At 64.8% G+C, this 903621-nt stretch carries 820 protein-coding genes, 7 tRNA genes, 4 rRNA genes, 7 pseudogenes and 1 riboswitch (2 of these 839 running past the window's edge); of the genes and pseudogenes, 378 read left to right on the top strand and 460 right to left on the bottom strand.

The window, feature by feature from the left end; all coding sequences use genetic code 11:
* A protein-coding gene (locus AC1ZV1_RS14110) for a gamma-glutamyltransferase family protein (RefSeq protein WP_484297288.1) crosses the window boundary here: on the top strand, positions 1-1135 show its 3' portion. It extends 482 nt beyond the left edge of the window; the window shows 1135 of its 1617 coding nt (coding positions 483-1617); the start codon falls outside the window, past its left edge; the stop codon is at positions 1133-1135.
* 60 nt (positions 1136-1195) lie between these two features.
* Here the strand turns inward: AC1ZV1_RS14110 and AC1ZV1_RS14105 are convergent, their stop codons facing one another.
* The 20 genes from AC1ZV1_RS14105 to tssB all read right to left on the bottom strand — a co-directional run bounded on the left by AC1ZV1_RS14105 (position 1196) and on the right by tssB (position 28999).
* Positions 1196-2401, bottom strand: coding sequence for an OmpA family protein (locus AC1ZV1_RS14105; protein ID WP_484297287.1), 1206 nt, complete (start codon positions 2399-2401; stop codon positions 1196-1198).
* 23 nt (positions 2402-2424) lie between these two features.
* A complete protein-coding gene (tssE, locus tag AC1ZV1_RS14100; protein WP_484297286.1) occupies positions 2425-2862 on the bottom strand; it encodes a type VI secretion system baseplate subunit TssE in 438 nt (145 codons plus the stop codon).
* Complete coding sequence (gene tssJ, locus AC1ZV1_RS14095; RefSeq protein ID WP_484297285.1) at positions 2859-3410, bottom strand: type VI secretion system lipoprotein TssJ; 552 nt, start codon at positions 3408-3410, stop codon at positions 2859-2861. Before tssJ ends, tssE begins: the two co-directional genes overlap by 4 nt.
* Entirely contained in the window at positions 3391-4488 is a 1098-nt protein-coding gene (tssG, locus tag AC1ZV1_RS14090) for a type VI secretion system baseplate subunit TssG (RefSeq protein ID WP_484297284.1), read from the bottom strand. Before tssG ends, tssJ begins: the two co-directional genes overlap by 20 nt.
* Positions 4452-6215: a type VI secretion system baseplate subunit TssF gene (gene tssF, locus AC1ZV1_RS14085; protein ID WP_484297283.1), complete on the bottom strand. Its 1764-nt coding sequence runs from the start codon at positions 6213-6215 to the stop codon at positions 4452-4454. The genes tssG and tssF overlap by 37 nt, the downstream gene beginning before the upstream one ends.
* A gap of 22 nt (positions 6216-6237) precedes the next feature.
* On the bottom strand, positions 6238-7818 hold the full coding sequence (gene tssA, locus AC1ZV1_RS14080; protein WP_484297282.1) for a type VI secretion system protein TssA: 1581 nt from the start codon (positions 7816-7818) through the stop codon (positions 6238-6240).
* A gap of 28 nt (positions 7819-7846) precedes the next feature.
* Complete coding sequence (locus tag AC1ZV1_RS14075; RefSeq protein WP_484297281.1) at positions 7847-11221, bottom strand: ImcF-related family protein; 3375 nt, start codon at positions 11219-11221, stop codon at positions 7847-7849.
* Complete coding sequence (locus AC1ZV1_RS14070) at positions 11218-12381, bottom strand: hypothetical protein (RefSeq protein WP_484297280.1); 1164 nt, start codon at positions 12379-12381, stop codon at positions 11218-11220. The genes AC1ZV1_RS14075 and AC1ZV1_RS14070 overlap by 4 nt, the downstream gene beginning before the upstream one ends.
* Positions 12382-12384: 3 nt before the next feature.
* Positions 12385-12645 carry a PAAR domain-containing protein gene (locus AC1ZV1_RS14065; protein ID WP_279832553.1) on the bottom strand — a complete coding sequence of 87 codons (261 nt, stop codon included), beginning with the start codon at positions 12643-12645 and terminating at the stop codon, positions 12385-12387.
* A 93-nt stretch (positions 12646-12738) separates the two neighbouring features.
* The gene (locus AC1ZV1_RS14060; RefSeq protein WP_484297279.1) at positions 12739-13605 is read right to left on the bottom strand and encodes a hypothetical protein; all 867 of its coding nucleotides are present in this window, start codon (positions 13603-13605) and stop codon (positions 12739-12741) included.
* Positions 13602-15764 (bottom strand): lipase family protein, encoded by a 2163-nt coding sequence (locus AC1ZV1_RS14055; protein ID WP_484297278.1) that lies wholly within the window; start codon positions 15762-15764, stop codon positions 13602-13604. The genes AC1ZV1_RS14060 and AC1ZV1_RS14055 overlap by 4 nt, the downstream gene beginning before the upstream one ends.
* 579 nt (positions 15765-16343) lie before the next feature.
* Positions 16344-17117 (bottom strand): hypothetical protein, encoded by a 774-nt coding sequence (locus AC1ZV1_RS14050; protein ID WP_484297277.1) that lies wholly within the window; start codon positions 17115-17117, stop codon positions 16344-16346.
* Between the two features lie 3 nt (positions 17118-17120).
* On the bottom strand, positions 17121-19850 hold the full coding sequence (locus AC1ZV1_RS14045; RefSeq protein ID WP_484297276.1) for a type VI secretion system Vgr family protein: 2730 nt from the start codon (positions 19848-19850) through the stop codon (positions 17121-17123).
* Positions 19851-19852: 2 nt separating this feature from the next.
* Complete coding sequence (tssH, locus tag AC1ZV1_RS14040; RefSeq protein ID WP_484297275.1) at positions 19853-22489, bottom strand: type VI secretion system ATPase TssH; 2637 nt, start codon at positions 22487-22489, stop codon at positions 19853-19855.
* A gap of 149 nt (positions 22490-22638) precedes the next feature.
* Entirely contained in the window at positions 22639-23130 is a 492-nt protein-coding gene (locus tag AC1ZV1_RS14035) for an Hcp family type VI secretion system effector (protein ID WP_017519252.1), read from the bottom strand.
* A 13-nt stretch (positions 23131-23143) separates the two neighbouring features.
* A complete protein-coding gene (locus AC1ZV1_RS14030; protein ID WP_484297274.1) occupies positions 23144-24895 on the bottom strand; it encodes an OmpA family protein in 1752 nt (583 codons plus the stop codon).
* 2 nt (positions 24896-24897) lie between these two features.
* A complete protein-coding gene (tssL, locus tag AC1ZV1_RS14025) occupies positions 24898-25545 on the bottom strand; it encodes a type VI secretion system protein TssL, short form (RefSeq protein ID WP_484297273.1) in 648 nt (215 codons plus the stop codon).
* Positions 25546-25565: 20 nt separating this feature from the next.
* Positions 25566-26918 (bottom strand): type VI secretion system baseplate subunit TssK, encoded by a 1353-nt coding sequence (tssK, locus tag AC1ZV1_RS14020; RefSeq protein WP_484297272.1) that lies wholly within the window; start codon positions 26916-26918, stop codon positions 25566-25568.
* A gap of 21 nt (positions 26919-26939) precedes the next feature.
* Positions 26940-28478 carry a type VI secretion system contractile sheath large subunit gene (gene tssC, locus AC1ZV1_RS14015; protein WP_484297271.1) on the bottom strand — a complete coding sequence of 513 codons (1539 nt, stop codon included), beginning with the start codon at positions 28476-28478 and terminating at the stop codon, positions 26940-26942.
* 11 nt (positions 28479-28489) lie between these two features.
* Positions 28490-28999: a type VI secretion system contractile sheath small subunit gene (tssB, locus tag AC1ZV1_RS14010; protein ID WP_484297270.1), complete on the bottom strand. Its 510-nt coding sequence runs from the start codon at positions 28997-28999 to the stop codon at positions 28490-28492.
* Positions 29000-29526: 527 nt separating this feature from the next.
* On the opposite strand from tssB, the gene AC1ZV1_RS14005 reads away from it, so the two are divergent.
* The 7 genes and pseudogenes from AC1ZV1_RS14005 (at position 29527) to AC1ZV1_RS13975 (ending at position 36049) form a co-directional block, all read left to right on the top strand.
* Entirely contained in the window at positions 29527-30033 is a 507-nt protein-coding gene (locus AC1ZV1_RS14005) for a sigma-70 family RNA polymerase sigma factor (RefSeq protein ID WP_484297269.1), read from the top strand.
* Positions 30030-30956 carry a FecR domain-containing protein gene (locus tag AC1ZV1_RS14000; protein ID WP_484297268.1) on the top strand — a complete coding sequence of 309 codons (927 nt, stop codon included), beginning with the start codon at positions 30030-30032 and terminating at the stop codon, positions 30954-30956. Before AC1ZV1_RS14005 ends, AC1ZV1_RS14000 begins: the two co-directional genes overlap by 4 nt.
* Before the next feature lie 123 nt (positions 30957-31079).
* The gene (locus AC1ZV1_RS13995) at positions 31080-32306 is read left to right on the top strand and encodes a TonB-dependent receptor plug domain-containing protein (RefSeq protein WP_484297267.1); all 1227 of its coding nucleotides are present in this window, start codon (positions 31080-31082) and stop codon (positions 32304-32306) included.
* 18 nt (positions 32307-32324) lie between these two features.
* Positions 32325-33485: a TonB-dependent receptor gene (locus AC1ZV1_RS13990; RefSeq protein ID WP_484297266.1), complete on the top strand. Its 1161-nt coding sequence runs from the start codon at positions 32325-32327 to the stop codon at positions 33483-33485.
* 18 nt (positions 33486-33503) lie between these two features.
* Positions 33504-34662 (top strand): annotated as a pseudogene (locus AC1ZV1_RS13985) (PepSY-associated TM helix domain-containing protein).
* Complete coding sequence (locus AC1ZV1_RS13980; protein WP_484297265.1) at positions 34659-34856, top strand: hypothetical protein; 198 nt, start codon at positions 34659-34661, stop codon at positions 34854-34856. Before AC1ZV1_RS13985 ends, AC1ZV1_RS13980 begins: the two are co-directional and overlap by 4 nt.
* Positions 34853-36049 (top strand): MFS transporter, encoded by a 1197-nt coding sequence (locus tag AC1ZV1_RS13975; protein ID WP_484297264.1) that lies wholly within the window; start codon positions 34853-34855, stop codon positions 36047-36049. Before AC1ZV1_RS13980 ends, AC1ZV1_RS13975 begins: the two co-directional genes overlap by 4 nt.
* A 39-nt stretch (positions 36050-36088) precedes the next feature.
* Here AC1ZV1_RS13975 and AC1ZV1_RS13970 read toward each other — a convergent pair whose 3' ends face one another.
* Positions 36089-37003: a LysR family transcriptional regulator gene (locus AC1ZV1_RS13970; protein WP_484297263.1), complete on the bottom strand. Its 915-nt coding sequence runs from the start codon at positions 37001-37003 to the stop codon at positions 36089-36091.
* 177 nt (positions 37004-37180) lie between these two features.
* Here AC1ZV1_RS13970 and AC1ZV1_RS13965 point away from each other — a divergent pair, with 177 nt between their 5' ends.
* Genes AC1ZV1_RS13965 through AC1ZV1_RS13955 form a run of 3 tightly spaced genes read left to right on the top strand, consistent with a single transcriptional unit; the run spans position 37181 to position 39431 of the window.
* Positions 37181-38518, top strand: coding sequence for a nucleobase:cation symporter-2 family protein (locus tag AC1ZV1_RS13965; RefSeq protein ID WP_484297262.1), 1338 nt, complete (start codon positions 37181-37183; stop codon positions 38516-38518).
* 56 nt (positions 38519-38574) lie between these two features.
* Positions 38575-39084, top strand: a complete 510-nt coding sequence (locus tag AC1ZV1_RS13960; protein ID WP_484297261.1) for a nucleoside deaminase — start codon at positions 38575-38577, stop codon at positions 39082-39084.
* On the top strand, positions 39081-39431 hold the full coding sequence (locus tag AC1ZV1_RS13955; RefSeq protein ID WP_484297260.1) for a hydroxyisourate hydrolase: 351 nt from the start codon (positions 39081-39083) through the stop codon (positions 39429-39431). Before AC1ZV1_RS13960 ends, AC1ZV1_RS13955 begins: the two co-directional genes overlap by 4 nt.
* A 53-nt stretch (positions 39432-39484) precedes the next feature.
* Here the strand turns inward: AC1ZV1_RS13955 and AC1ZV1_RS13950 are convergent, their stop codons facing one another.
* On the bottom strand, positions 39485-40258 hold the full coding sequence (locus AC1ZV1_RS13950) for an ABC transporter ATP-binding protein (RefSeq protein ID WP_484297259.1): 774 nt from the start codon (positions 40256-40258) through the stop codon (positions 39485-39487).
* Between the two features lie 493 nt (positions 40259-40751).
* Between AC1ZV1_RS13950 and AC1ZV1_RS13945 the strand changes: the two genes are divergently transcribed.
* The 3 genes from AC1ZV1_RS13945 (at position 40752) to AC1ZV1_RS13935 (ending at position 42152) form a co-directional block, all read left to right on the top strand.
* The gene (locus AC1ZV1_RS13945; RefSeq protein ID WP_484297258.1) at positions 40752-41198 is read left to right on the top strand and encodes a hypothetical protein; all 447 of its coding nucleotides are present in this window, start codon (positions 40752-40754) and stop codon (positions 41196-41198) included.
* 165 nt (positions 41199-41363) lie between these two features.
* Positions 41364-41543 (top strand): hypothetical protein, encoded by a 180-nt coding sequence (locus AC1ZV1_RS13940; protein WP_024762799.1) that lies wholly within the window; start codon positions 41364-41366, stop codon positions 41541-41543.
* Between the two features lie 93 nt (positions 41544-41636).
* Positions 41637-42152, top strand: a complete 516-nt coding sequence (locus tag AC1ZV1_RS13935) for an N-acetyltransferase family protein (protein WP_484297257.1) — start codon at positions 41637-41639, stop codon at positions 42150-42152.
* Here the strand turns inward: AC1ZV1_RS13935 and AC1ZV1_RS13930 are convergent.
* From AC1ZV1_RS13930 to AC1ZV1_RS13905, 6 genes are all read right to left on the bottom strand, one after another.
* Positions 42122-43231, bottom strand: a complete 1110-nt coding sequence (locus AC1ZV1_RS13930) for a M14 family metallopeptidase (RefSeq protein ID WP_484297256.1) — start codon at positions 43229-43231, stop codon at positions 42122-42124. The genes AC1ZV1_RS13935 and AC1ZV1_RS13930 overlap by 31 nt on opposite strands.
* A 57-nt stretch (positions 43232-43288) precedes the next feature.
* Positions 43289-44563: an MFS transporter gene (locus tag AC1ZV1_RS13925; protein WP_484297255.1), complete on the bottom strand. Its 1275-nt coding sequence runs from the start codon at positions 44561-44563 to the stop codon at positions 43289-43291.
* A 2-nt stretch (positions 44564-44565) separates the two neighbouring features.
* The gene (locus tag AC1ZV1_RS13920) at positions 44566-45768 is read right to left on the bottom strand and encodes a M20 aminoacylase family protein (RefSeq protein WP_484297254.1); all 1203 of its coding nucleotides are present in this window, start codon (positions 45766-45768) and stop codon (positions 44566-44568) included.
* 109 nt (positions 45769-45877) lie between these two features.
* Positions 45878-46795, bottom strand: coding sequence for a LysR family transcriptional regulator (locus AC1ZV1_RS13915; RefSeq protein WP_484297253.1), 918 nt, complete (start codon positions 46793-46795; stop codon positions 45878-45880).
* A gap of 394 nt (positions 46796-47189) precedes the next feature.
* Positions 47190-48548, bottom strand: a complete 1359-nt coding sequence (locus AC1ZV1_RS13910) for a DUF1329 domain-containing protein (RefSeq protein WP_484297252.1) — start codon at positions 48546-48548, stop codon at positions 47190-47192.
* A gap of 37 nt (positions 48549-48585) precedes the next feature.
* Complete coding sequence (locus AC1ZV1_RS13905; RefSeq protein ID WP_484297251.1) at positions 48586-50439, bottom strand: DUF1302 domain-containing protein; 1854 nt, start codon at positions 50437-50439, stop codon at positions 48586-48588.
* A 297-nt stretch (positions 50440-50736) separates the two neighbouring features.
* Between AC1ZV1_RS13905 and AC1ZV1_RS13900 the strand changes: the two genes are divergently transcribed.
* The 4 genes from AC1ZV1_RS13900 to AC1ZV1_RS13885 all read left to right on the top strand — a co-directional run bounded on the left by AC1ZV1_RS13900 (position 50737) and on the right by AC1ZV1_RS13885 (position 54397).
* Positions 50737-52059, top strand: coding sequence for a CapA family protein (locus AC1ZV1_RS13900; RefSeq protein ID WP_484297250.1), 1323 nt, complete (start codon positions 50737-50739; stop codon positions 52057-52059).
* A 54-nt stretch (positions 52060-52113) separates the two neighbouring features.
* The gene (locus AC1ZV1_RS13895) at positions 52114-52794 is read left to right on the top strand and encodes a response regulator (protein ID WP_484297249.1); all 681 of its coding nucleotides are present in this window, start codon (positions 52114-52116) and stop codon (positions 52792-52794) included.
* Positions 52795-52912: 118 nt separating this feature from the next.
* On the top strand, positions 52913-53587 hold the full coding sequence (locus tag AC1ZV1_RS13890) for a polysaccharide lyase family 7 protein (RefSeq protein WP_484297248.1): 675 nt from the start codon (positions 52913-52915) through the stop codon (positions 53585-53587).
* A 213-nt stretch (positions 53588-53800) separates the two neighbouring features.
* Positions 53801-54397, top strand: a complete 597-nt coding sequence (locus AC1ZV1_RS13885) for a GNAT family N-acetyltransferase (protein ID WP_484297247.1) — start codon at positions 53801-53803, stop codon at positions 54395-54397.
* Between the two features lie 17 nt (positions 54398-54414).
* On the opposite strand, the gene AC1ZV1_RS13880 is transcribed toward AC1ZV1_RS13885, so the two are convergent.
* The 9 genes from AC1ZV1_RS13880 to AC1ZV1_RS13840 all read right to left on the bottom strand — a co-directional run bounded on the left by AC1ZV1_RS13880 (position 54415) and on the right by AC1ZV1_RS13840 (position 63039).
* The gene (locus AC1ZV1_RS13880) at positions 54415-55917 is read right to left on the bottom strand and encodes an aldehyde dehydrogenase family protein (RefSeq protein WP_484297246.1); all 1503 of its coding nucleotides are present in this window, start codon (positions 55915-55917) and stop codon (positions 54415-54417) included.
* The gene (locus AC1ZV1_RS13875) at positions 55914-56966 is read right to left on the bottom strand and encodes an aminoglycoside phosphotransferase family protein (protein WP_484297245.1); all 1053 of its coding nucleotides are present in this window, start codon (positions 56964-56966) and stop codon (positions 55914-55916) included. The genes AC1ZV1_RS13880 and AC1ZV1_RS13875 overlap by 4 nt, the downstream gene beginning before the upstream one ends.
* 4 nt (positions 56967-56970) lie before the next feature.
* Positions 56971-57315 carry a cupin domain-containing protein gene (locus tag AC1ZV1_RS13870; RefSeq protein ID WP_081518261.1) on the bottom strand — a complete coding sequence of 115 codons (345 nt, stop codon included), beginning with the start codon at positions 57313-57315 and terminating at the stop codon, positions 56971-56973.
* A 32-nt stretch (positions 57316-57347) separates the two neighbouring features.
* Entirely contained in the window at positions 57348-57728 is a 381-nt protein-coding gene (locus tag AC1ZV1_RS13865; protein ID WP_484297244.1) for a cupin domain-containing protein, read from the bottom strand.
* A complete protein-coding gene (locus AC1ZV1_RS13860; RefSeq protein ID WP_484297243.1) occupies positions 57721-59022 on the bottom strand; it encodes a nucleotide disphospho-sugar-binding domain-containing protein in 1302 nt (433 codons plus the stop codon). Before AC1ZV1_RS13860 ends, AC1ZV1_RS13865 begins: the two co-directional genes overlap by 8 nt.
* A gap of 43 nt (positions 59023-59065) precedes the next feature.
* Entirely contained in the window at positions 59066-60145 is a 1080-nt protein-coding gene (locus AC1ZV1_RS13855) for an ABC transporter ATP-binding protein (RefSeq protein WP_484297242.1), read from the bottom strand.
* A complete protein-coding gene (locus AC1ZV1_RS13850; protein ID WP_484297241.1) occupies positions 60138-60944 on the bottom strand; it encodes an ABC transporter permease in 807 nt (268 codons plus the stop codon). The genes AC1ZV1_RS13855 and AC1ZV1_RS13850 overlap by 8 nt, the downstream gene beginning before the upstream one ends.
* Positions 60937-61809 (bottom strand): ABC transporter permease, encoded by an 873-nt coding sequence (locus AC1ZV1_RS13845; RefSeq protein ID WP_484297240.1) that lies wholly within the window; start codon positions 61807-61809, stop codon positions 60937-60939. The genes AC1ZV1_RS13850 and AC1ZV1_RS13845 overlap by 8 nt, the downstream gene beginning before the upstream one ends.
* Before the next feature lie 180 nt (positions 61810-61989).
* Positions 61990-63039, bottom strand: a complete 1050-nt coding sequence (locus AC1ZV1_RS13840; RefSeq protein ID WP_484297239.1) for a polyamine ABC transporter substrate-binding protein — start codon at positions 63037-63039, stop codon at positions 61990-61992.
* A 189-nt stretch (positions 63040-63228) separates the two neighbouring features.
* Here AC1ZV1_RS13840 and AC1ZV1_RS13835 point away from each other — a divergent pair, with 189 nt between their 5' ends.
* The 3 genes from AC1ZV1_RS13835 (at position 63229) to AC1ZV1_RS13825 (ending at position 66209) form a co-directional block, all read left to right on the top strand.
* Positions 63229-64161, top strand: coding sequence for a GntR family transcriptional regulator (locus tag AC1ZV1_RS13835; protein ID WP_484297238.1), 933 nt, complete (start codon positions 63229-63231; stop codon positions 64159-64161).
* 86 nt (positions 64162-64247) lie between these two features.
* Positions 64248-65534 (top strand): glycosyltransferase, encoded by a 1287-nt coding sequence (locus AC1ZV1_RS13830; RefSeq protein WP_484297237.1) that lies wholly within the window; start codon positions 64248-64250, stop codon positions 65532-65534.
* Between the two features lie 93 nt (positions 65535-65627).
* Complete coding sequence (locus tag AC1ZV1_RS13825) at positions 65628-66209, top strand: GNAT family N-acetyltransferase (protein ID WP_484297236.1); 582 nt, start codon at positions 65628-65630, stop codon at positions 66207-66209.
* Here AC1ZV1_RS13825 and AC1ZV1_RS13820 read toward each other — a convergent pair.
* The 7 genes from AC1ZV1_RS13820 to AC1ZV1_RS13790 all read right to left on the bottom strand — a co-directional run bounded on the left by AC1ZV1_RS13820 (position 66181) and on the right by AC1ZV1_RS13790 (position 75167).
* A complete protein-coding gene (locus tag AC1ZV1_RS13820) occupies positions 66181-67107 on the bottom strand; it encodes a cation diffusion facilitator family transporter (RefSeq protein ID WP_484297235.1) in 927 nt (308 codons plus the stop codon). The two genes, AC1ZV1_RS13825 and AC1ZV1_RS13820, sit on opposite strands and share 29 nt — an antisense overlap.
* 194 nt (positions 67108-67301) lie before the next feature.
* Positions 67302-68552 (bottom strand): OprD family porin, encoded by a 1251-nt coding sequence (locus AC1ZV1_RS13815; protein WP_484297234.1) that lies wholly within the window; start codon positions 68550-68552, stop codon positions 67302-67304.
* Positions 68553-68604: 52 nt separating this feature from the next.
* Complete coding sequence (locus tag AC1ZV1_RS13810; RefSeq protein ID WP_484297233.1) at positions 68605-69807, bottom strand: 3-oxoadipyl-CoA thiolase; 1203 nt, start codon at positions 69805-69807, stop codon at positions 68605-68607.
* Positions 69808-69829: 22 nt separating this feature from the next.
* Positions 69830-71365: a 3-hydroxyacyl-CoA dehydrogenase gene (locus tag AC1ZV1_RS13805; RefSeq protein ID WP_484297232.1), complete on the bottom strand. Its 1536-nt coding sequence runs from the start codon at positions 71363-71365 to the stop codon at positions 69830-69832.
* Positions 71362-72162 (bottom strand): enoyl-CoA hydratase, encoded by an 801-nt coding sequence (locus AC1ZV1_RS13800; RefSeq protein ID WP_484297231.1) that lies wholly within the window; start codon positions 72160-72162, stop codon positions 71362-71364. Before AC1ZV1_RS13800 ends, AC1ZV1_RS13805 begins: the two co-directional genes overlap by 4 nt.
* Positions 72163-72214: 52 nt before the next feature.
* A complete protein-coding gene (locus tag AC1ZV1_RS13795) occupies positions 72215-73402 on the bottom strand; it encodes a CaiB/BaiF CoA transferase family protein (RefSeq protein WP_484297230.1) in 1188 nt (395 codons plus the stop codon).
* A 37-nt stretch (positions 73403-73439) separates the two neighbouring features.
* Positions 73440-75167, bottom strand: a complete 1728-nt coding sequence (locus AC1ZV1_RS13790) for an acyl-CoA dehydrogenase family protein (protein ID WP_484297229.1) — start codon at positions 75165-75167, stop codon at positions 73440-73442.
* Positions 75168-75285: 118 nt separating this feature from the next.
* Here AC1ZV1_RS13790 and AC1ZV1_RS13785 point away from each other — a divergent pair, with 118 nt between their 5' ends.
* Positions 75286-76209 carry a LysR substrate-binding domain-containing protein gene (locus AC1ZV1_RS13785; RefSeq protein WP_484297228.1) on the top strand — a complete coding sequence of 308 codons (924 nt, stop codon included), beginning with the start codon at positions 75286-75288 and terminating at the stop codon, positions 76207-76209.
* Positions 76210-76364: 155 nt separating this feature from the next.
* Positions 76365-77792, top strand: coding sequence for an MFS transporter (locus AC1ZV1_RS13780; protein WP_484297227.1), 1428 nt, complete (start codon positions 76365-76367; stop codon positions 77790-77792).
* 165 nt (positions 77793-77957) lie between these two features.
* Here the strand turns inward: AC1ZV1_RS13780 and lspA are convergent, their stop codons facing one another.
* Both lspA and AC1ZV1_RS13770 read right to left on the bottom strand, forming a co-directional pair.
* Positions 77958-78458 carry a signal peptidase II gene (gene lspA, locus AC1ZV1_RS13775; protein WP_484297226.1) on the bottom strand — a complete coding sequence of 167 codons (501 nt, stop codon included), beginning with the start codon at positions 78456-78458 and terminating at the stop codon, positions 77958-77960.
* Positions 78459-78849: 391 nt separating this feature from the next.
* Positions 78850-80040, bottom strand: coding sequence for an N-acetylmuramoyl-L-alanine amidase (locus AC1ZV1_RS13770; protein ID WP_484297225.1), 1191 nt, complete (start codon positions 80038-80040; stop codon positions 78850-78852).
* A gap of 131 nt (positions 80041-80171) precedes the next feature.
* Between AC1ZV1_RS13770 and AC1ZV1_RS13765 the strand changes: the two genes are divergently transcribed.
* The 3 genes from AC1ZV1_RS13765 to AC1ZV1_RS13755 are packed head-to-tail and all read left to right on the top strand — an operon-like array spanning position 80172 to position 82619.
* Positions 80172-80837 carry an ATP-binding cassette domain-containing protein gene (locus AC1ZV1_RS13765; RefSeq protein ID WP_484297224.1) on the top strand — a complete coding sequence of 222 codons (666 nt, stop codon included), beginning with the start codon at positions 80172-80174 and terminating at the stop codon, positions 80835-80837.
* Positions 80834-81700: a metal ABC transporter permease gene (locus AC1ZV1_RS13760; protein ID WP_484297223.1), complete on the top strand. Its 867-nt coding sequence runs from the start codon at positions 80834-80836 to the stop codon at positions 81698-81700. Before AC1ZV1_RS13765 ends, AC1ZV1_RS13760 begins: the two co-directional genes overlap by 4 nt.
* 40 nt (positions 81701-81740) lie before the next feature.
* A complete protein-coding gene (locus AC1ZV1_RS13755; protein ID WP_484297222.1) occupies positions 81741-82619 on the top strand; it encodes a metal ABC transporter substrate-binding protein in 879 nt (292 codons plus the stop codon).
* A gap of 150 nt (positions 82620-82769) precedes the next feature.
* On the opposite strand, the gene AC1ZV1_RS13750 is transcribed toward AC1ZV1_RS13755, so the two are convergent.
* The 5 genes from AC1ZV1_RS13750 to AC1ZV1_RS13730 all read right to left on the bottom strand — a co-directional run bounded on the left by AC1ZV1_RS13750 (position 82770) and on the right by AC1ZV1_RS13730 (position 87912).
* On the bottom strand, positions 82770-83606 hold the full coding sequence (locus tag AC1ZV1_RS13750; RefSeq protein WP_484297221.1) for a PhzF family phenazine biosynthesis protein: 837 nt from the start codon (positions 83604-83606) through the stop codon (positions 82770-82772).
* Positions 83607-83720: 114 nt separating this feature from the next.
* The gene (locus tag AC1ZV1_RS13745) at positions 83721-85247 is read right to left on the bottom strand and encodes an MDR family MFS transporter (RefSeq protein WP_484297220.1); all 1527 of its coding nucleotides are present in this window, start codon (positions 85245-85247) and stop codon (positions 83721-83723) included.
* Positions 85248-85298: 51 nt separating this feature from the next.
* Complete coding sequence (locus AC1ZV1_RS13740) at positions 85299-85964, bottom strand: TetR/AcrR family transcriptional regulator (RefSeq protein ID WP_484297219.1); 666 nt, start codon at positions 85962-85964, stop codon at positions 85299-85301.
* Positions 85965-86272: 308 nt separating this feature from the next.
* On the bottom strand, positions 86273-86851 hold the full coding sequence (locus AC1ZV1_RS13735) for a cytochrome b (RefSeq protein ID WP_484297218.1): 579 nt from the start codon (positions 86849-86851) through the stop codon (positions 86273-86275).
* Positions 86848-87912: a catalase family peroxidase gene (locus tag AC1ZV1_RS13730; RefSeq protein ID WP_484297217.1), complete on the bottom strand. Its 1065-nt coding sequence runs from the start codon at positions 87910-87912 to the stop codon at positions 86848-86850. Before AC1ZV1_RS13730 ends, AC1ZV1_RS13735 begins: the two co-directional genes overlap by 4 nt.
* 269 nt (positions 87913-88181) lie before the next feature.
* On the opposite strand from AC1ZV1_RS13730, the gene AC1ZV1_RS13725 reads away from it, so the two are divergent.
* From AC1ZV1_RS13725 to AC1ZV1_RS13705, 5 genes are read left to right on the top strand one after another with little or no spacing between them, the layout of a single operon-like run.
* Positions 88182-88724 (top strand): chalcone isomerase family protein, encoded by a 543-nt coding sequence (locus AC1ZV1_RS13725; protein WP_484297216.1) that lies wholly within the window; start codon positions 88182-88184, stop codon positions 88722-88724.
* Positions 88721-89275, top strand: a complete 555-nt coding sequence (locus AC1ZV1_RS13720) for a DUF3833 domain-containing protein (protein ID WP_484297215.1) — start codon at positions 88721-88723, stop codon at positions 89273-89275. The genes AC1ZV1_RS13725 and AC1ZV1_RS13720 overlap by 4 nt, the downstream gene beginning before the upstream one ends.
* A gap of 49 nt (positions 89276-89324) precedes the next feature.
* Positions 89325-89630, top strand: coding sequence for a DUF6482 family protein (locus tag AC1ZV1_RS13715; protein ID WP_484297214.1), 306 nt, complete (start codon positions 89325-89327; stop codon positions 89628-89630).
* On the top strand, positions 89627-91168 hold the full coding sequence (locus tag AC1ZV1_RS13710; protein ID WP_484297213.1) for a cryptochrome/photolyase family protein: 1542 nt from the start codon (positions 89627-89629) through the stop codon (positions 91166-91168). The genes AC1ZV1_RS13715 and AC1ZV1_RS13710 overlap by 4 nt, the downstream gene beginning before the upstream one ends.
* Positions 91165-91320: a DUF2256 domain-containing protein gene (locus AC1ZV1_RS13705; protein ID WP_484297212.1), complete on the top strand. Its 156-nt coding sequence runs from the start codon at positions 91165-91167 to the stop codon at positions 91318-91320. Before AC1ZV1_RS13710 ends, AC1ZV1_RS13705 begins: the two co-directional genes overlap by 4 nt.
* Here the strand turns inward: AC1ZV1_RS13705 and AC1ZV1_RS13700 are convergent.
* From AC1ZV1_RS13700 to AC1ZV1_RS13670, 7 genes are all read right to left on the bottom strand, one after another.
* Entirely contained in the window at positions 91285-91776 is a 492-nt protein-coding gene (locus tag AC1ZV1_RS13700) for a DUF2878 domain-containing protein (RefSeq protein WP_484297211.1), read from the bottom strand. The two genes, AC1ZV1_RS13705 and AC1ZV1_RS13700, sit on opposite strands and share 36 nt — an antisense overlap.
* On the bottom strand, positions 91776-93044 hold the full coding sequence (locus AC1ZV1_RS13695) for a class I SAM-dependent methyltransferase (RefSeq protein WP_484297210.1): 1269 nt from the start codon (positions 93042-93044) through the stop codon (positions 91776-91778). Before AC1ZV1_RS13695 ends, AC1ZV1_RS13700 begins: the two co-directional genes overlap by 1 nt.
* Positions 93016-93831, bottom strand: coding sequence for a DUF1365 domain-containing protein (locus AC1ZV1_RS13690; RefSeq protein WP_484297209.1), 816 nt, complete (start codon positions 93829-93831; stop codon positions 93016-93018). Before AC1ZV1_RS13690 ends, AC1ZV1_RS13695 begins: the two co-directional genes overlap by 29 nt.
* The gene (locus AC1ZV1_RS13685; protein ID WP_484297208.1) at positions 93828-95075 is read right to left on the bottom strand and encodes an NAD(P)/FAD-dependent oxidoreductase; all 1248 of its coding nucleotides are present in this window, start codon (positions 95073-95075) and stop codon (positions 93828-93830) included. The genes AC1ZV1_RS13690 and AC1ZV1_RS13685 overlap by 4 nt, the downstream gene beginning before the upstream one ends.
* 3 nt (positions 95076-95078) lie before the next feature.
* On the bottom strand, positions 95079-95834 hold the full coding sequence (locus tag AC1ZV1_RS13680; protein ID WP_484297207.1) for an SDR family NAD(P)-dependent oxidoreductase: 756 nt from the start codon (positions 95832-95834) through the stop codon (positions 95079-95081).
* On the bottom strand, positions 95831-96253 hold the full coding sequence (locus AC1ZV1_RS13675; protein ID WP_484297206.1) for a nuclear transport factor 2 family protein: 423 nt from the start codon (positions 96251-96253) through the stop codon (positions 95831-95833). Before AC1ZV1_RS13675 ends, AC1ZV1_RS13680 begins: the two co-directional genes overlap by 4 nt.
* A gap of 107 nt (positions 96254-96360) precedes the next feature.
* Positions 96361-96816, bottom strand: a complete 456-nt coding sequence (locus AC1ZV1_RS13670; RefSeq protein WP_484297205.1) for a PAS domain-containing protein — start codon at positions 96814-96816, stop codon at positions 96361-96363.
* 122 nt (positions 96817-96938) lie between these two features.
* On the opposite strand from AC1ZV1_RS13670, the gene AC1ZV1_RS13665 reads away from it, so the two are divergent.
* From AC1ZV1_RS13665 to AC1ZV1_RS13655, 3 genes are all read left to right on the top strand, one after another.
* Positions 96939-97841 carry a MerR family transcriptional regulator gene (locus AC1ZV1_RS13665; protein WP_484297204.1) on the top strand — a complete coding sequence of 301 codons (903 nt, stop codon included), beginning with the start codon at positions 96939-96941 and terminating at the stop codon, positions 97839-97841.
* A gap of 188 nt (positions 97842-98029) precedes the next feature.
* Complete coding sequence (locus AC1ZV1_RS13660) at positions 98030-98593, top strand: hypothetical protein (RefSeq protein WP_484297203.1); 564 nt, start codon at positions 98030-98032, stop codon at positions 98591-98593.
* Positions 98593-99549, top strand: coding sequence for an acyl-CoA desaturase (locus tag AC1ZV1_RS13655; protein WP_484297202.1), 957 nt, complete (start codon positions 98593-98595; stop codon positions 99547-99549). The genes AC1ZV1_RS13660 and AC1ZV1_RS13655 overlap by 1 nt, the downstream gene beginning before the upstream one ends.
* A 92-nt stretch (positions 99550-99641) precedes the next feature.
* On the opposite strand, the gene AC1ZV1_RS13650 is transcribed toward AC1ZV1_RS13655, so the two are convergent.
* The 3 genes from AC1ZV1_RS13650 to AC1ZV1_RS13640 all read right to left on the bottom strand — a co-directional run bounded on the left by AC1ZV1_RS13650 (position 99642) and on the right by AC1ZV1_RS13640 (position 101999).
* On the bottom strand, positions 99642-100550 hold the full coding sequence (locus AC1ZV1_RS13650; RefSeq protein ID WP_484297201.1) for an alpha/beta fold hydrolase: 909 nt from the start codon (positions 100548-100550) through the stop codon (positions 99642-99644).
* 169 nt (positions 100551-100719) lie between these two features.
* Positions 100720-101571, bottom strand: coding sequence for a diheme cytochrome c (locus AC1ZV1_RS13645; RefSeq protein WP_484297200.1), 852 nt, complete (start codon positions 101569-101571; stop codon positions 100720-100722).
* A gap of 14 nt (positions 101572-101585) precedes the next feature.
* Positions 101586-101999 (bottom strand): DUF1924 domain-containing protein, encoded by a 414-nt coding sequence (locus tag AC1ZV1_RS13640; RefSeq protein WP_484297199.1) that lies wholly within the window; start codon positions 101997-101999, stop codon positions 101586-101588.
* Positions 102000-102140: 141 nt separating this feature from the next.
* On the opposite strand from AC1ZV1_RS13640, the gene AC1ZV1_RS13635 reads away from it, so the two are divergent.
* Entirely contained in the window at positions 102141-103652 is a 1512-nt protein-coding gene (locus AC1ZV1_RS13635) for a 2Fe-2S iron-sulfur cluster-binding protein (protein WP_484297198.1), read from the top strand.
* A 181-nt stretch (positions 103653-103833) separates the two neighbouring features.
* Entirely contained in the window at positions 103834-104718 is an 885-nt protein-coding gene (locus tag AC1ZV1_RS13630; RefSeq protein ID WP_484297197.1) for a DMT family transporter, read from the top strand.
* Here the strand turns inward: AC1ZV1_RS13630 and AC1ZV1_RS13625 are convergent.
* The 3 genes from AC1ZV1_RS13625 to AC1ZV1_RS13615 all read right to left on the bottom strand — a co-directional run bounded on the left by AC1ZV1_RS13625 (position 104711) and on the right by AC1ZV1_RS13615 (position 109049).
* Positions 104711-106048: an MFS transporter gene (locus tag AC1ZV1_RS13625; RefSeq protein WP_484297196.1), complete on the bottom strand. Its 1338-nt coding sequence runs from the start codon at positions 106046-106048 to the stop codon at positions 104711-104713. The two genes, AC1ZV1_RS13630 and AC1ZV1_RS13625, sit on opposite strands and share 8 nt — an antisense overlap.
* A 124-nt stretch (positions 106049-106172) precedes the next feature.
* On the bottom strand, positions 106173-107252 hold the full coding sequence (locus AC1ZV1_RS13620; RefSeq protein WP_484297195.1) for a C45 family autoproteolytic acyltransferase/hydrolase: 1080 nt from the start codon (positions 107250-107252) through the stop codon (positions 106173-106175).
* A 66-nt stretch (positions 107253-107318) separates the two neighbouring features.
* Positions 107319-109049, bottom strand: a complete 1731-nt coding sequence (locus AC1ZV1_RS13615; RefSeq protein ID WP_484297194.1) for an amidohydrolase — start codon at positions 109047-109049, stop codon at positions 107319-107321.
* A 119-nt stretch (positions 109050-109168) separates the two neighbouring features.
* On the opposite strand from AC1ZV1_RS13615, the gene AC1ZV1_RS13610 reads away from it, so the two are divergent.
* The gene (locus AC1ZV1_RS13610; RefSeq protein ID WP_484297193.1) at positions 109169-110083 is read left to right on the top strand and encodes a LysR family transcriptional regulator; all 915 of its coding nucleotides are present in this window, start codon (positions 109169-109171) and stop codon (positions 110081-110083) included.
* A 529-nt stretch (positions 110084-110612) separates the two neighbouring features.
* Here the strand turns inward: AC1ZV1_RS13610 and AC1ZV1_RS13605 are convergent.
* The gene (locus tag AC1ZV1_RS13605; protein WP_484297192.1) at positions 110613-112085 is read right to left on the bottom strand and encodes an aldehyde dehydrogenase family protein; all 1473 of its coding nucleotides are present in this window, start codon (positions 112083-112085) and stop codon (positions 110613-110615) included.
* Between the two features lie 210 nt (positions 112086-112295).
* Entirely contained in the window at positions 112296-113036 is a 741-nt protein-coding gene (locus tag AC1ZV1_RS13600; RefSeq protein WP_484297561.1) for a helix-turn-helix domain-containing protein, read from the bottom strand.
* 238 nt (positions 113037-113274) lie between these two features.
* Between AC1ZV1_RS13600 and AC1ZV1_RS13595 the strand changes: the two genes are divergently transcribed.
* The 3 genes from AC1ZV1_RS13595 to AC1ZV1_RS13585 all read left to right on the top strand — a co-directional run bounded on the left by AC1ZV1_RS13595 (position 113275) and on the right by AC1ZV1_RS13585 (position 116144).
* Entirely contained in the window at positions 113275-114660 is a 1386-nt protein-coding gene (locus AC1ZV1_RS13595; RefSeq protein ID WP_484297191.1) for an NAD(P)/FAD-dependent oxidoreductase, read from the top strand.
* 11 nt (positions 114661-114671) lie between these two features.
* Positions 114672-115031, top strand: a complete 360-nt coding sequence (locus AC1ZV1_RS13590) for a cupin domain-containing protein (RefSeq protein ID WP_484297190.1) — start codon at positions 114672-114674, stop codon at positions 115029-115031.
* Positions 115032-115319: 288 nt separating this feature from the next.
* The gene (locus tag AC1ZV1_RS13585) at positions 115320-116144 is read left to right on the top strand and encodes a lytic transglycosylase domain-containing protein (protein ID WP_484297189.1); all 825 of its coding nucleotides are present in this window, start codon (positions 115320-115322) and stop codon (positions 116142-116144) included.
* A gap of 184 nt (positions 116145-116328) precedes the next feature.
* Here AC1ZV1_RS13585 and AC1ZV1_RS13580 read toward each other — a convergent pair whose 3' ends face one another.
* The 6 genes from AC1ZV1_RS13580 to AC1ZV1_RS13555 form a co-directional block, all read right to left on the bottom strand.
* On the bottom strand, positions 116329-117423 hold the full coding sequence (locus AC1ZV1_RS13580; protein ID WP_484297188.1) for an arginase family protein: 1095 nt from the start codon (positions 117421-117423) through the stop codon (positions 116329-116331).
* Positions 117424-117598: 175 nt separating this feature from the next.
* Positions 117599-118750 carry a M24 family metallopeptidase gene (locus tag AC1ZV1_RS13575; RefSeq protein ID WP_484297187.1) on the bottom strand — a complete coding sequence of 384 codons (1152 nt, stop codon included), beginning with the start codon at positions 118748-118750 and terminating at the stop codon, positions 117599-117601.
* 75 nt (positions 118751-118825) lie between these two features.
* Positions 118826-119665: an ABC transporter permease gene (locus AC1ZV1_RS13570; RefSeq protein ID WP_484297186.1), complete on the bottom strand. Its 840-nt coding sequence runs from the start codon at positions 119663-119665 to the stop codon at positions 118826-118828.
* Positions 119662-120513 (bottom strand): ABC transporter permease, encoded by an 852-nt coding sequence (locus tag AC1ZV1_RS13565; protein ID WP_484297185.1) that lies wholly within the window; start codon positions 120511-120513, stop codon positions 119662-119664. Before AC1ZV1_RS13565 ends, AC1ZV1_RS13570 begins: the two co-directional genes overlap by 4 nt.
* Before the next feature lies 1 nt (position 120514).
* Positions 120515-121648, bottom strand: coding sequence for an ABC transporter substrate-binding protein (locus AC1ZV1_RS13560; RefSeq protein ID WP_484297184.1), 1134 nt, complete (start codon positions 121646-121648; stop codon positions 120515-120517).
* 39 nt (positions 121649-121687) lie between these two features.
* Positions 121688-122767 carry an ABC transporter ATP-binding protein gene (locus tag AC1ZV1_RS13555; protein WP_484297183.1) on the bottom strand — a complete coding sequence of 360 codons (1080 nt, stop codon included), beginning with the start codon at positions 122765-122767 and terminating at the stop codon, positions 121688-121690.
* Positions 122768-122922: 155 nt separating this feature from the next.
* Between AC1ZV1_RS13555 and AC1ZV1_RS13550 the strand changes: the two genes are divergently transcribed.
* Positions 122923-123792 (top strand): LysR substrate-binding domain-containing protein, encoded by an 870-nt coding sequence (locus tag AC1ZV1_RS13550; RefSeq protein WP_484297182.1) that lies wholly within the window; start codon positions 122923-122925, stop codon positions 123790-123792.
* A gap of 40 nt (positions 123793-123832) precedes the next feature.
* Here AC1ZV1_RS13550 and AC1ZV1_RS13545 read toward each other — a convergent pair whose 3' ends face one another.
* The 8 genes from AC1ZV1_RS13545 to AC1ZV1_RS13510 all read right to left on the bottom strand — a co-directional run bounded on the left by AC1ZV1_RS13545 (position 123833) and on the right by AC1ZV1_RS13510 (position 130817).
* Positions 123833-124783: a PDR/VanB family oxidoreductase gene (locus AC1ZV1_RS13545; RefSeq protein ID WP_484297181.1), complete on the bottom strand. Its 951-nt coding sequence runs from the start codon at positions 124781-124783 to the stop codon at positions 123833-123835.
* 290 nt (positions 124784-125073) lie between these two features.
* Positions 125074-125814 carry an SDR family NAD(P)-dependent oxidoreductase gene (locus AC1ZV1_RS13540; protein ID WP_484297180.1) on the bottom strand — a complete coding sequence of 247 codons (741 nt, stop codon included), beginning with the start codon at positions 125812-125814 and terminating at the stop codon, positions 125074-125076.
* A gap of 10 nt (positions 125815-125824) precedes the next feature.
* A complete protein-coding gene (locus AC1ZV1_RS13535) occupies positions 125825-126322 on the bottom strand; it encodes an aromatic-ring-hydroxylating dioxygenase subunit beta (RefSeq protein ID WP_484297179.1) in 498 nt (165 codons plus the stop codon).
* Positions 126319-127602 carry an aromatic ring-hydroxylating oxygenase subunit alpha gene (locus AC1ZV1_RS13530; protein WP_484297178.1) on the bottom strand — a complete coding sequence of 428 codons (1284 nt, stop codon included), beginning with the start codon at positions 127600-127602 and terminating at the stop codon, positions 126319-126321. Before AC1ZV1_RS13530 ends, AC1ZV1_RS13535 begins: the two co-directional genes overlap by 4 nt.
* Before the next feature lie 10 nt (positions 127603-127612).
* Positions 127613-128764, bottom strand: a complete 1152-nt coding sequence (locus tag AC1ZV1_RS13525) for an amidase (protein ID WP_484297177.1) — start codon at positions 128762-128764, stop codon at positions 127613-127615.
* Entirely contained in the window at positions 128761-129261 is a 501-nt protein-coding gene (locus AC1ZV1_RS13520; RefSeq protein ID WP_484297176.1) for a nuclear transport factor 2 family protein, read from the bottom strand. The genes AC1ZV1_RS13525 and AC1ZV1_RS13520 overlap by 4 nt, the downstream gene beginning before the upstream one ends.
* A gap of 3 nt (positions 129262-129264) precedes the next feature.
* The gene (locus tag AC1ZV1_RS13515; RefSeq protein WP_017516776.1) at positions 129265-129636 is read right to left on the bottom strand and encodes a hypothetical protein; all 372 of its coding nucleotides are present in this window, start codon (positions 129634-129636) and stop codon (positions 129265-129267) included.
* Between the two features lie 29 nt (positions 129637-129665).
* Entirely contained in the window at positions 129666-130817 is a 1152-nt protein-coding gene (locus AC1ZV1_RS13510; RefSeq protein ID WP_484297175.1) for an acyl-CoA dehydrogenase family protein, read from the bottom strand.
* 227 nt (positions 130818-131044) lie between these two features.
* On the opposite strand from AC1ZV1_RS13510, the gene AC1ZV1_RS13505 reads away from it, so the two are divergent.
* Positions 131045-132520 carry an ATP-binding protein gene (locus AC1ZV1_RS13505; protein WP_484297174.1) on the top strand — a complete coding sequence of 492 codons (1476 nt, stop codon included), beginning with the start codon at positions 131045-131047 and terminating at the stop codon, positions 132518-132520.
* An 878-nt stretch (positions 132521-133398) separates the two neighbouring features.
* Here AC1ZV1_RS13505 and fusA read toward each other — a convergent pair.
* Positions 133399-135507, bottom strand: a complete 2109-nt coding sequence (fusA, locus tag AC1ZV1_RS13500; RefSeq protein ID WP_484297173.1) for an elongation factor G — start codon at positions 135505-135507, stop codon at positions 133399-133401.
* Between the two features lie 258 nt (positions 135508-135765).
* Between fusA and AC1ZV1_RS13495 the strand changes: the two genes are divergently transcribed.
* The 4 genes from AC1ZV1_RS13495 (at position 135766) to AC1ZV1_RS13480 (ending at position 140606) form a co-directional block, all read left to right on the top strand.
* Positions 135766-136269, top strand: coding sequence for a sigma-70 family RNA polymerase sigma factor (locus tag AC1ZV1_RS13495; RefSeq protein ID WP_484297172.1), 504 nt, complete (start codon positions 135766-135768; stop codon positions 136267-136269).
* The gene (locus tag AC1ZV1_RS13490; RefSeq protein ID WP_484297171.1) at positions 136269-137204 is read left to right on the top strand and encodes a FecR domain-containing protein; all 936 of its coding nucleotides are present in this window, start codon (positions 136269-136271) and stop codon (positions 137202-137204) included. The genes AC1ZV1_RS13495 and AC1ZV1_RS13490 overlap by 1 nt, the downstream gene beginning before the upstream one ends.
* Positions 137205-137357: 153 nt before the next feature.
* Positions 137358-139769, top strand: coding sequence for a TonB-dependent siderophore receptor (locus tag AC1ZV1_RS13485; protein ID WP_484297170.1), 2412 nt, complete (start codon positions 137358-137360; stop codon positions 139767-139769).
* 177 nt (positions 139770-139946) lie between these two features.
* The gene (locus tag AC1ZV1_RS13480) at positions 139947-140606 is read left to right on the top strand and encodes a DsbA family oxidoreductase (RefSeq protein WP_484297169.1); all 660 of its coding nucleotides are present in this window, start codon (positions 139947-139949) and stop codon (positions 140604-140606) included.
* Between the two features lie 249 nt (positions 140607-140855).
* Here the strand turns inward: AC1ZV1_RS13480 and AC1ZV1_RS13475 are convergent, their stop codons facing one another.
* The 15 genes from AC1ZV1_RS13475 to AC1ZV1_RS13405 form a co-directional block, all read right to left on the bottom strand.
* Positions 140856-141221, bottom strand: a complete 366-nt coding sequence (locus tag AC1ZV1_RS13475; RefSeq protein WP_484297168.1) for a Mor transcription activator family protein — start codon at positions 141219-141221, stop codon at positions 140856-140858.
* A complete protein-coding gene (locus AC1ZV1_RS13470) occupies positions 141218-141592 on the bottom strand; it encodes a regulatory protein GemA (protein ID WP_484297167.1) in 375 nt (124 codons plus the stop codon). The genes AC1ZV1_RS13475 and AC1ZV1_RS13470 overlap by 4 nt, the downstream gene beginning before the upstream one ends.
* A 76-nt stretch (positions 141593-141668) precedes the next feature.
* Positions 141669-141899 (bottom strand): hypothetical protein, encoded by a 231-nt coding sequence (locus tag AC1ZV1_RS13465; RefSeq protein WP_484297166.1) that lies wholly within the window; start codon positions 141897-141899, stop codon positions 141669-141671.
* A gap of 2 nt (positions 141900-141901) precedes the next feature.
* Complete coding sequence (locus AC1ZV1_RS13460) at positions 141902-142291, bottom strand: DUF2528 family protein (RefSeq protein ID WP_484297165.1); 390 nt, start codon at positions 142289-142291, stop codon at positions 141902-141904.
* Position 142292: 1 nt separating this feature from the next.
* Positions 142293-142928, bottom strand: coding sequence for a DUF3164 family protein (locus AC1ZV1_RS13455; protein ID WP_484297164.1), 636 nt, complete (start codon positions 142926-142928; stop codon positions 142293-142295).
* On the bottom strand, positions 142921-143199 hold the full coding sequence (locus AC1ZV1_RS13450) for a hypothetical protein (protein ID WP_484297163.1): 279 nt from the start codon (positions 143197-143199) through the stop codon (positions 142921-142923). The genes AC1ZV1_RS13455 and AC1ZV1_RS13450 overlap by 8 nt, the downstream gene beginning before the upstream one ends.
* Positions 143196-143492 (bottom strand): hypothetical protein, encoded by a 297-nt coding sequence (locus AC1ZV1_RS13445; protein ID WP_484297162.1) that lies wholly within the window; start codon positions 143490-143492, stop codon positions 143196-143198. Before AC1ZV1_RS13445 ends, AC1ZV1_RS13450 begins: the two co-directional genes overlap by 4 nt.
* Positions 143489-143806, bottom strand: a complete 318-nt coding sequence (locus AC1ZV1_RS13440; RefSeq protein WP_484297161.1) for a hypothetical protein — start codon at positions 143804-143806, stop codon at positions 143489-143491. The genes AC1ZV1_RS13445 and AC1ZV1_RS13440 overlap by 4 nt, the downstream gene beginning before the upstream one ends.
* 1 nt (position 143807) lies before the next feature.
* The gene (locus tag AC1ZV1_RS13435) at positions 143808-145049 is read right to left on the bottom strand and encodes an ExeA family protein (RefSeq protein ID WP_484297160.1); all 1242 of its coding nucleotides are present in this window, start codon (positions 145047-145049) and stop codon (positions 143808-143810) included.
* Positions 145050-145058: 9 nt separating this feature from the next.
* The gene (locus tag AC1ZV1_RS13430) at positions 145059-146834 is read right to left on the bottom strand and encodes an integrase (protein WP_484297159.1); all 1776 of its coding nucleotides are present in this window, start codon (positions 146832-146834) and stop codon (positions 145059-145061) included.
* A 23-nt stretch (positions 146835-146857) separates the two neighbouring features.
* Positions 146858-147856 (bottom strand): hypothetical protein, encoded by a 999-nt coding sequence (locus AC1ZV1_RS13425; protein ID WP_484297158.1) that lies wholly within the window; start codon positions 147854-147856, stop codon positions 146858-146860.
* A gap of 15 nt (positions 147857-147871) precedes the next feature.
* Complete coding sequence (locus AC1ZV1_RS13420; protein WP_448680552.1) at positions 147872-148189, bottom strand: IclR family transcriptional regulator; 318 nt, start codon at positions 148187-148189, stop codon at positions 147872-147874.
* Positions 148186-148410 carry a hypothetical protein gene (locus tag AC1ZV1_RS13415; protein WP_484297157.1) on the bottom strand — a complete coding sequence of 75 codons (225 nt, stop codon included), beginning with the start codon at positions 148408-148410 and terminating at the stop codon, positions 148186-148188. The genes AC1ZV1_RS13420 and AC1ZV1_RS13415 overlap by 4 nt, the downstream gene beginning before the upstream one ends.
* The gene (locus AC1ZV1_RS13410; RefSeq protein WP_484297156.1) at positions 148407-148886 is read right to left on the bottom strand and encodes a hypothetical protein; all 480 of its coding nucleotides are present in this window, start codon (positions 148884-148886) and stop codon (positions 148407-148409) included. Before AC1ZV1_RS13410 ends, AC1ZV1_RS13415 begins: the two co-directional genes overlap by 4 nt.
* Positions 148887-149237: 351 nt before the next feature.
* Positions 149238-149462 carry a DNA-binding protein gene (locus AC1ZV1_RS13405; RefSeq protein ID WP_448680555.1) on the bottom strand — a complete coding sequence of 75 codons (225 nt, stop codon included), beginning with the start codon at positions 149460-149462 and terminating at the stop codon, positions 149238-149240.
* A 120-nt stretch (positions 149463-149582) separates the two neighbouring features.
* On the opposite strand from AC1ZV1_RS13405, the gene AC1ZV1_RS13400 reads away from it, so the two are divergent.
* The 23 genes from AC1ZV1_RS13400 (at position 149583) to AC1ZV1_RS13290 (ending at position 164681) form a co-directional block, all read left to right on the top strand.
* Positions 149583-150011 (top strand): helix-turn-helix domain-containing protein, encoded by a 429-nt coding sequence (locus tag AC1ZV1_RS13400; RefSeq protein ID WP_484297155.1) that lies wholly within the window; start codon positions 149583-149585, stop codon positions 150009-150011.
* A 2-nt stretch (positions 150012-150013) separates the two neighbouring features.
* Positions 150014-150634 (top strand): hypothetical protein, encoded by a 621-nt coding sequence (locus AC1ZV1_RS13395; RefSeq protein ID WP_484297154.1) that lies wholly within the window; start codon positions 150014-150016, stop codon positions 150632-150634.
* 17 nt (positions 150635-150651) lie between these two features.
* A complete protein-coding gene (locus AC1ZV1_RS13390) occupies positions 150652-151191 on the top strand; it encodes a hypothetical protein (RefSeq protein ID WP_484297153.1) in 540 nt (179 codons plus the stop codon).
* Positions 151192-151292: 101 nt separating this feature from the next.
* Positions 151293-151763 (top strand): structural protein, encoded by a 471-nt coding sequence (locus tag AC1ZV1_RS13385; protein WP_484297152.1) that lies wholly within the window; start codon positions 151293-151295, stop codon positions 151761-151763.
* Positions 151760-151981, top strand: coding sequence for a DUF7940 domain-containing protein (locus AC1ZV1_RS13380; protein WP_280054426.1), 222 nt, complete (start codon positions 151760-151762; stop codon positions 151979-151981). Before AC1ZV1_RS13385 ends, AC1ZV1_RS13380 begins: the two co-directional genes overlap by 4 nt.
* A 183-nt stretch (positions 151982-152164) precedes the next feature.
* A complete protein-coding gene (locus tag AC1ZV1_RS13375) occupies positions 152165-152752 on the top strand; it encodes a lysis protein (RefSeq protein ID WP_484297151.1) in 588 nt (195 codons plus the stop codon).
* Positions 152753-152755: 3 nt separating this feature from the next.
* Complete coding sequence (locus tag AC1ZV1_RS13370) at positions 152756-152977, top strand: TraR/DksA C4-type zinc finger protein (protein ID WP_484297150.1); 222 nt, start codon at positions 152756-152758, stop codon at positions 152975-152977.
* Complete coding sequence (locus tag AC1ZV1_RS13365) at positions 152974-153267, top strand: DUF2730 domain-containing protein (protein ID WP_280054432.1); 294 nt, start codon at positions 152974-152976, stop codon at positions 153265-153267. The genes AC1ZV1_RS13370 and AC1ZV1_RS13365 overlap by 4 nt, the downstream gene beginning before the upstream one ends.
* The gene (locus tag AC1ZV1_RS13360; protein WP_280054434.1) at positions 153264-153560 is read left to right on the top strand and encodes a VpaChn25_0724 family phage protein; all 297 of its coding nucleotides are present in this window, start codon (positions 153264-153266) and stop codon (positions 153558-153560) included. Before AC1ZV1_RS13365 ends, AC1ZV1_RS13360 begins: the two co-directional genes overlap by 4 nt.
* Before the next feature lie 3 nt (positions 153561-153563).
* Positions 153564-154112 carry a phage protein Gp27 family protein gene (locus AC1ZV1_RS13355; RefSeq protein ID WP_280054436.1) on the top strand — a complete coding sequence of 183 codons (549 nt, stop codon included), beginning with the start codon at positions 153564-153566 and terminating at the stop codon, positions 154110-154112.
* Entirely contained in the window at positions 154109-155728 is a 1620-nt protein-coding gene (locus AC1ZV1_RS13350; protein ID WP_484297149.1) for a terminase large subunit domain-containing protein, read from the top strand. The genes AC1ZV1_RS13355 and AC1ZV1_RS13350 overlap by 4 nt, the downstream gene beginning before the upstream one ends.
* Positions 155725-157218 carry a phage portal protein family protein gene (locus AC1ZV1_RS13345; protein ID WP_484297148.1) on the top strand — a complete coding sequence of 498 codons (1494 nt, stop codon included), beginning with the start codon at positions 155725-155727 and terminating at the stop codon, positions 157216-157218. The genes AC1ZV1_RS13350 and AC1ZV1_RS13345 overlap by 4 nt, the downstream gene beginning before the upstream one ends.
* On the top strand, positions 157218-158036 hold the full coding sequence (locus AC1ZV1_RS13340; RefSeq protein WP_484297147.1) for a phage head morphogenesis protein: 819 nt from the start codon (positions 157218-157220) through the stop codon (positions 158034-158036). The genes AC1ZV1_RS13345 and AC1ZV1_RS13340 overlap by 1 nt, the downstream gene beginning before the upstream one ends.
* Entirely contained in the window at positions 158033-158515 is a 483-nt protein-coding gene (locus AC1ZV1_RS13335; RefSeq protein WP_484297146.1) for a phage virion morphogenesis protein, read from the top strand. Before AC1ZV1_RS13340 ends, AC1ZV1_RS13335 begins: the two co-directional genes overlap by 4 nt.
* Positions 158516-158751: 236 nt before the next feature.
* Positions 158752-159855 carry a peptidase gene (locus AC1ZV1_RS13330; protein ID WP_484297145.1) on the top strand — a complete coding sequence of 368 codons (1104 nt, stop codon included), beginning with the start codon at positions 158752-158754 and terminating at the stop codon, positions 159853-159855.
* 12 nt (positions 159856-159867) lie between these two features.
* Positions 159868-160791: a major capsid protein gene (locus tag AC1ZV1_RS13325; protein ID WP_484297144.1), complete on the top strand. Its 924-nt coding sequence runs from the start codon at positions 159868-159870 to the stop codon at positions 160789-160791.
* Between the two features lie 8 nt (positions 160792-160799).
* Entirely contained in the window at positions 160800-161270 is a 471-nt protein-coding gene (locus tag AC1ZV1_RS13320) for a hypothetical protein (RefSeq protein ID WP_484297143.1), read from the top strand.
* Entirely contained in the window at positions 161267-161599 is a 333-nt protein-coding gene (locus AC1ZV1_RS13315) for a capsid cement protein (protein WP_484297142.1), read from the top strand. The genes AC1ZV1_RS13320 and AC1ZV1_RS13315 overlap by 4 nt, the downstream gene beginning before the upstream one ends.
* A gap of 2 nt (positions 161600-161601) precedes the next feature.
* On the top strand, positions 161602-162033 hold the full coding sequence (locus AC1ZV1_RS13310; protein WP_484297141.1) for a gp436 family protein: 432 nt from the start codon (positions 161602-161604) through the stop codon (positions 162031-162033).
* Entirely contained in the window at positions 162033-162515 is a 483-nt protein-coding gene (locus AC1ZV1_RS13305; RefSeq protein ID WP_484297140.1) for a Gp37 family protein, read from the top strand. Before AC1ZV1_RS13310 ends, AC1ZV1_RS13305 begins: the two co-directional genes overlap by 1 nt.
* Positions 162512-162718 (top strand): hypothetical protein, encoded by a 207-nt coding sequence (locus AC1ZV1_RS13300; protein WP_484297139.1) that lies wholly within the window; start codon positions 162512-162514, stop codon positions 162716-162718. The genes AC1ZV1_RS13305 and AC1ZV1_RS13300 overlap by 4 nt, the downstream gene beginning before the upstream one ends.
* Complete coding sequence (locus AC1ZV1_RS13295) at positions 162718-164154, top strand: phage tail sheath subtilisin-like domain-containing protein (protein ID WP_484297138.1); 1437 nt, start codon at positions 162718-162720, stop codon at positions 164152-164154. Before AC1ZV1_RS13300 ends, AC1ZV1_RS13295 begins: the two co-directional genes overlap by 1 nt.
* 2 nt (positions 164155-164156) lie before the next feature.
* Positions 164157-164681: a phage major tail tube protein gene (locus tag AC1ZV1_RS13290; RefSeq protein WP_280054461.1), complete on the top strand. Its 525-nt coding sequence runs from the start codon at positions 164157-164159 to the stop codon at positions 164679-164681.
* Positions 164682-164776: 95 nt separating this feature from the next.
* Here the strand turns inward: AC1ZV1_RS13290 and AC1ZV1_RS13285 are convergent, their stop codons facing one another.
* Entirely contained in the window at positions 164777-164968 is a 192-nt protein-coding gene (locus AC1ZV1_RS13285) for a hypothetical protein (RefSeq protein ID WP_484297137.1), read from the bottom strand.
* A 115-nt stretch (positions 164969-165083) separates the two neighbouring features.
* Here AC1ZV1_RS13285 and AC1ZV1_RS13280 point away from each other — a divergent pair, with 115 nt between their 5' ends.
* On the top strand, positions 165084-165398 hold the full coding sequence (locus tag AC1ZV1_RS13280) for a phage tail assembly protein (protein WP_484297136.1): 315 nt from the start codon (positions 165084-165086) through the stop codon (positions 165396-165398).
* A gap of 59 nt (positions 165399-165457) precedes the next feature.
* Here AC1ZV1_RS13280 and AC1ZV1_RS13275 read toward each other — a convergent pair whose 3' ends face one another.
* Positions 165458-165706: a hypothetical protein gene (locus tag AC1ZV1_RS13275; protein WP_484297135.1), complete on the bottom strand. Its 249-nt coding sequence runs from the start codon at positions 165704-165706 to the stop codon at positions 165458-165460.
* A gap of 17 nt (positions 165707-165723) precedes the next feature.
* On the opposite strand from AC1ZV1_RS13275, the gene AC1ZV1_RS13270 reads away from it, so the two are divergent.
* The 5 genes from AC1ZV1_RS13270 (at position 165724) to AC1ZV1_RS13250 (ending at position 171096) form a co-directional block, all read left to right on the top strand.
* Positions 165724-168267: a phage tail tape measure protein gene (locus tag AC1ZV1_RS13270; RefSeq protein WP_484297134.1), complete on the top strand. Its 2544-nt coding sequence runs from the start codon at positions 165724-165726 to the stop codon at positions 168265-168267.
* On the top strand, positions 168267-169133 hold the full coding sequence (locus tag AC1ZV1_RS13265; RefSeq protein WP_484297133.1) for a phage tail protein: 867 nt from the start codon (positions 168267-168269) through the stop codon (positions 169131-169133). The genes AC1ZV1_RS13270 and AC1ZV1_RS13265 overlap by 1 nt, the downstream gene beginning before the upstream one ends.
* A 1-nt stretch (position 169134) precedes the next feature.
* Positions 169135-169344, top strand: a complete 210-nt coding sequence (locus tag AC1ZV1_RS13260) for a tail protein X (RefSeq protein WP_280054473.1) — start codon at positions 169135-169137, stop codon at positions 169342-169344.
* Positions 169332-170453: a phage late control D family protein gene (locus tag AC1ZV1_RS13255; protein WP_484297132.1), complete on the top strand. Its 1122-nt coding sequence runs from the start codon at positions 169332-169334 to the stop codon at positions 170451-170453. Before AC1ZV1_RS13260 ends, AC1ZV1_RS13255 begins: the two co-directional genes overlap by 13 nt.
* A gap of 136 nt (positions 170454-170589) precedes the next feature.
* Complete coding sequence (locus AC1ZV1_RS13250) at positions 170590-171096, top strand: phage baseplate assembly protein V (protein ID WP_484297131.1); 507 nt, start codon at positions 170590-170592, stop codon at positions 171094-171096.
* Here the strand turns inward: AC1ZV1_RS13250 and AC1ZV1_RS13245 are convergent.
* A complete protein-coding gene (locus AC1ZV1_RS13245; protein ID WP_484297130.1) occupies positions 171093-171770 on the bottom strand; it encodes a DUF4145 domain-containing protein in 678 nt (225 codons plus the stop codon). The genes AC1ZV1_RS13250 and AC1ZV1_RS13245 overlap by 4 nt on opposite strands.
* Positions 171771-171868: 98 nt before the next feature.
* Here AC1ZV1_RS13245 and AC1ZV1_RS13240 point away from each other — a divergent pair, with 98 nt between their 5' ends.
* The 6 genes from AC1ZV1_RS13240 to AC1ZV1_RS13215 are packed head-to-tail and all read left to right on the top strand — an operon-like array spanning position 171869 to position 176236.
* The gene (locus AC1ZV1_RS13240) at positions 171869-172252 is read left to right on the top strand and encodes a GPW/gp25 family protein (protein ID WP_484297129.1); all 384 of its coding nucleotides are present in this window, start codon (positions 171869-171871) and stop codon (positions 172250-172252) included.
* Entirely contained in the window at positions 172230-173351 is a 1122-nt protein-coding gene (locus tag AC1ZV1_RS13235) for a baseplate assembly protein (protein ID WP_484297128.1), read from the top strand. The genes AC1ZV1_RS13240 and AC1ZV1_RS13235 overlap by 23 nt, the downstream gene beginning before the upstream one ends.
* The gene (locus tag AC1ZV1_RS13230; protein ID WP_484297127.1) at positions 173344-173925 is read left to right on the top strand and encodes a phage tail protein; all 582 of its coding nucleotides are present in this window, start codon (positions 173344-173346) and stop codon (positions 173923-173925) included. The genes AC1ZV1_RS13235 and AC1ZV1_RS13230 overlap by 8 nt, the downstream gene beginning before the upstream one ends.
* Positions 173925-175367, top strand: coding sequence for a gp53-like domain-containing protein (locus AC1ZV1_RS13225; protein WP_484297126.1), 1443 nt, complete (start codon positions 173925-173927; stop codon positions 175365-175367). The genes AC1ZV1_RS13230 and AC1ZV1_RS13225 overlap by 1 nt, the downstream gene beginning before the upstream one ends.
* Positions 175368-175376: 9 nt before the next feature.
* Complete coding sequence (locus AC1ZV1_RS13220) at positions 175377-175880, top strand: DUF4376 domain-containing protein (RefSeq protein WP_484297125.1); 504 nt, start codon at positions 175377-175379, stop codon at positions 175878-175880.
* On the top strand, positions 175877-176236 hold the full coding sequence (locus AC1ZV1_RS13215; RefSeq protein ID WP_484297124.1) for a DUF1353 domain-containing protein: 360 nt from the start codon (positions 175877-175879) through the stop codon (positions 176234-176236). Before AC1ZV1_RS13220 ends, AC1ZV1_RS13215 begins: the two co-directional genes overlap by 4 nt.
* A gap of 170 nt (positions 176237-176406) precedes the next feature.
* Here AC1ZV1_RS13215 and AC1ZV1_RS13210 read toward each other — a convergent pair whose 3' ends face one another.
* Positions 176407-176742, bottom strand: a complete 336-nt coding sequence (locus AC1ZV1_RS13210) for a ribonuclease E inhibitor RraB (protein ID WP_024762270.1) — start codon at positions 176740-176742, stop codon at positions 176407-176409.
* 207 nt (positions 176743-176949) lie between these two features.
* Between AC1ZV1_RS13210 and ptrC the strand changes: the two genes are divergently transcribed.
* Positions 176950-177156, top strand: a complete 207-nt coding sequence (gene ptrC / locus AC1ZV1_RS13205; protein WP_484297123.1) for a type III secretion system co-regulatory protein PtrC — start codon at positions 176950-176952, stop codon at positions 177154-177156.
* Between the two features lie 55 nt (positions 177157-177211).
* On the opposite strand, the gene AC1ZV1_RS13200 is transcribed toward ptrC, so the two are convergent.
* The 3 genes from AC1ZV1_RS13200 to AC1ZV1_RS13190 form a co-directional block, all read right to left on the bottom strand.
* Positions 177212-179455, bottom strand: a complete 2244-nt coding sequence (locus AC1ZV1_RS13200; protein WP_484297122.1) for a xanthine dehydrogenase family protein molybdopterin-binding subunit — start codon at positions 179453-179455, stop codon at positions 177212-177214.
* 11 nt (positions 179456-179466) lie between these two features.
* Positions 179467-179925 carry a (2Fe-2S)-binding protein gene (locus tag AC1ZV1_RS13195; RefSeq protein ID WP_253453838.1) on the bottom strand — a complete coding sequence of 153 codons (459 nt, stop codon included), beginning with the start codon at positions 179923-179925 and terminating at the stop codon, positions 179467-179469.
* A gap of 438 nt (positions 179926-180363) precedes the next feature.
* Positions 180364-181383, bottom strand: a complete 1020-nt coding sequence (locus AC1ZV1_RS13190; RefSeq protein WP_081516799.1) for a zinc-dependent alcohol dehydrogenase family protein — start codon at positions 181381-181383, stop codon at positions 180364-180366.
* Positions 181384-181696: 313 nt separating this feature from the next.
* On the opposite strand from AC1ZV1_RS13190, the gene AC1ZV1_RS13185 reads away from it, so the two are divergent.
* The 5 genes from AC1ZV1_RS13185 (at position 181697) to AC1ZV1_RS13165 (ending at position 189712) form a co-directional block, all read left to right on the top strand.
* On the top strand, positions 181697-182611 hold the full coding sequence (locus tag AC1ZV1_RS13185; RefSeq protein ID WP_233298698.1) for a LysR family transcriptional regulator: 915 nt from the start codon (positions 181697-181699) through the stop codon (positions 182609-182611).
* 579 nt (positions 182612-183190) lie between these two features.
* On the top strand, positions 183191-184426 hold the full coding sequence (mexE, locus tag AC1ZV1_RS13180; RefSeq protein WP_484297121.1) for a multidrug efflux RND transporter periplasmic adaptor subunit MexE: 1236 nt from the start codon (positions 183191-183193) through the stop codon (positions 184424-184426).
* Positions 184427-184551: 125 nt separating this feature from the next.
* Positions 184552-187755 (top strand): efflux RND transporter permease subunit, encoded by a 3204-nt coding sequence (locus AC1ZV1_RS13175; protein WP_484297120.1) that lies wholly within the window; start codon positions 184552-184554, stop codon positions 187753-187755.
* Positions 187756-187760: 5 nt separating this feature from the next.
* Positions 187761-189188, top strand: coding sequence for an efflux transporter outer membrane subunit (locus AC1ZV1_RS13170; RefSeq protein ID WP_484297119.1), 1428 nt, complete (start codon positions 187761-187763; stop codon positions 189186-189188).
* A gap of 323 nt (positions 189189-189511) precedes the next feature.
* Positions 189512-189712 carry a hypothetical protein gene (locus tag AC1ZV1_RS13165; protein WP_484297118.1) on the top strand — a complete coding sequence of 67 codons (201 nt, stop codon included), beginning with the start codon at positions 189512-189514 and terminating at the stop codon, positions 189710-189712.
* Between the two features lie 54 nt (positions 189713-189766).
* Here AC1ZV1_RS13165 and AC1ZV1_RS13160 read toward each other — a convergent pair whose 3' ends face one another.
* The 3 genes from AC1ZV1_RS13160 to AC1ZV1_RS13150 are packed head-to-tail and all read right to left on the bottom strand — an operon-like array spanning position 189767 to position 192112.
* Complete coding sequence (locus AC1ZV1_RS13160) at positions 189767-190975, bottom strand: CynX/NimT family MFS transporter (protein ID WP_484297560.1); 1209 nt, start codon at positions 190973-190975, stop codon at positions 189767-189769.
* 8 nt (positions 190976-190983) lie between these two features.
* The gene (locus AC1ZV1_RS13155; RefSeq protein ID WP_484297117.1) at positions 190984-191439 is read right to left on the bottom strand and encodes a nucleoside deaminase; all 456 of its coding nucleotides are present in this window, start codon (positions 191437-191439) and stop codon (positions 190984-190986) included.
* Between the two features lie 25 nt (positions 191440-191464).
* A complete protein-coding gene (locus AC1ZV1_RS13150) occupies positions 191465-192112 on the bottom strand; it encodes an ankyrin repeat domain-containing protein (RefSeq protein WP_484297559.1) in 648 nt (215 codons plus the stop codon).
* 124 nt (positions 192113-192236) lie between these two features.
* Between AC1ZV1_RS13150 and AC1ZV1_RS13145 the strand changes: the two genes are divergently transcribed.
* Positions 192237-193103 (top strand): LysR family transcriptional regulator, encoded by an 867-nt coding sequence (locus AC1ZV1_RS13145; protein ID WP_484297116.1) that lies wholly within the window; start codon positions 192237-192239, stop codon positions 193101-193103.
* Positions 193104-193106: 3 nt separating this feature from the next.
* Here AC1ZV1_RS13145 and AC1ZV1_RS13140 read toward each other — a convergent pair whose 3' ends face one another.
* Both AC1ZV1_RS13140 and AC1ZV1_RS13135 read right to left on the bottom strand, forming a co-directional pair.
* Positions 193107-195170 (bottom strand): putative bifunctional diguanylate cyclase/phosphodiesterase, encoded by a 2064-nt coding sequence (locus tag AC1ZV1_RS13140; RefSeq protein ID WP_484297115.1) that lies wholly within the window; start codon positions 195168-195170, stop codon positions 193107-193109.
* Between the two features lie 75 nt (positions 195171-195245).
* On the bottom strand, positions 195246-196319 hold the full coding sequence (locus tag AC1ZV1_RS13135; RefSeq protein WP_484297114.1) for a metallophosphoesterase: 1074 nt from the start codon (positions 196317-196319) through the stop codon (positions 195246-195248).
* Between the two features lie 118 nt (positions 196320-196437).
* Here AC1ZV1_RS13135 and AC1ZV1_RS13130 point away from each other — a divergent pair, with 118 nt between their 5' ends.
* Together AC1ZV1_RS13130 and AC1ZV1_RS13125 are read left to right on the top strand one after the other, a co-directional pair.
* Positions 196438-197865, top strand: coding sequence for an ArnT family glycosyltransferase (locus tag AC1ZV1_RS13130; protein WP_484297113.1), 1428 nt, complete (start codon positions 196438-196440; stop codon positions 197863-197865).
* A gap of 86 nt (positions 197866-197951) precedes the next feature.
* On the top strand, positions 197952-199040 hold the full coding sequence (locus AC1ZV1_RS13125) for an FUSC family protein (RefSeq protein ID WP_484297112.1): 1089 nt from the start codon (positions 197952-197954) through the stop codon (positions 199038-199040).
* Between the two features lie 19 nt (positions 199041-199059).
* On the opposite strand, the gene AC1ZV1_RS13120 is transcribed toward AC1ZV1_RS13125, so the two are convergent.
* Positions 199060-199809 carry a 3-oxoacyl-ACP reductase family protein gene (locus AC1ZV1_RS13120; protein ID WP_484297111.1) on the bottom strand — a complete coding sequence of 250 codons (750 nt, stop codon included), beginning with the start codon at positions 199807-199809 and terminating at the stop codon, positions 199060-199062.
* 122 nt (positions 199810-199931) lie between these two features.
* On the opposite strand from AC1ZV1_RS13120, the gene AC1ZV1_RS13115 reads away from it, so the two are divergent.
* Positions 199932-200855, top strand: coding sequence for a LysR family transcriptional regulator (locus AC1ZV1_RS13115; protein WP_484297110.1), 924 nt, complete (start codon positions 199932-199934; stop codon positions 200853-200855).
* Between the two features lie 151 nt (positions 200856-201006).
* Entirely contained in the window at positions 201007-201264 is a 258-nt protein-coding gene (locus AC1ZV1_RS13110; RefSeq protein ID WP_484297109.1) for a hypothetical protein, read from the top strand.
* Between the two features lie 70 nt (positions 201265-201334).
* Here the strand turns inward: AC1ZV1_RS13110 and AC1ZV1_RS13105 are convergent, their stop codons facing one another.
* Entirely contained in the window at positions 201335-201673 is a 339-nt protein-coding gene (locus AC1ZV1_RS13105) for an I78 family peptidase inhibitor (RefSeq protein WP_484297108.1), read from the bottom strand.
* A 250-nt stretch (positions 201674-201923) separates the two neighbouring features.
* Between AC1ZV1_RS13105 and AC1ZV1_RS13100 the strand changes: the two genes are divergently transcribed.
* On the top strand, positions 201924-202298 hold the full coding sequence (locus AC1ZV1_RS13100) for a hypothetical protein (RefSeq protein WP_484297107.1): 375 nt from the start codon (positions 201924-201926) through the stop codon (positions 202296-202298).
* Positions 202299-202331: 33 nt separating this feature from the next.
* Here AC1ZV1_RS13100 and AC1ZV1_RS13095 read toward each other — a convergent pair whose 3' ends face one another.
* The gene (locus tag AC1ZV1_RS13095; protein ID WP_484297106.1) at positions 202332-203204 is read right to left on the bottom strand and encodes a LysR family transcriptional regulator; all 873 of its coding nucleotides are present in this window, start codon (positions 203202-203204) and stop codon (positions 202332-202334) included.
* 108 nt (positions 203205-203312) lie between these two features.
* On the opposite strand from AC1ZV1_RS13095, the gene AC1ZV1_RS13090 reads away from it, so the two are divergent.
* The 5 genes from AC1ZV1_RS13090 to AC1ZV1_RS13070 all read left to right on the top strand — a co-directional run bounded on the left by AC1ZV1_RS13090 (position 203313) and on the right by AC1ZV1_RS13070 (position 206077).
* On the top strand, positions 203313-204068 hold the full coding sequence (locus AC1ZV1_RS13090) for a CTP synthase C-terminal region-related (seleno)protein (RefSeq protein ID WP_484297105.1): 756 nt from the start codon (positions 203313-203315) through the stop codon (positions 204066-204068).
* The gene (locus AC1ZV1_RS13085; RefSeq protein ID WP_484297104.1) at positions 204065-204388 is read left to right on the top strand and encodes an antibiotic biosynthesis monooxygenase family protein; all 324 of its coding nucleotides are present in this window, start codon (positions 204065-204067) and stop codon (positions 204386-204388) included. The genes AC1ZV1_RS13090 and AC1ZV1_RS13085 overlap by 4 nt, the downstream gene beginning before the upstream one ends.
* A gap of 92 nt (positions 204389-204480) precedes the next feature.
* Positions 204481-204942, top strand: a complete 462-nt coding sequence (locus AC1ZV1_RS13080) for a hypothetical protein (protein ID WP_484297103.1) — start codon at positions 204481-204483, stop codon at positions 204940-204942.
* A 19-nt stretch (positions 204943-204961) separates the two neighbouring features.
* On the top strand, positions 204962-205387 hold the full coding sequence (locus AC1ZV1_RS13075) for a VOC family protein (protein WP_484297102.1): 426 nt from the start codon (positions 204962-204964) through the stop codon (positions 205385-205387).
* A gap of 123 nt (positions 205388-205510) precedes the next feature.
* Entirely contained in the window at positions 205511-206077 is a 567-nt protein-coding gene (locus tag AC1ZV1_RS13070) for a C40 family peptidase (protein ID WP_484297101.1), read from the top strand.
* A gap of 119 nt (positions 206078-206196) precedes the next feature.
* Here AC1ZV1_RS13070 and AC1ZV1_RS13065 read toward each other — a convergent pair whose 3' ends face one another.
* From AC1ZV1_RS13065 to AC1ZV1_RS13020, 10 genes are all read right to left on the bottom strand, one after another.
* Entirely contained in the window at positions 206197-207654 is a 1458-nt protein-coding gene (locus AC1ZV1_RS13065) for an efflux transporter outer membrane subunit (RefSeq protein WP_484297558.1), read from the bottom strand.
* Between the two features lie 26 nt (positions 207655-207680).
* Positions 207681-210797, bottom strand: coding sequence for a multidrug efflux RND transporter permease subunit (locus tag AC1ZV1_RS13060; RefSeq protein ID WP_484297100.1), 3117 nt, complete (start codon positions 210795-210797; stop codon positions 207681-207683).
* On the bottom strand, positions 210797-213919 hold the full coding sequence (locus AC1ZV1_RS13055) for an MdtB/MuxB family multidrug efflux RND transporter permease subunit (RefSeq protein ID WP_484297099.1): 3123 nt from the start codon (positions 213917-213919) through the stop codon (positions 210797-210799). Before AC1ZV1_RS13055 ends, AC1ZV1_RS13060 begins: the two co-directional genes overlap by 1 nt.
* Entirely contained in the window at positions 213916-215214 is a 1299-nt protein-coding gene (locus AC1ZV1_RS13050; RefSeq protein WP_484297098.1) for an MdtA/MuxA family multidrug efflux RND transporter periplasmic adaptor subunit, read from the bottom strand. Before AC1ZV1_RS13050 ends, AC1ZV1_RS13055 begins: the two co-directional genes overlap by 4 nt.
* A gap of 218 nt (positions 215215-215432) precedes the next feature.
* Positions 215433-215933: a thiol peroxidase gene (gene tpx / locus AC1ZV1_RS13045; protein ID WP_484297097.1), complete on the bottom strand. Its 501-nt coding sequence runs from the start codon at positions 215931-215933 to the stop codon at positions 215433-215435.
* Positions 215934-216078: 145 nt separating this feature from the next.
* Positions 216079-216363: a hypothetical protein gene (locus AC1ZV1_RS13040; RefSeq protein ID WP_484297096.1), complete on the bottom strand. Its 285-nt coding sequence runs from the start codon at positions 216361-216363 to the stop codon at positions 216079-216081.
* 147 nt (positions 216364-216510) lie between these two features.
* Positions 216511-217146, bottom strand: coding sequence for a LysE family translocator (locus AC1ZV1_RS13035; protein WP_484297095.1), 636 nt, complete (start codon positions 217144-217146; stop codon positions 216511-216513).
* A 55-nt stretch (positions 217147-217201) separates the two neighbouring features.
* Positions 217202-217591 carry a VOC family protein gene (locus tag AC1ZV1_RS13030; RefSeq protein ID WP_484297094.1) on the bottom strand — a complete coding sequence of 130 codons (390 nt, stop codon included), beginning with the start codon at positions 217589-217591 and terminating at the stop codon, positions 217202-217204.
* Positions 217592-217632: 41 nt separating this feature from the next.
* Positions 217633-218133, bottom strand: a complete 501-nt coding sequence (locus AC1ZV1_RS13025) for a VOC family protein (RefSeq protein WP_484297093.1) — start codon at positions 218131-218133, stop codon at positions 217633-217635.
* Between the two features lie 205 nt (positions 218134-218338).
* On the bottom strand, positions 218339-220543 hold the full coding sequence (locus tag AC1ZV1_RS13020; RefSeq protein WP_484297092.1) for an OsmC domain/YcaO domain-containing protein: 2205 nt from the start codon (positions 220541-220543) through the stop codon (positions 218339-218341).
* 267 nt (positions 220544-220810) lie between these two features.
* Here AC1ZV1_RS13020 and AC1ZV1_RS13015 point away from each other — a divergent pair, with 267 nt between their 5' ends.
* The gene (locus AC1ZV1_RS13015) at positions 220811-221950 is read left to right on the top strand and encodes a BaiN/RdsA family NAD(P)/FAD-dependent oxidoreductase (RefSeq protein WP_484297557.1); all 1140 of its coding nucleotides are present in this window, start codon (positions 220811-220813) and stop codon (positions 221948-221950) included.
* 120 nt (positions 221951-222070) lie between these two features.
* A complete protein-coding gene (locus AC1ZV1_RS13010; RefSeq protein WP_484297091.1) occupies positions 222071-222826 on the top strand; it encodes a class II aldolase and adducin N-terminal domain-containing protein in 756 nt (251 codons plus the stop codon).
* Positions 222827-222932: 106 nt separating this feature from the next.
* Here AC1ZV1_RS13010 and AC1ZV1_RS13005 read toward each other — a convergent pair whose 3' ends face one another.
* The 3 genes from AC1ZV1_RS13005 to AC1ZV1_RS12995 are packed head-to-tail and all read right to left on the bottom strand — an operon-like array spanning position 222933 to position 226793.
* On the bottom strand, positions 222933-223955 hold the full coding sequence (locus AC1ZV1_RS13005; protein WP_484297090.1) for a GlxA family transcriptional regulator: 1023 nt from the start codon (positions 223953-223955) through the stop codon (positions 222933-222935).
* A gap of 9 nt (positions 223956-223964) precedes the next feature.
* Entirely contained in the window at positions 223965-225623 is a 1659-nt protein-coding gene (locus AC1ZV1_RS13000; protein ID WP_484297089.1) for a choline dehydrogenase, read from the bottom strand.
* A 3-nt stretch (positions 225624-225626) separates the two neighbouring features.
* Positions 225627-226793 carry an aromatic ring-hydroxylating oxygenase subunit alpha gene (locus tag AC1ZV1_RS12995; protein ID WP_484297088.1) on the bottom strand — a complete coding sequence of 389 codons (1167 nt, stop codon included), beginning with the start codon at positions 226791-226793 and terminating at the stop codon, positions 225627-225629.
* 289 nt (positions 226794-227082) lie between these two features.
* Between AC1ZV1_RS12995 and AC1ZV1_RS12990 the strand changes: the two genes are divergently transcribed.
* A complete protein-coding gene (locus AC1ZV1_RS12990; RefSeq protein ID WP_484297087.1) occupies positions 227083-227724 on the top strand; it encodes an HD domain-containing protein in 642 nt (213 codons plus the stop codon).
* Here the strand turns inward: AC1ZV1_RS12990 and AC1ZV1_RS12985 are convergent.
* Positions 227721-228644, bottom strand: coding sequence for a LysR family transcriptional regulator (locus tag AC1ZV1_RS12985; RefSeq protein WP_484297086.1), 924 nt, complete (start codon positions 228642-228644; stop codon positions 227721-227723). The two genes, AC1ZV1_RS12990 and AC1ZV1_RS12985, sit on opposite strands and share 4 nt — an antisense overlap.
* 143 nt (positions 228645-228787) lie before the next feature.
* On the opposite strand from AC1ZV1_RS12985, the gene AC1ZV1_RS12980 reads away from it, so the two are divergent.
* The 4 genes from AC1ZV1_RS12980 (at position 228788) to AC1ZV1_RS12965 (ending at position 233678) form a co-directional block, all read left to right on the top strand.
* A complete protein-coding gene (locus AC1ZV1_RS12980; RefSeq protein ID WP_484297085.1) occupies positions 228788-229546 on the top strand; it encodes an SDR family NAD(P)-dependent oxidoreductase in 759 nt (252 codons plus the stop codon).
* Between the two features lie 391 nt (positions 229547-229937).
* Positions 229938-230684 (top strand): gluconate 2-dehydrogenase subunit 3 family protein, encoded by a 747-nt coding sequence (locus tag AC1ZV1_RS12975; protein ID WP_484297084.1) that lies wholly within the window; start codon positions 229938-229940, stop codon positions 230682-230684.
* Between the two features lie 7 nt (positions 230685-230691).
* Positions 230692-232455, top strand: a complete 1764-nt coding sequence (locus tag AC1ZV1_RS12970) for a GMC family oxidoreductase (protein WP_484297083.1) — start codon at positions 230692-230694, stop codon at positions 232453-232455.
* Positions 232452-233678 (top strand): c-type cytochrome, encoded by a 1227-nt coding sequence (locus AC1ZV1_RS12965; RefSeq protein WP_484297082.1) that lies wholly within the window; start codon positions 232452-232454, stop codon positions 233676-233678. The genes AC1ZV1_RS12970 and AC1ZV1_RS12965 overlap by 4 nt, the downstream gene beginning before the upstream one ends.
* Positions 233679-233828: 150 nt before the next feature.
* Here the strand turns inward: AC1ZV1_RS12965 and AC1ZV1_RS12960 are convergent, their stop codons facing one another.
* Positions 233829-234149: a DUF2025 family protein gene (locus tag AC1ZV1_RS12960; protein ID WP_484297081.1), complete on the bottom strand. Its 321-nt coding sequence runs from the start codon at positions 234147-234149 to the stop codon at positions 233829-233831.
* A 298-nt stretch (positions 234150-234447) separates the two neighbouring features.
* On the opposite strand from AC1ZV1_RS12960, the gene sfnG reads away from it, so the two are divergent.
* Positions 234448-235542 (top strand): dimethylsulfone monooxygenase SfnG, encoded by a 1095-nt coding sequence (sfnG, locus tag AC1ZV1_RS12955; RefSeq protein WP_484297080.1) that lies wholly within the window; start codon positions 234448-234450, stop codon positions 235540-235542.
* A gap of 73 nt (positions 235543-235615) precedes the next feature.
* Here the strand turns inward: sfnG and ubiM are convergent, their stop codons facing one another.
* From ubiM to AC1ZV1_RS12915, 8 genes are all read right to left on the bottom strand, one after another.
* Positions 235616-236788, bottom strand: coding sequence for a 5-demethoxyubiquinol-8 5-hydroxylase UbiM (gene ubiM / locus AC1ZV1_RS12950; protein WP_484297079.1), 1173 nt, complete (start codon positions 236786-236788; stop codon positions 235616-235618).
* Positions 236789-236912: 124 nt separating this feature from the next.
* On the bottom strand, positions 236913-238031 hold the full coding sequence (locus tag AC1ZV1_RS12945) for a sigma-54 interaction domain-containing protein (RefSeq protein WP_484297078.1): 1119 nt from the start codon (positions 238029-238031) through the stop codon (positions 236913-236915).
* On the bottom strand, positions 238028-239233 hold the full coding sequence (locus tag AC1ZV1_RS12940) for an acyl-CoA dehydrogenase family protein (RefSeq protein WP_484297077.1): 1206 nt from the start codon (positions 239231-239233) through the stop codon (positions 238028-238030). Before AC1ZV1_RS12940 ends, AC1ZV1_RS12945 begins: the two co-directional genes overlap by 4 nt.
* 65 nt (positions 239234-239298) lie before the next feature.
* On the bottom strand, positions 239299-240444 hold the full coding sequence (gene ssuD / locus AC1ZV1_RS12935) for an FMNH2-dependent alkanesulfonate monooxygenase (RefSeq protein WP_484297076.1): 1146 nt from the start codon (positions 240442-240444) through the stop codon (positions 239299-239301).
* 10 nt (positions 240445-240454) lie between these two features.
* Complete coding sequence (gene msuE, locus AC1ZV1_RS12930) at positions 240455-241012, bottom strand: FMN reductase (RefSeq protein ID WP_484297075.1); 558 nt, start codon at positions 241010-241012, stop codon at positions 240455-240457.
* 186 nt (positions 241013-241198) lie between these two features.
* Complete coding sequence (locus AC1ZV1_RS12925) at positions 241199-242314, bottom strand: saccharopine dehydrogenase family protein (RefSeq protein WP_484297074.1); 1116 nt, start codon at positions 242312-242314, stop codon at positions 241199-241201.
* Between the two features lie 49 nt (positions 242315-242363).
* On the bottom strand, positions 242364-242765 hold the full coding sequence (locus AC1ZV1_RS12920; RefSeq protein WP_484297073.1) for a GFA family protein: 402 nt from the start codon (positions 242763-242765) through the stop codon (positions 242364-242366).
* A gap of 84 nt (positions 242766-242849) precedes the next feature.
* The gene (locus AC1ZV1_RS12915) at positions 242850-243977 is read right to left on the bottom strand and encodes an ATP-NAD kinase family protein (protein WP_484297072.1); all 1128 of its coding nucleotides are present in this window, start codon (positions 243975-243977) and stop codon (positions 242850-242852) included.
* A 247-nt stretch (positions 243978-244224) separates the two neighbouring features.
* On the opposite strand from AC1ZV1_RS12915, the gene AC1ZV1_RS12910 reads away from it, so the two are divergent.
* Positions 244225-244398, top strand: coding sequence for a PA1571 family protein (locus AC1ZV1_RS12910; RefSeq protein WP_484297071.1), 174 nt, complete (start codon positions 244225-244227; stop codon positions 244396-244398).
* 27 nt (positions 244399-244425) lie between these two features.
* Here AC1ZV1_RS12910 and pdxB read toward each other — a convergent pair whose 3' ends face one another.
* Entirely contained in the window at positions 244426-245574 is a 1149-nt protein-coding gene (pdxB, locus tag AC1ZV1_RS12905) for a 4-phosphoerythronate dehydrogenase PdxB (protein ID WP_484297070.1), read from the bottom strand.
* 143 nt (positions 245575-245717) lie between these two features.
* Between pdxB and AC1ZV1_RS12900 the strand changes: the two genes are divergently transcribed.
* Positions 245718-247121: an MATE family efflux transporter gene (locus tag AC1ZV1_RS12900; protein ID WP_484297069.1), complete on the top strand. Its 1404-nt coding sequence runs from the start codon at positions 245718-245720 to the stop codon at positions 247119-247121.
* A gap of 57 nt (positions 247122-247178) precedes the next feature.
* On the opposite strand, the gene rhtA is transcribed toward AC1ZV1_RS12900, so the two are convergent.
* Entirely contained in the window at positions 247179-248054 is an 876-nt protein-coding gene (gene rhtA, locus AC1ZV1_RS12895; RefSeq protein ID WP_484297068.1) for a threonine/homoserine exporter RhtA, read from the bottom strand.
* A 52-nt stretch (positions 248055-248106) separates the two neighbouring features.
* Here rhtA and AC1ZV1_RS12890 point away from each other — a divergent pair, with 52 nt between their 5' ends.
* The gene (locus AC1ZV1_RS12890; protein WP_484297067.1) at positions 248107-248709 is read left to right on the top strand and encodes a helix-turn-helix domain-containing protein; all 603 of its coding nucleotides are present in this window, start codon (positions 248107-248109) and stop codon (positions 248707-248709) included.
* Between the two features lie 29 nt (positions 248710-248738).
* Here the strand turns inward: AC1ZV1_RS12890 and AC1ZV1_RS12885 are convergent, their stop codons facing one another.
* The 5 genes from AC1ZV1_RS12885 to AC1ZV1_RS12865 form a co-directional block, all read right to left on the bottom strand.
* Positions 248739-251174 (bottom strand): efflux RND transporter permease subunit, encoded by a 2436-nt coding sequence (locus tag AC1ZV1_RS12885; RefSeq protein WP_484297066.1) that lies wholly within the window; start codon positions 251172-251174, stop codon positions 248739-248741.
* Positions 251175-251233: 59 nt separating this feature from the next.
* Positions 251234-252310: a WD40/YVTN/BNR-like repeat-containing protein gene (locus AC1ZV1_RS12880; protein WP_484297065.1), complete on the bottom strand. Its 1077-nt coding sequence runs from the start codon at positions 252308-252310 to the stop codon at positions 251234-251236.
* Positions 252311-252375: 65 nt separating this feature from the next.
* Entirely contained in the window at positions 252376-253734 is a 1359-nt protein-coding gene (locus AC1ZV1_RS12875; protein ID WP_484297064.1) for a DUF1329 domain-containing protein, read from the bottom strand.
* Between the two features lie 41 nt (positions 253735-253775).
* Complete coding sequence (locus AC1ZV1_RS12870) at positions 253776-255623, bottom strand: DUF1302 domain-containing protein (RefSeq protein ID WP_484297063.1); 1848 nt, start codon at positions 255621-255623, stop codon at positions 253776-253778.
* A 158-nt stretch (positions 255624-255781) separates the two neighbouring features.
* The gene (locus AC1ZV1_RS12865) at positions 255782-256348 is read right to left on the bottom strand and encodes an RBBP9/YdeN family alpha/beta hydrolase (protein ID WP_484297062.1); all 567 of its coding nucleotides are present in this window, start codon (positions 256346-256348) and stop codon (positions 255782-255784) included.
* Between the two features lie 342 nt (positions 256349-256690).
* Between AC1ZV1_RS12865 and AC1ZV1_RS12860 the strand changes: the two genes are divergently transcribed.
* Positions 256691-257695 carry an AraC family transcriptional regulator gene (locus AC1ZV1_RS12860; protein ID WP_484297556.1) on the top strand — a complete coding sequence of 335 codons (1005 nt, stop codon included), beginning with the start codon at positions 256691-256693 and terminating at the stop codon, positions 257693-257695.
* A gap of 1092 nt (positions 257696-258787) precedes the next feature.
* Here AC1ZV1_RS12860 and AC1ZV1_RS12855 read toward each other — a convergent pair.
* The 10 genes from AC1ZV1_RS12855 to AC1ZV1_RS12810 form a co-directional block, all read right to left on the bottom strand.
* Entirely contained in the window at positions 258788-259798 is a 1011-nt protein-coding gene (locus tag AC1ZV1_RS12855) for a YeiH family protein (RefSeq protein ID WP_484297061.1), read from the bottom strand.
* Positions 259795-260121: a Rieske (2Fe-2S) protein gene (locus AC1ZV1_RS12850; protein WP_484297060.1), complete on the bottom strand. Its 327-nt coding sequence runs from the start codon at positions 260119-260121 to the stop codon at positions 259795-259797. Before AC1ZV1_RS12850 ends, AC1ZV1_RS12855 begins: the two co-directional genes overlap by 4 nt.
* A complete protein-coding gene (locus AC1ZV1_RS12845) occupies positions 260118-260783 on the bottom strand; it encodes a DsbA family protein (RefSeq protein WP_484297059.1) in 666 nt (221 codons plus the stop codon). Before AC1ZV1_RS12845 ends, AC1ZV1_RS12850 begins: the two co-directional genes overlap by 4 nt.
* Positions 260783-262072: an MFS transporter gene (locus tag AC1ZV1_RS12840; protein ID WP_484297058.1), complete on the bottom strand. Its 1290-nt coding sequence runs from the start codon at positions 262070-262072 to the stop codon at positions 260783-260785. The genes AC1ZV1_RS12845 and AC1ZV1_RS12840 overlap by 1 nt, the downstream gene beginning before the upstream one ends.
* A 208-nt stretch (positions 262073-262280) precedes the next feature.
* Positions 262281-263333 carry a beta-keto acid cleavage family enzyme gene (locus AC1ZV1_RS12835; RefSeq protein WP_484297057.1) on the bottom strand — a complete coding sequence of 351 codons (1053 nt, stop codon included), beginning with the start codon at positions 263331-263333 and terminating at the stop codon, positions 262281-262283.
* Between the two features lie 45 nt (positions 263334-263378).
* On the bottom strand, positions 263379-264227 hold the full coding sequence (locus AC1ZV1_RS12830) for a TauD/TfdA dioxygenase family protein (RefSeq protein ID WP_484297056.1): 849 nt from the start codon (positions 264225-264227) through the stop codon (positions 263379-263381).
* Between the two features lie 10 nt (positions 264228-264237).
* Positions 264238-265218, bottom strand: coding sequence for a quinone oxidoreductase family protein (locus tag AC1ZV1_RS12825; RefSeq protein WP_484297055.1), 981 nt, complete (start codon positions 265216-265218; stop codon positions 264238-264240).
* Between the two features lie 604 nt (positions 265219-265822).
* Positions 265823-266494 carry a DUF3313 domain-containing protein gene (locus AC1ZV1_RS12820; protein ID WP_484297054.1) on the bottom strand — a complete coding sequence of 224 codons (672 nt, stop codon included), beginning with the start codon at positions 266492-266494 and terminating at the stop codon, positions 265823-265825.
* Between the two features lie 139 nt (positions 266495-266633).
* Positions 266634-267593, bottom strand: a complete 960-nt coding sequence (locus AC1ZV1_RS12815) for an HlyD family secretion protein (protein WP_484297053.1) — start codon at positions 267591-267593, stop codon at positions 266634-266636.
* A 3-nt stretch (positions 267594-267596) separates the two neighbouring features.
* Entirely contained in the window at positions 267597-267989 is a 393-nt protein-coding gene (locus tag AC1ZV1_RS12810; RefSeq protein ID WP_484297052.1) for a DUF3302 domain-containing protein, read from the bottom strand.
* Between the two features lie 223 nt (positions 267990-268212).
* Here AC1ZV1_RS12810 and AC1ZV1_RS12805 point away from each other — a divergent pair, with 223 nt between their 5' ends.
* The gene (locus AC1ZV1_RS12805; RefSeq protein WP_484297051.1) at positions 268213-268371 is read left to right on the top strand and encodes a hypothetical protein; all 159 of its coding nucleotides are present in this window, start codon (positions 268213-268215) and stop codon (positions 268369-268371) included.
* Between the two features lie 102 nt (positions 268372-268473).
* Here AC1ZV1_RS12805 and AC1ZV1_RS12800 read toward each other — a convergent pair whose 3' ends face one another.
* Positions 268474-268692, bottom strand: coding sequence for a hypothetical protein (locus AC1ZV1_RS12800; protein ID WP_484297050.1), 219 nt, complete (start codon positions 268690-268692; stop codon positions 268474-268476).
* Between the two features lie 178 nt (positions 268693-268870).
* Here AC1ZV1_RS12800 and AC1ZV1_RS12795 point away from each other — a divergent pair, with 178 nt between their 5' ends.
* The 5 genes from AC1ZV1_RS12795 (at position 268871) to AC1ZV1_RS12775 (ending at position 275535) form a co-directional block, all read left to right on the top strand.
* On the top strand, positions 268871-269872 hold the full coding sequence (locus AC1ZV1_RS12795; RefSeq protein WP_484297049.1) for an HlyD family secretion protein: 1002 nt from the start codon (positions 268871-268873) through the stop codon (positions 269870-269872).
* On the top strand, positions 269872-271659 hold the full coding sequence (locus tag AC1ZV1_RS12790) for an ATP-binding cassette domain-containing protein (protein WP_484297048.1): 1788 nt from the start codon (positions 269872-269874) through the stop codon (positions 271657-271659). Before AC1ZV1_RS12795 ends, AC1ZV1_RS12790 begins: the two co-directional genes overlap by 1 nt.
* On the top strand, positions 271656-272786 hold the full coding sequence (locus AC1ZV1_RS12785; protein ID WP_484297047.1) for an ABC transporter permease: 1131 nt from the start codon (positions 271656-271658) through the stop codon (positions 272784-272786). The genes AC1ZV1_RS12790 and AC1ZV1_RS12785 overlap by 4 nt, the downstream gene beginning before the upstream one ends.
* A gap of 147 nt (positions 272787-272933) precedes the next feature.
* Positions 272934-274037: an ABC transporter permease gene (locus tag AC1ZV1_RS12780; RefSeq protein WP_484297046.1), complete on the top strand. Its 1104-nt coding sequence runs from the start codon at positions 272934-272936 to the stop codon at positions 274035-274037.
* Between the two features lie 10 nt (positions 274038-274047).
* Entirely contained in the window at positions 274048-275535 is a 1488-nt protein-coding gene (locus AC1ZV1_RS12775; protein ID WP_484297045.1) for an efflux transporter outer membrane subunit, read from the top strand.
* A gap of 2 nt (positions 275536-275537) precedes the next feature.
* Here AC1ZV1_RS12775 and AC1ZV1_RS12770 read toward each other — a convergent pair whose 3' ends face one another.
* Positions 275538-276158, bottom strand: coding sequence for an eCIS core domain-containing protein (locus tag AC1ZV1_RS12770; protein WP_484297044.1), 621 nt, complete (start codon positions 276156-276158; stop codon positions 275538-275540).
* On the opposite strand from AC1ZV1_RS12770, the gene AC1ZV1_RS12765 reads away from it, so the two are divergent.
* The 10 genes from AC1ZV1_RS12765 to AC1ZV1_RS12720 all read left to right on the top strand — a co-directional run bounded on the left by AC1ZV1_RS12765 (position 276157) and on the right by AC1ZV1_RS12720 (position 289201).
* Positions 276157-276348 (top strand): hypothetical protein, encoded by a 192-nt coding sequence (locus AC1ZV1_RS12765; protein WP_484297043.1) that lies wholly within the window; start codon positions 276157-276159, stop codon positions 276346-276348. The genes AC1ZV1_RS12770 and AC1ZV1_RS12765 overlap by 2 nt on opposite strands.
* 82 nt (positions 276349-276430) lie before the next feature.
* A complete protein-coding gene (locus tag AC1ZV1_RS12760) occupies positions 276431-276847 on the top strand; it encodes a YybH family protein (RefSeq protein WP_484297042.1) in 417 nt (138 codons plus the stop codon).
* A complete protein-coding gene (locus tag AC1ZV1_RS12755; protein ID WP_484297041.1) occupies positions 276844-277329 on the top strand; it encodes a P-loop nucleotide/nucleoside kinase family protein in 486 nt (161 codons plus the stop codon). The genes AC1ZV1_RS12760 and AC1ZV1_RS12755 overlap by 4 nt, the downstream gene beginning before the upstream one ends.
* 57 nt (positions 277330-277386) lie before the next feature.
* Positions 277387-278325 (top strand): class I SAM-dependent methyltransferase, encoded by a 939-nt coding sequence (locus AC1ZV1_RS12750; protein WP_484297040.1) that lies wholly within the window; start codon positions 277387-277389, stop codon positions 278323-278325.
* A 317-nt stretch (positions 278326-278642) separates the two neighbouring features.
* Positions 278643-280292 carry a VRR-NUC domain-containing protein gene (locus AC1ZV1_RS12745; RefSeq protein WP_484297039.1) on the top strand — a complete coding sequence of 550 codons (1650 nt, stop codon included), beginning with the start codon at positions 278643-278645 and terminating at the stop codon, positions 280290-280292.
* Entirely contained in the window at positions 280289-282604 is a 2316-nt protein-coding gene (locus AC1ZV1_RS12740; RefSeq protein ID WP_484297038.1) for an ATP-dependent DNA helicase, read from the top strand. Before AC1ZV1_RS12745 ends, AC1ZV1_RS12740 begins: the two co-directional genes overlap by 4 nt.
* 654 nt (positions 282605-283258) lie before the next feature.
* Positions 283259-283873 carry a translesion DNA synthesis-associated protein ImuA gene (gene imuA, locus AC1ZV1_RS12735; protein ID WP_484297037.1) on the top strand — a complete coding sequence of 205 codons (615 nt, stop codon included), beginning with the start codon at positions 283259-283261 and terminating at the stop codon, positions 283871-283873.
* Positions 283874-283880: 7 nt separating this feature from the next.
* Entirely contained in the window at positions 283881-285290 is a 1410-nt protein-coding gene (locus AC1ZV1_RS12730) for a Y-family DNA polymerase (RefSeq protein WP_484297036.1), read from the top strand.
* Complete coding sequence (locus AC1ZV1_RS12725) at positions 285287-288373, top strand: error-prone DNA polymerase (RefSeq protein WP_484297035.1); 3087 nt, start codon at positions 285287-285289, stop codon at positions 288371-288373. The genes AC1ZV1_RS12730 and AC1ZV1_RS12725 overlap by 4 nt, the downstream gene beginning before the upstream one ends.
* Positions 288374-288427: 54 nt before the next feature.
* Complete coding sequence (locus AC1ZV1_RS12720; protein ID WP_484297034.1) at positions 288428-289201, top strand: hypothetical protein; 774 nt, start codon at positions 288428-288430, stop codon at positions 289199-289201.
* Positions 289202-289284: 83 nt separating this feature from the next.
* On the opposite strand, the gene AC1ZV1_RS12715 is transcribed toward AC1ZV1_RS12720, so the two are convergent.
* The gene (locus AC1ZV1_RS12715; RefSeq protein WP_484297033.1) at positions 289285-289614 is read right to left on the bottom strand and encodes a YdcA family protein; all 330 of its coding nucleotides are present in this window, start codon (positions 289612-289614) and stop codon (positions 289285-289287) included.
* A gap of 152 nt (positions 289615-289766) precedes the next feature.
* Here AC1ZV1_RS12715 and AC1ZV1_RS12710 point away from each other — a divergent pair, with 152 nt between their 5' ends.
* Entirely contained in the window at positions 289767-290702 is a 936-nt protein-coding gene (locus tag AC1ZV1_RS12710) for a LysR family transcriptional regulator (RefSeq protein ID WP_484297032.1), read from the top strand.
* Between the two features lie 79 nt (positions 290703-290781).
* Positions 290782-292026, top strand: a complete 1245-nt coding sequence (gene lysA, locus AC1ZV1_RS12705; RefSeq protein ID WP_484297031.1) for a diaminopimelate decarboxylase — start codon at positions 290782-290784, stop codon at positions 292024-292026.
* 139 nt (positions 292027-292165) lie between these two features.
* On the opposite strand, the gene AC1ZV1_RS12700 is transcribed toward lysA, so the two are convergent.
* Positions 292166-292603, bottom strand: a complete 438-nt coding sequence (locus AC1ZV1_RS12700; RefSeq protein WP_484297030.1) for an Lrp/AsnC family transcriptional regulator — start codon at positions 292601-292603, stop codon at positions 292166-292168.
* A gap of 228 nt (positions 292604-292831) precedes the next feature.
* Between AC1ZV1_RS12700 and AC1ZV1_RS12695 the strand changes: the two genes are divergently transcribed.
* Positions 292832-294514, top strand: coding sequence for a flavin monoamine oxidase family protein (locus AC1ZV1_RS12695; RefSeq protein WP_484297029.1), 1683 nt, complete (start codon positions 292832-292834; stop codon positions 294512-294514).
* 92 nt (positions 294515-294606) lie between these two features.
* Entirely contained in the window at positions 294607-295395 is a 789-nt protein-coding gene (locus AC1ZV1_RS12690; protein ID WP_484297028.1) for a carbon-nitrogen hydrolase family protein, read from the top strand.
* Positions 295396-295469: 74 nt separating this feature from the next.
* Here AC1ZV1_RS12690 and AC1ZV1_RS12685 read toward each other — a convergent pair whose 3' ends face one another.
* From AC1ZV1_RS12685 to AC1ZV1_RS12670, 4 genes are all read right to left on the bottom strand, one after another.
* Positions 295470-295841, bottom strand: a complete 372-nt coding sequence (locus AC1ZV1_RS12685; RefSeq protein WP_484297027.1) for a cytochrome c3 family protein — start codon at positions 295839-295841, stop codon at positions 295470-295472.
* Complete coding sequence (locus AC1ZV1_RS12680) at positions 295838-296542, bottom strand: ferric reductase-like transmembrane domain-containing protein (RefSeq protein WP_484297026.1); 705 nt, start codon at positions 296540-296542, stop codon at positions 295838-295840. The genes AC1ZV1_RS12685 and AC1ZV1_RS12680 overlap by 4 nt, the downstream gene beginning before the upstream one ends.
* Positions 296543-296843: 301 nt before the next feature.
* Complete coding sequence (phnX, locus tag AC1ZV1_RS12675) at positions 296844-297671, bottom strand: phosphonoacetaldehyde hydrolase (RefSeq protein WP_484297025.1); 828 nt, start codon at positions 297669-297671, stop codon at positions 296844-296846.
* Positions 297672-297703: 32 nt separating this feature from the next.
* Entirely contained in the window at positions 297704-298819 is a 1116-nt protein-coding gene (locus tag AC1ZV1_RS12670) for a 2-aminoethylphosphonate--pyruvate transaminase (RefSeq protein WP_484297024.1), read from the bottom strand.
* Between the two features lie 149 nt (positions 298820-298968).
* Between AC1ZV1_RS12670 and AC1ZV1_RS12665 the strand changes: the two genes are divergently transcribed.
* Positions 298969-299829 (top strand): LysR substrate-binding domain-containing protein, encoded by an 861-nt coding sequence (locus tag AC1ZV1_RS12665; protein WP_484297023.1) that lies wholly within the window; start codon positions 298969-298971, stop codon positions 299827-299829.
* A gap of 223 nt (positions 299830-300052) precedes the next feature.
* On the opposite strand, the gene AC1ZV1_RS12660 is transcribed toward AC1ZV1_RS12665, so the two are convergent.
* Positions 300053-300928 (bottom strand): LysR substrate-binding domain-containing protein, encoded by an 876-nt coding sequence (locus tag AC1ZV1_RS12660; RefSeq protein WP_484297022.1) that lies wholly within the window; start codon positions 300926-300928, stop codon positions 300053-300055.
* 333 nt (positions 300929-301261) lie between these two features.
* Between AC1ZV1_RS12660 and AC1ZV1_RS12655 the strand changes: the two genes are divergently transcribed.
* The 7 genes from AC1ZV1_RS12655 (at position 301262) to AC1ZV1_RS12625 (ending at position 308805) form a co-directional block, all read left to right on the top strand.
* Positions 301262-302620 (top strand): MFS transporter, encoded by a 1359-nt coding sequence (locus tag AC1ZV1_RS12655; RefSeq protein WP_484297021.1) that lies wholly within the window; start codon positions 301262-301264, stop codon positions 302618-302620.
* A gap of 170 nt (positions 302621-302790) precedes the next feature.
* Positions 302791-303312: an RNA polymerase sigma factor gene (locus AC1ZV1_RS12650; protein ID WP_484297020.1), complete on the top strand. Its 522-nt coding sequence runs from the start codon at positions 302791-302793 to the stop codon at positions 303310-303312.
* 107 nt (positions 303313-303419) lie between these two features.
* Entirely contained in the window at positions 303420-304343 is a 924-nt protein-coding gene (locus AC1ZV1_RS12645) for a FecR family protein (RefSeq protein ID WP_484297555.1), read from the top strand.
* A 123-nt stretch (positions 304344-304466) separates the two neighbouring features.
* Complete coding sequence (locus AC1ZV1_RS12640) at positions 304467-307064, top strand: TonB-dependent receptor (protein WP_484297019.1); 2598 nt, start codon at positions 304467-304469, stop codon at positions 307062-307064.
* Between the two features lie 284 nt (positions 307065-307348).
* Positions 307349-307948: a biliverdin-producing heme oxygenase gene (locus AC1ZV1_RS12635; RefSeq protein ID WP_484297018.1), complete on the top strand. Its 600-nt coding sequence runs from the start codon at positions 307349-307351 to the stop codon at positions 307946-307948.
* An 85-nt stretch (positions 307949-308033) separates the two neighbouring features.
* On the top strand, positions 308034-308378 hold the full coding sequence (locus tag AC1ZV1_RS12630; protein WP_484297017.1) for a YbaN family protein: 345 nt from the start codon (positions 308034-308036) through the stop codon (positions 308376-308378).
* 58 nt (positions 308379-308436) lie between these two features.
* Positions 308437-308805 carry a YajD family HNH nuclease gene (locus tag AC1ZV1_RS12625; RefSeq protein ID WP_484297016.1) on the top strand — a complete coding sequence of 123 codons (369 nt, stop codon included), beginning with the start codon at positions 308437-308439 and terminating at the stop codon, positions 308803-308805.
* Between the two features lie 193 nt (positions 308806-308998).
* On the opposite strand, the gene AC1ZV1_RS12620 is transcribed toward AC1ZV1_RS12625, so the two are convergent.
* The 3 genes from AC1ZV1_RS12620 to AC1ZV1_RS12610 all read right to left on the bottom strand — a co-directional run bounded on the left by AC1ZV1_RS12620 (position 308999) and on the right by AC1ZV1_RS12610 (position 311323).
* The gene (locus AC1ZV1_RS12620; protein WP_484297015.1) at positions 308999-309994 is read right to left on the bottom strand and encodes an LLM class flavin-dependent oxidoreductase; all 996 of its coding nucleotides are present in this window, start codon (positions 309992-309994) and stop codon (positions 308999-309001) included.
* Positions 309995-310335: 341 nt separating this feature from the next.
* The gene (locus AC1ZV1_RS12615) at positions 310336-310749 is read right to left on the bottom strand and encodes an arsenate reductase ArsC (protein ID WP_484297014.1); all 414 of its coding nucleotides are present in this window, start codon (positions 310747-310749) and stop codon (positions 310336-310338) included.
* An 82-nt stretch (positions 310750-310831) separates the two neighbouring features.
* Positions 310832-311323 (bottom strand): DUF1543 domain-containing protein, encoded by a 492-nt coding sequence (locus tag AC1ZV1_RS12610; protein WP_484297013.1) that lies wholly within the window; start codon positions 311321-311323, stop codon positions 310832-310834.
* A 164-nt stretch (positions 311324-311487) separates the two neighbouring features.
* On the opposite strand from AC1ZV1_RS12610, the gene AC1ZV1_RS12605 reads away from it, so the two are divergent.
* A complete protein-coding gene (locus AC1ZV1_RS12605) occupies positions 311488-312186 on the top strand; it encodes a TetR family transcriptional regulator C-terminal domain-containing protein (RefSeq protein WP_484297012.1) in 699 nt (232 codons plus the stop codon).
* A 76-nt stretch (positions 312187-312262) separates the two neighbouring features.
* Positions 312263-312574, top strand: coding sequence for a hypothetical protein (locus AC1ZV1_RS12600; protein ID WP_484297011.1), 312 nt, complete (start codon positions 312263-312265; stop codon positions 312572-312574).
* Positions 312575-312581: 7 nt separating this feature from the next.
* Here AC1ZV1_RS12600 and AC1ZV1_RS12595 read toward each other — a convergent pair whose 3' ends face one another.
* Together AC1ZV1_RS12595 and AC1ZV1_RS12590 are read right to left on the bottom strand one after the other, a co-directional pair.
* A complete protein-coding gene (locus AC1ZV1_RS12595) occupies positions 312582-313631 on the bottom strand; it encodes a DUF1615 domain-containing protein (protein WP_484297554.1) in 1050 nt (349 codons plus the stop codon).
* Positions 313632-313801: 170 nt separating this feature from the next.
* Positions 313802-314695, bottom strand: a complete 894-nt coding sequence (locus AC1ZV1_RS12590) for a DMT family transporter (RefSeq protein WP_484297010.1) — start codon at positions 314693-314695, stop codon at positions 313802-313804.
* A 130-nt stretch (positions 314696-314825) separates the two neighbouring features.
* Here AC1ZV1_RS12590 and AC1ZV1_RS12585 point away from each other — a divergent pair, with 130 nt between their 5' ends.
* The gene (locus tag AC1ZV1_RS12585; protein WP_484297009.1) at positions 314826-315263 is read left to right on the top strand and encodes an Lrp/AsnC family transcriptional regulator; all 438 of its coding nucleotides are present in this window, start codon (positions 314826-314828) and stop codon (positions 315261-315263) included.
* A gap of 806 nt (positions 315264-316069) precedes the next feature.
* Here AC1ZV1_RS12585 and AC1ZV1_RS12580 read toward each other — a convergent pair.
* The 3 genes from AC1ZV1_RS12580 to AC1ZV1_RS12570 all read right to left on the bottom strand — a co-directional run bounded on the left by AC1ZV1_RS12580 (position 316070) and on the right by AC1ZV1_RS12570 (position 320220).
* Positions 316070-317440 carry a DUF1329 domain-containing protein gene (locus AC1ZV1_RS12580; RefSeq protein ID WP_484297008.1) on the bottom strand — a complete coding sequence of 457 codons (1371 nt, stop codon included), beginning with the start codon at positions 317438-317440 and terminating at the stop codon, positions 316070-316072.
* 13 nt (positions 317441-317453) lie between these two features.
* The gene (locus AC1ZV1_RS12575) at positions 317454-319415 is read right to left on the bottom strand and encodes a DUF1302 domain-containing protein (protein WP_484297007.1); all 1962 of its coding nucleotides are present in this window, start codon (positions 319413-319415) and stop codon (positions 317454-317456) included.
* A gap of 331 nt (positions 319416-319746) precedes the next feature.
* Positions 319747-320220, bottom strand: a complete 474-nt coding sequence (locus AC1ZV1_RS12570; RefSeq protein WP_484297006.1) for a DUF3859 domain-containing protein — start codon at positions 320218-320220, stop codon at positions 319747-319749.
* Between the two features lie 130 nt (positions 320221-320350).
* Here AC1ZV1_RS12570 and AC1ZV1_RS12565 point away from each other — a divergent pair, with 130 nt between their 5' ends.
* Positions 320351-321217 carry a pirin family protein gene (locus tag AC1ZV1_RS12565; RefSeq protein WP_484297005.1) on the top strand — a complete coding sequence of 289 codons (867 nt, stop codon included), beginning with the start codon at positions 320351-320353 and terminating at the stop codon, positions 321215-321217.
* A gap of 146 nt (positions 321218-321363) precedes the next feature.
* Positions 321364-322620, top strand: coding sequence for a sugar MFS transporter (locus AC1ZV1_RS12560; protein WP_484297004.1), 1257 nt, complete (start codon positions 321364-321366; stop codon positions 322618-322620).
* Positions 322621-322678: 58 nt separating this feature from the next.
* Here AC1ZV1_RS12560 and AC1ZV1_RS12555 read toward each other — a convergent pair whose 3' ends face one another.
* From AC1ZV1_RS12555 to AC1ZV1_RS12525, 7 genes are all read right to left on the bottom strand, one after another.
* Positions 322679-323410 (bottom strand): dienelactone hydrolase family protein, encoded by a 732-nt coding sequence (locus AC1ZV1_RS12555; RefSeq protein ID WP_484297003.1) that lies wholly within the window; start codon positions 323408-323410, stop codon positions 322679-322681.
* A 332-nt stretch (positions 323411-323742) separates the two neighbouring features.
* Positions 323743-324933, bottom strand: coding sequence for a hypothetical protein (locus AC1ZV1_RS12550; RefSeq protein ID WP_484297002.1), 1191 nt, complete (start codon positions 324931-324933; stop codon positions 323743-323745).
* Between the two features lie 2 nt (positions 324934-324935).
* Positions 324936-326006 carry an SMI1/KNR4 family protein gene (locus AC1ZV1_RS12545; protein ID WP_484297001.1) on the bottom strand — a complete coding sequence of 357 codons (1071 nt, stop codon included), beginning with the start codon at positions 326004-326006 and terminating at the stop codon, positions 324936-324938.
* A gap of 171 nt (positions 326007-326177) precedes the next feature.
* The gene (htpG, locus tag AC1ZV1_RS12540) at positions 326178-328076 is read right to left on the bottom strand and encodes a molecular chaperone HtpG (protein ID WP_484297000.1); all 1899 of its coding nucleotides are present in this window, start codon (positions 328074-328076) and stop codon (positions 326178-326180) included.
* Between the two features lie 129 nt (positions 328077-328205).
* A complete protein-coding gene (locus AC1ZV1_RS12535) occupies positions 328206-329450 on the bottom strand; it encodes an MFS transporter (protein WP_484296999.1) in 1245 nt (414 codons plus the stop codon).
* Positions 329451-329897 carry a PaaI family thioesterase gene (locus AC1ZV1_RS12530; protein ID WP_259754413.1) on the bottom strand — a complete coding sequence of 149 codons (447 nt, stop codon included), beginning with the start codon at positions 329895-329897 and terminating at the stop codon, positions 329451-329453.
* Positions 329894-330367 (bottom strand): PaaI family thioesterase, encoded by a 474-nt coding sequence (locus tag AC1ZV1_RS12525; RefSeq protein ID WP_484296998.1) that lies wholly within the window; start codon positions 330365-330367, stop codon positions 329894-329896. Before AC1ZV1_RS12525 ends, AC1ZV1_RS12530 begins: the two co-directional genes overlap by 4 nt.
* Before the next feature lie 161 nt (positions 330368-330528).
* On the opposite strand from AC1ZV1_RS12525, the gene AC1ZV1_RS12520 reads away from it, so the two are divergent.
* The gene (locus AC1ZV1_RS12520) at positions 330529-330753 is read left to right on the top strand and encodes a hypothetical protein (RefSeq protein ID WP_138522795.1); all 225 of its coding nucleotides are present in this window, start codon (positions 330529-330531) and stop codon (positions 330751-330753) included.
* Positions 330754-330819: 66 nt separating this feature from the next.
* On the opposite strand, the gene AC1ZV1_RS12515 is transcribed toward AC1ZV1_RS12520, so the two are convergent.
* On the bottom strand, positions 330820-331581 hold the full coding sequence (locus AC1ZV1_RS12515) for a DUF599 domain-containing protein (RefSeq protein WP_045207986.1): 762 nt from the start codon (positions 331579-331581) through the stop codon (positions 330820-330822).
* A gap of 260 nt (positions 331582-331841) precedes the next feature.
* On the opposite strand from AC1ZV1_RS12515, the gene AC1ZV1_RS12510 reads away from it, so the two are divergent.
* Both AC1ZV1_RS12510 and AC1ZV1_RS12505 read left to right on the top strand, forming a co-directional pair.
* Positions 331842-333422, top strand: a complete 1581-nt coding sequence (locus tag AC1ZV1_RS12510; RefSeq protein ID WP_484296997.1) for a bifunctional 3-(3-hydroxy-phenyl)propionate/3-hydroxycinnamic acid hydroxylase — start codon at positions 331842-331844, stop codon at positions 333420-333422.
* Between the two features lie 64 nt (positions 333423-333486).
* The gene (locus tag AC1ZV1_RS12505) at positions 333487-334134 is read left to right on the top strand and encodes a TetR/AcrR family transcriptional regulator (protein ID WP_484296996.1); all 648 of its coding nucleotides are present in this window, start codon (positions 333487-333489) and stop codon (positions 334132-334134) included.
* A gap of 7 nt (positions 334135-334141) precedes the next feature.
* Here the strand turns inward: AC1ZV1_RS12505 and AC1ZV1_RS12500 are convergent, their stop codons facing one another.
* Genes AC1ZV1_RS12500 through AC1ZV1_RS12480 form a run of 5 tightly spaced genes read right to left on the bottom strand, consistent with a single transcriptional unit; the run spans position 334142 to position 340156 of the window.
* Entirely contained in the window at positions 334142-335371 is a 1230-nt protein-coding gene (locus AC1ZV1_RS12500; RefSeq protein ID WP_484296995.1) for an NADH:flavin oxidoreductase/NADH oxidase family protein, read from the bottom strand.
* Between the two features lie 29 nt (positions 335372-335400).
* Positions 335401-336474 carry an amidohydrolase family protein gene (locus AC1ZV1_RS12495; RefSeq protein WP_484296994.1) on the bottom strand — a complete coding sequence of 358 codons (1074 nt, stop codon included), beginning with the start codon at positions 336472-336474 and terminating at the stop codon, positions 335401-335403.
* A 30-nt stretch (positions 336475-336504) separates the two neighbouring features.
* A complete protein-coding gene (locus tag AC1ZV1_RS12490; RefSeq protein ID WP_484296993.1) occupies positions 336505-336885 on the bottom strand; it encodes a hypothetical protein in 381 nt (126 codons plus the stop codon).
* A gap of 2 nt (positions 336886-336887) precedes the next feature.
* Positions 336888-338534 (bottom strand): FAD-dependent monooxygenase, encoded by a 1647-nt coding sequence (locus AC1ZV1_RS12485; RefSeq protein ID WP_484296992.1) that lies wholly within the window; start codon positions 338532-338534, stop codon positions 336888-336890.
* A complete protein-coding gene (locus AC1ZV1_RS12480; protein WP_484296991.1) occupies positions 338531-340156 on the bottom strand; it encodes a bifunctional 3-(3-hydroxy-phenyl)propionate/3-hydroxycinnamic acid hydroxylase in 1626 nt (541 codons plus the stop codon). The genes AC1ZV1_RS12485 and AC1ZV1_RS12480 overlap by 4 nt, the downstream gene beginning before the upstream one ends.
* A 263-nt stretch (positions 340157-340419) precedes the next feature.
* On the opposite strand from AC1ZV1_RS12480, the gene AC1ZV1_RS12475 reads away from it, so the two are divergent.
* The 16 genes from AC1ZV1_RS12475 to AC1ZV1_RS12400 all read left to right on the top strand — a co-directional run bounded on the left by AC1ZV1_RS12475 (position 340420) and on the right by AC1ZV1_RS12400 (position 359272).
* Entirely contained in the window at positions 340420-341034 is a 615-nt protein-coding gene (locus tag AC1ZV1_RS12475; RefSeq protein ID WP_484296990.1) for a TetR/AcrR family transcriptional regulator, read from the top strand.
* A gap of 79 nt (positions 341035-341113) precedes the next feature.
* Positions 341114-342217, top strand: a complete 1104-nt coding sequence (locus tag AC1ZV1_RS12470; RefSeq protein WP_484296989.1) for a VOC family protein — start codon at positions 341114-341116, stop codon at positions 342215-342217.
* A gap of 75 nt (positions 342218-342292) precedes the next feature.
* Positions 342293-343246, top strand: coding sequence for a fumarylacetoacetate hydrolase family protein (locus AC1ZV1_RS12465; protein ID WP_484296988.1), 954 nt, complete (start codon positions 342293-342295; stop codon positions 343244-343246).
* Positions 343246-345147, top strand: coding sequence for an acyl-CoA synthetase (locus tag AC1ZV1_RS12460; RefSeq protein WP_484296987.1), 1902 nt, complete (start codon positions 343246-343248; stop codon positions 345145-345147). The genes AC1ZV1_RS12465 and AC1ZV1_RS12460 overlap by 1 nt, the downstream gene beginning before the upstream one ends.
* Before the next feature lie 59 nt (positions 345148-345206).
* Positions 345207-346223 carry an MBL fold metallo-hydrolase gene (locus tag AC1ZV1_RS12455; RefSeq protein WP_484296986.1) on the top strand — a complete coding sequence of 339 codons (1017 nt, stop codon included), beginning with the start codon at positions 345207-345209 and terminating at the stop codon, positions 346221-346223.
* 113 nt (positions 346224-346336) lie between these two features.
* Positions 346337-348187 carry a DUF1302 domain-containing protein gene (locus AC1ZV1_RS12450; protein WP_484296985.1) on the top strand — a complete coding sequence of 617 codons (1851 nt, stop codon included), beginning with the start codon at positions 346337-346339 and terminating at the stop codon, positions 348185-348187.
* 14 nt (positions 348188-348201) lie between these two features.
* Positions 348202-349557, top strand: a complete 1356-nt coding sequence (locus AC1ZV1_RS12445) for a DUF1329 domain-containing protein (RefSeq protein WP_484296984.1) — start codon at positions 348202-348204, stop codon at positions 349555-349557.
* Between the two features lie 252 nt (positions 349558-349809).
* On the top strand, positions 349810-351270 hold the full coding sequence (locus AC1ZV1_RS12440) for an NAD(P)/FAD-dependent oxidoreductase (protein ID WP_484296983.1): 1461 nt from the start codon (positions 349810-349812) through the stop codon (positions 351268-351270).
* Positions 351271-351327: 57 nt separating this feature from the next.
* Positions 351328-352374: an ABC transporter substrate-binding protein gene (locus AC1ZV1_RS12435; protein ID WP_484296982.1), complete on the top strand. Its 1047-nt coding sequence runs from the start codon at positions 351328-351330 to the stop codon at positions 352372-352374.
* Between the two features lie 34 nt (positions 352375-352408).
* The gene (locus tag AC1ZV1_RS12430; protein WP_484296981.1) at positions 352409-353896 is read left to right on the top strand and encodes a M81 family metallopeptidase; all 1488 of its coding nucleotides are present in this window, start codon (positions 352409-352411) and stop codon (positions 353894-353896) included.
* A 55-nt stretch (positions 353897-353951) separates the two neighbouring features.
* Positions 353952-354668 (top strand): FadR/GntR family transcriptional regulator, encoded by a 717-nt coding sequence (locus AC1ZV1_RS12425; RefSeq protein WP_484296980.1) that lies wholly within the window; start codon positions 353952-353954, stop codon positions 354666-354668.
* 44 nt (positions 354669-354712) lie between these two features.
* Complete coding sequence (locus tag AC1ZV1_RS12420) at positions 354713-356158, top strand: aldehyde dehydrogenase family protein (protein WP_484296979.1); 1446 nt, start codon at positions 354713-354715, stop codon at positions 356156-356158.
* 71 nt (positions 356159-356229) lie between these two features.
* Positions 356230-356592, top strand: coding sequence for a cupin domain-containing protein (locus AC1ZV1_RS12415; RefSeq protein ID WP_484296978.1), 363 nt, complete (start codon positions 356230-356232; stop codon positions 356590-356592).
* 264 nt (positions 356593-356856) lie between these two features.
* Positions 356857-357390, top strand: a complete 534-nt coding sequence (locus tag AC1ZV1_RS12410; RefSeq protein WP_484296977.1) for a MarR family winged helix-turn-helix transcriptional regulator — start codon at positions 356857-356859, stop codon at positions 357388-357390.
* A gap of 240 nt (positions 357391-357630) precedes the next feature.
* Complete coding sequence (locus AC1ZV1_RS12405; protein ID WP_484296976.1) at positions 357631-358218, top strand: flavin reductase family protein; 588 nt, start codon at positions 357631-357633, stop codon at positions 358216-358218.
* A gap of 49 nt (positions 358219-358267) precedes the next feature.
* On the top strand, positions 358268-359272 hold the full coding sequence (locus AC1ZV1_RS12400; RefSeq protein ID WP_484296975.1) for a DMT family transporter: 1005 nt from the start codon (positions 358268-358270) through the stop codon (positions 359270-359272).
* Between the two features lie 171 nt (positions 359273-359443).
* Here the strand turns inward: AC1ZV1_RS12400 and AC1ZV1_RS12395 are convergent, their stop codons facing one another.
* Positions 359444-360025, bottom strand: a complete 582-nt coding sequence (locus AC1ZV1_RS12395) for a TetR/AcrR family transcriptional regulator (RefSeq protein WP_484296974.1) — start codon at positions 360023-360025, stop codon at positions 359444-359446.
* A gap of 138 nt (positions 360026-360163) precedes the next feature.
* Between AC1ZV1_RS12395 and AC1ZV1_RS12390 the strand changes: the two genes are divergently transcribed.
* From AC1ZV1_RS12390 to AC1ZV1_RS12380, 3 genes are all read left to right on the top strand, one after another.
* Entirely contained in the window at positions 360164-361135 is a 972-nt protein-coding gene (locus AC1ZV1_RS12390) for an alpha/beta hydrolase (RefSeq protein ID WP_484296973.1), read from the top strand.
* Positions 361136-361292: 157 nt separating this feature from the next.
* Positions 361293-362450, top strand: coding sequence for an IS30 family transposase (locus tag AC1ZV1_RS12385; protein WP_484297553.1), 1158 nt, complete (start codon positions 361293-361295; stop codon positions 362448-362450).
* 73 nt (positions 362451-362523) lie between these two features.
* Positions 362524-363048: a hypothetical protein gene (locus AC1ZV1_RS12380; RefSeq protein ID WP_484296972.1), complete on the top strand. Its 525-nt coding sequence runs from the start codon at positions 362524-362526 to the stop codon at positions 363046-363048.
* 112 nt (positions 363049-363160) lie between these two features.
* On the opposite strand, the gene AC1ZV1_RS12375 is transcribed toward AC1ZV1_RS12380, so the two are convergent.
* The 19 genes from AC1ZV1_RS12375 to AC1ZV1_RS12285 form a co-directional block, all read right to left on the bottom strand.
* Positions 363161-364105 (bottom strand): electron transfer flavoprotein subunit alpha/FixB family protein, encoded by a 945-nt coding sequence (locus AC1ZV1_RS12375; RefSeq protein WP_484296971.1) that lies wholly within the window; start codon positions 364103-364105, stop codon positions 363161-363163.
* Positions 364105-364869 (bottom strand): electron transfer flavoprotein subunit beta/FixA family protein, encoded by a 765-nt coding sequence (locus AC1ZV1_RS12370; RefSeq protein ID WP_484296970.1) that lies wholly within the window; start codon positions 364867-364869, stop codon positions 364105-364107. Before AC1ZV1_RS12370 ends, AC1ZV1_RS12375 begins: the two co-directional genes overlap by 1 nt.
* A 67-nt stretch (positions 364870-364936) precedes the next feature.
* Entirely contained in the window at positions 364937-366076 is a 1140-nt protein-coding gene (locus AC1ZV1_RS12365; protein ID WP_484296969.1) for an acyl-CoA dehydrogenase family protein, read from the bottom strand.
* A 13-nt stretch (positions 366077-366089) separates the two neighbouring features.
* Positions 366090-367283 carry an acyl-CoA dehydrogenase family protein gene (locus tag AC1ZV1_RS12360; protein WP_484296968.1) on the bottom strand — a complete coding sequence of 398 codons (1194 nt, stop codon included), beginning with the start codon at positions 367281-367283 and terminating at the stop codon, positions 366090-366092.
* A 193-nt stretch (positions 367284-367476) separates the two neighbouring features.
* The gene (locus tag AC1ZV1_RS12355) at positions 367477-368628 is read right to left on the bottom strand and encodes a thiolase (protein WP_484296967.1); all 1152 of its coding nucleotides are present in this window, start codon (positions 368626-368628) and stop codon (positions 367477-367479) included.
* Complete coding sequence (locus tag AC1ZV1_RS12350) at positions 368625-369014, bottom strand: Zn-ribbon domain-containing OB-fold protein (RefSeq protein ID WP_484296966.1); 390 nt, start codon at positions 369012-369014, stop codon at positions 368625-368627. The genes AC1ZV1_RS12355 and AC1ZV1_RS12350 overlap by 4 nt, the downstream gene beginning before the upstream one ends.
* Positions 369015-369028: 14 nt before the next feature.
* Entirely contained in the window at positions 369029-369469 is a 441-nt protein-coding gene (locus AC1ZV1_RS12345) for a PaaI family thioesterase (protein ID WP_484296965.1), read from the bottom strand.
* A complete protein-coding gene (locus tag AC1ZV1_RS12340; protein WP_484296964.1) occupies positions 369466-370443 on the bottom strand; it encodes an NAD(P)H-dependent flavin oxidoreductase in 978 nt (325 codons plus the stop codon). Before AC1ZV1_RS12340 ends, AC1ZV1_RS12345 begins: the two co-directional genes overlap by 4 nt.
* A gap of 16 nt (positions 370444-370459) precedes the next feature.
* Positions 370460-371551, bottom strand: a complete 1092-nt coding sequence (locus AC1ZV1_RS12335; protein ID WP_484296963.1) for a Zn-dependent alcohol dehydrogenase — start codon at positions 371549-371551, stop codon at positions 370460-370462.
* Positions 371552-371560: 9 nt separating this feature from the next.
* The gene (locus tag AC1ZV1_RS12330; protein WP_484296962.1) at positions 371561-372967 is read right to left on the bottom strand and encodes a coniferyl aldehyde dehydrogenase; all 1407 of its coding nucleotides are present in this window, start codon (positions 372965-372967) and stop codon (positions 371561-371563) included.
* A 26-nt stretch (positions 372968-372993) separates the two neighbouring features.
* Entirely contained in the window at positions 372994-373788 is a 795-nt protein-coding gene (locus AC1ZV1_RS12325; RefSeq protein ID WP_484296961.1) for an enoyl-CoA hydratase/isomerase family protein, read from the bottom strand.
* 67 nt (positions 373789-373855) lie between these two features.
* The gene (locus AC1ZV1_RS12320) at positions 373856-375004 is read right to left on the bottom strand and encodes an acyl-CoA dehydrogenase family protein (protein ID WP_484296960.1); all 1149 of its coding nucleotides are present in this window, start codon (positions 375002-375004) and stop codon (positions 373856-373858) included.
* 65 nt (positions 375005-375069) lie between these two features.
* Positions 375070-375897 (bottom strand): SDR family NAD(P)-dependent oxidoreductase, encoded by an 828-nt coding sequence (locus AC1ZV1_RS12315; protein WP_484296959.1) that lies wholly within the window; start codon positions 375895-375897, stop codon positions 375070-375072.
* Positions 375898-375912: 15 nt separating this feature from the next.
* Complete coding sequence (locus AC1ZV1_RS12310; RefSeq protein ID WP_484296958.1) at positions 375913-376320, bottom strand: MaoC family dehydratase; 408 nt, start codon at positions 376318-376320, stop codon at positions 375913-375915.
* A 10-nt stretch (positions 376321-376330) separates the two neighbouring features.
* Complete coding sequence (locus AC1ZV1_RS12305; protein WP_484296957.1) at positions 376331-376774, bottom strand: MaoC family dehydratase N-terminal domain-containing protein; 444 nt, start codon at positions 376772-376774, stop codon at positions 376331-376333.
* A 16-nt stretch (positions 376775-376790) separates the two neighbouring features.
* The gene (locus AC1ZV1_RS12300) at positions 376791-377975 is read right to left on the bottom strand and encodes a lipid-transfer protein (protein WP_484296956.1); all 1185 of its coding nucleotides are present in this window, start codon (positions 377973-377975) and stop codon (positions 376791-376793) included.
* A 35-nt stretch (positions 377976-378010) separates the two neighbouring features.
* Positions 378011-379567, bottom strand: a complete 1557-nt coding sequence (locus AC1ZV1_RS12295) for an acyl-CoA synthetase (RefSeq protein WP_484296955.1) — start codon at positions 379565-379567, stop codon at positions 378011-378013.
* A gap of 310 nt (positions 379568-379877) precedes the next feature.
* Positions 379878-381566 carry a GMC family oxidoreductase gene (locus tag AC1ZV1_RS12290; RefSeq protein WP_484296954.1) on the bottom strand — a complete coding sequence of 563 codons (1689 nt, stop codon included), beginning with the start codon at positions 381564-381566 and terminating at the stop codon, positions 379878-379880.
* A 47-nt stretch (positions 381567-381613) separates the two neighbouring features.
* Entirely contained in the window at positions 381614-382744 is a 1131-nt protein-coding gene (locus AC1ZV1_RS12285) for a CaiB/BaiF CoA transferase family protein (protein ID WP_484296953.1), read from the bottom strand.
* Between the two features lie 262 nt (positions 382745-383006).
* On the opposite strand from AC1ZV1_RS12285, the gene AC1ZV1_RS12280 reads away from it, so the two are divergent.
* Entirely contained in the window at positions 383007-385727 is a 2721-nt protein-coding gene (locus AC1ZV1_RS12280) for a winged helix-turn-helix domain-containing protein (protein WP_484296952.1), read from the top strand.
* Between the two features lie 20 nt (positions 385728-385747).
* Here the strand turns inward: AC1ZV1_RS12280 and AC1ZV1_RS12275 are convergent, their stop codons facing one another.
* From AC1ZV1_RS12275 to AC1ZV1_RS12265, 3 genes are all read right to left on the bottom strand, one after another.
* Positions 385748-388165, bottom strand: a complete 2418-nt coding sequence (locus tag AC1ZV1_RS12275) for a helix-turn-helix transcriptional regulator (RefSeq protein WP_484296951.1) — start codon at positions 388163-388165, stop codon at positions 385748-385750.
* Positions 388166-388325: 160 nt separating this feature from the next.
* Complete coding sequence (locus tag AC1ZV1_RS12270; RefSeq protein ID WP_484296950.1) at positions 388326-389693, bottom strand: DUF1329 domain-containing protein; 1368 nt, start codon at positions 389691-389693, stop codon at positions 388326-388328.
* Between the two features lie 12 nt (positions 389694-389705).
* The gene (locus AC1ZV1_RS12265; protein ID WP_484296949.1) at positions 389706-391562 is read right to left on the bottom strand and encodes a DUF1302 domain-containing protein; all 1857 of its coding nucleotides are present in this window, start codon (positions 391560-391562) and stop codon (positions 389706-389708) included.
* A gap of 334 nt (positions 391563-391896) precedes the next feature.
* Here AC1ZV1_RS12265 and AC1ZV1_RS12260 point away from each other — a divergent pair, with 334 nt between their 5' ends.
* Positions 391897-393855 carry an alkyl/aryl-sulfatase gene (locus AC1ZV1_RS12260; protein ID WP_484297552.1) on the top strand — a complete coding sequence of 653 codons (1959 nt, stop codon included), beginning with the start codon at positions 391897-391899 and terminating at the stop codon, positions 393853-393855.
* 381 nt (positions 393856-394236) lie between these two features.
* Positions 394237-395145 carry a LysR family transcriptional regulator gene (locus tag AC1ZV1_RS12255; RefSeq protein WP_484296948.1) on the top strand — a complete coding sequence of 303 codons (909 nt, stop codon included), beginning with the start codon at positions 394237-394239 and terminating at the stop codon, positions 395143-395145.
* On the opposite strand, the gene AC1ZV1_RS12250 is transcribed toward AC1ZV1_RS12255, so the two are convergent.
* Positions 395131-395904 carry a substrate-binding domain-containing protein gene (locus tag AC1ZV1_RS12250; protein ID WP_484296947.1) on the bottom strand — a complete coding sequence of 258 codons (774 nt, stop codon included), beginning with the start codon at positions 395902-395904 and terminating at the stop codon, positions 395131-395133. The genes AC1ZV1_RS12255 and AC1ZV1_RS12250 overlap by 15 nt on opposite strands.
* A 16-nt stretch (positions 395905-395920) precedes the next feature.
* Positions 395921-397222, bottom strand: a complete 1302-nt coding sequence (gene tcuC / locus AC1ZV1_RS12245) for a tricarballylate/proton symporter TcuC (protein ID WP_484296946.1) — start codon at positions 397220-397222, stop codon at positions 395921-395923.
* 310 nt (positions 397223-397532) lie between these two features.
* On the opposite strand from tcuC, the gene AC1ZV1_RS12240 reads away from it, so the two are divergent.
* Positions 397533-397748, top strand: a complete 216-nt coding sequence (locus AC1ZV1_RS12240) for a hypothetical protein (protein WP_484296945.1) — start codon at positions 397533-397535, stop codon at positions 397746-397748.
* A 57-nt stretch (positions 397749-397805) separates the two neighbouring features.
* Here AC1ZV1_RS12240 and glsB read toward each other — a convergent pair whose 3' ends face one another.
* Positions 397806-398714, bottom strand: coding sequence for a glutaminase B (gene glsB, locus AC1ZV1_RS12235; RefSeq protein WP_484296944.1), 909 nt, complete (start codon positions 398712-398714; stop codon positions 397806-397808).
* A gap of 411 nt (positions 398715-399125) precedes the next feature.
* Between glsB and AC1ZV1_RS12230 the strand changes: the two genes are divergently transcribed.
* From AC1ZV1_RS12230 to AC1ZV1_RS12215, 4 genes and pseudogenes are all read left to right on the top strand, one after another.
* Positions 399126-400064 (top strand): chromate resistance protein ChrB domain-containing protein, encoded by a 939-nt coding sequence (locus AC1ZV1_RS12230; RefSeq protein ID WP_484296943.1) that lies wholly within the window; start codon positions 399126-399128, stop codon positions 400062-400064.
* Positions 400057-401427: a chromate efflux transporter gene (gene chrA, locus AC1ZV1_RS12225; protein ID WP_484296942.1), complete on the top strand. Its 1371-nt coding sequence runs from the start codon at positions 400057-400059 to the stop codon at positions 401425-401427. Before AC1ZV1_RS12230 ends, chrA begins: the two co-directional genes overlap by 8 nt.
* Before the next feature lie 115 nt (positions 401428-401542).
* A pseudogene (locus AC1ZV1_RS12220) lies at positions 401543-401909 on the top strand (GFA family protein).
* 558 nt (positions 401910-402467) lie between these two features.
* On the top strand, positions 402468-402986 hold the full coding sequence (locus AC1ZV1_RS12215) for a ProQ/FinO family protein (RefSeq protein WP_484296941.1): 519 nt from the start codon (positions 402468-402470) through the stop codon (positions 402984-402986).
* 182 nt (positions 402987-403168) lie between these two features.
* Here AC1ZV1_RS12215 and AC1ZV1_RS12210 read toward each other — a convergent pair whose 3' ends face one another.
* The 5 genes from AC1ZV1_RS12210 to AC1ZV1_RS12190 are packed head-to-tail and all read right to left on the bottom strand — an operon-like array spanning position 403169 to position 407587.
* On the bottom strand, positions 403169-403927 hold the full coding sequence (locus AC1ZV1_RS12210) for an ABC transporter permease (RefSeq protein ID WP_484296940.1): 759 nt from the start codon (positions 403925-403927) through the stop codon (positions 403169-403171).
* Entirely contained in the window at positions 403924-405123 is a 1200-nt protein-coding gene (locus tag AC1ZV1_RS12205) for an ABC transporter substrate-binding protein (protein ID WP_484296939.1), read from the bottom strand. The genes AC1ZV1_RS12210 and AC1ZV1_RS12205 overlap by 4 nt, the downstream gene beginning before the upstream one ends.
* Positions 405089-405925, bottom strand: coding sequence for an ABC transporter ATP-binding protein (locus tag AC1ZV1_RS12200; protein WP_484296938.1), 837 nt, complete (start codon positions 405923-405925; stop codon positions 405089-405091). Before AC1ZV1_RS12200 ends, AC1ZV1_RS12205 begins: the two co-directional genes overlap by 35 nt.
* A complete protein-coding gene (locus tag AC1ZV1_RS12195) occupies positions 405922-406980 on the bottom strand; it encodes an acyl-CoA dehydrogenase family protein (protein WP_484296937.1) in 1059 nt (352 codons plus the stop codon). Before AC1ZV1_RS12195 ends, AC1ZV1_RS12200 begins: the two co-directional genes overlap by 4 nt.
* Positions 406981-407026: 46 nt before the next feature.
* On the bottom strand, positions 407027-407587 hold the full coding sequence (locus AC1ZV1_RS12190) for a carboxymuconolactone decarboxylase family protein (RefSeq protein ID WP_484296936.1): 561 nt from the start codon (positions 407585-407587) through the stop codon (positions 407027-407029).
* Positions 407588-407691: 104 nt separating this feature from the next.
* Here AC1ZV1_RS12190 and AC1ZV1_RS12185 point away from each other — a divergent pair, with 104 nt between their 5' ends.
* From AC1ZV1_RS12185 to AC1ZV1_RS12150, 8 genes are all read left to right on the top strand, one after another.
* Complete coding sequence (locus AC1ZV1_RS12185) at positions 407692-408594, top strand: AraC family transcriptional regulator (protein WP_484296935.1); 903 nt, start codon at positions 407692-407694, stop codon at positions 408592-408594.
* A gap of 116 nt (positions 408595-408710) precedes the next feature.
* Positions 408711-409688 (top strand): fatty acid desaturase, encoded by a 978-nt coding sequence (locus AC1ZV1_RS12180; RefSeq protein ID WP_484296934.1) that lies wholly within the window; start codon positions 408711-408713, stop codon positions 409686-409688.
* Complete coding sequence (locus tag AC1ZV1_RS12175) at positions 409685-410479, top strand: phosphate/phosphite/phosphonate ABC transporter substrate-binding protein (protein WP_484296933.1); 795 nt, start codon at positions 409685-409687, stop codon at positions 410477-410479. Before AC1ZV1_RS12180 ends, AC1ZV1_RS12175 begins: the two co-directional genes overlap by 4 nt.
* Positions 410480-410613: 134 nt before the next feature.
* Positions 410614-411120: a sigma-70 family RNA polymerase sigma factor gene (locus AC1ZV1_RS12170; RefSeq protein ID WP_259755701.1), complete on the top strand. Its 507-nt coding sequence runs from the start codon at positions 410614-410616 to the stop codon at positions 411118-411120.
* Positions 411117-412073, top strand: a complete 957-nt coding sequence (locus tag AC1ZV1_RS12165; protein WP_484296932.1) for a DUF4880 domain-containing protein — start codon at positions 411117-411119, stop codon at positions 412071-412073. The genes AC1ZV1_RS12170 and AC1ZV1_RS12165 overlap by 4 nt, the downstream gene beginning before the upstream one ends.
* Positions 412074-412194: 121 nt before the next feature.
* On the top strand, positions 412195-414828 hold the full coding sequence (locus tag AC1ZV1_RS12160) for a TonB-dependent receptor domain-containing protein (protein ID WP_484296931.1): 2634 nt from the start codon (positions 412195-412197) through the stop codon (positions 414826-414828).
* 57 nt (positions 414829-414885) lie between these two features.
* Complete coding sequence (locus tag AC1ZV1_RS12155) at positions 414886-415899, top strand: ABC transporter substrate-binding protein (protein WP_484296930.1); 1014 nt, start codon at positions 414886-414888, stop codon at positions 415897-415899.
* On the top strand, positions 415896-416744 hold the full coding sequence (locus AC1ZV1_RS12150) for an ABC transporter permease (RefSeq protein WP_484296929.1): 849 nt from the start codon (positions 415896-415898) through the stop codon (positions 416742-416744). Before AC1ZV1_RS12155 ends, AC1ZV1_RS12150 begins: the two co-directional genes overlap by 4 nt.
* A gap of 84 nt (positions 416745-416828) precedes the next feature.
* Here AC1ZV1_RS12150 and AC1ZV1_RS12145 read toward each other — a convergent pair whose 3' ends face one another.
* The 4 genes from AC1ZV1_RS12145 to AC1ZV1_RS12130 all read right to left on the bottom strand — a co-directional run bounded on the left by AC1ZV1_RS12145 (position 416829) and on the right by AC1ZV1_RS12130 (position 421214).
* Entirely contained in the window at positions 416829-417800 is a 972-nt protein-coding gene (locus AC1ZV1_RS12145; RefSeq protein WP_484296928.1) for an aliphatic sulfonate ABC transporter substrate-binding protein, read from the bottom strand.
* A 245-nt stretch (positions 417801-418045) separates the two neighbouring features.
* Positions 418046-418990 (bottom strand): ABC transporter substrate-binding protein, encoded by a 945-nt coding sequence (locus tag AC1ZV1_RS12140; RefSeq protein WP_484296927.1) that lies wholly within the window; start codon positions 418988-418990, stop codon positions 418046-418048.
* An 11-nt stretch (positions 418991-419001) separates the two neighbouring features.
* Positions 419002-420069 carry an LLM class flavin-dependent oxidoreductase gene (locus AC1ZV1_RS12135; protein ID WP_484296926.1) on the bottom strand — a complete coding sequence of 356 codons (1068 nt, stop codon included), beginning with the start codon at positions 420067-420069 and terminating at the stop codon, positions 419002-419004.
* Between the two features lie 248 nt (positions 420070-420317).
* Entirely contained in the window at positions 420318-421214 is an 897-nt protein-coding gene (locus tag AC1ZV1_RS12130) for a LysR family transcriptional regulator (RefSeq protein WP_484296925.1), read from the bottom strand.
* Positions 421215-421327: 113 nt separating this feature from the next.
* Between AC1ZV1_RS12130 and AC1ZV1_RS12125 the strand changes: the two genes are divergently transcribed.
* From AC1ZV1_RS12125 to AC1ZV1_RS12115, 3 genes are all read left to right on the top strand, one after another.
* Positions 421328-421933 (top strand): 3-mercaptopropionate dioxygenase, encoded by a 606-nt coding sequence (locus AC1ZV1_RS12125; RefSeq protein ID WP_484296924.1) that lies wholly within the window; start codon positions 421328-421330, stop codon positions 421931-421933.
* On the top strand, positions 421930-423513 hold the full coding sequence (locus tag AC1ZV1_RS12120; protein WP_484296923.1) for a rhodanese-related sulfurtransferase: 1584 nt from the start codon (positions 421930-421932) through the stop codon (positions 423511-423513). Before AC1ZV1_RS12125 ends, AC1ZV1_RS12120 begins: the two co-directional genes overlap by 4 nt.
* 98 nt (positions 423514-423611) lie before the next feature.
* The gene (locus AC1ZV1_RS12115) at positions 423612-424325 is read left to right on the top strand and encodes an SDR family NAD(P)-dependent oxidoreductase (RefSeq protein WP_484296922.1); all 714 of its coding nucleotides are present in this window, start codon (positions 423612-423614) and stop codon (positions 424323-424325) included.
* A gap of 205 nt (positions 424326-424530) precedes the next feature.
* Here the strand turns inward: AC1ZV1_RS12115 and brnQ are convergent, their stop codons facing one another.
* From brnQ to sdhC, 10 genes are all read right to left on the bottom strand, one after another.
* Complete coding sequence (gene brnQ, locus AC1ZV1_RS12110; protein WP_484296921.1) at positions 424531-425844, bottom strand: branched-chain amino acid transport system II carrier protein; 1314 nt, start codon at positions 425842-425844, stop codon at positions 424531-424533.
* Positions 425845-426317: 473 nt separating this feature from the next.
* Positions 426318-427199, bottom strand: coding sequence for a succinate--CoA ligase subunit alpha (gene sucD, locus AC1ZV1_RS12105; protein ID WP_038803160.1), 882 nt, complete (start codon positions 427197-427199; stop codon positions 426318-426320).
* Positions 427199-428365 carry an ADP-forming succinate--CoA ligase subunit beta gene (gene sucC / locus AC1ZV1_RS12100; protein WP_017518067.1) on the bottom strand — a complete coding sequence of 389 codons (1167 nt, stop codon included), beginning with the start codon at positions 428363-428365 and terminating at the stop codon, positions 427199-427201. The genes sucD and sucC overlap by 1 nt, the downstream gene beginning before the upstream one ends.
* A gap of 160 nt (positions 428366-428525) precedes the next feature.
* Positions 428526-429962, bottom strand: a complete 1437-nt coding sequence (gene lpdA / locus AC1ZV1_RS12095; RefSeq protein ID WP_484296920.1) for a dihydrolipoyl dehydrogenase — start codon at positions 429960-429962, stop codon at positions 428526-428528.
* Between the two features lie 81 nt (positions 429963-430043).
* Positions 430044-431273 carry a 2-oxoglutarate dehydrogenase complex dihydrolipoyllysine-residue succinyltransferase gene (gene odhB, locus AC1ZV1_RS12090; protein ID WP_484296919.1) on the bottom strand — a complete coding sequence of 410 codons (1230 nt, stop codon included), beginning with the start codon at positions 431271-431273 and terminating at the stop codon, positions 430044-430046.
* 42 nt (positions 431274-431315) lie between these two features.
* A complete protein-coding gene (locus AC1ZV1_RS12085) occupies positions 431316-434147 on the bottom strand; it encodes a 2-oxoglutarate dehydrogenase E1 component (protein ID WP_484296918.1) in 2832 nt (943 codons plus the stop codon).
* Between the two features lie 250 nt (positions 434148-434397).
* On the bottom strand, positions 434398-435105 hold the full coding sequence (locus AC1ZV1_RS12080) for a succinate dehydrogenase iron-sulfur subunit (RefSeq protein ID WP_026078927.1): 708 nt from the start codon (positions 435103-435105) through the stop codon (positions 434398-434400).
* Positions 435106-435116: 11 nt separating this feature from the next.
* Positions 435117-436889, bottom strand: coding sequence for a succinate dehydrogenase flavoprotein subunit (gene sdhA / locus AC1ZV1_RS12075; RefSeq protein ID WP_484296917.1), 1773 nt, complete (start codon positions 436887-436889; stop codon positions 435117-435119).
* Positions 436890-436892: 3 nt separating this feature from the next.
* Complete coding sequence (sdhD, locus tag AC1ZV1_RS12070) at positions 436893-437261, bottom strand: succinate dehydrogenase, hydrophobic membrane anchor protein (protein ID WP_484296916.1); 369 nt, start codon at positions 437259-437261, stop codon at positions 436893-436895.
* Entirely contained in the window at positions 437255-437641 is a 387-nt protein-coding gene (gene sdhC, locus AC1ZV1_RS12065) for a succinate dehydrogenase, cytochrome b556 subunit (protein WP_167523168.1), read from the bottom strand. Before sdhC ends, sdhD begins: the two co-directional genes overlap by 7 nt.
* Before the next feature lie 354 nt (positions 437642-437995).
* Here sdhC and gltA point away from each other — a divergent pair, with 354 nt between their 5' ends.
* Positions 437996-439279, top strand: coding sequence for a citrate synthase (gltA, locus tag AC1ZV1_RS12060; protein WP_484296915.1), 1284 nt, complete (start codon positions 437996-437998; stop codon positions 439277-439279).
* Positions 439280-439452: 173 nt separating this feature from the next.
* Here the strand turns inward: gltA and AC1ZV1_RS12055 are convergent, their stop codons facing one another.
* From AC1ZV1_RS12055 to AC1ZV1_RS12045, 3 genes are all read right to left on the bottom strand, one after another.
* Positions 439453-440058, bottom strand: a complete 606-nt coding sequence (locus tag AC1ZV1_RS12055) for an START domain-containing protein (protein WP_089285750.1) — start codon at positions 440056-440058, stop codon at positions 439453-439455.
* 124 nt (positions 440059-440182) lie between these two features.
* Complete coding sequence (locus AC1ZV1_RS12050; RefSeq protein ID WP_484296914.1) at positions 440183-440437, bottom strand: YkgJ family cysteine cluster protein; 255 nt, start codon at positions 440435-440437, stop codon at positions 440183-440185.
* Between the two features lie 30 nt (positions 440438-440467).
* Positions 440468-442717 (bottom strand): alpha-glucosidase, encoded by a 2250-nt coding sequence (locus AC1ZV1_RS12045; protein ID WP_484296913.1) that lies wholly within the window; start codon positions 442715-442717, stop codon positions 440468-440470.
* A 71-nt stretch (positions 442718-442788) separates the two neighbouring features.
* Between AC1ZV1_RS12045 and AC1ZV1_RS12040 the strand changes: the two genes are divergently transcribed.
* A complete protein-coding gene (locus AC1ZV1_RS12040; protein WP_045208042.1) occupies positions 442789-443130 on the top strand; it encodes a DMT family protein in 342 nt (113 codons plus the stop codon).
* A 66-nt stretch (positions 443131-443196) separates the two neighbouring features.
* On the opposite strand, the gene AC1ZV1_RS12035 is transcribed toward AC1ZV1_RS12040, so the two are convergent.
* Positions 443197-444075, bottom strand: coding sequence for an NAD(P)-dependent oxidoreductase (locus AC1ZV1_RS12035; RefSeq protein WP_484296912.1), 879 nt, complete (start codon positions 444073-444075; stop codon positions 443197-443199).
* Positions 444076-444192: 117 nt separating this feature from the next.
* Between AC1ZV1_RS12035 and AC1ZV1_RS12030 the strand changes: the two genes are divergently transcribed.
* Together AC1ZV1_RS12030 and ppnP are read left to right on the top strand one after the other, a co-directional pair.
* A complete protein-coding gene (locus tag AC1ZV1_RS12030; RefSeq protein WP_484296911.1) occupies positions 444193-444744 on the top strand; it encodes a 3'-5' exonuclease in 552 nt (183 codons plus the stop codon).
* A gap of 111 nt (positions 444745-444855) precedes the next feature.
* Positions 444856-445137 carry a pyrimidine/purine nucleoside phosphorylase gene (gene ppnP, locus AC1ZV1_RS12025; protein WP_024765480.1) on the top strand — a complete coding sequence of 94 codons (282 nt, stop codon included), beginning with the start codon at positions 444856-444858 and terminating at the stop codon, positions 445135-445137.
* Positions 445138-445293: 156 nt separating this feature from the next.
* Here ppnP and AC1ZV1_RS12020 read toward each other — a convergent pair whose 3' ends face one another.
* Both AC1ZV1_RS12020 and AC1ZV1_RS12015 read right to left on the bottom strand, forming a co-directional pair.
* Complete coding sequence (locus AC1ZV1_RS12020; protein ID WP_484296910.1) at positions 445294-446211, bottom strand: CobW family GTP-binding protein; 918 nt, start codon at positions 446209-446211, stop codon at positions 445294-445296.
* Complete coding sequence (locus tag AC1ZV1_RS12015) at positions 446208-447956, bottom strand: amidohydrolase (RefSeq protein WP_484296909.1); 1749 nt, start codon at positions 447954-447956, stop codon at positions 446208-446210. The genes AC1ZV1_RS12020 and AC1ZV1_RS12015 overlap by 4 nt, the downstream gene beginning before the upstream one ends.
* A gap of 112 nt (positions 447957-448068) precedes the next feature.
* Here AC1ZV1_RS12015 and AC1ZV1_RS12010 point away from each other — a divergent pair, with 112 nt between their 5' ends.
* Complete coding sequence (locus AC1ZV1_RS12010) at positions 448069-449115, top strand: helix-turn-helix transcriptional regulator (protein WP_484296908.1); 1047 nt, start codon at positions 448069-448071, stop codon at positions 449113-449115.
* A 57-nt stretch (positions 449116-449172) separates the two neighbouring features.
* Here AC1ZV1_RS12010 and AC1ZV1_RS12005 read toward each other — a convergent pair whose 3' ends face one another.
* Both AC1ZV1_RS12005 and AC1ZV1_RS12000 read right to left on the bottom strand, forming a co-directional pair.
* A complete protein-coding gene (locus AC1ZV1_RS12005) occupies positions 449173-449589 on the bottom strand; it encodes a VOC family protein (RefSeq protein WP_484296907.1) in 417 nt (138 codons plus the stop codon).
* A gap of 17 nt (positions 449590-449606) precedes the next feature.
* The gene (locus tag AC1ZV1_RS12000; RefSeq protein WP_484296906.1) at positions 449607-450032 is read right to left on the bottom strand and encodes a YciI family protein; all 426 of its coding nucleotides are present in this window, start codon (positions 450030-450032) and stop codon (positions 449607-449609) included.
* A 283-nt stretch (positions 450033-450315) separates the two neighbouring features.
* On the opposite strand from AC1ZV1_RS12000, the gene AC1ZV1_RS11995 reads away from it, so the two are divergent.
* The 12 genes from AC1ZV1_RS11995 to AC1ZV1_RS11940 all read left to right on the top strand — a co-directional run bounded on the left by AC1ZV1_RS11995 (position 450316) and on the right by AC1ZV1_RS11940 (position 462580).
* Complete coding sequence (locus tag AC1ZV1_RS11995; RefSeq protein WP_484296905.1) at positions 450316-450783, top strand: YbaK/EbsC family protein; 468 nt, start codon at positions 450316-450318, stop codon at positions 450781-450783.
* A gap of 239 nt (positions 450784-451022) precedes the next feature.
* Positions 451023-452246 carry an SfnB family sulfur acquisition oxidoreductase gene (locus tag AC1ZV1_RS11990; RefSeq protein ID WP_484296904.1) on the top strand — a complete coding sequence of 408 codons (1224 nt, stop codon included), beginning with the start codon at positions 451023-451025 and terminating at the stop codon, positions 452244-452246.
* Positions 452247-452448: 202 nt separating this feature from the next.
* Positions 452449-453819, top strand: a complete 1371-nt coding sequence (locus AC1ZV1_RS11985; RefSeq protein WP_484296903.1) for an LLM class flavin-dependent oxidoreductase — start codon at positions 452449-452451, stop codon at positions 453817-453819.
* Positions 453819-454484, top strand: coding sequence for a methionine ABC transporter permease (locus AC1ZV1_RS11980; protein WP_151186665.1), 666 nt, complete (start codon positions 453819-453821; stop codon positions 454482-454484). The genes AC1ZV1_RS11985 and AC1ZV1_RS11980 overlap by 1 nt, the downstream gene beginning before the upstream one ends.
* A gap of 128 nt (positions 454485-454612) precedes the next feature.
* Complete coding sequence (locus AC1ZV1_RS11975) at positions 454613-455383, top strand: MetQ/NlpA family ABC transporter substrate-binding protein (RefSeq protein WP_017518042.1); 771 nt, start codon at positions 454613-454615, stop codon at positions 455381-455383.
* Between the two features lie 178 nt (positions 455384-455561).
* Positions 455562-456797, top strand: coding sequence for an SfnB family sulfur acquisition oxidoreductase (locus AC1ZV1_RS11970; protein ID WP_484296902.1), 1236 nt, complete (start codon positions 455562-455564; stop codon positions 456795-456797).
* A gap of 9 nt (positions 456798-456806) precedes the next feature.
* Positions 456807-458024: an SfnB family sulfur acquisition oxidoreductase gene (locus AC1ZV1_RS11965; protein WP_484296901.1), complete on the top strand. Its 1218-nt coding sequence runs from the start codon at positions 456807-456809 to the stop codon at positions 458022-458024.
* Complete coding sequence (locus AC1ZV1_RS11960) at positions 458021-459418, top strand: LLM class flavin-dependent oxidoreductase (protein ID WP_484296900.1); 1398 nt, start codon at positions 458021-458023, stop codon at positions 459416-459418. The genes AC1ZV1_RS11965 and AC1ZV1_RS11960 overlap by 4 nt, the downstream gene beginning before the upstream one ends.
* 41 nt (positions 459419-459459) lie before the next feature.
* Positions 459460-460239: a MetQ/NlpA family ABC transporter substrate-binding protein gene (locus AC1ZV1_RS11955; RefSeq protein WP_484297551.1), complete on the top strand. Its 780-nt coding sequence runs from the start codon at positions 459460-459462 to the stop codon at positions 460237-460239.
* 216 nt (positions 460240-460455) lie between these two features.
* Positions 460456-461517: a methionine ABC transporter ATP-binding protein gene (locus AC1ZV1_RS11950; protein WP_484296899.1), complete on the top strand. Its 1062-nt coding sequence runs from the start codon at positions 460456-460458 to the stop codon at positions 461515-461517.
* Complete coding sequence (locus tag AC1ZV1_RS11945) at positions 461480-462154, top strand: methionine ABC transporter permease (RefSeq protein ID WP_484296898.1); 675 nt, start codon at positions 461480-461482, stop codon at positions 462152-462154. Before AC1ZV1_RS11950 ends, AC1ZV1_RS11945 begins: the two co-directional genes overlap by 38 nt.
* A gap of 69 nt (positions 462155-462223) precedes the next feature.
* Positions 462224-462580 (top strand): VOC family protein, encoded by a 357-nt coding sequence (locus AC1ZV1_RS11940; RefSeq protein WP_484296897.1) that lies wholly within the window; start codon positions 462224-462226, stop codon positions 462578-462580.
* Positions 462581-462634: 54 nt separating this feature from the next.
* On the opposite strand, the gene AC1ZV1_RS11935 is transcribed toward AC1ZV1_RS11940, so the two are convergent.
* On the bottom strand, positions 462635-463456 hold the full coding sequence (locus AC1ZV1_RS11935) for an alpha/beta fold hydrolase (RefSeq protein ID WP_484296896.1): 822 nt from the start codon (positions 463454-463456) through the stop codon (positions 462635-462637).
* A 139-nt stretch (positions 463457-463595) separates the two neighbouring features.
* A complete protein-coding gene (locus AC1ZV1_RS11930) occupies positions 463596-464495 on the bottom strand; it encodes a LysR family transcriptional regulator (protein ID WP_484296895.1) in 900 nt (299 codons plus the stop codon).
* Between the two features lie 114 nt (positions 464496-464609).
* On the opposite strand from AC1ZV1_RS11930, the gene AC1ZV1_RS11925 reads away from it, so the two are divergent.
* Together AC1ZV1_RS11925 and AC1ZV1_RS11920 are read left to right on the top strand one after the other, a co-directional pair.
* The gene (locus AC1ZV1_RS11925) at positions 464610-465602 is read left to right on the top strand and encodes an aldo/keto reductase (protein ID WP_484296894.1); all 993 of its coding nucleotides are present in this window, start codon (positions 464610-464612) and stop codon (positions 465600-465602) included.
* Positions 465603-465669: 67 nt separating this feature from the next.
* Positions 465670-466137, top strand: a complete 468-nt coding sequence (locus AC1ZV1_RS11920; protein WP_484296893.1) for a thermonuclease family protein — start codon at positions 465670-465672, stop codon at positions 466135-466137.
* Between the two features lie 12 nt (positions 466138-466149).
* On the opposite strand, the gene AC1ZV1_RS11915 is transcribed toward AC1ZV1_RS11920, so the two are convergent.
* The 5 genes from AC1ZV1_RS11915 to AC1ZV1_RS11895 all read right to left on the bottom strand — a co-directional run bounded on the left by AC1ZV1_RS11915 (position 466150) and on the right by AC1ZV1_RS11895 (position 476015).
* Entirely contained in the window at positions 466150-466956 is an 807-nt protein-coding gene (locus AC1ZV1_RS11915) for a substrate-binding periplasmic protein (protein ID WP_484296892.1), read from the bottom strand.
* A gap of 95 nt (positions 466957-467051) precedes the next feature.
* On the bottom strand, positions 467052-469769 hold the full coding sequence (mgtA, locus tag AC1ZV1_RS11910) for a magnesium-translocating P-type ATPase (RefSeq protein ID WP_484296891.1): 2718 nt from the start codon (positions 469767-469769) through the stop codon (positions 467052-467054).
* 112 nt (positions 469770-469881) lie between these two features.
* Positions 469882-473547 carry a translocation/assembly module TamB domain-containing protein gene (locus AC1ZV1_RS11905; RefSeq protein WP_484297550.1) on the bottom strand — a complete coding sequence of 1222 codons (3666 nt, stop codon included), beginning with the start codon at positions 473545-473547 and terminating at the stop codon, positions 469882-469884.
* Positions 473548-473561: 14 nt separating this feature from the next.
* The gene (locus AC1ZV1_RS11900; protein WP_484296890.1) at positions 473562-475289 is read right to left on the bottom strand and encodes an autotransporter assembly complex protein TamA; all 1728 of its coding nucleotides are present in this window, start codon (positions 475287-475289) and stop codon (positions 473562-473564) included.
* A gap of 78 nt (positions 475290-475367) precedes the next feature.
* A complete protein-coding gene (locus AC1ZV1_RS11895) occupies positions 475368-476015 on the bottom strand; it encodes a GNAT family N-acetyltransferase (RefSeq protein ID WP_484296889.1) in 648 nt (215 codons plus the stop codon).
* A gap of 129 nt (positions 476016-476144) precedes the next feature.
* Here AC1ZV1_RS11895 and xthA point away from each other — a divergent pair, with 129 nt between their 5' ends.
* The 4 genes from xthA (at position 476145) to AC1ZV1_RS11875 (ending at position 479919) form a co-directional block, all read left to right on the top strand.
* Positions 476145-476957 carry an exodeoxyribonuclease III gene (xthA, locus tag AC1ZV1_RS11890; protein ID WP_484296888.1) on the top strand — a complete coding sequence of 271 codons (813 nt, stop codon included), beginning with the start codon at positions 476145-476147 and terminating at the stop codon, positions 476955-476957.
* A gap of 154 nt (positions 476958-477111) precedes the next feature.
* Positions 477112-478494 carry a substrate-binding domain-containing protein gene (locus tag AC1ZV1_RS11885; RefSeq protein ID WP_484296887.1) on the top strand — a complete coding sequence of 461 codons (1383 nt, stop codon included), beginning with the start codon at positions 477112-477114 and terminating at the stop codon, positions 478492-478494.
* Positions 478495-478709: 215 nt separating this feature from the next.
* On the top strand, positions 478710-479753 hold the full coding sequence (locus AC1ZV1_RS11880) for a TerC family protein (protein ID WP_484296886.1): 1044 nt from the start codon (positions 478710-478712) through the stop codon (positions 479751-479753).
* On the top strand, positions 479719-479919 hold the full coding sequence (locus tag AC1ZV1_RS11875; protein ID WP_484296885.1) for a hypothetical protein: 201 nt from the start codon (positions 479719-479721) through the stop codon (positions 479917-479919). Before AC1ZV1_RS11880 ends, AC1ZV1_RS11875 begins: the two co-directional genes overlap by 35 nt.
* A 234-nt stretch (positions 479920-480153) precedes the next feature.
* Here the strand turns inward: AC1ZV1_RS11875 and AC1ZV1_RS11870 are convergent, their stop codons facing one another.
* Positions 480154-481383 (bottom strand): acyl-CoA dehydrogenase, encoded by a 1230-nt coding sequence (locus AC1ZV1_RS11870; RefSeq protein WP_484296884.1) that lies wholly within the window; start codon positions 481381-481383, stop codon positions 480154-480156.
* Between the two features lie 167 nt (positions 481384-481550).
* Between AC1ZV1_RS11870 and AC1ZV1_RS11865 the strand changes: the two genes are divergently transcribed.
* A complete protein-coding gene (locus AC1ZV1_RS11865; RefSeq protein WP_484296883.1) occupies positions 481551-482483 on the top strand; it encodes a LysR family transcriptional regulator in 933 nt (310 codons plus the stop codon).
* 244 nt (positions 482484-482727) lie between these two features.
* Here AC1ZV1_RS11865 and AC1ZV1_RS11860 read toward each other — a convergent pair whose 3' ends face one another.
* From AC1ZV1_RS11860 to AC1ZV1_RS11825, 8 genes and pseudogenes are all read right to left on the bottom strand, one after another.
* On the bottom strand, positions 482728-483855 hold the full coding sequence (locus tag AC1ZV1_RS11860) for an acyl-CoA dehydrogenase family protein (RefSeq protein WP_484296882.1): 1128 nt from the start codon (positions 483853-483855) through the stop codon (positions 482728-482730).
* A gap of 10 nt (positions 483856-483865) precedes the next feature.
* Entirely contained in the window at positions 483866-485056 is a 1191-nt protein-coding gene (locus AC1ZV1_RS11855) for an acetyl-CoA C-acyltransferase (protein WP_484297549.1), read from the bottom strand.
* A gap of 8 nt (positions 485057-485064) precedes the next feature.
* Entirely contained in the window at positions 485065-485835 is a 771-nt protein-coding gene (locus AC1ZV1_RS11850) for a 3-hydroxyacyl-CoA dehydrogenase (RefSeq protein WP_484296881.1), read from the bottom strand.
* An 18-nt stretch (positions 485836-485853) separates the two neighbouring features.
* On the bottom strand, positions 485854-487518 hold the full coding sequence (locus AC1ZV1_RS11845) for an acyl-CoA synthetase (protein WP_484296880.1): 1665 nt from the start codon (positions 487516-487518) through the stop codon (positions 485854-485856).
* 397 nt (positions 487519-487915) lie between these two features.
* Positions 487916-488428 (bottom strand): annotated as a pseudogene (locus tag AC1ZV1_RS11840) (methyl-accepting chemotaxis protein); the annotation flags it as partial.
* Positions 488429-488821: 393 nt separating this feature from the next.
* A pseudogene (locus tag AC1ZV1_RS11835) lies at positions 488822-489892 on the bottom strand (PDC sensor domain-containing protein); the annotation flags it as partial.
* 253 nt (positions 489893-490145) lie between these two features.
* A complete protein-coding gene (locus tag AC1ZV1_RS11830; RefSeq protein ID WP_484296879.1) occupies positions 490146-491162 on the bottom strand; it encodes an AraC family transcriptional regulator in 1017 nt (338 codons plus the stop codon).
* A gap of 48 nt (positions 491163-491210) precedes the next feature.
* Entirely contained in the window at positions 491211-492890 is a 1680-nt protein-coding gene (locus AC1ZV1_RS11825; RefSeq protein ID WP_484296878.1) for an AMP-binding protein, read from the bottom strand.
* A gap of 513 nt (positions 492891-493403) precedes the next feature.
* Between AC1ZV1_RS11825 and pbpG the strand changes: the two genes are divergently transcribed.
* The 4 genes from pbpG (at position 493404) to AC1ZV1_RS11805 (ending at position 496917) form a co-directional block, all read left to right on the top strand.
* Positions 493404-494336, top strand: coding sequence for a D-alanyl-D-alanine endopeptidase (pbpG, locus tag AC1ZV1_RS11820; protein WP_484296877.1), 933 nt, complete (start codon positions 493404-493406; stop codon positions 494334-494336).
* 175 nt (positions 494337-494511) lie between these two features.
* A complete protein-coding gene (locus AC1ZV1_RS11815) occupies positions 494512-495051 on the top strand; it encodes a PaaI family thioesterase (RefSeq protein WP_484296876.1) in 540 nt (179 codons plus the stop codon).
* A 15-nt stretch (positions 495052-495066) separates the two neighbouring features.
* Positions 495067-496206 carry a thiolase family protein gene (locus AC1ZV1_RS11810; protein ID WP_484297548.1) on the top strand — a complete coding sequence of 380 codons (1140 nt, stop codon included), beginning with the start codon at positions 495067-495069 and terminating at the stop codon, positions 496204-496206.
* Between the two features lie 144 nt (positions 496207-496350).
* The gene (locus AC1ZV1_RS11805; protein ID WP_484296875.1) at positions 496351-496917 is read left to right on the top strand and encodes a TetR/AcrR family transcriptional regulator; all 567 of its coding nucleotides are present in this window, start codon (positions 496351-496353) and stop codon (positions 496915-496917) included.
* 275 nt (positions 496918-497192) lie between these two features.
* On the opposite strand, the gene AC1ZV1_RS11800 is transcribed toward AC1ZV1_RS11805, so the two are convergent.
* The gene (locus tag AC1ZV1_RS11800; protein WP_484296874.1) at positions 497193-497999 is read right to left on the bottom strand and encodes an SDR family NAD(P)-dependent oxidoreductase; all 807 of its coding nucleotides are present in this window, start codon (positions 497997-497999) and stop codon (positions 497193-497195) included.
* A gap of 339 nt (positions 498000-498338) precedes the next feature.
* Here AC1ZV1_RS11800 and AC1ZV1_RS11795 point away from each other — a divergent pair, with 339 nt between their 5' ends.
* Positions 498339-498476, top strand: coding sequence for a PSPA7_2676 family Cys-rich small protein (locus tag AC1ZV1_RS11795; protein WP_416746924.1), 138 nt, complete (start codon positions 498339-498341; stop codon positions 498474-498476).
* Between the two features lie 67 nt (positions 498477-498543).
* On the opposite strand, the gene peaD is transcribed toward AC1ZV1_RS11795, so the two are convergent.
* The 5 genes from peaD to ccsA form a co-directional block, all read right to left on the bottom strand.
* Positions 498544-499677 carry a quinohemoprotein amine dehydrogenase subunit beta gene (gene peaD, locus AC1ZV1_RS11790; RefSeq protein WP_484296873.1) on the bottom strand — a complete coding sequence of 378 codons (1134 nt, stop codon included), beginning with the start codon at positions 499675-499677 and terminating at the stop codon, positions 498544-498546.
* 44 nt (positions 499678-499721) lie between these two features.
* Positions 499722-500045, bottom strand: a complete 324-nt coding sequence (gene qhpC / locus AC1ZV1_RS11785) for a quinohemoprotein amine dehydrogenase subunit gamma (RefSeq protein WP_015477047.1) — start codon at positions 500043-500045, stop codon at positions 499722-499724.
* A gap of 1 nt (position 500046) precedes the next feature.
* The gene (gene peaB, locus AC1ZV1_RS11780; RefSeq protein ID WP_484296872.1) at positions 500047-501477 is read right to left on the bottom strand and encodes a quinohemoprotein amine dehydrogenase maturation protein; all 1431 of its coding nucleotides are present in this window, start codon (positions 501475-501477) and stop codon (positions 500047-500049) included.
* Between the two features lie 76 nt (positions 501478-501553).
* Positions 501554-503125 (bottom strand): quinohemoprotein amine dehydrogenase subunit alpha, encoded by a 1572-nt coding sequence (peaA, locus tag AC1ZV1_RS11775; RefSeq protein WP_484296871.1) that lies wholly within the window; start codon positions 503123-503125, stop codon positions 501554-501556.
* A gap of 197 nt (positions 503126-503322) precedes the next feature.
* On the bottom strand, positions 503323-505512 hold the full coding sequence (gene ccsA, locus AC1ZV1_RS11770; RefSeq protein WP_484296870.1) for a cytochrome c biogenesis protein CcsA: 2190 nt from the start codon (positions 505510-505512) through the stop codon (positions 503323-503325).
* Positions 505513-505993: 481 nt separating this feature from the next.
* On the opposite strand from ccsA, the gene AC1ZV1_RS11765 reads away from it, so the two are divergent.
* A complete protein-coding gene (locus tag AC1ZV1_RS11765) occupies positions 505994-507667 on the top strand; it encodes an MFS transporter (RefSeq protein WP_484296869.1) in 1674 nt (557 codons plus the stop codon).
* Between the two features lie 372 nt (positions 507668-508039).
* On the top strand, positions 508040-509533 hold the full coding sequence (locus AC1ZV1_RS11760) for an aldehyde dehydrogenase family protein (RefSeq protein WP_484296868.1): 1494 nt from the start codon (positions 508040-508042) through the stop codon (positions 509531-509533).
* A gap of 278 nt (positions 509534-509811) precedes the next feature.
* Here the strand turns inward: AC1ZV1_RS11760 and AC1ZV1_RS11755 are convergent, their stop codons facing one another.
* Both AC1ZV1_RS11755 and AC1ZV1_RS11750 read right to left on the bottom strand, forming a co-directional pair.
* On the bottom strand, positions 509812-510471 hold the full coding sequence (locus AC1ZV1_RS11755) for a glutathione S-transferase family protein (protein ID WP_484296867.1): 660 nt from the start codon (positions 510469-510471) through the stop codon (positions 509812-509814).
* Positions 510472-510536: 65 nt separating this feature from the next.
* The gene (locus AC1ZV1_RS11750) at positions 510537-511706 is read right to left on the bottom strand and encodes an MFS transporter (protein ID WP_484296866.1); all 1170 of its coding nucleotides are present in this window, start codon (positions 511704-511706) and stop codon (positions 510537-510539) included.
* A 115-nt stretch (positions 511707-511821) separates the two neighbouring features.
* Between AC1ZV1_RS11750 and AC1ZV1_RS11745 the strand changes: the two genes are divergently transcribed.
* The 3 genes from AC1ZV1_RS11745 to AC1ZV1_RS11735 all read left to right on the top strand — a co-directional run bounded on the left by AC1ZV1_RS11745 (position 511822) and on the right by AC1ZV1_RS11735 (position 515074).
* On the top strand, positions 511822-512319 hold the full coding sequence (locus AC1ZV1_RS11745) for a MarR family winged helix-turn-helix transcriptional regulator (protein WP_484296865.1): 498 nt from the start codon (positions 511822-511824) through the stop codon (positions 512317-512319).
* A 274-nt stretch (positions 512320-512593) separates the two neighbouring features.
* Entirely contained in the window at positions 512594-514006 is a 1413-nt protein-coding gene (gabP, locus tag AC1ZV1_RS11740) for a GABA permease (RefSeq protein WP_484296864.1), read from the top strand.
* Between the two features lie 63 nt (positions 514007-514069).
* Entirely contained in the window at positions 514070-515074 is a 1005-nt protein-coding gene (locus tag AC1ZV1_RS11735; protein WP_484297547.1) for a GlxA family transcriptional regulator, read from the top strand.
* A gap of 192 nt (positions 515075-515266) precedes the next feature.
* Here the strand turns inward: AC1ZV1_RS11735 and AC1ZV1_RS11730 are convergent, their stop codons facing one another.
* Together AC1ZV1_RS11730 and AC1ZV1_RS11725 are read right to left on the bottom strand one after the other, a co-directional pair.
* On the bottom strand, positions 515267-516961 hold the full coding sequence (locus AC1ZV1_RS11730) for an amidase (RefSeq protein WP_484296863.1): 1695 nt from the start codon (positions 516959-516961) through the stop codon (positions 515267-515269).
* Between the two features lie 449 nt (positions 516962-517410).
* The gene (locus AC1ZV1_RS11725; RefSeq protein ID WP_484296862.1) at positions 517411-517785 is read right to left on the bottom strand and encodes a hypothetical protein; all 375 of its coding nucleotides are present in this window, start codon (positions 517783-517785) and stop codon (positions 517411-517413) included.
* A gap of 217 nt (positions 517786-518002) precedes the next feature.
* Between AC1ZV1_RS11725 and AC1ZV1_RS11720 the strand changes: the two genes are divergently transcribed.
* Positions 518003-518422, top strand: a complete 420-nt coding sequence (locus AC1ZV1_RS11720; protein ID WP_484296861.1) for a transcriptional regulator — start codon at positions 518003-518005, stop codon at positions 518420-518422.
* A gap of 4 nt (positions 518423-518426) precedes the next feature.
* On the opposite strand, the gene AC1ZV1_RS11715 is transcribed toward AC1ZV1_RS11720, so the two are convergent.
* Both AC1ZV1_RS11715 and AC1ZV1_RS11710 read right to left on the bottom strand, forming a co-directional pair.
* The gene (locus AC1ZV1_RS11715; protein WP_484296860.1) at positions 518427-518927 is read right to left on the bottom strand and encodes a GNAT family N-acetyltransferase; all 501 of its coding nucleotides are present in this window, start codon (positions 518925-518927) and stop codon (positions 518427-518429) included.
* Between the two features lie 91 nt (positions 518928-519018).
* Positions 519019-519414 carry a RidA family protein gene (locus AC1ZV1_RS11710; protein WP_484296859.1) on the bottom strand — a complete coding sequence of 132 codons (396 nt, stop codon included), beginning with the start codon at positions 519412-519414 and terminating at the stop codon, positions 519019-519021.
* Positions 519415-519559: 145 nt separating this feature from the next.
* On the opposite strand from AC1ZV1_RS11710, the gene AC1ZV1_RS11705 reads away from it, so the two are divergent.
* A complete protein-coding gene (locus AC1ZV1_RS11705) occupies positions 519560-520483 on the top strand; it encodes a LysR family transcriptional regulator (protein ID WP_484296858.1) in 924 nt (307 codons plus the stop codon).
* A 42-nt stretch (positions 520484-520525) separates the two neighbouring features.
* On the opposite strand, the gene AC1ZV1_RS11700 is transcribed toward AC1ZV1_RS11705, so the two are convergent.
* Positions 520526-521218 carry a B3/B4 domain-containing protein gene (locus AC1ZV1_RS11700; RefSeq protein WP_484296857.1) on the bottom strand — a complete coding sequence of 231 codons (693 nt, stop codon included), beginning with the start codon at positions 521216-521218 and terminating at the stop codon, positions 520526-520528.
* Between the two features lie 438 nt (positions 521219-521656).
* Between AC1ZV1_RS11700 and AC1ZV1_RS11695 the strand changes: the two genes are divergently transcribed.
* Complete coding sequence (locus AC1ZV1_RS11695) at positions 521657-522595, top strand: MBL fold metallo-hydrolase (protein WP_484296856.1); 939 nt, start codon at positions 521657-521659, stop codon at positions 522593-522595.
* On the opposite strand, the gene AC1ZV1_RS11690 is transcribed toward AC1ZV1_RS11695, so the two are convergent.
* On the bottom strand, positions 522583-523482 hold the full coding sequence (locus AC1ZV1_RS11690) for a LysR substrate-binding domain-containing protein (RefSeq protein WP_484296855.1): 900 nt from the start codon (positions 523480-523482) through the stop codon (positions 522583-522585). The two genes, AC1ZV1_RS11695 and AC1ZV1_RS11690, sit on opposite strands and share 13 nt — an antisense overlap.
* A gap of 377 nt (positions 523483-523859) precedes the next feature.
* Here AC1ZV1_RS11690 and AC1ZV1_RS11685 point away from each other — a divergent pair, with 377 nt between their 5' ends.
* Positions 523860-525407 carry a nucleobase:cation symporter-2 family protein gene (locus AC1ZV1_RS11685; protein WP_484296854.1) on the top strand — a complete coding sequence of 516 codons (1548 nt, stop codon included), beginning with the start codon at positions 523860-523862 and terminating at the stop codon, positions 525405-525407.
* 57 nt (positions 525408-525464) lie between these two features.
* Here AC1ZV1_RS11685 and AC1ZV1_RS11680 read toward each other — a convergent pair whose 3' ends face one another.
* On the bottom strand, positions 525465-526376 hold the full coding sequence (locus AC1ZV1_RS11680; protein ID WP_484296853.1) for a hypothetical protein: 912 nt from the start codon (positions 526374-526376) through the stop codon (positions 525465-525467).
* A gap of 192 nt (positions 526377-526568) precedes the next feature.
* Positions 526569-527447 carry a putrescine utilization regulator PtrR gene (ptrR, locus tag AC1ZV1_RS11675; RefSeq protein ID WP_484296852.1) on the bottom strand — a complete coding sequence of 293 codons (879 nt, stop codon included), beginning with the start codon at positions 527445-527447 and terminating at the stop codon, positions 526569-526571.
* Between the two features lie 143 nt (positions 527448-527590).
* Between ptrR and AC1ZV1_RS11670 the strand changes: the two genes are divergently transcribed.
* Entirely contained in the window at positions 527591-528976 is a 1386-nt protein-coding gene (locus AC1ZV1_RS11670; RefSeq protein ID WP_484296851.1) for an NAD-dependent succinate-semialdehyde dehydrogenase, read from the top strand.
* Positions 528977-529109: 133 nt separating this feature from the next.
* Here AC1ZV1_RS11670 and AC1ZV1_RS11665 read toward each other — a convergent pair whose 3' ends face one another.
* The 5 genes from AC1ZV1_RS11665 to AC1ZV1_RS11645 form a co-directional block, all read right to left on the bottom strand.
* Positions 529110-529637: a DUF3828 domain-containing protein gene (locus AC1ZV1_RS11665; RefSeq protein WP_484296850.1), complete on the bottom strand. Its 528-nt coding sequence runs from the start codon at positions 529635-529637 to the stop codon at positions 529110-529112.
* 63 nt (positions 529638-529700) lie between these two features.
* Positions 529701-531017, bottom strand: coding sequence for a flavin-dependent monooxygenase QhpG (gene qhpG, locus AC1ZV1_RS11660; protein ID WP_484296849.1), 1317 nt, complete (start codon positions 531015-531017; stop codon positions 529701-529703).
* Entirely contained in the window at positions 531014-531685 is a 672-nt protein-coding gene (qhpE, locus tag AC1ZV1_RS11655) for a subtilisin-like serine protease QhpE (protein WP_484296848.1), read from the bottom strand. Before qhpE ends, qhpG begins: the two co-directional genes overlap by 4 nt.
* Entirely contained in the window at positions 531675-533402 is a 1728-nt protein-coding gene (locus tag AC1ZV1_RS11650; protein WP_484296847.1) for an ABC transporter ATP-binding protein, read from the bottom strand. The genes qhpE and AC1ZV1_RS11650 overlap by 11 nt, the downstream gene beginning before the upstream one ends.
* Positions 533402-535300, bottom strand: a complete 1899-nt coding sequence (locus AC1ZV1_RS11645; protein ID WP_484296846.1) for a sigma-54-dependent Fis family transcriptional regulator — start codon at positions 535298-535300, stop codon at positions 533402-533404. Before AC1ZV1_RS11645 ends, AC1ZV1_RS11650 begins: the two co-directional genes overlap by 1 nt.
* Positions 535301-535540: 240 nt before the next feature.
* Between AC1ZV1_RS11645 and AC1ZV1_RS11640 the strand changes: the two genes are divergently transcribed.
* The 11 genes from AC1ZV1_RS11640 to AC1ZV1_RS11590 all read left to right on the top strand — a co-directional run bounded on the left by AC1ZV1_RS11640 (position 535541) and on the right by AC1ZV1_RS11590 (position 550355).
* Positions 535541-535945: a MerR family transcriptional regulator gene (locus tag AC1ZV1_RS11640; protein ID WP_236199817.1), complete on the top strand. Its 405-nt coding sequence runs from the start codon at positions 535541-535543 to the stop codon at positions 535943-535945.
* 56 nt (positions 535946-536001) lie between these two features.
* The gene (locus tag AC1ZV1_RS11635) at positions 536002-537165 is read left to right on the top strand and encodes an isovaleryl-CoA dehydrogenase (RefSeq protein ID WP_484296845.1); all 1164 of its coding nucleotides are present in this window, start codon (positions 536002-536004) and stop codon (positions 537163-537165) included.
* Between the two features lie 172 nt (positions 537166-537337).
* Positions 537338-538945, top strand: a complete 1608-nt coding sequence (locus AC1ZV1_RS11630; RefSeq protein WP_484296844.1) for a carboxyl transferase domain-containing protein — start codon at positions 537338-537340, stop codon at positions 538943-538945.
* 10 nt (positions 538946-538955) lie between these two features.
* Positions 538956-539768, top strand: coding sequence for a gamma-carboxygeranoyl-CoA hydratase (locus tag AC1ZV1_RS11625; protein ID WP_484296843.1), 813 nt, complete (start codon positions 538956-538958; stop codon positions 539766-539768).
* Complete coding sequence (locus tag AC1ZV1_RS11620; RefSeq protein WP_484296842.1) at positions 539768-541729, top strand: acetyl/propionyl/methylcrotonyl-CoA carboxylase subunit alpha; 1962 nt, start codon at positions 539768-539770, stop codon at positions 541727-541729. The genes AC1ZV1_RS11625 and AC1ZV1_RS11620 overlap by 1 nt, the downstream gene beginning before the upstream one ends.
* Positions 541730-541928: 199 nt before the next feature.
* A complete protein-coding gene (locus AC1ZV1_RS11615; protein WP_484296841.1) occupies positions 541929-542831 on the top strand; it encodes a hydroxymethylglutaryl-CoA lyase in 903 nt (300 codons plus the stop codon).
* Between the two features lie 161 nt (positions 542832-542992).
* Positions 542993-544417: a sigma-54 interaction domain-containing protein gene (locus AC1ZV1_RS11610; protein WP_484296840.1), complete on the top strand. Its 1425-nt coding sequence runs from the start codon at positions 542993-542995 to the stop codon at positions 544415-544417.
* Positions 544418-544726: 309 nt separating this feature from the next.
* Positions 544727-545992: an OprD family porin gene (locus tag AC1ZV1_RS11605; RefSeq protein WP_484296839.1), complete on the top strand. Its 1266-nt coding sequence runs from the start codon at positions 544727-544729 to the stop codon at positions 545990-545992.
* Between the two features lie 92 nt (positions 545993-546084).
* Positions 546085-547476, top strand: a complete 1392-nt coding sequence (locus tag AC1ZV1_RS11600; protein WP_484296838.1) for a GntP family permease — start codon at positions 546085-546087, stop codon at positions 547474-547476.
* A gap of 58 nt (positions 547477-547534) precedes the next feature.
* Positions 547535-548305 carry a 3-hydroxybutyrate dehydrogenase gene (locus AC1ZV1_RS11595; RefSeq protein WP_484296837.1) on the top strand — a complete coding sequence of 257 codons (771 nt, stop codon included), beginning with the start codon at positions 547535-547537 and terminating at the stop codon, positions 548303-548305.
* Positions 548306-548399: 94 nt separating this feature from the next.
* Positions 548400-550355 (top strand): acetoacetate--CoA ligase, encoded by a 1956-nt coding sequence (locus tag AC1ZV1_RS11590; RefSeq protein ID WP_484296836.1) that lies wholly within the window; start codon positions 548400-548402, stop codon positions 550353-550355.
* Between the two features lie 100 nt (positions 550356-550455).
* Here the strand turns inward: AC1ZV1_RS11590 and pcaC are convergent, their stop codons facing one another.
* From pcaC to AC1ZV1_RS11545, 9 genes are all read right to left on the bottom strand, one after another.
* Positions 550456-550851, bottom strand: a complete 396-nt coding sequence (gene pcaC, locus AC1ZV1_RS11585) for a 4-carboxymuconolactone decarboxylase (RefSeq protein ID WP_484296835.1) — start codon at positions 550849-550851, stop codon at positions 550456-550458.
* Between the two features lie 34 nt (positions 550852-550885).
* Positions 550886-551674, bottom strand: coding sequence for a 3-oxoadipate enol-lactonase (gene pcaD, locus AC1ZV1_RS11580; RefSeq protein WP_484296834.1), 789 nt, complete (start codon positions 551672-551674; stop codon positions 550886-550888).
* Between the two features lie 9 nt (positions 551675-551683).
* Positions 551684-553009 carry a 3-carboxy-cis,cis-muconate cycloisomerase gene (locus tag AC1ZV1_RS11575; protein ID WP_484297546.1) on the bottom strand — a complete coding sequence of 442 codons (1326 nt, stop codon included), beginning with the start codon at positions 553007-553009 and terminating at the stop codon, positions 551684-551686.
* Positions 553010-553187: 178 nt separating this feature from the next.
* Positions 553188-554393 carry a 3-oxoadipyl-CoA thiolase gene (gene pcaF / locus AC1ZV1_RS11570; RefSeq protein WP_484296833.1) on the bottom strand — a complete coding sequence of 402 codons (1206 nt, stop codon included), beginning with the start codon at positions 554391-554393 and terminating at the stop codon, positions 553188-553190.
* Positions 554390-555172: a CoA-transferase subunit beta gene (locus AC1ZV1_RS11565; RefSeq protein ID WP_484296832.1), complete on the bottom strand. Its 783-nt coding sequence runs from the start codon at positions 555170-555172 to the stop codon at positions 554390-554392. Before AC1ZV1_RS11565 ends, pcaF begins: the two co-directional genes overlap by 4 nt.
* Positions 555172-556020: a CoA transferase subunit A gene (locus AC1ZV1_RS11560; RefSeq protein WP_484296831.1), complete on the bottom strand. Its 849-nt coding sequence runs from the start codon at positions 556018-556020 to the stop codon at positions 555172-555174. The genes AC1ZV1_RS11565 and AC1ZV1_RS11560 overlap by 1 nt, the downstream gene beginning before the upstream one ends.
* Positions 556021-556399: 379 nt before the next feature.
* Positions 556400-557332, bottom strand: coding sequence for a catechol 1,2-dioxygenase (gene catA / locus AC1ZV1_RS11555; protein ID WP_484296830.1), 933 nt, complete (start codon positions 557330-557332; stop codon positions 556400-556402).
* Positions 557333-557379: 47 nt separating this feature from the next.
* Positions 557380-557670: a muconolactone Delta-isomerase gene (catC, locus tag AC1ZV1_RS11550; protein WP_484296829.1), complete on the bottom strand. Its 291-nt coding sequence runs from the start codon at positions 557668-557670 to the stop codon at positions 557380-557382.
* A gap of 41 nt (positions 557671-557711) precedes the next feature.
* A complete protein-coding gene (locus AC1ZV1_RS11545; RefSeq protein WP_484296828.1) occupies positions 557712-558833 on the bottom strand; it encodes a muconate cycloisomerase family protein in 1122 nt (373 codons plus the stop codon).
* A 148-nt stretch (positions 558834-558981) separates the two neighbouring features.
* On the opposite strand from AC1ZV1_RS11545, the gene AC1ZV1_RS11540 reads away from it, so the two are divergent.
* Complete coding sequence (locus tag AC1ZV1_RS11540) at positions 558982-559854, top strand: LysR family transcriptional regulator (RefSeq protein WP_484296827.1); 873 nt, start codon at positions 558982-558984, stop codon at positions 559852-559854.
* Positions 559855-559872: 18 nt separating this feature from the next.
* Here the strand turns inward: AC1ZV1_RS11540 and AC1ZV1_RS11535 are convergent, their stop codons facing one another.
* From AC1ZV1_RS11535 to pcaK, 13 genes are all read right to left on the bottom strand, one after another.
* Positions 559873-560646, bottom strand: coding sequence for a 1,6-dihydroxycyclohexa-2,4-diene-1-carboxylate dehydrogenase (locus AC1ZV1_RS11535; protein WP_484296826.1), 774 nt, complete (start codon positions 560644-560646; stop codon positions 559873-559875).
* Positions 560647-560658: 12 nt separating this feature from the next.
* Positions 560659-561987: an MFS transporter gene (locus AC1ZV1_RS11530; RefSeq protein ID WP_484296825.1), complete on the bottom strand. Its 1329-nt coding sequence runs from the start codon at positions 561985-561987 to the stop codon at positions 560659-560661.
* Positions 561988-562140: 153 nt separating this feature from the next.
* On the bottom strand, positions 562141-563154 hold the full coding sequence (benC, locus tag AC1ZV1_RS11525; RefSeq protein ID WP_484296824.1) for a benzoate 1,2-dioxygenase electron transfer component BenC: 1014 nt from the start codon (positions 563152-563154) through the stop codon (positions 562141-562143).
* Between the two features lie 77 nt (positions 563155-563231).
* Positions 563232-563717, bottom strand: a complete 486-nt coding sequence (gene benB, locus AC1ZV1_RS11520) for a benzoate 1,2-dioxygenase small subunit (protein ID WP_484296823.1) — start codon at positions 563715-563717, stop codon at positions 563232-563234.
* Positions 563714-565084 (bottom strand): benzoate 1,2-dioxygenase large subunit, encoded by a 1371-nt coding sequence (gene benA / locus AC1ZV1_RS11515; RefSeq protein ID WP_484296822.1) that lies wholly within the window; start codon positions 565082-565084, stop codon positions 563714-563716. Before benA ends, benB begins: the two co-directional genes overlap by 4 nt.
* A gap of 553 nt (positions 565085-565637) precedes the next feature.
* Positions 565638-566591: an AraC family transcriptional regulator gene (locus tag AC1ZV1_RS11510; protein ID WP_484296821.1), complete on the bottom strand. Its 954-nt coding sequence runs from the start codon at positions 566589-566591 to the stop codon at positions 565638-565640.
* A gap of 222 nt (positions 566592-566813) precedes the next feature.
* Entirely contained in the window at positions 566814-567227 is a 414-nt protein-coding gene (locus tag AC1ZV1_RS11505) for a type IV pilin protein (RefSeq protein ID WP_484296820.1), read from the bottom strand.
* 12 nt (positions 567228-567239) lie between these two features.
* Entirely contained in the window at positions 567240-571562 is a 4323-nt protein-coding gene (locus tag AC1ZV1_RS11500) for a pilus assembly protein (RefSeq protein ID WP_484296819.1), read from the bottom strand.
* Positions 571563-571596: 34 nt separating this feature from the next.
* Positions 571597-572139 carry a pilus assembly PilX family protein gene (locus AC1ZV1_RS11495; protein ID WP_484296818.1) on the bottom strand — a complete coding sequence of 181 codons (543 nt, stop codon included), beginning with the start codon at positions 572137-572139 and terminating at the stop codon, positions 571597-571599.
* Positions 572136-572912, bottom strand: a complete 777-nt coding sequence (locus AC1ZV1_RS11490; RefSeq protein ID WP_484296817.1) for a PilW family protein — start codon at positions 572910-572912, stop codon at positions 572136-572138. Before AC1ZV1_RS11490 ends, AC1ZV1_RS11495 begins: the two co-directional genes overlap by 4 nt.
* A gap of 1 nt (position 572913) precedes the next feature.
* On the bottom strand, positions 572914-573456 hold the full coding sequence (gene pilV, locus AC1ZV1_RS11485) for a type IV pilus modification protein PilV (protein WP_484296816.1): 543 nt from the start codon (positions 573454-573456) through the stop codon (positions 572914-572916).
* A complete protein-coding gene (locus AC1ZV1_RS11480) occupies positions 573453-573869 on the bottom strand; it encodes a GspH/FimT family pseudopilin (RefSeq protein ID WP_484297545.1) in 417 nt (138 codons plus the stop codon). Before AC1ZV1_RS11480 ends, pilV begins: the two co-directional genes overlap by 4 nt.
* Before the next feature lie 367 nt (positions 573870-574236).
* Positions 574237-575586 carry a 4-hydroxybenzoate transporter PcaK gene (pcaK, locus tag AC1ZV1_RS11475; RefSeq protein WP_484296815.1) on the bottom strand — a complete coding sequence of 450 codons (1350 nt, stop codon included), beginning with the start codon at positions 575584-575586 and terminating at the stop codon, positions 574237-574239.
* Between the two features lie 309 nt (positions 575587-575895).
* Between pcaK and AC1ZV1_RS11470 the strand changes: the two genes are divergently transcribed.
* Positions 575896-576441, top strand: coding sequence for an RNA 2'-phosphotransferase (locus tag AC1ZV1_RS11470; protein WP_484296814.1), 546 nt, complete (start codon positions 575896-575898; stop codon positions 576439-576441).
* Positions 576442-576447: 6 nt separating this feature from the next.
* Here the strand turns inward: AC1ZV1_RS11470 and AC1ZV1_RS11465 are convergent, their stop codons facing one another.
* The 6 genes from AC1ZV1_RS11465 to AC1ZV1_RS11440 form a co-directional block, all read right to left on the bottom strand.
* Positions 576448-577290 carry an IclR family transcriptional regulator gene (locus AC1ZV1_RS11465; protein ID WP_484296813.1) on the bottom strand — a complete coding sequence of 281 codons (843 nt, stop codon included), beginning with the start codon at positions 577288-577290 and terminating at the stop codon, positions 576448-576450.
* A gap of 111 nt (positions 577291-577401) precedes the next feature.
* Positions 577402-578481 (bottom strand): cell division protein ZapE, encoded by a 1080-nt coding sequence (gene zapE / locus AC1ZV1_RS11460; RefSeq protein WP_484296812.1) that lies wholly within the window; start codon positions 578479-578481, stop codon positions 577402-577404.
* The gene (pcaG, locus tag AC1ZV1_RS11455) at positions 578471-579076 is read right to left on the bottom strand and encodes a protocatechuate 3,4-dioxygenase subunit alpha (protein WP_484296811.1); all 606 of its coding nucleotides are present in this window, start codon (positions 579074-579076) and stop codon (positions 578471-578473) included. Before pcaG ends, zapE begins: the two co-directional genes overlap by 11 nt.
* A 153-nt stretch (positions 579077-579229) precedes the next feature.
* Positions 579230-579949 (bottom strand): protocatechuate 3,4-dioxygenase subunit beta, encoded by a 720-nt coding sequence (gene pcaH / locus AC1ZV1_RS11450; RefSeq protein ID WP_484296810.1) that lies wholly within the window; start codon positions 579947-579949, stop codon positions 579230-579232.
* Between the two features lie 117 nt (positions 579950-580066).
* Positions 580067-580996, bottom strand: a complete 930-nt coding sequence (gene pcaQ, locus AC1ZV1_RS11445) for a pca operon transcription factor PcaQ (RefSeq protein ID WP_484296809.1) — start codon at positions 580994-580996, stop codon at positions 580067-580069.
* A 6-nt stretch (positions 580997-581002) separates the two neighbouring features.
* Positions 581003-581872, bottom strand: a complete 870-nt coding sequence (locus tag AC1ZV1_RS11440) for a helix-turn-helix domain-containing protein (protein ID WP_484297544.1) — start codon at positions 581870-581872, stop codon at positions 581003-581005.
* Positions 581873-581988: 116 nt separating this feature from the next.
* Between AC1ZV1_RS11440 and pobA the strand changes: the two genes are divergently transcribed.
* The 9 genes from pobA (at position 581989) to AC1ZV1_RS11395 (ending at position 590785) form a co-directional block, all read left to right on the top strand.
* Positions 581989-583173, top strand: a complete 1185-nt coding sequence (pobA, locus tag AC1ZV1_RS11435) for a 4-hydroxybenzoate 3-monooxygenase (protein ID WP_484296808.1) — start codon at positions 581989-581991, stop codon at positions 583171-583173.
* A 69-nt stretch (positions 583174-583242) separates the two neighbouring features.
* Positions 583243-583812 carry a sigma-70 family RNA polymerase sigma factor gene (locus AC1ZV1_RS11430; protein WP_484296807.1) on the top strand — a complete coding sequence of 190 codons (570 nt, stop codon included), beginning with the start codon at positions 583243-583245 and terminating at the stop codon, positions 583810-583812.
* 124 nt (positions 583813-583936) lie between these two features.
* A complete protein-coding gene (locus tag AC1ZV1_RS11425; RefSeq protein WP_484296806.1) occupies positions 583937-585844 on the top strand; it encodes a di-heme-cytochrome C peroxidase in 1908 nt (635 codons plus the stop codon).
* Between the two features lie 346 nt (positions 585845-586190).
* Positions 586191-587345 carry a catalase family protein gene (locus tag AC1ZV1_RS11420; protein WP_484296805.1) on the top strand — a complete coding sequence of 385 codons (1155 nt, stop codon included), beginning with the start codon at positions 586191-586193 and terminating at the stop codon, positions 587343-587345.
* A 51-nt stretch (positions 587346-587396) separates the two neighbouring features.
* Positions 587397-588182 (top strand): hypothetical protein, encoded by a 786-nt coding sequence (locus tag AC1ZV1_RS11415; protein WP_484296804.1) that lies wholly within the window; start codon positions 587397-587399, stop codon positions 588180-588182.
* A gap of 328 nt (positions 588183-588510) precedes the next feature.
* Complete coding sequence (locus tag AC1ZV1_RS11410) at positions 588511-588894, top strand: BRO-N domain-containing protein (protein ID WP_484296803.1); 384 nt, start codon at positions 588511-588513, stop codon at positions 588892-588894.
* Positions 588895-589215: 321 nt separating this feature from the next.
* Positions 589216-589794 (top strand): hypothetical protein, encoded by a 579-nt coding sequence (locus tag AC1ZV1_RS11405; protein ID WP_484296802.1) that lies wholly within the window; start codon positions 589216-589218, stop codon positions 589792-589794.
* Between the two features lie 8 nt (positions 589795-589802).
* Entirely contained in the window at positions 589803-590315 is a 513-nt protein-coding gene (locus tag AC1ZV1_RS11400) for a hypothetical protein (RefSeq protein ID WP_484296801.1), read from the top strand.
* 38 nt (positions 590316-590353) lie between these two features.
* Positions 590354-590785 carry a hypothetical protein gene (locus tag AC1ZV1_RS11395; RefSeq protein WP_484296800.1) on the top strand — a complete coding sequence of 144 codons (432 nt, stop codon included), beginning with the start codon at positions 590354-590356 and terminating at the stop codon, positions 590783-590785.
* Positions 590786-590846: 61 nt separating this feature from the next.
* Here AC1ZV1_RS11395 and AC1ZV1_RS11390 read toward each other — a convergent pair whose 3' ends face one another.
* The 5 genes from AC1ZV1_RS11390 to AC1ZV1_RS11370 form a co-directional block, all read right to left on the bottom strand.
* Entirely contained in the window at positions 590847-591404 is a 558-nt protein-coding gene (locus AC1ZV1_RS11390) for a hypothetical protein (RefSeq protein WP_484296799.1), read from the bottom strand.
* A 209-nt stretch (positions 591405-591613) separates the two neighbouring features.
* Positions 591614-592066: a PaaI family thioesterase gene (locus AC1ZV1_RS11385; protein WP_484296798.1), complete on the bottom strand. Its 453-nt coding sequence runs from the start codon at positions 592064-592066 to the stop codon at positions 591614-591616.
* Between the two features lie 145 nt (positions 592067-592211).
* Positions 592212-592604, bottom strand: a complete 393-nt coding sequence (locus AC1ZV1_RS11380; RefSeq protein ID WP_484296797.1) for a hypothetical protein — start codon at positions 592602-592604, stop codon at positions 592212-592214.
* 337 nt (positions 592605-592941) lie between these two features.
* On the bottom strand, positions 592942-593097 hold the full coding sequence (locus AC1ZV1_RS11375) for a hypothetical protein (protein WP_484296796.1): 156 nt from the start codon (positions 593095-593097) through the stop codon (positions 592942-592944).
* A gap of 90 nt (positions 593098-593187) precedes the next feature.
* A complete protein-coding gene (locus AC1ZV1_RS11370; protein WP_484296795.1) occupies positions 593188-594309 on the bottom strand; it encodes a M14 family metallopeptidase in 1122 nt (373 codons plus the stop codon).
* Positions 594310-594529: 220 nt separating this feature from the next.
* Here AC1ZV1_RS11370 and lpdA (AC1ZV1_RS11365) point away from each other — a divergent pair, with 220 nt between their 5' ends.
* The 10 genes from lpdA (AC1ZV1_RS11365) (at position 594530) to AC1ZV1_RS11320 (ending at position 608904) form a co-directional block, all read left to right on the top strand.
* Positions 594530-595930, top strand: coding sequence for a dihydrolipoyl dehydrogenase (gene lpdA / locus AC1ZV1_RS11365; protein WP_484296794.1), 1401 nt, complete (start codon positions 594530-594532; stop codon positions 595928-595930).
* A gap of 245 nt (positions 595931-596175) precedes the next feature.
* On the top strand, positions 596176-596445 hold the full coding sequence (locus AC1ZV1_RS11360) for a hypothetical protein (protein WP_024763325.1): 270 nt from the start codon (positions 596176-596178) through the stop codon (positions 596443-596445).
* 314 nt (positions 596446-596759) lie between these two features.
* Positions 596760-600443: a PAS domain S-box protein gene (locus AC1ZV1_RS11355; RefSeq protein WP_484296793.1), complete on the top strand. Its 3684-nt coding sequence runs from the start codon at positions 596760-596762 to the stop codon at positions 600441-600443.
* Complete coding sequence (locus AC1ZV1_RS11350) at positions 600440-601441, top strand: HD domain-containing phosphohydrolase (protein ID WP_484296792.1); 1002 nt, start codon at positions 600440-600442, stop codon at positions 601439-601441. The genes AC1ZV1_RS11355 and AC1ZV1_RS11350 overlap by 4 nt, the downstream gene beginning before the upstream one ends.
* 62 nt (positions 601442-601503) lie before the next feature.
* Positions 601504-602049 carry a DUF4256 domain-containing protein gene (locus tag AC1ZV1_RS11345; protein ID WP_484296791.1) on the top strand — a complete coding sequence of 182 codons (546 nt, stop codon included), beginning with the start codon at positions 601504-601506 and terminating at the stop codon, positions 602047-602049.
* 181 nt (positions 602050-602230) lie between these two features.
* Complete coding sequence (locus tag AC1ZV1_RS11340; protein WP_484296790.1) at positions 602231-603313, top strand: efflux RND transporter periplasmic adaptor subunit; 1083 nt, start codon at positions 602231-602233, stop codon at positions 603311-603313.
* Positions 603313-606366: an efflux RND transporter permease subunit gene (locus AC1ZV1_RS11335; RefSeq protein WP_484296789.1), complete on the top strand. Its 3054-nt coding sequence runs from the start codon at positions 603313-603315 to the stop codon at positions 606364-606366. Before AC1ZV1_RS11340 ends, AC1ZV1_RS11335 begins: the two co-directional genes overlap by 1 nt.
* A gap of 84 nt (positions 606367-606450) precedes the next feature.
* Positions 606451-607455: a GlxA family transcriptional regulator gene (locus AC1ZV1_RS11330; protein ID WP_484296788.1), complete on the top strand. Its 1005-nt coding sequence runs from the start codon at positions 606451-606453 to the stop codon at positions 607453-607455.
* A gap of 27 nt (positions 607456-607482) precedes the next feature.
* Complete coding sequence (locus AC1ZV1_RS11325; RefSeq protein ID WP_484296787.1) at positions 607483-607725, top strand: DUF1272 domain-containing protein; 243 nt, start codon at positions 607483-607485, stop codon at positions 607723-607725.
* A gap of 9 nt (positions 607726-607734) precedes the next feature.
* The gene (locus AC1ZV1_RS11320; protein WP_484296786.1) at positions 607735-608904 is read left to right on the top strand and encodes an MFS transporter; all 1170 of its coding nucleotides are present in this window, start codon (positions 607735-607737) and stop codon (positions 608902-608904) included.
* Between the two features lie 172 nt (positions 608905-609076).
* On the opposite strand, the gene nfuA is transcribed toward AC1ZV1_RS11320, so the two are convergent.
* The 5 genes from nfuA to AC1ZV1_RS11295 all read right to left on the bottom strand — a co-directional run bounded on the left by nfuA (position 609077) and on the right by AC1ZV1_RS11295 (position 616603).
* Positions 609077-609661: a Fe-S biogenesis protein NfuA gene (gene nfuA, locus AC1ZV1_RS11315; RefSeq protein WP_138525549.1), complete on the bottom strand. Its 585-nt coding sequence runs from the start codon at positions 609659-609661 to the stop codon at positions 609077-609079.
* A gap of 152 nt (positions 609662-609813) precedes the next feature.
* On the bottom strand, positions 609814-612096 hold the full coding sequence (locus tag AC1ZV1_RS11310) for a fatty acid cis/trans isomerase (RefSeq protein ID WP_484296785.1): 2283 nt from the start codon (positions 612094-612096) through the stop codon (positions 609814-609816).
* 71 nt (positions 612097-612167) lie between these two features.
* On the bottom strand, positions 612168-614327 hold the full coding sequence (locus AC1ZV1_RS11305) for an ATP-binding protein (RefSeq protein WP_484296784.1): 2160 nt from the start codon (positions 614325-614327) through the stop codon (positions 612168-612170).
* Entirely contained in the window at positions 614312-615529 is a 1218-nt protein-coding gene (locus AC1ZV1_RS11300) for a hypothetical protein (protein ID WP_484296783.1), read from the bottom strand. The genes AC1ZV1_RS11305 and AC1ZV1_RS11300 overlap by 16 nt, the downstream gene beginning before the upstream one ends.
* 267 nt (positions 615530-615796) lie before the next feature.
* On the bottom strand, positions 615797-616603 hold the full coding sequence (locus tag AC1ZV1_RS11295) for a hypothetical protein (RefSeq protein ID WP_484296782.1): 807 nt from the start codon (positions 616601-616603) through the stop codon (positions 615797-615799).
* Between the two features lie 271 nt (positions 616604-616874).
* Here AC1ZV1_RS11295 and metH point away from each other — a divergent pair, with 271 nt between their 5' ends.
* From metH to AC1ZV1_RS11275, 4 genes are all read left to right on the top strand, one after another.
* On the top strand, positions 616875-620567 hold the full coding sequence (gene metH / locus AC1ZV1_RS11290; protein WP_484296781.1) for a methionine synthase: 3693 nt from the start codon (positions 616875-616877) through the stop codon (positions 620565-620567).
* 177 nt (positions 620568-620744) lie between these two features.
* A complete protein-coding gene (locus AC1ZV1_RS11285; protein WP_484296780.1) occupies positions 620745-621095 on the top strand; it encodes a 50S ribosome-binding protein YggL in 351 nt (116 codons plus the stop codon).
* A gap of 107 nt (positions 621096-621202) precedes the next feature.
* Positions 621203-621475: a YceK/YidQ family lipoprotein gene (locus AC1ZV1_RS11280; RefSeq protein ID WP_484296779.1), complete on the top strand. Its 273-nt coding sequence runs from the start codon at positions 621203-621205 to the stop codon at positions 621473-621475.
* A 99-nt stretch (positions 621476-621574) separates the two neighbouring features.
* Positions 621575-622936, top strand: coding sequence for an FAD/NAD(P)-binding protein (locus AC1ZV1_RS11275; RefSeq protein ID WP_484296778.1), 1362 nt, complete (start codon positions 621575-621577; stop codon positions 622934-622936).
* Positions 622937-623018: 82 nt separating this feature from the next.
* Here the strand turns inward: AC1ZV1_RS11275 and AC1ZV1_RS11270 are convergent, their stop codons facing one another.
* The 4 genes from AC1ZV1_RS11270 to AC1ZV1_RS11255 all read right to left on the bottom strand — a co-directional run bounded on the left by AC1ZV1_RS11270 (position 623019) and on the right by AC1ZV1_RS11255 (position 625012).
* Positions 623019-623378: a hypothetical protein gene (locus AC1ZV1_RS11270; protein WP_017519512.1), complete on the bottom strand. Its 360-nt coding sequence runs from the start codon at positions 623376-623378 to the stop codon at positions 623019-623021.
* A 70-nt stretch (positions 623379-623448) separates the two neighbouring features.
* Positions 623449-623859, bottom strand: a complete 411-nt coding sequence (locus AC1ZV1_RS11265; protein WP_484296777.1) for a roadblock/LC7 domain-containing protein — start codon at positions 623857-623859, stop codon at positions 623449-623451.
* A 32-nt stretch (positions 623860-623891) separates the two neighbouring features.
* Positions 623892-624422, bottom strand: a complete 531-nt coding sequence (locus AC1ZV1_RS11260; protein ID WP_484296776.1) for a GTP-binding protein — start codon at positions 624420-624422, stop codon at positions 623892-623894.
* Positions 624419-625012: a hypothetical protein gene (locus AC1ZV1_RS11255; RefSeq protein ID WP_484296775.1), complete on the bottom strand. Its 594-nt coding sequence runs from the start codon at positions 625010-625012 to the stop codon at positions 624419-624421. Before AC1ZV1_RS11255 ends, AC1ZV1_RS11260 begins: the two co-directional genes overlap by 4 nt.
* A gap of 121 nt (positions 625013-625133) precedes the next feature.
* A riboswitch (cyclic di-GMP riboswitch) is annotated at positions 625134-625221 on the bottom strand.
* Between the two features lie 230 nt (positions 625222-625451).
* Between AC1ZV1_RS11255 and AC1ZV1_RS11250 the strand changes: the two genes are divergently transcribed.
* The 5 genes from AC1ZV1_RS11250 to AC1ZV1_RS11230 all read left to right on the top strand — a co-directional run bounded on the left by AC1ZV1_RS11250 (position 625452) and on the right by AC1ZV1_RS11230 (position 630281).
* Entirely contained in the window at positions 625452-626777 is a 1326-nt protein-coding gene (locus AC1ZV1_RS11250; protein ID WP_484296774.1) for an MATE family efflux transporter, read from the top strand.
* Positions 626778-626825: 48 nt separating this feature from the next.
* Positions 626826-627041 carry a DUF2970 domain-containing protein gene (locus AC1ZV1_RS11245; protein ID WP_138525536.1) on the top strand — a complete coding sequence of 72 codons (216 nt, stop codon included), beginning with the start codon at positions 626826-626828 and terminating at the stop codon, positions 627039-627041.
* A 338-nt stretch (positions 627042-627379) separates the two neighbouring features.
* Complete coding sequence (locus AC1ZV1_RS11240; RefSeq protein ID WP_484296773.1) at positions 627380-627874, top strand: PaaI family thioesterase; 495 nt, start codon at positions 627380-627382, stop codon at positions 627872-627874.
* Positions 627875-628135: 261 nt separating this feature from the next.
* A complete protein-coding gene (locus AC1ZV1_RS11235; protein ID WP_484296772.1) occupies positions 628136-629794 on the top strand; it encodes a nitrite/sulfite reductase in 1659 nt (552 codons plus the stop codon).
* Positions 629778-630281 carry a DUF934 domain-containing protein gene (locus AC1ZV1_RS11230; protein WP_484296771.1) on the top strand — a complete coding sequence of 168 codons (504 nt, stop codon included), beginning with the start codon at positions 629778-629780 and terminating at the stop codon, positions 630279-630281. Before AC1ZV1_RS11235 ends, AC1ZV1_RS11230 begins: the two co-directional genes overlap by 17 nt.
* 91 nt (positions 630282-630372) lie before the next feature.
* On the opposite strand, the gene AC1ZV1_RS11225 is transcribed toward AC1ZV1_RS11230, so the two are convergent.
* Positions 630373-630951, bottom strand: coding sequence for a TetR/AcrR family transcriptional regulator (locus tag AC1ZV1_RS11225; protein WP_484296770.1), 579 nt, complete (start codon positions 630949-630951; stop codon positions 630373-630375).
* 123 nt (positions 630952-631074) lie between these two features.
* On the opposite strand from AC1ZV1_RS11225, the gene AC1ZV1_RS11220 reads away from it, so the two are divergent.
* Both AC1ZV1_RS11220 and AC1ZV1_RS11215 read left to right on the top strand, forming a co-directional pair.
* On the top strand, positions 631075-631512 hold the full coding sequence (locus AC1ZV1_RS11220; protein WP_484296769.1) for a hotdog fold domain-containing protein: 438 nt from the start codon (positions 631075-631077) through the stop codon (positions 631510-631512).
* An 11-nt stretch (positions 631513-631523) separates the two neighbouring features.
* Entirely contained in the window at positions 631524-632378 is an 855-nt protein-coding gene (locus AC1ZV1_RS11215) for an alpha/beta hydrolase family protein (RefSeq protein WP_484296768.1), read from the top strand.
* Positions 632379-632411: 33 nt separating this feature from the next.
* On the opposite strand, the gene AC1ZV1_RS11210 is transcribed toward AC1ZV1_RS11215, so the two are convergent.
* Both AC1ZV1_RS11210 and sohB read right to left on the bottom strand, forming a co-directional pair.
* Positions 632412-633404 carry a YhdH/YhfP family quinone oxidoreductase gene (locus AC1ZV1_RS11210; protein WP_192404413.1) on the bottom strand — a complete coding sequence of 331 codons (993 nt, stop codon included), beginning with the start codon at positions 633402-633404 and terminating at the stop codon, positions 632412-632414.
* A gap of 55 nt (positions 633405-633459) precedes the next feature.
* Positions 633460-634488, bottom strand: a complete 1029-nt coding sequence (gene sohB, locus AC1ZV1_RS11205) for a protease SohB (protein WP_484296767.1) — start codon at positions 634486-634488, stop codon at positions 633460-633462.
* 211 nt (positions 634489-634699) lie between these two features.
* Between sohB and AC1ZV1_RS11200 the strand changes: the two genes are divergently transcribed.
* The 4 genes from AC1ZV1_RS11200 to AC1ZV1_RS11185 all read left to right on the top strand — a co-directional run bounded on the left by AC1ZV1_RS11200 (position 634700) and on the right by AC1ZV1_RS11185 (position 638118).
* Complete coding sequence (locus tag AC1ZV1_RS11200; protein WP_484296766.1) at positions 634700-635410, top strand: histidine phosphatase family protein; 711 nt, start codon at positions 634700-634702, stop codon at positions 635408-635410.
* Positions 635411-635468: 58 nt separating this feature from the next.
* Complete coding sequence (locus AC1ZV1_RS11195) at positions 635469-635780, top strand: SCP2 sterol-binding domain-containing protein (RefSeq protein WP_017519529.1); 312 nt, start codon at positions 635469-635471, stop codon at positions 635778-635780.
* A gap of 334 nt (positions 635781-636114) precedes the next feature.
* Positions 636115-637182 carry a phosphotransferase family protein gene (locus AC1ZV1_RS11190; RefSeq protein ID WP_484296765.1) on the top strand — a complete coding sequence of 356 codons (1068 nt, stop codon included), beginning with the start codon at positions 636115-636117 and terminating at the stop codon, positions 637180-637182.
* Positions 637183-637350: 168 nt separating this feature from the next.
* Complete coding sequence (locus AC1ZV1_RS11185) at positions 637351-638118, top strand: SDR family oxidoreductase (protein ID WP_484296764.1); 768 nt, start codon at positions 637351-637353, stop codon at positions 638116-638118.
* 78 nt (positions 638119-638196) lie between these two features.
* Here the strand turns inward: AC1ZV1_RS11185 and AC1ZV1_RS11180 are convergent, their stop codons facing one another.
* Complete coding sequence (locus AC1ZV1_RS11180; protein ID WP_484296763.1) at positions 638197-638841, bottom strand: hypothetical protein; 645 nt, start codon at positions 638839-638841, stop codon at positions 638197-638199.
* Between the two features lie 158 nt (positions 638842-638999).
* Between AC1ZV1_RS11180 and AC1ZV1_RS11175 the strand changes: the two genes are divergently transcribed.
* The gene (locus AC1ZV1_RS11175; RefSeq protein ID WP_484296762.1) at positions 639000-639782 is read left to right on the top strand and encodes a TSUP family transporter; all 783 of its coding nucleotides are present in this window, start codon (positions 639000-639002) and stop codon (positions 639780-639782) included.
* Positions 639783-639804: 22 nt separating this feature from the next.
* Here AC1ZV1_RS11175 and nudC read toward each other — a convergent pair whose 3' ends face one another.
* From nudC to AC1ZV1_RS11130, 9 genes are all read right to left on the bottom strand, one after another.
* Positions 639805-640644 (bottom strand): NAD(+) diphosphatase, encoded by an 840-nt coding sequence (nudC, locus tag AC1ZV1_RS11170; RefSeq protein ID WP_484296761.1) that lies wholly within the window; start codon positions 640642-640644, stop codon positions 639805-639807.
* Positions 640644-642317, bottom strand: coding sequence for a FimL-related protein (locus AC1ZV1_RS11165; protein ID WP_484296760.1), 1674 nt, complete (start codon positions 642315-642317; stop codon positions 640644-640646). Before AC1ZV1_RS11165 ends, nudC begins: the two co-directional genes overlap by 1 nt.
* A 42-nt stretch (positions 642318-642359) precedes the next feature.
* On the bottom strand, positions 642360-643172 hold the full coding sequence (locus tag AC1ZV1_RS11160) for a crotonase/enoyl-CoA hydratase family protein (RefSeq protein ID WP_484296759.1): 813 nt from the start codon (positions 643170-643172) through the stop codon (positions 642360-642362).
* A gap of 252 nt (positions 643173-643424) precedes the next feature.
* Positions 643425-644768 (bottom strand): amino acid permease, encoded by a 1344-nt coding sequence (locus AC1ZV1_RS11155; protein WP_484296758.1) that lies wholly within the window; start codon positions 644766-644768, stop codon positions 643425-643427.
* 191 nt (positions 644769-644959) lie between these two features.
* Positions 644960-647146: a putative bifunctional diguanylate cyclase/phosphodiesterase gene (locus tag AC1ZV1_RS11150; RefSeq protein ID WP_484296757.1), complete on the bottom strand. Its 2187-nt coding sequence runs from the start codon at positions 647144-647146 to the stop codon at positions 644960-644962.
* A gap of 106 nt (positions 647147-647252) precedes the next feature.
* The gene (locus AC1ZV1_RS11145) at positions 647253-649505 is read right to left on the bottom strand and encodes an Orn/Lys/Arg family decarboxylase (RefSeq protein ID WP_484296756.1); all 2253 of its coding nucleotides are present in this window, start codon (positions 649503-649505) and stop codon (positions 647253-647255) included.
* A 214-nt stretch (positions 649506-649719) separates the two neighbouring features.
* Positions 649720-650457 carry a DNA polymerase III subunit epsilon gene (gene dnaQ, locus AC1ZV1_RS11140; RefSeq protein ID WP_484296755.1) on the bottom strand — a complete coding sequence of 246 codons (738 nt, stop codon included), beginning with the start codon at positions 650455-650457 and terminating at the stop codon, positions 649720-649722.
* A gap of 72 nt (positions 650458-650529) precedes the next feature.
* Positions 650530-650973: a ribonuclease HI gene (gene rnhA / locus AC1ZV1_RS11135; protein WP_024763291.1), complete on the bottom strand. Its 444-nt coding sequence runs from the start codon at positions 650971-650973 to the stop codon at positions 650530-650532.
* Positions 650974-650984: 11 nt separating this feature from the next.
* Positions 650985-651740, bottom strand: a complete 756-nt coding sequence (locus AC1ZV1_RS11130; protein WP_484297543.1) for a class I SAM-dependent methyltransferase — start codon at positions 651738-651740, stop codon at positions 650985-650987.
* An 89-nt stretch (positions 651741-651829) separates the two neighbouring features.
* Here AC1ZV1_RS11130 and gloB point away from each other — a divergent pair, with 89 nt between their 5' ends.
* The 8 genes from gloB to fabI all read left to right on the top strand — a co-directional run bounded on the left by gloB (position 651830) and on the right by fabI (position 662663).
* Positions 651830-652624 carry a hydroxyacylglutathione hydrolase gene (gloB, locus tag AC1ZV1_RS11125; protein ID WP_484296754.1) on the top strand — a complete coding sequence of 265 codons (795 nt, stop codon included), beginning with the start codon at positions 651830-651832 and terminating at the stop codon, positions 652622-652624.
* Between the two features lie 79 nt (positions 652625-652703).
* Positions 652704-654305: a LysM peptidoglycan-binding domain-containing protein gene (locus tag AC1ZV1_RS11120; protein WP_484296753.1), complete on the top strand. Its 1602-nt coding sequence runs from the start codon at positions 652704-652706 to the stop codon at positions 654303-654305.
* Positions 654306-654421: 116 nt separating this feature from the next.
* On the top strand, positions 654422-656251 hold the full coding sequence (locus AC1ZV1_RS11115; RefSeq protein WP_484296752.1) for an extracellular solute-binding protein: 1830 nt from the start codon (positions 654422-654424) through the stop codon (positions 656249-656251).
* Positions 656248-658113 carry an extracellular solute-binding protein gene (locus AC1ZV1_RS11110; protein WP_484296751.1) on the top strand — a complete coding sequence of 622 codons (1866 nt, stop codon included), beginning with the start codon at positions 656248-656250 and terminating at the stop codon, positions 658111-658113. The genes AC1ZV1_RS11115 and AC1ZV1_RS11110 overlap by 4 nt, the downstream gene beginning before the upstream one ends.
* Entirely contained in the window at positions 658113-659195 is a 1083-nt protein-coding gene (locus AC1ZV1_RS11105; RefSeq protein WP_259754203.1) for a microcin C ABC transporter permease YejB, read from the top strand. Before AC1ZV1_RS11110 ends, AC1ZV1_RS11105 begins: the two co-directional genes overlap by 1 nt.
* 4 nt (positions 659196-659199) lie before the next feature.
* On the top strand, positions 659200-660219 hold the full coding sequence (locus AC1ZV1_RS11100) for an ABC transporter permease (RefSeq protein WP_484296750.1): 1020 nt from the start codon (positions 659200-659202) through the stop codon (positions 660217-660219).
* Between the two features lies 1 nt (position 660220).
* On the top strand, positions 660221-661831 hold the full coding sequence (locus tag AC1ZV1_RS11095) for an ABC transporter ATP-binding protein (protein ID WP_484296749.1): 1611 nt from the start codon (positions 660221-660223) through the stop codon (positions 661829-661831).
* Between the two features lie 34 nt (positions 661832-661865).
* On the top strand, positions 661866-662663 hold the full coding sequence (fabI, locus tag AC1ZV1_RS11090) for an enoyl-ACP reductase FabI (protein ID WP_484296748.1): 798 nt from the start codon (positions 661866-661868) through the stop codon (positions 662661-662663).
* An 87-nt stretch (positions 662664-662750) separates the two neighbouring features.
* On the opposite strand, the gene AC1ZV1_RS11085 is transcribed toward fabI, so the two are convergent.
* The 10 genes from AC1ZV1_RS11085 to AC1ZV1_RS11040 all read right to left on the bottom strand — a co-directional run bounded on the left by AC1ZV1_RS11085 (position 662751) and on the right by AC1ZV1_RS11040 (position 674303).
* Positions 662751-664640 (bottom strand): SurA N-terminal domain-containing protein, encoded by a 1890-nt coding sequence (locus AC1ZV1_RS11085; protein ID WP_484296747.1) that lies wholly within the window; start codon positions 664638-664640, stop codon positions 662751-662753.
* Between the two features lie 228 nt (positions 664641-664868).
* Complete coding sequence (gene hupB, locus AC1ZV1_RS11080; RefSeq protein WP_003087931.1) at positions 664869-665141, bottom strand: nucleoid-associated protein HU-beta; 273 nt, start codon at positions 665139-665141, stop codon at positions 664869-664871.
* Between the two features lie 136 nt (positions 665142-665277).
* Entirely contained in the window at positions 665278-667674 is a 2397-nt protein-coding gene (gene lon, locus AC1ZV1_RS11075) for an endopeptidase La (protein WP_484296746.1), read from the bottom strand.
* A 133-nt stretch (positions 667675-667807) separates the two neighbouring features.
* Positions 667808-669088, bottom strand: a complete 1281-nt coding sequence (clpX, locus tag AC1ZV1_RS11070; protein WP_017519553.1) for an ATP-dependent Clp protease ATP-binding subunit ClpX — start codon at positions 669086-669088, stop codon at positions 667808-667810.
* Positions 669089-669195: 107 nt separating this feature from the next.
* A complete protein-coding gene (gene clpP, locus AC1ZV1_RS11065; protein WP_081516473.1) occupies positions 669196-669834 on the bottom strand; it encodes an ATP-dependent Clp endopeptidase proteolytic subunit ClpP in 639 nt (212 codons plus the stop codon).
* A 93-nt stretch (positions 669835-669927) separates the two neighbouring features.
* Entirely contained in the window at positions 669928-671238 is a 1311-nt protein-coding gene (gene tig / locus AC1ZV1_RS11060; RefSeq protein WP_484296745.1) for a trigger factor, read from the bottom strand.
* Positions 671239-671560: 322 nt separating this feature from the next.
* Positions 671561-671644: transfer RNA gene (locus AC1ZV1_RS11055), tRNA-Leu, on the bottom strand.
* Between the two features lie 39 nt (positions 671645-671683).
* The gene (locus tag AC1ZV1_RS11050; protein ID WP_484296744.1) at positions 671684-673540 is read right to left on the bottom strand and encodes a reverse transcriptase domain-containing protein; all 1857 of its coding nucleotides are present in this window, start codon (positions 673538-673540) and stop codon (positions 671684-671686) included.
* Between the two features lie 579 nt (positions 673541-674119).
* Positions 674120-674195: transfer RNA gene (locus AC1ZV1_RS11045), tRNA-His, on the bottom strand.
* Positions 674196-674226: 31 nt separating this feature from the next.
* Positions 674227-674303: transfer RNA gene (locus AC1ZV1_RS11040), tRNA-Arg, on the bottom strand.
* A 262-nt stretch (positions 674304-674565) separates the two neighbouring features.
* On the opposite strand from AC1ZV1_RS11040, the gene folD reads away from it, so the two are divergent.
* Entirely contained in the window at positions 674566-675420 is an 855-nt protein-coding gene (gene folD, locus AC1ZV1_RS11035) for a bifunctional methylenetetrahydrofolate dehydrogenase/methenyltetrahydrofolate cyclohydrolase FolD (protein WP_484296743.1), read from the top strand.
* Between the two features lie 62 nt (positions 675421-675482).
* On the opposite strand, the gene cysS is transcribed toward folD, so the two are convergent.
* Both cysS and AC1ZV1_RS11025 read right to left on the bottom strand, forming a co-directional pair.
* Positions 675483-676871 (bottom strand): cysteine--tRNA ligase, encoded by a 1389-nt coding sequence (gene cysS, locus AC1ZV1_RS11030; protein WP_484296742.1) that lies wholly within the window; start codon positions 676869-676871, stop codon positions 675483-675485.
* Between the two features lie 3 nt (positions 676872-676874).
* Positions 676875-678557, bottom strand: a complete 1683-nt coding sequence (locus AC1ZV1_RS11025; RefSeq protein WP_484297542.1) for a glutamine--tRNA ligase/YqeY domain fusion protein — start codon at positions 678555-678557, stop codon at positions 676875-676877.
* Positions 678558-678678: 121 nt separating this feature from the next.
* Here AC1ZV1_RS11025 and AC1ZV1_RS11020 point away from each other — a divergent pair, with 121 nt between their 5' ends.
* From AC1ZV1_RS11020 to AC1ZV1_RS11010, 3 genes are all read left to right on the top strand, one after another.
* Entirely contained in the window at positions 678679-679185 is a 507-nt protein-coding gene (locus AC1ZV1_RS11020) for a peptidylprolyl isomerase (RefSeq protein WP_081516469.1), read from the top strand.
* Between the two features lie 4 nt (positions 679186-679189).
* On the top strand, positions 679190-679912 hold the full coding sequence (gene lpxH, locus AC1ZV1_RS11015) for a UDP-2,3-diacylglucosamine diphosphatase (protein ID WP_484296741.1): 723 nt from the start codon (positions 679190-679192) through the stop codon (positions 679910-679912).
* Positions 679913-680035: 123 nt separating this feature from the next.
* Positions 680036-681364 carry an SPFH domain-containing protein gene (locus tag AC1ZV1_RS11010; RefSeq protein WP_484296740.1) on the top strand — a complete coding sequence of 443 codons (1329 nt, stop codon included), beginning with the start codon at positions 680036-680038 and terminating at the stop codon, positions 681362-681364.
* A 64-nt stretch (positions 681365-681428) separates the two neighbouring features.
* Here the strand turns inward: AC1ZV1_RS11010 and AC1ZV1_RS11005 are convergent, their stop codons facing one another.
* On the bottom strand, positions 681429-682040 hold the full coding sequence (locus tag AC1ZV1_RS11005) for a MiaE family protein (protein ID WP_484296739.1): 612 nt from the start codon (positions 682038-682040) through the stop codon (positions 681429-681431).
* A gap of 206 nt (positions 682041-682246) precedes the next feature.
* Here AC1ZV1_RS11005 and AC1ZV1_RS11000 point away from each other — a divergent pair, with 206 nt between their 5' ends.
* A complete protein-coding gene (locus AC1ZV1_RS11000) occupies positions 682247-683110 on the top strand; it encodes a universal stress protein (protein WP_484296738.1) in 864 nt (287 codons plus the stop codon).
* A 59-nt stretch (positions 683111-683169) separates the two neighbouring features.
* On the opposite strand, the gene AC1ZV1_RS10995 is transcribed toward AC1ZV1_RS11000, so the two are convergent.
* Positions 683170-683646 (bottom strand): DUF1289 domain-containing protein, encoded by a 477-nt coding sequence (locus tag AC1ZV1_RS10995; protein ID WP_484296737.1) that lies wholly within the window; start codon positions 683644-683646, stop codon positions 683170-683172.
* A gap of 382 nt (positions 683647-684028) precedes the next feature.
* Here AC1ZV1_RS10995 and acnB point away from each other — a divergent pair, with 382 nt between their 5' ends.
* From acnB to AC1ZV1_RS10975, 4 genes are all read left to right on the top strand, one after another.
* Complete coding sequence (gene acnB, locus AC1ZV1_RS10990) at positions 684029-686638, top strand: bifunctional aconitate hydratase 2/2-methylisocitrate dehydratase (protein ID WP_484296736.1); 2610 nt, start codon at positions 684029-684031, stop codon at positions 686636-686638.
* 573 nt (positions 686639-687211) lie between these two features.
* A complete protein-coding gene (locus AC1ZV1_RS10985; RefSeq protein ID WP_484296735.1) occupies positions 687212-687904 on the top strand; it encodes a polysaccharide lyase family 7 protein in 693 nt (230 codons plus the stop codon).
* A gap of 123 nt (positions 687905-688027) precedes the next feature.
* A complete protein-coding gene (locus AC1ZV1_RS10980; protein ID WP_484296734.1) occupies positions 688028-688456 on the top strand; it encodes a thioesterase family protein in 429 nt (142 codons plus the stop codon).
* Between the two features lie 716 nt (positions 688457-689172).
* Positions 689173-689667 (top strand): hypothetical protein, encoded by a 495-nt coding sequence (locus AC1ZV1_RS10975; protein ID WP_484296733.1) that lies wholly within the window; start codon positions 689173-689175, stop codon positions 689665-689667.
* 246 nt (positions 689668-689913) lie between these two features.
* On the opposite strand, the gene AC1ZV1_RS10970 is transcribed toward AC1ZV1_RS10975, so the two are convergent.
* The 8 genes from AC1ZV1_RS10970 to ppsA form a co-directional block, all read right to left on the bottom strand.
* Positions 689914-690975: an OmpA family protein gene (locus AC1ZV1_RS10970; RefSeq protein WP_484296732.1), complete on the bottom strand. Its 1062-nt coding sequence runs from the start codon at positions 690973-690975 to the stop codon at positions 689914-689916.
* 108 nt (positions 690976-691083) lie between these two features.
* Positions 691084-691674, bottom strand: a complete 591-nt coding sequence (gene sigX / locus AC1ZV1_RS10965; protein ID WP_484296731.1) for an RNA polymerase sigma factor SigX — start codon at positions 691672-691674, stop codon at positions 691084-691086.
* 73 nt (positions 691675-691747) lie between these two features.
* Positions 691748-692572, bottom strand: coding sequence for a mechanosensitive ion channel family protein (locus AC1ZV1_RS10960; protein WP_017516811.1), 825 nt, complete (start codon positions 692570-692572; stop codon positions 691748-691750).
* 2 nt (positions 692573-692574) lie between these two features.
* On the bottom strand, positions 692575-692823 hold the full coding sequence (locus AC1ZV1_RS10955) for a CrfX protein (protein ID WP_484296730.1): 249 nt from the start codon (positions 692821-692823) through the stop codon (positions 692575-692577).
* Positions 692824-692877: 54 nt separating this feature from the next.
* Entirely contained in the window at positions 692878-693876 is a 999-nt protein-coding gene (locus AC1ZV1_RS10950) for a zinc transporter ZntB (RefSeq protein ID WP_484296729.1), read from the bottom strand.
* A gap of 101 nt (positions 693877-693977) precedes the next feature.
* Complete coding sequence (rraA, locus tag AC1ZV1_RS10945; protein ID WP_484296728.1) at positions 693978-694466, bottom strand: ribonuclease E activity regulator RraA; 489 nt, start codon at positions 694464-694466, stop codon at positions 693978-693980.
* 96 nt (positions 694467-694562) lie between these two features.
* Positions 694563-695537, bottom strand: coding sequence for an alpha/beta fold hydrolase (locus AC1ZV1_RS10940; RefSeq protein WP_484296727.1), 975 nt, complete (start codon positions 695535-695537; stop codon positions 694563-694565).
* A 65-nt stretch (positions 695538-695602) separates the two neighbouring features.
* Positions 695603-697972, bottom strand: coding sequence for a phosphoenolpyruvate synthase (ppsA, locus tag AC1ZV1_RS10935; RefSeq protein WP_484296726.1), 2370 nt, complete (start codon positions 697970-697972; stop codon positions 695603-695605).
* Here ppsA and AC1ZV1_RS10930 point away from each other — a divergent pair.
* The 7 genes from AC1ZV1_RS10930 (at position 697919) to AC1ZV1_RS10900 (ending at position 705020) form a co-directional block, all read left to right on the top strand.
* A complete protein-coding gene (locus tag AC1ZV1_RS10930) occupies positions 697919-698101 on the top strand; it encodes a hypothetical protein (protein ID WP_484296725.1) in 183 nt (60 codons plus the stop codon). The two genes, ppsA and AC1ZV1_RS10930, sit on opposite strands and share 54 nt — an antisense overlap.
* Before the next feature lie 38 nt (positions 698102-698139).
* Positions 698140-698958, top strand: a complete 819-nt coding sequence (gene ppsR, locus AC1ZV1_RS10925; RefSeq protein WP_017516884.1) for a posphoenolpyruvate synthetase regulatory kinase/phosphorylase PpsR — start codon at positions 698140-698142, stop codon at positions 698956-698958.
* Between the two features lie 156 nt (positions 698959-699114).
* Positions 699115-700764, top strand: coding sequence for a DUF3300 domain-containing protein (locus AC1ZV1_RS10920; RefSeq protein ID WP_484296724.1), 1650 nt, complete (start codon positions 699115-699117; stop codon positions 700762-700764).
* 10 nt (positions 700765-700774) lie between these two features.
* On the top strand, positions 700775-701668 hold the full coding sequence (locus AC1ZV1_RS10915) for a DUF2950 domain-containing protein (RefSeq protein ID WP_484296723.1): 894 nt from the start codon (positions 700775-700777) through the stop codon (positions 701666-701668).
* A gap of 282 nt (positions 701669-701950) precedes the next feature.
* Positions 701951-702493 (top strand): retropepsin-like aspartic peptidase RloA, encoded by a 543-nt coding sequence (gene rloA, locus AC1ZV1_RS10910; protein WP_484296722.1) that lies wholly within the window; start codon positions 701951-701953, stop codon positions 702491-702493.
* 4 nt (positions 702494-702497) lie between these two features.
* Positions 702498-704030: an osmotic stress tolerance membrane protein RloB gene (gene rloB / locus AC1ZV1_RS10905; RefSeq protein WP_484296721.1), complete on the top strand. Its 1533-nt coding sequence runs from the start codon at positions 702498-702500 to the stop codon at positions 704028-704030.
* A 3-nt stretch (positions 704031-704033) separates the two neighbouring features.
* The gene (locus tag AC1ZV1_RS10900; RefSeq protein WP_484296720.1) at positions 704034-705020 is read left to right on the top strand and encodes an alpha-L-glutamate ligase-like protein; all 987 of its coding nucleotides are present in this window, start codon (positions 704034-704036) and stop codon (positions 705018-705020) included.
* Between the two features lie 106 nt (positions 705021-705126).
* Here AC1ZV1_RS10900 and AC1ZV1_RS10895 read toward each other — a convergent pair whose 3' ends face one another.
* The 7 genes from AC1ZV1_RS10895 to AC1ZV1_RS10865 form a co-directional block, all read right to left on the bottom strand.
* Positions 705127-706308, bottom strand: a complete 1182-nt coding sequence (locus tag AC1ZV1_RS10895) for a MalM family protein (protein ID WP_484296719.1) — start codon at positions 706306-706308, stop codon at positions 705127-705129.
* Between the two features lie 10 nt (positions 706309-706318).
* Entirely contained in the window at positions 706319-707917 is a 1599-nt protein-coding gene (locus AC1ZV1_RS10890; RefSeq protein ID WP_484296718.1) for an outer membrane protein transport protein, read from the bottom strand.
* A gap of 18 nt (positions 707918-707935) precedes the next feature.
* Positions 707936-708940 carry a transporter gene (locus tag AC1ZV1_RS10885; RefSeq protein WP_484296717.1) on the bottom strand — a complete coding sequence of 335 codons (1005 nt, stop codon included), beginning with the start codon at positions 708938-708940 and terminating at the stop codon, positions 707936-707938.
* 48 nt (positions 708941-708988) lie between these two features.
* On the bottom strand, positions 708989-709750 hold the full coding sequence (locus AC1ZV1_RS10880) for a C39 family peptidase (protein WP_484296716.1): 762 nt from the start codon (positions 709748-709750) through the stop codon (positions 708989-708991).
* Between the two features lie 90 nt (positions 709751-709840).
* A complete protein-coding gene (locus tag AC1ZV1_RS10875; RefSeq protein WP_017516894.1) occupies positions 709841-710296 on the bottom strand; it encodes a DUF6160 family protein in 456 nt (151 codons plus the stop codon).
* A 231-nt stretch (positions 710297-710527) separates the two neighbouring features.
* Positions 710528-713251, bottom strand: coding sequence for a winged helix-turn-helix domain-containing protein (locus AC1ZV1_RS10870; protein WP_484296715.1), 2724 nt, complete (start codon positions 713249-713251; stop codon positions 710528-710530).
* A gap of 1 nt (position 713252) precedes the next feature.
* Positions 713253-715961, bottom strand: coding sequence for a winged helix-turn-helix domain-containing protein (locus AC1ZV1_RS10865; protein ID WP_484296714.1), 2709 nt, complete (start codon positions 715959-715961; stop codon positions 713253-713255).
* A gap of 162 nt (positions 715962-716123) precedes the next feature.
* Between AC1ZV1_RS10865 and pabB the strand changes: the two genes are divergently transcribed.
* The gene (pabB, locus tag AC1ZV1_RS10860; protein ID WP_484296713.1) at positions 716124-717467 is read left to right on the top strand and encodes an aminodeoxychorismate synthase component I; all 1344 of its coding nucleotides are present in this window, start codon (positions 716124-716126) and stop codon (positions 717465-717467) included.
* A 96-nt stretch (positions 717468-717563) separates the two neighbouring features.
* Here pabB and thrH read toward each other — a convergent pair whose 3' ends face one another.
* Positions 717564-718181 (bottom strand): bifunctional phosphoserine phosphatase/homoserine phosphotransferase ThrH, encoded by a 618-nt coding sequence (gene thrH / locus AC1ZV1_RS10855; RefSeq protein WP_484296712.1) that lies wholly within the window; start codon positions 718179-718181, stop codon positions 717564-717566.
* Between the two features lie 189 nt (positions 718182-718370).
* Here thrH and AC1ZV1_RS10850 point away from each other — a divergent pair, with 189 nt between their 5' ends.
* The 3 genes from AC1ZV1_RS10850 (at position 718371) to AC1ZV1_RS10840 (ending at position 720280) form a co-directional block, all read left to right on the top strand.
* Complete coding sequence (locus AC1ZV1_RS10850) at positions 718371-719105, top strand: phosphoadenylyl-sulfate reductase (RefSeq protein ID WP_484296711.1); 735 nt, start codon at positions 718371-718373, stop codon at positions 719103-719105.
* Positions 719106-719190: 85 nt separating this feature from the next.
* Entirely contained in the window at positions 719191-719535 is a 345-nt protein-coding gene (locus AC1ZV1_RS10845) for a hypothetical protein (protein ID WP_484296710.1), read from the top strand.
* Positions 719536-719650: 115 nt separating this feature from the next.
* Positions 719651-720280: a phosphatase PAP2 family protein gene (locus tag AC1ZV1_RS10840; RefSeq protein ID WP_484296709.1), complete on the top strand. Its 630-nt coding sequence runs from the start codon at positions 719651-719653 to the stop codon at positions 720278-720280.
* Between the two features lie 55 nt (positions 720281-720335).
* Here the strand turns inward: AC1ZV1_RS10840 and cysB are convergent, their stop codons facing one another.
* The 5 genes from cysB to AC1ZV1_RS10815 form a co-directional block, all read right to left on the bottom strand.
* A complete protein-coding gene (cysB, locus tag AC1ZV1_RS10835) occupies positions 720336-721310 on the bottom strand; it encodes an HTH-type transcriptional regulator CysB (RefSeq protein ID WP_024765699.1) in 975 nt (324 codons plus the stop codon).
* A 167-nt stretch (positions 721311-721477) separates the two neighbouring features.
* The gene (locus AC1ZV1_RS10830; protein ID WP_484296708.1) at positions 721478-721963 is read right to left on the bottom strand and encodes a universal stress protein; all 486 of its coding nucleotides are present in this window, start codon (positions 721961-721963) and stop codon (positions 721478-721480) included.
* A gap of 96 nt (positions 721964-722059) precedes the next feature.
* A complete protein-coding gene (locus AC1ZV1_RS10825) occupies positions 722060-722971 on the bottom strand; it encodes a 5'-nucleotidase (protein WP_484296707.1) in 912 nt (303 codons plus the stop codon).
* Positions 722972-722988: 17 nt separating this feature from the next.
* Positions 722989-723936, bottom strand: a complete 948-nt coding sequence (locus tag AC1ZV1_RS10820) for a putative 2-dehydropantoate 2-reductase (RefSeq protein WP_484296706.1) — start codon at positions 723934-723936, stop codon at positions 722989-722991.
* A complete protein-coding gene (locus AC1ZV1_RS10815; protein WP_484296705.1) occupies positions 723936-724322 on the bottom strand; it encodes a YbbN family protein in 387 nt (128 codons plus the stop codon). Before AC1ZV1_RS10815 ends, AC1ZV1_RS10820 begins: the two co-directional genes overlap by 1 nt.
* Between AC1ZV1_RS10815 and AC1ZV1_RS10810 the strand changes: the two genes are divergently transcribed.
* Positions 724321-724740, top strand: coding sequence for a PilZ domain-containing protein (locus AC1ZV1_RS10810; RefSeq protein ID WP_484296704.1), 420 nt, complete (start codon positions 724321-724323; stop codon positions 724738-724740). The two genes, AC1ZV1_RS10815 and AC1ZV1_RS10810, sit on opposite strands and share 2 nt — an antisense overlap.
* Before the next feature lie 180 nt (positions 724741-724920).
* Complete coding sequence (locus tag AC1ZV1_RS10805) at positions 724921-725997, top strand: 3-deoxy-7-phosphoheptulonate synthase (protein WP_045208585.1); 1077 nt, start codon at positions 724921-724923, stop codon at positions 725995-725997.
* Between the two features lie 135 nt (positions 725998-726132).
* Here the strand turns inward: AC1ZV1_RS10805 and AC1ZV1_RS10800 are convergent, their stop codons facing one another.
* Positions 726133-726417 carry a GNAT family N-acetyltransferase gene (locus tag AC1ZV1_RS10800; protein ID WP_484296703.1) on the bottom strand — a complete coding sequence of 95 codons (285 nt, stop codon included), beginning with the start codon at positions 726415-726417 and terminating at the stop codon, positions 726133-726135.
* Between the two features lie 22 nt (positions 726418-726439).
* A complete protein-coding gene (locus AC1ZV1_RS10795; protein WP_484296702.1) occupies positions 726440-727714 on the bottom strand; it encodes a hypothetical protein in 1275 nt (424 codons plus the stop codon).
* A gap of 238 nt (positions 727715-727952) precedes the next feature.
* On the opposite strand from AC1ZV1_RS10795, the gene AC1ZV1_RS10790 reads away from it, so the two are divergent.
* Together AC1ZV1_RS10790 and AC1ZV1_RS10785 are read left to right on the top strand one after the other, a co-directional pair.
* Positions 727953-728642 (top strand): crotonase/enoyl-CoA hydratase family protein, encoded by a 690-nt coding sequence (locus tag AC1ZV1_RS10790; protein ID WP_484296701.1) that lies wholly within the window; start codon positions 727953-727955, stop codon positions 728640-728642.
* A 159-nt stretch (positions 728643-728801) separates the two neighbouring features.
* Positions 728802-728993, top strand: coding sequence for a hypothetical protein (locus tag AC1ZV1_RS10785; RefSeq protein ID WP_484296700.1), 192 nt, complete (start codon positions 728802-728804; stop codon positions 728991-728993).
* A gap of 106 nt (positions 728994-729099) precedes the next feature.
* On the opposite strand, the gene AC1ZV1_RS10780 is transcribed toward AC1ZV1_RS10785, so the two are convergent.
* A complete protein-coding gene (locus tag AC1ZV1_RS10780) occupies positions 729100-729603 on the bottom strand; it encodes a macro domain-containing protein (protein WP_484296699.1) in 504 nt (167 codons plus the stop codon).
* Positions 729604-729887: 284 nt separating this feature from the next.
* Between AC1ZV1_RS10780 and AC1ZV1_RS10775 the strand changes: the two genes are divergently transcribed.
* Positions 729888-730109: a hypothetical protein gene (locus AC1ZV1_RS10775; RefSeq protein WP_484296698.1), complete on the top strand. Its 222-nt coding sequence runs from the start codon at positions 729888-729890 to the stop codon at positions 730107-730109.
* Between the two features lie 99 nt (positions 730110-730208).
* Positions 730209-731180: a magnesium and cobalt transport protein CorA gene (locus AC1ZV1_RS10770; protein WP_484296697.1), complete on the top strand. Its 972-nt coding sequence runs from the start codon at positions 730209-730211 to the stop codon at positions 731178-731180.
* A gap of 90 nt (positions 731181-731270) precedes the next feature.
* On the opposite strand, the gene AC1ZV1_RS10765 is transcribed toward AC1ZV1_RS10770, so the two are convergent.
* The 4 genes from AC1ZV1_RS10765 to AC1ZV1_RS10750 form a co-directional block, all read right to left on the bottom strand.
* Positions 731271-732023 carry an amidotransferase gene (locus tag AC1ZV1_RS10765; protein ID WP_484296696.1) on the bottom strand — a complete coding sequence of 251 codons (753 nt, stop codon included), beginning with the start codon at positions 732021-732023 and terminating at the stop codon, positions 731271-731273.
* Between the two features lie 204 nt (positions 732024-732227).
* Entirely contained in the window at positions 732228-732782 is a 555-nt protein-coding gene (locus AC1ZV1_RS10760; protein ID WP_484296695.1) for a cysteine hydrolase family protein, read from the bottom strand.
* 100 nt (positions 732783-732882) lie between these two features.
* Positions 732883-735027 carry a 3-hydroxyacyl-CoA dehydrogenase NAD-binding domain-containing protein gene (locus tag AC1ZV1_RS10755; RefSeq protein ID WP_484296694.1) on the bottom strand — a complete coding sequence of 715 codons (2145 nt, stop codon included), beginning with the start codon at positions 735025-735027 and terminating at the stop codon, positions 732883-732885.
* 161 nt (positions 735028-735188) lie between these two features.
* Positions 735189-736394, bottom strand: coding sequence for an acetyl-CoA C-acetyltransferase (locus AC1ZV1_RS10750; RefSeq protein ID WP_484296693.1), 1206 nt, complete (start codon positions 736392-736394; stop codon positions 735189-735191).
* Positions 736395-737065: 671 nt separating this feature from the next.
* Between AC1ZV1_RS10750 and AC1ZV1_RS10745 the strand changes: the two genes are divergently transcribed.
* Positions 737066-737869: a cytochrome c gene (locus tag AC1ZV1_RS10745; RefSeq protein ID WP_484296692.1), complete on the top strand. Its 804-nt coding sequence runs from the start codon at positions 737066-737068 to the stop codon at positions 737867-737869.
* A gap of 197 nt (positions 737870-738066) precedes the next feature.
* On the opposite strand, the gene AC1ZV1_RS10740 is transcribed toward AC1ZV1_RS10745, so the two are convergent.
* From AC1ZV1_RS10740 to AC1ZV1_RS10725, 4 genes are all read right to left on the bottom strand, one after another.
* A complete protein-coding gene (locus AC1ZV1_RS10740; protein WP_484296691.1) occupies positions 738067-738801 on the bottom strand; it encodes a proteasome-type protease in 735 nt (244 codons plus the stop codon).
* A gap of 79 nt (positions 738802-738880) precedes the next feature.
* A complete protein-coding gene (locus AC1ZV1_RS10735; protein ID WP_348590133.1) occupies positions 738881-739690 on the bottom strand; it encodes a transglutaminase family protein in 810 nt (269 codons plus the stop codon).
* Positions 739687-740637 (bottom strand): alpha-E domain-containing protein, encoded by a 951-nt coding sequence (locus tag AC1ZV1_RS10730; protein ID WP_484296690.1) that lies wholly within the window; start codon positions 740635-740637, stop codon positions 739687-739689. The genes AC1ZV1_RS10735 and AC1ZV1_RS10730 overlap by 4 nt, the downstream gene beginning before the upstream one ends.
* Before the next feature lie 4 nt (positions 740638-740641).
* Positions 740642-742054 carry a circularly permuted type 2 ATP-grasp protein gene (locus AC1ZV1_RS10725; protein ID WP_484296689.1) on the bottom strand — a complete coding sequence of 471 codons (1413 nt, stop codon included), beginning with the start codon at positions 742052-742054 and terminating at the stop codon, positions 740642-740644.
* 389 nt (positions 742055-742443) lie between these two features.
* On the opposite strand from AC1ZV1_RS10725, the gene ydcS reads away from it, so the two are divergent.
* The 5 genes from ydcS (at position 742444) to AC1ZV1_RS10700 (ending at position 748200) form a co-directional block, all read left to right on the top strand.
* Positions 742444-743607, top strand: coding sequence for a putative ABC transporter substrate-binding protein YdcS (ydcS, locus tag AC1ZV1_RS10720; RefSeq protein WP_484296688.1), 1164 nt, complete (start codon positions 742444-742446; stop codon positions 743605-743607).
* A 290-nt stretch (positions 743608-743897) separates the two neighbouring features.
* A complete protein-coding gene (locus AC1ZV1_RS10715; protein WP_484296687.1) occupies positions 743898-744917 on the top strand; it encodes an ABC transporter ATP-binding protein in 1020 nt (339 codons plus the stop codon).
* A gap of 47 nt (positions 744918-744964) precedes the next feature.
* Positions 744965-745816: an ABC transporter permease gene (locus AC1ZV1_RS10710; protein WP_484297541.1), complete on the top strand. Its 852-nt coding sequence runs from the start codon at positions 744965-744967 to the stop codon at positions 745814-745816.
* Positions 745806-746618 carry an ABC transporter permease gene (locus AC1ZV1_RS10705; protein WP_484296686.1) on the top strand — a complete coding sequence of 271 codons (813 nt, stop codon included), beginning with the start codon at positions 745806-745808 and terminating at the stop codon, positions 746616-746618. The genes AC1ZV1_RS10710 and AC1ZV1_RS10705 overlap by 11 nt, the downstream gene beginning before the upstream one ends.
* Positions 746619-746775: 157 nt before the next feature.
* Positions 746776-748200, top strand: coding sequence for a gamma-aminobutyraldehyde dehydrogenase (locus AC1ZV1_RS10700; RefSeq protein ID WP_484296685.1), 1425 nt, complete (start codon positions 746776-746778; stop codon positions 748198-748200).
* A gap of 501 nt (positions 748201-748701) precedes the next feature.
* Here the strand turns inward: AC1ZV1_RS10700 and AC1ZV1_RS10695 are convergent.
* The 6 genes from AC1ZV1_RS10695 to AC1ZV1_RS10670 form a co-directional block, all read right to left on the bottom strand.
* Complete coding sequence (locus AC1ZV1_RS10695; RefSeq protein ID WP_484296684.1) at positions 748702-749406, bottom strand: type 1 glutamine amidotransferase; 705 nt, start codon at positions 749404-749406, stop codon at positions 748702-748704.
* A gap of 201 nt (positions 749407-749607) precedes the next feature.
* Positions 749608-749946 (bottom strand): ribonuclease E inhibitor RraB, encoded by a 339-nt coding sequence (locus AC1ZV1_RS10690; RefSeq protein WP_024765445.1) that lies wholly within the window; start codon positions 749944-749946, stop codon positions 749608-749610.
* A gap of 277 nt (positions 749947-750223) precedes the next feature.
* Positions 750224-750907, bottom strand: coding sequence for a hypothetical protein (locus AC1ZV1_RS10685; protein ID WP_484296683.1), 684 nt, complete (start codon positions 750905-750907; stop codon positions 750224-750226).
* Between the two features lie 33 nt (positions 750908-750940).
* Positions 750941-751702 (bottom strand): SDR family oxidoreductase, encoded by a 762-nt coding sequence (locus tag AC1ZV1_RS10680; protein ID WP_484296682.1) that lies wholly within the window; start codon positions 751700-751702, stop codon positions 750941-750943.
* Entirely contained in the window at positions 751699-752691 is a 993-nt protein-coding gene (locus AC1ZV1_RS10675) for an alpha/beta hydrolase (RefSeq protein ID WP_484296681.1), read from the bottom strand. The genes AC1ZV1_RS10680 and AC1ZV1_RS10675 overlap by 4 nt, the downstream gene beginning before the upstream one ends.
* The gene (locus AC1ZV1_RS10670) at positions 752675-754150 is read right to left on the bottom strand and encodes a flavin-containing monooxygenase (protein ID WP_484296680.1); all 1476 of its coding nucleotides are present in this window, start codon (positions 754148-754150) and stop codon (positions 752675-752677) included. The genes AC1ZV1_RS10675 and AC1ZV1_RS10670 overlap by 17 nt, the downstream gene beginning before the upstream one ends.
* Positions 754151-754291: 141 nt before the next feature.
* Here AC1ZV1_RS10670 and AC1ZV1_RS10665 point away from each other — a divergent pair, with 141 nt between their 5' ends.
* On the top strand, positions 754292-755308 hold the full coding sequence (locus AC1ZV1_RS10665) for an AraC family transcriptional regulator (protein ID WP_484296679.1): 1017 nt from the start codon (positions 754292-754294) through the stop codon (positions 755306-755308).
* A 77-nt stretch (positions 755309-755385) separates the two neighbouring features.
* On the opposite strand, the gene AC1ZV1_RS10660 is transcribed toward AC1ZV1_RS10665, so the two are convergent.
* The 3 genes from AC1ZV1_RS10660 to speE form a co-directional block, all read right to left on the bottom strand.
* Positions 755386-756171, bottom strand: a complete 786-nt coding sequence (locus AC1ZV1_RS10660; protein WP_484296678.1) for a sulfite exporter TauE/SafE family protein — start codon at positions 756169-756171, stop codon at positions 755386-755388.
* A gap of 242 nt (positions 756172-756413) precedes the next feature.
* A complete protein-coding gene (locus tag AC1ZV1_RS10655; protein ID WP_484296677.1) occupies positions 756414-758489 on the bottom strand; it encodes an LTA synthase family protein in 2076 nt (691 codons plus the stop codon).
* 321 nt (positions 758490-758810) lie between these two features.
* Entirely contained in the window at positions 758811-759671 is an 861-nt protein-coding gene (gene speE / locus AC1ZV1_RS10650; RefSeq protein ID WP_484296676.1) for a polyamine aminopropyltransferase, read from the bottom strand.
* A 195-nt stretch (positions 759672-759866) separates the two neighbouring features.
* On the opposite strand from speE, the gene AC1ZV1_RS10645 reads away from it, so the two are divergent.
* Positions 759867-760778: a DNA-3-methyladenine glycosylase family protein gene (locus AC1ZV1_RS10645; RefSeq protein WP_484296675.1), complete on the top strand. Its 912-nt coding sequence runs from the start codon at positions 759867-759869 to the stop codon at positions 760776-760778.
* A gap of 2 nt (positions 760779-760780) precedes the next feature.
* Positions 760781-761299 (top strand): methylated-DNA--[protein]-cysteine S-methyltransferase, encoded by a 519-nt coding sequence (locus tag AC1ZV1_RS10640; RefSeq protein ID WP_484296674.1) that lies wholly within the window; start codon positions 760781-760783, stop codon positions 761297-761299.
* On the opposite strand, the gene AC1ZV1_RS10635 is transcribed toward AC1ZV1_RS10640, so the two are convergent.
* Positions 761296-761829 carry a methylated-DNA--[protein]-cysteine S-methyltransferase gene (locus AC1ZV1_RS10635; RefSeq protein ID WP_484296673.1) on the bottom strand — a complete coding sequence of 178 codons (534 nt, stop codon included), beginning with the start codon at positions 761827-761829 and terminating at the stop codon, positions 761296-761298. The genes AC1ZV1_RS10640 and AC1ZV1_RS10635 overlap by 4 nt on opposite strands.
* 24 nt (positions 761830-761853) lie before the next feature.
* Positions 761854-762432, bottom strand: coding sequence for a TetR/AcrR family transcriptional regulator (locus AC1ZV1_RS10630; protein WP_484296672.1), 579 nt, complete (start codon positions 762430-762432; stop codon positions 761854-761856).
* 67 nt (positions 762433-762499) lie between these two features.
* On the opposite strand from AC1ZV1_RS10630, the gene AC1ZV1_RS10625 reads away from it, so the two are divergent.
* Positions 762500-763027, top strand: a complete 528-nt coding sequence (locus tag AC1ZV1_RS10625; RefSeq protein ID WP_484296671.1) for a dihydrofolate reductase family protein — start codon at positions 762500-762502, stop codon at positions 763025-763027.
* 531 nt (positions 763028-763558) lie between these two features.
* Here the strand turns inward: AC1ZV1_RS10625 and AC1ZV1_RS10620 are convergent.
* From AC1ZV1_RS10620 to aroC, 6 genes are all read right to left on the bottom strand, one after another.
* A complete protein-coding gene (locus AC1ZV1_RS10620) occupies positions 763559-763750 on the bottom strand; it encodes a PLDc N-terminal domain-containing protein (protein ID WP_484296670.1) in 192 nt (63 codons plus the stop codon).
* Between the two features lie 86 nt (positions 763751-763836).
* Positions 763837-764520 (bottom strand): acireductone synthase, encoded by a 684-nt coding sequence (gene mtnC, locus AC1ZV1_RS10615; RefSeq protein ID WP_484296669.1) that lies wholly within the window; start codon positions 764518-764520, stop codon positions 763837-763839.
* A gap of 152 nt (positions 764521-764672) precedes the next feature.
* On the bottom strand, positions 764673-765218 hold the full coding sequence (locus tag AC1ZV1_RS10610; protein ID WP_296285942.1) for a 1,2-dihydroxy-3-keto-5-methylthiopentene dioxygenase: 546 nt from the start codon (positions 765216-765218) through the stop codon (positions 764673-764675).
* Between the two features lie 47 nt (positions 765219-765265).
* Complete coding sequence (locus AC1ZV1_RS10605; RefSeq protein ID WP_484296668.1) at positions 765266-765892, bottom strand: methylthioribulose 1-phosphate dehydratase; 627 nt, start codon at positions 765890-765892, stop codon at positions 765266-765268.
* Positions 765876-767036 carry an MFS transporter gene (locus tag AC1ZV1_RS10600; RefSeq protein ID WP_484296667.1) on the bottom strand — a complete coding sequence of 387 codons (1161 nt, stop codon included), beginning with the start codon at positions 767034-767036 and terminating at the stop codon, positions 765876-765878. The genes AC1ZV1_RS10605 and AC1ZV1_RS10600 overlap by 17 nt, the downstream gene beginning before the upstream one ends.
* A 55-nt stretch (positions 767037-767091) precedes the next feature.
* Entirely contained in the window at positions 767092-768183 is a 1092-nt protein-coding gene (gene aroC / locus AC1ZV1_RS10595) for a chorismate synthase (RefSeq protein ID WP_484296666.1), read from the bottom strand.
* Between the two features lie 122 nt (positions 768184-768305).
* Between aroC and AC1ZV1_RS10590 the strand changes: the two genes are divergently transcribed.
* Both AC1ZV1_RS10590 and AC1ZV1_RS10585 read left to right on the top strand, forming a co-directional pair.
* Positions 768306-769352 (top strand): alpha/beta hydrolase, encoded by a 1047-nt coding sequence (locus AC1ZV1_RS10590; RefSeq protein ID WP_484296665.1) that lies wholly within the window; start codon positions 768306-768308, stop codon positions 769350-769352.
* A gap of 49 nt (positions 769353-769401) precedes the next feature.
* Positions 769402-770181 (top strand): hypothetical protein, encoded by a 780-nt coding sequence (locus AC1ZV1_RS10585; RefSeq protein ID WP_484296664.1) that lies wholly within the window; start codon positions 769402-769404, stop codon positions 770179-770181.
* 70 nt (positions 770182-770251) lie between these two features.
* Here AC1ZV1_RS10585 and prmB read toward each other — a convergent pair whose 3' ends face one another.
* Entirely contained in the window at positions 770252-771166 is a 915-nt protein-coding gene (gene prmB, locus AC1ZV1_RS10580; protein ID WP_484296663.1) for a 50S ribosomal protein L3 N(5)-glutamine methyltransferase, read from the bottom strand.
* Between the two features lie 180 nt (positions 771167-771346).
* Here prmB and AC1ZV1_RS10575 point away from each other — a divergent pair, with 180 nt between their 5' ends.
* The 4 genes from AC1ZV1_RS10575 (at position 771347) to folE (ending at position 773761) form a co-directional block, all read left to right on the top strand.
* Positions 771347-771943 carry a cysteine hydrolase family protein gene (locus AC1ZV1_RS10575; RefSeq protein ID WP_484296662.1) on the top strand — a complete coding sequence of 199 codons (597 nt, stop codon included), beginning with the start codon at positions 771347-771349 and terminating at the stop codon, positions 771941-771943.
* A 173-nt stretch (positions 771944-772116) separates the two neighbouring features.
* Positions 772117-772437 carry a hypothetical protein gene (locus tag AC1ZV1_RS10570; protein ID WP_484296661.1) on the top strand — a complete coding sequence of 107 codons (321 nt, stop codon included), beginning with the start codon at positions 772117-772119 and terminating at the stop codon, positions 772435-772437.
* A gap of 77 nt (positions 772438-772514) precedes the next feature.
* Positions 772515-773072, top strand: a complete 558-nt coding sequence (locus AC1ZV1_RS10565) for a Smr/MutS family protein (RefSeq protein WP_484296660.1) — start codon at positions 772515-772517, stop codon at positions 773070-773072.
* 143 nt (positions 773073-773215) lie between these two features.
* Positions 773216-773761, top strand: a complete 546-nt coding sequence (folE, locus tag AC1ZV1_RS10560) for a GTP cyclohydrolase I FolE (RefSeq protein ID WP_024765420.1) — start codon at positions 773216-773218, stop codon at positions 773759-773761.
* Between the two features lie 65 nt (positions 773762-773826).
* On the opposite strand, the gene AC1ZV1_RS10555 is transcribed toward folE, so the two are convergent.
* The 4 genes from AC1ZV1_RS10555 to AC1ZV1_RS10540 form a co-directional block, all read right to left on the bottom strand.
* Complete coding sequence (locus AC1ZV1_RS10555; RefSeq protein ID WP_484296659.1) at positions 773827-774678, bottom strand: cache domain-containing protein; 852 nt, start codon at positions 774676-774678, stop codon at positions 773827-773829.
* A gap of 97 nt (positions 774679-774775) precedes the next feature.
* Positions 774776-775237: a bacteriohemerythrin gene (locus AC1ZV1_RS10550; RefSeq protein WP_484296658.1), complete on the bottom strand. Its 462-nt coding sequence runs from the start codon at positions 775235-775237 to the stop codon at positions 774776-774778.
* 358 nt (positions 775238-775595) lie between these two features.
* Positions 775596-776198, bottom strand: coding sequence for a glutathione S-transferase family protein (locus AC1ZV1_RS10545; RefSeq protein WP_484296657.1), 603 nt, complete (start codon positions 776196-776198; stop codon positions 775596-775598).
* Between the two features lie 10 nt (positions 776199-776208).
* Complete coding sequence (locus tag AC1ZV1_RS10540) at positions 776209-777366, bottom strand: aminotransferase-like domain-containing protein (RefSeq protein ID WP_484296656.1); 1158 nt, start codon at positions 777364-777366, stop codon at positions 776209-776211.
* Between the two features lie 82 nt (positions 777367-777448).
* Between AC1ZV1_RS10540 and AC1ZV1_RS10535 the strand changes: the two genes are divergently transcribed.
* The gene (locus AC1ZV1_RS10535) at positions 777449-777892 is read left to right on the top strand and encodes a MarR family transcriptional regulator (RefSeq protein ID WP_484296655.1); all 444 of its coding nucleotides are present in this window, start codon (positions 777449-777451) and stop codon (positions 777890-777892) included.
* Here the strand turns inward: AC1ZV1_RS10535 and AC1ZV1_RS10530 are convergent.
* On the bottom strand, positions 777889-778530 hold the full coding sequence (locus AC1ZV1_RS10530) for a hypothetical protein (RefSeq protein WP_484296654.1): 642 nt from the start codon (positions 778528-778530) through the stop codon (positions 777889-777891). The two genes, AC1ZV1_RS10535 and AC1ZV1_RS10530, sit on opposite strands and share 4 nt — an antisense overlap.
* 344 nt (positions 778531-778874) lie before the next feature.
* Between AC1ZV1_RS10530 and AC1ZV1_RS10525 the strand changes: the two genes are divergently transcribed.
* Genes AC1ZV1_RS10525 through AC1ZV1_RS10515 form a run of 3 tightly spaced genes read left to right on the top strand, consistent with a single transcriptional unit; the run spans position 778875 to position 781902 of the window.
* The gene (locus AC1ZV1_RS10525; RefSeq protein WP_484296653.1) at positions 778875-779477 is read left to right on the top strand and encodes a LysE family translocator; all 603 of its coding nucleotides are present in this window, start codon (positions 778875-778877) and stop codon (positions 779475-779477) included.
* 13 nt (positions 779478-779490) lie between these two features.
* Complete coding sequence (locus AC1ZV1_RS10520) at positions 779491-780690, top strand: benzoate/H(+) symporter BenE family transporter (protein ID WP_484296652.1); 1200 nt, start codon at positions 779491-779493, stop codon at positions 780688-780690.
* Positions 780691-780738: 48 nt separating this feature from the next.
* Positions 780739-781902, top strand: a complete 1164-nt coding sequence (locus AC1ZV1_RS10515; protein ID WP_484296651.1) for an AAA family ATPase — start codon at positions 780739-780741, stop codon at positions 781900-781902.
* Positions 781903-782027: 125 nt separating this feature from the next.
* Here AC1ZV1_RS10515 and AC1ZV1_RS10510 read toward each other — a convergent pair whose 3' ends face one another.
* Together AC1ZV1_RS10510 and AC1ZV1_RS10505 are read right to left on the bottom strand one after the other, a co-directional pair.
* The gene (locus tag AC1ZV1_RS10510; RefSeq protein WP_484296650.1) at positions 782028-782918 is read right to left on the bottom strand and encodes a bile acid:sodium symporter family protein; all 891 of its coding nucleotides are present in this window, start codon (positions 782916-782918) and stop codon (positions 782028-782030) included.
* A 447-nt stretch (positions 782919-783365) separates the two neighbouring features.
* Positions 783366-784127, bottom strand: coding sequence for an SDR family oxidoreductase (locus AC1ZV1_RS10505; protein ID WP_484296649.1), 762 nt, complete (start codon positions 784125-784127; stop codon positions 783366-783368).
* Positions 784128-784362: 235 nt separating this feature from the next.
* Here AC1ZV1_RS10505 and AC1ZV1_RS10500 point away from each other — a divergent pair, with 235 nt between their 5' ends.
* Together AC1ZV1_RS10500 and AC1ZV1_RS10495 are read left to right on the top strand one after the other, a co-directional pair.
* Positions 784363-785367: an NADP-dependent oxidoreductase gene (locus AC1ZV1_RS10500; protein ID WP_484296648.1), complete on the top strand. Its 1005-nt coding sequence runs from the start codon at positions 784363-784365 to the stop codon at positions 785365-785367.
* Positions 785368-785580: 213 nt separating this feature from the next.
* Positions 785581-787320, top strand: a complete 1740-nt coding sequence (locus AC1ZV1_RS10495) for a SulP family inorganic anion transporter (RefSeq protein WP_484296647.1) — start codon at positions 785581-785583, stop codon at positions 787318-787320.
* On the opposite strand, the gene AC1ZV1_RS10490 is transcribed toward AC1ZV1_RS10495, so the two are convergent.
* Complete coding sequence (locus tag AC1ZV1_RS10490; protein WP_484297540.1) at positions 787288-787992, bottom strand: methyl-accepting chemotaxis protein; 705 nt, start codon at positions 787990-787992, stop codon at positions 787288-787290. The genes AC1ZV1_RS10495 and AC1ZV1_RS10490 overlap by 33 nt on opposite strands.
* Positions 787993-788193: 201 nt before the next feature.
* Positions 788194-788244: pseudogene (locus AC1ZV1_RS10485) on the bottom strand (hypothetical protein); the annotation flags it as partial.
* 1273 nt (positions 788245-789517) lie between these two features.
* On the opposite strand from AC1ZV1_RS10485, the gene AC1ZV1_RS10480 reads away from it, so the two are divergent.
* A complete protein-coding gene (locus tag AC1ZV1_RS10480) occupies positions 789518-789886 on the top strand; it encodes a hypothetical protein (RefSeq protein ID WP_484296646.1) in 369 nt (122 codons plus the stop codon).
* 22 nt (positions 789887-789908) lie between these two features.
* Here AC1ZV1_RS10480 and AC1ZV1_RS10475 read toward each other — a convergent pair whose 3' ends face one another.
* Together AC1ZV1_RS10475 and AC1ZV1_RS10470 are read right to left on the bottom strand one after the other, a co-directional pair.
* Positions 789909-790517: a flavin reductase family protein gene (locus AC1ZV1_RS10475; protein ID WP_484296645.1), complete on the bottom strand. Its 609-nt coding sequence runs from the start codon at positions 790515-790517 to the stop codon at positions 789909-789911.
* Between the two features lie 75 nt (positions 790518-790592).
* Positions 790593-790871, bottom strand: coding sequence for a hypothetical protein (locus AC1ZV1_RS10470; protein WP_484296644.1), 279 nt, complete (start codon positions 790869-790871; stop codon positions 790593-790595).
* A 152-nt stretch (positions 790872-791023) separates the two neighbouring features.
* Between AC1ZV1_RS10470 and AC1ZV1_RS10465 the strand changes: the two genes are divergently transcribed.
* Positions 791024-791371, top strand: a complete 348-nt coding sequence (locus AC1ZV1_RS10465; RefSeq protein ID WP_088417552.1) for a GFA family protein — start codon at positions 791024-791026, stop codon at positions 791369-791371.
* 33 nt (positions 791372-791404) lie between these two features.
* Here AC1ZV1_RS10465 and mnmH read toward each other — a convergent pair whose 3' ends face one another.
* Both mnmH and selD read right to left on the bottom strand, forming a co-directional pair.
* A complete protein-coding gene (gene mnmH / locus AC1ZV1_RS10460) occupies positions 791405-792505 on the bottom strand; it encodes a tRNA 2-selenouridine(34) synthase MnmH (protein ID WP_484296643.1) in 1101 nt (366 codons plus the stop codon).
* Positions 792505-793539: a selenide, water dikinase SelD gene (gene selD, locus AC1ZV1_RS10455; protein ID WP_484296642.1), complete on the bottom strand. Its 1035-nt coding sequence runs from the start codon at positions 793537-793539 to the stop codon at positions 792505-792507. The genes mnmH and selD overlap by 1 nt, the downstream gene beginning before the upstream one ends.
* 107 nt (positions 793540-793646) lie before the next feature.
* Here selD and AC1ZV1_RS10450 point away from each other — a divergent pair, with 107 nt between their 5' ends.
* The 3 genes from AC1ZV1_RS10450 (at position 793647) to AC1ZV1_RS10440 (ending at position 795318) form a co-directional block, all read left to right on the top strand.
* Positions 793647-794684, top strand: coding sequence for a patatin-like phospholipase family protein (locus tag AC1ZV1_RS10450; protein ID WP_484296641.1), 1038 nt, complete (start codon positions 793647-793649; stop codon positions 794682-794684).
* Positions 794685-794764: 80 nt separating this feature from the next.
* Positions 794765-794995, top strand: a complete 231-nt coding sequence (locus tag AC1ZV1_RS10445) for a type II toxin-antitoxin system ParD family antitoxin (RefSeq protein ID WP_484296640.1) — start codon at positions 794765-794767, stop codon at positions 794993-794995.
* Positions 794992-795318 (top strand): type II toxin-antitoxin system RelE/ParE family toxin, encoded by a 327-nt coding sequence (locus AC1ZV1_RS10440; protein ID WP_484296639.1) that lies wholly within the window; start codon positions 794992-794994, stop codon positions 795316-795318. The genes AC1ZV1_RS10445 and AC1ZV1_RS10440 overlap by 4 nt, the downstream gene beginning before the upstream one ends.
* Before the next feature lie 72 nt (positions 795319-795390).
* On the opposite strand, the gene AC1ZV1_RS10435 is transcribed toward AC1ZV1_RS10440, so the two are convergent.
* The 6 genes from AC1ZV1_RS10435 to kdpF form a co-directional block, all read right to left on the bottom strand.
* Positions 795391-796083 (bottom strand): response regulator, encoded by a 693-nt coding sequence (locus AC1ZV1_RS10435; RefSeq protein ID WP_484297539.1) that lies wholly within the window; start codon positions 796081-796083, stop codon positions 795391-795393.
* A gap of 40 nt (positions 796084-796123) precedes the next feature.
* Entirely contained in the window at positions 796124-798781 is a 2658-nt protein-coding gene (locus AC1ZV1_RS10430; RefSeq protein WP_484296638.1) for a DUF4118 domain-containing protein, read from the bottom strand.
* A 165-nt stretch (positions 798782-798946) separates the two neighbouring features.
* Positions 798947-799495 carry a potassium-transporting ATPase subunit KdpC gene (gene kdpC, locus AC1ZV1_RS10425; protein ID WP_484296637.1) on the bottom strand — a complete coding sequence of 183 codons (549 nt, stop codon included), beginning with the start codon at positions 799493-799495 and terminating at the stop codon, positions 798947-798949.
* A 212-nt stretch (positions 799496-799707) separates the two neighbouring features.
* On the bottom strand, positions 799708-801768 hold the full coding sequence (kdpB, locus tag AC1ZV1_RS10420) for a potassium-transporting ATPase subunit KdpB (protein WP_484296636.1): 2061 nt from the start codon (positions 801766-801768) through the stop codon (positions 799708-799710).
* Positions 801769-801778: 10 nt separating this feature from the next.
* Entirely contained in the window at positions 801779-803473 is a 1695-nt protein-coding gene (gene kdpA / locus AC1ZV1_RS10415) for a potassium-transporting ATPase subunit KdpA (protein ID WP_484296635.1), read from the bottom strand.
* Positions 803474-803481: 8 nt separating this feature from the next.
* The gene (gene kdpF, locus AC1ZV1_RS10410; RefSeq protein WP_009618573.1) at positions 803482-803571 is read right to left on the bottom strand and encodes a K(+)-transporting ATPase subunit F; all 90 of its coding nucleotides are present in this window, start codon (positions 803569-803571) and stop codon (positions 803482-803484) included.
* A gap of 321 nt (positions 803572-803892) precedes the next feature.
* Between kdpF and AC1ZV1_RS10405 the strand changes: the two genes are divergently transcribed.
* The 5 genes from AC1ZV1_RS10405 (at position 803893) to AC1ZV1_RS10385 (ending at position 808766) form a co-directional block, all read left to right on the top strand.
* Complete coding sequence (locus AC1ZV1_RS10405) at positions 803893-804648, top strand: response regulator (protein ID WP_484296634.1); 756 nt, start codon at positions 803893-803895, stop codon at positions 804646-804648.
* Positions 804629-805759, top strand: coding sequence for a sensor histidine kinase (locus AC1ZV1_RS10400; RefSeq protein WP_484296633.1), 1131 nt, complete (start codon positions 804629-804631; stop codon positions 805757-805759). The genes AC1ZV1_RS10405 and AC1ZV1_RS10400 overlap by 20 nt, the downstream gene beginning before the upstream one ends.
* Before the next feature lie 108 nt (positions 805760-805867).
* Positions 805868-806653: a XopAW family type III secretion system calcium-binding effector gene (gene xopAW / locus AC1ZV1_RS10395; RefSeq protein WP_484296632.1), complete on the top strand. Its 786-nt coding sequence runs from the start codon at positions 805868-805870 to the stop codon at positions 806651-806653.
* A gap of 131 nt (positions 806654-806784) precedes the next feature.
* Positions 806785-807432, top strand: coding sequence for a FadR/GntR family transcriptional regulator (locus AC1ZV1_RS10390; RefSeq protein WP_484296631.1), 648 nt, complete (start codon positions 806785-806787; stop codon positions 807430-807432).
* A gap of 53 nt (positions 807433-807485) precedes the next feature.
* On the top strand, positions 807486-808766 hold the full coding sequence (locus AC1ZV1_RS10385) for a CynX/NimT family MFS transporter (RefSeq protein WP_484296630.1): 1281 nt from the start codon (positions 807486-807488) through the stop codon (positions 808764-808766).
* Positions 808767-808891: 125 nt separating this feature from the next.
* On the opposite strand, the gene AC1ZV1_RS10380 is transcribed toward AC1ZV1_RS10385, so the two are convergent.
* The 11 genes from AC1ZV1_RS10380 to AC1ZV1_RS10330 all read right to left on the bottom strand — a co-directional run bounded on the left by AC1ZV1_RS10380 (position 808892) and on the right by AC1ZV1_RS10330 (position 818863).
* Positions 808892-809947 (bottom strand): AI-2E family transporter, encoded by a 1056-nt coding sequence (locus AC1ZV1_RS10380; protein ID WP_484296629.1) that lies wholly within the window; start codon positions 809945-809947, stop codon positions 808892-808894.
* Between the two features lie 76 nt (positions 809948-810023).
* Positions 810024-810914 carry a DUF4892 domain-containing protein gene (locus AC1ZV1_RS10375; protein WP_484296628.1) on the bottom strand — a complete coding sequence of 297 codons (891 nt, stop codon included), beginning with the start codon at positions 810912-810914 and terminating at the stop codon, positions 810024-810026.
* Positions 810915-811112: 198 nt separating this feature from the next.
* Positions 811113-812000 (bottom strand): alpha/beta hydrolase, encoded by an 888-nt coding sequence (locus AC1ZV1_RS10370; protein ID WP_484296627.1) that lies wholly within the window; start codon positions 811998-812000, stop codon positions 811113-811115.
* Between the two features lie 9 nt (positions 812001-812009).
* On the bottom strand, positions 812010-812810 hold the full coding sequence (locus tag AC1ZV1_RS10365) for an alpha/beta fold hydrolase (protein ID WP_484296626.1): 801 nt from the start codon (positions 812808-812810) through the stop codon (positions 812010-812012).
* A gap of 146 nt (positions 812811-812956) precedes the next feature.
* Entirely contained in the window at positions 812957-813604 is a 648-nt protein-coding gene (locus AC1ZV1_RS10360) for a LysE family translocator (protein ID WP_484296625.1), read from the bottom strand.
* Between the two features lie 44 nt (positions 813605-813648).
* Complete coding sequence (locus AC1ZV1_RS10355; protein WP_484296624.1) at positions 813649-814452, bottom strand: helix-turn-helix domain-containing protein; 804 nt, start codon at positions 814450-814452, stop codon at positions 813649-813651.
* Positions 814453-814643: 191 nt separating this feature from the next.
* Entirely contained in the window at positions 814644-815069 is a 426-nt protein-coding gene (locus AC1ZV1_RS10350; RefSeq protein ID WP_484296623.1) for a hotdog fold thioesterase, read from the bottom strand.
* A 15-nt stretch (positions 815070-815084) separates the two neighbouring features.
* A complete protein-coding gene (locus AC1ZV1_RS10345; protein WP_484296622.1) occupies positions 815085-816752 on the bottom strand; it encodes an AMP-binding protein in 1668 nt (555 codons plus the stop codon).
* Positions 816753-817010: 258 nt separating this feature from the next.
* Complete coding sequence (gene sixA / locus AC1ZV1_RS10340) at positions 817011-817475, bottom strand: phosphohistidine phosphatase SixA (protein WP_484296621.1); 465 nt, start codon at positions 817473-817475, stop codon at positions 817011-817013.
* A complete protein-coding gene (locus tag AC1ZV1_RS10335) occupies positions 817472-817828 on the bottom strand; it encodes a DUF4389 domain-containing protein (RefSeq protein WP_484296620.1) in 357 nt (118 codons plus the stop codon). The genes sixA and AC1ZV1_RS10335 overlap by 4 nt, the downstream gene beginning before the upstream one ends.
* Positions 817829-817840: 12 nt before the next feature.
* Positions 817841-818863: an NAD(P)H-dependent glycerol-3-phosphate dehydrogenase gene (locus tag AC1ZV1_RS10330; protein WP_484296619.1), complete on the bottom strand. Its 1023-nt coding sequence runs from the start codon at positions 818861-818863 to the stop codon at positions 817841-817843.
* A 182-nt stretch (positions 818864-819045) separates the two neighbouring features.
* Between AC1ZV1_RS10330 and AC1ZV1_RS10325 the strand changes: the two genes are divergently transcribed.
* The 6 genes from AC1ZV1_RS10325 to AC1ZV1_RS10300 all read left to right on the top strand — a co-directional run bounded on the left by AC1ZV1_RS10325 (position 819046) and on the right by AC1ZV1_RS10300 (position 826408).
* Positions 819046-821154: a TonB-dependent receptor plug domain-containing protein gene (locus AC1ZV1_RS10325; protein ID WP_484296618.1), complete on the top strand. Its 2109-nt coding sequence runs from the start codon at positions 819046-819048 to the stop codon at positions 821152-821154.
* Between the two features lies 1 nt (position 821155).
* Positions 821156-822076 (top strand): ABC transporter substrate-binding protein, encoded by a 921-nt coding sequence (locus tag AC1ZV1_RS10320; protein WP_484296617.1) that lies wholly within the window; start codon positions 821156-821158, stop codon positions 822074-822076.
* Entirely contained in the window at positions 822073-823989 is a 1917-nt protein-coding gene (locus AC1ZV1_RS10315; RefSeq protein WP_484296616.1) for an ATP-binding protein, read from the top strand. The genes AC1ZV1_RS10320 and AC1ZV1_RS10315 overlap by 4 nt, the downstream gene beginning before the upstream one ends.
* 229 nt (positions 823990-824218) lie before the next feature.
* On the top strand, positions 824219-824734 hold the full coding sequence (gene fabA / locus AC1ZV1_RS10310; protein WP_017517389.1) for a 3-hydroxyacyl-[acyl-carrier-protein] dehydratase FabA: 516 nt from the start codon (positions 824219-824221) through the stop codon (positions 824732-824734).
* A gap of 10 nt (positions 824735-824744) precedes the next feature.
* Positions 824745-825962, top strand: a complete 1218-nt coding sequence (gene fabB / locus AC1ZV1_RS10305) for a beta-ketoacyl-ACP synthase I (protein WP_484296615.1) — start codon at positions 824745-824747, stop codon at positions 825960-825962.
* 119 nt (positions 825963-826081) lie between these two features.
* A complete protein-coding gene (locus AC1ZV1_RS10300; RefSeq protein WP_484296614.1) occupies positions 826082-826408 on the top strand; it encodes a GNAT family N-acetyltransferase in 327 nt (108 codons plus the stop codon).
* Positions 826409-826736: 328 nt separating this feature from the next.
* Here the strand turns inward: AC1ZV1_RS10300 and rrf (AC1ZV1_RS10295) are convergent.
* The 6 genes from rrf (AC1ZV1_RS10295) to AC1ZV1_RS10270 all read right to left on the bottom strand — a co-directional run bounded on the left by rrf (AC1ZV1_RS10295) (position 826737) and on the right by AC1ZV1_RS10270 (position 832106).
* Positions 826737-826852, bottom strand: a 5S ribosomal RNA gene (gene rrf / locus AC1ZV1_RS10295).
* Between the two features lie 103 nt (positions 826853-826955).
* Positions 826956-827071: ribosomal RNA gene (gene rrf, locus AC1ZV1_RS10290) — 5S ribosomal RNA — on the bottom strand.
* Positions 827072-827205: 134 nt separating this feature from the next.
* Positions 827206-830096, bottom strand: a 23S ribosomal RNA gene (locus AC1ZV1_RS10285).
* A 229-nt stretch (positions 830097-830325) separates the two neighbouring features.
* Positions 830326-830401 (bottom strand) — tRNA-Ala (locus AC1ZV1_RS10280).
* A gap of 27 nt (positions 830402-830428) precedes the next feature.
* A tRNA-Ile gene (locus tag AC1ZV1_RS10275) sits at positions 830429-830505 on the bottom strand.
* A gap of 64 nt (positions 830506-830569) precedes the next feature.
* Positions 830570-832106 (bottom strand): 16S ribosomal RNA (locus tag AC1ZV1_RS10270).
* Together the 16S, 23S and 5S rRNA genes with 2 tRNA genes alongside form the textbook arrangement of a ribosomal RNA operon.
* A gap of 1222 nt (positions 832107-833328) precedes the next feature.
* On the opposite strand from AC1ZV1_RS10270, the gene AC1ZV1_RS10265 reads away from it, so the two are divergent.
* The gene (locus AC1ZV1_RS10265; protein WP_484296613.1) at positions 833329-834741 is read left to right on the top strand and encodes a tyrosine-type recombinase/integrase; all 1413 of its coding nucleotides are present in this window, start codon (positions 833329-833331) and stop codon (positions 834739-834741) included.
* A gap of 59 nt (positions 834742-834800) precedes the next feature.
* Here the strand turns inward: AC1ZV1_RS10265 and AC1ZV1_RS10260 are convergent, their stop codons facing one another.
* The 5 genes from AC1ZV1_RS10260 to AC1ZV1_RS10240 are packed head-to-tail and all read right to left on the bottom strand — an operon-like array spanning position 834801 to position 844303.
* Complete coding sequence (locus tag AC1ZV1_RS10260) at positions 834801-836696, bottom strand: hypothetical protein (RefSeq protein ID WP_484296612.1); 1896 nt, start codon at positions 836694-836696, stop codon at positions 834801-834803.
* A 1-nt stretch (position 836697) separates the two neighbouring features.
* A complete protein-coding gene (locus tag AC1ZV1_RS10255) occupies positions 836698-839100 on the bottom strand; it encodes a sensor histidine kinase (RefSeq protein ID WP_484296611.1) in 2403 nt (800 codons plus the stop codon).
* A gap of 32 nt (positions 839101-839132) precedes the next feature.
* Positions 839133-839960 (bottom strand): phosphoadenosine phosphosulfate reductase family protein, encoded by an 828-nt coding sequence (locus tag AC1ZV1_RS10250; RefSeq protein ID WP_484296610.1) that lies wholly within the window; start codon positions 839958-839960, stop codon positions 839133-839135.
* Positions 839938-843402: a hypothetical protein gene (locus AC1ZV1_RS10245; RefSeq protein ID WP_484296609.1), complete on the bottom strand. Its 3465-nt coding sequence runs from the start codon at positions 843400-843402 to the stop codon at positions 839938-839940. Before AC1ZV1_RS10245 ends, AC1ZV1_RS10250 begins: the two co-directional genes overlap by 23 nt.
* Entirely contained in the window at positions 843395-844303 is a 909-nt protein-coding gene (locus tag AC1ZV1_RS10240) for a DUF4007 family protein (protein ID WP_484296608.1), read from the bottom strand. Before AC1ZV1_RS10240 ends, AC1ZV1_RS10245 begins: the two co-directional genes overlap by 8 nt.
* 466 nt (positions 844304-844769) lie before the next feature.
* Between AC1ZV1_RS10240 and AC1ZV1_RS10235 the strand changes: the two genes are divergently transcribed.
* From AC1ZV1_RS10235 to AC1ZV1_RS10200, 8 genes are all read left to right on the top strand, one after another.
* Positions 844770-845279, top strand: coding sequence for a hypothetical protein (locus tag AC1ZV1_RS10235; RefSeq protein WP_484296607.1), 510 nt, complete (start codon positions 844770-844772; stop codon positions 845277-845279).
* A complete protein-coding gene (locus AC1ZV1_RS10230) occupies positions 845276-845896 on the top strand; it encodes a class I SAM-dependent methyltransferase (protein ID WP_484296606.1) in 621 nt (206 codons plus the stop codon). Before AC1ZV1_RS10235 ends, AC1ZV1_RS10230 begins: the two co-directional genes overlap by 4 nt.
* Positions 845897-846067: 171 nt before the next feature.
* Positions 846068-846397 (top strand): hypothetical protein, encoded by a 330-nt coding sequence (locus AC1ZV1_RS10225; protein WP_484296605.1) that lies wholly within the window; start codon positions 846068-846070, stop codon positions 846395-846397.
* Positions 846398-846496: 99 nt separating this feature from the next.
* Positions 846497-847465 carry a DUF932 domain-containing protein gene (locus AC1ZV1_RS10220; protein ID WP_484296604.1) on the top strand — a complete coding sequence of 323 codons (969 nt, stop codon included), beginning with the start codon at positions 846497-846499 and terminating at the stop codon, positions 847463-847465.
* A gap of 94 nt (positions 847466-847559) precedes the next feature.
* A complete protein-coding gene (locus AC1ZV1_RS10215) occupies positions 847560-848564 on the top strand; it encodes a YqaJ viral recombinase family nuclease (RefSeq protein WP_484296603.1) in 1005 nt (334 codons plus the stop codon).
* 78 nt (positions 848565-848642) lie between these two features.
* Positions 848643-849563, top strand: a complete 921-nt coding sequence (locus AC1ZV1_RS10210) for a recombination directionality factor (protein ID WP_484296602.1) — start codon at positions 848643-848645, stop codon at positions 849561-849563.
* Positions 849564-849605: 42 nt separating this feature from the next.
* Positions 849606-849788 (top strand): hypothetical protein, encoded by a 183-nt coding sequence (locus AC1ZV1_RS10205; protein WP_484296601.1) that lies wholly within the window; start codon positions 849606-849608, stop codon positions 849786-849788.
* A gap of 93 nt (positions 849789-849881) precedes the next feature.
* On the top strand, positions 849882-850217 hold the full coding sequence (locus AC1ZV1_RS10200) for a hypothetical protein (RefSeq protein ID WP_484296600.1): 336 nt from the start codon (positions 849882-849884) through the stop codon (positions 850215-850217).
* A 31-nt stretch (positions 850218-850248) separates the two neighbouring features.
* Here the strand turns inward: AC1ZV1_RS10200 and AC1ZV1_RS10195 are convergent, their stop codons facing one another.
* Positions 850249-850596 (bottom strand): helix-turn-helix domain-containing protein, encoded by a 348-nt coding sequence (locus AC1ZV1_RS10195; protein ID WP_484296599.1) that lies wholly within the window; start codon positions 850594-850596, stop codon positions 850249-850251.
* Between the two features lie 144 nt (positions 850597-850740).
* On the opposite strand from AC1ZV1_RS10195, the gene AC1ZV1_RS10190 reads away from it, so the two are divergent.
* The 7 genes from AC1ZV1_RS10190 (at position 850741) to AC1ZV1_RS10160 (ending at position 856702) form a co-directional block, all read left to right on the top strand.
* Positions 850741-851331 carry a hypothetical protein gene (locus AC1ZV1_RS10190; RefSeq protein WP_484296598.1) on the top strand — a complete coding sequence of 197 codons (591 nt, stop codon included), beginning with the start codon at positions 850741-850743 and terminating at the stop codon, positions 851329-851331.
* Between the two features lie 101 nt (positions 851332-851432).
* Entirely contained in the window at positions 851433-851777 is a 345-nt protein-coding gene (locus AC1ZV1_RS10185; protein ID WP_484296597.1) for a hypothetical protein, read from the top strand.
* A 511-nt stretch (positions 851778-852288) separates the two neighbouring features.
* On the top strand, positions 852289-852411 hold the full coding sequence (locus tag AC1ZV1_RS10180; RefSeq protein ID WP_484296596.1) for a hypothetical protein: 123 nt from the start codon (positions 852289-852291) through the stop codon (positions 852409-852411).
* Between the two features lie 167 nt (positions 852412-852578).
* Positions 852579-853616 carry a helix-turn-helix transcriptional regulator gene (locus AC1ZV1_RS10175; protein WP_484296595.1) on the top strand — a complete coding sequence of 346 codons (1038 nt, stop codon included), beginning with the start codon at positions 852579-852581 and terminating at the stop codon, positions 853614-853616.
* 29 nt (positions 853617-853645) lie between these two features.
* Entirely contained in the window at positions 853646-854749 is a 1104-nt protein-coding gene (locus AC1ZV1_RS10170; protein WP_484296594.1) for a hypothetical protein, read from the top strand.
* 67 nt (positions 854750-854816) lie between these two features.
* Positions 854817-856439, top strand: a complete 1623-nt coding sequence (locus AC1ZV1_RS10165; protein WP_484296593.1) for a hypothetical protein — start codon at positions 854817-854819, stop codon at positions 856437-856439.
* Positions 856436-856702: a YkgJ family cysteine cluster protein gene (locus AC1ZV1_RS10160; protein ID WP_484296592.1), complete on the top strand. Its 267-nt coding sequence runs from the start codon at positions 856436-856438 to the stop codon at positions 856700-856702. Before AC1ZV1_RS10165 ends, AC1ZV1_RS10160 begins: the two co-directional genes overlap by 4 nt.
* Positions 856703-857405: 703 nt before the next feature.
* Here AC1ZV1_RS10160 and AC1ZV1_RS10155 read toward each other — a convergent pair.
* Together AC1ZV1_RS10155 and AC1ZV1_RS10150 are read right to left on the bottom strand one after the other, a co-directional pair.
* On the bottom strand, positions 857406-858350 hold the full coding sequence (locus tag AC1ZV1_RS10155; protein WP_484296591.1) for a YagK/YfjJ domain-containing protein: 945 nt from the start codon (positions 858348-858350) through the stop codon (positions 857406-857408).
* A 324-nt stretch (positions 858351-858674) separates the two neighbouring features.
* Positions 858675-858905: an AlpA family transcriptional regulator gene (locus tag AC1ZV1_RS10150; protein WP_484296590.1), complete on the bottom strand. Its 231-nt coding sequence runs from the start codon at positions 858903-858905 to the stop codon at positions 858675-858677.
* A 290-nt stretch (positions 858906-859195) separates the two neighbouring features.
* On the opposite strand from AC1ZV1_RS10150, the pseudogene AC1ZV1_RS10145 reads away from it, so the two are divergent.
* Positions 859196-860871: pseudogene (locus AC1ZV1_RS10145) on the top strand (YfjI family protein).
* 68 nt (positions 860872-860939) lie between these two features.
* Here the strand turns inward: AC1ZV1_RS10145 and AC1ZV1_RS10140 are convergent.
* The 13 genes from AC1ZV1_RS10140 to AC1ZV1_RS10080 all read right to left on the bottom strand — a co-directional run bounded on the left by AC1ZV1_RS10140 (position 860940) and on the right by AC1ZV1_RS10080 (position 873763).
* A complete protein-coding gene (locus AC1ZV1_RS10140) occupies positions 860940-861170 on the bottom strand; it encodes an IS3 family transposase (protein WP_484296589.1) in 231 nt (76 codons plus the stop codon).
* 581 nt (positions 861171-861751) lie between these two features.
* Positions 861752-864346, bottom strand: a complete 2595-nt coding sequence (locus AC1ZV1_RS10135) for a UvrD-helicase domain-containing protein (protein ID WP_484296588.1) — start codon at positions 864344-864346, stop codon at positions 861752-861754.
* A gap of 211 nt (positions 864347-864557) precedes the next feature.
* Complete coding sequence (locus AC1ZV1_RS10130; protein WP_484296587.1) at positions 864558-865022, bottom strand: hypothetical protein; 465 nt, start codon at positions 865020-865022, stop codon at positions 864558-864560.
* Between the two features lie 228 nt (positions 865023-865250).
* Positions 865251-865327, bottom strand: a tRNA-Pro gene (locus AC1ZV1_RS10125).
* An 84-nt stretch (positions 865328-865411) separates the two neighbouring features.
* Entirely contained in the window at positions 865412-865768 is a 357-nt protein-coding gene (locus AC1ZV1_RS10120) for a MerR family transcriptional regulator (protein WP_484296586.1), read from the bottom strand.
* Positions 865749-866051, bottom strand: coding sequence for an integration host factor subunit alpha (ihfA, locus tag AC1ZV1_RS10115; RefSeq protein WP_003090661.1), 303 nt, complete (start codon positions 866049-866051; stop codon positions 865749-865751). The genes AC1ZV1_RS10120 and ihfA overlap by 20 nt, the downstream gene beginning before the upstream one ends.
* A gap of 3 nt (positions 866052-866054) precedes the next feature.
* Positions 866055-868433, bottom strand: a complete 2379-nt coding sequence (gene pheT, locus AC1ZV1_RS10110; RefSeq protein WP_484296585.1) for a phenylalanine--tRNA ligase subunit beta — start codon at positions 868431-868433, stop codon at positions 866055-866057.
* 34 nt (positions 868434-868467) lie between these two features.
* Positions 868468-869484, bottom strand: coding sequence for a phenylalanine--tRNA ligase subunit alpha (pheS, locus tag AC1ZV1_RS10105; protein WP_484296584.1), 1017 nt, complete (start codon positions 869482-869484; stop codon positions 868468-868470).
* 97 nt (positions 869485-869581) lie between these two features.
* Positions 869582-869938, bottom strand: coding sequence for a 50S ribosomal protein L20 (gene rplT, locus AC1ZV1_RS10100; RefSeq protein ID WP_003099086.1), 357 nt, complete (start codon positions 869936-869938; stop codon positions 869582-869584).
* Between the two features lie 21 nt (positions 869939-869959).
* Positions 869960-870154: a 50S ribosomal protein L35 gene (gene rpmI / locus AC1ZV1_RS10095; RefSeq protein WP_017516491.1), complete on the bottom strand. Its 195-nt coding sequence runs from the start codon at positions 870152-870154 to the stop codon at positions 869960-869962.
* Between the two features lie 60 nt (positions 870155-870214).
* Positions 870215-870766: a translation initiation factor IF-3 gene (infC, locus tag AC1ZV1_RS10090; protein ID WP_178119621.1), complete on the bottom strand. Its 552-nt coding sequence runs from the start codon at positions 870764-870766 to the stop codon at positions 870215-870217.
* The gene (gene thrS / locus AC1ZV1_RS10085) at positions 870766-872688 is read right to left on the bottom strand and encodes a threonine--tRNA ligase (RefSeq protein WP_484296583.1); all 1923 of its coding nucleotides are present in this window, start codon (positions 872686-872688) and stop codon (positions 870766-870768) included. The genes infC and thrS overlap by 1 nt, the downstream gene beginning before the upstream one ends.
* A gap of 241 nt (positions 872689-872929) precedes the next feature.
* Entirely contained in the window at positions 872930-873763 is an 834-nt protein-coding gene (locus AC1ZV1_RS10080) for an alpha/beta fold hydrolase (RefSeq protein ID WP_484296582.1), read from the bottom strand.
* Positions 873764-874018: 255 nt separating this feature from the next.
* Here AC1ZV1_RS10080 and AC1ZV1_RS10075 point away from each other — a divergent pair, with 255 nt between their 5' ends.
* Both AC1ZV1_RS10075 and AC1ZV1_RS10070 read left to right on the top strand, forming a co-directional pair.
* Positions 874019-874372: a histone-like nucleoid-structuring protein, MvaT/MvaU family gene (locus AC1ZV1_RS10075; protein ID WP_484296581.1), complete on the top strand. Its 354-nt coding sequence runs from the start codon at positions 874019-874021 to the stop codon at positions 874370-874372.
* Between the two features lie 441 nt (positions 874373-874813).
* The gene (locus tag AC1ZV1_RS10070; RefSeq protein ID WP_045217792.1) at positions 874814-875038 is read left to right on the top strand and encodes a hypothetical protein; all 225 of its coding nucleotides are present in this window, start codon (positions 874814-874816) and stop codon (positions 875036-875038) included.
* Between the two features lie 74 nt (positions 875039-875112).
* On the opposite strand, the gene AC1ZV1_RS10065 is transcribed toward AC1ZV1_RS10070, so the two are convergent.
* On the bottom strand, positions 875113-875613 hold the full coding sequence (locus tag AC1ZV1_RS10065) for a DUF4946 domain-containing protein (RefSeq protein ID WP_484297538.1): 501 nt from the start codon (positions 875611-875613) through the stop codon (positions 875113-875115).
* A 181-nt stretch (positions 875614-875794) separates the two neighbouring features.
* Here AC1ZV1_RS10065 and AC1ZV1_RS10060 point away from each other — a divergent pair, with 181 nt between their 5' ends.
* Entirely contained in the window at positions 875795-876109 is a 315-nt protein-coding gene (locus AC1ZV1_RS10060; protein ID WP_484296580.1) for a hypothetical protein, read from the top strand.
* 187 nt (positions 876110-876296) lie between these two features.
* Here AC1ZV1_RS10060 and AC1ZV1_RS10055 read toward each other — a convergent pair whose 3' ends face one another.
* Both AC1ZV1_RS10055 and AC1ZV1_RS10050 read right to left on the bottom strand, forming a co-directional pair.
* On the bottom strand, positions 876297-876650 hold the full coding sequence (locus AC1ZV1_RS10055; RefSeq protein ID WP_484296579.1) for a YkgJ family cysteine cluster protein: 354 nt from the start codon (positions 876648-876650) through the stop codon (positions 876297-876299).
* Positions 876651-876876: 226 nt separating this feature from the next.
* A tRNA-Val gene (locus AC1ZV1_RS10050) sits at positions 876877-876953 on the bottom strand.
* Between the two features lie 185 nt (positions 876954-877138).
* Between AC1ZV1_RS10050 and AC1ZV1_RS10045 the strand changes: the two genes are divergently transcribed.
* Positions 877139-878422: an NAD(P)/FAD-dependent oxidoreductase gene (locus AC1ZV1_RS10045; RefSeq protein ID WP_484296578.1), complete on the top strand. Its 1284-nt coding sequence runs from the start codon at positions 877139-877141 to the stop codon at positions 878420-878422.
* A gap of 33 nt (positions 878423-878455) precedes the next feature.
* Here AC1ZV1_RS10045 and AC1ZV1_RS10040 read toward each other — a convergent pair whose 3' ends face one another.
* From AC1ZV1_RS10040 to moaA, 7 genes are all read right to left on the bottom strand, one after another.
* Positions 878456-879433, bottom strand: a complete 978-nt coding sequence (locus AC1ZV1_RS10040) for a formate/nitrite transporter family protein (protein ID WP_484296577.1) — start codon at positions 879431-879433, stop codon at positions 878456-878458.
* A 74-nt stretch (positions 879434-879507) separates the two neighbouring features.
* Positions 879508-880452 carry a PA2778 family cysteine peptidase gene (locus tag AC1ZV1_RS10035; protein ID WP_484296576.1) on the bottom strand — a complete coding sequence of 315 codons (945 nt, stop codon included), beginning with the start codon at positions 880450-880452 and terminating at the stop codon, positions 879508-879510.
* A gap of 11 nt (positions 880453-880463) precedes the next feature.
* Positions 880464-880859 (bottom strand): PA2779 family protein, encoded by a 396-nt coding sequence (locus tag AC1ZV1_RS10030; protein WP_484296575.1) that lies wholly within the window; start codon positions 880857-880859, stop codon positions 880464-880466.
* A gap of 133 nt (positions 880860-880992) precedes the next feature.
* A complete protein-coding gene (locus AC1ZV1_RS10025; RefSeq protein ID WP_484296574.1) occupies positions 880993-881478 on the bottom strand; it encodes a hypothetical protein in 486 nt (161 codons plus the stop codon).
* Positions 881475-881810: a low molecular weight protein tyrosine phosphatase family protein gene (locus AC1ZV1_RS10020; RefSeq protein ID WP_484296573.1), complete on the bottom strand. Its 336-nt coding sequence runs from the start codon at positions 881808-881810 to the stop codon at positions 881475-881477. Before AC1ZV1_RS10020 ends, AC1ZV1_RS10025 begins: the two co-directional genes overlap by 4 nt.
* A 59-nt stretch (positions 881811-881869) precedes the next feature.
* Complete coding sequence (locus tag AC1ZV1_RS10015) at positions 881870-882688, bottom strand: substrate-binding periplasmic protein (RefSeq protein WP_484296572.1); 819 nt, start codon at positions 882686-882688, stop codon at positions 881870-881872.
* A 65-nt stretch (positions 882689-882753) separates the two neighbouring features.
* On the bottom strand, positions 882754-883749 hold the full coding sequence (gene moaA / locus AC1ZV1_RS10010) for a GTP 3',8-cyclase MoaA (RefSeq protein WP_484296571.1): 996 nt from the start codon (positions 883747-883749) through the stop codon (positions 882754-882756).
* 212 nt (positions 883750-883961) lie between these two features.
* Here moaA and AC1ZV1_RS10005 point away from each other — a divergent pair, with 212 nt between their 5' ends.
* Entirely contained in the window at positions 883962-884615 is a 654-nt protein-coding gene (locus AC1ZV1_RS10005) for a TetR/AcrR family transcriptional regulator (RefSeq protein ID WP_259753982.1), read from the top strand.
* Between the two features lie 106 nt (positions 884616-884721).
* Here the strand turns inward: AC1ZV1_RS10005 and AC1ZV1_RS10000 are convergent, their stop codons facing one another.
* Positions 884722-885153 carry a GlcG/HbpS family heme-binding protein gene (locus AC1ZV1_RS10000; protein ID WP_484296570.1) on the bottom strand — a complete coding sequence of 144 codons (432 nt, stop codon included), beginning with the start codon at positions 885151-885153 and terminating at the stop codon, positions 884722-884724.
* Between the two features lie 356 nt (positions 885154-885509).
* Between AC1ZV1_RS10000 and gcl the strand changes: the two genes are divergently transcribed.
* The 12 genes and pseudogenes from gcl to AC1ZV1_RS09940 all read left to right on the top strand — a co-directional run bounded on the left by gcl (position 885510) and on the right by AC1ZV1_RS09940 (position 900608).
* Entirely contained in the window at positions 885510-887285 is a 1776-nt protein-coding gene (gene gcl, locus AC1ZV1_RS09995) for a glyoxylate carboligase (RefSeq protein WP_484296569.1), read from the top strand.
* 121 nt (positions 887286-887406) lie between these two features.
* Positions 887407-888189, top strand: coding sequence for a hydroxypyruvate isomerase (gene hyi, locus AC1ZV1_RS09990; protein ID WP_484296568.1), 783 nt, complete (start codon positions 887407-887409; stop codon positions 888187-888189).
* Positions 888190-888258: 69 nt separating this feature from the next.
* Complete coding sequence (locus tag AC1ZV1_RS09985) at positions 888259-889149, top strand: 2-hydroxy-3-oxopropionate reductase (protein WP_045217803.1); 891 nt, start codon at positions 888259-888261, stop codon at positions 889147-889149.
* A gap of 247 nt (positions 889150-889396) precedes the next feature.
* A pseudogene (locus AC1ZV1_RS09980) lies at positions 889397-890659 on the top strand (glycerate kinase type-2 family protein); the annotation flags it as partial.
* 271 nt (positions 890660-890930) lie between these two features.
* Positions 890931-892361 (top strand): pyruvate kinase, encoded by a 1431-nt coding sequence (gene pyk / locus AC1ZV1_RS09975; RefSeq protein WP_484296567.1) that lies wholly within the window; start codon positions 890931-890933, stop codon positions 892359-892361.
* A 512-nt stretch (positions 892362-892873) separates the two neighbouring features.
* Positions 892874-893776 (top strand): urea transporter, encoded by a 903-nt coding sequence (locus tag AC1ZV1_RS09970; RefSeq protein ID WP_484296566.1) that lies wholly within the window; start codon positions 892874-892876, stop codon positions 893774-893776.
* 33 nt (positions 893777-893809) lie between these two features.
* Positions 893810-894646 (top strand): diaminopimelate epimerase, encoded by an 837-nt coding sequence (gene dapF, locus AC1ZV1_RS09965; RefSeq protein ID WP_484296565.1) that lies wholly within the window; start codon positions 893810-893812, stop codon positions 894644-894646.
* 205 nt (positions 894647-894851) lie between these two features.
* The gene (gene sstT, locus AC1ZV1_RS09960; RefSeq protein WP_484296564.1) at positions 894852-896096 is read left to right on the top strand and encodes a serine/threonine transporter SstT; all 1245 of its coding nucleotides are present in this window, start codon (positions 894852-894854) and stop codon (positions 896094-896096) included.
* A gap of 87 nt (positions 896097-896183) precedes the next feature.
* Positions 896184-897035, top strand: a complete 852-nt coding sequence (locus AC1ZV1_RS09955; RefSeq protein ID WP_484296563.1) for an ion transporter — start codon at positions 896184-896186, stop codon at positions 897033-897035.
* A gap of 141 nt (positions 897036-897176) precedes the next feature.
* Positions 897177-898829 (top strand): mucoidy inhibitor MuiA family protein, encoded by a 1653-nt coding sequence (locus AC1ZV1_RS09950; RefSeq protein ID WP_484296562.1) that lies wholly within the window; start codon positions 897177-897179, stop codon positions 898827-898829.
* Between the two features lie 74 nt (positions 898830-898903).
* Positions 898904-899527 carry an HD domain-containing protein gene (locus AC1ZV1_RS09945; RefSeq protein WP_484296561.1) on the top strand — a complete coding sequence of 208 codons (624 nt, stop codon included), beginning with the start codon at positions 898904-898906 and terminating at the stop codon, positions 899525-899527.
* 82 nt (positions 899528-899609) lie between these two features.
* Positions 899610-900608: a sulfate ABC transporter substrate-binding protein gene (locus AC1ZV1_RS09940; RefSeq protein ID WP_484296560.1), complete on the top strand. Its 999-nt coding sequence runs from the start codon at positions 899610-899612 to the stop codon at positions 900606-900608.
* 85 nt (positions 900609-900693) lie between these two features.
* On the opposite strand, the gene AC1ZV1_RS09935 is transcribed toward AC1ZV1_RS09940, so the two are convergent.
* Both AC1ZV1_RS09935 and AC1ZV1_RS09930 read right to left on the bottom strand, forming a co-directional pair.
* Complete coding sequence (locus AC1ZV1_RS09935) at positions 900694-901791, bottom strand: DmpA family aminopeptidase (RefSeq protein ID WP_484296559.1); 1098 nt, start codon at positions 901789-901791, stop codon at positions 900694-900696.
* A gap of 27 nt (positions 901792-901818) precedes the next feature.
* Positions 901819-903183 (bottom strand): APC family permease, encoded by a 1365-nt coding sequence (locus tag AC1ZV1_RS09930; RefSeq protein WP_192289098.1) that lies wholly within the window; start codon positions 903181-903183, stop codon positions 901819-901821.
* Between the two features lie 210 nt (positions 903184-903393).
* On the opposite strand from AC1ZV1_RS09930, the gene AC1ZV1_RS09925 reads away from it, so the two are divergent.
* Positions 903394-903621 carry the start of a helix-turn-helix transcriptional regulator gene (locus AC1ZV1_RS09925; protein WP_484297537.1) on the top strand. Its footprint extends 576 nt past the window's final position, so only the first 228 of its 804 coding nucleotides appear in the window; it begins with the start codon at positions 903394-903396; its stop codon lies off the right edge, out of view.

Genomic DNA, 903621 nt, shown 5'->3' with positions numbered 1-903621 from the left:
GGAAATCGCCCGCCGCGAGTACCAGCAAAGCCGCGCCGCCGAGCCGGCGCTGGAGACATGGTTCGACACCTTCACCATCAATGGCGAAGCTCCAAGCGCCGGCCGGCTGTTCCGCAACCCGGCCCAGGCGAAAACCCTCGCCGAACTGGCCGAGACCAAATGCGAAAGCTTCTACCGTGGCGCCATCGCCGAGCGCCTGGCCGCCCACTCCGCGGCCACCGGTGGCGAGCTGAGCGCTGCTGACCTGGCCGGCTACAAGCCCAAGTGGGTCGAGCCAATCAAGGCCAACTACCGCGGCTACGACGTCTGGGAAATCCCTCCAGCTGGCCAGGGCCTGATCGCCCTGATGACCCTGAACATCCTCCAGGGCTACGACTTCGACCAGCGCGACAGCCAACTCACCTGGCACCGCCAGCTCGAAGCGATGAAAAAGGCCTACGCCGACGGCCTGCACTACATTACCGACGCCGAGCACATGCGCGTCAGCACCGCTGCGCTGCTGTCCGACGACTACGCCGCGCGCCGCCGCGCCGAGATTGGCGAGCAGGCTGCCGAACCCAAACATGGCGACCCGCACGCCAGCGGCACCGTGTACATCGCCACCGCCGACGGCGAAGGCAACATGGTCTCGTTCATCCAGAGTGCCTACCACGGCTTCGGCTCCGGCGTGGTGCTGCCTGACAGCGGCATCGGCCTGCAGAACCGTGGTTCGGAGTTCAGCCTCGACCCGGCGCACTCCAACGCACTGGCGCCGGGCAAGAAGACCTTCCACACCATCATCCCCGGCTTCCTCAGCAAGGATGGTGTAGCGGTCGGCCCGTTCGGCGTGATGGGCGGCTACATGCAGCCCCAGGGCCACGTGCAGATGGTGATGAACCTGGTTGACTTCGGCCTCAACCCCCAGGCCGCGCTGGATGCCCCGCGCTGGCAATGGCTGGGCGGCATGAAGGTCGGCATCGAGCAGCACGCCAACCGCGACCTGGCCTTCGGCCTGGCCCGGCGCGGTCACGAGGTGGAGATCGCCTGTGACCTCACCGACTACGGGCGCGGGCAGATCATCGTCCGCGATCCTGAAACCGGCGTGCTCTGCGGCGGTACCGAGCCGCGCGCAGATTCGCATATCGCGGTCTGCTGAGGGCCTCCCCGCACCTCACCGAAGGCCAGCTCCGGCTGGCTTCTCGGGGAGGTGCGAGGTTCAGCCTGGCGGGTTTTCTCCCGTTTTCCTGCACGCGCCGCCTTCGGGCTTCAGGATGATCTCCACCCGCCGGTTGGCGTTGCGACCCTCTTCGGTTTCGTCGCTGGCTACCGGCTGGCTATCACCCGCGCCGCGCACCTCGAAGCAATCGTCCGGGATATCGCCCATGCGCTGCATCCAATCCCGCACCGCTGTCGCACGATCGCGGGACAGCTCCAGGTTGCGCCGGGCATCTCCCGTTGAGTCGCTGTGGCCGGTAATGACGATCAGCCAGCCCGGCTGCGCCTTGATATCGATCAGGCTGTTGATCAGTACCTTGGCTGACTCCGGGCGAAGCTCCGCCTTGCCTGGCGGGAACAGCAACGCGCCGTCCAGGCGCACCGCCTGGGGTGTCGGCGTCGGTGCGGTCTCGACCCGCACCGCCTGCCAGCCTTGGCTGTATGCCCAGGCAAGCAACCCGGACAAGACGATCAGCACACCCAGCAGCAATAACCAGGGCCAGAACGCGCGGCCTTTTCCCCGTGTCGGCACCTCCGGCCTGTCCACCTTGAGCACTACCACCGCCGGTGTATCGCCGCGCTGCTGACGCACCGGCCGGCGCTTCCGGGTCGGCACGGCAACGCTCGGCGGATCAGCCTTGGCCTCCGCCGCCGCAATCGTGACCACCCAGTTGGTCGCGGCATCATCTTCTGGCGAGAGCCTTCTGAGCAGCCCCTGCACCTGGCTGCGCAAGGCCTCCAGTGGGGCCAGTGTGGCCTGCTCGCGACGTTGCAGCAGTTGCGCCAGCTCCTTGAGCGGCTCGTCCAGCTGCAGCAGATCGGACATATCCGACTCCGACAACGGCAGCCCACGCAACCACAGTCGGAGTTGGGCGAACAGCCATCCGAGCATCTCCAGACGCACCGCCGCAGATGGCGGCCACAGGCGCTCCCAGTCACCGGCAAGCAAGGTACAGATGAGGCTCAGCCCCTCGTTCAGTCCCTGCAAACCATACAGGTGCGCGCGAGCCAGGGCGAAGGCCGTCACCGACTGCAACTCCATGCCATGCTCGCGGAATAGCGCCAGGCACAGGCGCTCCACCTTCGGCCAATCCACATCCGGCCGCGCCGGGTGGCTCAGTTTCGCCAGTTCCGCGCCCAGCGCAGCGGCTTGCTCATGCCCACTCGGATCACCGCCCAGCAACAGTTTTTCCTCGACCACCGTCATCCCTTGACCCCAATCCATTGTCATCAGCGCTGCAGATAGTCGCGTTGTTTCAGGTGGCGCATGAGCACCTTGCCCTGGGGCGCCAGCGTCGTGCCGAAGGTGGCGCGGCTGCCATCGCGCAGCTCGACCTCCAGGCTGTATTCCAGATGCCCGGGCAGCGTCTGCGGCAGCAGCACGACCTGTACCGCCGCCAGCCGCGGCTCGTACGTGAGCAGCATGTCGCGCAGGGTCGCCATCAACCCGTGGGCACTGCCCGGCATGCCGTGGAGAATCTGGCTCATGTCCGGCAGGCCGTAGTCGGGCAGATGACTGAGGGTGCCGGCGCGGCAGTTGAGGATGCGCTGCAGGTTGTCCAGCACGGACAGCATCGGCTGGGCCTCCTCGCGCACCTGGTGCAGGTCGAGTTCACCGCTGAAGTTCTGCAGCAGCAGTTCGTATAGCGACGGGCTCTGCTCGCTCACCACCAGGAGTCCTTCTTCGGCAATGGCAGCAGGGCCAGGGTGTTGTCGCCCAGTTCGATCACCCGTGGGTTGTCCGAGTCCAGCTCGTCGCGGGCGAGCACCAGGCGCCAGTTGTCACCCTGCACATCGGGCGAGCGGAACAGCGCTACCACGGCGACGAACTGCGTATCGGCAGACAGCGGCTCGTTCAACTGCGCCCCTTCTTCGGGCTTCACCACCAGCCGGTGCTGGTCCAGCAGGTCGGCGGCCAGCAACTGATCGCCCTCGCTCAGCAGGTCCTGGTAACTGGCCTTGTCCAGCGCCTTGCGGTCGCGCAGCTGGTATACCCGCACCAGCGTCGAGACCGACAGCCCGCTCATGTCCCGCGAGTTGGTGTTCAGCGCCGCGCGCCCGCTGAAGTCCAGGTGCAGCACCTTGACCTGCTTGTAGAAGATCGCGTGGCCGACTGACTTGCCGGCATCCATGGTCCGCTGGGTCAGGCCGCAGCCAGCCAGCAAGCCGGCCACCAGCAGCACCGCCAGCAGTGATCTAGAAACGGTAAGCGACATCTTGTGTCTCCCTGCTCATCGAATTTTCACTCAGTCCCTGATAGCGCCCCAGATTCACCGTGACGCAGCTATGCCCTGCCCTTCGCCGCATGCGCTCGTCCAGGCCGGGCACGGCGGTCATGCCCAGCAGCACCGCGGGGTTGCCCAGGCAGGGCGGTGGCAGGCAGCCCAGCGGCAGCGAGAGCTGCAGACGCGCCGTGCAACGCCAGCCCAGATACACCCGCAGCAGCACCAGCAGGTCGCTGTGCAACTGTCCGCCCGGCAGCCAGCCGCGCGCCTCGTCGAGGTTCTCGGTCGACAGCACCAGCAGCAGCTGGCTGTTGGCATCCGCTCCGCTGGCACCCAGCGGCGTGCCCTGTCCCAGGCGCACCGGCTGGCGGCGCGACAGGCTGGCCGGGCTGGCCAGCGGCACCTTGCGCGGCCAGTGCGGTGTCACCCGCGCCTGGGTGCCGGGCGCGAGCAGCTTCACCAGCGCCACCACACCTTCGGCATTGCGCGTCGGCAGGCGCATCACCCCCAGCAGCGCGAGGAAGCGCGACACCGGCGTGGCAATGTGTTCGGCGGTGCCGGGAATGCCCAGGCCGATCAGCCCGAGCAGGCACTGCGACGTGTCGTCCACGCCCCCCGCCGCGAACGACGCGGGATAGGAGTACTTGCGCCAGATCCGGTAGAACTGCGTGAACACCCGGTGATTGAAGATATCGAGGAAGGCCTCCAGCGCCTCATGCCCCTCGCGGCGCTGGGCGATGTCGTCCAGGTACGCGGTGGGCATGGGCGAGTCGACGCCATACAGCCCGAGCAGGCGCGTGCGCACCGTGACCGGGCGCAGCGGATGCTCCTCGTCCGTTTCGAAGGCCTTCAGCTCACTGGCCGGGAAGCCCATACCCGGATGCGGGCGGAAGCGCACGGGGTCGTCCGCCGGGTTCGACGTACTGCCCAGCGGCGGATTTCCCGGCAGCGCCGCCTCCAGCAATTGACAGAAGCGATACAGACTGGCCTGGGGCAAGCGCTCGCCCAGCGCCTCCAGCAGCCCGCTGGCCTTCAGCCGGGAATACGCTGACTGTGGTTCTCTTTCCATCGCAGACATTTGCCCGAAGGTTGCAGGACCAGCGTGAGCTGGTTGAACAGATGAATATCGGCGTACAACCCAAAGAAGCGGTTGAGCATTTCGCCGAACAGGTGGATGTCGCCTTCGCCGGAGAAGCCGTTGGCATCGAGCGTCACCTCGATGTCGACGCCGCGCAGCAGAAAGCCCTTCTCGAAGCGCTGCACCAGGTGGTGGCGCACCTCGGCGATGGCCTCCAGGCGCCGACGGTTCAGCTCACTGTGGGTCCAGTCGTAGAGCGCCAGGGTGCCGCGCAACACTTCGGCGTTGTCCAGCATCGGCAGGAAATTCGAACCCAGGTGGCTGAGCACGCGCCAGTGGAAGCGGTCACGGTTGGGTGGATAGCAGGGCAAGGTTGGCGCGCACAGGTTGCGCACTTTGAGGCCAACCAGAGGTGACTTCACCGGTGAGTCCAGCAAGGTACTTTGCAGCGCCTTGCGCGGCAGTTGACCATTGGTGCCGGTGAGGAGCAGGGACAGGCTTTCGGTCTCGCCAAGACGATCAGCATCGAATCCTTCCCCCCCCAGTATCAGCCAGGTGTCGTGCATGCCATTGGCGCCGCGCCTCATCCGCGTATGGAAATAGCGCTCCGGCGCGTCATCGCGCAACATGCCGCCCTTATGGCGGAAGCTGGTGAAAGGAACGTAGTCACGCTTCGCGGAGTGCTTGGAGGATGAGACGTTGTCCACCGAATAGATCTCGGTATGGCCATCCTGCAAGCGCATCGGTCGCAGCAGGTAGTCGGTCTGCAACGGCGCCAGGCGCATGGGGTCGGCCTCCAGCGGGAACAGGTTGATCACCGGCACCGCATGTAGCCGCAAATTCTCGGCCGCCACCCTGAATTCATGCGGCCACTTTTCACTCAGCACCACGTCCAGCTCGAAGCCCGACAGCTCCCGCGTAATCGGCAGTTGCTCAAGCCCATGGAGGGTGACGAACATGAATTTCTCGCGGAAGGTGAAGTATTCCAGCAGCAACTGATAGCCGCTGAAGGCGCTGTCGGCCTTGGGCCACAGTCGGTCATCGTCACCAAACCCCTTGGGTGAGAAATGGCCATCCAGCTTCAGTCGGTCGGCATGGCCCGGCACTCGTAAATACAGCGCCTGGGCATTGAGCGTCAGTGCGCGGTGCAGCGCACTGGCCAAAGGCCCGTCTGCATTGAGATACAGCGGCACACACCGAAGATCGATCAGCGACCAATCCGCCAGGGGACTGCAGGCGAAGCGCAGGCGAAGGACTGAGCGGCCATCCGGCTCACTGGCCACGCTTGCCGCCTCGATGATCATGGGATTCAGCGTCACGTCCTGGGTAGTCGTATAGCAGCAACGTGTTTGCTTGGGCCCCACTGGCTGCGACAGGACCTCGAAGCCCCTGGGAACGGTTTCGCAGCGCTTCATCTCGCGAATGTCGGGTGCCAGCTCGATCACCGACAGCGACGGAATGGTGCGCAGGTAGTGCGGCCAGAGCAGGCTCACCAGCCCTTCGGTCAGCTCCGGCAGATCGTCGTCGAGCTTCTCGCGCAGGCGCCCCATGAGGAAAGCGAAGCCCTCGAACAGGCGCTCCACGTAAGGGTCACGGGCGCCTACCTTGTCCAGGTTGAGTTGAGCCGCGCGATCAGGAAACGCCTCGGCGAACTCCTTGCCCGCCTCGCGCAGGTAGCGCATTTCGGCGTCGAAATAGCGCAGGGTCAGATTGTCCATGTTCCAGTCCAGGAAAGAAGGTTCAGCCGCACAGCACGGCAGCACGAACGGGATCAATGGCGACCAGGGCGGCCAGCAGGCCTTCCATGCGCCGCGCCAGGGCGGGTTTGTCGGCATCGCTGCGCTGGGCCTTCTGCCGCAGCAGCTTGAGCAGGCGCGCCTTGACCTCGAAGCAAAGCTCGGGCTCCCAATCGCTCAGGGCCTGCACCTGGCCGTCCAGCTCGGCCAGCAGGTGCACAGCCAGCTCGGCCTTGCCGTGCTGCTCAGCCACGCGGGCCATCAGCAGGCGCAACAGCCAGCGCTGGCGACCACTGCGCAAGTCCGGTCGCGACGCCAGCCAGGCCAGCGCCGCCTCCACGCCGTCACTGTCAGCCTGGGCCAGGGCTTCGCTTTCCAGCGCGAGCACATCGTCACTGGCCGAGCCGGCGAGCACCGCCGAGCTCATCCATTGCGCAGCCTGCCCCGTGCTGATGTGCTGGGCGATCCAGTGGCGCGTGTCCTCGTCGGCGAACGGCGTGCCGTCGCTCCAGCGCAGTTGCTCTAGCCCCGGCAGGCGCTCCAGCAGCATGCGCAGATCACTTTTGACTAACTCGGCCCAGCCATCGTAGGGCTTACCTAGCCGTCCCAGGGCCTGGCACAGGTGCCATTGCAGGTCGAGCCAGAAGTGGTTCACCCCTTCGGCGAACATGCGCTCGGCGTGGTCGAGCAGTTCGGTCCAGCCCTGCTGCAGGTTGAGACGCTTGAGTTGCGCCCGGTACTCCGTGCGCGGCGGCGCCAGCCTGGTGTTGCCATTGGAGTCCTGGGGCGGCAGCTGGTGCACGGTGTCCCAGCGCAGGCTGGTCAGCAAACGATGTGCCGCCAGCCAGCCCTGGGGCTGGTCGCGCAGATAGCTGGCGAGCATCTTGCCGCTGTCGAGCAGGTCACGGCCGGATTGCACCTTCCCCGGCGCCGGAACCGCGGATGCCAGCGTCGGTTCGTTATGCGCGGCGCTATTCTGCGGCACCAGCGCATTCACCCCGCCGGATTGCGCCAGGCGGCTGCCCAGCGCACCGTACAGCCCACCCAGCCCCGGCCGCTCGGCCTCCGCCCAGACGGCGAAGATGTCCTCCAACCAGGCCAGCGCCGCGACGGTGCGCTGGGTCTCCGCCTTCACCACCTCGGGGTACAGCAACAGGCTGTCCAGTACCTTGGCACTGGCCAGCCATTCCAGCGCCATGCGCCGGCTGTTCGGGCGTGCCGGCAGCACCTGATTGCCAAAGCGATCGAGCATCGCCGCGAGCAGCTCCAGGCCATCGGCGAAACCTGCCTCGCCGTCGCCCTGCGTACGCGCCCAGAGGTAGTAGCTGACGATCCGCACATCCTTGCAGCGCTGCTTCAACAACTGCTCCGCCAGTCGCGCCACCAGCTCCACATCGGCGGAGGAAAGCTTGTTGACCTCCTCGCGCATGCGCTGGAAGTCGTCGTCGTAACCGGGGTCCTCGCCCACCGGTGCCGCGCCTGCGATTGGCTTCAGCCAAGTGTCCCACCGTGTCGCCTGCGCCTTGGCCAGTGCGACGGCGTCCTGCCCTTCCAGGCAGGTCGATATCAATCCCTGCAAACTCATCGATGCGTCCTGACATCCATTACCAAAATCACTCGCCGTAACCGAGGGGATCAGCCAGGGCAATAGGCGCAACATGCTCCGCACCCACCTCGAAGATGTTCGGCGGCAGCGTGAAACCGCGCAGTTTCAGCATGGCCAGCGGGCCACGGCCCAGCTCGGTCTGCAGGTGCCAGGTCAGCGGTAACTCGTCCGATGCCTTGAGCACCAACTGGAAGCTCGTATCGCTGTCGTCCAGCGAGGTCACCTGCGCCTGTTCCAGCAAACGGATCAGCCCCCACACGCCGGCGTAGTCGCCGAACAGCCGCGCCCCGCCCTTCACGTTGGTCCAGCTCAGCGAGGCACCCGGATGGTCGGTGCCGCCCGGCCAGGTGAACTGCTGCCAGCTCTCCATCTGGTTGAAGTACTCCAGCTTCACCCCATCGAGGATGAAGGTGGTCTCCACCACATTGCGTACCGGCTTGGCCTGCAACTGGAAGGTCATGCCCATGCCGCCGTCGGTGTAGAGCAAGTCGGCCAGTTCGCTGAGTTGGTTCACCGCCCGCAGGAACTGCGGATTGAAATGCAGCCCCTGGCTGTGGGCACTGTCCGGGACCCAGCGGTTGCCCTCCTTGCGCAGCACCCCCCCCAGCTGCGAGCTAATAAACTGGTCGATCCGCCCGGTGCCAGCGCGAATCATCTGCCCCAGCATCGGCAAGGAAGCATCGCTACCCGTAGTAGCGAAGGGATAGCGCCCCTCGAAGGATCGCTCCCAGTTGCCGACGATCGCCCGTTGCCACTGGCTGTTCAGACTGGCCGCCGAGGGTTGAAGTACACCCTCCCAGGCCTGGTTCAGCGGCTGCACGAAGAGGTTCTGGCCAAAGCCGCTCCATTCCGCGCCCAGGCTGGCAGCGATCAGACCGCCGTAGTCGAGGGTATCGGTCAGGTCCACGCTCTTGCCCTGGAACACAGTCTGCGCCAAGGCCTGGGTGGCGACCTGCGGATCACTGGCGTTGGTGATCTGCTGCAGCTTCAGGCGGACCCGCGTGACGCGGGTGAGAAAAGCCTGCAGGCTCAGGTTGTCGCCAACGGCAGAGGCCGAGGCTTTTTCCTTGCCGAGCAGAACGAGGATCGGACCGAACGTCGTGTCCAGTGGGCCACGCGGACCGGCGACTTTCTGGTCGATCGCCGGCTGCTTGTCCTTGTCCAACAACTGCTGCGCCGAGCGCATCAGCGAGTCGCTCAGGGCCTCGCCCTTGGCCTCGGTCTTGCCCTGGTAAGCCAGGGTGTTCATCAGCGCGATCAGCGGCGATTGGCGCACGTCGCTGAGCAAGGTGAGCTGGCTGATGGCATCGGACAGGCTGTCTGCCTTGCGCCAACGAATGCTGTTGAGGAAGCCCAGCCAGGCATCGCTGAACTCCTGGAAGTAGCGCTCGGTCAGTTGGGCCTTGAGTACTTCAGGCTTCAGGTCGCTATCGAGCGTGCTCTGCTGGTCGCTCAGCACCCAGTCGATTTCTTCGCGACGCGCCTCGGCCACTTCGTCGATGGCCTTGCTCACCTGGCCCTCCCAGGCCTGGCGGGTGTAGACACCCGGCACGCTGTTGGGCGTGTCGAACAGCGTCGATGCATCGGTTTCGCCGACCATGTCCAGCAAGGTCATTGCCGCGAAGTTATTGCTCGCCCGGTCGATCACCTGCTGGTAGAGATTGGCCATGCCATTGCGCTGGCCCAGCTGCCCCAGCAGCACTTGCCGGGCCTGGGCCACGAGTCTGGGCTGAATCTGGGTGCGCCACTCAGGATGCGCCGCCAGGTGTTGCGCGTAGAAGCTCCACAGGTTGGGCGACAGGTCTTGCCAGAGGCCCGGAGTGACGCCAGGGCGAGACGCTTCCTCGCGAGTCAGCACCTTGGTCAGGAACTCAGGGTCAGCCTTCTCCGGGCGCGCCATCATCAGGTAGGTCTTGAGCTGGGCATGGGCCTCCTCCGCACGTGACGCGCGCTCGGAGCTGTCCGCCGGCAAGGCGGCGAGGTCCGTCAGTTGTTGCTCCAGGTGCTTGGTGGCGACATCGCGCATCAGGCGATTGTTGGCCTGGGCGTAACGCGGCCACAGCACCGCCAGCAGGGAATCGTTCTGGCTCAAGCCGAAGCGCAGATACCAGGGCCCGCCATGCTCGCGACGGTAATCCAGCCGCGCCATCTCGCGGGTCAGTTCGTGTAGGGCCTTGAGCTGTGCATCAGAATCGCCTTGTGCGTTGAGGGTCGCCAACGCCGATTCCACCGTGGCGATCTGGCTGCGGTTGCTAGCGAAGGACAGCAGCAAGGCCAGGGCGCAAAGGCCGGCAAGCGCCAATCCCGCGATATAGGCCCCACGTACCCAGGACCAGGCCAACCGCCGGCCGCGAGTTTGCTTGTCCCCCAGTACCGCGCTCCAGCTCGCCTCCGGCCACCACGCATTCGGCGTGCCGGTAGCGATACCGGCAAGCTTCGGGCTGAACAACAACCCGCGTAGCGGCACCGAGCGGTTGAGCTGTACCAGGAAAGGACTCAGCGCCTGGCGCCACTGGCTGATGCCAGAGTGCTCCAGGTCACGGGACAGGCGTAGCAGGAAATCATGCTGGGATTGCTCTGCGATCTGGCCGATCCCACGCTCACGCAGCGGCACGACCAACTTGCGCAGCGACGCTTCGATCTGCTCCGCCGTGGCCTTTGCCGGCAGCAGACAACCCACTGCTTGCCCCTCGCGGTCGGCCTGGCTCCAGGGGCTTGCGCACACCTGCCACAGGTACAATGGCGACTGCCAGCGCAATGCCTGGCTCAGGTCGCGCAACTGCCGTACACCCGTGCTAACGGTGGCCACGTCATTGCCCTGCGCCTCGCTCAGCGCCCAGACAATGCCATCCACCGGGCGCGAGCGGCGCAGCGACTTCAACAGCGCCAACACATCAGTTTGCCACTGGCCCTTGAGCGATCCGCCATGCAGCAGCACGGTGTCCTGCCCTTCCAACCATTGCTGCTTGGATAGCCCCGGTGCCACCGCGTCGATCTGATCCGGCTCACCAACCACTAGCAACAGGCGGACCTTGCGCTTCCAGAAGTAGCCGTACTGGGCCTGCAACTGTCCGGGGATCTCGTCCTTGGGCGAAGCACGTTTGCTCGATGGCGGTAGCGTGCCATCCGATGCGGGGCGAAGACCTGTTGCTACGCCCTGCTGCTGGTGCTGCTGACGTTTGACATGGGCCAGCAGCTTGGGGGCGAAACGAAGGATCAGCACGATCACCGACAGCAACAGGAAGGCCAGCACCTTGTCGCGATCCTCGACCAGCCCTATCCGATCGCCATAGCGCCAGATCAGCCAGCCCACTGTCGCCAACGCCACCGCGATCAACGTCGAACCACCCACGCGGCGCCACGAGTTGCTATAGGTCTTCATGCCAACTCTCCCGTGGCGATAGTGCTGATCCAACGCTGCGAGGGCTCCTGACTGAGCAACACCAGCGGTTGCTGGAAGTGCCGGCTCATCTCAAGGCCTAACGCCGTCAACAGCCATGCGCTGAACGGCCCCGGCACGCCGCATAGCGACTCCTGAACCCACTGCTGTCCTACCTGGAACTTCGCCTGCTGGGCCAACCCCATTGAAAGAATGCTCCCCAGGCTTGGCTGCCAGTTCGCACTGTCGGCGAGAATGCCGGTGGCATTGCGTGCGGCCAGTTGGGTTTTTAGGAACAGCGGAATTTCACTGTCCAACTGCTCGACATCCAATGGCATCGGCCGCAGCAGACGGCCTTGCACCGGCAGGTCCCATTCCTGCGCGAGGGCATCCGGGCACAGCAACAAGGCAGCCAATCCATCGGAGTAGGCCTTGGCGCCGTTGACCTGCAGTACCAGGATCAGCTCGATCGCCGCGCCGGGGGCCTTCAGGTTGTCTTCCAGCCATTGCAGGGAGAGTTCACTGACAAAGGTCGGCTTTACCTGCGAACGTTCAGGCACGGCCTTGGGCCAGGCTTTTCCCCACGCGGTGCGGAACGCCTCAAGGCCATCTACGTCGAGATCACTCAGCACGGTCACCCGCAAGTCACGATCTGCAGGCAGTGCATTCAAGGCGGGGCCAACGCCGGCGATCAGCTTCTGCAACGCCGCTTGTACGCGCTCATCACCTGCTGCCGGCAGTTCGGCGATTCGGCAGACCTCTCCAGGACGACGAGGCTCGCCAGGGGCACCCTGGACGATCACGGCAGCAGACACCTGCTCCGGCAATACCACGCAACTCGCCTGCACCCCAAAGCTCCGCTGCGCCCACTGGTTCCATGCGGTTTTGGCGTCATCAGCCTGCTCCTCAAGGAACTGGAAATGACCGAGCGCACCGCCATACGTGTAGCTACGCACCGCGAACGCCAGCAGCCACGCCAGCAACGGCGAGGCGGCCAGCATCCAGGGATTGAAGCTACTCAGTTCGGGCAACCGCCCGGACACCACCAGCACGAACAAGCCGATGCCAATGATCACTGCCAACAGAGCAGCTCCCAGCCAGCGGATCATCGACAGTGGAGCGGGTGCCTCGATGACGTCTGGCGCACGACGATTCCAGGCCATGGCTTACAGCACCGAGCAGTCGGGGGCGCTGGAAATCACCTGGCAGCCACAGGCACTGCGGCAACCATTCACCACCAGTGCGCGGCCGTTCTCGGACCAGTCCGTGCAACCTTCGACAATCGCGTTGACGCCATGGGCAGGGCAACTGACCTGGTCACCCACCAGCGCCACCAGCTTGCCGTGCACCTCATAGGTGGAGGTCGCGGAGATAACTTGGCCACCGTGGGTGGTCTTGTCACCCAGTAATACAAAACCTCGAGACATTAAGAGTCCCTTCCTTCAAAAATCATCCAAGTACACCACCATACTGTCCTAAGTTTTAACTCCATCTACGCCACATATGGAGTTATCGCCCCCTTACCTAACGATCATGTTCTTAAGTCGCTCTATATTTGGGTTGGAGTTAGAGAACTCCCTAGTGCCATCGGGATAGATATTCTCTGCCTTTTCGCCTTTCCCCATAGCTTTAACACCAATGGTTTGAACAACCATTTTTGAATGAAAAATCGGTTCAAATAATACCTTTTTAGCAGTGAGCGCTCGATATGAAAGAAAATCCTGCCTCCCTAGAAGGGTAATGGTCTTCTCGTGCTCACCAATAAATGTTTCAACCACCCACGGATAATAATCTGGCCTAATGGATACGTCGCCATCGACATTTTTCAAGCCATACATGCTTGTTTGCTGAGGAAGGTTTTTATCAAAAGCAACAATAACCTCCCCACCCCAGCCATACTTTAATCCCGTTCCAAACCGTGCTGTATTTTCATAGTGAACCCCAAAGGTCACATTACTTAGCTTCCATTGACAAGTACCACCACCATCTCGAGCTAAACGAGCCTCGTAGAGATCGCTTTGTCCCTGGCGCTGAGGCTCGACCTCGATAGCATGGCCCCCCTGTATCTCGTAACGATTACCGTCTCCATCAGAACGAGAGATGGGGCACTTTGCCGAGCGATACATTACACGCATCGTACTTGCGGCGAGGTCTTTGGGGACTTTCACTGTCACACTGACGGACTCCCCGCCAGGCGGCGGTGAAAAGTCAGTGCTGATGGTCTGTGCGCAACCCCCTAGGCTAAACAAGAGCAGCATCGCGCTTACAGTTGTTGGCATGACAAAGCGGCGGCTCAGGGGGACGCTAGTTTGTCGAGAGCGAGTAATATTTGAATGAAAGTTCGCTCCGCAAAGACGGTAGCATGCTTGATCCAAGCTTTTGCTCATGGTATCAGCTCCACTTGTTTGTCAGTTTCAGCCGATTTCTGCACTTGGCCATAAGGCTTCGCTCGCATGATCTCGACTGGCAACCCCGCCTCCTGCTCACGGCAGAAGCGTTCAACCGCTTCGGGGCCACCGTCCATTTCTCGAGTCATCGGCAACGTCATGGTCATAAGCTTCTGCAAAGTCAGAAAGTGCTTGTTACGCAACTTTTCCGCTTCAGGAATATCCTTGTGGGTCATCTGCTGTTCGAAGCGATCGCGTTGCGCCTTTCTCTCCAAGGGCCGGGCAGGATCGGCCAACTCCAAAAGTTGATTGTGGAGGAAGGGCATATACGAAATGACCATCTTATGATCCTCCGCGCTGGGGGCGCCGCGATCAGGGTTGGTATGCGGAGGGAAATAGCGCTGCATGCTCTCCTTCGATAGCGTCTTCATCAGCGCCTTCTGCTCTTCACCGGCATAGCGGCTTTCGGCAGCATCCAGACTTGGCACCAGATAGAGAAACGCCCTCGCGGGCAAGCGTCTACGGATCTTGTTGTAATAGGGAGCGCCAAGGCCATCCTTGCTTCTATACGCTGGATAATCGGAGCCTGGTGCCTGCTCCAAAATGTGTTGGTCGGCCTGGTAGTGCATGACGATATTGCCGTGATGCCAATAGGGGTCGCCGAAGCCTATGAGCTTGCTGGCCAGCAATTGAGGCACTGACCAGACGTAGCCAAGTATCGGTCCTAAAGGACCGAATGACTTGTACAGGAAGTTATCCAGCTCAGCTTCAGGTGGCACGCTGGTGACCATGTCGCAGTCATTTACATGGCGATAATGTGTAATATCACTCAGACTTTCCACCGCCTTTTGTGTAAAAACACGAGGCATGCCGTATGTATACAGCACAGGATTTGCATTTCTTAATTCAGCCGAATGAATCAATGCCAATGCACCGCCTAGGCTATGGCCGCAAATGAATAAATTCTGATCAAAAGCGATCATCCTTTGCGTTAGTGCTTTGAATTGTCTAGAGAACAGCTTCTTTGCAATCTCAAATGCCTGCAAAAAACCATCATGAACACTACCTGCTGAAGTCAGGAAAGTGCACTGATTCGCCGCTCGCTTTACATCACAGTCGGTCCCATCAGGCAGCCTTGGTCGGTATTGGAAGTCCGTCAACCAGTCGATGGGCTCTTGGGTGCCACGCCAAGCCACCACCATTTGCGATTTATTACTGAAGTAAAAGAGTTGGGTGTTTTCAATGATGGTGAAGGGGGTAGCTGGGTCATCCAACGGTGGCTTGGCATCGAGTGTGTCCAGCATTACGGCTGTTGTGTAACGCTCATCGAAGGGGACATCCATTACCACAGCAGGTAACTGTTGCCCCTTGGAGTCAAGCATCATTGGAGTGCGGGATAGGTCCAGGCATTGGCGAAAGAAGAACTCCTCCACCGAACCGAACTCCACGTCAGGATCTACCTCCATCCCTTTCTCGAGCTTGTCGTGTACGACTGTCGAGTAGGTCAGGCTAGCCATCACCCCCAGGTTATAGCCATTGACCATGCTGTACTCGGGCTGGTGATGCAGCACCAGTTGCCAGGCGCGGAAGGGGCAGACTTCCAGTACATGGCGGCGATCCAGTTGCACGGCCGGGACGGTAAAACCTTGGAAGTCCGGGTCCGGGAAATGAAAGCCGGGTAATTTTTCCGGGTCAGCCAAAGGCGGATCAAGCGTTGGCAACCGGTCGCTCAGTTGCCCAATACGCACGTAGTGGTACAGGTTCCCCGCTGCCCGTGCTTCTTTCTCGCGCGGCGAGAACCCCGGTGGTGATGGCTCATAGGTATAGGCGTGGACCTTCTCCACCGGCGTTTCGGCCCGTTCTGCTCGTAGCCTGCGGGTTTTCAGCGCTTCTGCCAGAGGGTCGGCATCTAGCCATAGCGTGACCGGAATCGTCTTTAAACCATCCAGCCGAATTACACCCGTCGCGTCACTGGTTCCTGTGAACTCTGCAATCTCTCCGCAGCGCACGGCGTCATTGATTGCTCTGTAGGGAAGATTAGGCAGCGGGTCACCGCGCTCGTCTATCAGCTGCAGTTCAAGCCAGTGCTTGATTTGCTTACCCACTTGGACGTCTTTTATAGGGCACAGCGTGTCGGTACGGTGATTTCTATCGGACATGATCAATCATCCATGAAAGGACTAGATAAGAGTTGCGCCCTTGCCGACCGCTTTGGCCAGCTTGAGAAATTTCACTTTCGCCGGTTCTTTTCATTAAATCTCACGCCCCCATGTTTATCCTCCACCATCCGATGGCAATACAGATCACGCTCTATTTGAAATACTTACCCCAGACAAATAACGCAACAAGCCACGTGCAACTGAGACATATAAGTCCCGCTACCCATCGCATACGGAGCAAAATGCCTCTTGGGAGGTTGTGGAGTTCTTCCGGCAATAGATCGCCTCTGGAAACATGAACTTTTGGCCAGACAATTGCTCCGATAACAATCAGAAGCAGGGTGCAGCGACTTGGAATTGATCCGCCGCGCCATCCCTCCAAATAGGAGTGAACAACCCTGCTTTGCCTGAAGGCTTTATCGATCTCTTCCATGTCCACTTTCGCCATATATGCAACCAGAGCAAAAGGGAAAATTAAAATAATGAATGGAGCAAATAGGGCGGCAATCGTGAGGCTCAATTTAAATTACCTGCATCATTTTTATTTTCCATCAGCCATTAACGCCAATGGAATAATTTTTAACTCACGGACCACTTTGTAAATTCCTCTAGCTCTTCATCAAAGTAATCCGCCGTCCTTGAAGCCAACAAACCACCTGCCATTCCACCAGCAATTAGTAACGCAATAGCGCAAACCGGAGCCCCTGGCCCACACACGGTACTAACAGCCAATCCAGCTAATGCAGTTCCAGCGATCCCGCCACCAATGGCAGCGCCTTGTTTTATGGTTTCCTTGGCTTTGTTGTCTGCATTGGCAATTTCATAAGCGGCGTAGGCAATTGTTACGACAATCATTACCTTGCCGGCAATCCTCAAATTTTTATTAAGGGTGTTGAATTTCGTTTGAGGCCTTGCAGAAGCCTCTATTATTTCGTAATGAACCGCATTTCTTTGCTGCTCACTAAGCTCCAGGAACTTCTTGCCAAATTTTTCAACGGCATATTTATCAAGCAGCTGCTCAAGAGTTTTAGGGATTCTCTTTTCTTGCTCAGCAATGGCCAGGCCATGCACCGAAGTCTTTGCTCGAATTTCGGCCATAATCTTATTTCGCATTTCACTACAATATTCGGCCGCATCTTTTACAGTGGTTCTTTTAGACCTGACCTCTTCGAGCACTAATTCCTTCATCCTCTTAACGTTTCGGTTATAATTTTCCCGCTGCTTGGCATCACTGATAAAATCGGAAGAGAACTTTAATGCCGCTCCTTCGTATAGGCTGAGAGCCCGTTCAAGCGCGTCGTCGTCAGCAGGATGCATTTTTTCTGCCAGATAATAGCGATAGAATGAATCCATTCCTTAAGCTCCGTAACGCTTGAGAATTGCAACAGCCATGCTTGGCAGTTCTTCGGGCTGATCAAGGTTTTCCAACTCTAGGTTTACACAGGCATTCCCACTGATCGAGTTAAAGCGCACGGAGTTATCAGCTTCAAAAACCCCCTCCAGCTTTGCGCCATCATCCATTGTTGCGGTGCAACGAATACCCTCGTAGCTCATATCAGATGGACCAGTAAAGCCGATCCACCTTTCGGACTCAGGGAAGTCAATCTTCAAATTATCTGGTGTTAAAGTATGGAGAGGCATGGTCTTACCGTCCCTGTCCGTGACGCCGTTAAATACTTCTCCGGCCGCTGTCGTAACCCGATAACTCGTGAAAGTCATAGGCGCCGCTCCTTCCTTTAACGTGTAGCGTGCGCTATACCCTCCCGGCAGAGGCGTAGGTGGAATATTTAGTCTTGTACTGCCGAGCTTCTGCACATTGGCAGCTTTCAGATAAATATTGCCGGGCGCGCCGAGTTCGATATCTCCACCCTTGATGCGAATGTAGGCGCCGGCACAGTGCAGCACTATCTCTTGCGGAGCTGTTATCTCTACTCGACCGCCCGTGCTCTCGACCTTGACCTCATTGCTGGCCAGAGCATGCAGGTCACCATCTTGGGCATGCAACTCGACCTTGCCGTGGGCTGCTTTGAGTTGCATGCCCGCTGACTGCGCCAGGATGCTGACAGAATCCTCAGCCACCGCCGTGAAGTCCCGACCAGAGCTGAGGTCAAGGTTTCGACCAGCCATGACTCCCACACTCTCGCCACCGGAAGAGATGCAGATCGTTTCGGGGCTGAGGATGCCTACGCCCTCGGGGGCGTGCACCAGTACGCCGGGTTTGGCCAGGGTATTGAGGGCCTTGTTCAGCCGAATCTGGCTGTCGAGGTCGCCTGGTTTCACTTGGGCGCCTAATGCAGCCGCGCGCATGGAGCGCGCCAGAGAAAGAGCACTATCCAACTGCTCAATGGCAGCATCCATCTGCAGAACTTCGGCCTGGGCCTTTTGTTGTTCATCAGCGCTGATGAACACGCCCTTACCCGCGCGAACCGATCCCCAATCATCGGTTCTCAACTCAAATCCTTCGCCGCGCTGTTCTCTTTGCGCATCCACCAGGTGGCCAAGGTTGAGCTGGCTTTTGCCGCTGTACTCGGTGGAAAGCTTGATGTGCTCTTTGCCGCGCGTATCGTCCATGCGAAGCTTGTTGTTCGCCGGCGTTCTCAGCACATTCCGCTTGTGATTTCTTATGGTCACGTGGTCAGGCTGGAGATTCGTATGAAGGGCATGGGCAATGAACGGCCGATCCGGGTCGCCCTGCTCGAAGGCCACGGCGACTTCGGTACCGGCCAGCAGGGGCAGGTGCAGGCCATGGGTGTCTCCGGCGTAGGGCCGTGCCAGGCGCAGCCACATGCTTTCGCGGCCGGCGGGCCACGTGTCCCTATCGAACAGGAAGTTAACTCGGTACCTGCCTTCTCCATCGATGTTGCTGTACGGGTCGTTCTGCTGCGGGCTGGTGACCCGCGCTGGGACGGTGCCGGCGATACGCGGCTTGGCCGGTACCGGCGGGCGGAAGGCGATGTTGCCGTCGGGGATGGCTTCGAAGTGGACTTCGAAACTGCGATCGCGAGCGGCAGTGCAGTGGGTGCGGACGATCAGCGCGCCTTCGGTGAACGCGGCGGGTGCGCCGCCTTCGACCTTGAGCACGTGGCCGGGGGCCAGGGCCGCACTGCTGCTCGCACCGTCGAGGCGGAGCTGGTCGTTCAGGTAGCGCTCGTGAGCCAGCTGCGCGTAAAACACGCCGCTTTCGGCATGGCCTTCTTCATCGCCACGTGCCAGGGGATCGCCGAGGATCTGGTAGTGCTCGTCGGCGTAGTGGTAGGCCTCGCCGTAAGTGGTGGTGGCGCCGCGGGTAAGGTCAGCCTGACCGTCGAGGTTGGCGCCAGCGTCGCGCGAGTAGTAGGCGCGGGTGCTGACCAGTTGCTGGATGACCTGGTGGTCGGCCTGCAGGCCCCACACGGCATCCTGCCCGGTGGCTTCCAGCCCGCTCAGCGGGCGTAGCGGCAAGGTGATGTCGCGCTCGTAGTGCATGGGCGAGTCCTTGAACTCGACCACGTCGATTTTCAATCGCGCGTCCATGCTGAAGGAAAACCAGATTCCTCGTTCCGCGCAGAGCCTTTTTACGTACGCTAAATCGCTCTCTCCATATTGCAGTAGTTGCTCGTGCTGCTTGTAGGTTCGACCTAGGTCGATCAGGAAATCTTGCCCACGCATGCCATGCCGCCGCAGGATGATTTCCACCACCTCGGGCACACTTTGATTCTGGTAGATGCGGTACTGGCAGCCTTTATCGAGCAGGGCCAGGCGCGGCTCGAGCGTCAGCTCATAGCGCGCCTCGTCGCGGGATGAGGAGAGTCTTTTGAAGCGGGTGATGACGCCATGTAGGGTACGCAGCGGCGCCACCGGAGGCGGTGTGAAGCCGCGGATGGTCACCGAGGGCGGCGCGGCGCGCAGGCTGAAGGTGGCGTCCTTGCCGAGCATCGTATCGGCAGCGATGTCGAGGTTGGGGCTGGTCACCTCGATGGCGTAGCAGAAGGTTTCGCTGAGTGCTTCGGTGCCGGAAAATGCGAGCACATCCAGCAAGGCGCTCTGGCCATCCACCGTGACGGTGTGCCGGGAATGATCGAAGAAAGTACGTATCTCGTTGAGCATGGTCAGACCTCCGCGCTTTCAAGAGCCGACGGCTCTTCGCTGAATTCCAGGGCGATACCGTCATCAGCGCTGTAGCCGAGCGTGACGGCTTTGGCTTTGCGCTGGCTGGCTTGGCGCTGCAGCAGTTGCTGGCTGAGCACCGGCAGGATTTGCTGGTTGAGCAGGCTGTCGATGTTGCGGGCGCCGCTGTCGGGCAGCAGGCAGGCGTCTACCAGTGCCTGGTTGAGGCCGTCGTCTATGTGGCAGGCAATGCCGTAGTGGCGCTGCAGGCGCTTGGCGACCTGGCCGAGCTTGATGGCGACGATGCGACCCAGCGCAGCAGCATCCAGCGGCCTGTAGATCAGCGTCTGGAAGCGCGCGAGCAGCGCGGGCTGGAAGTGATCGCGCAGCATCGGGCGCAGCGGTTCCTGCAGGTCGCTGTCGGTGGCTTCAGGGCGTTCTTCCAGCAGGGCCTGCAAGCGGTCACTGCCCAGGTTCGAGGTCATCAGGATGACGGTGTTGCGGAAGTCGATCTCCCGCCCTTCCCCATCGCGCATGAAGCCGCGATCGAATACCTGGTAGAACAGGTCAAGTACATCACGGTGGGCCTTTTCCACCTCATCCAGCAGAACCACGCTGTAGGGGCGCTGGCGGACCGCTTCGGTCAGCACGCCACCCTGGCCATAGCCGACGTAGCCGGGCGGCGAGCCCTTGAGCTGACTGACAGTGTGGGCTTCCTGGTATTCGGAGAGATTGATGGTGACCAGGGACTTCTCACCACCGAACAGGCAATCAGCCAGGGCCAGAGCGGTTTCGGTCTTGCCCACGCCGCTGGTGCCTACCAGCAGGAAGACACCCAGCGGGGCGTTTTCGGAGGTGAGGCCGGTCTTGGCGGCGCGCAGGCGTTGCGCCATGTCGGCCAGGGCGCTGTCCTGGCCAATGACCCGCTGGCCGAGTTGCTGCTCCAGTTCGAGTAGGTTGGTCTGTTCGTCCTTGAGCAGGCTGCCCAGGGGGACGCCGGTCCAGTCGGCGATCACTTCAGCGACGCAGCGGGCGTCGACGTCCAGCGACAGCAGTGGGTGATCGCCCTGCAGGGTCTTCAGTTGTTGCTGCAGGTCGGCGCTCGCCTGGGGGGCGCTGCTGCGGGCCTCCAGTAACTCGCGAGTCAGGGCGAGTTCCTGCTGGTACTGGTTTTGTTGCTGGAGGAGTTGATCCTGTAACTCCAGCTCGCGAGTGCTGATGGCCGTCAGGCGCTCGGCGGCCAGAGTGCCGCTTAGTTGGGCGTCCTCTTCAAGGGCCTGGCGTTCGAGCAGCAGCGCTTGCTGTTCCGCCTTGAGTTGCACCAGCGGCTGCGGCTCGCAGTCCAGGCTCATACGGACACGGGCGCTGGCGGTGTCGAGCAGGTCGACGGCCTTGTCCGGCAGTTGGCGGCCGGTGAGGTAGCGGCGCGACAGGGTAACGGCGGCCTGCACGGCGGCGTCCTGGATGTGCACGCCGTGGTGGCTGGCATAACGGGCCTTCAGGCCACGCAGCATGAGGCAGGCATTGGTGTCGTCGGGCTCGTCGACCTTGACCATCTGGAAGCGACGCTCGAGGGCGGCATCACGCTCGAAGTACTGCTTATATTCGGACCAGGTGGTGGCGGCGATGGTGCGCAGTTCGCCACGAGCCAACGCGGGCTTGAGCAGGTTGGCGGCGTCGGCGCCGCCGGCTTGGTTGCCGGCACCGATCAGGGTATGGGCTTCGTCGATGAACAGCAGGATCGGCGTGGGTGATTGCTGGACGGCGTCTATGACGTTCTTCAGGCGCTGTTCAAACTCGCCCTTTACGCCGGCACCGGCCTGCAGCAGTCCCAGGTCGAGTGTGCGGACGCTGACCGGTTTCAGGCTTTCCGGCACGTTGCCTTCGGCGATGCGCAGGGCCAGGCCCTCGACCAGCGCGGTCTTGCCCACGCCGGGCTCGCCGACCAGTATCGGGTTGTTCTTGCGTCGACGACCGAGGATGTCGATCACCTGGCGGATTTCGTTGTCGCGACCGTAGACGGGGTCGATACGCCCTTCTCGTGCCTTGGCGGTGACGTCCTGGGTGAACTTGTCGAGGACGGCGAGCAGTGCGTCCTCCTTGTCCTTCGGCGCAGCGAGTTCGGTACGCGGCGACTCGGCCAGGGCCACCTCTTGCTGTTGTTGCGGGCGCTCTTCCGACTGCTCGTCCAGCCAGGGCAGCAGGCGCTCCAGCTGTACTTCGCTGAGGCTGAGCAACGGCCAGGCGGCTTCGCACTCCAGCAGCGCCGGGATCTCGATCAGCGCGCCTAGCAGGTGGATCGAGCGCAGGTGCTGGTTGTCGTCATTCAGCGAGGCGCGCAGCCAGGCGTTCTTGACCAGTTGCTGCAGGTTGGCCGCCAGCTGCGGCTTGCTCCGCACGTGGCGCGGCAGGTTGTCGAGGTGGTCCAGCAGGCCTTGCCAGATGGCGTCCAGGTCCCATTCATAGCGCCGCGCGATCAGGGTCAGGTCGCCCTCGCCCTGTTCCAGCAGCTTGAGCAGCCAGTGCTCGATGTCGATGGCCGGGTGGGCGCGGGTCTGACAGAGCGAGGCGGCAGCGCTCAGTGCCTGGGCGCAATAGGGGTTGAGGCGGCGAAGCAGGTGGGCGGACTGCTGTCCCATGATGCGTTCCTTGCAAGAACCGGCGGCCCTGCCGGGTGGCGGCAGAAGCAAGTCACCGGTGATGACTCAGAGAAGCGGCTGGCCACCGACTTCCCGGTGGCCAGCCTGATCACGGCAGTCGAGCTGGCTCGACTGCCGACCAGACGGCGTCAGGCGGTCTGACGTTCGTTCCAGGCGTCGGCATGGATGATGTTGCCGTCCTTGTAGGTCCAGGTGATCTTCTCGTAGCGCAGCTCCACTTCTTCGAGGTGGTTGTGCTTCTCCTTGGAGGGGTCCTTGATGTCGTGCATCTTCGGTGCGACTTTCACGACCTTGACGTTCTCCAGGAGGGTGTTGAAGTACTCGACCTCCTGGCCCGCGTCATCGATGCGGTACCACTTGAACTCGGCGCTCTTGAGGGTCTGGCCAGAGCTCACCGCCTTGTAGAAGTACGGGCTGGACGCGTCGATTTCCTTGGTGAACTTGAACGGCGTGTGGATGCGGGTGCCAGTCAGCTTGCCTGTGTTGTTGTCGGTCGGGATATACAGGCTGTGATCCTGGGCTACGACCTCGACGCTGCCTTCACGGCTCTGGACATTGACCGAACCCTTGATGTCCGCACCACCGTCATCTTTCAGCCACAGGTAAACGGGAATTGCCATGGGGAAGTTCCTTCTATTGGGATGAGAGCGTCGCCTGGTAACGAGGCGACTGGGGTTGTCCTTCCGGTGCCTGGGCCGGGACCGCGCAGGCTCCCGTTTCCGGCACCAGACGGATATCGACCCGGCGGTTGGCCGCTCGGCCCGCCGGTGTGTCATTGCTGGCGATGGGTTGCGCGGCGCCATGGCCCTGTACCGCGAAGCAGCTGTCGGGCAGGTCGCCCATCTGCTGCATCCAGTCGCGCACGGCGGCTGCGCGATCCCGCGATAGCACCAGGTTGCGTGCTTCGTCGCCGGTGGAATCGGTGTGCCCAGCGACGACGATCAGCCAACCCGGCTGGGCCTTGATGCCCACCAGTGCATTGACCAACACCTTTGTCGAGCCCGGCTTGAGCTGGGCGCTGCCGCTGCCGAACAGCGAGAGGCTGTCCAGTCGGACCGGATCGGGAATTTTCATCGTGGCCTGCACGACCGACATGGGCGGGCGGTAGGCGGCGATGGCAGCCAGCAGCGGACGACGAATCCGCTCGGCGGCATACAGGCCGAGGCCGAGCGGCAGGGGCTCGCCTTCGCGGTAGTAGCGATCCAGTCGGGCCGCGTCGTTGCGGAGCACCACGATGGCCTGCTCGCGCTGCCGGTGTTCCAGCTGATCCGGAGAGGTCGGCTCGGCGATTGCCTGGAAACGCAACAGGTCATCGCTCAACTGGCGCACCAGCAGGACGTTCTGCCACGCGGAGCTGCCCAAGCCGATAGCCGCAGCGAGAACGAACAGCCAGAGCGCACGCAGCGTTGTCCGCCGTGCCGGTGTGACTCCGGGTCTGCGGGGAAGGCGTGGCAGCAACGGATCGGGGAATGGCAACGGCTCATGACCGGCCTCTCGCCCAGACGCCTGCAGCGCAGTGCGCTCAAGCAACCAGTCCGACCAGAGACTATCGGTGCGCAGCGACGGGCCACCGGCGGTAAGCATCTGTGCGCAAGCGATTGGGGAGCACGGCGTCTCGCGCCCTTCGCGCGAAGTGAGATGGGGAAGCACCGCGCGGGTCACCCAACGCGCCAGACTCTGCGCCTCGATATGGGCGCCCAGGCGTGCTGACCGGGTAACCAGGTCGGCGGGAAGCGCCTGCCATCGTGCTGCATCCACGCTGCCCGAGCCATCGTCGACCGTCAGTGCCTCGGACTCGCAGCCCCTGATGAACCAGGAGCCGTCGCCTTGCGCCGACTGCAGATAGGATCCCAGCACGACCGGCAACGCTAGGCCGCCACGGCGCAAGCGCGCCATTTGCTGGCGGAAACCCTGGAGGTTTCCGGCGAGGATTGCCGGGTCCTGCTGGGCGGCAGGATTGACCACATGGAACACGCCGATCTGCCCGCTCCAGTGCGGACGGTTTGCCAGCACCTGGTCGATGACCGAGGCCAATTGATCGACACTCGTCACCCGCAGGTAGCAGCCTTGCGCAGTGACGCGCAGGACCAGCCGATCCTCGGCGGCATCGCCGAACAGCATGGCTAAGTCATCACCGCAGACCGCTACAACCGGCAATGCAAACTCTGCCGACGGCAAGCTGCAACCCTTGGCCAGGAGCAGCGAGCTCCGCGCCTTGTCACGCCGGCCGGCGACTATCCAGCCCAGGCCGACGACGACCAGGATCGCCAGCACCAGCCATAGTCGCCCAGCCAAGGGCAGCGGTATTACCGCGCACGCCAGGGCAAGGCCCAGTAGTCCGGCCCAAAGCCACAAGCCGCGCGTCCAGTTGAGCTGCAGCGACATGCTTACACCTGCCCGGGCAGCAGGGCGGCAACCGTGTCGCCCAGTACCCGGTGCAACACCAGCCACAGCCCCACCAGCAGAACCACCGCCACCGCTACATGCAACCATGGCGTGGACAGCCAGCGCCGCAGGCTTCCACCACCAGCGCGCACCAGCAGGGGAGCCCCGGAGCTCGCTCCGAACGGCTCGACCTGCTCGCTCAATGCCGTCAGCAGACGCTCGCGCTCAGGATCACTTTCTGTCTCGTACCGGCCAAGGAAACCCAGCATCAGCACGCGCTGGTAGCAGGTCAGCACACGGTGATCCGGGGCCGGCTCGGACAAGACTTCGCGCATGTCTTCGTACAGCTGCTCGCCCGCCTGGTGGCGATTGAAGAAATGCGCCTGCAGGGGCGTGGCCGTCCAGTAGTCGCGGGTCGCCGGCTGTGCATTGCGCATCACCGTTTCATCCAGCAATGCACATTGCGCATAACAGATCTGGTTGATCGTACGCTGGCTCATCCCTGCTTCGATCAGTCTGTTGCGAGTTTCTTCCACCTGTGCCGCGCAATGATTCCAGAGCTCGGCGCCACTCTTCGGCGCAGCGCTCTGGCGCAACTCCACGACCAGCAGGTAGCTGTCCTGCAGCAGCGCGTCGATGTCCACTTCCATGGTTTTTCCAGTCGCTTTCGTCATGAGCGCAGCACCGCGAACAGGTCCAGTTCGACGTCCCCGAGCGTGCCGGGAACATACAGGGCACAGCTGCCGGACTCCTGCATCGCACGGGCCTTGGGATGGGCCAGGTCGAGCGCGAAGTACTGGTTGCCCAGGCGCATCGGAATCGCCGCGGGTACGTGACTGAGTGGCAGCAATGGGACACCATCGAGCGCAACGCTAACCAGGTGGTCCACGTCATCCGGCGCACCAACCTTGCACAACTTCGGAAACTGGCTCTGGACCTGGGCGGCGGGTAGGCTGGAGCGCACCGACAGGTAGAAGTCCACCCCTCCAGCTTCGCGCAGACGACCGTCGTGCAACTTCGCCTGCCAGCGCTGAGCGGTGGGATGCTCCAGCTCCAGGGCAACGACACGGGACGGCAAACTGGCCTCCAGCAACGATGAGATCAGCCGGAATAGCGGCGGGAACACCTCTTCCAGCCGCTCGTGTCGGTAGCCGGGAATGGCTGCAATGTCGTGCTCCAGCGAGAAGGTCATCAGGCTGCCCGCCAGCTTGGCCAGCTCCCGGTAGACCTGCTGTGGATGCTGCCCCGGATGTGCCAGCAGGTCGGCCAGGACTGGCTGATAGGTGTTCAACGCATTGAGCAGCCAGAACAGCGACACATCCGCCACGGCGAAGTCGGCCATGCGCTCGTTGCTTTCGCGGCGCATGCCCATCAGGCGGGTGCGTTTGGCGGACAGCTGCGTCATCAGGTTGTCCAGCTGCTCCAGGAGAGGCGGATGGGCGTCGAAACTGAGCAGCGGCGGGACGAACTGCGAGTCCAGCACCCAAACGCCTTGCGCATCACGCAGCACTCGCGCCACCGGGCAGGTGAGGTACTCGGCGTTCTCGTCGCCGTCCAGGCGCAACGACAGCAGGTGCTCCAATGCAGCCATGGACTCGGCGTCATCGCCGTAGAGATCCTGCACCTGCCGCCAATCCTGACGATAGCGGACCGGCTGGGCGGGATTGCCCTCGCTCATCTGGCAGTTGCCACCATTGGCGTGCTCCAGGGGCAACGCCAGCAGTAAGGTAGCGACCATTTCCTGTTCAGGGAGACGCTCAAGATCCAGCGCCGGCGGCAGGCGGTCGGCCATGTCGCTGTCGATCAGCGTGCCATCCGCGAGCCGCACCCGCAGCCGGGCAGCCTTGAGCTTGCCCAGCCGCAGTGCGTCATGGTCGAACTGTGCAACCTGCACCCCCCAGGGGTGGACCACCGACATGCGTGCCACGCATTCGTTGGTCCAGGCCTCCCAGCGTGCCTGTTGCTGGAATTGCTGCGGGGACAGCAGAGCCCCGGCAGCCCATAAGGGGCGGTCGATCTTCATGAGTGTCTTCCGTGACGACGCTTAGGCTTTCGCCTTAGGCATCTGCGAGACCAGGGACAGGTTGACGTCCATGCCTTCCACCTGGAAATGCGGGACGGCGTAGAGCTTCACGCGGAAGAAGCCCGGGTTGTCGTCGATGTCCTCCACCGTCACCTTGGCGTCGCGCAGCGGGTGCGAAGCCTGCAGATCATCGCTGGGATCGGTCATCTCGGTGACCAGGCCGCGAATCCAGTTGTTCAGCTCCAGTTCGAGGACGCGGCGGTCCTTGGTGGTGCCTATGTTTTCGCGCTGGATCAGCTTGAGGTAGTGTGCAATGCGCGAGAGCAGGAAGATGTACGGCAAGCGCGCGTTGATACGGCTGTTCGCGGTGGCATCGGCGGTCTCGTACAGTGCCGGCTTCTGCGCGCTGTTGGCGGAGAAGAAGCAGGCATAGTCGCGGTTCTTGTAGTACGACAGCGGGATGAAACCGAGGTTGGCGAACTCGAACTCACGGGTTTCCGGGATCATCACTTCCGAGGGAATCTTCACCTGGTTGCCGGTGCCCAGGTCATACAGGTGGATCGGCAGGTCGGTGACCGCTCCACCCGCCTGCGGTCCGCGTATCTGCACGCACCAGCCGTTGTTGATGAAGCTCTTCACCATGTTGGCGGCGAAGGCGAAGGTGGCGTTGGTCCATAGGTATTTGTCGTGGTCCGGGCCCTTGACGCTCTCGACGTAGTTGAAGCTGCGCACCGGGATGGTATCCGGGCCGTAGGGCAAGCGGCCGAGCACCCGCGGCATGGTCAGGCCGATGTAGCGGGAGTCATCGGAGTCGCGGAAGGACTTCCACTTGAGGTATTCGGCGCGATCGAAATAGTTGCCGATGTCCTTGATCGCAGCCACCTCCTCCATCGTTTCCTTGCCGAAGAACGCCGGCCCCACCGAGCCAATGAACGGCATGTGGGCCGCGGCGGCGACCTTGGAAATGCTGCGAAGCAGGGCGATATCCTGCGGACCGCGATCGAACTCGTAGTTGGAAATCGCCGCGGCAATCGGCTCGCCACCGGGAGTGTCGTATTCTTGGGTGTAGGTGTGGACGTACAGGCCGCTCTGGGCGATTTCCGGTGCGTCCTCGAAGTCCTGCACCAGGTGGTCCTTGCTGATATCCAACAGTTCGATGCGCACGTTCTGGCGGAAGTCGGTCTGGTCGATCAGCGACTTGACCCCGCGCCAGGTGGACTCGACGCGCTGGAAGTCCGGGTGGTGCATGATCGCATCGAGCTGCCGGCTGATCTGCTCGTCCAGCTGGGCGATGTGCTCGTCGAGCAGGGTCTTGTCGAGCCGCTCGACCTTCTGCGAAGAGCGTTTGAGCAGGTCGAGGAAGACGCTGACGGCGGCGGTGACACGCTCGTCGGCAGAAACATCCGACAGTGCATCGGTGCTCTGGTAGATCTCGATATCGGTCAGCGACGACACCGGGCTCAGGTTGATCTTGTCGAACAGGGTGGTATAGACGCCCTGCCCCTCATGGGTCAGCACGGTGCTGCCCGACGCTACTGCCGTATTTCCTTCTGCGGACATGTCATCTCTCCTTAATGCTGGGCTTCATCGTGCGGGGCAAGCGCGGCGAGTTCGGCGCGCAGTTCGCTGCTCAGGGCGTCATCCTTGAGGATTCGCTCCAGCTCGCGACGGAAGGTGACGTTGTCCAGCAGGTTCGACTTGAGGTCGCGCAGCAGATTGCGCATGGCTAGCAAGGCACGAAGTTCGGGGAGTTGACGGGCCACCTGCTCGGGCTCGAAGTCCTTCATGTGGCGGAAGGACAATTCGACACTGGCATCGGAGCCATCGTCGGCGATCGTATTGGGTACAGCAATCTTCAGCCGGGGCTGAAAGTCCGCCAGCACATTATTGAAATTGTTCTTATTGATATCGACCTTGCTGCGCTCGGACAGCGGACGAAGTTCACGACCGTTGCTGTAATCACCCAACACCATGAGCTTCAGCGGTAGTTCTACTTTCTTCTGTGCCCCACCGGTGTGCAGGTCGAGCTTTATATTGACGCGAGCCTTTGGAACTTCATTCTGAAAACTATCAGATGCCATGATTACCTGCCTTACAATCCCTTTGTTAATGCAAGCACGCAACGCGACCGTAGCCTCTAGACGGCCGATGCGCGCGACGAATATGAAACTCAAACCGCTCCAAGCGACTGGACTATCCAACAGCCCGCCTAGCCATTCCATAAGAAATATCTGGAAAATCCAGTCCTTCTTGACCCAGCCGTATCTGCAAGAGAATTTCTCGAAAACCCTCGAAGACTGCCACGAGTGGAGACTATTTCAACCCCAATCATCAGATTAGAAAGCCTTTAGGAATCACCTTACAGGTATTACTCATGAATCCCTTCAGCGAAGTAGCCTTTCAAATACCCAAGAAGTAATTTGCTGCGTGAAAATTCTGAATTATTTATGTCCGTATTCCCCGAAAAAAGGCATGACGAGTATCAACGTCCTTCACGGTTACCGGTGGGTCAGGGTCCATTCGCGGTGATTTGTTCTTGGCCGGGCTTGTGAGCGCCCCACGACAGCCACTTTCATGAGAAGCATTCTCAAATGATAAAAGTTCTGCCATGCCCTCGGTCGACGCTCCCCTCCACACCGCCGTCAGCGAGCTCTATCAGCACCATCACGGTTGGCTGCAATGCTGGCTGCGTCGTCGCCTGGGCTGCCATGAACAGGCTGCCGACCTGGCCCAGGACACATTCACCCGCCTGCTCGGCGCACGCCGGGTGCTGGATGCCCGCGAGCCGCGCGCGTACCTCACCACGATGGCCAAGGGGCTGATGATCAACTGGTTCCAGCGCCAGTCGCTGGAACGCGCCTACCTCGAAGCGCTCGCCAATCTGCCCGAAGAGCTGGCGCCCTCGCCGGAGCAACGTTACCTCGTCCTGGAAACCCTGCACGAGGTGGATGCCCTCCTCGCCCGCCTGCCCGAGCCTGTGCGCCAGGCCTTCCTGCTGGCGCAGATCGAGGGGCTGAAGTACGAGGCCATCGCCGAGCGCCTGGGCGTATCCCTGGGGTCGGTGAAGCGTTATATGCAGCAGGCCGTCCGTCATTGCCTGGAACTGATGGAATGAGCGCCGCCGAGCCGATCGCAGCGCGCATCCTCGACGAGGCGGCAGACTGGCTGGTCCGCCTGCAGCACGATTCCAGCGATGAAAATCGACGCGCCTGCGTCGACTGGCAACGCCAGAGCCCGCAGCACGCGCGAGCCTGGGATCGTGCCGAACGTCTGCTGGGCTACCTTGGCAGCCTGCCTCCGGCGCTGGCGATGCCGACACTGGGCCGCGAACGCACGCTGGATCGCCGACGCGCCCTCAAGCAACTGGCCGTGCTGTTGGCCGTCGCTCCGGTCGGCCTGGCCGCTTGGCGGACCCAACCCTGGCAGGATTGGAGCGCCGACCAGCACACAGCAGTCGGCGAGCAGCGCAAGTTGCCGCTGCCCGATGGCAGCCTGCTGACGCTCAACACCGACAGCACGGTGGACATCGCCTTCACTCCGGCGCAGCGCCTGGTGCGTCTGCTGCGCGGGGAGATCCTCCTCGATGCGCGCGCGGACAGCCGGCCGTTCCTGATCACGACCCGCGAAGGCCGGATTAATACCCGCGAGGCGCGCTTCAACGTGCGCCAGAGCGATGCCACGACCAGTATTTCCGTGCTCCATGGGCGTGTCGAAGTGGCACCGCTGTACGGTGCAAACCAATGGCTGGGTGCCGGGGATTCGGTGCAACTGTCAGCGCAGCTCCCCCCCTCAGCGAGCCCGGATGCCTGGACCCACGGCATGCTGATGGCCGACCGCATGCCCCTGCAAACACTGCTGGGCGAACTGAGTCGTTATCGCCGCGGCGTGCTGCGCTGCGAAGCTGGAGTGGCGCAACTGGCGGTGTCCGGGGCCTTCCCGTTGCTGGACAGCAACCTCGCGCTCTCGATGCTGCTAGCTACCTACCCCCTGCGAATCCGCCGGGTAACGGACTTCTGGATCTCCCTGGCAGCAGTCTGACGACTGCCCCCATGCATTGATGAAAATAATTCCAAATGAAGTGAGACCTTTTCTCACTTGAGCTGGCAACAGGGGAACATCTCCCGACACGAAGCCCGCAGAGGCGCGAAGGTACCCCCGTCCATGTCCAGCAGACTCACACAACCCGCTTCGCTTTCCCTGGCAGTACGCACCGCCCTCCTATCCCTCGCGGTCGCCGTCGCAGCGCCGGTCATCGCTGCACCGGCCGCCAGCGAAGTACGCAGCTACAGCATTGCCCCCGGCCCGCTGGCGCATGCCCTGGCGTCGTTCGCCAGCGAAACCGGCGTGCACTTGTCCTTCGACCCGGAGCTCACTGACGGCACGCAAAGCCCAGGCCTGAACGGCAACTACTCGACTCGCAGCGCCCTGGAGCGCCTGCTGCAGGGCAGCGGCCTGGAGCTGGAGCAGCGCGGGGACGGCACCTTCACCCTGGTCCGCTCACCCAGCCCCGACGCATTGCAGATGCAGCCGTCGCTGATCACCGGCCAGGCCGCCGGCCCGGAAGACCGGCCCGCCGAATACGCTGGCGGCCAGGTGGCTCGTGGCGGGCGTCTCGGCCGGCTGGGCAACACCGACCTGATGGATGCGCCCTTCAGCATCACCAGTTACACCGAGAAGACCATCCAGGACCAGCAGGCACGCAGTGTCGCCGATGTGCTGCGCAACGAACCCTCGGCGCAGATCGGCAGCGCACGCACCAACCTCAACGAAGACTTCTCCCTGCGCGGCTTCCCGGTGGTCAGCGCCGACGTCGCGTTGAACGGCATGTACGGCCTGGCGCCGTTCTACCGGGTGCCGGTGGAAATGGCCGAGCGCGTGGAGGTGGTCAAGGGCCCGAGCACCATGCTCAACGGCATGCCGCCCAGCGGCAACGTAGGCGGCGCGGTGAACCTGGTGACCAAGCGCGCCGGCGACGAACCGCTGACCCGCGTGACCATGGACTACCTGTCCGACTCGGTGTTCGGCACCCATGTCGACGTCGGCCGGCGCTCTGGCGAGGGCAACGAATTCGGCGTGCGCTTCAATGGCGTGTATCGCAACGGCGACACCACCCTCGACAAGCAGGAACTGGAAGACGGCCTCGGCTCCCTCGGCCTGGACTATGCCGGCGAACGCCTGCGCCTGTCCGCCGATTACATCTGGCAACGCGAAGACCTCACCAACGTGGTCCGCCAGTTCTCCGTCGGCCCTGGCGTGACGAAGATTCCTCATGCTCCGGGTAACGACCTGAACTACCCCGGCTACGGCGATTCCGAGATGGTCGATCGGACCCTGGTGTTCCGCGGCGAATATGAGCTCACCGATTGGCTGACCGGATACGCCGGCTAAGGCGACCGACGCAGTGAGATGGACGCGCTGGCCGGCAACCCGGTACTGATGGGCGACGCTGGCGACTTCGTTTCCAGCCCGGCCTGGCAGGTCTACGACGTTGGCTCGCATTCCGCCGAAGCGGGCCTGCGCAGCACCTTCAGCACCGGCCCGGTGGAGCACAGACTGAACGTCGGCGCGACCCGCGTGGTGCAGAACTCGGACATCTTCTTCCTCTACACCGCCTTCCCGTCGCGCGCATCGAACCTCTACAACCCGGCCTACAGTGGCACGCCGAGCACCGACGACTACCCGAAGAACGTGCAGAAATACACCGCCCAAACCCTCACCAGCTATGCGCTGGCCGACACCCTGTCGGTCCTCGACGGCCGCGTCGAATTGAGCCTCGGCGCGCGCAAGCAGCGCGTGGAGTCGCAGAACTTCGAGATGAACGTCGGTACCCCGGCGAGCGCCGGCTATGGCGAGGAAAAGACCACGCCCATGGGCGGCATCGTGGCCAAGCCGTGGGAGAACATCTCGCTCTACGCCAACTACATCGAGGGCCTGAGCCCGGGCGAGACCGCCCCCATCGGCAGCAGCAACGCCGGTGAGATGCTCACGCCTTACGTCTCCAAGCAGAAGGAAGTCGGCATCAAGGGCGAGTGGGATGGTTTCGGCGCGACCCTGGCCGCGTTCGAGATCAAACGCCCGAGCAGCGTCAACGACAACGGCCGCTTCACCCGCGGCGGAGAACAGCGCAACCGTGGCCTGGAGCTGAGCCTGTTCGGCGACGTCACTGAGGGTGTGCACTTGCTCGGCGGCGCGTCCTACACCCAGGCGAAGCTGACCAGGACCCAGGACGGCCAGTACGACGGCAACAATGGCATCGGCGTGCCGCGCAAGCAGCTGAGCCTCGGCGGCGAGTACGACATCACCCAGGTGCCGGGGCTGTCCGTCACCGCCCGCACGATCTACACCGACGAGCAGTACGTGGACCAGGCCAACAGCCTGAGCATCCCGGACTGGTGGCGCCTGGATCTGGGCGCGCGCTACCGCTTCGAGACCCTCGGCAAGCCGGTGGTCCTGCGCGCCAACCTGGATAACGTGTTCGACAAGGACTACTGGGGCACTTCCACCGCCGGGTACCTGTACCTGGGCGAGGGTCGCACCCTGCAGCTGTCCGCAAGCGTGGACTTCTAACGAAGAAAGAGCCTGACGATGACCGCCAAAGCCCTCCGCACCTGGTACCTGGTACCTGGTGCACAAGTGGACCAGCCTGATCTCCACGGTATTCCTGCTGATGCTCTGCCTCACGGGCCTGCCGCTGATCTTCCACGAAGAGATCGAGCGCACCTTCGAGCCGCACCCGGAGCTGAAGCCGCTCACCGAACAGTCGCCGAAGATCGACTACGACGATGTGGTCGCCCGCGCGCTGGCGGCACGACCGAGCGAAGTGGTGCGCTTCGTCTACTGGGAGCAGGACGATCCGCTGGGCGGCGTCATCACCGCGCCAACCCTGGTGCCGCCACCGGAGGACGGCCATGTGCAGCCGTTCGACGCACGCACCGCGGAGTTCTTCGACGCGCTGCCGCCGCCGGGCGGCTTCATGCACATCATGCTCAAGCTGCACACCGACCTGTTCATGGGCCTGCCCGGCTACCTGTTCCTCGGTTTCATGGGGCTGCTGCTGGTGGCCTCGCTCGTGTCCGGCGTGGTGGTCTACACGCCCTTCATGCGCAAGCTGGACTTCGCCACCGTGCGCTCGCAGCACAGCTCGCGGCTGAAGTGGCTGGACCTGCACAACGTACTGGGCATCGTCACCCTCGCCTGGGTGCTGGTGGTGGGCGTCACCGGGGTGATCAACACCCTGGCACTGCCGATCCTCATGCTCTGGCAGGGCGGCCAGCTGGCGGAAATGACCGCGCCGTACAAGGACGCGCCGCCGCTGGAGCAGCTCGGCTCGTTGCACAAGGCTATCGAAACCGCGCGCAAGGCGGCGCCGGACATGGAGGTCAGCTTCGTCGGCTTCCCCGGCACGCAGTTCAGCAGCAAGCACCACTACGCCGTGTTCATGCGCGGTAATACGCCGCTGACCGAACGCCTGCTCAAACCCGCCCTGGTGGACGCCGAAACCGGCGAGCTAACCGACATGCGCGAGATGCCGCTGTACGTGAAGACCCTGCTGCTGTCGCAGCCGCTGCACTTCGGCGATTACGGCGGCATGTCGCTGAAGATCGTCTGGGCGCTGCTGGACATCGTCAGCATCGTCATCCTGGCCAGCGGCCTGTACCTGTGGTTTGGGCGCCGTCGCACCCCCATCGAGAAACGCCTGGCGGAACTGGACTCCGGCGGCCTGGCGACGGAGGGCAAGGCATGAGGCGCGGACTCTGGATGATCTTCCGCTGGCCTCTGGCGCTCGCCGTGCTGAGCACCTTCGGGCTGCTCTCGGCGCTGCTGGGCGATGGGGTTTTCGACGTACTGTCGTGGATTTCCCTTGGTGTTCCGCTGCTCCTGCTCGTCCTTGTATGGATACGAATGCCCCGCCGCCCCAAGGAGCCCACCACGAAATGACCGCCATGCCACCCCAGGCGCCCACCCTGAACCTGCGCCCACTGATGTTCGAAACCTTCGTCTGCACGGTGGCGGTGATGTCCTTCGTCGCGCTGATCGGCCCGGTGGCGCGTACCCTGGGCCTGGCGCCCTGGCAAGCGGGAATGACGGTGACCATGGGCGGCATCGCCTGGATGCTCATGGCGCGTGTCTGGGGCATCGCCAGCGACCGCCTCGGCCGCCGCCGCGTGCTGCTCCGCGGCCTGGCCGGCTTCGCGATGACCTATGCGCTGCTCTGCGGGTTCATGGCGCTGGCACTGAACACCTCGATGTCACCGCTGCCAGCCTTCATCGGTATCGTCGCGCTGCGTGGCCTGGCAGGCGGTTTCTATGCCGCGGTGCCAGCCTGCTCGGCGGCACTGGTGGCCGACCATGTGAGCGCAGACAAGCGCGCCTCGGCCATGGCCGGGCTGGGTGCCGCCAGCGCCGTCGGCATGGTCGTCGGCCCGAGCTTCGCCGGCCTGCTGGCCATGCTCGGCCTGGCCCTGCCGCTGCTGCTCACCAGCCTGCTGCCGCTGCTGGCGCTGGGCATGCTGTGGAAGTGGCTGCCGCACCATGAACGCGCCCAGCAGCGCAAAGGTCCGGCACTGGCGATCAGCGACAAGCGCCTGCGCCGCTCGCTGACCCTGGGCTTCATCGCCATGGTCTGCGTGACCGTGGCGCAGATGACCGTCGGCTTCTTCGCCCTCGACCGCCTGCAACTGCCACCCGCCGACGCCGCCCGCGTTGCGGGTATTGCCCTGACGTCCGTGGGCGTGGCGCTGATCTGCGCGCAGATGCTCGTGCGCAAGCTGAACTGGGCGCCGCTGCGCCTGATCGGCGTAGGCGGCAGCGTCTCCGCACTGGGCTTCGCCACGGTGTGCTTCGCCGTGGCCCCGTGGATGCTCTATGCCTCCTGCTTCGTCGCCGCCGCCGGCATGGGCTGGGTCTTCCCCGCCGTCTCGGCGCTCAACGCCAACGCTGTGGAAGCCGACGAGCAAGGCGCCGCCGCCGGCAGCCTGGTCGCCGTGCATGGGCTGGGCATGATCAGCGGACCGCTGCTGGGCACCCTGCTGCACCAGGTCGACAGCCGCGCGCCGTATGGGCTCGTCGCCGCGCTGCTGCTGCTCGGGGTCGCCTCGTCCGTCCTGCCGCGAAAACGCGCAGCGGTTTGACGAGCGCCAGCCAGCAGACCAAGCGGCGTGCCATCCCCCTCACAAGGTCGTGGGCACACCTCGCCGATCCAGCTCGAACACCTTGCTGCGTTGCAGGCACTCGCGCAGCCAGCGCTCGGCCTTGCCCGGCCGGCGTCGACGCTGCCAGAGCAGATCGACGCCCACCAGCCAGTCCGTGTGCGGATAGGCCTCCAGCTGCAACTCGACCAGTTCGCCCGCCGCCAGCTCCCGCTGGATCAGTTGCCGGGGAAGGGTTGCCCAGCCGAGACCGGCACGGACCATTTCCACCAGCGCCAGATAACTCTCCGCCTGCCAGACCTGCGCGGCTCGCAGGTATTCACTGCTGGGAAGCTTGTGCGCATGAGCGACGAACGCCAGGCGCCGGTGGGCGTGCAGGTCCGCGAAGCCAATCCGCTCGCGCTGGGCCAGGGCGAACCGCGCATGGCAGACATGGGCCATGATCAGCTTGCCCAACTGCTGGAAGGCCAGCTCCTGCGGATACTCCGGCTGGGAGAACGCCACTCCGAGGTCTGCGTCGCCCTTGAGTACCAGCTCGCTGACATCGCCATGCACGGGGTGGCGGATCAGCAGGTCGACGAAGGGAAAGGCCGCGTCGAACTCGCGCAGCACCGGGATCAGCGAGCCATAGGGCACCTCGATGGCCAGGGTGAGCGAGGGCTCGACCTGTTCCGCCAGGCTGTCGGCGCTGCCCTCCAGCGCGTAGCAGCGCTCCAGCACCGCCTCTGCCTGCAGCAGCAGCTTGCGGCCGGCCGCGGTGAGTGCCGGGATACGGCTGGAGCGGTCGAACAGCTCCACGCCCAGGTCCGTCTCCAGATTGGCGATCGCCGCGCTGATAGTGGATTGCGTCCGCCCCAGGCGCCGCGCGGCCGCGGAAAAGGACCCGGCCTGGACCGCCGTGACGAACACCTGCAACTGCTCCAGCGAAAAGCGCATGGCTGATCCCCCCTTTTTATCCATCGATGCTAGCGATGGTTATTCATTTGTTCCATCGCTTATTTCGCAGGACTATCTCCCCCGACATCGGCAGCAGCTGCCCCCGACCACTGTGCTGCGTGTCACTCCGGGCGCCCGTAATAACAACAAGAGCCGCACCTTCAGGAGATTCATGACATGAGCCTTACCCGCGTTCACCCGGTCGACGAGATCCTGCCCCTGCGGCAGCTCTTCACCTTCGGCCTGCAGCACGTTCTGGTGATGTACGCCGGCGCCGTCGCCGTGCCGCTCATCCTCGGCAGCGCCCTGGGCCTGACCCAGGCGCAGATCGTCACGCTGATCAACGCCAACCTGCTCACCTCCGGTATCGCCACGCTGATCCAGACCCTCGGCTTCTGGCGCTTCGGCGCCCGCCTGCCGTTGATCCAGGGCTGCTCCTTCATCGCCCTGGCGCCGATGATCATGATCGGCAAGCAGTTCGGCCTGCAGGAAGTGTTTGGCGCGGTGATCGCCGCCGGCGCCATCACCCTCGCCGTCGCGCCGCTGTTCAGCCGGATGTTGCGGTTCTTTCCACCGGTGGTGATCGGCAGCCTGATCACCATCATCGGCATCTCGCTGATGCCTGCCGCCGCCATCTGGCTGGGCGGCGGCAATCCGGGCTCGGAGGACTTCGGCAAACCGGCCAACCTGCTGCTGGGCATGGCCACGGTGGCGATCACCCTGGTGATCTACGCTCGTTTCTCAGGGTTCATCGGCAACCTCAGCGTGCTCATCGGGCTGGTCGCCGGCAGCCTGCTCGCCGCCGCCTTCGGCATGACCCATTTCGGCCAGGTGGGCGAAGCGGCCTGGTTCGAACTGAGCCCGCCCATGGCCTTCGGTGCACCGCAGTTCTCGCTCACGCCGATCCTGATCATGGTCCTGGCGATGCTGGTGATCATGGCCGAGACCACCGGCAACTGCCTGGCCATCGGCAAGCTGGTGGGCAAGCCGACCGACCAGCGCACCCTGGGCAACGCCTTCCGCGCCGACGGCCTGTCGACCCTGCTCGGCGGCCTCTTCAACAGTTTCCCTTACAACGCCTTCACCCAGAACACCGGGCTGATTGCCCTTTCCAACGTGAAGAGCCGCTTCGTGGTTGCCGCCGCCGGCGCCATCATGGTGTTGATGGGGCTGTTCCCCAAGCTCGGCGCGCTGATCGCAGCGGTCCCCACGCCAGTGCTCGGCGGCTGCGCCATCGTGATGTTTGGCATGACTACCGTGGCCGGCATCCAGGAGCTCTCCCGCGTGCGCTTCGAGGGCACCCGCAACGGCATCATCGTCGCGGTCTCGGTCAGCGTGGGCGTGCTGCCGATGTCCTTCCCCGCCCTCTTCGAACACGCCAGCGGCCCGCTCAAGCTGGTGCTGGAGAGCGGCATCTTCCTCGGCGCGATCACCGCCATCCTGCTCAACCTGCTGCTCAACAACGACAAGAGCCCTGCCGCCGAACCCGCCGGCCAGGCCAGCATCACCGAGTGACCCACCGTGCGGGCGCTCCTGGGCGCACGCACACCTTCACTGCCCAAGGAATCGCCATGACTCACTTCAGCACACTCACCCCAGCCGGCCTGTCCGACCTCGACCTCGACCTGCTGCGCCAGTCGATCCGCCTTTCCCAGGAGTCCCGTGAGCGCGGGCGCCATCCCTTCGCCGCCCTGGTCGCCGATGCCCAGGGCCGGGTGATCGCCAGCGCCGGGAACAACTCGATGCCGCCCGAAGGCGACCCGACCCAACATGCCGAACTGGTAGCCGCCGCCCTTGCCGCGCGTCTGTTGAGCCCGGAAGAACTGGCCGACTGCACGCTCTACACCAGCGCCGAACCCTGCTGCATGTGCTCCGGAGCGATCTACTGGACCGGCATAGGCCGAGTGGTCTACGCGCTGTCCGAGCACTCGCTGCTCGGCCTGACGGGCGCGCATCCGGAGAACCCGACATTCTCCCTGCCCTGTCGCGACGTCTTTGCCCGCGGCCAGCGCGTGATCGACGTGCACGGCCCGGTGCTGGAGGACGAAGCCGCGACGGCCCATGCAGGATTCTGGGAATGAACGGCGGCCTGTCCATCCATGTCGTCGACATCGCCAGCGGACGTGTCGCGCAGGGGCTGGAGCTGAGCGTCGAGCGGCGGGATGGCCGCGTGATCCTGCACGGCTACATCGATGAGCGAGGCCTGTTGCCGGGACTGGAGGCGCTCGCCGAGCAGTTTGGCAGCGGGGTCTACGAGGTGCGCCTGCACGTCGCCGACTTCTACCGGAAAGCCGGTGCAGCGCTGCCCGACACGCCCTTTCTCGATGCACTGATCTACCGCTTCGGCATCGGCGATGCGCACCAGCACTATCACCTGCCGTTCAAGCTCACCGCGTGGGGCCTCTCCTGCTTCCGTGGCGGCGCCTGAGCAAGGCAACGATGAAGCGGGGCTTCGCCGTCGGGCGAAGCCCCGGCGCTCGGTCAGGCATGCCAGCAGCGATACCAGCCATCCTGCTCAGTCACCTTCAACGGCGCCTGGTACAACGCGGACAGATGCTCGCTGGTCAGGATCTCGGCCTTCGGCCCGTCGGCCACCACCTTGCCGTTGGCGATCAGCACCACGCGCTCGATCTCCGGGATGATCTCGTCGAGGTGGTGGGTGGTGATGATCATCGCGTGCTCCGGGCCACAGAAGCGCCGCAGCAGCGTGAGCATCTGCAGGCTGGCGCCCATGTCCAGGCCGTTGGCCGGCTCATCGAGGATCAGCGCGCGGGGTTCGTGGATCAGCGCACGCGCCAGCAGCAGGCGGCGCTTCTGGCCGGTGGAGAGGCGCTGGAACATGCGCTCGGCGTAGCCGTCCATCTCCACGGCGGCGAGCATTTCGCGGGCCTTCTCGACCTGCTCCGGGCTCGGTTGCAGGTGGCCGTGGCTGCCGATGGCCCCGAAGAAGCCGGAGATCACCACGTCCAGCGCCTGGGTGAAGGGCGTGTAGTCTTCCTGCAGGTCCTGGGAGACGAAGCCGATGCGGCTGCGCAGGTCCCAGAGCGTGACGTTCTGCAGGCCGAACAGGTTCAGCGAGCTGTCCGGACGATCCACCGGATAGAGTTCGCGGCTGATCAGCTTGAGCAGCGTGCTCTTGCCGGCACCGTTGGGACCGAGGATGGCGACCTTCTCGCCCTCGCCGATGTGCAGGGAAAAACCATCCAGCACGCGGGTTTGCTGCTGGTAGGCGGTGACGTTGTTGAAATCGATCATGGGGCGCTTCACGTCCGGGCTTGGGGCAGCCGCTGACAGTAGGCGCCTTGCGCGTCTGGCTCAAGTCTTCCTTGCGGTGCTGCGGCGCTTTCCTCGCGCTTCGCCCCGACAGGGGTGTCAGTTGAACAGCGACACCAGGCTGGCGATTGAACCGGTGGCCTCTTTCCGAGCATGGCCGCCTGTCCGACGCGACGGCGTGATGGCTCGATCCGTAACGGGTTCTTTACAACCGCTGTCCGGCACGCCGCCCGAGGCCGCAGAGCGCCGTGCCTCCCCGGTATGCACGCTTGGCTATTGCGGAGGACCACCGTTATGCACGAATGCTCGTTGACAGTCTTCCGCCGCTTCAGTCAGATGGCCTTTCGTTCAGGCAAATGGCATTGCTGGCCGACTGTGTGCGTTGTGGTCCTGCAATGCCGCGATGACGAAACTTTGGCGATCCCGACTCGCTCACGAAAGTTTTCTCGTTTCATCGATACAGGAGATGCCGGCGATGTTGAACCAGGCAGCCCGGAACACCCAGGACGTCGAATTCGACGAGCAATTCCTCCTCGCCTTCGAGATCCAGGTCCTGCAGAAGGCCTTGCCGGCCTTCGAAGAGGCCTCGCGCTTCGCCCGCGACCGAGGCTTGCGCTGTAGCGTGGAACTGATCACCAACGCAGACGGCCACCCCGAACTCAGCCTTTGCGCCACCCAGCGCGATGATCTGCCGGACAGTTGCTACCGGCTGATCGCCGACCCGGCTTCCCAGGGCATCGTCCACGAGGAGTTCACCGCCGTGAACCGCCGCACGCGACGCCAGGGCGCGCGCCTGGCGACGCTGACCTCGCGATCGCTGGAGCTGCAGCTGGAGGCCTTCTTCATGCACGCCTTCGGCATGCGGCTGGACTACAACGTTCTGCGCCTGGACTACTCTTACGAGCATGCTTCCGGGCTCTAAGCCCTTGTCGACACCACCGGTCGTCGGCACGGCCGGTGGCGGACCGAGCGTTCCGTCGGACAGTTCCTGCAAAGGATGATTTATGGCAACGATGAACGCGCCGAAGTCGCTATTATTCGCGCCCTGTGCGCCACCTCGTGCGTGTTTCCTCGTTGTCGCTTCGCCATGAATGAATTCCTCGTGCATTTTCAGGACGGTCATTGCCTGGGCAAGACCGTGCTGCGCTCGTTTTCCCGTCAGATGACCCTCTCCGAGGCGCGCGTGCGCCTGCAGGCCTGCTACCCGCTGCGCGTTCCGCACCTGCTGAACATCCTGCACCTGACGCCGATGCTGCCCGGCCGCTGATCGGCCACCCATACAGTTTTCCTGCACCACTGTGCCTGCAACCGGGCATCGTCCGTGGCTAGAGTCGTTCGTCCCGATTTCAAGGAAAGCACCATGGCCGACCTGCTGATTCGCCCCGCCTGCGCCGACGACGTGCCCGCCATGCTGGACCTGATCTTCGAGCACGGCCCCAATGACTGGAACTTCCTGCCCGAAGGCCCGGTGCGCGAGCACTTTCAGGGAATCGTCGAAGGTTCGGTCTGGGCGCTGGTCGCCGAGGATGGCGAAGGGTTGCGCGGCCTGGTGACCTTCCAGCCGAGCGACGCGTTCGGGCGCTTCCAGCGGGACGGGCGCACGCAGCACGCCTACATCGCCGAGGCCACGGTGCACCGTGGCGAGGCCGGTCGCGGACTTGGCACGCGCCTGCTGCGCGCCGCCATCGCCGACCTGGTGGCCCGTGGCCTGCCCGACATCTATATCGAGCGCCATGAAGAAAACCCCGGTTCCGCCGGAATGATGCGCAAGGCCGGCTTCCGGGAACTGGAAACCTTCGCCGACCCGCAGCGCCGGCCCAACGGGTCGCGACGCACCACGATCTGCTACCTGGACGCGCGCACCGGCGCCACCTGAGCCTCGCCCAGTCCGGCAAGGGCCTGCCGCGCGGCCTCGCCGGCCTGCTCCAGCACCTGGCGCTTCCAGCCATCCTCGTCGACGTAGAAGGCGTTGCGCAGCTGGCGATGAATGCGCCGGGCCTTTTGCGCCGGGACGCCGGGGTTGTTGGCCAGCCACTGGTCGGCGCGCAGCGCCTTGAGCACCTTGAGTCCCGGCAGCGTGCCGTACTCCAGGGCGATGGCCGTCAGCTCCGCCTGCGGGCACTCGCTGACGGCAGAGAGAATCATCTGCCCCTGCAACTGCACCGACACCGACCCGCCCTCGTGTGCCGACGTCACCTCCGTCCCCCACCAGCGGCGCGTGCGTGCCAGGGTCTGCGGATCATCTGCGCCTACGTAGATGCGCTCGCCGTGCCCCTTGGGCCCCAGGCCGGTGTGCACGTCGATCCAGCCCAGGCGCGCGCAGTCGCGGGCGTGCTGGCGCAGCACCTGGCGCACGGCCTGGTTGCTCCAGGTGGGCTTGGCGCCGATGTAGAACAGGCCGTTGGGGTGGCTGTCCTGGCCGCTGGAAATGGCCGCCTGCAGCTGCTTGCGGCCGTGACGCATGGCGTAACGCAGCAGACGCAGGTGGCTGGCGAAGGACGGCCAGCGCCGTGGAATCAGGATCGGGTCCAGCACCGGGTAGGCCTTGTTGCGCTGGCGCGGCCGGGAGAAGTCGATGAAGTTGCGGTTGAGGTCGACGTTCTCGTGGGTCCAGCGCCGCCACCAGGAAAAACCATGGGGGTTGGCCGCGTGCAGGTAGAGCACCGCGCAATCGGCCTTGGCGCATTGCTCCAGCCAGTCGGGGTCGTTCAGCAATGCAACCTGCACCGCCGAGCCGCAGAAGCCTTCCACGCCGTGGCAGCCGCTGCTGATGATCAGCAGGTTGCGCGCATCCTGCGGACCACTGCGCGCCACATCCAGCGCCAGGGGCTCGCCGTCGCGGCCAGTCAGCGGGTGACGGTGGGATTCGACCACCAACCCGGCGGACAGGCAGGCGGCGAGAAACTTGCCACGCGCTTCGGCGTAGCTCTGGGAAAAGCAGGCAGACGGGGTCATCACCGCTCCGGATGATTGGAGGTTGCGGGGCCCGCCGTGCGGGCCCCCGGATGGGTATTAGGCGTGGCCGACAGCACCGGGCAGCGACGCTTTGCTGTGCTCACCCTGCAGCGACTGGCGGGTACGCTCGGGGGCGATGATCCGACAGCCGAGGATGGCGCAGACCACGGTGAGCACGCCGAACAGGCCGAGTGCCGTCTCGAAGCCATGGGCGATGTCGCCGCCGCGCAACTCGACCAGTTGGCCGACGATCCACGGCGCCAGCATGCCGGCGCTGGTCATGCCGCCGATATGAATGGCCAGCATCGAACCACGCTGCGCACTCGGCGCGATGTAGGCGACCAGGGTGTTGCAGAAGGTCGGCAGGACGTTCACCAGGATCGCGCCCAGGGCGTACAGCACCAGGATCGCCAGGCGATCGCCGTGCAGCAGGGTCAGCGCACAGAACGCCACACCGGCGACCGCCGCGAAGACCATCGGCGGCAGCACCATGGCGCGCTGTACCGAGGCGCCTCGCTTCATCGCCCGCTGCGACAGCGTCGAGAGCAGCAGGTTGGCGAGGATCACTCCAACCGTCACCACCATGACCGTGTAGCCCGACTGCATGGGCGTCATGCCCTGGCCCTTCTGCAGGTAGACCGGCACCCAGCTGTAGACCAGCGCAGTGGGCAGGTAGCTGAGGAAACCCATCAGGGTGATCCAGATGAAACTGCGGTTGAGCAGCAGGCGGCTGTAGGGCAGGCGCAGCGACGAGCCCGGCCCCTCCTCCTCGGTCTGCTGGCCTTCGCGGCCAAAGATGAGCCAGACAACCAGCCAGGCCAGCCCGAGCAGCGCCAGCAGGAAGTACGCGGTACGCCAGCCATAGTGCTGGATCGCCAGCGGCAGGCTGAGCGCGCCGAGCACCGCACCGAGCATGATCGATACCTGGATCAGCGCCGACGGCAGCACGCGCTCCTTGGGGCCGAACCACTTGAAGCAGGCGTGCTGGGTCACTGCGGTGCCCGGCCCGGTGCCGGCGCCCAGCAGCAGGCGCCCGGCGACCAGCGCAGCAAAGCCGCTGGACAGCGCCACCAGCAGTTGCGAGGCCATCCACACCACGGACATGCCGGCGAGAATCCAGCGCGTCGGGAAGCGGTTGGCGAGGAAGCCCACCAGCACCCCGGAGATCGAATAGAGGAAGAAGAACGCGCTACCGATGAAGCCGAACTCGGTCGGCGACAGCTTCAGTTCGTCGATGATCTGCGCGCCGGCAAAGGCGAAGATGGTCTTGTCCAGCACACTGATGACCATCACCAGCATCAGCAGGAGGAGTACCCCATTACGTCGGGTCATGCTCAGGCTCCCGTGCTCAGGAAGGTTTCCACCAGCCGCACCCAGAGGGCCGCGCCGAAGGGAATGGCCGCGTCGTTGAAGTCGTAGCCGGGGTTGTGGACCATGCAGCCGCTGGGCCCGCTGTTGCCGTTGCCCAGGGCAATGTAGCAGCCGGGGCGACGCTCGAGCATCCAGGCGAAGTCCTCACTGCCGAGGAAGCCCGACGGCACCTCGGAAAGCAGGCGCTGCGGGCCGACCAGCTCGGTCAGCACCTGGCGTGCGAGGCGGGTTTCCTCTGGCGTATTGACCAGCACCGGCACCAGTTCCTCGTATTCGTACTGCAACTCCATGCCGTGTACGGCAGCGACACCACGGGTGATCTCACCGATGCGCTGTTTGAGCAACGCACGCACTTCGGGCTTGGTGGCGCGCACGCTCAGGCGCAGGTCGGCGTGGTCGGGAATGACGTTAGCCGCCTCCCCTGCTTTCAGCATCCCCACGGTCACGACCCCCACGTCGGTGGACGGCACGTTGCGTGCGACGATGCTTTGCAGGGCCATCACCAGTTCGGCGGCGGCAACGATAGGATCCCTGGTCAGGTGCGGCATGGCACCGTGACCGCCGATACCGGTCAGTCGGATCGACACGCGGTCGGAGGAGGCGGTCAGCGCGCCCTCACGGGTCAGGAAGCAGCCCACCGGCAGGCCCGGCGCGTTGTGCAACGCGTACACCGCATCGCAGGGGAAACGCTCGAACAGGCCGTCGTCCATCATCGCCACGGCGCCGCCCAGGGTTTCCTCCGCGGGCTGGAAGATCAGGTTGAGCGTGCCGTCGAAACTGCGCTGCTCGGCCAGGTCGCGGGCGGCGCAGAGCAGGATGGCGGTGTGCCCATCGTGGCCACAGGCGTGCATGCGACCGGCGTGCTGGCTGGCGTAGGGCACGCCGCTGGCTTCGTCGATGGGCAATGCATCCATGTCGGCGCGAATGCCAATGCTGCGCGCACTGTTGCCCTGGCGCAGCACACCGACCACGCCGGTGCCGCCCACGCCTTCATGGACGTCGTAACCCCACCCGCGCAGGTAGCCGGCCACGATGGCGGCGGTGCGCGCTTCCTCGAAGCCAAGCTCGGGGTGCTGATGCAGATCCCGGCGAAGCCGGGCGAAAACGTCCTGGGATGCAAGTAACCGTTCGACGGTTTCGTGCTGGGAAAGGGGGTGCTGACTCATGCCGCATCCTGCTCATTGTTCTGATTAGGCCGGCAGGATGCCCCACGCGCGAGGCGCTGAATAATGACCTTCGCGCATGCTTATCAAGGCTGGTTATCGACGTGGGCGCTCACTCGGTCTTGCCATCGGCCTTGCGCAGGTGCGGCCCCTTGAAAGCGTAGACCAGCTCATCCACCAGCGTCTGCGCCTCGCGGGTCATCAGCTCCGGCGGACGGCAGACCAGGGAAATGTCAGTGCCCGGCACGGTCTCGGCGATGTCCAGTGCATCGAGGGTGCCGGAAACGATGGGCAGGTCGAACACCCGCCGCGACCAGAAACTCACCGCGTCGGTGTTGGCCGCCAGTTCGGCGTAGAGCACCACCGAGGCGCACTCGATGACGCGTTCGGGCTGGCGCACCTGGTATTGCTCGAACATCTGCCCGGCGAGGGAGACGTCCAGCGAATCGGGGACCAGCCACTCTTCGTCGAGCAACTCGTGCAGCGAACGCGCATGGCGCAGCGGATGGCCCTTGCGCACCGCCAGCGTGGTGGGCTGGGCATAGAGCTCCTGCCAATGGAAGCCGTCGACATTGCGCGAGGACGGCTGCGAGGTCAGCACCAGGTCCAGTTGCCCTTCGCGCAGGCCTTCGAGCAGCTTCGCCGGGCGCAGCTCGCTGATCTGCAGTTGCACCTTGGGGTAGCGTTTTCGGTAACGCAGCAGACAACTGGCGAACTGCTGGCTGGGCGTCACCGGCGATACGCCGATGGCCACGCGGCCATCCATGGCACCCTTGAGCGTCTCGATCTCGTCCCGCGCGCGGCGCACTTCTTCCACCACCAGGCGAGCACGGCGCACCAGCCGCTCGCCGTACTCGGTGGCGGTGATCCCGCGGTTGGAACGCACCAGCAGCGGGACGCCCAGCTCGGCTTCCAGCTCCTTGATGCTCTTGGACAGGGCGGGCTGGGAGATGTGCAGCAGGCGCGAAGCTTCCTGGATACTGCCGCTCTCGCAGATGGCGACGATGGCGCGGAGTTGATGCAACTTCATGGAGTGGTCGTCGGCTCGGGTTCGGTAACAGGGTGGACCATAAAGCAAAATCGGGGCCGGCGGGGGTAACGGTTGGTAAACGCGGGCGGACTGGTGGGTCGCGGGGGTGATTTGCCAGGAGATTCTGGCGGCGAGCATCTCCGGGAGTTTCGTGCATCGCCAGCATGGGTATCGCTGCGCTCCACGCCATCCTACGGCGAGGTTTCCTGTTGCCTTTGCGTGGAAGGATGGGTTCGCGGGCATGGCCCGCTCCTACAGGGGAGTGCCGTGCCATGGGGTTCGCGAGCAACCTCGCTCCTACGAAGCACCCCACACCAATCACCGGCAAAAAAAAGCGGCCCGAAGGCCGCTGATAAACACACGGAGCGCCGGTGAGCGCCAGTGAAGCCCGCCGTCAGCGGATGCCGGTGGCGCGCAAGGCATTGGGGGTGAAGTCGTTGCTGCTGGCCTTCACCGCAAAGTCGTAGCTGCTCTTTTCCTCGTTGCGCAGGCCGGACACCGTGTAGCGGCCGGACAGCACGTCGTAGTGGGTCTCTGCCGTCAGCCAGGTGAACTGCTGGTCGTAGAACGGCCGCGCATGGCCCTCGGACACCCGCCAGAGGCTGCCACGGCCGTCATAGGCATCGGCCTCGGCGATCTGCCAGCTGTCCTCGTCGATGTACAGGTCACGCTTGCTGTAGATGTGGCGCTGGCCCGGCTTCAGGGTCGCTACCACGTGCCACACGCGGTGCAGCTCGTAGCGGGTGTGGTCCGGGTTCAGGTGGCCAGGCTTGACGATGTCGTCGTACTTCAGCGCCGGCGAGTCGAGCGCAAAGCTGTTGTAGGGAATGTACAGCTCCTGCTTGCCCACCAGTTTCCAGTCGTACCGGTCCGGCGCACCGTTGAACATGTCGAAGTCATCGTAGGTGCGCATGCCTTCCGCGCCGGGGCTGTCGTAGCCCACCTGCGGAGCGCGGCGTACGCGGCGCTGGCCGGCGTTGTACATCCACGCCATGCGCGGTTCCTTGACCTGGTCGATGGTCTCCAGCACCAGCATCACGCTGCCCGCACGGCGCGGCGGCGAAAGGATTTCCTGGCGGAAGTAGTAGAGGATGTTGTTCATCTTCGCCGCGTCGTAGTCCTTGAGCCCGAACGGGAAGGCGAACTGCTCCTTCATGTAGCTGATGGTGTAGTCACCGTTGGTCTGCGGGTTCATCTGCGCGGTGGTGCGCAACATGGCATTGCTGCGGTAGCGGGTGACGTGGTTCCAGATGACCTCCAGGCCGTTCTGCGGAATCGGGAACGGGACGGTCATGCTGAAGTTGTTCAGCCCGTTGCCGCCTTCGGCCAGTGAGGTCGCCGTGGCGTTCGTCTTCGCCGCATTGATCACCGTCTGCGGGTAGCTCGCACTACGGTGGCTGGGGTAGACCGGAATGCGGTAGGTCTCGGGGAAGCGCTGGAACATCGCCAGTTGCCCCGGGGTCAGCTTGTCCTTGTACTGGCTCGCGTTCTGCGCGGTGATAGTGAACAGCGGTTTGTCCGCCGCATACGGGTCGGCGAGGAAACCGCCGGCGTCGGCCTTGCCGGCGTTCGGCGCAAGCCCGCCGGTCCAGGCCGGGATGCTGCCATCGGCGTTGCCCGCCTTCTCGGCGCCGATAGGGGTGAGTTCATTGCCCAGGCGTGCAGCCTGGTCGGCACCGACCGCGGCCATGACCTGCCCGGCGAGCAGACCCAGCGTCAGGCAGCCGGCCTGCAACCATTGCGTGTTGTTCATGCTTTTACCTCTGGTCCAAGACTGGAGCTGGCGGGCATCAGAAACTGACGCCCAGGCTGACGGCGAGGAAATCGCGGTCGGTGTTCACGTTGTAATCGCCGCCGAAGTAGTCGGTGTAACTGATGCTGGCGGTGTAGCGGCTCAGGTACTCGGCATCGACGCCGACGCTGATCGACTTGTCGCCCTCGTTGAACGTCGGGCCGTAGCCTTCCACATCGTGGGAGAACGCCAGGTTCGGTCGCAGCGAGACACCGCCGATCAGGTCGTTGTATTCCAGGCCCGCGCGCAGGCGATAACCCCAGGAGTTCTGGGTGTAGAAGCCCTTGTCGTTGCACTGATCGGGGTTGGCGGTGTTCACCACCTTCTCGCACAGCGCGTTGCCCGACAGGCCCAGCAGGGACGAAGTACCGGCGCTGGCCAGCTCACCGTTGCCGTACACGCTGCTGCGGCCGAAGCGCAGTTCCGAGCCATCGGTGGAGCCCAGGTCACCGATGTGGCCGAAGCCGATCTCGCCGACCAGGGTCAGACGTTCGGCACGGATGACCGGGATCTGGTCGAAGGTGTTGGTGAAGGTCATCTGCGCCTGGGTATAGGGCATGCGCTTGTAGCCCTGGATCAGCGAACCGTAGCTCGAATCCGCCCAACCGCTGGCGAAGATCGGCAGGCCGGCGTTGACCAGGGCGCTGGTGGACGCCGATCCAAGGGTGGCAGCGCCGGAGACGTCGCTGGAGTTGATGCCCATGGGCATGTTCGGCCGATAGCTGATCTCACCCTGCACCGCCGTACTGCCCCAGGTGGTGTTGAAGCCCAGGCCGTAGAGACGGATGTCTTCCGGATAATCCAGGTACCAGCTGGCGGTGCTGCGGCCGCCCTGCCCGATCAGGCCACCGACAGGGTCGGCCAGGGCGCCCTTGCCCACCACCCAGTTACTGGTCGGGGTCCGGCTGTGGTAGTTCATCGCGTAGGCGGAGAACTCGGTATCGTTGACCATCCAGCGCAGCGCCACGCCGAACTGGCCGCCGTCGCGGGCGTCATGGTCGCGGGTGCGCGGCACATAGCCATAGCCGCCCTTGATGCCGGTGCCGTCGATGTCGCGGTCAAAGTCGCTGCCGTTCACCGCCATGTTGATGTCGCAGCCCTTGGCCGCCACGTCACTGCCAAAGAAGGTGCCGCAGTTGTCCGGCACGGTCTTCTCCCACTCGAGTTGGTAGAAGGCTTCCATGGACAGGGTGTCGGTGAGCCCCTGGTTGAAATACAGCATGCTCACCGGGATCAGCGCTTCCTTCACCTCGGAGCCGGGGCGGCGCAGTGCGGCCACGTCGACCGGGTTGATCGAGTTGATGCCGTTCTGGATGAAGGTGCTCTCGCCCCAGCTCACCACCTGCCGGCCCAGGCGCACGGTGCCGGGCAGGTCGTGGAATTCGTAGTTGTGATAGACGAAGGCGTCGAGCAACTGCGCACCGGATGAACGCGCAGCCATGTCACGGCCACTGTCATCGATGTCGTAAAGCGGGCGGTGCTCGTCCTTGAGTTCGAAGTCGTACCAGTACTTGCCGCGCAGGAACAGGCCGCTGTCGCCGTACTTCAGTTCCAGGTCGTGCAGGCCCTTGAAGATCTTGGAGAAGGTCTCGCCCTTCTTGAAGTTCAGGCGGCCGTCATCGGAGGTCTGGCTGGACGCGGTGCCGCCGTTGCGCGTGCCGATGAATTTCTTGTCCGGGCTGTCCATCGCCCAGCTCGCGCCGATGGACAGGGTCGAGTCGAAGCGCCCCTCGATTTCCCCCACGTTGAAGCTCACTGCCTGAGCCGAAGATGCCCCGCCAAGGGCCATGCTGGTCGCCAGCGCCAGCGCGTGCGGCCTGAAGCCTGCGGCGCCGGTTATTGTTCTTTTCATGCTGCTCTCCGCCTGGATCGTGCTGGTCACGGCAAGCCGTGCCACCCCTGCTCCGCGGCTCGTGGGCCGGGAGGCGGTCGCATGGTAAGAGCGCTGTCACAACGCTGACTTCTGAAAAAAAGTGATGCCCATAGCCAGAATGAAAACGCCGGCATCTCGCCGCTTGCGAGGCTTCGCGGGTGCGGCTCTGCGGGTGATAACCGACAGCTATCGCGATACCCAGGATTCAGCCGACCCAGGCCGCGCATTGCCCTAAAGTCCGCCGCCATCAGCGATTCCCTGACCCTGAGGTGGACCATGAAGATTGCGTTGACCGGTGACAGCATCCTGCAGCGCCGCCTGAACAGCCGTGACGATGAAACCCTGCGCCCGCTGTTCGACCTGCTGCGCGGTGCCGACGTCAGCTTCACCAACCTGGAAGTACTACCCAACGACTTCCAGGGCGACGCCGTGCTGGAAAGCGGCGGCTCGCACTTCGGCGCGCCGTCGTGGATTCTCGACGAGCTGGTGGACGGCGGCTTCGACCTGTTCTCGACCGCCAACAACCACAGCCTGGACTACGGCATTGCCGGCCTGCACGCCGCCCATGCCCAGCTGGACAAGCGCGAGCTGCTGTTCGCCGGCACCGGCCGCAATCTCGAGGAAGCCCGCCGCCCGGTGTACTGCACCAAGCCTGCCGGCACCGTCTCGCTGCTGGCCTGCACCTCCACCTTCGGCAAAGGCCAGGAAGCCAGCGAGCAGACCCGCGACATGCCCGGCCGCCCCGGCCTCAACCCGCTGCGCTACGACACCGTGCACCAGCTCGACGGTGCGCAGATGGAGGCCATGCGCGGCATCATCGCCAGCCTAGGCCTGGACCGCCTCTACCAGGGCGCAGTGGACCTGGGCTTCGCCCACCCGATTCCCGATCCGTCGCTGGCGGTGTTCGGTCCCTTCACCCCGTTGCTGTTCCGCCAGGGCGAGAGTGCGCGCCTGCGCACCCTGCCGCGCAAGAAGGACATGGACGACATCCTGCGCTGGGTTGAGGAAGCGCGGCTGATGTCCGACGTGGTGGTGCTGAGCATCCACGCCCACGAACTCGGCCACGACGCGTCCGGGGAATGGAACCTGGAAGCCGCCGCCGAATTCATCCAGCCGGTAGCACGGCGCATGATCGATGCCGGCGTCGACATCGTGGTCGGCCACGGCCCGCACCTGCTGCGCGGCATGGAGATCTACAACGGCAAGCCGATCTTCTACAGCCTGGGCAACTTCATCGGCCAGAACGAGCTGGTGGAGCGCCTGCCGGCGGACAGCTACGAGCAGTTCCGCGTAGACCGCAACCAGACGCCATCGAAGGTCTTCCTGCAGCGCACCCAGAACGACACCCGCAGCTTCCCTTCCGATGCGCGCTTCTGGGAAAGCCTGGTGCCGGTCTGCCAGTTCGACGGCGGCCGCCTTACCGGCATCGAACTGCACCCGGTGAGCCTGGGCCTGGGCGAGGCGGTACACCGCCGCGGCCGCCCGCGTCTGGCCGAAGGCGAACACGCACACGCGATCCTGCAGCGCTTTGCCGCGCTGTCGGAGCCCTACGGTACTCGGCTGTCGGTCGACGGCACGATTGCGCGCGTCCAACTCTGACCGCGCAGCGCGTGGCGGCCACAAGCTGCCACGCGCCCTCTTCTTCTCGCACTCATGACCACAGCCCGCATTCTCATCGTCGAGGACGACCTGCGCCTCGCCGCCCTCACCCGCGATTTCCTCGAGCACCACGGACTCCGCGCCGGCATCGAGGCCGATGGCGCGCGCGCCGCCGACCGGGTACTGGACGAACGCCCGGACCTGTTGATCCTCGATCGCATGCTCCCCGGCGAGGACGGCCTGTCCATCTGCCGGCGCCTCCGCCCGCGGTATCAGGGCGCGATCCTCATGCTCAGCGCGCGCTCGGAAGACACCGAACAGATCGACGGCCTGGAAAACGGCGCCGACGACTACGTCTGCAAGCCGGTGCGCCCGAGCCTGCTGCTGGCCCGCGTGCGGACCCTGCTGCGCAGGCCACGACTCGCCGCCGAGTCGGCTGATCGGCTGGAGCGCTCCGGCCTGGCACTCGATGCCCGGCAGCGCGAAGTGCACCGCGATGGCGAGCGAATCGACCTCACCGGCGCCGAGTTCGACCTGCTCTGGCAACTGGTCAGCCACGCCGGCCAGACCCTCAGCCGCGACGACCTGCTCCTGGCGCTGCGCGGCATCGCCTGGGACGGCATGGACCGCTCGGTGGACGTACGCATCGCCCACCTGCGCGCCAAGCTGGAGACAAACCCGCTGCGACCGCTGATCGTCACGATCCGTGGCAAGGGCTATCGCTTCACGGGATAGCGACGGCTTCCCTCTGCGAAAAGCCAATTGGGCCAATGACCGCCCAGCCGAAATTTCGTCGGCCGGGGAACCCCACCCAGTCAAACCCAGCACCCCGACAGCAGCAGGAGTGCCCGATATGACCGTCAACATCGACAACCTCAACATCGCCCTGCCCGTGGGCAAGACCCCGACCGACACCGTCTCCATCGAGATACCCGGCCCGCAGGCGCTGGCGCAGTATGCGAACCTGGTCACGCGCTTGCCGGACGGCAGCCTGCAACTCACCGCGCCAACCAAGGGCGTGGCGAGCAAGAGCGTCCACCGCACCCGTTGTGAGTGGAAAGAACCTATCTACTGGGCCCTGAGCAGCGCCACCGAGCACGTGAACCATCAACTGATGAGAGTCACCCAGGTGAACTCGGCGCAGAAAGTGGTGATTGCGCAGATGCATGTGAAGGACGACGACAGCCCGCTGCTCAAGGTTTTCTGGCAAAAAGGCAAGCTGACCATGGGCTTCCGTCAGAATTTCAACCAGACCGATCCGGTCAACAGCACCGTGCTGGACAACGTGCCACTGAACACTGACTTCGACATCCTGATCCTGGCCACCTCGGCGCTGACGCTGACGGTGCAGGCCAGCTGCAATGGGCGCAACTCCACCATCACTCCCATGATGCTGGACGCCAGTTGGGCAGCCCGGGTGTTTGACTTCCACGGCGGGGTCTACAACCAGATCGACTTCACTGACACGACGCTGGCGAGCGATGCGTCGGTGTGCGTGATCAAGGACCTGCAGATCAGGCATGCGTGAGCGTGCGGCGAGTAGCCCCTTGCGGGCGTTGTTCGCGGACATGGCCCGCTCCTGCAGGGTGCCACGGGCGCTCTGGACGCGCGGGAGCGGACCATGCCCGCGACATCCAGAGCGATGCGACCCACTCTCGCCGGCACACGCTGACCTGCCGCGCCTACAGAAAAGCGTCGGTATCCGGTAGGCTGTGAGGGCGCCCATCCAGAGCCTGTCAGCATGCCCGCCCTCACCTGCCCCCACCTGATCGGTAACCACGTCGAACTCCTGCCCTTGCGCGCGGAACATGCGCAGGCGCTGCTCGAAGCAGCCGCCGATGGCGAACTATGGAACCTCAAGGTCACGGTGGTGCCCGGCCCGGATACCGTCGCGGGCTATATCGCCAAGGCCGAGAAGGGACTGGAGGAAGGTAGCGTCCTGCCCTTCGCCATCCTCGATCGCCGCACGGGCAGGATCGTCGGCAGCACGCGCTTCTGGAAGGTCGACCGCGCCAACCGCAAGCTGGAGATCGGCCACACCTGGCTCGCCCTGTCGGCCCAGCGCACGCCGATAAACACAGAGGCCAAGCTCCTCCTGCTCCGCTACGCCTTCGAGCAAATGGACTGCGTGCGCGTGCAGTTCACCACCGACGAACTCAACGAAAAATCCCGCGCCGCCATCCTGCGCCTCGGTGCAGTGCAGGAAGGCATCGTCCGCCACGAGCGCATCATGCCCGACGGGCGCAAGCGCAACTCGGTGCGCTTCAGCATCATCGACAGCGAGTGGCCGGAGGTGAAGGCGCGGCTGCTGGAAAGGCTCGGCCGCGCCCCGGCCTGATCTCATTGAGGATCAGATCAGCCCTGGTAGAACACCTCATCGCTGTAGGGGTACCACCAGGAGTGGATCTGCGGCTGGTGGTCGATGATCACCATCTTCGAGCGACGGAACGCATCCAGGCCCTGCCGGCCCAGCTCGCGACCCATGCCTGACATCTTCCAGCCGCCGAACGGCAGCGCATCGTTGTCGATCAGCGGGTTGTTCACCCAGACCATCCCTGCCTCCAGGCGATCCGCCGCCTCCATCGCTTCGGCCAGGTCGGTCGAGAACAGCGAGGCGCCGAGGCCAAAGGGCGAGTCATTGGCCAGCCGTACCGCCTCGTCGAAATCCTTCACCTTGCAGATCGCCGCCACCGGGCCGAAGCATTCCTCGTGGAAGATCGCCATGGCCGGGGTGACGTCGGTGAGAATCGTCGGCTCGTAGTACCAGCCCACCGGGAACTGCTCCGGGATGCGCCCACCGCAGACCAGCGTGGCGCCCTTGGCGATAGCGTCGTCCACCAGGCGGATGACCTTGGCGCGCGCGGCCTCGCTGACCATCGGGCCGATCTCGGAACGCTCCAGCCCATGGCCGATACGCAGCGCGCGGGTGCGTTCGGCGAAGCGCGCGACGAACGCGTCGTGGACTTCGTCGACCACGTAGAAGCGCTCGGCCGAGGTGCAGATCTGCCCGCTCAGGTGGAAGGCCGCGGTCACCGCGCCGGCCGCCGCGACGTCCAACGGCGCGTGGCGGGAGATGATCATCGGGTCGCTGCCGCCGGCCTCGATCACTGCCGGCTTCATCCGCTCGGCGCAGGCCACCGCCACGGCCTTGCCGGCAGCCACGCTGCCGGTAAAAGCCACGGCGTGGGTGCGCTCGGACTGCACCAGGCGTTGCGCGGTGCTGGCATCACCCGGCACGCAGCTGACCATCCCCGCCGGCAGCACCGTGAAGTGCTGCATGAATTTCAGCGTGCACAGCGTGGTGCTTTCCGCCGGCTTGACGATGCAGGCATTGCCCGCCGCCAGCGAAGCGGCCAGGGTCCAGCACATCAGCAGGATGGGGAAGTTGAAGGGCATGATGTGCACGCTGACGCCATAAGGCTCGTAGCGCACATGCTGGAACGAGCCGAGCTGCGTGGTGCCGGCGACCTTGCCGGCCTCGTCACGGGCCATCTCGGCGTAGTAGCGGAAGATCGGCGCGCAGTTGGCCAGCTCGCCCATGGCCTCGGGGAATGGCTTGCCCATTTCCAGGGTCATCAGCCGCGCGACTTCGCGCTGGGTGGCCTGGTCGGTTTCGATGGTGTTGGCCAGTTGATGCAGGATCGCTGCGCGGGATTTCGCATCCACCCGCTTCCACGCGCGCTGGGCCGCGTTGGCCGCGTCGATGGCAGCGTCCACGTCTGCTGCGTCGCACAGAGCGATGCGCCCGACCTGCGTGAGGTCGGCCGGGTTGATGATGTCGCGCAGGCGCTGCGTCGCTACGCCCTGGTAATGCGGGCCGATGAAACGCAGGGGCAGATCAACGTGAAAGTCGGTCATGGAATGCTCCGCAGGGATTCGGGTGCAGCCAGGCGCTGGGCGATCACGTCGCTCTCCAGCGGCTGGCGCCAGTTCGGCAAATGGGTGTCGAGCAGCGCCGCCAGGGGGTGCAGCTGTTCGCTGTCGAGCGCACGCTGGAACAGTCGCAACACGCGTGGCAGGTGTTTCAGGTAGCCGTGCTTGCCGTCGCGTTTGGCCAGGCGCACGAAGATGCCCAGCACCTTGGCGTGGCGCTGCGCGGCGAGCACCTGGAAATCGGCCATGAAGCGCCGGCCGTCCACTTCCGGGCGCTGGCTGAGGTAATGGGTGAGCAGGGTCACGCGCAGGGTTTCAGGAATGTCGCGGCGCGCATCTTCGAGCAGGGACATCAGGTCGTAGGCCGGCGCGCCGAACAACGCATCCTGGAAATCCAGCAGCCCGCACGCCGCCACGCCTTCCCTGCCCTCCAGCAGCATCAGGTTGTCGACGTGGTAGTCGCGCAGTACCAGCACTTCCCGGCGCAGCGACACATCGCGCCAGAGCGCAGCGAACTCCACCAGATAGCGCTCGCGAAGCTGCGCGGCGGCCTGCTCGCCCACCAGCAACGGCGCGTACCAGTCGATGAACAGCACCGCCTCGTCCGCCAGCTTCTGCCCGTCGTAGGCCGGCACGCCTTCGGCCGCTTGCGGGCCGGCGCGGTGCAGGCGCACCAGGGCATCCACCGCGAGACGGTACAGCCCCGTCTCGTTGTGGCCGGCAGCCAGCAACCGGGTGTAGGTGGCGTCGCCGAAATCCTCGATCAGCGCCAGGCCCAGTTCTCGGTCGGCAGCCAGTACATCGGGCGCCGACAAGCCGCCTTCGCGCAGCAGTTGTGCCACCCGCAGGTACGGCGCCAGCGGCTCGGCGCCCGGCGGCGAATCCATCAGCAGCAGTCCCTTGCCGTCGAGACGGAAGTAGCGGCGCATCGAGGCGTCCGCCGGCAGCGCGGTAATGGCAGCGCCGCTCAGGCCACTGCCGGCGAGGAAGGTTTCGCGGGCGGCCGCACGGGTGGTTTCGCAAGGCAGGTTCATGGCATCACCGGATCATGTAGACCTTTTTGATGGTCTCGTGCACGGTGCACACGCCCTTCCAGTCCTTGGGGAAGAAGGCCGCAGTGTCCGGCTCGATCTCGATCACCTCGCCGGACTCGTGCACATAGGTGCAGCGGCCTTCGAGGAAGTGGCAGAACTCGTCGCTGGTCACGTGGCAGAACCACTTGCCCGGCGTGCAGTGCCAGATGCCGCACTCGGACTGGCCTTCGGGCCCCTTGTGCAGGACCACGCCGCTGACATGGGACTCGCCCTCCAGCATGGTCGGGATCACGCCCCAATCCTTGAGTTCGGTGACCTGCAGCGGGCGGTAGATAACGGGGGTCTTCATCGTTCACTCCTGAAGAGAAAGCCGCTGGCGGATCACGCCAGCATGTAGAGATTGCGAAGGGTGGAATGCACGGTGCACTCGCCGCTCCAGCCGGCCGGGAACAGCACCAGGGTGTCGGGCTCGACCTCGATCACCTCGCCCTCGTCGGAGCGATAGGTGGCGCGGCCGGCGACGAAGTGGCAGAGCTCGTCGCGGGGAATCGACAGCCGCCAGCGGCCGGGTGTACAGACCCACAGGCCGGTCTCGGGGCTGTTGTTCGGCCCCTTGAACAGCAGGCGGCCGCTGGAATGCGATACCCCTTCCAGCGCATCGGACTGCACGCCCCAATCCACCAGGTCGTCATAGTCGCGGGCGCCGCGGATGTGCGGGGCGGTGCTTGTTCCATTAAAGGAAGCGGCCTTGAACTCAGGCATGGTTCACCGCCTTGCCCTGCATGAGCTGGTCGAGGATGCGCGCGGCATCTTCCGGGCCCTTGCGCGAGCGCATGTAGTCGCTGGTGCGGGCCAGGCGCTCCTGCATCAGGTCGTCGCCCAGCAGTTGGGCGATGTTGCGCGCCAGGTCTTCCTCGCTCCAGTCATAGCGGTCCATGCGCAGGCCGTGGCCGCTCTCCTGGGCGCGCATGGCGTTGTCGTGGCCATCCCAGACGTAGGGCATGACGATGGCCGGCTTGCCGAAGAACAGGCACTCGGTGAAGCTGTTGTTGCCGCCATGATGGATCACCCCGTCGACCTGGGCGATCACCGAGGGCTGCGGGTACCAGTTGGAGACAATCACGTTGTCCGGCAGGTCGTCGTACTTCTCGACGTGCTCGCCGACGTTGAACAGCGCGCGGTACGGCAGCTTGCCCATGGCGGTGACCAGGCGCTTGAGCAGATCGACATCGCCCGAACCCAGGCTGCCGAAGCTCACGTACAGCAACGGCTTGTCGTTGTGCGCCTTGAACTGCGGGATCTCGTAGGGCTTGTCGGTACGCACGCAGCCTTGCAGGTAGTGGAACTGCCGCGCCGGCAGCGGGTGGCGGCGTTTGAACTTCACCGGGTCCGGGTAGAGCAGCAGGTTCATGTAGGGCGACTCTTCGAAGAAGGTGCCCAGCGGGTACGGACGCTCGCCACACGCGGCGAGGAAGTCGTTGAAGTCGGCGTGGATCGGCGCGATCACTTCCTCGAAGCGCTTCTGGAAGCGCGCGTGGCCGTCCTTGTCGTCCACGCTCATGCCCGACAGGTACGGCGGGATGTCCGGGTCGTGCACTTCGTTTTCCGAACAGGAGATGATCCGCACCCAGGGTTTGCCATAGTGCTTGATGGCCGGGAAGAGGATCACGTTGTCCACGCAGATCAGGTCGGGCTTGATCCGGTCGAGGATCGCCGGCAGCTCCTTCTGCGCCCATTTGGAGGTGGAAACGATGGCCTCCCAGCACTCCTTCACGTAGTTGTCGAGCTGGTCGATCGGCGCCTTGCGGAAGTTGGGGATGTGTCCGTTGATGAAGTCGGTCCAGTAGCGCGCCATCTCCTCGGCCGGCATCGGCTCGGACATGTTCACGTAGTGCTCCTCGAAGCCATAGGCGGAGTACACCCCGGTCATCCCCGGGTCGGTGAGGAATACCGCCTTGTGCCCCAGCGCCTCGCAGGCCTGGGCGATGCCGACGGAATTGAGGGCCGGGCCGTAGGCGGCTTCGGGGAAGAATGCGATGACCTTGCGTTCACTCATGGGTTGCTCTCCCGTTTGTTCTTGTCAGTCGATTGGATGGCAGTCAGTGAGTCAGCACGCGGCCATGCCGCGCATCCCAGCCCAGGCGCACCGGCATGCCGGCGGCAAGGCGCAGGAAGTCGTAGTCCGAGGACGGCACGCGGACGATCAGCGGCTTGCTCGACAGCGCCGTGTTCACATGCAGGTTGGTGTCCAGGCCGTGGTAGGCCACTTCGGCCACCTCGCCGTGGATCTGGTTGTCGGTGGCCGGTGTGGCGTCGGTGAGCACGCGAAGGCGTTCTGGGCGCAGCGCAAGGGTCACGCTCTCCGGGCTGGACTCGGCAGTGGTCTCGATGTTCAGCACCTGGTCGCCGGCCTGCAGGCGGTTGGTGCCCACGCGGCGGCCTTCGATCAGGTTGCTGACACCAATGAAGTCGGCGACGAAGCGGCTACCTGGGTTCTCGTACAGCTCGCTGGGGCTGCCGCACTGGCAGACCTTGCCGTCGCGCAGCACGGCCATGCGGTCGGACATGACCAGGGCTTCCTCCTGGTCGTGGGTGACCATGATGAAGGTGATGCCGCTCTCGTGCTGCAGGCGCTTGAGTTCCAGCTGCATCTTCTCGCGCAGTTTCTTGTCCAGCGCGCCAAGCGGTTCGTCCAGCAGCAGCACGCGCGGGCGCTTGACCAGAGCACGGGCCAGGGCGACGCGCTGGCGCTGGCCGCCGGAAAGCTGATCCGGCCGACGGTTGGCGAGCGGGCCGAGCTGCGCGGTGTCCAGCACTGCATCGACGCGCTGGCGGATCTCGGTGGCCGGCCGCTTCTCCATTTCCAGGCCGTAGGCGATGTTGCCGCGCACGGTCATGTTGGGGAACAGCGCATAGGACTGGAACATCAGGTTCAGCGGGCGCTTGTTCGGCGGCAGCGGCGAGATGTCCTGGCCATTGAGATAGATGGCGCCGGAGGATGGCGTCTCGAAGCCGGCGATCATGCGCATCAGGGTGGTCTTGCCGCAGCCGGAGGGGCCCAGCAGCGCGAAGAACTCGTTTTCGCGGATCGCCAGGGACACCTGGTCCACCGCCGTCAGGCCCTCGCCGTAGGATTTGCTCACCTGCTCCAGCACGAGCAGGTCGGATGACTTAGTCATGGGCTTTGGGCACCTTGTTCAGACGTTGGGAAGCGAACAGCGCGGTGAAGCTGACCAGCATCACCAGGGTGGCGAGGGCGTTGATTTCCGGGGTCACGCCGAAGCGGATCATCGAGTAGATCTGCATCGGCAGCGTGGTGGAGGCGCTGCCGGAGCCGGAGTTGAAGAAGGCGATGATGAATTCGTCCACCGACAGGGTGAATGCCAGCAGGCCGCCGGCCATCACGCCGGGGAAGATCGCCGGCAGCAGCACGCGGCGCGCGGTGGTGAACCAGCCGGCGCCCAGGTCGATGGAGGCTTCGAGGATCGAGTAGTCGAAGTGCTTGAGCCGCGTGCGCACCACCGCGCAGACGAAGGCGATGTTGAATACCACGTGGCTGAGGATGATCGAGTGCAGGCCCAGGCTCATCTTCAGCAGGTTGAAGAAGCTCAGCAGCGCGATGGCCAGGACGATGTCGGGGATGATCATCGGCGCCATCAGCAGGGTGTCGGCGAGGTTCGCTCCTTTCTTGCCAGGGTTGTTGCGGGCGCGCATCTCCACACCGAGAGCGAGCAGCGTGCCGAGCACGCAGGCAATGAAGGTCGAGGTCAGCGCGACGATCAGGGTGTTCAGCGCCGCATGCTGGATCGAGGCATTGGCCAGCAGCTTGGCGTACCACTTCAGCGAGGCGCCACCCCAGGCGGTGGGCAGGCCGCTGGCGTTGAACGACAGCAGGATCAGCACCAGGATCGGCACATAGAGGAAGGCGTACACCAGCCACAGGTGCGTACCGAGGGCGATACCGGACGAGTTACGCATGGCGTTCGCCCTCCGCGCCCTGGGCCCGGCGCGAAACCAGGGCCTGGATGAACAGCAGGAGCAGCATGATGCCGATCAGGAAGAAGCTCAGCGCCGCACCAAACGGCCAGTCGCGTGCGGTGAGGAACTGCGCGTAGATCAGGTTGCCGACCATCTGCACCTGCTTGCCGCCCAAGAGGTCGGCGGTAATGAAGTTGCCGATGGAGAGTACGAAGACGAACACCGCGCCGGCGGCGACGCCCGGCACCGACAGCGGCAGGATCACCCGGCGGAAGGTGGTCCAGCCGGAGGCGCCGAGGTCCCGCGAAGCTTCCCAGAGTTCGTTGTCGATACGCGACAGCGAGCTGTAGATGGCGAGGATGACGAAGGGGATGTAGTTGTAGACCAGCCCCAGCACCACGGTGGCGTCGGTGTAGAGCAGGCTGATCGGCTCACCGCTGTAACCGAGCAGGCTGAACAGGCGGTTGAGCAGGCCCTCGCGGTTGAGCAGCACGATCCAGGCGTAGGTGCGGATCAGGTAGTTGCTCCAGAACGGCAGCATCACCAGGAACAGGTACACCGCCTGACGGCGCGGCGTGGTGCGGGTGATGGCGTAGGCCGCCGGGTAGCCGATGAGCACCGCGAACAGCGTGGCAAGGCCGGCGATCTTCGCCGAGCGCAGGAGGATGTCGAGGTACAGCGGGTCCACCGCGCGGCGGTAGTTTTCCCAGGTGAATACGTAGTCGATGCCGCCATAGGCACCGCGCTCGAGGAAGCTGTAGACCAGCACCAGCAGGCACGGCAGCAGCAGGAACAGAGCCAGCCAGCCCAGACCGGGCGCGAGCAGCCAGGCCGACAGTTTTCGGTCGGCGGACAAAGCGGTCATGCGTAGTTCCCCCAACCCCGCTCAGGCGGGGTGCTTCAGGGTGATTAAATGCAGTGAACTTGTGGGGCGAGCGAGCTAGAGCGAGGCAAGGCGAGAACAAGCGTGGGCGCGGAGTTCAGGCCGCTAAATGAGCAAGCCCGCGCTTGTTCTCAACGCAGCATCGCCGACGCGCAGCCGGCCCTACTGTGCCGCCATGATTTCGGTTACGGCGCGGGTGTAGGCCTTCTGCGTCGAGCCCCCCACATCACGCAACTGCTGCTGCTTGACCAGCTCGGCCGGCGTGGTGGTGAGGTTCGGGTACTTGGCCAGCAGGTCCGGCTTGAGGGTCGCCATCGCCGCCTGGTTGGGCACCTTGTAGAGGATGTTCTCCGCGACCCAGGCGTGGTTCGCCGGTTCCAGCATGAAGTTGATGAAGCGGTAGGCGGCGTCGGGGTTCTTCGAGTTCTTCAGCACGACCATGGTGTCCACCCAGAGGTCAGAGCCTTCTTTGGGCACGACGAACTTGATCGACTCGTTGGCCTGGGTGCCGTAGTTGCACCAGCCGTCCCAGGCGTGGGCCATCAGCGCCTCACCCGAAGCCAGCTTGGAGTAAAAGGTGGTGTCGTCGAAGGACAGCAGGCGCTTCTTGGTGGCAATCAGTTGGTCGCGTACCGCGTTGATCTGGTCCGGGTTGCCGTCGTTCACCGACCAGCCGTTGGCGAGGAAGCCGGCACCGAGCAGCCACCGGTCGGTGGCGAGCATGGTGGTCTTGCCCTTGAGGGCGTCGGAGGGCTTGAGCAGGTCGCTCCAGCTCGAGGGCGCCGGGCTGACCTTGTCCGAGCGGTAGCAGATGCCGGTGGTGCCCCAGGTGTAAGGCACGGAGAAATGGTTGCCGACGTCGTACTCGAGCTTCTGCGCCTCGGGGTAGAGATTCTTCAGGTTCGGCACCTTGGCCGGATCGATCTCGGCGAGCAGGCCCTGCTTGTGCAGGATCTCGGCGAAGGGCGAGGACACGAATACCACGTCATAGCCTTCGCCGCCGGAGGCCATGAGCTTGCCCATGATCTCTTCGTTGGTGGCGTGGAGGGATTTGTCGGCTTCGAGCCCGGTGGCTTTCTGGAACTTCTCCAGATTGTCCGGGGCCATGTAGCCGTCCCAGATGGAGATCACCAGATCCTTGGCGCTGGCCGTGGTGGCGGACAGCGTGAGCGCGAGGGTTGCCCCTGCGTAGAGCATGGTCTTCAGCTTCATCTTGCGCACCTGACGATTGGTTGTTGTTGTGTCGACGGCAGCGGAACGAAAAGCGTACTACATGTCTTTTTTTCAAAATAAAAACCGAACCACTGGCGAAGTCAACCATTTCTTGCATTCTTGTTGGACCACCCACGCTGTGGCATAAGGGGCTCGCCCCGTGCCACGGGCCCGCTGGAGAGCATCGGCTTGAGCAACGTCACTGAGAAAAAACCGCGCACCAATCATCTGGAACTCGCCCGGCGCGTCATCGAGCACGCCCAGGACAGCGGGCTGGGCGAAGGCGACGCACTCTCGGAACAACAGCTGGCGCGCACCTTCGGCGTGTCACGCACGCTGATCCGCGCAGGGCTGGACCTGCTGCTGGAGCAGCAACTGGTGGCCCACGAACCGGGCAAGGGCTATCGCCTCACCGCCGACCCGTCCGCCCAGGTGCTCGGCCCCGCCCTGCCGCAGGCCGAGGAAGAAGCGCTGGCCGCTTCGGTGCTACGCGACCGGATGGCCGGGCGGTTGGGCAACAGCCTCAGCGCCAGCGAGTTGATGCGCCGCTACGACATCGGCCGCGCCGCTGCGCAGAAGGTGCTGGCGCAGCTGAGCGAGGACCAGGTTCTGGAGCGCGGCGCCGGGCAAAGCTGGTCGTTCCGTCCACTGCTGAACAACCTCGCGGCACTGGAAGACAGCCTGCGCTACCGCTTGGTCCTGGAGCCCGAAGCCCTGCTCGCCCCCGGCTTCGACCCCGACCTCGCGCGCCTCGCCCTGCTGCGCGGCGCCATGGAGGACCTGCTCGGCGCACCCATCGAACGCTTCGACGTGGCGCAGTTCCGTGAGCTGGACATCGGCTTCCACGAGCTGATCGCCCAGGGCTGCGGCAACCGCTTCATCGGCGACGCCCTGCTGCAGCACCAACGCCTGCGCCGCCTGCCCAACCTGCTGCCGATGGTCAGTGTGCACCGCCTGCAGGAAGCCCTGCGCGAGCATCTGCGGATCATCGAGCAGATCGAGCGCGGCCAGCTGGAAGTCGCCGCCGACCTGATGCGCCTGCACCTGCGACTGTCCTTCGCGCAGCGCCCGCAGACCGCCAACCGCGGGATTCCGCAGTCGTTCGCCGTGGGTCGTCGCTGATTATTTTCCTCTCACGGTGTTTTTTTTAACGAAAAAATGCAGTATCAGTTTCACGCAGTGCCCGTGAGCAACACCCGGATGTGCCCATGACGCAAAGAACAAGAACCATCGCCTTCTTCCCCGAGGCCAGCTTCGGCGCCGCGCTGAACTGCATCGGCATCGCCCAGGCCCTGCGCGAACTCGGCGCGCGCCCGGTGTTCATCTGCCATGCACACTTCCAGGGCATCTTCGCCGAGTACGGTTTCGCCGAGTACCCGCTGCAGCTGGACTCGCCGCTCTCCGCCGCCGACCACCAGCACTACTGGGAGCGTTTCATCGAGCGCAACGTGCCCTACTTCGACGAACCTCCCCTGGCGCAGATCGACAGCTATGTGGCGCCGGCCTGGGAAGCCATCATCGACACCGCCATCGAATCGGAAAAGCCGCTGCAGCAGTTGCTCGCCCGGCTCAAGCCCGACGCCATCGTGCTGGACAACGTGGTCAGTTTCCCGGCCATCGCCGCCGCCGGCTGCCCCTGGGTGCGCATGGTCTCCTGCGCGGAGACCGAGCTGCCGGACGCCGCCGTGCCGCCCTACCTGTCCGGCGCCAGCAGCCGCGATGCGCAGGCCTGCGAGCGCTACCGCGAACACTACCTGCGAGCGACGAAGCCGGCACACGAACGCTTTGCCCGCTTCCTCGCAGAGTGTGGCCACCCCGCTCTGCCCGCCGGCCAGTTCCTCGAGGATTCGCCCTGGCTCAACCTGCTGCTGTCGCCGACGCCGGTGCGCTACGAACGCAAGAAGCCGCTACCCACCGAGCGCTACCTGTACCTTGATGGCTGCGTGCGCAGCGAGGCGCCCTACATCCCGCCGCAGTTCCCACGGCATGACGACGCGCCGCTGATCTACGTGAGCTTCGGCAGCCTCGGCGCCGCGGACGTGGCGATGATGCGCAAGCTGATTGACGCCGTGGCGCAACTGCCCTACCGCTTCCTGATCAACGTCGGCGCCTACCGCGAGCACTACGACACGGTGCCCGACAACGTCTACCTCGACAGCTGGTACCCACAGCCGGCGGTGCTGCGCGAGTGCCAGCTGTTCATCCACCATGGCGGCAACAACAGCTTCTGCGAGGCGCTGTATTTCGGCCTGCCGTCGGTGATCATCCCCTACTGCTGGGACGGCCATGACAATGCCCGGCGCGCCGAGGAAGTGGGCGTCGCGCGCTACCTGCCGCGCTTCGAGAATCCGCTGGCGGCGCTGCCCGCCGCCCTCGGCGAACTGCTCGCCGACCGGGCGATGGCAAAACGCCTGAGCGCCGTGCGTGAACAGATGCAGGCCTCGCGCGGCACCGACGCGGCGGCAAGGGCAATCCTCGGTATCTGCACCGACTGAGGACCGATTGGCACCGTCGAGGTGTCTGCGATTGGCACTCGGCGACAGACCACTCTCTCCGTAAGCTGGGCTCCAGCCACCCTGGAGCCCGGCATGACCACCTTCGATGACCAGCCGACCCTGCTCGGCGACACCCTGCAACTGCGCCCGCTGCGTGCCGATGATTTCGAGGCGCTCTACGCTGCTGCCAACTCACCGGAAACCTGGGCCGGCCACCCGGCCACCGAGCGCCATCGCCGTGACGTCTTCGAGCCGTACTTCCGCTTCCTGGCGCAGGCCGGTGGCTGTCTGCTGATCCTCGACCGACACAGCGGCGAGACCATCGGCTGCTCGCGCTACTACCCGGTGCCGGACCAGCCGACCGATATCGGCATCGGCTTCACCTTCATCAACCACCGCTACTGGGGCGGCGCGACCAACCGTGAGCTGAAGACGCTGATGCTCGACCACGCCTTCCGGTATTTCGAGCGCGTATGGTTCCACATCGCGCCGAGCAATATCCGCTCGCAGAAAGGCACGGCAAAACTGGGCGCGACGCTGGCGTACCAGGCAGAACTAAACCTCTCAGGTACACCAGCGTCAGGGCTCTGCTACGAGCTGTCACGCGAACGCTGGGCAAGTGTCGCGGGAGCTGCCCCTGAGGTGTCTACCGCGTCCAGAGCGGATCGGTGGTGAAGGCAATGGTCAGCCAGCGGTTCGGACCTTCGCCACCGATGGCCTCGCCGATCTCGTCGCGCAATCTGTCCCATTCGGCCAGGGTCTGCGCCGGCCAGTTCGGCGGGACGATGAAGTACAGCTCGATCTGCTGCGCGCGCCCGACCTTGGCGACATAGGCCTGGTAGGCCACGAAGCCGTGCTGGGAGACAGTGGCCGCGGCCACCTCGTCGACGTGCTCCTTGAGCTCCGGCGGAGTGACCAGAAGGATGTCCTTGAACGCCTGGCGAATGGTCAGGAACGGAATCGGCAGGATCACCAGGCAGATCAGCGCCAGCACCGCCGGGTCGACATAGGGGCCAATGTGCGCGTAGCCGCTCACGGTGGCCAGGTCACCGACCAGGAACGCGATCAACAAGGCCAGGGAAATGCTTCCGGACATCACCCAGGACTTGGCGTCGAGGGCGACGAAGTCCGACCCGATACGCCGGTTGGCGCGGAACTGCACCGCCGCCAGGGCGAAGCAGACCAGCGTGGCGACTGCCGCATAGAGGATGGCGAAGCCGAACTCCAGCGCATGGCCGCCGCTGAGCAGACGGCCGATGGCGTTGATCAGCGCGTACAGCGTGACGCCGGATAACAGCGTGCCGTTGAGCGCAAGCACCATCGGCTCCAGGTGCCAGAAGCCCATGTTGAAGCGCTCGGCCAGGCGCCGGCTGGCGTCGCCCTCGGTGGTATGGCGGCGGATCAGCGTCGCCACCATCAGTGCCAGGCCGCTCATGCTGGCGTCCGCCAGCGAGTAGACACCATCGAAGACGATGGAAAAGGATCCCGAAAGCAGGCCGACGATAATCCCGAAACCGGCCAGCAGCAAGGTTACGATGATCGAAAGCCGCAGGATGCCCTGTTCTGTTTTCATGACTGGCGTGCTCCTCGCGCCTTGGTTGTTGCGCTGCCAATCCCAGGCCTGGATGGCCTGGGGGCTTCGCTGGGGGCGCGACTATAAGCGAGCGCCCTGGCCAAGGCCATTGGCGCCTGAGCAAAGTCACCGTGCACAGTCGCAAGCGCGGCCTGCCGGTCCGGGAGGCAAGCCGACGCGCTTGCCTCCCGCGCTCAGAACAACGCCAGCTCGTAGCTCAGGTACACACGGTTCTCGTCTACATTGCGACTGAACTCGGAGCGATAGGTCGCATTACGCCAGGTCAGCCCCAGCCCCTCCAACGGCCCGCCCTGCAACACGTATTTGATATCGCAATTGCGCTCCCATTCCCGGCTTCCGCCGCCAGTAGTGGGCTCGGCATCGTGGCCGCTGAAATAGCGTGCCATGAAACTCAGGCCGGGCAGACCAAGAGGCGCGAAATCATAGTCATAGCGCAGTTGCCAGGACGATTCTCCCGCCTCGGCGAAATCCCCGTACTGACCGAAGTCGACCAGATACGGATCAGTGCCGTCCAGGTAAGGGAAACCGCTGTCACCGTCCATCCGCTGATAGCCCACTCCGAAGGCATTGCCATTGTGCATCCGGTAAGTCAGCAGGCCACTGAATGCGCGGTTATCGATACGTCCGCCGCGCCCGGCGCCGGCATCGCGGCTGACGGCGAGTCGCAGATCGGCATCCAGGCTGTCGGCCCTCATCGGAGTACGGCCTTTCAGGCCAACGAAATGCTGGTCGTAGACGTCTTCCAGCTGGCCGTAGTGGTAGCTGCCGACCCAGTCCGCGGCGAATCGGTAGTCGACGCCCCCCAGGTAGAAATGGTCGGATCGCGCCGCCGCGGCGAAGCGGCGATTGCGGTTGAACAACGCCAGGTCGCTGGTTCCGGCTTCATTACGCTGGCTCACTTCATCCAGGCGCCCCAGATTGACGGTCAGGCCGCTCAGCTCGCTCGACGTCAGCAAGCCCCCTTGAAACACCTGCGGGAACAGTCGTCCGTAGTTGGGCTGAACCGTCGGCAACTTGGGTATGAGGGCTCCTAGCTTCATTTCCGTGCGCGACAGACGCAGCTTGGCAGTGGGGTCGAGCCGCGCATAGGAATCTGCTGCACGCCCGTCGTCCTGCACGGGCAGCAAGCCGGTACCGCTGCGCTCGGGGCTGGAGTCGAGCTTGACACCCAACTTGCCCAGCACGTCGATCCCGACGCCCCAGGTTCCGGCGGTGTAGCCCGAGCGGTAATCCAGAAGCAGCCCCTGAGCCCACTCCTCGCTCTTCGAGCGCCCGGCGCCGTCGCGGAAGTCGCGGTTCATGTAGAAATTTCGCATGCCCAGGCTGGCTTTGCCGTCTTCCAGGAAGCCGTCGGCCAGTGCCGGGCCGCAGCCGGCCGTCAGGGTGGCGAGAAGGAAAACAGTACCGTTGTTGTTCTTGTTCATGTGTTCTCCAAGCAGTTGGCGGGGCGCTGCTGCGCCCTTTCCTTTCAGGGTTTCAACAGTGCTCCAGGACCATGGCCACGCCCTGTCCGACGCCCACGCAGAGGCTGACCACCGCGTAACGCTGGTTGCGTTGCTGAAGGGTTCTGGCGGCGGTCAACGCGAGCCGGGCACCTGAGGCGCCGAGGGGATGACCCACGGCGATCGCGCCGCCATGGGGGTTGACGCGTGGGTCGTCGAAGGCCAGGCCCAGCGCTTTCAGACAGGCCAGCACCTGGGCGGCGAAGGCCTCGTTGATTTCGATCAGGTCGATGTCTTCCAGGCCCAGCCCGGCGCGCTGCAAGGCGCGAAGAATGGCCTGGTGCGTGCCGATGCCCATGATGCGCGGCTCCACGCCGACGCTGGCCGAAGACAGGATGCGCGCCAGCGGGCGAATGCCATGACGCTCGCCGACGGCACGATTGCCCAGCAGCACAACCGCCGCACCATCGTTGATGCCCGAGGCGTTGCCGGCACTGACGACACCACCGGGGAACAAGGCCGTCAGCCGGGCCAGCGCCGGCAGGTCGGACTGCGGCCGCGGGTGCTCGTCGTGGGCCACCGTCAGGGTCTCGCCCTTGCGCCTACCCGGAACCTCCACGGGCAGGATTTCCCCGGCGAAGAACCCCGCCTCCAGCGCGGCCTGGTAGCGGGCCTGGGAAGCAGCGGCAAAACGGTCCGTCGCCTCGCGCCCGATCCCCATCTCGCGGGCGAGGTTGTCGGCGGTCTCCGGCATGCTGTCGTTACCATAGCGTTCGACGATGCGAGGGTTGGCGAAGCGCGCGCCGATGGTGCTGTCGAATACGTTCACGGCGCGACTGAACGGGCTATCCGCCTTGCCCATGACGAAAGGCGCGCGGGACATGCTTTCCACGCCGCCGGCCAGGTACAACTCGCCTTCGCCGCAGGTAATCGCCCGAGCGGCATCGATCACGGCCGAAAGGCCGCTGGCGCACAGGCGGTTCAGCGTCTGCCCGGGCACCCGCCAGGGCAAGCCGGCCGCCAACACCGCGTGGCGAGCCAGGTTGCGGCTGTCCTCGCCGGCCTGATTGGTACAGCCGAGAATGACATCCTCCAGGTCATCACTGGAGAAGCCGGAGGTTTGCATGACGCGGGCCAGCAGCGTAGCGGCCAGGTCATCCGGACGCAGCCGCGACAGGGCACCGGCGTGGCGACCGAAGGGGCTGCGCAGGCCAGCATAGAGATAGGCATCGAGCATGGTGTGTGTCTCGTCAGGAAGGTCAAACCGGCAGTTGGGGCTCTGCCTGGCACAGGGAAAGGCCCAGCTGCGCACGGCGACGCAGCCAGGGGCTGGGCCGGTAGCGTGGGTCACCACTGAGAGCGTGCAGGCGTTCGAGGATGTGCAGCAGGCGCGCGGCACCGAGTTCGTCGCCCCAGGCGAGCGGGCCACGGGGATACCCCAGGCCCAGACGTACCGCCAGGTCGATATCAGCGGGTTCGGCAATGCCTTGCTGGGCGATGTCGCAGGCGAGATTGACGATCGAGGCCAGGCAGCGCTGGACGACGAAACCGGCACTGTCGCGGATCAGCGCCACCCGCCCGCCATCGCGAGAGAACAGTGCGCACGCGGCATCACGCGTGGCGTCGTCAGTGGCCGGCGTGAGCATCAGGCAGCGCAGGCGCTCCAGGTCAGCCATGACGTCCACGGCCACGACTCGCGCCGGGTCCACGGCAAAACGCTGCGCCGCGCTGCTGGCATCGTCACCCAGCGGCGCCAGCAGACACAGCGCTTCGGCGGAAGGCTGCTGGCCCTGCTCGACGTCCGCACCGAGGCCCTCGAGCAGGGCCAGCAGGCGCGCCCGGTCCTGCGCGTCGTCGGCACCCAGCCATATCGGCGGTGGGTTCTCGCAGGCCGGTGTTGCCGTACCTGCCGAATCGCTCCGCGGTTGCTCTTCGCGGTAGCAATAGAAGCCCTCCCCGCTCTTGCGCCCCAGGTGCCCGGCAGCCAGCATCTGGCGCAGCAGCGGGTGCGGACGGAAGCGCGGCTCCTCGTACCACTGGCGGTACACCGACTCCATCACCGGCACGCTGACGTCCAGGCCGATCAGGTCAAGCAACTCGAAGGGCCCCATGCGGAAACCGGCGCCCTCGCGCAGCACCGTGTCGATCACCTGGACACTCGCCACCCCCTCACCAAGGACACGCAACGCCTCGGTACCGAAGGCACGCCCTGCATGGTTGACGATGAAGCCGGGCGTATCCTTTGCGCGCACGGGCTGATGGCCGATGGCAGTCACCAGCGCCAGCAGGCGCTCCCCCACCTCGAGGCGGGTGGCCAAGCCATCGATCACCTCCACCAGGCGCATGCGCGGTACCGGATTGAAGAAGTGCAGCCCGGCAACGCGCCCTGGCTCGCGGCAGGCCGCGGCGATGGCAGTGATCGATAGCGAGGAGGTATTGCTGACGAGGAGGGTGTCGTCGGTGGCCAGTGCCTCCATCTGGCGGAACAGCGCCTGCTTGGCCTCCAGGTTCTCGACGATGGCCTCGACCATCAGCTGGCAGCCACGCAGTGCTGCCAGACTGTCCACGACCTGCAGATTCTGCAGCGTGCGCTGTATGGCCTCGGCACTCAGCTTGCCCTTGCGCACCAAGTTGCCGAGGTCGCTTTCCACCTGTTCCCTGGCCTGCTGTGCGGCGCCGGGGCGCAGGTCGAACAGCCGTGTGGCAAGACCGGCCTGAGCCATGACCTGGGCGATTCCGCGCCCCATGGCGCCGGCACCGACGATGCCGATACAGGTAATGTCCGATGTGCTCATTGGCCCAGGTACTCCGGCTTGCGCTTCTCCAGGAAGGCGCGCATGCCTTCCTTCTGGTCGCGGGAATCGAACAGCAACTGGAACGCCTTGCGCTCCAGCACCAGGGCTTGCTCCAGCGGCATGTCCATGCCCGCGAGTACGACCTCCTTGATCTGCGCCAGCGCCAGCGGCGGCATGCCGGCGATCAGCCCGGCCAACTCAAGGGCGCGCGGCAGCACCTGTTCGTCATCCACCACTTCGCTGACCAGCCCCATGGCCAGGGCTTCCGCCGCGCTGATCCGGCAACCGGTCAGCAACATGCGCAATGCCTGGTACTTGCCCACCGCCCGCAACAGACGCTGAGTCCCGCCGGCACCGGGCATCACGCCGACGCGGACTTCCGGCTGGGCGAAGCTGGCGGAGGTACCGGCGACGATGAGGTCGCAATGCATGGCCAGCTCGCAGCCACCGCCCAGGGCATAGCCGTTGACGGCAGCGATGATCGGCTTGCGGCAGGCGGAGATCGCCTGCCAGTGCCGCTCGACGTGACGTTGATAGACCTGCATCACCGACGCCTCGACTAATTCGCCGAGGTCGGCGCCCGCAGCGAAGGCCTCGGCATTCCCGGTCATCACGATTACCCGTGTCTCGGTGCACTCCTCCAGCTGTCGGAAATGCCGCGCAATTGATTCGCGCAGGCTCATGTCCAGCGCATTCAATTGGGCCGGTCGGTTCAGCCGCAGCAGCGCCACGCCCTCGCGCGGGCGTTCCAGCAGCAGCGTTTCTTCGGGGCGAACAGCCCCCTGGCTAGCGCTCATGGCGTTCTCCAAGACGAAGATTCGAAAGACGGCCACTGGCCGCCCGAAAGACTCAGCCGCGGACGATGCCGCGCTGGTAAAGGGCGGCGATGGTCTCGGACGTCAGCCCCAGCTCCTCCAGCACTGCGCGGGTGCTTTCGCCCAGCGCCGGGGGAGCGCTGCGATAGCTGGCCGGGGTGCGCGAGAGCTTCACCGGCGAGGCGATGCCGCGGTACTCGCCCATCTGCACCACCAGGCCGCGGTGCTTGGTATGCGGATGCTCGACAACACGGTCCACGGTGGCGACAGCGCCGCAGGGAACGCCTAGACGAATCAGGCGCTCAGCCAGTTCGGGTCCGTCGTGCGCCGCCAGGTGACCTTCCAGTGCGTGCTTGAGGGCCACACGATTGACCGAGCGCTGGCCGTTGTCGGCAAAGCGAGGGTCTTCGACCAGGTCGCTGGCGCCCAGGTACTCGCAGAGCTTCGCGAACTGCCGATCGTTGCCCACCGCGAGAAAGATCGGCTCGCCACCCGTGCAGTAGCTGTCGTAGGGAGCGATATTCGGGTGAGCGTTGCCGGTACGCTGCGGCGTACGCGCGGAAGCAAAGTAATTCGGCAGGTGCGGGTGCAGCAGCGAGACGCCACAGTCGTACAGGGCGATGTCCACCGACTGCCCTCTTCCGCTGCGTTCTCGCTCATGCAGGGCCAGCAGAATGCCGGCGATGGCGTTGAGCCCGGTAACCATGTCGACGATCGGCAAGCCGATACGCAATGGCCCCTCCTCGGCCTCACCGTTCACGCTCATCAACCCGGCCATGGCCTGGATGGCGGCGTCATAACCGGGCAGCCCGCCGAGTGGACCATCAGCACCGAAGCCCGACACCGCACAATGGATCAACCGCGGGAAGCGGTGGCTCAGAACCTCCGCGTAGTCGATGCCCCAGCGTGCCAGGGTGCCGGGCTTGAAATTCTCGATCAGCACGTCGGCACCTTCCAGCAGCTGCAGCAGCAGCTCGATGCCTTCCGGCTTGGACAGATCGACGGCGATCCCTTTCTTGTTGCGATTGACGCCGCGGAAATAGGCCGCCGTGTCGCCCTCGAAGGGCGGCCCCCAGCCGCGCGTCTCGTCGCCGCCGAGGGGTTCCAGCTTGATGACGTCTGCGCCGTGATCGGCCAGGGCCTGGGAGCAATAGGGGCCGCCCAGCACACGGCTGAGGTCGATGACGTTCAGGCCACGCAGGGCACCGGTGTCGTGGTTCATGGCAACTCTCTTGTCGATTCTTGTCAGTTGCGAAAGATCAGGCCGGCAGCAGCTGCATGGCGTCGTCCAGGCCCAGCTCGCTCTCGTCGAGCAGGCGGGCCAGTACCGCCGCTTCGCCCGTCCAGTCCTGCAGACCCAGCGGATCGCGCGGCAGCAGTTTGTTCCGCAGCACCAGGTGGGCCAGCGCCAGACGACGCTGATCGCGGGCCTGGCGGCCCGCTTCCCAGGCCATGAAGATGGCGCTGGTGATGTGGTAGAGCCCGCTGCCTGCCTGACGCACCTGTTCGTCCTGGCGCGCCTCGGCCACTTCCGCCATGAGCGCCACGCTGCGCGCGAGCAACGCGTCGAAACGGGCACGGCTGTCATCCGGCAGGTTGCTCTCCGCCAGCAGACCACGCAGGTATTGATGCAACGGCTCCAGCGCCTGCTCGCGCGTCACGGCGCGGGCGATATCCAGCGCGACGATGTTGCTGGTGCCCTCCCAGATCGACCCCAGGTGTGCGTCGCGAACCAGGCGTGCGTCACTCCACTCCTCGATGTAGCCCACCCCGCCACGCACTTCCATGGCATCACCGGTGACACGTCGTGCATCACGGCAGGCGCGGAACTTGATGAGCGGGGTCAGGATCCGCACGCACTTCTGTGCCGCAGCGTCGCCGGCATCCGCGCGCGGCAGCAAGGTGGCGATCTGCATGAACATGGAGCGCGCCTGCTCGGCGGGCAGCATCATCTTCAGCAACTGCTTCTGCATCAGCGGCATGTCGACCAGGTGCTTGCCAAAGGCACGACGGTGGCGGGCGATAAACAGCGCCTCGCTCAGGGCCCGACGCATCAGACCCGCGGCGCGGACGCCATTGGAGAGACGCGACATGTTGACCATGTCCGCCATCTGCTGGAAGCCACGACCGACCTCCCCGATCAGGTAGGCCGTGGCACCTTCCAGGCAGATTTCGCCGCTGGCCATGGAGCGGGTGCCCAGCTTGTCCTTCAGGCGCATGATCCGGTAGGCGTTGCGCGAACCGTCAGGTCGATGCTTGGGCAGCAGGAACAGAGTCACGCCCTTCATGCCTTCAGGCGCGTCCTCGGGACGGGCCAGGACCATCGCCAGGTCGGCATCGGGGTTGGAGCAGAACCATTTGTCACCGTAGAGCTTCCACTCGCCCTGCTCCTGTCGCGCGACCGTGCGGGTGCGGGCCACGTCGGAACCGGCGGCCTGCTCGGTCATGAACATCGCGCCCTGGTACAGGCTGTCGAAGTCCTGCGAGGCCAGCGACGGCAGGTAGCGCGCCACCAGTTCGGGGGCTCCGAACTTGCGCAGGGTGCGGGTCAGCGAGTCGGTCATGCTGACCGGGCAGCAGAGGCCGAACTCGGCCTGCACGAACAGGTAGGTGAGCGCGTACTTCACCAACGGCAGCGCGCCGTCGGGACGATGGCTCATGGACGCCAGGCCCAGCTCCGAGTAGGCCACGCGCTCGAGGGCTACGTAGTCCGGATGCTTGAGAATGCTCTGCAGGTCCTCGCCACGACGGGTGCGAGGCGCCAGCACGGGCGGGTTCTTGTCCGCCGAGAGCGCCAGCACGTCCAGTTCATCGCCAGCCCGTGCACCGAGCCCTTCGAGCGTCGGTTGCCACTGCGCCAGTACCTCCGGCGGCAGGTAAACCTCCAGCAGGCGGCGCAGTGACGGGTCGCAGGCATACAGGTTCATGCCACGACTATCGGGAATGTTCAGGGCGTCTTCGGGGCGTATATCGGGCATCACGGTCATGGCGCGTCTCCGGGTCTTGTTGTGGGACCGAGACTAGGAGCACGCGACGATAAGTATCCAATACAATAAAAAACATCCACGATAAGAAAAACAAATCGTAGAACCCGGATGCCTTGTCATGGACCTCAAGCAACTGCGCTACTTCATCGCCGTCGCCGAAGAGCTGCATTTCGGCCGCGCCGCCGCGCGCCTGTTCATCTCCCAGCCGGCATTGAGCTTCGACATCAAGAAGCTCGAGGAACAACTGGGCATCCAGTTGCTGGTGCGCAACAACAAGTCGGTGAAGCTGACCAACGCCGGCCAGGTCTTGCTCGACGAGGCGCGCAGCCTGCTCCTGCAGGCCGAGAAGGTTAAACGCCTGACACAGCTTTCAGCCGAGGGCGCGGTCGGTCAGTTGCGCGTGGGCTTCGTCAATTCCATGCTCTACCGCGGCCTGCCGAGGGCCATGGCGCGTTTCGAGGCGCAGCACCCGAACATGGAGGTGCTGCTGATGGAGATGAACACCTCGGAGCAGGCACTCGCGCTGCAGCGTGGGCAGATCGACATCGGCTTCGTGCACTGGGCCAAACTGCCTGCGGAAATCGTCTCGGAGTGCCTGGTCGCAGATCCCTTTCTCTGCTGCCTGCCGGCCGGGCACCGCCTGGCCGGACAGACGAGCCTCTACCTCGCCGAGTTGCGCGAAGAGGCATTCATCCTGTTTCCGCGCAGCCTGTCGCCGCACTATCACGACCTGATCATCGCCCGCTGCGTGGATGCCGGTTTCAGCCCCTACATTCGGCACGAGGCACGCCTGTGGCAGACGATCGCCGCCATGGTCGGCCTGGGCATGGGCGTCGCCCTGCTCCCCGAAACGCTGTGCCTGGCGTGGAAGAACGAGGTGCGATACCTGGAAATCCAGCAATCCGGCGCGCGATCGGAAATCCACGCCATCCTCGCCGCACAGGACGCACCGCAAGCCGCACAGAGCTTCCTCGCCACGCTCAAGACCTGCCTGCAGGAGATGGAGTCCGGGGTCGATATGGAATCGCTTATCACACCATAAGATTAAAAAACTATTGATCCTCAGGGTCCCCGAATAGACTCCGAGCCAACCCGGGCCAATACCGAAACACGCCAGACTCTACCTCGTCTCATCTCCTGGATGGGCGCGAGCCGGGCCTGCGCGTCGACGACAAAAACAATAAGCAGGATTTGCCCATGCCACGCACGACTCCTCCCGCGGACGCCGATCTGCACCGGAAGGCCCGCAAGGCCGGTATCGCCTCCTTCATCGGTACCACCATCGAGTGGTACGACTTCTACATCTACGGCCTGGCCGCCGCCCTGGTGTTCGGCAAGGTGTTCTTCCCGGCCGACATGGACCCGGGACTCGCCACGCTGCTGTCCTTCGTCACCCTCTGGTCCGGGTTCATCGCCCGCCCGTTGGGCGGAATCATCTTCGGCCATCTGGGGGACCGCATCGGCCGCAAGACCACGCTGGTGATCACCCTGATCATGATGGGCATCGCGACGACATGCATCGGACTGCTGCCGGTCTACGCACAGATCGGCGTGTGGGCTCCCATCGGCCTCGTGCTGTTGAGGGTGATCCAGGGCATCGCCGTGGGCGGTGAATGGGGCGGCGCGATTCTCATCGCCAGCGAAAGCGCCCCGAAGGGCAAGGGCATCCTCTATGCCGCGTTTGCGCAGCAGGGCTCGCCCACCGGCAACCTGCTGGCGACGCTGGTGTTCTTCGCGCTGAGCAGCCTGCCCACGCCAGATTTCATCCTCTGGGGCTGGCGCATACCCTTCCTGATCTCCGCGGCGCTGGTCATCGTCGGCATGGTCATCCGCCTCAAGCTGGAGGAGTCGGAGGACATGAAGCGAGTGCTGCAGCAGAAGAAGACCGTCAAGCTGCCCCTGGTGGAAGTGCTGCGTGATCACTGGCTGATCGTACTGCTCGGCGCCGGGGTGCTGCCGATCATCCACGTCACCTACTTCAAGAGCACCTTTGCACTGTCCTGGGCGACCAAGACGCTCGGCTACGGCCAGGGCGCGTTCCTCAGCATCATCGTCATCGCCCTGATCGTGCAGTTCATCAGCCAGCCCATCGGCGCACTGCTGACGTCGCGCATCGACATGCGAAAAGCCGTCTGCCTGATGGTGTTGCCCGAGTTCATCCTGATGCCGGCGATGTTCTTCGCGATTGAAACCAAGATCTACTGGATCGCTGCCGCCGGAATGTGTCTGGCAACCATTCCGCATGCCATGTTCTACGGCGCGGTTGGGGGAATCCTCGCCAGGGCATTCCCCACACGGGTGCGATACACCGGACTGTCGCTGGCGTACCAGTTGTGCTCCCTGCTCGTTGGAGGCGGCACCCCCGTCCTGGCTCAGTGGATCCTCAACAGTAGCGGCAGCATCGTCGGCGTGGCCATCGCCTCCGCCCTGTACGCCCTGGTCTCACTGGCCTGCACCCTCGCCCTGCTCCGGATTACCGGACACAAGGCCAGCGAGCTCTCGACGGCGGAGTACCAGGACCAGCAACAGGCCGAGCACAGCACGACCGCAAACACGGTTTCACCACGCCCCGCGAGAAGCGCCGTGCAAAGCGGCACCGGCACCGGCGCCCTCAGCGTCAAATGAAGGCCTGATCTACTGGGCAGGCTCCCTATGGACACATCCTGAACCGGATGGGTTCGCAGGGACCGGCTCGCCAAGGCTGCCAGGTGCTCACCCAGCGAATACCCGGGCCAATGCTTCAGGGAAGCGTGCTCGTCCGGGCGAGCGATCGCTTCCGATAGGCAGGCGTCACTCACTCTGGACGTTGTTAACCGCAGGCTTATGGATGATATCGGCCAGCAGAACCAACGCACCCACGGTAATCGCGATGTCGGCGAGGTTGAAGATGGGGAACTTGTGCTCCTGCCAGTGAAGGAGCACAAAGTCGATGACGTAGCCGAAGCTGACGCGATCGATGAGGTTGCCCGCCGCGCCCGCCAGGATCAGCGTCAAGGCAGCCGTCGCCCGGTAATCGCGCACAGGGCGGCTGACGAGACGACAGAACACCACCGCGATGGTCGCGATGGCGAATCCCGCGAACAGGGCCACCTGCCATCCGCCGGCATCATTGAGCATGCCGAACGCCGCACCCAGGTTGTAGGACAGCTCGAGATCGAAGAACGGCAGCACCGAGACAGTGGCGCCATCGCGCAAGAACAGGTTCGCGGCATATTTGCTGCCTTGATCGACCAGAATCAACAGCACGGCCGACGCGAGAAACAGGGATCGGGAAAGGGCTTCACGGATCAACTTCAACATCCTGGTCAGGTGGGGATGGCCAGTCACGATTGAACCGGCACGCCCCTCGGACACTGCCTGCGGGAGGTCGTTCCCTGGCAGGCGCGTGTTGGTCCACACGCCATGCGTCCACACACAGCGGCCGTCATCCTCCCCTTACCACCTGGCCATCCCGCACCACCGCAGCGGCCTTGCGGTGGAAACCCGAGGGCAGCGACGTGGCCTGCCTGGCGGAGCTCCAGACACAGGCCCGCAAGCTCCATCCGGCCAGGAGCCGTCGAGTGCTCCTGGCAACCGGCCAATAACGCGGGGCGCGATCAGGTTGCGCAGCCCTGCACCGTGCGTCGGGAACCAGAGCCCCCAGAGACCCGCCCCCGCCATGGCGGAGGCGGGTCTGCACGCACTACGAATCGGACTGTCCCGCCAGCGCCAGGTTGGCCAGCAGGCTGTCCTGCGGCGGGCGCTGAAGAAAGTAACCATGCAGGCCACTGAAGATCGCCTCGGCCAACTGTTTCTGGTGCCGGGCGTCGTGCAGCCGGCGGCAATCGGCATCGTTGGAAATGAAACCGGTCTCGACCAGGATCGAGGGAATATCCGGCGACTTGAGCACCGCGAATCCAGCCTGGTCCACACGTTGCTGATGCAACTGCGTGATACTTCCGAGGCTGCGCAGAACGCTGTGTCCCAGGTCCAGGCTGGAGGCGATGGTGGCGTTGATCGACATGTCGAGGATCACGCCGGCCAGCGCGGGGTCCTTTCCCTTGAGTGGGAGATTGCTGGACGTGCCGATCAGATCGGCGCCGTTCTCGCGCTCGGCCATGAAGCGCGCCAGCGTCGAACTGGCACCGTGCTCGGACAGGGCATACACCGACGCCCCGGAAGCCGAACGACGCGGCGCCGCATCCGCGTGTACCGAGACGAACATGTCCGCATTGCAGCGCCGAGCCACATCGACCCGCTGCCGCAGCGGAATGAACACATCCACGTTGCGCACCAGCCGCGCCTTGAAGCCCGGCTGGCGATCGATGCGACGTGCCAGGTTCTGCGCGATCAGCAGCGCGACGTCCTTCTCTCGCTCTCCCTTCGAGCCAAGGGCGCCGGGGTCCTTTCCGCCGTGGCCGGCATCGACCACCACCACGATGTCGCGCCCGCCGTGCGGGGTTTTCTGCACAGCGCCGATCGCCGCGGCCCGGGCCGTCCTGGCTCGGAGATCGAGCACCAGTCGGTGTCCCTTCCCGCCCTCCGGTGCCAGGGCGAACGCGTTGACGCCCACCGGCTCGGCCACATCGAGCACCAGCCGAAGACCTGCGCCCTGAGTGCCACGGCGTATGCCCTTGAGCAAACCGGTTGGCAGCTTCAGTTGGTCCAGGTCCGAGCCGGCGTGTGCACCGTCCAGGTCGACGACCAGCCGTTCCGGCGCCGCTAGCGCGAAGGTACGAAAGTGGAACGGGCCATCCAGGTCGAGTACCAGCCGCAAGCCCTCGGACGACTGGAACACCCGCGCGTCGAGCACGCGTGCTCCGGCAAAGGCCGCAAGGGAAGGCAGCCAGGCGGCGCTGGCCAGCAGGCTCTGAAGCAATCGACGTCTGTTCATCTGGGAGTGGTTGCAACGAAAGGCAGGAGAAATTATGTTACTTTATAACATCTCAAGTACTCAATGAGATCCCACCGACCGCGCAACCCAACCCGACTGCGACTCCGCCCGCCCATACGCTGGAAACTCACATGATCCATTGCCAATCCCTGCAGTGGGGCCCTCCCCGGCTGCCACTGACGCCGCCGCTGGACCTGAAGCTGGACACCGGAAGCCTGACCGCGTTGATCGGCGCCAATGGCTGCGGGAAAAGCAGCCTGCTGAAGGTACTCGCCGGCCTGCAGAAGCCGCTGGCAGGGAAGCTGAAGCTCGACGTCCGCCCCCGGCAGATTGGCTACCTCGTGCAGCAGCAGGCCCTCGACCGGCAATTCCCGATCAACCTCGGCGAGCTGGTTGCCGCCGGCTTCTGGAACTGCTCGCTGGACGCCGCAGGACGCCGGGAAAAACTGCGCGAGACGCTCTCCCTCTGGCACCTGGAAGGACTGGAACATCACCCGCTGGCCGCGCTCTCCGGAGGACAGCTGCAACGCGCCTTGCTGGCGCGCCTGAGCCTGCTGGACGCTCCCCTGCTGCTGCTGGATGAGCCCGATGCCTGCCTCGACGAGAACAGCCAGGAACTGCTCTGGCAGCAGATTCACCACTGGCAGCGGGAAGGCCGCACGCTGGTACTGGTCTGCCATGACCTGGCGACGGTGCGTGCACGCGTGCCCGACAGCCTGCGCATTGCCGCCGACGGCTGCCGCTACGGTCCCAGCCGGGAACTGATCGTTCAGCGCAAACTGGCGCAGGAGGCATGATGGCCCTGCACGCCCTCTGGCAGCCCTTCGTCGAATTCGCCTTCATGCGCAGGGCTCTCCTGGGGGGAATCGCCCTGGCCCTGAGCGCGGCGCCGCTGGGGGTGTTCCTGATCCTCCGGCGGATGAGCCTGATCGGTGACGCCATCGCCCACGGAATTCTTCCGGGGGCTGCGATCGGGTTCTGGCTGGCGGGGCTTTCGCTGCCCGCGCTCACCGTTGGCGGTCTCGGTGCGGGGCTCGCGGTTGCCGGCCTGGCGGCCTGGGTGACGCGCCATACCGGGCTGCGGGAAGACGCCAGCCTCGCCGCGGTCTACCCCATCTCGCTGGCCAGCGGCGTCCTGCTGCTCGGGCTCGCCGGCAAACGCCTGAACCTCCTGGAGCTCTTGTTCGGCTCCGCACTGGCCGTGGACCGAACGACACTGCTGGGCATGCTCGGGGTTGCCGCACTGAGCCTCGGCGTCCTCGCGCTGATCTATCGCAGCCTCCTGCTGGACAGCCTCGACCCGCTGTTCCTGCGCAGCGTCAGCCGACTCGGCCCCTTCGCCCATGGAATCTTCCTGGGCGTGGTGGTGCTCAATCTGGTGATCGGTTTCCAGGCCATCGGCGCCCTGATGATGGTCGGCCTGATGATGCTTCCGGCGGCGGCCGCCCGCTTCTGGAGTCGCCGCCTGCCGATCCTGCTCGTGCTGGCTTCCGCCCTCGGAGCATCGGCGGTCTGGCTGGGCCTGGCGGCGTCCTACGCCTGGTCGCTACCCAGCGGCCCGGCCATCGTCGTGCTCGCCGGGCTGTTCTACCTGCTCTCCGTCCTGTTCGGCCCGGTGCATGGACTGCTGCGCCGTGGGCTGCTTCCCATCCCGCAATGAACCAACCATCCCCCTACCCCATCCCAAGGAACGAAGTGCCATGCGCATCCTGATCCTGCTGTGTGCGTTCTGCTTGCCCCTCTCGCTGTCGGCCGCTGAAAAGCTCAAGGTGGTCACCAGCTTCAGCATCCTCGCCGACATCACCCGTCATATCGGCGGCGAGCATATCCAGCTGACCAACATGGTCGGCCCGGACAGCGATGCCCACACCTACGAAACCACCCCGGACGATGCCCGTGCGGTGCGCGCCGCCCAGCTGGTAATCGAGAACGGCCTGGGCTTCGAACCCTGGCTCGATCGCCTGGTGAAGAGCACCGAAAGCCGCGCCCTGGTGATTCAGGCCAGCGCCGGCGTGATCCCCCGCAGCCTTGAGGAAGACGGCCAGACCATTCCCGACCCGCACGCCTGGAACAACCTGGCGAACGCCGACCTCTACGTCAGGAACATCACCAACGCCTTGAAGAAGCTCGACCCGGCCAACGCCGCCGAGTACCAGCAGAATGCGGCGGCCTACCTGGCGCAGGCGCACGACCTGCTCGACTACGCCAAGGAAAAACTCGGCAAGCTCCCCGCCGACCATCGCAGCCTGGTGACCTCGCACGACGCCTTCGGCTACCTCGGCCAGGCCTACGGCCTTGAATTGCTGGCGCCGCAGGGACTCTCCACCGAGCGTGAGGCCTCGGCGTCGGATGTCGCGGCGCTGATTCGGCAAATCCGCGAGCAGCACATCCGTGCGGTGTTCGTGGAGAACATCAAGGACCCGAGACTGATGCAGCAGATCGCCGAGGAAAGCGGCGCCAGAATCGGCGGCACCCTGCACTCCGACGCGCTTGCCAGTGATGGCCCGGCCAGCACTTACCTGGGGCTGTATCGCGACAACGTGGACACGCTCTACAACGCATTGATCGGAACGCCGTGATCGAACGGCCGGCACTCCCGCCCCGCCGCTGAAGCACAGCGACGGGGGCTTGATCACGGCGGCTGCCGATAGGGCAAAGTCCCGAGCGAATCCGGTTCAACGGGCCGATCAGGTCGGAGTCGGCCCCTCGCTCCCGGCCGCGTCAGGTCATCAGAACGCAACCTGGCCCGACATGCAGTGCTGAACGGCTCCGCCAACCCAGATGATTCCGTCGACGCTTTCGATGTGCAGCCGACCGCGGCGTCCTATGGCAGTGCCCTGGCTGGCGGTGTACCGGCAGCTCAAGGAGCCTGAGCCGATCAGCCACTGAGCAAGACCCGCGTTGAGGCTTCCCGTGACGGCGTCTTCGTTGCATTCCTCGCCCATGAAGGCTCTGACTTCCACGTCGGCTTCGGCCTCCGCGCCACCCCACGGCGCGATGACGCCGACATTCAGTCCTTGCAGCAAGGCGTAGTCGGGCGTGATCCCCAGCACCTCGTCGCGGCTGGCCAGCAACACGCCTGCCCAGCCGGGGCCGTTGTCCACCCATTGGCAGGCCTGGACCTGACCGGCAGCGAGGCCGAGTCCCTGCTCGATCACTTTCAGCGTCCTGGCATCCAGCGGGCCGCTGCGCAGGAGTGGCGGAGCGGAGAAAGCCAGCCGTTCGCCGTGCCTGCGTACACGGATCAAGCCCGCCGCGCACTCCTGAATGATCTCCGCGTGCTCGAGGTTGTCCTGCTGGGCCAGCCACACCTTGCAGCTTCCCAGGGTCGGATGACCAGCGAACGGCAGCTCCCGTAGCGGTGTGAAGATGCGCACGCGGTAGTGCGCGTCCGGCGATTGGGGCTTCAACAGGAAGGTGGTCTCGCTGAGTTGCGTCCAGCGGGCGAATGCCTGCATCTGCTCGGTTGTCAGCGCATCGGCATCCACCACCACCGCCAGCGCGTTACCGCCGTAGCGGTGTTCGGCGAAGACATCGACCTGTTCGAACTGCAGAGAGAGCGGCATGGAATGTCCTTGATAGAGATCGACGGAGCGCGGCCGACCGGGCGGCGAGACTAATCGCTACGCACGCGTATGGAAAGCATGTCCGGAAGCACGCAGCCCACACGGGCCGCCACGTCAGGCTCTGCGCAGCGGCACTTCCTGCAGCAGCCAGGACAGCGCGAAGGCCACGCCGCTGACCAGGCACGCCACCAGGAACACCCAGTGCATCGAGCCGGAGAAGGCCTCCAGGTAAACCTGCTGCAGCGCAGCGGGCAAGGCGTGTACGTCGGCCGGGGACAGGTTGGCCGGCGATCCCGCGCTGGCCGGGAAGCTGCTGGTGAGTCGGCTCACCAGCGCATGCGAGAACAACGCGCCGAACACCGAGACGCCGATGGAGCCGCCGATGGAGCGGAACAGGGTCGCACCGGAAGTAGCCACCCCCATGTGACGGAACTCGACGCTGTTCTGCACCGCCAGGATCAGCACCTGCATCACCATGCCCAGCCCTGCGCCCAGCAAGGCCATGTAGAGATTCATCTGGAGCATGGACGACTGCAGGTCGAGACGACTCAGCAGCGCCAGGGCGATGACCTGCAGCAGGGTGCCGAGGATCGGAAATACCCGGTAGCGTCCCCACCGGCTGATCAGCCGGCCGGTGATCGCCGACACCACCAGCATCGCCCCCATCAGCGGCAGCATCTGCAGGCCTGCGCTGGTCGGCGTGGCGTCCTTGACCACCTGCATGTAGAGCGGCAGGAAGGTCACCGAGCCGAACAGCGAGACCCCCACGGTGAACCCGATCAGCCCGGCGAGCACGAAGGTGCGGTGGCGGAACAGGTGCAGCGGCATGATCGGTTCGGCAGCGACACGCTGCTCGGCGACGAATCCGATCACGCCAACGATGGCGAAGAGCGACAGGCACAGGATATCGATCGACGTCCACTTCAGCGTGCTGCCGCCCAGGCTGGTGATCAGCACCAGCGAGGCGAGCGCCAGGGTCAGGAAGAAGGCACCGAAATAGTCGATGACATGCTTCACCCGGGCGACATGGGGCCGGAACGCACTGCCGATCACCAGCAACGCGAGAACGCCCAGCGGCAGGTTGATGTAGAAGATCCAGCGCCAGGACAGATGCTCGACCAGGAAGCCTCCCACCAGCGGACCGACAACCGTGGCAAGGCCGAATACACCGCCGAAGAGCCCCTGATAACGCCCGCGCTCGGCCGGCGGAATGACGTCGCCGATGGCCGCCATCGCCACCACCATCAGACCGCCGCCACCCAGCCCCTGAAGGGCGCGCAGGAGGATCAGCTGGGTCATGTTCTGGGCCAGGCCGCACAGCGCCGAGCCGATCAGGAACAGCACGATGGCCGTCTGCAGCACCAGCTTGCGGCCATGCAGGTCGCCGAACTTCCCGTACAGCGGCACCACGACGGTGGATGCCAGCAGGTAGGCGGTCACCACCCAGGAGAGCAGGTGCAGGCCGCCCAGTTCACCGACGATCGTCGGCAGTGCGGTGGACACGATGGTCTGGTCCAGCGCCGCGAGGAACATCACCAGCAGCAGCGCCGCCAGCAACAGCGGAATCGAGGGACGGTTCGTCCCGGCGTCGATGTCGGGAGTCGAGCGCGTGGACAGGGTTTGATCGGAAGCCGATTGCATGGGGCTGACCTGATGAGAGGGGGACATCGTTGGGCAGGAATCGAGCCGGACTCAGGAGTCCGCAGCGGCGGCGCGCTGCCGGTACTGCCGGCCCACTTCCTGCAGGCCCGCCAGCGTGAAGCTGTACAACTGGGTGGAGACCACATCACCGGGCATCTCGAGGATGTCCCGCAGCGCGCCGTGGCCGCCGCGCGGGCCGATCAGCAGCATGGCCCAGGGCGCGGTCACGCTGAGGATGCACGGGATCAGGGAGCGATCGTCGGGGGGTATCCCGGTGATCTCGCTGAACAGTTGCTTGAGCAGCGTCAGCTTCAGCGCCTTCTGCGGATGCAGCACCTCCTGGCCATGGCTGCTGGGCGCCAACGCCTCGGCCGCCAGCACCCGCAGATGCCAACTTTCTCGCCCGCGCGCAGCCTTGCGCACGACCAGTTCGGTCAGCGCGCGCAACTTCTCCGGCGCCGCCTGCTCGTCCTGAACGATTCGCTGCAGGTCGGCGATGTCGAGAAAGCGCCGCCGGGCCTCGCCCAGCACTGCCTGGTAGAGACCGTTCCGGCTACCGAAGTGGTAATTGATCGAAGCGAGGTCGACATCGGCCTTGGCAGCCACGGCCTTGTTGCTGGTTTCAGCGAAGCCGAGGGTGGCGAAAAGCTCGCCAGCGGCTTCGAGGATACGAATACGGGTCGCTTCGCCGTCTTTCCGGGGTTCGCGGGAGGACATGGCTTCTCCTGAGCGCAAGCACACTGCGCACAAGCCTGAGGCAAGCCAAGTCTAAATTCAATTTAACTTTAGACTTGCCGACGAGCTGCGCTGGTAGTGAGGGGCGGCACAGCGATACAGAAATCTCCGCCCGCGAGCGGCCCGACGCCGCGGAAGCCCGAATCAGCCGCCCTTGAGCCCAGGGGCGTCACCTTCATTGCGAGGACCGAATTGCCCCCAAGCAGGGGCGCGATCAGGCGCCGGGGTTCGATGGGCAGGACCTGAACCCAGTCGTGGAGCCCCCATCAGCGCCTGGCTGCTGGCAACCTTCACTGGCCCGAAGACTCGGCCGCCATACCACTGCGCGCCCTGGGGAGGCGAACGCGCCACATACCCGACCAGACCCCATCGCGGAGGAGCAGACCATGCACCAACCCGGCGGCAGCGTGCGCAAGGATCAACACGAAGAGACCGTAGGCGATCCACGTGTGAGCGCAACGAAGCAGGCCGTAGAGCTCCGGGTCGACATCGAGCGGCGACCACACGCGCCATCCCAGCACGCGCAGCGGAAAGTCCGCGGCGCCCTGCATGGCCCATCCCACCAGGGGCTGCGCCAGCAACAGGGTGTACAGCGCGACGTGCATCAGTCCCGCCAGGTGGCGTTGCAAGGGTCTGACAGAAATCGGCAAGGCAGGCCGCGCCGTGGCGATGCGCACGAGCAGGCGGACGGGAAGGAGCACCAGCAAGGCCAACCCAAGCTGCTTGTGCCACGCCACCAGATGAGGCTGGTTGCTGCCCACGCTGGCGACCATGGCGACGCCGATGAACAACAGGGCTATCACCAGCAACGCCATCAGGCCGTGCAGCAGGCGAAGGAGCGGATGGTAGGAGTCGGCAGGTGCTTTCACGGATGAGCTCCCGGGTTTTGGCTGGAAGGCTGTCCTTCAAAGGTCCGGCGCCGGTAGGACTGCGCATAGGCGGATGAGCGCGCGCGCAGAATGGCGTCGTCGCTGGGCTCCACGCCATCGGGCAGAACCAGCGGGTCGAAATTGAAGCCGTAGCAGTCGCCGTCGAGCTGGGCTTGCGCCCTCTCCAGCACGAGAGTGCCCGCCTCGACCTGCGGACGCTGGCCGGGCCAGGCCCGGGTGGGATCGTTCACTGCATCGCCGCTGCCCGCCAGGACGAACCGCCACGCCCAGCGCAGCGGGCCGGATTTCAGGCGTTGGAGCAGGTCCTGCTGCAAGGCGTCGTCGGGCACGCCCTGTGGGTTCAGTGGCGTAGCGGCCAGTTGCGGCACCATCGACCAGCGGACCGCCTGGCGCTGACCGTTCGCATCGATCAGAACAAAGGCATTGATGCTGTTGTAGGCCGTACTGGCGAAGCTGTCGCTTGGCCGGTAGGACGCCGCCCAGGCGCGGAACTCGGCGCTCTCGGGGTGCGCATCGAAGAACGCCTTGATCCGCGCGGGGTCACTTTTGCCCGTCGCCGGGTCAGGTCGCATCGCCCCCAACTGCTCGTAGAAGTCCTCCGGCGTGCGCACCGCGAGCACCGGGGGATTGTTCATCGCCATGCGCCACTGCTGGCCATCGGGCTGACGCAGCAGAAGCGCCATGCTCCGCACCGGCACGCTGGTATCCGCGGCATGGGGGTTGCCCGCCCCCACCGAGAGGCGCCCGAGCACTGGCACCCGCCCCGCTTTCAGCAGCGCAGCTCGCGACAGCGGCGCCAAGTCGCCGCTCACAGCGAGATAACCGCTGAAGCAGATCCCGCGCGGATGGGCGCGACGGTAGCCGGGATGGACGCCGGCATTGGCCTCCATGCGATCGATCAACTGGGCGCTGGTGAGCCGGTCGCCACCCAGCCACCCAGCGCTCCAGGCGAACAGGCCGATAGCGCAACCCAATGCGCCGGCAATGCACGCGCTGCGGAGCAGGCGTTGGTTTCGAGTCAGGGGAAGGTAATGGGGCATGGTGTGATGATTGGCAGGCCAGAGAGCCATTGCACGCGGCTGGCGGAATGAACGGGGCACACGATTATCTATACAAATACCAGATAATGCACACAATTTTGCAGGCAGATTGTCGGCACATACTCGCTGAAACCCTCTCACGCAACCAGCAGGGGTCATTCCCCGTAGTTTTCACTCCGGTTGAAGGGGCGTTGTGGCCGCTCATCCAACTCCTGTACATAATTTATTTTTTGTACAACTATTAGGGTAAGTATTCATGGACCGAGGTCATGCGCGCACCCAGCTGTCCCTTGTTCCTCTGTCTGGGGCTCGCCCTGCTCTGCGGGATGTGGCCCTCGCCGGGCAGCGCCGATTGGCGCAGCGACATTCCGGGCGCCACGCAGGTTGGCCAGGGTCAGTTCACCTGGCTCGGCTTCGTGGTGTATGAGGCGCATCTCTGGAGCGCCGGCGCTCCCTCAGGTTGGGCGCAGGCCTTCGCGCTCGAGCTGGTCTATCGGCGCGCTCTGTCGCAGGACACCCTGGTGCAGGCCAGCCTCGACGAGATGCGCCGCCTGGGCAGTGACGACGCCATCCAACTGGCGGCATGGACGCGCGAGATGCGCCAGGCCTTCGTGGATGTACAGCCCGGGCAGCGGATCACCGGCGTCTACCTGCCCGGCGAGGGCTGTCGCTTCTACGTCGACGGCAGGCTTCGCCATGCAGTGGCCGACGTCCGGTTCGCCCGGGCGTTCTTTTCCATCTGGCTGGACCCGCGCACGCGCAATCCCGACCTGCGCCGGGACCTGCTGGGCCTGAGCGGAGAACAACCATGAGCCTCACGATGCGCCTGTGCCTGATCATCGCCTGCCTGCTGCTGGGCAGCTGCGGCAATGTCGGCGTCGAGCACTACGCCAATGAGCGCCCCAGCCTGGACCTGCCGGCATTTTTCGACAGGCCGGTGAAAGCCTGGGGCATCTTCCAGAAGCCGTCGGGCGAAGTCGTCAAGCGCTTCACGGTGGACATCACGAGCCGCCGCGAAGGGGAACGACTGATCCTCGACGAGCGTTTCCTCTACAGCGATGGCACGCGCCAGCAGCGCGTCTGGACCCTGACTCCGGAGGGCGCCGGGCGCTGGCGTGGACGCGCCGCCGACGTGGTGGGCGAAGCCACCGGACAAGTCGCCGGAAATGCACTGCGCTGGCGCTACCGCCTGAACCTGCCAGTGGACGGCAGTACCTGGGAAGTGAGCTTCGACGACTGGATGTACCTCATGGACGACGACACGCTGATCAATCGTTCCAGCATGCACAAGTTCGGCGTCGAGCTTGGGCAGGTGACCTTGTTCTTCCGCCGCGACAGCACTGCGAGCTCCAGCAAAAGCTGAGGCCGGCGCTCACCTCTTTTACGCCGGCCATGCCGGTCAGGAGCCATCCATGACGTTGCAGGAATTCGCGCAGGCCGCCACGGCCGGGCGCATCCAGGGTATCGAAGTGATTTCGCTGGAGGGCGGCTTCTACGTCCTGCAGGCGCGTCTGGGCGAAGGGCTGCGGCCGCTTCGCGATGAAAGCGGCCAAGTGCTGCACCTGCGCTCCACCACCGAGGTGCGCGAGACACTGGCCGAATGGGCGTCACTGCCCTGCGAGCTGGTGCAGCATTGCGTCCACGATGAGATTTGCGCGTCGCATCCGACAGCCGTTGCGCCGCTTCGCGTTCCACTGTCGCTGGAGCGCCGCGAATGACGGAGAATCCCCGCCGGCTGGGTCTGCTGCTGGGCGACCAGCTGAGCTTCGAACTGTCGCTGTTCGATGCGCTTGACCCCACTCAGGACGCGATCCTGATGGCCGAGGTGAATCAGGAGGCACGCTATGTGCCCCATCATCCGCAGAAGATCGTGCTCATCTTCAGCGCCATGCGTCACTTCGCCCAGGCGCTGCGCGAACGCGGTTGGCGGGTGATCTACGTGACGCTGGACGATCCCGACAACAGCGGCAGCATTGCCGGCGAGGTCGAACGCTGGCATGCCGCCCTGGGTAATCCACCGGTGCACTTCACCGAGTGCGGCGAGTGGCGGCTGGAACAGGCGCTGCGAAAGGGTGCCGTGCCGCTGAGCTGGCACGAGGACCGCCGTTTCCTCTGCAGCCGCGAGGCATTCGCGCGCTGGGCCGGAGCGCGTCGGCAATTGCGCATGGAGCACTTCTACCGGGAGATGCGCCGGCGCACCGGGCTGCTGATGGAGCCCGACGGCCATCCCGTAGGCGGCTCCTGGAACCTCGACGCGGATAACCGCAAACCCCTCCCACGCGGCCTGCGCGGCCCGTTTGCGGCACGCTTCGGCCAGGACGCCATCACCCGAGAGGTGATGGCGCTGGTCGGTGAGCGCTTCAGCGACCACTACGGTCGCCTGGAAGGATTCGACTATCCGGTGACCCACGCCCAGGCGCAGGAGCTCTGGCAACACTTCATGGAGTTCTGCCTGCCGGTTTTCGGTGACTACCAGGACGCCATGGCCGAAGGAGAGCCCTACCTGTTCCACGCCCGCATCAGCGCTGCGCTGAACATCGGGCTGCTGGAGGTGCGCCGGCTAAGCGACGACGTGGAGCAGGCCTATCGCCAGGGACGGGTGCCGCTGAACGCGGCCGAAGGCTTTATCCGCCAACTGATCGGCTGGCGCGAATACGTGCGTGGCATTTACTGGCTGCGCATGCCCGGGTACGCCCAGCTCAACATGCTGGGCAACCGCCGCCCGCTGCCGGCGTTCTACTGGACCGGCAAAACCGACATGCGCTGCATGGCTCAGGCGATCAGCCAGACCCTGGAGCTGGGCTACGCGCATCATATCCAGCGGCTCATGGTCACGGGCAATTTCGCCTTGCTCGCGGGTATCGCGCCCCCGGCCATCTGTGACTGGTACCTGGCCGTGTACCTGGATGCCTTCGATTGGGTCGAACTGCCCAACACGCTGGGCATGGTGATGCACGCCGACGGCGGCTACCTCGGCTCCAAGCCCTATTGTGCGAGCGGGCGTTACATCCAGCGGATGTCCAATTACTGCGGCTCGTGCCGCTATCGAGTCGACCAGGCGACCGGGGAAGACGCCTGCCCCTTCAACGCCCTGTACTGGCATTTCCTCATGCGCCACCGCGAGCGGCTTGGTGCCAATCCGCGGCTGTCGCTGCCCTATCGCAACCTGCAACGCATGGACGATGAGCGCAGCCGGGCCCTGTGGCAGCGCGGCGAGGCGCTGTTGGCGCGCCTGGACGCAGGACAGGCGCTATGAAGAAATCGGCGCTGCCGGAAAAAACCTGCGCCGTCTGCGGCCGCCCCTTCACCTGGCGGCGTCGCTGGGCGCGTTGCTGGGAGGCGGTGCGTTACTGCTCCGAACGCTGCCGACGGTCACCGGCCAAGCGCGAAGCGCAGCATCATCGGTAGCGCGACCGCCCAAACCAGCGCCAAGAGTGCCGCGGAAAGCCCCACACCCAGCGGCAGTCCGACTCCCGCCAGCGGCGCGCCCGCGCAATATGCCAGCGGCCCGCCCAGCGCGCCCAGGCAGGCACCTCGCCAGAGCGGCCGCGCGCCCCAGGCCAGGCAGTGGCGTAACCCACTGGCGAACACCAGCCAGAGCAAGGCCAGCCAGCCCGGCAGGAGTGCCCCGTGAAAATCGAACAGCCCCAGCAGGCCCAGGGCGATATCCAGCACGCAGCCGGTCAGCGCCACGCCGACCATTGCGATGCCCTCCGCCACTCGTCGCCGGCACAGCGCCAGGTGCACAACCAGCCCGGCCGCGACCCAACCCAATAACGCTGGCCGCTGCGCCCCGAGCACGCACCCCCACCACCCCAACTGCAGCCAGATCGTATTGACCAGCAGGAGCAGGCGCCGGTGCATCAGGCGTCCAGGTGATCCGCCAGGCTCGCCCGGCGAGCCGTCGGCCCGGCCCACAGCAGGTGCGCGACGCCGATGGCCCGCTCCTCGAAGCCGCCCTGGCAATAGCACAGGTAGAACTCCCACAGCCGCTGGAAGCTCTCGTCATACCCCAGCTCAAGCAGTTCGGCGCGTGCTTGCCGCAGGTTGTCGCGCCAATGCCGCAGGGTGAGTGCGTAGTCCCCGGCAAAATCCTCCAGATGAACGAGGTTCAGCTCGGTGTGCAGTGTCGCGGTCTGCAACAGCGTGGTGATCGAGGGCAGCGCGCCGCCGGGGAAGATGTAGCGCTGGATGAAGTCCACCGAACGCCGCGCCTGCTCGTAGCGCTGGTCGCGGATGGTGATGGATTGCAGCAGCATCAGCCCGTCGTCCTTGAGCAAACTGGCGCAGCAGCGGAAGTAGTCGGGCAGGTAGCGATGGCCGACCGCTTCGATCATCTCGATGGACACCAGCTTGTCGTAACGCCCGCTCAACGCTCGGTAATCCTCCAGCAGCAGGGTGACGCGGTCCTGCAGGCCGAGCTCGCGGATGCGGTACTGGGCGCAGGCGTACTGTTGCTCCGACAGCGTAGTGGTCGTCACACGGCAGCCGTAACGGGTGGCGGCATACAGGGCGAGACTGCCCCAGCCGGTACCGATCTCCAGCAGATGGTCCTGAGGTTGCAGGTCGAGCTTGCTGCAGATGATCTCCAGCTTGTTCAACTGCGCGTGTTCCAGGCACTGCGACGGGCTGTCGAACATCGCGGAGGAATACATCAGCGTCGGGTCGAGCAGCCGCTCGAACAGGTCGTTACCCAGGTCGTAGTGCGCGCGAATATTGCGCTGCGAGCCGCTGCGGCTATTGCGGTTGAGCCAGTGCAGCAGGCGCAGCGCTGGCCTGGCAAGGCACGCAAGGCCGCCTTCCATCGCGTCGAGCACCTCCAGGTTGGCGACGAACAGACGGGTGACCAGTGCCAGGTCCGGGCTGCTCCAGTAGCCGCGTATGTACGCCTCCCCCGCGCCGATCGAACCGTTGCACGCGACCATCCCCCAGACCGCGTCATCATGCACGTCGATCACCGCGCGCAAGGGGCTGAGCCGGTCGCCGAAATCCAGCAGGCTATCGCCGCGACGCACCTGCAACCCGCCGTGTCGCAGCTGGCGCAGACGGGCGAGCACCGCCTGGCGGAACAGATTACCGGCCAGCGGCGCGGCGCCGCTGGTCTTATCGGCGCTCAGGGTGGGTTCTGTCATGGTCGGACTCCTCGACGGCACAGTGGCCGATACCCAGGCGATGGTCACTCGCCTGGTGGTCGTACAGCGGGATGCGCTTGAACAGCAGGCGCAACGCCTGCCAATAGATGGCTGTCACGGTGCGCAGGCTCATCCAGGGAAATGCCAGCAGGTGCCGCCGCAACGACGTGTCGTCCAGCGGCTGGCAGTGGAGATCGAGATGGGCCTGGAACACCCGGTGGCCGTCATGCCAGTTCTCCATGTGCACGTGCACGCGGGACTGATCGATGAAAAAACGCATCCGGTATTCCATCTCTCTGGGCAGGAAAGGCGAAACATGGAAGGCCTTGGCCACCGCGAACTCCTGGGGAGCGCCGGGCCTCACCGGCAGCACATAGTGGAAGCGCTCGCGCCAGGGCGTATTGCGTACTTCGCAGAGGATGGCGGCCAGCCGGCCTTCGTGGTCGTGACAGAAGTAGAAGCTCACCGGGTTGAACCACAGCCCCCAGCTGCGCAGTTGGGTGAGCAGCTGGATCGGCCCGGCAGGCGACTCGCCCAGCGCCTCACGCAGAAGGCAGCGTACCGCCTGCTCCAGCGGTATCCCCTGCCCCGTCCACGCGGGCAGGTAATCGGCCTCCCGCCAGCTCAGCGGAGCAAAACGCGAGGCGCGAAGCAGCGGCGAGAGCGCCAGCACGGACGATTGCTCGGCCAGGTCCAGCAGGATCATGCCCACCGGATAGCGGAACGCATGCACGCGAGGCAGCAGGCGGCGGTGCAGCACCCAGCCGTGGCACAGGCTGCTGTTCATAGCCGCTCCCCGAAATGACCGGCGACTTCCAGGGCGCTGACCACACCGTCCTCATGGAAGCCGTTGCCCCAGTAGGCACCACAGAAATAACTGTGCAACCGGCCCTGCAGCAGGCTGCGTCGCGCCTGGGCCGCGATGCCCTCCAGGCTGAATTGCGGATGGGCATAGTCGAAGCGCGCCAGCACCTTGGTCGGGTCGATGTACTCCGTCTGGTTGAGGCTGACGCAGAAGGTCACCGGGGCCTCAATGCCCTGGAGCAGGTTCATGTCATACGTCAGCGCGGCGGGCGCATGTTCCGGGCCGCCGAGGCGATAGTTCCAGCTCGCCCAGGCGCGACGCCGCCGAGGTAAAAGGCGGGTATCGGTATGCAGGACGACTTCGTTGCTGGCATAGCCGAGAGCCCCTAGCACCGCCTGTTCATCCATGTTGGGCACCTCCAGCAGGGCCAGGGCCTGGTCGCTGTGGCAGGCGAACACGACCTTGTCGAACCGCTCGCTACCCGCGGCGCTGTATATCTCCACGCCCTGGGCGTCGCGCCTGACACGATGCACCGGGCAGTTCAGGCGGATACGCTCGCGATACCCCGCCGTCAGCGGCGCCACGTAACTGCGCGAACCCCCTTCCACCACACGCCATTGCGGTCGGTTGTTCACCGACAGCAGCCCATGGTTGGCGAAGAAGCGGAGGAAGAACTGCAGTGGGAAATCCAGCATGCGGGTGCGCGACATCGACCAGATGGCCGATCCCATCGGCACGACGTAGTGCTCGATGAAGCGATCGCCATAGCCGCCGGCCCTCAGGTAGTCGCCCAGCGTCAGCGTCAGTGGAATGCGCTGCTCGGCGTGGTCTTCGAGCGCTTCGCGGTTGAAGCGCAGGATGTCCCGCAACATGCCCCAGAAGCCGGGTGAGAGCAGATTGCGCCGCTGGGCGAACAGGGTGTTGAGGTCGTGGCCGTTGTACTCCAGGCCGGTGGCCGGATCGTGCACGGAAAAGCTCATCTGGGTCGGCCGGGAGGCGACGCCGAGGCGATCCAGCAACTGGATGAAACGCGGATAGGTCCAGTCGTTGAAGACAATGAAGCCGGTATCCACGGCGTAACGCTGGCCCTGCCAGTCGACGTCCATGGTATGGGTATGACCGCCGATCCAGTCGGAGGCTTCGAAGACGCACACCTCATGGGCGCGCGCCAGCAGATACGCGCAGGTGAGACCGGAAATGCCGCTGCCGATGATTGCGATGCGCATGCCTTACACCTCCGCCTGGCGGCGCGCGAGCCGTCGCCCGAGCCCGAGGCGCCAGCTTGAGGGCAACGCCCCCAGCAGCCGCAACAGCAGGACGAAGCCGCAGGGGAAAGCGAGCTCCAGCGGACGGGACTCCAGGCGCCGGACGATATGCTCGGCGGCACGCTCCACCGGCCAGATCATGGGCATGGGGAAATCGTTACGCCGGGTCAGCGGCGTATCCACGAAGCCGGGACTCACCAGGGTCGCATCGATGCCCTCGCCCGCCAGGTCGATGCGCAACGATTCCAGCAGGTAGCGCAGTGCAGCCTTGGAGGCGCCATAGGCACCGGCGCGAGGCAAGGCCAGCCAGGTCACTGCGCTACCGACGACCACCAGGTGCGGTCGCACGCCCCGGCGCAGCAGCGGCAGGCACGCCTCGATGCAATGCGCGGCGCCCAGCACGTTGGTCTGCACCACGCGCTCCACCAGGGCCGCCTCGAAGCGCCCGGGCTCGAGGTATTCGCAGGTCCCGGCGTTGAGCACCGCTCGATCCAGCGCGCCCCAGGTCTGCTCGATGTGGCTGACGATCTCCGCCACCTGGGCGGCGTCCGCGATGTCGCCGGGCACCACCAGTACGCGCGCTCCATGACGCCGGGCCAGCGCGTGCAGGGGCCCGGCCTGGCGCGCCGTGATGGCCAGGCTGTGGCCCTCGGCAAGCAGTCGCTCGGCCAGCGCTGCGCCGATGCCGCTGCTGGCGCCGGTCAACCAGACGCGGCTCATGCCAGCCTCCGCTTGAGCCAGGCGATGACGCCGCCCATGACGGGAAGATGCTCATAGAGCAGCGCGCCGGCATCGAAATAGTCCCGATGAAATTCCACCCGCTCACCCCAGCGCAGCTGGCTGCAACCTTCCACGGCGATCAGCTTGCCGCCTGCCAGGCGCGGATGGCGGAAATGCAGGGTCCAACGCAAGTAGCCATGCCCCTGGCCGACCTCGTCGAAGCCGTGAAAGTCATAGCGAAGCTCCTGCACATTGGCGTAGAGCGACTCGAAGTAGCGGCGTAACTCGGCGAGGCCGTCGACCCGGTGCAGCGGGTCCTGAAAAGTCACTTCCTGGCTATAGAGCTCGTCCAGCCGATGCAGACTGGAGGCGTCCAGCGAGGCGAAGCACTTGGCGAATGATTCCAGGAATGAGGGCATGACGGGCTCCGAATTCCTGTACAAATATTAATTTCTGTACAGGTATAAGCGAAGCCTACGGCATTAGTTGTACAAATCAAGTCAACTTGTACAATTTTTAGCAACGGTCATTGGCGGCGGGGAGTGAGCGCGGCAAGCTGCTCCTTGAGCAGCTCGACCTCGGCCTCCAGCTGGCGCACGCGCTCCTGGGCCGCGACATCGCGGCTGACATCGCGCTGGATACCGATGAAGTACGTGAGCTGGTCCGCTTCGTTGCGCACCGGGGTGATCGACAGCTCATTCCAGAACGGCGTGCCATCCTTGCGGAAGTTGCGCAGCACCTGGCGACAGGGCTGCCCGGTGCGAATCGCTTCGCGCACGGCCGCCAGTCCCGCCTGGTGCCGCTCGCTGCCCTGCAGGAAGCGGCAGTCCTGATAGAGGATGTCGTCGACGGCGAACCCGGTCAGGCGTTCGAAGGCCGCGTTGGCATAGATCAGGATGCTGTCCTCTCCCTCCTGCTCGGCCACCACGATGCCATCGTTGGAGGCTTCGACCATCAGTTGCAGGAGCTTGGCGTTGATCATGGGTTTTCCATCCGGTTCGCTGCGATCCGCCTAGGGTAGTCGGGCCACCGGATACTGCCTAGCTCAGCCACAAACCTCACCGCTGGTTTACAATCCAGGCTCCTTTGTCGCCTGGCCGTGCCATGAACGACCTATCCGATGTTGACCCCAGCGATCTGCTGCCCATGCGCGAGGTGGTGCGCCTCACCGGCGTCAATCCGGTGACCCTGCGGGCGTGGGAGCGCCGTTACGGCCTGGTCAGCCCGCTGCGCACCGATGGCGGGCATCGTCTGTACACCCCGCAGGATCTGCAGACCATCCAGGACATCCTGCTGTGGACCGGCCGGGGCATGGCGGTCGGCAAGATCGGCGAGTTGCTCGCCCAGCGCCAGCGGCAGGAGCCGGCCCAGTCCGACGATGAACGCACCCAGTGGCGCGACGCCTTTTCCCGTGCCACGGCGGCGTTCGACCAGAACGAGCTCGACCGGCTCTACGGCCAGGCCTACAGCATCTTTCCCAGCGCGACACTGCTGGAGGAGATCCTCCTGCCGCTGTGGCACTCCCTGCTGACGCTCAACGGCTTCGGCGCCCGCAGCCAATGGGCGTTCCTCGATGCCTTCCTGCGCGCCCGCGTCCTCCTGCGCCTGCAGATGAGTCGCGCGGCCGGCGCCGGCGTTCTGCTGGCCGATGCGGCCGGGACCACGCAGGAGTTCGAGTTGCTGGCCACGGGCCTGTTGCTGGGGGGCGATGATCTGCGCGTCCACGCCCTGGCGCCGGGGGCGCCCCTGGATGAGCTGCCGCTGATCTGCGCAGCGATGCAGCCGGCCGCGCTGGTACTGCTCGCCCACGTGGCGTTACCGGCGGAGGCAATCAAACGCCTGGAGCGATTGCAGATGGCAATTGAATGTCCGCTGGCCTTGATCGGAGAAGCGGCACAGGACATCGCTTCTGCCGCTTCGGGCGTTCCCCTGGTAGCCCTGGGAAGCGATTCCGTCCTTGCCGCGCAGAGGCTGAGACTGCTGCTGCGTGGCGCGTTGCAGCAGTAACCGAACCAGGCAGGAAGGGTCCCGTAGAATCCGGCAACGGACGCTCGGCTTCCCCAGGCCTTGAGAGCGTCCATACTCTGGCTGCGTGCGTCACGGCGTTACTCGTGCGACACGCCGACAAGCTCGCTCATGCGGTCTCATTTGCATGGCATGCACGCGCACTGCACATCTGAGAGGAGTCAGGCGACATGGAAGTCGATCCGAATGCTTCACTGAAAGAGGCGATTACTCAGTTCTATCGCCGTCATGGATTCCCGAACGACGGGGGTGTCGGCGCCAAACGCTGGTCGCCCGTGGGATGCCGCGACTTGAAGGTCTACCTTCCGAATTTCGAATGGCGTCGCCGAGCCCTGCCTCTCCATGACATCCACCACGTGCTCACCGGCTATCCGTTTCATCCTACGGGAGAGTTCGAGATGGCCGCGTGGGAATTTGCCGCCGGCCGTTACCCCAACCCGCTCAGCACGCTGTTTTGTCTTCCGCTCGTCAGCCTGGGCGCCTTCACCATTCCCAAGCGCAGTTTTTCCGCCTTCGTGCGCGGAAAGCGCAGCCGGACGCTGTATCGCGGTTACTCCTACTCGCAACTGCTTGAGCGGACTGTGGCCGAGGTACGCGCCGAGATATTGCCGTCCAGCCCCATAGTTCCAACTCCCCGGCTTTACGCGGAGTACCTCGCCCTGGTCGCCTGTTCGGCGAGCGTCGTTGCGCTGCCGCTGGTCGCCATCGCCTTGGCCGTGTCGGAGATATGCTGATGTCCACCCACGCAGGTGCCGCTGCCGGCGCCTATAAAGTCAATTCGCTGGTACTGGACGATGGCGCCAGCCCGCTGACCGGGATCATTGTCTGGGATACGTCGCGTTCACTCTGGAACAGCTTCATTTTCGCAAGCGCACTGATCCTCGCCCCGGTCTATTTCAGTTGGGGGGCTATCCTGATCTTCCTCGCCCTCAGTGCCGCAACCCTGTGTGCAGGTCATTCAGTGGGCTTCCATCGGCGCCTGATTCACCGCAGCTTCAAGTGCGCGAAATCCACCGAGCGGGTTCTGGTGTGGATGGGGACCATTGTCGGCATCGGCGGTCCACTCTGGACCATCCGCACGCATGACACCCGCGACTGGTCGCAGCGACAGCCCATGTGCCATGACTATCTTGCCCACCGCCAGGGCCTGCTCAAGGACGCCTGGTACAACCTGCACTGCAAGCTCGTGCTCGATCACCCGCCGCGCTTCGACCCGGGTCCGGATATCGCCAGCGACCGCTTCTATCAGTTCCTTGAACGTACCTGGATGCTCCAGCAGCTCCCCATTGCGCTTATCCTTTACGTAATCGGGGGCATGCCCTGGCTGATATGGGGCGTGTCGGTCCGGGTTGCGGCCTGCACGAGCATGCATTGGTTCATCTCCTATTTCGCCCACACCCGAGGCCCTCAGACCTGGCAGGTGGATGGCGCCGGGGTACAGGCACACGATGTGCCCATTGCCGCCATTCCGACTTTTGGCGAGAGCTGGCACAACAATCACCACGCGTTCCCTGCCTCGGCCCGCCATGGACTGTATCCAGGACAGATCGACCTTGGCTGGCAGTTCATCCGGCTCCTCGAGCGCCTGGGCCTTGCCTGGGACATCAATGTGCCCAGCAACCTGCCACGCCGCGAGGGGATCACGGTCATGAAAGCAGGGGCCGAACACATCCTGTACCGGAATGACTGAAGCGTCGGCGCACCGCGAGTCTGGGACTCGCCACGACCTGACAGCGTCCGGCGCCTCGGCCTTGCTGATGCCGACATGCCCGGTAGCGCATCTCAGGGAGCGATGAACCGGCGAACCGCCTGAATCGTCTGGGTGGGCGCCTCCTCCATCAGCCAGTGTCCGGCGCCCGGCACCACCACTTCGGTGACGTTGTCGGCGGCGTTGCGCATGACGATGGCTTCGTTGGCGCCGAAGGACTTCTCACCGCCAACCGCCAGCACGGGCATCGTCAGGCGTGTCTGGTTCGACGCTTCGTTGTCCACGGCATCCTGGCGGATGCTGCGGAACTGTGAGAAGGCGGCATGCATCGCGCCGGGACGCGCGTAGAGCTTCGCGTAGTGCTCGCGGGTGGCTTCGTCCACTTTGTGCGGATCACCGGCGAAGTCGTTCCAGAAACGGTCCAGATAGATCCGCTCGCGCCCAGCTACCAGCCGCTCCATGTCGGCGCCGCCGAAGTCGAAGTGCCAGAGCAGCGGCGAACGAACGATGTCGCTCCATGGCGGGATACCGGGAACCGGCGCATCCATGACCACCAGGCGGTCGGTCTGCTGCGGATAGCGCGCGGCATAGGCATACGCGACCATGGTGCCGATGTCATGGCCGATGACCACCGAGTGCTCGATCCCCAGCGACGCCAGCACGGCCCGGACATCACCCGCCTGGGTCTTCTTGTCGTAGCCGCCGGGGGGGATCGATGACAAGCCCATCCCGCGCAGGTCCGGCACCACCACGGTGTGGTCCTTGGCCAGGTCCGCGGCCAGCGGCGCCCACATGTCGCCGGTATCGCCAAACCCATGCAGCAGCACGACCGCCGGGCCACGCCCGCCGGTGCGCACATGGATGGTTGCGCCGTCTACGGCGACGTCTTGCGTACGAAAGGAAGCCGGGAAGGCTGCTACCCCGGCATGTGCCGGAATGCTCAGGGCCACCAGCAGTGAAGCGCTCAGCAGTGCACGGATCATCGTGATCTCTCCAGGGTATCGACTGGAGGAGCGTAGTTCGGTTTGCAATTCCCACACGGAGAGCCTTGAAACGCCGAGGCCGGGTTGCGCATGAGCACAACCCGGCCGCAGCCGATGACGAGCCCTCAGGACGAATACTCGACTCGATCAGGCAAAGCCCGTCGACGCGCTACCAGGTCGATCGTTTGGCTCCCGGAAGTATCAGGCTCTCCTGGCGTAGCGCCTGTCGTGGCTCCTGGACGCTGCAGTTCTCCGGGGCGAGCCCGGTATCGCTGGCACCGCTGAACACGCACGTCCATGTTCCGTCGGCGGCCTGAGTCCAGACGATCACGGCGGCGGGCTCTTTGCTCGCATCCAGCGAAGTCCCACAGTCGATGCTGGAGGTGATGGTCGTGACCTTGCAGCTATTGCCGGCTCCCGAGCCCTTCGCGGCAGATGGGCGAGGCAGAGCGTATTCCACTGACGGCGCCTGCCCGGCGACGCTGGACGCCTGGGTGTTCTGGCGCGATGCCTTGGGAATGTTCACCCGATCCTCGTCGAAGTCGCCTTTCTCCGCATCACGGTGGCAGGCAACACAATTAGCGGCGCTGCCGATGCTGGGACGGCTGAAGGTCGAAGCGCTGATATCGTCGTGCTTCTTCAGGAACCAGCGCGTTTCCGTGATACGGGGCGGGTTGCCGGATTTCCCGCCCTCGCTCGGCAGGCGATTACCCGTTGAAGCCTGGATCAGGTAGTCAAGAATGACCCTCTCCGTTTCCGGATCAAGACTTGCGTCGCTGCCATAGTGGTTGCTCAGGTCCTGCATCTGCTTCCTCCAGGCATCCGCCGGCAACAGTCCCGGCGGGTAAGCCAGGTGGCAGGCCGAGCATTCTTCGCGCCAGGCCTGCGGGGCGTCGGTGGAAACGGCCAGCCGTTTGGGGCGCTTGTAGTCACCGTGCTTGCCGTCGCCATCGGCGTGACAGCCAGCAGCCGTCAGCAACGGAATCAGTACCAGCGGCAGCAACAGTCCTTTTCTGTTCATGTCCTGCGCTCCGGCTACTTCAGGTTGCTGATCCAGGAAATGAAATCGCCCTTTTCCCGAGCACTGCATTCACGTCCGAACACGTCGTTGCAGTTGCGCCGGAACCACTTTTCCACTTTCTTCACGTCCGTGAAGCGCGCGGGTGCAGCACTCGGCGCCAGGGGATCGATCTTGCGGAACGTCAGCGTCTTGCCGGCCTTCATCGGGTCCTCGCCGTGGCAGGTGGTGCAACTCATGTTCTTGCCATCGCGGAGCTCTTCACGCCCGTACAGGGCCTTGCCGCGTTCAGCGGAAAAACCGGCGAAATTCGGGTCCTGCTGACGTGCCTGGTTTGCATAGTTGTCGAGCATTGCCGTTGGATCAGCGGCCAGGGACAAACCGGAGAACAGCGAACTCAGGATGGTGGCAATCAAGATGGATTGGCGCATGGGTACTTCCCCCTCAGAAAAGTCACACAAACGCTATGGTCTTTTTCTTAATCCAAGCTGAAATACCGCGCCAGAGCGGTTCAGGAACAATTAAGGATGTGCGCCTAGAACCCTTTCCTGATTTGAAAGGGAGTGCTCGGCATGAATCCGTACCATCGGTTCCGTCTCTATCACTGGTCGCTCGCAGCGCTTTTCGCGGGGACTTATCTCAGTGGCGACAGCGCTGAAACCTTGCATGTATGGCTGGGCTATGGACTCATCGCCCTGTTGTGCAGCCGACTACTGGCCGCGTGCTGTGCGGCCGACGGATTTCCCCGGCTACTTGCCCCTCGACGCACGACGGGAGCGGCGAAAGCGCGGTTCGGCAAGGCGCTGACCGCTACCCTGCTGGCCACACTGGCAACGTGCTCGGCGCTGGGCTGGCTGATGATCGACAATGTGGATTTCATCAACTCGGCCATTCCGCTGGGGCTGCCGGATGCGTGGAAGCTGAGCGGACTGGATGGCGAAAGCCTCCCCGTCGATTCCGCCGACACCCATGAGTTCCTCGCCAACCTCGCGTTGGGGCTGGTCGGCGCCCATCTGGGTTTTCTCCTTCTGTTTGCCCGCAAGCCTGCCTGGATGCTGCTGGCGGGCCGGCGCAGAACGGCAGCGCGCGACGACCTGATCTCGCTGCGGGTTCAAGCCATCCAGGAAGAAACAGCGGAGAGTCGCTCTCTGGAACTGGTTTCCGCGATTGCCGGTCATCCGCTGCCGGCCTACCAGCCGGGTCAGTACCTCCACCTCCAGGTGCCCTGTGGTGATCTGCCGGTGTGGCGCTGCTATTCGCTCTCCAGCACACCGGGGCTCGACGATTACCTGCGGATCACGGTGAAGCGCGTCCCGGGTGGCCGGGCCTCTAACTGGCTCCTGAACGAAGCGGCAACGGGCACGACCTTGCACGCGAAGGCGCCTGCCGGTTCGTTCACCCATCCCAACCGGTCAGGCGATGTCCTGCTGCTGGCTGCCGGCAGTGGCATCACCCCGATCTATTCGATCCTGCGCGACGTGCTGGAGAACGGCAGCGGCCGCGTTCGACTGCTCTACCTGAACCAGTCGCCGGCCTCCGCGATCTTTGCCGCCTCGCTGCAGACCCTGCTGCGACACCACGCGCACCGCTTCAGCATGCACAACCGCTACAGCGACGAGCACGGCCGGCCTGATCGGGAGGAATTGCTGAGGCTCCTGCCGCAGTGGGCAGGTGAAGAAGTGTTCATCTGTGGAAGCGCCGAGTTCATGGACCTGGCCAGCGACTGCCTGCGCGAACTCGGAGCGCCTCCCCATCGCGTCCATCGCGAGCACTTTGCCGGGCCCAGCCGGCTCCCGGCGCCAGCGGGCGCAGTGACCCACCGCATCCAGGTCGAACTCAGCCGACAGACCGCTCAGGTCGACGGCTACGCGGGGGATGTACTCCTGGACAGCCTGGAACGTGCCGGCCTCCAGCCGCCGACCGGATGCCGTAGCGGCCAGTGCGGAGCGTGCCGCTGCAGAGTCGTGACGGGTGAGGTCCGCCTGCGCCACAACGAGGTGCTGAGCGACAAGGAGATCGCACAGGGCTGGACCCTGGCCTGCCAGGCGGAGGTCAGTGGAGACGCCGTACAGGTGCGTTTCTGAAGGGGCCATGGACGTGCTGCCGCTCCTCGCGTCGGACAGGAACCGGCCGCTGGCAGAGCGAAACGTCGGTACGCCGCCTTCCCAAGCATCCTCGGCGCCCGGCAAGATAGCCACATTCCAATTACCACATTGGCCGCCGCACGTTGGTGGCCCTTTCTCTGCCTTGCGCCACCGGAGTCGTATGCAACCGCGCGACCTTGCCGCCTACCTGTTCCTCGCGATCAGCTGGGGGCTGTCCTTTCTCGTGCTGCTCAAGGCCATTGCCGGTTTCGGCTGGGTCGGCGCCGTCAGCTTCCGCGCGCTGATCGCCAGCTTCACGCTGTTCGCGGTGGCGAAGCTGTCCGGGCGCCGGCTGAATTTCGAGGGTTTGTGGAAGCCATTGTGCGTGGTGGGCGCGACCACGGTGGCCGGCCAACTGATCGGCATGACCTACGCAACCCCGCGCATCGGCACCGCCATGGCGGCGATCTTCGTCGCGGGGATTCCGCTGTTCTCCATGCTCATCGGCCGCGTCTGGGGCCTGGAGCGCATCACCTGGAGTGGCCTGGGCGGCCTGGTGCTGGGCTTCTGCGGCATGGTGCTGCTGGTAGGTTTCCCAGCAGTGCCGATCACCCACGAATTCATCCTCGGCAGCGCGGCCTCGGTGTTCGGTGCAGTGTGCGCCGCCTTCGGCAGCAACTACGCCAGTCTCAAGCTGCGCACCGCCGGCCCCTGGGAAGTGACCTGCGGCGCGTTCGGGATCGGCGGCCTGCTGACCCTGCCGCTGCTGATCTGGGTGCCGGTGCCGGGCACGCCGCAACCGGTCGATTTCCTCTTCCTGCTGCTCTGCGGTTGCGTGCTCAGCGCGGTGAACTACGTCGTCTACTTCCAGCTCGTCTCGCGCATCGGCGCGACCAGAACCATCAGCGTGGAATTCGTCGTCACCGTGGTCGCCGTGCTGGTGGGCGCGCTGGTGCTGGGTGAAAGCCTGTCGCTGATGCAGGGCGTCGGCGCGCTGATCATCCTGATCGGCTGCGCCCTGGTGCTCGGCCTGATGCCTGGCATCAAGGCGCGCGCGGTCAGTTGAGCGCCTGCACGGCCGCCGCGCCTGGCGCCGCATCGTCGCGGTCGATCATCTCCATCGGCAGGCGCGAGGTTTCCCGCAGCAGCCAGGAACACACTGCTACCAGCAACAACGCCGCCGCGCCATAGAGCGCCACGCCGAACGGGTTGCGCCCGGTGGCGATAAGGATGGCGGTGGCGATGCTCGACGCCGTTCCGCCGCCCAGTGCCGCGCCGATCTGGTAGCTGAAGGAAATCCCCGAATAGCGCATTTCCCGCGGGAACTGCTCGGCAAGGAAGGCCGGGATCGGCCCCTGCGTCGCGCCCATGAAGAAGCCCACGGCGATGTAGGCCAGCAGCGCCAGCGGCAGGTTGTGCAGGCCGATCAGCGGGAAGAAGGCAAACAATCCCAGCGCCATGATCGCCGCCCCGAAGATCATCACCGCGCGGCGACCAAAACGGTCCGACAGATGCCCGAAGAACGGCGCGGACGCGACGATGGCCACCGACAGCGAGAAGTCGAACAGCAGCGCATGGCTGCTGCTGTAGCCGATATCGGTCGCATAGGCGAGGAAGAAGGTGCTGCCAATGTAGGCGATGGTGACGTAACCGAAGGCAATACCGATGCACAGCAGCAGCTCACGCGGGCGGCGGCGGAAGGCTTCCATCAGCGGCAGGCGCGCGTCGGCTTTCGGAGCGGCCTTGGGCTGCGCGGCGGTGTTCTGCAGGCGCGCATAGAGGCCGATCAGCACCAGCAGGCCGCCAAGCCAGAACGGGATGCGCCAGGCGATGCCGCTGAGGTCATCGTCGAAGGCGAAGCTGACGATGGCGAACACCGCCGAGCCGAAGATGCCGCCGATACCGATGCCCATGCTGGTGAAGCTGCCCCAGAGTCCACGACGCCCCTTGGGTGCGACCTCGATACCGAACAGCGCCGCCCCGCCCCACTCGCCGCCGGCGGCAAAACCCTGCACCAGGCGCAGGGCCACCAGCAGGATGGGCGCGGCCGCGCCGATGCTTGCGTGGGTCGGCAGGAAGCCGATCAGCAAGGTGCTCAGGCCCATCAGCACGAGGGTGGCGACCAGCGCTTTCTGTCGGCCATAGCGGTCACCCAGGTGACCGAATACCACGCCGCCCAGCGGGCGGGCGAAGAAACCGGCACCGAACGCCGCGAAGGCGACCAGCACGGCGGTCAGACGATCCATGCCGGGGAAGAACAGCTGCGGGAAGATCAGCGCGGCGGCATAGCCGTAGATGACGAAATCGTAGAATTCCAGCGCGGTGCCCATGCCGGAGACGCAGAAGGTGCGAAAGGCCGAGCGCGAGCCCGGCTCGGCAGGCGTGTGGTCGATCATGGCGGTTCACTCTTGTTTTTGTGGCAACACGAAACCCGCGCGGCGGCCGGCTGGCCGCCACGGAGGCGTTGGTTTGTAGGGGGTGATACGCAGGGAGAGGGGCTAAGCGGCCGGCATGACGGTCTCAGAACCGCAGGAACCCCTCATCCGCCAGTTTCTTCGGCGTGCCGGCGACGTACTCCAGGGTGCAGTTCGTGGTGTCCAGGCCGATGCTCAGCAGGGTTTCCCAGCGCTCGGTGTCCGGCTCGCTCATGTCCGGATGGAAGCACACCACCGCCTGGTCGCCGTCTGTGCCGCAGAAGGCGTCGGCACGTTCGCGCAGCGCCTTGCCGGTCATGCCGGCGGTGGCTGCCTTGAGGTGTTCCAGACGCGCGTAGGTGGTGGAAACGTCCGCCGTGCGCTCGCCCCAGCTCAGTTCGCCATCCAGGAAGTGGTTGGTGTGCAGCAGCCAGCCATCCTCGCGCGGCACCACCACGGCGGTGTGCGCCGGGCTCATCTCGATGCTGGCGGCGCGGGCACGCACGTCGTTGCGGGTAAACACGCTGAGCACGGTGGAGGCGCTGACCCGCGCCGAACGCGCCAGGTCGATGGCCTCGGTAACGCTGGTGGCCTCCTCCAGCACGCGGCGGGCGATGGCGTGTACCGGCACGCCAGCGCTGCCGTCATCACTGGCGTGGTGCAGGATGTTGAAGTGCACGCCCAACCCGGCACTGTTCACACCGATCTTGCCGAGCATGCCGAACTCGGTGAACAGCTTGGCGGTCAGGCCGGCGCTGCCGGTGAAGCCCAGCAGCAGGCCGTGGGGCACCAGGCTGTCGTGCCAGTCCCAGGTCTGCAGGCTGCGCGGCGCAACGGCACCGGCCGGGGCGTAGACGGAGGTGGAGCACTCGCCTTCCACCGGTTGCTCCGGCATCACAGCCAGCACTTCGGTGCGCGCGTTCAGCGCCGCCAACTGCCACAGCGGCAGGCCGACACCCAAGGCCAGGCCTTCGACTTCCTTGGCCAGGGCCGGGCACCAGTCAGCCAGCGCGGCCAGGCTGGCTTCGCCGATGGCGCGAGCCTTGTCCAGCTCCACGCCGACGCGCGGGAAGAAGTCCAGGTACAGCGCCACGGTCTGGCGGATCTGCTCGGCGAAGGTTTCGCCGATCTGCCGGCCACGCTGCAGCGGGTCGCGGAGGTCGGTGGTGAAGGTGTGAAGAATCACGGCAAGGCTCCTGCAATGGCTTTTTTAAACGACACCGGAGCGCGGAGCACTCCGGATGGATCAGCGTTACTCGCTCGATCGACTATAGACTTCGCGACCGGCAAACCAGGTCTTGAGCACCCGCGTGTCGCGCAGTGCTTCGGGCTTGACCGTGAACACGTCGCGGTCGAGCAGGACCAGGTCGGCCTGCTTGCCCGGCTTGAGCGAACCGATGCTCTTTTCCAGTCGAAGGGTGCGCGCGGCGTTGAGGGTGTAGGCCTGGAACATGGTCTGACGGTCGATGTCCTCGGCGGCGTTGAGCACACCTTTCGGACCGACGCGCTGGATCGCCTGGTAGATCGCCTTCCACGGATCGGGCGTGGTGATCGGCCAGTCACTGGCGCCGGAAAGGGTCGCGCCGTTCTTCAGCAGCGAGCGCGCCGGGTACATGTGCAGGAAGGCCATGGCACTGACGTAGGGCTTGACCAGGTCGACACTGTTCTCGTCGGCGGCAGCCCAGTACAGCTGCATGGCGGCGATCACATCGAGCGCCTTGAAGCGCGGGAAGTCCTTCGGGTTGACCATTTGCAGGTGCGTGATGGAATGCGGGATGCCGCTGTGGCGGTCCTTGCGCGCCTGCTCGATGCCATTGAGCGACTCGCGCACCGCGCGATCGCCGATCGCATGGATGTGTACCAGCCAGCCACGGGCGTCGGCGGCGCTGACCAGCTCGCCAAAGTGCTGGGGGTCGATCAGCAGCTCGCCGTACTTCTTCGAGTTGCTGTAGGGCTCGAGCATCGCCGCGCTCTGCGCCGGCACCTCGGCCACGCCGTCGGCGAAGACCTTGATGCCCGGCAGGGTCAGGTTCTCCACACCGAGGAACTGCTGGCGCACCTTGTCGAGTTCGTCGAGGTCGGCGGGAGTCGCCTTGGAATCGGCCATCAGCAAGGCGGCGACGTGCGCGGTCAAGCCGCCCTCCTCCGCCAGCATCTTGTAGGCCGGCAACACACCGACGGAATCGTTGTGAATGTCGCCACCGGGGTTCTCGTTCGCCAGCGGTTCCATCCAGGCGGTGATGCCCAATTCGTGGTAATAGCGCTGCGCGCCTTTCAGGGCCTTGAGCAGCTCATCGTTGCTCGCCAGCGGCAACAGCGCCTGCACCGGGTAGAGGCCCGCGTCCACCAGGAAGCCGTTGGGCTTGCCGTCCGCGTCATGGCCGATGGTGGCCTGCGCTTCGCCTTTCAGCGACTTGACCTTGGCGGCATCGATCCCGGCGAGGTCGAGCAGCGCCTGGTTGGCCCAGCCGGTGTGGTAGTCGCCGCCGGCCAGGAGAATCGGCTGCTTCGCCCATTCACCCTGGTTGAAGCGTTGCTGCAATTCGCCGATGTCGTCCCAGAACCCCGTCGGCACGCCCCCGACATAGAGGAACTGGCCACGCCGCGCTCGGCCGTCGTCACGCCATTGGCGCAGCTTGCTCTCGAACTCGGCCAGCGGCAGGTCCTGGTTGTCCAGGTTGGCCTGGAGCATCTGCAGGCCGCCCTTGACCAGATGGGTGTGGGCGTCGATGAAGCCGGGCATCAGCACCTGGCCTTGCAGATCGATGACCTGCGTCGCCGGTTGCTTGAGTGTGAGGATCTGCGCATCGGAACCGACCGCGAGGATGCGACCGTTCTCCACCGCCACCGCCTGCTGCAGCGCCTGGCCGGGTTCGGCGGTGTAGACCTTGCCACCATGGAAGATGAGGTCAGCGGCGGCCATAGTTTCCATCGAGGAAAAAGCGCAAGCCGCCGACACCAGCGCCGGAATCAGTAGTTTCATCGCAGAGCCTTCGTTATTGTTGATCTGCGACGAAGGTTAAGCAAAAGCCTCGGCCGCTTTAACACTGACTTCCCGCACAACTTCTGTTCCTGCCAGGAAGCAATACCAGGAAGCAATCCATGGACAAGATGACCGCCCTCACCATGTTCGTCGCCACCGCCGACCACGGCGGCTTCAGCCGCGCCGCCGAACAGCTGGGCAAGACGCCTTCGGCCATCACCAAGGGCGTTGCGCAGCTGGAAGCCGAGCTGGGCCAGCGCCTGTTCGAACGCACGACACGCCGCATGGCCCTTACCGAAGCGGGGCACATTTACCTGGAAGGCGCGCGCTCGGCGCTGATGCAGCTGCAACGTGCCGGCGAGGAAGTCGAGCAATTGCAGACCGAACTGCGCGGCAGCCTGCGCATCGTCTCGCCGCCCTCCTTCGCCCCGGCCTTCTTCAACGCGGTGTGCTGCCGCTTCCTGCGCGAGCACCCGCAGGTACGCCTGGAGGTGGACCTGCTGGACGAATTCGTCGACCTGGTCGAAGGCGGCTACGACATCGCCCTGCGCGACGGCCCCATCGACCTGCCGGATGTGATCGCCCAGCCGCTGCTCGAGAACCGCCTGATGCTCTGCACCAGCCCGAAATACCTCGCGGAAAAAGGTCTGGAGGTGACACTGGAAAACTACGAGCAGCACGACTGGCTGATCTTCCGCCACCCGCTGCTGAACCGGAATTTCTGGTGGGTACAGAAGGACGGCGAACGCCTGCGCATCCGCCAGCCGGTGCCGCGTATCGCCAGCGATAACTACGATTTCCTGCTCTCCTGCCTGCTGGACGGGCAGGGATTGCAATTTCTGCCGCAGTGGAGCGCACAGCCCTACCTGGAACGCGGCGAGTTGGTGGAGCAACTGCCCGACTGTTGGCGCGACCAGAGCGCATTCGGGCCCTGGGTGCATGTGCTCTACCTGCCGCACCGGCGCAGCACACGCAAGGTGCGGGTGTTCATCGACTACCTGCGCGAGCATTTGCAGGGGAAGGGCTTGGTCTGAGGCGGGGCTGCGGTGCTCCAGCGGTGGATGCCGTGCCGTGCGGTTCGCGAGCAAGCTCGCTCCTACGAAAAGCCCTACACCCACTCCATTCCTGCTCTGGCTTTGGCTCTTAAAGACTTCCAGAGAAATACCCGCGCACTCCGAACGCCCCGTTCAGGAGGGCTCGTTGGAGCGGAGTTTCAGGGGTTGAGCGACATGGATGTCGCAAGAGCCACGATGGGCCAGGGATGGCCCGTCGTGGCGTGCCCCTGAAACGTCGCTTGAACGAGGGTATTTTTCGCCCCAAGCGAAAAACCGGATGTCCGGGGCAAGCCTTCTTGGTTACTTCTTTGGGGGCGGCCTTCCGGCGTTTGGAAGACGTGACTCGCCCGAGGGGCGAAATACGATATCCGCGCGCGCACCGAAGCGGCGCAGAAGAACGAACGACAACGCAGCCAACGGCGGATAACGCTGGCGCGTTATGCGCCCTACAGGGGAATGTCGGCGTAGGGCGAATAACCTGGAACAGGTTATCCGCCGCCCCATCACATCACTTGATGTACCACCCCCACGGCTGGTCGCTGAGGTACTCGGTGACCTGCTTGGTCTCCAGGTAGTTGTCCAGGCCCCATACACCCAGCTCACGGCCGATGCCGCTCTGCTTGTAGCCGCCCCACGGCGCCTGAGTGAAGGTCGGCTGCGAGCAGTTGACCCAGACGATGCCCGCACGCAGGCCACGGCTCACCCGCTGGCAGCGCGCGGGGTCGACGGACATCACTGCAGCCGCCAGGCCGAACTGGCTGTCGTTGGCCAGGCGCAGTGCCTCGGCTTCGTCCTTGAAGCGGCGCACGGCGAGGACCGGTCCGAAGATCTCCTCGCGCCAGACGGCGCTGTCCAGCGGTGCGTCGATGAACACGGTCGGCTCGACGAACCAGCCCTTGTCCCGATGCACCGGACGCTTGCCACCGGTGGCCAGCTTGGCGCCATCGCGTACGCCGGCCTCGATGGCCTGCAGCACCTTGGCGTGCTGACCGGCACTGACCAGTGGGCCAAGCAGCACGCCCGACTCCAGGCCATTGCCGATGGTGATGCGGCGGGTTTCCTCCACCAGGCGCTCGATCAGCCGATCATGCAGGCCGTCCTGCACCAGCAGGCGCGAGGTGGCGCTGCACACCTGGCCCTGGTTCCAGAAGATACCGAAGAGGATCCACTCCACGGCGGCCTCGACATCGGCGTCATCGAAGACGATGAAGGCCGACTTGCCGCCCAGCTCCAGGCTGACGTTCTTGATGTCCTGGGCAGCCGCCTGCATGATCGCGCGCCCGGTCGGCACGCTGCCGGTGAAGGCCAGCTTGTCCACGCCCGGATGCGCCGAGAGCGGCGAGCCGGCGTCACGCCCGAGACCGGTGACCACGTTGAGCACGCCCTTGGGCAGGCCGACCGCATCGGCGGCAGCGGCCAGTTCCAGGGCGGTCAGCGGCGTCAGCTCGGACGGCTTGAGCACCGCGGTGCAACCCGCCGCCAGCGCCGGCGCGACCTTCCACGAAGCCATCAGCAGCGGGTAGTTCCACGGGATGATCTGTCCGGCTACGCCGACCGGTTCGCGCAGCACACGGCAGGCGAAACGCTCGTCGGGCAGTGCGACCACCTCACCCTCGTCGTTCAGCCCTTCGGCCAGCTCGGCGTAGTAATCGAAGCAGCCGATGGCGTCGTCGATATCCCACTGCGCCTCGGGCAGCGGCTTGCCGTTGTCCTGCACCTCGAGGCGAGCCAGGTCTTCGCGGCGGCCACGCAGGTTGTCGGCGATGGCGCGCAGGTAGCCGGCGCGCTCCTTCCCGCTGCTGCGGCCCCACTCGCCTTCGTCGAAAGCCCGGCGCGCAGACTGCACGGCACAGTCCACATCCTCGCCGGTGGCCGCGGCGACCTCGGTCAGCACCGCTTCGCTGGAGGGTTCGTACACCTCGAAGCGGCCGCCCTGCGCGGGCGCCTGCCACTGGCCGTCGATATAGAGCTGGTCGCGCATGCGAAGGTCTCCTGAGCTTGTTGGAATGCTTGTCGGCCGAGCATAGGGAAATGGGTGCGGGATTGATAACGCGGGCGCCGTGCATGCGGGCACGCGCGGAGCGGGCCAGGCACCGCGTAGGATGGGTGGAGCTTGCGATAGCCATCAGCAGAGTCACCCGTGATTGATGGGTATCGCTTCGCTCCACACCATCCTACAGAAGCGATCCGATCACGAAGCCGCCCTCTGTTCCAGATACGCCTTGGGCGACAACCCCGTCTCCTCGCGGAAGCAGCGGTAGAAGGTCGACAGCGAGCGGAACCCCGCCGCCCGCGCCAGCTCGTCGATACGCGTGACGCTGGTCGCGCCGTCGAGCTGGCCGAGCAGGTGACGCAGGCGCAACTGGTTCAGGTACTGGTAGAAGCTCAGGCCCAGTACCTGGTTGAGGAAGTAGGAAATCTGGTTGCGCGTGTAGCCGGTGGCCGCAGCAACCTGGGGCATGTCCAGGTCGGGATTGAGGAACGGCCGGGCCTGCTGGAAGTACTGCTGGATATCGCCGCCCAGCAGGCTCAGCTGCCGCGCGGAGAGCCCGAGGCGACTGTCCGCCATGCGCGGCTGCGGCTCGCTGGCGGTTTTCTGCGGCTGGCCGATCAGCGCCGCGTGCTCATTGACCCGAATGATCCGGCCGTCGCGCACGGTGTAGGCCTCGGTGGCGCGGAAGGACACCAGTCCCTGGGTGCCACGCAGCGTCACCTGGTACTGCAGGAAGGCGGTATCGCCGTCCACCCGTAGCCGGTCGGTGTAGACCTGCGACTCATCGCCCGCTGCCGGCATGCTGGTCTGCAGGTAGTCACGCAGTTCATTCGGCGCGATCCGACGCCCCTGGAAGAAATCGTTGTACTCCACCTGTGGGTCGAACAACGCCATCAGCGCTTCGATATCGTGACGACGCCAGGCCTGGTGATAGCGCATCACCACCGCATGGGTAGCGGCGCTGACCGGGTCGGGCTGGTAGGTCGTGCCTTCGAGCGTGGCACTCCAGCCCTGTTCTTCGCTCATTGTTTTCCCCTGCCGGTCTGGGCCGGCTCCTGTGTTCCGGGCGTGCCCGCAAGCAGCGAAGGACCGTATGCCTGGCTCCCGGAAGCGATTACAAAACTCGGACGCGGCCCGAAGACCGCTTTTTCTTCCGACATTCTGCCGGAGTTTTCCGATGACATCCGCCCTTCTTGCGCACGCCATTCCCCGACCTTTCTGGCTCGATACCCTCGACCCTGCTCCCGCCGCACCGGCGCTGGAAGCAGATCGCCGCTTCGACCTGGTGGTGGTCGGTGGTGGTTTCACCGGTCTCTGGACCGCCCTGCACGCCCGCCAGCGCTGGCCCGGCGCGAGCATCGCAGTGGTCGAGGCACGTCGTTGCGGCGGCGAGGCCAGCGGACGCAATGGCGGGTTCTGCGCACCCAGCATTTCCCACGGTGTAGGCAATGCCCTGCGCCGCTGGCCGGAAGAAGCCGAAACCCTGGTGCGCCTGGGCCGACAGAACCTCGAAGAATTCGAGGCCGACCTCAATCGCTTCGGCATGAGCGTGGAGTTCGAGCGCCGCGGCAAGCTCAGCGTCGCCATGCAGCCCTGGCAGGTCGAGGGCCTGCGCGGCATGCAGCGCAACTACCAGCGCTTCGGTATCGACTGCGAGTGGCTGGAGGGCGCGGAGCTGGCGCAGAAACTCGACTCGCCGATGTACAAGGCCGGCGTGTTCGAGCCCAACTACGCACTGCTCAACCCGGCGAAGATGGCCGCCGAGTTGCGCCGGGTTTGCCTGGAACAAGGCATCGAGCTGTTCGAGAACACGCCCGTCCACGAGCTGCACCTGCTTGGCGACCGCCTGATGCTGCGCTGCGACCGTGGCGAGCTGGAGGCCGGGCAGATCGCCCTGGCCACCAACATCGCGCCGCCGCTGCTTGGCCACCTGAACTCCAGCGTGCTCCCGGTGTACGACTACTCGCTGGTCACCCAGCCGCTCAGCGACGACCAACTGAGCGCCATCGGCTGGGTCGACCGCTATGGCATCGCCGATGCGGGCAACCAGTTCCATTACCTGCGCAAGACCGCCGACAACCGCATCCTCTGGGCCGGCTTCGATGCCATCTACCACTTCGGCAGCCGCCGCGACGAAGCCCTGACCCAGCGTCCGGAGAGCTTCCAGCGCCTGGTCGAACAGTTCCACGAGGCGTTCCCGCAGCTCGGCCCGGTACAGTTCAGCCACGCCTGGGGTGGGATCATCGACACCTCGGCGCGCACCACGCTGTTCACCGGCTGCGTGCTCGATGGACGCGTCGCCTATGCCCTGGGCTTCACCGGCCAGGGCGTGGCGGCGAGCCGCTTCGCCGCGCTGAACATGCTCGACCAGCTGGGCGGCGAGCGCACCGAACGCACCGAGCTGCGCATGACCTCGCAGAAGCCCTTCCCCTTCCCGCCCGAGCCGCTGCGCTACGTTGGCGTGCGCCTGGCCCAGCGTTCGCTGGCCAAGGAAGACCGCACCGGCCGCCGCGACCTGCTGCTCAAGACCTTCGATGCCTTCGGCATCGGTTTCGATTCCTGATGGAGAACCTCATGTCCACCCTGCCCCGCCATGTCATCGATTTCGCCGACCCCGACCTTGCCCCGCAGGAGCGCGAGATCAACGACCCGGCCATCGTCGATGCACCGTACCAGAGCCGCAGCTGGCGACACTTCGCAGAGCCTGCAAAGAACGCCATCGCCGGCATCTGGGAGGCCGGCGTGCACCTTGAACGCTGTGAGTGCGACTACGACGAGCTGTGCCACATCCTCGAGGGCACCGTGCGCCTGACCGATTCCGACGGCGTGGCGAAGACCTTCGGGCCAGGCGATTCCTTCGTGGTGGCGGCGGGCTTCAAGGGTACCTGGGAAAACCTCACGCCGGTGCGCAAGGTGTACTTCATCCTCGGCTGAGTCCGGCATCGCGATGGTTCGCGAGCAAGCTCGCTCCTACAAAGCCGCCATATGCCCTGCGCAGGAGCGGGCTTGCTCACGAATCGCCAGTCCTGCACCACGACCTGGAGCGCCGGCAGGCCGTACGTCCCCCCGCGTTCCCTAACCGTTTGAAAGGGCTATAACTAGCGAAACGAAACGGCAGGTCGACAGGCAGCAGCCTGTAGCGACGGCCCCAGACGGCGTTTCCCCCTTGCATGGATCAGGCACTCCCCGGCCTGATCGGCGCCCGCGGCGCGGAGCGGTTTGATGAGTTTCAGAGCATGGCGATGGGCTCGCAGGAGCTTTCCTGGCTGCATCGGGCTGGCACTGCTGGTCGCTCCGCTGTACGCCAATGCCCTGTTCAAGTGCCAGGCCCCCAACGGGGCCGTCAGCCACAGCAGCCACGCCGTTGCCGGATCTCGCTGCACTCTTCAAAGCGGCAAGACAGGCCAGACCGGCAAGACGGGCGCGATTGCCGGCGCCAGGTCGAAGGCTGCGCCAGCGCCCGAACGCGGGGACCAGCCAGGTGCCGGGCGGGTGCGGGTTTATACCTTCGTCCACAAGGGCGTTCGCCAGTATGTGAGCCGCCGCCCGGTCGGAATCTCCGCGCGGGTCGATGTGATTGATGTGTACTACATCAAGGGCTGCTACCTGTGCATGGCGCCGAAGGACTTCAATGTCGCCACCCTGCGCCTGGACACCAACTCCTATCGCCGGGAGATCGAGGCCGCGTCGAGTTTCTATGGCGTCGACAGGGCGCTGGTCCGCGCCGTGATCCATGCCGAATCGGCGTTCCAGCCCAACGCCGTCTCCGTCGCCGGCGCTCAGGGACTGATGCAGTTGATGCCCGACACCGCCGTGCGCTTCAACGTCAGCAACCCCTTCGATGCGCGGCAGAACATCCGTGGCGGCGTGCGTTACCTGGCCTGGCTGCTCAAGCGCTTCAACGGTAATCAGAGGCTGGCGCTGGCCAGCTACAACGCCGGTGAAATGACCGTCGACAAGTACAACGGGATTCCGCCCTACGCCGAGACGCAAACCTACGTCGCCCGCGTGCAGTCCCTGACCGAGCGTTATCGCAACCATCGCTGATGGGGTTGATGCGGTTGGTGCGGCGAGAGTTCGCGAGCAAGCTCGCTCCTACAAACGGCCAAACGCCTGCGCTCTCCTGTAGGAGCGAGCTTGCTCGCGAACCACGCTCGACGACACACAGGGCGCATAACGCTGGCGCGTTATGCGCCCTATCGGTCAGCCCGCCCCTGCCAGAGCCGATGGCTCAGGCGAACTTCCACCCCGCCGACGCCAGCCGCGTGTCCAGCGCAGCCAGGTCGGCCTCCACCCGTGCGGCCGGCTCCGGCATATACGCCAGCGGGTCAGGCAGCGTGGACGCCCCACCGAGGAAGCCTTCCGTCGCGGCATGCAGGCAGTAGGCGCTGTAGGCCGGGTTGTAGCCCCCCTCCTGCACCACCAGCAACCGTCCCTGGCAGAGCTCGTCGGCCAGCGCGCGGGCGCGGCGGGCCAGGCGGTTGAAGCCCTGCATGGTCACCAGCTGGCGGCCATTGGGGTCGAACTGCGAGGCGTCCAGGCCGTTGGCGATGATCAGCAGATCCGGCTTGAAGGCACGCAACGCCGGCTCGACGAAGCGGCTGAAGACCATCTCGTAGAGCTGGTCTCCCGAGCCCATGGGCAGCGGCAGGTTGAGGTTGCTGCCCAGCCCGGCGCCGTAGCCCCGCTCGTCCACCGCTCCCGACTGCGGGTGGCTGGGCCCCCAGGCGCCATGGTCCATGTGCAGGGACACGGTGAACACCGACGGATCGTCGTAGAAGCCTTCCTGGGTGCCGTTGCCGTGGTGCACGTCCCAGTCGACGATGGCCACGCGCTCCAGTCCCGCCGCCTGCGCAGCCCGCGCGGCAACCCCGACGTTGTTGAAGAAGCAGTAGCCGTCGGCCATCGCCGGCGCGGCATGGTGGCCTGGCGGACGCACCAGTGCCATGGCCGGGTTGCCGGTCGTCAGCACGCTCTCCAGCGCCCGCAGGCTGGTGCCCGCGGCCGCCAGCAGCCCGGCGAGACTGCCGGCGGACATCAGGGTCGTGCTGCTGAAACGCTTGCCCCGCACATCTGCCTCGAAGATACCGCGCAGGTAGTCGGCATCGTGGAAGCGCAGCAGTTCCTCCTCGCTGGCATGGCGGCCTTCGTGCCAGCGCAACGAGCCGGCAACCGGCCCGCGCTGGAGAATGGCGCGCATGTTGAGCAGCCGGGGATTGCTCTCCGGGTGCAGCAGTTGTTCCGCCAGCAGGTCGCTGGGCGGCGCTTCGAACACACCGGCGGCGGTGTCGTGGCGCAGCACGTCGTCGTGCCAGAAAACATCCATCGTGTGACTCATCGGAAACCCTCGGACTTCATCACTGCGCCCGCAGGCGCAGACACGCTTCAATCAGGTTCATACGGGTTTGCATTCGGCCGGAGAACCAGGCGGGCGGCCGAAGACAGTGCTTCAGCACGGCAAGGCCGCCCAACGACGTCATACGGCTGAAGGCGAGCCCGTATCAGTCGATGATGGTGAGTTCCGGCGGTATCTCCGACAGGCTCGCCGAGCCCTTCTCGCCGCACAGCACGGTGTCGCCGAGCTTGATGCCGAAGCCCTCGTTGTACAAGGACAGGTTGGGCTCGATGGAGAACGACATGTTCGGCTGGAACACGTGGTCGTCGGCCTCGTCCACCATCATCGCTTCCAGCCAGGTCGGCGGGTAGGCCAGGCCCAGGCTGTAGCCGATGCGGTGCACGCGGGTGCGCGAGAGGTCGATGCGGTCGAGAATCTGGTTGCACACGCGGTTGGCCTCGCCCACCGGGGTGCCCGGCTTGGCGATCTCGATGGCAGCATTGAAGGCCTCGGTGAGCAAGGTCGCAACTTCCTTCACGCGCGGGCTGGGTTTGCCGATCACCGCGGTGCGCATGAGGATGGCGTGGTAGCGGTTGCACACGCCGGCGTGTTCGAGGATCACCACGTCGCCGTGGCTGATGGTCTGGCGGTGCGGCATGGCGTGGGTCATGGTGCTGCGGCGGCCGGTGGCGCACATCGGGCTGATCGCCGAGTACTCGCTGCCGGCGCGACCCAGGGCGTTGGCGACGATGCCCGCCACTTCCACTTCGGAGATCCCCGGGCGCAGCGCCTCGAAGGCGGCCAGCATGCCCTGGTCGGCCATGCGCGCGGCGCTGCGCTGGTACTCGATTTCCTCGGCGGTCTTGATCAGGCGGTTCTCGGCGACCAGGGGGCCGGCGTCCTCGAAGCGTGCTTCGGGCAGGTAGCCGAGCAGCGCGTTGTACTGCGCCGGGGAGAAGGTCGAGGCGGTCATTTCCAGGCCGATGCGCGCCTGGGACAGGCCGGCCTGGGCGAGCACGTCGGCGACGATCTTCAGCGGGTCCTGCTTGGCGATGTCATAGAAGATCGCCTCGTTGATGCACGACAGCTCCCAGGTGCAGGGCTCTTCGCTGGTGCGGGTGAGGAACACCGGCTCGGCCAGCTTCGGCGAGATGATCAGCGCCTGGTACCAGAGAAAGCCCAGGCTGTCGAAGCCGGTCAGGTAGTTGATGTTGTCCGGGTAGTTGACCACCAGGGCATCCAGGCCCCGATCGGCCATGCGGCGTTTGACGGCGTCGACGCGTTGACGGTAGGTGCGTGCGGGGAAAGCGGTAAGCATGGGGATTCCCTCCTCAGGGACAAGGTGCAAGCGACAGGCAGTTCGGGCGGCTGCCATCTGGCAGCCGGAGGTGGATCAGGAAGGCGGTCGATGCCGTTCGAGGTACATGCGCAGCAGCATCACCGCCAGGGTGAGGACGATCATCAGGGTGGACACGGCGGCAATCGCCGGGTCGAGGTTGTAGCGCAGGCCGTCCCAGATGCGCTTGGGCAGCGTCACCACGTTCAGGCCGCTGGTGAACAGGGTCACCACCACCTCTTCCCAGCTCATCACGAAGCCCATGAAGAAGCCGCCGAGGATGCCGCCGCGCACGTTGGGCAGCAGCACATGCCAGAGCGTCGGCCAGAGCGCGGCGCCCAGCGAGCGCGAGGCCTTGTACAGGCTCAGGTCGAGCCGCGCGTAGGCCACCAGCAGGGCGATCACCGAGTACGGCAGTGCCATCAGCAGGTGGCCGAAGCCGACGCCCAGCAGGTTGTCGAGCATGCCCAGGCGGGCGTCGAGGTAGTAGATCGACATCGCCGAGACCACCTGCGGGACGATCATCGGCAGTAGCACGATCAGCGTCAGCACGGTACGGAAGCGCCGTTGCAGCCAGATGCCGGTGGCGAACAGGAAGGCCAGCGCCGTGGACAGCGCGCCAACCACCAGCGCCAGCCCGAGGCTCTGCAGGATCGACAGCAGCCAGGCACCGTCGAACAGCGTCGCATAGTGGCGCAACGACCAGCCACCATCCGGGAAGGCCAGGTAGCGCTGGTTGCCGAACGACAGCGGCACGATCACCAGGATCGGCAGCAGCAGGAACAGCGCGGACAGCACCAGCGCGGCCCAGGACAGCCAGCGCCCCAGCGGCGGGCGCGGCAGTTGCGGCTTGCCCGGCTTGGGCATGGCGGAGACGAAGGTTCCCTGCGGGGTCACAGTTCAGTCCTCCCGAGCAGGCGGCGGTAGCCGATGAGTTGTCCGAACAGCAGCGCGCAGCCCACCACCAGCAGCATCAGCACGATGCTCAGCGCCGCGCCCAGGCCCCAGTTGGACAGCTGGAACATCTGCACGTAGATGTACTCGGCGAGCATGGCAGCCTTGCCGCCGCCGAGCAGCGCCGGGGTGACGAAGCAGCCGAGGCTGAACACGAAGACGATGGCGGACGCGGCGACCACGCCTGGCAAGGTCAGCGGGATGAAGATGTCCTTGAGCGTCTGCCAGTGGCTGGCGCCCAGGCTGCTGGAGGCGCGCAGCAGGCTGTCGTCCACCTGTTTGAGCGAGGACAGCAGCGGCAGAACTGCGTACGGCACCATGAAGTGCACCATGCCGATCAGCGCGCCCAGCTCGTTGCGCACCAGCGGCGGCGGCGCATCGAACCAGCCGGTGGCCATCAGCCCCTGGCTGACCAGCCCACCATTGCGCAGCAGCACCAGCCAGGCGAAGGCGCGGATCAGCATCGACAGCCAGAATGGCAGCAGCACGAACAGCTCGATCAGTTGCCGGCCCCGTGGCGTCGCGAAACGCCAGCGGTAGGCGATCAGGTAGGCAATGGCAACGCTGATCGCGGTGGTCAGCAGGCAAATGCGCAGGGTGCGCCAGATCACCGCCTGCAGGTTGGCGTTGTCGGCGATGGCCGCGTAGTTCTGTGTGCCCCACTCCGGCAGGCTGAAGCTCCAGCCCAGCACGCCGAGGGTCGGCAGCAGGTAGCCGACCACGACGATTACTGGCAGGGGCAGGATCAGCAGGCCGTAGACCGGCAGCACGCCCGGTGCGAAACGTCGCATCTCAGCCACCGATCAGCGCGAGGTAGCGCTCCAGGGTTTCACCGTAGTGTTCGGCGTGCCACTTGTTGTTCAGCGACACCTGCTTCTTCAGGTTGTCCGGCGCGGTGGGGTTGATCGCCTGCAGCGGGGCGCTGAGCAGGTCGTTCGCTTTCAGGTTCACCGGCCCCATGTTGTAGACCTCCATGAGCTTGGCCTGCACCTCCGGACGCAACGCGTAGGCGATGAAGTCCATGGCCGCCTTGGCGCCGGCCGGGTTGCCCTTGGGCACCATCCACACCGAAGGCGAGACGATGCCGCCGTCGAAGCTCCAGTCGATCTTGCCGGCGGTGTCGTTCTTCACCAGTTCGGCGCGGGTGTGCCACATCTGCGCCAGGCTCACCTCGCCATCGCGGATCAGTTGCTGCGACTCGGCGCCGGTGGACCAGTGAGTGGCGATGTGCGGCAGCAGTTCCTCGATCTTGCGCAGCGCGCGGTCGACGTCCAGCGGGTAGAGCTGCTCCGGCGGCACGCCGTCGGCCAGCAGCGCGCACTCCAGGTTGGCGCTCATCCACTTGTAGAGGGTGCGCTTGCCCGGGTACTTCTTCACATCCCAGAAGTCGGCCCAGGACTTGGGCGGGTTCTTGCCGAACTGCTCGTGGTCGTAGCCGATCACGTAGCTGTAGGTGTAGTTGGCGAGGCCGAAGTCATGCACATCGCCGTAGCCGATCAGCGACTTGTCGACGATGCCGAAGTCGATGGGGGTGAGGAACTTGTCCTTGCCCAGCCGATAGGACGAGTACATCTCGCCGTCGCACACGTCCCAGCGCACCGCACCGCTGCTCACCTGGGTCTTCAGTGCGCCTTCGGTGGGGCCGCTGCCATCGACCCTCAGGGCCAGGCCGGACGCCTGGTCGAAACCGCCAAAGCTCTTCTCGAAGGCCGGCACCGCATCGCCGCCCCAGTTGGCCAGCACCAGGCTGCCGCCGGCGGCGAAGGCCCGCCCGCCAGTGCCGAACGGCAGCGCGCTGGCCGCGGCGAGCAGCAGCAGGCTGCGGTTGAAATCCCGGCGGCTGATACCGGTGCGCTCGCCCTTCTGGGCGGCGATCTCGATGGCGTCTTCGATGAAGCCTTGGCCTGCTTTTACATGGTCGCTCATGTGATTGCTCCCCGATCGCTTGTTTTCGTTATGGGTTAGTCAGGCGGACAACAGGTGGCAGTGCTGCGGCGACCAGCTGCACCAGTAGCGCTGGCCGCTGCGCAGCTCGCCGAGCAGCGGGTGCGATACCGGCAGGCGCAGGTCCAGGCGATCACCCTGCTCCAGGGTCAGTTCGAGATTGACGTGGGCACCCTGGTAGGTCGCCATACCGGCGGTGGCGCAAAGACCGTTGTCGCGACCGGCATCCTGCAGCGGACGCAGGTCGATGTGTTCCGGGCGTACCGCCAGCCAGTTCCTGCCACCCTGGCTGGCCTGGGCCGAATACGCCGCCCGCAGATGCTGGCCACGGAAATCACAGAGCGTGGCGTCTGCCTCGCGGCCCACCACGCCGACTTCCAGCAGGTTGGTGTCGCCGAGGAAATTGGCGACGAAGCGACTGGCCGGGCGTTCGTAGACCTCGCGCGGGGTCCCGACCTGCTCCAGGCGGCCCTTGTTGAACACGGCGATGCGGTCGGATAGCGCCAGGGCTTCCTCCTGGTCGTGGGTGACGAAGACAAAGGTGGTGCCGAAGTCCTTGTGCATGCGCGCCAGCTCGCCCTGCATCTCCTGGCGCAGGCGGCGGTCGAGGGCGGAAAGCGGCTCGTCGAGCAGCAGCAGTCTGGGCTTGAACACCAGCGCGCGGGCCAGCGCCACACGCTGCTGCTGGCCGCCGGAGAGCTGGCTGATACCGCGCTCGCCCATGCCAGCGAGGCCGACAAGTTCCAGCACCTCGGCGACGCGGCGCGCGATCTCGGCGCCCGGCACCTTGCGGATGCGCAGCGGGTAGGCGACGTTCTGCGCCACGCTCATGTGCGGGAACAGCGCGTAGCCCTGGAACACCACGCCGAATTCGCGCTGGTCCGGCGACAGGTGGGTGATATCGCGGCCGTCCTGCTCGATGCGCCCTTGGCTGGGTTCGACGAAGCCGGCGAGCATCATCAGCGTGGTGCTCTTGCCCGAGCCCGACGGCCCCAGCAGCGTGAGGAATTCGCCCTGGCGGATGCTCAGGCTGAGGTCGCTCAGGACCTGCAGGTTGCCGTAGCGCTTGCCCAGGCCGAGCAAGTCGACGAAATGCTGCATGGCGGATCTCCAGCCGTTTGTTCTTGTGTTTGGGTGTTGGCTTGGGGACATCTTCTGTGCAAATTTAACTAACGACAATTCAATAGATTTCCGCCTGAATCGTTAGTCAAATTCACAGAAAAAGGTCCTCCATGCGTCAGAACAGTGCGTTCCGAATGCCCTCTCTCATCGCCCTGCGCGCTTTCGAGGCACTGGTCCGGCAGGGCAGCATCAGCCGTGCGGCGCTGGAGCTGCACGTCACCCACGGGGCGGTCAGCCACCAGGTGAAGAAGCTCGAGGAAGAGCTGGGGGTGGCCCTGGTGGAGCGCCAGGGCAAGGGCGTCAAGCTGACCCCGGCCGGGCGCCAGCTGAGCCAGCAGATCAGCAGCGCCTTCGACCAACTGCGCGACATCCGCCGCGCCCTGCCCACCGAGGAGCCCGCCGGTGAACTGCGCATCGCCTGCGCCCCGGCGCTGCTGGCGCGAGTGTCATCGCTGCTGGAGAAATTCCTGCGCAACTACCAGGAAGTGGCCCTGCACCTGCTGCCGATGAGCAGCGACCTGGGCGACGTGGACATGGTGATTTCCTTCGGCGAGACGCACATCGAAGGCCAGCGCTTCGCCGCGCTGGGCGATATCCGCTACTTCCCGGTGTGCAGCCCGCGCCTGCTGAACACCCAGGAGCACCTGCGCAAACCGCGCGACCTGGCGCGCCAGGTGCTATTGCACGAAGACGACGGCTTCGACTGGAGCCGCTATTTCCTGGCCGCCGGCGTGCCCGGCCTGCAGGCGCGGCAGAACGTCTTCCTGCCCGACGCCTACCTGACCATCCGCGCCGCACTGGCGGGCGGCGGCGTAACCATCAGCGACCACATCCTGGCCGGCGAGGAACTGGCCGAGGGCCGGCTGGTGCGCCTGTTCGACATCGACTTCCCGGCGCCCCACCCCTATTTCCTGATCATCCCGCCCCACGGCAACCAGGCCCTGGCGCGGGAGTTCGCCGACTGGCTGCTGCATGAGCTGGAGGCGATTCCGGCGTTCGACTGAGGGAGCCGACGCTGGGTATCGACAGAGGCTTCAACCCACGTCAGAGATCCAGCACCAGCCGCGTCGACTTCGCTCGCGAGACGCAGGCGCATATCTGCTTGTTGGACGCCTTTTCCTTGCTCGACAGGCAGTTGTCGCGGTGCTCCGGCTCGCCTTCCAATACGTCGACGATGCAGGTGCCGCAGATGCCTTCGCGGCACTCGGTGTCGATGTCACAACCGTGGGCCTGGAGCACGTCCACCAGCGTCGAATCCGCCGGTACATGAAGCACCACGCCGGAGCTGGCCAGCTCCACGTCGAAGGAACCGGCCGGCGCCGCGTTGGCGGCCGGGTCGGCCTGGAAGTGCTCCAGGTGGATGGCATCTTCCGGGCGGCTGCGCGCAGCGATCTCCACCACCTTGTTCATGAACGGCGCCGGGCCGCAGGTATAGACGTGGGCCTGTTGCGGCGCGTGCTCCAGGCACTCGCCCAGCACGCGGCCGAGGTCGGCGGGTTCGACGCCGTAGTGCAGTTCCACCTTGCCGGCGAACGCCTCGCTGGCCAGCAGTTCGACGAAGGCGGCGTGCTCGGCGGAACGGGCGAAGTAATGCAGGCGATAGGGCTCGCCCCTGGCATTCAGGCGGTAGGCCATGCTCAGCAGCGGCGTGACGCCAATGCCGGCGGCGAACAGCACGTGCTCGCGGGCTTCCGGCGCCAGGCGGAACAGGTTGCGCGGCGCGCCGATGTCGAGCTCCATGCCCTCCTGCACTTCATGCAGGGCAACGGAGCCACCGCGCGAGGCGCCTTCCTTCTTGATCGCCACCAGGTAGGCCGCGCGGTCGTCCGGCGGGCTGCACAACGAGTACTGGCGCGTTACCCCGGTGGGCCCGGTGACGTCGACGTGGGCGCCCGGCTCGTAGGCGTCGAACGGCTGGCCATCACAACGTACGAGACGCAGCGAACGGATGTCCTGCGCTTCCTCGACGATTCTCTCGATTCTGACCTTCATCATGGCGTTACCTGCAAGGCGTTGAGTGCGGGCTCTGTGGCCCCTTTCCGGCCTCTTTTTCACGAGCGGACGGGTGTTTCGGTTGGTTAAAGGAGCGGGCCGGGGCTCACTCGGGAAATTTGGGAGCGGGCGGCGTTGCCCTCTCCCCAGCCCTCTCCCTGAAGGGAGAGGGAGCAGTTCAGCGTTGCCGGGTGGCACAGTGTTCCCAGCCCTGCCAATCAGTCCCCTCTCCCGCTTGCGGGAGAGGGTTAGGGAGAGGGGCTTTTGACCGGCCCATCTCCCGCGTCAAAGGCTCAACGCATGAACAACCCACCATTGATATCCCAGCAGGCGCCCGTCACCGATCCGGCGTTCTCCGCGCAGAGCAGCAGTACGCTGTCGGCAATGAAGGTCGGATCGCCCAGGCGGCCGGCGGGGATGGTCTTGAGGATCTGTTCCAGGCGCTCGGGCGCGACGCTCTCGTAGACCACCGGCAAGTCCAGCGGCCCTGGCGAGATCGCATTGACGGTCACGCCCTGCGTCGAGAGTTCGCGGGCGAACACCTTGGTCAGGGTCGCCACGCCGCCCTTGGCCGCCGCGTAGTGGCCGCCGGTGGCGGTACCGCCGTTCTGCCCGGCCAGCGAGGCGATGTTGACGATGCGGCCGAAGCCGCGTGCTGCGAAGTGCGTACCGAACACCTGGCAGGCGACGAAGGTGCCGCGCAGATTCACCGCCATGGAGGCGTCGAAGTCCTCCGGGCTGATGTCCATCAGCGCGGCGACCTTCGACATCCCGGCGTTGTTCACCAGGATATCGGTGCCGCCCCAACGCTCGGCAAGCAGATCGCGGGCACGTTCGAAATCGACCTTCTCCCGCGCATCCAGCTTCAACCCAACTGCCGTGCGGCCCTCGGGGTCGAGCTCGTCGGCCAGGCGCTGTACCGCGTCTTCGTTAAGGTCGGCCAGCGCCACGCGCAGGCCGGCGGCGTGCAGACGACGCGCGATGACTTCACCCAGCCCGCGCGCGGCGCCAGTTACCAGGGCTACTCGTTGCATGGCGCGGCCCTCAGAGCAGGAAGCCGAGCGCGTTGAGCGCGTCTTCGGCGTTGATCAGGCGGATCACCTTGCGCTCCAGTCGCGGCTGGCCGTCGACAAAGCGGATACGGTGGTTCAGGTCGGCAATGAACGGCGTCGCCACGCCGCGCTTGTAGGCGTAGAGCACCTGCGCCGAGTTCACCTCGACCCGATCGCCCGCCGCTTCCACCAGGGAAAAGCGCGAAACCGTGCGCACCGTCTTCGCCGCATCCACCGCCGACGGCGAATGGCCGCCGGTGAGGCGTTCGATGCGCAGCGCGCGCATGCGTGCGTCGTCGAAGACGTAGTTCAGGCGCGAGGCGAAGTCATCGTCCTCGCCATCGATCGGCACCACGTAGACGCCGTCCTCGCTCCACAGCTGCGACCACTGCGCGTAGTCCTTGCGGTCCAGCAGTTCGGCTTCGCGCCAGACGAATTCGATGGCCTTGGCCAGCGGGCCGGAGAAGCCGTTCAGGGTGTCGTTGCTCATTGGCTCATCATCCTTTTCCACATCTGGTACGCCTCGCGCATGCCGCCTTCATCGGTGGCGTGGGAGACCTTGTCGCCGTTCTCGGCGACCACTTCGCGGTTCAGGCCGCGGTTGACCAGGATCGGTGCGTCGACGCCGGCGTAGGAGCCACGCTGCACGCGGTCCCAGGCCTCCGCATCATCCGGGCTGCCGAAGCCGAACGGACCCTGGAAGTGCTCGTGGATGCGCATGCGTTCGCGGTTGGCGATATCCGGGCCGCCGTCCATGCCCAACGCGACGTGGCGAATCTCGGTCTCGGTGACGGAGATCGGCCGCAGCACGCGGAAGAACGACATGGACATCGCCACGTTGGGGAACAGGTTGAGGTTGAAGCCGGCGCCATGCAGCGAACGGACGATGCGGCGCACCTGTTCCGGCGGCATGGTCTTCGACAGTTCCTCGGTGACGTGGGCGAAGCGCTCCTGCAGCTGCTCGGTGCCGTCGTCGTGGTCGAGGTCGACGTGCTCGGGGACCATCACCATCACGCTGTGGCCGTTGCCCAGAGCGTGGGTAACCGCCTGCTCGTCGCTCATGAACGAGAGCATCTCTTCGGTCTCTTCATCCACCGACGACATGAACGACTTGTGCACGATGGGGAAGTGATAGCCGTCGGTGGTGTTCTCCAGCTGGATCTTCCAGTTGCCCTTGAAGGTGAACTTGTGTTCGCCCTGGGTCTTGATCGGGTAGCCGGCGCCCTGCTTCATGAACAGGTCCATCCAGTGCTTCGCCCCGCCGAGGAAATCTTCCAGCGGCTCGATGTCGTCGTTGTAGGTGGCGAACACCATGCCGGCGTAGCTCTCGACCCGCAGGCTGGTCAGTGGCAGCTCGGACTTGTCGAGGATGTCCTCGTAGCCGTCCGGGTACGGCAGCGCGCGCAGCTTGCCGTCCAGGGCGTAGGACCAGCTGTGGTACGGGCAGGTGAAGCCGGTGGCATTGCCCTTGTGCTTCTCGCACACGGTGGCGCCACGGTGGCGGCAGCGGTTTTCCAGGACGTTGATGTGGCCCTTCTTGTCGCGCACCACGATCACCGGACGGCGACCGACGCTGGTGGTCTTGAAGTCGCCGGCGTTGCGCACTTCGCTTTCGTGGGCGACCCACACCCAGGTGCGGTAGAAGATCTTGTCCATCTCCGCTTCGAACAGCTGCGGGTCGTTGTACAACGAAACATCGACGCGGTCGTCGCCGACCAGCTCTTCGACGCTGCGCGACCGGGCGATCAGCCGGTATTCGTGAGCGCTCATGCCCATCTCCTCATGCCGATTTCTTATGTTTTGGCGCAGGCCGCGTGGCAGCCAGGCTGTGTTCGAGTTGCGCACCAAAGGCGCACACACGTTCGTCGTCGCCCTTGCGGCCGACAATCTGCAGGCCGACTTTCAGCCCGCCGCAATCCAGGTCCACCGGCACGGTCAGCGCCGGGTGTCCGCTCAGGTTGAAAGGTCGTACCAGGGGCGTCATGCCGGCCACCGACTTGCCGTTGCGCGCGTCGCAGAGCAGCGGCGGCAGGTCGGGCATGGTCGGCAGCAGCAGGACTTCGAAGTCGTCCAGCGCGGCGTCGATGGCACGGGTGAAGTGCTCGCGCACCTTCTCCGCCTCGGCGCGCTCGGCGTCGGTGGTGCGGCTGGCCAGCAGCAGGCGCTGCTCGACGTCGGCACCGATCAGGCCCTTGCCGGTCAGCGCCGCATAGGCGGCCCAGTTCTCGTGGTTGATCACCACCAGCCCGGCCTGGAAGGCCGCCTCGAACTCGCCGAGGAACAGGTGGCTGCGGCGCCAGCCGGCGCGGTCGGCGGCAGCGCCCAGGCAGGCCTGGATGTGCGGCGCCGACGGCACGTCGAGGAAGGCCACGCGGGCGCCCTCACCCGGCGTCCGTACCTCGCCGAAGCCGGGGCAGATGACCTGCATGGCGGCGATCAGGTCAGCCATGCCGGCGGCGAAGGGGCCGACGCAATCCAGGCTGCTCTGCGCCGGATGCACGCCGTCGCGGCTGACCCGGCCGAAGGTCGGCTTCAGACCGGCAATGCCGCAGCAGGCCGCCGGCACGCGGACCGAACCGCCGGTGTCGGTGCCCAGGGCGATGTCCGCCAGCCCCGCCGCCACGGCCGATGCGGAACCGCTGGACGAGCCGCCAGGCACGCGGTCAGGCGCCATCGGGTTGATCGGCGTGCCAGTCCAGTCGTTGATGCCGGTGACGCCAAAGGCCAGTTCGTGAAGGTTGGTCTTGCCGACGATCTGCCAGCCGGCGTTGAGCACGGCGTCGACCACGAAGGCATTGCGCTCGGCCGGCGCGGCGTCGGCCAGCGCGCGAGTGCCGCAACGGGTCGGATGGCCGGCGATGTCGATGCTGTCCTTGACCGCGACGCGCTTCCCGCCGCTGCCCAGCAGGAATTCGCTGACAAAGGTGCTCATGGGCGGCTCTCCTCTGCGCGCCCCAGCAGGCGCTGGGACAGGCGCTGGGTACGGAAGTGGCTGATCTGCCAGCGCCCGTCGATCTCGCGGAAATCGATGTCCAGGCGCGTGCCGAACAGCTCGGTGTGGCCCGCGGCATAGGTCGAGAGCTGCTGCATGATCCATTGCCCGCGCGCGGTACGGCCGTCGACGCGGATCGACTCGCTGGTGAGGAAGTGCAGGTTCAGCGTGAAGTGCGGCGACGGCGGCAGGTAGCCGAAGACGAACGCGGCAATCGCCTCGCGGCCCTGGTGATGGCCGAAGGTCTGCGCCGTGGAAGCGCCGATGCCCTCCCACACGGCGTCTTCGCTGAACAGCTCGGCCAGCTCGCTCATCGCCACCGGCGCATGCGGCACGTCGCAGAGGTCCATGTAGCGGGCCATCAGCCGGCGCACCTGGCTCTCCCCTTCGAGGGTCTCCAGGCGGCGGTTCAGCTCGGCCATGCTCAGGCTGCTCATGGCTCAGGTCCGCGCGGCTTCGGGGATGGTCAGCGGACGGCCGATGCGCGCCTCGACCTTGGCGTACTTCCACAGGCTGTACTCGCCCACCGGAGTGGTACGGAACAGATTGCAGGCGTCGATCACGGTCTGGTGGCAGTCCACGTCGGCCATGATGTAGACGGTCCAGGGCGAGGTGGTGGACGGGCCGACCATCAGGCGGTCGTCGTCCAGCACGCCGAGCACGTTCATGCCCGGCAGCGCGCCGAGGTCGCTCATCATCTGCGAGAAGCCCTTCCACACGGTGATGCCTTCACCGGTGGGCAGGTCGAAGAACGGCTGGGCGATGCCGATGCAGAACAGTACGCGCAAGGGTTCGGTAGTCGGACGGGTCATGTCGTGGTCCTTGTTCTTATGGGTTCGAATCAGAGGTATCCGGGGAACGGCGGCACATCGAGCAGCACCGCGCCGGCGCCGTCGTACATGCCATCGCTCAAGAAGGCGTGCTGGGTGACCACCATGGCGTCGCGCAGGTAGCGCTGCAGCGGGTGGTGCATATAGATCGCCGTGGTGCCGGCCAGGGTGTAGGCGCGGCGCACCACGTCGGCGCCGGCGCGGGACACGTGCACGGCGGAGAGGCGCAGCTGGCTGACCTGCTCCGGGCTGACCGCGTCGCCGGCGAGGATGGATTCCCATACGGCCTCGGTGGCGTCATAGAAGAAGCCGCGCGCGGCCTGCAGTTCGGCTTCGGCCTTGCCGATCTCGATGCGCACGTAGGCCCGATCACCCAGCTTGGGCGCACCGGTCACGCCGCTGGACGAGGCCATGCGGGTGATCTCGTCCAGCGCCGCGCGGGCCAGGCCGAGGTTGACCACGGCGAGCACCTGGGCGGCGTAGGCGATGGTCGGGTAGCGGTACAGCGGTTCGTCGATGTTCGATTGGCCGCCGCGGATGAAGGTCCAGTCGTCGGCGACGAAGGCGTTATCCAGCTTCAGGTCGTGGCTGCCGGTGCCCTTGAGGCCGACCACGTTCCAGTTCTCGACGATCTCCACGTCCCTGGCGCGCAGCAGCGCGGTGCGCGGCTTGCCGCCCGGCCCGCCAATACCGATGCCGACACCGAGCACGTCGGCGCCCTTGCAGCCGCTGGCGAACTTCCAGGTGCCGCTGACGCGCCAGCCGCCTTCCACCTGCGTGGCCGGCTGGATCGGGAACAGGCCGCCGGCGAACACCAGGTCCGGGCCGTCGGCATAGAGCTCGGCGAGAGTATGGCGCGGCAGCGCGGTGAGGTAGGTGCTGGCGCTACCGAAGCTGGCAACCCAGCCGGCGGAGCCGTCGGCTTCGGCGATGCGTTCGACCAGGCGCAGGAACTGCGCCGGCGGCAGCGCATCGCCACCGAAGCAGCGCGGGGTCGCGGCGCGGTAGATGCCGACGTCGCGGAAGCGTTCGATCATGTCGCGCGGCACGTGGGAGCGGGTGTCGAACTCCTCGCGGCGCTGGCGGACTTCATCCAGTACGCGCTGGAATTCGAGGGCACGGCCGTCCGCATCGAGCGGTTCGGCGAGGGCGGCACGCAGCATGGCGTCATCTCCGGTTGTTCTTGTAGGGCCGGCCCGTTCGATGCGGGCCGGTCGTCATTGGGGCCAGTGTATGAACCGCCCTGCCTGCCCAACTATTGGGGCGTGCAGCCCCACGGCTAAAGAAATCCCCTAGTTGGCGCCGAGTTACTCCGCAGTCCCTTCGCGCTACGCTGCGCGGTATAAGGACGCCACTGCCTTCCCGTCCCTGCCATCGAGAGCGAGCTTCGATGTTCCAGCCCAAGCCCGACGACTTCCTCGCCCTGCTCCAGGCCATGCCGCTGTGCGTGATCCTTCACGACGTGCAGACCAAGGAAATCCTCTGGGCGAACAACGCGGCGCTCGCGGTGCTCGGCTTCACCCTGGAGGAGCTGGTGCCACTGAAAGCGCCGGACATGACCGCCAACGCCCCGCAGTACCGCCGCTCGGTCGGTCTGCGCTGGCTGGAAGGCGCCGCGCGTACCGGCCAGCGCACCATCGAGTGGTGCTACCGCTCCAAGCAGGGCGTGGAGATCCTGTCCGAAGCCGTCGCCACCCGCGTGCACCTGCAGGAGCGCGACGTGCTGATGGTGCAGTTCCGCGACATCTCGAAGGAGAAGCAGGTCGAACGCGACCTGCAGCGCTTCGAGAGCCGCCTGAAGGCCTTCATGCAGGACCTCGCCGAAGGCGTGGCAGTGCTCGATGCGGACGGCAACCTGCGCTTCCTCAGCGAATCCGCCCTGCCCCTGCTGGGCGGCAGCCAGGACGACTGGCTGGCGCACAACTTCCTCGGCCGCTGCGACAGCGCCACGCGCCCACGCCTGGAGCACCACCTCGCCATGCAGCCGCCGAGCCGCGAGCCGTACTCGGTCAGCTACCAGCTACAGCGGCTGGATGGCGAATGGCGCTGGCACCACGCGACCTGCCGCTACATCGAGATCGAGGACGACCTGGTCGGCCACCTGCTGCTGTTCCGCGACGTCACCGACCAGGTCCGCGCGGCCCAGGCGCAGCGCCAGAGCGACCAAAAGCTGGAATACCTGGCGCGCTACAACGCCATGGGCGAGATGGCCCTGGCGATTGCCCACGAGCTCAGCCAGCCGCTGGCGGCCACGCGCAACTTCATCGAGGGCGCGCTGATCCGCCTGGACCGCGAACAGAAGACCGAAGCCTCCGCCGCCTGGGGCCTGGACAGCGCCGTGCGGCAGATCGAACACGCCTCGCTGATCATCAAGAGCGTGCGCGAATACGTGGTGAAGCTGGAGCAGGCCGAGCAGCGCATCGACCTCAACGAACTGCTCGGTGAAACGCTCTATTTCATCAGCCTCAAGGCCCAGCCGAGCAACGTGCGCGTAGCGCTGGAGCGCTGTTCCGAACCACTGTGGGTGAACTGCGAGAAGGTGCTCGTCGGCCAGGTGATCCTCAACCTCGCCTTCAACGCCATCGAGGAGATGCTCAACCTCCCCGAGGACCGCCGCCTGCTGCGCATCCGCACGTCTCATGAAGGGAACAGTGCGCGGCTGTCAGTCCTCGACCAGGGCCGGGGCATCGATGCCGGAGCCAAGGAGAGGCTGTTCGATGGCTTCTTCACGTCGAAAGTGAGCGGCAACGGCATTGGCCTGGCGCTGTGCCAGAGCATCGTCTCGCGGCATCGCGGGGATATCTGGGCCCAGAACGTCGAGCCGTGCGGGGCGATGTTCTGTTTCGAGTTGCCGTTGGCGGAGTGATCGGCCCCGGCCTTGCCGGCGGATCGCGGGCGTGGCCCGCTCCTACAAGTACATGCCTTCGTTCTTTCCCTTGCCTGCAAAACTTCCAGAGAAACATCCGCACACTCCGAATGCCCCGTTCAGGAGGCCTCGTTGCAGCGAAGTTTCAGGGGTTGAGCGGCATGGATGCCGCAAGAGCCGCGATGGGCCAGGGATGGCCCTTCGCGGCGTGCCCCTGAAACTTCGCTTCAACGAGGGAATTTTTCGCCTGAGCGAAAAACCGGATGTCCGGGGCAAGCCTTTTGGTTACTTTTCGGCGTTTGGAAAGTGACTCGCCCGAGGGGGCGAAACCCAATACATCCGAACACACGGATGCGACGCTGAACACCAAAGCTCAAAGCGTCTCGGTTGGGCATTTCTCCGCCGCCTCGGAGTGCGCGCGACCTTCGTGTTTCGCCCCCTCGGGCGAGTCCCTTTTGTCAAACGCCACAAAAGGAACCAAAAAGTCTCGCCCCTACATCCGGCTTTTCGCTTCGCGAAAAGTACCCTCGGTTCCTCGGAGTTCCAGGGGCCCGCGTTGACGGGCCATCCCTGGCCCGACAACACTCTCGCGACATCCATGTCGCTCGGCCCCTGAAACTCCGATCACCTTCGGCCTCCTGAAAGGGACACTCCGGAGCGTGTGGAAGTTTCTCTGGAAATCCTGATGAGCCAGAGCAAAAACCGGAGCAAGATCGTAGGGCGCATAACCCGGAACGGGTTATCCGCCGATACGCCTGCGGCGCATAACGCTGGCGCTTATGCGCCCTACGAAACCGAGCGGTTCGCGAGCGAGCTCGCTCCTACGAAAAGCAAAAAGAAACGGCGCCCGCAGGCGCCGTCATCCGCTCAGGCAACCCTCACCCCTGGGACTTCTTGATGATCGCCTCGGCGATATTCGCCGGCGCCTCGGCGTACTTGGTGAACTCCATCGAGTAGCTCGCCCGCCCCTGGGACATCGAACGCACGTCCGTGGCATAGCCGAACATCTCGCCCAGCGGCACCTCGGCACGAATCACCTTGCCTGCCGGCGTATCCTCCATGCCCTGGATCAGCCCGCGGCGGCGGTTGAGGTCGCCCATCACGTCGCCCATGTAGTCCTCCGGCGTCACCACCTCGACCTTCATCACCGGCTCCAGCAGCACCGCGCCACCCTTCTGCGAGAGCTGCTTGGTAGCCATCGACGCGGCGATCTTGAACGCCATCTCGCTGGAGTCGACATCGTGGTACGAACCGTCGAACACCGATGCCTTCAGGCCGATCAGCGGGTAGCCGGCGAGCACGCCGTTCTGCATCTGTTCCTCGATGCCCTTCTGGATGGCCGGGATGAACTCGCGCGGGATCACGCCACCGACCACCTCGTTGACGAACTCCAACCCGTCCTTGCCCTCGTCGCCCGGCTCGAAGCGAATCCAGCAATGGCCGAACTGGCCACGGCCGCCGGACTGGCGGACGAACTTGCCTTCGATCTCGCACTTCTTGCGGATCGCCTCGCGGTAGGCCACCTGCGGCTTGCCGATGTTGGCCTCGACGTTGAACTCACGACGCATGCGGTCGACGATGATGTCCAGGTGCAGCTCGCCCATGCCGGAGATGATGGTCTGTCCGGTTTCCTCATCAGTCTTCACGCGGAACGAGGGGTCTTCCTGGGCCAGCTTGGACAGGGCGATGCCCATCTTCTCCTGGTCGGCCTTGGTCTTGGGCTCCACGGCCACGGAGATCACCGGATCGGGGAAGTCCATGCGCTCGAGGATGATCGGCTTGTCGATGGAGCACAGGGTGTCGCCGGTGGTGACGTCCTTCATGCCGATCAGCGCGGCGATATCGCCGGCGCGCACTTCCTTGATCTCCTCGCGCTGGTTGGCGTGCATCTGCACCATCCGCCCGACGCGTTCCTTCTTGGTCTTCACCGAATTGAGCACGGCGTCGCCGCTGCTCAGCACGCCGGAATACACGCGGGCGAAGGTCAGGGTGCCGACGAAGGGGTCGGTGGCGATCTTGAAGGCCAGCGCGGAGAACGGCTCGCTGTCGTCGGCGTGGCGCTCCAGGTGCTTCTCTTCATCGTCCGGGTCAGTGCCGTTGATCGCGGGGATTTCCGTGGGCGCCGGCAGGTAGTCGATCACCGCATCGAGCACCAGCGGCACGCCCTTGTTCTTGAACGAGGAGCCCAGCACCGCCGGGACGATCTCGTTGGCCAGGGTGCGCTGACGCAGGCCGGCCTTGATTTCCTCGACGGTCAGTTCCTGGCCTTCGAGGTACTTGTTCATCAGGTCATCGTTGGCTTCCGCCGCGGCCTCGACCATGTGCGCGCGCCACTCGTCCGCCAGCGCCTGCAGCTCGGCCGGGATGGGCTCCTCGGTGTAGCTGGTGCCCTGGTCGGCGTCGTTCCAGACGATGGCCTTCATCTTCACCAGGTCGATCTGCCCGGAGAAGGTTTCCTCCGAACCGATCGCCAGTTGGATCGGCACCGGGGTATGGCCCAGACGCTGCTTGATCTGCGCCACCACACGGAGGAAGTCGGCGCCCTGGCGGTCCATCTTGTTGACGTAGGCCAGGCGCGGCACATGGTACTTGTTGGCCTGGCGCCAGACCGTCTCGGACTGCGGCTCGACGCCATCGGCGCCGCTGAACACCACCACCGCGCCGTCGAGCACGCGCAGAGAGCGCTCCACCTCGATGGTGAAGTCCACGTGGCCGGGCGTGTCGATGATGTTGAAGCGGTACTTGTGGTCGTACTGCTTGGAGGAGCCCTGCCAGAACGCCGTGGTGGCCGCCGAGGTGATGGTGATGCCGCGCTCCTGTTCCTGCACCATCCAGTCCATGGTCGCCGCGCCGTCGTGCACCTCGCCCATCTTGTGGTTCACACCGGTGTAGAAAAGGATGCGCTCGGTCGTCGTGGTCTTGCCGGCGTCGACGTGGGCGACGATGCCGATGTTGCGGTAAAGCTCGATGGGCGTGGTGCGAGCCATGGTGTGCTCCGTATCTGCTGGGTGACTGCCGGGCCTGCTGCTGCGGGTCCGTTGCCTGCGCGGGACGGCGGAAGGAAGTGCAGCGTCAGAAATTTCTGAGCGCAACAGGCTCAAGGTAGCGCGTCTTCGTGGCAATTCCAGTGTCGGAGGGTTGCGGCAGTCGCCGTCCGACCGGCTGCGCCGCGGTGCCATTGCACTCTGCCGTGGGAAAACCCTAAAATGATAGGCATTCTCAAATGAAAATCTGACGCACGCACAGTGGCCCTCGTCGAAACCCCGTCCCCGCAGCATCTGCACACCCTCTACAACGAGCACAACGGCTGGCTCCAGCAGTGGCTGCGCGGCAGATTGGGCAACGCCTGGGATGCCGCCGACCTCGCCCATGACACCTTCCTGCGCCTGCTGCGGCGCCCGCTGGAAGACCTCGGCGAACGCCCGCGCGCCCTCCTCACCCACATCGCCAAGGGCCTGCTGGTGGACCGCTGGCGGCGCCAGGAGATCGAGCGTGCCTACCTGGAAAGTGTCGCCGCGCTGCCCGAAGAGCTGGCGCCCGGCCCGGAAACCCGCGAGCTGATCCTCGAAGCGCTGGAGCGCATCGACGCCGCCCTGAGCGAGCTGCCGGCGCTGACCCGCGAGGCCTTCCTGCTGTCGCAACTGGACGGCCTGACCTACCCGCTGATCGCCGAGCGCCTGGGCATTTCCCTGGCCAGCGTGAAGCGCTACATGCGCGCCGGTTTCGTCGCCTGCCTGGGCGTCGCCTGATGCGCGAGCAACCGCTGGACCCCGGCATCCTCGGCGAAGCCGCCGACTGGCTGGTGCGCCTCAACGAACACCCCGCCAGCAGCGCCGACCTGCAGGCCATCGAGCAATGGCGCGCACGCAGCGCCCAGCACGCCGAAGCCTGGCGCCGCGCCGAAGCATTGCTCGGCCTGCGCCAGCTGCCGCCGGGCCTCGGCCGGCAGAGCCTGCAACGCAGCGGCCTGAGCCGGCGGCAGATGCTCAACCGCCTGGGCGTACTGATGGCCGTGGCGCCAGCTGCCTGGCTGGCAGCGCGGCAGTTGCCCTGGGCAGAATGGAGCGCCGACCTGCGCACCGCCGTGGGCGAACGCAAGCACCTGCGCCTGCCCGACGGCAGCCAGATCACCCTGAATACCGACAGCGCGGTGAACGTGACCTTCAACGCCCGCGAACGGCGCCTGAAGCTGCTCGAAGGCGAAATCCTGGTCGACGCCCTGCCCGACCCGCGCCCCTTCCTCGTCGACAGCCGCCACGGCCTGCTGCGCACCCCGGCAGCATGCTTCAGCCTGCGCGATCTGGGCAATGCATACCGCGTCGCGGTGCTTGAGAAGGAGGTGAGCGTCGAACTGCCGGGACACGCGAGCCAGGTGGTCAGCGCCGGGCAGCAGTTGGTGTTCGGCGAGCAGGGCTTCCAGTCCCTGCAGACGGCGGACGCCAACGCCAGCGCCTGGGAGAACGGCATGCTGCTGGCCCAGGGCATGCGCCTGGACGAGTTGCTGGGCGAACTGGGGCGCTATCGCAGCGGCTTTCTGCGCTGCGACCCGCGCCTGGCGAATCTGCGCGTGACCGGTGCGATCCCAGTGGGCGACAGCGACGCCGGCCTCGCACTGCTGGCGGACATGCTGCCGGTGAAGCTGCGGCGGATGACGCGGTACTGGGTCACGGTGGAGCCAGCCTGAGCGACTGAGCCCCCGTCGCAGGGCGGAAAACGCTGGCGCGTTATTCGCCCTGCGAAAAACACCGACTGAAAAATGTTCGCCCGCCCCTGACACCTTTTTCGCTCTCGCCCGGTGAAGAGGAAGACAACCTCTATTTGCCGACAGGAACACTCCATGCTCCTCCGCACTCGCCTCCGCCCCCATTCCCTTGCCCTGGCCGTCGGCCTGACCCTGACCGGTGGCGTCGTGCTGCCGACCCTGGCCGCCGAAGCCGCCAGCCAGCAGCGCCAGTACGACATCGCCCCCGGCCCGCTGGGCGAGGTGCTGGCGCGCTTCGCCGCCCAGGCCGGCGTGCCGCTGGCGTTCGAGGCACAGGCGCTGAACCACCTGCAGAGCGCGGGCCTGACGGGCAGCTTCGCGCCCGAGCAGGGCCTGGAGCACCTGCTCGACGGCAGCGGCTACCGCCTGGTACGCAAGAACAGCGGATATGGCGTGGAGGCTGCCCCCGATGACCGCGGCGCGCTGGAGATGGACGCCACCACCGTCAGCGGCGCAGCACGGCAGCCCGGCGACCTGCCGCCCGCCTATGCCGGCGGCCAGGTCGCCCGCGGCGCGCAGCTGGGCATGCTGGGCAACCAGGACATCCAGGACGTGCCGTTCAGCTTCGCCAGCTACACCGCCAAGACCATCCAGGACACTCAGGCGCAGACCGTCGGCGACGTGTTGCTCAACGACGCCTCGGTTCGCCAGGGCAACGGCTATGGCAACTTCTCGCAGATCTTCGTCATTCGCGGCCTGCCGCTGAGCACCGACGATGTCTCGCTCAACGGCCTGTACGGCGTCACCCCGCGGCAGATCATCGGCACCGAGTCGCTGGAGCGCGTCGAGCTGTTCAAGGGTCCCAATGCCTTCATCAATGGTGTAACGCCGAGCGGCAGCGGTATCGGCGGCGCGGTCAACCTGCAGACCAAGCGCGCCGAGGACACGCCCACCCGCAGCGTGACCCTGGGCTACGGCAGCGACAACCAGATCGGCGAGCACCTCGATCTCGGCCAGCGCTTCGGCGAGGACAACCGCTTCGGCGCGCGGGTCAACCTGGCCCAGCGCGAAGGCGAGACCGGCGTCGACGACGAGAACCAGCGCTACAAGCTGGCCACCGTCAACCTCGACTACCGCGGCGAGCGCCTGCGCCTGATCACCGACTTCGGCTACCAGAAACAGCGCATCAACCAGGGCCGCCCGGTCGTCTACGTCGGCAGCGGCGTCAGCAGCATCCCCCACGCCCCGGATGCCGACCACAACTACGGCCAGTCCTGGAGCTACTCGCAACTCGAGGACAGCTTCGGCATGTTCCGCACCGAATACGACCTCAACGACAGCTGGACGGCCTACCTCTCCGGCGGCGCCAAGCACACCCGCGAGAACGGCGCCTACTCGGCGCTGACCCTCAACGACAACAGCGGCGACGCCGGCGGCGGCACCATGGATGCCACCCACGACGAGGACAACAAGAGCGCCATGGCCGGCCTCAACGGCCACTTCGCCACCGGCCCCGTCACCCACCAGATGAACCTCAGCGTCGCCGGCATCTGGGCCGAGCAGCGCAGCGCCTACACCATGGCCACCAAGCGCTACCCGACCGACCTCTACCACCCGGTGCAGACGCCCAAGCCCGCACCGAGCCTGGCCGGCGGCGACTACAGCGACCCGGGCATCGTCGGCAAGACGCGGAACAAGAGCGTCGCTGCCGCCGATACCCTGGGCTTGCTCGATGACCGCGTGCTACTGACCGTGGGCGTGCGCCGCCAGAGCATCGGTACCGACGGTTGGAACTACGTGGGCAAGCGCACCGCCAGCTACGACGAATCCATTACCACGCCGGTCTACGGCCTGGTGGTGAAACCCACCGAGTACCTGTCGCTCTATGCCAACCGAATCGAAGGCCTGGCCGCCGGCCCGACCGCCCCCAGCAGCGCTTCGAACGTCGGCGAAGTCTTCGCGCCGAACCGTTCCAGGCAGGTGGAAGTGGGCGCCAAGCTGGACTTCGGCAGCTACGGCGGCAACCTGGCTTTCTACCGCATCGAGCAACCGTTCAGCACGACTGACCCGGACTCGAAGATCTTCAGCGTCGACGGCGAGCAGGAAAACCGCGGCATTGAGTTGAACGTCTTCGGCGAGCCGGTCGATGGCCTGCGCCTGCTGGCCGGCGGCACCTGGATCGACACCGAGCTGAAGAACACTGCCGGCGGCAAGACCGATGGCAACCGCGCCGTGGGCGTGCCGACCTTCCAGTACAACCTCGGCGCCGACTGGGATATCCCGGGCCTCCAGGGCGCCGCCATCAACGGCCGCATGCTGCGCACCGGCGGCCAGTACCTGGACGCTGCCAACGACCTGAGCATCCCGGCCTGGACCCGCTTCGACCTCGGTGCCCGATACGCCTTCAAGGTGGACGCGCGCGACGTGACGCTGCGCGCCAACCTGGAGAACGTCGCCGACACCGCGTACTGGGCCTCCACCATTGGCGGCTACCTGACCCAGGGCGATCCGCGCACCCTGAAGCTGTCGATGACCGTCGACTTCTGATTTCCCCATCGCGACAGGGACGTCGCACCCCGTTCCCGCCCCGGCCGCCGGCCCTCCAGACCGGCGGCGCAGGCCTCCGGCAAGCAGGCGAAAAACACTCCCGGCCGTCTCGCCACTGGATTGCAACGCCCATCCGGGTCCATGCTAGAAGCTCGCCCATTTGCCGGAGTTCGCCCCATGAGCGACGCCATCACCATCGATTTCGTCTCCGACGTGGTCTGTCCCTGGTGTGCCATCGGCCTCAACGGCCTGCTGGCCGCCATCCGCCGGGTGGACGGCGAACTGACCGTGGAGCTGCGCATCAAGCCCTTTGAGCTGAATGCCGACATGCCCGCCGAAGGGGAAGACCTGGTGGAGCACCTGCAGCGCAAGTACGGCAGCAGTGCCGAAGACATCGCCCGCAACCACGAGCACCTGCGCTCCATGGGCGAGGAAGTCGGCGTGCACTTCGACCTGAAGAAGCGCAACCGTATCTACAACACCTTCGACGCCCATCGCCTGCTGCACTGGGCGGCGGAATCACACCGCGACGTCGCCCTGAAGCAGGCGCTGCTGCAGGCCTATTTCGGCGAAGGACGCGACCCGAGCGACCCGGAAGTGCTGCTGGAAGTGGCGGTCAGCGTTGGCCTGGACGCCGTGCGCGCACGGGAAATCCTCGACAGCGACGCCTACGCCGACGAGGTGGTCGCCGAGGAGGACTTCTACACCAGCCACGGCATCCGTGCGGTACCGGCGGTGATCATCAACGGACGCCAGTTGATCTCAGGGGCGCAGAGCACCGACTACTACGAGCAGGCACTGCGCCAGGTGGCGCGCCATGCGCCGTTGCCGGAGTGACTTGTCCGCCTTGCTGAAAAGGCATGCTTCGCGTGGGCCTCGATTTTTCCAGGGGAGATTGTCATTCAGGGTCAACCCTCTCCCCCCGCCTCTCCCTTCAGGGAGAGGGAAACTCCGGCGCGGTGAGAGGGAACGAGATAAACCCTAGGGAGACGGTGAGAAAAACCGGGATAGTCCGGGAACGGCCGGGCCGTAGTGGGATAGGGAATCAAACCGGATTGGGAATGGTGCAAAGAGAGGGAGGCCCGGTCAGCCGTTGCTGGCCGGGTGGAACATATCACGCTGGCGGCTATCCAGATCAGCCTTCCGCATCATCTTGACGATCCGATAGATGAACTGCAGGGAGAAGCCGTACTTCCTGGCTAGCTCTCGATGATTGTGCCCCCGCCAGTCCTCATAGATCTGTAGGTAGAGCCGGGACGCTTCGATGCGGATACCCTTGGGCATATAGAGCTGCTGGCCACCCCACTGCTCAATCATTCGCATTGCAACGTCGGTGCCCAGCGCCTCGGCAGCTTCCTCCGATACACCGAAGGCTTCCACGGCGGCGACAGTCACCTGCATGGCCAGGTCGGTCAGCAGGTCACCAGCGGGACTACGGGGGCTGCTCTTCATATTCCCTCCTGTTCGATACGAGCGATCCACTTCTTCAGGGCCTCGATCAACAGGCTGGCCTGCTCAGAGGTGAGCCACTGGAGCGCCTCTACATCGGTCATGCCATGAACAAACTTGAGCAGAGCCTCCTCGGATGGGTCGCGGAGAGCCCCTGCGTCTCGGAGGGTCAGCCAGAGCGAGCGGATTTTTCTGGACTGAGGGTCAGCCGCTGGTGGCCGCTTGGTGCTCTTGTTTGGACGAACCTTGAAACCCTTCTGCTTGAGCTGTTCCAAAACCCGATAGAGGTTTGGAACGCTCAGGTCAGCGGTGGAGGTGGCTCCGCCCAAGCCCTTCATACCGGCCAGCATCAGGCGATAGGTGTCGTCGTCCATCTGCAGTTCGCGGCGAGCGACATGGATCAGCTTGATCAGACGAGCTCGATTGGCGTTGGACGGAGCTGATCTCATGTCATTCCCCCTCAACCTGCTCGGCATCGGTTGCGAGCTTCTCCAGCAAGCGGACCCGGCTGTGCAGTTTCTTCTCGACGGTCTTCTGCAGGCCAGGCAGTGCGAGGGCTGCGCGACACTGCTCCAGGTCAAAGTCTTCCAAGGCGCGCAGGCGGCTATCGGTATCCACTGCGCCGTATTCCCGGCCGGACGGGATGAAGGGGTTATAAAGACTGGTGAGGATCGATGGCATAGTCAGTCCTCCTGAAATTCAAGATCGAGGTCGACCTGGACGTCAGCGGTCACCAGACGGATGCCGCACCAACCGAACGGATTGCCATCTTCGGTACCGCCCCATCCCTCCTCTTCATGAAGATTGGTCTTCGACCAGCGTGCAGCGCGAGGGCCATCCACGAAGATGTCGCCACCGTCCTCCAGGAGGGCGTAAACCAGCTTTTCCGCTGCCAGCTTGATCACAGCACGGATAGCGTCACCTTCCGCATCGGCCAAGCGGTCAGCGTGACTAGTCCAGAACTCGTTGATCAGGGTGGCTCGCTCGTTGGTGAGCTGGTCGAGATCAACTTCCAATACGATCTTCCAGTCTTTCCAATCGTCCTTCAGCGTGAAACGCTTCAAGTTCGCCATGTCACACCCCCGCCAGATCCAGATTGATCGCTTCGTATTGGTCGGAGTCGCCAACTCGCTCGTACAGGCGGATGTAACTGCGGCTGCCGTTGACCTGGATAGCGTCGCTGATTGCTTCCATCGCGCGCTTCCAGCGAGGATCGTCGATGTTGTGCCGGCGCAGGCCGAGGATGCGGGAAGTACGCAGTTGTCCAGAACGGTCCGCTCGGAAGGCGTCATTGATGACCACCTGGGCGCCTGGGTGGGCATGTTCCGTCCATTCCCGCAGACACTCATCGAGCAAGGCCTTTGCTGCCTGTAGGTGCTCGTTGAACTCGATCAGGTCTTGGTTCGAGCGCAACAGTTTGTAGCGGCCGTCGAAGCTGGTCAGGGTCAGGTTGCCCTTCTGGCCGCGGAACTTGACGCCGTACTGCTCGGCGCTGATCTGTTCCAGGGTCTCGATCTCACCAAAGGTCTCGCGCTTGAACTCGGCCAACTGCTCGCTTAGCAGCTTCGCCTTCTCGACAGCGACCAAGACCACCTTGTCGCGCAGCAGATCGCTGGGCTTGATGGCCGCTTCTGGTACCAGGCGGTTGAGCGCGTCTTTGCGGTAGCCGGCTGGAATTTCCACTGCTAGTGCTTGGTGCGTGTCAGCCATTCTTCTTCTCCTCATTATCGATCCAGCCGTGTTCGCGCTGGCGGCGCGACAGTTCCAGCACGCGCCATGCCTCAGCCTCGATAGCGTCAACGCTGCTGAAGGCACCATCCGCGAGGTCGGTGATGAACTCTTCGAGAGGCCCTGACTCAGCAAGTGCGTGGCCAACGGACCAGGCCACAACCTCGCCGCCAGCAGCCTCACGGGGGACCTCGTTGCTGGTTGCTCCACGGATAACCATCGTTTCGTAGCGTTTAATAGGTGCGTTGCTCATCTCCGCACCTTCCTTGCCGCAGCCACTTTGGCTGCGGCACGCTGCTCCTGCAGAAACACCGACATGCGATGCAGCTCGGCGTGCAGCTTCGAGAAGCTCTCTTCGATGAACATGTCGCAGAGGTGCTCCAACATGTCGTTCAGCCGAGAGTTCGTCTTCTTCAACTGGATGAGCTGGATATCCTTGATGAAGCTCTGCTCCTGCAGGTTTTTGAGTTCCGCACGGCACTGCTGCTCCGTCAGGGCATCAACATTCATCAGGGTGGTACAGGCGTGGGTGATGAGCTGGGTCATTGATCCTGCTCCTTCACCGGAGTGAGCCAGGCCACGTCCACGCCCCGAATGGTCACAACGTTGTGAGTTACCCGATCCGTGGTGCGATAGCGCATGCCTCGGATCTCCGAAAGGAAGTTCGACTTCACCAGGTCGGAATCTTCGGTACGGATGTAGATGCGGTTGTCGTGCTGCATCAGAGACAGGATCTCGATGCCGGCCTCGCGCAGAGCACGGGTCATGGCGTTGAAAGCAGCCAGTTGCTTGACGAAGTATTCGTCGAGGAACACCGGCGCCGATGGCGGCGACTGCTGGAGTTGGTGAGCTGTTCCCATGTCACACCCCCGCCCGCACGGCAGCAGCGATCAGTTCGCCGGTGACCTTCGGTTCGCAGACGCGGATCGCCTGATTCATCGCACCGCTGACCAGGTTGTTCACCGCCAGCGGGTGGCACAGCGATGTGCGCAGGACCGCACGGTTAGCGCCCTGGCCGGTGGTTTTGCTGCTCTGCAGGCGGAGACGGATCTCGCTGAAGGCCGAAGCGTCGAACACGTCCAGGTAGTTCACGCCGACGCGCTGGAACTTGTGCGCCAGGTAGGCTTCCAGGTTGCTGTCCAGGGGGCGCAGCCAGACCTTCTCGCAGCGCTGGACCACCTCGCGGACCTCCGGATCGTCCTCGTCGAGCTTGGTGTCCAGTTCGGTCTGGCCGATCAGGATGATCGACAGCAACTGCTTGAAGCCGGCCTTCAGTTCGTAGAAGCGCTTCAGGTGCTTCAGCATGGGCTTGGTCAGCCCGTGGGCCTCCTCAATGATCAGCACGTGCCGCTTGCCAGAGTTGGCCTGGTTCTTCAGCAAGGTGTGCATCTGGTTGGCGCGTTCTTCCAGGCTGCCGCGCGCCGGCTCACCCTTGCCAACACTGCGAATGATGGCTCCGATCAGGTCCATGGACTTGAGGGGCTTACCCTTGCGGTCGTTGTCTTCGCTTCCGAGCACATAGGGCTCGATCAGGGTGATGGGCTCACGGTTGGCCTCAATCCAGGCGTCCAGGTCTTCGCGGATCGTGGACTTGCCAGCACCGGACTCGCCGATCACCGCCAGCATGCCGCCGTGCTTGGCGGTCTGCCGTACGGCCTGGCGCACGTAGCGGATGTCATCCGAGAGGAACACGTCCTCATCGTCCCGCATCTCGTTGGTGAACGGGTCGCGCGGCAGGTTGAAGTGCTGCTTCGCTTCAGCGGTCAGGGTGATTTTTCGTAGTAGCATGCTGTCGCTCTCTTTGCTGATGGCATTGTTGAGCGCCGGTGCAGCGTCGCCCGCCAAGACTGGCGCTGCATCGGCTTCTTCCATCGCGAACAAGTCGCGAATGTGGTCATCGTTCGCCCCACGGGCGAACAGCGTTTCCTTGATCTTGAGTTCCAGGCCGGCCCGGTCGAGGCTCTTCGGCCACTGACCGTGATTGACGATCTGCGCGACGGCGGCCTGGCTCAGCGGTTGGCCGTCTGGCTTTTCCAGCGAGGCGGCCAGCTCGCTTTGCGGGATGCCGAGATCGGCCAAGACCCGCTTCAACTTCATCTGCATGACGTGCTCCTACACGGCCCGCAGGCCGGTGACGGTGGCGGCCGGAGGAACAACGGCCGGTTGGGTGAACTGGGTGATCAGGGCGTTGACCTGGTCCTCGGGCACGCCCTCCTTGAAGGTGTTACGCAGCCAGGTGTTCTCCTGGGGCGTGAGGTTTCGGCCGATGGCTTCGGCTATGCGCAACATGGCCTGCATGGCCGAAAGCTTCGGCACGGCAGCGCGCAGGTGCTCCGGGGTTTCGATGACGGTGCCCTGACGCGGCAGATACGCCGGGTGCTCGATCTTCTTGAGGTGCTCGTGGGTATCGAGCTTGCCGCCGAAGGGAGTGACGCTCTTGGCGCGGGCGACCTTGGCGTCCTGGTCCGGATAGGCCAGCTCGTCCATGGTCTTGGCAGCCTTCTCGATTGCGGTCTCCGGCAGCGACTTGTATTCCTGTCCAGGGATCGCCGCGTCCAAGCGCTGGCCGTACACGTCGAAGTCGCGCATGGGCTCCAGGCGGTAGGTCAGCATTTCGCCGTCGTAGCGCGGTGTTTCGATCTGGACGGCGCAGTCGCCATACACCAGGGCGCGCACGCTGACGCTGCTGCCCACGGTGATGCCATCCAGGCCGCGTAGGTCGTAGAACGCAGATGCTTCGGCGCTCGGGTGCTTGAACTGGATGGTGAGGTCGGGGCGCACCTGGCGATCCACTTCGCGGCTGGTCATCAGCGCGCGGCACACTTCGATGCTGGGCAGCAGACGCAGTTGCTCAGCACGGATCAGTTGCCAGAGGTCATAGCGAGCAATCGGCTCGGCCATTCCGGCGCGGCGCAGGCGGGTGTCCTGTCCCGGGATCAGATTGGCGTTGTAGGCCTCGGCCCAGGCCGAGGCGGCGGCGTTCAGCTCAGCGATGTCGTTCACCGGCTGGAAGCGCAGGCGGCTCTCAAACTGGGTCTCGACGATGTTGTTGCCGCCCTCGACGCCACCCTTGGCGCGGGCGTTGCCGGCCTCGTGCTCCAGCGGTACCACTTCCAGACGATCCAGCAGGTTCTTGATGGCGCTGCTGGTGTTCGCGGAACCCTTGTCCCACAGCAAGAACAACGGCACGCCATAGAAGAGGCGTCCATCCAGCTTGCTCCAGGCAAACATCAGGAATTCGAACAGCGAGTGCTGGTTCTCACCGGCCGACTCGCAGTACCAGACCACCAAGGCGCCACTGGCGCGGTCATACATCACGTAGCGCCAGACCTTGAACTTCACCTTGGCAAAGTTCTCCAGCTTGTTCTTGTAGAACTCGCGCTCGCGCATGATGTGCTGGCGGCCCTTGAGGTAGTACACCAGGCATAGCGACGGATCGACCTCATGCAGGTAGTTCGGATGCGGCGCCCGCAGGCCCTGCACCGGGTCCACCTGGCGCTGGCTGGCCACACTCAGGTTTCGCGCCAAGATCAGCCGGTTGAGCTGGGCGTTGCTGACGCCCAGGTGAATGCCGTTTTGCTCCAGGATGCTGCGCGCCGTGGTGGTGAACAGGGTTTGCTTGCCGTTGTCGCGTACGCTTTCGCGCTGGATGGCGCCGAGCATTTCCAGGGATTCCTGTGGAACCGAGGTCGATCCCTTGTCACTGCGAGCCTTACGCTCGGAACTCCAGCCGCAAGCGGCTTTGAGCTGGCGATAGATGGTGGCCGGCGACCAGCCGAGAAACTCTTCGGCGTCGGCCATGACAACCCCGCGAGCACCCCAGCCCGCCGCATCCAGCCGACGAGCCAGGTCCATCAGGTATTCGCGGATATCTGGCGTGATAGCCATGTCGACCACTCCCTTGGTGTCCATCAGGCAGACTGGTTATCCAGCTCCAGGAGGTGCTGCTGAGCCTCGGCCAGTTCGGCGCCGAAGCGGTTGTAGAGTTCGTTGCGAGCAGCGGCGACCAGGTGCGCGGCGCGGTTGATCGCGTCGTGCAGCTCAACCAGGACGGTGCGCACTTCCAGCGGCATCGGAGCTGGATCTTCGGGGTTGTAGTCGGGCTGGTTGGCCACCTCGCCCATCCACCAGGCATCCAGGGCCTCGACCGCCTGCAGGTGACGGCCGAGAGACTCGTCGACTACCGCCTGGCGTTTGGCGATCTCCACCTGGAACGGCGCGACCTTCTCGCTCCAGGGCGCGGTGCGCAGCTGCAGCTTTTCCATTTCGAGCTTGGTGTCGCGGAGCTTCCGGCTGGTGTCAGCCTCGACCTTCGACAGGGCGTCGTGGTCGCGCTGAACCTCGTCGAGCTTGGTCTGCAGCTCGCCCTTTTCCTTGACGTGCTTGCTGATCAGCTCCTCGGCCAGGTCTACGAAAGCAGCGGAGTCGCCGGCCTTGGCAGCTTCGATGAGGGCGGACTTGTCGTCTTCGGGGAGACGGCGGTACTGGCGCAGCTCACGGTAGCCGATGCCCATGCGGGACATGGATTCGAGGGCTTCTTCACCGAAGGCACGGAGGTTCGCGATATCTCGGTCCACTTGGTCAACCGAGCGTCCCAGCAGGCCGCAGAACTCATCCCACGTACCGCGTAGATTTTCCGCACCGTGCGGGTTTTTCATTCCTGCCAATGCCCGATAGAGCTTGTTTTCCTTGACGTGCGCCAGCTTGGAAGTCCGCACCGTGCGGGAAAAATCTTCAAATGCACCGGCCATCTGTGCCTGACCGAGCAGTTGGTTGACCAGATCACGCTCTTCCTGGAGACCCTGGGCGATAGTGCCAAGCATGCTCAGGGCTCCGGCTTCCTCGCGGAAGGCGTCCTGGTTGATCTCAGCCATGGGTTGAATCTCCGTGGTGCTAGCTTTGCGGGCCATGTACTGCTTCCTGTGTCAATTAGGGGTACGGGTGAAGCGTTGGCGACGGTCGTCCAGTTCGCGTTGGGCTTTCTGCAACGCGGTGTCGAAGGCGAAGGCGATCTGCACCAGCCGAGGGCCAAGCTGCCACCGCTTGTCGTCATGCACACTGCGCTCGGCCAAGCCTGCGGTACGCAGGTTCTCCAGGGCGCGCAAGGCGTTGTCGTTGCTGCACTCGGCGGCGGTGGCAACCTCCTTCAGCAGGAGGCCGCGGAACTCGTTGCTGGCCAGGGCCAGCAGAACGCGCAGCACGCGCTGCACCTGTTCTGAGGTGTACTTGTCTTCGGTGCTCATGCGTGACTCCCGGGATGGAAGTAGTCCTTCATTTCCGCAGATACCGCCGCAGCGATGTCCTGCAGTTCGCCGATGGTCACTTCACGGATCGGCTTCCCCAGAGCCTGCAGACGCTGGGAGAACTTGATCTGCATGGGGGCGTTCCACCATTCCGTGTAGCCGCCGAACGGTTCCAGGGCTTCGTGGACCTCCATACACAGGGCGAGGGTTCCCGGGCTCATGGCTGCTCTCCAAGATCAAGCTGCGGGGTGGCGTGCTGCTGAACGTTCTTCCGATGCCATGCCAGCTCCTCCAGGGCGTTATGGAGTGCGGCGATAGTGGCTTCTGCCTCGCTCCGCTTGGCGTAGAAAGACATCAACAGGCCTGTGGCTTGGGTGAGCAGCTCTTGCAGCACCTGGATGTCCTGGCTGGTTGCGCTACGCCCAGTCGGAAACGGGAGCAAGAGCTTGCTATCGCTGGATGCGACCCAGCGCGTGATGAGGTTGATGCCGCAGGCGCGCTCGAACGGGCGCAGCAATGACAGGGGCATGCGGCCGTTCTGCAGGTACTTGTAAAGCACCCAGTGATCTACCAGCCCCGCCTCGGTGGCGATGCGTTCCACACTCTTGTTCAACTCGGTGCGTGCGTGCTCTTTGCAGAGTTCCGCTGCCTGCCGCAGTGAGGTGGGCTGCACGTATTTCCAACGGCGCTTACTCATTGGAAGCCCTCCAAAGTAGGGGCTTCCAAACAAAAATCTGGCGTGCACATATGCAATGGCATTGCGCCATGCCCAAATGTTTGGGGTAAATTGACAGGCACAACAGGTACTATCTCGATGGATACGCAAGAGCGGCTGGATCGGCAGGCGGGCAGTCTCGCAGCACTTGAGGGGGCTTTTGCCCTGCTGGTAGAGCACTTGGCCAGAGGCGGAGCGCTAAGCAAGGAGGTGTACATCACTGACCTCCACCGGCTTTCGGAACTGCCGGGTAAGGACGCAGACATTCAGCGAGCTGAGCAGCGGATTGCTGGAATGCTGCGAGGGTTGGGGTGATTGGCATGGCGGGCGGACTTACGCGACTTCCAAGGCTTTGGCCGGATCGGTACAGATCACGCCTTCCTTGATGCCGAGCTTGATGGCGATTTCGTGAGCCTGGCCGCGCACGCACTTCTTGCGGCCGCCAAGTACCTCGAACACCAGGTTCGGGGAGAACTGATTGGCGATTGCCCATTGGGTGATCGAAACGCCCTTGGTTTTCAGCTCTGCGCGGGCTTCGGCCGGGGTACGTAGCTTCATGGGGAAGCTCCTTTCGAGGGGTTATGGCGCCTGCATCGGTGCCGTTTAAGTTGCCGTTCGTGGTGGGACGGTGTGGGTTCAATGATGGTATTCAAAAGAATACCTGTCAAGTGGTGTGTCATGCATTTGCATATCGGAGAGCGCCTAAAAGAGGAGCGCGAGCGCCTCGGCTTCACGCAGCCGGCCTTTGGGGCCGTCGGCGGCGTGCAAAAATTGGCGCAACACAAGTACGAGAAAGGGGATCGCTTTCCGGGCGCGGACTACCTTGCGGCGATTGCGAAAGTTGGGGCAGATATTCAGTACATCGTGACGGGGGAGCATTGCCCCGGAGCGCTCTCAGACGATGAGGGCGAGCTGGTGGAGCGCTTCCGGAGAGCCCCTCTGGCGGTCAAGGCCGCTGCTCTTGCTGCTCTTTCTGCAGGAGCGGAGACTCAGCCCAAAGGCGTTAAGCAGGTCTTCCACGGTTCAGTCGGACAGGCTGTGGAAGGTGGTGTTAGGAATGAAGCAGGCGTCACGTTCCACGTGGGGGTCAGCAAAGCGAAGGAGTAGCCATGAGTCAGGACTTCCATGGCAATGTCGGCCAGGTGGCGGGTGGGGACATCCAGAACTTCGATGTCCAAGTACATCTGCCAAGCCGAGTTGAAGAAAAGGGACTAGTGCCTGCTCAGCGTGCCGAGTTGCATGAACTTCGGGCGCTCTGTGAGGAACTGGGCGACGACCCCCGCGATGTTTGGCGGCGGGTGCATGCGCAACTCGGCGTGAAGTCTCTTAGCAACATCCGAGCTGATCAATTTCCGATGGCGCGAGATGTTATCCAGGCCCGCCTGGAACAGTTGCGGGAAGAGGCTGATAAGCGCCGGTTGATCGGTAAAGTTCTTCGGGCAGCCACTGAGAAAGATGCCAAAGCTGAGCTGAACAACTTCTGCGACGTCACTTTCGGGAGAACTCATCTTAGTAACCTCAAGCGCACAGAGCTGCAGCGTGTGCTGGAGTTCATCCAAGGGTTTGAGGTCCTGACTCCAAGACCTGTGGCCACTCCTGAACCGGAAACGCAACAGGTCGTTTCGAAACCCGAACGCTTGGCTCTGCGCGAATTCCTGATTACCTACAAGGCAAATGCCTTTTGGCTGTTCATGTTCGGCATCATCGTGGATCGATTCTGGTTTAGGTAACTCAGGGGAGAAACAGAATGGCCGAGGCCAAGAAAGGGAAGTCCTGGAGTGAAATGGGGCCGGGTGAGAGGAAGGCGGTGCTTGTTGGTTGGGCGGCTATTGTCGTCGTCGCTGCGTACTTTCTTTGGCCCAGCAAAGAATCGCATGAGGAGGTTGCTCAGCAGCCTGCGGCTTCCACGGCTACACAACCGCCAGTGCTCTATAAAACGCCGGACGGGAAAGCAGCCGAAGCCGCCGCTCAGCTCATGTCCAGCCTGGATAGGGCAATGCGAGATGGCGTGGAAGTGCTGAAAGCAGGAGATCTGCCCGCGATATCAGAACACAGCCGTCTATTCGCTGACCTTACGAAGTCCGGCACCTCTAAGTTCGGCTCTACTGTCTTCGATCCACTTGGCCGTTGTGGTGTGGCAGGTACCTATGCTCGTGCCTGGTGGCAGGCTCAGCTCGATGCTGCACGCCACGGTGGTCAAGATCCAACTGGAGCAATCAAGAGTGCTTTGGATGAGTATCAAATGAACCGTACTGAGTGTCTGAAGTCTGCCCAGACTACCGGCTGAATCTCTTTAAACCCGATTAAAAGCCCTCCCGCAGCACGCCGCCGATCATGGCGGCGTGTTCGTTTCGGCGCCCGCACGGCGCCCAACCTGCAGGAGGCGCCATGCGACCCGAAACCCCTCGCGGTATCCGCAATTTTAATCCCGGCAACATCGAGCGCACCGCCACGCGCTGGCAAGGCATGGCCCTGGACCAGTCCAGCGATGCGCGCTTCATCGTGTTTAGCCATCCGGTCTGGGGCATTCGTGCGATTGCCCGGACCCTGATCACATACCAGGACAAGCACCAGCTGCGCACTGTCCGCCGGATCATTCAGCGCTGGGCTCCGAATCACGAGAACGACACCAACGCTTATGTGGCGTCGGTATGCAAACGCCTGGGCGCGGGGCCGGATGAGGCCATCGACGTTTACGACTACCGCACTATGTTGGAGTTGGTGCGGGCCATTGTCCGCCACGAGAACGGCCCTGGCCCGTTGCCCGGTGGTGACTGGTACGGCGACTCATTGCTGACTGATGGCTTGAGCCTGGCCGGCATTCTGCGTGGCGTTCAGCACGGGGAGCCGTCGGCATGAAGCCCATCGACAACTGGCGCTGCTGCCACAAGCTTTGGAGCGTGCGGCTTTCTCTGCTGCTCGCGCTGCTCAGCTTTGCCCAGCTGACCCTGCTGCCCATGTGGGAGGCGCAGCTCTCTCCGCGCGCCTTCGCCACCTGCAGCAGCGTCCTGGCCACCTTGGTGTTCATGGCGCGGCTGATCCGGCAAGACCTCCCGGAACAAGGGGGCCAGCAATGATGATGTTCGCTCGGTGGGCCACCGCGCTCATCTCCGTGGCCTCTCAGGTATTTGGTCGTTTGCACATCCCTCTGATGCGCACCATGTACCTGAGCCCCATGCCTCGGGAACGTCTGGGCAGGACTGGCGCTGCCGCCATCCAGCGCCGTGCTCGCAAGCTGCGCAACCGCCGGAAGCATCGCCATGCGCGTGCTTGATCTCCGTACTGCCGTTGCAGCCTGCCTTATGGGCGCGGTCGCTGCGGCGTCCATCGGCTACGGCATTGGCTTTCGCTACGCCGCAGCCCATGGCGCCGCTGACCTGGAGAAGCTGCGCACAAGTTACGCCCAGAAGGCGCAGCAGGTCGCGGAGCAGAACAGCCTGGAGCTGGGGCGGCAGATCACACGAGCCAACCAGGCCGAGGCCCGGATGCTGGAGCAGCAAGGGCAAATCGCGGACTACCAACAGCAGCTCCAGGAGCGCATTCCCCATGTCACCACTCGCTACCTACCGGCGCCTGCTGCGGCTCCGGTCGCCATTCCTCATTGCGTGTTTACTGCTGGCTGGCTGCGCGACTACAACGCCGCCCTCGGTGTGCCCGGAGCTGAAGCCAGCATCGTTGCCGCCGGCTCTGCGCAAGCGTCCATCAGCTCCGCCGGCACTGACGCCGAACTTCTGGAAAGCGGGGTCACCCCCGCCGACATCCTGGCTCATGCCATCGCCTACGGGAAATGGTCCCGGAGCAACCTCGCCCAACTCAATGCTCTGCTCGACCTGCAGGAAGGGAACTAGTACATGGATGTTGTAGACCTCTGTTCCGAACTCAACGACTTCACCGAGGCAGCGCTGGAGGCCCATCTGTCGGGCAACCAGCAATGTTCCGGCCCCTCTGCCTATCGCTGCGAAGAATGCGGCGATGCCATCCCTGAAGCCCGCCGCCAGGCTCTGCCCGGCACCCAGCATTGCGCGCCCTGCAAGAGCGCGCTGGAGAACCTGAGCAAGCGAGGACTGCGATGAACCTCAACGAAATGAGCTTCAGCTTCCAGGCTGTGCAGTGGCTGGTCGTAACCGTGCTGGCCATCTACACCTGGCTCACGAATCGCCAGGCTGCTAGTGCCAAGGAGCTGCTGGAACTGCGGACCCGCATCGTCGCCCTGGAAGAGCATGTCCGGCACATGCCGGACCACACCGCCATCACCGAGTTGCTGGGTGACATGAAGGCGGTACGGGCCCAGCTGGACGGCATGCAGGCGATCTCCCGCGCCGTGGACCGCATCAACGACTACCTGCTGCGAGAGAAATCATGAGCACTCCCTATGCCGACTTCCTGCGCCAGGACATGCGCCTGGTCATCCTGCGCCTGCTGGTGGAAATGCCGGCCTATCGTGCCAACAGCTCGGTGCTGAACGCCGCCCTAGACAGCTTCGGCCACGCCGTCAGTCGCGACCAGGTGAAGACCGAGTTGGCCTGGCTGGCAGAGCAAGGGGCGATCTCCCTGGAAGACATTGGTCCTGTGGTGGTGGCAACCCTGACCGAGCGCGGCCACGACATCGCCGCTGGCCGAGCCCGTGTTCCGGGCATCAAGCGTCCGGGGGCCTGAGCCATGGCGGGGAAATCTTCGGTCAATCGCCTGCCACCGGTGGTAAAGGCGTACATCCAGAAGCTGCTGCGGGAGGATCGCCACACCCTGGACGAGATGATCGCGGACGTCCGTGCTCGCTTCCCCAACGAAAAGGCTCCCAGCCGCAGCGCTCTCGGGCGCTTCAAGGTCGGCTTCGAGCAGCTCAACGAGAAGGCCCGCCAGTACCGCGAGCAGGCGGAAGCCTTCGTCGGCGCCCTGGGCGAAGACTCCAGCGACAAGACTGGCGCGCTCCTGGTCGAAGCGGTCTCGACCCTGACCTACCAGGCGGCCATGGGCGCCCATGAAAACGATGAGGTGACGATCAAGGAAGTGGCCGCGCTGGCCCGGGCGGCGAAGGCCACCATGGAAGCCCGCACCCTGAGCCTGAAAGAGCGCCAGGCTATCGAGCGGGCCGCTCGCGAGAAGTTGCTCCAGGAGCAGGCAGCCGAACTGGACAAGTCTGTCCAGGCCGGGGGGATGGACGAGGAACAGGCCATGTTCTGGCGTAAGAAGTTCCTGGGGGTCCAATGACCGCCCCGGCCGTCAAGCCATCATCGAGCACGCTGCGGGTCGTCGAGTGGGACGATCTGCCGCCGCGTGCCAAGGCTATCCCTCTCGACTTCAACCCGCTCATGGCGGGCATCCTCATGGAGCACCAGGCCAACTGGCTGGCCATCGAGGCACAGATCAAGCTGTGCGAGAAGGGCCGCCGGACTGGCATCACTTTCGCCGAGGCTCTGGACTCGGTGATCACCGCTGCCTCTCGCAAGAGCGCGGGTGGCATGGACGTGTTCTACATCGGCGACACCAAGGAAAAGGGCCTGGAGTTCATTGGCTACTGCGCCAAGTTTTCCCGGGTGATCGCAGAGGCCCAGGCATCCGGCGTCAGCGAGATCGAGGAGTTCCTGTTCGAGGACCAGGACGAGTCCGGCAATACCCGCCAGATCAACGCCTACCGTATCCGCTACGCCTCCGGCTTCAAGATCGTTGCCCTGTCGAGCAATCCGGCCAACCTGCGCGGCCTACAGGGCAAGGTGATCATCGACGAAGCGGCCTTCCACCGTGACGTGGCGGCCGTGCTCGATGCTGCAACGGCATTGCTGATCTGGGGCGGCCGGATCGTCATCATCAGCTCGCACAACGGTAAGGCCAACGCCTTCAACCAGATGGCCACCGACATCCGGGAAGGTCGCTACGGCGATGACGCTGTAGTCTTCAAGGCCACGTTCGACGATGCCGTCACCAACGGGCTATACGAACGCGTGTGCTTCATGAAGGGCGAACAGCCGACGCCCGAGGGTAAAGAGGCCTGGTACAAGAAGATCCGCAACGCCTACGGCCCGCGTAAAGCGCAGATGCGCGAAGAGCTGGACGCGATCCCGCGCGACGGCAACGGCGTTTGTGTGCCCGGCGTGTGGATCGAGGAAGCAATGCGCGACGGCCGCGAAGTACTTCGCCTGGCTTTGCCTGACGACTTTACCCAGCAGGCCGTGCATCGTCGTGACGCCTATGTCGAAGAGTGGATCGAGCGCCATCTGGTGCCCGTGGTCGAGCAGCTCAACCCGGAGCTGCGCCACTACCTGGGCATGGACTATGCCCGGCATCGCGACTTCTCCATCATCTGCCCGATGGTCGTCGACCAGGCCAGGCATCGAGACGTGCCCTTCGTCGTAGAGATGCACCGCGTGCCAGCTCGCCAGCAGAAGCTGGTGCTGTTCTACACCTTGCGCCGGCTGCCTCGCTTCGGTGGTGCCGCCCTGGACGCCTCGGGTAACGGTGAGACCCTTGCCGAGGACACCGCCGACGAGTTCGGCTGGAACCGCATTCACCAGGTCAAGCTGTCGCGTGCATGGTACGGCGCCTGGATGCCCAAGTTCGTAAGCCTGTTCGAGGACGGCACCATCCTCATGCCGAAGGACGACTCGCTGCAGCAGGACGTCCGCGCCATCGAGACCGTCGACGGCATTCCCATGGTAGTCAAGGCCCGCCAACAGGACCTCAAAGACCCCGACCTGTACCGCCATGGTGACTTCGCCGGGGCTGCCGCGCTGGCCAACTTTGCCGTGCTTGAGGGCAACACCGGTCCGGTCACCGTCAAATCCCGCCGCCCGCGCGCGGCCTCCCGAATCACCCAGGGATACGCATGAGCAACAGTAAAGGCCTGTGGGTCTCCGCTACCGAGTTCGTCAGCTTCGCCGAGATGAAGCAAAAGAAGAGCCTCACCGACCACATCGCCAGTCGCGGCCGCAGCTTCGATGCGCAGGCGCTGGGTATGTACCTGCCCAACCCCGACCCGATCCTCAAGGCCCAGGGCAAGGACATCAAGGTCTATCGAGACCTGCGCAGCGCCGCTCTGGTCGGCGGCAACATCCGCCGCCGCAAGGCGTCAGTGCTGGCCCTGGAGCGTGGTCTGAAGCGCGGCCAGGCGCCCGTGCGGGTGGAGCGCTTCATTCGCGACTGGCTGGCGGATCTGGACATGGACCGCATCCTCCGCGAACTGCTCGATGCGCCGCTGTTCGGCTACCAGCCGGTTGAGCTGATGTGGCGCCCAGTGGGTCTGCACCTGGTGCCAGAGGATCTGCTGGGCAAGCCGGCCGAGTGGTTCCTCTACGATCAGGACAACCACCTGCGCTTCCGTGCTCGCGATGCCGGTATCCAGGGCGAACTGTGCGATCCGCAACGCTTCGTCGTGGCGCGCCAGGACGCCACCTACAACAACCCCTATGGCTTCGCCGACCTTTCCATGTGCTTCTGGCCGGTGGTGTTCATGAAGGGCGGGCTGAAATTCTGGGTGCAGTTTACCGAGAAGTACGGCAGCCCCTGGCTGATCGGCAAGCATCCGCGTGGTGCCGCCACCAAGGAGACTGATGACCTTCTCGACAGCCTGGAGGCAATGGTGCAGGACGCCGTGGCGGTAATCCCTGACGACTCCAGCGTCGAGATCAAGGAAGCGGCCGGCAAGAGCGGGAGCGCGGATGTCTATCGCGAGCTGCTGATGTACTGCCGCAGCGAGATCAACGTGGCGCTGCTCGGCCAGAACCAGACCACCGAAGCAACCTCGACCCGTGCCAGCGCCCAGGCTGGACTGGACGTCACCGACGACATTCGTGATGGCGACGCCAGCCTGGCCATGGCCACGATCAATGCCGCCGTACGGCTGGTGGTAGATCTCAATTTCGGCGAGGACGTTGCAGCTCCGGTGTACGAACTGTGGGAACAGGAGCAGATCGACAAGACCTTGGCTGAGCGCGACAAGTCCCTGACCGACTCTGGTGTGCAGTTCACCCCGGCGTACTGGAAGCGCACTTACAACCTGCAGGACGGTGACATCATCGAAGATGCGCCGCCTGCAGCGGAGTTCGCGGAGCCCACGATCCGCCCGCTGCTCGATCAGCACGCCCTGGATCAGGCCATCGATGGCCTGTCAGCCGAGCAGCTCCAGGAGCAAGCCCAGGAGGCCCTGCGCCCGGTCATCGCCGCCCTGCAGAACGGTGCCGATGAATCCGAGGTGCTCGGCCTACTGGCCGAGACCAGCCCGGACCTCGATGCGAAGGCGCTCCAGGAGCAGTTGGCGCGACTGATCTTCATTGCAGGTGTCTGGGGTCGCCTGTCAGCCGCGGCTGATCGGGAGGACTGATGGCAAAGCCGATGAACCCCGTCGACCTGCAGGCCGTCTTCGGCCTGGAGCCCGAGGCCGCCATTGAGTATTTGAAGAGCAAGGGCTATCAGATCACCTGGGACTGGCAGGAGATGCTCGACCAGGCACATGAAACCGCCTTCACCGTGGCGAAGGCGATGCGTCTGGATGTGCTTTCGGATATCCGCGCCGCCCTGGAGAAGTCCCTGCAGGAGGGTCAGACCCTCAAGCAGTTCGTCGCCGAGCTGCAGCCGGTACTGGAAACCCAGGGTTGGTGGGGCAAGCAGGTCATCGTCGACGCAGAAGGCGACGCCGAGATGGTCCAGCTCGGCAGCCCGCGCCGGCTGAAGACTATCTACCAGACCAATCTGCAGAGCGCCTATATGGCCGGTCGCCGTGCAGAGCAGGAAGCCACCATCGACACCCATCCATACTGGCAGTATGTGGCCATCCTCGACGGCAAGACCCGCCCAAGCCACCGCGCACTGGCCGGCAAGGTCTATCCGGCCAACGACCCGATCTGGCGCGCGATCTACCCACCCAATGGCTTCAACTGTCGTTGCCGCGTCGTCGCCCTGTCGGCCGCTGCAGTGAAGCGCCGCAAGCTGGTCCTGGTGCACAGTGCCGATACCGTGCGCACCGAGACTGTTGAGGTCGGGGTGAACAAGCGCACCGGCGAGATCCGCACCGCCGAAATCACGGTGGTGCGCACCACCGATGCCGCCGGTAAGCCGGTCCAGTTCCGCACCGATCCCGGTTTCAACCATGGTCCGGGTGAAGGCCTGGCTGAAGCGCTAAAGCGCAAGGGTGCAGCATGATCACCGTCGAGCTGGAGCACAGCCAGCTGCAGGAAACCCTGCGTCGCGTGGAATGGGCGGTGGGAGATCTGGCGCCATTGATGCGCAGCATCCGCACCGAGCTGGTGGCGATCACCGAAGAGAACCTGGAGAACCAGGGCCAGGGCGATACCAAGTGGGAGACGCTGTCCGAGGTCACGACCAGTCGCCGGGAAGCTGCAGGTACCTGGCCGGGGCAGATGCTCCAGGTCAGCGCGGGCGGTCTGGCTACCTCGATCACCGGCCATGCGACCGAGTACTCCGCCCTGGTCGGCAGCAACAAGGTCTATGCAGCGATGATGCACTTCGGTGGGGAGAAGCAAGAGTTCCCGCACCTGTGGGGTGATATTCCTGGTCGTCCGTATCTCCCCATGGACACCGAGGGCAAGCTGCAGCCCGAGGCCGAGGAGTCCATCCTGGAATTGGCCCTGGAACACATCAAACGGGCCGCCAGCGTATAACGCCCGTAGGCGTGCGCAGAGCGCTTACCGCCACGCTTATCGGTCCTTGCAGTCGAAAAGCTCTGTAAAGGCTTTATAAAGCGCTCACGCCTTGTCCGTGGTGCCCGGCTCGGAAGCAACTTCCGCACTCGTCCAGATTCTCCGCCGGCACCACTCTTTAAACCCGATTAAAAGCTACCGGCCTGCAGGTCGGTCAGGCTGCACGCATGTACTTCCACCCACATGCACGGCAGCCCATGAAGCCACTTCACATCTTCAAGCCGGGGAAGCACACCGCGATGAGCGGTGCTGACTTCAACTTCAGCGAATCCGACCTGGCCGCCACGGTGCGTGCCTACGACCCTGCGTTGCACGAAGCCCCGCTGGTCCTCGGTCACCCCAAGCACGATGCACCGGCCGGTGGTTGGGTGCAGTCGCTGCAGCACAACGCCGATGGCCTGCTCGCAGAACCTTCGCAGGTCGATCCTGCCTTCGCGGAGCTGATCGACAAGGGGCGCTTCAAGAAGATCAGCGCTTCCTTCTATCACCCTGACTCGCCGAGCAATCCCGTGCCCGGCGTGTACTACCTGCGTCACGTCGGCTTGCTCGGTGCCATGCCGCCAGCAGTGAAGGGCCTGCGCCCCATCGAACTGGCCGAGGACGAGGAAGGTGTCGTCGAGTTCGCCGACTTCGGGCTTGAGACCTCGGCCAGCCTCTGGCGCCGCTTGCGCGACTGGCTCATCTCCGACCGGGGCTTGGAAGTCGCGGACCAGGTCATTCCGGACTGGCAGATCAACACCCTTGCCGAAACGGCACGTCGCGATGACGAGCCGCGCCCTGCCTTCACTGAACCAACCCCACCCGCAACCGTCGAGGAATCCACTGTGACCCCCGAAGAAATTGCTGCCATGCAGGCGGAGAACGAGCGCCTGAAAGGTCAGGTGCAACAGCACCAGGAGCAGCAGCTCAAGACCCGCCAGGAATCCATCCATGCAACCAACGTGGCGTTCGCCGAGGAGTTGGTGGGCGCCGGGAAGTTGCTGCCCAAGCACACCACGGCGCTGATCGCTGCCCTCGACTTCGCCGAGGCCGGCGATACCCCGCTGGAGTTCGGCGAGGGTGATAACCGCCAGCCCGTCGTCGACGGCCTGAAGGCGATCTTCAAGGACCTGCCCGACCAGATCAGTTTCGCCGAGCAGGCCCGCAAGGACCGCCAGGGCGCAGCCGCGTCCATCGTCGATCCGGAGTTCGCGGAGAAGAACACCGATCCCGACCGCCTGGATCTGCATCAGCGCGCAACGGCGCTGGCTGCTGACAAGGGCATCCCTTACGAGTCGGCCGTGCGCCAGCTCATCAAGTAACCAGGAGCAATCATGGCTGATCGTCTGAAGCAACTACGGATCGTTGACCCGGTCCTCACCAACCTTGCACGCGGCTACCGCAATGCCGCGTTCGTGGGCGAGTCGCTGTTCCCCATCGCCTACATGGACAAGGAGGCAGGTGTAATCCCGCTGTTCGGCAAGGAAGCATTCGTGGTGGTCGACACCGAGCGCGCGATCCGTGCTCAGTCCAACGTCATTACCCCCGACGACGTTGACGACCTGGATGTGGTGCTGCGCGAGCATGACATCGCTTATCCAGTGGACTATCGCGAGCAGAACGAGTCCATGTTTGATGCGGAATCGCGGGCGAGTCGTCGAGTGGTCACCGCCATCGACCTGCGCCGCGAAGTGACCTGCGCCAAGCTCGCGCAGAACCCCGCCACCTATCCGGCCGGCTCCAAGGTCACCTTGGCCGGGGCCAGCCAGTGGAGCGGTGGCGGTGGCGATCCGGTCGCTGTAGTCGAAAACGGCAAGGAAGTGGTGCGCGCCCGAATTGGTGTTCGGCCGAACACCATCACCATGGGGGCTTCGGTTTACCAGTCGCTGAAGTTCCACCCGAAGCTGCAGGAGGCTCTCGGTAGCAATGAGCGCAAGCTCATCACCATCGAACATCTGAAAATGCTGTTCGGCGTCCAGGACATCTTCATCGGTGAAGCCCTGGGCGGAACCGGTGCGCCTGCCGACATCTGGGTCGACAGCATGACCCTGGCCTACGTAGCCAAGCCTCAAGCTGGCGAACAGGCCGACCATGAGGAGCCGAGCTTCGGCTACACCCTGCGTCGCAAGGGTATGCCCGAGATCGACACCTTTGACACCGCTGGCGGCAAGGTGCGCTACGTCCGTAACACCGATATCTACAAGCCGGTGGTCGTCGGCGCCGATGCCGGTTACCTCATCTCCGACACCAACGCGTGAGGTGACGCATGGCCCGTAAAACCTCAGTCAAGCCCGAAGACCAGGAGCAGCATCCCGCTGCTCCGCAGGCCGGGGCCGGCAGTGCAAATAGTGCGCCGCTGCCCCAGGGCGCATCTCCGTCTGCAGGTGATGGCATCGGTCAGGGCTCTGCCGACGACCCGGCCGAACCTGCACCGGTACCAATGGCTCCAGTTGACCTGGCTGGTGCGCCCAGCCTGGAATCCACCCAGCCAGCGGTATCGCTTGCTGCTTCTGCAGCCCCGGCTCCGTCCGAGGATGCCAGCAGTATCCAGGACAAGCTGGACAGCGAATCGGAAGACGATGAGCTGCTCCTTACCTTTCAGGTCACCGACCGCTCCGACGTGCTTCACGACGGCGAGTGGTACTACGAAGGCGACTCCATCGTATTGAACGACGCCGACGCCGAAGCCCTGTTCAACAACGGCTGCATCATGTGGCCGAAGGATGATGCCAAGTGAAAACCCAGCAACCCATTCTCACTACTTCGGTGGTCACCTTGGTGGACCTACCGCGCTTCCTGTTCGCCGGCCTCGCTGGCGGTCTTTGCGCGGCGGGTGCCAAAGCCCTCGGCTCCGTCGCTGCCGACACCGAAGCAGGCGGCGTAGCGCCGGTCAACGTGCTCGGCATCTGCCTGGTCACCGCCGGTGCAGCCATCGCGGCCGGTGCCGAAGTGCAGTCCGATGCCAACGGCAAGGCCATCACCAAGGCTGCGGGCGTCGGTAACGGCTTCGCCCTGGATGCAGCGGCAGCGGATGGTGACGTGATCCGCATCGTGCGCGGTATCTGACCATGCGCTACTGCACCCGCCAGGACATCGGCCAGGCCATCCCGGAGATGACGCTGCTGCAGCTCTCCAACGACGACCCCGCCGCCGAGCAGCCCAATGAGAGTGTGATCGAGGAGGCTGTCCGCCAGGCTGAAGAGCTGGTGGACGGCTACCTGCGAGGCCGCTACGTCCTGCCGCTCGATCCAGTGCCGACTGTCCTGCGGGATGCAGTGGTGTACCTGGCCCGTCACTGGCTGTACCAGCGCCGCCCGGAAGGGACTGTGCCAGACGCAGTGAAGGACAGCCGAAAGGACACCATCAAGCTGCTCGAAACCATCCGCGACGGCGTAGTGACCTTGGGGATGCCCAGCGGCCAGGCTGCGCCTGAGCCGGGTGAGGTGAAGGTCCGTAGCCGCCGCCAGCAGTTCGGCGATGACCTGTGGGGACGCTACTAATGGCCGTGCCCAAGACCCAAACCGAGCAGCTCCTGGATGCGTTCCTCGAACGGCTCAAAGATGCCTTCGGTCCCCAGCTCGCCATCGAGCTGTTCCCAGAAGAGCCCAGCAAGTATCGCTTGAATCATGCCCGTGGTGCCGTGCTGGTGGCCTACGGCCGTTCCCGGTTCGGTAGCTCCGAAGCGACCGATGCCGTGTTCCAGGCACGCGACCTGGTGTTCCGACTGACTCTGGTGTTTCGCCAACTCAACGGCGCCAACGGGGCTGTAGCTCACCTGGACCATGTTCGTGAATGTCTCACCGGGTGGTACCCACCGCACTGCGACATGCCGTGCCGTCCGGTGGCCGAGCAGTTCATCGGCCAGGTACAGGGCCTCTGGCAATACGGCGTGGACATGGCCACCCAAGCTACCCAACTGCAGCAAATGAGTCCGGAGTCCGGGCCGCTACTGAGCCAAGTCCTTTACGAGGAAGCACCGTGAAACTTACCAAGTACATCTATACGGGGTCCTGCAGCAGCTCGGCCTCCCTGCGCGTGGACAAGGAGATCCTGGACGTGCGTCTGATTCCCAACGCGCCGGTCAGCCTGCCCGCCGATCACGAGTACACCAAGGTGCTGTTGCAGTTGAAGCACCTGGAGCTAGCCCCGGTCGAGAAACCCACCACCGAGAAAGGAGCTAAGTGATGGCTGCCAATTACTTGCACGGCATTGAGACCCTGGAAGTCGAGCGCGGCCCTCGCGCCATCAAGGTGGTTAAGAGCGCGGTCATTGCCGTAGTGGGCGCCGCGCCCATCGGACCGGTGAACACCCTGACGCTGTGCCAGACCGAGACCGATGATGCCCAGTTCGGCCCTGAGTCGCTGACTGCCCAGGGCTTCGGCATCCCCGAGGCATTGGCCGGTATCCATGCTTTCGGCGCCGGCACGGTCCTGGTCGTCAACGTACTGGACCCGGCCGTGCACAAGTCCAGCATTGCCGACCAGGCCCGCACCTTCGGTGACAATGACCGTCTGCAGTTGGGCCACGGTGCGCTGCAGACACTGACTCTGAAACCGACTGCTGAGGGCGCACCCTACGTGGTCGGTACCGACTACTTGGTGGACAAGGTCACCGGCCTCGTCACCCGAGTGGTCGGTGGCGCCATCTCTGCAGGTGCGTCGATCAAGGCCGACTACACCCATGCGGACGCAAGCCTGGTCACCGCCGCTGACATCATTGGCGCGGTCAACATTGCAGGGCAACGCTCTGGCCTGAAGGCGTTCGCCGACAGTTACAACCTGTTCGGCTTCTTCCCGAAGATCTTCATTGCACCGGGCTTCTCCACCCTGAATGCGGTAAGCGTCGAGATGATCGCTGCTGCAGAACAGATGGGTGGTATCGCCTATATCGACGCCCCCATCGGTACAACACCGGCGCAGGCCATCGCTGGGCGTGGGCCGGCCGGTTCCATCAACTTCAACACCAGTAGCGACCGCGTTCGCCTGTGCTATCCACACGTGGTGGTGTACGACGCAGCGACTGATGGTAGTCGCCTTCAGCCGCTGTCCATCCGTGCTGCGGGCCTGCGCGCGAAGGTGGATCTGGACAAGGGCTACTGGTGGTCCAGCTCCAACCAGGAGCTGCTGGGAGTGATCGGCCTGGAACGTCCGCTGACCGCCCGAGTAGATGACGCCAACAGCGAGGTCAACCTGCTGAACGAGGCCGGCATCAGCACCGTCTTCAACAGCTTCGGCACCGGCCTGCGCCTGTGGGGTAACCGTACTTCGGCCTGGCCGACCGTGACGCACATGAAGAACTTCGAGAACGTGCGCCGCACCAAGGATGTCATCGACGAATCGATCCGCTACAGCTCGCTGCAGTTCGTCGACATGCCAATTACCGGAGCGCTGATTGAGAGCGTCGCAGAGAGCGTCAACCAGTTCGGCCGCAAGCTGATCGGCGATAGTGCGCTGCTGGGCTTCGAATGCTGGTACGACCCGGCGCGCAACCCTCAGACCGAGTTGGAACTGGGGCACCTGCTGTTCAACTACAAACTGACGGTGCCGCCGCCGATGGAGCGGGGCACCTTCGAGACTGAAATCACCGGGGAATACCTGGTCAACCTGACGGGGAGCAACTGACCATGGCGGGCTTCGCAGCACACCGCATCACCAATGCCGCCGTGTACCTGGACGGCAACAGCTTCTTCGGCCGCGTCGAGGAGATCGATCTCGGCAGCGTCAAAGCCGTCATGTCCGACTTCCAGGGTCTGGGCATGGTCGGCCTGATCGAGCTGCCCGATGGCATCGACAAGCTGGAGGGCAAGATCACCTGGAACAGTCAGTACGAGGATGCGGCCCGCAAGGTGGCCACCCCGTTCAAGACGGTCCAGCTGCAGCTGCGCTCCAACATTGAGGTCTACACCAGCCAGGGGCGCACCGACCAGCTGCCGCTGGTCACGTTGCTGACCGTGATGTTCAAGGAGTACCAGCTGGGCACCTACAAGCCGCGTGACCCGACGAAGTACGAGACGCCGTTCTCCGCCACCTATGTTCGCCAAGTGGTGAATGGCACCGAGACTCTGCTCCTGGACTATCTGGCCAACATTTACCGCGTCGGTGGCGAGGATCAGTTGGCCAAATACCGGAGCAACCTCGGTCTCTCGTGAGCAGGATGACGACCAGGAGCGATGAAATAGGACAGCCCCATGGACGGGGCGCCAGGAAGGCTTCGAAGCCCCGCCATAGTGCGGGGCTTCTTCTTTTATGCCTTGCGCTTCAGTGTGCTGATGAACGCGCGCAGGTGGGTGGTTGCGGCATGTTCCGGCTTGAGCCCTCGGAGCAAGGTACGGCGCTCACTGCCATCTGGCAGGTAGGTCAGTAGCTCATCGCCGACCTGTATATAACTCGCCGAGTAGGTCTCGCCCTCGTGCTCCAGGGTGACTTCTTCTTCCATCGTTTCCTCCGTGTGGACCTGGCTGTCGTTCTCTTTAAACCAGATTAAAAGGCAGCGCCACTGCTAGCTGAGATGCTCAGGGCTCTTTCAGAGTAATCCACCTGGAGCACCAAAAATGGCTGAAGTCCTGCACATCCCTCTCAAGTTCCCCTTCACCTCGCCGCTTGGCGTGCGTATCGAAAAGCTGCCCATCCACCGCCTGAAACGCAAGGACATCGCCGAGGCCCAGCGTCACGGGAAGAGCGATGCCGACGTGGAAGACTTCCTCGCCGCCAAGATGACCGGCCTCACTCTGGAAGACCTGGGCGAGCTGGATATCGCGGATTCGCAGACCGTGACGGCGGTGTTTCGGGACGTGGCTGGCGGCGGAGACGGTTCTGCAGTCGTGGGACGAGGCGCTATTGCTGGTGCTGCGGATGCAGCCCAGTGAGATAGCCGGACTGGACATGGATGAGTACTGGCGCTGGTGCGAGGTATGCGAGCGGGAGATCAGCCGCCGTGCCGAAGCTGCCGAGCAGCTACAGCGGCGATAGCCGCCACCAGGCCAGTCAGCAGGGCCGCCACCGCAGCCAGTGGAGCGGCGGCCCAGGCCAGCAGTGGTAGCGCCAGGCAGAACGCCAGCGCTGCCCCCCACCACGGCAGGTGGGTCAGGCACAGCGTGGCCAGGGCCACAACGCCCAGGGCGATGACCAGCCAATAAACCGTGTGCGCCGTGCGGCGTGCGATTTTCTCGAACATGAGCGCAGCGTAGCAGAATGGCCAACGAAGTACTTGTGGGGCTCAAGATCGGGGCAGCCGTATCCGGCACCCTGCATGCCGCGTTCGGTTCGGCGCGCTCCACCGTCCAATCCCTTGGTCGCACCACCGACCTCCTGCGCGGCAAACAGGCCGAGCTGGGCCGCTCCATGGCAGCGGCACTGGCCACTGGTGCTGGCGGGGTCGGCAACCTCCGTCGCCAATATGACCAGGTCGGCCGCACCCTCGACCAGTTGAAGCTGAAGCAGGACCGCCTCAACACCAGCATCGCCCGTGGTGAAACCCTCAAGAATCAGCGTGCCGAGCTGCGCGGCCAGGCCATGGAAACCGCCGGTACCGCCCTGGCCCTGGGCGCACCGGTGGTGCAGTCCGTACGGACCGCCATGGACTTCCAGGATCAGACCCGTGATATCGCCATCACGGGCGGTTTCGATGAGGCGGAAGAGAAGCGTCTGAGCGATGTTCTGCGCGGTTCCGCCCTGAAGTGGAACCAGACCCAGGCTGAAGTCGCCAAGGGTGCACAGGTACTGATCGCTGGTGGTATTGCCGACGCGAAGGAACTGGCCTCCTACGCTCCGGTGCTGGCCAAGACAGCGACTGCGACTAAGGCCAGTATGGATGATCTCGGTTCTGTGGCTATCGCAATGAATGACAGCCTAGGTATCGGCGCTGGCGGCCTTGAGCGCTCAATGAACATGCTCTCGTACGCTGGTAAACGAGGTCAGTTTGAGTTAGCCGATATGGCCAAATGGCTTCCCCAGCTTGCCCCTCAGTTTGCCGCTTTAGGTGTCACTGGGGAGCGAGCCGTGGCAGAGATCGGTGCTTCCCTTCAGATAGCTAAACGCGGTGCTGGCAGCAACGACGAGGCTGCGAACAACTTCAAGAACTTCCTGGCGAAGATCACCGCACCAGACACCATCAAGTCATTCAAGGACGCCGGCATCGACCTGCAGACCAGCATGCGCAATCTGGTCAGCGGCGGAATGACACCGATGCAGGCCATGCTGGAAGTCATCACCAAGTACATGGGCACGAAGAGCCCGGCGGCCGCAGGTGAGATGCAGAAAGCATTGGCCTTGAAAGATGACCAGGAGCGCGAAGCCGCCCTGCAGCGACTGAGTGAGGCCTACAAACTGGGCGATCTGTTCCGGGACATGCAGGTAATGAGCTTCCTGCGACCGGCTCTGGCGAACCGAACCGATCTAGCTGACATCCAGAAAGGCAGCATGGCAGCAGCTGATCAGGGCGTGCTCGATCAGGATTGGGCTAAGCGCATGGGTAGCCCCAAGGAGCAGCTGAAGTCGCTGATGGTCAATCTCACCGATATCGGTATTTCGATTGGCGGGGCGCTGCTGCCGGCGATTGTCGATGTCACCAAGGCCCTGGTACCTATGGCGCAGCAGTTCGGTGCATGGGCCGAAGCCAACCCCATGGTGATCAAGGGTGTGGTAGGCCTGGTGGGTGGCCTGTTGGCTGGGAAGCTTGCCTTCATCGGGCTGCGCTACGGCATCAACCTGGTGCTTTCGCCATTCAACGCGCTCACCACCACTATCACTACCGTTTCGTCCAAGTGGACTCTGCTGCGGGCACTGTGGCAGGCCGGAAAATTCGTCCCCGTGATATCGGGCCTTGGGCGGATCGGGTCGGGCTTGATGACCGTACTGAAGTACAGCGGCCTGTTCCTACGCGGCTTCAGCATGGCATTCGGAGCACCTCTCATGCTGGCAGCCCGGGGCGGGCTTATGCTCGGCCGCATCCTGGGTGGATCGCTGCTGACCGGCCTGCGTCTGGCTGGTCAGGCAGTGCTGTGGTTGGGCCGCGCCTTGATGCTCAACCCTATTGGCCTGGCAATCACTGCCATCGCGTTGGCTGCGTACCTGATCTACCGCTACTGGGAGCCGATCAAGGGCTTCTTCTCCGGCTTGTGGTCGGAGATCAAGGCTGGATTCGATGGCGGCCTGGTCGGCATCGCTGAGCTGATCATCAACTTCAGTCCGCTGGGCCTCTTCTACAGAGCCTTCGCCCCTGTGTTGGGGTATTTCGGGATCGAGCTGCCCGGGAAGTTCAGCGAATTCGGCGTGATGTTGGTGACGGGCCTGATCAATGGGATCCGGTCTATGGCCGGCTCGGCCAAGGATGCGGTGGTCGGAGTTGGCGAGTCCATTAAGGGTTGGTTTACAGAGACCCTGGGCATCAACTCGCCCAGCCGGGTATTTATCGGCTACGGCGCGAACCTCAGCGAAGGCGCGGCTATCGGCATCACCTCGCGCGCAGATCTGGTGCGCAAGGCGGCACTCGGCATGGCGGCCGGTACTGCAGTGGCGATGGCGCCGCCGAGCCTTGCAGCGCCTGGCGTCACCACCGGCGCTCCTACTGCAGGCGCCATGACCATCACCTTCGCTCCAGAGATCCACGTCCAGGGCGGCGGCAACGTCCAGGGCGACGTGCAGAAGGCTCTACAGATCAGCTACGCGGAGTTCGAGCGACTGATGCGCCAGTACCAGGCCCGCACCGCTCGCCGTAGCTATGGGGAGGGCAACTGATGTTCGCCATTCTCGGCGATATCGAGTTCGACATCGTCACCAGCCCGACTGGCCTGGAACGCCGAGGCTCGGCCGACTGGGCTCGACACAACCTTATCCAGGGCAAGCCCAAGCTGGAGTGGACTGGCGAGGGCTTGGAAGAGATCTCCCTGGACATCTCGCTGCACATCGCCCTGGGAGATCCGGAGGCACGGCTGAAGCAGCTCCGGGATGCCAAGGCAGCGCACGAGCCTCTCGCGTTCGTCCTGGGCAACGGCAACTACCTCGGTCCGTACGTGCTGTCCGACATCAGCACAACCGTGCGCCGTGCTGCAGCTGGTGGAGGACTGTGGGCTGCGACCGTCCAGGTCAGCCTGATCGAGTACACCGGCCAATTCACCCGCCCACCTGCTCGGTCGGGCTTGCTCGATGCTGCCGGGAATCTCATAGCACCTCTGAGCCAGAACGCTGCCAGCCCTACGCCCAGCCTGACCCAGCAACTGATCGGTAACGCCCGCACGGCCGGGAATGTGCTGCGGGCCGGCGTCGACCTGTATCGCGACGTACGCAATGGCGGTAGTCCTGCCTCGGTGCTGAGCCAGGTGCCGCAGCTGCTCAGGGTCACGAGCCAGGCGTTGGCTCCCCTGCAGGGGATGGCCAGCGCCGCCGGCCTGCTGCAGGACGGTGCGCCCATAGCAGCCGCTGGCAGCGCGGCCTTGGGCGATGTTCAGACAGCCATCAGCAGCCTTTCGCCAGTGTCGCTGGAAAGCGTGCTGACGCAGGTCGACTACGCCTCGGAGAAGGTCACCAGTGCTGCAGGCCACCTGGACGAGGTCAGCCGCCCGCTCCTAGACAAGGCCGTCGCGGTCATTACTCGGAGGGCCTGACATGGAGTACCTGGTACACACCACTACCGAAGGCGAGCGTTGGGACCAGCTCGCCTGGCGCTACTACGGCGATGCCCATCGCTACCTGCCCATCATGCAGGCCAACCCGCACGTTCCACTGACGGGCGCGATGCCGGCCGGGCTAACCCTGTCCATTCCGGTGCTCGAGGTCGAGACCGCAGCCGATGACCTTCCGCCATGGATGCGCTAATTCCCAACCAGGTGCCCCAGGCCTGGTACGTGCTGACCTACCAGCAACGGAACATCACTCGCGACATCAGCGGATACCTGCTCTCGCTGACTTACAACGACTCCCTGTCTGGTCGCTCTGATGAGCTGGAGGTCGAGCTGGAGGATAGCGAAGGGAAGTGGCGTGACGCCTGGTACCCAGGACAGGGCGATACGCTCACGTTGTCCATTGGCTGGGTGGGCGGCCAGTTGCGTGACCTGGCGTCCTTCGAGATCGACGAGGTCGAGCTGGGCGGCCCGCCGTTCAAAGTCAGCATCCGGGCACTTGCTACAGGCATCAACTCGGCAGTGCGCACCGTCGAGCATCGTGCGTACGAGAACATCAGCCTGGACGGGCTGGCCAAACAGATCGCGGACCGCCAGGGGCTGCAGCTGGTGGGGCGTATCGAGCCGATTAAGCTGGATCGGTTGACTCAGCAGGAGTCGGACCTCGCGTTCCTGAGTAAGGTCGCCCAAGAGTTCGACTACGCCTTCAAAGTCACGGGAAGGCGTCTGGTATTCCACGCCATCAGCGAGTTGGCGGATGCCGCGCCAGTGGCTGCTCTGAAGCTCAGTGAGCTATCCGGAATATCCCTGCGCGACCAGATCCGCACTGTGCCGAGAGAAGTAAAGGTTCGCCATCACAACCCCGCCAAGAAGCAACTGGTGTCGTACAGCCTGGTCAACGGCCAGGTCACTGCTGTCCCCAGCAGCTCCAGCAAGGTTGCCACCAGTGCCGACACCCGCAAGAGCCGCCGCAGAGTTACTTCGGAAGAGGAAGCAAAAGCCCGCACCAAGGCCGAGCAGGCCAAGGCCAACCGCGAGCGGACGATAGGTAACTGGTCGTTGATGGGGCGGCCCAACTTGGTCAGCGGCAACGTCGTGTCTCTGATCGATGCCGGCAAGCTGGGCGGTGACTTCCTCATCCTCGCTGCCCGCCACCGCTTCACCCGGGACGGCGGCTACGAGTCGGAGATCGAGGCCTGTCGGGTGAAGGCTCCGGCGATTTCCTTATCCCAGACATCCACCACCACCAAGCCTGACCTGGCCTTGTCCACCTATGGCATCCAGGACCAGGGAACGGTGGCCTAATAGATGGAGGCGACAATGAGCCGTTCGAGGGTGCTGCGTCCTGTCAGCTCAAAGCGTGCACGTACGCTGCGCAAGCGAGGGGAGTACGTCTACTGGTCTCGGGAATACTGGTCGTACGTCTGGGAGTGGCATGGCCATGGCCGAGCTTGAATTCGGAATCGTCACGGCCTTGGACTATCAAACCTGCCGGCTTCGGGTGCGTCTGGATTCACGGGATGGGGTGGAGAGCTACTGGCTGCATGTTCCACAGCGGAACACCCAGGGCACTCAGCGCCGACCGCTGATGCCCGAGCTGAATGAGCAAGGGGCCGTGCTCCTCGATGACAACGGCGTGGACGGCGTGTGGTTGGGAGGCGTGTATTCCAGCGCCGAACCTCCGCCGGCGGTCGATGCGGACACGGACCTGGTGCGCTTCAGTGACGGCACTCAGGTTGCCTATGATCGCGCGGCGAGCAAGCTCCAGGTGCTGTTTGTCGGCGCGGTCGATATAGAAGCGGCAGCAGCCGTGACATTAAAGGCACCTGCCGTCGCCCTGGATACGCCCCTGACGACCATCAAGGGCGACCTGCAGGTGGACGGCAACGTCAATGCAGCGGGTGCAGTGATGGATGTTGGTGGTAACTCTAACCACCATACGCACTAGGTCTTGGGCGTATCCCGTTTCTCGATAGCGGCTTTGATGCCATCTGGTAGCCCTTGGAACAGATTGTTGACTGTCGCATGCATCGTTATTTGGTTCTCAACGATGAAGTTCACAATGCCAAACAGGGGAGCAACCAATTCTGGGCGGTCTTCGACGTTCATAACGCCCGGATGGACCGCGTTATTACCGGTGACTCGAATGGTATCCAGAGCTTGTTGAACTCGCAGGGGAAGTCCGTTTCGCACGAGCTCAGCGATTTGTTGGTTGATGTCCCCTGGCTTGCCCAGCAGGTGCTCACAGAGCTTCTGCACGCAAAGTCGCAGTAAAGCTGCAGCTGCCCTCGGCGAGCTGGCGAACACTTTACGCGCTTCCTCAAAGTCGGCCGCAATAGCCCCCGGCATGTCGTGGCTCGCGGCAGGCACCATACAGACAGGAGGGTAAATCATCGACCCTTCAGTGTGCGTGTTAAGGAGAATGGCCTGTGCGGTTGGCGCAGCAGAGATCTCCCCCTTCCAGATACAGGTGCCTCCACATGAGGTGCAAATAGCCTCATAGAAGTCGGTATAGCCTTCCTGCCCACCGAGCCGCCCCCAGTTGACATGAGCGAACGCCAAGCAATGGGGGCAGTTGAATCGAGACAGCATGAACTTCGGGGCGGTGAAAGGGGCAGACATTCCTGTCTCCTTGGAATCGCGTGGATTGACGGAAGAATTAGAGCTGTCTTTAAACCCGATTAAAAGGCTGCTCCGCTAGTTTTCCTCACCATGGGCTCATGACCACGCCCATCACCTACACAAACATCACTTCCGCCCACTGGCAGCCGGCCCTCGGTACGCCTGGCGATGTCGTCACCGGCCTGCGCGACATCGACCAGGCCATCCGGATCATCCTGACTACCCCGCTGGGAGCCGACCCGCATCGGCCGGAGTTCGGCAGCCGCCTTTTCGACTATCTGGACTGGCCGGTGAACCGCGTCACCCCGCACCTGGTGCGCGAGTCCGTGGAAGCTATCCGTCGCTGGGAAGCCCGGGTAACGACTGAGCAGGTGCTTGTCGGCATCGAGGCTGAACACATCACTGTGCGGGTGAGATGGCGTGTAGCGGATGGGGTTCCCCAGCTGACGGAGGTGACCTATGGCCGCTCTACCGCCGCCTGAGTTCGTCCATATCGACCCTGCGGCCATTGAGGCTGACCTGGTCAGGCGCTATGAAGAGAAGTCTGGCAAAACACTGTACCCGGCGCAGGTGGAGCGCCTGTTCATTGACCAGGTCGCCTATGCCAAAACGCTAATCCTCACGGCCATCCAGCACGCTGGCGAGCAGCTCCTGGTGCGCTACAGCAACGGGCCTATCCTCGACTACCTGGGCGACCTGGTCAGCACACCACGCCTGCTCGCAGGCGCGGCCAACACGATCTTGCGCTTCACTGCGCCGGTGGCCACCGGCACTCGCATCATTCCCGCTGGCACTCGTGCCACCACCTCCGATGGCAAGGTGGCTTTTGCTACGGACCAGGACGTATCAATTCCGGCAGGCTCGACGCAGGTCAGCGCCTCGGCGACCTGTGACACCGTTGGTGTTGCAGGGAATGGATGGGCTGTCGGCCAGCTGAACACCTTGCCGACGGCCCCGCTGAGTGGGTTGACCGTTACGAACATCACAGAGAGCACTGATGGTGCGGATGAAGAAGGCGATGAACGCTACCGGGAGCGCATCATCCTGGCACCTGAGGCCTACACAACCGCTGGCAGCCGTGGGGCCTACCGGTATCACGCCTTGGCTGCACATCAGTCGATCCTGGATGTCACGGTGCTTGGCCCAGACGACCCCAGCGGCCCAACTGATGGCAACGTTGACGTCTATGTGCTGCTGGCGGATGGTCTCCCTGGCGCCAGTATGCTGGACACCGTCAAGTCAAAGCTCTCTGCGGAGAAGGTTCGTCCGCTCTGTGACACTGTGAATGCCCTCGCTGCCGTTGAGGTGACCTGGTCAATCAAGGCGCACCTGACCTTCTTCGCATCAGCCGAGCGCAGTACCAGCTTGGCAGCTGCCCAGCTCGCCGCTGAAGGATATGCCGCAAATCGGCGAGCAGGTCTCGGGCGGGATGTTGTCCCGGAGCAGCTGATCGCTGCACTGCAGGTGAACGGTGTCTACCGGGCGGCGCTGGAGCTGCCCGCGCTGGCTACCGTCCACGCACACGAATGGGCGAACTGCGTCGGCATCGAGTTGATCGATGCGGGTGTCGCTGATGGCTGACTTGCAGCTACCGCCTGCGCTAGCCAGCGACGAGCGCTTCTCGCAGCTATGTGAGCTGCTGCAGGAATGCTTCGCCGAGATCGATCTCAGCGTAATGCTCGTCTACCTGGTCGACCAGGTGAAGGCATCGCTACTCCCCGTCCTGGCGGATCAGTTCTCGCTCCTCGATGAGACGGCTTGGCGCCTCGCCGAGTCGGAGGATGCTCGGCGCGAACTGGTGAAAGGCTCCATCGCGCTCCACCGCTACAAGGGCACACCTTGGGCGGTACGTGAGGTTGTTCGGCGCCTTGGCTTCGGCGAAATCACCCTGATCGAAGGGCTGAGCGGCCGCCCCCGTGACGGCAGCATCCGACACAACGGCGTTTATCTCCATGGCGAGCGCACCGCATGGTCGCAATACCGCGTGTTCCTGGAGCAACCCATCACCAACGACCAAGCAACCATGCTGCGGCGCGCACTAATTGATCAGGCGCCAACGCGTTGCCACCTAATCAGTCTGGATTTCCAGGCAGCTGCAAACCGCCACAACGGCAAGATCTACCGAGACGGCCAATACAATAGAGGGAGTGCCTGATGGCCACTTTGAGTGAGTCCGCTACCTGGGTAGCGGGTATTTACCAGTTGGAAACCACAGACCCCGTCCTGGGCGGCCCGGATGGCATCGACAACCTGCAGGCCAAGCAGCTCGCAAACCGGACACTCTGGCTGAAGGGCCAGGTGGAAAGCCTGGGAAGTGGCAAGCAGCCGCTAGATGACACATTGACGGCGCTCGCTGGGGTCACAGTGGTGGCGGACCGGCTGATCTTTGCTAATGGGGTCGACAGCTTTGCCGTGACTCCGCTGACAGCTTTTATCCGAACGCTGCTCGATGATGTGGATGCGGCCACTGCACGTACGACACTTGGTGCCGCACCGGTAGCCAGCCCCACCTTCAGCGGCACCCCAACGGCGCCCACGGCAACAGCCGACACGAAGACCACTCAGATCGCTACCACAGCATTCGTCCGAACTCTCATTGAGTCGTTTGGCCTCGGCGCTCCGGCGTACCAGCCTATCTGGCCAAACACCTCGTTGAATGATTGCTCCAACATTGTTGCCGGTGATTACCGCACCATCGCAACAACCACGGATATGCCGCCTGGGTTCGGCACCAATAACACCGTCGGCTACCGCCTGCGCAATGGTGTCGATGGCACCTTCCAGGTTGTGCAGGTCGTAAGGTCGACGCAGAGCAATCAGATGGCGCAGCGCGTCTCTTCAGGAGGTACCAGCGCCACGCCGACCTGGTCTGACTGGACGGTATTCGCGGCCACCGCCAGCCCGGTATTCACGGGGAACCCGCAAGCACCGACTGCGCCGCAGTTCGACAACGACACCAGCCTCGCCACGACTGAGTTCGTAAAGCGGGCACTGGGTAACTTCGCCACTCAGGCCACCGTCACCTCGACCAGGGCGCTGACGCTGGACCTCGCAGGGCAGCTCATCAACTGCGCTGGCAACATCACCGTGACCTTGCCGTCTGGCACAGCCGAGGCGGTGGGCGCGAGGTTCCAGATAAACAACACCGGTAACGGTACTGTCACTGTGCAGGCCCCTGCAGGGCAAAGCCTGTACGGCGTCGGCAACAGCACAGCGCGCACCTTCACCCTGGGCGCAGGCGATACGGTGACAATCGCTTACGTCGGCGGGAACTCCTGGTATGGCTGGGGAGGTATCCAGCTCGGGGCGTCTGCGGGCTTCGCGTTTTCTACCGCCGCTAACGGGTATCAGAAGCTGCCAAGCGGGCTGATTCTCCAGTGGGGGGTCATTCCCGGCGTCACCACCACGCCGACCGAACAGGCCTACCCCCTGGCCTTCCCCAACGCCGTACTTGTGTATTCGGTACAGGTCAGCATCTCGTCTGGTTCGGTCGTTGCCTTTGCCAACACCGTGACTTCCCCCACCCCGAAAACCACCATCCGCGCCCAGGTCAACACCGGCAACGTGCCGGTCGGCTACATCGTCATCGGATATTGAGGACTCAGCATGTTCTATTCCGCTACCACGCATGGCTTCTACCGCCCGGATATCCACGGCGCAGACATTCCCGACGATGCGGTCGAGCTGACCCAGGAACAATACGAGGCGCTTCTCAAAGGACAGAGCCAGGGAAAGCAGATTGTGGCCGACGCTCACGGCTCGCCAACGCTTGTTGAGCGACCTTTGAACCACGCGGCGATCATCGCCGACCGCCGCTACCAGGCCGAGACAGCTGGAATCACCGTTAACGGCATGCACCTGCCAACTGACCGCGATAGCCAAGCTCTGGTGACCGGCGCGGCGCTGGCCGCCGTGATCGACTCGAACTACCACTGCCAGTGGAAGACCGGCGAGGGCTTCATCGACTTGGACGCGCAACAGATCATCAGTATTGCCAGCACCATACGCGCCCACGTGCAGGTCTGTTTCGACCGTGAGGCGGAGCTGCTCTCCATGCTGAAGGCGGGCACCTATACCGATGTTCTGCTCGACCAGGGCTGGCCAGCATGAGCCGCTTTGTGACAGCTCTGCAGGTCGAACTGCAGGGCGACCGCAAGACCTGGAAGCTACTGAGCGAGTTCGTCTATGAGGACGCCGAGCACGGGCGCATTGCCGTCGCCCGCGCCTTCGAAACGGACTTCGCCAGCGTGCCGCGAGTCCCGGTCGTGTTCGACCTGGTCGGCGCCTATGGTCACGCCGCCGCCACGCTGCACGACTGGCTGTACTCCAGCGGCCTGGTGCCGCGTAAGAGCGCAGACAGGATATTTCGCGAGGCATTGCGCGCGACCGGCATTGCTCGATGGAGGGCCTGGTTAATGTGGGTGGGTGTGCGAATTGGTGGAGCCTCGCGTTACATGCAGAGCTGATTGCCAGGGCTGCGATTAGATTGCAGAGTATTCAAAGGCTCGCTCTGTGGTTTATTGCATCATGATCACGAAGTTTTTCGCGCGCCGCGCCAGCGCGGACTTTCAGCCGTAGGGCGCATAACAAAGAAAAACGGCGCCCGAAGGCGCCGTTTCCATGCAGCATCAGCCGATCAGAGCGCCGACCAGCCGTCCATCTGACCGCCCAGGTCAGCGGAGTGCTCGGACAGCAGCGCCGCGTAGCCGCTGATGTGCTCGTGGCTGAGCTCCATCACCGGGTAGGCCAGGACCTGCCAGGGCAGCTTGTCGTTGCCGTCGTACTCGGAGTACGCCACCTTCTGCCCGTTCTGCAGCAGCATGATGGCGAAGTCCAGGGCGGACTGCTCGTCCGGGAAGATCACCGCGAACTCCACCTCATGCTCGAGGGAGAGGTCTTCGCCGTCTTCCTGCAGGGCCCACAGGGCATCGCCGATTTCGTCTTCCGGGAAAAGCTGCTTGTCGCGGCTCATGTCACTGCTCCAATTCGATTTACAAAGTGCCCGGTGTGGGCACGCCCGCGCAGGATACCCGTCCTGCATGACAACTGCCGGAAAATCTCGCCGACACCATCGCCTTTCGTGATGTTCACCATCACGGCGTTTCACTTCCGAGCTTGCCCGCCTGGCGCGAGGATGAAGTCATCGGGCCTGCGCCCTCCCCTCATCGAGCCTGCGACCATGTCCTTGCCCATGCACAGCCCTGACGCGGCCTACCGCATCACCTACATCACCCTGGATGAGGTGCAATTGCACTTCGAGACCGAAATCGCCGTCCCCGATGAAGACGGCGGCCTCGCCCTGCTCAGCGCCGCCACACCGCCGGCCGAACGCAGGGCGCTGCGCGAGCTGATCTGCGAGCAGGACCAGGCGGTTCTTTCAGCGTAGACCCTGCAACGCAATAGCCCCGCATTCGCGGGGCTATTGCTTCAGGCCGCGAGCCTCACGCCTGCAGCTGGTTGCCGATCGGCAAGGTTCGAATGCGCTTGCCGGTCGCCGCGAACAGCGCATTGGCCAGTGCCGGCGCCAGGGGCGGCACGCCCGGCTCGCCGACACCGGTCGGCGGCTCGGCCGACGGCACGATGTGCACCTCCACCACCGGCATCTCGTTGATCCGCAGCACCTGGAAGTCGTGGAAGTTGGACTGGTCGACCTTGCCGTCGGTCAGCGTGATGGCGCTGTGCAGCGCCGCCGACAGGGCAAAACCGATACCGCCTTCCATCTGCGCCTTGATCACGTCCGGGTTGATCGCCAGGCCGCAATCCACCGCACAGACCACGCGGTCCACCTTGAAGCTCTTGTCGGCCTTGCAGGTCACTTCCACTACCTGCGCGACGAAGCTGCCGAACGACTCGTGCACGGCGATACCGCGGCCGCGCTGCTCACCGTCCTTGCCCTTCTCCAGCGGCGCCAGCCAGTTCGCCCGCTGCGCTGCCAGTTCCAGCGCACCGCGATGGCGCGGGTGCTTCTCCAGCAGCTTGCGGCGAAACTCGTACGGGTCCTGCTTGGCGGCGATGGCGGCTTCGTCCACCAGCGTCTCGGTGGAGAACGCCGTGTGGGTGTGGCCCACCGAACGCCACCACTGGGTCGGCACCGTGACGTTTTCCGCCAGCGCCTGCTCCACGCGCAGGTTGGGCACGGCGTACGGCAGGTCGGCGGCGCCCTCGACGGCGATCTTGTCGACACCGTCCTTGACCATGAACGTCTCGAACGGCGTGCCGATGATGAAGGACTGCCCCACCAGCCGCTGTTCCCAGCCCACCAGATTGCCCTGGGCGTCCACCGCCAGCCGTGCGCGGTGCAGGAAGGCCGGGCGGTAATAGCCCGCGCGGGTGTCGTCCTCGCGGGTCCAGACCATCTTGATCGGCACCTTCACGCCCTGCTCGCGGGCTGCCTTGGCGATCGCGACCGCTTCCAGCACGTAGTCCGAATGCGGATTGGCGCGGCGGCCGAAGCTGCCGCCGGCGTACAGCTGAGTGATGCTCACCTGCTCGGGCGGCATCCCCAGCAACTGCGCCACCGACATCTGGTCGCCGGTCTGCCACTGCTCGCCGTTCCAGATCTGGCAACCGTCCTCCTTGAGGAACACCACGCAGTTCAGCGGCTCCATGGCGGCATGGGCGAGATAGGGAAACTGGTACTCGGCCTCGATCAGGTGCGCCGGCTTCTCCAGCGCCTTGGCAACGTCGCCGTCGTTGCGCGCCACCAGGCCCGGCTTGCTGGCCAGATCGCGGTACTGGGCGAAGATTTCCTTGCTGCCCATCGTGAAGGCCTTGGTCTCATCCCACTCGACCTGCAATGCATCGCGACCCTGGCGCGCGGCCCAGGTGTTCTTCGCCAGCACCGCGACGCCGGCGAAGCGCCGCTCGCTGCCGGGGAACTGCACCACGTCGACCACGCCGGGCACGGCCTTGGCCTTGCTTGCATCGACCTTGGCCGGTATGCCGCCGAAGCGCGGCGGGTGCGCGACCACCGCCACCAGCATGTCGGGCAGGTGAACGTCCTGGGTGAACTGAGCAGTGCCGTCGGTTTTCGAGGGGCTGTCCTTGCGCGGCAGTTGTACCTGGCCAATCAGCTTGAAGTCTTTCGGTTCCTTCAGTTTCACGTCTGCCGGCACCGGTTGCTTCGCCGCCGCCTCGGCCAGCTCGCCGAAGCCGGCCTTGCGCCCGGAAGCCGGGTGAGTGACGACGCCGTCGTGCACCTGGATCTCGGCTGCAGGCACCTTCCACTGTTCCGCCGCTGCGCCCACCAGCATGGCGCGGGCACTGGCGCCGGCCTTGCGCATCTGCTCGAAGGAGTTGGCCATGGCGTTGCTGCCGCCGGTGCCCTGCAGGTTGCCGAAGGCCAGGTTGGCGTAGCGCTTGGCGTCGGCCGGCGCGCCTTCGACCTGCACGTGGCTCCAGTCGGCATCCAGTTCCTCGGCCACCAGGGTGGCGAGGCCGGTGTAGCTGCCCTGGCCCATTTCCACGTGCTTGGCGATCACGGTAACGGTGCCGTCCGGAGCAATGCGCACGAAGGCGTTGGCTTCGAAATCGCTGGCGGCCTGGGCATCACCCAGCTTGCCCAGCAGCGGCGCGAAATAGATGCCCAGGGCCAGGCCGCCGGCGCCACGCAGGAAGCTGCGGCGGCTGACGTTGAGGATGCTGCCGGCCTCGGCCGGCTGCTGGTCGATACGGGGTTCGAGCATGGTGTCGGTCCTCAGGCCAGGGTCTGGGCGGCGTCGTGGATGGCCGCGCGGATCCGCGCATAGGTGGCGCAGCGGCAGATGTTGCCGCTCATGGCCGCGTCGATGTCGGCGTCGCTGGGCTGCTTGTTCGAGGCCAGCAGCGCGGTGGCCGACATGATCTGCCCGGACTGGCAGTAGCCGCACTGCACCACGTCGAGCTTGCGCCAGGCCTCCTGCACCGCCTTGCCGGCGGCCTGCTCGGCCACCGCCTCGATGGTGGTGATCTTCTTGCCGGCCACCGCCGCCAGCGGAGTGACGCAGGAGCGCGTCGGCTGGCCATCGATGTGCACGGTGCAGGCGCCGCACAACGCCATGCCGCAGCCGTACTTGGTGCCGGTCAGGCCGGCGACGTCGCGTATGGCCCAGAGCAAGGGCATCTCGCCGGGAGCGTCGAGCTCATGGTCCTTGCCATTCAGGTTCACGGTAATCATCAGGAAATTCACCTCTTCATGCGGGTGATGGAATGGAGGCGAAGCGCTGCGGCTCCGACACGCAATGGATTCAGCCTAGGCGCAGAGGCCGGCCGCTGCCGCGACAATACGCGAGGAAAGCGCCGAGCGGTTTGCCTGCTTCTCCCGAAACTTGCCTGATACTGCGGCGGTTGCTGCGATGTATAGAAGGCTCTATTCCGATACTTTGCTGCCAACGAGCAGATATTCTGCCCAGTTCGAAGAGGTCGCTCGTGCTCGACGCAGCACGGCGTGGAGCGCAGCGGTACCCATCAATCCTGCGCGGCGACAGCATGGGTATCGCTTAGGCTCCATCCATCCAACGTTTCAGCAAGTCTTTACCCGTCGCAGAGGCGGCAAAAATGGGTGCCCATAAAAAAGCCACTCCGAAGAGTGGCTTTTTCACCTACCGACGGCGGATCACTCCGGCATCTTCATCACCACACGGCCGCCGCCCGGGCAGGTTTCCATGTAGTAGTTGGCGTCACGGTACTGGGCGAAGTCGAACACCCGGTCGATGCTCGGCTTGAGCAGCTGGTCGGCGGTCATCTGGTTGATCGCGGTCAGCGCCCGTTGCACGGCTTCGTCGTTGCGGGTCAGGCCGATCTCCGGTTGCCCGGTGAAGTCCAGCACGCAGTGACGGTAGAACTGCAGGTGCTTCTTGAACGCCGCGCAGGCCGGGAAGGCTGCGTCGTTGCCGCCATTGATGCCGTAGAGGATCAGCTTGCCGCGCGGCGCGGCGACGTCACCCAGCAGTTTCATCTGCGGGCCGGCGCACTGGTCGAGGACGATCTCCACGCCTTCACCCTTGGTGAAGCGCTCGACTTCCAATACCAGGTCCTGCTCCTCGGTGTAGATGATCTTGTCCGCACCCAGGCCTTTCAGAAACTCGCGGGTTTCCTCATGGCTGGTGGTGGCGATCACCTGGGCGCCGAGCGCCTTGGCCAACTGCACCGCCTGCGGGGCGAGGCAATGACCGGCCTCGGTGATCAGCACGCGCTGGCCGGGCTTGATCTGCGCCAACTCCACCAGGGCGAAGTAGGAATACAGCAGGCCGGTGTAGTGCACGGCGGCTTCGACCGGGGTCAGCACCTCGGGATAACGGGTCAGCGAGGTGCGCGGCACGATGACGTGGTCGCCCCAGGCTGGGTACAGGTTCGGCGAGTTCGCCGGGAAACTGGCCACCGCCACGCCGGGCTCGAGGTCTTCAACGCCCTCGCCCACGGCTTCGACGATGCCGGAGAGTTCATAGCCGATGCCCGCCGGCAACTTGGCCTGATCCGGGGCGAGGTTCTGCCGCCAGAGCACATCGCGCCAACTGACGCCCAGTGCCTGGGTACGGACCAGCACTTCACCCGGCCCCGGTTGCGGGGTCGGCATTTCCTCGATCTTCAGGACCGAGGCGTCACCGAACTGGTGGAAACGGATCATGCGGGACATCACATACCTCGCCTTAGTAGTGCTCATAGCCACGGACTCTATCCGGGCTTTAGGGGTGACGCCACCGTTCACCATTGATAGTTGACATAAATGGCGATGATTCGGCCCACCCTGCGAGCCTTGTCCGACGCGGCCGCGGGGCTCTGCGACGGGGCTGGGGGACGGACCGGGGCGGCTCTCTTCATACAGAGTCTGACCACACTGCCGGGGCGAGATTCTCATTAAAAAAGTAGAAATTGATCAAGGACTTATCTGACAGACTTGACTCAGGACACGCTCGGCCCCACTTTTCCCCCATCGCCAGGGAGTCCCTATGAACCGCAACGACCTACGCAAGGTTGATCTCAACCTGTTGATCGTTTTCGAGACGCTGATGCATGAACGCAGCGTGACCCGCGCCGCCGAGAAGCTGTTCCTCGGCCAGCCGGCGATCAGTGCGGCCCTGGCGCGCCTGCGCGGTCTGTTCGACGATCCGCTGTTCGTCCGCACCGGACGCAGCATGGAACCCACCGCGCGCGCGCAGGAAATCTTCGGCCACCTCTCGCCGGCACTGGACTCCATCTCCACCGCCCTGAGCCGCGCCGCCGACTTCGATCCGGCCACCAGCAAGGCGGTGTTTCGCATCGGCCTGTCCGATGACGTGGAGTTCGGCCTGCTGCCGCCGCTGTTGCGCCGACTGCGCTCCGAGGCTCCGGGCATCACCCTGGTGGTGCGCCGCGCCAACTACCTGCTGATGCCGCAGCTGCTGTCGTCCGGAGAAATTTCCGTGGGCGTCAGCTACACCGATGAGCTGCCGGCCAACGCCAAGCGCAAGACCCTGCGCCGCAGCACCTGGAAGATTCTGCGCGCCGATTCGATTCCCGGCGCGCTGACCCTCGATGACTACTGCGCGCGTCCGCACGCACTGGTGTCCTACGCCGGCGACCTGGACGGCTTCGTCGACCAGACCCTCGCCGAGATGGACCGCAAGCGCCAGGTCGTGCTGGCCGTGCCACAGTTCGTCGGCCTCGCCCAACTGCTGGCCGGCACCGACATCATCGCCACCGTGCCCGAGTACGTGGCCCTGGCATTGACCGCCGCCGGCGGCCTGCGCGCCGAGGACCCACCCTTCCCCACGCGCCTGGCCGAGCTCTCCATGGTCTGGCGCGGCGCCCAGGACCAGGACCCCGCCGAGCGCTGGCTGCGCTCGCGCATCACCATGTTCGTGGGTGATCCGGACAGTCTCTGACGCCTGACAACGGACTCGACCTGTACGTGCGCGCCTTGCGCGCGGTCGCGGGCATGGCCCGCACCTACAGGGGGGCGCGCCATGCAGTTCGCGAGCAAGCTCGCTCCTGCGAAGAGTATGAAACTCCAGCCAGGCTCCGGCTCCCAGGAGACTTCCAGAGGAACGCCCGCGCACGCCGAACGGCCCCGTTCAACGAGGGAATTTTTCGCCTAAGCGAAAAACCGGATGTCCGGGGCGAGACTTTTTGGTTCCTTTTGGGAGGGCGGCTATCCGACGTTTGCCAAAAGGGACTCGCCCGAAGGGGCGAAATACAAGCCTGGCGCGCACGCCGAAGCGACGCAGAAATACACGACCACCAGCAATATCATCGCGGAAAAATCCGCATGACAATGGATTACCCGCGCTCACGGCAATCCCCGTGCCCACTTCTTCTATCTATTCGTGCGCATAGTGCAAAAGCATTTATCACTGCGCGTGATAATCAAAATCTGCTCGTTCGATTAGTTCCAGAGCCCCCGCGAACGCAGACTCCGCTCCATTAGAAATCCATAAACCAATTAGAACGCCGGAGTCTTTTCCATGGAGCGAAATCTGAACACCTTGCGTATTCCGTTGGCGTTAGCCGCCGTGCTGGTCCTCAGCGCCTGCGGCAAGGGCCAGGAGGCGGCACAGAACATGGCCGCCCCCAAGGTCAGCGTCGCGGATGTCATCGAACAGCCGATCAACGAATGGGACGAGTTCACCGGCCGCCTGGAGGCTCCGGAGTCCGTCGAACTGCGTCCGCGCGTCTCCGGCTACATCGACCGTGTTGCCTTCCGTGAAGGGGCGCTGGTGAAGAAAGGCGACCTGCTGTTCCAGATCGACCCGCGGCCGTTCCAGGCCGAGGTCCATCGCCTCGAAGCCCAGCTGCAACAGGCTCGCGCCAACCAGACCCGGACCGTCAACGAAGCCTCCCGTGGCGAGCGCCTGCGCGCCACCAACGCCATTTCCGCGGAACTCGCCGACGCCCGCACCGCTGCCGCCACCGAGGCGAAAGCCGTGGTCGCGGCGACCCAGGCGGAACTGGACAATGCCCGCCTGAACCTCTCGTTCACCCAGATCACCGCGCCCATCGACGGCCGCGTCTCGCGCGCCGAAGTCACCGCCGGCAACCTGGTGAACAGCGGCGAAAGCGTGCTGACCACCCTGGTCTCCACCGACAAGGTGTACGCCTACTTCGACGCCGATGAGCGCGTCTACCTGAAGTACGTGGACCTTGCCCGCAAGGGCGGCCCCGACGCCCGTGGCACCAGCCCGGTGTACCTGGGCCTGACCGGCGAGGACGGCTTCCCCCACCAGGGTCGCCTGGACTTCCTGGACAACCAGGTCAATCCCAAGACCGGCACCATCCGTGGTCGCGCCGTGTTCGACAATGACGCCAACCAGTTCACCCCCGGCCTGTACGCCCGCATCAAGCTGGTCGGTAGCGGCACCTATCCCGCCGCGCTGATCAAGGACGAAGCGGTCGGCACCGACCTTGGCAAGAAGTTCGTGCTGGTGCTCGACAAGGACAGCAAGGTGCAATACCGCGGTATCGAGCTGGGCCCGAAACTCGAAGGCCTGCGCATCGTTCGCAACGGTCTGGTGAAGGGTGATCGCATCGTGGTCAACGGCCTGCAACGGGTTCGCCCGGGCGCCCAGGTCGATGCCCAGGGTGTCGAGATGGCCAGCCAGTCAACCCTCGCCAAGCTCGAAGACCAGCGCCGCATGCTGGAAAGTTTCGAGGCCCCGAAGGTCGCCGAGAAATCCGCCAAGCCGGGCGCACCGCGCGGCTGAGCACTCGCTGACTGAACCACCCCCTGTCTTGAACGATTGATGTCCCAGGCCCTGTCCCACCAGGGCCCTGGGTGACCTTTGTCCCGGGTTTGGCGAGCGCCGTGCGCTCGCGACAGGAACCAGCCATGAACTTTTCGCAATTCTTCATCCAGCGGCCGATCTTCGCCGCCGTGCTCTCGCTGATCATCCTGATCGGCGGGGCCATCTCGCTGTTCCAGCTACCGATCAGCGAATACCCCGAGGTTGTGCCGCCCACCGTGGTGGTGCGTGCCAACTTCCCCGGCGCCAACCCCAAGGTGATCGGCGAAACCGTCGCCGCACCGCTGGAGCAGGCCATCACCGGCGTCGAGAACATGCTCTACATGTCCTCGCAGTCCACCGCCGACGGCAAGATGACCCTGACCATCACCTTCGCCCTGGGCACCGACCTGGACAACGCGCAGGTGCAGGTGCAGAACCGTGTGACCCGTACGCAGCCCAAGCTGCCCGAGGAAGTCACGCGGATCGGCATCACCGTCGACAAGGCCTCGCCCGACCTGACCATGGTCGTGCACCTCACCTCGCCGGATAACCGCTACGACATGCTCTACCTGTCCAACTACGCCATCCTCAACATCAAGGATGAGCTGGCGCGCCTGGACGGTGTGGGCGACGTTCAACTGTTCGGCATGGGCGACTACTCCCTGCGCGTCTGGCTGGACCCGAACAAGGTCGCCTCGCGCAATCTGACCGCCACCGATGTGGTCGCCGCGATCCGCGAGCAGAACCGCCAGGTCGCCGCCGGCGCCCTGGGCGCCCCGCCCTCGCCGAGCGACACCAGCTTCCAGCTGTCGATCAACACCCAGGGTCGCCTGGTCACCGAGGAAGAGTTCGAGAACATCATCATCCGCAGCGGCCCGGACGGCGAGATCACCCGCCTGAAGGACATCGCCCGCGTCGAGCTCGGCTCCAGCCAGTACGCCCTGCGCTCGCTGCTGGACAACCAGCCGGCGGTCGCCATCCCGATCTTCCAGCGTCCGGGCTCCAACGCCATCGCCATCTCCAACCTGGTGCGCGAGAAGATGGCCGAGCTGAAGAAGGACTTCCCGCAGGGCGTGGACTACTCCATCGTTTATGACCCAACCATCTTCGTTCGCGGCTCCATCGAGGCCGTGGTGCACACCCTGTTCGAAGCCCTGATCCTGGTGGTGCTGGTGGTCGTGCTGTTCCTGCAGACCTGGCGCGCCTCGATCATCCCGCTGGCCGCCGTGCCGGTATCGCTGATCGGTACCTTCGCGGTGATGCACGCCTTCGGCTTCTCGCTCAACGCGCTGTCACTGTTCGGCCTGGTACTGGCCATCGGCATCGTGGTGGACGACGCCATCGTGGTGGTGGAGAACGTCGAGCGGAACATCGGGCTGGGCCTCACGCCTGTGGAGGCGACCAAGCGCGCCATGAAGGAAGTGACCGGGCCGATCATCGCCACCGCGCTGGTGCTGTGCGCCGTGTTCATCCCGACCGCGTTCATCTCCGGCCTCACCGGGCAGTTCTACCGGCAGTTCGCGCTGACCATCGCGATTTCCACGGTGATCTCCGCGTTCAACTCGCTGACCCTGTCGCCGGCGCTGTCCGCCGTGCTGCTCAAGGGACACCACGAGCCGAAGGACCGCTTCTCGGTGCTGCTGGACAAGCTGCTCGGCGGCTGGCTGTTCCGGCCGTTCAACCGCTTCTTCGACCGCGCCAGCCATGGCTATGTCGGCACCGTCACCCGCGTCCTGCGTGGCAGCTCCATCGCGCTGCTGCTGTATGCGGGGCTGATCGGCCTGACCTACCTGGGCTTCTCCAGCACCCCGACCGGCTTCGTGCCGCAGCAGGACAAGCAGTACCTGGTGGCCTTCGCGCAACTGCCCGACGCCGCCACGCTGGACCGCACCGAAGCGGTGATCAAGCGCATGTCGGACATCGCCGGCAAGCACCCGGGCATCGAGCACACCGTGTCCTTCCCGGGCCTGTCGATCAACGGCTTCACCAACAGCCCCAACAGCGGCATCGTCTTCACCCCGCTGAAGGACTTCAGCGAGCGCAAGGGCCCGGGCATGTCGGCCAACGAGATCGCCGCCGAGCTGAACAAGCAGTTCGCGGATATCCAGGACGCCTACATCGCGATCTTCCCGCCGCCGCCGGTACAGGGGCTGGGGACCATCGGCGGCTTCCGCCTGCAGATCGAAGACCGCGGTAACGCCGGTTACGAGGAGCTCTACGCGCAGACCCAGAACATCCTCAACAAGGCCCGTGCGCTGCCGGAGCTGAACCCCATGTCGGTCTTCACCAGCTACCAGGTGAACGTGCCGCAGGTGGATGCCGCCATCGACCGCGAGAAGGCCAAGACCCACGGCGTGGCGATCAGCGATATCTTCGACACCCTGCAGGTCTACCTCGGCTCGCTGTACGCGAACGACTTCAACCGTTTCGGCCGCACCTACCAGGTGAACGTCCAGGGCGAGCAGCAGTTCCGTCTCGAACCCGAGCAGATCGGCCAGCTGAAGGTGCGCAACAACCTGGGTGAAATGGTTCCGCTGGCCACCTTCATCAAGATCAGCGACACCGCAGGTCCCGACCGCGTGATGCACTACAACGGCTTCATCACCGCCGAGATCAACGGTGCCGCCGCACCGGGCTACAGCTCCGGCCAGGCCGAGGCCGCCATCGAGCGCCTGCTCAAGCAGGAGCTGCCCAATGGCATGACCTACGAATGGACCGAGCTGACCTACCAGCAGATCCTTGCCGGCAACTCCGCGATCTATGTGTTCCCGCTCTGCGTACTGCTCGCCTTCCTGGTGCTGGCCGCGCTGTACGAAAGCTGGGGCCTGCCGCTGGCGGTGATCCTGATCGTGCCGATGACCCTGCTGTCGGCCATCGCGGGCGTGATCCTGTCCGGTGGCGACAACAACATCTTCACCCAGATCGGCCTGATCGTACTGGTGGGCCTGGCGTGCAAGAACGCGATCCTGATCGTCGAGTTCGCCAAGGATAAGCAGGACGAAGGCATGGACCGCCTGAGCGCGGTGCTGGAAGCCTGCCGCCTGCGTCTGCGGCCGATCCTGATGACCTCCATCGCCTTCATCATGGGTGTGGTGCCCCTGGTGCTGTCGTCCGGCGCCGGCGCCGAAATGCGCCATGCCATGGGTGTCGCGGTGTTCTCCGGGATGCTCGGCGTGACCTTCTTCGGCCTGCTGCTGACCCCGGTCTTCTACGTGCTGATCCGCCGCTTCATGGAAGCCCGAGAAGCGAAGAAACAGGAACGTGCCGCCCTGAGCCACACGAACCCTAACGAGGCCCACCAGGCATGAGCGTCATGACCATCAATGCTATGAGCAGGAATGCCGTGAAACTGTTCGTCCCTTCCCTGCTCGCGCTGGCCCTCAGCGCGTGCATGGTCGGCCCCGACTACCAGAAGCCGGACACCGCGCCGGCGCAACTGGACAGCAACGCCCAGGCGCAGAACTACGACCGTACCCGCTTCGAGGACGCCTGGTGGAAGCAGTTCGACGACCCCGTGCTGACCCAACTGGTCGACCAGGCCCTCAAGGAAAACCGTGAGCTGCGCGTGGCCTATGCCCGCGTGCTGGCTTCGCGGGCGATCCGCGACGACGTCGCCAATGACCGTTTCCCCACGGTCACCAGCCGCGCCGAAGGCCAGGTCGGCAAGGGCCAGGTGCCCGGCCAGACCGAGGACCGGGTCAACCAGGAACGCTACGACCTGGGCCTGGACATGATCTGGGAAGTCGACCTGTTCGGCCGTGTGCGCCGCCAGCTGGAATCCAGCGACGCGCAGAGCGAAGCCATCGTCGCCGATCTGCAGCAGTTGCAGGTCAGCCTGATCGCCGAGCTGGCCGATGCCTATGGGCAACTGCGCGGCGCGCAACTGCGCGAAAGCATCGCCAGGAGCAACCTGGACAACCAGCGCGAATCCCGCGACCTGACCATCCAGCTGCGCGACGCCGGCGTCGGTAGCGAGCTGGACGTGCAGCGCGCCGAAGCGCGCCTGGCCTCCACCGAAGCCAGCGTGCCGCAACTGCAGGCCGAGGAAGTTCGCCAGCGCAACCGCATCGCCACCCTCCTCGGCCAGCGCCCGGACGCACTGACCGTGGACCTGTCGCCGAAGAAACTTCCCGCCATCGCCAAGGCCCTGCCCATCGGCGACCCAGGCGAACTGCTGCGCCGCCGGCCGGACGTGGCCTCGGCCGAACGCCGGCTGGCCGCTGCCACCGCGGACGTCGGTGTAGCCACCGCCGACCTGTTCCCGAAAGTCAGCCTCGGCGGCTTCCTCGGCTACACCGCCGGCCGCGGTTCGCAGATCGGCTCGTCCGCCGCCAGCGCCTGGGGCGTCGCCCCGAGCATCACCTGGGCGGCCTTCGACCTGGGCAGCGTGCGGGCTCGCCTGCGCGCCTCCAAGGCCGATGCCGACGGCGCCCTGGCGACCTATGAGCAGCAGGTCCTGCTGGCCCTGGAAGAGTCGTCGAACGCCTTCAGCGACTACGGCAAGCGCCAGCAGCGCCTGGTCTCACTGGTGCGACAGTCCGAAGCCAGCCGCAACGCCGCGCAACAGGCCGGTCTGCAATACCGCGAGGGCACCGTGGACTTCCTCAACCTGCTGGACGCCGAGCGCGAACAGCTGGCCGCCGAGGACGCCCAGGCCCTGGCGGAAGTCGACGTGTACCGCGGCATCGTGGCGATCTACAAGGCCCTTGGCGGCGGCTGGCAGCCGACGCCGGCCGCCTGATCGGTCCTCCCCGGTCGGGAACCTCCCGACCTTCTAACCCTGCGGTCTGACGCTCCGGACCGCGGGGCTTTTTTATGCCCGTCGAACCAGCAGACACAGCGACATCGCTGCACCGCAACGCGGCGCTGAACAGGTCGTGACGTCGGCGGATTCTGCGGCGTGCACCCACACTCGATGGTTGCGGCAGGCTCCCGCTGGAGGCCTGCGCTTGGGCTGGGCGCTCGAGGTCGTTATGATCCGGCTCGAGTTGCCAGGGATCAAAGGAGTTCGGTCCTACTCTGGCCTAGACTTTCTATATCGGATCTTTCAGACAAGGACTCGCCGTGGACGCCACTGCCCATTTCATCCCGCTGGACCCCACGTCCCTCTTCATCACCCTCGGCATCATCGTCTTCGGCATGTTCATGCTGGGCATCGGTTTCACCATTCGTCATCGGCCGGTGGGCGTGTTCCTGATGTGGGTCGGCACGCTGAGCATGCTGACGATCATCGGCTACCGCATCTACATCGCGACCTCGGTGTAACGACGCAGGTAAAAAAATGGCGCCCTCGAGGCGCCATTTTCGTTTCCTCCAGCCTCAGTGCTGCATCGCTCGCGCATAGCCTTTGGGCGAGAAGCGCAGGGTCACGCCCAGCATCAGCACCACCGAGACCGCCAGCAGGATCCAGGACGACTGGAAGCTGCCGGTGCTGTCACGCAGCCAGCCGGTGACGTAGGGCACGATGCCGGTGACGATGAAACCGATGCCCTGCACGAAGGCGGCCAGGCGCCCGGCCGCGCCGGCATCGGCGAGGTGGTCCAGGGTCAGGGTCAGGCTCAGCGCGAAGCAGGCACCCAGGCCGTAGCCGATCATTGCCACCCAGATGCCCGGCAGGTGCAGCGGTGCCGAGATCAGCCCGACGAAGCCGGCGAGCTGGATCAGCAGGCACAGGCACAGCCAGCCGCGGCGATCCAGCGAACGGCGGATCAGCAGCGGGATGGTCAATGCGGCGATCACCTGAAAGATGGTCATCAGGCCGATCAGCTGGCCGCTGGCCTGGGCCGTCCAGCCGAGCTGGCGGTAATAGACCGGCAGCCAGGCGACCATGCTGGTATAGCCGCCGTTGATCAGGCCGAAGTAAAGGGCCAGCAACCAGGCACGGCGACTGCCGAAATAGTGCTGCACCTTCTGCCTGGGCGGCGCGGCCACCGGCGTCTCCCGCGGGCGGGCGACAGACCAGAGCAGCAGGCCGACGACGGCCAGCAGCAGCCAGGCGCCAAGACCGTCCTGCCAGCGGTGGAAGTGCTCCGACACCACTGGCGCGAGCACAGCCGCGCTACCACCGCCGGCCATCAGCGAGGCCGAGTACAGTCCCATGGCGGACGGCACCTTGTGCGGGAACCAGCGTTTGATCACGCCCGGTACGAATGCCTGGATCACCGCCACACCGCAGCCCGCCAGTACCGCGCTGGCGATCAGGGCGACGCCGCTGTCCAGCAGCAGCCGCCAGAAGCATGCCGCACCGATGGCCAGCAGGCCCAGGACCATGCCCCGCCTCTCGCCCAGGCGCGGACCGACCCACGGCAGGCCCAGGGCGAACAGGCCCATGCACAGCACCGGCAGTACCGTCAGCATCGACAGGCCCTGGAAGCCCAGCCCGGTGGCGTCGTGGATATCGGCGAGCAGCGGGCCGATGGAGGTGAGGATCGGTCGCAGGTTGATACCCAGCGCCACGATCACCAGCAGGCCGATCCAGCCGGCGTGGCTGCTCTGCCCTGCCGTTTCGCGCTCCGCTGGCAGGGTCATGCCGCGGCTCACGAGCGTTTCTCCTGCCAATAGCCGTACAGGCCTTCTTCACCGCTCGGGCGCAAGGGCCGCAGTGGAACCGCCTGCCACTGCGGCGGCTGGGTCATCTGCTGGTAGACGGCCGCCGTCGACAAGCCGAACGGCTCGCCATCGTCGTTGGAGTAGGCGAAATACGCGCCCTCCACGCCGCACAGGTGCATGGCCGCGAGGCACATCGGGCACGGATGGCCGCTGGCGTAGATCACGCAGCCATCCAGGCGCGACATGCCCAGCACCGCCGAGGCGCGCCGGATCGCCAGCAACTCCGCGTGGGCGGTGGGATCGAAATCCAGGTGGATGGCGTTGGCGGCACGGGCGATGACCCGGCCGTCCTTGACCAGCACGGCGCCGAACGGGCGGCCGCCGGCCTCGATGTTGTCGCGGGCCAGTTGCAGGGCCTCGCGCATGAAGACTTCGTGTGACATGGCAGTTTCCAGCAAATCGGTTCGATCAATGCGCGCCGGCGACTTCCAGCATCCTGGCGATGGTGGTCTGGTTGCGCTGGCGGGCGTGTTGCAGCGGCGTGACGCCGTCGTTGTCGGCCAGGTTCAGGTTCGCCCCGGCTTCTATGAGTTGCTTGACGATGGCCTGGTGACGCGGGCCGCCGTCGCTGAGCAGGATGGCTTCGAGCAGACCGGTCCAGCCCAGCTTGTTGACGTGATCGGGATCGACGCCGGCCTGGAGCAGGGTCGCCACGACGTCCACATGCCCGCGCTCGCAGGCTGGGATCAGCGCCGTGCCGCCGTAGCGGTTGGTACTGCGCAGATCGGCGCCGTGGGCCAAGGTCAGCCGGAGGATATCCAGGCTTCCCGAGGCGCCGGCCAGCAGGTAGGCGCTGTCGTGGATGCGATTCTGCCGATTGACATCGGCACCGGCAGCGATCAGCTGGCGCGCCACGCCCACATGGTTGCGGGCGGTGGCCAGCAGCAGCGGCGTGTTGCCCTGCGCGTCGGTCACATCCACCGGCACGCCACGCCCCAGCAGCATCACCACCTCCGTCTCGTGGCCCTCGTTGGCGGCGCTCAACAACGCATCTGCGGCGGCACGGCTGTGCACGTCCTCGGTCTGGATAGTCGGATCGGTCTGAACCGTTGGCATGTCCATGGGCGCTCCCCCGTGATGGCTGTCGTGCCTCGACTCTCTCAAACAATGAGCAGCAGTATGACGAAGGGATGTTCTATGCTGAAATTAAATAGAAACATGACTTTCAGTGGAAAACACAATGCTCGATCCCAACCTGCTGCGCAGCTTCGTGATGGTGGTGGACGCCGGCAACTTCACCCGCGCCGCCGAGCTGCTGCACCTCACCCAGTCCACCGTCAGCCAGCAGATCCTGCGCCTGGAGCAGAGCCTGGACTGCCGCCTGCTCGACCGCAGCCAGCGCCAGGTGCTACCCACCGAGCAGGGCGAACGGCTGCTGGGCTATGCACGGCGCATCCTCGAGCTCGGCTCGGAGGCGCGCGAGGCGCTGAGCAGCGAGCACAGCGAGGGCGTGCTGCGCCTGGGGATGCCCGAGGACTTCGCCGGCGAGCGGATGATGCCGCTGCTGGCGGCATTCAGTGCCGAACGCCCGAGGCTGCGCCTGGAAGTCTCCAGCGGCCTCAGCCAGGAGCTGCTGCGCCAGTACCGCAGCGGCGAGCTGGACCTCGCGCTGGTCAAGCAATGGGGGGCGGACAGCGATTGCCTCGCGCACTGGCCCGAACCGCTGGCCTGGCAGGACAGCGCCGCCACGCCCGCCGCCGCGCGCGACCCGCTGCCGCTGGTGGTATTCCCGCTGGGGGCGCTGTACCGCCAGGAAATGATCCACGCGCTGGAAGCCAGCGGTCGGCGCTGGCGTATCAGTTACAGCAGCGCCAGCCTGGCGAGCCTGTCGGCGGCGGTGGCGGCAGGCATGGGCGTCAGCCTGCTGCCGCTGCGCGGCTGCCACGAAGGGCACCGCGTGTTGAGCGCAGAGGATGGCTTCGCGCCCATTGAAGGACTGGAACTGGCACTCTACGCGCGCCCTGAGCTGGGCAGCGCCGGACGCAGCCTGTGCGAGCAGTTGCGCGAGCTGTGCGCGCAACTGGCAGCGGCGACGCCGGAGCGCTGAAGCTCAGGCCGGCGAGCCGAGGCGCTCGAGGAACTGCTCGGCCGGCACCGGTTTGCCGAGCAGGAAGCCCTGCAGCGAATCGCAGCCCAGGCGGGTGAGGAAGTTCTGCTGGCCGGACGTTTCCACCCCTTCAGCGACGATCCGCAGGTCCAGCGCCTGGCCCAGGGCAACGATGGCCGAGACGATGGCGGCGTCGTCGCTGTCCTGCTCCAGGTCGCGGACGAAGCCACGGTCGATCTTCAGCTCATTGGCCGGCAGGCGCTTGAGGTACAGCAGGCTGGAGTAGCCGGTGCCGAAGTCATCGATGGACAGGTCCACGCCCATGTCCGACAGCCTGCCGAGGATCTCCAGGCTGGAATCGGCGTCACGCATGGCGGTGGTCTCGGTGATCTCCAGGGTCAGGCAGCGCGCCGGCAGCTGGTGGCGCTGCAGGGCGTCGGCCACCGACTGCACCAGCGCGGCATGGCAGAACTGCAGGGCCGAGAGGTTCACCGCCACCCGCCAACTTTCGTGGCCCTGCAGGTACCATTCGCGCATCTGCCGACAGGCTTCGTCCAGCACCCAGTCGCCGATGGGAATGATCAGCCCGGTGCGTTCAGCCAGCGCGATGAAGGTGTCGGGCATCAGCAGGCCGCGCTGCGGATGCTGCCAGCGCAGCAACGCTTCGGCGCCGATCGGTTCGCCACTGGCGGCGAACTTGGGCTGGTAATGCAGGGTGAACTCGCGGCGATCGAGCGCGGCACGCAGGTCGTGCAGCAACTGCAGGTGGTTGCGCGCGTTGGTGTTCATCGACTGCTCGAAGAAGCTGTAGCCGTTCTTGCCATTGCCCTTGGCGTGGTACATGGCCGCGTCGGCGTTGCGCAGCAGCTCGTGCTGGCTGGCGCCATCGCCGGGATAGACCACGATGCCGATACTGGCGGCGATGCGCAGCTCCTGTCCGGCCACCTGGAAAGGCTGGGAGAGCAGGCTGATCTGCTGGCCGGCGACGGCCACCGCATCCTCGGCTTCGGCCAGCTCGGCGAGCACCACGAACTCGTCGCCGCCGATGCGCGCCACGGTGTCCTCGCTGCGCAGGCTATCCCGCAGACGCTGGGCCACGGCCTTGAGCAGCAGGTCGCCGACATGGTGGCCGAAGGCGTCGTTGACCGGTTTGAAGCCGTCCAGGTCGAGGAACATCAGCGCGAAGTGCCCGCCACTGCGCCGTACCTTGCCGATCATCTGCTCGATGCGGTCTTCCAGCAGGATCCGGTTGGGCAGGCGCGTGAGGTTGTCGTGCAGGGCAAGCTGGGTCAGCTCCTGGTTGGCCTGGGCCAGCGACGAGGTGAGCTGCGCCGTGCGCGACTCCAGGCGCGCGTCCAGCACCGAGGTGAGCAGCGCGATGCCGATCACCGCGAGGGTGACGATGATGATCAGCAGCGCCAGCCAGTCGCTGTTCAGCCCACTGGGAGACGCGCCGCAGAAACTGCCGTCGGGAAAGCGCGCAGCGGCCATGCCGGTGTAGTGCATGCCGACAATGGCCACGCCCATCACCAGCGCCGCACCGCCGCGGGCCAGGCGTACAAACGGCGTGTTGTGGCGCAGGCGGAAGGCGATCCACAGCGCGGCGCCGGAGGCGAGCACGGCGATCAGCAGGGACAGGCCGAACAGCGTCGGGTCGTAGTCGATGCCCGGCTGCATCAGCATCGCGTACATGCCCAGGTAGTGCATGCAGCTGATGCCGGCGCCCATGGCCAGCGCGCCGCAGATCAGGTGCCAGAGTGGCAGGCGGTCCTGGCTGACCAGCGCCAGGGCGAAGCCCGAGCTGAGCACCGCGATGGCCAGCGACAGCAGCGTCAGGGTGAGGTCGTAGCCCAGCGGGATCGGCAGGCTGAAGGCGAGCATGCCGATGAAGTGCATCGACCACACGCCGATACCCATCGCCACCCCGCCGCCACCGATCCACAGCAGCACCGGCCAGCCGCGGGTGGTGGCGATGCGACCGGCCAGGTCCAGGGCCGTGTAGGACGCCAGCATGGCAACGCACAGCGAGATCAGGACGAGGGCGGGATCGTAACTACCGGCAAGCATGGAGACTCTCTAGTGGGCTCACGCGGTCCATGCGCGCAAAAGCCCGGGATTCTAGCGAAATCCCCCGTGCTGCAACTACTGGCCAGTGGCCCTGTTCGTCGCCAATTGCGCACTATCGTCCGGCTTCAGGCAGCCCTGCGCCATCCAGGGGCAGTCCCGCGCCCAGAGGAAGCTCTGCTCCCGATTGCCTTGCGGGTCGTAGTAAGCCAGTTGCAGGCGCTCCGGCGAGAAGGCCAGCCGCGCGAAACCATGCTGTTCGACGGCGAACAACGTGCCGTCGGCCGGCTCGCTGGGCTTGATCCCGTCGAGGGTCTGCCCGCCGCCGCCGGACACCAGCCAGGCCGGCTCGCCCGGGCGGACGATCACCTCTTGATTGTGCTCATGTCCGGACAGGTACAAGTCCACGGCACTGCGCTGCATCGCCGGCAGAATCTGCCGCAGCAGCTTGGCATCATCGCCGTGCTTGCCGCCGCTGCTGCGCATCGCGTGGTGCGCGACCACCATCTTCCACAACGGTGCAGGGCCCGGCGCGGCAAAGGTCGTCTCGATGAATTCCGCCTGGCGCTGGCGGCCGTCAGCATCGGCATTGGTGTCCAGGAACACCACGCGCAGCAAAGGGCGCCCCTGCGACACGCCGAAGTCACGGGCATAGAAAGGCGCCGGCATCTGCCAGCGCCCAGAGCCCGCATGCTGGCGGGCGTAGTCCAGCTCGACGACGGATGAGTCCGGGTAATCATGGTTGCCCAGCACCGCATAGAACGGCACGTGACTGAGCCAGCGACCATGGTAGACGCGCTCGAACTTGAGCTGCCACGCCGGATCGTTCACGCCACTCAGGGCCTTGCCGTAGAAATTGTCACCCAGCAGCAGGACCATGTTGATGCCGCCTTCACTCTCCGCGACCCGCTCCATGCCGTCGGCCACGCGCCACTGCTGGAGATCGCCACTGCCCTGGTCGCCCAGCGCCAGCAAGGTGACCTGCTCGGGATTCTGCTCCGCCAAGGGGGTGTAGGGCGGCGGCGGGACCAGCACCATGAAACCCACCAGGCAGCCGGCCATCACGATCAGGACGGCCAGCATCAGCAGCAGATGGCGCCGGCGAAAACGGCGCGCGGGTGCAACAGGAGAACCGGGCGGGCGGGTAGACATGACGAACCCCAGGGGGCGTACCGAGTGAGGCTCGCAGTGAAGCACCGCGAAGGTTAATTCCGCGTTAACGAATTGTCGCCTATACATGCACTCATCGCCGATCAGCCACGGACCCGCCATGCCACAGCGCCGCCACCTCATCCTCCTGCTCGTGCTGGGCGGCCTGCTGTTCTTCGCGGCGCTGGGCAATCACCAGTTGCAGGGCTCCACCGAGCCTCGGGTGGCGGGCATCGCCATGGAAATGCACCTCGACGGCGACTGGGTAACGCCGCGCCTGAATGGCCAGTCGTTCCTGGAGAAACCACCGCTGAGCCTGTGGCTGGACGTGACCGCCATTCGCCTGTTCGGCCCGACCACCCTGGCGGTGCGCCTGGCATCGGCGTTTGCCGGGCTGTTCTGCGTGTTGCTGCTCTATGGCGTGCTCCGGCGCGTCGGCCGTCCCGCGACGCTGGCGCTGCTCGCCTCCTTGCTGCTGATGACCCTGGCGAGCTTCTGGGCCAATGCCCGCCAGGTAGGTGAAGACGCCCTGCTCACCCTGGGCGTGACGCTGGCGCTGCTGTCCTACCTGCAGGCCTGGCTCAAGCCGCCGGGCCGAACCCTGCACTGGCTGGGGTTCATGGCGGGGATCGCCATCTCCACCCTGAGCAAGGGTGTGCTGGGCCTGGCGCTGCCGGGCGTGGTCATCTTCGCCTGCCTGCTGTGGGACAGCCTTACGCAACGCCGACTGAACGCTTCTGCCTGGCTGCGCCCGCTGCTGTGGACGCTGCCGGGTCTGATACCGCTGCTGGTCTGGCTGCTGTTCCTCTATCGAGACGGCGGCAGCGCCGCCCTGCAGGAGATACTCTGGACCAACAGTGTCGGGCGCTTCAGCGGTTCCTTCAGCGAGGCTGGCCACTTCGAACCCTTCTACTACTACCTGGTGCGCCTGCCGCAGGCCTTCCTGCCCTGGAACATCCTGCTCTACCTGGGCCTCTGGCACTTCCGCAAACGCCTGGCGCAGGACCGCTACCTGCTGTTCTTCTGCCTGTGGCTGGCGGCGCAGTTCGCCCTGCTCACCCTCGCCTCCAGCAAGCGCATGGTCTACCTGATGGCGCTGGCCCCGCCGGCGGCGGTGATCGCCGCCGAGTACAGCCACGGGTTCCTGTCGCGCTGGCAGGCCCGTGCCTCGGTACGGATGCGCCGCGCTGCCGTGCTCCTGGCGCTGCTGGTGCCCGTCTTCTACCTGAGCTATGCGACCTGGATCGAGCCCCGCGCCGACCAGCAGGAGTCCTTCCTGCCACTGACCGAGCGGATTCGCCAGCACCAGATGGCCGGCCGCCAGGTCGCACTGTTCCAGCCCAGCGAGCGCCTGGCCGGCGCCGGCGTGTTCTACAGCCGCAGCCTGCTGCCGGCCCTGCAGAGCCGCGAGGAACTGACGAATTTCCTCGGTCAGCCGGGCGAACACATCGTCCTGCTGGAAAGCGACACCGTGCCGCAAGCGCCCCTGAGCGTGCTGCAGCACTTCCGCGTGGGCCAGCGCGACTACTACTTCGTCGGCCAGCAGTAGCCGGGAGATTGACCCAAGGCCGCCCCATCCAGCCGAGAGCGGCTAACCTTGGAGCATCGCCACCGCCCGCACAGGAGCCGCTTCCCTTGGCGAAGCAACCCTCGATCCTCACCCTGCCGTTTCGCCGCCTGGCCAACCCCTACACCCGCTATCGCTACGCTGCCTGGATCCACTGCGTGCGCGTCGGCCTCGCCTTGCTCACCTCGATGCTGCTGACCAGCGCGCTGAAGCTGCCCCACGGCCTCTGGGCCTCGGTGACGGTGCTGGTGGTGATGGGCGGGCTGGTGCACCAGGGGACGATACGCGGCAAGTCCTACGAGCGGGTAATGGGCACGCTGGTGGGCGCAGTGCTGGGCCTAGGGGTGATCGCGATCTACGATCAGTCCCGTTCACTCACCCTCACCTACCTGGCCATGTCAGTGCTGGGCGCAGCCTCGGCTTTCTATGCAATCCGCCGGCCCGGCTACGTCGCGCTGCTCGCGGGGATCACGATGTGCATTGTCGCCGGTCCCGGTGAGACGGGATTCACCGAAGGCCTGTGGCGCTCGGCCAACGTGCTGATCGGCGTCGCGGTGGCGCTGGTGTTCTCGCAGATCTACCCATTGCGGGCAGTCTATGTCTGGCGCTACCTGCTCTCGGACAACCTGCGGGCCTGCGCGCGAATGTACGGACAGCTCTCGTCCAACCACGACTTCACCCCGGAGCACTTCGCCCGCCAACTGGAGGAACTGGACCATCGCCTGGTGGCGTCACGGGCGCACCTGGGTCCGGTGTCACGCGAGACGGCGATGCCACTGCGCGAGCTGGAGATCATCCAGCGCATCCACCGCGCGATCATGGGCACCCTGGAATCGCTGATCGCCTCGCGCCAGTTCGCCGCCGAGGCCGGGGAGATAGAGCCGGTGCCGGCCAGCCTCGACGCGCACCGGCAGATCATCGGGCGCCTGCTCCTGCAATCGGCCCATGCGCTGAAGTTCAGCCGCACCAGCAAACTGGTGCAGGCCTGCCAGGGCCTGGACAACCTGCCCGCGCGGCCGCACAACCTCACCGACTCCTTCGAGAAGCAGGGCTTCTACTGGCTCACCCTGCGTCTCTATGAACAGGTAGAGATGCTCTCGGAAAAACTCGCCGGCACCGCCGCCCATTGGAACATCCAAAGCCGCGACCGGACCTGAGCCCGGCCGCGGCTCAGCATCACGCCCCGAAGCCGCCGTCGATGGTCAGGCTGGCACCCGTGATGTAGCCCGCTTCAGGACCGGCCAGGTAGGCGACGAAGGCGGCAATTTCTTCCGCGCGGCCATAACGGCCGACCGCCATCAGGTCCATCAGGGACGCCGCGAAGTCGCTGTCGGCGGGGTTCATATCGGTGTCCACCGGGCCGGGCTGCACGTTGTTCACGGTGATGCCGCGCGGGCCGAGGTCCCGGGCCAGGCCCTTGGTCAGGCCGACGATGGCCGACTTGCTCATGGCATAGACCGCGCCACCGCCGAAGGGCATGCGATCCGCGTTGGTGCTGCCGATGGTGATGATGCGCCCGCCCTGCCCCATGTGCCGCGCAGCGGCCTGGGTGGCGACGAAGACGCTGCGCACGTTCACCGCCAGGGTGCGGTCGAGGTCTTCCAGGCTGAATTCTTCCACCGGGGCGATGGCCAGCACGCCGGCGTTGTTCACCAGGATGTCGATGCCACCCAGGCGCTGGGCCGCAGTATCGATGGCGTGTTGCACCGAAGCGGCATCGCCGCTATCGGCTTTCAGTGCCAGGGCGCGGCCACCAGCGGCGTCGATACTGGCGGCGAGGTCTTCGGCCTTCTGCGCCGAGCTGACGTAGGTGAAAGCCACGGCGGCGCCTTCACGGGCCAGGCGTTGCACGATGGCGGCGCCGATGCCGCGGGAACCGCCTTGTACGAAAGCGACTTTGCCGGTGAGCGATTGAGTAGTGGTCATTTCGTGTCTCCAGTAATCAGTGGGGGAGTAGTTTCGACAGGGCCAGTTTCGCGCTCCGACTCCTGACCCGGTAGCCAGTAATCGCTATATTCAGTCGATACAAAACGTCCGGAATACCATCCATGGAAAGCCTGATCAGTATCGAATGCTTCGTCCGCAGCGCCGAAGCCGGCAGCTTTGCCGCCGCCGCGCGACGCCTGGGCCTGACTCCCGCAGCGGTGAGCAAGAACGTGGCGCGGCTGGAGAACAACCTGGGCGTGCGGCTGTTCCAGCGTAGTACCCGCAGCCTGGCCCTGACCGAGTCGGGCGAGCGATTTCTCGACGAGGCCGGCAGCGGGCTGGCCAGCCTGCAAAGCGCCATCGCCAACCTGGCCAGCGCTGACGGCCAACCCAGCGGCATGTTGAAGGTGAGCATGGGCCTGGTATTCGGCCGCGACTACATCCTGCCGCTACTGGGGGAGTTTCTCGGGCGCTACCCGGCGATCAGGCCGGACTGGCACTTCGACAACCGCCAGGTCGACCTCATCGCCGAAGGCTTCGACGCGGCCATCGGTGGTGGCTTCGAACTGCCGCCGGGAGTCGTGGCGCGCAAGCTGAGCCCGGCGCACCTGGTACTGCTGGCGTCCCCGGCATACGTGGAGAGCCGCCCGGCGATCCGCTACCCGTCGGACCTGCCCAGCCATGACGGCATCCGCATTCGCTCGCCGCAGACCGGTCGCGTGCGGCCCTGGCCACTGACCAACCGCCAGCAGACCCAGGCACCGATATCCCTGAAGGAGCGCATGACCTTCAGCGATCCGGAGGCTGCCTGCGTTGCTGCACTGATGGGGCTGGGTGTGACCCTGGTGAGCATGCAGCACGCCGTGCCGTACCTGGACAGCGGCCGCCTGGTGCGGGTGCTGCCGGACTGGTATGTGGATGCCGGCAACACCGCGATCTACTACGCCGCGCAGAAACTGCTGCCCGCGAAGACGCGGGTATTCGTCGATTACGTGATGGAGCATTTCCGCCGACAGGGTCTGGAGCGGAAGTTCAGCGCCATCTGACCGGCGACACGGCGGAACGGCAAATTCCTGACTAGCGTCAGAAATGGAGTGAATTTGCAGGGAAAGCGCTTGTCGATTGTTAGCAAGCTAACTTAATTTCGAATCTCTTCGATTCGGCATCCGATATGCAAGATATGCAAGGAGAAACTGCATGAAAAAGTACGCTCTGCTCCTGGCCATGGTGTTCACCGTACCGGCCTTCGCTGACAGCAAGCTGTGCGACGGCAACCTGCAGCAGATCAACGACTTCCTCAAGACCGCCAGCAAGAACGCGACCGGCGTAAAGGTCAATGCGGTCCACGAGTACCTCGCCAAGGCCGAGGAAGCGAAGAAAACCGGTAACTACGAGGAATGCGTCAATCAGTCGAGCCAGGCACTGCGCGTGATCAAGAAGCCCGCCAACCGTTGAGATTCACTGACCATGAAAAAGCCCCGCCTAGGCGGGGCTTTTTCATGGTCAGTGCTTCGCAGCCATGGACTCAGCCGCAGGAGACCTGTTTCACCACCTGGCTGTCATCGACATCGATGTTCAGGCGCTGCGAGTTGTACTCCATGGTTACCGGCTGGTGCGGAGTGAGCACGCGGGCGACGCTGGCGCCGGCGTCACGACGGGCTTCCTCGGTCAGGGTCGGGGTGACGACCTTGCCGACGATCGACTGCACCGCCTTGGCGTTGCAGGTGCCGGTCATGGCCGGCGAACTGTCCGCGGCCGGCTGGGCGGCATCGGACGAGGCATCCTTGGAACTGCAACCGGCGAGCGCGGCAACAGCGAGAAGCGACAGCAAGGTGCACTTCAAGGACATGGGATTGAAGGGCATGAAAGGTCTCCCTGGTTCTTCTGGAAAGAGAGCTCTGGAAAAGCTCCGGAAAAAACGCGAAAGGCGCCACCTTACCAGCCCGAAGACTGCAGCAGCGCGATGGATGTATTGCAGGCTGATACATGCAATGCCCGTCGCAGAGCCGTACGGCGCCATTTACACAACCTTTACACCGGCGGCGTTACGATTCGTTCGAGGCCGATGTCTCATAGATACCTGGTTCCTCGCCGGGTTCCTCAGGAGGTGCATCATGCTTCACCGTCTCCCCCAGATCGCCCTGCTCTGCGCTGGCCTCGCCCTCGCTGGCCAGGCCGCGGCCAACAGCCATACGGATGCCGCCGCGATCGGCGCCGTGGTCGGTGCCGTTGTCGGGGGTGCAGTGGTCGCCGGCTCTCAACCCGCGCCGGCCCCTTATTACGCGCCGCCGCCCCCGGTGGCCTATTACCCGCCGCAACCGGTGTATTACCAGCCGGTGCCGGTCTACCAACCCGTTTACCAGCCGGTCTACCGCCCCGTGGTGGTGGTCCCGGGCCCGCGTTACTACGGCCCGCCCCGCTACTATGGACCGCCGCGGTATTACGGACCGGGCTACTACGGCCCGCCCAGCCACTACCGTCATTGGTAGGTCAGACCCCGCCTTCGAGCGGGGTCTTTTCATTCAGGCGGTCAGTCGGATACTGCCAGCCAACTCCTCGAACAGCGTCACCACCGCCCGCAACGCGCGGCAGTCAGGGCGAGTGAGCAACCAGAGATGCGTGCTGCACCCCGGCAGTTCCGGTTCCAGCACCTGCAGGCCGTCGCCGGCGCGCAGCAGGAACGCCGGCAGCGCCGCCAGACCCAGGCCCGCACGGCAGAGATCCAGTACAGAGAGCATGCTGTTGCAGCGATAGGCCGGCACCACGGCCGGAAATACCTGGCGACGCCAGGCCACGCTTGAGTGGTCGGGAAGAAACTCGTCCGGGGCGATCCAGCTAAGTTCCTGCCAGGGACGCTCGCCCTGTTCGGCGAGGTAGTCGCGGTGCGCGCAGAGCACGTAGTGCACCTCGCCCAGATTGCGCCCGACCAGATGCTCTGGCGGCGCGCTGGTCAGGCGCAAAGCGATGTCGGCGTCGCGACGGCTGAGGTTGGCGAAGGCGTTGGACGTGGTCAGTTCCAGGTTCAGCGCCGGGTAGCGCTTCATGAAGCGTGCGAGGGCCGGCAGCAGCAACCCCTGAAGAACGGTGTCGGAACAGGTCAGGCGCACGGTGCCGCTGAGCACGTCATGGCCCTGCTCCAGGCCCAGGCGTGCCGCTTCCAGTGCCTGCTCGGCCAGTTCCGCCTGGGTCGCCAGTTGTTGCGCGGTGGCGGTGGCCAGGTAGCCATTGCGGCCTTTCTCGAACAGCGCGGTACCCAGCGCCTTCTCCAGCCGGCGCACCGCACGAAATACGGTGGAGACGTCTACCTCGAGCAATTCCGAGGCACGGGCAAGACTGCCGCCACGCACCAGCGCCAACACCAGGGCGAGATCGGCGTATTCCAGACGGTATTGCATCGACGCACTCCAAGGTTGCGCAATCGCCCATTTTCGATTGCACCTGCGCAACTATAAATTGCCTCCTGCAGGCCCGCCAGAGGGCCACGACGCCTGGGGGATCAAAGGATGGGAAAACGTCGCAAACCACTGCGGATCGGCCTGGTCGGCGACCGTGACAGCCGCGTCACCGCCCACTGGGCGATCCCCCTGGCGCTGCAGCAATCGCTGCTGCCGCATTCGGGCACCCTGCGCGTGGACTGGCTGGATACCCCGCGCCTCGCCGAAGGCCTGGATCTGGAGCCCTACTCCGGCTTCTGGTGCATCCCCGGCAGCCCCTACCAGAGCACCGACGGCGCATTGCGCGCGATCACCTTCGCCCGCGAGAACGAGGTGCCATTCCTCGGTACCTGCGGCGGCTTCCAGCATGCCCTGCTGGAGCGCGCCCGCCAGGTCCTGGGCTGGAGCGATGCCGCCCACGCCGAGACGGACCCGGAGGCGAAGCGCCCCGTGGTCCATGCCCTGCCCTGTTCGCTGGTGGAGGTCAGCGAAACCATTCGCCTCGCTCCCGGCTCGCACCTGGCGGCGATCTACGGACTGCCGGAGATCCGCGAGGGCTATCGCTGCCGCTACGGGGTGAATCCGGCGTTCCAGGAAGACCTGTTCGGCGGATCGCTGCGCGCCTGCGCCCATGGCGAAGACGGCAGCATCCGCGCGCTGGAAGCCACCGACCATCCGTTCTTCCTCGCCACCCTGTTCCAGCCCGAGCGCAAGGCGTTGGCCGGCATTGCCGTGCCGCTGGCCGAAGCCCTGCTGTCCGCCGCGTTCCGCCACGCAACCAGCCGAGAGTCCAACCCACGGTCCATCGCCGGGAGCCCCGCATGATCGCCCGCACGCCACAGCCGCCCTACTACGCCGTGACCTTCACCTCTTACCGCACCGAGCTGGACGACGGCTACGGCACCACCGCCGAGCGCATGCTGGAGCTGGCCGCGCAGCAGGATGGCTTCCTCGGCGTCGAGTCCGCCCGTGGTGCCGACGGCCTGGGCATCACCGTGTCCTACTGGCGCGATGAAGCGGCGATCCGCCACTGGAAGCAGCAGGCCGAACACCGCATGGCCCAGCAGGCTGGCCGACGCGACTGGTACAGCGCCTTCCGCGTGCGCATCAGCCGGGTCGAGCGCGATTACGGCTTCGAACGCTGAGCGACCCGTTCTGGCCCAGACACGACATGCCGGGTTCGATGCCCGGCACACATCGTCTAGGCTGGTCCCATTCAGCAAAGGGGGACCGACGCATGCACCGACAAGCCAGTGAACTGCAGGCTGCCTACCTCGGCGAAGTCCGCGGCGAAAACTTCTTCCTCGGCCTGGCCGAGCAACTGCCCGAGGGCGCTTCATCCATGCTCCTGCTGGCGCGGCTGGAACGCCAGACCGGCCTGCGCATGGCGCGGCTGCTGCAGCGCCACGGGCTGCCGCTGGGCGACACCGCGCACGCCGCTGCCCAGGGCCGCCAACGCGCCGCCGACTGGCTGGGGCTCGACTGGCCGCAGACCCTGGAAAAGCTCGAAGTACTGGTGGAGCCCTACGTCCAGCGCTACGACAGCCTGGCCGACCAGGGCGACGACGATGACCGGGACATCCTCGACGACCTCGCCGAGCACGAACATGCGCTGCTGGAATTCACCCGCCTCGCCCGCGACGGCCAGATGAACGCGGCCCAGGCCACCATCAGCCGCTTGCTGGCCGTCCCGGCCTGACCTGACAGGGAGTACGTCCATGGCGCTATCGCCCTTCCACCTGGCCATCCCCGTCTACGACCTGGCCCTGGCCCGACGCTTCTATGGCGAGGTCTTCGGCCTCGCCGAAGGGCGCAGCAGCGCCCAATGGGTGGACTTCGACTTCTTCGGCCACCAGTTGGTGATCCACGAGCATCCGCGCACGGCCAGCCAGGAGGCGGCGCACACCAACGCCGTCGATGGCCACGACGTGCCGGTGCCGCACTTCGGCGTGGTGCTGCCGTGGGAGGACTGGGAGCGCCTGGCGCAACGGCTGCGGGAGCGCGGCACGCGGTTCGTCATCGAGCCCCATGTGCGGTTCCAGGGGCAGGTGGGCGAGCAGGCGACGCTGTTCCTGTTCGATCCCTGCGGCAACGCCCTGGAGTTCAAGGCCTTCAAGGACATCGGGCAGTTGTTCGCCCGCTGAGTCGCGACCGATCATCCCCTGTGGAATCCACCTTCACAGCTACTGGAGATTTCCTACATCGACCGCCCCTAGCCATTCCTAAGATGGCGCCCGTCTCCACCGTTCACCCTGAGGTGACTCGACGTGCGCCCTCTCCGACTCCCGCTTTACCTCCTCTGCACCCTGGGCGCATCGGCCGCCCTCGCCGATGATCTCGACGCCCCGGACTGGCGCCGCTTCGAAGTCTCCGCCATCGACCGGACTTTCCTCCCCGCCAGTGCCCGGGCGCCTGGACCACAATCCAGTCTCCGCGCGCCCCAACGCCCGGCGAACACCTCGCGCATCGTGGCGCGCGCCCACGAGCTGATCGGTACGCCCTATCGCTGGGGCGGCCAGTCGGAGGAAGAAGGTTTCGATTGCAGTGGCCTGCTGGTCTACCTGTACCGCAGCATCGCCAATCGCACGCTGCCGCGCACCACGCACTCGATGATCGCCCAGCGCCATAACGAAGTGCACCGCGACGAGCTGCAACCGGGGGACGCGGTATTCTTCAACCAGAATGGCGAAGGCAACACCAGCCATGTTGGCCTGTACATTGGCGACAATCGCTTCATCCATGCCCCCAGCACCGGTAAGACCATCCGCATCGACTCGCTGGACAACCGTTATTGGCAGCGCAGCTACACCACGGCGCGACGCTTCAGCGGCTGACGCCCGCGCCGCTGCCGGCGCCAGCGCGGCATGGCGTTGCTCAGGCTGAAGGCGTCACGTCGCGGCGAAGGGAATCGCTTGTGGATTCCCCGAATTTGCCGAACGTGGGCTGACGCGGCTCAGTCCCGCGTTGCCTGCCCTTCCTCGGCGATCTTCGCCGCATCCCAACCACCGCCCAGCGCGGCGATCAGCTGCACGCTGGCGGTCAGGCGGCTGCCGGTCAGGGTCAGCAGCGTGCGCTCGTTGGACAGCGCGCTGGTCTGGGTGGTGACCACGTTGCTGTAGTCGATGGTGCCGGCCTTGTACTGGTTGGTGGTCAGGCGCAGCGCCTCGCGCGCAGCGTCCAGCGCTTCCTGCTGCACGCCGCTTTCCTCCTCCAGCACCTTGAGCTGGACCATGTAGTCCTCTACCTCGCGGAAGCTGTCCAGGACGGTCTGCCGGTAGTTGGCCACGGTCTGGTCGTAGCTCGCCTCGGCCTGCTCGACCTGCGAGGCGATCAGCCCGCCATCGAACAGGGTCATGGCGAACTGCGGGCCGATGGACCAGTAGCGGTTCGGTGTCTCGATCCAGTTCTGGAAGCTGCCGCTGCGGTAACCGCCGGCGGCAGTTAGGGTCAGGTCGGGGAACCAGGCGGCCTTGGCCACGCCGATCTTGGCATTGGCGGAGATCACCTGGCGCTCGGCGGAGGCCACGTCCGGACGACGTTGCAGTATCTCCGACGGCAGCAGCGCCGGCACATTCGGCAGGCTCGGCACCGCATCCACCGCGGCCAGGCTGAACTGCGCCGGCGGCACGCCGACCAGCACGGCGATGGCGTGCTCCAGCTGCGCACGCTGGTACTTCAGGTCGATGGCCTGGGCCTCGGTACTTTTCAGCTGGGTGCGTGCCTGGGCAACGTCGGCCTTGGTGACGATGCCGGCGTTGTACTGGTTCTCGGTGAGTTTGAGCGAGCGCTGGTAGGCGGTGACGGTGTCGTTGAGCAGCTTGATCTGCTGGTCCATCACGCGCAGTTGCAGGTAGTTCTGGGTCAACTGCGACTGCAGCGAAAGCCGCGAATTGGCCAGGTCCGCCGCACTGGCGTCCATGCTTGCATTGTCTGCCTCCAGCTGGCGACGCAGCTTGCCCCACAGGTCCAGCTCCCAGCTCACGCCGAGGCTTGCCGAGTAGCTGTTGCTGATCGAACTGCTACCGCCGCCACTGCTGACGGTGGAACCGTCCGGCAGGCGCACGCTGCCGCCGCTGCCGGTGCCTTGCCCCGAACGGGTCTTGCCGACGTCTGCGCTGAGGGTGGGGAAGAACGAGGAGCGCGCGCCCTTGGCCAGCGCCTGGGCCTGGCGGTAGGACGCGAGCGACTGCGCCAGCGTCTGGTTGGCGGCGACCAGGCGGGTCTGCAGGTCATTCAGCGTGGCATCACCGTACAGCTCCCACCAGGCGCCGTGGTTGAAGCCGTCCTGCGGCTTCGCCAGTTGCCAGCCCTCGCCCTCCTTGAAGCTGGCGGGCACCGTCAGCTCGGGGCGCTGGTAGTCCGGGCCGATGGCACAACCGGCCAGGGCCACGGCCAGCGCCAGGGCCGCCATCGGAGAAAGCAGGGAACGGGAGCGGATCATACGGGTGTCTCCAGGGCGCCGTCGGTGCGCACGCCGCGCTTCTTGTTGACCCAATGGCGCAGGCGGTCGAGGTAGAGGTAGACGACGGGGGTGGTGTACAGGGTCAGCAACTGGCTGCCGATCAGGCCGCCAACGATGGTCATGCCCAGCGGGCGACGCAGCGCGGCGTCGCCGCCGATGCCGAAGATCAGCGGCAGCGCGCCGAGGATGGCGGCCAGAGTGGTCATCATGATCGGCCGGAAGCGCTTCATCGCCGCCTCCAGGATCGCGTCCCGCGGTGACAGGCCCTGGGTGCGCTCGGCGTCCAGGGCGAAGTCGATCATCATGATCGCGTTCTTCTTCACGATGCCGATCAGCAGGATCACCCCGATCAACGCGATCAGCGACAGCTCGGTGCGGAACAGCATCAGCGTGAGCAGCGCACCGACGCCCGCCGACGGCAGCGTCGAGAGGATGGTCAGTGGGTGCACGTAGCTCTCGTAGAGAATGCCCAGCACGATGTACACCGACACCAGCGCCAGCAGGATCAGCCACGGCATGTCGTTCTGGGTGTCCTGCACCGCGCCGGCATTGCCCTCGAAGGTGGCCTGGATTTCCATCGGCAGGTGGATCGGTTCCACCGCTGCCAGGATGGCGTCGCGGGCCGGGCCGATCTGCGCGCCCTGGGCGAGGTTGAAGGAGAAGGTGGTGGCGGCGAACTGACCCTGGTGGTTGACCTCCAGCGGCGCGCGGCTCGGCTCGATGTGGGTGAACGCCGACAGCGGGATGCGCTGCCCTTCGCTGTTGATCACGTAGACCTGGCGCAGCTCCTCGGGGGTCTCCTGGTACGGCTGGGCGACTTCCATCACCACGTGATACTGGTTCAGCGGGTTGAAGATGGTCGAGACCTGGCGCTGGCCATAGGAGTTGTTCAGCACCGCATCCACTTCCGCGACGTTCACCCCCAGGCTGGCTGCGCGGTCACGGTCGATCACCAGGCGACTCTGCACACCCTTGTCCTGGGCGTCGCTGCTCACGTCGACGATCTGCGGCACCTTGTTCATCGCCGCCTCGACCTTCGGCGCCCATTCGCGCAGCAGGTTGAGGTCATCGCTGCGCAGGGTGAAGTCATACTGCGCGTTGCCCTGGCGACCGCCGATGCGCACGTCCTGGCCGGCCACCAGGAACAGGTTGGCGCCGGGGACCTGGGCCAGTTTCTTGCGCAGGCGGTTGACGATGGTTTCTGCGGAATCGCGCTCGGTGATGTCCTTCAGGGTGACGAAGAACGAGCCGGTGTTGCTCGACTGCCATTTCCCGCCGCCGACGAAACCCACGACGTTTTCCACGCCCGGGTCTTCGGAGAGGATCTTGCGGAACTCCGCCATCTTCTTGTCCAGCGCCTGGAACGAGATGCTCTGGTCAGCCACCGCGAACCCGCGCAGGCGCCCGGAATCCTGCTGCGGCAGGAAGCCCTTGGGCACCACCACGAAGAGGTACAGGTTCAGCGCAATGCAGCCGAGCATGATCATCACCATCAGCCGCGAATGCTCCAGCGCCCAGCTCAGGCTGGCGCGGTAGCGCTGCATGAAGGCAACGAAGAAACGGTTGCTCTGGCGCTCCACCGACGCCTTCATGGAGCCGCGATCGATGGGCTTGAGCAGGCGCGCGCAGAGCATCGGCGTCAATGTCAGCGAAACCACCAGCGACACCAGGATGGCCGCCGCCAGCGTGACCGAGAACTCGCGGAACAAGCGCCCGGTGATGCCGCCCATGAGCAGCAGCGGGATGAACACAGCCACCAGCGACAGGGTCATCGACAGCACGGTGAAACTCACTTCCCGCGCGCCGCGGATGGCAGCCTGGATCGGCGGGTCGCCCTCTTCGATGCGCCGCGCGATGTTCTCCACCACCACGATGGCGTCGTCCACCACGAAGCCGGTGGCGATGATCAGTGCCATCAGCGACAGGTTGTTCAGCGAGAAGCCGCACAGGTACATGACCGCGAAGGTGCCCACCAGCGAGACCGGCACCGCGAGGCTGGGGATCAGCGTGGCGCGACCGTTGCGCAGGAAGAGGTAGACCACCAGGATCACCAGCACCACGGAGATGATCAGGGTCAGCTCGGCCTCTTCCAGCGAGGAGCGGATCGACGGGCTGCGGTCGTCCATCACCGACAGCTTCACCTGCGGGCCGAGCACGTCCTGGATGATCGGCAGTTGCTCGTGAATGGCGTCGGTGGCCTCGATGATGTTGGCGCCGGGCTGACGGGTGATGATCAGCAGCACGGCTGGCAGGTCGTCGGAGAAGCCGGCGTTGCGAATGTCTTCCACCGAGTCGGTGACCTTGGCCACATCACGCAGGCGTACCGCCGCGCCGGTCTCGGCGTTGTAGTGGACGATCAGCGGGGCGTACTCGCTGGCCTTGCGCAGCTGATCGTTGGAGTCCACCTGCCAGTGCCGATCACCGAACTCCAGCGAGCCCTTGGGTCCGTCGGCGTTGGTGTTGTTGATCGCGGTACGCACCGTGTCCAGGGAAATGCCGTAGTGACTGAGCTGGTCGGGATTCACGTCGACGCGCACCGCCGGCAGCGAGGAGCCGCCGATGCTCACCTGCCCCACGCCCTTCACCTGCGCCAGCTTGGGCGAGACGATGGTCGAGGCCAGGTCGTACATCTGCCCGCGGGTGTAGGTATCCGAGGTCAGGGTGAGGATCATGATCGGCATGTCCGACGGGTTCGCCTTGCGGTACGTCGGGTTGTTCGGCATGCCCGAAGGCAGCAGGCTCATGGCCGCGTTGATCGCCGACTGCACCTCGCGCGCGGCGCCGTCGATATCCTTGGACAGGTCGAATTGCACGATGATGGTGGTGTTGCCCAGGGAGCTGCTGGAGGTCATGTCGGTGACCCCGGCGATGCGCCCCAGCGAGCGCTCCAGCGGCGTCGCCACCGTGGAGGCCATGGTTTCCGGGCTGGCGCCGGGCAGCGAGGCCTGCACCAGGATGGTCGGGAAGTCGACGTTGGGCAGCGGCGCCACCGGCAGCAGGCTGAACGACAGCGCGCCGGCCAGCATCAGCGCCAGGGTCAGCAGGCAGGTGGCGACCGGGCGCAGGATGAACAGGCGAGACAGGCCGCCCATCAGCCACGCTCCGCCGGGTCGATGCTGTTCACGTCAAGACCGTGGCGGCCGCGCCAGGCGGCCCAGCGCGCGGCAAGGCGGTCGAAGTACAGGTAGATCACCGGCGTGGTGAACAGGGTCAGCAACTGGCTGACCAGCAGGCCGCCGACCATGGTGATGCCCAGCGGCTGGCGCAGTTCGGCGCCGGCGCCGCCGGCGAGCATCAGCGGCAGCGCGCCGAGCAGCGCGGCCATGGTGGTCATCAGGATCGGCCGGAAGCGCAGCAGGCACGCCTGGTAGATCGCCTCGTGGGGCGGCTTGCCCTCGTTACGCTCGGCGTCCAGGGCGAAGTCGATCATCATGATCGCGTTCTTCTTCACGATACCGATCAGCAGGATGATGCCGATGATCGCCACGATGCCGATGTCCTGCCCCGAGAGCATCAGCGCCAGCAGCGCGCCCACGCCCGCCGAGGGCAGCGTGGAGAGGATGGTCACCGGGTGGATGAAGCTCTCGTAGAGGATGCCCAGCACGATGTACATGGTGACGATGGACGCCAGCACCAGCAGCAGGGTATTGGACAGCGAGGCCTCGAATGCCTGCGCCGCACCACGGAAGCTGCCCTGCAGGCTGACCGGCATCTCCATCTGCGCCTCGACGTCGCGGATCGCCTGCACCGCCTCGCCGAGGGCGACGCCCTTGGCCAGGTTGAAGGAGATGGTCGCGGCCGGGAACTGGGCGATGTGGTTGACCGCCAGCAGGGTGTGGCGCTCCTCGACCTTCGCCAGGCTCGACAGGCGCACCTGGGTGCCATCGCTGGACGGCACGTAGAGGTTCTCCAGCGACTGCGGACCGATCTGGAACTCCGGCGCCACCTCCAGCACCACGCGGTACTGCGTGGCCTGGGTGAAGATGGTGGAGATCAACCGCTGGCCGAAGGCGTTGTACAGCACGCTGTCGATGTTCGACAGGCTCACACCCAGGCGCGAGGCGGTGTCGCGGTCGATGTTGATGTAGGCCTGCAGGCCCTTGTCCTGCCAGTCGGTGGCCACGTCGGCCAGCTCCGGCAGCTGCTGCAGGCGATCCACCAGGCGCGGCACCCAGTCGGCGAGGACATCCGGGTCGGCATCCTGCAGGGTGAACTGGTACTGGGTGCGGGCGATGCGGTCTTCGATGGTCAGGTCCTGTACCGGCTGCATGTAAAGCTTGATGCCGGCGATCTGGTCCAGCTCCGGCTGCAGGCGGTGGATCACCTCGCTGGCGGTCACGTCGCGCTCGGCGTGAGGCTTGAGGTTGATCAGCAGGCGCCCGGTGTTCAGCGTGGCGTTGGTGCCGTCGACGCCGATGAACGAGGACAGGCTGTCCACCGCCGGGTCCTTCAGCACGATCTTCGCCAGGTCCTGCTGGCGGCTGGCCATGGACTGGAAGGAGATCGACTGCGGCGCCTCGGCGATGCCCTGGATCACCCCGGTGTCCTGCACCGGGAAGAAGCCCTTGGGCATGAAGATGTAGAGCAGCGCGGTAAGCACCACGGTGGCGATGGCCACCAGCAGCGTCAGCGGTTGGTGACGCAGTACCACGCGCAGGGCAGCGGCGTAGCGCTCGATCATCTTGTCAATGAAGCGCCCGGCGGCGCGGGCGAATCGCCCTTCCTTCTCCGGCTCGACATGGCGCAGCAGCTTGGCGCTGAGCATCGGTGTCAGGGTCAGGGAAACGAAGCCGGAAATCAGAATCGCCACCGCCAGGGTGATGGCGAACTCGCGGAACAACCGCCCCGCGACGTCCCCCATGAACAGCAGCGGGATCAGCACGGCGATCAGCGAGAAGGTCAGCGAGATGATGGTGAAGCCGATCTGTTTCGAACCCTTGAGCGCGGCCTCCAGCGGCGGATCGCCCTGCTCCAGGTAGCGGGCGATGTTTTCCACCATGACGATGGCGTCGTCCACCACGAAGCCAGTGGCGATGGTCAGCGCCATCAGCGTCAGGTTGTTGATCGAGAAGCCGGCGAGGTACATCACGCCGAAGGTGCCGATCAGCGACAGCGGCACGGCGAAGCTGGGGATCAGCGTCGCGGAGATATTGCGCAGGAACAGGAAGGTGACCATCACCACCAGGCAGACAGCGAGGAACAGCTCGAACTGCACATCCGCCACCGACGCTCGGATGGTCGTGGTGCGGTCGGTGAGCACCGTCACTTCCAGGCTGCCCGGCAGGGTGGCCTGCAACTGCGGGAGCATCTTCTTGATGCTGTCCACCACTTCGATGACGTTGGCGCCCGGCTGGCGCTGGATGTTCAGCACCACGGCGGGCGAGGTATTGGCCCAGGCGGCCAGGCGCACGTTCTCGGCGTCGTCCTCCACGCTCGCCACGTCACGGACGCGCAGTGGCGAGCCGTTCTTGTAGGCAATGATCAGGTCGCGGTAGGCGTCGGCGGACTTGAGCTGGTCGTTGGCGTCCAGGGTCGAGGAACGCGTCGGGCCGTCGAAGCTGCCCTTGGGGCCGTTGAGGTTGTTGTTGGTGACGGTGGTCTGCAGGTCCTGCAGGCTCAGGCCGGCGGCGGCGAGCGCCGAGGGGTTGGCACGGATGCGCACGGCCGGGCGCTGGCCGCCGCTGATGCTGACCAGGCCGACGCCGGATATCTGCGAGATCTTCTGTGCCAGGCGCGTGTCCACCAGGTCCTGGATTTGCGGCAACGGCATGTCCGGGGACATCACCGCCAGGGTGAGGATCGGCGCATCCGCCGGGTTCACCTTGCTGTACACCGGCTGGTTCGGCAGGTCCTTGGGCAGCAGGCTCTGCGCGGTGTTGATCGCCGCCTGGACTTCCTGCTCGGCCACGTCGAGGTTGATCTGCAGGCTGAACTGCAGGGTGATTACCGAGGCGCCGCCGGAACTGGTGGAGGACATCTCGTTGAGGCCCGGAATCTGCCCCAGCTGGTTCTCCAGCGGCGCGGTCACCGAGGAGGTCATGATGTCCGGGCTGGCGCCGGGATACAGGGTCACCACCTGGATGGTCGGATAGTCCACTTCCGGCAACGCCGAGATCGGCAGGAAGCGGTAGGCGATGATCCCCGACAGCAGGATCGCCACCATCAGGAGCGTGGTGGCGACCGGCCGCAGGATGAACAGGCGGGACGGGTTCATTCGCTCTTACCGCTGTCCTGGACCGGCGTGTCCGAGCCGAACGGCTTGGCGGTGGACTTGTCGCCCTCTTCAGTGGCGGCCGCGCGGGCCTTGTCGTCGGAGGCGACGATAGTCATACGGGTGCCGTCGCGCAGGCGGTCGGTGCCTTCGACGACGACGCGATCCCCCTCCTTCAGCCCCTCGGTCACCACCACGCGCTCGCTCTCGCTGGTGCCCAGGGTGACCAGCTGGCGCTTGGCCTTGCTCTCTTCGCCGACCAGGTAGACGTAGGTACCGTCGTTGCCGCGCTGCACGGCGTTGGCCGGGATGGTCAGCACGCCGGGCAGGGTCTCGGCCAGCAGGCGCACATTGACGAACTGGTTGGGGAACAGCTTGTGGTCGTCGTTCTCGAAGCCGGCCTTGAGCTTGACGGTACCGGTGGTGGTGTCGATCTGGTTGTCCAGGGTCTTCAGCACGCCGGTGGCCAGGGTCTGGTTCTGGTTGCGGTCCAGCGCCTCGACCGGCACCGGCTTGCCGCTGTAGAGCTCGCGGGCGATGGTACCCAGTTGCTGCTGCGGCAGACTGAACACCACCGAGATCGGCTTGACCTGGGTGATGACCACCAGCGGCGTCGTATCGCCGGAGGTCACCAGGTTGCCCACGTCCACCTGGCGCAGGCCGACGCGGCCGGAGATGGGCGCGCGCACCTGGGTGAATTCGAGGTTGAGCTTGGCGTCGGCGACCTGGCCCTGGTTGGTCTTCAGGGTGCCTTCGTACTGGCGGACCTGGGCTTCCTGGGTGTCCAGGGTCTGCTTGGCGATGGAGTCCTCGGCGTACAGGCCCTTGTAGCGGGCGAGGTCGATCTGCGCGTTCTTCAGTTGCGCCTGGTTCTGCAGCAGCGTGCCCTGCGCCTGGTCCAGCGCGGCCTGGAACGGACGCGGGTCGATCACCGCGAGGATGTCACCGGCCGTCACTTCCTGGCCTTCCTGGAACGGCACCTTGACCAACTGGCCGCTGACCCGGGCGCGGACGTTGACGGTGTTATAGGCCGTCACCGTGCCCAGTGCGTGGTAGTGCACCGGCAGGTCGCCCTTGACCACCGGCGCGACGCTCACGGTCACCGCCGTGCCGCCCTGCCCCGCGGCCATCTGCCCCGGACCCGGTCGCCCACCGCGTCCGCCCTGGGCCGCCGGCGCCCCCGAAGACGTCGAGTGCAGCCACATGATCAGCCCGACCACGGCGGCGAACAGCAGCGCGGTGATGAGCCAGGGGCGCAGGGTACGAAGTTTCGAAGGCGATCCGTTGCTTGCAGTCATGGGACTCTGTCTTGTCGAAAAGGGGGCTTGGCGCAAAGAAGTGAGAATAGCGAGGCTGAACGATAAGCACAGCCAGGCCGCAGGCAAAGTCTCTTTACCCGCTATTTACCTTTGATTTACCGGGAGTTACGAATTACCGGGGCATTGCGACCCGGAAATGGCGCGGGAGGTTCCCGCGCCATTGGGGCCAGTCCTGATGAACTGGCCCGATCCTTCCATCAGGCCAGGGCGGCGATGGCAGCAGCGTAGTTCGGCTCGTCGGCGATTTCGCCTACCAGCTCGCTGTGCAGCACCTTGTTGTGCTCGTCCAGCACGACGACAGCACGCGCGGCCAGGCCGGCCAGCGGGCCGTCGGCGATGGCGACGCCGTAGTTGGCGAGGAACTCGCGGCCACGCAGGGTGGACAGGTTCACCACGTTCTCCAGGCCTTCGGCGCCGCAGAAGCGCGCCTGGGCGAACGGCAGGTCAGCGGAGATGCACAGCACCACGGTGTTGGCCAGCTTGCTCGCTTCGGCGTTGAACTTGCGCACGGAGGTGGCGCAGGTCGGGGTGTCGACGCTGGGGAAGATGTTCAGCACCTTGCGCTTGCCAGCGTAGGTGTCCAGGGTGACGTCGGACAGGTTGCCGGCGACCAGCGACAGGGCCGGAGCCTGTTCGCCTTTCTGCGGCAGCTTGCCGTCGACGGAAACCGGGTTGCCCTTGAGGGTGACTTGAGCCATTGCTTGGGTCCTTCTGTGAGGGATGGCGCCGCTGGCGGGTTGCCAGCGGCGCAGGAGGATTCGGGGCCGGGGCAGATGCTAGCACGACTTTCCCGAGCATTACGCTCGGGCATGCATGCTCCCCTGCCTCCTCCTCACACCCGCCTCAGATGAACGGCTGGTCCTGGAACCCGCGCGGCAGGCGCTGGCTGCCCGGCATGGCGGCCAGGCGTTTTTCCCAGAAGCTGCGCCAGTCGTTGTGCACGGCCTCGGCGCGGGCCTTGCGCTGGGCACGACGCGCCGCATTGCGCGCAGTGCGGCGTGCCTCCTTGTAGACCTCGGTGTTGCGGCAGCTCCGGCATTTCACCCGGTTCAGCTCGCTGGTGGACTCCAGGTGCTTGCCCGCGTGCCCGCACGCCAGGTGACCCTTGACCTTGTAGTGAGTGACCATCGCAGATTCTCCCTGTCCGGCGAGCGCACCCTCGCCGCTTGGCGGTGCCGCAGCCGGGCAAAGCGTGCGTGCCGGTCGACTGCGGCGCTCAGGACGTTGGACGAGCCGCTGCGCTTGGGAGTTCGAAATTTCCGAGGTGGACGCCGCTCAGTGAGCCGCCATCATCCGCGCGCCGAACAGCAGGTAGCAGCAGCCGGCGACGCGATCCAGTGCCCGTCGGAAACGCCGGTACACGCCCGCCATGCGTTCGCTGGCGAAAACCAGGACCACGCAGCAGTACCAGCTCAGGGACAGTGTCACCATCAATCCGATGGCCATGGCCAGCAGCGGCGCCGACGGCGAGGCCGGCATGGCGGTGGCGAACAGGGTGGCGACGAACAGCGCGGTCTTGGGATTGGTCAGGTTGCCCAGCAGGCCGAGACGGAACGCCGAGAAGGCACTGCGTTGCCGGGCCACCTTGACAAGGCTCTCACCGTCATCGGCCGGCGCCTTGCGCTTGAGCAACCGGATGCCCAGGTAGATCAGGTAGGCACCGCCGGCCAGCTTCAACAGCAGGTACAGCGGGGGCGCGGCACTGAACAGGGACTTGATGCCGAGTCCGCCCGCCAGGCCCCAGATAACCGTGCCACTGGCGACACCCAGCGCGGCGATCAAACCGTGGCGGCGCGAATGGACGGCGGCGATACGTGCGGTGGTGAAAAAGTTGGGCCCGGGCGTGACCACCGCCACGGCCCACAGCAGGGCCACGGAAAGCAACGGAGCGACGTAGCTGGCGGCGATCATGGATTCCTCTCGGTGCGCTGCTGGCGTGTGTGCATTCTAGCGCCCTGGCGCCGCTTCACTCGTCCAGGTGACAGACGCAGCACAGCTTGTTGCCGTCCAGGTCACGCACGTAGGCGCCGTAGTAGGTCGGCGAGTAGTTCAGGCGCAGCCCCGGCGGCCCTTCGTCGACACCGCCCAGTCGCACGGCACGGGCATGGAAGTTGTCGACCTGGTGCCGCGTGCGCGCTTCGAAGGCCACCAGGCTACCGTTGCCGACGCTTGCGGGCTGGCCATCGATGGGGGGATAGACGCAGAACACCACGTCACTGTCCGGGTGAGCGAAGATCGCTCGCTCCGGTGCGTGGCGGTGCGCCTTGAGAACGATCCCCAGCGGTTCGAGCACCTTGCTGTAGAAAGCGATGGCTCGCGGCAGGTCGTTGGTGCCGACGGTAATGTGGCTGAACATGCCGCGCGCCCTCTCTGCCTGTTCGGGTTCAGTTGTCTGCCTTAGCTGCCGGCATGGGCACGCTCGATGGCGGCCATGTCCAGCTTCTTCATGCCCATCACCGCCTGCAGCGTGCGGCTGGCCTTCGCCGGGTTCGGGTCGGCAACCATGTCCCCGACGTGCCGCGGGCAGATCTGCCACGACACCCCGTAACGGTCCTTCAGCCAGCCGCAGACCTGCGCCTCTGCCGGGCCGCCCGCACCGAGCTTGTCCCAGAAGTGGTCGATCTCCTTCTGGCTGTCGCACATCACCTGCAGCGACAACGCCTCGGTGAAGTTGAACGTCGGCCCGCCGTTGAGCGCGATGAACGTCTGGCCATCCAGCACGAACTCCACCGTCAGCACCGAGCCGGGCACGCCACCATGACGGTCCTTCTCGGCCTCGGGGTAATAGGCGGTCTGGACGATCCGCGAATTGGGAAAGATGCCGACATAGAATTCGGCCGCTTCCTGGGCCTTGCCGTCGAACCACAGGCAGGGCGTGACGCGTTGCAGGCTGGACATGTTGAATCTCCTGATTCTCGCGCGGTCGGCTTGACCGGCATGCAGCTTGGTCGCCTGGGCGACGACGGAATCGACAAGTCTAGGCGGACTTTCGCGCCACATCGGACGACCGGTCGAGCGGCATGCCGGGAGGCGGATCAGGGTCACGCGCCTTGCGCTGGACATGAAAAAGGCACCCGAAGGTGCCCTTTCCGCAAGCCCCGGATCAGCGACCGGCCGCCACTGCCCTGGCCCGTGCCTGGTGCAGCTTCTTGTAGCTGTCGATCAGGCGCAGGTGCTTGTCGAGGCCTTCGAGCCTGGTGCTGGTGGGCGTCAGGCCGTAGAAGCGCACGCTGCCGTCCAGGGAGCCGAGCACCGCGTCCATGCGCTCGTTGCCGAACAGGCGGCGGAAGTTGGCCTCGAAGTCGACCATCTCCATTTCCTCGTCCAGGTGCACGTCCAGCGCCGCGTTGAGCGCCTGGTAGAACAGGCCGCGCTCAACCGTGTTGTCGTTGTACTGGAGGTACATCTCCACCAGTTCCTTGGCTGTCTCGAAGCGCTTCGCCACGAGGTTGATCAGCAGTTTGAGCTCAAGGATGGTCAGTTGACCCCAGACCGTGTTGTCGTCGAACTCGACGCCGATCAGTGTGGTGATGTCGGTGTACTCGTCCACCTCGCAGGCTTCCAGGCGCTTGAGCAGCGACTTGAGGCGGACGATGTTCAGGCTGTGCAGGTTGAGGATGTCCGCGCGGAACGCCAGCGCCTTGTTGGTGTTGTCCCAGATCAGGTCTTCCACCGGGTAGATTTCCGAGTAGCCCGGCACCAGGATGCGGCAGGCGGTGGCGCCCAGGTGCTCGTACACGGCCATGTAGACCTCCTTGCCCTGCTCTTCGAGGATGCCGAACAGGGTCTGCGCCTCCTGGGCATTGGAGTCGTCGCCGTGGCCTGAGAAGTCCCACTCGATGAAGTCGTAATCGGCCTTGGCGCTGAAGAATCGCCAGGACACCACACCGCTGGAGTCGATGAAGTGCTCGACGAAGTTGTTCGGCTCGGTCAAAGCCTGGCTTTCGAAGGTCGGTCGCGGCAGGTCGTTCAGGCCCTCGAAGCTGCGGCCCTGGAGCAGTTCGGTGAGGCTGCGCTCCAGCGCCACTTCGAAGCTCGGGTGCGCGCCGAAGGAGGCGAACACGCCGCCGGTGCGCGGGTTCATCAGGGTCACGCACATCACCGGGAACGCACCGCCCAGGGACGCATCCTTGACCAGCACCGGGAAGCCCTGCTCCTCCAGGCCCTTGATGCCGGCAACGATGCCCGGGTACTTGGCCAGCACCTCCTGCGGCACGTCCGGCAGGGCCAGTTCGCCTTCGAGGATTTCACGCTTGACCGCGCGCTCGAAGATTTCCGACAGGCACTGCACCTGCGCTTCGGCCAGGGTGTTGCCGGCGCTCATGCCGTTGGACAGGTAGAGGTTCTCGATCAGGTTGGACGGGAAGTACACCGTCTCGCCATCGGACTGGCGCACGAACGGCAGCGAGCAGATGCCGCGCTCGGTGTTGCCCGAGTTGGTGTCGTAGAGGTGCGAGCCGCGCAGCTCGCCGTCCGGGTTGTAGATTTCCAGGCAGTGCTCATCGAGGATGTCCTCGGGCAACGCATCCTTCGGGCCGGGCTTGAACCAGCGCTCGTCGGGGTAATGCACGAACGGCGCGTTGGCAATTTCCTCGCCCCAGTACTGGTCGTTGTAGAAGAAGTTGCAGTTCAGCCGCTCGATGAACTCGCCCAGTGCCGAGGCCAGCGCGCTTTCCTTGGTGGCGCCCTTGCCGTTGGTGAAGCACATCGGCGACTGCGCGTCGCGAATGTGCAGCGACCAGACGTTGGGCACGATGTTGCGCCACGAGGCGATCTCGATCTTCATGCCCAGGCCGGCGAGGATCTCCGACATGTTGGCGATGGTCTGCTCCAGCGGCAGGTCCTTGCCCTGGATATAGGTGCTGGCACCCGCGACGGTGCTCGGCATCAGCAAGGCCTGGGCATCGGCGTCGAGGTTCTCGACTTCCTCGATGACGAAGTCCGGGCCGGTCTGCACCACCTTCTTCACCGTGCAGCGGTCGATGGAGCGCAGGATGCCCTGGCGGTCCTTTTCGGAGATGTCAGCCGGCAGCTCCACCTGGATCTTGAAGATCTGCTTGTAGCGGTTCTCCGGGTCGACGATGTTGTTCTGCGACAGGCGGATGTTGTCCGTGGGGATGTCGCGGGTCTGGCAGTAGAGCTTGACGAAGTAAGCCGCGCACAGCGCCGAGGAAGCCAGGAAGTAGTCGAATGGACCCGGTGCCGAACCATCACCCTTGTAGCGAATGGGCTGGTCGGCAATCACCGTGAAGTCGTCGAACTTGGCTTCGAGTCGGAGGTTGTCGAGAAAATTGACCTTGATTTCCATGCGGGCATTACCACGAAAAAGTAGAAAGCGAACTGCCCGGCATTATCCGGACAAACGCGCCGCGGGGATATCCCGACGTGCCCGGCACCGGTCGGGAAGCCTGCACTCACGGCGGATGCGCAATCGACGCGCGGTCGAGCGCAGGCAGCCGGCGGCCCCGTGCTTCGGGTAAGATGCGCCGCCTCAAGCGCCCGCTACCCCGTAAAGAAGGAAACCACCGTGCTCACCTCCCAGGTCATCATCATCGGCGCTGGCGCCGCAGGACTGATGTGCGCCATGAGCGCCGCCGCGCGCGGTCGTCAGGTATTGCTGATCGACCACGCCAACAAGGCCGGCAAGAAGATCCTCATGTCCGGTGGCGGGCGCTGCAACTTCACCAACATGTACTGCGAGCCGGTCAACTTCCTCTCGCAGAACCCGCATTTCTGCAAGTCGGCGCTGGCGCGCTTCACCCAGTGGGACTTCATCGCCCTGGTGGCCAAGCACGGCGTGCCCTACCACGAGAAGAAGCTCGGCCAGCTGTTCTGCGATAACAAGTCCAGCGACATCCTCGGCCTGCTGCTGGACGAGTGCGACCAGGCTGGCGTCGACCTGCGCCTGGATACCTCGGTGAGCGAGATCGCCCGTCTCGACGAAGGCGGCTACCAGTTGCAGACCAGCCTCGGCCTGGTCCGTTGCGAATCGTTGGTGATCGCCACCGGCGGCCTGTCCATCCCGACCCTCGGCGCCACCGGCTTCGGCTACCAGGTCGCCCGCCAGTTCGGCCACAGCGTGCTGCCGACCCGCGCGGGCCTTGTGCCCTTCACCATCACCGACCCGCAACTCAAGGCCCTGTGCACCGAGCTGTCCGGCACCTCGGTGGAGGACTGCCGCGTCAGCTGCAACGGCCAGAGCTTCGTCGAGAACATCCTGTTCACCCACCGCGGCCTCAGCGGCCCGGCGATCCTGCAGATTTCCTCCTACTGGCAGCCCGGCGACACCATCAGCATCGACCTGCTGCCGCGCATCGACCTGCCGGTCTGGCTGGCCGAGCAGCAGCGCGAGCGCCCCAACAGCGAGCTGAAGACGCTGCTGGGCGAGCTGTTCACCAAGAAGATGGCCGGCCTGCTGGCCGAACAGTGGTTCGTCTCCAAGCCCATGAAGCAGTACACGCCCGCTGAGCTCAAGGTGATTGCCGAGCGCCTGGGCGATTGGCAACTGGTGCCGGCGGGCACCGAGGGCTACCGCACGGCGGAAGTCACCCTGGGCGGCGTCGACACCCGCGAGGTGTCCTCCAAGACCCTGGAGTCGCTGAAATCCCCCGGCCTGTATTTCGTCGGCGAAGTGCTGGACGTCACCGGCCACCTGGGCGGCTTCAATTTCCAGTGGGCCTGGGCGTCGGGCTACGCGGCGGCGCAGTTCGTCTAGGGCTGGCGACCGGTCGAGCGGCAGCCTCGGTCGTTCCGCATCAAGTGCGGCGGCGCGCCGCCTCTAGACTCGGGAACCAGGCCCGGCCAGCCCGGCACGGGCATCGAACCCGGAGCCGCCATGCCAACCCTTGCCAGCCGCACCCTCGACATCGGCCTTGAGCGCCAGGGCCGCATCGACCTCGCCTGCGCCTTCCGCTGGGCCGCGCGCCTGAACCTGCACGAAGCCATCGCCAACCACTTCAGCCTGGCGCTGTCCGCCGATGGCCGGGACTTCCTGATCAACCCCTATGGCCGGCATTTCTCGCGGATGCGCGCCGGCGACCTGCTGCGCCTGCACGCCGACGACCCCGACGCGCTGGACCGCCCGGACGCACCGGACATTACCGCCTGGGCCCTGCACGGTGCGTTGCACCGCAACAACCCGCAGGCGCGCTGCATCCTCCATGTGCACTCGAAGTACGCTACCGCCCTCGCCTGCCTGGCGGATTCGCGCCTGCCGCCCATCGAGCAGAACAGCATGCGTTTCTTCGAGCGCGTGGTCATCGACGAAGGCTTCGACGGCATGGGCCTGGGCGACGAGGCCGAGCGCGTCAGCCGGTTGCTGGGCGACAAGCCGATCCTGCTGATGGGCAACCACGGCGTGCTGGTCGCGGCACCCAGCGTGGCCCAGGCCTTCGATGACCTCTACTACTTCGAGCGTGCCTGCGAGGTCTACCTCACCGCCCTGGCGACCGGCCGACCGCTGCGCATCGCCAGTGACGAGGTGGCGCGCAAGACCATGGGCCAGTGGCTGGACTATCCAGGGTTTGCCGAACGGCACTTTGCCGCGCTGCGGGAGATGCTGCTGGAGAGCGAGCCGGAGTTTGCCGAGTGAAGCACCCGCGAATCCCTGTGGGAGCGCCCCATGGGCGTGATCGCGGGCCTGGCCCGCTCCTGCAGAAACGCAGTCTCAGGCCTGCGCAGGAGCGGACAACGCGCAGTCAGGAGTCCCGCCCCAGCGGCTGGCGCATCACCGGGGCACTGTAGGTCTGGGTGCGGTCGGCACTGGGTGGGCAACCGAAGTGCGCGCGGTAGGCACGGGAGAAGTGTTCCAGTGAGCCAAACCCGGAACTGGCCGCCACTTGCGCGACGCTGAGGCGCGTCTGCTGCAACAGGCTGTGCGCGCGCCCCAGGCGAAGGACGATGTAGTACTTGAGCGGCGACAGCCCGGTGTGCTGCTTGAACTGGCGCTCCAGCTGGCGCCGCGAGAGGCCGACACGCTCGGCGATGGCATCACATTCCAGCGGCTCCTCCAGCGCCTGCTCCATCAGCGCGATGGCGCGCCGCACCTTGCCGCCATGGGCGTGGGCGTCGCTCTGCCGGCCCTGCAGCTGGTGCGCGCCGGGTTCGCGAGTCTCGCCCAGCAGCAGGTGCATCGCGATCTCCCGCGACAGGTCGGCGTCCACCCGCTGGCCGATCCAGCCCAGCATCAGGTCGAGGATGGCGCTGGCTCCGGCGCAGGTCAGGCGCTGGCGGTCGAGGGTGTAGAGCTGCGCGCGGGCCTGGACCTTCGGGTAACTCTCCTGGAAGCCTTGCAGGTTGTCCCAGTGCACCGCTGCCGGGTAGCCGTCGAGCACGCCGGCGGCGGCCAGCAGTTCGGTGCCGGTTTCGATGCCGGCCAGCGTGGTGCCGAACGCCGCCTGCCGGCGCAGCCAGCTTTTCAGCGGGCGATTGCGCGCGTGCTTGTGCACATCGAAGCTGGCGATGACGAAGCAGGCATCCCAGCCGCGCTCCGCGTCGATGGCCTCGTGCACCGCGCTGGTGAGGCCGTTGCTGGCGGTCACCGGCTCGCCGTCCAGCGACAGCAGCTGCCACTCGAACAACGCCTCGCCGCCCAGCCAGTTGGCGATGGCCAGCGGCTCCACTACCGCCGCCAGCCCCAGGCCGGGGAACGACGGCAGCAGCAGGAGCGCGACGCGCAAGGGCTCGCGGCGAAACCGGGAAGGCGGTGAAACACTGGCCATGCGGACTCCTCAGCGCTGCCGGCTGTGCCAGTGCGGGTGCAGCCAGACCGGGACGTTGGCCGCCTGCAGTGGCGGCAGCCCCCGGATCATATCGCTGGCCTTCTCGGCAATCATCACTGTCGGCGCATTGGTGTTGCCACTGACGATACTCGGCATGATCGACGCGTCCACCACGCGCAGCCCCTGCAGCCCGTGCACGCGCAGCTGCGCATCGACCACCGCCTCGGGATCATTGGCCGGGCCCATCTTGCACGTGCCGCTGGCGTGGTAGCCGGTCTCGGTCACCTGCCGCGCCCAGGCGTCCAGCTCGGCGTCGCTGCGGGCCAGCGGGCCGGGCGTCAGTTCCTCGCCGGCGAAGGCACGCATCGCCGGTTGCTGCATCAGTTCGCGCACCAGCCTCGCGCCGGCACGCATGTCGGCACGGTCCTGCTCGCTTTGCAGGTAATTGAAGAGGATGCGTGGCGCCTGCCGTGCATCGCTGCTGCGCAGGGTTACGCTGCCCAGGCTGGTGGGACGCATCAGGTCGATGTGAACCTGGAAGGCATGGTCCGGCACCGGTGCCACGCTGCCCGGCTGCACTGCCAGCGGCATGAAGGTGAGCTGCAGGTCCGGGTGCTCGACGCCGGCGCGGGAACGGATGAAGGCACCGGCCTCGAAGTGGTTGCTCGCCGCCAGTCCGTCATGGCTGGCGAACCAGCGCGCGCCGATCCACCACTTGCCCGGTGCGCGGGTCCAGGGGTAGATCGACACCGGCGCCTTGCAGCGGAACTGCACGACGCTGTCCGGGTGGTCGTTGAGCCGCCGGCCGACGCCGGGCAGGTCATGCTTCACCACGATGCCCAGCGCGCGCAGCTCCTCTGCCGGGCCAACGCCCGAGAGCATCAGCAGGTGCGGCGAGTTGATCGCCCCGGCCGTCAGCAGTACTTCACGCTCGGCCCGCGCCGTCAGCGTCCGGCCGCTCTGCGCATACTCCACGCCCACCGCGCGCTCGCCTTCGAAGAGGATGCGCAGCGCCAGCGCGTCGGTCGCCACTGTGACATTGCCGCGCCCCAGCGCCTCGCTCAGGTAGCCGCGCGCAGTGCTCCAGCGCCGGCCCCGGCGCGTGGTGCGGTCGACCGGACCGAAGCCCTCCTGGCGATGGCCATTGAGGTCTGCGCTGCGCGCGTATCCCGCCTCCTCGCCCGCTGCGACGAACGCGGCGCACAGCGGCGTGTCGATGTCGCCAGGCGTGACGTGCAGATGCCCCGCGTCGCCGTGGTAGGCATCGGCGCCGTTAGCGTGGTTCTCCGAGCGGATGAAGTACGGCAGCACCCGCTGGTAATCCCAGCCCTCGCAGCCCTGGGCCGCCCAGCTGTCATAGTCGCGGGCATGGCCACGGATGTAGACCATGCCGTTGATCGAGGACGATCCACCCAGGGTTCGCCCACGCGGCGTGGCGATGCGCCGGCCGTCCAGGTAAGGCTCGGGCTCGCTGCTGTAGCTCCAGTTGAAGCGCGTACCGCCGACCACCATGCCGACCGCCGAGGGCATGTCGATGGTCCAGCTTTTGTCCGCCGGGCCCGCTTCCAGGAGCAGGATGCGCACGGCCGGGTCGGCACCCAGGCGGTTGGCCAGCACGCAACCAGCCGAACCCGCACCCACGATGACGTAGTCGTAGTCCATGGCCATTCCTCAGCGCTGCGCGCCGTGGATGCCCTGGAACACCAGGCGGTGGAAGTGATGCACCAGGTGCTCGCTCTCGTTGCTGCGCTCGGCGTCGATCATGTAGCGCCCCTGGTCGTAGCCCATGGAGCGCAGGCCCTTCTGCACGCTGATGTTGAGGGCGATGTCTTCGGGCCCCAGCTCCTCGTTCATCCAGCGCATGCAGGCCTTGCTCACCTCGGCGGTCTGCGCGTTGGCCGAGTAGTAGCCGAAGCGCAGCAGCGAGCGCTCGGCATCCAGCGGCACCATGATGAAGGTGCCGAGGAACTCGGAGAACGGGAAGGTGTAGAAGGTGTTGTTCGGCCACATGCCGATATTGAAGAAGCACTCGTCGGGGTTGAGGTCGCTGCGCAGCTTCACCCCATAGGCCTCGCCGGCCTCAAGATTCGCCGGGGCGATGTAGGTCCACCAATTGTCACGCTTGCTCAGACGGTAGCCCTTGAAATCGATCAACCTGGCCAGGTCGATATGGCACGGCCCGGAGAGCTTGAAGTGATAGCCCTCGATGGAGTTATCCATGATCACCTTCCAGTTGGCTGGGACGATGACGTCGGCCTCCTCGATCAGGCGCATCTCGGCCAGGTTCGGGAATACGCGGTGCATTTCCTCGTCCGCGCCGGGGAACAGCTCGGCCAGCGACGGCGCGCTGGGGTCGAGGTTGAAGTAGAGGAAGCCGCCCAGTTCCTCCAGGCGTACCTGCGGGATGGCGAACTCCTCCTTGTCGAAGTTCTTGATGCGCTCGCAGCGCGGCGCACTGCGCAGCGACCCGTCCATCTCGTAGCACCAGGAGTGGTAGGCGCAGCGCACGATGCCACCGGTGTTGCCACGACGCTCCTCCAGCAGGCGGTTGCCGCGGTGCTGGCAGACGTTATGGAAGGCACGGATGTCCCCGGCGCGGCTGCGGGCGATGACGATGCTCTGGTCGAACAGGTCGCAGACCACGTACTGGCCGATCTCGGCGAACTCGCTCAGGTGCCCGGCGACGTGCCAGGAGCGCAGGAAGATGTTGTCGCGTTCGGCCTTGAACAGCGCCTCGTCGAAGAAATAGCGCGACGGCAGGGTGAAGGCCTGCTCCGGGTCCTGGCGGTCCCAGCCGTCGATGGAAGTACGCGGTTTCAGGCTCTCGATGGACGACATGCTCGACTCTCCTCGGCTTCTTCTGGCGTGGCCGGCTCATGGTCCGGCGGCTCGGTTCGAGGACAAATCTAGGGGCGCGCCTGCGTCCGCTCTTGATGAAAAACGACAAGTTTTCCGGCAGACGCATCAAGGCGACGTAGCGGGCAAACAGGCTCTGGCAGCAAAGGATGCATGGCTGTCCGGATTCGCTCCCTCGCCCCTGTTGTCCCCTGAGGGCTGCGGATTTCCAATGGCATGGAGCGCGACGCAGCCCGCTTCGCACCTTGGAAACCCAGCCCAGGAGCCCGCCATGAGCCTCGACCTGAACGGCGTGAAAGTCCCCGACAGCGCCCTTGCCAAGGCCATCACCGAGATGGTCCGCGATAACGCCACCCCGCTGCTCTTCCACCATTCGTCCCGCGTCTACTACTGGGGAGCACTGACCGGTGCGCGCAAGGCGCTGACGTTCGACGCCGAACTGCTCTATGCCGGCGCGATGTTCCACGACATGGGCCTGATGCCGCGCTACTGCAGCCAGTGCGAGCGCTTCGAAGTGGATGGCGCCGACTGCGCCGCCGAGTTCCTGCGCAGCCACGGCATCGCCGAGAGCGATATCGACACGGTGTGGACCGCCATCGCCCTGCACACCACGCCCGGTATCCCGCAGCACATGAAAGCGGAGATCGCCCTGGTCACCGCCGGGGTGGAAATGGACGTGCTGGGCCTCGCCTACGATCAGTTCCCCGACGCCCAGCGTGACGCCGTGGTCGCCGCCCATCCCCGCGGAGGGCAGTTCAAGCAGGACATCCTGCAGGCCTTCTACGACGGTATCAAAGCCAAGCCGGAAACCACGTTCGGCAACGTCAAGGCCGACGTCCTGGCGATGAAGGATGCAGACTTCGTGCGCGGCAACTTCTGCGACGTGATCCTGAAGTCCGACTGGGCCAGCTAGGTCCTAGCAGTCACGGGCGTGCCCAGCACACCGGGTTCGCCCAGCAGCTGCGTCAGCCACTGCATGAACGCCCGTACCCGCTGCGGCAGGCGGCGGTGGGCATAGAGCAGGGAGATTTCCATGGGCGGCAACGGGATGTGCTCCAGCACCGGCACCAGCCGCCCCGCTTCCAGGTCATCGAGCACGCCATGGACCGGCACCTGGATGATGCCCAACCCACCCATCGCCGCGCTTTCGTAGGCCTCGGCATTGTTCACCGACAGCGCTCCCCCCATCGGCACGTAGCGCACCTCGCCTTGGTGCAGGTACTCGAAGCCCGGTGGCCGCGCGCCCAGCACCGTCACGTAGTGGATCAGCTGGTGCCCGGCGAGGTCGTCCAGCGACTGCGGCACGCCGTGTTCGGCGAGATAGGCAGGACTGGCGCAGGTCACCTGCGGGAATTGCCCGAGTGTGCGCGCCACCACCGACGGATCGTTCACCGAGCCGACCCGCACCACGCAATCGAACCCTTCGCGCACCAGGTCGACGCGGCGGTCCGTGCAACTTACCTCCAGTTCCAGCGCCGGGTGCCGCGCGAGGAACTCGCCCAGGCGCGGCATCACCAGCTTGCGCGCCATCACCGTCGGCATGTCCACCCGCAGGCGGCCACCGAGGGCTTCGTCGTCCTGCCGGAACAGTCCCTGGAGTTCATCGAGCTGGGCCAGCATGTCCTTGCTGCGTTCATAGAGGACCAGGCCATCCTGGGTCGCGGTGACACGCCGGGTGGTGCGCTGCAGCAGGCGCGTACCCAGCAGTTCCTCCAGTGCCTGGATGTGCTCGGAGACAGTGGAACGTGGCAGGCCGAGCTGCTCGCCAGCCTGGGTGAAACTGGCCAGCTCGGTGACGCGAACAAAGGTGCGTAGCAGGTCGGGACGGATCATCGGCGACTCTCTCTGGGAATTGCCACCAATTGTTCGGTAGCACCGACCAGTATTTCCGATTTCAACGGGTTTATCACGCCCCAATCGAACAATAAGCTTCCCTCACTCCCACCCGCTCTCCCCCCAGATAAAGGAGCTTCGCCATGACCCGCAAGATCGCTCTCATCACCGGCGCCAGCCGTGGCCTTGGCCGCAACGCCGCCCTGCACCTCGCCGCTGCTGGCGTCGACATCATCGGCACCTACCGCAGCCAGGCCGACGAGGCTCACGCCGTCGCCGCCGAGATCGAACAGCACGGCGGCCGCGCAGTGATGCTGCACCTGGACGTGGCGGACAGCGCCAGCTTTGCCGCGTTCGCACAGCAGATCGGCACCACCCTGGGCGAAACCTTCGGTCGCCAGCACTTCGACTTCCTGGTGAACAACGCCGGTATCGGCCTCTACGCCAGCTTCGCCGAGACCAGCGAGGCGATGTTCGACCAGCTGATGAACATCCAGCTCAAGGGCCCGTTCTTCCTGACCCAGAAGCTGCTGCCGCTGATCGCCGACGGCGGTCGCATCCTCAACGTGTCCAGTGGTCTGACCCGCTTCTCGCTGCCCGGCTACGCCGCCTACGCGACCATGAAGGGCGCCATGGAAACCCTGACCAAGTACCAGGCGAAGGAACTGGGCGTTCGCGGCATTGCGGTGAATATCCTGGCTCCCGGCGCCATCGAGACCGACTTCGGCGGTGGCCAGGTGCGCGACAACGCCGAGTTGAACCAGCAGATCGCCGGCAACACCGCCCTGGGCCGCGTCGGCCTGCCGGACGACATCGGCGCGGTGATCGCCGCCCTGCTCTCCGACGGCAGCCGCTGGATCAACGGCCAGCGCGTGGAGGCTTCGGGCGGCATGTTCCTCTGACGCACACAGCGGCATGAGCTGGGTGCAGGTGCGGATAGCGTCCGTTCCTGCACCCATGGTTGCCTCGATCATCGGCAAAGGGCCGCCGGGCCGCGCCCCCCGTCGAGTGGTTCCTCAGGCAGCCGGAAGCGTCTGGACCGGGGATTCTTGCAGAATCCACAATGCAATTTCTTCGGTAAATTTCTGCAACATTCTGTTACCCCCTCTAGTCTAGAGGTGCGCGTGGAAGAGACGAACGACCGTCGCCAGCGACCAGATCGCTGTGCGCCGTACCTTCGCGAGCCGCGCCACTCCTTCCTCTTCGGTCGGCAGTGCTCATATCCGTGAACTGATTCGGCAGGGCCCGCGGGTCGCTTCAAAGCGGTCGGCGCAACCTGCCTCAGGAGCCTCAATGACCAAGCAAGCCAAGGGCTTCACCCGGCGGCAGTTGCTGAAATCCTCCGCCGCATCCCTGGCCGTTGGCGCCGCCGCCAGCAGCCAGGCCGCCACCGTGATCGGGACGCCGAAATGGCTGCCCTTCGACCATAACGGCCCGCTGCATTACGACAGCCCTGGCTGGCAATTCTTCACCGCCGAGGAGGCAAGGGAGGTGGAGGCCATCGTCGAGCAGCTGATCCCCGCCGATGAGTTGAGCGTCAGCGGCAAGGACGCGGGCTGCGCCGTGTTCATCGACCGCCAGTTGATGAGCGACTACGGCGACTTTGGCCGCCTGTACATGACCGGTCCCTTCACGCCGGGTACGCCGGCGCAGGCCGACCAGTCGCCGCTGGTGCCGCGCGAGCGCTATCGCATCGGCCTGGCGGCGCTGGGCAAGTACTGCCAGGGTACGTTCCAGAAGAACTTCAGCGCGTTGCCCGGCGAGCAGCGCGACCAGGTGCTGACGGACCTGGAGAAAGGCGCGATCACCCTCGACGGCATCGATGCCAAGCTGTTCTTCCAGCAGGTGCTGGACAACACCATGGAAGGCTTCTTCGCCGACCCGATCTATGGCGGCAACCGCGACATGGTGTCCTGGAAGATGCTCGGCTTCCCCGGCGCGCGCTACGACTACCGCGACTACATCGCCCTGCACAACCAGAAGCTGGACCTCGTGCCGCTCTCCATCATCGGCAGCTCCGCCTGGACGAAAAAGGGATAACCACAGCATGGCCAAGAAACTACCTTCCACCGATGTCGTGGTCGTCGGGCTCGGCTGGGCGGGCTCCATCGTCGCCCACGAACTGGCCGATGCCGGCCTTGAAGTCATCGGCTTCGAACGCGGCCCCTGGCGCGACACCGCCAGCGACTTCAACCTCGCCTCGGCAGCCGACGAACTGCGCTACAACCGCCGTCAGGAGCTGATGCTGCGCACCCGGCAGAACACCTGCACCATGCGCAACAAGGAATCGGAAACCGCCCTGCCCATGCGGGTCTGGGGCTCGTTCCACCCCGGCAACGGCACTGGCGGCGCCGGCAACCACTGGGCCGGCATCACCTTCCGCTTCCAGCCCGAGGAGTTCCGCCTGGCGAGCCACCTGAAGGAGCGCTATGGCAAGGAAGTCCCGGCCGAACTGACACTGCAGGACTGGGGCACCACCTGGGAGGAGATGGAACCGCACTACGACGCCTTCGAGCGGCTGGCCGGCGTTTCCGGCAAGGCCGGCAACCTCAATGGCAGCCTCGTCGAGGGCGGCAATCCGTTCGAGGGCGCGCGCTCGCGCGAGTATCCCAATCCGCCCACCGCGCAAACCTACGCCCCGACCCTGTTCGCCGAGGCCGCGCGCAACCTCGGCTACAAGCCCTTCCCGGTGCCCTCGGCGCTGGCCTCCCAGGGCTACACCAACCAGTTGGGCGTGACCATGGGGCCGTGCACCTTCTGCGGCTTCTGCACCAACTACGGCTGCGCCAACTACTCCAAGGCCAGCGCCATCGTCAACGTCATGCCCGCGCTGATCCGCAAGCCCAACTTCACCGCCCGGACCAACTCGGAAGTGCTCAAGGTGACGATGGACAGCACCGGCACCCGCGCCACCGGCATCGTCTACGTCGACTCCAGCGGCGACGAATGGGAACAGCCGGCAGACATCGTGGTAGTCGCCGCCTTCATCTTCGAGAACGTGCGGCTGATGCTGCTCTCCGGCGTCGGCGAGCCCTACAACCCGATCGCCAATACCGGCACCACCGGGCGCAACTTCGCCTACCAGACCGCCAACAGCGTGAAGCTGTTCTTCAAGGACAAGAACTTCAACCCCTTCATCGGTGGCGGCGCCATCGGCATGGGCATCGACGAATTCAACAACGACAACTTCGACCACTCCGGACTCGGCTTCGTCGGTGGCGGCAGCACGCGGGTGACCCCGATCGGCGCCGCGCCCATCGACTCGCGCCCGACGCCGCCCGGCACCCCGTCCTGGGGCGCAAAGTGGAAGAAGGCCACGGTGGAAAGCTACCTGAGCAACATGTCCATCGGCTGCGAGGCCAGCAGCTACACCACACGCGGCAACTACCTGTCGCTGGACCCGAACTACAACGATCCCCACGGGCGGCCATTGCTGCGCATCACCTTCGACTTCCCGGAAAACGACCTGCGGATGGCGCAGTACTGCACCGACAAGGTGGCCGAGATCGCCCGCAGCATGAACCCGCAGCAGATCGTCCCGGCGCCACGCACGGGCCCCTGGTCCAACACGTCCTACCAGTCCTCGCACATCGTCGGCGGCTTCATCATGGGCGCCGACCCGAAGAACAGCTCGGTGAACAAGCACCTGCAGGTCTGGGGCGTGCCAAACCTCTTCGTCGTGGGCTCCTCGGCCTTCCCGCAGAACCCCGGCTACAACCCCACTGGCACCGTCGGCGCACTGGCCTTCAAGGCGGCCGATGCAATCCGCCGGCTGTACCTGAAACGCCCTGGGGAGATGATCAGCGCATGAAGACCCTTCTCTCTCTCGGCACCCTCGCCCTGCTCGGCCTCAACCTGCAGCCAGCCTTCGCCGGAACCGCCGCGGACTCCTACAACCTGGTGGAGAAAGGCCGCTACCTCGCCGTGCTCGGCGACTGCACCGCCTGCCACACTCTGCCCGGCCAGGCACCGTTCGCCGGCGGCGTGGCCATCGACACGCCGTTCGGCAAGCTGGTGGGCGCCAACATCACACCCGATGCGGAAACCGGCCTCGGCCGCTGGAGCTTCGAGGACTTCCAGGCGGTGATGTCCACCGGCCACGGGCGCAACGGCAAGCGCCTCTACGGGGCCATGCCCTACACCGCCTACACCAAGGTGCGCCGCGAGGACAACCTGGCGCTCTGGGCCTACCTGCAGACCCTGGAACCGGTGCACAACCCGGTGGAAACCAACCAGTTGCCCTTCCCCTTCAGCGTGCGTACCAGCCTGATCGGCTGGAACTGGCTGAACTTCACCCAGGGCGAATTCGTCCCCTCGCCAGACAAGACGCCGCAGTGGAACCGCGGTGCGTATCTTGTGCAGGGCCTCGGTCACTGCGGCACCTGCCATACGCCGAAGAACCTCCTGGGCGGCGACGACAACGATCGTTTCCTCGCCGGCGCCAACCTGCAGGGCTGGGTCGCCCCGGATATCACCGCCAATCCCCACAGCGGCATCGGCCAATGGAGCACCGAAGACCTCGTGCAGTACCTGAAGACAGGCGCCAATCGCTTCGACATCGCCTCTGGCCCCATGGCCGAAGCGGTGGAGAACTCCACCCAGCACTGGAGCGATGACGACCTGCTGGCCGTGGCGGTGTACCTCAAGGATGGCGCCGCGGCGAAGGCCGCACCGACACCGGTGGCGGCGAACGACGCCGCGATGGTGGCGGGCAAGGCGATCTACGCCGACCGCTGCTCCGCCTGCCATGTGAGCAACGGCGAAGGTGTGAAGAGCCTGTTCCCGACGCTGGCCGCCGCACCGCTGGTCAACAACGACGACCCGACCTCGCTGATCCGCGTGGTACTGGCCGGCAGCCGGGCCGGTGGCACCGATGCAGCCCCCACGTCACCGGCCATGCCCGCGTTCGCCTGGAACCTCGACGACCAGAACGTCGCCAACGTACTGACCTACGTGCGCAACACCTGGGGCAACGCGGCGGCGCCGGTCACCGCCAGCCAGGTGGCGGACCTGCGCAAGGAACTGGCCCAGTAAGGTGCGGCAAGACGCCGGAGCGGACGCTGTCCGCTCCGGCGAGTCCCGCTCTCCCGGTTTCTGCAGGAGCGGGCCCGCGAACCCCTCCCCGGCTTCGCGCTGCCCGGCGCTCCCCCGCCCCTGCGAACGCCCGGCGCGCGGGCGTGGTGATCACTTCAGGCGACGCTCGGCGGCGATCTCCGGCAGGTCGGTGCGGCGCAGGTAGGTGAGCAGCGCCTCATTGAGGTTCAGGCGGTCGTGGATGTTCTGTTCGGCGAGGATCTCCAGGCACTCGCGGCTCAGGGTCATCACCGCGCCGTGCTTCGGTGCCCAGACGAACTCGCAGGCCGGGCGGATACTGTCCTCGGCCACGTCCATGCCGAAGGAGTCTTCGCTGAAGCGCACGATGTACTTGCCGGTCTTGAGGTTGAAACCGACGAAGCCAGACAGCCCGTCGGCGGCGTTGCAGATATCGCTGGAAGTGATGGCCATGCTGCCCCCTGGATTTGTTCTGTTTTGGATTCGCACGCAGGAGGTCCCCGCTTCTGTGAACGGGTGAACCTTGAATTCTGACAGTGTTGCCGGCGCCTGCTCAGGGGCCGGTTGTCGCACCCGGCGCTGTTGCCTGGGCAACAGTGGGCCAGCAGCGTTGCGCCCGACGGAACAGCCGCTGCTGTCCCGCCCATTCGCCAAGTTCCTGATCCGCCGGGAATTCCCTCCCATGGCACGGCTTTCGCTCTGGACCCCCTGCGGCACCTTCGCCGCTGTGCAGCCCCGAGGAGCCCGAGCCATGAGCCAGCAACCGATCCGTTTCGCCTACTGGGTCCCCAACGTCAGTGGCGGCCTGGTGGTCAGCAAGATCGAGCAACGCACCCACTGGGACATCGATTACAACCGCCAGCTTGCGCGCATCGCCGAAGACGCGGGGTTCGACTACGCACTGACGCAGATCCGTTTCACTGCCGGCTACGGTGCCGAGTACCAGCACGAATCCGTGGCCTTCAGCCACGCGCTGCTGGGCGCCACCGAAAAGCTCAAGGTGATTGCCGCCATCCTCCCCGGCCCCTGGACGCCCGCACTGGCGGCCAAGCAACTGGCGACCATCGACCAGCTCACCGGCGGGCGCATCGCAGTGAACATCGTCAGCGGCTGGTTCAAGGGCGAGTTCCAGGCCATCGGCGAACCCTGGCTGGAGCACGACGAGCGCTACCGTCGCTCGGAGGAATTCATCCGCGCCCTGAAAGGCATCTGGACCCAGGATGACTTCAGCTTCCACGGCGACTTCTACCGTTTCCACGACTACAACCTGAAACCCAAGCCGCTGCAGCGCCCCCACCCGGAAATCTTCCAGGGCGGCAGCTCGCGGGCCGCACGCGACATGGCATCGCGGGTGTCCGACTGGTACTTCACCAACGGCAACAGCGTCGAGGGCATCAAGGCGCAGGTGGACGATATCCGTGAAAAGGCGGCGGCCAACGGGCACTCGGTGAAGGTCGGGGTGAATGCCTTCGTCATCGCCCGCGACACCGAAGAGGAAGCCCGCGCGGTGCTCGCCGAGATCATCGACAAGGCCGATCCGGAAGCGGTGAACGCCTTCGGTCATGCCGCGAAACAGGCCGGAGCCGCCTCGCCGGAAGGCGAAGGCAACTGGGCCAGGTCCAGCTTCGAGGACCTGGTGCAGTACAACGACGGTTTCAAGACCAACCTGATCGGTACGCCGCAGCAGATCGCCGAGCGCATCGTCGCGCTCAAGGCGGTGGGCGTGGACCTGCTGCTGACGGGCTTCCTGCACTTCCAGGAAGACGTGCGCTACTTCGGCGAGAAGGTGCTGCCACTGGTGCGTGAGCTGGAGCAGAAGAAGGCGCGGCAGACCGAGGCGGCCTGACTCCGGCGTTTCCCCGTAGGAGCGGGCCATGCCCGCGATCGCGCGCATGGCGCGCTCCTACAGGGAGCGTTGCTCAGGCGCCCTGCGTCAGGTGTCGGGCAATCGCGGAACGCAGCGGCGGCAGGTTCTGCGCCAGGCGCAGGCCGGCGTTGCGCAGCAGGCGCACCGGCGGGCGCGGGTCGGTGTACATGCCGACGATCAGGCGGGTGGCCTGGTACAACGGCCAGGTCGCCAGGCGATGTGCCATGGCATAACGGCGCAGCGGCCAGGTGCCGCCAATGTCGCCGCCACGACGATGGGTCGCGAGAATTTCGTTGGCCAGCCGACGCTGGCTCTGCAGGCCGAAGTTGAAACCATGCGCGGTGACCGGATGCATGCCGACGGCGGCATCGCCGATCAGTGCGCTGCGCGGGCCGACGAAGCGATCCGAGTACACGCCCACCAGCGGGTAGCTGTGGCGCGGGCCGAGCAGTTGCATGCCGCCCAGGCGCCGGTCGAAACGGCGCTCCATCTCATGGGCGAAGGCCCCTTCGTCGAGTTCCAGCAACGGCGCCATCTCGCGCTGCGGCAGGGTCAGCACCACCGAAGAGCGGTCGCCATTGATCGGCAGCAGCGCCAGGGTCTGGCCGTAGCCGAACCACTCCCAGGCGACGTTGTGGTGTGGTTTCTCGTGGGCCATGCGGCAGACCATCATGGTCTTGCCGAAGTCTTCCATGTGCGCGCCGATGCCGAGCATGCGGCGGGTCTCGGAGAAGCGGCTGTCGGCCGCCACCAGCAGGCGCGCGTGGACACGGCTGTCGTCGTCCAGGGTCAGCGACACACCGTCCTGCTGCACCTGCAACGTGCGCAGGGCACGACCACAGACGAGCGAGACATCCGCGCACTCATGCACCGCGTCGAAGGCGACACGACGGATCATCTGGTTGGACACGAAATAGCCCAGTTGCTCCGCGCCGGCGTGCTCGGCCTCGATGCGCAGGGTGAACAGCGACGGGCCATTGAGCACCTGGGCATCACGCAGCGGCGAGACCTCCTCGGGGTCGATCCGCGACCACATCCCCAGGCGCTGCAGCTCGGCGCGGGAGGCGTGGGTCAGGGCGATCTCCCGGCCGTCCTCGGCAGGCTCGGACACGGCGGCCAGCGGCTGGCGGTCGATCAGCAGGATCGACAGGCCATTGCCCGACAGCGAGCGGGCCAGGCAAAGCCCGGCGGGGCCGGCGCCGACGATGGCGATGTCCACGTGCATGGGTGACTCCTTTCGCGAGGATGGGCGGTCCCGGAGTCTAGGCTGGCCACTGGCCGGTTTTCTTGCCGTGGATCAGTGGCCTGCGGCGAATACCTCCAAATAGGCGGGCCTGAACGGCAAAGACCTAGATCGACAGCCGCACGCCCCGCTGCGGATCGATCACCGTCGCGCCCCGGCGCTTGTTCACCACCAGCTCGCCAATCTCGATCAGCCGCGTGCGCGTGACGTTGCGGCTCAGGCCGAGCAGGTTGGCAGTGTGCACCTGGTTGCAGTGACAGAAACGATAGGCCGCGCGCAGCAAGGCGTCTTCCACCCGCGCGTGCAGGTTGCCGCCCTGCTCCTCGAACAGCCGCTGGAACGCCTGCTGGAGCATCTGCTCGGCACCGAGGGACTCCAGCCGTGGCTCCTCGCTGCGTTCGATGCGCAGGTTGGACAGGTGCAGGTCCTCGGCCCGCACCATGCCGTCACGGCAGATCAGCAGCGTATGGTGGATGACGTTTTCCAGCTCGCGGATGTTCCCCGGCCACGAATAGCTGCGCAGCTTCTGCGCGGCCTCGGCGCTCAGCTGGCTCTGCCCGTAGCCCAGGCGCCGGCTGTACTCGGCGATGAAGTGACGGGTCAGCGGGAGGATGTCGCCGGGCCGCTCGCGAAGCGGCGACAGCTCCAGGCTGACGACGTTGAGTCGGTAGTACAGGTCCTCGCGGAAATGCCCGGCGTTGATCGCCTTCTCCAGCTGTACGTTGGTGGCCGCCAGCACCCGCACATTGATCGGAATGCTCTTGCGCGAGCCCAGGCGCACCACTTCGCGCTCCTGCAGCACGCGCAGCAGCTTGACCTGGATCGGCATCGGCAGGTCGCCGATCTCGTCGAGGAACAGCGTGCCGCCGTCGGCCTCCTCGAACCAGCCGGCCTTGGCCGCCAGCGCACCGGTAAAGGCGCCCTTCTCGTGACCGAACAGCTCGGCCTCCACCAGGGATTCGGAGAAGGCCCCGCAGTTCACCGCCACGAACGGCCCGCTGCGTCGTGCGCTGAGGTTGTGGATGTGCCGCGCCACCAGCTCCTTGCCGGTGCCGGTCTCGCCGATGATCAGCACGCTGGCCTCGCTGGGAGCCACCTGCTGCAGATGGTCGAGCAATGCCTGGGACTTCGGGTCTTCGAAGACCTGGGCCGTGGCGCGGATGGAGGTGGCCAGTGCGGGGGATTTGGGCAGGGTCAGCAGACCCTCGGGAGTGGTCGCATTCATGAGTAGAAAGTCGGTTGCGGCAGTTGCTGATTCAGCGCCCAGTCGCCCAGCTCGCGGATCTTGTAGTCCACCGGGTCGTGCAGGGTCTGGGTGCGCAGGTTGCGCCAGTAGCGGTCGATGCGCAGCGCGGCATGGGTGGAGCGCGCACCGGTGACCTCGAACAGGCGATTGCAGATTTCCAGGCCGTTGCGGGTGGCCGCGACCTTCGCGGTGGCGATGGCCACGGCCAGCCGGCCGCGCTCCTCGGCGTCCAGCGTCGCACCTTTGCTCCAGGCCTGGTCGAGCAGTTCGGCGGCGCGGCGCACCAGCAGGCGGGTGCTTTCCAGGCCGACCCAGAATTCGCCGTAGTGTGCGAGCACATAGGGGTCCTCGCCGACCGTCGGGACGCTGGCGCGGAACCATGGGCGGGCTTCCTTGAGCGTGTACTGACGCGCCTCCTCGAACGCGCCTTCGGCGATCCCGAGGAATACGTGGCTGAAGATCAGCTGGGCGATCAGCGGCCGCAGGCAGGCGAACGGCGTGCTCAGCGGGCCCGGGTCGAGCAGCAGCTCGCTTTCCTCCACTCGCACGCGCTCGAAAGTGGCGCTGCCGCTGTCGGTCTGGCGCTGGCCCATGTTGTCCCAGTCGTGGGCCAGGCTGATGCCGCTGCGCGCCGTGGGAATGGCCGCGATCAGCAGCTTGCCACCTTCGCCGTCCAGCGCCGAGGCAATGAGCATTTCCGAATCCAGCGCACCGGAGCAGAAGCTCTTGCGTCCGGAGAACTCGCGCCAGCCGGAAAAGCTGCGCGACACGGTGCGGGTATCCAGGGGGTTGAGTGCATTGCCCCAGAACCATTGGTTGCGCGCGGTCAGCTCGAACCACGGCTGCCACTGCTCGGGGCGGGAGAACAGGCGCACGGTCGCCAGCATCAGGTGCTGGAAGCCGAACACGTGGGCGATGGAGCTGTCGACCACGGCGAACTGGCGGACGATATCCAGCGTGGTGCTCCAGTCGGCGCCCAGGCCGCCGTATTCGGTGGGGATGATCAGCGACAGCAGGCCGCTCTGGCGCAGCGCATCGCGCTCGGCCTTCGGCGTGCCGCCACGGATGTCGCGCTCGGCGGCGGTTTCGGCGAAACCGGCGGCCAGGCGCTGGGCAATTTGCCGGGGAGCCGGTGCGAGCTGCCCGGATGTCTGTGCGTCGAGCCGCGTCTTGGCGTTCACGCTCTCTTCCTCTTGAGTCGATTCAGGGCGCGCCGGGCCCCTGCCCGGCGCGTCGGTGGGCAGGATCAGCCGGCCTTGCGGCCGGGCAGCACATCGTTGGCGATCATCTCGCCGAACGGCCCGGTGAGGTTGGTCACGCCGCGGCCGGCCAGGCTCGCATAAGGCTCCGGCAGCAGCGGGAAGACCAGCTCGGCGAATCGGTAAGCCTCTTCCAGGTGCGGGTAGCCGGAGAAGATGAAGCTGTCGATCCCCAGGTCCGCATACTCCTTGATGCGCTCGGCAACCTGCTGCGGGTCGCCCACCAGCGCAGTACCGGCGCCGCCACGGACCAGGCCAACACCGGCCCAGAGGTTGGGGTAGATCTCCAGCTGGTCACGACGCCCGCCGTGCAAAGCAGCCATGCGCCGTTGGCCTTCAGAGTCGAAGCGGGAAAAGGATTTCTGCGCGTTGGCGATGGTCTCGTCAGAGATGTTGGCGATCAGCCTGTCGGCAGCCTTCCAGGCTTCCTCGGCGGTCTCGCGGACGATCACGTGCAGGCGGATGCCGAACTTCACGCTGCGGCCCTGCTTCGCGGCCTTCTCGCGCACGTCGGCGATTTTCTGCGCGACCGCTTGCGGCGGCTCGCCCCAGGTCAGGTAGACGTCCACCTGCTCGGCGGCCAGGTCGTGGGCCTCGGCCGAGGAGCCGCCAAAGTACAGCGGCGGATAGGGCTTCTGGATCGGCGGATAGAGCGCCTTGGCGTTCTCCACCTGCAGGTGCTTGCCGGCGAAGTCCACGGACTCGCCCTGCAGCACGCGGCGCCAGATACGCAGGAATTCGTCGGTGACTTCGTAGCGCTCGGCATGGCTCAGGTGGATACCATCGCCACGGTTTTCATCCGGGTCGCCGCCGGTGACCACGTTGATCAGCAGGCGTCCGCCGGAGAGGCGATCCAGGGTCGCCGCCATGCGCGCGGACACCGTCGGCGAGATGATCCCCGGACGAATCGCCACCAGGTAACGCAGGCGCTCGGTGAGCGGCGCCAGGGCCGAGGCGACCACCCACGAGTCCTCGCAGGAGCGACCGGTGGGAATCAGCACGCCGTAGTAGCCGAGTGAGTCGGCGGCCTGGGCGATCTGCTTGAGATACGGCAGCGATACCGGGCGCGCGCCCTCGCTGGTGCCGAGGAAGTGACCGTCGCCATGGGTGGGCAGGAACCAGAACACGTTCATCGATAGCTCCTCAGGCGGTCTTGCGCAGTTGCGGACGAACGAACAGCGGCGCGGCGCGCTCGGCGGCCAGCTGGATGCGGGCGCGCAAGGTGTCGCTGGTGATCTGGTAGTTGGCGAAATCCGCCTCGCTGGCGTACACGCCAATCGGCAGCGTGATCGACTGGAAGAAGCTGAACAGCGGGCGCAGCTGGTGGTCGAGGACCAGCGCATGGCGCTCGCTGCCGCCGGTGGCCGCAAGCAGCACCGGGGTGTCGATCAGGGCGTTCATGTCCACCAGGTCGAACAGGTGCTTGAGCAGGCCCGGATAGGAACCGCGGTAGACCGGTGAAGCGACGACCAGCAGGTCGGCGGTCTCGATCTCGCGCAGGGTGGCTTCCAGCTCGGCGGAGAGTTCCTGGCGGGACAGTGCTGCGCCCAGCGGGCGGGCGATATCGGCCAGTTCGATCACCTGGGTCTGTACGGGGAGTTGCTCGCCGAGGGCGTCCAATACGGCCTGGGTGAGCACCAGGGTGCGCGAGGGGCGATAGGTGCCGCCGGAGACGGCGACCACTTTGATGGGGCTGGTCATGGGTTTTCCCTGTTGACTGTTGCGCTAGGTACAGAGGCCTTCAGCAAGGGCCGTACCAACCCCCGAAAGGGCCGCAACAGCAGGGAAATGTACGATTTGAGGGCACTTCAGCCGTTTTTACCGGCGCTTCATGTCACCCAGGCAACAGCACTGCTGATCGACTGTTGCCAGAGCAACACCCTGACATCAACTCACCGCCACTTCGCGCAGGCCGTGGGAGATGTTCAGGCCCGCCAGTTCGTCGAGGTACTCCTGCTTGCTCAACAAGCCGACGCAGGCGGTCGCGCCACGCTGGCGCAACTGGCCGGCGGCAAGCTTGCGCGCCAGCGCCACGGCCGCCATGCAGGGGATATTCGGGCCATGGTCCTGGTGCGCAAGGATTTCCCAGCACAACGCCAGGGGCTTGCCCTCAGCATCCAGGCCCTGCAGGTGGACGAACATGCCGCTGCGCCCATCGCCCAGCGGCTCCATGGCCACCGCCATGCGGTGCAGACCGGCTCCCAGCCGCGCGGCATCCTTCACCAGTCCGGCGCGCACAAGCCAGGACAGCCCCCAGGTACCGAGCTGGGTGAGTCGCAGACCCAGGCCAGCGGAAAAGCGCACGTCCTGCACACCGGGATAACGTTGCGGGAACAGGTCGAGGTCCGGCACGTCGCAGTGAGCCAGCCAGCGTTGCCCGAGCGGTGCTGGAAAACGGTGGCGATTCAGCCCCTGCCAGCCATGCACGTTCTGCCAACGCCCCTGGCGCCACTGGCGCAGCGGCTTGCCGCAGTAGCCCAGTACCGCGGAGACCGTGGCCTGGCCAGGAATCTTCGCCGAGGAACTGATGCCATGGTGGATGCTGTCCAGGCGCTGGAAGCGCGGCAGCAGTTCGTCGATCACCGCGGCGGCCAGCGCGGGGACCGAGCTGGCGCCGCTGCACACCAGCACGCCGGCGCTGCGCGCAGCGCGGTCGAGTTCCTGGATGCCACAGACGAACTGGCGGGCGTCGGCCAGGTCGACGTAATGCGCGCGGGCCCCGATGGCGGCACGGGCAACGCGGTAGTCCTGGCCCTGGAACGGGCCGGCGGTGGAGATCACCATATCCACCTTCAGCTCGTTGAGGCGACCGGCCAATGTCGGCTGGTTCATGTCCAGGCACACCGGCTCGCCCCCCACCTGCGCGGCCAGTTCAGTGGCGCGGCGCTGGTCTCGCCCGCCCACCAGCACGCGGATGCCATCGATGCCGCTCAGGCGCCGCACGATCAGGCTGCCGAAGTTGCCGTAACCGCCCAGCACCAGTACACGAAAATTCCGTTCCATTCCCACTGACCCTGTTGCTCCCTGACTGCTGCTGGCCATGCCAGCTCCTTCATCCCGGCTTTGCACCCTCGTGGCGGGGCAAACTGTCGTCCAACGGCCACCAGCTGGCACGGGACGCCACGTAGTAATGCGCTTCGAGCTTTGTCCGCACGGGCTCGTCCAGGGTTCCCGCACGCACCCGCAACATGTCCGGCAGTGCATCGCGGGCGCTGTAGATCGGCGAGCCGCAGGTTCGGCAGAACATCCGCTTCTTGCCAGGCGTGGCGCGGTATTCAGCCAGCTCGGAGGCGCCACTGAGCAGGTGGAATGCCGAGCGCTCCACCGGAACATTGGTGGCGAACGGCCCCCCCTGCGCCTTGCGACACTGGCTGCAATGGCAGACCTGGATCGGCGCCAGCTCGCCGCTGATTTCGTAGCGCACCGCACCGCACAGACAACCGCCCGACTGCATGCCCTGCTCTCCCGCCCGGGTTCACGAAGCGAAGGAGTCTAGAACAGCCTTGCCGACCAATACCACCGTGCGCAGGGATGGTTTTCAGACTTCTGCGCCCCAGCCCAGCGGATACAGCAGTTCTTCCTTGTAGCCGGCCCACACCCGCACCGCCGCCGGAAAGCTCGCATCCAGCGCGGCGTCACCGCTGTCGACCAGCAGGGGCCGACCGTCGAGGGTGCCCAGCTTGCGCTTGGTGGCGATCACCCTCAGGCGTTCGATGCCGATGGCGCGCAGCACGCGCGGGCTGATCTGCTGGTTGCCGCGACCGAGGATATGCCCCTGCCCGCCAATGGCAGTCACCAGCAGGAAGGCCGGGTGCCCGTCCACCAGATCGAACAGCTGCGCCTCGGTGACGTCGCGGGCGATCACCTCGCCGTTCTCGATCACGTCCACGCCCAATAGCGTGGTGTCCAGGTGCAGGTCGGCGGCCAGCCCATGCAGCGTCGAACCGGGCCCGAAGACATAGCGCACGTCGTCCTCCCAGCTGTCTTCCAGCCAGGCGGCGAGGTCAGCCAGCACCAGCTCCTCGGTTTCCATGCCGGCCTGCTTCACGTGCTGCATGAAGTGGCCTTCCTCGGGCACCGTCAATTCGGCGTACCAGCGCGCGGCAACGCGCCCCTCGCGCAGGGCGGCTTCGTCGAGGTCGCGGACTTCGCCCTGGGTCAGGCGCACCAGGCCGCCATCCACCAGGCGCCGCGCCAGTTCTCCGGCAGCGCGTGGACTGATCGCGTACACCCCGGAATGGATCTTCACCCCGGCAGGAATGCCGAGCACCGGCTGACCTTCGCGGGCCACCTCGGCCACGTCGCGCGCGGTGCCATCACCACCGGCGAAGAGGATCAGCGCCACGCCGGCTTCCTGCAGCGCCTGCACGGCATGACGGGTGTCCGTCGCGCTGCTCTGCTCATTCTCGAGCGTGCCCACCAGGCGATGGACAAACCCCATGTCCGCCAGCAGGTCGGCGCCCATCGCGCCGGGGAAGGTGAGGAACTCCAGGCGATCACGGACCGGCGTCAGGTGCTCCAGGGCGACACGCGTACGCTCGGCCGCCCGCGGCTCGGCACCGCGCGCCAGGGCCAGCTCGGCCACCCCGTCGCTGCCCTTGAGTGCGGTCGGGCCGCCAATACCGGCCAGCGGATTGATGATCAGCCCTATGCGAATCCTGTCCATACTCAACCTCGAGGGAAACTTCTTCGAACCCCTGGCGCAACGCCGGGTCGGACCAGGGAAGCGGTAACTCCACCCACTATAACGACAAGCGGACAACCGGGGACCTCGCGATTGGCACGCAATCTGCGAGGCCTTCAATCGTCTGTCTTCGGTGACGAGTCCTTGGCGCTGCCAGCGGCAACTTCTGTCACCGGGGTTTCATCTGATCTGCCTAGACTGCAATGCACTGATGTAGAGGAGATTGGCCATGAGCCTGCAAACCCACCGTGAATCCACTCCCCGCCCCACCCCGCGTCATCCGCAGCAGCCGGTCGGCGGTTCGATCATCGATGCCCAGGGCCGTGAAGTCCCGATCACAGAAGACATGATCCAGCGCGCCTGCCAGGAGCTGGACAAGACCTGCGAGCCACCGCGCCGCTGAGTCTCCCGGTGCGGCGGCTCGTCCGCCCTACTCCCCGACCCGGTTGGCGCCCAACGCGGTCAGCAGGCTTTCCAGGCGTGGCGATTCGCCCTGGATGTCTACCCACAGCCCGGTGATTTCCCGGCGCGGCGGGTAGTGCTTGCGCAGCGCGTCGAAGGCCGCCCGCCGGGTCTGGGTGTCTCCGATCAGGCTACGGCGGAAGTTGGCGTCATCGCTGCGCGGGTCGTACACCGCCCGGCAGAGCATCGCCAATGCCCAGTCCGGGTCGCATTCTTCCTTCAGGCTCAATTCGGCCAGCCATTGCGCAGGCAGCAGGTCGTCGAGATCGACGGTCGGTGCGCACTGCTGCCAGGCACAGAACGCCTCGTAGATCTGTGCCGTGCCGCGCAGCTTGCCGTCCAGGCTGTAGCCGGCGATGTGCGGGGTGGCGATGCGGCAGCGATGGGCCAATTGCACATTCACTTCCGGTTCGCCTTCCCAGACATCCAGCGCCACGTCGATATCCGCGCCGGACTCCAGGTGGATGCGCAGCGCCGTGTTATCGACCACGCCCCCCCGGCTGGCGTTGATCAGCCAGGTACCAGGACGCAACGCCTTCAGGCGCGCGGCGTCGATCAGGTGGCGCGTCGGGTGCTCGCCCTCGCGGGTCAGCGGCGTGTGCAGGCTGATCACGTCGCACTCGCGCAGTACCTCTTCCAGGCTGCGGAAATCACCGCCCTCGGCGGCGGCGCGCGGCGGGTCGCAGACGCGCACGTCCCAGCCCAGTCCGCGTAGTACATCCACCAGGCGACCGCCCACCTGCCCTGCACCAATCACGCCATAACGGCGCTCGGACAGCTTGACGCCGTGCACCTCGGCCAGCGCCAGCAGGCTGCCCAATACCCAGTCCACCACACCGCGCGCGTTACACCCCGGCGCACTGGACCAGGCGATGCCAGCCTCGGCGAAGTAGTCGAGATCCAGGTGATCGGTGCCGATGGTGCAGGTGCCGACGAATTTCACCTGGCTGCCCTGGAGCAGCTCGCGGCTGACGTCGGTCACCGAGCGCACCAGCAGTACATCGGCGTCACCCAGGGCGCCTCGGTCGATGCCGCGCCCGGGCAGGCGGCGGATATCGCCATGGGCGCCGAAGAAGGCTTCGACCAGAGGGATGTTTTCATCGGCAAGGATACGCATGGGCTGACTCCATAAATCGGCACCGGCTACTTTACCAGTGCCGCTGCGCGCGGTCCCGCGCAACGCATGCCGGGCTTTGCTGACCGGGTGGACAGCCCTTAAACTGGCCGGCTTCCCGTTCATTTCTTCTGCCAAGGAAAGCCGTGACCAGCCTCACCCAGCCCGTCTCCCGCGGACGGCGCACCGCCACCGAACTCAAGGAACTGCTGACCCTCGCAGCGCCCATCATGATTGCCCAGCTGGCGACCACCGCCATGGGCTTCGTCGACGCGGTGATGGCCGGCAGCGTGGGGCCGCGCGACCTGGCCGCGGTGGCGCTGGGCAACTCGATCTGGATTCCGATCTTCCTGCTGATGACCGGCACCCTGCTCGCCACCACCGCCAAGGTGGCCCAGCGTTATGGCGCGGGCGACCAGGCCGGCACCGGCCCGCTGGTGCGCCAGGCACTGTGGCTGGCGCTGCTGGTCGGCCCGCTGGCCGGAGCGACGCTGTGGCTGCTGTCCGAGCCGGTGTTACGGGCAATGAAGGTCGAGGAAGCGCTCATCGCGCCCAGCTGCTTCTACCTGCGCGGCATCGCCTGCGGCCTACCGGCGGTGGCGCTGTACCACGTGCTGCGCTGCTTCAGCGACGGCCTGGGACGCACCCGGCCAAGCATGGTGCTGGGCATCTGCGGGCTGATGCTGAACATCCCGATCAACTACGTGCTGATCTACGGCCACCTCGGCTTCCCGGCGCTGGGCGGCCCCGGCTGCGGCTGGGCGACCGGCTCGGTGATGTGGTTCATGCTGCTGGGCATGCTCGCCTGGGTGAACGGGGCCAAGGTGTACAAGCCGAGCCAGCTGTTCAGTCACTGGGAACTGCCAAAGCCGAAGGTGATCGGCAGCCTGGTGGCGGTCGGCCTGCCCATCGGCATTGCGGTGTTCGCCGAATCCAGCATCTTCTCGGTGATCGCCCTGCTGATCGGCGAACTCGGCGAGAAGGTGGTGGCGGGCCACCAGGTAGCGCTGAACTTCAGCGCGCTGGTGTTCATGATCCCCTACTCGCTGGCCATGGCCGTGACCGTGCGCGTGGGCCAGTCCCTGGGCGCCGGCGCGCCGCGCGATGCGCGCTTCGCCGCAGGCGTCGGCATGGGCGCGGCATTGGCGTATGCCTGCATTTCCGCCAGCGGCATGCTGCTGATGCGCGAACACATCGCCGGGCTCTATACCCAGGACCCGGACGTCCTGGCGCTGGCCGCCACGCTGCTGGTGTTCTCGGCGCTGTTCCAGTTCTCCGACGCGGTGCAGGTCACCGCTGCCGGCGCCCTGCGTGGCTACCAGGACACCCGCGCGACCATGATCATGACCCTGTTCGCCTACTGGGGCATCGGCCTGCCGGTCGGCTACAGCCTCGGCCTCGCTCACTGGCTGCAGGAGCCCACCGGCCCGCGCGGCCTGTGGGAAGGCCTGATCGTCGGCCTGACCTGCGCCGCGGTGATGCTGTGCATCCGCCTGTCGCGCAGTGCCAAGCGACAGATCGTGCTGAAGGAAATGCGGGTAGCCGGATAACGGTCCCGGAAAACGCAAAAAGCCGCCCAGGGGCGGCTTTTTACTGTGCGGTCGATATCAGTCTGCGACCAGCGCCGGCTTCGGCCGGCTGCTGAGCGTCGTGCCCACCGAAGCGACAATGATCGCGCCGATGGCGATCCACTGGTGCGACGTCAGTTGCTCACCCAGGAAGAACAGCCCGGACAGCGCACCGAACGCCGGTTCGATGCTCATCAGGGTACCGAAGGTGCGCGCCGGCAGGCGGGTCAGCGCGACCATTTCCAGGGTGTAGGGCAAGGCACTGGAAAGGATCGCCACGCCCAGCAGCGCCGGGAACAGGCTGACATCGAACAGCGCCATGCCACTGTGCGCAAGACCGATCGGCGCCACGCAGATCGCCGCGATGCTGATGCCCAGCGCCGCACCCTGGGCGCCCAGGTCGTTGCCGGCGCGCTGGCCGAAGATGATGTAGAGCCCCCAGCAGACACCCGCCCCCAGCGCCAGCGCGGCGCCTTTCGGGTCGATGCCATGGCCGAAGTCCGCGATGGGTAGCAACAGGCCGAGGCCAACCACGGCGATGGCGATCCAGAGGAAGTCGATGGGCTTGCGCGAATAGAACAGTGCCACCGCCAGCGGCCCGGTGAACTCCAGCGCCACGGCGACGCCCAGCGGAATGGTCTGCAGCGCCATGTAGAAGGTCAGGTTCATCAGACCGAGGGTCACGCCATAGATGAACAACGGCTTGAGTGGCTTGCCGCGCAGCGAGGTGCGCCACGGGCGAAGGATCGCCAGCAGGAGGATGGCCGCGAAGATCAGGCGCATGGACGTCACGCCCTCGGCGCCGAGCACCGGGAACAGGCTCTTGGCGACCGATGCACCGGTCTGGATCGAGGCCATGGACACGATCAGGATGAGGATGGGGAAGACAGTGGAAATAAAGCGAGAGCGAGGCATGATGCGGACCTGAACAGGCGTTGCAACGGTTGGGATTTCTTGGTTGACTGTTATGCGCAACATAATGCGCAAAAAGGCCCGAATGAGCAATATACTGCCCACTCCTCCCGAACGCCCCAGCGTGCTGGTGCACGTTGCCGATAACGTGAAAACGCACCGCCGCAGCGCCGGCTTGAGCCAGGACGCGCTGGCCAAGGCCTCGGGCGTCAGTCGACGGATGCTCGTCGGCATCGAGAGCGGCGACACCAATGTCAGCCTCGCCACCCTCGACCGCATCGCCGCTGCCTTGAACGTCACCTTCGCCGACCTGGTTCGGCCGCCGTCCACCGACGGCCTGACCCGCGTCGATGCCGTCGCCTGGGGCGGCGAGCAGGCCGACAGCCGCGGCACCCTCCTCGCCAGTACCCCGGCCACGCGCCAGGCCGAACTCTGGCACTGGACGCTCGCCCCCGGTGATCGCTACAACGCGGAACCAGACGCCGAAGGCTGGTATGACATGGCCTACGTGATCGAAGGCCGGTTGACCATCGTCCTCGCCGAGGAAACGCTGGAGGTCGACGCCGGTGGCTTCCACGTGTTCAAGAGCAACCAGCCGTTTTCCTACCAGAACCACGGGAATGTGCTGGTACGGTTCGTCCGCAACGTCGTGAACTGAGCCCCGGCGCCGGGGCTCTCAAGGTCGGCTCAGAGCTTCTTCCCACCCAGCAGGAAGTGTGACAGGGCAGGAATCAGGATCAGTGCGCCAAGCATGTTCCAGAGGAACATGAAGGTCAGCAGGATGCCCATGTCCGCCTGGAACTTGATCGGCGACCACGCCCAGGTAATGACGCCGGCCGCCAGGGTCACGCCGACCAGTGCGACGACCTTGCCGGTGAACGCCACGGCCTGCTGGTAGGCCACCGACAGCGGCAACCCGGCGCGCTGCATCTGCAACTGCACGCTGAGCAGGTACAACGCGTAGTCCACGCCAATCCCCACTCCCAGGGCGATCACCGGCAGCGTGGCGACCTTCACGCCGATGCCCATCATCACCATCAGCGCTTCGCAGAGGATCGAGGTGAGCACCAGCGGCAGCAGCGCCACCAGGGTAGCGCGCCAGCTGCGGAAGGTGATCAGGCAGAAGATGCCCACCGCGGCGTAGACGTAGAGCAGCATGCGGTGGTTGGCCTCGCGCACCACGCGATTGGTCGCCGCCTCGATCCCGGCGCTGCCGGCAGCCAGCAGGAACTGGCGGTCCGGCGTGCTGTTGGCGCGGGCGAAGTTCTCGGCGATGCCGGCCACGTCGTCGAGGGTCTGCGCCTTGTGGTCCTTGAGGAAGGCGATCACCGGCATCAGCGAGCATTCGGTGTTGAACAGCTCCGGAGTGTTCACCGAGGCCTGCTGGGCGGCGTAGTTGAGCACGTCCTGGTTGCGCTGCAGGCTGGCGAACTTGGGGTTGCCCTCGTAGGTGCCGGCGGTGATCTGCCGGACCGCGTTGACCAGCGAGGTGGTGGCCTGCACGCCTTCGTGCTGTTGCAGCGCCCAGCCGAGGCGATCAGCGAGGACCAGCGTGCGGTAGTTCAGGCAGCCTTCGGGGGCGGTCTTCACCATCACCGCGAACAGGTCGCTGGAAAGCGCGTAGTGGCTGGTGATGTAGGCGTTGTCGCGGTTGTAGCGCGAATCCGCGCGCAGCTCCGGGGCCCCTGCGTCGAGGTCGCCGATCTGCAAGTGCTGGCTGATCAGCAGGCCGCCCGCCCCCAGCAGCGCCGCGACGATCAGGGCGGCGCTCGCCCAGCGGCGCTGGGTGAAGCGGTCCAGCAGGTCCCACAGCTTGCCCAGACCGGCATGCTGATCCACCTGGCGCTCCTCGCGCAGGGCACGCGCGGCGGCCTTCGGGCTGACGCCGACATAGGACAGCGCCACTGGCATCATCAGCAGCGAGGTGAAGATCAGCACCGCGACGCCGATGCTGGCGGCGATGGCCAGGTCCTGGATCACCGGGATATCGATCAGCATCAGCACCGCGAAACCCACGGCATCCGACAGCAGTGCGGTGACCCCGGCCAGGAACAGGCGGCGGAAGGTGTTGCGCGCGGCGACCTGCTTGTGGGTGCCACGGCCGATGTCCTGCATGATGCCGTTCATCTTCTGGGTGGCGTGGGACACGCCGATGGCGAAGATCAGGAACGGCACGAGGATCGAGTACGGATCCAGCGCGTAGCCCAGCCAGGCCACCAGGCCTAGCTGCCAGACCACCGCCAGCAGCGAGCAGCCGATCACCAGCAGGCTGCTGCGCAGGCAGCGGGTGTAGACGAAGATGATGACGAAGGCGGTGACCACTGCCAGGCCGAAGAACAGCATCACCCGCACCAGGCCATCGACCAGGTCACCCACCAGCTTGGCGAAACCGATCACGTGCAGGCGCACCGGGCCCTTGCCCTCCTCGCCGGCAGCGAAGGCGCGGGCGTCACCGAGGTATTCGTACTTCAGGCGCAGGTCGTCGAGGGCGCGGGAGAATTCGCGGTAGTCGATGCCCTTGCCGGTGGCCGAGTCACGGTCCAGCAGCGGCACCACCAGCATGCTGGAGCGGAAGTCGTTGCCCACCAGGCTGCCGACGATGCCGGCGCGGGCGATGTTCTCGCGCAATTGCCCGATGGCCTCGGGCTTGCCGTCGTAGCCATCGGGCATCACCGGGCCGCCCTGGAAGCCCTCTTCGGTAACCTCGGTCCAGCGCACCGCCGGCGACCACAGCGACTTCATCCAGGCACGGTCGACACCGTGGCTGAGGAACAGCTGGTCGCTGATCTGCCGCAGGCTGGAGAGGTAGCCCGGGTCGAAGATGTCGCCGCTGGGGTTCTCCACCACCACCCGCACCGAGTTGCCCAGGCCGCGCAGCGCAGCGCGGTTGTCCAGGTAATTGCGGATGTAGGGGTCGCTGTGCGGGATCATCTTCTCGAAGGCCGGGCGCATCTCCAGGCGGGTCACGGCCATGTAGCCCAGCACCAGGGTGACCAGCGCGATCAGGGCGATGAACAGCGCCCGGTGGTTGAACACCAGGCGCTCCAGCAGGTTGCCGCTGTGGGTATCAAAGTCCCGCAGTTCGCGGACTACAGGCATCTCGCCTTGCTTCAGGTCGACCATGAGGCTGTCTCTCTATCTCTTGTTCTTATGGTTCTTGAACGGGCGGAACACCGGCGCGCTCAGCGCACCGGCATCGCGTTCTCGCGTACGCCGCGGGCGCCGACCAGCAGCAGGCGGCCAGGGCCGGCCACGGCGCCGCTGACGGGCAGGCGCTCGGCGAGGTCCAGGGTTTTGAAACTCGCCCCGCTGTCATCGCTGACCAGACCCTGGCCGGCCTGGCTGAACAGGTACAGCCGGCCGTTGGCGTCGAAGCTGGCGGCGGTCAGGCTCACCGGCAGGCCGGTGTCCACGGCTGCCCAGCTCTGGCCGCCGTCGAGACTGCGGATCGCATGGCCGCGCAGGCCGTAGGCGAACACCAGGCCGGGCCGTGCGACAACGCCGAAGAAACTGCCGGCATAGGGCGACTGCAGGGCGACGAAGCGCTCCTGTTGGCTCTCCTGCTGATGTTCCAGACGCAGCAACAGGCCCTGTTCACCGACGATGAACAGGTCGTCGCCGCTGGCCGTGATGGCGGTGAGGTGCAATGCCTGCGGATTGTCGATGCGGTGGTTCCAGGGTTCCCACGTACGCCCGCCGTCGCGGGTGCGCAGGATCAGGTTGAACGCGCCGACCACGAAGCCTTCCTTCGCGTCGCGGAACCACAGGTCCAGGAACGGCTTGTCGGCGCCCTCCTCCTGCAGCCGCTTGGCCTGGTCCAGCCAGGTGGCGTTGTCCGGCTGCGGGTGGGCGGCGTAGTAGTCGAGCATCAACTGGCCGATCTGCCGGCCGTCGAGCTGGCGCTCCCAATGCTTGCCGCCGTCGGCGCTGTGCAGCACCACGCCGTCATGGCCGACCGCCCAGCCGTCCTGCGGCGTGGGGAAGTGTACGGCGGTGAGGTCGGAGCTGACCGGTACCTCGGCCTGCAGCCAACTGGTGCCGCCGTCGTCGGAATAGAGAATGTGGCCGCGCTGGCCGACGCTCACCAGGCGCTTGTCGACGCGGGTGACGGCCAGCAGCGGCACATGGCAGGGAACGGCGCTGTGAGGCGCCGGCTGGTCGAGCACGTCGACGAACTCGCCGGAGCTCTGGCCGGCATGAACGCCGCCCGCCAGGAACAAGGCGCCCAGGAACACCAGGCGCTTGAAGGGGATCTGCATGAAGCTTTCCTCGCAACAGCCGCAGCGGCCCCTGCATTCATCCGCAGGAGCCGCCGCTTCTTTCGTCAGCGAATGCCGCTACCGGCCAGCGCCTCGGGGGACCACTGGGTCTTGGCCAGCGGGTCGATGTAGCTGATGCCGCCGTACGGGCCGACGACGCCGTTGATGTTGTACGAGCCGGCAGTCAGGTCGTAGATCATGAACGGCGTGGCGTCCGGGATGCGCTTGTCGTAGCTCTGGCTGAGGAAGGCGAAGGAGCCGCGGTAGAGCTGACCACGGGCGTCGTACTGGTCGGAGGCCAGGGCCACCCAGCTGTCTTCGTCGAGGTAGAAGCGACGCTTGGCGTAGATGTGCCGCGCGCCGGACTTCAGGGTGCCCTCGACGACCCACACGCGGTGCTTCTCCCAGCGCACGTAGTCGGGCGACAGGTGATTCGGCGTGACCACCGGCTTGATGTCGCTGGCGTAAGTCAGTCGGTAGGTGTTGTAGGGCACGATCATTTCCTGCTTGCCCACCAGCTTCCAGTCGTAACGATCCAGCGCACCGTTGAAGACGAACACGTCATCGTAGGTGCCGGCGCCCGCCATGCCGGGGTTCGGCGTGTCGTAGGCGAGGTTCGGCGCCAGCTTCACACGGCGCTGGCCAGGCAGGTACTGCCAGGCGCGGCGCGGTTGCTGCAGCGGGTTGGCGGCATCCTTGAGCATCATCGCCTCGCCGGCGCGACGGGCCGGGCCGCTGTAGTACAGCTTCATCTGGTAGTAGACCTCGGAGCCTTTTACCGGCTGGTTGAGGTCTTCATACACCGGGTAGTTGATGAAGGCCTGGCCGGTGGTGGCGAGGTTGGCGCTGCCGGAGGCGTCGACGTTCCAGGAGTCGTACTTGGCCTTGATGTTCACGCCCTGGTAGCGCAGCAGGAAGTTCCACATGGCCTCGGCGCCGGTCTTCGGAATCGGGAACGGCACGCCCGGCAGTGCGCTGTCGATCGCGGTACCGCCTTCCAGCGACTGTGCAGTGACGGCGTTCTTCTTGCTGTTCTCCAGCACGGCGTCCGGCAGCGCGGCGCTGCGGTGGGTCGGGTAGACGTCGACGCGGAAGGTCGGATAGCGCTTGGCCAGCTCGACGGTAGTGGCGGACAGTTCGTTCTTGTACTGGTCGACGTTCTTGCCGTCGATCACCAGCACCGGCTTGTCGCTGGCGTACGGGTCCGGACGCATGCTGTCGCCGGCCTTGAAGCTGGCCGGGGCTGTGGTCAGGCCCCCGGCGTAGGCGGGAATCGAGCCATCGCTGCTGGCGGCCTTCTCGGCACCGACCAGGGTCAGGGTGCTGCCCAGCTGGGCGGCATCCTGCGGGGAGACGGCGGCCTGGGCCAGACCGCAGAGGGTCAGGCCGAGGGCGGTGGCGATCAGGGTGGGTTTGAAGTTCATGCTGCGTTTCTCCTGCTTCGAAATCGAAGCCTGGGGTGAAATCAGAAGGTGGCCTTCAGGGAGGCGGTGACCATGCCGCGGTCCTTCAGCAGGGGCGCAAGGCCGCCTTGCGAGGTGATCTGGCCGGGAATGCACTGGTACTGGCCGTTGGCGCCGGGGGTGTTGTTGTCGTGGCCGGTTTCGCAGGTATCGAAGGGGCCGAAGGCGTCGACGTACTTGAGGTCCAGGCGGTACTGCTGGTGGAAGTCCGCGGCGACGCCAATCGAGTAGCTGCCGGCGTCTTCGTTGCCGCCCAGTTGCACCGCGGAGTTGCCGTGCAGGCCGACGTTGTAGGCGACCGGCATGGACAGATCGACGCCGGGGAACGCCTGGTACCAGGTCGGGGTGAAGTTGGCGGACATGGCGTAGGCGTTGGTGGTGACCTTGTCGACGCCGTGGTAGCTGGAGTCGCCCTTGAAGGTCTGCTCGCCTTCGGTGACGTCGATCAGGTGCGTCAGGGTGCCTTCCACCGCCAGCGACGAGGCGTCCCATAGCGGGGTGGCGCCGAAGGTCACCAGGCCGTTGAGCACGACGTGGAAGGTCTTGCCGCGGGCAAGGCCGGTGTCGCCGTCGCTGGGCAGCTCGCCGATCAGGTTGGCACCATTGATCGCGCCGCGCTTGGCCGCCGCGTAGAGCGTCGAATTGACGGTGGTGAAGTTGCTCGCCAGCGGCATGTTCTCGCGGTAGTTCAGGTCCATGCCGACGCTCACCCCGGCGATTTCCTTCGACAGGCTGATGCCGTAGATGTCGATGTCGTCGGCGTAGGCGGTGATGTAGTTCATGCCCTGCAGACCGGCCAGGCCAGGCTTGTGCAGGTTCGGCGCGTCCACCAGTACCGCCGGGAGGGTGTCGGAGGTCTTGCGGTAGTAGAAGCCCAGTGTGCCGTCGAGCCATGCCGGGCTCCACTTGGCCATCAGGCCGAAGTCGCCGGTGTTGTCGGGCTCGCGGTCATGGCCGCGCGGGGCGCCGTAGAAGGCGTTCTGCGCCGGCAGCGGCAGCCAGAAGACATTGCCGCCGTCGTTGAGCATGTCGTAGGGGCCCATGTAGGTGCCACCTTCGGGGAAGCGCGAGTTCTCGAACTCGAGGAAGTACTGCGCGGCCAGGGTCAACTCGGGGTTGACCGTCAGCGACGCGGACAACTGGTTGCGCGGCATGAACAGCTCTTTGGCCTCGGTGCCCGGCACGTTGTACAGCTTGCCCAGGTCCAGGGCCGATTGGCCGTAGTTGATGCCGTTGGCGGCGCTGAACAGGGTCTCGCCCCAGTAGATGGTGTGGCGGCCGAGCTTGCCGCTGAGCTGCATGTCGTCGCCGATCTGGTGGCTGGCGAAGACGAAGGCATCGAGCAGCTCGCCGGACGGGCCGTTGTAGTAGCGATCGGCGAAATTGCTCAGGCCATGGGTATCGGGCTGCGCACCGCGCGGGGCGATCACCGTGCCATTGCGGCTGACCAGGTGGCCGGCGTTGCCCGCCTGGCCGGGAAACGGATTGTCGGAACCGACGTCATCGTAGGCGTGGTCGTACCAGCCGGCGGCCGACAGGCGGAAGCCCATGCTGTCGCGGTAGACGAAGTCCAGTTCGCTGAGCAGGTCGAAGCGCTGGGTCACCGGGGTGCCGGACGAGAAGTTGCGGTCACCGTCGTTGGTGTTGGCGGTGCCGGCAATCTTGCTGTTGGGCGACTCGACACGCTGCCCGTAGCTGAGCTTGACGGTGTTGTCGAAGCGGATCGAAAAGTCCGGGTTGCCGGTGTCCAGCTCGAAGGCCTGCAGCGGTTGACCGGCCATGGCGGCAAGGACTGCACTCGCCAGCAGGCAGCGTTGCAGGGGGCGGTGCGAGTTGCTCTGATGATGCATTCGTGTGCTCCGTTTCTTGTTGTGGTCGGGACGCTTTCCGGGCCCGTCCCGCAGCCCCTTTGCACATGCGCCAGGGCGCACGAGGGCCTGCCCCGGCGCGAACGCCGGAACCGGGATTGCTCTTGATGGGTGTGTCGGTGGAGTCGGTGGTCGGGTCGTCAGCTGTCCAGCATCTGGATCAGCGCCTCGGCCTCTGGCCAGTCACCGAAACCCGACGCCGGGTTGAGGTGGCCGACGCGGCCCAGTTCGACCACGCTGGCGCGCCAGTGGCGGGCCATGCGCTGGACCGCCTCGGGGCTGGCCAGTGGGTCGTTGTCACTGCAGGCCACCAGCGCCGGGAACGGCAGCGGCTCCAGCGGCAGCGGCGCCCAGCCCGTCTCGGCCAGGGCCGCTGGCTTGGGGTAATGGGCCGGCCAGTCGCCGTCCAGGTCCGGTGGTGTCGCCAGCAGCGCACCCTTGATCGGCCGGCTGTAGCGCGCCGCCCAGTGAGCGACCATCAGCACACCGGCGCTGTGGGCGACCAGGATCACGTCGCCATCGATGCGCTGCAGCTCATGCTGGATGGCCTCGACGCGGGCGTTCAGGTCCAGCTTGTTCTCGGTCAGCGGCGGCACGCTGCGCACATTGGGCAGGCGCTGCTGGAGCAGGGTCTGCCAGTGCTCGGCGACGTGGTCGCGCAAGCCGGGGACCATGAGGACGGTGGTGGAAGATTTATTGTTGTTCACCGGTTCACCTTTCAGTGATTTCGAACTTGTTGGACAGACAGTAGAGATGCCCCGGTGGCGGTGCTTTGCATTGAGCGTCAGGCACTTCGCATTTGATGACAGGTCCCGGCCTGCCTGATATCCCGCCGCTTCCGCGGACGCCGGGCGTATCGGGACGTACGGTGCATTCCAGAGCGTCGCGGGCACTGGCCGAAGTGAGAACTTTCGTACACGATTGGTTACAGCTGTCGCTAGAATCTGAGGTCATCGACACAGCCAGCGTGCACTCTGGTCGTCGGGCGTCCACGGACCCCGCCGGCACGGAGCAATCACAAGAACAAGAAGGCGATCGGCATGACCCCAATGGTTCGCATTGCGGCCCTCACCAACTACCTGGAAGTGGCCCGACACCTGGGCCTCAACCCGCAGCAGCAACTGAGTGCGGTGGGCCTTTCCCAGTCCATGCTCGAGCACCCGGAGCAGCGCATCCCCGTTTCCGCGGCGGTGACCCTGCTGGAAGAATCGGCGCGCATCAGCGGCTGTGAAACCTTCGGCCTGCGCATGGCCGAATCGCGTCAGCTCGCCGACTTCGGCGTCATCAGCCTGCTGCTGTCGCACCAGGCCACGCTGCGCGAAGCCATCGACACGATCATTCGCTACCGCCACCTGCTCAACGAATCCCTGGCCTTGTACATCGACCAGGAAGGCAAGCTGGCGATCCTCCGCGAAGAACTCCTCACCGTGCCGCCGATGCCCATGCGCCAGGGCCTGGAACTGGCCCTGGGCACTCTCTACCGCCTCTGCGCCGCCCTCCTCGGCCCGCACTGGCGCCCGGTCAGCGTGAACTTCAGCCACGACGCCCCTGCGGACATGCAGGTGCACCGCCGCCTGTTCGGCTGCAAAATCGAGTTCGGCAGCGAATTCAACGGCATCGTCATCCCCGCCGCCGACCTCGACGCCGCCAACCCCATGGCCGACCCGGCCATGGCGCGGCATGCGCGCAGCTTCGTCGACTCCCTGCCCGGCGCCACCGACGGCAGCACGCTGAACGAGGTGCGCAAGTCCATCTACCTGTTGCTGCCCATGGGCCGCGCGACCATCGAGCAGATCGCCCAGTCGCTGGGGCTGAACGTGCGCACGCTGCAGCGGCGGCTGGAAGACAATGGCGTGACCTTCTCCGACCTGATCAACGAGGTCCGCCGCGAGCTGGTGCTGCGCTACATGGAAAACCCGCGCTATTCGCTGGGGCGCATCGCCGACCTGCTGGGGTACTCGATGCCCAGCTCCTTCACTCGCTGGTTCGCGGTGCAGTTCGGCGTCTCGCCGGCGGCATGGCGCAAGGAGCATCTGGGGCGGGAGGGGGAGTAATTCATTCCTGAGGGGGCGGTGCCGTGCGGTTCGCGAGCAAGCTCGCTCCTACAGGTTGGCCCCAGCGCCCGGGCTTTGCGTAGGAGCGGACCTTGTCCGCGAAATCCGTCGCGGCGGATATCGGAGTCACAGGGATATTCGGTCAACCATCGCCTGCCGGCGATTCGCGGAGAAGCTCCGCTCCTACAAGAGCGCGCGCCTCGAACTGGCTCTGGCTCTGGCTCTGGCTCTGGCTCGAAAGTCTCCCAGAGAAATATCCGCACACTCCGACTGCCCCGTTCAGGAGGCCTCGTTGAAGCGGAGTTTCAGGGGTTGAGCGACATGGATGTCGCGAGAGCCGCGATGGGCCAGGGATGGCCCTTCGCGGCGGGCCCCTGAAACTTCGTTTCAACGAGGGAATTTTTCGCCCCAAGCGAAAAACCGGATGTCCGGGGCAAGACCTTTGCCTACTTTGGGGCGTTTGCCAAAGTAGGTCGCCCGAGGGGGCGAAACCCAATACATCCGAACATACAGATGCGACGCTGAACACCAGAACTCAAAGCTTCTCGGTTCGGCGTTTCTGCGCCGCCTCGGCGTGCGCGCGAACTTCGTGTTTCGCCCCCTCGGGCGAGTCCCTTTTGTCAAACGCCACAAAAGGAACCAAAAAGTCTCGCCCCTGCCATCCGGCTTTTCGCTTCGCGAAAAGTACCCTCGGTTCCTCGGAGTTTCAGGGGCCCGCGTTGACGGGCCATCCCTGGCCCGACAACGCTCTCGCGACATCCATGTCGCTCAACCCCTGAAACTCCGATCACCTTCGGCCTCCTGAAAGGGGCACTCCGGAGCGTGCGGATGTTTCTCTGGAAATCTTCAAAATCCAGAGCCAGAGCCAGAGCCGGTGCCGGTGCCGGTTCCAGAGCCGGTGCCTGTACGTAGGGCGCATAACCCGGAACGGGTTATCTGCCGATAGCCACAATGGCGGATAACGCTCAGGCGTTATTCCCCCTACGCCCCTGCCGCGGGCTTACGGCCATCGATGGGTATCGCTGCGCTCCACGCCATCCTGCGTCGTGCTCCACCGCCATTCCGCTGTGATCGTCACCCGCCAGGCCCGACTCAACCGGCGAAGCGCAACATCCCCAGCACCAGCACCGCCAGGAACGCCGTCTCGCCCAGCATCAGCAGGATCGGCTTGATGCCCACCGTCGCCAGCGCCCGCAGCTGGGTCTTCATGCCCAACGCGGCGATGGCGATCACCAGGCACCACTGCGACAGCTTGCCGCCCGCCTCGACCAGCATCGAGGGCAGAACGCCGGTGCTGTTCACCGCCGCCAGCACCACGAAGCCCACGGCGAACCACGGCAGCAGCGGCGGACGCTTGTCGCCTGGCTCCACGCCACGGGCGCGGGTGATCATCGCCGCGCAGAGGATCACCGGCAGCAGCATCGCCACGCGCATCAGCTTGACCACCGTGGCGCTGTCACCGACCTCCTTCGAGAGGCTGTAGCCGGCGCCGACCACCTGGGCGACATCGTGGATGGTGCCGCCGAGGAAGATGCCCGCCTGCAAGGGCGGCAGGCCGAGCGACTTGACGATCATCGGATAGAGGATCATCGCCAGCGTCGAGAGTGCCGACACACCGAGCACGGTGAACAGCGTGGCCTTCTCCTTCTGCGTGTGCGCCGGCAATGCCGCCGCCAGTGCCAGCGCCGCCGAGGCGCCGCAGATGGCCGTGGCGCCGCCGGTGAGCAGGCCGAAGAGGAAGTTGAAACCCATGGCACGCGCCGCGGCGATGGAGACCAGGATGGTCACCGTGACCAGCACCACCACCATGATCACCGGCTGCCAGCCCAGCTCCGCGATCTGCCCGAAGGTGATGCGGATGCCCAGCAGCGCCACGCCCAGGCGCAGGATTTCGCGGGCGGTGAACTCGATGCCGGCCTTGCACACGCTGTCAGCGGAGAGGAAGTTCATCGCCAGGCCGAGCAGCAGCGCGAAGAGCATCACCGGCGCGCCGTAGTGCTCGGAAAGAAAGGTCGCGGCGGCCGCCACCATGGCGCTGACCAGCAGGCCCGGTAGCAAGGTCCGGCTACGCGAGCCAAGGGCGGAAATCGTCAATGTGCTCATGCTGGTACCTGCCGGTCGGAAATCACCACATGGCACTCGCCGGCGATCCAGGAGATGCCATGCCGGTGCAGACCGAAACCTTTGATGCCCGCCGGGCAACCCGTCGCTATATCAAAGCGCAGCCCATGGGCCGGACAGTGCAGCCAGCGTCCATCCAGGCGCCCGCTGAACAGCGATGCACCCGCATGGGGGCAACTGTCGTCGATGGCATGCAGCTCACCGTCGATATCGAACAGCAGGATGACGCCCTGCTCGTGATGAATCAGGCTCCGACCGCCCCGTGCCGGCAGGCGTTCGGCGGGGATGTGCAGCACAGCGCTCATGCCGACATCGCCTCCGGGAACTGCCGTTCCAGCGCACGGTAGAGCGCCGCCAGCAACTGCTCCGGGCTCTGCCCGCCGAGGGCGAAGGCACGGCCTTCGAGGAGGAACATCGGCACGCTGGAGTCGGCCAGGGCCACGCGGCGGCCGATGAACTGGCGCGCGCCATCGGCAAACGCGTCACCGAAATCGGCCACATCGAAATCACAGGCACGCAGCAGGCGGCGCAGGGTGTCGCGGTTGCCAATGTCTTCGCCCAGCTGGAAGTGCGCGCGGAAGATCATCTCCAGCAACTGCTCCTTCTGGTTGTCGCTGCCAACGTGCACCGCGCGCTGGAATACACGGTGCGCATAGGTGGTGTTGGGCATGGTGGGGATGCGTTCAAGATCGAGGTCAACCTTGGCGCCCTCTGCCGCCCGCCGTACCTCGCCCATGCGTGCCTTCACAGCGCGCTTGCCGCCCAGGCGGCGCTGGTAGAACTCGGCGAAGGGTTCGCCGTCCATCGGGATTTGCGGCAGCAGTTGCAGGCCGAGCCAGTTAATCCGCACCTGGAGCTCGGGACGCTGGCGGGCCAGCAGGCGCAGCGCGACATCGAGGTTGCGCTTGCCAATCAGGCACCAGGGGCAGATGAAGTCAAAGGTCATGTCCAGGTTCAAGGTCGGCATCAGGCGCCCTCCTCTTCGCCGCGCAGGCGGCGGATATCGCGGTGGTAGTGGCGCCGGGCGTAGAGGAAGACCAGCGCGGCGAGAATGCTCAGCAAGGGGATCAGCTGGAAGGCGCGGTCCAGGCCGAGGTGGTCGGCCAGCACACCGGTGAGCAGTGGGCCGGGCGCCAGGCCCAGCAGGTTGTTGGCCAGGGTCAGGGTGGCGAAGGCGGTGCCGTGCACGGCCGGCGCGGTGAGGTTGGCGACCATGGCGCCGGACGGCCCGGAGGTGCCGGCGGCAACCAGCATGCCCAGGCAGATCAGGCTCAATTGCGCAGTGCCCGGCGGCAGACGGAAGGCCACCGACAGCAGCAGGCAGCTGGCCAGGCAGAAACCGATGGCGAGGATGATCTTGCGCGGCGGGTTGGCGCGGCCCAGGCGGTCGCAGAGGATGCCGCAAAGCACCATGCCGCTGCCGCCGACCAGCACGATCACCGCCGAGATCAGCCCGGCCTTGCCGGTGTCCAGGTGGTAGTAGCGGTTCAGGTAGCTGGGAATCCACACCATCACGGCGGCGGCGACGAACAGCTGCAGGCCGCTGCCCAGGTAGGCGGCGATCACCGAGCGGCTGCCGAACAGGCTGCGCAGCGAGCGCCCGCCGACCTGACGCGGCGCCTCGGCGGCAGCCACCGGCGCGATGCGTTTCTCGCTCACCACCAGCGGATAGAGGAGCGCCAGCAGCAGGCCGAACAGCGCCATGCCGGCAAAGGCCCAGCGCCAGCCCAGGTGCGCGGCAAGTACGCCGCCCAGGCCCATGCCGAGCACCGAGCCGAACATGCCGCCGGCCATGAAGGCGCCGGTCAGGGTGGCGCGCAGGTGCGCCGGAAACACCGAGATGACCACCGCGATGCCGACGCTGCCGTAGGCGGCCTCGCCGACGCCGACGAAGAAGCGCGCGGCGAACATCTGCGGGAAGGTCTGCGCGACCGCGCAGCCCAAAGTAGCGAGGCTCCACAGCATGGCCATCAGCGCCAGGCTGCGCACGCGGCCCCAGCGGTCGGCGAGCAGCGACAGCGGGAAGGTCAGCAGTCCGACCATCACCGCGACAATGCCGCTGAGCAGGCCGAGCTGCGCGTCGCTCAGGGCCCATTCGACCTTGAGCAGCGGGAACACGGCATTGAGCACCTGGCGCGACATGTAATCGGAGATCAGCAGGCCGAAGGTCAGGGCGAATACCACCCAGGCATAGCGGCGCGGCACGCTGGGTACGGTGGCAGGGATGTCGCCCAGGGCGACGGAGTGGATGGCCATGGTGCTAGCTCTCCGGGTGAGTGGGTGGATTCTTGTTGTTGTGGGTTGCGGATCAGCCCCTCTCCCTAACCCTCTCCCTGAAGGGAGAGGGGACCGTTCGGTGCAGGAGGAAACCTGGGCGTCAGCCAGCACGGACAGCTCCCTCTCCCTTCAGGGAGAGGGCTGGGGAGAGGGCCGTTATCAGCCGTCTCTTACTACGGCGAGCCTGTCACGCGCGAAGCGGGACGGACTTCTGCCCCGGCTGGCGGTTGGGCGCCATGCCGTTCATGCGCAGGGTTTCCTCGACGCTGTCGTACTGCACGCCGATCTTGTAGATGGCGCGTGCTTCCTTGCCGCTGGCGACCTCGCGGCCCAGTTCATGGGCGACGCGGACGCACTGCTGGATCTGCTCGACCGACGTCATGCGCTGGCCGTGCTGGCCGATGATGGTGTCCTCGATGCCGCAGCGCGGGTGCAAGCCCATGGCCATCGCCATCATGTTGAACGGCAGGACGTTCTTGAGCAGCGACTCGGCGGTGACGGTGGCGCCGTCCGGCGCGCGGTGCACGAAGTTCATGAAGTTGAACGGGTTGGGGCCGTCGAAGCCGCCGCCGATGCCGATCCAGGTCAGGTTCAGCGGGCCCTTGTAGATGCCCTTGCGCACCAGGCGCTCGAGGGTCTCCAGGGCGTGCATGCCGGTCAGTTGGAAGTGCGGCTGGATGCCCGACGCCTGCAAGCGCTTGAGGTGCTCTTCGACCCAGGCCGGGCCGGCCGGCACGGTCATCTCGCTGTAGGCTGCCTGGTACAGCGGGTTCTCCAGGGAGGTGCCCTTGAGGTACTCCGGGTAGAGCAGCTCCATGATGTTCATCTGGGTGGTGTTGATCGCCACCGTCACCTGGTCGGGCTTGGGGGTCAGCTCGGCGAGCATGTGACGGGTGTCGTCGGAAAGCCACTTGGCCGCTTCGCCGTCGCTTTCCGGGGCGAAGGAAATCGAGCCGCCGACCTGGATGATCATGTCCGGCACGGCTTCGCGCACGCCGGCGATCAGCTCGTTGAACTTGGACAGGCGCTTGGAGCCCTTGCCGTCCAGTTCACGCACGTGCAGGTGCAGTACGGTGGCACCAGCCTCGTAGCAGTCAACGGCCTTCTGGACCTGCTCGTCCATGGTCACCGGGATGTCTTTGGGGAAGTCCTCGGGCATCCACTCGGGGCCGTAGGGCGCGGTGGTGATGACCACTTTGTCCTGGTTCTCGGGGTGTAGCGAATCGTCGAAGAATTGCATGTCGGTCTCCGTAATTGTTCTTGTCGGGGCTCTGGTTGCCTGGGGTCAGAACGGCTTGTCGCCGATGATTCCCGCGCGTTCCATGCGGCGCACGCAGGGCGGGTAGTCCATCACCGCGTAGTGCTGGGTACAGCGGTTGTCCCAGATCGCCACATCGTTCTTCTTCCAGCGCCAGCGCACCTGGAATTCGGGGATGTACACCTGGCTTACCAGGTAGCGCAGCAGGTCGGCCGCGCCGGGGTTGGCGTCCTGGCCGAAGCGCACGTTCTGAGGCGTGTGGTAGTTGCTGAAGTGCGTGGTGAAGGCGTTGACGAACAGCACCTTCTCGCCGGTTTCCGGGTGGGTACGCACCACCGGGTGCTCGGCGTCGGGGAACAGGGCCTTGAGCGCCAGGCGCTTCTCGATGGGCATGGCCGCGCCGAAGCTGGCTTCGATGCTGTGGCGCGCGCGCAGCTTGGCGATGCGCTCCTTGATCTCGGGCGGAAGCATCTCGTAGGCCAGGGCCATGTTCGCCCACATGGTGTCGCCGCCCACCGGCGGGCACTCCACGCAGCGCAGGACGCAGCCCAGCGGCGGCGCCTCGCGCCAGGTGGCGTCTGTGTGCCAGGCGTTCTCGTAGCGGTCATTGGGCAGGTCGGGGGTCTTGTAGATGCGCACCAGGCCCGGATGCTCCGGGTCGCTGCCGGCCACCGGGTGGTCTTCCAGCTCGCCGAAGCGGCGGGCGAAAGCCACGTGCTCGGCGCGGGTGATGTCCTGGTCACGCAGGAACAGCACCTTGTGCTTGAGCAGCAGCTCGCGCAGCTCGGCGAACAGGCCTTCATCGCGGGAAGCGTCGCCCAGGTTCACCCCGGAGATTTCGGCGCCGATGCTGCAGGTCAGACGTTCTACGTGCATGGCGACGCCCTCAGATGACGAAGATCGACGAGCCGGTGGTCTTGCGCGATTCGAGGTCGCGGTGGGCCTGTACGGCGTCTTCCAGCGCGTAGTGCTGGTTGATCTCGATGCGGATGTCGCCGTTGCCCACGTGGGTGAACAGTTCGTCCAGCAGCGCCGCCTTCTCCGCCGGGTCGGCGATGTAGTCGGCCAGGGCCGGGCGGGTGAGGAAGATCGAGCCTTTCATCGCCAGCAGCACCGGATCGAACGGCGGGATCGGGCCCGACGCAGTGCCGACGCAGACCATCAGGCCACGGCGCTTGAGCGACTCCAGGGAGGTCATGAAGGTGTCCTTGCCGACGCTGTCGAAGACCACGTCCACGCCACGCCCATCGGTCAGTTCACGCACGCGCTCGGCGACGCCTTCCCGGCTGTAGTTGATGACGTGCTCGCAGCCATGGGCGAAGGCGATCTCGGCCTTGGCGTCGCTGGAGACGGTGCCGATCACACGCAGGCCGAGCAGCTTGGCCCACTGCGAGACGATCAGCCCGACGCCACCGGCGGCGGCGTGCAGCAGGATGCTCTGGCCCGGCTTGAAGTCGTGAATGCGGCGCAGCAGGTAGGCCGAAGTCAGGCCGCGCATGGTCATGGCGGCTGCGGTCTCGAAGGCGATGTTCTCCGGCAGGCGGATCAGCGGCGCCGCCGGCACCAGGCGCTCGGTGCTGTAAGCGCCGAGGGTGTTGATGAAGCCGGTGTAGGTCACACGGTCACCGGGCACGACGTTGCTCACGCCCTCGCCCACCGCCACCACCACGCCGGCGGCTTCCACGCCCATGCCGCTGGGCAGCGGGACGGCATAGGTGCCATTGCGGAAGTAGGTATCGGCGTAGTTCAGGCCCACCGCCACATGGCGAATGCGCACGTGCCCCGGGCCGGGCTCGCCGACCTCCACGTCCTCGTAACGCAGGACGTCAGGTCCCCCTGTTTCATAGAAACGAACGGCTTTGGCCATGGCCGGAATCTCCAGTTGTCTTGTTGTCGTGGGCGCTCCATTTGGAGCAGGCAAGCGCCCTTTGAGCGGACAATAGGCAGGGACCGGGCAGGCAGCTTCACATCGTGCGACAGGGTCTTTTCATTTCATGACAGGCCATGCGGCGCCGCCTGGGCGCCGTATCGAGTGCAGGAGTTCCACTGGAGGATCGTGCCATGCGCGCTGTCCGTCGGCAGGGCGGCGTCCGGCCCTGGCTGGCGCAATCTATCGGCATTCCCCGGCCGTTTTCTGGCCGCCATTCAGGACTTCGCGGACAAGGTCCGCTCCCACCCGAAATACCGGGCCGGGGCGTGCCCTCTCCCCAGCCCTGGCTACGCGCCCCGCTCCGAAGGGAGAGGGAGCTGTCCGTGCCGGCTGACACCTCGGCCCCAACCTGCACCAGACGGTCCCCTCTCCCTTCAGGGAGAGGGTTAGGGAGAGGGAAAGCCCAGGTATGGACTTTCAGAGAAAGCCAGTGGCTCCTATGGTCCAGCGCCTGCGCGGAAAGCTTGCTCAAAAACGGCGGGCAGCAAGGGGCTAAAGAAAAAGGGCTGCCCGGCGGCAGCCCTTTTCCCTGGCCGGCGAGTTACTTGAGTTCACGCAGCTTGCTGTAGGTGAGGCGCATGTCGCGAGCCCAGCCGTCGAGCACGCCCTTGAAGTCGCTGGCGGTCATGGCTTGGGTATCGTTCTCCAGGGCATGGCCGGTGCCCTTGCGTACCACCTGGCCAACCACCCGGCTGGACGAGCCGTCGAGGAACGCGGCTTCGGTGCCGATCTGGGTATCCTGGTCGCGGATGCCGGTAGCGGTGCTGACACCGGCGGCAATCAGGGCGATCGGGATGACTTCATAGGGTTTGAGCGACTGGGTATGGCTGCTCACCGCGGTGATCGCCGGACGCAGCACCAGGGTCCCAGGGCCGGGCTTGTCAACCACCTGCAGCACCTGGCCCAGCTCGCGGCGCAGCGCCTTGTCGTAGTAGTCGGTGATCTGCGTCATGGTCGTCTGCGAGAGCTGCGCGGTGGCCTTGGGCGCCGGATAGAACTGCGAACGTTCGATGACGATGCTGCGGTAGTTCATCAGGTTGAGCTTGGGATCGACCCAGGCCAGGACCTTGTTGCCCGAGGCGTTTTCCTGCTCGGTAAGTCGGGAGTAGTCATACAGGAAGCCGGAGTACTCCTCCGGCTGGACCTGCTTTTCCGCGCAGCCTTGCAGCAAGGGCAGAAGCAGCAGGGACAACAACGCGACAGTAGACTTCATGGTGTTCTCCAGTTGGGCATATCGACGTTGCCGGTTATCACGGAGAAGACCTCGTTACCCCCTTCCCCGCATGGTCGCGCGCGGAGCTCCGAGACCCCGCGGATCGGCGCCCCCGGACAGGGCGCCGGTAAACCTCGGATCAGTGGAACGGGAAGATGTAGTTCATCCAGGCCGCCATGCGCAGAAGAATCTTGCGCATGATCGCCACGTGGTGGAAATGCTGGCTGTACAGCGCCGCCTGGCCGTAGGAGCCGCCGGGCATCAAGGGGGCGTACTGGGCGTAATCCGGGTCGGTGATCTCGATGAACACCGGCACGCGGCCGGCCGGCGGCGAGCCGGTGTAGCTGAGCAAGGTGCCGGAAGGCTGGACCTGGCCCTCACCGATCACGCCGATGACCTGCTTGACCTTGCCACTGAAGACCTTGCCGGGAATGCCGTCGAATGCAATCTCCGCCTCATCCCCGGAGGTCAGGCGCAGTTGGCTGTTCTGGCGCATCCAGGCAACGAAGTACTGGCCCTCGTCCGGCACGAAGACCATGGAAGGACGTAGCGGCAGCCGGGTCGCCATCATCCCCGGACGCAGCGAAACGTGTGTCACGAAGCCGCGCGAGGGCGCACGCACCACCGTGTTGTCGAGGTTGAACTGGGCCAATGCCAGTTGAGCATTCAGGTCGTCGACGCGGGCGGTGGTCAGGTCGACATCACGCTTGTTGCCCACGTTGCGCAACGCCAGCTCGCGGGCGCGGGCCTGATCGGCGCGCGCTGACACCAGTTGCGCCCTGATCGAATCCAGCTTCAGCTGGAACGGCTTGGGATCGATACGGAACAGCACGGCGCCCTTCTCGAGCATCTCGTTGCCCTTCACCGGCACCTCGATCACCTGGCCGGTCACCACCGGTATGACCGGCGTGGTCACGAAATAGGTTCGCGCCACCTCGGAATAGGGGTGGTTGTAGTTCATGGTGAAGATCAGTGCGCCGATCAGCACCACGCCGCCGAGCACAGCGGTGGGCACCGTCCACTTGTTCAGCGGGATGCGGAAGATCTTGAAGATGGCGATACAGATGGCGGTGTAGGTCAGGATCAGCAACAGGTCCATGGTTCAGCCCTCCCCGCCGGATGAAGGCACCGCCGGCGGCGGAGACACCGGCGGCGTCTCCGGGGCAGCCGCGACAGCGCGGCCTTCCAGGACCTCCAGGCGCTGGCGCAGTTCGGCCAGCTGCGCTTCGAGATACTCCGCTTCGGCCTCCGCTGTTCGACCGTGGTGAAATCCCCAGCCCCGATCCTTGCGATACAACATGGCCCAGATCCACAGGAACGGCCACAGCGCATGCAGGGTGAACAAACTGACCCAGCCGGCCGCGTGGATCGCGTCCTGGTGGGGGTGGTCGCGGTGCACCGCGATCTCATAGGGAATGTCGTGCAGCACGATGATCCCGTAGAACAACACCACAGCGGCGAAGATCAGTATCCCCAGCGCAACGTAATCGAGCATCCCGCCCTCCTTGCTCCCCGAGCCCAGTGCCGCGGCGAGTCGACTGAGTATGGATGAGCCATGGCAATCTGCACGATCGTCGAGACGCCCGAATGGCGGGTTTCGAGCAATAGCCAGGGCTACCCCGGCAGGTCGGCTCCAACGGCCCCCGTTCGTCCGACCAACGGGCTCGTGGGTGGTTTTTCGCTTTCACTGCAAGGACGGCTCATCGGGAACAACCGCCATGCGAAAGCCCCCCTTGCTGCTGCTCATCGGCGCACTGGCCATACTGCTGGGCGGCTCGTCCTGCGGCAGCCACAACGACCGCAACGACGCACCGCGCCCACCGCCCATGGACGACGGCCAGATGGGCTACCGCACCATCCCGCAGCACCAGATGTAGCCGCAGGTGCAGTCGATTCCGCGGCGCTGAGGCGAATCGGCCCTGTACCGGCGGCTCCCTGCACGAACGGGCCATGCCCGTGATCGCGCGCCTGGCGCGCTTCTACCCAGACCCTGGGCGCATCAGGATCACCCGCGCTACCCCCAACGCCAGCGCGCCGGCCACAGCGAAGCCGACGATGGTCGCCGCGCCACCGTCGCGCTGCAGGACGTCGGTCAGGGCTGCCAGGCCCACGGCCAGGAACAGCAACACCAGGCCGACCCACTGCAGGCGCTGGGCTCGCAGGTGCCAGGACGCTCGCTGCACGCTCTCGTTGCGCATGACCGAATCTCCACAGGGGGCGTTTCCCTCACGCTAACAGGGAACGCGTGCCGCGGCGCAGCAGCTGACGAAGCGCCCGCGGCGGCATGCCAGAGCGGCCCGACATTGATGCAGGTCCTCGTGATCTGCGCGTAACTGTCTATCCTTCACCAGGCTGTCATGAAACAGGGAAGGGGCAATGCCGAAGAAGCTGGTGCTGGTAGCGCTCGTTGCGCTGCTGCTGGGGGGTGGGCTGTGGTGGTACCTGCAGTCCCGCGCAAGTGACGACAAACGCCTGGTGCTCTACGGCAACGTGGACATCCGCCAGGTGTCGCTGGCCTTCATCGGCAGCGAGCGCATCGCGAAGATGAATGTCGAGGAAGGCGACGTGGTGAAAGCTGGCGACGTGCTGGCGAGCCTCGACACACGCACCCTGCGCCTGCAGATCGACAAGGCCCAGGCGCAGATCGCCGCCCAGGAGCAGAACCTGCTGCGCCTGAAGAACGGCTCGCGCCCCGAGGACATCGACCGCGCCAAGGCGCAGGACAAGGCCGCGCGTGCCCAGCTCGACCTCGCCAACACGCAGTTGCGCCGGCTCGAAGGCATCCGCGCCAACAGTCCCGGCGGCCGCGCAGTCAGCCAGCAGGACATCGACAGCGCCACCTCGCAGCAGAAGGTCGCCCAGGCCGAGCTGGAAGACCGGCAGAAATCCCTGCGCCTGGCGCAGATCGGCCCACGCGTGGAAGACATCGCCCAGGCCGAGGCCCAGCTCGCCGCCGCCCGCGCCGACGTGGCGCTGCTGCAGCACAACCTCGACGAGGCCGACCTCAAGGCACCGCAGAACGCCACCGTGCGCTCGCGCCTGCTGGAGCCCGGCGACATGGCCTCGCCGCAGCGCCCGGTTTACTCCCTGGCGCTGACCGATCCGAAATGGATCCGCGCCTACGTCAGCGAAACCAACCTGGGCCGCGTCAAACCCGGCATGAAGGCCCAGGTGTTCACCGACAGCCATCCGGACCAGGCCATCGACGGGCACATCGGCTTCATCTCCTCGGTGGCCGAGTTCACGCCCAAGTCGGTACAGACCGAGGAGCTGCGCACCAGCCTCGTCTACGAGGTGCGGGTGCTGGTGGCCGACCCGGACAACCGCCTGCGCCTGGGGATGCCGGCTACGGTACGCTTCGCCGACGAGCCGCGCTGATGGCGCCCGTTCAGAAACGCCTCAATGAAGGTCCGGTCATCCACGCCGAGGGCCTGGCCAAGCATTTCCTGGTGAAAGAGTCGGGCAGGACGGTACAGGCGCTCAAGGACATCAGCCTGGACATCCCGCGCGGCCAGCTCACCGCGCTGGTCGGCCCCGACGGCGCCGGCAAGACCACCTTCCTGCGCCTGGTCGCCGGGCTGCTGCAGGCCGACACCGGCACGCTCACGGTGCTCGACGTGGACGTCCACGCCCACCCGCAGCAGGTACAGGACCGCATCAGCTACATGCCGCAGCGCTTCGGCCTCTACGAGGACCTCAGCGTGCAGGAGAACCTCGACCTCTACGCCGACCTCCACGGCGTGCCCCACCAGCAGCGCGTCGAACGCTATCAGCGCCTGCTGGAGATGACCGACCTGACGCGCTTCACCGATCGCCCGGCGGGCAAGCTCTCCGGCGGCATGAAGCAGAAGCTGGGACTGGCCTGCACCCTGGTGCGCTCGCCGGACCTGCTGCTGCTCGACGAACCCACCGTCGGTGTCGATCCGCTGTCGCGCCGCGAACTCTGGGAGATCATCCAGCAGCTGATCGAGCAGGAGCAGCTCAGCGTGCTGGTCTCCACCTCCTACATGGACGAAGCCGAGCGCTGCGCCGAAGTCTTCCTGCTGCACCAGGGCCAACTGATGGCCAAGGGCGACCCGGCGTCGATCCGCGAGCACGCCGACACCCTCTGCTTCATTGCCACCCCGCCCGCCGGCGAGCCTGCGCGCACCCTGCAGGCGCGGCTGCTGGAGGATCACCAGAACGTCGTCGACGCCGTGCCGCAATCCGGCGAGGTGCGCTTCATCCGCCAGCCGGATGCGGACCAGGGCAAGCTCGACCAACTGCTCGACGGCGCACCGGTACGCCAGGTGGACGCACGCCTGGAAGACGGCTTCATGTTCCTCCTGCGCGCCCGCAGCGATGCCGAGGCGGTGGACATGGAATCCCTGAAAGCCGGTACGCACCGTCATGAGGACAGCAACGAAGCGGTGATCGAAGTGAAGGACCTGGTGCGCAAGTTCGGCGACTTCACCGCCGTCGCCAGCACCAGCTTCAGCGTGCGCCGCGGGGAAATCTTCGGCCTGCTCGGCCCCAACGGCGCCGGCAAGACCACCACCTTCCGCATGCTCTGCGGGCTGCTGCCGGCCACCAGCGGCACGCTGCAGGTGGCCGGGGTCAACCTGCGCCACGCACGGGCCCAGGCGCGGCGCAAGGTGGGCTACGTGTCGCAGAAGTTCTCCCTCTACGGCAACCTCTCGGTGGCCGAGAACCTGCGCTTCTTCGGTGGCGCCTACGGCCTGGGCGGCAAGCGCCTGAGCCAGCGGATGGACGCGGTGTCCCGCCAGTTCGACTTGAGCGGCCAGGAAGACTCGCCCAGCGGCCAGCTGCCCGGCGGCTTCAAGCAGCGCCTGGCGATGGCGGTCGGCCTGCTCCACGAACCGGAAATCCTCTTCCTCGACGAACCCACCAGCGGCGCCGACCCCCTCGCCCGCCGCGGTTTCTGGCAACGCATCACGGCGCTGGCGGCCTCCGGCACCACCATCATCATCACCACGCACTTCATGGAAGAAGCCGAGTACTGCGACCGCATCGTCATCCAGGACGCCGGCAAGCTGCTGGCCATGGGCACTCCGCAGGAAGTCCGCGAGCAGGCCGGCGGCAAGGGCAGCACGCTGAACATGGAGCAGGCGTTCATCGAAATCGTGGAAAGCAACCGCCATCAGGCCAAGGCAGGCGCCGCATGAGCGCCGGCGGCTTCTGGCGGCGCCTCGCCTCGCTGACCCGCAAGGAAGTGCGGCAGCTGGTGCGCGATCGCAGCAACCTGCTGATCGGCATCGGCCTGCCCATCGCGCTGATCCTGATCTTCGGCTACGGCCTGTCGCTGGACGTGAAGCGCGCCATCGTCGCCATCGTTCTCGACGACCCTTCCCCCGTAGCCCGCGACGTGGCGGCTGGCATCAGCCGCACCGAGTACCTCGAGCCGCATTGGGTGCGCTCCTTCGCCGAGGGTGAAGCGCTGATGAAGGCCCGCGAGGTGGACGCCCTGGTGCAGTTCCCTGCCGACTTCACCCGCCGCCTGAACGACGGCAACGCGCAGGTCCAGGTGCTGGTGCAGGGCTCGGACGCCACCCGCGCCGCCAGCGTCTCCACCTATGTCAGCAGCGCCCTCGCCGGCTATGGCGAGAAACAGGCCGACCGCAGTGCCGGCAGCTCCAGCCAGGCAGGCGCGGTCACCATCGTCCAGCGCATGTGGTTCAACGCCGCCAACACCAGCACCTGGTACCTGGTGCCGGGGCTGATCGTGCTGATCATGACCCTGGTCGGCGCCTTCCTCACCGCCCTGGTGATGGCCCGCGAATGGGAGCGCGGCACACTGGAGGCGCTGTTCGTCACGCCGGTGCGGCCGGTGGAAATCCTCCTGGCGAAGATCATCCCCTGCTTCGGCATCGGCATGATCGGCCTCGCCCTGTGTCTGCTCGCCGCGCGTTTCCTGTTCGACGTGCCGCTCTACGGCTCCTTCGTGGTGCTGGTGATCGCGTCCATGCTCTACATGCTGGTGGCGCTGGGCATCGGCCTGCTGATTTCCTCGGTGACCAAGAACCAGTTCCTCGCCAGCCAGATCGCCCTGCTCGCCAGCTTCCTGCCGGCAATGATGCTCTCCGGCTTCATCTTCGACCTGCGCAACGTGCCCACCGCCATCCGCGTGATCGGCAACCTGCTGCCGGCGACCTACTTCATGGAACTGGTGAAGTCCCTGTTCCTGGCCGGCGACTTCTGGCCAATGATCCTCAAGAACTGCGCGATCCTCGCCGCCTACGCCGTCGCTCTGCTGGGCCTGGCGCGAATGGTGACGCGCAAGCGGCTGGACTAGAACGTGTTCAAGGTCTCGCCGAGCGCAGCCCAGACAAGGCGGAAACGGGCGAAAAAGCGCAGTTTACGTGCTGTAAATGAGCATTTTGAGCCTGTTACCAACGCAGTATGGGCAAGCGCAGGCAGACATTGAGCAGGTTCTGACGACATGGAATTTCTCTGGCGCATCCTCAACCTCTGGCGCAAGGAACTGCTGGTGATCCTCAAGGACCCGGCCAACCGCATTGTGCTGGTGGCGCCCGTACTGATGCAGAGCGTGCTGTTCGGCTACGCGGTAACCTTCGACCTCAACGACGCGCCTTACGCCATCCTCGACCTCAGCCACAGCGAATCCTCCACCCGCCTCGCCTCGCGCCTGGACGGCAGCGGCATCTTCCACCGGGTAGCGACCCTGACCCGCGTCGAGGAAATCCAGACCGTGATCGACGAGCAGAAGGCGTTGCTGGTGATCCACATCCCCTCGGACTTCCAGACCCGCCTGGCGCAAGGCGACCCGGCGCCGATCCAGGTCATCCTCGACGGCCGCAACTCCAACACCGCCGGCTCCGCCGCCGCAGGGCTGGCCGTGGTGGTCGGGCAGTTCAACCAGGAACAGGGCCTCGCCTCGGCGCCCATCAGCGTGGTCAGCCGCTCCTGGTACAACCCCAACCTGGAAACCCGCTGGCCGCTGATCCCTGCGCTGATCGCCACCCTGAGCATGATGCAGACGCTGATGCTCACCGCCCTCTCGGTCGCCCGCGAGCGCGAACAGGGCACCTTCGACCAGTTGCTGGTGACACCCTACACGCCGCTGGAAATCATGCTCGGCAAGGCCATTCCGCCCCTGCTGATCGGCATGGTGCAGGCCACGCTGGTCCTGCTGATGGCGCTGTTCTGGTTCCGAATACCCATGGCCGGCTCGCTGTTCAACCTCTACGGAGGGCTGGCGGTGTTCACCATCGCCTGCGTCGGGCTCGGCATGTCGATCAGCGCGGTATCGCTGAACATGCAGCAGGCGATGCTCTACACCTTCGTGCTGATCATGCCGCTGACGCTGCTTTCCGGCCTCGCCACGCCGGTGCGCAACATGCCCGAGTTCCTGCAGGTGGTGACCTACGCCAACCCCCTGCGCTTCGGCATCGACCTGATCCAGCGCGTCTACCTCGAAGGGGCGAGCCTGATCGATGTCTGGCACAACCTGATTCCCATGCTGGTGGTGGCCGCCGTCACCCTGCCCCTGGCCTCGTGGCTGTTCCGCCACCGGCTTGCGTGAGAGAAAGACCATGAAGCACAACCTCACTCCCATCGCCCTCACCGTCCTGGCCCTTGCCGGCTGCGCCGTCGGCCCTGATTACGAAGCGCCGCAGACCCAGGCCCCGGCCGGCTGGCAAGCCGCACACTCCGGTGAAGGCCAGTTGCACCCTGCCGAGGGCAGCGTCCGCCTCGGTGAGGACTGGTGGACGCTGTTCAACGACCCGGTGCTGAACAACCTGCAACGCCGCGCGGACAAGGCCAGCCCCGACCTGAATACCGCCGTGCTGCGCTTCGCCCAGAGCCGCATGCAACGGCAGATGGTGGCGTCCCAGCGCGGTGTGGACGTCAACGCCACCGGCGCGGTGACTCGCCAGCGCATGAGCGAGAACGGCGCCAACGCACTGATGATCCAGCGCATCGCTCCCGGCGCCAGCAGCGATGAGATCAGCAAGGTGCTGGCCGAGCCCTTCACCCTCTACCAGGCCGGCTTCGACGCCTCCTGGGAGCCCGACCTGTGGGGCCGCGTCCGCCGCTCCGTCGAGGCCGCCGACGCCAGCGTGGCGGCGCAGCAGGCAATGTTCGAGGAAACCCGTCTGGGCGTCTCCGCCGAACTGGCCCGCGCCTACTTCGAGCTGCGTGGCGTGCAGCAGCAGATCGCCGTGGCCAATCAGGACATCAGTGCCACCGAGGAATCCCTGCAACTGATCCAGGTACGCGCCGACGGCGGGCTGGTGGACGACTTCGATGTCGAGCGCCAGCGCGGCCAGCTCGCCGAACTGCGCTCCAGCCTGCCGCAGCTGCACGCCAGCGAAAGCGCGGCGATCAACCAGATCGGCGTGCTGATCGGGGCCGAACCCGGCAGCCTGCGCGATGACCTGAAGCCCGTTGTCCAGGCCGCCCCGCAAACGCCCGACCTGAGCCTCGGATTGCCGTCGGACGTGGCCCGCCGCCGCCCGGACATCCGCGCCGCCGAAGCCCAGTTGCACGCGGCCACCGCCAACATCGGCGTGGCCGTGGCCGATCTCTACCCGTCGATCCGCCTGGGCGCCAAGTTCGGCTACGAGTCGGCAGACGACGGCAGGTTCAGCGACTGGGGCAGCCGCACCTGGAGCGTCGGCCCGAGCCTGTCACTGCCGCTCTTCGACAACGGTAGGCGGCGCTCGCAGATCAACCTGCGCAAACTGGAGCAGCAGGAAGCCGCGGTCTCCTACCAGCAGACCGTGCTCAAGGCCTGGCAGGAAGTGGACGACGCCCTCAGCCACTATGGCGCCGAGCGCCAGCGCAACCAGCGCCTGCAGGAAAAACTGCACAGCAGCGACGTCGCCTACGGCATGGCCAAGGCGCGCTATGCCGGCGGCATGACGGACTTCCTGGTGGAGCTGGACGCCCAGCGCGCCTACCTGCAATCGCGCCGCGACGTGGTGGACAGCGACACCCAGCTGCGCCTGACGCTGATCGCCCTGTGCAAGGCGCTTGGCGGCGGCACGCCGGCGCCGGAGGCCAGCGCCAGCCGCTGAGCTCAGTTCTTCTGGGCGGTGAGCTTGCCGTCGCGCAGGTCCTTGGCGACCCGGCGCTGCATCTCGTAGGCCGGCGCCTCCACGGCGTCGAAGTCCTCGGAATAGCGCGTGGCGAAGCCCTGTACACCCCACTCCTGGTATTGCTTCACGTGCCACAGTTCGTGAGCCCAAAGGGCGACGTCCTTCTGCGCGTCGTCCTCGCTGCGAAAGACGATCACGTCCACCAGGGTGACGGCCTCGGTGTCGGGGTTCTGCATGATCGCCTGGGCGGCGTTCAGCTCATCCAGGGCGCCGGTGGAATAGCGCGCCGCCATCAGCACCTCGTCGGAGAAATACGGCTGCAACTGGGCACGGATCGCCAGCGGAATCGGCTCGGTGCCACCCTGCTCCGCCTGGTCGCGGGACTGCTGCAGCCACACGCCCAGCGCCTGGGCCGCCATCCTGCGGGTATCGGACAGCACCGGGCCGAGCACCGCCCCCAGGTCCGGCAGGCAGGTGCAGGTATCCAGGCAGACCTGGCGCTGCCCCGACGGACAGGTCACGGCCAGGGCATCGACGGACGCGGCCAACCCGGCAAGCAGCGCCAGGGCGCGCAGGATACGGGTTGCAAGGGGGGATGGCATGGAAAGGCTCCGCGACAACTTGGAGAAAGACATGCTGCTCAGACAGTGGTGCGGCGCGATCATGCCATGCCGCCAGCAAAAAAAGAGCGCTGGCGCGACGTATGAAACTTCTGATAGCTTCTGGCCCATGAATGCCGCCAACCGCACCTTCCAGCAGATTATTACCACCATCGCTCCGATGGTGGGTTAGCGCATTCCGCGAACAACCAAACCCGCCTCCCGGCGGGTTTTTTAATGCCCGCCGTCCGAGGCTCCCGACTGAGGAGACACTGATGGACCAGGCACCTTCCCCTACTCTTTCCGCGGCACCGCATCCCCTGCAAGCGCTCATCCAGGCCGCCGACGACGCCATCGGCCGCGAGGATTTCGACGCACTGCTCGGGTTCTACACCGACGATGCGGTGCTGGTGGTCAAACCCGGCCTGCTGGCGCGCGGCAAGGCGCAGATCCGCCAGGCCTTCGTCGCCATCGCCGAGCACTTCGGGCACAAGCTGCGGGTGCGCCAGGGTCGCCTGGAAATCCTCGAAACCGGCGACACCGCCCTGGTGGTCGCACAAACCCTGCTCGACACCAGCCACGGCAAGCTGAGCCGCCGCGCCACCTACGTCTTCCGCCGCGATGCCGACGGCGCGTGGCGCTGCGCGGTGGACAACTCCTACGGCACCGACTTGCTGGAGGCAACGACATGAGCACAGGCACCCTGCACCTGCTGTGCGGCAAGGCGGCGTCGGGCAAATCCTGCCTCGCCCGCGAATTGGCCGAAGCGCCGGGCACCGTGATGCTGGCCGAGGAGCAATGGCTGGCGGAATTGTTCCCCTGGGGCATCAGCAATCCCGACGACTACCAGCTCTACGCTCGCCGCGTGCGCAAGGTCATGGGCCCGCACGTGGTCGGCCTGCTGCGCGCCGGCACCAGCGTGGTGCTGGACATCCCCGCCAACACCCTGGCCGACCGCCGCTGGCTGATCGACCTGGCGCAACAGGCCGGCGCCGCGCACTGTCTGCACTTCCTCGACATCGACCCGGCCACCTGCCGCAGCCGCCTGCTGGCGCGCCACGCCATCGCCCCACTGGCGGCACCGCTGGACCCCGCCGGCTACGAGGCGCTCAACCGCTACTTCGTCGCCCCGCGACCGGAGGAAAAACTGCAGGTGCAGCGTCATGGCGCCTGAGCGCGTAGAATCGCCGCCCCGATTGACCCGATCGCCTGAATCAGAAAGACCGGAAAGATGAACACCGACGCCATCGCCACCCTGCGCGAGCAACTGCTCGGCGCCCTGAACCCCGTCCCCGTGGAAACCCGCCGCCTGTTCCATGGCCGCGGTCGCCGCTGGCCAGGGCTGGAGCAGGTCACCGCCGACTGGCTGGAAGGCGTACTGCTGGTGTCGCTGTTCCGCGAGCCGGCCGCGGATGAGCTGTCGTCGCTGCGGGCGATGCTGGTGGAACTGGCCCAAGGCGACATCTGGCGCGCAACCGGCGCCCGCAGCCTGATGCTGCAGCATCGCTACACCCTGGAAAGCACCATGGAAGTGCTCCACGGCGAAGCGTTCGACGGCTGGCAGATCAGCGAACACGGCCTGCGCTACCAGCTGGACCTGGGCCGCAAGCAGAACAACGGCCTGTTCCTCGACATGCGCTACGGCCGCCAGTGGGTGCAGGCCAACTCCGCAGGCCTTCGGGTGCTCAACCTGTTCGCCTACACCTGCGGCTTCTCCGTGGCGGCGATGGCCGGCGGCGCGCAGAAGGTGGTCAACCTCGACATGGCCCGCGCCGCCCTCAGCCGTGGCCGCGACAACCACCGCCTGAACGGCCACGACCTGTCGAAGGTGAGCTTCCTCGACCACGACCTGTTCAAGTCCTGGGGCAAGGTGAAGAAATCCGGCCCGTACGACCTGATCATCATCGACCCGCCGAGCTTCCAGAAAGGCAGCTTCGTCCTCGACAAGGACTACGCCCGCGTCCTGCGCCGCCTGCCGGAACTGCTGGACGGCGCCGGCACCGTACTGGCCTGCGTCAACGACCCGGCCGTCGGCGTCGACTTCCTGCTCCAGGGCATGGCCGCCGAGGCGCCGCAGCTGCGCTTCATCGAGCGCCTGGAAAACCCGCCGGAGTTCGCCGATATCGAGGAAGACAGCGGCCTCAAGGCGCTGGTGTTCCGGTTGGATTGATAGCGCCGCCTTACCGCTGCGTGACGCAAAAACGGCGGATAACCGAGACCGGTTTTTCGCCCTACGAATGGGCGCATCAGTTCGAGGCTCCGTAGGGCGCATAGCGCCTATGGGGTTGACCCGCCGCCCCGTCCTTTGTAGGAGCGAGCGTGCTCGCGAACCCCGCTTCACGCCTGACCATTCGGTGCAATGCGTTCGCGAGCAAGCTCGCGCCTACAGAAAAGCCCGACATATCCCGATGAAAGGCCGCCACAACCCTTGCAGCCACGCCCCCATCACGCCATCCTTGCCACTGTATGTAAAACCAGTGCCTACCGATGTCCGCGCCGCTCGACCCCAGCCTCTATTACCTGACCAACTTCCACCGCGCCCTCGACTGGATCGACGAACGCTACGCCGACCTGCTCGACGCCGAGGAAGCCCGGTTCATCGCCGACTTCCGCGCGCTGCCGCTGCCGTCGCGTGCGCTGCTGGTGCGGCTGGTCATGCGCAAGGGGCCGCACTTTCGCGCCGGCAAGCTGAGCTACGCGGAGATCGGCGATATTCCCGATGCCGCCGCGCCGCTGCTGGAACTGGGCTGGCTGGACGATGCCTATCCGCTCGCGCTGGAGGAACTGCTGCCACTGCTGCTCAAGGACGAACTGCTCGCGCGCTTTCGCGATGACCTGCCGCGCGGCACGCTGAAGAAGTCCGAGTTGTACGAGCACCTGCATGCCTATCACGAGCAGGTGCAGCCCTTCGCCGGCTGGTACCCGGGCCTCGACCCGCTCTACACCCTGATGGCGACGCCGCTGTGCGACCGCCTGCGCCTGCTGTTCTTCGGCAATCTGCAGCAGGACTGGTCCGAATTCGTCCTCGCCGACCTCGGTATCTTCCGCTACGAAACCGTCCCCTTCACCGCCGATTCCCGAGCCTTCCGCCGCCGCGACGACCTGGAGGCCTACCTCCACCTGTGGAACGGCGCGGTGCGCTTCGACACCGGCGAGCCCATCGCCGAGCTGCTGACCGAACTCGGCGACTTCCACAGCGACAACGCCTACCTGCAAGCCCGCCACGGCCGACTGCTGTACCGCATGGCCTACCAGTTGGAGCGCGAAGGCGAGCTGGACGCTGCGCTGGCGCTGTACCAGCGCACCGTTGCCGGGGGCTCGCGGCAGCGGCAGATTCGCGTGCTGGAACGCCTGCAACGCTTCGAGGAAGCCCACGCCCTCGTGCAGACCGCCCTGGCCGCGCCGGAAAGCGACGGCGAGCTGCAGTTGGTCGAGCGCGCGCTGACCCGACTGATCCGCCAGCTCGGCCTGCCGAAGGAAAAATCCGCCAAGGCCACGCCGCCGCTGCGCATCGACCTGGAGCTGCCGCGCCCGGACGTCAATGTCGAGTTCGCCGTGCAGGCCGTGCTCAATGAGGACAAAGCGCCGGTGCACTACGTGGAGAACGCGCTGGTCTGCAGCCTGTTCGGCCTGCTCTGCTGGGAGGTGATCTTCGCCCCGCTGCCCGGCGCCTTCTTCCACCCTTTCCAGGCCGGGCCGAGCGACCTCAACCGCAGCGACTTCGTCAGCCGCCGCGCGGACGCTTTCGCCGCACGCCTGGCGCTGCTGGACAGCACTGCGTACCTCGCAGCGATCCGAGAAACCTACGCCGCCAAGTTCGGCCTCCTTTCCCCCTTCGTGCACTGGGAGCTGCTGGATGAAAATTTCCTGGAACAGGCCCTGCACTGCCTGCCGGCGGCGCACCTGAAGCTGTGGTTCGAGCGTCTGCTGGCCGATCCGAAGGCCAATCGCGCCGGCATGCCCGACCTGATCCAGTTCTGGCCCGGCGAGGGTCGCTACCGGATGATCGAGGTGAAAGGCCCCGGCGACCGCCTGCAGGATAATCAGAAGCGCTGGCTGGCCTTCTGCGCCGAGCACGGCATGCCGGTGGAAGTCTGCTACGTGCGCTGGCAAGGCGAGACGGAAGAAGCTCAATGAGCTACGCCATCGCCGTGCGCGCGCTGTGCGAATTCACCGCCAAGGAAGGTGACCTCGACCTGCGCTTCACCCCCGCTCCCACGGCTCAGGAAGGCATGGCCGGGCACGCCACGGTGGTGTCCCGGCGGGGGTTGGGCTACATCGCCGAACTGCCGCTGCGCGGCGAATACCCGGGGCTGGTGGTCAGTGGCCGCGCCGACGGCTACGACCCGGCCGAAAACCTGCTGGAAGAGATCAAGACCCACCGCGGCGACGTCGCGCGCATCCCGCAGAACCACCGGCTGCTGCACTGGGCGCAGGTCAAGGTGTACGGCTGGCTGCTGTGCCAGACGCTGGAGATCGACGCCATCGACCTCGCCGTCGTCTACTTCAACGTCATCACCCAGAAGGAGACCGAGTTCCGCGAGCGCTTCGCCGCCGCCGAGCTGCGCGCCTTCTTCGAGCTGCAATGCCAGCGCTTTGTGCAATGGGCCGAGCAGGAAAGCGCCCACCGCGTCGAACGCGACCAGGGGCTGGAGGCGCTGCGCTTCCCCTACGCCGACTTCCGCCAGGGCCAGCGCATGCTCGCCGAGTCGGTCTACCGCGCTGCCCGCGACGGTGAGACGTTGATGGCCCAGGCCACCACCGGCATCGGCAAGACCCTCGGTACGCTGTTCCCGCAGCTCAAGGCCTTCCCCGGCCAGCAACTGGACCGGCTGTTCTTCCTTACCGCCAAGACCCCCGGCCGACGCCTGGCCCTGGACGCCCTGGCGACACTGCGCCAGCAGGAGGCCGCCCAGCCGCTGCGGGTGCTCGAGCACGTTGCCCGTGACAAAGCCTGCGAGCATCCGGACAAGGCCTGCCACGGCGAATCCTGCCCGCTGGCCAAGGGTTTCTACGACCGCCTGCCTGCCGCCCGCGAGACCGCGCTAAAGCGGTGCTGGCTGACCCAGGAGGCGGTGCGCGAGGTGGCGCTGGAACACCAGGTCTGCCCCTACTACCTGAGCCAGGAGCTGTGCCGCTGGTCCGACGTGGTGGTGGGCGACTACAACTACTACTTCGACATGACCGCCCTGCTCTACGGCCTCACCGTACTCAATGACTGGAAGGTCACCCTGCTGGTGGACGAGGCGCACAACCTCATCGAGCGCGGCCGCGGCATGTACAGCGCCGAGCTGGACCAGGGCGAGTTCAACGCCCTGCGCAAGGTCGCCCCGGCCAAGCTGAAAAGCGCGCTGGAACGTGTCGGCCGGCACTGGAACCAGCTGCACCAGGACCAGGACGTCGACTACCAGATCTACCCGACCATCCCCGATCTGTTCATCGCCGCGCTGCAGAAGGCCGTCAGCGCCATCACCGACCACCTCACCGACCAGCCCACCGGCAACGAGGCCGAGCTGTTGCGCTTCTACCTCGACGCCATGCTGTTCTGCCGGCTGGCCGAGGCCTACGGGCCGCACTCGCTGTTCGACATCACCCGCCACGACGTCAGCGCGCGCCGCGTGCTCTCGACCCTGTGCCTGCGCAACGTGGTGCCGGCGCCCTTCCTCGCCGAGCGCTTCAAGGTCGCCCACAGCACCACGCTGTTCTCCGCCACGCTGACGCCGCCACACTACTACGCCGACCTGCTCGGCCTCCCCGAAGACACCGGCTGGCGCGAAGTGGAGTCGCCCTTCCACGCCGAACAGCTGGACGTCCACGCGTTGAGCAACCTGTCCACCCGCTACCAGCACCGCGAGGCCAGCCTCACGCCGATCAGCACCCTGATGGCCCGGCAGTTCCGCGCACGCCCCGGCAACTACCTGGCCTTCTTCAGCAGCTATGCCTACCTGCAGCAGGCACTGGAACGCTTCACCGCCGAACACCCGGACATTCCCTGCTGGGCGCAGTCGCGCAGCATGAACGAGCTGGAGCGCCAGGCCTTCCTCGACCGTTTCACCACGGGCTCGCGCGGCATTGGTTTCGCCGTGCTCGGCGGCGCCTTCGGCGAGGGCATCGACCTGCCCGGCGACCGCCTGATCGGCGCCTTCATCGCCACGCTGGGCCTGCCGCAGGTGAACGAGATCAACGAGGAGATCAAGCAGCGCATGCAGGGGATGTTCGGCGACGGTTACGACTACACCTACCTGTTCCCCGGCCTGCAGAAGGTCGTCCAGGCGGCCGGGCGGGTGATCCGCACGCCCACGGATTCGGGGGTGATCTACCTGCTCGACGACCGCTTCAACCAGCCGGAGGTGCGCAAGCTGCTGCCGGTGTGGTGGAAGCCGGAGAGGCTGAAGTTCATCGCCGACCCGCCGCGGTTCAAGGCGCCGCAGGGGTATCTGTTGCTGTAACTCCCGCAGGTGGAAATCCCTTTTTTCGCGATTGATCGTGTGCCGTGTGGTTCGCGAGCAAGCTCGCTCCTACGAACAGCGCGACATCCCCCCGCCTGGCTCTGGCTCTGGCTCCCAAAAGACTTCCAGAGAAATATCCGCACGCGCCGAATGCCCCGTTCAGAAGGCCTCGTTGAAGCGGAGTTTCAGGGGTTGAGCGACATGGATGTCGCGAGAGCGGCGATGGGCCAGGGATGGCCCTTCGACGCGTGCCCCTGAAACTTCGGTTCAACGAGGGAATTTTTCGCCTAAGCGAAAAACCGGATGTCCGGGGCCAGACTTTTTGGTTCCTTTTGGGGCGTTTGCCAAAAGGGACTCGCCCGAGGGGGCGAAACAAGAAGCTTGGGCGCACCCTGAAGCGACGCAGGAACACCCAGGCCGAGGCAACGACATCGCGGACAAAGTCCGCTCCTACGATCTTGGATACGGTGGAGCAAACGTGTAGGAGCCCCAACGTCCGTCAGACCAACCGCCATTGACGGAACCATCCTACCGGATAAACTGTATATCCATACAGCATTATCCGAGCAATTCCATGACCCTCCATCCCACCTCCATCCCCCGGCCCTCTCGCCGGGCGCATGACTGTCGCCGCCTGCCGGCCGGGAGGCCGTGATGGGCAGCGTGGTTGCGCTCGACACCCTGTTCCACCAGCGCCAGGTCTGGAAGGGCCAGCCCCAGGGCCTGCCGCCCAGCCTGCAGCCCACCGGCCATGCCGTACTGGATGCCGCCCTGCCCAGCGGTGGCTGGCCGGAAGCGGCGCTCAGTGAAGTTCTCCTGGCCGCCGAAGGCACCGGCGAACTGCAACTGGTCTGGCCGACCCTCGCGCGGCTCAGTGCAGCCGGCGAGCGCATCGTGCTGGTCGCCCCGCCCCATGTGCCCTACCCGGCCGCCTGGCAGGCCGCCGGCGTCGCGCTGGAGCAACTCGCCATCGTCCAGGCGACGGGGCGCGATGCGCTCTGGGCCGCCGAGCAGTGCCTGCGCTCGGGCAGCTGCGGCGCCGTGCTGTGCTGGCCGCAGCAGGCCGACGACCGAGCCCTGCGCCGCCTGCAGGTCGCCGCCGAAACCGGGCAGACCCTGGCCATCGCCTACCGCCCGCAGCGCGAAGCACTCAACCCCTCGCCCGCCGCATTGCGCCTGGCGCTGGACGCCAACCCGGCGCAGCTGCGCGTGCTCAAGTGCCGTGGCGGCCTGGCGCCGACGCGGCCCATCCCGCTGCCCTGGCACTGAGATCGCCATGCTCTGGGCCTGCATTCTCCTGCCACAGCTGGCCATGGACGGCGTGCTGCGCGGCCGTCCCGAGCCGGACGCCGCCCTGGCGCTGCTCGCCGGGCCGCCCCAGCGCCGCGTGCTGCAGGCGGTCAACCCGGCTGCGCGGGCGCTGGGGCTCAAGCCCGGTCAGTCACTCACTGCCGCCCAGGCCCTCAGCCGTGAATTCGCCACCGCCGAGTACGACCTGCGTGACGTGCAGCGCTGGCAGAACCTGCTGGCCGCCTGGGCCTACGGATTCAGCTCGCAGGTCAGCCAGCACTACCCGCGCGCGCTGCTGCTGGAAGTGCAATCGAGCCTGCAGCTGTTCGGCCCCTGGCCGCGCTTCGAGGCACGCCTGCGCGAAGAGTTGAACGGACTGGGCTTCCGCCACCGCATCACCGCCGCACCCAATCCGGCCGCCGCGCGCATCCTCGCCAACGGCCACGACGGCCTGGCGATCCACGACAACCAGCAGCTGCGCCAGTACCTGGGCAGGATGCCGCTGGAGCGCCTGGGCCTGGAGCGCGATGCCGCCACGGCGCTGGGCCGCATGGGCCTGCGCAGCCTGCAGCAACTGCTCGCCCTGCCCCGCGAAAGCCTGGCCCGGCGCTTCCCGCCACAGGTGCTGCGGCAGGTCGACACCCTGCTCGGCCAACGCCCGCTGGCCCTGGAGTTCTACCGACCGCCGGACTGTTTCGAGTCGCGCATCGAACTGAATTTCGACGTGGAATCCACCCAGGCGCTGCTGTTCCCGCTGCGCCGCCTGACCACCGATCTCGCCGCCTTCCTCGCCGGGCGCGACAGCGGCGTGCAGCGTTTCGTCCTCCATCTGGAACACCACGAAGGCAGCGACACGCTGATGCCGGTCGGCCTGCTCAGCGCCGAGCGCGAGGCGGCGATGCTCTTCGAGCTGAGCCGTGGCCGCCTGGAACAACTGCAATTGCGCGCCCCGGTGCACAGCGTGCGACTGCTGGCCGACGACCTGCCGCCCTTCGTGCCGCAGCACCGCGAGCTGTTCGACGACCGCCCGCAGCAATCGCTGCCCTGGGAGCAGCTGCGTGAACGCCTGCGCGCACGACTGGGCGATGACGCCGTGCACAGTCTCGGCGGCCGCGCCGACCATCGTCCGGAGCGCGCCTGGCAAGGCAGCTCCACGCCGCTGCAGGCCATCACCGACGTCCCACGCCCCGGCTGGCTGCTGGCGGAGCCCCAGCCACTGCGCGAGTTCGCGCCGGCGCTGCTGGCCGGTCCGGAGCGCATCGAATCCGGCTGGTGGGACGGCGAGGACATCCGCCGCGACTACTACCAGGTGCGCACCCGCAGCGGGCAGCGCGCCTGGGTGTTCCGCCCGGTGGGCGACGACGGGCCCCTGCTGCTGCACGGCTGGTTCGCATGAGCGCGGAGAGCGAAGGCATCGGCTACGCCGAGCTGCACTGCCTGTCCAACTTCAGCTTCCAGCGTGGCGCCTCGAGCGCCACCGAGCTGTTCGAGCGGGCGAAGAAGCTGGGCTACCGGGCGCTGGCGATCACCGACGAATGCAGCCTGGCCGGCATCGTCCGTGCCTGGCAGGCCTCGAAGGAGACCAAGGTTCCCCTGATCACCGGCAGCGAGCTGAGTATCGAGCACGGCCCGAAGCTGGTGCTGCTGGCCGAGAACCTGACCGGCTACGAGAACCTCTGCCGCCTGCTCACCCACGCCCGGCGCCGCGCCGAGAAAGGCAGCTACCGCCTGGTGCGCGCGGACTTCGACGGCAACCTCGACCACCTGCTGGCGATCTGGCAGCCACGGGACGAGCAGGACGACGACGGTCTCTGGCTGCGCGGGCTTTTCCCCGAGCGTCTGTGGCTGGGCGTCGAACTGCACAAGGGCCCGGACGACACCGGCAAGTTGCGTCGCCTGCGGGAACAGGCCGCGCGCCTGGAGATTCCCGCCGTAGCCTGCGGCGACGTGCACATGCACGCCCGTGGCCGCCGCGCCCTGCAGGACTGCATGACCGCCATCCGCCAACACCTGCCGGTGCACGAGGCCGGCCAGCACCTCTATCCCAATGGCGAACGGCATCTGCGGCCATGGGAGGCGCTGGCGTCGATCTACCCCGCCGAGTTGCTGGCGGAGACGCTGGAGATTGCCGAGCGCTGTACCTTCGATCTGGGTCAACTCGACTACCAGTACCCGCGCGAGCTGGTGCCCGAAGGCCATACGCCCGCCAGTTGGCTTTGCGCCCTGACGCAAAAAGGTATTCACGAGCGTTGGCCTGCAGGAGCGAGAAAAAAGGTCATCAAACGGATTCGCAAGGAATTGCGGCTGATCATCGAACTGAAATACGAAAGCTATTTCCTCACAGTCCATGACATCGTCCGGTTTGCCCGCTCGCAACATATCCTCTGCCAAGGACGTGGCTCAGCCGCCAACTCTGCCGTGTGTTTCACCCTGGGGATTACCGAACTCGACCCGACACACATCAATCTGCTGTTCGGCCGCTTCATTTCCCGCGAACGCAAAGAACCGCCGGATATCGACGTCGATTTCGAGCACGACCGCCGTGAGGAAGTCATCCAGTATGTGTTCCAGCGCTACGGCCGCACGCGCGCTGCGCTTACGGCAGTCGTCAGTACCTATCGAGGCGCCGGCGCTGTGCGCGACGTGGCCAAGGCATTGGGCCTGCCGCCGGATCAGGTCGGCGCACTGGCCGATTGCTGCGGACATTGGAGCCGCAAAGGTCCGCCACGCGACCGTCTGATTGAGTCCGGCTTCGATCCGGACAGTCCAGTGCTTCGTCGTGTCCTCGTATTGACGGAGCAATTGATTGGCTTTCCTCGCCACCTGTCACAACACCCCGGCGGTTTCGTGATTTCCCAGCAACCATTGGAAAACCTGGTGCCGGTGGAAAATGCCGCGATGCCCGAGCGCACCTTGATCCAATGGGACAAGGATGATCTTGACGCAGTCCGTCTGCTCAAAGTCGACGTGCTTGCCTTGGGAATGCTCAGCGCCCTACGCCGCTGTTTCGACCTGATCGAACGTTATCGTGGTCAGCGCTGGACACTCGCTACCCTGCCGCAGGAGTGCCCGAAGACCTACGAAATGATCAGCCGTGCCGACACCGTCGGGGTGTTCCAGATCGAGTCCCGCGCACAAATGGCCATGCTGCCGCGCCTCAAGCCCGAAACGTTTTATGACCTGGTCATCGAAGTCGCGATCGTCCGCCCAGGCCCGATCCAAGGCGACATGGTGCATCCCTACCTGCGCAGACGAAACAAGGAAGAGCCCGTTACCTATCCGTCCAAAGCTCTGGAAAAGGTCTTCAGACGCACCTTGGGTGTTCCGCTGTTTCAGGAACAGGTTATGGAAGTGGCCGTCATTGCCGCCGATTACACCCAAGGTGAAGCGGACCACCTCCGCCGATGCATGGCCGCGTGGAAACGTCATGGCGGTCTGGAGCCGCACCGCCAGCGTCTTTTCCAAGGCATGTTGAAGAACGGCTACACCCAGGATTTCGCCGAGCGCATCTTCAAACAGATAGAAGGCTTCGGCAGCTACGGCTTCCCCGAATCCCACGCTGCCAGCTTCGCCCTGCTCACCTACGCCAGCTGCTGGCTGAAATGCCACGAGCCGGCGGCCTTCACCTGCGCGCTGATCAACAGCTGGCCCATGGGCTTCTACAGCCCCGACCAGCTGCTGCAGGACGCCCGCCGCCACGGCCTGGAGATCCGTCCGGTGGACGTGCGCCACAGCCACTGGGACTGCACCCTGGAACCCATCGCCGAACGCCAGCCGGCCATCCGCCTCGGTCTGCGCATGGTGCGCGGGCTGCGCGAGGACGTGGCCAATGCTATCGCCCGGGCGCGCAATCAACGGCCCTTCGCGGACGTCGCTGACCTCTGCCTGCGCGCCCATCTCGACGGTCGTGCCCGCGAGCAATTGGCCGACGCCGGCGCCCTGCGCGGCCTCGCCGGCCATCGGCACAAGGCGCGCTGGGCGATTGCCGGAGTCGAGCCGCAGTTGCCGCTGTTCGCCGGCCAGGTCACCGAGGAAGCACCGGTCAGCCTGCCGCTGCCCAGCCGCGGCGAAGACCTGCTCACCGACTATGCGACCCTCGGCACCACCCTCGGCCCGCACCCCATGACCCTGCTGCGTGGCGCCCTCAAGGCCCGGCGCTGCCGCAGCTCACGGGAACTGACCACGCTGGAAGCCGACCGCCCGGTGCGCGTCGCCGGCCTGGTCGTCGGCCGCCAGCGCCCCGGCACGGCCAGCGGCGTCACCTTCGTCACGCTGGAAGACGAGTTCGGCATGATCAACGTGATCGTCTGGCGCGACCTCGCCGAACAGCAGCGCCGCCCCTTCCTCAGCGCCCGCCTGATGCAGGTGGACGGCACCCTGGAGGCCAAGGACGGCGTACGCCATGTGATCGCCGGGCGACTGACGGACCTGAGCGGGTTGCTGGAGGGACTGGATGTGCGGAGTCGGGATTTCCACTAGCGCCGGCTCACAGCGGTATCATGCGCCCCAGTCATGCAAACCCTGGATGGATCCATGAAATCGAACGGACGCTCGCTGCTCTCCCTGCTTTTCGCCGCGCTCACCGGCACGGCACTGTCTTTCACTACCCTGGCCGCCGACAACACGCTGCCCGCCGGGGAGTATCTGGCCAAGGGCGGCTGGGGCACCCTGGTCATTCAGAAGGCCAAACAAGGCGCCCAGGTTTTCAGCCTCGAATCCCTGGGCGCCAACGGTCATTCCTGCTCGCTGGACGGCAGCATTCGCAACGGCGAAGCCAACCTGCATGAAGACTGGCAGGAAGGCACCTGCACCGTGACGTTCAAGCTGCAGGACAACAGCATTGAAGTCAGCAACGAACTGACTGACAGCTGCCGGAGCTATTGCGGCGCCCGCGCCGGCTTCGCCGGCACCTATCTGAAACCGGCCCCCGGCTGCAGCAACGAAGCCCTGCGCCAGACCCGCAATCGCTTCAAGAGGCTCTACGACAGCAAGGACTACGCCGGCGCCGAACGCCTGCTCGCCCCGGTGCTGAGCGACTGCAAGGCCACCCTCCACTGGCTGGACGAGCTGGCCACCCGCAACGACCTGGCCCTGACCCAGGCCAAGCTCGGCCAGGGCAAGGCCTGCCGCAACACGCTGGATTCGATGGTCGACGACGCCAAGCGCTACAGCGGCCCCCAGGACGACAATACCGCCATCTGCGACAGCGGCGATCGCTACCTGCCCCCGGCGGACTGCGACGGCTATCTGCGCCAGGTCCGCGCCGCCAAGACCAACCTGGGCTGGTGCGAACGCGCCGGGGGTTGATCCGCGACTTAGGGCGCATGACCCGGAACGCGTTATCCGCCATTGCGGCGGATAACGCTTGAAGCGTTATTCGCCCTACATAACTATTTCCGCCGATAACTCTTGTTCCCGCTGGGCGTCAGGCAATACACACCGCCACGCGGCCCCGTACAGAAAGTGCCGCTGCTGCATGAACAGGAACCATCGTCGGCGGAGAAGCGTTGAAGTGAAGGCGCCGAAGAGCTGCTGACACCCAGGTAGGCCGGGCAGCTCTTCTTAGAGCCGCTAATGGAGCCGTCGTTGCACAGGAAGAGCTCGCCCTGGCAGCGGGCAATGCCACCCTTGCTGCCAGAACAAGGCGTATTGGCCGCCAAAGCCAGCGTCGTGGCAAACACCAGCGTCATCCCTATCGACCAGACCGATCCCTTGCGCATCCTGCGTCCACCCACTGAATAGTGGCGCGATGCTATAGCGCAACGGCGATTTTGTCAGGCAGGGTCTGAAGGCAATGTCTCTCAGTGCATTGGAATTTGCCCATGGCGCCCACGCCCCTTAACCTCCCGCTATTTCCCCGTTGGCCAGCCCCATGATCACCCTCCGCCACATCGAAGTCTTCCGCGCGGTCATGACCACCGGCAGCGTCACCCGCGCAGCGGTTTTCCTGCACACCAGCCAGCCCACCGTCAGCCGCGAGCTGGCGAGGCTGGAGCAACTGGTCGGCTTCGAGCTGTTCCTGCGCGAACGCGGCCGGCTGGCGCCGACGGCGCGGGCGTTGATGCTGTTCGAGGAGGTGGAGCGCTCCTTCACCGGGCTGGATCGGATCGTCGCCTTCGCCGGGAGCCTGGGGCAGTTCGCCGAGGGCAAGTTCTCCATCGGCTGCCTGCCGGCCTTATCCCAGGCACTGCTGCCGGAAGCCTGCAAGCGCTTCAGCCGGGAAAACCCGGCGATCAGCCTGGAAGTGGCGGCACTGGAATCGCCACACCTGGAGGAAGCCCTCAGCGCCCAGCACCACGACATCGGCCTGATCGAGAACGACGACGCCCCGCGCGGCACCGAGTTGCAGCCACTGCTGGCGGTGGACGAGGTATGCATCCTCCCGGATGGCCATCCCCTGCTGGCCCGCGAGCGTCTGGAGGCGGCGGATTTCGCCGGCCTGCCCTTCGTCAGCCTGGCCACCAGCGACCGCTACCGGCACCTGATCGACGCCGTGTTCCTCGGTGCTGGCGTGCAGCGGCAGATGCAGGTGGAAACCCACAGCGCCGTGTCGGTGTGCAGCATGGTGCGCGCCGGACTGGGCCTCGCCGTGGTCAACCCGATCACCGCACTGATGTTCCAGGGCCAGGGCATCCAGTTGCGCCCGCTGGCGTTCTCGCTGCCGTTCCAGGTGAGCGTGGCAAAGCCCCTGTATCGCCCCGCTACGCCGCTGCGCGAGCGCTTCGTGGCAGCACTCCAGGCAGAGGCCGACCTGCTGGTCCAGCGCCTGCGCGAAGCCGGCGTGGGCTGCACCCTATATCAAAATTGAATTGACCAGATAACAAGCGGCATTATTCAGACATGCAAAGGGCCGGTAGACTAGCGCCATCTACCTTCGGAGCCCATTCATGACTTCCCTCGCCCTGCCCCGCGCCGAACAGCTCGCCCTGCAATTCGGCACCCCGCTGTGGGTCTACGACGCCGCCACCATCCGTGGCCAGATCGAGCGCCTGAAGAGCTTCGACATCATCCGCTTCGCCCAGAAGGCCTGCTCCAACCTGCACATCCTGCGCCTGATGCGCGAACAGGGCGTGAAGGTCGATGCGGTGTCCCAGGGCGAGTTGCTGCGTGCCCTGGCCGCCGGCTACTCGTGCCGCGACGATGAATCCGAGATCGTCTTCACCGCCGACCTGCTGGACCGCACCACCCTGGAAACCGTGGTCGAGCACGGCATCCCGGTGAACGCCGGCTCCATCGACATGCTCCGCCAACTGGGCGAAGTTGCCCCCGGCCACCCGGTGTGGCTGCGCATCAACCCCGGTTTCGGTCACGGCCACAGCAACAAGACCAACACCGGCGGCGAGCACTCCAAGCACGGCATCTGGCACAGCGACCTGCGCGCCGCCCTGGACGTGATCCGCGAGCGCAGCCTGCGTCTGGTCGGCCTGCACATGCACATCGGTTCGGGGGTCGACTACGGCCACCTGGCACAGGTCGGCGAAGCCATGCTCGGCCTGGTGCAGCAGGTGAAGGACGCCGGCCACGACCTGTCCGGCATCTCCGCCGGTGGCGGCCTGTCCATCCCCTACCGCGCCGGTGATCCGGAAGTGGACACCGCGCATTACTTCCAGCTGTGGGACAAGGCGCGCAAGGCCGCAGAAGCCGTGGTCGGCCACACGCTGCACCTGGAGATCGAACCGGGCCGCTACCTGGTCGCCCAGTCCGGCTGCCTGCTCAGCGAAGTGCGCGCCACCAAGGACGCCGGCCGCAATCACTTCGTGCTGGTGGACGCCGGTTTCAATGAGCTGATGCGCCCGTCCATGTACGGCAGCTACCACGGCATCAGCGTGCTGGCCGGCGATGTGGCCAGCCGCGAAGTGATCGATACCGTGGTGGCCGGCCCGCTATGCGAGTCCGGCGACGTGTTCACCCAGGGCGATGGCGGTGTGGTCATCCCCCGCGCCCTGCCACGCGCCCAGGTCGGCGACCTGCTGCTGATCCACGACACGGGCGCCTACGGCGCGTCCATGTCGTCGAACTACAACAGCCGCCCGCTGATCGCCGAGGTGCTGCTCGAAGGCGCCGACGCGAAGCTGATCCGCCGCCGCCAGCGCGTGGAAGAGCTGCTGGCGCTGGAAGAAGACCTGGGCTGATTCAAGCCATCATGAACCGCCGGCCCTGCCGGCGGATCGCGAGCGTGGCCCGCTCCTATAGTCAGCGATCAAGCTGCAGGAGCGTGCCCTGCACGCCAATGGCGGGCAAAGCCCGCCCATTGCCGGGAACTCCCGCCCCTCACCGATCGATGCGCGTCGACAGGATGATCGACGACATCGTCCGCTCCACCCCATCCAGCGCGCCAATACGGTCCAGTACCGCATCCAGGTCGCGGATCGACAGCGCCTCGACAATCACGATCATGTCGAAGTTGCCGCTCACCGAATGCAGCGTCTTCACCTCGGCGATCTTCTCCAGCGCCTGCACCACCTGGTGCGACAGCTTGGGCAGCGCCGTCACCAGCACGTGGGCGCGCACCAGCGATTGCGCATAGCTGTCCGACACCTTGATCGAGTAGCCGGTGATGATGCCCTGCTGCTCCAGCCGCTCGATGCGGCTCTGCACCGTGGAGCGCGACACCCCGAGCTTGCGCGCCAGCTCGGAAATCGACTCGCGGGCGTTGGCGCGCAGCAGGTTCAGCAAGGCCGCATCGGCGTTTTTCGTCATATTGCTCATGGTTTTGGTCAATCTGCCTTAAAACTCTCGCCAATCTTGCAGATTGCCAGGTTCATTTCAACGACAGCCTTTGCAATAGTGAACACCACGGCGAGCCCTCACAGCTCGCCATTTCTTTGCCCGCGCGCCATCCATCGACTGGCCTCTGCGGGTCGCAAGAAGCCTTGCCAAGCTGGTGATACAAGCCGGCGAGCCGCATAAGTCGAACAAGATTGAAGGGAGCCTTCCATGCACAAGAACCGCCACCCCCATACCCCTGGCAAGAAACCGGTCACCATCTTCGGTCCGGACTTCCCCTTCGCCTTCGACGACTGGATCGAACACCCCGCCGGCCTGGGCAGCATCCCCGCCGCGAAGCACGGCCAGGAGGTGGCCATCGTCGGTGCCGGCATCTCCGGCCTGGTGGCGGCCTACGAGCTGATGAAGATGGGCCTCAAGCCGGTGGTCTACGAGGCCTCGAAGATGGGCGGCCGACTGCGCTCGGAGACTTTCGAAGGCGCCGACGGGATCATCGCCGAACTGGGCGGCATGCGTTTCCCGGTATCCAGCACCGCCTTCTACCACTATGTCGACAAGCTCGGCCTGGAGACCAGGCCCTTCCCCAACCCGCTGACCCCGGCCTCGGGCAGCACCGTGGTCGACCTGGAAGGCACCAGCCACTACGCCGAGAAGATGGCCGACCTGCCGGAAATCTTCCGCGAAGTCGCCCAGGCCTGGGCCGATGCGCTGGAGGATGGCGCGCGCTTCTCCGAGATCCAGGACGCCATCCGCGAGCGCGACACGGTCAAGCTCAAGGCCCTGTGGGACGAGCTGGTACCCAAGTGGGACGACCGCACCTTCTATGACTTCGTCGCCACCTCCAAGGCCTTCTCGCGCCTGTCCTACCGCCACCGCGAAATCTTCGGCCAGGTCGGCTTCGGCACCGGCGGCTGGGACTCGGACTTCCCCAACTCCATGCTGGAAATCTTCCGCGTGGTGATGACCAACTGCGACGATCACCAGCATCTGGTCGTCGGCGGCGTCGAGCAGGTGCCGCGCGGCATCTGGAGCCATGTGCCGGAGCGATGCGCGCACTGGCCGGCCGGCACCTCCCTCGCGTCGCTGCACAATGGCGCGCCGCGTCCGGGCGTGAAGAAGATCGCCCGCGCCGCCGACGGCACCTTCGCCGTCACCGACTACTGGGGCGACACCCGCCACTACGCCGCCGTCCTGGCGACCTGCCAGACCTGGCTGCTGACCACCCAGATCGAGTGCGAGGAGGCGCTGTTCTCGCAGAAGATGTGGATGGCCCTGGACCGCACCCGCTATATGCAGTCGTCGAAGACCTTCGTGATGGTCGACCGGCCGTTCTGGAAGGACAAGGACCCGCAGACCGGCCGCGACGTAATGAGCATGACCCTCACCGACCGCCTCACCCGCGGCACCTACCTGTTCGACAACGGCGACGACAAGCCGGGCGTGATCTGCCTGTCCTACTCCTGGATGAGCGACGCCATGAAGATGCTGCCGCACCCGGTGGAGAAGCGCGTGCAGCTGGCCCTGGACGCACTGAAGAAGGTCTACCCGAAGGTCGACATCGCCGGGCACATCATCGGCAACCCGATCACCGTGTCCTGGGAGGCCGACCCGCACTTCCTCGGCGCTTTCAAGGGCGCGCTGCCGGGCCACTACCGCTACAACCAGCGCATGTACGCGCACTTCATGCAGGACGACATGCCCGCCGAGCAGCGCGGCATCTTCATCGCCGGCGACGACGTGTCCTGGACGCCGGCCTGGGTGGAAGGCGCGGTGCAGACCTCGCTCAACGCCGTGTGGGGCATCATGAAGCACTTCGGCGGGGCTACCCATCCGGAGAACCCCGGCCCCGGCGACCGCTTCGCCGAGCTCGGCCCGATGGAACTGCCGGACTGATTCCCGCGCGTCATTGAACAGCGGCTCGCGTGGGGCCGGGATCGGGTGCACACTGCCTGATCCCGGCCTTGCGCGTTTCGAAGGAGAACACCATGTACCTCGCCCTCTACCAGTGCCCTCCCGGCCCCGACGATATCGGCGGCAACCTGCGCCGCCTGGAGCAGGCCGCGCAGCAGGCGGTGCAGAACGGTGCGGACCTGCTGGTGCTGCCGGAGATGTACCTGACCGGCTACAACATTGGCGCCCAGCGCGTCGCCGAACTGGCGGAACGCTGCGATGGCCCGTCCGCCCTGCGCATCGCCGAGATCGCCCGCGCGCACAAGCTCGGCATCCTCTACGGCTACCCCGAGCGTGACGCCGGCGGCGCCATCTTCAACAGCGTGCAACTGATTGACCGGCAGGGCGAACGCCGCGCCAACTACCGCAAGACCCACCTCTACGGTGACCTCGACCGCAGCCAGTTCAGCGCCTCCGACGAGCCGCCGGCGATCTTCGAGCTGGACGGCTGGAAAGTCGGCCTGCTGATCTGCTTTGACGTGGAATTCCCCGAGGCGGTGCGTACGCTTGCCCTGGCGGGCGCGGATGTCGTGCTGGTACCGACTGCCAACATGCACCCGTACGAGTTCGTCGCCCAGGTACTGGTGCCGACCCGCGCCTTCGAGAACCAGGTATTCCTCGCCTACGCCAATTATGTCGGCAGCGAGGGGGAGATCGAGTACTGCGGACTGAGCAGCATCGTCGCCCCGGATGGCCAGGTGCTGAGCAAGGCCAAGCACAGTGAGGAACTGCTGGTGGCCGAGCTGGACCCGCAGCGTATCGCCCTGGCGCGCGAGGGGTACAGCTACGTGCACCTGCGGCGGCCGGTGCTGTATCGCCGTTGAAAAAAGGCCCTGCTGGATGCCGGGCCGTTACGTTTACGCCGAACCTGTTTTTGTAGGAGCGAGCAAGCTCGCTCCTACAGGTGTGTGCCGTCCGTGGCGATGCGGTGGCAAGCCTGGCAGCTACGCACCGGCCCGCTCGCGTGGAAGGCCTGCAGGCGTTTCAGGTGGCAGCTCTGGCAGAGCTGGTGGAAGTCCGCTTCGACGTGCATGGCCAGCGCCGGGCTCTGCTTGTGGCAGAGGATGCAGGAGCGGTTGCCGGAGACCGAGGGCGACTGGTCCTGGTAATCGTGGTGGCAGGTGATGCAGTTCACCGACGCATGCGGCTCGTGGGGAAACGCCAGCGGCATCAACGGTCGGCTGCGCTGCCAGTGTCCATGGGCGAACCATACCCCCGCCGACAGCGCCACGGTTGCCGCGACACAAAGACCGATCCAGCGACGCTTCACAGCGGCAGCTCCACATTCGCCAGCAGGCTGTAGAGCGCCGACACGCCGAGGATCAAGCCACTGGCCGCCAGCGCGAACCAGGTGGCGCGTTGCGCCGTGTTGCGCTGGCGTCCGCGGATACCGTTGGCGGATTTGGGCAGACGCGGCCAGACGGCCACTGCCAGCATCAGCGCGACCAGCAACGCGCCCTTCCAGGCTCCGCCGCTGTAGTAGCCCGCGCCGAGCACGTGCACGGCCATCAGCAACAGGGCGAGCAGACTGCCGCCGTAGTGCCAGCGGCGGAAGGTAGCGGCGCTGCTGCTCCAGCGCGGCCGGACACGGCTCAGGCTGGAAACCGCCAGCACCAGCATCAGGACCGCCGATACCAGCCCGGCCAGCATGTAGCCGGGGGCGGAAGGCAGCAGGTCCTCGATCAGCAGTGGCTCATCGACCAGCAACGCGACGATATGCACCAACAGCAGCGCGACGGCGGCAAACCCCAGGTCGCGGTGCAAGCGCAGGAAGAACTTGCCCTCATAGCGCGGACGCGGTTGCGGACGACCGCCCATGACGAACAGCAGCCCCGCCAGGCAGGCCCCCAGCAGCCCGGCGGCGTTGGCGAAATCCCAGGCATAGCCAAGCCCCGGCATCGCGCCGAGGCCGAGCAGGATGGCGACCGGCAGCAGGCAGCCGAACGCCAGGCGCGCGATCAGCGCAGGCATGGGGGACTCCGGACAAAGGACCGTTGCCGGAGGCTAGCAAGCGGCGACGGTTCGCGCGTGCCAATGCCTGCCAGACGGCTTTTCGTGGGTGCCACCCCGCCCTACCTGCTCCCATTTCCGCACCGAAGACTGGCCGGAAGAAAGCGTCTTCCGGGTGGGCTTCACGAACCTGGGCCGGCAATCGCGAGAGCCACACCCGACGCAGGAGCTCACGACGCGGACTCCGCGAAGGTCCCGGCGACAGGAGCCCAGGAATGAAGAAGGCCCGCACTGGGCGGGCCTTCTTCATTCATGCCGGGCGTCAGCTGCTCTGCGGCATCTCACCCCGCGCCAGGCGCGCGTTGATGTCGGCGATCACCGCCGGCAGTTCGGCGATGGTGTCGATCAGGTAGTGCGGGCGCGAGCCTTCGAACATCTGGCCGATGCGGCGGCGCTCCTGGTCCAGCTTCTCCGCCGGCAACGCCTTGTACTGTTCATAGGTCAGGCCCAGGGCGTTGCCCGAGCAGGTCAGTGCCACGGTCCACATGCCGGCGCTGCGGCCTTCGAGGATGCCCGGCCAGGTGTCGTCGACTTTCACGCAGGCGGCCACGTCGTTGATGCCCAGGGCAATCACGTTGGCCAGGGCCTGTGCCGGATGCGGTCGGCCGTTGGGCACGTCATCGGTGGCCACCACGTGGTCGGCGACGTAGCCGTTGGTCTTGGCCAGGGCAACGACCTTTTCCATCACCACGGCCGGGTAGCCGGAGCAGGAACCGATCTTCAGCCCCTGCTTGCGCAGGGTGGCGATGGCATCCAGCGCGCCGGGGATCAGCGCCGAGTGCTCGGCGATCTTCTCGATCTGCAGCGGCATGAAGCGTTCGTAGATGGCGGTGACGTCATCGTCGCTCGGCACGCGACCGAACTTCGCCTTGTAGCGCTCGGCGATGGCCGGGATGTCGCACAGGGTGCGGATGTGGTCCCACTTGCCCATGCCCATCGGGCCGCGGGCTTCTTCCAGGCTGACCTGCACGCCGAACTCGGCGAAGGCTTCGACAAAGATCTGGGTCGGCGCGAAGGAGCCGAAGTCGACCACGGTGCCGGCCCAGTCGAGGATGACGGCTTGCAGTTGCTGCGGTTGCTGGTAATTCATGGCGTTCAATCCTGTGAGAATTCGGGCGGGCGTCAGATTTCGAAAACTTCCATTTCCTTCAGCGTCTCGGCGATGGCCGCGACGGCGGCGCGCATGCCGCTGGCGTCGACCTGGCCGATGCAACCGACGCGGAAGGTTTCCACCTGGGTCAGCTTGCCCGGATAGAGGATGAAGCCCTTCTCGCGCACCCGGTTGTAGAACTCGGTGAAGGTGTAGCGGGCATCGCTCGGGGCGTGGAAGGTGACGATGATCGGCGCCTGGATCTCGGCCGGCAGGAAGCTGCGGAACCCGAGCTCGGCCATCTCCGCCAGCAGAGTCTGGCAATTATATGCGTAACGCTGATGACGGGCCGCGAGACCGCCCTCTTCCTCGTACTGGCTCAGCGCTTCGTGCAGCGCGGCAACCACATGGGTCGGCGGGGTGAAGCGCCACTGGCCGGTCTTGGCCATGTAGGCGTGCTGGTCCTGCAGGTCCATGGACAGCGAGTGGCAGTTGCCGGTGCTGGCATTCAGCGCAGACGTGCGGGCAAACACGAAGCCCATGCCCGGCACGCCTTCCAGGCACTTGCCGGAGGCAGCGATCAGCGCGTCGAAGGGAATGTGGCGGGCGTCGATGTCCAGCGCGCCGAAGGAACTCATGGCATCGATGATCAGGCGCTTGCCGTGGGACTCGATGACCTTGGCGATGTCCTGCAGCGGGTTGAGGATGCCGGTGCTGGTCTCGCAATGGATCAGGGCGACATGGGTGACGCTCGGGTCCGCGCTGAGCAGGCGGTCGACGTCGGCGGCGGTGGTCGGCACGTCTTCTTCGGTTTCGAAGGTGGTGAATTCGCGGCCGATGACCTGGCAGATCTTCGCCAGGCGCTTGCCATAGGCGCCGTTGATCAGCACCAGCACCTTGCCGTCACGCGGCACCAGGGTGCCCACCGCGGCTTCGACGGAGAAGGTGCCGCTGCCCTGCAGGGGCACGCAGGTGTGGGTCGCCTCGCCGTGGATGATCGCCAGCAGGCGCTTGCAGACGTCGGCGGTCAGGTCGTTGAAGTCGCGGTCCCACGAACCCCAGTCGACCATCATGGCGCGACGGGTGCGGGGAGACGTGGTCAGCGGACCGGGAGTCAGCAGGATGGGGGCTCGCTCGGCAGTGCTCATGCTCGATTCCTCTTTCTTGGGAACGTCGTCAGGGCTGAATTCGGTTGGGCCGTGGCGGGTTCGCTGCGGCCTGGGCATAACTTGCCGGCCGGACAGATATCGTTCAAATTGTTTATCACGATGCACTGCATAAGCCGGACATATACCTCATGAATCTCTTCCAGCTCCGCGCCTTCGACGCCGTCGCCCGCGAACGCAGCTTCACCCGGGCCGCCGAGCGCCTGTTCATCAGCCAGCCGGCGGTGACCGGGCACGTGAAGGCGCTGGAGGAGCACTACCAGGTCAACCTGTTCCGCCGCACCGCGCGCGGCGTGGAGCTCACCGAAGATGGCGTGCGCCTGTCGGCCATCAGCCGCACGCTGTTCGCCCTGGAGGAAGAGGCCGAGGCCATGCTCGATGCCAGCCGCGAGCTGGTGACCGGGCGCATCGAAGTGGCCGCCGACGGCCCGCACCTGGTGATGCCGATGCTCGCCCGGCTGCGCGCGCGCTACCCCGGCATCACCGTCAACCTGCGCCTGGGCAACGCGCAGGAAACCCTTGCCGCGCTGATGGACGAACACGTCGATATCGCCGTATTGACGGAGGTGGAGCCACGCGCCGGGTTGTTCCTGCGCGAGCTGGTGGAGTCGCGCATCTGTGCCCTGGTGCCGGCCAGCCATGCCTGGAGCGAACACGTCGGCGAACTGCCGCTGGGCGAGTTGGACCAGCAGATCATGGTACTGCGCGAGCCCGACTCCATTACCCGGCGCACCTTCGATGCGGCCTGCTCGGCGGCCTCGGTGGAGCCCCGCGTACTGCTGGAGCTGGACAGCCGGGAGGCGGTCACCGAAGCGGTGGCGGCAGAGCTGGGGATCGGCATCGTGTCGTCGCTGGAGGTCAGCCCGGACCCACGGGTGAAAGCCGTCCCGCTGAGCGGCGACGGCCTGCTCAACCGCCACGCGATCGGCTGCCTGGAGCGGCGCCGTGGGTTACGGGTAGTGAGTGCGTTTCTGGAGTTGGCGGAGGGCTGAACCTGGTAAGCCAACACCTCTTCCGGCTAACGCCAGCGCAGCCGCGACTGCCGAACGGTCCCCTCTCCCGCTTGCGGGGGAGGGTTAGGGAGGGGGAAAGGAGTCAAGCACTCTAGCGGAGCTGCGAGGAAGCATCGGCCCCTCTCCCCAGCCCTCTCCCTGAAGGGAGAGGGGTATCCGTGCAGCTTGATGCCGCGAATGGGTCGTTGAGCATGCCTTCCCCTCAGACAGGCAAATCTTCCTTCACCAGGTCGAGAAAGGTCGTCACGATCCGCCGCGTGCTCTGCTCGCGCAGGCACACCAGGGTTTCGCTCATGCGCCAGTGGCAGTCGAGGATCGGCAGCGCGTGCACCCGCGCATCCGCCCCCAGCTCGGCAGCGGAGACCACCCCCACGCCAATCCCCACCGCCACTGCCTCCAGCGATGCCTCGCGGCCTTCCACTTCGATGGCCGGACGGATGCGCAGGCCGGCGCGAGCCATCTCCGCTTCGAGCATCTGCCGGGTCACCGAACCCTGCTCGCGCACTACCAGCGGGGTGTCGTCGAGGTCGGCCAGTTCGATGGCCCCACGCCCGGCCCAGGGATGACCGCGACCGACGAAGGCAACGATGGGATCGCTGCGCAGGGTGAAGGTCAGCAGGCGCTCGTCCTGTACCTCGCGCCCCAGCAATGCCAGGTCCGCCTGGTAGTCGAACAGGCGTTGCAGGGACTCGTCGGTGTTGCCCGTCTCCAGCTTCACGCGGATGCCCGGATGGCGCTGGCAGAAGCGCGCGATCTGCGGCAACACGTGCACCGGCGCGTCCACCGCCAGGGTCAGGCTGCCGGTCTGCAGCGCGCTGGACTCCTGCAGCAACTCCTGCGCCTCGGCCTCGATCACGAACAGCCGCTGGGTCACCGACAGCAGGCGCTCGCCCAGCTCGGTCAGGCGCACCGAACGCTTGTTGCGATGGAACAGCAACACACCGTAGCGCTCCTCCAGCTTGCGCACCTGGTCGGACACCGCCGGCTGGGTGAGGAACAGGCGCTCGGCGGCGCGGGTGAAACTGCCGTGTACCGCGACGGCATGGAAAGCCTTCAGCTGAGCGTGGGAAACGGACATGGACGCGCCTCTACGGGAAGGTTCTGACCCGTCAGCCGACATTGGACGGAAAGAGACTGAAAGGTCATTCGCACAGAACACTAGCGCCATGGCCCACTGATATACAAGCCCAGCTTATTTTTGAAATCTGATAAATCGATTTCAGTTATTTATTCGAAATTGTTTCCATCGCTCCACCGCCACTTCCCGACACCTGCGAGGAGCGGCGGCACAGAACAGCTGCAGCGATTCTGACCCGCACCGCGACGACGGTGCGACGTGCTCCGAAAACAACAATAAAAAAGGCGTTACCCACTGACTGCCGGCACAGCACAACAACAACGAGGTCAGACCATGCTCAACCCTCACGGCACCGTTTCGCCGCGCGCTTCCCTTGCACGCTGGAGATGGCAGATCTTCGCCATCACCTGGCTGGCCTACGCGGCCTTCTACTTCACCCGTAAAGCCTTCTCGGTGGCCAAACTCGGCATCGCCGAAGATCCCACCTTCCATCTCGACAAGATCGCGATGGCCAACCTCGACGCCATCTACCTCGCCGCCTACGCGGTGGGCCAGTTCACCTGGGGTGTCTTCGCCGACCGCTACGGCCCACGGGTGGTGGTGTTCGGCGGCCTGCTGGTCTCCGCGGCCGCCGCCCTGGTGATGGGCAGTTTCGCCACCCTGCCGATCTTCGCCACCTGTATGGTGGTGCAAGGCCTGGCGCAGTCCACCGGCTGGTCGGGGTTGTGCAAGAACATCGGCAGCTTCTTCGCCACCCACGAGCGCGGCCGCGTGCTCGGGCTCTGGAGCACCTGCTATGCCTTCGGCGGGCTGGTCGCCTCGCCGTTCGCCGGCTGGTGGGCCTATGAAGTGTTCGGCACCTGGCATGCAGCGTTCTATTCCACCGCTGCCGTGGTCGCCGCGGTCGCCGTCCTGTTCCTGCTGCTGCAGCGCAACCGCCCGCAGGACGTCGGCCTGCCGCCGGTGGAAGCCGATGTGCAGCAACCCGAAGCGGTGAACTACGCCGGCTTCAAGCACGAGGGCGAAAACGGCAAGTCCCTGCGCATCCTTGGCAAAGTACTGCGCAACCGAACTGTGCTGACCCTGGGCCTGGCTTACTTCCTGCTCAAGCCAGCGCGCTACGCGATCCTGCTATGGGGCCCGGTGATCGTCTACGAGCGCATGCCGGGGCTGGGCAAGGTCGGTGCAGCGATCCTGCCCTCGGCCTTCGAAGTCGCCGGACTGCTCGGCCCGATCCTGATCGGCTACGCCTCGGACCGCCTCTTCGGCGCACGGCGCATGCCAGCCTGCGTGATCAGCCTGCTCGGCCTGACGGTGTGCCTGGCGCTGTTCGTCCCGGCCATGCAGACCGGCAGCAGCCTGTTGGTACTGGCCCTGCTGTTCATGATGGGCCTGACCCTGTACGGGCCGGATTCAATGATCAGCGGTGCGGCCGCCGTGGATTTCGGCACCGGTGAGGCGGCCGGCACCGCAGCGGGCTTCGTCAACGGCTGCGGCTCCATCGGTGCGATCCTCGGCGGCCTGCTACCGGGCTACTTCGACACCTACACGGTGTTCATCGGCTTCACCGTCACCGCACTGATTGCCGCCGGCATCCTGATCCCGCACTGGAACAGCCGCCCGGAAGCCGCCAACCCGGCAAAATCCAGCAGCGACGAACCTCGTTTGAACGCACGTCCCGTGCGCTTCTGACGTCCGCTTCCCCCTCACCGGCCGGCTGAGGGAACGGGCGAGGCGCCCCGCGCGCCTCGCCCTTTTTTCATTGCGCCACACGCAGCCGGAATCACGGATGGGCTTGTGCCATACCCTGGAGCTTAATAACATTGATTATCATTTGAAAATTATTCCTGCTGGACGCCCCTGTGAGCACTTCCAACCTCGACGCGGTCTTCCTGGCCCAGCGCCTGCCTTTGCTGCGCACGCTCGTACGGATGGTGAAGAACCCGAGCATCGCCGAAGACCTGGTGCAGGAAACCTACCTGCGCGTCGCCCGCACCCTGCTCGAACGGCGCATCGATCACCTGGAACCCTTCCTCTTCCAGACCGGCCGCAACCTCGCCCTGGATCACCTGCGCCACCTGCGCATGCAGTCGCGGACCATGCTCGAGGATGTGCCGTTCGATGTGGTACAGGCCGTTGCAGCGCCTGGCTCCAGCGCCGAAGACCAGTTGCATGCGCAGAAGCTGCTTGAACGCCTGGGCACCACCCTCGAACAACTCAGCGAGCGCCAGCAGCGCATCTTCATCCTCAGCCGCCTGCACGGCTGCGGCTACGCCGAGATCGCCGAACAGCTCGGCGTCTCGCCCAGCACGGTGCAGAAGGAACTGAAACTGATCATGGCGATCTGTGTCGGGCTGGTCAGCCGCCTCGAGGAAACGGTATGACGGACTACCGTTCGCCGACCGATTCGACAACAATGCGCGGCTCACCACCCCTGGACCGCCCCGAGGATCGCCCCTTGCCCCACGCCGCGCCGCCCGATGACCAGCAGATGGCCGAAGCCCTCGACTGGCTGATCCTCGAGGACGACATGGACGCCGCCACCCGCGCACGCTTCGACGCCTGGCTCTCCGCGAGCGAAGGCAACGCCCGGGCCTACCAGCGCGTGCGCGATGCCTGGCAGTCACCGCTGTTGCCAGTCGCCGCTGCGCGCCTGGAACGCAAGCGGGTGCAGGAGAAAGTCCGCCCGCTGCGACGCCAGCGCCGTGTCTGGAAGCCCGTCGCCACGGCCGCTGCCCTGGTGCTGGCGATCGGTGTCGTGGTGCAGGGCGACCTGCTCACGCGGCTGCGCGCAGACCATCTCACCGCCGTCGGCGAACGCCAGAAGGTCCAGTTGGCCGATGGCTCCAATGTCGTGCTCAACACCGACACCGCACTCTCCAGCCGGGTCGACGACCAGCAGCGCGTCGCCCGCCTCTACCGCGGCGAAGCCTTCTTCGATGTCGCCCATGACCGCAGCCGTCCCTTCGAGGTGGAAGCCGGGCCGGTGCAGGTCACCGTGCGTGGCACTGCCTTCGCCGTGCGCTACCTGGGCAACGAGGCGGAAGTCAGCGTGCAGCGCGGCGAAGTGGACCTGCGCACGCGCCTGGACGATGCGCGCGTCAGCCTCGGCGCCGGCGACAGCATCCGCGTCGGCCCGCAAGGGTTCGGCGAGCGCCAGCACGGTGCCGAAGCCGAATCCCAGCTGGCGTGGGTGAAGGGCCGCATGGTGTTCGAGAACTGCCCGCTCAGCCAGGTGCTGGCCGAGTTGCGCCGTTACTACCCCGGCTGGATCGTGAACACCAACGAGCGCCTGGAAAACGTCAGCGTCACCGGCAACTGGCGCCTGGACGATCCGCTGGGCGTGGCCCGTTCGCTGGCGCAGATCACCTCCGCCGAGCTGCACGAATACCCGAAACTGCTGATCCTCAACTGATCGCCCGCAACTGAAGAGAAAGTTTTTTTACGCGATCCGAAAGGCTCGTTCGTTTAGTCAGAAGCCAATGCAATAGATTCGCATTTACGAATGCGAACAATGACTGACTAAGAGAGCCCTTCGATGACCATTGCTTCTTCGCGTGCCCCTCTGCGCCGGCTGTCCGCGCCGGCCAGCATCTCGCTGCTCGCCCTGTCCATCGGCCTCGCCAGCCTGCCGGCCACCTCCGCCCTCGCCGCCGAAGCCAGCCAGACCCAGTCCGGCTACAGCTTCGATATCGCCCGTCAACCGCTGCCCCAGGCACTGAACGCATTCAGCGCAGTGACCGGCTGGCAGGTCGGCGTGGCCGGCGACCTGGCCGACGGCGTGGAATCCCCGGGCGTCAGCGGCCGCCTGCCGGCGGAGCGCGCGCTGAAGACCCTGCTCGGCGGCACCGGCCTCACCGTCCGCCAGCTCGGTCCGCGCAACGTGGTGCTGGAACGCAACCTCTCCTCCGTCGCCGAGATGCAACCGCTCACCGTCACCGCGACCCGCCAGGCGCAGAGTGTCACCTCGGTACCGACCACGGTGAACGTCGTGGGCCGCGAGGAGCTGGACCGCAAGAACGTCAACACCATCAAGGAGCTGGTGCGCGACATGCCCGGCGTCTCCGTCGGTGGCACCGGCAACCGTGCCGGCATCACCGGCTACAACATCCGCGGCATCGACGGCGACCGCGTACTGACGCAGATCGACGGCGTCGAAATTCCCAACAGCTTCTTCAACGGCCCCTACGCGCAGACCGAGCGCAACTACGTCGACCCGGAAATCATCAAGCGCGTGGAAGTGCTGCGCGGCCCGGCCTCGGCCCTGTATGGCAGCAACGCCATCGGCGGTGCGGTGAGCTACTTCACCCTCGATCCGGACGACATCATCAAGGAAGGCAAGGACGTCGGCGCACGCCTGAAGACCGGCTACAGCTCCGCCGACGACAGCTGGCTGACCTCCGCCACCGTCGCCGGCCGCCACGACGACTTCGACGGCCTGCTGCACCTGAGCCAGCGCAACGGCCACGAGACCGAGTCCTACGGCAGCACCGGCGGCACCGGCCTGTCCCGCACCGAAGCCAACCCGGAAGACGTGCGCACCACCAACGTGCTGGCGAAGCTTGGCTGGAACTATGCCGAAGGCGGCCGCTTCGGCCTGGTCTACGAGAAGTACAAGGACGATGTCGACACCGACCAGAAGAGCGCCTACGGCGGCCCCTACAGCAACGGCCAACCGGCGCTGCCCACCAGCGTCCTGCCTGGCGGCATGTACCAGTGGCGCACCGGCAACGACACCATCACCCGCGAGCGCTACGGCCTGGAACACCAAATGCTGCTGGACCGCTCGGTGGCCGATCACCTGAAGTGGACCTTCAACTACCAGATCGCCAAGACCGACCAGAGCACCGACGAGTTCTACTATCCGATCACTCGTCAGGTCCTGCGCACCCGCGAGACGCTGTACAAGGAACGCCAGTGGGTGTTCGACCTGCAACTGGACAAGGCCTTCGCCATCGGCGATACCGACCACCTGCTGACCTACGGCACCACCCTCAAGCGCCAGAAGGTCACCGGCTACCGCGAAGGCACCGGCACCTGCCTGGCCGTCGGCCGTGGCTGCACCGCCGTCGGCGCCACCAGCGCCACTGACACCCTGGCCCGCAGCAGTGACTTCCCGGACCCCACCATCGACACCTACGGGCTGTTCGCCCAGGACGAGATCCGCTGGAACGACTGGACCTTCCTGCCCGGCCTGCGCTACGACCACACCCGCCTGAAGCCGCACCTCACCGACGAATTCCTGAAGACCGTCGACCAAAGCGGCGAAGGCGACGTGAGCAGCGAGGACAAGAGCTGGCACCAGCTCTCGCCCAAGCTCGGCGTGACCTACGCGTTCAATGACAACTACCTGTGGTACGGGCAGTACGCCCAGGGCTTCCGCACCCCGACCGCCAAGGCGCTCTACGGTACCTTCGACAACCCCACCAGCGGCTATCGCGTCGCCCCCAACCCCGACCTGGACCCGGAACGCAGCCAGAGCTACGAGACCGGCCTGCGCGGCAACTTCGAGGAAGGTTCGTTCGACGTGGCGGTCTTCTATAACAAGTACCGCGACTTCATCAACGAAGACGCCATCACCCCCGGTTACGACGAACCGACCTTCACCAGCAACAACATCAAGCACGCCATCATCAAGGGTGTTGAGCTGAAGGGCCGCCTCGAACTGGGCGCCTTCGGCGCGCCGCAGGGTCTCTACACCAAGGGCTCGGTGGCCTACGCCTACGGTCGCAACAAGGACACCGGCGAGCCGATCAACAGCGTCAACCCGCTCACCGGCGTCTTCGGTCTGGGCTACGACGAACAGGCTGGCCGTTACGGCGCCCTGCTCGACTGGACCCTGGTCAAGCGCAAGAACCGCGTGGACGACACCCAGTTCAACGCCCCGGACGGCACCAGCAGCCAGTTCAAGACGCCCGGCTTCGGCATCCTCGACCTGACCGGCTACTACAAGCTGACCGATGACCTGACCCTCAACGCCGGCCTGTACAACCTCACCGACAAGAAGTACTGGCTGTGGGATGACGTGCGCGGCTACGACGGCGTCGGCGAAGCGGCGGTACTGGCCCCGGCCAACCTCGACCGTCTGACCCAGCCGGGCCGCAACTTCGCGATCAACCTGGTGTGGGATATCTGATGTCAGCGCATTGATCGACCCAGGACGGATAACCTGCTCCGGGCTATCCGTCCCACACAGTCGGTCTGGCGCAGGACTCCTGACGAATCCTGTGCCAGCTCTGGTCGCGAGCAAGCTCGCTCTTACAGGGTTCGACGCGTTTCGCAGGACCGAGCGCGGCGCCCATCCCTTGCTCGCGAACCTGCCCCACTCCAGCCACGCCACCGTAATGCCCGACAATCTTTACGCTTTCCCCGAACTCGTTCGTCTCGTCTGTAAAGACCTGTAATTTCAAGGAATTGGACATGACCACCCTGGAACTCCCCGCCCTGCGCTCGCAGCGCCTGAACGCGCTGACCCACGCCCCCCACGAGCGTCTCGACCACGCCGTGAAGGCCCGCGAGCCCTTCTCCAGCCGCGAGCGCTTCGCCCGCTTCGTGGTCGCCCAGTACCTGTTCCAGTCCGAACTGCAGGCCCTGTACCAGGACGCCGAGCTGGGCAAGATCTTCACTGACCTGCCGCAGCGCTGCCGCGCCGAGCAGGCCCGCCTGGACCTGGCTGACCTCGACACCGACGTGCCTGCCCCGGTCGCTGGCGCCATCAGCAACCCGAGCCAGGCCCATGCCCTGGGTTGGCTGTTCGTCTCCGAAGGCTCCAAGCTCGGCGCCGCCTTCCTGATCAAGCGCGTCGCCGCGCTGGGCCTGGACGAGAACACCGGTGCCCGTCACCTGGGCGAGCCGGAAGGGGGTCGCGCCGAAGGCTGGAAGCGCTTCACTCGCACCCTCGACGCCCTGGAGCTGAGCGACGCCGAAGAGCGCGAAGCCGAAGCCGGCGCCGTTGCCGCTTTCGAGCGATTCTCCCAACTACTGCAACACAGCTACGACAGTGCTCCCGCCGCCGTCTGAGGCCATCGAGCGCGCGCCTGCCGATGCAGCGCGCGCCACCCCCTTCGGCCCTGCCCGCTCACGACTGGCGCGCCTGGCGTTTGCCTTGCTGGCGTACACCAGCCTTGGCGTGGGCATGGTCGGGCTGGTGGTGCCGGGCCTGCCGACCACCGAGTTCGTCCTGCTCGCCGCCTGGGCCGCCTCGAAGAGTTCGCCTCGACTGTCCGCCTGGCTGGATAACCACCGGCTGTTCGGCCCCATCCTGCACAACTGGCGAAATGGCCGCGCCGTCGCCCGCCGCGCCAAGATCAGCGCCAGCCTGGCGATGCTCGCCGCCCTGGCGATCATGCTGATCACCCTGCCCCACGGCATCTGGCTGTATGCGGTAATCCTCGGCATGGCCGTCGGCAATCTGTGGATCTGGTCGCGTCCGGATACGCCCAGGCCGTAGTCAGCGCGCGGGCCGGGACTTATGCTGGAGGTCCGATCCCGCACCTCTGCCACGAGCCATGAACCAGCCCACCAGCAAAGTCGATGCCGTCCTCGCCGAAGCCCAGCGCCGCCGCGAAACCAGCTACCGCGAAAAGGCCCTGAAGATGTATCCCTGGATCTGCGGTCGCTGCGGCCGCGAGTTCAGCGGCATCCGCTTGCGCGAACTGACCGTGCACCACCGCGACCACAATCACGACAACAACCCCGAGGACGGCTCCAACTGGGAGCTGCTGTGCCTCTACTGCCACGACAACGAGCACCAGCGGCAGGTGGACCTGCACTACCAGAACAGCAACGACGCGGGCGCCAAAGGGCCGAAGGTCACCCACAAGGGGCTGGCCGGGCTGGCGGACCTGCTGAAGAAGAAGGATGACGGCGAGGTCTGAGGCTTCTCCACTCCTGCACCTACCCCGACGCTCCGTAGTTCACCTGCAGGAGCGGGCCATGCCCGCGATGGCGCGCTCCTACAGATGGGCGCTTCGTGTCCGTCTATCCCTTCGGTAATGGCGTCCTCCGCAGCGGCTTTCGCGGACAGGGCCCGCTCCTACGGCAAGCCCGTCGCCTGCGGGAACGAGCGCCTCAGCGCAGGCCGGCGACGATCTCCAGCGAGCGCAGGCGCAGTGCGTGGTCATAGATGTCGCTGGTGAAGATGATCTCGTCCACGCCGGTCTGCTCCAGCAGGATTTCCAGGCGACTGCGCACCTTCTCCGGACCGCCGATCACTGCCAGGCCGAAGAAATTGCCTACCGCATCCTGCTCATGGGGCAGCCACAGCCCGGCCATGCTCTTCACCGGCGGCTTCTGCTTCAGGCTGTCGCCGCGGATCAGCGCCAGCACACGCTGGAAGGCGGTGGTCGCCAGGTACTCGGCTTCCTCGTCGGTCGGCGCGGCCACCAGCGGCACACCGATCATGGCGTAGGGCTTGTCGAGTACCGCCGAGGGCTGGAAATTCTCGCGGTAGATGCGCAGCGCGTCATGCAGGTAACGCGGCGCGAAGTGCGAGGCAAAGGCATAGGGCAGGCCTTTCTGCGCCGCCAGATGGGCGCTGAACAGACTGGAGCCGAGCAGCCAGATGGGCACGTTGGTGCCCTCCCCCGGAATCGCCAGCAACGACTGCTGGGAACGGCGCGGGCCCAGGAGCATCTCCAGTTCGGCCACCTGCTCGGGGAAGTCCGCACCATCACCCAGGCGATCGCGGCGCAATGCGCGCATGGTCGCCTGGTCGGCGCCAGGCGCACGACCCAGGCCCAGGTCGATACGGCCCGGATACAGGGTTTCCAGGGTGCCGAAATTCTCTGCCACCACCAGCGGCGGATGGTTCGGCAGCATCACACCGCCGGAGCCGACACGGATGCGCTCGGTCTTGCCGGCAATGTGGCCGATCAACACGGCGGTGGCCGAGCTGGCGATGCCGTCCATGTTGTGGTGCTCCGCCAGCCAGTAGCGGGTAAAGCCCAGGCGCTCGACGTGCCGGGCAACCTCGACGGCGTTGTTCAACGCCTCGGCAGCGGTGCCCTGGTCGCGCACAGGCACCAGGTCGAGCATGGAGAAGGCAATATCGGACAGGGACTTCATAGGCACTCCAATTCGGGTACGCAGGCGCCTACACGCAACGCCGCGCACATGACTTTGAGCGTGACTGTATCGATGCACTCCCTGCCTGACCACTTGTCGGGATCGATAGTGCTCATTCCGCCGAGTGATACAGCGCTGGAAGCGCATTGCCATCACCTGTTCACGGGACAGTCACCGCTCTGTCACGCGGGGTAGCCAGAATGCCCTTGCGCTGAAGGACCAGCGCCCCATCTCTACGGGAGTCCGCCGCCATCCTCCCCAGGCAACGGCGAAACCCTGTGGCCTACGAAGCAAAAAGCCCGCATCCGTGCGGGCTTTTTGCTTTGTCATCGCCGGAGGCTTCAGTCGCGGTTCTTCACCATCTCGAAGAGTTTCAGGCGATCGCTGATTTCCTGCAGGGTGTGGCGGAATGGGTCGTGCTGTTCGCTGTGGGCCGGATCGACGAAGTTCCACACGATCACTTCGCTGGAGGCCGGCAACTCGTCGCCCTCGTCGGTGGACTTGTCGCACAGGTCGATCAGGTAGTCGAAATGCTGACCGCGGAATTCGTCGATGGACTTGCTGCGCAGGCCTTCGGCAGAGATGCCTGCGTGCTCCAGCACATTGCGCGCCCGGGGGTCGATGGCAGTCGGGTGGATGCCCGCGCTGAAGGCGTCGAAATGCTCGCCGTCGGTATGCCGCAGCAGGGCTTCGGCCATCGGCGAACGGGCATCGTTGGCGACGCAGACGAACAGGACTCGGCGTTTCTCGGTCATCGTTACCTCGGCACGGGGGGGGCGGCTTTGCGCCCCTTATACGTCAGGTTTTATGACAGGGCCGTGTCAGCGCCGTGAGGGCTCACAGCACGATGTAGTCACTGCGCTGCACGATGCCACGGCTCTCGCCTTCTACAAGATGCACATAGCGCCCGCCAATCTGGTCGATGGCAATGCAGTCATCGACATCGATCACTGCATCGGTATGCGCCTTGTCCCAGCTGCGCGGCATGCGACGCTTGGCCCGCGCCTTGGCGTCGGCGGCGTCGCGCGCCACCACCAGCACGTACTGGTGCGCCTCGCCGAAGCTGCCCAGTTCGTAACCGCCCAGGTTGACGAAGAACAGGCGCTGCTCGCCCGGCGCCGGCATCGCCCCGCTGAACTCGACGCGGTAGGCCTCCACGCCGTCCACCTCCAGCCAGGAGTCGATGTGCAGGCCGTCGGGGCTGCCGAACCAGGCTTCGCGCAATTGCGGGTAAGTGGATTTCAGGTTGTCGCCGATGACGAAGGCCACGTCGTGGACCTCGATCCGCGCGCGCGGATGGCGTCCGCCCAGCATGACTACGAACAGCATTTCAGCCCCTTCCCAGGTTTCAGACAGGCTCTGACAGATTCGTCAGGCGGCAGGTTCAATCTAATGGCGGATAAATGGCCATCCGCCAGCGAATCGTGTGGGTGGGCAATCGCTATATAGAAAGTTATATTCTGGTACTCGTTTCACTGCCCCGATGTTTGCCCATGCCCCAGACCGCGCTTACCCCGACGCGCCGCCGAAAGCGCCCTGCCCTCAGCATCCGTGACCGCAACCGCCAGCGCATCCTGCTGGCCGCCGGCGAGGAGTTCGCCGAGAAAGGCTTCACAGCCGCCAAGACCCAGGACATCGCCAGCCGCGCCGACCTGCCCAAGTCCAACGTCTACTACTACTTCCAGAGCAAGGAGAACCTCTACCTGCGCCTGCTGGAAAACGTGGTGGATGCGGTGCTGGAAGCCTCCGCCCTGCTGCGCGAGTGCGACGACCCGGCCTGGGCGCTCCCCGCGCACATCCGCGCGCGCCTGTACATCGCGCGCCAGTGGCCGCATGCCTACAAGGTCTTCGCCAGCGAAATGCTCCATGGCGCGCCGCACCTGCCGCCGGAATGGCTGCAGCGGCTGCGCGCGGAGTCACGTCGCAACGTCGAGTGCCTCGCCGCCTGGATCGACCGCGGCCTGCTCGCCCCGGTGGACCCGCAGCACCTGCTGCTGAGCATCTCCGCGGCCACGCGCACCTACGTCGATTTCGACTGGCAGATCGCGATGATCACCGGCAAGGCACAGCCCACCGCCGATGATTTCGATGCTGCGGCGGCAACCATCACCCGCCTTGTCCTGCGCGGCACCGAGCCGGAGTCGGAGTCGGAGTCGGAGCCGACAGCCCGTCTGCGCCCGCTGCCGCTGTAGCGTCCGGCGGCGCCTGCACTAAGCTGAGAATGTCCGCACGGCCTCGCGCCGTGCCTGCATTCGTCTGGGAGACGCCATGAAATCGCTACTGATCGCCGCATCGCTGATGATCCCCGCTTCACTATGCGTCATGCAGCCCGTCTTTGCCGCCATCCCCATGCTCAACTACGACTGCCCGAACGATATCCAGATCCACACCGACGAGAACGGACCGGTCTACATCAACGGTCAGGAAGCCAAGGTCACGCAGAACACCGACAGCACCGTGGTCGCCAAGGGGGAAGGCGTGACCGTGCAGATCAGCACCAACGACGACGGCACCATCAGCGTCTCCTACACCGGCCCGAATGGAGACAGCGGCGTCTGCGACCCCGCCGAGGGCGACTGATCACCCGCTACGGCGCCCGCCCCAGGCAACGCTGGTAGCGTTCGTCGACGCGCTGGGCGAACCAGGCGGTAGTCAGCTGACGGGTGATCTTCGGGCTGTGCAGCGTGATGCCCGGCAACATCGCCCGCGGCATGGACTTGCCCGCAGAGCGTTCGGCCAGCGCGAAGACCTTGGTGTAGAGCTCCGACCTGGTGAACTCCGGCTTGTCACCCAACTCCAGGTCACGACGGATTTCCCGCTCGCTCATACCCAGCTTCGGCCCCAGGGTACGCACCGCCTTCTCGGTGCTGCCGACGTCGTAGCTGCCGTAGAGGATCACGTCGCCATCCAGTGCCAGGGTGATGCCGGTGAGATCCGATACCACGCGCTGGAACGCGGCGTTGCGGCTCGCGTACCAGCCGGCGTTGAAGTCGGCGAAACGGTAGAGCTGGCGCGGGTAGTTCACCGGGTAGCCGAGCAGGTGGGCGATACCGAAGTACATACCGCCGCGACGGCTGAACACCTCGCGGCGGATACTGCCGTCCACCGGGTACGGGTAGCCTTCGGCGTGGGCCTGGGCGAACTCGATGCTGACCTGCATCGGCCCGCCGGTATGCACCGGGTTGAAGCGGCCGAACAACTGCTGGCCAAGCGGTACGCCGCCAATGAAGTCATCGAAGATCGCACTCAACTCCCGCTCGGTCCTCGCGCTCGCCAGGCGCTGGCTGTAAGTGCGTCCGTTCGGCGATTTCAGCGCCAGCGCGGTATCGATGAGAAAGCCCGGCACATGCACCTTGCTGGCGCGCCGGTCGATCTCCGCGCGGGCGATCTTGCCCAGGCCCGGCACGGGCGGGTCGGCCTTGAAGTTGGACTCCTGCTCGGTGATCGCCACCACCGAGCAGAGGTTTTCGGTGGTCGCCGGAATGCGCTGGGTGGTAAAGGCGACCTGGATGTCCTTTGCCCAGCCCTGGCGGTCTGACGCACCAGCGGGAATCAGTTTGACCAGCTTGCCGCGCACCTCTTCCGGCGTCGGCTCCGGCACGCTGGGCGCGCGGGTGCCGCAACCGGCCAACGCCATCAGCGCCGCCGCGCCCAGCAGATGAATGAGTCGTGGTGAAGGCCTTTGCAGGCCGAATGAATCTGCCGTCAGGGCAGCCGCAGTCATAGTCCGTTCCTTGCTTGAAGTCCGCCTACAGGACCGGTGCGCAGCGGCACAGGTTCCCCGGCATTGTCAGGCAAGCACGGATTTCAGCGCCAGGCCAGGCGCCGCAGGTTCAGGCTCCAGCCGCGCTGCATGCCGGCGGCGGCCAGCAGGATGGCGACCACGCCCAGCCATTGCAGCAGCGTCAGGCGATGCCCGAAGGCGAACCAGTCGACGAAGATCGCGGCGATGGGGTAGATGAACGAGAGCGCCCCGGTCAGCGCGGTGGGCAGTTTCTGGATCGCGCCATAGAGCAGCACGTACATGATGCCGGTGTGCACGATGCCCAGGGTCGCCAGGCTGGCCCAGGCACTGCTGGCCTGCGGCAGCGGTGAAAGGTTCGCCCAGGGCGCCAGCAGCAGTACGCCGGTCACCGCCTGGATCAGCGCGATAAGATGCGGCGGCACACCGGTCAGGCGCTTGATGATCAGCGCCGCCACCGCGTACAAGGCCGCAGCACCAAGCGCCAGGGCGATCCCGCCGAGGTAGTCGCTGCCCACCTGCCCCGCTTCGCCATGGGCGCTGACGATGGCCAGCATGCCGAGGAAGGAAACCCCAAGCCAAGCCAGCTTCTGCGTCGTGACCTTCTCACCAAGAAACAGCGCCCCCAGCAGCACCAGCAGGAACGGCTGCACGTTGTACACCGCCGTGCCGATGGCGATGGATGCCCGTGAGTAGGAGCCGAACAGCAACACCCAGTTGCCGACGATGGCCGCGCCGCTGAGCAGCGCCAGGCCGAAGGTGCCGCGGGTGAGGATGCCGGGCCGCAGGAAGCCCATGGCTGCGCAGATCACCAGCAGGGTCGCGGCGCCGAACACGCAGCGCCAGAACACCACATCCAGCACCGGTTGGCCGGAGATCACCACCAGCCAGCCGATGGTGCCGCAGATCAGCATGGCGCTGATCATTTCCAGGGTGCCGCGTCTGATTCGCTCGTTCATGGTTCACCTCCGCGTGTGGGTAACCAGTATGAACAGGCGGATTCGTGCACTCCATCGTCTGGCGCAGGCGGATCCAGTCATTCACCTTTACTATCAAGGCAATCCTTCGACTTCACCTTTCGAGACCAAGATGACCGACGACATCGACCAACTGCTGATCGCCGCACTGATGGAAGACTCGCGCCTGTCCCTCAAGGCCCTGGCGCAGGTCAGCGGCCTGAGCTCCCCCAGCGTCGCCGAACGCCTGCGCAAGCTCGAGGAACGCCAGGTGATCACCGGCTACACGGTGAACGTCGATCCGCGCGCCTTCGGCTACCAACTGCAGGCCATCGTCCGCGTGCGCCCGTTGCCGGGGAAGCTGCAGGAGGTGGAGAAGCAGATCCTGGCGATCCCCGAGTTCACCGAGTGCGACAAGGTCACCGGCGAGGATTGCTTCTACGCGCGGATGTGCGTGCGCTCCATGGAGCAATTGGACGAAATCCTCGATCACCTCAATGGCTTCGCCGAGACCAACACCGCCATCGTCAAGAAGAGCCCGGTGAAGCGGCGGTTGCCGCCGATGGCTTGAGGCGCCCCACCGCATCGGCGAGCCAATCGCGAATGGAGTCCGCTCCAACATAAAGTCATGCGCGAGGGACGGCCCTCTCCCTAACCCTGGCTGCGCGCCCCGCTCCGAAGGGAGAGGGGACCGTTCGGTGCAGATTGAAGCCGAAGTGTCAGCCGGCGTGGACAGCTCCCTCGCCCTTCGGAGCAGGGCACGTAGCCAGGGCGGCGGAGAAGGAAAAACCAGTCACGGATTCTCAGAAGATGACAGTTGCTCCTACGCGGGCGCATGACGTCGCTTTCACCCACAACGCCGGGCCAGCCGCGAGGGTTTCGCGGACAAGGTCCGCTCCTACGAAAAGCACCACCTCTCCGGCTCCGGCTCTGAAGGCTTCCAGAGAAACATCCCCACGCGCCGAATGCCCCGTTCAGGAGGCCTCGTTGAAGCGGAGTTTCAGGGGTTGAGCGACATGGATGTCGCGAGAGCTGCGATGGGCCAGGGAGGGCCCTTCGCAGCGTGCCCCTGAAACTTCGCTTCAACGAGGGAATTTTTCGCCTAGGCGAAAAACCGGATGTCCGGGGCAAGCCTTCTTGGTTACTTCTTTGGGGGCGGCCTTCCGACGTTTGGAAGAAGTAACTCGCCCGAGGGGGCGAAACCAGAACTTTCAGCGCGCGCCAAAGCGGCGCAGGAACACCCAGGCCAAGGCGGCAGGTCCGCAACACCTGCGTAAACGAAAGCGCCGGCCGTGCCGGCGAATCGTTGGCTGGCCCGCTCCTGCGGTGTCCGCAGGAATGAAAAGGCCCCTTGCGGGGCCTTCGTCGCTAGCAGACTTAGCGCGACGCCTTGCGACGCAGCGCCGACGGGCTGAAGTTGGAATCGTCCGGCGCCGGCTGGCTGAAGTCAGCGGTGCCCGGCTCCTCGTTGTCCAGCCACTGGATGCTGTAACGGTGGGCCTGGAGATCATGGAAGGTATCCAGCGCAGTCCACACCATCGGCTGCTCGTAGAAGCTCTTCAGGTACGCCAGCGACACGCGCCACAGTTCACCCCGGCCGTCGTACTGGTCCACCACGGCAGCCCCCCAGCTGTCCTCGTCGAGGTAAAGGGTACGGCGCGAGTAGATATGCCGCGCACCCGCCTTCAGCTTGCCATCCACCACCCAGACACGGTGCAGCTCGTAGCGGGTGTACTTGGGATTGACGTGACCCGGGGTGAGCAGGTCCTTGTACTTAACCTCCGGGCTGGTGATCTGGTAGTTGTTGTACGGAATATAGATTTCCTTCTTGCCCACCAGGGTCCAGTCGTAGCGGTCCGGTGCACCGTTGTACATGTCGGTGTCGTCGGCGGTGCGCAGGCCATCGGAGTCTTCGATCGGCGTGTCGTAGGCCAGCGTCGGGGCGCGGCGCACACGGCGCTGGCCGGGGTTGTAGCCCCAGGCCTGGCGCGGCTCCTTGACCTGGTCGAGGGTCTCCTGCACCAGCGCGCCGTTGCCGGCCAGGCGTGCCGGGGCGGTGGTGAAGGTCATGTAGTAGAACAGGGTGTTGCCGAGCTTCTCGAAGCTGCCCTTGGGATCGTAGAAGCGGAACAGCGCTTCATCCTGGGACGTCACCAGCGAGTAGGCGCCGTTGCGCTGCACGCCGGCCTGCGAGGAGCGCCGCACGATGTAGGTGCCACGGTAGCGGGCGATGTGGTTCCACACCGCTTCCACGCCGCTTTGCGGGATCGGGAACGGCACACCGCCGTAGGCGTCGGAGAAGCCGTTGCCGCCTTCGACCAGCTTGGCGCTGGTGGCGTTCTTGAAGATGTTGTCGTAGACCCACTGCGGCGCCGAGCCGGTGCGGTGCGTCTCGTAGACCGGCATCTGGTAGCTGTCCGGGTAAGCGTTGAACAGCGCGATCTGCCCTGCCGTGAGATTGGCCTTGTACTGGTCCAGGTTGGCCTTGGTGATAACGAACTTGGGTTTCTCGCCAGGGAACGGGTCGACGTGGTGCGAGCCCGGCCCCTTGTAGCCCGCCGGCGCCGAGGTCAGGCCGCCGCTCCAGGCGGGAATGGTGCCGGCGGCGTTGCCGGCCTTCTCCGCGCCCATGGGCGTCAGGCTGCTTTTCAGCTGGGCGGCCTGGTCGGCCGAGACGGCAGCACGCGCATCGGTGACGGCCAGGGCCGTCAGCGTGGCAAGGACGATCAGGGAACTCTTCTTGTACATGGTTCTCTCCGGATCAGAACGAGTATTTCGCGGTGATCGAGACGTTGTCGCGGTCGCGCATGGAGTTGCTGGAGCCGGCGCCGTAGTAGTTGGTGTACTGGGTGCCGACCTCGAAGGTGTTCAGGTAGCTGGCATCGATACCAAGGGTGTAGGCCTTGCGGCCTTCGATGAAGTTGCCGGTGCGATCGGAGTTGCCGCTGAAGTCGTCCTGGTAGACGACGTAGGGCGACAGCTTCACCCCAGCGTAGACGTCGTTCCAACTGCCGGTAAGCAACAGCGTGTAGCCGTAGCTGTCGCGGCTGATTTGCACATCGTCGCCGTTGCCGCCGACGTAGGCCTTGTCCTGCGCGCCGACGAACTTGCGTGTGGTGCCATCCCAGGCGGTGTACTCCAGGCTGCTACCGCGGATGTGCTCGGAGGCGATCTCCGCCACACCGGTCATGGAGTCGAAGGTCAGGTGCGGGCCGAAGTTGTAGATGGTCGACAGCGAGATGTTGTAGGTCTCGGCGCGCTCGTAGTTCTCGAACAGCTCGCCACGGCACAGCTGCTTGCCGGCCACCGGTGCGCAGGCCTGACTGGCCGGGGTGTTGGCATCGAACAGGTTGGTCTGGCCAAGCACGCCCTGGGACAGCAGGTCACCGAGCAGATCGTCGGTGGCGGAGATGCTGATGGGCATGTTCGGCCGATAGGCGATCTCGCCAGACACCGACGCATCGCCCAGGGTGGTGTTGAAGCTGAAGCCGTACATGCGGATGTCTTCGACATAGTCGCGACGCGCCTCGGCGTTGCTGGCCATGTCCAGCGTGGCCAGCCCCGGTACGGCTTCACCCAGGCCCAGTGGGCCGAGCAGCGCATTGAGCTGGTCGACGTCGACGCCCTGGTAGCGGCGAAGGTCGACCGCGATCTGCGGCTCCTTGGAGTGGTAGTTGACGAAGTAGAAGCCGAACTCGGTGGAGTTCAGTTCCTCGGCGATGTAGCGGAACGCGACGCCGAACTGGCCGCTGTCACGGGCATCGAGGTCCTTGCCGACGTTGGCGACCTTGAAGGTGCCGGTGTTGGGGTTCAGGTAGGCGTTCGGCCCGTGCGGCCCGTTGCCCAGCAGACCGAGGGACGCCACGGTCGGGTAGCCGGCCAGCAGTTCCTTGATCAGCGGGTTGTCCTCGGTGGTGTACGCGGTATTGCCGCCGTCGCTGAACAGGTCGGTGTCGGAGAAGTAGGTGCCCACCGAGTCCAGGCGGGTCTCTTTCCACTTCCACTGGTAGAAGCCTTCCACGGACAGGTCTTCGGTCAGGCCGAAGTTGAGGCTCAGGGCCTCGGTCGGCACCAGCACCTCCTTGAGTTCGGAGCCCGGCAGGTGGAAGCGCGCGGCGTCCACCGGGTTGATGGTGTTGACGCCACCTCGGTAGAACACGCCCTCGCCCCAGTTCAGCACCTGGCGGCCGACGCGGCCGGTCAGCGGATGCTCGGCCACGTCCCAGCTGCCGGACAGGTAGGCGTCCAGCAGTTCGGCCTTGCGACCGGCGATGTGGCGGGTGTCATCGGTGAAGTGATCGTCCTGCGGGAACGACTGGCTGGGACGCTCCACGCCATTGGTGGTGTCGTAGTAGTCGTTGCGCTTGTCCATGATCTGCGTGTCGTAATAGGCGGTGCCACGCATGAACAGGCCATAGTTCTGGTACTTGGCCGACAGGTCGGAGGTGAGCTTGAAGACCTGGGAAACCAGGCCGGTATCGAAGTTGCGGTTGCCGTCGTCGGCGTTGATATCCGTGATATTGCTCTTGTCGCGGCCCTGCACGCGCCACATGGCGCCGTAGGACAGCGTGCTGTCCAGCGAGCCGGTGATCTCGTTCTCGGCCAGCTTGAACTCCAGGGCCTGTGCCGACCCCGCCACCAGCAGCGGCAGAAGTCCCATCACCGCCCCCGCCCGCCGCGGCGCCCAGAAAATGGACGAGCGCGCACCCAATCGACTGTTCATAGACAGCATTACCTCCATGGCCAAGATTTATCGCCCCGGTCATTGCGGCCGGCGCTGTTCTTATTCGTTTCTCGGCTGCCGGCCGCCTCGGAAAAAACCGGGCGACCGTGCAGTAACACTCCTGCCAGAGCGCTTTCAGGCGCTCCCAATGCCCACTCCTCTTTTGCCTGCACGCGGGAGTTGGGACTATCGTGCAGGCAAAGTAACAAACTGTTTCCCCCCTGCCAATGGAAAGGATGCAATCCGTGCCGTTCTGCAGACAAAGAAAAGCCCGGCACAGGGCCGGGCTTTTCTCACGGAACGCTCGCACAGAGCGCTCGTGCGGCGAGACTTACTCGACGGTGAAGGTCTTTTCCGCCAGCAGGCGGTCGCCCTGGAACACCATGAAGCGCCACTGGCCCTGCACCACTTCGTGATTCTCGGTGAACTGGTAGGCCATCACATCGGTGGGCGCGCCCACCACCAGTTTCTGCACCACCTCGAACTTGTCGTGGCGCAGGCCGTCCGGGGTCACCACGCCGGGCGTGAAGTACAGCAGGGTCAGCGGGGTGTCACCTTCCTGCTTGCCGCTGAGCTGGTAACGCATGCCGAACTTGGTGCCCAGCTTGGCCGGCACGCGGGTGGTGGACTCGATCTCTTGCTCGCTGCGGGTGAGCACGCGCTCGCCCGGCTGGTAATCCTTGTAGTTGCTGACGAAGACGCCGTACTCGACCGGGCCGTTGACGCGCACGTCGGCGAACGCCGAGGAGGCAAAGGCGGAAGCCAGGGAGAGAGCCAGGACTGCTGGCAGGCGGGTAATGGACATGTCGCGCTCCTTGTTGGGGTCCGCGCGAGGCTATGACATCGCCGTGACAGCCTGATGACAGCTTGACGCCGCGCGGGTCGGCCGGGCGCCAAGCGTCTATCATGCGTGGATCGGACCACTGGACACCATCATGAGCGACAGCCTGCTAGCCATCCGCCCCCGCGCCGAAGACGTCGAGGGCATGCCCATCCTGCGGCCCCTGCCCTCCGCGCAGCGCCGCAGCGTCGGCCCCTTCGTGTTCTTCGACCATATGCTCGAGAGCCGCTTCGAGCCCGAACACGGCATGGACATCCGTCAGCATCCGCACATCGGCCTCTCCACCCTCACCTACCTGTTCGAAGGCCAGGTCCAACACAAGGACAGCCTCGGCTCGGACCAGTTGGTGCTGCCCGGTGACGTCAGCTGGATGACCGCCGGACGCGGCGTCGCCCACGTCGAGCGAACCCCGGACGCACTGCTGCACAGCGGTTCGCGTCTGCACGGCCTGCAGATCTGGCTGGCCCTGCCGCGCGAGCTGGAAGGCTGCGAGCCCAGCTACAGCCACCACGCGTCTGCCAGCCTGCCGGAAAGCGACAGCCTGGGCGTACGCATCCGCATGATCGCCGGTTCCGGCTTCTGCCTGGAATCACCGGTGCCGGTACGCTCGAAGACGCTCTACGCCGACCTGCAGCTCGGTGCCGGCGCAACCCTGGCGATCCCCGACGAACATCCCGAGCGCGCGCTATACCTGATCGAAGGCGAAGCACTGCTGGACGATGAGCCGCTGCCGCTGCACGAACTGGTGGTGCTGCCCGAGGGCGAAACCTTCACCCTCTCCGCCTGCGGCGACTGCCACGCGGTGATCATCGGTGGCGACCCGCTGGACGGCCCGCGGCGGATGAACTGGAACTTCGTTGCCAGCGACCCGGCGCTGATCGACAGTGCGCGCGCCCGCTGGGCCGCCCGTGACTGGCCGACCGTGCCGGGCGAACAGGAACGCATCGAGCTGCCGCGCTGACCACACAGAGAAATCGATCAGAAATCGCCGCTCCGCTGTCGAAACCGGCGAATCCAAGAGGACACGCGCAGCAACCTGCCGCAGCATCGCGTGCCCCGAACCCTTGCCGACGGCAAGCCCGCTACTTCTGGCCCAAGGAGTCCGTGATGGACCAGTCGACCGCCAACCGCCACACCAGCGCTCTCACCGTGCTGACGCTGCTGTTCTTCATGTGGGGCCTGATCACCTCGCTGAACGACATCCTCGTACCACACCTCAAGGCCGTCTTCACTCTGTCGTACGTACAGGCCTCGCTGGTCCAGTTCTGCTTCTTCGGCGCCTACTTCATCATGTCCTTCCCCGCCGGGCGGCTGGTGGAGACGGTCGGCTACAAGAGCGGGATCATCGTCGGCCTGGCCACCGCCGGCGTCGGCTGCCTGCTGTTCTACCCGTCGGCCGGCTCGCAGTCCTACCCGTTCTTCCTCGCTGCGCTGTTCATCCTCGCCTCCGGCATCACCCTACTGCAGGTCGCCGCCAATCCCTACGTCAACGTGCTCGGCCCGGCGTCGACAGCGGCCAGCCGGCTGAACCTGACCCAGGCCTTCAACTCCCTGGGCACCACGGTCGGCCCGCTGGTGGGTTCGGTGACCATCCTCGCCATCGGCGCTGGCGCCGCCTCGCAGATCGGCAGTTCCGCCGCCAGCGAAGCGGACTCGGTGAAGACGCCCTACCTGGTGCTGGCCGGACTGCTGTTCGCCATCGCCGTGCTGATCGCCCTGTTCCGCCTGCCGAAGATCGACCACGGCGAGCCCACTGATGGCGTGGCCGCACGCCAGTCGATCCTCGCTCACCGCCACCTGGTCTTCGGGGTGATCGCGATCTTCTGCTACGTCGGCGCCGAGGTTTCCATCGGCAGCTACCTGGTCAGCCTGATGGGCCAGCCGGACATCGCCGGGTTGCCCGCCGAGCGGGCCGGCAAGTACCTGTCGTTCTACTGGGGCGGCGCCATGGTCGGGCGCTTCATCGGCAGCGCGCTGATGCGCTCCATCGCGCCGAACCGTCTGCTGGCCTTCAACGCCGTGGCCATCGCGGTGCTGATCGCGTTGGCACTGACCGTAGGCGGGCACGTGGCGATGTGGGCGCTGATCCTGATCGGCCTGTTCAACTCGATCATGTTCCCGACCATCTTCTCCCTCGCCCTGGAAGGCCTGGGCAACCTCACCAGCAAAGGCTCGGGCCTGCTCTGCATGGCCATCGTCGGCGGCGCCGTGATGCCACTGGTGCAGGCCTTCTTCGCCGATCGCATCGGCCTGCTGCCCTCCTTCGCCGTGCCGCTGGTGTGCTACCTGTACATCGTCTGGTTCGGCGCGCGCGGCTATCGGACGGATGAGCGCGTGGCGCAACCCGCGCCGCACTCGTCCTGAGTTCGACGCGCCCACGAAAAAGCCCGGCCGAAGCCGGGCTTTTTCATGCCAGTACCGCTCAGGCGCCGAAGCGTTCGTCCAGCAGGTCGTACATCGCGGCAAAGGCGCGGCGCGCCACCTTGGCGTCGTACTGCATCTTGCCGGGAATCTGCGCATGCGGGTCGGTGAAGGAATGCGCAGCACCGCCGTAACTGGTCAGTGCCCAATCGACACCGGCATCGATCATTTCCTTGGCGAACGCGGTCAGCTGCTCACGAGGCACGAAGGGGTCGATGGCGCCGTCAAGGACCAGCACCGAACCCTTGATGTGCTTCGCATCGGCCGGATTCGGCGTATCCAGGGTGCCGTGGAAGGACACCGCAGCCGCCAGCGGCGCGCCGTCGCGGGCCAGCTCCAGAGCACAGCAGCCGCCGAAGCAGAAGCCGAAGGTGGCGAGTTTCGCGGTATCGACCGGCGCCTTGCCGGCCTGGTCGAGCAGGGTCTTGAGCGACAGCTGCATGCGTCTGCGCAGCAGCGCGCGGTCGTTCTTGAGCGGCATCATCGCGGCGGCGGCCTGTTCAGGGCCATTGGGGCGAACATCCTTGCCATAGAGGTCGGCCACAAGCACCACGTAGCCGCGCTCGGCGACCTTGCGGGCGATATCCACGGCGCCCTGGCTGACGCCCATCCAGTTCGGTGCCATCAGCAGGCCGGGGCGCGGCGCGGCGCTGGTGGCATCGAATACCAACTGGCCCTCGAAGGAAACGCCGCCCTGGCTGTAGGCGACCGGTTGCACGCTGATCTGACTCATTGGGGTAGTCCTCTAGTAGATGCCGGAGAAATATAGCGAACCGAGAGTATCCCTGTTCGACAATCCTGCGGATCAATCGGTGATCCATTCAGGGCAAGCGCCAGCAGGGGGGCCACCGTTCGGTGGCTGCCGAGCCGAGAACCCGTAGCAGCAGAGTGGTGCAGGCAGGATAGGCATCGCGCAATTCCCGGAACGCCTCCTCCAGCCCAGTGCCGAGCCGAAAACACGGCCCCGTCCAGATCTTCGGTGCCGTCGGGCTTGCGGGAAACTCCGGGGATGGCGCTTCCCTTGTGCATCGAAATCATGTGCTTGTCGCTGGGGCCCGCACAGCCTCATTGCTGCTCGAACGCCGCCAGCACATCGCGGGCATGTTCACGGATAAAGGCCCACTTCGAGTTCAGGCCCTCCCGGGCCGCCGCCACTTCGTTGGCGTCCAGGGTGCAGAAGCCACAGCCCGGCGCGAGCGCCTCAGCGACAGCGGGCTCGATAGCCGGGTACTGCGCCAGCACCGCTTCGAGCGGGCGGTAGTCGAGCGGACGGTGCTTGCCACGGTCTCGGAAGGAGCGGTAGGGAGCACTGAGCCCACGCGCTGCCACGTCGACAGGCAATTCGCTCAGGTGCGCTGCGATCAGGTCCATGCGGTCGAGCCGTGCCAGTGCCGACGCGGCCCAGGCGCGCTCGCTTTCATTGGCCGCCGCATTGCCCATGGTGGTTTCCAGCGCGCTGATGACGTCGGGCGTCGAGTGGTTGATCTCGGCCAGCAGCATGCACGCCTGCCATACCTCACCAGCACTGCGCCCGGCAACGACGTCGAGCAGCGCCGGCACGGCGACCTCGCCCAGCGCGCGGACGAGCGCGTCGTACTCGCCGAGCAACGCGCCCGACGGCACAGCCCCCACGGCGTGCGGCACCAGTTCGGCAACCTGCTCCGCCAGCGGCAAGTCCGCGATGCGGGCCCGTTCGCGCTCAGCCTCGTCGTACAGGGGGAAGTGTCGCAGCAGTTGCGCGCGGGTCAGGCTGAGCGGCACCAGGTCGCCGGCTTCGTCCATGGCCACGGCGATGAAGCGCTTGTCGACCAGGCCGTCCTTGAGCAACTGGGCGCGAGCGCGCTTGGCCGCTCGGGGAAAACAGAGCAGGAAGCGTTCATAGACCGCTTCCCAGGCGCTGAAGCTGCCCTCGGCCGTGGCGTGGGCGAACGCGGCGCACTGCGTCCCCCATTGATCCTGTGCTTCACCCGGCTCGAAACCGTGGCCCTCGGCGTGCTGGCTAAGGTCCGGGCCGGACCAGCGCAGGTCCTCGCCGTCATCGCCGTAGTCCGCTGCCATCCGGGCCAGGGCCTGCTCGGTGCCGACCGTCAGCATCGGCCAGTAGAGGACCGAGCCATCACCATAGAACTCATGGAACATCGCGCCGTAGATGGTTTCACCCGGACAGGTTTCACGAATCCGCCGCACCGCGCTCACCACATGGTCCACGGCGGCATCCTCAAGGGCTTTCCAGTCGAATTTCTGCTGTGGGGGCATCCCTACTCTCCGCTATGGCTGAGCTGTCCTGACGGATCGTCGACCGCCAGCAGGGTACGAACCAACTCAGCCGCATAGGCCGCAGTGAAGCGGTAGCCGCCATCGCTGTACACAATGCTGCCAGCGGCGAGCCGCGCTTCCCACCAGTCACTCAGGAAGCCGGGGGCATAGCCGCCGGTGCAGAAGCCGTAGGGATCGGCCACGTAGCGGGTGGTCAGCATCAGCGTATAGCAGGGACGCCGGTAGTCGCTCTGCTCACTGGAGCAGTCGTGGAAGTCTTCGTACGACTCGGCGGTCTTGAGCTGGGAGAACAGCCAGAACATCGCGTCGTACATCCGATGAGAATCCGCGTCGGCATGCAGGGCGAAAAAGCCCTTGGCGCGCACGATTCGCTCGGCCAGGTGGCGGATGTGGCGTTCGCCATCGGGCAGTTCGGCCGCCGCGGCATCCAGGGCGCGGCGCAGGATGGGCGACAGCGTGCCACGCTGCACCGTGGCGAGGTCGGCCTCGAGGGTTTCGGCGTCGTCGTTGAACTCGTCCTCGCTGACCAGCCCGCGGATGAAGGTCGCGAAGTCCGGTGCGACCTCGGTGATCGCGTAGTCGGCTTCCTGGTCGACATGGACCACCCGTGGCTCGCCCTGCGGCCCGCACTGGCGGTAGTCGAGCATGATCATCTCGTGTCCGGCGCTGGGCGTGTTGGCGATACCGATCCCGATGTCGGGATAGCCCCACTCGGCGCGCATGAAAGCCGCCCCGAGATCACCACACAGCGAGTAGGTCGCCGTGCGCCCGATGGCATAGATGCCAGTAATCGCGATGTGGTCCTCGGCCCAGCACGTCGGCTCGGACATCGGGTAGCAGCAACGCGCGACACCGCCTCCATTGCGCAGGCGCGCCAGCTCCACATAGGCATCCGGCAGCCGGTAGCCGCACTCCGCCTCGATCTGCGCAATCAGCTCGTCACTGGGCGCAGGCTCGGTGTAATGGCTGGCCGAATAGTCGCCTTCGTCCCAGAAGCCTTCAGGATCGAAGCCTTCGAAGGCCCCCGTGGTTCTCCCGACAGCATGCGTCATTCCATTCTCCCTTGGGGCACGGAAGCCCTTGTCCGCGCCGAATCAGCTTGCCGAGCCGTCGATGATTGGCATCGGCTTGTCCTTGCACTGGGATGTTCACATGCCAGCCCAATGAAAAACGCCACGATTTCAGCACTGAAATCGTGGCGTTTGTTCCAGCCCTGACAGGGCTTAGGCGGAAAGCTCCACCAGCAGCTTGTTCAGGCGGCGCACGTAGGCGGCCGGGTCCTTCAGGCTGTCCCCCGCGGCCAGGGCAGCCTGGTCGAAGAGGATGTGGGTCAGCTCGCCGAAGCGGTCTTCGTCAGCTTCCGCGTCGAGTTTCTCGATCAGCGGGTGAGCCGGGTTGAACTCGAAGATCGGCTTGGCTTCCGGCACCTTCTGCCCGCTTGCCTCGAGGATCTGGCGCATCTGCAGGCCCAGGTCCTGTTCGCCGATGGCGAGGATCGCCGGCGAGTCGGTCAGGCGATGGGACACGCGCACCTCGGCGACTTCGTCACCCAGTGCGGCCTTCAGGCGCTCGGCCAGGCCTTCCTTCGCCTTGGCGATCTCTTCCTGGGCCTTCTTGTCCTCTTCGGAGTCCAGGCTGCCCAGGTCAAGGTCGCCACGGGCGACGTCGACCAGTTGCTTGCCGTCGAACTCCGGCAGGTAGCTCATCAGCCACTCGTCGATGCGGTCGGTGAGCAGCAGCACTTCGATGCCTTTCTTGCGGAAGACTTCCAGGTGCGGGCTGTTCTTCACCTGGGCGAAGCTTTCGCCGGTGAGGTAGTAGATCTTGTCCTGGCCTTCCTTCAGGCGACCGATGTAGTCGGCCAGGGAGACGCTCTGCTCGCCGCTCTCGTCGCTGGTGGACGAGAAACGCAGCAGGCCGGCAATCTTGTCCTTGTTGGCGAAGTCCTCGGCCGGGCCTTCCTTCAGCACCTGGCCGAAGTTCTTCCAGAAGCCCTTGTAGGCCTCGGCGTCGTTGCTCGCCAGCTTCTCCAGCATGTCCAGTGAACGCTTGGTCAGTGCGGACTTCATCGAGTCGACGATGGGGCCGGACTGCAGGATCTCGCGGGAGACGTTCAGCGACAGGTCGTTGGAGTCCACCACGCCCTTGATGAAGCGCAGGTACAGCGGCAGGAACTGGTCGGCCTGATCCATGATGAACACGCGCTGCACGTACAGCTTCAGGCCGCGCGGGGCCTCGCGGTGGTACAGGTCGAACGGCGCACGGGCCGGGACGTAGAGCAGCGAGGTGTACTCGAGCTTGCCCTCGACCTTGTTGTGGCTCCAGGTCAGCGGGTTCTCGAAGTCATGGGCGATGTGCTTGTAGAACTCCTGGTATTCCTCGTCCTTCACCTCGGTGCGCGGACGGGTCCAGAGAGCGCTGGCACGGTTGACCACTTCCCACTCGGCTTCTGCCGGGGCGTCTTCGCCAACCGACTCTTTCGGCAACTCGATGGGCAGCGCGATGTGGTCGGAGTACTTCTTGATGATGTTGCGCAGGCGCCAGCCGTCGGCGAACTCGTCTTCGCCGTCCTTCAGGTGCAGGACGATGCGGGTGCCGCGCTCAGGCTTGTCGATGCTCGCCACATCGAACTCGCCCTCGCCTTTCGACGACCAGTGCACGCCTTCGCTGGCCGGCGCGCCGGCACGGCGGGTGAACACGTCCACCTTGTCAGCGACGATGAAGGCGCTATAGAAGCCCACGCCGAACTGACCGATCAGGTGCGAATCCTTCTTCTGGTCGCCCGACAGGTTCTTCAGGAAGTCGGCGGTGCCGGACTTGGCGATGGTGCCCAGGTGCGCGATGACTTCCTCGCGGCTCATGCCGATGCCGTTGTCTTCGAGGGTGACAGTCTTGGCGTCCTTGTCGAAGCTCACACGGATTTTCAGCTCGGCGCCGCCTTCGAGCAGCTCAGGCTTGGCCAGGGCCTCGAAACGCAGCTTGTCGGCGGCGTCGGAGGCGTTGGAAATCAGCTCGCGAAGGAAGATTTCCTTGTTCGAATACAGGGAATGAATCATCAGGTGAAGCAGTTGCTTCACTTCGGTCTGGAAGCCCAGTGTTTCTTTTTGAGTCTCCGCGCTCATTGTTTCTCGCTCCGAGGATGACAAATACCGCGTCGTGCGGCCGATGTCAGCGAGATGGGGGCTTCCCGAACCAATTCAAGGGCTTGGCGAAAATTCGCCGGCACATTCGCAGGAATGGCCGGCGAACGGTCAGCGGGCCGGCAGCTCGATGTCGGTGATTTCGCTGGGGCGAAGCGTATAGCTGGCCTCGCCCGGGCCATCGATGACCCGCCGGATCACGATGCGGCCGTCGGCGTTCAAACCGACGAAGACACCGTCGGCGGTACGCCCGCGCTCGGTGGTCACGCGCATGCTGCGGTTGATGTAGCGCTGCGGGTTGGCCTGCAGGCGCTCCAGTGACAGGCGGCCACTTTCCCGCGCCGGCTGCGCAGGAGCGCTGGCCTGCACCGGCGCGGAAGCCGGAACCGGCATCGCCACTGCAGTGGCCGCCCTGAGGCGCGGATAGCGGTCGTCACGCACAGCCCAGCCGCGCGTCGGGGTTTTCTCCAGCGTCACCTGCAGGTCCTGCGGCTCGCCGCCGACCTCGATGCTCAACGGGATCTCCAGCGAGGCGCGCTGGGTATCCAGGGTCGGCACCCGGCTGATGACCACATCACGGCGGGCGAAGCGGCGCTGGAGGTAGTCCTGCAGCACGTAGCGCAGGGTGTCGCGGGAGTCGAAGCGGGTGTCCACCTCGCCGTCGCGGTAGCGCAGGCGGTCGGTGAAGACTTCGATGGTGCCGGACAGCGTGGTCTGCATCTCGGCCGGCAACACCAGGTGGAATGCGCCCTCCATGCGGTTGGGAGCCTTCGGTGTCAGGTCCAGGTGCAGGCTGTAGCCACGTTGCAGGCGCACGGCTTCGGGCAGGTCCTGCCCCGCTGCGAGCCAGCTGACTTCGATTTCCGGCAGGCGGCCCTTGTCGTCGGGCAGCACGTCGAGCCGGACCGGGCCGCGGATCGGCGCGGCCAGGCGCACCTGGATTTCCCGATGAGCGTAGAAGTCCTGCCCTTCACGCAGGCTCAGGACCCCGTCGATGAACTCGGCCTGCTCAGGCACGAACGGCTTGCCGTTCAGTTCACCACGCAGGTCGATGGCCAACTCGGGCTTCACGATGGGCTCGGGCTTGAGCCACTCGAAGCGAAGGATGGCCTCCAGGCGTGCGCTGTCCTGGGTGGCCAGCAGGGTCAGGCCGACCACCAGCGGGATGCAGCCCAGGGCACCCAGGGCCACGGCGCTACGGGCCTGGCGCCACTGCACCACGATGAACAGCAGCGCCAGCGGCGGCAGCAGGCTGGCGAGACCCCAGAACAGGCTGCGCTCGAAGGCACGGGCGATCAGCCACACGTACCCGGCGAGGATCAGCAGCAGGCCGAGCAGGATCAGCAGCGTATCCATTCAGGCGCCGTCGACCTTGAAATGCGCGCGGGCGGTGGCGATGGGCTCGGTACGGGTGGTCTGCCAGGCGGTGATGGCGACATTCGCCACGCGCCGGCCCTGGCGCCAGACCTGGCACTGGGCGTAGGTATCGCGGAAATGCCCGGCGCGCAGGTAGTCGATGGAGAAGTCGATGATCTTGGGCATGTGCGGGATGCCCATGAACATCAGCAGGTGCAGCAACGCCGAGTGCTCCATGAAGCCGGCGATCACGCCGCCATGCAGGGCCGGCAACGTGGGATTGCCAATGTTGTCGGGGTTCGCCGGCAGGTGAAAGATCGCATCGTCGCCCAGGCGCAGGCAGCGAATGCCGAGCAGCCTGGCGTACGGAATCATCTCCAGCAGCGGGTCGTAGTTCTTGCTCTCGTGCGCCGCGCGCACCATGGCCTCGATATTCACGGTACTCATCCCTGGCCACCCTCGACGTCACGCTTCACGGCGCCGGCGGAAACCGCCTTGCCCATGCGCATGAAGGTGCCGACCACATGGGCGATGGGCTCCGCCGGGTCATCCTGGTAGGCATAGCCGCGGGTGAAGATGATGTTCGGGGTGACCCGGTAGCACTCGGCGAATCCGTAGACGTCCTTGTGCGGTTGCGCCGGGTGCATGTAGTCGATGCGCAGGTCCAGGGTCGGGCAGATCTCGAACTGCGGCAGCACGCAGACAGTGGAGATGCCGCAGGTGGTGTCCATCAGCGTGGTGATCGCGCCGCCGTGGATCACGCCGGTTTCCGGATTGCCGACGATGGCTTCGCTGTAGGGAAGCCGCAGGGTCAGGCCGGATGCGTCCGCCGCGTGTGCGCTGATGCCCAGCAACTGGCAGTGGCGCAGCGCCGACAGGAAGCGTTGAGCGCGCTCCAGGAGTGGGTTTTCGGACATGGGAGGGGTCGACCGATTGACTGCACGGGGCCGCATCATACCCCGTGCGTTGTCACTCCTGCAGTGATGGATTACAGGACCTGCGGATAAATCGTTGAACTAATTCACACAATGCCGGTTCAAAGCGCTAACACCAGGAAAGCCGCACATGGAGGCTCCGCATGAAAAAAACCCTTCCCTTCGCTCTGCTGATCGTTGCCGGTCTCGGCCTTGCCGCCTGCGACAAGAAAGAAGAGCCGAAAGCGCCGGCCGCCCCCGCCGCGACCGAGCAGCCGGCCACTCCGGCGCCGACCACCCCGCCAGCACCTGAAGCCTCCCCGGCTACTCCGGCAGCCCCGGCCACTGCGCCGCAGGAGCCCGCCGGCGACGAGCAGAAGCAGCAGTAACTGCGCGTCTGCCGCACAGAACAAGGCCCGCATCGTGCGGGCCTTGTCGTTTCTGCGGTTTGCCGGTCAGCCGCTGGGCGGGATGTCGTTGTCCCGCGGTGCGTCGCCCTGGAGTGTCGGCGTGTAGACCATCACGTGGAGCACGCTGGAGTGGAACTCGCGCTGGTACAGCACGCCGACCACGCCTGCCGTCACCAGCATGAAGATCCACGGGTTGATGAACCAGGCCAGCATGGCCAGCGCGAAGTAATAGGTCCGCAGGCCCTGGTTGAACTGGTGTGCCGCCAGCGACACCACGCGCGCCGCGCGCTCGGCAAAGGACTTGCGCTCCAGCTCGCCAACGTTGCGCTCCCCCACCATGGGCGCCGAGCCGATCAGCACCGCCGCGAAGTTGTATTGGCGCATGCACCAGCTGAAGGTGAAGAAGGCGTAGACGAACACCACCGCCAGACACAGCAGCTTGAGCTCCGACAGCCCGCGGGTCGGCGCCGTGACGAACGGCAGGTCGGCCAGCACCGAGATCGTGCGCTCCGCCGAGCCCAGCAGGGTCAGGATGCCGGCGAGGATGATCAGGGTGCTGGAGGCGAAGAACGAGGCATTGCGCTCCAGGTTGCCGATCACGCTGGCGTCCGCCACGCGGTTGTCGCGCAGCAGCACGCGGCGCATCCAATCCTGGCGGTAGAGGTGCAGCACGCTGGCAAGGCACGCGGTATCGCGGGCCTTGGTCTTGGCGTAGCGGGTGTAGCCGATCCAGCAGAAGAGGAACCAGAGGATGGCGAGCAGGTTCCAGAAATACTGGATGTCGAACAGGTCGACGACGTCGGTCATGGATTTCCTTGCGATTCGAGACGGGATGAAGTCAGTACGCAGCCGATAGACGCCAGTTCCTGCCCTCAAGACACGCATGGGCATGTCGCGAACGACATCATATTCCGTGCATCCCCGCCCCCACATCAATGCCGGCATCGTCTCATCTGGCAAATCTTAATGACGAAACAACCAATATTGACGTTACTGTCATTTTTGATAGATTCCGATCCACCCGGATCAGCGACATCCGGGCCCACTTTCTGGATCCGGATCTCCCAATGCATAACAACAATGAGTTCCTCCCCGAATCGGTCGATGTCCTGGTGATCGGCAATGGCCCGGTCGGCGCGACACTGGCCTCCCTGCTGGGCCGCTATGGCGTGGACTGCCTGGTGATCGACAAGGCCCACGACATCCTGCCCATGCCGCGCGCCATCGCCTTGGACAACGAAGCGCTGCGCATCCTCCAGCTCGCCGGGCTGGAGGAAGACGCGTTCGAGACGGTGGTCATCCCCCAGGTGAAGATGCACTGCCCCATCGTCGGCCAGTTCGGCCAGGCCAACACCAGCGGCCGCATCGACGGCCACCACAAGCTGGTGACCTTCTATCAGCCGGACCTGGAACGAGCCATGCGGCGGCAAGCGCAGCACTATGCGAACCTGCGCTGCCTGGGAGGCCTGGAGCTGCAGGATTTCACCCAGGACGACGCCGGCGTCAGCGCCACCCTGCTCGATGAAGCCGGCCTGCCGCACCGGGTGCGCTGCCGCTATCTGGTCGGCGCGGACGGCGCCAGCTCGCGGGTGCGCGGATTGATCGGCCAGGAGTTCAACGGCCAGAGCTACTCGGAGGACTGGCTGATCGTCGATGCCGGAGCGCGCCAGGGCAAGGCCATCGATCACGTCGAGTTCCTCTGCGACCACCGCCGGCCGACGCCGCACATGCCTGCTCCCGGCGGCCGCGAGCGTTGGGAGTTCATGCTCCGCCCCGGCGAAACCCGCGACGAGATGGAAGACCAGGAGCGCATCCGTGCCCTGCTGGCGCCCTGGATCGAACCGCAGCACCTGACGATCGAGCGCCAGGCGGTCTATCGCTTCCACGCACGTTGCTGCGAGCGCTTCCAGCAGGGCCGGGTGTTCCTCGTCGGCGACGCCGCGCACATCACCCCACCCTTCGTGGGCCAGGGGCTGGTAGCCGGCCTGCGCGACGTGGCCAACCTCGCCTGGAAACTCTCCTGGGTCCTGCAAGGGCGTGCCGCGCCGCGGATACTCGACAGCTACGACCAGGAGCGCCAACCCCACGCGCGCGCGATGATCGACCTGGCCAAGCTCATGGGCCGGCTGGTGATGCCCGGCAATGCCCTGGCCGCCACCCTGGTCCACGGACTGATGAAGACATTGCGGCTGATCCCGGCGGCACGCCGGCGCTTCGAAGAGCTCGACATCAAGCCCAGGCACCGCTTCCGCCGGGGCCTGTTCGTACGCAGCCCACGGCGTGTCCGGCTGGCCAGCGGCGGGCTGTTTCCGCAAGCCTGGGTGCGCCATGCGGGGCGCATCTGCCTGAGTGACCAGTTGCTGGGTGATCGTCTGCAGCTGGTCGGCCTGGGCACCGATCCGCGTTCCTGGCTGGACACCGCGCAACAGCAGCAATGGCTCGAACTGGGCGGCAGCTTCCTGCAGGTCGGCCATGCCCGCGACGACACGCGTGCAGACTTTGCCGAAACCCTCGACGGCGCCTTGCTCGCACCGTGGCCTGTCCCGGCGCTGGCGGTCGTGCGCCCGGACCGGATCATCATGCATCAGGGCAGCCCCGAGCACGCCGCCGAGCTAGTGCGTCATTGCCAGGCCCTGCTGCGGGCATGAGCGAGTACCGGTCGGCCATGGGCATCCCGTATCATCGCCGCAGCCCCGCAGACGAATGAACGCCATGACCGACCGCCAGCCCCGCGACGACGACAGCGAACCGCTCACCCGTGGCCACAAGAAGCGCGCCCGCACCCGCCAGGGCCTGCTCGATGCGGCGCTACGCGTGTTCGCCCGGCAGGACATCGCCGCCACAGTGTTCCAGGACCTCGCCGCGGAAGCGCAGGTCTCCACCGGCACCATCTACAACTATTTCAAGACGCGCGAGGAGCTGGCCGAAGCCGTGGGCATCTCGCTCGCCAGCGAATTCTCCGAGACCATCAGCCAGCTCAGCGCCGGCGTCTCCAGCGGCGCCCGGCGCCTGGCCATCGGCGTGCGCATGTTCGTCCTGCACGCGCAGTCGAACCCGCAATGGGCCAGCGCATTGCTGCGCGTGATCCACTACGACCAGGCCATGCATTCCACGCTGGCCGAACATGTCCGCGCGGACCTGCGCGGCGGGCTGGCCGAAGGCGTCTTCAGCTACGCCAACGAGGACGTCGCCCTGGACCTGGTGATTGCCGGCGCCACCGGTGCCATCCGTGCCACCCTCGAAGGTCGCGCGCCGGAAGGCCAGGACATCCTGCTCAGCGAGATGATCCTTCGCGCCCTTGGCGCCAGTCCCGCCAAGGCCGTGAAGATAGCCGCCCTGCCCTTGCCGCAGGGCGACTGACCACTCCTCAGGCCTGTGCGACCCAGCGGCGATAGTGCCGCGACTGCCTGCGCAACTTCAGCTGGTTGCCGATCAGCGCCAGCAGCGGCGACGTACGCGGGTTGGTCGGGCGTCCCTGGCTGAGCAGCGTCAGCTGTTTCTTCACCACCGACTGGGTCGCCACGGCAGCGAAGGCCTTGTTCTTCCAGGCCACGACGATCGGCTCGACCTGCGCCAATTCACCGGCCTGCCAGCGCCGCGGCAACGCCGGATCGACCGCCAGTGCCGTCGCCATGCCCACCATCGCCACCGGCCCCTGCAAGGCGCGTTCGGCGATCTCGCGCCGGCGAATGCCCCCGGTGACCATCAGCGGCATCTGCGCCACCGCCGCAATGCGCTCGGCGAATTCGAGGAAGTAGGCCTCCCGCGCCAGGGTACTGCCGTCGCGGGTCTGGCCCTGCATCGCCGGGCTTTCATAGCTGCCACCGGACAACTCGACCAGGTCCACGCCCCGCTGGTTGAGCAGGCGTACCACCGCCTCGGCGTCGCGGGCGTCGAAACCGCCACGCTGGAAATCGGCGGAGTTGAGCTTCACCGCCACGCAGAAGCCGGGCGCGACCCGCTCGCGGATCGCCTCCACCGTGCGCAGCAGGATCCGCGCACGATTCTCCAGGCTGCCGCCCCAGTCGTCTTCGCGCCGATTGCTCAGTGGCGAGAGGAACTGGCTGAACAGGTAACCGTGGGCAGCGTGCACCTGCACCCCGCTGAAGCCGGCCCGCTCGGCCAGCACGGCGGCATTCAGGTAGCGCTGGATCAGCCCGTCGATCTCCGCGCCGGACAACGCGCGCGGCTGGGCGAAAACGCCCTTCAGGCCAGGAATGTCCACGGCGATGGCCGACGGCCCCAGCGCCGGCTGGCCGAGATCGGCCATCAATTGGCGGCCCGGGTGATTGATCTGCATCCAGGCCTGCGCGCCATGGCTGCGACAGGCCTCGGCCCAGCGCCGGAAGCGCGGCAGCAGACGGTCGTCTTCCAGCACCACGCCGGCCGGGCCGGTGAGCGCGCGGCGGTCGACCATCACATTGCCGGTGATGATCAGCCCGGCGCCGCCTTCGGCCCAGCGCCGGTACAGTTGCAGCAGCGTGTCGCCGGGTGCGTGGTCGGCATCGGCGAGGTTCTCTTCCATCGCCGCCTTGGCGATGCGGTTGCGGATCACCTGCCCGTTGGGCAGGCGCAACGGTTCGAACAGAGTGCTCATGGATTCGCGTCTCCGATAATGGTCCTGGCTCAACGGCTGCGCACGCGCTCGACGTAGGCGCCCAACGGCCGGGTGAGGCTGCGCTTGATCCGGCTGGCGAACGACTCACCGCTATGGATCGGCGCAGCCTCAACCTGCTCGCGGGCTTCCCGGTATTGCGGGAACAGGCTCAGCGCATGGCCACGGTTGATCCCGTAGCGCTGCGCATCCGACCACAGCGTGTTCTGCTCCAGCGTCTGGCAGGACAGCGTGGTGACCGGTGCCGGCGCGAAGGGGAAGTCGCTGCCGAAGAGAATCTGCGAGGGCTCCACCAGTTCCTTGAGCGCCGCCATCGAGTAGCGCGACGGCGACAACGCCGTGTCGAAGTAGAAGCGTCGCAGGTAGGTCATCACCCCTTGCGGGGCCTTTTCCTGAAACTGCGGCAGGGCGTTGGCCAGGGACACGCGCCAGGCCACGTAGGGCAGGAAGCCGCCGCCGTGGGCGAGGATCCAGCGGATGCGCGGGTACTTTTCCAGGGTGCCGGTGAGGATCAGGTTGACCGCCGCACGGGTGGTGTCGCAGAGGAACTCGACCAGGAAGCCTGGTGCGGCGATGCCGAGCTTCTCGCTGCTTTCGTGCATGTTCGGGTGGACGAAGACGATGGCCGCCCGGCGGTCCAGCTCGGCCATCAGCTCGTCGAAGCGCTCGTCGCCGAGGAACACGCCATCGGTGCTGCCCAGCAGCACCACCCCGTCGGCCTTCAGCTCGTCCAGCGCGCGGATCGCTTCGCGGCAGGCGGCCTCGGTGAAGGGCGTGGGGAGCACGGCGAAGTTGCCGAAGCGGCCCGGATGATCGTCACGCATCTGCGCCGCAAAGTCGTTGCAGCGCATCGCCAGCTCGCGGGCCTGCTCTACTCCTCCGCCGAAATGCACGCCCGGCGCCGACAGCGAGGTAATGGCGGTCTGGATGCCGTTGAGGTCCATCACCTCGATGGACTTCTGTGGCGACCATTTCGGCAGCGGCGCGCCTGCGACCCTATCCAGGCCTTTTTTCATCATGACCTCGACGAAGGCCGGGGGGATGATGTGGTGGTGCACGTCGATTCGACCTTGTTGGATCGTCATTCTTGTTGTCCTTGTGTGATCCGTGAGGGGCTAGGCAGCCCGGGCGATCTTCATGGCTTCGTTGAACCACAGGGCCACCGCGAAGCGCCCCTGCAAGTGGCACTGCCCGCCTTCGACGGCGCGCAGCATGTCGGTCTCGTCGCGGCTGAGCATCACCCGCAGCGCATCCGCACTGCGTTGCCAATGCTGGACGAAGTCAGGCCGGCGGTGCTCGCCACGGTGCAGGCTGAGCACCCCGCCGCGCAGCTGGTAATAGCCGCCGACGCCGTCACCCGTGCGAATCTGCAGCACAAAGGACTCTTCGTGGAGCAGTTCGCGCAGGCGCGCCGAGCGGCGTTCTGCCCGGCGCAGCAGCGCGATGGACGCCAGCAGGAGCAGGCGCAGTTTCAGCGAATCGATGAACAGGCTCATGGTCAGCGGGCTCCGCGCAGACGGTTGAACAGCAAATAGCAATCGACCGGCAGGCTGTCGCCGCGCCAGCACACATGCTGGTCAGGCCGTACCAGCACGAAACGCCTTTCGTACAAGGTCGCCAGGGTTTTCTCGTGGATCGGCAGCACGCTCAGCGGTACGCCGCACTCCTTCGCCGCCTCCTGCAACGGCGCGCAGGAATCGGCATCGGCGTCGAACGCCAGCAGGGTGTAGCCACCCAGCGCCAACTGGTCGAAGAGCGCCGTGCCATCCTCGCGGAACGCACTGGGCAGCCGCGCGCCGGACCAGGTGGTGGGCGTATAGCGAATCTCTTCGTAGGCCGGCTCGCTGGCGGTGTCCGCTTCGATCGCCGGCGAGCCGTGGTAGCGATAACCGATCTCCACGCCCAGCGACTCGTAGAGTCGGGAGACCTTGCGCTCGAACTCGCGCCCGGCGGCCTCGCGCGCCGCCTCGCCGGCCGGCCCCTGGGCGAGCAGCGCGTCGTCGCGACGCATCTGCGCCTCGAAGGTCGCTGCCGCGCATTTCTTCACGTGGTCTCGGTTGCGTCGGGCCACCGGCAGGCGCTCCGCCTCGTAGCTTTCCAGCAGGCGCGGGCCGCCCCAGCCGGCCAGGCAGGCGGCCAGTTTCCAGGCCAGGTTGTGCGCCTCGGCCACCCCGGTGTTCATGCCGAGGCCGCCGGTGGGCATGAACTGGTGGGTGGCGTCGCCAGCGATGAACACCCGCTGCCGGCCGAATGAACGGGCCACCAGGAACTGCGGGCGCCACGGGCCGGACTGGACGATCTCGTAGCGCAGCCGGGTGCCAAGGGCGGCGTCCACCACGCTTTCCAGTGACTCGCCGGGGCGTGGTGCGAAGGGCCGGTGCAGCACGTAGTCGTTGCGGCTGGCGTCAGGCGAGACCAGCAGCCCGGCGAAGCCCGGCCGGGTCAGCCAGGTGTGCCAGTACGGCTGGTTGTTCGGGAACAGCCCGGCGATCTCGTCGGAACGCAGGTGGATGATGAACAGCTCGCCGACCAGGTCGCGGGTGCCGTCGTAATCGATGTTGAGGAAGTTGCGCACGCGGCTGTTGGGGCCGTCGCAGCCGATCAGGTACCGGGCGAAGAACTGCTGCGCCTCGCCGCTATCCACTTCATGGGCCATCGCCACCACACCGGTGGAGCTCTGCTCGAAGCCATACAGGCGCCAGCCCATGCGCAGCTCGATGTTCGGGTCGGCTTCCACCTCGGCCATCAGCACCGGCTCCAGGTGCATCTGTGCGATACGCTGCATCGACTCCAGCGGCAGGCTGCCATCGCGGCAGGCACGGATGGCCTGATCCGCCTGGCTGACCGGCTGGTAGATCAGGTGTCGATCGGACATCACGCTATAGAACGGCCCGCTGGCAGACGCCGCCATCGCCGAGTACTGGTTGGCGTCGACCGGGTTGCCGGCCGCGCGGATGCGCTCGGCCAGGCCCAGCTGGCGGAAGATTTCCATCGAGCGGCAGTTCACCACGTCCAGCTTGGGATGGCTGGTGGTCTGCCGGCGGTCGTTGAGCAGCACCGAGCGAATGCCCAGGCGACTGAGGTTCAGCGCCAGGGTCAGGCCGACCGGACCGGCGCCGCTGATGAGAACGGGGGTGTCGATCATGCCGCCACTCCTTGGGGTTGGTTGCTGTGGCGGACCAGTGCCAGGCCGGCGAGGAAGCGCTCGGCGACACGACCCACCTGGTCGGCGCGGCCAGCATCGAAGACATAGCGGTCGGGGCGGATCAGCACGAAGTCCATGTCGGCGTCGTCGAACCAGTCCTGCAGCGCGCCGGTAGGGTCGCCGAGTACGGAGCCTGCCGGGTCGTCGGCGAACTCCAGCACGCGCAGGTCCACCTGTTGCGCCAGCCGCTCCAGTTGCGCGCGCTGGCGGTCGAGGCAACCGCGCCGGGCGAGCAAGGCAAAGCCGTGGCCAAGGGCTTCGTCGAGCAGCACCCGCTCACCCTCCACGTCCCGCAGCACCTTCGGCTGCAGCGCCAGGTGCCCCGACAGCCGATGCCCCCAGCCGCAGAAGCCGGCGGCCAGCGGCTTCTTGCGGTTGGCCTTGTCGGCGAACGCCTTGTTGGCGAACGGCAGCATGCCGGCGAGGCGGAACAGCAGCCAGTCACGCAGGAACGCCACACCGCGGTGGCGGGTCTGGATGACGTTGCCGAGGAACATCGCGCCGTTGATGATTTCGCGCACATGGGCCGAGCGTTCAGCCTCGTAGTCGTCGAACAGTTTTTCCCGCGCGGCGCCGCGCAGCACCATATCCAGGCGCCAGCACAGGCTGCTGGCATCGCGCACGCCCGAGCACATGCCCTGGCCGAGGAACGGCGGCATCTGGTGCGCCGAGTCGCCGGCCAGGATGATCCGGCCATTGCGCCAGTCGTTGGCCCAGAGGCCGTGGAACTTGTAGTAGGCGATGCGGGTGATCTCGATCTTGTCGAGGTCGACGAAGTCGCGCAGTTGCTGGCGTACCAGGTAGGGATCGGTGGCTTCGCGCTCGGACTTGCCGCCGGTGACCATGAACTGCCACTCGTAGTACGGGCCGGCCATGGGCACGTAGGTCACCGGCTGCGCCGGGTTGCACACCTGCGAATGATTGGCCGGCAGCAGCGCATCCTTCTCGCCGGAGCGGGTCCTGGTGTCCACCACCACCCAGGCCTCGTCGAAGTCCGCCGACTCCAGGCGCAGACCGGCCTCGCGACGGACGAAGCTCTTGCCGCCATCGCAGCCGATCAGGTAGCGGCCCTGGAACACCCGCTCGCTGCCGTCACGCTGCACGGCAGTGGCGCGCACGCCGTCGGCATCCTGCTCGACGCCGGTGACGCGGCAGCCATACACCGGGGTGACGTTGGGATAGCGCTTGAGGCCGTCGTGGAAGTGCCGTTCCAGGGTCGGCTGGTGGAACCACCAGGCGCCGGGATGGCCGTAGCGGCGGTCCTGGCTGCCGATGCGCGAGCGGGTCACCGGCTTGCGTCCGGGGCGCAGGATGATTTCCATGTCGGTGAACGACTCGCTGGTGCGGCCGATGTCGTCGGCCAGGCCAGCGAACTGGAAGATGCGCATGATCTCGTCGTCGAAATGCACGGCACGCGGGGCATAGTAAAGGTCCTCGTCGCGCTCCAGGCCGACCACCGACCAGCCGTAGCGGCCCAGCAGGTTGGCCAGCACCGCCCCGGTGGGGCCAAGGCCGACGATGATCACGTCACAGGTTGTCGTTGTTGTTGTGGACTCTTGCATTGCTTGCTCCAGAGGAAGACATCGCCGAATCATTTTGAACACCAGTGTTCAATTCAGTCAACTGGAGATCAATTTTGATTCGGACTGCCTAGCCAAACCCGCCAGCCAGAGCCTTTCCAGAGCAGCGACAGCAAGCCGGAAAGGCCCGAATGACGGGATAGAGCGAGAGAAAAGCAGGAAAAATGGCGAGCAATGGACCCTGTTGACTTATTTTGAACGCACGTGTTCAATCGACCCATGCTTGACGTTGGAGCCGTCTTTTCATGGAAACCCTCAACCCCGTACAACGCCGCATCCACCAGGCCGCCCTGCGCCTGTTCGCCGAGAAAGGCGCCAGCCAGGTGAACATCAGCGACCTGGCCCAGGAGGCCGGCGTGGCCAGGGGCACCATCTACAACAACCTGCAGTCCATCGACGACCTCTTCCAGCACGTGGCCAGCCACCTGGCGGCGGAGATGCACCAGCGCGTGGTGAAGAGCTTCGGCGAGACCTCGGACCCAGCCCTGCGCCTGGCCAACGGTATCCGCTTCTTCATCCGCCGGGCCCACGAGGAACCGCACTGGGGCGCCTTCATCAGCCGCTTCTCGATGAGCGAGGAATCGCTGCGCGGCATGTGGTTCGGCCCGCCCACCGCCGACCTGCTCAGCGGGCTCGCCAACGGCCGCTACAGCTTCCGCCAGGAACAGCTGCCCTCGGCGATCTCGATGATCGCCGGCTCCGTGCTCAGCTCCATCTTCCTGGTCCTGGAGGGCCACCGGACCTGGCGCCAGGCCGGCAGCGACGCGGCGGAACTGACCCTGCGCGCGCTCGGCGTGGCACCGGAGGAAGCGCGCAGCCTGTCCACCGGTGAGCTGCCGGTGCTGCCACCCGCGGACTGACCTACCCGAACCGGCCAACGCCCCTTTTCAGGGGCGATGGCGAAGCCTTGCCTGACGAAAGCCACGGAGAACAACAAACATGAGCCGTCAGCCCCCTTCCGCAAGCCAGTCAACCGCCTTGGCGACGCCGCAGCCGGCGCGCCATCCGCAGCCGACGGTCAAGGCCCGCGCACTGGCCCACCTGATCTTCGAGCGCCCGGACCTGGAGCAGGCCGAGCGCTTTCTTGGCGACTTCGGCCTGACCCTGGCGCATCGCGAGGCCGACTGTCTGTACCTGCGCGGCACCGGCCCGGCGCCTTACTGCTATCGGGTAGAGCGGGCGGCGCAAGCGCGCTTCGTCGGCTTCGGCCTGGCCGTGGAATCACACGACGATCTGCAACGGCTGGCACGCCTGCCGGGCGCCTCGCCGATCCAGAAACTCACTACGCCTGGCGGCGGCGAATCCGTCAGCCTGCGCGACCCTTCCGGCTTCGTCGTCGAGGCGATCCACGGCCAGCAGCCGGCCAACGAACTGGCGCACCGCCCGGCGCTGCCGCTGAACCAGGTCGACGAGGCACCACGAATCAACGCCACCCAGCGCCCGCCCGTGGCCCCGCCAGACATCATCAAGCTCGGCCACGTGGTACTCGAAGTGGCTGACTACCAGGCCACCTGCGCCTGGTACACCGAGCATTTCGGCCTGATTCCCAGCGACGTGCAGGTGCTGCCCGATGGCTCCCCTGCCGTGGCCTTCATGCGCCTCGACCTGGGCGACACGCCGGCCGACCACCACACCCTGGCGCTGGCCCAGGGCTTCATGGCCGCCTACAGCCACAGCGCCTACGAAGTGGTGGATGCCGACGCCGTCGGCATGGGCCAGCGGGTGCTGCGCGAGCGCGGCTGGAAGCATGCCTGGGGCATGGGCCGGCACATCCTCGGCAGCCAGATCTTCGATTACTGGCAGGACCCGTGGGGCGACAAGCACGAGCACTACTGCGACGGCGACCTGTTCACCGCCGAGCGCCCCACCGGGCTGCACGGTGTCAGCCCCGAGGCCATGTCGCAGTGGGGCCAGCGCATGCCCAAGAGCTTCACCAAGCCGGCGATGAACCTGCAGAAGCTGCACATCCTGCTGCACAACCTGCGGCACAGCCCGGACCTGACGCTGCGCAAGCTGATAACCCTGGCGCGGATGTTCGGCTAGACCCGCAGCACGACAAAAAGCACAACAACAATCGCCGCCTCAACGCGGCCCACCGCCGTATCAGGAGTCGCTCTCATGCCCGTGCACGTTGTCCGCTTCGAACACCAGAACGAAACCCGCTGGGGCGTCCTGCGCCAGGGACGCATCAGCCCCCTGCCCGGCCGCTACGCCAGTACCGGCGAGCTGATCCGTCAGGTGCAGGTCGAGGAATTGACTGAGCTGCGCGGTGGCGAACTGCCGCTGGACACGGTGAAGCTGCTCTCGCCCATCACCCGCGACCAGCAGTTCGTCTGCCAGGGCGCCAACTACCGCCAGCACATGATCGAGTCGGGCATGGACCCGGACGCCAAGCACTTCAACATGATCTTCACCAAGGCGCAGAGCTGCATCGTCGCCGCCGACAGCGACCTGATCAAACCGCGCCAGGTGCGCTTCCTCGACTATGAGATCGAACTGGGCCTGGTGCTGCGCCGCGAGATCACCGGCAAGGTCGCGGTGACCGACGCCAACCTGCACGAGTTCATCGCCGGCGTGGTGATCGTCAACGACTACTCGGCGCGGGATATCCAGATCCCGCAGATGCAGTTCTACAAGGGCAAGAGCTTCCGCACCTTCGGCCCGGTCGGCCCGTACCTGTGCCTGCTGCAGAAGAGCGACATGCGTTACCTGAAGGAGCTGCAGCTGCGCCTGACGGTCAATGGCGAAGTCCGCCAGAGCGACAGCACCGCCAACCTGGTACACGGCCCGGCAGAGACCCTGAGCGAATTGTCCGGGGTGCAGGACTTCGCCGCTGGCGACCTGATCGCCACCGGCACCCCGGCCGGTTGTGCGCTGTCGGTCCCCTCGCCGGCCAAACAGCGCATCGCCGCACTGCTGCCCGAGCACATCAAGTGGAAAGCCTTCCTCAAGACGCAGGCGTCGCGCAGTCAATACCTCAAGGCCGGAGACCTGGTCGAAGCCAGCATCCGCAGCGCCGACGGCGCGATCGACCTGGGCGTGCAGCGCAACCGCGTGGTGGAGCAAGCCTGATGGCCGTGAAGACCCTCGCGGATATCCAGGCACTGGAAAACGTCCCACTGGCCCGCCGCGAACTGCCCGCCAGCACCTACGAAGCGCTGCGCCGCTGCGCCGTGCAGCACGGCCAGGCGACGGCGCTGAGCTTCTTTCTCCAGGCGAAGGACTTCCGCCGCACCCACGACTGGACCTACGCCGAGCTGTTCGCCGACATTACCCGCGCCGCCAATGCGTTCCATCGGCTGGGCATCGGGCCGAAGGACGTGGTCGCCTTCCTCCTGCCGAACCTGCCGGAAACCCACTTCGTCATCTGGGGGGGCGAAGCCGCGGGCATCGTCCTGGCGATCAATCCGCTGCTGGAAGCCGCGCAGATCGGCGACCTGCTGCGTACCGCCAATGCGCGGCTGGTAGTGACCCTGGCCCCCACGCCCGGCAGCGACCTGTGGCCCAAGCTGGCCAGCCAGCTCGACAGCCTGCCCGGCGTGCAAGAGGTGCTCTGGGTGAGCATGGCGCCCTACGTCGGTACCGCGGCGTCTCTGGCGCTGCGCTGGATGGCCCGCCGCGAGCGCCAGCGCCACCCGCGACTGCGTCTCCACGATCTGCGCCGCCTGATGCGCCGCGAGAATGGCAAACGACTTAACAGTGGCCGCGTGATCCGCGCGGAGGAGTCTTCTTCCTACTTCTGCACCGGCGGCACCACCGGCCTGCCGAAGATTGCCCGGCGCAGCCACGGCTCGGAAGTCTTCAACGCCTGGGCCATGGCCGCCAACATGCAGCCACGCCAGAGCGGCCAGGTGATCTTCTGCGGGTTGCCGCTGTTTCACGTCAACGGGCAGCTGGTTACCGGGCTGATGCCTTGGACCCACGGCGACCGGGTGATCATCGGCACGCCCCTGGGCTATCGCGGCGAAGGCGTGATCGCGGCGTTCTGGGACGTGGTCGAGTACTTCGGCATCCACTTCTTTTCCGGTGTGCCGACCGTCTATTCGGCGCTGCTCCAGCAACCTACCGCCGGCCATGACCTGTCCAGCCTGCAGTACGCGTTGTGCGGCGCGGCGCCGATGCCGGTGGAGCTGTTCCGCGAGTTCGAGCGGGTGGTCGGCGTGCGCATCCTCGAAGGCTACGGCCTTACCGAAGGCGCCTGTGTCTCGTCGAGCAACCCGCCCGACGGCGAACGCCCGATCGGTTCCATCGGCCTGCGCCTGGCCTACCAGGGCATGCGCGCGGTGATCCTCGACGACCACGGCGACTATCTGCGCGATGCCGAAGCCGACGAGGTCGGCGTGATCGCCATCCACGGTCCGAACGTGTTCCTCGGCTACCTCGACGACAGCCACAACAAGGGCTTGTGGATCGACATCGGCGGGCAGCGCTGGCTGAACACCGGCGACCTCGGCCGGCAGGACGCCCAGGGCTACTTCTGGCTCACCGGGCGCAAGAAGGAACTGATCATCCGCGGCGGCCACAACATCGATCCGAAGCAGATCGAGGAGGCGCTGCAGGCGCATCCGGCGGTCGCCCTGGTGGCGGCAGTGGGCAGCCCCGATCCGCATGCCGGCGAGATCCCCGTGGCCTACGTGCAACTCGCCGCCGGCCAGCGTACCGACAGCGCCGCGCTATTGGATTTCGCCAACCAGCGGATCAGCGAACGCGCCGCGGTACCCAAGCGCATCGAGATTCTCGACGCCCTGCCGGTCACGCCGGTGGGCAAGATCTTCAAGCCTGCGTTGCAGCAACGCGAGATCGCCCGGGTGATCTACCAGGAAGCGGACAACCAGGGCCTGGCCGGCATCGCCGTGGAGGTGGTGCAGGACGCCCGTCGCGGACTGGTGGCGCAGGTTCGCGCCGGGTCCGGGCGCGATGAACTGGCCCGCGCGCTGGGCCGCTACAGCTTCGCGGTGGACTGGCACGGCTGAGCCCGACTCCACCGCCGCCACGCTCGCACCCGAAACAACAATAAAACGAAGGAAGTGCCATGCGACCCCGACTGCCCCGAGCCCTTGCCCTGCTGCTCGTTCTCGCCCTGCCCGGCTGCGAACGCATCCAGCACGCGGCTCTGGATGCGATGGTCAAGGACCACACGGACCAGTCTCTGATCCAGGGCGGCAACGCCATTCGCGTCATCCTCTGCGGCACCGGCACGCCGCAGGTCAACGCCACCCGCGGCCAGGCCTGCACCCTGGTGGCGGCCGGCGGCCGGCTGTTCCTCTTCGATGCCGGCGAGAACGCCATGCGCAACCTGGAGACCAACCACGTGCCGGTGCAGGCGCTGAACCAGGTCTTCATCACCCACTGGCACTCCGACCACTTCAACGGACTCGGTGCGCTGATCAACCACAGCTGGATCTACGGCCGACAGACACCCTTCCTGGTCTATGGCCCGCCCGGTGTCGAACAGGTCGTCGAAGGGCTGGCCATGGCCTACGCCCAGGACGCCAGCTACCGCAGTGCCCACGCCCTGCCGCCGACCAACAGGCAACTGGCGTTCGCCGAGCCGCACCGGGTGGAGATCGCCAAGGGGCAGGAATCAGTACGCGTCTATGACCAGGGCGGCGTGACCATCGACGCCTTCCGCGTCGACCACCATCCGGTGGAGCCGGCCTACGGCTATGTGCTGCGCTACCAGGGTAGGAAGCTGTTCGTCAGCGGCGACACCCGCGTCAGCGAGCGCTACCTCGACGCCATGCGCGATGCCGACCTGGTGGTACACGAGGCGATCAACGCCCATCTGGTCCGCGAAGGTGCCGCCGCGCTGGAGCGCACCGGGCAGCCGGACCGCGGCGCGCAGGCCGTGCGCGTACTGGACTACCACGCCGACACCCTGGAGCTGGCCCGCATGGCCCAGCGTGCCGGCGTCCGCCACCTGGTGCTCACCCACCTGATTCCCGCCCCGGACAACGTCCTCGCCCGGCGCCTGTTCGTCAGCGGCATGGCCGATGCGTATTCGGGCGAGATCACGCTCGGGGAGGACGCCCTCGACCTGAGCCTCTAGCGCCTCCACCTCACCACCTTCATCAACTGGCCCGCACACCGCGGGCCAGCGGGGACCCGCTGCGCCCGAAAAGGGCCGGCAGACGACAGAACAACAACAAGAGGTCGTTTCAGATGAACCGCAGATCACCCGCCTTGCACCTGCTCGCGCTTCCCGCCGCCATCGGTCTGGCCCTTTACGGCGACGGCGCGCAAGCCTTCACCTTCTCCCTCGGCGACATCGAGGGACAGTTCGATTCCAGCCTCTCGGTCGGCGCCAGCTGGGCCATGCGCAACGCCGATGCCGGGCTGCTGCACAGCCACAGTTCCGACGACGGCAAGCGCAACTTCCGCGAAGGCGACACCTTTTCCAAGGTGTTCAAGGGCATCCATGACCTGGAGCTCAAGTACGGCGACTCCGGCGCCTTCGTCCGGGGCAAGTACTGGTACGACTTCAAGCTTAAGGACGAGCACCTGCACTTCAAGGACATCGACGACCACGGCCGCGAAGAAGGTGCCAAGGCGTCGGGCGCCGAGTTCCTCGACGCCTTCCTCTACCACAACTACAGCATCGGCGACCTGCCCGGCACCGTGCGCCTGGGCAAGCAGGTGGTGAGCTGGGGCGAGAGCACCTTCATCCAGGGCGGCATCAACGCCATCAACCCGATCGACGTCGCGGCGTTCCGCCGGCCCGGCTCGGAGATCAAGGAAGGGCTGATCCCGGTGAACATGTTCTACGTCTCGCAGAACTTCAGCGAGCACCTGTCCGCCGAGGCGTTCTACCAGTTGCAGTGGCAGAAGACGGTGATCGACAACTGCGGCACCTTCTTCTCCACCACCGACGTGATGGCCGACGGTTGCAATGGCCTGGCCGCCGGCCCGGTGATCAACCAGAACCCGCTGGCGGTCCAGGCCCTCGCGCCGGCCGGGATCAACCTGACCGACGAAGGCATCGTCATCCCCCGCGGCAAGGATCGTGAAGCCCGCGACGATGGCCAGTGGGGCGCCGCCCTGCGCTGGTTCGCCCCGGAGCTGGACAGCGAGTTCGCCGGCTACTTCATCAATTACCACAGCCGCCAGCCCTACCTCAGCGTGCGCAGCGGCCCGCACGCCGCCGACCTGGGCTTCGCCCCGCAGCTGTGCGGCAACCTCGGCATACCCAACGCCCTCTGCGGCGCGGTGATCGGCAGCAGCGCCGGCCAGCAGCTCACCCAGGCCTATCGTCTGGGCAGCGCGCAATACTTCGCCGACTACCCCGAGGACATCCAGCTCTACGGCCTGAGCTTCAGCACCAGCCTGCCCACCGGTACCACCCTGGCCGGGGAAATCAGCTACCGGCCGAACATGCCGGTACAGATCAACCCGGTCGACCTGGTCACCTCGACCCTGGGCATCCCGGCGCTCACACCGGTCTACGGCGATGCGCCGGCACCGGCCAACGACGCAATCCTCAAGGGCTACCGACGCAAGGAAGTGACCCAGGCGCAGGTCACCGCCACGCACTTCTTCGACCAGGTGATGGGCGCCGACCGCCTGACCCTGATCGGTGAGGTCGGCGTCACCCATGTCGGCGGCCTGGGTGGCGACGACGAGCTGCGCTACGGCCGCAGCCCGGTGTTCGGCCAGGGCGCGCTGTACCCCGACAACAGCCTGTGTACCGGCAACAGCGTCACGCCGCAGTACTGCAATGACTCGGGCTTCGTCACCAGCACCGCCTGGGGCTATCAGGCGCGGGCGATCTGGGAATACGCCGACCTCATCGACGGCGCCACGGTACGCCCCAACCTGGCCTGGTCCCACGACGTCCACGGCTATGCCCCGGAACCAGGCTTCAACCAGGGCGCGCGGGCGATCAGCGTCGGCGTCGATGGCACCTATCTCAACACCTACAACATGAGCCTTGCCTACACCAACTTCTTCGGCGGTAAGTACAACGTGAATACCGACCGGGACTTCCTTGCCCTGAGCGTGGGCGTGTCGTTCTAAGCGGAGAAAAAACGATGAACAAGAAACTTGCGTGCGCGTCCCTGCTGTTCCTGGTCCTGCCCTTCAACCTCCAGGCTGCCGTTCCCGAAGCGGAAGCGGCGAAACTCGGCAACACCCTCACGCCCCTGGGCGCTGAGCGCGCCGGCAATGCCGACGGCAGCATTCCCGCCTGGGATGGCGGCCTGCCGAGCAACGCCGGCAGCCGCGGCGCCGACGGCCGCCTGAGCGACCCTTTCGCCGCCGACAAACCGCTGTTCACCATCACTGCACAGAACATGGGGCAGTACGCGGCGAACCTCACCCCTGGGCAGCAGGCGATGCTCACGCGCTACCCCGACTACCACCTCAACGTCTATCCCGCGCACCGCTCGGCGACCTACCCGGCAGCGGTGCTGCAAGCGGTGTCCGCGAATGCGCGCCATGCCAGCCTGGTCGAGGGTGGCAACGGCCTGAAGGACTTCCAGACGGCGATCCCCTTCCCCATTCCGCAGAGCGGCGTCGAAGCCCTGTGGAACCACATTACCCGCTACCGTGGCGGCAGCGCCCAACGCCTGCACGTGCAGGCGACGCCCACCGCCAACGGCACCTACACGCCGACCTATTTCCAGCAGCAGTTCAGCTACCGCGACCAGCTCACCGACTACAGCCCGGACAAGGACAACAACGTCCTCTTCTACTACAAGCAACTGGTCACCGCGCCGGCGCGCCTGGCCGGTGATGTGGTGCTCGTCCACGAGACCCTCGACCAGGTCCGCGAACCGCGCATGGCCTGGGTCTACAACGCCGGCCAGCGCCGCGTGCGCCGCGCCCCGCAGATTGCCTACGACGGCCCCTACCCGGCCTCCGACGGCCTGCGCGTGGCGGACAACCTGGACATGTTCAACGGCGCGCCGGACCGCTACGACTGGAAGCTGGTGGGCAAGAAGGAAATCTACGTGCCCTACAACAGCTTCGCGCTCGACTCTACCGCCCACCGCTATGACGACCTGGTCAAACCCGGCCACCTCAACCAGGACCTGGTGCGCTACGAGAAGCACCGCGTCTGGGAAGTCGAGGGCACCCTGCGCGCCGGCGAACGGCACATCTACGCGCGCCGCGTGCTGTTCCTCGACGAAGACACCTGGCAGGCCGTGCTCGCCGACCATTACGACGGCCGCGGTACCCTCTGGCGCGTGGGCGAAAGCTTCATGACCCCGCTGTACGACAAGCAGATTCCCTGGCTGGGCGTTGAAGCCCTCTACGACCTGATCAATGGCCGCTACCTGGTATCGGGCCTGACCAACCAGGAGAAATCCCAGGTGGAGTTCGGCTTCAGGGCCAGCAGCGTCGACTACACCCCAACCGCACTGAGGAACCAGGGCATCCGCTGAGTTCTGCTGATCCCAGTGGCGATGACTGCGAGGTCGTCGGTCTTCGCGGCAGGACCGATAGGTACCTCGATAGTGAAACGCCATCAGCAGGATGCCTGCGAGCTCCTGCTGATGACGTTCTTTCATCGATAGGCAGTTCCCGGCCAGTAGCGGACATCGCCTCCTGAACGTCTGTCCGACCGATTACCGCACACAGCTCGCTCACTTGCCAAACACCCACACGCGCTGCCGGGCCTCGCTCAGCGTGCAAGAGTGCTCAACGAACCCACCGTCCATCACGCCGCCCCCGCAAGACATGAAAACGGTTTGACAGCTGACTTTTTCTCGATTTATCGTATTTATCACTATAAATACGATAAAAGAGAATTTGCGATGTACGACCCGCTGCAATCGCGCCACCCTGGACATGGCTTGCCCCATGCCCCGTCCTATTGGGTTGCCAGCGCTGGTGCGCCCGCTCAGGACGATGGTCCGCTGAAAGAGCCCGTCGAAGCAGACGTCGCTATCATCGGCTCGGGGTACACCGGCCTCTGTGCGGCGTACTTTCTCGCCCACCAGCATGGGCTCAAGCCGATCGTCTTGGAGGCCAATCAGGTTTCGTGGGGCTGCAGCAGCCGAAACGGTGGTTTCGCGCGCGCCTCGGGTGGCCATCTGTGGCCTTCCGAATTGATCTCCCATTACGGGCTCGACGTTGCTAGACGCTACTTCGACGACACCCGTGATGCTCTGTCCCAGTTGCGCCAGCTCATCACGGACGGCGCAATCGACTGCGATGCTCAGCCCGATGGCGTCATCAAGCTCGCCCACCACCACAGCCGTCTGCCGGGGCTGGAGAACGAAGCGAATCTGTTCAATCGCCACTTCGACTTCCCGGTTCGAATCCTTTCTTCCAAAGATCTGCAGAGCTATCACCGCGGCACTGAAGTCCACGGCGGCATCCGGCTCCCTGAAGGCTTTGGGCTGCACCCGATGAAGCTTGCGATCGGCCTGCTGCGCATGGCGCGCAACGCGGGAGCGCGGGTGTACTCGTCTTCCCCCGTGACATCGCTGGAACGTAAAGCAGAGCACTACCTGCTTGAAACGCCATCGGGCACCGTGCGGGCACGCAAAGTCATCATCGCCACCAACGGCTATACGGCGCCTGGGCTCCACCCCTTCCTGCGCGGACGCTACATGCCGGTCCACTCCAGAATTCTGGTCACCCGACCACTGACCGCGCGTGAGATCGAGCTGACCCTGCCGAGCATGGACAGCATGATCGACACGCGTAACCTGCTGTATTACTACCGCCGCCTGCCGGACAACCGACTGCTGTTTGGCGGTCCTGGTGCGGTATCGGGTAGCGATGCGGAGAACCCCAGGCACCGTGACGCATTGCTGGCAGGCCTCACTCGGAAGTTCCCCGAGCTGGATGGCATAGCCGCCGAGTACGACTGGGGCGGCTGGGTGTGCATGAGCCAGGACGGTGTTCCGCATATTCACGAGCTGGAGCAGAGCCCAGGCATTTATGCGGCGCTCGGCTATTCGGGCAGCGGAGTCTCCTACGCCACGCTGGCGGGACGACGTCTGGCGGCGATGGCTGCCGGTGCTCCCGAGACACCCCCCACCCAAGTGACCTCCAGCCCGCTGCCGCGTTTCCCGTTCTCGCGCTTCCTGCGGCTGGGTCAGTACTTCGCCTACCACTTCTATCGCTATCAGGACCGGCGGCCCTGACCAGCCTGCTTTCACCTCGCCAATCAGCGTCCATGCACTAACAAAAGAGACAATGCCATGACCTTCACCCTCAAGCGCTTCGCGCTCTCCACCGTGTTGCTGTCCACCACCGCCTTATCGACTCTGGCCAGTGCCGAGTCGGTCACCGTCATCTCCTTCGGCGGCGCCATTCAGAACGCACAGAAAATCTCCTACTACGGCCCCTTCGAAAAGACCGCCGGTACCCGAGTCATTGCGGGGGAATACAACGGGGATCTGGCCAAGATCAAAACCATGGTGGACACCAAGCATGCCACCTGGGATGTCGTCGAGATGGATGGAAACTCGCTGGCACGCGCCTGCGACGAGGGTCTGATCACTCAATTGGACTGGTCGAAGATTTCGTCCAAGCCGGACCTGATGCCTGAAGCCGTGAGTGACTGCGGGGTCGGCACCCTGGCCTGGTCCGCGGGTATTGCCTATAACGCGGACAAGGTCAGCGGCGCCCCGACCTCCTGGGCGGACTTCTGGGACCTGAAGAAATTCCCGGGCAAGCGCGGACTGCGCAAGAGTGCCGTTCACACCCTCGAGTTCGCGCTGCTTGCTGATGGCGTGCCAAAGGACAAAGTCTACGAGGTGCTCAACACCCCGCAAGGCGTGGATCGCGCCTTCGCCAAGCTCGATCAGATCAAGCCCAGTATCCAGTGGTGGGAATCGGGTGCCCAACCTCAGCAATGGCTCGCCGCTGGTGACGTGGTCATGACCAGCGCCTACAACGGCAGGATCAAGGACGCCCAGAGCGAAGGCACCAACCTGAAATTCGTCTGGAATCAGAGCCTGTTCGATCTTGACCACTGGGCCATCGTCAGCGGCGCGCCGAATCTTGATCAGGCCTATGCCTTCATCGAATTTGCAAGCAACACCGCTAACCAGCAGGTCTTCGCCAAGACTATTGCCTATGGTCCGACAAACGTGAATGCGGTGAAGGATCTGACTGCGGCAGAGCTGCAGGACCTGCCCACGGCTCCAGCGAATCTCGACGCCGCGCTGGCCACCGACAATGCCTTCTGGCTGGACCACGCCGAGGACCTCGAAGTGCGCTTCACCGCGTGGGCCTCGCGTTGATTTACTCGGAAGCATTGTCGTGAAAGGAGGCGCCATGCGCATTGTGATTGCTCGGATGAACCACGAGACCAATAGTTTCTCGCCGGTTCCTACGCCCCTCTCGGCGTTCAATCCACGCTGGGAAGATGAGGCCCTGATCGCGGGTACCGGATCGGCGACGGCCATGGGGGCGTTCATTGCATTCGCTGAGCGTATGCACGCCTCGATCAGCACACCGGTCTTCGCCCATGCCAACCCCAGTGGCCCGGTCGATCTATCAGCCTGGGAGCGTATGGCTGACGCCATCGTTGGTGAGGTATCCAAGGGCTGCGAACTGGTTCTGCTGGATTTACATGGTGCGATGGTCACCACGGACGGCGGCGACGGCGAAGGTGCGTTACTGGCCAGGGTCAGAGCAGCTGCGCCGCAAGCCAGGATCGGCGTGGCGCTGGATCTGCACACCAATCTGAGCCAATTGATGGTCGATAATGCTGATGTGCTGGTGGGGTTCAAGACCTACCCGCATATCGACATGGTCGAAACCGGCGAGCACGTGGTACGCGTCATCGAGGCAATGCTTGCGCAAGGTTGCGCAACGTTCAAAGCCAGGGTGCACCCGCCTCTTCTCGCGCAAACGCTGCAAATGAATACGGAAGAGCCAGGAGCTATGCGCGAAGCCATCGAAGCAGCTCGGGCAGCTGAAACACGCGACGGCATCCTGGCAGTGAGTGTGTTCGGCGGCTTCCCGCTGGCGGACATTGCCGATGCAGGCATGTCGGTTCTGGTTATCGCGCAGAACCAGCCGCTGGCCGATGAAACCGCCCAGAAAATTGCCCAACAGTTGTGGGACGCCAGGGAAGCCTTCGTTTTCCATGAGGACGAACTGGGAGTCTCGCTGGACCATGCCAGGCAACTGGAAGCCGGGGCAGGCGAAGGACCTGTACTGCTACTGGACCATGGGGACAACTGCATGTCCGGCGGGACGTGCGACACCATGGATGTGCTGGTCGAGGCAATGGATCGCGGGCTTTCCGGCATCATTGCCGGGCCGATCTGCGACCCCTCTGCCGTCGAAGTAATGCACAGCGTGGGAGTGGGCGCCCAGGTAACCTTGCAGTTGGGCAATCACCTGCCTCGGCCCAATGGGGCAGCCACTCCGATCACCCTTACTGGCAGGGTGACCTCCGTAAGCGATGGCCAATACGTGGTCAGCGGACCGACGTACACCGGCATGCGCTGCTCCATGGGGCGAGCGGCAGTGATCGATCTGGGTAGCGCGTTGGTCTTGGTCAGCGAAGAGCCCCACGAACCCTGGGATCTGGGCGTCTTCCACAGCGTCGAGCTGGATCCGTCCCACTGCAGTTACCTCATCCTGAAGTCGCGCATGTACTATCGCCCGGTCTTCCAGCCGATTTCGCGGGCCACGGTGCATTGCGCCAGCCCTGGCGTGACCAGCTCGGACTTCACCCTTTTCCCCTACCAACATGTGCCGCGGCCGGTCTTCCCGATCGAACCCGACACTCGTTGGGCTGCCAACGCCTGAGACCATGAGCCCGAAGACCACTCCTACGAACTTCCGCCGCCGCAAGATCTCCGACATGGTCGCCGATGACCTGCGGCGCTGGATCGCCCAGGAAAACTTGCAGCCGGGTGATCGCCTGCCCAATGAGCGTGCCCTGCTGGAGCACTACAACTGCTCCAAAGGCACCATTCGGGAAGCGCTCAAATCGCTGGAGGTTCAGGGCCTGGTAAAAATGGTCACCGGCCCTAATGGCGGACCGGAGGTCTGCACCGTTTCGCTGGACGTGATCATGCAGCAGCTACGGACCTTCCTGCATTTTCAGAAGTTCGACTTCCAGCAGGTCTACAGCCTGCGCCAAAGCCTGGAAGTCATGCTGGCGAAGAGCGTCGTGGGCCGTCTAAACGAACAGCATCTGACCAAGCTCCAGTCCAACATCACCGAGTACGAACTGCTTCGTGCCCAAGGTGATCGCCAGGGCGCACGGCGCACTGAACTGGAGTTCCACGACATCCTCACTCAGGCCTGCGACAACCCCATCCTGGCCTTCATATGCCGCTTCATAAATGGCCTACTGCGCGACCTGGTCGAGTACCGCAGTGACCAATACGACGACCACGAAGCGTTCGGCAACCACAATATCGACAGCCACCGTCAGCTCCTGGAGGCGTATCGCCGGAGTGATGCAAAGGCGGTCGAAACGCTGATGCAAGAACACATGCATTGTGCCGCCCGCTTCATGACCCGGCTGGATGCGCAGTTCGGCACCGACCTGCTGAGCGACGCCCCCAACTGACCCACGGCTGAACGCCCCACCTTCAAGAGCGAGAGTTTGATCGCATGGATACTTGCACCCTGAAAAACGCACAGCGGTTCTATATCGATGGCGAATGGATCGAGCCGAAAGGCAAGGCAATGCTGGACGTCATCAACCCCGCCACCGAGCAATCAATCGGCCTGGTCGCGATGGGATCCGCCGCCGACGTAGAGCGGGCAGTCGCTGCCGCCAAGGCCGCTTTCCCGAGCTTTTCACGTACTAGCAAGCAGGAACGATTGGCTCTCTTACAGCGAGTGCTGGAGTGCTACCAGGCACGTCTAGCGAAAATTGCCCGTGCCCTGACACTGGAAATGGGGGCACCCGCCGGATTTGCGCTGGAATGGCAGGCCGGGATCGGCACGAAACACATCGAGCAGATGATTCGATCGCTTGAGCAGTTCGAGTTCACCACGCAAAGAGGCACGACGCGTGTCGTGAAAGAACCAATTGGCGTGGTCGCACTGATTACGCCGTGGAACTGGCCAATCAATCAGATCGCGTGCAAGGTCCTTCCCGCGCTGGCCACCGGCTGCACCATGGTACTCAAGCCGAGCGAGCTGGCTCCGTTCAATGCCGTGCTCTTTGCCGAAGCCCTGCATGTAGCTGGCGTGCCGCCTGGCGTCTTCAACCTGGTACAGGGCGACGGCCCTTCTGTCGGCCAGCCGCTGGCGAGCCATCCCGATGTGGACATGGTGTCATTCACGGGTTCAACGCGTGCGGGCGTGCTGGTGGCGAAAAGCGCCGCCGACACGGTGAAACGCGTTCACCAGGAGTTAGGCGGCAAGTCGGCAAACATTCTGTTGCCTGACTGCGATTTACCCAGGGCAGTGGAACTGGGTGTGCTGGGCTGTTTCTCCAACGCCGGCCAGTCCTGCAACGCCCCCACCCGCATGCTGGTGCCTGCAGATCGACATGCCGAGGCCCTGGAAATCGCTCGCCGTGTTGCTGAGCAGATTAACGTCGGTGATCCGGATGCTGAAGGCACGAACATAGGGCCAGTCATCAGCCGGGCGCAGTTCCATAAAATCCAGGAGCTGATCTCCACCGGCATCGCAGAAGGAGCTCAACTGGTCAGTGGCGGCCTGGGCCTTCCCAGCTCACTGGAACACGGATATTTCGTCCGGCCGACTGTGTTCGGCAATGTTCAGCCGGAAATGACCATCGCTCGCGAAGAAATCTTCGGCCCTGTCCTCGCAATCATTCCCTACGCATCAGTCGAAGAAGCTGTGTCCATCGCGAACGACAGCGTTTTCGGCTTGGCTGGTTATGTTCAGGGGACAGACCAGAAGCTGGCTCGAGATGTAGCCGGTCAACTCAGGGCGGGCACCGTCTATATCAACTATCCGGCCTGGGACCCCGCGGCACCGTTTGGTGGATACAAGCAATCGGGCAACGGACGGGAATACGCCGACTTCGCGCTGCACGATTTTGTGGAGATCAAGGGAATCGTCGGTTACGGCAACTCTTGAGCAACTGCGCCAAAAGGAGGGCCACAACGGTGGCCCTTCACTGCACCAACCCAATACGCTGGAGAACAATCATGGAGCAACAACTGCCGACAGGCGTCATTGATTTCGCTAACCCCGCCATCCTGGAAGCACAACGCGAGATCAGTGATCCCGCGCTGGTAGATACTCCCTACATCGGCAGCAGCTGGCGGCACTTCACATCCGATGACCAGAAAGCGCTGTCGGGCTTCTGGGAAGCACCTGCGCATCTGCATCGCTGTGAGTTTGCCCATACCGAGTTGTGCCATCTGCTGAAGGGTAGCGTGCGGCTCACGGACAGCGACGGCATCGCCAGAACCTTTGGTCCAGGCGATACATTCGTAGTGCAGAAGGGGTTCAAAGGCATCTGGGAAAATCTGGATGAAGTGCGCAAAGTTTACTTCATCCTAAACTGAATAAACCTCGCGGCCATCGCGGGCATGCCGGAAATCGCTTACTCGCAGGACGCGCTGGATAAGGTCGCTCGGCGGTTGAACGAACAACCCAGAAAGCCCCTGAGGTACTCGACTCCCGTCGAGTGTTTTAATCAGGCTGTTGCGTCGATCGGTTGAATCCACAGCCATTTGCGGACATTGAGTCATGGCAGCCGCCCACTTCGAATGACGGGCATCGCTACCTGCTATGATCCGCCCCATGACTCCCACACCCCAAAACCAGCCATGAGCAGCTCTCTCGACTCGCTGAATCAAATATCCGCCTTCGCTTGGCGCCTTGATCAGTTGATCTCTTCTGCGTTGAGGGAGCGCTTCAGTCGACCACTCTCCGAGCTGGCTGCACTGGTCTCTATCCAGAATTGCCAGACCTTCAACATCGGCTGGCTGGCCAATGTTCTGGAACTAACGCACTCGGCTGCTGTGCGTCTGGTTGATCGCCTGGAAGCCGACGCTCTGGTTGAACGGCTGCCCAAGGATCAGAAGAAGCAAGTCGGGCTGAGAATCACTGCGAAAGGCCGCGATATGGCCGCAGGCATTCTGCAGGTGCGTCAGAGTACAGCCGGCAGCTTCCTTGCCGTCTTGTCCCACGATCAGATCTCCGCGCTCGCCGACCTCTCGAGGGAAGTCATCACGGGCAACGTCAAGAATGAATTGGACTCGTATCAGGTCTGCGCACTGTGCGATGAGGCAAGCTGCGGCAGCCTGTGCCCCAGAGTCGAAGCCTCCTCATGCCTTCCTGAAAAACTGCGCCAACGCTAACCCGCACGCCGCGATAACACCTCAACCAGCCGCATCGCAGTTCCTGGCGGCCTTGCTGACCTTCCCTGGCGGCATCAGCTGCCTTCACTGACTCCGGTTAAATTTATTCTCTGTTTTTTACTGATTGACTCATATGCATGAGTCATACATGATCATCTCAACCACTACACACGCGTTCCTGCTCCACCAACGATGCCGAGCAGACGCAGCCTGAGAGATACAACAACAGAGGGCCAGCGCATGAATAACCACATTGCACCCATCGAATTGGCCAAGGCGTATCGCACGCTTAACCACGGCCCAACCGTCCTCGTTGGCGGGCGGTACGGCGGAGTCAGCAATGTGATGTCCGCTTCTTGGGCAACAGCCTTGGACTATGACCCAGGCAAGCTGACTGTGGTGTTGGCGAAGGGAGCCTTTACCCGCGCCTTGATCGAACAGAGCGGCGTTTTCTCCATTCAGATTCCGACGGCAGCCCAGGTGGAGTTGGTCTATCGAGTTGGCACGACGAGCCGGCACAGTGACGTGCACAAGCTGGAGCACGCGGGCGTCGAGTTGTTTGAGCAGGAAGGGAGCGAAGTGCCGCTTGTGTCGGGATGTTCTGCCTGGCTCGCATGCAGATTGATTCGCGAGCCACACATCCAGCAAAACTACGACCTTTTCATCGGGGAGGTTTTCGCGGCTTGGTCTGACACGCGAGCCTTCGAGAATGGCCGCTGGAAATTCGATCATGCGGATGCCGCTTGGCGCAGCCTTCATTACACGACTGGAGGCCAGTTCTACGTTACCGGGAAATCAGTACATGTCGACATCGAGGAAACCGTTTAGGGCCTCACCCAACGGTTTGAGGTGTCATTCCTTCATATCGGATTCTTCCATGTGGTCTGGAATCGTACTTGTCGTTTCTGCCAGTGCCCTTTGGGCTACGGTCGTTCTATCCCCACTGTTGCTACCCGACAACTCAGCCCTGCAGATCACCTACGGACGGTACATCGTCCTGGGCATCCTATCGGCCGTCCTGGTGCTACTGACTCCGAAGCATCGCCGGATTCTCCTGACCCGTGAGCACCTCCTGCTCCTGGGGAAGCTCGCGCTATTCGGCAACGTCGGCTACTTCGCCCTATTGGTGCTGGGCATCCGCCTCTGGGGCGTGACAGCCACGGCATTAATTCTCGGCTTGCTTCCGGTGACCATTGCCATCGCCGGGCGAAAAGCAGGAGAAGGCCCCTCGCTGGCGCAATTGGCACTGCCGCTCACGCTGCTATGTGGAGGCGTAGTGTTGATGAATACCGCAGCGTTCAGCGGAGGTTTTGGCGCTGATACCTCTAGCACTTTGCTCGGATTGATCTGCACAGTAGCGGCGCTGGTTAGTTGGACGTGGTACGCGGTGGCCAACTCCAGGTTCCTGCTGGCCACCCCCGGCATCGACAGCCTGACCTGGTCGTCTTATTGCGGGGTAGCGAACGGTCTGTTCGGCGTAGTGCTATGGTCTTTCGACTGCCTATGGCTCCAACGGGATTCAAGCGTCACAGCTGTGAACCTGCATTTCTGGGGCATCAGTGCTCTGATGACTGTTTCAGGCTCGTGGTTGGCAGTCATGCTATGGAACCTCGCAGCGCGCCGGTTATCTGTCTCCGCAGCAGGCCAATTGCTGGTCTGCGAAACGCTGTTTGCGGTGATGTACGGAGCGCTTTGGCATGGCGCGTTACCGGCGCCGATGGAGCTTGTCGCAGGAGGCGCGATGCTGGCTGGAGTGATCTGGTCAATGGCAGTCTATCGGGCCAGTCTGAAGCAAACGGATCATGACGAGAGGCCGCAAATGCCAAGCAAGGCAAGCGCATCTTGTCAGTCCAACAGCTTCAATGAATCTCTGGACGGCTGACTGGAACGCATGTCCGCTATGGGTCGGTAGCCGCCTCTCACCAGGGGCAGAGATCGGCCAGAAGCCGCCAGCCATGATGCATCGCTTCAGCCTCTATCTGACCAAGTATTTGAGGTCCTCCACGAGCTCACGGCATGACCCGGCATCGCCTTGCCAAGCCTGTGGCTGGACCTATTCCCAGCGCGACAGGTAGGCAATCGTGGCTTCGGTTGCCTCGATGCAGATCGCTTCGCTGATACTTCCATCTGCCAGATAGCCGTAGCGCATGCAGGCGAAGGCGATCTCGACCGACAGGGTCGCGGCATCCGGCTGTAGCGGCAGCTCCTTGAGCACGCCCTGGGCCTGCAGGAAATCGCGCAGGAGTGAGCCGATCATTGCGTCCTTCTCCTCATGGGCCTTGCGGTCGGTCGGGGTGAAGTTGCCGCGCATGAGCAGGGCCGCCGCTGCCGGATTGGCGTTGTAGTAGTCCGCCACGCCGCGCACGACTCGGCCGATCGCTGCTTTCCAGTCTTCCTCCGCCTGCGGTCGCATCGCGACCATGAGCTCGCCTATGCGCTCCATCTGCAGCTGCGCCAGGTGGGCGAAGAGCACGTACTTGTCGGGGAAGAACTGGTAGATGCTCGCTCGCGGAACACCCGAGAGCTTGGAAATCTCGGGGATCGACGCGGCGTCCGCGCCTACCTCGGCGAGCAGTTGCTCGGCCGCTTCCAGCACCTTGGCGATGCGGGTCTGCGAGCGCTCCTGCTGAGGCAAGCGGCCCGCCCTTTTGCCCTTGGCAGCCGACGACGGGGCTTGCACATCCGGAAAATCAGACATATGTTATGTTTTCAAAAGTGACAAATGTCATCTTTATAGATTTCCCCACTCCCCTTGTCCAGTGCGAGGACGTCGATGAGCTATTCAGATCAGACCCAATGGCAGGCGATACAGAGCTTCCTGCCGCCCACTTACCGCATTGACGCCGGCAATGCGCCCAGGGAAGAGTACTGGAAATGGCGCGGGCACCAAGTCCACCTGGACCGCTACGCCAACCCGTCGGCGCCGGCCCGCGTCATCCTGTTCCATGGCGTCGGCACCAATGGCCGGCAGATGTCCACCATCGTTGGCCTGCCGCTGGCACGGCAAGGGCTGGAGACGGTGGCCATCGACATGCCCGGTTATGGCGAAACGAAGGTCGCGACCGGCGCCCAGGTGCGCTACGACACCTGGGTGGAACTGGCCAACGACTTCATTGAATACGAACGTGCCCGTGATCCGCGGCCGATCTTCCTCTACGGCCTGAGCGCGGGCGGCATGCTCACCTACCATGCAGCCGCCCTGAACCGGCGCGTGGCGGGCATCGTCGGTATGACCTTCCTCGATCAGCGCGTTGCGCAGGTGCGCGAACAGACCGCCCTCACCCCGCTGATGGGCCGCCTGGGCATTCCGATGATCCACTTGCTGGCGCGCACACCGCTGGCCGGGCTGAAGATGCCGATGTGGCTGGCGAGCAAGATGCACACGCTGGTCAATGACCGCGCCGCGCTGAAGGCCTGCCTGAAGGACCGCACCTCGGCCGGCAACTGGGCCAGCCTGCGCTTCCTCAGTTCTTATCTGGGCTACGCGCCAGCCATCGAGCCGGAGGCCTTCGACGTCTGCCCGGTCCTGCTGACCCAGCCGGCGGCCGACCGCTGGACCCCGCTCGCGCTGAGCCAGCCCTTCCTGCAGCGCCTGCACCGCGTCGAAGTGACCACCCGGCTGCTCGACAACGCCGGGCATTACCCGCTGGAAGAACCCGGCCTGGGGCAGATGAACGAGGCAATCCTAGTGTTCATCGAGCGGGTCCTAACCAGGCACGAAGCCGAGCGACCAACGCAGGGATGAGCAGTCTTGTAGATGCAGTTCGAAGCGGTCCTCGCGCTGGTCAATTCTCAACGTCTCATTTGGCCTATTTCTGCCGCTGGCGAGAGGCAGCTACCGACTGTGGATTCAACCGGTGAACGCAACACACTGAACCCTGTGTAAAGGAGGAGTGTTGCAGATGAAGCAAAGACCTCGGATCTACTACACCGAAAGCCAGAAGGCCTTGATGTGGGATCGCTGGAAGGCAGGTGACTCGCTCCAGCAGATTGCGCAGCTGTTCGATCGGAACCACTCCTCGATCCAAGGGATTCTTGCGGAGACAGGGGGCATCCGCCCAATCGCCCGACGACGTTCCAGATTGGCGCTAACACTGGTTGAGCGCGAGGAGATTTCGAGAGCACTTGCTGTTGGCCAGTCGATTCGGCATATAGCGATGCGCCTGGAACGAGCTCCATCCACCATCAGCCGCGAGATCAGCCGTAACGGTGGTTGTCGAAGCTACCGTGCCAACCAGGCTGATCAGGCGGCATGGGACAGGGCTCGTCGCCCAAAGCTTTGCAAGCTTGTCCAGTCCCCAAAGTTGGCGCAGCTTGTTGCGGAGAAGCTTCAGATCCAGTGGTCGCCCGAGCAGATCGCTGGGTGGTTGAAGCGTACTTACCCGGACGTGGCCTACCAGGTGTCGCACGAGACCATCTACCGCAGCCTCTTCATCCAGGCCCGTGGCGCATTGAGGAAAGAATTACTGGAGTATCTGCGCCGTAGTCGTGCTATGCGCCGGTCACGTCATCACACCCAGAAAACCGGTAACCATGGCCGTATCAGCGATACGACTTCCATCAGCGAGCGGCCGGCCATCGTTGAAGATCGTGCAGTACCAGGACACTGGGAAGGCGATTTGTTGTGCGGCAGCAAAAACAGTCAGATCGTCACGCTGGTTGAGCGCCACAGCCGCTATGTGATGCTGGTGAAAGTGAATGGAAAGGACACCGAGACAGTGGTGAATGCACTGATCGAGAATGTTCAGCGATTGCCTCAGGAGCTCTACCAATCCCTGACCTGGGATCGAGGCAAGGAGATGGCTGCTCACAAGCGATTCACTCTGGCGACGGATATCCAGGTCTACTTTTGTGACCCACAGAACCCTTGGCAGCGCGGGACGAACGAGAACACCAACGGCCTGCTACGGCAGTACTTTCCGAAGGGAACTGATCTCTCGCTGTACTCGCAGGACGCGCTGGACAAGGTCGCTCGGCGGTTGAACGAGCGACCCAGAAAGACCCTGGGGTACTCGACCCCTGCCGAGTGTTTTAACCAGGCTGTTGCGTCGATCGGTTGAATCCACAGCCAGAAGCGGACGTTCTGAGGCCTGTGTAGTATCTATTGTCAATCTGCCCCACGAGAGCAACCTGATGTCTGGCCGCCTTTCGTTTTCATCCCACAGAGCCGCGCGAGATCTACGCGACGCCCGCTTGCTTATGGGCAAACGACTGAGCGCGCTGTGGCATGACCAATACTATTTCAATGGCGAGAAAGACCCAGGTTACGTGGGCTTTCTTGAGTGGTGCTTCGGCGAAGGTGAGGTTTTATCCATGTACCTCTTGAGTGATGGCGAGAGCGTTGGAGCGGACCCATTACCGCTTGATACGCCTGTCTCCTTCGAGATAGAGCCCAACGCTTCTTGCGCTTGGAAGAGAGAAAACCTCCTTGCTGGCTTATCGGCGGATCATCTGGAGGGAGCGATCGTTCGCGACGTCGAGGGGGTGCTCGATACTGCGACTGGACAGGAGTCTCGGCTGGTCGGATTTAGAGTTTCTTTTGAGACCGGTGACTACTTAGTCTTTCTGAACAACGGAGATGAAGCAGCCGTCCTCATCAACTCGCAGCCCTCACCGTGTCTCGGTATCGATACCCGCTTCGTAACATCTACCGAGTGACTGCTATGGGGCGGTAGCTGCCTCTCACCTGGGTAGCCATAGCCGGACATTCAGATGGTTTGTAACAGGCCATCCAACCAAACGAGGCATCTCTGCCTCGTTCTGAGTGCAGTCAGATTGCGGCTTGAATCTCCGGAACCGCGTCAAACAGATCGGCAACCAGGCCGTAGTCGGCGACCTGGAAGATCGGCGCCTCTTCGTCCTTGTTGATCGCAACGATCACTTTCGAGTCCTTCATGCCCGCCAGGTGCTGGATGGCGCCGGAGATGCCGGCCGCCACGTACAGCTGCGGAGCGACGATCTTGCCGGTCTGGCCGACCTGCATGTCGTTCGGCACGAAGCCAGCGTCAACGGCAGCACGGGAAGCACCGACGGCAGCGCCCAGCTTGTCGGCCAGGGCGTAGAGGATCTTGAAGTTGTCGCCATTGCCCATGCCGCGCCCGCCGGAAACGACGATCCTGGCAGCGGTCAGTTCCGGACGGTCGGACTTGGCCAGCTCTTCGCCAACGAAGGCAGACTTGCCGGCGTCAGCCGGGCCGGAAACGGCTTCAACAGCGGCGGAACCACCTTCGGCAGCGACGGCGTCGAAGCCGGTGCCACGCACGGTGATGACCTTGACGGCAGCCGAGGACTGCACGGTCGCGATGGCGTTGCCGGCATAGATCGGGCGCTTGAAGGTGTCGGCGCTGACCACGTCGGTGATCTCGGAAATCTGGTCGACGTCCAGCAGGGCGGCAACGCGCGGCAGGAAGTTCTTGCCGTTGGTGGTGGCGGCAGCCAGCACGTGGCTGTAGCCGTTGCCCCCACTCTCCTTTACGAGAGCTGCGATCAGCGGAGCCACATTCTCCGGCAGTTGGTGAGCATAGGCAGCGTTGTCGGCGACCAGCACCTTGGAAACACCGGCGATCTTGGCAGCGGCTTCGGCCACGCCACCGATGTTCTGGCCAGCGACCAGCACGCTGATTTCGCCGTCAATCTTCTGCGCGGCCGCAACGGTATTCAGCGTCGCGGCACTCAGCGCGCCATTGGAATGTTCTGCAACAACCAGGACTGCCATCAGATCACCTTCGCTTCGTTCTTCAGTTTCTCGACCAGTTCGGCCACCGACTTCACCTTGATACCGGCGCTGCGCGCAGCGGGCGCCTCCACCTTGAGCGTCTTCACGGTCGAGGCCGTGGAGATGCCCAACGCATCGGGAGTGAGGACGTCCAGCGGCTTCTTCTTCGCCTTCATGATGTTCGGCAGCGACGCGTAGCGCGGCTCGTTCAGGCGCAGGTCGGTGGTGACAATTGCCGGCAGGTTCAGGGCAACGGTCTGCAGGCCGCCGTCGATTTCACGGGTGACGTTGACCTTGTCACCAGCGACTTCGACCTTGGAGGCGAAGGTGCCCTGGGCGTAGCCGGTCAGCGCAGCCAGCATCTGGCCGGTCTGGTTGTTGTCGCTGTCGATGGCCTGCTTGCCGAGGATCACCAGCTGCGGCTGCTCTTTGTCGACAATGGCTTTCAGCGCCTTGGCAATGGCCAGGGAGCTCAGTTCTTCGTTGCCCTCACCCTTGACGGCCTCAACGAGGATGGCGCGATCGGCACCCAGAGCCAGCGCGGTACGCAGTTGCTCCTGTGCAGCGGTCGGGCCGACGGAGACCGCAACAATCTCGGTGGCGACGCCTTTCTCTTTCAGGCGCACAGCCTCTTCCACGGCAATTTCGCAGAAGGGGTTCATGGACATCTTGACGTTGGCGAGATCGACGCCGGAGTTGTCCGCCTTGACGCGAACCTTGACGTTATAGTCAACCACGCGCTTGACGGCTACGAGGACTTTCATCGGGGACTCCTGGAAAAAACCGGGCCTTGCGGCCCGGAACAAGGGGTGACTCTTTGGGGGGATGAACTCAGGCTACTTCCATCAGGCCGGCGAATGCCTGCAGGTGATGGTCGTCGTCGCCGAACTGGTGGCTGATCATCACCAGGTGCTTGGCGTAGTGCGAACCCAGGTACTCGTCGGTCAGGCCGATGCCGCCGTGCAGCTGGATGCATTGCTCGGAAATGAACCGCCCGGCGCGGGTAACGATGTACTTGGCGGCCGCCAGGGCGCGACTGCGTTCGGCGCTGTCGGGCTGGTCGGCGACGCAGGCGGCGAGGATCGCCATGCTGCTGGCCTGGTCCAGTTCGGCGCGCATATCCACCATGCGGTGCTGCAGGACCTGGAAGGAACCGATGGCGACACCAAACTGCTTGCGAGTCTTCAGGTACTCCAGGGACAGCTCGCAAGTGGCTTCCATGGCACCCACCGCCTCGGCACACTGCGCGGCGATGGCTCGACCCTGCTGGTAGCGCAGCGCGTCGAAAGCCTGGCCCGGCTCGCCCAGTACCTGCTCGCTGGCGATGAAGGCGCCGTCCAGATGCAGCTCGCAGGCTTTCAGGCCGTCGGCGGTCGGGTAGACGCGGCGCTTCACGCCGGCTTCGGCCGGGTCGAGGAGGAACAGGCCGATGCCCGGCTCGTCATGCTCGCCGCCGGCGACGCGGGCCGACACCAGGATCAGCTCGGCGCTGTGCCCGCCGATCACCGCGACCTTGCGCCCGGTCAGACGCCAGCCGCCGTTCACCGGCTCGGCGCGGGTGGCCACGCTGTTCAGTTCGTAATGGCTCTGCGGTTCCTCGAAGGCCACCGCCAGTTGCAGCTCGCCGCTGGCGACGCGTGTCAGCAGCTGGTCCTTCTGCGCGTCGCTGCCCAGTTGGGCCAGCAGGCCGCCGGCGAACACCACCGATTGCAGGTAAGGCTCCAGACACAGGCCTCGGCCCAGCTCGGTGTGCACCAGCATGCTGTCCACGCCACCGCCGAAGCCGCCGTAGGCTTCGGGCAGGGACACGCCGGTCAGGCCCAGCTCACCGAGCTGGCGCCAGAAGTCGGCGCTGTAGCCCAACTCGCTGCGTCGATAGGCCTCGCGTTGTTCGAATCCGTAAGCGTCACGTACCAGACGCGCGGCCGTGTCTTGCAGCATCTGCTGCTCTTCATTGAGTTTGAAGTCCATGGTCGGCTGCCTCTCAGAGTCCGAGGTTCACTTTGGAAACGATGTTCTTCTGGATTTCGTTGGAGCCGCCGTAGATCGAGAGCTTGCGCATGATGAAGTACTGGCTGGCGGCAGTAGCGCTGTAGTCGGTGTGCAGCAGGTCGCCCGAGCTGGCTTCCATTTCCTCTTCGAGGAACGGCAGCGCATAGGGGCCGACGGCCTTGCGCAACAGATGGGTGATCGCTTGGCGGATCTCGGTGCCACGGACCTTGAGGATCGAGCTTTCCGCGCCGCTGCCACCGCCTTCGCGGGCGGCGGCAAGAATGCGCAGATTGCTCATCTCGGCGGCCATCAGCTGCATTTCCAACTCGGCGATCTGCGCGCGGAACAGCGGATCGTCGATCAGCGGTTTGCCGCCCTTGCGCTCGCGTGCCGCGATGCCTTTGAGCTGGCGCAGCAACTGCTTGGAGAAGCCGATGCCGGCAAGCCCGGTGCGCTCGTGGGTCAGCAGGTACTTGGCGCAGGTCCAACCGTCGTTTTCCTGGCCCACCAGGTTGGCGACCGGCACCTTGACGTTGTCGAAGAAGACTTCGTTGACCTCGTGCTCGCCGTCCAGGGTGATGATCGGGCGCACGGTGATGCCGGGGGTCTTCATGTCGATCAGCAGGAAGCTGATGCCGCGCTGGGCCTTGGCCTGCGGGTCGGTGCGCACCAGGCAGAAGATCCAGTCGGCGTGCTGGCCCATGGTGGTCCAGGTCTTCTGGCCGTTGACGATGTAGTGCTCGCCCTCACGCACAGCGCGGGTCTTCAGGCTGGCGAGGTCGGAACCGGAACCCGGCTCGGAATAGCCCTGGGCCCACCAGTCGGTCATGTCGAGGATGCGCGGCAGGAAGTAGGCTTTCTGTTCCTCGGTGCCGAAGTTGATGATCACCGGGCCGACCATCACCGCGCCGAACGGCAACACGCGCGGCGCGCCGAAGATCGCGCACTCTTCCTCGAAGATGTACTTCTGCACCACGCTCCAGCCGGTGCCGCCGTATTCCACCGGCCAGAGGGAGGCATGCCAGCCGCGATCGTTCAGGGTGCGCATCCAGAAGACGTTGTCTTCCTTGGAAAGGCGCTTGCCGAGCTTGACCTTGGCGGCCAGTTCAGCCGGCAGCTTGTCGCGCAGGAAGGCCCGCACTTCCTCGCGGAAGGCCAGTTCTTCGGGCGTGTAGTGGATGTCCATCGAGGCGTTCCTCAGACCTGTTGTTCTTGTGGGCCGCTTTCACGGCGGGGTTCACTGTCGAGTATCGGGACGTGGCGCGGGGCTGGCTGTAGTTCGTTCGGACCAATTTCGGAGGGGATTTTCTGGCCGGCACAAGAAGCGAAAAGCCCGCACGGCAAGGCCGGGCGGGCTTTTGTCATTTGTAGGCGTTAGATCAGAGCGCTGCCTCGCTCCCAAGGAACGCCGTCACCTGGCTCGACAGCGTTCCTCCATTACCATGCAGCAGGGCGATATCAGCCTTCTTCAACTGTCGTGCACCTGCCTGGCCGCGAATCTGCGTCACCGCTTCGAGGATCAGGAACATCCCGTACATTCCCGGATGCACGCAGGACAACCCGCCGCCGTTGGTATTCACCGCTAGCTCGCCGCCGGGGGCGACGCGTCCGCCCTGGACGAAGCGCCCGCCCTCGCCCTTCGGGCAGAACCCGAGGTCTTCGAGGAAGAGGATGGTGTTGATGGTGAAGGCGTCGTAGAGCATCACCAGGTCGATGTCGGCGTGGCTCACGCCGGCCATCTGCATGGCGCGCGGGCCGCTCTCCGAGGCGGCGGTGACGGTCAGGTCCGGCATGCACACCACCGAACGGTGCCACTGCGCGCCGCCGGCGCCGAGGAAGTACGCCGGCTTGTTCGGCAGGTCGCGGGCGCGGTCGGCGCGGACCATCACGCAGGCGCCGGCACCATCGGTGACCAGGCAGCAGTCGGCGGCGCTCAGCGGGTCGCTGACCATCCGCGCAGCCAGCACGTCGTCCATGCTCAGCGGGCCACGGGCGAAGGCTTCCGGGTTGAGGTTGGCCCAGCCGCGCGCGGCCAACGCCACTTCCGCCAGTTGCTCGCGGGTGGTGCCGTACTGATGCATGTGCCGGCTGGCTGCCAACGCGTACGAGGTAATCGGGTGGCGCGGCTTGTAGGCCGTCTCGTGCCACTGCGGCTCGCTCATCGACACCAGCTTGCCACCGGCGGTGCGCTGGTTGGAGCCGTAGCAGATCAGCGCCACGTCGCACAGGCCGGCCTGCAGCGCCAGGGTGGCCTGCAGCAGGTGCCACTCGAAGCTGGAGCCACCGACGTTGGTACCGTCGACGAACCTGGGCTTGATGCCCAGGTACTCGCACACCGAGAGCGTCGGGAAGGCATGGGAACTGGAGGCGGAGAACACCGCGTCGACGTCGGAGAGTTTCAGCCCGGCGTCGGCGATGGCCTTCAGCGAAGCCTGGCCGAGCAGTTCCATGGCGCTGAAACCGTGGGCCTCGCCGATCCCGGCGCTGCCGATGCCGACGATGGCGGTCTTGCCGCGAAGGGACGCATTCATGCCCGCACCTCATCGATCACGTCGAACACCACGAGCGCCTGCCCGTCTTCCTCGATCACTCGCGCTTTCACCCGGCTGCCGATGGGCGCGGTCTCGCGGCCTTCGATACGCGCCATCATGCGTACGCCTTCGTCCAGGTCGATCAGCGCCACGTTGTGGCTGGCGTTGCGCGAGCGATTCACGGTGATGGCGTAGATGCGCCCGGTGCCGGCGGCTTCGACCCATTCCAGGTCGGTCTCGCCGCTGCCAGGGACCGCCACGCGCGGGTAGAACACGTGGCGGCCAGTTGCGGTGCTGCGCTGGATCATGAAACGGCCCTGCTGGAGGAACCGCTGGTACTGCACCTCCGGCCCGACGGGCGCGGCGGCTGGGAGATTCTCGGCCATGGCTGGCTCCTGGTTCATTGCGTCCGGCCGTGCAGGCTGCGCGTGTTGTTGATGAAGGTGCCCTTGCCGCGCGCCACCAGCTTGTCGCCGTCGAGCAGGTCGCAGCTGGCCACGCTGATGCTGCGGCCGAGCTTGTGGATCTGCACCCGGACTTCGATCCAGCGCCCCGGCAACGCCGGGCTCAGATAGTCCATGTCCAGGTTGATGGTGGCCGGTGGCAATTCCGTGCCGGCGGTCAGCTTGATCGCCGTGCCGAAGCCGGTATCGGCCAGGGTGGCGAGAAATCCGCCGTGGGCGATGCCCAGCGGGTTCAGATGCTCCTCAAGGATGCGTGCCGCCACCACGCGGCGCTCAAGGTTCACGTAGACGCCTTGGCAGTTGTTGACGAAGCCGGGGCGGGCCATCGGCAGGAAACCGGCTGGCACACCCTCCTCCAGGCGAGTCTCGGCGTTCATGCTTCGGCCCCCAGATAAGCCTGGGCGCGGCCCAGCGCGGCACGGCAGTCGCTGACCATGCGCTCCAGCAGTTCGGCGCAGCTCGGAATATCATCGATCAGGCCGACGCACTGCCCGGCGGTGACGATGCCGTCGTCCGCCGCGCCGCTCTCCAGCGCCGCACGGCCACGGGCGCCGGCCACCAGGTGGCGGATGTCCTCGAATTGCGCGTTGCCGCGCTTCTCGATGCTCACCACTTCCTCGGAGATCGGGTTGCGCAGCACCCGCGCGGTGTTGTGCAGGGTGCGGAAGATCAGCCGGGTATCGCGCTCCGTGGCGCCCAGCAGCGCGCGTTTGATGTTCTCGTGGATCGGCGCCTCCCGGGTGGCGCAGAAGCGCGTGCCCATGTTCACTCCTTCGGCGCCCAGGGCCAGGGCGGCGGCCATGCCCTCGCCATCGGCAATGCCACCGGACGCAATCACCGGCACCTGCAGGCGACGTGCCGCCAGCGGGATCAATACCAGGCCGGACACGTCGTCCTCACCCGGATGCCCGGCACACTCGAAACCGTCGATGGACACGGCGTCAACGCCCAGGCTCTGTGCCTTCAACGCATGGCGAACGGCGACGCACTTGTGGATCACCGTCATGCCGGCAGCCTTGGCCCGGGCGATGTACTCGCCGGGGTTGTTGCCGGCGGTCTCCAGCACTTTCACGCCGCTGGCGATGATCACGTCCAGGTAGCGCTCGTAGGGCGGCGGGTTGATCGACGGCAACAGGGTCAGGTTGACGCCAAAAGGCTTGTCGGTAAGGGTGCGGCAGCGCTCGATCTCGGCGGCCAGCGCCCCCGGCGTCGGCTGCGTCAGCGCGGTGAGGATGCCCAGGCCACCGGCATTGGAGACGGCGGCGGCCATTTCGGCGCGGCCCACCCACATCATGCCGCCCTGGATGATCGGGTAGCGGATGCCGAGCAGTTCGGTAATGCGTGTTTTCATGGGGTTGCTCCGCGTTTCACTGGTCGAAGACGATGACCGAGCGCGCCAGTTCGCCCCGGCGCAGCTCGTCGAAGCCCTGGTTGATCTGCTCAAGATCGATGCGCTGGGAAATCAGCTCGTCGAGTTTCAGCCGGCCCTGCAGGTAGAAGTCCACCAGCCTCGGCAGGTCCACCGGGAAGCGGTTGGAGCCCATGAACGAGCCCTGGATGCGCCGCTCGGCCAGGAAGTCCAGGCCGCTCAGCTCCAGCTTCACGCCGGGCTTGATCATGCCGATCACCGTGGCGCTGCCGCCGCGCGCGAGCATGGCGAAGGCCTGCTCGGCGGTCTGCTTCAGGCCGATGCACTCGAAGGCGTGCTGCACGCCGCCACGGGTCAGCTCCTGCACCTGCTGCACGGCGTCGCCATCGGCGGCGTTGATCACGTCGGTGGCGCCGAAGGTCTTCGCCAGTTCCAGCTTGGAGTCCAGCCGATCAATGGCGATGATCCGCCCTGCCCCGGCCAACGCCGCGCCATTGATGGTCGACAGGCCGATGCCGCCGCAGCCGATCACGGCAACGGTCTCGCCCGGCCGTACCTGGGCGGTATTGAACACTGCGCCGGTGCCAGTGATCACCGCGCAACCGAGCACGGCAGCGCGGTCCAGCGGCATGTCGCGGCGGATGGCGACGCAGGCGTTCTCGTGCACCAGCATCTGTTCGGCGAAGGCCGAGAGGTTCATGAACTGGTTCACCGGCTTGAGGCTGGCGATATCGCTCAGGCGCGGCGGCTCATCCTTGCCGCGCTTGGTTTCCGGCGACACGCACAGCGACAGGTGCCCGGACACACAGTGCGGACAGTGCCCGCAGAAGGCCGAAAGACAGGTGACGACGTGGTCGCCCGGCTTCACCGAGCGCACTTCCGGGCCCACCTGCTCGACGACGCCGGCGGCCTCGTGGCCGAGGATCACCGGCAGCGGCCAGGGATAGGCGCCCTCGATGAAATGCAGGTCGGAATGGCACAGGCCGACGGCGCGGGTGCGGATCAGCACCTCGCGCGGGCCGGGCTTGCCGATGGCGACCTCTTCGATGCAGAGCGGCGTGCCCGGTTGGCGCAGTACAGCGGCTTTCATGGCGGCTCCTCAGCGGGTGATCATGGCGGCGACGGCCTGGCGCACCGGCTCGACATAGGGTGGGCGCATCAGGTCCGGGCCGTCGGCGGGCTTGAACACCGCCTTGGCGTGGCTGAAAGTGCGGAAGCCATCGCGGCCGTGGTAGGCGCCCATGCCCGAGGGGCCGACGCCACCGAAAGGCAGGCTCTCGACGCCGACGTGCTTGATCACGTCATTGAGGGTCACCCCGCCGGAAGTGGTGCGGCGTAGCACCAGCGCCTGCTCGTCGGCATCGCTGCCGAAGTAGTACAGGCCCAGCGGACGCGGGTGCGCGTTGATGTAGTCAATAACCTCGCCGATGTCCTTGTACGGCTTTATCGGCAACAGCGGGCCGAAGATTTCGTCCTGCATCACCTTCAGCGCGTCGCCGGGGTTGCGCAGCAGGGTCGGCACCAGTTTGTGCCCGGTTTGCGCGGCGAAGTCCTCGCCGACAGGGTTCAGTTCGATCAGTTCAATGCCGGCGGCGCGCGCTTCGTCCAGGTAGCCCTGCAGGCGCTGCTGGTGGCGGACGTTGATCACCGAGGTGTAGTCCGGGTTGTCGCGCAGGCTCGGGTAGATGCGTGCGACCGCTTCGCGGGCGCTGGCGATGAAGTCGTCCAGCGACTCCTCTGGGACGAACACGTAGTCCGGCGCCAGGCAGATCTGCCCGGCGTTGTGCAGCTTGCCGGCGATGATCTTCTGCACCGCGGCCTGGAAGTCGGCCGAGCGGGAAATGATGGTCGGCGACTTGCCGCCCAGTTCCAGGGTCACCGGCACCAGGTTCTCGGCGGCGGCGCGCATCACCTGGCGGCCGATGCTGGTGGCGCCGGTGAACAGCAGGTGGTCGAAGGGCTGGGCGCAGAACGCCTGGCCGACTTCCGGCCCGCCGGTTATCACCGCGACTTCGTCTTCGGCGAACACCGAGGCGATCATCCGGGCGATCAGTTCCGAGCTGTGCGGGGTGAACTCCGAGGGTTTGATGATCGCGCGATTGCCCGCGGCCAGCACCCCGGCGAGGCCGGTGAAGACCATGTTCACCGGGAAGTTCCACGGCGTGACGATGCCCACCACGCCCAGCGGCTGGTACTCCACCCACGCCTCGCCGCGCTCGCAGTGGCGCGATTCGGGCTGCATCCAGGTGGCGAGCTGGGCCTTGGTCAGCTTCAGGCTCATGAGCGGCGAGAGCACTTCCACCACGCGGGAGAAGTCGTCGCTGCGCTGGCCGAAGTCGGCGCGCACGGCGGCGATTATCTCGTCCTGATGATCGACCAGCAGGTCGATGGCGCGGTCGATCAGCTCGATGCGCCGCTCTGCGCTCATCGGTTCACTGGACAGGTGCGCGGCGCGCTGGCGGTCGAGCACGGCGCGGATGGCGGCGCCGGGGCTGGTCTGGGTCATGGGGGTCTCCTGATGGACTCTTGTGGTTATTCGTCGTCGAGCCGGGTCGGCCACTGGTAGTGCGGGGCTTCCTTGCGCAGGAAGCGCGCGGAGGCTTCCTTCACGTAGCCGGACGTGAGCGCCACGGCCTGGGCGGCGGCTTCGGCATCGAGCTGGGTGGCCAGGTCGTTCTCGAAGCTGCGGGCCAGCAGGCGCTTGCTCATGGCGAAGGCCGGCGGCGACATTCGGGTCAGCGCACAGGCCAGCTCCTCGGCGCGTTCAACGGCGCGCGAGCCTTCGTGGGTTTCCAGGGCGATGCCCAGCTGTACGGCTTCGGTGGCGCCGATCTCGCGGGCGGAATAGATGATCTCGCGGGCGCGCTGCATGCCGACCAGGCGCGGCAACAGCCAGGAGGCGGCCAGGTCCGGCACCAGGCCGATGCGGGCGAAGGCCATGCAGAAGCGCGCACGCTCGCTGGCGATGACGAAGTCGGCGGCCAGCGCCAGGCTGAAGCCGGCGCCGTAGGCCACGCCGTCCACCAATGCGACCACCGGGCGATCGAAGTCGGCCAGGGCAGCGAGCAGGCGGTTGGTCTCCGCCATGCGCATGCGTACCGCGCCGGCTTCGGGCGTGCCGCCCATGCTGCTGACGTCGCCGCCGGAGCAGAACGCCCCGCCAGCGCCGGACAGCAGCAGTGCGCGCACCTCCGGGTTGCGGCGCAGGGCGGTGAGCGCGTCGATCAGTTCGGCGACCATCACCGTGGACAGAGCGTTCTTGCGCTCCGGATTGGCCAGCGTCAGGCGCGCCAGTCCGTCTTCGATGCTGAGTTCGATGCTCGACATGCGTACCTCGCAGCAGGCATCCCGGCGGGAATGGCCGGCCCGCACGCGGCGGCCCGGCCCACCCGCATCACAGGGTGCGGGCGATGATTTCCTTCATGATTTCGTTGGAGCCGCCGAAGATGCGGCCCACCCGTGCGTTGGCGTACATCCGCGCGATGGGGTACTCGAGCATGTAGCCGTAACCGCCGTGCAGCTGCAGGCATTCGTCGATCACCTTGCAGTTCTGCTCGGTGCTCCACCACTTGGCAATCGCCGCGGTCTCGCCGGACAGCTCGCCCTTGAGCACCTTGACCATGCAATCGTCGACGAAGGCGCGGGCGATGGTGGCGATGCTCTTGCACTCGGCGAGCCTGAAGCGGGTGTTCTGCAGGTCCAGCAGGGTCTGGCCGAACACCTTGCGGCTGCGCACGTATTCGGCGGTCTCTTCCACCGCGCGCTCCATGGTGGCCAGCGCGCCAAGGGCGATGATCATGCGTTCCTGCGGCAGTTGCTGCATCAGCTGGACGAAGCCCTTGCCCTCCTCCGGGCCCAGCAGGTTACTGGCCGGCACGCGCACGTCGTCGAAGAACAGCTCGGTGGTGTCCTGGCCCTTCTGGCCGATCTTTTCCAGGATGCGGCCACGGCGGAAGCCGGCCAGGTCCTTGGTCTCGACCACGATGATCGAGGTGCCCTTGGCACCCTTCTCCGGGTCGGTCTTGGCCACCACCAGGATGAGGTCGGCGTGGTAGCCGTTGGTGATGAAGGTCTTCGAGCCGTTGATCACGTACTCATCGCCGTCGCGCACGGCGCGGGTCTTGATCGCCTGCAGGTCGGAACCGGCGCCCGGCTCGGACATCGCGATGGCGCCCACCAGTTCGCCGCGGGCCATCTTCGGCAGCCAGTCGAGTTTCTGTTCCTCGCTGGCATAGCGCAGCAGGTAATGCGCGACGATGCCGCTGTGCACGTTGGTGCCCAGGCTTGTGCACATCGCCCGGCTCTGCTCCAGGGTGACGATGGCGTCGTGGGCGAAGGTGCCGCCACCACCGCCGTACTGTTCAGGGATGCTCGGCAGCAACATGCCGAACTCACCGGCCTTGAGCCACATGTCGCGGTCGATGTACTGCTGCTTCCACCAGCGCTCCTCATGAGGCACCAGCTCGTTGGCGATGAAGCGGCGGATGGAGTCCTGGAAGATCACCAGGTCGTCGGTGATCCACGGCGATTGAGTGGCGCTCATGGCGGCTCCTCGGCAAGCGATTCAGAAAGAAGGCCGGCCGCACGGGGCGGCCGGCAAAGGGACGGTTAGGGACGACCGCCGCCGACAATCAGCACCTGGCCGGAGACGTAGTTCGACTCCGGGATGCAGAACAGGTACACGCCACCGGCGGCTTCTTCCGGGGTACCGGCGCGGCCCATGGGGATCAGTGCGGCGGCGTTCTTCGCCATCTGCTCGCTGATGCCAACCTTCAGCTCGCGGCCGCCGACGTTGATGGTGGCGCCCTCGCCGGCTGCGGCGGAGGTCAGGCGGGTCTCGATCAGGCCGAAGGCGACGCTGTTGACGCACACCTTGTAGCGGCCCCACTCCTTGGCCAGGGCTTTGGTCAAGCCGTTGATCGCGGACTTGGCAGCCGAGTAGTTGGCCTGGCCGGGGTTGCCCATCACGCCGGAGACGGAGGAGATGTTGACCACCTTGCGGAACACCTCGCGGCCTTCCTCGGCTTCCTTCTTGGCGGCTTCGCGGAAGTGCCCGGAGGCGGCGCGCAGGATGCGGAACGGCGCAGACACGTGGACTTCCATGATGTCGTCCCACTGCTGGTCGGTCATCTTCTGGATCACGTTGTCCCAGGTGTAGCCGGCGTTGTTGACGATGATGTCGAGGCCGCCGAAGGACTCCAGCGCGGTCTTCACGAAGCGCTCGCCGAAGTCCTTGTCGGTCACGCTGCCGACGCAGGCGACGGCGCGGCCGCCTTCGGCGACGATCTGCGCGACCACTTCCTCGGCCGGTGCCGCGTCGAGGTCGTTGACCACCACGGCGGCGCCGTCGCGGTGCAGCTTCAGGGCGATTTCACGACCGATGCCACGGCCGGAACCGGAAACGATGGCGACCTGGCCTGCGAGTTTGTTGTTCATTGTTGTTCTCCTGTTTCAGGCGTCCAGGGCCACGACGGCTTCACCGGACAGTTTAATTTCACCCGCCTGGTTGCGGGTGGTGATTTCCAGTCGCAGGGTGCCGGCGGCCTCGTCCTTCTCCAGCACGCGGCCGGAACAGGTGATGGCGTCGCCCAGCTGGGTGATCGCGGCGAAGCGCACCGAGTAGCTGCGCAGACGCTCCTGCGGCGCCCAGTTGGTCAGCAGCCGGCCGAGGTAGGCCATGGACAGCATTCCGTGGGCGAACACGTCGGGCATGCCGGCCTTCTTCGCGAAGTCGATGTCGACGTGGATCGGGTTGTGGTCCCCCGAGGCGCCGCAGTACAGCGCCAGGGTCGTGCGGTTTACCGGGTCGGTGGTGAAGCTCGGCAGTTCGTCGCCGACGGCGATTGCATTCAGGTTCACGTTCGGCTCCTTATCCGTTGCGTACGACGAGGCTGTTGCGCAGTTCCGCCACCAGCTCGCCAGCGGCGTTGCTGACGCGGGTCTCGCGCACCACGAACTCCAGGGCGCCGCCCTTCTTGTCGTAGATGTCGACGATCTTCGTCTCGAAGCTCAGGCGCTCGCCGGCGTAGGCCATGCGGTGGTAGGTGAAGCCCTGCTCGGCATGCAGGATGCGGCCGAGGTCGATGTTCAGGCGCTTGAGCACCGAACCCGAGCCGCCGGCTTCCATGTCCAGGCAGAAGAGGAAGGTCGGCGGCACCGGCAAGCCGGGGTAGCCGGCATCACGGGCGGCGGTCTCGTCGCTGTAGCGCGGGTCGGCCTGGCCGGTGGCCTTGGCGAAGAAGCGCAGGCGCCCCGCCTCGACCAGTTGCGTGTGGCTGGAGACCACCGCGCCGATATGGCTCTTGTCGATCATGCTCGCGGCTCCCGGATCACTGGCGCTGGAACAGGGTGACGACGCAGGCGCCGCCCAGGCCCAGGTTGTGCTGCAGGGCGAAGCGCGCGTCTTCTACTTGAGTGGCGCCAGCACTGCCGCGCAGTTGGCGGGTCAGCTCGAAGCACTGGGCCAGGCCGGTAGCGCCCAACGGGTGGCCCTTGGAGAGCAGGCCGCCGGAGGGGTTGGTGACGATGCGACCGCCGTAGGTGTTGTCGCCGTCGAGGATGAATTTCTCGGCGGTGCCTTCCGGGGTCAGCATCAGGCCTTCGTAGGTGATCAGCTCGTTGGCGGTGAAGCAGTCGTGCAGCTCCACGACCTGGATGTCCTGCGGGCCGACGCCGGCCTTCTCGTACACGATGTTGGCGGCGTTGCGGGTCATGTCGTAACCGACGACCTTGCGCATGTCGCCTTCGTCGAAGGTGCTGTTGCGGTCGGTGGTCATGGCCTGGGCGGCGATCACCACGTCGGTGCGCAGGCCGTGCTTCCTGGCGAAGGCCTCGGAGCAAATGATGGCGGCGGCCGCGCCGCAGGTCGGCGGGCAGCACTGCAGGCGGGTCAGCGGGTCGAAGATCATCGGCGAAGCCATCACTTCATCCACGCTGACCACGTTGCGGAACACCGCCAGCGGGTTGCGCGCGGCATGCTGGCTGGCCTTGACGCGGATGCGGGCGAAGGTCTCGCGGCTGATGCCGTATTCCTTCATGTAGGCGCGCCCGGCACCGCCGAAGAATTGCGCGGCGCGCGGAGCGGCTTCGTCGAAGCCTTGCACCTGGGTCATGGTCTTGGCGAAGCGGTCCATCGGGCCGGTGCGGTCGGTGTAGGCGCCTTTCAGTGCGCCGGGCACCATCTGCTCGAAGCCCAGGGCGATGGCGCAGTCCACCGCGCCGCTTTCCACGGCCTGGCGCGCCAGGAACAGCGCGGTGGAGCCGGTGGCGCAGTTGTTGTTGACGTTGACCACCGGGATGCCAGTCAGGCCCACACCGTACACCGCGGCCTGGCCGCAGGTGGAATCGCCGTAGACGTAGCCGACGTAGGCCTGCTGCACCAGCGCATAGTCGATGCCGGCATCGGCCAGGGCGGCCTTGGCCGCGTTGGCGCCCATGATGTGGTACTCGTCGCTCTGACCCGGCTTGGTGAAGGGGATCATGCCGACGCCGGCCACCACTACTTTATTGCTCATGTCGTTCTCCTTGGGGATGGGCGTGTCGCGCACCGTCAGTTGACGGCGCGGTTCTGGTCTTTCCAGTAGGGGGCGCGCAGGTCGCGCTTGAGCACCTTGCCGGCGGCCGAGAGCGGCAGCGCGGCAACGAACTCGACGGATTTCGGGCACTTGTAGCCGGCGATGTGCTGGGCGCAGTGGGCGCGGATGTCGTCGGCGCAGACGTCGCTGCCGGCGTGCAGCACCACCACCGCATGCACCGCCTCGCCCCAGCGTTCGTGGGGGACGCCGATCACCGCGCAGCTCTGCACGGCCGGGTGGCGGGCCACCACGTTCTCGACTTCGGCGGAGTACACGTTCTCGCCGCCGGTCACGATCATGTCCTTGAGGCGATCGACGATGAACAGGAAGCCGCGCTCGTCCATATAGGCGCCGTCGCCGGTGTGCAGCCAGCCGTTGCGCAGGGCCTTGGCGGTTTCCTCCGGGCGGTTCCAGTAGCCGAGCATGAGGTTGGGGCCGCAGACGATGATCTCGCCCACGGTGCCGCGCGGCACTTCATTGCCCCGCTCATCGACAATCTTCACCAGGCCGCCGTAGCCGCCGCGCCCGGCGCTGCGCACCAGGCCGCTGGCGATGCCCACGGCCTCGTGAGTCCAGGCCGGGCTGACCGAGATCACCGGCGAGGATTCGGTCATTCCGTAGGCCTGCATGAAGGCGACGCCGGGGAACTTGGCCAGCGCCTGCTCCAGCACGGGCAGCGAGATCGGCGAGGCGCCATAGGCCATGCGCTTGAGGCTGGAGAGGTCGTGACGCTCGAAGTCCGGGTGGTTGATCACCGCCTGCAGCATGGTCGGCACCAGCAGCATCTCGCTGATACGTTCGCGCTCGATGGTCTGCAGCACTTCCAGGGCGTCGAACATCGGGATGAATACGTTGACACCACCGCTGATGACCTGGCTGATGCAGCGCGCCATGGCAGCGGTATGGAACATCGGCGCGGCATGCAGGGTGCGCGACTGCTCTTCGATCGGATACTCGGCCATGCGCGCCACGGCGGAGGACCAGAGGTTCAGATGCGACTGCATCACGCCCTTGGGCAGGCCGGTGGTACCGCCGGTGTACATGATCGAAGCGAGGTCGTTGCCGCCGCGCAGGGCATCGGCGACGGCCTCGTGGCCCGCGATCAGCCCCTCGAAGGAATGCATGCCCTCGGGCGCCGCGCCGTCGCCGACATGGACCAGCACAGGGGCGTGTTTCGCGCCGGCGCGGATGCCTTCGGCCAGGTGCAGGAAGTGGTCGTCGATCAGCAGGATTTCGGTCTGGCAGTCGTCCAGCGAGTAGACGATCTCCGGCACGCTCCAGCGGATGTTCACCGGGTTGAGCACGCCGCCGCCCCACCAGGTGGCCAGCATGTATTCCAGGTAGCGGTCCGAGTTCAGGGCAAGCATGCCGACCCGGTCGCCGTTGCGCATGCCCAGCGATTGCAGGGCCGCGGCCAGGCGCGCGACGCGCTCGCCCTGCTCGCGGAAGGTCCGCGTGCGGCCGCGGAAGATGGTCGCGACGTGGTCCGGGTCCTGCTGCAGCATGCGTTGCAGGCCTTGGGTCAGGTACATGGCAGGTCTCCAATCGATGTTGTTCTTGTGAGTCCGATACTAGGGAGCCCCGTGGGGCGCGGCGTCGGTCGAAGGGATGAAGCTGCGGTGGTTTGGCGGATGGTTCGAAGGGACTAGAGGGGCGCTCTGTCGGCCAGGGTGGTGTGCCAGCTCTTCATCGCCCCTCTCCCTAACCCTCTCCCTGAAGGGAGAGGGTTAGGGAGAGGGTTAGGGAGAGGGAACCGCGCCAAACGCTGCACCAAGGCAAAACCCCTGAAAAAAAGGGCCAGGCGCCCGAAGCCGCCCGGCCCTCCCCCCGTACAACCCGATATCAGCTGTGCTGCAGCTCGCCCAGCGAGGCCGCGCGGCCCGGTTGGGCGTCGTTGCGCTCGGCCAGCAGCAGGTCGGCGCACTTCTCGCCGATCATGATGGTTGGCGCGTTGGTGTTGCCGCCCACCTGCAGCGGAATCACCGAGGCATCTGCCACGCGCAGGCCCTGGACACCGCGCACACGCAGCTGCGGGTCGACCACCGACTGCTCGTCGCCGCCCATCCGGCAGCTGCCCACCGGGTGGTAAACGTTGTCGCAGTGCTCGCGGATCATCTGCTTCACCGCATCGTCATCACTGCCGTCGAACTTCAGGTGGCCATGGAACAGCGGTTTGCCGCCGAAGCGCGTGAGCACAGGCTGTTCCAGTATCTGGTGGACGATCTTCACACCCTTGAGCATGGTCGCCATGTCGCGCTCATCCTGCAGCAGGTTCAGCTCGATCTGCGGGGCGTCGCGCATGTCGGCGCTGGCCAGGCGGATCTGCCCGCGGCTGTGCGGGCGCAGCACGCAGACGTGCACAGAGTAGCCGCTGCCGTAGTGGAAGGTGCGTCCGTGGTTGTCGCCGGAGGACATCACGAAGTGCAGCTGGATATCCGGATCGGCCAGCGCCGGGTCGGTCTTGAGGAAGGCCCCGGCCTCGGTGAAGGTACGGGTGAACAGGCCACCGCGCTCGCGCTTGTACTTGCGCCACTGCCACAGGTAGCTGAGCGCCCCGCGCACGGTCACGCCGAACAGGTCAGTGCTGAAGATGCGCTTGTGCAGGATCAGGTCCGGATGCTCCTGCAGGTTCTGCCCTACCTCAGGCGCGTCGTGCAACGGAGCGATACCCAGCTGCCGCAGGTGTGCCGCCGGGCCGATGCCAGACACCATCAGCAGCTGCGGTGAGACCAGGCTGCCAGCGCAGACGATCACTTCCCGCGAGGCTTGCAGCGCCACTTCCTGGCCGTCGCGCTCCACCAGCACGCTGGTCGCCCGCTTGCCCTGGAACAGGATGCGCAAGGCACGGGTGCCGGTGAGCACCTGCAGGTTTGAACGCCCTCCATTGTTCGCCGGGTCGCTGGCGTTGCCACGGTGCAGGTAGGCACGCGCGGAGTTCCAGCGCTCACCGTTGAACTGGGTGACCTGGAAGTAGCCGGCGCCTTCCTGCTGCGGCCCGTTGAAATCGTGGTTGTAGGCGTGTCCGGCGCTGGCCGCCGCTTCGATGAAATGGCGCGCCCAGGAGCACGGCGAGCGCGGGTCGGTGACATGCAGCGGGCCGCTGCCGCCGTGCAGCGCATCGTCCTTGCCGGCAACGCGCTCGTTGTTCTCGGCGCGCTTGAAGTACGGCAGCACGTCCTGCCATCCCCAGCCTTGGCAGCCGCGAGCAGCCCAGCCGTCGTAGTCCGACGGCGTGCCACGCAGGTACAGCATGCCATTGATCGAGGAGCTGCCGCCCAGCCCACGACCGCGCGGCAGGTAGCTGGCACGCCCGGCCAGGCTGGGTTGCGCAGTACTTTCGTAGGCATAGTTGTAGTCGCCCTTGCGCGGGATGGTCAGCACCAGGCCCACCGGCACCGTGACCTTGCCATGATGGTCATGGCCACCGGTTTCCAGCAGCGCCACACTGCAGCCGGCCTCGGCCAACCGCCCGGCCACGGCGCATCCGGCCGAGCCAGCGCCTACCACTATGTATTCGTACAAGCGTTCCATCGGTTCACCTTTCTTGTTGTTGTGCGTTTGCCGCTGCGGAGGCGGGTTCAGATGACACCGGCCTGCTGCAGGTCGGCGATGCGTGCGTCGCTCAGCCCCCAGTCGCGCAGCACCGCTTCGCTCTGCGGCTCACTCGACGCCTGCGTCGGCCTGGCGGCCGGGGTGCGGCTGAAACGCGGTGCCGGCGCCGGCTGCAGGACGCCGTCGAGTTCGAGGTAGGTGCCGCGTTCGCGGTTATGCGGGTGCTGTGCGGCTTCGGCCCAGTCCAGCACCGGGGCGAAACAGGCGTCGCTGCCTTCAAGCAGCTCGCACCACTGGGCGCGGCTGCGCTGCAGGAACAGCGCGGTGAGCTTGGCCTTGAGCTGCGGCCATTGGCGCGGGTCCATCTGCTGCTGGAACTGCGGGTCTTCGATGCCGCAGCGTTGAAGCAACTCGGCGTAGAACTGCGGCTCGATGGCGCCCAGGGCGATGAAACGGCCATCGGCGCAGGCGTAGGTGTCGTAGAAGTGCGCGCCGCCATCGAGCAGGTTGGCGCCGCGCTCGTCACTCAGGCGGCCGCCCGCCCGGAAGCCGTACATCATCGCCGAGAGCAACGCGGTGCCATCGGTCATGGCCGCGTCGACGACTTGCCCCTTGCCGGAGCGCTGCGCTTCCAGCAGCGCGCAGAGCAGGCCGAAACCCAGCAGCATGCCGCCGCCACCGAAATCACCGATGTAGTTGTGCGGCACCACCGGCTTCTCGCCGGGCCGACCGATCGCATGCAGCGCGCCGACCAGGGCGATGTAGTTGATGTCGTGACCGGCGGCCTGGGCCAGCGGGCCGCTCTGGCCCCAGCCGGTCATGCGGCCGTAGACCAGTTTCGGATTACGCTGCAGGCATTGCTCCGGGCCCAGGCCCAGGCGTTCCATCACGCCGGGGCGGTAGCCCTCGATCAGCGCGTCGGCGCCCTCCAGCAGCTGCAGCAGGGTTTCCACCCCTTCGCTCTGGCGCAGGTCCAGGGCGATGGCGCGACGGCTGCGGCCGAGCACGTCGAAGCGCGCCCGCTCGCCCAGCGCCTGTCCGGGACGCTGCACGCGGATCACTTCGGCGCCCATGTCGGCCAGCAACATGGCGCAGAATGGCGCCGGCCCCAGGCCGACCATCTCGATTACCTTCAATCCCGTCAGCGGGCCCGCCATCGCATCGCTCCTGTCTGGCTGTGCAAGCGCCGGGATACCCGGCGGTTTCCCAGCGTAACGACGGGCCGGCGTCCAACAATGGATCGAACGGACGAAACGCCGGCTAGTTCGTTTCGGGGCTCTGGCGTGCCTCAAACTGCCGAGTAGTTCGAATGGACGACTGCGGTCCCGTCGCCGACCGTGGCAAGATGCCGCGACATAGAAAAACAAATGAGCCGGCGGCGCGCCCAGCGCAGCCATACGACCGGCCTGCGGAGTTGCCATGTCTGCCGAGTTTTCCGCCACCCCTCCCGCCGCTTCCGCCGGGTCCGCCGCGCCGCTGCGCGTCCTGTCTAGCAAGTTCGCCACGCCGTCGGCTTCCTCCAGCCACCTGCCCCGCCAGCACCTGCTGGACCAGATGGACCAGTCCAGCGCGCGACTGATCCTGATCCGCGCGGCCGCCGGCTTCGGCAAGACGACCCTGCTGCAGCAGTACCGCGAACGCTGCCTGGGCCAGGATCGCCAGGTGCTCTGGCTCAACCTGGATGCAGCGGACAACGACCTGCAGCGCTTCGTCGCCCACCTTGCCAACGGCCTGTGCCAACTCGATGCCACGCCGGTTATCGAGTCGCAGGGCCTGTCACAGCAGATGCAGACCCTGCTGGAAGAACTCTCCGACCGTACCGGACCCTTTGCCCTGCTGCTGGACGAGTTCGAAACGATCCACAACCCGGCAGTGCTAAACTTCGTCCAGCAACTGATCGACGTCCTGCCGCCCTGCGGTGTCTTGGTGCTGGCCTCGCGCTCGACCCCGGACATTGGCCTGGGCCGTATTCGCGCCCGTGGCCAGTTGCTGGAGTTCAACCCGGGCGCACTGCGCTTCTCCCTAGAGGAAGCCACCCGCTTCATCCGCGACAAGCGCGAGCTGCCGTTGCGCGACGCCGAGATCGCCACGCTCTACCGCTGCACCGAGGGCTGGATCACCGCCATTTACCTGGCGAGCCTGTCGCTGCAGGGGCGCAACGACCACGCGGCTTTCGTTTCCAGTTTCTCTGGCAGCAACCTGGAACTGGCCGAATACCTGACCGAGGACATCCTCGCGCGGCAAAGCGAGGCCTGCCGGCAGTTTCTCCTGCTCACCAGCGTGCTCGACCAGCTCAGCGTGCCGCTGTGCAACGCCGTCACTGGCGGGCAGGACGGCCAGGACATGCTCGCCTACCTGGAGCGCGCCAACCTGTTCCTGTTCCCGCTGGACAGCGAACACCAGTGGTTCCGCTACCACAGCCTGTTCGCCAGCTACCTGCGCGATGCCCTGCAGCGTTCCTACCCTGGCCGTGCCGCCCAGCTGCACCAGTTGGCGGCGCAGTGGTACCTGGCCGAGCAGCGCCCGGTGCCGGCCATCGACCACCTGCTGCAGGCCGGCGCACGCGACGAGGCGGCCCGGCACTTGACCCGACATGTCGGCGAGTTCATGGACGTCGGGCGCTCGCGCCTGCTTTTGCGCTGGCTGGACCAGATTCCGCAGCAGACCCTGCAGCGCTATCCGAACCTCTGCCTGGGCTACTCCTGGACCCTCGCCCTGCACCGTCGCTACAACGACGCCCTGGCCAGCATCGCGCTGCTGCGTGGCGCCACGGAGGACGGCGAGCAGCCGGCGGCGCTGGAGGCGGAAACCATCCGCTGCCTGCTGTTCGCCCTCACCGACCAGGTGGAAGCCTGCTGCGAGGCCGGCCTTGCGCATATTCAGCGGATTCCCGACGACGAGCAGTTCCAGTACGGCGTGATCGCCAACAGTCTGGGCTACAGCCTGGTCTCCACCGGCCGCTACGAAGAGGCGCGGCGCCTGCTGTCGCGGGCCATCCTGCGCTGTTCGCAGAGTCGTACCCAGTCCATGGGCAGCGTCGCCAGTTGCCTGGAGGGCGTGCTGGACATGATCCAGGGACGCCTGGGCAATGCCGTGGCGCGCCTGCAGGCGGCCTTCCCGTCGCAGGCCTTCGGCGGTGCGGAGAAGATTCTCGCCGGGCGGCCATCGCTTGAGATCACCCTGTCCATCGCGCTGTTCGAGACCGATGCGCTGGACGAGGTGGAGCAACTGCTGGGCGAAGTGCTGCCCCACGCCAAGGAAAGCAGCCCGCCGGATTCGCTGATTTCCTGCCATGTGCTGCTGGCCCGCGTCGCCCTGCTCAAGGGCGACCGCGATACCTGGTTGCGCCTGCTGGCTGACCTGGAACAGATCGGCCAGCAGTCCGGCTCAGCGCGGGTGATCTGCTCGGCCTGGCTGGAGCGCGCCCGCGCGGCGACCCTGGAGAATCGCCTGGATTCGGCCCGCCAGTCCCTGCGCTATGCCGAGCTGCATGGCGACTGGGAGCGGCCTGGCATCCTGCTGCACGGCAATGATGTCGATACACCGAGCATCGCTCGCTTCCGCCTGCGCATCGCCCTGGGCGACTGCGAGGACACCGAGCGCGAACTGCGTGACGCGATGGCCGAGGCGCAGGCCCGCCAGCACCATCGCCGCGAACTCAAGCTGCGCCTGCTGCATGCCCTGGCGCTGAACGCCCTGGAGCGCACCGAGGAATCCTTCGAAGCGCTCAGCGAGGCGCTGCGCTTCGCCAGCCACGAAGGCTTCATGCGCACCTTCCTCGATGAAGGCCCGCGCCTGGGCAGCCTGCTGCAACGCTGGGCCGTGCTGCATCAGGCGCAGTCGCGAGCGCTGGGGATCGAACCCCGGTTCCTCACCACGCTGCTGCAGCGCTTCGTCGGCCACGGCGAGGCGCCAAGCAACGGCCAGGTTGCCGGCGCAGCCGGCGAAGGCCTGACCACCCGTGAAATCCAGGTGATTCGCCTGCTGGCAGCCGGACACCGGAACAAGGTGATCGCCGAGAAGATGTTCCTTTCCGAGTTCACCGTGAAATCCCACCTGCGCAACATCAACGCCAAGCTCGGCGCCCAAGGGCGGACCGAAGCCGTGGCGATCGCCCGGGCGCGCGGCCTGCTCGACTGAAGCAGGCACGCGGGCTCGGCTCAGCCCAGCAGACCCAAGGACTTGGCGCGGACAATGGCCTGGGTGCGCCGGCGCACGCCCAGCTTGACGTTGATCTTCTTGGCGTGGGTCTTCACGGTGTTCAGCGAGATGAACAGGCTGTTGCCGATCTCCTGGTTCGACAGGCCCTCTGCGAGCAGGCGCAGTACGGCGACCTCCCGCGCCGTGAGGCCGTGGGCGCTGTCCTCGATCTCGCCGCTGGACGTTGGCAGCAGGCTGGGCAGGCGGTCCGGGGCGATCTCGACCCGTAGGCTGTGCGAGGCATGCTCGGTCTCGCTCGCCAGCGCCTGGTAACCCAGGCCCTGGCATTCGTCACGCAACTGCAGCAGGCGCTCTTTAGCGGTATCGATCCGACCGCAGCCGGCCTCGGCCAGCGCCAGCAGGTAACGCACACGCTGCGGCAGCGACGGTGTATGCAGAGGCGCGACTCGTTCCGGCCGCTGTTCGAGTTCGGCAACCAGTACGCTGGCCTCGTGATGCAGGCGCAGCCATTGCCCCTGGCGCGCCAGCAGGCGCAGCTTGAGACTTTCCAGCGGCAGCCGGTAGCAGTCAGGCTGCACCTTCCAGCAATGCATGCGGCGCTCGGCTTCCTCGCAGAAACGCTGGGCCGCCGGGGCGTCGGCGCTGCGCGAGGCGGCTTCTGCGCGTCCCAGCAGGCCATGCAGGATGTACGGGTCGGCGCACGACCGCGCCAGGCGCAGCCCGCGCTCCAGCGAGGTCGTGGCCGCCATCGTGTCGCCCTGCAGGAGCAGCAGTTCGCCATCAAGGAAGGCCAGGCGCCCACGCAGCAATTCATGCCCTTCACCGCTGGCCGGCAGCCGCTCGCGGCAGGCATCCAGCAGGCTGCGGGCCTGCTCGCGCTCGCCGGCCAGCAGGCACAGGCGCACACGGTCACAGTCGATCAGCACTTCGCTGGCCAGGCAGCCCTGCCGCCGCGCCAGCTCCAGCGCGGCCTGGAGAGTTCGGCGGGCTTGCGGCAGCTCGCCGGTGGCCATGTCCAGGCGCGCCAGGGTGGTCAGGCACAGCAGGGTCGAGCGCCAGTCACGCGGCTCCAGGTCGCAGAGCGCGGCGTTGCAGTAGTCGCGGGCCTGCTCCAGGCGACCGTGCATGCCGTCCAGCGCACCATGCAGGGCCAGCCAGTTGGCCAGCAGGCGACGATTGCGCGGAGCCTGGGGCTGCGGCAGGAAGTTGCCCAGGCGCTCGATGCAGCGGTGCGCTTCGTCCAGACGCCAGCTGAACAGCAGCGCGCGGGCGCTCAGGCTGATCAGCCGTGGCGTGCTTTCCAGCAGAGTCGCCGGCAGCCGCTCGCGCCACTCCAGCAGCAGCCTCAGGTGGCGACCGCTGAACAGCCAGTCCATGTCCAGGCGATCCATGTAGCCGGCGGCAACCTCAGGCTGGCCAGCTTCCAGCGCCATCTCGATGGCCTCGTCCAACCAGCCGGCCTGGCTCAGCACGCCACAGGCGCGCAGGCGCAGACGGATCAACGCCGGGCCTTGCAGATGGCACTGCAGCGCCTTGGCCACCAGCGGCGGCAGGCGGAAACAGCTGGCCTCGGCGTCCAGCGCGAGGAAAAAGCCCTGGCCCTGCTGCAGGCGATCGAAGAGGACGCCGCCCTGCTCTTCCCACAGGCTCGCGCAGATGTCCCGGTTGAAGCGTGGCAGGTAGGCGAGACCGCAGAGCATTGCGCCGGTCTCGGCATCGAGCCGCCCCAGCAGCTCCTGGGACAGGTAGGTGCGCAGCCAGGACGCGACTTCGCCCGGCGCATGCACGCCATCGCGCGCACTGAGTACCAGCCGCGCGCCCGCACACCAGCCCTGGGTGGCCACCCATAGGCGCTCACGGCAGTCGGCGTCGTAACCCTGCGCCAGCGCCAGGGCATCACACTCCTCGCGATTGAACGCCAGGCGCGCGGCGCCCAGTTCGCAGAGGCGCTCATCCAGCAACAGGCGCGAGAGGTTCCAGGCCGGCCGCTGGCGGCAACTGACCAGCAGGTACAGCGGCGCGTCCCCCAGGCCGAGCAGGCGCTGCAGCCAGGCATCCAGTTCGGGGTCGGCGGCCTGCGGGTAGTCGTCCAGCACCAGCCACAGCGGTTGCCGGCGCGACTGCAAGGCCAGTTGCACGCTCTCCGGGTCGCTGTCGAGCAGGCCGAGCTGGCGAGCTACCTGTGCGCTAGCCACGTTCAATGCCAGGGGTTGCCCGGCGAAATCCAGCCAGGCGCGCGCGCAGCTCGCTGGCAGGCGCTCCAGCAGCGCGCGGGCGAGCGCACTCTTGCCATAGCCGGCCGGAGCACACAGCAGGTTCAGGCGCCGGGGCGACTCCAGCAGGGCGTGCAGCAGATGCTCGCGGGGCAGTTGCAGGGCAACCGGCGAACCGGCGGCAATGGCAGGGAAACTGGACATGGCGACACCCGTTATCGTTGTAGTTCGTGCTGCGTCGGGGTGTCAGAAGATCATTGCGGGACGAGGCGGGACAATCGGTCGTTCGGACTAGCCGCAGGACTAGCCCTCACCCGGCGCCGCCACGCAGGTCGCGGCGCCGGGCTGTTTCAGGAGCAATGGATCAGCGGATACCGGCGTTGCGCAGGGCCGCAGGGGTGAAGTCGTTCATCGCTGCGCTGACGCCGAACTGCGCGCCCTTGCGAGCTTCGTTGACCAGTCCCATGGCGATGTAGCGCCCGGCGATCAGGTCGTTCAGCGACTGCACGGCGTACACAGAGATGCCCTGCTCGTAGTCGTTCACCTGGAAGCCCTCGCCGACGCGCCAGAGCTGGCCGCGGCCGTCGTACTGGTCGGTGGCGACGATGGCCCAGGTGTCCTCGTCGACGTACATCCGGCGGGTGCCGTAGATGTGCCGCTCACCCGGCTTCAGCGTGGCTTCCACCACCCACACGCGGTGCAACTCGTAGCGTGCGTGCTCCGGGTTGATGTGCCCGGCCTTGAGGATGTCGTCGTACTTGAGCTGGGTGGACCACAGGCGGTAGTTGTTGTACGGGACGTACATTTCCTTCTTGCCGACCAGCTTCCACTGGTAGCGGTCCGGCGCGCCGTTGTACATGTCCAGGTCATCCGCGGTGCGCAGGCCGTCGGCAGCGGTACCCGGACCGTCGTAGGCCACCTGCGGGGCGCGCCGCACGCGGCGCTGGCCGGCGTTGTAGATCCACGCCAGGCGCGGTTCCTTGACCTGGTCGATGGTCTCGTGGACCAGCAGCACGTTGCCCGCCAGGCGCGACGGCGCGGTCACCTGCTGCTTGTAGTAGAACAGCACGTTCTCGCTCTGCTTGCTGTCGGCGCCGCCGGTCAGCGTCTGCGGGTAGGCGATGTCCTCGACCATGCTCACGGTGTTGTATGAGCCGTTGGTCTGCGGCGTGGCCTGCACGGTCTCGCGGTGCTGGTTGCTGCCGCGGTAGCGAGTCATGTGGTTCCAGATCACCTGCACGCCGTTCTGCGGAATCGGGAAGGCGTAGTAGTGCGAGCTGAAATTGGCCAGGCCGTTGCCGTCGTTGGCTTCCTGGGTGGTCACCGCGCTCTGCTTCACCGCGTCGTATACCGCCTGCGGGCTCGAAGCGGTACGGCGGGTGATGAAGACCGGCATCTTGTAGCTGTCCGGGTAGCGCTTGAACATCGCCAGCTGGCCGGCGGTGAGCTTGTCCTTGTACTGCTCGGCGTTGGCCGCGGTGATCACGAACAGTGGCTTGTCGGTGGGGAACGGATCGGCGAGGAAACCGTTCTCCACCTTCGCCGCGCCGGGCTTGAGGCCACCGGTCCAGGCCGGGATGCTGCCGTCGGCATTGCCTTCCTTCTGCGCGCCCATGGGCGTCAGCGCGCTGCCCAGTTTGTCCGCTTCCTGCGCGGAGACCGCGGCTTGCACCGAACAGGCCAGGAGGCTGATGCCGAGAATGGCGCCCTTGATCATTGTCTTTGCTTGCATGTGCTCACCTGCTCAGAAGTTCACGCCGACGCTGACCGACATGTAGTCGCGGTCGGTCAGGGTGTTGTAATCGCCGCCGAAGTAGTTGGTGTAACTCAGGCTCATCGTGTAGGTGTTCTGGTAGTCGGCATCCACGCCCAGGCTGATGGCCTTGGCGCCTTCCTCGAAGCTCGGGCCGGTGCCATTGACGTCCTGCGACCAGGCCATGTTCGGCTTGAAGTTGATGCCGGCGACGACGTTCGGGTAGTCGAGGATGCCGCGCACGCGGTAGCCCCACGAGCTGGTGGTGTAGAAGCCCTTGTTGTTGCATTCCTGCTGCGGGTTGCTGGCAGTCTTGGTACCCGCGGCAGTTCCCACGCACACCGACTGGTCGAGCAGCTCGCCGGCGCCGAAGGTCGGGCTGCGGCCGAAGCGCAGGTCACCCACCGAATTGCCGATGCCGCTGATGTGGTCGTAGCCGACCTCGCCGACCACGGTCAGGCGTTCGGCGCCCAGCACCTGGTCGAAGAACTGCGTGGCGCTGACCTGCACCTGGGTGAACGGCAGGCGCTTGTAGCCTTCGATCGACGCGCCGGGGGCGTTGACCGCCTGGCCATCGACGAACACCGGCGAGACGGCGGTGGCGACACCGTTGACCAGGCCTACCTGGTTGACGGCCGCCAGGTTCAGGTCGGCGGTGTTGATCTGCATCGGCATGTTCGGCCGATAGCTGACCTCGCCGTTGAGCGCCACGCCACCGATGTTGGTCTGGAAACTCAGGCCGTACAGGCGGATGTCTTCGGGGTAGTCGACGAAGTAGCTGGCACCCCGCACGCGGCTGGCGGTGGTCAGCGCGTTGGACGCGCCGGCGTAGGTGGTGCGGGTGAAACTCAGGAACGGGTTGCGGCTGTGATAGTTCATCACGTACGCGCCCAGTTCGGTGTCGTTGAAGTCCGGCAGGAACCAGCGCATGGCCAGGCCGAACTGCCCGGAGTCGCCCGGTTCGTGGTCGTCGGTGCGGGGGATGTAGGCGTTGGCGCGATTGGTGGCAACATCCAGGATGGTGCCGGCGTTGCTGCGCGGGTCATTGGGCGCGAAGTCGGGACCGGCGATCACCAGGCGATCGTTGCAGCCCTTGGCCACGGCATCCACGGCAAAGAAGGTGCCGCAGTTCTCGGTGACCGTCTTGTCCCACTTGATCTGGTAGAAGGCCTCGGCGGTGACGTTCTCGGAGAGGCCCTGGGAGAAGTACAGCAGCTGGATCGGCACCAGCGCCTCCTTCACCTCGGCACCAGGGCGGCGCAGGGCCGAGACGTCCACCGGGTTGATGGAGTTGATCGAGTTGGGAATGAAGGTGCTCTCGCCCCAGCTCACCACCTGCTTGCCGAAGCGCACGTTGCCCGGCAGGTCCCCCAGTTGGTAGTTGTGGTAGAGGAAGGCGTCGAGGAACTCCCCGCCCGAGGCCTTGGCCGACTGGTCGCGGCCATGGTCGTCGATGTTGTAGTAGCGCAGGTCCTCGTCCTTGAGCTTGAAGTCGTACCAGTACTTGCCGCGCAGGAAGGCGCCCGAGTCGCCGTACTTGAGTTCGAGGTCGTGGGTGCCCTTGAAGATCTTCGAGAATACGTCGCCCTTGCTGAAGTTCAGGCGGCCGTCATCGGCGGTGCGCGAGGCGGCCTTGCCCTTGGCGCCGACCACGTTGTAGTTGGAGATGAATTTCGGGTCCGGGTTGCTCAGCGCCCAGCTCATCCCCAGGGATGCCGACGAATCCAGTTGCCCCTCGATTTCCCCGATGTTGAAGTTGACGGCGTGTGCGCAAGGCGCGCTCGCCAGGGCGATGGCAAGGGCCAGCGCCTGCGGTCGAAAGTGTCCGCGCATTGTTATTGTTGGCATGCGGTACTCCAGGTGGTCCAGGTGTTGGAGTGCGCATGCTGGCAGTGCCCGAAGCCCGCAAAAACCGCCCGATCAGGTGATTTTCACCCTCACCCTTGCAGGTGATTCCCGCCCGTTTCCTCCCTCTGCGCCGACGCTTTGCCGCCGCTGCCCAGGTGCCCTTCGCACCGCGCCGATACCAGCGGTAACGCCCTCCCTCGCCGCCCGCTCACCCGTCCGGGCCGAATCACCCCGTCAGGTGATTGGCAGTCCGCCGGCGCGCCACTCAAATGCAGCCACGTCACGCATCCATCGAAAACAAGAAGTCCCAGGAGTCCACGTGAAAAACGTTCCGCTGCTTCACCACTGCCTGGCCGGCATTCTGGCCGCCAGCCTGAGCCAATCCCTGCTCGCCGCCGCGCCCGTGCAGCCGGCCAGCGCCATCACTGCGGCGAAGAACGCCGAGGTGCTCAAGACCCTACCGTTCAGTGACCGTGACGACTACGAGTCGGTCAGCCGTGGCCTCATAGCGCCGTTCCACGGACAGATCCGCAACGCTGCGGGCAATGTGGTGTGGGATACCCAGCAGTACGATTTCCTCGACGCCGACAAGGCGCCCGACACCGTCAACCCGAGCCTCTGGCGCCTGGCGCAACTGAACAGCCACGCCGGCCTGTTCCAGGTCTCCGATCGCATCTACCAGCTGCGCGGCATGGACGTGTCGAACATGACCATCGTCGAAGGCGACGACGGCCTGTTCATCATCGATCCGCTGACCGTCGAGGAAACCGCACGCGCGGCGCTGGAGCTGTACTACCAGCATCGCCCGCACAAGCCGGTGGTGGCAGTAGCCTACAGCCACAGCCATGCCGACCACTTCGGCGGCGTACGCGGGGTAGTCGACGAGGCGGACGTGAAGAGCGGCAAGGTGAAGATCTACGCACCGTCCGGTTTCATGGAACACGCCATCAGCGAGAACATCTTCGCCGGCACGGCCATGGCGCGCCGCTCGCAATTCCAGTTCGGCACCCTGCTGCCGCGCGGGACGCAAGGGCAGCTCGACGGCGGCATGGGCAAGGTCGCACCTTCCGGCGGCACCCTGACACTGATCGAGCCGACTGACCTGATCCGCGAGCAGTTCGAATCTCACGACGTTGCCGGTATCAAAATCGAGTTTCAGCTGACGCCAGGCACCGAGGCGCCGGCGGAAATGAACTTCTACTTCCCGCAGTTACGCGCGCTGTGCATGTCCGAGAACAGCACGCAGATGATGCACAACCTGCTGACCCCACGTGGCGCTCTGGTGCGCGACGCCAAGGCCTGGGCCGAATACATCGACGACAGCCTGGTGCGCTACGGCGACAAGACCGACGTCATGTTCGTCTCGCACAACTGGCCGACCTGGGGCGCGCAGCGCATCCAGACCTTCCTGGCCGACCAGCGCGACATGTACGCCTTCCTCGATGCCCGCGCCCTGCACCTGATGAACCAGGGCCTGACACCGACCGAGATCGCCCAGAAGATGGATCGCCTGCCCGGCAACCTGGAAAACAAGTGGTACACCCGCAGCTACTACGGCTCGCTGAGTCATAACTCGCGCGCCGTGTACCAGCGCTACCTCGGTTACTACGATGGCAACCCGGCCAACCTCAACCCGCTGCCGCCGGTTGAGTTGGGCCAGCACTACGTCGAGTCCCTCGGCGGCGCCGATGCGGTGCTCAAGCTGATGAAGGCGGCGATCGACAAGGGCGAGTACCGTTGGGCCGCGACACTGGGCAACAACCTGGTCTTCGCCCAGCCGGACAACCAGCAGGCCAAGGCGCTGCAGGCCGACGCCCTGGAGCAGCTGGGCTATCAGTCCGAGAACGCTCTGTGGCGCAACATGTACCTGACGGCCGCCATGGAGCTGCGCAATGGCGTGCCTGCAGCAGGTACCGGTTCGGTGCGCAATGACCTGATCAAGGCCATGTCGCCGAGCATGTTCTTCGACTTCCTCGCCGTGCGCCTGGACAGCGAGAAAGCCGAGGGCCACGACATGGTGATGAACTGGGTGTTCGACGACCTGCAGGAAAACTATGCCCTGACCCTGCGCAACGGCGTGCTGACCCACCGGAACAAGCAGCTCGCACCCAAGGCCGACCTGACGGTGACGCTCAGCAAGGCGACCCTGGACCGCATCAGCCTGCGCCAGCTGGACTTCCCCACCGCGATCAAGCAGGGCGGCATCAAGCTCGTCGGTGAAAACGCCAGGCTTGGCCAGTTCCTTGGCATGGTCGACAGCTTCGCCCCGCAGTTCAATGTCGTCACACCCTGATCGATCGAACCTCCGGCCGCCTCCGGGCGGCCGGAACCAACTGGCATACCTCAACGGGCGTATTAGCTGATCTCCAACGGCCGCTATGGGTCGGTTGTTGCCTCTGGCCAAGGTAGGCCCCGGCTAGCCGTCATTGGCGAAGTAGACTCGTGGGGAGGTCCCGCATTGGGCGCTGCGGTGCTCCGACCAAGTACTGAATTCACCCGCCATGGCGTCACGACCAGCGACGGACTTGCCCCCCGTCCGCGCATGACGAGGTTTCCCAGTCAGCGTTGAATTTTCGCGTTGGCAGCGCGCTGCGAAGCGACTCGCCGAGGAAACTTTCCCGACCATGAGCGAAAGTGGTATTGATGCAGTCTGATTATCAATCCTGACATTGCAATGAGCATCAATTTCGACCTGGACGATCTCCAGGCATTCCGCGCAGTAGTGGAGAACGGCAGTTTTCGAAAGGCTGCCGAGGCGGTCAAGATCACGCAGCCGGCGTTGAGCAGGCGTATCGAAAAGCTGGAATCCGCTTTGAATGTGCGACTGTTCGACAGGACGACGCGAAAGGTCAGCCTGACAGCTGTGGGGCGCGCCTTCGTTCCAGAAGTGGAGCGGGTGCTCGATCAGTTGGACACCGCGTTGATGAGCATTGCCGATGTTGCCTCCAGCAGAATGGAGCGGGTTACCATCGCCTGCGTCCCTTCGGCCGCCTACTATTTCATGCCGGAGGTGATCAGTGAATTCCATCGCCTGTATCCCCGCATCAGGATCTTGCTGGTGGACGCCAGCGCGCATGAGGTGAACGCAGCCGTAGCCAGTGGCGAGGCAGATTTCGGGGTAACCTTCAGCGGTAATCTGAGCCCGGAAATGACCTTCGACCTGTTGCTCGAAGAGCGCTACGTAATGGCCTGCAGACGCGACCATCCCCTGGCGGATAGATCCTCGGTGACCTGGTCCGAGATGTACGAGCACGACTACATCTCGCTGGACAAGACATCCGGCAACCGCCTCATCCTGAGCCAGGCACTGAAACGCGTGGCCCCAGCCAGACACAGCATCTGCGAGACGCGACATGTCACCACCGCGATCGGGCTGGTGGAAGCTGGCGTGGGAGTAGCCGCCGTGCCGTCCATCGCCATGCCCCGAACCAGCCACCCCCTACTCAAGGCGGTTCCCCTGGAGGAGCCGCTGGTCGTGCGCAATGTCGGGCTGATCAAGCGCAGCGGACGAACGCTTACGCCCGCTGCGCTCGAACTGGAAAGACTGGTCAGAAGCACCCCGTTGAAATCACCGAGGGACTGAGTCCAGCCCGGTGGCCCGAACCACTGGTTGCACTGCCGCGGACGAGAGATAGGACAGCAGCTTCTTCGCCTGCTCCGGGTGTTTCGCATTGCGCGGGATGCCGGCGGAGTACCGGGTTACCGATTGCAGGCTTTCGGGAATCTTGCCGACCACGGTCACTCCGGGGACCGGCAGCAACTCGGCGACCTGCTGGAAGCCAACGTCGTACTGGCCGGAGGCGACAACCGAGGCAACTGGTATGCGCTCTATCATTCTGGCCTTCGACTCCACCTGCTGTTTCACCCCCAGCCGGTCGAAAAGCGTGCTCTGGATGTAGACCCCGCTGGCGCTATCGGAGTAGGCAATCGAACCGGCGTCCAACAGGGTCTTCTTGAACGCCTCTTCGGTATCGATTTGCGGCTTGGAGGCCCCCTGCTTGACCACCATACCGATGCGCGAGTCCGCTAGTTCCACCTTGGAAACCGGATCCACCACGCCTTGTTTGATGAGCGCATCCAGCGCGTAACCGACCATGATCACCACATCGGCATTCTCTCCCCGCGCCAGACGGTTGGGGATTGCTTCCGGCGCCTTGCCCATGGACGGGCCGAGTACGGTTTCGACTGTATCGCCACTCGCCTGCGCATACATCGGGCTCAACCGCTGGAAGGCTGCGGTGAAGCCGCCCGAGGTCATGACGTTCAGTTGCTCCGCATGAGCGGCCGTCAGTGTACAAAGGCCAATGGCCAAGGTGGCGAATTGCGCTTTCAGTGATGTCATCAAGGAGGGTCCTCGTTCAGGCAGGAATGGGAGCACGCGAGGAGCTTCCGCGGTAGAGCACCAGGGTCGAGCACAGCGCACAGACAGCGGCGAACGTCATCCAGTAGCCCGGAGCGCCCTTGTCGCCGCTGAAGTGAATGAGCCAGGTGGAAATAGCTGGCGTGAAGCCGCCGAACACGGCAGTTGCCAGGCTATAAGCCAGCGAGAAGCCCGCGACCCGGACTTCTACCGGCATGATTTCGGTGAGTGCTGGAATCATCGCGCCGTTGTAGAGGCCATAGATGAATGACAACCAGAGCAGGACCTCCAGCATATGCGCGAAGCTCGGCGCCTGGGCCAGAAAGGACAACGCCGGATATGCCGTGAAAATAGCCAGTACCGTCATCGCGACGAGCATCGGCTTACGCCCGAGTCTATCGCTCAGATGCCCGCCAATGGGCAGCCAGACGAAGTTCGAAATGCCGACCAGCAGGGTCACCAGCAAGGCATCGGTCGTACTCAGGTTCAGCACCGTCTTGCCGAAAGTGGGGGCATATACCGTGATCAGATAAAACGCCGTGGTCGTCATCGCGACCATCAGAAGGCCAGCCAGGACCACGCGCCAGTTTTCGCCCAGCGTGGCGAATACCTGTTTCATGGTGGGTCGCTGGGAGCGACGGGAAAACTCCTCGGTTTCCTCCAGACTGCGACGAAGCACGAAGATGAACGGCACGATCAGGCAGCCAATGGCAAAGGGAATTCTCCAGCCCCAATCCGCAATCATCGCCGGTGGCATCAGTTGGTTCAGCCCGTAACCCAGGGCGGCCGCCACGACAATCGCCACCTGCTGGCTCGCGGATTGCCAACTGGTATAGAAGCCCTTGCGCCCGACCGTCGCCATTTCAGCCAGGTAGACCGAAACGCCCCCCAGTTCGGCGCCGGCCGAAAAGCCCTGGAGCAAACGCCCCACCAGCACGAGCAAGGGGGCCCAGAGGCCGATGCTGGAATAGCCCGGCACCAGAACGATCAGCAGAGTGCCGCTGGCCATGATCGACAGAGTGACGATCAACCCCTTCCTGCGGCCGACATCATCAATGTAGGCCCCGAGAATCACCGCGCCGAGCGGACGCATCAGAAAGCCCGCACCAAACACGGCGAAGGTCATCATGAGCGCAGCGAACTCGCTGGACGCGGGAAAGAAGACGGCGGCAATCTGCGTGGCGTAGAAGCCGAAGAGAAAGAAGTCGAACTGTTCGAGAAAGTTGCCCGAGGTGACGCGAAACACGGCACCCGCCTTGGAGCGAGTGGATGAAGAACCCTGGGTGGGAGAGGCATGCATAGGTAATTCTCCAGCGATCTTATTTAGGCTTGTTGGCGCTTTTGGTCGCTGGATTCTGCTGGACACACTTTGAAACGATAAGTGCTATGTTTGCATCCATTGATGCATGAAATTTATCAGTCAGCCCTTTTTCCAGCCAAAGACGCCCCTGTGGTGATGCTTCACCTGGGGGCTTGAATCAGGAACTATTTTTGGTAAATTTTTCCTGCCGTGTGGCTTGGAGAGCAGCAGCTTCACGGTAAAAGGCCGTATCGATGGGTACGGCCTTTCTTGCTTTCGGGTGATCTGAAGTCTCTCTGCGGAGGTCATCATGAACACTTCCCCCCTCCCCTCGCTCGTTTGTCGCCTCAACCAGAACATCAATGCCACAAGCGCAGCCATTCGGGAGCTCGCCACCTGGGCGGAGGCAAGCGGATCATCGGACACTTCCGAAGCCGTCCGCCGTCATCTGCAGGTTCTGGAGGCCAACACTACGCCCATCAGCGAAGCCTTGGCGGCGCTGATCGCCTGGCAAGCCGAGCGATGAGGATCGGACCGCAGCAGTGGCCGCTCGCCGAGTGGCCGCTGCCTACCCGCTCGCCGATCAGAAAACCGACCAGCCGATCCGCGAACTGAGCAACTCCAGCGCCGCCATTCCGGCAAGGGAATTGCCCGCTGCATTCAACTCCGGCGACCAGACGCACACGGTGAACTGCCCCGGCACGATGGCCACGATCCCGCCGCCCACACCACTCTTGCCCGGCAACCCGACGCGGTAGGCAAAATTCCCTGCTTCGTCATATAACCCGCTGGTGGCCATGATCGAGTTCACCTGCTGCGTCTGGCGCCGGGTCAGAATCTGCTCGCCACTGTGCTTGCAGAACCCATCGTTCGCCAGGAAACAAAAGGCTCGTGCCAAATCCAGGCAACTCATCTGCAGCGCGCAGTAGCTGAAATAGCTGCGCAACACCGTCTCGACCTCGTTCTGGAAATTACCGAATGACTGCATGAGGTAAGCCATGGCCGCGTTGCGCGCGCGGAACTGATATTCCGAATCGGCCACGCGGGCATCCATCGCTACGTGGGCATTGCCCGACAGACGCCGCACGAAATCACGCATCGACAGAATGGGTGCGGCGAAGCGTGATTGATTGATATCGCAGATCACCAGCGCCCCTGCATTGATGAAGGGATTGCGCGGACGCCCACGCTCAAACTCCAACTGGACCAGCGAATTGAACGGTTGGCCCGAAGGCTCATGGCCAAGCCGCTCCCAAATGGCCTCTCCGGAGTGACCAATCGCCTGAACGAGACTGAACACCTTGGAAATGCTCTGCACCGAAAACGGCACCAACGCGTCGCCCGCGCAGTGATAGCTGCCGTCATTGCCATAAACCGCGATTCCCAACTGATGCGCCGGCACGTCAGCCAGCGCGGGAATGTAGTCAGCCACTTTGCCCTTGCCGATCAAGGGACGTACAGCTTCTAGAATTTCGTTCAACAGCGTTTGCATGGAAGGCCCCGTTATCAGACCCCAGACGACCGCACGGGGCAGCATTCTTGACGTAGGCCGAGCAGCAGAGATCACACTCAAATGGCAGTGGCATCCTCAGGACGTCGCGCCGACGGCCGCCTTCTACGGAGTGAGCGCAGCGCCCTCATCCAGGACAGACGCTCTACGTTGGTGCGGGGATTGATCAGAAGGCATCTGCTCCAGAGCCATTCTTTGCGAGGGCGCCTCAATCAGGTGGCGGCCAGCCAGTTGTCTGGGGCATTTAGCGCGCATCAGCGGGCATTGCATCCTTCCCTGGTCCAATCCTGCCCCCTCCAGCCAACAGCCTACCAACCTCGCGAGCATCACTTTACGTGCCTCGGCGACATGATAATGTAGAGATACAAACAGTTTATGTTTCGATCTCTACATATGAAATGGTTACTTCTGGTACTGGGATTGCCGACAGTGAACGCCACCGAACGCATGCGTGCCTGGCGAGGCCTGAAATCCTGCGGAGCAGCTGTTCTGCGCGATGGCGTCTATCTGTTGCCCGACCAGACAGGAGGGCGCGAGGCGTTGGAAGCCATCGAGCGCGACGTTCTGGCCATTAACGGCACTGCCCTTCTGTTTTCTGTCCAGGAACCTCGTGAACGCTTCGCAGCGCTATTCGATCGCGCCGAGGATTACGGAAAGCTCCGCGAGGAAATCTCGACGTGCCATGCCCGGCTGTCCCCCGACAACGCCCTGCAAACGGCGCGTCAGGTCAGGAAGCTGCGCAAGAGCTTCGGACAGATCGTTGCCATCGACTTCTTCCCGGGCGACACAAGGCAACGAGTCGACCTTGTATTGAAAGACCTGGAAACGGCGATCAGCCGTGCCTTGTCGCCCGACGAACCGCGCGGTCACGAGATGCCCATCAAGCGGTTAGTTCGTGGGGACTTTCAGGGCCGTCGCTGGGCAACCCGCTGTCGCCCATGGGTGGATCGGCTGGCCAGTGCCTGGTTGATTCGACGATTCATCGATTCGGATGCACAGGTCCTCTGGCTGGAATCACCTGGTGATTGCCCGAAAGATGCCCTCGGCTTCGATTTTGATGGCGCCACGTTCACCCACAACGGGCAGCGCGTCACCTTCGAGACACTGCAGGACAGTTTCCAGCTGCAGGCCCCCGGCCTCGGTCGCCTGGCCAGACTGGTGCATTACCTTGATGTGGGCGGTGTCCAGCCCGTTGAAGCGTCCGGTATCGAACGTGTACTGGCGGGGATGCGCGAGAGCATCACCGACGATGACCAGCTCCTGCAGGCGGCTGCCGGCGTGTTCGATGGTTTGCTTATCGCGTTCGCGAGTGAGGAAAAGAATAATGGCTGACCCCCACCTGGACGCGGTCGAAACCACCGCGCCCCGCGCTTTGCCGATAGGGCTTTTCTCAGCCTTCCTTTTCTGGCTCAAGCTCGGGTTCATCAGCTTCGGCGGCCCTGCCGGGCAGATCTCGATCATGCACCAGGAGCTCGTCGAGCGTCGGCGCTGGATCAGCGAGCGGCGCTTCCTGCATGCGCTCAACTACTGCATGTTGTTGCCTGGCCCCGAGGCCCAGCAGTTGGCCACCTACATTGGCTGGCTGATGCACCGCACCTGGGGCGGAGTAATTGCCGGCGCACTGTTCGTGCTGCCGTCACTGTTCATCCTGATCGGCCTCTCCTGGGTGTACATCGCTTTCGGCGAAGTGCCGGTCGTGGCCGGCCTCTTCTACGGCATCAAGCCAGCGGTGACCGCCATTGTCGTCCACGCCGCGCATCGCATCGGCTCGCGCGCCTTGAAGAATGGGTGGCTGTGGGCCATCGCTGCAGCCTCCTTCGTCGCGATCTTCGCGTTGAACCTCCCCTTCCCATTGATCGTTCTTGGCGCTGCCATCCTCGGTTACGTAGGGGGACACTTACTGCCGACCAAGTTCGTCATCGGCGGGGGGCATCAGGCAGGCAACGTTGGCTACGGGCCTGCCCTGATCGATGACGACACCCCCACTCCCGAGCACGCGCGGTTTCGTTGGAGTCGCCTGCTGCAACTGCTGCTGGTCGGCGCGGTTCTCTGGCTGCTGCCGATGGGGCTGCTGGCGACCACTTTCGGCTGGCAAGGGACGCTCACGCAGATGGGCTGGTTCTTTACCAAGGCGGCATTGCTCACCTTTGGAGGCGCCTACGCTGTGTTGCCTTATGTCTATCAGGGAGCGGTGGGTCACTACGGCTGGCTGTCTCCCGCACAGATGATCGACGGCCTGGCCCTGGGCGAAACCACGCCAGGGCCTCTGATCATGGTGGTTGCGTTCGTGGGCTTCGTGGGGGGCTATGTCCAGCCGATGTTCGGCGCCGACCATCCTTTCCTGGCAGGCGCTGTCGCGGCGAGCCTCGTCACCTGGTTCACGTTCCTGCCGTCTTTCCTGTTCATCCTCGCCGGCGGCCCGCTGGTGGAGTCGACCCATAACGAGCTGAAGTTCACGGCACCGCTCACCGGTATCACCGCTGCCGTGGTGGGTGTGATCCTGAACCTGGCGCTGTTCTTCGGCTACCACGTTCTCTGGCCCGCCGGGTTCGAGGGGCACTTCGACTGGCCCTCGGCGCTCATCGCCCTGGCGGCCGCAATCGCCCTGTTCCGCTACAAGCGTGGGGTGATTCAGGTTCTGACCGCCTGCGCCCTCATCGGCCTGGCTGCCCATATGCTGAAGGCGGCCACCTGAATTGCCCGTGGCTCGAACGTCCGCTATGGGGTATTGGCAGAAGCAGGGGAACGTCAGTTCGACATCCCGCAACGCTCTATTCAAACTGCGCGCTCACTCAAGGATCGATGGCGAAATGATTGAAGCTTTCCAGGGAAGCTGCTTGTGCAGATCTGTCAGGTATGACGTGTTAACGCCACCAAAGGCTGTTAGCCACTGCCATTGCGGCCAGTGTCGGAAAGGCCATGGAGCGGCGTTTGCCAGCTACGGTAGCGTGCCGCGCGACCATCTGCAGATCGTCGCCGGCAACGATGAGCTCAAGTCCTACTCATCGTCGACGGTCCCTGTTCTGGTCAAAAAGCCAAGGAGAATTTTCCGATTGGGTCTCGATAGCCCTGGGCACACTGGACACACCCTTCACACCATTGCAGCAACGCCATATTCATGTCGGCAGCCAGGCCTCCTGGTTCGTGTTGCAAGACTCCTGGCCCAAGAGCACCTGACTGGTTCGGCAGTCAGCTGCCGGCCAGATGCAGACATTGTCGCAGCGGTGGCCGCGCAGCTCTCGGTTGAGTAGAACCGACGGACCTTAACGACGCGAGTGCCTTTCGGCAGGCAGTCGTGAGTATCGCCGCCGAAGGACTGCCGGTAGCGAGCATCTCCGAACAGCGTGAGTGTTCAGGGAGCCGGCCGGCGAAGTCCTCGCTTCTCCGCGGCGCAATCGAAGCTCGCCCGCACAGCCGCCATGGAGGCGATCCCCTCTCCCGCACTGGGGGTTCCTGGCCTCCTGAGGGAGCGGCGTCAGGTACTTGCAGCGAGCGGTAGTGGGTCAACTGAGCGGGCGCACCCAGGGCTTCGGGTCGAGATAACATGCACCGCCATGGCGCGTAGGCCGGCCAGTGAACAGTTGATATTGGAGCGCCACACTCCCCCCTTCCGACCCGGCCCGCCCATCGAGAAGCCATCGAATCAGAGGCGATTTTTGCTGAGACAGGTGATCCCAAGGGATACATCGAATACCCTTGCGCTACGCAATCAACCTAGAAGCTGTGAATTGAACGATGGGTTTTGAACAACTAGCTGTGCTACGTGACCGCCTGCGGGCTGAAAAAGAGCAGGCCAAAGCCGACAGCGCGAAGCACCGACAGCGCAAGTCCTCGCCTCAGGCAAAGCCTCGTGAGCAGGATCCCGCAGTGGAGGCGATCTGGAGATTGCAGAAGCATTTCCCACTGGCCTTCCCTGTCAATCCGGCCCCCAAGGTTCCGCTCAAGGAAGGCATTCTCAAGGACGCCGAGCAACACCTGCAGCAGCTCGGCATCACCCTTGAGCAGCTCAAGCTGGGCATCGCCACCTGGTGCCGAGGCGTTCGCTACTGGGCAAGCATGGTGGAAAATGCACCGCGCCTGGACTTGAATGGCCAGCCCGCCGGCACTGTGACAGCCGCCCAGGCGCTGCATGCGAAAAACCAGGCTGCCCGCCAGCGCAGTCAGGACCGCAAAGCCCGTGCGAAGTCCAAGGCACAAGCGTCGTCTCCCGCCGCTGATGCCACCGATGCCACAGCGGAACAGCCTGCTGACTGAGCGCCATCACAGCCTGTCCCCGGTCAGCTGCGAGTCGACGCACTGGCCGGGCCGGGCGTGAGTGAGCGTCAGCCCTCGCGCTCAGTGAGCGCGCGGGCTAACTGGCCGGAGGCCCCGCCGGCACGGCAGGCTGTCCCGGCAGCGTCAGTCAAGCCCCCCGCAAGCGTCACTGCGCAGCTGTGCTAGCCGCGCCTCCGGTACAGGCTGCGCGCCAGCGCGTCCAGAGCGAAGCCGAGCACACCGATCAACAGCACCATGGCCATCAGCTCCGAGTAGGCCAGGCGGTCCCGCGTGTCGAGGATGAAGTAGCCGAGCCCGGCGCTGACGCCGAGCATCTCGCAGGGCACCAGGACAATCCAGAGGATGCCGATGGCCAGCCGCACTCCGGTCAGCACGTGGCCGAGCACACCGGGCAGGATAATCTTGCGCAGCGTCTCGAACGGCGTAGCGCTCAGGCTCTTCGACAACTGCAGCCAGCGCGGGTCGAGCTGGCGCACCCCGGCGGCAGTGTTGAGCAGGATCGGCCAGACCGCGGCGAAGGCCAGCAGGAAGTAGATCGGCGAGTCGCCCACCCCCATCAGCATCACCGCAATGGGCATCCACGATAGCGGCGAGATCATCCGCAGGAACTGGAAGGCCGGCGTGGTAGCCGCTTCCAGATGGCGTGAGGCCCCCACCAGCAGGCCCAGCGGTACGCCCACGGCCAGCGCCAGGAGCAGGCCGAGCAGCACCCGCTTCAGGCTCACCAGCACATGCTCGTACAGCTCCGGGCGAGCCAGCAGCTCGCCCAGGCTGGTGAAGGTGGCCTGGGGCGAGAACAACTGCCCCAGGCCATCGCCGCCATACAGGCGCACGCCGAGCCACCACAGGCCGAGCAGCGCGAGCAGCCCGGCCAGGCCCAGCGCCCAGTGGCGACGGGTGGAAAGGACAACGGGTGTCACGTGCTGATCTCCTCGCTGCGCTCGAAGCTGTCCGGGAAACCGAAGGCGCCCAGGCCACCGACGCCGGCCAGGGCGTTGCGCACGAAGCGGTCGTCGACCAGGTCCTTCGCCACCTGCGCCGGCTCCAGCGCAGCGAGGAAGCCCTTGTCGCCCTGGATCAGCGTGTCCTTCAGGCGGCGCACCAGCTCCTCGGTGTAGCTGGGGAACGGATACGGCTGGAAGTCGATGCGTTCCTCGTGCCAATCGGCATGGCGGATCGCCCCGTCGGCCAGGTACTGCTGGCGTTCGCCGGCCGCCGGGGCCAGCACGCGACCGAGCACGTCCGGTGCATGAGGCGTGTAGCGGTTCTCACCGTCCTTGGACAGCAGCCGGGCCGCTTCGGCGCGGTGGTCGCGCGTCCACAACTGCGCCTTGACGATGGCGTTGACCACCTTCTGCGACCACTCCGGCCGGTTGTTCAGGTCCTGCTCGTGCATGAACACCACGCAACAGGCGTGATTGCGCCACACATCGCCGGTGAAGCGCTGGATGCGCCCGACCTTGAGGTTCTCCGCCAGGGCGTTGAACGGCTCGGCGACGATGTAACCGGCGATACGTTTGGATGCCAGCGCCGGCGGCATGTCCGACGGCGGCAGCACCACCAGGTTGACCTCGTGGGCGGCCAGCGCGGCGTTGGCCGGCTTGCTCACGGCCTGCAGGCCGTTGTCGCGCAGCAGCGATTGCAGCACCACGTTGTGGATCGAATACCAGAATGGGATCGCCAGGGTCTTGCCGCCCAGCTGCTTCACGTCGCCGATGTCCGGCGCCACGGTCAGGCCCGAGCCACCGACATGGTTCCAGGCCACCACCTTGGCCGGCACCTTGCTGCCGTAGCGCGCCCAGACCGTCATCGGCGACAGCAGGTGAATGACGTTGACCTGACCGGAGATGAACGCCTCGATCACCTGCGCCCAACTGCGCAGCAGCACAGGGCGTTCGGCCTTGATGCCTTCGGCGTCGAACAGGCCGTTGGCGTGGGCTACCAGCAAGGGGGTGGCGTCGGTGATCGGCAGGTAGCCGATGCGCACCGGAGCATCCGGCTCGCTGGCGGCGCGGGCCTGCAGGCTGGTCAGCAGCGGCAGTGCGCCGGCGGCGGACAGCAGCGCGCCGAGCTTGAGGATGTCACGTCGAGAGTGTGTGGGGTCGTCCAGGCACATGGGCAGGCTCCTGCGCAGAAGGGATAGTTGCGTGGGTGCGGCTTGCCCGCCGTAGGGTTATGAGGATCTCGACACGCAGCGCGCCCAGTTCCTCGACCAGCTCCGCACGGGGTTGCGGCAGGTCGATGCGCCACTCGCCCAACGTCCGCGCCGGGGTGTCGCCCAGTAGCAGGATACGGTCGGAAAGCAGCAGGGCTTCGTCGATGTCGTGGGTGATCAGCACGGCGGCGGTACGCCGCTGGTGGATCACGCCGAGCAGCAGTTGTTGCATGTCGGCGCGAGTGACTTCGTCCAGCGCGCCAAAGGGTTCGTCGAGCAGCAGCACCTGCGGTTGCCGCGCCAGGCAGCGCGCCAGCGCGGTGCGCTGGGCCATGCCGCCGGACAGTTGCGCCGGCATGAAGTCGCGGGCATGGCTCAGGCCGACCGCGGCGATGGCATCGTCCACGCGCTGCTGCAGCGTGGCCTTGTCGATCTTCGGCTGGCGAGCGAAGTCCAGGCCGAAGGCAACGTTCTTCGCCAGGCTCAGCCAGGGCAACAGGCTCGGGTCCTGGAAGGCCACGGCGACGCGCGGGTGCGGGCCGTCGATGGGCTGGCCGAGCAACCGCACGGTGCCGGCGGCTGGCTTCTGCAATCCGGCGAGCACGCGTAGCAGACTGGACTTGCCGACGCCGCTGGGGCCGAGGATGGACACCACCTCCCCCGGCGCCAGCGCCAGCGCAAAGCCTTCGAGCACACTGCGCCAACCGCTGTCGCCGGGATAGCCCAGGGCGACGTCGCTGGCCTGCAGGATCACCTCGGTCATGCGCGCGCCTGCTTCTGCAGTTCAGCACGTAGCTGCACCAGGCTGGGCGTGACGATCGGCACGAAGGCCGACTCGCGCCAGCGCCGGGCGAACGCCGCGCCGTACTCGCTGAGATAGGCTTTGCCGCCGCTGGCCTGCAGCTCCAGTTGCACCGCCGCGGCCGCGCCTTCGGCCAGGCCGATGCGGAGTCGGAACAGCGCGGCCGGCTCAGTGAGGAAGGTGCCGTCCAGCAGCCCGGCGCGAAGTTGGGCAACACGCTGATCGAGTTCGCCGCTCAGGCGCTGTTCCTCCTCGCGCAGCACCGAGCGGCGGTCGCTCAGATGGCTGCGCACGGCGTCCAGGGCCTTGCGGGTCAGGCCGACGGTCATCGCGCATTGCAGGCCGAGGAAGGCCGGGCGCACGGCCGGCAGGTACTGCCGGGCATCGTCGTGCAGCAACCACTCGCGGGGCAGTTCGACGGCGGAGAAATCCAGCGCGGCGGTGTTGCTCGACTGCAGGCCGAGCAGTTGCAGGTCGTCAGAACGGGTCAGGCCGGCGCTGTCGGAAGCGATGGCCGCCACCAGCGGCGGCTCGCCCGGCCGCTCGATGGCGGCGGCCACCACGAAGCGGCCCTTGCGCAGGTTGGTCACCCAGTGCAGGCGGCCGTCAAGGGTCCAGGCATCGCCAGCAGGCGTCGCGGCCACCTGCAGGTTCTCGATGCCGGAGAGAAACTTCATGGCGTTGGACAGCCCGGTGGCGCCGGCCAGGCGGCCATCCAGCAATTCGCCGAGCAGACGATCACCCAGTTCGCGATTGGGGCTCTGCAGCAGGTATTCGATGAAGGCGCGTTGCCCCCAGAAGACGAAGGCGGCGGTCAGGGAATGGCCGGCGACGTCGGCAATGGCGTCGATCGCATCGAGCAGGCTGCCGCCGCTGCCCCCGCGTTCTGCCGGCACGCCAATGGCGAACAGGCCGGCAGCGGCCAGTTGCGGCAGCACGCTCTGCGGATCGGTATGGCCGAGGTCGAGGCCCTCGGCGTGCTCGTCGAGCCAGCGGCTCAGGGTCGGGTCGAGCATGTCGCTCTCCTTGCAGGGGCGGCGCGGGCCGCCCGGTCACACGAAATCAGGCGGTGGCCTTTTCCCAGCGGTAGCGGCCCAGCTCCGGGTTCAGCGGCGTCTGCGCCAGCACGTTGGCGAAGTTGCACAGGGTCGCCAGGCTGATGCCCAGCAGCACTTCAAGCGCGTTGCCGTCACTGAAGCCGGCGGCGCGGAAGGCGGTCAGACTCGCATCGCTGACCGCGCCACGGGTGGCGATGGATTCACGGGTGAAAGCGGCCAGGGCTTCCAGGCGGGCATCGGGCAGTTCGCGCTGTTCGCGCAGGGCGGCTATGACGTCCTCAGGCAGCTTGGCCTTGTTGTAGGCCACCGCGGTATGCCCGGCGACGCAGAAGTCGCAGCCGTGGGTAGTGGCGGCGATCAACTGCACTACCTCGCGCTCCGGCAGCCCGAGGTCGGACTTGCCGTTGAGGCCGGAAACGGTCACATAGGTTTCCAGGGCAGCCGGCGCGTTGGCCAGAACCCCCAGCAGATTGGGGATGAAGCCGGAGCCCTTGAGTGCATTCTCGAGGAAGGGTTTGGCGGCTTCCGGGGCGCTGTCGAGGGTCTGGATGGGCAGGCGGGACATGGTTCGACTCCGTTGAATGGGGGTGTCGAAAAAGTCTGTTGGTAATAAGAAATCCATTCAATATTCTAAAGTCGCTATCACTTGCTCATGAGTCTTTCCATTAGATGATTTCGTCCAGCCCCCTGGTTGATTGGTTATTAGACAGCCTTGAACTGAGCGCGAGCCTGTTCCATGTCGGGCGCTATTGCGGCGGCTGGCACGCCTCGACCCATGGTCTGGCACGGGCGAGCTTCCACCTGGTAGTGCAGGGACACTGCTGGTTGCATCTCGATAATGAGCCACCTTGCCGACTGGACAGCGGCGATGCGGTGTTCATCCTGCGCGACGTGCCGTACCGGTTGTCCAACGAGGCCAGCGCCGAGGCCGCGGCCTGCCAGCCACGCCAGAGCATGACCGCGCTGGAATGGCAGGCCGAGGATGGCGTGGGCCTGGTCTGCGGGTTCTTCCACTTCGACTCCGGGCTGTCGGCGCTGATCATCGATGCCCTGCCCGCCTTCCTCGTGCTGCGCGCCGAGGAGCCGTCCCAGCGCGCCGCGCGCAGCCTGTTCGAGCTGATCCTCGAGGAGTGCCGGCGGCAGCCCGCACCGTCCCAGCAGATGCTCGAACGCCTGAGTCACCTGCTGTTCCTCTACGTCCTGCGCCAGCAGGTCGTGGCCAACCCATCCCTCGGCGGGCTGGTCGCCCTTGCCCGCCAGCCGCAGTTCGCCGGCCTGCTGGAGCAGATGATCCAGCAGCCGCAACTGCCCTGGACCCTGGAAGACATGGCGGCCTGCGCCGGGCTGTCGCGCTCGGCCTTCTTCAAGCGCTTCAACGAGACCTGCGGGCAGTCGCCCGGCCAGGTGCTGCTGGCCCTGCGCATGGGCCAGGCGTGTCGACTGCTGAGAGCCGACCAGAGCGTGGCGGAAGTCGCCGCGGCGATTGGCTACCAGTCCATCGCCGCCTTCACCCGCGCCTTCCACAAGGCGACCGGGCAGCAGCCGGGCGCCTTCCGCCGCGCGGCGAACTAGGCCGCCCGGCGCCGGGCATAACCTTATGCCCGAATGATCTGCAAGATTTCCACGCGTCGCGCCACAGATACGTCAGCGGACCTCTGTCCGAGCCCTCTGAACTGTCTGGAGCTTTCATGCCACCTGCCCCGCTTGCCGATGCCCTGCCGACACCCGACTGGGCCCCACTGCGCGCCGCCCTGGAACGCGACCGCCTGGGATCAGGCGAATGGCCCACCTGGCTGCTGCTGGTCGGCGTCCAGGCCGGCTGGTTCGCGCTGCTGCTGGCCAGCCCCTGGCTCGGCGTGTGGCCGACCACGGCGCTGCTGGTTCCCCTGGTGGCGCTGTGGATGTCGCTGCAGCACGAGCTGATGCATGGCCACCCGACGCGCCTGCCCCACCTGAATGCCCTGCTGGGCTTCATGCCCTACGCGCTCTGGTACCCCTACCCGCTGTACCGCGACAGCCACCTGGCGCACCACCGCGACGAGCACCTGACCCTGCCGGGCGTCGACCCGGAAAGCCGCTACATCGGCCACGCCGGCTGGCAGCGGTTGCCCGCGCCGGCGCGCGTGCTGCGCTGGGTGGACAAGACGCTGCTGGGGCGGCTGCTGATCGGCGCGCCCATCGCCCTCTGCGGCCTCGCCGTCGAAGAAGGCCGTCGCCTGCGGCGTGGCGATCGCCAGGCGTGGCGGATGTGGTCGATCCACGGGGCATTGTGCGCGGCGCTGCTGGTCTTCGTGGCGCACTTCAGCGCGCTCTCGGCGCTGCACTATATCGCCTGGGTCAGCGTGCCGGCGCTGGCCCTGGGCATGCTGCGCTCCTTCTACGAGCACCGCCCCGCCGCCGCGCCGGAGCAACGCAGCGTGCTCAACGAAGCGGGCTGGCCGTGGCGCTGGCTGTTCCTCAACCTCAACCTGCACCTGGTCCACCACGACCTGCCCTGGGCGCCCTGGTATCGCCTGCCGCAGCTGTACCTCGCGCACCGCGACTACTGGCTGCAACGCAGTGGCGGCTTCCTCGTGCGCGGCTACGGTGAACTGATCCGCCGCCACGCCGTGCGGCCGGTGGACAGCCCCCGCCACCCCTTTGCCGCCACGGAGCCGAGCGCATGACCCGGGCCCTGGCCGAACTGCCGATGTACACGGCGCCGGACGTCGTCCGCGAGGCCAGCGACGCCTGGATCGCGCGCACCCTGGCGCTGCTTGGCGTGCACCGCGAGCCGTGGCAGGGCAACGACCTGCATGCGCTGTTCCTGGCCCCGCAACTGCTCCTCACGCAGACCTGCGGCTATCCCCTGATGACCGCACTGCGCGGCCGGGTGCGGCTGGTCGGCCGGCCGGACTTCGACCTGCCGCACAGCGCCGGCGGTGAGCATTGCAGCCTGCTGCTGGTGCGCGAAGACGACCCGCGCCACCACCTCGACACCCTGCGCGGCTGCCGCGGCGCGGCCAACAACCCCGACTCCAACACCGGCATGAACCTGCTGCGCCACGCCCTGGCCCCCTGGCAGCGCGGCAGCCGCTACTTCGGCGAACTGCACTGGAGCGGCAGCCATCGCCAGAGCCTGGCGTGGCTGCGCGAAGGCCGCGTCGACCTGGTCGCGATCGACAGCGTCACCTTCGCCTATCTGGCCCTGCATTCGCCCGGCGAAACCAGCGGCGTCCGCCTGCTGCAACGCAGCGCGCCGAGCCCTGCCCTGCCCTACATCACCGGCGCCGGCGAGGCGCAGGCGAGGGAGATCCGCGAGGCCCTGAACCTGGCCCTGGAGCAGCAGCCCGAAGTGCGCGCCGCGCTGCGCATTCGCCGCGTCCTGCCGGCTGCCGAGGCGGACTACGAGGTGCTGCTGGACTACGAGCGCGAGGCGGCCGAGCGGGGCCTGGCGGCGCTGCATCCCGGCCAGTGAAGGCCCCTGCGCAGCTCCGTATTTTGGTTATAAATATCTATTACAAAGCTATTTTTAAAGAATAAGACGCCTTGCTAGGATGCCTCCACCGGAACACCGGACTCCCCCGCATCACTCACGTTTCTGGAGCCGTCATGTCCGGTGCTGACAATTCCCATGGCCAGTATGTTGGCCTGCTGTTCCGCCAGCATTACGACTGGCTGCAAGGTCGCCTGCGCCGGCACCTGGAGTCCGGCGCCAGCGCCGAGGACCTGGCGGCGGAAACCTTCGTCCAGTTGCTGGCAAGCCCCGTGCTGGCGCCGATCCGCGAGCCCCGCGCACTGCTCACCACCATCGCCCGCCGCCTGCTGTTCCAGCTCTGGCGGCGCCGCGACCTGGAGCGCGCCTACCTGCAGAGTCTCGACCCCGAGGCCGCCGACGAGCGTTCGCCGGAGCAGATCGCCGAACTGCTGGAGGCGCTGCAACGCATCGACCAGTTGCTCGACGGCCTGCCGGCCAAGGTCAAGGCGACCTTCCTGCTGTCGCAGATCGACGGCCTGACCTACCCGGAAATCGCCCGCACCCTGGGCATCTCCCAGCGCTCGGTGAGCGACTACATGACCCGGGCCCTGCAACGCTGCCTCAAGGCGAGCCTGTCATGAGCCCGGAAGAACACCAGGCCCTGCTGATCGAGCAGGCCACCCGCTGGCTGGTGCTGCTGCGCTCGGGCCAGGCCAGCCGCGAAGACTGGGAAGCCTTCAGCGCCTGGCGCGAACGCGACCCGCGTCACCAGCAGCTCTGCGAACGGCTGGAGCAGACCCTCGGCGCCTTCCGCGTGGCCCAGGCCCAGGGGGTGCGCGGCGAGCAATTGCAGCGCACCCTCAGCGCCGCCGGGGCCAGCCGCCGGCGTCTGCTGCGCGGCGCGCTGGTCGGCGCGGGCGTCATGCTCGGCGCCGGGCTGCTCGCGCAACGGCAACTGCCCCTGGACGAGCTGAGCGCCGACCTGCACACCGCCACCGGCCGGCGCCAGCGCGTCAGCCTCGACGACGGCAGCGAGCTGGTGCTCAACGCGCGCAGCGCCGTGGACATCGACTTCACCGGCCAGCGCCGCGTGCTGCACTTGCGGCGCGGGGAAATCCAGCTGCGGGTGGCCGGCGACCGCCGTCCGATGCTGGTCACCAGCTCATTCGGCGAGGTGCTCAGCCAGGGCGGCCGGCTGCAGATGCGCCTCGGCGAAGAGCGCTGCACCGCCCTGGCGCTGGACGGCGCGCTGGACCTGGCCACCCAGGCCGGCGAGCGCCTGCAACTGCCGCGTCGCCAGCAGGTGAGTTTCGACCGCTATGCCTTCGCCCGGCCAACGCCCCTGCTGGGTGGCGAAGGCGCCTGGGTGGACGGCCTGCTGGAGGTGCGCAACCAGCCCCTGGCGGAGGTACTCGACGCCCTGCGCGCCTACCGCAGCGGCGTACTGCGCGTCGATCCGGCGGTGGCCGGGCTGCGCGTCAGCGGGCTGTTCCGCCTGGACGACAGCGACCAGGCGCTGGACGCCCTCGCCCGCACCCTGCCGATTCGCGTCGCGCGGCGCACGGACCTGTGGGTGAGCGTCGGCCCGGCCTGACGTCGCGCGCGCTGCCGGTGCGGTTCTAACGACATAACCAATCGATCTGCAAGGTTCCCGCGGGCCGTTGCACAGAGATGACGTAAGCGCCGCCCTTTGCGGCGCATCCTCTGGGGGAGTCATGTCGCGTCATTCCATTTTCACTCGCAAGGCCGGGGCCTTCGCCCTGGGTTCGCTCGCCGCCCTGTTCCTCGGCTCGGCGTTGGCCGCCGAGCCGTCGCAGGCCTACCACATCGCCGCCGGGCCGCTGGACGAGGTGCTGCTGTCGATCAGCCGGCAGAGCGGCCAGGTGATTTCCTTCACCCCGGACGTGGGCCGCTATTCCTCGGCGGCGGTCGATGGCACCTACTCCGCGCAACAGGCGGTGGACGCGGCGCTGCGCGGCACCGGCCTGCAGCTGCAGGTCAGCGAGGACGGCGCCTTCGTCGTTCGCAAGGCGGCGGGCGGCGCTCAACAGGCCAGCGGCGCGGCGGCGCAATCGGCTGTGCCGACGCTGGACCGCGTGGTCGCTATCGGCACCCGTCGCCACGACGCCACCGCGCTGACCAGCAGCGCGCCGGTGGACGTGATCGACGCCAGCGAGCTGGTGCAGACCGGCGCCACCAGTCTCAACCAGGCGCTGTTCCAGTTGCTGCCCTCGTTCAACTTCCCGCAGAACCAGAGCGCCACCCGCGGCCAGGACCCCAAGGGCGCGTCGCTGCGCGGGCTGTCGCCGGACCAGACCCTGGTGCTGGTCAACGGCAAGCGCCGGCACGCCTCGGCGGTGGTGAACATCTCCGGCGGCGTGCCCTTCATCGGCGCACAATCGGTGGACCTGGACATGATCCCCATCAGCGCCATCGACCACGTCGAAGTGCTGCGCGACGGCGCGTCGGCCCAGTACGGTTCCGACGCCATCGCCGGAGTCATCAACATCGTCCTGAAGGAGCGCGACAGTGGCGGCCAGGCCACCGCGCAACTGGGCAAGTACAGCCAGGGCGACGGCTTCGGCAAGTCCGCCGACGGCTGGTACGGCCTGGCGCTGCCCGGGGACGGCTTCCTCACCCTGAGCTTCAACGGGCTGAACAACAAGCCCGACGACATCGGCGAGACGTACTACGCCGACGGCCAGCGGCAGGACCCGCGCTGGGGCGGCGCGAGCCGGGAGAAGTTCAACCTGGCGGCCAACGGCGAGGTGGGCCTGAGCGACGCCTGGCGCCTCTACAGCTTCGGCACCTTCGGCCGCGACACCTCGTACAACAACACGCCGCCGCTGCTCGCCAGCAGTCCCAACAACGTGCCGGAGATCTACCCCAACGGCACCATCCCGCAGTACCGCTATCACTACGAGGACGCCTCGCTGACCCTCGGCTCGCGCTACGACGACGAAGCCCTCGGGCGCTTCGACCTGTCCGCCACCTATGGCCGCGACCGGCACACCGAGCGCGCCTCGGACACCGTCAACCCGAGCTACGGCGTGGCCAGCCCGACCAGCTTCGACGTCGCCACGCTGACCAACGAGCAGACCAACCTCAACTTCGACTACAGCCGCGACGTCCCCGTCGACTGGGCGTTCAAGCCGCTGACCCTGTCCGCCGGCCTGGCCTGGCGCGACGAGCGCTATCGCCTGGAGGACGGCGACTTCGCCTCGTACTCCTTCGGCGGCATCGATGGCGTGCAGGTCGGCGCAGTGCAGGCATCGGGGCTGACCCCGGACGATGCCGCCACCTATACCCGCCAGGTCCGTGGCCTTTACCTGGGCCTGGAGAACCAGCTGACCGAGCGTTTCCAGTTCGGCCTCGCCGCCCGTACCGAGCATTACTCGGACTTCGGCGACACCACCACCGGCAAGCTCTCCGCGCGCTACGAACTGACCCCGCAACTGGGCCTGCGCGCGACCATCAACAACGCCTACCGCGCGCCCACCCTCGGGCAGATCGGTACCTCCTGGACCACCACCACCAACGTCGGCGCCGACGGCAACCCGGTGCTGACCCGCATGCTGCCCGTCGACAACCCGGCGGCGCGCGCCCTCGGCGCACAGCCACTCAAGCCGGAGAAATCCGACAACTACTCCCTGGGCGTGGTATGGCGGCCCAGCGAGCAGGCGTCGCTGACCGTGGACGCCTACCAGATCGATATCCGCGACCGCATCCTCTACAGCGGCGGCATCTTCGGCCCCGAGGCCGAGCGCATCCTCACCGAGGCGGGCTACGGCCAGTACAGCTGGGCGCAGTTCATGACCAACGCCGCCGACACCCGCACCCGCGGCGTGGACGTGGTCGGCAAGTACAACCTGGAGCTGGGCGGCTACGGCAACCTGGCGCTCTCCGCCGGCTACACCAAGACCCGCACGCGGGTGCAGAAGATCCACGAGAACCCCAACGGCTTCGTCACCGTCACCCGCGAATCCGAGGGCTACCTGGAACACGGCTACCCCGAGGACAAGCTGGTGCTGGGCGCCGTGCACAGCGTCGGCCCCTGGACCTTCAGCCTCTACGAGACCCGCTTCGGCCGCTACCGCAAGTACGCCGCCGACGCCAGCGCGTCGCAGTACGACCAGACCTTTTCCGCGCAGTGGGTCACCGACCTCGATCTGAACTACGCGTTCAACCGCAGCCTGAAGGTCTCGGTAGGCGCCAACAATCTCTTCGACAGCCGCCCGGACAAGTACAACGACCAGCTGCGCCAGACCCCGGCGCAGCAGTACAGCTACCTGTCGCCAGCCGCGCCGGAAGGCACCTTCTACTACACCAAGCTCACCTACGACTTCTGATCGCAACGGGCGTGCCCTGGCACGCCCGCACCTTCACCTGCCACGAGGAAACCCTGCATGCAATCGTTCAAACGCTGGTTCGGCGGCGCCGCCCTCGCCCTCGGCCTGCTGGCCGCCGGGGCCCAGGCCGCCGACGAGAGAGCCCCCATTCATTTCGGCGAGCTCACCTGGGAAAGCGGCAGCCTGATCACCGAGGTGCTGCGCGTGCTGGTGGAACAGGGCTACGGCTACCCCACCGACACCCTGCCCGGCAGCACCGTCAGCCTGGAAGCGGCCCTGGCGCGCAACGACGTCCAGGTCATCGGTGAGGAATGGGCCGGGCGCAGCCCCGCCTGGGTCAAGGCGCAGGCCGAAGGCAAGGTGTTCGGCCTGGGCGACACGGTGAAGCACGCCGACGAAGGCTGGTGGGTACCCGAGTACGTGATCAAGGGCGACACCGCGCGCGGCATCGCGCCCCTGGCGCCGGACCTGCGTTCGGTGGCCGACCTGCCGCGCTACCACGAGGTATTTCGCGACCCGGAATCGCCGGACAAGGGCCGCTTCCTCAACAGCCCCACCGGCTGGACCTCGGAAATCGTCAACTCGCAGAAGCTCAAGGCCTACGGCCTGACGGACAGCTTCACGAACTTCCGCACCGGCTCTGGCGCGGCGCTGGACGCCGAGATCGCCTCGTCGATCCGCCGTGGCAAGCCGGTGCTGTTCTACTACTGGTCGCCCACCCCGCTGATGGGCCGCTACAAGCTGGTGCGCCTGGAAGAGCCGCCGTTCGACGCCGAGGCCTGGAAGACCCTGAGCGACGCGAAGAATCCCAATCCGCGCGGCACCCGTTCAATGCCGGCGCGGCTGTCGGTGGGCGTCTCGGCCGCCTTCCACCGGGACTACCCGGAGCTGGTCGCGGTGTTCGAGAAGGTCGACTTCCCCATCGGCCTGCTCAACGCTTCCCTGGCGAAGATGAGCGAGACGCGCCAGCCGCCGCGCGAAGCCGCCCGTGAATTCCTCCGGGCCAACCCGCAGGTCTGGCACCCCTGGGTCAGCGACGAGGTGCGCGGCAAGGTCGAGGCCGCGTTGTGAGTTCGAGCTTTCCCCAGGGGCTGCATCACTCCATCGCCGCGCCGGTGAACCAGTGGGTGGACAGCCTGGTGTTGAACTACGGCGACCAGTTGCGGCAGCTCTCCGACAGCTTGCTGCAACTGGTCACGCTGCTGGAGAACCTGCTGCGCCTGCCGCCCTGGTGGTTGCTGCTGACGCTGCTCGGGCTGCTCGCCTGGCACGCCGGGCGCAGCTGGAAGCGCGCCCTGCTGCTGGTGGCGCTGCTGTTCCTGATCGGCGTGGTCGGACTCTGGGACAAGCTGTTGCAGACTTGCGCCCTGGTGCTGGTCGCCACCGGCCTGTGCGTGCTCATCGGCGTGCCGCTCGGCGTGCTGCTGGCGTACCGGCCCCTCGCCCGCCGCGTGCTGATGCCGCTGCTGGACGTCATGCAGACGCTGCCCAGCTTCGTCTACCTGATCCCGGTGCTGATGCTTTTCGGCCTGGGCAAGGTGCCGGCGATCTTCGCCACGCTGATCTACGCCCTGCCGCCGCTGGTCCGCCTCACCGACCTGGGCCTGCGCCAGGTCGACCCGTCGGTGCGCGAAGCCGCGCGCTGCCTGGGTGCCAACCGCTGGCAGCGGCTGCGCCACGTGGAGCTGCCGCTGGCGCTGCCGAGCCTGATGGCCGGGCTGAACCAGACAGTGATGATGGCGCTGTCCATGGTGGTGGTGGCCTCGATGATCGGCGCACGGGGTCTTGGTGAGGATGTGCTGGTGGGCATCCAGACCCTGGATGTCGGCCGCGGCGTGGAAGCGGGCCTGGCGATCGTCGCGCTGGCCGTGGTGATCGACCGGGTGACGCAGGGGTACGGACGGGCGGCCCGCTAGCGGGCCACGGGAAGGATTCCTCCGGCAGTCGTCACGCGGGACTGCCGGAGGATGGCCAGATCAAAGGCTCGGTCAAAAGTGAGGTCAGTTGCTCGCCACGTCCGGCTGCCACACCGGCACCGCGCGGGCATCCACCGGCTTGGGCAGCAGGCCCTGCGCGTAGAAGGCATCGGCGATGCGCTGCTGCTCATCAAGGCCATCGGCGCGTACCGGCTGTACATCGTAGCTGCGGCGGGCGTTGGCCTGCTCGACAGTGGCGACGTCGAGGTTGCCCCACAGCGGGCCGAGTACCTTCGCGGCGTCGGTCGGGTGCTCCTTCACCCAGCGGCCGGTCTTCTGCAATTCGGCGAAGACCTGCTTGAGCACGTCAGGGTGAGCCTTGGCGTAGGCGGTGGACGCCAGGTAGTAACGCTGGTAGCTGGCCAGGCCCTGGCCGTCGGCGAGCACGCGGGCATTCTGTTGGCGCTGGGCGCTGGCAACATACGGGTCCCAGGTCACCCAGGCATCGATCTTGTGGTTCTCGAAAGCGGCGCGGCCGTCGGCGGGGGTCAGGTACGCCGGCTGGATATCGGCGAACTTCAGCCCGGCCTTCTGCAACGCGGCAATCAGCAGATAATGGCTGCCCGCGGCCTTGGTCACGGCCACACGCTTGCCCTTGAGGTCGGCCAGCGACTTGAGCGGTGAGTCCTGCGGTACCAGGATCGATTGCGCGGTGGGCGACGGGGTTTCACGGGCGAAGTAAGTCAGTTGCGCGCCGGCGGCCTGGGCAAATACCGGGACGGTGTCGGCGACGTCGGCGGACAGGTCGACGTTGCCCACGTTGAGCGACTCGAGCAGCGGCAGTCCGCTGGGGAACTCGTGCCAGGTGACCTTGATGCCCTGCTTGGCCAGCTCACGATCCAGGCTGCCCTGCGCCTTGACGATGGTGAGCAGCGTGGAGGACTTCTGGAAGCCGATACGCAGGGTCTCTTCGGCGTGCGCGCTCAAGGCACCGAGCAGGGCGACCGAGGCGCTCAGGCCAACGGCGAAACGGCGCAGGAACAGGGGGCGGGACATGGATACGGCTCCTCGGATACGGGGTGGCCGCTCGCTGAGCGAGGACGGACCACAGGACAGGTCAGGTAAGGCGGGATGACTCCGGCGGTCCGGTCGACTGAGATTACAGATATAAAAAACAACGAATAAATAATTTATGGTTCTTAACTAATACCGCCGTCGGCAGCGCGCCGGCCAGCACACCACCCGCGGCAGAAGGGCCATGCCTCTGCGCGCGGGTCGCTTATGAGGAGTGAACCTGCCCCTCAGTGGAAGGAACCGACGAACGAGGTGTCGATCACGCTGGAGGTATCGAAGGCCTTGGGCAGCGCCCCGGTCTGCAGGAGGAAGTCGGCGGTGCCCTGGTAATCGGCGGCCGCCTGCGGGTCCACCGGGCCGACGCTCATCGCCGCCTGGCCGATCCAGTGACGCGAGACGGACTGGTCGAGGTTGGCCTTCTTCGCCCAGATATCGGCGTATTGCTCCTTGTGCGCCTCGACCCAGGTGCGAGCCTTCTGCAGGCGGCCGAGGAAGTCGGCGATCTGCGCGCGCTTGGGATCGATGGAGCCGGCGTTGGCGGCGATGCTCGACAACCCGGGCATCAGGTCGCGGGCGGTGAGGATCGGGCGTGCGCCAGAGAACACGATCTGCTGCGAGATGTACGGTTCCCATACCGGGAAGGCGTCGATACTGCCGCGCGGAAGTGCGGCGGCGGCATCGATGGGCATCAGCTTGACGAACTCCACGTAGTCACTGGGCAGGCCGGCCTTTTCCAGGGCGCGCAGGGTCAATTGCTGGCTCCATGCGCCGGGCCAGTAGGCGACTTTCTTGCCCTTGAGGTCGGCGATGGTCTTCACCGGCGAGTCCTTGGGCACCAGCAGCGCGATGGTATCGGGGTTCTGCCGCGAGATGCCGATCAGCTTCACTGGCGCCCCCTTGGCCGCCAGGAAGATGAAGCCCGAGTCACCGAGAAAACCCAGGTCCAGCGCACCGGCCTGCAGGCCCTCGGCCACCGGCGCGGCGGACTGGAAGTGCTTCCAGTCGACGGTGTAGGGCGCGCCTTCGAGCACTCCGGACGCTTCCATCGAGGCGCGCACGTTGTAGTAGTTCTGGTCGCCCACCCGCAGGGTCGGCAGGTCGGCGGCCTGGACCAGCGGCGCCCCCAGGATCAGCGCGGCGAACGTGGCGCGCAGGCGTTGCTTCAGGTTCATCGAAAGGCTCCTCAGCCGGCGCGCCGCAGTTGCGGCAGGCGGGCGATCTGTTCATGGATGGCGGGAATCAGGCCCTGGCCGTAGCGCACGGCATCGCCGAGCGGGTCGAAGCCACGGATCAGGAAGGTGGAAACGCCCAGGCGGTAGTACTCGCCCAGCGCCGCGGCGACCTGTTCGGGCGTGCCGACCAGGGCGGTGGAGTTCCAGCGTGCGCCGGTGAGGCGGGCCACGCCGGTCCACAGGCGGGTGTCGAGTACGTCGCCCTGCTGGGCCGCAGCCAACAGGCGTTGCGATCCGACGTTCTCCGGTTTGTGGTCGTTCAGTGGCAGACCCAGCCGTGCGCGGTTCTCGCGTACCTGTTCGAGTATCTCCTCAGCGCGCTTCCAGGCAGCCTCTTCGGTGTCCGCGACGATGGGGCGGAAGGACACCGAGAAGCGCGGATCGCGTCCTTGCGCCTGGGCGGCAGCACGCACGCGACGGATGTGGCCGTCAACGGCCGCCAGCGGTTCCCCCCAGAGCATGTAGGTGTCGGCATGCCGCGCGGCGACCTCAATGGCGGCCTCCGAGGAGCCGCTGAAGTAGATCGGTATATGCGGCGCCTGCCGAGGCCGCACGGCCGGCGAAGCCCCCTGGAAGCGGTAGAACTCGCCGCTGAAATCCACCGGCGCCTCGGCGGTCCAGATCTGCCGCAGCGCCTGCAGGTATTCGTCGGTGCGGGCGTAGCGGCGGTCGTGGTCCAGGTAGTCACCGTCGCGCGCCAGGTCTTCATCGTTACCACCGCTGACCACATTGAGAGCCAGGCGGCCATCGCTGAACTGGTCCAGGGTGGCAAGCTGGCGGGCGGCCAGCGGCGGCGCGATCACGCCCGGTCGGTAGGCCAGGAGGATGCCGAGCCGGCGCGTGGCCGCTGCGACGAACGAGCTGACCACCGCTCCCTCGGCGGCATTGCTGAAGTAGCCGACCAGCACACGGTCAAAGCCGGCGTCCTCATGGGCCTGGGCGAAACGCCGGACGAACCCGGCATCCACCGCATCCCCCAATGGCTGATCCACCTCGGAACTCGGGGTGGCGGTGATCATGCCGAGAATTTCCACGCTCACTGTGTTGCCCTCGCCTGCGCCGCTGCCTGAGGCTGGCGGCTTCCGTTATAAGAAAAACGCTTTGCTTGGCGTTGTTCTTAGAAGCTATAGGCAAGTTATTAATGATGGAAATTCATTTTTGTCATATCCTAATATGCCAAATACGCATATTCAGGATTGACCCTGTTGCGCAGCCCGCTTTCTCGTTCCCCACGAGAAGCGCCACGCCAAAGCGGCGCCCTGCCGGATCAGTCCGCTGAAATGTCCAACCCCTGAGCCACCGATGCGCCGAACAGCTGTGCCGGCGTCTCCAGATTGCCTAATAGCTGGGGGCGCACCAGCCAGAGCTGGATCAGCGGTCGGAAGTCCTCCAGCTCCAGCACCCGCAGTTGCTCGCGGTACCGGCTGCGGGCGAGCGCGGGCGCCGGCACCAGGCCCAGCCCGCGGCCTTGCGCCACCAACCCGAGCTGCAGTTCGCTGCCAAAGGTTTCCAGGTTCAGGTGCAGCCCCAGCCCCTGGTCGGCCAGAGCGCGCTGCAAGCCGGCGCGAAAGCCGCATCCGTCCGGGTTGAGCACCCAACCATGCTGGTAGCAATCGAGCAGGCGCCGGGCCTGCACGTCGCTGTCCTTCGCAGCGACCACGCAAAGCTCGACGCGGCCCAACGGCGTCGCGCCGAAGTCATCGGGGAACACCTTGCTCGGCGGGAACAGCACGACAGCCGCATCCAGCTCAGCATTTTCCAGCCGCGCCAGCAGGTGGCTGCCCCAGCCACTGCTCACTTGAGCACGCAGTTCGGGGTACTCGTCCGCCAGACGTCGCAGGGCCTCGAGCAGGACCACGTCGCCAATGCTCTGCGGCACGCCCAGACGCAGGACGCCACTGGGCGGTGTGTCGCTGGCGACCAGCTCACGCAGGCCGTCCACCTCGCGCAGCACCCGCAGGCACTGTTCGAATACGCGGCGCCCGGCAGCGGTGGGCTTGAGCGGCTTGGTGTTGCGGTCGAGCAGTTCCACCCCGAGGGACTCCTCCAGGCTCTGCACCCGGCGGGTGATGGCCGACTGAGTCAGCCCAAGGCTGTCAGCGGCCTGGCTGAGGGAAGCGTTGCGGATCACCGCGACGAAGGCATCGATGTCGTCGAACTTCATGGGCTGGGCACCAATTGCATTTCTTGCATATTAGCTTAGATTCAAAATGCATTTCAGGAATAAAAAAGCGTTTGCTACCGTAACGCCGTAACCCTCAGGAGTGAATCCCCCGCATGTCAGCTCCCTTGCGTCTCGATCGCCTGCGCCAGTTCATCGGCGACCTCGCGGCCCTCATCGACTCCCATTCCAACGAAGCCACGCTGCTCGCCCAGGCGACTCCGCTGCTGGCCGAGCTGGTGCGCCACGACGACTGGCTGCCCGAGGACTATGCCCGTCCCGATCCACAGCGTTACCAGCAGTACCTATTGCATGCCGACTCGCAGCAACGCTTCTCGGTCGTCAGCTTCGTCTGGGGTCCGGGTCAGCGCACTCCCGTGCACGACCACCGCGTCTGGGGCCTGATCGGCATGTTGCGCGGCGCCGAATACTCGCAACCATTCGCCTTCGCTGCCGATGGCAGCTTGCAGGCCAACGGTGAACCCCACCGCCTGGAGCCCGGTGAAGTGGAAGCGGTGTCCCCACGCATCGGCGATATCCACCAGGTGAGCAACGCCTTCACCGACCAGCCCTCCATCAGCATCCACGTCTACGGCGCCAACATCGGCGCCGTTCGGCGTGCCGTTTTCAGTGCCGAAGGCGAAGAGAAGCCCTTCATCTCCGGCTATTCCAACAGCCAGTTGCCCAACATCTGGGACCTGTCGAAAGAGAACCCCGCATGAGTCAGATCACCCAACGCTCCTTCCACGACATCCGCACGGCCCTCCTCGCTCGACAGGAGCTGGCGCTGCTCGATGTGCGCGAGGAGGATCCCTTCGCGCAGGCGCACCCGCTGTTCGCCGCCAACATCCCGCTGTCGAAGCTCGAGCTGGAGATCCATGCCCGCGTGCCGCGGCGCGAGACACCGGTCACCGTCTACGACGACGGCGAAGGCCTGGCCGAAATAGCCGCGCAAAGGCTGCTAGCCCTGGGCTACAGCGACGTCGCGCTGCTCGAAGGCGGCCTGGCCGGCTGGCGCAGTGCCGGTGGCGAGTTGTTCAAGGACGTCAACGTACCGAGCAAATCCTTCGGGGAACTGGTCGAAGCCGAACGTCACACGCCGTCCCTGGCCGCCGAGGACGTGCAGGCGCTGTTGGAGGCCAAGGCCGACGTGGTGGTGCTGGACGCCCGCCGCTTCGACGAATACCAGACCATGAGCATTCCCAGCGGTGTCAGCGTACCCGGCGCCGAACTGGTGCTGCGCGTCGCCGAGCTGGCGCCGGACCCCGCTACCCGCGTCATCGTCAACTGCGCCGGGCGCACCCGCAGCATCATCGGCACCCAGTCGCTGGTGAACGCCGGCATTCCCAACCCGGTCTCGGCGCTGCGCAACGGCACCATCGGCTGGACGCTGGCCGGGCAACAACTGGAGCACGGCCAGGCGCGACGTTTCGCCGAAGTGTCCGCCGCCACTCGCCAGTCCGCCGCCCAGCGCGCTCGCGCCGTGGCCGATCGCGCGGAGGTCGCACGCATCGACCTCGACGGCCTGCGCCAGTGGCAAGCCGAAGGTGCACGCACCACGTATCTGTTCGACGTACGCACGCCGGAGGAATACGAAGCCGGTCACCTGCCGGGGTCGCGTTCCACGCCCGGTGGCCAGCTGGTGCAGGAAACCGACCACGTCGCCAGTGTGCGCGGCGCACGCCTGGTGCTGGTGGACGACGACGGTGTGCGCGCCAACATGAGTGCCTCCTGGCTGGCGCAGATGGGCTGGCAGGTGGCCGTGCTGGACGGCCTGGTCGCCGCCGATTTCAGTGAGAACGGCGCCTGGACCGCCCCGCTGCCGCCGACGCCGCAGGCCGAGACCATCACCCCGCAGACCCTGGCCGACTGGCTGCGTGCCCCGGGTACCGCCGTGCTCGACTTCACCGCCAGCGCCAACTACGTGAAGCGCCACATCCCCGGTGCCGCCTGGGCGCTGCGCAGCCAGCTGCGCCAGGCGCTGGCCGGGCTCGGTGACGCCGACCGCTACGTACTCACCTGCGGCACCAGCCTGCTGGCACGCTTCGCCGTGGCGGACGCAGCGTCGCTGACCGACAAGCCGGTGTTCCTGCTCGATGGCGGCACCAGCGCCTGGGTCGCCGCCGGCCTGCCGACCGAAGACGGCGAAACCCGGCTGGCTGCTCCCCGCATCGATCGCTACCGCCGCCCCTACGAGGGCACCGACAACCCGCGCGAAGCCATGCAGGGCTACCTGGACTGGGAATTCGGGCTGGTGGAACAACTGGGCCGCGACGGCACCCACGGCTTCTTCGTGATCTGATCCAAGCACGCTCGGCTGCCTTTTCTCGGGCAGCCGAGCACTACTCAGGACATGCCGACAGACAGGCTGCCGGCAGCATCATCGACAGGGAAAATCACATGTTCGAAGGCAAGACCCTGGTGATTATCGGCGGTACCTCTGGCATCGGTCTGCGCGCCGCGCGACTGGCCGTGCAACGGGGGGCGCACGTCATCCTCGGCGGACGTGACAAGGCACGCTTGGCCAGCGTGGTGGAGAGCCTTGGCGACAGCGCCGAAGGCTATCCGGTGGACAACACCGACCGCACCTCGCTGCGTGATTTCTTCGCCCGCCTCGACCGCGTCGATGGCCTGTTCACGCCGGCGGCCAGCTACCAGGTCGCCAGCTTCACCGAGCAGGACGAGGAGAAAGTACGCAGCGCCTTCGAGCGCAAGTTCTGGCCGCAGTACTGGACGGTGCAGGCCGCCCTCCCCGTTCTCGCGCCTGAGGCCGGCATCGTGCTGGTCGGCGGGGCCGCCGGAGCACGTCCTGTACCGGGCGCAGCGTCCTATGCAGCCTGCAACAGCGCCATCGAAGGCCTTGCGCGGGCGCTGGCGGTCGACCTCGCTCCGCGGCGGGTCAATGTCATCGCTCCCGGAACGCTGGACGGTGAACTGTGGCAGAGCCGCGACCCGCAACTGCGCGACAACGCCTTCTCCCACTACGCCCAATCCACCCTGCTCAAACGCGTCGGCACGGTCGAAGATGCTGCCGATGCAGCGCTGTTCCTGCTGAGCAACCCCTACATGACTGGCGCCACACTCTCGCCTGACGGCGGCTACACCTTACGCTGAGTGGCCAATAGCGGGTAATTCCGGGGCTGGGCGTGAGCCTCTCCATCTTCATTCATACCCGACCTCTAGACCCGAACTGCTCCGAGCAACACGGCTTCAAGACACCTCCAATTACCGGAGTCCAAGGGATTCCTGTCGATGGGCAGAATCGCCTGAACAATAAAAAAGCCGCCTTGTGGGCGGCTTTTTCGTGGATGGCGGTGTGTCAGGCCATCGCTTCCTGGGGTTTGCCCAGCAGGCGGTCGATGACCACCATCACGGCCAGCATGGCGACGGAGGGAATCAGCCAGGCGAGACCCTGTTCAGCCAGCGGCAGGTGTTCCATCCAGGTCGGCATCCAGGCATCGAGCTTGGCGCCCTTGAGCGCATCGATGATGCCGAAGACGAAGGACACCACCATCACCGGGGCGACGATGCGGGTCTGCGAACGCCACAGGCTGGCGCAGAAGCTCAGCGCCACCAGCACGATGCACGGCGGGTAGATGGCGGTCAGCACCGGGATCGAGAACTGGATGAGCTTGGTCAGGCCCAGGTTCGACACCAGCAGCGAGAAGCCCGCCAGGATGATCACCAGGCTGCGGTACGACAGCGGCAGGATGCGGCAGAAGTACTCGGCGCAGGCGCAGGTCAGGCCCACGGCGGTGACCAGGCAGGCCAGCGCGATCAGCACGGCGAGGAAGGTGCTGCCCAGCGAGCCGAAGGTGTGCTGCACGTAGGCGTGCAGCACGGCCGCGCCATTGGCTGCACCGGCGGCGATGTCGTGGCTGCCGGCCCCCAGGCGGAACAGGCTGATGTACACCAGCGCCAGGCCGACCCCGGCGATCAGGCCGGCGATGATGGCGTAGCGGGTGATCAGCCGCGGCGACTGCACGCCACGGGAACGGATCGCGTTGACGATGACGATGCCGAAGACCAGCGCGCCGAGGGTATCCATGGTCAGGTAGCCATTGACGAAGCCCTGGGAGAACGCGGCAGTCTGGTACGCCGGCTCAGCAACACCGATGGGACCGGCCGGCAGCATGAAGGCGGCGATGCCCAGCGCGGCCAGGGCAAGTATCTTCAGCGGCGCGAGGAAGCGGCCGACGGTATCGAGCAGCTTGCCCGGATACAGCGAGATCACCAGGACGATCAGGAAGTACACCAGGCTGTAGAGGAACAGCGGCAACGCGCCCTCTCCGGTCAGCGGTGCCAGCCCGACTTCGAAGGACACGGTGGCAGTACGCGGGGTGGCGAACAGCGGCCCGACCGACAGGTAGCAGACAGCCGCCAGCAGCCCGCCGGCGACCTTGCCGATCGGGTGGCTCAGGGTGTCCATTGCGCCACCGACCTTGGCCAGCGCCACGACGGTGATCACCGGCAGGCCGACCGCAGTGATCAGGAAGCCCAGCGCCGCCATCCACACCTGCGGACCGGACTGCAGACCCACGATCGGCGGGAAGATGATGTTGCCCGCGCCGACGAACAGCGCAAAGGTCAGAAAACCAAGTGCCAGGATGTCCTGGCCTTTCAAGACGTTCATGAAGGGAAATACCACAGTGCTGAAACGGTTTCGTGGTCTCCCAAGACACGCTTACCGTACGGACGTGACGAAGCCGCATCGAACGGGACTGACCGGCTCACGCCTGCGCATCCAGTGATACTGCTGTCATCGGTACGGTGATTTGTTCTTGGAAGTCCGATAGCAGAGGTTTTCCAAGGGCTCGTGGCCCGTTTGCTCCTGCATTCTGGTTATCCCGTCATCCGTGACGGTCAGGAATCGCCGTCGCTTCCGGGTAGGAATGGACGGTGAGCGGGCCTTCCCTTGTGGGGAACGCGACGCTTCATATAGTTGCTAGCCTAACGATCTATTCCGATGAACTGCACTGACATACGTCAGATCGTCCGAGTAATGATCGGCGATGTCGCCTGAACGACACTTTGTAGACGCAGCCATAACGACAGAGGCCACCCGAAGGTGGCCTCTGTTGACAGACGGTTAAGACAGCGAAGCGCTTACTTGACCGGCCAGCCGGTCAGCTCGGCCAGGGCCTTGCCGATATCAGCCAGCGAACGCACGGTTTTCACGCCAGCGTCCTGCAGGGCGGCGAACTTCTCGTCCGCAGTGCCCTTGCCACCGGAGATGATGGCGCCTGCGTGGCCCATGCGCTTGCCGGGCGGTGCGGTCACACCTGCGATGTAGGACACCACCGGCTTGGTCACGTTGGCCTTGATGTAGGCAGCCGCTTCTTCTTCGGCCGAACCACCGATTTCGCCGATCATGACGATCGCTTCGGTTTTCGGGTCTTCCTGGAACAGCTTCAGGATGTCGATGAAGTTGGAACCCGGGATCGGGTCACCACCGATGCCCACGCAGGTGGACTGGCCGAAGCCGGCGTCAGTGGTCTGCTTCACGGCTTCGTAGGTCAGGGTGCCGGAACGCGACACGATGCCTACCTTGCCCGGCAGGTGGATGTGACCCGGCATGATGCCGATCTTGCACTCGCCGGGAGTGATCACGCCCGGGCAGTTCGGGCCGATCAGGCGTACGCCCAGCTCGTCGCACTTGACCTTGGCTTCCAGCATGTCGATGGTCGGAATGCCTTCGGTGATGCAGACGATCAGCTTGATGCCGCCGAAGGCCGCTTCCAGGATCGAGTCCTTGCAGAACGGAGCCGGAACGTAGATGACCGAAGCGTCAGCGCCGGTAGCTTCCACGGCTTCCTTGACGGTGTTGAACACCGGCAGGCCGAGGTGGGTGGTGCCGCCCTTGCCGGGAGTCACGCCGCCAACCATCTTGGTGCCGTAGGCGATGGCTTGTTCGGAGTGGAAGGTACCCTGCGAGCCGGTGAAGCCCTGGCAGATGACTTTGGTGTCTTTATTGATCAGGACGCTCATTACTTACCCTCCGCGGCCTTGACGACTTGCTGGGCAGCGTCGGTCAGGCTGGTCGCCGCGATGATGTTCAGACCGCTTTCGGCCAGGACCTTGGCGCCGAGGTCGGCGTTGTTGCCTTCCAGACGAACGACAACCGGGATTTTCACGCCGACTTCTTTCACGGCGCCGATGATGCCTTCGGCAATCATGTCGCAGCGAACGATGCCGCCGAAGATGTTCACCAGAACGGCAGCGACGTTGCTGTCGGACAGGATGATCTTGAACGCTTCGGTCACGCGCTCCTTGGTGGCACCGCCGCCAACGTCGAGGAAGTTGGCCGGCTTGCCGCCGTGCAGGTTGACGATGTCCATGGTGCCCATGGCCAGGCCGGCGCCGTTGACCATGCAGCCGATGTTGCCTTCCAGCGCGACGTAGTTCAGTTCCCACTTCTGCGCATGGGCTTCACGCGCGTCGTCCTGGGACGGGTCGTGCATGGCGCGCAGCTTGGGCTGACGGTACATGGCGTTGGAGTCGATGTTGATCTTGGCGTCCAGGCAGTGCAGGTTGCCGTCTTTCTTGATCACCAGCGGGTTCACTTCCAGCAGCGCCAGGTCGTAGTCCTGGAACAGCTTGGCCAGGCCAACGAAGATGTGGGTGAACTGCTTGATCTGATCGCCCTTCAGGCCCAGCTGGAAGGCCAGCTCGCGGCCCTGGAACGGCTGAGCGCCAACCAGCGGGTCGATGGTAGCCTTCAGAATCTTCTCAGGGGTCTCGTGCGCCACTTTCTCGATGTCCACGCCACCTTCGGTGGAGGCCATGAAGACGATGCGACGGCTGGAGCGGTCGACAACGGCGCCGAGGTACAGCTCCTTGTCGATGTCGGTGCAGGATTCCACCAGGATCTTGCTGACCGGCTGGCCATTGGCGTCAGTCTGGTAAGTCACCAGACGCTTGCCCAGCCAGTTGGCGGCGAACGCCTTGGCGTCCTCTTTGCTCTTGACCAGCTTCACACCGCCCGCTTTACCGCGGCCACCGGCGTGTACCTGGGCTTTAACGACCCACTCGGTACCACCGATTTTTTCACAGGCTTCTGCGGCCTCTTCGGGTGTGTCGACGGCGAAGCCCTTGGATACGGGCAGGCCGTACTCAGCGAACAGCTGCTTACCCTGATATTCGTGGAGATTCATGCTTGTCTACCGTTTTCGTCTTGGGTATTGCGCATTCGGCGCGGCGCTCGTGGCACCGCGCCACCTGTGACCGAGTCCCCCTCGGGGGAGAATCGATCCGGCGGGTCGAACGGCAGCCCCTCGCAAAAGACTGCCGCCCTCCCCGCCGTGGTCCCGTTCCTTAGCGTTTCTTGCGGTTGGCGATGTGGATGGCGTGGCCATTCACTGCCAAGGCCGCTTCGTGCAGCGCTTCGGACAGAGTCGGGTGGGAGAAGACCATCATGCCCAGGTCTTCGGCACTGGTGCCGAATTCCATGCCGATCGCGCCCTGCTGAACCAGCTCGGCGGCGCTCGGACCGATCACATGGACGCCCAGTACGCGGTCGGTCTTGGCATCGGCGATGACCTTGACCAGACCACCGGTGTCGTTGGCAGCCATGGCGCGGCCGCTGGCGGCGAACGGGAAGGTACCGACGTTGACTTCAACGCCTTCGCCCTTGAGCTGCTGCTCGGTCTTGCCGACCCATGCGATTTCCGGGTGGGTGTAGATCACCGACGGAATCAGGTCATAGTTCATCTGGGCCTTGTGGCCGGCGATGCGCTCGGCAACCATCACGCCCTCTTCCGAGGCCTTGTGCGCCAGCATGGCGCCGCGGACCACGTCACCGATGGCGTAGACGCCCGGAACGCTGGTCTTGCAGTGGTCGTCGACGTAGATGAAGCCACGCTCGTCCAGGGTCACGCCGCTGTCGGCAGCCAGCAGGTCGGTGGTCACCGGGCGACGGCCCACGGCCACGATCAGCTTGTCGAAGACTTCCTTCTGCTCGCCGTTGGCGTCGGTAAAGGTCACGGTGACCTGCTTCTTCTTCACGTCCGAACCGGTGACGCGAGCGCCCAGGCGGATGTTCAGACCTTGCTTGGTCAGGGTCTTCAGGGCTTCCTTGGCGATCTGCTCGTCAGCAGCCGGGAGGAACTTGTCCAGGGCTTCCAGGACGGTGACTTCGGCGCCCAGGCGAGCCCAGACCGAGCCCAACTCCAGGCCGATGACGCCGGCGCCGATCACGCCGAGCTTCTTCGGTACGCTCTGGAATTCCAGGGCGCCGGTGGAGTCGACGATGATGTCTTCGGTCAGCGGAGCCGGCGGGATTTCGACCGGCTTGGAGCCCGAAGCGATGATGATGTTGTCGGCTTCCAGCACCTGGGTCTTGCCGTCCAGGCCGGTCACTTCCACCTGCTTGTTGGCCAGGACCTTGCCGTGACCTTCGAAGGAGGTCACGCCGTTGGCCTTGAACAGGGTGGCGATGCCGCCGGTCAGGTTCTTCACGATGTTGGCCTTGCGGGCAACCATCGCCGGAACGTCCATCTTCACTTCGCCAGTGGAGATACCGTGGACGTCGAAGCTCTCTTTGGCTTCCTTGTACTTCCAGGAGCTGTCCAGCAGCGCCTTGGACGGAATGCAGCCTACGTTCAGGCAGGTACCGCCGAGAGCGACCTTGCCCTCTTTACCGATGTACTTCTCGATGCAGGCGGTCTTCAGGCCGAGCTGGGCGGCACGGATGGCGGCTACATAACCGCCGGGGCCGGCACCAATCACAACCACGTCGAATTTCTGGCTCATGTCTCAATCCTTATTCCGGTGAAGCGGACGGCCCCTTTCGGGGCCGTCGTGTAGTACGGGGCCGTCGTGTGAACTGACGTATCAGACGTCGAGCAGCAGGCGAGCCGGATCTTCCAGCAGATCCTTCATGGTGACCAGGAAGCTTACCGCCTCCTTGCCATCGATCATGCGGTGATCGTAGGACAGCGCCAGGTACATCATCGGCAGGATCACTACCTGGCCGTTAACGGCCATCGGGCGTTCCTGGATCTTGTGCATGCCGAGGATGGCGGTCTGCGGCGGGTTGACGATCGGAGTCGACAGCAGGGAACCGAATACGCCACCGTTGGAAATGGTGAAAGTACCACCGGTCATGTCCTCGATGGACAGCTTGCCGTCTTTGGCTTTCTTGCCGAAGGTGGCGATGCCGTTCTCGATCTCGGCCAGGCTCATGAACTCGGCGTTACGCAGAACCGGTACAACCAGGCCGCGGTCGCTGGAAACGGCTACGCCGATGTCCTGGTAGCCGTGGTAGACGATGTCGTTGCCATCGATCGACGCGTTGACGCCCGGGAAGCGCTTCAGGGCTTCGGTAGCAGCCTTGACGAAGAAGGACATGAAGCCCAGGCGAACGCCGTTGTGCTTCTTCTCGAACAGGTCCTTGTACTTGTTGCGCAGGTCCATGATCGGCTTCATGTTGACTTCGTTGAAGGTAGTCAGCATGGCCATGGAGGACTGGGCTTCGACCAGACGCTCGGCGACCTTGGCGCGCAGGCGGGTCATCGGAACGCGCTTCTCGACGCGGTCGCCAGCGGCGAACACCGGAGCGGCGGCAGCAGCCGGAGCAGCAGCCTTGGCCGGAGCGGCAGCCGGGGCATTCTTCTTGGCTTCAACGGCAGCCACGACGTCTTCCTTGGTCACACGACCGCCCTTGCCGGTACCGGCCAGGCTGTTCGGGTCGATGCCATTCTCTTCGGCCAGCTTGCGGGCGGCCGGCGAGAGGATGTTGTCGTCCGCAGTGGCGGCAACCGGCGCAGCAGCGGCCGGAGCGGCAGCAGGAGCGGCGGCAGCAGCCGGAGCAGCAGCGGCAGCACCGCCTTCGCTCAGCTTGCCCAGCAGTTCGTTGGAGAGAACAGTATCGCCTTCGTTCTTGACGATCTCGGCCAGGACGCCGTCGGCCTCGGCCAGTACTTCGATCACGACCTTGTCAGTCTCGATGTCGACGATCAGTTCGTCACGCTTGACGGCTTCACCGACCTTCTTGTGCCAGGTTGCGACGGTACCGTCGGCAACCGATTCCGGGAAGGTTGGGGCTTTGATTTCGATAGCCATTATGTGTGTTTCCTTAAATTCGGTATCAACTGCGCGTTGGCGTTAAACGGTGAAGGCGTCCTGCAGCAGTTTTTCCTGCTGCTCGGCGTGCATCGAAGCGTAGCCGCAAGCCGGAGCTGCCGAGCCTTCGCGGCCCGCGTATTCCAGGTTGAGACCTTTCGTGTGCGCGGCGATGACACGACGCATGTGGTGCTGCGAGCAGTACCAGGCGCCCTGGTTCATCGGCTCTTCCTGGCACCAGACGATATGCTTGAGGTTCTTGTACTGCGACAGGACCTCGGCCAGATCGTCTTCCGGGAAGGGATACAACTGCTCGATACGAACGATCGCGATGTTCTCGAGACCTTCGGCACGACGCTTCTCCAGCAAGTCGTAGTAGACCTTGCCGCTACACAGCACGATGCGATCGACTTTCTTCGGATCCAGGCTGTCGATCTCGTTGATCACGGTCTGGAACGAGCCGTTGGCCAGATCTTCCAGGGACGAGATGGCCAGCTTGTGACGCAGCAGCGACTTCGGCGTCATCACGATCAGCGGCTTGCGCAGCGGACGGATCACCTGACGGCGCAGCATGTGGTAGACCTGGGCCGGGGTAGTCGGTACGCAGACCTGGATGTTCTGCTCGGCGCACAGCTGCAGGTAACGCTCCAGACGCGCGGAGGAGTGCTCCGGGCCCTGGCCTTCGTAACCGTGCGGCAGCAGCATGGTCAGGCCACACAGGCGCTGCCACTTGGTTTCGCCGCTGGTGATGAACTGGTCGATCACGACCTGTGCACCGTTGGCGAAGTCACCGAACTGAGCTTCCCACACCACGAGTGCGTCCGGAGTAGTAGTGGCGTAGCCGTATTCGAACGCCAGTACTGCTTCTTCCGAGAGGTAGGAGTCGTACAGGCTGACGCGCGGCTGGCCCTCGAACAGGTTGGCCAGCGGGATGTAGACCGAATCGTCCTTCTGGTTGTGCAGCGCCGCGTGGCGGTGCGAGAAGGTGCCGCGGCCGACGTCCTGACCCGTCATGCGGACCGGGTGACCTTCGAACAGCAGGGTGGCGTACGCGAGGTTCTCGGCAAAGCCCCAGTTGATCGGGAAGCCACCGGCAGCCATCTTGGCGCGGTCTTCATAGATCTTCTGTACCTGACGCTGCATGACGAAGCCGTCCGGGGTTTCCAGCAGCTTGTTGGAGAGGTCCTGCAGGGTCTTCAGATCACAACGGGTGTCGTGACGCGCGGTCCAGGCATGGCCGAGGTACGGACGCCAGTCGACGAAGAGCTCCTTGTTGGGCTCCTTCACCAGGCTCTTCACCACGTGCAGGCCATTGTCGAGAGCGTCGCGGTATTCGTCGACCTTCTCCTGGGCCTGCTCGGCGGTCTGCACGCCAGCGGCGATCAGTGCGTCGGCATACAGGTCACGGGTGGTGCGCTGCTTGGCGATCTGCTGGTACATCAGCGGCTGGGTGCCGCTCGGCTCGTCGGCCTCGTTGTGACCACGACGGCGGTAGCAGACCAGGTCGATGACCACGTCACGCTTGAACTGCATGCGGTAATCGATGGCCAGCTGGGTCACGAACAGTACCGCTTCCGGATCGTCGCCATTCACATGGAAGATCGGCGCCTGGATCATCTTCGCCACGTCGGTCGCGTACTCGGTGGAACGAGCATCGTCCTGACGGCTGGTGGTGAAGCCGACCTGGTTGTTGATCACGATGTGGATGGTGCCGCCCGTCTTGTAAGCACGGGTCTGCGACATCTGGAAGGTTTCCATGACCACGCCCTGCCCCGCAAAGGCGGCATCGCCGTGGATGGAGATCGGCACGACCTTGTCGCCGCTGCCGTCTTTACGACGGTCCTGGCGGGCACGCACCGAACCCTCGACCACCGGGGAAACGATTTCCAGGTGCGAGGGGTTGAACGCCAGGGCCAGGTGGACTTCGCCGCCGGTGGTCATGACGTTGGAGGAGAAGCCCTGGTGGTACTTCACGTCACCCGAGCCCAGTTCGACCAGCTTCTTGCCTTCGAACTCGTCGAAGAGGTCGCGCGGGTTCTTGCCCAGGGTGTTGACCAGGACGTTCAGACGGCCACGGTGGGCCATGCCGATGACGATTTCCTTGACGCCGTAGGAACCGGAGCGCTGGATGATCTCGTCGACCATCGGAATCAGGCTCTCACCGCCTTCCAGACCGAAGCGCTTGGTGCCCGGGTACTTGGTGCCCAGGTACTTTTCCAGGCCTTCAGCTGCGGTCAGGCGCTCGAGCAGGTGGGAACGGGCGTCGGCAGAGTATGCCGGACGGCCGCGCACGCTTTCCAGGCGCTGGGCGAACCAGTGGCGCTGTTCGGAATCGACGATATGCATGAATTCGGCGCCGATGGTGCTGCAGTAAGTCTGCTTCAGCGCATCGAGGATTTCACGCAGGGTCGCTTCTTCCTTGCCGATATAAAGCTCACCGGTACGGAAGGTGGTGTCGAGGTCTGCAGCAGTGAGCCCGTAGTGTTCGAGCGACAGATCGGAGGGAGCGGTACGCACCCAGAGACCCAGCGGATCGAGCGACGCTGCCTGATGTCCACGCAGACGGTATGCCAGGATCAGACGCAGGACTTCAACCTGCTTCTTTTCGTGCTCGGTGCTTACGCTGCCAGCCGAAACAGGCGCGGCGCGGCGCTGGTTCTTGGCCAGGAGTACGAAATGATCACGGATAGAGGAATGCGAGACGTCGGGGGCAGGATTGCCGTCGGCGGGGAGCTTCTGGAAGTACGTGCGCCACTCTTCTGGCACAGCGTTCGGGTCGTGCAGGTAGAGCTCGTAGAGCTCTTCGACGTAGGCAGCGTTTCCACCGGATAGATGGGCACTGTTCCACATCCGCTGCATTACGCTTTCGTGCATGCTTGGTCACCCTCGGTAAGGGGACTCCACCTGTGGAATCTCTGGCGCGAAGTCATACACAGCGACTTCAAGCCACCGATCCCCGCAGATAGTCCGGGTACCAGCCCGGATGCCCCTGCTGGTCATATATACGTTTTCAAAACAGGACCCCCGCTTTGTGGGCTTGGGTCCTAGGGACTGTACCGCCGGACAATGTTCCGGCGGCACAGGTGTCGCTCTTGCAATGATCTCTGGGCGCGAGGCCCTCGGATCAAGTGCCGCTTTGCAGCAGCATGTTACGGATGTGACCGATTGCCTTGGTGGGGTTCAGACCCTTCGGGCAGACGTTCACGCAGTTCATGATCCCGCGGCAGCGGAAGACGCTGAACGGGTCATCCATGCTCGCCAGGCGAGCCTGGGTTTCGGTATCACGGCTGTCGGCCAGGAAACGGTAGGCCTGCAGCAGAGCGGCGGGACCCAGGAACTTGTCGGGGTTCCACCAGAACGACGGGCAGGAAGTCGAGCAGCAGGCGCACAGAATGCACTCGTACAGGCCGTCCAGCTTTTCGCGCTCTTCCGGGCTTTGCAGACGTTCGATGGCCGGCGCTGCATATTTGTTCTGCAGGAACGGCTTCACGCTCTCGTACTGCTTGTAGAAGATGCGCATGTCGACGACCAGGTCACGAATGACCGGCAGGCCCGGCAGCGGACGCAGAACCAGCTTGCCGCCCTTCAGGCCAGCGGCCGACAGGGGGGTGATGCAGGCCAGGCCGTTTTTGCCGTTGATGTTCATGCCGTCGGAGCCGCACACGCCTTCACGGCAGGAACGACGGTAGGAGAAGCCTTCGTCCTGTTCCTTGATCAGCGCCAGTACGTCCAGGACCATGATGTCCTTGCCGTCGGTATCGACCTGGAAGTCCTGCATGTAAGGTGCAGCGTCCTTCTCAGGGTTGTAGCGGTAAACACTCACTTGCAACATGGCGGGCACCCTTAGTAAGTACGAACCTTGGGTTCGAATGCCGGAACAGTTTTCGGCGCGAAGTTGACGGCACGCTTGGCTACACGCTTCTCACCCGGGAAGTACAGGGTGTGGCACAGCCAGTTCTCGTCATCGCGCTCCTCGAAGTCTTCACGGGCATGCGCGCCGCGGGACTCTTTGCGGGCTTCGGCCGCAATCGCGGTGGCTTCGGCCACTTCGAGGAGGTTCTGCAGTTCCAGCGCTTCGATACGCGCCGTGTTGAATGCCTGGCTCTTGTCGTTGATCTTGACAGTAGCGATACGCTCGCGCAGATCAGCCAGCTGAGCGATACCCTTCTGCATGTATTCGCCGGTACGGAATACACCGAAGTAGTTCTGCATGCAGGATTGCAGCTCGCGCTTGAGCGGGGCAACTTCTTCGCCGCTGGTGCGTTCGTTCACGCCGTTCAGACGGTTGAAAGCGGATTCCAGGTCGGACTCGGAAGCACCGCGGTGCTCGATACCCTCTTTCAGGGCCTTTTCCAGGTGCAGACCGGTTGCACGACCGAACACCACCAGGTCGAGCAGCGAGTTGCCGCCCAGGCGGTTGGCGCCATGTACCGATACGCAAGCCACTTCACCTACAGCGAACAGGCCTTCGATGATCTGCTCGTTGCCGTTGGCGTCCATGGTCAGGGCCTGGCCATGGATGTTGGTGGCAACACCGCCCATCATGTAGTGGCAGGTCGGGATAACCGGGATCGGAGCGACAACCGGGTCGACGTGCGCGAAGGTCTTGGACAGTTCGCAGATGCCAGGCAGGCGGCTGTGCAGAACTTCTTCGCCGAGGTGGTCGAGCTTCAGCAGTACGTGGTCCTTGTTCGGGCCCACGCCGTTGCCGGCGATCACTTCCTTGACCATGGAGCGCGCAACCACGTCGCGGCCGGCCAGGTCTTTCGCGTTCGGAGCGTAACGCTCCATGAAGCGCTCGCCATGAGCGTTGATCAGGTAGCCGCCTTCACCGCGGCAACCTTCGGTGACCAGTACACCAGCGCCGGCAATACCGGTCGGGTGGAACTGCCACATCTCGATGTCCTGCACCGGCACGCCAGCGCGCAGGGCCATACCGATGCCATCACCGGTGTTGATCAGGGCGTTGGTGGTGGAGGCGTAGATACGGCCGGCACCGCCAGTGGCCAGGACCACGGCTTTGGAGCGGATATAAACGGTGTCGCCGGTTTCGATGTCGATGGCGATGACGCCAACCACATGACCGTCCTGGTTCTTCACCAGATCGACGGCATACCACTCGTTCAGGAAGGAAGTACCGTTCTTCAGGTTGGCCTGATAGAGGGTGTGCAACAGGGCGTGACCGGTACGGTCAGCTGCGGCGCAAGTACGGGCAGCCTGACCACCCTTGCCGAAGTCCTTGGACTGGCCACCGAACGGACGCTGATAGATGCGGCCCTGCTCGGTACGGGAGAACGGCAGACCCATGTGCTCCAGCTCGAACACGGCTTCCGGGCCGACAGAGCACATGTATTCGATAGCGTCCTGGTCACCGATGTAGTCGGAGCCCTTGACGGTGTCGTACATGTGCCAGCGCCAATCGTCGTTCGGGTCGGCCGAAGCGATGGCGCAGGTGATGCCACCCTGGGCGGATACGGTGTGCGAACGGGTCGGGAAGACCTTGGTCACCACGGCAGTCTTGTGACCGCCCTGTGCCAGTTGCAGCGCAGCGCGCATGCCGGCGCCGCCGCCACCAACGATGATGGCGTCGAAGGAAAGAGAACGAATGCTAGCCATGGATCAGTTACCCCAGAGAATCTGCACACCCCAGACGAAGAATGCGAACATGGCCATGCCGCATACTGCCTGGACGAGGAAACGCACGACGGTCGCGGACTTGCCCAGCGCCATCGGAGTCAGGTAGTCGGTAGTGATAGTCCACATACCAACCCATGCGTGCACGCTCAGGGAAACCAGCGTCAACAGGCTGAAGATCTTCATCACGCTGTGGGAGAACAGACCATGCCACTCGGCGTAGGAAATACCCGGGTGAGCGATCAGGAAGCCCAGCAGGAAGAGAACATAAGCCGCGAGAACGACCGCGGAGACGCGTTGAGCCATCCAGTCGTAGAGACCCGAACGCGACAAGTTAGTGACGTTAGTTACCATACCCATACCCCCGCCAGAACGATCAGCACCACTGCGACAGCGATGACGATTTTCGAACCACGCTTACCGCCTTCCAGCGTTTCGCCAATACCTGCGTCCATGACGAGGTGACGAATACCGGCTACCAGGTGGTACAGGAGCGCAGACAGCAGGCCCCAGATCACAAGCTTGACCAACGGATGGGTCAGACACGCCTTCACCTGCTCGAAGCTTTCTTCCGAAGCGAGGGAACGATCCAGTGCGAACAGCAGCACTGCGATGCCCACGAACAGAATGACGCCAGAGATGCGGTGGAGAATCGACGTGTAAGCAGTGATAGGGAGTTGGATGGTCCTTAGGTCTAGGTTTACGGGTCGTTTGCTATTCACGGCTTTTTTCACACTGAGAGCCCCTCTATGAATCAGGGCTAGTTGTCGGGAGGTGCACTTGTCAGGTACCCATCACCTTCGGGAGTGACAACCACCGATGAAGCTAGGCCGGACGGCCCTTGGCGGCTGGTCGCCGAGTATAGACAGTTAGGCTCCTAATGACAACGGAAAGACCTCCACCTAAGGACTAATTGCCGCACCCCCATAAAAGGCGTAAACAGGCAAATTTTTCCGGCAAAACAGGGGCTTGGAGGAGCCAAACTTCTCCGATTGTGCAAATTGACATTCGGATTTATCTCTCTATAGTGGTGCGGGCCCTGCGTGGGGGGTCGTACAGATGATTTCAAGCATAAATAGGAGGCCATCATGGCTGACAAAAAAGCGCAGTTGATCATCGAGGGCGCTGCCCCCGTCGAACTGCCTGTCCTCTCCGGCACGCTGGGTCCCGATGTCGTCGACGTGCGGGGCCTGACCTCCACGGGTCACTTCACCTTCGACCCCGGCTTCATGTCCACCGCCTCCTGCGAGTCGAAGATCACCTACATCGATGGTGACAAGGGCGTGCTGCTGCACCGCGGCTACCCGATCGAACAGCTCGCCGAGAAGTCCGACTACCTGGAAACCTGCTACCTGCTGCTCAACGGCGAACTTCCGACTGCCGAGCAAAAGGAAAAGTTCGTCGGCACCATCAAGAACCACACCATGGTTCATGAACAGCTGAAGACCTTCTTCAACGGCTTCCGCCGTGATGCGCACCCGATGGCCGTTATGTGCGGCGTGATCGGTGCCCTCTCCGCCTTCTACCACGACTCCCTGGACATCAATAATCCGAAGCACCGGGAAGTCTCGGCGCATCGTCTGATCGCCAAGATGCCGACCATCGCTGCCATGGTGTACAAGTACTCCAAGGGCGAGCCGATGATGTACCCGCGCAACGACCTGAACTATGCAGAAAACTTCCTGCATATGATGTTCAACACCCCGTGCGAGACCAAGCCGATCAGCCCCGTGCTGGCCAAGGCCATGGACCGCATCTTCATCCTGCACGCCGACCACGAGCAGAACGCCTCCACCTCCACCGTGCGCCTGGCGGGCTCCTCGGGCGCCAACCCGTTCGCCTGCATCGCCTCGGGCATCGCCGCCCTGTGGGGACCGGCTCACGGCGGTGCGAACGAAGCCGTTCTGCGCATGCTGGACGAAATCGGTGACGTATCGAACATCGAGACGTTCGTGGCCAAGGCCAAGGACAAGAACGATCCGTTCAAGCTGATGGGCTTCGGCCACCGCGTGTACAAGAACTTCGACCCGCGTGCCAAGGTCATGAAACAGACCTGCGACGAGGTTCTCCAGGAGCTGGGCATCAACGACCCGCAACTGGAACTGGCCATGAAGCTGGAAGAAATCGCCCGCCACGACCCCTACTTCGTGGAGCGCAACCTCTATCCGAACGTGGACTTCTACTCCGGCATCATCCTGAAGGCCATTGGCATTCCGACCAGCATGTTCACCGTGATCTTCGCCCTGGCACGCACCGTGGGCTGGATCTCGCACTGGCAGGAAATGCTCTCCGGCCCGTACAAGATTGGCCGTCCGCGCCAGCTGTACACCGGCGCCACCCAGCGCGACTTTGTGGACCTCAAGGCCCGCTAAGCGCTACGGCGTCATGAAAAGGCCGCCCTCGGGCGGCTTTTTTATTGCCTGAACTGAAATGCCGATAGTCCTGCAGCAGCAACCATGGGCGCGATCCCAGGCAGCCTCACGTCTGCAGGAACGAAAAAGCCGCCCGAAGGCGGCTTTTCCATTCAAGGCAACGACAGCGCCGATTACTTCTCGGCAGCGCTGCGCAGGCCCTTCAGCGTGTTCATCGGTGCATCGACCACGAAGCTGTTGGCCAGCCAGGACGGAATGCTGCCGCCCGGCTCGGTCTGTACCTGGTAGGTCACTTCGGTCACGCCAGCGCCCTTGGGTACCAGCTTCCACTCGCCGATCAGCTTCGGCACGCGAATTTCGCCTTTCTCTTCCGGGATATAGGTCGGCTCGGCCTTCAGGTGACGGATCAGGCCGCCGTCGGCGGTCTTCTCGGTGGTCACGTGGATCACCACGTCACGACCGGTCACCGGCCAGGGCATGTCGATCTTCGAGTAGGTCCAGGAATTGTCGCCCTCGGTTTTCAGCAGGCGCATCTCGGCGCAGGCGTGAATCCACTTGCAGGAGCCGGCCACGTCTTCCTGCAGGGCGTTGATCTTGGCCACATCGGCCTTGATGTCGACGACGCCACGGTAGGCCTTGTACTTGGAGCCTGCCACGGGACTGAGGAAGACCTTCACACCGTCATCTTCCTTCTCCAGCTTCCAGTCTTCCGCCAGGGCAGTACCGGCAAAGCCCATCACGGCAGTGGCCAGCAGGGTCATACGCAATACACCACGCATCGTCTTACCTCTCTTTATTCTTGATCTTGTGGGGGCAACACATGCCGCTGCCCCGTCGCAATCCGCGGTCTTGAGCGGGTTGGGGCGTCAGTATGGACCGCGAAAACGTGACTTCCAAGTCACATCAGGCGGCGGTGATGCGCTCCCACTCGGTGAGGATCTGCAAGGCCTGTTCGTTGCTGCTGCCACAGGCATCGGCATCCGCATCGAAGGCCGCACAGACCGTTGGACGCCGCGAATCGCCGAATAGTTTGCACAGATTGCGTTCATCCAGCTGCACGCATCGCACGCCCGCCGGCTTGCCGTCAGGCATGCCGGGGATGGGTGAGGAAATCGACGGCGCTATGCAGCAGGCGCCACAGCCGATACGGCACTGCATGGGTGAACTCTCTAACGACATCAGGGGTTATCAGGGTTGGGAGCGCAGCAGCCCCTGCTCGCGCAGCACTGCCACCAGGCGCTCCCCTTCGGCGGAGCCGGCGCGATAGAAAACCGCCGGCTCGCCAATGGGCGTCGGGACGTCGACCGCCCCGCCGGGAGTCACCTCGAAGGTGCTTCCGCTCCACAGGTGAACCCAGCGGCCCTCCGGCAGCGCGACATTCAGACGCTGCACGCCGGGCGCCAGAACCGGGGCCACCAGAAATTGGTCGCCGAGCATATAGCTCGTTGGCGTTTCCGCCAAGCTGGCCGGATCAGCGGGGAACTCCAGCCAGAGCGGGCGCACCAGCGGCCAGCCATGCTTCGTCGCCTCGTCCATCAGGCGCTCGCGATACGGCGCCAGCGCGCGGAACACCGTGGCGAAGCGCTGCAACTGCGCCACCGTCGCCGGCGTGCTGTAGGCCTGCACGTTGTCGTCCGGTCGATTGCCCTCATGGGTGCGCAGCAGGCTGGTGAAGGCGGAAAACTCCATCCAGCGCAACAGCAGCTCCTCGCTGCGGTGATAGTTCCTGATCGGGCTGCTGATGGTGGTGTAGCCACCGGTGTCACCGTGGTTGAGGCTGAAACCGGATACGCCGCCGGACAGCAACCCCAGCAATGCGCTGTGCAGACCGTCATCGGCATCCCAGGTCACCAGTTGGTCGCCCAGCCACAGGCTGGTGGTCAACCCGGGACTTCGGCTGTAGGCGGAACGCATGAAGAACAGCAGGTCGCCGGCGCCCTCCTCGTCCACCAGTTGCCGATTCAACCGTGCCCACAGCTCCGGATAGCGATTGTGCACCGCTTCGGCCGACGCACCAGACGCCAGCTTCGCCTCGTAAGGCAAGGCCTCGCCAAAGTCCGCCATCCAGCCGGAGAAACCGGCGCCCAGCATCTCCTGGCGCATCACGCCACGCAGCCAGTCGGCGGCCTGCGGATTGGTCAGATCGACCAGGCCGGCGCTGAAGCTGGTGTTCTGCAACATCAGCGGTTGTCCCTGTTGATCCAGGGTCAGATAGCCGCGCTGCAGCGCCTCGCGGTAGAGATTGCGGGTCTCTCCGTCTTTCTCCGCCGTGTCCACCAGGAAGGGATTCACGTACGCCAGGCTGCGGATTCCCTTGGCCCGCAGCTCAGCGTTAAAGTCGGACCAGCCTGGATAACGCTCGCCATCCAGCACCCAGTTCCACCACAGCTGCTTTCCGAAGCTCGTGGTGCGCTGGCCGACCCAGTCCTGCACCCAGACGCCCGCCAGCGGCACCCTCGCCTGCTCCAGTTGCCGGACGATGCCGCGCACGCGCTCGGTGCCACCCTGCACACCCAGGATCACACCTTGCTGGGTCCAGGCGGGCAACGGCGGCATGCGCCCGACCACCGCGGTATGCGCCTCGACCAGCGCCTTGGGACTGCTGCCTTTATAGAAGTGGGCCTGGAGCGTGCTCGCGTGCACCTCCAGCGCCACCCGATGCTCGTCCCGCAGGTCGAAGACCTGGTACTCCGGTGCCTCACTGAAGAAGCCATGCAAACGGGAAGTGAGATAAAAAGGCACCGGCGCATAGGTGGTCCACCAGTCGCCGCCGGCGCGGGCGCTCAGGTCCGCGGCCAGGGTGATCGGCTGCAGGCCGCGCCCGACGCCCTGTTCCTGCACTAGAATCGGCAGGCGGCGCCCGCTCAGGTCGAAGCGGGTGAACTGCTCGCCAAAACCATGGAATTGCTCGTCTGCCTCCCGCGCCCAGGCCAGATAGAGACGATTCAGTGCCGGGTCAGCCAGGCTCACGTCCATCACCACACCCCGCTCGCCATCGGCGTGCAGCGCAACGGTATACGGCACTCGGCGGTCATCGGCGCAGCCAAGTGTTCCGACGATCAGCAGCGTGTCCGCTTCGGCGCGTACGGACTCCAACTGTTGCTGGCGACACAGCAGCTCGCGGTGTTCATGGACGAACATCGCACCCCGGTGCTCTTCAGCTTCGACGTGACCGATGCCGGCGGCCAGAAAGCCGCCGCGGGTCTGCCACAACGTCTGCGCGGGATGCTCGCCCGCGCGCAGGGCGAAGGCTGCGCCATCCCATTCCAGGCGATAGTCACCCAGCGTCCAGCGCTGCCCCGCTGCCATGGCCGGCACGACCGTCAGCTGTGCCCAGACCGGCCGCTGCTGCCACCACTGCCAGCCCTTCCAGCCGCCGAGCGCCAACATTCCCAGCGCCAGCAGCGCCGCACCTCCCCGCAACAAGAACCTGATCAAATCCCCGCCCCTTGGCTGTCGCGCGACACATCCACTAGGCTCAGGCGCAGTCCCCCACTGGAGCCGCTGCCATGCCGGTCTGGCTGCAAACCGCGTTTCTTCTGTCGCTTTCCAACCTGTTCATGACCTTCGCCTGGTACGGCCACCTGAAAACCCTGAGCAGCAAGCCGTGGATCATCGCGGCACTGGTCAGCTGGGGGATCGCCCTGTTCGAGTACTTGCTGCAGGTACCGGCCAACCGCATCGGTTACACCGTGATGTCGGTAGGCCAGCTGAAGATCATGCAGGAGGTCATCACGCTGGCGGTCTTCGTGCCGTTCAGCGTGTACTTCATGCAGCAGCCACTGAAGCTCGACTACCTATGGGCCGGCTTGTGCCTGCTGGGCGCGGTGTACTTTATCTTCCGCGCCTGAGGCCGACAGGAGCGGCGCACGACGATCTCTGTGACCGATGGCGCCACCCGCGGGGAAGAAAACGGGTCAGGACTCGGACGAGTCCTGAAGGCGGGTGATCAGACTGGAAGTGTCCCAGCGCCCGCCGCCGGCGGCCTGCACCTCGGCGTAGAACTGGTCGACCAGCGCCGTGACCGGCAGCTGTGCGCCATTGCGGCGCGCCTCGTCAAGGACGATGCCCAGGTCCTTGCGCATCCAGTCCACCGCGAAACCGAAGTCGAAACGCCCTTCCAGCATGCTCTGGTGACGGTTCTCCAGTTGCCAGGACTGCGCGGCCCCCTTGCTGATCACCTCCATTGCCGCCATGCCGTCAAGGCCGGCGCTCTGGGCGAAGTGCAGCGCCTCGGACAAGCCCTGCAGCAGCCCGCCAACGCAGATCTGGTTGACCATCTTGGTCAACTGGCCGCTGCCGACAGGCCCCATGCGGCGCACCATGCGCGAATAGGTGGCGATCACGGGCTCGGCGCGGGCGTAGAGGTTCGCGTCGCCGCCGACCATCACCGTCAGCGCGCCATTCTCGGCGCCGGCCTGGCCGCCGGACACCGGCGCATCGAGGAAACCCAGTTCGCGCTCGGCCGCCGCCACCGCCAGCTCGCGGGCCACTTCGGCCGACGCGGTGGTGTGGTCCACCAGCACGGCGCCGGGCTGCATGCCGGCCAACGCGCCCTCCTCGCCCAGCACCACGCTGCGCAGGTCGTCATCGTTGCCCACGCAGCACATTACGAAATCTGCCCACTCTGCGGCCTTGCGCGGGGTCTGCGCCGAGCGGCCGCCGAACTGGCTGACCCACTGGGCGGCGCGGCTCGCAGTGCGGTTGTAGACGCACACCTCGTGCCCTTCGCGCGCCAGATGCCCGGCCATGGGGTAACCCATCACGCCGAGGCCGATGAAAGCCACTTTCGCCATCGCAGTCCCCCTTGTCCGATCGAGTCGCTCAGCCTAGCACAGCGGTTTGCCGGTCCTGCAAACGCCTTCCATACTCGATTCGAACCCAACTTTCGAACCCAACCACGAGCACCGACTATGCCCCACTGGCTGGTGATCGACCTGGAAGCCACCACCGAGGAAGGTGGCTGGCCAGTCGAGGAAATGGAGATCATCGAGATCGGCGCCAGCCTCGTGGCCGAGGCGGACGGCCGCGAACTGGATCATTTCCAGCGATTCGTCCGCCCGCAGCGCCGCCCGCTCCTGACAGCCTTCTGTCGCGAGCTCACCCACATCACGCAGGCCAATGTCGACGCGGCGGCGCCCCTGCACGAAGTCTGGCCGCAATTCGAGCGCTGGCTCGCCCAGCACAGCCCGCGCCTGGCCGGCTGGACCAGTTGGGGCGACTACGACCGTCACCAGCTGGAACTGGAATGGCGCCGCCAGCACCTGGACAGCCACCTTTCCCGCGTTCCCCACGTCAACCTCAAGCAGCGCTTCGCCCAGGCCCGCCAGCTCAAGCGCCAGGTGGGCCTGAACGCCGCATTGCACCTGGCCGGCCTGCACTTCCAGGGGCAGCCGCACCGAGCCCTGGAAGATGCCCGCAACACCGCCCGCCTGCTGCCGCTCACCCTGCCCGTCGCCGGCTGAGCCCACCCGCCACCCACTGACCGCACGGTCGCCTGCGCCGCTCTAGTGACGGGGCCTGCGCCCTTGGGCATACTGGCGGGCCCTTTTTCACCCCTCTAGCAGGAGACGCCCATGTTCAAGGTCAACGAGTACTTCGACGGCACCGTCAAATCCATCGCCTTCGACATGACCGCAGGCCCCGCCACCATCGGCGTAATGGCTCCCGGCGAATACGAGTTCGGCACCAGCCAGCTGGAGGTGATGCACGTCGTCGCCGGCGCGCTGACCGTCAAGCTGCCGGGCAGCGACAGCTGGGAAACCTTCGAAGGCGGCAGCAACTTCACCGTGCCGGCCAACAGCAAGTTCCAGCTGAAAGTCGCCCAGGACACCGCCTACCTCTGCGAATACCGCTGAGTTCAGCGCGTCATGAAAAACCGGCCCTTGCGGCCGGTTTTTTATTGCCTGCTGCTCGGGAGCTGCCCCTGTAGGAGCGAGCTTGCTCGCAAACCACTTCCCGGCGGTTCCGGCGCTAGGCTGTTCGCGAGCAAGGACTAGGCGTCCCCCTCGGCCCTACGAAAAGCAGCTACGCAGGCCGACCTCGAGATCAGCCCGCAACCCCGCGCCCTTCTCGGCAATGAACACCAGCCGCGAGCCCTGCGCCGCCTCGACCGCCGTTGCCGGGCGCAACTGATAACGCCCACCCACATACTGCAGCCAGACCGTCTCGCCCTGCCTTGCCAGGCGAACCAGTCCCTTGAGGCGCAGCAGGCCGCGTGGGAGTGCCTCCAGCCATTGTTTCAGCCGCGCACCATCGAAGCTCGCCTCGCCCTGCCAGCTCCAGCTGTCGAACAGCTCGCCATGGTCGATGCCGTCCTGACCGTGAGGGCGCAGCTTGCGCGACGGCTCGCCCAGCAGCAGTTCATCGGGGATCTGCGCCTGGATGGTTTCCAACACCCGTGCGCCACGGCCGAAGCGCTCGCGCTGGCTGGCGCGCTCGTTGGCGTACAGCAGGTCGCACTTGTTCAGCAACAACAGGTCGGCCGCTGCCGCCTGCATGCGTTCCAGCCGCGCATATTCACCTTCGAGCGGTTCACGGCGAGCGGCGTCGACGACCGTCAGCACGGCGTCCAGATGCAGGCGTCGGCGCAATTTCGGGTAGCCCAGCGTCTGTACGATGCGCTGCGGGTCGGACACCCCGCTGCACTCGATCACCACCTGCTCCAGCGGCGGATGCAGGTTCGCCAGCCGCTCCAGTTGTGCCAGCAGGTCGTCCTGCACGCTGCAGCAGATACAACCGTTTTCCAGGCTGTACACGGCCTCGGTCTGCTCGGCGATCATGCCGGCGTCGATGTTCAGCTCGCCGAAGTCGTTGACGATGACCGCCAGGCGCCGGCCTTCGCAGCGCTCCAGCAGGTTGCGCAGCAGCGTGGTCTTGCCGGCGCCGAGGAAGCCGGCAACCACCGTCACCGGGATGCTCGCGGCGTTCATGCGTTGACGCCTTCGATGCGCGGCGGCTCGCCCTGCCACACCGCCGCCAGGGCCGTATCGCTGAACTGGCCGAGACGGTCGTAGACCGGGCGGCCTTCGACGAAGGTCAGTTGCACTTCGGTGCGGTGAATGAAGTTGCGCGCCGGCTGCTCGAACAGGTTGCGGTCGAGCACGATGAAGTCCGCCGACTTGCCTGCTTCCAGGCTGCCGGTGAGCGCTTCCAGCCCCATGGCATAGGCGCCGTTGAGCGTCGCCACGCGGATCGCCTGCTCCAGGCTGATCGGCTCGCCAAAGCAGGCCGGGTCGTCGTTCCAGGGGTTCTGCCGGGTGACCAGGGTTTCCAGCGCCAGCCAGGGGTCGATGGACGCCACCGGCCAGTCCGTGCCGAACACCGCGATGCCACCGGCGGCGAGCACGCCCTTGAAGTCGTAGATGCGCTTCAGGCGATCCGTGCCGTAGCCCGAACGCGCGCCGCTGGCGAAGGGCGTCGGGTACCAGGCTGCGGGGGAGAACTCGGCGATCACGTCCAATTCGCGGAAGCGCTTGAGGTTGCCCGGATGCAGGATGGTGCTGTGCGCACACTGGTGACGAACGCCACTGAAACCGTTGCGTCGGCGCGCCTCCGCCACTGCGTCGAGGAACACGTCGGACGCGGCGTCCCCCGTGCAGTGGGCGATGACGCGAATGCCGCGGCGGTCCATGTCCACCACCATGTCGGTGATGTGCTCGGGTGTCAGGTTGAGCTTGCCGCGCCAGGCGTCCTCGCCCGGCCAGGGCGTAATAAGGAAGGAGGAGCGCGGCTCGACGGTGCCGTCGAAGTGGAACTTCACCGCGTTCGCCGACAGTCGCGCGCTGCGGTAGTAGTGACGCTCTCCGCTGAGCAGCTCCCAGCGACGACGCACGGGGAAGATGTCGTCCTGCCAGCTGATCGCCGCCTCCACGCGCAGGGTCAGCTGGCCGGCGTCGTCGAGGTACTTGAGCGCGTCCAGGCGGTTCTCGCAGACGTGCAGGTATTTGGCCGCCGTGACGCCGCGCGAGCTCTGGAAGTGGACGCCCTCGCGGTAGGACTGGCGCAGTACCTTGGCAGGGGTCGGCGGCATGGCGGCATGGATCAGTGCGTAGGCGCCATCAATCATCAGGCCGTTGGGCTCGCCGGTCAGCTCGTCGCGCTCCAGGTAGCCATTGCGCGGGTCGGCGGTGCTGGCGTCGATGCCAGCCAGTTCCAGCGCGCGGGAGTTGACCATCATGGTGCCCCACATGCGATCGAGCAGCGCCACGGGGCGGTCCGGCATTACCGAATCAAGCCACTCGCGTCCCGGTTTCAGCCCGGCTTCGCGGAAGGTGTAGCGCACCCAGTACTGGCCGTAGACCCAGCCATCGCCGGGGTGGCTGTCGGCGTAGTCGCGGATGGCCTTTGCCAGTTGGTCGGGGGTCGGATCCTCGATGCCGACGTCGAGGTCGTCGGCGTAGCGCGGGTTCAGCGCCAGGTCCGGATGGGTATGCATGTCGTGCAGGCCGGGCATGCAGAACGCGCCTTCGAGGTCGCGCACCAGGGTGTCCGGGCCAATCAGGTGCTCCATCTCCTCGCGGCGGCCCACCGCCAGCAGCCGGCCATCGCGGACGGCCACGGCCTCGGCCCAGGGCTGGGCAGGATCGAGGGTATAGAAGCGGCCGTTGTGCAGCAGCAATTCGGCAAAACGGTCGCTGGGGGAATTGGAAGAGCGGAAGCGGTCCGGAGCGGTCATGGGGAGCCTTTGTTGTTCTTGTCCGTGGAGGCAGTATAGGGCTCGGCTTCTGGTCACTGACTAGCATAAGATGACAACTCACTAGCAGAAGACGACAGCTTGAGCCTGCGCCATGCCCACCGCGTCCTTCGACATCGATTACGCCGCCCGCCAGTTGTTCCGCCACTTCCTCGACGAGTGGCGCGCTCGCCCCGCCCTGCCGGCACTGGCGCCCTTGCTGGGTGGCCTCGGGCTGCCCACCAGCAGCGAAGCGGCCGCCGCCGAGATGAACTTCGCCCGCTATTACCGCCTGCTGCAGCAGGCCGCCGGGCTGCTCGGCCCGAGCGACTTCTTCCTGCGCCTGGGCCAGCGCTACAACCTGTATGACCTGGGGGTGATCGGCTACGCGCTGATCAGCGCGGCCAACCTGCGGCGCTCCTGGGACATCTCCCTCGGCCAGCCGTCGAGCCTGATGCCACACCCGATCCATACCCACCGCGAGGAAGTCGGCGAACACATCCGCCTGACGCTGCAGCTCCCCCCCTTCGGCGAAGTGGAGCGCATCGCCCTCTGCGAGGAATGGCTGAGCAGCACCTGGCGCTGGCTGTGCCAGCGCCTGCCGGATCTGGAACATTGCACCGGCATGCACCTGCGCCTGCCCTACCCGCCACCGGGCTACGCAGCCTTGTACGGCGAACTCTTCCCCGGCACCTGCCAGTTCAATGCCGGGCAGGCCGAACTGTGGATGCCGAAGGCCTTCCACGACCAGCCCTTCTCCACCGCCAACCCCTCGGTGAGCCGGCTATGCCAGGCCCAGGGCGCGGCGACTCTGGCCAGCTTCGAACGCGGCCCGGCGCTGCCGGACGATGTGCGCTACTACCTGCTGCAGAACGCGCGCATCCCGCTCCCGGACCTGGAGCAGACCGCCGCCTGGCTGCGCCTGCCGCCGCATACGCTGCAACGTCGGCTGCGCGCGCACGGACTGACCTTCAAGGGAATCGTGCTGGAAGTGCGGATGGCGCTGGCCCAGCGTTATCTGCTGGCCAGCCGGATGGCGTTGCAGGAAATCGCCTTCCTGCTCGGCTATGAACACGTCACCAGTTTCCACCGCGCGTTCCAGCGGTTCACCGGGACGACACCGGAGCGCTTCCGCGCCGACGCGGGGAAAGACTCCCTGTAGGAGCGCATCCTGTGCGCGATCGCGGGCATGGCGCGCTCCCACAGGGAAGCCCTGGGGTCAGGCTTCCTTCTCGCAATTGATCATCCACGGCACCCCGAAGCGATCCTCGACAGCGCCGAACAGCTCGGCCCAGAAGGTCTGGTCCAGCGGCATGGTGACCTTGCCGCCCTTGCCCAGGGCGTCAAACAGGCGCCGTGCCTCGGCCTTGTTGTCCACGTTGAGGGTGATCGACACACCTTTCACCCCGTCGTACTGACCGCACTGGGGGGAGGCATCCGAGCCCATCAGCACATGTCCGTCCACCTCGAGGCGGACATGGATGACGCGGTTCCTCAACGCCTCGGGCATGTCCTCACCGCCCGGCGCGTCGGAGAAACGCATCAACGCCGGCAACTCGGCACGCAGCACCTCGGCGTAATAACGAAAGGCTTCTTCACAGTTGCCGTCGAAGACCAGGTAGGCATTCATCAACATGTCGGTATCCTCCAAGCTCAGGATTTGCTGGCGATTTCGGCGCGCAGGCGTTCTTCCTGCTCGCGCAATTCAGGGGTGAACTCGGCGCCGAAGTCCTCGGCCTCGAATATCTGCCGGATCTCGATCTCGGACTCGCCGTCGAAGGGATTGGGCGAGCGTCTGACCCAGTCGATGCACTCCTGCAGCGACGCGGTCTGCATGATCCAGAAACCGGCGATCAGTTCCTTGGTCTCGGCGAACGGGCCGTCGATCACCTGCCGCGACGCGCCATCGAAGCGCACCCGCGCGCCCCTCACGCTGGGGTGCAGGCCCTCACCGGCCAGCATCACGCCGGCCTTCACCAGCTCCTCGTTATAGGCTCCCATGGCAGCGAGCAGCTCTTCCTTGGGCATCACACCGGCTTCAGAATCGGCGGTGGCTTTGACGATCACCATGAAACGCATGGTCTTTCTCCTCTTGTTGTCATGTTCAGCGTGGCGGCCGGTTGCTTCCGGTTCCTGACATGTAGTCGAAGGGCGCGACAGCGGATCGACAGGTCACGTAAAAAATTTCTGCGCAGCGCTACGGGGGCTTCTGAGCATAGGCCGGCGATTGTGATGACGCCGTAAGCGCGCCAGGGATCCACGACCCGGCGCGACGGCCGGGGCGCAGACGAATGGCTGACTGGACAGCCTCGGCCTCGCTCCCTAGATTCAGTCCTTTTCGCACGACACGGAGCATTGCCCCATGAGCCTGGAATCGGTTCGCGCCTTCTTCGCCGAAAAGGCCCCCGACATCGCCATCATCGAGCTGGAAACCAGCACCGCCACCGTCGCCCTGGCCGCCGAGGCCCACGGCGTGGAGCCGGGCCGCATCGCCAAGACACTGTCCCTGCGCGTCGGCGAACGCACCGTACTGGTGGTCGCGCGCGGCGATGCACGGCTGGACAACCGCAAGCTCAAGGAAGCCTTTGGCGGCAAGGCCAAGATGCTCGGCGCCGAGGATGTCGTGGCCCTGACCGGGCATCCGGTGGGCGGTGTCTGTCCGTTCGGACTGGCCACGCCGCTGCCGGTGTACTGCGATGTGTCGCTGCAGGCGTTCGACGAAGTGCTGCCGGCAGCCGGCGCGGTACACAGCGCGGTGCGGATCGAGCCACAGCGCATGGCGCAACTGGTGGCGGCGGATTGGATCGATGTCTGTCAGGAATTGACCTGAGCGCTCGACCGCCCGGCCTGCAGGAGTGGGCCGTGCCTGCTCCTACAGGCTGCTCCGACACTGTTGCTCCAGCAACACCCGCTCAACACTTTGCTGTTCACCCAGCGCCTCAACTGTTGAATTGAAATTTCAACTTATTGATTTATAAGGGAATTAATTTCCGGCACAGCTTGTGCAATGACCCAATCAGACAGACCCGAACGCCGGGTCGATTCATCTGCCGAGGTCGCTGTACTGCCATGCCCCAACTCCCCGAATCCGCCCCTTACGATATCCGCGAGCCGAATGCACACCGCATCGGCTCCGACGCCGAAGCCCTCTCCGTCGCTCACAAGGTTGCCGCCTTCCTGCTCGAAGGCGCCGCCGAGCGCGACCGCCAGCGCAACGTCCCGCCCGAGGTCGTCGAGGTCTACTCCAACAGCGGCCTGTGGGGCATCACCGTGCCCCGCGCGTTCGGCGGCGCCGAGGTGTCCTACGCGACCCTCGCCGAAGTCATTGCCATCATTTCTGCCGCCGACCCGTCACTGGGGCAGATTCCGCAGAACCACTATTGCCTGCTGGAAGACATCCGCCTGCAGGGCACCGACGAGCAGAAGCGCTTCTTCTTCGACCTCGCGCTCAAGGGCAACCGCTTCGCCAACGCGCTGTCGGAAACCGGCGGCAAGAACGTCCAGGACATCCAGACCCGCCTGCGCCAGGACGGCGACAGCGTGGTGATCGATGGCCGCAAGGGCTACTGCACTGGCTCGCTCTACGCCCACTGGATCGGCGTGCTTGGCCTGGACGAACAGAACAATGCCCAGCTCGCTTTCGTCCCGCGCGGCACGCCAGGGCTGGTAATCGTCGACGACTGGGCCAGCATCGGCCAACGCACCACCTCCAGCGGCACCGTGCTGGTGGAAGGCCTGCGCGTACCGGCGTTCAATGTCTTCCCCACCCACCGCTCCTACGACGTGCCGACCCTGGCCGGCCCGTTCGCCCAGATCACCACCGCCGCCATCGACGCCGGCATCGCCCGTGCCGCGCTGCGCGACACCATCGCCTTCGTCCGCGAGCAGGCCCGCCCGTGGATCGACGCCGGCGTGGAGAAGGCCAGCGAAGACCCGCTGACCATCATCCAGGTCGGCGAACTGGGCATCCGCATCGAAGCCGCCGACGCCCTGCTGGAACGTGCCGGCAAGATCATGGACGCCGCCCGCCCCGCACCGGACGAAGACAGCGTGGCCCGCGCCTCGGTCGCCGTGGCCAAGGCCAAGGTGCTGACCACCGAGGTCGCCATCGATGCCACCAACAAGCTGTTCGAGCTCGGCGGCACCCGCTCCACCCTCGCCCGCCACGGCTTCGACCGCCACTGGCGCAACGCCCGCGTGCACACCCTGCATGACCCGGTGCGCTGGAAGTACCACCTGGTCGGCAACTGGCTGCTCAACGACAAGCGCCCACCGCGCCACGACTGGAACTGAAAACGATGAACACGCCTGCTGCGCGAACCGATAGCTGCGTGACTCGCGTTCGCTCGCCCTTCGGGCCCGCCTTCGGCGGTTCAGGTGAAATCACCTGTGCGACGGTGCTCGCGCTGTTCATTCGATATGTCTCGTCGCTGCGCTCCGTCCGCCTTGCTCCCGGATCGCTCGCGACGGCCTGCTCACCGTTTTGGTACCCGTTATGAAACAGATCCGCCTCAACGCCTTCGCCATGAACTGCGTCGGACACCTGTCACCCGGCCTCTGGCGCCACCCGCGCGACCAGCAGGCCGCGCGCTACACCGACATCCACTACTGGATCGAACTGGCGAAAACCCTCGAACGGGGCAAGATCGACGGACTGTTCCTGGCCGACGTGCTGGGCGTCTATGACGTCTACCACGGCAACGCCGACGCCGCGCTGCGCGCCGGCGCGCAGGTGCCGGCCAACGATCCGCTGCAGATCGTCCCGGCCATGGCTGCCGCCACCGAGCACCTGGGCTTCGGCATCACCGCCTCGGTGTCCTTCGAGCACCCGTTCCCCTTCGCCCGGCGCATCTCCACGCTGGACCACCTGACCCGTGGCCGCGCCGGCTGGAACATCGTCACGTCCTACCTCAACAGCGGCGCGCGCAACCTGGGCCTGAAGCAGCAGCTCAACCACCAGCAGCGCTATGCGCTGGCGGAGGAGTACCTGGAGGTCTGCTACAAGCTCTGGGAAGCCAGCTGGGACGACGACGCGGTGGTCGCAGACCGCGCCGGCGGCGTCTACGCCGACCCGCGCAAGGTGCACCCCATCGAGCATAAGGGCGAACACTTCGACGTGCCCGGCTTCCACCTGAGCCAGCCGTCGCCGCAGCGCACACCGGTGCTCTACCAGGCCGGCGCGTCGAGTCGCGGCAAGGCCTTCGCTGCCGGCAATGCCGAGTGTGTGTTCGTCGCCGCGCCGACCAAACGCATCCTCCGCGACCAGGTCGCCGACCTGCGCCGACTCGCCGTCGAGGTGGGTCGCCAGGCGAGCGACGTGCTGGTACTGAACCAGCTCACCGTGATCGTCGCACCGACGGACGCCGAAGCACTGGCCAAGCTGGACGACTACCGTCAGTACAGCGACCGCGAAGGTGCCCTGGCGCTGGTCTCCGGCTGGACCGGCATCGACTTCGGCCAGTACGCGCCGGACCAGGTGTTGCGCCACGTACAGAGCGACGCCATCCAGTCCGCCGTGGATGCCTTCAGCGCCGCCGACCCGGAGCGCCAGTGGACCGCCGCCGAGATCGCCGACTACTGCGCCCTGGGTGGCGACGGCCCGCTGTTGGTGGGCTCGCCGCAGACCGTGGCGGACCAGCTGCAGGCCTGGGTCGAGGAAACCGACGTCGACGGCTTCAACCTCTCCAGCCTGGTGGCACCGGAGACCTTCGTCGACATCGTCGACCTGCTGGTGCCCGAGCTGCAGGCACGCGGACTGTTCAAGCGCGAGTACCAGCAAGGCACCCTGCGCCACAAGCTGTTCGGCCAGGGCGACCGCCTGCGCGCCCCGCACCGTGCCGCGACCGTTAGACGGAGCGCGGAATGATGGATGGCTGGTTCCGCAACCTCGACTGGCACGATCTCGCCCAGGCCTGCCTGGACACCCTCGCCATGCTCGGCGGTGCACTGGCCTTCACCGTGCTGCTGGGCCTGCCGCTGGGCGTACTGCTGTACCTCACCGGCAAGCGCCAACTGCATGCCAGGCCCGGCCTGTACCGCGCGCTGTCGGTGGTGGTGAACATGCTGCGCTCGCTGCCGTTCATCATCCTGCTGATCGTGCTGATCCCGGTCACCACGCTGATCACCGGCACCTCGCTGGGCGTCGCCGGGGCCATCCCGCCGCTGGTGGTGGGCTGCACGCCATTCTTCGCGCGGCTGGTGGAAACCGCCCTGCGCGAAGTCGACCGCGGCCTGGTGGAAGCCACCCAGGCGATGGGCGCCAGCACCTGGCAGATCATCTGGCACACCCTGCTGCCGGAAGCACGTACCGGGCTGATCGCCGCCGTGACCGTCACCGCCATCGTGCTGGTGGACTACACCGCGATGTCCGGCGTGATCGGTGGTGGCGGCCTCGGCGACCTGGCCATTCGCTTCGGTTACCAACGCTTCCAGACCGACGTGATGATCATCACCGTCGCCCTGCTGATCCTGCTGGTACAGGCCCTGCAGATGAGCGGCGACCGCCTCGTCGCGCGCTACACGAGGCGCTGAATTCCCCGCCCACTCCCCGCCCGGGAGCGGCATTCGCGATCCAGCCGCCGGCAGCCGGCCCCGCTGCCACCCAGGCCCCACGTCCACCCCACGACGGCCCACCCACTACTGTTCAAGGAGCAACACCCATGAAAAAGGCCATCGCCATCCTGGCAGCCGTCGTCGCCTTCTCCGCCCACGCGGGGGAGAAACTCGTTGTCGGCGCCACCCCGGTGCCCCACGCCGAGATCCTCGAATTCGTCAAACCGGAACTGGCCAAGGAAGGCGTCGACCTGGACATCAAGGTCTTCACCGACTTCATCCAGCCCAACCTGCAGCTCGCGCAAAAGAACCTCGACGCCAACTACTACCAGTACCGTCCGTTCCTCGATGACTTCAACAAGACCCGCCACACCGACCTGGTGCCGGTCGTTGGCATCCACATCGAGCCGTTCGGTGCCTACTCCACCAAGTACAAATCCCTCGCCGAGCTGCCCGACGGCGCCAGCGTGGCCATCCCCAACGACCCGGTGAACACCGGCCGCGCCCTGGTGCTGCTGGCCGAGAGCGGCCTGATCAAGCTCAAGGACCCGACCAACCCGCAGTCCACCGAGCGCGACATCACCGACAACCCCAAGCACCTGAAGATCCGTGAGCTCGAAGGCGCCCTGCTGGCCCGCGCGGTGAAGCAGGTGGACCTGGCGTTCATCTTCGCCAACTACGCGCTGGAAGCCGGCATCGATACCAAGAGCGCGCTGATCGTCGAAAAAGGCAAGGACCTCTATGCCGAGTTCCTCGTCGCCCGTCCGGACAACATCCAGGACCCGGGCATCCAGAAGCTGGCCAAGGCGCTGAACTCGCCGGAAGTCCGCCAGTTCATCCTGACCCGCTACAAGGGCGAGATCGCCCCGGCGTTCTGATGCGAGATCGGCGCGGGGGCGATTCACCCTCTCCCCCCGCCCTCTCCCGCAAGCGGGAGAGGGAGCCAGAAGCCCACCGGCTGACACATCTGTTTCAACGCGCACGGACAGTCCCCTCCCCCTTCAGGGAGAGGGTTAGGGAGAGGGAACTTCCAGCTCCACAACAACAGGAAACCGCATGACCAACGAATCCGCACCCAAGGACCTTCGTGACCAGGCGCCCCGGCAACTCCCGGCGCGCCGCATCGACAACGACGCCCAGGCCATCGACGCCGCCCACGAAGTGGCCCGCCTGGCGAAACCCGGCGCCGCCGCCCGCGACCGCGAGCGCGCCCTGCCCTGGCGCGAGCTGGAGCACTTCACCGCCCTGGGCCTGGGCGGCATCAGCATTCCCCGCGAGTACGGCGGTGCGCAGGTCTCCTACGCCACCCTGGCCGAAGTCTTCCGCGTGATCTGCGCCGCCGACCCGGCGCTGGGGCAGATCCCGCAGAACCAGTTCGGCCTGCTCAACGTCATCGACAACGTCGCCAGCGACGCGCAGAAGCGCGTGCTGTTCGGCGGCGTGCTCAACGGTCGGCGCATCGGCAATGCCGGCCCCGAACGCAACACCCGCAACACCCTCGAGCTCAAGGCACGGCTGGTGCGCGACGGCGAACATTTCCGCATCAGCGGCGAGAAGTTCTACTCCACCGGCGCGCTGTTCGCCCACTGGGTCGCGGTGAAGGCCATCGACGAGGAAGGTCGCGCGGTGATGGGCTTCGTCGAGCGCGGCATGGACGGCCTGCGCATCGTCGATGACTGGTCCGGTTTTGGCCAGCGCACCACCGCCAGCGGCACCGTGCTGCTGGACAACGCGCCCGTCGCCGGCTCGCTGGTGATCCACAACGGCCGTCTCGCCGACCTGCCGAACATTCAGGGCGCCGTGTCGCAGCTGATCCAGGCCGCCATCGATGCCGGCATCGCGGCGAATGCCCTGGAAGACGCCATCGACTTCATCCGCACGCACACCCGCCCCTTCATCGACGCCAACGTCGAGCAGGCCAGCGAAGAGCCCTTCACTGTCGCCGAGATCGGCCGCCTGCAGGTCGAACTGCACGCCGCCGAGGCGCTGCTGGAGCGCGCCGGCCATGTGCTCGACGAAGTGAGCGCGCGGCCCATCGACGACGAGTCCGCCGCCCGCGCGTCCATCGCCGTGGCCGAGGCCAAGGTGCTGACCACCGAAATCAGCCTGGCCGCCAGCGAGAAGCTCTTCGAGCTGGCCGGCAGCCGCGCCACCCTCGCCGAATTCAACCTCGACCGCCACTGGCGCAACGCCCGCGTGCACACCCTGCACGACCCGGTGCGCTGGAAGGTCCAGGCGGTCGGTGCCTATCACCTCAACGGCGCCCGCCCCGCGCGTCATTCCTGGATCTGAGGAGCGCCGATGAACAGTCTCGTACTGAACACCCCAGGGCTGGAAAACCCCGTCCACATCATCCGCAGCGACGACGAAGCCCTGGAGGTCGCCCGCGCACTGGCCGCCGACTTCCGCGAAGGCGCCATCGCCCGCGACCGTGAACGTCGCCTGCCCTGGGACGAACTGGAGCGTTTCAGCCGATCCGGCCTGTGGGGCATCACCGTGCCACGCGAGCATGGCGGCGCTGGCGTTTCCCGGGTCACCGTGGCGCGTGTGATCGCCATCATCTCCGCCGCCGACGGCTCGCTGGGGCAGATTCCGCAGAACCATTTCTACGCAGTCGAACTGCTGCGGGTGAACGGCAGCGACGCGCAGAAAGCCCGCCTGTTCGCCGAAGTGCTGGCCGGCGTGCGCTTCGGCAATGCGCTGGCGGAAATCGGCACGCGCACCGCCCACGACCGCACTACCCGGCTCACGCGCGAAGACGGCCAGTTGCGCATCCACGGCCGCAAGTTCTACTGCACCGGCGCGCTCTACGCGCAACGCATCCCGACCCTGGTCATCGATGACGAGGGCCTTCATCAGTTCGCCTTCATCGCCCGCGACACCCAGGGCCTGGAAGTGATCGACGACTGGTCCGGCTTCGGCCAGCGCACCACCGGCAGCGGCAGCGTGGTGTTCGATGGCGCGCCGGTGGGCGAGGACGACATCGTGCCGTTCCAGAGCGCCTTCGAACGCCCGACCACGGTCGGCCCCTTCGCGCAGATCCTCCACGCCGCCATCGATGTCGGCATCGCCCGTGGCGCGTACGAAGACGCTCTGGTGTTCCTGCGCGAGAAGGCCCGGCCATGGATCGACGCGGGCGTGGACAAGGCCAGCGACGACCCGCTGGCGATCAACGAAATCGGCCGCCTGGCGATCCGCCTGCACGCCGCCGAAGCCCTGCTGGACCGCTCGGGCCGCGTACTCGACGCCGCGACCGCAGAGCCGACCGCCGAGAGCGTCGCCGCCGCCTCCATCGCCGTGGCCGAGGCGCGGGCGATCACCACCGAAGTCTCGCTGCTGGCCGGTTCCAAGCTGATCGAACTGGGCGGCAGCCGCGCCAGCCTCGCCGAGCTGGGCCTGGACCGCCACTGGCGCAACGCCCGCGTGCACACCCTGCACGACCCGGCGCGCTGGAAGTACTTCGCGGTGGGCAACTACTACCTCAACGGCCAGTTGCCGCCTCGTCGGGGGACCCTATGAGCCAGAAGCAGATCCTCCTCAACGCCTTCAGCATGAATTGCGTCGGCCACATCAATCACGGCCTGTGGACCCACCCGCGCGATCGCTCCAGCGACTTCAACACGCTCAGCCACTGGACCGACCTCGCCCGCCTGCTGGAAAAGGGCCTGTTCGACGGGCTGTTCCTCGCCGACATCCTCGGTGTCTATGACGTCTACCAGAACGGCATCGAGCTCACCGCGAAGGAGGCCATTCAGCTGCCGGTGAACGACCCGCTGATGCTGGTTTCAGCGATGGCCGGCGCCACGCGGCACCTGGGCTTCGGCGTCACTGCCAACCTCACCTATGAGGCGCCCTACCCGTTCGCCCGGCGGCTCTCCACACTGGATCACCTGAGTGATGGCCGCATCGGCTGGAACATCGTCACCGGCTACCTGGAGAGCACCGCCCGCGCCATGGGCCAGGACCGGCAGATCGACCACGACCGCCGCTACGACCGCGCCGACGAATACCTGGAGGTGCTCTACAAGCTCTGGGAAGGCAGCTGGGAAGACGACGCTGTCATCGCCGATCGCCAGCGCCGCATCTACGCGCAGCCGGGCAAGGTGCACAAGGTGCGACACCATGGTGAGTTCTTCGATGTCGAGGGTTACCACCTCAGCCAGCCATCGCCACAACGCACGCCGCTCCTGTTCCAGGCCGGCGCGTCGAATCGCGGTCTCGCCTTCGCCGCGCGCCACGCCGAATGCGTGTTCGTCTCGGCACAGACCCGCGAAGCGACCCGCGTGCTGGTGGACCGCATCCGCCAGGCCGCTGTGGATGCCGGCCGCCGTGCGGACGACATCAAGGTGTTCATGGGCATCAACGTCATCGTCGCGCCGACCGAGGCCGAGGCCCGCGACAAGCTCGCCGAGTACCGCCGCTTCGCCAGCGCCGAGGCGGGTCTTGCGCACTTCGCCAGCACCACCGGGATCGACTTCTCGCGCTACGCGCTGGACGAGCCGATCCGCTACGAGAAGACCAACGCCATCGAATCCGCCACCAAGGCCCTGACCGTCGCCCGCACCGACGCCACCGTGCGCCAGCTGCTGGAACAACTCGCTCTGGGCGGCCGCTACACCACGCTGGTGGGTGACCCGGTGCAGGTGGCCGATGAGCTGCTGGGCTGGATCAACGACGCCGGCCTCGACGGCTTCAACCTCACCCGCACCGTGGAGCCGGAAAGCTACGCCGACTTCATCGACCTCGTGGTGCCCGAGCTGCAGAACCGCGGCGCCTACAAGACCGCCTACGGGGACGGCACCCTGCGGGAAAAACTCTTCGGCGCCGGTCGCGCCCGACTGCCCGCGCGGCACGTCGGCGCGAGCTATCGCCAGGCAACCGCCACTGGAGCGACTCCAGCTTTCCCTGCGTAAAAACTCTAAAAGGATTCGTTGCCATGCCTGCACGCTTCAAAATGACCCTCGGACTGTCGCTGAGCCTCCTCGCCGCCGGCCTCGCCCAGGCCGCCGACACCCTGCGCCTGGGCACCACCGCCGCCTTCGCCCCGCCGCTGGAAGTCGCGGTGAAGGAAGCCGCCCAGCAGGGCCTGAAGGTCGAGCTGGTGGAGTTCACCGACTGGAACGCACCAAACATCACCCTCGACCACGGCGACATCGACGCCAACTACTTCCAGCACACGCCGTTCCTGGAAAACGCCAATCGCGAGGGCGGCCTGCACCTCAAGGCGTTCGCGCCGGGAATCATCAACAACGTCGGCCTGTACTCGACCCGGTACAAGACCATCGCCGACCTGCCGGATGGCGCCAAGGTCGCCATCGCCAACGACCCGATCAATGGCGGCCGCGGCCTGCAGCTGCTGCAGAAGGCCGGGTTGCTCACGCTCAAGGATGGCGTGGGCTACAAGGCGACGCTGGACGACATCGTGACCAACCCGAAGCACATCCAGATCATCGAGCTGGAAGCCGTGCAACTGGTGCGCGCGCTGGACGACGTCGACCTCGCCCAAGGCTACCCGCACTACCTTCGCCTGGCGGGCACCGTCGACCCGAACAGCGCGCTGCTGTTCGATGGCATCGAGAACAAGGAGTACGTCATCCAGTTCGTGACCCGTGACGACTTCCAGGACCCGGACGGCCGGCTGAAGAAATTCGTCGATCTCTACCAGCACTCACCCCAGGTCCGCGCCGCGCTGGACAAGGCCCACGGCTCGCTCTACCAGCCGGGCTGGCAGTAACTGCACCGTCGTTTGCCTGTAGGAGCGAGCTTGCTCGCGAACGAACGAACCACGCTGCGGGGCAGAAAAATTCGCGAGCGAGCTCGCTCCTGCGAAAAGCATCTCCGGCAAGACGCCGAGACTCCCGAACACACCGAACCAGTCCCCTCGCCCTTCAGGGAGAGGGCCAGGGAGAGGGCAAACCGCCCGCTCCAAACTACCGAACAGGCCCCCACCATGGTCAGCTTCAACCGCACTCTCGAACTCGCCGCCCAGCACATCGCCCTGCGTGGGCTGGGCAAGACCTACGCCGGCCACCACGGGCCGGTGGAGGCACTGAGTGACATCGAACTCTCCGTCCGCCGCGGCGAAGTGTTCGGCATCATCGGCCGCAGCGGCGCCGGCAAGAGCTCGCTGATCCGCACCCTCAACCGCCTGGAGCAACCCAGCGTCGGTCAGGTGCTGATCGACGGCGAGGACATCGGCGCCTTCGACGCCCAGCAACTGGTCGGCCTGCGCCGCCGCGTCGGCATGATCTTCCAGCACTTCAACCTGATGTCGGCCAAGACTGTCGCGCAGAACATTGCCCTGCCCCTGCGCGTGGCCGGCGTGCCCAAGGCGCGCATCGCCGAGCGGGTGGATGAACTGCTGCAGCTGGTCGGCCTCACCGACAAGCGCCACGCGTACCCGGCGCAACTTTCCGGCGGGCAGAAGCAGCGCGTCGGTATCGCCCGCGCGCTGGTACACCAGCCAGAAATCCTGCTCTGCGACGAAGCCACCTCGGCGCTGGACCCGGAGAGCACCCAGGCCATCCTTTCGCTGCTGCGCGACATCAACCGCCGCCTGGGCCTGACCATTGTGCTGATCACCCACGAGATGGCCGTGATCCGCGAAATCTGCGACCGCGTGGTGGTGCTCGAACGCGGACGCGTCGTCGAGCAGGGCGAGGTCTGGGAAGTCTTCGGCAACCCGCAGCACGAGGTCAGCCGCACCCTGCTCGGCTCGCTGCAGCAGCACCTGCCGCCGGACCTGCTGGCACGCCTGGAGCATCCCTCGGACAACGAAGTCATCCTCGACCTGCACTACACGGGCGTGCGTGAACAGGAGCCGGACCTGCTGGCCATCGCCCAGGCCCTGGGCAGCCGTGTCAGCCTGCTGCACGGCGGCATCGAGCGCATCCAGGGCCGCGCCCTCGGACGTCTGCTGCTGAGCGTCGCCGCCCCCGCTGCCAGTGCCCCGCAACTGCTCGAACGTGCCCGCGATGTCGCCGATCGCCTGGAGGTGCTCACCCATGCCTGATCGCCTGCTGCAAGGCCTGCTCGACACCCTGCTGATGATCGGCGCGTCCTCCGCCGTCGTCTTCCTGGTCGGCATTCCGCTGGCCCTGGTGCTCGTCACCACCGGGCCTGGCGGGATCTTCCAGGCGCGCCTGGTCAACCAGAGCCTGGGCAGCGTGGTCAACGTCCTGCGCTCGATCCCCTTCCTGATCCTGATGGTCGCGCTGATCCCCTTCACCCGGCTGATCGTCGGCACCAGCTACGGCGTGTGGGCGGCCGTGGTGCCGCTGACGATCGCCGCCACGCCGTTCTTCGCGCGCATTGCCGAAGTCAGCCTGCGCGAGGTCGATCACGGCCTGATCGAGGCGGCCCAGGCGATGGGTTGCCAGCCCCGGCACATCATCTGGAACGTGCTGTTGCCCGAAGCGCGACCGGGCATCGTCGCGGGCTTCACCATCACCCTGGTGACCATGATCAACTCCTCGGCGATGGCCGGCGCCATCGGCGCTGGCGGCCTCGGCGACCTGGCCTACCGCTATGGCTACCAGCGCTTCGACACCCAGGTGATGCTCACGGTGATCATCCTGCTGGTTGCGCTGGTGACCCTGATCCAGTTCGGCGGCGACCGCCTGGCGCGCTGGCTCAACAAGCGGCTGTGAGCGGACTCGCGGCAGTGGCTGCGTCTATGCTGGCGGACTACGCAGACGAATTCTCCCCGGAGCTCCGCCATGACTGTCCGCCGTATCGTCGCCAACCTCGCCACCGGCAAGCCTGCCGAGATCGCGCACTTCTACCGCGAACTGTTCGACCTGGACGTGGTGATGGATCACGGCTGGCTGATCACGCTGGCCAGCGACGAACGTGCGCTCACGCAGTTGAGCCTGGCCAGCGAGGGAGGCTCCGGCGCGCCGGTGCCGGACCTGTCCATCGAAGTGGACAATCTCGACGAGGTGTATGACCGTGCCCTCGCGGCCGGGCACGAACTTACCTACGCGTTGACGCTCGAACCCTGGGGCGTGCGCCGCTTCTTCCTGCGCGACCCGCTGGGCACCCTGGTGAATGTGCTGGAGCACAGCCATCGATGATGAGGCTCGCGAGCTGGCCCACCCCGGCAGGAGCGCGCCGGCTCGCGAGGGGGCTTAGCGGTTGAGAAACCCCAAGAGGTCCTCGTTCACCTGATCAGCCATGGTGGTGCACATGCCGTGCGACCCGCCCTTGTACACCTTCAGCTCACCTTTCTGCACCAACTCGACAGAGCGCTGGCCGGCGGCGCCAATGGGCACTATCTGATCGTCATCGCCGTGGAGGATCAGCGCCGGCACGTCGATCTTCTTCAGGTCCTCGGTGTAATCCACTTCGGAGAACTCACGCACGCACAGGTACAAGCCCAGGTGCCCGCCCATCATGCCCTGCAGCCAGAAGTTGTCGATCACTCCCTGGGAAACCTTCACACCCGGCCGGTTGTAGCCGTAGAAAGGGAGCGCCAGGTCCTTGAAGAATTGCGAGCGGTCTTCCTTCACGCCCTTGCGGATGCCGTCGAACACGTCGATCGGCAAACCGCCGGGGTTGGCGGCGGTCTTGAGCATCAGCGGCGGCACCGCACCGATCAGCACGGCGCCGGAAAGCCGCTTGGTGCCGTGCCGGCCGATGTAGTGCGCCACCTCGCCGCCACCGGTGGAGTGGCCCACCAGTGTGGCGCCCTTGAGGTCGAGAGCCTCGATTACCGACGCCAGGTCGTCGGCGTAGGTGTCCATGTCGTTGCCGTTGGCCGGCTGGCCCGAGCGGCCGTGGCCGCGCCGGTCATGGGCGATGACCCGGTAACCCTTCTGCACCAGGAACAGCATCTGCGCATCCCAGGCATCGGCATTCAGCGGCCAGCCATGGGAGAACACTACCGGCTGCCCACTGCCCCAATCCTTGTAGAAAATCTCGGTGCCATCTTTTGCTTTGACGATGCTCATTTGGGTCGTTTCCTTCAGGGAGTAGTTGAAAAGAAACGCCGCAACTTCAGCGACTGCGGACCGCTCTACGGCGGCCTTGAGCATAGCCAGACCAGCAATTCGAGCAGCGATGGCCGGCGGCTTTCCGACGAGCGACAGCTCAATTGATGCCGGCCTCGAACAAGCCGCCGAGCCAGTCGGAGAACACCCGCAGGCGCCGCGACATCTGCCGGCGCACCGGGTACAGCACGCTGACCGGCAGCGGTGGTGGCTGCCAGGCGCGCAGCACCTCCACCAGTTCACCACTGGCGAGGCCCTCGCGCAGGTGATAGCGCGGCGCCTGGATCAGGCCGAAGCCGGCGCGGCAGGCGGCGATGTAGGCATCGGCGTTGTTCACCGTGATCCGGCTGGGCAGCCGCTGGGTGCGCAACTGTCCGTCGAAGCAAAACTCCAGGTCGAAAATGCGTCCGCTGGAGGCCGACTGGTAATTCACCGCCAGATGCCCGTCGAGCTGCTCCGGATGCTGCGGCAGGCCAAATGCCTGGATGTAGTCGCGGCTCACGCAGGTCAACTGCTCCAGCTCGGCGATACGCCGTCCGACCAGGCTGGAATCCGGCAGCTCGCCAGCGCGTAGCACGCAGTCCACCCCCTCGCGCACCAGGTCCACCTGGCGGTCGTTCAGGCTCAGTTCCAGCTCGATCTGCGGGTAGCGGCGGCAGAACTCGGGCAGCTTCGGAATCACCACCAATCGCCCCAGTGAGCTGGGCAGGTCGACGCGCAGCTTGCCGCGAGGATTGTCGGGCGAGTCGGAAAAACAGTTCTCCGCCTCTTCCAGGTCCTCCAGCAAGCGTACGCAACGCTCGTAGTAGGCCTGGCCATCGGCGGTGACGCTGACCTGCCGCGTGGTGCGGCGCAGCAGTTGTACTCCCAGGTGCGTCTCCAGTTGCTGGATCAGCTGGGTCACGCTGGCGCGCGGCAGCTGCAGGCTGTCCGCGGCCTTGCCGAAGGCCTTGAGTTCAACGATGCGCGTGTAGACCTGCATGGCCTGCAAGCGGTCCATGGTGCACTCCGATTATTCATCCAGACCAAATAGTTAAACCGGAATTAGCCGGTTTATCCATACAGGACAAACAACAAGAATGGTCCTGCCCCTTTCCACACCCGGAGAATCCACATGAAGACCCGCCGCCTGGGCCCGCAAGGCCCAATCGTCTCCGCCATCGGCCTCGGCTGCATGGGCATGTCCGACTTCTACACCACCGGCAGCAACGAGGCCGAATCCATTGCCACCCTGCACCGTGCGCTGGAGCTGGGCGTCACCCTGCTGGACACCGCCGACATTTATGGCCCGCACACCAACGAGGAATTGCTCGGCCGCGCCCTGAAGGGCAAGCGCGAGCAGGTCTTCCTCGCCACCAAGTTCGGCATCGTGCGCACCCCGGAGCAACCGCAGGTGCGCGGCGCCAACGGCAGCCCGGCGTACATCCGCCAGGCCGTGGACGGCAGCCTGAAACGCCTGGGCACCGACCACATCGACCTCTACTACCAGCACCGCGTCGATCCCAAGGTCCCCATCGAGGAAACCGTCGGCGCCATGGCCGAGCTGGTGAAGGCCGGGAAGGTGCGTTATCTCGGCCTCAGCGAGGCCTCGGCAGAAACACTGGAGCGCGCGCACCAGGTTCATCCGATCACGGCGCTGCAGAGCGAGTACTCGCTTTGGACCCGCGACCCGGAAGAGAACGGCGTGCTGGCCGCCTGCGAACGCCTGGGCGTCGGCTTTGTCCCCTACAGCCCGCTGGGCCGGGGCTTCCTCACCGGCGCGCTGAAAAGCCCGGATGATTTCGCCGAGGACGACTACCGCCGCTCCAGCCCGCGCTTCACCGGGGAGAACTTCGGGAAGAACCTGCAACTGGTGGCCAAGGTCGCCGAGCTGGCCGACGCCCGCGGGGTGCAGCCCTCGCAACTGGCGCTGGCCTGGGTGCTGGCCCAGGGCGCGCACCTGGTACCGATCCCCGGCACCAAGCAGCGCAAGTACCTGGAAGAAAACATCGCTGCCGTGGACCTCGCGCTGACCCAGGCGGAACTGCTGGAGCTGGACGCGATCTTCCCGGCCGGTGCGGCCGCCGGTGGGCGCTACAGCGAACAGGTGATGGCGCTGATCCAGTAAAAGCTCTGCACCGGGGCTCCGGTGGGCGCTCGCAGCGGTTATGCTGACAGTGACCACCGGAGGCTCCATGCGATTCGTTCCCGCCGTACTGCTCGTACTTTCCTTCCTTCCCTTTGCCGCGCACGCGGATGAAGAGTGCCAGGTAACGGCCGTATTCAGCGGCGACCAGCTGACCTGCCAGCGCGCCGACGGCAACGACACCACCATTCACCTGCGCGGTGTCACGGCCCCGGAACTGGAGCAGCCCTTCGGCCAGCGTTCGCGCGCAGCCCTGGTGCAACTCGCGCTGGGCAAGAGCGCCACCCTCAAGCACGCCGAGCAACTGGCCGACGGCAGTCTGCGCGCGGCGGTGTGGGTCACCCCGGCGGAGTGCCCGAACTGCGGTCATACCCTGGATATCGGTCGTGCGCAGCTGAGCATCGGCCTCGCGCGCTGGCGGCAGAGCGACGCGCAGACACCCGAGGAAGTCGGCCAGTACCAGTTCGAGGAACACGAGGCCAAGGCGCGCCGCACCAATCTCTGGCGCAATCCCTGAGGCGAGAACCCGTCAGTTGCTGACGTAGTGCTGCAGGATGCGCCGGTCTTCGCCCTCGTCCACCAGCGCTTTCAGCGTCTGCGCATAACGCCGGACGAAGTCCTCGTCCTGAGTGCGCTTGCTGAAGGCGACTTCCGTCGATTCGGTTGAGACCACCACCCCGGTGGGCTCTATGCGCCGAGCCAGGCCCAACTGCTGCAGCTCGTACTGGCCGCTGTGCTCGTCAGCGATGATGCCGTCGATGCGACCCTTGTCGACCATGTGCCAGAGGTTGCTGCGGCTGGGATTGAAGAACACCCGCGCGGCGTAGTCCGGATCGGCCATCAGCTGTCGATAGGGCTCGCCGTAGGACACGTCAATCTGCGCGCCGAGGCGGAAGTCAGTGCCTGGCAGGTCGGACAGCTGCTGCAGGCGGTCACGCTGCGCCAGGCCGCGACGGACGAAGAGGATGTTGCGAGACGGCGGCAGGACAGTGCCGGAGAACCAGGCATAGGCCTCGCGCTCGGGCTTGCGGAAGGCACCGGGCAGCACGTCGAGACGGCCCAGTTCCAGCTCCTTGAGTGCCCGCGCCCAGGGCAGCTTGACCATTCGCACCTGGCAGCCCAGGCGCTGCAGAACGGTGCGGTTCAGCTCGACGTAGAGGCCGCCGACGCTGCCATCGGGCAATTGCATGCTGAACGGCGGGTCGTCATCCCAGCGCAGGGTCTTCTCGCAGGCGGCCAACGGAATGCTGGCCAGCGCCAGGCCCAGCAGGACCAGGCGCTTCAGGGGCGCACGCAGGGGCAACGGCAGGCGAACGGCTTGCGACGGCAAGATCACGACTCACGGCAGGAGAAGACGGATCAACGCAGTGTATTGAACCCGATGACCGTGTGACCAGCGGTGATCGGGTTCGTACGTTGGTTCCGTCTCGCTTACTGCCAGCCGTACCGCCGAGCGAACCAGCCCTTCACCGCCTGGGTCAGCGCCATGTAGCCCAACAGGATCGCCACCAGCCACGGCCAGTAGCCCAGCGGTAGCGCCGTCATGCGGAACGAGTGCGCCAGCGGCCCCATCGGCAGGAAGATCGCCACCATCACGATTGCCAGGGTCATGCCCAGCAGCGGCCAGGCGGCGCGGCTCTGCAGGAAGGGAATGCGCCGGGTGCGAATCATGTGCACCACCAGCAGCTGGGAAATCAGCCCTTCGACGAACCAGCCGGACTGGAACAACGTCTGGTGCTCCGGTGAATTCGCGCCGAACACATGCCAGAGCACGAGGAAGGTGGCGATGTCGAAGATCGAGCTGATCGGCCCGAAGAACACCATGAAGCGTCCGATGCCCGCCGGGTTCCATTGCTGCGGCTTGCGCAGCAGCTCATCGTCGACATGGTCGAAGGGAATGGCGACCTGCGACAGGTCGTAGAGCAGGTTCTGCACCAGCAGTTGCAGCGGCAGCATCGGCAGGAAGGGAATGAAGGCACTGGCCACCAGCACACTGAAGACGTTGCCGAAGTTGGAACTGGCGGTCATGCGGATGTACTTGAGCATGTTGGCGAAGGTGCGACGCCCTTCGATCACGCCCTCCTCCAGGACCATCAGGCTCTTTTCCAGGAGAATCAGGTCGGCCGCTTCCTTGGCGATGTCCACCGCCGAATCCACCGAGATGCCGATGTCCGCCGTGCGCAGCGCCGGCGCATCGTTGATGCCGTCGCCAAGGAAGCCGACCACATGGCCGCGCTCGCGCAGCACCCGCACCAGGCGTTCCTTGTGGCTGGGAGTGAGCTTGGCGAACAGCGTGGTGCGCTCGGCCAGCTCGCCCAGCGCCGCATCCTCCAGTTCGTCCAACTGCGGGCCGAGCAGCACGCCCTCGACCACCAGCCCGACGTCACGGCAGACCTTCAGGCTCACCCGGTCGTTGTCGCCGGTCAGCACCTTCACCGCCACGCCGTTCTCCGCCAGCGCGCGCAGCGCCGGGGCCGTGGTTTCCTTGGGCGGGTCGAGGAAGGCGATGTAGCCGGCCAGGCACAGCCCGCTTTCGTCGGCCACGCCATAGGTGTCGCGGGTCGGCGGCAGCTCACGGGTGGCCACCGCGACAACCCGCAGGCCTTCCTGGTTGAGCCCGTCGGCGACCGCGCGAATGCTGTCCAGGCGCGCCCCGGTGAGCGGCTCGACGCCCTCCGCGGTCTCCACCGTCTCGCAGACCGCCAGCACCTCCTCCAGCGCGCCCTTGCAGATCAGCAGGTGATTGTCCTCGCGCTCGCTGACCACCACGGACATGCGGCGACGGGCGAAGTCGAAGGGAATCTCGTCGAGCTTGCGGAAGCGGCTGTCCACCTTCAACGCATGACGCAGCTCGACGTGATCGAGCACGGCGACGTCCAGCAGGTTCTTCAGTCCGGTCTGGTAGTGGCTGTTGAGGAAGGCCAGCTGCAGCACGCGGTCCTGTACCTGGCCAAACGCATCGGTGTGGCGCTCGAGGACGATGCGGTCCTGGGTCAGGGTGCCGGTCTTGTCGGTGCACAGGATGTCCATGGCGCCGAAGTTCTGGATGGCGTCCAGGCGCTTGACGATCACCTTGCGCCGGCTGAGCACCACCGCGCCCTTGGCCAGGGTCGACGTGACGATCATCGGGAGCATTTCCGGGGTCAGGCCGACAGCGATGGACAGCGCGAACAACGCAGCCTCCAGCCAGTCACCCTTGGTGAATCCGTTGATCAGCAGCACCACGGGCGCCATCACCAACATGAAGCGGATCAGCAGCCAGCTGACGCGGTTCACCCCGGCCTGGAAGGCGGTCGGCGTCGGGTCGCTGGCGATCACCCGCTCGGCGAGGGAGCCAAAATAGGTGCGCGTGCCCGTACCGATTACCACCGCCTGGGCCGAGCCGCTGACCACGGTGGTTCCCATGAAGCACAGGCTGTCACGCTCCAGCGGGTTGCCCTGGCGGGCGTCGCGCACCTGGGCGAATTTCTCCACGGGCAGGGATTCGCCGGTGAGCGCGGCCTGGCCGACGAACAGGTCCTTGGCGCTGAGCAGGCGCACATCCGCTGGCACCATGTCGCCAGCCGACAGCCACAGCACATCGCCGGTCACCAGTTCGCGGATCGGCACTTCCGAGCGGCCCGCCAGGCCATCGCCCTGGGCGCTGCGGAACACCGTGGCGGTGTTGCTCACCATCGCCTTGAGCTTCTCGGCGGCGCGGTTGGAGCGTTTTTCCTGGATGAAACGCAGCAGCGTGGAAATACCCACCATGCTGCCGATCACCACCGCGGCCTCCACGTCCTCGGTGAACCAGGAAATGGTCGCCAGCACCGTCAGCAGCAGGTTGAAGGGGTTGCAGTAGCAGTACCACAGATGCTTCCAGGCACCGATGGGACGGTCCTGGTCAATCTCGTTCAAGCCATCGCGCTGGCGACGCTCGTCCGCCTCGCTTTCGCTCAGGCCTTCGCGTCGGCTTCCCAGGCGTTCCAGCACGGACGCCGGTTCCAGTGCGGACCATTCCAGCAGCGCCGTGGTCAGCGCATTCGGCGCCTGGCGGCCGGCAGCAGAACCCCGCAGCAGGTCGCGCGCGGCCAACCGGCGCAATTGACGGGCCGGGAAGCCCTTGTTGATGAATTCGAGCAGGTGGGTCCTGATGAGGTCCAGGCGCATGATGACGTTCCCCTTGTGCGCACATCGTCCGGCGGCGGGGAGGAGTCTCTGCCAGCTACCTTAAGGGGCCATGAAGGTTGGCGGGCGCCCGGATGCGCGCCGCCGAACGCCGTCAGAAATCGCGCTTATAGAAGATGTCCAGCGAGCTCGCCAGGCCGCTGGCTGCCTCCAGGTAGACCTTCTTGCTCAGCAGGTAGCGTAGCGCAATGGTGTTGGCCGGCTCGAACACACCGACGCCGTAGCGCAGGCTGAGACGGTCGGAGAGCTGGCCGCTGGCGACAACGCTGGTGCTGTTGCCGGTACCTTCGGTGTCCAGCTGGAAGTCCTGGATGCCCAGGCGCTGGGCGACTTCGCCGGTCAGCGGCGCGCTGCCGGCCAGGCCGAGCGCGAGGGCCGCCTCGCCAAGCATGTTGCTGTCCTCGCCGCTGGACATCGGCCGGCCCAGCACCAGGTAGGACAGCGCCTGCTGCTGACTCATGGCAGGCTCGGAGAACACCTCGCTGCGTGGCTGCTCGGCGTTGCCGGTCAGGCGCAGGCCGGCGACCACGTCGTCGACCTTGCGGATCGCCTCGACATCGAGGAACGGCTGGTCGATGGGCCCGGCGAACAGCAGCCGCGCGCGGCGGATGGTCAGCTTCTGGCCGTAGGCGCGGTAGCGACCGTTGTTCAGACGCAGTTCGCCACGGGTGTCCATGTTGTCGCCGATGTGCACCTGGCCAGCCAGTTCGGCGTTCAGCCCGAAACCGCTGAAGGTCAGCTTGTCGCTGCCGACCCTGACGTCGATGTCCATGTTCAGCGCCAGGGCGCTTTTCGGTTCCTGCTTCGCACCGACGATCACGGTGTCGTCGGAGACCTTGACCGTGGACGGCGGCAACTGGCGGATGGTGATGGCGCCGCGCGGCACCTGCACCGAACCGGAAACGGCCAGACGCTCACCGGCCATCTGCACGGTGAGATCCGGCTCCACTTCCAGGTTGGCGTAGGGTTCCACGGTCACCGGCAGACGGTTGCCGCGCAGTTTCACGTCGACGTCCAGGCCACTGAACCAGGCGATGCGTCCGGCCAGGCTGCCGTTACCGTGCTCGCCCGCCTTCCAGTCGCCGCTCAGGTCGACCTGCTCACCGGCGATCCGCGCCGTGACCTGCAACTGTTCGAAGCGGGTCGGCAGGTCGCCACCGGAAATCTCGCCGTCACTCAGGCGCAGTTCGCCATCCACTCGTGGCGCCAGCAAGCCACCGGAAATCTGTCCGCTGCCGTTAAGGTGCCCTTTCAGGGTTTCCACCATGGGCGCGAACGGCCGCGCCACGGAGATATCCAGGCCATTCAGGCTGAAGGTGCCGTTCACCGGCTTGGCTTTCGGCCGCGGATCGAGCTGGACCTGCGCCTGCAGGCTGCCGAGCTTGTCGCCGAGGAATTGCAGGCTGGTGTCGATGCGCCGGGGCGTCAGGCGGCTCTCCAGTTGCAGGCGCTGGTAGGGGAAGTCGACCCAGTCTTCCTGCTCCTTGATACGCAGGGTGCCGTTGTTGGCATTGATCAGGATCGAGCCATTGGGGCCGCTGGCGGGCAGGTCGAGCTGCACGTCGCCGTCCAGCTTGCCCTTCCAGGCGAAATCCTCGGGCAACCAGCGCGCCAGGCTGTCCAGCGGGAACTCGCGCAGGTGCATGCGCAAGCGCGGGTCGGGCATCAGCCGCTGGTCTTCCATGCACAGACTGGCCGGACCGGAGGCCCAGCAATGGGCACCGAGGTTGATCCGCCCGTCCGCCAGGCGCTCAAGGCGCGCCGGCTGCTGCAGCCGCCAGTCCTGGCCGCCGCTCTGGATGTCGCCGCTGGCCAGGCGTCCGCGCCAGTCCGTGCCGTTCCAGTTGCCGTCCAGGCCGAGGTCGAGCGCCACCGGCTTGCCCTGCAGGTTGAGGGCGAGTTGCTGACGCTTCAGGTCGCCGCTGCCATCGAGCTTGAGCACGCCGAAATCGCTATCGCCACTGTGCAGTCCCTGGGCCATGAGGCTCACCCGGCCACGCTGGGCGGTGTCCAGGGAAGCGGTCAGGCCCAGCGTACGCAGGCCCTGGTCGGCGTAGGCGACGCGCTGACCATCGAGTTTCAATTGGCCTTGCGGCGCCTGCAGTGTGCCAGCCAGGTCGAGACGGCCGCTCACCTGGCCGAACAACTGTGGCCATAGTTGGCCAAGGCGGTTCAGGGCGATGTCCAGGCGGCCGGACAGCCGCTGGTCCAGCGCGGCCTGCCCGCTGATGCGGTTGTCGCCCAGTTGCAGCGCGAGGCCATCGACCTTCCACGCCTGCCCCGCCGCCGTGGCATTCGCCTTGAAGGTGGCCGGCTGACCACGCAAACGGCCCTGCAGATCGAGATTGGCGTCGAGGTTCAGCACCTCGCCCTTGAGCGATCCCTTGCTGCGCAGTGGACCACCGAGGCGGCCGGGCATTTCTTCGAGCCAGTAGGCGGGGTCGAAGTCGGACAGGTCGAGCGCCGCGTCCCAGGTCACCGCATCGGCGAAACCGACTTTCAGGTGCCCTTCGGCTTTGCCCTGCCCCGCCACCAGTTTCAGCGACGGCAGGAAGACCTCCGAGAGGTTGCCCGAGACCGGACTGGCCAGGGTGAAGTCGCCAGCCGGCCCCTTGAAGGCACCCTCGAAGTTGCCCAGGTAAGCGCCATCGCTGTAGCTCACTTCGGCCTTGAAGGTGTGCACGCTCACCGGCGGCTCGTCGATCTCCGGGTACAGTCGACGCCAGGGGAAGTCGAGCCAGTCGAGCTGGGCGTTGGCGCCGAAGGCGTCCTTCCAGTCCAGGCGGCCGGTGATTGCCACGCGCTGGTCCTGGGCGGCGCTCAGGTCGAGCGCGGCGATATCCGCCCCCTCGGCGTTGACGCGACCGCGCAGGGTCAGCACCACCGGGCTCTCTTCGGCAGGAAGCACGGCGGCGCCGGCCAGTTGGTAGCCATCCTCGAGGTTACCGCTGGCGTTCAGGCGCAGTTGGTTCAGCGTCAGGGTGTCGGGCAGGGAAGCGTCGGCCTTGAAGCCATCGGCAGTCACCAACGCGGTGGCCGGCAGGTTCTCCGCCAGGGGCTGCAGGTCGCCTTCCAGGCGGCCGCTCAAGTAACCGCTGCTTTGCGCCTGCAGCTTCAGGTGGCCCATCAGCTCGCCCTTGGCCTGCACCTGCAGGGACCAGGGCTTTTCACCCGGCGCAGGCAGGCCGAGCGTGCCTTCTGCTTCGAGCGGCCAGCCCTGCGTGGGCTTCAGCAAACCCTTGAGCGACAGGCTCAGGCCATCGCGAGCAAGCTTCACCGAGTCGATGTGCAGGCCGTCGTGGTCCCAGCGCGCGCTCAGTTCGGCGTCACGCAACTGCTCCTGATCGTCCAGCAGGAAGCGGCCGATGCGGATGTCACCCAGCTCCAGCGAGAGCGGCAGGTTCAGGTCAGGCAGTTCGAGGGGGCCGGACGATTCGCTCGGCGCGCTGGGCGGCAGGGTCAGCAGCACGTCATCGGCTACGACCTTGTGCAGGCACAGGGTCATGCGCAGCAGGCAGCCTGGCGACCAGTCGATCTGCGGTCGATCCAGCACCAGGTGGGTCGCGCCGTCGGTCCATTCCAGGCGCTTGGCGCTGAAGCCACCCGCGAGGCGACCCTCGAATTCGTCAACGCTCAGGCCAGGCACCCAGCTCAGTACGGCGCGGCTGCCCGACGACGTGCCGAGCAAGGCGGCCACGGTGATGAGCAGCAGCAGAATCAGCCCGAGCAGGCTGCCCAGGCTCCAGCGCAGCGCGCGCATCCAGCCCGCGCGACTCACAGTTCCGGCCCCATGGAGAAGTGCAGGCGGATACCACCGTCCTCGTCCAGGCCATCCGCCAGGTCCAGGCGCAACGGGCCGACCGGGGAGATCCAGCGGATGCCGATGCCCACGCCGGTCTTGATCGAGGGGAAGTCCAGCGAGTTGAACGCATTGCCCTGGTCGACGAAGGCTGCGATGCGCCAGCGCTCGGCGATGGGGTACTGGTACTCGACGCTGCCGGCGACCATGTAGCGGCCGCCGATGCGATCACCGTCGGAGTTCTTCGGCGACAGGGTCTGGTAGTCGTAGCCGCGCACGCTCTGGTCACCGCCGGCGAAGAAGCGCAGCGATGGCGGGATCGCGCTGTAGTCGTTGGTGGCGATACCGCCGACCTGGATGCGTCCGAGCAACCGCTGACCTCCCCAGAAACTGGTCACGCCCTTGGCCATGGCGTTGATGTGGGCGACGTCGGCGTCCGCCATCAGCCCTTCCTTGGCGCCCTTCACCTCGAATTGCAGCCGGTAGCCCTGGCCGGGATCGATCTTGTTGTCGGCCTTGAGGATCGAGTAGCCGATGCCCGGCATCAGGAAGCTGCTGAGGCCGGAGTCGTCGCCCAGCTTGTATTCCTCGCGCTGCCAGTTCAGCGAGACGACCCGCTGCCAGCCGCTGTCGAGCTTGTGGTGCCACTCACCGCCGAGGGTCAGCAGCTTGCTCTCGGTGTCCACCAAGTCTTCGTACTGGTAGCCGCTGGTGAAGCGCAGCTTGTCGGTGAGCGGTGGGTCCAGCGGGATCTCGTACCAGGCACCGACGTTCTGCCGGGGCGCGGAAACCTCCGCCTCGAAGCCCAGGCTGTGGCCTTGCGGGTTGACCCAGTGGCGCGTCCAGGTCGCCCGGGCACGCGGCCCCACGTCCGTCGAGAAGCCCAGGCCAAGTCCCATGGTGCGGGGCTTGCGCGCTTCCAGGTGGACGTGCACCGGCACCACGTCGCCATCGGCGTTGGTCGGTGCGGCATCGACCCGCACGCCATCGAAATAGCCGCTGGACTGCAAGGCCTGGTTGAGATCGGCGATCTGCTCGGAGTCGTAGTCGGCGCCTTCCTTGAACGGCACCATGCGCTGCAGCAGATCCTCATCGAAGGGAAAGTCACCGGCAAAATCAACCTTGCCCAGGCGGTAGCGCGGGCCGCTGGCGTACACCAGCTCGATGTCCGCGACACCGGCCTCGGGGTCGATGCGCAATTGCTGCTGGGTGAACTGGCCGCGGAAGAAACCGAAGCGCGACGCCTGATTCTGGATCAGCCGCTTGGCGTCGTCGTAGGCACCATGGTTGAGCTGCGCGCCGGGCTTCAGGGCATCGCCGCCGGGCACCCGGAAGCTCTTGAGCCTGGCGGCCGGCCCATCGACGCGCACCGTCACGCTGCGCAGATGGATGGGCTCACCGGGGCGAACGTTGATCCGCAGGGTCGGCTCCTTGTCATGGGTCACCCGACCGCGGATACGTGCCTGGTAGTAACCCAACGCCTGGGCGGCCTTCTGCGCCTGCTCGACGGCATTGCGCCGGAATCGTTGCAGGGCCGCCTGATCACGCTCGCCAAGGCTGCCCACATAGGCCTCGATATTGGCCTTGAGCGCAGCGTTGGCGGGAGTGATGCGAACATCGAGATGGGCTTCGGCCGCCAGGGCCCTCTGCAAGCAGAAGGCTATTACCAGCAGCAGCCCAAGCAATCCTTGGACAACTCTCATGGCGCGAAATGCTAGCACGGGTTTTCCCCGCCATGCCTTCATCTAGAGCGCAGCAAGCCCTGGAACAGGCAATTTTCCCTAGCCGACGGACGCTTTCACCGCCTCACGGCCCTGCGTAGGATGGAACAGCACGTGCTCGCGAATCGGCCCCAGCGCCACCTCGCCCAATTCCTCGTACCCGTGGCGCCGGTAAAACTCCAGGTAACGAGCGTTGCCGGTATCCAGCACCAGCCCCTGCGAACCGCCATCCTCTGCACACCAGGCGTGCAGCGCGTCGAGCAACTGCTCGCCGAGGTGCTTGCCCTGGAATTCCGGGTGCACGCCGATCAGCGGCAGGACGTGATACGGCCCCGGTGGCAGGCAGCCAAGCACTGCGGAGTGATAGTCGAGGAAGCGCCGGGTGCAACCCAGGCCGGTGGTGAGCAGCATGCGCATGCGCCAGAACCAGCTCTCGGTGACATCCAGGCGGCGTTGGGGCGGAACCACCAGTGCCACGCCCACCAGGCGGTCATCGATCAGCAGTCCGATGGCCGGCAGCTCCTCGACAAAATGCTGGTTGACCAGTTCGCGGACGGTCGCCCGCACTCGCTGGTCGAAGCCGGCACGGTCGGCTTCGAACAGGTAGGCAAAGGTCGGTTCGTGGCGATAGGCGTGATAGAGCAGCGAGCGGACTTCACGGCTGTAGTTGCCGTCCAGCAGACGGACTTCGGCGAGGGTATCAGGCATGCGGACGCCTCTTCGGATGAGTTCTTCTTATGGTTATGAGTCCAGCCACAAAACCCTAGCAGCGCCTCGCCGGGGTCGCCAGGGCCCGGCCACCTGGGCTAGCATCGTGCTTTTGCCAGGGCGCCCAGGATGAAAATCGTCTCCTTCAATATCAACGGTTTGCGCGCACGTCCCCACCAGCTCCAGGCGATCATCGAGCGCCACCAGCCGGACGTGATCGGCCTGCAGGAAACCAAGGTCGCCGACGAGCAGTTCCCCCGCGAGGAAATCGAAGCCCTCGGCTACCACGTGCACTACCACGGGCAGAAAGGCCACTACGGCGTCGCCCTGCTGTCCCGCCAGGAACCGCTGGAGCTGCAGCGCGGCTTTCCCAACGACGGCGAAGAATCGCAGCGCCGCTTCATCTGGGGCACCTTCAAGGATGCCGAGGGACAGTTGATCACCGTGATGAACGGCTACTTCCCGCAAGGTGAAAGCCGCGACCATCCGGTGAAATTCCCCGCCAAGCAGCGCTTCTACGCCGACCTGCAGGACCTGCTGGAAACCCGTTTCCAACCCGACCAGCAACTGATCGTGATGGGTGACATCAACATCTCGCCGGAAGACTGTGACATCGGTATCGGCGAGGAGAACCGCAAGCGCTGGCTGAAGACCGGCAAGTGCAGCTTCCTGCCGGAAGAGCGGGAATGGCTAGCACGCCTGAAGGGCTGGGGCCTGGTGGACAGCTTCCGCTTGCAGAACCCCAGCGTGGACGACCGCTTCAGCTGGTTCGACTACCGCAGCCGCGGCTTCGAGGACACCCCCAAGCGCGGCCTGCGCATCGACGTCATCCTGGCCTCCGAGGCCCTGCGCGGCCGCATCGCCGACACTGGCGTGGACTACGACATCCGCGGCATGGAAAAGCCGTCGGACCACGCACCGATCTGGTTGCAGCTGAAGTAATCGCCCTGAACGAAAAAGCCCGGCCCTTGCCGGGCTTTTTCATGTTCGGTGCACGGGCGCGACCACCGCTCAGCCCCGCAGCGAAGCGTCATATCGATGCAATGATTCCGACTTAATCTGCCGCGCCAACGATGCCTCAAATGGAAGTTGACCCATGCAGTACAAGTCGAGCCCCAGCGATGCCCAACCCTGGCCCGTCACCATCGCCTGGCTCACCATCGCCTTCATCTGCTACGCGTTCCCCTGGTCGGCCTTCGCTGCCCTGCCCTCGTCCCAGGGCGGTGAGCCGGTGCTGCGCATCCAGGGCTCCAACACCATCGGCGCGCACCTGCTGCCGGAGCTGGTGAAAGGCCTGCTGGTCAGCGAGGGCTACAGCGACGTCAGCGCCAAGCCGGGCAAGGCAGAGAACGAACAGCGCATCATCGGTCGCACCCGGGATGGCAAGGAGGCGATCATCGACCTCGCGGCCCACGGTTCCAGCACCGGCTTCGTCGCCCTCAAGGACAACAGCGCCGAGCTGGCCGCGGCGTCGCGCCCGATCAAGGATGCCGAAGCCGCCGGCCTGTCAGCGTCTGGCAACCTGCGCAGCGCCAAAGCCGAACAGGTGATCGGCATCGATGGCCTGGCGATCATCGTCAACGCGGCCAACCCGCTGGACGAACTGACCACCGACACGCTGGCCAGGATCTTCTCCGGCGAGGTGAAGACCTGGGAAGAAATCGGCGGGCGCGGCGGTGCGATTCGCCTGTATTCGCGTGATGACAACTCCGGCACCTTCGACACCTTCAAGGAGCTGGTTCTCGCCAGCCACGGCAAGGCACTGGCCAGCGGCGTCCCGCGCTTCGAGTCCAGCGACCAGCTCTCCGCCGAAGTCAGCAAGGACCCGCAGGGCATCGGCTTCGTCGGCCTGTCCTCGATCCAGAAATCCAAGGCCCTGCGCATCGCCGATGGCGAGTCCCAGGCCATGCCGCCGTCCGCCACACTGATCGCCACCGAGGACTATCCGCTGTCGCGCCGCCTGTTCCTCTACATGAAGCCCGAAGAGCCGAACCGCTGGGCCCGCGCCCTGCTGCAATTCGCCCAGGGCGACAAGGGCCAGGCCCTGGTCAGCGCCAGTGGCTTCGTCGGCCAGCGCGTCCAGGCGGTGAAGATGGCGCCGCGCGCCAGCATGCCGGAGAACTACCAGGCCCTGGCGCGGGACGCCGAGCGGCTGTCGGTGAACTTCCGCTTCCGCGAAGGCAGCGCGACCCTGGACAACAAGGCCCAGCGCGACATCGACCGCCTGATCGCCTACCTGCAGCAGAACGGCAAGATGAACAAGCAGGCAGTGCTGGTCGGCTTCGGCGATCCCAAGCAGGACCCGGCACGCGCCGAGCTGCTGTCCAAGCTGCGCGCCATGGCCGTTCGCCGCGAGCTGGCGAAGGAAGGCGTGATGTTCCGCGAGATCAGCGGCATGGGCGACGCCCTGCCGGTGGCAGCCAACAGCGACAACGACGGCCGGGTGAAAAACCGTCGCGTCGAGGTCTGGGTCTACTGATCCCGCAGGAGCAGACCCACGGAGGATCAGCGTCTAGACTTTCCGTCAGACGCTGATGCATCAGTCCCGAATTCATGTAGGAACTTGTTACGTTCCATCGCTTGCCTGCGGCGTCCGCTCTGCTATTTTCCCGCCAGTGACGCCGGGCCCCTCTGACGGTTGCCAACCGCCATGTCGGAGTCACTTTTCGACAACGACACTAAGGGAGGGGCCACATGACAGCTCTGCACGCCTTTTTGACCGAACCATTCCTCGGAACCGCCACCTGGTTCTGGCTGGCCTTCCTGGCCATCGTGATTCTTCTGCTTGTACTCGACCTGGGCGTCCTGCAACGCGACCACCATGAGATTGGCGTGCGCGAGAGCCTGATGCTCTCCGCCGGCTACTTCGCCTGCGGCCTGGCCTTCGGTGGCTGGGTCTGGTACGAGTTCGGCGCCACCAGCGCGGTGGAGTACTACACCGGTTTCCTCGTCGAACAATCGCTGTCCATGGACAACGTGTTCGTCATGGCGATGATCTTCGGCTTCTTCGGCATCCCCCGCCGCTACCAGCACCAGGTCCTGTTCTGGGGCATCCTCGGTGCCATCGTCATGCGTGCGCTGATGATCGGCCTGGGCGCCGCGCTGGTGAAGGAATTCGAGTGGATCATGTACGTGTTCGGCGCCTTCCTGCTGTTCAGCGGCGTGAAGATGCTGTTCGGCAAGCATGACGACGAGCCGGACCTGGCGAACAACCCCGTGCTGCGGTTCCTGCGCAAGCGCATCCGCATGACCGACACCCTCCACGAGCACCACTTCTTCGTGAAGATGCCGGATGCGTCGGGCAAGCTGGTGCGCTACGCCACCCCGCTGTTCCTGGCGCTGATCCTGATCGAACTGGCCGACCTGGTGTTCGCCGTGGACAGCGTGCCGGCGATCTTCGCCATCACCCAGGACCCGTTCATCGTCTACACCTCGAACATCTTCGCCATCCTCGGCCTGCGCGCCCTGTACTTCTCGCTGGCGGCGATGATCCATCGTTTCGTGTACCTCAAGTACGCCCTGGCGCTGGTCCTGGTGTTCATCGGCACGAAGATTTTCCTGCATGGATTCATCGGCAAGGTTCCCGCCGCGCTATCGCTTGGCGTAACCTTCGGCCTTTTGGCGGGTGGCATACTGCTATCCTTGCTCAAGACCCGCCGGACCAGCGAGGAGCCGCTGGAAATCGTCAGCCAGGAGAGGATCCATGCAAGCGCTGGAGGTGAGGATCGAAGCCGTTGAGTTTCGCGGCCGGGCCTATTGGCAGGTCCGTCTCGGTCGTCGTGCGCTGCGTTTCCCCCATGAGGCTGCCGCACGCGCCTTCGCTGCCCAGTTGCACACACGGCGCGAGTGGTTGATCGAGCAACGAACGAAGACCGACGGGCCGGAACCCAGTCCGCAGCACTGAATGAACAAGGCCAGCGCAAGCTGGCCTTGTCATTGGGCGGCATCTACGTCGGCTCGACAGCCGGTGAGCCCGGCGCTTCCCTGTAGCAGCAGGCCACATCCGCGATCACGCGCATGGCGTCCTCCTGCTCCGGACGGGCGCCTGGTCCGCCAAGGGGGTGCATCCGCGATGCTTCAGCGCCGCTGAAAAAGAAAAAGGCCCGCATCAGCGGGCCTTTTTCCGGGGTGCTTGCAATCAGCGGCTGCTGCGCAGCGCATCACGCGGCACGTACTTGCCGATCTCGAACTTGCCGATGGCAGCACGGTGGACTTCGTCCGGGCCGTCGGCCAGGCGCAGGGTACGCTGCATGGCGTACCAGTAGGCCAGCGGGAAGTCGTTGGAGACGCCGGCACCGCCGTGCATCTGGATGGCGCGATCGATCACCTGCAGGGCGACGTTGGGCGCCACGACCTTGATCTGGGCGATCTCGCTCTGGGCGATCTTGTTGCCCGCGGTGTCCATCATGTACGCGGCATTGAGGGTCAGCAGGCGGGCCTGGTTGATCTCGATGCGCGAGTTGGCAATGTGGTCGATGTTGCCACCCAGACGTGCCAGCGGCTTGCCGAAGGCGGTACGGCTGACGGAGCGCTTGCACATCAGTTCCAGCGCGCGCTCGGCCATGCCGATGGAGCGCATGCAGTGGTGGATACGGCCTGGGCCGAGGCGGCCCTGGGCGATCTCGAAGCCACGGCCTTCGCCGAGCAGCACGTTCTCGTAGGGCACGCGGACGTTCTCGAAGAGCACTTCGGCGTGGCCGTGCGGGGCGTCGTCGTAGCCGAACACCGGCAGCGGGCGGAGGATCTTCACGCCGGGAGCATCGGTGGGCACCAGGATCATCGAGTGCTGCTGGTGGCGCGGCGCGTCCGGGTTGGTCAGGCCCATGAAGATCATGATCTTGCAGCGCGGGTCGCAGGCGCCGGAGGTCCACCACTTGCGGCCGTTGATGACCCACTCGTCACCATCGCGTACCGCATTGGCTTCCATGTTGGTGGCGTCGGACGAGGCCACGCCCGGCTCGGTCATGGCGAAGGCGGAGCGGATTTCGCCGCGCAGCAGCGGCTCCAGCCAGGTGCGCTTGTGCTCTTCGCTGCCGTAGCGCACCAGCACTTCCATGTTGCCGGTGTCGGGCGCTGCGCAGTTGAACGGCTCGGAGCCGATCAGCGAGCGGCCCATGATCTCGGCCAGCGGCGCGTATTCCATGTTGGTCAGGCCGGCGCCCAGTTCGGACTCGGGCAGGAACAGGTTCCACAGCCCTTCAGCCTTGGCCTTGACCTTCAGGTCTTCCATGATCTGCGTGGGCTGCCAGCGGTCGCCCTCGGCCACTTGCTCCTCGAATACCTTCTCAGCGGGATAGACGTGGGCTTCCATGAACGCGGTGAGGCGCTCACGCAGATCCTGAACCTTGGCGGAATAAGCGAAATCCATGGGGGCTGACCTTCTGGCGGCGGTTGTTGGTGTGGTGATGATGCTAGAACAGCCAAGGGCATTTACCCAGCCTATTATCCGAATCAATGAACATTCATAACCCGTATGGACCTGAGCGTTCGTTCGGGTATGATCGGCCGCAGAACAACTACAAGCGGAGCCCTGGAATGAACCTCAGCAAGGTCGATCTGAACCTGTTCATCGTCTTCGACGCGATCTACACCGAAGCCAACCTGACCCGCGCCGGACAGATAGTCGGCATCACTCAGCCCGCCGTCTCCAACGCCCTCGCCCGCCTGCGTGAAACCTTCAACGACCCGTTGTTCGTGCGGACCGCGCAAGGCATGGTGCCCACGCCCATGGCGCAGAACATCATCGGGCCGGTGCGCAACGCGCTGCAGTTGTTGCGCGTCTCGGTGCAGGAGAGCCGCACCTTCACACCGACCCAGGCGAGCAAGACCTACCGCATCAGCATGACCGACCTCACCGAGGCCATCATCCTGCCGCCGCTGTTCCAGCGCCTGCGGCGGATGGCGCCGAACGTGTACATCGAGAGCTTCCTCTCCAAGCGTCGCGAGACCACCAAGGAACTGGCCGCTGGCCGACTGGACTTCGCCGTGGATGCGCCGCTGAATACCGACCCGCAGGTACGCCACGTCAAGCTCATGGAAGACCGCTATGTCTGCGCCATGCGCCAGGGCCACCCGCTGGCCAAGGACAAGCTGACCCTGGAGGAATACCTCTCGGTCGCCCACATCCAGATTTCCAGCCGCCGCAGCGGCCTGGGCTACGTCGACCTGTCGCTGGGCAAGATGGGCCTGCAGCGCAAGAATGTCCTCCGCTCGCAGCACTACCTGATGGCGTCCACCGTGGTGCAGCAGACCGACATGGTGGTCACCGTGCCCGAGCGCTTCGCCCGTCATCACGGGCTGCACTTCGTCGACCTGCCGGTGAACGACGTGCCCAAGCTGGCGACCCACCTGTACTGGCACGAAAGCACCGACCAGGACCCAGCCAACCGCTGGATGCGCGAGCAGATCATCGAGCTGTGTCAGCAGGTGACGGCACGGGAAGCGCGTGAGGCGGCGGAGCGCGCCTGACATTCCCGGCAATGCCCTTTGATGGGTATCGCTGCGCTCCACGCCATCCTACGTTTGCCACACGCGCAACGGCCAACCCTGTAGGAGCGAGCTTGCTCACGAACCGCCCAGCCGAGAAATTCCCGGTGAAATCTGTTCGCGAGCAAGCTCGCTCCGACAAAAAACCTCTTGAGAAGCCACCCGCAAACCCCGCCCTGCCGAAGTGCCTGTCCAACGAACAGGCCGGGGTCTGCCGGCGAACCCTTTACAGACTCCTGGCGATCACCAGCCGCTGCACGTCACTGGTGCCTTCGTAGATCTGGCACACGCGCACATCGCGGTAGATGCGCTCCACCGGGTAGTCCTGCAGATAACCGTAGCCACCGAGCGTCTGGATCGCCGCGGAGCACACGCGTTCGGCCATTTCCGAGGCGAACAGCTTGGCCATCGAGGCTTCGGTCAGGCATGGCAGGCCGGCTTCGCGCAGGCTCGCGGCGTGATGCACCATCTGCCGCGCCACGGCGATCTCGGTGGCCATGTCGCTGAGGCGGAAGGCCACCGCCTGGTGCTGGATGATCGGCTTGCCAAACGTCTCGCGCTCGTGGGCGTAATCGCGGGCGTACTCGAAGGCCGCGCGGGCCATGCCGACGGCCTGCGAGGCGATGCCGATTCGCCCGCCTTCCAGGTTCGCCAGGGCGATGGCGTAGCCCTGGCCCTCCTCGCCCAGCCGGTAGCTGGCCGGGATGCGCACGTCATCGAAGGCGATCTGGCAGGTATCGGACGCATGCTGGCCGAGCTTGTCCTCGACGCGCACCACGCGGTAGCCGGGCGTGTCGGTCGGCACGATGAAGGCGCTGATGCCCTTCTTGCCCGCTGCCGCGTCGGTCACTGCGAAGACGATCACCAGGCCGGCATGCTTGCCGGAGGTGATGAACTGCTTGCTGCCGTTCAGCACGTAGTGATCGCCGTCTCGACGCGCGCGGGTCTTGAGGAAGCTGGCATCGGAGCCGGCCTGCGGCTCGGTGAGGGCGAAGGCGCCAATCATCTCGCCGCGGGCCAGCGGCACCAGAAATTGGCTCTTCTGCTCGTCGTTGCCGAACTTGGCGATGGGCATGCAACCCACCGAGTTGTGCACGCTCATGATGGTCGAGCAGGCGCCATCGCCGGCGGCGATTTCCTCCAGCGCCATCGCGTAGGCCAGGTGGCCGGTCTGCGCGCCGCCCCACTGCTCCGCCACCAGCATGCCGAGGAAGCCGAGGTCGGCCATTTCCTTCAGGGCTTCGGCCGGGAAGCGATGCTCGCGGTCCCAGTCAGCGGAGAAGGGCTTGAGCCGCTCCTGGGCGAACTGGCGGGCCACATCGCGGATCTGGATGTCTTCTTCGCTGGGAATCATCTCTCGCTCCTTAGGCCAGGCGTTCGACCGCGATGGCCGTGGCTTCGCCGCCACCGATGCATACCGAGGCCACGCCGCGCTTGAGGTCGTACTGCTTGAGCGCCGACAGCAGGGTGACGATTACCCGCGCGCCGGAGGCGCCGATGGGGTGGCCGAGGGCGCAGGCGCCGCCGTGGACGTTGAGCTTGTCGTGGGGAATGTCCAGGTCGCGCATGGCGGCCATCGCGACCACCGCGAAGGCTTCGTTGACCTCGAACAGGTCGACATCGCCCAGCGCCCAGCCGGTACGTTGCATCAGGCGCTCAACCGCGCCCACCGGGGCGGTCGGGAACAGGTTCGGCGCATCGGCGAAGGACGAATGGCCACGGATCGCCGCCAGCGGCGTGAGGCCGCGCTTCTCGGCTTCGGACAGACGCATCAGCACCAGCGCGGCAGCGCCGTCAGAGATGGAACTGGCATTGGCTGCCGTCACGGTGCCGCCGTCGCGGAACGCCGGTTTCAGGGTCGGGATCTTGTCCAGCCTGGCCTTCGGCGGCTGCTCGTCTTCGCTGATGGCGCGCAGCTCCTTGCCGGACTTGACCGTCACCGCGACGATCTCGTCCTTGAAGCGGCCTTCGCTCATGGCCTTCTGCGCGCGGGTCAGCGAATCGATGGCGTAGTCGTCCTGCTGCTCGCGGGTGAAGCCGTATTTCTCGGCGCAGTCCTCGGCGAAGGTGCCCATCAGGCGGCCCTTGTCGTAGGCGTCTTCGAGGCCGTCGAGGAACATGTGATCGAGCACCTTGCCGTGGCCCATGCGGTAGCCGCTGCGGGCGCGTTCCAGCAGGTAGGGCGCGTTGGACATGCTCTCCATGCCGCCGGCCAGGGCGACGCGGGAGCTGCCGGCGAGGATGGCGTCGTGGGCCATCATCGCGGCTTTCATGCCCGAGCCGCACATCTTGTTCACCGTGGAGCACGGTGTGCCGCGCGCCAGGCCCGCGCCCAGCACGGCCTGGCGAGCGGGCGCCTGGCCCTGGCCGGCGGCGAGCACGCAGCCGAGCACGGCTTCGTCCACGTCTTCCGCGCCCAGGCGGGCACGTTCGACGGCCGCGCGGATCGCTGCCGCGCCGAGCGTGGCGGCGGTGACGTCCTTGAAGTCGCCGAGGAAGCCACCCATGGGGGTACGGGTGGCGCTGACGATGACGATGGGATCGTTCATGGCAATTCTCCTGCTTACTTCGCAGCCATGCGGATGGCGCCGTCGAGGCGGATCACTTCGCCGTTGAGCATGCTGTTCTCAATGATGTGGCGGGCCAGTGCGGCGTACTCGTCCGGGCGGCCGAGGCGCGGCGGGAACGGCACGCTGGCGCCGAGCGAATCGCGCACTTCCTGGGGCATGGCCGCCATCATCGGCGTCTCGAAGATGCCGGGAGCGATGGTCATCACGCGGATGCCCGAACGCGCCAGTTCGCGGGCGATCGGCAGGGTCATGCCGACCACCGCACTCTTGGAGGCGGAGTACGCGGCCTGGCCGATCTGCCCGTCGAAGGCGGCCACCGACGCGGTGTTGATGATGATGCCGCGCTCGCCGCCGGCGTCTGGCTCGTTGCGGGCCATGGCTTCGGCAGCCAGGCGCAGCATGTTGAAGGTGCCGATCAGGTTGATGCTGATGGTGCGGGTGAAGCTGTCCAGCCCGTGTACGCCGTTGCGGCCGATGACCTTTTCCGCCGGGGCCACGCCCGCGCAGTTGGCCAGGCCGTGCAGTGCACCGAAGGCGTCCAGCGCGAGTTGCACGGCGGCGTTGCCGTCCGCCTCGCTGCAGACGTCGGTACGGATGAAGCGCGCGTTCGCCTCGCCCAGCTCGGCGGCCTGGGCCGCGCCGGCTTCGGCGTTGATATCGGCCAGCACCACCTTGGCGCCGGCGCTCACCAGCAGTTTCGCGGTCGCTGCGCCGAGTCCGGAGCCGCCGCCAGTGATGAGGAATACCTTGTTCTGGATCTGCATGAAGTCTCTCCGCTGGACTTAGTGAGCCGCCACTTTCTCGGCCGCTTCGCGTTGTTTGGCGATCTCCTGGTTACGCAGGAGGAAGCGCTGGATCTTGCCGCTGGGGGTCTTGGGCAGTTCGTCGACGAACTCCACTTCCCGCGGATAGCTGTGCGCCGACAGTCGCTTGCGCACGTACTGTTGTAGTTCCTCGGCCAGCTCCGCGCCCGGCCGGTAGGACGAACAGAGCACCACGAAGGCCTTGACCAGTTCGGTGCGCTCCGGGTCCGGCTTGCCGATCACCGCCGCCTCGATCACTGCCGGGTGCTCGATCAGCGCGCTCTCGACGTCGAACGGGCCCACGCGGTAGCCGGAGGTGGTGATCAGGTCGTCGGCGCGGCCGACGAAGCTGATGCTGCCGTCGGCGTTCAGCTCGACGGTGTCGCCGCTCAGGTAGTAGTCGCCGACGAAGGCCTTGGTTTCCATGCCCTGGTAGCCGGCGAACCACATCAGTGGCGACTGGCGACGGTCCATGGCCAGCACGCCGGGCTGGCCGGCGGGCAGCTCGTTGCCCTGCTCGTCCAGCACCACCACGCGATGGCCGGGGATGGAATAGCCGGCGGCGCCCAGGTGCACGGGGTGCTCCAGCTCATGGTGGTTCGCCAGCACCATGCCCAGCTCGGTCTGGCCGTAATGGTCGTGGATGGTCACGCCCAGCTCGCTGGCGAACCAGCGGATGACTTCCGGGGTCAGCGGCTCGCCGGCGCTGCTCACCGCGCGCAGGCGGCCCTTGAGCGGTCGGGACACGGCGTCGCCAGCGGCGATCAGCAGGCGGTACGCGGTGGGCGAGCCAGCCAGGTTGGTGATGCCGTACTTGCGCACGATGCGGCAGGTACTCTCCACCGTGAACGCGCCTTCGTAGAAGGTGATCGGGTGCCCCATGGCCAGCGGCCCGGTGACGCCGTAGTAGAGACCGTAGGCCCAGCCCGGATCGGCGAGGTTCCAGAACGAATCCTCCTCGCGCAGCCCCACCGCATCGCGCATGTAGCCGACGAAAGCAACGATGGCCCGCAGCGGCACGGCCAGGGGCTTGGCCAGCCCGGTGGTGCCGGAGGTAAACATCAGCAGGAAGGTGTCGTCACCGCGGCGCAGTACGGGTTCGAAGTCCGGCGAATGGCGTTCCAGTTCGGCCCAGAAGCTGTAGTCGCCGTGGCGGATGCCCTGTCCTTTCGGGCCGCCGACCGTCACCCGCGTGGGGGCGTCGGGCACCTCATCGAGCTTGCTGCGGTTGGCGCCATCGGTCACCACTACCTTGCTGCCGGCCAGCTTGACCCGATGCTCGATGGCCTTCGGCCCGAAGGCGGTGAACAGCGGCTGGTAGACCGCACCCAGGCGCCAGGTGCCGAGCACGGCGATCAGCAGCTCCGGCGTGCGCGGCAACATGCCGGACACCACGTCGCCGGGACGCACGCCGAGGCCATGCAGGAAGCTGGCGAAGCGGCCGGAGAGCTCCTTGAGCTGGGTGAAGGTGTAGGAAGCGCTGTCGCCGTCCTTGCCCTCCCAGAACAGCGCGACACGGCCGGGTATGGCGTGACGGTCGCAGCATTCGACACAGGCATTGAGGGCATCGAGGTTGCCGGCCAGGACGGCGTCGGCGGTGGCGCGGTAGTCAAACTCGACCGTGGCGGCGGTATGGGAACGCATCGCTTGGGACTCCCGGGTTGTTCTTGTTGGAGTTCCCTGATGTTCCCGCCGCGCAGGCATGCGGGCAATGTCGAAAGCCGCCAATCTGGATGAGCGGATTGGACAGCTGTGGTGCTGCGTGATGGTTGGATTTTCGTAGGAGCTGACTTCGTCCGCGAAGGGCGACTTGCAGCACCGTGCCGTGCGGTTCGCGAGCAAGCTCGCTCGTACCGGGGCGTTTCGGCGCCCAGGCCAGCCCTCTCCCCCCGCCCTCTCCCTGAAGGGAGAGGGAGCTATATGGCGTGATGCGACGTCCGTCGTGCACCGGCAAGCACGGTATTGTCAGAGCGCGCCGAACGGTTCCCTCTCCCTTCAGGGAGAGGGCTAGGGAGAGGGGCTTTTCGGCCGTACCAGGACGTCAAACCCGGAACTGATCCATCAACCCCTGCTGGTGGTTCGCCAGCTTGTTCAGCGACTGGCTGACCTGCGCCGACTCCTGCGCCTGGCTGGACAGCGATTCGGTGACGTCGCGGATGCCCGCCACGTTGCGGTTGATCTCCTCGGCCACCGCGCTCTGTTCCTCCGCGGCGCTGGCGATCTGCAGGTTCATGTCGGTGATCACACCCACCGCATCGCCGATGCGTTTCAGCGCCGCCACGGCCTGTTCGACCTGATTCACGCTGTCCTGCGCCTGGCGATGGCTGTTGCTCATCGCGCCGACCACGTCGCGGGTGCCGTTCTGCAGGCCTTCGATGACTTGGCGGATTTCCTCCACCGAGTCCTGGGTGCGCTTGGCGAGGTTGCGCACCTCATCGGCAACCACCGCGAAGCCGCGACCGGCCTCACCGGCACGGGCTGCCTCGATGGCGGCGTTGAGTGCCAGCAGGTTGGTCTGCTCGGCGATGCCGCGGATCACTTCCAGCACCGAACCGATCTGCTCGCTGCTGGCCGCCAGACCCTCCACCTGGCTCATGGCGCTGCTCATGTCGCTGGCCAGTTCGTCGATCAGGCGGGTGGTGTTGTCGATCACGCTGAGGCCGTCGCGGGTCGCACCATCGGCGCCGCGTGCCGCGTCGGCAGCCATGGCGGCGCTGTTGGCGACGTCGTGGGCGGTGGCGCTCATCTCTTGCGAGGCGGTGGCGACCTGGTCGACTTCGCGGAACTGCTGCTGCATGCCGGCGCTGGTCTGGCTGGCGATTTCCGAGGACTGGTCGGCGGTGGCGCGGGCGTCCTGTACCGAAGACTTCACGTCCCGGATGATCGGCTGCAGCTTGTCGAGGAAGCGATTGAACCAGCCGGCCAGCTCGCCCAGCTCGTCCTTGCCGGTGTAGTCCAGGCGCTTGGTCAGGTCGCCTTCGCCGCTGGCGATGTTGCGCAGCATGGCGGCGACATTGAGGATCGGCCGGGTCACGCCGCGGGCGGTAAGCCACACCAGCAGCAGGCCGACGACAGCGGCGATCAGGCCGAAGAGGGTCTGCCACAGCGCGCCGCTGGAGTTGCGCTCGTCCAGCTGCTTCTGCAGTTGCAGCGCGGGCGCCAGCAGCACCTCCTGCGGGACGTCGAGCACCACGGCCCAGGGTTTGCTGGCATCCGGAATCGGCAGCAGCGGCTCGACCACCCGCAACTGGCCGTCCTGCTCCAGTACCTGCGGGCGACCACCGGCCTGCAGCGACAGCAGCTCGGCCGCCTGGCCGGGGATGGCCTTGGCAAGCGGCTGGCCGAGCAGCGCTTCGTCGCTACTGTAGCCGGCGAGCAGGCCGGCCGGGCTGACGATGCTGACGCTGCCGGCGCCGTCGTAGAGCTGGCGGTCGCCATCGTTTGCCAGCTGTTGCAGGCGGCTCAGGCTGATATCGATGCCGATTACCGCGATGACCTTGCCCTGGTCCAGCAGCGGGAAAGTCACGGTGGTCATCAGCACCTTGGAGCCGGAGGCGCTGTCAAAATAGGGGTTGAGGACGCAGGCCTTGCGGGTCTGCAGCGGGCACAGCTGCCAGGTGTTGAAGGGGCTGCCGTCGAGCATCGGCGAGGTATCGGCGATCATGTCCTCGGTCACCGCCAAGCCGGTCATCTCACCGGAGGCCTTCTGTGCCCAGTAGGCGCCGAAGCGGCCCTTCTCGTTGCTGCCGGCGTCGGGTTGGTCATGGAAGGCGGCGTCCTGGCCGTCCAGCGCATCGGGCTCGAAGACCACATAGAGACTGAGCAGGTTCGGGTTGCTCTTCAGGCCATCACGCACCAACTGGTTCAGGTCCTTGCGCACGCTGGCGGCGTCTGCGCCGTGCTGGGTGGTCTGCTCGCGCAGCTGGGCGACCTGGCGGGAGAACTGGTTGCCGAAGTGGTACACGTCGGTGAAGAAGCGCTGGATGATCTCCGCCTGCTGCTCGCTGCGCGCCTGCATCCGCGACTTCGCCGCATCCTTGAGCATGTCGGCGTTGGCCGCCTTGATCAGCTCGGCATCGTGGCTCATCCGGAACAGGGAGAGGCCGACCAGCAGGCAGACGATGCAGAGCAGGCAAAGACCGGTCAGCAGCGTGATCTTCCACTGGATCGAGAGGCGGGAAAGCGGCATGGGTTGGCGTCCTTGAGCGACAAGCAATTCTTTGAGGTTTTATCGGCCTGTAAGGCGGCTACTTGAGTCGGAGCCTTAAATTTCAGGGCTCCTGGCGGATCAGCGCGCGGTACTGACCGGGTGTCGAGCCGGTCCATTTGCGGAAGGCCTTGTAGAAGGCGCTGGTATCAGCGAACCCCAGCTCTTCGGCGAGGTCGGCAAAGTTGCCGTCACCGCTGTCCAGCCGCGCGATGGCGAGGTCGCGGCGCAACTGGTCCTTGAGCGCCTGGTAGGACTGCCCTTCGGCGGCAAGCTTGCGGCGTAGGGTCGAGGGCGCCATGTAGAAATGCCCGGCGAGGGCGTCGAGGTCCGGCCAGCGTTCGAATTTCAGGCTGCGCAGGTAGGCCTTGGTGCGCGCGGCGAGGCTCTGCGGATCGCGGTAGCGCACCAGGATGTTGGCCGGTGCGCCACCCAGGAATCGCCGAAGTTCGCGTTCGTCGCGGCGCACCGGCAAGTCCAGCGCTTCGGCGTTGAACAGCAGGCGCGACTGGCGGCGGGCGAAGTTGAGGTTCTCGGTGAACATCACCCGGTAGTCGGCGATGAAGTCCGGTTGCGGGCAGCGCAGTTCGATGGCCAGCACTGGTATCCGCCGCCCCACCAGCCAGCAGGCCAGGCCGTGCAGCATCAGCCACAGGGTGAAATAGCAGAAGGCGCGCGGCGCCGGGCCTTCGGGCTCGTCGAGGACGATGGCGGCCAGGCCTTCCTGGCGCGTCAGGCGCGGGGTGAAGTCGTCGAACACCAGGCCCATGAAGCGCAGCGCGGCATTCATCGCCGTCTCCAGCGTCGGTTCGCGAATGGCCGCAGCGGCCATGAAGTTGAAGCTGCCGGACTTCATGCGCCGCGCGTTCATGCCGAAGAACTCATCGTCCATTTCCCTGGCCAGGCGCAGCCAGAGCCGTGCGTAGGCCTGGCTGGAGACCCGTGCGTAGGGCTTGCCGAACAGCTCCGGGGCGATGCCGGCGGCCGACAATAGCGGGCCGTCGTCGCGGCCGGCGCGACGAAACTCGGCCAGCGCTTCGCTGACCAGGCGGATGGAGATGGTGCCCTTCTCTACGCCCATGGCGCCCCGGCAATCAGGGCGCGCGCCAGGGCGCACGGGGTCGAGCGGTCAACCACGCTGATTGCGCACCTCGTCGATGCTGATCTCGCGCATGCGGAACTTCTGGATCTTGCCGGTCACCGTCATCGGGAACTCGTCGCAGAAGCGGAAGTGACGCGGCACCTTGAAGTGGGCGATGGCGTTCTTGCAGAAGCTGCGCAGCTCGTCTTCGGCGACGCTGTGGCCGGGATGGAACTTGACCCAGGCCACCAGCTCCTCGCCGTACTTCTCGTCGGGAATGCCGATCACCTGGGCGTCGGCGATGGCGTGGTGGGTGTAGAGGAACTCCTCGATCTCGCGCGGATAGATGTTCTCGCCACCGCGAATGATCATGTCCTTGCTGCGTCCGACAATGCGCACGTTGCCGGCTTCGTCCATCTCGGCGAGGTCGCCGGTGAGCATCCAGCGCGCCGGACTGATGGCTTCCAGGGTCGCCTGCGGGTTGTTCCAGTAGCCGAGCATCACGCTGTAGCCACGGGTGCACAGCTCACCGATGGTGCCGCGCGGGACGACGCGACCGTCGGCGTCGATGATCTTGCTTTCCAGGTGCGGCTGGGTGCGGCCAACGGTGGTGACGCGGGTTTCGAGGTCATCTTCCGGACCGGTCTGCAGCGACACCGGGCTGGTCTCTGTCATGCCGTAGGCGATCTGCACCTCGGCCATGTGCATCTCGTCGATGACCCGGCGCATCACTTCGATCGGGCAGGTGGCACCGGCCATGATGCCGGTGCGCAGGCTCGACAGGTCGAAGTCGCGGCGAGTCGGGTGGTCCAGTTCGGCGATGAACATGGTGGGCACGCCGTACAGTGCAGTGGCCTTCTCTTCCGCCACCGCTGCGAGGGTCGCCTCGGGCTCGAAGCTGGGCGCGGGGTAGATCATGGTAGAGCCGTGGGTCAGGCAGCCGAGGTTGCCCATCACCATGCCGAAGCAGTGGTACAGCGGCACCGGGATCACCAGGCGGTCGTGCTCGGTGAGGCCGAGGCTGTCGCCGACCATCAGGCCGTTGTTGAGAATGTTGTAGTGACTGAGCGTGGCGCCCTTGGGGAAGCCGGTGGTGCCGGAGGTGTACTGGATGTTGATCGGCTCGTCGAACTGCAGCAACGCCTGGCGTTCGGTGAGCTCGGCAGCGGCGATGCCGCGGCCCAGCGGTTCCAGCTGGCTCCAGTGCAGGAAACCGGCGGGGGCGCTATCGGACAGGCTGATCACGCCGCGCAGCTCCGGCAGGCGGTCGCTGGACAGCTCGCCCGGACGCCCCTGCCCCAGCTCGGGCAGCAAGTCGGCGAGCATGCCGTGGTAATCGGAGGACTTGAAGGCATCGGCGCAGACCAGCCAGCGGCAGCCGGACTGCTTGAGCGCGTATTCGAGTTCGTTCACCCGATAGGCCGGGTTGATGTTGACCAGCACGGCGCCGACCTTGGCGCTGGCGAACTGGGTGATGCACCACTGGGCACAGTTGGGCGCCCAGATGCCCATGCGGTCACCGGGGCGCAGGCCGAGGGCGAGGAAGGCGCGGGCGATGCCATTGACCACCTCGGCCAGTTCAGCCCAGGTGTAACGCAAGTTCTGGTGGCGAACGACCAGGGCCTCGCGCTGAGCGAAGCGTTCGACGGTGGCATCGAATGCTGCGCCGACGGTCATGGCCAGCAGGGGTTTGTCCTGCGGACCGCGGGTGTAACTCAGGTGGTTCATGGCTTTCCCTTGTTGTGCTTGTTCTGGGATCAACACTGAACGATCGGCCTGGGCAGCGGCGCAGAGCGCCTGGGGCCGAGTTTGCTTGCCGGCAGCCCGCCGGGCTGACTGGCCGGTCGCGAGCTGCGGGACATGTTTACGTTAACGTAAAGGTAAACGCAACCCCGACCATCGCCGATGCGACGGGCCGGGCGTCTCCGCTCATTTCAGGATAGCCAGTCACAAAGCGTGCCATCCGGCCTGAACGCCATATGCGACGGGGCTTTGAGAAGGTTTTCGGTCAATCGGCAGGCAGCCGCTCCGGTTGCATTTCGCAACAGCAAGAGCACGTGCGCGCATCACGATCGACAGCGTCGGTCGCGGCCTCGCCCGAACGACGTTGCGGACGTCTCAATCTGTCGCAATCTGAGACGCCCTGCGCCAGGTGCGCTATGGCGGACCTTGCATTAGAATTCGCCGAAAATGCCTACATGGATGTAGATACATTCCCACTCATGCTTGCGAATCCCATCCATGACTAGTCGTCGTTCGATACTGAGCCTGCTGTTTGCCTGCGCCGCTGTTGTCTGTTCATCGAACACCTTTGCCGCCTCCCCCGCCAAGGCGGCGTCGTCCAAGGAGCTGGTGCTCGCCTCCGGCAGCGCCCTGGTGATCGACCTGGAGAGCGGCAAGACCCTCTACTCCAGCAACCCCAACCTGGTGGTGCCCATCGCCTCGGTGACCAAGCTGATGACCGCCATGGTCACCCTGGACGCCAAGTTGCCGATGAACGAGCTGATCCCCGTGGACATCTCCGAGACCGCCGAGATGAAGGGCGTGTTTTCCCGCGTCCACCTGGGCAGCATGATCAGTCGCCAGAACATGCTGCTGCTGGCTCTGATGTCTTCGGAAAACCGCGCCGCGGCGAGCCTCGCCCACAACTATCCGGGTGGCTCGAAGGCCTTCGTCGCGGCGATGAACGCCAAGGCGAAGTCCCTCGGCATGACCAGCACCCACTACGTCGAGCCGACCGGCCTGTCGATCCATAACGTCTCCGACGCCAACGACCTGATCCGCCTGGCCAAGGCCGCCTACACCTACCCGCAGATCCGCCAGCTGAGCACCACCGCGACCAGCGACGCGCGCTTCAGCAAGCCCAGCTACTCGCTGAGCTTCTTCAACACCAACCCGCTGGTGCGCAACGGCAAGTGGGACATCCGCCTGACCAAGACCGGCTTCACCAACGACGCCGGCCACTGCCTGGTAATGGTCACCATGATGAACGGTCGCCCGGTCGCCCTGGCCCTGCTCGATGCCTTCGGCAAGCGCACCCATGTGGCCGACGCCGGCCGCATCCGCCGCTGGGTGGAAACCGGCGTCGCCTCGCCGGTGCCCGCCGTCGCCCTGCAGTACAAGGCCCAGCGCAGCCAGGCGCGCGCGGCCAACATCACGGCCACCGCCGAGTAAGCGCCTCCCCCTCGCTGGCGGAGTTCGCTCCGCCCGCTGTTCTCTGCCATCCCCTTCCCGCTGATTGCCCTGTCGTTTCAGCCCTGCTCGATGGCGCTTTCGCCACTTATATTTCAGCCATCATTCAATGCTAGTATGACGACCATAATATTTGAATGAAACGCTGGAGCCCGCGATGACCGACCTGACACCCACCCGTGAACAGAAGATGGCCGCCTGGGAAGCGGCGGCCGCGCAAATGCGCCAGCGCCTGGCCGAGCCCGGCGTGGTTTCGCTGCAGGAGTTGCGCGGCAAGACGCCCCAGGAGTTCTTCGACGGCATCGGCGCAGGCGAGCTGCCCGCCCCGCCGATCAATGCGCTGATCGGCTTCGTTCCGCTGGAATGGGAACAGGGTCGCTTCATCTTCCAGGGCACCCCGGACATGCGCCACTACAACCCGCTGGGCACCGTGCACGGCGGCTACGCGGCCACGTTGCTGGACTCGGCCATGGGCTGCGCGGTGCACACCATGCTCGAACCGGGGCTCGGCTATACCACCACCGACCTGCGCATCAGCTATATCCGCGCACTGACCCGCGACACCGGACCGATCCGTGCCGAAGGCACCATCGTGCATGTCGGCCGTTCTACTGCTCTGGCCGAGGGCCGCCTGTACGACGTGGACGGCCGCCTGTATGCCACCGGCTCCACCACCTGCCTGATCCTCGGGCGCTGACAGCTGTTCAGGAGACTGACCATGACTTCCGTCGTCATCGCGGGTTATGCCCGCTCCCCGTTCCACTTCGCCAAGAAAGGCGCGCTGATCGACGTGCGGCCCGACGACCTCGCCGCTCAAACGGTCAAGGGTCTGATTGCACGCAGCGGGCTCGACGCCCGACTGATCGAGGACCTGATCATGGGCTGCGCCTACCCCGAGGCCGAACAGGGCATGAACCTGGCCCGCATCACCGGCTTCCTCGCCGGGTTGCCGGAGACGGTGGCCGGCGCCACGGTGAACCGTTTCTGCGGTTCGTCCATGACCTCCATCCACTTCGCCGCCGGGCAGATCCTGCTCGGGGCGGGGGACGCCTTCATCTGCGCGGGCGTGGAATCCATGACCCGCGTCCCCATGGGCGGCTTCAACCTCTCGCCCAACCCACGCCTGCTGGCGGAATTCCCCCAGGCCTACATGCCCATGGGACAGACTGCCGAAATCGTCGCCGAGCGCTTCGACATCTCCCGCGCGGACCAGGAAGCCATGGCCGTGGATTCCCACGCCAAGGCCGCGCGCGCCCGTGAGCAGGGCCTGCTGGCAGCGGAGATCGTACCCATCGACACGCCCAACGGCGTGGTCAACGAGGATGGCTGTATCCGCCCCGGCACCAACCTGGAGGCGCTGGCGCAGCTCAAGCCGGCCTTTGGCGGCAGCGTCACCGCCGGTACTGCCTCGCCGCTCACCGATGGCGCGGCGGCCGTGCTGGTGTGCAGCGAGGACTTCGCCCGCGCCAATGGGCTGGACATCCTCGCGCGGGTGAAAGCCGTCGCCGTGGTCGGCTGCCCCCCGGACATCATGGGTATGGGCCCGCTCTACGCGACCCGCAAGCTGCTCGACCGCGCAGGGCTGCGCATGGCCGACATCGACCTGGTGGAAATCAACGAAGCCTTCTCCAGCCAGGCGCTGGCCTGCCTGCGCGGACTGGAGCTGGATATCGATCGGGTCAATCTGCACGGCGGCGCCCTCGCCATCGGCCACCCGCTGGGCGCCACCGGCGCGCGTATCACCGGCAAGGCGGCGGCGCTGCTGAAGGAAACCGGCGGCCGCTATGCCATCGCCACCCAGTGCATCGGCGGCGGCCAAGGCGTGGCGACGCTGCTCGAAGCCGTTCGTTAAGGAGTCCGCCTGTTGGAACGGGCCATGCGCGCGATTGCGGACATGGCCCGCGTCTACGGTGCACCCCATGCCCTGAATCACCTCCCCTCGCCCGCCCTGCGTTAGAATGACATTCAGCATTCCATGATCCGCAGGAGATCGGTCATGCGTTACTCCGAAGACCACAAGGCCCAGACCCGCGAACGCATCATCAATGAGGCGGCGCAGCGCTTTCGCAGCGAAGGCGTGGACGCCACCGGCCTGCAGACGCTGATGAAGGCGCTGGGCCTGACCCACGGCGGTTTCTACGCACACTTCAAGTCCAAGGACGAACTGGTGGAAATTGCCCTGCAACAGGCCGCAGAGCAGCTTCGCCCGATCGTCGACCAGCAGTTCGAAAAGGCCGATCCGCTGCCCGGCTTCATCGACCAGTACCTTTCCCCCGGCCACCGCAACGCGCCCGGCAAGGGCTGCCCGCTGCCGACCATCTCGGCTGAACTGGGCGCCCGCGGCCATGCCAGCGCGACCACCGACGCCATCGTCCAGGCGCGCATCGACGCCATCGAAAAAGCGCTGCCCGGCGAGCACGCCAAGGACGAGAGCGTCGCCCTGCTCGCCACCCTGATCGGCGCGCTGGTGCTATCACGCAGCGTCGCCGACTCGGAGATGTCCGACCGTATCCTGGAAAGCACCCGCCGGCACCTGAAGCGGGAGATCGGCGCAGCGGAGTAATGCCCGTAGCACTGGGCAGCAATCTGCAGAAGCGGGCCATGCCGCGATCCGCCGGCAGGACCGGTGTCTTGCCCATTCGCGAAATCCGCCGGCATACCCCTGATGCTTCACGTGCCGTCGTGCCGAACTTCTCGAACAAGGCCCGCTCCTGCGCCCGACCACGACCCCGAAAGGTTGCTTACCGGCGTGCGCAGGGAGCCCTGCCACAAAAAAGCTGCACATAAAAAAGCCCCGGCACATGGCCGGGGCAAGCGTTTCGCCACTCAGTTACCCGGTTACCTCACCGCCACGCCATAACGCTGCGCCGGGGCGCTGCGCGACAGATTCGGCGCCATCTTCAGGCGCGCGGCAGTGAAGGCTTCAAACTCGCTCGCATCCGGCAGCGCCGGCAGGGTCACTACTTCACCCTGGGCCAGGCCGGCCAGCGCGGCATCGACCATGTGGTTCACGTCCATCAGCATTTCCGCTGGCAGCGCGGAAATGTCGGTGCCGGCACGATCCCAGATTTCGGTGCGGGTGGCGCCCGGCAGCACCGCCTGGATGCGCACGCCCAGCGGTGCGAGTTCCTGCTGCATGGACTGGGTCAGGTTGAGCACGAAGGCCTTGGTGGCGCTGTAGCTGCCATTGAACAGTTCCGGCGCGAGCGCAAGCACCGAAGCCACGTTGATGATGGTGCCGCGACCGCGTCCGGCGAAGGCCTTGGCGGCAGCGCCGGCCAGCCGCGCAGTGGCGGTGACGTTCAGCTCGATCATGCTTTCCAGCCGGTCCAGGTCGGTTTCCAGCAGGGTGCCGTTGATCGCCACGCCAGCGTTGTTGAGCAGCAGGCTGATGCCGGCGTCCTCGGCCAGGCGGGCCTCCACGCGGGCACGGTCTTCCCGACGGGTCAGGTCGGCCTTCAGCACATCCACCGAGACACCGTGCTCCTCGCCCAGTCGCGCGGCCAGGGCCTCCAGCCGCTGCAGGTCGCGGGCCACCAGCAGCAGGTCGTAGCCCTGCGCGGCCAAGCGTTGCGCGTAGGTGGCGCCGATGCCGGAAGAAGCGCCAGTGATCAGTGCGCGGCCCAGTTCGGATTTGGCATTCATGGTTCTTTCTCCAGTGGGGCGACTCGCCCGCATGCAAGGGATGTGAGGGCCCGCAGGCCGTCTGGAATGTCCGACCCGGTTTAAATTACGGCCGTCATCTGAATGCAGATATTATGCTCGTAATATTATCTGTCAAGGCCCCTATCGAGACGGAGACGAATGGTAATCGCAGCGGCGGCAGCCCGCACCGGACGAGCCGTGGAGGTCATTCGGCGGTTTAGATTGCCCATTCTAGAGCTCCCGCGGGAAGCTGCCGGGCGTCTCCGCACAAGAACAAACCGGGAGCCACCCCTGCACCTTTCTGCCTGTCTCAACACCGGCGTTGCCGGAGGAGGACACATGCGATTGCGCTGCTTTTTCCTGGGCTGTGTTTGGGATGAAGGGAATCTGACCGAGGTCGGCCACGTGCCGATGGTTTGCCAGCGTTGTACGCGCTGCGGTGCGCAGCGTTATCTGAGCCCCGAGCCAGAAGTCTGAAGTCGGCCCGAAAAGAAATGCCCGGAGCACGCAGGTGCTCCGGGCATCGGGTCTTGCTCGGTAACTATCAGTTGGCCACGAACGCCTGGCTGGTGGTGATCGCCATGTCGCCGCCGGGCAGCTTCAGATCGCCGATGCGCTCCAGGCTGTCGGCATCGAAGATCGCCACGTCGTTCAGGGTGCCGGTCAGGTACAGCTTGTTGCCGGCCTTATTGGTGGTCAGGCAGTAGTAGGAGTGGTCCAGGTTCGCCGCCTTGACCAGCTTCTGCTCCTTGATGTCGTACTTGGCCAGTCGGTTGAGCACGCCGTAGATGATGTTGCGATCCTTCGACGAGCGGATGCCGCTGAAGTACACCTCGGTGACCGGACCGAAGTCGACGGTCTCGGTCTTGCCGGTGGCCAGGTCAATGTTGAAGAAGCCGTAGAGGAAGTCGGCGGTGGCCGAGTCCTGCTTGGCGTCCTTGAACTTCGCCGTGGTGTAGAGCAGCGAGAAGTCGCGCGGGTAGGTCTGCTGGTTCCACACATAGAGCACATCTGGCGGCGCGTAGTTGGGGCGCTTCCAGTTGCGGCTGGGGATGGCCACGTCGAACTTGCCGGTGTTCACGTCCACCTTGTAGATATCCGGGCCCGCCACGTAGAGCGTGCCGTCATCACCGGTCTGCATGATGGTCAGCTGGCGCGGTGCCGGGAAGGTGCGCACCGGCTTGGCGTCCATGCCGTCAGCGACGGAGTAGATCTGCAGGCGCGGCTGCTGCACCTCGTAGTGCTCGGCAAGGATCAGCGTCGGGTTGGCGATGGCGTAGATCTCCTTGCCGTCATGGCTGACGGTCATGGAGAACATCGCCCGCGCGTTCTCGCCCGGCTTCTGCGCGATGGTGGCGTGGAACACCGGCTTGCAGTCATCGAGCTGGATGCCGTAGATGTCCGCGTAGTGGTTGCTGAGGATGTAAGCGACCTTGCGATCCGGCGACAGCTGGGTCATCCCCGGGCCATAGGCGCCAGGAATGGCGCAGGTCTTGAACAGCTTGTCGGTCTGCATGTCGATGACATGCAGGTTGTTCGGGTAGTTGGTGCTGATCAGGTATTCGTGACCACTTTCCAGCGCTTTGCCCGTGTCGGCGCCGGCATCGGCGGCGACAGCTTGCAGCGCGCAGGCCAGCGAGAGGCCGCCGAGCGCGGCGGCGAATGCTTTTCTGGACATGCAGGTTTTCCTCTTGTTCTTCTGTCCCATGTGTTTCAGGGCGATCATTTGTCGTCCGGGAATACGGTGCCGAGGTTGCGCCAGTTCTCGGCCGAGGCCTGCGCATCCTTGTTCCAGTCGGGGTAGGTGCTCATCATGTCCGGCACCTGGGCCGGCCACCAGCAGGGGTCGGAGCAGCCGTAGAGGTCCGCTTCCATCGGCTGGCAGAGCGATGACACGCCACCGAACACGTCGACTTCCCAGCCCGGGTCGGTGGTCGCCGCGCAGCCGGCCACGGAGTTCATCGCCACCACGTCCTCGATGCGATCCTCGGCGGCGGCCTGTTCGAGCTTCTGTGCTTTGGTGTTGATCGCTTTCAGATGTTTCATGTCAGTGCGCCTTCCGCGGAGTGATGTGGCGGTCGATGAAGCTGGGGTTGGCAGCCATGATCCGGCTGTAGACCTCGATGCCGAAGTCGACCCAGTCCCTCATCAGTTCGCAGTAGTGGTAGGTGGGGTGCGCCGGGTCGCCGTAGCGCGCGTAGCTCTCGTGGTAGCAGCCGCCGGAGCAGAGGTTGCGGATATGGCAACTGGCGCAGCCGGTGTCGGTGCGGTCCAGGCGCTGCGAGAGGAACTCGTTCAGCTCGGCCTGCTTCACCCCCTCATGCACGTTGCCGAAGGTCGGCAGCGAGGAGCCGGTGAAGCGGTGGCAAAGGTTCAGTTCGCCCTTGTGGTCCACCGCCAGCATCTTCAGGCCGGCACCGCACGGCAGGGCCTTCTTCTGCCCTTCGTGGATGTCGGTGATCAGCTGGTGCAGGTTGGAGAAGCCGATGTTGCGCCCTTCCAGCGCCTCGTCCAGGTAGCGACGGCCGAGGGCCTTCATGCCGGCGAAGACTGCCTTCAGCTCATCGGTGGTGAGGTTGTAGCTGCTGATATCGCCCGAGGTGACCGGCGCAAAACCGACTTCGGCAAAGCCCATCTCGTTGAACAGGTGGTTCCAGATGGTCTCGACGTCGGTGACGCCGGTGGTCAGGGTCACCCGCGCGCCGACCGGCCGCGCGGTGTAGCGCGACAGCAGCATGTCGGCCTTGCGCCGCACCACGTCATAGGTGCCCTGCCCGCCCACGGTGATGCGGTTGCGGTCATGCACCGTCTTCGGCCCGTCGATGCTGATGGACAGCCCGAAGCGATGGGCGTTGAGCCAGTCGACGATTTCCTCGGTGAGCAGCGTGGCATTGGTGGTCATGACGAAGTCCACCGTCTTGCCCAGCTCGCCGAAACGACGCTCGCAGTACGCGACCATGTGCTCGATCAGCGGGCGGTTGGACAGCGGTTCGCCACCGAAGAACACCACGGTGTAGCGCGGCTCGTCGGGGGATTCCTGGATCAGCATTTCCACCGAGGCCTCGGCGGTTTCCGCGCCCATCTTCTTGCCGGCGGAGGGCTTGTCCAGGTCTTCCTTGTAGCAATAGGTGCAACTGAGGTTGCAGCCGGTGTTGACGTTCAGCACCACGGTGTTGAGCGCGGTGCGGTCAACCTTCTTGATGCCGATTTCAGGCGTCAGCGGCGAGCCGTCGCTGACCAGCTCCAGCGCGATCAGCTCGCGCAGGGTCTCGTCGATATCCGCGGCGGCGAAGCGGCCACTCAGACGCTGGGTCAGCTCGTCCGGCGAGCAGGCCTGCCCGCGCAGCGCGTCGATGATCCCGCCGGTCAACGCGTCGCTGGCGAACAGCGAGGAGCTGGGGATGTGGAACAACAGGCGGTCGGCGTCGACCTGCACTTCATGCAGGTTGCGTTCGACCAGATTCAAGATGGCGCCCATGGCGACCTCCCGGAACTTGCTTGGTACGCCCGCCCGCAGGCGGGGCTCATGCGTTCAGTTCATCCGATCCCGAGGGTTATGGAATCGGCGGGTTGTTCCAACGCTGCACGGTGACGATCATGTGCCCTTCGCCCTTGTGCGACTGGCCGGCGTCGTCCACTGCGGCGATCACCTTCAGGTTGCCGGCGTTGTTGGTCATCATCTTGCGTTCCGGATTCGGACCGGCGTCGCCCGGGGTGAAGATGCCGGTGGCGGCATCCATCAGACCTGCGAACTTCACGTCCTGGTCCTCCTTGGCGCGGTCATCGAAGGGTTCCACCGACCACTGCGCCGGGAACACACCGATGCGGAACGGCTTGCCGTCGGCACCCTTGCCCCAGGCCTCGGCATCGAAACTGCCCTGGACCTTGGGCGTGGAGCCGCCATTGCCGCCGATGCGGGCGATGGAGAACGCCGGCACCACCTTCACATCGGCGATATTCTTGTACACGGCGAGGCTGCCGCCCTTGGCGGTGCCCACGGTGACGTCGCGTTCACCGGCCGCGGCCGCATCGCTGGCCTTGACCTTGACGGTCACGCGCTCGGGCGTCTCGGACACTACCGACACGACCTCCACGCCCTTGCCGAACGACGGCTTGCCCTTCAGGCCGGTGCCGACCACGCTGACTTCGGTCTCAGCACCCGCCTTGATGTACGCCGGTTGCACGCCCAGCACGTGACTGGTGCCCTCCTTCGCCGCGACGAAGTCCAGGCCGCGCTCATCATGGGCCTTGTCGAACATGCGGCCCTGCATCTGGCCGTTCAGGGCGGCGAACACCTGACGCATGGTCACGTCACCGACAGTGACCGCGCCACGCCATTCGTAGCCGTTGTACAGCACCGCACTGCCCGCGCCGCTGAACGGCGAGCCGTCGGCGTACTGGCCCTTCACGCTGACCTTGAAGGCATCGTCGCCATCCTGGGTCACTTTCATGCTGCCAGCCAGGTCGCCCTTGCCCGGCATGTGCCCGGCGAAGCTCCAGTCACCGGCCAGCGATTCGGCCTTGGGTCGGTTCTTCTGCCAGTCGGACCAGGCCTTGCTGTCCAGCGGGAAGCGTTTGGCGAGCTCGGGGACCATCTCTTTCTTCGCCAGGTCGAACCAGTCGCGGTCGCGGGCCAGGGCCTGGTATTCCAGCGACGGCCAGCGGCCGAGGTGGAAGTTCACCAGCTTCTCCCATTCCGCCGCCGGGCGGCGCTGCAGAGCAATGCGCGCGGCCGAGTGGCAACGGGCACACATCTGCTCGAAGTGGGTATCGAAGTCCTCGACGGTGTTCAGCCGGCGCTCCAGCGCGTAGCGCACGCCGTCGGTCTCGCTGGGCGCCAGGCCCTGCTTGTCGGCGAGGAACTTGACCACCGAGCGACGCTCCTCGTCGGTGATCTTCAGGCCGTACATCACCTGCATGCGGGCAATGCTCATCAGCCAGCCTTCGGGGGTCTTGCGCTGGTGGCTGATGCGGCTGAGGGAATTGTTGCCTTCGGGCGTGTGGCACGCCTGGCACTTGGCGTTGATGATCGCCTGGCCTTCGGGTGCGGCCTGGGCCGTCTGGTGCAGCGCAAGGGCCAGTGCGGCCAGGGTTCCGGCACCCAGATAGTGCCGAAGTCGTGTCATCTTCAAGGTCAGGCCTCCTCGGTATTCTTGTTGGTTATTGGCGCCCACCGATGGGCTAAGAGCGAACTCTTCGAAGCGGTTTTGCAGGTTGTGTGCCACTACTTCGCAAACCGCGCCGAATCAGGCTTTCGGCGGTATTTGCAGGCACGCCCGGCAGACAGCACCGGAAATGCGACGTCACATTTCGCGATTGCTGTCTAACTCTGAGACAGGGCCTGTGAGACACCCTCCGAAGCAGTATGGTCGCGCTTGCGCAAAGCGCCGCCCGCCGGGAGCAGCAAGGCGCCGAACAGCATGGTCAGCAGGCCGATCCAGACCAGCGAGAGAAACGGGAAGCGGCGCACCACCACCACGCTCTCGATGTCATCGCCGGGCTGCTTGAGCAGGCGAGCGGAAGCCGGCACCCAGATCTGCAGGTCGCCGCTCCAGCCACGGACGATGAACGGGTGCAGCACGTAGCCACGATCGGAGGCGAAGCGTGCGTAGTGGTAATCGAGGATCTCGCAGAGCTGCCGCACCGGCCCCTGGTAAGCCGGCGGATTGCCCCGGCTGTCCTGGAACAGTGCGTGACCAGCCAGCGTCCGGTCGCCGTCGCGCAACTCGACCTTGGCTACTGCGTGGTAGCCGGAGAAGTCCGGCCGGCTGGCATCCGGTGAGACCCGCATCTGCATGCCGCCGATCACCGCGTGCCACTGCTCGAAGGAAGTGCCCGGCGGAATGCTGATCTGCTGGTAGCTGTTCAGCGCCGTGGCGGCCAGCCCGCCCACCAGGGCGATCACCGCGCCGCCGTGGACCAGTGCCAGCCCGCCGCAGTAGCGCAGGTTGCCCACACGCCGGCTGCGCCAGAGGCTCTGCGTGCCCCACAGCAGGCAGCTGGCCATCAGGAAGACGCCGCCCAGCAGCGCCGCGTCCAGCCACGGAAGCACCCGCACGATATTCTGCGAGAGCATGCCGTCGCCGCTATAGCTGTCGTTCAGCCAGCCACCGCGCCAGCCGGTCCAGAGCATCGCGGCGGCCATCAGGACGGTCGCCAGCAACGCCAGCCGCGGTCTCCCGCAGCGACGCAGGAAGCTGTAGCCGCCCATCAGGCCGAGCGCCGCCAGCAGCGGCACCACCCCGTGCGCCAGGCTGTAACCGTTGACGTCCCACTGGTCGAAGGCGCGGCGCAGGCTGTCCATCTCGGCGGTGGTCGCCCAGGCGGTCAGCGTCTCGAAGAAGGGTTTCAGCTCGCTCGGACGCTCCATCCCCAGCCATTCATAGAGATGCGCCTGGAGCAGCGCGCCGAGAGCCAGCAGCCCGGTACCGGCGAACAGGTAGATGGCCAGGTCGAGCGTCCAGTCTGAGGCCCCGCGCCGCCCTGCCCGTCTGCGCGCGCGCCAGCCCGCCAGCAGATGGAACGCCGCGAGCGCCAGCAGGATCGCCGCCAGAGCCAGGTGGCTGAGCCAGGACGTGGTGCCGATGTAGCGGTGCGAGCTGGCCAGCACCGTGCTGCGAGTCACCGCCATCGCAGCGCAGGCCATGGCGGCTGCCAGCAGGCTGAGCACCGGCAACAGCCGTGCGTAGGCACCGTCCGCGCGCCAGCGGCGAGCGCCATGGAGCACCGCGCCAAGCAGCGCCCAGATGATGAAGGCCGAGGTCTGCACCGGGTCCCAGTGCCAGAGCTGGCCGTAGGTGAAATCTTCCATGGCCCAGGCCATGCCGACGCCGATGCCGGCGCTGAGGATCAGCCAGGCACGGCGGCTGTAGCGCGGCATCACCCAGGCATAGGCGTGACCGCCCCGCCCCAGCGCGTCGAGCGCAGCGCCCGCTGGCGCCAGCACCCAGGCGTAGGCACAGAGAATCAACGGCGCATGCAGCGACATCCAGAAGGTCTGCAGGTGGGCGTTCATGCCCTGGCTCGGTTGCGCGGCCAGCCAGCCCGCCGGCGTCGCGCTGAAGGGCCCGAGCCAGGCGGCAGTGGCGACGTACCAGGCAGCGATCAGCGCCATGCCGCGCCCTGCCCATCCCGGCAGTGTGGCGCTGTTCAGGGCGATCGCCATGCAGAAGGTCGAGAGCAGCAGCACCGTACCCTCGTCACCGCCCCAGAGGTTGGAGAACTTCAGATAGGCCGGCAGCGCCGCGCTGCTGTAGAGCCAGGCATAGCGCAGCTGGAAGTGGTCGGCCACCAGGTGCAGCGCCAGTGCCAGGCAGGCCCCGCACAGCGCGCCAGCGACCGCCGGCCAGGCCCACCTGCGCCATTCCATGCGGATGGCGCCGGCAGCGATCATCACCACCAGCCCCCAGAGCAGCGCGTTGCCCACCCCGGGCAGCCACCACAACAGCAGACAGGTGAATACGGTGGCAAACAGCCCTGCCATCCACGGCGGGGACAGATGAATCCTCTTCAAGCCAGGCCTCCTTGTGCAGCACCGACACGGCGCCGAAGCGAAACCCCGAGCTCTTCAGGTTCCGTGCCAGCGGGAAAACCCTTTGCGAAACAGCGGGCTGCGCCCCTCCAGAGCCTGCGCGCACGTGGCAGATCGCGACAGCTGTAGCAGTCTGAGACAGCTCCCGCCGTTATAGACGATGGTCTAATTGCACGCCTTCCCGAGAAGGAAGTGGCCGCGACCGAGGCGCCAGCCAGACGCCTTGCTCTCTCCGGCTTGTCCAGAACAGGTATCAATCCGCGCCAGCCGGGGCTTTGCCAGGGTTCGCGAGTGGCCAGACGCGTGAGAACGATTATGCTTTCAGATGACCCTGCGGCCAGCCGCAGGGCCGCCTGACTTCACGCATCGCGCAATCCGTACGACCTGACATCAGCCCTGGGCTCGAGTGCGGTAACGGTATTGAGGGACTCCGGCCCAAAACAACAACAAGACGGAGACGAACATGGCGCAGACATACAGCCCGGCCGCGGGCAACGCTCCTCACAGCGGGATCACCAAGGAGGAGCGCAAGGTCATCTTTGCCTCCTCCCTGGGCACGGTGTTCGAGTGGTACGACTTCTACCTCTACGGCTCCCTGGCAGCGATCATCGCCAAGCACTTCTTCGCCGGGGTCAATGAAACCACCGCCTTCATCTTCGCCCTGCTGGCCTTCGCCGCCGGTTTCGCGGTACGGCCCTTCGGCGCCATCGTATTCGGCCGCCTGGGCGACATGATCGGGCGCAAGCACACCTTCCTCATCACCATCATCATCATGGGCGTGTCCACCGCCGTAGTCGGCCTGCTGCCGGCGTACGCGACCATCGGCGTGGCCGCGCCAATCATCCTGATCACCCTGCGGCTGCTGCAGGGCCTGGCGCTGGGCGGCGAATACGGCGGCGCGGCGACCTACGTCGCGGAGCACGCGCCCAAGGGCAAGCGCGGCTTCTTCACCTCGTGGATCCAGACCACCGCGACACTGGGCCTGTTCCTCTCGCTGCTGGTGATCATGGCCTGCCGCACCGTGCTCGGCACCGAGGCGTTCGAGGCCTGGGGCTGGCGGATTCCCTTCCTGCTGTCGATCCTGCTGCTGATCGTCTCGGTGTACATCCGCCTGCAGCTATCCGAGTCGCCGGTGTTCCTGAAGATGAAGGAGGAAGGCAAGGCGTCCAAGGCGCCGCTGACCGAATCCTTCGGCCGCTGGGAAAACCTCAAGGTGGTGATCATGTCGCTGCTCGGCGGCACCGCAGGGCAAGCCGTGGTCTGGTACACCGGGCAGTTCTACGCGCTGTTCTTCCTGCTGCAGACGCTGAAGATCGACGCACAGACCGCCAACCTGCTGATCGCCGGTTCCTTGCTGCTGGGCACACCGTTCTTCGTGTTCTTCGGCAGCCTGTCCGACCGCATCGGCCGCAAGAAGATCATCATGGCCGGCTGCATCCTCGCCGCGCTGACCTACTTCCCGATCTTCCACGGCCTGACCCAGTTCGGTAACCCGGACGTGTTCGCCGCCCAGGCGAAGAACCCGGTCACAGTGGTCGCCGACCCGAATGCCTGCTCCTTCCAGTTCGATCCGGTGGGCAAGGCGAAATTCGTCAGTTCCTGCGACATGGCCAAGAGCCTGCTGGCCAAGCGCGCCATCCCCTACGAGAACCTCAAGGCCGAGACTGGCGCGCTGGCCCAGGTGCATATCGGTGACAAGGTCATCGCCAGCTTCGAAGGGGCCGGCATGCCGGCGGCGGAGTTCAAGGTGCAGTCCGAGGTCTTCACCGCGCAGCTCGCCGCCTCGCTCAAGGAAGCCGGCTACCCCGAGAAGGCCGACCCGGCGAAGATCAACCACCTGATGATGCTGGTGCTGCTGACCGTGCTGGTGATCTACGTGACCATGGTCTACGGGCCAATTGCCGCGTGGCTGGTGGAGCTGTTCCCGACGCGCATCCGCTACACCTCCATGTCGCTGCCCTACCACATCGGCAACGGCTGGTTCGGCGGCTTCCTGCCCACCGTCGCCTTCGCCATGGTCGCCGCCACGGGGGACATCTACTACGGCCTCTGGTACCCCATCGTCATTGCGGTGATGACGGCGGTGCTGGGCATCCTGTTCCTGCCGGAGACCAAGGATCGGGATATCACCCACTGAGGTGTCGTGCCAAGCCGGAGAGCCCCTCTCCCCAGCCCTCTCCCTGAAGGGAGAGGGGGTTTCCGTGCGATGCACACCGCCGATGTTTGCCTGCACCTGAATTGCCGGCTGAAAGTGAATTACCAGTCCATGCCGAACGGTTCCCTCTCCCTTCAGGGAGAGGGAACGCCCAGCTCCGAGATCCCCTTCCGCTAACAGACCAAAACGTCTCAGCCGCTGTCGCAATGTGCGACAGCGGCTTCTCTTCTGCGTCGCTCATCAACCTGTTAAATCGTTATATTTCAATAAGTTAAAAATACACACCACCCTTGGCACAGCCGTTGCGATGCTCCGCCTCAACGTTCCTGGAACAGACAACAAGAGGCCACCGCAATGCTCGCTTCCCTGCCCATCACGCCCGAATCCCGCGCCTTCCTGCAGCGCGCCCCGAAGATGCTGATCGGCGCCGACTGGACCTCCGCCAGCGACGGCGCCCTGATGGACCTGCGCAACCCGGCCACCGGCGAAGTGCTCTGCCAGGTACCGGCCGGCACCGCCGCCGATGTCGACCGCGCCGTGCGCGCCGCGCGCCAGGCCTTCGATGACTCGGCCTGGAGCCGCACCCGCCCGCGCGAACGGCAGAACCTGCTGTGGAAGCTCGCCGACCTCATGGAGCGCGACGCCGACCTGCTGGCCGAACTCGAATGCCTGAACAACGGCAAGAGCGCCGCCGTCGCCCGCGTGATGGACGTGCAACTGGCCATCGACTTCCTGCGCTACATGGCCGGCTACGCCACCAAGATCGAAGGCACCACGGTCGACGTGTCCATGCCGCTGATGCCCGACGGTGAATTCCACGGCTACATCCGCCGCGAAGCCGTCGGCGTGGTCGGCGCCATCGTCGCCTGGAACTTCCCCCTCCTGCTCGCCTGCTGGAAGCTCGGCCCGGCGCTGGCCACCGGCTGCAGCGTGGTCCTCAAGCCTGCCGACGAAACCCCGCTGTCCGCCCTGAAGCTGGCCGAGCTTGTTCTGGAAGCCGGTTACCCGGCGGGCGTGTTCAACGTCGTCACCGGCACCGGCATCACCGCAGGCGCTGCCCTCTCCCACCACCCGCTGGTGGACAAGCTGACCTTCACCGGCTCGACCCCGGTGGGCAAGGAAATCGGCAAGGCGGCCATGGACAACATGACCCGCGTGACCCTGGAGCTGGGCGGCAAGTCGCCGACCATCGTCATGGCCGACGCCGACCTCGCCACCGCCGCCGCAGGCGCTGCCCAGGCCATCTTCTTCAACCAGGGCCAGGTCTGCTGCGCCGGCTCGCGCCTGTACGTGCAGCGCAAGCACTTCGACAACGTGATCGCCGACATCGCCGGCATCGCCAACGGCATGAAGCTGGGCAACGGCCTGGACCCGAGCATCGACATGGGCCCGCTGATCTCGGCCAAGCAACAGAAGCGCGTGTTCGACTACATCGAACTGGGCCGCGACAAGGGCGCCACCATCGCCTGCGGCGGCGAGCAGTTCGGCCCCGGCTACTTCGTCAAGCCCACGGTGATCGTCGACGTCGACCAGAAGAACCCGCTGGTGCAGGAAGAAATCTTCGGCCCGGTGCTGGTCGCCATGCCCTTCGACGACATCGAGGACGCCCTGCGCCTGGCCAACGACAGCCCCTACGGCCTGGGTGCGAGCATCTGGTCCAACGACCTGGCGGCGGTGCACCGCATGGTACCGCGCATCAAGTCGGGCTCGGTGTGGGTCAACTGCCACAGCGCGCTGGACCCGGCACTGCCCTTCGGCGGCTTCAAGATGTCGGGCGTCGGCCGCGAGATGGGCGCCGCCGCCATCGAGCACTACACCGAGCTGAAATCGGTGCTGATCCGCCTGTAAACGATTTGGCAGCAGCGCTCCTGCGTGATTGGAAATACCGCAGCTGACCTGATGGAGCGGGCCGGTACCGAGCCAACGTGCCTACCTCGCCCGTGCAGTCCCCCTGCGCGGGTCTTGCATCCCCCGGTCGCGGCAGCGCACGGGGGATTTTTTTGCGTGTTGCCCCAGCTCACAGCAGCCGAACCCATGCCCACTGTGGGAGCGAGCTTGCTCGCGAGCCGCATGGCAGGATGGTCGCGAGCAAGCTCGCTCCTACAAAAACCGACGCGCTGGAGCGCTCAGTCCCGATCCGGCGCTCCCAGCGGGAACAGCGGCCGGTGCGGCCGCGCCTCCTCCACGGCGCGAGCGAAGGATGGGCGCGCCAGCAGGCGGGAGCGGTACGCACGCAGGGTCGGGTACTGGTCGCCGATGGGATGGGTCCAGTCGGCGTAGAACAGGGAGGGAGCGGCGGCGCAGTCGGCAAGGCTGAAGCTATCCCCCGCCGCCCAGGTGCGCCCGGCCAGTTCTTCCTCCAGCCAGGCATAGGCCAGTTCGAGCTTGCTCACCGCGTGGGCCAGGCCTTCCGCGCGCTTGGTCGCTTCGCCGCTCATGGCGCCGAGAACGGCATGCTGCACCGGGGTCATCACGTGCCAGTCGAAGAAGCGGTCGAGGAAGCGCACGTCCAGTGCCTTGAGCGGGTCGTCCGGCAGCAGGCGCACCGGGCCGGGATGCTTCAGGTGCAGGTACTCGATGACGATGCTGGTCTCGGCGACGCTGTGCTCGCCGTCCAGCAGCACCGGGAATTTCGCCAGCGGCCACAGCCGCAGCCAGTGCGCGCCATTCTCCGGCTCATCCGGGCCGAGGCCGCGGAACTCGAAGGGCGTGGCGTTCTCGTAGAGGGCGATCAGCACCTTCTGCGTGTAGGAGGAAAACGGATGGCCGAACAGGATGAGGGACATGGCGGGATCACCTGAGGCAGACGAAAGTACTCAGCCTAGACCCGAATGAGCCCGCCATGGATGTCTCAGCAGGCCTGCGCCTGACCTGCCGTCGGGCGCGGCGGTGCAAAACGGCTGGCGAGCACGAGCATCACCAGGCACACCAGCGCCATGCCGATCCAGGCCGGTGCCAGGCTGGCCATGGATTGCCGCGCAAACCCTGCCAGCAGCGGGAACAGCGCCGCGATCAGGTACCCCACGCCCTGTACGAAGCCCACCAGCGCGCCAGCCTCAGCGGGGCTGCGGGCGCGGTCCATGGCGACGATCAGCGACAGCGGGAACAGTGCGCCGATGCCCAGGCCGAGCCCGACCATCGCTACCAGCGCCCATTGCTGCGGCCACATCACCAGCACGACCAGGCCACCCAGCAGCAGGACAATAGCCAGGATGAGCGCCGGCCGACGATCCGGCAGGCGGTCGATGAAGGCTGACACCAGCAGGCCGGCAATCACCTCGGTCAGGGTCAGGCCACCGAGCAGCGCACCGGCCTGGGCGGGCGTCCAACCGAGCGCCGTGTAGTAGGGCGGCAGCCAGGCGAGCACCAGCACGTAGGCGCCGGTGCCCAGCCCGAAGAACAGCGCCAGCCACGCCGCGCGCCGGGCGATGCCGGAAAAGGCCGGAGCTGCCGAACTGACCGGCGCCTCACCCTGCGCCGCCCGGTTCCACACCGGTAGCGCCAGCATGGCCGGCAGCGCCCAGAACGCCAGCGCCGGCAGTTCGCCCCAGGCGTTCGCCAGCCAGGGTGAAGCGACGCTGGCCAGCACCGCGCCGCCCATGATCGCGGTGGAATAGGCGCCCATCGCCCCACCCACACGAACGCCGAAGCGCTGGCGGATGAACACTGGCAACAACGCCTGGCACGCAGCGATTCCCAGGCCAGCGAGGACCGCACCGCCGAGCAGCCCGACCTGCCCGGGCAGCAGGCGCAGCACGCAGGCGAACGCGATCAGCAACAGGCCGAACGCCACGCCGCGGCGGACGCCGAGGTGGCGCAGCAACTGCGCCGCGCCCAGTGCCCCCAGGCCCATCAGCAGCACCGGCAAGCTGGTGAGCAGGCTGGCCAGGCTGTCGGAGAGGTGAGCAGAAGCCTGCAGCGCGTCCAGCAGTGGCCCGATGGAGGCCAGCGCCGGGCGCAGGTTCAGACCGGCCAGCACGACGGCGAGCAGGCAGGCGGCAAGGGAAACGGTTCGAGACATGGCAAACATCCTTCCAGTGGGGCACCAGCGCTTGATCAGAAAAGCAGCGCAGGCGAATATCTCTACATCAAGACAAATTCAATGTATCTCGACATCAAGATAAAAAGGAAGCCCCATGGACAGAGCCGCATTTGCCGTCGAGCAATGGCACCAGCAACTGCCCGAGCTGGAAACCGACGGCATGCTCCTGCTCGGCCGCCTCGGTGAAGCGGCGCAAGTGATCGCCCGCGACCACCTCAACCCGCTGTTCGCCGAGTACGGCCTGCAACCGGGCGAGTTCGACGTGCTCGCCACCCTGCGCCGCAGCGGCCCGCCCTTCCGCCTTACGCCCACCGTGCTCTACGAGGCGGCGATGATCTCTTCCGGCAGCATGACCAACCGCCTCGACCGTCTGGAAAAACAGGGCCTGGTCGAGCGCATGGCCAATCCCGAGGACGGCCGCGGCTCGCTCGTCGGCCTCAGCGATGCCGGTCTCTCGCTGATCGACCAGGCCGTTGGCGCCCATGTCGACAACCAGCGCCAGGTGCTCTCCGGGCTGAGCGCCGCCGAGCAGAAGAAGCTCTGTGCCCTGCTGGAAAAACTCCTCGCCAGCCTGCCCGAAACCAGTCGCTGAGCGGCCTCCTTGCGGCGCTTTGGCGCCCAGGAACCATCGTCGCAGAGCGGCTCTTGGCCACCATTCGGCCGGCTGGCGATGTCGTTTTTGATCATGCCCATGGCGATTTCGAGCAACTCGCCGCCCCCTCACTGCCTTAGCTTGAGCCCCGCGTGAAGCGCATTGCCGCCACGCGGACTCCCCGGCCCTCACTTCAGGAGCCACGGCGGCGGGGAAGCTGCACCCGGCCACGCGCCACCGCGCCCGATATAACAATTTCAATAAAGGCCGACAGATGACTGCTCCCAGTGCAAAAGGCGCCAATGGCGATCTGGTGCAGGGCTTCAAGCCCCGCCACGTAACCATGCTTTCCATCGCGGGAATCATCGGCGCAGGCTTGTTCGTGGGCTCCGGTCACGCGATTGCCGCCGCCGGCCCATCCGCCATCGTCGCCTACGCCCTCTCCGGGCTGCTGGTGGTGCTGGTGATGCGCATGCTCGGCGAGATGGCCGTGGCCAGCCCCGATACCGGCTCCTTCTCCGCCTACGCCGACCAGGCCATCGGCCGCTGGGCCGGCTTCACCATCGGCTGGCTGTACTGGTGGTTCTGGGTGCTGGTGATCCCCATCGAAGCCATCGCTGCCGGGGTCATCCTCAACAACTGGTTCCCGCAGGTCGAGACCTGGGTGTTCGCCCTGTCGATGACGCTGCTGCTGACCATCACCAACCTGTTCAGCGTCGCCAAGTACGGCGAGTTCGAGTTCTGGTTCGCCATGCTCAAGGTGGTGGCCATCGTCGCCTTCATCGGCCTCGGCGCGGCCGCGCTGTTCGGCCTGCTGCCCGGGCGCGAGGCCAGCGGCCTGAGCAAGCTGGTGCACGAGCACGGCGGCTTCATGCCCAATGGCTGGACGGCCATCTTCAGCGCGCTGATCACCACCCTCTTCAGCTTCATCGGCACCGAAGCGGTGACCATTGCCGCCGCCGAATCCAGCGACCCCAGCCGCAACATCGCCAAGGCCACGCGCTCGGTGATCTGGCGCATCAGCGTGTTCTACCTGCTGTCGATCCTGGTGATCATCTCGGTGGTGCCGTGGAACGACCCGCGACTGGTGGAAATCGGTTCCTACCAGCGTGCGCTGGAGCTGCTGAACATTCCCAACGCACAGCTGCTGATGGACCTGGTGGTGCTGGTCGCCGTCGCCAGTTGCCTGAACTCCTCGGTGTACATCGCCTCGCGGATGATCTACTCGCTGAGCCGCCGCCACGACGCACCGGCCTTCATCCAGCGCACCTCGGCGGCCGGCGTGCCACGCGCGGCAGTGATCGCCAGTACGCTGATCGGCATGTTCACCACGCTGCTCAACTTCTTCGCACCGGGACGGCTGTTCGACTTCCTGCTGGCCAGCTCCGGCTCCATCGCCCTGCTCGTCTACCTCGCTATCGCCGTGTCGCAACTGCGCATGCGCGGCATCCTGCGCCGGCGCAACCATGAGCTGGTGTTCCGCATGTGGCTGTTCCCCTGGCTGACCTGGCTGGTGATCGGGATCATCAGCTTCATCCTGGTGGTGATGTTCATCATGCCGACGCACCGCATCGAGGTGAGCTCGACCCTGGCGCTGACGGTGATCATCATCCTGCTCAGCCAGACCAGCCGGCGCACATCCCCCCACGCCCCGGCAGCCCTCGGCCGCCGCGCCGTGCGCGGCTGAGCCGGTCGCCAACCCACGCAGACGAGGTGCCGATTGGTCGAACGCCGCCAGTTCAGTGGTGCCATGCAGGGCCGCAACCTGCGCTACCTCGACGGACACTCCCGGGAGCCCAGCCGCCTTGCGCGGGTGGGCTTCCTGCTGCTCGAACACTTCTCCCTGCCCGCCTTCACCCAGGCACTGGATACGCTGGTCACCGCCAACCTGATCCGTGCGCAGACCTTCGCCACCAAGACCTTCAGCCTCGACGGCGCGTCCGTCACCAGCGACCTCGGTCTGGTGATCTGCCCCGGCGCCACGCTGACCACGGCATCGCTCACGGCGCTGGACCTGCTGGTAGTCTGCGGCGGCCTGCGCACGCAGCTGCGCGCGCCGCCTGAGCTGACGCGCCTGCTGCAGAGCGCCGCCGACAGGCACATCGCCCTTGCCGGTCTGTGGAACGGCGCGTGGTTTCTCGGCCAGGCCGGTCTGCTGGACGGCTACCGCTGCGCCATCCACCCGGAAAACCGTGCCGCGCTGTCGGAGATCGCGCGACACAGCGAGGTCACCAGCGAGAGCTACCAGGCCGACCGTGACCGCCTCACCGCTGCGAGCCCCACCGGTGCCTTCAACCTGGTGCTGGAATGGATCAATGCGCGCCACGGGCGCGAACTGGTGGACGCCATCGTCGACATCCTCGCTTTCGAGGAGTCGCGCTTCCGCCGCACCCGACCGGCCTTGCACGAGAAGCTCAGCGAGCCGCTGCGCGAGGCGATCAACCTGATGAGCGCGAACATCGAGGAACCGCTGAGCCAGGACCAGCTGTCGAGCTACGTCGGGCGCTCCAAGCGGCAGATCGAACGGCTGTTCCAGGAGCAGTTGGGCACCACGCCGGTGCGCTATTACCTGGAGCTACGCATCACCGAAAGCCGCCGCCTGCTGCAGCACTCCAGCCTGCCGATGTACGAGGTGGGGCTGGCTTGCGGCTTCGTCTCGCCCAGCCATTTCAGCAAGTGCTACACGTCCTTCTACGGTTACTCGCCGTCCAAGGAAGCGCGCTTTGGTTGCGTGAAAGCCCAACGTACCCAGTAGGACGAGCGGACGCCTGATCCATGCCGACGATCCACCCGGCTGGGCACGCGGTTCGACAGCCCGCCAGGTCGCAGGAAATACCGCCATCAACCTGGCGCAGCGCCCCGTGGACGCGATCAACGGTATGGCCTGCTCCTACAGCCAGCCATAAAAAAACCGCGCCATGGGCGCGGTTTTTCAGCCTGCTGCCGTTCAGGCCAGCGGCGGTGTGCTCGGCGGCACCAGGCGCTTGGAACCGGTGGCTTCGAAGGCCGCGGCGAAGCGCAGCAGCGCGGAGTCATCGTAGGCGCGACCGGCGAAGGTCAGGCCCACCGGCATGCCGATGTCGGCCATCACGCCCATCGGCACGGTGACGGTCGGCACGCCCAGGTGACGGATCGCCAGGTTGCCGTTGGCCACCCAGATACCGTTGCTCCAGGCGATGTCGGCCGATTCCGGATTCACGTCGGCGTCCGCCGGGCCGACGTCGGCCACGGTGGGGAACAGCACGGCGTCCAGCTTCAGGCCGTCCATCCAGTCTTCCAGGTCCAGCTTGCGGGTCTTTTCCAGACCGCGCAGGCCGTCCGGCAGGGTTTCGATCTGGTCCCAGGTCTTCAGGCCGCGCTTGGCCATGTTGACGTACTCGTCCATGCCGGCGACCAGGTCGTCCTCACGGTTCGGCAGGGTGCCGGGGTCGTGCGGGAAGATCTTCGGACCGTCGGCGTCGGCCAGCGTGTTCAGCTTGGGATCGCCGTTGGCACGGAGGAAATCGTCGAACGCCCAGCCGGAGAGTTCCCACAGCTCATCGTGGAGGAATTCCGGCGAAACGATGCCGCGGTTGAACACGGTCGGTGCGCCAGGACGGTCGCCCTCGCAGTTGGAGACCAGCGGGAAGTCCACTTCGACGACTTCGGCGCCGGCGGCTTCAAGGGCCTTGCGGGCCTGTTCCCAGAGGTCGATGACCGACGCGCGGGTGTTGATGCGCTGGCCGGTCGGGCCGCCGATGCCGGGCTTCTCGCTGGTGCCGGCCAGTTCGTCCTTGTTGATGTACATGCGCGGCACGCCCAGGCGCTTGCCCTTCAGGGCTTCAGGGCCTGCGGCGAGGTCCAGGTAGGACGCCGGGCGCACTTCGCTCACGGCGGGGATCGGCACCCACGGCTGCAGGCGCCACAGATCGCCGCGCTTGTCAGCGTCTTCGGCCACGACCACGTCGAGCACTTCCAGCAAGTCGGCCATGGTGCGCGCGTAGGGCACGACCACGTCCATGGTCGGGGTCAGCGGCCAGTTGCCGCGCACCGAAATGACCCCACGGGACGGGGTGTAGGCGCACAGCCCGTTGTTCGAAGCCGGGCCACGACCGCTGGACCAGGTCTCTTCCGCCAGGCCGAAGGCCGAGAAGCTCGCGGCGGTCGCCGTGCCGGCACCGTTGGAGGAGCCGGAAGCGAAGGGCGCGGTGAGGAACTTGCGGTTGTACGGGCTCTCCGCCCGGCCATACACACCGCGCTGCATGCCACCGTTGGCCATGGGCGGCATGTTGGTCTTGCCCAGGCAGATGGCACCGCCGGCGCGCAGGCGCTCGACAGTGAACGCATCGCGGTAGGCGACCAGGTCCTTGAAGGCCGGGCTGCCGGAGGCGGCGGTCAGGCCCTTCACCAGGTAGCTGTCCTTGGCGGTGTAGGGAATGCCGTCCAGTGGGCCGAGGGTCTCGCCACGGGCGCGGCGGGCATCGGAGGCTTCGGCTTCCTTCAGGGCCTCGGGATTGCGCACGACCACGGCGTTGAGCTTGGTCGGGCCATCGTAGGCGTCGATGCGCGCGAGGTAGGCCTTGACCAGCTCGACCGCGGTGGTGCGGCCCGACTCCAGGGCGTCACGCAGCTGCGCAATGGAAACTTCGGTTACCTCGATCATGCTTTCACCGTCGGCTGAAGGTTGGTGGGAAGGGGCAGGTCTGCGTCGCGACGGACCCAGACGGCGCAAGTCGGAAAATGCGTGTTCATCTCGATTCTCTTGTACTTCTGTTACGCGACGGGAGTGAGTGTACCGTCGGCCGGCGGCCTCGTTCAGCGCCCGGCGGACAAGCCGGATGCGCATCATTGGGCAACGAAAGGCGAATACAGCCGCCAGGGCGCACACACTGGCATGCCCGATCAGAATACACAACAGTCGTAAATTAAAAAAAACGCCCACCGAGCGGGGACTCGGCGGGCGATATATGAGCGCTGGGGGAGCGCCCCTGGAGAGTGAATCAGCGCAAGCCCGATGGCAGACACTGACGCAGGCCTTTCGCCGCCTGCCGGCGCTGGGCGGGTCGCTGGGGGGAGCGACCCGCTCGAAGACGTATCAACCTCGCAGGATCATCAACTGTGCTGCGCGCACTGGTAGGCGGCGTCCAGCAACTCGCCCTTGTCCTGCCAGGCGCTGCGCTGGTAGGCGCTGAAGTGGTTGCCACCGGCGATCGGCGTCACCTGGACGATGCCGCGGGCCTGCAATGGATCCGCACTGCCGATCAGCAGTTGGCGGGTAGTGCCGCTGTCGCTGACGAACGTGGCCGTACCGGGGGTGAGCCTGCCATCGACGCAACTCAGGTACGCACTGCCGTCCTGCGCGGTGGCGCCGCCAAGGCTGTCCCAGCTCAGTCGGGATTCCGAGGTCGCCGCGCAGCCGGTCAGGCTGGCCACGGCCAGCAGCAGCGGCCAAAGGGCAATTCGGGCGTTCAGGTGCGGCGTGTTCATCGATTCTGTCCCTTGCTCGGTTCAACCAGCTCGTGGGACCGATAGTCGGCCGCGGCCGTCCCGCGCACCACTCGATTGCATCGATAGTGACTCTCGACGCCATCGATGGTGGCGCCTCTCCGGGGTGGCAAACCGCTGCGCAGGAAGTTCGAACCCTCCTCGCTCAGGCCGGTCGCACATCAGGAAGGCCCTGCAATGTTGAACCGGAGGACATGCCATGAGCTACGACTGGGACCTGATCGAACGCCTGCTGCTGCGTGCACAGGATTGCGCCGACGAACCCTACAAGGCCCGCGAATGCGGGGAGGAAGTGGCCGAGCAGCACCGCTTGCAGGGCGAGCCGGTCGAGGGAAGCGTCGACCACCTGAAGAAAGTTGCCGGTGACCTCGAAGGCGACCTGTTCGCCAACGGCTACATCCAGGAGCGCCCGCGCGAGCATGGCGGCACCGGCAACAACTTCGAGCTGACCGAGCGTGGCACCGAACTGCTCACGCTGATCAGTCGCAGCTTCCCGGACCACCTGGTGTTCCGTCAGCTGCTGGACGAACAGGGCGAGGCCGCGCTGCTGCCGGAAACCTTCGACCTGCTGGCCGAACGCGCCACCCGCGACCGGGTGAACGACCGGCCGGAGCGTTGAGCGATCAGGCGGCAGGCAACTCCATGACCATCTCGTGCCACGCCATGCCGCCATGGTCGGACGCCGAGGGCTGCACGTAGCGGTACCCGAAGTGCTCGTAGAGCGGCACATGGCGGTCCTTGCACATCAGATGGAGGGTGCGCTTGCCCAGGCCGGCCATGCGCTCGATGAAGGTGCGCATCAGCAGCGACGAGTAGCCCTTGCCCTGCTGCGCCGGATCGATCACTACCGACATGATCACCACGTTGGGCGCTGCCGCGTCATGGCCGATGAGCTCCTTGAACGCCTCGTCGGACATCACCACCTCGACCGCGCAGCCGCTGTTGATGAAGCCGATGATCCGGCCGCCCAGCTCCATGATCAGGAAACCTTCCGGGTACTGCGCGATGCGCGTGGCGATCTTCTCGCGGGTGGCCGCTTCGTCGCCTTCATAGGCAGCGGTTTCGATCTCGAAGCAGCGGTCGGTGTCGGCGGGAGTAGCGGTGCGGAAAGTCGGGGCAGTCATGGGAATTCCTGGCAGAGCAAAACAGGACGGCATGGTAAAGAAACCCGGCCGCCCCGTCTCGCCGCCCTGCCCTGCGGCTCAGTGCCAGGATTCACTGCGGCGGCAGGCGCGCGATCACCTTGATCTCGAAATCGAAGCCGTACAGCCAGGTCACCCCCACCGCCGTCACCGTCGGATAGGGAGCGGCGCCCCAATAGTCGGCGGCGACCTGCCAGGCGTGCTCGAAATTCGCCTGGGGATCGACCATGAAGAGGGTCACATCCATCACGTCTTCGAAGCTGCAGCCGGCGGCGGCGAGGATTGCGTTGAGGTTGTCGAAGGCCCGGCGCACCTGGGCCTCGAGGCCGGGTTCAGGCGAACCATCCTCGCGACTGCCAACCTGGCCGGAGACGAACAGCAGGCCGTTGCTGCGGATGGCCGGGGAATAGCGGTTGCGTTCATAAAGGGCCTGGCGGCCAGCGGGGAATACCACGTCACGAGTCGTCATCTGCTTGCTCCACCGAAGGGTTTCAACGATGAAGGCAGGTTACGGTGCGTGGCGACGGCGATCATCGGGCAACACGGGTCAGGATTGTTTGTAGAATCCAAATAATCAAACCTGGATCCCCCTGTACAATCCCGTCGGAGTCCCCATGGACCGTTTCGATGCGATGCAAGCCTTCGCCCGCGTGGTGGAAACCGGCAGCTTCACCAAGGCCGCCAATACTCTGCACATGAGCCGCACCAGCGTCACCCAACTGATCCAGCAACTCGAAGCGCGGCTGCGCGTGCGCCTGCTCAACCGCACCACGCGAAAGCTGAACCTTACCGCGGATGGCGCTGCATACTACGAGCGCGTGGTGCGCCTGCTGGCGGATATGGATGACGCCGAGACCAGCCTATCCAGCGCTGCCGCCGTGCCGCGCGGACGCTTGCGGGTGGACGTGCCCAGCCCACTGGCACGCCTGCTGATGATTCCCGCCCTACCCGAGTTCCACGAACGCTATCCGGACATCCAGATCGACCTGGGCGTGAGCGACCGCATGGTCGACCTGATCGACGAGAACGTCGACTGTGTGGTGCGCGGCGGCGAACTCACCGACCTGTCGCTGATGGCTCGCCGGGTCGCCGAACTGCCACTGGGCGTGTTCGCCGCGCCCGCCTACTTGCAGCGCGTCGGAGTGCCAAAGCATCCACACGATCTGGAGAACAGTCAGCAACGCATCGTCGGCTACCTCTGGGCGCGCACCGGCAAGCCGCTGGTCTACGCCCTGCACAAGAACGGCGAGACCGTGCAGGTCCAGGGCTGTCCGGTGCTGACGGTGGACGATGGCAACGCCTACCTCGCCGCCGGCATCGCCGGCATGGGCGTACTCTGGTTGCCGCGCTACATGGCGTTGGACGCCCTGGAGCGCGGCGAGCTGGTGGAACTGTTCGGCGACTGGAGTATGGAGCCTATGCCGCTGTACCTGGCCTTCCCGCCCAATCGCCACGTCAGCGCCAAGCTGCGGGTGTTCATCGACTGGGTTGTCGAGCTGATGGCGCGGCATGCGCCGGTGGCCGGAGCCTCTCTGTAATCGAGGCTTGGCCAGGCGCCAGACAACAGCGACGCGCCTTGCTCAAGCGCCCGGCCCGACCAGCAACGTCTGCACGCTGGCGCCGGGCATCATCTCCACCAGGCCGGCCACCAGTCGCCCGCCCGCCTCATGCAATGCGTCCAGCGGCATTTCCGGCAGGCTTTCCAGAATGAACCACATACGTTGCGCCTCGGCGTCCAGGCGGGTGCGCACGCCCTGTCGCCAGTTCCAGCGTCGGCAGGTGACGCCCTTGTCGTCGCGCCAGATGACCTCGCCGGCATCGGGCGACTCACGGGCCGGCGCGCCATCCTTCATGGTGTCGAAGGTTTCGTTGCCGTCGGCGATCACCAGGCGCGGCGTGCCAACGTAGGCGGCGAGGTTTTCTCCGCCCACCGGAATGGCGAACTGCACGCTGATGGCGTTGTACAGGTCCACCACCGGATCGATGCTCGGCAGGCTGCCGTCACGCAGCGCCCTCTTGCGCAGCGCCTCCGCCGAACAGGGCGTGCGCTGGGGCTTGGCACCGAAGCGGCGGAACACCTCGGCCCAGGCCGCCAGGTGCGCATCGGCCCAGGCCGGCTCGCTCGCCTGGAGTGCCGCGCAGGCCCGCTGCAGGGCCTGCTTCGCCACTTCCGGATGGAGGATCGGCGCCGCTTCCAGGGTGATGCTCAGGGCACGAAAGCCGGGGGCAATGGCGGCGATGGCGGGATCGATGTGAGGCGTGACGGACTGCATGGCGATTTCCTTGGTGTACGGCGAAACAGGGTGATTCGAACGCTCGGGTTGCCCGCTTCAGCGGCGGACGAAATTGCGCTTGTGGTAGTCGCCCCAGGCGACGGAAAGGGTTTTCAGCACACCCAGCAGGGCGGTCCATCTGGACGTCATTGGAATAGCTCCGGAATCGGTGGAAAGGGGCACGAACAGCGCGCCCGACCCGCACAGTTCTACCGGCATGGCGGCATCGCTGCCATGAAATCCCCGAATGAATAATTAGCCCTGCTTATGCAGAACCACGAATATCAGCATCGCTAATCCCGCCAGGCTTTAGCTGAACTGAACTGTCGGACCGCAAAATTCGTGCATTGAAGTGCGCTCTCGCCAGCGTTGAGATGGGCCGGCGGACAATCCGCCGCCAACGCCCACCGACAACAACGAGAAAGAGGTTCGCGCCCCATGCGCATGCTGATCCAGGCCCTGGCCCTGTCTTCCACCACCCTCCTCGGCGCACCGTTCGCCGCCACCGCCGCCGAGGCGCCCATGGCGGATGCCCCCAAGGCTGATGCTTTCAAGGTCGAGAGTCCGGCCTTCGTGGTGCACAAGCTGACCGACTTCCTCTACGCCATCGGCGAGCCGAACTACTACCAGAAGAACTACTCGTACCTGCTGGTGGGCGCGACCCAGGCACTGATGTTCGACTCGGGCGCCAACCAGAAGGACGACATCACCCTGGTCGCCCGCCAGATCACCGATAAACCGCTCTCGGTGCTGCCTTCCCACCTGCACTTCGACCACCTGGGCGGGCTGCACAACTTCCAGAGCATCTACCTGGTGGATACGCCCTTCACCGCGAAATTCCGCCGCGCCGATGGCCTCTACCACGTCCCCGAGCCGGTCTACCTGGGCAACATCGACCACATGAACCTGCCGCCCTTCAAGGTCTCACGCCTGGTGAAGCCCGGCGAGGTGATCGACCTCGGCGGCCTGAAGTTGCGCCTGCTGAGCGTGCCCGGCCATACCCCGGATGAAGTCGCGCTGTTTGATGAGGCGCACAACATCCTGCTCTCCGGCGACCACCTCTACCCGTCCTGGCTGCTGGCGGGCAACCTCAAGGACTACGTCGCCTCGCTGGACGCCACGCTGAAGGTGATCAACCCGCAGACCACCCTTTATGGCGCCCACGCCGACGAGGACCCCGCCAGGGTGCCGGCCATGACCTACGCCGACGTCGTGGCGGTCCGCGACAAGATGCAGCAGATACAGGCCGGACGCGCCAAGGGCGAAGCCTTCAGCGACCCGGAACTGATCAGGAGCTCGGAGCTGTACAAGGTGGAGAAGGACATCAGCATCCTCACCGACATCCAGTTCACCGATGGACGCGGTTACGGGTACTGAACCGGCTCGCCTATCGACAGCAACCACTCGATGAACGCCCGGACCTCCGGGCGTTCGCGCTTCGCCTCGGGGCAGACCACGTAGTAGTTGTGCACCGCCGCCACCGAGATCGGCAGCGGGCGCACCAGGCGGCCTTCGTCGAGATCGCGGGCAGAGACGGTCTCATCGCTGAGCGCCACGCCGAACCCGTCGCGCGCCGCCTGCAGGACCATGCCGAAATCCTCGAAATGGATGTCTTCGGCGCCGCCGCGATTGTGGCCAGCCTCGGCCAGCCATTGCTGCCACTGGCTGCCGTCGTCCTCGTGCAGCAGCCGGTGCCGCGCCAGGTCGGCAACCTCGTGGATAGCCTGTGGCCCGCGCAGGTATTGCGGGCTGCACACCGGCGTCATGCGGATGCCATGCAGCAAGCGCCACCAGACACCCGGCCACGGCGGCGTACCGTAGATCACCGCCACGTCGGCGCGGCGCCAGTCCACCTGCGGCATGCCCGGCGCGGTGATCACGCTGACCCGCACCGAGCGCGATTCCTCCATGAAGCGCAGCAGCGGCCGGGTCAGCCACTCCACGCCTTCGGCCGGCGGAATCGACAGGCAGATTTCCACCCTTTCCGCTTCCAGCCGGACGCCCGCCTGCAACGCCTGGACGGCATCGGTGATCTCACCGATGGCGCTGGCCACGCGCTTCTGCAACGCACGCCCACCGGCGGTCAGCACCAGTTGGCGGCCGCGCTTCTCGAACAGCTCGACGCCCAGGCTGGCCTGCAGCGCCTTGACCTGCTGGCTGACCGCCCCGGTGGTGACGTGCAACTCGACAGCGGCCGCCGCCAGGCTGCCCAGGCGGGCCACGCTTTCGAACACCCTGAAACTGTGCAGCGGCGGGAGGGCCATGTTTTCTGACGTCCGGCAAGAACCAAGGCGGACGGTTATAGCAGGACCAGCCTTCGTCGGGGAGAACGGCGGCAACCCACGCCGCTGGCCCGCAATTTGCGATGACCTGTGCACAGGCGGCGGCAAAGAACCTTTCAAAGCTTTGCATGCAGCCAACTGGTGCTTTTGGATTCAAAGATGCACACATTTTGTGCAATACGCTGCGAGTCAGGATTTCATGCATAACGCCGATTGCAGAGCCATTTCATCGAACAAAACACTTAACCAACCGGTCAGATTACGGACCATCGGACGCGAAAATGTATACAAACCAGTGGATATTTCCCACAGACTTTGTCTACAGTGGCCGCACAACAAAAACAAGCGAGTCCTCAGCCATGAATGATCGTTCAGCTGTAGCGTCCGCCGGAGCACGCCCGGAAGACGAGAACCTCGGAATCGGCGCCAACCTGGCGTACGGCCTGCAACACGTTCTGACCATGTACGGCGGTATCGTCGCCGTGCCCCTGATCCTCGGCCAGGCGGCCGGGCTCTCCGGAAGCGAGATCGGCCTGCTGATCGCCGCATCGCTCTTCGCCGGTGGCCTCGCCACCCTGCTGCAGACCCTCGGCATTCCCTTCTTCGGCTCGCAGATGCCGCTGGTACAGGGCGTCTCCTTCGCCGGTGTCGCCACCATGATCGCCATCCTTGGCGGCGGCTATGAGGGCGGCGGCCTGAACGCCGTGCTCGGCGCAGTCATGGCGGCCTCGTTCATCGGCCTCCTGATCACGCCGGTGTTCTCGCGCATCACCAAGTTCTTCCCCCCGCTGGTCACCGGCATCGTCATTACCACCATCGGCCTCACGCTGATGCCGGTAGCGGCGCGCTGGGCCATGGGCGGCAACCCCAAGGCGCCGGAGTTCGGCAGCATGGCCAACATCGGCCTGGCCGCCCTGACCCTGGTGATCGTCCTGCTGCTGAGCAAGCTGGGCAGCGCGTCCATCTCGCGCCTGTCGATCCTGCTGGCCATGGTGATCGGCACCCTGATCGCCGCCGCCCTGGGCATGACCGACTTCTCCCGCGTGGCCGAGGGCCCGATGGTGGCCTTCCCGGCGATCTTCCACTTCGGCCTGCCGACCTTCCACGTCGCTGCGATCCTCTCGATGCTGATCGTCATCATGGTGACCCTGGTGGAAACCTCGGCGGACATTCTCGCCGTCGGTGAAATCATCGGCACCAAGGTCGACTCCAAGCGCCTGGGCAACGGCCTGCGCGCGGACATGGCGTCGAGCATCCTGGCGCCGATCTTCGGCTCCTTCACCCAGAGCGCCTTCGCCCAGAACGTCGGCCTGGTCGCCGTGACCGGCGTGAAGAGCCGCTACGTGGTAGCCACCGGCGGCCTGATCCTGGTGACCCTCGGTCTGCTGCCGGTCATGGGCCGGGTGATCGCCGCGGTGCCCTCTTCCGTGCTCGGTGGCGCCGGCGTGGTGCTGTTCGGCACCGTGGCGGCCAGCGGCATCCGCACCCTGTCCAAGGTGGACTACCGCAACAACATGAACCTGATCATCGTCGCCACCTCCATCGGCTTCGGCATGATCCCGATCGCCGCCCCCAGCTTCTACGAGCACTTCCCCAGCTGGTTCGCCACCATCTTCCACTCGGGCATCAGCTCGGCGGCGATCATGGCCATCGGCCTCAACCTGCTGTTCAACCACTTCAAGGCCGGCAACTCGGACCAGCAGTCGGTGTTCGCGGCCGCCGAGGAACGCACCCTGCGCTACCGCGATATCGCCGCGCTGAACGAGGGTGACTACTTCCAGAACGGCAAGCTGTATGACGCCGAGGGCAACGAGGTACCGGTGATCGTCGATGAGCACGAGCATGACGAACACCCGGCGCCAGCGACTCGATCGCTCAAGCGCGAGACAGTGAACAGCAGCGCCTGACGCACAGCCAGGCCCCACGGAAAAGGCCCCTCGCGGGGCCTTTTTCATACCTGCCAATCAGTGCAGCGAGGCCACCGCGGCGTCTTCCTCCGCCGAGGCCACCACCATCGCTACCGGCCCGGCCTGCACCGGCTCGGGCGGAGCACTCACCTCCAGCATCAGCGATGCGGAAGGTCCGCCGCCCGGGGGCGGATTGACCACCACGATCGCCAGGCGGCCGGCCGCGGAGACATCCTCGGGCAACAAATGGAAAGCCAGGCGCGAGCTGTCGGACAGCGAGGTTTCGCGCTCCGCGCCGTTGACCTGGACCCGCGCACCACGGCTGAACCCCTTGCCGCGCAGGGTGACATACAGCGACTGCGCATCGAGGACTGGCGGCTGCGCGTCGGTGATGACCGCCATGGGGTTTTCCAGCGGATCCTTGCGCCGGGCGTCGCCGGCTGGATGGCGGGTGCGGAACAGGGCATCGAGGATTTCGGCGAACTTGTCGGTGCCTTGCTTGGACGCCATCCCCACCAGACCGGACATCGCCAGCAGCCCGTAGAGATTGACGCTGGCCGAGTCGCTGGCGGCGCTCATCGTCAGCAACAGCGCGCGAACGATCAGGTAGAGCGTCAACGCCAGCACCATGCCGATGCACGGCTTGAGCAGGTACCACCAGATCCAGCTGGCCATGAAGCGGTCATTGCCGACGAAGTCACCGAAGGATTTCGCCACATGGACGAAACTGCCCAGCGCACCGGCGGCCATGACCATCACCAGCAGCCGCGCATCCGGCCCCGGACACCAGCCGGCCAGGCATTGCACGCCCGGATCACCGAGCGCGCCGGCGGGTGGGAACTTCGGATAGAACTGCGGCCACAGGCTGACCAGGGCGACCGCAAGGGTCAGGGCGAGGAGCATCAGCCCCGCCCCCATCAGGGTGATCTGCAACGCATTGGCGCGTCGTCTCTTGCTGCGTGTCTCCATCATGCGCTCCGGGCAGAAGGCCAGCGGGGAAAACGCCCTGCCGCGAAGGGTGTTTCCCGCCTTCGCACGACGGACAGAGAGACTCACGTTAGCGCAGCGCAAGGCCGCTGCAAGAGCGGCTGGTGATTTTTTAACCGCCGTCTCGCCAGCGTTACGTAACACCGACGACACAGCGCTCGCCAAGGCCCGTTCTCAGGCCACTTCAGCCTCGGCAAGCGGCGCGTCCAGTAGTCCGATAAATGCCCGCAGCGCCGGCGTATCGGTGCCGCGCCGCCAGAACAGCCAGGTCGTCGCGTCGGCATGCTGCGGCGCCAGGCGGTGGATGGCCACGTTGCGTCCGCCAGCCAGGCTGTCGAACATCGCCCGCGGGATGATCGCCACGCCGCCGCCGGCCGCGATGCAGGCGAGCATGCCGTGGTAGGACTCCATTTCCATGATCTTGCCCGGCACCACGCGGTGCTCGGCAAACCAGCCTTCCAGGCGCTTGCGGTAGGAGCAGGTATCGCGGAAGGCGAACACTGTCTCCCCCGCCACGTCGCGTGCGTCATGCACCGGTGCATGGTGCTTGGCGCTCATCAGCACCAGTTCCTCGCGGTACACCGGCTTGCCGTCCAGCTGCGGGTGATTGGCCGGGCCGTCGGCGAAGGCGGCGATGAAGCGACCGGAGAGTACCCCGTCGATCATCTCGCCCGAGGGGCCGGTGGAGAGGTCCAGTTGCACCTTCGGGCACTGCTGGTGGTAGCGCGCGAGCATCTCCGGGATACGCACCGCCGCCGTGCTCTCCATCGAGCCCAGGGAGAAACCGCCGTGGGGCTCCGCGCCTACCGCCACCTGCCTGGCCTCGTCCACCAGATCGAGGATGCGTTCGACGTACTCGAGAAAGCTGCGACCGGTCGGCGACAGACGGAGGCGCAGTTTTTCGCGGATGAACAGCTCGGTGCCCAGCTCCGCTTCCAGCTGCTTGATTCGCGTGGTCAGGTTCGACGGCACGCGATGCAGACGGGCCGCGGCGGCGGTGATGCTGCCCTCGTTGGCAACGGCGCGGACGATTTCCAGCTGGGTAAGGTCCATGATTCTCTCCGAGAGAAAGAGTCTTTCTTGATTATTCATTTTACATGAATGGTTGCGCATCTTAATTTCTGCGCCATCCCGGAGCCACTACGCCCGGACGAACGACCGGCCTTGCGCCTTCCATAGAACCAGCAGGACTCACCATGAACCAGATCGCCGCCCTCCCCGCTGCCATCTCCCGCAGCCCCGCCACCGGCCAGGAACTGGCCCGCTACACCTTCGAAGACGCCGCCCAGCTGGAAACCTCGCTGGCCCGCACCGATGCCGCGTTCCGCCAATGGCGCGACACCAGCATTGCCGAACGTGTCGCCGTGCTGCGCAAGATGGCCGAGGTCCTGCGTGCCAACGTCGAGCCGATGGCGCGGATGGAAGCCCAGGAAATGGGCATGCCGGTCACCCAGGCCCGTGGCGAGATCAACAAGTGCGCCAACCTCTGCGAGTGGTACGCCGACAACGGCCCGGCCATGCTCGAAGACGAGAAGACCAGTATCGAAGGCGCGTACATCTCCTACCTGCCGCTGGGCCCGGTCCTGGCCGTGATGCCGTGGAACTTCCCCACCTGGCAGGTCATGCGTGGCGCGGTGAGCATCATCCTGGGCGGCAACACCTACGTGCTCAAGCACGCGCCGAACGTCATGGGCTGCGCCTACCAGCTGCGCGACGCCTGGCTGCAGGCCGGCCTGCCGGAAGGCGTGTTCGAGGTGCTGAACGTCGAGCCGCCGCTGGTCTCCAAGGCCATCGCCGATGACCGCATCGCCTCCATCGCCGTGACCGGCAGTGTCGGTGCGGGCGCCGCCATCGCCTCCCAGGCCGGTGCCGCGCTGAAGAAGTGCGTGCTGGAGCTGGGCGGTTCCGACGCCTTCATCGTGCTCGCCGACGCCGACCTCGACGCCGCCGTGAAAGCCGCCGTCGCCAGCCGCTTCGGCAATTGCGGCCAGGTCTGCATCGCCGCCAAGCGCATGATCCTTGAAGAGTCCATCGCCCCGGCCTTCACCGAGAAGCTGCTGGCCGCCGTCAAGGCACTGAAGATCGGCGACCCGCTGGCGGACGACACCTTCGTCGGCCCGATGGCCCGCTTCGACCTGCGCGACGAACTGGACGGCCAGGTTCAGCAAGCCATCGCCGACGGCGCCACCCTGCTGCTGGGCGGCCACAAGCTCGAAGGCGAAGGCAACTACTACGCGCCGACCGTGCTGGCCGACGTGAAGCCGGGCAACACCGCGTTCAAGAAGGAAATCTTCGGCCCGGTCGCCTCGCTGATCGTCGCCCGTGACGCCGAGCATGCCCTGGAGCTGGCCAACGACAGCGAGTTCGGCCTCTCCGGCGCCATCTGGACCGCCGACAAAGCCCAAGCCCAGCAGATGGCCCGTCGCCTGGTCAGCGGTGGCGTGTTCATCAACGGCTTCTCCGCCTCCGATCCCCGCGTACCGATCGGCGGCGTGAAGAAGAGCGGCTTCGGTCGCGAGCTGTCGCACTTCGGCCTGCGCGAGTTCACCAACCCGCAGACCGTGTGGATCGACCGCAAGTAAGTCGAGCCACAAAAAAGGCCCCGTCGAGGGGCCTTTTTTATTGCGTGCGCGGCAGAACGTTCGCATCGGTGCATCAACTGTAGGAGCGGGCCATGCCCGCGATCGCGCGCATGGCGCGCTCCTACAATGTACGTCAGGGCTTGCCCGCGCCCTTCTTCAGCTGAAGGAGCTCCCGCGTGCTATGCCGCAGGTTCTCGGCCAGGCTGCCCTGCTCGTTGAAGCAGTCCTCGACGAGCCAGCCACCAGCCGTGCGATGGAGCAGCAGGCCGAGGTCGCGGTCTTCCCCCGTCAGCGCATCCTTGAGCACCACCCGCGCCTTGATGCGCTCGTCGTCCACCGGGGCGAACTCCAGCGACTTCACCTTGATATCGCCCCAGTCCTGGCAATCGCACAGCGGGTCGCCACCCAGGTAGCCCAGCTCACCATCGGCGGCGTCCTGGTCGGCTTTCATCAGAGCAAGCAAGGAAGCGTCGAAGACGTCCGTCTCCTTCAGCTTGCCGTTGGGCACGCCAGGGCCGTCGGGCGTGTAGCTGGCGTAGATCTGTCGCAGGAAGCGCTCCGCACTGGCGGCATCGGCCAGCGACGTCGAAGCCGCGAGCGAAGTATCGAAAAGCGTCAGCAGGATCAGCGACAGGGCGAAAGCGGATCGCAGGAAGGCCATGGGATTCTCCATTGGGCAGCCGTCCATCATCGCCCAGCACAGCCTCGAAAATCCGTGATGTGGTTAAAGCTGCGGCCGATAGCCCTGGGACAGCAGCCAGCCCTGGAAGGCCCGGCGGCGCTCCGGCGGCAGGTCCGCCAGCACCTGCGCTTCAGGCTCCGCGCGCAGCCGCCGCAGCCACGGTGCCAGCTCCAGCCCGTCGAGGTGCCAGATACCCAGCGGCTGGTCGGCGCTGACCACCACCTCTGCCTCGTCGACAAACTCGCCCTTCAGTACCGGGGCGCGCTCGATGCGCAGGCTGGCGAAGTCGGCCGCCACGTGGCTCGGCTGCTCGTCCGGCCAGGTGCGACGGGCCTGCCAGAACGGCAACTCGCTCCACTGCGTTTCACTGGCGTAGAAATCACGGCCGACACGGGCAAAGCGCAGGAACAGCTGCTCGACCCGCTGCTGATGGAAGCGCCTGGCCAGTTCCGCCCGCTGCGGCGCACGCAGCAGCGTGTTGATCACCAGCGGCGCCTGCAGCGCCGAAGACAGCGACTGGAAGATGCCATTGCCGGACAGCGGGTCCACCGCCATCGCCGCATCGCCCACGCGAATCCAGTTATCACCGCAGGCTTCCAGGCAGAGGATCGCCGTGCTGCTGCGCGCGTGCAGGTCCAGCGCGCGCTCCTCGGCGTCACCGAAGCATTGCCGGACCAGCGTCGATGCGTTGCGGCGCTCGCGGCAGTAGTCCAGCAGTTGCTCACGCGGCGGCAGGTGGCTGCTCGCAACGTCCAGGGTGAGTTGCCAGTAGCAGCGTCCATCCTCCAGCCGCGCCATCCACGCCCAGCCGTCGGGCAGGCTTTCCACCGCCGTCGCCAGCGGACCGGGCTCGCCCTGCCAGCGGTTGAGCAGGCTGAGGGTTTCCGGGCCGCGCCGGGCCTTGCTGCCCTTCTGGCTCAGCGGCGCCTGGCGGCCGCGGGCTTCCACCAGAAAGGCACCCTGCACGTCCCGACCGCCCTCGAGCTTCACCCGCCAGCCGGCACCGTCTTCCGCCACTGCCAGCACCTGGGCTTCGATCAGCTCGACGCCGGCCTGTTTCAGATCCTCGCGCAGCCCCGCATCGAAGCGCGGGCGGTCGAGGACGCACTCTATGTTCTGTGCGCTTTCCACGCCGTTCCACTGCACGCGCCGTTGCGACGGCGGCGCTGCGCAGTCCAGTGCGTGCTTCAGGCCGGCATTGCGCAGGCCTTCCAGCACGCGCTGGGAAACACCTTCGACGGCGGCGAAGCGACGCCATTCGCTGATCACGGTGACCGGGTGGCCCAGGCGGCGCAGGCCGAGGGCGACGGCAGCTCCGGCCGGGCCGGCACCGAGGATCAGGATGGGCTGGTCGTTCACAACCCCACCTTCCGCTCAATTCCCAGAAACGCCGCCCGCTCACGCATCACCCCGATGAGCTGCACGTTCGACATCTCCGGCCGCTCAACCAGCAACGCCGCCAGATGCCCACTGAAGGCCGCGCAGCCCAGGCTCGCACCGGAGCGCCCGCCCACCGTCACCGCCGCCCCGAAGTCGGCCTGCGGGCTGTCCAGCCAGGACCACTCGCCTTCGCTACAGCGCGCATCACCCGTCACCCGGATCACCCCCGCATAGCTCGCCGGAAACACCGGCTCACCTCGCGCCGGGCTGGATGCGCAGACCAGCACACCAGCCTCGATCAGTTCCGCCACGGCCTCGCGCAGGATCGGCCGATCCTGGCGCACGCCCAGGCTCAGGTTGATCACCCGCACGCCCTGCTCGCCCAGCCAGTGCAGCGCGGCGGCGATTTGCAACGGGCTGGTCACACCGCGCTCATCGAAGACCTGGGCAACGCACAGGCGAGCCTCCGGCGCCCGGCAAAGAATGGCTTCGCAGACCACGCTGCCGTGACCCAGTCGATCAGCCGACAGTGGCAGTTGATCCAGTCCATCACCGGCGAGACAAAAGCGCTGGCCGCTGATGACCGACGCGGCCTGCTCCTCCGAGTACCCGCTGTCGATCACACCGATCAGCAGCTCAGGCCTCATGACGCTGCACCGGCTGGGCCTCGCGCACACGCATCTGCCCATCCTGCAATTCGAGGTGCAGGTCGGCGGCCGCCAGGGTCGAAGTACGGTGGCTGATCAGCAGGCGCGTACGCCCGGCGAACAGCTGGTCGATGGCCGCGATCACCTCGCGCTCGGTGCTCTCGTCCACCTGCGACGTAGCCTCGTCCAGTACCAGGATCAACGGGTCCTGCAACAGCGCACGGGCGATGGCGATGCGCTGTTTCTGGCCTCCGGACAACTGCTGGCCGCGCTCGCCCAGCGGGCTGTCGATACCCTCCGGCAGGCTGGCGATCAGGCTGTCGAGCTGCGCCGCGCGGGCGGCCTTCTCGATGGCCTCGCGGCTCGATTCGGGTGCGCTATAGGCCAGGTTGTCGGCGAGACTGCCGCGGAACAGCACGATGTCCTGGCTGACCACTGCCACGCGCCGGCGCAGGGCGTGCAGGTCGAGTTCGCGCAGGTCCACGCCATCCAGCAGGATGCTGCCCTGGTCCGGGTCGTAGAAGCGTTGCAGCAGATCGATCAGGGTGCTCTTGCCGACGCCGGAGGGGCCGCTCAGCGCGACCTTGAGGCCGGCGGGAATCACCGCCTGCACAGCCTGCAGGACCGGCTGCACACGGCCCGGCCAGGCGTAGTGCAGGTTCTCCAGGCGCAGCTCGCCCACTGACGGCATCGGCCGGGGTACGACGGGCGAAACGATGGTCGCCTCCTCACCGCGCAACTCCATCACCCGGCCGAGGCTGACGGTCATGCGCTGCAGTGCCACATAGAGGCCAAGCAGGCTCTGCACCGGCCCGATGGCCATGCCCAGATACGTGGAAAAGGCGATCAGCGAGCCCAACTGCCAGGTGCCCTGCACCACCCAGTAACCGCCGACCAGGAAGGCGCAGGCGCGGGACAGTGACATCAGCGTGCCGGGCACGGCCTGGGTGAAGAACTCGGTCAGCTGCAGGCGCAGCAACTGGCCCAGATAGCCCTGCCCCAACCCTTCCAGGCGCCCGGATTCGCGAGTCTGCTGGCCAGCGGACTGGATGAACTTCATCGCTGGCAGCGTCTCGACGAAGAATGACGAGAGGTCCGCCGAGCGCTCGCGCAAACCGCGCGCCTCACGCTCCACCTTACGCCGCATCCAGCGCAGCCAGAGCACGTCCAGCGGGATCAGCAGTGCCGCCAGCAGCGAGAGTTTCCACGACAGGGTGAGCAACAGCACCAGCGCGCCGACCAGGCCGATCACGCTGGAAACCGCGGAGAACAGCGAGTCCACGGCAAACCGCTGGATCTCGGCAACGTCGCCGTCGAGCCGGGACATCAGGTCGCCGATGCGACGGCGGCCGAAGAAGCTCGGCGACAGGGTCTGCAAGTGGCGGTACAACGCGTCGCGCAGGGAAAACAGGATGCGCCCGGACAGGCGCGTATGCAGGTAGCGGTTCAGGCCGGACAACGCCGTGCCCACCAACCCGACGACGATCATCGCGCCGGCCACCATCACCAGCACCGGGAAGTCTTTCGCCAGCAGGCCGTCATCGATCAGCGTCTTGGTCAGCCACGGCTGCGCGAGCACCAGCAGCGAGGCGCAGAACGACAACCCCAGCAGGCCGGCGATCGCCGCCTTGTGCGGGCGCACGAAGCCGTAGAGCCAGCGCAGCGAGGCCTTGAGCGCCTGCGGGTCGTCGCTCTCGATCAGGCGGGTGAAGAACATCAGCCCACCTTGAGTTGCTTGAGCTTGCGGTACAGCGTGGCGCGGCTGATACCCAGCGCGTCGGCGGCGGCGGAGACGTTGCCCTGGTGGCGCTCCAGCGCCTGGCGGATCAGCTCCAGCTCGTTCTCGCGGATGCTGCCGCTCTGCGGGCGGTCACCCGAGGCGAGTTCATCCAGCGTGCTGTCGGGCAGGTGGTCGAGGTTCAGTTCCTCCTCGCCCTCCTCGCGCATGGCCAGCGCGGTGCGCAGGACCATCTCCAGCTGGCGGATGTTGCCCGGCCAGTGGTACTCGCTCAGCAGACCGAGCAATTCGGTGGAGAGCTTCACCTTCGGCGCGCCCAGGCGAGCCAGCAGGCCAGCGGCAAGCTCGGCGAGGTCGTCGCGCTCGCGCAGCGCCGGCAGCTTCACGCTGATGCCGTTGACGCGGTAGTAGAGGTCTTCGCGGAAGTGTTTTTCTTCCACCAGGCGCTTGAGGTCGCGGTGGGTGGCGCAGATCAGCGCGACGTCGATGTCCTGCTCCTCGCCGGCGCCCAGCGGCGCCACCTTGCGCTCCTGCAGCACACGCAACAGGCGCGCCTGCAGGGCCAGCGGCATGTCGCCGATCTCGTCGAGGAACAACGTGCCACCGTGGGCCTGTTGCAGCCGACCGACCATGCCGCCGCGGCGCGAGCCGGTGAAGGCGCCGTCGCGGTAGCCGAACAGTTCGGACTCGATCAGACCTTCGGGAATCGCCGCGCAGTTCACCGCAACGAAGGGTTTGTCGCTGCGTGCGCTGGCCTGGTGCAGGGCACGGGCCACTACTTCCTTGCCGCTGCCGGTTTCGCCCAGCAATAGCACTGGCAGTTCATTCACCAGTCCCTGGCGCGCCATGCGCAGGGCACGGGCGTAGCGCGGGTGATTGCCGGCAAGGGCTTCGAGTTCGGGACCGGACGCCGGGCGCGGCGCGCGGGCGCTGACCGGCACCGCGTGGCTGCGCAGCGGCGCCTGCAAGGTCTTGTAGAACAGCTCGCCCTTGGGCGTCTGCAGGCTGCCGACGCCGCCCTGGTAGAGGCGGCCGAGCAACTGGTCGCCGCGCAGGCCGAGGAAGTCTTCGCTACGCCGGCCCACCAGGCTTTCGCGGTGGGCGCCGAGCAGTTGGCAGGCTTGGCCGCTGACGGCCAGCACCTTGCCGTCCAGTCCCAGTGCCAGCAGGCCTTGCCAGGCGGAGTCCAGGTACTGGCGGCGGTAATGGAAGGCGATCACCACCTGCCCCGGATGGCTGACGGCGAACAGCCGCGCCTCGATCTGGAACACCGCGAGGCTGAGCAGCGAGAGACTTTCGCGCGGGCCGGAGAGCGGCCCTTCGCGAGTCATGTCGAGCACGCCGAGCAGCGTGCCCTGCGGTCCTTCGATGGGCACCGAGGTACAGGAGAAGCGACTCAGGCGGTCGAGAAAGTGTTCGCCGCAGTCGATCTGCGTGGCGCGCTTTTCCACCAGCGCGGTGCCCAGGGCATTGGTGCCGCGGGAGGCTTCGCTCCAGCAGGCGCCCTGCACGATGTCGGCCAGGCCCTTGCTCTGCATACGCTCGCGGGCGCCCTCGACAGACAGGATGGTGGCGTCGGCGTTGGCCAGGATGATCACGCCATCGTGGCCCTGGCGCTGTTGCAGGTAATCGAGTTCGGGGGCGGCGGCGTCGAGCAGCAGGCGATTGCCGGCCAGCAGCACATCAGGTTTGACCCGCGTGTCGAGTCCGTGCTCGGTGCCACTGGCGCAGTCGAGGCCGTGGCCGAGGCTGCGTCGCCAGGAGGCGTCGATTTCCTCGCGGAGCACGCCGCTGGGGACTTCGCCTTCCTGTTGCAGGCGTTCACGGGCCAGGTGGGCTTCGCGCAGCAGGTCACTGCTTATTGTTCTTGTCGTCATGCATCGCTCCGGTAGGTTCCGCGCCCTCTTTGAGGGCACGGAACTCGCAGGCTGGTCAGGGCTGTGTACACCCGCAGGCAGCGTCAGTAAAGGGGAAGCCCTTAGTAGGAAGGTTCATCGCGATCGCAACGCAATTCCCGCGCCAGCGAACCCTCCCGCGCCGCCTCCAAGTTGTATTGACAGTGACTCAAGGCAGGTTTACGTTAACGTAAAGGTAAACGACCGAGCAAGAACATTCCCATGCCCACGACCTACACCATCTCCGAACTGGCCCGCGAACTGGACGTCACCACCCGCGCCATCCGTTTCTACGAGGAACAGGGGATGCTCAGCCCCGAGCGCCGCGGCCAGGAGCGCATCTACAGCGCCAAGGACCTGGTGGCCCTGAAGCTGATCCTGCGCGGCAAGCGCATCGGTTTCTCGCTGGCCGAGTGCAAGGAGCTGATCGACCTCTACGACCCCAGCAGCGGCAACACCAAGCAGCTGCAGACCTTCCTCGACAAGATCACCGCGCGCCGCGCGCAGCTGGAACAGCAGCTGCTCGACATCGAGCAGATGAAACTGGAACTGGACACGGCTGAGGAACGCTGCCTGGCGGCCATGGCCGAGACCGACAAACCCCGCAAGCAGCGCGCCACGAGCTGATCTCGCCGCCCTGCCCGCTCTCTCATCCGAATATAAATACAAGTACAGGTGATTCCATGAGCTACCCCTCCCTCAACTTCGGCCTCGGCGAAACCATCGACATGCTGCGCGAGCAGGTGCAGGGCTTCGTCGCCAGCGAACTCGCCCCGCGTGCCGCGCAGATCGATGCCGACAACCTGTTCCCCATGGACATGTGGAAGAAGTTCGGCGACATGGGCCTGCTCGGCATCACCGTGGCGGAGGAATACGGCGGCGCCAACATGGGTTACCTGGCCCACGTCATCGCCATCGAGGAGATCAGCCGCGGCTCGGCCTCGGTCGGCCTGTCCTACGGCGCGCACTCCAACCTGTGCGTCAACCAGATCAAGCGCAACGGCAACGCCGAGCAGAAGGCCAAGTACCTGCCCAAGCTGATCAGCGGCGAGCACATCGGTGCCCTGGCCATGAGTGAGCCCAACGCCGGCTCCGACGTGGTGTCGATGAAGCTGCGCGCCGAAAAGCGTGGCGACCGCTTCGTCCTCAACGGCAGCAAAACCTGGATCACCAACGGCCCGGACGCCAACACCTACGTGATCTACGCCAAGACCGAGCCGGAGAAAGGCGCCCACGGCATCACCGCGTTCATCGTCGAGCGCGACTGGAAGGGCTTCAGCCGTGGCAGCAAGTTCGACAAACTGGGCATGCGCGGCTCGAACACCTGCGAGCTGTTCTTCGATGACCTGGAAGTCCCGGAAGAGAACGTGCTGGGCGCGGTCAACGGCGGCGTGAAGGTGCTGATGAGCGGCCTGGACTACGAGCGCGTGGTTCTGGCGGGCGGCCCGATCGGCATCATGCAGGCCTGCATGGACGTGATCGTCCCCTACATCCACGACCGCAAGCAGTTCGGCCAGAGCATCGGCGAGTTCCAACTGATCCAGGGCAAGGTCGCCGACATGTACACCCAGCTCAACGCCAGCCGCGCCTACCTCTATGCCGTCGCCCAGGCCTGCGACCGTGGCGAGACCACCCGCAAGGACGCCGCCGGGGTGATCCTCTACACCGCCGAGCGCGCCACCCAGATGGCCCTGGATGCCATCCAGATCCTTGGCGGCAACGGCTACATCAACGAGTTTCCCACCGGCCGTCTGCTGCGCGACGCCAAGCTCTACGAGATCGGCGCCGGCACCAGCGAAATCCGCCGCATGCTGATCGGCCGCGAGCTGTTCAACGAGACCCGCTGAGGGAAACCCTCCCCCCGGCCCTCTCCCTGAAGGGAGAGGGAGTATCCGGCTGAACGACAGGGCATCAGCCTGCACGGACAGTCCCCTCTCCCTTCGGAGCGGGGCGCGCAGCCAGGGTTAGGGAGAGGGAACCCAGCCTAGATCCCGGACACCTCAATTCGGAGCCACCTCCATGGCCATCCTGCACACCCAGATCAACCCGCGTTCTCCCGACTTCGCCGCCAACGCCGCGGCCATGCTGGAGAACGTCCAGGACCTGCGCGCCCTGCTCGGCCGCGTCCACGAAGGCGGCGGCGCCGCCGCCCAGGCCAAGCACACCGCGCGCGGCAAGCTGCTGGTGCGCGAGCGCATCAACCGCCTGCTCGATGCCGGCTCGCCCTTCCTCGAAGTCTCCGCCCTCGCCGCCCACGACGTGTACGGCGAAGACGTCGCCGCCGCCGGCGTGGTCGCCGGCATCGGCCGCGTGGAAGGCGTGGAATGCATGATCGTCGGCAACGACGCCACCGTGAAAGGCGGCAGCTACTACCCGCTGACCGTGAAGAAGCACCTGCGCGCCCAGACCATTGCCCAGCAGAACCGCCTGCCGTGCATCTACCTGGTGGACTCGGGCGGCGCCAACCTGCCGCGCCAGGACGAAGTCTTCCCCGACCGCGAACACTTCGGCCGGATCTTCTTCAACCAGGCCAACATGAGCGCCCAGGGCATCCCGCAGATCGCCGTGGTGATGGGCTCCTGCACCGCCGGTGGCGCCTACGTGCCGGCCATGAGCGACGAGACCATCATGGTGCGCAACCAGGCCACCATCTTCCTCGCCGGCCCGCCGCTGGTGAAGGCCGCCACCGGTGAAGTGGTGAGTGCCGAGGACCTGGGCGGTGCCGACGTGCACTGCAAGACTTCCGGCGTGGCCGACCATTACGCCGAGGACGACGAGCACGCGCTGGCCATCGCCCGCCGCTGCATCGCCAACCTCAACTGGACCAAGCAGGGCCAGCTCAACACCCGCGCCCCGCGCGCCCCGCTGTACGCCAGCGACGAGCTGTACGGGGTGATCCCGGTGGACAGCAAGCAGCCCTTCGACGTGCGCGAGATCATCGCCCGGCTGGTCGACGGCAGTGAGTTCGACGAGTTCAAGGCACTGTTCGGCACCACCCTGGTGTGCGGCTTCGCGCACCTGCACGGCTACCCGGTGGCGATCCTCGCCAACAACGGCATCCTCTTCGCCGAGGCCGCGCAGAAAGGCGCGCACTTCATCGAACTGGCCTGCCAGCGCGGCATCCCGCTGGTATTCCTGCAGAACATCACCGGCTTCATGGTCGGCCAGAAGTACGAGGCCGGCGGCATCGCCAAGCACGGCGCCAAGCTGGTCACCGCCGTGGCCTGCGCCCAGGTGCCGAAGTTCACCGTGATCATCGGCGGCAGCTTCGGCGCCGGTAACTACGGTATGTGCGGCCGCGCCTACGACCCGCGCTTCCTGTGGATGTGGCCCAACGCGCGGATCGGCGTGATGGGCGGCGAACAGGCCGCCGGCGTGCTGGCCCAGGTCAAGCGCGAGCAGGCCGAACGCGCAGGCTCGGCGCTGTCCGCCGAGGAGGAGGCGAAGATCAAGGCGCCGATCCTCGAACAATACGAGCGCCAGGGTCATCCCTACTACTCCAGCGCGCGCCTGTGGGACGACGGCGTGATCGACCCGGCGCAGACCCGCGACGTGCTCGGCCTCGCCCTCTCCGCCTCGCTCAACGCGCCTGTCGAAGCGACCCGCTTCGGCGTCTTCCGCATGTAAGGCCGCTGCCATGACCGACTATCAGACTTTCTCTTTTGAGAGCATCGAGCTCGATATCGACCCCCGCGGCGTCGCCACTCTCTGGCTGAACCGCCCGGAAAAGAACAACGCCTTCAACGCCCAGACCCTCTTCGAACTGAACCAGGCGCTGGCTGCCGTGGCCAACGACGAGCGCGTGCGCCTCGTCGTGCTGCGCGGCCGTGGCCGGCACTTCTGCGGCGGTGCCGACCTGGCCTGGATGCAGGAGTCCGTGCAACTGGACTACCAGGGCAACCTGAACGACGCCCAGCAGCTCGCCGAGCTGCTCTACAACCTGCACCAGCTGAACAAGCCGACCCTCGCCATCGTCCAGGGCGCGGCCTTCGGCGGCGGCGTGGGGCTGGTGGCGTGCTGCGACATGGCGCTGGCCGCCGAGGACGCGCAGCTCTGCCTGTCCGAAGTACGCATCGGCCTGATCCCCGCCACCATCGGCCCGTTCGTCACCAAGGCCATCGGCCAGCGCGCCGCCACCCGCTACGCCATGACCGCCGAGCGCTTCAGCGGCATCCGTGCCCGCGAGCTGGGCCTGGTGGACGAGCACTACCCCGCCGCCGAACTGGACGACGAAGCCGAGGCCTGGATCGCCAACCTGCTGAACAACAGTCCGGCGGCCCTGGTGGCCTGCAAGGCGCTGTTCCATGAAATCGGCGCTGGCGAACTCACGCCCGAGCGCCGCCGCTACACCGAAGCGGCCATCGCCCGCATCCGTATCAGCCCCGAGGGGCAGGAGGGCCTGCGCGCCTTCCTGGAAAAACGCAAACCGGCCTGGCAGGAGCAAGTCTGATGAGCAAGATCGATACCCTGCTGGTGGCCAACCGCGGCGAGATTGCCTGCCGCGTGATGCGCACCGCCAAGGCCCTGGGCCTGACCACCGTGGCCGTGCACAGCGCCACCGACCGCAACGCCCGCCACGTCGAAGAGGCGGACATTGCCATCGACCTGGGCGGCGCCAAACCCGCTGAAAGCTACCTGCGCGCGGACGCCGTACTGGCTGCCGCAAAAGCCGCCGGCGCCCAGGCCATCCACCCCGGCTACGGTTTCCTCTCGGAGAACGCCGGCTTCGCCCGCGCCTGCGAAGAAGCCGGGCTGGTGTTCCTCGGCCCGCCGGCCAGCGCCATCGACGCCATGGGCAGCAAGTCCGCCGCCAAGGCACTGATGGAAACCGCCGGCGTGCCACTGGTGCCCGGCTACCACGGCGAGGCGCAGGACTACGCCACCTTCCAGCGCGAGGCCGAGCGCATCGGCTACCCGGTGCTGCTGAAAGCCGCGGCCGGTGGTGGTGGCAAGGGCATGAAGGTGGTCGAGCGCGAGGCCGAACTGGCCGAGGCGCTGGAATCCGCCCAGCGTGAAGCGCAGTCCGGTTTCGGCGACTCGCGCATGCTGGTGGAGAAGTACCTGACCAAGCCGCGCCACGTGGAAATCCAGGTGTTCGCCGACCAGCACGGCCACTGCCTGTACCTCAACGAACGCGACTGCTCGATCCAGCGCCGCCACCAGAAAGTGGTCGAAGAAGCGCCGGCTCCGGGCCTCTCCCTCGAACTGCGCCAGGGCATGGGCGAGGCCGCCGTGCGGGCCGCCCAGGCCATCGGCTACGTCGGCGCCGGCACCGTGGAGTTCCTCTATGACGAAGGCAGCGGCCAGTTCTTCTTCATGGAAATGAACACCCGCCTGCAGGTGGAGCACCCGGTCACCGAAGCCATCACCGGCCTTGACCTGGTCGCCTGGCAGATTCGCGTCGCCCGCGGCGAGCCACTGCCGATCACCCAGGAACAGGTGCCGCTGATCGGCCACGCCATCGAAGTGCGCCTCTACGCCGAAGACCCCGAGGGCGGCTTCCTGCCCGCCAGCGGTCACCTCGCGCTGTACCGCGAACCCGCCGCTGGCCCCGGCCGCCGGGTGGACAGCGGCATCCGCGAGGGCGACGACATCTCGCCGTTCTATGACCCGATGCTGGCGAAGCTGATCGCCTGGGGCGAGAACCGCGAGGAAGCGCGCCAGCGACTGCTGTCGATGCTCGGCGAAACCGCCGTCGGCGGCTTCAAGACCAACCTGGCCTTCCTGCGCCGCGTGCTGGCCCACCCGGCCTTCGCCGAAGGCGAGCTGGATACCGGCTTCATCGGCCGCTACCAGGACGACCTGCTGCCCGCGGCCACCGCCCTGCCCGAACGTTTCTGGCAGCTCGCCGCCGAAGCCTGGGTGCAGAGCGAAGCCGCCCGTGTGCGTGGTGACGACGCCCATTCGCCCTGGTCCGCCCAGAGCGGCTGGCGCAGTGGCCTGCCCGGCGAAACCGACCTGCACCTGCTGGCCAAGGGCGAGTCCCACGTGGTGCGTCTGCGCCATGCCGACGGCCAGCGCATCGCCCAGCTCGACGGTCAATGGCTGGACGTGAAGGACGGCGACATCCGCCGCCGTCATCAGGTGATCCGTCGTGGCGACAGCCTCTACCTGGAATGGAACGGCGAGCTGGTCAGCGTGCAGCGCTTCGACCCCATCGCCGAAGCCGAAGCCGCGCATTCGCACCAGGGCGGCCTGGGCGCGCCGATGAACGGCAGCATCGTGCGCATCCTGGTCGAGCCCGGGCAGCGCGTCGAAGCTGGCACCGCGCTCGTGGTGCTCGAAGCCATGAAGATGGAACACAGCATTCGCGCGCCGCACGCCGGCGTGGTGAAATCGCTGTATTGCAGCGAAGGTGAGCTGGTGTCGGAAGGGACGGCGCTGGTGGAGCTGGAGGAGGCGTCGGCGTAACGACCAAAAGCCCCTCTCCCCGCCCTGGCTACGCGCCCCGCTCCGAAGGGAGAGGGAGTATCCGTGCCATACGGACCTTCCGCGTGAGCCGGAAACCTCCCGCCGCTCAGAACAGTCCCCTCTCCCTTCAGGGAGAGGGTTAGGGAGAGGATGCCGAGCATTGCGCACCCTCCTCCACGGAACACTAAGAGGACCGCAAATGACCCTGCCCCCATCCGTCCGCCTGGTCGAAGTCGGCCCGCGCGACGGCCTGCAGAACGAGAAGCAACCCATCGCCGTGGCCGACAAGGTACGCCTGGTGGACGACCTGACCGCCGCAGGCCTCGCCTACATCGAAGTCGGCAGCTTCGTCTCGCCCAAGTGGGTGCCGCAGATGGCCGGCTCGGCGGACGTCTTTGCCGGCATCCAGCAGAAGGCTGGTGTCACCTACGCCGCCCTGGCGCCGAACCTGAAGGGCTTCGAGGCCGCGCTGGAGTCGCAGGTGAAGGAAGTCGCAGTATTCGCCGCCGCCTCCGAGGCGTTCTCGCAGAAGAACATCAACTGCTCGATCAAGGAGAGCCTGGAGCGCTTCGTCCCGATCATGGACGCGGCGCGCCAGCACGGCGTACGCGTGCGTGGCTACGTCTCCTGCGTGCTCGGCTGCCCCTACCAGGGCGAGGTGGACGCGGCGCAGGTTGCCGCCGTCGCCGAAGAACTGCACGCCATGGGCTGCTACGAAGTCTCCCTGGGCGACACCATCGGCGTCGGCACCGCCGGCGCCACCCGGCACCTGTTCGAGGTCGTCGGCCAGCGTGTGCCGCGCGCGCAACTGGCCGGGCACTTCCACGACACCTATGGCCAGGCCACGGCGAACATCTACGCCAGCCTGCTCGAAGGCATCGCGGTGTTCGACAGCTCGGTCGCCGGGCTGGGCGGCTGCCCCTACGCCAAGGGCGCCACCGGCAACGTCGCCACCGAGGATGTGCTTTACCTGCTCAATGGCCTCGGCATCCACACCGGCATCGACCTGGACCTGCTGATCGACGCCGGCCAGCGCATCTGCGCCGTGCTCGACAAGCCCAACGGCTCGCGGGTGGCCAAGGCGCAGCTGGCCAAGCGCTGAGGCTTTGTTCCTGCTCTGGGCATCCCTCTCCCCCGCCCTCTCCCTGAAGGGAGAGGGTTAGGGAGAGGGCGGTGCCGGGAAACGAGGGTTCTCCACCCTTTCCCTAGGTTCTCGTCCGCCAGTAAAGTGCGCCCTCTGCCCTCCTCGCGCACGGCCCGCCCATGACCGACACCGACAGCCTCAAGGACTACCCCAGCGTCCGCCAACTGGCGATCCGCTCGCTGTTCGAGATCTTCGAGCAGTTCAGCGAAGGCACGGTGATCGTCGACCGCGAGGCGCGCATCGTCTGGATCAACCAGCGCTATGCCCAGCGCTTCGGCCTGGACAGCGCCGAACAGGCCGTCGGCCGCCCGGTCGAGCAGGTGATCCCCGGCAGCCTGATGCGCGAGGTGGTCAGCAGCGGCCGGCCGATGCTGCTGGACATCCTCGACATGACCAAGGACCCACTGGTGGTCATGCGCGTGCCGATCCGCGACGACTCAGGCGTTGTCATCGGCGGCATTGGCTTCGCCCTGTTCGACGAGCTGCGCGCGCTCTCGCCGCTGCTCACCCGCTACCAGCGCATGCAGGCCGAACTGGCCTCGACACGCTCGCTGCTGCAGGCGCGCCAGGCCAAGTACAGCTTCGGGCATTTCATCGGCACCAGCCCGGCCAGCCTGGACGTGAAACGCCGCGCCCGCCGTGGTGCCGCCAGCGAGGCGCCGATCCTGCTGCTGGGCGAGACCGGCACCGGCAAGGAGCTGCTCGCCCATGCCATCCACGCCTCCTCGCCACGCGCGGACAAGCCCTTCGTCAGCATCAACGCCGCCGCTATTCCCGAAACCCTGCTGGAAGCCGAATTCTTCGGTACCGCACCCGGCGCCTTTACCGGGGCGGACCGCAAGGGCCGTGCCGGCAAGCTGCAGATCGCCCAGGGCGGCACGCTGTTCCTCGACGAGATCGGCGACATGCCGCTGACCTTGCAGAGCAAACTGCTACGGGTGCTTCAGGAGAAGGAATTCGAACCGGTGGGCTCCAACGAGGTGCTGCGCAGCGACATCCGCCTGATCGCCGCCACCTCCATCGACCTCGACGCCGCCGTGCGCGCGGGGCGTTTCCGCGCCGACCTGTTCTACCGCATCAATGTCCTGCCCATCGAGATTCCGCCGCTGCGCGAACGCCTGGAAGACCTCCCCGCGCTGTGCGAAGCCATCCTCGACGGCCTGCGCGATGACCGCCAGACCCTCTACGAACTGGACGCTGGCGGCCTCGCGCTGCTGGCCCGGCACGCGTGGCCGGGCAACGTGCGCGAGCTGCGCAACCTGCTGGAGCGCACCGTACTGCTGGGCGACCGCCCGCAGATCGACGCCGCCGCCCTGCGCTCGGCACTGGGTGAGCTGCAACCGCTCCCGGCAGGTACGACTGCGACGGCCGCCAGGCTGGCCGACGGAGAGGATTTCTACGCCGCGCGGGATGCCTTCGAGCGCGAGCTGATCGCCAACACCCTGGCCGAGCAGGCTGGCAACGTCGATGCCGCCGCGCGCCGCCTGGGGCTGGGGCGCTCGACGCTGTATAAGAAGATGGCCGCACTGGGCGTTCAGTCCTGAAAAAGAGATAAGTCTCAAAACAGAGACAACCCCTCCTACTGCCTGATCAGCAACATCCAAACGGTAAAACCTGGCGCCCTGTCTCAAAGCAGAGACAAACAGCTTCTCCCTAATCACGCCACTCTCAAAATAAGACTTATAAATCAAACAGTTACAATCCTGGCACGGTCCTGGCTATGTCGCCTCTCGCGGCTATCGCGCCGCACAGCCGACATAACAACAATCAACGCTGCCCGAACGCGAACAGATCCCAGCGGACTTCACGGCTAGTCCCGCTTCGCACACGGCGCCGCGCCAGGAGATCACCCGATGAGCCGCTCCACGCTCAATCATGCCGCCGTTCTGACCGCCCTCGGTTCCACCCTCGCCCTTTCGCCCCAGGCCTTCGCCGAATTCCTCGCCGACAGCAAGGCCAGCGTCGAATTGCGTAACTTTTACTTCAGCCGCGACTTCCGCCAGGACAATGCCGCGCAATCCAAGCAGGAGGAATGGGCCCAGGGCTTCCTGCTGCGCTACGAATCCGGCTACACCGAAGGCACCATCGGCGTCGGTGTCGACGCCCTCGGCCTGCTCGGCGTGAAGCTGGATTCCAGCCCCGATCGCGCTGGCTCCGGCCTGCTGCCGCGCGACCGGGAGAAGGTCAACGGCGCCGCCGACGACTACAGCGAACTGGGCCTGACCGCCAAGCTGCGCGCCTCCAAAAGCACCCTGAAGATCGGCACCCTGCTGCCCAAGCTGCCCACCGTGCTGGCCAACGATTCGCGCCTGCTGCCGCAGACTTTCGAAGGCGCGCACCTGAACTCCGCCGAGTTCGCCGGCCTGACCTTCGACGGCGGCCGCCTGCGCCAGGTGAGCCAGCGCGACTCGTCCAACCGCGAGGACATGACCGTCACCAGCGGCAGCGCGCGCGGCATCGTCGCCACCGACAGCAGCGACCAGTTCGATTTTGCCGGCCTGAGCTACAAGTGGACGCCACAGCTCACCACCGGCTACAGCTACGCCAAGCTCGACGGGCTCTACGACCAGCACATCGTCAACCTGGTGCATGTGCTGCCCGTCGCCGCCGGCCAGTCGCTGAAGACCGACCTGCGCTACGCGCGCTCCGACGACGACGGCCACAGCAACGTCGACAACCGCGCCTTCGGCGCGATGCTCACCTACACCCTCGGCGGCCACGGCTTCGGCGCCGGCTACCAGACGATGAGCGGCGACACCGGCTTTGCCTACATCGGCGGCACCGACGCCTTCCTGGTCAACTTCGTGCAGATCGGCGACTTCGCCAATCGCGACGAGAAATCCTGGCAGGCGCGCTACGACTACGACTTCGCCGCCCTGGGCATACCCGGACTGACCTTCATGACGCGCTACCTGTCCGGCGACAACATCGAACTGGGTGCGGGCAAGCCCGAGGGCAAGGAGTGGGAGCGCGATACCGACATCGGCTACGTGGTGCAGAGCGGCCCGCTGAAGAACGTCGGCGTGAAGTGGCGCAATGCGACGGTACGCTCCAGCCACTTCGGCAACGACCTCGACGAGAACCGGCTGATCCTCAGCTATGTGCTACCCCTCTGGTGATTGCCGGATCGCCTGACCCCTGATCGTCAAGCAAGCCCTTTACAACAAGAACGAAGCGCGGCCCTGGCCGCGCTGAAACTGGAGATACTTCGATGAGCGTGGTCATCGCCCTCGCGGCCCTCGCCCTGCTGATGCTCGCCGCCTACCGCGGCTACAGCGTGATCCTCTTCGCCCCCATCGCCGCGCTGCTGGCGGTGCTGCTGACCGACCCTTCCGCCGTCGCCCCGGCCTTCACCGGGGTGTTCATGGAGAAGATGGTCGGCTTCGTCAAACTCTACTTCCCGGTGTTCCTGCTCGGCGCGGTGTTCGGCAAGCTGATCGAGCTGTCGGGCTTCTCCCGTTCCATCGTCGCCGCGGCTATTCGCCTGCTCGGTACGAGCCAGGCGATGCTGGTGATCGTGCTGGTCTGCGCCCTGCTCACCTACGGCGGCGTGTCGCTGTTCGTGGTGGTGTTCGCGGTCTATCCGTTCGCCGCCGAGATGTTCCGCCAGAGCAACATCCCCAAGCGGCTGATCCCGGCGACCATCGCCCTGGGCGCCTTCAGCTTCACCATGGACGCCCTGCCCGGCACCCCGCAGATCCAGAACATCATCCCCACCGCCTTCTTCAACACCACCGGCTGGGCCGCGCCCTGGCTGGGGCTGATCGGCAGCCTGTTCGTGTTCGCCGTCGGCATGCTGTTCCTCCGCCGCCAGGCCGGCAAGGCGCGCGCCGCCGGTGAGGGCTACGGCACCGAACTGCGCAACGAACCGGAAACCGCCGACGATATCAAGCTGCCCAACCCGCTGCTGGCGCTCTCGCCGCTGGTGCTGGTGGGCGTCGCCAACCTGCTGTTCACCCACTGGATTCCCCAGGTCTACGGCAAGACCCACAGCCTGCAACTGGCCGGCATGGCCGCGCCGGTGGCCAGCGACGTGGCCAAGTTGACCGGCATCTGGGCGGTGCAGGCCGCGCTGCTGCTGGGCATTCTGCTGGTGCTGGTGACCAGCTTTGCGGTGATCCGCAGCAAGATCGCCGAGGGCACCAAGACTGCGGTGTCCGGCGCGCTGCTGGCGGCCATGAACACCGCCTCGGAATACGGTTTCGGCGCGGTGATCGCCTCCCTGCCGGGCTTCCTGGTGCTGGCCGACGCGCTGAAGAAGATCCCCGATCCGCTGGTGAACGAGGCCATCACCGTCACCACCCTGGCCGGCATCACCGGCTCGGCGTCGGGCGGCATGAGCATCGCCCTGGCGGCTATGTCCGAGCAGTTCATCGCCGCCGCCCACGCCGCCAACATCCCGCTGGAAGTACTGCACCGGGTCGCTGCCATGGCCTCCGGCGGCATGGACACCCTGCCGCACAATGGCGCGGTGATCACCCTGCTCGCGGTCACCGGGCTGACCCACCGCGAAGCCTACAAGGACATCTTCGCCATCACCCTGATCAAGACCCTCGCGGTGTTCGTGGTGATCGGGACCTTCTACGCCACCGGGATCGTATAAGCCGGTTGTTTCCAAGCGGTCGCCGCGAGGCGACCGCCCCGTTGCAGAGGAGATTTGCATGACACTCAAAGGCAAGACCGCACTGGTCACAGGCTCCACCAGCGGCATCGGCCTGGGCATCGCCGCGCGCCTCGCGCGGGCGGGCGCCAATGTGGTGGTCAACGGCTTTGGCGATATCGACGCGGCGGTACGCGAGTTGTCGGTGCACGGCACGCGCATCGGTCACCACGCTGCGGACATGGCGCAACCCGAGCAGATCGCCGAGATGATCGACTATGTCGAGCGCGAGTTCGGCGGCCTCGACATCCTGGTCAACAACGCCGGCATCCAGCACGTCGCGGTGCTGGAAGATTTCCCCGTGGAGCGCTGGAACGCGATCATCGCCATCAACCTCTCCTCGGTGTTCCACACCACCCGCCTGGCGCTGCCGGGCATGCGCCAGCGCGGCTGGGGGCGCATCCTCAACATCGCCTCGACCCACGGCCTGGTCGCCTCCGCCGGCAAGAGCGCCTATGTTGCGGCCAAGCACGGGGTGATCGGCCTGACCAAGACCACCGCCCTGGAAACCGCCACCAGCGCCATCACCTGCAACGCCATCTGCCCCGGCTGGGTACTGACGCCGCTGGTGCAGCAGCAGATCGACGCACGGGTGGCTGCCGGCTCCACGCCTGAACAGGCACGCCACGACCTGCTGGCGGAGAAGCAGCCGTCGCTCGACTTCGTCACCGCCGAACAGCTCGGCGAGCTGGCGCTATTCTTGTGTTCAGAAGCCGCCGCCCAGGTCCGCGGCGCCGCCTGGAACATGGATGGCGGCTGGGTCGCGCAGTGACCTGGGGTTCCTGCGGCGCTTCGTGACATGATGCGCAGGCACCGTTCGTCGGCGGTGCCTTCCGCCCCACACGAATCAGTTGGAGTCGTAGTCGATGAACCAGGCGCTCTGGAGCCCTTCCCCCGAACGCATCGCCGCCACCCGCATGGACGCCTTCCGTCACAAGGTGGCGCAGCAGCACGGGCTCGACCTGCCCGACTACGCCGCGCTGCACGCCTGGAGCATCGCCGAGCGCGAGGCCTTCTGGCTGGCCATCGTCGACACCTTCGGCGTGCAGTTCCACGAGGCACCCACCGCGGTCCTCGAGGAAGGCCCGGAGATGCCCGATGCGCGCTGGTTCCCTGGCGCCACCCTGAACTTCGCCGAACACCTGCTGCGCCGCCGCGACAGCAAGCCGGCACTGATCGCCATCAGCGAAGACGAACGCCGCGAAGTCATCAGCCACGCCGAGCTTTCCGCCCAGGTCGCCGGCCTGCAACGCGCCCTGCGTGAAGCCGGCGTGGGCGTCGGCGACCGCGTCGCGGCCTTCATGCCCAATACCTGGCAGACCGTGGTCGGCATGCTCGCCACCACCAGCCTGGGCGCCACCTGGTCGAGCTGCTCGCCGGACTTCGGCACCCACGGCGTGATCGACCGCTTCGGCCAGATCGAGCCCAAGGTGCTGATCGCCTGTGCCGGCTACCGCTACGCCGGCAAGGTGCTGGACCTCACCGCCAAGCTCAATGAAATCCTCGCCCAGCTGCCCAGCCTGGAGCACTTGCTGATCGTCCCCTACGCCAACGGCCATGCGCGCCGTAGCGACTTCCAGACCCCGGCGCGCGTCAGTCTCTGGCAGGACTTCTTTCACAGCGGCGGCGACCCCGTGTTCACCCCCGTGCCCTTCGACCACCCGCTGTACATCCTCTACTCCTCCGGCACCACCGGCGTGCCCAAGTGCATCGTCCACGGTACCGGTGGCGTGCTGCTGCAGCATCTGAAAGAGCACGGCCTGCACGTCGACCTGGGCAACGACGACACGCTGTTCTACTACACCACCTGCGGCTGGATGATGTGGAACTGGCTGGTCTCGGGCCTCGCCGTCGGCGCCACGCTGGTGCTCTACGATGGCTCGCCCTTCCACCCCGGCCCCGAGCGGCTGATGGACCTGATCGACGCGGAGCACATCAGCGTCTTCGGCACCAGCGCCAAGTACATCGCCGCGCTGGAGAAGGCCAATGTGCGGCCACGCCAGACCCACTCGCTGGAGCGTCTGAAGACGCTGCTTTCCACCGGTTCGCCGCTGGCCCACGAGAGTTACGACTACGTCTACCGTGACGTGAAACCCGACCTCTGCCTGTCGTCGATTTCCGGTGGCACGGATATCGTTTCCTGCTTCGCCATCGGTAATCCGACCGGCCCGGTGTGGCGTGGGGAAATCCAGTGCAAGGCACTGGGCATGGCGGTGGAAGTCTGGGACGAAGCTGGCAGGCCGGTGCGCGGCGAGAAAGGCGAACTGGTCTGTGTGCGGCACTTCCCGTCGATCCCGGTGGGCTTCTGGAATGACGAAAACGACGAGAAATTTCTCGACGCCTACTTCGCCACGTTCCCCGGCGTCTGGGCCCATGGCGACTACGCGGAAGAAACCGAACACGGCGGCCTGGTGATCCATGGTCGCTCGGATGCCGTGCTCAACCCCGGCGGCGTGCGCATCGGCACCGCGGAAATCTACCGCCAGGTGGAGAAGGTCGAGCAGGTGCTGGAGTCCATCGCCATCGGCCAGGACTGGCAGGGCGACGTGCGCGTGGTGCTGTTCGTGCGCCTGCGTGACGGCGTGGCACTGGACGAGACGTTGCAGGAGCGCATCCGCCAGACCATCCGCAGCAACACCACTCCGCGCCATGTGCCGGCGAAGATTCTCGCGGTCACCGACATCCCGCGCACCATCAGCGGCAAGATCGTCGAACTGGCGGTGCGCAACGTGGTGCACGGCCAGCCGGTGAAGAACACCGACGCACTGGCGAACCCGGCCGCGCTGGAGCTGTTCCGGGATCGCAAGGAGCTGGAGAGCTGAGGCACTCCAACCCACGGCGTACGCCTGTCATCGCGCCGATGGGGCGCGATGACAGGATCAGATGCCTGCGGATGCGTGGCCCGCAGGCATCTGATCAGGGTTACTCCTCCAGCGACTCGGTGCCCAGCTCGTCCCACACCGCCTCGGCGAGGTGGAAAGTGGCATTGGCGGCCGGGATGCCGCAGTAGATCGCGCTCTGCAGCAGGACTTCCTTGATCTCTTCGCGGGTCACGCCGTTGTTGCGCGCGGCGCGCAGGTGCAAAGTCAGCTCGCCCTCGCGGTTCATGCCGATCAGCATGGCGATGGTGATCAGGCTGCGGGTGTGGCGTGGCAGGCCGGGGCGGGTCCAGATGTCACCCCAGGCGTGGCGGGTGATCATTTCCTGGAACTCTTCGTTGAAGGCGTTGCGCTTCTGCAGGCTGCGGTCGACGTGGGTGTCACCCAGCACCGCGCGGCGGACCTGCAGACCGGCTTCGTAGCGTTCGTTCTCGTCCATCTCAAACTCCGAGGGTAAGCCTGTAGATAAGCCGTCAGGCGCGCAGGAACGCCAGCACGCGCTGACTGAAGGCATCGCCGGCCTGCACGTTGGACAGGTGCGCGGCACGGAATTCCACCAGCTCCGCGCCGGGAATGTGCGCCTGCAGGAAGCGGCCGTCCTCGGTCGTCGTCACCGCGTCGGCAGCGCCGCAGACCACCAGGGTCGGCGCCGTGATCGCGCCGATCTCGCCACGGAAATCGGCATCACGCACGGCCGCGCAGTTGGCCGCGTAACCTTCCGGCGAGGTCTGCGCCAGCATGCCGACGATGGGCTCGACCTTGCCCGGCTCAGACTCGGCAAAATCGGCCGTGAACCAGCGCGAGATCGACGCATCGCGCAGGTTGCGCATCGCCTCGGCGCCGCCGCTGAGCACGGTCTCGATGCGCGGGTTCCAGACCTCCGGCGTGCCGATCTTCGCAGCGGTGTTACACAGCACCAGGCGCGAGAGGCGCTCGGGCGCATGGATGGCCAGCCACTGGCCGATCAGGCCGCCCATGGACAGGCCGCAGAAGTGCGCGCGCGGGATATCCAGCGCTTCCAGCAGGGCCAGCACGTCACGGCCATTCTGCTCGATGCTGTACGGGCCGGAAGTGACCAGCGAGGCGCCGTGGCCACGGGTGTCATAGCGCAGCACACGGAAGTCTTCGGCGAAGGCCGCGACCTGCGCGTCCCACATGTGCAGGTCGGTGCCCAGGGAGTTGGACAGCACCAGCACCGGCGCGCCGGCCGGGCCTTCCAATTGATAGTTCAGGTCGCCATCGGCGAGACGTACGGCAGGCATGCAGGGCTCCTATCGGGATTCTTTGCGCAAGGAAAGTGCGTGGTGTTCGGCCAGCGCGCGCTCGACCCAGCGGCGCGCCTGGCCCAGGTAATGGGCGGGATCGAGCAGGCGATCCAGCTCTTCGGCATTCAGTTGGGCGGCGACTTCGGCGTTGGCGCCGAGCACCGCGCGCAGGTGTGCACCCTCCTTCACGGCCTGCTTGCAGCACTGTTCCACCAGGTGGTGTGCGGCGTCGCGGCCGATCCGCTGGGCCAGGGCGATGCTCACGGCTTCGGCGAGCACCAGCCCGCGGGTCAGGTCGAGGTTGGCCAGCATGCGCTCGGCATCCACTTCCAGGCCCGGCACCAGGCTCAGCGCCTGTTGCAGCGCACCGGAGACGAGACAGCACAGCTCCGGCAGGCTTTCCCATTCGGCATGCCACAGGCCGAGGCTGCGCTCGTGCTCCTGGGGCATCGCGGCGAACAGGGTCGAAACCAGGCCCGGCGCGCGAGTGGCCGCGCCGATCAGCACAGCGGCGCCCACCGGGTTGCGCTTGTGCGGCATGGTGGAAGAACCACCCTTGCCCGGCGCAGACGGTTCGAAGACTTCGCCGGCCTCGGTCTGCATCAGCAGGCTGAGATCGCGGCCCAGCTTGCCGAGGCTGCCGGCGATCAGGCCGAGCAGGCTGGCAAATTCCACCAGGCGGTCGCGCTGGGTGTGCCAGGGTTGATCGGGCAGTTGCAGGTCCAGATCTTCAGCCAGCGCCTCGGCCACGGAGAAACCTTGCCCGCCCAGCGCGGCAAGGCTGCCGGAAGCGCCGCCAAACTGCAGGCACAGCAGGCGCGGCTTGAGTTCGTTGAGGCGCTGGCGATGGCGGGTGATCGCACCCAGCCAGCCGGCGATCTTCATGCCGAGGGTGACGGGCGTGGCATGCTGCAGCCACGTGCGACCGACCATGGGCGTGCCGGCGTGGGCGTGTGCCTGAACGACCAGCGCGTCGGCGAGCTGGGCGAGGTCGCTTTCCAGCAGTTCGATGGCGGCACGCAGCTGCAGGACCAGCCCGGAGTCCATGGCGTCCTGGCTGGTGGCGCCCAGGTGCACGTAGCGCTCGGCTTCGGCGTTCTCGGCGGCGATGTGCTTACCCAGCGCCTTCACCAGCGGGATCGCGGAATTGCCGGCGCTGCAGATGGCCTGGGCCAGCGCATCGAAATCGTAGAGTTCGGCGCGGCAGGCCGCGGCGATGGGCGCCACGGCGCTCGCCGGGATCACACCCACGCGAGCCTCGGCACGGGCCAGCGCGGCCTCGAAGTCGAGCATGCCCTGTACCCGGCCGTGGTCGCTGAAGATCGCGCGCATGGCGGGCTGGGTGAAGTAGGCGTCGAACAGAAGGTGGGTGCTCACGGGGGTAGCTCCGGAGATCGGCGTGCGTAGTCGGGACAGTATGACCGGAGAGGAGGACTCTGTCGGAGCGGGCTTGCTCGCGCCCCCCCGCTGCGGCGGCCGGGTTCGCGAGCAAGCTCGCTCCTGCGAAGAACTAGACGCGCTCGACGACCAGCGCCACGCCCTGCCCTACGCCCACGCACATGGTGCACAGGCCGAGCTTGCCGCCGGACTTCTGCAGTTGGTGCACCGCCGTCAGCACCAGGCGTGCGCCGCTGGCGCCCAGCGGGTGACCGAGAGCGATAGCACCGCCGTTGGGGTTCACCCGGGCGTCGTCATCGGCGATGCCGAGTTCGCGGGTCACCGCCAGGCCCTGGGCGGCGAAGGCTTCGTTCAGTTCGATGACGTCGAACTGGTCCACCGACAGGTTCAGGCGCTCCAGCAGCTTGCGCACCGCCGGCACCGGGCCGATGCCCATCACCCGCGGAGCGACACCGGCGCTGGCCATGCCGAGTACCTTGGCGCGTGGCGTCAGGCCGTGTTTCTTCACCGCCTCGGCGCTGGCGAGGATCAGTGCCACGGCGCCGTCGTTGACGCCCGAGGCGTTGCCGGCGGTGACGGTCTTGCCTTCACCGTTAACCGGTTTGAGCTTGGCCAGCGCTTCCAGGGTGGTGTCCGGGCGCGGGTGCTCGTCGGTATCGACGACGGTCTCGCCCTTGCGGCCCTTGATCACCACCGGGACGATTTCCTCAGCGAAGTAGCCGCTGGCCTGGGCGACGCCGGCACGCTGCTGGCTGCGCAGGGAGAAGGCGTCCTGGTCCGCGCGATTGACGTGGTAATCGTCGGCCACGTTGTCAGCGGTCTGCGGCATGGCATCCACGCCGTACTGCGCCTTCATCAGCGGGTTGATGAAACGCCAGCCGATGGTGGTGTCCTCGATCTTCTGGCCACGGCCAAACGCGCTGTCGGCCTTGCCCATCACGTAGGGCGCGCGGGACATGGACTCCACGCCGCCGGCGATGACGAGTTCGGCCTCGCCGCTGGCGATGGCGCGGAAGGCGGTGCCCACCGCGTCCAGGCCCGAGGCGCAGAGGCGGTTGAGGGTGACGCCCGGCACGCTTTCCGGCAGGCCGGCCAGCAGCAGCGCCATGCGCGCCACGTTGCGGTTGTCTTCGCCGGCCTGGTTGGCGCAGCCGAGGTAGACCTCGTCCAGCACGGCCCAGTCGACGTGCGGGTTACGTTCCACCAGCGCCTTCACCGGCACAGCGGCGAGGTCGTCGGCGCGCACGCCGGAGAGCGAACCGCCGAAGCGGCCGATAGGCGTGCGCACGGCGTCGCAGATGAAGACCTCGCGGCTCATTCCTCACCTCCGAGCTGGCCGTGGGCGGCGGCGGTGCGAGCTTCGAGGGCGCGCAGGGCTTCCAGCTCGACGTCGGTCGGCGCGACGGTTTCGCTGACCTGCTCGGCGAAGCGGATCGCCCAGCCGGTGTTCTCGACCACCTGCTCGCGGGTCACGCCCGGGTGCAGGGTGGTGACGATGAATTCGTTGCTGCCGGCTTCCGGCTCCATGATGCACAGGTCGGTGATGATCGCCACCGGGCCCTTGCCGGGCAGGCCGAGTTGCTGGCGGTGGTCGCCCCCCTCACCGAAGCCGACCGAGGTGATGAAGGCCAGCTTGTCGACGAAGGTGCGGTGGGACTGCTTGAGGATGATCAGCACTTCCTTGGCGGAACCGGCGATCTCCGGCGCGCCACCGGCGCCGGGCAGGCGCACCTTCGGCGTGTTGTAGTCGCCGATGACGGTGGTGTTGATGTTGCCGAAGCGGTCGACTTGCGCAGCGCCGAGGAAGCCGACGTCGATGCGCCCGCCCTGCAGCCAGTAGCGGAAGATCTCGCCGGTGGGCACCACGGTGTCGGCGGTTTCGGCCAGTTCGCCGTCGCCGATGGACAGCGGCAGCACGCTGGGCTTGGCGCCGATGGGGCCGGATTCGTAGATCAGGACCACGTCCGGCGATGCGGTCAGGCGCGCCAGGTTGGCGGCCTTGGACGGCAGGCCGATGCCGACGAAGCAGACGGCGCCGTTCTTCAGGCGACGAGCGGCGGCCACGGTCATCATTTCATTGGTGCTGTAGGCGCTCATTACTTGGCCTCCGCGAGTTTGGCTCTGAACTCAGCAAAATCTTTCGTGCCGCGGATGTAGGTATCGATCCAGGCGTTGAAGGTGTCGCGGTCGCGGGCGATCGGGTCCCAGGCCTGGTAGAAGCGGTTGTCGCGCTCGGAGTAGCCGTGGGCGTAGGACGGGTGCGAGCCGCCGGGCACCAGGCAGACGGCGGACAGCGCCCAGGTCGGCAGCACGCAGGCGTTCATCGGCGCGTTAAGGTCATCGACGATTTCCTCGACGGTGACAATGCAGCGCTTGGCGGCCAGGGCGGCTTCCTTCTGCACGCCGAGGATGCCCCACAGCAGCACGTTGCCCTTGCGGTCGGCCTTCTGCGCGTGGATCACGGTGACGTCCGGGCGCACCGACGGCACGGCGGCCAACTGCTCGCCGGTGAACGGGCAGTTGATGAACTTGATGTTCGGGTTGACCTTCGGCAGGTCGGAACCGGCGTAGGCACGCAGCACGGCGAACGGCAGGCCCGAGGCACCGGCAACGTAGGCGTTGGCGAGGTCGGCGTGGCTGTGCTCGTCGATCTCAAGCGGGCGCGGCCACCCCTTCTCCACCGCGTCACGCAGGCGATGCAGCGAACCGACACCAGGGTTCCCGCCCCAGGAGAAGGTCAGCTTGCGCACGCAACCGGCACCGATCAGCAGGTCGTAGACCAGGTCGGGGGTCATGCGCACCAGGTGCAGGTCTTTCTTGCCCTGGCGAATCAGCTCGTGGGAGGCAGCGGTCGGGATCAGGTGGGTGAAGCCTTCGAGCGCGACGGTGTCGCCGTCGTTGACGAAGCGCTCGACCGCTTCGCGGAGGTTGAGGAGTTCAGCCATGGTCGGTCTCGTTGTAGGCGTGGTGCAGGTGGGAAAAAGGTACCGCCGGGGGGATGGGCAAACAATGCGATAATCGACTATTGGTGCGAATATCGAACACTTCTCTTAGGGGGCTAACGGCTGGATGACGGGTGTGTATGGCCGTTCTGGCGAGCGCGGACGCCGTGCACGGATCGCGGGCGTGGCTCGCTCCTACAGGGGGTGACGTGCAGGAGCGGGCCATGCCTGCAACAGCCCGAGCGCCGGGGCAACAGGGAACGCTGTGTAGGATGGGTGGAGCGCAGCGACACCCATGCTGGCGGTACATGGATCAATGGGTATCGCTGCGCTCCACGCCATCCTACGGCGGGTTACCGGCAGGATCGGAGCGGTTGGGAAATCAGGCTTCCTGCAGCGCGCGGGGACGGCTGCTGCGGTCTTCGGCGTCGGCGGACACCGCCTGCTGCAGCTGGAAGTCGAACTCGATCTCGGCGAAGCGCCCGTCCACACCACGCGCCTGGGCCGCAGCCGCGTCCTCGACGAACCGCACCTCGCCGATCAGCCCGTCGCGGGTGGCGTAGGCGAAGTCGTCCCAGAGGTACTGATCACCGGCCAGGTTGATCTGCGTGGTCAGGTGACGATGCCCTGGTGCGGAGATGAAGAAGTGGATGTGCGCCGGGCGCTGGCCATGGCGACCGAGCTGGTTCAGCAGTTCCTGGGTCGGGCCGTCCGGCGGGCAGCCGTAGCCGCTGGGCACGATGCTGCGAGCTTTGTAGCGGCCCTCGGCGTCGGTGACGATGCGGCGACGCAGGTTGAACTCGGACTGGGTGCTGTCGAAATACGAGTACGTCCCCTTGGTGTTGGCGTGCCAGAGATCGACCACGGCGCCGGCCAGCGGCTTGCCCTGCGGGTCGAACACGCGGCCGGAGAGGAACATCACGGTGCCGGCGTCCTGGCCATCGTCCATCCGCGCTTCGCCTTCGGACAGCGGTGCGCCGGCCACGTACAGCGGGCCTTCGATGGTGCGCGGGGTCCCGCCACCGATGCCGGCGGCTTCGTCCTGGGCGTCCAGCAGCAGGTCGAGGTAGTGCTCGATGCCCAGGCCGGCGACGACCAGGCCGGCCTCCTGGCGCGAACCGAGACGGTTCAGGTAATCCACCGCCTTCCAGAACTCGTCGGGGGTGACGTTCATGTCTTCGATCAGCTTCGCGGTGTCCTGCAGGATGCGCAGGACGAGGTTCTTCACGCGCGGGTTGCCCTGGTCATTCAAGGCGCCGCTGGCTTCTTCGAAGAACTTCTGGATGTCGGCAGTCTGGGAAATCTTCACGGTCATGATGCGATCCTCACGTCTTGTTCTTGTTGAGTCGTACAGAACGAAAATCAGCGGTCGTCGGAATGGATCGAGGACGGATGGCGGCAGAGCCCGTCGACCTCGATGTCCATGTAGGGAAACAGCGGCAACTGCATCAGGGTGTCGTGCAGTTCCTCGACGCTGGCGAGGTCGAACACGCTGTAGTTGGCGTAGTGCCCGGCGATGCGCCACAGGTGGCGCCACTTGCCCTCGAACTGCAGGCGCTGGGCCAGTTCCTTCTCGTCGGCCTTGAGCTGGGCGGCTTTCGCCGGGTCCATGTCGACGGGCAATTTCACGGTCATCTTCACGTGGAACAGCATCGGGTCTTCTCCTCTATCGGGCAGTCGGAAAGGGTTGCGATTCAGGTGCGGCGGAAGCGCGCCAGGCGCTCCTCGTCCAGGGTCAGGCCCAGGCCGGGCGTGCGTGGTACATGCAGCTGGAAGTCGCGGTAGAGCGGCGGCTCGGTGACGATCTCCTCGGTGAGCAGCAGCGGGCCGAACAGCTCGGTGGCCCAGGTCAGCTTCTCCAGGGTGATGAAGGCGTGGGCCGAGGCCAGGGTGCCGACCGCGCCTTCGAGCATGGTCCCGCCATACAGCGCAATGCCGGCGGCTTCGGCGATCTGCGCGGTGCGCAGGACGGCGCGCGGGCCGCCGTTCTTGGCGATTTTCAGGGCGAAGATGCTGGCCGCGCCGTCAGCGGCGAGACTGAAAGCATCGGCCACGCTCTCGATGGATTCGTCAGCCATGATCGGCGCCGGGCTGCGCTGGTTCAGGCGCACCTGGCCGCTGCGGTTGATGCGCGAGATAGGCTGCTCGATCAGGTCGATGTCGTTCTCGCCGAGCACCTGGCAGCCGCGGATGGCCTGGGATTCGTCCCAGCCCTGGTTGACGTCCACGCGCACGCTGGCGCGCTCGCCCAGGGCCTTCTTGATCGCCACCACGTGCTTGAGATCCTGCTCCAGCGGGTTGGCGCCGATCTTCAGCTTGAAGATGCGGTGGCGGCGGATTTCCAGCATCTGCTCGGCTTCGGCGATGTCGCGGGCGGTGTCGCCGGAGGCCAGGGTCCAGGCCACTTCGAGGCTGTCGCGGACGCGGCCGCCGAGCAGTTCGCTGACCGGCAGGCCGAGGCGCTTGCCCTGGGCGTCCAGCAGCGCACTCTCGATACCCGAGCGGGCGAAGGTGTTGCCCTTGATCGACTTGTCCAGGCGCTGCATGCAGGCGTTGATGTTGCTGGCGTCCTGGCCCTTGAGCAGCGGCGCAACGTGCGCGTCGATGTTGGCCTTGATACTTTCCGGGCTTTCGTTGCCGTAGGCCAGGCCGCCGATGGTGGTGGCTTCGCCGATGCCCTCCACGCCGTCGGAGCAGCGCAGGCGGATGATCACCAGCGTCTGCTGCTGCATGGTGTGCATGGCCAGCTTGTGCGGACGGATGGTCGGCAGGTCGACGATGATCGACTCGATGCGTTCGATGACGGGGCTACTCATGGACGGCGTTCCGGTCTGGGATTTCTGAAGTGGCCGGGCAGCGCAGTAGCGATACCCGGAAGGTCTTTTCACGGTTGACGAAGGATTGCGCCGGGGCCTGCAGGCAGTCCAATATCGTTGCCATCTTGTTGCATACCCTGGAGGTATCATGGAGCTGCGACACCTGCGCTATTTCCGCGAAGTGGCCGGCACCCTCAACTTCACCCGCGCCGCCGAGCGCCTGCACATCGCCCAGCCACCGCTGAGCCGGCAGATCCAGCAACTGGAGGAACTGCTCGGCGTGCCTTTGCTGGAGCGTGGCAGGCCGCTGCGCCTGACCGACGCCGGGCGCTATTTCCACGAGCAGACCGGCACCCTGCTGGCCCAGCTGGACAGCATCTGCCAGAGCACCCGGCGCATCGGCCAGGGCGAACGCCAGTGGTTCGGCATCGGCTTCGCGCCCTCGACCCTGTACGACGGCCTGCCCGAGCTGATCCGCGCGTTGCGCGGCGACGCCGGGCTGGAACTGGGGCTGCAGGAGATGACCACGGTGCAGCAGGTCGAGGCGCTGAAAAGCGGGCGCATCGACATCGGCTTCGGGCGCATCCGCATCGACGACCCCGCCATTACCCAGCAGGTATTGCGCGAGGAGCCGATGGTCGCCGTGCTGCCGGCCGGGCATCGCCTGCTCGGCGCGCCGCTGAGCCTTGCGCAACTGGCCGGCGAGGACTTCGTGCTCTACCCCGCCAACCCGCGCCCCAGCTATGCCGACCATGTGCTGGCGCTGTTCGCCAACCACGGCCTGAGCGTGCGCGTCGCGCAATGGACCAACGAACTGCAGACCGCCATCGGCCTGGTCGCCGCCGGCCTGGGCGTGGCGCTGGTGCCGGCGTCGGTGCAACAGCAGCACCGCGCCGACATCGGCTACGCCACGCTGACCGACGCCGAGGCGGTCTCGCCGATCATCCTCAGCCAGCGCCGCGGCGACGTCAGTGCGCCGCTGCAACGCTGCCTGCAACTGATCGGCGCGAGCCTGCCGTAAGCGCATCATCGCGGCGACTCAGCCCAGGTCGCCGCCACCCACCGGCAGGGTCACGCCGGTGATGTAGCTGGCTTCGTCGGACGCGAGGAAGAGGATCGCGCCGACCTGCTCGTCGATGCTGCCGTAGCGCTTCATCAGGCTGCTGCTGACGGTCTGGTCGACGATCTGCTGGTACCAGGCTTTCTCCTCGCCGCTCTGCGGTGCCGCGTTGCGCGGGATACGCCGGGGCGGCGCCTCGGTGCCGCCGGGCGCGGTGGCATTGACCCGCACGCCGCGCTCGGCGGTCTCGAAGGCCAGGCAGGCGGTCAGCGCGTTCACCCCGCCCTTCGCCGCGCCGTAGGGCACGCGGTTCACCCCACGGGTGGCGATCGACGAGACGTTGACGATGGCGCCCGCACCCTGCTCCAGCATCGGCACCAGCGCCGCGCGGCAGCACCACAACGTGGGGAACAGCGAGCGGCGTACCTCGGCTTCGATTTCATCTTCGGCGTAGTGCTCGAAGGGCTTCGCCCAGATGGTGCCGCCGACGTTGTTGACCAGGATGTCGAGACGGCCGAAGCGCTCCAGCGTCTGCTCGACCACGCCCTGGCAGTCGGCGAAACGCTCCAGATCGGCAGTCAGCGTGAGCACTTCGCCGTGCTGGCCGAGGGTGTCCTGCAACTCGTGGACAATCTCCGAGCGATCCACGGCGATGACCTTCGCGCCCTCTTCCACCAGCCGCTCGGCGACGCGCCGGCCAATACCCTGCGCAGCGCCGGTGACGAGGGCAACCTTGTTGTCGAAACGGGACATGACGTTCTCCTGTCAGTGCGCGGCCACGAGCCCGCCCGAAGGCTTCTCGCTGCCGCGGATGAGGGCCACGGCGACCAGCGCCAGCAGCAGGGGGACGGCCAGCGCCAGGTAGAAACCGGCGACGCCGCCCCATTCGAGGAAGGTTCCGCCCAGGGCGGAGCCGATGATGGCGCCTACCCGGCCCAGGCCGATGGCCCAACCGGTGGCCGTGGCGCGCAGGCTGGTCGGGTAGGCGGAGACCACCAGGTAGTTGAGGGCGATCTGCTGCCCGCCGATGCCCAGGCCCGCGGCCCCGATCAGCAGGAACACCAGTGCCCAGTTGCTGCCGCTCAGGGACAGGCCAAGGCTGACCAGTACACCGAGGGCGAACAGGCCGAGCAGCACATTGCGGGTGTTCAGGCGCGGCAGCAGGATCGACAGCGGGATGGCGCAGAGGATGAACACCGCGTTGACCGTGACGGTCCCCAGCGGCGCCTGTTCCACCGGCAGACCGGCGGTCTTCAGCACGGTGGGCAGCCAGGAGAGGAACATGAACCAGGCGACCCAGTTGAACAGGTAGGTCAGCCAGACGGCGAGGGTATTGCGCGCCAGGCCCGGCCCGAACAGGGCGCGCACACTGGTGCGGGTGGCGGTTTCCGGCACGCTGAAGCGCACGTCATCGGCGAGCGTCCGCGAACTGATCCGCGCGAGAATGCGGCGCACCTGTGCGGTCTCGCCCGATCGGGTCGCCAGGAACTGCAGCGACTCCGGCAGCGCGAAGTACAGGCCTGCCAGCAGCGCCAGCGGCAACAGCCCGCCGGCGAGGAAAATCCCCTGCCAGCCAATCAGCGGCATGAGCTGGGCGGCGAGCAGCCCGCCCAGCATGGCGCCCGCCGGAAGGCCCAGCAGGATGCCGGTGACGATGGCACCGCGCAGGCGCGCCGGGCCGTACTCGGAAGCCAATGCCAGCAGCACGGGCGTGGCGCCGCCCATGCCGAGGCCAGCGAGAAAGCGCAGGACCAGAATCTGCTCGGCGCTGGTGGCGAAGGCCGTGGCCAGGGTGGCGAGGGCGAATAGCGCGACCGCGCCCATGACCGTCGGGCGGCGGCCGAAACGGTCACCGAACAGCCCCAGCGCCATGGCGCCCAGGGCCATGCCGACGATACCGGCGCTGAGGATCGGCGCCAGGCCACCGGTAGAAAGCTGGAGGGTCTCGATGATCGCCGGCCCCGTGTAGGCAATGGCCTGGGTATCGAAGCCATCGAAGATGGCGACCAGGAAACACAGGGCGAACACGCGCCACTGGAAGGAACTCAAAGCGGCGTGATCTATCACGTCAGGTATGTTGCACGTCTGGCTCATGGGGGTCTCCGCTGCGAGGGCGATGCCTCGCTGATTGTTGTTATGCAGGCCCTGCCAGGGGCCCAGCCCGGAGGCTAGGGTGCGTCGGCGCAGAGGAAAAATACTTTGTCGGCATGCCTGCATACCCACTGGGTATGCAGGCGCCATCCGGGGTCAGGCGGCGCTGGCGGCAAACTTCTCGTAATAGAAATTCGCCGGCGTGATGCCCTGTTCACGGATGTAGTGGCTCACCGCTTCGACCATCGGCGGCGGACCGCAGAGGTAGATGTCCACCTCGCCGTCATTCAGGTGCAGGGGCTCGATGTGCTGGGTGACATAGCCCTTGCGCGGGTAGCTGCTCTCGGGGCTGGCGACGCAGGCGCTCCAGGTGAAGTTAGGGATACGCGCGGCGAAGGCCTCCAGGCGATCCGTCTCCACCAGGTCGACGTCATGGGTGACGCCGTAGATCAGGTGCAGCGGATGCTCGCTGCCGCGCTCGGCGATCTGCTCGAGCATCGCGGTGAAGGGCGCCAGGCCCGTGCCGCCGGCAAGCAACAGCAGGGGCCGCTGGATCTCGCGCAGGTAGAAACTGCCCAGCGGGCCGGCCAGGGTCATCGTGTCGCCGGCTTGCGCCAGGCCGGTGAGGAAGCTGCTCATCAGCCCGCCCGGCACGTTGCGGATCAGGAAGCTGACTTCACCGCCTTTCTGCAGCGAGCTGAAGGAATAGGCGCGGCTCTGTTCGCTGCCGGGCACCTGCAGGTTCACGTACTGCCCCGGCAGGAAGGCCAGCCTGCTCAGCGACTCGCCCTGGATGGACAGGGAAATGGTGCTTTCGGAGAGCTGGCGCACGGCGCTGATGCTGGCCTCGAAGCTGGCCTGGGCAGTCTTGCAGACGTGCGAGGAGGCCGGCACGCGCACCACGCAATCGCTCTGCGCGCGCATCTGGCAGGTGAGCACGTAGCCCTGCTCGGCTTCGTCCTCGGTCAGCGCGTCCTCGATGTACTCCTGGCCCAGGTCATAGCGACCGGCTTCGGCAAAGCACTTGCAGGTGCCGCAGGCGCCGTCGCGGCAGTCCAGCGGGATGTTGATGCCCTGTCGATAGGCCGCATCGGCCACGGTTTCGCTGGGGCTGGCGTCGATGAAGCGGGTAACGCCGTCTTCGAAGTTGAGGGCGATCTTGTGGTTCATGGTGTGCACCTCGGTTCCGCGCAGGCGGCGTCGCGCGCGGCGATTCCACGCGCGCGACGCACAGCCCGGACGGCGAATCAGATGTGGTAAATGTCGATGACTTGCCTGACGTAGTCGTTCTTCAGGACCACCTTCTTCGCCAACACCCGCGGTTGCTCGCCACGCACGTCGAGCGTGTAGAAGCTGGTGCCGAAGTAGCTGTCGACGGTCTTGTAGCGGAAGCTCAGGGTGTGCCAGTTGAAGCGCACCTGGCACTGCCCGTCGGCCTCGCCGAGCACCTCGATATTGCTGAGGTTGTGCGAGGTGCGGGTGTCCGGCAGGGTCGCGCTGGAACGCTCGGTCTTGATCCGGAACACGCGGTCTTCGAGGCCGCCGCGATTGCCGTACCAGATCAGTGAGATTTCCCGCTGCGGGTCTTCGGTGAGCTGGTCGCGGTCGTCCCAGGAGGGCATCCAGAAGGTGGCGTCGGCGGCGTACAGCTCCAGCCAGGAGTCCCAGTCCTTGTCGTCGAGGTAGCGCGCTTCGCGGTAGAGGAAGTCGCGGACGGTCTCGTAGCGGCTCATCGCACGCCCTCCTCTTTCAGCACGATGCGCTTGGCCTGCTCGGCCGCCAGCGCGTCGATCATGGTCTGCTGCCAGTACTGGTGCTGCAGCACGAACAGGCCTTCGTCCTCGGTGCGCACGCCGGACAGCGCCGGCGCCAGGTCGATCTCCCGCGCCGCGTCATCGGCACCGTCGATCCAGTGCGTCGCCCCGCGCGACATGTCGTTCCAGCCGCCCGCGCTGCCCTGGTAGGCCTGCTGGCAGGAGCGGAACTCCTCCAGGTCGTCCGGTGTGGCCATGCCGCTGACGTTGAAGAAATCCTCGTACTGGCGGATTCGCTGCGCGCGCGCCTCGGCACTCTCGCCTTTCGGCGCGATGCAGTAGATGGTGATCTCGGTGCGGTTGACGTCGATGGGCCGGGCGATGCGGATCTGCGAACTGAACTGGTCCATCAGGTAGACGTTGGGGTACAGGCAGAGGTTGCGCGAGTTCTCGATCATCCAGTCGGCGCGTGCCTGGCCATGGTCGCGGGCCAGCTCGTCGCGGCGCTCGAAGGCCGGGCGCGCCTCGGGGTTGGCCCAGCGGCTCCAGAGCAGCAGATGGCCGTGGTCGAAGGAATAGAAACCACCGCCGTGCTTGGCCCAGCCGCCGGCACTCATGGTTTTCACTTCGTCACCAGCCTCGCGCTGCTGACGCTGGTTCTGCGTGGCAGCGTAGTTCCAGTGCACCGAGCTGACGTGGTAGCCGTCCGCGCCGTTCTCGGCGGTGAGCTTCCAGTTGCCTTCGTAGATGTAGCTGGAGGAACCGCGCAGCACTTCCAGGCCTTCGGGGGACTGGTCGACGATCATGTCGATGATCTTCGCGGACTCGCCCAGGTGCTCCACCAGCGGCTTGACGTCGGCCTTCAGGCTGCCGAAGAGGAAGCCGCGGTAGGACTCGAAGCGCGCCACGCTGGTCAGGTCGTGGGAGCCTTCGCAGTTGAAGCCTTCCGGATAGCCGGCCTCGGCCGGGTCCTTCACCTTGAGCAGCTTGCCGGAGTTGTTGAAGGTCCAGCCGTGGAACGGACAGGTGTAGCTGGAGCGGTTGCCGGACTTGTGCCGGCAGAGCATGGCGCCCTTGTGGCTGCAGGCGTTGAGGAAGGCGTTGAGCACGCCGTCCTTGTTGCGCGCGATGAAGACGGACTGGCGACCGATCATGGTCGTCAGGAAATCGTTCTTCTCGGGGATCTGGCTTTCATGGGCGAGGTAGACCCAGTTGCCTTCGAAGATGTGCTTCATCTCCAGGTCGAACAGGCGCGGGTCGGTGAACATCTCCCGCCGGCAGCGGTAGACGCCCTTCTCGGGGTCTTCCTCAAGCAGCGAACGCAAGTACTCGATACCCAGGGACATGGCCGGGGCCTCCGTTGTTATTGTTCAGGCAGGCTCAGGTTAGGGCGGGGTTCGAAGGGGCAATAGCCGCTTTGTGCAGAGTGCTATCCGTTTTGTGCAGAGGTGGTGGAGGACAAGTCCCAGAAGCACGCCTAACCGGCGTTTTTCTTGCTTCCGCCTAGGGACGTCCACGCCGCTTCGGCGTACGCGCTGACATCTCGTTTCGCCCCCTCGGGCGAGTCACTTTCTCAAACGCGAGAAAGTAACCAAAGCGCTTGCCCCTCCATCCGGTTTTTCGCTTGGGGCGAAAAATGCCCTCGTTGAATCGAAGTTTCAGGGGCACGCCGCGAAGGGCCATCCCTGGCCCATCGCGGCTCTCGCGGCATCCATGCCGCTCAACCCCTGAAACTCCAATTCAACGAGGCCTCCTGAAAGGGGCCGTCCGGAGTGCGCGGAGGTTTTTCTGGAACTCATCAAAGCAGAACCAGTAGAAGAACGTGGCGTGCTCTCGTAGAAGCGGACTCCGTCCGCGATGGGCTATTCGCCATGAGGCTCTCGACAGGTCTGCGTCGATTCACCCGCGGCGCTTGAGCGTCTCCGACGGCAGCTCCCCGAACTGCTGCCGATACCCCTCGGCAAACCGCCCCAGGTGCAGGAAGCCATAGTCCAGCGCCAGCTCGGTCACGCTGCGGACGTTGCACGCCGGGTCCGCCAGGCAGGCGCGGATGCGCTCCAGCTTGAGACGGCGGATGTACTGGCGCGGCGTGACGCCGGCATGTCGCTCGAACAGCGCATAGAGCGAACGCAGGCTCATCGACGCCTGGCGCGCCAGGGCCTCGACATCGATGTCCTCGCGCAGGTGACCCTCGATGTACGCCTCGATGCGCTCGAAGGAGGCACTGGCGCCGGCGATGGGTTCGCGGCTGACGTTGGTCTTCAGCAGCGTAAGCAGTTTGCTGGCGACGATCTGCTGGTAGTGCTCGTCGACCCGCGCCAGGCGCTCGCTTGCCTCGGACTCCTGGCAGACCATCGACAGCAGGTTGACGAACCCCTCCAGTTCACCCAGCTGGTAGCGGTTCTCGGTGAAGCGCACGCCCCCGCGTGGAGGGTTCCAGCGCTGCTCGGCGCAGATGGTGTCCAGCAGCGTCACCGGAATCTTCAGGATGAATTTCTCGCAGTCGTCCGAGTAGGTCAGGTCCACCGGGTCGTCCGGATTGATCAGCAGCAGCTCGCCCGGCGCCAGGTAGTGCTCCTGCCGTTGGCCGCGCCACAGGCAGTGGCCGCTGAGCAGGATCTGCAGGTGGAAGATGCTTTCCAGCGCCGGCGAGGTCACCCGCACCGCGCCGCCGTAGCTGATGCGGCACAGGTCGAGGCTGGCGAAACGGCGATGGTTGAGGCTGGCCCGGGGCTGGCCGTGGGCCGGCAGGCGCAGATCGTGGGTGCCCACATGCTGGTTGACGTAGCCGGATACCGCATAGGGGTCGGCACGCTCGAACACGCGGCTGCGCTCGCTCAGCAGGCTTTGCATACAGGCACTCACTCTTGTGTCTGGCCGCGCTCTTTGTCGCGGCTCATGTGCCCAGTCTAAGCCGTACCCCCGAAAGACGGGCATTGGCCGAGATGGACGGTCGCGCGGGCAATTCAGGTGCAAGGCAGGCCCACGAATCCGCTTCACCCTAGGCACATGGAACCACCCGCGCAATTCAACCAGTGGCGCAGTGTTCGCCAATCGCACGCTTTCGGCGCCGATTCATTGCCAGCAGGTGGTGCCGGTCCCGGTTCCGGTGTTGCTGCGAGTGCCGGCCTCATCGAGGCTCAGGCTCAGGCACTGGGCATCCTTGGCCTGGGCTCCCGTGGCGGTGGCTGTCAGCGTGTAGGTGGTGGCCGTGACGTTGGATATGGCCAGGCTGTAGTACCGCAAGGCACTGACATTGCTGGTCATGTTCAGCGCCGCAGCGGTACTGGCGTAGGCGTTGTTCTGCGAGTAGTAGCGCTCCTGGCGGGCAGCCGCCTCGCTCAGTACGGACTGCGCTTCGACACGATGACTCCGCAGCACGTAGCGCTGGTAACTGGGAAACGCGATGGCGGCGAGGATTGCCACTATCACGACCGTGATCATCAGTTCGATCAGGGTGAATCCCCTCTCCTGCCGATGTTGATTCATGCTGCATTCCTGTCAGTTGGCTGGCTGGATCTGCCAGGTACGCCGGCCGCTTACCGTGCCGGTATTGGTGCGAATGGTGTCCGACACGCCAGTGGTGCTGTCCGAGCCGCTGTAGGTGTACCCACCGGAGACGGTGATGTCGCCACCACCAGTGATGAAGGCCGAGAGCGAATCGTAGGTGCCGTCGTTGTTCAGGTCGAAGACGTTGTACGGCGTCTGCCCGCCGCGTTCCGGATCGATGGCGTAGCGGGTGCCGGAAAGCCCCGCGGCGCAGGTGCCGGTCTGCGGCGTGGAACTGGTGAAGATGAGGCTCGAGCCGTATAGCGTCATGTCGTAGATCTGCCGCTCGCCGGCGACCGGGAAGTCGAAGTACCAGCCCCACTTGGTGACGTTGGCATCGGCGGTGTTGCCGCTGCTGTCGTACCAGAGCACGTCGTTGTTGCTGAGGGTATAGGTGGGCGTGGTGTTGAAGGTGCTCGCAGTGAGCGTCTGCACCTGCAGGTCGCTGCGCGTGCGCGCTGCCGTCAGCGAGGAGGTCGTGGCCTCGCCGGCGATCTTGCGATCCCAGATGCCATAGACGCTCTGTTGCACGGTGGAGGTCTTGTCGGCGGTGAGCAGGTAGCGGCCCGTGCCGAAGGCCACGATGTAACCGATCCCGCTGGGATGATCGACCAGATAGGGCGCCGTGGTGATCGGCTGGCGCGTGCCGCTGGCATTGCGCGCGACGTACAGCGGGTTGCCGCCGAAGGACACGGCGTACCGCGCCTCCGAGGCGGTGGTGTTGAGCGGGTCAGCCAGGCTCGTGTCGATGAGGTCGAAGCGCCAGAGATTGCCCAGCAGGTCGCCACCGTAGGCGTAGTCGGCGATGCCGTCACTGTTGGCGTCGGCCACGTACAGTCGCGACAGCCCATTGTTGAGGGTATCCAGCGCGGCGGTTTCGGCGGCGGTCAGGCTCGGGGTGACGGTAAGCTTGCGCAGCAGCGTGCCGGTCTGGATATCGATGATCAGCAACGAGGCACTGCTGCTGCCGACGTCGTAGCCATTGGGAACCAGCGCCACCCACTTGCCGTTGTGCAGTCGGGCGATGCTCGGGCGCGCGGCGGTGTAGCCCAGACTACTGTCATTGTCACTGGTGAACTCCCACAGCAGGCTGGGTGCGGTGGGGTCGGTGACATCCAGGGCGAAGACCTCGCGACCGCCGGCGCCGAGGCTGCCGACCAGGACCTTGTGCCAGGCGGAGCCGTAATAGACATCGGACACCACCGGCGTGCCGTCGACGAAATAGCGGTGCTCGGTACCCTGCTGTTTGCCATAGTCCGGCGCGGTAAGGGCGTTGAGGTTGGGGATGACTGCGCTGGGGATGAAGGCGAAGATTTCGGCGCCGGTGGTCGCGTTGAAGGCGTGCAGCATGCCGTCATTGGCGCCGACGTAGACCACCGAGGGTTTCGCAGCCACCGCCGTGGCGAACGCCGCGTAGGTCGTGCTGCCTTCCAGGGCATTGGCGCGGGACGCCAGGTAGTCGGCGCCGCTGACCAGCACCGGGGCGGAATTGATCATGTCGCCGAGCAGCGTCGTGCGGGTACGGAAGGTGGTGTTCTCGCCGCGCAGGAAACCGACCCGCGCCTGCCCCTGACTGTCCACCACGCCGGCGACGGTGCGGTTGAGCTGGGTCTGCTGGGCGGTGGTCAGGTTGCTCCAGTTGAACGCCGTGAGCGCGCCATTCTTGGCGAACAGGATGTTGCGCGCGCTGGGCGTGCCCAGTTGCGCCGATGCCCGCCACACGGTGGTGGTGGCCGTGCTGATCGCACCGGAGCTGCTGGTGGTCATGATCTTCTGCTTCTTCAGCAGGTCGCCGGTCCAGTCACCGGTGACGAAGCTGCTGCCGTAGGTGTAGCTGCCGTTGTCCAGGGACTGCGAGTCGGCCGCCACCGCAGCGACCGAGGTGTTGAGCTGGAGAATGTCGTCGAAGGCCGACTTGAGCTGGGCGGCCAGCTTGCTGGGGTTGCTGACCAGGAAGTAGTTGTCCGGCACACCATCGCCGTCGCGGTCCCAGTTGGTGAGGTCGGTCTTGCCGTATTTGGCGGCGTACCACATGGGGTCCTGCAGGTTGGTCACGGCGGTGGTCGCCGAAGGTGTGAAGTTGCGCGTGTGGTAGGCCAGGCGGCTGCCGCTGAGCGCCCCGCTGCTGCCGTTCAGACCGGGCAGCAGCGCGCAGGTCACTCCGGTCGCCGAGCAATCGCCGGGATATTTGCCGTCGGGTGTGTCGAGCTTGTTGCGTACCGAGCCGCTACCGCCGCCGGTGACTTCCAGGTACACACCATCACGGGTGGTGCCGGCCATGGTGTAGCCCATGTGCGACTCATCGCCGGCCACCGAGTACTCGGTCTGGCTGGTGACGTCGACGGTGCCGTCGCTCCTGGCCGTCACGGTATAGAGCACGATGGCGTCCATGTCGTAGTCGCGGCCCTGGGCGGAGTCGTCGTAGACCACACGGAAGGTGATGGCAGTGAGGTTGCCGGCACTGTCCTTGGTCAGGGTGTCGATGTAGAAGCCGGTGATCTGGCTGACCACGCTCTGGCTGACGTTCATGCTGAAGGGCACCAGGCGCAACGTGCCCTTGCTGGTCTTGATGCGAATGTTGGGCAGGGTCGAGGATTGGGCGATGGAGAAGCTCTGCACCTTGTTCGAGCCGGCGGTGGTCAGCACGTTCTGGCTGCCGAAGAAGGACACCGCGGAGGTGGCGTAGCTGCCCTGCCGCGTGGGCTCCTCGGCAAGCCCACGGATCGTGGCGAAGCTGGTGGCGGTCTTCGCCGTCGGCGCGGAGTCGTTGGTGCTGCCGGACTGGCCGACGTTCACCGACGCACTGCCACCGACCTCGCGGCTCCACAGGGTGGCACCGAGGCTGGCGAAGTCGAAGCTGATGTCGTTGGTCGGCTGACTGTCGGTGCCCAGGGTGCTGCCGGGCACGTCCGAGTCGTAGCTCGGGTTGACGTCGCTCATCAGCGTCATGAACGGCCGGGTGCAGGACGGATAGGTACTGTAGGGGTTGGTCCAGCTGGTCAGGCTGGAGAGGCCCAGGCCGGTGTCGGCGGTGCCGGCGGCATAGGCCGCGGTGGGCGCCTTGCCAGCGTAGTAACGGAGGGTCTCGTAGGCCATCTCGCCCAGCGGATTGCCCCAGTCGACGCACTTGCCATTGGTCAGCGGGTTGAGGTTGTAGCCGCTGGAGTCGGTGCAACCGGCGGAGAACACCAGGCGGTCGAGGTTGGCGACAATGCCGCTGTTGTTCACGTAGCAGCGGCCATTGAGGCAACCGGTCCCGGTGGTGGAATCGGTGAGGAAGCGGCCGTTGGTACTGCTGTATTCGTTGCTGAAGGACGCCGCCGCCTTGCGCACCACGCCGCCACGCAGGTTGTTGGCGTAGGTGCCGGTGACCAGGCCGAAGTACATCTTGTCCGCCGCGCCGTAGTCGTGGAGCACACCCGTTGGCTTGTACACGCTGCCGTACTGGGCGCAGTTGCTTTCCAGCAGGCCGGCCACGCACACCTGCACCCGGACGTTGAGGTCATAGGCCGGAACGATGGTGGTCGTGCTGTTGGTGGTGCTGGTGATGCTGTTGCTGCCCTGCACGGACTCACGCGAAACCCAGCCCCAGATGCGGTAGGTACCGAGGGTCTGCTGGGTGCTGGTGATAATGCGCAGCCGCGGAGACGCGCTACTGCTGTAGGACGTAACGGTGCTGGAGCCGATGGAGGTATTGGCGAAGAGCACGTACTTGCCATTGGTGGGTGCGCTGATCGGCGTGTAGTCGGCCAGGTTGTAGCCGTCGCGATCAGCACTCAGGTACTCCTTGCCCCAGGTGTGCGCATCATTGGGGATGAAGGCGCGCTCGAGCACGGTGGCGAGCGTGGTGTCGGTGGAGCGATAGCCACCGTACAGGACCTTGCGCAGCACATCCTGGCGCGACATGGTCAGGTAGTTCAGGTAGTCGCCGCTCCAGCGCCCCGGCGCGCTGGTGCACTTCTTGGTGCTGGTGGTGCTGGAGGGCGCGAAGGTGCCGCTCAGCACGTCGTAGAGGTAGCACTTGTAGGAGTCGAAGTAGCCGGTGTAGTCGATGCTGGGCTTGTAATAGGTATCCAGTTGGCCATCGCCGTCGATGTCGGAGGCGTCGTTATAGGCCGGGAAGTACAGCTTCTGGTCGCGGCCGACGACCAGCATGTTGATCGGCGGAGCGATGTTGCTGACGAACAGCGGTGTCTGCGCCAGGGTCGCGCCCCAGGCCTGGGCAGCCGCCAGGCAGGTGAGCAGCAGGAACAGCGTTGCGCGCAGCGTCTTCATGGCGTGGGCATCCTCCCTGTGCGGCCGGAACGTTTCACTGGATCACCAGCCCGAAGGTTGAGCGCAGGCAGAGCGCATCCGCACCGCAGGCCTTGCTGGTGGCCGTGCCCTTGTACGCCTGCGAGTTGACCTCGTAGTAATAGGTACAGCCCACTTGCCCCTTCGACAGATACGAGTTGCTGCTGCCGCCGCCGCCGCCCTTGCAGTTGTTGGCGATGTAGCGCAGGTACCAGCGCGCACTGCGCAGCAGGTTCGTGCTGCCATCCGGGCCGGTGTACAGGGTGGAGCTGCTGAAGTCGGTGGTGTAGTTCGTCGCCGCCGCCGTGAAGCAGGGCGTCGTCCCGGCCGAGCAGTTGTCCAGTGCACGCGTGTTCTTGCGCAGGCGCCCTTCCCCTTCGCGCAGCGCGGATTCGGCGGCACTCATCAGCCGCTGCTGCTCCAGGCGATTGCCGGTCATCCGCCCTTCCAGCTGCATGCCGCGCATGCCGCTGACGGCGGCCAGGGTGATCAGCATCAGCATCACCAGGGCGATGAACAACACCGCGCCGCGCTGCCGGCGGGACGTCAGTCGGTTCATGGCATCAGGTTCCTCAACATGCTGGTACCGCTGACGATGCGCCGCACGGGCCCATCGCCGTCGGTACAGGCGTTGCTGCCGTACAAGTCCTGCCAGCGCTGGCAGGTGGTGGACGTCAGGCCGCCGCTCACCGAACCGCTGCTGGCCAGCAGCAACGCGTAGCGCAGGCTGCGCACGGTCTGGCCGCTGGCGGGCGTGGCGACGTACTGGGCCACCTGACGATTGAACTCGTTACTGCTGCTGTCCACCCCGAAGTCGAAGCGCACCGCCACCACGTTATCCACCAGCGTGCTGCCGTTGCAGGTCAGCTGACCGTTACTGAGGGTGAGCTTCTCGACCACGTTGTTGCTCGGGGTGTAATTGCCATAGGGCTTGTTCACTCCGGGACGGCTGCCCAGAGATGCGCCGGTGCAATCGACGTCGGTGGTATCACGCGGCTGGTAGCGCAAACAGATGGTATTGGCGTCCACCCGCACCAGCGCCTGGCCGGCGGTGAAGATGCAACCGTTGCTGGTCTGGGCGGGAAACGCGGCGCTCATACGCGAGGACGGCAGTCGCCGGTAGCCCGCTTTCGTCAGGCGCCCGTCGAGCATCTGCTGGGCGTAGCGCGCGCTGTCCTGGTTCTGCGCCTGGCCGTCGAAGTAGCGGGAACGGTTCTGGCCGTCGAGGAACATCTGGGTCACGCCCAGAATCAGGAACAGGCTCAGACCCATGGCGATCATCAGCTCGATGAGCGTCACCCCGCACTGGGTGCGTGCGCCTGGACCGTTCATCCTAGGGTTCCTCCCGCAGCACGTAACGGCAGATGGTGTTGTCGCCGGTGGCAGTGGCATCCAGACACTCGCCAGCCTTCACCCGCCAGGCCAGTTGGATCTCGATGGCCGACCCGGTATTGCTGCACGTGGTGGTGCCGTTGGTGCGGCAGACATAGAACTCGCTGGCCAGGTCCGAGGCGCCTGGCAGCGCCTGGTTGACCCGCTGCGACCAGCACGCCAGGCGCTGGCCGGCGGTCAGCGATGCCAGAGAGGCGCAGCTGCTGGGGACAGCAGGGAATGACGCAGAGGCAGCCTTGTAATACCCCCAGCTGGAGGGCGGCACCACCTGGACCGAGCTGCCGTCCTGCGTGGAGTAGAGGTCGGTGCGCATGAGCTCCATCAGCTCATCCGCCAGCTCCGCCGCGTTACTGCGCAGGATGGTGTCCTGGGCGTAACCGATGGTGCGTCCCTGCATGGCAAGCATGCCGAGTACGCCGATGCAGGTGACCAGCAAGGCCACCATCACCTCCACCAGACTGAACCCCGCCGTGCGCTGCTTCATTGCCCGGTCGCTCCCTGCAGGCTGATGTAGCCCGAGGCGGCCACCTTGATGCTGAACGCCTTGCTGGTGCCACTGCTGGAAATGCCCAGGTTGGCCGTTGCGGCGGTGCCATCGGGCTTGAACGAAAGATTGCTGACGCTACTGCTCACGCTGAGGCTGCTCGGCAAATCCAGCCGCTGGCCAACGGTGGCGTTAGAGCCACAGGTACTGGCGCGCACCACCACCCACTGCAGGTTTCCAGTGCTGGGGCAGAGCGTCAGGGTCTGGCGCGTGTTCACCGCATCGGCGCGTGAAGACTGCAACAGCCGGAACAGGGTCGAAGCACCGCTCTGCACCCGACTGGACTCGATCAGAGTACGGAAGCTGGGCACGGCCACAGCGGCGAAGATCGCCAGCAGCGCCACGACCACCATGAGTTCCACCAGGGAGAAGCCTTCCTGGCGTCCGGACCCCCACCACGATGCCAGGCGGGGGGATGGGCATCCCTTTGTATGAAGAAGCATGGACTCTTCCAACGTCGGTCAGGTGGCCGGGCTCCGCGTGGAACCCCCCTTTTGGGGTGCCAGGACAAAGATTGGCTAAAAGGTCCGACAGCAAATTCTTCAGGGAGTTAAGTTTATTTCAGCGAAACGGGAAGATTTTCCGACCGCTCATTCAGCTTCTGCGACCTTTCATCCCATCGACACCCAAAAAACCGACAAAAGGTCTGATTGGCTCGTTGGCAGCAGGTGCGAACGGGAGGGCCGCGACCTTGCATCGCAGCCCCGTCGGAAAGCTTCGTCAGGTGGCGTCCGCGTGGCTCACCAGCCCCTTGATCAGCACCGCCGCCGTGGCGATGGCGGCCGGTACCATCAGCGCCGTCAGCACCTGCTCGAAGTTCCAGCCCAGGCCCAGCAGGGTCGCGCCGATCCAGGCACCGAGGATGGCGCCGAAGCGACCGATGCCGAGCATCCAGGACACCCCGGTGGCGCGGCCCTGGGTCGGGTAGAAACGCGCCGCCAGCGACGGCATGGCCGACTGCGCGCCGTTCACGCACATGCCGGCGGCCAGCACCAGGGTCGCCAGCAGCGTAACGGTGCCCAGGCTCTGCCCGACGCAGTAGGCAAAGACCCCAGCCAGGCAATAGAAAATGCCGATGACCTTGTGCGGATTGAAGCGATCCATCGCCCAACCCACCGCCACCGAACTGAGTACCCCGCCGAGCTGGAACAGCGCGCCGATGAAGGCGGCCTGCTGCATGCTCGCACCGGCATCGCGCATCAGCGTCGGCAGCCAGCTGGTGAGCAGGTAGACGATCACCAGGCCCATGAAATAGGTCAGCCACAACAGCAGGGTTCCCGCGCTGCAGGTGCCGGAGAAAATCACCTTGAACACGTTGCGGCTCTGCACCGTCTTCTGCTCGGGCACGCTGAAGTCGCGGGCGGCGACCACCTCGGCCGGGGCGATCGGCGCCAGCACCCGCTTGACCCTGTCCGCCCCGCGATTTCGTACCACCAGGAAGCGCGCCGACTCCGGCAACCACAGCAGCAACACCACTGCCAGCAGCAGCGGCAGCACACCACCGAGCAGCAGCAGGCTGTGCCAGCCGTAGGCCGGTATCAGCTTGGCGGAGACGAAACCACCCGCCGCCATGCCCAGGTTGAAGCCACAGAACATGCTGGTCACCAGCAGTGACTTGAGACGCTCCGGGGTGTACTCCGACAGCAGCGTCGTCGCGTTGGGCATCGCCGCGCCCAGGCCGATACCCGTCAGCAGTCGCAGCGCCATCAATTGTTCGAGGTTGCTGCTGTAGGCCGAGATCAGGCTGAACAACCCGAAGAGGAAGACCGCCACCACCAGCACGCCCTTGCGCCCGAAGCGGTCGGCCAGTGGGCCGGACCCCAGGGCACCGAATACCATGCCGATCAGCGCGGCACTCATCACCGGGCCGAGGCTGGCGCGGTCGATGCCCCAGTCCTGGGTCAGCGCCGGGGCAATGAAGCCCATCGCGGCAGTATCCAGGCCATCGAGGAAAACGATGAGGAAGCACAGCAGTACGATGCGGCACTGGTACAGCGACAGCGGCTGGGCGTTGATGAAGGACTGGACATCGAGGGTGCCGGCAGCGGGCACGTGGGCGGAGCTGGTCATGCGAAGACTTCCTGCGAAGGCGTCGTCGCGGGAAGGCCGGCTGTATCGCCCTGCACTCCCGCAAGCTGGACAGGAATGAGGCGCGAGCCGGTGGACGCACGGGCCGGCGGAAGGGGCAGGCACACAGCGGCCATGGCTGACGCTCATTGTTGTTATTGCCCGTCCGGCTGGACGGGTTGCACAACAGTACGAAGAGACCTGCAGCCGTTCAATTCGATAATCGCGCCTGTGGGCGGTTAGCGAACGGGATTGAGGGACCCCTTTGCGCGACGGTTAGAATGCGCGCGCAGAAATACATCAGAGGAAGAAATGAACGACAACGAAAGGAAGTCCATCAGCAAATGGCTGTCGATGATCCTGCGCCACAGTCCGGAAACCGCCGGCCTGGCTCTGGACACCCATGGCTGGGTGGCCGTCGATGAACTGCTGGCGCAATCCGCCCGCAAAGGACGCCATTTCGACCGCGCGATGCTCGACGACGTGGTCGCGACCAACGACAAGCAGCGCTTCGCCTTTAGCGACGACGGCCTGCGCATCCGTGCCAGCCAGGGGCATTCGGTCAACATCGATCTGCAACTTGAGCCCTGCGAACCGCCTGAGGTCCTCTACCACGGCACGGTCCCCGCAGCGATCGCGGCGATCCTGGCGGATGGCCTGAAGCCCATGAAGCGTCAGCACGTCCACCTCAGCGCCGACCGCGAGACCGCCGACCGGGTTGGCTCGCGGCGCGGCAAACCGACCATCCTGGTGGTGCGCAGCGGCCAGATGTGGCGCGACGGCCACCGTTTCTACCGCTCGGCCAATGGCGTCTGGCTGGCCGAGACGGTCCCTTCGAGCTACCTCGAACAGCGCTGAGCGCAATCAGTGGAACAGCCGCGTGCCCAGCTCGCGGCTGGCTTCCAGCAGCACCGGCAGGAAGCGCGTTTCCAGCTCCTGGCGCGACACGCGGCCGGCGTGGGTGCCGACGTTCAGCGCGGCCAGTACCTGGCCGGCGGAGTCCTTCAGCGGCACGGCGATGGAGCGCAGGCCCACTTCCAGTTCCTGGTCGATGATCACCCAGCCCTGCTGGCGGATCTCGGCGATGCTCGCGCGGAGCATTTCCGGCGTATGCACGGTACGGCTGGTCTTCACCTGCAGGTCGGCGTGGGCGAGGTAGTCCTCCAGCGCGTCGTCGTTCAGTCCGGCGAGCAGGATGCGACCCATGGAGGTGCAGTAGGCCGGCAGGCGACTGCCAACGCTCAGGTCCACCGAAATCAGGCGCTGCGGCGTCGCCGAGCGAGCAATGTAGAGAATCTCGTCGCCCTCCAGCGTGGCCATGGAACAGGCCTCGTGCAGTTGTTCGCTCAAGCGGTCGAGGATCGGCTGGGCAGTGACTGCCAACGGCGTCGAGGACAGGTAGGCGTGGCCAAGGGTCAGCACCTTGGGCAGCAGCGAATAGGTGCGACCGTCAGACGTGACGTAGCCCAGTTTCATCAGCGTGTGCAGGCAGCGGCGAACGGCGGCGCGCGGGATTTCGGTGCGATGGCTGATCTGCGCGATGGTCAGGTGGCGCTTGCGCTCCTGGAACGCGTGGATCACCGCCAGGCCGCGAGCCAGCGAGGTCATGAAGTTCGGATCGCCGGTGAACGCCTCGATGCGCTTGGCGGGCGAAGCGATGATCGGCGGCGCGAGGGGCGGCAGGCTGGCACGGGGAACGTCGGTCATTGTTGTTGTCCTGGCAGGCGAATGCCGGGCGATTATCGACACGCGCGGGCGATTATCGCAATACAAATGGCCGATTATCGAACGGAGCTTGCCACCCCTGCAGGAGCGCGGCTACAGCGGCTCCAGCTTCAACTGCCGCAAACGGCTCAGCGTGCGCGAGAAGTCCAGCGCCGCGCCGCCCGCCGCCAGTTCATCCAGTGACACCGTGGCGAACAGTTGCAGCCTGAGCTGCCGGTCATAGGCGATATCGATGAAGTTGAGGAAGCGCATGCTCACGTCCGGCGGATAGTCCGCCAGCGGGCCGAGGCCGCTCACCGCCATGCGCGGGTAGTGCTCGATCAGCCAGAGGTAGTCGCTGGCCGAACGTGGGCGCTCGAACATTTCGCTGAAATCCATCCACGCACCATGATCGTCGTGGGCGTGCACCTTCAGTGGGTGGTGATTGACGCTGAGCACCTCGTCGAACTTCGCGTCGGCCGCCAGCCCCAGGCGCGAGCCGATCAGGTCGAGGTCATCGGCGCGCGCGGGCCAGAGGAAACTGCCCCACTCTTCCAGCGACGTGCTGTGCTCGCGGTAGTCCTGGCCGGCATCCACCGAGATCACGTCGAAGCGCTTTTCGATCAGCTCAATGGCCGGGCGGAAGCGTTCGCGGTACAGCGGATTCGGACAGAGATTTTCCGGCTCGTAGTTTGACGTACAGACCAGGCCTACACCTTCGTCCACCAGCACCTTCAGCATCCGCCCCAGGAGCATGGCATCGCCGATGTCGTGGACATGGAATTCGTCGAAGCACAGCAGCCGGGTTTCTTCGGCGATGGAACGGGCCACGCGCACCAGCGGGTCGGATTGCCCGGTGATCGCCAGCATGCGCGACTGCAACTCCTGCAGGAAGGCGTGGAAGTGCACGCGGCGCTTGGCCTGGGTCGGTGCAGCGGCAAAGAACTGGTCCATGACGAAGCTCTTGCCCCGCCCTACGCCACCCCACAGGTAGACGCCCGCCACCGGCTTGCGCAGGAAGCCGTGGCGACCGGCGAGGAAGTCGTCGAGCCAGGTGGCGAGGTGATCCACCGCGACCACCTGGGCCTCGTCGGCACGGTAGCCGCGCTCGTCGAGCGCAGCGGCGAAGTGCCGCCGGACACGGTCGGCGACCGGTTCGGCGGATGTTTCATGAAGTCGTGTATCAGAAGTCAAAGAACACCGTTTCCGCATTTCCCTGGACGCGGATATCAAACCGGTAAGCGAGCCTCCCGTCCACCTCGCAACGCTTTGCGATGAGGGTTTGCCGACGTTCGGGCTGTTCGATCAGGTTCAATACCGGGTCCACGGCGTTGGCCTGCGCCTCGTCCTCGAAGTACAGGCGGGTCTGCAGGTGCAGGTTGATGCCACGGGCGAACAGCGACAGGTTGATGTGTGGCGCCATGGGCACGCCGGCGGCATTTTTCACGACACCGGGCTTGATGGTCTGCACCTGCCATTCGCCGGCGTCGAAGGTGGTCGCCGTGCGGCCGAAACCGTTGAAGGGTTTTTCCAGATCGAAGGCAGCGTCGTACACGCCTTCGTGATTCGCCTGCCACAGCTCCAGGAAGGAATCGCGGATCAGGTGGCCGTTACCGTCGTAGACGTGGCCAATCAGCAGGACGTGCTCGCCGGGCGCGCCGGGCTTGGCCATCTCGCTCCAGATTTCCTGCTCACGAGCCGGGTTGCCGGCGGCGGCGAGCGCCAGGCCGATGTGCACATAGGGGCCGGCGGTCTGGGAGGGGGTTTCCGGCAGCAGTTCGATAGGCATCTTATTTTCCTCCGAAACCGTTTCGGGCTGAGCGAGCTAGCGCGGGGCAAGGCGAAAGCGACCGAAGAAGCGGAGTTCAGTTGCCCTGAATGAGCAGTCTGAAGTCGCTTTCAACGCCGCACCGCCGACGCGCAGCCGGCCCGACACGGTTTCTCAGCGATTCTCGAAGTGTGTCTTGCGTTGGCCGCGCAGCACGATGTCGAAGCGGTAAGCCAGGCAATCCATGGGGTTGGCGTTGCTCATGTCGAGCTTCGCGATCAGGCTTTGCACTGCGTCCGGGTTGGCAATGGACGTGACGATGGGGCACATCGGGATCAGCGGGTCACCCTCGAAGTACAGTTGGGTGATCAGCCGTGTGGAAATCGACGGGCCGCTGATGGAGAAATGGATGTGCGCCGGGCGCCAGTCGTTGGGGCCGTTGCGCCACGGGTACGGGCCGGGCTTGATGGTGCGGAAGACGTAGCGCCCTTCGCTGTCGGTCAGTGCGCGGCCGACGCCGCCGAAGTTCGGGTCCAGCGGCGCCAGATAACGGTCGTTCTTGTGGCGGTAGCGGCCACCGGCGTTCGCCTGCCACATCTCCACCAGGGTGTGCGGAACGGGCTTGCCGTACTGGTCCATGACCCGTCCGGAGACGATGATGCGCTCGCCGATGGGCAGGCCACCGTGGTTGAAGTTGAGCAGCAGGTCATTGTCATGCTCGCCCATCTTCAGGTGCGAGAAATCCGGGCCGCTGGTTTCGGAGACCGATTGCGGAATGCTCACCAACGCCTGGCGCGGGGAGCGGGCAATGGAGGTCTTGTAGTCGGGGGTGAGGGCTTTGGGGTGCCAGTTTCGGTCACGAATGACGAAGCGGCTGTTCTCCGCGTCGGACATGTCGGTCTCCTGTTGTTGGATTTATAGGAGCCTGTTGCATCAGGCAGTGCGGCGGAGTGTCGCCCGCAAGCTCGATACCGAAAACTGAAAAGATGCCCTCCATCCATAACCATTCAGTTATGGATAAGTCCCGTCACGATACGCTTCACCCACCTCGCGCAGCACCTCCAGGCACCAGTGCGCCCCGAGTGAAAGCGGCAGCGTCGAGTTGCTGCATACCCCCACCGAACCGCCCGGTTCCTGGACGTCCAGCGGCAGTTCGACCATCTCGCCGGAACGCAGGTCCAGGCGCACCGAATCCAGCGGAGCGATCCACAGCGCATCGCTGGTCAATACATAACGGCGGCTGAGCACCGTGGACAGGGTTTCCAGGCGGCGACGCGGCTGGCCGAGGCCGCTCTGCACCAGCAGGCTGTCGGCGGACTTGCGGATGGTGGTGCCGGCCAGCGGCAGCACCAGCGGCCAGTCATCCAGTGCCGAGGGCGGCAACGGGCGCCCCAGCAGCGGGTGTCCGGCACGGGCCACCAGGGTCATGGATTCGCTGTACAGGTGCTCGAACGCAAGGCCCTGGATCTGCGGACTTTCAGTCATGCGGCCGGCCACCAGGTCCAGCTCGCCGACGCGCAGTTGCGAGAGCAGGTGCGCGCTCGGCCCGGTCACCACGCTGACCACCAGCGCCGGGTGGCGCTCGTGCAGGCGCCGCACCGTCTCCGGCATCAGCAGGCTTTCCACGGTGGAAAGCACCCCCAGACGCACCGTGCTCGAGGCGTACTCGCCGCCGCGCAGGCTGTTCACCCCGTCGCGCAGCGCCTGCACGCAGGGGCCGGCGTAACGCAGGAAGGCCACGCCCGCTTCGGTGAGGCTGGCGCCGCTCTTGCCGCGCTCGAACAGACTGGCTTCGAGCAGTTCTTCCAGTTCCTTGAGCGTCTTCGAGATAGCCGGCTGGCTCACCGCCAGGGCGTCCGCTGCACGGGCCAGGCTGCCCTGCCGGGCCACTTCGAGGAAACACACCAGGTGGCGGAACTTGATACGCGAATCGATATTCATGGCGGCTCAACGCAGTTCGCGGAATGCGCGGGGCGAGACCCCGGCGTAACGCTTGAAGAATCGGGAGAAGTAGGCGGGTTCGGAGAAGCCGAGACGGTCCGACACCTGCTGGATGGTCATGGCGGTGTACACCAGGTTGCGCTTGGCCTCCAGCAGCAGGCGCTGGTGGATCATCTGCAACGCCGACTGCCCGGCCAGCCGTCGGCACAGCGCATTGAGGTGCGCGGCGCTGATGCCCAGGGCCGCCGCGTAGTGCTCGATGGGCCGATGCTCGTGGAAATCCTGCTCCAGCAGACGGGAGAACGCGTGCACATGCTCGACGCCGCGATCCTGCTGGCTCCCCTGGGCGCGGGCCTGCTCCAGCGCCTGGCGACTGAGCCAGACCAGCAGCATGTTGAGTAACGACTGCAGCATCAGGTCGCGGCCTGGCGCGTGCTCGGCGTACTCACGGTCGATGGACTCGAACAGCGCATCCAGCTGGCGTTTGCCCTCACCCACGGCAAAGCACGCCGGCTGCTCCAGCACCGTGCTTTGCAGCAGGCCGCCGAGCTGCTCGGCCAACGGCAGGCCCATGCTCAGCACCCAGCCCTGCACATCCTCGGCGAAGCGGAAGCCATGCACCGCCAGCGCCGGCGTGACCTGCAGCGACGCCTCGCGGACCGGCGTCACCCGCCCCTCCACCTCCAGTTCCGCCTCCCCGGACTGCACATAGAGCAGCTGCACCAGGTCACCATGACGATGCGGGCGGATCTCCCAGTCGTGCAGGCGGCTGCGCGAGGCGATGGATTCGCAATGGATCAGGTCCGGCGTCGGCCATACCGTCGTCTCGCCATACAGGCGAAACACCGGGACCGGCGTGTCAGCACGTTGTTCGATCACCGCCCACATCCATGAAAAGTCCAAGAAGACTGTTGGAAATTACCTTCAAAGGCCGATCCCATCCACAAAAAATGCAGGAGACAAAAACAACAGCGCTCTCCAAGGAGCCCCCCATGAAGACTCAAGTCGCCATCGTCGGCGCCGGTCCTGCCGGCCTCCTGCTTGGCCAGCTGCTGCACAAGGCTGGCATCGACACCGTGATCCTCGAACGCCACGCGCCGGACTATGTACTCGGCCGCATCCGCGCCGGCGTGCTCGAGCAGGGCACCGCCGACCTGCTGCGCGAAGCCGGCGCCAGCGCCCGGATGGACGCCGAAGGCCTGCTCCATGACGGCTTCGAACTGGTCCTCAATGGCCGTCGTGAGCGCATCGATCTCAAGGCCCTCACTGGCGGCAAGCAGGTGATGGTCTACGGTCAGACCGAAGTCACCCGCGACCTGATGCAGGCCCGCGCTGCCAGCGGCGCGATGAGCGTGTACGAAGCAGCCGACGTGGCGCTGCATGACGTCACCAGCGAAAAACCCTACGTCACGTTCACTCACCAGGGCGAACGCGTACGCCTGGACTGCGACTACATCGCCGGCTGCGACGGCTTCCACGGCGTGGCCCGGCGCAGCATTCCCGCGGAACGCCTCAGCGTATTCGAGCGCGTCTACCCGTTCGGCTGGCTCGGCCTGCTCAGCGACACTCCGCCGGTCAACCACGAACTCATCTACGCCAGCAGCGAACGCGGCTTCAGCCTGTGCAGCCAGCGCAGCGCCACCCGCAGCCGCTACTACCTGCAGGTGGGGCTCGAAGAGAAGGTGGAAGACTGGTCCGACGAACGTTTCTGGGAAGAACTCAAGCGCCGCATTCCGGAGGACGCCGCACGCCAGCTGGTCACCGGCCCGTCGCTGGAAAAAAGCATCGCCCCGTTGCGCAGCTTCGTGGTGGAACCACTGCAATACGGCCGCCTGTTCCTGGTCGGCGACGCGGGTCACATCGTCCCGCCCACGGGCGCCAAGGGCCTGAACCTCGCCGCCAGCGACGTCGATGCGCTGCACCGCATCCTTGTGAAGGTCTATGGCGAAGGGCGCACCGACCTGCTGGACAAGTACTCCCCCATCGCCCTGCGGCGTATCTGGAAGGCGGAGCGTTTCTCCTGGTGGATGACGTCGATGCTGCACCAGTTCCCGGACAGCGACGCCTTCACCCGACGCATGCTGGAGACTGAGCTCGACTACTTCCTTGGCTCCGAAGCCGGCCGTACCACCATTGCGGAAAACTACGTCGGGTTGCCGTTCGAGGCAGTGGCCTGACACCGACTTCTCCCTTCAGGAACGCCCTGTCGGCGTGATTGCGGGCATGGAACGCGCCTGCCTGGAGGCTTGCGCCCGACTGGCAGGAGCGCAATCACGAAGTCCCCCGCACCAGCGACTATCCTTGCTGCTCCAGCCAAGCCGCTCGCCGCGACACCGCCGGAGGCCGTCATCGACCCGGACGAAGCGAACTTCCTCAGCCATCTGCTCGCCGAAAGCGGCGATGGGGACGCGCGCGCCTTCGCCACGCTGTACCGCTGCACCGCCGCGCGTCTCTACCCGTTGGCGCTGAAGCTGAAGACCGATCAGGCAGAAGCCGACGCCCTGCTGGTCAGCACCTTCCTGCACGTCTGGACCGATGCCGATCGCTACCACCCCTCGCGTATCGCCGCGCTGGACTGGATGATCGCCCTGCTCTACCAGCTCGCTGGCAACCCATCCCCACCCTCCAGCGACGAACCCTGGCCGGAACTGCCTCCGCCGGACGGCCTCTGGCTCGCCATTCACGCACGCATTCCAGACGATTCAGATGACACTCCCGGCCTGCACTGGCCACTGATCATCGCCAGCGTGGTCGGCATACTGATCGGCGCGGCGATCTGCCTGAGCCTGCTACTGGAGCTGCGCCCGGGCTCGTAACCCTCCCGATTCGCTCAGCCAGGCCATAAAAACCCTGAATTCAGTGCGGCATCACCTTGCCAAGCCGCTGCGTACTTGGCATAAACGTCCGATTCTTTTTCGCACACATAACAAGGAAGTTTCGATGCGCATTCTCGGACGCGTCCTACTTGCAGTCCTTCTGCTGCTCCTGCTCGTCGGCGGCGTCGTCGCCTGGTACACCGCGCATCCCAATCTTCCCGAATACTCCAAGCCGGAGAAGATGGTCCACCTCGACCAGTGGAGCCCGGCAGACCGCGAAACCTACTACTACACGCCCCAGGGCACCCAGGTGAAAGGCCTGCGCTACGACTGGTTCACCCACCTCGAGCAGCCCTTCTCCAAGGACAAGTTCGCCACCCCGGAAAACCTCGCGCGCTTCGGCTTCCTCATCGAGCCCGAGCAGATCGGCCGTGACGCCGACGACACCCTGGCGGCCACCGCGAAGAACCCTGGCAACCTGCCGGTCGGCTTCGCCCGCCACCAGGACGGCGAGACCGGCGCCTGGTACCTGGACATCACCTGCTCCGCCTGCCACACCGGCGAGCTGCGCTATAAAGGCACCGCCGTGCGCATCGACGGCGGCGCCGCCATGCACTCCATCGCCTCCACCGTGCCCACGCTGCGCGGCGGCGCGTTCGGCCAGGCGCTGGGCGCCAGCCTCGCCGCCACCTACTACGTGCCCTGGAAGTTCGACCGTTTCGCCAAGGGCGTGCTGGGCGACCGTTATCCCAAGGGCAAGGCCGCGCTGAAACGCGACGTGCGCAACGTGCTCGGCACCCTCGTCTCCACCGCCTGGAACGATACCCACCGCGGCCTCTACCCGACCCTGGAAGGCCCCGGCCGTGCCGACGCCTTCGGCCGCATCGCCAACAGCGTGTTCGGCGACGGCATCGACGCGTCGAACTATCGCGTCGCCAACGCACCGGTGAACTACCCGCAGGTGTGGGACATCTGGAAATTCGACTGGGTGCAGTGGAATGGCTCGGCCATGCAACCCATGGCGCGCAACATCGGCGAGGCCCTTGGCGTCGGCGCCACCCTGCGCCTGTTCGAGAGCGACGGCAAACCGGTGATGGGCGATGAGCGCTACGCCTCCAGCGTGCGCCTGCGCGACCTCTACACCCTCGAGGAAACCCTCAAGCAGTTGAAGCCGCCGGCCTGGCCGAAGGATGTGTTCGGCGAGATCGACCTGAAAAAGGCCTCCCAGGGCCGCGCCTTGTTCCAGGCCAACTGCGTCTACTGCCACGGCCCGCACATCAAGGCCCTGGGCGCCGCTGACACCATCGCCGAGAAGCGCGTCCCTGAATGGGCGATGAAGATGGTCTCCACCAGCGAGATCGGCACCGACCCGACAACGGCCGACAACATTGCCGACCACACCTTCGACGTGCGCCCGCTGAAGCTCAAGGTGGAAGAGCTGCAGAACATGAACGTCGTGCTGGTGCCCAAACCCGAGGAGAAGCTGGACCTGTCGAAGATCTCCGCCGCCAAGGGGCTGGCCTATGTCACCGCCTTCGTCGAGCAGCGCGCCTACCGTGACGCGCATATCGGCCCGGAGCAGCAACAGGACATGAACGGCTACGGCCTGCCCATCGGCGTGCGCGAACTGCGCGCCTACAAGGCGCGCCCACTGGACGGCATCTGGGCCACTCCGCCCTTCCTGCACAACGGCTCGGTGCCCAACCTGTTCCAGATGCTCTCCCCGGTGGCCGAGCGCGACGCGCAGTTCTGGGTTGGCAGCTTCGAATATGACCCCAAGTTCGCCGGCTATCGCACCGAGCGCTTCCCCGGCGGCTTCCTCTACAAGACCAGCATTACCGGCAACAGCAACCGCGGTCACGAATTCCGCGACGGCTGCCGGAAGGACGGCGTCATCGGCCGCGCCCTGTCACCGGAAGAACGCTGGGCGCTGGTGGAATACCTGAAGGTGCTGGGCAACGCCGAGTACGAAAACAAACTCGACCCGAACGTCCCCACCCCGCCGTGGACGCCCGGGCCGAAATGCGAGTGAGCCGCTGCTCTTCGTAGGAGCGAGCTTGCTTGCGAACAGAGGCACCGGCAGATCCGGCGCTGGGCGGGTTCGCGATCAATAACGATGGCGTCCCCCTCGCTCCTACAGAGTTCCCAAGCTCCGCAGCACCACCTGAACACCGATCCGCCCCCTCCCTCTGGGAGAGGGCTGGGGTGAGGGCCTGCCCCGCTCCGAAGCACCACCGGAAAACCGACCCCATCCCCTCTCCCTTCAGGGAGAGGGCTAGGGAGAGGGAAACGCCCGGCACCAGGCCCACCCGCTATACCCGCACGGGCCAGTGAACGGAATCCCCTCCACAGAAGAAAACACCAAAGGACCCCGTGCCATGCGCTCCCTGCTCACCCGAATCTGGCTCTTCCTTGGCAAATGGCTCGGCCGTCTGCTGCTCGCCGTCGCTGCCATCGGCCTGCTCGGCTGGGGCCTCGGCAGTCTCTACTACGCGTGGAAGTTCTCAGGCCCCGTCTCCGCCCAGGAAGAAATCCCGCCGGGCGAAGCCCAGCTCACCCAGGCCATCATCGAAGACGCCGTGCGCATCGTCGAACAGCACCGCGACAACACCCGCGTCCTGCGCGACGCCCACGCCAAGGCCCACGGCTGCGTGAAGGCCGACGTCACGGTCGCCAGCGACCTCGCCCCCGGCCTGCGCCAGGGCGTGTTCGCCGAACCGGGGCATAAATGGGAAGCCATGGTCCGCTTCTCCAACGGCAACGCCTACCCGCAGTTCGATAGCGCCCGTGACGCGCGCGGCATGGCCATCAAGCTGCTCGACGTCCCCGGCGCCAAGCTGATGCCCGGCAAGGGCCACGACACCGAGCAGGACTTCGTCATGTTCAACCACCCGGTGTTCTTCGTCCGCGACGTCGCCGAGTACCGGCAGAACTTCGCCGCGCAAGCCAGCGGCCAGAAGGTCGCCGCGTTCTTCCCCAGCTGGAAACCCAGCACCTGGGAAATCCGCCACCTGGTCATCGCCCTGCAGACCTTGGCCCCCGCGCCGGACAGCCCGCTGCAGGCCGGCTACAACGGCATCGCCCCCTACAAGCTGGGCGAGGCAAACAACATCAAGTACCGCGTCATCCCCGTGACCGAAGGCTGCCCGGCCTACCAGTTGCCCACGCTCAACGAGAAGCTCCCCAACTTCCTGCGTACTGCCCTGTACCAGCAACTCTCGGTCGACCGCGTCCCCGCCTGCTTCGCCCTGCAAGTGCAGAAACAGGACCCGAGCAAGTACATGCCCATCGAGGACACCAGCGTCGAATGGAGCGAGAAGGACTCCCCCTTCCAGACGGTCGCCACTGTCAGCATCCCGCCCCAGGACTTCGACAGCCGCGAGCAGAACCTCGCGTGCGACAACCTCTCCTACAACCCCTGGCACGCCCTCCCCGAACACCGCCCGATTGGCGGCATCAACCGGCTAAGGAAGGCGGTTTACGAAGCAGTGAGTGTGTATCGGCATCAGCGCAATGGGGTGGGCGGGGAATGACCCGCCCGATTCACAGAGCAGTAGCAATCGGATAACAACCAAGGACTATTCATGGGCAGCCCCCTAAACGCCTATCTCCTCGCCCTGACCGGCGCCCTGCTGCTGCCCATCGCCAGCGCCCACGCCGCTCAGGAGTACCTGGTAATGGCTCCACTGGATGACGTGCGGCACAAATGCGATAGCGACCTGCCGCGCCTCGGTGTCGCCTGCACCCTCGACGGCAACCCCATCGGCGGCGAGGCACAGTGGATCAAGGTCACCGAGAACCTGTCACAGGACGAATGGGCCGCCGGTGTGACCGTCAGCGCCGTGCTCCAGCTGACAACGCGCACCACGGTCACCGGCATTCCCTACCTCGCCGCCACCAGCTACCAGGTCACCAGCCAGGCTCCGAAGCAGAAGGAAACTCGCTTCGGTAGCACGTTCTGGAAGGTCATCCGCGCCCAGGTGTACAGCAAACCGATCGATGACCCGATCTCCGAGCAATACCTGAAGGACGCCAACGACAAGCCGACGCCTGAACAACTGGCCGCCCGCGACTTCGCCGCGAAGGACGCCGAAGCGCGCCAGTACGCCGCGTCCCCCGAAGCGCAACGCACTATTTCCGCCGACCTGATCCTCGATTGCGATCTGCGCATCAAGGAAGCACGCGAGACCATTGCCTACGAGAAGAAAGTCGGCGCTACGTCCGGCTTCGTGAACAAGCTGAACCTGCGCCAGGCCGGTGAGCAGATTGTTCAGTGCCAGCAGGACATGAAGGAGTACTGGAGCGACTACAGGAGCAATGGCGGCAAGTCGCGCAGTATCGAGCAACTCAGGGCTGAGCGAGCGAACTGAACGAGAGATTTGAGCATGCTCCACAGCCTTCGCGAACGAAATTGCTGCAGCATCGACGGCAATACTGCGACTGAAAGTGCAGTTCTGCCCCGAAGCGAACTGCGCCCACCACTTCTTTTGTCCGAATCAGCTTGATCCTTCTATTGTCCACCCGCTCCGTGAGAAGACGGAGCCGGGATCAGCAGCCCGAAACCCTAGAGACAATCGCCGATCTGTATCGGCGGCCCAACCATTTGGGCCGTCCAGCGGAACGCGGCGTGTTGGTTCGTGTGGCTGCTGATCCAACATCGTTCGTAGGTGGTCTGCTCGTAGTAGAGAGGCGACTGAAATGGACGATTCATCCCTGCAAACCCCACTCCCCTTCCTCCGCAATCGCCGCGCCCTGCTGATCGATGATCAGGTCTGGTTCCTCCTTTCCAACTTCTGCCGCGTGACCGGCTATACGCACGAAGACCGCCTGGCCATGCGCCTGGCAGACGATCAGATTCGTCAGGAGCGGCTGCTGACCGAGGACGGCCTGGAGCTCGATTACGTGCTACTGAGCGAATCCGCCGTGTACCAGGCGATGGTGCTGTTCAACGTGCCGGACTATGGCGTGGATCAGCGGCACCGTCGTGCCGCAGGTGCGCGGCCAGCGCAACGCCAGCGGCCCGCACCACGTGGAGCTGCATTTCGAACGGCAACGCCTGCGGCTGCTGGATTGGCAGGATGATCTGTGGGTGCGCTTCGGCGATCGGCCGCGCGTGCTGGGCGGGCGTTCGCGGATTGCCGGGCGCAGCGGCTGGCGCGGCTGGGCGAAGCGGTTACGGACGTAGGGCGCATAACGCAGTTCGCGTTATCCGCCGTGACGCTGTGGCCGCGGATAACCGCTTCGCGGTTTTCCCCCGGCGCTGCTGAAGCACGGAGCGCGGCGGGTCGGAAGATTGGCTCATGGCTATCCGTTAGCTACCATGTCGCGCCCCTGTGTTGCAGCTGGATCTGTCGCACGGATATCGCGCGACTCTAAGGAAGAATCGGTACCTCAGGGAATCTTATGCGCAAACTTTTCTGCATCCTGCCGCTCGCCATCGCTCTTGCGCTTTCCGCCTGCAGTTGGGATCAATCCCAGCGCAACGTCAGTACTTTCAACAAGTACGCAACCCTGCGCCTCTTCGAGCTGTACAAGACGGATATCCAGTATTCACGATTCGATGAAGAAACCGGCGTGCGCCAGCGTATCGGCTCCTGGCCGTCCATGTTGCCGGTGCGTATCGCCGATAGCGATCAGTGGATGGACTTCACCGATGACCTGGGGCCCAAGTACCTGACCCTCGGCAAGCGCCTGGAGCGCGATACCTTTCCCGCCGGGCTGGAGCCATTCCTGACCTTCATCGCCTGGAGCGAACTGCCGCTGGAGCAGCGCATCGACAGCCGCGAGAAGCTTAACGCCCGCCCGGAGTTCACTTCGATCGATGCCCGCCTGAAACTGGAACGCGGCAGCAACGAACCCTTGCTGGTGTTCACCAAGAGCGCGCTGGCCTTCACTCGCAAGCCGCAATATGCGGTGGACTATGTCGATGCACGGATCATGCTGCGAATGGCGGTGGCCTGGCACGAGCATCCGAAGCAGTAGGTGCCGGCATGCATATCGAACTGATTCCGCAGCACCTGCTTGGTTTCTGGAACTCCTGCGGCGAGTCCAGCCAGTGCGAGTTTCAGTTCGGCAATCGGCTGATCTACATCACCCACCCTGCGGGCGAAGTATCGAAACCTCATCTGCTAGTCGCCCAACCGCTGGCTCAGGCCGCGTGGGACGACATCGAATCGGTCATCGCATTCACACGGGAGAAGGTTCGCCCCGGCGAACCGGAACTATGGCAATTGCTGGAGTCGGCCACCTGCAGTGGTTCGCCGCTGGAAGTCTTCTCGATCCACATCGACGCAGTGAGCGGACTGGTGGCCTATACGCTGTCGTGGAATCCAGACTTTGATTGGCGGCAGGAGGTCTACGACGAGTTCGACACCTGGCAGGACTCACCGATTTCGCTGCAACAGTTCGCGCCGGAAGGTGACCTGTGGGTGAACATCAGGAGACTCTGCTCTGGCGGCTTCGAGCTGGAGCCCCCTCAAATTTCCGTTGCTGCCCTCCAATGAGTCGCCTCTCCTGCAAGCTACACAAGTCGCGCTACAGCATGGACTTCTACCCGGCGCTGAGCATCGACGGTCTGCCGCTGGAGGCCTGGCTGCCGCAACACGACCCAAACGCCGAACACGATCTGGTCTGCGCTCATGCAGGTCTTTACAGCGATGAGGACTCGGCGCTGATCTGGGACAGATCGTATTCCGTGGCGCCAGGCTGGCGGACGGTGATTCCGCTTCTGGTGTGCCCGGATGACCTTGACCTGAGCTGCGCGGTGATCGCAGTGCACCAGGTAGCGGATGAGAAAACCGTTCGCTGGGAGCGCTTTGGCTTGCTGCATGAGCGCATTACTCATCCCAGCCCTATCACTGAGTTCTATGACATCCCTCCCGCAGTTTTCGACCGTGACCAATACATAGCGGCGCTGGATGACTTTCGCCGGGAAATCGGGCTGCGGATGGAATGGGACCAGCCAGTACAATAGTCAGGTCGCACGGTGCATATCGCGGCACACGTTATGCGCCGTGGCGGTGTGGCGCGCTGCGTCAGAGCTCCCCGCCCAGCTTGAGCAGGGTCACTATCAGGCCGCCGATGGTCATGAAGGACGCGAGCAACGTGCCGAGGATCAGCGGGACGACGCCGCCCGGCGAGACGTAGGGCGTCACTTCCAGCAGGAAGCCGGAGCGGATGTGATACGGGGTCAGGCAGGTGATCCGGTAATCGCCGGGGTCGCTGCAGTGGAATTCGCCCAGCGGGTTGCTGGAGTTGCCGCCCATGTCGCTGCGGCGCACGGTGAAGACATTGAAGCGGCTGTACGCCTCGTAGGGCACCGGCTTGCCGCTGGCGCAGGCAGTGACGGCGAAATCTGCGTCGAAGTGCGCGGTACCGGTGACGACGGTAAAGGGCGGGAAGACGATGTTGACCACGTAGCGCCCCGGTTGCGGCAGCGTCACCACCTCCGCGTGGGCGGGGTCGGCCCAGCGGTAGCAGAGGTCGGGCGCGATCACCCGGCGCAGCCCGCCAATGCAGCGGATCAGCAGGTAGCCGCCGAGCAGCATCACCAGCGGTGCGCTCCACAGCAGAGTCGAGGATTCAAGGCTCATGGCGGGGTGTCCTGTCTGGGTTGAGGCGGGCACCTCGGCGGTGCCCTTTTCCAATATCGCGCAGGGGCGCCACGCGGCGGTGATGCAATGTGATGCGGCAGGAGATAGGGCGCATGACGCGGTACGCGTTATCCGCCGCGAGGCTGCGGCGGCGGATAACCACTTCGCGGTTATTCGCCCACAGGGCAGACTTCCGACCGCCAGGGCGCTCAGGCGTCAGCCAGCGGGCGCGGCTTGTTGACGTACTTGAAGGTGCCGGAAGCGGTCGCGACGACCACACCCTGGCTGTTGCGCAGTTCGCCCTCGCAGAAGGCGATGGACCGGGTGTGGTGCTGGACCTTGCCGTGGGCTTCGAGCACTTCGCCGACTTCGCCGCCGGGGCGCAGGAAGCTGGTCTTCATCTCTACCGTCACCACACCGCGATAGGCTTCGTCGGCATCGCTGGCGCTCAGGGCCATGGCGACGTCGAGCAGGGTCATGATCAGGCCACCATGGGCGTTGGCCCAGCCGTTCACGTGCTGCGGTTCGACACGCACCACCAGGCGTCCCGGCCCTTTACCGTCTTCCGCCGGCGCATGGCGAAACTGCAGGAAATCGAGCATGGGAATGGCGATGCCACGGTGGGCGGTGTAGAGCTTGAGCTGGTCGATATCAAGGGGCATGGGGCTTCCTGGTGCACGAGTGAGGCCAGGCGATGTTCCCCGCTCCGACCGGCGGATCGCAAGCCCGAAGTAGCTTCATGCACGAGAGGAATGCCCGTCGATTGCAGCGTTCGGGCAAAAGACCGGCGCCCCTCGCCCGGGGAGGTCAGCGCGACCGGCGGGTGCCGTTCTTCTTTTCGCTCTGGCGCTCGACTGCCTGGACGAAGAGTTCTTCGACCAGCAGCGACTGGATCGGCGCACGGGTTTCCAGCGATAAGCTGATGGATTCCAGCTTCTGATTCACCCCCAGGCGGGCGATGCCGCACAGCAGGATGCGCTGGGCGCCGAAGATGCTGCCCTTGTCGACCAGCACTTCCCGGGGCTTTTCGCCGTCCAGGTAGCTGACCTTGAGGGCGATGGGGGTGTCATCACGTACGGCGAGGTTGAGCCAGGTGGCAACGTTGAACTCGACCACCCAGCCCAGGCCTGTCTTCTTGGCTACCGCTTCGCGGACCAGATGGGCAGGAACCGGACCCAGAGGGGTACTGTGGTTTTCCATGGGACTACTTCTGACTGCGACGGATAGAGCGAAATGCGCTAACGGAAGACCCGATTTTATGTGAAGCAGTTCAAGTTTTCAGTCTGTATTTTGTAAGACATCGGCTACTCACCATGCCGGAAGCTACAGATGCAGGCCGCTCTAGGATGCCGTTTCCAGGGCAGAAAGGGACGACAGAAGCAAAGCGATCACTCGGAACACCAGGCACCGTCCGACGAAATGACTCATGAGGGATTAACGTCACGCAAGGCCGGTTCGACGGGGACCGGGTCGGCCTTGCGGAGTCGTCTCCTTGGCGGGCGAGTGCACCCGTGAGGCAGGCCCTGGGCCCACGTGCTCAGGCCGCGCCAGCGAACATACGCGGCCTGTGTTCGCCCGAGCGGTTCTTGCGCACTTCCCGGCGCTCTCTGAAGTCCAGCTCTTCCGGGGCGTCCATGCGCCCCTGCAGGTCCTCGATGACCTGCGGAGTCAACGGCTTGCGATATTGAGTCATACGCACCTCCTGCGTGCTGATGCCTCATTAATTGGACTAGTACGCAGGATCGAAGATTCAACAGCCAGGTGGGGCGGATTGATCAGATGGTCAGCGCAATTCGTCGATCAGGCTCGCCACCGTCACCAACACCGCGCCTGCCAGCGCCTTGGAGCGTGCCCCGCTCCACCCGGTGCGCGGATTGGGCGACAGGTTGTGGTCCTTGAATGGCATTTCCAGGGTCAGAGACAGGCAGTCATAGGTGCGCCCGACGTGGTTGCAGGCCAGGGCGAGATTGGCCTGGCCGGCCGCATCCTTCGGGTAGCCGTGCACGCTCTGGAACTCGCCATTGGCTTCCAGGCGCTCGCGGAACAGGCTTTCCAGGCGATCCAGGCGCGGCGTGAACTCCGGATTGCCTTCGCAGCCGGCGGCGAACACGTAAGGAATCTCTTCGTCGCCGTGAACGTCGAGGAACAGGTCCACGCCGTACCTGGCCATCTGCTCCTGCACGAACAGCACTTCCGGGCTGGCCTCGGCGCTGGGTGCGGCCCAGGCGCGGTTGAGGTCCATGCCGGCGGCGTTGGTGCGCAGGTGACCGTGGAAGGCGCCGTCCGGGTTCATGTTCGGCACCAGGTAGAAGTCGGCACGCTCCAGCAGCCGCTGGATGTCCGCGTCGCCGGACTGCAGGCGCTCGATCAGGCCCTCCATGAACCACTCGGCCATGTGCTCGCCGGGGTGCTGCTGGGCGATCAGCCAGATCTTGCGCGCGCCAGCCGCGCCGTTGCCGATGCGCAGCAAGGGCAGCTCGCGGCCTTCGACACTGTGTCCGGTGGCGAGCAGTTCGGCGCCATTGGCCTGGGCGCGCTTTACCAGCTCAGCGTGGCGCTCGCGGCTGTAGGGTTCGAAATAGGCGAACCAGGCCTGGGGCTGCTCGGCGTCGAGGCTGAAGTGCAGGCCGTTGGCGTCGTAGGTGCTGGGGACGCGAAACCAGTCGCGCTGATCGTAGGACGCCACAGCGTTGTAGCCCGGCCAGCCGCCGGTGTAGCTGGAGCCGGGGGTGTTGGTCAGGCTGAACTGGTACTGCTGGCCGGGTTCGAGGCCCTCGGCCTTGAAGTGGAACCACTGGAAGTGCGGGCTCTTCGTGTCCGGGCGCAGCGCCAGGCGCACGTGGCGCGGGTCGCTGTCGTCGATGACCTGGATGTTGCCGCTGTCGAAATCGCAGTCGATCTTCATGAATTCTCCGTAGGCGCACGAACCTGGGCGCCAAAGTCCTGCATTTTCGCCCTCCCCGCCGCGCCTGTCATGTGCAGGCGACTTGCCCGAACAAATATATTATGTATGTAATATAAATTGAGTAACGGATTTCCAAGGCTCTGCGCTGGTGATCCAACGACCACCGGCTAACCTCGATCTACCTTTCCAACGGCTCCTTTCCAAGCACGGAGAACTCTGCATGAGCACTTACGATGTGATCGTCATTGGTGGCGGCCCGGGTGGCTACAACGCCGCAATTCGGGCGGGCCAGCTGGGCCTGAAAGTGGCCTGCGTGGAGGGTCGCGAGACCCTCGGCGGCACCTGCCTGAACGTCGGCTGCATGCCCTCCAAGGCGCTGCTGCACGCCTCCGAGCTGTACGAAGCGGCGGCTGGCGGCGAGTTCGCCAACCTCGGCATCCAGGTCAAGCCCAAGCTGGACCTGGCGCAGATGATGAAGCAGAAGGCGGAGAGCGTGACTGCGCTGACCAAGGGCGTGGAATTCCTGTTCCGCAAGAACAAGGTGGACTGGGTGAAGGGCTGGGGCCGCATCGACGGGCCAGGCAAGGTCGAGGTGACCGCCGCCGACGGCAGCAAGACCTCGCTTACCGCCAAGGACATCATCATCGCCACCGGCTCGGAGCCCTCCCCGCTGCCGGGCGTGGATGTCGACAACCAGCGCATCCTCGACTCCACCGGTGCACTATCGATTCCCGAAGTACCCAAACACCTGGTGGTGATCGGCGCTGGCGTCATCGGCCTGGAATTGGGCTCGGTATGGCGCCGCCTGGGCGCCGAGGTGACGGTCATCGAATACCTCGACCGCATCTGCCCCGGCATGGACCTGGAGACCGCGAAGACCTTCCAGCGCGCCCTGACCAAGCAGGGCCTGAGCTTCAAGCTGGGCTCGAAGGTCACCCAGGCCAAGGTCAGCGGCAAGCAGGTGACTCTGAACGTCGAACCGGCGGCCGGCGGCGCAGCGGAATCGATCCAGGCGGATTACGTGCTCCTCGCCATCGGCCGCCGCCCCTATACCCAGGGCCTCGGGCTGGAAAGCGTTGGCCTGATCACCGACAAGCGCGGCATGCTGGAGAATCACGAACACCGCAGCAGCGTGCCGGGCGTCTGGGTCATCGGCGACGTGACGTCCGGCCCGATGCTCGCGCACAAGGCCGAGGACGAGGCCATCGCCTGCGTCGAGTTGATTGCCGGCAAGGCCGGGGAAGTGAACTACGACGTGATCCCCAGCGTGATCTACACCCACCCGGAAGTCGCCACCGTGGGCAAGACCGAGGAGCAGCTCAAGGCCGAGGGTCGCGCCTACAAGGTGGGCAAGTTCCCCTTCACCGCCAACAGCCGGGCGAAGATCAACCACGAGACCGAGGGCTTCGTGAAGGTGCTGGCGGACGAGCGCAGCGACGAAATCCTCGGCGTGCACATGATCGGCCCGAATGTCGGCGACATGATCGCGGAGTACTGCGTGGCCATGGAGTTCCGCGGCGCCGCCGAGGACATTGCGCGCACCTGCCACCCGCACCCGACCCGCTCCGAAGCGCTGCGCCAGGCAGCGATGAACGTCGACGGCTGGGCCATGCAGGCCTGACCGCCGGCCCTCCTGACGAACGGTATGTGCGGCGCGATGGCGCACCCAGCATAGCGCTGCAGGCCACGGATCACGGGGCCTGCAGCGATTCGATCGGTTTTATTTGCGACTACTTTGTGTACAAACGCGACATCGGCTGTGACTTTCTTCGACTCTGAATCCATCAATTGCGTGAACGAACACGAAAGTGGATGAACCGCTTTCGCCACCTTCGCAATGGATTACCACGCAGAGAGATCACAACCATGCATGCGACTCTTCGTTTCAACGAGGCTCTGCTGATCACTGGACGAGCCTTCCAACCCTTCAATTGTGTGACCTGGGTTGATCAAGGGGGCGACGGCAGCCTCGACCTGTCCGTCCTCGATCGCACCGGTACCCGTCTGCTGGGCCTCACCCGCATTCCCAGCTCCGCCTACTCCGACCCGGAGCAGCTCGAAGGCCTGCTGAACCAGGCCCGCGACGAGCTGAACCGCGAAGGCTACCGCCTGCAGGAATGGCACATGCCCGCCTGATCCGCAGACAGGTACCCCTGGAAGCCCGGCCTATGCCGGGCTTCTTCGTTCTCGGCGCCAGCCGTCGGCAACTGCTCAATTTCCCGCTTCGCCCGCCGATAGCGCGTTGTCGGTCGCCTTCCCTGCTGCATCGTTTCAGCTTCGATTTCGAACATTGGCTTCCCACTCGTCCGAAACCCGCTCTGTGGCACCGGTTACGCGGGCGTAGCGACCGACAATGATGGCAATTTGCAGCCATCCTGTGCTCTGCTTCGCACTGACTCCCCAGTCTCGTCCTCCACCGGGCCTTCGGCACGCAGTACGGTCTTCGTTCAATGTTCGATCTGCAGCGATATTTCTACAGCGGCGACACACCTTCGCTACTGGTTTTCGGCGAGCACAACACGGCGCTGATAGCGCTCTCCATCCTCATCGCCATTTTCACTTCGGCCATGGCTCTGCAACTGTCGGGCGTGGCGCGGCTGGCGCGCAGCCCGTTCTACCGCCAATTGGCCATCGGCACCGGCGCCGTGGCGCTGGGTGGCGGGGTGTGGGCGATGCACTTCATCGGCATGCTCTCCTTCCAGCTTTGCGCGGCGGTGCGCTATGACCCGCTGATCACCCTGCTCTCCGGCCTGCCGAGCCTGTTCGCCTCGTGGATCGCCCTGAACCTGCTGGCCCGGCGCAACGTCAGCCGCCTGCAACTGATCGGCGGCGGCGTGCTGGTCGGCGCCGGCATCGGCGCCATGCACTACAGCGGCATGGCCGCCATGCAGATGGCCCCACTGTTGCGCTACGACCCGTGGATGTTCGCCCTGTCGATCCTCGTCGCCGTGGTGCTGGCGGTGATCGCGCTATGGGTGCGCTTCGGCCTGCGCGGGCGGATGCGGCCGAACCTGACGATCCTGGTCAGCGGCGTGGTGATGGGCCTGGCGATCGCCGGCATGCACTACATCGGGATGGCCGCCTCGCGCTTCGTCGGCCGGGAAGAATTCGGCGTGCCGCAGGGTGTGCAGGGCAGCTTCTACCTGGCCATGGCGGTGTCCATGGCCACCATCAGCCTGAGCATCTGCGTGGCCGCGGTGAACGGCCTGCTGCGCTACCGCCAGCTGTTCCAGGAACTGCAGCGCCGGCGCAAGCACCTGGACTCCCTGCTCGACGCCGCCGTCGAGGCCATCCTCACCATCGACCACAGCGGCGTGATCCGCTCGGTGAACCACGCCGTGCTGCGCCTGTTCGGCTGGCACCCGCACGAACTGGTCGGCCAGCCGATGCAGGTACTGATGAACGAGGCCTACGGCCACCAGTTCCGCATCGCGCTGGAGCACTACAAGCGCAGCGGCGAACGCCAGTTCCACAACTCCGAGCTGGAGCTGGAAGGCCTGACCCGCGACGGCCGCGAATTCCCCGCACGGGTCAGCCTCGGCGTCACCGACCAGGACGGCAAGCCCTGGTTCGTCGTGTTCGTCGCCGACATCAGCGAGCGCCGCGTGATGGAACAGGCCCTGCGTTCCAGCGAAGAACAGTACCGCTCGCTGATCCGCAACATGCCCGGCATCGCCTTCCGCGCCTTGCCGGACGACGGCTGGAGGCTCCTGTTCGTCAGCGACGCGGTCGAGGCCGTCACCGGCTGGTCGGCGCAGGACTTCATCGACCAGCGTGTCACCTTCAACCAGCTCTACCACCCCGACGACCAGCACGCGGTGAACGAGGAAGTCCGCCGCGCCATCGCCGAGGCCCGCAGCTACGTCGTCGAATACCGCCTGTTCGACCGCACCGGTCGCGAGCGCTGGATCTGGGAAGGCGGCAGCGCCTGCTATGACGAGGCCGGCAAGCCGCAGTGGATCGACGGCGTGCTGCTCGACCAGACCGAAACCAAGCTGCAGAGCAACGAATACGAAGGCAAGGTCACCGCCATCGGCCGCGCCATGGCGCTGATCGAGTTCGACCTGGACGGCCGCGTGCTCGCCGCCAACGAGAACATCCTCGAGCTCTACGGCTACACCGAAGCCGAGGTGCTGGGCCAGCACCACAGCCTGTTCTGCCCGCCGGACGTCGCCGCCAGCACCGGCTACCAGGCGTTCTGGCAAGGGCTTCGCCAGGGCGAGTACAGCGCCGGCGAATACCGCCGCCTGGCCAAGGACCGGCGCGAGGTGTGGATCCAAGCCACCTACAATCCGATCCTCGACTTCGACGGCAAGCCGGTGAAGGTGGTGAAACTGGCCACCGACCTCACCCCGCGGCGCGTCATGGAGCAGGAATTGCGTAGCGCCCGCGACCGTGCCGAACAGGCCGCCGCCGCGCGCAGCAGCTTCCTCGCCAACATGAGCCACGAAATCCGCACGCCGATGAACGCCATCATGGGGTTCACCGAACTGCTGCTGGATTCCCCGCTGGAAGCCAACCAGCGACGCTACCTGGCCACCGTGCAGAACGCCTCGCGCTCGCTGCTGGGCCTGCTCAACGACATCCTCGATACCGCCAAGCTGGATCGCGGCGCTATCGAACTGGAAGCCCTCGACTTCTCCCTGCCGGAATTGTGCGAGCAGGTCTGCGCGGCCCTGCGGCTATCCGCCGAGCGCAAAGGCCTGAGCCTGCAGATCGACTACGGCCAGCGCGCCGGCGAGCACTTCCGTGGCGACCCGCTGCGCCTGCAGCAGGTGCTGACCAACCTGCTGGGCAACGCGGTGAAGTTCACCGAGCGCGGCGAAGTCCGGCTGGTCATCCGCGGCGAACCCGGCGCGCTGCGCCTGGCCATCCGCGACACCGGCATCGGCATCGCCGCCGACCGCCTGGAACGCATCTTCGATCCCTTCGCCCAGGCCGACGCCTCCATGAGCCGGCGCTTCGGCGGCACCGGCCTGGGCACCACCATCTCGCGCCAGTTGGTGGAATTGATGGGAGGCCGCATCACCGTGGAAAGCGAGGTGGGCCGAGGCAGCGTGTTCACCGTCGACCTGCCACTACCGGCCGGTCGCAGCGTGCAGCCGACGGCCCGCAGCCAGACGCCGAACCTGCCACCGCTCAGCATCCTGGTGGCGGACGATGTGCCGCAGAACGTCGAGCTGCTGGAACTGAACCTGCGCCGCCAGGGCCATCGCCCGCACAGCGTCGGCGACGGCCAGGCCGCCGTGGACGCCTACAGCGCCCAGGATTTCGACCTGATCCTGATGGATGTGCAGATGCCCGGCATGGACGGCCTGGAAGCCACCCGGCGCATCCGCACCCTCGAACGGGAACGCGGGGTGGAGGCGGTGCCGATCATCGCCCTGACCGCCAGCGTGCTCGACCGCGACCGGCAGAATGCGCTGGATGCCGGCATGAACGGCTTCGCCAGCAAACCGCTGGATCTCGCCGGTCTTCTGGATGAAATGGCCCGCCTGCTCGGTGCCGTGCCCGCTGTACGTCGCTCCCGGACTACCGACCACACGCCGCTGGCGACCCTGGACTGGGACACCGGCGCGCGTCTGTGGGGCGGCCCGCTACCCATGGCGCGGGCCATCGTGCGCTTCCTCGACGAACAGGAAACCAGCCTGGCCTGCCTGGAAAGCGCGGTGAACGACGCTGATCGTGCCGCCATCACTGCCCTCTCCCACCGCCTGCGCGGCGCCGCTGCGAACCTTGCGCTACCTCGCCTCGCCGGGGCCATCGGCGCACTGGAAAGCGCCGCCGACCACGGCACGGCTGAACAGCTGGGCAGTGCCCTGGCGCGCGTCCGCGCGGAGTTCGCCACCGTCCGCGAATCCGTACCGCTGGTGCCGGAAGCCGTTGACGACGCCGTCGGCCAGATCGTCGGCGAAGCGGCCTCGCAGGACCTGCGCGACGCGCTGGATGCCCTGCAACTGGCCCTCTCCCGCGGCGGCCTCGACGACCAGGCGCTGGAACGCCTGCGCCTGGGCATCGCCCAGGGCGAACACCGCGAGGCCTTCGAGGCCCTGCGCTACGCCATCGACGATTTCGATTTCGACCAGGCCCTGGAATGGGTCCGGACCCTCGGTACCCGCCTGGAGCACGCATGACCCTGCCCCCCCACGATCATCGGCCCTGCCTGCTGCTGGTGGACGACGAAGCCACCAACCTCCAGGTCCTGCGCCACATCCTGCAGGACGACTACCGGCTGCTGTTCGCCAAGGACGGCGAGAAGGCGCTGGAACTGGCCAACCGCGAGCACCCGGACCTCATCCTGCTGGACGTGATGATGCCGGGCATGACCGGCTTCGAGGTCTGCCAGCGGCTCAAGGTCGAGCAGGCCACGTGTGGCATTCCGGTGATCTTCGTCACCGCGCTGGCCGACGTGCCGGACGAGGCCAAGGGCTTCGAGGTGGGCGCGGTGGACTACATCACCAAGCCGGTCAGCCCGCCGATCGTCAAGGCACGGATACGTACGCACCTGTCGCTGGTGCGCGTCGAAGAGCTGCGCGAAACGCGCCTGCAGATCGTTCAGCGACTGGGCAAGGCGTCCGAGTACAAGGACAACGAGACCGGCCTGCACGTCATCCGCATGAGCCACTACGCCCACCTGCTCGCGCGCGCCGCCGGCTACTCGGAGAAGGCCGCCGACGACCTGCTCAATGCCGCCCCCATGCACGACGTGGGCAAGATCGGCATCCCCGACGCCATCCTGCAGAAGCCCGGCCGGCTCGACGAGCACGAATGGCAGGTGATGCGCCAGCACCCGGAGATCGGCGCGCGGATCATCGGCGAGCATGATTCCAACCTGCTGCGCCTGGCCCGCAGCATCGCCCTCACCCACCACGAGCGCTGGGACGGCACCGGCTACCCCAACGGTCTGCGTGGCGAGGAGATTCCCATCGAGGGGCGGATCGTCGCCATCGCCGATGTATTCGACGCACTGACCAGCGTACGCCCCTACAAGCCTGCCTGGAGCATCGACGAAGCCGTGGAACTGCTGCGCCGGGAGCAAGGCGGCCAGTTCGACCCGGAACTGGTGGAGCTGTTCCTCGGCTGCCTGCCGGACATCCTCGCGGTACGCGAGCGCTGGGCCGACGCCGGCTGAGCGGCGAGCCACGCAATACCTGCTTTACTCTCTGACCTTCCCCCCTGCCGAGAGTAAGCACGATGAATGCGAAACAGCACGACACCCTGCTGGCGACCCTGCAGGCCCGCTTCGAGCAACACCCCGAGCGCCACAAGGGCATCGACTGGTCAGACGTCCAGGCCCGCTTGCAGGCCGCTCCGGCCAAGCTCAAGGCGCTGGAGCAGATGGAAGGGACCGGCGGCGAACCGGACGTGGTCGGTCGTGAAAGCGCCAGCGGCGCCTACCTGTTCTTCGACTGCTCCGCCGAGACCCCGGCCGGGCGCCGCAGCCTCTGCTATGACCGCGAGGCGCTGGACGCCCGCAAGAAGGACAAGCCCGCCGGCTGCGCCACCGAACTGGCCGCACAAATCGGCATCGAGCTGCTGGACGAAGCGCAGTACCGCCAGTTGCAGGAGCTGGGCAGCTTCGACCTGAAGACCTCCAGTTGGCTGCGCACACCCGGCTCCATGCGCAAGCTGGACGGCGCGCTGTTCGGCGACCGCCGCTACGAGCGGGTCTTCACCTACCACAACGGCGTGCAGTCCTATTACGCGGCGCGGGGCTTTCGCGGCGTACTGAAGGTCTGAGCACTGAAGGTCTGTGCGCTGAGCGCCTGACAACGCGCACGCTGCAGGCTGTTTCTGAACGATTCCTGTACCGCCGCTGAACTTTCCCTGGGCCGCCCGGTGGCCCTTGATGTATGTCAGGCGGACTTTTCTGGTGGGCGCGCAGCCTTGTCGCATCCCACTCGACGACGAGGAACGCTCCGTGAAAACCCCCGCCTGCCTTCTGCTCGCCAGCCTGCTGGTCGGCTGCGGCCCGACTCCCCCGCTCCCGGCCGACAGCGTGCGCCCGGTGAAGCTCTACAGCGTGCCCGCAGCGGCCGCCGAAGGCGTGCGTCAGTTCCCCGGCCAACTGGTGGCCTCGGATGAAGTCGACCTGTCCTTCCGTCTCGCCGGACACCTCAAGACCCTGGCGGTGAAAACCGGCCAGCGCGTGGAGCGCGGCCAGTTGATCGCCGAACTGGACGACGCCGACCTGCGCCTGCGCCTGCGCGACCGCGAGGCCAGCTACAACCTGGCCCGCGCCCAGTATCAGCGCGTCGCCACCCTCAACGAGCGGCAACTGGTGGCCCGTGCCGAACTGGACCAGCGCAAGGCCCAGCTGGACTCCGCCGAAGCGGCGCTGAAGCTGGCACGCCAGGAGCTCGGCTATGCGCGTATCTCAGCACCGTTCGACGGTGTCATCGCCCAGTTGCCGGTACAGAACCACCAGATGCTGCAACCCAAGCAACCCGTGGCGGTCCTGCAATCCGCCGATACCTACGACGTGCAATTCCAGCTGCCCGAAAGCCTGCTGGAACGAGTCGACGGCGCCAGCCTGCGCACTGACTACCAGCCCATCGTGCGCCTGGCCCGTGTGCCCGGCCGCGACTTCTCCGCCCAGTACAAGGAGCACAGCACCCGCCCCGATCCGGCAACCCTGAGCTACACCGTCACCCTCACCCTGCAACGGCCGAAGGACGTCACCCTGCTGCCGGGCATGAGCGCCACCGTCGAGGTGGACTTCGCCCAGCTCGGCCGCGACGCCCAGGCCATTCTGCGCATCCCCGTGGAAGCGGTGTTCAGCGCCGATGACGGCGCACCGGGGCAGAGCCAGGTGTGGGTGGTCAAAGGCCAGGGCGACAGCCTGCACGTCGAGCGCCGCACGGTGCAGCTCGGCCAGCCGGGCGCCGAGGGCATCCAGATTATTTCGGGGCTCGAGCCGGGCGAACACATCGTCGCCGCCGGCACCGCCGAACTGCGTGAAGGCCAGCGCGTGCGCCCGTGGCAACGCGAACGGGGGCTGTGATGGATATCACCGGCTACTTTCTGAAAAACCGGGTCAGCAGCTGGATCGTCATCCTCCTGCTGGCCCTCGGCGGCCTCTACGCGATCCTCGAGATCGGTCGCCTGGAAGACCCGGCCTTCACCGTAAAGACTGCCGTGGTCGCCACTCGCTACGCCGGCGCCTCCCCGCAACAGGTCGAAGAAGAGGTCACCTACCCGCTGGAGAACGCCATCCAGCAACTGGCCTACGTCGACAAGCTCACCTCGATTTCCAGCGCCGGGCTGTCGCAGATCACCGTCAACGTGAAACCGCAGTACCGCGCCGGCGAGCTGCCGCAGATCTGGGACGAGCTGCGGCGCAAGGTCAACGACCTCGCCCCGCACCTGCCGCCGGGCGTTTCGCCGCCGCAGGTGAACGATGACTTCGGCGACGTCTACGGCATCCTCCTGTCGCTGTCCGGTCAGGGTTACAGCTACCAGGAACTGCGCGACTACGCCGACTACCTGCGCCGCGAACTGGTGCTGGTGCCGGGCGTGAGCAAGGTCGTGGTCTCGGGGCTGCAGGCCGAGCAGGTGCAGGTGGAAGTCTCGCGGGAGAAGATGAACGCCATGGGCGTGCCGCTGCAGCGCCTGGTGGACCTGCTGAACCGGCAGAACGTGGTGTCCGACGCCGGCAGCCTGCGGGTCGGCAGCGAGAGTATCCGCCTGCATCCCACCGGCGAATTCACCGACGTCGCGGAGCTGGAACAATTGCTGGTCAGCGCGCCGGGCAGCGCCCAGCTGATCCGCCTGGGCGACATCGCCACGGTGCAGCGCGGCTTCACCGACACCCCCAGCCACCTCTGGCGCGCCGACGGCAAACCCGCACTGGCGCTGGGCATCGCCTTCGCGCCGCAGGTGAACGTGGTGAAAGTCGGCGACGCCGTGCACCAGCGCCTCGACCAGTTGGAAAGCGAACGCCCGGCCGGCATGCAACTGACGCCCTTCTATGACCAGGCCGTGGAAGTGCATGGCGCGGTCAACGGCTTCCTGCTCAGCTTCGTCACCGCGCTGGCCATCGTCGTCGGCACGCTGCTGCTGTTCATGGGCCTGCGCAGCGGGCTGGTGATCGCCGGCGTGCTGGCGCTCAACGTACTGGGCAGCCTGCTGTTGATGTACCTGCTGGGCATCGAGTTGCAGCGCATCAGCCTCGGCGCTCTGATCATCTCCCTGTGCATGCTGGTGGACAACGCCATTGTCGTGGTCGAGGGCGTGCTGGTCGGTCGCCTGCGCGGCCAGGGCATCGATGCCGCGATCCGCCATATCGTCCGCCTCACCGCCCTGCCCCTGCTGGGCGCCACGGTAATCGCCGTGCTGGCCTTCGCTCCCATCGGCCTGTCCTCGGACTCCACCGGCGAATACTGCCGCTCGCTGTTCGACGTGCTGCTGGTGTCGCTGCTGCTCAGCTGGATCACCGCCATGACCCTGGCGCCGCTGTTCGCCCGCTGGGCCTTCGCGAACATGCCGGTGAAAACTGACAGCGCCGAGCCGCATGCCGGCTGGCTGTACCGCGCCTACCGCGGCCTGCTGGAGGCCTGCCTGCGCCAGCGCGCGCTGACCCTCGGCGTGCTCGCCGTGGCGCTGGCCGCTTCGCTGCTGGGCTTCTCACAGGTGCGGCAGAACTTCTTCCCGCCGGCCAACACGCCGATGTTCTTCGTCGACCTGTGGCTGCCCCAGGGCACCGCCATCGAGCACACCCGCGACCTCGCCGCCGAGATCGACCGGCACATCACCGCCCTGCCGGGTGTGGAGCGCACGGTCACCAGCATCGGCCAGGGCGCGCCGCGCTTCCTCCTCACCTACGGCGCCGAGCGCCAGCATGCCAACTACGCCCAGGTTCTGGTGCGCACCGAGCACCGCGCGCAGATTCCGGGGCTGATCGCCGACCTTCAGCATTACCTCGACGAGCACTACCCACAGGTACAGACGGGCCTCAAGCGCCTGATGTTCGGTCCCTCCAACGGCAGCGCCATCGAAGTGCGCCTCACTGGTCCCGACCCGCAGGAGCTGCGCCGCCTCGGCGCACAGGTGGGCGACATCCTCGCCGCCGACCCGGTGGCTACCGGCGTCAGCCACGACTGGCAGGCCCGTGCACTGCTGGTCCGCCCGCAGTTCAACGAGGCTCGTGGGCGTGAGCTGGGCATCGACAAGCGCGACCTCGACAGCCTGCTGCGCATGAGCTTCAGCGGCCTGACCGTGGGCATCTACCGCGATGGCACCCAGCAGATGCCCATCGTCGTGCGTGAGCGCGATGTGGACGCTGGGCAGATCAACGACCTGATGCTGTGGAGCCCGGTGAGCCAGCGCTACCTGCCCATCGAGCAGGTGGTCGGCGGTTTCGACAGCGTCTGGGAAGACCCGCTGATCCTGCGCGAGGACCGCAAGCGCACGCTGACGGTGATGGCCGATGTCGCCCCGCAGAGCGGCGAGACCTCTTCGCAACTGCTCGGCCGGGTGCGCCCGCAGATCGACGCCCTGCCCCTGCCGCCGGGCTACGAACTGGCCTGGGGCGGTGATGTGGAAAGCTCCAGCGACGCCCGCAATGGCGTACTGGGCAGCCTGCCCATGGCCTTCCTGGCAATGTTCATCATCACCGTGCTGATGTTCTCCTCGCCGCGCAAGGCGCTGCTGATCTGGCTGACCGTGCCGCTGGCGATGATCGGCGTGACGCTGGGCTTCCTGCTCACCGGTATCCCGTTCGGTTTCATGGCCCTGCTGGGACTGCTGAGCCTGTCCGGCATGCTGGTGCGCAACGGCATCGTCCTGCTCGAAGAGGTCGACAACCTCGTCGCCAGCGGCCAGCCGCCGCGCGAGGCGCTGGTGAACGCGGCCTGCGCACGCCTGCGGCCTATCTGCCTGACGGCGCTGACCACCATCCTCGGCCTGGCGCCCCTCCTGCTGGACGCCTTCTTCCAGAGCATGTCGGTGGTGATCATGTTCGGCCTGGGCTTCGCCACGCTGCTGACGCTGATCGTGCTGCCGGTGCTGTATGCCAGCGCCTACCGGATCGGCGGCTCGCGGGTGGCCGCCAGCTGATTTGGCAAGATCCGTGGGGTGACTGACGTTGCCGCCAGAGGCGGTCACCGCCACACTCGTCGCATCCACTGAACGAGTCTTGCCATGGAATCGCCGCGCCGCATCGCCTGCCTGCTCTACCCCGAGGTCATGAGCCTGGACATCACCGGGCCGCTGCAGGTGTTCGCCTCCGCCAACGTCGAGCGCCAGCGCCGGGGCCTGGCGCCGCTCTACGAGCTGCTGGTACTGGGCGAACAGGCCGGGCCGGTGGCGACCTCGGCCGGCATCCGCATCTGCGCCGACCAGGCGTGGCGGGACGTCGACCCCTCGAGCCTGGATACCCTGCTGGTGCCCGGCGGGCTGGGCGTGCCGGCACAATGCGGGAACAGCGAGCTGCTACACTGGCTGGCCGCTGCCGAACCCCAGCTGCGCCGGCTCGGCTCGGTGTGTTCCGGTGCGCTGATCCTCGCCGCCGCTGGCGTATTGAATGGCCGCCCGGCCACCACGCACTGGGCGGATGTCGACGAACTGTGCGCCAGCTTCCCCGACGTACGGGTCCAGGGCGACCGCCTGCACACCTACGACCCGCAGCGCCGCGACGGCGACGACCACGTCTTCACCTCGGCGGGCGTCACCGCCGGCATCGATCTCGCCCTGGCGCTGGTGGAAGCCGACCTCGGCCGCGCACTGGCGTTGGCCGTCGCACGGCGACTGGTGATGTTTCTCAAGCGTCCCGGCGGGCAGGCGCAGTTCAGCCACTGGCTGACCCCGGAGCCGACCCGCACGCCGCGCCTGGCCGCGCTGCTGGAGTGGATTCCGGCCCACCTGGGCAACGACCTGTCGCTGGACGCCCTGGCCGAGCAGGCCTGCATGAGCCCACGCACACTCTCGCGGGTGTTCATCAACGAGCTGGGCATGGGCCCCGGCCGCTACGTCGAGCGGGTACGCCTGGAAGCGGCGCGCGCGCTGCTGCAGGACGCCCAGGCGTCGATCAGCACGGTGTCGCGCCTGTGCGGCTTCGGCCATCCGGAAAACCTGCGCCGCACTTTCCACAAGCACCTGGCGATCAGCCCCCAGGAGTACGCCGAGCGCTTCGGCCAGCTGCACTGACAACGACCACCACCCAAGGACCTTGCCATGCTCGAACTCCGCCCCGGCTGCGAATGCTGCGACCGCGACCTGCCCGGCGACAGCGCCGACGCCCTCATCTGCAGCTTCGAGTGCACCTTCTGCCGCGACTGCGCCGAACAGGTGCTGCATGGCAAGTGCCCGAACTGCGGCGGCGAGCTGGTGCCGCGCCCGCGCCGCCCCCTGGATAAGCTGGCGACCAGCCCGGCCTCGACCCAGCGGGTGCTCGAACCCGCCGGCTGCCAGGGCTGAGGACGGACCATGCTGCTGCGCACCCCGGCAATCCGTCTGCTGTTCACCAGCCAGGCGCTGTACTGGTCCTGCTCGCTGATCGGCATCACCCTCACCTCGCTGGTCGGTGCCCAGCTCACACCAGTCAACAGCCTGGCGACGCTGCCACTGGCGATCCTGGTGCTGGGCAACCTGCTGGCGGTGCAGCCGCTGTCACTGTTCATGCAGCGCCATGGACGCCGGCGCGGCCTGTTGCTTGGTGCGGCCGGCGGCGTCCTGGGCGGACTGCTCTGTGCGCTGGGTGTGTGGCTGGCCGACTTCCTGCTGTTCTGCCTCGGTGCCCTGCCCATCGGCGCCTACCAGGCGTCGGCGATGTACTACCGCTTTGCGGCGCTGGAAGCAGTCGATGAGACCCACAAGGGCCGTGCCACCGCCTACGTGATTGGCGGCGGCGTGCTCGCCGCGCTGCTCGCGCCGAGCCTCGCGCTGTGGTCACGCAACGCCCTGCCCGCACCGTTCGTGGGTTCCTACCTGGCGATTGCCGCGCTGGCGCTGGTCGCCATCGCAGTACTCAGCCGCTTGCCGGAGGGTGCTGCGCCCGCGCCGGCCACCGGCGGCTGGAAGGTGATGCGCGAGTTGCTGGCACGTCCGGCGATCCGCGCCGCCATGGCCTGCACCGCGGCCGGACACGGGCTGATGATCCTCATCATGAACGCCACGCCGCTGGCCATGAGCTTCTGCGGGCTGCCGCTGGAGCGTTCGGTCAGCGTGATCCAGTGGCACGTGCTGGGCATGTTCCTCCCCGCCTTCGTCGCCGGCCCGTTGGTGGATCGCCTCGGCGGACGCCGCGTGGCCTGGGTCGGCATGGCACTGCTGGCGGTGAGCGCGGCGGTGGCCCTGAGCGGGCAGTCGGTGGCGCAGTTCCTGGTCAGCTCGCTGCTGCTGGGCATGGGCTGGAACCTGATGCTGGTGGCCGGCACCACGCTGCTCGCCTTCGGCCACACCGCGCAGGAACGCGGGCATGCGCAGGGGCTGATGGAGCTGGGCAACGGTAGCCTGGCGGCGCTGATGTCCTTCAGTTCCGGCGCGCTGATCACCAGCGTCGGCTGGAGCGCGGTGAACCTGCTGGTCTGGCCGGTGTTGCTGGTGGCCCTGGTGATGGTCTGGTCGGGACGGCGGGAGTTGGCAGTTACACCGTGAAAGCGCCTTGCAGGCGCTGTTCGCGGGCATGGCCCGCCTACAGGGAGACCCGTACGAAGGGCGCATGACCAGGAATGGGTTATCGCCCTACGTTTCCGAGCAAACTCGGCCCGGCCCACCCAAACGAAAAAGGCGACCCGAAGGTCGCCTTTTCGCTGCCCAATCGCCCGACTCAGTAGTAGGCGTTCTCGCGGTTGCTGTGGTCGGTGACGTCACGCACGCCTTTGAGCTCCGGGATGCGCTCGATCAGGGTTTTCTCGACACCGTCCTTCAGGGTCATCTCGACTGCGCCGCAGCCCTGGCAACCACCGCCGAAACGCAGCACGGCGATGTTGTCCTCGACCACGTCCACCAGGCTCACCTGGCCGCCGTGGCTGGCCAGCCCCGGGTTGATCTCGGTCTGCAGATAGTAGTTGATGCGCTCGGTGAGCGGGCTGTCTTCGTTGACCATCGGCACCTTGGCGTTGGGCGCCTTGATGGTCAGCTGGCCGCCCATGCGGTCGGTGGCGTAATCGACCACGGCGTCTTCCAGAAACGGTTCGCTGATGGCATCGATGTAGGCGGTGAAGTCTTTCAGGCCGACCGGGGTGTCTTCCGGCTTCTGCTCGCCCGGCTTGCAGTAGGCGATGCAGGTTTCGGCGTACGTGGTGCCCGGCTGGGTGATGAAGATGCGAATGCCGATGCCGGGGGTGTCCTGCTTGGACAGCAGCTCGGCCAGGTAATCCTGTGCGGCTTCGGTGATGGTGATAGCGCTCATGGCAACTCCTCGCAAACGTGGCGCCAGTTTACGCCATTCGGGGGTATGGGATAAAGCCCTACCGTTTTAGTAGGAATAATTCGCAGCTGGATGGACGGCAGGTCACTCCCTGCAGGAGCGGGCATGGCCCGTTCCTACAAAGAGCGTACCGGTCAGAGGTTCTCGTAGCGGTTCATGTCCAGCACGCCCGCCTCCACCGGCTCGGTTTCGCGCAGGTAGGCGTCGAGGTCGTGGAAGTAGAACCAGAATTGCGGATGGCTGCGGCGGATGCCCCAGCGGTCGGCGACCTTTTCGAAGTCCGTGGCGCTCTTTACCTGCTCCAGCGCCGTGACGAAATCGCCCGCCTCGGCGGCCTTCAGGTTGAACATGAAGTTCGGGTAGCTGGAGAGCACACCGGGGTAGATGGTCAAGGTGTCCAGCCCCGGCTGGTAGCGCAGCGACTCACCCGTCATGAAGGCGACGTTGCTGTGGGCGCGGTTGCGCAACACGGTGTAGATCTCGCGCTGGCCGTCCGCCAGCTCCACCCGCAGGATGGTCGCTTCGGGGAACTGATCGATCACCGGCAACCCGGCAGCCGGGCGGCTGACCAGGCGGCTGAAGGCCTGCTCGGCATCCTGCAGGGGTGCCGCCACGGTGTTGCGGTAGCAGGCGCCGTTCTCGCACAGGTTGATCGGGTCGGGCCGCGCATTGAGCGCCACGTAGTGCTTGAGCAACTGCTTGGCAAAGGCCAGCTTGGCACCCTTCTCCGGCAGGAACAGCCCGGTGGGCGCGTCGCTGTCGGAGTTGTAGTAGTCGGCCCACATCTTCAGCTTGCCGCTGCTCTGGTACCAGTCGTCGAGCAGGTTCTTGCGCGCGCCGACGGGCATCAGGCGGAGGAAGTTCTGCTCGGCGCCGTTGCGGATCAGGTCGAAGTACAGCCGCGTCTGCGCCTGGTGGGCGACGTTGCCGAACACGTCGAAGTTCACCACCAGCCCGTAGTAGGTGCGCTCCAGCAGAGGGTAGTCCATCCACCAGATGGTCTGCGGCACGCCGCCGATCAGGCCCTTGCGCACCGAGGCGCTGTCGTACTGGCGGAAGATGCTCAGCACCGCGTTGTCGTTGCCGGCCCAGATGTCGGCCCAGGTCGGCGCCGGCGCATCGTCATAGACGTCCTGGCGCAGCTCTTCGTATTTGTTGCGCTTGTCGCGGTAGGAGCGCCACTGGGACAGCATCGCGCCCACGTCGTCGATCTGCCCCGGCAGCGCCAGCAACGGAGAGGCGCGGCGCTGGAATGTCGGGTCGGTGACGTACAGGTCGTGGTCCGGGTCCTGGAACACTGCCCAGAAGTTGTCGCGGATCACGTCGGTGGCGATCTGCCCGCGACACACCGGCCCGCGGATGAAGGTGCGGACGAAGTACTCGGCGTTGTCGAGCATGAACTGGTAGCGCGCCCGCGCCGGGATCGCCTCGAAGGTCACGAAGGGATTGGCGCGGTGCTGCAGGCCGTAGCCCGGTACCTTATCGGTGTTCCAGGCAGTGCCGTAGAACAGCTCCTGGTTACGCTTGAGGCGGGCCTCGTTGAGCGGATAGGTGATGTGCGTCTTGTGCACGATCACGCCCTGGATGGGCCACAAGCGGTAATAGAAGGTATTGCCCGGGTCGTCGTTGGGCCGGCGCGTGGCGATGGGGTCAATGGGCTGGCCGCTGGGTGTGCGCGAACGCACCAACTGGAAGAAATGCCCTGGCTCGCCACGCTCGGTGAAGTACAGGTGGGCAAGGAACAGGTGCTCGTAGATCCAGCGTGACACCAGGCTCTGGCGCGCCCCGGGCTGGTTGAGGAAGCCTTCCCAGTCAGCGATCTGCGCCGCCTCGCCGCTGCCCGGCTGCCAGACCGCTTCGTCCACCGGCGCGCCCTGGGCCAGCCAGGTCTGGATGGTCTTCAATTGCTTGTCGGTCAGCCCGGTGACGGCGAACGGCATGCCGCTGCGCGGGTTCTTCGCCACGAAGTCGTCGATGCTGTCCGGCGTCGGGCACTGGTTGGTGCGGTTGATCGACAGGTCCAGCCCGTCGGGAATCTTCGCGTTGGGCACCAGCGGATGCGCGTGGCCCAGGTCGATCATCCGTGCCATCAAGGCCGCCTGGCTGTCGCGACCGTCGAGCACCGACCAGAAGTCCTTGCGCCGCCAGGCGTCGGCGCCGTGAGCGTCGAGGAACAGCCGGGTCGGGTCCTGCGCCGTCGAACGCGCGCCATCGTAGACCGGCAACTTGTTCGCCCCGCGCTGCGCGCCTTCGGCAGCGGTCAGGTTGAGCTGGCACGGCGAGTCGTAGCAGGCGTGGCACGCTACGCATTTCTCGGTGAAGATCGGCTGGATGTCCTTGGTGTAGGACATCGACTCGGCACGCAGGCACGCGCTGACCAGCAGCAGGGTCAGCAGCGCAAGTATCCGGGGGAGCATGGGGGCGTTCCTTGATCAATAACACCGCGAAGTCTATCAACTCGCGGGCTCGCCGGCTGCGCGCCTTTCGGCTAGCCGGCGTCCCGGACCATCGCCGACAACTCGTGGCGCAGCAGCAGCGGCAACTCGTCAACCTCGAACTGGCCAGCGAACAGGGGCACGGCGAACCCGTAGCCGTCGTCATTGCGCTTGAGCACAAAGGCCAGTTGCAGGCGCGCGAGGGACTCCTTGAGCGCCACCGCATCGGTGTGCTCGCCGAACAGTTCGATCAGCCCGGCCAGGCTGATGCTGCCGTGCTGCGCGGTGTGGTAGACGAGGATGCGGTCCAGGCGGCAGGCCGCTTCGTCCTGGCTCAGACGGCCCCAGCCGGCCAGCGCATCCTGCACCGCCTGAGACGCCAGTGCGCCCTTCAGCTGCAGGCGCTCGATCACCCGCGCGCCGGGCGGCAGCGCCTCGAGACACTCCTGGCAGAGGATCGCCACCAGGTTGGCGCGCTGGCCACTGGCGTCCACCAGGTCTTCGAGCAGGGTGTCGCTGGCGAACCCCAGGCGCAGGCTGGCCAGCGGCACGCTGGCGAGTTCCCGGCAAGCCTGGCGCTCCAGGGCGCCGATAGTCAGTACTTCGCCGAAGTTGCGCAGGGGCGACTGGTAATCGAGCACGGCGGTGGCATACAGGTCCCAGAAACCGGCGAGCATGAACCAGCAACGGCCCTCCTCGCTCAGCGCCCGCAAGGTGGACAGCTGCGGATAGCCGTTGGCGGCTTCGTCACGGAAGAACAGGTCGGCCTCGTCGATCAGGAGGAACAAGCGTTTGCCGGCGTGCTGCGTGGCGATGTGCTCGACGATGCGGTCCAGCGAACGGTCCGCCGGCAGGCCGAACTGCAGCGCCAGGCGTGGCGCGAGACGGTGGTCACGCAGCGAGACGTAATGGCAGACCATCTGCGGATGATCCTCCAGACGCCGCTGTACGGCCTTGAGCAGGCTGCTCTTGCCCAGTTGGCGGCCGCCGACCACCAGGTAGTTGGCCGGCTCGCGACCCAGCACCCGCGCCAGCAACTGGTCGCGACCGAAGAACGAGCTGGCACGCACCACGCCGCCACGGGTCTGGTACGGCGAGATGCGCGTCAGCCGCAGCTGAGTGGCGAGTAGCCGCAGCAGCAGTTCGCCGGCATCGCCGCCCAGCAGCCAGCGCGTCTGTTCGCGAGAGTCGACGGCGACGCAGAGGTTGGCGGTGTCGGCGCAGTACTTGAGCAACTGCGGCTGCCCCGTCTTCGCCAGCACCAGCATCACATCGCTCCCGGCATTGACGGTGCGCAGGTGCTGCATGATCTGCCCGTCGTGCTCGTCAGGCGCAGGTACATAGACCAGGCAGCGGTCCAGCGACACCGGAACGCCGTCGGGCAGTTTCCATTCGAAGACGCGACCGGGAAGCGACCAGCCCCAGCTGACCTGGCAACTCGCCCCCAGCGCCAGGGCGAGGGCCTGGGCACGCTGTTCGGCTTCGGCGCAGGAGTAGCCCAGCGCCTGCTGCCAACTGACCGCATCGACGCCGGCAGCACGCAGGGTTGCCTGGCGGCGGCCCAACAGGCCGAGCAGCCGATCCAGCTTGCGCAGGTCGGCGGGGTCGGTGTCCAGCAGCCGCTGCGGGCGCAGTTGCACCGGCCCCAGCAACGGGTGGCGGAACACCAGGAGCAGGCCGGCGATGACGAACAACAGCACGCAGATGATCACCAACCAGCGCAGGCTTTCCACCAACGGGTTTTCCGCCGGCGCAGCGTCTTCCCGAACCAGGCAACTGGTCAGCAGGTAGCGCTCGGGAATGGGCGGCGTGCCGGGGCGGCAGCTCCACTCGCTGCTGCCTGGAGGCATGTCGACTATCACCTGCTTGCCGGCAAGCACGCCCAGTTCGGCGCGGTCCTCGATAGTCATCACCAGACGCTGCGGCTGCGGCGAGACGACGCTCAGGATCGGGTCGCGGAACGCCGGCGCGTGGGCCTGGATATCGTCGGGCCAGCGTCCCTCGATCTGCTGCGCCTGCATCATCGCCGTGCGCCAGCTGGTCATCTCGCCGAAGAACTGCTCGAAGGCCTCGTTGCCCAGCGCCGCCTCGCGGGTGAAGGGGTTGAGCCGTGGCGCCAGCACGGCGCTGAACAGCAGGAAGGTGGCGAGGGCGATGAACAGCAGGCGCTTGACCCGCACCGCACCCCTTTGCCGACTCAGGCCTCGACCCATGCGTCCAGCACCTGCCGGCCAGTCTGCCGGATGATCTCGCAGCGCCACGCCAGGCGCGCCGCGTCGCCCTGGCCGCGGACCGTGATCAGGTTATTCCAGAACAACCGGCGCAGTTCGCCATCGCCCAGATAGGGACTGGCGCGGCCCAGGTCGGCGGCGTCCAGGCGCTGACGCAGGCGCTCGCGTGAACTGTCGGTTTCCACCAGCGGCAAGAAGGCTTGCCAGAGGCGCGCGCTGCGAGACAGCAGCTCATGGAGCGCGCGGCGCGACTCACTCGTGAGGCCGTCATGCTGGACCAGCCACTCCAGCCCCTCTTCCGCCAGCGCCGGGTGGCCACCGCAGCTTTCCAGCAGCTCACCCAGCATGGCCTGGTCGAAACGCTGTTCCGGCCAGCGGCGCTGGGCCAGCAGCGTCAGGTCGGCCAGTGTCAGCTCGGACCAGTGGCTGACCTGGGCAATGTTCAGCAGCGAGAGGTCGCCGCTACGGTATTTCAGGTCAGCCAGCCCTTCTCCGCCGCACAACAGCAGGTGCAGGCGGCCACTGTGCATCTCGCTCAGGCTGCGCAGGATACCGGCGAGCATCTCGCGCAGCGCCGGTGTGCCCTGCTCGAAACGACTGACCAGGCAGAACAGTCGCTCGCCGGCCAGCAGACGCCGCTCCAGCGCGGCCTCGAACTCGTAGTCCGAGGAAACATCAGGGAAACCGCATTGGCGACCGATGGCAGCAAAGTAGTCGCCACTGGCAGTACTGGCGCTATACGGCGGCTGGATGTGCAGCACCGACTGCTCGCCATAGAGCGCACGGGCACGGCCCAGCAATTCCTGGCGGAACGGTGGCTGCCCCCAGTGCGCCTGCGACAGCAGCAGGACGATGGGGTACGGCGTGAGCCGCCGCAACTGCTCGAACAGCGATTCGATGTAGGGCGCGAAGGGCACGCCGCCGGCAGTCTCGGCCTGCAGCGGGAACTCCTGTTCGAAACCGGCGGCGCTGAACAGGCGGTTGGTCTCCAGTTCGGTCAGGCGCAGGTAGCGGGCACAGGCGATCAGCTTGTCGCGGGATTTCGGGTTGGGCAGCGACAGGCCGTTGCGCCAGTTGTTCACCGCTTCGCGGCTCAGGCCGATTTCCGTCGCCACGCCCGAGGCACTGGCGCGAATCCGGCGCATGTAGAGCGTCAGCAGTTGCGAGAAAGCATCCGTGTCCAAGGTCGCCAATCCATAGCTTGCGTGGGGCGGCCAGCTGCGCCGCACGCTCCATCCCCGCCGGTCCCGCGATGCTGCCGGCTTCATGATCGGGCGGGCGTCCACAGCGCGCCGCCGACGGCGAGCAGGCAGATAGCCACCACCCCTCGCCGCGCGCCAGCATACGCACGGCAGGGTTTTGCGCCTAGATGGGTGCGACAGCGTTTCGCTTTTGGCTGAGACCGATGTCGCATTTCCCAACGTCGGACTGGCGGGCCGCATACTGGCGCGTCAGTCCGCGCCGTCGGCTGCCTCAGGCCCTTCACGCTTCTCGGTCAGGTCGCTGTACTCGACCCAGCCATAGAGCAACGGCAGGACGATGGCGAGCACCACACCCAGGCCCAGCCACATCCAGAAGCCCTTGAAAAACACCAGCGCCAGCACGGTCAGGATCACCGCGTGCAACAGGCCCTTGGCCATCTGCCAGAGCACCAGCCCGGTCTTGATCACCCCGCCCGGACCGACACCGGTCTGACGCGCGACCTTGGCGAGTTCGGTGATTCCCTCCACCAACGCCCTGGCCTTCTCCTCCTGCTCGCGCGCTTCCTCGATCAGCGTGCGTAGCGGCACCGGCCGACTGACGCAGACGCTGGTGTCCTCCTCCCCTTCCCCGCGGCGAACATCCAGTTGGGTAACCACGATGGGCTCGATGAAGGGTTCGCGGTGGTACAGGTCCGAACGATTCACCAGCTTGCCATCGAGGAAGTGGTGGCGCTGGGTCTCGCCGACCTGATCGTGGAAGACCTCGATCACTGCAGCGCGCAAGCCGTGTTCGAACAGACTCTCCAGGAGGTGCAACGGCAGGTTGGCACGCACCGAGGTGTCGAAGTCCAGGCGGATGTACTCGGGCTGCGCGCTGAACTGCTGGTTGAACCACTCGTCCCGCCAGATTCCCGAGAGGTCGACGCCCAGGCGCTGCTGGTACGCGAGGGACTTGTCCTCGTCGCCACGCATGAGGTTGACCACTGAAAGCACGCACAGCTCGTGCGGACCCTGCTCCTTGAAGAACAGCATCAGCGTGTTGGCGTTCTGCGACATGGGGCATCTCCTTGCGACATGAATTCCTGGGGCGGGCGAGCAGAGAAGAAACTTCTTCATCGGTGCCGCGTTGTGCCGTGGATTCTCCCAGCACGCCCACGCGGAGGCAGTTCCGGACTTGTCAGGTCCGGTTGGGGTGCGGTTGACAGGACGTCAAGTCGCGCACCCCATCAACATGAGCAGAATTCATGGAAAACCGCGGACCACCGGAAAGCCGTGCAGCTTTGCTATCATCAGCGACCTTTCGTCACGCCCTTTTCCGAGACTTCCAATGATCGACCGTGCCGCACGCCTGCAAGCCCTCCAGCAAGCCCTCAAGGAGCGCATCCTGATCCTCGACGGCGGCATGGGCACCATGATCCAGAGCTACAAGCTGCAGGAAGAGGATTACCGTGGCGCGCGCTTCGCCGACTGGCCAAGCGACGTGAAGGGCAACAACGACCTGCTGCTGCTCAGCCGCCCCGACGTCATCCAGGCCATCGAGAAGGCCTACCTGGACGCTGGCGCGGATATCCTCGAGACCAACACCTTCAACGCCACCCGCGTGTCCCAGGCCGACTACGACATGCAGGAACTGGCCTACGAGATGAACGTCGAGGGCGCGCGACTGGCCCGTGAAGTGGCGGACGCCAAGACCGCGGAGACCCCGGACCGCCCGCGCTTCGTCGCCGGCGTCCTCGGCCCGACCAGCCGCACCTGCTCGATCTCCCCGGACGTCAACGACCCCGGCTTCCGCAACGTCACCTTCGACGAGCTGGTGGAGAACTACAGCGAATCCACCCGCGGCCTGATCGAGGGCGGCGCGGACCTGATCCTGATCGAGACCATCTTCGACACCCTCAACGCCAAGGCCGCGATCTTCGCCGTGCAGGGCGTCTACGAAGAGCTGGGCATCGAGCTGCCGATCATGATCTCCGGCACCATCACCGATGCCTCCGGCCGCACCCTGTCAGGCCAGACCACCGAGGCCTTCTGGAACTCGGTGCGCCATGCCAACCCGATCTCCGTCGGCCTGAACTGCGCCCTAGGCGCCAAGGAACTGCGCCCCTACCTGGAAGAGCTGGCGAACAAGGCCGAGACCCACGTCTCCGCGCACCCCAACGCCGGCCTGCCGAACGCCTTCGGCGAATACGACGAGACCCCGGCGGAAATGGCGGTGGTCGTGGAAGAATTCGCCGCGTCGGGCTTCCTCAACATCATTGGCGGTTGCTGCGGTACCACGCCGGGGCACATCGAAGCCATCGCCAGGGCCGTGGCCAAGTACGCGCCACGCGCGATCCCAGAAATTCCCCGCGCCTGCCGCCTGTCCGGCCTCGAGCCCTTCACCATCGACCGCAACTCGCTGTTCGTGAACGTCGGTGAGCGCACCAACATCACCGGTTCGGCCAAGTTTGCCCGGCTGATCCGCGAGGAGAACTACGCCGAAGCGCTGGAAGTAGCGCAACAGCAGGTGGAAGCCGGCGCCCAGGTGATCGACATCAACATGGACGAAGGCATGCTGGATTCGAAGGCAGCCATGGTCCGGTTCCTCAACCTGATCGCCTCCGAGCCGGACATCTCCCGCGTGCCGATCATGATCGACTCCTCCAAGTGGGACGTGATCGAAGCCGGCCTGAAATGCATTCAGGGCAAGGGCATCGTCAACTCCATCTCCATGAAGGAAGGCGTCGAGCAATTCAAGCACCACGCCCGCCTGTGCAAGCGCTACGGCGCCGCCGTGGTGGTGATGGCCTTCGACGAAGCCGGCCAGGCCGACACCCAGGCACGCAAGGAAGAAATCTGCCAGCGCTCCTACGACATCCTGGTCAACGAAGTGGGCTTCCCGCCGGAAGACATCATCTTCGACCCGAACATCTTCGCGGTCGCCACCGGCATCGAGGAACACAACAACTACGCGGTCGACTTCATCGAGGCCTGCGCGTACATCCGCGACAACCTCCCCTACGCCCTGACCTCCGGCGGCGTCTCCAACGTGTCCTTCTCGTTCCGCGGCAACAACCCGGTGCGCGAGGCGATCCACTCGGTGTTCCTCTACTACGCCATCCAGAACGGCCTGACCATGGGCATCGTCAACGCCGGCCAGTTGGAGATCTACGACGAGATCCCGCAGGAGCTGCGCGACAAGGTCGAGGACGTGGTGCTCAACCGCAACCCTGATGCCACCGAGGCGCTGCTGGCCATCGCCGACAACTACAAGGGCGGCGGCGCGGTCAAGGAAGTGGAAGACGAAGAGTGGCGCAGCCACAGCGTCGAGAAGCGCCTGGAGCACGCACTGGTCAAGGGCATCACTACCTTTATCGTCGAGGACACCGAGGAGTGCCGGCAGAAATGCGCGCGCCCCATCGAGGTCATCGAAGGCCCGCTGATGAATGGCATGAACGTGGTCGGCGACCTGTTCGGCGCCGGCAAGATGTTCCTCCCGCAGGTGGTGAAGTCCGCCCGCGTGATGAAGCAGGCGGTGGCCCACCTGATCCCCTTCATCGAGGCGGAAAAAGGCGACAAGCCCGAGGCCAAGGGCAAGATCCTCATGGCCACGGTGAAGGGCGACGTGCACGACATCGGCAAGAACATCGTCGGCGTGGTGCTGGGCTGCAACGGCTACGACATCGTCGACCTGGGCGTGATGGTCCCGGCCGAGAAGATCCTGCAGACCGCCCGCGAGCAGAAGTGCGACATCATCGGCCTGTCCGGCCTGATCACCCCGTCGCTGGACGAGATGGTCCACGTCGCCAAGGAAATGCAGCGGCAGAACTTCAGCCTGCCGTTGCTGATTGGCGGCGCCACCACTTCCAAGGCGCACACTGCGGTCAAGATCGACCCGCAGTACAGCAACGACGCGGTGGTCTACGTCACGGACGCTTCCCGCGCGGTGGGTGTGGCCACCACCCTGCTGTCCAAGGAAATGAAGTCCGAGTACACCCGCAAGCTGCGCGAAGAGTATGCGGAAGTCCGCGAGCGCACCGCCAACCGCAGCGCGCGTACCGAACGCCTGAGCTACGAACAGGCCATCGCCGCCAAGCCGACGTTCGACTGGGCCGGCTACCAGCCACCGGTACCGAGCTTCACCGGCGTAAAAGTCCTCGATGATATCGACCTCAACGTGCTCGCCGAGTACATCGACTGGACGCCCTTCTTCATCTCCTGGGACCTGGCCGGCAAGTACCCGCGCATCCTTACCGACGAAGTCGTGGGCGAAGCCGCGACCAGCCTGTTCAACGACGCCCAGGCGATGCTGAAGAAGCTTATCGACGAGAAGCTCATTCGCGCCAAGGCGGTCTTTGGCTTCTGGCCGGCCAACCAGGTGCACCACGACGACCTGGAAGTCTATGGCGACGACGGCCACAAGCTGGCCACCCTGCACCACCTGCGCCAGCAGACCATCAAGCCCGACGGCAAGCCGAACTTCAGCCTGGCCGACTTCGTCGCGCCGAAAGACAGCGGTGTGAAGGACTACGTCGGCGGCTTCATCACCACCGCCGGCATCGGCGCCGAGGAAGTGGCCAAGGCCTACGAAGCCAAGGGCGACGACTACAACGCGATCATGGTCAAGGCCCTCGCCGACCGCCTCGCCGAAGCCTGTGCCGAATGGCTGCACGAGCGCGTGCGCAAGGAGTACTGGGGCTACCAGCCCGAGGAGCACCTGGACAACGAGGCGCTGATCAAGGAGCAGTACGTCGGCATCCGCCCGGCGCCGGGCTACCCGGCCTGCCCGGATCACACCGAGAAAGGCACGCTGTTCAAGCTGCTTGACCCGAAAGGCCTGTCCGGCGTGACCTTGACCGAACACTACGCCATGTTCCCGGCCGCCGCCGTCAGTGGCTGGTACTTCGCCCACCCGCAGGCGCAGTACTTCGCCGTGGGCAAGGTCGACAAGGACCAGATCGAACGCTACAGCGCACGCAAGGACCAGGAAATCGCCACCAGCGAGCGCTGGCTGTCGCCGAACCTGGGGTACGACAACTAAGCCCCCACCTGGCCGCGTGGCGCTGTTCCACGCGGCCCGTCCAGGGCTGTCGAAAACCGGCGCTGCACTCCTCGCGCAGATACGGGATAATCCCGCCACCCCGCGCGCAATCCGCTCGGGACACCACGGATTGAAGCCCGGCCACTCGCCGGTTTTCCCCTGACGAGAGAAACACAGATGAAATACCTCACCCCCGAACAGATGGCCAAACCGCGCAAGCGCCGCCTGCTGAAGAAACTGCGCCTGGGCGAGTTCCAGGAATTCGGCTTCAGCCTGGAAGTGAACTACACCGGCAATCTGGACGACGTGCTCGATCAGTGGATCGCCTTCGTCGAGTCCGAGGGCTGGGTCTTCGTCGGCGGCGCCACCGAAGACGGCGAGTTCACCGGCTACCTGTGCCTGAACGCCGTCGGCAGCCTCACCGAAGCCGACCGCGAAACCACCCGCCTGTGGCTGGAAAAGCAATCCTGGGCCAAGTCCTTCGAGCTGGGCGAACTGAGCGACTGCTGGCACGGCCTGTTCGAGTAAGACGCAGTGAAAGGCGGCCATCCCAGCCGCCTTTCCGATTCGTCCTATCCCCTGATACCGACTTGGCCGACATCGTTCAGCACTCGAAACCAACGCTGGAAGCTGTCATGCGCCACCTCCTGCTTTTCTTGCTCCTGGCCTGCGCCCTCATGGGCTGCGGCACGTTCATCACTCGCGTCGAAGATCACGGCTGGACCCACGACACCTACTACAAAGGCGTGCAGGCGGACGCCAAACTGCTCACGGGAGACATCAGCACCGGCTATGCGCCGATCACGCTGTTCTGCTGGATGAGCATCGTCTGCCCGATGGTCACGGTGGTTTCCATGCCGGTGGACGCCGTCATCGACACCGTGGCGCTGCCCTTCGACCATCCCTGACGGAGACGGCTGGCTCGCCTACCAGCGTCCGTTCGCCACGATTGCCAGCAAGGCTTACCTCTGCGACCCTGCCCCGGTCCGAAACAAGGAGCGGGTTGCATGGAACACATCGCCATCATCGGCAGCGGATTCTGCGGCACGGCACTGGCCATCCAGTTGCTGCGCAATGCCAGGGGGCCGCTGCGTCTCAGTCTGATCAACCGCTCCGGGCGTCTGGCCCGTGGACTGGCCTACGGCACCCGCTCGGCCAGCCATATCCTCAACGTCCCGGCTGAGCGCATGAGTCTTTTCCCCGACCAACCCTCGGACTTTCTCGAATTTGCCCGCCAGCGGAGGCCCGACGCAAAACCGGGCGACTTCCTTCCCCGCCGTTTCTACGGCGACTACTTGCAGGACCGCCTCGGCCACGCAATCGCCGAAGCCTCGCCCGGCGTTCGTTTCAGCAGCCTGTGCCAGCAGGTGCTGGAGATGAGCGACAAGGGCGATCACCTGGGGCTGCTGCTCGACGACGGGCAGACGCTCGAAAGCGAGAAGGTGGTCATTGCCACCGGCAACTTCGCTCCGGCGACACCCGCCCCCCTGAAAACCCTGGAGCAGAACCCACGCTATCTGCGCGATCCGTGGACACCTGGCGCCCTCGACGCTATTCCAGGAGATGCCGAGATTCTGCTGCTCGGCGCTGGCCTGACCATGTACGACATGGCGCTGGCGCTGCAGGACCAGGGCCATCGCGGGTTGCTGCTGGCCCTCTCGCGCCGCGCCCTGCTGCCTCAGGCGCATCGCGACAATGCGATCCATCCGCAGTTGCCTGAGCTACCGGAGGCCTTCCTGCGGGACATGGCGCTGAACCAGCGGCTGCGCAGCCTGCGAAGCCTGATCCGCCAGGCTGCCAAGGATGGCCATGACTGGCGCGACGTGATTGCCGCGTTGCGCCCCATCACGCCGCACCTCTGGCAGGCCATGAATGACCGCGAGCGCAGTCGTTTCCTGCGCCATTTGCAGGCCTATTGGGATGTTCATCGCCATCGCGCTGCGCCACCGGTGGCCCAGCGCATCAGCGACCTGCGCGACAGCGGCCAGTTGCGGGTACAGGCAGGCCGGGTTCTGGCGGCCAGTGCGACGGAGAACGGCATCGAGCTGGAAATTCGCCATCGCGGCGCAAAACAGTCGCAACAGGATCGCTTCGACTACCTGATCAACTGCACCGGACCCTGTACCAGCCTGCGCAACGTGAACGAGCCGTTGCTGAGTGGATTGCTGGATCGCGGCACGATCCGCCAGGACAAGCAGGGCCTGGGATTGGACACCGATGGCGAATTCCGTTTGCTCGACAAGAACGGCAAGCCCAATCCAAATCTCTATCTGCTCAGCCCGATGCTGCGCGCCAGCCACTGGGAAGCCACTGCGGTACCGGAGCTACGCAATCACGCGGCGCACCTCGCCGGGTTTCTGCTGTCCTGAAATGAAGCTGGCCCACAAAGGGCCAGCCAGATTTCGTCGATGAGGGCAGACCTCCCCGTCCGCCCTCGCTTGGGGACGGAAATCAGATCGCTACCTGCGCCTCCACCTCCTGCAGCTTGCGGCGGGCCAGAGCGAGGTTGGCTTTCACCTTGTCCAGCACGTAGTACATGAACACGCCTTCGTGCTTCGCCATGGGGCGGATGATGTGGTACTGGCGGCCAAGGGTGATGAGGATGTCCTCGATCACATCGTTGAGCGCCAGGGATTTCATGGTCTTGAGCTTGGCGCGGACCACTTCGGTGTTGCCCGCCGCGGCCAGTTCCAGGTCCACGCCACCGCCTGCCTGCCCGAGCAGCATGCCGCTCTTGGCATCCACCACGGCGGACGCCAGGGCACCATCCAGGTTCAGCAGTTCGTCCAGCGATTGTTGCAGTGCTGCCATAGCGATTACTCCTTGAGTGCGCGTCCTGTTGTAGGGGCCCCGCAGCCGCGCGCGCCGCGAAGCCTTTGTCTCAGCCGGACAGCGACAGATCCGCCAGCCGCGTTGCCGTTCGTTTTGCCTGGTAGAGCACCTGACCGAGCATCTCCTCGCGGTCGGCGACCAGGTTGAGGATCATCGGATGGCTCGGGTGCGGAATGTCGACGATGACGATGTATCCCTCGCTCGCCTCGACGATCACGTTCTGGTGCGGGCCGACTTCGCTTTCCTGGCCGACCATCGCACCGAGGGCAGAGATCGAGCAGGCCATCGCCGCCAGCTTGGACACCTCCACCCCCTTGCCGGCGCGGGAAGCCACTTCGAAGCCGTCGGTGGTGGCGATCACCGCCGCGCTTAGCCGGCCCAGGCTCGCACCGAGCTCCTCCAGCGCCTGTTCGGCGTCGTTGCGCAGTCTTTCCGGCAGGTTCATCAGGGTGTGCTCCATGGTCGGCTCCAATCTGTCGTGAGCGTCCGTCCTCAGGCCGCGGTGCATTCCAGTTGCAGCAGGAGCAGGTCGAGCAACACGCGCACCTGTTCCGCCTCACGCACATCCACTTCGATCACCGGAAAGGTGTACCCGACCTGGGCCAGCGCGGCGGCGTAGTCGTCCAGCCCCGGATAGGGATTGTCCGGCAGCCGGCCCACCCCGACCACGCAGGGCGCCTGTGCGATGCAATCCGCGAAACCGTCGAGGTAGACGCGCAGGTCGCCCAGCGGATCGGGCCGCGAGTTGTCGATCAGGATCACCAGGCCCAGCGCGCCGCGGGAAAGGATTCCCCACATGAAGGCGAAACGCGCCTGTCCGGGAGTGCCGTACAGGCGCAGGCGCTCGTCCGGGCCAAGCACCACTTCGCCGTAGTCCAGGCCGACGGTGGTGCGCGCCTTGTCCAGGCTGGGGTCGTTGTTCTGCACATCGGTGCTGACCGGCTCGATATCGCTGATCGCCGCGATGGCAGTGGTCTTGCCGGCGCCCATGGTGCCGGTGAAAAGGATCTTGTATTCCCTCATCGGCCTGCCTCCACAGCACCACCCAGACCTAGATGACGACGGATGCGCGCCAGCAGTCCGACCGGCGCCGCGGCATGCTGCGCGGGCGCAATCGGCGCGGCCTCAGGGCGCTGGAGCATCTGCTGGGCGGCCATCAGGCGGACGAAACTCTCCGCCACCTGCCGCGGCACGCCGGAACGCTCGCACAGCTCGTCCAGGCTCATGGCCCGAGTACAGAGCAGCGTGGCCAGGCGTACGTAGCGATGGTCGCCGTTGAGCAGGGAAGCTGACGGCCAGTGCTTCAGGCGGACGGCCTCGCTGGGTAGTTCCGCCGGCCGGTGACCGATGGCCCGAGCGGCGCGCTCCAGGCAATCGAAGACTTCGCTGGCGCGCAACGGCCAGTGCACCCAGAACGGCTCGCCCTGGGCGGTGCGCAGTTGCACCCGTGGCTCACCCTCCTCGCCCTCTACCAGCAGGTCGGCAGGGCCATCGACGTAGGCCCAGCGCACCAGTGTGCGGCCGCTGAGCAGACCGACGATGGACTTGAACACCACCTGATCACGTAATGCCATCCGGGCGAACCCGAAGGTGTATTGGACTGGCTGATTCATCGGCGCGCTCCCTTGGGCCAACAAACACCATCAACCTGCACGGGTTGATCAGGAGGCTCACCGGGACATTGGAGGCTGCCGAGCACAGGCTCGCAGAGGGCACGGACGAACGTCCGGCCTGCTTGGCAACCCCGCGGTCATGGCCCTTCCGGGCTGTAGATCGGTGGCTTTGCGTCCCTGGCTTTCGCACAGGTTTGCCCTGGTCAATTGAGTCTCAGCGTAGTACGTCGTCTGCGTTCGCCAAGGCGAAAAAACGTGACATGCCTCACACAAATATCGGAAATATCGCCGGAACAACTTCGCAATATTCGTAGGCATATTCCGGACTAAAAAGGAGCAGGGAACGGCCTGCTCGGCTAGGATTTCCCACAGCGGAGTCCTACCGGCACGGGTCCGCCGGATGTCCAGAACAGGCCGGAGCTCACTGCCCAGAGACGCCATGCTAGAGCGCCAGCGGTTCCAGAACATACTCAGCCTGGGCCTGCCGATCATCGGCGGAATGCTCAGCCAGAGCCTGCTCAATCTGGTGGACGCGGCCATGGTCGGCCACCTTGGTGAAACGTCCCTCGCCGGCGTCGGCATCGGCAGCTACGCCAACTTCGTCGCCATCTCCCTGGTAATGGGCCTTGGCGCCGGTGTGCAGGCGCTGGTCGCCCGCCGGAGGGGTGAAGGTCGCAGCGATGAACTGGCCACGCCACTGAACGCGGGACTGTTGGTGGCGCTCGGGCTGTCGCTACCGATCACGCTGATCTGCCTGCTGTTTGCCGAGCCCATCGTCCGAGCCCTGTCGAACGACCCGGACGTGCTCGCTGTCGGCATTCCCTATTTCGAGTGGCGCGCGCTGTCGGTACTGGCTGTCGGCCTGAACTTTTCCTTCCGCGGCTACTGGAACGGCACCCGGCGCTCGGGCATGTACATGCGGACGCTGGTGGTGATGCACTTGGCCAACGCGGCTATCAGCTACAGCCTGATCCACGGCCTGTTCGGCCTGCCCCGGATGGGCGCCGTCGGGAGCGGGCTCGGCACGACGCTGGCGCTGTACCTGGGCTCGCTGATCTACGCCTGGATCACCTGGCGCGACGTCCGCGCGCAGGGCTTCCAGCCGCGCCTGCCAAGCGAGCGGGACATCCGCACGCTGCTGCGCCTGTCGCTGCCCAACTCGCTGCAGCAATTCTTCTTCGCCGCCGGCATCACCCTGCTGTTCTGGATCATCGCCCAGGTCGGCACTCGCGAGCTGGCGGTAGCCCACGTGCTGATCAATCTGGCGCTGTTCCTGATCCTGCCCGGCGTCGGCCTGGGCATGGCGGCCACCACCCTGGTCAGCCAGAGCATGGGCGAACGCGATTTCGACAGTGCGCACCGCTGGGGCTGGGACGTGGTCAAGGTCGCGGCCTGCGGGCTGGCATTGCTGGGCGCACCGTTCTGGCTATTTCCCGAAGCCATCCTGCGGCTGTTCGTCAGCGATCCTGCGCTGATCGAGCTGGGACGAGTACCGCTGATGCTAACCGGAATGGGCATGGTGATCGACGCCACCGCGCTGGTGCTGACCCAGGCGTTGCTTGGCGCAGGCGCCGTGCGCACGGTGATGGCGGTGAGCCTGGGCAACCAGTGGCTGTTCTTCCTGCCGCTGGCGTACCTGGTCGGCCCGGTGTTGGGCGGCGGGCTGCTGGCGATCTGGAGCATGCAGATACTCCAGCGCGGGCTCGCCTCGGCGATCTTCGCGGTGATGTGGCAGAAGCGCCAGTGGACACAGATCGAGCTCTAGCGCCTGCGCGCTCAGGAGCTAGGCTTGCAGGCAAAAGGAGGAAGAACGATGGACGAACAACAGAACAAGCCGCCGACCTTCTGGCAGATGCTCCACAGCGTGCTGGCCGCGGCCTTCGGCGTACAGAGCGGACGCAACCGCGCGCGTGACTTCACCCACGGCAAGCCCAGCCATTTCATCGCCATGGGCATTCTCTTCACGCTGGTCTTCGTGCTGCTGCTGTATGGACTGGTGCAACTGGTGCTGCATTTCGCCGGGCTGTAGAACGCCGGCCGAAGGGTGAAGTACCCGGCGGGCCGCAGGACGACCCGCCGGCACCGCTGTTACTGATGGCTGACCCAGAACACGGCGGTGGCAACCACCAGCAGGATCAGGATGAATGCGGCGCGGGCATCGACGACGCTGTCGCTGGTCTTCCTGGACGTTTCTTCGCTCATGCTTCCCCCATCTTCTCGTTATTGGTTGAAGGACCACAGACAAGAGTTAAGACCAGCCCTGCCTCGCACTCAAGGAACCGCCCCTTTCCGCTGCCGCGCAAATGCCGTTAGGCTGCGGTTCGACATTCCCTTGAGACAAGAACAAGCGAGGAGAAAGGTAGGACCATGCACGTGGACTCACTGCAAGACACTGTCGCGCCGGAAGGCGTCTGCTACGGCTGCGGCGGCAACAACCCGCACGGACTGCACATCAAGAGCCGCTGGCACGAGGACGGCATCCATGTCGTTGCCGAGCACCTCCCCGAGGCCAAGTACTGCGGCTGGCCGGAACTGGTCTACGGCGGCCTGATCGCCATGCTGGTGGACTGCCATTCGAACTGGACCGCCATGGCCTACCACTACCGCAGCGAAGGCCGCGAGCCGGGCAGTCTGCCGCGCATCGACTGCGTGACCGGCAACCTGGGCATCAAGTACATCAAGCCCACGCCCATGGGCGTGCCGCTGACCCTGAAGGCCTATGTCGAAGGTGACGTCGGGCGCAAGAGCCGGATCATCTGCGAAGTCTATGCTGGCGACGTGCTGACCTGCGTCGGCGACTCGATCTTCGTCCGTGTCGACACCTCGCAACTGCGCGACGCCGCCCACGGCCGCGACGCCTGACCCACTCCCGTTGCGCCGCTGCCATTAACCAGGCGAAGCGGCGCAACGAAAGAACTGACGTCCGGCTTCAAGTCCCCGTCCCGCCTGTGTTTCAGGCCCGGCGCGACTTATACCCGAAAGTTCTCGCCATATACTCAAACATCACTTTTGCGCATATTCCCGAACTGGTATCGTGCGCCCCACTCCGCGTGGAGCGCGTTGCCGTGCGCGCTGGGATACGCAATACGCCCTGAGCGCTATAGCCTGACAGCAGGATGATTCATGTACGTATATGACGAATACGATCAAAGGATCGTAGAGGATCGCGTCAAGCAGTTCCGCGATCAGACCCACCGTTATCTGGCGGGCGAACTGACCGGCGAGGAATTCCGCCCGCTGCGTCTGCAGAATGGCCTGTACATCCAGCGCTATGCGCCCATGCTGCGGGTGGCGGTGCCTTATGGCCTGCTGTCCTCCCGGCAAGTCCGCAAGCTGGCGCAGATCGCCCGCGACTACGACAAGGGCTACGCGCACATCAGCACCCGCCAGAACGTCCAGTACAACTGGCCGGAACTGGAAGACGTGCCGGAAATCCTTGCCGAGCTGGCGACCGTGCAGATGCATGCGATCCAGACCAGCGGCAACTGCATCCGCAACACCACCACCGACCAGTTCGCCGGCGTCGCCCGCGACGAACTCGTGGACCCGCGTCCCTGGTGCGAGATCATCCGCCAGTGGTCGACCTTCCACCCCGAATTCGCCCACCTGCCGCGCAAGTTCAAGATCGCCGTCAACGGCGCCGTGAGCGACCGCGCCGCCATCGAGGTGCACGACATCGGCCTGGAAGCGGTGAAGAACGACGCCGGCGAGCTGGGCTTCCGCGTCTCCGTCGGTGGCGGCCTGGGCCGTACCCCGATCGTCGGCAGCTTCATCAATGAATTCCTGCCCTGGCAGCACCTGCTCTCGTACCTGGATGCCATCCTGCGCGTGTACAACCGCTACGGCCGTCGCGACAACAAGTACAAGGCGCGCATCAAGATCCTGGTCAAGGCGCTGACGCCGGAAGTCTTCTCCCAGAAGGTCGACGCCGAATGGGCGCACCTGAAGGACGGCCCGAGCACCCTGACCGACGCCGAACTGCAGCGCGTGGCCGCCCACTTCGTCGACCCCGCCTACAAGGCCCTGGAAGACCAGGACGCGGCCCTCGCCCAGCTGGACGCCGAGAACCCCGGATTCGCCCGCTGGCGCGCTCGCAACACCTTCGCCCACAAGAAGCCCGGCTACGTCGCCGTGACCCTGTCGCTCAAGCCCACCGGCGTAGCGCCTGGCGACATCACCGACAAGCAGCTGGACGCGGTCGCCGACCTGGCCGACCGCTACAGCTTCGGTGAAGTGCGCAACAGCCATAACCAGAACATCATCCTCGCCGACGTCGAGCAGGCGCAGCTGTTCACCCTCTGGGGCGAACTGCGCGAGAACGGTTTCGCGACCCCCAACGTGGGCTTGCTGACCGACCTCATCTGCTGCCCGGGCGGTGATTTCTGCTCCCTGGCCAACGCCAAGTCGCTGCCCGTTGCCGAAGCCATCCAGCGTCGCTTCGACGACCTGGACTACCTGTTCGACATCGGCGACCTCGACCTGAACATCTCCGGCTGCATGAACGCCTGCGGTCACCACCACGTGGGCCACATCGGCATCCTCGGCGTGGACAAGAAGGGCGAGGAGTTCTATCAGGTCTCCCTCGGCGGCAGCGCCAGCCGTGAGGCGAGCCTCGCGCAGATCCTCGGCCCGTCGTTCGCCCAGGATCAGATGGCCGACGTGATCGAGAAGATCATCAACGTCTATGTGGAACAGCGCACCGAAGAGGAACGCTTCCTCGATACCTACCGTCGCATCGGCATCGATCCCTTCAAGGAGCGCGTATATGCAGCGAATCATTAAGAACCGCGAGGTCGTCGACGACCGCTGGCACCTGCTGCCCAAGGACGCGACCCTCGAGACCGTGCCCAACTGCGACGACGTGATCATCCCGCTGAACCTGTGGCTGGAACACGGCCCGGCCCTGCGTGGCCGTGACGGCGGCCTGGGCGTTTGGCTGGACGCGGACGAAGAGCCGGAAGCCATTGCTGGCGACCTGGACAAGTTCAAGGTCATCGCCGTGAACTTCCCCGCCTTCACTGACGGCCGTGGTTTCAGCACCGCACGCCTGCTGCGCGAGCGCTTCGGCTACCAGGGCGAAGTCCGCGCCATCGGCGACGTGCTGCGCGACCAGCTGTTCTTCATGCAGAGCTGCGGCTTCGACGCCTACGCCATCCGCGCCGACCGCGACCCACAAGCCGCGCTGGCGGGCCTGGACGACTTCAGCGAGGTCTACCAGACCTCGGTGACCCAGCCGCAACCGCTGTTCCGTCGCCGCCAGATCGCCTGATTCGGTCGAACTGAGTCAGCGCCAAGAAAAAGCCCCGCATCGCGGGGCTTTTTCATTTCTGCTCGGCGTGTTCTTCGTAGGAGCTACGGGATCAGGCGCGGACACTGTCCCAGGCAATCTGCGCCAGTTGCTCGCGACACTCGATCAGGTCCACCCGCGTGCGCCCCGCCAGCCAGTTGCGTGCATAGTCGTGGGTCGGCCCGATCACCACGGAGTTGAACAGCTCCGCCGACAGCGCCTTGAACGCCCCCGCCTGGCGGTGCTCGGCCAGCAGTTCGGCGATGCGCCGGCCCTGCTGGCGATTGGCCTCGCGCAGTTCCTCGCCCATCTCCCCCGCCTCGACGCGCCCACGGCTGTGCAGGATGAAACGTGCCCACTGCGGGTTGGCCGAGACCCAGTCGACGTAAGAAGTGACGAACAGCTTGACCACCGCCTCCGCGCTCTTCGCCTCCTGCAAGCCGGCATCGAGCAATGCCGCGTACTGGCCGACACCGGTCAGGTAGAGCGCACCGATGATCCGCTCCTTGTTGCCGTAATGGTGGTACAGGCTGCCGATGCTGGCGCCGGAGCGGTCGCGGATCATTTCGATGGTGGTGGCATCCACGCCGGACTCGCTGAAGCAGGCGAGCGCGGCCTGAAGAATGTCGTCTTTGCGGGAAGGTCGGGCCATGGGGGTCCTGTCGGAAAAAGCGTTCACACGGAATTCTAGAATATTTTTCTAGAATTACTTTCTAATCTTCGTATACTGCCTGGGCGCGCATCCATCTTCAATCCGCTTTTCCCCGGAGTTGCCATGAGTCAGATGATGCAAATGTACCAGCAGGCCGGCCCCGCGCAGTTCAGCGCCATGATCGGCCAGGTCGCCCCCTACTTCGCCAGCATCGCCCCGCAGTTCGTCGAACTGCGCCCGGGGTATGCGGAAGTGGCCTTCGCCAAGCGCCGCGAGGTGCTCAATCACATCGGTACCGTGCATGCCATTGCCCTGTGCAATGCGGCCGAGCTCGCCGCCGGCACCATGACCGATGTGTCGATCCCCCAGGGTCGCCGCTGGATCCCGCGCGGCATGACCGTGGAATACCTGGCCAAGGCCGATGGCGACGTCCGCGCCGTGGCCGATGGGCAGGCGATCGACTGGAACCAGGAAGGCGATATCGTCGTCCCGGTGCTCGCCTACGTCGGCGACAAGAAGGTCTTCCGCGCCGACATCACCATGTACGTCAGCCAGGCCTGAGAGACGATGCCATGATCACACCACTCCTCCGTCCGCTGGATAACGGCAACGGCCACAGCCTTTCCAGCCACTGGTACCACCCGCCCGGCGAAACGCGGGGAGCGGTGCTGATCGTCCCCGCCATGGGCGTCGAACAGCGCTTCTACGCGGCCTTCGCCCACTGGCTGGCCGAGCGCGGCTACCTGACGGTGACCTTCGACTACGTCGGCATGGGCAAGTCCCGCGCCGGCCACTTGCGCAATCTGGACGTCAACGTCGTCGCCTGGGGAAATCACGACTGCAGCGCGATGCTCGACGCGGTGGTCGAGGCCGCCGGCGAGCTACCTGTGTACTGGATCGGCCACAGCCTGGGCGGGCAGATCCTGCCCTTCGTGCGCGGCAACGAGCGTATCCAGCGCGCCTTCACCATCGCCACCGGCAGCGGCTACTGGCGCGAGAACACCAAGGGACTGCGGCACAAGGCCTGGCTGCTCTGGTACTGCCTGGCACCGACCCTCACGCCGCTGCTGGGCTACTTCCCGGGCAAACGCCTGGGCGTGGTCGGTGACCTGCCGCGAGGGGTGATCGAGCAATGGCGGCGCTGGTGCCTGGACCCGGAGTATGCGGTGGGCGCGGAAGGCGGCGCAGTGCGCGAGGCGTATTCCTCCGTGCGCACACCCATCACGTCCATCTCCTTCACCGACGACGAGATGATGTCCGCCCGCAATACCGAGTCGCTGCACGGCTTCTACCGTGGCTCGCCAAAGACCGTGAAGCGAATTGCCCCGGAGGACATCGGCGTGAAGCGCATCGGCCACTTCGGCTTCTTCCGCCGCCAGTTCGCCGATTCGCTGTGGGCGGGCTACCTGCTACCGGACCTGGGCTGACACCCAGGCCCGGCGCGGGCATCGAGCGAACGATCAGTCGAGGGTCACCAGCACCCGACCAACCAGCTTGCCAGCGAGGATCTGGTGAATCGCGGCCGGCAGGTCGTCGAGCTTGACCTCGCGCACCGCCGCTTCGAGGTTGTCGAGCTTCCATTGCAGGGACAGCTTGTCCCACATGGAGGCCTTGACCACCAGCGGCAGTTCCACCGAGTCCACGCCCAGCAGGTTCACGCCGCGCAGGATGAACGGCAGCACGGTGGCCTTGAAGGCGGCGCCAGCGGTGAGGCCGCAGCAGGCAACGCTGCCGCCGTACTGCAGCGACTTGACCACGTTGAACAGGATGTCGCCGCCCACGGTGTCCACCGCGCCAGCCCACTGCTCACGCAGCAGCGGTTTGTCGACGCCATCGGAAACGGTGGCGCGGTCGAGAATCTGCCGCGCACCCAGGCGGTTCAGCAGTTCGGCCTGTTCCAGCTTGCCGGTGGCAGCCGCGACGGTGTAGCCCAGTTGCGCCAGCAGCATCACCGCAATGCTGCCCACGCCGCCGGTGGCGCCGGTGACCAGGATCGGGCCCGCGGACGGGGTAACCCCGGCGCGCTCCAGCTTGTCGACGCACAGCGCAGCGGTGAGACCGGCGGTGCCGAGGATCATCGATTCGCGCAGCGACAGGCCCTGCGGACGCTTGATCAGCCAGGCCGCGGGGACGCGGATGTACTGGCCGAAGCCGCCCGGCGTGTTCATGCCCAGGTCGTAGCCGGTGACGATGACTTCATCGCCGGCGGCGAATTCGCCCACCGAGGACGCTTCCACCACGCCGGCGGCATCGATGCCGGGCGTATGCGGGTACTTGCGGGTGACGCCACGGTTGCCGCTGGCGGACAGCGCATCCTTGTAGTTCAGCGAGGAATACTTCACCCGCACCAGCACTTCACCCGCCGGCAGATCGGCAACCTGCCGCTCGGCCACCTGCAGGTCATACACGCCATGCGCGCTCTCCGTGACCCACAACGCCTTGAATGCACTCATCTCGACCCTCCTCTTTCGAATATGGAACGGGCGCAATCCCGGCGCCCGACGACGATCATTGCCAGAAGCGGCTGCGACCCAGGCGGTCCCACCAGGTCACCAGCACGCGATCGATCACGCCGCTGACGCCCACGCCGAAGCGTTCCTGGATGGACTTCTTCTGCACGTAACTGAGCTGGTAGACATCCGCCTCGCGGGCGCGTTCGGCCAGGTACTCGTCACTGGTCTTCAGTTCGTCGACCAGCTTCTTGCCAAGCGCTGCCTGGCCCAGCCAGACCTCGCCGGTGGCGATCTCGTCGATGGCCAGCTGCGGGCGGTAGTGGACGACGAAGCGCTTGAACAGCTCGTGGGTTGTTTCCAGGTCCTCCTGGAACTTCTCGCGGCCCTTTTCGGTGTTCTCGCCGAACACGGTCAGGGTGCGCTTGTACTCACCGGCAGTGAGCACCTCGAAATCGACATCGTGCTTCTTCAGCAGGCGATGGATGTTGGGCAACTGCGCCACCACGCCAATGGAGCCGAGGATGGCGAAGGGCGCGGAAAGGATGCGCTCGCCGATACAGGCCATCATGTAGCCGCCACTCGCCGCGACCTTGTCGACGCAGACGGTCAGCGGCACGCCAGCCTGGCGAATGCGCGCCAGCTGGGAAGCCGCAAGGCCGTAGCCATGGACCATGCCGCCGCCGCTTTCCAGGCGCAGCACCACTTCGTCGCGCGGGGTGGCCAGGGTCAGCAGCGCGGTCACTTCATGGCGCAGTTGCTCAGTGGCCGAAGCCTTGATGTCACCATCGAAGTCGAGCACGTAGACGCGATTCTTCTCGCCGCCCTTCTTCTTTTTCGCATCCCTGGCCGATTTCGCCTCGGACTTGCGCAGCGCCTTGAGCTTGGTCTTTTCCAATACGCTATGTTGCAGGCGCTCGCGCAGCTCCTTGTAGAAGTCGTTGAGCTTGTGCACCTCGAGATGCCCGCTGCCGCCGCGACGGCCGCGGCCGCGCAGTGCTGCGATCACTACCAGGACGATGACGATGGCCACCACCACGGTGAAGGTCTTGGCCAGGAAACCCGCGTAATCCGCTAGAAACTCCACTCACATCCCCTTTTACGATTCTGGTCGAGCCCGCCAGGCGAGCGCAGCGAATCCCGCAAGCATACCCACGCCGCAGGCCCGCCACCAGCGCTGGCAAACCGCTGCATCAGTCCAGCGAATGCCATTCAAACAAGCGTATGTTTTTTCGTTGACAGCCCCAGACGATCCCCATAACCTCGCCGGAACTTTCAGCCCTGCCGGGATACTGCGCGTGGGAAGCATCTACCTGATTCGACATGGCCAGGCTTCGTTCGGCGCCGACGACTACGATGTGCTCTCGGCCACCGGCATACGCCAGGCAGAAATCCTCGGCGAGCACCTGGCCAGCCTGGGTCTGCGCTTCGATCGCTGCGTCGCCGGCGACCTGCGCCGCCAGCGCCACACCGCCGAAGCGGTGATGGGCCGACTGAACGAGGCCGGGATCGCCACACCCACCCTGGAAGTCGATTCCGCCTTCAACGAATTCGAAGCCGACGCAGTGATCCGCGCGCACCTGCCGGACCTGCTCGAGCTCGAGCCGCAGGCCCTGCACATCATGCGCAACGCCGCCGACCACCGCGCCGAGTTCCAGCGCCTGTTCTCCACCGTGATCGCCCGCTGGGTATCCGGCGACCACGACAAGGACGGCCTGGTCAGTTGGGCCGAGTTCCTCGACACCGTGCATGGCGGCCTCAAACGCCTGCTGGAGTCGGCCAGCGGCAAGGACAATATCGGCGTGTTCACCTCCGGCGGCACCATCACTGCGGTCCTCCAGCACGTGACCGGGATTCCGGCGCTGAACGCCTTCGAACTCAACTGGCAGATCGTCAACACCTCGCTCAACCGCCTGAAGTTCCGCGGCAGCGAAGTAGCCCTGGCTTCCTTCAACAGTCACGTGCATCTGGAACTGTTGAGGGCGCCGGAACTCATCACCTATCGTTGAGTACCGGCCCATTGCGACGCGAGCGTCGCGCGAGAAAACCTAGAAAAGGAATAGAACCATGAGTGTTGCTGACATCGTTTCCACCATGAAGAGCAAGTTCAACGCCAGCGCGGCCGCCGGCCTGGATCTGGTGTTCCAGTTCAACATCGAAGACGGCGACAACCACTACCTGGTCGTCAAGGATGGCACCTGCGAAGTCGTACAGGGCGACGCCGAGTCCCCCAACGTCACCCTGATCATGGACAGCGAAACCCTCAAGGGCATCACCAGCGGCGAAACCGACGGCATGCAGGCCTTCATGGCTGGCAAGCTGCGCGCCGAAGGCGACATGATGCTGGCGATGAAGCTGGGCGAACTGTTCCCGGTCTGATCCGCGGAAAACCTGCCCGCGCAGCACGAAGAACCGGAGTCCATGGCTCCGGTTTTTTTATGCCCGCGCCCCGCTGCAAGGTCCTGATCAGGCAGCCTGATCGGGGTGCAACACGAACGCCAATAACGGCTGCGTACGCTTGTGACGGGCAGAGGCGGACATTAGATTAGCCAATGATCACCCGGCGCCATCATTGCTTTGCCTGATCCTGCCACGCTTCACCCGGCATGAGACCGACGCCGGCCTGCGCGCACCTCGCCAGGAGCCTTGGGCCCTTGCGGGAAGATTCGTACAAGCCAGTACAAGACGAGCTCCTAGATAAAAAGGGACCAGCATGTCGTTGACCGACCAGACCATCCGCTCCCGCGAAGGCGAAGAACTCGATGCCGCCGTGATCGACGGCTACCTCAAGGACCACATCCCCGGCCTGCAGGGTCAGCCGCGCATCAGCCAGTTCCCCGGCGGCGCCTCGAACCTGACCTACCTGATCCAGTACGACAACCAGGAACTGGTGCTGCGTCGTCCCCCCTTCGGCAAGAAGGCCAAGTCGGCCCACGACATGGGGCGCGAGTACCGCATCCTCAATCAGCTCAAGGACGGTTTCCCCTACTGCCCCAAGGCGTACACCTACTGCACCGACGAATCGGTGATCGGCGCCGAGTTCTATGTGATGGAGCGGGTTAACGGCATCATCCTGCGCAGCGACCTGCCCAAGGAGCTGAACCTCGACGCCGACAAGACCACTGCGCTGTGCAAGAGCTTCATCGACAAGTTCGTCGACCTGCACAACGTCGACTACAACGCCTGCGGCCTGGGCGATCTGGGCAAGCCGGAAGGCTATGTGCAGCGCCAGATCGGCGGCTGGATCGATCGCTACGAGAAATCCCTGACCCCTGACGCACCGGCCTGGGAACAGGTGAAGGAGTGGCTGCGCGAGAAGATGCCGGCCGACCACCCCAAGCCGGGCATCGTCCATAACGACTACCGCTTCGACAACGTTATCCTCGACCCGAACAACCCGATGCAGATCATCGGCGTACTCGACTGGGAAATGACCACCATCGGCGATCCGCTGATGGACCTGGGCAACACCCTCGCCTACTGGATCCAGGCCGACGACCCGCAGCCCATGCAGATGCTGCGCCGCCAGCCGAGCCACGAGCCGGGCATGCTGACCCGCCAGCAGTTCGCCGACTACTACGCCGAGCGTGCCGGCATCCAGATCGACAACCTCGATTACTACTACACCTACGGCCTGTTCCGCCTGGCCGGCATCATGCAGCAGATCTACTACCGCTTCTTCCACGGCCAGACCCAGGACAAACGCTTCGCCACCTTCATCCACGCCAACAAGCTGCTGGAACAGGTGAGCCTGCAGGTCATCGGCAAGTCCCGCCTGTGAGAGTCGGCTGTCGATCTGGCGAGCTAGAGCCGTACAAGGCGGAGGCCGGGCGAAGAGCGGAGTTTACCGATTGTAAATGAGCATCTGAGTCCGGCTTCCAACGCAGTACGGCCGACGCGCAGCCGATCGCCAGTCGGCTCTCGGAGCCCTATAACAAGGAGAATATCCATGTCCAAGACCCAACTGTTCGACCTCGACGGCAAGATCGCCTTCGTTTCCGGCGCCAGCCGTGGCATCGGCGAAGCCATCGCCAAGCTGCTGGCCCAACAGGGCGCCCACGTCATCGTCTCCAGCCGCAAGATCGACGGCTGCCAGGCCGTAGCTGACGAGATCATCGCCGCGGGCGGCAAGGCCACCGCGATTGCCTGCCACATCGGCGAGATGGAGCAGATCCAGGCCGTCTTCGCACAGATCCGCGAGCAGTTCGGCCGCCTGGACATCCTGGTCAACAACGCTGCCACCAATCCGCAGTTCTGCAACGTACTGGACACCGACCTGTCGGCCTTCCAGAAGACCGTCGACGTGAACATCCGCGGCTACTACTTCATGTCCATCGAAGGCGGCAAGCTGATGAAGGCGAACGGCGGCGGCAGCATCATCAACGTCGCCTCGGTCAATGGCGTCACCCCGGGCGACTTCCAGGGCATCTACTCGGTGACCAAGGCCGCGGTGATCAGCATGACCAAGGTCTTCGCCAAGGAATGCGCGCAGTTCGGCATCCGCTGCAACGCCCTGCTGCCGGGCCTGACCGACACCAAGTTTGCTTCGGCGCTGGTGAGCAACGACGCCATCCGCAACATCGCCCTGCAGCGCATCCCGCTCAAGCGCGTGGCCGACCCGAGCGAAATGGCCGGTGCCGTTCTGTACCTTGCCAGCGATGCGTCCAGCTATACCACCGGTGTGACGCTGAACGTGGACGGCGGCTTCCTCGCCTAAGCGATATCGCGTCCATGAAAAAGGGAGCAGATTGGCTCCCTTTTTCATGGACGGAACCTGGGCTTTTCGTAGCAGCGTTCACTGCCAGTCTTTCAGCGCCTGGTTCGCCGCCGCATTCATCGGCTCGGCAGTCAGCCCACCTGCGCCGTAGCGCACCGCGAACACCGCCTGCTCCGCCATCGGCAGGTAGTTCACCCGCCCGGCCTTGGGCACGAACGTCAGCAAATCATGCTGGCCGTCGCGCAGCCAGCGCCACAGGTCGATACCCAGTACGTCATCCGCCAGCGCCACCTTGCGCCCCAGGCTCTGCTGCTCCACGGCCAGGAAGCGACCACTGAGGTCCTGCAGGCGGTAGCCCGGCACCAGGCCGATCAGCCGTGCCAGCCCTTTCCACTCCAGCACCCGCGCGTCCAGCTGCCAGAGATCACCGGCCAGCTCCACGCGACGCTCCTCGTCTCCCTGCAGCAGCGTCACCTCAAAGCGCTGCTCACCGACCTTGTGGAAGCTCAGCGTCGCCAGCGGACGCTCCGCCGGCAGCGGGTCGTAGCTGCGCAGATCCCAGGCCACCAGCGCCACCAGCGCGGCGACGGCCACGAACAGCATCCCCGCCGTGCCCCGCAGCCAGCCGAGGAACCAGTGACGGTCGAACAGAATGCGGGCGGCCACCACCAGGGCCAACAGCGCCACCAGGGCAACGACCCAGGCCAGACCGTCATACTGCATCGAATGATTTCCTTCCTCGTAGAAATGCCGGCATTATGCGCACCGCGTACCTGCGCGGCCAGCCAGACCGTCGCAGCTTTCGGGCCCGTTAACGTTTCCTATGCCACCCGCTCTTTACAAAAGAGTGGCGCCGCGGGCTCCTGATCAAGGCTAACCCCATGCCCTTCGAACTCGTCGTAGACCCGACCACCCTCGTCATCCTCGCCGGCGTCGCCTTCCTTGCCGGCTTCATCGACGCCATTGCCGGCGGCGGTGGCCTGCTGACCATCCCTGCCCTGCTCACCGCAGGCGTCCCGCCGCACCTGGCGCTGGGCACCAACAAGTTGAGCTCGACCTTCGGCGCCGCCGTAGCCAGCTACACCTTCTACCGCCGCAAACTGTTCCAGCCACGCCAATGGCGCAACGGCCTGATCGCCACGGCCATCGGCGCCGCACTGGGCGCCTGGGCTGCGCACCTGATGCCGGCGGAGTGGCTCAACCGCATGCTGCCGGTGGTGGTCTTCGGTTGCGGCCTGTACCTGCTGTTCGGCAAGACGCCGGAGGCGCCGCTGGATGCCAATCCGCGCATCGCCCAGCGCCGCCAGTGGCCGCAAGGCCTTGGCCTGGGCTTCTACGACGGCGTGGCCGGCCCGGGCACCGGCGCCTTCTGGACCGTCAGCAGCCTGCTGATGTATCCGCTGGACCTGGTACGCGCCAGCGGTGTGGCGCGCAGCATGAACTTCGTCAGCAACATCGTCGCCCTGGCGGTGTTCATCGCCTCGGGGCAGGTGGTCTGGCTGATGGGCCTGTGCATGGGCAGTTCGCTGATGATCGGCGCCTACTTCGGCGCACGCACGGCGATTGGCGGCGGCGCCAAGTTCATCCGTCCGGTATTCATCCTGGTGGTGCTGGCGCTGACCGTGCGCCTGGCCTGGCAGCACTGGTTCAGCGCCGCCGCCTGATGGGCAGGTGCGGCGCCTGAACTCAGGCGCCGCCGGGCAGGACAGGATCGGGACGACCGGCGCGGCGCGCCAGGTAGACCTCGATCAGGTAGCGGGCGATGGAGCGCTCGGCCGGCAAGCGCGGCAGCTCGTCGACATGGAACCAGCGGGCGTCCTCGATTTCGTCCGGCTGCATGACGATCTCGCCGCTGACGTACTCGGCGTGGTAGCCGAACATCAGGGAATGCGGGAACGGCCAGGGCTGGCTGCCCATGTAGCGGATATTGCCGATCTCGACACCCACCTCTTCGCGCACTTCACGCGCGACGCAGTGCTCCACCGACTCACCCGGCTCGACGAAGCCGGCCAGGGTGCTGTACATCCCCGGCACGAAGCGAGGCGAACGCGCCAGCAAGACTTCATCGCCACGGGTCACCAGCACGATCATGCTCGGCGACAGCAACGGGTAACGCTGGATGCCGCAGCTCTCGCAGTGCATGGCGCGGTCGCGGGGCATGCGCTGGTTGGGCTGGCCGCAGCTGCCGCAGAAACGGTGCTGGCGCCACCAGATACCGATCTGGCTGGCGAAGCCGAGCATCGCGAAGAGGTCTTCCTCGGCCTGCATCATGAACTGGCGCAGGCCGATCCAGCTGGCGCCCTCCAGCGGATCGGTACGGTCGATTTCCAGCAGGTACACCGGCTCGCCATCGAACTGGCCGACGGCATGTTCGGAGAGCACTGCAAGGTCCTGGCGCTTGAGCCAATCGCGGGGGAACAGCACACCGTTGCTGTCGGCGAGGAACTGCTGCTGGCAATGGGCGAGCGCCCAGCCGCCGTTCGCCGCCACTTCGAACATCGAAGATTCCCAGCGCCCGGTACGCATCAGGCTGCCACCGTCAGGCCCAGGGCCTTGACGCTCTCGCTGGCGACGTCCAGGACGTCGGGTTGGCCTTCAGGCCGCATCATGGCTCCACCCTCCAGGTAGTACTCCAGGCCGGTCAGCGCATCCGCCAGGGTCTCCAGCATCTGCTCGGACGGCATCTGGGTCGTCTCGATCATCTGCCCCTGAATGTAATCGGCACAAGCGCCCACGAGCAATGCCGCACGCTCCTGTCCGAGGAACCACAGGCCTCCGCGAACCGCCTGCAGGCTGACCGGGACGTTGGCCAGGTGCAGCTTGTCACCGTTGGATTCCAGGTACGCGGTGATCGCGCGCTTGGCCAGCGCCAGGCCCGCCTGGGCTTCGTCGATCACCACGATGCGCGCTTCGGCGAGCTGGTGCACGGCAAAGGAGTCATCCTCCCCTACCGGGGCCGGACGCGCACTCATGCGCTCGCCCCGCTCCAGGTTGCCAACCATGCTCTCGACGTACAGCAGCGCATCGGCCAGCGCGTTGAGCGCGGCCGGCTCGTCCGCCGCACCCTTGGCGACCCAGCCGGCGACCACGCCATGCTGGTGCTGCAGCGAGGTGGCGGCAGAGTTCAGGCCGACCATGCCCAGGGTCTTGGCCAGCTTGCCCAACTGAGTATGCAGGGTACCCAGCGCATCGACCTGGGACACGCCGCGCTCGATCAGGTCGAGCTGGTCCTTCACCGCAGTGAGTTCCTCGCGGATCGCCACCGACAGCGAGCGCATCACCGACTGGCCAGGTCCGGACAGGCGCTGCGACTCATCCTCGAGCAGATGATCGGTGAACGGCAGCGGGGCCAGGCCGAACACCTGGCGCAGCTCGGTGGCGCGCACGCCGCTGGTATCTGCCAGGGTGGTGAGATAGAGCAGTTCCTTGAGCAATTGCCGCGGCGCTTCGTACTGCGGGTTGGCGATCAGTTGCTTGAGCTCGCGATCCAGCCGTGCGAACACCTGCTTGCGCGTCTTGCGCGGCAGCATCTGCGCATCGACCAGCGCTTCCAGCGCACCGGCGCCGACCCAGCACAGGCGGGTACGCACAGCGCTGCCCAGCAGCACATCGAGCTTGCCGAGGGCGCGCCCCATGAGCTTGAGGCTGGGGTAGAGATTCTGTTCGCGGATCAGACCTACCAGGCCGACCTGGTACATCTGCCGCAGGCGACGGACTTCGCGGGCCGGGTCATCCACCTGCGGTACGTTGACGGCGCGCAGCGGGCGCGGCAGGTCCAGGCGCGCGCTGAAGAAGAAGCTTTCCGGCAGCGCGGGCTGGCCGGCGGCCTGGCGCACGTCATTGATCGCCGGTAGCAGCAGCTCGGGGATTTCCTGGCGGTGCGCTTCGAGGTTTTCCAGGTAGCGGCGCAGCACATAAAGCGCATTGCCGAGGGCCGCCAGTTGGCCGTCGCGGTCTTCGCTGACGCCAGCCGGGATGTCGGTGGCCAGGTCCAGCGCTTCCTGCGCCAGCAGCTCGGCGCCGGCCAGTTCGATGAGGTTCAGCGTGCCGCGGATCTGGCTCAGGCAATCGACGGAATGTTGCAGCAGGCTGCCGTTCTGACGCTCGGCGATGAAGTGCTCGAGATTCTGCTCGGCCTCCTCCATCGTCGCGAACAGTTCATCGCGGACCAGACTGAGGGACGTGGCTCCAGTAACCATCGGTCTAGTGCGCCTCCTGCGCGCAAGAAGAGTGGACGGACATCAATCGACAAACTCGGGGGTCTTCTTGCTCATGTGCGCCATCATGGCGACCTGCAGGTCGGCGGACTGCAGCATGGCCGCGTTCCAGGTGGCGATGTATTCCAGGCCGTCCTCGACACGGTGGTCGCGGGCATAGCCGATCATTTCCTTGGTGCCGCGGATGGCGATCGGCGACTTGGCGGCGATCTGCCGGGCCAGATCCATGACACCGTCGAGCAGCGCGGAATGGTCGGCATAGATGCTGTTGACCAGGCCGATGCGCTGGGCTTCCTCGGCGTTCACGTTGCGGCCGGTATAGGCCAGCTCACGCATGATGCCGTCGCCGATCAGCCGTGGCAGGCGCTGCAGGGTGCCGACATCGGCTGCCATGCCCATGTCGATCTCCTTGATGGAGAACTGCGCGTCCGCACTGCAGTAGCGCATGTCGCAGGCGGAAATCAGGTCGATGCCACCGCCGATGCAGTAACCCTGGATCGCCGCGAGGACCGGCTTGCTGCACTGGTCCACGGCGTTGAAGGAGCCCTGCAACTGCAGGATGGTCCTGCGCAGGGCGCGGGCGTTGCGGCCGACGTCCTTGCCCAGGTGGCTGGCGGCCTGGGCCAGCAGGGCGAGGTCGATGCCGGCGGAAAAGTGCTTGCCGGCGCCGCTGAGGACGACGACACGGACTTCATCCGTTTCATCGGCCCATTGGAAGATATCGATGATTTCCTTCCAGAAATCGGCGTTCATCGCGTTGAGTTTTTCCGGGCGATTGATCTGCACATGGGCGATCTTGTCCGCCAGCTCGACGCGGAAAGCTTTGTATTCGGTCACGGGGATGTCCTCGGGTATGCCCTGCTTCTCGACTGGGTGCGGCGCACTGCCGCTGGAGCCCGGGCCAACAGTTCTTATTCGGGTCTTTTCTATTCGTGTGGGAAATAGATGTCGGAAATCGCGTCACTATAACAAGGCAAGACCAAAAGTCGATGCCAGGGTCTGTGACACAGGCCACGGCATCGGCTGCGAATTGGCTCGCAAATCAGCCACCAAGTGCTTGATCTGGCTGGAACGCGACCGCCGCGGCAATCAGTCGCCCGCGGCCAACGGTAGCCCCTGTGCGCGGTTGCGGTACTGGCGCCAGGTGTACATCGGGATACCCGCCATGAACACCAGGAAGCCCCAGAAGATTGCTTGCTCGCCGGTGCCGTACAACGCCCACAGCGAGTAGAGGAAGCCCAGGCAACCAATGGCCAGCACCTGCGGGCGCGAACGCGGGGAGAATGATTCCGGCTTGGTCGCGAGCAGTTGCAGCAGCGCAGCGGTGCAGAAGGCGTAGGGCACGACGCCGGTCATGGTGCCCAGCAGGATGATGACGTTGAACACTTCCACCAGTTCGCCATGGCCATCGACCATCACCAGCGCAGTGACCAGCAGCCCGGAGGACAGCAGGCCATTGGCTGGCGCGCCGTTCTTGTTGAGCTTGCCCAGAGATTCGGGAAACAGCCCGTCGCGGGCCGGCGCCACCGGAATCTGCCCCTGCAGCAGCACCCAGCCGTTGAGCGCGCCCAGGCAGGCGATCACCGCGCCGCCAGCGACCAGGTAATAGCCCCAGGTGCCCAACAGAATGCGCGCGGCATCGGCGAAGGGCGATGTGGACTTGGCCAGCACTTCCGGCGGCATCAGGCCCTGCACGGCGGTGATCGACAGGATGTAGACCGCAGCGGCGGCGAGGGTACCGAACAGCGTGGCGCGAGGGATGGTCTTCTTCGGGTCGCGTACATCGTCCGCCGGCACGGTCGCCGATTCCAGGCCGATGAAGGACCACAGCGTCAGCGCCGCCGTGGTGGCGATCGCCTGGGCATACCCCATGTTCGGCAGCTCGCTGGGCGCCGGGATGGTCAGGTAGTCGGGATTGAAGTGGAACCAGCCGAGAATGCCCACCAGCAGCAGCGGGATCAGCTTGAGCGCGGTCAGGCAGTTCTGCACCAGGGCGAAGGCGGTGATACCGCGCAGGTTGATCAGGGTGCACAGCCAGATGGCGCCGATGGCCGTGGCGACCATCAGCAGCGGATCGGCGAGCGCCGGGATGAACACCCGCAGGTAGCCGACCAGGGTCACGGCGATGGCGGCGTTGCCGATCCAGGCGGCTTTCCAGTACGTCCAGGCGCAGAGATAACCGGCGAAACTGCCGAAGCCGTCACGGGTATAGGCATAGGGCCCGCCAGCGCCAGGATTGAGTCGCGCCAGTCGGGCGAAGGTGAAGGCGAGGATCACAGCCCCGGTGCTCGACACCAGCCAGCCGAACAGGCTGAGCCCGCCGAACGCCGCCAGACTCGACGGCAACAGGAACACCCCCGACCCCACCATGTTGCCAACCACCAGCGCGGTGCAGCTCCAGAACCCCATGCTGCCCTTTTTCGCTTCCGCCATCTGCGCTCCTTAGAAGCCCGCGATCCGTGTTTTCGTTTGAGCGCCCTGCCCTTCACGAAGACGCAGAGCGGCGATCTGTCCTACAGGGTAGACAGCGCCGGGCAAAGGAGGAAACCGTTTTGCAGGGTGAGGCCGCTCGTTTCGAGCGATTTCGCCCCGCGCGGTCAATGCGGCTGCAGAATTTCCGCCGCTCAGGCGGAGCCGACCTGGCGCGTACCGAGTTCGTAGTGCTGCTCGAACTGCAGTGAAGGCATCGGTTTGGCGAACAGGTAGCCCTGCCCTTCGGTGCAGCGTTCAGCACGCAGGCGATCCCGCTGGGCGGAGGTTTCGATGCCCTCGGCGATGGTTTCCAGGTCGAAGCTGCGCGCCATGTCGAGGATCGCGCGGATCACCGAGAGGTCCTGCTGGGTCTCCAGCATGCCGATGACGAAGGAGCGGTCGATCTTGATGCGGCTCAGCGGGTAGGTCTTGAGCAGGCTGAGGGAGGCGTAGCCGGTGCCGAAATCGTCGAAAGCGATACCGACTCCATAGGAGCGCAGGCTCTGCAGGGTACTCAACACGGTGTCGTCGTGATTGAGCACAATGTTCTCGGTGATCTCCAGCTCCAGCGCTTCCGCCGGCAGGCCATGCCGCTCGAGCGCTTCGAGCACCTGCGTGACCAGATTGCCCATGCGGAACTGCGCGCCGAACAGATTGACGCCCATGCGCAGGTCGGGCGCGCCATTGCGCCGCCAGTACGCGGCCTGCGCGCAGGCTTCATCCAGTATCCAGGCCCCGACGATCGCTGCCAGCGGCCCCCCCTCCAGTGACGGCAGAAATGCCGCTGGCGACAGCAACCCACGTTGCGGGTGCTGCCAGCGGATCAGTGCCTCGGCGCCACGCAGCGAGCCATCGCGCAGGCTGACCTGGGGCTGGTAGAACAACAGGAACTCCCCATTGGCCACCGCACGGTGCAACTCCATGCCATAGAGGTGCCGCGCCGCCGCCTCCATCTTCAACGCCGGGACGAACACGAAGGCATGGCTGCGCCCGCTGATCTTCGCCTTGAACAGCGCCAGATCAGCGTCACCCACCAGCTCCAGTGCTTCCTGGGCGTGCAACGGCGCCAGCGCCACGCCGCAACTGGCGGCGACCCGCACTTCATGGGCATCGATGACGATGGGTTCGGCAATGCTGGCGATCACCGCCTGAGCGAACCGCATGGCATGTTCGGGGGACAGCAGGTTCGGCTCGAGGATGGCGAACTCGTCGCCGCCGATCCGCGCCACCGTGGCGCCCGCGGTGGCCAGCCGATCCAGCCGCTCCGCGACCTGCCGCAGGATGCCATCGCCCACGGCATGGCCGAGGGAGTCGTTGACGTCCTTGAAGCCGTCCAGGTCGATCATCAGCACCGCCGCCGGGCGCGACTGTACCAGTACTTCCTCGGTGCGCCGGTAGAACTGGCCCCGGTTGGCCAGGCCGGTGAGCACATCGACGCTGGCCAGTTGGCGCAGCGCCTCCTCTTCCAGGTGGCGGGCGGTGAGGTCCTTGAGCACCGCTTCGAACTTGAGCTTGCCCTTCTCCGTCCAGCTGAACAGCGTCAGTCCCAGGGAGATTTCGGAGCCATCCTTGCGTACCCCGACGATCTCTCCCGGCACGGCCATGCCGTCCAGCGACGTAGCATCACTGGCCCCACTGATCAGGGCACGGAACCCCGAACGATTGCGTTCGGGCAGCAGCAACTCGAAGGATTGGCCGCTGCCCTCGATCAGGTCGTAGCCGAACAGGTTGGCCGCCGCTTCGTTCCAGGCGCCGATCTCGCCCCAGCAATCGAACCAGACGACGGGCGTCGGCGAGGTGCCGGCATACTCCTCGAACAGCGGCCGGGTACGCGACGAGGCGACCTCGATGCGACGCAGCTCGAGCCGGTCCGACGCCATGCGCGCCAGCTCGACCAGACGATCGCGGTCGTCACCGGAAAAGTCCTCGTGGGGCTTGCTATCGATGATGCACAGGGCACCCAGCGGCTGCCCATCCACCGACAGCAGCGGCACGCCCGCATAGAAGCGCACGCCGTTGGGCCGGGTCACCAGCGGGTTGTCGTGGAAGCGTTCGTCGCGGCTGGCATCGCCCACGACCATGACGCCATCCTGGGCGATGGCATGGGCGCAGAAGGAAACGTCGCGGCCCATATCCACGTCGCCGATACCGGTGGCAGCGGCGAAGAAGACATGGTCACTGCCGATCATGTTCACCGCTGCAACCGGCATACCGAACATGCGTACGGCGATCTGCACCACCGGATCAAGGCTGGGCAGCAGGCTTTCGTCGTCGAAACCGTAATCGGCGAGCGCGCTCAGGCGCTCGCTCTCGTTCGGCAACGTCACGGGACAGCGCATAGGGGAAACCTCCCTTTTTCCTCAATTTCTCCCTTTACCGATGCGCACAAGGATAGTTCCACTTTTCATACAGTGATGTATGTCACTGCTGCCAGGAGCCGGACGGTCACTTGCAGCACTCCACGGTGTAGCGCTTCTCGCCGTCTACCTCGCGCACCTGCAGGCCATGGACGTCAGAATCGAAACCGGGGAAGTTGCGCTCGAAACTCTGCGCGAAGGCCAGGTAATCGAGTATGGAACGGGTGGATTCGGTGAACCGCTCACCCGGCATGATCAGCGGGATACCTGGCGGATATGGCACCAGCATCACCGCGGCGATACGCCCTTCCAACCGATCGATAGGCACTGCCTCGACCTCGCCGCGCACCAGCTGGGCGTAGGCATCCGCGGGGCGCATGGCGATTTCCGGCAGCACGGTGTACATGCGCTTCATCGCCTTGGCCGTGGCGTGGTCGCGGTAGCAGCGGTGCAGTTCGTCGCACAGGTCGCGCAGGCCCATTCCCGCGTAGCGCGCGCCGCCGGCCTGGGCGACGCTGGGCAACGCGCTCGTCAGCGGCTGATTGGCATCGTAGCTGCGCTTGAACTCCAACAGCTCGGTGACCAGGGTGCTCCACTTGCCCTTGGTCACCCCCATGGAAAACAGCACGAGGAAGGAATAGAGCCCGGTCTTCTCGACCACCAGCCCGCGCTCCCAGAGGAAGCGGCTGACCACCGCCGCGGGAATCCCGCGCGAATCGAGACGGCCACCCGCGGTCAGGCCCGGCGTGGCCAGGGTGACCTTGATCGGGTCGAGCAGCACGTAGTCTTCTACCGCATCGCCAAAGCCATGCCAGTCGGCATTGGGCTCCAGCACCCAGTCGCGGGTCTTCACCTCGTCGGTGCCCTCCACGCCCGGTGGCTGCCAGACGCAGAACCACCAGTCGTCCTCGGCGAGGTTCTGCTGCACATTGGCCAGGGCACGGCGGAAGCTCAGGGCCTCGTCGAAGGTTTCCTGGATCAGCGAGCGACCCGCCGGGCCCTCCATCATCGCCGAGGCCACGTCCAGCGAGGCGATGATGCCGTACTGCGGCGAGGTGGAGATGTGCATCATGAAGGCTTCGTTGAAGCGCGCCTGCTCGAAACGCCGTGCGCCGGCATCCTGTACGTGGATCATCGAAGCCTGGCTGAAGGCCGCGAGCATCTTGTGCGTGGAGTGGGTGGTGAACACCAGCGGGCCGCTGTCGTCGCGGCGGGTGCCCATGCCGTAGCGACCGGCGTAGAACTCGTGGAAGGCCGCATAGGCGTACCAGGCCTCGTCGAAATGCAGCACCTCGACGCTGTCGCCCAGGGCCTGCTTGATCATCTGAGCGTTGTAGCAGAGGCCGTCGTAGGTGGAGTTGGTCACCACCGCAAGCCGCACCTTGGGTTCGCGACCACGCGCCAGCGGGCTGGCCTCGATCTTCGCGGCAATCGATTCGCGACTGAACTCCGACAGCGGGATCGGCCCGATGATGCCCAGCTCGTTGCGCTCTGGCGTCAGGTACAGCGGGATAGCGCCGGTCATGATGATCGAATGGAGGATCGACTTGTGGCAGTTGCGGTCCACCAGCACCAGATCATCGCGACAGACCATCGAATGCCAGACGATCTTGTTCGCCGTGGAAGTGCCATTGATCACGAAGAACGTGTGGTCAGCGCCGAAATTGCGCGCAGCGCGGGCCTCCGCCTCGGCCAGCGGACCGGTGTGATCGAGCAGCGAGCCCAGCTCGGGCACGGAGACGGACAGGTCCGAGCGCAGCGTGTTCTCGCCGAAGAACTGGTGGAACGCTTGCCCCACCGGGCTCTTGCGATAGGCCACGCCGCCGCCGTGGCCGGGCGTATGCCAGGAATAGTTGGACTGGGCGGTATGCTCGACCAGGGCGCGGAAGAATGGCGGCAGCAGGCCCTCCAGGTACTTGCGCGCGGCGCGGCTGACCTGGCGGGCCAAAAAGGGCACGGTGTCTTCGAACAGGTAGAGGATGCCGCGCAGCTGGTGCAGATCCGCCATGGACTCGGCGGGCGCGTTCTCGATAGTCATCTGCTCGCCGAGCGCGAAGATCGGCAACTGCGGCGCGCGCACCCGCGCCATGCGGATCAGCTCCACCACATCCTGCAGAAGACGCTGGTTCTCCCCCGCCCCCTCGGCGGCGACCAGGATGCAGGCCAGGCCGTGGTGGGTCGAGGCAACGATGCGCCCCTCGGCGGAACTGGCGGTAGAGAGGATACTGAAGCCGTCCTGCTCCAACTCCCGCGCGATATCCCTCACCCGATCGCCAGCCACGGTATCGGCCTTGATGTCGCGGTGAACGATGAGAATGGGGAATTTTAAGTCTTTGTACATTGTGAACCCCTGAATAGACGTACGACTGGCGTCGATCCCTTTCAGAGTATGGGCTCACGGAATGTAGGGGAATGCGGTCGACTGACGGCTGTAAGAAAACGTCGCGTGGCTGACAGGCGCCCCCTCGTGGCGATGCGATAGCGTTCCGGCATGAGCACGCCGCAGAAACGAAAAAGGCCCCTGTCAGGGGCCTTTTTTCAAGCAGCGAGAAAGATCACTCCTTCGGTGCTTCCATCTGCGCCCACAGCGACGGGCCGCCAGCGGACTTCTCGATCACCGCCAGGCGCGCAATATGCGCCTCGATTTCCGCATCACTGGCGCGGATCACCCGCGTCAACCCGCGCTCGGCCGCCAGGCGACGGATCGCCGAGGCCGTGGCGCGCCCGCTGCCATCACCTTCCGCACCATTGCCAGCCAGCGACAGGCTGGTCTGGCCACCGGTCATCGCCAGGTAGACGTCGGCGAGAATCTCGGCGTCGAGCAGTGCGCCGTGCAGGTCGCGGCCGGAGTTGTCGACGCCATAGCGCTTGCACAGGGCGTCAAGGTTGTTGCGCTGGCCCGGATGGCGCTCACGGGCCATCAGCAGGGTATCGAGGATACCGCAGTAGTCGGCGACATCCGCGCGCTCGGTCTGCCCCAGCAGGGCGAACTCGTTGTTGATGAAGCCAACGTCGAACGCCGCGTTGTGGATGATCAGCTGGGCGCCCTTGATGAACTCGAAGAAGTCATCCGCCACTTCACGGAAGCGCGGCATGTCCTTGACGTATTCGTTGGTGATGCCGTGGACCGCGATGGCGCCTTCGTCGATCTCGCGATCGGGCTGCAGATAGACGTGGAAGTGCCGGCCAGTAAGGCGACGACCATCAAGTTCGACACAACCGATCTCGATGATCCGGTGGCCGTCAGTGACCGGCATACCGGTCGTTTCGGTGTCGAGTACGACGCTACGCATTCTGTGTGAAACCTTCTTGCGGTTGATCAGCCCGGCTTACGCCGGGCTGCTGTAATTCCTGGAGCCGGACACTCAGCGAGGCAGTTCGCTCACGCCACGGTTGGCGAGCATGTCGGCGCGCTCATTGCCGGGGTGGCCGGTGTGGCCGCGCACCCAGCGCCATTCGACAGTATGCCGGTTTACCTGCTCATCCAGCGCCTGCCACAGGTCGGCGTTCTTCACCGGCTGCTTGGCGGCAGTCTTCCAGCCGCGCTTCTTCCAGTTGACCATCCACTCGGTGATGCCCTGCATAACGTATTGCGAGTCGGTGACGATACGCACGTCGCAATGCCGCTTGAGCGCGGCCAGGGCCATGATGGCTGCCATCAGCTCCATGCGGTTGTTGGTGGTTTCGGCCTCGCCGCCCCACAGCTCGCGCTCGGCACCCTTGTAGAACAGCACGGCGCCCCAGCCCCCCGGGCCCGGGTTGCCCTTGCAGGCGCCATCGGTATAGATCTCGACTTTCTCTTCGCTCATTGGGTTCGCTTTCAGGACTCGGAATCGCGGCGACTGACCTTGGCCACCGGCAGCGGCACCAGTTGGCCGCGCGGCTCGCGACGGGGCTGGCGCAGGGGCCGCAGACCGACCACCAGCTTGCGCGCCACCAATAGATAGAAGCCGGCGCCTGAGCCCTGCAGGACGGGGCCCCAGGTCTCCATGCGGGCCAGACGGCCCTGCCATTTCGCCGATGCAAGCGGCGGACGATAACACCCGAAGCGGCGTTTCTCCAGCGCGAAGCCCAGCAGGTTGAGCCAGTCGCAGACCCGGCTCGGCGAGATGCAGCGGGCGCGGCGCAGGGCGTCGCGGGCGAAGTAATGGCGGATGCCCCAGGCGCTCCTGGGATTCACCCCGACCACCAGCAGGTGACCGCCGGGACGCACACTGCGCGCGGCCTCGCGCAACAGTCGGTGCGGTGACAGGCAGAAATCCAGGCCATGCTGCAGCAGCACCACGTCAGCGGCATGCTCGCCCAGCGGCCAGGCCGCCTCGTCACAGGCGATCTCCACGCCGGGCAACGGCGGCCCAAGGCGAACGCCACGCTGGATGTTGCCGACGCTGGCCGGCAATTCCGCATGGGGCCCGTAATGCACCAGGTAGCCGCCGAAATAGCGCTCCAGCTCGTCGATCAGCAATTGCTGCTCTTCGGCGAGCATCATTCCGCCGATCGGCCCCGACAGCCAGTGGCGGGCCTGGTCGATCAGCTCCAGCCAGTCAGCATCGGCCTGGGCGAAGGGTTCTTCGATCATCACTACCCCCTGTGGGACAGCGCGACACAAAAGTGTGTATCCGCACTACTATGCGCCAATGCCCACTACTTGGCGATTCTCCACCCATGATACAGATAGATGCCCTACCCGCCTTTTCCGACAATTATCTCTGGCTGTTGCAGGATGCGACCCGCCGCGAATGCGCAGTGGTCGACCCGGGCGACGCCGCTCCGGTCGAGCAATGGCTGCAGGCGCACCCCGGCTGGACGCTGACCGACATCATCATTACCCATCACCATGCGGATCATGTCGGCGGTGTTGCCCGTCTCAAGGCCGAGACCGGCGCCCGTGTGCTGGGCCCGGCTGGCGAGAAGATCCCGGGACGTGATGTGGCGCTGGAGGACGGTGATCGCGTCGACGTGCTCGGCCTGGAGTTCGCGGTCATCCACGTGCCCGGCCATACCCTCGGCCACATTGCCTATTTCCATGCAGCGAACAGCCATGACGATGAACGCCAACCACTGCTGTTCTGCGGCGATACCCTGTTTGCCGCCGGGTGCGGTCGCCTGTTCGAAGGCACGCCAGCGCAGATGCATGCGTCGCTGCGCCGGCTCGCCGCTCTGCCCGGCCACACGTCGGTGTACTGCGCCCATGAGTACACCCTGAGCAACCTGCGTTTCGCGTGCGCCGTGGAGCCGCAGAATCCGGAGGTGCTGGCGCGCTTCGAAGAGGTCAGTCGCTGGCGCGAAGCAGGAAAGATGAGCCTGCCGTCCTCCATCGCCCTGGAGCGGGCGACGAATCCCTTCCTTCGAGTGTCGGAAACATCCGTTAAGAAAATGGCCGACGAGCGGAGCGGCCAGCAAAACCGCACTCCGGAGGAGGTCTTTGCGACCATTCGCCGCTGGAAGGACCAGTTCTGAAGACTGGCGAAATCTTGACCAGGGCAGGCTCGGTTTCTAGAATCGCCGAAATTTTTGCCCCGGACATAGTCATCAGCCAATGCCGCCCAAGACCAGAAAGACCTCCGATCTAGACGCATTGGCACGTGCCATCCGAGTCTCCATTGTCCTGCTCGCGGCGGGCCTGGCGGGTTGCCAGTCGACCCCGCAGACCACCAGCGACAACCAGGCCCGCAGTGCTTCCCGCGCCATTGACGTGCAGTTCAATCCGGCCTGGACCGAGTCCCAGAACGATATCTGGGAACGCATGCGCGTTGGCTTCCAGCTGCAGGATCAGATCGACACCAACCCGCGCATCGAGCGCCAGCGCCTGTGGTTCATGAGTAACCAGTCGTTCCTGGAAAACGCCAGCGAACGCGGTGCGCCCTACATGCACTATGTCGTCGAGCGCCTGGAAGAGCGCGACATGCCGCTGGAGCTGGCGCTGCTGCCGGTGATCGAGAGTTCGTACAACCCGATGGCCGTGTCGCGTGCCCAGGCCGTGGGCCTGTGGCAGTTCATCCCCAGCACCGGCACGCACTTCAACCTGCGCCAGACCAACTTCTACGACGGCCGCCGCGACATCACCGCGTCGACCAACGCCGCACTGACCTACCTGACCCGCCTGCACGACATGTTCAACGGCGACTGGCTGCTCGCTCTGGCCGCCTACAATGCGGGCGAAGGGACTGTCAGCCGTGCCATCGAGCGCAACGAGCGCCTCGGCCTGCCCACCGACTACTGGAACCTGCCACTGCCGCAGGAAACCCAGGACTACGTGCCCAAGCTGCTCGCCCTGTCGCAGCTGGTGAATGCGCCAACCATCTATGGCATCAACCTAAGCCCGATCGCCAACCAGCCCTACTTCACCTCGATCCGCGTCAAGCCGGGCCTGGACCTGTCCCGCGTCGCCGCCCTGGCCGACCTGGACCAGGACGAACTGCAACAGCTCAACCCAGCCTTCAAGCGCGGCGTGACGCTGGACGGCCCGCACCACCTGCTGGTACCGCTGGACAAGGCCGACACCCTGAAGGCCGGCGTCGCCACCATGCAGCCGGTGGAGATCAAGGTGGCCAGCAACGCGCACTATCGCGTTCGCAAAGGCGACAGCCTGCACAGCATCGCCCAGCGCTATCGCCTGAGCGTGGCCGAACTCAAGGCGGCCAACCGCCTGAGCGCGAACCGCCTGCGCAATGGTCAGACCTTGATCATCCCAGGCCAGCCCGGACGCCCGACCATCGAGCCGGAAAGCCCGCGCCAACTGGCTCAGGTGGATCGTTCGAAGGCAGCTCCCGCCGCCCGCGCCAGCAGCCGTACCTACACCGTGAAGAACGGCGACACGCTCTGGCAGATCGCCAAGAAGAACGATGTCGCGGTCGACGACATCAAGCGCTGGAACAAGCTGGACAGTCACGGCGTGAAACCCGGCCAGACCCTCACGCTGCAAGGCGGCAAGGCGACTGCGACGCAGTTGGCCTCCACCAGCAAGGCCAAGCAGGACAACGCGACTTATTACAAGGTCAAGCAGGGTGATTCGATGTACCTGATCGCCAAGCGCTTCAATGTCGAGATGCAGCACATCAAGCGCTGGAATCCGCGCAGCGGCCAGGCCCTGAAGCCAGGCCAGACCATTACGCTGTACCTGGATACCGCCAGCCGCTGAGTTTTACCCTGCGCCGGGGCGCCCAGCCCCGGCCGCATGTCTTCTGGCAGCACGGACAAGCTGCTACTGTACGACGCTATTCTCCTTCAGCCAGCCAGGATCGGATCCTACGCCTGATGCGTCGCTTGTCTCTCCTGCTCCTGGGACTCTTCCTGGGCGTCCCCGCCTCCGCCCAGATCACCGAGAGCCACGGTTACGCCCAGTTCGGCGACCTCAAGTATCCAGCCAGCTTCGACCACTTCGACTGGGTCAATCCCAAGGCGCCCAAGGGCGGCCTGTTGCGGCTGATGGGCCTGGGCACCTTTGACACCCTGAACCCTTACACCTTCAAGGGCAGCCCGCCGGTCAGCACGGCGGACTTCCTGCAGTACGGCGTCAGCGAGCTGAACGAGCCGCTGATGGTCGGCACCGGCCTGTACGACCCGTCCGGCGACGAGCCCGCCTCCAGCTACGGTCTGATCGCCCGTAGCGTCGAGTACGCCGAAGACCGTAGCTGGGTGGTATTCAACCTGCGCCCCGAAGCACGCTTCCACGACGGCAAGCCGATCACGGCCTACGATGTGGCCTTTTCCTATCGCACGCTGTTGCACCACGGCCACCCGATGTACCGCACCAACCTGCAGGAAGTGCAGCGGGTCGACATCCTCTCGCCACAGAGCATCCGCTTCATCTTCAAGCGCCACGACAACCCGCTGCTGATCCTGCGGCTGGGCGAAATGCCGGTGCTGCCGCAGCACTACTGGAAAGGCCGGGACTTCCAGGCCACCACCTTCGAGCCACCGCTGGGCAGCGGCCCCTACCGGATCACCGAGGTGGTGCCAGGCCGCCGCCTGGTGTTCGAGCGGGTGAAGGACTGGTGGGGCAAGGACCTGTCGGTGAACCGCGGCAAGTACAACTTCGACCGTGTCGAGGTGGACTTCTACCGTGACGCCGGTATCGCCTTCGAAGCCTTCAAGGCCGGCGAGTTCGACGTCTACAACGAGCACCAGGCGAAGAACTGGCGCAGCAACTACCGCTTCCCGGCCGTTCGCCGAGGCGACGTGCTGAAGGTGGAAATCCCCCACCAGATTCCGACGCAGACCCAGGCCCTGTTCCTCAACACCCGCCGCGCGACCTTCGCCGATCGCCGCCTGCGCGAGGCGCTGGGGATGATGTTCGACTTCGAGTGGACCAACCGCGCGCTGTTCAACGACGCCTACGTGCGCGCCAGCAGCTACTACCCCAACAGCACCTTTGCCGCCACCGGCATCCCCCAAGGGAAGGAGTGGCTGCTCCTCTCCCCGTATCGCCAGCAACTGCCCGAAGCGCTCTTCAAGCGCCCCTTCACCGTGCCGGTGACCAAGGGCGCCGGCATCCCACGGGAAACCCTGCGCCACGCCTTGGGTCTATTGGGCGACGCCGGCTGGAAGCTCTCCGGCGACCGCCTGCTGGACGCCAACGGCAAGCAACTGCGCTTCGAGATCCTGCTGGTGAACCCCAGCCTGGAGCGTATTCTCCAGCCGTATCGAGAGAACCTTGCCAGCATCGGCATCGATGCGAGCTTGCGTACCGTGGACCGGGCCCAGTACAAACAGCGTCTGGACCAGTTCGACTACGACATGATTCTGATGACCCTGCCCCAGACACTGAGCCCCGGTCTCGAACAATGGCAGTACTTCCATTCCAGCCAGGTGGCGGTCAAGGGCAGCAAGAACTATGCAGGCATCGCCAACCCCGTGGTGGACGCGATGCTCGAGAAGCTCCTCGGCGCGACTGATCGCGACCAGCAGGAAGCCGCGGCACGCGCCCTGGACCGGGTGCTGCTGTGGCAGCACTACAGCATCCCCAACTGGTACCTGAACAAGCACCGACTGGCGTACCGCAACCGCTTCGCCTTCGTCACCACGCCGCCCTATACGCTGGGCCTGCGAGCCTGGTGGCAAAAAGACCAGGAGAACACCCTATGAAAAGCCCCCGCCGTGCCGCGCTCTACGCCGGCCTGTTGCTGGGACTGCTGGGCAGCGCGCAGGCCGCGCCGCAGCATGCCATCACCCTGTATGACGAGGCGCCAAAGTATCCGGCGAACTTCAAGCATTTCGACTTCGTCAATCCGGATGCGCCCAAGGGCGGCACGCTGCGCCTCTCCGACTTCGGCGGCTTCGACAGCCTCAACCCCTTCATCGCCAAGGGCAACTCCGCCCCGCAGATCAACCTGATCTACGACACCCTCACCTTCCACTCCCTCGATGAGCCCTTCACCGAATACGGCCTGCTCGCCGAAAAGATCGAGAAGGACCCGGAGCACCGCTTCGTCCGCTACTACCTGCGCCCCGAGGCGCGCTTCCAGGACGGCACGCCGGTCACCGCCGAAGACGTGGTGTTCACCTTCGAGACGCTGATGAAGGACGGCGACCCGATGTACCGCAACTACTACGCGGACGTCGACAAGGTGGTGGCCGAGGACAAGCTGCGCGTGCGCTTCGATTTCAAGCACGGCGACAACCGCGAGCTACCGCTGATCCTCGGCCAGCTGTCGATCCTGCCCAAGCACTGGTGGGCCAATCGCGACTTCAACAAGACCAACATGGAGCCGCCCCTGGGCAGCGGTCCGTACCGCATCGCCAAAGTCGAGGCCGGCCGCTCGATCCGCTATGAGAAGGTCAAGGACTGGTGGGGCGACAAGCTGCCGGTCAACCGCGGCTTCAACAACTTCGATGCCGTGGTGGTGGAGTCCTACCGCGACCTCACCGTCGCCCTGGAAGCCTTCAAGGCCGGCCAGTTCGACTTCAACGACGAGCGCATCGCCAAGAACTGGGCGACCGCCTACGACTCGCCTGCCGTACGCGATGGCAGGATCGTCCGCGAAGAGCCGGTGAACGGCAATCCGTGGGGCATGCAGGCCTACGCCTTCAACATCCGCCGTCCGGTGTTCCAGGATCCCCGCGTGCGCGAGGCGATCACCAACCTGTTCGACTTCGAGTGGACCAACAAGCAGCTGTTCTTCGGCTCCTACCTGCGCGATGGCAGCTTCTTCGAGAACTCCGAGATGGCGGCCAAGGAGTTGCCTGACGCGGAGGAGCTGAAGATCCTCGAGCCGCTACGCGACAAGCTGCCGCCAGAGGTCTTCACAAAGGTCTACGTGCCGCCCACCAGCGACGGCAGCGGGATCATCCGCGACCAGAAGCGCAAGGCCTACCAGTTGCTCCTGGAGGCCGGCTACAAGATCGAGAACGACAAGATGGTCGGCCCCGACGGCAAGCAACTGAGCTTCGAGTTCATGCTCGCCCAGGCCGACTTCGAGCGCGTGCTGCTGCCCTTCAAGCGCAATCTTGCCGAGCTGGGCATCGACATGCAGCTGCGCCGCGTCGACGTCTCGCAATACATCAACCGCCTGCGCTCGCGGGACTACGACATGATCGTCAGCAGCTGGCCGCAATCCAGCTCGCCGGGTAACGAGCAGCGCGAGTTCTGGCACTCCAGCAGCGCCGACAAGCCCGGTAGCCGCAACTTCATCGGTCTGCGCGACCCGGGCATCGACGCCCTGGTGGAAGCGCTGATCAACGCCGACTCCCGCGAGAGCCTGGTGCGCCACGCCCGCGCACTCGACCGCGCGCTGCTCTGGGGCCACTACGTGGTGCCCAACTGGTACCTGGGCAACTGGCGCCTGGCCTACTGGAACCGTATCGCCCACCCGGAAAAACTGCCGCCTTACAGCTACGCACTGCAGACCTGGTGGCAAGCCCGCGAGAAGGCCATACCGACCAAGACCGACGCCAACGCCACAGCCGAAACGCCGGCTGACGGCGCCGTCGCCCAAGGGGCCAACTGATGCTGGCCTACATCCTGCGGCGCCTGCTGCTGATCATCCCCACGCTGTTTGGCATTCTGCTGATCAACTTCATCATCATCCAGGCCGCCCCTGGCGGCCCGGTGGAGCAGATGATCGCCAAGCTGGAAGGCTTCGACGCCGCCAGCGGCGGTGCGACGGGACGCATCTCCGGCGGCGGCGGTGAAGTCGCTGCCGCCGGCACGCACTACCGCGGCGCCCAGGGCCTGGACCCGGAGCTGGTGAAGGAAATCGAGCGCATGTACGGTTTCGACAAGCCGGCGCCCGAGCGCTTCTGGATCATGCTGAAGAACTACGTGCACCTGGACTTCGGCCAGAGCTTCTTCCGCGACGCCAAGGTCACCGACCTGATCGTCGAGAAGTTGCCCGTCTCCATCTCTCTCGGGCTGTGGAGCACGCTGATCATGTACCTGGTGTCGATCCCGCTGGGCATCGCCAAGGCGGTGCGCCACGGCAGCCACTTCGACGTCTGGACCAGCTCGGCGATCATCGTCGGTTACGCCATCCCCGCGTTCCTCTTCGCCATCCTGCTGGTGGTGCTCTTCGCCGGCGGCAGCTACTGGGACTGGTTCCCCTTGCGCGGGCTGACCTCCAACAACTTCGACGAGCTGACCTGGGGCGGCAAGGTCCGCGACTACTTCTGGCACCTGGCGCTGCCGATCACCGCACTGGTGATCGGCAACTTCGCCACCATCACCCTGCTGACCAAGAACAGCTTCCTCGACGAGATCGGCAAGCAGTACGTGGTGACCGCCCGCGCCAAGGGCCTGACCGAACGCCGCGTGCTCTACGGCCACGTGTTCCGCAACGCCATGCTGCTGATCATCGCCGGCCTCCCTTCGGCCCTGCTGGGCATCTTCTTCACCGGTTCGCTGCTGATCGAGGTGATCTTCTCCCTCGACGGCCTGGGCCTGCTCAGCTTCGAAGCGGCGCTGAACCGCGACTACCCGGTGGTATTCGGCACGCTGTTCATCTTCACCCTGTTCGGCCTGATCATGAAGCTGGTCAGCGACGTCCTCTACACGCTGGTCGATCCGCGCATCGACTTCGAGAACCGGGAGTAATCCGATGCGCCTGTCTCCCATCAATCAGCGCCGCTGGGCGCGCTTCAAGGCCAACAAGCGCGGCTGGTGGTCGCTCTGGCTGTTCCTCACGCTGTTCGTCCTGAGCCTGGGCGCCGAGCTGATCGCCAACGACAAGCCGCTGGCGATCCGCTACGACGGCGAGTGGTACTTCCCGGTGGTCAAGCGCTACCCGGAAACCGCCTTCGGCGGCGAGTTCCCCATGGAGGCGAATTACAAGAGCCCCTACATGCGCGAGCAGATCGCGCAGAAGAACGGCTGGGTCCTCTGGCCGCCAATCGCCTACAGCTACGACACCATCAACTACGACCTGCGCGTGCCAGCACCGTCCGCGCCCACTGCGGAGAACTGGCTGGGCACCGACGACCAGGCACGCGACGTGATGGCGCGGGTGATCTACGGCTTCCGCGTATCCGTGCTGTTCGCCCTGATCCTCACCGTACTGAGCTCCATCGTCGGCGTCGCCGTGGGCGCGCTGCAGGGCTTCTATGGCGGCTGGATCGACCTGCTCGGCCAGCGCTTCCTGGAAATCTGGTCCGGCCTGCCGGTGCTCTACCTGCTGATCATCCTCGCCAGCTTCGTGCAACCAAGCTTCTGGTGGCTGCTGGGGATCATGCTGCTGTTCTCCTGGATGAGCCTGGTGGACGTGGTGCGCGCCGAGTTCCTCCGCGGCCGCAATCTGGAGTACGTGCGCGCCGCGCGCGCGCTGGGCATGCGCAACGGGGCGATCATGTTCCGCCACATCCTGCCCAATGCGATGATCTCCACCCTGACCTTCATGCCCTTCATCCTCACCGGCGCGATCGGCACCCTGACCTCCCTGGATTTCCTCGGCTTCGGCCTGCCCGCCGGCGCGCCGTCGCTGGGAGAGCTGGTTGCCCAGGGCAAGTCCAACCTGCAGGCACCCTGGCTGGGCATCACCGCGTTCGTGGTACTCGCCGTGATGCTGAGCCTGCTGGTGTTCATCGGCGAAGCCGCCCGCGATGCCTTCGACCCGAGGAAGTGACATGAGCCAGAACGAAAACCTCATCGAAGTCCGCGACCTGTCCGTCGATTTCCTCTGCGGCGACGAACAGGTGCGCGCGGTGGAACACATCAGCTTCGACATCCGCAAGGGCGAAACCCTGGCGTTGGTGGGCGAAAGCGGCTCGGGCAAGTCGGTCACCGCGCATTCCATCCTGCGCCTGCTGCCCTATCCCACCGCCAGCCATCCCTCCGGCAGCATCCAGTATGCCGGCAAGGACCTGCTCAAGCTGCCCGAACGCAAGCTGCGTGGCATCCGCGGCAATCGCATCGCCATGGTGTTCCAGGAGCCCATGACCTCGCTGAACCCGCTGCACACTATCGAGAAGCAGATCGGCGAAGTACTTGCCCTGCACAAGGGCATGAACACCGCCCAGGCCCGTGCGCGCACGCTGGAGCTGCTGGAGCTGGTCGGCATTCCCAATCCCGCCAGCCGCCTCAAGGCCTACCCGCACGAGTTGTCCGGTGGGCAGCGGCAGCGGGTGATGATCGCCATGGCGCTGGCCTGCGAGCCGGAGCTGCTGATCGCCGACGAACCGACCACGGCGCTCGACGTCACCGTGCAGTTGAAGATCCTCGACCTGCTGCGTGACCTGCAGCAGCGCCTGGGCATGGCGATGCTGTTGATCACCCACGACCTCAACCTCGTCCGGCGCATCGCCCATCGCGTTTGCGTGATGAAACGCGGGTGCATCGTCGAGCAGGCCGATTGCGATACCCTCTTCGCGGCCCCACAGCACCCCTACACGCGCGAATTGCTCGGTGCCGAGCCCAGTGGCACCCCCGCGCAGAACGAGCCTGGAGCGCCGCTGCTGGAGGTCGACGACCTGCGCGTGTGGTTTCCGATCAAGAAAGGCGTGTTCCGCAAGACCGTCGATCACGTCAAGGCCGTCGACGGTATCGACTTCAGCCTGCCACGAGGCCAGACGCTGGGCATCGTCGGCGAGAGCGGCTCGGGCAAGTCGACCCTGGGCCTGGCGATCCTGCGCCTGATCAACAGCCAGGGCGGCATCCGCTTCGAGGGGCAGGCCATCGAAGGCATGAACCAGGCGGAAGTCCGGCCTCTGCGGCGCGAGATGCAGGTAGTCTTCCAGGACCCGTTCGGCAGCCTGAGCCCGCGCATGTCGGTGGGGCAGATCGTCGGCGAAGGCCTGGAGATCCATGGCATGGGCACGCCCGAGGAACGCGAGCAGGCGATCATCGACGCGCTCAAGGAAGTCGGGCTCGACCCCGACACCCGGCACCGCTACCCCCACGAATTCTCCGGCGGCCAGCGGCAGCGCATCGCCATCGCCCGCGCGCTGGTGCTCAAGCCGGCGCTGATCCTGCTGGACGAGCCGACCTCTGCCCTGGACCGCACCGTGCAGCGCCAGGTCGTCGAATTACTGCGTGGACTGCAGGCGAAGTACAACCTGACCTACTTGTTCATCAGTCACGATCTGGCCGTGGTGAAAGCCCTGAGCCACCAACTGATGGTGATCCGCCACGGCAAGGTCGTCGAACAGGGAATGGCCGAGGACGTCTTCGCCGCGCCGCAGCATGCGTACACACAGCAACTGCTGGAAGCCGCCTTCATGGTGCCCACTCAGGACTGAGCCAGCAGCAGAAGCAGAAAAGGAAGCAATGACCATGGGATTTCTCGCCGGTAAACGCATACTGATCGTCGGCGTCGCCAGCAAACTCTCCATCGCCTCCGGTATCGCCGCGGCGATGCATCGGGAAGGCGCCGAGCTCGCCTTCACCTACCAGAACGACAAGCTCAAGGGCCGCGTCGAGGAGTTCGCCGCCGGCTGGGGTTCCAGCGCGGAGCTGTGCTTCCCCTGCGACGTGGCGAACGACGCGGACATCGAGGCGGTGTTCGTCGCACTGGCGAAGCAATGGGAAGGCCTGGACTGCATCGTCCACTCGGTCGGCTTCGCGCCGGGTGATCAGCTCGACGGCGACTTCACCGATGTCACCACCCGCGACGGCTTCCGCATCGCCCACGACATCAGCGCCTACAGCTTCGTCGCCCTGGCCAAGGCCGGCCGCGACCTGATGAAAGGCCGCCGGGGCAGCCTGCTGACGCTTTCCTACCTGGGCGCCGAACGCACGATGCCCAACTACAACGTCATGGGCATGGCCAAGGCCAGCCTGGAGGCTGGCGTGCGCTACCTCGCCGGCAGCCTCGGCCCTGAAGGCACCCGCGTCAACGCCATCTCCGCCGGCCCGATCCGCACCCTGGCCGCCTCGGGCATCAAGAGCTTCCGCAAGATGCTCGCTGCCAACGAGCGCCAGACGCCACTGCGCCGCAACGTGACCATCGAGGAAGTCGGCAACGCCGGCGCCTTCCTCTGCTCGGACCTGGCCAGCGGCATCAGCGGCGAGATCCTCTATGTCGATGGCGGCTTCAACACCACCGCCATGGGCCCGCTGGGCGACGACTGAACCTGTCTACCGGACAGCAAAAAGGCCGCTGAAGCGGCCTTTTCTTTTGCCTGAAAGAGCAAGGGCCGCTTGCGCGGCCCCTGTCGGTTATTTCTTGGCGTCGTCGAATTTCTCGATCTTCGCCTGATCCTGCAGGTAGCGACGGAAGGCTGCGAAGTCATCCGCACCGCTACGCGAGGCCAGGAAACGCTGATACATCGCTTTCTCCTGCTCGGTCGGCTTGCCCTCCGGCTCGCTCACACCGCTGAGCTTGACCAACACGAAATCGCCATTCTGCAGTGCAACACCACCCAGGCTGGGCTTGTCGGCACCTTCCGGGCGCGCCATGCGGAACACGCTCTGCAGCACGACCGGATCGACACCTTCCTGACCACGGGCAGCCGCTTCCACAACCTTCCACTGCTGGCCTTCCTGGGCCTGGGTCAGCGAGATCTTGCCGTCGCGCAGGCCAGCCAGCAGGGCTTCGCCGCGGGACTTGGCATCGACAGCAGCGTGCTCGATCTGCAGACGCTTGAGGATATCGGCACGGACCTGCTCCAGGGTTTCCTGTTCAGGCTTGTGGTGCTCCTTCACGCGCAGCACGACCACGGTGTCCGGATCCAGCTCGATGGCGCCGCTGTTGGCGCCCTCTTCCAGCACTTCGGGGCTGAAAGCGGACTGGATGACCTGACGGTTGGCGGTCACGCCTTCGCCACCTTCCTTGCCGAACGGCTTGCTGGTCTGCACCTTCAGGCCCATGTCCTGAGCCGGCTGGCCCAGATCCGAAGCCTCGTAGGCGGAGCTTTCCAGTTGCTTGGTGGCATCGACGAAGCGCTGCTCGACCAGTTGGGTCTTGGCTTCGTGCTCCAGCTTGGCCTTCAGGCTGTCGAAAGTCGGAACCTCCGGCGCTTCCACGCCCAGCAGCTTGATCAGGTGCCAACCGTAGGACGTCTTCACCGGAGCGGAAACTTCGCCCTTCTTCAGCGCGTACAGCGACTCTTCGAAGGCGGGGTCGTAAACACCACGACCGGCGAAGCCCAGGTCACCGCCGTTAGCGGCGGAGCCAGTATCGTTGGACAGTTCCTTGGCCAGCTTGGCGAAATCTTCGCCCTTGTCCAGGCGTGCCTTGATCCCGTCGATCTTGGCCTTGGCCTGCTGGTCGTTCTGCTTGTCGTTCACCTCGATCAGGATGTGCGCGGCATCGCGCTGCTCGGCCAGACCGGCGATTTCCTTCTGATAAAGGGCCTCGAGGTCTTCCTTTTTCACCTCGACCTGATCGAAGAAGCTGGACTTCTTCAGCTCGACGAAGTCGATGGTGACCTGTTCGGGCGTCATGAACTCGGTGCTGTGAGCGTCGTAGTACGCCTTGATCTCGCTGTCCTCGACCTTGCTCTTGGCCGGGTCGGCCTTGAGGGTCAAGGTGGCGAAGTCACGGGTTTGCTTCTCCAGGCGAGCGAAGGCGTTCAGCTCGTCGTCGGTGACGAAGCCAGTACCGGCGATGCCGGCACGCAGCTGACCGATGAGCATTTCCTCGCCGAACATACGGCGGAACTGCATGCGGTCATAGCCCATCTGGCGGATGACCTGGTCGAAGCGGTCAGCGCTGAACTTGCCGTCAACCTGGAATTCAGGCGTCGACAGGATCAGTTGATCCAGCGCCTGCTGGGAGAAGGCGAACTTGTCGTTCTGGGCAGCCTGCAGGACCAGCTTGCGCTCGATGAGCGATTTCAGCGCGGAGTCCTTGAGCAGCTTGTCGTCGAGCATGGAGGCATCGAAGTCCTTGCCCAGGCGCTGCATCAGCTGGCGACGCTGCATGTCCGCAGCCTGCTGCAGTTCTGGCAGACCGATGTCTTCACCGTTGACCTGAGCAGCGACGTTCTCGTGGTGGGTTGCGCGAATGATCTGATCGAACCCGGTCAAAGCCATGAGGACAACGATCACGCCCAGGATGGTCTTGGTGATCCAGCCTTGGGAATTGTCCCTGATGTTTTGCAGCATGCGGCCCCCGACGCGGCCACGGCTCACCGTCAATGGCGGCGCGGCGTGGAAAAAAAGGCGGATATAAGAAAGGCGCATCCGAGGATGCGCCTTCTCGTAACTGGTGGAGCTTGCGGGCATTGAGCCCGTGACCCCTGATGATTCCAACCGACCTACGCCAGCCGGGTCATCGCTCCGTGACTGGCTCAACCGAGGTTGAGCCGGTCCAGGTCAAGTCCAAAAAGACGCTTAGTTGACAGCGTCCTTAAGGGCTTTACCGGCCTTGAAGCCCGGGATCTTAGCAGCAGCGATCTTGATCGGCTTGCCGGTTTGCGGGTTGCGACCGGTGCGAGCAGCGCGCTCTTTGACAGCGAAGGTGCCGAAGCCGACCAGTACGACGGAGTCACCAGCCTTCAGGGCGCCAGTTACGGACTCGATCACCGCGTCCAGAGCGCGACCGGCAACAGCTTTCGGGATATCAGCAGATGCGGCGATAGCATCGATCAGTTCCGACTTGTTCACTCTAAGTCCCCTTATTTCTGTTGAGTATGTTTCTATGTGTTAGGTGTAAGCAAAAGCAGGTGCTGGTTTGCCAACTGACAAAGCAAGTGCCGCTTTATAACAAGGGCTCAAAAACAGTGTCAAGAAAGCCCCCCAACTAATGCGTGCTGATTCGCTCCTTGGAATCAGACTCGCGCTTCTCATCCTTTGCAACCATCTCGGGAGCCGCATCGGGCAAGGGCTCCGGGGCGTATTGCAGCGCAATTTGCAGGACCTCGTCAATCCATTTAACCGGTTTAATAACGAGATCGGCCTTAATATTATCCGGAATTTCCCTGAGGTCTCGCACGTTTTCCTCGGGAATGATCACAGTCTTGATTCCGCCCCGGTGCGCAGCCAGAAGTTTTTCCTTCAGGCCACCAATGGCCAGCACCTGACCCCGCAGAGTGATTTCACCGGTCATGGCAACGTCCGCACGAACCGGTATCTGGGTGATCGCCGAAACCAGGGCGGTGCACATGCCGATGCCCGCGCTAGGGCCGTCCTTGGGCGTCGCGCCCTCTGGCACGTGGATGTGGATATCGTGCTTCTCATGGAAATCCGGAGCGATGCCCAGGCTCTTCGAGCGACTACGAACCACGGTCAGCGCAGCGGTGATGGACTCTGCCATGACATCGCCCAGCGAACCGGTCTTGGTCAGCGCGCCCTTGCCGGGAACCATGGCCGATTCGATGGTCAGCAATTCGCCGCCCACCTGGGTCCAGGCAAGGCCGGTAACCTGGCCGATCTGGTCCTGCTGCTCGGCCAAGCCGTAGCGGAACTTGCGCACGCCCAGATAGTTTTCCAGCGATTCCGGAGTTACCACAGCTTCGATGCGCCTGGCCTTGCCACCGTCCTTGACCGCTTTGCGGCAGACCTTGGCGATCTGGCGCTCAAGGCTACGTACCCCGGCCTCACGGGTGTAATAGCGAATGATGTCGCGGGTAGCCGCTTCCTCGAAGACCACCTCACCCTTCTTGAGACCATTGGCCGCAGTCTGTTTCGGTACAAGATATTTCGAGGCGATGTTGATCTTCTCATCCTCGGTGTAGCCCGGCAGGCGGATGACTTCCATGCGGTCCAGCAACGCGGCCGGAATATTCATGGAGTTCGCCGTGCACAGGAACATCACGTCGGAGAGGTCGTAGTCGACTTCGAGGTAGTGGTCGTTGAAGTTATGGTTCTGCTCCGGATCGAGCACTTCCAACAGCGCCGACGCGGGATCGCCGCGCATGTCGCTGCCCATCTTGTCGATCTCGTCAAGCAGGAACAGGGGGTTGCGCACGCCAACCTTGGTCATCTTCTGAATCAGACGACCGGGCATGGAGCCAATGTAGGTACGACGGTGACCACGAATCTCGGCCTCGTCACGCACGCCGCCCAGGGCCATGCGCACGAACTTGCGGTTGGTCGCGCGAGCGATGGACTCGGCCAGCGAGGTCTTGCCGACGCCGGGCGGGCCAACCAAGCAGAGCACCGGGCCCTTGAGCTTCTTCACGCGCTTCTGCACGGCAAGGTACTCAAGGATGCGCTCCTTGACCTCCTCCAGGCCGTAATGGTCCGCGTCCAGGATGTCCTCAGCCTTGTCCAAGTCGTGGCGCACCTTGCTCTCGGCCTTCCACGGCACATTCACCAGCCAGTCGATGTAGGAGCGCACCACGGTCGCCTCGGCGGACATCGGCGACATCTGTTTGAGCTTGTTCAGCTCGGCAGTGGCCTTGGCCAGCGCCTCCTTGGTCAGGCCGGCGGCGTCGATGCGCTTCTTCAGCTCTTCGACTTCGTTGTGGCCTTCGTCAATGTCACCCAGCTCTTTCTGGATGGCCTTCATCTGTTCGTTGAGGTAGTACTCGCGCTGACTACGCTCCATCTGCTTCTTCACGCGGCCGCGGATACGCTTCTCGACCTGCAGCAGGTCAATCTCCGCATCCAGCATGGCCAGCACGTGCTCGACGCGGGCGGACAGTTCGGTGATCTCGAGGATCTCCTGTTTCTGCTCGATCTTCAGCGCCATATGGGCAGCCATGGTGTCCACCAGGCGGCCAGGCTCGTCGATGCTGTTGAGCGACGACAGGACTTCGGCAGGGACTTTCTTGCCCAGCTGCACGTACTGCTCGAACTGGCTGAGCAGGCTGCGGGTGAAGACTTCGGACTCGCGCTCGCCGACAGACGCCTCGTCGATGATCGACACTTCGGCGCGGCAGTAGGCTTCCTCGTCGATGAAACGCTCTACCTGGCCACGCTGCTCACCTTCGACCAGCACCTTGACGGTGCCATCGGGCAGCTTCAATAGCTGCAGGACAGTAGCCACGGTACCCATGCGGTACAGGCCGTCCGCGCCCGGATCGTCGTCGGCTGGATTCTTCTGCGCCAGCAACAGGATCTGCTTGTCACTGGTCATGGCGGCCTCGAGGGCCTCGATGGATTTCTCACGCCCCACGAAAAGCGGGATGACCATGTGCGGATACACCACTACGTCACGCAGGGGGAGCAGGGGCAACTCGACGAGTGTTTTCATGATATTCGGCTCTACAGCGGCACTTGGCCAAAACGATGGGATTGGACCCTTCGGGCTAAGATGGGGTTAGGACTGGGAAAAAACAAGCGCGGTAGATGGGAAGAAAAAAGGGGCCCTAGGGCCCCTTCTGGTTTCAGGCGTCAGGTGCAGCCTTGGCCGGCTGCTCGCTGTTCTCGTAGATCAGCAGCGGCTGGGAGGAGCCCTCGATCACGCTTTCGTCGATCACCACCTTGCTGACATCGTTCTGCGAGGGGATCTCGTACATGGTATCGAGCAGGATGCCTTCGAGGATCGAACGCAGGCCACGAGCACCGGTCTTGCGCTCCAGCGCACGACGAGCGACGGCCTTCAGCGCGTCCGGGCGGAACTCGAGGTCCACACCTTCCATCTCGAACAGCTTGGCGTACTGCTTGGTCAGCGCGTTCTTCGGCTCGGTCAGAATCTGCATCAGCGCAGGCTCGTCCAGTTCGTCGAGGGTCGCGATGATCGGCAGGCGACCGACGAACTCGGGGATAAGACCGAATTTCACCAGATCTTCCGGCTCGACCTCACGCAGCGCTTCGCCGACCTTCTTGCCCGCTTCCTGACTGCGAACCTCGGCATTGAAGCCGATGCCGCCCTTGGTGGAGCGGTTCTGGATGACCTTTTCCAGGCCAGCGAACGCGCCACCGCAGATGAACAGGATGTTACGGGTGTCGACCTGCAGGAATTCCTGCTGCGGGTGCTTGCGGCCGCCCTGAGGCGGTACGGAAGCCACGGTGCCTTCGATCAGCTTCAGCAGGGCCTGCTGAACGCCTTCGCCGGACACGTCGCGGGTGATCGACGGGTTGTCGGATTTGCGCGAGATCTTGTCAATTTCGTCGATATAGACGATGCCCATCTGGGCCTTCTCGACGTCGTAGTCGCACTTCTGCAGCAGCTTCTGGATGATGTTCTCGACGTCCTCACCCACGTAGCCAGCCTCGGTGAGGGTGGTGGCGTCGGCGATGGTGAACGGAACATTGAGCAGACGCGCCAGGGTCTCGGCGAGCAGGGTCTTGCCCGAGCCGGTCGGCCCGATCAGCAGGATGTTGCTCTTGCCCAGTTCGACGTCGTCCTTGCGCTCGCGCTGGTTCAGGCGCTTGTAGTGGTTGTACACCGCTACTGCCAGGGTTTTCTTGGCACGTTCCTGGCCGATCACGTACTGATCGAGGATGGTGCGGATCTCTTTCGGCGCCGGAAGCTTGTGCGCACTGCTCTCAGCCTGTGCTTCCTGCACCTCCTCACGGATGATGTCATTGCACAGGTCGACGCACTCGTCGCAGATAAAGACCGAGGGGCCGGCAATCAACTTGCGCACTTCGTGCTGGCTCTTGCCGCAGAAGGAGCAATACAGCAGCTTGCCGTTGTCCTCGCCGTTGCGGGTGTCAGTCATTCGATCGTTCCAATCGGGGATATACGTGAAGGACAAGATGAAGGCATTCGCAGGCATTTTCAAGCCCGCGAGCGGCCGGATTACCGGCCGCGGTACTGCGGAGAGACTCAGCTAGCGGAAGGACGCTGAGTGAAGACCTGATCGATCAGACCGTATTTGACGGCCTCGTCGCCGCTCATGAAGCGGTCACGGTCGGTATCGCGGGCGATGACGTCCAGCGGCTGGCCGGTGTGGTGCGCCAGCACCTGGTTCAGGCGCTCCTTGATGAAGAGAATTTCCTTGGCATGGATCTCGATGTCCGAGGCCTGGCCCTGGAAGCCGCCCAGCGGCTGATGGATCATCATGCGCGAATGCGGCAGGCAGTAGCGCTTGCCAGCGGCACCGCCAGCCAGCAGCAGGGCGCCCATGCTGCACGCCTGGCCCACACAGATGGTGGACACGTCGGGCTTGATGAACTGCATGGTGTCGTAGATCGACATGCCAGCGGTCACCGAACCACCCGGGGAGTTGATATAGAGGTGGATGTCCTTGTCCGGGTTCTCGGCCTCGAGGAACAGCAACTGGGCCACCACGAGGTTGGCCATGTAGTCCTCGACCTGGCCGACCAGGAAGATGATCCGCTCCTTCAGGAGGCGCGAATAGATGTCGTAGGAACGCTCACCGCGGGCGGACTGCTCCACCACCATCGGCACCAGACCACCAGCAGCCTGAATGTTCGGAACTTGCGGCATATAAGGATTATGCATGTCCGACGATCACTCCCTAATAAAAAGTCATGTCTCTATAGACGCACAAGCCAGCCCGAAGGCTGGCTTGTGACAATCGAACGAAGCGCTGGATCAGGCCGCTTGCGGAGCTTCTGCAGGCTTGACCGCGTCTTCGTAGGATACCTGCTTGTCGGTCACATTGGCCTTCTGCAGGACAGTATCTACAACTTGTTCTTCCAGTACAACCGAACGAACTTCGTTCAGTTGCTGGTCGTTCTTGTAGTACCAGGCAACAACTTGTTCCGGCTCCTGATAAGCGGAAGCCATCTCTTCGATCATTTCGCGAACGCGGGCTTCATCAGCCTTCAACTCATGCTGCTTGACCAGCTCGGCAACGATCAGACCCAGCACGACGCGGCGTTTGGCCTGTTCTTCGAACAGCTCGGCCGGCAGTTGGTCAGGCTTGATGTTGCCGCCGAACTGCTGGACAGCCTGGACGCGCAGACGATTGACTTCGTTGCTGATCAGGGCTTTCGGTACTTCGATCGGATTGGTTTCGACCAGACCTTCCATCACCTGGTTCTTCACCTTGGACTTGATGGCCTGACGCAACTCACGCTCCATGTTCTTGCGAACTTCGGTGCGGAAACCTTCCAGGGTGCTTTCCTTGACCCCGAACAGAGCGAAGAACTCTTCGTTCAGCTCCGGCAGCTTCGGCTCGGCAACGCTGTTGACGGTAGCGGTGAACTCGGCGGCTTTGCCGGCCAGGTCCAGGTTCTGGTAGTCCTCAGGGAAGGTCACGTTCAGAACACGCTCTTCACCAGCCTTGGCGCCCACCAGGCCTTCTTCGAAGCCCGGGATCATGCGACCGGAGCCCAGCACCAGCAGGGTGCCCTTGGCGGAACCGCCTGCGAAGGCTTCGCCGTCGATCTTGCCGACAAAGTCGATGTTCACCTGGTCATCATTCTGAGCGGCGCGATCAACGACTTCGAAACGGGTGTTCTGCTTGCGCAGGATGTCCAGCATGTTGTCGAGGTCGGCGTCAGCCACATCGGCCTGCAGGCGCTCGACCTTGATGCCGTCGAAACCGGCAACCTGGAATTCGGGGAAGACCTCGAAGGTAGCGATGTACTCGAGGCCCTTCTCCTTCTCGAACACTTTCGGCTCGACGGAAGGAGCACCGGCCGGGTTCAGCTTCTGCTCGACCACGGCTTCGTAGAAGGTTTCCTGGATCAGGTCACCGAGGGCTTCCTGACGAGCGGCGGCTTCGTAGCGCTGACGGATCACGCTCATCGGCACCTTGCCGGGACGGAAGCCAGGAACCTTGGCGCGACGAGCGGTCTGCTGCAGACGCTTGTTGACTTCGGTCTCGATACGCTCGGCCGGCACGCCAACGGTCATGCGGCGCTCAAGAGCGGAGGTGCTTTCAACGGAAACTTGCATGGATATTCCTCGTGGCACAGACGTAAGCCGGTCCTTCCGGCTCCCAGAATCAAGGGCAAGCATTCTAGTAGCTAGAAATGCAGAAGTCACCCTGACTGGAAGCTGCGGGAATTCACGGATGCGAGAGCTTATGGAAAGAAGATGGTGCGGACGGAGAGACTCGAACTCTCACAGCTTGCGCCACTGGAGTAGGATCACAGGCCATGCCATACCTTCACAGGCTGTAGGCGACAGCAAGTTTCCTCCGAACCGTACGTGCGACTTTCACCGCATACGGCTCTCCGGTCGTACTCCTCGGAGAAGTAGTTCGAGGCTGACAAACTGGTGCGGAAGGTGGGACTCGAACCCACACACCTTTCGGCACTGGTACCTAAAACCAGCGTGTCTGCCATTTCACCACTTCCGCCTAATACGTGCGGCATGAACCGCCCATTTAGAACGGGCATCATACCACCACCGGATTGAAGTGCAAGTCTTTCAAAGACTTACCGTCGTATTTTCCGGCGTGAATTAGGACGTGGCACTCATGGCACACCGGAATTTGCTTCCGGTTGATTTGCGCCATGATGTGGTTGAACCCCTTTACCGCTACCTTCCCCCCTTTCCGCAGGTGCCGCACGTGGTGCATCTGGATGCCGTCGTCGGCACCGCAAACGCAGCATCGCAGGAGCAGTTTCGACTTCACCCTGCGGGTGAAGCGAACGTAAAGGGACTGCGGGTCGCGGGGAGCGGCATGAAAGGCCCAAAGATCGCGAGCGTAGGAACACTCCCAATACTGGGTAATTTTCGCCTTCCCGTTGACATCCCGCATCACCCGCAAGCTCCTACCTCGCTTCCTGAATTGTTGCTTCATGGAGGTTCGGTATTTGTGCGCCAGCGTTTTCGCCAGCGAGAGCCGCATTAGGTGGTCGATGTATCCGAGGAACCGGATGTTCATCGCGGGTCGATAGTAGTTCCACCACCCTCTCTTGACCGCGTTGTACCGCGACACGATCTCGTCAGGATCGAGGTGGACATAGCTGCGCTTGGATATCGCAAAGGGCTTGTCAATTTTCGATTTAATGAAGCGCTCGCTTCTCAGCGATCCCATCACTTCGTCTTGATCGATCCATAGCCGGATGTTGGCGCCGCCCGCACGTCTCTGGAACGTGTGGCTTACACCTTCAGCCTTGAGCTTCCGCCTGAGAGCCTGTCGGTATACGGGAGCCCCGATCAGGAACCCCAAGAACCGCGCTCTATCGGAGCAGTGCGTGATCTTGGTTTTCTCTAGGCTCAGCTCGAGCTTGAGATTCTGGAGAAGGTAATCCTTCGCCCTGTCCCTCACCTCGCTGGCCAACCCTTTGCTGCCAGTGATGCCGATGAGCCAGTCATCTGCATATCGCACGTACCTAACTCGGACGAAGTCCGGGTCGTATTGGTCGTTTGCTGGCAAAGTCATTAGCTCCGCGTCGAGCGTTCTGAGCCTTTCTAGGTCAGCCCCCTCGGGCCTCCCCGCGCACTTCTTGAGTAGGTAGCTCTTCTTCCTCACTACGCTCCGGTATTCAGGATTCGGCCTCCGCTTCTCACCTCTGGTGAGGGATGCGCAGAGTTCTTCGGCCCAAACGTCGAATTCGTGGAGGTAGATGTTGGCGAGCATAGGGCTAATGATGCCCCCTTGCGGGGTGCCCTTTCTGGTCGCTTTGAGCTGTCCGTCTTCGCGATACCCCGCCTTTAGGAATTTTCGGATGAGGTTGATGAACCTGTCATCGTCAATGCGCTTGCGCAGCAGCTGGATTAGGATTTCGTGGTCGATTTCGTCGAAGAAGCTTTTGATGTCCCCTTCGATGAACCATTTAGTCCCGCTCCAGTGCTTACAGACACCTTCCAAGGCAGAGTGCGTGCTGCGACCCTCCCTGAACCCATGGCTGCTCCCGCAGAAAACTGGGCTTTCGGGGGCGTCGTAGATGCACTCAAGGATTAGCCTGACACTTTCCTGGACGACCTTATCCTTAACAGAGGGAATTCCGAGCGGGCGTTTCTTCCCATCCTTCTTGGGGATATAGACCCGAAGCGCGGGCTGAGGCTGGTAGCTCTCTTCCCGCAGTTCGTCGACGAGCCCTGAGATGATTTTCAGGGAAAAGCCATCGATGGTCTGCCCGTCCACCCCCTTGGTCATGTTGCCAGGGGCTGACTTGATTTTCTCGTAAGCGAGAATGTGGAGTTCGGGCCTGAACAGCAAGCGATATAGGTCTTTGTTGACCCAGCCGCCACGCGCGTTCAGCTTCCGAAGATTGTCGAGTCTGTCATAAGCTGTTGAAGCCATCCGGCTCACCCATTCCGTTCATTCGACAGGTACAACCTGCCTCCCTTCCCCGACGAGCAGGTACTACGAAGGCTCCGTGACCATATCGGTTTCCCGACGTAGGTCATCCCGAAGTTACAGAATGAGACGGTGCGGCAGAGGACGGTACTCTGTTCGTTCCTTGACTCCCCTCATTGGGGCTGCGCGTCAGAAGGGAAGAATTTCGAGACTTAGGTTCTATCTCAAAATCTCTGACGAATGGGTCACAGGCTTGTTTCCCATTGGGGGCAGAAACCCCCGCTCAGAACTGGAGTTCAGGCAGTATAGCTTTTACCGTTTCTGCGTTAGCTCGCTGTGACTTCTCGGGGCCAAGCCTCCCCTCACCACAGCTTTCACGACATGCTATTGTCCCCATCGGCCTTTCGGCTCTGGGTAAGTCGCTGCTTTAAGCCCTTTCTTCCAGGGCTAGGCAATCCTTGCCTTACGTCTCAGACGCCACATCGGCGCACACCTAAATCCAGCGTGTCTACCAATTTCACCACGTCCGCAGGGTACCGCAGAAACGAAAACGCCAGGCTCTGGGCCTGGCGCTTCGGAATATGGGGTGGACGATGGGAATCGAACCCACGACACCAGGAGCCACAATCCTGTGCTCTACCAACTGAGCTACGCCCACCATATTACATTTGCTTGTACCGAACGCCACATGGCGCACCCGGCAGGACTCGAACCTGCGACCATCCGCTTAGAAGGCGGATGCTCTATCCAGCTGAGCTACGGGCGCTTTATGTGGCTGCAACCCTTGCTAAGCAGACCCAGTGAAACCACTGAATCGGTTGGCACCGCCTCTTTCGTGTTTCAGGCTGTGCTCGGCAAGCGGGGCGCATGTTATCGATGAGGCCATACCCCGTCAACAACTTTTTTAAAAAAAATTCAAAGAGATAAAGGAGTTACGCCAAATCAGGGGCTCCCGCCTTTGCCTTATGGAGGCAGCATGCGAAAATGCGCGCCTTCTTTTCACCCGCCTTAATGGTTATCCCCCCGACATGACTGCAAAACTGATCGACGGCAAAGCGATCGCCGCCAGCCTCCGCCAGCAGATTGGCCAACGCGTCAATGAACGCCGCCAGCAAGGACTGCGCATCCCCGGCCTGGCTGTGATCCTGGTCGGCAGCGACCCCGCCTCTCAGGTCTATGTCGCGCACAAGCGCAAGGACTGTGAAGAGGTCGGCTTCCTCTCCCAGGCGTACGACCTACCCGCCAGCACCACTCAGGAAGACCTGCTGGCGCTGATTGACCGCCTGAACGCCGACCCGGCCATTGACGGCATCCTCGTCCAGCTCCCCCTCCCCGCCCATCTCGATGCCTCCCAGTTGCTGGAGCGCATCAGCCCGGACAAGGACGTGGACGGCTTCCACCCCTTCAACATCGGCCGCCTGGCCCAGCGCATCCCGCTGCTGCGTCCTTGCACCCCGAAAGGCATCATGACCCTGCTGCAAAGCACCGGCGTCGACCTGTACGGCATGGACGCAGTGGTCGTCGGCGCATCGAACATCGTCGGCCGCCCCATGGCGCTAGAGCTGCTGCTGGGCGGCTGCACCGTCACCGTGACCCACCGCTTCACCCGCGACCTGGCCGAGCATGTACGCCGCGCCGACCTCGTGGTCGTGGCCGCCGGCAAGCCGGGCCTGGTCAAGGGCGAGTGGATCAAGGAAGGCGCCATCGTCATCGACGTAGGGATCAACCGCCAGGCCGACGGCAAGCTGGTAGGCGACGTGGAGTACGACATAGCCGCCGAGCGCGCCAGCTGGATCACCCCGGTGCCGGGCGGCGTCGGCCCGATGACCCGCGCCTGCCTGCTGGAAAACACCCTGTACGCCGCCGAACACCTGCACACCTGACAGGTATTCGACGAGCAAGAAAAAGGCCGCTGATCAGCGGCCTTTTCATTTTCAGAGGGCTGTTACTCGGCGAGACGCCAGGTAGTACCGCCCTTGCCGTCTTCCAGCACCACACCCAGAGCGGTCAGCTCGTCGCGGATGCGATCGGATTCGCCCCAGTTCTTCGCCGCACGGGCATCCAGGCGAGCCTGGATCAGTGCCTCGACCTGCGCCGCGTCGACCTTGCCGGTAGCGCCGGCCTGGAGGAACTCGTCGGCGTCCAGCTGCAGAACTCCCAGCAGCGCACCCAGCTCACGCACACGCGCCGCAAGTGCAGCAGCCGCTGCAGGCTCGCTTTCGCGCAGGCGATTGACCTCGCGGACCATCTCGAACAGCACCGCCACCGCTTCCGGTGTACCGAAATCGTCATCCATCGCCGCGCCGAAGCGCTCGACGAACGCCTCACCGCCCGCGGCAGCCGCCTGCGGCAGACCACGCAGCGCGGTGTAGAAACGCTCCAGTGCGCCCTTGGCTTCCTTCAGGTTGTCCTCGGAATAGTTGATCGGGCTACGGTAGTGACTGGACACCAGCAGGAAGCGCACGACTTCAGGGTGGTATTTCTCCAGCACTTCGCGAATGGTGAAGAAGTTGCCCAGGGACTTGGACATCTTCTCGCCATCCACGCGCACCGCACCGGCGTGCATCCAGCTGGCCGCGTAGAGTTTGCCGGTGGCCGCCTCGCTCTGGGCGATCTCGTTCTCGTGGTGCGGGAACACCAGGTCCGGGCCGCCGCCGTGGATGTCGAAAGTCTCGCCCAGGCAGCAGGTGGACATCACCGAGCACTCGATGTGCCAACCCGGACGGCCGGCACCCCACGGCGACTCCCAGCTCGGCTCGCCTGGCTTGGCGCCCTTCCAGAGCACGAAGTCCAGCGGGTCTTCCTTGGATTCGTCGACCTCGATGCGAGCGCCGATGCGCAGGTCCTCGATCTTCTTGCGCGACAGCTTGCCGTAGCCGGCGAATTTGCCGACCCGGTAGTAGACGTCGCCGTTGCCCGGGGCGTAGGCGTAGCCCTTGTCGATCAGGGTCTGGATCATCTCGTGCATACCGGCGATGTGGCCGGTGGCACGCGGCTCGATGTCCGGACGCAGGACCGACAGGCGCGCCTCGTCCTCGTGCATCGCGGCGATCATGCGGGCGGTCAGGTCTTCGAACGATTCGCCGTTCTCCTGGGCGCGACGGATGATCTTGTCGTCGATGTCGGTGATGTTGCGCACGTAGGTCAGGTCATAGCCGCGATGGCGCAGCCAGCGGGCGATGACGTCGAACGCCACCATCACGCGGGCGTGGCCGATGTGGCAGAAGTCGTATACGGTCATGCCGCACACGTACATGCGCACCTGGTTGCCCACCAGCGGTTTGAAGGCGTCCTTGGTCTTGGACAGCGTGCTATAGATCTGCAAGTCAGCCATCCCTTACTGCCCCCAGGAGTCGCGCAGGGTCACGGTGCGGTTGAAGACCAGAGCATCAGCCCTGGAGTCCTTGGCATCGGCGCAGAAGTAGCCCTCGCGCTCGAACTGGAAGCGATCCTCGGCAGTGGCGCTGGCCAGCGACGGCTCGGCGCGGCAGCCCTTGAGCACTACCAGGGACTCCGGGTTGATGTTGTCGAGGAAGCTGCCGCCCTCTTCCGATTTCTCCGGGTTGGGGGAGCGGAACAAACGGTCGTACAGGCGCACTTCGCACTCGACGCTCTCGGCGGCCGGCACCCAATGGATCACGCCCTTGACCTTGCGGCCCTCGGGGTTCTTGCCCAGGGTGTTCTCGTCGTAGCTGCAACGCAGTTCGACGATATTGCCGGCAGCATCCTTGATCGCTTCGTCGGCGCGGATCACGTAGCTGCCGCGCAGGCGCACTTCGCCGCCCGGAACCAGGCGCTTGTAACCGGCCGGCGGGACTTCCTCGAAGTCACTGGCGTCGATGTAGATCTCGCGGCTGAACGGCAGCACGCGCACGCCCATGTCCTGCTTCGGATGTCGCGGCAGCTCCAGGCTCTCGACCTGGCCTTCCGGATAGTTGGTGATGACCACCTTCAGCGGCTTGAGTACGCACATGGCACGGCCGGCATTGGCATCCAGATCGTCACGGATGGCGAATTCCAGCATGCCGATGTCCACCACGCCGCCCGCGCGGTTCACACCGATCATGTCGCAGAAGGCGCGGATCGACGCTGGGGTGTAGCCGCGGCGGCGGTAGCCGGAGAGGGTCGACATGCGCGGGTCGTCCCAGCCATTCACGTGGTTTTCATCGACCAGTTGCTTGAGCTTGCGCTTGCTGGTGATGGTGTAGTTCAGGTTCAGACGCGCGAATTCGTACTGGCGCGGCTGGGCCGGGACCGGCAGGTTGGCCAGGAACCACTCGTACAGCGGGCGGTGATCCTCGAACTCCAGGGTGCAGATGGAGTGGGTGATGCCCTCAATGGCGTCCGACTGACCATGGGTGAAGTCGTAGCTGGGGTAGATGCACCACTTGTCGCCGGTCTGGTGGTGATGCGCATGGCGGATACGATAGAGGATCGGGTCGCGCAAATTGATGTTCGGCGAAGCCATGTCGATCTTCGCGCGCAGCGAACGGGCGCCGTCCGGGAACTCGCCGGCTTTCATGCGGGCGAACAGGTCCAGGTTCTCATCCACCGAACGCTCACGGAACGGGCTATTCTTGCCCGGCTCGGTGAGCGAGCCACGGTAGGCGCGCATTTCCTCGGCGTTCAGGTCGCAGACGAACGCCTTGCCGGCCTTGATCAGGTCCACCGCCCAGTCATGCAACTGGTCGAAGTAGTTGGATGCATAGCGCACCTGACCAGCCCACTCGAAGCCCAGCCATTTCACATCGGCCTCGATGGCGTCGATGTATTCCTGGTCTTCCTTCGCCGGATTGGTGTCGTCGAAGCGCAGGTGGCAGTCACCGCCGAACTCCTTGGCCAGGCCGAAGTTCAGACAGATGGACTTGGCGTGGCCGATGTGCAGGTACCCGTTGGGCTCCGGCGGGAAGCGGGTGACGATCTTCTGGTGCTTGCCACTTTCCAGGTCGGCCGCAACGATCGGGCGCAGGAAGTTGGCGGCAACAGTGGCTTCTTTCGTATCGGCGGTAGGCTTGCTCATGGTGTCCTTGATCATGCTGGTGTTCGGCCAGGGTAGGCCAGCCAAACCAAAGCGCTTATCATAGCCGAAGCTGTCAACCCCCTGACAGGCCTTCGATTTTTCCAAAGAGCGGAATTCCCTGATGACTACCACCGTCAAACTGCAGACCAACTTCGGCGATATCACCCTTGAACTGTTCGATGACAAGGCGCCCGAAACCGTCGCCAACTTCAAGGAATACGTGAAGGCCGGCCATTACGACAACACCGTGTTCCACCGTGTGATCAACAATTTCATGATCCAGGGCGGCGGTTTCGAGCCGGGCATGAAGCAGAAGTCCACCCGCAAATCGATCAAGAACGAAGCCAACAACGGCGTCGGCAACAAGATCGGTACCGTCGCCATGGCCCGCACCATGGAGCCGCATTCGGCCAGCGCGCAGTTCTTCATCAACGTCGCCGACAACGATTTCCTCAACCACAGCGCGCCGACCGTGCAGGGCTGGGGCTACTGCGTGTTTGGTGAAGTGAAGGACGGCATGGACGTGGTCAACAAGATCAAGACCGTCGCCACCACCATGCGCTCCGGCCACCAGGACGTACCGGCCGACGACGTGATCATCGAGAAAGCAGAAGTCATCGGCGAGTGAGTCGATGAGCGTCCTGTTCATCTCGGACCTGCATCTTGAAGCTGAACGCCCGGACATCACCCGGGCGTTCTTGCATTTCCTGTCCACCCGCGCCCGCACGGCCGAGGCGCTATACATCCTCGGCGACTTCTTCGAAGCCTGGATCGGCGACGACGGCATGGACGAGTTCCAGCACGCCATCGCCCGCGCCCTGCGCGAGCTGTCCGACAGCGGCACGCGCATTTACCTGATGCACGGCAACCGCGACTTCCTCATCGGCCAGGCCTTCTGCCGCGAAGCGGGCTGCACCCTGCTGCGCGACCCGAGCCTGATCGACCTCGGCGGCGAGAAGATCCTGCTGATGCACGGCGACAGCCTGTGCACCCTCGACGTGGCCTACATGAAGCTGCGTCGCTGGCTGCGCAACCCGCTGAGCCTGTTCATCCTGCGCCATCTGCCACTGGCCACCCGCTACAATCTGGCGCGCAAGCTGCGCAAGGAAAGCCGCGCGCAGACCCGCATGAAGGCCAGCGAGATCGTCGACGTCACACCGTCGGAAGTGGAGAAGATCATGCGCGACAAGGGCGTACGCATCCTGATCCACGGGCACACCCACCGCCCGGCCGTTCACGAACTGGAAATCGACGGCCGCCCCGCGCGGCGCATCGTCCTCGGTGACTGGGACAGCCAGGGCTGGGCTCTCGAGGCCGACAGCGAGGGTCTGCAACAGGCGCCTTTCCCGCTCTGATGCACACGGCCACCGCAAGGGTGGCCCTTTGGCGTTAACCCGCCCGCACTGTCCGATATTTTTCCTTGACCGCTACCTGTCGCCTTTAGGAGGATTTGCAGTTTGCTCAATCAAGGAAGAAACATGTTCAGCAAGGGAAACCTCATCAAGTTCGGTGCTCTGCCCCTGGCGCTGGTCGGCGCCGCCTTCATCCTGTTCAACGGCATCTTCTTCTATAACGAAGCCGGCTACATGACCCACGTACGGACCATCTTTGGCGACGAGAAGATCGTCGACGACGTCGGCTACGCCACCAAATGGTTCGGCCGCGCCACCACCTGGAAGAAAGCCATCAGCGTGCAGTCCGTGCTGGTGATGGACGAGAACGACAACAACCCGGACAACGACGCCCTGGGCGCCACCATCGAAGCCTTCCCCATCGTCTTCCTCGGCAACGTCGACGCCAAGGTCGAGTCCTCGGCACGCTTCCGCCTGCCCGGCGGCGACCAGTTCCTGAAGATGGCCCAGGAATACCGCAACCCGGACAACTTCATTCGCACGGCGCTGGTCCCGGCGATCAAGGAAACCCTGCAGGCCACCGCCTCGCTGATGACCGCCGACGACTACTACGCCGGCGCCCGCAGCGAATTCGCCGCAGAGTTCGAGAACCAGCTCAACGACGGCCTGTACCTGATCAAGCGCAAGGAAGTCCGCGGCCCGCGTGGCGCAGTGCCGCACCAGACCGCGATCCTCCAGGCCGGCACCGAACAGGGCAGCTTCGGCGACAACAACGCCAGCCAGTTCGTCACCGAGAAGGTCACCGACTCCAAAGGCATCCCGGTGCGCAAGCAGCAGCAATTCCGCAAGTTCGGCGTGGAAGTGGTGGAAGCGCGCATCACCAACGTCGACCCGAACCCGCAGTACAAGCAGCGCATGGTCAAGGTGCAGCAGGCGCTGGCAGAGCTGGCTGTTGCCCGCCAGAACCGCCTGAAGGAAGAGGAAGAGAAGCTGCTGGTCACGGCCCGCGGCGAGAAGGAAGTGGAAGCCAAGCGCCAGGAAACCCTGCGCGACCAGATCGAACGCACCACCCAGGCGGAAACCGACAAGCAACTGGCGGTAATCAATGCCGAGCGCGAAAAGCAGCGCGCCGAGATCGAGAAGCAGACCGCCGAACTGCTGCGCGACAAGGCTACCGTCACCGCGCAGGCCACCAAGATCACCGCCGACGCCGAGGCCTATGCCCGTGAAGCGGTCATCAAGGCGGACGGCGCACTGCAGCCCAAGCTGGACGCGCTGATCGCCATCAACAAGGTCTGGGCCGAAGCCGCTGCTCAGGCACCAGTGCCGAGCGTGATGATGGCCGGCGGGCAGAACAGCGCCAGCAGCCGCCAGGACGAGATCGGCCAACTGATGGGTGTGCTGGCCACCAAGGCCGCGCGTGACCTGGCCCTGGACCTGAAGGTGAAGGACTGAGTCTTCTCGATTGAATCAAAGAAAAAGCGCCCGTCGGGGCGCTTTTTTCATTTCAGGGGACGATTCAGGCCGCCTGCTCCACCGGCACACCGCTGTGGAATCGGAACTCGCTGTCCGGGGACTGGATCAGACCAGCCTCCACCTCGCGGATCTCCGCCACGCGGCGATCGATATCGGCATCATCGCCATACCGGCGCGCCAGGCTCAGGTAGCCCTGGAAGTGCCGCGCCTCGGATTTGAGCAGAGAGCCGTAGAACTTGGCGAGGTCGGCATCCAGATGGTCCACCAGCGCGGCGAAGCGCTCGCAGCTACGGCACTCGATGAAGGCACCGACGATCAGGGTATCCACGAGTTTCTGCGGCTCGTGGTTGCGCACCACAGTGCGCAGGCTGGAAGCGTAGCGACCGGCAGAGATCGGCCGCAAAGGGATACCCCTCTTCTTCATGATCGCCAGCACCTGCTCATGGTGACGCAATTCCTCGCGGGCGAGGCGCGACATGAAGTTCACCAGCTCCTCGTGGGCACTGTATTTGGCGATCAGGGCCAGGGCTGTGCTGGCGGCCTTGAACTCGTTGTTCTTGTGGTCGATCAGCATCACCGCCTGATCCCGCAGCGCGGCTTCCACCCACGCATCCGGCGTGGCACAACCGAGGAATTCCCTGATTTCAGACAGCATGTACTCTCTCCAACCCGCAGGCCGCCGCGCAGCCGCGCAAACACGTGGCGCACCCGCCCGTCGCTGGCCGGTGTCATAAAGGCGGAGCATTATACGAATGCCGCCGCGCGGAACCAGCTTCCGGCGTTGATATGCCTCAACGTCATGAACGAGATATCCCGACTACAGTTGTTCCACATAAACAACGCGCACGAAGGGAGACGACCATGCAAGCCATCCGTAGCATCCTCGTAGTCGTGGACCCGGACCAGCCGGAAGGTCTCGCGCTGAAACGGGCCCGCCTGATCGCCAGCGTGACCCAGTCGCACCTGCACCTGCTGGCCTGCGAGCGGCGCGCCGACTACAGCGCCAAGCTGGAGGAAGTCGCCGAAGTGCTGCGCCAGGAAGGTTTCAGTGCCTCCAGTCGCCAGGCCTGGAAGGACAACCTGCACCAGACCATCATCGTCGAGCAGCAAGCCGAAGGCTGCGGACTGGTGATCAAGCAGCACAGCCCGGACAACCCGCTGAAGAAGGCTCTGCTCACCCCGGATGACTGGAAGTTGCTGCGCTTCTGCCCTGCCCCGGTGCTATTGGTGAAGACCAGCCTGCCCTGGGCCGGCCGCAACATCCTTGCTGCCGTGGATGTGGGCAACAACGATATCGAGCACCGCACCCTGCATGCCGGGATCGTCAGCCACGCCTACGACATCGCCGGCCTCGCCCATGGCCAGCTGCATGTGATCAGCGCGCACCCCTCGCCGATGCTCTCGGCCGCCGACCCGACCTTCCAGCTCAGCGAAACCATCGAGGCCAAGTATCGCGAGGCCTGCAAGGCTTTCCAGGCCGAGTACGGCGTCGACGACCAGCACCTGCACATCGAAGAAGGCCCGGCGGACGTGCTGATCCCACGCGCGGCGCACAACCTCGACGCAGCGGTGACGGTGATCGGCAGCGTGGCGCGCACCGGGTTGTCCGGCGCGCTGATCGGCAACACCGCCGAAGTGGTGCTCGACTCCCTCGAGAGCGACATCCTGGTTCTCAAGCCGGACGACATCATCGCCCACCTGGAGGAACTGGTCGCCAAGGCGTGATCCAGCGTCCCGACGAAAAAAGCCGCCCATCGGGCGGCTTTTTTAGTGCCACGTAAAATTCAGAGCCGTGATTCCAGCCCCTCGGCCAGGAAGCTCGGTGCAATGTACCGCTCGTAATGCGCCTCGGAGAGGATGAAGAACTCCTTGTCGATGGCGTCGCGCAGGTCCGGCAGCGGCCAATCCCGGAACTCCGGCAGCAACGCCAGGCCGTAGGCTTCCACCTGATTGATCATCCGCGAGCCGCGAGCGATCAGCTGGTAGGCCCAGCAGTAGGGCGACTGCTCGGGCACGAAGCGAATCTGCCGCTGCTCCAGCTGGCTGCGCAGCAGGGGCGCATCGAACACCTCCAGCTTGGCCATCATCACCTGCGCCAGCAGGACTTCCAGACGGCTCAGGACCGCCCGTTTCTCCTCGTCGCCGTAGCGATTCCAGTTCACCACTTCGTGGTGGAAACGCTTGCAGCCACGGCAGACCAGGTCGCCGTAGACCGTCGAGCAGAGCCCGACACAGGGGGTTTTGATGCGTTGCGAAGACATGGCTGAACAGATGGCTGGCAAAGCGGGCATGTTAGCCCTTTGTCTAGGCAAGATCACCCTCGGGCACCACGCAAATCGGCTTACCAAGGCCCATTAATTCCATTAGAATGGCTGCGCCTTTTTGGCGTCATTGTCCGAAAGAAGCTGTTTTCAAAGCGTCACGAAGCACAGATTCCGGCAGCCGCGCGGTCTGGGCGCCTCCCTCAAGCGCCCAGTCCCTCACGTCCCAGGCCCCACCGGCGTAAAACTTTGAAAACAGCTTCTGCCCGGAGATCGCCGGTGCCGTCGTAGGTCAGTGGATTACCGTCCACCATGCCTGACGAATGGATCGGAGGGGTCTCCTGGATACGCGTCCTCCGGGACCACTGATGAGGGAAATACTGTGCTTGAAGCCTATCGCAAACACGTAGAAGAGCGTGCCGCCCAGGGCGTCGTGCCCCAGCCGCTGAACGCCGAACAGACCGCAGGTCTGGTCGAACTCCTGAAGAACCCGCCGGCCGGCGAAGAAGAATTTCTCCTCGACCTGATCACCAACCGCGTACCGCCGGGCGTGGATGAAGCCGCCTATGTCAAGGCCGGTTTCCTGTCCGCCGTCGCCAAGGGTGAAGCCACTTCCCCGCTGCTGTCCAAGACCCGCGCCCTCGAGCTGCTGGGTACCATGCAAGGCGGCTACAACATCGCCACCATGGTCGAGCTGCTGGACAACGCCGAGCTGGCGGAAGTCGCCGCCGCGCAGCTGAAGCACACCCTGCTGATGTTCGATGCCTTCCACGACGTCGCCGAGCGCGCCAAGAAAGGTAACGCCGCCGCCAAGGCCGTGCTGCAATCCTGGGCCGACGGCGAGTGGTTCAAGGCCCGTCCGGCCGTCGCCGAGAAGCTGACCCTGACCGTGTTCAAGGTCCCCGGCGAAACCAACACCGACGACCTGTCCCCTGCTCCGGACGCCTGGTCGCGTCCTGACATCCCGCTGCATGCCCTGGCCATGCTGAAAATGGCCCGCGACGGCATCGAGCCGGTCCAGCCGGGCTCCATCGGTCCGCTGAAGCAGATCGAAGCCGTTAAAGCCAAAGGCTTCCCGGTTGCCTACGTCGGTGACGTGGTCGGCACCGGTTCGTCCCGCAAATCCGCCACCAACTCGGTGCTGTGGTTCTTCGGCGACGACATCCCCTACGTTCCGAACAAGCGTGCCGGCGGCTTCTGCTTCGGCACCAAGATCGCCCCGATCTTCTACAACACCATGGAAGACGCCGGCGCCCTGCCGATCGAGTTCGACTGCACCAACCTGGCCATGGGCGACGTCATCGACGTGTACCCGTACGAAGGCAAGGTCGTGCGTCATGACAGCGGCGAAGTGGTCACCACCTTCGAGCTGAAGACCCCTGTTCTGCTGGACGAAGTCCGCGCCGGCGGCCGTATCCCGCTGATCGTTGGCCGCGGCCTGACCGAGAAGGCCCGCGCCGAGCTGGGTCTGGCTCCGTCTGACCTGTTCAAGAAGCCGGAAGCGCCGGCCGACAGCGGCAAGGGTTTCACCCTCGCCCAGAAGATGGTTGGCCGCGCCTGCGGTCTGGCCGAAGGTCAGGGCGTGCGTCCGGGCACCTACTGCGAACCGAAGATGACCACCGTCGGCTCCCAGGACACCACCGGCCCGATGACCCGCGACGAGCTGAAAGACCTGGCTTGCCTGGGCTTCTCCGCCGACCTGGTGATGCAGTCCTTCTGCCACACCGCTGCTTATCCGAAACCGATCGACGTCAAGACCCACCACACCCTGCCGGACTTCATCATGACCCGCGGCGGTGTTTCCCTGCGTCCGGGCGACGGCATCATCCACAGCTGGCTGAACCGCATGCTGCTGCCTGACACCGTCGGCACCGGCGGCGACTCGCACACCCGCTTCCCGATCGGCATCAGCTTCCCGGCCGGTTCCGGCCTGGTCGCCTTCGCCGCTGCCACCGGCGTCATGCCGCTGGACATGCCGGAATCGGTCCTGGTGCGCTTCAAGGGCAAGCTGCAACCGGGCATCACCCTGCGCGACCTGGTCCATGCGATCCCCTACTACGCCATCCAGGCTGGCCTTCTGACCGTCGAGAAGAAGGGCAAGAAGAACATCTTCTCTGGCCGCATCCTCGAGATCGAAGGCCTGAACGACCTGACCGTCGAACAAGCCTTCGAGCTGTCCGACGCCTCCGCCGAGCGTTCGGCTGCCGGTTGCACCATCAAGCTGCCGGAAGAGGCTATCGCCGAGTACCTGAAGTCCAACATCACCCTGCTGCGTTGGATGATCGGCGAAGGCTACGGCGACGCCCGCACCCTCGAGCGCCGCGCGCAGGCGATGGAAGCCTGGCTGGCCAACCCGCAACTGCTGGAAGCCGACAAGGACGCCGAGTACGCCGCGGTCATCGAGATTGACCTGGCAGACGTCAAGGAGCCGGTACTCTGCGCTCCGAACGACCCGGACGACGCCCGCCTGCTGTCCAGCGTTCAAGGCCGCAAGATCGATGAAGTCTTCATCGGTTCCTGCATGACCAACATCGGTCACTTCCGCGCTGCCGGCAAACTGCTGGACAAAGTGAAGGGTGGCATTCCGACCCGTCTGTGGCTGGCTCCGCCGACCAAGATGGACGCCCATCAACTGACCGAAGAAGGCTACTACGGCATCTACGGCAAGGCTGGCGCGCGCATGGAAATGCCGGGCTGCTCGCTGTGCATGGGTAACCAGGCTCGCGTACAGACCGGCTCGACCGTGGTCTCCACCTCGACCCGTAACTTCCCGAACCGTCTGGGCGACGCCACCGACGTGTTCCTGGCATCCGCCGAGCTGGCCGCCGTATCCTCGATCATCGGCAAGCTGCCGACCGTCGAAGAGTACATGGCCTACGCGAAGGACATCGACAGCATGTCTGCCGACATCTACCGCTACCTGAGCTTCGACCAGATCGCCGAGTTCCGCGAAGCTGCAGCCAACGCGAAGATCCCGGCCGTCCAGGTCTGAGACGCCTAGCGTGACGAAAAGCCCCGCCTCGTGCGGGGCTTTTCTTTTCCAACCCCGAAATAGAGCGCTCCCGCCCTACCCTAACGATGGGCCTAATACTTATTGACCGGTTGCGCCCCGGGCCACCGAGTCTATGGTGAACAGCAGGCTCCTGCCGATATCCGTGCTCAGGTGCCCTTGTGGAACCCTCCAGAGGTGCGCTCCCTTCCTCTGCGCCCCGCCCTCCATGGCGGGGCTTCTTTTTTCCGCATTGCCACTGGCACAGCGCTTGCTCGACTCCAGACACCTGCGATCCAACGGCGGATCGCCCCGACAACATCAATCGACATAGGCGCCGCGGCTAAAAGGTCGAGAAGGCCAACGGCCAGCGGCGGCCAGGCGCGATCAATTCGCCAGCCGCTTAGCTGGCCCCTTCTTTGCCCGCAACGCCCTATGCTGCGGCCGCCCGGTCTTCAAGCCGGGCCCCGGAGCGTCATCGGCAGGGTTCGATGGCGCATCGCAGTGGCCGCCGCTGGCTAGGCACCTCGGCGCCACCCGACCTCGCCGCCGGCGCGGCACAGCAAGGGCAAGCCCATGATTGATCTCACCACCTGGAACCTCAGCGTTCCCACCGACCCCAGCCCCACCGAAGTCAGCACCGAGCAGATCGCCCGCGGCTACCAGAGCCGCTACTTCCAGCGCGGCGGCAGCCAGGTGGTGTTCTGGGTGCCGGTCACCGGCTCGCACACGTCCGACAGCGTCTATCCACGCAGCGAACTGCGCGAGACCCTGTCCAACGGCGAAGTCTCCAACTGGTACTACAACCAGGGCGACAACGAGCTGCGCGTGACCATGAGCGTCCAGCAGGTGCCCTCGAAGAACAAGATCATCATCGGCCAGATCCACAGCCGCTCACCCTACACCGGCAACGGCGAGCCGCTGGTCAAGCTGCAGTACCACTACCTGCCCACCCTGGGAAGCGGGCGCCTGGAAGCCCTGGTGCGCAACCATCCTGATGACAGCGCCAGCATCAATGTCCCGCTGATCGACAACGTCGCCCTGGACCAGAGCTTCAACTACAGCCTGCGCGTCACGTCGGTCGGCAACCTGGCGATCCGCGTGGAGACGTCCGATGGGCGCGCCAATTACTACCGCAAGATCCTCAGCACCACCTGGTCCAAGCAACTGCTCTACTTCAAGGCCGGCGCCTACATCAACGATAACTACGGCAACAGCAGCGAAGGCGCACGGGTGACCGTCTTCCACCTGAACTCGGCGCACCGCTGATCCGTCATTCAGTGACCTGATGAGGCGCGGGGCGGGCGGACTGCGCGTAGAATGCGCGGCACGCCCGCATCCTTCACCGCACAATCCACCGCGCTGCCGCACCGCATTGTCATCGAGAGCACCATGGCCCGCCTTAAACTGGAATTCCCCGAAGAACTCTTCATCTACGAAACCAAGCTCACCGTTCGCGTCACCGACATCAACGGCGCCAACCACCTGGGCAACGATTCGATGATCTCGATGATCTCCGAGGCCCGCGCACGCTTCCTGTTCGACTACGGCATCCGCGAGACCGGCATCATCGTCACCGACCTCGCCACCACCTACCGTGCCGAGGCCCACGCACGCGACCAGCTGCTATTCGAGGTCGGCGTCATGGACTTCAACAAGTACGGCGGCGACATCATCTTCCGCATCACCCGCCCGGCGGATGACACCCTGGTGGCCATGGCCAAGTCCGGTTTCGTGTTCTTCGACTACAAAGCCGGCAAGGTCGCACCGATTCCCGAGGCATTCCGCGACACCTTCCCTAACGTCAACTGGGTCGCCTGAGCGGCAAGCGAAGCGGCGGCGCGGTACCTCTGGAGTCGCCCCCATCAGCCTTCAGAGGAGATCCCAGCATGCCGTCCTTCCTGCGGGTGGGCGCGCTGTCCGGTTGTCTCTACCTGCCCTTCCTTTCCCTATTCTCCAACGCCCAGGCGGCAGATACCGATACAGTCCAGCGCGGCCGCTATCGGGTACAGGTCGCCGGTTGCAACGACTGCCACACCGCGGGCTACATCCTCGCCCGGTCAAGGTTCCGGAAAGCACCTGGCTCACGACCAGCTAGGCTGGAGCGGCCCCTGGGGCACCACCTACGCAAGCAACCTGCGCCTGGCCATGCAGGCCTATGACGAGGAGCAATGGCTGGCGATAGCGCGCCAGGCCAACTTCCGTCCGCCAATGCCGCCTCACAAGCGCAAGCCGGGCGTCGACGCCCACCCTGCAGCTACCAGGCCATCGAACTGGCCGATTGCGTGATAATCACCGGCAGCAACATGGCCTATATCCAACCGATCGGTTCCGCCGCCGGGAACAGGCCCGCGCGCATCGCCGGGAAATGAAGCTGATTGTCATCGAACCGCGCGTCACCGACACCGCTGAACCAGCCGACCTGCACGTGACAATCCTGCCCGGCACCAAGCTCCCGCTGCTCCTCGACATCCAGCCCCCTGCTCCGGGACGGCTGGATCGGCCGAGGCCTCATCGATGCCCACAACGAGGACTTGGTGGAACTGAAAGCCCTGGTGCGCGACCAAGGTCCTCGGACCATGGCGGAACCCGCAGCATCGCCGTGGACGACCAGCGACGCATCGCCCGATCCGCAAGGCACCCTCGTTCGTCTCGCTCTGGTGCGTGAGCCTCAACCAGTCCGGCGTCGGCAGCGCGAAGAACAGCGCGATGATCAGCCTGTGCTGGGCCACTGGGCAGACCGGCCGCCCCGGTGCCACCCCCTTCTCTCTCATCGACCAGCCCAACGCGATGACGGCCGCGAGGCCGGCAGCCTGTCCAACCCGCTGCCCGGCCACGTGAAACCACCAGTGCCGAACACCGAGGTCGCCGCTCACGGGAATGGCGAGCAATTCTCGGCCCGGAGCGCCATCGAGCAGTTCGATACGATGCGCAACGGGCGCACCAAGGCCCTGTGGGGCGCCCGCACCAAGCAGGCGCAATCGCCATCCGACCAGACCCACGTGCGCGAAGCCCTGGCCGCCGCCCATTAGCCATCGCCCAGGGGACCGTCATCACCAGCGAGACATGCCAGTAGGCCGACCTGCAGCCGCCGGCCGCCAGCAGGGGCGAGAGGGAAGGCACGGCGATCAACTCCGAACACCGCATGAGACATGGGCATCGGGCCATCTCCGCCTGCGGCGCAACAGCCAATCCTCGCCCGCAGCGCCTGAACCTTACTTTTCTGCAGGCAAAGAAAAACCCGGCCTAGGCCGGGTTTCTCTCAGGAGCTCAGGCTATTACTGCTTGGCCTGGGCTTCTACTTCGGCTTCTACGCGGCGGTTAACAGCGCGGCCTTCGGCAGTTGCGTTGTCAGCAACCGGACGGGACTCACCGTAACCAACAGCGTTCACACGGCCGCCTTCAACACCGTACTCGTTGACCAGTACGTCACGAACGGCGTTGGCACGACGCTCGGACAGCTTCTGGTTGTAGGCGTCGGTGCCGACGGAGTCGGTGTGGCCTTCAACGGTGGTGGAGGTGGACGGGTACTGCTTCATGAAGTCAGCCAGGTTTTTGATGTCAGCGTAGCTGTTCTCTTTAACCTTGGACTTGTCGAAGTCGAACTTCACGTCCAGCTGTACGCGTACGACTTCGGCAACAGCCGGGCAGCCGTTGGCGTCAACGGTAACGTTGGCCGGAGTGTTCGGGCACTTGTCGACGTTGTCGCAGACGCCGTCGTTGTCGGAGTCGGAGCAAACTTCAGCAACCGGCTCGGGAGCCGGGGCCGGCTTGGCGCCGCCACCGAAGTTCATACCAACGCCCAGGCCAGCCATCCACTCGCCCTGGTGACCGTTCTGACGCTGCTCCAGGCCGTACTGGCCGTCGAGGCTAGCTTTGGCGTAGAAGTTGTCGGTGAAGTAGTACTTCAGGCCGGTGCCGATCATGGCCATGGTCAGGTTCTGACGGCTGCCGTTGGCATCGCTGATGTTGGTCAGGCTCTGGTGGCCGATACCTGCGGAAACGTACGGACGCAGGTTGCCAGCACCCGGAGTGCCGAAGTGGTAGATGGCATCCAGAGTGCTCAGGTTGCCATGGACCTTCTTGTTGCCGGTCTCGTAGGTGCCACGTACGTCGTGGTATTCACCATAGGACAGAGCCAGCTCGACGTCGTCGGTCAGGAAGTAACCAACGGAGCCGCCGTACAGGTCCGCGTTCTTCATGTTGCGGGTGCTGTCGGTGAAGTAGCGCTTGCCGAATGCTTCGACTTCCACGGCGCCCTGGCCTTGAGCGAACGCATTGACAGCGGCGGAGGCGATCAGCGAGCCAACTACGACGCCTAAGGTGTTCTTCAGTTTCATCCGTTAAATCCCCATCTTGGTGGTCAATAAGTTGTCTAACCAGAGGCCGTACAACTTGGGTGGCAAGTTTATCAGAACTTGCCAAACAGAGAGACAATATTTCCCGGACTAAGATTCCGTCACATTCGAAAACTTTTCTCTCATTCGATCGAGTGCACGTTTGTAGCGCATTTTCGTGGCGCTAAGCCCCATGTGCATGATGTCGGCGATTTCCTGGAACTCCAGTTCCGCAACAAATCGAAGCACGAGGATTTCCCGATCAATGGGATTGACATGAACTAGCCAGCGGTCTAGCCCACCCCGTTCTTCGACTTTCGGAGCCTTCTCTTCAGAGGCCTCCTCAACCGGATCCAGACTCAGCGCATCGAGCAATCTGCGTTTACGCCGTTCCTTCCGATACTGCGTAATGCACTCGTTGTAAGTGATGCTGTACAGCCAGGTCTTGAACTTCGACTTTCCCTCGAAGTTCTTCAGACCATACAACACCTTGAGCATGACCTCTTGACACACATCATCGGCGTCCCGGTCGTTGCCCAGGTAGCGCGCGCAGACGTTGAAGAGCGTGCGCTGGTAGCGGCGCATCAGCTCTTCGTAGGCCCGCGTCACGTGGTAAAGCTCCTCGTGAGAACGCTCCACCAGCTCCTCGTCGGTGAGCTGGCGCGGGTCATAGCGCAAGGAGAGTGGTTGCGGCTTGTTCAAGTCGGGTCGGGCCAGGTCAAGTCAGCGTCCGGCACGGCTTTCAGGCAGCCGTACCGGCAATCGGTCATCATCTTCAGCGACTGGTTACACGCTGATCGAGCAGGATGCGGTTGGCGATCGACACCAGCTCACCCTCGTCTGTCAGCAGGATAGTCTTGATGGTACCAATTTCCTCGATGATGCCTTCGACATCCGCCACTTTCACCTGTTGTCCGACCTGATACAGCTCCCGCACGTAGATCCCGGCAATGATCTGCCCCGCCACTTCGCGACTACCGAGCCCCAGCGCCAGGGCAGCGGCCAGTCCGATGGTGATCAGCACGATGGCGATGATGTAGTTCAGCAGGTCGGTCTTCACCTCCAGCTGACCGATGGCCACCGAAATGCTGATGATAATGACCAGCCACTGGGCGACACGGCCCAGGCCGTTCGAGTACTCCAGACCGACGCCGTCGGCAGCGCCGCGCACCAGGCTGTTGGCCAACTGGGCGAGCAGGATGCCGACGATCAGTACCAGCGCCGCGCCGAACACCTTGGGCAGGTACAGCGCAAGCATGTCCAGGGTCGCCGAGACGCGCTGCAGGCCGAGCGATTCCGCGGCGGAAACCAGGAAGACCAGCAGCACGAACCAATAGACGATCTTGCCGATCAGCGTCGAGACCGGTACCTGGATGCCGGCGCGCGACAGCAGCTTGGTCAGGCCCGTGCCAGCCATCAGGCGATCGAGGCCGAGCTTGGCGAGCAGCTTGGAGAGCAGCGCGTCGAGCAGTTTGGCGACGACGAAGCCGAGCAGCACGATCACCAGCGCGGCGAGCAGGTTCGGAATGAACCCGGCCAGCTTGCCCCACAGGGTGTTCATGGCGGTGAGCAGGCTTTGCGTCCAGATGTCGAATTGCATGTTCAGTCGGCCTTGTCAGCGGAAGGGGCGGAATTCTGCGCGCGGCGCGAGACGGGCGCAAGGTGCGCGGCGCCACGGCTCACACCAATGGACAGGGCCTGGAACCAGTGCCCCATCAGGCTGAACAGATCGCCCGCGCCTACCTGGCGATTGGCGGTCTTCAGGACGCGATCCAGGCGCGAATCGTCTCCCGGCTGTTCCGGGGGCATTCGCAGCAGATCACGCAAGGATTCTTCAAATGGGTCGTGCATGCGCACCTCGCCTGTGTGAGGTGCTTGACGCCCTCACCACCTCAAAAGTCACACCTAGAGCCAACGCAGGCGGCGGAAGACCCACCACTGGAACGTCGCGATCCCGATGATTGCCACGCAGGCCACGGCGAAGCCGTAGGGTGCACTGGAGCCGGGAATACCGCCTACGTTGATGCCCAGGAGTCCGGTCACGAAGCTCATGGGCAGGAAAAAGCCGGTAATGATACCAAGCAGGTACATGGTGCGGTTCATCCGCTCGGTAATTCGACGATGTTCGGCCTCCTGGATCAGGCTGATGCGCTCACGCACCAGCTCCAGTTCCTCAAGGTTGCGGGTCAGGCGGTTGTACAACTCGTTCCAGTAGTCGGCATCGTCGGCGACCGTCCAGGCGGCCTTGAACCGGACCATCTGCGAGTAGATCTCTCGCTGCGGCGCCAGGTAGCGGCGCAACCCCGCCGCGCGACGGCGCAGCGCTCGCAACTGATGCTGATCGGGGATGCTGCGCTCGTCTTCCTCGATGGCCTCTTCCATGGCGTCGAGCTGGTCGGCTAGGCCACCAATCAGGGTGTCGACACGATCAGTGAGGTAGTGGGCGAGGTACAGCACCACTTCCGAAGCCGTCTTTGGACCGGTTCCGGCATCCAGGTCGGCGCGCAAGTCGGCCACGGCCTTGAGCGGGCGCAGGCGCAGGGAAATCACCCGCTGCGATTCGGCGTAAACCCGCAGCGAAACCATATCCTCCGGCACCGCACCGGGGTTCAGGTTGACCCCGCGCAGGAACAGCAGCAGGCGCTCACCACCGAGATCCACGAGGCGCGGGCGGGTCGCCTCCTCCAGCAGCAGGTCGCAGGCAAACTCATTCAGCCCGCTGGACTCGCGCAGCCAGGACTGGGCTTCGGGCACGCCGCGATCCCAGTGCACCCAGAGGCTTTCCTCGGGCTTGAGATCCAGCAGCGGCAACTCGCTGCGGGTTATCCGCCGGCCACCGCCGCGGCCGTCCAGCACGAAGCCGTCGATCAGTCCGCGCTCCGTGCCGCTCTCGTACTGCTGCATGCCCTATTCCTTCGTTCAAGGTCGCTGTCGCGAGGCACCATGAAAAATGCCGGAAGCTTTCGCTTCCGGCATTGACCCGAACTCCCGTCGGAAGGTTCGAATTATTCCGGCATTTTCAACGATTTAGGCGAAACGATGATGCCGTTGTTGTCAGCATAGATGAAGTCGCCCGGGCGGAAGGTGATACCACCGAAGGTCACGGCCACGTTCAGGTCGCCGATACCGCGCTTGTCGGTCTTCATCGGGTGGCTGGCCAGCGCCTGCACGCCCAGGTCAGTCTGCGCGATCACGTCGACATCGCGGATACAGCCGTACACCACAATGCCCTCCCATCCGCTCTTGGCAGCCTTCTCGGCCAGCATGTCACCCAGCAGCGCGCGGCGCAGCGAACCACCGCCGTCCACCACCAGTACCTTGCCCTTGCCGTCCTTCTCGACCTGCTCCTTCACCAGCGAGTTGTCCTCGAAGCACTTGATGGTGACGATTTCGCCACCGAAGGAGTCCCGCCCGCCGAAGTTGCTGAACATCGGCTCGACGACCTGAACCAGCTCCGGGTAGGCATCGCACAGATCGGGGGTGACGTAATGCATGGAGAAGCTCCTCTTGATGAAATCCGGCAGGGTTTCAGGCCTGGATGTGACTGAAAGCCGCAATGGCGTCACAGTCTACTCCCTGCCACGCCAAGCTCAAGCCTGCGCCAGAGCACCTTGCCCTGCCGGGAGGCCACCGTGCTCCAGCCAATGCTGCAGTTGCGGCCAGACTTCACGCTGGGCGCCCTTGCTGATCAGCATCTCGACATGCCCGAAATCCTCGCAAAAGCCCTGGCGTCGCCCCAGGTGCAGGTACTCGCGGACCTCGGAGCCGAACTGCTCCAGCAGTTTGCGGCAAGCCCAGGCCGGGTCCTGGATATCGCCGTCGGAGGCCACGGCGAGCACCGGCACGCCAACCTTCTGCAGGCCACCCCACCAATCGTTGTCCTTCTCGCCAAAGCGGCCGAACAGGCTGTACCAGTGCAGCGCCTCCAGGGCGAGCCCCAACGGCTCGTCTTCGGGTCCACGCTTGAGCCGCGAGCCGGATAGCCCGCCCATGCGCTTGAGCAGGAAACGCCCGCTCCAGGCCACCGGCGGCAGCTTCAGCGGCCAGTAGGTGCGACTGACCTGGCTGCCACACAGCGCTGCGCTGGCTGCCTGCCGTTCGTCCAGATAGCCGCCACCCAGCGCAGCCGCCAGCGTGACGCCGCCCAGGGAGTGACCGACCCAGTGCGGCGCCTGGCCGCTCTGCTCCACCACGAAATTGGCAATGGCCGGCAGGTCGAAGCGCGCGTAGTCGGCGACGCGATTGCGGTCGTAATCCTCGTTGCGTGGCGACAGACCGTGGCCCCGCATCTCGGCGATCCATACATCGAACCCCGCGCGAGCCAGGTACGCGCCCAGGCCGATGCCTTTGGGCGAGAACCAGAAGCGGCGATTGGAGAAGCTGCCGTGCAACAGGATGACCGGCACGCCGCGGCGTCCTTGCAGAAGTCCCAGACGAGTAACGGCCAGCTCGACGCTGGAATCCGGGCTGTTGTTCGGCTTGAGGCGGTAGACGTCCTCGGTGAGGTCACCGCGCAATTCGGCGCTCAGGAGGGCGACCGGAAAGAGTTGACTGCTGCTTTGCATGGAATCGCTTGCATAAAAAAGGGCGGGTGAAATCACCCGCCCTTCTCAGGATGGAGAAGGAGTCGTCAGGACTGGCCTTCGGCGAGGAAGAACCAGGTGTCGAGGACCGAGTCGGGGTTCAGCGACACGCTCTCGATGCCCTGTTCCATCAGCCACTTGGCCAGGTCCGGGTGGTCCGACGGGCCCTGGCCACAGATGCCGATGTACTTGCCGGCGCGGTTGCACGCCTGGATGGCATTGGACAGCAGCTTCTTCACGGCCGGGTTACGCTCGTCGAACAGGTGCGCGACGATGCCCGAGTCACGGTCCAGGCCCAGGGTCAGTTGGGTCAGGTCGTTGGAACCGATGGAGAAGCCGTCGAAGAACTCGAGGAACTCATCGGCCAGCAGGGCGTTGGACGGCAGCTCGCACATCATGATGACGCGCAGGCCGTTCTCGCCACGCTTGAGGCCATTGGTGGCCAGCAGGTCGACGACCTGGGAGGCTTCGCCCAGGGTACGGACGAACGGCACCATCAGCTCGACGTTGGTGAGGCCCATTTCGTTGCGGACCTTCTTCATCGCGCGGCATTCGAGCTCAAAGCAATCACGGAAGGATTCGCTGATGTAGCGCGAGGCGCCACGGAAGCCGAGCATCGGGTTCTCTTCTTCCGGTTCGTAGAGCTTGCCGCCGATCAGGTTGGCGTATTCGTTGGACTTGAAGTCCGACAGACGCACAATGACCTTCTTCGGCCAGAAGGCGGCGGCCAGGGTGCTGACACCCTCAACCAGCTTTTCGACGTAGAAGCCGACCGGATCGTCGTAACCGGCGATGCGCTTCTCGACGCTCTCCTTGATATCCGCCGGCAGGCTGGCGAAATTCAGCAGCGCCTTGGGATGCACGCCAATCATGCGGTTGATGATGAATTCCAGACGGGCCAGGCCCACCCCTTCGTTCGGCAGCTGGGCGAAGTCGAAGGCCCGGTCCGGGTTGCCGACGTTCATCATGATCTTGAACGGCAGGTCGGGCATGGCGTCGACCGAGTTCTGGCGGACGTCAAAGCCCAGTTCGCCTTCGTAGATCAGGCCGGTGTCACCTTCGGCGCAGGATACGGTCACGCGCTGGCCGTCCTTCAGCGCCGCGGTGGCATTGCCACAGCCGACGACTGCCGGAATGCCCAGTTCACGGGCGATGATCGCAGCGTGGCAGGTACGGCCGCCACGGTTGGTGACGATGGCGCTGGCGCGCTTCATCACGGGTTCCCAGTCCGGGTCGGTCATGTCGGAGACCAGGACGTCGCCCGGCTGGACCTTGTCCATCTCGGAAACGTCGTGGATCACCTTCACCGGGCCAGCGCCGATGCGCTGGCCAATGGCACGGCCCTCGACCAGAACCTTGCCTTTTTCCTTGAGCAGGTAGCGTTCCATCACGTTGGCGCTGGAACGGCTCTTCACGGTTTCCGGACGGGCCTGCACGATGTACAGCTTGCCATCGTCACCGTCCTTGGCCCACTCGATGTCCATCGGACGCTCGTAGTGCTTCTCGATGATCAGGGCCTGCTTGGCCAGCTCGATCACTTCGGCGTCGGACAGGGCGAAGCGGGCGCGGTCGGCCTTCTCCACGTCGACCACCTTGACCGACTTGCCGGCCTTGGCTTCCTCGCCGTAGATCATCTTGATGGCCTTGCTGCCCAGGTTGCGGCGCAGGATAGCCGGGCGGCCGGCTTCCAGGGTCGGCTTGTGGACATAGAACTCGTCGGGGTTCACGGCGCCCTGCACCACGGTCTCGCCGAGGCCGTAGGCGCCGGTGATGAACACCACGTCACGGAAACCGGATTCGGTATCCAGGGTGAACATCACGCCGGCGGTACCGGTTTCCGAGCGCACCATGCGCTGCACACCGGCGGACAGGGCGACCAGCTTGTGGTCGAAGCCCTGGTGCACGCGGTAGGCGATGGCGCGATCATTGAAGAGGGAGGCGAAGACTTCCTTGGCCGCGCGGATCACGTTGTCCACGCCGCGGATATTAAGGAAGGTCTCCTGCTGGCCGGCGAAGGACGCGTCCGGCAGGTCTTCGGCGGTGGCAGAGGAACGCACGGCCACGGCCATGTTGTCGTTGCCGCCAGCCATCTCCGCGAAGGCCTTGCGAATCTCGGCATCGAGACGCTCGGGGAACTCGGCGTCCATCACCCACTGGCGGATCTGCGCACCGGTCTTGGCCAGGGCGCTGACGTCGTCCACGTCCAGGGCATCGAGGGCCGCGTGGATGCGATCGTTGAGGCCGCTCTGCTCGAGGAAGTCACGGTAGGCCTGGGCGGTAGTGGCGAAGCCACCCGGTACGGAAACGCCGGCACCGGCGAGGTTGCTGATCATTTCGCCCAGGGATGCGTTCTTGCCCCCCACATGTTCGACATCGTGGACGCCGAGCTTATCGAGGGAAACTACGTACTCTACCAAGGTGATCTCTCCACTAAGTGTTGGAAAAGGTCATACGAGTCGGAGCCGCCCCACCCTGTCTGGCCGGAGCCGGAAAAATGGGTGAGAATGCCCCGGCAAAGGGCCTTGCAAACGCGGGGTCTATCATAACCAGGATTGGATCCTACCTAATAAGGCCCGCAGCGCACATGAAACGAACTGCATTTTTCATTTCCGACGGCACCGGCATCACTGCCGAAACCCTCGGCCAGAGCCTTCTGGCGCAGTTCGAAAACATCAACTTCACCAAACTGACGCGACCTTACATCGATACCGAAGAAAAAGCGCGCGTCATGGTACAGCAAATCAACCGGGCTGCGGAGGCGGACGGAGCAAGACCGATCATCTTCGATACCATCGTCAATCGTGAGATCCGCTCGGTCCTGGCGCAATCCAACGGTTTCATGATTGACATCTTCTCGACCTTTTTGTCCCCGCTCGAGCAAGAATTATCCTCAGACTCGTCGTATTCCGTCGGAAAATCCCACAGCATCGGCCACAACCCGCACTACATGGAGCGGATCGATGCGGTGAACTTCGCCCTCGACAACGACGACGGCGCCCGCACCCACTACTACGACAAGGCCGACCTGATCCTCGTCGGCGTCTCGCGCTGCGGCAAGACGCCCACCTGCCTTTATATGGCCCTGCAATACGGTATCCGCGCGGCGAACTACCCGCTGACCGAAGAGGACATGGAGCGCCTGCAACTGCCCAACGCGCTCAAGCCGTACAAGCACAAGCTGTTCGGCCTCACCATCGACCCGGACCGGCTCACTGCCATCCGTCACGAGCGCAAGCCAAACAGCCGCTATGCCAGCTTCGCCCAGTGCGAGTTCGAGGTTCGCGAGGTGGAAAACCTGTTCCGCCGCGAGAACATCGCCTATATCAACTCGACCCATTTCTCGGTGGAAGAGATCTCCGCCAAGATCCTCGTCGAGAAAGGCGTCGAGCGCCGGCTAAAGTAACCGGCTACAGCCTAAAAATCCCCCAACCGACGGCCGGCATTACCGGCCGTTCGACTTTCTGCAGCCTTTCATTGGGGCGCCTATCATTCTCTGAACCCGCGTTTTACCCGTGGCAGTTTTCACGGATCGGGCATTCCCCCGGCACAGGAGAGCGCCATGCGAGAATGTCAGTACCTGATTCTGATTGCCCTGCTGGCGCTGGCCGGCTGCGACTCGGGCGACAAGCCCGCCGCCAAGACCACCGCTGCCGCCACCCCGCCCGCCAGCCCCCCTGCCGCGACCGCACCTCCGCCTCCAGCGCCGCCTGCGCCGCCCCCGGTTGCCGCCCCAGCGCAGGCAGCTCCTGCAGCGGCCCCCGCCGCCTCGCAGGCAGTCTTCAGCGTCGAGGAGCTGGACCAGATGCTCGCCCCGCTGGCGCTGTATCCCGACTCGCTGCTGGCCCAGGTGCTGATGGCGACCACCTACCCCGGCAACGTGGCCGATGCAGTGACCTGGTCGAAGGCCCACCCCAAGGCGCTGGGCGATGATGCAGTGAAACAGGTGGCCGACCAGCCCTGGGACCCGAGCGTGCAGTCACTGGTCGCCTTCCCGCAGGTACTGGCCACGCTGGGACAGGACCCGGCCTGGGTGCAACGCGTCGGCGATGCGTTCCTCGCCCAGCCCGAGGCAGTGATGGACTCCATCCAGCGCCTGCGCCGTCAGGCCCAGGCCGCCGGTAACCTGCAATCGAACCAGCAGCAGACCGTCACCATCAAGCCAGCCGCCCAGCCTGCCCCGGCGCAGCCCGCTTCCGGCGGCGGCACGGTGGTGGTGCAGCAACCGGCGCCAGCGCAGACCATCATCATCGAGCCCACCGACCCGCAGGTGGTCTACGTACCCAGCTACAACCCCACGCAGGTCTATGGCACCTGGCCCTATCCGGCCAGCCCGCCGGTCTACTATCCACCGCCACCCGAATACCCCGTCGCCACCGCCCTGGCCACCGGCCTGGCATTCGGCGCGGGCATCGCTATCGTCGGCTCGCTCTGGGGCGATTGCGACTGGGACGACCATGAAATCGACGTCGACGTGGAGCATCACAACACCTTCAACAGCAATCGCAACGTCAACACCAACCGCGAGTTCAACAGCAACCGTAACGTGAACGGCAACCGGACGAAGTGGCAGCACAACCCGACCTATCGCAATGGTGTGCCGTACCGCGACGCGGCCAGCCGCGAGCAATACAGCCGCCGCCTGGCCGGTGGCGAACAGCGCGAAGCCATGCGCGGCTTCGACTCGGCGCGCGCCGAAGAACGCTCACGGGCCAGGGAAAGCCTGACCCAGCGCGGCATCGCCCCACCCGCAGCCAATAACGCCCAGGCTCGCGAACGCGCCCAGGCCGCCACCCGGGATCTGCGGGACAACCCGCAGGCGCAGCAACGCCTACAGCAAGGAAACCGCGACGCGCGTGACAACGCCCAGGCCCGTGACCGGGCGCAGGCCGCCACCCGCGAGCTGAATCGCACGTCCGACAACCGCCCACGCGCCCAGGACCCGCTGCCGAATCGCAGCAACCAGACGCAGCAACGACCACGGGCGCAGAACAACCAGCAGGTCCGCGAGCAGGCCCGCCAGCAGCACGCGCGCACCCAGGCCCCGCGCAACAATGCCTTCGCCGGGGCCAACAACCCACGGCAGTCCCGCGAAGTCGCCAACCGCGGGCAGGCCAGCCGTGCCGCTGCCAGCCGCCCGCAGGCCGCACGCGCCGGCCACACCGTACAACGCCCAGCCCGCGCGCCCTCCGGCGGCGGTCGGCGCCGCTAGGAGACGAGCCATGCCTATCGCATTGCGCCTGCTGGCGCTCGCCCTCCTGGGCACCCTGCCCTGCTGCCTCCTGGCGCAGGAGAACTTCCCCACTCCCGACGCGGCCGCCGACGCGTTCGTCGCCGCCCTGGGTACCGAAAAGGCCGACCCCGAACGCCTCGCGGCGCTGCTGGGCAAGGATTGGCAGAGCTACATTCCGACCGCGGACATCGACCGCGACGAGGTCGACGCCTTCCTCGCCCATTACCGGGACAAGCACCAGATCGAGAAGGACAACGCCCACCTCGCCCATCTGGTGGTCGGCAACGATCCCTGGACGCTGCCCCTGCCGATCGTCCACGCAAAGGACGGCTGGGCGTTCGATGCCAAGGCAGGTGGCGAAGAGATCCGCATCCGCCGCATCGGGCGCAACGAGGAGTCGACCCTGGAAGCCGTGCAGGCCTATCACGACGCGCAGATGGACTTCGCCGAGGTGGACCGCAATGGCGACGGGGTACTGGAATACGCGCAGAAGTTCGTCAGCAGCGATGGCCAGCACGACGGCCTGTACTGGCCGGAAGAGGAAAACGGCGAGGAAAGCCCGCTCGGCCCGCTGTTTGGCGATGAGTTGCCCGGCGAAGGCTGGCACGGCTACCACTACCGCATCCTCACCGCCCAAGGCCCCTCGGCGCCGGGTGGCGCCTACGACTACCTGATCGGCGGCAAGATGACCCGAGGCTTCGCCCTCATCGCCTGGCCGGTGAAGTACGGTGACAGCGGTGTCATGAGCTTCATGATCAGCCACGATGGGGAGATTTTCTCCAAGAACCTCGGCCCGGATAGCGGCAAGATCGCCCTGAAGATGACCCGCTTCGACCCGGACAGCAGCTGGACCGAGGTCTCTGCAGAAGAGGAAAAGCCCTGAGTGACTGAGCCCGCCCGGCCGCCCGGCGGTCGGACGGGATCAGAGAAGCCCGTCACCCGCACCAGCTCCCAGCGGGCACGCGGAGGCCCGTCATAGGCCTGTAACAAATACCCTGCCAAGGCGCCAACCGACTGTCGCCAGCGAAAAACCACATGATAGAATTCGCCGCGCTATTGCCTGGCGTCACCAGGCCAGCCGGCTCGCAAGCCGGCTACAGCCGCATGGGGTGACGACCGGGGCGTTTCTTTCCAAGGCTTTGCGGCCACTTACTCATCAAGGCCCATGAGACTCACGCCCACAGCCCTGCTCCTCTTCCTCAGCCTCTTCCTGCTTTCCGGCATGAGTGCCGCTGCCGGCAAGACCGTCTATGGCCTGAACGAATACGCCCGCATCAACGACCTGGGCATCGAACTGGCCGCCAAGCTCGACACCGGCGCCAAGACGGCCTCCCTCAGTGCTCGCGACATCAAGCGCTTCAAGCGCGACGGCGAAACCTGGGTGCGCTTCTACCTGGCCACCGACACCGCCGACAGCCAGCCGATCGAGAAGCCCCTGGCGCGCATCAGCAAGATCAAACGCCGCCACGGCGACTACGACCCCGACGAAGGCAAGGCCTATACCGCGCGTCCGGTGATCGAACTTCAGCTGTGCATGGGCAAGGCCCTGCGCACCATCGAAGTGAACCTTACCGACCGCAGCGCCTTCCAATACCCGCTCCTGATCGGCTCCGACGCGCTCAAGCGCTTCGGCGCCCTGGTCGACCCGAGCCTGAAATACGCTGCCGGCAAGCCCGGCTGCCAACCCGTAGCGAAACCTGCCGAGTAATCCCATGCGCTCTCTTACCCTGCATCTGAAGGTCCTGATCGCCATCCTGCTGACGCTGGGCGTCGCGATCACCGCCTACCAGATCTTCGTCCTCGGCATTCCCATGACCGAGGCCGAGACCGACGACCTGTGGAACATCGACGCCAAAGTCGAGTTCGTCGCCACGCCGAAGACTCCGGTGAAGGTGCAGATGTTCGTGCCGCCGCTGACCCAGGATTACGTCAGCCTCAACGAGAGCTTCGTCTCCAACAACTACGGCGTGGGCATCAACCGCTCCGATGGCAACCGCAAGGTCACCTGGTCGTCGCGCCGCGCCAACGGCCAGCAGACCCTGTACTACCGCCTGGTGCTGACCAAGCGCTACGCCGGCGCCAGCGAGAAGGCCAAGGAGAAGGGCCCGATCTTCCGCGACAGCCTGCCCCTGGAAGGCCCGGACAAGATCGCCGCCGAGGCCCTGATCGCGCCCATCCGCCAGCATTCGGCAGACGTCGAGACCTTCGTCAGTGAAGCCATCAAGCGCGCCAACAACCTGAGCGACGACAACGTGAAGCTGCTGCTGGCCGGCGATACCAGCCTGGACAAGCGCTCCCACGTGGTCGAAACCCTGCTGGCCGTGGCCCACGTACCGCTGGAGCGCGTGCACACCATCCGCCTGATCGCCAACCAGCCGCAGCAACCCGAGCTCTGGCTGCGCAGCTACAACGGCAAGGAATGGCTGTACTTCAACCCGGAAACCGGCGAGCGCGGCCTGCCGGCCGACCGTCTGATCTGGTGGCTGGGTGACGAAAGCCTGCTGTCCATCGAGGGCGGCAAGAAGGCCCAGGTCAGCTTCAGCCTCAACAGCAGCGAGATGAACGCCATCCGCCTGGCCAAGCTGTCGGACGAGAACACCGACGCGGCCTTCCTCGAGTACTCGCTGTATGGCCTGCCGCTGTCCACCCAGCAGACCTTCCAGATCATGATCATGATCCCGTTCGGCGTGCTGGTGATCCTCGTGCTGCGCAATCTGATCGGCCTGCAGACACTGGGGACATTCACTCCGGTGCTGATCGCCCTGGCCTTCCGCGAGACCGGCCTGCAGTGGGGTATCGGCCTGTTCACCATCATCACCGCGCTGGGCCTGTCGCTACGCTCGTACCTGGAACACCTGAAGCTGCAGATGCTGCCGCGTCTGTCGGTGGTGCTGACCTTCGTCGTGGTGATGATTGCCGCCATCAGCCTGCTCAGCCACAAGCTCGGCTTCGAGAGCGGCCTGTCGGTCGCCCTGTTCCCGATGGTGATTCTGACCATGAGCATCGAACGCCTGTCGATCACCTGGGAAGAACGAGGCGCCGCCCACGCCATGAAGGCCGCCATCGGCACCCTGTTCGCCGCCGCCCTGGCGCACATCCTGATGCGCGTCCCGGAGCTGGTGTACTTCGTGTTCACCTTCCCGGCCGTGTTGCTGATTCTGGTGTCGTTCATGCTGGCGATGGGTCGCTACCGCGGCTACCGCCTGACCGAACTGTTCCGCTTCAAAGCCTTCCTCAAGGACTAAGCCATGTTCGGCCTGATCAAGCGATGGAAAGCCCTGGAAGCCAAAGGCATCATGGGCATCAACCGACGCAACGCGGACTACGTGCTCAAGTACAACCAGCGGCACCTGTATCCGATCGTCGACGACAAGATCATCACCAAGCAGCGTGCCATCGAGGCGGGTATCCACGTACCGGAAATGTACGGGATCATCTCCACCGAAAAGGAAATCGAGCGCCTGCCGGAAATCATCGGCGAGCGCAGCGACTTCGTGATCAAGCCGGCGCAAGGCGCCGGCGGCGACGGCATCCTGGTGATCGCCGACCGCTTCGAGGAGCGCTACAAGACGGTCTCCGGGCGGATCATCAGCCATGAGGAAATCGAGCACCAGCTGTCGAGCATCCTCACCGGCCTGTACTCGCTGGGCGGCCACCGCGACCGCGCCCTGATCGAGTACCGGGTAACCCCGGACCAGATCTTCAAGAGCATCAGCTACGAAGGCGTACCGGACATCCGCATCATCGTGCTGATGGGCTACCCGGTGATGGCGATGCTGCGCCTGCCGACGCGCCAGTCCAACGGCAAGGCCAACCTGCACCAGGGCGCCATCGGCGTGGGTGTGGACCTGGCCACGGGCCTGACCCTGCGCGGCACCTGGCTGAACAACAAGATCAGCAAGCACCCGGACACCACCAACGCGGTCGACGGTGTGCAACTGCCGTTCTGGGACGGTTTCATGAAGCTCGCGGCCGGCTGCCACGAGCTCTGCGGCCTCGGCTACATCGGTGTGGACATGGTGCTGGACCAGGACAAGGGCCCGCTGATCCTCGAGCTCAACGCCCGTCCCGGCCTGAACATCCAGATCGCCAACGACTGCGGCCTGACCCTGCGCACCCACGCGGTCGAGGCACACCTCGCCGAGCTGGAAGCCAAGGGCGTGAAGGAGACCGTGGAAGAGCGCGTGCGCTTCTCCCAGCAGCTTTTCGGTCACGTACCGCCGAAGGAAATCTGAGGCGCCCTGCCCCCGGAAAAAAGCCCGGCACCTGCCGGGCTTTTTCATGGCCATCGGATGTCACGCACCGGGCCCGCTCGGGCCCCGGTGTTAACCGGTAGAGGCTTCAGCGCACCACTGCCAGTTCGAACCCACCCTGGTCACTGTGCTCGCGCACCTTCATCCCCGCCTCGTTCACCGCCAGGTCCTCCAGCGGACGCTTGTACGGCTTGTTGTCGAGGGTCTGCAGGCTGCGGTCCTCGTCGGTGGTGAGCAGCAGCACGTAGCGCTCACCCTGGTTGGCGCGCACCGGCACCGTGCCCTCGATGAAGGCGTAGCGATACCAGGTCTCCGGATTGAGCTTGTACACGGCGTCGCTCACCAGCCGGGTCGGGCGCTTCTGCTCGTCAAGGAACAGCAGCGACGGGTAGACCACCTGGTGGTTGGCGAAGCTGCGCACGCGCAGGCCGTAGACGCGCTGGGAACTGGGCAGCTTCATCGCCACGAAGTAGCTCTTGCCCATGGGGAAGTCGAAGCTCGGCGAGAACTTGTTCAGCTCTTCGTAGCGCGGTTCCTCCGCCGACAGTTCGGTGAAGTCGCCATCGCCCATCTGGTCGCAGCAACGCCGCTGCAGGTCGACGTAGAGGTCGTCCAGCGTCTTGCCGCTGCCCTTGAGCAGCGCCTTCATGGCATCGGTCTGCTCGCTCGTGCCGTCGAGCCCCGGCAGGTTGTTCGGGCGTGTCTTCAGGTCGATCTGCCGCCCTTCGGTGAAGGCGATATTGCTGCCGCCCTGCTCGCCCCGCCGGAACATTGCTCCGCGTTGCTCCGCCGTGATCGGCGAGTTGCGTACCTGGCCCTTGTCGTCGACCCAGGTGAAGTACGGGTTGCCGTTCTCGCTACGGACAAAGCCACGGTCCTCATAGGACTCCGCGTCGATGTACTCCGAAGAATGGTCGCCATTGGGCAGCACGTAGTCGGCGCGACCAGGCGCCACCTGGCCGGCCGCGTAGAAGCTGTTCTGCAGGTTGCCCTGGGCGTCCACCCAGGTGAAGTAGCGGCGCTTGCTCTCCCCCGCCGGCCGACTGCCCGGCCACTGCGTTGCGCTGACATCGATCAGCCGAGCGCGGTCGCTCTGGTCGATGCGTTTGTCCGCCTGGCGCTGCTGCTGGGCGTAGTTGGCGTCGACGAAGGTGTTGTGCACCTGGCCGTTGTCGTCGATCCACGACAGGTAACGGCCGCTGGCGGCCTGCGCCGAAGCGCACGCGCCGACGGCGGCGAAGCACGAAATCAGCAGGGTCAGCCTGTGCATGTCCATGCCCTCAGAAGGTGGTGCGGTAGGTCATGGCGAAGACGTACGCCTTCACCGTGGTGCTGACATCGAGGCCGGCATAGGGGTTGTAGACCAGGTTGTCGATGCCGGTGCAGTTGATGTTGCAGCTGCTGCCCGCCTTGATGCTCTGCTTGGAGACGAAGTAGTTGAAGCCCAGGTCGATTACCGTGTCCTTGTCCCACTGGTAGCCCAGGCCCAGGCCGTAGAGATCGGCGTCGCCGATCGGCACCAGGGCGTCGGCCTTGTCCTTGGGAATCGCCGAGGGCCGGTACTCGTAGCCGGCGCGCAGTTGCAGGCGGTCGTTGACGTCGTACTGCACGCCCATGGCATAGCTCCAGGTGTCCTGGTAGCCACGGTCGAGGATGATGCTGTGGTCGGTGGCGCCGTTGGGCGCGAAGTTCTTGGCGATGCGCAGCAGGTCGAGCTCCTTGTCGAACTCGATTTCCAGCTTGTTCCAGTCGCTGTAGTCGGTCCACTTCAGGTCGAAGTTGAACTGCCACTTGTCGAACGGGCGCACCTTGATACCGGTGGAGAAACTGTCCGGGTTGACCATGTTCAGGGTCGCCACGCCGTGCTCTTCCTCGGCGTTGCCATAGGGGAACAACGGGCTGAGGAAGGCGCCGAAGATCGAGCTCTGCATACCGGACCAGAAGCCCTGCCAGTCCTTGCTGTAGTCGACACGGTACTTGCCCTTGAGGTGCATGCGCGACTCGCTCTGGTAGGTCGCGCCCCAGGCGAACCAGTCGTAGGGTTCCCACAGTACGCCCAGGTTGAAGCTCGGCGAGAGGGTCTGCTGCATGTCCAGCTTAAGGTTGGCCAGCGAGTCGTAGGGGCCGATACGGCCACCGCAGACGTTGAACACCAGCTCGACGATCTCCTGCGCGCCGGGAACGCAGGTAGTGTCGTGCAGGGTCTGCAACAGTCCAGTGAGCAGGCCGGGGTTGCGGAAGTCGGTGTCCAGCGCCATGGCCTGGTGGGAGAAACCGATGGACAGGCCGGCCGACAGCGTGTCGTTGATCTCGTAGCCCACCGAGGGTGAGAAGTAGGTGATGCGCTGCAACGAGACACGGCGGCCTTCGTAGCGCGCCGGATCGCTGTCCGAGTCGCGCGAATAGCCCAGCGCCTGGGGCGCATAGACGTTGGTGGCGAAGGTGAACTTGGAACCCGGCGGGTTGATCGACAGGCCCGCCAGCGGCGCCACCAGCAGCGGCATATCCGTCATGCCGCCAAGGCCCGGCAGGTACATGGTCGGGGTCAGGGTACGGCTGTTCTCGCCGGCCACCGGGTCGTCGTCCAGGCCGAAGGCAGAAGAGCCGTAGTCCGACGGTGCCTTGAAGCCGGCGCGGATATCCATCACCCCGGTAATCAGCTTGATCTGGGTCTGACGCCCCTTGAGCTTGGTCAGGGCGGCGGGGTTGTAGTGCACGGCGTCGATGCCCGTCGAGTCGGCCGTGACCGCATTGGCCATGGCCATGGCCTTGGGGTTGCCGATGGTCAGGTCGTTCGCCAACTGGGCGTTGGCGAGCGTCGCCCAGCCAAACCCTACCCCTGCCATCGCCACCGCGAGGGGCGAAATGCGCATAGTCATGTAGTGGTCGCTCGTCGGTTACTGGGCTTTGAGGCCTTGGATATCCAGGGGAAGGGAAACCCCCAGCAGTACATCCGGCGAGTCTTCGGTCAGACCGAAACCGGCGTTCACGTTGACGATGTAGTCGGGCGATGTTCGCAGGCCGAGCGAGAAGTTCATGATCGCGCTGGTCTGCTCCGGCGCCTCTACCGTCCGGTCATTGAAGTAGTACTTGTTCTTGAACGAGTAGGCCATCTGGTAGGAGGTCGCCAGGGAGACGTCGTAGGACAGCGCGTAGGCCATGCCCATGGCGAAGTTGACCGTGTCGCCCGGCACCACTTTCTCCAGCTCCTCGCCATACTGGTTCTGATGGATGTCGTCGACCTTCATGTTGTAGGTGTAACCCAGCGAACCATAGAGCACGACCGGATCGATCACGTAGGACATGTTGGCGCCGGCGCCCAGGCTGTAGAAGCCGTTGCCGGTGGACACATCGTCCTGCACGTTGCCCTTGTACGGGCTGTCGCCGGTGGGCAGGCCGAGGGTCGCATAGAGCGTGGTGACCGGAGCGCCGCGACGCGCGGCCCAGGGCTGCCAGCGCAGGGTCGCGGAGACGTCGCCCAGGCTGTAGGCATGGATGTCGCGCTCGGTGTCGTACTTCGCCACGAACGGCAGGCGCATGCTGAAGGTCAGGTTGTCCCAGATGCCGTAGTCGAAGGTGAAGGAGTTGGTGAAGGTGTGCTGCGCCTCGCTCTGGGCGAGCACGCTGTAGACATTCTCACCACTGCGTACAGCCTGCAGGCGCGTATCGCGCATCAGCGTGTAGTCGAAACCGTAGGTCAGTTGGCGCTCACCCTTCTTGAGCAGGGTGTAGCTCTTTTCGGCGGCCTGGAAGACCTGCTCCAGTGCCTTGGCGCTGTCGGCATCGGTGTCTTTCTTCGCCAGCGCGTCACGCGCGTCTTCGGTTGTCGCTTCTTCGGCCATGGCAGTGGCGCTCACCAGCAAGGCCAGAGCGGCAACGCACGCAAACCCCTTGAAATCCATGTTGCTATCCCCTGGTCTTGTTCTTATTCGTATGGGCCGATCGGGCAGTCACTTGCGCCGGATGTACTGGACGTCTCCCTTCGTGGCGGCTTCGCCAATCTGGTTCTGAGTGATCTTGCTCATCTCCGGGAACTCACGGAACGCCAACAGGCTGACAGTCCGGTCGTCCACCAGGCGCAGGTCGGCCTCGCGCAGCTCCAGGGCGTTCTTGGGCTCCTGGCCGCTGGGGTAGATGACGAAGAGCACGTTCTGGTCCCAGATTTCCTCGAAACGGGCGCGGGTGAAACTGATGTTGCCCAAGGCAGGATCGGCAACGAAAACGTGGTCGTTGTAGACGTCGCGGACCACGACGAAATGCTTGAAACCGGCATAGTGGATCGGCACCAGCGCCGGGTGTTCGAGCGAGTCCAGGTCGGAGAACTCGGCACGGAAGCCACCACTCTTGTAACCCAGTGCAGCGGCGTAGCGCTTCATGTCCAGAAGCGAGAATCCACGGCGCTGGACGATCTTGTCGGCCTCGCCGTACTTGATCAGGCCTTCCATGACCTGACGTTCTTCCAGATTGCGGCCCAGGTAATAGTCCAGCAGCGTGGTCAGCGCTGCCGAGCCGCAGCTGTAGTCGTAGGCCTGGCGGATGACGTTGCGGAACTGCACCTGACTCATCGGCTCGAGCTGGATCGACTCGCGAAAAGGACCGTTGGGCGTGAGCGATTGCGAGATGTTCACTGTGCCCTGCTGTTGCGGCTTGGTATCCACGGCCTGGGTAAAACCGAACAGGCCCAGCAGGCTTCCCAGCAGAATCTCGAACATCCCACCCCTCGCTTCAAATACTGGACGTCAATCCTGGAAGACCCTTGCCGGCAGGCGCCGGCAAGGGGTACTGCGCTTCAACCTTGGGGATCAGTGACCCCAGACCTTCACGGTGGAACCCGCCAGGTTCAGGTTGGAAACGGTCAGCGAGCCAATGCTGGCGCCGCCGGTGCCGACCTTGACGGCGTCGATGGTGACGTCGCCGGTCACGGTGGGCAGGCCGATGGCCAGTTGCTCGGTGGCTACGGCAGTGCCACCGCCAACCGGAGTGATATTGGTCTTCACCACGTCGACGGTCATCGGCGCGTTGTCGGCGATGGTCACGCTCGGCAGGTGGATACCCTGCAGCACCAGGGAACCGCCGTTGGTGTCGGCGTCCTTGTAGGTGACAGCGCCAATGGAGGCGTTGAAGGTACCGGAAATGCTGATGCCATCCTGGCCGGTGATACCGGACAGTGCAGCGTCATCCATGGATTTCATGTCGGCATGTGCCAGGAACGGAGCGGCCAGAACTGCGCTTGCAAGAACCAGTTGCTTGATTTTCATTGTTATAACTCTCCAGTGTTCAGGTGGGGTTGCCCCAGGCACTGCAAGGGGCGTCCTACCCCGCTGCAGGTTGACCGGCTGATGCCGATCTTCCAGACCCCCGACTTCTTCCTTAGGCGCCGCGGGTATGGATTCGTGAAGCACGAAGCTTCGCGTCCTGATCTCCAAGCTACTGACCCGCCGTGAACCTGCCAGCCCATCCAAGGGATGGCGCAAAACCAACCTTCCGAATCAAGCTTCGCTGAGCAGACCCAGACTCTTGCCCTTGAGTACCGCCTGGGTCCGACTGCGCACACCGAGCTTGGCGAACAGGTTGTGCAGATGCCACTTGATGGTGGCCTCCGACAGATGCACCGCCTGGGCGATGTCCCGGTTCGACAAGCCTGCCGCCACGAGCCGCAGGATCTCTCGCTCGCGATGACTAACATCCTGATTTTCATCGAAACTTTCCGGGTCAACGGAAAGCCTCCGGCACTGTTCGCGGAGCATTTCCGCCACCCCCTGCCAGGCCGATGCACGCTTGGGTTCGGTCCCCTTCCAGGCCTCCCAGAGCGGCAGCAGCCACAGGGCATCGTCCTGGAACAGGCGCCGATAGCCCAGGTTCCAGGCTTCTTCGAGGGTCGGGGCGAACAAGGCGAAGGCTTTTTCGCTGTTACCTTTCTGCCAATACGCCACAGAAAGTAACAGCGAAAGACGCAGCCGCCGGTCGCGCTGGTAGGGCGAGGTAAAGCCCGCCAGGCATGACTCCAGACGCTGCTGCGCACGCTCGGCATGGCGCTCGGAAAGCGCCAGGCGCGCCTCCGCCATCACCAGCGCCGCATGGGCGTCGGCATAGCGTTCGGCGTTGAGTCCGGAGAGGTGTCGCGCCAGCTGCAGGCACACCCGTTCGGCCTCATTGGGCCGGCGCATCCACAGCAGCAGCTGCACCTTGCAGCTCATGGCCAGCGCATGCACGCGCTCATAGCCCGGCGACTGCAGGCCAACCAGCCATTCGTCGAGCTGGGCCAACCCTTGTTCGGCCTCACCGGCGAAGAAGCGCGCCTTGGCCATCACCAACTGGCCGCGACTGATCAGTTCCACCGGCGTGGCAACGTCGCGCCAGGTGGTCGCCAAGGGCAGTTCGGCAAGGATCGCTGCGTGGCGATCCTGCTCGTAGAGCAGATCGGCATAGGCCAGCGACAGCGGCCCGCCGACTCGGCTGCGCCGGCCAAAGACCCGCTCCACGCGGCTGCGCGCGCTTTCGGCGATGGTCCGGCCGCGCTCCAGCTCGCCGCGCTCCTTGCAGATCAACGCCTCGATCATGCTGACGACGACCTGCAGGTATTCACTGTCGGCCATGCGCAGGCAATCGCGGGCGACACCGATCGCGTTGGCCGCCTCGGCGTAGTCGCCCAGCAGCGCATAGGCCGCCGCCTGGATGCACGACAGGCTGGCGCGGAACACCGGCTGGTTGCCCGGCACCAGCGCGAGCCACTGGCGCGCCACTTTCAGGCAGGCCTCCAGCTTGTCCTGGTAGAGCAGCACCAGCGCCTTCAGCACCTGGGCCACGGCGAGCAGTTCCGCCATGCCGAAGTGACGCACCTTGCCCTGCCCCTGCAGCAGCCGGACGCTGAGCTCTTCGATCAGCGCCTCGGCCTCGGCGAACTTCTGCTCGAAGGCCAGCTGCCAGGCGTAGAAGATCTGGAACACCGGGTGCTCGCGGATCACCTCGGCGGGGATGCTGCTGAGCATGCCGAGGATGCCGTAGACGCGGTTGCCGGCGATCAGCTTCGCGCCCTGGCGCTCCAGCAGGTCGGCGGCAAAGGCGTAGTCGCGGGCGCGCAGCGCGTACTTGATCGCACGGTCGGCCATGTCGCGGCTTTCGCACCAGCGCGCGGCGGCATGCAACAGCGGTGTCGGATCGGAATTGCGCGCAAGGCGTCCCTGGAGGAACTCGGCGAACAGGTGGTGATAACGGAACCACTCGCGCTGATCATCCAGCGGGATGATGAACAACTGCTCGTTCTGCAGCCGCATCAGCATGTCCAGGCCATCGCGGCGCCCGGTCAGGGCGTTGCACAACTCCGCGCAGAATTCGTCGAGCACCGAGGTCTGGTCGAGGAACTGCTGCAGCGGTTCGGGCAGGCTGCGCAGCACGTCCTCGGCGAGGTAATCGGCGAGATCGCGCTCGGTGCCGGAAAGCCCCTTGAGCAGCGCCGCGCGATCCGGGTTGCGCGCCAGCGCCAGCGCTGCGAGATGCAGCGCGGTGATCCAGCCCTCGGTGCGCTTGTGCAGCAGCTTGAGCTCACTGTCGCTCAGGGCCAGGCCCTTGAGTTCGGTGAGGAAGGTGACAGTTTCCTCGCGGGTCAGGCGCAGGTCGTCGCCACTCAGGCAGAAGGCCCAGGGTGCCAGCCCCGGCTCGTCGACCAGGAAGCGCGGCCGGTAGCGGGTGCTGGTGACCAGGCGGATGTTGTCCGGCAGGTGCTCGATCAGGTAGCGCGCACCGTGGGCCAGCGCCGGGTGGCGAATCTGGTGAAAGTCGTCGAGTAGCAGGTAGAGCGGCCCGTCGAGGCGGCGCAGGTCGGAGAGGAAGGCGTCGATGATGCCTTCCAGCGGCAGGGTCATGTCCGACTGCAGCAGGTTCGAGGTGTTGGTGCCGAAGTCCGCCTCGACGCTGCGGATGCTCGCCACCAGGTACTGCACCAGACGCTGCGGTTCGCTGTCGCCCTCGTCACAGGACATCCAGGCGACCCGCGCACCGCTCTCCAGCAAGCGCTGGCGAAACAGGCTGAGGATGGTGCTCTTGCCGAAGCCGGCCGGCGCGCTGAGGATCAGCACGCGCTGCTGGCGATTGGCGTACAGGCGCTCGATCAGGGCGCGTCGCGGCAGCAGCGAATCGCTGTCGGTGCGCGGCGGGAACAGCTTGGTGCGCAGCAGCGGCATGGGCTGCTGCGGCAATGTGGTCAGGGTCGTCATGTCAGAGCAGACTCAGCTCGCGGGCACGGCGTATCGCTTGAGTCCGATTGCGCACCTTGAGCTTCTCGTAGATGTTGTGCAGGTGCCATTTGACGGTGCCCAGGGCCAGCGACAGCTGCTGGCCGATCTCCTCGTTGGAGAGTCCCTGGGCCGCCAGGCACACCACCTCGCGCTCGCGGTCGGTCAGACCTTCTTCGAGCACCTCGGGCAACCTGCGTGCTTCCTGCCCCGGCCAGACGGTCAACATTCCGCGAATGAAGACCTGCAATGCCGGTTGTCGCTCGGTGGATTCCAGCTGCTGCAGCAACTGGCGAATCCCCTCGCCTTCCTCGATGAAAATGCTCCGTACCCCTTCCCGCTCTGCGCCGACCAGACATTGGCCGAGCAGGGTGTGGGAACGTTCCTGGTAGCCCAGGCGCTGGTAGCTCAGGGCTGCCAGCAGGTCCAGGCGCAGCCGTTGCAGGCCGTGCCAACCCGGCTGCAGCATGCCGCGCAGCTGGGTGATTTCGTGCAACGCCTCGCTGAAGTGCCCTCGCGCCTGCAGCAGACGCACGCGGCTGATGCCCTGGACCCAGAGCACCGGATTGAACGGCATCTGCTTGTAGTGGCTGGCGAGCTTGGCCCAGTCGATCGCCTTGAGGCGCTGTTCGGCGCGCTTGCAGCGGTCGGTGGCGGTCTCCTGGAGGATCAGGTTGATCTCTTCCCCCACCGCCATGGCGAAGAAGCGCCAGGACTGGTTGCGCGAAGCCAGGGTCTGCATCAGCCCAAGCGTCGCCAACGCCTCCTTGCCGCGCCCCTGAAGGCGCTGGATACGCGCCAGGCACTGCATACCCTGGGCGTAGAGATCGATGGGATTGACCACATCGACCCGACCCAGCGCCCAGCGCAGGCGCTCTTCCAGGCCGTCCAGCTCGGTGCGGTAGTAGGCCGTCAGCGCCTCGGCGATGGCCGGCAGCGCCAGGGCCTGGGAGCGCTTGTCGAACAACGGCATGGCCTGCTCGCGCACACGCTCGATGAGCATCTGCGCCTGCTTGACCTGGCCCTGCTCCAGCGCCAGCACCACTTCGATGGTGCACTGCTGCATGTGCAGGTAGCGACCGTCGAGGAAATGATTGCGCTGTTGCGCCAGCCCCATCAGGCGACGCGCCTGATCCGCCTGGCCACGGACAACCTGGGCGAAGGCAGCGATCAGCAGGATGGCACCTTCGAGGAACGCCGAATTCTGTCCCAGCTGGCTCTCCACCTTGCGCGCCAGCGTGATGCACTGCTCGAGGTCGTCCTTCTGCAGCGCCAGCACGGCTTTCACCGCCAGCGCCGAGAGATATTGATTGCCCATCGGGCCGTTGCTGCGGGAGTCGCCCCAGCGCGCCAGCAGCTCGTCGATCATGCGGTTGGCTTCGGGCAGGCTGAGCTCCGTGGCGCGGGTCCAGACATCGCTGAGCACCAGGATCGGATAGCGCTCGGCGATCTCGTCCGGCACGTGCCGGCGCCAGCGCGAGATCAGGTAGAGCTGGCCGCGGTTGATCAGTTCCAGGCCGCAGCCGTCCACCAGCGCGGCGAGCATTTCCGGGTCCTCGGCGAGGCAGGCGTGCTCGATGGCCAGGGTCGGCATGTGGTGGTTGGTGAACCACAGGCTGGCGTTGAAATGCAGTTGCTTGAAGCGCTCCGGATCACGCTCGCGCAGGCGTGCACGGAGGAAATCGGCGAACAGCTGGTGGAAGCGGTACCACTGGCGATCACGGTCCAGCGGCAGGAGGAACAGCTGCATGCTGTCCAGGTGTTCCAGCAGCGCCTGGCCGTCCTGGCGACCGGTCAGGGTGTTCGCCAGGTCGCCGTTCAGGCGGTTGGCGATCCCCAGGGACAGCAGCGCGTCCTGCACGTCGACGGGCAAACGCTCGAACACCGCGCGCAGCAGGTAATCCCCCACTGCCGCCTTGTCGCTGCTGAGCAGCTTGAGATCTTCCGGAGCCCCCGGTTGCTGGCGCAGCCACAGGCTGACCAGGTGAACCCCCGCCATCCAACCTTCGGTCTGGTTGTGCAGCGTCTGCAGGCAGCTATCTTCGAGTTGCAGGCCGTCGCGGGCCAGGTATTCACGGGTTTCGTCGCGGGACAGGCGCAGCTCGTCCTGGCCGATCTCCAGCAGCAGTCCCTTGGCGCGCCAGGTGGCAAGGTTCAGCGGCGGCTGGGAGCGGCTGCCGATGGCCAGGGTGAGGCCGGGCGGCGCGTACTGCACCAGGCGGTTGAGGCCGGCGAAAATGTCGGAATGGGTGATCTCATGCAGGTCGTCGAGTACCAGCAGAACCTTGCGCTCGTCGCGGGAGAGGTCCATCAGCAGGCTTTCCATGACCGCGACCACGGGCACACGCATCGTATTGCGCACGTAGCCCAGCGCATCCTCGCCCGAGCCCGGCACCGCGGTAGCCAGGGCCTGGATGAGTTTCAGGCAGAAACGGCCGGGGTCGTCGTCGCCGCTCTCCAGGGAGAGCCAGGCGACCTTGTGGCCTTCGCTCGCACGCCTGCCGGCCAGTGCCGCCAGCGCGGTGCTCTTGCCGAAACCGGCGGGCGCGGAGAAAGACAGCACCGAGGCATACGGATGTCGGTCCAGGGCATTCTGGACCTCGGGACGAATCAAATAATCAGCAGGCACCCGGGGGGGTGTTAATCTGGAGCGCAGAAGGCTGCCGGCTGCGGGTTCGAGCACTACATCCACGGCCTGTATCCCTATGTCATTATCGTTGTTGGTACGGAGCACTGTCCGCGTGGGATTCGTCACTTCTTATCAGAATGCTTTTCCGACGTAAACTGAAGAAATAGCTCTAGGATCAACACTTCAGCCGACCTGTTCACCTCATTTGCCTGCACGCTGTTACCCATGCCTGACTGTTTTTTGTACCCGCTTCCTTACCGGGAAGACCCGGGCGACCGCTTCGCCCTGATCCATCGGGCACCCGGCGCCGTACTCCTGGACGCCGGCCGACCCATTGCCACACGTGGACGCTATGACCTTCTGAGCGCCTGGCCATTGGCAGAGTTGGCACCAACCGCCGACGAATCGGCCAAGCGGTTTTTCGCCCGCGCAAGAGCCGCCTTGCAGAGCCTGGGCGAGGCGAAGGTCCCGGACAATCGCACGTTGCCATTCGTCGGCGGAATGATCGGGTATCTCGGTTATGACTTTGGCCGTCGCATCGAGCGACTGCCCGAACCGAACCTCAATGACCTCGCCCTGCCCGATGCGCGCCTTGGCTTGTATGCGTGGGCGCTGATCACCGACCACGAGGAACGCAGCAGTCAGCTGGTGTTCCACCCCTCGCTGGCGGCGGATGAGCGGGAGCGCCTGATCGCCCTGTTCGACAGCGCTTCCGACGGGCGCGCCCTGCCGCCCTTCCGGCTCTCCGCACCGTTCCGCCCGGACCTGAGCCGCGAGCAGTACCACACAGCGCTGGAGCGCGTGCACAGCTACATCCTGGCCGGCGACTGCTACCAGGTGAACTACACCCAGCGCTTCCGCGCGCCCTGCAGCGGCTCGCCCTGGCTGGCCTATCGCGCCCTGCGCGAAGCCTGTCCTACGCCTTTTTCCGGCTACCTGGCGTTGCCTGAAGGCGCGGTCCTCAGCCTGTCGCCGGAGCGCTTCATCCAGCTCCACGGCAATCAGGTGGAAACCCGTCCGATCAAGGGCACCCGCCCGCGCGGCGACACGCCCGAGGCCGACCGGGCCAATGCCGATGCCCTGCTCGCCAGCGAGAAGGATCGCGCCGAGAACCTGATGATCGTCGATCTGCTGCGCAACGACCTGGGCCGCAGTTGCCGCCCCGGCAGCGTAAGCGTGCCCGAGCTGTTCGCCGTGGAGACCTACCCCAACGTCCATCACCTGGTCAGCAGCGTGCGTGGCGAACTGGCCAGCGACAAGGATGCGCTGGACCTGCTCGAAGGCAGCTTCCCTGGTGGCTCGATCACCGGCGCGCCGAAGGTCCGCGCCATGCAGATCATCGACGAACTGGAACCGACCCAGCGCAGCATCTACTGCGGCAGCCTGCTCTACCTCGATGTGCGCGGAGAAATGGACAGCTCCATCGCCATCCGCACCGTGCTGGTGAAGGACGGCCAGGCAAGCTGCTGGGCCGGCGGCGGCATCGTGGCCGACTCCAACTGGGAGGACGAGTACGAGGAGTCGCTGACCAAGGTCGGCGTGCTACTGCGAACCTTGGAAAATCTGTAGGAATGCGCCGTGCGCGCGATCATGGGCATCCCCTACCGACAAAACGCACAAAAGAAAAAGCCCCGCATCAGCGGGGCTTTTTCGTCACAGCCAGCCTTACAGGCTGAGCGAGCGGTTGGACGCCTTGAGGAATTCCTTCTTCAGGTCCTCATAGGTGTGCACGGCCGGGAACTGCGGGAACTCGCGAATCACGTTGTCCGGCGCATGGAAGAGGATGCCGGCGTGAGCTTCGGAGAGCATGGTGGTGTCGTTGTAGGAATCGCCAGCGGCGATCACACGGTAGTACAGGCTCTTGAAGGCGATGACCGACTGACGCTTCGGATCCTTCTGGCGCAGCTGGTAGCTGACGACGCGATCGGTCTCGTCGGTGATCAGCTTGTGGCACAGTAGGGTCGGGAAACCGAGCTGGCGCATCAGCGGCTGGGAGAATTCGTAGAAGGTGTCGGAGAGGATCACCACCTGGAAGCGCTCGCGCAGCCAGTCGACGAACTCCACCGCGCCCTCCAGCGGCTTCAGGGTGGCGATCACTTCCTGGATGTCGGACAACTTCAGGCCGTGTTCGTCGAGGATACGCAGACGCTGCTTCATCAGCACGTCGTAATCCGGAATATCGCGAGTCGTCGCCTTGAGCGCTTCGATACCGGTTTTTTCAGCGAAGGCGATCCAGATTTCCGGAACCAGGACCCCTTCCAGGTCGAGACAGGCGATTTCCACGAACGATTTCCCCGCAGGTTTGACTTGAGAGGCGGCACTCTATCCGCTCGCCACAAGCGGCGCAACGCGGCACTTATACCCAAACACCACAGTCGACCTTCCCGATGGTTATTTAGGGGCATATTCACCTCTTTGCTACCATCGCGCCCACAGAGCGCCTTGCGCCATTAAAACTAGGAATACCGCCTGATGAGCCTCCCGTTCGATATCGCGGAAATCGCCGCGAGCTATGCCAGCAAAGCCCCACAGGACATCCTGAAGCTTGCCTTCGAGCACTTCGGCGACGACCTGTGGATTTCCTTCAGTGGCGCCGAGGACGTGGTGCTGGTCGACATGGCCTGGAAGCTCAACAAGAACGTCAAGGTATTCAGCCTCGACACCGGTCGCCTGCACCCGGAGACCTACCGCTTCATCGAGCGGGTCCGCGAGCACTACGGCATCGCCATCGAAGTGATGACCCCGGACCCGCGCCTGCTGGAGCCGTTCGTCAAGGAAAAGGGCCTGTTCAGCTTCTTCAGGGATGGCCACGGCGAATGCTGCGGCATCCGCAAGATCGAACCGCTCAAGCGCAAGCTGTCCACCGTGACCGCCTGGGCCACCGGCCAGCGCAAGGACCAGAGTCCCGGCACCCGCAGCCAGGTGGCCGTGGTCGAACTGGATGGCGCCTTCTCCACTCCGGAGAAACCGCTGGTCAAGTTCAACCCGCTGGCCAGCATGAGCAGCGAAGAGGTCTGGGCCTACATCCGCATGCTGGAAATTCCTTACAACAGCCTGCATGAGCGCGGTTTCATCAGCATCGGTTGCGAACCCTGCACCCGCCCCGTGCTGCCGAACCAGCACGAGCGCGAAGGTCGCTGGTGGTGGGAAGAAGCCACGCAGAAGGAGTGCGGCCTGCACGCCGGCAATTTGATCAGCAAGGCCTGAGGCCTTACCCTCGGCGGATGGAATTTTCCTTGTCAGCCCGCAGCCCAGGATCGGACGCCTGCCAGCCTGCGGCGGAGCCGATCCCATGCGCATCACCCTGGTGAAGAAGGTCCTGGCCGATGGCCAGGACTGCCGCAAATGTCGCGAAGTTCACGAGCGCCTGGTCAAGGGCGGCTACCTGGATCGTATCGACCGCACCCTCGTCGCCGACGAACGCAACCCCGCCAGCACCGGCTGGCTGGTTGCCGCGCAATATGGCGTCGACACGGCGCCCTTCTTCGTCGTCCGCCACGATGATGGCCGCGAAGTCGTCTACACGGTGTTCATGAGCTTCCTCCACGAAGTGCTCGAAGGCCGTGGCGAGCTACCGCTGGACTCACGCGAGGCCCTCGCCGAACTGGCCCGGCGCGACGATCTCGACAATCTGTGAGGCATCCATTTCTCTGCGCGCTGCAGTGCCCGCTGTCCGCGCCTTAACGGGTCCTTCACACTCCCGCGAATAGGCTCGCTGACTTCATCTCCGACCACCTGTCAGTCCTCTGCCGATGCCAAGCGCGCTTCCACCCGCCCCCAGCAATCTGCTGGAGGCCCTTAATCAATCCCTGTTCATCTCCATCAACGCCCGCCCGGACACTCCCGCCGGACTGATTCATCTGGCCCAACTGGTCGCCACGGTGCCGCTATTCCTGCTTCCGCTGGCACTGCTATGGCTCTGGTGCCGGGGCGATTTCGTGACACGCAATGCGTTGCTGCGGGCCTTGCTCGTCATGGCAACAGGTTTGGCATTGGCCCAGGCCATCGGCCTGCTATGGCCCACGCCTCGCCCCTTCGTCATGGGACTTGGCCATGCCTGGCTGACTCACGCCGCCAATGCTTCGTTCCCCAGCGACCACATGACCCTGTTCGCCGGCGCCGCACTGAGCCTGCTGTGCGATGGGGTGATCCTGGCGGGTAGCCTGCTAGCGGTGATCGGCATTCTGGTCGGATTGGCGCGGGTCTATCTGGGTATCCATTTTCCGCTGGACCTGCTCGGCGGCTGCGCCGTCGCGGCCATCGGCAACACGCTGGTGTGGATGGGCTGGGAGCACTGCGGGGCACGCTGTACGCAGGCAGCGGAGAGTATCCACCGTCGCTGTCTGGCACCGCTGATTCGGCGAGGCTGGATTCGCGCCTGAGGCGCAGACATGAAAACGCCCGGCCAAGCCGGGCGTTTTTCTGCCACAGTCGTACTCAGTAGACCGGCAGCTCGATTCCGTCGAACAGTTCGTCCAGCTCGGTCTTGTTGTGGCACTGCACAGCCTTGGCCAGCAGGTCGCGGGTCAGGTGCGGGGCGAACTTCTCGATGAAGTCGCACATGAAGCCGCGCAGGAAGGTGCCACGGCGGAAACCGATCTTGGTCACGCTGGACTCGAACAGATGGCTGGCGTCGAGCATCACCAGGTCGCTGTCCAGCTTCGGATCGACCGCCATGTGCGCAACGATGCCCACACCCAGGCCCAGGCGCACGTAGGTCTTGATCACGTCGGCGTCGGCCGCGGTGAACACCACTTTCGGCACCAGGCCGCGCTGGTTGAAGGCCTCGTCGAGCTTGGAGCGGCCGGTGAAGCCGAACACGTAGGTGACGATGGGCTGCTCGGCGAGCAGTTCCAGGGTCAGCTTCGGCACCTTGGTCAGCGGGTGGCCCTGGGGCACGATCACGCAACGGTTCCAGCGGTAGCACGGCATCATGATCAGGTCGCCGAACAGCTCCAGTGCCTCGGTGGCGATGGCGAAGTCGACCGTGCCATCAGCAGCCATCTCGGCGATCTGCATCGGCGTGCCCTGATGCATGTGCAGGGACACGTCCGGGTACTGCTTGATGAAGCCGCTGATCACGCCGGGCAGCGCATAGCGCGCCTGGGTGTGGGTGGTGGCGATGGACAGCGTGCCCTTCTTTTCGTTGGAGAACTCCTGGGCGATCTGCTTGATGCTCTCGACCTTGCGCAGGATTTCGCCGGCGGTGGTGATGATGCGCTCGCCGGCCGGGGTCACACGAGTCAGGTGCTTGCCGCTGCGGGCAAAGACCTCGACACCCAGCTCGTCTTCCAGCAGGCGGATCTGCTTGCTGATGCCGGGCTGCGAGGTATACAGGCTTTGGGCAGTGGCGGAGACGTTCAGATCGTGGTGCGCGACTTCCCAGATATAGCGCAGTTGTTGAAGCTTCATGGACTTTCCTCGAAATGAATGTCGCGACCCGCGATCAGGGGCTTATCGTTTTATAACCATATTAATGGTTTAAGGAATAAAACTAGACGTTTTTTTTCGCCCTGCATGCCATTCGTCTAAAGCCCCACGGAATTTCCGGGCTTGTCCGACATATCGTCACAAAGCGATCAACGGTGCTGCAGCATCGGAACCAGGTAGACCGGCACCTCGGCCAACTGCACCAGTCGCGCGGCGGTCCGTCCCAGCGGTGCATTCAACCCTTCCCCATGGCTGTGGCTGCCGGCGACGATGATGTCCACACCCAGGCGCTTGGCCTCGTCGAGAATCACCATCGGCGCATCCCCCTGCACCACGCGCACCGAGCGAATCAGCTCGGCGTCCTGGCGTGCTTCCCCCAACTCATCCCGGAACCCCTCCATCACCCGCTGCTCGATGCTGCCCATGACGTTGGTCAGGCCATTGGTGCGCATCTCGTTCAGCGTGCCGTCGTCCAGGTAGGTCTGCAGAACGGACTCGGCGAAGAGCCCCAGCGGCTCCACAGCGTGCACGACATAGACTTCGGCACCGTAGGCACGGGCCAGCGACAGTGCGTGCTGAAGGACGTAGGGGGCGTAGAGACCGAGGTCGGTGGCGTACAGAATTGTTCGGATCATGCGGCCTCCTCGACTGCCAGCGCGGCGGGGCCTATTCAGCAGCGTAGCAGGAGAATGCGAATCGCTCCGAGAAGGCCGGATGTCGCGGCCGTGCGGCTATCCGGCGACCTTCTTTTCATTGCTCACGCCATGGGGAACATGGCCGGTCGCCACCACTTCCCTGGCACGTTCGCAGTGCATCGGCTGGTCGTCGAAGAATACGTCGGCGGCGAAGGCTTCGAGGAAGGCAGCCTTGTCCAGGCCGCCCAGGAACAGCGACTCGTCCAGGCGGATGTCCCACTCGCGCAGGGTACGAATCACCCGCTCGTGGGCCGGTGCCGAGCGCGCAGTGACCAGCGCCGTACGGATCGGGCAGGACTCCTGTGGGAAGGCCTGCTGCACGCGGTTCAATGCTGCCAGGAAGGGCTTGAACGGCCCGCCGCCCAGCAGTTCGCGGGCGGATTCGCGCTCATGGGTCTGGAAGGCTTCCAGGCCACCCTGCTGGTAGACGCGCTCGGAATCGTCGGAGAACAGCACCGCGTCGCCGTCGAAAGCGAAGCGCAGCTCGCCGCTGGCTTCCCGGCGCGTGCCGCCGGACAGGATGGTGGCAGCGGCAAAGCCCGCTTCCAGTGCGTTGCGCACGTCCTCGATGTGGGTCGAAAGAAACAGGTGGCAATTGAATGCCTTGAGGTAGGGATATGGGCTACGGCCGCCGACGAAGGCGGCGCGGGAAATGCCCAGGCCATAGTGCTGGATGGAGTTGAACACTCGCAGGCCGGTGTCGGCGCTGTTGCGCGAGACCAGGATGACCTCCACCGGCGCGCTGTCGGTCCCCCCGTTGAGGGCGAGCAGCTTCTGCACCAGGGCGAAGGCATCGCCTGGCGGCAGGACTTCGTCCTCACGGGCGATCTGGTACTGGCGGTAGGCTTCGACGCCCTCGCTTTCATAGACCTGATGGCTTTCTCGCAGATCGAACAGCGCCCGCGAGGAAATCGCCACCACCAGCTTGTCACCCAGCCCTTTTGCCATGCTTCCCCCGGCGCCCCTCAGCGACCCTGGTTGCGTGCGTCGATGAAACGCAGCGCGCGATACAGCGCCTCGATCTTCGGCAGCTCGCATCCGGCCTTGCGTGCCGCGTCCAGAGGCGCGGCGTAGATCGCGCCCAACTCCAGCGGCCGGTGCTGCTCGAAGTCATGGTACATGCTCGGCAGATAGTCGGGCATGGCGTCGGTGGAGCTGAGCATCGCACCGACAATGCCCGGTGGCAGCGCATACCCGCAAGCCGCCGCGCCGGAGATGACCTCCTCCATCAGCTCGGTCACCAGGGCACGGCTGTCGGGGTTGTCCATGATCGCCCGCGTGCCGCTGTCGAGCAGCACGGACAGACCGTTGTAGGGGATGTTCCAGACCAGCTTCTGCCAGCGCGCCTGCTCCAGGTTCGGCATGGCATTGGAATCCAGGCCGGCGCTGCGGAACAGCGCGGCGCCCTCCTCCACGATCGCCTGGCGGGCCTCCGCGTCATGAGCAGGGCCGGAGTGATAGCCGATGTTCACCCCACCGAAGGCCTGGTGTTCGATGACGCCCGGCTCGGCACGGTGCACGCAGATGAAGCAGAGTCCGCCGAGCAGATGGATGTGCGCGGGCAGCAGCGCGCGCAGTTCGTCTTCCACGGCGAGACCGTTCTGCAGCAGCAGGACCTTCGCCCCCTGCGCCGCAGCCTGGATGATCAGCGGCGCGAGGTCGGCGTTACTGGTGGTCTTCGCACCCACCAGCAGCCAGTCGCAAGGTGGCATCTTCGCCACATCGTCGTAGGCATTCACTGGCGACAGGCTCAGCGCGCCGTGCACCTGGCTGTTCAGGCGCAGGCCGTTCTGTGCGACGGCGGGATACTCGCTGCGCAGCAGGAAATGAACGTCGTGGCCGGCACGGGCCAGCATCAGGCCGTAGAAACCGCCAATGGCGCCGGTTCCGATGATGCCGATTCGCAGATTCATCAAGGCAATTCCTCAGCAGGGCGCGACAGGGCATCGCGCAGGGCTTGGATCAGAGGTTCGGGGCGCAGCGCTGCGTGAACGGGCCCCAGGAAATGGCCGTCGCGCACCAGGAACAGGGACGGCAGATGGAAGACTTCATAGCGCTCGACGAGGCCACCACTGTGCCCGGCGTCGATCCAGCACAGGCGATCTATCGGCAGGCCGAGCTCTGGCAGGACCTGCCGCGCCCAGCGGCAGGTGGAGCAGCCTTCACCGGTAAAAATCAGCAGGGACACGCCCGGCAGCTCGAGCAGCCGGCGGTCGGCATCCAGGTCGGTCAGCTCCAGGGCCGGCACTATACTCAAGGTGCCACCACTATAAAGATTGCAGTCGGAGCGTTCCGTCATGCGTCAGTTCCTGCGTCACCCTTGCGATTTTCCGGTCGAACTGGTCATCCGCAAACAGACCTTCCTGCCGCGCCAGCGGTTGCACAATATCAGCCTCGGCGGCGTCGCGTGCAACTCACCGCGCGGCTTTCGCCGCGGCACCTCCATCGAGCTGCGCATTCCCCTGCTGGGCGACTCCGCCCGCTACCCGGGCATCATCGCCTGGAGCCGCAAACAGACCAGTGACTACCGCGTGGGAATCGCCTTCATCGACGAAGACACGCTGTTCCGGGCTCGCATGGTCGAGCAGGTCTGCCAGATCGAGCAGTACCGGCGCCAGCGGGAGCAGACCAGCGGCAGCAGCCTGCCGTTCGAGGTTCTGGCGCTGGAGTGGATCGCGCAGAACGCCGCCGACTTCCCGATGTTTTGCGCAGTCTGATCGGCGCCCCGCAGAAAGTCGCGCAAATGCCCGTGTCGCGGGCATTTTCCTGCATCGAGCCATTGTCGAGGCAAGGCCTGAACGGTTAAGGTTCGGGTTCCCCTTAGCGACACCTATGCCTGCGCCCCATCGCACGGGGATTTCTGGCGGCCGGCACCCGTGACCTGATTGAGTACCACGATGGCTGATTTACAGATCGACGACCTTAACGTTGCCTCCAACGAGACACTGATCACGCCGGAGCAGCTCAAGCGCGAAATCCCCCTGACCGACGCCGCCCTGCGCACCGTTGCCAACGGCCGCCAGGTTGTCCGCGACATCCTTGACGGCAAGGACCATCGCCTGTTCGTGGTGATCGGCCCCTGCTCCATCCACGACATCAAGGCTGCCCACGAGTACGCCGAGCGCCTGAAGGTGCTGGCCGCGGAAGTCTCCGACACCCTGTTCCTGGTGATGCGCGTGTACTTCGAGAAGCCGCGCACCACCGTCGGCTGGAAGGGCCTGATCAACGACCCGTACCTGGATGACTCCTTCAAGATCCAGGACGGTCTGCACATCGGCCGCCAGCTGCTGCGAGACCTCGCCGAGATGGGCCTGCCCACCGCCACCGAAGCGCTCGACCCGATATCCCCGCAGTACCTGCAGGACCTGATCAGCTGGTCGGCCATCGGCGCACGCACCACCGAGTCCCAGACCCACCGCGAGATGGCTTCCGGCCTGTCCTCCGCGGTCGGTTTCAAGAACGGCACCGACGGTAGCCTGACCGTGGCGATCAACGCCCTGCAGTCGGTTTCCAGCCCGCACCGCTTCCTGGGCATCAACCAGGAAGGTGGCGTCTCCATCGTCACCACCAAGGGCAACGCCTACGGCCACGTGGTGCTGCGTGGCGGCAACGGCAAACCGAACTATGACTCGGTCAGCGTCGCCCTGTGCGAACAGGAACTGACCAAGGCGAAGATCCCGCTGAACGTGATGGTCGACTGCAGCCACGCCAACTCCAACAAGGACCCGGCCCTGCAACCGCTGGTGATGGACAACGTCGCCAACCAGATCGCCGAAGGCAACAACTCCATCGTCGGCCTGATGGTGGAAAGCCACCTGGGCTGGGGCGCTCAGCCAATTCCGAAGGACCTGTGCCAGCTGCAGTACGGTGTGTCGATCACCGACGCCTGCATCGACTGGGACACCACCGAGAAGGCCGTGCGCAGCATGCACGCCAAGCTCAAGGACGTCCTGCCCAAGCGTCAGCGCGGCTGACACGCCAGGCAGACGCGAAGAAGCCGGGCAAATGCCCGGCTTTTTTTCGCCCTCGATACAGCGATCCCCGCGCCAGGGTTTCGCCAGGCACAAAAAAGCCCGGCACTGCCGGGCTTTCTGTTTCTGCGCCTGAGGTCAGAGCGCAGTATCGGTGTGGCGCTGACGCCGCTCCAGGTAGCGCTCCACATAGGAGCACGACGGAATGACGCTGTAGCCCTTGCGCTCGGCGTACTGCAGCGCGTGCTCGGTGAGGGCGGCGGCGATACCGCGGCCACGCAGGGTGTCCGGAACGAAAGTGCGGTAGATATCGAGCGTCTGCTTGCCCAGATCCATGTAGGCCAGATAGGCGCGATGACCATCAACAGTCGTTACGAACTGGTGGCTGGATTCATCATGCTGGATGGACAACGACTCACTCACTTGCTCTCTCCTTCCGGGGCCCTCACAACATGACCCGCACCTGATTGATCTTGTTCAGGCGGAGGAACATTTCCGCCGAGCCGGTCCCAAGCAGGACAGTGATATAGACTCGGCCGTTCTCCACCTTGTGCAGCACACCCTGATAATAGGCACCATCAAACGTGATGAACTGCAGGCGCTTGCCGGTGTACTGGGCAAGGCTTTCAACGCTAACGAACTCATATTGCTGCGTTTTGGCCTGTGACTCAACCGTTTCCGGGGCCGAAACCATTTGATATTGGCTTTCCGGCGTGAGTTTTTTCTTCAGCGGATCGACCCAGGCGAACCCGATCGGTGCGACTGACTGCTGGTTCACTAAGACGACCGGATGCAGCATCTGAATCACATCCTTGGGCTCGAAAAATTGTAGACCGCCCCAGGCCATGCCTTCGCTCGGTGTCAGCTCGATGCGCAGCGAGCGTGGATCTTCCAGGTAACGGCCATAGGCCTCGAGTACCAGCTTGTCGAGCGCGATGCGCTGCTGGCGCAGGGCCTGGTCGAACTTCTCCAGAGACAGCGCCGTGTAGGCCTTCTGGTCCACGCCCAGCTTGCCGCGGCAGAATTCGCTGACGCGGCGCTGGTACTGGTTGTCGTTCATCTCGACGATCACCTGGGACACCCGCGGCGGATTTACGCGCATGTCGCCCGGACGCTCGGAAACATTCATCAGCGACATGCTGGTGTGCATGTCGAGCATGTCGCGGGTATCGCTGCGCAAGTCGAAGGTGAGGGTCTGTGCGCCCGGCTGCATGCGGTAGGAGAACTCGATGTCCGACTCGAGGGTGCGGTAGCCCATCTGCAGCAGCTCATCGACACCGATATTGCGCACGTTGCCGCAGGCCACTTCGCTCATCGCGGTGAAGGCACTCTTCTCCGCCGGCTGGGCGTACAGCGACTGCATGAACGGGCCATGGATCTGCAGCTCGACACCTTTCAGGTCAACTGCCATCTGCTCGGGCAACTTGCCCTCACCCAGGCGCTCCTTGAAGCTGAGCAGCTCGCGCAGGCCGTTGAACTTCAGCTGGGCGTGGGCGACCTTCAGGCTGTCACCCGCCATGGGCACCTTGATCACCACGTTCTGCAGACCGACCCGGCCATCGAAGGAGGAGGAAATACCGCCGTAGGTAATCTCCATGAACGGCGAGACACGGGCGATTGCGTCGTTCACCACGCTGCGCACGGAAAGCCAGAGCGACGCCTTGATGATGACGGCGATCGCAACGACAGCGAGAAGGGACCACTTGAGAATCTTCGACATGACAGGCACATCCTGGATTGTGCGAGAGCGGGGCGCAGGGATACTGGCAGCTTAACAGTACGCCCAACACCTCTCCATGAGCGCGCTCGGAAAATGCGTGCACAGCGCACAGAAATCGCCCGATTTTCATGGCACGCGACTGACTCACCAGTCAGTCAAAACGCTTTACGCCCCTGCCTTGCGTCAGTATGTTCTGGCCCACTTTCCATCCACGGATTCCAACCCAGGACCCTCTGCCATGAGTGAGCTGATCAGCTACCAATTCGAAGACGGCATCGCCACCCTGACCCTGAACAACGGCAAGGTGAACGCCATCTCCCCGGCGGTCATCGAAGCCTTCAACCAGGCCCTGGACGAGGCGGAGAAAGACCGTGCCATCGTCATCGTCACCGGCCAGCCAGGGATCCTCTCCGGTGGTTATGACCTCAAGGTGATGACGTCTGGCCCGGAAAACGCCGTGAACCTGGTAGCTGCCGGCTCCACCCTGGCGCGCCGCATGCTGTCCCACCCCTTCCCGGTCATCGTTGCCTGCACCGGCCATGCGGTGGCCAAGGGTGCCTTCATCCTGCTTTCGGCGGATTACCGCATTGGCGTTGATGGCCCGTTCCAGATCGGCCTGAATGAAGTGGCCATCGGCATGACCATGCACCACGTTGGCATCGAGCTGGCCCGTGACCGCCTGCGCCGCTCCGCCTTTACCCGCTCGGTGGTGAATGCCGAGATGTTCAACCCGCGCGATGCGGTGGACGCCGGTTTCCTCGACAGGGTCGTCCCGGCCGAGCAACTCCAGGCCGCCGCCCTGGAAGCCGCGCAGCACCTGAAGAAGCTGAACATGACGGCGCACCGCAACACCAAGCTGAAAGTACGCAAGCAGCTGCTGGAAACCCTGGACAAGTCCATCGAGCTGGACAAGAACCACCTGGCCTGATCGCCCGATAACGGAAAAGCCCGGCCTGGTGCCGGGCTTTTTCATGATCAGACTATTACCTAAAAGGCAACACTTATTCAGCCGGTTTGCTATTTTTCAAAAATTATTACGCATTAACCTATGGATGAACCCAAAGCAAACCAACCGGAGGTGTTCATCATGAAACTCAACATCATCGCCGCCAGCGTACTGGCCGCCGCTACCGCTTTTGCCGCCCAGGCCAGCTTCGCCGAAGAGTCGCCGCTGATGCAGGACCGGATGGTCCACATGACCCAGGCTGCCATCCAGCAACAGCAATCCGAGCAGTCCGCCAGCAAGGTGAACGTCGAAGCCGCTTCCAAGCAGGGCTGAAACCTTCACACCCCACCAGCCGCCTGCAGCAGGTGACGTCATGCAGTCGAGCCCGAAGCGAAAAGCCCGGCCTGAAGCCGGGCTTTTCAGGGACGATGACACAGCCTCAACGCTTTTCGGCAGCCGCTACGCCCCGGCGATAGGTCTCATAGACCAGCACCGGAATGTTCAGGTCGCCCAGGTAGCGCTCCACCAGTGGCTTGACCGCTTTCCAGTCCAGACCACCGACACCCGTCGCCAGGCACGGCAGCGCCACGCTGCTGACACCCTCGCTCTGCAGGTATTTGGCCAGTTCCTTCAGGCAATGAGTGACGTTCTCCAGCGTTGCTCCAGCCGGTTTGGCTGCACGCCCTTCACCCTGCTGCTCCTGGGTGAGCAGGTTGGCGATGCAGCGAGTGGAGCCGTCGGCATCGACGCCCGACCAGATCCAGATCGTGCCCGGTTTCGGCGCGTTCGAGTGAGCGGCATGGCGGTAATCACGCACCATCGACGGCCAGCGTTCGCGCAGGTCCAGCGCCAGGCCGCTGTCGAAATGGTCCTGGGGCGAGATTCCGTGCGCGATGACCTGGGCCGTGCTCAACAGAATGTCGCCTTCAACGTATCGAATCATGGGAAGTTCCTTGCGTCCGGGAAGTCCGTGGCGGCCTCGCGCCACCGCCTGATTTCCACGTTACGCCGGGCAGACTCCCTCTCCTTGACGAGGGTCAAGCAGCCATGAAACCCGCCAGCGTCCCGGCAGCCTCCAAAAACGTTGCCTTGCCCGCCGCCTTGCGCCTGGTCGTTCCACCGCTATCTATCAATTTGCCTGATAGCGGGAAGCAACCGACATCGTTATTCAATCGAAATGAGCAAAGCGACACTGGGCCATCACTTCCCAGGACCCGAGTCGCCAGCATGAACCGTCAAGCACACCGCTATGCCCGCAACGGCGCCCTCGCCGCCCTGGGGCTCTACACCATCGTGATCCTGGTGGTTACCGCGCTCAGCGCCGGCTTCGATGACGCGCGCCGGACACCGGTGGACAACATCGACCGCACCGGGCTCTTCGAACGCTTCAACCAGGCTGTCCCGGTCGCACTGCAAGGCCTGCAGGACGCTCTGACGCCCCACTCCTGACTCCACCTCGCTGGCGCGTCGCGCCAGGCTGACCAACACTGAATCCCTGCAGCACGACTCCCGATTCACACCAGATCCAGCAGCAGGGTGGGTTTCAGCATGGGCCGAGTCATCGCTTCCGCCGTCTATAGCAAGGGCCGCAAGGTCTCCGACATCCCCCTCGAGGACGGCTATCGCTGGGCCTGCCAGCCCGACCATTTCGTCTGGACCGGCCTGCAGGAGCCGACACCGGAAGAAATGTTCAACCTGCAGCGCCAGTTCAACCTCCACGAACTGGCCGTTTCCGACGCCCTGGAAAAGCACAGCCGGCCAAAGCTGGAAACCTTTGGTGACGCGCTGTTCATCGTTATTTATTCTCCGATCCGCGCCGATAGCCGACTGATGTTCGTCGAAACCCACCTGTTCGCCGGCATCGGCTACATCATCAGCGCGCGCCATGGCTTCTCCCAGTCCTATGCCCAGGTTCGCCAGCGATGCGAGGCGCGGCCGCTATTGCTGGCCCACGGTACCGATTTCGTGCTCTACGCCCTGCTGGATTTCGTGATGAGCAACTACGAGCCGGTGGTGGAGGCGATCCGCGAGGAGATCGAGGAAGTAGAGCAGCAGGTACTGCGCCAGTCGCTGACCCAGGAGCAGATCGAGAAAATCTACGGCCTGCGCCGCGAAGTGCTCAAGCTCAAGCACTATGCCGCGCCCATGGTGGAGATCTGCCAGGAGCTGCAGCGCCTCGACTTCCCTTTCATCGACAAGCAGATGCGCCCTTACTTCCGCGACGTGGCGATCCACGTGAACCGCCTGCTGGAAGACCTCACCACGCTGCGCGACGTGGCCAGCCAGACCATTGAAGTCGGGTTGGCGCTGGAGTCCTCACGGCAGAGCGTGGTGCAGCGCAAGTTCGCCGCCTGGGCGGCCATTCTCGCCTTCCCCACCGCCGTGGCCGGCATCTACGGGATGAACTTCGAGTACATCCCCGAACTGCATTGGCACTACGGCTACTTCCTGATCATGGGACTCCTGGCGCTGGGCTGCATTGGGCTGTACATCAGCTTCAAGCAGGCGGATTGGCTTTAGGCCAGGCCCGCGACTAGCGCCTGTGAGGCTCACCGCCACCAACGAAAACGCCGCTCAAGTGAGCGGCGTTTTCAGTCAACACGGCAGGAATCAGGCCGCGCTCTTCTTCTCGGATTTCTTCTTCTGGTCACTGCCTTGCTGGACGAAGCGCATCATCCATTCGCCGACCGCCGTACCCTGGTGCGGGCGGGAGAGGCTGTCGATGCCGGACTGGAACACCGGCTCGCTGAAGATGTGCCTGCGCAGCTCAAGGATCGCCTGGGAATAGTCGCTCTGGAACTCCGGATGGCCCTGGAAGCACAGCACCTGGTCGCCGATGGCATAGGCAGCGTTAGGGCAGAAGTCGCTGGAGGCGATGCGACGCGCGCCGTGGGGCAGCTCGGTGACCTGGTCCTGGTGGCTGACCAGCAGGGTCAGGCCATCACCCGGCGCCGGGCTCATCCATTCCGGCTGCTCCTCGATGCGGTAATCGTGAATACCCACGCCCCAGCCCTGGCTGGCGCGCTCGGTCTTGCCGCCCAGCACCAGCGCCAGCAACTGGTGGCCGAAGCACACGCCCAGCAGCTTGTCACCGCGCTCATAGAGCTTGAGCACGTAGTCCTTGAGGGTCTGGATCCAGGGATCAGTGCCGAAGGAGTCCGCCTTGCTGCCGGTCACCAGGTACGCGTCGAACTTCTCATCGTCGGGCGGGTAATGCCCTTCCACCACGTTGTAGACCGTGAACTCGGCCGGAACGGGTTGCTTGGCGAACAGTTGCTGGAACATCCAGCCGTAGCCCTTGTACTGATCGATGAGTTCGGGGCGGAGGATGTCGGTTTCCAGAATGCAGATGTGCAACGACATGCAGGGGTGATTCCTGGGGGGTTGGCGGCTGATAAGAATGGTTTTCCTGACACTGATGAAACGCGCATGAAAATTACGCCCTATTTTTTCACCACACAAGATGCCGAGGCCGATTCTTGTGTAGGAATTTCAGGGGAAATACCGGAAAAAGCGACTTCCTTCAATTGCACGGACGCACAGGGGTGACGGCCGGTTGGCAAGGACTCAGCCGATGGACAGGGTTTGCAGCAGCGAGTTCGTGTCCAGCACCTGCGCGTACTCGCCTTGCAGGTTGGCCAGCGACATGGCGTGAACCTCGTCAGCACTGCGCTGCACGCCATTGAAATCACGCTTGTCGAAGGTGAAGCAGGCGTCCGCCACGACCCGCGTCTCGAAGCCCAGGTTGCCTGCCGAACGCGCCGTGGCCTCCACCGAATTGTTGGTGCTGACACCACAGATCACCAGCGCCCCAATACCCCGCACACGCAACCAGCGCTCAAGGCTGCTGTGGATGAACGCGTCCGGCACGTTCTTCTCCACCACATGCTCGTGATCCAGCGGCGCCAGCGCCTCCTGGAATTCGGCACCCACCTGCCCCGGCCAGAACGGTGAGCCCGGCGTACGCGAGATATGACGGATATGCACCAATGGCCAGCCGCTCCGGCGCCAGGCCGCCAGCAGCTCGCCGATGCGCTGCTCCGCCTGCGGGTTGTTGCGCGGCTCGGGGCTGTCCTGCATGCCTTTCTGCTGGTCGATGATCAACAAGGCGGGAGGCGTCATCGGAGCATTCCTGCTGGGTGGGAAGGCGCCATCCTACGGCCTGCGCCAGCAAGAAAAAACCGGCCACTGGGGCCGGTTTCTTCCTTCAGCCTCGGATGCCTCAGAAGCTCTCGCCCCGAGCCGCCTTCTCCAGCAGCAGCGCCGGCGGCAGGAAGCGCTCGCCATACTGCTCTGCCAGGTACTGGGCGCGGGCGACGAAGTCCTTCAGACCGTACTGGTTGATGAACTGCAGCGCGCCGCCGCTCCAGGCCGCGAAACCGATGCCGAAGATCGAGCCGATGTTGGCGTCGGCGGTGGAGGTCAGCACGCCCTCCTCCACACAACGCACCGTCTCGATGGCCTGCACGAAGAGGATGCGATCACGCACGTCCTCGGCGGAGATCTGCGCGTCGGCCTTCTCGAAGCGCTGCTTCAACTCCGGCCACAGATATTTCCTGCCATTGGCGGGGTAGTCGTAGAAGCCTGCGCCGGCGGCTTTGCCCGGGCGCTTGAACTCGTTGACCATCAGGTCCACCACGGCGAAGGCCGGGTGCCTGGGCAACTGCTTGCCCTCGGCTTCCAGGTCCTTGCGGGTCTGCTCGCGGATGTGGGTCATCAGGCTCATCGACACTTCGTCGCTGATCGCCAGCGGGCCCACCGGCATGCCGGCCTGGCGCGCCTGGTTCTCGATCATCGCCGCCGACACACCCTCGCCGAGCATGGCCAGGCCTTCGTTGGTGAAGGTGCCGAACACACGGGAAGTGAAGAAGCCGCGGCTGTCGTGCACGACGATCGGGGTCTTCTTGATCTGCAGGACGTAGTCGAAAGCGCGCGCCAAGGTGGCGTCGTCGGTCTTCGCGCCACGGATGATCTCCACCAGCGGCATCTTGTCCACCGGGCTGAAGAAATGCAGGCCGATGAATTTCTGCGGCTGCGCCACGGCTTCGGCCAGGCCGGTGATCGGCAGGGTCGAGGTGTTGGAGGCAATCACCGCTTCGGGCAATGCAGCGGACTCGGCGGCAGCACTGACCTTGGCCTTCAGGCCACGGTCCTCGAACACTGCTTCGATGATCAGGTCGCAGCCTTCGAAGTCGGCATCGCTGGCGGTCGGCTTGATCCGCGCGAGGAAGGCGTCACGCTTCTCGGCGCTCATCTGACCCCGGCCGACCTTCTTGTCCAGCAGGCCGGCGGAATAGGCCTTGCCCTTCTCGGCCGCCTCGATGGACACGTCCTTGAGCACCACCTCGATGCCGGCGGCGGCCGAGACGTAGGCGATGCCAGCGCCCATCATGCCGGCGCCGACCACCCCGACCTTCTTCGTCTGCTGCGGCGGGATGCCCTGCGGGCGGGACTTGCCGGCGTTGATCTCGTTGAGCTGGAACCAGAAGGTGCCGATCATGTTCTTCGCCACCTGGCCGGTGGTCAGCTCGGTAAAGTAGCGCGCCTCGATCAGCTGCGCGGTGTCGAAATCCACCTGCGCGCCTTCGACGGCGGCGCACAGGATCTTCTCCGGCGCCGGGAAGCAGCCCTTGGTCTTGTCGCGCAGCACGCTCGGCGCGATCGCGAGCATCTGCGCCACGGCCGGGCTGGATGGCGTGCCACCGGGGATCTTGTAGCCAGTGCTGTCCCACGGCTGCTTGGCGGCCGGGTTGGCGGCGATCCACTCGCGGGCCTTGGCCAGCATGTCCTCGCGACTGGAAGCCACCTGATGGATCAGGCCGGCCTTGAGCGCCTGGTCCGGGCGCACCTTCTTGCCTTCGGCCAGGTACGGCAAGGCCTTCTCCAGGCCGAGCAGGCGCACCATGCGCACCACGCCGCCGCCACCGGGCAGCAGGCCCAGGGTGACTTCCGGCAGGCCGAGCTGGACGTGGCTTTCATCCAGGGCGATGCGGTGGTGGCAGGCCAGGCAGATTTCCCAGCCGCCGCCCAGGGCCGCGCCATTGATGGCGGCGACCACCGGCTTGCCGAGGGTTTCCAGGCGACGCAGCTGGCCCTTGAGCACCAGGATGCCTTCGTAGAAGGCCTGGGCGTCGGCCTTGGTCACCTTGATCAGTTCATTCAGGTCGCCGCCGGCGAAGAAGGTCTTCTTCGCGGAAGTGATCACCACGCCGGCGATCGACTCCTTCTCGGCTTCCAGGCGCGCCACGGTGGCGGCCATGGCCTCGCGGTAGACACCGTTCATGGTGTTGGCGCTCTGGCCAGGCATGTCCATGGTCAGGACGACGATGTTGTCCTGGCCTTTCTCATAGCGGATGGCATCAGTCATTTTTGTTTTCTTCCCGTGCAGGAGGATCGCTTCAGGGGCGTCACGAGCGAAGGTCAGGCAAGGCGGAAATTCTTCGGGAAGCGGAGTTGGCTGTAGCCAATGAGCATTCCCGGAGCATTTCCAACGCAGCATGGCCGAGCGCAGTAGCCCATGATCGATCCTTAAACTCGTTCGATAATCGTCGCGATACCCATGCCACCGCCCACGCAGAGGGTGGCCAGGCCGTAGCGCAGGTTGCGCCGCTCCAGCTCATCCAGCAGGGTGCCGAGGATCATGCAGCCGGTGGCACCCAGCGGGTGGCCCATGGCGATGGAGCCGCCGTTGACGTTGACCTTGCTCTCCGGCACGCCCATGTCCTTCATGAACTTCATCACCACCGAGGCGAAGGCTTCGTTCACCTCAAAGAGGTCGATGTCCTCGGCCTTCAGCCCGGCCTTGGCCAGCGCCTTGCGGGTCGCCGGCGCGGGGCCGGTGAGCATGATGGTCGGGTCGGTGCTGGTCACCGCGGTGGCGACGATGCGCCCGCGGGCCTTCAGGCCCAGCTCGCGGCCCTTGGCCTCGGAGCCGATGAGCATGGCGGTGGCGCCGTCGACGATGCCCGAGCTGTTGCCCGGCGTGTGCACGTGCTCGATGCGCTCGACGAAGCTGTACTTGCGCAGTGCGCTGGCGTCGAAGCCCATCTGTCCCATCATCTCGAAGCTGGGCTTGAGCGCGCCGAGGCCTTCGAGGGTCGAGTCGCCACGAATGAACTCGTCATGGTCGAGCAGGACGATGCCGTTCTGGTCGGTGACCGGCACCAGGGACTTGGCGAACAGCCCTTCGGCGCGCGCCTTGGCGGCCTTCTGCTGGGAGCGCAGCGCGAAGGCGTCGACGTCGGCGCGGCTGAAGCCTTCCAGGGTGGCGATCAGGTCGGCGCCGATACCCTGGGGCACGAAGCTGGTGTGCAGGTTGGTTTCCGGGTCCAGCGCCCAAGCGCCGCCGTCGGAGCCCATGGGCACGCGGGACATGGATTCCACACCGCCGACCACCACCAGGTCCTCGAAGCCCGAGCGCACTTTCATGGCGCCCAGGTTGACCGCTTCCAGGCCCGAGGCACAGAAGCGGTTGATCTGCACGCCGGCGACTTGCTCGTCCCAGTCGGCGACCAGCGCGGCAGTCTTGGCGATGTCCGAGCCCTGGTCGCCCACCGGGGTCACGCAGCCCAGGACGATGTCGTCGACCTGGGCGGTGTCGAGCTGGTTGCGCTGTTGCAGCGCACGCAGGACACCGGCCATCAGGTTGACCGGCTTGACGCTGTGCAGCGCGCCGTCCTTCTTGCCCTTGCCGCGGGGAGTACGCACCGCGTCGTAAATGAATGCTTCGGTCATGGCGTTCTCTCTTAGAGTTGTCGTCACGCAGGCGTGGCGTGTCGGCCTACCTTAACGGCGTCGCGGCGGGGAGCAATGACCGCAGCGCTCAGCGCAATTGACCGTCACGCTCAGTCACCGACCAGCGGCGAAGGGGGCGAAGGCTCTGGGAAGGGGCTGCCAGGGCAGGCAGACGAACGGTCGAAAAGCTGAACAGAGCTGTCACGGCCCGGTCATATAGAGGGAATATGCCTGAAGCTTCAGGATTTGCTGCCAGATGGTCTAAGCCCGCGCGGCACTAGGCTTAGACTCAACCAGGCAGATGATGCGAAGAGTGCCGTTGCCGGGTTTTGCCGGCTCGGCTCGATACACCAGAAGCCAAGGCATGCGTCCACTACCAACAGGCCGTGAGTGAACCGTGCCAAGAACAAGAAAGGCGGAAGGACATCATGGACAAACAATCGAGAAAATGGCGTCAGGCAAGCCTGATCGTCTTCGCAACCACCGTTGTTCTAATCATCCCCAATCTGAGTCGTCTGGTCGGCTAGGGCCAACACCCGGCTACCCCGCCGCTGCGTACCGCGCGCCGCCATCCGCGAGCCACGGTCAACGCAGCGCGGGAGCCACCTACCTCCTGCTACGCCCACACCTCTGCTAATGTTCCGCGGCCCACTCCCGCCACGGATGCGACCATGCGCCCACTGCTGCTGACACTGCTCCTGCTCTGCCCCACCACGTTCGCCGCCACGCTCACCCTGGAACTCCCCGACGGCAAGCACGAACTCAGCACGGAACAACTGCTCGCCAACCCCAAGGTGCAGGACATCGAGATTCCCGCCGACGTCTCCTACAACCGCGCCATGCAGTACCGCGCAGTGCCGCTGGCAGCGCTGCTGCAGGGCGTGAGGCCTGCCGATCACCTGCAGGCGGTAGCGCTGGACGGCTTCGCCGCCGAACTATCGGCCGCCCCGTTGCTGGCGGATAAAGGCTCGCGCGCCTGGCTGGCTATCGAGGAAGCGGGAAAACCCTGGCCGAAGCTGGGCGACGGCAAGCCCTCCGCCGGCCCCTTCTACCTGGTGTGGACCGATCCCCAGGCCGCCGGCATCGGCCCAGAGCAATGGCCGTTCCAGGTGGCCAGCATTCGCTATCTCAAGCCGCTGGCCGAACGCTTCCCCGCGCTGCTACCAGCGAAGGATGCCCCTGAACCGGTGCAGAAGGGTTTCGCCCAGTTCCAGAAGAACTGCCTGGCCTGCCACCGCCTGAACGGCGCCGGCGACTCGCAGTTCGGCCCGGACCTGAACCTGCCGCACAACCCCACCGAATACTTCGCGCCGGGCTATCTCAAGCAGTACATCCGCGACCCGCAGAGCCTGCGGCACTGGCCGGAAGCGCGGATGAAGGGCTTTGCGGCGGAGGTTGTCAGCGATGCGGAACTGGATCAGATCGTCGCCTACCTGAAGCACATGGCGGGCAGGAAAGTGAAGGCCGGCGGATAGAGGCATCCGGAATTCGTAGGGCGGATAACGCACCAGCGTTATCCGCCGTCGTGGCATCGGCGCGGCGGCTGTGCGCGAGCAGGTACGCTCCTACGAAGAGCGCGCTCCACACGCCGGACGCAGCCTGTAGGAGCGGGCATGCCCGCGATCGCGCGCATGGCGCGCCCCTGCACGGATACTCCGCGCCTCAGTTCGACTCAGTGCCAATAATCCCCCGGTGGCGCCGGCAGCTCGCCGAGCAATTGGCGCAGCCCCGCGCCCCACTGGTTGCGAATCCCCTCGAAGTACGGATCGCCCTCCTGGATGCGATACCCCGCCGGTACCTCCAGGCTGCCCTCGCGGTACACCAGCAGGTCCAGCGGCATGCCCACCGACAGGTTGCTGCGGATGGTCGAGTCGAAGCTGATCAGCGCGCAGCGCAGGGCCTGCTCCAGCGGCGTCGCGTAGCTCATGGCGCGGTCGATGATCGGCTTGCCGTACTTGCTCTCGCCGATCTGGAAGTACGGCGTATCGCGGGTCGATTCGATGAAGTTGCCCTGCGGGTAGACATTGAACAGTCGCGGCACCTCCGCGCCGATCTGGCCGCCAATGAGGAAGGAACTGCCCAGGTCGACGCCCTGGTTCTGGCCGATGTTCTCGTCGTGGTCGACGACTTCGCGCAGCGTCGAACCCACCAGCCGGGCCGCCTCGAAGAGATTTTCGACGTTGCCAAGGTTCGGCTGCTCGCTGCCCATGCGCTGGCGCAGCACGCTGATGACCGACTGCGAGGTGGCCAGGTTGCCGGCGCTTTGCACCACGATCAGGCGCTCACCGGGCGTGCCGAAGATGTGCAGCTTGCGGAACACCGCGATGTTGTCGACACCGGCGTTGGTGCGGGAATCGGAAACGAAGACCAGGCCCTGGGCGAGGTTCATGGCGACGCAATAGGTCATGGCGCTCTCAAGACAGTCGTTTGGGCGAAGGAAGCTGGCACCGATCTTATGCCGGTGCCTCTGCCCGCGCCATGGCTGCTCACTGCTGTGCCTGCTGCATCTGCTGCAGATGCCCTGGGGCCACGGTGACGCGGGCATGCATCTGCTCCCCGCCACCGCCCCGGCGCATGCCACGCACCGGGCAGGCGTCGAGGTAATCCAGGCCCACCGCGAGCTTCAGATGCCGCTCCGGGCGATCCAGCACATTGGTCACGTCGAAGCTGTACCAGGCGTCGTCCAGCCAGGCTTCGGCCCAGGCGTGGCTGGCCAGGTGATCCTCGACGTCGGTGTAGAGGTAGCCGGAAACGTAGCGCGCCGGCACACCGAGGTAGCGCAGGCAGGCGAGGAAGGCGTGGGCGTGATCCTGGCAGACACCCTGCCCGGCCGCGAAGGCTTCGGCGGCGGTGCTGTCGACCTGGGTCGAGCCGGGCACATAGGCGATGCGCTCGTTCAGCGCCTGCATCAGGCGGATCATCGCCTTGCGGTCGCGACGCTCGGCGCACTGTGCACGAGCGAACTCCTGCAACGCGCCGTCGGCCTGGGTCAGCCGAGTGCTGCGCAGGAACGGCAGCGGCGACAGGTGATCGTGCTCGCGCTCGTTCTCCACGTCGATCTCCACGTGGCCGTGGGCGGCGATGACGATGGCCTCGTGGGGCTCGTCCAGGGTCAGTACGTGGAGGATGTTGCCGTAGGCGTCGCGCTGCGGATGCGCCGGGCGCGGCAGGTGCAGCTGCCAGTCGAGCACGTGCTGGCGCTCGCTCTCCTGCGGGGTCAGGCGCAGGTACTGGATGCTCGCGCGCACCTGGTCTTCGTAGCGGTAGGTGGTGTCATGGCGGATGGAGAGTTTCATGCGGCCTCCAGGTACGAGCTGTGAATGGCATTGGCGAGCTGGCGCACCAGCCCGATGTGGTCGGTGATCCAGGGGTGCAGGCCGCTGCCCAGCACCTCGTCGATGCCGGTGTAGCGCACCCGCGCCTCCAGTTCGGCAGCCAGGCGCTGGGCGGGTCGGCCGTTGGCGCCGGGCAGGCTGGCGAGGATCTGGCGCAGCTCCTCGGCGCAGGCCAGCAGCGAGCGCGGCACGTCCTCGCGCAGCAGCAGGAGTTCGGCGATGTTTCGTGCGTTGAGGGCGTCGCGGTACAGCTCGGTGTAACCCTCGAAGGCCGAGAGCGCACGCAACAATGCCGTCCACTGGTAATACCCGCGAGCCGAGCCTTCGGCCGGGCCGGCGCTGTGTTCACCCAGCACCTGGTGGCGAGCGTCGAGCAGGCGCAGGGTGTTGTCGGCGCGCTCGATGTAGGTGCCCAGGCGGATGAAGTGGAAGGCGTCGTTGCGCATGCTGGTGCCGAACGTGGCGCCGCGGAACAGGTGCGAGCGGTCCTTCACCCATTCGCAGAAGTGGCTGATGCCATAGCGCAGCAGGCCCTGGTGGGCGATGTCGCGCATCTCCAGCCAGGTGGCGTTGATGTTCTCCCACATGTCGGTGGTGATCCGTCCGCGCACCGCATGGGCGCCGGCACGGGCGGCGCCGAAGCAGGAATAGATGCTCGCCGGGTTCTGCGCATCGAGGGCGAAGAAGTTCAGCAGGCGCTCCGCGTGCAGTTCGCCGTGGCGGGCGAGATAGGCGTCGAGGTTGCCGGTGATCAGCAGCGGCATGGCCAGTTCCTCCAGGCCATCGCCACGGCCGTCCTGGGGCATCAGCGACAGCGAGTAGGACACGTCGAGCATGCGCGCGAGGTTCTCGGCGCGCTCCAGGTAACGGGACATCCAGTACAGATCGGAAGCGGTACGGCTCAGCATGATTTCAGTCCTCGACTACCCAGGTGTCCTTGGTACCGCCACCCTGTGACGAGTTGACGACCAGCGAGCCTTCGCGCAGCGCCACGCGGGTCAGGCCACCGGGCACCAGGCGGACATTGTCCGGCGCGGACAGCACGAAGGGGCGCAGGTCGATGTGGCGCGGGGCGATGCCGTTCTCGACGAAGGTCGGGCAGGTCGACAGGCTCAGGGTCGGCTGCGCGATGTAGGCCTCCGGCCGCGCCATCAGCCGGGCGCGAAAGGCTTCGATCTCGGCGCTGCTGGCGGCCGGGCCGACCAGCATGCCGTAGCCGCCGGAGCCCTGGGCCTCCTTCACCACCAACTCGGGCAGGTGCGCCAGCACGTGGGACAGGTCCTGCGGACGGCGGCACTGCCAGGTCGGCACGTTGTGCAGGATGGGTTCCTGGTCTAGGTAGAAGCGGATCATCTCGGGCACGTAGGGGTAGACCGATTTGTCGTCGGCCACGCCGGTGCCGATGGCGTTGGCCAGCACCACGTTGCCCGCGCGGTAGGCGGCCAGCAGGCCGGGCACACCGAGCATGGAGTCGGGGTTGAAGGCCAGCGGGTCGAGGAAGTCGTCGTCGACCCGCCGATAGATCACATCCACCGGCATCGGGCCGGCGGTAGTACGCATATAGACGCGCTCGTCGCGGACGAACAGGTCGGCGCCTTCCACCAGTTCCACCCCCATCTCACGGGCGAGGAAGGCGTGCTCGAAGTACGCGCTGTTGAAGCGGCCCGGCGTCAGCACCACGACGCAGGGCTGCTCCACTTCGCTGGCCTGGCGCAGGGTGTCCAGCAGCAGGTTGGGGTAGTGGTCGATGGGCGCGATGCGCTGGGCGCCGAACAGCTCGGGGAACAGGCGCATCATCATCTTGCGGTTCTCCAGCATGTAGGAGACGCCGCTGGGGGTGCGCAGGTTGTCTTCAAGGACGTAGTAGGCGCCGTTGCCGTCGCGCACCAGGTCGATGCCGGCGATGTGCGCGTAGACGTTGCCGGGCACATCCAGGCCCTGCATGGCCAACTGGTACTGGTCGTTGGCCAGGACCTGCTCGGGCGGGATCAGGTCTTCCCTGAGAATGCGCTGGTCGTGGTAGAGGTCCGCGAGGAACAGGTTGAGCGCCTGGACGCGCTGGATGCAGCCTGCCTCGATGATCTTCCACTCGCTGGCGGGAATGCTGCGCGGGATGGTGTCGAAGGGAATCAGGCGCTCGGTGCCCTGATCATCGCCATAGAGGGTGAAGGTGATGCCGGCGCGATAGAACAGCAGGTCGGCTTCGCGGCGGCGCTGCTGCAACTGTTCGCCGGGCATGTCCGCCAGCCAGCGGGCGAACTCCGTGTAGTGCGGTCGGCAGGCGCCAGCGGCGTCATGCATTTCGTCATAGAACACCCGAGCCATCGTCTACTCCTTGTTGCCGCTCGTCCTCGGCTGGGAAGGCCGTCGCAAGGCCCGTGCCAGAGGTCGATTTCCTGTTGGTTCAATGACTTGAAAAGGCTGTCCGCGCCCCCCGCACCGCCTTGGTGCGCTTTTCCCCACCGCCCGCCCGAGCTCGCCCCTTTTGGGGCCGCGAGCGCCAGCGGGCGGGGCTTTGCGGGGGGCGCGGGCTTTCTTGTCAGCCTCTGGGGCCAGAACTACGCTGCAAGAGCGTGCCCATTCGCTATGGACATGCAGCGATCAACAGAGGTGCCAAATTTCTGCGCGCTGGTATCGCAGTGGCTCCCACAACGAAGAACAACAGGAGTCCGTCCATGTCATCGGTGCAATTGTTTTCAGTGCCATCTATTTCAATGCCATCTATCTCCGTGAAAGTCGCGGCGCTGGCCTTCGCGGGTGTCAGCCTGCTTTCCAGCGGATCGCTGCAGGCCGCCGAGGCCCTCAAGCAGCTCGGCAACCCCGAAGGCGCCCTCGACATCATTGCCTGGCCCGGCTACATCGAGCGCGGCGAAAGCGACAAGAACTACGATTGGGTGAGCCAGTTCGAGAAGGACACCGGCTGCAAGGTCAACGTGAAGACTGCCGCCACCTCCGACGAGATGGTCAGCCTGATGGCCAAGGGCGGCTATGATCTGGTCACCGCCTCTGGCGATGCGTCCCTGCGGCTGGTCTATGGCAAGCGCGTGCAGCCGATCAACATCGCCCTGGTGCCCAACTGGAAGAATGTCGACAAGCGCCTGCAGGATGCACCCTGGCACACCGTGGACGGCAAGCACTACGGCACACCGTACCAGTGGGGGCCGAACGTGTTGATGTACAACACCAAGGTCTTCCCCAAGGCGCCGGACAGCTGGAGCGTGGTGTTCTCCGAGCAGCAACTGCCCGACGGCAAGAGCAACAAGGGCCGCGTGCAAGCGTACGACGGCCCGATCTACATCGCCGACGCGGCGCTCTACCTGAAAACCGCCGAGCCCAAGCTGGGCATCCAGGACCCCTACGAGCTGAACGAGGAGCAATATGCCGCCGCGCTCAAGCTGCTGCGCGGGCAACAGAAGCTGATCCACCGCTACTGGCATGACGCGACGGTGCAGATGAGCGACTTCAAGAACGAGGGCGTGGCCGCGTCCGGCTCCTGGCCCTACCAGGTGAACGCGCTGCTCGGCGAGAAGCAGCCGATCGCCTCGACCATCCCCGGCGAGGGCGTCACCGGCTGGGCCGACACCACCATGATGCACGTCGACGCCAAGCACCCGGTGTGCGCCTACAAGTGGCTGAACTGGTCGCTGGAACCCAAGGTGCAGGGTGACGTCGCCGCCTGGTTCGGCTCGGTACCCGCCTCGCCCGACGGTTGCACCGGCAGCCAGTTGCTGGGCGCCCAGGGTTGCGCCACCAACGGCTATGACCAGTTCGACCGCATCGCCTTCTGGAAGACCCCACAGGCCAAGTGCGCCCAGGGGCAGTGCGTGCCTTATAGCCGGTGGACGCAGGACTACATCGCGATCATGGGTGGACGGTGACGCGGTTTGCACCCTGAGAGCCCCTCTCCCCAGCCCTGGCGGCGCGCCCCGCTCCGAAGGGAGAGGGAGCGGTCCGAGCGGGAGCTGAAAACAGAGTCAGCCGGATACTTCATTTTCTCAGTGAGCGATAAGCCAACCGTGCTCGCCGAACAGTCCCCTCTCCCTTCAGGGAGAGGGTTAGGGAGAGGGATCGCGATCTCAGACATGCCATGATCTCCGGCTGACCAAGCACCCTCGCCCCCATGCGCTACCTTTTCTGATGCAGCCCCGCCAATCAGGTAGCCAGCAGCATGACCACAGCCGTCCAGTTCACTGACGTGAGCCGTCACTACGGCGAGGTGCGCGCCGTCGATGCCGTGTCCATCGAGATCCGCGACGGCGAGTTCTTCTCCATGCTCGGCCCCTCCGGTTCGGGGAAGACCACCTGCCTGCGGCTGATCGCCGGTTTCGAGCAGCCCACCTCGGGCTCCATCCGCATCCACGGTGCGGAAGCGGCGGGCCTGCCGCCCTACGAGCGCGACGTGAACACGGTATTCCAGGACTACGCGCTGTTCCCGCACATGAGCGTGCTGGACAACGTCGCCTATGGTCTGAAAGTAAAAGGCGTGGCCAAGGCCGAGCGCTACCACCGCGCCGAAGAGGCACTGGGCATGGTCGCCCTGGCCGGCTACGGCAAGCGCAAGCCGGCGCAACTTTCCGGCGGCCAGCGCCAGCGCGTCGCCCTCGCCCGCGCCCTGGTGAATCGCCCGCGCGTCCTGCTGCTGGACGAGCCCCTCGGCGCGCTGGATCTCAAGCTGCGCGAGCAGATGCAGGTGGAACTGAAGAAACTGCAGCGCCAGCTCGGCATCACGTTCATTTTCGTCACCCATGACCAGAGCGAAGCGCTGTCCATGTCCGACCGTGTCGCGGTGTTCAACAAGGGCCGCATCGAACAGGTCGACACCCCCGGCAATCTCTATCGCCGCCCGGCCACGCGCTTCGTCGCCGAGTTCGTCGGCACCGCCAACGTGCTGCGCGGCGACCTCGCCCAGCACCTGCTCGGCGAATCCCGCCCACACTCGCTGCGCCCCGAGCACGTGCGCTTCGGCCGCGCCGGCGACGGCGAACTGGAAGTCAGCGGCACGCTGTTCGACGTGCAGTACATGGGCGCCAGCAGCCGCTACGAGCTCGAATTGGAAAACGGTGTGCGCCTGGTCGCCGCCCTGCCCAACGGCGAGCGCGAGGAGCAACGGCCGAAACCGGGTGACGCGGTGACCGCCTGCTGGGCGCGCAGCGCGCTGGTGCCGCTGCTCGAGGAGCCGGCGCCGTGAGGGCGATCTCCAGCTTCCTTTACCGGCGCAGCACACTCTACCTGCTGATGCTGCTGATCCCGCCGCTGCTGTGGTTCGGGGTGATCTACATCGGGTCGCTGTTCGCCCTGCTCTGGCAGAGCTTCTACACCTTCGACGACTTCACCATGGCCGTGACACCGGACCTCACCCTGGCCAACTACCAGGCCCTGTTCAACCCGGCCAACTACGACATCGTGCTGCGCACCTTCAGCATGGCGATTGCCGTGTCGGTGGCCAGCGCCATCCTCGCCTTCCCCATCGCCTACTACATGGCGCGCTATGCCGGGCCCAAGGAAAAGGCCTTCTTCTACATCGCGGTGATGCTGCCGATGTGGGCCAGCTACATCGTCAAGGCCTACGCCTGGACGGTCATCCTGGCCAAGGGTGGCATTCTCTACTGGGTGATCGAGCACCTGCAGCTGCTCGGCCTGCTGAATTTGCTGCTGGAGGTACCCGGCGTAGGCGGCAACACCCTGTCCACCTCGCATATCGGGCGCTTCTGGGTGTTCACCTACGTCTGGCTGCCGTTCATGATCCTGCCGATCCAGGCTGCCCTGGAACGCCTGCCGCCGTCGCTGCTGCAAGCCTCGGCGGACCTCGGCGCGCACCCGCGACAAACCTTCTTCCAGGTGGTCCTGCCGCTGGCCTTCCCCGGCGTGGTGGCCGGCTCGATCTTCACCTTCAGCCTGACCCTGGGCGACTTCATCATCCCGCAGCTGGTCGGCCCCAGCGGCCTGTTCATCGGCACCATGGTCTACGTGCAGCAGGGCGCGGTGGGCAACATGCCGCTGGCGGCAGCCTTCACCCTGGTGCCCATCGTACTGATCGCCGTCTATCTCTCCATCGCCAAGCGGCTGGGGGCTTTCGATGCGCTCTGACGATAACCGCCCCTCCTGGTTCCTGCGCCTGGCCGCCTGGGGCGGGCTGCTGTTCCTGCATTTCCCCATCCTGGTGATCCTGCTCTACGCCTTCAACACCGAAGAGTCGGCCTACAGTTTCCCGCTGCAGGGCTTCACCCTGAAGTGGTTCAGCATCGCCTTCGGCCGCGGCGACGTGCTTGACGCCATCTGGCTGTCCGTGAAGATCGCCTGCGTGGCCACGCTGATCGCCATGGTCCTCGGCACCCTGGCGGCTGGCGCGCTGTACCGCCGCGACTTCTTCGGCAAGGAAAGCATCTCGCTGATGCTGATCCTGCCCATCGCCCTGCCCGGCATCATCACCGGTATCGCCCTGCTCTCGGCGTTCAAGACGCTGGGGATCGAGCCCGGCTTCCTGACCATCGTCATCGGCCACGCGACCTTCTGCGTGGTGATCGTCTACAACAACGTGATCGCCCGCTTCCGCCGCACGTCCTTCAGCCTGATCGAGGCGAGCATGGACCTGGGCGCCGACGGCTGGCAGACCTTCCGCTACATCATCCTGCCGAACATCGCCACGGCGCTGCTGGCCGGCGGCATGCTGGCGTTTGCCCTGTCGTTCGACGAGATCATCGTCACCACCTTCACCGCCGGCCACGAGCGCACCCTGCCGCTGTGGCTGCTCAACCAGCTGACCCGCCCGCGCGACGTGCCGATTACCAACGTGGTAGCGATGCTGGTGATGCTCGCCACCATGCTGCCGATCCTCGGCGCGTACTACCTCACGCGCGGCACCAGCGATGTGGCGGGGAGCGGCAAGTGACCTTGTGCCATGCGCCCCTCCCTGACCCTCCCCCTGAAGGGAGAGGAGACAGGATCGGCGCAGGAGGAAACCACGGTTTCAGCCGGCACGAAAAGCTCCCTCTCCCTTCAGGGAGAGGGCTGGGGAGAGGGAACCCCCACTGACGAGAGGAGCCCCCATGCAAACCAAACTACTCATCAACGGCCAGTTCGTCGCCGGCGAAGGCACGAAGCTGGACGTCCTCAATCCCGCCACGGGCGAAGTGATCGGTCAGATCGCCGAAGCCAGCGAAGCCCAGGTGGACAGCGCCGTGCGCGCCGCCGACGCGGCCTTCGACGGCTGGGCGCAGACCGCGCCGAAAGACCGCGCCATGCTCCTGCTGCGCCTGGCCGACCGCATCGAGGAGCACGCCGAGGAGCTGGCCAAGCTGGAATCCGACAACTGCGGCAAGCCCTACGCCGCCGCGCTGAACGACGAGATCCCGGCCATCGCCGACGTGTTCCGCTTCTTCGCCGGCGCCTGCCGCGTGCTGCCCGGCTCCGCCGCCGGCGAATACCTGCCCGGCTTCACCTCGATGATCCGCCGCGATCCGGTAGGCGTGGTCGCCTCCATCGCGCCGTGGAACTACCCGCTGATGATGGCCGCGTGGAAACTCGGCCCGGCACTGGCCGCCGGCAACTGCGTGGTGCTCAAGCCCTCCGAGCAGACACCGCTGACCGCCTTGCGGGTGGCCGAGTTCATCGCCGAGCTGTTCCCCGCGGGGGTGGTCAACCTGGTGTTCGGCCGCGGCCCGAGCGTGGGTGCACCGCTGGTCAGCCACGACCTGGTGCGCATGGTCTCGCTGACCGGCTCGGTGGGCACCGGCAAGGCCATCATCAGGAGCGCCGCCGACAGTGTGAAACGCCTGCACATGGAGCTGGGCGGCAAGGCCCCGGTGATCGTCTTCGACGACGCCGACCTGGAGGACGTGATCGCCGGCATCCGCACCTTCGGCTTCTACAACGCCGGACAGGACTGCACCGCGGCCTGCCGCATCTACGCCGGCAAGAAGGTCTACGACAACTTCGTCGCCGACCTCGCCAGTGCGGTATCCAGCCTCAAGACGGGACTGCAGAACGACCCCAGCACCGAACTCGGCCCGCTGATCACCGCCGCCCAGCGCGACCGCGTGTCCGGCTTCGTCGAGCGCGCCAAGGCCAGCCCGCACATCCAGATCGCCACCGGCGGCAAGGCAGTCAGTGGCAGCGGATTCTTCTACGAACCGACGGTGGTGGCCAACGCCCAGCAGGACGACGAGATCGTCCGCCGCGAAGTGTTCGGCCCGGTGGTATCGGTGACCCCGTTCGGCGACGCGGACGAAGCGGTGCGCTGGGCGAACGACTCGGACTACGGCCTCGCCTCGTCGGTGTGGACGAAGGACGTCGGCCGCGCCTCACGGGTGGCGGCGCGCCTGCAGTACGGCTGTACCTGGGTGAACACCCACTTCATGTTGTGCAGCGAGATGCCCCACGGCGGCTTCAAGCAGTCCGGCTACGGCAAGGATCTGTCCATGTACGGGCTGGAGGACTACACCGTGGCGCGGCACATCATGTTCAAGCATTGAGGCAGGCCGGCAGTTCCCTGCAGGAGCGCCCCATGGGCGCGATTGCAGGCATGGCCCGCTCCTACAAGAACAGGTTTGCTGTGGGTGCCCCGCGCTCAGCTTTTGCCCTTGAAGATTTCCAGAGAAATCTCCGAGCACTCCGAGCGCCCCTTCAGGAGGCCGAGTCGAATCGGAGTTTCAGGGGTTGAGCGGCATGGATGCCGCGAGAGCCGCGATGGGCCGGGGATGGCCCTTCGCGGCGGGCCCGTGACACTTCGATGGAGCGAGGGAAACCCGGCGAAGCCGGCGCCGGATGATGGGGCAAGACCTATTGGTTCCTGTTGTGTCGTTTGACAAAAGGGACTCGCCCGAGGGGGCGAAACAAAATACATCCGAACATGCCGAAGCGGCGCAGAAACACCCCAGCCCAAGGAACATCGCAACGAAGCTCCGCTCCTACGAAGAGCACCAGCCCGCCGTAGGAGCGGACCCCGCCCACGATGCCGCAAGGCGGCAAAACAATCAGACCAGCCCCGCCAGCTTCAGCCAGTGCTGGTAGAACCCCTCCGCCACGCGGTTCATCGCCGCGACCTTCTGCGGCAGATCGGCCAGCATCACGTCCGCACTTTCCTGGCTGGGCTGGGTCGGGTCCTGGTATTCCGGGAAACCCTTGACCCAGCCGCTCACCAGCTCCTCGGTCATCTCCGGATGCCCCTGCAGGCCAAGAATGCGCTCGCCGAAGCTGAACGCCTGGTTCTCGCACCACGGGCTGGACAACAGACGGGTGGCGCCGTCGGGAATGTCGAAGGTATCGCCGTGCCACTGGTAGATGGGGAATTCGTCGGGCACGTGCGCCAGCCACGGGCTCTGCCCTTCCTGACGGCGCATCGGCTGCCACCCCATTTCGGTGTAGGGCAGTCGATGGATATCAGCGCCCAGCGCCCTGGCCAGCAACTGACCGCCCAGGCAGTGACCGACCATCGGCACGTCGCGCTCGATGAAGCGGCGGATCGCGGCGACCTCGTCACGCAGCCACTTCAGGTCGTCGTTCACGCTCATGGGCCCGCCCATGATGGCGACCGCTTTGGGCTTCTCCAGGTCATAGCCATCCAGCTCGCCCAGGTCGACGCGACGTACATCGAATGGCAGTTGCAGACGGTCGAGCAGCGCACCCAGGTGGCCAGGTGGGCAGAAATCGACATGGGTCAGGATCAGGATATCGGTCATGGTCACCTCCGCGCGGCAGTCTGCCGCATCGTTGGCGCTGAGGAAACCTGGCGTGTCCGCAAGTTCGTCCTTGCACGGCTGCCGCCCAGGCGAAGAAAGGCGCGCCGTCACTGCTGGCGACGGCGCGCATTTTCTGTCTTGCGGGTGAAGAGCGCGGGTAGAAGATCAGCCGTCCTGCGACGGCTCAACGACGTGTTGCGATCAACGCAGGGAAGTGACCTCCTGGGTCACGCCCCAGCCATCGAGAATACCGCCCAGTGGTACCACGACCTCCTCAAGATCGTGTTCGAAATCACCGATGGCGGCGTGGGTGGCGAACATCACCTTGCTGATCTGCAGGCTCCAGCCGCCGTCATCGCGGGCTTCAACCTGGGTTCTCAGCGATTCACCGCGAAACTGCCGGGCAGCTTTGCGGGCGTTCTGTTCATCGGAAAAGATGGCGAAAAAATCGATGGGATGAATGCGAGCGAAATCGAAGCCACCTTCCTTCATCCGGCGCAACACGTTGACGCTGATATCCTCCGAGAGGGGCTTTTCCATGGTACGCACCTCCTGTCGAGACGTTCAGAGTGTATTCCCCGCCAACGAACACGCCCTGCGCGGGCGTATTCCGGGCACTTCAGTGTGCCGCCGGGAAACGTCAAATGGCGCAACGTCCCCCGAAATGGTGGCCAACTCCGCCGAACGCGCCGAGCGGCGCAACGGAATTCACCGGCCACATTTCTCAGCGTAGCGTCTGCGCGAGCGCCCTGCCGCTCCTTTGACGCTTTGCGCCGCTCGGCGGCGACAGGCGGCAGATGGACGCAACCCCGCGCCGCTAGCCGCCCAGCGCGATGCACAGGCCGGTCATGGCCACGCCCAGCGCCATGAACCCCAGCGCACCCGGCCAGGGCGAATCGCCGGACCAGCGACTGAGCAGCCAGCCCAGGCCGAACAGCATGGCCACGCCGATACCCTGGGCCAGACGCAGCGCCAGCAGGTCGTCGGGCACCAGCCACAACGGCAGGAGCAGTGGCAGGGTGATGCCGGTGACCAGCAGCACGATCAGCAGCGCCGCCAGCCAGATCTCCGCACCGCCATGACGCAGTTGCCCGGTGCCCAGCTCGGAGCGCATCAGGCGCTGGCGCAACCGCCAGACCTCGTCGGGCTCCAGCGCAGCCACCAGGCGCGGCGGCAGGAACTCATCGAGTTCGTCGCGAAAATCCACGTCGCTGGACGTCCTGCGCAGGGCGCGCAGGCGGCCATGTCGGTACACCCGCTCGACCCGCAGGCGCACCAGCAACATCATTGCGTCAACCAGGCCCCAGGCCAGGTTGCAGCCCAGCGCGGCGATGATCAGGTCCTGCCGGCTGGCCCCGCCGCTGGCGGCGGAAATCACCGAAATGATGGTCAGCGTCATGATCACCCCGTAGGTCATCTCGCTGATGCGATCAAAGGGTGAGGTGATGTCCTGCAGCACGCGCTGCCAGGCCGATGGCTGGGGTTCCGGGGTTGGCTGCATGGGACGACCTCCTCTGCCGCCCCTGCAGTCTACTCAGGCGCGGCTGAGCCAGGCCATCACCCAGCGATTGATCGCCGGCGGCGACAACTGGCCGGACCAGTACATGGCACGGAACATCGCGCCAATGGGTCGATGCACTCCGCCACTCTGGGCCTGACGCCACGCGGCGTGGGCGATGTCCTCTGCCACCAGGGTCACGCCCAGGCGCCGCAGCACCGGCGGCTCGACGGTCTGGCTGGCCACCATCGGCGTGCGTACGAAGGGCGGCATCAGGTCGGCGACGCGAATACCCAGCTCGCGCCATTCCAGCTCCAGCGCCTCGGTCAGCCCGCGCACGGCGAACTTCGACGCCGAATAACTGGCCATCTGCGGCACGCCATAGAGTCCGGACGCCGATCCCATGTTCAGCACCTGGGCGCCCACCGTGCGCTTGAGGAACGGCAGCGCCGCATAGCAGCAGTTCAGTACGCCCTGCACGTTGATCGCGATGATGCGGTTGTGCTCCGCCAGGCTGATGTCCTCGAAGCGACCGAAGCGCAGGATGCCCGCGCAGTTGAACAGCAGGCGCAGGTGGCCGCCGTTGGCGTCGGTGAACTCGCGCACCGCCGCCGTCACCGCCTCGGCATCGGTGACATCCAGCGCTCGCTGCCAGGCGCCGCCCAGCTCGGACGCCAATGCCGCCAGCGGTTCGGGGTTCAGGTCGATCAGGCCAACGCACCAGCCACGCTGGTGGAACAGTTTCGCGGTGGCGGCGCCGATACCCGAGGCCGCTCCGCTGATCAGGATGGTGTTCATCGTGGCATTCCTTGCTCAGGGACGGGGTGCACGGCGGCGGACTGCAGATGCCCGGCCTGCAGATGACCGGCGAGGAAGTTGGCGACGTCCTGCAAGGCGCGGTCAGCCACGTCGAGCAGGCCGGCGTGGGCCTGGAACACATGCCAGCAGCCGGGGAAACGCTGCAGTTGCACGGTGTTGCCGTAACGCCGGGCAGCATCGACGAAGCGCAGGCTGTCGTTGCGCAGTACCTCGTCCTCGCCGACCTGAATCAGCAGCGGCGGCAGGCCGGTGAGATCAGCGTGCACGGGCGACAGCTGGGCGTCCGCGCGGGGCACGCCCGGCGGGCAGAACATCGCCATGGCGCTGTCCATCCAGGCGCGGGTGATCAGCGGATCGCCTGCGGCCGGCGCGTGCAGGTGCTCGGCGGACAGATCGGTCACCGGCGAGAAAGCCACCAGCGCGCCCGGCGCCGGCAGACCTTGCGCCCTGGCTTCCAGCGCCAGTTGCAGGGTCAGGTGGCCGCCGGCGGAATCCCCGGCCACGGCAATGGCGTGCGCGGGGATGCCCTTGTCCAGCAGCGCCCGGTAGGCCGCCACGGCGTCTTCGCGCTGGGCGGGGAAGCGATGCTCGGGCGCCAGGCGGTAGTCGATCACCCAGACCTCGGCCTCGCAGCGCCGCGCCAGGTTGGCGGTGATCGCACGATGGGTGGCGGGCGAGCCGATCAGGTAGGCGCCGCCATGCAGGTAGAGGATCACCCTGCCCTCGCCCACCCCTGCTGGTCGCCAGACTTCAGCGGGAACACCCCCCAGTGTCGTCTGCTCACGGTGTACGCCGCGGGGCGTGAGCGTGGCAGCCGTCAGCCCACGCAGCAACGCGCGCTGCGCCTTCACCGGCAATTGCGGGCCCATCAGCCCACGGAACAACAGGTTGAGCGCGCCGCGCAGGGTGGCGGTGAGCACTCTTTGTTTGCTCGACAACGGCACTACGGGTTCAACGGATGCAGTCATAGTCGGCGAACTCCGGCTGACGGGTCTGTTGGCGGTAGCGGAAAGTGAAGCCCGGCCAATTCACGGTGTTGCGCCCGCTGGCGGTCTTGTACCAGCTGCTGCAACCGCGCTCCCAGATGGTGTGTTGCAGGTCGTGCTGCAACTGGCGATTGAAGCCCTGCTGCACCTGCGGCTTGAGGTCCAGGTACTTCAGGCCGTCGCGCTGGATGCGCTGCAGGCAACCGAGCACATAGGGAAACTGGCTTTCCAGCATGTAGATGATGGAGTTGTGCCCCAGGTTGGTGTTCGGTCCGTAGAGGATGAAGAAGTTCGGGAAGCCGCTGACGCTGATGCCCTTGTACGCCTCGGCGCCATCCCTCCAGGCCTGGTTCAGTTCGCGACCGGCCAGGCCGGTAATGCGCATCGGCGCGAGGAACTCGGTGGCGGCGAAGCCGGTGCCGTAGATGATGCTGTCCACCGGATGCAGCACACCGTCGCGGGTGACGATGGCGTCTTCGGTCACTTCGCGGATGCCGGTGTCCACCAGCTTCACGTTGCTGCGCGCCAGCGCCGGGTAGTAGTCGTTGCTGATCAGGATGCGCTTGCAGCCCATGGGGTAATCCGGCTCCAGCCGAGCGCGCAGTTGTGGATCGCTGATGCTCTTGCGCAGGTTCAGGTGGAAGCTCACCCGCATGACTTTCATCATTGGCGGGAACACCGTGAACGCCAGTGCGCGCGCCTCGTGCTGGATGTACTTCAGGCCTCGATCCAGGCGCTGCAGCCAGGGCAGGCGCGCCTTGATACGGCGTTCCCAGTCGGCGTAGGGCCGGTCCGGCTTGGGGATGACGTAGGCGGCGCTGCGCTGGAACAGCAGCAGCTCGGCGACCTTCGGGGCGATCTGCGGGACGAACTGGATGGCGCTGGCGCCAGTGCCGACCACCGCGACGCGCTTGCCGTCCAGCGGCGTGCCGTGGTCCCACTGCGCGGAGTGGAAGGCCTTGCCCTGGAAGCGTTCGATACCCGGAAGCCGGGGGATCAGCGGGCGACTCAGCTGGCCGAGGGCGCAGACCAGCGACTGGGCGCGCAATGCCTCGCCGTCGGCGCAGGTGACGAGCCATTCGCCGGCCGCTTCATCGAAGCGGGCCTCTCGGACTTCGCAGTTGAAGCGGATGCGCTCGCGCAGACGGTATTTGTCCGCACAGTGCCGGGCGTAGTCGAGGATTTCCGCCTGGGGGGCGAACTTGCGCGACCAGTCGGCCTTGGGCTCGAAGGAGAAGGAATACAGGTGCGAAGGCACGTCGCAGGCAGCGCCCGGATACACGTTCTCGCGCCAGCAACCGCCAACGTCGGCGGCCTTCTCGAGGATCAGGAAGTCCTGGATGCCGGCTTTCTGCAGACGAATCGCCAGGCCCAGGCCGGCGAAGCCGGCGCCGATGATCAGCACGCGCGGGGCGGCCGGTCGACGGGATGATGTTGTCATTGTTGTGCTCCCGATTCTGAAGTCCGCACAGCGGCGGATGACACCATCCTAGTGCGACTTCCTACCGCAGGTTATGGCATAGTCGGACATAAAATTGTGACTTTCGGTCAGACGAGAGTCCGCCAGATCCGCGAGGACGCAATGCCAGTTACCCCACCCTGGTCGCCCCGGCGCAGCGCCGTCAGCGTGCAGCTCATGACCCAGTTCGGCCTCGACCACGGCATGACCCTGGAGCAGTGCCTGGACGGCACCGACCTGGACATCGGGATACTCGCGGACCCCGGCGCCGAAGTGGAGGCCGCGCAGGAGCTGGAACTGGTGCGCAACATTCACCGGCACATCGGCCAGCGCCCCGGCATCGGGCTCAAGGCGGGCCTGCGCTATCACCTCAACACCTACGGCATCTGGGGTTTCGCCCTGCTCAGCAGCTCGACCTTCCTCAGCGCCGCGCACCTGGGCCTGCGCTACCTCGACCTGACCTACGCCTTCCACCGCATGACGCTGGAGGAGCACGACGGCGAGGCGCACCTGGTGCTCGACGATTCCGCCGTCCCCGAGGACGTGCGCGATTTCCTCATCGACCGCGACGGCGGCGGCGTGCTGCGTATCCAGCGCGATCTCACCAACCAGCCACCGCCGATCCGCCAGGCGCTGTTCCGCCGCGCCGCGCCGGCCGACCTGCAGCCCTACATCGACGAACTGGGCGTGAAGCCGCTGTTTGGCCAGGCGGAGAACCGCATCGTCTTTGACAGCCGCATCCTCGAGTTGCCATTGCCGGGCGCCAACCCGGAAGTGGCGCGGCGTTGCGAGGAGCAGTGTCGCGCCCTGCTCGCCCGGCGCCAGGTGCGCACCGGGCTGTCCGGGCAGATCCGCGACCGCCTGCTGGGCACGCCAGGGCGCCTTCCGGACATGGAACAACTGGCAGACGAACTGCACATGACGTCGCGCACCCTGCGTCGCCGGCTGGAGACCGAGGGCAGCAGTTATCGCGCATTGCTGGACGAGGTTCGCCAGGCCCTGGCCGAGGAGTTGCTGGCCACCGGGGCGATTCGTCTGGAGGAGATTGCCGAGCGGCTCGGCTACGGCGAGGTGTCGAACTTCATCCACGCCTTCCGCCGTTGGAAGGGCGTGACGCCGGGACGTTTCCGCCGCGGCTAGCAGACCTGTGACCTCGCGCTGGAGCAGCAGCAGGCTGAGCGCCCTGGGGTCGACGCGCAGCAGAGCGCCGAGAGGGCTTAGAAGACCAGCTTGTAACCGATCATGGCCAGCATCACGGCCAGGCAGGGTCGCAGGATACCGTCGGGAATACGCCCGGCCAGGTGACTGCCGACATAGATACCCGGCAGCGAGCCGACCAACAGGTAGCCCAGCAGGCCCCAGTCCATGTTGCCCATGCTGGCGTGGCCGAGGCCGGCGACCAGGGTCAGGGGCACGGCGTGGGCGATCTCGGTGCCGACAAGACGGCGGGTCGCGAGGAAGGGATAGAGGATGAACAGCGCCACGGTGCCCAGTGCGCCAGCGCCAATGGACGTCAGCGCTACCATCGCGCCAAGGATGGCGCCGGTGATCACGGTCAGCGTGTTCAGCTTCGAGCCGCTGAAGTGGAAGCTGTCGCCGGCATGGCGCTGGGCGAACGCCAGCACCTGCTTCTTGAACAGCACGGCCAGCGCGGTGAGCAGCAGCACGACGCCCAGGGCGTTCTTGATCACGGCATTCATGGCCGCGGTATCGGTGTGCAGGCTGTGCAGGAACCACAGCGTCAGCGCCGCCGCCGGAACGCTGCCCAGGGCCAGCCAGCCGGTGATGCGCCAATCGATGTTGTCGTTCTTGCGATGAACCAGAACGCCGCCGGACTTGGTGATGGCGGCATAGAGCAGGTCGGTGCCTACTGCGGCGGCGGGGTTGATACCGAACCAGAGGAGAATCGGCGTCATCAGCGAACCGCCGCCGACACCCGTCATTCCAACGATAAAGCCAACGACAAGACCCGCGACTACGAAACCGATACTGCCAACATCCATCTACGCGTCCTGACTGGCGAAACTGATCACCTCGTGGTGTGGGCGGCAGGATAACGACTTTTCTTATAATCCATTAGATCGATGTGGTCTTACTTTATAACTTGATTTTGCGAGTGGAACGGTCGCTCGCTCTGCGCCCGCAGCCTCTGGGACGGGCCTTTCACGAGCCTGCTACCGGGTGCTCGCGCGCGGCGTGCAGAAATGCAAAAGGGGCCCGAAGGCCCCTTTCACTTACCACTCGATCACTTCACGTCAGGCTTGCCGTCGACCACACCGGTCTTGTTGTCCAGCAGGGCCTGGGTGGCGGTCTGGATGAAGGACTCCAGACGGGTCTTCATCTCCGACTGCTCGGGCGTGTTCTCGACGCGAGTCGCACTGAAGTCCTTGCCCAGCTTGTAGTCATAGACACGGATGTCGCCTTCCTTGGGCTTGATCAGGATACGGTTGCCGTACACCAGCGCCACGTCCTGGCCACTGCCCGACGGCTTGATCATGCCGAAGCCCTTGTCGCCCTCGGGCAGGTTCAGTAGGTCGCGACCCCAGCACTGATGGCGAGCCTCGCCGCCCAGACGGCCCATGATGGTCGGCACAATGTCGATCTGAGTGCCAACGGTGTCGCGGGTGGCGCCGTACTTGTCCTGGATACCGGGTGCGATGACCAGCAGCGGTACGTTGAAGCGGAACAGGTCCATCTCGGTCAGCTGCTCCGGGGTACCGAAGCCGTGGTCGCCGACAACCACGAAAATGGTGTCCTTGTAGTACGGCGACTTCTTGGCCTTCTCGAAGAACTGACCCAGGGACCAGTCCGAGTAGCGCATCGCGGTCAGGTGCTCATCCAGGCTGCCGTAGCCGGTCACCGGCTGCACCGGCAGCTCCTTGGGCAGCGCGTAGGGCACGTGGTTGGAGAGGGTCTGCAACAGCGCATAGAACGGCTTGCCGGTGGCGTGCAGCTTGTCCAGTTCCTCGTTGCCACGGGCGAACATGTCCTGGTCGGACACGCCCCAGGTCGGGTCGGAGAACACCGGGTTGACGAAGTCATTGCGGCCGATGAACGTGGTCATGCCCTGATTGGCGAAGAAGCCGGACTGGTTGTCCCAGGCGAAGTCGCCGTTGTAGACGTACACGTCCTCGAACTTGCGCGCCGACAGCAGCTGCGGCAGGCCGGAGAACTTGTGGCCACCCTCGGGCGTCTGCATCAGGTACTCGAAGCCCGGCAGGTTGGGGAAGCACGCCATGGTGGCGAACATGCCCTGGTGGGTGTGGGTGCCGTTGGAGAAGTACTGGGTGAACAGCAGACCTTCCTTCGACAGCTTGTCGAAGTACGGGGTGATGTTGCCGGGAGCACCCAGCGCGCCGACGTAATGACCGGCGAAGCTTTCCATCAGGATCACCACGACGTTCTTCACCGGCAGGGTGCCATCGGCCGGCGGCGTGTAGTCGCGGCGGACCGGAGCGTCATCGACGTCGACCAGCTTGTCGTCCGGCATCACCAGCATCTTGCGCACGGTGGCCAGCGCCTGGTCCTGCGGCAGGGTCGATTTCCAGATGTTGTCGCGCTCTTCGGAGAAGCGGCTCTCGGCGGCCTTGATCAGGCTCAGGGTGCCGTTCAGGCCGAGCTGGTTGGCGAACTGCGAGTCAGTGGTGAAGGCATCGCCCCAGCGCAGCGGCGGGCCCTGGCGCAGGGTGCCACGGGCAGCGACGACGCACAGCACGATCAGCACCAGCAGCACGGCGACGCGGATATACCAGGCAGCGGCAGACGGACCGCTGGCAGCCGGGCGGGTGGCGCGGTCGATGCCACGGAACAGCATGTACAGCAGCCAGGTGGCGATCGCCCAGGCCAGCAGGTAGCGGACCACCGGATAGCCGTACCAGATCATGCTCATGACCGTCTTCGGGTCTTCGGACATGTACTGGAACACCAGGCTGTTCAGGCGCTGGTGGAATTCGCGGTAGAAGTCCATCTCCAGCACGCCGAGGAACAGCGTGATGCTCGCGGCGATGGTCAGCCAGGCCTTCCACAGCCAGCGCCAGCCCATGGCACGCACGCTGACCACAGCGAACACCAGGGGAGCGACGATGTAGACCACCGCGCGGATGTCGAAACGCATGCCGGTGAGGAAGGCTTCGACGAAGGTGGAGGCCGGCGTGGCGCCGATCAGCTCGCGGTTGTAGATGAACAGCGCAAGGCGCAGCAGGGAGTACATCACCATCAGCGTGACGACGCTGAGCGCGGTGAACGCCAGGTGGCTGGACACGGTCGGCCGCGTGAGGCTCGCACCGGTCTGGCGGTTGGTCAGGACTTCTGATTGGCCCATTTCTAGGTTCCGTTGTGAACGTTCAGGGTTCGAAGGCGCGTCGCCATGGCCGGGCGAAAGGATTGCCCGTGCGAGCGCAAAAAGCTGCGGCATTACACCGCAAAAGCGGCGGCATCGCATTCTATTGTGCGCGCCGTAAGCGGACACACAGTCTGGCCGTGGATTCGTATCGAGATGATGCGAACACGAACCAGCCCGGATGAGACCGCCTGACGGCGGTTATGTTGCCGGACGGCATGTGAAGAAAATGTCCCGGCGCGCGGGAAACCACGGGCATTGTGCGAAGCCCGCCACGCGATCAGCGCGGCGGGCGGCCGTGGATCAGTCGTTGGCCGGCTTGCCGATGGCCTGCAGCACATACTGCGGCAGGGCAAAGGCGCCCTGGTGGATCGCCGGGTTGTAGTAGCGGGTCTGGATGCCGCTGGCAGCGAAGCGCTGGGCCAGGGTGGCACTGTCGACCTGGCGTAGCGCCGGATTGGTCGAACCCCAGGCGAAGGTCATCGAGCCGCCGATGTAGGTCGGCACGGCTGCCTGGTAGAAGTGCCAGTCGGCGAACAGGCCGTTCATCCGACCAGCCGTGTTGCGCACGGTGTCCAGTTGCATGAACGGCGTGCCGTTCTGGGTCACCAGCACGCCACCCGCGTTCAGACAGCGGTGGCAGGCCTGGTAGAAGTTCTCCGAGAACAGCACTTCACCCGGACCGATCGGATCGGTGGAGTCGGAGATGATCACGTCGAACGTCTCGGGGGTCGTGGCGACGAAACGCATGCCATCGTCGATCACCAGGTTCAGCCGCGCATCGTCGAACGCGCCCTGGGAATGGTTGGGCAGGAACTCCTTGCACATGTCGACCACGGTGCCATCGATCTCGACCATGGTGATGTGCTCGACGCTCGCATGCTTGGATACCTCGCGCAGCATGCCACCGTCGCCGCCGCCGATGATCAGCACGCGCTTGGCGTTGCCATGGGCGAGGATCGGCACGTGGGTGAGCATCTCGTGGTAGATGAACTCGTCGGCCTCGGTGGTCTGGATCACCCCGTCCAGCGCCATTACCCGGCCCATACGGGCATTCTCGAAGATCACCAGGTGCTGGTGCTCGGTGCGCACCTCGTGGAGCATCCTGTCGACGCTGAAACGCTGGCCATAGCCGTCGTAGAGGGTTTCCTGGTAATCGTGCATGCGGTGGTCTCCCGTCGGGACAAGACAGTAGGAGGGGACGGCCGGGCCGCCCCGAAAGAGGCGCGCATTCTACGTGCCGGAAGATGACAGGTCGAACCCTGCCTGTCGGTGCCGTCGCTCAAAAGAACCCACCCGCGCCAGTTTGAAAGTCAGGGGCGGGAGGACAGCCCCGCGCGCAACAGGTAAGGTCGCCGCATGAACAGCACAGCCCCTGCACCCCGGATCGTCCGCCTGCCCTACCACGCTCCGTGGGATTGGCAGCAATTCCACGACCACTTCGCCCTGCGCAGCCTGGCCGGCGTCGAATGTCTGTCGCCCCGGCGCTACGCCCGCAGCGTGCGGCTGGGCGCAGACAGTGGCTGGTTCAGCATCACGCCGCTGGACGACACCGCCGAACTGCAGTTGGAACTGTACGTGGCGGCCCGTCACGCCGAGGTGCTGACGGCACGGGTGCGCAAGATGTTCGACCTGGACAGCAACCCCGCGCAGATCGCGGAACACCTGGGCAACGATGCCGTACTCGGTCCGCTCCTGCTGCAAGCCCCCGGCCTGCGCCTGCCCACCGCGTTCGACCCATTCGAGCAGGCGGTGCGCGCCATTGTCGGCCAGCAGGTCACGGTGAAGGCCGCCGTGACCATCGTCGGGCGACTGGTGCAGCGCCTGGGTGAAGCCTTGCCGAGAGGCGGAGAGATCCAAGGCGAGCCGACACGGTTGTTCCCGACGCCCGAATCCCTGGCCGAAGCCGACCTCGCCGGCATCGGCATGCCCGGCAAGCGCGTGGAAACCCTGCAGCGCTTCTCCGCCGCCTGCGCCAGCGGCGCGCTGGAGCTGCATGTGGACGGTGGCGCCGAGGACCTGGTGAAGCGCCTCTGCGCCCTCCCCGGCATCGGCCCCTGGACCGCCGAGTACGTCGCCCTGCGTGCCTTCGGCGATCCCGACGCCTTCCCCGCCGCCGACCTGGGCCTGCTCAAGTCGCCGGTCTGGGGCGCCGAAGGCATTACCGCGCGCGAGCTGCAACGCCGCGCCGAGGCCTGGCGGCCGTGGCGCGCCTATGCCGCCGTCTATCTATGGCACGCTTACTCCCAGGCGGGCCGCACCGGAGGATGACCATGCACTACCGCTACCACGACAGCCCCACCGGTCGCCTGCTGCTCGCCGGCGACGAGGGCGGCCTGCGAATGCTCTACATGGACCTGGAAACCCGCCACTACCCCGAGCCGGACTGGCAACAGGGCAGTCCGATGCTCGACGGCGTGGCACGGCAACTGGACGAGTACTTCGCCGGCAAGCGCCAGCGTTTCGACGTGCGCCTCAATACCGGCGGCACCGAGTTCCAGCGTCAGGTCTGGCAGGCACTGCTGGACATTCCCTACGGCTACACCACCGTCTATGCGGAACTCGCGCGGCGCATCGGCCGGCCCAAGGCGATCCGCGCGGTAGGCACGGCCAACGGTGCCAACCCGATCAGCATCATCGTTCCCTGCCATCGGGTGATCGGCAGCAACGGCAACCTCACCGGCTACGCCGGCGGTCTGCCGCGCAAGGAACTGCTGCTGCGTCTGGAAGGCGCGCTGGAACAGTCTGACAGACTGCCCCAAGGAAGCATCCGGCCTAGAACCCCCGCCTAGAAATCGAAGGAAGTCTGCGCGGCCTGTGGGTCTTCGAAGCCTTCCAGCGCCAGCATGCGCATCTTCGAGGTACTGCCGCCCGGTGCGGAGAAGCCGCCGGTCTTGCCACCACTGGCGAGCACGCGGTGGCACGGGATGATCAGCGGGATCGGGTTGCTGCCCATCGCTTGTCCCACCGCGCGGGACAAACCGACATCACCCAGGCGCCGGGCGATCTCGCCGTAGGTCGTGGTTTCACCACGCCCCAGCTGGAGAATGTCGTCGTAGACACGGCGGTGGAAATCGCTCACTGCCGACAGGTCCAGCGGCAGATTGTCGAAGGACACCGCCTCGCCCCGCGCATACCCCAGGATCAGCTGGCGCGCCTCATCGATGAACGTCGGCCAGTGCGCGGTTTCGCTGGCGAGCTTGTCGAAGCGCTCGCGCACGCTGTGCACCGAGTCGCCCGGCAGATAGGCGCGCGTGATTCCCTGCGGGCTCCAGGCGAGCCCGAACCAGCCGAGGTCTGTTTCGATCAGGCAGTACTGCATCGGCCGAGTCTCTATCCCTGCGCCCTATCCCACAACCCTTTCCGCCTTCAGCACGACCTCGCACCAGCGCCGCAGCTCGCCACCGATGGCACTCGCCGCATCGCCCGGGCGCTCGAAGGCCCACCACAACTGCGCCCCCTGCCACTGGCTGGCCATCAGTCGACCAAGCACTGGCTGCCGTTGCGGATCGTCGCTCAGCCGCCGGCCCAGCGCGGCCGCCAGCGCAGCGCCCCAGCGCGCGCCGCGCTCACGCAACAAGGGGTCGCGCATGTCCTCGCGGAGGATCAACAGTCCTTCGGCGTAATCCGTCTCGCCCTCGCCCACCGGGAACATCGCCACCAGCATCCGCACCGCACCCTCCGGGCTCAGCTCGGCGCTCTCGTCGAGCCGTGCGGTCTGCTCGTCCAGCTGGTCCCAGGCGCGTAGCAGCGCGGCACGCAGGAACTCTGCCTTGGTCGCGTAGCGTTGCACCAGCGTCGCGGCGGACAGCCCGACCTCGCGCCCCACGGCGGCGAAGGTCACCGCCTCCGGCCCTTCGCGCATCATCAATGCCATCGCGGCATCGAGTATCGCCTCGTCACTCACCGTCTTGGTTCGAGCCATTCCACCCTCTTTTATAAATGAACATTCATTTATATATTGACGCAAAGCTTACCCAAGGAGACCCCACATGGCCAGGATTCTCGGCTACATCGCCAGCAGCCTCGACGGCTTCATCGCCACCCCGCAGCACGGGCTGGACTGGCTGTTCAAGCATGACCAGCTGCAACTGGGCGAACACGACTACGGCCTGTTCCTCCAGCGCATCCGCACGGTGGTCATGGGCCGCGCGACCTACGACTTCCTCGCAGCCGCCCCCGGCCCCTGGCCGTACGGCGAGCAGCGCGTACTGGTGGTGACCTCCCGTCCCCTCGAGAACCCGAAAGGAGAGTTGGAGACCCGCAGCGATGTGGATGCGCTGATCACGGAACTGCGCGCGCTGGACGATGGCGATGCGTGGATGCTTGGCGGCGGCCAGTTGCAGATGGCCTTCCTGGAGCGTGGGGCGCTGGATGAGCTGGAAATCTATGTGATGCCGGAAATCATCGGTGGCGGCTATCCGCTGTTCCCGCCCAGCGGTTTGCGGGCGTCACCGACGCTGTTGTCGGCCAAGGTCATCGAGCCGGGGTGTGTGCGGATGCATTATCGGTTTGATTGACGATCAGCCGGGTATTTTGGAGCTGATGGTGGGGTTTCGCGGACAAGGTCCGCTCGTACGGGGAAGACCGTGCCGTGCGGTTCGCGAGCAAGTTCGCTCCTACGAAGAGCACCTTGACCCCGGCTCTGGCTCTAGCTCTGGCTCTGAAGGCTTCCAGAGAAATACCCGCACACTCCGAACGCCCCGTTCAGGAGGCCTCGTTGAATTGGAGTTTCAGGGGTTAAGCGACATGGATGTCGCGAGAACGTTGTCGGGCCAGGTATGGCCCGTCAACGCGTGCCCCTGAAACTTCGATTCAACGAGGGTATTTTTCGCCTGGGCGAAAAACCGGATGTCCGGGGCAAGACCTTTGCCTACTTTGCGTCGTTTGGCAAAGTAGGTCGCCCGAGGGGGCGAAACCCAATACATCCGCGTACGCCGACGCGGCGCAGTAACACCCAATCCGAAGCAACAGACTTGAACCGCCGGAGCCGATGCAGCCGCCGGCCCTACCGGCTGACCGCAAGCAGGGCCCCGGCCCTGGAGAGAGCGCTAGACCCTCACATTCCCCCGCGGCCCGGCCACCGCCCAGATGATCAGGCCCAGCACCGGCAGGATGACGATCACCAGGATCCAGATGATCTTCAGTGACATCTCGGCGTTGCTTTTCACCACGTTGATGATCGCCCAGATATCCAGGGCAAAGATGATCAGGCTGATCAGGCCACTCAGGGTCGAGCCCATATGGAAGATCCCTCTATGAGATTGTCGGCCTGATCAGCATAGCCGCCCATACCGCAACGACACGGGCGTGAAGCCAACGGTGGGGCTCAGGCCCGCGCCGGGTCGATCACCGCAAAGCTGGCGACCGTGTCGTGGCCTTCCAGCACGCCGCCCTCGCGGGCCAGACCGATGGTCTGCAGGCCGGCCTGCTGTGCAGCATCCAGTTCCTGCACCACGTCGGAGAGGAAGAGGATTTCCTCGCCCGGCAGGCCGATGGCGGCGGCGATGCGCTGGTAGGACGCCGCCTCGCGCTTGGGCCCGCTGGTGGTATCGAAGTAGCCGGAGAACAGCGGCGACAGGTCGCCCGCCTCGGAGCAGCCGAAGATCAACTTCTGCGCCTGGATCGAGCCAGAGGAATAGACGTACAGCCTGTAGCCCTCGGCATGCCAGTGGCGCAGCGCGTCGACGGCGTCCGGATAAACGTGGCCCTTGAGCTGGCCGGCACGATAGCCCTGCTCCCAGACCATGCCCTGCAAGGTCTTGAGCGGCGTGGCCTTGCGATCTTCGGCGATCCAACCAAGAAGGATGTCGATGCAACGCTCGGTGTCGGCACTCATATCGCCGCTGTCGGCGCGCACGGCAGCCAGTTGCTCGGCCACGGCGGGCTCGGCGGCGTGCTCACGCACGTAGTCCGGCAGGTGCGCGGCGGCATAGGGGAAGAGTACGTCGAAGACGAAGCTGACCGCGCTGGTGGTGCCTTCGATATCGGTGAGTATGGCTTTGATGGGCATGGGAACTCCAAAAGCCCGCCGCTGCGACAAGCGGACGGTGTGTCCATGTAGGAGCGGGCTTACGCACGAACGGATGCCGCAGCGGGGTTCGTTCGCGAGCAAGCCCGCTCCTACGAAAAGCAAAGAAGGCCCGGCAACGCCAGGCGGGGGAATCAGTCTTCCAGCAACGGAAAGCGCTTGGCGATCTCGTCGCCGGTGAACTTCGCGACCCAGCCTTCAGCGTTGTTGAACAGGCGGATGGCGACGAAATGCGGGCGCTCGCCCATGTCGAACCAGTGGCGGGTGCCGGCAGGTACCGAGATCAGGTCGTTCTTCTCGCACTGCACGGCGTAGACATGATCCTCGATGTGCAGGGTGAACAGCCCGCGGCCGGCGACGAAGAAGCGCACTTCGTCCTCGCCGTGGCGGTGTTCGTCGAGGAACTTGGCGCGCAACTCGTCCTTCTGCGGGTGGTCGGCAGTCAGGCTGACCACGTCGACAGTGACATAGCCCTCCTCTTCCTGCAGGCGGCGAATCTCGTGCTGGTAGGCGGCGATCACCGCTTCCTGGCTGGCGCCCGGCACGATGGGGGCGTTGGCCGCCCAGCGCTGGAAGCGCACGCCCAGCTCACCCAGGGTGGAAGCGATGTCCTCGGCGTGGGTCAGCAGCTTCAGCGGCTGCTCGGGATTGGATTCGTGGTAGACGGTCAGGCTGCTCATGGTCGTTATCCTTCTGGGCTATTTCCGCAAAAGCGGGCCGGATTCGCTCAGCGCGTGCCGCCGCGAAGGCTCAGTACTTTCAGTTCGCATTCGAAGAGGAATTCGAAAGCTTCGATCTGGCGCAGGGCATCGGCCATGCGTGGGCCCCAAGTGTACAGGCCGTGGCCGCGGATCAGGTAACCGGGGCAGTCCGGATGCGCATCGAGCCAGGGCTGCACCTTGGCCGCCAGGCGGGCGATGTCCTGGTCGTTGTCGAAGATCGGCACGGTAACCCGGCCTTCGTGGGTGGTGACGCCGCTGAAGGCCTTCTGCAACTCGTAGTCTTCCAGCGCCAGGCGGTCGCCGGCGGTCAGGCGCGAGAGCACGGTGGCATTGACCGAGTGGGTGTGCAGCACGGCGCCGATCTCCGCGCGCCAGGCGTACAGCTGGGTGTGCAGCAGGGTTTCCGCCGAAGGCTTCTTGCCCGGCTCCAGGCTGTTGCCGGCCAGGTCGGTTTCCAGCACGTCGTCCTCGCCGAGCTGGCCCTTGTGCTTGCCCGAGACGGTGAGCAGCGCGCGATCGGCCGCCAGGCGCGCCGAGTAGTTGCTGCTGGTGGCCGGCGACCAGCCGCGGCCATAGAGGAAACGACCAGCCTCGATGATCTGCTGGGTCAGTTGCTCACGGATGTCGTTCATGCGGGTCCTCGTTCAGACGGGTCCAGATGATGAAGGCGGCGGCCAGCGCAGCGACGCTGGCAATGGCGAAGGTCCAGGCCGGGCCAAGGCTACCCCAGCTGTAGCCAGAGTAAAGTGCGCCGAGCGCCCCGCCAGTGCCGGCAAGCGCGGCGTAGAGGGCCTGGCCCTGCCCCTGCTGGCGCGCCTGGAAGCTGCGCTGGACGAAATGAATCGCGGCGGCGTGGAAGCTGCCGAAGGTCGCCGCATGCAGCAACTGGGCGAACAGCAGTACCGGCAGATGTCCGGCCAGGGTGCCCAGCAACAGCCAGCGCAGGGCCGCCAGCAGGAAGCTGGCGACCAGCACCTGGCGTAGGGAAAAACGCTTGAGCAGGCGCGGCATCACCAGGAACAGCAATACCTCGGCCACCACGCCCAGCGCCCAGAGCTGGCCGATCAGCCCGCGGGCGTAGCCGAGCGCTTCCAAGTGCAAGGTCAGGAAGGTGTAGTACGGGCCATGGGACAGCTGCATCAGGCAGACGCACAGGTAGAAGGCGAGCACGCCGGGCCTGAGCAGTTGCGCGAGGAAACCACCGGCGCCGGCTTCGTCCTGCCGCGCCAGCGGCTGGGCATTCGGCACCCACCAACTGGCGCCGACGATGCCGAGCATGATCGTCAGCAGTGCCAGCGGATAGGCATCCAGGCTGGCGAACTCGAACAGCCAGCCCAGGCCGACCACGGTGCAGATGAAGCCGATCGAGCCCCACAGGCGAATGCGACTGTAGCGCTCGGTGCGCTCGCGCAGGTGCGCCAGGGTGATCACCTCGAACTGCGGCAGCACGGCGTGCCAGAAGAACGCATGTCCGGCCATGATCAGCGCTAGCCACGCATAGCTGTGGCCGAGGAAGATGCCGGCGAAGCACAGCGCCGTGCACACCGCGCCGAAGCGCACGATGGCCAGCCGCTGGCCGCTGCGGTCGCCCAGCCAGCCCCACAGATTCGGCGCCACGCAGCGCATCAGCATGGGGATGGCAACCAGCTCGCCAATCCGCGCGCTGGAAAAACCCAGGTGATGGAAATACAGCGCGAGGAACGGCGCCGTCCCGCCCAGCAGGCAGAAGTAGAAGAAGTAGAAACTGGACAGCCGCCAGTACGGAACCTGCGTCATCGGTGGCGCGACGAGCCTGCCGCGAACCGGGCGGCTCGCGGACGGCTCACGTCGGTCACAGCTGGCCGAGCACCGGGGTGCCGACCTTCACATCGGCATTCTGCGCGCGATGACGCAGCAGGTGGTCGAGCAGCACGATGGCCATCATGGCCTCGGCGATGGGAGTAGCACGGATGCCCACGCACGGATCGTGGCGACCTTTGGTGATCACGTCCACCGGGTTGCCGTCGACATCGATGGAGCGGCCGGGGGTGGTGATGCTGGAGGTCGGCTTGAGCGCCAGGTGGGCAACGATCGGCTGGCCGGAGGAAATGCCGCCGAGGATGCCGCCAGCGTTGTTCGACAGGAAGCCTTCCGGAGTCAGCTCGTCACGGTGCTCGGTGCCGCGCTGGGCGACACTGGCGAAACCTGCGCCGATTTCCACGCCCTTCACCGCGTTGACGCTCATCAGCGCATGGGCCAGTTCCGCGTCCAGGCGATCGAAGATCGGCTCGCCCAGGCCCGGCGGTACGCCTTCGGCGACGACGGTGATCTTCGCGCCGACCGAGTCCTGGTCACGGCGCAGCTGGTCCATGTAGGCCTCCAGCTCCGGCACCTTGTCCGGGTCGGGGCTGAAGAAGGCGTTGTCTTCGACGCTGTCCCAGGTCTTGAAGGGGATTTCGATCGGACCAAGCTGGCTCATGTAGCCGCGCACGCTGATGCCCATGCCTGCCAGGACCTTCTTGGCGATGGCGCCGGCGGCCACACGCATGGCGGTCTCGCGCGCCGAGGAGCGGCCGCCACCGCGGTAGTCGCGGACACCGTACTTGTGGTGGTAGGTGTAATCGGCGTGGGCCGGGCGGAACAGGTCCTTGATCGCCGAGTAGTCCTTGGACTTCTGGTCGGTATTGCGGATCAGCAGGCCGATCGGGGTGCCGGTGGTCTTGCCCTCGAACACGCCGGAGAGGATTTCCACCTCGTCGGCTTCCTGGCGCTGGGTGGTGTGGCGGCTGGTGCCGGGCTTGCGGCGGTCCAGGTCGCGCTGCAGGTCTTCCAGGGAAATCTCAAGGCCGGGCGGGCAGCCGTCGACGATGGCGACCAGCGCCGGGCCGTGGCTTTCGCCAGCGGTGGTGACGGTGAACAGCTTGCCGTAGGTGTTGCCGGACATGCGAGGCTCCGCGAAAAGACTGGTATCGAAAAGGCCGAGCAGTATACCTGCGTCAATCCGCCCTGCGAACCTTCGCGGCCCGCGAGGATCAAAGCGCCATCAGCCCCATCGTGAAGTCATCGATGCGCCGTCTCGCCCTGTTCTGCCTCCTGTTCATTTCGTCCCTCGCCCAGGCCGCCCCCACCAGCATCCTGCAGCGGCCCTATGACCTCGACACCGGCCACGGCGTGCTGCGCGGCACGATGCTGCTACCACAGACTCCGCCCTCCCAACCGCAGAACCCACCGCCGGTAGCCCTGCTGATCGCCGGCTCCGGCCCCACTGACCGCGACGGCAACAACCCCGAGGGCGGGCAGAACGCCTACTTGCGCAAACTGGCCGAAACGCTGGCGGAGAATGGCATCGCCAGCGTGCGCTACGACAAGCGCGGCGTCGCTCGCAGCCTGCCCGCCGCGCCACGCGAGGAAGCACTCAGCGTCGAGGCCTATGTCAGCGACGTGGTGGCCTGGAGCGACAAGCTGGCCCACGACCCGCGCTTCGGCCGGCAGATTCTCGTCGGCCACAGCGAAGGCGCGCTGATTGCCAGCCTCGCCGCACCGAAAACCCATGCCGAGGCCCTGGTGTCGCTGGCCGGCAGCGCCCGCCCGATCGGCGACGTGCTGCGCGAGCAGTTGCAGGGCCGCCTGCCACCGCCCCTGCTGGCCCAGGCCGACCAGTTGATCGATGGCCTGCAGGCAGGGACATTGCAGCCAAACGTGCCGGAGCCGCTGAAGGTGCTGTTCCGCCCCAGCGTGCAGCCCTACCTGATCTCGCTGTTCCGCCAGGACCCGGCCCGCGCCTTCGCCCAGCTGAAGCTCCCGACTCAGATCCTGCAGGGCACCAACGATATCCAGGTCGGCGTCGAGGATGCGCAGGCGCTCAAGCGCGCCAAACCCGACAGCGACTTCCACCTGATCTCGGGGATGAACCACATCCTGCGCATCGTTCCGACCAGCGGTCCGCAACAGCTCGCCTCCTATAACAACCCCAATCTGCCGCTGGCGCGCGAGCTGGTGGAGCGCATCACGACGTTCATCCGGCAGGTACAGACGCTGCCCGGCGGTACGCTTGCCGAAAATGGCGACGCATCTGGAGCGAACGTCTCAAGAAATCCGCCGGTGCGTCGATAAACCACGGGAGAGCCCTGGCCACGCCCGCCAGGCCCCGAGGTAGATCCCCATGACCGAAGCCGAACAGACCGCCGTCGCCGCCGACGAGGCCGCCGCCCGCCCGCACCCGTGGGCAGAGCTTGCGCCGGAACACTATCGCCTGCTGCGCCTGGCGCCGCAGCCCACCGATCGCACCACCGGGGCACGGCCGCTGCGCTTCGTGCAGCTCGGACGGGTGGAGCGCCACAACGGCGAGCAGAGCCTGCTGCGCCTGACCGTTCAGGTGCCTGGCATGGTGCTGCGCAAGGAAGCGAACCTGCTGGAGGTCTGGGCGGACCACCGCAGCAAGGAAGTACGCTTCGGCGCTGACTCAGGCTTCGCTACCGAACCGCTGAACCGCGGCCTGGGGCGTTTCCTCCTGGCCCAGGGGGTGGCCTGGGCAAAAAAGAAGTGGTCGCACTACCGCGTCGAGGGTGGCGCGCTGGCGATGAAGGACACGCCCAACGAAGAGGCCCGGCAACGCCGCGACCACTTCCTGCGCGCCCAGGGATTCGACGTGATCTACGAGGATTCGCGGCTGCTGAAGGCGCGCTACAGCGTTGGCCGTGTCAGCGAGCTGTACGACGACTGGCACAAGGACAAGGTGCAGATCGTCCCCCTGCTGGAGGCCGGCTCCATGCTGGAGCAGGCAGACCAGAACCTTGCCACCCAATCCAACGAGATCCGCCGGCTGGAGCAGCGCATCGAGACCTTCCGCCGCGACGACACCAGCCTGCGTTTCACCATCGCCTGCCTGACGGTTTTCGCCGTGTTCCAGGCCGGCCTGCTGATCTGGATCGCCACGCACTGAGGCGTGGCGCTTCCCTGCAGGAGCGCCCCATGGGCGCGATCGCGGGCATAGCCCGCTCCTACAGGTGTACTCAGGCTTCGATCCGCGCCTTGAACAGTGCCTGATGCTCGCGGCATTGCTGCGCCGAGAGCAGGAACACGCCGTGGCCGCCGTATTCGAAGTCGAGCCAGGTGAAGTCCACTTCAGGATAGAGCGCCGCCACGTGCACCTGGCTGTTGCCCACCTCCACCACCAGCGTGCCGCGCTCGGTCAGGTGGTCCGCGGCTTCGGCCAGCATGCGCCGCACCAGGTCCAGGCCGTCGTTGCCGCAGGCCAGGCCCAGTTCCGGCTCGTGGTGGTACTCGGCAGGCATGTCGGCGAAGTCTTCGGCGTCGACATAGGGCGGGTTCGACACGATCAGGTCGAAACGCTGGCCCGGCAGGCCCTCGAAGCCATCGCCCTGCACCGTGTAGACGCGCTCGCCCAGCTCATGGCGCTCGATGTTGATGTTCGCCACTTCCAGGGCGTCGAACGACAGGTCGCCCAGCACCACCTCGGAATCCGGGAAGGCGCTGGCGCAGGCGATGCCGATGCAGCCGGAGCCGGTGCACAGGTCAAGGATTCGCGCGGGGTCGGCTGCCAGCCAGGGCTCGAAGCGGCGCTCGATCAGTTCGGCGATAGGCGAACGCGGCACCAGCACGCGCTCGTCCACCACGAAGGGCATGCCGCAGAACCAGGCTTCGCCCAGCAGGTAGGCGGTGGGCACGCGCTCCTCGATGCGTCGGCGCAGCAGGTGCATCAGGTACTCGCGCTCCTCGTCCTCGAGGCGGCAGTCCAGGTAGGCGTCCGCCATCTCCCAAGGCAGGTGCAGGGCGCCCAGCACCAGTTGGCGGGCTTCATCCCAAGCATTGTCGGTACCGTGGCCAAAGAACAGGTCCTCGGCGTGGAAGCGGCTGACGGCCCAGCGGATGTGGTCACGCAGGGTCAGCAAACGGGATTCGGTCACGGCTGTGGTCCTCGCAGCTCGCAAAAAGGGGCGCATTCTAGCGGAACGCGGAAGCGCTGGGGCGCCTCCGGGCAGTTCCGGCGAAGAATGCCAATACCACTTTGGCGCGAGTTCGCAAAGATTCACAGCGGACGCGTTACGGCCCACAATGAGTGAACATGCATTTACAGGAGTCCAGACATGTCCCATCCGCTCAGCATGCTGCAGATCAGTGGGCGCGGATATCCGCCGGCCACCCTGCGCCAGAGCACTCTGTTGATCATCGATGCCCAGGAGGAGTACCGCAGCGGCGTGCTGGCGCTGCCTGACCTGGACGCCGCGGTGGCGCAGATTCGCCTGCTGCTGGAGACGGCCCGGGCCATGGGCACTCCCGTCGTCCACGTGCACCACCTGGGTGTGGTGGGCGGCCTGCTAGACCCGCAGGGCCCGCGTGGCCGCTTCCTGCCGGAGCTGGCGCCGCTGCCGGGCGAGGTCGTGGTGGACAAGCGCCTACCCAACGCCTTCGCCGGCACCGACCTGCATGACCGCCTGCAGGCCAGCGGTCGCCTGGACCTGATCGTCTGCGGGTTCATGACCCACTCCAGCATCAGCACCACGGTGCGCGCCGCCAAGGACTATGGCTACCGCTGCACCCTGGTGGACGCCGCGTGCGCCACCCGCGACATCCCCACTCCCGAAGGTGGCGTGCTCGCCGCCCGCGACCTGCACCGCGCGGAAATCGCCGCCCTGGGCGACAACTTCGCTGCCGTGGTCGCCCAGGCCCAGGCGCTGGTCTGAGGCCATTCGTCCCGACGGGCGGCAATGACAGACGCCCGGGGTTAGGCTCAGCTTAGGCGCGAAAGCCCGCGAACCCGCTCACCCAGCGGGTTCATCGCGCTTCCCGACCCTGGGGTTGGAACCCCACCCATCCCCACCGGTCATAGCCTCGTTCAATAGATGAGGAAGTCGGGATGAAGATGACCGATAAATTCGACCCACCCAGCTTGCGCCCGAAACGTCCGGGCCGCTGGCGCTGGCGGTTCGCCGCCGCGATCGCCGCGGTAATCGCCACCTTCGGCATCCTGTCCAGCATGGCCGGCATTGCCGCCCTGCTCCGCCGTCAGCCGGCGGTGGGCGTGCTGCACATCGAACCGGGCGCCGGCGCCGTGCTGCTGGTGATCGGCCTGCTCTGCCTCTGGCTGGGCGTCACCTTCTGGCGTGCCGCCCGCCGCCGCGCCCGCGGCCGCGATGGTCTGAGCCTGTCGCCCAGGCTGATGAAACGCCGCAACTGACCCCCGCGTGCCAGCCTGGCGATTTCCGCAGGCACGGCGCGATCCGCTACACTGCGCGGCTCTTCGAGGAGGTGCGCATGCAAGACGACGATTTTTCCCAGTTCGCCCGCGAGATGCGCGGCGTCAAGCGCATCACCGTGGACCAGGCCGACACCGGCAAACCCAAGGCCGATCGCAAGCAGCTCAAGGAGCTGCGGCAGAACGCGACCGTGCGTACCGAGAACATCCGGGTGGACGGCCTGTCCGATCAGTTCGTCATCGACGTCGGACCCGAGGACGAACTCTACTGGGCCCGCGACGGCGTCCAGGATGGCCAGATTCGCAAGCTCAAGGCCGGCCAGATCGCCTTCGAAGGCAGCCTCGACCTGCACGGCATGAAGATCGAAACCGCCCGCGAAACCCTCTGGGACTTCATCGCCGAAGCCACCCGTTTCGAAATTCGCTGCGTCCGCGTCACCCACGGCAAGGCCGCGCGCATCGATGGCCGCAGCCCGATGGTGAAGAGCCACGTGAACACCTGGCTGCGCCAGCACCCACAGGTACTCGGCTTCGCCTCCTGCCTGCCGCGCCACGGCGGTACAGGCGCCATCTATGTGATGCTGCGCCGCACCATGCTCGAGGGCCGCGACGAGTAAATCCGGTGCAGCTCGCCAGGCTCGACACCCCGCGACAAACCAGCGGCCATAAACCGCCAACCGGCGCGCGGGCCTTGCCAGCCAAGGCTGAGCGCCCTACCCTGCGCCACGGTTTTTATTTTTGTCATTGCCACAGGTAGATCATGTCCCTGGAACAAAACTACTCCGCGATCCTCAGCCAGCTTGGTGAGGACGTCACCCGCGAAGGTCTGGTCGACACGCCCAAGCGTGCCGCCAAGGCCATGCAGTACCTTTGCCGCGGCTACCAGCAGACGCTGGAGGAGATCGTCAACGGCGCCCTGTTCAGCTCCGACAACAGCGAAATGGTGCTGGTCAAGGATATCGAGCTCTACTCGCTGTGCGAGCATCACCTGCTGCCCTTCATCGGCAAGGCCCACGTCGCCTACATCCCCAACGGCAAGGTGCTGGGCCTGTCCAAGGTCGCACGGATCGTCGACATGTACGCGCGCCGCCTGCAGATCCAGGAAAACATGTCGCGGCAGATCGCCGAGGCCGTGCAGCAGGTCACCGGCGCGCTGGGCGTGGCCGTGGTGATCGAAGCCAAGCACATGTGCATGATGATGCGCGGCGTGGAGAAGCAGAACTCCTCCATGGTCACCTCGGTGATGCTCGGCGAGTTCCGCGAGAACGCTGCCACGCGCAGCGAGTTCCTCAGCCTGATCCGCTGATCGCGAACCGTCGCCATGAAAAAACCGGCCCTCGAGCCGGTTTTTTTGTGCCTGAAATCGCTGAGTCAGCGAGTGTAGTAACCCACCGCGACCAGGTAATGCCCGGCCTTGCGCAGGAAGGCGTGTTTGTTCTCCACCTTGCTGGTCACTGGGTTGCGCCACTGGTACTCGAACTCGGCCTCGCCCTTGGACCTGGCCAGTTCGAGCATGGCATGACCGATCGGGTTGCCGCCCGGGTCCTTCAGCGATTCGAAATCGGTGCCGACCATGCGCGTGTTGAAGCCGTGGGCGACGAACTTCGACGTGTCCAGGTCGACCACGAAGACATAGAGGTCATCCTCGATAAAGCTCTTGTCCAGCGCGTTGATCTTCCTGAAGGTGCCATCGGGGTCCGTCTCGACGGCATTCACCGCCTTGCCCAGCATGGCCGCCGCCTGCTGCGCCGACGCGCGCGGAATGTAGTAGCCGACCGCGAGGAATCGCTCGCCGACGCGCTGGTAGTAGACGTGCTTGCGCTCCACCTTGCCGTCCGCCCAGTTCTTCCAGCGGTAATCGGCCTGCTGCACCTTGCCGGTTTCCGGGGACTTCAGCGCCTTGGCGAACTGCTCCTTGAGCGAAGGATCGAGGGTCGAGGAGACATCGCGGTCGATCAGCACCACCGACGGCCCGCCGCTGGCGAGCATGGTGCCCTTGCTGTCCACCACGAAGACGTAGAGATCGCCGTCGACGAACTCTCCCTGGCGGCTGAACGCCGCGAACGCCTTGTCGCCCTCCGCCTTGTAGGCGGCCACCGCCTTGGACAGCAGCGCCTTGGCACGCTGGTCGTCAGCACCGGACGTGGCGCTGGACTGCGCAGCGAACAATGGGAAGGACGAAAGGAACGACAGCAACAGCAGTGACTTCAACAGCGTCTTCATGCGCGGATACCCCCGTGGCATTGCTTGTAGTTGTGCACAGAGCATAGCCAGCCAGGGGCAATTCGCGTCGGCATTCACTGCCGAAACAGCAGGCGATTCAGCCGAAGAATCGCTTCATCGAGCGCGACAGCCAGCCACCGTGGCTCTGGTCCCGGGTCAGCTCGTGCATCGTCGCCTTCACCGCCTCCACGTAGTTGGCGTCGTCGTTGCGAATGTGGTTGAACAGCCAACGGCCGAGCAGGCCCTTGAGCTCCTCGGCGACGTCCTCGCCGGCCTCGAAGCGCAGGCGGTAGTCGGAGACGCGCTTGATGAAGAGTTCGTGGACCTTCTTGTGCGCGCGGGTGAACTGGTAGCCGGAGTCCTCCAGCAGGGTCTCCTCGAAGGCAAAGTGCGAGATGGTGTAGTCGACCAGTTCCTCGATCACGCCGCCGAGCATGGCTCGATCGTGATGGGCCTGGGCCTCGTGCAGCTGGTTGATCATTTCGACGATGCGCTTGTGCTGTGCGTCGATCACTCCGATCCCGGTATCGAGATCCGCCTGCCAGACCAGATAGGCCATCTTTCCCCTCCCCACGCCGGGCGACGACACTGCCTGCCGCTCGCGCCCGGCCACATCGGTACATCCCGCATGGCAGCGCGTCCAGATTAGGGAGAGCGACAAAACGCCGCCATGATGCCGGTCAACCCCCAAGCTCCGGAATGCGCGGTTTAGAGCGGTTTTTTCGGATTTATCTGATGGCATTTTGCCGTTTTTCGATATCCAGCTTCAGAACCATCCGTGCGATGCCTGAGCATCCTTGTAAGAGCGCCCCAACGGTGTGATCGCGGGCATGGCCCGCTCCCGCAGGGGAATGGCGCAGCACAACGAAAAACGCCGCTTCCAGGGAAGCGGCGTTTCCAATAACCGGGCATGGCGATCAGTCCTGCATCTCCACATGCCGCGGATGGTCCGCCACCCGCGCCAGCCAGGCATTGATCGCTGGAAAGTTCGACAGATCGAAGCCGCCCTGGTGCGCCACATGGGTGTAGGCGTACAGGGTGATATCAGCGATGGAGTAGCGGTCCCCCACCAGATACGGCGTCTGCTCCAACTGCCTTTCCATCACCTTCAGCGCCTTGTAACCACCCTTGTGGCAGCGCGCGTACTCCTCGCGGCGCTCCTCCGGCAGACCGAGGTAGAACTCGATGAAACGCGCTACCGCCACGTAGGGCTCATGGCTGTACTGCTCGAAAAACTGCCACTGCAGCACCTGGGTGCGCAGACGCGGCTCGCTGGGCAGCAGGTCGCTGCCATCGGCGAGGAAGTTGAGGATGGCGTTGGATTCCCACAGGCAGGTGCCGTCGTCGAGTTGCAGCACCGGCACCTTACCGTTGGGGTTCATCGCCAGGAACTCGGCGGTCTGCGTCTCGCCCTTGAGGATATTGATCTCGCGCCACTGGTAAGGCAGGCCGAGCAGGTGCAGAGCCAGCTTGACCTTGTAGCAGTTGCCGGACAGTTGATCGCCGTAAACGGTGTACATGCTCATCTCCTCACTGGGCCTGGGCGTCACGGATGACCGCTGCCAGGCGACGAAGCCCCTCGCCGGCACGCTCCGGCGCCACGTGGCTGAAGTTAAGCCGCAGATAGCCGGGATTGGCATCCGGTTCGGTGAAGAACGGCTCGCCGGGCATGAACGCGACATTCCGTGCCAACGCCGCGTCCAGTAGCGTACGGGTATCCAGCGGCTGCCTGAGCTTGAGCCAGAAGAACAGCCCGCCCTGCGGCACGTTCCAGTCGGCCAGCTCGGCGAAATGCTCTTCCAGCTGGGCCTGCATGGCATCGCGGCGAATGCGGTAGAAATCACGCAGCTCGGCCAAGTGGCCACGGTAGGCCTCGGTGCCGAACCACTGCAACGCCTGCCATTGGCCGACGCGGTTGGTATGCAGGTCGGCGGACTGCTTCAGGCGCAACAGGTGCGGGAACAGGTCCGGCGTGGCGATCAGGAAGCCCACGCGCAGGCCCGGCAGCAGCGTCTTGGACACGGTGCCGGTGTAGATCCAGCTGGACGTTTTCAGGCGGCTGACCAGCGGGGTCGCGGCGCCCTCGTCGAACACCAGTTCGCGGTAAGGCTCGTCCTCGATCAGGGTCACGCCGAACTCATCGAGCACGGCAGCCACCTCATCGCGGCGCTGTTCGCTGTAGCGCACGCCGGACGGATTCTGGAAGGTCGGGATCAGGTAGGCGAAGGCCGGCTTGCTGGTCTCCAGCCGCTGGCGCAGCGCGGCGACGTCCGGACCTTCGGCGCCCAGCGGCACGGTCAGGCAGTTCGCCCCGAACAGCTGGAAGGCCTGCAACGCGGCCAGATAGGTCGGTGCTTCGAGCAGCACTTCGGTGCCCGGGTCGATGAACAGCTTGCTGGCCAGGTCCAGCGTCTGCTGCGAGCCGCTGACGATCAGCACCTGGCTCGCCTCGCAGGGCACACCCAGCGCGCGCGCCTCGGCCGCGATGGCCTCGCGCAGCGCCGGCTCCCCTTCACTCATGCCGTACTGTCCCATGCTCGCCGGCATGGCATCCCAGTTCACCTTCGGCAGCATCGGCTCGGCGGGCAGACCACCGGCGAAGGACATTACCTCCGGACGTTGCGCCGCGGCGAGGATTTCACGGATCAGAGAGCTTTTCAGTCGGGCGATGCGTTCGGAGAAGGCCATGGGGGTCACCGGTAGCGGGAGCACGGAAGAATGAGTCAAACTGCTTGACCGAAGCTACGACGCCCGAGATGGATACGTCAATATGCCTGACCTAATAAAAAGCGCCCTGCAACTCCAGGCGATGGAAGCCTTCTTCTACAGCTACCGGGCCTTCACCGCGAAACCCGACGAGATGCTGGCGCGCCGCGGCCTGAGCCGGGTGCATCACCGCATCCTGTTCTTCATCGCACGCAATCCGGGGCTGAGCGTCAGCCAGCTGCTGGCCGCCCTCGGCGTGACCAAGCAGGCGCTGAACGTGCCGCTGCGCCAGTTGCTGGAGCGCGACCTGATCCGCAGCGAAGCCTGCGACAACGACAAGCGCCGACGACTGCTGGAGCTGACGGCAGAAGGCGGCAAGCTGGAAAAGGCCCTGCGCCAGGAGCAGGGTCGCCTGCTGCAACGGGCCTTCGATGAGGCCGGGGAAGACGCCGTGCGCGGCTGGCTGGCGGTCAATCAGGCCATCGCCTGGTCACAGGACGACGACTAGCGGGCGGCGACGTCCAGCTCACGGGCGGCGCGCAGGAACATCAGCGCCAGCGGCAGCAGGCTGGCCATCGCCAGCGCGGTGCCTGGCAGGAACAGCAGGACGCTGAGCAGGCACACGCCGGAGGTGACCTCCAGCCAGCCCATGACCTTCACCGACGGGTACGGCAGTTCGATCTTCAGCAGGCGGATGCCATACCAGAGGGTGACGACGCCGGTAGGAACGAACAGGCCCATGAAGCCCATCAGCGCGCCGTTGAATTCGCCGCTGAGCTGCTCGTCGAAGATGAGGCTGTAGACCTGCATCACCAGCGCGACGGCAATCGACAGCCCGACCGGCCAGGCCAGGCCACGGGCGTTGAAGCGATCCTCGAGAAAACGGCGGGTGCGCCACAGCAGGAAGCAGCCAAGCACCGTGCTGAGCACGCCAACCCAGAGTTCGTAGCGTTGCCAGGTGCTCGATTCATGCAGCGCGGCCGCGAAAGACAGGACGAGCAGCACCACATCGCACAACAACAGGGCCAGGCTCAGGCAACCGAGCAGGCGCAGGTGGCCCGGGCTCCAGCGCCCGCCGAGGAATGCACCCGGAGCACTCTGATCCACCAGCTCGACCTGGGGCGCGGCATAGGGATTCTGTTCCATGGTGGCGATCGTCCATCAGGTGTACGGCGTTCCCGCACCATACCGGCGCACCCCGTCGCATGCCACTGCCGCTCGCACTGTACGGGCCGTTCGGCGACTGGCTGTTATGGGACAGCCTGGAGCCTGCGGGATTAGGCTGGTGCTACTTGAGATTCTGCGTGGGGCAGCCCTCTCCCCCGCCCTCTCCCTGAAGGGATAGGGCGCTGTCCGTGCCGGCTGACACTTTGGCCTCAACCTGCGCCACACGGTCCCCTCTCCCTTCAGGGAGAGGGTTAGGGAGAGGGAAGCCCATGCACAAAGCTTCAGAAAAACAGTAGTCCCCAGAACAAGACCGGTACCCCGCCATGCCCCTCGAACTCCTCGGCGCCTTCGTGCTGTTCGCCTTCGTCACCTCCATCACCCCCGGCCCCAACAACATGATGCTGCTGGCCTCGGGCGTGAACTTCGGCGTTCGCCGCACCCTCCCGCACATGCTCGGCATCAGCATCGGCTTCCTGCTGCTGGTGGTCGCAGTGGGTCTGGGCCTGCACCAGCTGTTCGAGCGCTTCCCGGCGACCTACACGGTGCTGCGCTATGCCGGCGGCGCGTATCTTCTGTACCTGGCCTGGAAAATTGCCTGCTCCGGCGCACCCGAAGCCAAGGGTGAGCACACTGCCCGGCCGATGACCTTCCTCCAGGCCGCCGCTTTCCAGTGGGTCAACCCCAAGGCCTGGGTGATGGCCGTGGGCGCCATCGCCACCTACTTGCCGGCCAACAGCTGGATCGGCAATGTCGTCCTGATCGCCACCCTGTTCGCCGTGGTCAACCTACCCAGCGTGGGCGTCTGGACGGTACTCGGCAGCCTGCTGCGGCGCTGGCTGGAAGACCCGCTGCGCTTGCGCCTGTTCAACGTCGGCATGGCGGCGCTGCTGGTCGCTTCGCTCTACCCTCTGCTGACCCGCACCTGATGGAAATTCGTGCATGACTGACACCACTCCTGCCAGCGCGCCACTGCGCCCGCTGGCCGACTCCTCCCCCGCCGCCATCGTCGCCGGGTTCGTCGCCATGCTCACCGGCTACACCAGTTCGCTGGTGCTGATGTTCCAGGCCGGCCAGGCCGCCGGACTCTCCACCGCGCAGATTTCCTCGTGGATCTGGGCGCTGTCCATCGGCATGGCCCTGACCACCATCGGCCTGACCCTGCGTTACCGCACGCCCATCGTCATCGCCTGGTCCACACCCGGCGCCGCGCTGCTGATCAGCAGCCTGCCCGGCGTGCCTTACGGCGAAGCCATCGGCGCCTTCATCGTCTGCGCCGCGCTGATCACGCTCTGCGGCATCACCGGCAGCTTCGAGCGGCTGATGCGCCAGGTCCCAGGCTCGCTGGCCTCGGCCTTGCTGGCCGGGGTGCTGTTCCGCATCTGCATCGAAATCTGCAACGCCGCGCAACAGCAGACGGCACTGGTCGTGGCGATGTTCGTCAGCTACCTCATCGCCAAGCGCCTGTCGCCGCGCTATGCGGTGTTCGCCGCGCTGCTGGTAGGCGTCGCCCTGGCCGGTTTCCTCGGCCTGCTCAACTTCAGTCACTTCCAGCTGGAGATCGCCCGGCCGGTGTGGACCACCCCGAGTTTCTCGCTGGCCGCCACCATCAGCATCGCCATTCCGCTGTTCATCGTGGCGATGGCCTCGCAGAACATGCCCGGCCTCGCTGTGCTGCGCGCCGACGGCTACCAGGTGCCCGCCTCGCCGCTGATCTCCACCACCGGCATCGCTTCGCTGCTACTGGCGCCGTTCGGCTCCCACGGCATCAACCTGGCAGCCATCAGCGCGGCCATCTGCACCGGCCCGGAAGCCCACGAAAACCCGCACAAGCGCTACACCGCCGCGCTCTGGTGCGGTCTGTTCTACGGCATTGCCGGCATCTTCGGCGCCACCCTCGCCGCACTGTTCGCCGCGCTGCCCAAGGCGCTGGTGCTGTCCATCGCCGCGCTGGCCCTGCTCGGCTCGATCACCAACGGCCTGACCAACGCCATGGCCGATGCGCGCCAGCGCGAAGCGGCGATGGTGACCTTCCTGGTCACCGCCTCGGGCTTCACCCTGTTCTCCGTCGGCTCGGCCTTCTGGGGGCTGGTCGCCGGCCTGCTGACCCAACTGGTGCTGAACTGGCGCCGTTCCGCGTAACTCCCGTCTGCTAGCATGCGGGCGATTGCCCGAACCGGATCGTCCTGCATGCTGCACACCCTCGCCGTCGCCAACTACCGCTCGATCAACTCGCTGGTGCTACCCCTGGGCCGGCTGAACCTGATCACCGGCGCCAACGGCAGCGGCAAATCCAACCTCTACCGCGCCCTGCGCCTGCTCGCCGAAACCGCCCAGGGCGGCGTGGTGAATGCACTGGCACGTGAGGGCGGGCTGGAATCCACTTTCTGGGCCGGGCCGGAAACCCATTCGCGGCGCATGCGCTCAGGCGAGGTGGAGGTCCAGGGCGGCCCGCGCAACGAGGTGAAGCGACTGCGCCTGGGCTTTTCCGGTGACGACTTCGGCTACGCCATTGCCCTCGGCCTGCCGCCTCCACCCGTGGTCAGCGCCTTCGGCCTGGACCCGGAGATCAAGCACGAAAGCATCTGGGCCGGCCCGTGGTACCGCCCCGCCTCGCAACTGGTGGAGCGCAACGGCCCGCTGTTGCGTGCTCGCGAGGGCCGCAGCTGGCAGGTACTGGAACAACACATCCCGAGCTTCGACAGCCTGTTTACCCAGATCGGCAGCGGCTCCGACTGCCCTGAAGCCCTGCTGCTGCGCGACCAGATTCGTGGCTGGCGCTTCTACGACCACTTCCGCACCGATGTCGACGCCCCTGCGCGCCAACCGCAACTGGGCACCCGCACGCCAGTGCTGCACCACGACGGCCGCGACCTCGCGGCAGCGCTGCAGACCATTCATGAAATCGGCGATGCCCGTGCGCTGGAAGCCGCCATCAGCGACGCCTTCCCCGGCGCCGAATTGCTGATCGACTGCCAGCCCGGCGGACGCTTCGCGGTTGCGCTGAAGCAGTACGGACTGCTACGGCCGCTGAGTGCGGCGGAACTCTCCGACGGCACGCTGCGCTACCTGCTGCTGGTGGCCGCCCTGCTCACCCCGCGCCCGCCGTCGCTGATGGTGCTCAACGAACCGGAAACCAGCCTGCACCCGGACCTGCTGCCGGCGCTGGGACGGTTGATCATCGAGGCCTCGAAGCACACCCAGGTCTGGGTCGTGTCCCACGCCAGCCGGCTGATTGCCACGCTGGAGGAACACCCCGAGTGCAACTGCCTGCACCTGGACAAGGAGCTGGGCCAGACGCGCATCCGCGACCAGGGCATGTTCGATGCCCCGGCCTGGCATTGGGCGGATTGAGACTACGCCTTCAGGTCGACGCCGAAGTTGAAAGGGTCGTAGGAGCTGACTTCGTCCGCGAAGCCCTTCTGCCAGGAACGTGAGAAACCCACCGGCAAGGCGCTCTTACAGGGAATGTCCGGGCGTCAGGCGGTCGCCTGCTCCGGCGCAGTCTTGGCCACACCGCGGCTGACCCACCAGCCGAAGAGCCCGGCGGTGAAGAACATCAGCACACCGTAGATCGCCGCCGGAATCGCCATGGTCTTGTTGTTCAGCAGCATCGGGCTGAGCGCCAGGGCGATGGCCAGGGTCCCGTTGTGGATGCCGATCTCCATGCCGATGGCGATGGATTGCGGCTTGGAGAGCTTCAGCAGGCGCGGAATCCAGTAGCCCAGTGCCAGGCTCAGCAGGTTGAAGCACAGCGCCGCCGCACCAACGATGGGCGCATAGGCGAGGAAGGTCTGCCAGTCCTTGGTCACGGCCACGCCGATGATCACCGCCAGCAGCAGCGCGGAAAGGATCTTCACCGGCTTCTGCAGCGCTGCCGCCACCCGCGGCAGCAGGCGCCGCACGATCATGCCAATGGCCACCGGGCCGAGCACGATGATGAACACCTGCACGACCTTGCCGAACTGCAGCGGGATGGTCTGGCCATCGTTCATGAAATACAGCAGCGACAGGTTGACGATCAGCGGCATGGTGAGGATGGCGATCACCGAGTTCACCGCCGTCAGCGTGATGTTCAGCGCCACGTCGCCGTGGGCCAGGTGACTGTAGAGGTTCGCGGTGGTACCGCCGGGAGAGGCGGCGAGCAGCATCATGCCCACGGCCAGCGCCGCTTCCAGGGCGAAGCCCAGGGTGATGAGGAAGCACGCCAGGGGCAGCAGGATGATCTGGCAGACCAGGCCGATGAGCACCGGCTTGGGATAGCGCACCACGCGGGCGAAGTCGGCGACGGTCAGGGACAGGCCGAGGCCCAGCATGATGATGCCCAGGGCGATGGGCATGAAAAGCGTCAGCAAGGGATCGTTGGTCATTGTCATTATTCTCCAACTGGGGTGGGCCGATTGTTTCGGCCTCTTGGGCGCTTGTAACTGGCCTTGCAGGCCAACACCACTTCATCCTGTAACAGAATGCAAAGACTTGTAGCGAACGGGTCGGGATCGTCGGCGGGTACGCTTTTTGTAGGAGCGAGCTTGCTCGCGAACCGCCCAGCGCCGAATCGGCCGGTAAATGCGCTCCTACAGGTGATGCATGAAGTAATAGGACTGAGAACACCCTCTCCCTGAAGGGAGAGGGATTCGTTCTCCGCCACATTCAGTTCGTCGCTCACCTGACACCGTTTCGGTTACATGAAACGGGGGACGAGCCGGCTAAACAGGCGTGTCACCCGCATGCCGAACAGCCCCCTCTCCCTTCAGGGAGAGGGTTGGGGAGAGGGTTGGGGAGAGGGAACACTCGAGCGCACCGCTCCCCCGAGACGATCAGATCGCCGTGGCCCCGCCATCCACCGGCAGCGCGATGCCCGTGGTGAAGCCGGCGTGGTCGCTGCACAGGTACAGCACCGCGCTGGCGATTTCCTCGACGCGACCTACACGGCCCACCGGGTGCATGGCGGCGGCGAATTCGGCCTTCTTCGGGTCGGCCTCGTAGGCGCGACGGAACATGTCGGTGTCGATCACCGCCGGGCACACGGCATTGATGCGGATCTTCTTCTTCGCGTACTCGATGGCCGCGGACTTGGTCAGGCCGATTACCGCGTGCTTGGAGGCGGCGTAGATGCTCATCTTCGGCGCAGCACCGAGGCCCGCGACCGAGGCGGTGTTGACGATGGCGCCGCCGCCCTGCTCCAGCATCACTGGAATCTGGTGTTTCATGCACAGCCAGACGCCTTTCACGTTGACGCCCATGATGGCGTCGAACTCGCTCTCTTCGCCGTCGGCCAGCTTGCCCTTCTCGATCTCGATGCCGGCATTGTTGAAGGCATAGTCCAGGCGGCCGTAGGCGGCAACGGTACCTGCCACCAGCGCCTTGACCTCGGCGTCGCGGGTCACGTCGCAGCGGATGAACGTGGCATCACCACCCGCCGCGCGGATCAGCTCGACGGTCGCTTCGCCCCCCTTGGTGTCGACGTCGGAAACCACGACCTTCACGCCCTGCTGGGCGAAAGCCTGGGCGGTGGCGCGGCCGATGCCGTTGGCGGCGCCGGTGACCAGGGCGACCTGGCCGGAAAGCAGCTGACTCATGGAGGATCCTCGAGCTATTGGGGAAGCGGATGGATAACCGTCGCAGTCTAGCCAGCGCGTTACCGCCGCGAAGCACTATCAGGCGGGGCAACGTCACTGCATCCATGTCAATGATGATTGCCACAAGCAAGGATCACTGGCGCCGATGGCCGGACATTCCCCCGGCGGACGGAACTTGCCCCAAGGCCGCGCGCGGACTATCACCTAGGCTTTCCCCCTGACTGAGTCCACTGCCATGCCCACCCAGATCAATCGCCAGTTCCAGCTCGCCCAGCGCCCGGTCGGCGCCGCCACCCGCGATACCTTCGCCTACGTGGAAACCCCGGTCGGCGAGCCCGGCCCCGGCCAGATCCTGGTGAAGAACCAGTACCTGTCGCTGGACCCGGCCATGCGCGGCTGGATGAACGATGCCAAGTCCTACATCGCCCCCGTGGCCATCGGCGACGTGATGCGCGCCCTGGGCGTGGGCCAGGTGATCGCCTCGCAACACCCGGACTTCAAGGTCGGCGACGAAGTGAATGGCGCCCTCGGCGTGCAGGACTACTTCCTCGGCGAGCCCAAAGGCTTCTACAAGGTCGACAGCCAGCGCGCGCCCCTGCCGCTGTACCTCTCCGCGCTGGGCATGACCGGCATGACCGCCTACTTCGGCTTCCTCGACGTCGGCCTGCCCCAGGCTGGTGACACCGTGGTCGTCTCCGGCGCCGCCGGCGCGGTGGGCAGCGTGGTCGGACAGATCGCGAAAATCAAAGGCTGCCGTGTGGTCGGCATCGCCGGCGGCGCCGACAAGTGCCGCTACCTGGTGGACGAACTGGGCTTCGATGGCGCCATCGACTACAAGGCCGAAGACCTCCACGCCGGTCTCAAGCGCGAGTGCCCCAAGGGCGTGAACGTGTTCTTCGACAACGTTGGCGGCGACATCCTCGACGCCGTCCTGGCCCGCCTGGCACCCAAGGCGCGAGTGGTGATCTGCGGTGCGATCAGCCAGTACAACAACAAGGAAGCCGTGCGCGGCCCGGCCAACTACCTGTCGCTGCTGGTCAACCGCGCGCGCATGGAAGGCATGGTGGTGATGGACTACGCCCACCGCTTCCAGGAAGGTTTCAAGGACATGGCGACCTGGATCGCCGAGGGCAAGCTGAAGTCGAGGGAAGATATCGTCGAAGGCCTGGAAACCTTCCCCGAGACCCTGGCCAAGCTGTTCAGCGGCGAGAACTTCGGCAAGCTGGTGTTGAAGGTCTGACGACTTACGCGGTTCTGATCCAGGCGCGAGCACGTTCGCGAACGCTCTTCCCGGCGATTGCAATGCCGGGCAGTTCGCGAGCAAGCTCGCTCCTACAGACAAGCGGTCGTCGCCTGCACGCTTTCCGCGCTCTATCTCGATGATTTCCGACAAGCTCTGCTGAGTCTTTCCAGCTAGGATTTCTCTTGGTCGATTCCAAGGAAGATCCCCCGAATGTCCCTCGCCCGTTGGCTGCCCGGTCTGGACGGCCTGCTGCACTACCATTTCGACTGGCTGCCGCGCGATGTCCAGGCCGGCCTGTCCGTGGCCGCGGTACAGATTCCTACCGCCATCGCCTACTCGCAGATCATCGGCTTCCCGCCGCAGGTCGGGCTCTACGCCTGCATCCTGCCGATGCTGATCTACGCCATCGTCGGCAGCTCGCGGCAGTTGATGGTCGGCCCGGATGCCGCCACCGCTGCCATGGTCGCGGCCGCCATCACGCCGCTGGCGGCCGGCAATCCCGAGCGCCTGCTGCAGTTGTCGATGATCGTCGCGGTGCTGGTGGGCGCCATGTCCATCGCCGCCGGTTTCGCCCGCGCCGGCTTCGTCGCCAGCTTCCTCTCGCGGCCCACGCTGGTGGGCTACCTGAACGGCATCGGCCTGAGCCTGATCGCCGGCCAGCTGGGCAAGATCCTCGGCTACCACAGCGAAACCAGTGGCTTCGTCCGCGGCCTGATCGCCCTGGTGCGCAACCTGACCGATACCCACCTGCCGACCCTGGCGCTGGGCGTCGGCACCCTGGCGCTGATGATCCTGCTGCCACGCCGTTATCCGAAGATTCCCGGCGCACTGGTCGGCGTGCTCTTCGCCTCGGTGATCGCAGCGCTGTTCGGCCTCGACCAGTACGGCATCAAGCTGCTCGGCGAAGTGCCGCAAGGCCTGCCGCAGCTGAGCTGGCCACGGACCAACTATGAGGAACTGGGCAACCTGTTCCGCGACGCCATGGGGATCACCATCGTCAGCTTCTGCAGCGCCATGCTCACCGCGCGCAGCTTCGCCGCCCGCCACGGATACGCCATCGACGCCAACCACGAGTTCATGGCGCTGGGCATGGCCAACATCGGCGCGGGGATCTCCCAGGGCTTCGCCATCAGCGGCGCCGACTCGCGTACCGCGGTGAACGACATGGTCGGCGGCAAGAGCCAGATGGTCGGCGTGGTCGCCGCGCTGGTGATCGGCCTGGTCCTGCTGCTGTTCAGCAAGCCGCTGGGCTGGGTGCCGATGCCGGCGCTGGGCGCGGTGCTGCTGATGGCCGGCTGGGGCCTGATCGACTTCCGCGCGCTGCGCGGCTTCTGGGCGCTGAGCCGGTTCGAGTTCGGGCTCTGCGTGCTGACCACGATAGGCGTGCTCAGCGTGGGCGTCCTGCCAGGCATCTTCGTCGCCATCATGCTGGCCCTGCTGCGCCTGCTCTATCTCACCTATCGCCCGCATGACGCGGTGATGGGCTGGGTGCACGGCATCGACGGCCAGGTGGAACTGGAGCAATACCCCAACGCCCACACGTTGCCGGGGCTGGTGATCTACCGCTTCGACGCGCCGATCCTGTTCTTCAATGCCGACTACTTCAAACAGCGCTTGCTGGAAGTGGTGGCGCAAGCCCCAAACGCCCGTGCAGTGCTGCTCAATGCCGAGGGCATCCTCAACCTGGATATCAGCGGCCTGACGACCTTGCGCGAAGTGCAGCAGACCCTCGACGCCCAGGGCGTGCACCTGTCCCTGGCGCGGGTCACCGGCGAGACCCTGGCGATGCTCAAGCGCTCCGGTGCTCTCGGCGAGGTGAAGCCGCCGCTGGTGTTCAGCTCGGTGCGCGCGGGGGTCAATGCCTACCGGCGCTGGCACCAGCAGCGCAAACGCGAACAGGCAGCCAGCGCACAGACGTCACAGGCGGAACTGCCCGACCAGCCCCTGTAGTTCGCGGCTGAGCTGCGCCAGCTCGACGCTGGATGACGCGGTGGATTCCATGGCCTGTGCCGACTCGTCGGCGATGCCACGGATGCTGCTGACGCTGCGGCTGATCTCCTCGGCCACGGCGCTCTGCTGCTCCGACGCGGCGGCGATCTGCTGGTTCATCTGGTGGATCACCGCCACCGCCGAGGCGATGGTGCCCAGCGCGGCCTCGGTCTGCACCGCGTCGCCCACGGTCATCTCCACCAGCGCATGACTGCGCTGCATACGCTGAACCGACGTACTCGCGCCGCTCTGCAGCGCAGCAATCAGCGTTTCGATCTCGGCGGTGGACTGCTGGGTACGCCGCGCCAGCGCCCGGACTTCGTCGGCCACAACGGCAAAGCCCCTGCCCTGCTCGCCCGCCCGGGCAGCCTCGATGGCGGCGTTGAGCGCCAGCAGGTTGGTCTGCTCAGCGACATTCTTGATCACGTCCAGCACGCTGCCGATGCTCTGGCTCTCGCGGCCCAATTGCTCGATGCTCTGCGTGGCCGCGCGCACGGCATCGGCCAGTTGTTCGATGCGGCCGAGCGTCTGGCGCACCACATCCTGCCCGCTGGCGACCTTGCCGTCGGCCTGTTCCGCGGAGCTGGCGGCCTCCTCGGCGTTGCGCGCCACGTCGTGGACGGTGGCGGCCATCTGGTTCATCGCCGTGGCGACCTGGTCGGTCTCGGCCTTCTGGCTGTTCACCCCGTGCTGGGTACGCTCGGTGATGCTGGACAGCGCCTGCGCCGACGCAGTGATCTGCCCCACGCCGTCGCTGAGCCGGCTGACGATGCTGCGCAGGCTATCGGCCATGCTGCCGACCGCGCCCATCAACTGCCCGACTTCGTCCTTGCGCCGTACCTCGATGCTCACGCTCAGGTCGCCCTCGGCAATGCGGCTGGCCATGCCGATCACCTGCCGCAGCGGCCGCACGATCATCCAGGTGATCAGCAACGAAGCCAGCGCGCCCACCAGCAGCGCCAGCGCGGCCGAGGCGACAATCAGCAGTGTGTTGGTGCGCAGCTGAGTCTGCATGGCCGCGCGCTGGGCAGCGTAGGCATCATCGACCTGCTGCATGACCTGGGCCGCGCGGTCATTCATCTGCGCATGGACCTGTTTTTCCTGCTCGAGGCTGGCGGTGTACTCGTCGAGCTTCTCGACGAAGGCGTTGATGTTGGTGATGACGTCCTTGAGCACCGAGACGTAGGTCGGGTCGGTGATCGCCTCCTGCAATTTGGCGGACAGCGCCAGTGCCTCGGCGGCGGACTTGATGCGGCCGCCCTCGCCCTTCTCGTCGCTGCCAGCCTCCATGCGCGAGCGAGCCTCGTTCAGGCCCTGCAGCACCAGGCGATAGAGCTGGCTGACCTGGGCGGCCTGCTGCAGCAGCTCCTCGCCCTTCTGCCCCTGGGAGTCCTTGAGTTCATAGGCACCGTCATCGGCCAGGCTGGATTGCAGGATGTCCAGGCTGTTGGACGCGCCGTTCACCGACCAGGTGGCGGCATCCAGCGACAGCCGCCGGCTCTTGCTGGATTTCTCGAAGCGGGCGAAGGCGGCGAGGTAGTCGGCCACGCCCTGCTCCACCCGCGCCATGGCCGCGGCCTGGTCGGGCTCGGCCTTGAGCCGCGTGACGGCGTCGTTGAGCGCGCCGGCGTGCTCGCGCAGGCGCTGGGCCGAGGCATCGCTGGCATCGATCACGAAATCCTTCTCGCTCTGGCGCATCTCCAGCAGCTCGCGGTTGATGGTCGACATGTCGCCGAGCAGATCGAAACGCTGGGATATCGCCCGTAGCGAGGTGACGCCGATCACCGCCACCAGCGCGGTGAGCAACAGCACCAGGCCGAATCCGATGGCCAGTTTCTTTGCCGTACCCATATCGGCCAGACGACGCTGCACGAAGGCAACCATGGCATCTCCCCCCATCCGCAATGGCGTTGCAGGAAATCCTCGAAGGTCTCCTGATCGTTATCGCTGCTTTTGGACGGAACATTAGGAGCGCCGCGCACTGGCTGGATAGAGGGTGCGACGGTGATGGCACGGTGATGCTGCACAGAGGTACGTGGAGGTCGTATCCAGAACACTGAACAGGACTTTCCTGACTCGGTTACGGAAACCACCGACAGCGACCTGCCGCTGCGATCGTTCAGATTCCGGCACCTGAATTCCCACTCCAGGTACTCGGATGAACGCCTATTACCAACTGGTCCTGCAACGCCCGCTGACGGGACTCTCCCACGAGCTCGTCCTGCCGGCGCTGTACCAGGAGCAGCGCCGCCTCGACCCGTTACTGTTGAAGGGTGGGCAATTGCCGATCCGCCGCTTCGTCTATCCGCGACTCGGCGACGAGGACGAGCGGTCGGACTGCTGGTTCGACGCCCAGTGCGGCTGGCAACTGGTACACGACATCGTCAGCCTGGTTCACCGCAGCGCGCTGGAATTCCCCCGCCGCGACACGTTGCTCTCGGAACTCTTCGCCCTCGGTGAACGGCTGGATCTGGCGCGCCTGAGCGGTATCCACTGGCAGCTCGGCCTGGAACTGGAGTTCGCCTGACGCCTTGGCGCCAGGCGCGCGCTTACTTTGGCCGGATCATGCTGAAGGTGTCGCGGGTATAGCTGTACTGGGTGCCGCCCAGGCGACCCACCAGGTCCAGCTTCGCCGGGTCGACATGGCGCTCGTCCTGCATCACCGACTCGTCGATATGCGCCAGCAGCACGCGGGCGAAGATCAACAGGCTGGAGGGATTGTCCGCCGGGTACGGCAGGATCTCCGCCAACTGGCACTCGAAGGCCACCGGCGCGCCGACCACACGTGGCGGCGCTACACGCTCGCTGGGCACGGTCGCGATACCGGCCTGCTCGATCTCGCTGACACCGTGGGGCAGCCAGGCGGCAGTCGCGTTCATGTTCTCGGCCTGGGCGGCGCTGACCAGATGGATCACCAGCTCGCCAGTCTCGCGCACATTGCGCAGGGTGTCCTTGACGCTGCCATCCTCACGTACGCTGGTGTTGACCAGCAGGGTTGGCGGCGAATCGCTGATCACCTGGAAGAAGCTGAACGGTGCGAGGTTGCTCCGGCCCTCCGCCGACAGGGTGGAGACCCAGGCAATAGGGCGCGGCGTGACGGTGGAGGCCAACCAGCGATAGGCCTCGGCCTTGGACAGTTGGGTGAAGTCGAGTTGCATGAGGATATCCGGACAGACGGTGAGCGATGCGGTGGAAAGACGCGGGTCGCTTCAGGCGGCCCGGCGATGCGCGGCTCAGCGGCCGGCGCGGGATTCCTTGATGTAGAAGCGCGCGCGGCTGGCCTTGTCGGAGCAACCGTCGTAGGCCTCGACCTGCTGCTGGGTCTTGGCGGCGGTCAGCAGGCCAACGGCCTTGGAGTAGCTGACCGTGCCGGCGAACCCTTCGGCCTTGGCCAGGTCCAGCTCGTGCCAGGCGGCGTTCAGCTCATTGGCGCAGCTGTCGCGATTGACGGTCTTGCCCGAGCAACCGGCGACAGCCAGCAGCACGGCGATGATCAGGGAAATGCGCGGCATGACGAAACTCCTGGAAGTACTCGCGGGTGAATCCAGCTTAGAACGCGGCGCCGAAGCCTGCCGGACGGCGCCGCAGTATGCCACCGGGCGGAAGGCGTTCAAGCGACTACTACACTGTTTTCCCACGGGATATCCCGAGAAGGAGACGGATCATGGTGCACCAGGGCAGCTGCCATTGCGGGCAGATCGCGTTCGAAGTGGAAGGGGATGTCGGTGAAGTCGTGTCGTGCAACTGCTCGATCTGCCGGCGCAAGGGCTCGCTGCTATGGTTCGTGCCGCGCGGCAAGCTGAAGCTGACGACTCCTGAGAGTGCGATGAGCACCTATACGTTCAACACCCATCGCATCGAGCACCGCTTCTGCCCTACCTGCGGTTGCGCGCCGCTGGCCTATGGTGCGATGCCGGACGGCACGCCGATGGCAGCGATCAACGTGCGCTGCCTGCCAGGCGTGGACCTGGCGGGGCTGACAGTGAAGGAATATGACGGCAAGAGCCGGTGACGCACCAGCTCGAACCTGAAGCGTGAACACTGATCAGCGCTCTGCGCGGAACCTCAGATACTCCACCACTTCGTCCTGGGTGCCGCGGAACTCGACGCGCTCGCCCTTGCTCTCGCGCTGGAAGGCATACATCGGGTCGTAATACTCGCCCAGCAGCCCCTCGATCCAGCCCCGGTGCAGGTCCACCGCGCCGCTGCGCTTCTGCTCTTCCAGGGCTTCATCCATGATCGCCGCCAGGCGCTGGTAGCGTTCGCCGCCCAGGCGCTTGACGATACCGGACAGGCTCTTGCGCAGGTACGCGGCGAAGGAGTCGAAACCACCCTCCTCGCCCACCACCTGAACATGGTCGGCGCACAGGTTCACCACGTAGTCCTTGAGGATGCGCTCCACGCGCTGCTCGAAGCTGTCCTCCAGCCACACCAGCGGGTAGTGCTGCATGCCCTGGTAAAGCTCCAGCGGCACCGAGCAACTGCCGACGATGCGTCCTTCGTCCTCCAGCACGAACTGCTCCATGCCGGCATGGCGCTTCTTCAGGATGTCGATGGCTAGGCGGTTCTCGAAATCGATCTGCGCCGGCTGCGGTGTGGCGCGGCGACCGAAGGCGGACCCGCGATGGTTGGCGTGGCCTTCCAGGTCCAGGCTGTTGGCCAACTGGGCGATGACCTCGGTCTTGCCGGTGCCGGTCAGGCCGCCCACCAGCACGAACTGGCATTCCTCGACGGCGGCGCGGGTCGTGTCGAAGAGGAAGCCACGCATCGCCTTGTAGCCGCCGACGACGCGCGGGTACTCGATGCCGGCCTCGGTCTTCAGCCACTGCTGGGTGATCTGCGAACGCAGCCCGCCACGGAAGCAGTACAGGTAACCCTCGGGATTGGCCCTGGCGAAGTTCGCCCAGGCCTCGATGCGCTCCGCCTTGAGCTTGCCCATGACCAGTTCGTGACCCAGGGCGATGGCCGCCTGCTGGCCGTTCTGCTTGTAGCAGGTGCCGACTTTCTGCCGCTCGATGTCGTTCATCAGCGGCAGGTTGATCACATTGGGGAACGCACCCTTGCCGAATTCGACCGGGGCACGCACGTCCATCATCTTCACATCGCCGAGGAACAGTTCGCGGTAGTGGCGGGTGTTGTCGCGCATCAGATCACCTCGACCGCGTGTCGCTGTCGGCCGACCAGTTCGCCGATGGGCGCCAGGTCCATGCCCAGCTCCTTCGCCGTGGCGAGGAACTGCGCCTCGCCCTCCGGCGCCACCGCCACCAGCAGGCCACCGCTGGTCTGCGGGTCGCACAGCAGCAGCTTGTGCAGTTCCGGCAGCGGCGCGATGCGCTCGCCGTAACTGTCGAAGTTGCGCAGGGTGCCGCCGGGAACACAGCCCGCCTCCAGGTAGTACTCGACGCTGGCCAGACGCGGCACGGCATCGTAGCGAACGCGGGCGGCCAGGCCACTGCCGTCGGCCATTTCCACCAGGTGACCGAGCAGGCCGAAGCCGGTGACGTCGGTCATCGCCTTCACGCCATCAAGCTTGCCGAAGCGCGCGCCCGGCTTGTTCAGGGTGCACATCCAGTCACGCGCGAGGCCCACGTCTTCGGCGCGCAGCTTGGCCTTCTTCTCGGCGGTGGTGAGGATGCCGATGCCCAGCGGCTTGGTCAGGTACAGCTTGCAGCCGACGGTGGCGGTGTCGTTACGCTTCATGAAGCGCTTCTCCACCAGCCCGGTGACGGCGAGGCCGAAGATCGGCTCGGGTGCGTCGATGGAGTGCCCGCCCGCCAGCGGGATGCCGGCTTCGTCGCAGACCTTGCGGCCACCGGCAATCACGTCGCGGGCGATTTCCGGCGCCAGCACGTTCACCGGCCAGCCGAGGATCGCGATGGCCATCAGCGGATCACCGCCCATGGCGTAGATGTCGCTGATCGCATTGGTGGCGGCGATCCGGCCGAAATCGAAGGGATCGTCGACGATCGGCATGAAGAAATCGGTGGTGGACACCACGCCGCGCTCGGCGTCGATTTCGTAGACGGCGGCGTCATCGCGCGAGGCGTTGCCGACCCACAGCTTGGGGTCGAGATTCTGCGCGCCACTGCCGGCGAGGATGACCTCCAGGACCTTGGGGGAAATCTTGCAGCCACAGCCAGCGCCATGGCTGTACTGGGTCAGGCGGATCGGTTCGCTCATCGGGGGGCTCCGGCAGGGAAATCAAACGGCGATTCTAGCAAAGCCCGGCTTGGCGCGGCCGCCGCCCCCGGCGTATCGTCGCAAGGTTCGTCACGCGGAGTTGCCCCATGTCAAAACAGATCGCGCTGGTACTCGGTTCCGGCGGCGCGCGCGGTTATGCGCATATCGGAGTGATCGAGGAGATCGAACGGCGCGGCTATGAGGTGGTGTGTATCGCCGGCTGCTCCATGGGCGCGGTGATCGGCGGCATCTACGCCGCCGGCAAGCTGGGCGAGTACCGAGACTGGGTGGAAAGCCTCGACTACCTCGACGTGCTGCGCCTGCTCGACGTCAGCTTCCGTCTCGGTGCTATCCGTGGCGAGCGGGTCTTCGGCAAGATCCACGAAATTCTCGGCGAAATCGATATCGAACAGTTGCCGATCCCCTACACGGCGGTAGCTACCGACCTCACCAACCAGCAGGAAATCTGGTTCCAGGAAGGCTGCCTGCACCAGGCCATGCGCGCCTCGGCGGCGATTCCCAGCCTGTTCACCCCGGTCATGCAGGGCACCCGCATGCTGGTGGACGGCGGCCTGCTCAACCCGCTGCCCATCGTTCCTGTCGTCTCGACCCACGCCGACCTGATCGTCGCGGTCAACCTCAACGCCACCAACCAGCGCCAGTATTCACTGCCGGTGATCGAGCGCCCCGCGGCCCTCAAGGGTCGCTTCGACTCGGTGATCTCCGGGCTGTCGAACAAGCTCAGCTTCTTCCGCCGTGGCGAGGTCGAACCACCACCCGAACTGATCGCCGATGCCCTGCTCCACCCGGTGCCGGCCGCCTCCGAAGAGCCCGCCGAACCGGAAATGCAGCAACCCGCCGCCGCCCCGCAGGCCAAGGGCTCGCCGCGCTCGGCCACCGGCAGCCACGTGATCGACAGCAGCAGCCCCGCCTCGCTGCTGGAATTGGTGAACCAGAGCTTCGAGGTGATGCAGACATCGCTGGCGCAGTACAAGATCGCCGGCTACCCGCCGGACATCCTGATCAACGTGCCCAAGCGCGTGTGCCGCTTCTTCGAGTTCTACAAGGCCCCCGAACTGATCGCGCTTGGCCGGCAGATCGCCAGCGATACGCTGGATCGGTACGAGGCGGAGAATCCATACTGACCGACTAGCGGAAGGCTTTTGCCTCGTGGAGTGAACGGCGTATGCTTTTGGCAAATTTTGCCATTTCCGAGAGAACCGGCATGAGCACGATGAATATCTCCCTGCCTGAAGCATTGAAAGGCTTCGTCGATGATCAGGTCAGCCAGCGCGGGTACGGCACAAGCAGCGAGTATGTGCGCGAGCTGATCCGCAAAGACCAGGATCGCCAGCACCTGCGTGACCTGCTACTGGCCGGAGCGGCGTCCGAACCTAGTGAAGCTGTGGACGAAGGTTATTTCGACGCGCTGCGTGAGCGCGTGCGCGATTCTTGAAAGCTCGCCCGGTCATTCCCCGAGCACTCGCCCGGCGGGATGTCGAAGAGGCCGTGGAGTACTACCTGAGCGAAGGTGGCAAGAAGACCGCCTTCGGCTTTATCGACGAGCTACAACGCGCCTATCGGTTGATTGCACGAAACCCCGCAGCGGCCTCTTCACGATATGCCCACGAACTGGACATTCCGGGCCTGCGCAGTTGGCCTCTGAAACGCTATCCACACTTGGTGTTCTTCATTGAGCGAGCCGACCACCTCGATGTCTGGCGTGTGCTGAATGGCAAACGGGATATCGCCGACTGGCTGCTGACCAACGAAGGCTAAGGTTGCAACTCGTAAGAGCGCCCAATGGGCGCGATCTGGACATGGCCGGCGCAAAAGGGGAATACCGCGAGGTCAGCCTTCGCGCAATCGATAACCCACGCCGGCCTCGGTCACGATAAACCGCGGCGTCGCCGGATCGTCGGCGAGCTTCTGCCGCAGATGCCCGACCACCACCCGCAGGTAGTGCGTGTCCTCGGTATGCGTCGGCCCCCAGATATCCTTGAGCAGTTGCTGCTGGGTGACCACCCGGCCAATGTGGCGCGCCAGGGTCGACAGCACCGCGTACTCCTTGCGCGTCAGCGAGACCTCGGCACCGTCCAGCAGCACTCGGCGATAGGAGAAGTCCACGCTCAGCGGTCCCACCGCGACGACCGCCTCCTGCGTCTCGCCGCTGGCACCCTGGCGCAACAGCACGCGGATGCGCGCAAGGAATTCCTGGATACCGAAGGGCTTGGTCACGTAGTCATTGGCGCCGCTGTCCAGCGCCAGCACCTTCTCGCTTTCGCTGGCGCGCACCGAGAGTACCAGCACCGGCACCTGCGACCACTCGCGCAGCTCACGCAGCACGTCCTGGCCATCCTTGTCCGGCAGGCCGAGATCGAGCACCACCAGGTCCGGGCGGCCCAGTGCGGCCTGAGCCAGGCCATCCTCGCCCGTGCCCGCCTCGAGCACCTTGTAGCCGCCGGCACTCAGGCTGATGCGGAGGAACTTGCGGATCTGCGGTTCGTCGTCGACGACCAGGATGGTGACGGCGCTGGCGTTCATCGGCAATCCGGGCTGGCTGGGGGCGTCCAGCTTGAGCCTTTCAGACAGCAGCATCAAGCTGCTCCAGGTCCGGCTGTTGCTGCAGCGGCAGGTGCAGCACGAGGGTGGTCCCACGCCCATCGATACCGTCCTCGACGGTGATCCGCCCGCCGTGGGCGCCGACCATGCCCTGGCAGATCGCCAGGCCCAGCCCGGTCCCCTGCCCGCCACGGTCGCCGCGCGCAGCGGTGTAGAACATATCGAAGATCTTCTCGCGCTCGATCAGCGGAATACCGGGGCCTTCATCACTCACCGAGAAGCGAAGTTCCTCGTCACCCTGCTCCACCGCGACCCGCAGCCGGCCTTGCGGCGGCGAGAAGCGCGCGGCGTTCTCCAGTACGTTGACCAGCGCCTGTTCGATCAGCGCGGCGTGCACGTAGAGCAGCGGCAGTTCCGGCGGCACGCGGGTTTCCACGCGGTACGGAGCGAGCACCGCGCGCAGGCGATTGAGCGCGCTGCCGACGATGTCGCCGGGCGACACCCAGTCGCGCGACAGCTTCAGGCCGCCGTGGCCGAGGCGGGTCATGTCCAGCAGGTTCTGGATGTAGCGGTCCAGGCGCTCAGCCTCGTCGCGGGTGCTTTCCAGCAGCTCGCGGCGATCCGGCGGCGGGATCGCATCGCCCAGCGCCAGCAGGCTGTCGATGGCGCCGCGCATGGAGGTGAGCGGTGTGCGCAGGTCGTGGCTGACCGAGGCCAGCAACGCACTGCGCAGCTGTTCGGTCTCGCCGTGCAGGCGCGCCGCTTCGAGGTCTTCGGCCAGCCGTGCTCGGGCCAGCGCTTGCCCGAGCGGTTGGCCCAGGGCTGCCAGCAGGCGGCGACGCGAACCTGGCAGCGGCTGACCGTCACGTGGACTGACGCCAAGCAGCGCCAGCGGGCCGTCCTCGCCGGACAGCGGCCACCACCACCAGCGCCCGCCCGGCAGCGTGCCGGTGCCCAGGCCGGATGGCTGGTCGTGCTGCCAGGCCCAGTCGGCGGCGGCGCGCTCCTGGTCTTCCAGCGCGCGGTTCAGGCCGCCCTCCACTCTCCACTCGCCGTTGACCCGGCCGAGCAGGCAGATATCCAGCCCCTCCCAGCCGCCCAACTGCTGCGTGGCAGCGGCCATCACCGCCTGGCGGTCGGTGGCCGCAGTCAGCTTGCGCGACAGGTCGAGCATCTGGCTGGTCTCTTCCTGCGTCTCGCGCAGGGCCTGCAACTGTCGGCGCTGACGGGCCGCGAGGTTGCCGGTGAGGCCGGCCATGAGCAGGAAGAACAGCAGGGTCAGCACGTCTTCTTCGCGCTGGATGGAGAAGGAGAAGTGCGGCGGGATGAACAGGAAGTCGTAGGCCAGGAACGACAGCACCGCGCAGGCCAGCGCCGGGCCGAGGCTGCTGCGCACCGCCACCAGCAGCACGGCGGCGAGGAACACCAGGGAGATGTTCGGCAGCTCCAGCACGCTGGCCACCGCCCAGGCCAGGGCACTGGCGCAGGCGGCGGCCAGCGCGGCAAGCAGGTAATTGCCCCAGGGCCAGGGCGATTGCGGGCGGGCCTTGGGTGGCGCGAGATCGGCTTCGCTGTCGAGCACGCTGATTTCCAGCCCATCGCCCAGGCGCAGCAGGCGTGCTGCCAGGCCGCCGCCGAACATCTGGCGGTACCAGCGCTGCCGCGAACGGCCGACCAGCAACAGCGTGGCACGACGCTCCTTGGCGTGCTCGACCAGGGTCCGCGCGACTTCGCCGCCGCGCAGCTCCACGACGTCGCCGCCCAGGCGCTCGGCCAGTTGCTGGGCGCTCTGCAACTGCATGCGTGACTCTTCGCTGCGCGCATCGCCCGTATCCACGTGCACCAGCGACCAGGGCAGGTGCCGGCGCTCGGCGACGCGGCAGGCGTGACGCACCAGGCGCTCGGCATTCTGTTCGCCGTCGACGCCGACGAGCAGGCGCCCGCGCACGGCCGGCGCCTCGCCGCCCTGCTGGCGATAGCGGTGGGCAAGGTCGGCATCGACCCGTGCAGCGGCGGTCTGCATCGCCAGCTCGCGCAGCGCGGTGAGGTTGGTCTGGCTGAAGAAGGCGTCGATGGCAGCGCGCGCCTGCTCGGGGACGTAGACCTTGCCCTCGCGCAGACGCTCCAGCAGCTCGCGCGGCGGCAGGTCCACCAGCAGCAGTTCGAAGGCCTCCTGCAGGACCCAGTCGGGTACCGTTTCGCGCACGTGCACGCCGGTGATGTCGCGCACCTGGTCGTTGAGGCTTTCCAGGTGCTGGACGTTGACCGTGGTGTAGACGTCGATGCCGGCGGAGAGCAGTTCCTGGATGTCCTGCCAGCGCTTGGCATGGCGGCTGCCGGGGGCGTTGCTGTGGGCCAGCTCGTCCACCAGAGCCAGCGCCGGCGGGTCGCCGAGCAGGCCGTCGAGGTCCATTTCCTCCAGGGTGATCCCCCGGTAGACGGAGCGCTTGAGCGCCTGCTGCGGCAGGCCGGCGAGCAATGCTTCGGTCTCGGCGCGGCCGTGGGTTTCAACGACACCGACGCGCAACTTCACGCCCTGGCGCAACTGGCTCTGGGCGGCCAGCAGCATGGCGTAGGTCTTGCCGACGCCCGGTGCGGCACCGAGGAATACCTTGAGGCGGCCACGGCCCGTGGGGGGCAGGTCGGCCAGCAGCGCGTCGGCGCGGTTGGGGTCGGTCATGGGGCTATCCTCGGAGCGCCCGGGGCGCTCGTTTCAATGAGGGAGCGAGTTCACCGAACCCTCTCCCCAGCCCTCTCCCTGAGGGGCGAGGGAGCCGTCCTCTGCCTACGGACGGCCCTGCGTTTTTCCTCGTACCGCGGCAGAGGTCGGTACTGGCGCTGGAGTCTAGCGAGGCAGGCCGGCCAGGGCCATGTTCAGCGCCAGCACGTTGACCACGGCGGGGCCGATCAGCGGGCGCTCGGTTTTGGCTTCCACGAGTTTTTCCAGGCTGGCCGCCGGCACGCCGCGCTCCAGCGCAATGCGCGGTACCTGGTACAGCGCGGCAGCGGGTGGCAGTTGCGGGTCGAGGCCGCTGCCGGAGGTGGTGACCAGCGCCAGCGGCACAGGCTGGGTGCCGACCTGTTCGGTCACGACGTCCTTGGCGACACGTTCGGCCAGCGCCGGGTTGCCAGGCGCGAGGTTGCTGGCGCTGCTGGAGACGGTGGCGAAGTCGCCGGCCGAGGGGCGCGGATGGAACCACTGCGCGCCATCGAATTTCTGTGCGATCAGCGCCGAGCCACGCACGTTGCCCTGGTCGTCGCGGACCAGGCTGCCGTTGGCCTGATCGTGGAAGGCGACCTGGGCGATGCCGGTGACAGCCAGCGGATAGGCAACGCCGGTGACGGCGCTGAGCAGGACCAGCGAGACAATGGCGGGGCGGAGTTGGTTGAGCATGTTTGTGTTCCTCTGTTGGGTCGGGGGCGGGGCTGTTTACCCTCTCCCCCGCCCTCTCCCTGAAGGGAGAGGGAGTAAAAGCAATTCGGCGTAATCCGATACTTCCGCTCACTCCGGACAGTCCCCTCTCCCTTCGGAGCGGGGCGCGTAGCCAGGATTAGGGAGAGGGTGCACGGCACCAGCACATCCCGTCAGTCGATCAAAGAAGCCCGTCAAGCCAGGCCCACGGCGACCAGGATCAGGTCGATCACCTTGATCCCCACGAACGGCGCCACCAGCCCACCCACACCGTAGATCAGCAGGTTGCGGCGCAGCAGCTGCGACGCATCGCTGGCCTGTACGCGGACGCCGCGCAGGGCCAGGGGAATCAGCGCGACGATGATCAGCGCATTGAACACGATGGCCGAGAGGATGGCGCTCTGCGGGCTGGCCAGCTTCATCACGTTGAGCACGCCCAGCTGCGGGTAGATGCCGGCGAACAGGGCGGGGAGGATGGCGAAGTACTTGGCCACGTCGTTGGCCACCGAGAAGGTGGTCAGTGCGCCACGGGTCACCAGCAGCTCCTTGCCCACCTGCACCACGTCCAGCAACTTGGTCGGATCACTGTCCAGGTCCACCAGGTTGGCGGCCTCGCGGGCGGCCTGGGTACCGTCGTTCATGGCCATGCCGACATCGGCCTGCGCGAGGGCCGGGGCGTCGTTGGCGCCGTCGCCGCACATGGCGACCATGCGCCCCTCGCCCTGCTCCTGGCGGATGCGCGCCAGCTTCTTCTCCGGCGTGGCCTCGGCGATCACGTCGTCCACGCCCGCTTCGGCAGCGATAGCGGCAGCGGTCAGCGGGTTGTCGCCGGTCACCATCACGGTACGGATGCCCATGCGGCGCAGTTCGGCGAAGCGCTCGCGGATGCCCGGCTTGACCACGTCCTTCAGGTGGATGGCGCCGAGCAGCTTGCCGTCGGCCACCACCAGCAGCGGCGTGCCGCCGCTCTGGGCGATGCGCTCGATCTCCTTGGCCAGGCTCTCGGGCATCTGCGCGCGGGCCAGGCCGACGAAGGCCAGCGCGGCGTCCACCGCGCCCTTGCGATAGACGTGGCCGTCGAAGTCGATGCCCGACAGGCGCGTCTCGGCGCTGAAGGCAATCGGCGTCACGCGGTTGCGGTCAGGCTCAGGCAGGATGATCTGCGCGCGCAGGAACTCGACGATGGACTTGCCCTCGGGCGTATCGTCGGCCAGCGAGGCGAGGAACGCACCTTCGGCCAGCTCCAGCGGCTGCACGCCGGGCGCGGTGTGCAGGGCGCTGCAGCGGCGGTTGCCGAAGGTGATGGTGCCGGTCTTGTCGAGCATCAGCACGTGCACGTCCCCCGCCGCTTCCACGGCGCGGCCGGACTTGGCGATGACGTTCAGGCGCACCAGGCGGTCCATGCCGGCGATGCCGATGGCCGAGAGCAGGCCGCCGATGGTGGTGGGGATCAGCGTCACCAGCAGCGCCACCAGAAACACCAGCGGCAGGTTGCCGCCGACGAACAGGGCGAACGGCTTCAGAGTGACGACCACCAGCAGGAAGATCAGCGTCAGGCCGATCAGCAGGATGTCCAGCGCCACTTCGTTGGGGGTCTTCTGGCGCTTGGCGCCTTCCACCAGGGCGATCATGCGGTCGAGGGTGGACTCGCCCGGGTTCGCGGTGATTTTCACCAGCAGCCAGTCGGAGACCAGCCGGGTGTTGCCGGTCACGGCCGAGCGATCGCCGCCGGACTCGCGGATCACCGGTGCGGATTCGCCGGTGATGGCGGCCTCGTTGACCGCCGCCACGCCTTCGATCACCTCGCCGTCGCCGGGGATCAGCTCACCGGACTCGACGCGCACCACATCGCCCTTGCGCAGGCTGCTGGCAGCGACCTTCTCGAAGTTGCCGCTGGCGGTCCGGCGCAGGGCCTGCAGGCCCTGGGTACCGGCCTTGAGGCTGTCCGCGCGGGCCTTGCCGCGACCCTCGGCGAGGGCTTCGGCAAAGTTGGCGAAGAGCACGGTGAACCACAGCCACACGGCGATCTGCACGGCGACGAAAGTGGGCACCGCGTCGCCGCCGACGGCGCAGAGCACGGTGGTCAGCACGGCGGTCAGAGCCACCACCAGCATCACCGGCGAGCGTTGCAGCTGGCGCGGGTCGAGTTTGACGAAGGCTTGCACCAGCGCTGGCTTCCACAGGGCGGACAGCGCGGTGGTCGGGCGTTTTTCGACGGCCTTGTTCAGGGTCAGTTCCTGGGTTTTAGCGTTCATTGCAGGTTCCTCAGAAACCGAGCGTCAGGTGATCGGCCACCGGGCCCAGCACCAGCGTCGGCAGGAAGTTCAGGCCGCCCACCAGCAGGATGGTGGCGGTCAGCAGGCTGACGAACAGCAGGCCGTGGGTCGGGAAGCTGTTGGGGCCGACCGGCGTGGTCTTCTTCGCCGCCAGGCTGCCGGCAATCGCCAGCACCGGGAGGATGTAGCCGAAGCGGCCGATCAGCATGGCCAGGGCGATCATCAGGTTGTGGAACGGGGTGTTGGCGCCGAATCCGCCGAAGGCCGAGCCGTTGTTCGCGGTGCCCGAGGTGTAGGCGTAGAGCAACTGGCTGAAGCCGTGGGCACCGGGGTTGCTCACCGCCGAAGCCGGGCCGGGCAGGCTGGCGGCGATGGCGCCGAGCACCAGCACGCCGACCGGCATCACCAGCAGGGTCGCTACCAGCAGGCGGACTTCACGGGCCTCGAGCTTCTTGCCCAGGTACTCCGGGGTGCGACCGACCATCAGCCCGGCGAGGAACACGGCAACGAGGACGAACAGCAGCATGCCGTAGAGGCCCGCGCCGACGCCGCCGAAGATCACTTCGCCGACCATCATGTTGAGCATCGCGACCATGCCCGACAGCGGGTTGAGGCTGTCATGCATGGCGTTCACCGAGCCGTTGGAAGCGGCCGTGGTGGTCACCGCCCAGAGCACGCTGGCGGCCGTGCCGAAGCGGCTTTCCTTGCCTTCCAGCGGGGCGACCTGCTCCACCGGCAGCGCACTGAGCGCCGGGTTGGGCTGGTACTCGGCCCATAGCGAAACGCCCAGGCCGAGGGCGAACAGCACCAGCATGCAGCCGAGGATGGCGCGGCTCTGGCGCAGGTCCTTCACGTAGTGGCCGAAGGTGAACACCAGCGCGGCCGGGATCAGGATGATCGAGACGACCTCGAACAGGTTGCTCCAGATGGTCGGGTTCTCGAACGGGTGCGCCGAGTTCACGCCGAAGAAGCCGCCGCCGTTGGTGCCCAGCTGCTTGATGGCGATCTGGCTGGCCGCCGGGCCCAGCGGGATCGACTGGTCGGCGCCCTGCACGGTCAGCGCGTGGGCATAGTCGAGGAAGGTCTGCGGCACGCCCTGCCAGACCAGCAGCAGCGCCAGCAGCAGGCACAGCGGGATCAGCCCGTAGAGGGTGGCACGGGTGAGGTCGACCCAGAAGTTGCCCAGGTTGTTCGTCGACTTGCGCGAGATGCCGCGCGCCAGCGCTACCAGCACGGCCAGGCCGACGGCGGCGCTGACGAAGTTCTGCACGGTCAGCCCGAGCATCTGGCTCAGGTAGCTGAGCGACGCTTCGCCGCTGTAGGCCTGCCAGTTGGTATTGGTGACGAAGCTCACCGCGGTGTTGAACGCCAGCGTCCACTCCAGGCCCGGCAGGTGCTGCGGGTTGAGCGGCAGCAGTCCCTGCAGCAGGAGGATGGCGAACAGCAGCACCAGGCCCACCAGGTTGAACGCCAGCAGTGCCAGGGTGTAGCGCTTCCAGTCCTGCTCGTCGTCGGGATGGATGCCGCAGGCGCGGTAGATGGCCCGCTCGATGGGCAGGAACACAGGGCTCAGGAAGGTGCGTTGCCCTTCCATCACCTTGTAGTAGAAGCGCCCGAGGAACGGTGCCGGCACCAGCACCAGCGCCAGGAATGCGACGATCAGCAACAGGTCATGACTGTTCATGACGTCTCCTAGGAACGGTCGGCGCGCAGCAGCGCCACCAGCAGGTAGATGAACAGTCCCGTGGCCAGGACCAGTGACACACCGTCGAGCACGCTCATGATTGCTTTCTCCTCACGCGGGCGACTCCATCGCTTGGGCGGCCGTTGCCGCCTGACGGAAATTTTCCGCAAGGAACGCGTAAAGGAGCGATTCCCGGTCGCGCCGGGCGGCATAAAGAAAACGTAAAAAACCGCTCTGCGGCGGCGTTCGAGAGGCTTTGTATCGAGACCGATACAGAGACGACACGCTGAGGACACCCGTCGCCCGCAGCCTCGCCGACCATGGCCCGCGCACGCGATGACGGGTTAGCATGCGCGTGTCGCATGCCCCTGGCGGCCCTTGGCCATCCTGCCCCACGTTTTTCCGCGACAGGTTTCTTCATGTACCCGACCACTTCCGACGACCCACGCCGCTGGACGACCCGCGCCCTGCTGGTGGATGACGACGAGCCGATCCGCGAGCTGCTCTGCGGTTATCTCGCCCGCTTCAACATCGAGGCCCACGGCGTTGCCGACGGCGTCGAGATGCGCCGCGCACTCGAGAACGAGAGCTTTGATGTGGTGGTGCTGGACCTGATGCTGCCCGGCGAAGACGGCCTGTCCCTGTGCCGTTTCCTGCGCGCCGAGTCGGACATTCCGATCCTCATGCTCACCGCGCGCTGCGAGCCGGCGGACCGCATCATCGGCCTGGAACTGGGCGCAGACGACTACATGGCCAAGCCCTTCGAGCCGCGCGAACTGGTCGCGCGCATCCAGACCATTCTGCGCCGCGTGCGCGGTACCAGCGTCTCCACCGAGGAAGGCAACCGCGGCGAACCGCGTGCCCAGGTACGCTTCGACCAGTGGCGCCTGGACAGCGTGCTGCGCCAGCTGCATGCCCCGGACGGCCTGGTGGTACCGCTGTCCAACGCCGAGTTCCGCCTGCTCTGGGTGTTCCTCGAACGCCCACGGCGGGTGCTCAACCGCGAACTGCTGCTGGACGCTGCACGTGGCCGCACCATCGAGGCCTTCGACCGCAGCATCGACCTGCTGGTCTCGCGGCTGCGGCAGAAGCTGGGTGACGATCCGCGCTCGCCCCGGCTGATCAAGACCGTGCGCGGCGAAGGCTACCTGTTCGATGTCCGCGATATCGCCTGAGTCCGCGCCCGAGCGCGTAAAGGCAAAACCCCTGGAGCGCGCCGACAGCCTGTTCGCCCGGCTGTTCGGGGTATTCCTGCTGGCCATCGTGGTCGCGCACCTGCTGGCCTTCGCCTGGTTCCACCACTACGGCCCGCGACACGAGCCACCGCCACCACCGCCTCCGGAACAGGGATTCGAGCGCGGCCCGCCGCCGCGAGGTTTCCCGAGCGGCCCCGAAGGCTTCCGTCCGCCACCGCCGCCGCCCGGCCCACGTCTGCCGTTCTGGAGCGTGCCGTTCGCCTTCCAGTTGCTGACCCTGATTCTCGCCGCCTATGTCGGCGCGCGCCTGCTGGCCCGCCCGGTACAACACATGGGCGATGCTGCACTGCGCCTCTCCGAGGACCTGGACAGCCCGCCGCTGCCGGAAACCGGCCCGCGTGAAGCGCGCCAGGCCGCCCACGCCTTCAACCGCATGCGCGAACGTATCCGCGAGCAGGTGCAGCAACGCAGCCGCATGCTGGTGGCGGTCTCCCATGACCTGCGCACCCCGCTGTCGCGACTGCGCCTGCGTGTCGAGGAAATCGACAACCCGCAGTTGCGCACGCGCATCGGCCAGGACCTGGCCGAGATGATCGGCATGCTCGACTCCACCCTGCATTACCTGCAACAGGAGCGCGCCACCGAGCCGCTGCAGTGGTTCGACGTGAAGGCGCTGGCCGACTCCCTCGCCGAAGACGCCTGCGAACGCGGCGCTGATGTGGGCGTGGAGGGTTACTGCGCACCGCTCAAGGTACAACCCATGGCGCTGCGCTCGTGCCTGAACAACCTGCTGGACAACGCCCTGCGCTATGCCGGCGATGTCAGCATCGAGCTGCGCGACGGCACCCGCGAGGTGGAGATACGCGTCCGCGACCATGGCCCCGGCATTCCTGCCGAGCTGCGCGAGCAGGTGTTCGAGCCTTTCTTCCGCCTGGAGGGATCGCGCAACCGCAACTCCGGCGGTGTCGGTCTCGGCCTTGCCATCGCCCGCGATGCCGCGCGGCGCCAGGGCGGCGATCTGTATTTCGAGGAAACCCCCGGCGGCGGTGCCACGGCCGTGCTGCGCCTGCCCAGAAGCACAACGGCGTAACGCCGTTGTAGCCGCCAGCAAACAAAGCGCACAAACCCGCGACACAGGCAGACCCGAGGCTGTCATCACCGGAGAACCCTCCGGTTCGGCAACCATGGAGACTCTCCTATGATCAGCGGCGTGAGCAGCAGCTATGCGAGCTACTACACCAGCTCGCTCGCCCGGACCCAGACCGCCAGCAGCACTACCGCCACGCAGAGCGGCAACACTGGCGGTTCCCAGGGCGCGGCAAAATTCCAGCAAGACCTGTTCAAGTCCATCGACAGCGATGGCGATGGCAGCATCAGCAAGGACGAACTGACCAGCGCGCTGTCCTCCAGCGACGACTCGGACAGCAGCGATATCGACATCGATGCGCTGCTCAGCGAACTGGACAGCGATGGCAGCGGCGGCATCTCCCAGGACGAACTGTCGGCAGCCATGCCGCCTCCCCCGCCGCCTGGGGGCATGGGTGGAATGGGCGGTGCGGGCGATTCCGCCGAAAACCTGATCAGCGCCCTGGACAGCGACGGCGACGGCAGCATCAGCAGCGACGAACTCTCCGCCCTGGGCAGCAGCGACGACAGCGAGCGCCTGAGCGAACTGTTCAGCCAGCTCGACGCCGATGGCAGCGGCTCCATCAGCAGCGACGAGCTTTCCAGCGCACTACAGGCCCAGCGCAGCGACGGCCCGCCGCCGCCCCCGCCGCCGTCTGCTTCCAGCGGCTCGTCCGGCGACGCCTCCAGCAGCACCTCGGACAGCGCGACGAGCACCGCCTCCAGCACCTCCTCGACCAGCGCCAACACCGGCGCCGCGTACCAGAAGCTGGTCGCCAACCTGCTCAAGCAGTACCAGAGCAGCGAAGTGACCGCTCTCCAGGCGACCAGTGGCAGCCTGGTCAACATCGCCGCCTGATCCGCACGCGATACCCCTCCGCCGGAGCGCCCCCCGCCCCGGCGGCTTCCCCGCACTGTTCCCCATTGCCAGCCTCCCGCCACTGACCTAGTCTTGGCCTCTTCAAATTCATCCGATGATTGGATGTTTCCATGCCAAGCCCTATTCAGAAACGCTCGCTGGTGGACATCGCCCTCGAGCAGATCCGCCTGCGTATCGACGACGGCACCTGGCCGCTGGGCCAACGCCTGCCGCCGGAGCCCGAGCTGGCCGAGTCCCTCGGTATCAGCCGCAATACCGTGCGCGAAGCCGTGCGCGTGCTCACCTTCTCCGGTGTGCTGGAAGTACGCCAGGGTGACGGCACCTACGTACGCGCCTGCGCCGACCCGCTGGACACCATGCTGGTGCTGGCCCGCAGCTCGGTGGAACAGGCGCTCGAAGCGCGCGGCATCATCGAGGTGGAAGCCAGCCGGCTGGCCACCGAGCGGCGCACCGAGGCCGACCTGGCCGCCCTGCACGAGGCGCTGGAGGTCTCCGCCGTCCACCACGGCGGCGCGCTGGACGACTACATCGCCCACGACCTGGCCTTCCACCAGCGCGTGGTGGACAGCGCCCACAACCCGGTGCTCAGCGAGCTGTACCGCTACTTCTCCCAGGTGATCCGCGCCGGCCTGGAGCGCACCATCGGAGACCCCAGCCGGCCGCAACCCAGCTTCGAACTGCACCGCGAGCTGGTGGAGGCCATCGCCCGCGGTGACGCCGATGCGGCCGCAAAAGCGAACCGCGCGCTGCTGATCTGACTCCCAGCTCCTTCTACGAACGCTTTCTGCCTTGCTGCCCTGGAATGCCCACCATGTCCTTGCCCAATGACCCGAAAGACACCGAACACCAGGTGTCCTGCCCGCCCGAAGAACTGCTGATCGACGCGGAAGACGACAGCGCCGCGAACGCCAAGCCGCGCCCACCACGCACCTGGCTGTTGCTGCTCGGCCTGGTGCTGGTGGCAATGAACCTGCGGCCGGCGCTTTCCAGCCTGTCGCCGCTGCTCAACACGGTGCGCGACGGCACTGGGCTGTCAGCGGCCGCCGCGGGCCTGCTGACGACCCTGCCGGTGCTCTGCCTGGGACTGTTCGCCCCCCTGGCACCGATGCTCGCTCGGCGCCTGGGCGCTGAGCGCACCGTGCTGCTGATTCTCTTCACCCTGGCCGGCGGCATCGTGCTACGCAGCCTGTTCCCGGTGGCCGGACTGTTCCTCGGCAGCCTGGTGGCCGGCGCCAGCATCGGCGTCATCGGCGTACTGCTGCCAGGTATCGTCAAGCGCGACTTCCCGCACATCGCCGGGACCATGACCGGCGTCTACACCATGGCCCTGTGCCTGGGCGCTGCCACCGCTGCGGGCGCCACCGTACCGCTTGCCAGGCTGATGGATAACAACTGGCAGATAGCACTGGCGTTCTGGGCGATTCCGGCCGTGGTCGCCGCGGCGATCTGGCTGCCGCAGACCCGCCAGAACCATCACGCCCATCGCACGGTGTACACGGTGAAGGGCCTGTGGCGTGACCCACTGGCCTGGCAGGTGACGCTGTACATGGGCCTGCAGTCGTCGCTGGCCTACATCGTCTTCGGCTGGGTGCCGTCGATCCTGATCGACCGCGGCCTGAGCGCGGTGGAGGCCGGGCTGGTGCTCTCCGGCTCGGTGATGGTGCAGCTGTTCAGCGCCCTGGCCGCCCCCTGGCTGGCGACCCGCGGCAAGGACCAGCGCATCGCCGTGGTGATCGTCATGGGCCTGACCCTGGCCGGCCTGCTCGGCCTGCTGCTCGCTCCACTCTCGGGCATCTGGGGCTGGGCCGTGGTGCTCGGCCTCGGACAGGGCGGCACCTTCAGCATCGCACTGGCGCTGATCGTGCTGCGCGCGCCGGACTCCCACGTCGCCTCCAACCTGTCCGGCATGGCCCAGGGCGTGGGCTACACCCTGGCGGCCTGCGGCCCCTTTTTGGTCGGCGTGGTGCACGACGCGACCGGCGGCTGGGCGGCGACCGGGGTGATCTTCGTGGTGGTGACGCTAGCGGCCATTGCGTTCGGCCTGGGCGCCGGTCGCGACAAGCTGGTGCAGGTGAAGAGCGAGCACATTTGAGCTCGCCTTGCGGCGAAGCGCTTGGGCAGGAGCGAGCCTGCTCGCGAACAGCGCCGCATCGAAACGACGAAGCCAGTTTTTGCGCCCTCTCCCTTCAGGGAGAGGGGACGTCCCACGCGGACGTCTCACACCACCGGCGGCGGCGGTGGCCGGTGCGAGCTATCGACCCACGCGCTGATCAGGTTGTAGACCACCGCCAGCAGCACCGGCCCGAGGAACAGGCCGATGAAGCCGAAGCTGAGCAGCCCGCCGAGCACGCCCAGCAGCACCACCACCAGCGGCAGGTTGCCGCCACGGCTGATCAGGTAGGGTTTGAGGATGTTGTCCACGCCACTGATCACGAAGAAGCCCCAGATGGCCATGAACACCGCGTAACCGTAGCTCTCCTGGTAGAACAGCCAGAGCACCGCCGGCCCCCAGATCAGCGGCGGCACCATCAGCAGGCTGCAGACGAAGGTCAGCAGCCCCAGCACCAGCGGGCCCGGCACGCCGGCAATGAGGAAGCCGATAGTCGCCAGCACCCCTTGCGCGGCGGCCGTCCCGATCACGCCATTGACCACCCGTTGCACGGTCCCGGCGATGATGTCCATGTACTGCTGTGCGGTATCGCCGATGAGGCGCTGCAGCATCCCGTGGGCAAACGCCTGCAGGCGCAGACCATCGCGATAGAAGAAGAAGATCAACACCAGGCTGAGCACGAGCTCGAAGATACCGGCGCCCAGTTTGGCGCTGCGCGCCAGCATCCAGTTGCCTACCTCACCCATGTATGGCTTGAGTGCGGAGAACATCGCGACGCCCTGCTGGTCGGCCTGGTACCACCAGCCGATCAGGCGATCACCGATCAGCGGCACTCGAGCCATCCATTCCGGCGGCGGCGGCAAGCCCGAGACCTGCAGGTTCTTCACCAGCTCCACGCCTTCGCGCACCCGGTCCACCAGCCCGAAGCCCAGCCACACCAACGGCAACGCCACCAGCACGATCCAGCAGACTGTCAGCACGCCGGCCGCCGCCGCTTGACGGCCGCCCAGCAACTGGGTGAGCAGGCGCATCAGCGGCCAACTGGCGAAGGCCAGCACGGCCGCCCAGACCAACGCCGACCAGAAGGGCAGCAACACCCAGATGCTGGCCGCGAGCAGCCCAAGCAACAGCAGGCGCAGCAACAGGCGATCATTGTCGAACATTGGAAACCCCGGTTGGCTCGAAAGCCCCAGTGTAGGGCGTTTCGACCTTCAGCGTCGGAGAATCAACGTAGGGAAATCAGCGCAACCAGGTCAGATGCAGCCCATCGCTGTCATCCTTGCCCTGCTCCAGGCGAGCGTCGCGCACGCCCTGGGCGGTGAGTGCCGAGCGCCAGTCTCCCGCATGCTTGCCGGCCAACTCCACACGCACGCCAGTGTCCAGACGCAGGGTGCGCACCAGCAGGTCCAGCCAGGCGCCGCCCGGCTCCTGCGGTACGTGGCTCAGGGTCAGCTCGCCGTTGGCCTTGAGCAGACGCATCAGGGTCGCGGCGCTGGGCAGCAGCTCGCCGAGGACGGCGCCGCTGTCCAGCTGTTCGGCGTGCAGGTAGGCGCGGCGGTTGCCACGGGTGATGGTGTAGACCGCCAGCAGGCTGTTCTCGTGGGGCGCAGCGAGGCGCACCAGCAGGTAGGCCTGCTGCTCGTCCGGACCGAACAGCTTGGCGTTGCCGAACACCGAGTTGGCCAGCAGGTTGCTGGAGCCGCAATCACGGCTCTCGCACCAGAACAGCGGGGTGGCGTCGGCCTTGAGCAGTTCCTTGCGTGCCGCGGCGAAGGCGCTCTGGCTGGAGTCCTCGTCAGGCAGCCGATAGGTCACGGCGGTCAGGTCGCCGATAGCGCGCACCTCCCCTTCCATGCGCAGCCGCCCACTGATGCGGCTGATCGAGCCTTGCGGGTAGATGCGTTCCTGGCTGGGGGCCTGGTTGAAGTCGACGATCTCCGAACGCGGGAAGCGCGGGAGTATCTCCAGGTCGTGGCTGCCGGGCAGATCGGCAGCGCCGGCAAGGCTGGCGAAGCCGAGCAGGCCGCCGGCGATCAGCGTGCGAAGCAGCCGTGACATCCGGTGCGCGTCGGTCCTGACGAAGTGAGGGTTTTCCGGCCCCTGGCGCGCGGCGGTCTGGATGTCGAGCATGCACAATCTCCCTGAAGCGATCCGTGCAGCGTCGCGGCAGGCCCCGCTTTAGTCAAGCCGCAGGGCGCTACCGGGTGTTTCCCCAAGAGCCTGTTCACGATCTGCTGCGCGTCGGCATAACGGCGTCGTAACAGTCTCGGAATGCTCATCTACAGCTCGTAAACTCCGCTTCCTCGGCTGTTTTCTCCTTGTTCTGCTCTAGCTCGCGAGATCGTGAACAGGCTCTCCGGCCAGCAGGAAGGGTCGGAAGATCGCCGCGACGGCTTCGGCGCCCGCCTCATCATCCAGGTGCAGGTGGTGCTGGCCCGGCAGTTCATGGACCTCGAAGGGCCTGTCCTTGAGCAGTTCGCGGGTGGCCGGCTCGACCATCATCAACCCCTGCTGCGCCAGCACCAGGCTGGTCGGGCATTGCACGGACTGGACAAACTGTCGCGCATGGGCGCGGGTCAGGCGCAGCGGCGACGGCAGGGTCAGGCGCGCATCGGTGCGCCAGGTGTAGCCGCCGGGCACCGGGACCAGACCACGGGAAGCCAGCAGTTCCGCCGCTTCGCGGCTCACCGCGCCGACGCCTTTCATGCGCGCCTCCACGGCACGGTCGATGGCTTCGTAGACCGGTTTGCGCTTGTTCGGCAGGGCCAATTGAGCGCGCAGCGCCTCGCCGAGCTTCTGCGGCGAGGTGTCCGCTTCGCCGGTGTAGGGCACCAGGCCGTCGATCAGCGCCAGGCGCTCGATGCGCTCGGGCATGGAACCGGCCAGCAGCACCGAGACGATGGCGCCCATGGAATGCCCGAGCAGGGAGAAACGCTCCCAGCCCATCTGGTCGGCCACCATCAGCACGTCCAGCGCGTAATCCCACAACAGGTAGCTGGCGCCCGGCGCACGGTGGCCCGAGTGGCCGTGGCCGGCAAAGTCCAGGGCGAGGATGCGCACGCCCTCGAGCCTGGGCGACAGGCGGGCGAAGCTCATGGCGTTGTCCAGCCAGCCGTGCAGGGCGATCACCGGACGGCCGTCTTCCGGGCCGAAGAGGTGCGCGGCCAGCTCGATGTGCGGCAGGTTAAGGCGGATTTCCTGGACGTGGGCGGTCATGGCGATTCCTTAGGCGTTGGCGCGTTGTTGCCAGCGGGCAAAGACGGTCTTGAGCAGCGCGGCGGTGTCCTGCGGGCGCTCCAGCGGGAACATGTGGCCGCCCGGCAGCGACAGGCTCTCGCCCATGGGGATGCGGCCGATCAGGCGGGCATGGTGCGGCAGCACCACGCGGCTGTGGCGGCCGCGCACCATGGTCAGCGGCACGGCCAGTTGCCTGGCGCGGCCCGGCGCGGTGTGTGGCACGTTGCGGTAGATGGAGATTTCGGTGGCCGGGTCGAATTTCAGCCGCAGGCCGCGCGCATCGGACGGCGCCAGCCCATGGCGCACATAGGCTTCCAGACAGTCGCGGTCGAAGCGCTTGAACAGCGGCTTGCCGGCGAAGTATGCCAGCGCCTCGGCAACGTCATCGAAGTCCTCGCGGCGACCGAGGGTTCGGCCGGCGGGCGTCAGCCGGTCGATGAAACCGAAGCGCTTGGCGATGCGGATCACCAGTTGGTCGGCCAGCGTCAGCAGCGGCGAATCGAGCATCACCACGCCGCGGTACAGCTCGGGTTTGCGCAGCGCCGCGTGGTAGTGCAGCACGCCACCGAGGGAATGGCCGACGCCCCACACAGGCTCGTCCAGCGCCTCGAGGTGATGCAGCAGCTCTTCCACCAGGTTTTCCCAGTTGGCGTTCACCGGGAAGCGCGGGTCATGGCCGTGCATGTCCAGCCGATGGACCCGGTAATCCGGCTCCAGGGCATCGAACAACTTGCCGTAGGTCCCCGAAGGGAAGCCGTTGGCGTGGGCGAAGAAAACCGCTTGCGACATGCTGGGTGAACTCAGGGGAATGACAGCCTGAATTTTCCGACAGCATCACCGGAGCAGCAATGACCCGCTCTCCCGCGAATGACGGCACTACGGCCAAAGTCCATGGCGCTCCGGCGGATTTGCCCTGATCCTCGCGCGTTTTTCCCTCACACCCAATGCGTCGCGTGGTTCACCACGCTGATCAGGATGCCGCCCGCCACCAGCAGGAACACCAGCCCGCAGGCGCCATCGATCGCCGGCACGGCGCGCAGCAGGCGCTGCTGCCACAGCGGACGGGTTAGGAGCACGCTGAGCAGGCTGAACCAGATGAAGCCGGTGCCGAACAGCATGACCGCCACCGCGACCTTGCCGGGCGCCGACATGTCCGCCGGGATGAGGCTGGTCAGCAGCGCGAGGAAGAACACCAGCGCCTTGGGATTGAACAGATTGGTCGCCAGTCCGCGCAGCCAGGGGCCAAGCGTCGAGTCCGGCAGCTCGCCGTCGATCCGCCCTGCCCCTCCCGGTTTGCGCAATGCGCGCAGGGCGCCGACGCCGAGCCAGGCAAGGTAAGCCGCCCCCACCAACTGCAGCGCGCTGAACAACAGCGGCGAGCGGCTGAGCAGCAATGTCACGCCCGTCAGCACCAGCGTGCCGTGAACCAGGATGCCGCAGGCCAGCCCGAGGGCGCTGAGCACGCCGGCGCGGCGCCCCTGGTGCAGCGAGGTGCGCACCACCAGCGCGACGTCCGGGCCGGGGCTGACCAGGGCGACCGCGAACACGGCGGTGAGCATGAGCAAGACGTGAACCTCCTGCATGGCGGGATTCTCCAGTGGGAAAGGAAACGGGATTGGGTGGTGGATCAGCGCTGGCGAAGTCGCGCGGGCGGCAATCCGTAGGTACGGCGGAACAGTCGGCTGAAGTGGGCCTGGTCATAGAAGCCCAGGCTCAGGGCGATCTCCGACAGCGGCTGGCCCTTGATCACCCGTGGCAGCGCGCGCTCCAGGCGCAGCTGGGTGAGCCACTGGTGCGGCGGCAATCCGCACTGGTGGCGGAAGCGGCGCAACACCTGCCAGGGGCTGAGGTCGCAGAACTCGGCAATCTCTTCCAGGGTGGGCGGGTTTTCCAGGCGCGACTCCAGCCACTCGCGGATGCGCGCCCAGGTCGGCGCATCGAAGCCCTGCCCCGGCTCGCGGATACGCAGGCTGGAGGCGCGCTCCAGCAACGCAGCCAGTGCCTGCCAGAGCTGGCCTTCCTGGGCCAGCCGCTCACCGCCGAGCATCAGCGCGTGAGCACGCTGCAGCTCGACCTGCAGCAGCGGATCGCGCAACTGCGCGGCGGTGAGACGCGGCGCGCCCTGGCGACCATCGCTGAAGGCGCGACAGGCGTCATCCAGCCAGTGCGGATCGATGGACAGCACGCGGATGCGATAGCCGTCCTCGCCCTCGCTGGAACCATCGTGGATGCTTTCGGGGCTCATCAGCAGGATGTCGCCATTCCCGGCCAGCGAGCGCTCACCGCGATGGGTGTAGCGCTGGCAGCCGTCCAGCATCAGCCCGACGTGGTAGTCGAGATGAAAATGCCGGGGAAAGGCGAAACGGCGGTACTCGGCGTCGATGAAACGGACGCCGGGCAAGCCGCTGCTGTGGTGTTCGATGCGTTCCATGGGCCTACTGTACCGGCGCGGAAACGGCGGGTCTTGGACAAAATTGCGAGGGTGCAGAAAATGGCGGAGCCGCAGGAGCGAGCTTGGTCGCTCCTACGAAAGCAAGAGCTTCTCACCCTGGCCCTGGCTGCCGGAGCAGGAATCGATGGGTATCGCTTCGCTCCACGCCATCCTACGGCGCAGCCGCAGGCTCAACGCTCCAGCGGCACCACCGCCATGGTCAGCCGCGAGATGCAGCTGGGCTTGCCGTCATCGCCCTGCAGACGGATTTCCCAGACGTGAGTGGAGCGGCCGATATGCACCGCCTTGGCCACGGCCGTCACCCGCCCGCTGCGCAGACCGCGCAGGTGGTTGGCGTTCACCTCCAGGCCGACGCAGTAGTACTTGCTGCTGTCCAGGCACAGGTAGCTGGCGGTGGAGCCGACGGTCTCCGCCAGCACCACCGAGGCACCGCCGTGCAGCAGGCCGTAGGGTTGGTGGGTGCGCGAATCCACCACCATGCTGGCGGTCAGCGAGTCGTCGTCGAACGCCTCGAAGCGGATGTCGAGCACTTCACCGATGGTGTTCTTCAGGTTGGCATTGAGCTTTTCCAGGTCGGGGGTGGTGCGCCAGGTCATTCGAAAGTCCTTCTGTCATTCATGCCATTGCACCGCCTCGCGGCGCTCCGCCCATTCATTGAAGCGCTTGCCGTAGGTCCCTTCCACCACGTTGCGCTTGATCTTCAGGGTCGGCGTGAGGAAGCCGTTGTCCACGGTCCAGACGTCCTTGACCAGCACCAGACCGGCCAGGCGCTCGTGCTTGTCCAGCGCTTCGTTCACCTCGCTCAACAGCTCCTGCAGGCTCTGCTCCAGCTGGCTGCGCGAGCCGTTGGCGGCTTCCTGGCGGCCGACCTCGGAGAGCACGCAGAGGCCCAGCGGCGCGATCAGGCCGTCGCCGACCACGCAGATCTGTTCGATCCGCGAATGCACGGCCAGGCGGTTCTCGATGGGCGCGGGAGCCACATACTTGCCCTTGGCGGTCTTGAAGATTTCCTTGATGCGCCCGGTGAGGCGCAGGTGGCCGTCGGCGTCCTGCTCGCCCTTGTCGCCGGTGCGCAGGAAGCCGTCCTCGGTAATGGTCTCGGCGGTACGTTCCGGGTCCTTGAAGTAGCCCACCATGGTCGCGCCACTGCGTACCTGCACCTCGCCTTCGTCGCTGATGCGCACTTCCACGCCGGGGCTGTTGCGGCCGATCCAGCCGGCCCGCTGTTCGCCGGGGCGGCAGACATGGGAGTAGCCGCAGTTCTCGGTCATGCCATAGACCTCCAGGACGTTCAGGCCCAGCCGCTGGTACCAGTCCAGCAGCGCCTCGGGCACCGGCGCGGCGCCGCAGAGCGCATAGCGCACGGCATCCAGGCCGAGGCTGGCAAGCACCTTGCGCCCGACCAGGCGGCCGATGATCGGCAGGCGCAGCAGGCGGTCGAGCTTCTGCGCCGGCATCTGCGCGTAGACGCCCATCTGGAACTTGGTCCAGATGCGCGGCACGCCGAAGAACACCGTTGGACGCGCGCGGCGCATGTCGGCGACGAAGGTATCCAGGCTCTCGGCGAAGAAGATCGTCTGCCCGGCGTAGATCGACGCCATCTGAACGAACATGCGCTCGGCGACGTGGCACAGCGGCAGGTAGGACAACAGGCGGTCCTCCTCGCCGACGCCGAACAGGTCGATGGCATGGCTGGCGGCGAAGGCAAAGTTGCCGAAGGTGTGCATCACGCCCTTGGGCGTGCCGGTGGTGCCGGAGGTGTAGATGAGGGTCGCCAGGGTAGCGGCGTCCGGGCGCGGGTCGTCGGTAATCGGCGCCTGCTGCTGGAGATCGTCCCACTGCTGATCGAAGCGACCTGGCGGGTGCAGCGGCAGTGCGACCGTGGGCACGCCCCCGGGAATGCCGCTCTCCATGGCCGGCCAGTCATCCAGCTTGCCGATGAAGGCCACTCGCGCTTCGGAGTGGGTCATCACCTGGCGCACCGAATCGGCGGTGAGATTGGGGTACAGCGGCACCGAGACGTGGCCAGCCATCCAGATGGCGATATCGGCAACGATCCAGTGCGCGCAGTTCTTCGAAATGATCGCCACCCGGCTGCCTTCCGGCAGATCCAGGCCGCGTAGCCAAGCCGCGGCGCGGCGCGCCTGCTCCCCCACCTCGCCCCAGGTCAGGGTGCGCACGTCGCCGCCGCTCAGCGGCTGCACCAGGTAGCGTTTGTTCGGGTGGCTCTTCTCGCGCTGATAGAACAGGTCGAGTGGTAATCGGACTGCTTTAACCACGTGCCCCTCCTTTGTTCTTGTTGTCAGAGGTGTAGCTCAGGGATATAGCGATGGATCAACCAAGCACTTGCTTGGTTGACTATTCCACGCAGCGCAGCGGCAGACAAGGCTGGCCGTGTGAACTTTTGTAGGATTTAACCGAAGGATGGGCACCAGCCGCTCTGCAACGGGCTTCGCGTGGAAACATCCGGGCACGATTTACCGACACGGAAATGCAGAAGGCCCCTTCCGGGGCCTTCTCAGGTGGGGCGATCCGGCTCAGGAATGCCGCGGATGGTAGAGCGACACCAGCTCCATCAGCCCCGCCACCGGTACCTCGCCTTCCAGTTCCGCCAGGGTGGCGGTGCTGAACGGCACGGCATCGCTGCGGCTGCCATGCACCAGCAGCCCGGCCAGCGCCCCCACCAGCGGCTGGTGGGTGACCAGCAGCAGGTTCTGCTCGTTGCGGCCATCGAGGAAGCGCAGCACGTCCTTCGGGTCATCATCCGGAGTCAGCCAGGGCGCAGTGCCGACCGAGCCCTCGAATCCGAGCGCCTCACGGACCAGCTCAGCAGTTTCCTGGGCGCGCACATAGGGGCTGGCGAGGATGCCATCCAGCGGACGGCCGGCGAGTTGGGCGGCGCTTTTCAGCACCTCCTTGACGCCATGGGCCGTCAGCCGGCGCTCGGAGTCGCGGCGGGCCTGGGGCTCGGCTTCGCCATGGCGGAGCAGCCAGAGCTTCAAAGCTTGGGCTCTTCGTCGCGCGCGGGGTGCGGCGCCGGCGGTACGTCGTGCGGAGTCTCGCCTTCCGGTGCGCGAGCGGTCGGCCAATCGGCGAACGGGAACGGCTTTTCTTCGGTCTGGAAGGTGCCGAAGCGGCCAATCTGCGCGAAGTACTGGCTCAGGCTGTCGCCAAAGCCCATCAGGCTGCCGCTGGGCGCGCCGTAGATGATGCGGTAGATCAGCTGGATGATCACCACGGCGCCGAGAATCATCTCGGCGACGAACCAGACCAGCGCGAAGACCAGCATCCAGACGACGCGCAGGACCAGGGATTCCTTTTCCTGACGATCAGCGGACTGGCGTTCAACAGACATGGTGATACCTCCTCAGAAACCGGTGGTGGGAATGAAGTCGACATCGGTCTTCGGCTCGCCGCTCATCAGCGCCCCGATGACCTGCTCCAGGGTGCGGCCGCCAAACAGGATGGCGTTGAGGCCAGCCACCAGCGGCATGTAGACCTGCAGCTCGTCGGCCTTGGCCTTGAGCACCTTGAGGGTGTTCACGCCCTCGGCGGTCTCGCCCATGCGCGCCACAGCGTCTTCCAGGCTCAGGCCTTCGCCCAGGGCGAAGCCCACCTGATAGTTACGGCTCTTGGGTGACGAACAGGTGACGATCAGATCGCCCACGCCAGCCAGGCCGAGGAAGGTCATCGGGTTGGCGCCGAGCTGGACCGCGAAGCGGGTCATTTCCGCCAGGGCGCGGGTGATCAGCATGCCCTTGGTGTTCTCGCCCATGCCCAGCGCGGCGGCCATGCCGGCAATAATGGCGTAGACATTCTTCAAGGCCCCGCCCAGCTCGACGCCGAAGCGGTCGCCACTGGCGTAGACCCGGAAGGTGCGGCCGTGCAGGGCCTGCTGCACCTGGGCGCAGAGGTCCTCGTCCTCGCTGGCGACCACGGTGGCGGTCAGCTCGTGCTCGGCGATCTCGCGCGCCAGGTTCGGGCCGGAGATCACCGCGATGCGGGACTTCGGCGCGATCTCTTCGAGCACCTGGCTCATCAACTTGAAGCTCTGGGCCTCGATGCCCTTGGTCAGGCTGACCAGCATCTTGCCCGCCAGCTCCTCACTGCGGCCGTCAAGCACCTTGCGCAGGGCGCTGGAAGGCACCGCGACGAAGATCATCTCGCAGTCGGCGAGTGTGGCGGCGAGGTCCGTGGTCGGCTCCACGCCGTCGTGGATGCGCACGCCCTTGAGGTAGTTGGGGTTCTCGCGGCGGGTGCGGATCGCCTCGGCCTGCTCCTCGTCGCGCATCCACTGGCGAACACGCTGTCCGTTTTCTGCCAGCAGGTTGGCGAAGGCGGTGCCGAAACTGCCACCACCGAGGACGGCGATCGGTTGCTGCTGTGTCATGTCTGTTCCATTGGGGGCCGCCCTGGAGCGGCGATTGGGGCATTATAAGGCCGCATCGGCGAGCGACCAGTGCGGATCGCGGGACTGGCAATCAGCGCCGCCTCGTTTAACATCCGTCTGACAGGAAACGTCTGACTCAAGACGTCGCCCCAACCGAGAAGAACCGAGAACAAGGCCGTTCCGTGCATCGTCCCGTCCGCGTCCCTTTGCCGCTGTCCCTGCTTGCCGCGCTGCTGGCGGGCAAGGCCGTGGCGGGCGACCTGTTCGTGGACAGCCTCGACGTCCCCGACGTTCTGACCGCGACCCGGCTGAAACAGTCCCCCGCCGAAGTCCCCGGCAGCATGACGGTGCTCGACCGCGACCTGATCAAGGCCTCCGGCGCCCGCGACATTCCCGAGCTGATGCGTCTGGTGCCGGGCATGATGGTCGGCTACCTGTCGGGCAACCAGGCGACGGTGAACTACCACGGTACCAACGTCACCGAGGCGCGACGCCTGCAGGTGCTGGTGGACGGCCGCTCGGTGTACCGCCCGGGGCTGGCCACGGTGGACTGGAGCGACATCCCGGTGGCCATCGAGGACATCGACCGCATCGAGGTCTTCCGCGGCCCCAACGCGGTGAGCTACGGTGCCAACGCGCTAATGGGCGTGATCAACATCCTCACCCGCCACCCCGCGGACAGCCAGGGCACGCGGCTTAAATACACCACCGGGCAGAACGGCGTGCGCGACTGGTACGCCAGCCAGGGTATCCATGACCGCTCCGGCGACTATCGGCTATCGCTTTCAGGCCAGGAAGACGACGGCTTCGACCACGACCAGTTCGGCCGTGACTACCGCGACGGTCGTCGCCTGAGCCGCTTCAACCTGGTCGCCAGTCACAGCCTCGACCTGCGCAACAGCCTGGACTGGCAGTTGGCTGCCAAGGAAGGCAGCAACCAGCGGCCCTACGCCTACGAGCCGATCTTCGGCAACATCGCCGCCGGCGACGACAACTCCGACCTGACCGCCCGCGACTACGCCGGCTCGATGCGCTGGACCTTCGACATCAACCCCGAGCACAGCCTCTACGTGCAGGGTTACGCCGAACACTGGGAACGCCTGCAGGACTTCGACGCCTGCGAGGCACAGATCGCTTTCAGCCCGCAACTCGCGCAGCTCTGGTCGCTGGACCCGAAATACGTGCAGAGCTTCGCCGACTCGCTGCCGCGCATTCCCCGCGGTACGGTGCAGGAGCAGGCGCTGGCGCGGCAGGTCGTCCAGCAACTGGCAAGCGGCGCCTACCTGCCGGTGTGCGGGCAGGTGAACCAGAACATCCGCGAAACCCGCTACGACCTCGAAGTCCAGGACACCCTGAGCCTCGCCGACGGCGTGCGGCTGGTCAGCGGCATGAGCTATCGCCACGACCAGGCCACCTCGGAAACCTACTTCGACGGCACGGTGAACAACGACATCTGGCGCCTGTTCAGCCAACTGGAGTGGCACCTGACGCCGCACTGGCTGCTGCAGGGTGGCGCGATGGTGGAGGACGACCAACTCTCCGGCAGCTCGGTCAGCCCGCGCATCGCCCTCAACTACCTGATCACCCCGCACCACAGCCTGCGTGCGGTGTATTCCGAGGCGGTGCGCTCGCCGGACATGTACGAGAACGACGTGAACTGGAGCTACCGGGTGCGCAACCTCTCGGCACCGGTCTACGGCCAGTCCAGCGCGTACTACTTCGCCCGCGCGCACGGTCCTGGCGACCTCGACCAGGAGCGCATGCGCTCGCGGGAGATCGGCTACAACGGCCAGTTCGACGAACTCGGGCTCGCGCTCGACATCAAAGCCTACTACGACGAAATCCACGGGCTGATCAGCGATCCCTTGAAGGTCTCCGACTTCGAACCGACCAACGACAACGAAATCCGCTTCAGTGGCACCGAAACCCAGCTGGATTGGCGCCTGACGCGGCAGGACCGCGTGCGCCTGACCTATGCCTATGTCGACTACGAGGCCAGCAGCCGCTACGACCAGCGGCTCACCGCGCGCAACAGCGGCTCGGCCGGCTGGATGCGCGACTGGGGACGGGGTTGGTCCAGCTCGGTCTTCTACTACGGCGACGATGCGCTGAACGAGCACCGCTTCGAGCGCGTCGACCTGCGCGTGGCCAAGCGCATCCCCCTGGGCCGCGCGGCGCTGGAGCTCGCCGGTGTACTGCAGCAGCGCCTGGACGACGAACCGCTGACCTGGCCGGAAAACCGCTACGACAATCGCCACCTGCTCTATTTCAGCGCCGAGGTGGATTTCTAGCATGCCTGCCCGCTGCTCAAGGATGAGCCCCGGCCCTCTTCTCACCGCCCTGCTTCTCTGGCTGGCCTGCCTGTTCGCGCTGCCGGCCCAGGCTCGCGACATCCTGCTGGTGAGTACCGAGCAGAGCGCGGCGCTGCAGGACTTCGCCAACGCCCTGGCGCAGCGCCGCCCCGATGATCACGTGCGGTTGGAGTCCCCGGAGAACCTGCCGCCGGCCGCCAGTCTCGATGGCCAAACCCGCCTGCTGCTGCTCGGCAGCGGTGCGCTGAACTGGCGCCTGGCCAGTCACGATGCACCGCCGGCACTGACCCTTCTGGTCAGCCGCGTCGAAGCCCGGCAAGTGCTGGGGGAACGTGACCCGCCACACCTGAGCCTGCTGTGGAGCGATCCGCCACCCGCCCGCCAGCTGCAACTGGCCCTGCAGCTCAGGCCACGCCCGCAGCGCATCGGCGTGCTGCTCGGACCGACCAGCGAGTTCCTCCAGGAAGAGCTTACCCAGGCCGCTCGGCAACTGGGCGTGGAACTGGTCAGCGAACTGCAAACCCGCGCCGATGACACCCGCCCGCTACGAGAACTGCTCGGTCGCAGTGACCTGTTGCTCGGGATGGACGACAAACAGCTTTATAACGCGCAGACCATCAAGGGCATCCTCCTTAGCGCCTACGCCGAAAATCGGCCGCTGATCGGCCCCACTGCCGCCTTCGTCAAGGCCGGCAGCCTGGCCAGTACCTACAGCGACCAGAACGACTGGCTGGAGACCCTCGACACCCTGCTCGACGAGCCGGCGGAGCAATGGCCCCGCAGCCTCTATCCCGAACACTTCAAGGTGCAGAGCAACCGCCAGGTGGCGCGCTCGCTCGGCATCGACCTGCCAGTTGACGCGGAGCTCGCGCAACGCCTGGCCGAAGGAGAGAAACCATGAGTTCCCGCAAGAGCTGGAACATCCAGACGCGCATGCTGGCCATCAGCCTGGGCCCGGCGCTGCTGCTGACCGTGCTGCTGACCAGCTATTTCACGTATTCGCGTCTGCAGGACCTGCGCCTGGAATCCAATCACACCGGCCAACTGATCGCCAACCAGCTCGCCCCGGCGGCGGAGTACGGGGTGATCTCCGGCAACCTGCCGGTGCTGCAGAGCCTGCTGAGGGCGACACTGAGCACCGCCCATGTGCGCTTCATCGAAGTGCGCGATCGCGGCGACAATATCCTCGTCTATGTCGAGCACGCCGCCGATCCCGCGCAGGCGAGCACCAAGGTCGAAATCTTCCACGCGTCGATCCAGCGCGAGAACATCGCCCTCGACGGCAGCGACCTGGCCAGCTCCCACGACATGCTGCCCGCCGCTGCAGCGCCCAGCGGGGACTATCTCGGCCGCGTAGTGGTCGGCATGGCCAGCGATGCCTTCAGCGAACGGCAGCAGGAAATCCTGCTCAAGGCCAGCCTGCTCGCGCTCTTCGCGCTGATTCTCACCTTCCTGCTGGCACGCCGCCTCGCCCGCCGCCTGGCTGCCCCGATCCGAACCATGGGCCGCGCCGTTCAGGCGATCCAGACCGGCGACTACCACACAATCCTGCCTGTGCCGGATGACGGCGAAGTCGGCGACCTGGCCCGGCACATCAACAACCTGGCCCGCGGCCTGCAGCAGGCCAGCCTGGAGCAGGAACGCAGCATCGCCCAGTTGGTGGCGGCGCGGGAGGAAGCCGAAGAAGCCAACCGCGCCAAGTCCGACTTCCTGGCGATGATGAGCCACGAACTGCGCACCCCGATGAACGGCGTGCTGGGCATGCTGCAGCTGCTGGAAACCACCGAGCTGAACCAGGAGCAGGCCGAGTACAGCGCACTGGCCACCGAATCCACCGAACACCTGCTCAAGGTGATCAACGACATCCTCGACTTCTCTCGCGTCGAACGCGGCGCGCTGGAGCTGGAGCGCATCCCGTTCAACCTGCTGGAGCTGATCCAGAGCTCGATCCAGGTCTTCCAGCACAGTGCCCAGCAGCGCGGGCTGGAACTGGAAATGAATGTGCAGGACGGCCTGGACAACCTCGAGGTGCAGGGTGACCCGACACGCATCCGGCAGATCCTGGTCAACCTGCTGGGCAACGCCCTGAAATTCACCGAGGAAGGCGGCGTGCGCCTGGAGGCCACCTGGCAGGCGCTGGACGACGAAGTGCTGTGGCTCACCTGTTCGGTGCAGGACAGCGGCATCGGCATCTCCCGCGAGCGCCTGGAGCACATGTTCGAAGCCTTCCAGCAGGCCGACTCGTCCACCTCGCGGCGCTATGGCGGCACCGGGCTGGGGCTGTCCATCGCGCGCACCCTGGCCGAACGGATGGGCGGCACGCTGGGCGCGGTCAGCGAGGAAGGTTGCGGCTCAACCTTCACCCTGGAGATTCCCCTGCCCTTCCGGGAGCGTCAGAGCACCGCAGAGGAGGGTTTGACGGGCGCCGATGCGCTTGCCACTGGTCAGTCCGTGCTGCTGGTGGAGGACAACCCGGTGAATCAAACGGTCATAGAAGCTATGTTGCGCAGCCTGGGTTATCACGTCACGCTGGTGGGTGACGGTGCGCAGGCAGTCCGCACCTCGGAGCGCAGTGAGTTCGCGGCGATCCTCATGGACTGCCGCCTGCCGGTGCTCAACGGCTACGAAGCCACGCGGCAGATCCGGGCGAAACCGGGCGGCGACCAGGTACCGATCATCGCCCTGACCGCCAACGCGCTGCAGGGCGACCGCGAGGCATGCCTGGAGGCGGGAATGAACGACTACCTCGCCAAGCCGTTCAAACGCATGGAGCTGCAGCGGATTCTGCAGCGCTGGGTTGCTCCAGGTCGTTGATCGACGGAGCGCTTGCCCGCAAACTGCGGACCGGCCCGGGCCTGCGTCCCGAGGGGAAACCTGGCATCGGCGAAAAGTGAACAAGCGTTCGCCGATTGCTGTGACTTTCACTTAAAGGCAATAGTCTATGACTAGGCTGCCGCATGACACCGTGACAAGAACAACGGAACGCGGCGCCGCAGGCACAAGCCAAACAACGCCTGCTATCCAGGATTTTTGAGGAGCTCGCATGACCAAACAAAACGCCTTCACCCGAGAAGACCTGCTGCGCTGCAGCCGCGGCGAGCTCTTCGGCCCGGGTAATGCGCAACTGCCCGCCCCGAACATGCTGATGATCGACCGCATCACCCACATCAGTGATGTCGGCGGCAAGTATGGCAAGGGCGAACTGGTCGCCGAGCTGGATATCAACCCGGACCTGTGGTTCTTCGCCTGCCACTTCGAGGGCGACCCCGTCATGCCGGGCTGCCTGGGCCTCGACGCCATGTGGCAGCTGGTAGGCTTCCACCTCGGCTGGCAGGGTAACCCCGGCCGTGGCCGCGCCCTGGGTTCGGGCGAAGTGAAGTTCTTCGGCCAGGTCCTGCCGACCGCCAAGAAAGTCACCTACAACATTCACATCAAGCGTACGATCAATCGTTCGCTGATCCTGGCCATCGCCGACGGCACCGTCAGCGTCGATGGCCGCGAAATCTACAGCGCCGAAGGCCTCCGCGTCGGCCTGTTCACTTCCACTGACAGCTTCTAAGGGTATCCGCATGCGTCGCGTCGTGATCACCGGTCTGGGCATCGTTTCCTGCCTGGGCAATGACAAAGACACCGTCTCCGCCAACCTGCGTGCTGGCCGTGCTGGCATCCGCCACAACCCCAGCTATGCCGAGATGGGCCTGCGCAGCCACGTGTCCGGTTCAGTCAACCTGAACCTGGAAGAGCTGATCGACCGCAAGGTCTTCCGCTTCATGGGCGACGCCGCCGCTTATGCCTACCTGGCAATGGAACAGGCGATCAAGGATTCCGGCCTCACTCCCGAGCAGATCTCCAACCCGCGCACCGGCCTGATTGCCGGCTCCGGCGGCGCTTCCACCCTGAACCAGATGGAAGCCATCGACACCCTGCGCGAGAAGGGCGTCAAGCGCATCGGCCCATACCGCGTCACCCGTACCATGGGCAGCACCGTCTCCGCCTGCCTCGCCACTCCCTTCCAGATCAAGGGCGTTAACTACTCCATCTCGTCGGCTTGCGCCACCAGTGCGCACTGCATCGGCCAGGCCATGGAGCAAATCCAGCTGGGCAAACAGGACGTCGTCTTCGCTGGCGGCGGTGAGGAAGAACACTGGAGCCAGAGCTGCCTGTTCGACGCCATGGGCGCCCTCTCCACCCAGTACAACGACACCCCGGAAAAGGCCTCCCGCGCCTACGACGCCAAGCGTGACGGTTTCGTCATCGCCGGCGGCGGCGGCATGGTCGTTGTTGAAGAGCTGGAACACGCCCTCAAGCGCGGCGCCAAGATCTACGCCGAAATCGTTGGCTATGGCGCAACCTCCGATGGCTACGACATGGTCGCCCCGAGCGGCGAAGGCGCCATCCGTTGCATGCAGCAGGCCCTGTCGACCGTCGACACCCCGATCGACTACCTGAACACCCATGGCACCTCCACCCCGGTCGGCGACGTCGCTGAAATCCGTGGCGTACGTGAAGTGTTCGGCAGCAACGCCCCGGTCATCAGCTCCACCAAGAGCCTGTCCGGCCACTCCCTGGGCGCCGCTGGCGTTCACGAGGCGATCTACTGCCTGCTGATGATGGAAGGCAACTTCATCGCTGCCTCCGCGAACATCGACGAACTGGACCCGGAAGTCGCTGACCTGCCGATCCTGCGCGAGGCCCGCGAGAACGCAAAGATCGACACCGTCATGAGCAACAGCTTCGGCTTCGGTGGCACCAACGCCACCCTAGTCCTGAAACGCCACAACGGCTGATCGGTGATCCAAACAGGAAAGGCGCCCCAAGGCGCCTTTTTTGTTGTCTGCGATTCCGCCCTACCCTCGCGCTGCCGATCCCATCAGGATGGGCAGACTGGATAGCAGAGAGCATGCAGATGGACTTGTTCATCAGACAGGCCAACAGCGACGACGCCGAGGCCATCAGCCAGGTGATCGTAGCGGCCGTCAGGGAGAGCAACGGCAAGGACTACCCGGCGAGCATCATCGAATCGGTGGCCGCGAACTTTATGCCTGAGCGAGTAATCGAGCTTCTGGAGCAACGCCTGGTTTTCGTTGCCCTGCTGGACGACAAGATCGTTGGCACAGGCGCCCTGGATGGCAATGCCGTGCGCAGCCTCTTCGTCGCGCCTCAGCAGCAGCGCAAGGGCATCGGCCTGGCCTTGATGGGGGGATCGAGCGTGCCGCCCTGGATCGCGGCGTAGAGGCCCTGCTGACCCCCCTCACCCCTCACCGCCAGAAGTTTCTACGTCCGTCTGGGCTTTCGCGTAGTGCGCGAACAACTCCACGGCGAAGAATGCACCCTCATCATGGCCAAGCCCCCCCTTTTTAGGAGCGAGCGCGCTCGCGAACCGCACCCTTCACGGCCCCCGGCTAACGCCTGAACCACTCTCTATGCCGAAGGGTCCCCTGTCCCTTTAGGGAGCGGGCGCACCGCACTGTGGTATCTCGTTGCACAGCGAGCAGCTTTTCCCGCCCCATAAAACAAAACCCCCGACCAGCATTCGCTGATCAGGGGCTCTGGAATTAGAAGCTTGACGATGACCTACTCTCACATGGAGAAACTCCACACTACCATCGGCGATGCATCGTTTCACTACTGAGTTCGGGATGGGATCAGGTGGTTCCAATGCTCTATGGTCGTCAAGCAATTCGGCGGGATGCTCGCCTTGGCGCTCATCCGAATTCGGGTTGCTTACACTAATAGGCAAAGCCCCAGACAGCGAAGCTGACTGGGGCTTTGGGATAGGAGCTTGACGATGACCTACTCTCACATGGAGAAACTCCACACTACCATCGGCGATGCGTCGTTTCACTACTGAGTTCGGGATGGGATCAGGTGGTTCCAACGCTCTATGGTCGTCAAGCAATTCTTTCGGATGCTCGTGGCAGGTGCACACGCTCATCCAGATTCAGGTATGTGACAGGTAACTTGCGGTTCACACGAACTTTCGGTTCGTTACGTCTTCACCGTACAACACGCAAATTGTTTGGGTGTTATATGGTCAAGCCTCACGGGCAATTAGTATCGGTTAGCTCAACGCCTCACAGCGCTTACACACCCGACCTATCAACGTCGTAGTCTTCGACGGCCCTTCAGGGGAATCAAGTTCCCAGTGAGATCTCATCTTGAGGCTAGTTTCCCGCTTAGATGCTTTCAGCGGTTATCTATTCCGAACATAGCTACCCGGCAATGCCACTGGCGTGACAACCGGAACACCAGAGGTTCGTCCACTCCGGTCCTCTCGTACTAGGAGCAGCCCCTCTCAAATCTCAAACGTCCACGGCAGATAGGGACCGAACTGTCTCACGACGTTCTAAACCCAGCTCGCGTACCACTTTAAATGGCGAACAGCCATACCCTTGGGACCGGCTTCAGCCCCAGGATGTGATGAGCCGACATCGAGGTGCCAAACACCGCCGTCGATATGAACTCTTGGGCGGTATCAGCCTGTTATCCCCGGAGTACCTTTTATCCGTTGAGCGATGGCCCTTCCATACAGAACCACCGGATCACTAAGACCTACTTTCGTACCTGCTCGACGTGTCTGTCTCGCAGTCAAGCGCGCTTTTGCCTTTATACTCTACGACCGATTTCCGACCGGTCTGAGCGCACCTTCGTACTCCTCCGTTACTCTTTAGGAGGAGACCGCCCCAGTCAAACTGCCCACCATACACTGTCCTCGATCCGGATAACGGACCAGAGTTAGAACCTCAAGCATGCCAGGGTGGTATTTCAAGGATGGCTCCACGCAGACTGGCGTCCACGCTTCAAAGCCTCCCACCTATCCTACACAAGCAGGCTCAAAGTCCAGTGCAAAGCTACAGTAAAGGTTCACGGGGTCTTTCCGTCTAGCCGCGGATACACTGCATCTTCACAGCGATTTCAATTTCACTGAGTCTCGGGTGGAGACAGCGCCGCCATCGTTACGCCATTCGTGCAGGTCGGAACTTACCCGACAAGGAATTTCGCTACCTTAGGACCGTTATAGTTACGGCCGCCGTTTACCGGGGCTTCGATCAAGAGCTTCGCTTTCGCTAACCCCATCAATTAACCTTCCGGCACCGGGCAGGCGTCACACCCTATACGTCCACTTTCGTGTTTGCAGAGTGCTGTGTTTTTAATAAACAGTCGCAGCGGCCTGGTATCTTCGACCGGCATGGGCTTACGGAGTAAATCCTTAACCCTCGCCGGCGCACCTTCTCCCGAAGTTACGGTGCCATTTTGCCTAGTTCCTTCACCCGAGTTCTCTCAAGCGCCTTGGTATTCTCTACCCAACCACCTGTGTCGGTTTGGGGTACGGTTCCTAGTTACCTGAAGCTTAGAAGCTTTTCCTGGAAGCATGGCATCAACCACTTCATCATCTAAAAGATGACTCGTCATCAGCTCTCGGCATTAAGATCCCGGATTTACCTAAGATCTCTGCCTACCACCTTAAACTTGGACAACCAACGCCAAGCTGGCCTAGCCTTCTCCGTCCCTCCATCGCAGTAACTAGAAGTACAGGAATATTAACCTGTTTCCCATCGACTACGCTCTTCAGCCTCGCCTTAGGGACCGACTAACCCTGCGTCGATTAACGTTGCGCAGGAACCCTTGGTCTTTCGGCGTGGGAGTTTTTCACTCCCATTGTCGTTACTCATGTCAGCATTCGCACTTCTGATACCTCCAGCAAGCTTCTCAACTCACCTTCACAGGCTTACAGAACGCTCCTCTACCGCACATCTTGCGATGCACCCGTAGCTTCGGTGTATGGTTTGAGCCCCGTTACATCTTCCGCGCAGGCCGACTCGACTAGTGAGCTATTACGCTTTCTTTAAAGGGTGGCTGCTTCTAAGCCAACCTCCTAGCTGTCTAAGCCTTCCCACATCGTTTACCACTTAACCATAACTTTGGGACCTTAGCTGACGGTCTGGGTTGTTTCCCTTTTCACGACGGACGTTAGCACCCGCCGTGTGTCTCCCACGCTGACACTTCCAGGTATTCGGAGTTTGCATCGGTTTGGTAAGTCGGGATGACCCCCTAGCCGAAACAGTGCTCTACCCCCTGGAGTGATACGTGAGGCGCTACCTAAATAGCTTTCGAGGAGAACCAGCTATCTCCGAGCTTGATTAGCCTTTCACTCCGATCCACAAGTCATCCCCTACCTTTTCAACGGGAGTGGGTTCGGTCCTCCAGTCAGTGTTACCTAACCTTCAACCTGCTCATGGATAGATCGCCCGGTTTCGGGTCTATACCCAGCGACTAAAACGCCCTATTAAGACTCGCTTTCGCTACGCCTTCCCTATACGGTTAAGCTCGCCACTGAATATAAGTCGCTGACCCATTATACAAAAGGTACGCAGTCACCTAACAAGTAGGCTCCCACTGCTTGTACGCATACGGTTTCAGGTTCTATTTCACTCCCCTCTCCGGGGTTCTTTTCGCCTTTCCCTCACGGTACTGGTTCACTATCGGTCAGTCAGTAGTATTTAGCCTTGGAGGATGGTCCCCCCATATTCAGACAAAGTTTCTCGTGCTCCGTCCTACTCGATTTCACTTCAAAGAACCTTTCACATACGGGGCTATCACCCACTATGGCCGCACTTTCCAGAGCGTTCTGTTAGATTCAAAGAAGCTTAAGGGCTAATCCCCGTTCGCTCGCCACTACTAAGGGAATCTCGGTTGATTTCTTTTCCTCAGGGTACTTAGATGTTTCAGTTCCCCTGGTTCGCCTCTTACACCTATGTATTCAGTGCAAGATACCCGAGTTATCTCGGGTGGGTTTCCCCATTCAGAGATCTCCGGATCAAAGTCTGTTTGCCGACTCCCCGAAGCTTATCGCAGGCTACCACGTCTTTCATCGCCTCTGACTGCCAAGGCATCCACCGTATGCGCTTCTTCACTTGACCATATAACCCCAAGCAATCTGGTTATTGTCTCGAACGTGAAGACGACATTCGCCGAAAATTCGCGCTTGAACTCGCAAATTTTACCTTGACTTGAATAATCACCAGTGAAAGAGATTATTCAGTCTACTTCTATCACATACCCAAATTTTTAAAGAACAGTTCTGGCACAAAGACCAGACATCAATGTTCGTTCAACCTGAACATTCATGTCTGAGCTTTCGACGATTAATGGTGGAGCCAAGGAGGATCGAACTCCTGACCTCCTGCGTGCAAAGCAGGCGCTCTCCCAGCTGAGCTATGGCCCCATCGGATCAGCAGCACACCACAACAATTGGTGGGTCTGGGCAGATTCGAACTGCCGACCTCACCCTTATCAGGGGTGCGCTCTAACCAACTGAGCTACAGACCCAATCGTCTAACCAGTGAATCAAGCAATTCGTGTGGGAGCTTATGAAGAAGCTGAGATCTTCGATTAAGGAGGTGATCCAGCCGCAGGTTCCCCTACGGCTACCTTGTTACGACTTCACCCCAGTCATGAATCACTCCGTGGTAACCGTCCCCCTTGCGGTTAGACTAGCTACTTCTGGAGCAACCCACTCCCATGGTGTGACGGGCGGTGTGTACAAGGCCCGGGAACGTATTCACCGTGACATTCTGATTCACGATTACTAGCGATTCCGACTTCACGCAGTCGAGTTGCAGACTGCGATCCGGACTACGATCGGTTTTATGGGATTAGCTCCACCTCGCGGCTTGGCAACCCTCTGTACCGACCATTGTAGCACGTGTGTAGCCCTGGCCGTAAGGGCCATGATGACTTGACGTCATCCCCACCTTCCTCCGGTTTGTCACCGGCAGTCTCCTTAGAGTGCCCACCATAACGTGCTGGTAACTAAGGACAAGGGTTGCGCTCGTTACGGGACTTAACCCAACATCTCACGACACGAGCTGACGACAGCCATGCAGCACCTGTGTTCCGATTCCCGAAGGCACTCTCGCATCTCTGCAAGATTCCGGACATGTCAAGGCCAGGTAAGGTTCTTCGCGTTGCTTCGAATTAAACCACATGCTCCACCGCTTGTGCGGGCCCCCGTCAATTCATTTGAGTTTTAACCTTGCGGCCGTACTCCCCAGGCGGTCGACTTATCGCGTTAGCTGCGCCACTAAGATCTCAAGGATCCCAACGGCTAGTCGACATCGTTTACGGCGTGGACTACCAGGGTATCTAATCCTGTTTGCTCCCCACGCTTTCGCACCTCAGTGTCAGTATCAGTCCAGGTGGTCGCCTTCGCCACTGGTGTTCCTTCCTATATCTACGCATTTCACCGCTACACAGGAAATTCCACCACCCTCTACCGTACTCTAGTCAGGCAGTTATGGATGCAGTTCCCAGGTTGAGCCCGGGGATTTCACATCCATCTTACCAAACCACCTACGCGCGCTTTACGCCCAGTAATTCCGATTAACGCTTGCACCCTTCGTATTACCGCGGCTGCTGGCACGAAGTTAGCCGGTGCTTATTCTGTTGGTAACGTCAAAACAGCAAGGTATTAACTTACTGCCCTTCCTCCCAACTTAAAGTGCTTTACAATCCGAAGACCTTCTTCACACACGCGGCATGGCTGGATCAGGCTTTCGCCCATTGTCCAATATTCCCCACTGCTGCCTCCCGTAGGAGTCTGGACCGTGTCTCAGTTCCAGTGTGACTGATCATCCTCTCAGACCAGTTACGGATCGTCGCCTTGGTAGGCCTTTACCCCACCAACTAGCTAATCCGACCTAGGCTCATCTGATAGCGCAAGGCCCGAAGGTCCCCTGCTTTCTCCCGTAGGACGTATGCGGTATTAGCGTTCCTTTCGAAACGTTGTCCCCCACTACCAGGCAGATTCCTAGGCATTACTCACCCGTCCGCCGCTGAATCATGGAGCAAGCTCCACTCATCCGCTCGACTTGCATGTGTTAGGCCTGCCGCCAGCGTTCAATCTGAGCCATGATCAAACTCTTCAGTTCAATACTGCTTGGGTTTTGAGAAAACCCTAAACTTGGCTCAGCAATCGCATGCTCTATTTAAAGAGCTAAAACTCTCGAATTCACGAGTGTTACTTGCGTTGCTGATAATCAGTCGATCATCAGTCTTACATCACAAGCACCCACACGAATTGCTTGATTCAACTTGTTAAAGAGCAGTTGGTTAAGGCTTTCGTCTCAACCGAGGCGCGCATTCTACGCTAACCTCTCTTTCCGTCAAGCTTTATTTTTCGAAAATTTCTTTTCTACTCAATCGCTTGTGCCTCAGCGAAGGAAACCTTCTCATCAGCGGGAGGCGCATTCTACAGCGATCGAACTCACTGTCAAGCACCTCGGTGATCTTCTTTTCAGCGAGCCGCCGAAGCGACTAACGAAAGTGACAAGTGAATCACCTGCCTGACCACCACTCTCAACTTCAGATCTCTGTAAGCACTTGATTTTCAAGTTCTTTCAGCGCTTCATCGCTGGGAGTGGTGCGCATTATAGGGAGTTTAAATCGGCCGTCAACGATTTCTTGCAGAAAGATGACAAAGGAGCCCCTACTCCTACAGAGAGACAGCAGCGCCCGCCACTCATCCCACCAAGGACATCATCAGCAGCCTTCTTAGAGGGGCACACCAGCTAGAAAAAGAGCAGCCGCAGAATCCAATCATCAAGGACCACACTCCGGACTCACACCACCTGTGTCGGCAGCGACTTCAGAGCCTCCATCCACCGCGTGCCACGATATCTCCTAAGCCCCGCCTTGGCGGCCGCAACCGAATAATCCGCGCACCGAGACAATAGGTATCCGTACACCATCAAGCAGCAAATCGAACATCGGGTCATCCCTCAACACTTTCGACGCTACAGACGGCGCAAAATGGTTAAACGACATGGGATCGTCAGACCTAGCGAATGAACGTAAAACCTCTGCAGGAATAGAAACGCAAAAAGGCCAGCTCATTGTTGAACTGGCCTTGCAAGCGGAGGTCGAGACGGGGCACCTCTAACATTCTACCCCTTGCACCCCATGCGCTTATTTCATGGATTTACATGGATGCTAGTGGACACTAATGGATCGCCTATACCCTAGTAAATACGGGGCATACAGGCTAAATTAGTGTCCATCACGATCCACGAGCATCCACCGACAGCCAGGCGATTCGGTGGGGCAAAAGTGGGGCAAAATTCCAAGGCGACCGAATCGGGCAAGGGGTAGAAGGTGGCAAAACTGACGGCGAAGCAACTGGAAGCGCTCACCTCGGCCGACGACGGCAAGACACTGCGTGAAGACGGCGGGCTGGTCGCCAAGGTTCGCGCCGGGGTACGAGGCGTCACTGTCCTGTTTCGCTACGAGTTCAAACTGGACGGAGCCAAACGCGATCACCGCCTGGGTAGTTGGCCGAAGAGGTCGCTAGCGCAAATCCGAGCCGAGCGCGATGAGGTGAAAGCGACAGTCACCAAGGGGATTAATCCTACTGCCGCCCGCAAGGCAGCCAAGATCGAAGCCCAAGCCGCTATCGCGGCCACCATTGCTGAAGCCGAGCGCCAGGCGGCAGAGAACAAGACAGTCGCGGATCTCTTCGAAGAGTGGATGCACGACGGTGTATCCCGCCAGGACGGCAACGCCGAGTTGCGCCGCAGCTTCACCAAAGACGTGCTCCCACTCATTGGCAAGAAACCGCTGCGCACCCTGACCGAGAAAGACCTGCTCAACGTCCTGCGCTCGGTCAAAGCCCGTGGCCTGAACCGTACCGTAGTAATCCGCAGCAAGGACATCGGCCAGATGCTGCGCTGGGCCGAGAAACGCAAGCCATGGCGCACTCTGATGGCCGACGGCAACCCCGCTGACCTGGTAGAGGTCAACAAGCTGCTCGACCACGATTATGAGGAACAGCGAGATCGCCTGCTCTCTCCTGATGAAATCCGAGAGTTGCGCGACATCTTCGCCAGCCTGGAGCGCGACTACGACGCCCTCCCCGCCGGCCAGAAATACTCAGGCATCCGCCCTGTCAATCCGCGCGTGCAATGCGCTGTCTGGATCTGCTTGAGCACCCTCTGCCGTATCGGTGAGCTGCTAAAATCCGAATGGCGGCATATAGATCTGGGCAAAGGCGCCTGGTTTATCCCCGCCGAAGCGACCAAGGGACACAAGGGCAAGCGCCAGGATCATCACGTGTTCTTGTCGCCATTCGCGCTGAATCAGTTCAAGCGCTTGAAAGAAGAAACCGGCCATACCCCGTTCTGCTTCCCCAGCAGGGACGAAAAAAGCCATGTCGACACCAAGACAGTCAGCAAACTGATCGGTGACCGGCAGAGCCGCTTTAAGAACCGCAGCAAGCCCTTAGCCGGCCGCCATCACGATGACTCACTAGTGCTGAGCAAAGGCGCTAAAGGTGAATGGACGCCGCATGACTTGCGTCGCACAGGCGCAACTATGATGCAGGAACTCGGCATCACACTTGATATCATTGATCGTTGCCAAAACCATCTGTTAGGCGGCTCAAAAGTTCGTCGGCACTATTTACATCATGATTACGCCAAAGAAAAATATTATGCATGGTTTGAGCTAGGAAGAATGCTCGAATCCTTCCTATCAACAGACGGAATTATATCCCCCTCCAATAAACCATAGATGCCGCCAGACATTCAACATAGACCTCTATGGATTGAAAGTCTTCCAACATCAAATAATCACTCCGAAAAATAAGGGTAAACCTGAACCTCTAGCCCCGATTTAAACTCTAGATCTGAACTTGCCGCATCCACATAACGAATCTTAACAGCACCATTAGCTAGGCTTGCAAGGCCAGTCCCACCAAGCGAAACACGAAGGTTTCCTTTATTACCAAAGAGATTTATAAGATTATCCAGCTTTCCGATTCCCTCACCCACTCCCTCCCGATATGGCATAAGGCGATCCAACATCCACTCTTGGAATTGAGCAGAAAACAATACCGTTCTCTCAAGACTAGAAGATTCAGAACTTTCCGGATCATCAGATGCCTCTCTCCCCATTGCCAATACCGCCGATACAAAATCTTCATCAGCGAGATCTACTTGAAACTCGATAACATTATCCCGAGATAAATTCAGCTTTAATCTTACAAATGCATGCAAAGCCACAGAGAATGATGGATCTATAGGAGTTCCAACTCGAGAAACTTGAGATAGTGCAAGCTCCTTAATTTCTTGAGCAAACATCTCGGACAATCTAGCTAAACGTGAATATTTTTTTGAATCCCGAAGATCGGAATATTTGACAGTGCAAATTTTTTTGGGATCTAGAGAAATCCTACTATAAACAGATTCCCCCTGAGCCAGGCGCTTCAGAACAACCTTACCCTTACCAAAAGCATAGGCTTTCCCTAACAACTCAGAGAGACTATTGCTAGTATCATGCAAAACACCTTTAACGCAAAGAACCTCATAACCAAGTGAGCACCTCGCCAAATCACAAGCAGGAGCGATGACTAACAAAAGCTCGTTAGGCACCTGATCATCCAGCAACTCCAAAACATCACCGAGCACTATTGGCGCATCATTATTCTGCGAGAGCGAAGCAACAGCAATATCAGAATAAAGCTCAAACAAAACACTTCGAGGAAGTAGCTTCCCATCAATCGGAACATATGTTGAGTCTTTGGGAATGAGTGAAGCCTGCAATTCAATTGCCGATCGAATCTTTGCCGCTAAAGCTTCGGATACCAACCAAGTTAAATAAGACTGCACAGACTCACTTTCAGCATCTAATCGAAGCGACTTCAACGCAGTCAAATCATGAAGCTCCAGCCGTTCAATCTCAGAGCCTATTTGCGCCGCAGCCTTGTCAACTACATCGTGAACAGTTTCTAGATAATTATTAAGCTGTACTGCAGAAACATACTCATCAATACATCTACCCAGCTTCCGAGAGACGAAGTCATGGTCAAGATCCCTCTTGTCCAAAGCATAGAAAAAAGCGCTTTTTATTCCAGTTCTCGCTCTAAAATCTGCCAACCCTTCAATTCCCGGAAGCTTGGAAGACATGAGGAAAACCAGCTTAGGCCAACGCGCACCGTTATACTCAAACCCAGAGCACAAATAGTCTTTAACCTGAACATGTCGTTGAGTAGCCTCGTCAGCAGTGACAATCGCCTCATCAACATAATAGTCAACAAAAGCGATTGCACATCCGCGGAGGGAATCTCTGGCAGAGTCAAGATCGGAAAATAATGATGGAGCCACCCCGAAAAGCTTGTTTAGCGTATCAATTAGACCATCAACACGGCGACGCTTATCAAAATATGAGTTTTTGAAATCAAAAAACAAAGAATTTAGAGCTTTTTGGTGATCACCGGCAACATACAAATCCCAGAGGAACTCGAATTTTTGCTCAACTACGGCCATGAGTGCCTCAGCACCCACACTGCTGCCATCTACGCCTAAAAGCTGAGCCAACTCATCAAAAATAGATTGATCTTCGTCAAGTCTATTAAACTGAGATGTAAGTGCCTCATCAGAAATAAAATCAAAATTTGGCTTTCCTAGCGCGTCATCAACTACAACCAGAGAGCCGGCAACCCCCTTAATTGCATTAGACAATTCCATATCAAACAGCCTCTTTAAAATTCAGCAAAAACCCTCGGTGAGCACCGTCCACTGGGGCAAGTAGATCAAGAGACACTCCATTCTCTTTGGCAAGTTTTTTTGCTATAAAAAGCCCCATACCTCGACCACCTCCTGGCTTAGTAGAGTAAAGAGCATCAAACACTTTTTTTCCGATCCCTACTGGAATACCGGGACCATTATCCCGCAGTGTTACCTCCCCCGACTCCGGATCTATCAATATTGTTATTTTTGGAGGATCTGCTCTATCCAGCCGCCTTGCCAACCAATAGCAAGAATTATTAAGGAGATTGTCAATTATTTGCAATACCTGCCCTTTTTCCATCCTTTTAGAAAGCTTTTGCTTAAGGCCGCCGACAATTTCAATCTCTATTCCATGTCGCTCGATTTTTTGCTCATAAAACTCTTTCATCATCTCGACCAGAGAGCGCACATCTTGTATTGTTTTTCGATGACGCCCCGGAATACTCAGCTCATCAATTATTCTTACGCGCTTATTGAGCGTCTTTAAAATTGACTCTAGGGCCTCTAACTTACGAGGATCTTTTGAAGACCGTTTATCTCCTAGAATCTCGAGCGCGGAGTCAGTTGATCTCGCAAGCTCATGCGCCAATAATTCAACCATCAATCCTACGCCCGCAAGGTGAGCATATTGCTCGACTTCATAATCCTTAGCGGCAAGTGCTTCCTTAGCTCTTCCCCAAGCGTCTTGAACCTCTGCCAGCTCGACTAATATCCCTTGTATAGCCTTTGACTCATCAGGAACCCTTAAACTCAAATCTCTTAGATTACTAAGAGCTAAAGCACTAGCATCCACTATGCGCTCGTCAATATCACGAAGAGTTTCCTCATCAGCTTTTTTATTCTCTTTATCTACTCTTTCTAAAAAAGTTTTGCAATCCGCTATTATTGCCTGCCGCAGCAGCCGCCTGATTGCTTCCTTTTCAGGACAGTCTCTAAAGCCTTCGCGATTAGTCTGATCCTGCAAACGACCATTATTAGAAGAGTCAATGCGTAAGTAACCAACAATCTGAGCTCTGTTTAACTTATAGGCCGAACTAGCCAAAGCCTTTCTATCAAGATCCAACCAATCATCAGCTGGCCCGCCATAGGGATAAACTCGGAATCCATCTCGATATACAAGTAACCCCCCACTCCACCCTCTAACAAATTTCTGGAGAGTTTCTTTCCACAGCAGCTGTTCATCTCGCTGCAGGCGGCCGCGATTAAACCACCAAAATTTCGCTTCGAAATTTCCAAGCGTTGTCAACGCAGCTACAACTTCATCAGATCTAGGCAAACGATCGGAAGCCTTAGGTCGACGATTACGACTTGGCTCATGACTCACTTTATCGGCAAGGTGAGCCCCACTATAAAGCACATCTTCCACTTTATTATGAAGCTTATAGCTAGTACTCACCTTCAAACGAGCAGTGTGCTCTGCTCCAGTAGAAGCGTCTGGATCTACGCTGCCCGCGCGAAAACTTATTTCGCATACAGCATCCGCATAATTCAAGTTTGTCCGCTTGAATCCTGTTATAAATGACTTAGAATCACCTTGATAGTCGATTTTCAAAAATTGATTTGCATAATTTGAATCAAACGGATCTGCCAGCTTTGCCAGATCTGACTCCGCGATGTCAGCTAACTTATCCTCAGTCCAATCAGATTGAAGATCGCGAATTACAATCTGACTTCCCGCCAATAATCCATCTTTTACTTGGCCTAACGTTGGCTCAAAACTCAGTGCACTCGCATCTAGATTTGGGTCTTTAAATATTGGCCGCCAGTCCAGCTCCAACTCAAATTCAACACCTGGCTTTTTTGAACTAACGGTTTTAACAAGAACATAATGCCCAATTCGCATAGCCGCCAGACGACCAATCCCCTTCTCACCAAGAGGAACACTCTGCCCCTCCCCTTTTTCTAAAATCTCCTTTTTTTGGGTGAGCCGAGTAGGTGTTCCAACTGTTAAATAACACGACCTCAGATCATCATCAGTCATGCCATGCCCCCAGTCAGTAACCTTTATATAGTTAAACTGAAAAAAAGCATCAGAAAGGGCCTTCAAAGACTCCTCTCTACCTGAGAACGAAGTTACTAAACGGACAAACTCTTCGGACGCTACATGTTCCGCGGTTTTATCTATGCGCTCCTCTAGATCTTGCTTAAACTCGAAATCCGACCACTCCTGACTCTCGCTACCCCATTTCGTCAAGAGCGCTTTATAGGAAGAGGGTTGCAAAACCACAAAAATATCTATTGAAATCCTTTTTGATCCAGCATCTATTCCATTTTTTATTAATTCATAGAGCGCTACCGAATCAGAACTAATAAGCTCTGCGCCCAACTCGAGCAGTACCCGCGCCTTAAATATGATAGCCACATCAATTCCCTATATAGCCATTCATTATTTATTTACAGCTGACAAACCAAACACCCTTGGTCGTCATCATCATCCAAGATTTCAGTCGTCTCGTGCTCAGAGAAAACAGCAATGAGAGTTGAATTATCCCTTCGCTGGGCCAGGCGCTCCACCCGCAAAGCGTGATCGCGCTTTATCTGTGCCACTCGTTCGGGTTTTTCGAGCTCAGCAAGACTCTCTCCCTGACTCCAGGTAAAGAAATTCCCTGTCTTTTCAAAAGGAACCTCGTACTCCTTGGCCTTTTCATAGAGGTCTGGGTGGGTTTCTTTGAGTCGAACCCATTCGATTTTTTGCTGGTAAAAGCAGAAGAAGCAGCCGGACCGTGTGCGGCCCCACTTGGTGTACGGCGGCATCCCCACACCTGATGTACGGAGAATTTCTTCGATATCCCTGAGAATCAGGCCATCCTCCTGGAAAGGATAAACGGCCTTAATATTAGTCTTATGACTAATGTAGCCAGAGCGGTTTTCGTCCGCCCGGAGCCCCACATAGTTGATGACCGGATCATTTCCGCAATGATCTTCAAAGGGCTTTAGCTTCAGCATTTTGGTACACCAGCGCCGATGATTTGAAGGAATCATCCCTCCGTACATGGTGTACCAATGGTCAAAGCCCAGGTCTGCATTTAAACGATGCAGTGGTTTACCCAGGTAATTCTCCAAACGCTGCAGATAGTCGTACGTTTCTGGCAACTCTTTACCGGTGTCACTGAAAATGTACTCCATCTCAGGTACACGATCACGCATGTAGATTGCCAACGCAGCGCTGTCCTTGCCTCCGGAGAGGCTCAGAATGTGTCTAACCCGCGGTTCGTTGCTCATTGGTCAACTCTTTCCCATCAATAGCGTTTGAGCCTTGCTGCAGTTGCAGCAGAGCTTGGGCCAAGGCAGAGGCTGCCATCTTCAGATCACCGCTAACCTGCTTGGTCAGTTCCTTCAGTAATCCGTCCGCAACCTCTTTGGTCTCCTTATCGGAGGCTAATAGCATCGCGGCCTCCTCGCCGCTTGGAAGGGTAAGTGTCACGCTAACAAAGCGCTGGGCCTGACGCTCAAACTCCCCCCTTGGCATAGCCACACGAAGCCATCGCTTGTAACGGCCGCATAGGTCGTGAACCTTGTCTGCGAAGAGCGGGGCCTGTGCATCGGTCCAAATATCCAACGGTCGCTGAACCACTACGCTTGCAATGGAGTCCAGCCACTTATCATCAGTCAGCGTGATATCAGCACAACGCATAATGAAGGCTTTCAGGTCTGCCTCCACTAGTGCTCCGGCTGCGTCTGCACACTCCTCCTGCAACTGAGCTCTCAGAACCTTCAGAGTGCCAGTAATGGAAAATGCCTGCGCCATCGACAGGCTGACTTCATCTTGCAGACACCTGAAGGCCGTCCCCAACTCGGTTAGGGATTCAGTCAGCATCGCAACAAAACCATCCCCCTCTCGCCCCTTCATCCCTGTTAGTACGCGTGGTATATCCAGAGCTAATAGTGCGACCGGGTCAGTAGCACGCTTAATGACATCCCGCAGTGCCTTCGTATGGCTGGAGAGCCGCATGGTCTCTTGCGAATACTGAGGTAACCGCGAATACCATCGAATTAGCTGACGCGCGGCATCCAGATATGATGCATCTAGGCCTATCTGAATGCCTACGCCGCCGAGTGCCGTGGCGTAATCCTGAATCAGCGTTTTCCGTTCCGCTGCGATGTCAAAGCGCCGGAATGCAAAGGTCTGTGGGCTGCGGAACATGCGCTGCAAATGCTCAGGTGTTAGCTCGAGAACCAAGCTGCCACGTTCGAAAACTGCACACGTTTCTTTGTTCAGCAGTAGATAGGTGACACACCAGATAGACGCTGGCCCATTTCGTACGCCAAGCGGCGGCTGAGCTAACCGGTCCATGACCTGCGCAAAAGTCACTTGCTGATCCGTCATCAACAACGCATCGAGTTCTTGCCAAACCTTTTGAATTCCCGCTGGACACTCCTTATCCGGTGCAACCAGCCCCCAGCCCCCCACTTTTTTCCGGTGGAGCTTCGTGGACTGCAATAGAGAGACGTACAGCAGGCGCTCCGGAGGGTAGTCCGTAATACCGAGAAGCTCTTCGCCTCCCTTCTTCTCTAGCAACTCAAACAGACGTTGGCGAGCTAAGGTGATAGCTGACGAAGGTTTTTCCTTGTTAATCAGCTCATTGTGGATGACTGGAGCAGATTTATAGACGCTATCAAAGAGCCAGGATGCGGCCTGGCTCAGGTTCATCGATTCGCTTCCTTGCACTGCTTTCCCGCGATGCCAGTACGTGAAACTCGAAGAGCCCTGTACCTGGTGATTGAGCAGCGCCAGCACAAGCCGCGCCACTTGCTCTCGCGCAGCCCCCAGCTGCGTTTCTACATGGCGTTCAGTCCAAGGGTCTAGGAAACGGCTTTTTACCTGGTCGTTAACCAAGACCCAGCGAGAGTACTCAATCAGGGCGCCGCGCTCATTGGCTCCAACCTGTACGATGGCGGTAAGGGCCGCAACATCTTTTATTCCTGAGACAATTCCGCGCGCCGCAGCAATCTGTTCAGGCATCGATGCATCTACAAACATCAATCCGATACAACCGTCATGCTGACGGTAGTCGCCAACTGATTTCTTTACTTCTTCTGAAGTTCCTGCGATCACTCTTACAGAGCGCAAGGTACCGGTCTGTTGATAGTGCCGACTGGCAATGACGCTCTTCTCTGACAACGACTGGGCAATGCCCTTAAACATCAATTCATCGTCGGTATGCTTCTGAGTTTCTCGGTAGAGAGCCTCTATGTTTATCGCTTGGCTGACGGCAAATACATAGTCGCCTGTAGCTTGCCTACTCACCAGAATCGCCTTGCATTCTAGATCAGACAAAGCAGAGATGATTACTTGAAGCTCACCCTTGTCTTTTAGCAGGGCAAAGCGCAGCACTTCAGGTGACGCAATAACATGCAGAGATGGAGCAATCAACTCAATCACAGCAATCGCTTTTAGCAGCTCGATTTGCAGCTCAGTTAGCTCAGCAGCTCCGCGACCTATTACAGAGCGTGCGAAATCCCAGCGTCGCTCGGCCTCCAAGTCGCGAAAACGCAGGCCAATTCCTACCGAGAGATAGTCATAAAGCTCTGGCAGACGGTACCAACTCTCAAAGCTGGTCTTTGTCCGGTTGGCAAAATCGCGTAGCGCCCCAACCTCATGGCCGCGCATGAATGCGTGAAAAGAGCGCTCACTTTGTCCAAAACGCTTGGAAATGACAGCTAATGACGCTAACGCTGCAGGATGCAACGGATATAGGCACTCTGCCTGGCTAAAAAGTTGGCTTTCAGCGGTCTTACGGAAGAAATTGTGTTTCGTACTCAGCCGATAAAAGTCTCTAGCCTGATTTTGAATTGGCTTTGAGTCGGTGATTATTGGCTTGGCACCAAGAGCGTGTGCAGCGAAATGTGCATAACGCTCAACGGGCTCATCAAAGGGCACATCATCAAAACGAGCCGAGACCTTGTGCCACTCGTCTGACAGAGTCCTGCCGACCCCTTTTGCATAGGCTTCAAAATGCTGATGCAACATAGCGAATACCATCAGCCCATCATCAGTTGGATGGGAAGCGGCCTCTGCGATCTGCTGAAGCGACATCAAGTCACCCGACTCCGGATTCAGAGCAGCATGCTCAATGAACTTACCAAGCTCATCGATCAACAGTAGAACGCCACAATGACCACCGGCTTTGGTCAAAGCAACAAAGTCACCAAGCAAGCTACCTATTGCAGCATTGAGAGGTGTGTCTCGATAAGTTTGACCCTTCAAATCTAGCTGACGCTTCAGTTCCGCAGCACCACGACCTTTAGGCAAGCACTCTAATGCCTCAAGCACTGACTGAGCCAATGCATCACCAAATGACGAGCGAGACCCAGTGATAGATAAAGCAAAGCGGTTCTGGCCAGGAGGGAAGAGATCGGCGACTTCGCTGGAGACCTCCTTGAGCTGCTGGTAGACCGCTAGAGAGCTGTCTTTGCCCTCCAGTAAACGAGCAAGCAGTAGCCCCAGAGCAGACTTACCACTGCCGTACGGCCCAAGAATCTTCCATGCTCTTTGTGCGCTTCCGGAGGTCAACGCTCTGCCTATCTGACGCAACACAGTCAATACTGCCGGAGTAATCAGATAACTATCGAGAGATTCTGCAGAGCGCAGATCTCTACTCAATGCAATAGAGCGCAGAAATTTTGAGTCAAGCTCAATGTGATCAATCAAAAGGTCAGACATTCGATTCTTCCTCTGCTGCCAACAAGCACTCGAGCCAATCGGGCAGCAGCGCAGGATTCATAGTGACGCGTTGGGTATCAGCTGTGTCCACGAAGCGGACGGCCCCGCCAAACTCGTGCTCAACAGCTTCCAACAATCCTTTGAGTTGGAATTCGTCGAGACGGAAGACGACACCCGGACTAAAGGGACCATGAGCCAAATCAGCTAGGCCACATGATGCAGTTCGCGACCGAGCCAGAAAGTCCACAATGGAGAAGAGGACAACGCGCGCCGATAGCCCTAAGGGCAGGTTTCTGCCCACCAGATAGACAGTTTTTCCATCGTCAGCGGAGGCCTCTTCAAATAGGCCAAGGTCCTGCAGAGGGCACCATGAGGTATCATCCGAGGCAGACTCTTCGCGCGTATACGAGTGGAGGAAAATGCTGACGTGCTGCTCCAAGGTAGAAGCAGCCAACTGCTTCCTCCCAATGCTTTCAGCAAGACGTTCTAGGCTGGCAACAAGCTGCTTTCGATCAAATCGAGATAGCTCCGCACTGCCAAACACAAGCCCCCATACAGCAATATCGGCGTGGGTCGAGAGCCACCAGTGCAGCAACCAAAGCGATTCCGGCTGCTCGAGGTAAGGATCCCAACCGTCTTTGGCAAGCAGCAGCCGTCCCAGCAGACCAGATTGCAGGCCGCCCCTCTCACTAGACTCGACCACCCCGAAAGCTTCGGCCCAGAACTGAACCGATTTCACCATGTTACGGCCAATGCCCAAGGCGATAGTCGCCTGAGCTTCGTCTTTGAGCAGGAGAGGGTTCTTAGTAATGGCGCTATGAAGCTTGGGTAGCCATCCGTAGCGACAAACGAAAGACTCGTGCCCAGAGAAACGCGGCTCTCGGCGCTGCGGGCCTGTCATCAAGCACTCCTCCCTGAAGCCTGGACACTTGTTCCGTTAACCCCCACCGTCTCCGATGCTGGCTCAATGATGATACGTTTTGTGGCTGCGTCGAAATAGATGTCGACATAGTCCCCTTCAGCGAGCCCCGCATTTCTGAGCAGCTGCTCGCTAAGCGCCACCCGGCCTAGCTTCTGAACTCTACGTGTGTCAAACAAGACCTTCATCCTGGTACCCCCGCCTCGCTGGAGGCTTTTTGAATACTCGAAGAATACTTGATTAGTAGCGATTTCGCAGGGCTTTTGGCACAAACTGGACAACTATTTTTCAGCCAAATTCAAGGAGTTACCCCGCGATAGGTGAGGCGTCGGGGACGTTTCCGAGAGACGACTGCTCCAACCTGCTGACGACGAGGTCCTTCCCTACTGTCTTAACGGCTGGTTCGCGATAGACTTCTAGCACCAATGCCTTTAATTTCCCAACGCCTATGACAGACGAAGATCTCGAAAACCTGAAGCACCAAAATGCAATGAAACTTGAGAATTTCAAGTGGCAAAAGAAAAAGGAAGAAATTTCATTTCTAGAAGCCGGCCAGCATTTAAGGTCTCTTAACCAGCAGCTATGGCAAGTCCCTGGTATGGCAATTGCGGTAACAGGTGGAATTTGGTATGGAGCGGCATCCATAAACAATGACCTCGCCAAGGTCCTGGTGCTTTTATTTGCACTCTCAGTTGACATTCTTACCATAGTTGTTTTATTTCGCCTTCGCGACTTAATTCAAGCACAGATAGACTTACAAAATACGTTTAACGGCATCTCAACTGGAAAAGGACGGCTTGTCGTAAAATGCTGGAGCGCCCTACTGGCCACTGCAGCTCTTCTTAGCCTTATAGCAACTTTCAACACAGATAAAATCAGCATTACAAAACCATCACCAATCACTCCCCCCACAAAAAACTATCTCTACTATCAGAAATTAGAGATAAATCAAAAATGAAGAATTTACCTTGCCAACCCTGGACAGCCTATGATCAAGATCTCCAAAAATACACCGAAAGCTATAGCAAATTATATTTTTCAAATATACATAGGCAATTTATAAAATTCTTGCCGACTGGCAAGGGATCAAAAATACTAGATATCGGCTGCGGCTCTGGTCGAGACGCACTTTCTCTAGCGAGACGAGGCTACAATGTTACAGCTGTAGATCCCAGCACCGCGATGCTCAACTTTGCAAAACTCCGAAATAACCATCCCAACATACACTGGATAAATGATAGTCTTCCGAATTTAAGAAATCTAAAAAAAGACAAATACAAATTTATTCTTCTCAGCGCAGTCTGGATGCATATCCACCCCACACAAAGAAGTAGTTCGTTAGAAAGACTGTCTTCGCTGCTAGAAGAAGAAGGACGCATAGCAATTACGCTTCGCATTGCTGCCCCTGACCCATCAAGAATCATGTACCAAGTATCAACCAGCGAGCTTTTGGACCTGGCCGCCCGTCACTCGCTCGCACCTATTTACATAAGCCACCCCAACAAAGACTCCCTTCAAAGAAATACAATAAAATGGGAAAAAATTATTATTCAGAAATTACCCATTCCAATTTAAAAAACACCAAACATGACCATTTCACATATCACAGAAAAGCAAGCCTAAAATCAAGATCTCGAATATATATATATTAAACTTACGAACAGTTTACCCCCCAAAAAAACAGGGTCAAAAAAACTTCAGTCCTACATCACTGCCATGACATTCCGGTCCTAAAGGTATTCGTCCATGTCATTGCAGTGCCCTCGCTGTAGCTCTAGCCAGATTGACTATCTCCGTCCTGCCACGAAGATCGGTGCCCTTTTTGGTGCTATCGGCGGCGTCGCCCGCGGTTCCTCCAATGCCCTATCAGGCAGCCAATCCGGCGCTACAGTTGGCGCCGTCGCTGGCCCAGCAGGAGCGACCCTTGGCCTGCTCTCCGGAGCCATTCTTGGCGGATTGGCCAGCGGTGTCGGCGGCTGTGCTCTCGGCGCCCAACTCGGCGAGCAGTTGGATCGCCATGTGCTCGCCAACAACCGCTGTCTGAGTTGCGGCCATCGTTTCAACCTCCCGACTTAGTCGGCTTCGTTCGTCACTCCCCATCACTTTCATCCATTTCGCCGGTGCTGTGCCTTGCGCAGCGCTTTATGCCGGCTATTGCGCACAGGAAAATTCATCATGGCTCATCTCGTAGAACAAATGGCCTATGTCGGCGAAGCTCCCTGGCACGGCCTGGGCAGCCGCCTCTCGCCTAAACAGCCGCTGGAAATCTGGCAGCGCGAAGCCGGCATGGACTGGCAGATCCAGGAAAGCCCGGTCCATTTCAAAGCCGACGCAGTCGGTCACCTGGGTAGCATCCATTCTTTCCCCGAACAGAAGGTGCTTTACCGCTCCGATACCAAGGCTCCGCTCTCGGTAGTCTCCCAACGCTATCAGGTGGTGCAGCCGCGAGAGGTGTTGGAGTTCTATCGCGACCTGACCCAGGTCTCTGGCTACGAGTTGGAAACCGCTGGTGTGCTCAAGGGCGGCCGCAAGTTCTGGGCACTGGCACGCACTGGGCAAAACACCTCGCTGAAGGGCAACGACCTGGTCAACGGTTACCTGCTGCTGGCCACCTCTTGCGACGGCACCCTGGCCACCACGGCGACGCCGACCACCGTGCGGGTGGTGTGCAACAACACTCTGACCATCGCCGTCGATGGCGCTACCCGGGCGATCAAGGTGCCGCACAGCACCCGCTTCGATGCCCAGGTGGTGAAAAAGCAACTGGGCATCGCCGTCTCGCAATGGGACGAGTTCATGTACCGCATGCGTCATCTCGCCGAGCGCAAAGTGCAGTGGCACGAAGCTATGGGTTATTTCATGCAAGTGCTTTGCGACGCCCAGCCCAACAATCCGTTACCGGATGCCCTGCCGAACGAGCGTGCGCTGCGTCGGGTGCAAAGCCTGTACGAAGGCCGCGGTCGTGGTTCGCAGTTGGAGGCTGCCAACGGCACCGCTTGGGGTCTGCTCAATGCCGTCACCGAGTACGTAGACCACGAGCGACGCGCACGCAGCAACGAATACCGTATGGACTCGGCCTGGTTCGGCCAAGGGGCGGTGATCAAGCAACGCGCCCTAGATGCAGCCCTGCAGTTGGTGGCCTGACAGCAGTTCCCTCTTCTCGTTATCCCTCTTCGCCCCCCCCCCCCGATGCCCGACCGGTTCTGCGGTCGGGCTTTTTTATGTCTGGAGAAACCTCATGACTCACGCCCATTCCACGCCCAACAGGACGCGACAGCGCCCTGCCCTGCGCCTGGTCGGCACCAAGGACCTGTCTCGCGATGACTGGCTGGCGGTACGTAAGCACGGGATCGGCAGCTCTGACGCCGCAGCTGCAGTCGGCCTCAACCCCTACAAGTCACAGCTGGAGCTGTGGCTGGAGAAGACCGGCCGCGATGCCGGGCTGCCCAAGAGCGATCCGAACGACGAGGAACGCCCGGCTTACTGGGGCAACATCCTCGAGCCCATCGTCGCCAACCACTACGCCCGGCGTACCAGCAACCGGGTGCGGCGGATCAATGCCGTGCTGCAGCATCCGGATCCGAAACTGGACTGGATGCTGGCCAACATCGACCGCGAGGTGATCGGCGCCAGCGACGTGCAGATCCTCGAGTGCAAGACCGCTGGCATCAACGGCGCTCGTCTGTGGAAGGACGGTGTGCCGGTTTACGTACAGTTGCAGGTGCTGCACCAATTGGCGGTCACTGGCAAACAGGCAGCCGACGTAGCTGTGCTGCTCGGCGGCCAGCACCTGGAGATCCATCGCATCGAGCGCGATGACGAGCTCATCGCCCGATTGATCGAGCTGGAGCGCGACTTCTGGAGCTACGTGCAACGTGATACGCCACCGCCGGCCGATGGCTCCGAGTCGGCGGAACAGGCCCTGCGCTGCCTGTACCCGGAGGACCAGGGTCACACCCTGGACTTCACCCAGGATCCGCTGTTGTCGGCCGCCTTCGACGAGTTGCAGGCCGCCCGAGCCAGCCTGGAGTTATTGAGCAAGCGCGAAGCTGAACTGAAACAGCAACTGCAGCAGGCCATGGGCGATGCCAGCCGGGCCCTGTTCACCAACGGCTCGGTGTCCTGGCGCAAGACCAAGGACAGCGTGGTGCTCGATGTACCGCGGCTGCTCAAGGAAAAGCCCTACCTGCTGGTGCGCTACCCCACCACCAAGGTCGGAAGCCGGCGCTTCCTGATCACCTGATTTCGATTCCCCCTTGACCATCTCGGCGTTTCCCCTGCGCCGGGGTGGTCCTTTTTATTCATCCACTGGAGAACCACCATGCTCAAAGGCTTGGCCATTACCCCGCCGGTGCTCGGACGGATTTCTATCGGTAAGGTCGTCGAGAAGAACGGCAAGCGTCTGCCGGAGAAGGACGATCAATTCACCCTCACCTCGCAGGTCCAGCTGCGCGACGGCTGGCTCCCCCATCCTCTGGACGAGGAACTGCGCAAAGCGCAGGGCGGCAAGATCCGCAGCATTCCGATCCGCTTGCTGTTCAACGCGCCAGAGCTGAACTTCCGTGCCGAGTACTGCCTGTTCGATCGGCAGTCCGGACGGCCGCTGTGTGTTGGCAACGGCGAGACCTGCAAGCGTCGGGGTCAGGATGGTATCGCCTCGCTGCCCTGCCCTTCGCCGGATGGCTGCCCGTTGGCCAAGGGCGGTGCGTGCAAACCCTACGGCCGCCTCAACGTCGCCATCGGCGATGAGGATCCACTGGGCAGCTTCGTGTTCCGCACTACCGGCTTCAACAGCATTCGCACCCTATCGGCCCGGCTGCAGTACCTGCAGGCGATCTCCGGCAACCGCCTGGCGTGCCTGCCGCTGGAACTGCGCCTACGTGGCAAGTCCACCCGGCAAAGCCATGGCTCGCCAATCTTCTACGTCGACATCACGGTACGTAGCGGGTTGTTGATGGAAGAAGTGCTGCTGCAAGCCCGGGAGCTCGATGAGGCGCGCCAGGCCTCTGGCTTCGACCAGGTGGCGCTGGATGCCACCGCACGGCTGGGATTTGCCAATGGCGCTTTCGAAGACAGCGACGAGGAAACGGGGGCCATCGCCGAGGAGTTTTTCCCAGAACCAACGCCTGAATCGCCGCCTTCGACGGCGCCTGCAACAGACCTACAGGGTGCGCCGAAACCCACCTTATCGACGCTACTGAAAGCCCGCGCCGAAACCCAGGCCCAACGAGCCGCGGACTGATATTCGCGGCACCACCGCTAAACCTAAAAGGAGGATCGCGCCATGAATCTGGTGCGTTTCATTGGTTCGTTGTTCGTATTCATCGGCGTGCTGGCCAGTTGCACAGCGGCCGTTGTGATGTTGGTGCTTATGCTGCGTTTCTGGCCGGAGCTGCTGGTCATCGTCTTGGCGCTAATCCTGTTCCACCGGCTCCTCCAGGGGCTCGGTGTTCGGATCTCCGACTAATCCATCCGACAGCATAAGCAGGAGCCCACCCTGGCCCCTGCTCGCTCGCTGATTTCGCCTCATTTCATCCTGCCTGATACAGGAGCACTCACCATGATCACACGGTGCCTGATCTGCAATTCTTCCGTGGTGCTATCCAAGGACGCGGCCAAAGCCCTGGCTCGACTAATGGGCACGCTGGACGGCTTTCTTCGCGGGATCCAGCAGTCGCCAACCCGGCAACCGCCGATTACTTCGGACCTACATTGCGAAAGTCCACTGGAGCGCGCCTTCAACCTGATGCTCGATGGCATTTGCGGCGCGGCGGCGAACTGGAACAGCACCGGCGATTTCATTCGCGACGTGCGCCGCTTCCAGTTCATGGAGTACGACTGCCTCTGCCTCCGCTGCGGAGCGAAGTACAACGACGAACCCGTCCCTCGCCGCTAACTCGGTCTTGCCTGGTAGCGGCGGAATCCCTTCACCCGCGACTGAGCCGCTCGCTCAACCGTTCCACCATCTCCACGACCAACTGGCGGTCGCTCTCCTCCAAGGCATTCAGTAAGCCGCTGATCCGTATGGCCTGATCATCGGCACGCAAGCTGGCCTCACTCAGCAACTCCATCGCGTTGCAGTTGAAGATCGTCGCGAACTCGAACAGCCGAGCAATGTTGGGCATGACGATTCCGCGCTCGATACGAGACACCGCCTCGTTCCCAACCCCCAGGATCTCCGCCACCTCGTCCTGTGTCATTCCACAGCGCATGCGCTGCTTGGCAATTGCCCGTCCCACCGCTTCAGCCAGCGCCTTCTGATCTGTACCAACCATGATGCCTCTCCCATTCAACCTGAATGGTTGGGCATCGCCCTCATTGACATGAAGAACATAACAGGTCGAGAATCACCTCAAAAAGTTGATTATCGGCTTTTGATGTTCTTTCTCACTGATCTCCCGGCACAAGGACACGTCCGAATGCACAAGAAATTCCTCTTAGCTTCTCTCTTCAGTTGGGTCGCCTGCCTCTATGCCGTAGACGCATCTGCTTGGCAGGCGACAGATGTTCTGGAATGCCCTGTAAACAAGCAAAACTCGGCATGGTTGGACTGTGTTCCTGAAGATGTTCCCGCCAGACTTCCATACAAAATGGACGATGGCAGTGTCCAAGTTCTGGACACGCGCGAAACTGTATTCTGCAAAGAAGGCACGTGTGAGTATTACTACCAAAGATCCAGCGGCCTCTGGGACACTACTGGCGAATATGCAGGACAAATACAAAAGAAAGAACGCACACTTATAGTTCTGCTTCGAGGCTATTATCTGGGCAATGCTAAAGACGGTCGCATAGTAGCCTACCTGAAAGGAACCGGCCCCGAGAATGGAGGGAAAATGGCCGCTGTCTTAAAAGCCCAGGATGCCCCCGACGAACAAGACGACCCAGAGGTTTCCGCCTGTGTGGACAAGTGGGCCGCTGTATTCCGGAAGCAAAATGGTGAGTCAGTCCCTATCGTGTACGACGCTCTTGAAGAGTGGGCTCATCTATGTAAAGAGGGGAAACAACCTTAGCTAAACTCGATGACAGGGGCGCCACGCCCCTGTCATCGAGAATTTTTATTTTGCTCCGGACCACCTTACCCAGCATTCCACAAACACCACGGCGGTGCCTTATGGACGTTAACGTCTACACAATCGATGAAATCTCGAATGAAAAGATCCTAGAAAAAATCAAAAATAAAGAAAGCTTCATTTTGGGAAAAGTCGATTCAATGAAGTTCCCCTCAGTCGTCGAAACCCTGGAGCGACTGATTGAATCCCAAGGACTCAAGTGTCGCATATATACGTTCGGTCGCATCGCCGCTGCAGGTGCCTCGGTTGCAGGTGGAGTAACAGGTCTTCTGGGAGCGCTTTCAGGCATCGCAATAGCCGCCCACAATATCGCTACATGGAACCCCGACTACGAAGTTGCCAAAAATCTCTTGGTATCAAGTATCCATGTTACGTATAAAAAGTAGAAACAAAGGAACTCACTTGGCGCCCCCTGGCCTGCCTCAGTAAAGCGGACCAGGATCCGTTATAGACCGCCAATTACAGTACCGGCCAAACTCAAGCCTACCAGTGGTCATCTCCGAATCCATAGCGGATCTGCCTGTCGCTTAGCTCACTAAAGAGATGAACAAACGCGACAAGGATTGTCGCTCTCCAGCAGCAATCTGGCGCCATCAGATAGTCACGAGGTGCAGCCATGCCGATACCACCACGTCCATTTACCCTTACCTGCCAGTACTGCTCCTGGAAAAAGACGATACTTCCCAGCAGCGACGTGCTAGTGCTGCATCGCGACTGGTTCCCCACCTGCCCAAACTGCCACGCCCCCTCGCTTCGTCGTTGCCATGCGACCCACAAGGAAGCGCTCAGAGCGCGCCTGGAGCAACTCCTTAGTATCGGCAAGTAACCCTTCATGTACGCGACACAAGCTGTCGCATCCACCAGAGAAAATATCAGCACCTTCAGGAGGCCACTTTTATGAAAAACCTATTTGCCGCCATCGGATTCGTCGTGGTGCTGAAGAAGGGTTATGAGTTGTACCGCGAATACAGCGAACTAAAGCGTGAGAAGGAGACACAGGCGTCCTCCGCTCCCCAATGAACACGCGGAACCGCAGCCAGGGCTCAAGTTTTACGCAAACCAGTGAATGACTTTTGTCGTAGGGACTGCACGAGAGGTGGCATAAGGCCACCAATTTCAGTAGGATCGACATCAACTTGACGCCAGGCCACTGACGATCGGTTGAGATAGAGAACAAGGTAGTCACCATGTCCCAAGCGAAGGATACGCTGCTCAGGCTATTTGCATTACTCCGCCTGATTCCCACCGAACCTCAGCGTATTGCAACACCAACCCTGCTCGAGAAGCTTCGCGATAGAGGCTTTTCTGTGACCCTGCGCTCGATTCAGCGCGACCTGAATCGATTGTCGACTCCTTTCTCCTTGCAGTGCGATGACAGCGAAATGCCATTTCGCTGGAGCTTCACGCGTGAAGCTCCGCTCAAGCTCGAAGACATGGACGCACCAACCGCGCTAGCGCTGTTCTTGTCGGAAAGCCACCTCAACCCGATTCTGCCGCAGAGCGTTCTGGACCAACTGGCTCCTCAGTTTCGCCGAGCGCGCAACTTTCTGAGTGGCTTGGGAGGCAACGGCCTGGCAGATTGGGCAAAACGGGTTCGCACGCTGCCCTATGGAAAAACCCTGCTGCCGGCGCAGGTTTCCGCACACACCTGGACCCAGGTTTCCGCCGGTCTACTCGAGCGCAAGCAACTCGAGGTGACCTACCTGAGCCGCAGCAAGGGCGAGCTCAAGAACTTTCGCCTACACCCGGCCGGTCTGGTCTCGCGCCACGCTGTGAGCTACCTGCTTGCCTCCGTTGATGGCTACAGCGACCTGCGCCAGTTCGCCTTGCATCGCATTACTGAAGTAACAGCGCTCGACCAGGTCGCTCAGGAACATGAAAGCTTTGATGTGGATGCCTACATCGCCAGCGGCGTATTCAGCCAGCGTGAAGCAGAGGCGCAAGTCGAGCTCATTGCCGACGTGCGCCCACAGATCGCGGTCTTGCTCAATGAAACGCCTTTGAGCCATCGGCAAACCCTTAGCGAGACCGACCATCAGGGTTGGCACCGCCTTCACGCTACGGTGCCACTCGACCGCGAGACACTCTGGTGGATCTTTGCCCTGAACGACAACATTCGCCTGCATGCACCCTCGGTGTGGGTAGAAGAGGTTCGGGAGCGCTTGAACTCGATGCAAGCGCTCTACCAAGACACCAGCTCAATCCAGCAACCGCAACCTGTTTGAAAATCCCGACATATCAAAAGGATACTGCCATGCCACTTCCCCTCATCCTAGGCGCTGCGGCGCTGGTCAGTGCCGCCTACGGCGCCAAGAAAGGCTACGACGGCTACCAGAAGCATTCCGAAGCAGACGACATCGTCAACGCTGCGAAGAAGCGATACGCCGGGAAGAAAGACACGTTCGACACACAGGAAAAGGCCACCACCGAGGCCCTCGAAGTACTGGGTCAGCAAGAGCTGAATATCGGCCAGCAGTTCAACGAGTTCAAAACTCTCGCCGAAGACCTGCTGCAAAAACTCAACAACGGCCGTCAGGACAAGCTGGAAATCAACATTCCCAAACACAAGCTGCAGCGCGTTGAAAACTACAGCTACACCGCCATCGGTGTACTGGGTGCCACCGCCGGGGCAGGTGTTGCGGGGGCCGCTGCCGGATTTGCCGTATATGGCGGCGTAATGGCACTAGGTGCAGCTTCTACTGGCACCGCAATCTCCTCACTGGCCGGAGTTGCCGCCACCAACGCCACCCTAGCGGCAATTGGCGGTGGATCGCTGGCCACCGGCGGACTGGGTATGGCTGGTGGCACGGCAATCCTCGGCGCGGCCGTGGCCGGCCCGGTGCTAGCCATCGCGGGCTGGGCATACGACAGCCACGGCGAAGAGGCGTTGAAGAACGCGCGCAAAGCCGACCGAGAAGTCGACAGCGCCGTGGCCAAGCTGGAAACAGCTCAGCAACAACTCAGCAAAACTGAGGATTACGCCTTCGAGATCCTAGACGTGCTAAAGGCCGTTTACGCCCAGTTCGACCAGTACTTCGGCGTTCTTAAGGCCGTCGCCGGTCAAATCGAAGCCGCCAAGATACTCAAGCAGGACCCACAAGCAGTGCTGGCCCAATTGAGCAACACCATTATTCATGCCACTGAGAATGGCTTCGCCCTGGCTAGCATCCTCGTCGACCTGATCACAACACCGCTGTTCAAAGTCAAGAAGAGTACCAACGGCGAGGTCGTCAATGATGAAAATGGCGTGCCGGTGATGGACACGGACGCAGACGGCTCGATGATCCTCAATACGGAGCAGCTAGAAAAACAACTCGGCGATACCAAGGCCAGCGCAGCTCGCGTAGAGCCGGCTTGACCTGCGTGCGGGGCAAGACCGGCCCCGCACCTGCCCTGCACTTTACCCATCAGCCATGGACGCCACTATGCACGCCGCAGCGCAAGACTTCCCCTGGGCCGAAGAGCTCGAAAAGACCGTAGTCAACAGCCTGGCGACCAGCTTCGGCTTGGACTTTCTGCTATTCAAAGACCAGAAAGGCGGCAACGTAGACACGATTCAAAATGCGCGCAGCGGCGTGTGGGCCACCACCGATGAACAGCAGCGCTATGACCAACGCGGCGAATACGACAGCACCGCCTATCACCAGCACGCCAATTACATCGCCACCGGCCAGCGGGACAAAACCCTGCACACAGCCGGCGCCTTGCATGACCCTTACCGCAATACCGCGATGGGTGCTCACGAACAGCGCAACCTCGACCATGTGATCAGTGCCAAGGAAATCCACGACGATGCAGGACGCGTACTGGCCGGGTTAGATGGAGTGGAACTGGCTAATCAAAGCAGTAACCTGCAATCCACCCACGAAACCGTCAACAAATCGAAAAAGCAGGCGCCCATCAACGAGTACCTGCAACGGCTGCCGGGTCTGATCACGGAGAACGAAGCTACGCTGGCCAAAGACCGTGCGCGCCTGGCAACCCTGCCGCGCGATACGCCGCAGCAGCAACACACGGCCCGTGAGCTGGAAGACAAGATCCGTAAAACTGAAAACAAAATCACCGAACTCAAAGCAGTGGATCCCGATGAGATGCGCAAGCGCGATGCTGAAGCCCGAGCACCGTATGAGCAGCAGATCAACCACACCTACTACACCAGCAGCAAGTTCCTCCACCAGACTGCCAGCGCTGCCAGCATGGCCGGACTGGCCATGGGTACGCGGCAGATGCTCGGCATGGTCATGGCCGAAGTCTGGTTCGAACTGCGCGAGCAATTGCCCGCCTTGCTGGCCAAGCTGAAGCACAAGTTCAGCTTCGAAGCGTTCGTAGACAGCATCAGCGCCTCACTCAAAGGTATCTGGGAACGAGTGCAAGCACGCTTCAGCGCCTTCTTGATGGCATTTAAGGATGGGGTATTTGCCGGCATCCTCGGCAGCCTCACTACCACTGTGTTCAACATTCTCGCCACCACCCAGGTTATGGCGATCAAGATCATTCGCGAAGTCTGGGGACAGCTAGTCAAAGCCATCAAACTGATGCTCTTCAACCCCGACCAACTCAGCTTCGTCGAACTGTGCCAGGCGGTCACATCCTTGCTGTCCGTCGGAGCTGCTACCGTCGTCGGCTCCATCGCCTACGCCCAGCTACTGCCGTTGTGCAGCTTCCCGTTCGGCGCCGAGCTGGCCGCTTTCGCCAGTGCCCTAGTCACCGGCGTGATCACCCTCGGCCTCAATTACTTTTTGCTGCACAGCGACATGGCACACAAGCTGTGGGCCTTTATCGAATCCCTGACCCCGCACACAGGTACGATCAAACAGTTCCAGGCAATCAATGCCGAACTGGATCGATACCTGGCGGAATTGAGCCAACTGGAATTCAACCTGGACGTGGACGAACTGCAGGCCTTCGCCCTCGAGCTACAAAACTGTAACGATGAGCTGCAGCGTAGTGTAGTGCTGCAGCAAGAAGTGCAAGCTCGCGGTATCGAACTACCGTTCGAAATGGGAAATGCGGCCAGCACCCGCAACTGGCTGGCCTCGCTGATATGACGCTACCAGCGTTTCCCTGTACGCAATGCGGGCTGTGCTGCAACAATGTGCACCTGGCGGAGCAAACCCGGTATCTAGACAGAGGGGATGGGGCTTGTCGGCATTACAATGATACTGACAAACACTGCCTGATCTATGAGACCCGACCAGATATCTGCCGGGTGGACCGGCAGTACCGGATGCACTATGCAGAGCAATACAGCTGGGCGGAGTTTATTGATGCAAATCTCGAGGTTTGTCGGGTGCTGCAGGGCCAACATTAGCCTCATATAGACGAGCTTATGAGATCTCGTTGGGCAATCTCGGTACCTTACCAGTTGGTGAAACAGCAACTGGCTGTTCAATTGGCTCGGGCTTCGCAGGACTGATCCAGAGCGCCTGGCACTCCCTCCAGCAAGTCGAAATAAGCCAGCATGAGCAGCCTGTAGCTGCTCATGCTGTGACCCAGATTTTTTCTTTGCTCCAGTGGCTTCCCTGAGCGCGGAGTCAGGCACCCAGCTCGTACGAGTCTTTCAGACGCTGCAGCAGATCTTTGTGACGTGCCTCAAGGTCAATCAGAGCAAAGCTCCCCATCGCCAACAAGCAATGAGAATTTGGCAGACTTTCCACCCGACCTTCGAAATAGCGAAGGTGCGGTAGCCACTACCCCCAGCCGGTGTCGAATCCTCGCTGGCGATCCCCGTACTTCGTAGCCTACTTGCATAGATAGCTGGCCCTGTAGAATAGCTCTGGCAGCTCATCGACCTCGCCAGGACGGACTTTACGGTCGATTCGATATTCAGCATTGTCCAGGATGTACACCCGTCCTCTCACCTGATCGAGAGTCAGCCCCAGTGCACCAGCCCAGGACTCCTCCATTCGGCTGATCATGCTCATCCGCGAAGGACGAGGCATGATTCGCTGCTGACCGCCCTCAATATCTGCCCGAAGCAGGCCGCTTATTCAGCCCTATGCAGGGCACGACTTCTAACACACGCCTTTCCGGACGCATCGAGCACCCTCGGGCTTCAACCGGAGTGGCTGAGCATCCTTGACCAGATAACGCATCGTCTTGTGGACATTGAGCCGGATCTCCGGATCGTTCCGATAAACGATGCCGATGCCACATTCGTCCTTGTAGCGCTCCTTGTCGTGATTGCAGCTGTTGTAGCAGCCGTATCCCCGAGTGATCCGCTCCCACAGCTCACCGAGCTGCTGAGCCTTGTAGACATCTCCACGTACCTCCTTTCCATTGAAGAAGTAAGCCGCATGGATGTGGTAGCCCCGATCCTTACCCTGCTCAACCGCGCAGATGTAACCCGTCAGGTGGTAGAAGATGGGATTGCGCTCGTGTTCGGAGATCAGCGCTTTCAGATCATCGAACACTCGTTCGACGCGCAACCTGACTTGAGCCTCCTGGCGATAGTACAGATCGACCCGGACTACGGCCGTGCGCGCATAGCGGTCCAGAACAGCGTCGGTATATTCGGTGACTCGACGCTCCTGCTTTCTAGCCTCGTAACGACGGACTTCCCTACAGCGGCGATACCATCGTTCACGAATCAACTGCCGAATGCGGGCGACCAGAACGTTCATGCTGCGATGATGATCGAGGTAGGCGGTACCCTCTTCGTTCAAGCACACAAGACCACCAGGGTGACGCTCTAGCCCGATGTCCTGGCACGCGTTCCTGAATGCTTGAAGACACTCGCTGTAGCGGTATTCATGACGCTCATCGAACAGGTCCATCATCGCCTGGATATGCTCGATGTACGGAGAGAGCCTGGTCTCCTGGAGACCATCGCACGCAGAGTGTTCATCCCTAACTCTAAACGCTGGCATGTCATAAAACTCGATCGCTTGAACGAATCGTTCGATCTGGATGGCTATATCGGACTGCGAGCGAAGGCCGTAGTTCTTACGAATGGTCATGGGAGGTACCTGGTTGTTTGTATACCAGGCACGTGCTGTGTACTTTTTGACTGGGTAGCTGTCGCTAGCCTAGGGACTAGACTATGCGTAGGTAGCGCTAGCCCCTATGGCTGGTGATTACTTGATAGTTAATGACTATATAACTAGATCCCCCTCCCACTCTCAGCAAGCCATCCCGGCAAGGCAGGGTATATGGGGAGCAACATTGCCTGCCTGCCGAGAGATTTGCCTAACCACCTCATGGGGGAGTTAGCTGAGCACGCGCCGTCCCTATGCGGCATAAACGCCATGACCAGCCTTAGCCGGTCATGGCACAGGTTAGTTCTAGCTAGCCATAGTCAGGTGGCCGGTGGAGCGCACCACAGTACCCTCTGCCAAGTCACGTTCCTCAATCCTCGCCAGGATCCAGTCGTGCACCTCGCTATCGACCCAGCCGACGCGGCGGTCGCCGAGTGAAACGGGTTTCGGGAAGGTGCTCTCCGCGATGTATTTGTAGATGGTCGACCGAGCCAGGCCAGTCGAGTCGATGACTTCTTTCAGCCGGATAATTCTCATGAGCAGGCTCCTCTGTTAGCTCAGAGGATTTGGGAAGGCTGTAAAAAAATACACGGGGTAGGCAACCACAGGACGGCGATAGATTGCTGCATAAGCTGAATCACCAATGCCTCCGCCAACCACTGCCAATCTGCGTCTCGACGTGGCCGCTGCTGACTCGCCGCGCCATCCCCTAAGGCGCCTGGGCGGCCTTCATCCCCATGTTGTTTATATCTATCAGAAGGCGGATAGAGAAAATTTTCCGTTACTCTGCTACTTTCGCTAGAAAATAGCGGAAATAGCTACAAAAAATGAACACATCAGATCATGTTAAATCTGCATCCACTGGCAGTGAAATGCTTACCTTTCAACAAGGCTGGCCCTGCTTTCGCGAGCACAGCTTGTTCGAGTCCGCTGTGACAGAGGCTGCTCGAGAGCTACAGGTCTCTCGAGAGATGGCAATGATGTGCGCGTTCGGCGCCATGGCTACTGCCTGTCAGGGGCAAGTCAATTTGCAAATGCCTACTGGCCACCCGGCACCTACCTCATTAATGCTCCTAACCATCGCCGAGTCGGGAGAAAGGAAGACCACAACGCAGAACTACTTCTTTGACGCAATAAATATGCTAAATGATGAGGAGTACCAAGCTAACGAAGTTTCTTTTAGAAAGCACCGGATCAACTATGAACTATGGGACACTAAGAAACGACATCTGCAGCGCATGTATAGCAAATGTGCAGCGAAGGAAGATGAAGATGCAACGCACGCAGTTTTAGAGGAACTCACCGAGCATCTCAAGACCGAACCCCAACCTAACCGCTCAGGGAAGTTCCTGTATGAAGACACCACCCCACAAGCTCTGGTACAAATGCTTTACGAAAACATGCCCAATGGCTGCCTGCTGACCAGCGAGGCCAGTAGTATTTTCAGCGGTAAAGTATTAGGTGAACTCGACAAGCTTAATACACTCTGGGACGGTGGCAACGTAATTGTCGATCGCGTATCCAGAGAGGGATTTATTCTTCGAGATGCACGTCTAACTCTTTCGCTAATGGCTCAACCAAGCGTTATCGCATCGTTCATGGGAAAACGCGGCAATGAAGCTCGTGGTACTGGCTTCCTTGCTCGCTTCTTAGTCGTTAAACCACGCACCATGGCCGGCGGACGAACTCACGAAAAGCTATCATCCTTACCACGCAAGCAGAGTTTCAATGCCCGTATTCGCGAGAAATTGACGTTCGCGACCTCGCCTAGTCGTCAAGTGTTGAGATTTTCAGAGCCAGCTGGTACGAATACAGCCAATACTTAGAACAAGAAATGAGGAGCAATGGACTATACCACTACCTCCGAGATCACGCATCTAAACTACTTGAAAATACCAGTCGGCTAGCAGCCATCCTGCATACTTTTGAGCGAAACTCAGACAACGATACAGAGATTGATTTATTTACTTTAAGGTTTTGCTGGGAGTTTGCTAGAGCTTGTTCATGGCACTTCATAGCGCACCTAGCTAACGAACCACAAGTAGTTACAGACGCTAACAACCTGGCACACTTCCTACTGAGCCTTGCCAATAAAGAGTCCCGCATAGATCACACACGGGCCGCCCAAGACACAAGAAGATATCGAAATCAAGTAACACCGCCCGAAACACGGACTGACAACCTCATTAGCGGGGCAAGAACAACATTTACTCTAACGAAAGTAAAACAATATGGCCCCAGTAGCCTGAGAGGCCGGGCAAATTCTGAAAGACTAGACGCCGCTATCGATTTACTTACTAAGCTTGGACATATCAGAAAAGAGGGAAACAACTATCGCTTCCAAGAGACAATTCTACTCACTCCAGAACAAATTACATTGAAAAATGGCGAAACAATTACAGTCAAAGAACTCCCTCTATTTAGAGAGCAGCAGTATTGCAAGCCTCAGACCATGGATGCACATAGAATTAAAGGCGATTACTTCATAAAAATCTGTCAATAGCACAATGCCAGAGCAACCTATTGAAGCCAGACATAACCTAGCCTGTCCCGGAACCGGTGGACAGGCAGTTAAGAGCTACTGCTCGTATTCCTCCGCTCAAACTCCATCGGACTGAGATACCCCAGAGTCGAGTGGCGACGGTGGTGATTGTAGAAGCAGATGTAGTCGAACAGGTCGGCTTGCGCCTCCCAATAGCTGGCATAGTACGTCAGGTACACCCGCTCGGACTTCAGCGAACAGAAGAAACTCTCCATCACCGCATGATCCCAAAAGCTTCCCCACCGCGGGTGGCTTGGCACGATGCGATGTCGCTGAAGCAGGGCTTGGTAGTCGCAGGTGCAGTACTGACTGCAGCGATCCTAGTCCAGCAGCACTTCCAATTATGGCTGTCGGCGAGCAAAAGGCATCTCTAGCGCGGCATGCACCAAAGCCTGATGCATACGGTGGGGCATCGCCCAACCGATAACAGCGCGTGAATCAAGATTGAGCACGACGGCCAGATACAACCGTCTTGTGCAGTCCGCACATGGCTCATGTCCGAGACCCAATGCCGGTTAGCGCGATCCGAGGCGGACTGGCGATCCAGGTGATTCGGTGCAATGGGTAGATCGTGGCGGCTGAGCGTCTTCGCGACGACCTCAATCAACAGACTCTGCGTTTCCTCCATAGCTGATGTACCAAGCCAGATACCAGATCGCTCAGTTAGCATGTTCCTGTCTTTACCGATCAGGGCCTGCCAACCTCATGCGAAGGCCTTGCAGTGCCATTCTGACCAGACTGCGTACGATGGCCTTTACCATTTCATCGCACCTTACTCTCCTCATGCGCCAGCCTGGTCTCGTTACGCTGAAACCACCACGAAAGACGTACCGTGCCCATCTCACCGCCTGCGATCGTAGAAGTAGGGTTGATGCTCATCTATTCGATCCGAGGCCTTCGGGAAGCCCTGACTACCGGTCCTCGGAGCGTCCAAGAACCAATAGCAGTGCAACTTGGCACGGGTGATAGCCACATACGCAAGCCTCATCACCTCCTCGCCTTGCGCAAAGTCATAGGCCCTTGCTTCGCCATTCATAGCGAGATTCGCCATAGCGTATGCCTGGTTTCGCCAGTTGGACGAGGAGAGTTGCTCGCAGTCTCCCACAAGGAAAACGACGTCAGCTTCCAGGCCTTTCGAACCGTGATAGGTCATGATGCGAATCCGATCTTGGTTATTTTCCCGTCTCGCTCGCTGTAGCGTACCGGCAAGCTTGTTGGTCACCTCGATCAAGGTACTTCTTGATCGCGACAGCACCATGATCTCGTGCCCGTCTTCGTAGTGCTGCCCTACCATGCTCACGAGATATCGATCATCTCGCCGCCACAACTGAACGGGAAAATTCAGATCCTTGACATCAGGATGAGCAGCTTCGCCATGCTTGTTCTCGATAGAGCGGGTGTGTTTCACAATGCTCTCAGCCGCGTCGATCACCAGCTGCTGAGACCGGAAGTTCTGCTGCAGCATGAGCGGCAGTGTTTTGGGAGAAGGGAAGTAACGCTCGAATTGCTGGAAAAACTTGGGCGAACTGCCACGCCAGCCATAGATGCTTTGCCAGTCATCTCCTACCGCCATGAGCGAAGGAAAAATCACGCCCTGAGAGGTGCGGTATTGAAGCCTGCGTAATCGAAGCTCGGTGAGCACGCCACGCAGCCAACTAATAGTGTTGGCACCGCAGTCCTGGAACTCATCAACGAGAGTTACCATCTGAGCTCTGAGGACACTGTCAGGCAGCTTTCTGAAATTGTCCACCCCATGCTCACTGTACATCGCGAACATCTTGTTGAAGGTGAATATACGTGGACTCTGCTCAGCCAGGAAGCTCTCAAACTCAGGCCAGAACAGACCTAGTGCTTCGAAAAACTTTGCATCCATGTCCTCCTTCAGGAAACTCATACCCTTGACTGCCTCTGGCACATCAAGTCCAAGGTTCTCAAGGAAAGAAGCGGCGCTATGGAATGCCTGCATGATGGGCGCGGGTACGAGATCCCCGCCAACCTGGTACCTGAATTTGGGCACAGCGGAAACCTGGCCCCTCAAGGTTTCGAGGGAGCTCAAAGCCTCGTCATAATTCGTGAAATACAGGACAGGCTTGGAGCAGAACAGTTGAAGAAAGATCCTCCGCATGTTCAGAGCCAGCGAAAGCTTGGTTTCTCCCTCTCCATCTTTGATCTTGATAGTGTCTGGTTCGTTTTGATCCAAGCCCAGCACTACCAGAGCATTCAGATCCTCTGCGAACGCATGGGCATGGAAAATATGTCCGTTAAGCTCTACAGGCACGAGTTCGGCGGTAATCCCAGGCATTGGCCACAGCCCAGCCTTACGCCAGAGCGACTCCACCGCTAGGCATGCCTCCCGATCACGAGCCGAGCATTGCCTGAGCATCCTTATACGTTTGGCCTGCCCCGCATCATTGGGGTTCAGCGGCTCTCCGATACTTACCGAGTGCCTTACGAGCTCAATGATCAACGTACGGAACCGCTTGTTTTTTTCAAATAGGTTCTGGTAGCAGCGGTTCATGAGATCCAGCTGTCTCGAATTCAGCCGAATGTCCAGAATGTTCTCAGGCTCTTCGTCCTCAGCGGTGGACTCCTTACTCAGGAACTCAAATGCCTTCGCTCCTTGAAATAGTGGCGACCATTTGAAGAAGTCAAGGATGCGGGAGTGGAACGTTCGAACGAAGCTTTTGCCCTTCTCCTCGTCCATGGGGATTCCCCACAGGCCGAACACTTTGATCACCTTGGCGATGAAGTCGAAGCGTGAGTCACGGGTGAACGTAACAACCGTGATGCAATCCTCAGGCACACTCAGGTAGTAGCGAAGCACGAGCAGCCGCAGCACCATCGTCGTAGACTTGCCACTGCCGGCACCGGCAACAATGTAGGTGGACGGGCTTCGAGAGAGAATCATCTCCCATTGCCGATCGGTCGGTTGTTGGTAGTCCGGTAGCCTTTCCCTGATATCGGAGCGGATCCTCCGCTCGAGCTCCTCGGAAATAGGGAAATCGAAGTTCTCGAATAGGTTGGTGTCCACTTCTGGCGCTACATCTGTCGGCCTTACCCCGGGGTTCAGCTCCAGCACCAATTTCCCAGCCTCAACGCCTGCCTCGTGGCCGCTTTTATACCCCTCTTGAAGGCCTTCCCTTCGCCCATCCTCGCGCCCTACCTTATGACCTTGGTCCCGACCATCCTCAAGCCCCTTTTCGTGGCCCGAAACTCGACCAACCTCGTGCCCCGCTAGGTATCCAGCTTTCCAAGAGGTGGCGTCGTGCCTCTCTATTGTCTGCAGCAACCATCGGGCAAAGGCATATGTTCCTCTGGCCATCCACCCGTTGGCACGCATAGGCTGCTCAGCTGATGATTTGCCTTCCGACCCACTCTCGGAGGGTTTCTTGATACCCGACTCGTGTAGAGAACCCACTTGGAACCAGCCTTTCACGATTTCCTTTCGATTCGGCAAGTCTCTGCTTACCGCCATGCTTGGGATATTATCAGGATGGCTAGCGGTCCACTGATTTAAGCGACATCAATTTGCCACAACGGCAGATCAGGATCCCAGCGCAAAGGAGGGCCCAGGCCACGGCACTCTATGAGCGCCGCCTTTGGTCATGAGGAGCGGCAGAATTCGCAAGGCAGCAGCATGGTCAGAGTCAGGATTGCGACTTCAACGCCACTGTAGCGGCTGCAATAGCTATCCCCACTCCAGTTTCGATCACTCGACTACCGAGGCTCTTCGCTGCGTCCAGGCCAACGCCTTTCGCAAGGTCTCCGGCTGCAGCCAACAAAGTGTCGCCCGTTAAAGCGTCAGGCATAGATTTCATTGCTTCCAGAGCCTTGGCTGTTAGCACGCACCCGTAGTACTCCTTTTGAGTGGTGCTGGTGATCTTACCCACACGGATGTAACTCGCCTCAATTAGCCAATCCATGGTCGCGTCAAAGAAAGCCTGCTTCGATCCGAACTTACTCAACCAGTCGCTGAGCTCTTTTTCAGCATCCTCAAAAACAGGGTCGAGGATGTCAGCCCCTAGCCGCACTCGCTGAGGGAAATGACTGTAAAGATAAGCAAAGATCAGTCCGCACGATTGGTCGAAACGTTTGATGTTCGGCGCTGCCATCGGTAGCCCTCCGCTGTCACGCCATGTTCAATCGGTGGAAGCCTTCAAATCAACTCATTTGGCTAGCGTCGAATGCCAATAGACATTGGCTCACCACCAATAGAAGGGAGATAGCACTTCAAAATCTCGAGTGGGGCAAAAAGTGGGGCAAAATACAGGAACACCACAAAAGCATCAGGCATAAAAAAATCCAGTCACCGCTAAGTGACTGGATTTTCTAGGGATTTTTGGTCGGGACGGAGTGATTCGAACACTCGACCCCTTGCACCCCATGCAAGTGCGCTACCAGGCTGCGCTACGCCCCGACGTTGCTTTGAGTTCCCTCAGAAGCGGATCGCACTATACCCCAAGCATGAGCTTCGGAGAAGTGCTTTTTTCATTTTTTTCAGTTACTTGCGCAAGACGTACAGCACATCCTCCAATTCGACAATCATCTGCCGGATCAGTTGTTTGTACTGAGTAGCGTCCTCGCGGGCTTCGTCGCCTGTGAGGCGCTGCCGGGCACCGCCGATGGTGAAGCCTTGATCGTAGAGCAGCGCGCGAATCTGGCGAATCATGAGCACGTCCTGACGCTGGTAGTAGCGCCGATTGCCCCTTCGCTTGACCGGATTGAGTTGCGGGAACTCCTGTTCCCAGTACCGCAGCACATGCGGCTTCACCGCGCAAAGATCACTTACTTCGCCGATGGTGAAGTAGCGCTTGCCCGGGATGGGAGGCAACTCGTCGTTATGACTTGGTTCCAGCATAAGCTTCAACCCTGGCCTTCAGTTTCTGCCCTGGACGAAAGGTGACGACGCGCCGGGCTGTGATCGGGATTTCCTCTCCCGTCTTCGGGTTGCGTCCGGGACGCTGGCGCTTGTCGCGCAGGTCAAAGTTGCCGAAACCCGACAACTTCACCTGTTCGTTATGCTCCAGCGCCTGGCGGATCTCTTCGAAGAAGAGCTCCACCAGTTCCTTGGCTTCCCGCTTATTCAGGCCCAGCTCTTCGTACAGACGTTCAGCAATTTCAGCTTTCGTCAGAGCCCCCATACGCTACTTCCTTAACGTGGCGTTGAACCTTTGTTCCAGCGAGGCGACGATATTCTGCGTAGTCGCGTTCACCTCGTCATCGTTAAGAGTGCGTGATGGATGCTGCCAGGTCAAGCCAACGGCCAAGCTTTTTCTAAGCGGATCAATGCCTTTACCGTGGTAGACGTCAAACAACCTGAGATCCGTGAGCCATTCGCCCGCCGTTTCTCGGATATTTGCCAGGACGAATTCGGCCGGAGTATCCAGATCGACGATCAACGCCAAGTCACGGCGCACCTCGGGGAAGCGCGACAGTTCGCTGAATTTCGGCAGACGGCCCTTGGCGACTTCCGACAGTAGCAGCTCAAAGACATAGACCGGTCGATCCAGGTCCAGCGCCTTGGCCAGCTCCGGGTGCAGGGCTCCCAGGTAGCCGACCAGCACGCCGTCTCGCTCGATCTTGGCGGTCTGCCCCGGGTGCAGCGCCGGATGCTCTGCCGGGGAGAAAGTGAAAGCATCGATGGCGCCGGCGTTACCCAGCAGCGCTTCGACGTCTGCTTTCACGTCGAAGAAGTCGACATTCTCGGGGCCATTGGCCCAGCCTTCCGGCTGACGAGCACCGCAGACGACACCGGCGAGCATGTTCTCCTGCACCAGCCCTTCCAGTTGACCCACGAAGCGCAGACCGCTTTCGAACAGGCGAACGCGGGTTTGCTGACGGTTGAGGTTGTACTGCAGCGATTTCACCAGCCCCGGCCAGAGCGAGGCGCGCATGGCGGCCATGTCGGCGGAGATCGGGTTAGCCAGCATCAGCGGCTCGACGCCGGGATGGAACAGCTGGAACAACTTGGGATCGATGAAGCTGTAGGTGATGGCTTCCTGGTAGTCACGAGCGACCAGCAGTCGGCGTAGCGCCGGTAGTTCCGCCTGGGACTCGGACTTGGTGTTTGGCGCCAGGCGGGCCTGAGGATAGCGAACCGGCAGACGGTTGTAGCCGTAGAGACGGCCCAGCTCTTCGATCAGATCGACTTCGATAGTGACGTCGAAGCGATGACTCGGTACGCCCACGGTCCAGGCTTCGGCACCAGCCTTCTGGACGTCGAATTCCAGGGCAGTGAGCAGCCGCTCAATCTCGGCGTTTTCCAGGGTCATGCCCAGCATCTGGGTGACACGCTCGGCACGCAGGGTAACCGGCGCGACCTTCGGCAAGTCCGCTTCGCTGACTTGCTCGATGATCGGGCCGGCTTCGCCACCAACGATCTGCAGCAGTAGCTCGGTGGCGCGCTCCATGGCGCGACGGGCCAGTTGCGAGTCCACGCCGCGCTCGAAGCGGTGCGAGGCATCGGTGTGCAAGCCATAGGAACGAGCCTTACCGGCAACGGCGATATTGTCGAAGAAGGCGCTTTCGAGGAACAGGTCGCGGGTCTTGGCGCTGACGCCGCTGTGCTCGCCCCCCATCACACCAGCGATAGCCAGGGCACGCTCGTGGTCGGCGATCACCAGGGTGTCGGCACGCAGGGCGACCTCCTGGCCGTCCAGCAGGACGAGCTTCTCGCCCTCCTCGGCCATGCGCACGCGTACGCCACCCTTGATTTCATCGAGGTCGAAAGCATGCATCGGCTGGCCCAGTTCGATCATCACGTAGTTGGTGATGTCGACAGCAGCGTCGATGCTGCGGATGTCGGAACGGCGCAGGCGCTCGACCATCCACAGGGGAGTCGGCTTGCTCAGATCGACGTTACGGACGACGCGACCGAGGTAGCGCGGGCAGGCCTTGGGAGCCAGCAGCTCCACAGTGCGTACTTCGTCGATCTGCGGAGCAACGGCACTAATCACCACCGGCTTGACCTCGGCGCCGTACAGCGCGCCGACTTCACGGGCGAGACCGGTCAGGGACAGGCAGTCGCCGCGGTTCGGGGTCAGGCCGATCTCGATGGAGGCGTCGTCCAGCTCAAGGTAGTCGCGGACGTTGGCGCCCACGGGCGCATCCGCGGCAAGCTCCATCAGGCCGGCGTTCTCTTCGCTGATGTCCAGCTCTTTGGCCGAGCAGAGCATCCCATTGGACTCAACGCCGCGCAGCTTGGCTTTCTTGATCTTGAATTCGCCCGGAAGTTCGGCGCCGATCATGGCGAAGGGGACCTTCAGGCCCGGACGCACATTGGGCGCGCCGCAGACGACCTGGAGGGTCTCCGAACCGTTGCTGACCTGGCAGACGCGCAGCTTGTCGGCGTCCGGGTGCTGCTCGGTCGACAGCACTTCGCCCACGACGACGCCGCTGAACTGGCCGGCAACCGGGATCACAGCGTCGACCTCAAGGCCCGCCATGGAAAGACGAGCCACCAGCTCGTCACGGGATACCTGCGGGTTTACCCAGCTCCGCAGCCACTGTTCACTGAATTTCATCCTGCTCTCCTGAATGCGTTGACGGTCGTGCGGGCTAGCGGAACTGGCCGAGGAACCGCAAATCGTTGTCGAAGAACAGGCGCAAGTCGTTCACGCCATAACGCAGCATGGCGAGACGCTCGATACCCATGCCGAAGGCGAAGCCCTGGTACTTCTCCGGGTCGATGCCGGACATGCGCAGCACGTCGGGGTGGACCATGCCGCAACCCATGACTTCCAGCCAGCCGGTTTGCTTGCAAACGCGGCAACCCTTGCCGCTGCAGAGCACGCACTGGATGTCGACTTCCGCCGAAGGCTCGGTGAAGGGGAAAAAGGAAGGACGGAAGCGGACGGAGAATTCCTTCTCGAAGAAGGCGCGGAGGAATTCTTCGATGGTACCCTTGAGGTCGGCGAAGCTGACATCTTCATCGACCAGCAGACCTTCTACCTGGTGGAACATCGGCGAGTGGGTAAGGTCGGAGTCGCAGCGATAGACGCGGCCCGGGCAGACAATGCGAATCGGCGGTTTCTGGCTCTCCATGGTGCGGACCTGTACCGGCGAGGTATGGGTGCGCAGCAGCATGTTCGCATTGAAGTAGAAGGTGTCGTGCATGGCACGAGCCGGGTGGTGGCCCGGAATGTTGAGCGCTTCGAAGTTGTGGTAGTCATCTTCGACCTCCGGCCCCTCGGCCACTTCATAGCCGATGCGGGTGAAGCACTGCTCGATGCGTTCCTTGGTGCGGGTGACCGGATGCAGGCCGCCGGAGGACTGGCCACGGCCCGGCAAGGTCACGTCGATACGCTCGACTGCCAGCTTGGCGGCGAGGGCAGCGCCCTCCAGCTCGGCCTTGCGGGCGTTCAGCACATCCTGAACCTGCTCTTTGGCGACGTTGATCAGCGCGCCGACTTTCGGGCGCTCTTCGGCCGGCAGGTCGCCCAGGGTCTTCATGACCTGGGTCAGCTCGCCTTTCTTGCCGAGGTAGTGAACCCGGATCTGCTCCAGGGCGTTGACGTCTTCGGTGTTTCGCACGGCGTCCAGGGCCTGCGAAACCAGCGCGTCCAGGTTTTCCATGTACCAACTCCAGATACAAAATAGGGGAAGAGCGGTAAGGCTCTTCCCCTATCGGTGACGTTACGTCCGGACCGAAATCCGGTAACTGTCGTGGGGCTTAAGCCAGGCTGGCCTTCGCTTTCTCGACAATCGCGGTAAACGCCGCTTTTTCGTTCACAGCCAGATCGGCCAGGACCTTACGGTCGATCTCGATGGCCGCCTTTTTCAGGCCAGCGATCAGACGGCTGTAGGACAGACCGTTCTGACGAGCACCAGCGTTGATACGGGCGATCCACAGGGCGCGGAACTGACGCTTGCGCTGACGACGGTCACGGTAGGCGTATTGGCCAGCCTTGATGACCGCCTGCTTGGCAACGCGGAACACGCGCGAACGCGCGCCGTAGTAGCCTTTTGCGAGCTTCAGAATCTTTTTGTGACGACGACGGGCAATCACGCCACGCTTAACACGAGCCATTTATCTATCCTCTACCAGAAATCAACGCAGACGCAGGGAGCGTGCTACACGGCGAACATCGGAAGCAGCGAGCATCGAAGTGCCGCGCAGCTGACGCTTACGCTTGGTGGTCATTTTGGTCAGGATGTGGCTCTTGAAAGCGTGCTTGTGCTTGATGCCACCAGCAGTCACTTTGAAGCGCTTTTTGGCGCCACTCTTGGTTTTCATCTTTGGCATGTTTAGTACTCCGCATTCGTTAACAACTGATAACCATCAGGCCTGCCAGTGCCCGGGAGGTTATTTACGCTTCTTGGGAGCGATGACCATCATCAGCTGGCGTCCTTCCAGCTTGGGATGCTGTTCCACGGTGCCAATCTCGGCGAGGTCGTTTTCGACTCGCTTGAGCAGCTCCATGCCCAGCTCCTGGTGGGCCATCTCACGACCACGGAATCGAAGCGATACCTTGGCCTTGTCCCCTTCATTAAGGAAACGTACCAGGTTGCGTAGTTTTACCTGGTAATCCCCTTCTTCCGTCCCTGGACGAAACTTGATTTCTTTGATCTGTTGCTGGTGCTGGTTCTTCTTCGCAGCAGCGGCTTGCTTCTTCTTCTCGAAGAGGTGCTTGCCGTAGTCCATGATGCGGCAGACAGGGGGCACCGCATCAGCAGAAATTTCCACCAGGTCCAGCTTGGCCTCGTCGGCTTGACGGAGGGCCTCGTCGAGGGAGACCACGCCAATCTGCTGACCGTCAGCACCAATCAGACGAACCTCACGGGCGGTGATGTTCTCGTTGATCGGCGGTTTCGGGAGAGCCCGCTTATCCTGTCTCATTTCACGCTTAATAATGATTACTCCGAGTCTTGGCGACCACGCCGGGAAACCGCCTGAGCGAGCAGCTCAGCGAACTGGGCGACCGGCATCGAGCCGAGGTCAGCCCCTTCGCGCGTACGTACGGCGACGGCCTGCGATTCAACTTCCCTATCACCGATAACCAACAGATAGGGAACCTTGAGCAAAGTATGCTCGCGGATTTTAAAGCCAATTTTCTCGTTTCTCAAGTCAGACTTGGCACGGAATCCGCTTTGCTCGAGCTGACGCACCACTTCCTCAGCCCATTCGCCCTGCTTGTCAGTGATATTCATCACCACGGCCTGGGTCGGAGCGAGCCAGGCCGGGAACTGGCCAGCGTAGTGTTCGATCAGCATGCCGATGAAGCGCTCGAAGGAGCCGAGGATCGCGCGGTGCAGCATGACCGGACGGGTACGGCTGTTATCTTCGGCGATATAGCTGGCATCCAGGCGCTCCGGCAGGTTCGGGTCGTACTGCAGGGTGCCGCACTGCCAATTACGACCCAGGCAATCCTTCAGGGTGAACTCGATCTTCGGACCATAGAAGGCGCCCTCGCCCGGCTGGTATTCCCACTCCAGACCGGATTCGTTCAGCGCGTCGGCCAGCGCACTTTCAGCGCGGTCCCACAACTCCTCGGAACCGACGCGCTTGGCCGGTCGAGTGGACAGTTTCATCGAGACGTCGGTGAAACCGAAGTCCGAATAGACCTGCAGGGTCAGCTTGATGAAATCGGCCGCTTCCTTCTTCACCTGCTCTTCGGTGCAGAAGATGTGGGCGTCATCCTGGGTGAAGCCACGCACGCGCATGATGCCGTGCAGCGCGCCGGACGGCTCGTTACGGTGGCAGGCGCCGAACTCGGCAAGGCGCAGCGGCAGGTCACGGTAGGACTTCAGGCCCTGGTTGAAGATCTGCACATGGCACGGGCAGTTCATCGGTTTAACTGCGAAATCGCGGCTTTCCGACGACGTGGTGAACATGTTTTCGGCGTAGTTGGTCCAGTGGCCGGAGCGCTCCCAAAGGATACGATCGACGACCTGCGGGGTGCGAACTTCCACGTAGCCGTGGTCGCGCTGCACCTTGCGCATGTACTGCTCAAGCACCTGGTAGACGGTCCAGCCATTCGGGTGCCAGAAGACCATGCCCGGCGCTTCTTCCTGGAGGTGGAAGAGGTCGAGTTGCTTGCCGATGCGACGGTGGTCGCGCTTCTCGGCCTCCTCGATACGCTGGACATAAGCAGCCAGTTGCTTTTTGTCTGCCCAGGCGGTGCCGTAGACACGCTGCAACTGCTCGTTCTTCGAGTCACCGCGCCAGTAGGCGCCGGAAATCTTGGTCAGCTTGAAGGCTTTCAGGAAACGGGTGTTGGGCACATGCGGACCACGACACATGTCCACGTACTCCTCATGGAAGTACAGGCCCATGGCCTTCTCGTCCGGCATGTCGTCGATGAGGCGCAGCTTGTACTCCTCACCACGAGCCTTGAAGGTCTCGATGACTTCGGCACGCGGGGTCATCCTCTTGATGACGTCGTAGTCTTTCTCGATCAGCTCAGCCATGCGCTTTTCGATGGCAGCCATGTCTTCCGGTGTGAAGGGGCGCTCGAAGGCGATGTCGTAATAGAAGCCCTCATCGATCACCGGCCCAATGACCATTTTGGCAGTCGGGTACAGTTGCTTGACCGCATGCCCCACCAGGTGAGCGCAGGAGTGGCGAATGATTTCCAGCCCGTCCTCATCCTTCGGAGTAATGATCTGCAGGGTGGCGTCGCTGTCGATGATGTCGCAGGCATCGACCAGACGGCCGTTGACCTTGCCGGCCAGGGTGGCTTTCGCCAGGCCCGCGCCAATGGATTGCGCCACCTCGGTCACACTGACCGGATGATCGAAGGAACGCTGACTACCGTCGGGAAGAGTAATGATGGGCATGGCGCCTCCTCTCCTAGTGGTGACCCCTACGAAAGGCCACATGGGTTGGGATGTGCCAGTAAGCGTCGCCCGCCGGGTAAGCCTGCCTCACAGTGGCAGGCGCCTTGTCGGCACCCTGCGCATTCGCGCGCGGACGTAGATCACTGGAAGAAATCGAAAACCTGCCCACAAACGATAGCGAGCAGGGCCGTGGATGTTACTGCAAGTTGGCGAAACTGACGAGCAGTAGACCTGACCTGACTCAGTGCCGCTCGACAAATTCCAGGACAGCGCGATTGAAGGACGCCGGACGGATCACATTCATGCCATGGGACGCCCCGGGAATCGTTACCGACCGCGCATCGGCAAGAGATAACCGCATCGCCTGAATGATTCGAGGAAACGGCTCCGGACTCTTGGCTCCACCAATCAGCAATACCGGCAAACGCAATTGTGAGATCTGCGCATGATTAATAGGCGCAGGACGATCAGCCACCTGCCCGACTAATGTCATGGCGTTGGCCATCGCCATGTCACGGAACTGCCGGGAGGACCGAGACCAGACTCCCGCCCCACTGACAGTATCGACAAAAAGTTGCAGTCCCTCCTCCACCTCCCCGGCGCGAATCATCACCAGAGCCTGTTGGCGAAACTGATTACGCTCGCTGGGAGATACTGGCGATTCGATACTTACCTCAGTAAACACGTCATCGGCAAAGTCTCCGCCAGGATCAGCGAGTGTCAAAGAACGTAGTTTTTGCGGAGCCGCGAGAGCGACTCGCAGACAGATATTGCCGCCCCGCGAATGACCCAGCAGATGGGCGGGAGCGGGCACCTGATCGAGCAACGCCAGCAGATCATCAACATGCTGGTCCGTCGTGAAACCCAGCCCCTCGCCATCCCACTGCTCAGGGTAGTAGTGGCGCAGACTGGGCACTATCACGCGATAACGGGCAGACAATGCCTCGATCTGCCCCTGCCAGTAGCGATAGTCACAGAGCGAACCATGCACCAGCAGCAAGGACTCGCCCCGCCCGGCAACCTGGCACGTTAGTTCATAGTCATTGACCCGGTATTGCACTATCTCGTTATTCATCCAGCACTCGCACGCGACGCACCACAATAAAGCACACATATTTTGCAGGGGCTAGTGATCGCCAAAAAATCCCGCGACACCCTTTAGCCCGCGCATTATCCCTCATCAATCAATTAACCCACCAACCTCTCTTCTACCCTTAACATTTAATGTGTGCTCTCCCAATCGCAACAATTCATATATTCGGTTGACGCGAACAATCACTAGAACACAGAATCGCGCCGTACTAATCACCCTGAATACGGGAGCACCCAGATGTCCAAACTTGCGGAATTCCGCGAAGCCGAGCGCAAACTCCAGGAACAACTCGCCCTGCTTGAGAAACTCAAGAGCGATGGCGGACTGAAGAAAGAACTGGAGTTCAAGGATCAATTGCAGGCCTTGATGGACCAGTACGACATGAATCTGCGCAACGTCATCGAAATTCTCGACCCGCAGACCTCAGCCGAGCCGGCAACCGCGCAACAACCGCGCCGCACCCGCCAGCTGAAGGTCTACAAGAACCCGCACAACGGCGAGACCATCGAGACCAAGGGCGGCAACCACAAGACCCTCAAAGCCTGGAAGCAGCAATACGGTGGTGACACCGTCGAGTCCTGGCTGCAGTAACCCCAATCTTCCGCGGAGCGCTCCCGCTCCGCGGAACTTCCCCTCGCTCGACACCTCCTGACAGACGGCTGTATAAAAACTAGCCATCGTTAGAAGAAATCCTTATACTAGCCGACAGCGAACACCAAACCCAAGGTCGCCCCTCCCAGCACTCCCTACCTGATCCAGGGCAGAAGCTGGGCACTACAGGGCCACGGCCAGCGCATCCTCCGCATCGATTCCAGAGCACGCCAACCGCGCCAGGAACATTTGCCCGAAGATCCGCGCCCCACGTCAGACCCACTGCTTTCACCCAACATCGCAGCCTGACGCGAACAGACCCTCAAGTTTCCTATCGCTGCCATATTCCGGTCATACGTTTTCTGCATTCTCAGATCGCACCCGGAGCTTTTGACGATTTCGACGGTCATAGGACCGTTACCTATTTGGAAAGACAAGACAATGAAAACCTCCCTGCAAATCCAGGAGGCGATTCGCACCCTCTCGGCGGCCTTCGCCCCTCTGAACTGCGTCATCCAGGCCAAGCGCAAGCACGGCTTCAGCTTCACCCTGGTGAACGAGCATGGCATCGCCAAGCACACCGAACGTCTCTACCCCCAGCAATACCAGGGCGAGGCGCCGCTGAGCGCGGTGATCCAGCGAGTGCAAGCCACCATCGCTGCCTGAGCCTGAAAACGAAAAAAGCCCCGTCCAAACGGGGCTTTTGCATTTCTGCCGTCCTATGTATAGGAAGGACACACTCAGCGCAGCGTGATACCCGCCTTCACCGACTCGATCTCCCCCGCCAGCGCCGCGTAGCGCTGGGACGGAGCTGCATAGGTCAGCGAGTAGGCCGCTTCATCGCCCAGCGCAACCTGAACAGTCTGCTTGAGCACCTCGGTGCCGTTCTGGCTGATGCCACAATGAACCTCCAGACCACTCAACCCGCCCAGCTTCGCATCCAGCGGCTTGCTACACGCCGCCTGGAACCCCTGGCGCATGAAGTCCTTTTGCAGCGCCTTGCGCATCTCGACGATGACATTCTCGACGCTGACCTTGGCAGTAGAGCCGAGCCGACTGCGAGTGACCTCCATCACCAGGTCCTGGGAGCCATCTTCCGCCATGCGCACACCACGCTGACGAACCACCGGCGCATCGACAGCCGCATCCGCCGGCGAGCGCGAAACCTCCCACCCCAGAGGCCAGATCACCTGCATTTCAGCAGATGCCGACAGGGGAACCAGCAGGGCGCCGATCAACACTGCAAACCGCAGACCACCCATTACCCTCTCCGATCAAGATTTCAGGGAATACCATAGCAGGCAGGACAGCCTTTCCATCACTCCACCCCCCGTCAGCGTTCATTGACGACAAACCGGGCAGAAGCACAAGACAGGCCCCATACTCTTAATCAGCACACAATCGCAGGCTTAGTGAGGTCGCATGAAGAAACTCACAGCGTTACTCCTGCTCACAGCGCTGGGCACCGGTGCTCAGGCGTCTGACTTCTGCACGGGCGTCGGCCTGTTCGCACGTGCCGGCGCGCTCTACCGTGACGAAGGCAAGACTGAACAGCAAGCGATATCAGCCCTTCACGACGGCAGCGCCAAGCTCGATGCAGACACTCAGGTAATCGTCAGGTACTTCGTGCGATTCGGTTACCACGGAGATCAATCGCCCGACCAGGCATTCGCCAATGCGGAACAGAAATGCCGGCAATACGAAGCCTATAGCGAACGCAGGAATGCGATGAACTAGAGAAGCTCGAGCAGCCGCAGCGCGACATCACCCACAGCAAACGCTGCAGGCACGCCCGCGGCATCACCGTCCGAGCCAACGCGAGGACGCATCCCCAAGCGCAGGGAGAGCGAGTACATTGAGCCCAATGGCGAACCTCGAAGCCATCAAATACCCCGCACCGCGGCCTTTTTTCACTTCTGCCGCCCTAAACCAGGACTTGCCGTGTGCTCGCGATCAATTGATGAACCTGGCGCACCACTGACTCATCAGCAGGAGTCTCCGGCCCTCTCCCTTCCGGGCACGGCATGCTGGGCGTCGTCCCGAACAACCTGCAGATAAGCGGCCGCTGCTCGTAGGCCTCACATCCATTCGGCCCCAGATGGACACAACTCCACTCCGCCAAGGCCGCGTCATGCTCAGCCTCACTCTTCGCAGGCAGCCTGGCCAACTCTACCGAAGACGCAGTAACCGGCCCGCAGCAGTCGTGGCATCCAGGCTTGCACTCAAAGCCAGGGATTTTCCGCCGCAACTGATCGATCCTGCGGCTCACACTGTTCATCATCGCGTCCTGGTTGAAGAATGGAGCAGGGCGCGAATTATACATGTGAGCGACACCCTCGCGGCTGAGACAGCTGGAACATCGCAAGCCGCAGCTGATCCAACGCGCCAAAGCCGCGAGACGAGCCAATACCGACACTCTGCAGAGTGTTTGGAAAAAATAGAGACAAACAAAAAGGGCGACCCTTGCGGATCGCCCTTTCTGAAATCGCCTAAGCGATTATGTTTGGTAGGCACAATTGGACTCGAACCAACGACCCCCACCATGTCAAGGTGGTGCTCTAACCAACTGAGCTATGTGCCTGTCGTGTGGGGCGCATTCTACGCGATCGTTTTTCACGGTCAAGCACTTTTTTCGCTAAGCCACTGAAAAAGTGAATTTTTTTATGTTCGACCGTCCGTAAATTATTTTGCACGGGCACTAGCCGGCCAGATTCGACTCAGGTAGCATCCGCACATCTCGTAAAAAATAACAAACACAGGTGCATTATGCCGCACACTTCCTACCCCTCCTCCTATTATGCAGCTTCGGCCAACCCGGTCCCGGCCCGTCCTGAACTGCAGGGCGAGGTGGAAACCGATGTCTGCGTGATCGGCGCAGGCTATACCGGCCTGTCGACCGCCCTGTTCCTGATGGAAAACGGTTTCAAGGTCACCGTGCTGGAAGCCGCCAAGGTTGGCTTCGGCGCGTCGGGCCGTAACGGCGGCCAGATCGTCAACAGCTATAGTCGCGACATCGACGTCATCGAGCGCAGCGTGGGTGCCAAGCAGGCGAAATTGCTGGGCGACATGGCCTTCGAAGGCGGCCGCATCATCCGCGAGCGTATCGCCAAGTACAACATCCAGTGCGACCTGAAGGACGGCGGCGTGTTCGCGGCCCTCAGCGCCAAACAGATGGGTCACCTGGAATCGCAGAAAAAGCTGTGGGAACGCTTCGGCCACACCCAGCTGGAACTGATGGACGCCAAGCGTATCCGTGAAGTCGTCGGCACCGACAGCTATGTCGGCGGCATGCTCGACATGAGCGGCGGCCACATCCACCCGCTGAACCTCGCCCTGGGCGAAGCCGCGGCCGTGGAATCGCTGGGCGGCGTGATCCACGAGCAGTCCCCTGCCGTGAAGATCGACCGTGGCGCCAACCCGGTCGTGCACACCCCGAAAGGCCGCGTGAAGGCCAAGTTCATCGTGGTAGCCGGTAACGCCTACCTCGGCGGCCTGGTGCCGGAGCTGGCTTCCAAGTCCATGCCATGCGGCACCCAGGTGATCACCACCGAGCCGCTGAGCGCCGACCTGGCTAAATCGCTGCTGCCGACCGACTACTGCGTCGAGGACTGCAACTACCTGCTCGACTACTACCGCCTGACCGGCGACAACCGCCTGATCTTCGGCGGCGGCGTGGTCTACGGTGCGCGCGATCCGTCGAACATCGAGGCAATCATCCGTCCGAAGATGCTCAAGGTGTTCCCGCAGCTGAAGAACGTGAAGATCGACTTCGCCTGGACCGGCAACTTCCTCCTGACCCTCTCGCGCCTGCCGCAGGTTGGCCGCATCGGCGACAACATCTACTACTCCCAGGGCTGCTCCGGCCACGGTGTGACCTACACCCATCTGGCGGGCAAGTTGCTGGCCGAGGTGCTGCGCGGCCAGGCCGAGCGTTTCGACGCCTTCGCCACCCTGCCGCACTACCCCTTCCCGGGCGGCCGCATGTTCCAGGTTCCGTTCTCCGCGATCGGTGCCTGGTACTACACCATGCGCGACAAGCTGGGCATCTGACGCCCCGTTTCACATCGCACGAACAACGGCGCCTCAGGGCGCCGTTTTCTTTTCCGGCATCTTCTCCGGCGGCGACGAGCTGTCGCTGCGGACCTGGGCGTGGCTCATCAGCGCAAAGATCAGGCTGCCGCCTACGATATTCCCCGCCAGCGTCGGCAGGGCGAAGTCGACAATGTACCCCGACACCGGGACCTCCCCGGCGAACATCAGGTACCCCACTTCGCAGGTGCCCACCACAATGTGGCTGAAGCTGCCCAGCGCCATCAGGTAGGTGACCAGGAAGATGATCCAGACCTTGGCGTTCTCGGCCGCCGGTACCAGCCAGACCATGGTGGCGATCATCCAGCCCGAGACGATGCCCTTGGAGAACATCTGCCCGTGGTCGTTCCCCATCACCTCGCGGCCAATCTCGAGGAAGGCCTGGTCGGCCTTGGTATCGAAGATCGGCAGGTGCAGCATGCCGTAGGCGAACAGTAGCGCGCCGACCACATTGCCCAGCAGCACCACCGACCACAGCCGGAGCAACTGGCCGAACTTCTCCAGCGTCGGCTCGCTCATCACCGGCAGTACTGCTGTCAGGGTGTTCTCGGTGAACAGTTGCTGGCGCGCGAGAATGATCGCCAGGAAGCCGACCGGATAGCCGAGGCTGGTAGTGATCACCGCCATGTCGTGTTCCGGCAGGCGCGCACGGAACAGTCCCATGGCCATCAGGGACAGGCCAATGGTCAGCCCGGCCGCCAACGCCGACCACCAGAGCGCCGCCAGGGTGCGGTCCAGCTCATGGTTGCCTTGCAGGCGAATGACTTCGTGCAGCACCAACGGCCGTGGCGGCTGACTCTTTTCGACCTTGCGGCGCTCCTCAGCGGAGAGGTCGTCCGCCGTGTCGCTTTCCGCCTTCGATTTCCGCGCCTGACCACCAGAGGCGGCCTTGCGGCGAGTCTTCGCCTGATCAGTGACGGCACTTGCGCGCGACTGGGCTGCGCCGCGTGCCGATTGTTTTTCCGTCGCCATGCAAGGCACCTCGCTGGGGGCATTGCAGCGTTAGGCTGTGCATCCCCCGCTTCGGTTCAGGAAACCTGCGAACGTCAGTTTGCCGGGCAAACTGGCAAGGCCTGGCAATGCGCGTCCACTGCCACAGAAACGCCGATTTTCTGCGAGAACCGTGCATCGCCCGGTGCCAACTGCCGAGCGCAATTCGCTGCGGAGTCGGCCTGTCGTGGGCAGCCGCGCTCACCCAGCACGTTGGCGAGATTGAACCAGCCCGCGGCAAACGCCGGATTAGCGCCGACGCTATGGCGCAACGCCTCTTCGGCCTCGCTCAGGTGGCCTTCGCCATAACGCGCATTGGCCAAGGCGAACCAACCGAGCGGCTCCTGTGGCCAGGCACGGGTCGCGGTGCGATAAGCCTGCTCCGCCAATGCCGGCTGGCCGGTCTCCTCCAGATCATGGGCAGCCTTCAACCAGGCCGTGCGCTCCGCCGTGGCCGGCAGGCGATCCGCCGGGACGGTCAGCACTGCCCAGCGCCGGCTGCGTTTCCAGGTCACGTCGAAGGCGGTGAAGTCGACTACCAGACGCTCGGTGATGCCCGAACGCAGTATGAGTTCGTGGCGGTTGCGATCGAAACCGACCACCACCGCGAAATGCCAGACCGGCAGCCAGTCCAACCCCTGGTTCTGCAGGATCAGCACCGGATTGCCCGCCGCCACCTCGCTGAGGATGCTCTCCAGACGCGGCTTGAGCGGATAGACCAGCATGCCTTTCTCCCGCGCCGCCGCCACCAACTCAACCTGCAGGCTGCCCTCGCGTCCGGGGATGAATACCCGATCCTTCAGCGCCCGCGGTGTCACCCGCACGCCGCGCTGGTTGAGCATGGTGGCCAGTGCGGCCGGGCCACACTGGAAATCCTGCTGAGGGAAGAACTGCACATCGCTCAGCTCCACCCGCTCCGGCAGCGCATCAACGCTCGCAGGCAACGTCGGCGACTGCGCACAGCCGCCGAGCGCCACGGCCGCCGCGAACGCGACGGCCATGGCCCAGCGCCTCAACGCTGACACCGGACGAAGGTGAAGATATGGGTGATGCAGAGCATGTCGGTGATCACGAAGATCAGCAGGAACAGCAGGATGATGCCGATGATGCCGCCGGCCGGTGCCTCATCCAGTTGCTGGTTGAACTGTGCCAGCTCTTCGTTGGACAGGCTCTTGATGCGCTGCTCGACCTTGCTGCGCTCGACGCCCATGGACTGCAGCTTCTTCTGCACGCCCTGGTCGTCGAGCATCTTCAACAGTTGTTCGCGGTCGACCTGTTGCTGCTGCGCCTGCAGCACTTCGCCCGTACCCACCATGGCGGCCTGAGCCAACGGGACTTCCGCAACCACACCCAACTGTGCAAACACCAGGACAGCTGCAAGGCTTTTTACCCGTCTTGTTAGGGTCATTCTGGGTTACCTCATCATGGACTGCATGCACTCAGCCGGAGGTGCTGGCCGCTCGAACGAGAAACAACCGACCGCCACCCTCCCGCCACGTTGGCGGCAACCACAGGGGGCCGCCATCTAGTGTGATACCGAGTCAGGAAAAGAGTTCGAAGCGTAATTGGCGCCAGTCGGCATCCAGGTGGCCCAGGTAAATGCAGTTGCACCCGCGGGGAAACAGTATGTGCTCAGCCGTAATGCCCGGCCCCTCGAACTGCAACAGGCGTCCCCAGGGATAATGGCTGATGCGGCCGCGCACATCCTCGACCGTGCCTCCGCGCCACCAGTGGATGGCAGCCTCGGCATCCTCGACGCCTTCGGGCTGTTCAATGCGAACCGGCTCGTCGCGCCAGCCGATCACCCGTTGCGGGTCGAAACCGGCCTGCTGCGCCAGCGGCAACGGCGTGATCCACAGGTCACCGTCGCGCTCATCGATTGCGACGGCGAGCGGACTCCACAGCGGCTGCTCCAGCGCCCAGAGCAGGTCGCCGTCGATGACCAGTGAGGGTTCGGGCTGGACCTGGACGCGGAAACCCGGGCAGACCAGCGCGCCCTCATGCAGGGAAATTCGGATCGCGCTCACGCCCGCTCCTGCCGCAGGTGCGGCGCGACCTTGCGCTCCAGCAGGAACACCAGCTCGGGCTGGAGATAGTCGAAGTCGTCGGGGATATCCAGGCACACCAGGCGCTTGCCGCGCATCGCCGCGGGGAAGCGGCGCAGCAGGGCCGCCCGATGTCGGCGCTCCATGACGAAGACCAGGTCGGCCCACTCTAGTTGCTCGGCGCTCAGCGGGACTTCCGCGTCCGGCGCCAGCCCGGCGGAGTCGGTCTCGACTTCCGGCCAACTGGCGAAGACGGCTTCGGCGGTGGGGCTGCGCAGGCGGTTGCGGCTGCAGATGAACAAAGCGCGGCGCACTTCATCCTCCCTACGGCTGACGCGCAAACGGCAGCGGCGATTCTAGGGAATCCGGCGGCTCAGGGCGACTTCTGTTTGGCTTTCTGGCGCTCGAGGAAATCCACTTTCCACTGCTCCACGCCCAGATGCTCGGAGTCCAGGCTCGCCTCGACACCGTACTTGGCCTTGAGCGCAGCTACATCCTTCGCGTGATCGATGAGGAAGCGGTCGAAGCGCTCGATCAACTCGCCCTGTTTCACCGTGGACAGGTGGAAGGCGCTACGCGTGTGCGGTAGTGAAGGATCGAACACCAGCGCTCCCGGTTTCGCACGGATGTTGTCCAGGTAGAAGGTGGCGACCACCACGTTGAAGTAGGCGCCATCGGCCTGCTTCTTCAGCGCAGAGTGGATCATCTGCTTGAGGTCGGCGCTGGGCGCGAGGGCGATCCGCCCGGCCTGCACCTGCTGCTCGTAGCCGCGCGGTGTCCAGCCATCCACCAGCGCCAACGTCTTCAAGACGCCGACGCCCTGCCCCAGCCGCTCCGGTGCCACCAGCACGCCGTCGACGTACTCGGCCACCGGCTGGCTGTAGCGCAGCGTTTTCCCGGCCTTCTGCTCGGGTGCCCAGTTGGGATTGTCCGGGTACTTGAGGTCGACTTCGCCGGCGAGCAGCGCCGGCAGCAGCGCGTCCACCGGCAGCGGGCGATACTCCAGGGTGATGCCGCTGGTGCTGGCAAAGAGATCCAGCACCTCGCGGGCGAAGCCCTGGTAGTTGCCCTGCGCATCGGTGCTGTAGTGCGGGGCGAAGGCGAGGTTCTCGACGCCGACCACATAGGTTTGCGCCAGCGCACCGGTGGAAAAAATGCTGGCGAGCGCGCAGCAGAATGCCTTGAGCTTCAAACGACTCTCCTTGTTACCTGTTGTTTTTGTTCTAGCCGGCGGGCCGGATACCCGTCGTGACGGGCTCAGCCGCCGGTCATGCTCATGAAGCGCAGTACCTGCACCTGCTGGTCGGCTTCGAAATGGTGGCGTTCGGGCTTGAGCTGCAGCGCCTGCATCAGTGCGCCGCGCAGCCGCGCGCTGTCACCGGGGTGCTCGCGTAGCAGTTGGCGCAGATCGAGCGCGCCTTCGTGGCCAAGGCACAGCACCAGCTTGCCTTCGGCGGTCACCCGCACCCGGTTGCAGTCGCCACAGAAGTTATGGCTGTGCGGGGAGATGAAACCGATGCGGCTGGTGTAGCCGTCGATACGGTAGTAGCGCGACGGGCCACCGCTGCGCTCGGGCGTCGGCAGCAGCTGCCAGCGTTCGGCGAGTTGTGCGCGGACCTCGTCGCTGCTGCACAGGGTCTGCTTGCGCTCGTGGCTGCTGACGCTGCCCAGCGGCATCTCCTCGATGAAGCTGATGTCGATGCCCTTCTCCAGGGCGAAGGCCACCAGATCGCAGACTTCGTCGTCGTTGCGGCCCTTCTGAACCACGGCATTGAGCTTGATGCGCTCGAAACCGGCCTCGCGGGCGGCGTCGATGCCGTCGAGCACCTGCACCAGCTTGTCGGAGCGGGTGAAGGCGGCGAAGCGTTCGCGGCGCAGCGAATCCAGGCTGATATTCAGGCGGCGCACACCGGCCGCCCGCAGCTCGACCGCGCGCTCGCGCAACTGCGAGCCGTTGGTGGTGATGGAGAGATCGTCCAGCTCCGGGCGTGCGCCCAGTCGAGCCAGCAGACCGGTCAGGCCCTTGCGTACCAGCGGCTCGCCGCCGGTGATGCGGATGCGCTTGACACCCAGGTCGATGAAGGCGTCGGCGACGGCTTCGAGCTCTTCCAGGCTCAATACCTGGTCGCGCGGCAGAAACTGCATGTCTTCGCTCATGCAGTAGGTGCAGCGGAAGTCGCAGCGGTCAGTGACCGAGAGGCGCAGGTAGGTGATGCGTCGACCGAAAGGATCGACCAGCTGGGAATCGGACATGGGCAGTGGGGAGTTCCGGATGGCAGGTGCCGAACGAAAGTGCGCTAGAAATACCCTAGAACGTCGTCGCTGTACACATAAAACCGACCCGTGAGTCAGGAAATTGCACACCAGTACCGCGACAGGCCCCGAGTTGAGGGGCTCCAGAGCCCGGTGCTACCATGCCCGGCCCTGTTCTGTGACAACAGCAATAAAAGAAAGAAGACCAGCCAATGACCAGCATCCGCGAGCGTAACCGTCGCCTCATCCTTCGCGCCGCCAGCGAGGAATTCGCCGAGAAGGGCTTCGCGGCGACCAAGACCAGCGACATCGCCGCTCGCGCCGGGCTGCCCAAGCCCAACGTCTACTACTACTTCCAGTCCAAGGAAAACCTCTACCGCTGTGTACTGGAAAGCGTGGTGGAGCCGCTGCTGCAGGCCTCCGCGCCGTTCCGTGAAGACGACGAGCCGAGCGAGGCGCTGCGCGCCTACATCCGTTCCAAGGTGAGGATTTCCCAGGAGCTGCCGCACGCATCCAAGGTGTTCGCCAGCGAGCTGATGCACGGTGCGCCGCACCTGCCCAAGGAATATCTGGACGAGTTGAACGCCCAGGCCCAGCGCAACATCGCCTGCCTGCAGAGCTGGATCGACCGTGGTCTGCTGGCGCCGGTGGACCCGCATCACCTGCTGTTCACCATCTGGGCAGCGACCCAGACCTACGCCGATTTCGACTGGCAGATCTCCATGGTCACCGGCAAGACCAGCCTCAGCGATGCGGATTTCGAGGCGGCCACCGAGACGATCACCCGCCTGGTGCTGCGCGGCACCGCGCCCGACAATGGCGCCGAGCCCAAGCCGCAGGGGCGGTTGCGGCCGCTGTCGATCTGATCCGGCCGCTCGATTGTCGGAGCGAGCCCTGCGCGATCGCGGGCATGGCCCGCCCCTACAGGTGGCGCCCGACGTACGATGAACGGCGCGCCCTTCCCTTCTTCGATCAGCCCGCGTCTGCCACCAGACCCAGCGCCTGCACTCCGCGGATCGCGCATTGCTCGTCGATGTCCGAAGCGTCGCCACTGATGCCGATGGCACCAATCACTTCATTGGCCGAATTGCGGATCAGCACGCCGCCCGGTGCAGGCACTACGTTGCCTTGCGCCAGGGTGTTCACTGCGGCGATGAACGACGGACGCTGCTGAGCATCGGCCGCCAGTACGCGCGACGACTTGCCCAGCGCCACCGCCCCCCATGCCTTGCCGATGGCGATCTGCGGACGAAGCATGCTCGCGCCATCCTCGCGCTGCAGGCTCAGCAGGTGCCCACCGGCATCCAGCACGGCGATGGTCAGCGGCGCGGCGGACAGCTCGCGGCTGGCAACCAGCGCATGACGGGTGATGTCCAGTGCAGTTTCCAGATTCAGGGTGCTCATGAGGTTTTCCTCTTCAAGTTGGTAAAACGGTCAAGGTTGATAAGCCGGGGCCACGCCATGCGCACAGGTAAATGCTGCGCACACGCGCATCCGAAATCTGTACGCAATCTAGTAGCCGAAGGCCTCATCCAAAGCAACTTAAAAGGACAATTCATCGCTGTTTTTGTATACATTTTTTCAAACGACAGTTTGACCCAGTGTTCAGGTTTTCATCGGAAGCCTCGAGATAGAAGGCCCGAGAGAAAAAATGACCGCTCAGTCCCTCGTATACAACCCGTCTTGACCTTCGTCGAACAGCCTGGCTAGAATCGCCTCAACTTTTGTACACAATCAGTATAAGAACCGAGGAACAAAATATGGCCAGAATGAGAGCAATCGAGGCTGCCGTACTCGTCATGCGTCGCGAAGGCGTGGATACCGCCTTCGGCGTACCGGGCGCCGCCATCAACCCCATGTATGCGGCCATGAAGAAGCTCGGTGGCATCGATCACGTCCTGGCCCGCCACGTGGAAGGCGCCTCGCACATGGCCGAGGGCTACACCCGCACGAATGCCGGCAACATCGGCGTGTGCATCGGCACCTCCGGCCCTGCCGGCACCGACATGGTCACCGGCCTGTACTCGGCGTCCGCCGACTCCATCCCGATTCTCTGCATCACCGGCCAGGCTCCCCGTGCGCGCATGCACAAGGAAGACTTCCAGGCCGTGGACATCACCAGCATCGTCAAGCCGGTCACCAAGTGGGCGACCACCGTGCTGGAACCTGGCCAGGTGCCCTACGCCTTCCAGAAGGCCTTCTTCGAAATGCGCAGCGGCCGCCCCGGCCCGGTGCTGATCGACCTGCCGTTCGACGTGCAGATGGCCGAGATCGAGTTCGACATCGACGCCTACGAGCCGCTGCCGGTGAACAAGCCCAAGGCCACCCGCGCCCAGGCCGAAAAGGCCCTGGCCCTGCTCAATGACGCCGAGCGTCCGCTGATCTGCGCCGGCGGCGGCATCATCAACGCCGACGCTTCCGACAAGCTGGTGGAATTCGCCGAGCTGACCGGCGTACCGGTGGTCCCGACCCTGATGGGCTGGGGCACCATCCCCGACGATCACCCGCTGATGGCCGGCATGTGCGGCCTGCAGACCTCGCACCGCTATGGCAACGCCACCGTGCTGGAATCGGACATGGTGTTCGGCATCGGCAATCGCTGGGCCAACCGTCACACCGGCTCGGTCGACGTCTACACCGCAGGCCGCAAGTTCGTCCACGTGGACATCGAACCGACCCAGATCGGTCGCGTATTCACCCCGGACCTGGGCATCGTTTCCGACGCCGGTTCCGCCCTGGATGTGTTCCTCGAAGTAGCCCGCGAGTGGAAAGCCGCCGGCAAGCTGAAGGACCGCAGCGCCTGGGTCGAATCCTGCCGCGAGCGCAAGCGCACCCTGCAGCGCAAGACCCACTTCGACAACGTGCCGGTCAAGCCGCAGCGCGTCTACGAAGAGATGAACGAGTTCTTCGGCAAGGACACCTGCTACGTCAGCACCATCGGCCTGTCGCAGATCGCCGGCGCGCAGTTCCTGCACGTCTACAAGCCGCGCCACTGGATCAACTGCGGCCAGGCCGGCCCGCTGGGCTGGACCATTCCCGCAGCCCTGGGCGTGGTCAAGGCCGACCCGAGCCGCCAGGTCGTGGCGCTGTCGGGCGACTATGACTTCCAGTTCATGATCGAAGAACTGGCCGCCGGTGCGCAGTTCAACCTGCCGTACATCCACGTACTGGTGAACAACTCGTACCTGGGTCTGATCCGTCAGGCACAGCGTGGCTTCGAGATCGACTACTGCGTGCAGCTGGCCTTCGACAACGTCAACGCACCGGAGCTCAACGGCTACGGCGTGGACCACGTCGCGGTGGTGGAAGGCCTGGGTTGCAAGGCGATCCGCGTATTCGACCCGAACCAGATCGGCGCCGCCTTCGCCCAGGCTCGCGAGCTGATGCAACAGCACCGTGTACCGGTGGTGGTCGAGGTCATCCTGGAGCGCGTCACCAACATCTCCATGGGTACCGAGATCAACGCGGTCAACGAGTTCGAAGAGCTGGCGCTCAAGGGGGTCGACGCACCCACCGCCATCTCGCTGCTGGATTGAGCCGCTGCCGGATTGATTAGCTGAACCGAACCCGGGAGTGCGCGGTAACGCCCTCTCCCCAACCCTCTCCCTGAAGGGAGAGGGGGCTGTTCGTGCGACATGCCACCAAGGAGTCAAAACAATGCCCCGTTTCTGCGCCAACCTGTCCATGCTGTTCACCGAGGTGGACTTCCTCGACCGTTTCGAAGCCGCCGCGCGCGCCGGTTTCAACGGTGTCGAGTACCTCTTTCCGTATGACGTCGAGGCCGAGGTGATCAAGGCCCGCCTGGACGCCAACCAGCTCGAGCAAGTGCTGTTCAACCTGCCTGCCGGCGACTGGGCCAAGGGCGAGCGCGGTATCGCCTGCCACCCGGACCGCGTCGAGGAATTCCGCGCCGGCGTCGACAAGGCCATCGCCTACGCCAAGGTGCTGGGCAACACCCAGGTCAACTGCCTGGCCGGCATCCGTCCGCAGGGCTACGACTGCGCAACCATCGAGAACACCTTCCTGAACAACCTGGAGTACGCGGCGGGCAAGCTCGAAGCCGCGGGCATCAAGCTGGTCATGGAAATGATCAACACGATCGACATCCCCGGCTTCTACCTGCAGACCACCCAGCAGGCCCAGGACGTCCGCGAGAAGGTCGGCAGCGCCAATCTGTTCCTGCAGTACGACATCTACCACATGCAGATCATGGAAGGTGACCTGGCGCGGACCCTCGAGAAGAACCTCGCCTCGATCAACCACGTGCAGCTGGCCGACAACCCCGGCCGCCACGAGCCGGGCACCGGCGAGATCAACTACCGCTTCCTGTTCGACCACCTGGACCGCATCGGCTACCGCGGCTGGATCGGCTGCGAATACAAGCCCAAGACCACCACCGAAGCCGGCCTCGGCTGGCTGAAGAGCCACAACGTCATCTGATTCGCCGGCCGGCGCGTTGGGTACGCAGCGCGCCAGCCAGCCCAACAAGAACAACCAGGAGAATTCCTCATGGCCAAAATCGGATTCATCGGCACCGGCATCATGGGCCTGCCCATGGCGCTGAACCTGCAGAAAGCGGGTCACCAGATCTTCGTTTCCACCCACCACGATGCCGCTCCCGCCGAGCTGGCCAGTGGCGGCGCCGTCGCCCTGGCCAACCCCAAGGAAGTCGCCCAGGAAGCCGAGTTCATCATCGTGATGGTCCCGGATACCCCGCAGGTCGAAGACGTGCTGTTCCGCAAGGACGGTATCGCCGAAGGCGTGGGCCCGAACAAGGTGGTGATCGACATGAGCTCGATCTCCCCCACCGCCACCAAGACCTTCGCCGAGAAGATCAAGGCCACCGGCGCGCAGTACCTGGACGCCCCGGTCTCCGGCGGTGAAGTCGGCGCCAAGGCCGCTTCCCTGAGCATCATGGTCGGCGGCTGCCCGAACACCTTCGAACGCGCCCTGCCGCTGTTCCAGGCCATGGGCAAGAACATCACCCGCGTCGGTGGCAATGGCGATGGCCAGACCGCCAAGGTGGCCAACCAGATCATCGTTGCCCTGAACATCCAGGCCGTCGCCGAAGCGCTGCTGTTCGCCGCGAAGAACGGCGCCGACCCGGCCAAGGTGCGTGAAGCGCTGATGGGCGGCTTCGCCTCCTCGCGCATCCTCGAAGTGCATGGCGACCGCATGGTCAAGGGCACCTTCGATCCGGGCTTCCGTATCAGCCTGCACCAGAAGGACCTCAACCTGGCCCTGGCCGGTGCCCGCGAGCTGGGCCTGAACCTGCCCAACACCGCCAACGCCCAGCAAGTGTTCAGCACCTGCGCGGCCATCGGCGGCAGCAACTGGGACCACTCCGGCCTGATCAAGGGCCTGGAACACATGGCCAACTTCTCCATCCGCAAGGACTGAGAAACCCCTTCGCGGGAACGCGTGGAGCGATGGGTAACGCGTCCTCCACGCCCCCACGAAGCGCCAGAGCAACGTGACGGGCGACGTTATGGGAGTGGCGTCGCCTGCCACGCGGCAAAGCAACTCGAACACCCGGCCGCAGGGAATCACGGCCTCGCCGGCCGGGGTGTTCGATTCCATCGCTGAGCCTTCTTGAGAGAGAAGCCTGAGCCATGGAACACCACAACAAGAATCATCGGAGCCTGTCATGAGCCTCGACCCACGCGCCTTCCTGCGCGAGTTGTTCGACACCGCCATCGCCGCCGCGCACCCGGCCCAGGTACTGGCGCAGCACCTGCCCACGGACCAGGGCGGCCGCACGATCGTCATCGGCGCCGGCAAGGCCGCCGGTGCCATGGCTGAAGTCGCCGAGAAGCACTGGAAGGGTGAAGTCCAGGGTCTGGTCGTCGCGCCCTACGGCTATGGTGCCGAGTGCCGCAGCATCGAAGTGGTGGAAGCCTCGCACCCGGTGCCGGACGATGCCGGCGAGCGCGTGGCGCGCCGCGTGCTGGAACTGATCAGCGGCCTCTCCGAGAACGACCGGGTGATCTTCCTGCTCTCCGGTGGCGGCTCTGCCCTGCTCGCCCTGCCGGCCGAAGGCATCAGCCTCGACGACAAGCGCAGCGTGAACAAGGCCCTGCTGAAATCCGGCGCCGCCATCAGCGAAATGAACTGCGTGCGCAAACACCTTTCCGCCATCAAGGGCGGCCGCCTGGCCCGCGCCTGCTGGCCGGCCAGCGTGTATACCTACGCCATTTCCGACGTACCCGGCGACGAGGCCACGGTGATCGCCTCCGGCCCCACCGTGGGCGACCCGACCACTTCGGCCGACGCCCTGGCGATCCTCAAGCGCTATGCCATCGACGTCCCGGCCAACGTACGCGCCTGGCTGGAAGACCCGCGTTCGGAGACGGTCAAACCCGGGGATGAATGCCTGTCGCGCAGCCACTTCACGCTGATCGCCACGCCGCAGCATGCCCTCGACGCCGTGGCTGCCAAGGCCGAAGCCGCCGGCATTCCGACACTGATCCTGGGCGACCTGGAGGGCGAGTCCCGCGAGGTGGCCAAGGTCCACGCCGGCATCGCCCGGCAGATCCGCAAGCATGGCCAGCCGCTGAAGGCGCCGTGCCTGATCCTCTCCGGTGGCGAGACCACCGTGACCGTGCGCGGCAACGGCCGTGGCGGGCGCAATGCAGAGTTTCTCCTCAGCCTCACCGCCGACCTGAAAGGTGAACCGAACATCTGGGCCCTGGCGGGGGACACCGATGGCATCGACGGCATGGAAAGCAACGCCGGTGCCCTGATGAGCCCGTGCAGCTACAGCCGCGCCCTCAAGGCCGGCCTGAACCCGCTGCACGAGCTCGACAACAACAACGGCTACGGCTTCTTCGCCGAACTGGGCGACCTGGTAATCACCCGGCCGACCCGCACCAACGTCAACGACTTCCGCGCCATCCTGGTCCTCGAGAATGCAGGCTCGAATCAGGTGATTTCGTCGGCCGCGACGAAGGCCGGCTTGTCGCAGGGCGAGGCGCGAGGAGAGAGGTTTGGTGATTCCAAATGACCGACGAGCAACGCTGCACTGCGACAAGCTGGCCCCGTCCCTTCGGGTTGCGTGTCAGCGTTCGCCATGCGTCGTTGCGGAATTTGCGAAGGGAACGCCATTAGCTGCATTCCGCGTCTAGCCTGGCGAACGCTGACCCAGCAACGCGGCCATGAAATCACCTGATTCGAGCCTGATTATGACCCCTGATAAGAAAGTAAAGATCCTCGCGACCCTGGGCCCGGCGATCAAAAGCCGCGACGACATCCGCGCCCTGGTGGAAGCCGGCGCCAACCTGTTCCGCCTGAACTTCAGCCACGGCGAGTACAGCGACCACGCCCAGCGTTTCGCCTGGGTCCGCGAAGTGGAAGCCGAGCTGAACTACCCCATCGGCATCCTCATGGACCTGCAGGGGCCGAAGCTGCGCGTGGGTCGGTTCGCCGAGGGCGCAGTACAGCTGCAGAAGGGCCAGACCTTCACCCTCGACCTGAACGACGCACCGGGCGACGACAAGCGCGTCACCCTGCCCCACCCGGAAATCATCCAGGCGCTGGAGCCGGGCATGAGCCTGCTGCTGGACGACGGCAAGATTCGCCTGCAGGTGCTCAACGCCCACGCCGATGCCATCGAGACCCGCGTAATGAACAGCGGCGAGCTGTCCGATCGCAAGGGCGTCAACGTGCCCGAAGCCGTGCTCAAGCTCAGCCCGCTGACCGCCAAGGATCGCCGTGACCTGACCTTCGGTCTGGAGCTGGGCGTGGACTGGGTCGCCCTGTCCTTCGTGCAGCGCCCCGAAGACATCGAGGAAGCCCGCGAACTGATCGGCGACAAGGCCTTCCTCATGGCCAAGATCGAGAAGCCCTCGGCGGTGCAGTCCATCGAAGCCATCGCCAGGCTGTCCGACGCGATCATGGTGGCCCGTGGCGACCTCGGCGTGGAGATGCCCGCTGAAAGCGTGCCAGGCATCCAGAAGCGCATCATCCAGGTCTGCCGCCAGCTTGGTCGCCCGGTGGTGGTCGCAACACAGATGCTCGAATCCATGCGTTTTTCCCCGGCGCCGACCCGCGCCGAAGTGACCGACGTCGCCAACGCCGTCAGCGAAGGTGCCGACTGCGTGATGCTCAGCGCCGAGAGCGCCTCGGGCCAGTACCCACGTGAAGCGGTGGAGATGATGGCGAAGATCATCCGCCAGGTCGAAGCCGAGCCGGACTACCAGGCCACGCTGGAGATCAACCGCCCGGAACCGGACGCTACCGTCTCCGACGCCATCAGCTGCGCGATCCGCCGGATCAGCCGCATCCTGCCGGTGGCGGTGCTGGTGAACTACACCGAGTCCGGCGCCTCGACCCTGCGCGCCTCCCGCGAGCGGCCCAAGGCACCGATCCTGAGCCTCACCCCGCAACTGAAATCCGCCCGCCGCCTGACCGTGGCCTGGGGCGTCCATTCGGTGGTCAACGCGCAGCTCGCCCATGTCGACGAGATCTGCTCCACCGCCCTGGACATCGCCCTGGCCCAGCGCATGGCGCGCCGTGGCGACACCGTGGTGATCACCGCCGGCGTGCCCTTCGGCCAGCCGGGCAGCACCAACATGCTGCGCATCGAAACGGTGGCGCCGGCACTGGAAGTTTGATGCAAGCCTGAGAGCCCCTCTCCCCAACCCTCTCCCTGAAGGGAGAGGGGGCAGCTCGGCGCCGCCAGTTACTCAGGTGTTGCGCTTGCTGCCACTCAAGCTCCCTCTACCGCTTGCGGGCGAGGGCGGGGGGAGAGGGAAATAGAGTTCAGGAGCCACGCCAGAGAGCGTGCCTCCGCACCGAGTCACTTCCGGACGGACGGGGCCGGGAATACGGGGCCGCGTCCCCGTCCGTCCGGGATTGACCTTGGTACCGAGTACTGCAGCACCCGAAACATGAGCACCGAATGCTTGTCGGTCCATGGCCCCCACGCAGCAACTCCCAATGCTGGCCATGGAACTTTGAGGTTGTTGGCGGTGATCCCGCCGACAACCTCTTTTCTTTTTCCAACCCCGTGGCGCGGCCCCGTATGGCGGCGTCACACGATTCTCACGCAGCGCCCGCCGATGGGGCCTCGATGCCACACACCCAAGAGGCGCTGCGGAGCCACTTACAACTGCCCAGACCCCAGATGCCCCTGAACAAGTTCATACCCAACCGGCTGATCGGCTTCGGCCAGATCTACCTGCAGGCCGACGCCCGCTTCGGCCTGATCCTGCTGCTGACCATCGCCTGGTCCGCCCCTCAACTGCTGCCCGGAGCCCTGCTCGGCGCACTGCTCGGCCCGCTCACCGCACGTTTCGTGCGCGAGCCGAAGGCGGACATCGACGCCGGTCTGCACGACTACAACCCGATCCTCATCGGCCTGCTGCTGCCCTTCCAGTTCCAGTGGTCGCTGGGCCTGGTGATGCTGACCATCGCCGCCGTCCTCACCAGCGTCGCGGTGCAGGCCGCGCTGCTGCGCCAGTCGCGCCGGCGTTTCGGCCTGCCGGCCTACACCGCCGCGTTCGTGCTGCTGGGCTGGATCTCGGTGGCGCTGGGCAAGAGCCTGGGATTCGCGCCGACCAACGGCGTCGCCTGCCTGTCGTGCGGCCTAGCCAACCCACTGCTGGACTCCACCGTGCTGGGCTTTGGCGAAGTGATCTTCCTCGGCGAACCGCTCGCCGGCCTGACCATCGCCCTAGGCCTGCTGCTGGTGGAACGCCGCGCTGCCTTCTGGGCGCTGGCCGGCGCTGCCGGGGCGCTCGCCATTGCACCGCTGTTCGGCCTGCCGGCCGCCTCGGCGCAGGCCGGTCTCCTTGGCTTGAACGGCGCGCTGGCCGGCATCGCCCTGTCGCTGCGCTTCCACAATCCGCTGGCGCCGCTGTGCGGCATCGTCCTGGCGGTGCTGCTGCAACCCGGCTTCGCCCTGGCTGGCCTGCCCGCCTTCACCGCACCGTTCATCCTCGCCTGCTGGCTGGTGATCCTCGGTCACCGTGCGCTGACCGCGCTACTGCTCGATCAGCGCCGGGAAAACAGCGGTCCGCGTGTATAGTCGGGGGACCCTCTTCCGCGACGGACCGCTCCGATGAACTTCGTGAAATACCAGGCCCTGGGCAACGACTACCTCGTCTATGCCGGCGACGCCCCGTTCACCCTGACCGCCGCGCAGATCGGCCGCGTCTGCGACCGTCACCACGGCGTCGGCTCCGACGGCATCCTGCTGGCGAACCACAGCGATGCCGCCTTCGGCCTGCGCATCCTCAACCCCGACGGCTCCGAGGCAGAGAAAAGCGGAAACGGCCTGCGCATTTTTTCCCGCTACCTGTGGGACTGCGGCCTGGTCGCAGGGCGACCATTCGACATCGTCACCGCCGGCGGCACCGTCACCAGCCTGGTGTCCGACGAGGGCCGCAGCGTGGAGGTGTCCATGGGCCGCGCCGAGTTCGCCTGCGCGAAGATTCCACTGCTGATCGACGCCGCGGAGGCCCTGGACTACCCCCTGGAAATCGACGGTATAAAGCTGAAGATCAACGCCGTTTCCATGGGCAACCCGCACTGCGTGGTGTTCGTCGAACAGACCAGCCGCGAGCTGGCCTGCCAGCTTGGCCCACTGCTGGAACACCATCCGCTGTTCCCCCGGCGCACCAACGTGCAGTTCGTCCAGTGGCTGTCCCGCGACGCGCTGCGCGTGGAAATCTGGGAGCGCGGCGCCGGCTACACACTGTCATCGGGCACCAGCAGCTGCGCGGCCGCATCGGTGGCACGCCGGCTCGGGCTGTGCGACGAGCACATCGACCTGCACCTGGCCGGCGGCCTGCTGAACATCCGCGTCGCAGATGACTTCCAGGTGACCATGCGCGGCGCCGTGCAGCGGGTCGCCGGCATCGACCTGGACCCGGAAGCCTTCGCCGACCTCGGCTGAGCCCTGCCCTATTCCCAAGGCGACCGGCATGGATCAATGCTGCTCTGCACGCACACGTCCAGACTGCGACCTGACACCTGCCGAAGCAAAACCTGACCGATCAATCGACGGGTAACCGCGCATTCCCCGGCACCAGACGGCATAATCCGCGCCCTTGCGCACCCGGCCTGCCGGGGCGATCCCACTTCCAGCAGCGAAAGACGTCATGACGCTTCCAACTCCCACTCTCCTGCAGCGGCTCAAGCGCACCAGCCTGGTCCTGCGGATCTTCATCGGCATGCTCTGCGGCATCGCCCTCGCCGTGCTCTGGCCACAAGGCGCGGTGGCGGTCGGCCTGCTCGGCAAGCTGTTCATCTCCGCCCTGAAAGCCGTGGCGCCCGTACTCGTACTCGTGCTGGTGATGGCTTCCATCGCCAACCACAAGCAGGGCCAGCGCACCCACATCCGGCCGATCCTGCTGCTGTACCTGATCGGCACCTTCTCGGCAGCCGTGGTCGCAGTGATCGCCAGCTTCACCTTCCCCTCCACCCTGGTGCTGAGCGCGCCGACCAGCGAACTGACACCGCCTGGCGGCATTGGCGAGGTCATGCGCTCGCTGCTGTTCAGCGTCACCACCAACCCGGTGAAGGCGCTGCTGGAGGCGGACTTCATCGCCATCCTGGCCTGGGCCATCGGCCTGGGCATCGCCCTGCGCCACGCCCGCCAGACCACCCGCGACCTGCTCGACGACATGGCCAGCGGCGTAACCCTGATCGTCCGCGTGGTGATCGCCTTCGCGCCGCTGGGCATCTTTGGCCTGGTAGCCGGCACCATCGCCGAATCCGGCTTCGATGCGCTGATCGGCTACCTGCACCTGCTGGCCGTACTGCTGGGCTGCATGCTGTTCGTGGCGCTGGTGGTGAACCCGCTGATCGTCTTCACCAAGATCCGTCGCAACCCGTACCCGCTGGTCCTGCTATGCCTGCGGGAGAGCGGCATCACTGCCTTCTTCACCCGCAGCTCAGCAGCCAACATCCCGGTCAATCTGCAACTGTGCGAACGCCTGGGTCTGCACGAGGACACCTACTCGGTGTCGATCCCACTCGGTGCCACCATCAACATGGCTGGTGCGGCGATCACCATCAGCGTGCTGACCCTGGCGGCGGTGCACACCCTCGGCATCGCCGTGGACCTGCCCACCGCCATTCTGCTCAGCGTGGTCGCCTCGGTCTGCGCCTGCGGCGCCTCCGGCGTGGCCGGCGGCTCGCTACTGCTGATCCCGCTGGCCTGCGGCCTGTTCGGCATCTCCAGCGAAGTGGCGATGCAGGTGGTGGCGGTCGGCTTCATCATCGGCATCCTCCAGGATTCGGCCGAGACCGCGCTGAACTCCTCTACCGACGTGCTGTTCACCGCCGCGGCGTGCATCGCCGAAGGCGACGTGGATGAGCCGCAGGCGGGTGAACGCGCCTGACACGGTTTTCCCGGAGGTGAACCGGGGCGGCGCGTCCGCCCCGGTGCTTCTCGGCTAAGGTGTCTGAACCCCCTCGTGGATTCCCCCATGGCCGACTCCCGCACCTGGCGCCAGCGCCTTTACATCGTCATCTTCCAGTCCGACACCCTCGCCGGCCGGCGCTTCGACAGCGCGCTACTGGTGTTCATCCTCGCCAGCCTGCTGGTAGCCTTCCTCGACAGCGTCGCGCGCATCCACCAGCAGTTCGGCACCCTGCTCAGCGGCATCGAATGGTTCATCAGCGGCCTGTTCCTGATCGAGTACCTGTTGCGCCTGTACTGCTCGCCCAAGCCATTGCGCTACGCCCTGAGCTTCTACGGGCTGATCGACCTGCTGGCCGTGCTGCCCGGCGTCATCGCTCTGTTCTACCCTGATGCCCAGTACCTGCTGGTGGTCCGCGTGGTGCGCCTGCTGCGTATCTTCCGCATCCTCAAGCTGCGCCAGTACCTGCGCCAGGCCGACTTCCTGCTCACCGCGTTGCGCGGCAGCCGGCAGAAGATCACGGTGTTCTTCGTCTCGGTGATGAGCCTGGTAACGGTGTTCGGCTCGCTGATGTACGTGGTCGAAGGTCCCGAGCACGGTTTCACCAGCATCCCGCGCAGCATCTACTGGGCCATCGTCACACTCACCACCGTGGGCTTCGGCGACATCACACCGAAGACCCCGCTGGGTCAGGCCATCGCCAGCCTGGTGATGCTCACCGGCTACTCGATCATCGCCGTGCCCACCGGCATCTTCAGCGCCGAGTTGCACCACGCCATGCGCCAGGAGCACCCACCGGGCGCTCTGGACAAGCCCTGCCCGGCCTGCGCCAAGGCCAGCCACGAGGCCGCAGCGGCGTTCTGCTCGCGCTGCGGCAACCCGCTCTATCCGCGTACGGGCGACGCCGCGCAGCGCTGATCTGCGCGGGATAGCCGTTCGTCGGTCATCGTGACTCACGCTCAACCCGTTCCGCCCGCCCGCTTCGTCACACGTTGCATGGACGGACGCCATGGTGGCGCTCCGCAGTGCCGGCCGCCTTCCAGGCCGCGAGGTGAGCACATGCCCTTTCGATTCCACCCACTGATCCTCGCCATGGCCGGCGCGCTGGCCAGCCCCTCGCTGCTCGCCGCGCCGCAGGTGGTCGATAGCCGCATCAGCGCGGTCACGGTCTATACCGACCGCGCCATCGTCACCCGCACCGCCACCCTGCAGTTGCCCGCCGGCCAGCACGAGATCGCCCTGGAGCAATTGCCCCTGCGCATCGACGACAACAGCCTGCAGGCCTCGCTCAGCGCCAGCGCCGCCGCAACCCTGCTCGACGTCAGCAGCGCGCCGCAGGTCTCGCCCCCTTCCGAAGACAACCGCCTGCAACAGCTGGATGCGCAGCTGCGCGACATCGAGCGGCAGGAGCGCGAGATCAGCGACCGCGGCAGCGTGCTGGAGAACCAGAAGCAGTTCCTCGCCGACATCCAGGCCAGCAGCACCAAGCCGGGCAAGCACCAGGCACTGCCGAGCATCGACGAGCTGAAGAACCTGCTGCAGATGAGCGAGGGCAACCTGGGGCGCATCCTCGACGAGCAGCGCAAGCTCGACCAGCAGGGCGAAGAGCTGCATCAGCGCAAGCAGGAGCTGGAGAACCAGCGCAGCCACCTGGCCGGGGACGGCACCCACTACAAGCGCGCGATCCTGCGCGTGGCGCTGGAGAAGCCGGCACAAGTCCAGCTGCAGCTCAGCTACACGCTGTACGACGCCTCCTGGCGCCCGGCCTATGACGCCCGCCTGCGCGACGGCGAGGACAAGATCGAGATGACCTACCAGGGCATCGTCCGGCAGAGCAGCGGCGAGGACTGGGCCGACGTCGACCTCACCCTGTCCACAGCCCGCCCCAATCTGGGCAGCAACGTGCCGGCGCTCTCGCCGTGGTTCGTCGACACCTTCGACCCGCGCACGGTGATGGCTGCCAGGCCCGCTCCGGCGCCAGCTGCACCGATGATGGCGCTGGAGGCGAAGAAGGCCCAACGCTTCGCCGCCGACGAAATGGCCGCCGCCGGCTCGCTGGCGGAAATGCCGGTGGCCGTCGCCGATGTCAGCGCCACCACCAGCGCTTCCTTCCACATTCCAACCCGCGCCACACTGAACAGCGACGGCAGCTCGCAGAAGGTCTCCATTGCCCAGTTCAAGCTGCCGGCGACCTTCCGCTACCTCGCCACGCCGTCGCTGCGCGAAGCCGCCTACCTGCAGGCCGACACCCGCAACGCCAGTGACTATCCGCTGCTGCCCGGCACCCTCAACACCTACCTGGGTAACACCTTCGTCGCCAGCGGCCAGCTGCGCGCGGTGATGCCGGGCGAGACCTTCGAGCTGGCCCTGGGCGGCGACGAGGCGATGTCGATCAAGCGCAAGCTGGTCAACCGCTACACCGATTACACCGGCCTCACCGGCGGCCGCAAGCGCATCACCTATGAGTTCCGCATCGACGCGCAGAACAACCACAAGACCGAGCAGCGCCTGCAGTTCAAGGACCAGTTGCCGATCTCGCGCAACGAGCAGATCAAGGTCGCGCTGCTGGAACCCGAAGGCCAGGCAGCCGCCCGCGAGGACGACGGCAAGCTGCTGTGGGACTGGCAACTGAAGCCAGGCGAGAAACGCAGCACGACCTTCAAGTTCAGCGTCGAGTATCCGAAGGAGCTGGAAGTCAGCGGGCTGGAGTGACGCAGCAAGGGGCAGTCATCACCCGGCAGGCCTGCTAGGCTGCCGGGCAATTTTCCCCTCTTCGTGGAGCACCGATGCACGCACTCGATCCGCAACGCTGGGAATCGCTCTGGCGCCGGCTTGGCGGCAGCGCACCGCCAGGCAGCTTCGCCGAGCTGGAACGCCTGTATGGCGGCAGCGACCGGCACTACCACGGCACGCAGCACATCCTCGCGTGCCTGGCGCACCTCGACCGCCTTCACGACCTGGCCCACGAACCGGCACAGGTAGAGCTGGCGCTGTGGCTCCACGACGCGATCTACGACACCCACCGCCAGGACAACGAGGCTTCCAGCGCGGCACTCGCCCGCCAATGGCTCGCCGAGGCTGGCCTCAATCAGCAGGGTAATGTGCTGCAGGAATTGATCATGGCGACCTGTCACCAGGCCGGCGGGCTGGCCGGCGATGCCGCGCTGGTGGCGGATATCGACCTGTCGATCCTCGCCAGCGCCCCTTCCGTCTACGCCGAGTACCAGGCCGCCGTACGCCACGAATATGCCTGGGTACCGGAAGCGCTGTTCAATGCCGGGCGCGCCAGGGTACTGCGCCAGTTGCTCGAGCAACCACACCTCTACCAGCTCCCGTCACTGCGCCAGGAATGGGAAGTGCGGGCGCGGGAGAACCTCGACGGCGAACTGCAGGCCCTGAACGCCGTATAAGCAAATAGCCTTTAAGTATTTAAGTGCCATATAACCTGTCGGCATAATCGACACCCAACAACACTGCCAAAAGGAACTGCTCGTGAAACGTCTGTTCAGCGCCTCGCTGCTGGCCGCCGGCCTCGCCCTGGCCTCCACCGCCCAGGCCGCCCAGCCCCTGCTCAACGTCTCGTACGACGTGATGCGCGACTTCTACAAGGACTACAACGCCGCCTTCCAGAAACACTGGCAGGCCGAGAAAGGCGAGAAGATCACCATCCAGATGTCCCACGGCGGTTCCAGCAAACAGGCCCGCGCCGTGATCGACGGCCTGCCGGCCGACGTGATCACCATGAACCAGGCCACCGACATCGACGCCCTGGCCGACAACGGCGGCCTGGTGCCCAAGGACTGGGCAACCCGCCTGCCCAACGATAGCGCGCCTTTCACTTCCGCCACCGTGTTCATCGTGCGCAAGGGCAACCCCAAGGGCCTGAAGGACTGGAACGACCTGGTGAAACCGGGCGTGCAGGTCGTGGTGCCGAACCCGAAGACCTCGGGCAACGGCCGCTACACCTACCTGTCCGCCTGGGGCTACGCGCAGAAGCATGGCGCCGATGAAGCCAAGGCCAAGGAGTTCGTCGCCCAGCTGTTCAAGAACGTCCCGGTGCTGGATACCGGCGGCCGCGCTGCGACCACCACCTTCATGCAGAACCAGATCGGCGACGTGCTGGTGACCTTCGAGAACGAAGCCGAGATGATCGCCCGCGAGTTCGGCCGTGGCGGCTTCGAAGTGGTCTACCCGAGCGTTTCCGCCGAAGCCGAGCCGCCGGTGACAGTGGTCGACAAGGTCGTCGACAAGAAAGGTACCCGCTCCGAAGCCGAGGCTTACCTGAAGTACCTGTGGTCCGACGAAGGCCAGACCATCGCCGCGAACAACTACCTGCGCCCGCGCAACCCGGAAGTGCTGGCCAAGTTCTCCGACCGCTTCCCGAAAGTGGACTTCTTCTCCGTGGTGAAGACCTTCGGCGACTGGCGCACCGTGCAGAAGACCCACTTCGCCGACGGTGGCGTGTTCGACCAGATCTACACCCCGAACTGATTCAGCGGGACGGGAAAGACAAAAGCCGGAGCTGCCCAGCAGCTCCGGCTTTTTTCGTGGCACACCACCCTACAAATGCGTCACGTCACCCTTTCCAACCCACCTCGCGCAAAGCGGCCAGCAGGCGCTCCCCGCTCAACGCCGGCACCAGCACACCGTCGTCGGTGCGCATGTCCTTGCCGGCCAGCAGCACGTTGACGATGGCCTCCTCAACCGCCTCGGCGGCAGCGGCGAACAGCGGCGAGATGTGGTCGTTGTTGACCATCTCCAGCGCCGTGGCGAACGGCAGGCCTTTGCGTCCGTAGTCCGCCGGCGGCAAGTCGCGGTTGCCGGTGGCGAAGGCGAGGAAGATGTCGCCGCTGGAATCGTCAGTGCCGCCACCCGTGCGGGCGATACCCAGCGAGGCGCGCTGCGCCAGGCGCTGGCACTGGTGCGGCAGCAGCGGCGCGTCGGTGGCGAGGATCACCACGATGGAGCCCATGCCCGGCGTGCCCTGCTCGGCGAAGGGTGACGGCAGGTCGCCCAGTTGGCGGCCGACCGGATAACCATCCACCCGCAACTCACGGCGCTGGCCGTGGTTGGCCTGCACCAGCGCGCCCACGGTCCAGCCGCCCTGCTCCGCCGGCAGCTTGCGCGAAGCGGTACCGATGCCGCCCTTGAACTCGTGACAGATCATCCCTGTGCCGCCGCCCACCGGGCCTTCCCGCACCGGGCCGGGCTCGGCCGCCGCCAGCGCCTCGCGCACCTGCTCGGCGCCGACGTGCTGGCCCCAGATGTCGTTGAGCAGCCCGTCGTAGGTTTCCATCACTACCGGCATGCACCAGTAGACGGACGGATCTGCCAACTCGGCATGCTCGGCGGCGATCAGCGCATCGCGCACCGCGCCCACACTGTGGGTGTTGGTGATGGCGATGGGCGTGGTCAGCAGTCCTGCCTCGCGAATCCACTCCAGCCCCGTGGCGTCGCCGTTGCCATTGAGTACGTGGCAGCCGGCGAAGCAGGGTTGCTGCCGCGCCGCGCCAGCGCGTGGCTGGACCACCGTGACCCCGGTACGCACGGCGCGACCGCCGCGCTCGCCGAGCAGGGTACTGTGGCCGACACGGATGCCGGGGACGTCGGTGATGGCGTTGAACTCGCCGGGAGTGCCCAGGCCGAGGGTGATGCCGAGTTGACGAGCGCGCATGCTGTCTCCTTGGTTTTCGAGAAGGGTTCAGAGCTTCTGGAAGGCCGGGCTGAGCTTGCCGTAGGTGCTGTAGAGAATCACCGACACGGCCAGTATCCCGACAATGATCATGACGTCCCGCGAAGAGGCGTCCAGTAGCAGGTTGAGCAACAGGTAGCCGGCGCCGACCACCGCCAGCATCGCCGGCAGCGGCCACAGCGGCATGCGGTACGGGTGCTCGCGGTCGCGGCGCAGCACGCGGCTGAACAGCGCGCAGAGCGCCACCACCAGGTAGACCATCACCAGTAGCAGCACGGTGAACGAGGTCAGCTCTTCCAGGTTCGAACTGAAGCTCAGCGCCGCCGACGGCACGCCGAGGAACAGCGTGGCGATCCACGGCGACTCCCAGCGCGGGTGGATGCGGGTGAAGGCGCGGTTCATCAGGGGCGTCCACAGTTCGTCGCGGCCACTGCTGAAGATCACCCGGCCAACCTGGATGACGATGGCGACGATGGCATTGAACACCGAGAGGAAGATGCCGGCGCTGACCAGACGCGACAGTGTCGCGTTGCCATGGGCGGTGAGCAGGTAGCCGACCGGATCGGGACTGGCGATCATGTCCTTGAGCGAAGGCGCGCCCAGCAGCAGTGCGGTCAGCGGGACGATTTCGATCGCTACCACCAGCACCAGTGACCAGATCACCGCGCGGTGCACATTGCGCCCGCCGCACTTCATGTCCTCGGCCAGCAACACCGCGCCGCCGAAGCCGTTGTAGGAAAACAGCGCGGTACCCACGGCGCCGATCACCAGCGCCCAGGGCGCAGCGGCCAGTATCCCGCCGTCGATGTGCTGCGGCTGCACCAGCACGCTCACTGGCTGGCTGACGTGGCCGAAACCGAGCACCACGATCACCAGCAGTGCCGCCACTTCGCAGAGCAGGAACACGCCGGTGATCCAGGCGTTCACCCGAATGTTGAGGATGCCCAGCACGTAGCTGGCGGCGACGATCACCAGGGCGACCGTCTGGGTGTCGAAGTTGGTCCCCAGGGCGTTGTTGAGGTAGGTCGCCGCGCCCGTCGCCAGTACCGGCGGAATGAACAGCAGCGAGACCAGCACGGTGAGGAAGGTGGCATAGCCGGCGAGGCCGCCGAACACGCGCTTGGCGTAGACGTATTCGCCGCCGGCGGAGCTGTGGGCGCGACCGAGCTCGGCGTAGCACCAGGCGAACATCAGGGCCAGGAAGCCGGCGAAGACAAAGGCCAGGAAGGCGCCGCTGCCCGCTTGCTGGATGGCGAAGGGCGCGATGACGAAAACGGAACTGGCGGGGGTGACCGCCGAGACGGTGATGGCGACTACGTCAAGCACGCCCAGGCTGGGCTTGAGCGCGCTCGCTGGCGCAGGGGAAGCGCTCATATCGTTTTTCCTCGAGTTGTTATTGGGATTGAGGCAGGAACGAAGACCTTGTTGCGCCCTCTTGTTCGGGGCGTCAGGTGGGGCTGAGTCTGTGCGTGGCAGGCGGAGCGGCCAATCACCATTTGGGGTTACGCCCCCTTGACGGCGGACAGGTAAAAGGAGGAAACCGTGGGCCGAACCCACGCCGCCCCGTTCGGAGAAACACTGCCGATGCACACCCTGTTCCGCGAGGTGGGCATGCATGCCAACCTCGGCCGCGCCATCGAGCAGATCGGCCAGCCACGCTTCTGGAAGCAACTCATCCTGCTGCTGCACCAGTGGCTGCCGTTCGACAACGCCCTGGCGATGTTCTACCCGGCCAGCGGCATCCCGGTGGCGCTGGAGGAATACGACGCAGCGCCCACCGCTGGCCCGGCGGCCATGGCCATCTACCTTGAC

Source organism: Pseudomonas sp. BB438 (assembly GCF_057180225.1).
The sequence above is the reverse complement of the archived record's forward strand: the minus strand, read 5'-3'. Positions and strand labels throughout refer to the sequence as shown.

Coding starts and splice junctions, on each gene's coding strand:
- AC1ZV1_RS13950 (WP_484297259.1), bottom strand. CDS start 40,258: ATGATCGATTTCAACAACGTCACCGCCTACCAGCAGCAAACCCGCGTG.
- ppnP (WP_024765480.1), top strand. CDS start 444,856: ATGTTCAAGGTCAACGAGTACTTCGACGGCACCGTCAAATCCATCGCC.
- AC1ZV1_RS12860 (WP_484297556.1), top strand. CDS start 256,691: ATGGTTCGCATTGCGGCCCTCACCAACTACCTGGAAGTGGCCCGACAC.
- AC1ZV1_RS13550 (WP_484297182.1), top strand. CDS start 122,923: ATGCCCTCTCTCATCGCCCTGCGCGCTTTCGAGGCACTGGTCCGGCAG.
- AC1ZV1_RS12495 (WP_484296994.1), bottom strand. CDS start 336,474: ATGACGATCCAACAAGGTCGAATCGACGTGCACCACCACATCATCCCC.
- glsB (WP_484296944.1), bottom strand. CDS start 398,714: ATGCAAACGCTGTTGAACGAAATTCTAGAAGCTGTACGTCCCTTGATC.
- AC1ZV1_RS12190 (WP_484296936.1), bottom strand. CDS start 407,587: ATGTCCCGCCTGCCCATCCAGACCCTCGACAGCGCCCCGGAAGCCGCC.
- tssJ (WP_484297285.1), bottom strand. CDS start 3,410: ATGTCGCTTACCGTTTCTAGATCACTGCTGGCGGTGCTGCTGGTGGCC.
- AC1ZV1_RS11415 (WP_484296804.1), top strand. CDS start 587,397: ATGGGCAGCCCCCTAAACGCCTATCTCCTCGCCCTGACCGGCGCCCTG.
- AC1ZV1_RS11980 (WP_151186665.1), top strand. CDS start 453,819: ATGGATGGCTGGTTCCGCAACCTCGACTGGCACGATCTCGCCCAGGCC.
- AC1ZV1_RS10335 (WP_484296620.1), bottom strand. CDS start 817,828: ATGTCTGTTGAACGCCAGTCCGCTGATCGTCAGGAAAAGGAATCCCTG.
- AC1ZV1_RS12680 (WP_484297026.1), bottom strand. CDS start 296,542: ATGCCTGCGCTGATCGCGCGCCTGGCGTTCGGCTGCCTGCTGCCGGTC.
- AC1ZV1_RS10390 (WP_484296631.1), top strand. CDS start 806,785: ATGCCAAGCCCTATTCAGAAACGCTCGCTGGTGGACATCGCCCTCGAG.
- AC1ZV1_RS10940 (WP_484296727.1), bottom strand. CDS start 695,537: ATGCAAAGCAGCAGTCAACTCTTTCCGGTCGCCCTCCTGAGCGCCGAA.
- AC1ZV1_RS09970 (WP_484296566.1), top strand. CDS start 892,874: ATGCCCCTGAACAAGTTCATACCCAACCGGCTGATCGGCTTCGGCCAG.
- AC1ZV1_RS11010 (WP_484296740.1), top strand. CDS start 680,036: ATGTTCAGCAAGGGAAACCTCATCAAGTTCGGTGCTCTGCCCCTGGCG.
- phnX (WP_484297025.1), bottom strand. CDS start 297,671: ATGAATTACCAGCAACCGCAGCAACTGCAAGCCGTCATCCTCGACTGG.
- AC1ZV1_RS13075 (WP_484297102.1), top strand. CDS start 204,962: ATGGCGCTATCGCCCTTCCACCTGGCCATCCCCGTCTACGACCTGGCC.
- AC1ZV1_RS11180 (WP_484296763.1), bottom strand. CDS start 638,841: ATGCAGTATGACGGTCTGGCCTGGGTCGTTGCCCTGGTGGCGCTGTTG.
- thrS (WP_484296583.1), bottom strand. CDS start 872,688: ATGCCCATCATTACTCTTCCCGACGGTAGTCAGCGTTCCTTCGATCAT.
- AC1ZV1_RS12330 (WP_484296962.1), bottom strand. CDS start 372,967: ATGACCCAGACCAGCCCCGGCGCCGCCATCCGCGCCGTGCTCGACCGC.
- benC (WP_484296824.1), bottom strand. CDS start 563,154: ATGAACCACAAGATCGCCCTCAACTTCGAAGACGGCGTTACCCGCTTC.
- AC1ZV1_RS13060 (WP_484297100.1), bottom strand. CDS start 210,797: ATGGGCGGCCTGTCTCGCCTGTTCATCCTGCGCCCGGTCGCCACCTGC.
- AC1ZV1_RS13385 (WP_484297152.1), top strand. CDS start 151,293: ATGCGACCCGAAACCCCTCGCGGTATCCGCAATTTTAATCCCGGCAAC.
- AC1ZV1_RS13890 (WP_484297248.1), top strand. CDS start 52,913: ATGACCGTCAACATCGACAACCTCAACATCGCCCTGCCCGTGGGCAAG.
- AC1ZV1_RS11880 (WP_484296886.1), top strand. CDS start 478,710: ATGACAGCTCTGCACGCCTTTTTGACCGAACCATTCCTCGGAACCGCC.
- AC1ZV1_RS12845 (WP_484297059.1), bottom strand. CDS start 260,783: ATGCCGACCTTGAACCTGGACATGACCTTTGACTTCATCTGCCCCTGG.
- AC1ZV1_RS11825 (WP_484296878.1), bottom strand. CDS start 492,890: ATGAACCACCTGAGTTACACCCGCGGTCCGCAGGACAAACCCCTGCTG.
- AC1ZV1_RS12135 (WP_484296926.1), bottom strand. CDS start 420,069: ATGATCACCGCCACCCCGAGTTCCGAGGTGGATCAGCCATTGGGGGAT.
- AC1ZV1_RS11755 (WP_484296867.1), bottom strand. CDS start 510,471: ATGTCCCTCATCCTGTTCGGCCATCCGTTTTCCTCCTACACGCAGAAG.
- AC1ZV1_RS12700 (WP_484297030.1), bottom strand. CDS start 292,603: ATGAGCAATATGACGAAAAACGCCGATGCGGCCTTGCTGAACCTGCTG.
- AC1ZV1_RS11005 (WP_484296739.1), bottom strand. CDS start 682,040: ATGCTGTCTGAAATCAGGGAATTCCTCGGTTGTGCCACGCCGGATGCG.
- gltA (WP_484296915.1), top strand. CDS start 437,996: ATGGCTGACAAAAAAGCGCAGTTGATCATCGAGGGCGCTGCCCCCGTC.
- AC1ZV1_RS11935 (WP_484296896.1), bottom strand. CDS start 463,456: ATGAGCATCGTCAAAGCAAAAGATGGCACCGAGATTTTCTACAAGGAT.
- AC1ZV1_RS13520 (WP_484297176.1), bottom strand. CDS start 129,261: ATGAGCAGCCTGAGCATGGCCGAGCTGAACCGCCGCCTGGAGACCCTC.
- AC1ZV1_RS13910 (WP_484297252.1), bottom strand. CDS start 48,548: ATGAACAACACGCAATGGTTGCAGGCCGGCTGCCTGACGCTGGGTCTG.
- AC1ZV1_RS13885 (WP_484297247.1), top strand. CDS start 53,801: ATGCCCGCCCTCACCTGCCCCCACCTGATCGGTAACCACGTCGAACTC.
- AC1ZV1_RS10405 (WP_484296634.1), top strand. CDS start 803,893: ATGTACCCGACCACTTCCGACGACCCACGCCGCTGGACGACCCGCGCC.
- AC1ZV1_RS10810 (WP_484296704.1), top strand. CDS start 724,321: ATGCGTCAGTTCCTGCGTCACCCTTGCGATTTTCCGGTCGAACTGGTC.
- AC1ZV1_RS10730 (WP_484296690.1), bottom strand. CDS start 740,637: ATGCTGAGCCGTACCGCTTCCGATCTGTACTGGATGTCCCGTTACCTG.
- AC1ZV1_RS10825 (WP_484296707.1), bottom strand. CDS start 722,971: ATGGCAAAAGGGCTGGGTGACAAGCTGGTGGTGGCGATTTCCTCGCGG.
- AC1ZV1_RS10680 (WP_484296682.1), bottom strand. CDS start 751,702: ATGAACACCATCCTGATCAGCGGAGCGGCCTCGGGTATCGGCGCCGCC.
- AC1ZV1_RS10510 (WP_484296650.1), bottom strand. CDS start 782,918: ATGACCAACGATCCCTTGCTGACGCTTTTCATGCCCATCGCCCTGGGC.
- tssF (WP_484297283.1), bottom strand. CDS start 6,215: ATGGACAATCTGACCCTGCGCTATTTCGACGCCGAAATGCGCTACCTG.
- AC1ZV1_RS11575 (WP_484297546.1), bottom strand. CDS start 553,009: ATGCGCGCGATCTTCAGCGACCACGGCCGGGTACAGGGCATGCTCGAC.
- AC1ZV1_RS12760 (WP_484297042.1), top strand. CDS start 276,431: ATGGACCAGGCACCTTCCCCTACTCTTTCCGCGGCACCGCATCCCCTG.
- clpX (WP_017519553.1), bottom strand. CDS start 669,088: ATGACTGACACCCGCAACGGCGAGGACAACGGCAAGCTGCTGTATTGC.
- AC1ZV1_RS13845 (WP_484297240.1), bottom strand. CDS start 61,809: ATGACCGCTTTGTCCGCCGACCGAAAACTGTCGGCCTGGCTGCTCGCG.
- AC1ZV1_RS11000 (WP_484296738.1), top strand. CDS start 682,247: ATGCAAGCCATCCGTAGCATCCTCGTAGTCGTGGACCCGGACCAGCCG.
- AC1ZV1_RS11490 (WP_484296817.1), bottom strand. CDS start 572,912: ATGAACGGTCCAGGCGCACGCACCCAGTGCGGGGTGACGCTCATCGAG.
- AC1ZV1_RS12695 (WP_484297029.1), top strand. CDS start 292,832: ATGCACAAGAACCGCCACCCCCATACCCCTGGCAAGAAACCGGTCACC.
- AC1ZV1_RS12915 (WP_484297072.1), bottom strand. CDS start 243,977: ATGGACAGGATTCGCATAGGGCTGATCATCAATCCGCTGGCCGGTATT.
- AC1ZV1_RS12305 (WP_484296957.1), bottom strand. CDS start 376,774: ATGATCGACAAGAGCCATATCGGCGCGGTGGTCTCCAGCCACACGCAA.
- AC1ZV1_RS12480 (WP_484296991.1), bottom strand. CDS start 340,156: ATGCAAGAGTCCACAACAACAACGACAACCTGTGACGTGATCATCGTC.
- AC1ZV1_RS12280 (WP_484296952.1), top strand. CDS start 383,007: ATGTCTGCCGAGTTTTCCGCCACCCCTCCCGCCGCTTCCGCCGGGTCC.
- pcaD (WP_484296834.1), bottom strand. CDS start 551,674: ATGCCTGCCGTACGTCTCGCCGATGGCGACCTGAACTATCAATTGGAA.
- imuA (WP_484297037.1), top strand. CDS start 283,259: ATGGGCAGCGTGGTTGCGCTCGACACCCTGTTCCACCAGCGCCAGGTC.
- lpdA (WP_484296794.1), top strand. CDS start 594,530: ATGAGCACTTACGATGTGATCGTCATTGGTGGCGGCCCGGGTGGCTAC.
- AC1ZV1_RS11050 (WP_484296744.1), bottom strand. CDS start 673,540: ATGGCTTCAACAGCTTATGACAGACTCGACAATCTTCGGAAGCTGAAC.
- AC1ZV1_RS13235 (WP_484297128.1), top strand. CDS start 172,230: ATGGCCGCTCTACCGCCGCCTGAGTTCGTCCATATCGACCCTGCGGCC.
- sdhD (WP_484296916.1), bottom strand. CDS start 437,261: ATGGTAACTAACGTCACTAACTTGTCGCGTTCGGGTCTCTACGACTGG.
- AC1ZV1_RS13015 (WP_484297557.1), top strand. CDS start 220,811: ATGTGCGCCATGAGCGCCGCCGCGCGCGGTCGTCAGGTATTGCTGATC.
- AC1ZV1_RS12875 (WP_484297064.1), bottom strand. CDS start 253,734: ATGAACTTCAAACCCACCCTGATCGCCACCGCCCTCGGCCTGACCCTC.
- AC1ZV1_RS10250 (WP_484296610.1), bottom strand. CDS start 839,960: ATGAGCAACGAACCGCGGGTTAGACACATTCTGAGCCTCTCCGGAGGC.
- nfuA (WP_138525549.1), bottom strand. CDS start 609,661: ATGAGCGCTATCACCATCACCGAAGCCGCACAGGATTACCTGGCCGAG.
- AC1ZV1_RS13470 (WP_484297167.1), bottom strand. CDS start 141,592: ATGGACGACGACACCTATCGCCTGATGCTGGCCGGTATGAAGGGCTTG.
- AC1ZV1_RS11120 (WP_484296753.1), top strand. CDS start 652,704: ATGCCGCCCAAGACCAGAAAGACCTCCGATCTAGACGCATTGGCACGT.
- AC1ZV1_RS10475 (WP_484296645.1), bottom strand. CDS start 790,517: ATGCAACTCGACTTCACCCAACTGTCCAAGGCCGAGGCCTATCGCTGG.
- AC1ZV1_RS13955 (WP_484297260.1), top strand. CDS start 39,081: ATGAACGGCGGCCTGTCCATCCATGTCGTCGACATCGCCAGCGGACGT.
- pabB (WP_484296713.1), top strand. CDS start 716,124: ATGCCTGACTGTTTTTTGTACCCGCTTCCTTACCGGGAAGACCCGGGC.
- AC1ZV1_RS12360 (WP_484296968.1), bottom strand. CDS start 367,283: ATGGACATCCACTACACGCCCGAAGAACTGGCCTTCCGCGAGGAAGTG.
- AC1ZV1_RS10360 (WP_484296625.1), bottom strand. CDS start 813,604: ATGCAGGAGGTTCACGTCTTGCTCATGCTCACCGCCGTGTTCGCGGTC.
- AC1ZV1_RS10185 (WP_484296597.1), top strand. CDS start 851,433: ATGGACGTTAACGTCTACACAATCGATGAAATCTCGAATGAAAAGATC.
- AC1ZV1_RS10710 (WP_484297541.1), top strand. CDS start 744,965: ATGCTGCTGATCCCGCCGCTGCTGTGGTTCGGGGTGATCTACATCGGG.
- pcaK (WP_484296815.1), bottom strand. CDS start 575,586: ATGACCAGCTCCGCCCACGTGCCCGCTGCCGGCACCCTCGATGTCCAG.
- AC1ZV1_RS14000 (WP_484297268.1), top strand. CDS start 30,030: ATGAGCGCCGCCGAGCCGATCGCAGCGCGCATCCTCGACGAGGCGGCA.
- AC1ZV1_RS12230 (WP_484296943.1), top strand. CDS start 399,126: ATGAAATGGTTACTTCTGGTACTGGGATTGCCGACAGTGAACGCCACC.
- AC1ZV1_RS11500 (WP_484296819.1), bottom strand. CDS start 571,562: ATGAAGACGCTGCGCGCAACGCTGTTCCTGCTGCTCACCTGCCTGGCG.
- AC1ZV1_RS10045 (WP_484296578.1), top strand. CDS start 877,139: ATGCCGCACACTTCCTACCCCTCCTCCTATTATGCAGCTTCGGCCAAC.
- AC1ZV1_RS10060 (WP_484296580.1), top strand. CDS start 875,795: ATGAAGAAACTCACAGCGTTACTCCTGCTCACAGCGCTGGGCACCGGT.
- AC1ZV1_RS13255 (WP_484297132.1), top strand. CDS start 169,332: ATGGATGCGCTAATTCCCAACCAGGTGCCCCAGGCCTGGTACGTGCTG.
- AC1ZV1_RS12430 (WP_484296981.1), top strand. CDS start 352,409: ATGCGCATTGTGATTGCTCGGATGAACCACGAGACCAATAGTTTCTCG.
- catC (WP_484296829.1), bottom strand. CDS start 557,670: ATGCTGTTCCACGTGAAGATGACCGTGAAATTGCCCGTCGACATGGAC.
- AC1ZV1_RS13875 (WP_484297245.1), bottom strand. CDS start 56,966: ATGAACCTGCCTTGCGAAACCACCCGTGCGGCCGCCCGCGAAACCTTC.
- AC1ZV1_RS13270 (WP_484297134.1), top strand. CDS start 165,724: ATGGCCAACGAAGTACTTGTGGGGCTCAAGATCGGGGCAGCCGTATCC.
- AC1ZV1_RS10365 (WP_484296626.1), bottom strand. CDS start 812,810: ATGTCGCAAGCGGTTTTCTTCGCCCACGCCAACGGCTTCCCTTCGGGG.
- AC1ZV1_RS11930 (WP_484296895.1), bottom strand. CDS start 464,495: ATGGACCGCTTGCAGGCCATGCAGGTCTACACGCGCATCGTTGAACTC.
- rplT (WP_003099086.1), bottom strand. CDS start 869,938: ATGGCTCGTGTTAAGCGTGGCGTGATTGCCCGTCGTCGTCACAAAAAG.
- AC1ZV1_RS12180 (WP_484296934.1), top strand. CDS start 408,711: ATGCCACCTGCCCCGCTTGCCGATGCCCTGCCGACACCCGACTGGGCC.
- ptrR (WP_484296852.1), bottom strand. CDS start 527,447: ATGGACCTTACCCAGCTGGAAATCGTCCGCGCCGTTGCCAACGAGGGC.
- AC1ZV1_RS10570 (WP_484296661.1), top strand. CDS start 772,117: ATGAAGATGACCGATAAATTCGACCCACCCAGCTTGCGCCCGAAACGT.
- AC1ZV1_RS13780 (WP_484297227.1), top strand. CDS start 76,365: ATGCCACGCACGACTCCTCCCGCGGACGCCGATCTGCACCGGAAGGCC.
- AC1ZV1_RS12410 (WP_484296977.1), top strand. CDS start 356,857: ATGAGCAGCTCTCTCGACTCGCTGAATCAAATATCCGCCTTCGCTTGG.
- AC1ZV1_RS11380 (WP_484296797.1), bottom strand. CDS start 592,604: ATGGAAAACCACAGTACCCCTCTGGGTCCGGTTCCTGCCCATCTGGTC.
- AC1ZV1_RS13080 (WP_484297103.1), top strand. CDS start 204,481: ATGCACCGACAAGCCAGTGAACTGCAGGCTGCCTACCTCGGCGAAGTC.
- AC1ZV1_RS11695 (WP_484296856.1), top strand. CDS start 521,657: ATGCGCATGCTGATCCAGGCCCTGGCCCTGTCTTCCACCACCCTCCTC.
- AC1ZV1_RS12855 (WP_484297061.1), bottom strand. CDS start 259,798: ATGAGCACATTGACGATTTCCGCCCTTGGCTCGCGTAGCCGGACCTTG.
- dnaQ (WP_484296755.1), bottom strand. CDS start 650,457: ATGCGTAGCGTCGTACTCGACACCGAAACGACCGGTATGCCGGTCACT.
- AC1ZV1_RS11230 (WP_484296771.1), top strand. CDS start 629,778: ATGCAGCGAATCATTAAGAACCGCGAGGTCGTCGACGACCGCTGGCAC.
- AC1ZV1_RS10565 (WP_484296660.1), top strand. CDS start 772,515: ATGCAAGACGACGATTTTTCCCAGTTCGCCCGCGAGATGCGCGGCGTC.
- AC1ZV1_RS13005 (WP_484297090.1), bottom strand. CDS start 223,955: ATGGCCAGTGTTTCACCGCCTTCCCGGTTTCGCCGCGAGCCCTTGCGC.
- AC1ZV1_RS12040 (WP_045208042.1), top strand. CDS start 442,789: ATGCCGGTCTGGCTGCAAACCGCGTTTCTTCTGTCGCTTTCCAACCTG.
- AC1ZV1_RS12750 (WP_484297040.1), top strand. CDS start 277,387: ATGAACACCGACGCCATCGCCACCCTGCGCGAGCAACTGCTCGGCGCC.
- AC1ZV1_RS13055 (WP_484297099.1), bottom strand. CDS start 213,919: ATGAACCCGTCCCGCCTGTTCATCCTGCGGCCGGTCGCCACCACGCTC.
- benA (WP_484296822.1), bottom strand. CDS start 565,084: ATGTCCCTGGGTATCGAGTACTTGCGTTCGCTGCTTGAGGAAGACCCC.
- AC1ZV1_RS12035 (WP_484296912.1), bottom strand. CDS start 444,075: ATGGCGAAAGTGGCTTTCATCGGCCTCGGCGTGATGGGTTACCCCATG.
- AC1ZV1_RS10995 (WP_484296737.1), bottom strand. CDS start 683,646: ATGTCTTCGCAACGCATCAAAACCCCCTGTGTCGGGCTCTGCTCGACG.
- AC1ZV1_RS10435 (WP_484297539.1), bottom strand. CDS start 796,083: ATGAACGCCAGCGCCGTCACCATCCTGGTCGTCGACGACGAACCGCAG.
- AC1ZV1_RS13275 (WP_484297135.1), bottom strand. CDS start 165,706: ATGTTCGAGAAAATCGCACGCCGCACGGCGCACACGGTTTATTGGCTG.
- AC1ZV1_RS13590 (WP_484297190.1), top strand. CDS start 114,672: ATGTCCACCCTGCCCCGCCATGTCATCGATTTCGCCGACCCCGACCTT.
- AC1ZV1_RS11990 (WP_484296904.1), top strand. CDS start 451,023: ATGCCCCAACTCCCCGAATCCGCCCCTTACGATATCCGCGAGCCGAAT.
- AC1ZV1_RS13830 (WP_484297237.1), top strand. CDS start 64,248: ATGACGCAAAGAACAAGAACCATCGCCTTCTTCCCCGAGGCCAGCTTC.
- AC1ZV1_RS13120 (WP_484297111.1), bottom strand. CDS start 199,809: ATGACCACTACTCAATCGCTCACCGGCAAAGTCGCTTTCGTACAAGGC.
- AC1ZV1_RS11085 (WP_484296747.1), bottom strand. CDS start 664,640: ATGCTGCAAAACATCAGGGACAATTCCCAAGGCTGGATCACCAAGACC.
- AC1ZV1_RS13155 (WP_484297117.1), bottom strand. CDS start 191,439: ATGTCACACGAAGTCTTCATGCGCGAGGCCCTGCAACTGGCCCGCGAC.
- AC1ZV1_RS10715 (WP_484296687.1), top strand. CDS start 743,898: ATGACCACAGCCGTCCAGTTCACTGACGTGAGCCGTCACTACGGCGAG.
- AC1ZV1_RS13825 (WP_484297236.1), top strand. CDS start 65,628: ATGACCACCTTCGATGACCAGCCGACCCTGCTCGGCGACACCCTGCAA.
- AC1ZV1_RS10330 (WP_484296619.1), bottom strand. CDS start 818,863: ATGACACAGCAGCAACCGATCGCCGTCCTCGGTGGTGGCAGTTTCGGC.
- AC1ZV1_RS13805 (WP_484297232.1), bottom strand. CDS start 71,365: ATGAGCACATCGGACATTACCTGTATCGGCATCGTCGGTGCCGGCGCC.
- AC1ZV1_RS12800 (WP_484297050.1), bottom strand. CDS start 268,692: ATGCGCAACGAGAGCGTGCAGCGAGCGTCCTGGCACCTGCGAGCCCAG.
- AC1ZV1_RS13210 (WP_024762270.1), bottom strand. CDS start 176,742: ATGAGCCGCGACAAGCAGCTTTTCCCGGAAGACGAAATCGGCGATGCC.
- peaD (WP_484296873.1), bottom strand. CDS start 499,677: ATGTCCAGAAAAGCATTCGCCGCCGCGCTCGGCGGCCTCTCGCTGGCC.
- AC1ZV1_RS13575 (WP_484297187.1), bottom strand. CDS start 118,750: ATGCTTACCGCTTTCCCCGCACGCACCTACCGTCAACGCGTCGACGCC.
- AC1ZV1_RS12835 (WP_484297057.1), bottom strand. CDS start 263,333: ATGCAATTCTTCGACGATTCGCTACACCCCGAGAACCAGGACAAAGTG.
- lpxH (WP_484296741.1), top strand. CDS start 679,190: ATGAGCGTCCTGTTCATCTCGGACCTGCATCTTGAAGCTGAACGCCCG.
- AC1ZV1_RS10205 (WP_484296601.1), top strand. CDS start 849,606: ATGAATCTGGTGCGTTTCATTGGTTCGTTGTTCGTATTCATCGGCGTG.
- AC1ZV1_RS11535 (WP_484296826.1), bottom strand. CDS start 560,646: ATGTCCCGTTTCGACAACAAGGTTGCCCTCGTCACCGGCGCTGCGCAG.
- AC1ZV1_RS13625 (WP_484297196.1), bottom strand. CDS start 106,048: ATGATCGACCACACGCCTGCCGAGCCGGGCTCGCGCTCGGCCTTTCGC.
- AC1ZV1_RS12425 (WP_484296980.1), top strand. CDS start 353,952: ATGGTCGCCGATGACCTGCGGCGCTGGATCGCCCAGGAAAACTTGCAG.
- AC1ZV1_RS12250 (WP_484296947.1), bottom strand. CDS start 395,904: ATGACATCACTGAAAGCGCAATTCGCCACCTTGGCCATTGGCCTTTGT.
- xopAW (WP_484296632.1), top strand. CDS start 805,868: ATGATCAGCGGCGTGAGCAGCAGCTATGCGAGCTACTACACCAGCTCG.
- AC1ZV1_RS12475 (WP_484296990.1), top strand. CDS start 340,420: ATGGAAACCCTCAACCCCGTACAACGCCGCATCCACCAGGCCGCCCTG.
- AC1ZV1_RS12195 (WP_484296937.1), bottom strand. CDS start 406,980: ATGCTCGACCCGACCCTGAGCCGCTGGCTCGACGAGCACGCCGAGGGC.
- AC1ZV1_RS12335 (WP_484296963.1), bottom strand. CDS start 371,551: ATGAAAGCCGCTGTACTGCGCCAACCGGGCACGCCGCTCTGCATCGAA.
- AC1ZV1_RS11680 (WP_484296853.1), bottom strand. CDS start 526,376: ATGGAGACACGCAGCAAGAGACGACGCGCCAATGCGTTGCAGATCACC.
- AC1ZV1_RS12375 (WP_484296971.1), bottom strand. CDS start 364,105: ATGGCAGTCCTGGTTGTTGCAGAACATTCCAATGGCGCGCTGAGTGCC.
- AC1ZV1_RS10490 (WP_484297540.1), bottom strand. CDS start 787,992: ATGGCCGCCACCGTCCACGACGTGGCGCGCAACGCCGAGGAGGCCGCC.
- AC1ZV1_RS11830 (WP_484296879.1), bottom strand. CDS start 491,162: ATGGGCGTAGAGAAGGGCACCATCTCCATCCGCCTGGTCAGCGAAGCG.
- AC1ZV1_RS11375 (WP_484296796.1), bottom strand. CDS start 593,097: ATGACTCAATATCGCAAGCCGTTGACTCCGCAGGTCATCGAGGACCTG.
- AC1ZV1_RS11150 (WP_484296757.1), bottom strand. CDS start 647,146: ATGCGCTGTCCCGTGACGTTGCCGAACGAGAGCGAGCGCCTGAGCGCG.
- AC1ZV1_RS12530 (WP_259754413.1), bottom strand. CDS start 329,897: ATGAGTACCGTGAATATCGAGGCCATGGTGCGCGCGGCGCACGAGAGC.
- AC1ZV1_RS13485 (WP_484297170.1), top strand. CDS start 137,358: ATGCTCCTCCGCACTCGCCTCCGCCCCCATTCCCTTGCCCTGGCCGTC.
- AC1ZV1_RS10400 (WP_484296633.1), top strand. CDS start 804,629: ATGTCCGCGATATCGCCTGAGTCCGCGCCCGAGCGCGTAAAGGCAAAA.
- AC1ZV1_RS11595 (WP_484296837.1), top strand. CDS start 547,535: ATGACACTCAAAGGCAAGACCGCACTGGTCACAGGCTCCACCAGCGGC.
- AC1ZV1_RS11235 (WP_484296772.1), top strand. CDS start 628,136: ATGTACGTATATGACGAATACGATCAAAGGATCGTAGAGGATCGCGTC.
- AC1ZV1_RS10780 (WP_484296699.1), bottom strand. CDS start 729,603: ATGATTCGATACGTTGAAGGCGACATTCTGTTGAGCACGGCCCAGGTC.
- AC1ZV1_RS12030 (WP_484296911.1), top strand. CDS start 444,193: ATGCCCCACTGGCTGGTGATCGACCTGGAAGCCACCACCGAGGAAGGT.
- AC1ZV1_RS11690 (WP_484296855.1), bottom strand. CDS start 523,482: ATGGCCCTCCCGCCGCTGCACAGTTTCAGGGTGTTCGAAAGCGTGGCC.
- AC1ZV1_RS10520 (WP_484296652.1), top strand. CDS start 779,491: ATGACTGACACCACTCCTGCCAGCGCGCCACTGCGCCCGCTGGCCGAC.
- AC1ZV1_RS12770 (WP_484297044.1), bottom strand. CDS start 276,158: ATGCCATCCCCCCTTGCAACCCGTATCCTGCGCGCCCTGGCGCTGCTT.
- brnQ (WP_484296921.1), bottom strand. CDS start 425,844: ATGAACGTCTTGAAAGGCCAGGACATCCTGGCACTTGGTTTTCTGACC.
- AC1ZV1_RS12365 (WP_484296969.1), bottom strand. CDS start 366,076: ATGGACTTCAAACTCAATGAAGAGCAGCAGATGCTGCAAGACACGGCC.
- AC1ZV1_RS10600 (WP_484296667.1), bottom strand. CDS start 767,036: ATGACGCAGGTTCCGTACTGGCGGCTGTCCAGTTTCTACTTCTTCTAC.
- AC1ZV1_RS11590 (WP_484296836.1), top strand. CDS start 548,400: ATGAACCAGGCGCTCTGGAGCCCTTCCCCCGAACGCATCGCCGCCACC.
- AC1ZV1_RS13445 (WP_484297162.1), bottom strand. CDS start 143,492: ATGACCCAGCTCATCACCCACGCCTGTACCACCCTGATGAATGTTGAT.
- AC1ZV1_RS12645 (WP_484297555.1), top strand. CDS start 303,420: ATGGCCGAAGCCCTCGACTGGCTGATCCTCGAGGACGACATGGACGCC.
- AC1ZV1_RS13965 (WP_484297262.1), top strand. CDS start 37,181: ATGAGCCTTACCCGCGTTCACCCGGTCGACGAGATCCTGCCCCTGCGG.
- AC1ZV1_RS11320 (WP_484296786.1), top strand. CDS start 607,735: ATGCTGCTGCGCACCCCGGCAATCCGTCTGCTGTTCACCAGCCAGGCG.
- lpdA (WP_484296920.1), bottom strand. CDS start 429,962: ATGAGCCAGAAATTCGACGTGGTTGTGATTGGTGCCGGCCCCGGCGGT.
- AC1ZV1_RS13770 (WP_484297225.1), bottom strand. CDS start 80,040: ATGAACAGACGTCGATTGCTTCAGAGCCTGCTGGCCAGCGCCGCCTGG.
- AC1ZV1_RS13800 (WP_484297231.1), bottom strand. CDS start 72,162: ATGAGCGCTAGCCAGGGGGCTGTTCGCCCCGAAGAAACGCTGCTGCTG.
- AC1ZV1_RS12005 (WP_484296907.1), bottom strand. CDS start 449,589: ATGTTGATGAATGCCTACCTGGTCTTCGACGGCAACTGTGAAGAAGCC.
- AC1ZV1_RS10620 (WP_484296670.1), bottom strand. CDS start 763,750: ATGGGCTCGACCCTGAGTGGCCTGATCAGCCTGATCATCTTTGCCCTG.
- AC1ZV1_RS12580 (WP_484297008.1), bottom strand. CDS start 317,440: ATGTACAAGAAGAGTTCCCTGATCGTCCTTGCCACGCTGACGGCCCTG.
- AC1ZV1_RS12765 (WP_484297043.1), top strand. CDS start 276,157: ATGGAAAGGCTCCGCGACAACTTGGAGAAAGACATGCTGCTCAGACAG.
- AC1ZV1_RS11425 (WP_484296806.1), top strand. CDS start 583,937: ATGCGCATTCTCGGACGCGTCCTACTTGCAGTCCTTCTGCTGCTCCTG.
- AC1ZV1_RS11155 (WP_484296758.1), bottom strand. CDS start 644,768: ATGGCGGAAGCGAAAAAGGGCAGCATGGGGTTCTGGAGCTGCACCGCG.
- AC1ZV1_RS13915 (WP_484297253.1), bottom strand. CDS start 46,795: ATGAAGTTGCATCAACTCCGCGCCATCGTCGCCATCTGCGAGAGCGGC.
- AC1ZV1_RS11370 (WP_484296795.1), bottom strand. CDS start 594,309: ATGAAGATCGACTGCGATTTCGACAGCGGCAACATCCAGGTCATCGAC.
- AC1ZV1_RS11265 (WP_484296777.1), bottom strand. CDS start 623,859: ATGGAGCACACCCTGATGAACCTGCCGGAAAGACTGCGCAACGACGCC.
- AC1ZV1_RS12665 (WP_484297023.1), top strand. CDS start 298,969: ATGAATCTCTTCCAGCTCCGCGCCTTCGACGCCGTCGCCCGCGAACGC.
- AC1ZV1_RS12455 (WP_484296986.1), top strand. CDS start 345,207: ATGCGACCCCGACTGCCCCGAGCCCTTGCCCTGCTGCTCGTTCTCGCC.
- pbpG (WP_484296877.1), top strand. CDS start 493,404: ATGACTAGTCGTCGTTCGATACTGAGCCTGCTGTTTGCCTGCGCCGCT.
- AC1ZV1_RS12725 (WP_484297035.1), top strand. CDS start 285,287: ATGAGCGCGGAGAGCGAAGGCATCGGCTACGCCGAGCTGCACTGCCTG.
- peaB (WP_484296872.1), bottom strand. CDS start 501,477: ATGGGCGCCATCTTGAATCTGGTCGAACGCAACCTGCATGAAGTGCAG.
- tig (WP_484296745.1), bottom strand. CDS start 671,238: ATGCAAGTTTCCGTTGAAAGCACCTCCGCTCTTGAGCGCCGCATGACC.
- AC1ZV1_RS13650 (WP_484297201.1), bottom strand. CDS start 100,550: ATGATCCGTGCACTGCTGAGCGCTTCACTGCTGGTGGCCCTGAGCATT.
- AC1ZV1_RS13295 (WP_484297138.1), top strand. CDS start 162,718: ATGGCTGCCAATTACTTGCACGGCATTGAGACCCTGGAAGTCGAGCGC.
- AC1ZV1_RS13545 (WP_484297181.1), bottom strand. CDS start 124,783: ATGATGAAGGTCAGAATCGAGAGAATCGTCGAGGAAGCGCAGGACATC.
- AC1ZV1_RS14005 (WP_484297269.1), top strand. CDS start 29,527: ATGCCCTCGGTCGACGCTCCCCTCCACACCGCCGTCAGCGAGCTCTAT.
- AC1ZV1_RS13415 (WP_484297157.1), bottom strand. CDS start 148,410: ATGAGCCCGGGAACCCTCGCCCTGTGTATGGAGGTCCACGAAGCCCTG.
- AC1ZV1_RS13435 (WP_484297160.1), bottom strand. CDS start 145,049: ATGCAGATGAAGTTGAAGCGGGTCTTGGCCGATCTCGGCATCCCGCAA.
- AC1ZV1_RS10165 (WP_484296593.1), top strand. CDS start 854,817: ATGCACGCCGCAGCGCAAGACTTCCCCTGGGCCGAAGAGCTCGAAAAG.
- AC1ZV1_RS10775 (WP_484296698.1), top strand. CDS start 729,888: ATGAACCGTCAAGCACACCGCTATGCCCGCAACGGCGCCCTCGCCGCC.
- AC1ZV1_RS11400 (WP_484296801.1), top strand. CDS start 589,803: ATGCATATCGAACTGATTCCGCAGCACCTGCTTGGTTTCTGGAACTCC.
- AC1ZV1_RS10380 (WP_484296629.1), bottom strand. CDS start 809,947: ATGTTCGACAATGATCGCCTGTTGCTGCGCCTGCTGTTGCTTGGGCTG.
- AC1ZV1_RS13105 (WP_484297108.1), bottom strand. CDS start 201,673: ATGCCCTTCAATCCCATGTCCTTGAAGTGCACCTTGCTGTCGCTTCTC.
- AC1ZV1_RS09935 (WP_484296559.1), bottom strand. CDS start 901,791: ATGCGCGCTCGTCAACTCGGCATCACCCTCGGCCTGGGCACTCCCGGC.
- AC1ZV1_RS13505 (WP_484297174.1), top strand. CDS start 131,045: ATGTTCCAGCCCAAGCCCGACGACTTCCTCGCCCTGCTCCAGGCCATG.
- AC1ZV1_RS10035 (WP_484296576.1), bottom strand. CDS start 880,452: ATGGCCGTCGCGTTCGCGGCGGCCGTGGCGCTCGGCGGCTGTGCGCAG.
- AC1ZV1_RS11645 (WP_484296846.1), bottom strand. CDS start 535,300: ATGACGACAAGAACAATAAGCAGTGACCTGCTGCGCGAAGCCCACCTG.
- AC1ZV1_RS12790 (WP_484297048.1), top strand. CDS start 269,872: ATGGCGCCCGTTCAGAAACGCCTCAATGAAGGTCCGGTCATCCACGCC.
- AC1ZV1_RS10795 (WP_484296702.1), bottom strand. CDS start 727,714: ATGTCGAAGATTCTCAAGTGGTCCCTTCTCGCTGTCGTTGCGATCGCC.
- AC1ZV1_RS13850 (WP_484297241.1), bottom strand. CDS start 60,944: ATGCGTAACTCGTCCGGTATCGCCCTCGGTACGCACCTGTGGCTGGTG.
- AC1ZV1_RS11540 (WP_484296827.1), top strand. CDS start 558,982: ATGGAGCTGCGACACCTGCGCTATTTCCGCGAAGTGGCCGGCACCCTC.
- ptrC (WP_484297123.1), top strand. CDS start 176,950: ATGTCCTTGCCCATGCACAGCCCTGACGCGGCCTACCGCATCACCTAC.
- AC1ZV1_RS12785 (WP_484297047.1), top strand. CDS start 271,656: ATGAGCGCCGGCGGCTTCTGGCGGCGCCTCGCCTCGCTGACCCGCAAG.
- AC1ZV1_RS13170 (WP_484297119.1), top strand. CDS start 187,761: ATGACCATCAATGCTATGAGCAGGAATGCCGTGAAACTGTTCGTCCCT.
- AC1ZV1_RS10745 (WP_484296692.1), top strand. CDS start 737,066: ATGCGCCCACTGCTGCTGACACTGCTCCTGCTCTGCCCCACCACGTTC.
- AC1ZV1_RS13880 (WP_484297246.1), bottom strand. CDS start 55,917: ATGACCGACTTTCACGTTGATCTGCCCCTGCGTTTCATCGGCCCGCAT.
- AC1ZV1_RS11510 (WP_484296821.1), bottom strand. CDS start 566,591: ATGCAAAGCCTGCTGAGCGAGCGCAGCCGCGTGTTCGAGCGTGCCGAC.
- AC1ZV1_RS11700 (WP_484296857.1), bottom strand. CDS start 521,218: ATGCAGTCCGTCACGCCTCACATCGATCCCGCCATCGCCGCCATTGCC.
- AC1ZV1_RS12345 (WP_484296965.1), bottom strand. CDS start 369,469: ATGAACGCCGAGACTCGCCTGGAGGAGGGTGTGCCAGCCGGTTTCCTG.
- AC1ZV1_RS12285 (WP_484296953.1), bottom strand. CDS start 382,744: ATGGCGGGCCCGCTGACGGGATTGAAGGTAATCGAGATGGTCGGCCTG.
- AC1ZV1_RS12255 (WP_484296948.1), top strand. CDS start 394,237: ATGAGCATCAATTTCGACCTGGACGATCTCCAGGCATTCCGCGCAGTA.
- lysA (WP_484297031.1), top strand. CDS start 290,782: ATGACTTCCCTCGCCCTGCCCCGCGCCGAACAGCTCGCCCTGCAATTC.
- AC1ZV1_RS11925 (WP_484296894.1), top strand. CDS start 464,610: ATGAAGACCCGCCGCCTGGGCCCGCAAGGCCCAATCGTCTCCGCCATC.
- AC1ZV1_RS14070 (WP_484297280.1), bottom strand. CDS start 12,381: ATGGCCTGGAATCGTCGTGCGCCAGACGTCATCGAGGCACCCGCTCCA.
- AC1ZV1_RS10890 (WP_484296718.1), bottom strand. CDS start 707,917: ATGACTATGCGCATTTCGCCCCTCGCGGTGGCGATGGCAGGGGTAGGG.
- AC1ZV1_RS10230 (WP_484296606.1), top strand. CDS start 845,276: ATGAAGAATTTACCTTGCCAACCCTGGACAGCCTATGATCAAGATCTC.
- AC1ZV1_RS12165 (WP_484296932.1), top strand. CDS start 411,117: ATGAGCCCGGAAGAACACCAGGCCCTGCTGATCGAGCAGGCCACCCGC.
- AC1ZV1_RS13930 (WP_484297256.1), bottom strand. CDS start 43,231: ATGACCCCGTCTGCCTGCTTTTCCCAGAGCTACGCCGAAGCGCGTGGC.
- AC1ZV1_RS13715 (WP_484297214.1), top strand. CDS start 89,325: ATGACGTTGCAGGAATTCGCGCAGGCCGCCACGGCCGGGCGCATCCAG.
- hyi (WP_484296568.1), top strand. CDS start 887,407: ATGCCCCGTTTCTGCGCCAACCTGTCCATGCTGTTCACCGAGGTGGAC.
- AC1ZV1_RS12015 (WP_484296909.1), bottom strand. CDS start 447,956: ATGACCGCTCCGGACCGCTTCCGCTCTTCCAATTCCCCCAGCGACCGT.
- AC1ZV1_RS10690 (WP_024765445.1), bottom strand. CDS start 749,946: ATGGAAAAGCCCCTCTCGGAGGATATCAGCGTCAACGTGTTGCGCCGG.
- mgtA (WP_484296891.1), bottom strand. CDS start 469,769: ATGCGCCTGGACCTCATCAGGACCCACCTGCTCGAATTCATCAACAAG.
- AC1ZV1_RS11385 (WP_484296798.1), bottom strand. CDS start 592,066: ATGCCCCTTGATATCGACCAGCTCAAGCTCTACACCGCCCACCGTGGC.
- chrA (WP_484296942.1), top strand. CDS start 400,057: ATGGCTGACCCCCACCTGGACGCGGTCGAAACCACCGCGCCCCGCGCT.
- AC1ZV1_RS12050 (WP_484296914.1), bottom strand. CDS start 440,437: ATGCAGTGCCGTATCGGCTGTGGCGCCTGCTGCATAGCGCCGTCGATT.
- AC1ZV1_RS13265 (WP_484297133.1), top strand. CDS start 168,267: ATGTTCGCCATTCTCGGCGATATCGAGTTCGACATCGTCACCAGCCCG.
- AC1ZV1_RS12775 (WP_484297045.1), top strand. CDS start 274,048: ATGAAGCACAACCTCACTCCCATCGCCCTCACCGTCCTGGCCCTTGCC.
- tssH (WP_484297275.1), bottom strand. CDS start 22,489: ATGGGACAGCAGTCCGCCCACCTGCTTCGCCGCCTCAACCCCTATTGC.
- AC1ZV1_RS12805 (WP_484297051.1), top strand. CDS start 268,213: ATGCGAAAGCCCCCCTTGCTGCTGCTCATCGGCGCACTGGCCATACTG.
- AC1ZV1_RS11225 (WP_484296770.1), bottom strand. CDS start 630,951: ATGGCCCGACCTTCCCGCAAAGACGACATTCTTCAGGCCGCGCTCGCC.
- AC1ZV1_RS11025 (WP_484297542.1), bottom strand. CDS start 678,557: ATGAGCAAGCCTACCGCCGATACGAAAGAAGCCACTGTTGCCGCCAAC.
- AC1ZV1_RS13030 (WP_484297094.1), bottom strand. CDS start 217,591: ATGTTCAGCCACATTACCGTCGGCACCAACGACCTGCCGCGAGCCATC.
- AC1ZV1_RS10320 (WP_484296617.1), top strand. CDS start 821,156: ATGCCTGCCCGCTGCTCAAGGATGAGCCCCGGCCCTCTTCTCACCGCC.
- AC1ZV1_RS13195 (WP_253453838.1), bottom strand. CDS start 179,925: ATGATTACCGTGAACCTGAATGGCAAGGACCATGAGCTCGACGCTCCC.
- AC1ZV1_RS12590 (WP_484297010.1), bottom strand. CDS start 314,695: ATGAACGAGCGAATCAGACGCGGCACCCTGGAAATGATCAGCGCCATG.
- AC1ZV1_RS12490 (WP_484296993.1), bottom strand. CDS start 336,885: ATGAGCCTGTTCATCGATTCGCTGAAACTGCGCCTGCTCCTGCTGGCG.
- AC1ZV1_RS12370 (WP_484296970.1), bottom strand. CDS start 364,869: ATGAAAGTCCTCGTAGCCGTCAAGCGCGTGGTTGACTATAACGTCAAG.
- AC1ZV1_RS12625 (WP_484297016.1), top strand. CDS start 308,437: ATGAACCAGCCCACCAGCAAAGTCGATGCCGTCCTCGCCGAAGCCCAG.
- AC1ZV1_RS11735 (WP_484297547.1), top strand. CDS start 514,070: ATGCAGGGCCGCAACCTGCGCTACCTCGACGGACACTCCCGGGAGCCC.
- AC1ZV1_RS10610 (WP_296285942.1), bottom strand. CDS start 765,218: ATGAGCAGCCTGACCGTCTACCACGAATCCAATCCCGAGCAGCCGCTG.
- AC1ZV1_RS10755 (WP_484296694.1), bottom strand. CDS start 735,027: ATGACTGATGCCATCCGCTATGAGAAAGGCCAGGACAACATCGTCGTC.
- AC1ZV1_RS11725 (WP_484296862.1), bottom strand. CDS start 517,785: ATGAACACGCCGCACCTGAACGCCCGAATTGCCCTTTGGCCGCTGCTG.
- AC1ZV1_RS10830 (WP_484296708.1), bottom strand. CDS start 721,963: ATGATCCGAACAATTCTGTACGCCACCGACCTCGGTCTCTACGCCCCC.
- AC1ZV1_RS10500 (WP_484296648.1), top strand. CDS start 784,363: ATGCCCACCCAGATCAATCGCCAGTTCCAGCTCGCCCAGCGCCCGGTC.
- AC1ZV1_RS10760 (WP_484296695.1), bottom strand. CDS start 732,782: ATGACGCCTCCCGCCTTGTTGATCATCGACCAGCAGAAAGGCATGCAG.
- dapF (WP_484296565.1), top strand. CDS start 893,810: ATGAACTTCGTGAAATACCAGGCCCTGGGCAACGACTACCTCGTCTAT.
- nudC (WP_484296761.1), bottom strand. CDS start 640,644: ATGCGTACCGGGCGCTGGGAATCTTCGATGTTCGAAGTGGCGGCGAAC.
- AC1ZV1_RS12635 (WP_484297018.1), top strand. CDS start 307,349: ATGACCACCCTGGAACTCCCCGCCCTGCGCTCGCAGCGCCTGAACGCG.
- AC1ZV1_RS13335 (WP_484297146.1), top strand. CDS start 158,033: ATGATCACCGTCGAGCTGGAGCACAGCCAGCTGCAGGAAACCCTGCGT.
- benB (WP_484296823.1), bottom strand. CDS start 563,717: ATGAGCCGCTACGAGACCGTCCGCGACTTCCTCTACCGCGAAGCGCGC.
- AC1ZV1_RS14060 (WP_484297279.1), bottom strand. CDS start 13,605: ATGAGCAAAAGCTTGGATCAAGCATGCTACCGTCTTTGCGGAGCGAAC.
- AC1ZV1_RS13490 (WP_484297171.1), top strand. CDS start 136,269: ATGCGCGAGCAACCGCTGGACCCCGGCATCCTCGGCGAAGCCGCCGAC.
- AC1ZV1_RS11355 (WP_484296793.1), top strand. CDS start 596,760: ATGTTCGATCTGCAGCGATATTTCTACAGCGGCGACACACCTTCGCTA.
- AC1ZV1_RS13475 (WP_484297168.1), bottom strand. CDS start 141,221: ATGAAGAGCAGCCCCCGTAGTCCCGCTGGTGACCTGCTGACCGACCTG.
- tssB (WP_484297270.1), bottom strand. CDS start 28,999: ATGGCATCTGATAGTTTTCAGAATGAAGTTCCAAAGGCTCGCGTCAAT.
- AC1ZV1_RS12620 (WP_484297015.1), bottom strand. CDS start 309,994: ATGAAGTCCCTGTCCGATATTGCCTTCTCCATGCTCGACCTGGTGCCT.
- AC1ZV1_RS10985 (WP_484296735.1), top strand. CDS start 687,212: ATGATTGATCTCACCACCTGGAACCTCAGCGTTCCCACCGACCCCAGC.
- AC1ZV1_RS10155 (WP_484296591.1), bottom strand. CDS start 858,350: ATGACCATTCGTAAGAACTACGGCCTTCGCTCGCAGTCCGATATAGCC.
- kdpA (WP_484296635.1), bottom strand. CDS start 803,473: ATGAACAGTCATGACCTGTTGCTGATCGTCGCATTCCTGGCGCTGGTG.
- AC1ZV1_RS13560 (WP_484297184.1), bottom strand. CDS start 121,648: ATGAGCGACCATGTAAAAGCAGGCCAAGGCTTCATCGAAGACGCCATC.
- AC1ZV1_RS10895 (WP_484296719.1), bottom strand. CDS start 706,308: ATGCACAGGCTGACCCTGCTGATTTCGTGCTTCGCCGCCGTCGGCGCG.
- AC1ZV1_RS13665 (WP_484297204.1), top strand. CDS start 96,939: ATGAACGACCTATCCGATGTTGACCCCAGCGATCTGCTGCCCATGCGC.
- AC1ZV1_RS13840 (WP_484297239.1), bottom strand. CDS start 63,039: ATGAAGCTGAAGACCATGCTCTACGCAGGGGCAACCCTCGCGCTCACG.
- AC1ZV1_RS11360 (WP_024763325.1), top strand. CDS start 596,176: ATGCATGCGACTCTTCGTTTCAACGAGGCTCTGCTGATCACTGGACGA.
- AC1ZV1_RS12240 (WP_484296945.1), top strand. CDS start 397,533: ATGAACACTTCCCCCCTCCCCTCGCTCGTTTGTCGCCTCAACCAGAAC.
- AC1ZV1_RS13540 (WP_484297180.1), bottom strand. CDS start 125,814: ATGCAACGAGTAGCCCTGGTAACTGGCGCCGCGCGCGGGCTGGGTGAA.
- AC1ZV1_RS11345 (WP_484296791.1), top strand. CDS start 601,504: ATGAATGCGAAACAGCACGACACCCTGCTGGCGACCCTGCAGGCCCGC.
- AC1ZV1_RS13905 (WP_484297251.1), bottom strand. CDS start 50,439: ATGAAAAGAACAATAACCGGCGCCGCAGGCTTCAGGCCGCACGCGCTG.
- AC1ZV1_RS10750 (WP_484296693.1), bottom strand. CDS start 736,394: ATGACCGAAGCATTCATTTACGACGCGGTGCGTACTCCCCGCGGCAAG.
- AC1ZV1_RS11245 (WP_138525536.1), top strand. CDS start 626,826: ATGGACGAACAACAGAACAAGCCGCCGACCTTCTGGCAGATGCTCCAC.
- AC1ZV1_RS13225 (WP_484297126.1), top strand. CDS start 173,925: ATGGCCACTTTGAGTGAGTCCGCTACCTGGGTAGCGGGTATTTACCAG.
- AC1ZV1_RS12640 (WP_484297019.1), top strand. CDS start 304,467: ATGACCATTGCTTCTTCGCGTGCCCCTCTGCGCCGGCTGTCCGCGCCG.
- AC1ZV1_RS13685 (WP_484297208.1), bottom strand. CDS start 95,075: ATGCGCATCGCAATCATCGGCAGCGGCATTTCCGGTCTCACCTGCGCG.
- clpP (WP_081516473.1), bottom strand. CDS start 669,834: ATGCATAATCCTTATATGCCGCAAGTTCCGAACATTCAGGCTGCTGGT.
- AC1ZV1_RS11560 (WP_484296831.1), bottom strand. CDS start 556,020: ATGGCTGAACTCCTCAACCTCCGCGAAGCGGTCGAGCGCTTCGTCAAC.
- tssK (WP_484297272.1), bottom strand. CDS start 26,918: ATGAAGATCGACCGCCCCTTATGGGCTGCCGGGGCTCTGCTGTCCCCG.
- cysB (WP_024765699.1), bottom strand. CDS start 721,310: ATGAAGCTTCAACAACTGCGCTATATCTGGGAAGTCGCGCACCACGAT.
- AC1ZV1_RS12910 (WP_484297071.1), top strand. CDS start 244,225: ATGAGCCTGCAAACCCACCGTGAATCCACTCCCCGCCCCACCCCGCGT.
- kdpB (WP_484296636.1), bottom strand. CDS start 801,768: ATGAACGCTAAAACCCAGGAACTGACCCTGAACAAGGCCGTCGAAAAA.
- AC1ZV1_RS12560 (WP_484297004.1), top strand. CDS start 321,364: ATGGACCAGTCGACCGCCAACCGCCACACCAGCGCTCTCACCGTGCTG.
- AC1ZV1_RS13230 (WP_484297127.1), top strand. CDS start 173,344: ATGGCTGACTTGCAGCTACCGCCTGCGCTAGCCAGCGACGAGCGCTTC.
- AC1ZV1_RS12575 (WP_484297007.1), bottom strand. CDS start 319,415: ATGAACAGTCGATTGGGTGCGCGCTCGTCCATTTTCTGGGCGCCGCGG.
- AC1ZV1_RS13455 (WP_484297164.1), bottom strand. CDS start 142,928: ATGGCTGACACGCACCAAGCACTAGCAGTGGAAATTCCAGCCGGCTAC.
- AC1ZV1_RS13895 (WP_484297249.1), top strand. CDS start 52,114: ATGACCACAGCCCGCATTCTCATCGTCGAGGACGACCTGCGCCTCGCC.
- AC1ZV1_RS11105 (WP_259754203.1), top strand. CDS start 658,113: ATGCTGGCCTACATCCTGCGGCGCCTGCTGCTGATCATCCCCACGCTG.
- AC1ZV1_RS11220 (WP_484296769.1), top strand. CDS start 631,075: ATGAGTCAGATGATGCAAATGTACCAGCAGGCCGGCCCCGCGCAGTTC.
- AC1ZV1_RS13355 (WP_280054436.1), top strand. CDS start 153,564: ATGGCGGGGAAATCTTCGGTCAATCGCCTGCCACCGGTGGTAAAGGCG.
- AC1ZV1_RS10850 (WP_484296711.1), top strand. CDS start 718,371: ATGAGCCTCCCGTTCGATATCGCGGAAATCGCCGCGAGCTATGCCAGC.
- rloB (WP_484296721.1), top strand. CDS start 702,498: ATGCGCTCTCTTACCCTGCATCTGAAGGTCCTGATCGCCATCCTGCTG.
- AC1ZV1_RS12745 (WP_484297039.1), top strand. CDS start 278,643: ATGTCCGCGCCGCTCGACCCCAGCCTCTATTACCTGACCAACTTCCAC.
- AC1ZV1_RS13150 (WP_484297559.1), bottom strand. CDS start 192,112: ATGCCAACGGTTCAGACCGATCCGACTATCCAGACCGAGGACGTGCAC.
- AC1ZV1_RS13695 (WP_484297210.1), bottom strand. CDS start 93,044: ATGACAGAACCCACCCTGAGCGCCGATAAGACCAGCGGCGCCGCGCCG.
- AC1ZV1_RS10480 (WP_484296646.1), top strand. CDS start 789,518: ATGAACGCCTATTACCAACTGGTCCTGCAACGCCCGCTGACGGGACTC.
- AC1ZV1_RS11270 (WP_017519512.1), bottom strand. CDS start 623,378: ATGGCAGCACTGCAACAATCGCTGGACGAACTGCTGAACCTGGATGGT.
- AC1ZV1_RS11795 (WP_416746924.1), top strand. CDS start 498,339: ATGCGATTGCGCTGCTTTTTCCTGGGCTGTGTTTGGGATGAAGGGAAT.
- AC1ZV1_RS10675 (WP_484296681.1), bottom strand. CDS start 752,691: ATGACTGCATCCGTTGAACCCGTAGTGCCGTTGTCGAGCAAACAAAGA.
- AC1ZV1_RS11750 (WP_484296866.1), bottom strand. CDS start 511,706: ATGTCTCGAACCGTTTCCCTTGCCGCCTGCCTGCTCGCCGTCGTGCTG.
- AC1ZV1_RS10175 (WP_484296595.1), top strand. CDS start 852,579: ATGTCCCAAGCGAAGGATACGCTGCTCAGGCTATTTGCATTACTCCGC.
- AC1ZV1_RS13420 (WP_448680552.1), bottom strand. CDS start 148,189: ATGAGCACCGAAGACAAGTACACCTCAGAACAGGTGCAGCGCGTGCTG.
- AC1ZV1_RS12990 (WP_484297087.1), top strand. CDS start 227,083: ATGAGCCTCGACCTGAACGGCGTGAAAGTCCCCGACAGCGCCCTTGCC.
- AC1ZV1_RS13865 (WP_484297244.1), bottom strand. CDS start 57,728: ATGCCTGAGTTCAAGGCCGCTTCCTTTAATGGAACAAGCACCGCCCCG.
- kdpF (WP_009618573.1), bottom strand. CDS start 803,571: ATGAGCGTGCTCGACGGTGTGTCACTGGTCCTGGCCACGGGACTGTTC.
- AC1ZV1_RS11865 (WP_484296883.1), top strand. CDS start 481,551: ATGAACCTCAGCAAGGTCGATCTGAACCTGTTCATCGTCTTCGACGCG.
- AC1ZV1_RS11405 (WP_484296802.1), top strand. CDS start 589,216: ATGCGCAAACTTTTCTGCATCCTGCCGCTCGCCATCGCTCTTGCGCTT.
- ubiM (WP_484297079.1), bottom strand. CDS start 236,788: ATGCACGTGGACATCGCCATCGTCGGCGCCGGCCCCGCCGGGCTTTGC.
- AC1ZV1_RS13730 (WP_484297217.1), bottom strand. CDS start 87,912: ATGCCCCATTACCTTCCCCTGACTCGAAACCAACGCCTGCTCCGCAGC.
- AC1ZV1_RS13135 (WP_484297114.1), bottom strand. CDS start 196,319: ATGTCTACCCGCCCGCCCGGTTCTCCTGTTGCACCCGCGCGCCGTTTT.
- rhtA (WP_484297068.1), bottom strand. CDS start 248,054: ATGCCTCGCTCTCGCTTTATTTCCACTGTCTTCCCCATCCTCATCCTG.
- AC1ZV1_RS12390 (WP_484296973.1), top strand. CDS start 360,164: ATGAGCTATTCAGATCAGACCCAATGGCAGGCGATACAGAGCTTCCTG.
- ssuD (WP_484297076.1), bottom strand. CDS start 240,444: ATGAACGTGTTCTGGTTCCTGCCCACCCATGGCGACGGTCACTTCCTC.
- AC1ZV1_RS11325 (WP_484296787.1), top strand. CDS start 607,483: ATGCTCGAACTCCGCCCCGGCTGCGAATGCTGCGACCGCGACCTGCCC.
- AC1ZV1_RS12730 (WP_484297036.1), top strand. CDS start 283,881: ATGCTCTGGGCCTGCATTCTCCTGCCACAGCTGGCCATGGACGGCGTG.
- AC1ZV1_RS13065 (WP_484297558.1), bottom strand. CDS start 207,654: ATGGCGGCCCTGGCGCTGGCCGTGGCCCTGGCCGGTTGTGCCATCGGC.
- AC1ZV1_RS12445 (WP_484296984.1), top strand. CDS start 348,202: ATGAACAAGAAACTTGCGTGCGCGTCCCTGCTGTTCCTGGTCCTGCCC.
- AC1ZV1_RS11650 (WP_484296847.1), bottom strand. CDS start 533,402: ATGTTCTTCACCCGCCTGATCGAGAGCGACGACCCGCAGGCGCTCAAG.
- AC1ZV1_RS13970 (WP_484297263.1), bottom strand. CDS start 37,003: ATGCGCTTTTCGCTGGAGCAGTTGCAGGTGTTCGTCACGGCGGTCCAG.
- AC1ZV1_RS11715 (WP_484296860.1), bottom strand. CDS start 518,927: ATGACTGCCCCGACTTTCCGCACCGCTACTCCCGCCGACACCGACCGC.
- AC1ZV1_RS11095 (WP_484296749.1), top strand. CDS start 660,221: ATGAGCCAGAACGAAAACCTCATCGAAGTCCGCGACCTGTCCGTCGAT.
- AC1ZV1_RS11115 (WP_484296752.1), top strand. CDS start 654,422: ATGCGTCGCTTGTCTCTCCTGCTCCTGGGACTCTTCCTGGGCGTCCCC.
- AC1ZV1_RS13290 (WP_280054461.1), top strand. CDS start 164,157: ATGGCGGGCTTCGCAGCACACCGCATCACCAATGCCGCCGTGTACCTG.
- gcl (WP_484296569.1), top strand. CDS start 885,510: ATGGCCAGAATGAGAGCAATCGAGGCTGCCGTACTCGTCATGCGTCGC.
- mnmH (WP_484296643.1), bottom strand. CDS start 792,505: ATGCGCGACAACACCCGCCACTACCGCGAACTGTTCCTCGGCGATGTG.
- AC1ZV1_RS10315 (WP_484296616.1), top strand. CDS start 822,073: ATGAGTTCCCGCAAGAGCTGGAACATCCAGACGCGCATGCTGGCCATC.
- AC1ZV1_RS13740 (WP_484297219.1), bottom strand. CDS start 85,964: ATGTCCTCCCGCGAACCCCGGAAAGACGGCGAAGCGACCCGTATTCGT.
- AC1ZV1_RS10770 (WP_484296697.1), top strand. CDS start 730,209: ATGGGCCGAGTCATCGCTTCCGCCGTCTATAGCAAGGGCCGCAAGGTC.
- tssG (WP_484297284.1), bottom strand. CDS start 4,488: ATGGAAAGAGAACCACAGTCAGCGTATTCCCGGCTGAAGGCCAGCGGG.
- AC1ZV1_RS11885 (WP_484296887.1), top strand. CDS start 477,112: ATGCAGTACAAGTCGAGCCCCAGCGATGCCCAACCCTGGCCCGTCACC.
- xthA (WP_484296888.1), top strand. CDS start 476,145: ATGAAAATCGTCTCCTTCAATATCAACGGTTTGCGCGCACGTCCCCAC.
- AC1ZV1_RS13860 (WP_484297243.1), bottom strand. CDS start 59,022: ATGAGTGAACGCAAGGTCATCGCATTCTTCCCCGAAGCCGCCTACGGC.
- AC1ZV1_RS11760 (WP_484296868.1), top strand. CDS start 508,040: ATGCTCGCTTCCCTGCCCATCACGCCCGAATCCCGCGCCTTCCTGCAG.
- AC1ZV1_RS13815 (WP_484297234.1), bottom strand. CDS start 68,552: ATGAACAAGAACAACAACGGTACTGTTTTCCTTCTCGCCACCCTGACG.
- AC1ZV1_RS12780 (WP_484297046.1), top strand. CDS start 272,934: ATGGAATTTCTCTGGCGCATCCTCAACCTCTGGCGCAAGGAACTGCTG.
- AC1ZV1_RS10550 (WP_484296658.1), bottom strand. CDS start 775,237: ATGGCCTATCTGGTCTGGCAGGCGGATCTCGATACCGGGATCGGAGTG.
- AC1ZV1_RS12795 (WP_484297049.1), top strand. CDS start 268,871: ATGCCGAAGAAGCTGGTGCTGGTAGCGCTCGTTGCGCTGCTGCTGGGG.
- AC1ZV1_RS10900 (WP_484296720.1), top strand. CDS start 704,034: ATGTTCGGCCTGATCAAGCGATGGAAAGCCCTGGAAGCCAAAGGCATC.
- AC1ZV1_RS13690 (WP_484297209.1), bottom strand. CDS start 93,831: ATGAACAGCAGCCTGTGCCACGGCTGGGTGCTGCACCGCCGCCTGCTG.
- AC1ZV1_RS11210 (WP_192404413.1), bottom strand. CDS start 633,404: ATGAGTGCATTCAAGGCGTTGTGGGTCACGGAGAGCGCGCATGGCGTG.
- AC1ZV1_RS11905 (WP_484297550.1), bottom strand. CDS start 473,547: ATGCGCGCGCTGCGCTGGAGCCTGGGCAGCCTGCTCGGGCTGATTCTG.
- catA (WP_484296830.1), bottom strand. CDS start 557,332: ATGACCGTGAAGATTTCCCAGACTGCCGACATCCAGAAGTTCTTCGAA.
- AC1ZV1_RS10525 (WP_484296653.1), top strand. CDS start 778,875: ATGCCCCTCGAACTCCTCGGCGCCTTCGTGCTGTTCGCCTTCGTCACC.
- AC1ZV1_RS11275 (WP_484296778.1), top strand. CDS start 621,575: ATGGAACACATCGCCATCATCGGCAGCGGATTCTGCGGCACGGCACTG.
- AC1ZV1_RS10605 (WP_484296668.1), bottom strand. CDS start 765,892: ATGAACGACATCCGTGAGCAACTGACCCAGCAGATCATCGAGGCTGGT.
- pyk (WP_484296567.1), top strand. CDS start 890,931: ATGACCCCTGATAAGAAAGTAAAGATCCTCGCGACCCTGGGCCCGGCG.
- AC1ZV1_RS13430 (WP_484297159.1), bottom strand. CDS start 146,834: ATGGCTATCACGCCAGATATCCGCGAATACCTGATGGACCTGGCTCGT.
- AC1ZV1_RS10840 (WP_484296709.1), top strand. CDS start 719,651: ATGCCAAGCGCGCTTCCACCCGCCCCCAGCAATCTGCTGGAGGCCCTT.
- AC1ZV1_RS14050 (WP_484297277.1), bottom strand. CDS start 17,117: ATGGATTCATTCTATCGCTATTATCTGGCAGAAAAAATGCATCCTGCT.
- AC1ZV1_RS12975 (WP_484297084.1), top strand. CDS start 229,938: ATGACCAAGCAAGCCAAGGGCTTCACCCGGCGGCAGTTGCTGAAATCC.
- AC1ZV1_RS12460 (WP_484296987.1), top strand. CDS start 343,246: ATGGCCGTGAAGACCCTCGCGGATATCCAGGCACTGGAAAACGTCCCA.
- AC1ZV1_RS11815 (WP_484296876.1), top strand. CDS start 494,512: ATGACCGACCTGACACCCACCCGTGAACAGAAGATGGCCGCCTGGGAA.
- AC1ZV1_RS13190 (WP_081516799.1), bottom strand. CDS start 181,383: ATGTCCCGCATGATCCGTTTCCACCAGTTCGGTGACGCCTCGGTCCTG.
- AC1ZV1_RS12470 (WP_484296989.1), top strand. CDS start 341,114: ATGAGCCGTCAGCCCCCTTCCGCAAGCCAGTCAACCGCCTTGGCGACG.
- AC1ZV1_RS09985 (WP_045217803.1), top strand. CDS start 888,259: ATGGCCAAAATCGGATTCATCGGCACCGGCATCATGGGCCTGCCCATG.
- AC1ZV1_RS12295 (WP_484296955.1), bottom strand. CDS start 379,567: ATGTACCTGACCCAAGGCCTGCAACGCATGCTGCAGCAGGACCCGGAC.
- AC1ZV1_RS12485 (WP_484296992.1), bottom strand. CDS start 338,534: ATGATCGACACCCCCGTTCTCATCAGCGGCGCCGGTCCGGTCGGCCTG.
- AC1ZV1_RS13920 (WP_484297254.1), bottom strand. CDS start 45,768: ATGAGTCAGCACCCCCTTTCCCAGCACGAAACCGTCGAACGGTTACTT.
- AC1ZV1_RS10235 (WP_484296607.1), top strand. CDS start 844,770: ATGACAGACGAAGATCTCGAAAACCTGAAGCACCAAAATGCAATGAAA.
- AC1ZV1_RS12450 (WP_484296985.1), top strand. CDS start 346,337: ATGAACCGCAGATCACCCGCCTTGCACCTGCTCGCGCTTCCCGCCGCC.
- AC1ZV1_RS10370 (WP_484296627.1), bottom strand. CDS start 812,000: ATGACCGCCCACGTCCAGGAAATCCGCCTTAACCTGCCGCACATCGAG.
- AC1ZV1_RS13465 (WP_484297166.1), bottom strand. CDS start 141,899: ATGCCATCGATCCTCACCAGTCTTTATAACCCCTTCATCCCGTCCGGC.
- AC1ZV1_RS12290 (WP_484296954.1), bottom strand. CDS start 381,566: ATGGAACGCTTGTACGAATACATAGTGGTAGGCGCTGGCTCGGCCGGA.
- AC1ZV1_RS12020 (WP_484296910.1), bottom strand. CDS start 446,211: ATGAACGCCGCGAGCATCCCGGTGACGGTGGTTGCCGGCTTCCTCGGC.
- AC1ZV1_RS11335 (WP_484296789.1), top strand. CDS start 603,313: ATGGATATCACCGGCTACTTTCTGAAAAACCGGGTCAGCAGCTGGATC.
- AC1ZV1_RS12300 (WP_484296956.1), bottom strand. CDS start 377,975: ATGAGCAATAAAGTAGTGGTGGCCGGCGTCGGCATGATCCCCTTCACC.
- AC1ZV1_RS12980 (WP_484297085.1), top strand. CDS start 228,788: ATGACCCGCAAGATCGCTCTCATCACCGGCGCCAGCCGTGGCCTTGGC.
- AC1ZV1_RS13820 (WP_484297235.1), bottom strand. CDS start 67,107: ATGAAAACAGAACAGGGCATCCTGCGGCTTTCGATCATCGTAACCTTG.
- moaA (WP_484296571.1), bottom strand. CDS start 883,749: ATGTCCGATTCCCAGCTGGTCGATCCTTTCGGTCGACGCATCACCTAC.
- metH (WP_484296781.1), top strand. CDS start 616,875: ATGATCGACCGTGCCGCACGCCTGCAAGCCCTCCAGCAAGCCCTCAAG.
- AC1ZV1_RS10815 (WP_484296705.1), bottom strand. CDS start 724,322: ATGACGGAACGCTCCGACTGCAATCTTTATAGTGGTGGCACCTTGAGT.
- AC1ZV1_RS13145 (WP_484297116.1), top strand. CDS start 192,237: ATGCTCGATCCCAACCTGCTGCGCAGCTTCGTGATGGTGGTGGACGCC.
- AC1ZV1_RS09955 (WP_484296563.1), top strand. CDS start 896,184: ATGGCCGACTCCCGCACCTGGCGCCAGCGCCTTTACATCGTCATCTTC.
- AC1ZV1_RS13020 (WP_484297092.1), bottom strand. CDS start 220,543: ATGGAAATCAAGGTCAATTTTCTCGACAACCTCCGACTCGAAGCCAAG.
- AC1ZV1_RS13635 (WP_484297198.1), top strand. CDS start 102,141: ATGAATCCGTACCATCGGTTCCGTCTCTATCACTGGTCGCTCGCAGCG.
- AC1ZV1_RS13855 (WP_484297242.1), bottom strand. CDS start 60,145: ATGACTAAGTCATCCGACCTGCTCGTGCTGGAGCAGGTGAGCAAATCC.
- AC1ZV1_RS13175 (WP_484297120.1), top strand. CDS start 184,552: ATGAACTTTTCGCAATTCTTCATCCAGCGGCCGATCTTCGCCGCCGTG.
- AC1ZV1_RS13260 (WP_280054473.1), top strand. CDS start 169,135: ATGGAGTACCTGGTACACACCACTACCGAAGGCGAGCGTTGGGACCAG.
- AC1ZV1_RS10215 (WP_484296603.1), top strand. CDS start 847,560: ATGACTCACGCCCATTCCACGCCCAACAGGACGCGACAGCGCCCTGCC.
- AC1ZV1_RS11940 (WP_484296897.1), top strand. CDS start 462,224: ATGACTGTCCGCCGTATCGTCGCCAACCTCGCCACCGGCAAGCCTGCC.
- AC1ZV1_RS12720 (WP_484297034.1), top strand. CDS start 288,428: ATGAAATCGAACGGACGCTCGCTGCTCTCCCTGCTTTTCGCCGCGCTC.
- AC1ZV1_RS10000 (WP_484296570.1), bottom strand. CDS start 885,153: ATGAGCACCCTGAATCTGGAAACTGCACTGGACATCACCCGTCATGCG.
- AC1ZV1_RS10535 (WP_484296655.1), top strand. CDS start 777,449: ATGCCTGACCTAATAAAAAGCGCCCTGCAACTCCAGGCGATGGAAGCC.
- AC1ZV1_RS12690 (WP_484297028.1), top strand. CDS start 294,607: ATGTACCTCGCCCTCTACCAGTGCCCTCCCGGCCCCGACGATATCGGC.
- AC1ZV1_RS10845 (WP_484296710.1), top strand. CDS start 719,191: ATGCGCATCACCCTGGTGAAGAAGGTCCTGGCCGATGGCCAGGACTGC.
- AC1ZV1_RS14030 (WP_484297274.1), bottom strand. CDS start 24,895: ATGTCGCTGCAGCTCAACTGGACGCGCGGCTTGTGGCTTTGGGCCGGA.
- AC1ZV1_RS10445 (WP_484296640.1), top strand. CDS start 794,765: ATGAGCACGATGAATATCTCCCTGCCTGAAGCATTGAAAGGCTTCGTC.
- AC1ZV1_RS11765 (WP_484296869.1), top strand. CDS start 505,994: ATGGCGCAGACATACAGCCCGGCCGCGGGCAACGCTCCTCACAGCGGG.
- tssL (WP_484297273.1), bottom strand. CDS start 25,545: ATGGAAGTGGACATCGACGCGCTGCTGCAGGACAGCTACCTGCTGGTC.
- AC1ZV1_RS11250 (WP_484296774.1), top strand. CDS start 625,452: ATGCTAGAGCGCCAGCGGTTCCAGAACATACTCAGCCTGGGCCTGCCG.
- AC1ZV1_RS13325 (WP_484297144.1), top strand. CDS start 159,868: ATGGCTGATCGTCTGAAGCAACTACGGATCGTTGACCCGGTCCTCACC.
- AC1ZV1_RS13525 (WP_484297177.1), bottom strand. CDS start 128,764: ATGAGCACCTTTGTCAGCGAATTCCTGCTGGGCAGCGGCGGGAAGCGC.
- AC1ZV1_RS13245 (WP_484297130.1), bottom strand. CDS start 171,770: ATGTCTGCCCCTTTCACCGCCCCGAAGTTCATGCTGTCTCGATTCAAC.
- speE (WP_484296676.1), bottom strand. CDS start 759,671: ATGCACGATTACCAGGAAACCCTCTACGACGGCTATGGCCAGCGTTTC.
- AC1ZV1_RS12550 (WP_484297002.1), bottom strand. CDS start 324,933: ATGCCCCCACAGCAGAAATTCGACTGGAAAGCCCTTGAGGATGCCGCC.
- AC1ZV1_RS12145 (WP_484296928.1), bottom strand. CDS start 417,800: ATGTCCCGCCCCCTGTTCCTGCGCCGTTTCGCCGTTGGCCTGAGCGCC.
- AC1ZV1_RS13360 (WP_280054434.1), top strand. CDS start 153,264: ATGAGCACTCCCTATGCCGACTTCCTGCGCCAGGACATGCGCCTGGTC.
- AC1ZV1_RS11995 (WP_484296905.1), top strand. CDS start 450,316: ATGAGCCTGGAATCGGTTCGCGCCTTCTTCGCCGAAAAGGCCCCCGAC.
- AC1ZV1_RS12325 (WP_484296961.1), bottom strand. CDS start 373,788: ATGTCGAGCATCGAACTCAGCATCGAAGACGGACTGGCGCGCCTGACG.
- AC1ZV1_RS11860 (WP_484296882.1), bottom strand. CDS start 483,855: ATGATTCCCAGCGAAGAAGACATCCAGATCCGCGATGTGGCCCGCCAG.
- AC1ZV1_RS10805 (WP_045208585.1), top strand. CDS start 724,921: ATGGCTGATTTACAGATCGACGACCTTAACGTTGCCTCCAACGAGACA.
- AC1ZV1_RS12710 (WP_484297032.1), top strand. CDS start 289,767: ATGATCACCCTCCGCCACATCGAAGTCTTCCGCGCGGTCATGACCACC.
- AC1ZV1_RS12890 (WP_484297067.1), top strand. CDS start 248,107: ATGCGCAACATAATGCGCAAAAAGGCCCGAATGAGCAATATACTGCCC.
- fabB (WP_484296615.1), top strand. CDS start 824,745: ATGCGTCGCGTCGTGATCACCGGTCTGGGCATCGTTTCCTGCCTGGGC.
- AC1ZV1_RS13925 (WP_484297255.1), bottom strand. CDS start 44,563: ATGACCCGACGTAATGGGGTACTCCTCCTGCTGATGCTGGTGATGGTC.
- AC1ZV1_RS11215 (WP_484296768.1), top strand. CDS start 631,524: ATGATCACACCACTCCTCCGTCCGCTGGATAACGGCAACGGCCACAGC.
- AC1ZV1_RS11495 (WP_484296818.1), bottom strand. CDS start 572,139: ATGAACCGACTGACGTCCCGCCGGCAGCGCGGCGCGGTGTTGTTCATC.
- AC1ZV1_RS11310 (WP_484296785.1), bottom strand. CDS start 612,096: ATGCTCCCCCGGATACTTGCGCTGCTGACCCTGCTGCTGGTCAGCGCG.
- AC1ZV1_RS10930 (WP_484296725.1), top strand. CDS start 697,919: ATGTTCGACATCGTGGACGCCGAGCTTATCGAGGGAAACTACGTACTC.
- AC1ZV1_RS12315 (WP_484296959.1), bottom strand. CDS start 375,897: ATGAACAACAAACTCGCAGGCCAGGTCGCCATCGTTTCCGGTTCCGGC.
- AC1ZV1_RS14045 (WP_484297276.1), bottom strand. CDS start 19,850: ATGCTCAACGAGATACGTACTTTCTTCGATCATTCCCGGCACACCGTC.
- AC1ZV1_RS14035 (WP_017519252.1), bottom strand. CDS start 23,130: ATGGCAATTCCCGTTTACCTGTGGCTGAAAGATGACGGTGGTGCGGAC.
- AC1ZV1_RS11240 (WP_484296773.1), top strand. CDS start 627,380: ATGCACGTGGACTCACTGCAAGACACTGTCGCGCCGGAAGGCGTCTGC.
- AC1ZV1_RS13935 (WP_484297257.1), top strand. CDS start 41,637: ATGGCCGACCTGCTGATTCGCCCCGCCTGCGCCGACGACGTGCCCGCC.
- AC1ZV1_RS12995 (WP_484297088.1), bottom strand. CDS start 226,793: ATGTCGTCCATCGAGAGCCTGAAACCGCGTACTTCCATCGACGGCTGG.
- AC1ZV1_RS11920 (WP_484296893.1), top strand. CDS start 465,670: ATGCGATTCGTTCCCGCCGTACTGCTCGTACTTTCCTTCCTTCCCTTT.
- AC1ZV1_RS11255 (WP_484296775.1), bottom strand. CDS start 625,012: ATGAATCAGCCAGTCCAATACACCTTCGGGTTCGCCCGGATGGCATTA.
- AC1ZV1_RS13750 (WP_484297221.1), bottom strand. CDS start 83,606: ATGCCGCTCTCTCTGCAGTTCGAACAGGTCGATGTCTTCGCCGAACAC.
- AC1ZV1_RS10450 (WP_484296641.1), top strand. CDS start 793,647: ATGTCAAAACAGATCGCGCTGGTACTCGGTTCCGGCGGCGCGCGCGGT.
- AC1ZV1_RS10515 (WP_484296651.1), top strand. CDS start 780,739: ATGCTGCACACCCTCGCCGTCGCCAACTACCGCTCGATCAACTCGCTG.
- AC1ZV1_RS11800 (WP_484296874.1), bottom strand. CDS start 497,999: ATGAATGCCAAATCCGAACTGGGCCGCGCACTGATCACTGGCGCTTCT.
- rraA (WP_484296728.1), bottom strand. CDS start 694,466: ATGCATTACGTCACCCCCGATCTGTGCGATGCCTACCCGGAGCTGGTT.
- AC1ZV1_RS10735 (WP_348590133.1), bottom strand. CDS start 739,690: ATGAAACTCTCCATCCGCCATGACACCACCTACCGCTACGAAGACCAG.
- AC1ZV1_RS13405 (WP_448680555.1), bottom strand. CDS start 149,462: ATGAAGCTACGTACCCCGGCCGAAGCCCGCGCAGAGCTGAAAACCAAG.
- AC1ZV1_RS13900 (WP_484297250.1), top strand. CDS start 50,737: ATGAAGATTGCGTTGACCGGTGACAGCATCCTGCAGCGCCGCCTGAAC.
- tcuC (WP_484296946.1), bottom strand. CDS start 397,222: ATGCATGCCTCTCCCACCCAGGGTTCTTCATCCACTCGCTCCAAGGCG.
- lon (WP_484296746.1), bottom strand. CDS start 667,674: ATGAAAACACTCGTCGAGTTGCCCCTGCTCCCCCTGCGTGACGTAGTG.
- pobA (WP_484296808.1), top strand. CDS start 581,989: ATGAAGACTCAAGTCGCCATCGTCGGCGCCGGTCCTGCCGGCCTCCTG.
- AC1ZV1_RS12610 (WP_484297013.1), bottom strand. CDS start 311,323: ATGCTGTTCGTAGTCATGCTGGGCGGACGCCATCCGCGCGCGCGGATC.
- pcaG (WP_484296811.1), bottom strand. CDS start 579,076: ATGCCTATCGAACTGCTGCCGGAAACCCCCTCCCAGACCGCCGGCCCC.
- AC1ZV1_RS12815 (WP_484297053.1), bottom strand. CDS start 267,593: ATGGACCTGTTGCTGATCCTGACCTACACCGCCATCTGTATCGCCATC.
- AC1ZV1_RS09945 (WP_484296561.1), top strand. CDS start 898,904: ATGCACGCACTCGATCCGCAACGCTGGGAATCGCTCTGGCGCCGGCTT.
- AC1ZV1_RS13010 (WP_484297091.1), top strand. CDS start 222,071: ATGCCAACCCTTGCCAGCCGCACCCTCGACATCGGCCTTGAGCGCCAG.
- AC1ZV1_RS13380 (WP_280054426.1), top strand. CDS start 151,760: ATGAAGCCCATCGACAACTGGCGCTGCTGCCACAAGCTTTGGAGCGTG.
- pdxB (WP_484297070.1), bottom strand. CDS start 245,574: ATGCGTATCCTTGCCGATGAAAACATCCCTCTGGTCGAAGCCTTCTTC.
- AC1ZV1_RS11720 (WP_484296861.1), top strand. CDS start 518,003: ATGAGCTACGACTGGGACCTGATCGAACGCCTGCTGCTGCGTGCACAG.
- AC1ZV1_RS11285 (WP_484296780.1), top strand. CDS start 620,745: ATGAAATACCTCACCCCCGAACAGATGGCCAAACCGCGCAAGCGCCGC.
- AC1ZV1_RS12945 (WP_484297078.1), bottom strand. CDS start 238,031: ATGAATGCGACCACTCCCGAGGGTCTGCTGACCCTGCCCAAATCCCCC.
- AC1ZV1_RS13200 (WP_484297122.1), bottom strand. CDS start 179,455: ATGCTCGAACCCCGTATCGACCAGCAGCCGGCCGAGGCCGGCAGCATC.
- AC1ZV1_RS12155 (WP_484296930.1), top strand. CDS start 414,886: ATGCAATCGTTCAAACGCTGGTTCGGCGGCGCCGCCCTCGCCCTCGGC.
- AC1ZV1_RS11805 (WP_484296875.1), top strand. CDS start 496,351: ATGCGTTACTCCGAAGACCACAAGGCCCAGACCCGCGAACGCATCATC.
- AC1ZV1_RS13515 (WP_017516776.1), bottom strand. CDS start 129,636: ATGACCCGTCCGACTACCGAACCCTTGCGCGTACTGTTCTGCATCGGC.
- AC1ZV1_RS13755 (WP_484297222.1), top strand. CDS start 81,741: ATGCGCATCCTGATCCTGCTGTGTGCGTTCTGCTTGCCCCTCTCGCTG.
- AC1ZV1_RS13940 (WP_024762799.1), top strand. CDS start 41,364: ATGAATGAATTCCTCGTGCATTTTCAGGACGGTCATTGCCTGGGCAAG.
- AC1ZV1_RS10430 (WP_484296638.1), bottom strand. CDS start 798,781: ATGACCGACCCCAACCGCGCCGACGCGCTGCTGGCCGACCTGCCCCCC.
- AC1ZV1_RS11390 (WP_484296799.1), bottom strand. CDS start 591,404: ATGAGCCTTGAATCCTCGACTCTGCTGTGGAGCGCACCGCTGGTGATG.
- AC1ZV1_RS12200 (WP_484296938.1), bottom strand. CDS start 405,925: ATGACCGAGGTGATCCTGCAGGCCAGCGACGTCGCCCTGGGCTATCCC.
- AC1ZV1_RS12600 (WP_484297011.1), top strand. CDS start 312,263: ATGAAATCGCTACTGATCGCCGCATCGCTGATGATCCCCGCTTCACTA.
- pheT (WP_484296585.1), bottom strand. CDS start 868,433: ATGAAATTCAGTGAACAGTGGCTGCGGAGCTGGGTAAACCCGCAGGTA.
- AC1ZV1_RS13795 (WP_484297230.1), bottom strand. CDS start 73,402: ATGAACCACGACACCGGTGCCCTGCGTGGCCTGAACGTCATCGACCTC.
- AC1ZV1_RS10505 (WP_484296649.1), bottom strand. CDS start 784,127: ATGAGTCAGCTGCTTTCCGGCCAGGTCGCCCTGGTCACCGGCGCCGCC.
- tpx (WP_484297097.1), bottom strand. CDS start 215,933: ATGGCTCAAGTCACCCTCAAGGGCAACCCGGTTTCCGTCGACGGCAAG.
- AC1ZV1_RS13140 (WP_484297115.1), bottom strand. CDS start 195,170: ATGCTTGCCGGTAGTTACGATCCCGCCCTCGTCCTGATCTCGCTGTGC.
- pcaC (WP_484296835.1), bottom strand. CDS start 550,851: ATGGACGAGAACGAACGCTACGAAGCCGGTCTGCAGGTCCGCCGCGCG.
- AC1ZV1_RS10790 (WP_484296701.1), top strand. CDS start 727,953: ATGAGTGAGCTGATCAGCTACCAATTCGAAGACGGCATCGCCACCCTG.
- AC1ZV1_RS12595 (WP_484297554.1), bottom strand. CDS start 313,631: ATGGCGTTGGCCGGTTGCGGCACCCGCGCGCCCAGCGTGCCGGAGCCG.
- AC1ZV1_RS13310 (WP_484297141.1), top strand. CDS start 161,602: ATGCGCTACTGCACCCGCCAGGACATCGGCCAGGCCATCCCGGAGATG.
- AC1ZV1_RS12545 (WP_484297001.1), bottom strand. CDS start 326,006: ATGACGCATGCTGTCGGGAGAACCACGGGGGCCTTCGAAGGCTTCGAT.
- AC1ZV1_RS13280 (WP_484297136.1), top strand. CDS start 165,084: ATGGCTGAAGTCCTGCACATCCCTCTCAAGTTCCCCTTCACCTCGCCG.
- AC1ZV1_RS10705 (WP_484296686.1), top strand. CDS start 745,806: ATGCGCTCTGACGATAACCGCCCCTCCTGGTTCCTGCGCCTGGCCGCC.
- AC1ZV1_RS10645 (WP_484296675.1), top strand. CDS start 759,867: ATGAACAGCACAGCCCCTGCACCCCGGATCGTCCGCCTGCCCTACCAC.
- AC1ZV1_RS10160 (WP_484296592.1), top strand. CDS start 856,436: ATGACGCTACCAGCGTTTCCCTGTACGCAATGCGGGCTGTGCTGCAAC.
- AC1ZV1_RS13050 (WP_484297098.1), bottom strand. CDS start 215,214: ATGACTGCAAGCAACGGATCGCCTTCGAAACTTCGTACCCTGCGCCCC.
- AC1ZV1_RS10530 (WP_484296654.1), bottom strand. CDS start 778,530: ATGGAACAGAATCCCTATGCCGCGCCCCAGGTCGAGCTGGTGGATCAG.
- odhB (WP_484296919.1), bottom strand. CDS start 431,273: ATGGCTATCGAAATCAAAGCCCCAACCTTCCCGGAATCGGTTGCCGAC.
- AC1ZV1_RS11685 (WP_484296854.1), top strand. CDS start 523,860: ATGAATGATCGTTCAGCTGTAGCGTCCGCCGGAGCACGCCCGGAAGAC.
- sucC (WP_017518067.1), bottom strand. CDS start 428,365: ATGAATCTCCACGAATATCAGGGTAAGCAGCTGTTCGCTGAGTACGGC.
- AC1ZV1_RS12535 (WP_484296999.1), bottom strand. CDS start 329,450: ATGGATACGCTGCTGATCCTGCTCGGCCTGCTGCTGATCCTCGCCGGG.
- AC1ZV1_RS10210 (WP_484296602.1), top strand. CDS start 848,643: ATGCTCAAAGGCTTGGCCATTACCCCGCCGGTGCTCGGACGGATTTCT.
- AC1ZV1_RS10960 (WP_017516811.1), bottom strand. CDS start 692,572: ATGCAATTCGACATCTGGACGCAAAGCCTGCTCACCGCCATGAACACC.
- AC1ZV1_RS13810 (WP_484297233.1), bottom strand. CDS start 69,807: ATGCTCGATGCCTATCTCTATGCTGGCCTGCGCAGCCCCTTCGGTCGC.
- AC1ZV1_RS11330 (WP_484296788.1), top strand. CDS start 606,451: ATGGAATCGCCGCGCCGCATCGCCTGCCTGCTCTACCCCGAGGTCATG.
- AC1ZV1_RS10635 (WP_484296673.1), bottom strand. CDS start 761,829: ATGCAGTACTGCCTGATCGAAACAGACCTCGGCTGGTTCGGGCTCGCC.
- rnhA (WP_024763291.1), bottom strand. CDS start 650,973: ATGAGCGAAGAGAAAGTCGAGATCTATACCGATGGCGCCTGCAAGGGC.
- pilV (WP_484296816.1), bottom strand. CDS start 573,456: ATGAAGCAGCGCACGGCGGGGTTCAGTCTGGTGGAGGTGATGGTGGCC.
- AC1ZV1_RS09930 (WP_192289098.1), bottom strand. CDS start 903,183: ATGAGCGCTTCCCCTGCGCCAGCGAGCGCGCTCAAGCCCAGCCTGGGC.
- AC1ZV1_RS13025 (WP_484297093.1), bottom strand. CDS start 218,133: ATGTCCAGCCTGCAACGCGTCACGCCCTGCCTGTGGTTCGACGGCAAG.
- AC1ZV1_RS11295 (WP_484296782.1), bottom strand. CDS start 616,603: ATGTCGCAGAACGCCAACACGCTGATGCTGTTCTTCAAGGAGCAGGGT.
- AC1ZV1_RS12870 (WP_484297063.1), bottom strand. CDS start 255,623: ATGCATCATCAGAGCAACTCGCACCGCCCCCTGCAACGCTGCCTGCTG.
- AC1ZV1_RS11600 (WP_484296838.1), top strand. CDS start 546,085: ATGAGCGTGGTCATCGCCCTCGCGGCCCTCGCCCTGCTGATGCTCGCC.
- AC1ZV1_RS11620 (WP_484296842.1), top strand. CDS start 539,768: ATGAGCAAGATCGATACCCTGCTGGTGGCCAACCGCGGCGAGATTGCC.
- AC1ZV1_RS13410 (WP_484297156.1), bottom strand. CDS start 148,886: ATGAGTAAGCGCCGTTGGAAATACGTGCAGCCCACCTCACTGCGGCAG.
- AC1ZV1_RS11670 (WP_484296851.1), top strand. CDS start 527,591: ATGAACCAGATCGCCGCCCTCCCCGCTGCCATCTCCCGCAGCCCCGCC.
- AC1ZV1_RS10765 (WP_484296696.1), bottom strand. CDS start 732,023: ATGTCGTTGCACATCTGCATTCTGGAAACCGACATCCTCCGCCCCGAA.
- AC1ZV1_RS10225 (WP_484296605.1), top strand. CDS start 846,068: ATGTCATTGCAGTGCCCTCGCTGTAGCTCTAGCCAGATTGACTATCTC.
- AC1ZV1_RS12880 (WP_484297065.1), bottom strand. CDS start 252,310: ATGCAGATCCCCTTCAAGCGCCTGGTGTTCCTGGGCGCCTTGTTCCTG.
- AC1ZV1_RS12810 (WP_484297052.1), bottom strand. CDS start 267,989: ATGCTCGATTACGTTGCGCTGGGGATACTGATCTTCGCCGCTGTGGTG.
- AC1ZV1_RS13400 (WP_484297155.1), top strand. CDS start 149,583: ATGCATTTGCATATCGGAGAGCGCCTAAAAGAGGAGCGCGAGCGCCTC.
- AC1ZV1_RS10245 (WP_484296609.1), bottom strand. CDS start 843,402: ATGTCTGACCTTTTGATTGATCACATTGAGCTTGACTCAAAATTTCTG.
- pcaQ (WP_484296809.1), bottom strand. CDS start 580,996: ATGAATATCGATTCGCGTATCAAGTTCCGCCACCTGGTGTGTTTCCTC.
- AC1ZV1_RS11165 (WP_484296760.1), bottom strand. CDS start 642,317: ATGGTTACTGGAGCCACGTCCCTCAGTCTGGTCCGCGATGAACTGTTC.
- AC1ZV1_RS11895 (WP_484296889.1), bottom strand. CDS start 476,015: ATGCCTGATACCCTCGCCGAAGTCCGTCTGCTGGACGGCAACTACAGC.
- AC1ZV1_RS12925 (WP_484297074.1), bottom strand. CDS start 242,314: ATGGAACGGAATTTTCGTGTACTGGTGCTGGGCGGTTACGGCAACTTC.
- AC1ZV1_RS10630 (WP_484296672.1), bottom strand. CDS start 762,432: ATGGCTCGAACCAAGACGGTGAGTGACGAGGCGATACTCGATGCCGCG.
- AC1ZV1_RS10005 (WP_259753982.1), top strand. CDS start 883,962: ATGACCAGCATCCGCGAGCGTAACCGTCGCCTCATCCTTCGCGCCGCC.
- AC1ZV1_RS12140 (WP_484296927.1), bottom strand. CDS start 418,990: ATGAACCTGAAGCAACGCCTGCGCGCCACGTTCGCCGCGCTGATCCTG.
- AC1ZV1_RS13285 (WP_484297137.1), bottom strand. CDS start 164,968: ATGGAAGAAGAAGTCACCCTGGAGCACGAGGGCGAGACCTACTCGGCG.
- AC1ZV1_RS12655 (WP_484297021.1), top strand. CDS start 301,262: ATGCTCAACCCTCACGGCACCGTTTCGCCGCGCGCTTCCCTTGCACGC.
- AC1ZV1_RS11870 (WP_484296884.1), bottom strand. CDS start 481,383: ATGGATTTCGCTTATTCCGCCAAGGTTCAGGATCTGCGTGAGCGCCTC.
- AC1ZV1_RS10190 (WP_484296598.1), top strand. CDS start 850,741: ATGCACAAGAAATTCCTCTTAGCTTCTCTCTTCAGTTGGGTCGCCTGC.
- AC1ZV1_RS10465 (WP_088417552.1), top strand. CDS start 791,024: ATGGTGCACCAGGGCAGCTGCCATTGCGGGCAGATCGCGTTCGAAGTG.
- AC1ZV1_RS11305 (WP_484296784.1), bottom strand. CDS start 614,327: ATGGGTCGAGGCCTGAGTCGGCAAAGGGGTGCGGTGCGGGTCAAGCGC.
- AC1ZV1_RS13250 (WP_484297131.1), top strand. CDS start 170,590: ATGGCCGAGCTTGAATTCGGAATCGTCACGGCCTTGGACTATCAAACC.
- AC1ZV1_RS11960 (WP_484296900.1), top strand. CDS start 458,021: ATGAGCCAGAAGCAGATCCTCCTCAACGCCTTCAGCATGAATTGCGTC.
- AC1ZV1_RS11625 (WP_484296843.1), top strand. CDS start 538,956: ATGACCGACTATCAGACTTTCTCTTTTGAGAGCATCGAGCTCGATATC.
- peaA (WP_484296871.1), bottom strand. CDS start 503,125: ATGACACGACTTCGGCACTATCTGGGTGCCGGAACCCTGGCCGCACTG.
- AC1ZV1_RS10540 (WP_484296656.1), bottom strand. CDS start 777,366: ATGGCCTTCTCCGAACGCATCGCCCGACTGAAAAGCTCTCTGATCCGT.
- AC1ZV1_RS12565 (WP_484297005.1), top strand. CDS start 320,351: ATGAGCGACAGCCTGCTAGCCATCCGCCCCCGCGCCGAAGACGTCGAG.
- sdhA (WP_484296917.1), bottom strand. CDS start 436,889: ATGGCTAGCATTCGTTCTCTTTCCTTCGACGCCATCATCGTTGGTGGC.
- AC1ZV1_RS13160 (WP_484297560.1), bottom strand. CDS start 190,975: ATGACCCTGCCAGCGGAGCGCGAAACGGCAGGGCAGAGCAGCCACGCC.
- fabI (WP_484296748.1), top strand. CDS start 661,866: ATGGGATTTCTCGCCGGTAAACGCATACTGATCGTCGGCGTCGCCAGC.
- ydcS (WP_484296688.1), top strand. CDS start 742,444: ATGCCATCTATCTCCGTGAAAGTCGCGGCGCTGGCCTTCGCGGGTGTC.
- AC1ZV1_RS10200 (WP_484296600.1), top strand. CDS start 849,882: ATGATCACACGGTGCCTGATCTGCAATTCTTCCGTGGTGCTATCCAAG.
- AC1ZV1_RS13710 (WP_484297213.1), top strand. CDS start 89,627: ATGACGGAGAATCCCCGCCGGCTGGGTCTGCTGCTGGGCGACCAGCTG.
- tssA (WP_484297282.1), bottom strand. CDS start 7,818: ATGAGTTTGCAGGGATTGATATCGACCTGCCTGGAAGGGCAGGACGCC.
- pheS (WP_484296584.1), bottom strand. CDS start 869,484: ATGGAAAACCTGGACGCGCTGGTTTCGCAGGCCCTGGACGCCGTGCGA.
- AC1ZV1_RS12265 (WP_484296949.1), bottom strand. CDS start 391,562: ATGCCAACAATAACAATGCGCGGACACTTTCGACCGCAGGCGCTGGCC.
- AC1ZV1_RS13350 (WP_484297149.1), top strand. CDS start 154,109: ATGACCGCCCCGGCCGTCAAGCCATCATCGAGCACGCTGCGGGTCGTC.
- AC1ZV1_RS10660 (WP_484296678.1), bottom strand. CDS start 756,171: ATGGATGTTGGCAGTATCGGTTTCGTAGTCGCGGGTCTTGTCGTTGGC.
- AC1ZV1_RS11545 (WP_484296828.1), bottom strand. CDS start 558,833: ATGAGTAGCCCCGTCATCGAACGCATCGAGTCGATCATCGTCGACCTG.
- AC1ZV1_RS12825 (WP_484297055.1), bottom strand. CDS start 265,218: ATGGCCAAAGCCGTTCGTTTCTATGAAACAGGGGGACCTGACGTCCTG.
- AC1ZV1_RS13705 (WP_484297212.1), top strand. CDS start 91,165: ATGAAGAAATCGGCGCTGCCGGAAAAAACCTGCGCCGTCTGCGGCCGC.
- AC1ZV1_RS12130 (WP_484296925.1), bottom strand. CDS start 421,214: ATGAAGTTCGACGACATCGATGCCTTCGTCGCGGTGATCCGCAACGCT.
- AC1ZV1_RS10820 (WP_484296706.1), bottom strand. CDS start 723,936: ATGAATCTGCGAATCGGCATCATCGGAACCGGCGCCATTGGCGGTTTC.
- AC1ZV1_RS11020 (WP_081516469.1), top strand. CDS start 678,679: ATGACTACCACCGTCAAACTGCAGACCAACTTCGGCGATATCACCCTT.
- gloB (WP_484296754.1), top strand. CDS start 651,830: ATGATACAGATAGATGCCCTACCCGCCTTTTCCGACAATTATCTCTGG.
- AC1ZV1_RS12185 (WP_484296935.1), top strand. CDS start 407,692: ATGATTTCGTCCAGCCCCCTGGTTGATTGGTTATTAGACAGCCTTGAA.
- AC1ZV1_RS11110 (WP_484296751.1), top strand. CDS start 656,248: ATGAAAAGCCCCCGCCGTGCCGCGCTCTACGCCGGCCTGTTGCTGGGA.
- AC1ZV1_RS12820 (WP_484297054.1), bottom strand. CDS start 266,494: ATGAAGTCTACTGTCGCGTTGTTGTCCCTGCTGCTTCTGCCCTTGCTG.
- AC1ZV1_RS11965 (WP_484296901.1), top strand. CDS start 456,807: ATGAACAGTCTCGTACTGAACACCCCAGGGCTGGAAAACCCCGTCCAC.
- AC1ZV1_RS11605 (WP_484296839.1), top strand. CDS start 544,727: ATGAGCCGCTCCACGCTCAATCATGCCGCCGTTCTGACCGCCCTCGGT.
- AC1ZV1_RS13390 (WP_484297153.1), top strand. CDS start 150,652: ATGGCCGAGGCCAAGAAAGGGAAGTCCTGGAGTGAAATGGGGCCGGGT.
- AC1ZV1_RS13565 (WP_484297185.1), bottom strand. CDS start 120,513: ATGCGACGTTTCGCACCGGGCGTGCTGCCGGTCTACGGCCTGCTGATC.
- AC1ZV1_RS13580 (WP_484297188.1), bottom strand. CDS start 117,423: ATGGATGTTTTCTGGCACGACGACGTGCTGCGCCACGACACCGCCGCC.
- AC1ZV1_RS11185 (WP_484296764.1), top strand. CDS start 637,351: ATGTCCAAGACCCAACTGTTCGACCTCGACGGCAAGATCGCCTTCGTT.
- AC1ZV1_RS12435 (WP_484296982.1), top strand. CDS start 351,328: ATGACCTTCACCCTCAAGCGCTTCGCGCTCTCCACCGTGTTGCTGTCC.
- AC1ZV1_RS13785 (WP_484297228.1), top strand. CDS start 75,286: ATGGACCTCAAGCAACTGCGCTACTTCATCGCCGTCGCCGAAGAGCTG.
- AC1ZV1_RS10120 (WP_484296586.1), bottom strand. CDS start 865,768: ATGCTGGAACCAAGTCATAACGACGAGTTGCCTCCCATCCCGGGCAAG.
- AC1ZV1_RS12215 (WP_484296941.1), top strand. CDS start 402,468: ATGGGTTTTGAACAACTAGCTGTGCTACGTGACCGCCTGCGGGCTGAA.
- gabP (WP_484296864.1), top strand. CDS start 512,594: ATGACTGCTCCCAGTGCAAAAGGCGCCAATGGCGATCTGGTGCAGGGC.
- AC1ZV1_RS10915 (WP_484296723.1), top strand. CDS start 700,775: ATGCCTATCGCATTGCGCCTGCTGGCGCTCGCCCTCCTGGGCACCCTG.
- AC1ZV1_RS13480 (WP_484297169.1), top strand. CDS start 139,947: ATGAGCGACGCCATCACCATCGATTTCGTCTCCGACGTGGTCTGTCCC.
- sucD (WP_038803160.1), bottom strand. CDS start 427,199: ATGAGCGTCCTGATCAATAAAGACACCAAAGTCATCTGCCAGGGCTTC.
- AC1ZV1_RS13725 (WP_484297216.1), top strand. CDS start 88,182: ATGCGCGCACCCAGCTGTCCCTTGTTCCTCTGTCTGGGGCTCGCCCTG.
- AC1ZV1_RS10695 (WP_484296684.1), bottom strand. CDS start 749,406: ATGACCGATATCCTGATCCTGACCCATGTCGATTTCTGCCCACCTGGC.
- AC1ZV1_RS11710 (WP_484296859.1), bottom strand. CDS start 519,414: ATGACGACTCGTGACGTGGTATTCCCCGCTGGCCGCCAGGCCCTTTAT.
- AC1ZV1_RS12970 (WP_484297083.1), top strand. CDS start 230,692: ATGGCCAAGAAACTACCTTCCACCGATGTCGTGGTCGTCGGGCTCGGC.
- AC1ZV1_RS12500 (WP_484296995.1), bottom strand. CDS start 335,371: ATGAGCACTCTGTTCGAACCGTTGCGCCTGCCCAACGGGCAGGTGATC.
- AC1ZV1_RS12465 (WP_484296988.1), top strand. CDS start 342,293: ATGCCCGTGCACGTTGTCCGCTTCGAACACCAGAACGAAACCCGCTGG.
- AC1ZV1_RS10880 (WP_484296716.1), bottom strand. CDS start 709,750: ATGTTCGAGATTCTGCTGGGAAGCCTGCTGGGCCTGTTCGGTTTTACC.
- selD (WP_484296642.1), bottom strand. CDS start 793,539: ATGAGCGAACCGATCCGCCTGACCCAGTACAGCCATGGCGCTGGCTGT.
- AC1ZV1_RS12830 (WP_484297056.1), bottom strand. CDS start 264,227: ATGCACGTAGAACGTCTGACCTGCAGCATCGGCGCCGAAATCTCCGGG.
- AC1ZV1_RS10585 (WP_484296664.1), top strand. CDS start 769,402: ATGACCGAAGCCGAACAGACCGCCGTCGCCGCCGACGAGGCCGCCGCC.
- AC1ZV1_RS10030 (WP_484296575.1), bottom strand. CDS start 880,859: ATGACCCTAACAAGACGGGTAAAAAGCCTTGCAGCTGTCCTGGTGTTT.
- qhpE (WP_484296848.1), bottom strand. CDS start 531,685: ATGAGGCCTGAGCTGCTGATCGGTGTGATCGACAGCGGGTACTCGGAG.
- AC1ZV1_RS13305 (WP_484297140.1), top strand. CDS start 162,033: ATGGCCGTGCCCAAGACCCAAACCGAGCAGCTCCTGGATGCGTTCCTC.
- AC1ZV1_RS11480 (WP_484297545.1), bottom strand. CDS start 573,869: ATGGTGGTCGTGGCGCTGCTGGCGATCTTCGCCGCTGTGGCCGTGCCC.
- AC1ZV1_RS13645 (WP_484297200.1), bottom strand. CDS start 101,571: ATGAACAGAAAAGGACTGTTGCTGCCGCTGGTACTGATTCCGTTGCTG.
- AC1ZV1_RS10640 (WP_484296674.1), top strand. CDS start 760,781: ATGCACTACCGCTACCACGACAGCCCCACCGGTCGCCTGCTGCTCGCC.
- AC1ZV1_RS11635 (WP_484296845.1), top strand. CDS start 536,002: ATGAGCTACCCCTCCCTCAACTTCGGCCTCGGCGAAACCATCGACATG.
- AC1ZV1_RS14055 (WP_484297278.1), bottom strand. CDS start 15,764: ATGTCCGATAGAAATCACCGTACCGACACGCTGTGCCCTATAAAAGAC.
- AC1ZV1_RS11465 (WP_484296813.1), bottom strand. CDS start 577,290: ATGACCGACGTTCCCCGTGCCAGCCTGCCGCCCCTCGCGCCGCCGATC.
- AC1ZV1_RS13760 (WP_484297223.1), top strand. CDS start 80,834: ATGATGGCCCTGCACGCCCTCTGGCAGCCCTTCGTCGAATTCGCCTTC.
- AC1ZV1_RS13615 (WP_484297194.1), bottom strand. CDS start 109,049: ATGAAACTACTGATTCCGGCGCTGGTGTCGGCGGCTTGCGCTTTTTCC.
- AC1ZV1_RS10655 (WP_484296677.1), bottom strand. CDS start 758,489: ATGGGCCAATCAGAAGTCCTGACCAACCGCCAGACCGGTGCGAGCCTC.
- AC1ZV1_RS12965 (WP_484297082.1), top strand. CDS start 232,452: ATGAAGACCCTTCTCTCTCTCGGCACCCTCGCCCTGCTCGGCCTCAAC.
- AC1ZV1_RS12570 (WP_484297006.1), bottom strand. CDS start 320,220: ATGTCCATTACCCGCCTGCCAGCAGTCCTGGCTCTCTCCCTGGCTTCC.
- AC1ZV1_RS12340 (WP_484296964.1), bottom strand. CDS start 370,443: ATGAAAACACGCATTACCGAACTGCTCGGCATCCGCTACCCGATCATC.
- fusA (WP_484297173.1), bottom strand. CDS start 135,507: ATGGCTCGCACCACGCCCATCGAGCTTTACCGCAACATCGGCATCGTC.
- AC1ZV1_RS10080 (WP_484296582.1), bottom strand. CDS start 873,763: ATGAATAACGAGATAGTGCAATACCGGGTCAATGACTATGAACTAACG.
- AC1ZV1_RS10950 (WP_484296729.1), bottom strand. CDS start 693,876: ATGCAGCAGTACGAGAGCGGCACGGAGCGCGGACTGATCGACGGCTTC.
- AC1ZV1_RS13215 (WP_484297124.1), top strand. CDS start 175,877: ATGAGCCGCTTTGTGACAGCTCTGCAGGTCGAACTGCAGGGCGACCGC.
- AC1ZV1_RS13220 (WP_484297125.1), top strand. CDS start 175,377: ATGTTCTATTCCGCTACCACGCATGGCTTCTACCGCCCGGATATCCAC.
- AC1ZV1_RS11985 (WP_484296903.1), top strand. CDS start 452,449: ATGAAACAGATCCGCCTCAACGCCTTCGCCATGAACTGCGTCGGACAC.
- AC1ZV1_RS11190 (WP_484296765.1), top strand. CDS start 636,115: ATGTCGTTGACCGACCAGACCATCCGCTCCCGCGAAGGCGAAGAACTC.
- AC1ZV1_RS14065 (WP_279832553.1), bottom strand. CDS start 12,645: ATGTCTCGAGGTTTTGTATTACTGGGTGACAAGACCACCCACGGTGGC.
- AC1ZV1_RS13240 (WP_484297129.1), top strand. CDS start 171,869: ATGACCACGCCCATCACCTACACAAACATCACTTCCGCCCACTGGCAG.
- AC1ZV1_RS12920 (WP_484297073.1), bottom strand. CDS start 242,765: ATGCAGTCGGGCGGTTGTCTGTGCGGTGCGGTGCGCTACGAAATCAGC.
- AC1ZV1_RS09950 (WP_484296562.1), top strand. CDS start 897,177: ATGCCCTTTCGATTCCACCCACTGATCCTCGCCATGGCCGGCGCGCTG.
- AC1ZV1_RS13720 (WP_484297215.1), top strand. CDS start 88,721: ATGAGCCTCACGATGCGCCTGTGCCTGATCATCGCCTGCCTGCTGCTG.
- AC1ZV1_RS12740 (WP_484297038.1), top strand. CDS start 280,289: ATGAGCTACGCCATCGCCGTGCGCGCGCTGTGCGAATTCACCGCCAAG.
- kdpC (WP_484296637.1), bottom strand. CDS start 799,495: ATGCTCAACCAACTCCGCCCCGCCATTGTCTCGCTGGTCCTGCTCAGC.
- AC1ZV1_RS12170 (WP_259755701.1), top strand. CDS start 410,614: ATGTCCGGTGCTGACAATTCCCATGGCCAGTATGTTGGCCTGCTGTTC.
- AC1ZV1_RS11955 (WP_484297551.1), top strand. CDS start 459,460: ATGACCCTCGGACTGTCGCTGAGCCTCCTCGCCGCCGGCCTCGCCCAG.
- AC1ZV1_RS12010 (WP_484296908.1), top strand. CDS start 448,069: ATGCCCACCGCGTCCTTCGACATCGATTACGCCGCCCGCCAGTTGTTC.
- AC1ZV1_RS12670 (WP_484297024.1), bottom strand. CDS start 298,819: ATGAGCACTGCCGAGCGAGCCCCCATCCTGCTGACTCCCGGTCCGCTG.
- AC1ZV1_RS13035 (WP_484297095.1), bottom strand. CDS start 217,146: ATGATCGCCGCCAGCTACGTCGCTCCGTTGCTTTCCGTGGCCCTGCTG.
- AC1ZV1_RS10885 (WP_484296717.1), bottom strand. CDS start 708,940: ATGGATTTCAAGGGGTTTGCGTGCGTTGCCGCTCTGGCCTTGCTGGTG.
- AC1ZV1_RS13090 (WP_484297105.1), top strand. CDS start 203,313: ATGGGAAAACGTCGCAAACCACTGCGGATCGGCCTGGTCGGCGACCGT.
- AC1ZV1_RS10170 (WP_484296594.1), top strand. CDS start 853,646: ATGCCACTTCCCCTCATCCTAGGCGCTGCGGCGCTGGTCAGTGCCGCC.
- AC1ZV1_RS12555 (WP_484297003.1), bottom strand. CDS start 323,410: ATGAGTCAGATCAGCGTGCAACCGGTCGCCTACAGCCAGGGCGGCGTT.
- AC1ZV1_RS10980 (WP_484296734.1), top strand. CDS start 688,028: ATGGCCCGCCTTAAACTGGAATTCCCCGAAGAACTCTTCATCTACGAA.
- AC1ZV1_RS13640 (WP_484297199.1), bottom strand. CDS start 101,999: ATGCGCCAATCCATCTTGATTGCCACCATCCTGAGTTCGCTGTTCTCC.
- rloA (WP_484296722.1), top strand. CDS start 701,951: ATGAGACTCACGCCCACAGCCCTGCTCCTCTTCCTCAGCCTCTTCCTG.
- AC1ZV1_RS13040 (WP_484297096.1), bottom strand. CDS start 216,363: ATGGTCACTCACTACAAGGTCAAGGGTCACCTGGCGTGCGGGCACGCG.
- AC1ZV1_RS12525 (WP_484296998.1), bottom strand. CDS start 330,367: ATGTCCGAAAACCCACTCCTGGAGCGCGCTCAACGCTTCCTGTCGGCG.
- mtnC (WP_484296669.1), bottom strand. CDS start 764,520: ATGCCCATCAAAGCCATACTCACCGATATCGAAGGCACCACCAGCGCG.
- ppsR (WP_017516884.1), top strand. CDS start 698,140: ATGAAACGAACTGCATTTTTCATTTCCGACGGCACCGGCATCACTGCC.
- AC1ZV1_RS10055 (WP_484296579.1), bottom strand. CDS start 876,650: ATGAACAGTGTGAGCCGCAGGATCGATCAGTTGCGGCGGAAAATCCCT.
- AC1ZV1_RS10260 (WP_484296612.1), bottom strand. CDS start 836,696: ATGGAATTGTCTAATGCAATTAAGGGGGTTGCCGGCTCTCTGGTTGTA.
- AC1ZV1_RS11395 (WP_484296800.1), top strand. CDS start 590,354: ATGGACTTCTACCCGGCGCTGAGCATCGACGGTCTGCCGCTGGAGGCC.
- AC1ZV1_RS13655 (WP_484297202.1), top strand. CDS start 98,593: ATGTCCACCCACGCAGGTGCCGCTGCCGGCGCCTATAAAGTCAATTCG.
- qhpC (WP_015477047.1), bottom strand. CDS start 500,045: ATGAAACATCTGAAAGCGATCAACACCAAAGCACAGAAGCTCGAACAG.
- AC1ZV1_RS12850 (WP_484297060.1), bottom strand. CDS start 260,121: ATGAGCGCTGTGCTGCACATCCCCGCCGAACGCCTGCCGGCACGGGGC.
- AC1ZV1_RS10470 (WP_484296644.1), bottom strand. CDS start 790,871: ATGCCGCGCATTTCCCTGATCATCGCCGTGCTGCTGGCTGTCGCCGGT.
- AC1ZV1_RS12985 (WP_484297086.1), bottom strand. CDS start 228,644: ATGATCCGTCCCGACCTGCTACGCACCTTTGTTCGCGTCACCGAGCTG.
- AC1ZV1_RS11900 (WP_484296890.1), bottom strand. CDS start 475,289: ATGAGAGTTGTCCAAGGATTGCTTGGGCTGCTGCTGGTAATAGCCTTC.
- AC1ZV1_RS13000 (WP_484297089.1), bottom strand. CDS start 225,623: ATGGCCATGGACTACGACTACGTCATCGTGGGTGCGGGTTCGGCTGGT.
- sfnG (WP_484297080.1), top strand. CDS start 234,448: ATGAGCCAGCAACCGATCCGTTTCGCCTACTGGGTCCCCAACGTCAGT.
- AC1ZV1_RS11145 (WP_484296756.1), bottom strand. CDS start 649,505: ATGTACAAAGACTTAAAATTCCCCATTCTCATCGTTCACCGCGACATC.
- AC1ZV1_RS10685 (WP_484296683.1), bottom strand. CDS start 750,907: ATGCAGCCAACCCCGGAACCCCAGCCATCGGCCTGGCAGCGCGTGCTG.
- AC1ZV1_RS10700 (WP_484296685.1), top strand. CDS start 746,776: ATGCAAACCAAACTACTCATCAACGGCCAGTTCGTCGCCGGCGAAGGC.
- AC1ZV1_RS10555 (WP_484296659.1), bottom strand. CDS start 774,678: ATGAAGACGCTGTTGAAGTCACTGCTGTTGCTGTCGTTCCTTTCGTCC.
- AC1ZV1_RS11350 (WP_484296792.1), top strand. CDS start 600,440: ATGACCCTGCCCCCCCACGATCATCGGCCCTGCCTGCTGCTGGTGGAC.
- AC1ZV1_RS13870 (WP_081518261.1), bottom strand. CDS start 57,315: ATGAAGACCCCCGTTATCTACCGCCCGCTGCAGGTCACCGAACTCAAG.
- AC1ZV1_RS13960 (WP_484297261.1), top strand. CDS start 38,575: ATGACTCACTTCAGCACACTCACCCCAGCCGGCCTGTCCGACCTCGAC.
- AC1ZV1_RS11280 (WP_484296779.1), top strand. CDS start 621,203: ATGCGCCACCTCCTGCTTTTCTTGCTCCTGGCCTGCGCCCTCATGGGC.
- AC1ZV1_RS10240 (WP_484296608.1), bottom strand. CDS start 844,303: ATGACAGGCCCGCAGCGCCGAGAGCCGCGTTTCTCTGGGCACGAGTCT.
- AC1ZV1_RS11875 (WP_484296885.1), top strand. CDS start 479,719: ATGCAAGCGCTGGAGGTGAGGATCGAAGCCGTTGAGTTTCGCGGCCGG.
- mexE (WP_484297121.1), top strand. CDS start 183,191: ATGGAGCGAAATCTGAACACCTTGCGTATTCCGTTGGCGTTAGCCGCC.
- AC1ZV1_RS13765 (WP_484297224.1), top strand. CDS start 80,172: ATGATCCATTGCCAATCCCTGCAGTGGGGCCCTCCCCGGCTGCCACTG.
- AC1ZV1_RS12270 (WP_484296950.1), bottom strand. CDS start 389,693: ATGCAAGCAAAGACAATGATCAAGGGCGCCATTCTCGGCATCAGCCTC.
- AC1ZV1_RS12175 (WP_484296933.1), top strand. CDS start 409,685: ATGACCCGGGCCCTGGCCGAACTGCCGATGTACACGGCGCCGGACGTC.
- AC1ZV1_RS10970 (WP_484296732.1), bottom strand. CDS start 690,975: ATGAAACTGAAGAACACCTTAGGCGTCGTAGTTGGCTCGCTGATCGCC.
- AC1ZV1_RS10495 (WP_484296647.1), top strand. CDS start 785,581: ATGTCCCTCGCCCGTTGGCTGCCCGGTCTGGACGGCCTGCTGCACTAC.
- AC1ZV1_RS12000 (WP_484296906.1), bottom strand. CDS start 450,032: ATGCGTTTCATGGTGATCGTCAAAGCCACCGCCGATTCTGAAGCCGGT.
- AC1ZV1_RS12960 (WP_484297081.1), bottom strand. CDS start 234,149: ATGGCCATCACTTCCAGCGATATCTGCAACGCCGCCGACGGGCTGTCT.
- AC1ZV1_RS10545 (WP_484296657.1), bottom strand. CDS start 776,198: ATGTACACCGTTTACGGCGATCAACTGTCCGGCAACTGCTACAAGGTC.
- AC1ZV1_RS13975 (WP_484297264.1), top strand. CDS start 34,853: ATGACCGCCATGCCACCCCAGGCGCCCACCCTGAACCTGCGCCCACTG.
- AC1ZV1_RS12405 (WP_484296976.1), top strand. CDS start 357,631: ATGAATAACCACATTGCACCCATCGAATTGGCCAAGGCGTATCGCACG.
- AC1ZV1_RS11945 (WP_484296898.1), top strand. CDS start 461,480: ATGTCGCCGATCGCCTGGAGGTGCTCACCCATGCCTGATCGCCTGCTG.
- AC1ZV1_RS10740 (WP_484296691.1), bottom strand. CDS start 738,801: ATGACCTATTGCGTCGCCATGAACCTCGCCCAGGGCCTGGTCTTCGTT.
- AC1ZV1_RS13425 (WP_484297158.1), bottom strand. CDS start 147,856: ATGGCCCGCAAAGCTAGCACCACGGAGATTCAACCCATGGCTGAGATC.
- AC1ZV1_RS12080 (WP_026078927.1), bottom strand. CDS start 435,105: ATGTTGCAAGTGAGTGTTTACCGCTACAACCCTGAGAAGGACGCTGCA.
- tssC (WP_484297271.1), bottom strand. CDS start 28,478: ATGTCCGCAGAAGGAAATACGGCAGTAGCGTCGGGCAGCACCGTGCTG.
- cysS (WP_484296742.1), bottom strand. CDS start 676,871: ATGGCTGACTTGCAGATCTATAGCACGCTGTCCAAGACCAAGGACGCC.
- AC1ZV1_RS12510 (WP_484296997.1), top strand. CDS start 331,842: ATGCATAACAACAATGAGTTCCTCCCCGAATCGGTCGATGTCCTGGTG.
- AC1ZV1_RS12385 (WP_484297553.1), top strand. CDS start 361,293: ATGAAGCAAAGACCTCGGATCTACTACACCGAAAGCCAGAAGGCCTTG.
- AC1ZV1_RS11505 (WP_484296820.1), bottom strand. CDS start 567,227: ATGAATCAACATCGGCAGGAGAGGGGATTCACCCTGATCGAACTGATG.
- AC1ZV1_RS11845 (WP_484296880.1), bottom strand. CDS start 487,518: ATGCGTTCCCATACCGCCGCCACGGTCGAGTTTGACTACCGCGCCACC.
- AC1ZV1_RS13555 (WP_484297183.1), bottom strand. CDS start 122,767: ATGCAGCATTTCGTCGACTTGCTCGGCCTGGGCAAGCGCTACGGCAAC.
- AC1ZV1_RS12885 (WP_484297066.1), bottom strand. CDS start 251,174: ATGGTCGACCTGAAGCAAGGCGAGATGCCTGTAGTCCGCGAACTGCGG.
- AC1ZV1_RS13995 (WP_484297267.1), top strand. CDS start 31,080: ATGTCCAGCAGACTCACACAACCCGCTTCGCTTTCCCTGGCAGTACGC.
- AC1ZV1_RS13365 (WP_280054432.1), top strand. CDS start 152,974: ATGAACCTCAACGAAATGAGCTTCAGCTTCCAGGCTGTGCAGTGGCTG.
- AC1ZV1_RS13945 (WP_484297258.1), top strand. CDS start 40,752: ATGTTGAACCAGGCAGCCCGGAACACCCAGGACGTCGAATTCGACGAG.
- AC1ZV1_RS13375 (WP_484297151.1), top strand. CDS start 152,165: ATGCGCGTGCTTGATCTCCGTACTGCCGTTGCAGCCTGCCTTATGGGC.
- AC1ZV1_RS12275 (WP_484296951.1), bottom strand. CDS start 388,165: ATGTCCAGTTTCCCTGCCATTGCCGCCGGTTCGCCGGTTGCCCTGCAA.
- AC1ZV1_RS12355 (WP_484296967.1), bottom strand. CDS start 368,628: ATGAATGCGTCCCTTCGCGGCAAGACCGCCATCGTCGGCATCGGCAGC.
- AC1ZV1_RS12055 (WP_089285750.1), bottom strand. CDS start 440,058: ATGCGTGGTGTATTGCGTATGACCCTGCTGGCCACTGCCGTGATGGGC.
- AC1ZV1_RS11610 (WP_484296840.1), top strand. CDS start 542,993: ATGACCGACACCGACAGCCTCAAGGACTACCCCAGCGTCCGCCAACTG.
- AC1ZV1_RS12585 (WP_484297009.1), top strand. CDS start 314,826: ATGACCGACGACATCGACCAACTGCTGATCGCCGCACTGATGGAAGAC.
- AC1ZV1_RS13185 (WP_233298698.1), top strand. CDS start 181,697: ATGAACCGCAACGACCTACGCAAGGTTGATCTCAACCTGTTGATCGTT.
- aroC (WP_484296666.1), bottom strand. CDS start 768,183: ATGTCCGGCAACACCTACGGCAAGCTGTTCACCGTCACCACCGCTGGC.
- AC1ZV1_RS11420 (WP_484296805.1), top strand. CDS start 586,191: ATGCGCTCCCTGCTCACCCGAATCTGGCTCTTCCTTGGCAAATGGCTC.
- AC1ZV1_RS13700 (WP_484297211.1), bottom strand. CDS start 91,776: ATGCACCGGCGCCTGCTCCTGCTGGTCAATACGATCTGGCTGCAGTTG.
- AC1ZV1_RS12515 (WP_045207986.1), bottom strand. CDS start 331,581: ATGACCGACGTCGTCGACCTGTTCGACATCCAGTATTTCTGGAACCTG.
- AC1ZV1_RS11730 (WP_484296863.1), bottom strand. CDS start 516,961: ATGATCGAGGTAACCGAAGTTTCCATTGCGCAGCTGCGTGACGCCCTG.
- AC1ZV1_RS11665 (WP_484296850.1), bottom strand. CDS start 529,637: ATGGCCTTCCTGCGATCCGCTTTCGCCCTGTCGCTGATCCTGCTGACG.
- AC1ZV1_RS11565 (WP_484296832.1), bottom strand. CDS start 555,172: ATGAGCGCCTACAGCACCAATGAAATGATGACCGTGGCCGCCGCTCGT.
- AC1ZV1_RS12605 (WP_484297012.1), top strand. CDS start 311,488: ATGCCCCAGACCGCGCTTACCCCGACGCGCCGCCGAAAGCGCCCTGCC.
- rpmI (WP_017516491.1), bottom strand. CDS start 870,154: ATGCCAAAGATGAAAACCAAGAGTGGCGCCAAAAAGCGCTTCAAAGTG.
- AC1ZV1_RS10955 (WP_484296730.1), bottom strand. CDS start 692,823: ATGCACGACCCATTTGAAGAATCCTTGCGTGATCTGCTGCGAATGCCC.
- AC1ZV1_RS10625 (WP_484296671.1), top strand. CDS start 762,500: ATGGCCAGGATTCTCGGCTACATCGCCAGCAGCCTCGACGGCTTCATC.
- AC1ZV1_RS11100 (WP_484296750.1), top strand. CDS start 659,200: ATGCGCCTGTCTCCCATCAATCAGCGCCGCTGGGCGCGCTTCAAGGCC.
- AC1ZV1_RS10195 (WP_484296599.1), bottom strand. CDS start 850,596: ATGGTTGGTACAGATCAGAAGGCGCTGGCTGAAGCGGTGGGACGGGCA.
- AC1ZV1_RS13660 (WP_484297203.1), top strand. CDS start 98,030: ATGGAAGTCGATCCGAATGCTTCACTGAAAGAGGCGATTACTCAGTTC.
- AC1ZV1_RS13115 (WP_484297110.1), top strand. CDS start 199,932: ATGGAAAGCCTGATCAGTATCGAATGCTTCGTCCGCAGCGCCGAAGCC.
- pcaF (WP_484296833.1), bottom strand. CDS start 554,393: ATGAGCCGCGAGGTCTTCATCTGCGACGCCGTGCGCACGCCTATCGGC.
- AC1ZV1_RS12840 (WP_484297058.1), bottom strand. CDS start 262,072: ATGGCCATCCACTCCGTCGCCCTGGGCGACATCCCTGCCACCGTACCC.
- AC1ZV1_RS10665 (WP_484296679.1), top strand. CDS start 754,292: ATGCCAGTTACCCCACCCTGGTCGCCCCGGCGCAGCGCCGTCAGCGTG.
- AC1ZV1_RS13535 (WP_484297179.1), bottom strand. CDS start 126,322: ATGAGCAACGACACCCTGAACGGCTTCTCCGGCCCGCTGGCCAAGGCC.
- AC1ZV1_RS13110 (WP_484297109.1), top strand. CDS start 201,007: ATGAAAAAGTACGCTCTGCTCCTGGCCATGGTGTTCACCGTACCGGCC.
- AC1ZV1_RS11175 (WP_484296762.1), top strand. CDS start 639,000: ATGCCCTTCGAACTCGTCGTAGACCCGACCACCCTCGTCATCCTCGCC.
- AC1ZV1_RS11850 (WP_484296881.1), bottom strand. CDS start 485,835: ATGCAGATCCAGAACAAGGTATTCCTCATCACTGGCGGCGGCTCCGGA.
- AC1ZV1_RS14105 (WP_484297287.1), bottom strand. CDS start 2,401: ATGACGGTGGTCGAGGAAAAACTGTTGCTGGGCGGTGATCCGAGTGGG.
- AC1ZV1_RS13585 (WP_484297189.1), top strand. CDS start 115,320: ATGAGTTTCAGAGCATGGCGATGGGCTCGCAGGAGCTTTCCTGGCTGC.
- AC1ZV1_RS13440 (WP_484297161.1), bottom strand. CDS start 143,806: ATGGGAACAGCTCACCAACTCCAGCAGTCGCCGCCATCGGCGCCGGTG.
- AC1ZV1_RS11630 (WP_484296844.1), top strand. CDS start 537,338: ATGGCCATCCTGCACACCCAGATCAACCCGCGTTCTCCCGACTTCGCC.
- AC1ZV1_RS13605 (WP_484297192.1), bottom strand. CDS start 112,085: ATGCGCGACCAGCTCTATATCGACGGCCAGTGGCAGGCGCCCGCGCAG.
- AC1ZV1_RS10040 (WP_484296577.1), bottom strand. CDS start 879,433: ATGGCGACGGAAAAACAATCGGCACGCGGCGCAGCCCAGTCGCGCGCA.
- AC1ZV1_RS10220 (WP_484296604.1), top strand. CDS start 846,497: ATGGCTCATCTCGTAGAACAAATGGCCTATGTCGGCGAAGCTCCCTGG.
- AC1ZV1_RS12505 (WP_484296996.1), top strand. CDS start 333,487: ATGACCGACCGCCAGCCCCGCGACGACGACAGCGAACCGCTCACCCGT.
- AC1ZV1_RS11260 (WP_484296776.1), bottom strand. CDS start 624,422: ATGAGGGAATACAAGATCCTTTTCACCGGCACCATGGGCGCCGGCAAG.
- AC1ZV1_RS12205 (WP_484296939.1), bottom strand. CDS start 405,123: ATGTGCCTGGACGACCCCACACACTCTCGACGTGACATCCTCAAGCTC.
- AC1ZV1_RS10180 (WP_484296596.1), top strand. CDS start 852,289: ATGAAAAACCTATTTGCCGCCATCGGATTCGTCGTGGTGCTGAAGAAG.
- AC1ZV1_RS12755 (WP_484297041.1), top strand. CDS start 276,844: ATGAGCACAGGCACCCTGCACCTGCTGTGCGGCAAGGCGGCGTCGGGC.
- htpG (WP_484297000.1), bottom strand. CDS start 328,076: ATGAGCGCGGAGACTCAAAAAGAAACACTGGGCTTCCAGACCGAAGTG.
- AC1ZV1_RS13675 (WP_484297206.1), bottom strand. CDS start 96,253: ATGCCCTCATTCCTGGAATCATTCGCCAAGTGCTTCGCCTCGCTGGAC.
- AC1ZV1_RS13530 (WP_484297178.1), bottom strand. CDS start 127,602: ATGAGCGCTCACGAATACCGGCTGATCGCCCGGTCGCGCAGCGTCGAA.
- AC1ZV1_RS13330 (WP_484297145.1), top strand. CDS start 158,752: ATGAAGCCACTTCACATCTTCAAGCCGGGGAAGCACACCGCGATGAGC.
- AC1ZV1_RS12520 (WP_138522795.1), top strand. CDS start 330,529: ATGAAAAAAACCCTTCCCTTCGCTCTGCTGATCGTTGCCGGTCTCGGC.
- AC1ZV1_RS11530 (WP_484296825.1), bottom strand. CDS start 561,987: ATGAGCCAGACGTGCAACATACCTGACGTGATAGATCACGCCGCTTTG.
- AC1ZV1_RS12715 (WP_484297033.1), bottom strand. CDS start 289,614: ATGCGCAAGGGATCGGTCTGGTCGATAGGGATGACGCTGGTGTTTGCC.
- fabA (WP_017517389.1), top strand. CDS start 824,219: ATGACCAAACAAAACGCCTTCACCCGAGAAGACCTGCTGCGCTGCAGC.
- AC1ZV1_RS13990 (WP_484297266.1), top strand. CDS start 32,325: ATGGACGCGCTGGCCGGCAACCCGGTACTGATGGGCGACGCTGGCGAC.
- AC1ZV1_RS13610 (WP_484297193.1), top strand. CDS start 109,169: ATGGACAAGATGACCGCCCTCACCATGTTCGTCGCCACCGCCGACCAC.
- AC1ZV1_RS13745 (WP_484297220.1), bottom strand. CDS start 85,247: ATGCAATCGGCTTCCGATCAAACCCTGTCCACGCGCTCGACTCCCGAC.
- folD (WP_484296743.1), top strand. CDS start 674,566: ATGACTGCAAAACTGATCGACGGCAAAGCGATCGCCGCCAGCCTCCGC.
- ihfA (WP_003090661.1), bottom strand. CDS start 866,051: ATGGGGGCTCTGACGAAAGCTGAAATTGCTGAACGTCTGTACGAAGAG.
- AC1ZV1_RS13395 (WP_484297154.1), top strand. CDS start 150,014: ATGAGTCAGGACTTCCATGGCAATGTCGGCCAGGTGGCGGGTGGGGAC.
- AC1ZV1_RS11745 (WP_484296865.1), top strand. CDS start 511,822: ATGGACAGAGCCGCATTTGCCGTCGAGCAATGGCACCAGCAACTGCCC.
- AC1ZV1_RS10575 (WP_484296662.1), top strand. CDS start 771,347: ATGTCCCATCCGCTCAGCATGCTGCAGATCAGTGGGCGCGGATATCCG.
- AC1ZV1_RS14075 (WP_484297281.1), bottom strand. CDS start 11,221: ATGAAGACCTATAGCAACTCGTGGCGCCGCGTGGGTGGTTCGACGTTG.
- AC1ZV1_RS10130 (WP_484296587.1), bottom strand. CDS start 865,022: ATGGCAGCGCCGAACATCAAACGTTTCGACCAATCGTGCGGACTGATC.
- AC1ZV1_RS12380 (WP_484296972.1), top strand. CDS start 362,524: ATGTCTGGCCGCCTTTCGTTTTCATCCCACAGAGCCGCGCGAGATCTA.
- sstT (WP_484296564.1), top strand. CDS start 894,852: ATGACGCTTCCAACTCCCACTCTCCTGCAGCGGCTCAAGCGCACCAGC.
- AC1ZV1_RS13085 (WP_484297104.1), top strand. CDS start 204,065: ATGATCGCCCGCACGCCACAGCCGCCCTACTACGCCGTGACCTTCACC.
- AC1ZV1_RS13595 (WP_484297191.1), top strand. CDS start 113,275: ATGACATCCGCCCTTCTTGCGCACGCCATTCCCCGACCTTTCTGGCTC.
- AC1ZV1_RS12660 (WP_484297022.1), bottom strand. CDS start 300,928: ATGTCCGTTTCCCACGCTCAGCTGAAGGCTTTCCATGCCGTCGCGGTA.
- AC1ZV1_RS10300 (WP_484296614.1), top strand. CDS start 826,082: ATGGACTTGTTCATCAGACAGGCCAACAGCGACGACGCCGAGGCCATC.
- AC1ZV1_RS11950 (WP_484296899.1), top strand. CDS start 460,456: ATGGTCAGCTTCAACCGCACTCTCGAACTCGCCGCCCAGCACATCGCC.
- AC1ZV1_RS11195 (WP_017519529.1), top strand. CDS start 635,469: ATGAGTGTTGCTGACATCGTTTCCACCATGAAGAGCAAGTTCAACGCC.
- AC1ZV1_RS12115 (WP_484296922.1), top strand. CDS start 423,612: ATGTTCGAAGGCAAGACCCTGGTGATTATCGGCGGTACCTCTGGCATC.
- AC1ZV1_RS13510 (WP_484297175.1), bottom strand. CDS start 130,817: ATGCTGCGTGCCGCCCTCGCCGAACCGCTCGATGCGGACGGCCGTGCC.
- AC1ZV1_RS10670 (WP_484296680.1), bottom strand. CDS start 754,150: ATGACAACATCATCCCGTCGACCGGCCGCCCCGCGCGTGCTGATCATC.
- AC1ZV1_RS12120 (WP_484296923.1), top strand. CDS start 421,930: ATGAGTCAGATCACCCAACGCTCCTTCCACGACATCCGCACGGCCCTC.
- AC1ZV1_RS11640 (WP_236199817.1), top strand. CDS start 535,541: ATGCCCACGACCTACACCATCTCCGAACTGGCCCGCGAACTGGACGTC.
- AC1ZV1_RS13790 (WP_484297229.1), bottom strand. CDS start 75,167: ATGACCGTGATGCCCGATATACGCCCCGAAGACGCCCTGAACATTCCC.
- AC1ZV1_RS12320 (WP_484296960.1), bottom strand. CDS start 375,004: ATGAGCGCCACTCAATCGCCGTGGATCACCGACGACCTGGTGATCTTC.
- AC1ZV1_RS12400 (WP_484296975.1), top strand. CDS start 358,268: ATGTGGTCTGGAATCGTACTTGTCGTTTCTGCCAGTGCCCTTTGGGCT.
- AC1ZV1_RS10375 (WP_484296628.1), bottom strand. CDS start 810,914: ATGCTCGACATCCAGACCGCCGCGCGCCAGGGGCCGGAAAACCCTCAC.
- AC1ZV1_RS13320 (WP_484297143.1), top strand. CDS start 160,800: ATGGCCCGTAAAACCTCAGTCAAGCCCGAAGACCAGGAGCAGCATCCC.
- AC1ZV1_RS10150 (WP_484296590.1), bottom strand. CDS start 858,905: ATGAGAATTATCCGGCTGAAAGAAGTCATCGACTCGACTGGCCTGGCT.
- AC1ZV1_RS13340 (WP_484297147.1), top strand. CDS start 157,218: ATGGCAAAGCCGATGAACCCCGTCGACCTGCAGGCCGTCTTCGGCCTG.
- msuE (WP_484297075.1), bottom strand. CDS start 241,012: ATGACCAGCCCCATCAAAGTGGTCGCCGTCTCCGGCGGCACCTATCGC.
- AC1ZV1_RS10785 (WP_484296700.1), top strand. CDS start 728,802: ATGAAACTCAACATCATCGCCGCCAGCGTACTGGCCGCCGCTACCGCT.
- AC1ZV1_RS12350 (WP_484296966.1), bottom strand. CDS start 369,014: ATGGCCGAGAATCTCCCAGCCGCCGCGCCCGTCGGGCCGGAGGTGCAG.
- AC1ZV1_RS11975 (WP_017518042.1), top strand. CDS start 454,613: ATGAAAAAGGCCATCGCCATCCTGGCAGCCGTCGTCGCCTTCTCCGCC.
- AC1ZV1_RS10350 (WP_484296623.1), bottom strand. CDS start 815,069: ATGACCTGGCGCACCACCCCCGACCTGGAAAAGCTCAATGCCAACCTG.
- AC1ZV1_RS13095 (WP_484297106.1), bottom strand. CDS start 203,204: ATGCAATACCGTCTGGAATACGCCGATCTCGCCCTGGTGTTGGCGCTG.
- AC1ZV1_RS13980 (WP_484297265.1), top strand. CDS start 34,659: ATGAGGCGCGGACTCTGGATGATCTTCCGCTGGCCTCTGGCGCTCGCC.
- AC1ZV1_RS10590 (WP_484296665.1), top strand. CDS start 768,306: ATGCGCCGTCTCGCCCTGTTCTGCCTCCTGTTCATTTCGTCCCTCGCC.
- AC1ZV1_RS13630 (WP_484297197.1), top strand. CDS start 103,834: ATGCAACCGCGCGACCTTGCCGCCTACCTGTTCCTCGCGATCAGCTGG.
- AC1ZV1_RS11615 (WP_484296841.1), top strand. CDS start 541,929: ATGACCCTGCCCCCATCCGTCCGCCTGGTCGAAGTCGGCCCGCGCGAC.
- AC1ZV1_RS11470 (WP_484296814.1), top strand. CDS start 575,896: ATGAACGACAACGAAAGGAAGTCCATCAGCAAATGGCTGTCGATGATC.
- AC1ZV1_RS12615 (WP_484297014.1), bottom strand. CDS start 310,749: ATGACCGAGAAACGCCGAGTCCTGTTCGTCTGCGTCGCCAACGATGCC.
- AC1ZV1_RS12085 (WP_484296918.1), bottom strand. CDS start 434,147: ATGCACGAAAGCGTAATGCAGCGGATGTGGAACAGTGCCCATCTATCC.
- AC1ZV1_RS13100 (WP_484297107.1), top strand. CDS start 201,924: ATGCTTCACCGTCTCCCCCAGATCGCCCTGCTCTGCGCTGGCCTCGCC.
- AC1ZV1_RS10870 (WP_484296715.1), bottom strand. CDS start 713,251: ATGACGACCCTGACCACATTGCCGCAGCAGCCCATGCCGCTGCTGCGC.
- AC1ZV1_RS13345 (WP_484297148.1), top strand. CDS start 155,725: ATGAGCAACAGTAAAGGCCTGTGGGTCTCCGCTACCGAGTTCGTCAGC.
- folE (WP_024765420.1), top strand. CDS start 773,216: ATGTCCCTGGAACAAAACTACTCCGCGATCCTCAGCCAGCTTGGTGAG.
- AC1ZV1_RS12415 (WP_484296978.1), top strand. CDS start 356,230: ATGGAGCAACAACTGCCGACAGGCGTCATTGATTTCGCTAACCCCGCC.
- AC1ZV1_RS13600 (WP_484297561.1), bottom strand. CDS start 113,036: ATGCGCTATCACCAGGCCTGGCGTCGTCACGATATCGAAGCGCTGATG.
- AC1ZV1_RS13670 (WP_484297205.1), bottom strand. CDS start 96,816: ATGATCAACGCCAAGCTCCTGCAACTGATGGTCGAAGCCTCCAACGAT.
- AC1ZV1_RS13370 (WP_484297150.1), top strand. CDS start 152,756: ATGGATGTTGTAGACCTCTGTTCCGAACTCAACGACTTCACCGAGGCA.
- AC1ZV1_RS10070 (WP_045217792.1), top strand. CDS start 874,814: ATGAAAACCTCCCTGCAAATCCAGGAGGCGATTCGCACCCTCTCGGCG.
- AC1ZV1_RS10075 (WP_484296581.1), top strand. CDS start 874,019: ATGTCCAAACTTGCGGAATTCCGCGAAGCCGAGCGCAAACTCCAGGAA.
- AC1ZV1_RS13680 (WP_484297207.1), bottom strand. CDS start 95,834: ATGAGCCGCGTCTGGTTGACCGGCGCCAGCAGCGGCATCGGCGCAGCG.
- pcaH (WP_484296810.1), bottom strand. CDS start 579,949: ATGTCCGACGCGGAGAACAGCCGCTTCGTCATTCGTGACCGAAACTGG.
- AC1ZV1_RS10875 (WP_017516894.1), bottom strand. CDS start 710,296: ATGAAAATCAAGCAACTGGTTCTTGCAAGCGCAGTTCTGGCCGCTCCG.
- AC1ZV1_RS10725 (WP_484296689.1), bottom strand. CDS start 742,054: ATGGCTCGGGTGTTCTATGACGAAATGCATGACGCCGCTGGCGCCTGC.
- AC1ZV1_RS11705 (WP_484296858.1), top strand. CDS start 519,560: ATGGACCGTTTCGATGCGATGCAAGCCTTCGCCCGCGTGGTGGAAACC.
- AC1ZV1_RS13130 (WP_484297113.1), top strand. CDS start 196,438: ATGCCACAGCGCCGCCACCTCATCCTCCTGCTCGTGCTGGGCGGCCTG.
- AC1ZV1_RS13450 (WP_484297163.1), bottom strand. CDS start 143,199: ATGAGCAACGCACCTATTAAACGCTACGAAACGATGGTTATCCGTGGA.
- AC1ZV1_RS12160 (WP_484296931.1), top strand. CDS start 412,195: ATGTCGCGTCATTCCATTTTCACTCGCAAGGCCGGGGCCTTCGCCCTG.
- AC1ZV1_RS12420 (WP_484296979.1), top strand. CDS start 354,713: ATGGATACTTGCACCCTGAAAAACGCACAGCGGTTCTATATCGATGGC.
- AC1ZV1_RS11410 (WP_484296803.1), top strand. CDS start 588,511: ATGGACGATTCATCCCTGCAAACCCCACTCCCCTTCCTCCGCAATCGC.
- AC1ZV1_RS10385 (WP_484296630.1), top strand. CDS start 807,486: ATGTCCTTGCCCAATGACCCGAAAGACACCGAACACCAGGTGTCCTGC.
- AC1ZV1_RS10355 (WP_484296624.1), bottom strand. CDS start 814,452: ATGGAACGCATCGAACACCACAGCAGCGGCTTGCCCGGCGTCCGTTTC.
- AC1ZV1_RS12125 (WP_484296924.1), top strand. CDS start 421,328: ATGTCAGCTCCCTTGCGTCTCGATCGCCTGCGCCAGTTCATCGGCGAC.
- AC1ZV1_RS11970 (WP_484296902.1), top strand. CDS start 455,562: ATGACCAACGAATCCGCACCCAAGGACCTTCGTGACCAGGCGCCCCGG.
- AC1ZV1_RS10920 (WP_484296724.1), top strand. CDS start 699,115: ATGCGAGAATGTCAGTACCTGATTCTGATTGCCCTGCTGGCGCTGGCC.
- AC1ZV1_RS13460 (WP_484297165.1), bottom strand. CDS start 142,291: ATGGCGAACTTGAAGCGTTTCACGCTGAAGGACGATTGGAAAGACTGG.